Genomic DNA, 922,746 nt, shown 5'->3' with positions numbered 1-922,746 from the left:
TGGTAGTCCCAATAAAGAAGGAAATACTTATCATGCAATAAAAATGGTTGCAAATGAACTTGAAAAAGAAGGAATAGAAACGGAAATCATTCATGTAGGTGGCAAGTCAATTAGGGGATGTACTGCTTGTAATCAATGTGCAAAAAATAAAAATGAAAAATGTGTGCTTCCAGGTGATGATGTTAACGAGTGGATTCAAAAAATGAATGGAGCAGATGGAATAATTTTAGGATCTCCTGTACACTACGCATCAATTGGAGGAACTATGAAATCATTTCTAGATAGAGCTTTCTATGTTGCGGGTAATAATGAGGGAATGCTAAGACATAAAGTTGGTGTTTCCGTTATTGCTGTAAGGCGTTCTGGTGGAATTCCAACTTTTAATCAGATAAACAATTATATTAATTATTCGGAAATGTTAATGCCAACTTCGAATTATTGGAATGTTATTCACGGTACAAGCCCCGGTGAGGCATTACAAGATGAAGAAGGGGTGCAAATTATGAGAGTGCTTGGGAAGAATATGGCATGGCTTATGAAATTAGTTGAAAATGGAAAAGAAAATATTAAAGCGCCAGAAAGAGAAGAAAAAATATTCATGAACTTTATTCGCTAATAGAGTGTTCTATAAGATGGAAAAGAACTGCTTAATTTAAATTGAGCAGTTCTTTTCCATTTTGTTTACAGAATTAGATCTATTACTCCATTTACTAATTTTGAAGTTGTTTTAATATATTGAAGTTTTAAAAATCAAAAGTATAGAATAAAAACTACCTTTCTAGGATAATATAATCTTAGAAAGGGGAGTTTTTAATGCCAAATAAAGCTACAAAAATGAATATACAGCATGATTTAAATAAAAAACATAATAAGCCTGGAATTGTGGATGCAGAAGGCGAACCAGTCAATAATAAACCAATAAAAGAAGCTAAAAAAACATTTCGTTAAAAAAAGGGCCTTAGGGCTCTTTTGCATTGTAAAATTACTTAGTAGGTTGATCTCCTCTAAAACCATAATTAGTTGAAATCGTTCTTCCAATACTATTAACCTTACCGGTTATGCATCCACGACAATGAGCGGGAGTATCCCCAGTACATATTTTACCTGGGTACAGTGCATAATGCTTTCTGTATTCGCCTTCTGTAACATTAGGCATAACTACATTGGCGCCGCTTTGCAGAGCCATTAGTCTTCCATTTTTGTTTAAGGACTCCATAGCAGTTGTCGCAGGTATGTTAATGTCTGGTAGGAGCAAACGTGTTATAGCCATAACTTTAAGGGCCATAGTTAGCTCCTTACCCTTGGCAGTTGCAAGTGGGGTGTCTTCATTTGGAATAAAAGGACCTATGCCTAGCATGTCAGCATTTATTTCTTTGAAAAATAATATATCATTCGCATAGGACTCTATAGTTTGGTTTGGGAGACCAACCATAACACCAGTTCCAACTTCATAGCCTAATTCTTTTAATATCGTTAAGCAATTCAGTCTGTTTTCGTGGCTCATGCCTGGGTCTATATCTTCATATAGGTTTTTATCCGTTGTCTCAATTCTTAAAAGATACCTATCAGCACCAGCGTCTCTAAAAGCTTTATATTCATCATAAGTTTTTTCACCTATACTTAAAGTTAGAGCTAAATCTAAAGCCTTTATTCCCTTTATTATTCTGATAATTCTATCTCTTGTGTAATAATCATCTTCACCACCTTGAAGTACTATAGTTTTATAGCCAAATGACTTAGCTTTAGTGGCAAAGTCTAAAATTTGTTCCTGCGTTAATCTGTATCTAACTAAATTTTTATTATCTCGTCTTAGTCCGCAGTAATGACAATTTCTTTTGCATATATTCGTAAATTCAATAAGTCCTCTAAGATGAACTTCATCCCCTAAATATTTTTTTCGAACTTCATCAGCTGCATTAAATAGTTCTTGGTCTATATCATTGCAACTCAAAAGAGCAATGATTTCTTCTTTACACAATTTATGCTCTGTTTTTGCCATGTTTATTATTTCTAATAATTTCATCATTATCGGTTATCTCCTTATATTTATTATTGTAGTTATCTAGAATATAAAATAATTATAAATTATTTTGTCACTAACATATAGTGTTAAGACTATCATAATATTATAAATAATATATGTAAATATAAAAGAAGAAAACATATTAATAAATTTAGACCATACTAGTTAAATAAGAATTATTATTAATACGATTTAGTAGTTATTGTAAAAAAACAGCATCTAATATTATTGACTTAAGAAAAGAAAGGTGCTACTATAAAAATAAGTTTAATTATATGCAATTTAAGTTAAAAAACAAGAATAAAGGAGAGGTTATTTATGAATAAAGTTGAGATTTATACAAGCAATGCTTGTGGATTTTGTCATATGGCTAAGGAGTTTTTCGAAGAAAATAATATTGTATATATAGAGCATAATATTTCTGAAAATTTAGAAGCAAAAAAAGCGCTTATAAAAAAAGGCTATAGGTCTGTACCGGTAATAGATATAAATGGAGAAGAAATGGTTGGGTTTGATAAGGAAAAAGTAGTTGCTAAACTAGGCCTATAAAAGTAATAAAATATATATGTTACAAAAAGAAGCTGATAGGCTTCTTTTTTTGTAGCAATTACTTCTAGGGGAGATGACAATTATCAATTGTTATTATTTCACTTATAAAAGTATGGGATTTACTTATAAAATGTTGCTAAACATCTAAAAACAAATAAAAGTGTTGACATGTACAATTTTAACTGATAGAATAGTAAATGTAGTCACTTGTTGACGAATGTATAACGTAAATTGGTCTTTGAAAATTAAACAGAGAAATAGGTAAAGATAGCGAAATAATATTTCGTTAAACCAGTTAATTACTTTAGTATAAAGTAAAATTTAGTCATAAGACTAAAAGTATGTAATGAGCTTGCGAATCAACTTAACAGTTGTCGCAGATTAATCATTTCAACTAAAAAAGTGTAAACTTTTAAATTGAGAGTTTGATCCTGGCTCAGGACGAACGCTGGCGGCGTGCCTAACACATGCAAGTCGAGCGATGAAACCTTTCGGGGTGGATTAGCGGCGGACGGGTGAGTAACACGTGGGTAACCTGCCTCAAAGAGGGGAATAGCCTCCCGAAAGGGAGATTAATACCGCATAATATGTTTTGGTCGCATGATCGAAACATCAAAGGATTTTTCTTCGGAAAATTCCACTTTGAGATGGACCCGCGGCGCATTAGCTAGTTGGTGAGGTAACGGCTCACCAAGGCGACGATGCGTAGCCGACCTGAGAGGGTGATCGGCCACATTGGAACTGAGACACGGTCCAGACTCCTACGGGAGGCAGCAGTGGGGAATATTGCGCAATGGGGGAAACCCTGACGCAGCAACGCCGCGTGAATGATGAAGGCCTTCGGGTTGTAAAGTTCTGTCTTCTGGGACGATAATGACGGTACCAGAGGAGGAAGCCACGGCTAACTACGTGCCAGCAGCCGCGGTAATACGTAGGTGGCAAGCGTTGTCCGGATTTACTGGGCGTAAAGGATGCGTAGGCGGACATTTAAGTCAGATGTGAAATACCCGAGCTTAACTTGGGTGCTGCATTTGAAACTGGGTGTCTAGAGTGCAGGAGAGGTAAGTGGAATTCCTAGTGTAGCGGTGAAATGCGTAGAGATTAGGAAGAACACCAGTGGCGAAGGCGACTTACTGGACTGTAACTGACGCTGAGGCATGAAAGCGTGGGGAGCAAACAGGATTAGATACCCTGGTAGTCCACGCCGTAAACGATGAATACTAGGTGTCGGGGGTCGAACCTCGGTGCCGCCGTTAACACATTAAGTATTCCGCCTGGGGAGTACGATCGCAAGATTAAAACTCAAAGGAATTGACGGGGGCCCGCACAAGCAGCGGAGCATGTGGTTTAATTCGAAGCAACGCGAAGAACCTTACCTAGACTTGACATCCCCTGCATAACCCAGAGATGGGCGAAGTCCTTCGGGACAGGGTGACAGGTGGTGCATGGTTGTCGTCAGCTCGTGTCGTGAGATGTTGGGTTAAGTCCCGCAACGAGCGCAACCCTTATCATTAGTTGCTACCATTAAGTTGAGCACTCTAGTGAGACTGCCCGGGTTAACCGGGAGGAAGGTGGGGATGACGTCAAATCATCATGCCCCTTATGTCTAGGGCTACACACGTGCTACAATGGTGAGTACAAAGAGATGCAAGACCGCAAGGTGGAGCCAAACTCAAAAACTCATCCCAGTTCGGATTGTAGGCTGCAACTCGCCTACATGAAGCCGGAGTTGCTAGTAATCGCGAATCAGCATGTCGCGGTGAATACGTTCCCGGGCCTTGTACACACCGCCCGTCACACCATGAGAGTTGGTAACACCCGAAGTCCGTGAGGTAACCGTAAGGAGCCAGCGGCCGAAGGTGGGATTGATGATTGGGGTGAAGTCGTAACAAGGTAGCCGTAGGAGAACCTGCGGCTGGATCACCTCCTTTCTAGGGAGTAGATGTATTGATTTCGGTCGATGCAATAGAAGAATGTTAATTTGTTCTTCAAAAATATCTATTGTAATTAATCGTACCTAATTCTCTGTTTAATTTTGAGAGACTAATAGTCTAAAAATGTAATGAACAATTATAAAAGCGCTATTTGGTGTTTATAGTTGCTCATTACATTTTTTTGATTAGGTTAATAATATGTAATGAGTACGCGAAGTATAACTTTAACACTTATATGAAAAAAACATAAAAAAGCAAACTTTCACAAGATAGTGGAAGTTTGCTTTTTTATGTTTAATAAATACTCAAAATAGATTCATTAGTAATCAAGGGTTAAATTGCCTACGGAAGTAGCTACTGTCTTTGAAGTTAACCACTCATTTGTTGCAGTACTATCATAAAAATACAAGGCTCCTTTAGTTGGGTCTGTTCCTTTTGAAGCTTCAGATGCTGCTGTGAACTTTGAACCCTATTTACGGCTACAGCTCCAGGTGTGCTCTTCGTAATGCTTTGTAGAGTGCCTTGTGGTGCTAACTTGTCCACTTGATGGGATGCTTGAAATTGTAAGTGCGTCCCTAGGGTAAATAGTATCGTTCCATTTATCATTTGCACTAATACTAATTTAAAAAATTTTACTTAAAAACATATAATTAATGTATTTTTGTAAATACTATATGTAGAATAGTTAGAAAATACAATAAATGTTTAGATATCAAAATAAGCAAAAGGAGATGTTATTTTGGGTAACGATAAGAATAGAGAAGTGAGAAAAGAAAAGCAAAGTGAGGATAAAAAAACTTTTACGAGTGAAGTTCAAGAATTCCATAAACCAGAGGATTATGAAGATGCTTTTAAAGGATACTATCCAAAACAAAAATAAGTCATAATATCTTTAAAGTTTCAATAAAATGGAAAATAAGTTTTTAAGGTAAAATAAAACAATATATATTTTAGATTAAAGAATCAAGATCTTAGAGCTTGATTCTTTAATTTTTAATAGTTTATAAATAAATTCTTAATTGCTGGGTTACTTATAATAAGTTTATGTAGGGAAAACCCGATAAAAGAATTAATCACTGAAGTAGGAAGCACTATGGATACGAAGAGGATTAAAAAAGGTGCAGGTAAAGCAAATAGAATAAGAGCTGAACCAAGAAAAATACTTCCACTTATTATAGTTCCAAGAAAATAAATGCACCCTAATTTAAGAGGAGAATTAGGATTGAGATACTTATATAACCCGTATATAAGTATTGAAGTTATAACCTTATCTATAATGTTAGGAAGTTGGCCGCCTGGAAAAGTCGTAGATAAGGCACCTAAAATACCTGCTACTATTCCTGTAATAATGGTTATCTTAAGATCTTTAGTTAATGTTAGGGACAAAATCATAAATACTAATAAAAAATCTGGTTTCATTCCTAAAAAGATACCTGGAACAATTTGATGCAATATAAGACCGATTGCAAGTAATAGAGACGTTATTATTAGTTTATTTGTTTTCATAAAAAAAGCTCCTTTTCAAAATAATTTAGAGTTAAATCATCACCTACGGTGTTGCACAGCTTCGAAGAAGATGAATTGAAGACTTCAGAACGAGATTTATACTCCCTATACAGTTTTATTTTTGTTATAGTATAGAACGCCCACTCATAGGAGTGGGATACTTTCCTTCTGAAATGTCGTTAAATGGTTTATTATTATTTTAAAAGCAAATATCTTTCAGAACATCAAATTAACCACCACCTTTACTTTATTATTTAAAATAAAAAAAACCTTCGCCCTGTATTAGGGCGAAGGATATTCGCTGTACCACCTAAATTATGCTACAAAAAAACTAAACATATATTATAATTCGAGCACTGAAATGCTCTAGCCCTTTTAACAGTGGGCGTCCGGTAACTACTACTCTCAAAATTTGATTTCGGGTTACTTCTAGCAGGTCCATTCACTAAAGTTATCAATACTGAGATTACACTATCCTCAGCTCTCTGAATTTGCATGACTTTAACTACTATTCCTGTTCAACGAATTTATTATTATAATAATAGCATTAAAATTATTAAATGTAAACAATTTTTTCATTAAGAATTATTTACATTTGATAAGAAACGACTAAGATATGTAAATGATTTTACATAAAGAGAAGACTTCAACAATATTTCTATTGTTGAAATCTTCTCTTTTATAAATCTGTTTTATTGAAATTCTAAAGTACTATTATCAAGCCAAGTCCACTCAGGTTTAAAAACTCTTACATCCTCTAAAAGTTGATTGAAAGCCAAATCTGCTTGTTTTGCCTCTAATAGTATATCTAAGTCTATTCCTAAAGGAATACATTTTTCAATAAACTCGATGAATGATGCTGCATCAATGTTATCAGCATGCTTTTTATCTTTTTCACTAGTTTTTGGGCTTGAAAAATGTACTTTTGGTGCTAAAGGCTCACCTTCCCAAGTAGAAAATATATCTTTCAACATAGGTTCTAGTTCATCACCACCGTTGTTGCAGTTATGATGATGTACATCTAGTACCATAGGCACATTTATTTCTTTGCATATGTTTAATACTTCTTTAGTAGTAAAGCTTTTATCATCATTTTCAAATACTAATAACTCAGTTATTTCCTTTGGTAAGTTATTGAAATTCTTAAAGAATCTTTCTGTAGCAGCGAGCTTTCCGCCTTCTTTACCACCAATGTGTAATACCATTTTTCCTAAGGGATAGTTAATATCCTTAAAAAGATTGGCGTGGAATTGTAGATTTTTTGCAGTAGCTTTTATTACTTCTTCCTTAGAACTATTTATGACATTAGATTCATCAGGATGAGTATCTACTCTTAAATTGTTGTTGTTAATAAAATTTCCAAGCCATTCAAAATCCATTTTTAAAATTCTTCTAAATTCCCAATCTGTAACTTCAGGATGAGTTGCTAAAGGGATTAAAGCAGAAGTTATTCTATAAAAATGGACATTGTTTTTTACAACGTATTCTAGAATTTTATGCAAATCATTAACGTTTGATACAGCTACCTTTTGTAGCTTTTCAAGCTTATCTCTAGCCGTCGATTGTTTGGTATATGTAGAAAAAGTTACTGTGCTAGCAGAAGTTATCTTTGCTGACTTTAAGGCAGTAGCCACGTAGCCTAATCTTATTTGCATAATATCACTCCTCATATAATATAGTTATAAATTTGAATATAAATTAAAACATCTCTACTAACCGATATTTTTTAATATATTTTAATAAGCATAATTTTATAGCAATAAAAGTACAATAGCGAAGATAATTTACTATTGTAAAAACGTATTAAGTAAAGGTTTAAAAATTTGCTAATGAGATAAATCCCATATTTCAAAAGTTATAAACAATATTTAAACGTTCCTTAAAAACATCTTATTAAATAAATATAATATCTGAATAGATTTAATAATAAACTCAAATTTAATCATATCACATAATCATAGTGTATGTAAAACAATATAAACTATGATTTAATAAATATTTGTATATTTTAGAGAATTTCATTATAAAAAAGATAAAAACACAAATGTAAGAGAATTTATTTTATGAAATTTTAAAATTATGGTTTTTTATAAAAAGCATATAAAACACTAAGCTAAATGAAAAAAGATAACACTTTGTTTAAAAGATAACATACTTTCATTTTGGCATAAATTAATAATGATGAAAAAAATTTGATGTTATTTAGAATAAAACCCATATATAATCGTTTTCAGAGAATTTTAAAGTATTGTAGGAGACTAATTGATACTAAAGCATAATAGAATGGTAAAAAAATCATAAAAACTATTTACAACTATCATAAAATTGTGATATAATTAACATGCAAACAAGAACCCAAACATTTATAAGTAAGATCTGAAGATTTAGTGATGAATTGAAGAGTTAACTCATTAAAAAAAATTAATTAATCAGATAAACTTTAAAAGCCAATCTTGAGGAGTTTATTACAACTAATATACAAAAAAAGCAGCAGTACATGAAAGTGAACTACTGCTTTTTGAATTATACAATTAATTGTAGTAATTATCATCTCTTTTTTATGTTATAATTTATTCTTTATTGGAAGTCCAACCCTTATAGTTGTCCCCATTTTAGGTTTGCTTTCTACTATAATGGAGCCGTTATGTTCACCAATAATCCATTTCGCAATAGATAAGCCAAGGCCTGTTCCGCCACTTTCTTTTGCTCTTGATTTATCACATCTATAAAATCTATTAAAAATATAGGGGAGATCTTCTTTAAAAATACCTATTCCCGTATCTATAATTTCAATTACTAAATTATTTTTTCTAATATAGCTATTTAACTTAATACTTCCACCACTTTGAGTATACTTTATGCTATTATCAATGAAAATTCGTAATGCTTGTTTTAATAATTTTTTATCTGCATAAATAATTACAGTTTCATTAATATCAGTTGTAATTTCATGATGGCCATCAATTAGTTTTGTTTCTTTTACGATTTCAAATACTAATTGATCGAAATAAAATTCTTGTTTGGAAAGTCTTTGAGTATTTTTGTCACTTCTTGCAAGGAAGAGAAGTTTTTCTACTAATTGCTGCATATTTTCAGACTCGCTTTTAATAGCGATTATAGATTCGTCGAGTACCGCTTTGTCATCTTTTCCCCAACGGGACAACATATTTGCATAGCCTTTTATAACGGCTATGGGAGTTCTGAGTTCATGGGAGGCGTCTGATACAAATTGATTTTGCATTTCATAGGAAATTTGAATGCGATCCAACATTTCATTAAAGTTTTCGGCTAGCTGTTTTAACTCATCGTGAGAATTGCTAACGTTTAGCCTCTTTTCCAAGGCATTAATTGAAATAGATTTTGTGGTTTCTGTCATACTTTTTATAGGCAGAAGCATTTTTTTACTTGCTTTAGAGCCAATACCTAATGTAATAATTAAAGAGAATATATTTATTATGAAAATAATAAATGCAAAAACATCCCAATATTTGTTTTCATTTTCTAGATTTTTAGAAAGTTGAAGGAAAAATATTTTATTGTTCTGGTCTAACTTAGTAGTAACAAAAACAAGTTGTTGATTTGTTTCATTTGTAGCTGGGTTAGGTGAGCTATCTTTATTAAAATATACATTTTTTTTATCCTTTTCAGTAGTTAAAAGAAGACTTTCTTTTTCATCAAAAATACTGAAGGTTACATATTTTATATTAGAAAAAATATCAACATTAATGTCCTGAGGGTCTTTGTTTAATTTAGCATATTTAATAGCTACTGCACTATATTTAGTAAGTTCACCCTTAGCTTCATTCAATAGATAGAATCTAAAGCCTATAATTAAACCAACACTTAAAAGTAACAGTGTAATAGAAAAAATGAGAGTATAGACTGCAGTCATCTTAAAACTAATTGAAAATCTTAGCAGTTTATGTATTATGCGAGATAATTTTTTCAATAATGTTGGCATAAACAAAAGGATTATTCTAATTAACTTAAAAATTAACCGTAATGATTGTAATAAGAGCTTAAGGATAGATTTTAAATTATTCATCTTTTAAAACATATCCCACCCCTCGCACCGTATGAATAAACTTCAAGTTAAACTTATCATCTATTTTACTTCTTAAATATCTAATATATACATCTACTACATTAGTATCACCCATATATTCATATCCCCATACAATATCTATGATTTTATTTCTTGTAAGAACAATATTTTTATTATCCATTAGGTACTTAAGTAAATCAAATTCTGTCTTAGTTAGTTCTATAGAGTTATCCTTAAATGTAACCACATGTTGATCTAAGTCTATGGTCAATTCTCCAATAGACAATATATTTCTGCTTTCATTGAATACAAGTGTTTTTTTTAATGCTGTTCTTATTCTTGCAAGTAATTCTTCAATAGCGAAAGGCTTAGTCATATAGTCATCGGCACCTATGTCAAGGCCCATAACTTTATCCATTATTTCATCTTTCGCAGTAAGCATTATAATAGGAACTGAGGACACTTGCCTAAGTCTTCTTAATACCTCAAGGCCATTTAAGGAAGGCAACATAACATCAAGGATTACGAGATCAAAAAAATCATTAATGGCCTTATCTAAACCCTCACGTCCGTCATGACATTGCTCAACAATATAACCCTCATACTTTAATTCTAACTCAAGAAACCGTGCTATTTTTATTTCATCCTCAATTATTAAAATCTTTTGCCCACTCATATATAGACTGTACCTCCAAAATATATTATATTAATAGCTTTATTATATATTATTTCATATATAATTACAGACAATTAACTACATATTTTAAATTTTTTAAAAAACCTACATTGATAAGGTGTAGGTTTTTAGTATTTTATTTTCGTGTGCCTTATTCAGTTTTCATTTCTTCGGTAATTTTTGTAGTCACCTTATTAACAGCAACAGACATCTTATCAAAAATCTTGTTTGCTTCTGAATCTTCATTGTTTTTCTTTTGAATTCTTATTTTATGATTAGTTGCTAAGGCTAATATTAATGCTCCAATTACTAGGGGGAAAGCTACTATAGTTATTATAATGGCTAGTGTTACACAGATATTTAATACTACAGCATCATCTTTTTTAACTATTAGCTTTGTTTCATTGGCTTTTTTAATAAGATTTTTTACCTCTTTAAAAAAAATGCTTTCACTGCAAGGATTCTCCTCCGCTTTAATTTTGTTTTGCTTTTCAAGATATACTAAAGCTTCAATAAGGTCTCCGGCACTTTGCTCTAAGGCGTTTTTAGCATCCTCATAACTTACATTAGCTCTTTTTCTTAATTCATCAATTTGTTCTAAATTTATTGACATTTTAATTCCTCCTCGTTTTTATTTGTTTTCTATGTTTTCATTATAAGATTGGAGGATTAAAGATTTATTAGTAGAACGTTAAAATTACATTAGAAATTTAAATTTTAGGTCTTGATTTTAGAATAACATTGAAAATTGGTGTAAAATATTAATATCAGTATATATTTTAAGAATGGAGTGATAAACATATGATTACGCTGACAGAGCAACAAGCACAAAGTATAGTGGATAGAATGATGAATGTAATACCATATAACGTAAATATAATGAATGATAAGGGAATGATTATTGGAAGTGGAGATAAAAATAGACTTTATAAGTTGCATGAGGGAGCTATGGAAGCTATATCTAATAAAAAGATGATTGCAATTTCAGAAGGTGGATTATGTACAAAACCAGGAGTAAATACGCCAATAATTTTTCAAGACAAAATCATTGGCGTTATAGGGATTACAGGTGTACCAAAGGAGGTTCGCCCTTTTGTTGAGTTGGTTAGAATAACTGCGGAACTTCTAGTAAATCAGGAGTACGTTTTATGTCAAAGAAAAATTAATGAACAGCTAAAAGAGGAGTTTTTATATGAATTAATTTATCTAAACAATGACTATAGTCAGGATTTTAAAGAAAGAGGAGATTCTTTGGGAATTGATGTATCTATTCCAAGGGTAGCTGTGGTTTTAACTTTTAGAGAGGACTACATGGGGAAAGTAAAGAGTAAATTAATGAATTTTTTAAGGAATGATGAATTTTATTTGAAATTAAATCCATCTACTATAGTAACTTTTATGTATTACGATAGTTTTGTTACTAAGAGATTAGAAAGGTTCTTATGCAAAGAAGAGGACTGTTGCTTTCAAATAGGAATAGGATATAGTGAAAATATTTTCGGTACATCATTTAAGCAAGCAACGAAGGCACTTGGAATTGGGAAAAAAATTGAAAGCAAAAGAAAAATTTATTTATACAAAGATATAGCCTTTATTTCATTGTTATCAAGTTTTAAAGGAAATAATGATATGAAAAAAATAATCGAGAATTTAGAAGCTGAGAATCAATTAAACTTACTATCGACATTAAGTACTTATATAAATATGAATGGACAAGTAAATAAAAGTTCTGAGGAACTTCATATTCATAGAAATACATTGAATTATAGGTTAGATAAAGTTGAAGAAGTTACTGGGAAAAACCCAAAAAACTTTATTGACTTGTTCCAATTATATACTGCGTATATCTTATCCAAACTATAATTGTTCATATGCACAAAAATTATAGTTTGATTATTAAACAAATGCCTAATGTTTATTTTTTTGAATTCGTTTACAATATAAAAAAGAGAACAACAGAGGAGGAGTTAATATGCAAGTAACCGCATTAGGCGCAATTATTGCACTTATATTAGCAATTTTTTTAATAATTAAAAAAGTTCATCCAGCATATGCCCTTATATTAGGTGCATTAATAGGTGGTTTAGTAGGTGGAGTAGGACTAACAAACACTGTAGTATTTATGATTGATGGTGCAAAAGGTATAATGCCGGCAATCCTTAGAATACTTACTGCCGGAGTTTTAGCAGGAGTCCTTATAGAATCTGGTGCTGCTGCAAAGATTGCAGAAACTATTGTAGATAAAATAGGAGAAAATAATTCTCTAGTAGCACTAGCACTCGCAACTTTAGTACTGACATCTGTAGGAGTTTTTGTAGACGTAGCAGTTATTACAGTAGCACCAATAGCGATGTCTATTGCCATTCGTGCTAATTTATCTAAATCATCGATTCTTATTGCTATGATAGGTGGGGGAAAAGCAGGAAATATTATGTCTCCTAATCCTAATGCTATAGCAGCAGCGGATGCATTTAAAGTGCCATTAACATCAGTTATGGCAGCAGGTATAGTGCCAGCAGTATTTGGCCTTATTGTTACATGCATAATAGCGAAAAAGCTAATTAAAAAAGGAAATTTTGTTGAAAAAGGCGAAGTTGATTGTGAAGTTGAGCAAAAACCAAGCTTTTTATCAGCAATTGTTGGACCAATAGTTGCTATAGTATTACTTTCTCTTAGACCTTTATTCAAAATTAGTATAGATCCACTAATAGCATTACCAATCGGAGGGACCGTTGGAGCTCTTGCTATGGGAAAAATAAAAAACTTAAATAAATACTCAATTGTTGGGTTAACAAAAATGAGTGGAGTAGCTATTTTACTTATTGGTACAGGAACGCTTGCAGGAATTATAGCTAATTCTGGGTTAAAAGATGTAATTGTGCAAGGACTTAGTGCTTCAGGCCTTCCTGCATATGCATTAGCGCCTATAGCAGGAATATTAATGTCTGCGGCTACAGCATCAACTACATCTGGTACTGCAGTAGCAAGTACAGTATTTGGTGGAACTATATTAGAACTAGGAATCTCACCTCTTTCAGCAGCGGCAATGATTCATAGTGGAGCAACAGTTTTAGATCATCTTCCACACGGGAGTTTTTTTCATGCAACAGGTGGAAGTATATTTATGGATATGAAGGGAAGATTAAAACTTATACCATATGAATCATTAGTAGGTTTAACTATGACTTTAGTGTCAACTATAATATTTGGAATAATGAAATAGAGCTCTAAGTAATTGATTATAACAATTAATAATAAAGAATATCTCACAGGTTTAAATTAGTAATTCACTTTGGAAAGGATAGATATATATGAAATTTGTGTTAGCACCAGATTCATTTAAGGAAAGTATGACAGCAAAAGAAGTAGCGGAGGCCATGGAGAGAGGAATCAAAAAAATCATTCCACATGCGGAATGTGTGAAGGTTCCAATGGCTGACGGTGGAGAAGGAACGGTGCAGTCTCTTGTAGATGCAACAGAAGGTGAACTATACAAAACGCTGGTTAAAGGACCCCTTGGTGATGAAGTTCTAGCTACATTTGGAGTGCTTGGAGATAAAAAAACAGCAGTAATTGAGATGGCTAGCGCCAGTGGGTTGCATCTTGTGCCTAGGGAAAAAAGAAACCCTCTTTTGACTACAACTTATGGTACGGGAGAATTGATTAAAGCGGCTCTTGATGCAGGTGTTAACCATCTGATTATAGGAATAGGCGGTAGTGCCACAAATGACGGCGGTGCGGGAATGATACAAGCACTTGGTGGAAAGCTCTTAACAAAGGATAATGAAGAGATTAATTTAGGCGGTGGATATTTAAATCTTCTTCATAAGATAGATTTAAATGGACTAGATAAGAGGATAAAAGATACTAAGATTGAAGTAGCCTGTGATGTTACTAATCCTTTAACAGGCAAAAATGGTGCTTCTTATATTTTTGGACCACAAAAGGGTGCAACAGGTGAAATAGTTAAAATTTTAGATGATAATTTAAGTCATTATGCAAAAATTATAAAAGAACAGTTAGGCTTAGATATTGAAAGTATTCCTGGAGCAGGAGCAGCGGGGGGACTAGGTGCAGGGCTTCTTGCTTTCTTCTGCGCAGAACTTAAAAGGGGAATAGATTTAGTTACGAAGCATACTAATCTCAAAGAAAAAATGCAAGATGCAGATTATGTATTTACTGGAGAAGGAAGCATAGATGGACAAACACTTTATGGAAAAGCACCTCTTGGAGTGGCTTTAATAGCTAAAGAATATAATATACCTGTTATTGCATTTGCAGGACGAATAGGTGATGGAGCAGAGGCTTTATATGCACATGGAATAAATTCAATAATAGGCATATTATCAGAAGCTGAAACAATTGATAAGGCACTTGAAAAAGGTCCGGAAAATATTGAAAGAGCTAGTGAAAATGTAGTTAGAATTATTTTACTTAATAAGTAAGCTAATCTTAACAAAATAGTAATTAATAACTCCTTAAGGGTTTATTAATTACTATTTTGTTGTTTTTTAAGAAAAATTTTCTTAAAAATTGTAATTTTTATTAACCAATATCTGCACCAGTGAATATAGTATAGTATAATAAAAAATATGAATTATATAGTATATTTAGCTCATTAATAAAACAAATTGTAAATTTATAATAAAGACAAATTCAACTATGAATCCGATTTATTAGTACATATATCAACGCATAAAAATTATGACCACAATATATTTTAGTGATATATGTATCTATAAAAGTATGAATAACTTATAAATCGGTATCTGTGTGTATCGTCTTATTCTAAATTTATACAAAAAGGAGTTTTATAAAATGAGTAGAGATGAAAATAATAATAATAATAACTGTGAATGTGAATTATGTCATTCTATTAATGCAGAACCAGTAAGTATAGAAAAACATGGTGCAAAATTATTAACTGTAAGAATACAAGTAAATAACGTATGCTTTGGCAAAACAGTAGCTGTTGCATGTATTATATATGATAATGCTGGTAGAATAATCACTTTTAGAGGGTTTACTACAATACTATGTAAAGAGGATGAATGCAATCAATGTGGTACGATTAGACGTAAACTTGTGTTTGTACTTCCAGATGATATTGAAGAGCCAGAAGAAGTAGACGTACGTATTGCAGCTAATTATTTATTTCCATGTGAGTAAAATAACTATGTAACTATAAAAAGAGATAATGAAGATTTAATCTTCATTATCTCTTTTTTTATTAAAACTAGTCGCATGCAAATAAATAAATTTGTCGAATATTAAAACTTATAATAGAAATTATAAGCTTAAACATGGTATAATATAAACTTATGAGTTGAAAATATATTTAAGTTATACTTAAAAATTATATATGGAACAAAAGAAAGGAAGTTAAAATGAGTAACATAAAATTTGAGGAATTTAATATTAGTGAAGAAATATTAAAAGCAATTAATAATTTAGGATATAAAAATCCTTCAGAGGTTCAGGCTGCGGTAATACCTATAGCCCTAAAAGGTAATGATATCATAGTAAAATCACAAACAGGTAGTGGGAAAACAGCTGCTTTTGCTATTCCACTTTGTGAAAGTGCAGATATAGAGGAAACAGAGCCTCAAGCATTAGTATTAACACCTACTAGAGAACTAGCTCTTCAATTGAGCCAGGATATAACACAAATAGGTAGATATAAGAAAATTAGAGCCGTAGCTGTTTTTGGTAAACAACCTATAGAAATGCAAAAGAAACAGTTAAAGCAAAGAGTGCACGTAGTAGTAGGTACGCCAGGAAGAACCTTAGATCATATTGAAAGAGGAACTATTAATTTAGACAAGATAAAATATTTAATATTAGACGAAGCAGATGAAATGCTTAGCATGGGATTTATAGAACAAGTAGAAGAGGTTATCAAAGCTGTTCCTAAAAATAGAGTTACTATGTTATTTTCAGCTACAATACCAGAATCTATTGAAGCAATTTGCATGAAATACATGGTGAATCCTGTTAAAATAGAAATAAACCCTGAAAAATTAACCGTTGAAAAAATTGATCAAGTTTGCTATGAAGTAGAGGAAGATAAGAAGCTCAGTTTGCTTAAGAGAACGCTTTATGTTGAAAATCCAGATTCATGTATAGTATTTTGTAGAACAAAAGAAAATGTTGATGCAATAACAAATCAAATGAAAAATCGCCATTATTCATGTATTAAGATACATGGAGGGTTACTTCAAAATGATAGATTAGATGCTATGGAAAGATTTAAAAAAGGTGAATTTAGATTTCTAGTGGCTACGGATGTTGCTGCTAGAGGTATTGATGTAGAAGATATAACTCATATTATAAATTATGATTTACCCTTAGAAAAAGAAAATTACGTGCATAGAATAGGAAGAACAGGACGTGCAGGCAAAAAGGGAAAAGCTATAACTTTTACAACGCGTCATGAAAAAAGATTTTTACAAAACATAGAAAACTATATTGGTATGGAGATACCTAAAAAACCAATTCCATCAAAGGAAGAGTCTGAGCCATATAGGGAAGCATTTTATGAAAAAAATGATGCCAAGCCTATTATTAAAAAGACTAAAGCATCTAATTTTAGTAGCGATATAATGAAAATATATATCAGTGCAGGTAAAAGGAAAAAAATAAGAAATGTAGATATTGTAGGAACTATTTGCAATATTGAGGGTGTTAGTGTTGAGGATATAGGTATTATAGATATTCAAGATAGTTTCTCTCATGTAGATATCATGGCTGGAAAAGGCAAGTTAGTATTAGAAGCCCTTAAAAACGGGACAATAAAGGGAAAAACAATTAGGGTAGAAAAAGCAAACAAATAGTACTTAATACTATAGAATGCAAAATGAGGTAGATAATCTAATTATCCACCTCATTTTTATATTAAATCATCTCCTGCGGAGCTGAAGTATTAACGACTTCAGAAGGATATTTATACTCCCACTGAAGTTTTCTGTTTGATAGCGTATAAAATGGCTGAAGATAATGGATTTACTGTAGTTTTAATGAGTGGTGACTTAGACCATATTCATTTATTAATAGAATTCATTACTCAACAATATATTCCTGATATAATGAAAGCATTAAAAGGAGTATCGGCTAGATTATTAATTAAAGAATATGGAATAATACTAAAGAAGAAATTATGTGGAGGCCATTTATGAAGACCTTCATATTTCGCTGCAACAGTAAGTGAGATATAGAAGAAGTTTGCTAATATAATATAAACAAAGCGGGTAGGAAGTATCCCAAATTTAACACCCATGGAGTTAGTAGGTAACGAGGACGATGATGTGGGAAAATCTAAGAGCAATCTTAGAAGCATGTGACTTCAGTCATGTGAGCTTCACGCGATAATATATATCTTAATGTTATAGATTAAACATAGAGTTATAAAATTGTTTTTAAATACAATTTAAATACTCTTTAATATGTGTTAAAATATAAAAGTTGTGGGAAAGATTTCGTCAAGGTAACTTAAAAAAAACAAACAACTAGGTAATATTAAGTATTATATAAATTATCAATAATATTACTTGTTAAAAAGGAGAGCTATAATGAAAACATTTCAAGATTTAGTAAATGAGACTTTAGATGTTCAAGATTTAGAGGAATTAGAATCAGCAGCAGATTTATTTCAATTTGGTATTGAAAAAGGATATTATAATAAGCGCCAAGCAGATCAATTTAACATTACATATTGGAAAATGAAAAATAAGTGCTTAGCTTATGAAGTTGCCAAAGAAATAAAAGGTAATAAATTAGATATAATTACCATGGTTACTAGTGCCCCAACTGAAATAAAAGACAATATGCGTGAGCTTATAAATTATGTAAATGGGAGAGTTAAGGCATTAAAGGGTAAAATGAATGGGAATAGATAGCATTGCTATTTTATAAATAATAATGAACTAATTGAAGTTAAGTTAATAATCATCTGTGCAGCTCCATTTGGGAATAAAAGGTATATAATATTATAAGTGAATAAGCTTATAGGAATATATGCAAGAAGGGTATATATTTATATATAAATATATACCCTTTATTCGTATAAATCCCCTGCAAGTTTTTCTAATGCACTTGTATTTAGATTGGAAATGGTGTGTTTTTTTTAATTTCTATGGTAACCTTATAAAAGGGACATATAAACAAATTAAAGAGTGGAGGAAATTAAATGTATAAAGCATCTGCGGTATTTATAGGTATATTAATTGCTATAATGGTGACTTTTAATGGGATTTTAGCAAATTATACAGATCAGTATGTATCAATATTAATAATTCACATAGTTGGACTTATTGCTGTTATTACTGTTTTATTATTTAAAAAAGAAAAGTTTAAGATTCCCAAAAACACTCCATTATATTTGTTTAGCGGTGGATTCATAGGAGTTTTTATGGTGTTTTTAAATAGTTTATGCTTCAATTTACTTGGCGCTTCTCTAACTTTATCATTAGGTATATTTGGACAATTAGTATTAGCCTGCTTTATAGACCATTATGGTCTATTTGGTTTAAATATTTATAAGTTTAAAAAGAAAAAAGTTGTCGGTTTTTTTATAATATTTTTAGGGCTAGTCACAATGATAATATATTAAATGGGAGATGGGGAAGTATGTTGTATATAATTTTAGCAATTTTATGTGGCTGTATTACTATAATATCCATGATTGTAAATTCACATCTAGCTAAAGAAATAGGGATTTTTCAAGGAACCCTTATAAACTATATTGTAGGATTATTAAGTACCATATTACTTATAGTTATAGTGAAAACCACTGTAAACACATCACTTAGTAGTTACACTACAATACCAGCATGGGCTTTTTTAGGGGGGTTACTAGGAGTAATAGTTGTTGCAAGTTCGAACATTGTAATTCCTAAAATTCCTACTATTTATACTACTTTGCTGATATTTATGGGTCAGCTTTTTACTGGTATACTTATTGATTATTTCAGAATGGGTTTTATTTCAAAAGGGAAAATTATTGGTGGCTTATTAATTCTATTTGGGCTAATATATAATTCTAATGTTGACAGGAAAGAATTGATTGGAAAATGTTAACGATATTTTAATTCAGATTATAAGAACATGAGCAACTCCGCAGGAAATGCTTTAATATTGTAGCTGCAAAAGTGATGATTTAATGAAAACTAAGTGATTATGGAAGATAAATTCATAATCACTTAGTTTTTTTATTGGTAGTAATGTATAATAATTTTTAAAAGGTTGTTTTGATATTTAAGAAATTAATGTATAACGAAAGATAATATATAATATAATTATAGAGAAAATAGTTAGTATATTTTATCATATGGCGTCCGTATATAGAAGTGATCACATTGAAAAATAATGAATCGCATTTTTTTTCACTACTGATGAATTTTTAAAAAAAGTAGGTGTTGCCTTAAGAATACTGCAGTACTATGATAAAATAGATTTAACGACATTTAGTAATTATAGTGATTTATATCTGCAAATTCTTGTAATAAATTATAGATTTAAGTAAAAATAAATTAGAATAGTTAAACATTAAAATAAAATTTAATTTGAAGGGTAGGATATGAATGAAAATAAGGAATATTCCTTTTTCACCTCCAGACATAACTGATACAGAAAAAAAGCTTGTAATGGAGGTGCTAGATTCAGGGTGGATTACAAGTGGGCCTAAGGCTATGGAATTTGAAGATCAAATTGCTAAGTATTGTCATGCAAATAATGCAGTAGCACTTTCAAGTGCGAGTGCAGGCTTAGAACTTATATTAAAGGTTTATAACATTTGCGAGGGCGACGAAGTTATTACAACACCTTATACATATACAGCTACAGCAAGTGTAATAATCCATAGGGGAGTTAAGCCAACTTTTGTAGATGTTAAAGAAGGCAGTTTTTTAATAGATGAGCAAAAATTAGGTATGACAATTACACCTAAAACGAAAGCTATAATAACTGTGGATTTTGCAGGGGTTCCTGTAGATTATGATGCTATAAAAGAAGTACTTAGGGAAAAAAATAGAGAAGATATTATATTTATATCAGATTCAGCTCACTCATTTGGAGCAATATACAAAGGAAACAAAGTTGGAACACAGGCTGATTTTAATGTTTTTTCGTTCCATGCGGTGAAGAATTTAACAACATCAGAGGGGGGAGCAATTGTTTTTAATGATAATAAATTTAAGGGGAAGGAAGATTTATTGCGAGAGTTTAAAATAACGTCTTATCAAGGTCAGTCAAAGGATACATTTGCTAAGATGAAAGCAGGAGCTTGGAAATATGATATCATAACAGATGGGATGAAATGTAATATGACAGATATTAGTGCAGCTATAGGGATTTCACAACTTCAAAGATATGAAGGAATGATTGAGCAAAGAAGAGATATTTTTAATGTGTATACCAAAGCTCTTGAAACTAAACAGTGGGCGATTATTCCTTTTATAAAGGATGAAAATAGAGAGACATCATATCATCTATATCCTTTAAGAGTAAAAGGAATTAATGAGATACAAAGAGATGAGGTAGTACAAAAACTTGCAGATATAAGCATAGCTACAAATGTTCACTTTACACCTTTACCAATGTTTACACTTTATAAGAATCTTGGGTATTCTATAAAGGATTATCCAAATGCATATAATCAATATGCAAATGAAATAACACTTCCAGTATACTCAACGCTTAAGTTAGAAGATGCAGAGTATGTGGTGCAAAAAGTAATAAGATGCGTAGAAGAGATAATGGGATAAAGCTCAAATTTAACTGACATTGCCAACTATATAAAAGGAGGTCCTATTATGAAGGTTAAATTTTATACATCTACAAGAGAATATACTAATAAAAAGTCGGAATTTAACAATGCTGTTCTAGGAGTTATGGAAAGAGGAATATCGATGCTAGGCACAGAGGTAACTGACTTCGAAGAAGCAGTTAGAAAATTTACTGGAGCTAAATATGCAATTGGTGTTGCATCGGGTACAGATGCCTTAGTAATGGCTTCTGATATACTAGGTTTTAAAGATGGGAAAGAAGTAATAACTTCACCTTTTACTTTCTTAGCTTCTACATCTTGCATTGCAAAACATAGGGCAAAACCTGTATTTGTAGATATTGATGAAGAAACTTTTAGTATAGATGTAGGCAAAATAGAAGAAGAAATAACAAAGGATACCGTAGGGATTATCCCAATTCATTTATTTTCACAAATGGGTGATATGGATAAAATTATGGACATAGCCAGTAGAAATAATTTGAAGGTTTTAGAAGACGCTGCGGAATCGTTTGGTATGAGATGGAAAGGGAATGGATCAGAATTTAGACATGCAGGTACAATAGGAGACTTTGGTGTTTTCTCATTCTTTCCTACCAAGACGTTAGGAGCTTATGGCGACGCTGGTATGATAGTAACTAACGATGAAAACTTAGCACGTATTACTAAAATGTACAGGGTTCATGGGGCTTCTAAGAAGTATCATTATGATTACATTGGATATAATTCAAGATTGGATTCAATTCAAGCGGCTATATTACAAGTGAAAATGAAATATATAAACGAAGCAATTCAAAAGAGAAATCATATTGCAAAATTATATATAGATAGATTACAAGATTGTGAGTTTATTAAAATACCTAAAATTAAAGGAAATCAAAAGCCGGTGTATTATGTATTTAATATATTAGCCGAAAGAAGAGATGAACTTTGCGAATATCTAAAAGCTAATGAAATAGGAAATAGTATTTATTATCCAATACCGCTTCATCTTCAAAAATGTTTTGAATACTTAGGATATAAAAAAGGCGATTTCCCAGTATCTGAAAGAATAGCAAATGACATCATTGCACTTCCTATATACCCAGAGATAACTGAGGAAGAAGTAGAATTTGTTTGTGAAACTATTAAGAAATTCTATAAAAAGTAAAGGAATTCCATATTACATTAATATGCATAGAATAGATATAACAATCATTGCATAAACCAAAAATATAAATATACGTTAGTTGAAATATAGTAAAAAAGAACATTCCATAATTAGTTGGACTAATTATGGAATGTTCTTTTGTTTTAAATAATTATGGTGATATGGACGGTTCATGTAAGTGTGATTTTAAATTTTTAATGTAAGCTCTTACCTTATAAATTTCTACTGCTGTAAGTAATGTTGGTGGTCCTAGTTTAGATAAAAAATTAATGACTTCTGTACTTTCTTGTACAGTGTCTTTAGCATATACGTAATCTGGTTTTAGCAATATACAGCCTATTATACAACCTATTATGGCTGGGTATGTGTTAAATTTAATATCTTTTAGTTTTGCTTTGAAGATAGCATTATTAATTCCATCTACTAAGGCTTTTCTGGGGTGACATGAATTTATTGTTTTAAATATAATAATAACCCCCTTAAAAACTATATATACTAATTATAGTATATGAAACTTAGGGGTAAGTGATATAGGTAGGAGATAATTTAATATGTACTAAGTATAAAACGGTAACAAACTTTAATCGGTATCTTGCAATGTACAATAGCATGTGCTAGTATATAATAAAGGTAAATAATCTAAGAGAAGGTGAAGTAATGAATGTACAATTTAAAAAAGGCGTTCTTGAATTATGTGTATTATCTGTACTTGATGGCAGAGATTGCTACGGATATGAACTTGTAAATGAAATTTCACAAGATATAGATATATCTGAAGGAACAATATATCCTTTGCTTAGGAGATTAAAAAGTGATGGATTTGTAACTACTTATCTTCAAGAATCACAAGAAGGGCCACCAAGGAAGTATTACAGCATTACGACACTGGGTAAGAATACAAAAGAAGAGCTAAAAGATGAGTGGTTGGATTTTGTAATCACAGTGAGCAAAGTTTTAAAGATAGAACAGAAAAAGGAGATGAGGATATGAATAAAAATGAATTTATGAAAGAACTTTCAAGAAATTTATCTAATCTTCGCGAAGAAGAAAAACAAGATATTTTAATTGATTATGATGAATATTTTACCATAGGAGCAGAAAAAGGAAGAAGTGAAGAAGACATAGCCATATCTCTTGGAGAGCCTAGAACTATTGCAAAACAGTTAAGAGCAAATTATATGATTGAGAAAGCACAAAATACAAAATCTTCAGCAAATATTGGTAGAGCTATAATTGCAGCAGTCGGGTTAGGTTTTTTTAATATAATATTGTTAGGACCGTTTATAGGTATTGTTGGGGTGCTCATAGGATTGTATGCAACGGCGTTTGGATTCACTATAAGTGGAATAGGGGTAGTTTTAGGCACGTTTCTTAAATTAATATTTCCAAGTTATATATCCATGGATGTAAATTGGATTATAAGTATTGCAATTGGCATGGGGCTTAGTGCTGTAGGAGCTTTAATGTTTATAGGATGTAAGCATCTAACAAAATGGCTATATAAAGTAACTATTAAATATTTAAAAACAAATATCAAAATAATTAATGGTAAAGAGGAGCAAGACTATGAGAAAATTTAATGAAAAAAAGGTTGTAAAATGCTTGATGATTGTAGTTATGTGTTCAATAATACTAGGAGGAGTAGGGTACGTACTTGAGTATAAATTAGGTATTATAAAATCTAACAATGATATAACACAAGGAAGCAGTACATCTAATGATAAGTTTAATATAGAGGCTACAAAGGAATTTAGTAAAGGGAATATTAAAACCATAAATGTAGAAACAGTAAGCACAGACGTAAACATTATCACTAGCAAGGAAGATAAAATAAGAGTTCATTTTTATGGTAATTCAAATTCGAAAAAGTCAGCACCACATTTAGAGGCATTTGTAAATGGGGATGATCTAGATGTTTTAATTAAATATCCAGGTAAAATTTTTGGTATAAATATAAACACAAAAATAAATTTAGATATATATGTTCCGGAAGACTATAAAAAGGATTTAAAAATAAATACAACATCAGGGGATGTTATTATAGGAGACCTACGATTAGATAAATTTAAATTTCAAACAACATCAGGAGATGCTAAGATAAACTTATTAACAACTAATGAAACAATATTTGAGGGTACTTCCGGCAAAGTAAATGTAAAATCCTTATTAAGTAAGAAGAATGAATTTAAGACAACTTCAGGGGACACAAAAATAGAAAATATTACAGGAGATATATTAGGTCAATCAGTTTCAGGTTGGTTCAAGTTTAAGTATAAAGACTTTAACAATGATATTAATATAGACTCTACTTCAGGAGATGTGGAATTAAAACTTCCTAAAAAATCAGAATTTAAATTAGACTTTGACAGTACATCAGGTGATCTTAGAAATGATTTTCCTATAACAGTGACAGGAGAAGCTGACAAGCATGAAATAAAAGGGGATGTAGGTAATGGAAATAAAATAATAAAAATAAATACAACTTCAGGTAATGCTACTATTAATGCTTCGGATGAGTAAAATTTATAAAAAAGGTTTCTGATAAATAAAACTAGAAAGCCACAAACCAGTAGGATAAATTATCCTACTGGTTTTTTATATTCTCACTATATCTAAAAATGTTAATATTGAAGCTCCGCAGGAGATGATTTAATTAGTACTTGACAGTATAAGTATATAGTATTATATTTATAGTGTACTACAACAATAGTACACGCTGTACACATAGTGCAAATAGTGAAGAGTTAATTATTTGAGAGAAGGTGAAACCTTGATAAACATTGATAGCAGAAGCGGTAAACCTATTTATGAACAGATTATTGAGAAAGTAAAGGAAAATATAATAAAAGGAATATTAGAACCGGGAGATAAATTGCCTTCTGTAAGGGAACTTGCATCGCTTATAACAATCAATCCTAATACTATAAGCAAAGCATATAATGAGCTAGAAAGAATGAAGGCAATTGAAGTTATAAGAGGAAAAGGAACATTTGTAGTAGAAAATTTCAAACCTATCATGAATGAAGAAAAGATGAGAGAAATAAAAGAACATATGAAGAAAATAATTATAGAGGCACATTATATAGGTGTTGATAAAGATACGTTAATAGATATACTAAATGAAATTTATAACCAGTTTTAACGACCTTTCAGAAAAAAATATATTAATAGATGGTGAAGATATTTTAATTTTAATTTAAGGGGTGGTTTAAGTTGAAAAAAGTACCATATATAATCTTACTGGGATGCATAATTGTTACCATCTTAATATCTGCTTGTGGTAAAAAAAACATGAAGAATAATCTCATTATAGGAAATAAAAGTTCCGAAATTATTAGTGATATAGTAATTCAAAGGGTTGATAAAGTTAATATTATAGCTAGTCATCTTAAGGCTAACCAGCATGGATATTTTGATATGGGGGTACAAGAAAATTGTACTTATAAAGTGGAATTTGAAGACAAAAACAACAAGAGTACTCGTAGCAAAGAATTTACGTCAAATTTTAGTAGAGATAAAATAGCAAATATAAATATTTTAAAAGATAATAACGGAGAGTGGTCTGTTATTATAGAAAATTAAAAAGATTAAATCATCTCCTGCGGAGCTGAAACATTAACGACTTCAGAAGGAGATTTATACTCCCACTGAAGTTTTCTATTTGTTAAGGTATGTAACTCCCACTTATAGAAGTGGGAGACTTTCCTTCTGAAATGTCGTTAAACATCGAGAACAGAAATGTTCTCTTTTATTTTCTTTTTTTGCTTTTGTTTAATTCATAATAAATATGGTAAAATATAAAATAATGGATTATATGGAGGTGATACTATTAAATATGCGGAAGTCTACAACAAAATAAATGGAAATAATTTTATCCACCGATGCATATTAGTTAAAGGGAAATCTGCTAGTGGTAAAACAACTATGGCAGTTTCTAAATATAAGAATATGATAGAAAATGAAAATATAAAAAGTTCAAATATATTATGCTTATTTATGAATAAATATCAAAATATAACATGGACAAGAGAGATGGATTTTAACATGACTAGTGAGATTCGAAAAAACTCTTACTATGGATTTATCAGAAAAGAACTATCACTTTATTGGCCATATGTAGTAGAAAATTGCAAGGAATTAAAAATTAGTTTGTTGAAACCTGAATTCGCATCTTTTGATGCTACAAATTATGCTATGAAAGCACTAGTGGAGCATTTTAGAACGTCTAAAGGGTACTTTATAGATATTACATCAACTTCTTCTAAAATAGCTTCAGATTTGATTTCTAACATTAATAATGCTGCACTATCATTAGTGCCTTTTAATGAAATAGGAACTAGGCTATATAATTCATTAGAGGTAAAGGATTTTTGTGCAAAAGAAACATATAATCAATTGGATGAAGTAATTCAATATTATATCTCAAAATTATTGGGAAATGGTGTTGTAGATTATGGATTGTGTTTTTACTTGTATAATAAGTATTTACTTAAAGATGCAAGATACTTTAATATGAATAAAATAAAATATCTTATAGTAGACGATATAGATCAGGCTTCACCATCAGAGCTAGATCTGATATTTAAGCTTATTGATAATGTAGACAAGGCATACTTGTTTTACAACCCAAGCGGTGGATTTTGTAGTTATTATGGGGCTAATACTAATTATTTGAGACAAAAATTAAATATTGATTATGATGAAATTATTCTAGATGAGCATTTTTGCTGTAATGATGAATTTATTGATTTTTCGCGTGCGATAGAAAACCGAGCACATAATAATTACGAAGAGGAGAAAATAAGCGACAACCTACCAGCTTATATAGATTTGACTTCACAGCTTCGATGCGAAATGGTTGAAAAAATATCATTTAAAATTGAAGAATTAATAAATCATGGAGTTAAGCCTAAGGATATAGCTGTAATATGTCCATTTAATGATTTTGTCATTTCTCATGAACTACAGAAAAAAACAAAAGAATTAGGTATATCAGTCATGGAGACTTCTAAAAAATATAGATTTATTGACAATGAATATTTACAGCCATTAATTATATTAGCAGTATTGTGTAATTCTTTTACAAGCATAAAGTTAACAAGTGAAGATTATAAAAACTTTTTTTCTTTTATGTTACAGCTAGATATAATCAGGAGCTCGCTACTTTCTGATTTAGTAAATTCGAGTGGAGAGATGCGAGATATTAATAAAGCCATCCAAGATAGAGTAGGCATTGAGGTCGCAAGTAATTATAATGAATTAAAAAAATGGATAAGTGATTATAAAGAAAGTAACTTGGAATGCAATATACCACTAGGAGAATTTTTTAGAAAAGCATTCTTAGAAGTTCTTATAACAATACCTAAAGTTAAACAACATGTAGGTGACTATATAAGTATATATGAAAATTGTGAAAGCTTCGTAAATACTTTAGATAAATTACAATTTAAAGGGAAGTCATCTGAGGAGAGATTTATAGAATTTATAAGGCGTGATGGAAAAGATTTTTATTCGTTGAATGATATTCAAGAAATGCTATTACAAGAGAATAGTATAGTTTTCACATCGCCATATACATATTTAACTTCAAATTTAAGTAGCGTGGTTCAGATATGGGCAGATATTAACAGTAATATGTGGTGTTCAAGAAATATAAAGGAATTATCAAATTATTACGTGTTAAGAAGTAATTGGAATATTAATGATATCTATACGCAGGAAACAGAAAACAATAATATATATAGAATTTTAATGTCCGTTGTTGATGGCCTTTTAAGAAAATGTAGGGGCAAATTATACATATATGGCAGTGAGTATTCTCTAAATGGATATGAACAACAAAGTATATTTGCGGATATCCTTGTAGAAATCTTAAGCGGAAGAGGTGAAAATTATGATAGGGGATATGAGTAATGAAGAGGTAAAAATAAGTTATAGGGATGATCAATTGCATATAATGGAATATAGAGGAGGAACCATGGCGGTTCCAGCAGTTCCAGGAGCAGGGAAAACCTTCATAATATGTAATCTAGTATGTGAACTTATAGAAGATAAAATTCATAAACCTGGGAAAATACTTATAGTTACTTTTATGAATAGTGCAGTGAATAACTTTAAACATAGAATTTCAATAGTTTTACAAAATAAGGGAATAACAGCGAGTAATGATTATGAAGTTATGACTATTCATAGTTTAGCACTAAAGATTTTAAAAGATAGACCGGATGTAGTGGGAGTTAATGAAGAATTTAAAATATTAGATGATGTAAATAAAAGCTTATATTTAAATAAGTGCATTATGCATTGGAGAAGAAACGGTGGAGAAAATATATTTAAGGCTATGATATTAGATAAATCCCTAAATAAATACCCAGGAAAACAAAATGATTGGTGGAATGATTTTTTCACGACGGTGGATACAATTATTGGGGAATTAAAGATAAATGATATTTCTCCAGAAAAGTTAAAGGATGAAGTGAAAAATTTAAACCAAGACAGCATTTTAAATTATATATCTGAAATTTATGATTCATACACTAAAACCCTAAAAAGAGAGGGCTATATAGATTATAACGATTTGCTAATTCTTGCATATAAGCTTCTAAAAACTGATGATGTGCTTCGCGAAAAATTAAATGTAAAATATACTTTTGTATTTGAAGATGAGTGCCAAGACTCTAATTTAATTCAGGGAAGAATATTGGGTTTAATTTCTGAAAAAAACGGAAACTTAGTTAGGGTAGGGGATGTTAATCAAAGTATAACAGGTACATTTACATCTTCAGATCCAAAATTTTTCAGAGAATTTTGTGAAAATGCAAATAAAAAGTTTGAAATGTATATGGCAGGACGTAGCACAAAACATATTATTGATTTAGCAAACGAATTAGTTCGACATATCAATAATCATCATGGTGAAGAAAAATGTAGGTGTGCATTAGTAAATCAAGAAATTAAAACGGTACCAGAGTTTTTTAAACTAAAAAAGCAGGATGTGGACATTTACGGAATAAGCACTATGGTTTGTAGTTCAAATCAGGATGAAATTAATAAAGCTACTAAGCTAACAATGAAATTCAAAGAAAAATATCCTAATAAAACCTGTGCCATATTAGTTCCGTATAATAATCAAGTTAAAGAAATAGCGGATAAACTTAGAGAGTTAAATATTGAGTGTGATGAATTGTCAAATAAATCAGATAAAAGATGTAAGGCTGCATTTACATTAGGATATATATTGCAGTTTATTTCAGAGCCACATGATAGTTTTAAATTCAAAGATTTAGTAAAGAATGTGTTTATAGAAGAAAACAACGAAGAAAGTGAAAGGTTGTTTGATTTCATACAAGATTATAAAGTAGAAAAGCTAATGTATCCCAATGGAGGAGTCATAGATCAGAAAGATGTTCCTCGCGAAATATTAGGTTCAGAGGTCTATCAAAAATTTATAAAGTGCATGCAGCAGATTAAAATAATATTTCAATATCCTCAAACACATTTAGATAGACTGATTTTGCATATTAGTGATGTTTTAAATTTCAGTCTTGAGGATAGAGCGATGGCAGATGCAGTTGCATCGTATATTAGATTTCTATCAAAAGATGAAAGTGACTTTTGTTTAAAGCATATAGTGGATCAGTTGCTAGATGAAAAAAATGGTATATTAAATCATATTTCAGGTATAATTTATGACCTAGAAGGATATGAACCTTCCTCAGATAGAATAACAGTTTCTACTTGTCATAAAGCAAAAGGACTGGAATGGGATTGTGTATTTATATTAAGCATCACATCTTACCAATACCCATATATGACAACGGATAAATTTAGGGAGTACTATTACTTGAAACAACAATTTAAAAACCCTACAGTTCTTTGTAAAGCTGAAATTGCAAAAATTCTTGGTAATAATATTTGCGAGGATCCAATTGGGGAAGCGAAAATACAGATAATAAATGAAAAAATAAGGCTCTTATACGTAGGAATAACAAGAGCTAAAGAATATTTAATTTTAATGGCATCTAAGTGTAATGAAGGTAAATGGAATGAAAGTAAACCTTCAAAGTACTTTTATGTGCTTCAAGACTACATAAACAGCCAAAGGGGCGATGGTAAATGTTAGATATTAGAAAATTAAAACACGTTTACTATAGTCAAAATTTATTAAACACTTTTGATAAATGCCCTTTAAGATTCAAAATCAAGTATTTAGATAATGTTAAGTGGAAAAAGGATTCAATAGATAATGAGGATTATTATGAAAATATGAATATGGGACTCGATTTTCATCTCATTTGTGAAAGATATTTTTCAAATATTCCTGCTGGTATTGATAATAGCAATATCGATTTAATGAATTCGTTCAATTCATTAAAGGGAAAATTTACTCTTTTAGATGAAAATATATATTTTACTGAATATGAAATAAAAATGAGAAAAGATAACATCAGGATTCAGGCAAAGTATGATTTGATAATTATTAAGCCAAATAACAAAATAGAAATATGGGACTGGAAGACCGAAAATAGAAAACTTGACTATAAAGAAGTGTGTAAAAGAATGCAAACTATTGTTTATATGTATATATTGGGTGAGAGTTCTTTGAAAATATTTGATAAAGATATACCCCTAGAAAATATAAGTATGAATTTTTGGCAACCTCAGTTTAAAGATGATATCATTACTATTAATTATTCAGAGAGTAATCATAAAATTCACGAAGATAAAATTATGGAGATTACGCATTCATTAGACAATTATGATTTTAGTTTGGACTTTAATAGTGAACTATATAGCACGCAGTGCAAATATTGTGAATTCGGTGGATGTAACCAGGTTTGTGATGCTTTTATATAAAGGTTTTAGGTAAATAGAAAGTATGTATAAACCCTTGATTTTCAAGGGTTTATTTTTATCCCTATTTATATGCTAACTAGGATGTACTAACTAATATATAACTAAGAAAAAAAATATTTTTATGAAATATTGACAATTTTACTTAAATATAATATTATATCATTAAAAGATATATCATTTAATGATATATGTAATGACAAATGAAGGGAGGAAGAAAATGGCTAGGGGAAAAGCTTTAGACGAGGATATATTAACGGATTCTACCTACTGTATTTTACTCACCTTAGTAAGACCTATGCATGGATATGGGATAATGCAGGAGATTGAAAGATTTTCAAAAGGCGAAATGTTAATAGGGCCAGCAAGTCTTTATACAATTATAAAAAAATTGCAAAATGCAGATTTAATCCAATTAGTAGATGATGATGAAGAGAGACGTAAAACCTATACACTGACTTTTAAGGGGAAAGAAATATTAAAAAAAGACATTAAGAGAAGAATAACGATGGTAAGACATGGAGAGGAAGCTTTAAAACATTTAGAGGGGGATGATACTGATGGAAAAGAAGAATAGGTATATTTTGAATATGGGATTTGCCTTTGACGAAGATAGAGCTATGAAAAAATTGTGTCAAAGGGCAAAAGAAGGTTGGATTCTTAAGGAAATGTCCGGGTTTAGGTATAAATTAGTAAAAGGTGAACCAAGAGAAATAGTTTATTCCATGGATTACAAAGAATTAAGTGAAAACGATAATGAGTATTTTGAATTATTTCAGAGTAGTGGCTGGGAGCATATGTGTTCTTGTGGGACTTTTCATTTTTTTTCAGCACCACCTGAAACTGTTCCAATATACACTGAAAAAGAGAACCATATAAGTAAGTATGAAAGGGTAAAATACTTGTGTAAAAAAGCAGCGATTATATCAACAGTAATACTGGCTTTTGTAATCCTAATTGAATTTTTGCTAGCAAGCAGAATAGAGGGAACAATGATGAAAAATCAAATGCTATTAGTAGGTGTTATTTTAAGTACTATTTCAGTAGCTATTGCAGTGCCTTCACTTATGATGTGTGTTGCATATTATTTGAAAGAAAGGAGGATTTTAAAGTAAGGGTGCCTATTGCAATTTTTTTAAACTGATATGATCGCTTTTAGGAATTCAGGTTTAGTCGATCGACCATTTCGTTGCACGGTCGCGCAAGAAATCCTCCTTGGATAATAAATATTATATAGCAGTATAAAGTTTCTCCGAAAGTGACTTACAATAAGAAGAGCAGAAACATTGAAAGTTGATTTAAAATTCTTCTTCTGCAAATATAAAATTTCTTAATGGAATTTCACGCTTCAACCTCTTATTGTAAGTCACGGCGGAGAAACTTCATAGGTCACACTCAGTATTATTAGCTTGGTAAATTCGTTCTACATACTTTTCTATAAAGCAGCGCCGTAATACCTATCACTACAAAGGTAATCATTCCCGTAAGTAAATTCATATTTATACCTGGCAGAATGAGTAAAATCCCAATAAGTATAATACCAACCCCCATTGGAAGCATAATAACAAGGGAAAAAAATCACATTCATTACATACATCAATAAAAATCTGCTTGTGATGACCGAGGATGTTTGGACTGGTAGTGACATGAGCATATCGTAATCCTTGAAAGCAAATAATGTACCACTTGCCTTAAACAAGGTGAAAAACATTACAAGCATACTTGTAATTGTAAATGCATATCCTGGAATAATTGAATCAAGGTTTCTGTAGCCCCAGCCTCAATGAGTAATTTTAAAATGTTTTTACTTGTTTTCATAAAAAAACCATTAAATTACTTCAAATTTGCTCATGTTAAAGATAGTGGCTATTATAAATATTACACTACAAAAAATTGAAAATCCTATAGTATATAAATAGTTATCTAATGTAAATAAATTTGCTCCTTCCACTAATTTGTATGGCATGAGCTTTCCAATTGTATTCAAATTTACAAGTGCAGCATTCAAAAAAGTTATCATAAGCGTTATAAAACCTACTGTTACACCTTTTTTCACAAAGCTGCTAAAAAGTGTCACCAAGGCAATATTAAAAAAATAGTATACAGACATTAGAATAGCCGAGTTCATTACACCTGATAAAGCAACTTTTTCTCCTTTAAATAAAATACTTCCATAGTAAAAACAAGTCAAAAATCCTATGAAGGTCAATATGGTTACCACAATAGTATAATGAATTATTTTAGCAAGCACTATACCAACTGGATTACTTCCCTTAGAATATGGAAACACGAGTTTTTCGCCATTTATCTCATCATTTAAAGTACTTGCCAATGTGAATATTATGAATAAGTTTCCAATTTGAAAAAGATCTTTAATATAATTATTAATCGCACTCTTAGGAGTAGCAATAAAAAGTGAACTTAAATCTCCTTGTAATTGCTTTTCTAATATTTTTGGAAGTAATTTTAACATAAATGGATCTAAAATAGCGAATGCAATTATTCCTACAGCAAGTATTATATATTTATATTGTCTTTTGGATTCCATTATTTCTTTCTTAAAATACGCCTTAAAGGTTGTCATTTTTATTCACCAGCCTTATAAAAATATCTTCAAGATTACTTTTTCTTAAATTATAAGATAAAATATTATTTTCTCCCTTAACAAGTAGTTTTAAAAGTTCAGATTTAGCAACATCTAAATTATTAACATAGATAGAGGCCTTATTTTCATTTATCAAAACTTTTTCCACCCACTTAAAGTTTAAAAGAATTTTATCTAAGTTTACACAGTGTTTTTCAAACTCAATATCGAATATAGGTTGAATATACTTACTCTTTAAACTCTCTAAATTATCAGATATGAGTATTTGCCCCTTATCCAAAATACTTACCTCGTCACAAATCCTTTCTATATCACTCAAAATATGAGTTGAGATAAAAACAGTGGTTCCATTTGACCTCAAGTCTTTTATAAACTCTAGTATTTCCATTCTTCCCTCAGGATCTAGTGCAGATGTGGGTTCATCTAAAAAAACTATTTCTGGTTTATTAAATAGTGCCACTGCAATTCCTAATCGCTGCTTCATTCCACCTGAATATTGCCCTATTTTTCTCTTTGCTACCTCAGTAAGCTTAACAATTTCTAAAATCTCTACAGTTCGCTCCCTTATGTTTTTCTCTGTCATATTAGCTATTTCGCCAATAAAATGCAGATACTCATTAGCGCTCATGTAATTATAAAACACTGGATTTTGTGGAAGATATCCTACTTTCCTTAATAATTGCCTTTTATTTTTCTTGAAATCCCCTCCATCTAAATATATCTCTCCACCATTAAAATCAATTAACCCTGAAAGTATATTCATGGTTGTAGTTTTACCTGCTCCATTAGGACCTAGAAATCCGTATATGGTTCCCTTTTTTATTTCAAAGGATATATCTTTTAGAACTTCAAAGTCTCCATATTTTTTGTTGATATTTACCACTTTAAGCATCTTAATCACGCTCTCTTCCTATTAATAAAAAGGATATGCCACCTATTAATTGGATAAAAATTATAACTAAAGCCCATGCCCACTTAGGTAAAAATTTTACCCTGTCTCGTGTTAATCTATATAAGCAGAAACCAACAAGAACTATCTCTATTATAATTACAGGTGCAAGTAATTTTATTATCTCGAGTAGCGCCATTCCGTCAAACATATTCGATTCCCCCTTTTTATATTTTCATAACTTTAACGCAATAAAAATAAAAAAGTTCATTTTATGAATAGGTTTGGATTCAGATGTTGAGCCGATAAAAACTATCACCATAAGTATATGCTTAAATGATGATAGCCACTAAAGTTGCTCAATTTCTGAAACAAGCTAAAGAACGATGCCGCGTTTCCACTACTATGGAGATTCAATCTTTTCCCTCTTTCTGAAATTTTCTTTAACACTAAGAGTATTAACTTTAATTTCCACAAATGCATCTTAAATCATTCTAAGCCTTGATTATTTTCTAAAAATAGACGTAATTTCCCCCTCCCCTAAATAAAAACTTTATGCTATTTTATTTATTCCTCCTGGTGGCGAATAATTTTGGCGATTTAATTTCTCTTTTGTAATCATTTTACCTTTACCACAGCAAGAACAGATATTTATATCTATCCCTGTAAGCTTTAAAAGAAGCTCCGCTGCACTTAACTTAACTTCTAAATTTTGATTTTTATTTTCTATTGTCCCTGTAAGTTCTTTGCATTTTTGAAGCTTAGTTGACCTATTTCTATTGCTTAATATTCCATAATGTCTAATTTTAACAAACTTTCTTGGTAAAACATGCATGAGAAATCTTCTAATAAATTCATCTACTGTAAGTGTCATAAACTTTTCTTTATTATGGTCTTTATAATCTCTCCATTTAAATGTTACATATCCATTTTCTAAATTTACAATTCGATGATTAGATATCGCTACTCTATGAGTATATCTACCAAGGTATTCAAGTACGTACTCCGCACTCCCAAAAGGAGGTCTACAATATACAATCCATTCTTTTTTATATAACTTATCTATGAAGCTCTGAAATATATGTTTCTTTGTTAATTCCTCAATTCCTGTAGTATATTTAAGTGCATTACTATAATAAGCTCTTTTAAGGTAAAATAAAAATTTACCTCTAAATTTTCTTGAAAGCACTTTCACTGGGATAAAGAAATCTTTTTTTGAATTTATCCATCGGTTACCATCTAAAGTTAATCCGCCACTAGGAACTATGCAATGTACGTGTGGATGATTCATTAAATTTTGACCCCACGTATGCAAAATTGCCATAAATCCAATTTCTGCTCCTAAATGTTTTTTATCACTTGAAAGTTCAAGTAGTGTTTCAGAAACAGATTTAAATAGAATAGAATACATTTCCTTTTGGTTTGTTAATGTTATATAGTTAAGCTCTTCAGGAATAGTGAAAACTACATGAAAATACCCTACGGATAATAAATCCTCTTTTCTTTTTTCAAGCCATCTTTCCTTGGATAAAGTTTGGCATTTAGGACAATGCCTGTTTCGGCAGGAATTATAAGAAATCCTAACGTGTCCACATTCATCACATTCGTCTACATGACCACCAAGCTCTGCTGTTCTACAAGCTTCAATAGCTATCATAGTTTTTAAAATATTCAGCGGAAGCTGATGATTCCTCCTATATTCATCACCATGTTGATTGAATATATCTTGAATCTCAATCATCGTTCTCTCCTAAGAGGATATCCAACGGACTCTTTATATTAAGTAAATCCATCCTTCTAAGATGTAAATAGATAGTGGTAGTAGTAATTCGGGTATGTCCTAAAAGTCTTTGAATGTAGCAGATATCCGTACCAGCATCCAATAAGTGAGTTGCAAAGCTATGGCGAAGCGTATGGACAGTTGCATGCTTAGTAATTTTAGTTTTTTTTATAGATTTCTCGAGCGTTTTCTGAACACTACGTGGACTTATAGAATCTGTACGACCCTTTCCAGAAAATAAATATTCCGTAGGATGATATCTGCTCCAATACTCTCTGAGGATTTCTAAATTTGCTTTAGACAACAATGAATATCTATCTTTTTTACCTTTGCCCTCTCTAATTAATATTTGCATGTTTTTACTATCAATATCTGTTATTTTTAGGTTGCAAACTTCACTAACTCTTAATCCTGCGGAGTAGACCGTCATGAGAATTGCCTTATGCTTGAGGTTTTCAGTAACATCAAAGATGGATTTAACCTCATCTGGAGATAATACAGCAGGTAATTTTGATGGTTCTTTCATCCTTGCAATTTTGTCCGAATTCCAATATCTATTTAGAGTTTTAGTATAAAAAAATTTAAGACTTGAATTAATATAATTAACTGTTCCTTCACTTAATTTTTTTTTAATGATACAATAATGTAGATAGTCACAAATTTCTTTTTCACCTAAATACTTTGGTGATTTGTTGTAAAATTTAGCAAAGTTACTAACGTGATTGATATAGCTTTTTATAGTCATTGGACTATAACCCCTTAGTTCCATATCCATTTTCATTTTTTCTTTTAATTCTGACATAAATAATAACACTTCCTTATTTTTTATTTCGACAATAAAAGTTTATAGGAAGTGTGTATTATAATAAAGAAGTATCTTAGTCAAATAAGGATACTTCTTTCTATTTTATTTAAGTAAAAATTAAATTAATATGATTAGCACTTGTCTGCCACCGTTTTTAGCGGTTTAGTTCTTTTTTTATATTAGGAAACAGATTGCGTAAGTGGATGTGGATGAGAATGTAAAAACACTTATTTAAATGATAAAACACATGAAAGTAATAACAGCTTAAATCCAAAGTATATGTACCACATCCTCAGCCTACCAAAAGACTTTCTTTGTGAAGCGGATTGAGAGTTATTATTTTCCTTATATGCCATCCATCTTAGATACATATTAGGATAATTGCATAATAGTATGAACTTTCTCCGGAAGTGATTTGAAATAAGATGTGCAGAAACATTGAAAGTTGATTTAGAAATTCTTGTTTTGCTAATATAAAATCCTCGTGAGCCCGACTGGAAGGAAGGCTAGCGAACCGCCTGTAAGTCGAATGTGAGTGTTAGAGGATTTTATATTTGCCAAACAATAGAATTTCTTAATCAACTTTCACGTTTCAAGCTCTTATTTCAAGTCACGCAGGAGAAAGTTCATAGGTCTTGCACTCTTATTTTTTATTTTTTAATATTACTCGTGTTACCAGTAGGTAAATAAGGAGATTACCTGGTGTATTAATCAGTGCAAAAATCCCCCAAAGCCAATAGTATTTTTCTTTACGCCTTCTTGCATCACAAAATACCCAAGCTCCTTGAATTAATAATATAGGAATAGCAATTGCAAGCACTATAGTTAGTTTATTATTTAAAATCACCATTAACCTTCACTTTCCCTTCTTTTGATTGCTAAAACAGGTATTATTATCCAAGGAATAATGGTAATAATAAAAATCTGTGAAATAATTAGTAGTTTAGTACCTAAGAAAATGGTGGCTATAGCATACACAGAAAGAATTATAAAGGATGTTAATATAAAAAGAATAAATTCTTTTCTAGCATTACTATTGCCTCGTATACACACTCCTTGCTCTATTATACTTAAGGTATCTATATCAAAATCAAATATATCTTCATTTAAAACATCCATTTTTTTAGCTGTGGAATTAAGGACACTTTTAAATTCTTTATCTTCGTCACTATACTTTATATTTTTAAAAACGGTGTCTTGAACTTCATTGTAAAATTCATCAATTAAAGAGTTTTTAATCTTATCAGAATCCTTCATTTATATAATCTCCTTCCTTTCAATTTCACTTATTATATATTTCACTGCATTATGAAGCCTTGACCTAACCGTTCCAAGGCGGCATCCTAAAATTTCTGATATTTCCTCATATTTGTAACCATAATAATGCTTTAAAATAAATACAGCCCTTTTCTCATAGGGTAACATTAAAATTATTTTCATTATCTCTTTGTATTCGTAATTTGCGATCACAATGTCCTCTACTTGTTTGCTTTTATCATCCACACATTCCTCTATTAGTCCAAAGGATTTATTCTTTCTTAAATAATCCCTGTAAACATTGGTAGCTATTTTTATGAGCCAAGTAGAAAACTTTGCTCTAGGCTCAAACTTATTTATATTAATCACAGCTTTAAGCAATGCATCCTGAATAATATCCTGTGCTAAGTGTGGGTCTCCTACCATTTTAACAGTGTAGCCTTTTAAAATATTGTAATTATCTTTTAAAAGAGAATTTAGCGCGCTTTTATTTCCATCCTTAGCTTTATTAATAAGTTCTAGTTCATCCAATAATAATCACTCCTAGCAATCCTTCAACGCAAATATTGATTAATAAGTTCACTATATTTATTATAATCTACAATTACTAAATTATTTTACTGTTTTTCTATTTTTTTTAATATGCTCAGCCTTTAATTCCCGTTATTGAAAAGTATTTAAATAAAAGCATTACTAAAAACCAATAGTTTTGTAAATAAGGGTATTACTGATAATAAAATACTAAAATAGAGTCTTTTTAATAACGATAAGCATAGTCTTTATAATAACAACTATTTTTAAGATGAACAAAGTTGAGGTAAGTTTATTGGTATTCGATCTAAATAAAAAAGGAGGTATATATTATGTCAGACAAGGGCAAAAGTAAGGGTGCTTCAACCAAAAATAATGGCAAGAAAAGTGATAAAAAGAATCAAAAAAATAAGGGGCCTAAAAAGTAAAGGACCTAAAAAGCAAAAAATATCCTGAGCTCAATAAGAGTTCAGGATTTTTAGCATTAACAATACTATTAGTGTTAAAAACATAGTAATGCAAAAACATGAAATAAATGGTATCATATTATAAATACAATTAAATGAAAACCTAATTATGGGGGGTAATTCTTAGTTACGACAATAGAGCTAGTTTGGTTTAATCAAGCATTATCCCTATTAGCGTTAATTTTTATATTTATGTATAACGATAAGAAGGGTAAAGACTTAAAATACTTTTTTTATGCTTTTTATCCAGTGCATTTATTAGTAATAGGATTAATAAGGATCCTTCGTAAAACGTTATTGTAATATCAATAATGAATACACAGAGAAATTATTAGAAGATAACATTAAGAAAAGGAGATTTAAGTAGTATGAAATGGGAAATAAAAAAATTTAATGAACTAAATGGTGAGGAAGTATATGAAATTTTAAAACTTAGAAGTGAAGTCTTTGTTATAGAGCAGCAATGTATCTATGAGGAGTGTGATGGTAAAGATAATAATTCTTATCATTTATTTGCAAAAGAAAATGGGAAAATCATTGTTTACTTAAGGATTTTAGAAAAAGGTATTTCTTATAATGAAATATCTATAGGACGGGTATTAACTGATAAAAAACATCGTGGTAAAGGTTTAGCAAAGCAAATGATGATAAGAGCAATAGAATTTATCGAGAATAATTTAAATGAGAAGGTAATTAGGATTGGCGCACAGGAGTATTTGGTAAATTTCTATGAGGGTTTAGGGTTTGTGAGGGTTTCTGAGGTATATTTGGAAGATAACATTCCACATATAGAAATGTTATATAAAAATCTTTAATTATATATTAGCATCAGATTCATCTTTACGGTTTTTTTTACAAAAAACAAATTAAACCCTGTCTAATATAGATAGGGTTTAATTTAAGCTATAGAAAATATATAATTTTTTAATGTTTAGCAGGCAATTCATCTAAGCTTTTTAGTTCATAGCCTTTGCTTTCCCATTCGGTAATTACATCATCTAATATTTCAGCATTGGTTTTTGACACTGCATGTAGTAACATAATTCCACCGTTGTGGGTTCTTTGCATAATACGTTTTTTTGCAGCTTCATGGGATGGTTGATTGTCTGTAAGCCAATCCATATAAGCGAAACTCCAAAATATGGTTTTATATCCGTAGTTTTGAGTATATTGTAAGGATAACTCACTATATTTCCCCATCGGAGGTCTAAAATACTTAGACATCTTTTTATGAGTAATATTTTCAAATGCTTCTTCTACATCAGATAATTCTTTATTGAATTTATCTTCATCCTTTATAGAAGCCATTGAAGGGTGGTGATTACTATGGTTGCATACTAAGTGCCCCTCGTCTACCATTCTTTTAATTAATTCTGGGTTAGAAGTAATATAGGGTTTTACAACGAAAAATGCTGCTTTTACATTATGTTTTTTTAAAACATTTAAAATTGGAGCAGTATATCCAGCTTCATAACCCTCATCAAAAGTTAGATATAATATCTTTTTCGATGTATCTCCTAAATGATAACATCCATACTTTGATATAAAGCCTTTGGTTTCTTTAGGACCCTCAGGTGGATTATTGTCATTACGTGGTTGGAAATACCAATTATATTCTTTGGTGCTTAATCCAGTAGAGGGCGTAGTAATACTAAAGACACTTTTGAAAAAATTTACTATGGTAGGTGTTTTTGAACCTTGATTATTATAATATCCATTGTTTGAGTCTTTAATTGAAATATTGCCTAAATCTTTGCTATAAGCAACACTTGAAAAAGAGTTAACAAAAAACATTGAAGAAACAATAATACTTAACATCTTTCCTTTCAGAACGATCACCTCTAGTTTATTTTATTTAGATAGATTAATATATAACTTAGTATGCTCAGTAGATGTGTGTAGATATTCTTGAATCTAATGTTACATAATTAGTAATTTTTATTAATATTCCCATAAATATATTTTCACAACATTTTGAATTTACAATTTCATAAAAATTTTACTTTAAGGTTATTATTATTGTATACTATTAGTATGTCTACAGTGGAGGCGGTTAAATGGAATTAAGTTTAGAGCAACAAAAAATGATTCATAGCAAACCCTCAAGATATAGCTTAATTAGAGGAATTCAAGGTTCAGGTAAAACGACAGCAGCCATTTATAGAAGCCTTTATTTAAAAAATAACTATTGTTTATATGAAGGGGATAAAATATTAATGTTAGCATCTAAGGATGAAGACATAAATTATATTGAAAATATATATAACAGAGCAGAAGAAGAAACTAGGTTAGATTATTTAAGTCTATTTTCTAATAGTGAAAGAAACTTTCATGTGGTTACATTAGAAAGTATTTTACATAGATATTTTATTAAATATAAAAACAAGCATAAATTAAAAAATAAAATAATTGTAGATAATGATAAAAAAAATAGTATTATGAAAGATTGCATATTAGAAATTAAAAATATTTATCCAAGACTAAGAATATTACATACAGATTATGCTCAATTTTTTATAGAAGAAGTAAAGTGGATAAAAAGTTGCAATTACTTAAAAGCTAATTTGTATTTGCAAGTAAATAGAAGAGGAAGAAAATGCGAAAAAGGACAAGGACCTCAAAGAATTCTTAAAAATTCAACTGCTAGGAAAGCAATATTTCAACTTATGATCACGTATAATGAAAAGCTTAAATCAGAGGGTTTAGTTGACAATGAAGATATTAATATATATGCTCTGCGAATGGCACAAACTACTACAGTGGGCAGGTATTCTCATATCATAATTGACAAAAGTAATAATTTAACTAAGATACAAGTGGATTTTATTAATGCATTATTTAATGAAAAATCTTATTCGAACATGGTGTTTCTTCTTGATGTGGATAGACCACACAATTCTAATTCATGGATGGTGAAAGGCAAAAGAGTTAATGCTAAACCGCTAAGAGAAAAAGTAAAGTCTTATTCATTCAAAAAATACTATAAAACACAAGAAAAGCTCCAAAAAAAGTGTGATGAAATAACAAGCAAAAACTTGGATATTAATTCACTTGAGAACTTTAAGTATTGTGATATAAGACATAACAGAGCATATGAGTTTATGAGGGATTATAGTAGAAGATCAGATATTATAGTAAATGATGAAAAAGGCAACTATGAGTATATAAATGAGGAATTATTGGAGCTACCCGTGTATAGTGATATAGCAGCAGGCGAACCTATGCTTATTAATTCTGAAATGGAAGGTAAATTTTATATCCCGAAATATTGGTTAAAGGGAGTAAAAAACCCATTCATTTTAAAGGTTAAAGGTGACAGTATGATTGGGGCTCACATTAATAATGGAGATTATGTAGTAATACGGCAGGAACAAGCTGCAAATAATAAGGATATCGTAGCAGTTGACATAGGCGGAAATGCTACTTTAAAGAGACTTTCTATAAACAAAGATAGAATATTACTTATGCCAGAGAATGAAAAATATCAGCCTATTGTAGTAGATAGTGAAGATACATACATTTTAGGAGTAGCTATAGGAATTATAAAGCATGAAAATTAATCTATTTGAAAGGAGCTAAGTTATGATGAAGATATTTTTTATTTCCGATATCCATGGTTCTTTATACTATCTTAAAAAGGCTATAGAGCGGTATAAAGAAGAGGGAGCGGGTTATATAGTGCTTTTAGGAGATGTGTTATATCATGGCCCAAGAAATCAATTGCCAAAGGATTACAATCCACAATTAGTAGCTAGTCTCTTAAACGAATATAAAGACAAAATAATAGCTGTTAGAGGGAACTGTGATAGTGAGGTGGATCAAATGATTATTGAGTATCCTATGATGTCTGATTATTCTATAATATTATGCAATAATAGAAGATTATTTTTGACTCATGGGCACATATATAATGAGGATAATTTGCCCGAACTAAGTGAAAATGATGTTTTGGTATTTGGACACACGCATGTCCCTGTAGCTAAAAAACACAATAAAATATATGTGTTAAATCCTGGCTCGGTATCTTTACCTAAGGAAAATAACCCTAATTCTTATGCAATACTCAAAGATGATTTATTTCAAATAAAAGATTTAGATGGCGCTGTTATAAAAGAAATAAAATTATAAAAAATAATACCTCAGGGTGCCCTGAGGTATTATTTTTTATTTTCTAAGAAAAAAGCTAAATTGATCCTTTGTTGTAGTTGTAACAGATAGATTTCGTTTATGAAGTATACTATCAAATACTTCAAGTTGACCATCACATACATAGGCATAATCAGTTTTACCATCTTTTACCCAACCCATAAATACATAGGCATGGGAAGGCGTACCAGGACTTTCTGGCATATCTGTAGTGAAACATATATCACCTTTTTTTAATTTAGTGAAGTCAGTATTCTTTTTCCAGTCCATAGAAGTTAAAGATTCCATTAATCCCTTTACTGTTGTTGTATTCGCAGGGATAGCAATGGAATTAATTCTCAAAATCTCTGATAAGAGACATACAGTAACACCCTTTTGATTTCCACTATTTAAAGTAATTGCTTTTTTTAGGACAGATGTTCTATTTGCGTCTATATTTAAATATTCATAAATTTTAGTTGAAGTTACGGTAGGGTTAATGGTGTCAGGTTTAGTAGTTTCAGTAACTTCAGGAGCTTTAGTAGATGGGCTAGCATCGGGATTTTTTTGGACTGATTTAATGGTAGCTACATCTGCTTTGGGTTTCATGAATGAGGTGTTCATAAAAATAGAAAATATAATTATAGATACTATAACTATACCAAGTCCTAAAACAACCGCATTGTTCTTAAACTCGTTTTTGTCTGCTAACTCATGCATTTCTTTTATGTATTTTTCACTTTCCTCATCATCTTTTAACTTAGCAACTTCACTATTGTCAGTTTCAGAGTCAGGTTTTTCAGGAATATTTTTGTTTGAATACAAATTATTTATAATTTTATTATTTTCATTATTTTCATTGTTTACTAGGTCCTCTTTATTCATATTTTTCTGCTTGCCAATATAGGTAGAAATTTATCGGTTAACCTATATTTTTGCAGCACCTCCCTTTATTTTATATTGATTATATCAAAGCTTTAATTTTAAAAATTATTTATCAACTGACACAGTTTACTAAATTATTTACACCACCTACTTTTTATATTATAATTATAACATATTAAGAGGTATTTGAGTGCTATTTGTAGGAGTTTAAAGTAATTTAATATTTTGTGAAATATATTACAGTTATTGTGTTTATAATGTAATATAAAGATTGATTTTGTTTAGAACAAGACTGTAGTATAATATAATTAAAATTAATAAGTGAGGGATGTATAATGGCGGTAAAAATAGTCACTGATAGTACCTCATATATAAGTGAGGATTTAAGGAAAAAATATGATATTTCTATAGTTTCATTAAGTGTTATTTTTGGAAATAAGGAGTTCAAAGAAACCCTTATTGAAAATGAAAGTTTTTACGAAAAACTTGATAAGAACTTAAGTATTCCTACTTCATCACAACCATCGCTTGTGGAAATGTACAATATGATAGAAAATCAGGTAAGAGATAATAATGAAGTGGTTGGTGTTTTCCTTTCTTCAGACATGAGTGGAACTTATTCAAATGCATGCCTTGCAAAGAGTATGATTCTTGAAAACTACCCAAATGCACTAATTGAGATTATAGATTCTAGATCCAATTGCATGCAATTAGGATTTGCAGCCTTAACAGCGGCAATTGCGTCGCAACAAGGAAAATCAATAAATGAAGTAGTTGATATAGTAAAAAACAATATAAAGAGAAGTAGATTTCTGTTTATTCCTGATAATTTAGAGTATCTAAAAAAAGGTGGCAGAATAGGTGGTGCAAGTGCACTGTTAGGTACTATTTTTCAAATCAAACCTATTCTTACCGTAGTGGATGGAAAAACAGGATTATTTAATAAAGTAAGGACTAAAAAACGTGCAATACAAACTATGATTGATAAATTCATCGAGGACATAACAAAACATGGACTTGGAGAGGTAATGATTCATCACATAAATGATGTTGAAGGAGCACTGGCTTTTGCAAAAAAAGTCGAAGAATGTATAGGAAAAAAAGTAGACATAGCTCCAATTGGACCTGTAATAGGAACTCATGTTGGACCTGGTGCATTAGGTATTGTGTATTATACAAAGACAGATTTATAAATTAAGCAAAGCCGTATTGTGGATATATAGTACGGCTTTGCTTATAAAATAATTTGTATAAAACACGAAATACACTCAGTAAGTTATGTTTTTAAGTAGTTTTTTAGTATATTTTTTTTGAAATAGTTAAAGTTTCAATTAAATTTTGAAGGTGAAAGTTAAATACTATATTTATATCATTACTAATGTACGGGTAACTAAACATATTTTCATTAAATAATTCATTTATTCTAATACAGTTACTCTCGTTGATATAACAATTAGAATGAGAAGGCGTAAAGGTTAAAGACTTTAGTATAACTAGGTGATTATAAGCAGTTTTAGAAGTATCTATGACTTTGTTAATTTTAAGTATATGGTGGCTTTCAACATTCTCACTTTGTATTTCACTTAAGTATGAGTCTAATGATTTTTCCAATTTGGATATTTGGATGTTTAAACTAGAAAGATTAATATCTGTATTGAAATTAATCATCTCTTTAGAAATTATAAAAACATTATGGGTTAGATTTTCTGCATCCCGATGTAAGTTATCTAAGTATTTACGATGGAATATAAGATAGTTTACTGAAACTGATACAAAAATACCGATAAAAGTTTCTTCAACCCTACTTAAACTATAAAATAGAGGAGTGCCTTGTTTAAGATTCGTCATTATTGCTAAAAAAACTACGCATGCAATTATAATAGACTTTTTTCTATTAAGAAGATTCAAAGAATAAATTACAAATACTATTCCAATGCTGGTAAGAAATACATTGTTGGGACTTATAAGTGTGAATATTAATCCCCAAATTGCACCTACAATAGTACCAATCATTCTGTTTTTACCAGCAGTAAAGGAATCATGTATAGCACTTTGCATTGTTATTACAGCAGCTATACATGCATAAAAGGGAAATGTATTATGAAAAGCTCTTAGTATAATTATACATAAAAAAACTGAAATTGCAGTCTTTATATTTCTCATTCCTATTTTTTGCACACTGTTGCCTCCTGTTTTATTCTGTAGGGTGGATATAGTTTAGTGAATTAGAATTAGTGATAGATGTATAGAATAACTTATAAAGTATGAATAAACTTGCAACCTAAAATTACATTTATACATTGACAAATAATAAAATTTAAATTAAAATAGAAAGAAATTATAAAACATAAAAATTACAAATAAAAGTAAAGTACACTTTTAAATTAGTCCTGTGAGACTAGGAAGGAGTATAGATAATTATGGCATGTGTTTTTTGTTCTGTCAATTTTGAATTTAATACTATTAAATATAATACAATTAATAATATTCAGAATAATGCTATAGATTTATTTTCTATTTTGTTAATAAATGCTATTAATATATTAATAAAGGATAACAGAGAGATTATTTAAATAATCTCTCTGTTATCCTTTATTTTATTGAAAAAACATAATGATTTTTTTAATAAAAATGAGCAAAACCAATTAATTTGGAAAGTACTTGATTTTTATTGTGCATAAATATTATGCTAAATGAATAATAAAATAAGAAAAAACATTGCATTATTATAAAAAACAATATATAATAAATAGAATTAAGCCTGTACGCATGAGGAATATGGCTAAAAATAAATTTAAAAACATATATATTAGAAAAACATATAATATTCATAAAAATGAATAATTATTCATAAATGTCTTTTATTAATTGGAGAAAGTTTTTAGTTTACTAAGGAGGATTTAGTATGAAGGGTAAGTTGATTTTAGAGAATGGAATAATATTTGAAGGTGGTATATTTGGGTGTTTAGAAGAAAATGTTGGGGAAGTAGTTTTTAATACGGGTATGACTGGATATGAAGAAGTTTTAACGGACCCATCTTATTATGGACAAATAGTGACAATGACGTATCCGCTCATCGGGAATTATGGTATTAATTTGGAGGATGTAGAGTCGAAGTATCCGAAGGTAAAGGGGTTCATTGTTAGAGAAAAATGTGATTATCCTAATAACTTTAGATGCGAAATGGATTTGGAAGCATACTTTAAACAAAATAAAATAATAGGACTCGAAGGGATTGATACAAGGGCATTAACGAAAATACTTAGAAATAACGGGACCATGAAAGGTATTATTGCTACAAAGGAACTTACTAAAATTGAAATAAATCAAAAATTTGCGAGTTTTAATAATAACGATGCGGTGATGAAAGTTACAACGAAAGAGCGCTACACGATTGAGGGCACAGGACGACATGTGGCTATTATAGATTTTGGAATAAAGGAAAATATACTTCGCTCGTTTATTGCGAGAAATTGCAAATTAACAATATTTCCTGCATGCGAGAAATCGGAAGAAATATTAAGGGTTAACCCTGATCTAGTATTTTTATCGAATGGACCTGGGGACCCGGAGGATTTGCAAGAAGTGATCAAGACGTTGGGAGAGATTATAGGTAAAAAACCTGTAGTTGGAATTTGCCTAGGGCATCAACTTTTAGCGTTAGCCCTTGGCGGGAAAACTGAAAAACTTAAGTTTGGTCATAGAGGGTGTAATCATCCAGTTAAAGATGTAGAAGAGAATAAGGTTTATATTACATCACAAAACCACGGATATTATGTGAGTGAACTGCCGGAAGATATGGAGGTTACGCATGTAAGTGTAAATGATGGAACGATAGAAGGAATGAGGCATAAGAAACTGCCGATACTTAGCGTGCAGTTCCATCCGGAAGCTTGTCCGGGGCCTAAAGATATAGATGCTATTTTTGATAAATTTCTGTCGCTGATATAGGGTAGATATTTAAAACTGAAAGTTGAGAAGGAAAGTTAAGAACTAATGAAATTAGGATGCATAAATAGAATTTAAGAAGAAATAACATATAGGGGGATTCGTATGCCATTAGATAAAAGCATTAAAAAAGTATTAGTAGTTGGGTCAGGGCCGATAATAATAGGGCAAGCGGCGGAATTTGATTATTCTGGAACACAAGCTTGTCAAGCGTTGAAAGAGGAAGGCGTAGAAGTTGTACTTGTGAATAGTAATCCGGCAACTATAATGACTGATAAAGAAGTTGCTGATAAAGTTTATATAGAACCTTTAACTATAGAATTTTTGGAGAAGGTTATTGATAAGGAGAGGCCGGACAGTTTACTTGCGGGTATGGGCGGGCAAACAGGACTTAATTTAGCGGTTGAACTATTTGATAATGGAATTTTAGAAAAATATAATGTGAGAGTGATTGGAACCTCGATAGAAGCGATAAAAAAAGGTGAAGATAGAGAGCTTTTTAGAAATCTTATGCAGGAAATTGATCAACCGGTAGTGGAAAGTGCGATTGCTACAGATATAGCAGGAGGACTAAGATTTGCGAGCGAAATGGGATATCCCGTAATTGTAAGACCGGCATATACTATGGGAGGAAGTGGCGGTGGAATTGCAGAATCAGAGGAGCAACTACTTGAAATCCTAGAACTGGGATTGCAGTTAAGCTCTATAGGGCAAGTTCTTTTAGAAAAGAGTATTAAAGGGTGGAAAGAAATAGAGTATGAAGTTATGAGGGACGGAAATGGCAATTGCATTACCATATGTAATATGGAAAATGTAGATCCTGTAGGAATACATACTGGAGATAGTATTGTTGTAGCGCCAAGCCAAACTCTTTCTGATAGAGAATACCAGATGCTTAGAAGTGCATCTATTGATATTATAAATAGTGTAGGAATAGAGGGTGGATGCAATGTGCAACTTGCGCTTGATCCCAAAAGTTTTGAGTACGCAGTTATAGAAATTAATCCGAGGGTGAGTAGATCGTCTGCGCTAGCTTCGAAGGCTACGGGATATCCTATTGCCAAAGTAGCGGCAAAAATAGCACTAGGATATGCACTAGATGAGATAAAAAATGCAGTAACGCAAAAAACCTATGCCTGTTTTGAACCTTCGCTAGACTATGTGGTAGTTAAAATTCCTAGATGGCCTTTTGATAAGTTTGAGGGTGCGAATAGGGTTTTAGGTACGAAGATGATGGCTACAGGTGAAATAATGTCAATTGGAAGCAATTTTGAGGCAGCTCTATTAAAGGGAATTCGCTCTTTAGAAATAGGAAAGTATTCATTGCAATACGACTGCCTAGCGCGAAAAGATTTAAGCGAATTAAAGAAAAGAGTGATGGCTCCTGATGATGAGAGGATATTTCATTTGGCTGAAATGCTTAGGCGTGATTATATGGTGGAAAAGGTTTCGGAAATTACAGGAATAGATAAATTCTTTGTAAACAAAATTAAGTGGATAGTGGATGAAGAGGAAAAGATTAAAAAAACGTCAGTGCAAGATATGAATAAAGATTGGTTGCTTTTGTTAAAGAAAAAGGGGTTTTCAGATAAAGGCATTGCAGATTTATTAGAGGTGAATCCAAATGTAATTTACGAACTCAGAAATATATGGGATATCAAACCTGTCTATAAGATGGTAGATACATGCGGAGGGGAATTTGAAGCATTATCACCATATTACTACTCGACTTATGATGAATATGATGAGGTAGAGATAAGTGATAGAAAGAAGGTTATGGTAATAGGATCGGGGCCTATAAGGATAGGGCAGGGCATTGAGTTTGACTATGCATCTGTTCATAGTGTAATTGCTCTTAGAAAGCTGGGGATTGAGACTATAATAGTAAATAACAACCCGGAAACAGTAAGTACGGACTTTAATATTTCGGACAAATTATATTTTGAACCATTAACAGAAGAAGAAGTATTTAATATTGTTGAAAAAGAAAATCCTGATGGGGTTATACTTCAATTTGGAGGTCAGACCGCTATTAAACTCGCTAAATTCTTAAAGGAAAAAAACATACCTATATATGGAACTAAACCTGAGCAAATGGACGTAGCGGAGGATAGAGAAAAATTCGATGCGCTTTTGGAAGAGCTAAATATAAATAGACCAACGGGGAAAGCTGTTTGGAATTTAAAACAAGGATTAGAAGAGGCTGAAAACATAGGTTATCCGGTTTTGGTTAGGCCGTCGTATGTATTAGGTGGACGGGGAATGGAAATAACTTATTCGGAAAAAGAATTGGAACATTATTTAAAAAATGCATTTGAGAAAGATAAGAAAAATCCTGTTTTAATAGATAGATATTTATTGGGTAGAGAAATAGAAGTTGATGCTATTTGTGACGGTGAGGAAATATTAATACCGGGCATTATGGAACACTTAGAGAGAGCTGGAATTCACTCCGGAGACAGCATTACAATATATCCAAGTCGAAATATATCATATGCTATAAAAGAGAAGATATTAGAATACACTAAGAAGATAGCAATAGGACTCGAAGTGATAGGCATGATTAATATTCAATTTATAGAATTTAAAAGTGAATTGTATATAATAGAGGCTAATCCAAGAGCTAGCCGAACGGTTCCGTACATTAGTAAAGTTAGCAAAGTACCGATCGTAGAGCTTGCCACAAGAGTAATGCTGGGGGAAAAGTTAAAAAATTTAGGGTATGGTAATGGAGTTTATAAAGAAGCGGAGTTGGTGTCAGTTAAGGTTCCGGTATTTTCAACTCAAAAACTTCCGGAGGTTGAGGTGTGCCTTGGGCCGGAAATGAGATCCACAGGAGAGGTGCTCGGAATAGGAAGAGACTTTGAAGAAGCTCTATATAAAGGGTTTGTAGCGTCTGGAATGAAGGTTGAAAAAGAAAAAGGAGTTATCTTGGCAACGATAAATCCGCAGGATTACGAAGAGTTTTTGCATATTGCAAAGGCGTTTAATGAATTGAATTATAAATTTATAGCGACGAAAGGTACGGCTAAGTTATTGAGAAATAATGGGATTGATGCCTTAGGTGTTAAAAAAATTACGGATGGAGCCCCTAATATCATTGATGTGATAAAGAGAAGGCAGGTTGATTTAGTGATAAATACACCTACTAAGGGAAATGATTCGAAAACAGATGGTTTTAGAATTAGAAGAACAGCTATAGAAAATAACATTTCTGTTATTACTTCATTAGATACTGCGAAGGCTTTAGTAGAGATTATGAAGAAAAATATTGCGAGTATAAATTTAGAAGTATTTAATATTGCGGATTAGTATATTCTATTTAAAAAAATATTGAATTATAAATTAAAACTGCCCTTAGCTTATGATTAAGCTAAGGGCAGTTTTAAACCTCATCTTGGTTTGCTTTATGTATAAATATTATAATAAATGAATAATTAATAAGGCGAAAGCATTGCATTAATATAAAAAATAATATATAATAAATAAAAACAAGCCAGCAACATCAGTAAAAATGGTTAAAAAATAGCTGTAAAAGATAAATAAACGAAAATAAATAATATGCATAAGAATGTATAAACATTCAAAGATGCAATATGTTATAAAGATAGTGGTTACACTATCTAGAATCTAAGGGGGATATTAAAATGAAAGAAAAAGTGGTTTTAGCGTATTCTGGAGGATTAGATACATCTATAATAATAACTTGGATTAAGGAAAACTATGATATGGACGTTGTAGCAGCTTGCATTAATATTGGTCAAGAAGATGATATGAAGGCAATTGAGAAAAAGGCTATAAGTTCAGGCGCGCAAAAAATATATATTGAGAACGTAACAGCTGAATTCATAAAAGATTACGTATTTAAAGGAGTTAAAGCAAATGCTGCATATGAAGGAACATATTTATTGGGTACAGCATTTGCAAGACCATTAATAGCTAAAAAACTTGTTGAAATCGCTCATAAAGAAGGGGCAAAATATATATGTCACGGATGTACTGGGAAAGGAAATGATCAAGTTAGATTTGAAGTTGGGATAACAGCCATTGATCCTTCTATAAAGGTTATTGCTCCTTGGAGAATTTGGGATATAAAATCAAGAGAAGATGCTATAGATTATGCTAATGATAGAGGCATAGAAATATCAGTTACCAAGGAGAAAATCTATTCAGTAGATCAGAACTTGTGGCATGCAAGTCATGAAGGCGGAGATATTGAAGAATTAAATAATGAGCATAAAAGAGATATGTATCTTATGGTTACACCTCCAGAAAAAGCTAAGGATGAACCTACTTATGTAGAGATATATTTTGAAAAGGGAATTGCGACCAAAATTGACGGAATTGAACTTGAGCCAATTGATATTGTTTCAACATTAAATAAAATTGGTGGAGAAAATGGAATTGGAGTTATAGATATAGTAGAGAATAGACTTGTGGGGATGAAATCAAGAGGAATATATGAGACTCCTGGTGGGACTGTACTTTATGCAGCACACAAAGAACTAGAGGAAATAACTTTAGACAAGGATACACTCCACTTTAAATACTTAGTATCACAAAAATATGGGGAATTAGTATATAATGGACTTTGGTTTAGCGCTATGAGAGAAGCCCTTGATGCATTTGTGGATAAGACTCAAGAAACAGTAACAGGGACGGTTAAACTAAAACTTTATAAGGGAAACATCATGTCAGCAGGTAAAGAATCACCTAATGCTCTTTACGACGCGGGTATATCTTCGTTTGGAGCAAGTGATTTATATGATCATAAGGATGCAGAAGGATTTATAAACTTATTTTCATTGCCAAGTAAAATTAAAGCATATAAAAATTTAAACAATAGCTAAGAAAAATTATAAAATTTATGAAGGAAGAGCGGGTGATATATATGAAACTTTGGGGTGGAAGATTTAAGGAAAAAGAAAGCAAGCTTATGGAGGACTTTAATAGTTCTCTAAGCTTTGATAAAAGATTATATTATGAAGATATTATGGGTAGCATAGCCCATGTTAAAATGCTTGCTAAATGTAGTATTTTAACAAATGAGGAAAGTGTGACTATAGTTAATGGTCTGAATTCTATTCTTTCAGATATTCAAGAAGGCAAACTTAAAATTGAAGGTGATTATGAAGATATTCACAGTTTTATGGAAATACAGCTTACAAAACTTGTAGGGGATGTAGGTAAAAAACTCCATACAGCTAGAAGTCGAAATGATCAGGTTGCAGTAGATATGAGATTATATTCAAAATACAAAGCATTGGATGTTATTGATAACTTAGATGTTATTTTAAACACTATTGAAAAAGTTGGGAATGATAATGCGGTTATAATGCCAGGGTATACACATATGCAAAGAGCACAAGTAGTGACATTTAAACAGCACATTATGGCGTACTTTAATATGTTTCGTCGCGATAAGAAAAGGATTATAAGCGCTACAGAGATTATGGATGAAAATCCTCTTGGATGCTGTGCACTAGCGGGAACAACATATGATACAGACAGGAAGTTTACAACAAGCGAGCTAGGGTTTAAAAAACCTACAGATAATTTTATGGATGGAGTAAGTGATAGAGATTATTTATTAGAACTTTTATCCGATTTTTCTATAATAATGATGCATCTTAGTAGATTAAGTGAGGAGTTCATTTTATGGAGTACTAAAGAATTTAATTTCATTGAAATTAGCGATGAATTCTCCACGGGCAGTAGTATAATGCCACAGAAAAGAAATCCAGATGCAGCAGAATTAATAAGAGGGAAAACTGGAAGAGTATATGGAGATTTAATGAGTCTGCTTACCACTATGAAAGGAATACCACTTGCCTATAATAAAGATATGCAAGAAGATAAAGAACCTTTCTTTGATGCAGTTGACACAGTTTTAAAATGCTTAAAGGTTATGAATGAAATGTTAAGTACTTTAAAAATTAAAAAAGATAATATGTATAACGCAGTTAAAAGAGGTTTTCTAAATGCTACGGAAGCTGCAGATTATCTTGTAAGCAAAGGGGCAGCCTTTAGAGATGCTCATGGTGTTATAGGCGCTATAGTTATAAATTGTGAAAAAAAACATAAGGCTATAGAAGATTTAAGTTTAGAAGAACTTAAAAGTTTTAGCGATTTATTTCAAAATGATGTGTATGAATTTATAGATTATGAAAAGACTTTAAGCCGCGGTATAAAAAAAGAAATGTAAAGGCCGCCTTAGAGGTGGCAGAATACCCCCTTTAAATATAAGGCACGTAACAGGTAAATCCCCACCTGTTACGTGCTTTTTAGTAGATAATGCTACTTTAGTAGATAAAGCTACTTTAGTAGACAATTAATAGTTGAAATCTTTAAGGCACTTTTTAATGCCATCTTCAGTTTTAGGCATAACAATATCATAATTCTTCAATTTGCTATTACTTATTCGTAAGTCCCTTGGATGTTCTTTGTATTTTTCGGTATCTTTTTCTAAATAATTACCTGCTTTATGATTTAAGCCAATTTCTTTTAATATGAGCAAAGCTATATCATAAGTGCTTAAGTTATTTTCGCTTCCAGTGTGATAAGTTCCGTATGGAAGAGTAAAAATCTTATCAAAATTTGCTATTATATCATAAACATAGGTCATTCCTCTAAATTCATTTGAGGGTAATTTCATTTTTTTATACTTTAAAATAGAAGATACAACATTCCATAGTATATTAGAATTTACCCTGCAATTTTTTTCTGGAAATCCAAATAACCAAGTAAGTCTTAAAATCCATAGTTCATCAATAATTCCTTTTAATTCGTTTTCAGCTTCAAGTTTATGTTTCCCATAAATGGTATTTGGAGTTGGAATGTGATTTTCATTATATGGTCCTGATTCGAAATTGCCATTAAAAATTTGTTCAGAACTTAAATATATTAATTTAGATTTTGTTAAACTACAGGCTTTAGCAATGTTAATTGAACCTTTTACATTTATTTCATAAGATAGTTCTGGGTTTCGTTCACACAAACCTGTATCAGCAATAGCAGCGGTATGTATCACGTAATCAGGTTTGAATTTCTGTATAATTTCTAAGGCTTTACTCTCGTCTGTTATATCTAACTCTGCATGTCCTAATGGGATTATTTCGTATTTATCTTTATAATATGTGTAATATCTTGATGCTAAGAAACCATTAGAGCCGGTTAATAATACTTTTTTCATTGAACTCACCTCATTTTTTTTCTTTTTTTTTCTTAATATTATAATATCACATTATTTGAACTGTGACTAAATTTGTGAACTAAGAAAAAAACACCTAAGCTTAATAATAATAATAATAATAATAATAATTATTAAGCTTAGTGCACTTTTAGATTCTTAGTATTGTTCAATAAATAAATGTAAGATGGTGTATATATGAATAAAAAGATTTAGTGTTTTTAGCAACGATTATTATTTAAAAGAATTACTTCTAAAGATTCTATGCTTTTTATAATTATCTTCCCAATTTTTAAGAAATTCTTTTGCGCAAACTTCACCAGAATTATATAACTCCATAATTTTTTTATTCCCAATATTAAAATCTGTGGTTTTAATATCAAGGGTATCGATTTTTACAGTACGCAAGAAATCCATTTCGCTTATATGAATATCATCTTGTGCTTCTAACATAGTCTCAATAATTGAGCTAGTAAAATTTAAGATATTTGTGATTTTATGTTCTCGTATTTCTTTGTTCCCTCCGAGTTTAAAACCGATGGTTGGCCAGAGAGGAACACCATTCACATCAAAAATCCAAACTGGATAATTGCTTAAAACACCACCATCAACAATGAGAGACTTTTTATTAGTCTTTATATTATATAAGTTTACAGGGTGAAAAAAATAGGGGATAGATATGCTCATTCTTATTGCCAAACTTACTTCAAGTTCATCAGGATTTATCCCGTATCCCGCAATATCCTCTGGTAGTATTAGCATCTTTCCACAGCTAATATCAGTTGCTATAATATGCAGTTTGTATTTTCTTTTATACTTATTATTATTTAAAAGAATACCCTTTTCTCCTGGAATAATCAAATCTCCAAAGGTTATTTTTTTCCTATTTGTAAGCTTAAGTTTATGCGATAGAACTTCGTCAATCCAATTTTTTATATAGTCACCTTTATAAATGCCTTTTTTAAAAAGTAGATTGTAAGCATCAGAGAATATAGGCATATTAAAATGACTTTTATCAGCAAATTTTGTGTAGTCTAGATTTAGCATTAATTTTTTTATCTCGTCAGCTGGGTAGCCTACCGCAACTAGTGCAGCTATAATAGATCCGGCAGAGTTTCCTGAAATATTTTTCCATTGATATCCATTATCCTCAAATGTTTTTAAGGCACCTACAAGACCGATGCCCTTAACTCCGCCACCTTCAAACACAATATCTGCAAATCTTCTATTGTTGTATATATTCATATATATCACCCCTTTATGAGTAATATATGAATAAAAATATCTTCATGTCATATATTTAAAAAATAATATTAGTTACACTTTTTTTTGTTAAAAGAATATAATATATTACAACCATTTTATAAAAGAGGCAATGTATGAAAAAGTTAGAAGAATTCACGCCTTGTCAATTAGCCACATTAGCAACAGTAATAGGGATTATAATTGCTGGAAAACTTAATGTTAATCAACAAAATGTAATAGGTAATTTTTTAACGGGTTTGGCGCAGAGTATTTTGATAATTGCAGCTCAGTCTCAAAATCTTGAATCGCAGGATGGCAATCAATCTGGAGATAATGGAAACAGTAATTCTAAGGGCGATAATAAGGATTTACAAAAACAAATAGATGAACTAAAGGAAAATATTAAAAAGTTTGAAGATAATATGGATTGTTAAGAAAAACGCACTGAATAAAAGATGCGTTTTTTATGGTTTGACATTATAAGAATTTTTAGGTAGTATATACGTGTAAAGTAATTTAATATTAAAAACTAGGGGAGTCAATATTTTTGTCTGAGAGGAAACAGTTAAGTTTCGACCCTTATAACCTGAATTGGATAATGCCAGCGGAGGGAAAATATAATTTGCATTTAGGTTAAAATAAGAATATATAAATGGTGCAAAGTTATTCGATTATAGAACCCTTCGCTTAAAAATGAGCAAAGGGTTTATTTTACTTTAACAATATTATAAGGGGGAATTGAAATGTCAGTTGTAAATGTGAGTCTTCAAGTTATACCAGTGGTTGCGGAAGAAAAAATTTACCCAGTAGTAGATAAGGTTATAGAATATATTCAATCTAGTGGAGTGAAATATGAGGTAGGACCAATGGAAACCACTATGGAAGGTGAAATGGATGAGCTTTTAGATATAGTAAAAAAGGCCCAGGAAATTTGTGTAGTTCATGGAGCAAGTAGGGTTGTTTCTATAGTGAAAATCGATTATAAAGCTGAAGGCGTGACTATGAATGAAAAAACATATAAGTATAGAAAATAAACTTATTCCTATAGTTTTTCAATTAATAATTCTTTTTATATGGCAGATAGCTGTAGACAAATGGAAGGTTCCGCAATACATATTGCCTTCGCCAAAAGATATTATTAGTACCTTGGTGAATATAGTTCCAAGCATTACTAAGCATATTTATGCGACTTTATATGAAGCCTTGATTGGATTCGCAATATCAATTTTGATTGCGTTAATTTTAGCCATCTTAATGGATAATGTGAAAATCATTAAAAAATGCATATATCCAATTTTAGTAGTATCTCAAACTGTTCCAATTATTGCGCTAGCACCACTTTTCATAATATGGTTTGGTTTTGGAATATTGCCTAAGATTATTGTAGTAGTGTTAGTGTGCTTTTTCCCTATAGTTGTTAGTTTGATTGATGGATTAGAATCAGTAGACGCGGATATGGTAAACCTTTTAAAGACTATGGGAGCTAGTAAGTTTCAAATTTTCACCATGGTGAAGCTGCCATCCTCTACTGTAAATTTTTTTTCGGGCCTTAGAATAGCAGCAACCTATAGTATTATGGGGGCAGTTATTGGAGAATGGCTTGGAGGAGATAAGGGGCTTGGGGTATATATGATTAGAGCTAAAAATTCATATGCACTTGATAAAGTTTTTGCAGTGATTATAATTATTGTAATATTAAGCATGGGACTATTTGGACTCTTGAATTTATTACAATATTTTTTTACTCCTTGGACTAGAAATAAAGCAGATAACAATGACTAAATTTAAATAGGACATATTATTTTATTTGGAGGTAAAATCATGCTAAAGAAAGTAATTTCATTATTATTAACAGTTTCAATGACTACGGTTTTATTTGTGGGTTGTGCTGCAAAAAAAGAAGATGTAAAGAAGGAAGAAACTTTAAAAAAGGTTACTGTTATTTTAGATTGGATACCAAACACTAATCATACTGGATTATATGTAGCGAAAGATAATGGATATTTTAAAGAAGAAGGACTTGACGTGGAAATTATTCAACCAGCGCAGGGAAGTACTGCAAGTTTAATTGCAGCGGGCAAAGGAGATTTTGGCGTAAGCTATCAAGAAGATGTAACTTATGCTAGAACTGCTAAAGATCCACTTCCAATAAAAGCTATAGCCACTATTATTCAGCATAATACTTCCGGGTTTGCATCGCCTAAGGAAAAAAATATTAAATCTCCTAAGGATTTTGAAGGAAAAACCTATGGCGGATGGGGGTCGCCTTCTGAAAATGCAATTTTAAAGGCGGTTATGGAAAAAGATAATGCGGATTTTTCAAAACTAAAGATGGTAGATGCAGGATCAGAGGATTTCTTTGCTGTAACTAAGAAAAATATTGATATTGAATGGGTATTTTATGGATGGACAGGAATAGAAGCGAAGCTTAAAAATATTCCTATTGACTATATTGATATTGGAAAATTAAATAAAGATTTAGATTATTATACTCCGGTAATTATAGCCAATGAGAACAAATTAAAAGCGGATCCTGAAATGGCAAAGAAATTTTTAAAAGCAGTTACAAAAGGATATGAATACAGCATGGAGAAACCTGAGGAAAGTGCTAAGGTTTTACTGAAAAATGCACCGGAGACAGATGAAGCTCTTGCCGTCGCAAGTCAAAAATATTTAAAGGATCAATATAAAGCTGAAGCTGAAAAATGGGGCGTAATGAAAGAATCGGTTTGGAATAATTACACCAAATTTCTTTTAGATAAAAAGCTTCTAGGAAAAGATATGAAGGCGAGTGAGGCATTTACTAATGAGTACTTACCGAACTAGTAATGAAAAATTAAGAGTAGAAAATATTAAAAAAACTTTTGGAAGTATGAATATAATAAAGGATGTTTCTTTTTATGCAAGAGAGAATGAGTTTATAAGTTTACTAGGACCAAGTGGCAGTGGTAAAAGTACAATTTTTAATATTATATCAGGCCTTTTGCGTAAAGATTCGGGTGAAATTATATTTGACGGAGAAAAATGCTGCGATACTTTTGAAAAAGTAAGTTATATGCATCAAAAGGACCTGCTACTTCCATGGAAAAACATTGTGGATAATACTACACTGTCTCTTATTATAAAAGGAAAATCTAAAAAAGAGGCAAGGGCTCAGGCGCTTAGTCATTTTAAAACATTTGGGCTTGAAGGCTTCGAATATAAATATCCTTTTCAACTTTCAGGAGGTATGAGGCAGAGAGCTGCATTGCTTAGAACATATATGTCATCATCTGATATTATGCTGTTAGATGAGCCTTTTGGTGCACTTGATGCAATTACTAGGGCAAAGATGCACTATTGGCTAATAGACGTAATTAAAGAGCTAAAAGTTACCATAATATTTATAACTCATGATATTGAAGAAGCAGTATTCTTATCTGATAGAATATATGTATTATCAGATAAACCGGCAACTATAAAAAAAGAAATAATCGTTGATTTACCTAAAAACAGAAATAAGGATATTGTTACATCAGAAAAATTCAATGAAATAAAGAAAATCATTTTACAGACATTATAAGGAAAACACCCAGCTTAAAAGCATTTAAGTTGGGTGTTTCATTTATATTGAGATTGAAAAATGTATGATAAATTTATAGTTGTGAGAAAATAGAACAATAAGCCACATGGAAATAAATAAAAAGTCAATATTGGAGGAAACAAAATGAAACAAGGAGCTATAGAAAGGAATTTTAAAAAAATAAAAAGTCAATTTGCTCAGATTGAAGAAATAGTAAAGCATACTAAGTCAAATGTACTATGGGAACATGAAGCTGCTGTAAGAAAGAAACTAAAGGAATTAAATGAGTTTAAGAAAGAAAATTTTAAAGACTATAAAAGGGTTCATGAAAATTATTCAGCATTACTTAAATATATATCAATAAGGCTTGTTGAGGACTATAACAAGAAAAATAATACAGATTTTAATTTTGAGAACATTTTAAAGGACAAGGGTGAAAGCTATTTAAAATCAGGAATTATAAGTGTGTTAATAACGGAGCATATTCCTGAGATTATATCTAGTGAGTTTGAACGCGTGTTTCCAACTAATCCTAAAAATGAATATGAGGGATCAAGAAAATTTAAAAGAAAATTTTATCTCCATTTAGGTGAAACTAATACTGGGAAAACATATAATGCAATGATGCGGCTTAAAGAGGCAACAAAAGGAATTTACCTTTCTCCCTTAAGAATATTAGCACTTGAGAATTTTGAAAGATTAAATAGAGAAGGTGTAAAATGTAATCTTGCAACTGGAGAAGAAGAAATAATCATTGAAGATGCAGCTCATGTATGTTGTACTATAGAAAAATTAAATATAAATGAGGAATATGAAGTTGGTATTATAGACGAAATTCAAATGATAGATAATGACCAGAGGGGAGCTGCCTGGACAAGAGCTGTTTTAGGATTAAAAAGTAAAGAGATACACATTTGCGGGGCTACGAATGCGAAAGAATTGCTAATAAAAATAATAGAGGATTGCTCTGAGGAGTACGAGATTATAGAGTATAAAAGGGATACCCCTCTTGTAATGGAAAATAAATCTTTTGTATATAAAAGTATTGAGGTGGGTGATGCGCTTGTTACATTTTCGAAGAAGAAAGTATTAGAACTAGCTTATCATTACTCAAACCTAGGTATAAAAGTAAGTTTAATCTATGGAGATTTACCGCCAGAAGTTAGAAAAAAACAGTACAATCAGTTTATTAACAAGGAAAGCACAATTTTAATATCTACTGATGCAATAGGTATGGGAGTTAATCTTCCTATAAAAAGAATAATATTTATGGATATTAAAAAATTTGATGGTAATGAGATAAGGTATTTAACTTCTCAAGAAGTGAAACAGATCGCGGGAAGGGCAGGTAGAAAAGGGATATATGAGGTTGGATATGTAGCATCTTATGGCGATTCTCAAGATTTTATAAGAGAAAGTTTAGATACAAGGGATGCAACTATAGAAAAAGGAGTAATAGGCCCAAGTGAAGCTATATTAAAAATCAGTTCGCTTTCTCTTAGAGAGAAATTAGCGTTATGGAGTACAAAAGAAGAAAAAACACCTTTTTATAGAAAAATGGATATAAGCGAGTATTTGGTGGTATTAGATAATTTAAGGAGTTATAAATTGGAAGAAAGAATTCAATGGAGACTACTGAAAATTCCTTTTGATGTATCTAATGATAAGATGATGAATGCATTTTTAAAATATGTAGATGAATTGTTTATAACTAAAAGAGAGATTATCTCAAAACCACAGCGTCTATTAGAGAATCTTTATGAATTAGAGCTTTACTACCAAAAAATAAATATTTATTATTCCTTCTCAAAAGTTTTTAAATTAAATTTTGATGAACAATGGGTATATGAGAATAGAATAAAAGTCAGTGAAGATATTAATAAAATTTTGAAAAGTATATAAAACAAATGATAACATAGATGATTCTTATAGAAAATAATATTTAAAAGTATAGCTATTGCTTGCTATACTTTTTTTACCTTTGTGCCCATCAAAACGCTGTTATAAAATATATTAAATATGTACATTATATTAATATAACAAAAAATCAACTTAAAGGAGGCACATAGTATGTCATACAGGAGTTTAGTACCAGAAGCAAAAGCAGGATTAAACAAATTCAAAATGGAAACAGCAAATCAATTAGGAGTAAACTTTACGGACTATAATGGAGATTTAACATCAAGACAATGTGGTTCAGTTGGTGGACAAATGGTTAAATTAATGGTAGAACAATACGAAAAAAACTTATAAGTTAAAATTAGATAGGGTGTGCAGCAAAACTGTATACCCTATCTTTTATTAAGGCATATTCACATAAATAATTAATTGGAAATTTATTTTTTATATATAGTTGACTTATACTACATAATGAAGTATACTAGATCTCGTAGTGTTAATTACTAATAAGGCTCCTTGGTCAAGCGGTTAAGACACCACCCTCTCACGGTGGGATCAGGGGTTCAATTCCCCTAGGAGTCACCATTAACACTTTTTTTTATTGGGATGTAGCCAAGCGGTAAGGCACTAGACTCTGACTCTGGCATCCGCAGGTTCAAATCCTGCCATCTCAGCCAAATATATTATCATAATGAATATAAATAATTCTAGCATAATGTTTATTTTGCTGGGGTTATTTTTTTGTATATTTTTTCCTTGAAATATTATTAATAATTATATTGTTAGATGAAGAAGTTAGGCATAATAAAAAGTATTAGTTAGACATTTATAGTTAATACTATATTTAAACTTTGAATTGTTTTGTACTTCAGAGAAGGACAAGGAGGGAAATATATGAAAACAGGTATAGTAAAGTGGTATGATGTTGAAAGAGGATATGGATTTATATCCGCTCAAGAGGGTGAAGATGTATTTGTTCATCATTTAGCAATAAAAGAACAAGGGCCAAGAAAGGATTTACATGAGGGAGAAGAAGTGCAATTTGATGTTGTAGATGCACCTAAAGGCCCTCAAGCTATTAATGTTCAAAAAATGTAAAAATATTCGTTATTATTAAACAATATAAATGGAAAAATTCCGGCACGCTCATTTAATCCTTTGAGTGTGCTTTTTTACAATGTATTTTGAATTTATTTGGTTGAAAAATATGGGCGTGCGTATAGTTTATAATGGTAACACATTCTGGAATTTATAATATATAAAAATAGAAAAAACTCGATGGGGTGAAACTTTTGATTGCTATTAATGAAGAGATTATACGAGAACACAGTGATAAAGATTCTTATAAAAGTGGAACAGAGTATTATTTAAGTAATAAGGTTAAGCATATTGATATAGAAATAAAGAAGCGGGAAGATTACAGGGAAACTAAGATAACTTCAGATGTGGAGTCAACAAATTTCACTCGGTATAAAGTAGACACAAGTTTTAATAATAGTAATTCTTTTATAAGTTATCATTGTCAATGTAATGATTGTTATAGTTATTATGGAGAGGTGAGCATGTGCAAGCATGTAGTGGCTACATTATTAAAGTATTTTTATGAGAAAGACGAAATTATTAAAGCAAAAAGAATGGCTAAAACAAATAGTTTAATTAAACAAATAACTAAAAGTATAAATGGTGATCAAAGGATAAAATCATATCTAAATGTAGATGTAAAATATGAGCATGATCCTAATAGTGATAACCGAAAATCTTTTGTGAGTCTAAAGGTTGGAGAGGATAAGCAATACGTAGTTAAAAACATAAAAGAATTTTTTATTTGCTATAATAAAAGTTTTGAGTCTATGGAGTTTGGGAAAAAATTTACATACAATCCCTATTTGCACTCATTTAAAGAAGGTGATTTAAATATCATAGAACTTTTTAAAGAAGCGAGTGAACTTGAAGCGGTGGCTGGGGCTGCAAATACATATAAGGGAAATACAGTGAAATTTCTGTCTGGTAAAAAAGCTTATTTTACAGATAGCATGGTTAAAAGGTTATTTAAATGCTTATACAATAGGGATCTAACTGTGGTAATAAAAGGCGGAACGTTTACTAATGTACACATAAGGCAGAAAGCCATGCCCTTAGAATTCGAAATCAATAGAGAAGATAGTAAATTTATACTTCAGCAAAAAGAAGATATGCCTATTGCAATAAGCAATGATGGGGAATTCTTTTTCTATAAAGGTGAAATATATCAGCCACCTATTGCTCAAAGGGACGCATATTTACCTTTTTATAATAGATTTAAAGAGGAAAATAATAATTGCATAGAATTTTATGAACAAGAGAAAGATGATGTAGCATCATTTGTACTTCCAACTTTAAACAAGATAAGTGATAGAGTTGCCATAGACACATCATTAGAAAAAGAATTTTATATAGAAGAGCTTAAGGCGGTTGTTCATTTTGAAAAAAAGTCTAAAAATGTAGAGGTGTTCATAACTTTCAAGTATGGAGAGGTTGAGATAAATCCTTTTAATAGTAAAGAAAACAAAGCACAAGAGGGAAGAGTACTTATAAGAGACATAGAGAAGGAAATGGGTATCATAAATCAATTTCTTGAATTTGGTTTTGTTAGTACAAATAAGGGGTTTGATATTCGAGATGAAGCAAAGCTTCTAGAGTTTTTAGTTTCAGGACTGGAAAAGCTTCAGCAAGTGGCGGAGGTATATTATTCTGAAGAATTCAAGAAGATTAAGGTGCACGGAAATGCTGGATATAAGTCGAATATAAAGCTTAATAAGGATAATCTTTTAGAATTCAGCTTTAGCATTGAGGGGGTAGATAATACTGAACTCAGTAATGTTTTCTCAGCTTTAAGAGAAAAAAGAAAGTATCATAGGCTTAAAAACGGCAGTTTTGTTTTATTAGATTCAAATAATTTATTAAAAGTTGCTCAAATGATAGAGTATCTAAATATAAAGGATAGCGATATTGCGAAGAATAAAATTCTACTTTCAAAATATAATGCCATATATATAGAAGAAAAATTAAAACGAGAACAAATGGATTTTGTGAATACAAATAAAAAATTTAGAGACCTAGTTAATACTGTTAAGGATATTAGAGAATTGAAAGTAATAGTTCCTAAAACCTTAGATAGTATAATGAGAGATTATCAAAAGGTGGGGTTTAAGTGGTTAAAAACGCTTGCAAGTTGTGGATTTGGAGGGATACTAGCGGATGAAATGGGGCTGGGTAAAACACTTGAGGCTATAGCATTTATTCAATCAGAAGTGCAGGAAAATGAAAATAAGCAACCATCCCTGGTAGTATGCCCTACGTCGGTTGTATACAATTGGAAGGATGAAATAGAAAAATTTGCACCATCACTAAATTGTATAGTAATATCCGGAAATAAAAGTCAAAGAGTGCAACAAAAACAAAGCATTGATGAGACTGATGTGATTATTACATCATATGCACTTATACGGCGAGACCTTGAGGACTATCAAAAGATAAAATTTAGATATTGTTTCTTAGATGAGGCACAGTATATTAAGAATTTTAATTCGCAAAATGCACATTCTGTGAAAAGTATAAATGCTATAAGTAAATTCGCACTTACAGGAACGCCTATTGAGAATTCTCTTACGGAGCTTTGGTCAATTTTTGACTTTATAATGCCAGGTTATCTTTTAAATCATAGTGCTTTTTCAAAAAAATACGAAGCGCCAATTGTGAAGGATGGAAGTCATGAAGCGCTACAAGAACTAAATAATCATGTAAAACCATTTATACTTAGAAGGACTAAATTAGAGGTTGCAAAAGATTTGCCTTCTAAAATAGAACATAGAATTTCAGTAGAAATGACGGAGCAGCAGAAAAAGGTGTATTTAGCCTATTTAAAGGATGCAAAGGGAGAACTAGAAGAAGATATTAAGGCGAAAGGGTTTAATAAAAGCAAGTTTAAAGTACTGTCAATTTTAACAAGGCTAAGACAGATATGTTGCGACCCTTCTACTTTTATAGAGGACTATGTTGGGGGTAGCGGTAAAATGGAAGCTCTAGATGAAATTTTAGGAAATAGCTTAGAAGAAGGTCATAGAATATTAATATTTTCTCAATTTACTAGGGTGCTTAAAAACATTTCTAAGAGGTTAGATCCTAAAGAGATAAAGTACATGTATTTAGATGGCTCTACTAAGGCAGAAAAAAGAGTAGAAATGGTAAAAACCTTCAATGAAGGAGACACACAGGTATTTTTAATTTCTCTTAAAGCTGGGGGTACGGGTATAAACCTTACAGGTGCAGATATGGTAATACACTTTGACCCTTGGTGGAACCCGGCTGTGGAGTCTCAAGCTACAGATAGGGCTCATAGAATTGGGCAAAAGAAGACAGTAGAGGTGATAAAATTAATAGCAAGAGGGACTATAGAAGAAAAAATATTTAAGTTGCAACAAAAGAAAAAAGAAATTGTTGAAAGCGTTATTAATGATGAAACAGGAGCAGAATTATTTCTTTCTCAGATGAGCCAAAATGAAATTGAAGATCTATTTGTTTAATAATGCAGCTCCGCAGGAGATGATTTAACTGAATAAATTTATTAAGTAGTATCTTGCTATGGGGAAATAATATTGGGATTTTTAGTGAAAGAACGAAAAAAATGTTGACTTATGTAGAAATGAATGTTATTATTTTGAAAAATGAATAATAATAATAATCCGTATAATCTTGATAATAAGGTTCAAGAGTTTCTACTAGAAGGCCATTAACCTTCTAACTATGGATTAATCCTATAAGTAAAGATTTTTACTGAAATTATGCCCGTGGATTAATCCTATCCATGGGCATTTTTTTTTGCTTAATAAGGATTTATAAATTCAACATTATATTTTACCTAGGAGGAAATGGCATGAAATCATTTTTGCAATCATTTTTTAAACTCAAAGAAAATAATTCAAACGTTAGGACCGAAATATTAGCGGGTGTTACTACCTTTATTACTATGGCATATACTATATTAGTAATTCCTAATATTTTAAAGTTTAGTGGTATGAATCTTCCTGGAATAAAGGGCGATGGTGCTGCAGTTTTTACAGCAACAAATGACCCTGTGGTAGGAGCAATTTTTACAGCAGTATGTGTAGGCTCTGGAATTGGTACTATTTTAATAGGTACCTATGCAAATTTACCTTTTGCAATTGCACCAGGTATGGGATTATGTGCTTTCTTTACATATAGTGTATGCTTAACACTCGGCTATACTTGGAATCAGGCTTTAGCAGCTGTATTTATTTCTGGAATTTTATTTATAATAATTACGGTTACTTCAATACGCGAAAAAATAGTAGATGCGCTACCAGCAAATCTCAAGATAGCTATTTGCGGTGGTATAGGATTATTTATTGCGTTAATAGGTTTTAAAACTGGAAGCATAGTAGTTCCGAATCCAGGAACTCTTATAAGTTTTGGTGAATTCACAAATCCACACGCTGCTCTTACAATTATCGGTATAATTATAACAGCAATTTTAATGGCTAGAAATGTAAGAGGAGCTATGCTTATTGGAATAATCGCAACGACAATAATTGGAATACCTATGGGTATAACAAATTTAGCTGGAATAAAGCTCTTAAGTACACCACCATCCATTGCTCCAACTTTTATGGCTTTTGACTTTAAGGGTCTTTTAGGAGCTGGAGGAGCAGGTGTTATAGGAGCGATAACTAGCATAATTATGGTGGTTTTAACTTTTAGTTTAGTAGACTTATTTGATACAATTGGTACTTTGGTTGGAACAGCAGAAAAAGCCCAGATGTTAGATGAAAATGGAAAAGTTCGAAATATGAGAAAAGCGCTCTTATCAGATGCTATCGCAACAACTATAAGTGCCTGTATTGGTACACCCACTATGGCAACTTATGTTGAATCTACTGCGGGCATAGCTGAAGGAGGAAGAACTGGGTTAACATCTTGCGTGGTAGGCGTTTTATTTCTATTCTCTTTATTCTTTGCAGGTATAGTTGGGATAGTGCCACCAGAAGCAACAGCACCTGCGCTTATAATGGTTGGAGTCCTTATGATGGGTGCAGTTACTAAATTAGATTTTGATGATTTTACAGAAGCACTTCCAGCTTTTTTTACTATGGCTATAATGCCTTTTAGCTATAGCATAGCTAATGGTATAGCGGCGGGAATAATATTTTACCCTATACTTAAGGTTAGCACAGGAAGAAGGAAAGAAGTTCATCCAATAGTTTATGTGCTTGCAGCGTTATTTATTTTAAGATTTATCTATCTACCGGATTAAGAAGTTATAGTTAATTAATTAAAGATATCATAAATATAACTTCTTGTTTATAAAAAAACAGGCCTAGACTTATTTGAAAGTTCTAGTGCCTGTTTTTTATTTTGTTTAAATCATTATAATTTTACAGTTTGACCGATATCAATAATTTTTATGCTTCCATCATTTATTCTTTTTAAAGTATCACAGGTAACCTCATCTTCATCCTGAGCTAAAATATAGGTTTTATAATGAACTGGGATCATGATTTTAGCTTCTGTCATTTTAAACATTTTAAAGCTCTGCTCAGGAGTACAATGCATTTCTTGAAACTCATCAGGTTTATAGCAGCCTACAGGCATGATAGCAACATCTGCTATTAAATTTTTATATGTATCAGTATATGCAGTATCACCAGCAAAAAAAATCTTTTTTGAACTACTTTCAATTATATAGGAATTGCTCTCAGCTTCAGCTCCCCAAGGATAACGTCTACCATCATGATTTGCTTTTAAAGCCTTTATTTTTATGTGATTATCATTATACGTTTCATCATTGTTTAGAAGAATTATACTTTTAAAACCTAAAAGTCTTAAAGGAACCTTTAGGTTTTTAGGAGCAATAATTATAGCACTTTTATTTAGTTTCATTAGAGTGGAGTAATTCATATGATCCATATGACCATGAGACAGCAATATATAATCAATATTAATGGAGGCTAAGTTTAAAGATGGTTTAACTAATCTTTTTAATTGACCAAGATATATACTAGTTACAGGGTCAGTTACTATAACCTTACCACTTAAATTAATAACTACAGTAGCATGGCCTACCCAATGAATAGAATTTGTTACTACGGGCTCATACGATGGCACACTAATGGGATTGAAGTACAATTTAAAGTTTCTACGATGTAATTCATACATATATTTAAAGATTTTCGGGAATTTATTAAAGCTCATTTTATACCTCTTAATTTTAATATATTCGTTTTATAATAAGATTAAAAAATCTAATTTAATTATAACATAACCTGCTATATTATATATATATATGTATTAAATTACTAAATAAAAAACAATTGAACTAATATAATATATAATATATAATGTACACAAGAAAGTGTGTACATTATATATTATATACGTATTCTATTATTTATGTAAACGGAATCAAAAAAGGGGGACTTATACATGATTGGCTTCTTAAACGCTTTACTAAAAATATCACCAGTATTTTTAATGGCAGGATTAATGATGTCTAAAATGGATGCATTACTAGCGGCACCAATAGCAACTATTTACGCAGCTATAATAGCATCATTAGTATGTAAATTTAAATTTAATGACATTGTTGATGGTGCGGTGGATAACGTAAAAGAAATGCAATTAGTTTTCTTTATACTGATGGCAGCTTATGCAATGGCAGAGGCTTTTATGTCAACAGGAGTGGGTGCATCAATAATTAATTTCTCATTAACACTTGGATTAACAGCTAGAACTGTAGCTGTAACAGGATTTATGGTAACGGCAGTGCTTTCAGTTGCAACTGGTAGTTCATGGGGAACCTTTGCAGCTTGTGCTCCGATTTTTCTATGGCTAAACCATATAGTAGGAGGAAATTTATTACTTACTACAGCAGCAATTGCTGGTGGAGCTTGTTTTGGAGACAATATAGGGCTTATTTCTGACACAACGGTCGTAAGTTCAGGTATTCAAAAAGTGGAAGTTATTGATAGAATAAGGCATCAAGGTGTTTGGTCACTAATATGTTTAACAATAACTGCAATTATGTTCTATGCTGTAAGCGTTGGAATGGGACTTCCAACAGTAATTGGTAATGCAGCGGATGCAATAGATAAAATTCCAAAAGATGTATGGGTATCACTTGAAAAAGCTAGACCTTCAGCAGTTGAACTTTTAAATCAAGTTAAAACCGGGGTTCCATATTATATGGTAATTCCATTATTGGTTGTACTTGTAGTAGCAATTAAAGGACTTCCAACACTTGCATGTTTAGGGCTTGGAATAATAACATCTTTAATCCTTGGATTGACAGCGGGAACAGTAGAATCTGTACCTCAATTTTTAGGATTAATGAAAATAGGTTTCGCAGATGCAGGTTCATGGGTTATTGTCATGATGATGTGGGTTGGTGCCTTTGGAGGCATCATGGGTAAAATGGATGCATTTGCTCCGTTATCAAGATTAGTTTCTAAAATTTCAAAAAATGTACGCCAACTTATGTTTTGGAATGGAATGTTGTCAATTTTAGGTAATGCTGCATTAGCAGATGAAATGGCACAAATAGTAACAGTTGGACCAATAATCAAAAATTTACTTGAAGATAACGTAGAGGGTAGCGAAGAAGATATGTATACATTACGTTTAAGAAATGCTACTTTCGGTGATGCGCTTGGTGTATTTGGGTCACAGCTTATTCCATGGCATGTATATATAGCTTTTTATATGGGGATAGCTTCATCAGTTTATCCACTTCACAAGTTTGTACCTCTTGATATAATAAGATATAACTTTATGGCTATGGTGGCAGTAGGTTCATTATTACTACTTACTATAACAGGACTAGATAGATTTATACCATTATTTAAATTGCCGACTGAACCCAATGTTAGATTAAAGAAAAATATTAAGATGGATAGTAAAGATGAATTATCTGCTTAAATGTAAAGTTTTAATAATATGTAATAAAACACTATATTGTAAATATACAATATAGTGTTTTTATTAAATATCAAAAAAATAATGAATTTGCTTAAATTAGCTCCTGCGGAGCTGAAGTCGTTAAATTGAGGAAAAGAAAAATTTTATATAAACATACTAGTTGATAAATAATTTAATAGTTATTCATGGTAAAATGTTTATCTATAATCATTTTTGAATCTTCTTCGGAGTCTTCTTGAAAATTTTCTTGGAAATTTTCTTCGAAATCTTCGTTTTTTTCTGGTTTTTGTCCCCATTTAACTTTAATTGAGAAATCACCATAATTTTCGTCCCTAACAAATTTAAATTCATAACCTAATTCTTCATTGTCAGGTATTAAAACACGGGTTCCGTCTATTTTGAGTTTGTCTTTGAATAATCTTATAACTTCATCTTTTAGGAAAAAGTAAAACTCTTCTTTGCTTCCAACATATCTTTCTATAGAATTCATGTATAAACCCCCTTTCATTATAATAATATTCAGATTTAATCATAAAGGTGATAGTAATTGTGTGTATTTTTACTAAAAAGCAATTTTTAAATATAGCGAAATTAGGATATAATACTTGTTGATAGGCATAGCTAAATAAATAATTCAATAATATTCAATAATATGATATATTAAATAAAGAATATATGAAAATTATATAGGTAATGCACTTGTATGAAATAACTGTAGAAGGAAGGTTTTTTTATGAAAATTTATTCATGGAATGTAAATGGCATAAGAGCTATAAAAAATAAAGGATTTATTGAATGGATTAAAGAAGAACAGCCAGATATTTTATGTGTTCAAGAAACTAAAATCCAAGAAAACCAAATAGTTGAGGAGCTTAAAAATATAAAAGGTTATTACTCATATTTTTCGTGTGCGGAGAAAAAGGGGTATAGTGGTGTAGCTACTTACACTAAGGAAAAACCAATATCTGTTACGTACGGTATTGGAATAGAAAGATTTGATAGTGAGGGCAGAATATTAATAACTGAGTTTGAAAAGTTTACTCTATTTAACATATATTTTCCTAATGGGCAGAGAGATGAAGAAAGGTTAAATTATAAAATGGACTTTTATGATGCACTGCTCTCCTACTGTGAGACGCTTAAACTAAAAGGGAAAAAATTAATTATTTGTGGGGATTACAATACTGCACACAAAGAAGTAGATCTTAAAAATCCAAAAGCAAACGAAAAATATTCAGGGTTCTTACCGGTAGAGAGAGCTTGGATGGATAAATTTATATCATATGGTTATGTTGATACTTTTAGATATCTCCACGGGGCAGAAACCAAATATTCTTGGTGGAGTTATAGATTTAAGGCTAGAGAAAAAAATGTAGGATGGAGAATTGACTATTTTTTTGTAACTGAGGAGTTAGTAAGTGAATTAAAAGAAGCTAATATTTTAAATGATGTTTTAGGATCGGATCATTGTCCTGTGAGCATTATTTTATAGATATATATAAGAAAGGAAGTTATAGTATGAAGAATGAGAAAACATTATATCCTGTGAAATCAAAAAAAAGGTATGGGTATATAGATAAGGAAGGCAATGTAGTTATAGAATGTAAATATAATTATGCTGAGGAGTTTGAAGGCGAACTAGCCATAATTGGAATAGAGGAAAAGTATGGATTTATTAATAAAGCTGGAGAGGTTGTAATAGAACCTAAATATGATGAAGTTCAACAGTTTAGCGAAGGATCTGCAGTAATAAAGTTGGAAGGAAAGAAAGGCTATATTAATTTAAACGGTGAAATTATCGTTGAGCCTAAATATGATGAAGCTAACTACTTTATGGAGGGAAGAGCAGCAGTAAAGAATGGATATATGTGGGGATATATAGATGCTGAAGGTACGGAAATAGTGCCGGTAAACTTTTTAGATGCAAGCGACTTTAGTGAAGGGTTAGCAGCAGTGCAAATAGGTGGTAGAATAGCTTATATTGATAAATATGGAAAAGTTATAATAGATGCGATCTATGAGTATGCCCATGCATTTAACGATGGGATGGCATCTGTTTGCGCTAATGGAAAGTATGGCTATATAAACAATAAGGGAGAAATAATTATACCCCTTCGATATAATGTTTGTGGGGAGTTCAATGATGGACTCGCACCAGTTGAAATGAGGGAAAAATACGGCTATATAGATTGCAGCGGCGAGCTTATTATAAAACCTAAGTTTCAATGGGCAGATAGTTTCTATGAAGGCATAGCTGTAATTTGTGAGAATGAAAAATATGGTTGCATTGATAAAAATGGAAGCATTATAATACCCACTAAGTTTGAAGATGTAGATATTATGAGTGAAGGTTTAATAGCAGCTCAAATAGGAGAAAAGTGGGGTTACATAGATTGCGTTGGGGAAATAGTTATAGAGCCAAGTTTTGAAGAAGCATATGAATTTATTGGTGGAATTGCAAGGGTTGAATTAGGTAAAAGAATTGGATATGTTAATAAATTAGGGGAATATGTTTGGAAATTACAATCATAAAATTTTAATGAATGGAAGTTTCTTAAGTCTATTATAATTAAATAAGTATTGAAACCTCTACTGGAAATCCAGTGGAGGTTTTGTTGTATTGATGACAACATTTACTGTATAATAAGACTTACAACACTAATTAGGAGAGATGTAAATGGAAAAGATTGAATTACTAGCCCCTGCTGGAAGTATGGAAAGCGTATATGCAGCAGTGCAAATGAGGGCAGATGCAGTTTATATAGGAGGAAGTAAATTCTCAGCAAGAGCTTATGCTTTTAATTTTGATAATGAGAACCTCGCTCGGGCAGTAGATTACTGTCATATTTATGGAGTTAAAGTATATGTTACTTTAAACACATTACTAAAGGATAACGAATTAAAAGAAATTATGGAGTATGTAGGCTTTTTATATAGTGTAGGAGTAGATGCACTGATTGTTCAAGATACAGGATTAATATACTTAATAAGAAATAATTTTCCTGATTTTGAGCTTCATGCGTCCACACAGATGACGATTCATAATGGCGAAGCTGCCTTGTTTTTAAAAGAGATGGGATTTACTAGGATAGTTCTCTCAAGAGAGCTTAGTTTAAAAGAAATTGATTACATATCTAACACTTTAAAAGTGGAAACAGAAGTTTTTGTTCATGGAGCTTTATGCATATGTTATTCGGGACAGTGTCTTATGAGTAGTATTATTGGAGGGCGGAGTGGAAACAGGGGCAGATGTGCTCAACCCTGCAGATTACCTTATACACTAACAGATAAAAACACTGACAAAATGTATAAGGCATACCTTTTAAGCCCTAAAGATACTTGTACAATAGAAAACTTAAAAGATATAGCTAAAAGTGGCACGTCTTCACTAAAAATTGAAGGAAGAATGAAAAAACCGGAATATGTTGCAGGTGTTGTGGAAATATATAGACGAGCGCTGGACAATATTTGTAATAATAAAATACAAAAATTAGATAAGGATACTAAAGTTTTAACACAATTATTTAATAGAGAAGGGTTTTCAAAAGCTTACCTATATGGTAATAAAGGAAAAGATATGATGGCATATAAAGTGCCTAAAAATTCTGGGCTACCAATAGGCATCGCAAATGATGATTTGTCAGTAACACTTTTAGAGAATGTAGCATTAAAAGATGGTGTAATGTTTTTAGAGGATGGGTTTGCTATTTCAAAAATAATAAAGAATGGAATAGAGGTCGAAAATGCAGTGACCTCCGATAGAGTTTTATTAAAACCAGCTAAATTTAAAGCTGGAGACTTTTTATACAAAATTTCTGATGTTAAGTTAATGGATGATCTTTCAAATAGGTATAAGGATAAATTTAAGAGGAAAATAGAAATAAATCTTTCGATTGAGTTCGCCACAAATAAGCCTTTAAGTATAAGTACAAGTTATATGGGAAAAGGCTTTAATGTTAAGGGAGATATTGTTCAAGAAGCTTTAAATAAACCACTTGAAAGAGAACGTATAACCAAAAATCTATCTAAAACAGGAGATACTCCTTTCAAAATAAATGAAGTGAATTTTGAAAGCTTTGAAGAAGGTTTTGTGCCAATGGCAACATTGAATTTAGTTAGGCGAGAATTAATAGATGACGTTCAAAATTATATAATAGCAAAATATAAAAGAGAAAAAAATAATGTGCAGATTAATTACAATAAAGGACTTAGCCTACAGGGAGAAAAGAATTATTTAGAATTTAATGAGAATAAAAATAACATTATACCTGAGACACTTATATATGTAACAAATGAAGAGCAATTAAAAGCGGTACTTGAAATGGGTTTTGATAATATTGCTATAAATCCTTTTATGAGAAGATGTAACATCAACTTTAATGAGTATGATGTAAATATTTATTTTAAGGTTCCCAATATTATCAAAGAAGAATTTGAAAGTATTTGTGAATTTATTGAGAATAACTTAGGTAAATTAAAAGGTATTATTACGGCTAATCTAGGAATAATTAGTAGATTTAATAAAAAAATCACTGTAATTGGGGATTATAAATTGAATATTTTTAATAGCTATGCAGGAGATTTTTACAAGGATTTTCTAACGGGAACTTGTATTAGTGCTGAGTTAAACCAAATGGAAATCAAGAAAATTGCAACTAAAAGTTCTTTGCCACTGCAAATTATGATTTACGGAAAATATGAGCTTATGGTTAGTGAATATTGTGCTATAGGAAGCGTTTTTGGAAACAAGAGTGATAATAATACCTGCAAAGAGAAATGCATCAAAGGATTGTATACACTTAAAGATAGAATGGGCGCAGAATTTAGTATTGATACTGACAAATATTGTAGAAGCTATATTTATAACAATGTGCCTGTGAATTTGATCTCAAATATGGATGAAATAAAGAAAAATAATATTTCCTCTTTTAGATTAGATTTTATCCATGAAAATTATGAGGAAACTATAGAGGTTCTTAGAAATTATATCAATAAAGAATGGCAAGGAGAATTTAAAAATTATACTAGAGGGCACTATAAAAGAGGAGTCGAATAAATAATAGTAGGCGTTTAAATTTTTTAACAAAGGAAAGATGGTGAATTATTATGAATACAAAATCATTAAAGGTTTTAGAATACTATAAAATTAAAGAAAAAATCAAAGCATACACGCACACTACGGCAGGTAAAGACCTTATAGAGGGTTTGGAGCCTTACACTAATATTTATGAAGTAAAAGAACACTTACAGGAAACTAATGAGGCATTACTGCTTTTATCAAAAAAAGGAAGTGCACCATTTGAAGGTATATATGATGTTCGATCTGCAATAATAAGGGCATCAAAAGCAGCATCACTTATGCCAACGCAGCTTTTGAGGATAGCGCAAATGCTTAGGTGTGCTAGATTATTTCAAAATTATGTTGGTAACAAGTCAGATGAGCAGTCCTCTAGAGTTTTAGAAGATATATGTATTGGGATTGTCCCAATAAAAAAATTAGAAGATGAAATTTTTATAGCAATAATTAGTGATGAAGAAATTTCTGATAGGGCTAGTAGTTTGCTTTTTAGCTTAAGGAAATCTTTAAAAGAGAAAAATGCTTCAGTAAAAGATAAGGTAACTTCACTAGTTAGATCAAATGCAAAATATCTTCAAGAAAGCCTTTATACTATAAGAGGGGATAGATACGTAATTCCTGTTAAAATAGAACATAAGGGTAGTGTGCCAGGAATTGTGCATGATCAGAGTTCTTCAGGGGCTACACTATTCATTGAGCCAATGAGTTTAGTGAACCTAAATAATGAAATTAAGGAAATTATGCTAAAGGAAAAGGCTGAGGTTGAAAGAATTTTGGCTGAATTATCCTATAAGATATATGAAAATATAAATATTGTTGGTAACAATGCAAATATAGTATGGGAATTAGATTTTATTTTTGCAAAGGCAGGGTATGCAATAGAAATTAATGCTATTATTCCAGGGGTTAATGAAGAGGGAGTAATAGATATAATTGAAGCAAGGCACCCTTTGATAGATCCGTTGGTTGTAGTACCTAGTAATATTTATTTAGGAGGAGAATTTACTTCACTAGTAATAACAGGACCCAATACCGGGGGTAAAACAGTAACTTTAAAAACTGTAGGCTTAATTCAGTTAATGGCTATGAGTGGGATTTTAATTCCAGCTAGAGAAGGGTCCATGGTAAGCTTTTTTCATGAGATTTTCGCAGATATAGGTGACGAGCAAAGCATAGAGCAAAGCTTATCTACCTTTTCTTCCCATATGGCAAATATAGTAAATATAATTGAAAAAGCAGATATAAAATCTCTAGCTCTATTTGATGAATTAGGAGCTGGAACAGATCCTACAGAGGGAGCAGCACTTGCTGTTTCGATTCTCGAAAATTTAAGGGCAAGAGGTACAAAAGTAGTTGCGACTACCCATTATAGTGAATTAAAAGGATATGCTTTAAAAACTACAGGGGTTGAAAATGCTTCTGTAGAATTTAATGTAGACACGTTAAGCCCAACATATAGACTGATAATTGGAGTACCAGGTAAATCAAATGCTTTTGAAATATCTAAGAGACTAGGTCTCCCAGATTACATTATTAAAAATGCAAAAGAGAATATTTCTAAAGATACATTAGAGTTTGAAGAATTAGTTCAAAGTTTGCAAGAAAAGAGCATAAAGGCAGAGCGTGATGCTAGGGAAGCTGAAGCTTTGAAGCTAGAAGCTAGTAAGTTAAAAGACAAATACCAGGAAAAATTATATAAACTTGAAAACATTAGAGAAAATGCAATGTATGAAGCTCAAAGGGAAGCAAAGAGACTTATAAAAGATGCCAAGGAAGAATCAGATGTCATTCTTAAAAACATGAGACAACTTGAAAAGCTTGGATATTCCTCTGAAGCAAGGCAAAAGCTTGAAGAGGAAAGAATGAAAATTAAAAATAAGCTTGAAACATTAGATAGACATGTAGAAAAAAGCAATGACGAACTAGGAGAAAAATTAAAAAATGTAAAACAAGGTCAGGAAGTATATTTACCATCTCTTAACCAAAAGGTTATTGTAATCTCAAAACCTGATAAAAAGGGTGAGGTGCAGGTTCAAGCTGGCATTATGAAGATAAATGTCAAAGTGGGTGATCTGAGAGAATCAAAGCTTACGCAGGAAGATAAGAAAAAGGCAAAGATAATTAAGAGAGAAATGAAGCTAAATATAAGAAGTGTGTCAACTTCTGTAGATTTAAGAGGTATGGATTCGGAGGAAGCTCTTTATACTGTTGATAAATATTTAGATGAAGCTTGTTTAGGAGGACTTAAAGAAGCTACAATTATTCATGGCAAGGGGACAGGAGTTTTAAGAAAAGCTATTACAGATATGTTAAAGAGGCATGGCCATGTTAAAACATATAGATTGGGAAATTACGGTGAAGGCGGTAGTGGAGTTACTGTAGTAGAACTAAAATAAAGGATGGTTATGATATGATTATTGCAAGTGCTTGTTTATGTGGAGTTAATTGTAAATATAATGGTGGCAATAATTTAGATTTAAGGGTGCTTAAACTATTGAAAGAAGGAAAAGTTATGCCTGTTTGCCCAGAACAGTTAGGGGGACAAGAAACCCCTAGGGCTCCTCATGAAATTGTAAACGGGAATGGTAGAGATGTGCTAGAAGGTAAAGCTAGAATTCTTGGGCCAGAGGATGATGATGTAACTGCAAAGTTTATAAAAGGGGCTTATGAAACTCTTGAAATTGCACAAAACGTTGGAGCTAGTATTGCTATTTTAAAAGCACGAAGTCCTTCTTGTGGAACTCCCCAAATATACGATGGAACTTTTAGTGGAACCAAAAAAAAAGGTAATGGAGTTACTGCGGAGTTATTATTATCCAGGGGTATAAAAGTTTTTACAGAAGAAAATCTAGATGATTTAGATTATAACTAAGGGGGAAATAAAATGAATTATAAAGATGTTTTAAAAGATGCTAGAGGGAATTTAAACAAAAGCTGTAGAGTTTGTCCTATATGTAATGGAGTAGCTTGTGCTGGAGAGGTACCTGGAATGGGCGGAAAAGGAACAGGGGATGCTTTTAAAATTAATATAGAGTCACTGGCAGCTTATAAACTTAATATGAGAACTATACATGATGCAAAAAATCCAGATACTTCTATAGAATTATTTGGAATAAAAATGGATATACCTGTATTTGCAGCTCCCGTATCTGGAACTACTTTAAACATGGGTGGTAAATTTAGTGAAGAAGAATATATATCTTGGGTTATTAGTGGATGCCTTAAGGGTGGTATAATCCCAATGGTGGGAGATACTGCTGTAGATTCTTTTTTTACAACTAATCTTTGTGAATTAGAAAAACAGGGTGGAAACGGCATTGCAATAATAAAACCTTGGGAAAATGCAAACGTTATAGAAAAAATTAAATTAGCAGAAAAAGCAGGCGCATTTGCTATAGGTATGGATATAGATGCTTGCGGTCTTATTACGTTAGCACTTCATGGCAAACCAGTTATGCCTAAAACCGTAGAAGAGATTAAAGAAATTGTTGAATCAACGAAGCTTCCATTTATTTTAAAAGGAATAATGACAGCAGACGAAGCAAAACTTGCGGTGGATGCAGGGGTATCCGCAATTGTAGTGTCAAATCATGGTGGGAGAGTATTAGACCAAACCCCGGGTGTAGCAGATGTTCTTACGGAAATTGCGAAGGAAGTTAAGGGTAAAGTAATTATTTTAGCTGATGGTGGAGTTCGAAGTGGAGCAGATATACTTAAAATGCTAGCACTAGGTGCAGACGCGGTACTTATTGGGAGGCCATTTGTAACCGCATCATTTGGAGGCAAGGCTGAAGGCGTAAAATCTTATATTGATTACCTTAGAGGTGAATTAAAATCAGCTATGGTGCTTACAGGGTGTAAATCTATACAAAATGTTAATAATAGAATTTTATATTAAATTTATTAAAAGGTCACTGAAATATTGTGATCTTTTTAATTCTCTACTCCTTTTAGTAGATTAAATCATCTCCTGCAGAGCTTCACAGCTTCGAGGAAGATGCATCTACAACTTCAGAAGGAGATTTATACTCCCACTTATAGAAGTAGGAGACTTTCCTTCTGAAATGTCGTTAAATTGGCAAAAACATTTGTAAAAGCCTTAGAATCGTAAATGAGAAAACAAAGGAGGAATAAAAATGCCAATATACATACTAGCATCTAAAGAAATATTAGAGCATATAAAGCAATATACAAAGAAAGGTGAAGTAGTTAGGATCTCTACCCCTTTAGAATATAATAATATATTATATAGAGAGATTGTATTTTCTAAGAAATTGTTCGGAAATTTTCGTAAAGAAAATTTGGGATATCTTTATATTAATGAAAAAAATGAATTTGCTACTGAAAAATTTTTACAAGAAAGACTAGCGAAATTAGCTTATTTTTCAGAAATATTTTATAATACAGAAAACAGAGCATGCATAGTAAATTCATTTCAAGATGAATCTACAGTTGAAAAGGATAAGAAAGAGTATAAATTAGTGGCTAAGGGTTTAGAGTTATTAACTAAAGAAGGAGTTGTGGACTCAGAGCAGGTAAAACAAATTGTTACTCAATTGCCTGATATTAGAAAAAAGAATAATGAAACTTTAAAACAACTTATAGATAAATCTCAGGAATTTAAAGAGGAGAAAAAATATTTTAATGAACATATGTTGGAAGAATTATTGCCAACATACAGAGATGCCTTAAGCATAAATTTACAAAAGATAAGATTGGTATATTCTGCAAGCGAATGCTATGAAAATATTAAAAGAATTTCCGAAAATAAGAGAAAACAAATGTCCATTAGGCTTAATCAAAAATTAGCTGAACCCTTAAAAAAGATAATTCATGTTATGGAGTATTTTATTAAAACAGTTAATACCTGTGAAAAAATAAGTGAAATGCAAGACACTGAATATTTCAAGTATTTAGGAACTATTGAAAAAGCAAATGTTGATTATAGAGTAAAATTGAATAGAAGAAAAAAGAACTCCTAAATCAGGAGTTCTTTTTCTTCTATTCAACAGTTATATAAACAGCATCTTCTTCTCTAACAACTTTTATATATTCAACTTCAGGGTCTTCAGTTCCTTGAACATATAATCCAGTGTTTTTCAATTTTTCAACATAATCTACGATTTCTTGAGTTATTCTCTCACCGGGGCAAAGTACTGGAATGCCAGGTGGATAAGCCATCAAGAATTCTCCGCTTATCATACCAACACTATTTTTGATTTCAACAGCAGTGTTTACGCTGTTGAAAGCCTCGCGTGGAATTTGAACTTGCTCTGGAATACTAGGAATATCAATAAAATCAGATTTTATTGTGCCTTTGCCATAGTACTCATTGCTTATTTCTACTAAAGCTTGAAGTAATTGCTCCATTCCATCTTTTGTATCTCCATACGAACCAACGGCTAATATGTTATAAAGATCAGATAATTCCATTTGGATATGATATTTGTTAGATAAAATCATATCCAAGTCATAACCAGTTATTCCTAAATCTCTACAAGTTATTGTTATTTTAGTTGGATCAAAAGCGTAAGCACCAAAACCATCTAAAACCTCTTCGCCAAAACAATAAAATCCTGGGATTTTATTTACTTCATTTCTTACATAATTACATAAATCAATAGTTTTTTCTAAAAGCTGAGTGCCCTCTAATGCAATTTGTCTCCTAGCACAATCCAGTGATGCCATTAGAATGTAGGAAGGTGACGTTGTGTGCATTAGGTTTATTAGTTGTTTAACTCTAGCGGGGTTAACACGCTTTGAATTAACATGTAGCATTGAACTTTGAGTTAATGAACCTATAATTTTATGAGTGCTTTGAGCACAGATGTCTGCACCAGCTTCCATTGCTGACATTGGTAATTTGCTATTAAAATTAAGATGAGGGCCATGAGCTTCATCAACTATAAAAGGAATATCGTATTCATGAACAATATCTGCAATTTTCTTAATATCAGTGGAAACTCCATAATATGTTGGGTTAATTATAAGTACAGCTTTTGCATCAGGATTATTCTTTAAGGTTTCTTCCACTGTTTCTGGGGAAACTCCATGAGCAACACCTATTTTTTTATCTAGTTCTGGTTGCATATAAACTGGAACTGCACCTGATAAAATGATACCACCAGTTATGGATTTATGTACATTTCTAGGTACAATGATTTTATCACCTGATCCAACTACAGACATAATCATAGCTTGAATAGCGCCAGAAGTTCCGTGTACTGAGAAAAATGATGCATCAGCACCATAAGCATCCGCTGCTAATTCTTGTGCCTTTTTGATAGGTCCAGTTGGGTGGTGAAAACTATCAACAAGTTTAAAAACCGTAACGTCAATTTTAAAAGGGTTTTCCCCCATAAAATTTCTAAATTGTTCATCAGCGCCTATTCCTTTTTTATGCCCAGGTACGTGAAAAGGTAAGGTTTCTCTGTCTACATATTCCATTAGAGCATCAAATAGTGGAGTTTCATTTTGATTTAATCTATACAATCTATACACCCCTTTCAAAAGAATTTATATTAGAAAACATTTAAATAAATAACGAGTCAGTATGTTAGACTATTATATCCTAGTCTATTTATTTAAATGTTCCAAATTTTTAAAACTGTTCTTTATAGTATATTCATTCAGCCAATTTATAATTATAAATGATTAGATATATAAATGCAATTATAATCTTCAAATAAAAGATAATCATGTCGTAAATGCTAGGCAATTAAGCTTTTTAGTAGAAATACAGTAATTGAAAACATGAAAAAGTGGGTTATTTGTAAAAAATGCCTTTTATTTGTAATGCATTGATAGTATAATATAATAGACTAAAGATAGATTAGGAGGAATAGAAAGGAAGATAATAATTGTTTGCTTCCTCAGGGGAATATAAGGAGGGTAATATAAAATGTACAAAGAAAAATATAAAAGTTGGATTAATTCTAATTTGATAGACTTGAAATTAAAGAAAGAGCTAGAGCAATTAGTAGATGAAAAAGAAATTGAAGATAGATTTTATAAGGATTTAGAGTTTGGTACAGGGGGATTAAGAGGTGTAATTGGAGCAGGAACAAACAGAATGAATATACATACCATAGGTAAAGCTACTCAAGGGTTAGCAGATTATTTGAACTCAAGATATAAGGGGAATATATCAGTTAGCATAGCGTATGATTCAAGAAATATGTCTAAGGAATTTGCAATAGCTGCTGCAGAAACTCTTTGTGGGAATGGTATTTTCGTTAATTTATTTGAACAATTAACACCAACTCCAATTTTATCTTATGCTGTACGCGCACTAAAAAGTAAAGCCGGTATTGTTATTACAGCATCACATAATCCTAAAGAGTACAATGGATATAAGGTTTATGGAGATGATGGTGGACAAGTCACTGATGAAGCTGCAAGCCAAATTATAAATTGTGCAGCTAGCATAAAAGATTTTTCTAAGGTTAAAACTATGGAGTTTCATAAAGCTAAAACCAATGGAATGTTAACAATAATTGGAGAAAATCTTTATTTATCATACATTGATAAGGTTAAAAATTTAACTATGAGAAAAGACCTAGTTAAGGAATGTGCCAAGGATTTAAAAATAATTTATACTCCTATTCATGGATCTGGAAACGTACCTGTGAGGAGAGTTTTAAAAGAATTAGGATATGATAATGTATTTGTTGTAAAAGAGCAGGAAATGCCAGATGGGAATTTCCCTACGGCGCCATATCCTAATCCAGAAGAACCAAAGGTATTTGAATTGGCGCTTATTATGGCAAAAGACATTAATCCTGACATTATTTTTGGTACGGACCCTGACTGCGATAGGATTGGAGTAGTAGTTAAAGACAAAGAAGGAAAGTATAAGGTTCTTACAGGAAATCAGACAGGTGTATTATTAAGTAATTATATTTTAAATTCATTAAGTGAAACTAATGGGTTGTCTAAAAATGGCGTAGTAATAAAAACTATTGTTACTACAAATATGGTAGAGAGTATTGGGAAAAAATATAATGTTGAAGTGTTAGATGTACTCACAGGATTTAAATATATTGGAGAAAAAATTAAAGAGTTTGAAAATGCGGGTGAAAAAGAATTTATATTTGGTTTTGAAGAAAGCTTTGGTTATTTAGCAGGAAATTTTGTGCGTGATAAAGATGCAGTAATAGCTGCAATGCTAATTTGTGAAATGACACTCTACTATAAAAACAAAGGCATGAGTTTGTATGATGCTTTGATGGATATTTATAAAGAACATGGATACTACGAGGAAGGTTTAGTTTCAATAGAACTTGCAGGAAAAGATGGCGCAGAAAAAATAGGTAATATAATAGAACATTTAAGACATTCAATGAATGGCTTAATAGGTAATAACAGAATTATAAAAAAAATGGATTATAGAGCTGGTTTAGAAGTGGATTTAATCACAAATAAAGAAAAAATAATTAAATTGCCAAAATCAAATGTATTAAAGTTTGTCTTAGAGGATGGTTCTTGGTTTGTAGTTAGGCCTTCTGGAACTGAACCAAAAATGAAAATTTATTTATCTGTTAAAGGGAATTCATTAGAGAATACATATAAAAAAATAACTGAGCTAAAAGAAAATGTTATGTCAATATTTGATGAAGCAGGCATAAATTAAAAACGTATCGTAGGTAGTTATTAAATGCATAAAAAACCATAATTTTCATTTTTATGATTTTATATGGTTTACAAAACAACCTCAGTATACTATTATTATTAATAGTAACATTTGTAGCATAAATTTTTAAACCAGTAGGAAGGTGTAATCATGGATATTAAAACATATTTTTCTGAAAAATTATCAGTTCTTCTTTTTCTAGAAATAAAAAAAGACAGCAAAATTAATGATTTTGTGATTTTGGAGGACATATATTTCCCAGTGAGAACTAATGAGATAATCCAAAAAGTAAAGAATAAAGAAGATTTCGATAATATACCAGTTAATCTATTTATAGAAGGGATGTTCTATGTTTTAGGAGCAGATGAACTTTTTAAATACAATAAAGAGTATAAACAAATTATAAATACTATTCCAAATTCAATAGGATTTATTAAGGGCGTGATATTTAAAGAAATTCAGAATGAAAAGTACGAAGAAGCATTTATCTTCTTAAAAGGATTGTTAACTATAGAAGAAAATAAAGATAATTACGATAAGATTTTTTTGTTAGTTGATAAATTAAGAGCTACAAATAGTATATTCAAGGATGAGCAACTAAAACTTGTAGAAAAAGCTAAACAAATCACTAATTACAGTAATCCATATTTATATGAGGCGCTAGTTTTAAATAGTGAAAGTAAACATGAATTAGCATTAATAGCAATAAGCAATTATACTATAAATGGTGGAGAACAAACGGAAGCGGTTATTGAACTTAAAAACGATTTGGAAACCATAACAAATTTTCAAAAAGCGAAAGATTTAGTATCTAATGACCCTAAAGGTGCACTTGAAATTTTTATTCCTTTAATGGAACAATTAGGAGATAGAGCAGATATATATTATCACACTGCTGTAGCATACAGGAATTTACAAAATTATGAGAAGGCTATATACTATTTAAACGAAGCACAAGCAATTGACAACGATTTGATAGAGGTAGTAAATGAATTTGGTATTAACTATGCTTGTCTTGAAAATTACGAAGCAGCTATTCAATATTTTAGGAAAGCATTTGAGGTTACAAAGTCTATAGAGATATGTACAAATCTTGTTATGTGTTATTTAAATGTTGAAAACTTTGCGCAGGCGAGAATACATTTAGATATGGCTAAAAAAATAGATCCACAAGATGAAATTGTAATGCAACTAGAAAATCAATTGGCGGAGGGTAAATAATGGAGTTAGTGGAGTATTTTAATATTATAAAAAAGAGGTTACTATTAGTAATTTTAGTAACAATAGGAGCAACGGTGCTTAGTGGGGTTTTAAGCTATTTTGTTATTACACCTAGTTATAAATCTGATATATCAGTAATAATTGGAAAACCAGAAAGTAAATCTGCGGCGCCGCAGGATAGTTATAATGATGTAATTATGTATCAAAAATTAGTCAAAACTTATAGTGAATTTTCTAAATCACGAAAAGTTTCAGAACATGTCATTAAAGCACTTAAGTTAAATATAGAGCCTAATCAGCTTCAAGGAATGATATCAGTAGCACCTAAAGGAGATACTGAATTTTTAACGATAACAGTTAAATCTAAGGATCCCAAAGAAGCTATGAACATTGCTAATCAGTTAGCGAAGTCATTAAAATACATAAGTAACGATGTCAAAAAAGTGGATAATGTACAACTTTTAGATGAAGCACTACAACCTACAAGACCAGATAGTCCAAATTCAAAGTTAAACATAGCAATTGCATTTTTTATTGGACTAATGGTTTCGCTTGGAATAGCATTTTTATTGGAGTACTTAGATAACACTGTAAAAAGCCAAGAGGACATAGAAAAATTAACTGGGTTACCAGTTATAGGTATTATTCCTTTAACTCAAGATAAAAAATAGGAGGGTGAGAATATGTTAAAAAAATTAGTAACATTAAGAAATCCAAAATCTAGAACGGCAGAAGCTTTTAGAACATTAAGAACAAATATTCAATTCTCTTCCTTGGATAAAGAATATAAATCCATAGTAGTTACTTCATCTGGCGTTGGAGAAGGTAAAAGTACAGTAATGTCAAATTTAGCTATAACTATGGCTGAAAGTGGTAAAAGTGTTATTCTTGTAGATTGTGATTTTAGAAAACCTTCAATCCACAAGAAAATGGGAATTACCAATTCTGTAGGATTAACAAATATATTAGTTCAAGGTGTGAAAAAAGAGGAATGTGTTGTTAAGTCAACTGTTAATAATCTTTTTATACTAACTAGTGGTCCGGTGCCCCCAAATCCAGCAGAATTATTAGGAAGTAAAAAAATGCGGGACTTTATTGAAGTGCTAAAAAGTGAATTTGATTTAGTTCTTATTGATGCACCACCAGTTCTTGCGGTAACGGATGCACAAATTATATCTACAATAGTAGATGGCGTGATTTTTGTAGCTTCATATGGTGAGGCTCAAAAAAAAGCATTGGTAGATGCGAAACAATTGATTGATAAGGTTGGTGGAAAGATACTGGGAGTTGTATTTAATAAAGTTCCTCAATCTGTAAGCGGTTATTATGGAAAATATTATAAGGGCTATTATGGAAATGAAAACTAAAGGTTTAAAAGGTGTAAATTTATGATAGATTTTCATAGTCATATAATATATGCTATTGACGATGGATCAAAAAACTTAGACATGTCCATAGAAATGTTGAAAACAGCAGATAGTGAAGGTGTAGAATATATTTGTGCTACTCCTCATTTTATAACTGAAGAATTTGAATTTAGTCACGAGGAATATATTGAAAAAATAGATAGATTAGTTTTAGCCTCTAGGGAAGAAAATCTTAATATTAAGATTTTATCTGGACTAGAAATTTATATGCACCCCGATTTGCCAAAACTCTATAAAGAAAAGAAGATTTGGGGAATTAACGACTCGGAATATCTACTTATTGAGCTTCCTATGGGGCAGTTTCCTCTGTACACTGAAGATGTATTTTATGAGTTAATGTTACTTGGGGCAAAACCCATTTTAGCACATCCAGAGAGAAATCTTAGGATTATGAAAAATTATGATTTAGTTATTAATTTAATTAACCAAGGGGTATTGATGCAAATAAATTCTGGTAGTTTATTAGGTGATTATGGTAAGGAAGTTAAAAAAACAGCTGAAGAATTTGTAAAAAGGAACATGATACATTTGGTGGGTAGTGACGGACATAATATTACGAGCAGAAAAACGAAGATAAAAGAAGCTTATGCAATTATAAAACATAAAAATCAAGCTGTATATAACTGGATTGCTGAAAATCAAACTAACATTATTAATAATGTTTCCTCATTGGAAGTCTTAGAAATAAAACTTAAAAAAGAAAAAGGCAAGATTTCATTTTTAAGTTTTATCAAATGAATTTTGAGAAATAAGGTTGAAATATAGAAATGCATTATTTGAGGGGAGAAACACTATGAGAGTAAAAAAAGCTATAATTCCAGCAGCGGGGCTTGGTACAAGATTTTTGCCAGCAACAAAGGCACAACCAAAAGAGATGTTACCAATTGTTGATAAACCAACAATACAGTATATTATAGAGGAAGCGGTTGCGTCTGGGATTGAGGAAATATTAATTATAACAGGAAGAAATAAAAGAGCAATCGAAGATCATTTTGATAAGTCGATTGAACTTGAACAACAATTAGAGAAGAACGGTAAGGAAGATACCTTAACAATGGTTAGGGATATATCTAATATGGCAAACATTTATTACATACGTCAGAAAGAACCTAAAGGACTAGGTCATGCTATAGGTTGTGCAAAAACCTTTGTGGGGAACGAACCTTTTGCTGTAATGTTGGGCGATGATGTGGTGGATAGTGAAGTACCTTGTTTAAAACAACTCATAGATTGCTACGGCAAATATGAAACTTCAATTTTAGGAGTTCAAAAGGTTCCTTTAAGTGAAGTTAGCAAATATGGCATAGTAAAGGGAACTTCAGTAGAAGATAGAGTTTATAAGGTTGAAGATGTTATTGAAAAGCCTAACGCATCCGAAGCACCATCAAACATAGCAATACTCGGAAGATATATTATAACACCTAGAATATTTGATATTTTAGAAAATACAAAGCCTGGTAAGGGTGGGGAAATTCAACTTACAGATGCTTTAAAAACTTTAATAGCAGAGGAAAATATGTATGCTTATAATTTTGATGGCAGAAGATATGATGTAGGGGATAAAGAAGGATTTTTAGAAGCAAATGTAGAATATGCACTTAAAAGAGATGATCTTAAAGAAGCATTTATGAAATATCTCCTAACTATTAAGGATAACGATACCTTTAAAGAAATTTATAATAAATGTAGTAATAATTTATAACAGAGAGTATTAGTAAAAAGCCAAGTGAAACTGGCTTTTTTTTATTTGGTGCGCTCAGTATTGGGGATGAACCAAGTAAATTTATTAGAAAATAGATTACTTGATTTTTAAGAAATTTTAAATAAATAGTTAATAAACTCCCATAGATTGAACAAATAGAAATATTTGGGGTAAAATATTATATGCTAGTATAAAAAATATATTGAGAGGTTTTGGGTAGGAACTTATAATGTGGTAAAATGTAGCCATGAAGCTGTTGATAAAAGATTTGTCAAAATTATATGATCTAAGGCTATAGGAGGTAACAAAATGTTTCAATTTAAAGAGGAGTTATTATTAAAATTGAAAAATAAAACAGCTAAACTTGGTGTAGTAGGCTTGGGTTATGTGGGATTGCCATTAGCTGTAGAAAAGGCTAAAGTAGGATATGAAGTAATAGGGTTTGATGTTCAAGATCAAAAGGTTCAAATGGTAAATGAGGGACACAATTACATTGGTGATATTGTAGATTCAGATTTACTTAGATTAGTACAAGAAGGAAAACTTAAAGCTACCACAGACTTTAGCTTTGTTAAGGATGTTGATACAGTGTGTATTGCAGTCCCTACGCCACTAGATTTATATAAGCAACCGGATTTATCATATGTAGTGGAATCAACTAGAAGTGTAGCTAAGTATTTACATAGGGGGATGTTAGTAGTACTCGAAAGCACTACATACCCAGGAACAACGCAGGAAGTACTAAAACCAATACTTGAAGAATCAGGTTTAAAATGTGGAGTAGATTTTTTCTTGGCATTTTCTCCAGAGAGAGTTGATCCAGGGAATAAGCAGTTTAATACAAAAAACACCCCAAAGGTAGTTGGAGGATGTACTCCTAATTGTACTGAAGTAGCAGGAATGTTGTACAGAAGTGTACTAGAGGGAGAAATATTGGAAGTGTCTTCTCCAGCAGTGGCTGAAATGGAAAAAATTCTTGAAAATACTTTTAGAAATGTAAATATAGCACTAGCTAATGAAATGGCTATTCTGTGTAAAAGGATGAATATAGATGTTTGGGAAGTAATAGATGCAGCTAAAACTAAGCCTTATGGATTTATGCCATTCTACCCAGGCCCAGGGATTGGTGGACACTGTATACCACTTGATCCATTCTATCTAGAGTGGAAAGCAAAAGAGTATGATTATCATACAAAATTAATAGAAGCGTCGGGTATAATTAACGATTATATGCCTGAATTTGTGCTTGAAAATGTTATGAAACTTTTAAATGGTAATAAAAAGGCACTAAACGGAGCAAAAGTTCTCCTTATGGGTGTAGCTTACAAGAAAGACATAGATGATGTGAGAGAATCACCAACATTAAAGGTTATTGATCAATTAGAAAAAAATGGTGCGGATATAATTATAAATGATCCATTTATTAAAAAATTCACACACAAGGGTAAAGAATATGTATCTGTAACTTGGGAATATGAAATAAAAAATGCGGATATAGTAGTAATAACCACAGATCATAGTGGTTATAATTATGAAAAAATTGTGGAAGAAGCTAGCTTACTATATGATACTAGAAATGCTACAAAGCATGTTGTAAATAATAGAGAAAAGATAAATAAACTCTAAATAATGCATGCAAGCATTGTAAAATATTTTATAATATTGCATGCCAAAATCCTAGGAAGGCACCTTTAAGAGTAATTGCAAGGAGGGGTTTAAATGAAAAAATTAAAAATTGCAATAATAGGATGTGGAAGAATAGCATACAAACACGTGGAGGCTATAACACAAAATAAAACAGAAGTTGAACTTGTAGCAGTTTGCGATGTGTTAGAAGTTAATGCTAATTCCAAAAGAGATGAGTATATAGAAGCAATAGGTGAAAATTCAGATGTAAAAGTTTATATAGATTATAAAGAAATGCTTGAGAAAACTGATATTGATATGGTTTCTATAGCTACTGAAAGTGGGTATCATCCAGAAATAGCTATATATTGCATGAATAGTGGGAAACATGTAATTGTTGAAAAACCAATGGCATTATCTATTCAAGATGCTGATAGAATGATTAAATGCTCAAGAGAAAATAATGTAAAGCTTTGTGTTAGTCACCAAAATAGGTTTAATGAGCCAATAAGAAAACTTAGAGCTGCAGTCGACAAAAACAGGTTTGGAAAATTAGTTAATGGAACAGCGAGAATTCTTTGGAATAGAAATATGGAATATTACACGCAAGCACCTTGGAGAGGAACGTGGAGCCTGGATGGTGGTACTTTAATGAATCAATGTATTCACAATATTGATTTATTACAATGGATGATGGGTGGAGAAATAGATACGGTTTATGCTCAGTGTGGTACTTTCCTTCGAGATATAGAAGGTGAGGATTTTGGAGCAATAATTATAAGATTTATAAATGGAGCTATAGGTATAGTTGAAGGATCGGCTTGTGTATATCCTAAAAACTTGGAAGAAACATTGAGCATTTTTGGTGAAACTGGTACTGTTTCTATCGGAGGCATTGCAGTTAATTCAATAGAAACTTGGAGATTTGCTGATAATAAGGATACTGAGCAGGAAATATTAACGCAGCAAAAGGGAAATCCAGATTCAGTATATGGCTTCGGACATACCCCCTTATTTAAAGATATGATAGATGCTATAAATATGCATAGAGAACCGCTTATAAATGGCGAAGAAGGAAAAAAAGGTATGTCTATTATACTTGCAGCTTATAAATCAAGACTTACAGGTCTCCCAGTTAAATTTCCAATGGGGGATTTCTCAACACTCGAAATGAAAAAATAATTTTGAAGATATTATATGAAAAGAGGGTATTTTTATGAATTATGTTTCAGAAAAAAGCAAAATTGGCAATAATGTAACAATGGGACATTTTGTGGTAGTAGAAGATAATGTAGTAATAGGTGAAAATTGTATTATAGGAAGTAATGTAGTTATTCACATAGGAACTGTTATAGCAGATAATGTTAGAATAGATGATAATACGGTAATAGGTAAACAACCTATGAGATCAGTAAACAGTATATTCAAAAGTGAGGAAAAATTGCTTCCAGCTGAAATAAGTGAAGGTTGCATTATAGGGGCAGGAGTGATTATTTATTGTGGATGCGCAATTGCAGAAAAAACACTTATTGCTGACACTGCTGTAATAAGAGAAAATGTAATTGTAGGTTCAAAAACAATTATCGGCCGCGCAGCAACTATTGAAAATTTCTGTAAGGTTGGTTCTAATTGCAAAATACAGACTAATGTATATTTAACAGCTTATTCAGAAGTTGAGGATTATGTATTTATTGCGCCATGTGTTACAACCTCTAATGATAATTATGCAGGCAGATCAAAAGAAAGATTTGGAAAGTTCAAAGGGGTAACTATAAAAAAAGGTGGTAGAATTGGAGCAGGAGCAGTTATCCTGCCAGGTATTGTTATACATGAAGATGGTTTTGTGGCAGCAGGTAGTGTGGTCACAAAAGACGTGGAAGCAGGTAAAATCGTAGTTGGTAATCCAGCTAAAGTGCTTCGATCTGTACCAGAGGATCAATTGCTTAAAAATCAATAAAAGGAAGCAAAAGGTGATAATTATGTATAAGAATAAGAAGTTTCTAGCTATTATTCCAGCAAGAGGTGGTTCGAAAGGTATACCAAATAAAAATATTATGGCTATAAGTGGTAAACCACTTATAGCTTATACAATTGAATCAGGAAAAAAATCTAAATATATAGATGAATTAATTGTATCAACAGATAGTGAGGTTATTAAGGTTATAGCACAGCAATATGGGGCTAAGGTACCTTTTTTAAGACCAGAAGAACTATCAAATGATACTTCAAAATCCATAGACGTAGTTATACATTCAATAGATTTTTACAAAAAAAATAATATAAGTTTTGATTACGTAATATTATTGCAACCCACATCTCCATTAAGAACGTTTAAGCACCTGGATGAATCTATAGAAAAGCTTATTGAGAGTAATAGTACCTCTTTAGTAAGTGTATGTGAAGCCTATGAAAATCCTGTACTTATGAGAAGCATAGAAAATGAAAAGCTAAAAGAAGTTATAAGTTTTGAAGGAACAAATATCAGAAGGCAAGACTTACCTGCTTTTTATATATTTAATGGTGCACTATATATAAATTCAAATGATATGTTAGTTAACAAAAAAAAATTTGTTGATGAAAACACAATCCCTTATGTAATGAACAAGGAAAGCTCTATAGATATTGACACGATGCTCGATGCAAGAATTGTAGAGATGATAATAGATACGAGTATTCATGTTTAAGATAGGAAATAAGGCTATAGGCGATGGAAATTCAACTTTTATTATAGCAGAGGCTGGGGTTAATCATAATGGAGACATAAAAATAGCAAAAGAGATGGTAGATAAAGCTGTATTTGCAGGGGCCGATGCCATAAAATTTCAAACATTTATTACAGAAAAATTAGTTACTGGATATGCAGAAATGGCTGAATATCAAAAGGACAACATAGGAAAAATTGACTCACAGTTTAATATGTTAAAGAAACTAGAACTATCGCACGAAAGTTTTATAGAAATACAAGAATACTGTATACATAAGGAAATTATGTTTTTATCTACACCTTTTGATTTTGAAAGCGCTGATTTTTTAGCGTCTATAGGCGTGGAGGCTTTTAAGATTAGTTCGGGAGACTTAACTAATATTCCATTTTTAGAACATATAGCAAGATTTAATAAACCTATAATTTTATCTTCTGGCATGGCGACACTTTCAGAAATCGAAGAAACAATAAATGTAATAAATTTCCTGGGTAATAAAGAAATAGCAGTGCTTCACTGTACTTCAAATTATCCAGCTAAATTAGAAAGTGTTAACTTGAATGCAATGAATACCATAAAAAAATCTTTTGAAATTGTGTCTGGATATTCCGATCACACTGAAGGAATAACAGTGCCTATTGCAGCAGTGGCTATGGGAGCAAATATAATAGAAAAGCATTTTACAATGGACAAAAGTATGGAAGGGCCAGATCATAAAGCTTCTCTGAATCCAATAGAGCTAAAAGAGATGGTTAAAGCGATTAGAGATGTAGAAATAGCACTCGGAACTGGAATTAAAATGTATAATTTTAGTGAAGTTGATACCATGAAGGCAGCTAGAAAAAGTATAGTCGCAGTTAGATATATAAAAGCAGGGGAGAGTATAAGATTCTCGGACTTAGATTACAAAAGACCAGGAAACGGACTTTCGCCTAAATTCTACATTGATATTGTTGGGCGAAAAACTAATAGAGATATAAAAATTGACGAACAAATAGCCTTAAATATGGTGGAATAAAAATTAGCTAAATTATTTCGAGCACATGGAACATGAGTACATAGAACATGCACTTATAGAATGGGAGATTAAATATGAAAAGAAAAATAGCAGTTATAACAGGTACGAGAGCAGATTATGGTATATTTTATCATGTTCTTAAAGAAATTGAAAAACATGAGGAATTGGATCTTAAGCTTATCGTTTGTGGAATGCATTTATGTCCTGAATTTGGCATGACTATAAATGAAATAGAAAAAGATGGCTTTGTAGTATCAGATAAATTTGAAACTGTTTTAGCTTCTGATACAGGGGCGGCAATGGCTAAATCTATAGGACTTTCAATTATAGGTATGGCTCAAAGCTTTGATAAAATAAAACCGGACCTAGTACTAATACTAGGTGATAGAGGAGAAATGCTAGCGGCAGCAACTGTAGCTATCCATATGAATATTCCTGTGGCTCATATTCATGGAGGAGAAGTAACGGGAACAGTAGATGAGTCTGTAAGGCACGCTATAACTAAACTTTCTCATATTCACTTTCCAGCAAATGAGGACAGCATGCAAAGAATAATTAAATTAGGGGAGAAGGAAAAAAATATTTTTGTAGTAGGAGCGCCGGGACTTGATTATATTGCGAAAGCAAAATATTTATCAAGGGAAGAAATACTAGAAAAATTTAAATTAAAAGATGATAAGATATTTTTAATGACTCAGCACCCAGTAACTACAGAAAGGGACATGGTGGAATGGCAAGTAAGAGAAACTTTAGATGCGGTTGTAGAACTTGGATATCAAACTATAGTTTCATATCCTAACAGTGATAATGGAGGAAGCGAAATTATAAGGGTTATTGAGGAGTATAGCGCTAAATATCCATTTTTAAAAGTATTTAGAAATTTAAGTCAAGTAGAATACCTAAGTTTTTTAAGTATAGCTCAGGTAATGATAGGAAATTCATCGTCAGGTATAATTGAAGCACCTAGCTTTAAACTGCCTGTAGTAAACATAGGGTCAAGGCAGGACGGAAGACTAAGAGCCCTCAATATAATAGACGTACCTTATGGAAAGGAAGCTGTAAAAGCAGGCGTTAAAAAATCAATAGACGATGAGAACTTTAAGAAGCAATTAGAAAACTGCACAAACCCTTATGGTGATGGGAATGCAAGTGGTAAAATAGCACAAATTTTAAGTGAGATAAAGATAGATAGGGAACTTATACAAAAAAGGATAACGTATTAGTTGATAGTTAGGGGTGAGATTATGGAGAAAATCGTACTTGTAGGTGCAGGTGGCCATTGCAAGGTTATTATAGACATTATAAAAAGTGCTTCTAGATATAATATTGTGGGGGTAACTGATAAAGATTATAACTACGATAAATTTGTATTAGATATACCTATAATAGGCGATGATAGCATTTTAGAAGAATTATATAATACTGGTGTAAAAAATGCATTTGTATGTGTTGGTGCACTCCAAAACATTTTAACTCGCGAAAATATATATAATAATTTAAAAGCTATAGGGTTTAACATACCGGTACTTATACATAAGGATGCAATGGTTTCACCTTATGCAAATGTTGCAGGAGGAACTTGTATAATGCCTGGAGCCATAATCAATCCAGGAGCTTACATAGAAGAAAATTGCGTAGTAAACACCGGTGCAGTAATAGAACATGATTGCAAGCTGCAAAGGAATACACATATTTCACCTAAGGCTTGTTTAGCTGGCGGAGTTAGCATAGGGTGTAACACCCATATAGGTATGGGAAGTTCTATAATTCAATCAGTGCATATAGGGAATAATGTAATTATTGGAGCAGGAGCTGTGGTTATTGAAAATATAGCAGATAATGCAGTTGCTGTAGGAATTCCATCGAAAATTATAAAGTGTAGGTGATGTTATGAAATTTCCAATTGATGATTATTGTATAGGAGTGAATTCTACTATAAAAGAAGCTATGAAGGTTATAGATAAAAACTTAACAGGGGGAGCTTTAGTTGTAAATGGAAATAATGAATTAGTGGGAACTATTACAGATGGGGATATACGGCGTGCTATACTTAAAGGCCACAGTATAAATGAGGGTATAGAGAATACATATTTTAAGGATTTTAAATTTGTTACAGAAGAGTATGGCAAAAAGAAAGCAAAAGAGTATATGATTAAGAAAAAGATAAGGCAGGTACCTGTTATTGATAAAAATAAAAAGCTCATAGACTTATATTTTTTAGATGACATATTATCTTATGATAAAAAGCAAAATTATGTTTTTATTTTAGCAGGAGGTTTGGGAACCCGGTTAAGACCATTAACTGAATCACTACCTAAACCTATGCTAACAGTTGGTGATAAACCTATCTTGGAGCTTATAATAGAACAATTTAAAGAATATGGGTTTACGAACTTTATTATTTCTCTTAATTACAAAGGGAAAATGATAGAGGAACACTTTAAAGATGGAAAAGAATTTGATGTAAACATAGAATACATTAGAGAAACTAAAAAACTAGGCACAGCAGGCTCAATAGCATTAGTAAAAGAAAAGTTTACAAAACCTTTCATAGTTATAAACGGAGATATATTAACAGGAATTGATTTTGAAAAATTTTTAAATCATCATATGAATAATAACTTTAATATAACTGTAGGTGTTAGAAATTATGAAATTAACGTTCCTTATGGAGTCTTAGTCACTGATAATATGATTATAGAGTCTGTAGAAGAGAAGCCTACATATAAATTTCACATTAATGGTGGAGTATATGCTGTTAATCCTGAAATTATAAAATACATACAGGAAGATGGAGTCTATAATATGACTGATTTAATAGAAGATGCAATTAACAATAATTGCACGTCAGGTATTTATGAGATAACTGAATACTGGAAAGATATAGGTAGAATGGAAGACTATAAAATGGCCAACACGGATATTAACAAATATTTTAAACTATAAGAAAGGAGTAGATGAAATGAACTGGCAAGGGAAAAAAGTTTTAGTTACAGGTGCAGAAGGTTTTATAGGAAGCCATTTAACAGAAAGATTGGTGGAACTTGGAGCAGATGTTACAGCCCTAGCTCAATATAATTCATTTAATAACTGGGGATGGATTGATACTTTTGATAAGTCAGTAAAAGAAAGTATTAAAGTTGTTACTGGAGACATAAGAGAATACGATGGAATGAAAAGAATTATTAAAGGACAAGAGGTAGTGTTTCATCTTGCGGCTCTCATTGCAATCCCGTATTCTTATTTATCGCCTATGGCCTATGTAAGAACAAATGTGGAAGGCACTACTAACGTTTTAGAAGCCTGCAGAGAATATGGGGTAGAAAAGATTGTACACACATCAACGTCTGAAACCTATGGAACAGCACTTTATGTACCAATTGATGAAAAACACCCAATGCAGGGTCAATCTCCATATTCAGCATCAAAAATAGGAGCAGATAAAATGGCGGAAAGTTACTATAAAAGTTTTAATATGCCTATAGCAACTATTAGACCGTTTAATACATATGGACCAAGACAATCTGCAAGGGCTGTAATTCCAACAATAATATCACAGATACTCGCAGGGAAAACAGAAATCAAGCTTGGAAGCCTAACTCCGACTAGAGACTTTAACTTTGTATTGGACACTGCCCAGGCATTCATAAAAATAGCAGAGAGTGAAAAAACTAATGGTGAAGTTATAAATGCTGGTTCAAATCACGAGATAACTATAGGAGAAACAGTTAAAAAAATAATAAGTATAATAGGTAAGGATGTAAAAATTATTTGCGATGATGAAAGGTTAAGACCTATAAACAGCGAAGTTAATAGATTATGGGCTGATAATACTAAAATAAAGGAATTAACGCTCTGGAAGCCTAATTACACTATAGACAGAGGTCTTGAAGCGACAGTAGATTGGATAAAAAATAATATGCAACATTTTAAGACAGACATATATAATATTTAGCAAAAGAAGAATGTTTAAAAAGTGGGAGGGTTTTGTTATGATACCTTTATGTATACCAGAAATTAGAGGAAATGAACTTAAATATGTTAAGGACTGTATAGATACTAATTGGGTATCTTCAGTAGGTAGTTATGTTAATTTATTTGAAGAAAAATTTAGTGAATATGTAGGTAGCAAAAGTGCAGTTGTCACAAATAATGGTACATCAGCACTTCAATTAGCGTTAGTAACCCTTGGAATAGGATACGCAGATGAAGTTATAGTTCCATCTTTAACTTTTATATCTCCAGTTAACACTATAAAATACGTAGGAGCACAGCCTGTATTTGTAGATGTATGTAGAGATACCTTTGTCATGGATGCAGAAAAGATAGAGGAATTAATAACACCTAAAACAAAGGCTATAATGCCAGTACATATTTATGGCCATCCTGTAGATATGGATAGAGTAATGCAAATAGCTAAAAAACATAATCTATTTGTTATAGAAGATGCAACTGAATCATTAGGATCTACTTTTAATGGCAGAATGACAGGTACCATGGGGGATATAGGCTGTTTTAGTTTTAATGGGAACAAAATTATAACTACTGGAGCAGGTGGAATGCTTGTAACTAATAATTCAGAATATGGCGCACGAGCGAAATTTTTATCCACTCAAACAAAAGTAGTTACTGAAAATAAAGCGTTCTATCATCCAGAAATAGGATATAATTTTAGAATGCCAAATCTTTTGGCTGCATTTGGAGTGGCTCAACTTGAAAATATTAAAGAATATTTAAAAATTAAAAGACAAAATTCAGCATATTACAATGAACTATTAAGTGAAATTAAAGGAATTACCTTACCGATAGAAAAAGAGAATGTAGAAAATTGTTTCTGGCTATACTCAATCCTAGTTGAAGAAAAGTATGGTATAACTCGCGACGCGCTTATACAAAAATTTAATGAAGAAAAAGTAGAGGCAAGACCATTCTTTATGCCTATACATGATATGATTCCATATAAAACTTGTACACATGGGGATTTAAGTATTACAAATGAGCTTTATCAGCGTGGAATAAATCTTCCAAGTTCTGTTGGACTTAAAAAAGAAGACATTGCAAAGGTATGTGAAATAATAAAAGAATGCAATAAATAACTCTGTTATTTATTTGCATTTAAGGGCGAAAGTCATTAATTAAGCCGCTTTAGTGGAGGGTTATGATACATTGGTAAGGTGGATAGGAGATAATATGAATATAGATTTTATAAAGAAATTGTACAAAAGCAGATTGGTGAGAAGTGGAATTTGGTTTACTATAGGGACCTTTTTTGTTCAAGGCATTTCCTTTGTAACTATGCCTATTTTTACGCGTTTACTTAGTGCTAGTGATTATGGAATAACGGGGGTATATACCACATGGCTTTCCGTTTTTACAACTATAATTACATTAGGGCTATTGGCTACAGTTAATAATGCCAAAGTGGATTTTCAGGAAAGATATGATGAGTATGCTTCATCTATACTTTTTTTAGTCACACTATTTGCTATTATGTGGCTTATAATTGGATTTGTGTTTAAAAAGCAAATATCTTCTATTATAAATTTAAATTCTATATTAGTCATCTTCCTTATTATTCAAGGTTTTTTTGGATTTATCGTGGATTTTTCTAATGCCAAATTAAATGCTGAATATAAATATAAGAAATATTTACTTATATCAATAAGTAGTGCTATTATAAACACAATTCTGGCTATAATACTCATAAGTAATATTAAAAGTGATAAGTATTATGGTAGGATTGGTTCTTTAATTATTGTAGCTTTAATTTACGGTACAGTTTTATATGTAATTGCTATGAAAAAAGGCAAAAAACTAATTAGTTTTGAATACTGGAAGTATGGATTAGCCATATCTATACCGGCAATTGTACATCTTTTATCAGGCGTGATTTTGCAGTCTGTGGATACGGTTATGATAAATAGTATGATAGGATCTAGTGCTGCAGGAATATATACCTTTGCATATAAAATTGGAATGATAATGTATATTGTATGGTTGGCGTGTAATAAGGCTTGGGTACCGTGGTTTTATGAGAATATGAAAGAAAAAAATTATGATGACATAAAGCTGAAAATTAAATATTATATTATGTTATTTTCTGTGATGGGGTTTATACTTATATTTATATCTCCTGAAATAGGAAAACTAATGGGTACAAAAAAATTTTATAAAGGGTTAGATTACGTTCCATTAATCATAATAGGATATTATTTTCAATTTCTATACAGTATACCAGCTAATATTGAATTCTATACTAAAAATACAAAGTTCCTTTCCCTAGGAACCCTTATTGCAGCTTTAATAAATGGTGTATTAAATTATATTTTAATTCCAAGATACGGCGCAGTTGCAGGGGCATGGACAACAATAATATCGTATATCTTATTATTTTTATATCATTATTATATATCTTTACGCATATTAGACGTAAGAATTTATACGTTTAAACCTTTTGCATATGGCATTTTATACATAGTACTTAGCAGTGTAATATTTTTTATAGTCAAAAACAATTGGGTTTTGAGATATGGAATATTAATAGCAACATTAATTGTATTAGGATATGAGATTAAAAAAATCAGTGGAAAATTAATGCAAAAATAAGTTAAAAGAGATGATTCAACGACATTTCAGAAGGAAAGTGTCCCACTTCTATAAGTGGGAGTACAAATCTCCTTCTGAAGTCGTTGATATTGCAGCTCCGCAGGAGATGATTTAATGGTTAAATTAATCTATACAGCACAAAAAAAAGAACTGATAATAGATAGAAAAGTTGTGGATTTATTTGAATATATAGGAAATATAAACGCAGAAAAGGAAGCTTTTGAGTATTTAACTTATTTAGAAAATCAAAAGGTTAATGGGTTAAAGCTTGAAGAGTTATATTTATATGATGAAATACCATTATATATTTTTAGTAGACCCACTATTTATAGAAAATTAAATGGTTTGATTTTCTGTATTATGGTTATAAGAAATGCTAAGTATAAAACGAATGAAGAAATACAAGTAAAAACAGATGATGACTTTATGGAAAAGGTTTGTGTAGAGGTATTCAACCTTAAATGTGAGAGAATTTATAGTAAAAAAAACATTCAAGCTATAAGTAAAGGCAAGTTAACTAAACGGTTTATTAGGGGAATAGGGAGTTACTGCAAATTTATATTTAAAAACTTTTTAACGAATAGGAGAAATCATAAAGAACCATTTTTAATTATTTCACATGCTTCAAGTTTAAACTTAGTTAAAGGCAATACCGATGGCTATTACGATACTCAATTAGGGAAAGTTATAAATAAATTAAAAGAAACTTATAATATTTTAAATTTTCAACTCTTAAACAATAAATACATCATAGATAAGACTCTAAATTGTCATGAAAATTTTGTGCCATTTGAATTATTTATTTTATACAAAAGGCTTAAAGCCAAGAAAAATGTAAATAATAATTTATTAGTAGATAATTTAATTTATTTAGATAAGTTAGATTTTCACTTAAATGAACTTGATCTTAAAAATATACTTTTAGGATTTGTGATGAAGGATTTAAGAACGAGTTATCTTTCCTATTTATATGAACTATTAATGGCAGGAAAAATTATTAGAAAGTTGAAAAATAAAAAATGTTTAGTAGCAGGAGAAGGCGACAGGGGAAGGTGCTTTATAGTCGCAGGAAATAAGTTGAATATAGATACTTATGCTGTGCAACATGGAATAATAAATGAAACCTCATCTACTTACATAATTAATTCAAAGTATAAAGATTTGTTGGTGCCACGTAATACATTTGTCTGGGGGGAAAAGTATAAAGAATTATTGATATCTCATACAAATGTATATAATAAAGAAAATGTTAATGTAGTTGGTCAAGTAAGAACAGACAATTTAGTTCAAAATGGATATTTGAAAAAGTCTAAAAAAAATGGGACACTGAGAATACTTTATGCCACTCAATATTTTAGGGATTTACTTGAACCGGCTACCTTAATGCTATTTAAGGCAATAAATTTAATGAAGGAAGATTACGAATTAATTATAAAACTTCATCCTGTAGATTTGAATTTTGAATTTTATGAAGTTATGGTGGAAAAGTTCCACATTAAAAACTGTAAAATAATGAAGGATGGAGATTTGTATGAATTAATTAAATGGAGTGGTTTGGTAGTAAGCGTACATTCTACAGTAGTTGTAGAAGCGGCACTTATTAATAAACCTTCTATATGTATATTACTCCCTAAATATAATGATGCTGGTGGTTTTGTTAAAGAGGGGGTATCCTTTGGAGTTAAGGATGAAAATGAGCTTTTAGAGTGTATGATTAAAATAAATATAGGTGACGTGACACTAAACCACGACATGCAAAAGTATATCCATGAAAATTTCTATAAGTTGGATGGAAAAGTAACAGAGAGGATAATAAATATTATAGTAAATTCTCCTGAGAAGCTTTTAGAAACAATAAAGAATGAGTAATTAAAGATAACTTTCTAAGATTCTTAATTATACTTAAATAGTGTAAAAGAACAGGAGGAAATTTATGAGAAAAATTTGCTTTTTAGCAGATGCACATAGTATACATACAAGAAAATGGGTTCAATATTTTGCGAGACTTGGTAATGAGATTCATATAATTTCTATGAGAGAAACAGATTATGTGTATGAAAACAATGTAAATTTGCATGTGTTAAGAACTATAGGTACAAATAAGTTAAGTTATTTTTTATTAATTAAATCAATTAAAAAATTAGTAAAAGACATTAATCCAGATATATTACACAGTCACTATGCTACTAGCTATGGACTTTATGGGAGAATGTGCAATTTCCATCCATTTGTAATATCTGTTTGGGGTAGCGATGTGTATGAGTTCCCTAAAGATAATAAAGCTAAAGAATTGCTACTTAAGTATATATTAAAAGGAGCGGATAAAGTTTGCTCTACAAGTTATAATATGACTGAGGAAACAAAAAAATACTACAACAAAGAGATAGTAGTAACCCCCTTTGGTGTAGATTTAGATAAATTTAAATGTAACACACCTATACTAAATAGTAGTTATATTACCATAGGTGTTATTAAGGGATTAGAAAAAATATACGGGTTAAATTATCTTATTGAGGGATTTTCAGAGCTTATACGTAAATACAGCGGAACCAAAGATTTAAGACTTTTAATTGTTGGAGATGGTACCCAAAAATTAGAGCTTGAGTCTTTAGTAAAGAAATTAAATTTAAATTCTAAGGTTACATTTACAGGTAAAATAGATAATGAAAAAGTACCTGAATACATAAACAAGATGGATATAGTATGTCTGCCATCCTTAAGTGAAAGTTTTGGAGTTTCAGCTGTCGAGGCCTGTGCGTGTGGACGGCCAATAATAACTACAGATGTAGGTGGATTAAAAGAGATAATTTTTAATAACTATAACGGTTTTGTAATCAAGCAAAAGAGTAGTTATGATATAACATTAAAACTTATGAAAATCATTGAAAATGAAGATCAAATGAAGGAATTTTCAAAAAATGCAAGAAGATTAGTCCGGGAGAGGTATAATTGGTTTGACAATGCAAAAATCATGAATGATATATATAAAACACTTGAGAAGGTTAGTAAATAGTAATGGTATATTCTAGCTTGCAATGCACTTGTCATTTGAAAATATCAGAAACTATGTAGGAGGATAAAAATGCAATTAACGCAAGAGATTAAAGAGTATTACTATTATTTGAAAAAGTATATTCACATAATTCTAATATTATATGCTGTTATAGAAATAGGGTTGTTTATAAAGATGGGTACATCAAATGTGCTCATGTTCGTAAGTAGCATATTTGTAACCTTGTTCGTAATTTGTAGTTTGATTTTAATGTTTAAAGATTTTGTTACCGCAAGTTTAGTTTACGCGGTAGCAATACCAATAATACCTATGGCATTGTATATTATGAATAGGTTAAATATAGCTGGGATAGGTGAAGTGGTATATTTAGCTTATTTTGCTATATATTTAACAAATATGGCTCGCGAATTTAAATATGGAGGATTTGATTTTTCAAAGCTTACGGTTAAATACACCAAGCTAAGTGTACTCTATATTATATTGTTATTATTAGCGACTATATCTTCTATGCTAAGTATTCATGTTTTAGAAGCATTTAAGCTAGTGCTACTTAACATGGTTTCAATGATGACCTATAGCATAGGTATACTTTGCTATAAAAAAAGCAATAAAGAGTTTTACAAGGATATATTGCTCTATTTATGCGTGGGAGTTACGTTATCATCAATACCAGATATAATAGTAACTTTATATAATTTAATTGTACGTAGCAATAATCAGCATCTCTATGGGGTCTTAGGTAGCAATTTCATGCTTGGATATACTATAATAGTAATGCCTTTTATATTGTTATATGCTATAAATAAAGAGCTATCAGGGAAACATAACAAAATATATATATTCTTATTATTAATTCAAATAATTAATTTTAGTACTCAAAAATCAAGGGGCATTCTACTAACATTAGCTATGTGTTTTTTTATTGTAATTATAGTAGATATAAATAATTGGAAAAAATATTTACTAATTTCTATAGTTGTGATTTCTTGCATGACATTTAATGTTATGCATAGGTGGGAAGTGGAAGAAATTGCAACGGACATAAAGATAAACAGTATAGAAGACCTAGTCAGCAACAATGCCAGAATGCTTAAAAGATTAATAGAGCAAACTAAAAGTCGAAGACCAATATGGGCCTTAGCTTTTGAAATGATAAATGACCACTTTTATTTTGGTGTGGGACCAGGGCACTTTAAATATTACTATTTACAATATGGTGGAAACCCTAAAAAATTGTACATAGATGCTCATAATATAATTCTTAATTTAATTACAGAATTTGGAATTATATTTACTTTTACTTTTATGTTAGCTTGGCTAAGCAGCTTAATAAAGTCAGTATTGGATATAATTAAAAATAATAAGAAAGATTTCAAAGAATTTAAATGGCCAGGAATTATTGGGCTTTTATGTCTCTTAGTTTATGGAAATATTACAGGCCAATCTTTTATGGCCTCAAGAGATCCAATAAGTGTAGTGCCTGCTTTTGTTTTTACTGTAGTGATGATACTAATGATATATTCAGAAGGGAAATCTGTTAGTTAAGAGTTAGGACAATGAGAGGTGTTAATAATGAAAAACATATTAATTGTAGCTTATGTTTACCCACCACTAGGAGGTGCAGGAGTTCAGAGAACTTTAAAATTTGCTAAGTTTCTAAAGAAATTTGGATACAACGTAAACGTGCTTACTGTAAATAATGAAAAGAGCACTATAAAGGATGAGTCTTTGGAAGCTGAATCAACGGATGGAATAAAGGTATTTAGGGCTATGCAAAGAGATAATTTTATTGTCAATACTATTGCTAATAGGAATATAACCCATGTCAAAACCATGAAGGTTGAAAATAAAGAGGATATAATAAAAATAACCTCTGAAATTACACTTAAATCTAAAGTTAAGAGAAAAATAAAAAAAACCTTATTAAATATTTATAGAAATATGTACATACCGGATGATAAAATTTCATGGAAAAAAGATGCGGTAGAATTAGGACTTAAAATAATTAAGGAAGAAAAAATTGATATAATATACTCTACCTCAGCACCATATACTGGGCATTTAATTGCTTGTGAATTAAAGCAAAAATCTAACATAGCGTGGATTGCTGACTTTCGTGACCAATGGGTAACTAACCCATTCGCAGATTACACGCCCTATGCTAAGAGAAAAAATGAAAGGATGGAGACGACAGTTATTGAAAAAGCGAATGTTGTAATATCTGTAAGTAAACCTATAATAGATGATTTTATTGATAGATATAAGAATCAGAGGGCAGATAAATTTAAAATAATTACTAATGGATATGATGAGGATGATTTTGATGATTATAATATAGATAGGATACCTCCCAAATATATTATAACTTATAATGGAACCCTGTATGGGAAGATATCACCAAAGAATTTCTTAATAGCTATAGATAGGCTTATTGAGGATAAAAAAATAAAACTGGAAGAGCTTATCATTAGATTTGTCGGGCAAATAGGCAAGGATGCCCAGGAAGATATTACGTTTTTTCTTGCAAAATATGATAAGGTTATTGAATTTATATCATATTTGCCCCATAAAGAAAGTTTGAAGGAATTAGAAAATTCTTCAGCAGCGCTTCTAATTATAGGAGCTTTTGAAAGAAGCGAAGGCGTATATACAGGAAAGATATTTGAGTACATAAGAAGTGGAAGGGTTGTTATAGGCATTGTACCGGACGGTGTTGCTAAAGATTTAATACTTGATACGAACACAGGATTTTGTTGTCATCCTGAACAAATAGATGAAATTAAAGCAGTTATATATAAATCCTATGGCATTTGGAAAGGCATGCAGGAAAAGTTAGATATTCATTGGGAAAAAGTTAAAAAGTACAACAGAGAAAATTTAACTAGAGAACTGATGAGTATTATAGAAAGTTTATAAATGATGATTTGAAAAGGAAGTGCAATTCTAATTTTTATAAAAAACTTTATTAAAAAAACTTATTAAAAGTCAGGAGTCTATATGAAAATATTAACAGTCGTAGGAGCAAGACCGCAGTTTATAAAAGCAGCTGCAGTATCGAATATAATTAGAAATGAGCATGAAGAAATTTTAATACATACAGGTCAACATTATGATGAAAATATGTCAAAGATTTTTTTCGAAGAACTTAAAATACCTAAGCCTAGTTATAATTTAGAGGTAGGTTCAGGTGGACACGGCATGCAAACTGGTAGGATGTTAATAGAGCTCGAAGAAATTTATATAAAAGAAAAGCCAGATATGGTTTTAGTTTATGGGGATACGAACTCAACCTTTGCTGGAGCAATTTGTGCAAGTAAGTTACGTATTCCAGTAGCACATATAGAAGCGGGACTTAGAAGCTTTAACATGAATATGCCGGAGGAACAAAATAGAATCTTAACAGATCATATTTCAAAATATCTGTTTGCACCTACAACTTCAGCGGTTAAAAACCTAAGTACTGAGGGCATAACTAAGGGTGTTCATAATGTAGGGGATGTAATGTATGATGCGACCCTTAATTTTTCAAAGATTTCAAAAGAAAAATCTAAGATTATGAAGAAACTTAATTTATACCAGGAAGAATTTATTTTAGCTACCATACATAGAGCAGAAAATACTAATGATATAAATAGATTAAGAAATATTAGTGAGGCATTAAATGAGAGCGGCAAAAAAATAATATTACCCCTACATCCAAGAACAAAAAAATATATGGATGATTATGATTTGAAATTTAATAATAATATAAAGATAATTGACCCAGTTGGGTATTTAGACATGATCAGTTTAGAAATGTACTGCAAAAAGATTGTTACAGACAGTGGTGGGGTTCAAAAGGAAGCTTTCTTTATGAATAAGCCTTGTATTACTATGAGAGAAGAAACAGAGTGGGTAGAAACAGTAGAAAATGGATGGAATATTATTGTTGGAACTGATAAAACTAAGATTTTAGAGGGCATAGTTAATTTTATGCCAAATAAATCTCAGCAAAATGTTTTTGGAGATGGCCATGCTGCAGAAAAAATTTTAAAAATTATAAACAAACAATAGAGGTGAAAACATGCGTATTTTATTTTTAACTCAGTACTGTCCCCCAGAGGTGGGGGCACCTCAAAATAGAATTTTTGAGTTTGCTAAAAAATTACAGGAATTTGGCCATGAAATTACAATATTAACAGCAATGCCTAACTACCCTAGAGGGGAGATTTTTGATGATTATAAAGGTAATAAGGTGGTCATAGAAGAAATTGAAGGTATAAAGATAATTAGAACTAGTATTTATGCTACAAAATCTAAGAGTTTTACTAAGAGATTAAGAAATTATTTATCTTTTACTTTTTCTTCTGTACTTCAAGGGGCTATTCATATAAATAAGCAAGATGTAGTAATAACGGAATCTCCACCACTGTTTCTAGGCTTTTCAGGGTATGTAATAGCTAAGCTTAAAAAAGCTAAATTTGTTTTTAACATATCTGATTTATGGCCAGAATCAGCTATAAAATTAGGTATGCTTCATAATAAGTTATTCATTAAAATGTCTGTATGGTTAGAAGAATTTTGTTATAGACGTGCAGTAGCTGTTACTTGTCAAACAGAAGGAATAGTTGGTGATATAGTCGGTAGAGGATTTGATAAAAACAAAGTACATCTGCTAACTAATGGAGTTGATACAAAGCTATTTAAAAGTGAAAATAGGGATGAAACCTTTAGAAGTGAAATTGGAGTAGAAAATAAGTTTGCACTATGTTACGCTGGTATTCATGGACTTGCACAAGGACTACAAGTTATAATAAATGCAGCAGAGATAGTAAAAGAGGAAAAAAACATTCAATTTGTTTTTGTAGGTGATGGTCCGGAAAAACAAGATCTTGTAAATATGGCAAAAGAAAAAGGATTAAAAAATGTTACCTTTTTACCTCTTCAGCCAAAGGTAAATATGCCTAAAATAGTAGCTTCTATGGATGCTGCAATAATTCCTTTAAAGAAGTTAGAACTTTTTAAAGGTGCTCTACCCTCAAAAATGTTTGAGACCTTAGCTTCAGAAATACCTATTATTTTACCAGTACAAGGTGAAGCGGCTAAACTAATAAACAGTGCAAATGCAGGAATTGTAGTAGAACCAGAAAATTCAAAAGAAATTGCAGAAGCGGTGTTAAAGTTATATAATAACATGGAGCTTAGAAATAGGTTGGGTGAAAATGGAAGGGCTTATGTTATGGAGAATTATGCTAGAGAGGATATAACAAGAAAATTAGAAAAAATATTGATGAATTTATAAAAATTATAATATTAGTCTATAAAGAGGTGTAAAAAATGAAAGCTAAGTGTAGTATTTTGTATTATTTAATGTGTGCTTATATAGTGATAATGCCTCTAATTCAAGAGGGAACAAATTTAAAAGGAGTATCTGTTTCAGATATTTTATTAGGAATAATTATGTGCTTATATCTCATAAAGTTGATTTTTAATAGGGATACGAGGGGAAGGTTTCTTTATGGGATTAGAGACTTCTTTAGTAGTACTTTAAGTATTTGCATAGTGATGTTATTGGGTATTATGTTATTATCAACTTTTTATGCATTAGAAAAGGGATTAGCATTAAGCGAAAGCGCAAGATTTTTAACATATGTATTTATATTTTTTATAATTAAGTATGAATTTAATACAAAAAAATTAGTGAAAAACTTATTGAGATGCTTTATATTCACATCAGGAGTCTTGAGTATTTTTGGTATAATTCAATACTTTACAATAATTGGATTAGATAAAAGGTTTATTGTAAAATACTCCTATGGATATAGAGCAAGTAAGATTGCTGCAACAATGCAAAATCCTAATGCATATGCGGGCTTTCTTATTTTAATTATTTTTCCATTAGTAATGCTAACAATTTATGAAAAAAATAAAAAATTAAAAAGTATGTATGGAATAATATCAATTCTAATATTTCTCAATATACTTATGACTTATTCTAGAAACGTTTTATTAGGCGTTTGTATCGGTGCAGCGGTTTTATGTGTGCTGTATAGTTTAAAATTAATTGTAGTTTTTGGAGGGGTAGGTATTTTGGCTTTATTTAGTCCGGCGGTTCTTGATACAGTTAAGGATTTAACAAATAATGGACAAAATGTGGCTAGAATTAAATTGTGGAAAACGGCTCTAATGATGATTAAGGAACATCCAATTCTAGGAGTTGGTAATGGTAATTATATCAGTAGGTATAACGAATATATTAATAAGTATAAAGGCCTAAGCTACAACTCGTATACAAGATATCCTACACATAGTTCTTATTTAAAGACTCAAAGTGAATTGGGCATAATAGGAATAACATCTCTTTTAGTAATTTTAATAACAGTGCTTATTAGATTGAAAAAATTAATTACTATAACAGATGACAAATTTTTGCAAGCTTTTTACATGGGTGCATTGGCATCGATGGTAGCATTCTATTTTATGAATTTATCAGACAATCTATTTTTTGTGCCTAAAGTTACAACATATTTTTGGTTTATAGTAGCTACAGCTGAAAGTTTATTAAACGCATCAACAAATAATTTGAATATATAAGTTGGTGAAGAAACTTAGAAATACAGGGGGACGCTTAAATATTCATCAGAAAGTAGGAGTTAACGCAATATGATAAATATAGATAAAAAAGCGCATATTGAGAATAAGAGGCTTCAATTTGGACTTAAGAGATTAATGGATATTACATTATCTTTTATAGGTATAATTGTATTATTGCCTATATATTTAATTATCATTATTGCTATTAAACTAGATTCAAAAGGAGCAACTGTATTTAAGCAGGTTAGGGTAGGTAAAGATGGAAAAAATTTTAATATTTATAAATTTAGAACTATGATAGCTCAAGCTGAAAGCAAAATAGAACTTAATATAGATCCGTTTGATTTGGAGAATTTTGTGTTTCAAGACAAGTCGGACGTTAGAATAACAAGGGTTGGAAAATTTTTAAGGTGCAACAGCCTAGATGAGATTCCACAATTTTTCAATGTTTTGTTTGGACAAATGAGCATTGTAGGTCCTAGGCCTGAAATACCAGAGATAGTTAAGTATTATCCCGAAAGCTACTACCAAAGACTCTTAGTTTTGCCAGGAATTACTGGACTTGCACAGATTAGTGGAAGAGGAGAAATCGAACTAGGGAAAACAGTTACTTATGATTTGGATTATATTAAAAATTTTTCAGTCCAATTAGATATAAAAATTATCTTCTTAACAGTTGTATCTGTGTTTAAAAAAGACGGCGCTTATTAGGGAGTTGTTAATTTGGAGGGGTTTTATTTATGATAACAAGAATTTTTCAATTCGAAATTTTTAATGATACCATAGAAGAATTGTTTAAAAACATAAACAGTTTTAAAAAGGTACATATTGTTTCAGGAAATCCACAAGTTCTTTTTAGTGGGCTACAAAATAATTTATTGTTAGAAAATTTCACTAGTAAAAATTCAATCATTATTCCAGATGGAATTGGTACAGTAATATGTTCTAAAATTGTAGGGCAACCGGTGAAAGAAAAAATTGCTGGTGTAGAACTTATGGATTGTATAGTAAAAAAATGTGAAAAAGAAAGCCAAGGAATATATTTGTTAGGGTCCACCCAGGAAACAGTGAATATGTGCAATATTAATCTGCGAACTAAATATCGCAAATTAAATATTTTAGGGAGTCATGATGGATATTTCGAAATGGACAATTGTGAAGAACTATTAAAAGAAATAGAAAAAGTTAGTCCACAAGTCTTATTTGTTGCTATGGGATGCCCAAGGCAAGAAGTATTTATAGCGAAATATATGGACAGACTTCCTTGCAAAGTATTTATGGGAGTTGGAGGAAGTTTTGATATTATAGCTGGTAATGTTAAACGTGCACCTAAATGGATGATAAATATAGGCATGGAATGGTTTTACAGAGTTGCGAAAGAACCATTTAGAATTAAAAGATTATCATCTATACCTAAGTTTATTTTAATGGTAATAAAGGACAAGTATAAACGTAAATAATTGTTATTAACATCAGAGAAGTAAAGGAGAGGATCCATATTAAAGTTTTGCATGTCATATCAGGAAATGATAATGGTGGTGGTGGAAAACACGTATTAAACATATGCAGTAAATACAATAACAAATTTGAGAATATAGTCGGTTGCTTGGGAGAAGGTCCACTTTACTCAAAAGTTAGAGTTATGGATATTAGCTACAAACTTTTTAGTAAGAAGCTTAATAATATTGAGCTAGTGAATTTTATAAGATGCAATTCGATAAGTTTAGTAAATTTCCATGGAGCAAAGCCATTCCTAATGCATTTAATTTTAAAAAGTAAATTAAACGTACCTACAGTAGCTGTAGTTCACAGTGATTTTAGATATGATTTCCTTAATAATAAAGTGAAATATTTTATTTTTACTCCCCTGAGTATTAAGGGTCTAAAGAGCTTTAATAATTATATTTGTGTATCAAATAATTTGAAGGTTTTATTAGAAGAAAAAAATATTCAAGGAAGTAAATCAGTTGTAAATAATGGTATAGATATAAAGAAAATTAGTATTGTGACGCCAACAGAAGATATACGAAATAATTTGAATTTAAAGAAGAATGATTTTGTATATGTTATGGTTGCGAGATTACATCCTATAAAAAATCATAGAGAAGTTATAGTGGGATTTAGAAAACTTACTATTGAATTTCATGATGTAAAATTGCTTTTAGTTGGTGATGGTGAGCTACAATCCGAACTAGAGAAGTTAATAGTGGAGCTAAAAATAGAAAATAAAGTTATAATGACCGGAAATGTTTCTAATCCAATAGACTATATAAACGCCTCTGATGTTAGTGTTTTAGCTTCTTTAAGCGAGGGTGGAGCACCACCCTTAACGGTTTTAGAATCAGCAATTGTAAAGAAACCTTTGATTTATACTGAAGTGGGCGACTTACAAAGTATATTAGGCGAAGACAGCGGGTATAAAGTGAAGAATCAAAACAACGAAAATATTTATAAAGCTATGAAAGAAGCATATTTAGATAAGAGCAATTTTAACATAAAGGGTGAAAAGTTATATAACATTGTTGTAAATAATTTTACTATAGAGAAGTTTTGGAAAAATTATTTTGAAATTTATAAGAGTATACTAAAAAAATAATAAGTACACTTTTTTATTTTTTTAATTCTATCTTTAAAATTTTAGGTGAAACAACTACATTATTTATGAAGCGATTACACATACTATAATTAAAGGAGTGTGTTATATGGAATTTTATGATGTAGTCAAAAGTAGAAAAAGTATTAAAAAATTTAAGAATACCCCAGTAAATAAAGAAAAATTAGCAAAAATGATTGATTCAGCTATGATGTCCCCTTCATGGAAAAATAATACTTCATACAAATTTATTTTAGTTGATGAAAAAAACAAACTAGAACAAATTTCTAAATCTATAATGAATAAGGACAATTCAGCAGCACAATCAATATTAGATGCTCCAATGACGGCGGTTATAGTAGCAAAGCCAGATGCTTCTGGAGAAGTTGAAAACAGAGAGTATTATTTAGTGGATAGTGCCATTGCTATGGAGCATTTTATTTTGTCAGCTACTAATGAGGGTTATGGAACTTGTTGGATTGCTGCAATTGATGAAGATATTATAAAAAAAGCATTAGCCATTCCACAAAATTACAAAGTAGTTGCAATGACTCCTATTGGGGAAATTGCAGAAAGTAAAGAACATAACAATAAAAAAGATGCAAAAGATTATGTATTCTTGAATACTTGGGATAATGCCTATGCTGAAAACACTAAATAAATTATGATTTAGATGATTTTTTTTAATTACCCTATGTCTGCAAAAGCAGACATAGGGCTTTTATTGTGCGCCCGGCATGGGCGCAATCTAATGGGTGAAAGTCCCTAGCACGGGTTAATAGTGCCAAGTGCATAGCTTAAGACAAGGGTGTCCATCGTGAGATGGAATCTGAAGGAAGTTGGCGGCCAAACTCCGGTCTGACGAACAGAAACTACATATAAGGCATATGCTTGTGGGTAAGTTTGCAATACAAAACGAAGCCCAAAACTATTCGAAACAAGTGGTGTAAATGTAGCAGATAGATGGAGTGAAAGATTGCGTTCTTACCCGGGGAGATCTGATAGGTAAGTTGTGGATATGAATTTAGAAATAACAACCCATACAGTGATGTATGGCTGAACTATCAGAAGTCAGCAGACGTCATAGTACCATGCAAAACGCGTTAGCGTGGGAAGGACTGAACAATAGGAGGTTTTGGAATTTTGAAGGATACGAGAAAATATGATAAAAGCAGACAACTTCATAAAGAAGGCTCTCTACGAGAGAATAGAGTGGAACTCGAAGGTAATGTAGAAGTGCATAGTATTTCCTCTATGTCAGAAGAAGGAAGAAACGATGTGAATGAATATGATAATGGTTTACTCGAGCAGATATTATCGAGAGATAATATGAATAAAGCATATAAAAGAGTAAAAGCCAATAAAGGAAGTCATGGGATTGATGGTTTGACAGTAGATGAACTTCTACATTATCTAAAAGAGCATGGACAAGAATTAAGGCAATCATTATTAGAAAGTAGATATAGACCTCTAGCCGTAAGAAGGGTAGAAATACCAAAACCTGACGGTGGAATTAGGCTACTTGGAATACCTACTGTATTAGATAGAGTTATTCAACAAGCGATATCACAAACTCTAATACCAATATATGAAAAGAAATTTTCTGATAATAGTTACGGTTTTAGACCTTTAAGAAGTGGAAAACAAGCTGTTGAAAAATGTAGGGGATATATTAATGCTGGACATACATGGACGGTGAATATAGACCTTTCTAAATACTTTGATACGATAAATCATGATAAATTAATAAGGATACTATCGGAAGATATTAAAGATAGTAGAGTAATTTCTCTGATACGAAAGTATCTACAAAGTGGAGTGATGATAAATGGGGTATTTATGAATACAGAAGAAGGAGCACCTCAAGGCGGGCCTTTGTCCCCATTATTAAGTAACGTAATGTTACATGAACTCGATGTAGAACTAACAAAACGAGGACTAAACTTTTGTAGATATGCTGATGATGCGAATATATACGTCAAAAGTGAGAAATCAGCAAATAGAGTAATGAAGAGTATTACGAGATTTATTGAGGAAAAGTTAAAGCTTAGAGTGAATAAAGAAAAGAGTACAGTAGATAGACCTTGGAAACTTAAATTTTTAGGATTTTCATTTTACCGAGCAAAAGGTGAATACAGAATGAGAGTTCCTCAAAAACCTATAATCAAATTCAAAGCAAAGCTAAAAGAATTAACTTCAAGAAGTAATGCGATGAGCATGAAATATAGGTTTATGAAACTTAAGCAAGTGATAGTTGGATGGATAAATTATTTTGCTATTGCAGACATTAAAAGTATTCTTAAAACACTTGATGAATGGTTAAGGCGAAGAATTAGAATGTGTTTTTGGAAACAATGGAAAAAGATTAAAACAAAATATGGGAACCTTGTTAAATTAGGAATACCAAACAATAAAGCTTTGCAATATGCAAATACAAGGAAAGGCTATTGGAGAACATCCAATAGCCCTATATTAAACAAAACATTGACCAATAAATACCTTAAAAATATAGGATTAGTTTCTATATCTGAGACATATTTATTAAAACATTAATTTCTATTGAACCGCCGTGTACCGAACGGTATGCACGGTGGTGTGAGAGGTCGCTAAATAAATTAATTATTTAGCTCCTACTCGATTTGTTATATATCTATAAATGAGCGAAAACGATTCCTGAAGAAATTATTAGTGATATATTGATGATGTTTTTAAATTGGCAAGAAGAAGGTAATACTGTAGAAAGTATTGAGTGCATAAGGTAAGAAAAGCGGGTATAATGAAGTAAGCTAAGTATGTCTATAATTCTAATGGTAACTTACGTATTAAACTTAAATTTTATAAAAAAATAAATATTTATTAACCGTGAAAAATAGAAAAATGAGGGAGTGGCAGTAATGTCTTCAGATCAAGCATGTAATTAAACTCACTCATTTCAATTTAGAAGAGATAATAAGTTGGAAGATTTAAAGCCTAAAAAATATATTTCTATAAAGAAGGTATATATTAATGAATGAAAATAATATTGTAATCGGTAAAAAATATAGACATTTTAAAGGCAATGAATATTTAGTGCTTTATGTAGCAAAACACTCAGAAACGCGTGAAGATATGGTGGTTTATCAGGCCCTTTATGGAGAAAGAGGAATATGGGTTAGACCATTAAGTATGTTTTTAGAGAAAAAAGAAGTTGATGGTAAAATGGTAAATAGATTTGAAAAGATTGATAACGAACTGGAATTAGCCGAAGAAATGCATCACAGTAGTTGATGTTATTAAGGTTGAAAACCAAATTAGTGGCATAGATGTGAAAGGTAAACCACTTCAGTAATGAAGTGGTTTGTTAATAAATATTTTTATTTAAAATTTAATTATTCCTATAGAATTTAAGAAAATAATTAAAAGAAGGATTGGTGATATAAATTTAATAAATACATATATAATGTTTAACACAGAATCGTTATTTAAAGTTCCTTGATTTGATAGTTCTAGTTTGAAATCTTCCTTTTTAGTAAAGTATCCAACGTAAATCGCTATTAAAAGCCCACCTATTGGAAGTAATATATCTGAAGATAAGTAGTCAAAGGTATCGAAAAATCCTCTCTGGCCTATTATATGAATATTAGCAAGGGCACTCGTGGGATGAGCCGATAATGTTGCGAGAATTCCAAACACCATCATTATGCTTGTTGTAAATAACACAGCTTTCGTTCTACTCATACCCTTTTCTTCTGTAAAATACGCAACTGGGACTTGAACCATAGATATCAGTGCTGTTGTAGCGGCTATTGCAGTTAAAAAGAAAAATGCGACTAATAATACACTGCCAAAAGGTATTTTTGAGAATACAAGTGGTATAGTCATAAATAAAAGACCAGGACCTTCACTAGGTTTTAGACCAAAAGAGAATACGGCTGGGAATATTGCAATTCCTGCCAATATTGAAATTAGTGAGTCAGATAAAGCAACCTTAACTGAAGTTGCTATCATATTATTATCAGGTGTAAAATAACTTCCATAAGTAATCATTGTTCCCATCCCGAGGGACAGTTTGAAAAAGGCTAGACCAAGAGCTGCTAATATAACACGTCCAGTTAATTGCGAAAAATCCACATGAAATAAAAATTTTAATCCTTGTGATGCACCTGGAAGTGTTAATGCCCTTGCACCACATATAATAATTAGTATGAATAATACAGGCATAAGTGTCTTTGTTATTCTTTCAATTCCATTTTTAACTCCTGCAATTAAGATTATTGAAACTACGATGAGAACTATAAATTGCCATACTATTGGAGACAGTGGTCCAATTAAGGTTGACATGAATTTTGCCGAAGCAGTACTAGAAGTAACCCCCCTAAAATCGCCCTTTATTGCCTTGAATACATAGGAATAAACCCATCCTGCAACACAGCTATAAAAAAATGCTATTAGAAATGCTGTAGATGTCCCCATTAATCCAATAGTTTTCCAGCCTTTAGCAGCATTTAATTTTTTAAAAGCTCCGACTGCATTTTTCCTTGATTTTCTTCCAATGTAAAATTCACATGCCATAATGGGAATACCAACTAATACAACACATAAAAGATATACTAAGAGAAAAGCTCCTCCACCGTTAGACCCTATTAAATAAGGGAATTTCCATATGTTACCTAAACCTACGGCTGAACCTAATGTTGCAAAAAAAATTGCAAATCCTGTAGAAAACATCTCTCTTTTATTTTTCTCTGCCACTGCATATCACTCCTCTTTATCTTTAATTAAACAATTATCTGTACTACAAAATTAGAGTACTGTTTAAATGATATCAAATTTATTTAAAAGGTAAAATTAATTTGTATCTGTTACTTTAACACCTTAGCACGTACATTTAAATATATCAATAAAAAAGTATTATTACGGAACGTTATTTTTATTTATTATTTCTCTTATTAGTGTATATATTCATATCTTATGAAGGTGTACAGACAAAGCAAATTAAGATAAAACACCGATATAAAAAGTAAAACAATATGATTTTACCTATTTATATAGTTTAGGTATGTTTAAGAATAGTTAAAATATTAAAATTTTCCCATCTGCAGGACTTAGTTTAATCTCTAGTTCTCAAAAGGGGGATTCAAAAACCGATACTACAAAATAACAAACTTATGTATTAGGATAACGCCATAAAACAAAAAAAATCTAGTTTTAATCCACCATTTACTATGCAGTAGAACTGTATTAGGTACATGGTGGTTTTTTATTCTTATTTACATTTAATTCATATAATGATACTGTTATGATACACTATAACAAGAAGGTCTATATGATTAATTCATAAAGTTTTCATGTTAAAGACTATTATAGACTCTGACAAATAGCTTTACTCTGGAGGAGGAAACAATATGTTTAATTATATAAACAAAAATATCATTAAGAATATCTTCTTTATACTACTTGGAAGTTTGATATCTTCACTCGGAATTAATTTGTTTATTTCCAAAGCCAAACTTCTAAGTGGTGGTGCAACTGGTATATCGTTAATTATCCAATATTTATTTAAATTTCCTGCTGGATATACTATACTCTTATTAAATATTCCGTTATTAATACTAAGTTATAAATATCTTAACAAACGATTTACTATTTTTTCAATTATAGGTATAATCTCATTTTCTTTGTTTTTAATTTTAACTGCTCCTTTAAAAGAACTGATTGGCACAAACGATACGTTACTATTATGTTTATACGGTGGAGTATTAAATGGAATTGGCATAGGAATAATATTCAGCAATCACGGTTCCGGAGGAGGAGCCAACATTGTTTCAGCTTTGATAAAAGTAAAGCATGATAACTTTAATATAGGACAAATATCATTTTGTGTTAATATGATAATTGTTTGTATCGGTACTTTCTTTTTTGGAGTAACTAGCGCGTTGTATACTATAGCTTCTATGTATATAACGGCTGAAGTTACCGATAGAATAATTCATGGAATGAAAAAACAAAAATTAGTTCTTATTATTACTACAAAAGAAAAAGAAATTTGTAGTGGGATTTTGTATAAAATGCATAGAGGAGTTACTTTTTTATATGGAGAAGGTGCATATACTGGTAATCATCAAAAAATATTATTTTGTACAGTAGCACTCCATCAAATTCCCGAATTAAAATTAATAATTAAAGAAATAGACAATAATGCTTTTATGATAATAGTTGATGCTTCAGAGGTGAGAGGTAAAGGATTTAAAAACGATTTAATATAGTAGTAACCACTCCAACAGTAACTGGCTGCCTTTCTTAGGTAGCCTTTTTATATAACTTATCACATAAAGTTCACATATTAATTTGATACTGCTGATACAATTTACCCTTATAATTTTAATTGTGGAGAAACATTTAATAATTAAAGTGAAGGGAATGATAATAATGAGTAATGGAATTATTTTTTCTGTAATAGTGCCTTTGTATAATGAAGAACTTGTTATAAATGAGAGTTACAAAAGATTAAAATCCGTCATGGATCAAACACTTGAAAACCATGAAATTTTATTTATTATAAACCATTAATGATTACTGGCTACTTTGGAGTATTTGCAGGTTTAATAGGTACTATTTTATTAATTAGTAGTATTACAACCTCACTATTTAAGCAAAGCAATATATTAAATTTAGGTCTAATACTTTCCATTAACTTAATTATGTTTGGCATTATGTTTTGCTTTCTCGCTATTATAGGGCAATATAGTGGAAGAATATCTGATGAGAGTAAAGACAGACCTTTATATATAATTGCAAGTACAATAAGTTACAATGAACTTAAAAATAGTGTGACTTTTAAAGGTAATTGAGGATAGTATTGTGGATATGAAAGGTATAGAAAGTTTAATTGCTGATTTGATACTACAGCTACTAAGCTATGTGGCAGGGGACAATAAATATCAGAGAAGTTTTCACCAGCAAGATACTCCTTTGTTACATAAAAATATTATAAACACCTGAGCGGTATCAAAGATGTGGGTTGAAACATATATTGTTACGAGAAAATAATTAAAATTGGAGATGGGTTTTATTAAAGGAATAGATATATCTAGTTACCAACAAAATGTAGATTTAAAAAAAGTAAAAAACAGTGGAATAGAAATAGTTTATATTAAAGCCACGGAAGGAATCAATTATAAAAATCCACTGTTACAATCACAATATAGTGGAGCAATTGAAGCAGGACTTAAAATTGGGTTTTATCATTTTTTAAGAGCAAATGATCCAATATTAGAAGCAAAACATTTTCTAAGTGTTATAGAAGGGCTTTCATCCGATTGTAAATACGTTATAGATGTAGAAGTGGCATTAGGGCAAACCGTAACTAAGACAAGCTCTAATGTAAGACTTTTCGCGAATTATCTAATATCAAATAATAAGGAAGTATGCATTTATACAGGAGATTATTTTTACGCAAACAATTTAAATAGCTCAGTTAAAGATATACCTTTGTGGGTGGCTCATTATGGAGCAGCAAAGCCCGATGTAATTAATTATATAGGATTTCAATATTCAAGCTCTGGGGGAGTAGACGGAATAAATGGACCTGTTGATTTAAATGAATTTAAATCTGATATATTTATTAATTCAGTCTCACATGTACCTGTAAATATTGTTGTAGTAGCTTTTCAACATGCTGTCAACATACTCGGATTAAAAGATAAAAACGGGGACAAGCTTATTGAAGATGGCATCAAAGGTACACATACTAATGAGGTTGTAGCTAAGACATTTGTTACTAGAGGCACCCATAATGAACTTGTAAGGTGGATACAGCAGCGACTTATTGCATTAGGATTTAGTTGTGGTAAAACAGGATCTGATTCAAATTTTGGATTGAACACATTATTATCTGTTCAGCATTTTCAGGCTTCAAGAGGGTTAAAACCAGATGGAATTGTCGGGCCAATAACCATAATACAACTTTTAAAATAAAAAGTAGTTTTTATGAATGTAACTCAACAGTATTGTGTTACATTCATAAATTTTAATAAATTGGTATTTAATTTCTTCTTTTACTTGTTTATGCCAAATTTATTAGGGAAGGGTCTCTTCCTTCACTTGGTTGCTATTTTTTAATTGTTTTGAGCTAAACCCCTAACAAATATATTTCTTTCTTTTAATTCCTATTTTATCCATATTAATCATTTTTTCTATAATTTCCTTAGCTAGTGGCACTTTACAACTAGTTTTATTCATTAAAACATTAACTTTACCTATATTAATAGCAACCTTTAATGCTTTTTCATTTAATTCTGTTATATAAGTTCCAACATCTATTACAAACCCATTCATAGTATATTTAACCCTATTCTTTTCATTACGTATATTTGCTTCTATTTTATTTAAAGGATATCCTATTTCATTAATATCAATTAGATTATCCTCTGCTACAGATATATAAATGCTATATGTACTCCAACCACAAGCTGCAATCATTTCATTTTCAGATGTTATCCATTCCTTTGCAAGTTCTACTGCATAATCACTTCCGGCCGTTACAGTTGCAACTATATATTCCGCAATTGGATAACAATAAGCTTTATCTATCCACCCTTTCAGTTCTTCCTTTGACATGCTTTTAGGATTTATAGATAATGCTGCTAAATACATAGCATCATAAATCCCTGTTTTATATAATTCTTTCGCCAAATCATCATTTTTCTTTACAAACTTAACTAACTTTTTCAAATTAGCTATTTTAGCTCCAAAGAACGGTTCGCATATTCCATGATTAGACAATACATTTTTTATTTGAGGTGTCCCAAATGCTTCTATTTTGTTTACTATTTCATTTAACTCCATAAAGTCCTCCTAAATTATTTTATATTCTCAAAAGTTTATTTCTTATTTTCCTTATTAATATCAGCGTAATCAACCATATTATTAAACATCCTCAGCATGGCATTGATACTCATTATCAATTATATTTTACTGAATAAAACATAATCTGTCAAATATTAAAAAAATATTACCAATAAAAGTTTTAAATTAATTAAAATGGAGTTCCTGGTTTTTGTGAGATTCAGCGACGATAAATCACTTAAAGATTGTACCATATAATAATAGCTATCTTAAACTATATTTTATAGAATTGGGTAAGCTATAGTATACACTTATTAATACAGTGTAACTTATATATTTGGAGGGAGAATACTTATGAATAATAAAAATAAAAACGCTAATGTAAGCAGTAGCACTAGTGGCGCCACATTACAATCAAGTAAAGAATCAACTGGTTTTAAGGTTGGTTCAGTAAAAGTGCTAAGTAATGAACAATCTTATGCATCAAAGGACGATCCAAGCACTGATATGTCTACTATGACTAATAATATTAATTTTAGCACTCCAGAAGATGTAAAAGAATTTAATGAACGTTCAGAAGCTATTATAGCTGCAGGCAAAAAATAAACTAAGTATTAGATTAAGAGGATAAATATAAATTATGGATATAAAAAAGTTGAAGAGATTAAAGCTGATGCCATATATGAAATTAATCAAATGGTGGCTCTAATCGATAATCAAGTGGAAGAAATTGTATTTTATAGTGAGTATGGTTTTTATGAATGGTAGGAACCATTTTATTTTAAATTTTTTTAGTTAATTAATTTTATATTACACATAATATAACGTAGTGCAATTTTAATATGAGACAACATCAGAAGGAGAATTATTATCCCTTACATCTATGAAAAATCTAATAAGCCGTGAAGATTAAATAAAGCAAGTCTAAACTAGAGTTTTAGCAATGGAAGGAAGTCACCTTGGAATTATATTTTACAAGGCAATTCCAATAAAATACTGCATTGGGCATTCGTCCTAATGCAGTATTTTATTTATACATCAAGTCTAATAAGATATTTGCATAATATGATAATGTATCCTTTTCAACAATCAATAATTTTGCTGGTAGGTACCCTTTCATATCCCGTGAATATAATAATATCATAGAATTTATTTAGGAGGATTTATTTTGGAAGAAAAAATAAAGGATGGTAAACCAACATATCAACCTTGCCCATTTATGTTGCAACAACCTATGGATTATACTGGTATGATGGGACAAATGTCTATGAGTAATCCAACAGAAAGAGAAGAAGATGAAGACTTTCTTGTAAGACAACACGGTCACGGAGGTGGCGGTGGACATTTTGGACATGGTGGTAACTTCGGTCACGGTGGTGGACTTTTTGGTGTCTTTGATTTTTTTCCATTCTATCCTTATCCATATTATGATTATGATTACGATTATGATTATGATTATCCAACACCTTATTAAAGAAATTATAAAACAACAAATTGGGCAATCTCCTAAGAGGCTGCCCTTTAAATTATTGTGCTACTATTTGATTAACTATCAAAGTTGCAACTAGCTTAAATGTAGAAAGCTATAAAACAACTATTAACTTTCCAATATCAATTGGTAACTAAACGATGTTCAAATAAAATATCCAATAAGCGCACTCCATATAATTATTAACCTATGTTCATTATATGGTCAGTATAAACAAAATTTGAATAGGGTAATATAATATAGTCGATATAAAATACAAAGGCGATTAACATATCTATCTATTCGTGATATTAACTTATGGATATATCAATGAGTTTAGTTATTTATTAATCCATCCATAGTACTGCATAGGATTGGTACCAATCATAAATAAAAATGAATTTTGTAAATAGTTAAGTTAATGGTGGAGGTATTGAATGAAAAAGAAAAAAATATTTTGGATTTTTTCTGCTATTGTCTTGATTGTTACAATATACTGTTTTCTTTTAATTAAAAACTTTTCTAGAACAGGTGATGGTAAGCTTGATACATTATTTGGTGTAATGTCAAAAATAGAAGAGCATTTTAATCCTATTTCACTTAAAGGAAAATCAATATATGAAATGCGTGCAGCATTGCATAAGTCAACAACTATATGGAATTCCAAACCTATACCCTTTTCCAATATAAAAAATATGGATATAAAAACAGATTCAAATCAAGTGCCAGTGCGAATATATACGCCTGACGGCAATGGGAATGAATTGCCTATCATAATTTATTCACATGGCGGCAGTTGGATTAGCGGTAGTATTGATGACTATGACAATGTTTGCAGGAAGCTTTCAAAAAATTCAAGGGCTATAGTTGTATCTGTAAATTATCGTCTTGCGCCAGAAGATCCATTCCCAGCTGGTCTTAATGACGTATATAATGTGCTCCAATGGGTTTATAAATATGCTAAGAGTATTAATGGGGACTCCAGTCGAATATGTGTTGTAGGGGACAGTGCTGGGGGCAACCTTTCTGCAGTAGTTGCACAAATGGCACGTGATAAAGGTGGCCCACACATAATTTCTGAGGTACTAATATATCCATCAACAAACATTTATCAACTAAATACTAAATCTTGGTCGTATTTTGGTATTGATTATAATCTTACAAGGGAAAACTCTGAAAAATTTATATCCCTATACACTCCAAGTTTAGAAGAAAGAAAAAGTGGATATACCTCGCCTTTATTATCTGAAAATTTTAAAGATTTACCTGACACACTCATAATCACAGCCGAATTTGATCCATTAAGGGATGACGGTGAAACTTACGGTAATAAATTAAAGGAGGCAGGTGTGAATGTAATTTCTACCAGATATAAAGGTGTTACACATGGCTTTATCTCAATGGATAAGATTACGAATAAATCAGATGAGGCTTTAATCGAAATTTCAACATATCTAAAAGAGCAATTTAATAGAAAGCAAATTTAATATTATGCTAAATAAATATTTTTTAATTACTTATATAATTAAACTTTATGGTGAATACATAAATATACAAAATATTTTAAACTAACCGGAAGTAAAGGGCCATGTAATATTAAGTTCTTAAAGCCACTAATGTTTAAAGTATAGTTTTATATTACAGTACTTGGTTAATGTTGTAAGCCAACATAATGGTGTAGATACCCATTTTATAGTATAATGGAGAAGAATCAAATTCCATTTTAAAGTGAGGTTTTTACATGTTTAAGATAATGATAGTAGAAGATGATATTAGGATAAAAGAAATATTGCTTGAAAATGTAATGAGATGGGGTTTTGATGGAAAAGCCATTGAGAACTTTAATGAGGTGTTTATCGAGTTTTCAAAATACTCTCCACATCTAGTTCTTATGGATATAAACCTTCCTTATTTTGATGGTTTTTACTGGTGCTATAAAATCAGAGAAATATCAAAGGTTCCCATAATATTTGTTTCTTCAAGGAATAACAATATGGATGTAATAATGGCAATTAATATGGGAGGAGATGATTTTATTCAAAAGCCCTTTTCCTTAGAAATATTGATGGCCAAAATAAATGCATTGATAAGAAGAACATATTCCTACGCAGATGCGCAGACTAATGTGCTTGAGTATAAAAACATTGTTTTAAATATGAAGGATAATAGCGTGTTTTTTAAAGATAAGAGGGTAGAACTAAGTAGAAATGAATTTAGCATTCTATATCTACTTATGAAAAATAATGGCAATTTAATAAGCAGAGATAAAATTATGCGGAGTCTCTGGAAGGATGAAAGTTTTGTTGATGATAATACCCTTACAGTGAATATCAATAGACTGCGTAAAAAATTAGAGAATATTGAACTAGAAGACTTAATTAAAACAAAAAAAAGGCAAGGGTATACAATACTATGAGATTTAGAAATTTTTTAAGGGACAGGATATTTTTAATTTTGTTTTATTTTATAATGATGCTATTTATTTCTTCGGTGGTGTATTTTAACAATGAAGTAAAAATAAGTGTTGGCGATATAGCCTATATCAATATAGTAGGGTTTATTATGTTTATACTTTACTTAATATTTGAGTATTTAAAAAATAGAAGATATTATAATGTTATTAAATGTATTATAGATAACCAGAAAGAGAATATTGTTAATTCGTTGCCTATGCCATTAAATTATGAACAAAGGCTATTTGGAGAAATTCTTATGAAAGTTAACGAAGAATTCAATTTAAAAACAGATAGATTACATGAAGGGAAAAAAGAAAATGTAGACTTTATAAATTCCTGGGTTCATGAGATAAAAACGCCTATTTCTGCATGTAGATTGGTTATAGAGAACAGTATGTACAAGTCTAAGGAGGAGACCTTAAGTAACTTAGAGGATGAAATAGATCATATAGAGAATTACGTTGAACAAGCATTGTACTATTCACGATTAGATAGCTTTTCAAAGGACTATTTAGTAAATGAAATAAATATGCATAGTCTAATTGTTGGGGTTGTGAAAAAACATGCAAAGGAATTTATAGGTAAAAAAATAAAGATAGAATTAAGTGACTTAGAATTTACTATAGACTCAGATAAAAAGTGGCTTTTCTTTATTTTGGATCAGATTTTATCAAATTCATTAAAATATACAACAAGCGATGGACTTATTAAAATTAGTGGAGTATTAAAGCACAATGAGAAACAGCTTATTATCCAAGATAATGGAATTGGAATAAAATCTGAGGATATTAATAGGGTTTTTGACAAAGGATTTACTGGATATAATGGACGGGATGATTTTAAAGCCACAGGTATGGGACTCTATCTATCAAAAAATCTTGCTACAAAGCTTGGTCACCATATAACTATTGAATCAATGCATTCTGAATTTACTAGAGTAACAGTTCATTTTCCAAAACTTATAGAATATTATAGGGTTACAAACTAAAAATGTGGTTTGTAGCCCTATTTTTTTAAAACTTACAACAATGTAAGTTTAGAATGGACTTTGTAATGTTACACAATGGATTGGGTATTAGATTTGTTATAAAATAGAATTGTAATAAGCGAAAGGAGCGAAAGGGTTTTAGGGACATTTCAGAAGGAAGTCTCCAACTTTTATAAGTGGGGGTATACTACAACAAAGAGAAATTTCAGTAAAAATCTAAAGCTCCTTCTGAAGTCGTTAATATTGCAGCTTCGAAGAGGATGATTTAAGGAGGAAATAAAAATGGAAAATGTATTAGTTGCGAGAAATTTGAAAAAGGTTTACGGCTCAAGGGGGAATGTTTACACTGCATTGAATGGTATAAACCTTGAAATAAAAGAAGGGGAGTTTATTGGAATAATGGGGCCTTCAGGTGCAGGAAAAACTACATTATTAAATATTATATCAACTATAGATAAACCAACTTCGGGAGTAGTAACTATTGATAAGGAAGATCTTGCAAAAATGAATGAAGATAAGTTAGCTTCTTTTAGAAGAGACAAATTAGGCTTTATATTTCAAGATTTTAATTTACTCGATACGTTAACATTAAAAGAAAATGTGGTGCTTCCATTAGCTCTTGCTAGAATAAACATAAAAGATATTGAAGCACGGGCTAGTATTATAGGAGCTACTTTAGGTATAAAGGATATATTCAATAAATATCCTTATGAGGTATCTGGGGGACAAAAACAGAGAGCAGCTGCTGCCAGAGCTATTATTACTAAACCTAAGATTATACTAGCCGATGAACCGACAGGTGCGTTGGATTCTAAATCTTCCACAGAACTTTTACAATCTTTAAGTGATTTAAATGAAACTCAAAGGGCTACTATTATGATGGTAACGCATGATGCCTTTGCTGCCAGCTATTGCAAACGGATAATATTTATAAAAGATGGTTCGCTATTTACGGAGCTTGTCAAGGGCACAACATCACGAAAAGAATTTTTTAAAAAGATACTAGATGTATTGGCTGCCTTAGGCGGGAACTTCGATGAAGTATCAATTTAACTTAGAAAGGATGTGATATACAGATGAATTTATTTAATATTACTTTTAGAAACATAAAGAGAAATTTTCATAACTATTTAATATATTTTGTATCCATGGTATTTTGTATAATGATTTATTATACCTTTACCTCCATCGAGTACAATAAACAGGTTACAGACTTAGCGGCGGATTCTATGAAAGTAAGTACTGCTTTTAATGCAGCCTCCATTGTTATAGCAGTGTTTGTAGCTATGTTTATATGGTATTCAAACTCATTTTTTACTAAAAAAAGAAAAAAGGAAGTAGCTTTATACTCCATGCTTGGAGTTAAGAAAAAGCAGATAGGAAGAATGTTATTTTATGAGAATCTAGTAATGGGAGCGCTGGCACTTGTGGCAGGCATATTAATAGGAACGTTATTTTCAAAATTATTTGTAATGATTTTAATTCATATTATGAGCTTTGATGTAAATGTTAAATTTGCTATATCGTTAAAGGCTATTATTAGCACAATTATAGTATTTTTAGTGATATTTATTATAGCATCCGTGCATTCATATACACTAATTTATAGATTTCAGCTAATAGAACTTTTTAAATCAGAGAAGGTGGCACAGAAGCAGCCAAAAGCTTCACTAATATTGGCTCTACTTTCTATAATTTTTATTGGGACGGGTTATTATATGGCACTAACCTATAAATTTGATGATTTATCTAAATTGTTAGTTATATTAGTTAGTACAGTTATTGGAACTTATATGTTCTTCTCTTCACTTATAGTATTTATTGTTAAGCTTTCTAAGAAAAATAAGGTTAAATATTTTAGGGGCTTAAATATGATAGGTACTTCGCAGCTTTTATATAGAATAAAAGCTAATGGAAGATCTTTAGCTACTATTGCAGTGCTTAGTGCAACAACTATTACGGCTATGGGAACCGCAGCATCGCTTTATTATGATCAAGTAAATAGTATAAATAAGTTAACCCCATTTAGTTATGACTATAAGAGCAATGGCAAAACGTTAGATGAACAAATTGATCAGATCATAAATAAATATCCGAATAATAAAATTAAAAGTTCTACTAATAGCGAATTTTTAATTATAGATAGTAAATGGCCTGAAATATCAAAGATGAAAATGCATCCATTAACAAATTCAAAATCCTTTGTTATATCAGAAAGTACTATGAAAGAATTATCAAAAGCAAGAGGAATAGATTACAATATATCTTTAAATTCAGATGAAGTATTATTTTTTATGCGGATGTATTCAGATAAGATGATGGAGAATCCTGTTGGGCGGAATATACAGCTTAAAATAAAGGATAGAACAGTTCCCTTAAAAATAAAAGATTTCAAAGAGAGCCTTCTAACTAATTCAATTGATATAAATGATTCATTTATGCAAGATACCGTAGTTGTAAAGGATGAGGTTTACAATAAATTATATGATAAAGATAAGGTTATAAAAAGAAGATTTATAAATATTGAAAATCAGAAAGAAAGTAAAAAGCTTACATCAGAAATAGAAACAGCACTAGGTGGTAAAGAGGCCCTATCATCATATTATAAGAGCTACATACATACTATGACTAGTATGGGTATTATAATATTTTTAGCATCATTTATAGGGTTTGTGTTTTTGATATGCACTGGAAGTATAATATTCTTCAAACAGCTGTCAGAGGCTGGTGAGGATAAGGACAAATACGATATACTAAAAAAAATTGGTGTGAAAAAATCAGAAATAAGAATTTCTATAGCAAGGCAAATGGTTTTTATATTCGCACTACCTTTAGTCATTGGAATAACACATAGCATTATTGCATTAACAATTCTGCAAATTGTACTTAGCTCAAGCTTAGTATATCCAGTTCTTTTAACTGTAGGAGTATATACTCTGATTTATTTAATATATTATATATTAACTGTTAATTCTTATTGGAAAATAGTTAATGTAAAAGCATAAAAATTGATTGGAGTATCAAATTTATGCTTACATTTTATATAGAAATCGTAAGAAAAAGTTAAGAAATACTTAAATACATTTTAAGAAATAATTTATATACTAATAGTTGTTAGATGTTGGTAAACCATTTTAACAATTAGGCAAAATGTTATGTATATATCAAGAAGTTTAAAGTATGGTGAGGAGAAATAGTATGAAAGTATTAAGTAGGTTTATATGCTTATTAGTAACTGTTATTATTTTAATTCCGTTGTTTAGTACAAATATTGCTCTAGCAGAATCTTCTGACCAATCAGTTCAAGCTTTTGAACAAATGTCAGACGAGTATATGAAGAAGGTTTTAGATGAGTATAAGGTAGCAGGAGTAACTGTTTCAGTAGTAAAGGATGGTCAGGTGTTTTTTAAGAAGGGTTATGGTTACGCAGATTTAGAGAAAAAAATACCTATAGATCCAGACAAAACAGATTTTCAAATTGCTTCTATTTCAAAACTAATCACAGCAACTGCAGCTATGAAATTGGTTGATGAAGGAAAATTGTCATTAGATGAGGATGTAAATAAATATTTAACTGATTTTAAAATTAAAAATGATTTTTCAAAACCAGTTACACTTAGAAATTTGTTAACTCATACTGCAGGCCTTGATGATAGATTGCCACTTTACTATAAAAGTACAGGTGATAAATTTTATGATTCTGTTGAACCCTTGGGAGAATTTTTAAAAAGAGATATTCCACCAGTTATCACAAAACCAGGGAGCTATTGGCAATATAGTGTTCATGGGTTTGCACTAGTAGGTTATTTAGTTGAGAAAGCATCTGGTATGACTATTGATAAGTATGTTACTGACTATATACTAAAGCCTCTGCAAATGGGAAATTCATCATATTGGTTAAATAAAGGTATAATAGGTAATATGTCAAGACCGTATAAATATGAAAAAGGCGAATTTTTAGATGCAGCATTTACATTATGTAGTGATCATCCAAGTGGGGCAGTGTGTGCGACAGCTTCAGATATGGCAAAATTTATGATTATGCATCTTAATAATGGAGAATACAATGGGGTTAGAATACTAAACGAAAGTACTGCACAGGAGATGCACAAGCGTAATTATTCAAGCGATGAAAAGCTATTAGGTTATGGATTAGGATTTTATGAAAATATAAGAAATGGTCATAAGGTAATTGAGCATAGTGGATATCTTCCATCTTTCAGCAGTCTTTTAAGTATTATGCCAGAAAAAAATATAGGCGTATTTATTAGTTTGAATACAGATTCTAAAGACAGTAGTAATGTATGTAATGAATTTGCTAATAAAGTTTATGAATTCTTTACTACAAAAATTAATAGAGGGGAAAAAGAAGATGCATTAAATACTAATGTACCTTTTGATATGGATATTAAAAAAATAAATGGTATGTATGCGATGGATTCATATCCACATACCGATTTAACAAAAATAAAATGTATAGCATCGAACTCTAAGATTAAATGTGATAATAAAGGGAAGCTTACATTTAGTTATGGCAATGATAAATTAAATTATCAGTATATAGGTAATGGTATTTTTTATAGTAAAGAAGAAAATGATTATTGTAAGATTAGTGAAAAAAACAATCAAATGATATTTTCAATATTAAGCTTTGATTTTGAAAAAGTACCTGATATAAATATTTATTTATTTTATGCAGTAATAGCAGGATTAGCAGCTTTTCTTATATCAATTATAGTAATCTTTATATCTTTATTTACAAACAGAAAACTTAAAGATAAACAGGTGGTTATTTCTAAAAGTGTAGTAATTATATTGAGTTTTCTTATGATTATGTATATTGTTTTAAATGGAATTATGAGTATAAAATCCATGCAAGCAGATACAAGTATTGTTTTTCATACAATAATACCTCTAATAAGAATAATATGTTACCTTTCATTTATATTCGCAATTATTTCCAGCATATATATTATTAATCATTGGATAAAAAATAAACTCTTACTCAGATGGAAAGTATTATATTCAGTAATTATAATGGCTTCGGTTATTAATATATTATTTATGTATATAATGAATGGATTTAAATTATAGTTTAGTTGTTATGGTTATTTTCCGCCGATACATATATAGGTATATTTTGTTGATTTATTCCAATTAACATTTCTAAAATTGCTTTCATCAAACTTTTTTGTGATTTCAATTTCTGAATATATTCTTACATCACCGCCATCACTGAATTTAATAAAAACATTCATAATCTGCCTTATTGGAGTAAACATCCATGTATATTAGGCTTTTGTTCTAATAATGAAGCTAAAACACTGCCTGTACCACATCCTAAGTCTAAGATTGTGTCAACCTCTATTTCAGATAATACTTTTATAACGTTAGGATAACATTCTCTTGGATACTTGCTATAATTACTTTCATCATATACTTTAGCTTGCATATTGAAATTTTGTTTTGATTTCTCCTTATAATCTTTCATAGTTCACCTCATTTAATATTTTTAAATAAATATAAGTAAATTCAGTCATTTTTACAAGTGTTAACTAAATTATAGTTCATTTAATTACTAATTATAACATAAATTTCAATTATAAGGGATCGAATTATTTAACAAGTGGTTCTCTGCCTTTGTAAACTCATACAATAGCTTTAACCATAGCCATTGTATGAAATTTAAGTTCCAAAATTCTTATTAAAGTTTTCGGATAGGTGAACCAACTATCGAACAAAACATAGGTTCCAGGTATGGTATAAGCTACCGCTTGCTTTAGCAGGTCAACCATTACATCTGGTGATTTTTTTACAGCTGTTGCTCCGCTTAAAAGGAGTCATTTAATCTCGTGAAAGTATTTTTTCACAATCTCAGTCTATAATAGCAATTAAGATCATTTTAAATGATTTTACCTAAGTAAACGTATTAACTACCCATTTGAGAAGTTGCTAAGCCTTTGTATATCATAGTATAGTTTTAACATAGATTGAAATTATGAGATATTTTAGGAGATGAAAAAATCATATGGGGTCAGATATTATAGTAGGAGTTATCGGTAGTGTATTAATAGCTATGGGGTTAAGGGGATTTAAAAAAGACATGACATTACTAAAGATGGAATTTGAAGGAACAAAAATGGAAGCTGAAAAAACAAAAAAATGTAATTGGCTAAAAGTATTATACGTATAATTCATAAAACAAGAAAAGTTTAGCAATTCCGCTAGGCTTTTTCTTATTTACAAATATATTTTGATTTTCTATATTTAATGTTTTAACTTATTCTGATTTTTAAGTTTTATTCTTGATCTAGTAGTGATAGTTTAAAAGGAGGTGAGATATACGAATGATATATTGAATAAAATTATTGAACAGGGAAATAAAGATAATGATAATATCGATTTAGCTGTAATAGCTGAAATAGAAAAATATATGGAAAATCACATAAAATGTGATTTTAAATTAGATTATAATTTAGTTTCTAGATTTATATTATTAGAACATAAATTATATGATGATGAAAAATGTATAAATTGTCTTAAGTATTTATTAGAAAAACATAATGTAGATGATGTGAAGTACAAGGCATATCTTGTAATATTATTGGCTTGGATTGAGGATGGTGTTAGCGAGAGATCAGATTTTACAAGGAAATTTTTAGATAATATATTAATGAATAGTACTGATTCATATATAAAATCTATGCTTTATTATTTAAAAGCATTTGATTTTGAAAAATGTTCAAGTATAGATTCAGATAATATAATACAATTATTAAAATTTTCTATTAGTACTGATAAACATGCTAAAAATAGTTATATACTTCTTTCTAATAAATACAAGCAATTAGGAAATATGAATTTATCAAAAAAATATCTTGAAGATGGATTGAAAAGTATAAAAAAAGTACTTTCATTGGACGATTTAAGTAAAAATGATATGACAGATATACAATTTTTCTTTAATTCAGATATAAAAGGTAATATTACTGATCAAGCTTCGTACAAAGAAATTTTTATTTACCGAACTTAAATGATAATATTAAAGGGTCTTTAAATTTTTTATAGAATTATATTAAACATTGAAATGTCGGAATTAATTAGGAATATTAAGAAAATAGGATTAAATATAGAGTAAATTAAAAAAAGAAAAGCTTCTGTCTAGAGAAAATTTGCCTTGAATATAAAAATCCCCCCAATCATAGTTTTCTTATCCTACAATTGGGGGGATTTCGCAATGACCATTTTTAGGGGTTCAGTTCATAGGAAAGGTAGGTTGTCCAACTAATGTTAATATTTTCTATGAAAGTTTATCAGTATAAAGAAAGGTTTTAGACACTTGATTACCGTTCTCATATGTTATTCTAAATACATTTACTTTCTTTCCTACAATTTCATTAACAATATCATATTTTTTATTGTTAAGAATTGAATTTGAGTAGATACTAAATGTTACATTTTTGTTATGTACTGCAGATTCTATATATATAGGATAAGAAGTAGTATTTTTAAACCTATAATCGAGAGAACCGTAGGCAACTGTAGCATCCAATCCTGCACCAATATAGCTAGAATGCATTGTATGCGGATATCTTTCTACAGATGTTAAATTAGTTCTAAGTACTGCATTATAAAGTGTAGTTGAAACTTGGCATACTCCACCACCTATGCCATCTACATATTTGTCGCCTACAATTTCTTTTGATGTTTTATATCCTCGTTCAGAAGTTCTATCACCTACTACATCATTAAAACTAAAAACATCTCCCGGCATAAGTAGCTTCCCATTTATAGCATTAGAAGATACTCTAATATTTTCTGAACGATTTTCATTTGAATTTCTAAAGTTAGTTGTAACACTAGATATTTCAGCATTTATACCTTTTAAATCATTTTCTTTAATTTTAGGTTCAACTTTTTTTAATTTAGATTCGATTACTAAATTTTGATCTTTTTCAATAGTATTAACTTTGTTAATTATAGCTTTTTTTAAACTGGCAGAATCAACACTAAGACCATATTCATCTTCAGTTATAACTAATTGACCTGAATTGTTTCTGAAAATAGTTGCATCTATTGCATTTTTATTGTTGTCCTTAGCAATATCTTTAAGTAAGGTATCTAGAATGGCATAATTGTAGGTATATTTAACATCAAAAGTTTGCTTGCCAGGAGACGTTATAGCAAAATAATTTTTAAATAAATTCTCTTTTCTACCAATATCGTAAGCTTTATTAATGACAACATTGTAATCCTGTTTTATTCCAAGTTTTGATGTATGGACGGTATAGTGTTTGTCATTAAGATTTATTGTTATATCTTTTTTAGCAATAATATTATTACGATTTTTAATAATAGCATTTTTCGCTTCATCCTTAGTCATGCCACCTAAATTTATATCCTCCACCCATATCTCGGGATAGATCTTTAAGTCGTATTTTGATATAGTAGAATACATAATAATTAATTGGACTCCTATTAGAGACACAATTATTCCTACTATAATCAAGGTTGTTCTTAACCTTTTTTTTCTTTTTTTGCTTGATTTTGACATAATATTTAAACTCATGTTTTTTGCACCTCTCCTTACAATTATTGTTTTTCGACTATAATCCGTATATTAATACATATTTTGTTGCAACTAAGTACATTATAACTGATTTTTGATAGAGAGTTATTACAAAGAAGTTACTTTTATTTTTAATTTTTTATTCATTCTACTATTTATAGTTATACTGATGTATATTAGTAGTTGATAGTTATTTTTGAATATAAAATTAGTTGTAAAGATAAAAGTATTACTAATTAATGGAAGTCCTAAGGCTAAAGGATGTGCTTATACGGCTTTATGTAAAGTAAATAATGAAAGGGTGTTTTTGATGATTTATTCTTTAGAAAATTCAACAATTAAAATAACGGCTAGCGCTCATGGTGCAGAACTACATTCAATAACTGGAAAAAAAGAAGGAACAGAGTATCTGTGGAATGGAGACCAAAACTATTGGAAATATCATTCACCAATTTTATTTCCAATAGTCGGGAATCTAGTTGATTCAAAATATAAAATTGATGAAAAGCTATATGAATTGCCATCTCATGGATTAGGTAGGATATCAGATTTTAAATTTATATCACAAACTAATGATTCAATTACTTTTGAACTAAAATATTCTGAGGATACTATAAAAAGATATCCATATAAATTTTCTTTACTTATTAATTACACAATTGAAAAGAATACAGTTAAAGTAACGTATAATGTTATAAATTTAGATAATAAGGATATATCATTTTCAATTGGTGCACATCCTGCATTTATGTGTCCTATTGAAAAAAATGAAAAATTAGAAGATTATTACCTTGAATTTAATAAGAAAGAAACAAGTGATATTATGGAATTAACTAAAGATGCTTATTTTTCACATAAGAGAAAAGAATGTTTAAAGGATACTGATATCATGATACTATCAAAAGAGTTATTTAAAGAGGATGCTTTAGTATTTGATGATTTGAAATCTGATAAAATAACTATAAAATCAAAAAATCATGAAAAGTCAGTATCAGTAGAATTTAAGGGATTCCCTTACATGGGAATATGGTCACCAAAAGGCGGAGCACCATTTTTATGCATAGAACCTTGGTTTGGACATGCAGATTATGAAGATTTTACTGGTGAATTTAAAGATAAAGAGGGCTCGATTTCATTAACTATTGGAGAAGAGTTTACATATAGTTATAAGATTTCTATTGTAGAATAATACATACTAATAAATGCATAGGTTGTTACAAGAAAAAAATAAGCCCAAGACTAGGGCTTATTTTTTTGATTATATTGTACCATTATTTTATGTTAAAATTTCCTATAGTTTGTTTTTTTACATTTAGGACAGGGAGGTAAAGTATCAGTATTATCATCTAATACTACTTTTTGACCGCAAATTTTACAAACATATGTACCATTTCCGGGTTTTTCACCAGTTGAGTATTTCATAAATAATTCACCTCTTTTTTTTATTAAATTATAGTTAATATAATTTTAGCATAGTAGAATTATTTTAACAATACTAGAATAGGAAGTAGAAATAGCTTTAATTTATACGGATGGAACTTTACCATTTTTTCTAAGTTTAGACCAAGTAACAAGTAACAATATCAACATTATTGCAGAAATACCTGATAATATGAAACAAGTGTTAGCACCGTATTTTTCAGCCACCCCCCCTGAAAGAAGACTTCCAAGGGGGGTGAATCCAGCAAATACAAGTGAATATACACTCATAACTCGTCCTCTGTATTCATCCTTAGAATTTAGTTGTAACATTGAATTTGCAGTGGTGGAAAAAAACATATTAAATATTCCTGTTATAGCTAAACTTAAGGCAGTAAAATAATATAAATTACTTATACCTGTAAAAATTAACATTATGCCAATTCCAATAGAGCTACCAATCATAAGAATTTTATTTGGACCATTTTTGCTTTTAAAAGACATGAGAAGTGCTCCAATGAGGGAACCTGCTCCAAGTGCAGATAGTAAAATTCCATAGGTTTTTTCCTGCATATGTAGTACGTTTTTCGTAAATACAGGTATCAAAACGTTGTAGTTAAAAACAAATATTCCCATAATGCTAATTAATATCAAGGTTTCGAGTAAGATAGATTTGCTTTTTATATATTTAAGGCCATCCAATATTTCTTTAAGCATTCCTTTTTCAGAAGTTTTCTTTCTAATATAATTGATTGCTTCAATATGGACCAGTCCATAGATAACTGCCATAAAACTAAAACCATTTAATAAAAAACACCATCCTGCTCCGAGATACCCCATGAGTAGAGCTCCAATAGCCGGTCCAATAATTCTTGCTAAATTAAAAGTGGCTGAGTTTAAAGCAATGGCATTCATTAAATCGTCCTTTCCTACTATTTCAACATTAAAGGCTTGCCTAGTTGGCATATCTAAAGTATTACAAAATCCAAGACACAAAGCTAAAGCTATTAGATGTTCATACTTTAATGTATTCGTAAAGACTAAGGCAGACAATATAAAAGCTAATATCATCGATACGCTCTGGGTGAAAATCAGTATTTTTTTCTTTGGAAACTTATCAGTTAGTACCCCAGCAAACAATGAGAAAAAGGTTATGGGTAAAAACTGCATTGCTCCGACAAGTCCAAGTAAAAATGGAGATCCTGTTAGAGAAAGTACTAGCCAGGATTGTCCTATATTTTGTGTCCAGGTACCTATTAAAGAAAGACACTGACCCATCCAAAAATATCTATAATTTTTATGTGTAAGAGCATGAAAATTATTGTTAATAATTCTCTTAGTATTAACCACTATATTAATTTTTATCATCTCCTAATGAGCTTAATCATCTTTAGAATAATCATGTGTGAAAGTTGTAGCATTTTCTCCCATCCTTTCGAGTAATGCTAACGATGTTTTCTTTTCATCTTCACTAAATCCTGAAAATAAAATATATATCCAATCCATCATGGCTTTTCTAACCAGAGGTTTTATTTTCAATGCTTTCTCTGTAAGATAAACATTATATGCTCTTTTATCTTTTGCATCTATTTTTCTAATGATATAGTCATCATCTTCCAGCTTTTTTATAGCCTTTGCTGTGGTACCTTTATCAATTTTAAGGTAATCTGATAATTGTTCCTGACGTACTCCATCTTTTTTATATAATGCATTTAAAAATGTATATTGACCCTTACTTATATTATATGGCTTAAGTTGCCTTCCTACGTATACATGACCATTTCTATGTAAAAGAGAAATCCATCTTCCTAATGAGTTCATATTTTTATTCATTGTCGTATTCCTCCTAAATTAGTTGCAATCCCTACTAATTATATAATAGAGCAATATAGTTGTGAGTGCAACTATATTTTATAATAGTAGTGAAGTATGATTTAATTATAGAGATTTAAAATTTAAAGGCAACCTATAGTTGACAAAAATGTTATGTTTAATTGGTAGCAATATGGTTGTTTTATTAGTAGACTTATGTAGGGGTGATTAAAAATGAGTTTTCAGGAACAATTGCAAATCCTTAGAAAAGGAAAAGGATTATCACAAGAAAAATTAGCTGAAATGTTAGGTATATCAAGACAAGCAGTTGCAAAGTGGGAAGTTGGACATTCATATCCTGACATTGCAAGACTAATTGCATTAAGTGATTTCTTTAAAGTGAGTATTGATAAATTAGTTAATGATTATGAAGAAAATTGCCGTTTATGTATAGAAGAGAATAAGGTTGCTTCTATAAATGAAAAAATAATAGAATTTTTACGTACAGCAAAGAGATCTACATATGCAGGAAAGGGTGCCGAGATCCAATCTTCAAGACCTAATTCACATGATTTAGAGTATGTAGAAGGAAATCTAAAATATATTGATATGGAGAATTTAAATGGTTTCAAGGATATGAGGAAATTTATTTTGATGATACAAAGGTATATGAGTGCTTTTTTCATGGTGGAACTATTAAATAATAGATTAATACTAATATAGGAGCTACTAAACTGCTTAAAAAATCTAAACAATTTCAAATAAAAGTGAACATATTTAGTTGTTCATGCAGTGAACGTTGCTTTCAAGCTTAAGTGAGTGTAGCATCTGAAAAGATTGTAGCACGATGAACTACGTGAAATGACAGGTTAAAGACGTACCTTTAGATGTACTTCAGTCTGATGCTCTACGATAATGAGGAGGAAAATAATCTAAGGTTTTGCTACGGCTTAATTATGATTAGACACACCGAAATTCAGTGCACCATCATTTTACGAGTTGTAAACAAAATAACCAAATGGATTAAGATAGATTCGATATATTTAGAAAATGTGTTAATAGACATACGAGTTCTAACTGAAGGTAGAAGGCTATACAAATGGCAATATTAAAAATCTAATAGACTGGATAATAACATTAGGATAGCGGCACTCACGAGAGATAACTTTACTTGTGTTGATTGTGGTTCTAAAGAAAATGTACAAGAACACCACATTAAACCAAGACGTGCTAAAGGAGCCGACAGCATACATAATGTTGTAACATTATGCAAGTCATGTCACACAAAAACCTTTGGCAGAGAAATCGAGTTAATAGATCAATATTTAGCTATAATAAAAGGTAGAAAATTAAATCTTAGTGATGCCTTGCATGTTATGCAAGGTAAAAAAAATTTACAAACTGAACTTAAGAAAATAGCCCCATTATATTTAACTACGGGTGGTGATACTGCAAACCATAGAAATGATTGGGATATAGAAAAAACACACTCAAATGATGCTTTAGTTATATGTAACGTAGATATCAAAAAAAATAATATTGATATCAAAGACTGGCAAATATCACCTTTACGTAAAAATCTAAGGGTGACGCGGAGCTAATTGTAAAAGGATTTAAGCATAGAGATTATGTAAAGTATACCAAGAAAAATGGAACCGAGTATATTGGATATATTACAGCATTATACCCAAATAAAAATCAATTTAACATGACACAAACAAATGGTGAGATATTAAAAAGATACGGTCTAAAAAGCTTGAAACTATTATCAAGACCAAAATGTATACGGTGGATATAATATTAAAAATAAGGAGGTGAACTGGTTAATTAAATCAAATGTACAATTATGTTCAGATTTAATTAACCAGGATGTATATGATTTTAAATAGAAATGATAAATGCTGGTGTGGAAGTGTACTAAAATATAAGAATTGCCATTTGGACTTTGATAAAAAGCTAGAAAACTTGAAGAAACAAGGCTGCATAGTTCCAACAAGAAATCTTATTAAGAGCAAGGATCAAATTGAAGGAATAAGAAAAAGTGCTAAAATTAATAATGCTCTTTTAGATTTAGTTAGTGAGAATATTAAAGAAGGAATGACCACAGAAGAAATTAATAAGCTAGCTCATGAATATACAATATTCAGGGGTGGAACTCCAGCTACTCTTAATTATGATGGGTTTCCAAAAAGTATTTGTACATCAATCAATGATGAAGTGTGTCATGGAATACCAAGTAAAGATGTAGTACTTAAAAATGGTGATATTATAAATGTCGATGTAACTACTATACTTAATGGATATTATTCAGACGCATCAAGAATGTTTTTGATAGGAGAAGTTAGTAATGAAGCTAAGAAGATAGTAGAAATAACTAAGGAATGTTTAAATAAGGGAATAGAAGCAGCAAAACCTTGGGGCTTTTTAGGTGATATAGGGGCAGCTATTCAAGAATATGCAGAAAGTAATGGGTGCTCAGTAGTTAGGGATTTTGGCGGACACGGAGTTGGGCTAAATATGCATGAGGATCCATTTGTTTTTCATTTTGGAACTAGAGGAACAGGTATGATTCTAGCACCAGGAATGGTATTTACGATTGAACCAATGATAAATGGTGGAAGTCATAAAATATATATAGATGAAGATAATGGATGGACAGCGCTTACAGCTGATGGATCTCTTTCATCACAATGGGAGCATACACTTCTTGTAACTGAGGATGGTATAGAGATAATATCTAAATAAATAATAATCAAATCATCTCCTGCGGAGCTGCAATATTAACATTAGCAGAACATGGTGGTTATTAAAAAAGCTCTGATTTTCTTAAGAAAATCAGAGCTTTTTAGGAGAATCTAGGTAGAGTACGATTACCAGTTAAATCATCACCTGCGGTGCTGTAATATCAACGACTTCAGAAGGAGATTTATACTCCCCCTAAAGTTTTTTCTTTGTTATAGTCCATAACCCCATCTTATAGAAGAGGGAGACTTTCTTCTGAAATGTCGTTAAATATCGCGTTTCTCAAAAACTAAAAAACCTGCAGCGCAGAATATAACAGAATATATAACTGATACGCCAATAGCAAATGCAAGTGTTGTACCAACGACGAATGATCCGTTAATAATAAAGTTAGTAAAATCCGACAGTCCAAAAGGAAGATATTTACCCCAGCTGAAACGGGTTGAGAATAGTTGCACCATAGAACTACCAGCTAAAAGCAAGAATAAAGAGCATCCGGTTGCAATTGAGCGTGAACGAGATATTATTGAAAGTGCAAAAGCTACTAATACATACACAAGCACAGTAAGAAAATTAAGGCCATAAATAATAATTGTTTTTAGTACGGCTGGTATATATATTATTTTGGTACTCGTCCACATCATTTCCTTAGCACCCATGCCATTGAAACCGAAATATATACCCAGCAATATAAAGTTTAACAAAAATGCTGTTACCAAAAGTACAAGACCATAAAATAATGTAACAATTAGTTTTGCAGTAAGAATTTCAAACCGTTTATAAGGCCGTGATATCATCATTTTCATTGTACCCTCTGAAAATTCACCTGCAAATAAAGCTGAACATGCTATTATTAAAAGAAGTGCAATAATTAAACTATATGGAACATATGAATCAAACTTTGTGATTCTTGTCCAAATGCTGTCTTTGGATTCTGGCCTGATATTGTTAACAATGCTGTATTCATCTTCAGCTATGCTTTTTTTCATATTTCCTATGGATGCTGACGTTTTATCTGTTTTTTCAATTTGCGTTAGAGCAGCTTTTTCTACCGGAAGATTTGCCAGTAAGTCCTGTTTCCAATTTTCGGAAATTTTTGTAGTAGTTGAACTATTATGAGACACCTTGTGATATTTATAAATACTCGTTGCCGCTATTACAATTACAATCATTATGAGTAACATTATTTTTGTAGAAAGTCTTTTCCAAAGTTTTGTATTTTCTAGTGAAATAAGTGTAAAAAAATTCCCCATGTTATTTTTCCTCCCCTGTAAGCTTCATAAATACATCTTCAAGTGATTGAATCACTTGTCTGTCCATAGCGAAAATAGCTATGCCTGCAGAAGTTAATGTTGTAACTACTTCTGGAACACGATTTTTGGTTGTTTCAATATGTAATCCACCTTCCAAGATGCAGTTACTTATATTAACGCTTGTTAGAAGTGAAGCTGCTTTTTCATTATTATCAGATTCTAATATCAGAACAGTTTTATCACCCTTTTGTGACATGTTAAGGAGTTCGTCAATGGATTTTACCGTTATAATTTTCCCCTTATTAATTATACCAACACGGTCGCACATCTGCTGCATTTCACCTAATATATGACTAGATACAAGCACCGTAAGACTAGTTTCTGATGAAAGCTTTCGAAGTAGCTCACGCAGATCCTTGATTCCTGCGGGATCAAGACCATTTGTAGGCTCATCAAGTATAAGAAGTTTTGGACTATGAAGTATGGCCTGAGCAATACCTAGACGTTGCTTCATACCTAACGAATAAGTTTTCACCTTATCATTTATTGCCCGCTCTAAATCCACAATTTTTACAACTTCTTTGATTCGAATCTCATCTACATCTTTATATATTTTAGCGAATAGTTTAAGATTATCGAGTCCAGACATATAATTATACATATCCGGATTTTCAACTATGCACCCAATGTTACGCATTGCTCCTTTGAAATCTTCTTTTACTGAGCATCCATCTACATAAATATTTCCCTCAGTAATTTTGGATAATCCAACAATCATCTTAATAGTAGTGGATTTTCCAGCGCCATTAGGTCCAAGAAAACCGAATATTTCTCCTTTTTTAAGTTCAATGGAAATATCTGAAACGATTGTACGTTTACCAATTACTTTTTTTAGTTTTTTGATTTTTAATACTTCATTAGCCATAATATGCCCCCTGAATTTTTTTCATTTCTCATCACTATAACCATAGTATACTCCACGAGCTGCTAACACTCAATGTCGCTACACTTACAAATAAAAAAGTTATCTTACTATTTTGTAAGAAAGCCCATATTTACAGTTATTAGTTAAGAAAGTAAAAATAGACTAAGGACACTCGAAAGGGTGTCTTTTCTTTTACATTAAATCATCTCCTGCGGAGCTGCATATTAACGACTTCAGAAGGAGATTTACCCCTTTGTAGCCCTCTGGAGTAGATAACAATTCTCAATTGTTATCCCCCCACTGAAGTTTTCTATTTGTTAGGGTAAGTAACTCCTACTTATAGTAGGTAACTCCTACTTATAGAAGTGGGAGACTTTCCTTCTGGAATGTCGTTAAAATATGGGTTACATAATGGCAGTCAAACCTCTGCCAATTTTCGCTATAATTGGTAGAGGAAGGAGGGAAATTATGACACAATTGGATGAGATATTACAAAAAATTGAAAAACACAGAACTTTATTGCATCAGTTAATGGATGAAAAAGAAACCTTAACTGATCCCAGATTAGTAGTACTTAGTCAAGAGTTAGATGAACTACTAAATGAATACGATAAGCTATTAGATTAAATTTAATAGCTTATCGTATCAAATCAATTAAGGAGCCTAAGGGCTCCTTTTCATATTAAACCCAGTAACAATTATATGAATGAATCGTAATATATGGTAATATTTTAACAATGGCATAGTTAAGTTTCCTTCAAGAAATATATCTCATGAAAATGTGATACATAGTAACAAAATATCAAGCAAAAATGAAAGCGTAAAAGTGGAACTTTCAGATATTCATTTATAATTTTGATGTAGTCGGGTGAAATATTTGTTGAATAAGTATTATTGTAAGATTTCATTAATAATTTAAATATATTTCTTTAACTTTTCTTATGTATTATATAATTAAAGAAAGGATGTGTTTAGATGTGGCTTAAAAAACTAAAAAAGAAAAAACTTCAATGTTTTTTAATAGGAGCGTTATTATTTTTATCCTCTTTAATATTTACAAGTAGTTTGTCCATGTTAACTTCTATTCAAGGGTATATTAATAAATTTTATTCTAATGATAAATTTTACGATATAATTTGTTATAACGCTAATGAAAGTTCTACAAATGATGTACTTAAGTGGGGTAAAAATAATACAGAGGTTAATGATGTTAAAGCTACTGAGGCGTTCACTTCTGGTAACGACCTTTATCACAATGGTGTAAATTTAAAGATTTCAATGTACGATGTTGTTCCCATAGAAGATAGCAAAAATATTCCATTTGGACTAACTAAGGGTAACTCATCAAATAATGACAGTTGTCCTAAAAAAGGTGAAGTGTGGATTACTAAGATTCTAGCAGAAAATAATAATATTCACCTTGGAGATAACTTAACCATAAAAACAAAGACAAAGGACGTTACTTTAAAGGTTTCTTCCTTAATTAATGACTCTCTTGAGCCATCTTCTACTATTGGTATAATTAATCTATATACCAATAAGAATAGTGAGCAGGAATTCTCTTCATTAAGGAAAGCATCATTAATTTTTATAGATGTTAAAAGTGGGACTAATGTAGCTAATGTAGAAAAGGATTTGACGGGGGCTATAAAAGTTGGTGGCTTTGTATTTGATAAAGATTTATTAAGCTTAAGTTCAACGATGGCTTCTTCTATGATAGGTGGCATTGCAACCTTAGCTTCAATTCTAGTGTTTATTGTTTCAGTGCTTCTTATGCGATTTATTTTATGGAATAATATTTTAAAAGAATATAAATCTATTGGAATATACAAAGCTCTTGGTTTTTCTAAAAGAGATATTCTCAAATTTTATATTATAGGTTACTCAATAATTGCATTTATTGGAAGTATCCTTGGAGCTCTGTGTAGTATCCCTATATTAAATTATACAGCCTCGAAAGTTTTAAAGTATATTGGTGATTTTAAAGGTGTAAGTATTAATGCATATGTTATTTTAGCTACAGTAATTTTATTTACATTAGTGGTGATTATTAATCTGTATTTTGTAATTAGAAGAACTAATAAGATTACACCTGTGGAGGCTCTTAGAACAGGGATTACATCTTCAAGGCGAAAGCTAACAAAGTCATTGATCAAAGATAATATATCTTCCTTAGCCTTTGCAATAAACGATATGTTTAAATATAAAAAGACTACTGCCTTTATCACATTAACATTAACATTATCCCTAACACTGGTATTGATATTTGGTAATGCAAATGGATCTATGTCAAAGATGAAGGAAAATGCTCCTATTTGGTTTGGACTACCTAAAAGTAATGTAACCATTAGTGCTCCGCAAATGGTTAGACAATCAGAAGTTTTAAATAAGGTTTTGAATGATGTAAAGAAGGACAATAGAATTAAAAATTATGTTTATGGATCTATGATGCTAACGGATGTAGTAGAACTTGATACTAAAAAATACCCTATAAAGAGTACACTTTACGATATATTTGTGATGAATTCTTACACCAGTGATTTAGGCTTTACTATCATAGATGGGCATAATCCCAAAAATTCTAAAGAAGTAGCTGTTTCTTCAAAAATATTAAAAGATGCAGGGTTATCCGTAGGAGACTATATAGAACTATCTATAAATAATAAAAAAGACTCCTATTTAATAACAGGCGCTTATAATTCAATGATGCAAAATGGATATGGTATAAGAATATTAAATGCTGCAATAGAAAAGGAGATTCCAAAATTTATAGGCAGTGAAATTTTTATAACTCTAACAGCTGGTACAGATATAAAACAATTTAAGAAAGAGATTAACAATATATATCCTAATTTAGATGCCAGTGACATTCCACCTGCAATTAAAGATGTCATAGTATCTATCCCTGGAACAGTACTCCCTATTACCAATTTATTAATTGTGGTATTTATAGCATTTGGTGCAATAACGATATTAAATATTATCATAATCAATATTAGGGATAATAGAAGAAACTTTGGAATAATGAAGGCACTAGGATTTACATCTAAAGAAATAAGAAACAGATATCTATATAGGGTATTAATCCTAACATTATTTAGCACAATTATAGCTATCATATTTAATTTAACGCTAGCAAGACCTATGATTGCTGCAGCAGTTAGTAAATTAGATGTGTTAATAATATCTCCAATAACAATGTTACTACTAATAATCACTATGGTTATTTTAATATTAGTAACAACACTTATATGCTGTAACTCTATAAAAAATACTAAGATTACTGAATTAATGGAGGAGTGATTTGATGAAAAAATCAGTTATAAAAGCTAATAACCTTTGCAAATCCTTTGTCACAGGTAAAACTGCGCTTAATGTGATAAAAAATTTAAGTTTAGACATCTATGAAGGGGACTTTACTGTAATTATGGGAAGCTCAGGCTCTGGTAAATCTACATTATTATATACCTTAAGTGGTATGGACTCACCCACTAGTGGCAGCGTTAATATCTTAGGAAAGGATATTACATCAATGAAAGAGGATGAACTTTCATTAATTAGAAAAAAAGACATTTCCTTTGTATTTCAAAGTATAAATTTATTACCTGATATAACGGTTTTTGAAAACATAGCTTATTGTGGTTATGGAGTAAATAAAAACAAAAAAGAAGTCAATGAGAAAACCTTAAAGCTTCTTGAAACCCTGAGTATAAAAGATGCTAAGGAAAAATACCCCTCAGAAATTTCTGGTGGTATGCAACAAAGAGCAGCAGTGGCAAGAGCTATAATCACATCCCCTAAAATACTATTTGGAGACGAGCCCACAGGAGCACTTAACTCCACTGCGGGAGAAGAGGTTCTAGACATATTGTCGGACTTAAATAATAATGGTCAAACAGTAGTTATGGTTACTCATGATTTAAAGGCTGCTGCTCGTGCTTCCAGATTAATATATTTAAAGGATGGTAGAATAGATGGAGAACTTGATTTAGATAAATTCTTTAAATCAGACGATGGAAATAGAGAGGTTTTAATATTTGAATTTTTGAAAGAAAGAGGGTGGTAAACTCTCTTTTTTATATTTTTATGGTAAAATGTAATTATAAAGCATTTGGAGGGTAATTATGGCAAATGAAAAAATTCTTATCATTGAAGATGATATAGATATCAGAAATATATTAAAAGATTATTTAAATAGTGAAGGGTTTATAGTTGATTATTGTGATAATGGAGGAAATGCGCTTGTCGCGTTTAATTCTTTTAATCCGGATATTATTGTTTTAGATATAATGCTTCCTGAGGTGGATGGCATAGAAATCTGCAGAATCATTAGGAGCTCCTCGCGAGTACCTATAATAATGCTTTCTGCTAAAAGTGGAGATATTGATAAGATATTATCCCTTGGAGTTGGCGCTGACGACTATATAACTAAACCTTTTTCTCCCATGGAGATAATAGCTAGAATAAAAGCACATCTGAGAAGATATAAAACTTTTTCAATTCCATTAAAGGATGCTTATCCTTCAAAGAAGTATGCTTCTGAAATAAAAGAGTTTGGTAAGTTAGCTGTAGATAGTAAAAGCTATAAAGTAACCTTTAAGGGAAAAGAGATTCACTTAACATCCAGAGAATTTGAAATAGTAGACTTTTTATCTGATTATCCATGTCAAGTATTCTCTAAGCAGCAGCTTTATGATAATATTTGGGGACTTAGCGACTTTGGAGATTTAAATACAGTTGCTGTTTATGTAAACCGAATTCGCGAGAAATTTTCTCTGCACAATATAAATTATATTAAAACTGTTTGGGGAGTTGGTTACAAATGGGAGGAAGCGATAGATGAATAAGCAAAGCATAGCTTTGAAAGTAAAAGTTTTCACTTTATCTGTAATTGTATTAGTAGCCTTTGTAATTATTTATTCAACAAATCTTATATATAATAAAAACAGCTTTTATCCTACAGTTAATAAGGGTAGACTTTTAACAAGTTCTATAAAAATAAGTGTAGAAGAAGCATTAGGGAGTAATAATTCTGAATTTCCTTTGAAAACTGATTTTCCCTATGCTGCTATAGGTTTAAATGGAAAGGTTTTGTACTCTTCTATAAGTATTTATGAAAAAGATGCTGTAGCTAATTTAAATGAATTTATGGAGTATGATAATAAAGCTTCGCTGCAGCAGCCGGGACTAATTAAATATACTACCCCACTAATTATAAATAGTAATCAAGTTGGTACAGCAATTTTTTTAATTCCTAAGGAGGACTTTTTATCTACTTCACCCAAGCTAGTTACCTTTAGAGATGTACTACCTATTATCATCGCTTTATCTGCAATAATTATACTGATAATCCTCACTTATATTTTATTGAAAAAGGATATTTTATTGCCCTTAGATTCTCTTAATGAAAGTGCGCGGAGAATTTTAAAGGGTGATTTCACATATGAAATTCATTATGATTATTATACAGAAATGGGTGTTTTTTGCCACGATTTCGAAGCTATGAGAGATGAACTTAAATTTTCAAAGGAAAAGGAAATATCAATAAAGGTAAGTGAAAAGGAGCTTTTAGCTTGCTTATCTCATGATATTAAAACCCCTCTAACTGCCATCCATGGATATGTGTCAGGGATTAAGGATGGCATTGTTAAAGATAAGGCGGGTATTGAAAATTATTGTATAATAATATTAAACAGAGTAAAAATGTTATCTAAGCTTCTAGAGGATATACTAGAGCATTCAAAGGCAGAGCTTAACAAAATGAACATATCATTAGTTGAGTTCTACTGTGGCGATTTCTTTAAGGATATATTAGATGATTTATCTGTAGAGATAACCAGTAAGGAAATTCATTTTATTTTCCCAGATAAAATACCTAACCTTTTGTTAAATGGTGATAAGAAAAGACTTTCTCAAGTAATGTACAATTTAGTTTCAAATAGTATAAAGTATTCAAGAGAAGATGGATCCATTTCAATATATTTTGAAAACACTGGTAGGTATCTTAATGTATACATAAAAGATACAGGAATGGGAATTTCTTCGGCTGATATTCCTTATATATTTAATAAATTCTATAGAGCCGAGAAATGCAGAAATCAAAATATTCCAGGATCCGGCCTTGGTCTCTCCATTTCTAAGTATATTGTTGAGGCTCATGGTGGCTTTATAAATTGCGTTGAATCTTCATTGAATGGGACTATTATTTGCTTTGGTATACCAATATAAGTGGTGTGGGTTAAGATGTATTTGTTAGATAGTGTACATTAAAATTGTAACTGTATGAGGAGGTGGGGAATATGAAGAGTAAAATTTCAACTAAAAACGTTGGAAATATGTTAGTTATTATTTCTTTTACAATACCTTTAATTAATTTTATGTTTATACTGAATTGGTTCTTTGAGATAACTCCATATCAAAAATTAGAAGGGATGCCTTTATTGTTGACGCCTTTAATCTGTCCAATAGGGATGTTATTTGGTGTTTTGTCAATGGCGATTATACGTAATAAACTTGCAAAATATAGTATTATTTTCAATATTATATTAATAACACTACCGTTTTTATATTGGACTTTAGGAACTTTAATTTTTGGACCATGAACTAGCCTCCACTTTATAAGTGGGGCTTATTGGTGAATATAGATAATGATACAAGTTCCCCAAGCTAATAAATAAGAAAACACATAGAAAATTTTCCACTATGTGTTTCTTGTAGTTCTAATTTTGTTTATTTTCTAGCAGTAAAAATCTGAAAAGTAACTCCAAACTTATCAGTGACCATTCCATAAGCAGGGCTAAAGTAAATTTCATTAAGTTCAATAAGGATTTTACCATCTTCCTTCAATTTCTCATAAAATTGTTTAGTTATTGAAATGTCATCGCTTGTGATACATATTGAGATTTGATTTCCCTTCTGAAAAGGAACACCAGGGAAAATATCAGCAACCATAATTTCATTTTCACCAATTTTTAATACTGAGTGTGCGACAAGATCTAATTGATTCTTTTCAAACTTTGACACCTCATCTTTGGGACCTTGACCTAAAGTTTGCATAAAAAGAACTTTAGCATTTAAAACCTCTTGATAATATTCAATTGCTTCTTTTGCTCTTCCATCCATTATCTGAATAAAAGGGCTGACTTTTAATGACATAATTAAACAGCTCCTTTGTAAATTTTTATAAGGATTAATATAATTCAAATTTAGTCTCTACAAAAGCAAATATCCTTATTCATTGCTCTATTTATTATTATATATTATAATGGTGACAAACTATGTCATAGTTATTTTTGGGAGGCGTATATGTCTAAAGCAAAAAGATTAAATGAAATGATTATGATGGTCAATCGAAAGAAGAGATTTACGGTTCGGGAATTAGCACAAGAATTTGGGGTTTCTAAAAGAACCATTTTGAGAGATTTGCAAGAATTAGGCGAAATGGGTGTACCATTGTATTCAGAAGTAGGTCCGCATGGGGGCTATCAAGTCTTAAATGAACGAATTCTTCCTGCCATCACATTTACCGATGATGAGGCTATCTCTATATTCTTTGCTATTCATGCATTAAGACATTATATTTCTCTCCCATTTGACGGTGAGTATGAATCAATAAAAAAGAAATTTTATTTAAATCTTTCTGGAGATATTAGAGATACGATAGATAGAATAAAAGACCGTGTTGATTTTTTGTCAGTACATCAACAAGAGGAAATTCCATTTTTAAGACAATTATTAGATGCATCAATAAAGCAGGATGTTATTATAATTAACTATGTGACAAATGAGAAAGCCAGCAATAGAAGTGTTCAACCAATTGGTATATATGCAAATGAAGGAATGTGGTATTGTCCATCTTATTGCTTTTTAACTAAAGATTATCGAGTCTTTAGGTGTGACCGTATAAAGTCTGTAAAACTTGATGAAAAAACCGATACTATCGACATGTCTAATATTAATTTAAAGAACCGTTTTTCAATCCTTAATGACACTAAAGAAACATTTGAATTATATGTGGAGTTAACTAATAAAGGTGTAGAAAAATATCAATCTGCAAAATGGCCAAAGATTGAGTTGAATAAACAAGAAGATGGTTCAGGATTTTTGAATGGTAATATCTCAAAACATGATATTGATTTTTTTTCTGATTACTTTATTACATATAGTAAACATGCAATTATCAAAAAACCTTTTGAGTTAATTGCATGCATAAAAGGGAAACTAAATATAATTTTAAATCAGTATACTTAATTTAAATATGAATTATTTAATCAAATTTCCATCTATAATGACCGTGTATAGGAGATGTAAAGTAAGAAAGTTTCAGTATACTAGCATGAGGTTTGGTATTATGAATGACATAAGGAATACCATTTTTATCTCTTTTATTAGAAATAATACCAATATGTTCATAACCCTTAGTAAATACCACAATATCACCAGGTTGCCATTCTTTTAAATTTTCAGCATTCCTAGATTTAACTTCGGTGGTTAAACTTTGAGCGTGCCTACTAAAAAATATATCTTGATTGGGCACTCGTCTGAAATCAATATTAGGGTCTGGCTTTTCATCTACTCTAGGATAAAGTTTAATATTGCTTTTTATGTCCTCATCAATAAGGTCTTTTAAATTAATGTTAGCAGTTTTAAAACCTCGCCAAATTACGTCGGTACATACCCCTTCTTTTTCAGGTGGATAGCCACCATTATAATAATTACTTATATATTTTGTTTTATTAAGAACTTCATTATTAGCACCATTAACTATATCTAGTGCATCTGCTACTCCGTTTTTATTGTTATCAATTTTCGAAAAATTTTCAGATACTATAAATTTGGGTTTAAAGATGCTAAAAACATATTCATTAATGATGGATTTAAAAGGTGAATATATATAAGCACAAGTTAAGATTAAAAAAATCATTATTAAAATTACAACAAATTTTTTTTTCACTTTGTCACCACCCCATCTAGTTTACAATTATGACATTAAAAATATCTTTAAAGAAAAAAAGATTTAAAAATTCTTAGCCCATAATTATCTATCAAAAATAAATGAATTTATTACTGCTAAATATTCCCGAACAAAACAAGTAGGCACTAGAATTGGATGAAGTGGGGCAGGATACCCATATACTTTTAACCCCTGCCTTTCTGCTAAGAACTTAGCTCTAAACATATGGAAATTATTTGTAACAATAGTTACTTCTATATTTTCTTTTTTATCTAATCCTTTTAAAAGCGCTGCTGTAAATTTAAAGTTTTCTAAAGTATCGGTTGACTTTTCCTCCTGTATTATCTGTTCTTTTGCCACTCCGTGCTTTATTAAAAATCTTTTCATAGCCGCTGCTTCCGTAATAGTTTCACCAGGACCTATTCCACCTGAAACCACTACCTTAACATTAGGATTTAATTTAATATATTCTAAACTGGCATAAAGCCTTTGATAAAGTGCCGTTGAAGGAACTTCTCCTCTAATACCAGCCCCTAAAATAACTAGATAATCTGTTTTTTCTCTATGCTTTGATATAGCTGATTGAATTATGCACCCTTCAATAAATACAAAAGAAGCTAGTCCCATAAAAAAGCATATTTTTATCGCTGTTCTAATCTTTCCTGGTTTTATTAAAATATATTCCCGTTTACTTTTCCGTTTAATTAATCCTAGTGATATTAATAATACTCCGAGGCCTAGATAAAATTCTGCAAAAGTTACTCTCCCGCCAAATATTATAGTTCCTATAAAATAGACTTCACATAATACACCTAAAACTACATAAACATTGCCCTTATTTTTCATAATATCTCCTACCCTGCTGTGTGCAGATAACACTTTTTATTTATATAATATCATAATATTTTATATAAATGGTATAATATTTATAACAATGCTACTCTGAAACCTAATTAGTATGAAAAACATCAAAAACTATTGACAAAATAGGGTAAACGTTTTAAGATGAAACTATACCAAATGTATATACTTTAGGGAGAAATATAATATGAAAATAACACAAGAAGCAGATTACGCTCTTAGAGTAGTAATTTACTTATGCAAATTAGGCTATGGTGAAAAGATAGAGGCAAAAGTAATTTCAGAAAAAGAAGGTATACCGCTAAGATTTCTTTTAAAACTTTTAGGAAAGCTTATACAAGCAAACATTCTAAAATCTTATAGGGGAGTCAAGGGAGGCTATGCTATAAACAAATTGCCAGAACAAATAACATTAAAAGGTGTTATAGAAGCAATAGACGGTCCAATATGTGTTAATAGATGCGTAATTGAACCAAGCTTTTGTAATTTGAATAGAAGTGGTGAATGCATTGTGCATAGAGCTATGACAAAAGTACAAAAGAATTTAAATGCGGAATTAGAAAGTATAAATTTTAAACAACTAGTAGAGGGAGAAGTTTAGGTATGCAATAAAGATTAGTTATGCATGCCTAATCTTACTGATAAATTATATAAAAAAACAAATATAAATTTAATAGTAAGATGTATACCAAAAGGGACCTGCTCATGAACTTTATCTATGAGCAGGTCCTAAATTTATATTTTTCTAAAATTACTTCATTGACTCGATAATGCTGCCTGCAATGGCATCCATTGAATCCGCATCATCTTCTTTCATGCTGGAGTTCAATGACATCTCATTATCTAAAATAGTCATTTCTTTCATCTCATCCAAAAGTCCACGCATCAATTTGCCGGATTGAGGGGCCCATGAGCCATTTTCTATAAGAGTGAAAGTACGTTTTTGAAGATTTAATGATTTCATATCCATCATATAATTCAGCATCGGTGGATAAATCTTCAAGTTGTAGGTTACAGAGGCAAGAACCACATGACTATATTTGAATGTCTCAGAAATCAAATAGGAGACGTGAGTTTTTGAAACGTCATACATAACCACATTAGTCATTCCCTTTTCCACGAGCCTTGTTGCTAGGTCACTTGCAGCGGCCTCCGTATTGCCGTACATTGTTCCATAAACGATCATTACTCCATTTTCCTCAGGCTCGTATCGACTCCACTTGTCGTACTTATCTAACAAGTACCCCAAATCATTACGCCATACTGGTCCATGTAGCGGGCAGATAATCTTGATGTCGAGAGTGCCCGCCTTCTTTAAAAGATTCTGAACATGAGGACCATACTTTCCTACAATGTTTGTATAATACCTTCTGGCATCGTCAATCCAATCCCGGTCAAAGTTCATTTCGTCATTAAACAGCTGACCATCTAATGAGCCGAAAGAACCGAAGGCATCAGCTGAAAATAATACACCATTGTAAGTATCAAATGTCACCATAGCTTCTGGCCAATGTACCATTGGAGCAGCTACAAATGTAACGTTATGTTTTCCAAAGGACATTGTATCTCCTTCACTAACTTCCATTATTTTGCCATCAATAGCGAAACCGAACTGATGCATGAACAAGGAAGCTTTTTGGGTGCATACAATCTTTACATCAGGATAACGAAGAATAATCTCTTCAATGCACGCTGCATGATCAGGTTCCATATGGTTAATTACCATATAATCTAAAGGCTTGCCTTTCAGAATTGATTGAATGTTCAGAATGAACTGACGGCAAATTGACCAGTCTACTGTATCAAAGAGTACTGTCTTCTCGTCCATTAGCAAATATGAGTTATAAGAAACTCCTCGTGGAATTGGATGAATGTTTTCGAAAAGGGAAAGGCGACGATCGCTTCCACCAACCCAATAAAGATCCTCAGTTATATTTCTAACACAATACATATATATAATCCTCCTTTATACTAAAAACACATTATTATATTTAATTATTATAAAAATTAGACTTCTATAAACATATTTTTTTCTTCATAACAAGAAGGACAAGTCCACCCTTCAGGTATGTTTTCAAAGAGAGTGCCTTCAGCTATTTCGCCTTCGGGATCACCCATACCAGGATCGTATTCATAACCGCATCCGTTACATACATAATGTTTCCAGGTTGGAACAACTTTCTTAGGAGTAGCTGACTTTATCTTCACCATTGGTGGAGCATCTTTCTTTGCTTCTCCATTATCTAAAGCAGCAGTAAGTAATGGTAATATCTCCATTAAATCGCCAACGATACCGTAATCAGAGTTCTTAAAAATTTTCGCTTTGGGATCAATATTTATAGCAACTATTGTAGCAGCATCCTTTATGCCCTTCAAATGCTGACCTGCACCTGAAATACCACAAGCAATATAGAGATTTCCTTTAAATTTTTGACCAGACATACCAACATAACGATTGAGTGGTAAATATTTAAGTGTTTCAGCTACTGGACGCGAAGATCCTATAGCTGCACCAGCTTGAACTGCCAAGTCTTCTATAAGCTTCATATTTTCTTTTTCCCCTATACCTAGTCCTACGCTGACTACTCTTTCAGCCTTAGTTATAGGAGTATCCATTGGAATTCCAACTGTAAAATCATATTTATCAGCCTTAAGGGCTTCCACAAGTGCATTTACTTTTTCACTCGCAGTTCCTTCCTTGAAAATCACTTTTCTGCGATAACCTGTTGCAGGTCCACGTTCAGTAGCTTTACCTGTATTCTTGTTTTTCGGCATCTTGCCAATGATGTGAGCAGCGATAACGACACGTTGAATCTCATTAGTTCCTTCATATATTGTGCAAATTTTAGCATCTCTGTAAGCACGCTCAACTTCCATACCTTTCAAATAGCCGTTTCCACCAAATATTTGAAGAGCGTCATTTACAATCTCAAGGCAAACATCTGAAGCATATTGTTTCGCCATAGCAGCTTCCATACTGTAACGCTCATGATTTTCTTTAAGCTCTGCTGCACTGTAAATAAGTAATCTAGCTGCTCTAAGTTTTGTCGCCATATCTGCCAACTTAAAAGAGATAATCTGTTGCTGACAAATAGGTTTACCAAATTGAACCCTTTCTTTTGAGTACTCTAAAGCATTTTCATACGCGCCTTGAGCTATTCCTAGAGCCTGAGCTGCAATACCGATACGACCACCATCCAAAGTTGCCATAGCAATCTTGAACCCGTCACCTTCATTTCCTAGTAGATTTTCCTTAGGGACTTTCACGTCATTGAATATTAGCTCTGCAGTTGCAGATGATCTAATACCCATCTTGTCGTAATGCTTACCGAAGGTAAAGCCCTCTGTATCTTTTTCCACAATAAATGCACTTATACCACGAATACCTATATCCGGCGTAGTAATTGCAAAAACAACGTAAATATCAGCCTTACCAGCATTTGTTATGAAGATTTTTTCACCATTCAAAATGTAATTATCACCATCGAGTACGGCAATGGTTTCCGTACCGCCAGCATCACTACCAGCATTTTCTTCGGTAAGACCGAATGCACCAAGTTTCTCTCCCTTTGCGAGTGGCACTAAGTATTTTTGTTTCTGCTCCTCTGTTCCATAGGCAGAAATTGGGTAGGTGCCCAAAGATGTATGAGCGGAAAGAATTACGCCTGTACCACCATCCACTCTTGATAATTCTTCAACGGCAATTGCATAGCTCATTACATCCAGACCTGCTCCGCCGTATTCTTTTGGATATGGGATCCCCAGCATTCCCATTTTACCTAACTTATTAATTGCTTCCATAGGGAATTTATTTTCCTGATCCAAGGTAAATGCAATAGGTTTAACTTCCTCTTCTGCAAATTCTCTAATCTTTGTCCTCAAATTTTCATGTTGCTGCCTAGTCTTAAAAAACATAAATATACCCCCCTTTAATTAATACGGTTTCGTAAATGTTGCTTTGTGAAATCTGTAAAACCACAACATTGAGCTGCTGCAAGCAAAACTCATCAAACTCCTCCAATTATTTTTACATTTGGAATACATCTAATCAATATGTTTTACTGCATTAACCATACTTGGATTTTTTTTCGAATGTATACCTAAACCGTATAGATTTATTATATACGTAAGAGATTTACATTACAAGCTTAACCAAAACCTTTTTTTCGTCAGGATTCCCCATAAAAATGTGTGGCTTATTCTAAGGCTAAAAGAGGAATTTGCAAAGTGAGATTACTATGTTTTTTACTTCTTTCTACAAATTTAGAAGGGTAATCAGGGTACTTTGTAGAAATATGGTTTAGAAGCATGTCGTTGAAAATAATTTTGAATTTATTAAATTAAGGAGAAATAAATATGAAATACAAAATATATATTGTAGAAGATGATTTATCAATAAGTACTTTATTACAAGAATACATAGCTAAGTATGGGTTTGAGGTAATAGCGGTAAAAAACTTTGAAGAAATAATGATAGGATTTAATGGGTGTAACCCAGACTTAGTATTATTAGATGTTAATTTACCTAAATTTGATGGATTTTATTGGTGCAGAAAGATAAGGCAGCAATCAAAGATTCCTATAATATTTATATCTGCAAGAGATAGTGGAATGGATCAGGTTATGGCTTTAGAGAGTGGCGCAGATGACTATATAACCAAACCTTTTTATGTTGATGTTGTTATTGCAAAGATAAAAAGCCATATAAGAAGAGCTTTTGGAGATTATGCACCTAAGGTAGAGGAAAGAATAGTTGAAGCCGATAGTCTTAAGTTCTACCCAGAAAGGTCAGAAGTAGAATTTAATGGTGAAAGTTTAATTATCACTAAAAGGGAAGGCGTACTACTAGAATGCCTTATGGAAAAGTATCCTAAGGTAGTTAGTAGAGATTTCCTTTTAGAAAGAATATGGGATGACATTGAGTTTGTAGAGGAAAATACCCTAAGCGTAAATATTAGTAGAATAAGAAAGAGGTTGCAGGTTTTAGGAATAGATATGGGCATAGAGACTATAAGAGGAGCAGGTTATAGATTAAATAAAACCTGGTAGTGGAATGATATGAAATTATTTTTAAAGGATAATAGAGGTTATGTTTTTATATATTTATCAAGTTTAGCTCTTACAGTTATGTATTGTAATATTATGGGGTTCATAGAGTTTGGTGAAATCATTTATATACTTGTATTTAATACATTTATTCTGGTATGCTTCTTAGCTTTTAGGTATTATCAAAATAGACAGTTATACAAATTATTAAGAAATGGATTAAATTGTTTGAATGATGCTTTTTTGGAACTTGATAGTTCGGATTTGAGTCAAAATATTTCTGAAATATTAAAGAAGCAACATAATTTATATGAAGCTGAAATACAAAAGTGTAACAAAAATCATAATGAGCATTTAACTTTTATAAATCAGTGGGTACATCAAATGAAGACACCTCTTTCTGTAATACAACTTCTCCTTCAAGAATACGCAGGAGAAGAAAAGGCGCGAAGTATAGAAGAAGAGGTTAATAAATTAAATAAAGGTTTAAATATGGCAATGCATTTTGCAAGAATAGATTCTTTCCAAAAAGATTTTGTAGCAGAGCGAATTTCTTTGAAGAAGTTAGTTATTGATACAGTAAATGAAGAAAAGAAGATTTTCATAAAAAACAGAATAATTCCTAGAGTAGAAATAGATGAAGATATTGAAGTATACAGTGATGTAAAGTGGATAAAGTTTGTATTAGATCAACTTATTATTAATGGTGTGAAGTATTCAAAAGGCATGGGAAAAGAATTGATTATAAAAGCATGGGAAGAAGAAAAAGAAATTAAATTAAGTGTTATTGATGAGGGAATAGGAATCCCAAGGAAAGATATTAAAAGGGTATTTGACCTATTCTTTACTGGAGAGAATGGGCGTAGATATGGAGAATCAACTGGTATGGGATTATATATAGCCAAAGAGGTATGTGTAAATTTAGGCCATGCAATAGAGATAGAATCCACTGTGCATGAAGGAACAGTGGTTACAATAAGATTTACAAAATGAAAAATAGCTTTATATATAGATTATAATGGGGTGGAATATGGATAAAAGAGCTAAGATTTTAGTAGTTGAAGATGAAAATGAAATTAATAAATTACTTTGTAGTATTCTTGAAAATAAGGGTTATAGAGTTAGAGCAGCTTTTTCAGGGACAGAAGCTTTAATGTGTGTAGAAAATGAACGGTGGGATATGATTTTATTAGATTTGATGATCCCAGGGATTAGTGGAGAAGAAGCTATATTAAAAATTAGAGAAATAACAAAAGCACCAATAATTGTAGTAAGTGCAAAAACATCTAAAAAAACTAAGATAGAATTATTAGAAAGTGGAGCAGATGATTTTATTTGTAAGCCATTTGATCCAGATGAAGTTGTTGCAAGAGTTAATTGTAATTTGAGAAGATATCTAGAATTTTTTAAGGATGAGGGAAACAAAAATAGAGATAATATTTTGAGTTATAAAGATATTAGTTTAAATACAGAAAGTAAAGAAGTAAAAGTGGGACAAACTATACTTACGCTAACTGCAAAAGAATTTGCATTACTAGAACTGTTATTAACAAATCCCAATAAGGTATACAGTAAATCTAATATTTTCGAAAGTATATGGGGAGAAGAATTTTTGGGCGATGATAATACTGTAAATGTACATGTGAGTAGACTAAGAAATAAGCTGTTTATTGCAAATGATAGTGAAGATTACATAGAAACAATTTGGGCAATGGGGTATAAATTAAGAAGAATTAAGACTTTTGAAAGACTTTAGTAAAGTTTTCTTATGAAACATTAGTTATGATAAAAGAATGATTCATAAGGAGGTAATAAAATGAGTGAGTATGTAATTATAGCTAGTAACATTACAAAAACATATGGTAGTCGCAAAGTTTTAGATGATTTGTCCATAAAGATAAAAAAAGGTGATATATATGGAGTTATAGGGAAAAATGGTGCCGGAAAAACAACTATGATTAGAGTGCTTACAGGTCTTGTTATACCTAATGCTGGACAAGTTGAACTATTTGGACATAGTGAGGAGAAAGAGATTATTAAGGAAAGAAGTAGAATTGGTACATTAATAGAATCACCAGCTCTTTATCTTAACATGACGGCGTATGAAAATCTTGAACTTGTCAAAATTCAAAGAGGAGTTCCAGGAAACAAATGTATTAATGAGACTTTAAATTTAGTAGGACTTAAGGATGTCGCGAAAAAGAAAACTAAGAATTTCTCGCTAGGAATGAAACAAAGACTGGGAATTGCTATGGCATTATTAAGTGAGCCAGAATTTTTGGTTTTAGATGAACCTATGAATGGGCTAGATCCAATTGGAATAAAAGAAATAAGAGAGCTTTTAATTAAATTAAACAAAGAAAGAGGAACAACTATTTTAATATCAAGTCATATGTTATCTGAACTTACTCATATTTCCAATAGATATGGTTTTATAAATGATGGGAAATTAATTGAAGAAATGACGTCTTGTGAACTTTCAAACAAATGTAGAACTTATCTTCATTTGAAAGTAAATTATACTTCGGATGTTTCAGTTATTTTAGAAAATGAGATTGGGATAAAAGACTTTGAAGTTTTTCCAAATAATATCATAAGAATATATGATGAATTTGACGGAGAAAAGATTACTATTGCTCTATCTAAACATAACATAGGCGTTAAAGAAATAATGCAAATGGGTGAATCACTGGAGGATTATTTTACTAAGTTAGTTGGAGGGGAGGATAATGAGTAATCTAATTAGAGGAGAATTTTATAAATTAAGAAAAAGCAGATATTTTATTGGAATGATATTTATGGCAATAGTGCTATCATTTTTTTTAACTACTGTATGGGATAAGGATATACAACGACTGCAGAAAGTACATTCTAATTTTCTTATGAATGGAGCATATTCAATAGAATACGCATTCGAGTATATTATATATACTAGTTTTATATTTGCATTATTAGGCGGAGAATTTATTGCTAAGGATTTTAAGAATAATAATATAATTAAAAGTTTCAGTTATGGATATACGAGAAGTAAAGTTATATTAAGTAAATTAATAGTATTTATAATTGCTTGTTTATTTTTAGAAATAATTTATACAACAATTTTAGTTATCTATGTTTCAATAAATCATGGGTTTTGTGAAGTCTTAAATTTAAGTACTATTTTATACTTAACCAGAGTAATTATTATTGGAATAATGTATAGTGCAGTCACAATATGTATAATTGCTATGATTGCTATGATAACAAAGAGTGCTCTTTGTACATTTGTTTCACCAGTTATATTCTTTCTGAGTTTTCAATTGCCAAGCAACATATGTGCATATATACTTCCTTATGTTGCTGGGCGAGTGGCAATATCAAAATTTGCACCTAAAGAAGAGATTATATTTGGGATAATTTCATCACTTTTAACTTTTATTATAACAATTGGAGGGAGTATGTTATATGTACGGCGTGAAGATATTAAGTAAAAGATAAGTAAAAATTTTATTATATGAGTAGGAGAAATGAAATGTATTTAGCTATTATTTTAATGATTATTTTTCTAATATTAATTTTGGCAGTAGCAATTATTAAGTTACATTTATATAAAAGAGAAATAGGAGCTATAACTAAGCAAATCAGAAATTTTAGAGTGCGAGAAACCAATAAAAAAGTTAATACTGAAATAGCTGATAAATATATAGAAAATTTAGCTTTTGAAATTAATGAATATTTAGAACTTTACAGAAGAAATGAACAAGAAAAAGTAATGTTTGAAAATACATTAAAACAAGGCATAGCTAATATGTCTCATGATTTAAGGACCCCCTTAACATCAATAATAGGATATTTAAAACTTCTTAAACAAAATACCATAGATAAAGAAGAGGCATTAGAGATAATTGAAAATAAAACTAACAAATTAAATGTTCTTATAAATGATTTTTTTGAGTTAGCTTCAATAGAGACTGAAGATTATGAGTTAGAGATGGTAAAAATAAATTTAACTAATATAGTACGAGACGAAATTTTATCACTTTATGAATCTTTTGAGAGAAAAGGGATAGAGCCCAAAATATGCATTCCGGATAAGCCAATTTTTATAATGGGGGATAAGGATAGTCTAGAGAGAATAATAGATAATTTGCTATCTAATACATTAAAATATGCTGAGAAAGTTATTGAAATAAAATTAGAAGAATGTGATGCTAAAGTTATTTTTAAAATTTCAAATATATGTACAGGCATTGATGAAAAAGATGTATTACATATATTTGATAGATTCTATATGGCAGACAAAGTGAGAACGGGGAATGGTGTAGGACTTGGGCTAGCTATTGTAAAAAGTTTAATGGAAAAGATGAATGGAGTTATAATATCAAAACTTGAAGGAAATAGGATTTCTATAATATGTGAATGGAAGTATATAAAATAGTATTATTTTATATACTTTTTTTTAGGCTGTTAAATCATCTCCTGAAGAGCTGTAACAACTAATAATTGCAAAGCTTACAACCATGTCACATTCCTGTAAGCTTTGCAGATAGTACCTTATACATTTTTATTATAAACTATATATAAAGTAATAATTAGTTTGTAAGGAGTGATAACGCATGGATATAATATTTTTATTAAAGGCAATCATAATAGCAATAGTAGAGGGCCTAACTGAGTTTATCCCAGTATCTTCTACAGGGCACATGATATTAATTGGATGGGCAATTGGGTTTGAAGGAAAATTCGTAGAGATGTTTGTAGTTGTAATTCAACTTGGGGCAATAATGGCAGTTGTTGTTTTGTATTGGAAGAAAATCAAAGAAAGTATAATAGAATTTTTTAAGTTTATATTTACTAAAGGAAAAGAGGGAAAGAAAGGATTCAGATTTGGGATTAATGTTGTTACAGCATCTATTCCCATGGCTATTGTAGGAGTAACATTTTACGATAAAATAAAATCAAAATTTATACCAGAAGCTGTCATAGTAGGATTTATAGTTGGTGGATTATTATTACTGATAGTCGAAAAGAGTTTCGTAGGAAAGAAGCATAAGGTAGATAGTATAGATAGCATAACCCCTGTACAATCATTAAAAATTGGTATATTACAACTTCTTTGTGTGTGGCCAGGAATGTCAAGAAGTGCATCTACAATTATGGGTGGATGGATTGCAGGATTATCAACACCGATAGCTGCAGAATTTTCGTTTTTCATAGCGATTCCAGCTATGATAGGGGCAACAGGTAAGGACTTATTTGAATTTGATTATTCTATAATGACGAAAACATTATGGATTTCATTAATAGCTGGATTTGTTGTGGCTTTCATGGTGTCCTTAATTGTTATGAAAAAATTTGTTGATTATTTAAAAAAGAAGCCAATGAAAGTATTTGCAGTATATAGAATAGTAGTAGGGATTTTACTTGGAGTATTAGTATTAACTAAGATTATCAGGGAGATAGCAGAAAACAGTTTTATCAAGAAATTATTGATGTGCTTGCACTAATGGGAGGGGGAAACTAATGAATTTTAGAGAGTTTGCCACTAAAAATGTGTATAGAAATATAAAAGCGTATTTCGCTTACTTTTTAAGTAGTAGCATATCAGCGACCTTACTATTCTCTTTTACTATGATAATAGTTCATCCTGACTTTATGGTGCCTAATCAGCTAAGAAATACACTTTATGTTACAGCCGTAATTGCATACTTGTTTTTATGTTTCTTTGTATTTTACTCAGTAAGCGTCTTTTTAAAAAGTAGATATAAAGAATTTGGAATACTTTATATCATAGGTGCATCAAAAAAACAAATACAGAGGATGATAAGCATTGAAAATATAATAATTAGTTCAGTATCGGGAGTAGTAGGGATAATAGTCGGAATAGTATTTTCGAAAATACTTTTAGCAGCTAGTGGAAAGTTATTAGGATTTAATGCTCTAGGATTTTATATTCCAGTTAAAGCTATGATTATTACCTTAATTGCATTTGTAATGGTAGGAATAGTAATTCCAATATTTTGCTGCTTTATTATAAAAGAAGATATGGTTTTAAGATTACTTAAAGGAACTAAAAAACCCAAATCAGAACCAAAATCATCGGCTATTCTCTCGATTATATGCATATTATTACTTACAATAGGATATTATTTATCAATTACATCGACGGAAAAGACAATAATCTATAGAATAATACCTGTAACAATAATGGTGGTCACAGCAACATACTTATTATTTTCTCAGTTAAGTGTATTTTTATTTAAGTTACTTAAAAAAAATAGAAATTTTTATATGAAAAAAACTACAGTGCTATGGGTATCAGATTTATTATATAGAATTAAGGATAATACAAGAATGCTTTTCTTAATTACAATAACTTCAACCGTTGCCCTTTCATCAATAGGATCAGTATATGCCTATTGGAGAGATAAAGAAAACGAGGTAAATAAAAATTTTCCACAAGCATTTTTCTGTGTTGATACTTATAATAATAAAACTAAAATTGATTATAAAGTCGATTTTATAGAAGATTCATTGAAAAATGAAGAGATAGATTATACTAAGGTTAATGGCGAAATGAAGTTTGTTATACCTGATGGTGGCAAAGATGAAGTAACTATAATTAAAGAAGAAATTTATAACAAATTAGCAGTAGAATTATCTTTAAATACTATTATTTTAAAAGAAAATGAGACCAGAATAGTCGAAGCTTTAGCTAAAGATGAAAGAGAAAATGTTACTTTAGAAAATAAGGAATTAAAGGTTGTTAGTAGCGGTGATGAAGGAGTAATCCCAGCAATTTATGAAAAGGTATATGTGGTTAAAGATGATGTATATGAAAAAATGAAGGGGTCTAAGTGTTACTTTGGAGCACTTAATGTAAATAATTATAAGGATACATTAAGTATAGGTAATAATTGTTATAATAAGTTTGGCGATGATAAAGGTGATAAATATTATAATAATTTTCTGAAAGCATATATATTGGAAAGAACTAAAATAAACTATGGGGTAATTTTGTTTAGCGCAATATTTATAGGACTTATATTTTTTGTAACAACCGCAAGTTTCTTATATAACAAGTGTTACATGGATCTTATAGAGGATAAAAAGAAGTATAAACAATTGAATAAAATAGGATTAACTTATAGTGAAATAAAGAAGGTGTTAAATATTGAGATAGGGGCATTATTTTTACTTCCATATATAATTGCTGTTGTACATTTTTTCTTTGCCATGTGTTCATTAAAATCCGCTTTTGGATTTGAGATAACTGTACCAGCATTACAGGTTGTAGGAATTATGTTGATTGTCCAAATCATATATTTCCTTGTTATAAGAAAAAACTATTTATTAGAGATTAAAAAAAGCTTAGTGTAATTTTATTTTAATTGAATTATCTCGTAATATAGCGCACATTTGTTGTTTGTTGATAATAAGAAAAAAATAGAGAGGTTACAATTACTGGTGTTACATCTCAAGTGTGAAGAGTACTATTTACACAAATATAATACATATGAAGATCTGTCTAATGCAATTGATGAATATATTATATTCTGCAATACCAAGCGTTTACAAAAAGATTAAACGGCCTTAGCCCTTTGAAATTTAGGGGTCAGGCCGCTTGATTAGTTTTTATTATTTCCACTGTCTATTTTATAGGGATCAGTTCAACTTTTGTATTACATTAAAAAACACAGCAGAGCATGAAAACACCGTATTATTCAGGAATGGATTTTATGGTGCTTTTGCTATGAAGGAGTATAAATAAGAAGTCACTGCCTTTTACAGAAAGGCCTTACCTCAACTACATTTATACTAATTTTCTTTTTCACACCAAGGATCACACCCATCTTCAGGACAAGTAACGTGATTATGCTTTTTTTCACGCTTTGACTCAGGAGCATCAGTTTGAATGTAGGTCAATTGTCCTCCTGGATACACTCCATTGTTAGTAACTTTATAATCATCATGATTGTGCATAGGATAAAATTGAGGGAAAAAGTTGTCATTAACAGCTGAAGGTTCATCGCAGATATCTACATAATTGACTGTATTTATATTATTGATGTTGACTGGTTCAGTTGGAATATTAGCTATTGCATTTGGGTCTATATTCTTTATTTCATGCATTTGCTTACACAAAGAGGGTATACAATCTTGTCCATTTACAATATAGTTTCTATATTGTGGACGTTTATCTTCGGCTTCTATCAATAGGTCAAACGTTTCTCCTGAACCTATTGTAGCTGTAAAGCCTCTTTCAAGGCCCTCATGTCCTTGTAAAACTAGTGTTTCAGACATCTTTAAGAATGGGCTTGGATTAGCATCCTTACCTATTACTGCAAAATGCCATCCGTGTATATGCCATGGTACGACCTGATAGCCCATATTAATCATTCTAAGCAGGAACATTTCTCCTGTTTTCACATGCACATAGGATTCGTAGTTAATCTGAGATACATCTTTATTACTGCCTGGAGAAGGAGTTAAGGGATGTGGAAGTAAGGTGTCCGGGAAGGCACGACCATTTACAAGCCAAAAGTCAGGTTTAAAATCCACAGGATTAAAATTACCACCGGTTTGAACACTATCATGCCATCTGGTATCTATATCAGAAAGTAACATGATATATTCCTTGTCAAAATAAGAACGTATATCATTGTATGCAAAATTTCTATTTGTAGCAGTTTTAGAAATATGGTGTTGTAGTTTTCCTTTGTATACCCAGCCGCCATTACATAATTTACTTATACCTACCAATTTAAGACTTTTCATGGACGGATAGACAACCAGGGCTCCGTACATACCCATCTGAACATGCTCAGATGCCTCAACATGACAGTGATACATATAGGTTCCGGGATGTTCCGTATCAAAAAGATAAGTTGCCACGGATGGGGCTTTATCAAAATCCATCCACATAGGAACTCCAAAGGATGATTCCGGGAAGCCATCCAGCTGAGTCGCTACATGGGCACCGTGCATATGCACAGTGTGATTATCCATAATACCTGCGGTAGGCATGCCTAAATTTATCAAGGTTATATAAACTCTATCGCCCATTTCCCCCCAGATCATTGGTGAAGGTATGGTAGCAGTTCCTATCAAGGCTTTAAATTTTGGCCAATTAGAGGGCTTTGTCCAATCAAGGTCTTCATTTACTACTTTACCATTAACACTTAACAGCCCACCAACAAAACCAAATACATACACTTTTCTACGCTCAGTTCCTACTGGCGGTAGGTCTGGAGAAGTAGGAAGTTCTATAAACCCATCAGTGGCAACAAGCACATAATGTCTAACACTCATTTTCTTATCACTCCTGTTTATTTATTTTTGATCAATATTGAAAGAAATATAGTAGTTTGTATACAGATCCAGCTCTTTGAAAGATATAATTTCAAATATATAACTGCATCTTTAGTTCATAATATGACAAATATAATAGAATTGATTCTAAATTCAAGTGAATATATTATACTTAATCTAGTATCTAAAGTTACATTTCTTGATCAAAATGCTTTACTTCACCGCTAGGATTAAACTCTTTACTACTCTTACCCTTTTCTTGAATGAATTCTATGAGTTTTTCTATATCATCTGTTTCCATTCTTACTGAAAAAGGTGTAGTAACCGCTAAGCGTAAATTTACCACGTTAAGAAAATATTATTAAAATAACGATAAATCCAGGGGAATATTAAATATACTCGTGTTATTTTAATATTGTTCTCAAAGATGTTACATTAGCTAATATATGCTAATAATATTTTCAATTTTTATCACCTTGAGGTAATGCTCTCATTAGAAAGAATTGTGTGAAAAAAGGAGAAGAAAAGATTATGTCTCAAGGTATAGTTTTTTCTCTTAAGGACATGAAGATATAAAAAAATCAAGAGGAGATATTTTTAAGTAATACAGAACTGAAATTATTCAAATATTTAATTATTAATCCTAAGCAATTTCTAGCAAAGGAGCAGCTTTTAAATGAATTGTGGAATATTGATGGGGATTTTATAGACCCAAATACTATAGCTGTAAATATAAGAAGCTTACAGTAATAGCTGTGATTGGCATCGCTTTTTTGTGGTACATAATAAAATATTTTGTTCGAAAACTAGATAGCTTTTCTTTAGAGGTAGATGAAATAATGAAGGGGAATTATTCTTTCAACATGGTGGATTATGACCAGGGTGTTTTATCTAGGCTTAATTTTCAATTTAGGCAAATGAGTAAGAAACTTGAAATGTGGTGTGATGTTTGATGCTAATAAAAAAAATATATATGCCATAATAAGAAAAGATAGCAAAGTGATTTAGAGGGAAGAATTTTAGTTAAATCATCACCTTTTGAAATGTCGTTAAATATGGATAAAAGTAAAAAAAGATATTTTAGGTAAAATAAAGATAAAATGATAAAATTTGCAGTATAATGAAGATAGAATAAGGTTGAGGACTGCGAGGATTATATTGGAAGAGAAAATATGAGCAAAGAAATGAATTATGAATAAAATAAGGGGCTTAGAAAGCATGAAAAGAGAAAAAATACTAGAAAATTTAAAATTACAAATAAAAATGGGTAATCATATTATTGGGGTAGCTGCAGGTGCAGGAATAACAGCAACGTATGCCAAACAGGGTGGGGCTGATTTTCTTTTGATGTTAAATTCAGGTAGGTTTCGCCAAATGGGGAGGGGCTCACTAGCAGGTTTTTTACCGTTTTGTAATAGCAATGATATGGTAATGGACTTTGCTTCTAAAGAAATAATGCCTTTGGTAACTGACATACCTATTATTTTTGGCCTTAATGCAACAGACCCTACAAAAAACATAAATAGTTACATAGATGAAATAAGGGGCATGGGTTTTTCTGGTATTAATAATTACCCGACAGTTGGACTAATTGACGGTCAATTTAGCGAGGCTCTTAAAGACAATGGACAGCATTATCTAATTGAAGTACAAGCAATAAGAATAGCCCATGAAAAAGATATGTTTACAGTTGCATTTGTGTTTGACGAGGTACAAACAGCTCAGATGATTGATGCTGGAGCTGATATAATTTGTGCACATTTAGGATTAACGGGAGGCGGGTTATTAGGGGCAAAAAAAGTATTCTCTCTGGAAGCTGCAAAGGTTAAAGTGGACAAGATATTTAATAAATGTAATGAATTAAAGCCAGAAGTAATTAAGTTGGTTTATGGTGGCCCTGTAAAGACACCAATTGATATTCAGTATATGTATAGTAGTAATAAAAGCTTAATGGGATATATAGGTGGGTCTGCATTTGAGAGGATTCCATCAGAAAAGGCGATTACAAATATAACAAAAGCCTTCAAAATAGCAGGGCAGCTGAATGAAGAAGATTTAATGATTAAGATGTTGGATGGAGTTTCAAAACACTATGATTATGTTGGATTTGTGCAGGAATACGTTTCTGAAAATTATATGAATGATATTTCGTTTTTAGATTTAGCTACAGTAGCGCATGTATCTAGGAGTTATTTAAGCAGTCTATTCAAAAAGAAAATTGGTTGCAGTTTTCCACAGTATATAGTTAAATTCCGTATAAATAAAGCAGTAGAAATTTTAGAAAGAGAAAATATCCAGTTATCAGAGTTAGCATCATTAGTTGGTTATCATGATTATTCACAATTTAGCAAAATGTTTAAAAAGTACAAGGGATTGTCTCCCAAACAATATAAAGCTAAAAATAATACATAAGCACAAAAACATAAGACATAAAAGCGTTTACGGTAAGAAGCTATGGCAGTATGATTAATTTAGAGTTGTATAGGGGGTTAAAAATTGAAAACAATTGCAATTGCAGGAACATTTGATACTAAAGGTGATGAGTATTTATATGTAAAAGAATTGATTGAAGGTTTGGGGTTAAGTACTTTTACGATTCACACAGGAGTGTTTAAGCCAACATTTAAACCTGATGTATCAAACAATGAAGTAGCAGAGATAGCAGGCGTAGACATTAAAACTCTCGTTGATAAAAAGGACAGAGCATTAGCAACAGAAATATTATCAAAAGGTATGGAAAAATTAGCACCTAAATTATACAAAGAAGGTAAATTTGATGGAATAATATCCCTTGGAGGTAGTGGAGGAACTTCACTAGTAACACCAGCAATGAGGGCACTTCCTATTGGGGTGCCAAAAGTTATGGTATCGACAGTAGCATCGGGAAATACTGCTCCATATGTAGGAACAAGTGATATTGTTATGATGCCATCTGTAGTAGATGTTTCAGGGCTTAATTCAATTTCAACTAAGATTTTTGCAAATGCAGTATTTGCAATAGCAGGTATGGTTAAATTTGAAAACATAAAAGTGGTAGAGAAAAAAAAATTAATTGCTGCAACTATGTTTGGCGTAACAACTCCATGTGTAACGGCAGCCAGAAAATATCTTGAGGATAGAGGATATGAAGTGCTTGTGTTCCATGCAACAGGTATAGGTGGACAGTCGATGGAAGCACTTATTGAGGCTGGATTTATTGAAGGAGTTTTAGATCTTACAACAACAGAGTGGGCAGATGAAGTTATCGGTGGAGTTTTGAATGCAGGGGAACATCGTTTAGAAGCCGCAAGTAAAAATCATGTTCCACAAGTTGTATCAGTAGGTGCACTTGATATGTGCAACTTTGGGACATACGATACAGTACCAAAAAAGTTTGAGGGACGTAATTTTTATAAGCACAATCCGACAGTGACACTTATGAGAACAAATGTAGCAGAAAATGAAGCAATCGGGAAAAAGCTTGTTGAGAAATTAAATATGGCAAAAGAGAAAACTGCTTTATTTTTACCACTAAGAGGCATATCGGGCATTGATGTAGAAGGTCAAGAGTTCTATGGTGTAGAAGAAGATAAGATGCTATTTGACACCTTAAGAAATGGTGTGAACAAAAACATTGTAGAAGTAATTGAAATGGATTGTGAGATTAACAATGCAGTATTTGCAGAAGTAGCAGCACAAAAATTAATAGATTTAATGAGTAAGTAGGATATAATGTTCGGATATATTAGTGTAGTAATAGGATTTTAGGTAATAATCCCAAAATTGAAAAACTAGTGACCAAAATTCAAACTATTTAAGGAGGATTTGGAAATGAATAAAATGACGAGAAAAGAAATTATTATAAAGTTTAAGGATGAAGTTAAAAATGGAAAGATACTATTAGGAGTAGGAGCGGGTACAGGTATTACTGCTAAAAGCAGCGAAGCTGGCGGAGCTGATATGCTAATTATATATAATTCTGGAAGATATAGAATGGCAGGCCGCGGATCACTTGCAGGATTATTATCTTATGGTGATGCAAATCAAATTGTGGTTGAGATGGGTTCAGAAGTATTACCTGTTGTAAAACATACACCCGTTTTAGCGGGGGTATGTGGTACTGATCCTTTTAGAGTTATGGAAATATATTTAAAACAACTAAAGGATCAAGGGTTTAATGGAGTTCAAAATTTCCCAACAGTAGGTTTAATTGATGGCGTATTCAGACAAAATTTAGAGGAAACAGGTATGGGATATGGATTAGAAGTAGAAATGATTAGAACAGCACATGAATTAGACATGCTTACGACTCCTTATGTATTTAATCCAGATCAAGCAAAAGCTATGGCAGCAGCAGGAGCAGATATCTTAGTCGCACATATGGGTTTGACTACCAAAGGTACAATTGGAGCAAAAACAGCTCTTACATTAGATGATTGTGTTAAGAAGATTGAAGCTATTATTAAAGCGGGTAGAGAAGTTAATCCAGATATTATGGTAATTTGTCACGGTGGACCGATTGCAGAACCAGAAGATGCTACATACGTAATTGAAAGAACAGAAGGGATAGATGGTTTCTTTGGTGCATCAAGTATTGAAAGATTTGCAGCTGAGAAAGGTATTAAAGAACAGACAGTATTATTTAAATCGATAGCAAAATAAATTATTAAGATTATACTTTAAAGGGAAAAGAAAGGGTTATGAGGTGCAAGATGCTTATTAAACAACCTATGGAAAGTTTAATGGAACAACAAAGTGTAACAGATGAAATTATGAAATATAAAGAATTATTAGATGAACGAATTATAACAGAAGAAGAATTTTTTATTAAGGAAAAAGAATTATTAAGAAAAATAATAAAATAAATATGGAATAATAAGAAGCTTAAAAATTGGCTTCTTTTTTATTACGTAATATAGTAGTTTAATTTATTGTAATTAATTGGGTTTAGGCTGTTAACAAAAATTAGAAAAGCATAAGTATAGTTTAAGACTCATGCTTTTCTAATTTTAACTACTACATACTTATTAATTTTTCCTGCATTTATTTCTTATCCATATTCTCAATCTTATTCATTTTATCCATCATTTTCATAGTATTCATTTGTATAGTTATATACATTTGCATCATGATATGCATGTGCATCATTTGCATATGCTCAGGCATAGTCATAGGCATAGTACTGTTAGATATAGGCATAATGGGCATAGGAATATTGGGCATATTGGGCATGTTTGGCATATTAGGCATAGGTGCAGGTGCCATCCTCCACGGCATCATGGGTTCTTCCATATTGTACATTTGATTCATATTGTTCCTCCAAAAATTATTATGTTACCCTATTATATATATTCAAATGAAGTCAAAATGTGTTTGTATGATAGAAAAATATAAGTAGGAATTTATAGAAGAAGCTCGGGTGCATTTAATTTAAGCTCTGAGTTTTGATTTTCACTTTGCACTGCACCTGTAAGTTGGGTATTTTTGCCCATGATGATAGGTTTGCTTACTGTTCTACATTCAAAGCTTTAGCCGCTGGTGCTGTTTTAAAACAAGATTCATTAGAGCAGCTTAAACAAGTAGTTAAATATAACAAAGAAGATGTTCTTTCTTATGCTCCAATTACAAAAGATAACATTGATAAAGGCATGACCATTGAAGAAATTTGCAATGCAGCATTACGGTTTAGTGATAATACAGCTGTAAACCTTTTATTTGATCATATAGGTGGACCTAATGGTTTTAAATCAGCACTTAATCAATTAGGGGATAACGTTACGCAACCTACACGTATAGAACCAGATCTAAACGAAGCCATACCTGAAGATATTAGGGACACTAGCACACCAAGACAATTGGCAACTGATTTACAAGCATACACAACTGGAGATATATTAACAGACGATAAGAAAAAAATTCTTATTGATTGGATGACATGTAATGCAACAGGTAATACACTAATTCGTGCAGGAGCACCAGAGGGCTGGGTAGTTATCATCGGAATATTTAGGGTAGTGTCAATGATAGTGGTGTTTGTAAAGTATAAAACATTTGGGATACTTCATACTTATGGGAATAAAATTACAGGGCTTGTGCTATTTACATTCCCACTATCACTTGCTTTTTCCCAATCAGATGTTCTGATGTATATAATTTGTATGGTTGCAAGTGCCGCTGCTTTTGAAGAATTATTCATTCATCTATTATCAAATGAATTGCAAGCAAATAAGAAAAGTATATTCTTTAAGTGATAATAATTCTAGTTCTGGACAGGAATTTATTAAATCCACAGGTGCCAGCTTTGATAACTCTGAATATGAGATGTTTTTAAGAAATAAATTAAAACAAAATACAATAGCGCGTGATGTAGTTTTAAGAAAAACTACAAATAAAGATGCAAAAGAAATTGCAGTGCAGGATTATATATATTCAAATGTGGAATTCAAAGAAGAGGATATTTGTATGTTTGAGGAAGAAGAAAAATGTGGCGCAATTACTTATATAGCAGAAATTAATAATAAAACATAGGAAAAGTTCGTTTAGAAATATGTGATGGTGTAGGAGGTATTTATGGATTTGGTGTGCTCCCAGAACACCGTGGGAATGGTTATGGGAGAGACATTTTACTCTCATCAATAGAAAAATTGAAAGAGAAAAACTCAAAGAATATTATGCTTCAAGTGTCTGTAAAAAACAAAAATGCTTTAAAAAAGTCCTGCCGAAAGACCTTTACCGACTTTACACTCTCACCACGTTATAACAGTAAAAAAGATATTAAGAAGTGGATACTATATTCAAAATGTATGGCAAATGGTTATTCTATAAGAAAATGTGCAGAGCTAGTTGGAATAAGCATACCTACATCATTCTTTTGGAGATATAATTTTTAGATGCTATCAGAGTCTACATGGGTGTGGGTAATGTCGGTGGTGTAATTGAAGTGGACAAACTTTTTTTAGAGAATCGTTTAAAGGTAACCACAAGAAAAGCAAGACTTTTATCATGCCCCGAAAAGCTCATATGCGAGGGGTTGAGGGTAATAGAGGTAGTAATTTGTGCTATTGATAGAACTGGAAATATTATAACAGAACTAATTTGTAAGGCTAGAATAAAGCACACAGACTTAGAAAGGCTTTTTAAAGACAGAATTGAGGATGAATCTATTCTGTGTACTGATTCACATAAGAGGCATATTAAATTTGCTCAAAATTAAAATGTTGAACTACAACAGATTAAACGTGGTAAGCGCAAGGAAGGCATATATCATATACAGCATATTAATGCGTTCCATAGCAAATTAAAAGAGTGGATGTATCAGTTTCATAGTGTTGCAACAAAATATCTTGCTAATTACATGTACTGGTTTAAGTGGTTAGAGTTCTTTAAAACAGAGAAGGATACTGAAAAAAGCAAACATTTATTAGTTCAATCACATACATCTCATTCTGATACAAAGTTAAAGGATTTTAAAATTAGGGAAGCGATTTATATGCAATAATGTTAAATATTTGAAATATATACTTAATTATTGTATAATATAATAAAGACATAATGATTTAATAAATTGAAAGGAGTAGTTGTTTATGAAAATTTTTAATAAAACATATTTGGGTATTATTTTAGGCACTATTGTAGGAATTATAAATGTTTTACCGATGATATTGCAAAAGGTAGCTTGGGATGCTAATATATCAACTTTCTTGACTTGGGTTATAGTGGGCTTCTTTATTTCAACAACAAAGTTGGGATTCCATGGAGTTATAAAAGGAATTATTATTTCTATACTTATATTTATCCCCTCAACTATTTTTGTAATAGAATCTAATTTAACAGGAGCAATTTGGACTATGGTAATGACATTGATTTTCGGTGGTTTATTAGGGTATTTAATTGATAAACTTGAAAAACAACAATTCGTGAATTTGTAAAATATTGATTAAAGGAATCCTAAAATGGATTCCTTTAAAATTGGCATATTATCAACACTATGATTAAACATAGCCTAATATTTATATAAAAGCAATTTAGATAAGCTTAACTCCCCGATTATAAAAATACAAAATGAAAGTTTTTTAGGTAAGGATTTAGATTTATATAAAAAAAGAGTCAAGTTGACTTCGCCAATATTTTACATAAACAAAAAATTCCCTCCAGCTTTTATATGTACAGGTGAAGTAGATATTATACATCCTCAATCGGTTGAACTTGCTAAAGAATTAAGTAAATATAAGGTGAATTATAAGTTATTAATGCTAAGTAAACAGGAGTATCCTGAAGCAAAACATGCATTTTTGAATTTTTATAAAAGAAAATGTTCCAGAGTAGCAATGGATGAAGCAGTAAAGTTTCTTAATTCTATATAGAATATAAAAAAACTAAAAATGACCCAATGGGAATGCTCTTATTCACATATCCATTATTAGTTTTTGTATTATCTTTAGGATTAGAACTTATAGTAAAAAAAAGGGTGATTATTTTATTGATTAGCTTTATATGTTGTTTGATTGAAACATTTACTGTAATGGGTTCAATTTTTCTAATTTATTGTTTTATATATACTTTCATTTCTTTATTAGGAACATTTGTAGCAGATTTGATTATTATATGTAAGAATAAGCGAATCAATCATAAATCTATGATTGATGATAAAAAACTGTGTCAACAATTTTAACAAATGAGCGTAATATTTAGTTTTAATTAGTACACAATTTCCATAAAGTTTTTCATAAACAATTGTAAGAATTACTAAAGAAATTAGATGAATTGGACAGGATATGCCTATAATGTGAAGATGAAAGGATGTGTATGTTAGTGAATTTGGGAACAGCATTGATACATGGATTAATTTGGGCACTTATGTGGAGCAGTACGGTTACATTTATTGAAATAAAGTGGCCTCATTTATTTCTACAAGATTATCCAAAAGTACTACAGGAGGTTATTAATCTTCCTCCATTTACAAATAAAAAAGCTGCATATATGTTTGAAACAATAACGATGCTTTTAATCGTAGCTTTTATATTTTGGAGTGGGATATATACATATCATAAAAATCAAGTAAGTTATTGGATAATCTTTTGCCATATACTTATAGTCTGCCTGTGTTGGAATATATTTGATTTAATCGTGATGGACTGGCTTATTTTTTGCACTTGGCAGCCGAAGTTTATTGTACTTCCTGGGAGTGAGGGAAATAAAGCGTACAAAGATTATAAATTCCATTTTATCGGGTTCTTAAAGGGAAGTGTAATATCAGTAATTGGGTCGATTGTTATTTCAGGGATATGTTTTGTGATTTTAAAGTATTTAATATGGTAAGAGCATGAGCACAATGTGTGGTTGTGTTAAGTCCGATTTTTATAAAGTTCAGCATAAACAACTGCAAGAATTTTAAAGAAATTAGATGAACAGGACAGGGTATGTCTATACTGAGTGTGGCTATAATAGGAAGATGGAAAAATGAATACTTAATTGATTAGTGTAGGGAATATCGTAGTTAGCGGAAAATTTATGTTTTAAAAAGTAAGGTCTTCGTTAAAAAAATAACGGTAATATGTCAAACTTGTAAAATATTGTTCGTCGTCAATCATAAATCCATGATACCTAAACATTTGTAGAAAATTGAGAAGATTATTTTTATTGGGAGGTAATAACTTGAAAAAAGCTAGAGTTATAAAAATATTAATCTCAGCAATAGTTATTACATTATCGCTTTTAGGTTTATTTAATATCATTAATATAAAAATTATAATGCCAATTGCATTACTATTATTAGGTATCTTGAGCATATCAAATGGGTATGACTCATATATTAATAACAAAAAAGGAGAATCAATTTTGTTAATTCTAAGTGGAATATTCGTAATCTTTGTTTCTGTAATTATAACATTTTTTTAGTAAATTTAGGATTAGTAAGATAAGTTATACGATAAGGAGCGTGGTTTTTACTTTTTGTTTAAATAAAAGATAAGATTATCAAAGGTGGTCCGCGCCATAAATGACGTAGATTTTTTTAAGTTCTTCACTTAAATAGGGATTTCAACTTCAACTGAAATTTTAGTTAAATAATTGTCGTAGCCTTTTCCTGTTACTTCATCTAAAAGAAATTCTTCATAAGAATATTTTCCTATAGCTATATTAGAGTTTTTTAAAAATTGTAGTATTTTATTATAGGTTTTGTCGATAGCATTATAGTCGCCCTCATGATACGCAACGCAATAGAGTCCTTTTGGTTTAGTAAAAGTAAAAACAAGATCATTATTAGAATCTAGCTTTGTATATAAAAAGGAATAATTTTCAGCTACTCCTTTTAATATATTATCCTTACTAATCATCGCTCCAATAGAATGCCCAGAGTTAAGATTATTTAAAGTGCAATAATTCATATGATCTGACACAATTTTAAAATAATCCTTATGGCTTACATTTTCAATCGAATTACTAAGAAGTAGATACTCCTCATCAAAAAATTCTAAACTAATCTTAGAATAATCTATTATACACGCATTTTCTGTTATAAAAATTTTTGTTTCCATAAGTTTACGTATTCTTTTTAGATTTTCTATTTCAATATCTATATCCAATACTTTATTTTTAAATAACTCAACTAATGTGTTGGGGCTCCTATTATCAAGATAAGCTTTAATCTCCTTCAAAGACATATGTGTTTCTTTTAAAATAGTAATGACATTAAAAACATCAAATTGTTGATAGGAATAATATCTATATCCGTTATCATCTCTTATTTCAGGGGAAAAAATGCCAATGTCATCGTAATGGAAAAGAGTTTGTTTCTTTACATTGCATAACTTCGCAAAATCTCCAGTATTAAAATATTTATTAAATTTTTCATTCATAGTAATTACTCCTCTTGACTATACGGTAACTGTATACTTTATTATAATATTATTGCAACAAGATTTCAAGTGTACTTAAAAAAGGAGTGGATAGAAGGAATGAAACTAATATTAAAATATATAAAAAAATATAAACTGCTTCTAGTGCTGAATATAATATCCGTTTTTGGATTTGTATTAGTGGAATTAGGAATTCCAACAATAATGGCTAGAGTGATTGACACAGGAATAGCTAATAAGGATATAGAATACACAAAGCATATGGGTATTGTAATTGTAGGAATATCTATAGTTGGAGCCATGGGTACAATATTATTAGGATACTGTTCTTCAAAAATCTCTACTAGTATGATTAGAGATTTAAGAAACGATATTTTTAAAAAATCTCAGGAATTTTCACATAGTGAATATGATAAGTTTGGGATATCGTCAATGATAACCAGAACAACCAATGATGTTTTTCAATTACAACAATTTACAAATACATTATTAAGAGTAGCATTCCTTGCACCGGTTATGTTTATTGTAAGTTTGGTAATGATTATAAGAACGAGCTTACATTTGTCTGTAGTATTAGCGGTAACGGTACCATTCATAGTGCTTGGGGTAATTATTATATCTAAGATATCTTATCCAATATCAGAAAAGCAACAGAAAAAATTAGATAAATTAAATAGAATATCAAGAGAAAATTTAACTGGAGCGAGAGTAATTAGGGCATTTGGTAACGATGATCATGAAAACCAAAGATTTGAAGAAATTAACAATGAGTATACAAATCTATCTAAGAAGTTATATAAGCTTATGGCAATTTCTCAGCCAACTTTCTTTTTCTTGTTGAATTTAGCAGTGCTCGCTATTTTTTGGATTTCTAGCAAAATGATAAATGCAGGAACGCTACAAGTTGGACAACTGGTAGCATTTATAGAATATTTGTTTCATGCAATGTTCTCAATTATGCTTTTTTCAATGATGTTTATCATGTATCCAAAAGCACAAATTTCAGCTAATAGAATTAACGAGATATTAGCTGAAGAGCCTATTATTAAAAATCCTAAATATGGTGTTAAAAATACGGCTATTAGGGGGATTGTGGAGTTTGATAATGTTACCTTTATTTATCCAGATGGAGAGATTCCAGTTTTAAGTGATATATCCTTTACAGCAGTAAAAGGAGAAAAAGTTGCATTTATAGGAAGTACAGGCAGTGGGAAAAGTACGTTAATTAATTTAATTCCAAGATTTTATGATGTTACAAAGGGTAGCATAAAGATAGATGGCGTAGATGTGAGAGAATATGATTTAAAAGCACTACGTGAAAAAATGGGGTTTATACCTCAGAAAACATTGTTGTTTACTGGCAGTATAGGCACTAATATTAAATTTGGTAAAGCTGCTGCAGATAAACAAGAACTTGAACATTCGGCTAAGGTAGCCCAGGCTTATGATTTTATTAATAGTAAACATAAAAAATTTGAAGAATTAATAAGTGAAGGTGGATCTAATATGTCAGGAGGTCAAAAGCAAAGATTATCTATTGCAAGAGCATTAGTTAGAAAGCCTGAAATTTATATTTTTGATGATAGTTTTTCCGCTTTAGATTTTAAAACAGATGCAATGCTTAGAGAAAAGTTAAAGGACGAAACTAGAGATTCCGTAGTTTTAATGGTTGCACAACGGATAGGATCCATAATTGATGCTAATAAGATTATAGTATTGAATGAAGGCGAGATAGTAGGAATAGGAACTCATAAAGAATTACTAAAAACCTGCGAAATCTATTATGAAATTGCATCATCTCAACTTACAAAGGAGGAACTGGAACAATGAAAAAGTTAACGGATAATATAAGAAAAATTTCTCCCTTCGTAAAACCATATAGGAGAGCACTGATTGGCGCAATTTTATTTATAGTAGTAGCGTCTATTTTTACTGCTATTGCTCCAAAAATAGAGGGATTAATTACAACTAGTCTTGCCAAAGATGTTGTGAATATAGCAAAAGGTATAAAAGGAGCTTCAGTTAACTTTAATTATATTTTAAGGGTATTGGTAATATTGGCTTTTATTTATATATTTGGAACATTATCAACATATGCAGCAAGTTTGTTGTTAACTAATTCTATTCAAAACACTATGGAAGATTTAAGAAATGCTGTACAAGGTAAAATTAGAAAATTACCTATAAGTTATTTTGATAAAAATAGCTATGGGGATATGCTGAGCCGCATAACAAATGATATAGATACTATCTCTAATGCACTTCAACAGAGTTTTAGCCAAGTTATAAATTCAATATTGGCAATAACTCTAGCTATTGCGATGATGTTTACAATTAATATAAAACTTGCATTGGTAGCTATACTTATAATACCGATAAGTTATTTAGTGTCAAAATTTATAGTAAGTAAATCACAAAATTTATTTTATAGACAGCAAAATGTTTTGGGGGAATTAAATGGTAAAGTGCAAGAAATATATACTGGTTTTAACGAAATAAAGCTGTATGGAAAGCAAGAAGATGCTATAAAAGATTTTGAAAATATTAATGAAGAACTTTTTAATACTGGATTTAAGGCGCAATTTATATCTAGTATAATTTCTCCATTAGTTTCATTGGTAAGTTATTTAGGAATTGCAGCCATTGGAATTCTTGGCGCAACATATGCTATAAATGGAATAATGACAGTGGGTAATCTTCAAGCATCTATTCGTTATATCTGGCAAATAAACCAACCAATTTCTCAAGTAACACAATTATCTGCTGCAATACAATCAGCCTTTGCGGCAATTGAACGTGTATTTGAAATATTAGATGAGAAGGAGGAGATTCCAGATAAAGCCTCTTTTATAAAGCTCGCGAATGTACGTGGAAATGTTACTTTTGAACATGTCAAATTTGGATATAGTGGAGATAAGATTTTAATTGAGGACTTAAACGCAGAGATAAAAAGTGGTCAGATGGTTGCTATTGTAGGTCCAACAGGAGCAGGTAAAACAACATTAATAAATTTATTAATGAGATTTTATGATATTCAAGGGGGAGCTATAAAGATAGATGGAGTGGATACTAGAGATATGAAACGTGAAGATTTACGTTCTATATTCGGTATGGTTCTTCAGGATACTTGGCTATATAATGGAACAATTTATGAAAACATTGAGTATGGTAGATTTGGAGCTACCAAGGAAGAAATTATTGAAGCGGCTAAAATAGCTAACGTACATCACTTTATTAAAACACTTCCAGATGGGTATAACATGTTTCTAAACGAAGAGGCTTCTAACATATCTCAAGGAGAGAAACAACTTTTGACTATAGCAAGAGCTATAATATCAAATCCAGCAATATTAATATTAGATGAAGCAACTAGTTCAGTTGACACTAGATTAGAAATATTACTTCAAAAAGCTATGAGGAATATAATGAAAGGAAGAACTAGCTTTGTTATTGCACATAGACTTTCAACTATTCGTAATGCAGATTTAATATTGGTTATAGATGAAGGAAATATTATAGAACAAGGAACCCATAATGAGTTAATGAAAAAGGGCAGTTTCTATGAAAAACTCTATAATAGTCAGTTTGGGAGTCTGGTAGCAAATTAAACTAATTATTAATGAATATTTAAAGTATCATGGTCGTATTGTATTTTATTGTGTATAAAAAAGTTATATGCAGAAAGGGAGTTTAGTATGTTTGAAGAACTTAACAGGGAACTTATAAATGTCAAAGAAAAATTGTTGAGAAAAAAGAAATTTCAAAGTTCGGTTAACCAGACTAGGGAAGTGTTGCAAAAAGAATTAGATAGAAAGATAGAGCTCGAAAATATTCTTAAAGATGAGGATAAGGATGTCAAAAAACTTGAATCATTAAGTATTACTAGTATATTTTATTCGATACTCGGGAGTAAACATCAACAGCTTGAAAAAGAGAGGCAAGAGTTGCTTTCTGCTAGGTTAAAGTATGATGAGTGTTGTAAATCAGTTTTAGCATTAGAGAGGGAAATTGTATCGTATAAAGCTTCATTAAACAGTCTACTTGGCGTAGAGTGTGAATATGAAACTGTATTGAAGCACAAAGAAGAGTTTATACTGCGATTAAATGATGGTAAATCTCAAAAGTTACTTCAACTTATAGACAACCTAGCTGACCTTGAAGCACAGAAGAAAGAATTGAAGGAAGCAATTGCGTCAGGTGAGGCTGTACAAATTGAACTTGGACGGGTAAAAAATTCTCTTGAAAGCGCTGAAGGCTGGGGAACATGGGATATACTAGGAGGAGGCTTACTTGCAACTGCAGCTAAGCACTCACATATTGATGAAGCTAAGGAATATGCAAATAATACAAAAATTGCATTGATACGATTCCAAAATGAATTATCCGATGTGAATTTAATAATGAATATAGATATAAATATTGGGTCTTTCGAAACATTTGCAGATTATTTTATTGATGGTCTTATATCTGATTGGGTTGTACAATCAAGGATCTGTGAATCATTAGATAGTGTACATCGTGTTGCAAACAATGTAGAAAATGTAATAGGTTCACTGAAAGAAAAGCTCGATAGTATACAAAATGCCTTGCTTTCAACGGAAGAAAATATTAAATTGCTTGTTGAACAAGCGTAAATGTAGATTGAGGAAACATAAAAGTTATTTTGTTTAAAGGTAGGCATTAATTAAGGAGGAGTAGATGTTGATATCAGCGCAAACAAATATACACGATGAGGAAGTGGTTTTTTGAATGTATTAATCGCAGAAGATGAAAAGGACATCAGAATCCTTTTAAAGTTAGAGCTTGAGCAGGAGGGATACTCTGTATTTGCTGCAGAGGATGGCATTGAGGCTTTAGAAATCATACGAAACAAAGCAATTGATATTGCTATCCTTGATGTTATGATGCCACGACTGGATGGATTCAATCTGCTACGAAAAATCCGTCAAACAAGTAATCTTCCTGTCATATTTCTAACCGCTAGAGGTGATGATATGGACAAGATTTTAGGACTCGGGATTGGTGCTGATGATTACATAGTAAAGCCGTTTAGCATGCCAGAACTGCTTGCAAGAGTTGGTGCACAGCTTAGGCGAAACCTTGAATACTCGGTGCAAAATACGCACGCATTCTCCAAAATAAAGTATGGCAGCTTGTGCTTGGATAAAGATGCCTGCTGCGTCTATAAAGAGGATGTGCTGGTGGTACTGAATGCAAAAGAATATATGTTGCTTAAGTACCTTATGGAGAATCCGGAAAGGGTTTTTACCAGAAAGCAGTTATACAAGGCAGTATGGGATGAGGATATTTATTGTGACAATAACACCATTATGGTGCATATAAGTCATATCAGAAATAAGATTGAGACTGATCCAAGAAATCCGGAATATGTCAAAACCATTAGGGGTATTGGATATAAGTTTCATAAACAGAGCACGGTTAGCTTATGAACAGAAAAATAGAAAGCAGATTCTTAGCAAACTATGTCCTCATGTTTATTATTTCCATAATGATAGCTCTATTCGCACTTATGCTTTTAGGTTTTACAAACGATGTTATATCCAAGACCCTTGCTAAGAATAATTATACTGCAGAAAGCCTAATGAAGGATGATTATAAAAGGATTGACGTAGAACAGGTTATTTATAATGGCGGCGGTGTACAGGTAATTAACACCGATTATGAAGTTGCATATTCTTTAGGGCTTAACACTATTTCAAAAGGTAAACTTACCACAGCGGAGTTTACTGATTTTTTGATGAAGAGTAAAAGTATTGAAAGACGTTATAGCTATAGTATTAAATATAATTCTAAAAAGCAATTTTGGCTGGTAGTGACGTTTCCAACTTCTATTAGAATTGATTTGAATTTCGTATACAACAAAGAATACAATTCCGTTGATAAACAGGGAGTAGTTGGTGTTATTGTTGCTGTTACCTTACTTTACTTCATACTGCTTGCAATATGCACCGTGATATATTCAAAGCTATCATCTATAAGCATTATAAGCCCATTAAAGAAACTTTGTCACAGTGCTTCTCGATTGAAAGATGGAGATTATTCTTCAAGAGTTGAGCTTAATTTGAAAAATGAGTTTGGAGAATTAGAATATATATTTAACGAAATGGCAGAACAAATTGAACAGGAAATATATCTTAGAAAGCAGTCTGAAGAAAACCGTAAAAGGCTTATACTTAATATTTCTCATGATCTTAAAAACCCTCTTGCAAGTATTATGGGTTATGCAGAGTTTAGCTATAACAAACCTGATTTATCAAAAGAAGAATACCGTACATACATGAAAGTAATATGTGAAAACAGCGTAAGAGTAAATAATTTAGTTACTAACCTATTTGAGCTGTCTAAAATGGAAAGTTCGAAATATTTATTGAATAAAACCAGAGTTGATATATGTGAGTATATGAGGGAAGAAATAGGTTTTTTTATAACTACATTTGATAAGGCACAATTTACATATGATTTTGAGATACCAGAAAAAGAAATCTTTATTGACATCGATTTAAAGCAGATGAATAGAGTAATCCAAAATCTTGTTTCTAATACAATAAAATATAATCCCAAAGGAACACTCTTAATGATCAGCTTATTTGAGCAGGGTGATGGAGTCGTTATTATCTTTAAGGATAATGGGATTGGAATGCCTTCAGAAATTGCAAAAGATATATTTAATCCATTTGTACGCGCGGATATGGCAAGAAACTCACAAACAGGTGGCACAGGCCTCGGACTGGCCATAGTTAAAAAAATCATTGAAACACATGGAGGTAGTATTCGTCTAAACACAGAGGTAAACTGTGGGTGTGAGTTTATTATCAATATCCCCAAAATTTAAGATGGATTTAAGATTAGAAACAGCCCCAGTTAAGTATACCTTGTTATAGTAATAGCAAGGGGTACTAAATGGGGTTGTTTTCCATTTTTTTGCGTCAAATAAGAATTGGAGGTATCTGAGAAAACAGACTAAATATTTGTAGAAGGGAGACTAATATGAAATCATTATTTAAAAAAGATACAACTTCTCGTGGGTCAAAAACCAATTTGTTGCTTCAACTACGTTTTCTTTTACCGCTACTCACAGCAGTTATAATCGCTTTGTATATTATTGTTATACGCCCACATCTTATGATTACAATGAAAACTGTCCCTATAGAGTTAGGGTTTGCGTTAATATTGATACTTTCTTTGGTTGTAGCAATAGCAACTCTTTTCATCTCAATTTTGATTACAGTAATTATTGCTGTTTGTACACGTAAAAAAGCAAGGATAACGCCCTGGCTTTTGAAACTGCGGAGTCAGTTGATTGTAGCAGTAGTATTATTATTTGTGAATGTTGTTTCTATACTATGTAGCCAGTGGATGGCATACACGCCACCTATACTTGGAGATAATGGCAAACCATTAGTGGGTAGTATTGCTACCTTAGAGAAAGTAAGTCTAGGTGGTAGTGATCAGTGGATAACTATTCGTGGAAAAAATAAAAATAATCCGGTGCTACTTTTTCTAGCTGGTGGTCCCGGTGGAACACAGCTAGCCGCAACCAGAGAGCAACTAAAAAAACTTGAAGATAATTATGTGGTTGTTAACTGGGATCAACCAGGGGCGGGTAAGTCAATTAATGCTGTACCTCTTAAATCAATTACCCCTGAGCGATATATTTCTGATGGACATGAGCTAACACAGTACCTGTGCAATAGATTTAAACAAGAAAAGGTATTGCTTGTGCAATGTTACCCAGAACTATTTTCTGCTTTTATTGGTACTGGTCAGATGGTTGAATTCGTTGAAACCGATGTCCGTATGTATGAACTAGTGCTTAAGATGGCAAAAGATAGCAGAGATATAAAACAAATTGAAAAAATGAAAAATCAAGGCCTGCCACCATACCATGGTAAAGATGTAGTTTGGAAATTTTCTACCCTCTCACAGTACTTGAGTAAACATATGACAAAAAATTCTGAAATTGAGAGAGCAGGATATAATACATTTGGTGAAATTGGAGGTACTGAGTATGGGTTATGCGATAAAGTAAATTATTTTTTTGGTTTAGTTACTACTTTTAATCATGTCTATCCTCAGTTATACAATTTAGATCTACGTAAACAAGCTATAAAGTTAGATGTTCCAGTGTACTTTATGGAAGGTCGTCACGATGTCAACGCGTCACCAGTATTGGTTGAGGATTATTTCAATTCACTAAAAGCCCCTTCTAAAGAGCTCATTTGGTTTGAACACTCAGGGCACGATCCATGGAGAAACGAACCAGACAAGTTTGTTGATTTGATGATAAATTTGATATTGAAGGAAACAAAGATAAAGTAACAGAGTTATTGAAATGGGACTGTTTTCCGTTTCTTGTACTGAGTCTCCACATTATTGATATATCAATGAAGTGGGGACTATGAGTCGTCCCTATTATTATCGTAGTAGCGCCAACATTGCTTGTTTATCTATACTAATTCACATATAAATGGCTTGGACAATTGATTTTAGTGTTGCGTATATATAAACAATGTATGATCTTTATTTATGAGGAAATTGTTCCAAAGTGTGGTAAATTATGATAATATTACATTAGTTACGACGCAGTTGTATTTTATTATGTATTAAAAGTTATTTGAATTGGGGGAGGATTAAGATGTTTGAAATTAGTGATAAAGAAGAAAAATGGTTTTTTAAACCTCGAAATTATGTAATTGGAAGAGATAGAGTTGAAATTATAACAGACCCTAACACTGATTTTTGGCAAAGAACTTATTATGGATTTAGAAATGATAATGCTCATGTTCTTTATATTACAACAGATGAAAGATATTTTTCATTTACAGTAAAGGCAGAGTTTAATAGTACAGCATTGTTTGACCAATGTGGAGTTGCAATTTATCAAAACAGTGAAAATTGGGTAAAGGCAGGAATAGAATTTCATGACAATAATACTGCATGGCTTGGAAGTGTGGTAACAAATCATGGATATTCTGATTGGGCAACTACGGATATTGGAGCATTTGTAAATTGTATGTGGTATAGATTAAGCAGACGAGAGAGTGATTATTGTCTTGAAAATTCCTTTGATGGTGTAAATTTCAAACAGATGCGGATTTTCCACTTGTTTGAAGGTGAAAAAGAAATTAATATTGGGTTACTTGCATGTTCACCAAGTAAAAATTCTTTTAAGGCTGTTTTTACTGAAATGAAGATAGGGGATTGTTTATGGAAAGAGCATAAATAATAAAATGAGAAAATAACATATGTGTAGGCGTTATGATATTAAGTGCTGTATTATTGTATTCCCATTTGGAACACCAGAAACATTTAGTAAATTAGGGATTAAAAAAACTATCTTAATTATTAGAATTTTAGGATTGATATTATTAATAGGAAGTTTTATTTGCTATAGTAATCCTCAGATATTATTTTAAGTAGTTAGGTTACATGTTTCTTAAATTGTTTAGTAATTGTAAAAAAAGTGAATAAGGGGTTTGACTTTGACAAAAAATATTTTGTTAGAATGCTTGACAAAATATTTTTTGTTAGATATAATTGTAAATATAAGTAATTGCGGAGGTGCTAATTATGAAAATTACAACAGGGCAAGCTGCACGAGGTGAAAATTTTTTTAAAAGACCTATTTTAATAAATAAATTATGGAGAAAAATCGATTCAGCTAGTAGTATTATAATTTCAGCTCCAAGAAGGGTTGGGAAAACATCTTTAATGAGGTATATAGAAGATAACCCAAGGGATAAATATTATATAATCTATGTAATTACGGAGTCTGTTTACAACGAAAATAAGTATTATAAGGAAATTGTAAAGGCCATTTTAAATTGCGATTCAATAAAGAAAAGAGACAAAGTAATAAATTCAATTAAAGATTTAGCTAAAACCATTTTTAAAAGTATTGACGAAGTAGGCATAGACACTGTTAAGTTTACTAAGACTATTGAACTTAATTATTATGAAAAGTTTATAGAAATTATGAGATCTATTGATTTAGAAGGGCACAAATTAATTATAATGATAGATGAATTTGCTCAAACAATAGAAAATATTCAACAAAATGAAGGCACTACATATGCAGTTCATCTTCTTCAAAGTAATAGAGCATTAAGACAAAATAGTGATATAAATAATAAATTTCAATTCATATATACAGGGTCCATAAGCCTCGAGGGTATTGCAAGACGAATGGACTCTTCAAAGTTTATAAATGATCTAGATATTTTAAAAGTCACTCCACTAAGTGAATCAGAGGGGAAAAGTCTTATAAATGAACTACTTAAAGGGCTTGATTTCACAATGGATACCGCTACTATAAATCATATGCTACATGAAATTAAGTGGTTGATTCCTTTTTATATTCAACTTGCTATGGATAAAATTCAGGATATTTATGATGAAGATCAAATATGCTCTATATATAATAAATCGGTTGATATAGCAATTAAACGGATGATAGAGGAAAATAATAAATTTAGCAGTTGGCATGAGAGGCTTAAGGTGTACAAAAATAATGACTATAAGTTTATTATAGAAGTATTAAACATAATAGCTATAACAGAAGCTAAGAAGATAACTTATAACGAAATATATGATTTAGCTGTAAAATATAATCTTTGCGAAACATATAAAGATCTCTTAAATACTATTATTGATGATGGATATATAAATAATGATGAGGAGGAAAAATTATATACATTTACCTCTCCTATATTAAGAATGTGGTGGTGTAAAAAAAATGCAAACTAGTACTTTAAGTTTTTATAATCCCAATAATTTATCGCATCAAGAATTAGTTGATAGATTTGTAATAAGGAAAAAAGAATTTCAAAAGATTTTTAAAGATATAAAAAATTCTGACATGAAATATCCAGAGCAGCATTATATCATAGAAGGTCAAAGAGGATATGGTAAAACAACTTTATTAAAAAGAATATACTTTGAAATAAAAGGAGATAAGCAGCTAAAAGCAAAGTTTATCCCTGTTATATTTCCTGAGGAGCAATACAGTATACGGAGACTGTTTAAACTTTGGGAGGTAACGGCTGCGAATCTTGAAATGGAAAATGATGAGTTTGTAGGGCTTTATGATGAAATGGATAAATATGCAGAGGTAGAAGACTACGAAGATATATGCTTTAAAATACTTGAGCAAAAACTTAAAGAAAAAAATAAAAAATTAATACTATTAATAGATGATACTTTCGGTATTCTAAAGAAGTTTAAAATCTATGAGCAGCAAAAACTTAGAGAAATTCTATTAACCTCTGCTGAAATTCGAATTATAGGAGCATCTTCAGAAGTTTTAGAATTTACTTTTGATTATAGTAAGCCCTTCTATAACTTCTTTAATCTGATAAAATTAGAAGGATTAAATTCAGAAGAAACTGTGGAATTTTTTGAAAAGTTAGGTGGAATTTTTAATAAGAAGGGTATAAATGAGATACTTAAAAGTAACAGTGGGAAAATAGAAGCTTTAAGGCGGTTAACAGGTGGGGTGCCAAGAATCATGGCATTACTTTTCGATATTTTAAATGTTGACAACGGACCCGTATTTAAACAATTAGATACATTACTAGATAGAGTAACACCTCTTTATAAACATACAATGGATAGGTTATCTCCAGTGCAACAGGAAATTGTTGATGTTATAGCTTTACGCTTTGATGCCATAACCACAAAAGAAATAGCAGATAAAATAAGAATGCAAAGTAAAGAAGTATCCGCTCAGTTAAATCAATTAGAAAAAAACGGAGTAATAAATAAAACACCTGTAAATAAGAAAAATTATATGTACAAAATAAAAGAACGATTTTTTAACATATGGTATATGATGAGGTTTGGGGGAGAAAAAGAAAAACAGCAGGTGAAATGGCTTGTGGGTTTTTTTGAAAGCTGGTGCAATAAAGAGGACCTAATTAACAAAAGTGAAAAAAATGAAAAAAATGAAAAAAATGAAAATGATTTTAATACCATTTATGTTTTATCTGAAACCTTACTTTCTAATGATCGAATAGAAGAATCCTTAGAAAAAGCTCGCTTATTTTTAAGATCAGCTAATAATACAGATAAATATAATAAATCTATTAATGAATATTTAATTTTTCTAATGGCTAAAAAACAATACAATTCCTTATTTAAAATGTTTAATGAAGCTGAATTTAAGCTAAAGGATAAATTTAAGCCTACTTATTATGCGTTAATGTATTTTATGAAAAATCAAAATGAAAAATTTGAAATTGAGTATAAAAAAGTTGGAAAAGAATTAGAGGAAACTGTTGAAGAGATTATTGAAAAAGTTAAATCATCACCTGCGGTGCTGTAATAGTAAAGAAAGAGACAATTAAATACATACTAATATGATTGATATATAAATAAAACTATTCTACATCGGTATTATTTATGTTACTATTATTACGGTAGTTAAAGTTTAAAACACATAATATATACATAATAAAAAGGGGACCTGGAATCATGATAGACATAACAAAAGTATACCTTCAAAAGAAGTATAAAATAAGTTCAAAAACGCTAAAACTCTATGATATAGCAATACAAGATGTACAAGATGAGTTTAAAATTCTTGATGAAATAAGAGAGTTTAATCAACTTAAGGTTTTGACCGCACTACAAGATGAACGAATTAGCGAATGCCATTTTACAAATTCATCTGGATACGGTTATGGCGATATTGGGAGAGATTCATTAGATAAAGTATATGCAAGAATTTTCAATTGTGAGAGTGCACTCGTTCGGCCGCATTTCGTAAATGGAACACATGCAATTGGAGCGTCCTTATTTGGTAATTTAAGACCTAATGATACCATGATATCGGTATGCGGAACACCTTATGATACACTTCTTAATATAATAGGTATAAATGCTAAGGAGGATATAGGCTCATTAAAAGATTATGGTGTAAAATATAAACAATTAGAATTAAACGATAACTCTAAAGTTGATATTGATTTAATGAAAAAGACACTGATTGAAGATAAGTCAATAAAGCTAATTCATATTCAAAGATCTACTGGATATGGCTGGAGAAAAGCATTATTAATTTCTGAAATAGATGATATTATAAGCGCTGCAAAAGCTATAAATCCAAAGGTTATTTGTTTTGTAGATAATTGTTATGGTGAATTTATTGATGTTACGGAGCCTACAGATGTAGGAGCAGATATAGTTGCTGGATCCCTCATAAAAAATATTGGTGGTGGAATTGCACCTACAGGTGGATATATTGCAGGTAAAGAAGAATATGTACGACAAGCTTCTTACAGACTAACAACTCCTGGAATAGGAGGGGAATGTGGTTCTACGTTTGGAGTTATGCGTTCTTTATATCAAGGACTATTCATAGCACCACATATAGCTATGGAAGCATTGAAGGGCGCTATTTTCTGTGCAAGAATTATGGAACTTGCAGGTTTTGAAGTTCTTCCTAAGTATACTGATAAAAGAAGTGATATAATTCAAGCAATTAAATTTAATGATAAGGAAAAGTTAATTAATTTCTGTAGGGGTATACAAGAGGGGTCTCCCATTGATTCTTTTGTTCAATGCGAACCGTGGGACATGCCAGGATATGAAGATAAGGTTATAATGGCAGCAGGTGCATTTATTCAGGGAGCATCTATAGAATTATCTGCAGACGCTCCAATAAGAGAGCCTTATATAGCATATTTACAGGGTGGATTAACGTTTGATCATGCTAAAATTGGAATACTAATAGCACTTTCAAGAGTTATTTGAACTAGAAAGTAAATATTTATGACTTAATAATAGAATAAAAAAATCCTGCAATTGATATATTCATTGCAGGACTTTTTTGTTACATAAAATCTTTAAAGGTGGATATTTAATACTTTCTGTAAATACCAACAAGTACACCTAAAATTACACAGTCATCAACTATGATAGGGGACATAGTTGAATTTTCAGGCTGAAGCCTTATATGATCTTTTTCCTTGAAAAATCTTTTAATAGTTGCTTCATTATCAATAAGAGCTACAACTATATCGCCATTTTTAGCGGTATTGATTTTCTCAATTATAGCAAGGTCTTTATCCAATATTCCTGCTTCAATCATGCTGCTACCAGAAACTTTAAGCATAAATAGTTCATTATTGGTTTTAGTGAAATTTAAAGGAAGTGTAAATGTATCTTCAACATTTTCAACTGCGAGTATTGGTTTGCCAGCAGTGATTTTCCCTATAATAGGTATATCTATAAGTTCTTTTCTTATGACAGAATCCTTTATTAATTCAATTGCACGAGGCTTGGTAGGGTCTCTACGGATAAATCCTTTTTTTTCTAGTCTTGCTAAATGCCCATGAACAGTCGAAGTAGATCTTAATCCTACGCCATCACATATTTCTCTGACTGAAGGTGGATATCCTTTTAGTTGTACCTGTTTCTTTATAAAGTTATATATTTCACTTTGCTTATCTTTTTTTTCAGTTAACATGTAAACGCCTCCCATTCATAGTATAATTATACCATATAAATGTAATAACATCAAACTTACGTTCTGTTTTATAGTTATTAATAAAAATAAAAAATTATATATTATTATGTATGAATACATAAGTCATTATTAAGGGGTGTTAGTGTTTGATTATTGAAAATATATTTGCTATAATAGTCTATTATGAAAGTATTTGAAATAAATAGATTGGAGTGTTGTATGTCTAAAAATTGTATATTTAATAATAAGAAAATTTGTAATAGTTGTGGAGAATGTGAAGTCTGTGAATTAAATTCAAATAAGAAATGTAATAATTGCGGTAAATGCTTAGAAATGGAAGGTTACGATGTAAAAGCTATAAAAATTGATGAAGTTTTTGAGGATAATGAGATTGAAGGGGTAGAAGAGGTAGACGAAAATATTTGTGACAGGTCTGAAATTAATTTAGCGGAAGAAGTAGATAATGATGAAAATGAAAATGATGAACTACCAAAACTTGAAGATTATGACTCAGTGGTAGCCAGCGATGAATTTTTAAAACTACATAAAGATGAGTTCATACCTGAAAACAATGAGGTTTGGGAATTTATAGATGACATAGACGGGGCAAAAGAGCTACTTGAAAATGAAGATGATAACTCAGGATTACTTCAAGAAGAATTTCCTGGACTTATAAGACTAAAAAAAATATAAGTATTAGAAAGTATATATTACGCATAATGCATTAACCGTATTGCAATACGCGTAATATATACTTTTTTTTATTCATCAGAAAGTGGATTTGACTTAACCGCATTTCTTAATTTATCATTATCTACATGAGTATATATTTGGGTGGTAGATATATTTTCATGGCCTAATATTTCTTGTAGACTTCTAATGTCTACATTTCCATATTTATACATAAGAGTAGCAGATGTATGCCTTAATTTATGAGGAGTATACTTATCTTTATTAAGTCCAGCATTACCTATATATTTTTTTACAATTCTCTCCACAGTGCGTTTATTAATTCTTCCATATTTACCACTTATAAAAAGGGCATCCTTATCTTCAGAATGAATTTTATCTATGTTCGTATTTCTAATAGGCAAATATTTATAAATTGATTTCAATGAAGCTTTATTCAAATAAATGGTTCGTTCTTTATTTCCTTTCCCAATAATAGATAATGTATCATCTTTAAAATCGGATATATTTATACTACAAAGTTCTGACAGCCTGATACCACAATTTAAGAATAATGTAATAATACTATGGTCGCGAATAGAATGCTTATCTCTAGAGCTTGTAGCGTCGAGTAGTGCCTTACTTTCACTTAATGTTAAAAAAACAGGACTTCTTTTACCAAGTTTTGGTGACTCTAAATCTATTGTCGGGTCTATAGTTAGCACTTTAGCCTTAGTGGTTAAATACTTGAATAGAGACTTTATAGATGCAATTTTTCTTGCTTTAGCGTAGTTACCATTAGCCCTATATTTCCCAAGATAGGAGATATAGGCATATAAATCCTGCAATGTAAGGGTTCTTAATGTATCTAAAGTTAGGTCACTAATTATAATGGTCTCAAGAGGTAGAGCATTTTCTGAAGAGACTAGACCTTTGTATATTTTTAAGAACTTTAATAGCAATGATAAATCAGCAGTATAAGCAACAACAGTAGAACTAGAACATCCTTTAATAGTAGATAAATAATTCAGATAATCATTTAGAAACGGTGGGAGTTCATTGTTATAAATAGTATTTATATTCGATTTCATAAGTACCTCCAAAAATCATAATAATGTCGTGAAACTTACATTTCACGACATTATTATACTACAAGAGGGGGAGCAAAATCCTGATTTTTCTAAAATAATAAAAATAAACAAATGTTTTTATTATTTTTATTATTTCCACATGCAATTTGAATTTTATTCTTCGAAAGTTATAGTGAAATCATGGCCTGTGGAGCTACAATATTACCGACTTCAAAAGGAGATTTATACTACCACTGAAATTTTCTATTTGTTAGGTTATGTAACTCTTACTTATAGAATTGGGAGACTTTCCTTCTAAAATGTCGTTAAACTAAAAAAGCTATCAGTTTTGTTTGCATCACTGATAGCTTTTTATAGTATAATTTCTATCCAATACTAAGGATTATACGTTTATAGAAGTTTCTACTCCTAATGCATCTTTATTGGCCTCGATTATTGGTTTTACATATTCATCTATAAATTCTATTACTTGACTTGGAGCTCTACCTACAAATTTAATCGGGTCAATTACAGCAAATATCTCTTCTTTTGACATCCTAAAACTATCATCATTTATTATTCTTTCTATAAGATCATTATTTAAGCCTTCTTCTTTAACGCGTTTTGCTGCAGCCATAGAATGAACTCTAATGTTCTCATGAAGTTCTTGTCTGTCCCCGCCCCTTTTAACAGCTTCCATAAGGATATTTTCTGTAGCCATAAATGGAAGCTCGTGGTTTACATGAGCAGTAATTACTTTTTCATATACTACCATATTTCCAGCTATATTCATATACAAATTTAATACTCCATCAAGTGCTAAGAAAGCTTCAGCTACGGATATTCTCTTATTAGCTGAATCATCTAATGTTCTTTCAAACCATTGTGTTGCAGCTGTTATAGCAGGATTTAATGAATTCACTATAATATATCTTGATAAAGAGCTAATTCGCTCAGAACGCATAGGGTTTCTTTTGTATGCCATTGCAGAGGATCCAATTTGATTTTTTTCAAAAGGCTCTTCCACTTCTTTCATGCTTTGAAGTATCCTTAAATCATTACTGAATTTATATGCACTTTGAGCTATTTCTGATAAAGTATTTAATACTATAGAGTCTACTTTTCTAGAATAAGTTTGACCAGTAACGGGATATGTATCTTCAAAGCCCATTTTATTCGCTACATATTTATCTAAGTCTTTTACTTTTTTCTCATCATTTTCGAATAGATTCATAAAGCTCGCTTGGGTTCCAGTTGTTCCTTTAACCCCTAGTAACTTTATTCTATCTATTACAAAGTCTAAATTTTCTAGATCCATTATTAATTCTTGAATCCATAGGGTTGCCCTTTTACCTACAGTAGTTAATTGAGCTGGCTGTAAATGGGTAAAACCTAGTGTAGGAACATCTTTATACTTTAATGCAAATTCTGAAGATTTACTAATTACATTAATTAATTTTTTCTTAATTAATAGTAAAGCCTTTTTCATGACTATTAAGTCTGTATTATCGCCTACATAGCAGCTAGTAGCCCCTAAATGAATAATACCCTTCGCATTAGGACATTGAACCCCATATGCATATACATGGCTCATTACGTCATGTCGTATTTCTTTTTCTTTATTTTCAGCCACTTCGTAATTCACATTATCTACATAGGATTTAAGCTCTTCAATTTGAGATTCTGTAATATTGATTCCTAATATCCTTTCACCTTCAGCTAGTGCAACCCAAAGCTTTCTCCATGTTCTAAACTTCATATCATCTGAAAATAAATAACTCATCTCTTTTGATGCATATCTACTATTTAATGGTGTATTATAAGAATTTCTCATATTCTGCCTCCATACGTACAATTTTAAATATAAAACAAGTTTCATTCATATTATAACATACAATAGTGCTAAAAGTAATGAAAATGTTCGTATACTTAATTTGTACTTTCCAAATTATTTTTTAGTATATAAATTTATATACCATAACATTATATACGCTTTAAAGAAATTATTAAACAGTTCTAAAATATTATATTTATAATATAATTTATACAAATAGAATAATTATATTAGTCTGGGGGTAATTATGTATAAGCTTAGTATTATCGACAAACTTTCATTCGTGTTTGTATTGATTGGTGCTTTAAATTGGGGACTTTTAGGATTGTTAAATGTTAACTTAGTTAGTCTTATCTTTGGATTTGTTCCCTTCCTTGCTAGAGCAATATACATTTTAGTAGGATTATCTGCTGTGAATATTATTGTTTTCATAGCGAGAAATAAAAAAAATTAGATCCTCTTTTCTATTAATATTATCTTAAATAGTGTAATATTAATAGAAAAATACTCCGTAAATTATTATGGAGTATTTTTGATTATATTAAATCATCTATTGGGTTTCTAGGCCCTCTTAATTGGGCTCAGTTCACAATTGCTAAGTTATACTGGCCTACGTTCCAATACTTTTATTTTAATTTCTGATATATCGATTTTTTCCATTATCACATCCTAGCTAACTAGTTACTTGGAGTTACAGTTGATTGTTTTTCGTCTGGAGTTACAGTTGGTTCTTTTTCATCTGGAGTTACAGTTGGTTCTTTTTCGTCTGGAGTTACAGTGGGTTCTTTTTCATCTGGAGTTACAGTTGGTTCTTTTTCATCTGGAGTTACAGTTGGTTCTTTTTTATCTGGAGTTCCAGTTGACTCTTTTTCATCTGGAGTTACAGGTGATTCTTTTTCATCTGGAGTTCCAGGTGATTCTTTTTTATCTGGAGTTACAGGTGATTCTTTTTCATCTGGAGTTCCAGTTGATCCTTTTTTATCTGGAGTTCCAGTTGATTTTTTTTCATCTGTGGATAGTTTGGGAACGGGAGTTTTTACATTAGGAGATGTCCCTTTAAAATAAAATCTTCCTAAACCCCCAACAATTATAACTAAAATAATTGTTGCGATAATTATCATTGCCTTTTTATTCTTACTAGTTTTCTTATTTCTAGAGAGCGCTTCCCTATTTTCTTTATTTATTGTTTGTTCAGCGCCTGTTACCTTATTCATAACCGCTGTAAAATCTTCTTTTTCATTAGGAACTATTGCTTCGTTCTTTCTCACTGCCTTAAGGATTACCTGTTTTACATTTTTAGGTATATTAAACAAAAATGATAGTATTCCCTTTTGTTCTACAGAGTCTATCTCCTTAAAATTTTCAGGTGATCTGATTACAATAATAGGCTTATTATTGTAATTAGATTGTTTTTCTACATATACTGTAACTGAAAACTCATCACCCTTACTTATAAAAGGGATATAAACCTCTAAAATGTTATCCTTTATTGAAGAATCAAATTTTAAACCTTTTGTTATTGTGGCACCCGCACTCTTTAAGTTAGTCTGTGAACCCTGTATATTTATAGTTAACTCATGAATTGTTTTATTTGATGGGTTCTTAACAGTAATAATGTATGTGCAATGTTCTTTGCCATCCGTTTTTATAGGTTTACCATTTCGTACATTACATAATATTCTAGGTCCTAAATTTCTATAATAATCTAATAGTAATCCAGATATAAATGATATTATTATAGTTATAATTGCAGTTTTAATAATATTCATAAAATTAATTTTCGCTCCCTTATTTTTTACTGTTTTTCCAGCTACATAATTATATAATTCACTTTCAGTAAATTATAAAGTAGATGGATACTTGTGACAAACTTAAAAATTGAATTGAGAAGATTTATACAAGAGCCTAAGTAATAGTAGCTACGCATCTTAATGTAGACATGGTCTTGCCAACGCCTCCCTTTTGATTGCTCACTACACTGAAATTTTCTCTTTGTAGTCCCCCTAGAAATATAATGAAGTATCGTTAAAATACTTGTTTCATTATATTCCATATATCGAATGATAGCAAATCAAATTCCCCAAATGTGGTATCATTAATAAAAATTTAACATCATAAAATACTTCATTATGATGTTGACGCTAACCCGTATAGTAACATTAATTGCTTTTTTCTACTTGCTGATTTAAATAACATACAAGTATGTCTCAACAAAGGATATTTTAAGTTGTAGTTGGAAAATAATTTTGTTAATAATTATTTTTGATGCCTTATTTATTTGTTTGATTAAATTTGTTCCATTGTTAGTATTCTCTTGTTCCCATTTTGAGTTTCTTCAATAAAGAGAATATTATATTTTGCGAGATATATGTGATTAAACTAATCAAGTTTTACTTGAAATTTTTTTATTAACAAAAAAAAGCATGTATAAATTAATATAGATGCTTTGTCTAAATGAATTTTTGATTAGTTAGGCACTAGAATTACTACTCCAATTATTACAATAAATTGCTATCATATCATTGCAGCCATTCTATTTCCTACTCTCTATGTATTTTATAATTATTATAACTTACACACTAACCATCTATTGGGTTTTCAGGGCCTTTAAGCTCTAATTGATAAAAAACAAGATTGAGCCACTTCCCAAATTTAAATCCAGCTTTATTTATCTTACCTGAATACTCGAACCCCAATTTTTCGTGCAATTTGATACTTTTTTCATTTGATTCATCAATTGCCGCCACCATGGTTGCAAATCCTCTTTCATTGGAAAATCTTATTAGTTCTTTAGCTAGTAGTGTTCCTATGCCTTTGTTTCTACAGTTACCATTAACATAAATAGAGTGTTCAATAGTATATTTATATGCAGGCCATGCTCTGAATGGCCCAAATGTAGCAAATCCGATAACCTTATTATTTTCTTCAACTACTAATATTGGATACCCCTCTTTCTTCTTTTTTTCATACCATTGTTTTCTGTCATCAATTGTGTGAACTTTATAATCATAGACAGCTGTTGTATTTAATATTGCATCATTACAAATTTCTAAAATATCAATCAAATCATTTTCTACTGCTTCTCTTATCATTTTTATACCCCTCTCACAATAAAAAGTTGCCACTAAAAATTTCTTAACGATCATTCTATACAACATTATACAATATTTTTGTTTTTTAAAACATAACCTTTTATAATTGGTTTTTTCTTTTTCTTATAAGGGTTTTTTATTAGTGTTAGACCCTAAAGTTAAAATTGCTACTGTAGATATAATACACATTCCTCCGATTACTTCAAACAATCCAAAAGGAACATGTAACCAAAATATAGAAGCAAGTGTAGCGGATAAAGGTTCTGCACTTGCCAATAAGCTAGCTTCAGTAGGTGCAATATATTGTAAACTAGCTATGTACAAATAAAAGGCAATTAGTGTACCGAATAAAACCACAAATCCAACAAATAAACTAGAAAGCAAAGACCAATTTTGACCTTGTATATTCCATGGCGGGTTTATGAAACTCAGCCCAACTCCGCCTATAAGCATACCCCAACCTACAACAATCACAGCCCCCCACTCCTTAAGCAAACTATGTGGATATAATGTATAAAAGGCAAGGGCAATTGCTGACCCAACTCCCCAAGCGATGGCAGGTAACGAAATAGTAAGCCTATCAACCGTGCCGTTAGTCACAAGAAGAAATGTTCCCAAAATAGCTAAACCAACTGAAATAAATTCTTTTGGGCTTGGGACTTTTTTTAATCGTATTGCCAAATATGCTACTATAAATATCGGAGCTAAATATTGCAACAAAGTGGCTGTCGCAGCGTTACCTGATTTGATGGACATAAAATAAGTATATTGTACTCCGAGCATCCCAATTATCCCGAATATAATCAAATGTAATCGTTTAGAAGAGTCTTTCCATACAGACCAAACCTTATGTTGTCCATTAGTTTTAATACTTGCGAATAAGAGCAATAGTACACCTGATGTTATCATTCTTACTGTTACTAGCCAGCCAGGTTGAAATCCTTCGTTTTGAAAAAGTTTCTGTGCAACAGTACCAGAAATCCCCCACAAAATCGCACCGACTATAGCCATTGCATATCCTTTGTAGCGTAAATTCAGCATAATTCTAAACTCCTTTTTTCTATTCATTATGTTAACTACCAATAACTTTGTTTACTGATTACAAAACAACAGCATAGGTGTCATTATTTTCAATAAACATTTTTATGTACTGCCAACCAGCATTAGGACCAATTAGCTCACACCTAAAATAATACCTAAATATATTTTGTTAAATTTTCTCATAAACGGCTAGATCCCTCCCCATTAAATTACCATTGCGTAATTATTCAATTATACATAATATTAATATAAGTTTCAAATATTTAGTAAAATTATGTATAAATTGATTTCATATTTTTTATCAATACAAAAAAGCATCTATAAATATATTATAGATGCTTTTTTCAGGTTGTTTACAAACCCAGTATAATTTTTTTATTATACTGGGTTTTTTACATGCAATTATGCGATAGCATTTTGAGTTATGGATAAATTTAAAATAACAACTATCTTCTTAGTTAGAAAATCAAAAAACAGTAAAGATAGCAGGCTAGCTATCTTTTTCATATTCTGCACTGCTGCTGTAAGCAGACACTGCTCTTGCACATTTTCTAATCCACGCATATGGCAATAGCGAAGCCCATGCAGTTGTTTTGAATCTGCGAAGCTTCGCTCTATAGTTTCTTTTCTTCTTCTATATATATTTCTGCCTTTATCTGTTCTGGTGAACTTTACAACATCTTCTTTATACGTTTCCCAAACATGTCTTCTAATAGTTTTAAACTTGCTTTTTGCAGAAAAGCATTGAGCTCTATTTGGACATATCTCGCAATATTTTGCATTACCAACATATTCTTTATATCCTTCTCTTGTTGTCGTTTTATAATGTAAAGCCCTTAAGTCAGGGCATACGTAAATGTCCTGCTCTTTAACATATTGGAATTTATTTTTTGTGTACATTCCTTTTGTATGTGGAGACCTACGGTATCCCATTACAGATTTTAATTCCCTCTCATATAGTTCTTTACATATAAGATTTGTAGCATAACCAGCATCTGCACCAACATATTTTGTATTAAAATTAAACTTTTTTATTTGCACATCTAATCTATCGATATAAGGATCAACATCATTTATGTTTCCAGGAGTAACATACACATCAGTAATTATATTATGTCTGCTATCGACAGTTCTGTGATCTAAATATGAGAAGCCTTCCGGCTTGCCATCTCTCATCATATATCCACTGTCGGGGTCGGTTGTGCTAACTTTAGTTTCTTTTATTTTGGTAACAGGTTCTTTTTCCTTTAAAGGTTTTTTACCATGGTTTATTCTATCTTCTTCCACTGCTTTATTAAGTTCAGCTACATATTCTTTCGGCGTTTTTTCAACTTCAATTTTCACAAGCTTTCGCTTATTAGCATTTGCTTTTAGGTGTGTAGAGTCTGTGTAAAGTATTTTACCGGTTACCATCTTAAGATTTATAGCCTTAAATACTACTTCGTCAAATATTTTTTGAAACACATCTGTACCTTTAAACCGTCTACGTCTATTTTGGCTAATTGTTGAATGATCTGGAATAGGATCAGTAAGACTTAGTCCCAGAAACCATCTATAAGCCACATTTACTTCAATGTCCTTTACAAGTTGTCGTTCAGATTTTATTCCAAATAGGTACCCAATAAACAGCATTTTAAAAAGTATAACAGGATCTACGCCAGGTCTTCCATTATCTAAGCAGTAATATTTTTTAGTCAGTTCTCTTATAAAAGAGAAATCCATGTATTTATCTATATTTCTCAGAATATGGTCTTTAGGAACTAAATCTTCCAAATACACCATTTCTAGTTTTTGTTGTGTGAAGTTCTTTTCATTAATCATAATAATGCCCTCCGAATTATAAAGTTTGTATACTATATATATTCGACATAGATGTCCTAAAATCCTTTTTGAATATGAAAAAAACACTCCAATTTTAAATTAGAGTGTTTTACATTTTATGTTTGTCAACGGTCTGAAAAAAGCATCTATAAATATATTATAGATGCTTTTTTTTAATGTATTTAATACTTAATTATTCTTTTTCCGTTTTAGTATCCTCTTCAGACCCTTCTTTTTTGTTCTTACAACATCCCATTTTTGAGCTTACTTTAGATACTATTTCTGGTACCATTTCAATAAGACTTTCAAGATTGCATTTACCCTTTATAGGAAGCATTGTTACTTCTCCATTTTTTATAACTAAAATAGCAGTCGGGGTTATTCTAGCTCCTGCTCCAAGTCCGCCTCCAGAACCCTCACCATCCTTAGTAGAGTTGCCTGTGCCACCGCCAGTTCCACATCCGAATGAAACTGTAATAAGTGGTATGAGTGTTGTTTCCCCTATAATTATTGCCTCCCCCACTACTGTTTCTGTTTTTAAAAATTTTTCAAGGTTTGAGAATAATGCTTCGGTATTTTCTGTAATATTTATCATAACTTAATCCCCCTAATATTTTAAATTTAAGTATTTATTGATTGCGCAATCATTATTAACTTTATACTTAACAATACACATAAATTATTAATAAGTTTCAGATTTTCTAAAGTTTTTAAATATTTTTCCTCTATTATTTTTCTTAAGAATGAATTTAAGTGTTTTTATTGTAGCTACCAATAAAGAAATTCTGCCATGAATTTCACAATAAATATCAATTATTTCATCATCAAACACTGGTTGCAAATTAATATCGCTTGTAGGAATAAAACTTGATACTAAAGGGACAATTCCACAAGCTATACCCGTTAATGAAGGATCTTCAAATCCATAAACGCCATTGAGTTTGATTTTTTTTGGTTTAGTAATATTTATTATATCTTTAAAGTAATTAATTAAATCATTTATGAATGCCCCTTGGATATAATCCTTTATATTAAAATCAACATTTTTCTTCTTTTTCTTTTTTAGTTTTACCTTTTCATTTTCTTTTTTTCTATTAGACATTTTAATTTTTTTTCTAATAATGCATAATCCCATCACCTTTATTAAAAATAATGTTTCTTTATCCTCATATGCCACCATCATCTTTAAAAAATTTTTAAAAAATGATAGATTTACATCTGTCCTAATTTTTTCATCAATTTTTGTATTGAATTCATATTCAAATGGTATTATTATAAACAATAAAATCAAGCCCAATATAGTGATTAATAAATAAAGTAGTATTTTTATTATTGAAAATAAAACAAACAAGCTTGCACCTCCTTTTCCTTTAGCAGTCTAACCTACTTTTAATTTTAATTTTTTTACTATACTCATTTCATTTATCTTGTTTTTAATCATATGTTTTACAGGCGTTTTAATATAGTTAAAAGTAGCATCAATTCTATTACTTATGAAATTATTATATGGATTATTTTTATATGCTTCGCTTGATTCTGTTATAACGTTATGTATGCCCTTGTATGTCACAATAATATTGTGAACCTTCATCCTAATGCTAATATTGTCCATTTCCGATATGCAGTTTTCTGCAACAAGTTGTGAAATTATGCTTAGTTTATCAGGAAATTCAATATGACTTAGCTCATCTTTAATATTTTCATTAATAATAGTTATTAGCTTTAGGTCTTTTTGACAGTCAGTACAGTATTTTATGTGCTCTTCAATGAATATTTTCTCCAATGGTTCAATTGTCTTATCATCAAAAGCATATAACAGTTCCTTATCAAATTTACAGCACATAATTACGCCTCCATCTCACTTTCTAGTTGTTTCTTTAATATCGCTTTAGCCCTATACAAGTCCGTTTTAATTGTTCCAAGTGGTTTATTTAACAATTCTGAAATTTCCAAGTAACTCAGATCATCAAAATATCTTAATGCAATTACCATTCTATAATTATCAGATAAGTTCTTAAGTCCAGCCTCAATAATCTTTTTAAACTCCTTTTTCTCAACTTCCTCTTCTAAATTGTAGTCGGAAACAATAGTATCTTCTAAACAAAGTTTATTAGCATATTCATAATTTAATGAAATGACGTTGGTTTTAATATTTCTTTTAAAGTTAATACAAGTATTTACTGAAATCCTTCGTAACCAGGGGCGAAAAGGCATTGTCTCATCAAAACTTGATATATTTTTAAAAATCTTTATATAAATTTCTTGTACAATATCAAGAGAATCCTGTTCATTTTGAGTGTAACTATAGCAAATGCTATACAAATACCGCTCGTAAATCTTAAAAAGTTCCATAAAGGAGGATTTGTCATAGTTTTTGCATCTCGATATTAATTTTTTTTCAATCTCCACAACATCCCCTCCGGCTTCTACCTTAAATCATCTCCTGCGGAGCTGCAACATCTCCGCAGGAGATGCATTAACGACTTCAGAAGGAGATTTATACTCCACTTATAGAAGTGGGAGACTTTCCTTCTGAAATGTCCTTAAACGTTAAAATAATTCTCTCTATTATATACACATAATTAATGAATAAAGTTTCAAATATATATTATTTTTATTTATATCAAAAATTAAAAGGTGTTCATAATAAATTTGTATCAATTTATTATGAACACCTTTTTTATGTCACTTAATTATTAAGGTATAATACCAAATCCAATAATAATTAATATAGAGCATATAAATAAAACTATATTCCCTCCAAATCCTACTTTAGATAAGATTCTAATGACTTTATTTTCTGGAGGTTTTTGAGGAGTTAATGCATCCTGCTCCTAATGTCCAATAAACAAATAATAGAAACAAATTCAAATGTTGGCGACACCCCTGCTAGTCTTAACCCAATAAACTAATAATGATAAAATTATTAGAACTACTGCTGCTACAAGAAGATAATATTTTTCTTTAAAGCTATTATTCATTAAAGAAAATATACAAAAGTTTTTTGTGTATTTACCCTTTGTCATGATATCAAAGACAAAATAAACTATTGGTATCATATACCCTATGCTTACATTTTCAGTAAGGGAAGCAACAAATAACCCTAATCCGCCTAGAAATAATGCAGATATAAATGTTCCCATTATTAACCTTCCTGAAGTAAAGGTTCCACCAAGATAAATCAATATATTAACAAATAATGCTATTAGTGATACTAGTAAAATTACTGATATTAGTATTCTTATTATATAAACCAATATAGGAGAAATAGCCTTTGCGTTTATTGTCTCTTTTATATTTCCGTCTTCCTCCGGTGTAAAGATTGGCACTAGAATCACTACTCCAATCATTATAATAAATTGCTCACATATCTTTGCAGCCATTGGAAAATCCAAATTAGTAATGCTAAAGATTATGGGAGCTACAATTAATAATACAATTGAGAATAATATATTATTTCGAAAAGCTATTCTTAAATTTACCTTTGAAATTTGTAAAACATTTCGAATACTTATCATAAAAATCAATCCTTCCTATTCTCTTTAGATTTAATATATAAATAGATGCAATCACGAAAATTGCCGATAGCGATATAAAGAACATTCTATTTAAAAATATATTATTTATAATAGAAACAAATTCATCTCTCTCATATATTGTATTGAATCTTATCATTAATTGACTTAAACCATAACTTCCAATTAATGCACCTTTAAATATAGAGGAGTACCACCAAATCATTTGAACTGGAATAGCTATTGCTGTTTCTGTAAGAAGAGTTAAAAACATCCCTACCGCAGTTACTGCCATAAGCGTTGGCATAAGCCATCCTATTGAATATTTAAAAAACGCAAAATAATCTACCGTTAAATTAAGTTTTCCACTAATACTTGCGGCCTGAAATGTTGAGACGATTGCAAGTAAGAAAATTGGAACCATCATCATTATAACTAAGGCACTATACCTCGACAGGATTAACTTAGTAGAGCTTACTCTTCTACTATAAATGACTTGTTTCATATTGCTTTTTTTATCTTTCCTAATAAAAGATACTACAACAAACACCGGAAATAAGCCCATTACGATTCCCATAAAGTCGCAAAATATCCTTGCAAAACCATTTGTAATCTTATCCTTTTCTATTAAATCTTTATAAGTTTTCATTGCTTCCTCATATGTTATTGGTCTAACGCCAAACCTTCTTAAATTTTCTTTTGAATAATTAGATTGCTCTCCTATTATATTATTAGCTTCCTCCATTAATACTTTAAAGCTAGCATAGTCTTTTGAGCTGCTGCTAAAATGTATTTCACTCCATTTTTCGGTTTTATGCAATTTGTCTAACTCGCTTAGAGATTTTCCTGTTATTTGACATAAAATTTCTTCTATCTTTTTCGTGTCTTCCTTATCTAATTTAACATTTTTAAACAAGCTATGTGGATAGGATGAGTATGTTCCTTGCATATGCTCTCCATACATCATTGATGTTGATTTAGAAATAATTTGTTCTGGTATCTCTTTAAAGGTAGATCCATAAGGATACCCATCATTCTCTTTATTGTACTTTTCAACATCTTGAACATAAGAAGGCTTTATCAAAGCACTTCCTTGATACTGTGGATCATTTCCTTTTATACTTGAATAGTATTGGGTATTATAAAATACTATGGCGATACAAATAAAAACTATATAAATCAAACTCTTACCTAATTGCTTACATTCCTTTGAAAATAGATTAAACATTATCTATCCCTCCAATCATAAGCATGTACGAATCTTCAATATTGGGTTTACAGATTTGGGAATTATCGCTTGGAGGAACATCTGAGATAACCCTAATGGAGATACTGTCCCCTAACATAATCATACCTGTTATAATATATTTTTGTTTTATTCTTTCTAATTCTTCGGGGTTAACGTTCATAGAAAAAACTTTTCCTTCTGCTTTGCTTTTTAATTCCTGAACAGTTCCTTTAAATATAAGGCTCCCATTATCTAATATTCCAATGTTTTTGCAGGTGGCCTCAATGTCTCCGATTATATGTGTTGAAAGAATAACTATTTTATCCTTTGCTAGTTCACAAAGAAGGTTTCTAAATCGAATTCTCTCCTTTGGATCCAACCCTGCAGTTGGCTCATCAACTATTAGAACTTTTGGATTATGCAAAATTGCTTGAGCTATTCCAAGTCTTCTTTTCATTCCGCCGGACAGAGCCCTAACCTTTACTTTTTTACAATCTAACAAGTTAACCTTTTCTAAAAGTTCTGGAATTACTTTTTTCCTCTCACTTGAGGGAACCTCTGATAAAACTCCTAAATAATCCATGGCTTCATAAACGGATAGATTTGGATAAACTGAGAAGTCCTGAGGAAGATATCCAATAAGTTTTCTTAATTCTTTAGTTTTTAAAATATCTATTCCACAAATGCTGATTTCGCCACTACTTTTATTAAGCAGAGTTGCTAGTATCCTCATCAAAGTAGTTTTGCCTGCTCCATTTCTTCCAAGTAGTCCAAACATCCCCTGATCTATTGTTAAATTAACATCCTTTAAGGCACTCATACCACTGAATTTTTTTGATAAATTATTTATATTAATTTGCATGATTCCTACCTCCTAATTACTGGCGTAAATTTCATTAATTTAGATTCATAATTCATTGACGATAAAAGAGTAATGAATGATAAAATGGCGATTATAGATATATCGATATAAACAAATAAAGAGAGAACTGAAATTCCTATAAACATTAGAATTAAAGCGAAATAGATAAAACACTGTCTTTTCTTAATTTCCTTATCTCTTATTAAAATTCTTTCTATTTCCAATTGTTCATTTTCAACTATTTCAACCTTCTGCCACATTACGCTTAGAAATTCTTCATCTTTTAACATCTATATTCCTCCTTAGCAAGTTTTTGTAGTTTTTTTCTTGCTCTAAAAATAATAATTTTCACTTGACCTACAGACTTAATCATTATCTTTGAAATATCCTTATAGGACATATCCTCATATTCATAAAGGTACAATGCAGTCTTATACTCCTTATTTAATTTACCTAATAATTCTGTTACAAATAATCTGTCTTCCTTTTTCATAACAATATCCTCTGCGGAAGGTGTCCGTAGCTTTATATCATCAATATTTACTGGCTTTTGTTTTCTTAGATAATCGATGCACTTATTCCTTACCACTGTATATAAGAATGTTTTAAAACTATATTTATTCTTATAATCCATTCTTTTTACATAAATTAAAGCAAAACTATCCTGTATAATATCCTCTGATATAAATTCATCTTTTACATATTTCTGTGCAAACCTTAAAGCCTTTAATCTGTGTCTAATAACAATCTCCTCAAAAGCTTTTTTATTACCACTTTTGACTAGATCCATTATTGTATTATCATCAATCAAATCATCACCTCTTTGCGAAAAAACCATAGCTTAACTATTTTATTATACTTCTTACACGTATAAGTTCATAAAAAGTTACACTATAAGAAAAATTTTCATGTGAATTAAATTATCACCTGCGATGCTGCAATATTAAAAAGCTAGCAAGGAGATGCTAACCTCCAAACTAGCTTTTTAGAAAAACATTAATGTTACCTTATATATTTTCTATTTTTAGTGCATCAATAATATTCTCTTTTTTAATCTTTGAAGTTGCATATATCATCGTTGAACGGACAATTGCAAATACAGCAATTATAGTCACAATAACACTACCCCATGGAACAGCAAATTGAATATCGAATGAGTCCCTCAAAACCCTGTAAATCAAATACATCATTCCAAAACTAATAGGAAGCCCATAGAGCAAGCTCTTAATTCCATAAAACCAGCTTTCGTAATTAATCATTTTATTGAAACTCTTTGGTGTCATTCCAACGGATTTAAGCATTGCAAATTCCCGTCTACGTAGGGATATGCTAGTTGATATGGTATTTAAAATATTAGCTACGCAAATAGAGGTAATAATTGCTATAAAGCTATAGAAAAATACATAGATAAAGGTCATTTGTTGCCTGGCTTGTTTATTTTGCATTGTAAAATCAGTAATAGTTACACTTGCAATTGAGGTCTTATTTTCATATTCCTTAATACTTTCCACAAGCTTTGTAGGATTAGAACTTTTAATAAGCATATCAACCTGGCTAATCTCAGATATTTTTGGCAGCTTCCCTTGTATACTAGCATACACATCCTTTGATACTATGATCATAGGTTCTTCTATATTAGTTAACTTGGTTTCACCAATAGGCGTCTTATCTGCAAGGGCTGCTATTTCTAATAAAACACTATATTCATTAGGCTTATTACCTACAGTATCTGTAAATTTCAATTTTTCTCCTGGCTTAATATTAAAGCGGTTCATACGTAGGTATTTATAATCCGCTTTGATAGACACAGTGTTAATGAGTATGCCAGATGGATTTACAATATCTTTTAAACTAGTAAGATCAGTTCCCGTTTCTTTAGCGTATCTTTTAAGTGCGGCCTCATCAATAGATTTTATCGTAAAATGTGTTTTATAATTTTTAGCCTTTTCATCTTTATTATTTGGTGAAATCCTTGCTTTAATTTCATCAGGAATTAAACTGCTTTTAACATCTACTACAGCATTATTCATAGTTTCTTCAATAATACTTTCATCCACATATTTCATTTTTGTTATGGCATTATAAAAATTCTTTTTCTCTTGTAATGTAGCAGAGGATGTTACAAAAACATTAACATCATAAGGCATATTATTAACTTTACTTTCTGCTGATTTTTGAAACAGCAAGGATAGGGATGAAACTGATAAAAATAGGACAATACTAATAACTAAGGAAAATATGGTAGTTTTATATCTGCGACTATTGCGCTTTAAGTTTTTAAGCCCAAGCTCTGCTTCAAATCCAAATATAAATCTTGTCTGTTTAGATGTTTTCACAACTCTACTGGTGAGCTTGATGTCTCGTGATTGACACAGCGCATCAATAGGCGATATCTTAGATGCACTCTTTGCGGGAATGTAAGCTGATATTAAAATAGTAATAATAGAAAGTAATATAGCCACTAGTATTGCACCTGGAGATATTACAAGCTTTAGTTTAACAACTATTCCGAAGCCTTCTATTAGCGGTTGCACAAGCTTAAAAGTTATACCCATTGCTACTGTCCCCAAAAATACACCTATAGGAATACCGATAACCCCAACAACAAAACCTTCAAAAAATACAGATTTACTCTTTTGCTTTTTTGTTGCGCCTACACTTGCAAGCATCCCTAAATAACGGCTACGTTCCGAAATTGAAATTGCGAAGGAATTATATATAAGCGCTACGGAACCTATAATTATAATAACCATCATTATACTTGCAAGAATATATAGAGTTAAGAGTAAATGATCATTAATAATTCCATAGTACCTTAAAAGGCTACTATTGTAGATTTTATTATCGCTAGGAATTCCTATTCTTTCCGAAAGCTTATTTGCTTGTGTATTTACTTTTTTGCTCACATTTTTCCAAACTACTGATATATCAACAGTGTCAGTAGGCGCAAGCTCCGTTTTATCAAGATAGGATATCACTGTATAGCCAGGTGACCAGTAGAGTTCGAAGTTGGGTCTACTTATAATTCCTGTTATAGTATATTCTTTTTTATATTCCTCAATAAGTTTTTCACCTTTTTTATCTTTGCCTTGCTTTTGGAAGCTATAAATCTGTCCAAGGGCTTCCTTATTTCCATCTTCATAACGCTTTCCAACATCTAATTTAAGCACGTCACCAACCTTATATGCCACGCCACCATTTTCTGAAATCTGAGAAGATATAACTATTTCATTTGATTTTTTAGGGAGACGACCCTTAACTAAATCTAAATTAAAGCTTTCCATGCCCTGCTTATCATATTCTTCTATAAAAAGATAGGGTTTACTCTTATTTTTAGAACCTTCAAGCTTTGAATATCCTATATTCCTGCTTAAAGCTGCATTTGCCGTATTTTTATCATTCATCACTTCATTAATGTTTTCACTACGTAAATTGTTATAGCGTACATGCCAATTTCCTGTATCCTCTATGGTATTTTTCTTCATCATACTAAGGAAAGACATCACGGAGGTAGGTATGGCTGTTATCATAGAAACTGATAATATAACACCAATAATTGTAACAATAGTACGCTTTTTATTTGATTTCATGTGACGAAGGGTCAAAGAATTTATGATATTCATCTTCGAATCACCTCATCCTTTGCGATTCGCCCATCTTCAATTGAAATTATTCGGTCTGCCTGCAAAGCAATGCGTTCATCATGAGTGATTATTATTAAGGTCTGATGGTATTTTTTATTTGACAGCTTTAGAAGTTCTATTATTTCTCCACTGTTTTTGCTATCAAGGTTTCCTGTAGGCTCATCTGCAAGTACGAGCGCTGGGTTATTAATCAATGCCCTTCCTATTGATACACGTTGCTGTTGACCACCTGAAAGCTGATTAGGCAGATGATTTAATCTATCTACAAGGCCCAGCGTGTTAATTATCTCATCTAGTTGACCATTTTTTATTTTTTGACCATCCAGTAATAGCGGTAGGGTAATATTTTCTTCTACATTCAAAACTGGTATTAAATTATAAAATTGATAGATAAGACCTATTTGCCTACGTCTAAATATGGCAAGCTTTGTTTCATCCATTTCGTAAATGTCAGCATTCTCTACAAAAACCTTTCCACTTGTTGGCGTATCAACGCCACCCAATATATGTAAAAGTGTTGATTTGCCCGACCCCGATGGTCCAATAATTGCAACAAACTCCCCTTTATTGACTGAAAACGACACATTATCTAGAGCCTTTACAGATGATTCACCCCTACCATATATTTTAGACAGATTTTCTACTCTTAATATCTCCATTGCTGCTCACTCCTCTGTTAGTTTGTAACCTTAGTATATCTGTCTAATATGACTTTACAGTGACTATTTGTGTGACGATTTTGTCACACAACACTTTTATAAATCTTTATAATAAATTTTGTACCTTTGTTTTTCTCACTGGTAACTTCAATTGTACCACCTTGTTTCTGCAAAATGATTTTTGACATGGCGAGTCCAATACCTATACTGTCGTTGGGAGCATTGATGCCCTTATAAAAGCGATCGAATATATGTGGTAAATCCTCCTTATGGATCCCCTCACCATTATCAAATATTTTCATCATTGTATATATTGGAGTTTCGCAAAAATCAACACCTATATTTCCACCACAAGGTGTATGCTCAACACAATTTTTTATTATATTTGAAGCAGCCTCTGAGGACCAATTAAAATCGCCAATAAACTCAGTATGCTCATCACCGCTAATTTCAAGGGTTTGATCTTTAAGTTCCATAGGAATTAGCAGATGATGCGTAGCCCTACTGATAAGCTCCCGTACATTTACATTCTCTTTTTTTAACTCAATTGTACCTGCATCAATCTTAGATAACTTTAGTAGTGACGCAACAAGCCACTTAAGTCTTTCAAGTTGTGACCGAATATTTTGGGTGAATTCTTGGCGTTTATCCTGGGGTAGACTTTTGTCACATATAAGGTCTGTCATAACAAACATTGAAGTTATTGGAGTTTTAAGTTGATGGGAAATATCAGAAATTGAATCCGAAAGAAAAAGTTTATCTTTCTTTAATAGTTCAGCCTGTTCATATAAAGTCACAGTTACTTTGTATATTTCATTTTTAAGTATACTAAGCTCGCCTTCATCATTATCTCTAATATCAAGGGAATAATCTCCACTTGTAATTATCCTTAGATACTCAGATAATTGGTCTAATTGATTATATCTCCATCTGGTAAAAATGAAAGATATAACAATTATTAAAAGCAAAACTAAAAGTGCTATAATTCCTGCAATTATATTAACGAAAAAACAGGCAACTGATCCTATTAGTGAAATTGAAACCAAAAGAGTTATATATATCTTTATTTCTTTATTTCGTAGAATATTAATCACCTCCCTTATATCCAATTCCACGAACTGTTTTTATAATTGTTGGATTTTTGCTGTCATCCTCAATTTTTTCACGCAAACGTTTAATATATACCGTTAAAGTATTGTCATTCACAAAATCCCCTGCAAAATCCCATAGACCTTCTAAAAGTTGATTGCGATCAATAACTTGCCTCTGATTATTTGCAAAGATTAGAAGTAGTCGGTATTCAAGAGATGTTAATGTAACTTCATTCGCTTCTTTATACACTTTTGCCTGTGTAGTGTCTATCTTTATACCGCTAAACTCAATGATTGTTTTTGTAATTTCTGTTTTATCATATCTGCGAAGTACAGATTTAATTCGAGATAGAAGCTCTCTTATACGAAATGGCTTTGTTATATAGTCATCTGCCCCCATATCAAGCCCCATAACTACATTAACTTCATCATCTATTGCCGTTAGAAATATTACTGGTATATCTTCCTTTGCCTTAATTATTTTACAAATATCGTAGCCGCTTCCATCTGGAAGAGATAAATCAAGTATTGCCAAGTTAAAGCTATTTTTATGCAGCATAGTTTTTGCTGACTCCACATTCAAGCAGTGGGTAACAAAATACCCCTCCTGAGTCAGTGAGTAGCAAAGCCCTGATGCAATTATTCTATCATCCTCAACAAATAGTATTTTCATTGTGTAAATCTCCTTTGTATACCTAGTAAGTATTATCTTTCTTCTATTTTATCACATTATCTATCTCATAATTTAAATAAAAACGATAGTTTGATGTTAAAATGAATAACCCTACGTAAAGGTATTCCTTTGCGTAGGGTTAAAAACTTATAAAATGTATTCATAAAGTATAACAAAACATTTTAACAAATTAGATATTCGTGTTCTTTATGTCAACAGACGTTTATTTTAATATCCATGATGGAACATTCTTCTCCGTCTTCTTCTCCTTCGTCCAAGTAAATCTCTGATAAACAGTATTCTGGTTAAATCTTGAATCGGACCTCTTCTGCCTTGACGGCGTGTGTCTCTCATATCCTCATCATCATTATCATCGTCATCCCTATAATGTTTTTCACACTTTTCAGATACTTCTTTACACATATGCTCCATTTCATCCTTACTAGGGCAATACATTGGGCCATACTTGGATTCCATCATATCACAATGTTTTTTTACCATGGGATATATCATTCTATAGATTTTAGGATACATGCTTTTTAAATCTTCATCAGCTTCATCATGCATTGCCATATTCATCATAGGCATACTCATCATGGCCATATTCATCATGGCCATATTCATCATGGGCATGCTCATCATGGGCATGTTCATCATAGGCATGTTCATCATAGGCATGTTCTCCATAGGCATGTTCATCATAGGCATGTTCATCATAGGCATATTCTCCATAGGAATTTTTTGTCCAACATTTTCACAGTCTTTATAACGGTAGTCGTACATAAGTACCTCCAAAATAATATTCACCATTTATATTATTCTGCTTTCGCTGTTTTGTTACAAATACCTATTTCCAGTGATTCATTTAAGCCTTATTATATTGTTTAACACTATTTTAAATTCTATTTTTAAGAATTTTTCTATAAATCAAAGTTCCAAATCGAATTGGTAAGGCAAGAAACATTCCTATGGATGCAATTGCGTTACCAATAAATAATGAAGAAAGTGGATCCATTAGTGAATTGTCAGTAACAAGATAAGTCCAAGTTGAAGAGGGTGGGTTTATCCGCTGTTTTAAGTTAATGAGTCCCTGCGTTGATAAATCTAACGTTTCAAAATCTTGTAAAATTCTCGTTTGTATCTCTTGCTGCATCGTCTGAAATATGCCAGCTGTTTCTATTTGAAATGCTTGCAACGGATCTTTAAGCCTTAGTATACTTAACTTTACTCCCTCTTTAAGATATTCTACATGAGCGAGGTAATCAGCCCAAACTTCATCGATATTATATAGTGCTACTTGTTTTTCAAGTTCCTTTACGAGGTCTTCACTAAAGAAGTTAATTAATTTTGTAAATAGCTGTGGATTTTCCAGGCTTAATATATTAAAAGGTAAAATATCATATACTATTTCCATTCTCCTTTGGTGAACAACAAGTCGCTGATTTTCTATGATAAAGGAATACTGCCATAATTCTCTACGTAAATCAGAATCCTGGCCCTGGATAATCCTCTGAACGTGTTCTATTTTACTTGCTATCTTAGTATTAATCAACGGTTCTTCTTGCATAGAAGGTCTAATTTCCACGGGCACTATTTCATTGATACCATATGTTTTAATGAGGTCATCTTCAAGGCTTATAAAGAATTTTGACATGCCAATATCACCTTGACGGCCAGTTCTTCCTTTAAGCTGCTTATCAATGCGTTTACTCTCATACCTATTAGTACCTATAACATATAATCCTCCAAGGGAAACTATCTTATCTTTATTAGCTCCATCTAGGCCCCCAAGTTTTATATCAGCACCCCTGCCAGCCATATTAGTTGAAACAGTAACTGCATAAAGAGTACCTGCTTGTTCAATGATATGTGCTTCAAGTTCATCATTTTTTGCGTTTAAAATTTTATATTTAACGCCTAGCTTATTTAATTCTTCAGCCAAATATTCTGATTCTGCTACACTACAAGTGCCGATTAAAATAGGCTGTCCTGTGTCATGTACTCTTTTGATTTCCGAGCTCAAAGCTTTGTATTTGGCTTTTTTGTGCGTGAATATTACATGAATACGTTCCTTTTAACTTCATCTTTCTCATAGTCAACTTCAGGCTCTAGTTTTCTTAAAGCTTCCATTGTTAAACAAAGAGTATCATCAGCAGCGTTCCCTCCTATTGCAATAACTAATGGTATTCTGGCTTCATCAATTATTATGGAATCTGCCTCGTCTATTATGGCAAAATTAAATGGACGTAGCACAATTTCACTTTTTTTATAAGAAAGTGAGTCCATTAAATAATCAAATCCAGCTACCTTGGCAGTTACATATGTAACATCACAACCATAAGCTCTTTGTTTTTCAGGCCGTTTCATAGTTTCCTGTACGAACCCCACAGTTAATCCAAGCATTTCATATACGGGTCCCATCCAAGTTGCATCTCTATTAATCTTCCATTATGCATAGCTATGCCAGCAATCAGTTGCTCGTCGTAAGTAATGAGTCCTAGTACTCTTTTAACCGCCTGTTTTGTAAGTGCAAAGACTTCTATAATTATGTCATCCATAGATGTATACTCTAAAAGCTTACTCCTGAGCCCATGTGATTTATTTAGAAATTCAGTATTATCCAATGAATCAAATCTAAGACGATTTATTTGTTCTACTGTTTTTTCATAGCTATTATATTCTGCCTTATTTACTAAGTCATGAAATTTTTTTCTAATACTAATGGACATATGAATCACCACTCTTTCAACATAAAATAATTTGATTCTCAATTCACTTAAATAGTACAAACACGTTAGATATTGTAAATAATGACACTGTGTTTTTAGTAATTCAAATCATGCAATAATTTTAAGTCGATTATACCATTATGCACCATAAATTACTGTTTTTAAAAGTGGATGAGTTAATTTATACATACTACTAATTTTCTTTGTCTTAATTGTTTATATTATCCACATTTTTATTTATGTGTTAAACTCAAGGTGAAGCATTCGAAAAGGAGGATATTATGAAAAGACAAAGAAATGTTATAGAGGGCAGTATTTCGGAAAAAGTTTATGTTAAAATTAACGGAGCGAAGATGGGAATGATTATTAAAAGTGAGAATGCATCAAATCCAGTACTGCTTTTTGTTCACGGAGGCCCTGGTATGCCGGAACATCCACTTACCGAAACATACCCTACGGGACTTGAGAAATATTTTACGGTAGCATGGTGGAATCAGCGTGGCGCGGGTTTGTCCTATAGCAGTGATATCTCAGCAAAAACAATGACAACAGAACAGTTTGTATCTGACACAATAGAAGTAACGAACTATCTGCGTAAACGGTTTGGACAAGATAAAATATACCTTATGGGACACTCATGGGGTTCATACATAGCTATAGAGGCAGCGGCAAAATCATATGAGTTATACCATGCTTATATTGGTGTCGGACAAATATCAAATCAAATGGAATCGGAAAAAATTGCATATAAATATATGCTTAAGTACTACAAGGTAACATGTGATGAAAAAACTGTAAAGAAGCTTCAGGCAATACCTATTGAAACAATGGATCATCTGCCAGATGCATACAATAAAATAAGGGATAATGTGATGCATAGAGCAGGAATTGGTACAACACATAAGATGAAATCAGTAGTCACCGGAATTTTTATGCCAGTTATGCAGAATCACGAATATACCTTGAGAGAAAAAATTAATATATGGCGTGGAAAAGCATTTTCAAATTCTACTGTTTTAAACGAGGAGCTTTACAGAACGGATTTGAGTAACAAGATAACAAAACTTGATATTCCGGTATATTTCTTTTCGGGAATATATGATTATACGGTAAACTATTCGATGTCGGAAGCTTATCTTAAAAAACTTGGTGCACCTGCAAAAGGATTTTATCTTTTTAAGGAATCTGCCCACAGTCCAATATTTGAAGAGTCTGAAAAAGTGTTACAGATTATACAGCAGGATGTATTAAAAGGCAGGAATGATCTAGCTGACACATATTAATACAAAGTATGATCATAATATTTAGTACAAATTATTTATCTATTATAGATCAGTAAGATAAGATGAATTTTTATGACATAACATTTTCAGTGTATTCTTTGATAGTAATATTGTTACCATAAATTTACTACTATTCAAATTCGCTTAGAAATCAACATTTATATATCTCGCTTTGAAATCTCAGTTTGGTCTAAATTTGACTTTACCGTTTTAATACTAGAAGATTCCTCTTTTTCATTGCTTCTCTTTATATCTTTTTCAAGAAAATTGGCCTAATGAAGTGCCCAATTATAAAATTAATTCCGCTTGTCATGATAAAAATAACTACTTATTTCAGCAATCATCATAATCGTAAAAATGATGCCGAAACAACTGAAAATGCCGAGACACACATCATTTTTTGTTACTCCCCATACAACCATTGATAGTATTAAAAAAGTAACACAAATGATCAGTGTAATATTAAAAGCACTGGTTTTTGATTTCATATTAATTAAATTTACTCTTTCATCATCATTTTGAACATCTTGTTTTGTACATCTGCTACTCAAACCTTTCCATATTTCTGTAACTCCAAATAGAATACAAAAAATATCCAATATAATAGACTTGGTAATTCTTAAAGCATTCAAAGTATTAAACCGCGTAATTGTATCTGGAATGCTAATTACTGCTAAGAATAAAAATATTATACCACTCCAAAAGTTCTTTTTATTATATGTTTTTTTCTTCATTTTCTAAATTCTCCTTTAAACAATATAATTTTTCAATAGTGGTGTTGAAAACGGAAGCTATCTTATATGCAAGCATAATTGAGGGGTTATACTGTCCTTTTTCAAGTGAAATAATCGTTCTTGATGAAACTGAATATATTCCTTAATTGTGTATCCGTCCAGAGAATAAAAAATTCTATATAAACCAGCAAGTTACATACAGGCTTCATTAGCAACGCTTTGTAGTTCAAACTTGTTTTAATATTTAATTCAATATAATTCATTACGTAACCCTCATCAGCTGATATATTCATGTTAACTTTTTTTCAGTCCCTTGCCTTGACTTTTTTCTCAATTTTTAATACAACTTAATAAAGTATATATTTACTAATTTCTTGGCTTCCTCAACAGAGGCTACAAGCTCGCACCATGGCATTACAGATTCTAACGTTTTAAATGGGTCTAAATTCTCATCCCTTGCCTTATTTCAACCAGTCAGTCAAAACCAACCTGCCAGGATGATGAGGCGCTGATTAAACGGCTTTATGTATAGCTTGATAAAAATTATTATTTCCATTTTATCTTTAAGTTTGGTAGAAAACACTTTTTTTATAGCTGAAACACGAAAACTCAAATTAAGTTCTATTGCTTTTTCTGTAATTTGAAACGATAATAATATAAGAGGCATTATGCAATTTTGATACATTGTAGTATTATTAGACAGAAAAAGCAGGGAGGGATCAACAGTGAATACAATTTTATTGGTAGAAGATGATTTGAGTATTATTGCTGGGCTAGAGTTTTCACTCCGAAAGAATGGCTTTCATATTGCCTTAGCACGAACCGTAAGGGAATGCTTTTTGATGCTTAGTGATAAGAAGTATGATTTGTTGCTACTCGATTTGACCTTACCCGATGGAAGCGGTTTTGACATCTGTAAGAAAGTACGGCAATCCTCCGATGTACCAATTATATTTTTAACGGCTTCCGATGAAGAGGTCAATATTGTAATGGGTTTGGATATTGGTGGGGATGACTATATTACAAAACCTTTCAAATTAAATGAACTGATTTCGCGAGTCAATGCTTTGCTTCGCCGTTCTCACATTCCTAGCCAAGAACCTATTGAATTGAAATCTAATGATATTACCATCAAACTGTTGGAAAGCCGAGTATTTAAGGATTCTAAAGAAATAGAACTTACTACGGCGGAGTACCGTCTTCTGCGCCTGCTCATGCAAAACCAAAATATTGTGCTCACGAGAAACGTTATATTGGACAAGCTTTGGGACAATAACGGCAACTTCATCGATGATAACACCCTATCCGTCTATGTACGAAGACTAAGAATGAAAATTGAAGATAACGCTGATAAACCGAAATTTTTATTGACAATACGACGATTAGGCTATAAATGGAGTGTGTTAAAGTGAGGCTATTATATGAGAATTTTTATTAATTACAATATAAGGAGACTATTTTCAATCGTATCCATAATTCTTTTGTGTTTTATTCTAATAACACAGGTCATGGTATATTTCATGACAAACCAATATAAAAAGGAAATCATTACACACGATTATGCCATTGCCGGATATTTATATCAACAGGATGCAACAACAGACCAGATTGTACCTGCCTTCACTGGTAAAAAAGGTATGAAAGATTATACCATTGGGCGGGAGCTTTTGCAGCCTAAAGGGTATACAGACAGTATAAATAACAAGCTTCTGCCTGAAATTCAAAGTTTCCATCACAAACTCGAGATTCTGGTACTGATACTTTCCGTTGTTGTATCGCTTCTCATGCTTTCAACATTATTTATTTTTTTTGTCCGGCAGGACAGAAAGCTTGAAAAGGCCAACACGGATATCTTAAGTTTTATGCATGGCAATAAAGATATCCGCTTCAGCGACAATGAGGAAGGTATTGTATCTCAGCTTTTTTCCTCTATAGATGTAATGGCAACATCTCTAACTGCCCATATAACAAAGGAAAAACAGACAAAGGAGTTCCTAAAGAATACGATATCTGACATATCACATCAGTTAAAAACACCATTGACTGCGCTAAAAATGTACAATGAAATTATTCAGGAAGAAAACATAAACAACGGTGTTGTCGACAGCTTCACCATAAAAAGCAGTAATCAACTGGAACGGATGGAGTATCTAATTCGGAACCTTCTGAAATTGGCACGGCTAGATGCTGACACCATCGAATTAGAGAAAAGCAACTGCCTTATGAAAGATTTGCTAGAATGCATCGTTATAGGTTTCTCCACCCGTGCAAAATCAGAGGACAAGTCAATTATGCTAATGTGCAATAGCTATACCCTGTTAAATTGTGATGGAGGTTGGATACTGGAAGCTTTCAGTAATATTATGAAAAATGCATTGGATCACACCGTTTCGGGAAATGAAGTTCAAATTCTATGCGACGAAACGCCTGTGTTAATCTGTATCACAATTAAAGACAACGGTAGTGGCATCCACCCAGAGGACATCCATTATATTTTCAAACGATTTTATAGAATCCGATTTTCCAAGGATAAGGATGGTATCGGCATTGGACTTACCCTTGCGAAAACCATTGTCGAAAAACATGGAGGCTCTATAACGGTGGAAAGCACGTTGAACCAAGGAACGACTTTCTATTTGACTTTTCCAAAGCTTACAAATCTGTAAGAAAGAATACACCTATCTGTAAGCTTAGCTTGTTATGCTAATAATAATTTAGAACATTGTGCATCATTGTTTCGGGTGGGATATGTTCAATAAATGATCTTAATAAAAATTCAGAAGAGGTGTTTATATTGGATATTTTAATAGCCAAAAATTTAAGTAAAACTTATGGAAAGGGTGAAGTGAAAGTTGACGCACTGAAAGAGGTATCTTTTTCAGTTGCAAAAGGGGAATTTGTCTCAATAGTAGGACCATCCGGTTCAGGAAAAAGTACACTGCTTAATCTCCTTGGGGCATTGGACTCTCCAACCTCTGGAAATGTATTTCTTGATGGCAAAGACATTTCTACCATGAAGGAAAAGAATCTCTCCGTCTTCCGCAGACGTAACATTGGATTTATTTTTCAGGCATTCAATCTAATTCCCGAACTAAATGTAGAAGAGAACATTTTGTTGCCACTGCTACTTGACTACAAGAAACCGGATATGAAATATATTGCTGAACTTTTGGACATACTTGGGCTCTCCAGCAGGAAACACCACCTTCCAAACCAGCTTTCTGGGGGACAGCAACAGCGCGTAGCAATCGGGCGTGCCCTTTCAACTCGTCCGGCAATTATTCTGGCAGACGAACCCACGGGAAATCTTGATACAAAAAACAGCAAAGAGGTAATCAATCTTTTAAAGCTTTCTGTCGAAAGATATAATCAGACATTAATTATGATTACCCACAATCCGAGTTTTGCCTCCTTCTCGGATCGGGTGCTAAACGTAGAGGATGGTATTGTATCCGAACTAGGGAGGGCTAAAAAATGAAAAACTATCTTGAGCTCGCACCAAAATACCTCTCTGCCCATAAACGAAAAACACGCCTGACTATCACCAGCGTTGCCATGGCTGTTGCACTGGTTGTCGGTATTTTTTCTATGGTAGATGCGTTAGTGAAATTTGAAAAAGCACAAGTACTAAAGGATCAAGGTAACTACCATATTTTAATTCGAAATCCGTCCCCAAGAGAGATTCAAGTCATTGGTAGCCGTATTGATGTACAAAATGCTGGAACCTGGAAAGACCTTGGTGAAGGAACCATCAACAGTGAGAACTGTGCCCTCACATCTCTAGATGAAAATTTCGCGAAAAATATCAACTTTAATCTTAACCAAGGCCGTTACCCGACTTTTAAAAATGAAATTATGCTTGAAAAATGGTTTATGGAAAAATCTAAGCCGGCACATAAAATCGGTGATGCAATGACAATTACCTTACCAGACGAAACAGTTCAAGAGTTCATCATTAGCGGTATATACAATGACTGGGGTGCTACCAAAGCTGCTGCTATACCTGCCGTATTCGTGTCAACAAAAATGTCGGAACAGCTAAAACCGAAATCAAGCCAATATTTTGTGCTATTTAAAGATGGTGTAAATATCACACAGGTTGAAGGAGAAATCAAGAAAACTTTGAATATAGCAGATGACCGCATAGGGCGCAACGAAGGTCTTTTAGCCCTCATGATGCAAACAAAAAACAATACCATTTTGAAGATGTATGCTATCGGCGGCGTCTTATTCTTTATCGTCCTTATTACAAGCGTTGTAATGATCTATAACACTTTCAACATTTCAGTAATGGAAAGAGTTCGCCAATTCGGAATTCTGAGATGTATAGGGGCGTCACAGACACAAATAAAGCGTTTGGTAAAAAGAGAAGGCTTATCCATAAGTTTGAGAGCAATCCCCCTTGGCGTATTCGCCGGTATTTTGATAACCTTTATTTGTTCGGCAATAATAAAATTTTACAATAACAAGCTTTTTGGTGATATTTCATTGATTAATTTCAGCGCATTCGGCATTGGCGCGGGTATTGTAATAGGGTTTCTGACAGTCTTTATCTCTTCCTTATTACCTGCAAAAAAAGCTGCAAAAGTTTCTCCTGTAAGTGCCTTGAACGGAAGCGGGGATACAAATATATCCCAAAAGACCAAGAGAGGCCTTCTTATGAAGATATTTCACGCTGAAATTGTTATTGGCATTAGCAACGCTGTTTACAAGAAGAAAACTCTTTTCTTGATATCTAGTTCTATTGCTCTCAGCATCATTATGTTTATGTGTTTTAGTGTAATCGTCAATCCCACGTTTTTGGGAATGAAAGCTACGGAAGTCTATACTCCTGACGTTTCAATCACATCCTCGCAAGGTATTGGCGAAAATATATACAAGAAACTGTCAACGCTTGGCGGTGTAAAAAGGGTGTATGGAAGAATGTCAAACTATGTGTATGCTACGTTTGACGTTACAAGGCTGACGGACACCTATAAAAAGGAAATGGGTCCCATCAAGACAGAAAGCAATGGCCTTATGGTTGCAACGGAGAGGTCATGGATTGTTTCCTATGATTCAATGCAAATGCAATGGGCAAAGAAATCATTAATGGCTGGAGGTATGGATGAAAATGAACTCAATGCTCAGAATGGTATTGTGGCCGTTGTTAAAAATTACAGAAAAGGAGAATTAGCGGCAGACGCAAGCCTGAAAGTTGGTGATGCTGTCTATATTAAAACTGCTACAGAGACTAAAGAATATAAAGTCATGGGAGTCTTGAGCTCTATGCCTTATGAAAGCGAAAAACAGGCATTAACTACATTTATCACCACCCAAAAGCAGTTTACAGAAATCACTGGAGATATAACCTCTAACTATAAGACAATCGATATACAACTGAACAAGGATAATCAAGCACAAACCATAAATGAAATAAAAGCGTTAGTCGGAAATTCAGTGACACTACATGACATTCGTCAGCTAAGCGCAGAAGCAAATAACTCATTTATGACTATCGCAGTATTTATTTACGGATTTGTAGGTATAATTACACTCATCAGTATTCTAAACATTATCAATACGATGAATACCAACATCACATCCAAAACTAAGTATTTGGGAATTATGCATGCAATAGGCATGTCTGAGAGACAACTCACAAGAATGGCATTGGCAGAAGCTGTCGTCTATACGGTGAGCGGCTGCATAGCAGGATGCACCCTAGGGGTTCTACTACAGAAAACCCTGATGTCCTTACTTATTTCTAACTGGGAGTTTCCTGTATTGCAAGTCGTACTGATATTCATTATTTCCATTCTAGCTGCATCGTTCTCTATCATCAGCCCATTGAAGAGAATAAAGGCTCGTGGGATTTCTGAAGTCATTGGATCGCTCTAACTGCCAAAAGGACTCATAAAGAAGTGACAAAAACCTCCAATATTTCGCAGATAAACAGATGAAATATGGGGAGGTAACTTTAGATCATGCCTATTTTGTTTTTTATAAATAGGGTGTTTTTGCCTATCCTCGCGAAAAGATGGATTAAGCAATTTATCTAAAATGACTTTTTTTATATTCTAGGGTAAGTTCTAAATCACTCTTTTTTATTCCTATTGGTGTGATTCAGAGAAATGTTGGCGAGACGCCCTAAGGGCCTATTTATAGGGGTTTGTGTAGTAATGGAACAGAAAGCTGGTATAAGAACAGAAAATAATGGTATTCATCTTTTTCAAATTTAATATCTCCAATGTTACACAATGTACTTATTAAACTTTTCTTTTCCTAACTCCTCGAATTAGTGTTGACTTACTTATTACAGTTATCTCTGCAACTGCTGTATATGAATTGTTTTTTAGCATTTGAATCGCATTATTTATTCGTTTTGATGTATATATCTTAGGTCTACCCTCTTTAAAGCCTTCTTTAGTTTTTGCAATTGCTTTACCTGTTTGGGTACGTTCAATAATTGTATTACGCTGCATCCTCGGCAACTGATAATAGTGTAGTTAAAAAAAACTTACCCATACTTGTATTCTCTAGCAGTCCACCATTAATTACATGGACAGATATTCCTTTATTAAATAGCTCTTGAACTATGCTAATGCCTTCTACAGTATTTCTAGCCAATCTGTCTAGTTTAGTAACTACTAAGGTATCCCCCTGTTTTAAATCCTCTATCAATTTATTGAATATAGGTCTATCTATTGTAGTTCCTGTATACTGCTCTACTCTAATTTCGGCACCATCATATCTATCTAGTATATTCCTCGTCTGAACCTCTATGGAATGTCCTTCTTTTAATTGTCCTTTTGTACTTACCCTTGCATTATCTAGCAGGTCACATAATGTTCGTTATGTGAGGTAATTCAAATTTGAGTATAAAGGCGATGAAAGCCTTGAATTACCAAGTGAAATACTGAAATTACCTCACATAATTTTTGAATTTGTAATGGGAAAATTATTCTAGAAATCCCGGAAATGATTTCTTTACTGTTTCGTCTGATTCATTTACAGGGATCACATTTGGAATTTTCCGTTCTGTAAGAGCCTTTGTTATCGCCATCTGGCTAACCTTTGCATAACGCTCAGTAGACTTGATCGTAGTGTGACCGAGGAAGTCTCGAATGTATATGATCTGGATACCGGCTTCAACCATATGAACACTTTTACTATGCCGAAAACTGTGCGGTGAGTAATTCGCTTCCCTAAACATTTCTGGACATTTTATCCTTGCCAACCTCACATATTTTTCAACAATATTGCGGATGCATGATGTAGTCATTTTTTCATGGGTTTGGCTGCTAAATAGAGGATGAGCGTGAGAATCTTCATTATCAAGCTTTTGAGACTTTATGTATTGCTTTATCAGCTTGGAGCATTCGTCTGTCAACGGGATTTCTCGTGTTTTTCTCCCCTTGCCATGCAGCTTTATTCGGGTTGGGCGACCAAACCTAACATCGGCGACAGTAACGTCACAAAGCTCCTGAGCTCTGGCAGCACTATCATAGAGCAAGCATAACAAAGCTTGATCTCTTCTTCCTAGCCGGTTTGATACGTCTGGCACCTTAAGGAGAATGCCAATTTCTTTAACTGTAAAGTAGGGAAAGGCAACACTTGGTGTTTTCTTAGACGGCACAGCGCTGATGCGATTGAAAGCAGAAAGTGCATCCATTTCACGCCTAGATGCATATTTGAAGAAAGCTGATATCGAAGCATGCCGCTGGTTTCTCGATGATGCGCTGTAATTACGCTCCTCTTCGAGCCAAAGAATAAACTCTTCCATGAGTTCTACAGTAAAATGTTTATAGGCAATCAGATAATGGCGTATTCCTTTTATTTCATCCATGAATTTAAACAGGATACGAAATGTATCTTTGTACGAAGATATGGTGTTTTGGCTATAGCCACCTGTCTTTGGGAGATATATTTCAAAATAATTTCCCAGCTGCTGTATAAATAATGTTGTTTTCATTCCGATACCTCCGGGAAAACACAAGAGGTATAGGCTGCCATCTGGTCAACAACCTCAGCGTGCATCTCAGATGTCATGCGAAGATATTTCTCCGTACCATAGAGATCATAGTGTCCCATGTATGTCGAGAGAAACGGTGCAGATTCATACAAGTCCCTTCCCTTACGGTCCATTCGTCTGAATGAGTCTACAGCAAAAGTATGTCGAAGACAATGGGGACAAATACCTCTGCTGACTTTGGTTCCATCCGACAATGCTATTCCTGCACTTTCCAGTACAATGCTGAACCAGCGCCCCGCCCAAGCTTGTGAAAAACGCTTATGGTTATGACTTTCAAAAAAATATGCTGTATCTTCTGAATTGCTATGGAGCAGTTTGCAGTAATTGCGGCAAATATCAGTCAGCGAACAATCCATTGGAACAATACGATCCTTTGACCCTTTTGCATTAAGGACGTGAAGTACCCCGTTTTTCAAATCTACATCCTTTAGCCGCAGTGTGAGTGCTTCATCAAGCCGCAATCCGCAGCCATAAATCATCCTGAAGAGTACAGGGAATATGACCGGTGCTTTTGTAACATGTTTTTTGCGTGGCAGATTATCACAAACCGCAAACAGCCTTTTCATTTCATCCTCCGAAAAAATGTATGGCACATAATCGTTGTTACCTTTTGGCCTTTCCGGAATAAATGCCGGAATATCCAATATACGCATGTATTTAGCAAACTGCGTGTAATAGGACACATAAGTTACCAAAGTATTGGCGTTTAATTTGTTTGGAAATGAGTATAGCCATGAATCTATAGTTTTCGCTGGAAGGCGTCTTTCGCATAGTCCATGTTCCACGAGAAAAATGTCCAGTGTTTCCAATGTATAGGCTTCATGGCGTATTACATGACCTTGAGCGGTGCGTAATTCAAGAAAAGATCTTATCTCAGGCGCAAATACGCTATGGAAGTTAAAGTATTTTTTTCTCATATAACATCCTCCTCTCCACAGAGATACTTGTAGAACATTCCTGAAGGGGGAGGCACCTGCATCGCACATTCTCTAAGATGAGTTATGTCAACTTTCACATAATGCTGAGCGGTGTTCGGATCTTTATGCCCGAGAACTTCGGTTATGACGGGATAGCTGTATCCTTCATTCAATAGAGCGGTAGCAAGGCTTGCCCTAAGAGCATGCGGTCCATGCTTTCTACCGTCTATCTGTACTCCCGCAGTCGTAAAAGCTCTTGACACTATGAGATATATTGCTCTGTCACCTAATAGCCTTATTGGTGCATCATACGAAAGAAATAGATAGTCGCTGTTATGGTCTGATCTTCCACCGTGATGGGTATAATCCAAAATCGCATTCCTTATCTCGTCTGTAATCGGAAGCGTGAGATGTTCACTCGTCTTTACCTGTGTAATTTCAATAACGTTTGCTGTAAAATTCAGATTTTCAAAGCGAAGATTGACAATATCAGAGCTCCGAATTCCAAGCCTAGCGATTAGTATCAATATTGCATAATTCCGTTTACCATACTTGGTATTACGATCTACGGAGGAAAGAAGCCGTTCAACTTCTTCCGTAGAATATACTGACGGTACGGGGATATGCCTTCTAAAAGAAGGAACTGCTACACTGAAATCCCTTTTGAGAAGCTTGTGAGAATATGCATATCTGAAGAATCCTCGGACCGTCTTTCGAAACAAATCCTTATCCGAAGCATCAATATATACGTTGTGAATGTGCTGCGGTTGCAGATCTTGAAGAGAGGTTATCCCGTGTAGCTCTAGCCACTTAAAAAAACGGGCAAGCGCCCTTGTACGAATGCGAACATCCAATGCACTTTTTAAAATGCCCCGAATATACTTATTATAGGCATTCGTAAAACTGTCAAAACAAGAATGGTCAAACTGCCCTATATCCCCAAACGCATAGTGTTCTGGCATTCTCAACAAAACATGATCAAGCCTTCGCACTTCCGACTTAAACGCTCTAAAATACTCCAGCGAGAGTGGCGGTTGTCTTCTAGAGACTTCGTCAATAAAAGCAGCCCCGATTTCTACAGAATATTTACCACCATAATTCTGTTTGGAAAACACGACCAACTGCTTGATTATGCTCCTATGTTTTCGTATTGCATTTTTACTGTACTGCTGATGTTCCATCAAGTGGAGAACTTTCTGTATCAAATCAGTAACATCAGTTTCAAACTGAATCATATCTTATTCCCTCCTGTGCTTTAGTTAGTCTTATTCTTTGAATAAGCTATTATAATTTTAGCCAGAGAAGAGAATAATTATGCGATGTAATTTGAGGAATATTATTGGTATTGCAAGGCTTTTATCACTTCAATGCACAGTTGAGAATTACCTCACATAACTTGCATAACCTATTATCATTATAACCCCTTTTTAGCATATTGATTTGATTATACGTAAGTGTTTTATAGGTATCAATACTGTTAAGTTATGACATTAAGATTTTATACATTTTCTTATACATTAGGGTTATATCCACTATCTAATATTAAAAATAAAAAGAGCAGAAATTTCTGTTCTTGATGTTGCACAATATAAGAATATTCCATTATAAAAACACCATAAAATTCAATTCTGAATAATACGGTGTTTTATTATGACCTAGGACAAAAATTCCAAAACTAAATTTCTAAACTCTTTTTTGTTACTAAACATAGCAGGATGATTTCCATTCTCAAAAATAACCAATTTAGAATTTTTCATTTTTAAATTAATAGCTTTTAATGTACTTTGGACATTAGGTATTAAATCATCTTTCGAGCTTCCTGTAATTAAAACATTATTTTCTATGTTACTAAGTTCATAATTAAAAAAATTACCTATGTTTCTTGAAAAATCTATAATTAAGTTTGTATTTTGATCAATAACATTTTTCCAATCAAAGCCATGCATTATAAACCAAAATAATTTAGAACCTAACTTGTTTTTTGCTGTTTTTCTATCATCTACAATTTTTTGCGCAAACTCATAAGATAAATTTTCTCCCATAAAACTATCTACAATTATTCTGTTAAATAAATTAGGTTGTTTCAATACAGCATTTAAAGCAACAATAGCCCCGCCACTTGTACCTAACAGATTAACATCGCTAATACCAATGTGCTTACATAATTCAATAATTAAAGTAGAATTAAAATGCCAATAATTTAATGGTAATTTATCTACTCTCTGAGATTTCCCTTGACCTACCAAATCTAATAAAATTACTTTAAAGTTTTTAGAATAGAATTTTAATTCTGATATAAACATTTTTGAGGAAGCTGTATCTCCATGTATAATAACTAAAGGTCTCCCTTCACCAGATACTTTATAATATATATTAATATTTTCATACTTAAAATAAGACATTTTCAACCTCCCAATAGCAAATATTGTAAATTTTTTTAATGAATATTTGATTTATATAATCTACATGGGAGAGTTAGTAATTACTCTTACATATAGACTATTTTAGTTTATTAAAAATCCCCATTATGATACCTCCTTGTAGTTTAGCAACTCACATTATTTTACAGATGTGTCTTAATATCAAGGACTATTATACCACTACCGATAAGCTACTTATAGTTTTAGATTGGGGGTTGTGTAGTAATAAGGCATAAACAGAATATAATTACAATTTATTACCGAATAGTTTTTTGTCCATTGGTTGCAATGGTCTCGCTTACCAGATAATATTTGTTTGCTAAGTCAAATGAATAATGCCCTACAATATTTACATTGCATAATTTTGTATTTTTCAACATAATATGTTTTTATATTTCATCATAAATTGTTCGATTTATGATGAAATATTACAAAAAAACATATTTTTAAATATGACTTAAGTAGAGGAGAATAAAATGAAAAACAGACAAAAAAATAAACCAATATGTATATTAATTACTTTGATTATTTTTAGTTTTACTATGCTAACTACTAATATTACATCAAATGCAGCGGACATAAGTCCTAAAAATATAGATTTAGTAATAGTATTTGATGATAATAATATTGATGAAAATGTAAAAAATATTATAACTAATTCTGGTGGAAAAGTTGTAGAAGAATTTGCTGAATTAGTAATTAATAACCTGAATGTAACACAATAAACAATTGAGTTACATTCACATTGAGTCTATTACTCGTTTTGAAAGAATTGTAAATATACTCTATTTTTAAAATCAGTCTTTTAAATTTGAAGTTATTGTTTCCTAATATAAAAAAGCATACAACACAATAAAAATTATGTTATATGCTTTTTCTCCTATTTATGACTCATATGATACACCTAATTATCTAGCATTTTACCATCAATTTCCTGTGTGATCCTTGAAATAAAGGCCTCTAGTGAACAGTTACCCTCATCACCATTTTTTCTACTTCTGAGGGATATACTCTCTGAGTTTTGTTCTTTTTCACCAATAACTATGATATAGGGCAATCTTTCTATGCTACCCAAAATCACTCTGTGTATAACAATAGGTCTATGCTTTTCTCCATCACTGCCGATATATTGTAAGTCAAATCTTTGGGGAAGGTGTAAATCTAGTTGTATAGTTCCACATTTCTTTGTTTAATATCATAGGAGTTTCTATCTCAACATAACGATTTTTCTTATGAAGTTCTCTCCAGTACTCAATTAAATTATTCTTTAAAACTACACCATTGGGAAGGAAAAATGGAAATCCTGGTCCCTCATCCATTAAAGCAAATAATTTTAGTTCTTTACCAAGTTTTCTATGATCCCTTTTCTTCGCTTCTTCAATCATATTCAAATATTCATCAAGTTCACTTTTCTTAGCAAATGCCGTTCCATATATTCTTTGAAGCATTTTATTTTTTTCGCTGCCTCTCCAGTAAGCTCCTGCAACTGATAATAGCTTAAAGGCTTTTACTTTTGAAGTTGATAATACATGTGGCCCTGCACAATGTTCTATAAAATCTCCCTGCTTAAAAAAAACTAATTCTTCTCCTTCTGGTAAATCATTAATGAGTTCTATTTTATAGATTTGTCCCTTATCTTCCATAATCTTCAAAGCTTCTTTTATAGAAACTACTGATCGCTCTAATCTTAAGTCTTCTTTAACTATTTTTCTCATTTCTACTTCTATTTTTTCGAGTATATCCATAGTAAAGGGTTCTACTACATCAAAATCGTAATAAAATCCATTATCTATTGCAGGGCCGATAGATAATTTAGCATTTGGATATAATAGCAAGTATATGATAGGCGGTGTGTCTAAGTGCCCTTCTTCTTCATTAGAATTTATTACAGTGCCATCCTTTATTACAACCTTTAACATAAATATTCCTCTTTCAAAAAATAATAAACCCGCCCCAAAGTAAGGGACGAGTTTTATCGCGATTCCACCCAAATTACAGAAGCATAATTAAAAACACTTCTATCACTCAACACCACTAACGCCGGCTCGCGGAATTACCTACTTAAGTTCAGTAATCAACTCAGAGGTGGTTTTCAATATTGCTTGTTCAAGAAACCTTACAGCCGGTGAGTTTCTCCCTCTTAGAACAGCATACTATTTACTTTTCCTCTTCACAGTTTTTAATTAAAATTAGTATATTCTAAATTGTTTTCATTGTCAATATATGTTTCACTTTGGGGCTATTGCCTATTCCTTAAAAAATTCATTTTCAATGTAACATAACGAGTTGACTCTTTACTTTGAATGTATTACAAATCAGTCTTAATATAATAATAAGACTCCTCAGTCAAAGGCTGGTCCACATCCGATTTTCTCCTTCATGCTTCATACGAAAACCTGATGTGGCACAAGCTCTTTCACTGCTCTAGGTCACAAATGAAGCTTTAGACAATCTTACTCACTGCCTAGAAGTAAACTAATCTATTAAAGTACCTAAGCATTCATCATTCTATTTAAGTTTAGTAGCAGTCAGTAAACTTCTCCAAAGCAATCGAGTAGGAGCTAAATAATTAATTTATTTAGCGACCTCTCACACCACCGTGCATACCGTTCGGTACACGGCGGTTCAATAGAAATTAATGTTTTAATAAATATGTCTCAGATATAGAAACTAATCCTATATTTTTAAGGTATTTATTGGTCAATGTTTTGTTTAATATAGGGCTATTGGATGTTCTCCAATAGCCTTTCCTTGTATTTGCATATTGCAAAGCTTTATTGTTTGGTATTCCTAATTTAACAAGGTTCCCATATTTTGTTTTAATCTTTTTCCATTGTTTCCAAAAACACATTCTAATTCTTCGCCTTAACCATTCATCAAGTGTTTTAAGAATACTTTTAATGTCTGCAATAGCAAAATAATTTATCCATCCAACTATCACTTGCTTAAGTTTCATAAACCTATATTTCATGCTCATCGCATTACTTCTTGAAGTTAATTCTTTTAGCTTTGCTTTGAATTTGATTATAGGTTTTTGAGGAACTCTCATTCTGTATTCACCTTTTGCTCGGTAAAATGAAAATCCTAAAAATTTAAGTTTCCAAGGTCTATCTACTGTACTCTTTTCTTTATTCACTCTAAGCTTTAACTTTTCCTCAATAAATCTCGTAATACTCTTCATTACTCTATTTGCTGATTTCTCACTTTTGACGTATATATTCGCATCATCAGCATATCTACAAAAGTTTAGTCCTCGTTTTGTTAGTTCTACATCGAGTTCATGTAACATTACGTTACTTAATAATGGGGACAAAGGCCCGCCTTGAGGTGCTCCTTCTTCTGTATTCATAAATACCCCATTTATCATCACTCCACTTTGTAGATACTTTCGTATCAGAGAAATTACTCTACTATCTTTAATATCTTCCGATAGTATCCTTATTAATTTATCATGATTTATCGTATCAAAGTATTTAGAAAGGTCTATATTCACCGTCCATGTATGTCCAGCATTAATATATCCCCTACATTTTTCAACAGCTTGTTTTCCACTTCTTAAAGGTCTAAAACCGTAACTATTATCAGAAAATTTCTTTTCATATATTGGTATTAGAGTTTGTGATATCGCTTGTTGAATAACTCTATCTAATACAGTAGGTATTCCAAGTAGCCTAATTCCACCGTCAGGTTTTGGTATTTCTACCCTTCTTACGGCTAGAGGTCTATATCTACTTTCTAATAATGATTGCCTTAATTCTTGTCCATGCTCTTTTAGATAATGTAGAAGTTCATCTACTGTCAAACCATCAATCCCATGACTTCCTTTATTGGCTTTTACTCTTTTATATGCTTTATTCATATTATCTCTCGATAATATCTGCTCGAGTAAACCATTATCATATTCATTCACATCGTTTCTTCCTTCTTCTGACATAGAGGAAATACTATGCACTTCTACATTACCTTCGAGTTCCACTCTATTCTCTCGTAGAGAGCCTTCTTTATGAAGTTGTCTGCTTTTATCATATTTTCTCGTATCCTTCAAAATTCCAAAACCTCCTATTGTTCAGTCCTTCCCACGCTAACGCGTTTTGCATGGTACTATGACGTCTGCTGACTTCTGATAGTTCAGCCATACATCACTGTATGGGTTGTTATTTCTAAATTCATATCCACAACTTACCTATCAGATCTCCCCGGGTAAGAACGCAATCTTTCACTCCATCTATCTGCTACATTTACACCACTTGTTTCGAATAGTTTTGGGCTTCGTTTTGTATTGCAAACTTACCCACAAGCATATGCCTTATATGTAGTTTCTGTTCGTCAGACCGGAGTTTGGCCGCCAACTTCCTTCAGATTCCATCTCACGATGGACACCCTTGTCTTAAGCTATGCACTTGGCACTATTAACCCGTGCTAGGGACTTTCACCCATTAGATTGCGCCCATGCCGGGCGCACAATGAAATTATTCCCCCTTCATCCAGGGGAAACAGATCCTACTGCACTACAGCAGGATCTGTTTTTTGTTTTCAACCTACTAGGGGTATAGGTAGTAACGGAACTAAAAACGGCTATAAGTATGTAAATAAATGGAGTTGAAATTTAAGAATACATTTCTTAAAGCATCATATATATTTAATAATGCTTTAGGATGGAGATGTTATTTATGAAATTCAAATCAATAACAATGATACTAGAAATACTTTTATTTGTTGTTGGTGTGGCTGGATGTACAATGATGTTTATGCAAATGGGATTACCAACAGCCATGTTAACAATAATTACAATGCTTTTAATTATTAGTAGCACCTTTGAATTTATAAAAACTCAAAAACTGCGAAAATTAGTATACCCTATAATTACAACTTATTTTTTTGTAGGAATGCCTATTATAGAAAAGTTCACAAATAATGAAGTTTTCTTTGTGGGCTTTGCTGTATTAGGGTGTGTTATTACTATCATATTTGTTTATAAGGACTTAATAATAACCAACAAAGAAAAAGAATTACCACATTAAGAGGTCTCACCAACATAATTTTGAATCACACCAGTAGCAATTTTATAATATCTACGTAAATCTTAATGTATTTTACGTAGATATTCATAAATGTTTTGTTATACTTTACGAATATATTTTATAGCTTTTTTCAACCCTACGTAAAGGTATACCTTTACGTAGGGCAATTCGTTTTAACATCAAACTATAGTTTATAAAAATGGTGTTTAATGGTATAATTTTTCTAGTGATTAAGTCACAACGGTAAAATATTGTTCATTAAATGACTTTAAAATGAAGAGGGTTTTTATATGAAAAAAATAATAGCTTTTCTTTGTCTAATTTTAGTAGTATTATTTTTATTGGTTTATAAACAAGTTGGTAAAACCAACAATGCTGTAGTAAGTATTGGAAAATCAGATAAGTTTAGCCAAGGGGAAATGAATGATGCAACAAATTGTGTAAAGAAAAAATTCAAGGATTTTAGGGGATGTAGTCTTACAAAATTATGGTATGACGAAAAGAAATCAAATTATTTTATTGGAGGTTACTTGAAATATGGAAAAGGTTCAGCGAATGGTGTCAAGTCTGAGAATGTAATTGTTTTGCTTTCTACTTTTAATGTAGATTTTTCAGGAGGTGATGGGAGTTTTAATCCAAATTCAACTTATTCTAATTGGAATTGGACATTAATAAGGGATAGTAAAACAGGTAATTGGCGAGTTGACGATTGGGGATATTAAAACTAATACAACTGAAATGTTAGCATTACTCTTAATAGAATGTGTCGAATTAGATATTAAAAAAGTCTTAATTACTTGCGACAAAAATAATATTGTATCGGTAAAGACTATGATAAATAATGGAGCTAAATTGGCAAATGAAATACCAGAAGGAAGTAGAATTACTCAAAGATATTGGATAACTTTAAATTAAATTAATAGCATTATCTATAAATAGAATAATCCGCATTTTTCTTATATTGATGATAAACATTGATATTAGTTAGTTTTAGGCTATTTTTTATTCTTGTTGGTGTGATTCAGAGAAATGTTGGCGGGACCCCTCTTATCATTTAAAACCGCAAAATTCTTTATATGGAATATATGTTATATATAGTATAATTAAGCAAATGGCGTGGAGCCAACGGAACCGACAAAACCCACGTTAATGAATATAGTTCCATAAACCTTCGTTTTCGGTACTTAAATATAAACCTTAGGAATAGTCACTTTATACGTGATTTTCAGTTCCAAAACTATTACCAAAAACAAAGTATCAAAACAACTCTAATATAACTTTTATGGTACTTATTTTTAAATATTATTTGCTTAACGTAGGCGAAAGTCATGTTTTATATCCATTTTATGTCTTAGCGTGGGGTTTGTCGGAAATGTTAGCGCTCCCCCTAAATAAGCTAATTAATAAAATTATGCGGAATATAAGGAGGACTTCGATATGACTGATTTAGAAAAGAATAACGATAGAGAAAGCATTGATGAAAATATAAAAAAATCTAAAAGCAAGCTACTAGTTATGGAGCCTATTTAAATGCCGTGAAATTTTAGTTTCACAGCATTGTATCTTTGAAATATATTTTTAAAGGATTGTAGATCTATAATATAGAATAAGCTAATTAAGCAAGTATTTTGTGTCGTGCTCGTATTTTTATGAGAGTTAGTTGTCTCTCAAACTAATAGAGAAATAGGAATTGATATAATATAACAATAATAAAATGCAGGAGATTTTATATGAGGAATACGGATGTATATGGGTTAATTATAATTACATTAATTATGGGAGGGATGTTTACATTTTTAGGATTGATAATTAAAAGTCAAAATGCAGGAGATATGCTGAATGGATTTGATGCGAAAAAATATGATAAAGATAAAGTATCAAGGATAGTAGGCGGAGATATGTTGTATACTGGTCTATTAATTATTCTTATAGGGGTTGGTGGGGTTTTTTTTAGTAGCAAATTTTATAATTATTTAACTATTGCACAGGTCGTTATTTTCATACTAGGAATTATAAAAAGTATATATGATATGGATAAAAAATGTAGAATAAAAAAATAATTATGCAGTCTTAAAGTAAACGATATAAGAAGATAAAGTGGTAGGTAATATTCATATATTTCGTCGCAAGTACCCCCAAGATCTTAACTATGGGTGGTACTTGCTTTCAGTGTATATCTATACACTGAAAGTAACACATTACTAATTGTGTTACTTTCACATTGGATCTATTGCCTATTCCTTTGAAATTTCATTTTGAATGTAACATAACGTATTGACTATTTACTTTGAATTTATTACAAATCAGTCTTAATATAATAATAATAATAAGACTCCGCGGTCAAAGGCTGGTCCATAGCAAATTTTCTCCTTCATTCTTCATACGAAAACCTGATGTGGCACAAGCTCTTTCACTACTCTAGGTCACAAATGAAGCTTTGGACAATCTTACTCACTGCCCAAAAGTAAACGTCCCAGAGGGCACAAAATCAATGTACTATATTTATAATATATCTTATAAAACAATACATTCAAATGTACAATAATAAAAAAGGCTTTAGTTAAACCTACTATAAACCTTTATATATCAACGCTTTATGTTACTTTTACGAATGTAAGGTTTTAGTCAAAATCGTACATTCGTTTGTGACGTAATTTATGAAGAGTGTGAACTAATATGCTCAAAATATAAGTATGTTTATAAATTGTTAAGGATTTTGTTTGTTATCTCCATACAAATTCTTGCGGATTCATTAATCGCGTTTTTAAATTCACTAACTCCACCAGCAATGCTGTCAGATACAGTTTTTATCAACAAGCAGGGAATTTTGTTTTTATTACAAGTCAATATAATTCCAGCAGCCTCCATTTCACATATATCTGCATTAAAACTATTATGTAATTCTTCTTTTTTCTCTTTTGATGCAATGAATTTATTCCCTGAAGCACAAATTACTTTTTTTAACAACGGTTCAATTTCAAGGGCTTTATCCACAATTTCTTTTGTTGTGGATATATAGACACTCGGGTATTCAAGATGTCTTCCAACACTACATCCATCAGCCTCTGATGTATCAAAATCATAATGAACAACACTTTCAACAATACACGTTCTCGCTAATGCCATCTCATGTGTCAACCCACCTACAATACCAAAGTTTACAATGAAATTTACTTTAAATTGTGATATTAAAAACTGTGTTGACGTAGCCGCAGCAATTTGTCCAGCTCCGGTATGTATAACAAATAAATTATTTTCACCCAATTTATATTGATATACCGAATAGCCTATAAATTCTAATTTTTTTATCGGTATTCCATATTTATTTAAAACAGATTCTATTTCAACAGCAACAATCATTCCTATATTTTTCACTTTAGTCACCTCCATAAAATATATATAATCTTTATGTCGTACTTTGAATAGGTTTGGATTCAGATGTTGAGCCGATAAAAACTATCACCATAAGTATATGCTTAAATGATGATAGCCACTAAAGTTGCTCAATTTCTGAAACAAGCTAAAGAACGATGCCGCGTTTCCACTACTATGGAGATTCAATCTTTTCCCTCTTTCTGAAATTTTCTTTAACACTAAGAGTATTAACTTTAATTTCCACAAATGCATCTTAAATCATTCTAAGCCTTGATTATTTTCTAAAAATAGACGTAATTTCCCCCTCCCCTAAATAAAAACTTTATGCTATTTTATTTATTCCTCCTGGTGGCGAATAATTTTGGCGATTTAATTTCTCTTTTGTAATCATTTTACCTTTACCACAGCAAGAACAGATATTTATATCTATCCCTGTAAGCTTTAAAAGAAGCTCCGCTGCACTTAACTTAACTTCTAAATTTTGATTTTTATTTTCTATTGTCCCTGTAAGTTCTTTGCATTTTTGAAGCTTAGTTGACCTATTTCTATTGCTTAATATTCCATAATGTCTAATTTTAACAAACTTTCTTGGTAAAACATGCATGAGAAATCTTCTAATAAATTCATCTACTGTAAGTGTCATAAACTTTTCTTTATTATGGTCTTTATAATCTCTCCATTTAAATGTTACATATCCATTTTCTAAATTTACAATTCGATGATTAGATATCGCTACTCTATGAGTATATCTACCAAGGTATTCAAGTACGTACTCCGCACTCCCAAAAGGAGGTCTACAATATACAATCCATTCTTTTTTATATAACTTATCTATGAAGCTCTGAAATATATGTTTCTTTGTTAATTCCTCAATTCCTGTAGTATATTTAAGTGCATTACTATAATAAGCTCTTTTAAGGTAAAATAAAAATTTACCTCTAAATTTTCTTGAAAGCACTTTCACTGGGATAAAGAAATCTTTTTTTGAATTTATCCATCGGTTACCATCTAAAGTTAATCCGCCACTAGGAACTATGCAATGTACGTGTGGATGATTCATTAAATTTTGACCCCACGTATGCAAAATTGCCATAAATCCAATTTCTGCTCCTAAATGTTTTTTATCACTTGAAAGTTCAAGTAGTGTTTCAGAAACAGATTTAAATAGAATAGAATACATTTCCTTTTGGTTTGTTAATGTTATATAGTTAAGCTCTTCAGGAATAGTGAAAACTACATGAAAATACCCTACGGATAATAAATCCTCTTTTCTTTTTTCAAGCCATCTTTCCTTGGATAAAGTTTGGCATTTAGGACAATGCCTGTTTCGGCAGGAATTATAAGAAATCCTAACGTGTCCACATTCATCACATTCGTCTACATGACCACCAAGCTCTGCTGTTCTACAAGCTTCAATAGCTATCATAGTTTTTAAAATATTCAGCGGAAGCTGATGATTCCTCCTATATTCATCACCATGTTGATTGAATATATCTTGAATCTCAATCATCGTTCTCTCCTAAGAGGATATCCAACGGACTCTTTATATTAAGTAAATCCATCCTTCTAAGATGTAAATAGATAGTGGTAGTAGTAATTCGGGTATGTCCTAAAAGTCTTTGAATGTAGCAGATATCCGTACCAGCATCCAATAAGTGAGTTGCAAAGCTATGGCGAAGCGTATGGACAGTTGCATGCTTAGTAATTTTAGTTTTTTTTATAGATTTCTCGAGCGTTTTCTGAACACTACGTGGACTTATAGAATCTGTACGACCCTTTCCAGAAAATAAATATTCCGTAGGATGATATCTGCTCCAATACTCTCTGAGGATTTCTAAATTTGCTTTAGACAACAATGAATATCTATCTTTTTTACCTTTGCCCTCTCTAATTAATATTTGCATGTTTTTACTATCAATATCTGTTATTTTTAGGTTGCAAACTTCACTAACTCTTAATCCTGCGGAGTAGACCGTCATGAGAATTGCCTTATGCTTGAGGTTTTCAGTAACATCAAAGATGGATTTAACCTCATCTGGAGATAATACAGCAGGTAATTTTGATGGTTCTTTCATCCTTGCAATTTTGTCCGAATTCCAATATCTATTTAGAGTTTTAGTATAAAAAAATTTAAGACTTGAATTAATATAATTAACTGTTCCTTCACTTAATTTTTTTTTAATGATACAATAATGTAGATAGTCACAAATTTCTTTTTCACCTAAATACTTTGGTGATTTGTTGTAAAATTTAGCAAAGTTACTAACGTGATTGATATAGCTTTTTATAGTCATTGGACTATAACCCCTTAGTTCCATATCCATTTTCATTTTTTCTTTTAATTCTGACATAAATAATAACACTTCCTTATTTTTTATTTCGACAATAAAAGTTTATAGGAAGTGTGTATTATAATAAAGAAGTATCTTAGTCAAATAAGGATACTTCTTTCTATTTTATTTAAGTAAAAATTAAATTAATATGATTAGCACTTGTCTGCCACCGTTTTTAGCGGTTTAGTTCTTTTTTACTGTTGCGACACAAAACATTTATTTAATTATACTATTATTACCGTTAATTAACGAGTAAAATATTTACATTTATGGCATTTTAGTTTCCTTAACGTACGAAATATCATTTTTGCGTATGCTACCCCCTATTAAATATACTCGTGTTAATTTAATGTTTTTCTTAAATTTCACATTAACTAATATATATTTTTTATTACTGTTTTAGTTAGCGTTATCAATACTATGACTGCATTTTAACTAACTTGTTTTGAGTAAAAAAATAAGAGCTTTACATTGATATTATATATTTTTTTGAGTTGGAACTATTGTCTATTAATTCTAACTCGGAATATTCAAATAATAGTGTCAAATTGTAAATAACTGGCTTAATGTTGTAAATTTACGCTTTGCGAGCCCTACCCCTAGCTAAAATAACCCAGACCTCTGGCTTTCCTCTTCCATTATTATATTTCTTTGCGAATTCATCACCCGGATGGACCTGCACTGGTAAATCAGCAATTGGATCTAAAATATTTACACGAACAGGCAACTCACTGGTATTACATTGAAACCATTTTGGCTCTGCTTCATATAATTCAGATAATGTCATTTTCATTTCCGGGATTTCACAATCTGCATGATTCTTTAAAGCCACAACATTATATACTTCGCCCAACATAGTGGAATTCATTGACCAGCCGGTCCCCCCCCACCCCACATTCTTGCTTTATAAAATGGCATGATTTTAACAATTTGCACTTGAAAATTTAATTTCTGCAAAAGAAAAATGGGGAAGTAAATATCCAAATGCTATTAAGAGTTGGGAAGATAATTGGGATAATCTTATAACTTTCTTTGTATTTCCAGATTATATTCGTAGAATAGATAAAAAACTTTAATCGACTTTAAATAATATTATTTTACAAAAATTAATAGATCGATTTTTTGCCTATAGAAAGAGTATACACAAAATAATTTACACGCCTGAAAAAATAGCAATTCATTTGTAAGTAATTCAAAGAATGATTCACATTTAGAACCTATTTTATCCATTCATCATGACATTAATGAGTACAGACTTAAAGAAGCATTCTCTATCATTAAATTTAATTGTATTAAACACAAAAGATATACGCTACCAGATGGCAAAGAATTTATAAGGATGGACTTCAAACAATGATTATATATTAGTTCTCAATTCTCTTTTTTTACGTTATAATAGGCACAAAATAGTAGTCACGATTTTGATTTATAATTCATTATGGGAAATACTGTCTTGTGGCTGTTTTTTGACAAATTGTTGCCTTACCCCCTATTATAGTTATCAAATACAGTATTTGACTTATTAGTAGCTGCTCCAGTGCTATTATAAGAGTAACTTCCTGTCTTGACATTAAAAGTTATATTCGTACCATTACTAGTATAGCCTCTTACTTTTAATAAAAGTATGCTCTTTTACTTTTTAAAAAAAACATTTACTGTTTTTTATCAATTTATATACACTCAAAAATTTAGATTATCCACCTAAAACTTGTCTTGGTAATTAACAAAAAAACACAGTCATGAGCTGTGTTTATCTATAAATCTTGACTTACTATTTAACAATCAAATTAAGTGCTCCATCTAAATCAGAAATAATATCTTTAACATTTTCAAGCCCTACTGCCAACCTTATTAAACCATCAGTTATACCAGCTTCCAATCTTTCTTCTTGTGGATATGAAGAATGAGTCATTGAAGCAGGATGTTCAATTAAAGTTTCAGGATCTCCTAAACTAACAGCTAATTTGCACATTTCAACTGCATTTATAACCCTTTTGCCTTCTTCTACTCCACCCTTTATTTCAAAAGCAATTACCGCTCCTGGAAGGCTCATTTGTTTTTTTGCTAATGCATATTGTGGGAAACTCTCAAGTCCTGGAAAATATACATTTTCTACTGCTGGGTGAGCTTCTAAAAATTTAGCTACAGACATTGCACTTTCACAGTGTCTGTCCATTCTAATTTCTAGTGTTTTCATTCCTCGTATAATCAAATATGCATCAAAAGGACTTAAACAAGCTCCTGTCATATCCTTAACACCGAATAATCTAACTTCATCAATAAATACTTTAGATCCGATAACAAAGCCAGCAATTACATCACCATGTCCATTTAGAAATTTGGTTCCAGAATGCACTACCACGTCTGCGCCTAGTTCTAATGGTCTTTGTATATATGGCGTGCTGAATGTATTATCCACCATTACTATGCAATTTTCTACTTCATGTGCAATCTTTGATATTTTATCAATATCTGTTATGAGTAACGTTGGATTTGCAGGTGTTTCTAAGAAAACAACCCTTGTATTTTCTTTCATAGCATTTCTTACATTTTCTAGATTCGTAACATCAACAAAAGTAACCTCAACGCCAAATCTTGCAATCCCATTACTTAAAAATGCATGAGTACAGCCATAAATAGTTTTTGATGCCACTACATGATCTCCAGCCTTTAATAATGACCACATTGCTGAAGTTATGGCTCCTATGCCTGATGACATAGACATGCATGCTTCTCCACCTTCAAGTATTGCCAGTTTTTCTTCTAAAACTGTGTTAGTGGGATTTCCCAGTCTTGAATAAATATAGCCATCTTCTCTTCCTGCAAATCTATTACCACCTTGATCAGCTGAGTCAAAAACGAAGGTAGCTGTTTGATGTATTGGAGTAGCTAGTGCTCCGTATTGATCCACCTTACTTCCTCCATGTATAGCTTTAGTAGCAAATCCTTTGTTAATTAAATATTCTTTATTCATTATTAATTCCTCCTAATATTTAGTTATTACATAAATTAGTTAACACTATCAACACTTATTTCTTCACTCTATCTAAAGCTCAAGCTTTGTACAAAAACTTTATCAAAGTCTTCATAGTTTGAAAGTTCAATAATATCAACCTTTTTAACTACTGTCTCCATTTCCTTCCTATAAGACTTATTTAATAAAAATATTTGCCCTCCAGATTTTGAAGTATTTCCGACAAAGTCAATTTTGTCTTCAAGTTCTAAGGGTAGTAGACCTATATTTATTAAACTTTTTGCTCTGAGGTGGTAGCCAAAAGACCCTGCAATCAGTACTTTGTCTACTTTATTAGCCGTAATGTCTTTACTCCTCAGTAAAAATTCTATTCCAGCCCTAACTGCACCTTTTGCAAGCTGTACTTGCCTTATATCCTTTTGTGATAAGTAAACTTTATCAGTTATTTTAAATACCGTTTTGCCTTCATGTTTAACTATCTTTTCCTTCAATAGAGGTTTCACTTCTTCTTTATCTGTATCAACAAACTTACCATTTTTCTTAATTACTCCATGTTTAACAAGCTCACCAACAATGTCTAAAAGTCCACTTCCACAAATTCCAATTGCTTTGTCATCACCAATTGTTTTGACAGTTATGTTTCCGTCATCTTCTATATTGAAAAACTCTATAGCACCATTAGACGCCCTCATGCCATGAGTTATATTCATTCCTTCAAAGGCGGGGCCTGCAGCAGTGGAGGCCGCTGATAATTCTCCGTCTAAACTTAGAACCATCTCACCATTTGTCCCAATATCCACAAAAAGTGTAACACCATCTTTTTCATATAATTTAGCTGCAAGGATACCTGATGTTATGTCTGATCCAACATAAGCAGAAATTATAGGTGGAAGATATATTAGTCCAAAAGGGGAAATATTAAAGTCATGATGCAACGCTTCAACATGGTTCCCGCCAAAAATTTTAGGAGTATAAGGATACCTACCAAGCGAACTAGGGTTTATATTTGTTGCTAGATGTAACATACAAGTGTTTCCGCTTAGAATAACCTCATAGATATTTTCATTGGCTATACCTGCATTTTTACTTATTTCACTTATCATATTTTTAATTTCACGAGTAACACCACTATACATGGTATTTAAGCCCTTTTCCTCAGATGCAAACTTTATTCTCGACAAAACATCCTGTGCATGAATTGCTTGTGGATTTAGACAAGAAGTTGAACTAATTTCCACTCCATTAAATAAATCTATAAGAGAAGCAACCATGGTAGTTGTACCAATATCAACTACAACACCAAAATTCTTATTTTCCGTATTATTTGCTTCAATTCCAATAATTTGTTCCCCTGAATATACTCTCGTTACGCCTTCATCATCAAAATACTTCTTTTTAATTATAGGGTTAATTTTAAATTCAAAACTTTTGCCATGATTTAGAATTTTTAAGCTTTCATTTTGTTCCTTACGAGTTACCTCAACTAAAACATCCCCTATAACTTTTGTAGCACAGGATAATACAAATCCTGCCTTCACTTCTTCTTTGGATAAATGATGTACTCCATTTGAAATTACATTCTTTATTGAGATGTTATCAAGCTTTACCTTGCATTTACCACAGGTTACAGCTGCATTACAAGGGGACTCTATTACTACCCCTGCAAGTCGCGCTGCTTGAAGAATTGTAGTTCCAACTTCAACACTAATTGTTATATTATCCGGAACAAATTTTACCTGCACCATTATTTTACACTTCCTTCCCTAACTGTTTTCGTAAAAGTATATATATTTTCAAGAGACGAAGAAGTACTTAACCCACATGCAGGAGATATAATATTTATACCATCTCGCAAAAGCTTCTCAGTTTGACTGGCAACTTTTTCTGTAGAACCAAATTCTAATAGGTAGGTACTTAAATTCCCCATAGTAGTAAGAGACGGGTACTCTTCTTTAAGAATACGCAAATTCACTAGTGAATCTGTGCTTATAGCATTGCATTTTATATTGGGCAACAGATTTTTTACAGCATTTAATTTACCACAAATATGAACTATAACAGGTACATTCAAAGAATGAATACCATTGATAAGCTTATTTAAATATCTTACAGCATATTCTTCAAACATTTTAGGTCCAAGTATTTCTCCAGTTGCTGTAGGATCTGCAATGGATATAACAGTAACTCCGTTATCAATCATAAGTTTTGCATACTCTATTAAAAAATCTGTTACATAATCAATAACTTTATGTGATCCTTCTTTATTCTTTCTTAACTCCTTCAAAAATGTCATTGGGTCAACCATAGAGGCAGCAGTACTTATAGGTCCAGTCAAACTGCCAATTACAGGCACGTCATCATTTTGCTTTGATATATAATAAACTGCCTGAATAATGGTATCAACACGTCCGTTTTTAAGAATTTCACTTATATTTTTAAATTCTACATTTGAAACGGAAGAAAATACTTCTGTAATAATTTTAGGTTCACAGGCAAGTGTTCCAAAATCTACTTTACTTCCAAGAACCTCAGCTTCTACAGTCATACAAAATGGAATCCCCAAGTTTTCAAAGCCTGTATGAGTATGAACATCCTTTGAAAGCAAGCACATAAGCTTACCATCCTTATGTGCCTGAGGCAAAGTATGCCCGGTTTTTTTCATTACATCTATTATAGCCGCATTCATCATTCCCCCTGGGCAAATAACAGGAGGCCTATCTACTTTTTCTTTATTTAAAACTCTTAGCAATCTTTCTTTTTGAGTAAGTACTTCCATTTTTAACCCTCTTTTCTTTTTAATTTTAAAAAGTAATTAGACTACAATTGAAGCAGCAACTAATTTCCTTGCCAGTCTTACAGCTTCTGCTGCATTTACCGAATACCCGTCTGCTCCAATTCTATCCGCAAACCCTTGTGAAATTGGACCTCCACCTATCATAATCTTAAATTTATCCCTGATATTTTGCTTGTCTAAAATTCTTATAACTTCTGCCATGTTATCCATAGTTGTAGTCATTAAAGTTGAAAGTGCTATTATATTTGCATTTTCCTCTTTCGCTCTTTCTACAAATATTGAAGGTGGAACGTCTCTTCCAAGATCAATAACATCAAAGCCTGAAGTCTCAAGCATAATCTTTACAAGATTTTTCCCTATATCATGAGTATCTCCCTCAACTACACCTATAATAACCTTGTGTTTCACTTCATTTTTATCTATTTTTATATGTGGTTTTAAAATATCAAGTCCTGCATACATTGCATCGGAACACATTAAAAGCTCTGGAATAAAATATTCTTCTTCCTCAAAAAGCTCTCCTGCTCTTTCCATACCTGCTGATAATCCTTTATCAATTGCTTCAAATGCATCATACTTCTGCGCAATTACCTCTTTTGAAATAGCTATTGCTACATCTTCATCCATATCAACCACTGATTCCGCTAGTTTCTTAAATAATATTTCTTTATTATCTGACATTTTATACCCTCCATTTTTAGTGCATTATTTTATACCAATATTAAAATCATCCTCTTTAACAATACCCCCGGGACTTATATTTATAAATTTCTCATTGTCCCATGGACCTTTTACAATCTGTTCAATAAAAGTATCACTTCCTTTAATTGTGTCATGACTTAGGCTAAGCAGTTTTGCTATTTCTTCGGATTGTTCAATATCAGCCTTTTCGCTGCAACAACCGGTTTTAATAAACAATATCTGGTTATAACCTTCATACATTCTTGAGAGGACTTTTAGAGCTTTCTTTTCACCATATTTATCTTTAATACGATTGTGCTCAGCAAGTATTGATTTCTCTGAGTTCATATAACCACAAGATAAATAAAAGGTACCTGTTTTCTTTTCATAAATACCTTGATTTAATTTACCTGAATCAAGAAAAATTGAAATACAATCGTGTACTTTAGGTATTGTTAGAGTGCAATGGGTGGGCACCAAACCCTTAGCTGCCCCACCGCACAAGCCGAAAGCTAAAATAATTCTCGAATACCCTGTTGATCTTTCAATTATGCACTGCAATTCTTTCCTAAGTTTTTCAGGATAAAGATGTAGATTCATAGATATAAACTCAAATTCAACATCAAGTACTGGCGTTATAGAAAGCAACTCTTTTTTCATAACCTCACAAGCAATAATTTTCATAGTCATATAAATCCCCCCTTATCTAAAAAGTTCAGGATCAAATGGATATTTGCCGTATTTCCTAGCTGCAGCACGTAAGGAAAGAATATTTTCAGGCGGAGTATCTATTGGCAAACCACAACCTAAAGCAAGTATATATCCCTTTGGACTGTCATAAGCTTTTCTAAGACAATCCTTTGCTTCTCTTTCAACATCTTGAGGAGTACCCAAATACATGGTGGCCGTAGGCTTCACATTGCCTACAAGGACTACTCTGTGACCTATAACCTTTTTTGCTTCTTTTAAATCTATAGTTTCATCAAGACTTAAAGCGCCTGCCCCGGCATCTGCCATAAGTGTCCAAATCTTTGTTGTATTTCCGCAAATGTGTAGGGAAGGAGCACTTTTACCAGAACTGATAATTGCATCAATAACTTCTTTTAAATATGGCAAAGTAAATTTTGCAAACATGTCCTTACTTATTAAAGCCCCTGAAGCAGTTGGTTCATCAATTTCTATGCTCACATCACGCTTAGCCACTTCCTTAATAAACGCAATAGTTGTATCTGTTACAAGTCTAAGAATCCTATGTGCAAATTCTGGATTTTTTCTTAAATCTCGTAAGAAATTTACTGTACCTCTAAGATTTCCTGCAGTTGTAAAAGGTCCTGGAATTCCAACAGAAACTGGTATTTCTTTTCCTAACTTATCTACAAGAGCTTCAGCAGTCTGTAAAATAAAGGGAAACCTACCGGACTTTTGAGGATCTGCCAAGGAAATCTTGTCCAAATCCGAAAAGTTCTTTATTGCGTAATCTGCAACATAAGGAGCCCCATGGTCAGGGAAAACAAGTTTACTTCCCAATGCTTCTGCGATTCCTCCAAGGCCTGGCCCGATAATGGTTGACTCAATGGCATATTTTTCATTTGCTGCAATTTGTCCCTGTAAAAATTTTTCTACTGAAAAATGAAGTTCAGACACCTTTACATTTATAAGATTTGCAGCATGATCACCAATACTAGGTCCACATTGAATTCTATCGTAAGACTTACCTTTTGCTATTGCTTCCGCTCTTTCTTTTGGAGTCATTTCATCTTTTAAATTTTGCCTATTCATATTTTCATTTCCTTTCTTGATTTATTTGTTTAAAATATAAATAAAAAGGTCAAAACAGCTTCTATAATTTAGAAATAATTTCATCCTCCAGTTTTCTGGTGAACCTCATTAATTTTTTTTATAATACCTATATGTTTAATGGGTATTATATTAGTAATATACTACTTTGTCAACTTTTTGTGACTCAAACCTTTGAGAATGTAGATTGCAATATAAAATGTCCGGAAATTAAAAGAAAAATATAATGTTGGGGTATCGTCAGCAAAAATGTTATTTCGTACGCTAAGGAAAGTGTAGTTACATAAATGTAATTATTTCACTTGCTGAATTCATAGATCAGATTATTTTTATAAATCTCAAGTTTTAAATTCTTATGTACGAATGTAATCTTTTAAGCAAAACCTTACATTCATAAAAGCAACATAAAGCGTTGATATATAAAGGTTTATATCAAATTAAACTAACGCCTTTTCCCTTATTGTATATTTGAATGTATTGTTTTATCTGATATATTATAAATGGAGTACATTGATTTTGTGTTCTCAGGGACACTTTTTAGGAGTGAATTTATGATAGTAATAACCACTCACTTGATGAATAATATTGATTGTTTAGGACATCATAAATTTAATTTATATTGAAATTGACATCTTAAAGATTTAAATTGTTAAACTAAGCACTTTACAGCCTTAATCATTACATTGTAAATATATTTTAAAACATTAATTATTTTACTCCGCAGTCAAAGGCTGATCCACAGCATATTTTCTCCTTCATTCTTCATACTAAAACCTGATGTGGCACAAGCTCTTTCACTACTCTAGGTCACAAATGAAGCTTTGGACAATCCTACTCACTGCCCAAAAGTAAACTAATCTATTAAAGTACCTAAGCATTCATCATTCTATTTAATCTTAGTAGCAGTCAGTAAACTTGTCTAAAGCAAATGAAATTATTTCCCCTTCCCCCAAGGGAAACAGATCCTACTGCACTACAGCAGGATCTGTTTTTTTGTTTTCAACCTACTATGGGTATATGTAGTAACGGAACCAAAAACGGCTATAAGCATGTAAATAAATGGATTTGAAATTCAAGAATACATTGCTTATAGCATCATATATATTTGATAATGCTTTAGGATGGAGATGTTATTGGGGTAGAAACCGCAAAGCGTAAATTCGCCCGGTTAAGCATATATTCCCAAGACGCTGATGCAATAAAACAGTTATTAAATATATGGGGTATTGAGACGATTCGTGAAAAAAACAGCCATAAGACAGTATTCTCCATTTTTGATGAACTATAAATCAAAAACGGAACTACTATTTCGTGGCTGTTATGATGTAAAGTATGAAGAATGGGACACAACTAATGCGTAAGACTTACGTATTTTATTAAATTCTATAACCTATAATTTATTAAAACTAAATTTTAGTTAATTGGTACACAAATTTCACAAAAATGGTTTTTAACCATTTCAGTTTTATACCTTTCAAGAATAGGTCTTGCCTCATCCAGTTGATACCCTTTCTTGAATAATTCCGGAAAAATTGCAAGCCACGCTTTTTGAACTTCTTCAGCTGTATGTCTTATTTTAAAAACTGCATATTTTCCTCCAAGAATGTTACCATCACTAATATAATCATCACTAATGCAATAATCATTTGAAATAACGAGACCTGTGTCATAACGACAATTTTCAGGTTCTACTATTTTAGGGTTATCATGGGCAATTCCTAGTATGATAGATTGCTCATTAAGCAGTCCATTAGACTTAGCCCATTTCTTTAATTTTTCCATTACTTTAATATTATTCTGCCCATAAGATCCAACCTGCCTTATATAAGCAATTCTATAAAATGAAGTTTTTTCAATTTCTATATTCATAATTCTTCCTTTCTTTATAAAGTACATCGATGTCTATAAACATCATATAATGCTTTAAAATAGAAAACAAGACATTTTTTTAAATTACTAAATTACCACTTACATGTGTTTATTAATACTTTATATGACGCATTAATTTATCAATTTGACGTAACTTTTAGGAATATTATACCCATTATCGGAGTAATGTTAAATTACTTTCAAAGGTCTCATGTTATCTACTAAATCATAATCAGAATTATCGCCATTTTTATCTCTCGCTTAGTTAGTGTTATCAATACTATAATTCTACTTTAACTAACTTGTTTTGAGCAAAAAAATAAGAGCTTTATCATTTAGTGATTAAATCCTTGGTATATCAATGATTTACACTGATGTTATATACTTTTTTGAGGTAGAACTTTTACATATTAATTCTAACTCGCAATATTCAAATAATAATATCCAACTGTAAATAACTGGCTTTGCGGTTACTACCCCTCTTACAGGAATACTTGAGGAATATAAAAAATATAAAGTTGAAGTGGAACAGTATAAAAGTCACTTGCAGATACTCAATCTAAAAATATGGAGTTATTAGTTAGCATTAAATACAAATTTTTACTGTTAGTAATTTAGGAAAAGACATTGAGAAGGTTGTTAACGGGTTGAATGAGAGTCAAGAGCAATTAGGTTTTTTTGCAATCATAAGTTCATCACATGCTTACGTATTTAATAATAATTATAAAATTATAAAATCGGGTTATAGTAGAAATTATAATAAGAATTTTGCATCGGCCACTGCATGTATTTACGGTAGGCCTGCAGGTACTTTTTGGTATGGTTTGAGTGCAAATTATTTTATGGATAGTTACTATGGTAATTTTGATGGAACTATTAAGTCGCCTAACATGACATGGTAAGAATATGAAGGATAGATTTTAAAAGCTATCCTTTTATTTTTACTGGAATGTTTTTTCGTATAGTATGTTATTTTCTTTATCCAAAATATAAATATGTTGTAAATCTAATTTGCCTGAAGAATTTGTTATGATTACACCTTTCTTTCTATCATCACTTTGGCTATTTTCAGTTCTGAAAATTTAGAATTTCAAAAAAATAAATTTATAGTAGAGGTCACAAACTCGTCCATTTACCAGCATCCTACAAATTTTAAAAAAGTAATTAGTCTTCGTGTTTTCCTTCTTGGATATCGAAATATTATTATAGTATATATATTTTATAAAACCTTATTATAATAATTATTATATTTTATAGCTACTAGTAGTATAGGGAATTTGGAAGGACAAGGTCTGGGCACGTATACCGTCACCCAAAAAGAGAACAAGCTTCAGCATAAGACTCTCTAAGCTTCCCAGTGTTTTCGTCCCTCAAACCATGGTAAACTAAGAGCTACTAATGATAAAGCTAGTCCTTTTTTGGGTACCCGACGGCGTGCATCGATTCTAGTTAAATTAATGACATGAAGATTAGAATTAGAAGTGGTAAAGGAAATAAAGAGAGATATACTTTATTATCAGAAAGAAATTTAGAATTATTAAGCGTATACTGGCGTGGTTTAGGAAGAAAGAATTACTCTATGCTCCGAAACTTAAGTTATTATTATCTTGATTTTACTATATTTTTATCCATATATATTTCATAAATTCTGTTATCAGTGGGTTCCTGTTTTTCTAATTAATCAACACGAATCACCCTGCTAGGTATATCTTTTATAAAACTTGATAATTATTTTTATCAGTTCCTGTATGTGATCTCCTATCTTGTCTTTCATGATATTTACCTAGTCCAAATCTTTCATCCAAACTTAAATATCCTGTTACTCTTTAAATTCCACTTATAGGATTATTATAATTCAATCGGTACATCTTTTTCTTATATATATTCTTGTTTCTACTCTATTATAAAATTATCATTGTCTATTTTTTATTATTTTATCTTTTAAATATTGTATTTCTGATATGCTACCAGGGTTTTTACTTTACTATGGAGAGTTTGCTAATATTAATTTTATTCCATCCTTATAATTACTATCTTATCAGCTATTAGTGATCCATCAGAACTTTCTCCCCAAACATCTAACTTGTCGCCCTTTTTCATATCATCTATAGAAGTCGATTTTATAGACCTTACTTCTCCTGCTGAAGTTATAACTTTAATAATATAATTTGTATCATCCTGTACTTTTATTTTCACCTTATTATCTGATGAAACGGAAATAGTAGACTCCCCACTTTCGAAATTATCTATACGGTTAATTATTATTACATCATTTTCATACTCTTTAAAGCAACCTTCTATATCAGACTTTTCTTCTGGAATTTGAATATCATCTTTTGATTTATTGTCTGTAGTCTTCTTATTTCTTTTATCCTCTGTATGACTTATAGTAGACTCTTCTTGATTTATGATTGGTTTTTGTATAACAATTATTTCCGCTACTATCTTACCCTCTACCTTTTTTCCCCAAATAGATAAAGTAGAATTTTTTTCTATATTACTTACTGAGTCCGTATATTCGTTATATTCAGTAGTCATTTTATTTTTTTTGCTTTCCATTGTATTTAAATATATCTTTGTATCTTCATTAACTTTTACATTTAATTTTTCCATTAATGAAGGGTCTACATCGCTATCTACAATCATACCATCATACATATTTATAATATTAGCATCATAACTAATAAAAGCTCCTATATAATCGACCCTTGATTCTGGTATAACATCTCCTCCGATTACTTCGTGCTCAAATTTTGTTATTCCAATCATATTTCCGAATTCAGCCTTTGCAACTGTAAATCCACTTACTAAAAATAAAACTGTTAGTGTTATTGTACCTATACATATTTTTTTATTAGTTACTAATATTTTAGTAACTACTTTATAACACAAATATCCTATTACTCCACCTAATGTATTTAAAATAATATCATCAATATCAGAACTCCCTATTGCTAATACATATTGTAAAGACTCAAGCACTAAGCTAAATACAAATGACATACATGCTACCGGCAATATACTCTTAGCCTTTTTTAAGATTAAAGGTAATAAATATCCTAGTGGAATAAATATTATTATGTTACCAAATAAATTAGATATAGCCCATGCCCATCCCAGACTGGATGCATTTTCAAAGAAATCAACCCATAGCTTAAATGGAATTAAATTTAAGCGTCTTAAACTAGCTGCTCTTGTTGAAAATATATGTATAGATCCAGGATATTTAAATACAACTATCTTAAATATTATTGCAATATATGCTACAAAAATACATATAATTATAAATTTTGATATACTCTTATACTTTGACTTCTGCTCCATTCTAATCACTCTCACTTATAATTTGTTGTTTATTTTTTAACCAACTGATATTGTACAGTCTTTCATTTCTACATCAACCTGTCTTATATTATCTACTATAAAACTCTCTTCATATGATTCTGATTGAATCCTATACAATCTATAATATATACCCTTATCACTAATAAGCTCTTCATGACATCCTATTTCTACAACTTCCCCTTGCTCTATAACAATAATTTTATCAGCCATCTTTGCTGTTGAGAACCTATGTGAAACTATAATACTATTTGTATCTTTTATAAGCTCTTTAAAATTATTAAATAGTTCATATTCACCCTGTGCATCTAACGAGGCTGTCGGTTCATCTTTCTTAAAGTTGTTTTCCGCATTACTAATTCCCCCTTATTTAACATTAACTTCAAATAATAATACCATGGTAACCATAATAATACAATTTTATAAAAATACTTACAACCATTTACAAAATTTGAGATTAAATGCATAGCCAATATATTCAATAAATAAAAAAAGTGCCATGAGTGGCTTGCCGGTTTAGTTGGCGGTACCCCTAAAACCCCGAAAAATTATATTGTGTTAAATTGGAATATATAGGAATTATAGCGATAAGTGATCACTTATTTGAATAGTGGTTTGAGTCGCAATTTGGCAAGACAGCATTTATGGTTTTATAAGAATGATTCGCTTATTGTACAAGGAGATGTTGTTACTGGTGGTGTTAGCAATCATCATCAAACACCGACAGGAGTTTGGAAATTAAAATATAAACAATGAAATTTCATATTAAATAGTCCGGGTTATAGTGTGCCTGCATCGGTTTTTATGACTTTTAATGATGGAATTGAAATGCATGATCTAGGTTCTAGACCTTTATTTGGCGGAAGTGTATATTGGGCAAATGGTTCTCGTGGTTCTATAAATTGTACACCTAGTTTAGCAAAAACTATATTTAATAATATTGACGCTAATACTCCTATTATTTGTTATAATGACTGATTTAATAATGTATTAATCAATTTCTTATTTAGATAGAGCAATATGGATTAATAGAAAAAATCATCTAATCTTCTTAAATGGGTGTTTTGACCTTTTTTTCCTACAAACTCATCAAACCTTTTACGTTCTTCCGTATCAATCCTAATTCCTAATACTGTACATTTCTCATCTGCCATTCTAAAAATACATCACGTTTAATTGTGTTAACACAATTAAACGTGATATAAAGTCTTTTGCAATGTGTTTTTGAGTCTTTTAATCTCATAACTAGATTATATATTAAATACCATGATAATTATAAAAACAAGAAATCAACTCGGAATAATTAGATTCAAATAACTTCTTACATTTATTTTTAATTGTTATCCAATTATAGGTGGTACAGGTAGTAACGGAACAGAAAACGGCTATAAACGTGTAAAAATATGGTGACAGTTAATAATACACTATACTTATTAGCTGTTACTATATTAAATTTATTCTATTTCCTATTCTAAAGTAAGCGAGGATCTTAACATACCTTTTCTAATTTCTTCTGATACCTTAAATGAATATTTACCCATGATGTTAAGGGGGTAGTACGCCCTATTGAATAATAAAGAACTAATTAAACGGCAATGGTGTAAATTGTATTTCCCATTTCCGTTTTTGTTCCATTGCTACAGAGATGCCAAGTATTAGTATTATTTATACATTTTAGGAACGTCATTTCCACTCATATATTCCTGTTTCTTTTCTAAGTATAAATTATCATTAGTTCCTGTAACTGTAAACACAACGGAACTATTCATTGCACCTGTTACTAACTTTCCATCAGCATCAAACATCTCAAAATCATAAATCATATATAAAAATATCTTTCCATTAATTTTATGTTGATTAATTTCAGTTGACTTGAAAGAAATTTTAATAGGTTTCTTACACTGATACAGTTCATACATAATATAACCATTTGTAGAGGTATACACATCCTTAGACATATGTTTTGCCATCTCAGAATCGTACCCTTTTGAACTTGTATAAGCTTTATTTACTAAATCATTTACATTAACATATTTGTTAGGTCTATAACCAACATCTTTGTTAGGTCTATAACCAACATCTTTGTTATGTCTATAACTAACCTCTTTATAACCTAAACATGCAATAATAATAATTATTATTATTACAATAATTAAATAGTGTTTTCTATTATACAATCCATTTTTATACATTTACCCCCCCTCCAAATCATTTAGGTGGGATACCGAGATACGTGTAAAAACCGGTAACTTGATGTAAATAATTTATAAACGATAGTTTATGCTTAATAATAACGCTCTTTCATAAAGTATACTTTTTGAAATGGTGATATTATTATACTTTTTATATGTCAAAACTTCAACATTTTCATATATGAAACATTTCAAATAGATTGTATACTTATATCTTGTTGTATTAAGTAAAGGCATATCTAAAACAATTATATCAACTTCTTTATTTTTTATAAAATCCTTCCACTCATCTAAGAACATTTGCTTATTTCTTCCTAATCTATCAAGAGATTTTATGTATAAAATACCACCACTTCTAAGAATACGTTTCATTAACTGGTATTCAGGTCTCTTAAAATCTTTACCACTGGCTTTTTCTATAAATATGTATTCATCCTGTATTCCAAGGTCTTTAGCCGTAGAAACTTGTCTTTCTAAAGATTGGTCTTTGCTACTTACTCTTGCATAAAAAAATAGTGGAAGCAAATCAATATAACTGCTGCAAAAGCTATGGAGTTTGTTACCATGAAAAATAATGCTTTTTATAGAAGAGTTAAAGAATATGATTCAATTTAATAATAACAAACCTATTTACTATATTAATAAGTTCCATAAAGTTATCGGTTTTACACATTTGTAGGTGTTACCCATTTATAACTTGGCATAGAATATTTAAAAAGTTTTTCAGATAATTTGCTTATTCCACCTTTCCGGGGGGGTGGGCAAAAACACACATTTTATGAACTAACTATAAGGCTTAATTTTTTTAATTTAATAAATTGAAAAAATGTAAATATTGCACTATAATAAAATTACATAAGAATAAAAGTTGTACATGCTTTGAGAAAAACATTTATTCCTTCCCACTCAGACATTTAAAACCATCTAAATATAAAAATAGTAATTTTTAAATGACTTCTATGGCTTCAGGATATTATAAAGCTACAGGTTACCAATAGTGATTATTATTTTTATAGTTGATTTAGCAATAATTATTTCTCTTTTAGTATATAAGATGCAACTCAATACGGAGAATCAACATCAAACATTTTTTAGTAAACTGAATAACAAACAAGATATTTCCTTAAGAAATACTTGTGTAGGATTGACAGCGATATTTGTAGATGTGAATTACAAAAACTTTTTATTTCCAATCTATAAAATTATATTTTTTATAGGTGCTTATGTTTTTTTCTTTTTATCCTGTTGATTTGGGAGTAAAATATCATATTTAAAGGTGAAAAAATGAAATGCTTGAGAATGAATAATTTGCTATCTATGATTATAAAACGAGTAAAATTAATTGGTATACAAGCAAGTACACTAAATTTGACAAGGAGTGATTTTATGTTGGATATTAATAAGTCAAGTATATCAGATGTATTCGGCTGGACTTGTTCTCCTGTATGGAGAAAATTTGCTTTGGATAACAATGGCATATTTGAAAAAGGAAATATAATAAAAGAGCAAAGTATAAAAATAAAAAATTTGGAAGGCTACATATGTTATAAAGCATTCAGGAGAGCTAATGATAAAAGAGGTATGAATACACAGATAACAGCTTCTTATATTACAAAAGGCAATTTTGTTTTTAAATCAAGAATAAAGGGAAGCATATATACACCATTTGTTAATTTCAATAAACTTGAAAATGCAAAAATCGATAATGAAATTTTTAATAAATTTATAATAAAAACTAATAACAAAAATGCTTTAGCTGAATTATTCAAAGATGATGAGATTATTAGTTTGATAAGTTCGCAAGATTTATTCTGTATGGAAATTAGGAAAGGAAAAAAATTCAATGAAAAAGTTTTATATATAGAGATCAATGGAATAGTAGATAATTACAAGAAAATGGAACAAACTTTTAATTTAACTATTAAAATTATTAACTATATTCAAAAGATATAGTTATTTATATGGATATGTGCGATTGCTACGCTCTGTAGAAGAAAAATGGAAATGAACCTGAATGGATGGTAACCTTAAGAATTTGCTTAGAGAATTTATTAAATAAAAGAAAGTGTAAATTTAAAAAGCCAATTTAATTAGTTATAAGGGATATGGCCACATAGTTATCCAGTGTCACGGGCTGATACAACAAGTCAAAAGGGTGTTCCGTATTCATAATAATAGAATTAAAGTATACCCTACCCTACTAAGTAAACTATGTCATAAGTAAATTGACACCAATAAGATTAATGGTGTCAATTTATTTAATATTATGGAATGTACAGTTTAGAAGCAGGATATTTTATAGTAAGGTATACCTCTTATTTCTTTATTCAATTTTACCTTTTAAAAATATAGGTTATATCAGTCTCTGTTGGTGTGTTATTTATTATTAGCAATAACGTTAGCTTCATTTTCTTTTTTATCCATTTCTAAAATCATATTTTTAAATTTTTCCGCCGCTTCCTCTTTTTCTTTTAATAAATTAGTAATTTTCTCATTAAAGCTTTCTTGTAATTCCTGTGTTTTGATTTGTTGCCCCTCTTTTAATTTTAAAAGTTCTTTGTCCATTTCAAAGCTTGTTCTTTCCCGCTGTATTTCAACATCTTGCTTAGCTTTAATTTGCAGCTCATCTATTTTATTTTTGTTTATTTGGTTTAATTCATCTATCTGTTTTATTAATTTATCTTGTTCAGCCTTTTTACTTAACAATTCATTCTTAAGTTGCATATTTTCATTCAATGATTTATCAAGGGATGTTTTAAGCTCTATAATCTCATCTTCGAATTTAATGTATTTTTCATTGGTATTAGCTAGGCTTAATATTTTTTCTTCCTGCATATTATTAAGGGTTTTTAAGTTCTTAATATTTTCTTGTAATTCTTTAGTTATATGCTTTGCATCAGATAGGTCTTTTCCCAATGAGCTTATTTTTTTGTTGTCTTCTTTTAATAATGTAATTTCTCCTTTTAGTTTTTCATTTTCCTTATTATTGTCTATTAACTCATTTCTATGGATATTTTTTACCTCTAAGGCTTTAATATTGTTTCTTTCTACTATGTTTATGTATATATCTGCCATTCTACTGGTTATTGTTTGTAATTCTTTTATATCTTCGGACATAGCACTGTCCCCTTCTCTTGCTCTATTTAATTCGTAATACTTAACTACTTGCTCCATCAATTCCTTATTGTTTATTCCTTCACTCTGAGCTAACTCATTAAATTTTTGTTTTAATTCATCACTGATTCTTACGCTTAATATTGCATCCATTTCGTACTTCCTCTCTTAGGCCTGTATTTTCTATAATAAATAGAATAAATTTAATTATTTTCATAACTTAATGGCATTTATACTTTAAATTTATCTACAGCTTGTTAAATAATCTCCTGCGGAGCTGCAATATTAACGACTTCAGAAGGAGATTTATACTACCACTTATAGAAGTGGTAGACTTTCCTTCTGAAATGTCGTTAAATCATACCCTTCGGCGCTGTTCATCTTCTTAGAAGCTGCTATATAAACAGTATAATTCCTAGGATACTTGGTTTCAATGATTTTTTAGTGATTTACTTATATTTATCATTGAATTTTTTATATAATATAAATAATTTTTAATTGTTAACACGTGTATACCATTGTTTACAATGCATTTTACTGTGTATACTTTATGTTTACATTGTAAGTATACCATGAAATCTTTGAAAAATACATATAAAATCAGTAAAAAGGCTTGAAAACAAGTAAAAACAAAACCATTCAATATAACTTTTATTATATTGAATGGTTCTGATTGTGGTTATAATGATAATTTATAAGTAATATTAACTAAATAACATATTAAATAAATTAGGACGTGTGAGGAACATGGATAGTGTCCATAAAAACTTATCGTTCAAAAAGAGGAAGCAAGTTATAATGCCGTTTATCAGCTTTTAACATTCTTACTTATTAACTCCATAAATGTTTCAGGGGTTTCTATTGCCACTTTGGGATTATCCTTTAACCTATCCACAACCCTTTCAATATTACTAAGGCTTTTGCTCCAAGCATGAACATAAACAAAGGTGTAGCTATTAGAATTAGTAATATCTACTTGCCCAGAGTCAACTCTATGAGTAATGTTTTTCACGAGTTCATCTTCACTTTCAAGAGTATTCCAAAGTAAATCTCTGCAGGACACTATAGGTTTATTATTAGACCAAATAATTTCTCCGTGATAATTATCGTGCCTATGATAATCAAGATAAAACAACCCATGTATATTAGACTTCATAGTAAATTTGCCCCAAAGCTCCTTATCATAAAAAGACGAGTCATCTATAATTGATATATATTTTTGATCTACTTTTTTCATATAATCATTTAATCTGTTAATATATATTCTGAGAGCATCCTTATCAAATTTACTTGGGTACATATACCCATTTCCAGATGGTGGAACTATAAAATAATCATTAGTAGCTCCATGAGCTGCACTTTCATAATATAATTTAAATACAGTAGGTGCAAGGTAATATAAAGATGGGCTTAATGACCACCCCAAATTAAATTTGCCTTTATAAGGAGAACCATACCATTTGTGAGAACCATAATTAGTTCCAAGGTTCCACTGTTGATTATCTCCATCTGACACAATAAATGTTACATTATGAACATTTTCTTTATTAGGACTGTTCATTAACGTTTTTTGAGTCATTGGTAATAATGGGAATGAACTTAATACAGTTAAATTATACGACCAATCTGCAGCAACCATGCTAATACCATATTTTGAAACCGTACTTATATTAATAAATTCATCGGGTCCCCACCCGAGGCAAATGGAGTCCTTTTCCATGGATGAGAATATTTTATTGCGAAGCGTTGTATCATTTATTTTATCCTCATAAAATATTAGGGATTTGGTCATTATACCATAATCTCTTAAGGCGGAATCTTTGCTCGGGGATAACTCAATTATTATGGAATGATTGAGGCCAGAATCCCATAAATTATCGTACGCCCATTTTTCATCTGTGTTTCTGCAATCGCCTTTAATATTTGTAATTCCATAGGCGCGTACTTTGTCTTGGATAGCTTCATCAACTGCAATGCAATTATTTAACGAGGCAAGTGAACAAGCATTATTTATCGAAGGATCTTTTAGCGATTTATTATTGTAAAGTACATATCCATCAATATAATCCTTAAATACATCTAATAAGCGCCACGGATCTGATGTATTTTCGTATAAAACTCCATAACTATTTTTTAAATCCTCTAGCCATATTTGATAATCTGGTTGTGAGGAATTAAGTGTATATATTTGAATAGATGATTGACTACTAATAAGCCCTTGAAGGGTGGCTATCATTGTCCGCTCACAAGGCGTCATTGTATCTTGAGAAATAACATATAAATAAGTTGGAGTTGTAGGATTTTTCATAAAATTACTACTATTGAGAGTTTTTTTAAAGTCGCTCCATTTAATATTAGACATCTATATTTCCATTACAGTATTTATAGAAATTTCGCAGAAAATTAATTCTTTCATTATTATTATAAAAAGATTTAATATGACTCTCATCAAAATTTGCTAATAGTAATTGTCTATTTATAATATCATCTGCCATAACCTGGTGGGCATTTTTCATCATATCATACATAATCATGAAGGTACTAGTCCTTCCTATACCTTGTTTACAGTGAAAATGAACCCAGGTATTTTTAGATTGTGATTTTACGAGCTCTACGAAGTAATCAACCATATCATCTGTTGGAATCTTACCATCAGTAACAGGAATGCGTTTATATGATAGTGATTTAGAATTAACAAGATGCTCTTCATCTTCAACTTTTTTTGGAACTATACCTATATTATTATGATTATAAAAAGTAATAGGCACATTTAATTTAATACTATTTAATTTTTTATATTCATCAGACATCACTTGATCCTTTGTTAATCCTATATTAGCATCATTTTTTGCATTAGCCCAGCTAACAGGGACTCCATTAATAAACCCATGTGATTCTTGCCTCAAGTCAATAACTGCTATAGGTAATGAAGTTCCTAGACTATTTATTACAAGAGGCAGATTATACTCGGAAAATTGTTGACTACCTGAAATGTTTAATGTGTTTAATCCACTAAGATTTAATTCTTTACTACTTTGTGTACTTAATATATTAGTCGACTTGCGAAAATGTTTTGGAATTTCATAGAGATGATTTTTTAAATCTAAAATTAAATTTATATTGGTGTCATTTAAGGATACATCAGAAGCTCGTGCTATGGATCGCATCGTATTAGCAAGCATCATTTCATTGTTCTGCTGCATATATTTATTTAATCTCATCATATTATAAAAATAGGGACACATGTACATGTATATCCTCCATAAAAAATAGTTTTCACCATATATTATGAATAAAAAATTATTTTGTTACGGAGTTTTGATCTTGATGTTTGAGTTGAACCAAGATTACAACCCCACCAAAAAGTCATTATTATATAACGTTCGCTGGGGTTGTGAATATAATCTGAAATTTTAATTTTTATGAACATTCTCACTGTCTTTATCATAGAATTTAATAATAGTAATTTTATGGAGTGTAACATGGATTTTTTTAGATCAAATCAATATTCTAGAATAAATGCGGTTAATTATGCAATGACCTATGCCTTGCATCCAAACCCCAGTTTTAGGTACTTCTCTCTTATTAATAATGAGACTAGTGGCGACTGCGCAAACTTTGTATCTCAGTGTCTATTAGCTGGGGGAGCACCTATGAGGTTTAAAGGCTCACATCCTTGGTGGTACAGAAAGGCTAATACAAATAGTACAAATGATGACACATGGTCTGTTCCATGGGCTGTGGCAAATTCCCTTTATTGGTCTTTAAAGACTAATCAACAATCTAAAGCTTCAGGGATTAAGGGTCTAGAAATATATGATACTCGCCTTCTTGAATTAGGTGATTTAATTTTTTTTGAAGATAATGATGGAAATATTTTTCACTCTGCGATTATCACCGCTTTTAGATATTCACAGCCTTTAATTTCTCAACATACCTTTGAGGCTTTAAACATATTTTATGGAGATTCTTGGGGAGCAAATCGTGTACATTTTTTAAAAATAAGTTTATAACAATTATAATTTAAATATGTAATGGCATGTAAAATGATAGTTACGACTCAGCTATTCGCTATTGGAATGCCTGAGTAGTAACGATAAATCAAATCATTTTACATACCATTTTTGAAATATAGTAGCTATAATTACAGGCTAACTATTGTTTTTTTAAAATAAAATAAAATTCAACTCCAATTTCTGTGTTTTCTACTCCACAGCTACCACCATGAAGTAATACTATGTTTTTGACTATGGAAAGACCTAGACCAGTTCCCCCAAGCTTTCTAGTTCTTGATTTATCGATTTTATAGAAGTTATCCCATATCTTATTTTTTTCAGTATCATCAATTTTACTTCCGCTATTTTCCACTTCGACGCGGATAGCACCCTCTATATTTATCATTTTTACTGTTATGGATCCGCCATCATAGGTATGTCTTATTGCATTAGTCATATAGTTTGTTAGTACCTGTTCTATTCTGTTCCAATCTGCATTTACTTTTACATTTTGGATTAAATTTAATTCGAGCTTAATGTTTTTTTCATTAAGTAGGGATGAAAATTTCTTAGTAACTGGATTTATTAGTTCATCAAGAAAAAATACTTCCTCAATCAATTTAAAATTCCCAGATTCTAGTTGAGACAAATTCAACATATCTGATACTAAATTGTTCATTTTCCTTGATTCATCCATTATGACATCAATAAAATATTGTTTTTCTGCGCCTTCTAAAACATCATCGTTTAACGCTAGTGTATACCCCTCTATAAGGGTTATAGGAGTTTTAAGCTCGTGGGAAACTGCTGCCACAAAGTCTTTCCTCATTTCTGTTAGTTTCTTTTCTTTCTCAATATCCTTTTCTAATTGTGCGTTAGATTCTTTAAGTGAGGTTAATGCTTCATTTAAATTTTCTGATAGAAGGTTAAGTGAAGTCGCGAGAGCTCCTATTTCATCTTCACTTTTAACCTCACATTTTTCTGTAAGGTCAAGCTTTGCCATTTTAGCTGCCGTCTTAGTTATTTTTATCAATGGCTTTGCAATCATGCTTGAGTAAATTAAAGAAAGAAATAGAGTTATAACTAGGGCACCTATGTAGAAATACAAGTAAAATACCTTTATAACTTGAACGGCTTCATTTACTGGCTGTAGCGAAGCAAAAGCATACACAATTTCATCGCTATTTTCAGCATATAATATACCTGATACACTTGCTACCATATCGGGGGTTTCTTCAGTAGTAAAAATCAGGGATTTTCCTTCTTCTTTAAATTTATTAATACCACCGCTATTTTCTATTTCAGATGACATTATTTGGTTCATGATTCTAACTTTTATAGAGTCTTTTCTTTCATCAATTGTTTTTGTAAGATATTTTAAATTTCCTAATCTATCTCGTGTAATTATTTTATAGTTATTGTTTTCTTCAAAAGAACTAACTAAATTAATTTTATCTTCATCTTTTTGGAGTAAAGAATATTCGCTTTTGAATTTAACAAGATTATGTTCAAGATTATTCTTTTTCCATTTTATATAAAACTGCTCAAAAAATGCAGACTGCACTATCAAATTAGTAGTTATAAAAACTATAAAAACTATAGAGGTTATAGCGAAAAGCTTTCTAGTGATGCTCTTTTTACTTTTCATTTTTCGCCTCGAATTTATATCCAGCTCCTCTTATGGTTGCTATAAGATAAGATTTTTCACCTAGCTTCTCTCTTAATCTTTTTATAACAGTATCTACAGTTCTTAAATCTCCAAAGTAGTCAATACCCCATAAAGCATCCAATATTTTTTCTCTACTTAATACGATCCTTTTATTAAGTATAAAATAATTTAGTAGTTCAAATTCCTTTGGGGATAGATATATTTCACTATTATCTACATTAACCTCATGGCTTAAATTATCAACTACAAGGCCGTCAAAGTTATTTCCTTCCTTTAGAACAGGTTCAGTGCTGTAAGTTCGCCTTATAATTGCTTTCACTTTAGCAACTAGTAGCTTTGGGACAAATGGCTTCGTAATATAATGATCCGTGCCTAATTCAAACCCCAATAATTCATCATCTTCTTCGGATTTAGCTGTGAGCATTATAACAGGGATATTTGAGGTCTTTCTTATTTCCTTGCATACATCCCAGCCATCCATAATAGGCATCATTACATCTAAAATAATCAAATCTACTTTATTTTTATTAAATATATTAACAGCTTCATTGCCATTTTCTGCTTGCAAAATATTATATTGTTCTTTCCTTAAATAAATGGACACAAGATTTCTAATTCTTTCTTCATCATCTACAATTAAAATGGTTTCATTCATATATTTCCTCCTTTATATAGCTAGTGTAGCACTTGCTAATTTTCAACTTTCTTTTATATTATATAATAATACCAGTAATAATCATAATTTATTATATTTCAACTAACATAAAAGTAATATGAAAACTTACTCAGCGAAAGGGAGGGCACAAAGGAAGTGTAAATTAGTATATTGCAGCTCCACAGGAGATGATTTAATTATTTTATTCGTTTCTATCCTTTATATATATAATAAAGTTATACCATGGCACTTAAACGGCAAAAATGTTAACAAATTATGAAGGGCACTATAAACTTTTAAGCCACAATAATAATTCTTATTTTTAATAAAAAACTTATTGTCTTTAATAAAAATAGAAATCTATGCAGTTCCTCTAATAATAAGCTCTGTTTCAAAGTAAACTTGTTTTTCAAAAGGTAACTCACCATTTATTACACCTATTAAAATACTGCAGGCTTTTTTGCCCATTTTATATATAGGTTGTGCTATTGTTATAAGTTCTGGTTCTATAATTTCTGATATACGGATATTATCAAAGCCAACAACGGATATATCTCTTGGAATTTTATACCCATTTCGCAGTAAAATTTTCATCCCACCAAGGGCCATCATATCGTTACTATAAAAAATAGCATCCAAATTGGGGAAAGTACTTATTATTTTTTGCGTAGCTAGTACACCCCCTTCAACATTAAAGGCTCCTTCAAATATATACTTTTTATCATATATTCCACAATTCTTCATTCACTCAATATAGCCCTCTAATCTTTGTTTTGATACTTCTAAATTTTCCCTTCCCTTTACGAAAACTATTTTACGGTTTCTCTTTTCATATAAGTACTTAATACCATTTTTTACACCCTGCTTGTTTAAACAAAATACCCCATAATCATCTTTATATCCTTCAATATATCTATCCACCAATACAAAAGGTATGTTATTGCTTTTTAGTATGGTTATACTTTCATTACTTTTACCTCCAGACATAAAAATAATGCCATCTATAAGTTTACTTATAAGAAGTTCAATATATTTTTGCTCTTTATCAATATCATTATCAGTGTTACATATTATTAAATTATATTCTAATCCTTCTGCCTCATCCTCAATAGCTCTTGCCATTTCTGCGAAAAATGGATTTGTGATATCTGGCAGTATAATTCCTATAGTACCGGATTTCTTGGTGCTAAGGCTTCTAGCTATGGAGTTAGGAATATAACTCATTTTCTTAGCAATTTCTAATACCCTTTTTCTGGTTGCGTCGCTTATGCTAGAATCCTTTTTATTCATAACCATTGAAACTGTGGCCTTTGAAACACCAGCCATTTCCGCTATATCCTTCATTGTTACATTATTCATAATCATCCTCCGATTTGTAGTAAATAATGCTATTGATTAAATCATCTTCTTCGAAGCTGAAACATCGTTGATCATCTAGCATCTAATAGTAGTAACCTATTCACAAAGTATACTTTTAACAATTATAATCTCATAAAATTATAACCCTGAGGATAATCCCCTGGGTTATAATTTTTATATTCTATTATTATTAGGGGAAGACTTGTTGTAAAATGAAGTTAAACCAATAAAAAAATCGTTACTACTCAGCCATTGCAAATCAACAAAACCCTTATATTGAAAAAAAGGGTTTTGGTTATACAACGTCGACTATAAACATCAGATAAATTAAAAATATGATTTGACTGGTGGTGAATATTTTGGATGAGCTAAAAATTATTAATAGTTATAATGATGGAGTTTCTGAAATTATTTCCTTAATTAAGGAAACTAATAGAGAATTAACAAATCATATTAATACTCTAACTACCGAAATAAAAGCTCTCAGGGAAGAGAATGTCAGACTTCTTGCACGAAATATTGAGTTAGAAACCATGCATAATAAAAACCCTATGTGTTAAGATAGTTGTCGTAGAGATAAATATAGTATACTATACAGTATAGGCTTTACGAGAGGAGAAATATATCATGGTTAGTAAAATTGGGTACCCTGAAGAAATAAGAAAAGAAGTACTTGCAAGAGTAACAGGATCCGGAAAAGAAAGTATAACTAAAGTTTCACTAGATAAAAAGATAAATAAAGGTACAATTTATAAATGGATTAAAGATGCTGAAAAAAAAGAGGGAATAAAGATTTTAAGACAAAATGGTGATTGGACATCAGAGGAAAAATTTCATATGGTTCTTGAGGCAGCCACTTTAACTGAGCAAGAACTTGGTGAATATTGCAGAAGAAAAGGTACCTACAAAGATGATATAAAAGCCTGGAAATCACAATGTATTAATGCAAACAGTGGTAGCATAGAAGATCCTAAAAAATTAAAAACTGAACTAAAAGAAGAAAAAGATAAAGTCAGAAAAATTGAAAAAGAACTTAGATTCAAAGAAAAAGCTTTAGCCGAAACAGCGGCACTTTTAGTACTAAGAAAAAACGTCCATGCGATTTGGGGGGACCAAGAGGAAGACTAATCAGTGCCTCAGATCGCATTAAAGCTTTAAAACTGATTGATGAAGCGGTGCAGGCTGGTGCTCGGGTGAGCCCATGCTGCAACGAAGTTGGAATATCGACTAGGACCTATGATCGATGGTCGCTAACGCCAGAATCCACGGAAGATAAACGTCCCATAGTATATAGGAATCCTCCTAAAAACAAACTTAGTGATGAAGAAAGAGCTGAGATTCTACAAGTTATAAATAGCCATGAGTATGCTGATTTAGTACCTGCACAAATAGTCCCAAAGCTTGCTGATCAGGGAATTTACATTTCTTCAGAATCTACGATTCACAGAATACTTAGAGAAGAAAAACAAAACAGTCATAGATTTAAGACGAAGGCGCCTGTAAAAAGGTTTCCGCCTACCCACATAGCAACCGCACACAAAACCAAGTTTGGACGTGGGACATAACCTGGCTTGACGGCTCTGTGAAAGGTCTATACTTTAAGCTATACCTGATACTAGATATGTTCAGCCGTATGATTGCTGGTTATGAAGTTTGGGAAACAGAGAATGCAGAATATGCCCAAATCCTTGTTAAACGCGCCATTCTTTCTCAGAAAATATCAGGTAAGCCTCTTATACTTCACTCTGATAATGGAAGTCCTATGAAGGCTGCAACTTTCCTTGCTACATTAGAGAAGCTAGGGGTTCAAAGTTCATTCTCAAGGCCTAGAGTAAGCAACGACAACCCATATTCAGAATCATTATTTAAGACAATGAAATATGTTCCTTCATTCCCTAATGGTGGTTTTGCTAATATTTCAGACGCACGTGAATGGGTAACTAGGTTTGTTTACTGGTACAACCATGTTCATATGCATAGTGGCATCAAATATTTGACCCCATACCAGCGCCATTATAGCTTGGATAAAAACATCATAGAGAATAGAAAAAAAGTGTATAAAATGGCAAAAGAAAATCATCCTGAAAGGTGGCGTAGGGAAATAAGAAATTGGGATTTGCCAAAATATGTGGCATTAAATCCAATAAAGGAAGAAGAGCTTGGTTGTATAGAGACAGCGTCGTCATAAAAACATCAAAATTTAAAATTGCGACAACTATGTTGACAAACTCCGAAAATAGTAATAACAGTAGCAAGCCACCGTCAACAAATAATAATAAAAAGCCCTCAAATAGCCGAACAAAGACCGGTAGGTCCTCAGGAGGGCAAGCTGGTCATATTGGAAAAACTCTTTTAAAAATTGATAATCCAGATAATATTATAGATATAAGAAAAAAAACTTGTAATTGTGGCTGTGATTTATCTGGTCTTGAAGGTAAAATCCAAACTAGACAAGTAGTTGATTTACCTCAGATTGTTATGAATGTTACGGAGTATAGAACCCACGAAGTGGTATGTCCCGATTGCAAAGAAGTTCATAAAACTGATTTTCCAGTAACAGTAGCTCAGTCTGTACAGTATGGTGAAAACCTGCAGGCGTTAATGGTATACCTTTCAAACTATCAACTTGTACCTCTTGCTAGAACAACTGAAATTATTAAAAACCATACTGGTAAAAATATTAGCCAAGGAACTATTGTGAATGCAAATAAACGTCTTTATGATAGTCTTGAAATATTTGAAAATACTATTAAAGAACAACTTAAAAATGCCGAAGTACTTCATGTTGACGAATCAGGACTACGTTTAAAAGGTAAAATAAATTGGGTTCATGTTGCATCCACAAGTAGTATTACGCATTATGCCATACATAAAAAAAGAGGCTCAATTGCTACCAATGAGATAGGTATACTTCCAGATTTTGAAGGAACCATGGTTCATGATCATTGGAAACCATATTATACATTCACAAACTGTACTCATGCTGAGTGTAATGCTCCTAATATGAGAATTTTAAAAGGTATAAATGAAAACTTTGGTCATATATGGGCTACTGACATGGGAAGCCTTTTGATTGAGATAAAAAGAGAAGTTGATTCTCTTAAATCTAAAGGAGTAACTTCTATGGCTGAAAGTGATATCAAAGCTTATGATGAAAAGTACAAAACTATCATTGCTCAAGGCAAAATAGAGGATGCAGAAAAATGTTCTGTTATACTATCGAAGAAAACAGGGCAGCCTGTAAAAAACGATGCTTTGAGACTTCTACGAAAGTTAGAAGAATATGATGTTGAAACACTTTCGTTTATGTATGACTTCAACATTCCATTCGAAAATAATTTAGCCGAGCGAGATATCAGAATGGTAAAGCTCAGACAAAAGATATCTGGCTGCTTTAGAAGTGATGATGGTGGTAGCCTGTTCTGTAGAATAAGAAGCTATATTTCTACCTGCAATAAGAATGGGCAAGATATAATGGAATCACTGAAGAACGCAATAAAAGGTGAACCATTTATACCAGAAAAGATATAGCTATATTTAATTTTATATTAGGGGACGCCTTTGAACTGCCCCCTGTCAAGTAGACAGTGGAAATAATTAAAGATTTTATGTAAGGCGTCTATCATTTGGTAGGCGCTTTATTTATGCTGCATTACCTAATAGATATCGCTGATATTCCATTGGTGTCATGCACTTTAAACGTTTTTGATAACGTCTATTATTATAATATTCTATATAGTCTTCAATCGATTTCTTTAAGCTTTCATAGTCTTCAAATTTATGAAGATAATACATTTCTGTTTTTAAGATTCCCCAAAATCCTTCCATTGGACCATTATCAATACAATGCCCAACCCTCGACATGCTCTGTATCATTCCAGCTTTTTTTAGTTTTTCTTTAAATATTTTTGAAGTATACTGGAAACCTCGGTCACTATGAAATATTGGTTTAGCATCAGGGTATACTTTAACAGCAAGATTAAAGGTTTGATAAACCAATTGGTTATTATTAGAATGACCAATGACATATGAAACAATACTTCTATCACCTAAATCAAATATTGCACTTAGATAAGCCTTTTGTCCACTTCTCCCATATTTAAACTCGGTTACATCTGTAAGCCATTTTTTATTGACTTGTTCTGCTTTAAAATTTCTATCCAAAATATTTTCTGCAGTAACTTCAGGAGTTGACTTAATATAATTATATCTTTTTTTTCTGCATACGGATTTTAATCCTAATATCTGCATCAGACGATAAATTCGTTTATAATTAACTTTTTTATTATATTCTCTACGGATTTTAATCGTCATCTGGCGATAGCCTAAGATACCGTCTTTTTCCTCATATAACTCACAAATAAGCTTTAATAATTCTTCGTTTTTCAATACTCGGTTACTTTTTTCTCTGTGTAGCCATTTATAATATGCAGAATGGCTAACGCCGCCTATAATGCACAACTCAGTTATAGGAAATTTATCTTTGTTAGATAATTCTTGGATTGCAAGATAAGTATCTTCGTATCTAGCTTCGCTTAATATCGCCTTCTTTCTATCTCTTGGATTTTTTTTAGAAGAGCATTCTCCATCCGTAATCTTCTATTTTGTGCTTCTAAAAGCTTGTATTGAGCTTTTAGCTTTTCATCTTCTGTCATTAACTCTTCAGCCTTTGGCTTTCCACGTCGGTCCAAAAGCCCTTCAATACCAAACTGATTATACTTCTTCATCCAGGTATAAATCTGAGGATAAGATACCTTATATTTTTCAACAGTTTTATTATAACTGTTATTGTTTTCAATACAGTACTTTATGATTTCAATGCGTTCAATATAAGAAGTTTTGCGTCCTTTGGTCATGATTATTTTTCCTCCTGTTCCAGAAGATTTTATGTTTTCATGACCATTATACTTCTTTATCCAATTGCATAAAACTGTATTTGACGAAATATGATACTTAATGCATAAATCATTCAGTGAGCCATGCCCATCAAGATATTCTTTTACAATGTTAATCTTGATTTTGGCAGTATAAGAAGTATTTTTGCTAGAATGTTTTAACCCAGCTTCACCTTCTGATTTATATCGTATTACCCATTTTTGAAAAGAACTCTTATGTACTTGAAGTTTGTTGCATAAACTTAACATACTAGCTTTTCCATTTAAATATGATGTTACAGCCTTAATTTTTTGTTGGTCTGATATAGTTGATTTTCTTCCCATAAAAAAATAGCCCTCCTTATAGTAAACAGTTTTATTATTTTAACTGTCTACCATAAGGGGAGCATATCACTTTCGGCTCCCTTTAATTTAGTATGTTCTTTTTTAGAGATGAGGGTCTACGACCATATTTTTATATTACCACAGGCACTCCCTATTGGGAATGCCTGTGTAGTAACAAAAAATCCATAGTGGATTATTCTGTGTTATGATTTACTCGACTAAGAAAAAAACACACAGGAGGATAATCACTATGGAATACCCAAATAATAACACAGAATCACGTAAAAATAAACACTTAAATTTTGAAGAACGCATTATTATTTAAATTCGTCTTAAAGATGGCTTTTCGCCATATAAGATAGCTAAAGAACTTAAACGTCCAATAAACACTGTTCTTAATGAAATACGCCGTGGTACTACAACTCAGATTAAACAAAGTAAACAAATTGAAATGTATCTTGCAGATACAGGGGAAGCCATTTACAAAAAGCATCGTCTGAATTCTTGTCGTGCTTTTAAGCGTTTAGATTGTTGTGATTTTATAAACTATGTAGTGGATAAGATTAAAAATTCATCATGGTCACCTGATGCTTGTGTTGGTAATTCACTTGAAACTGGACTATTTAAACGTTCTGAAATAGTCTGTACTAAAACATTGTATAACTATATCGATCTTGCTTTACTTAGTGTTAAAAATATTGATTTACCAATAAAACTACGTAGAAATATTAAGCCATCAACAGCCAAGAAACATAAGAAAATTCTTGGTAAAAGTATTGAGGAGCGCCCAGATATTATAAATAATCGCGAGCAATTTGGTCACTGGGAGATTGATACCGTAATTGGAGAAAAAGCAGGTAATGACTGTGTACTTTTGACTATTGTTGAACGTAAAACTAGGAATGCTATTGTACGTTCAATTGCAGGTAAAACAGCTAGTGCAGTTATGAATGAGCTTGCAAATATCAGCAACTTAAATGGTGAGAAGTTTAGCCAAGTATTCAAGACAATAACTGGGGATAATGGTTCTGAATTTGCTGATTTATCCACACTTGAGATTGACAGTGATACAAAGGTATATTTCACTCATCCATATTCTTATTTTGAAAAAGGAACCAACGAACGTCACAATGGATTAATTCGCCGCTTCATTCCTAAATGGAAACGTATGTCAGATTATAGGGCTGCTGATATTTCATTCAGAGAGGAATGGATGAATACGCTTCCTAGGCGGATACTCCAGTACAAAACTCCTGAAGATCTATTTGAAGCACAATTAGATCTAATCTATGCAACCTAAGTAAATTCAACGATTTAAGTCATAAATAGAAATTAGTTCAATTTGTTATTGCAATTGGTCAAATCTTCTTTTTTTTCAATGTAGTATAATTTACAGTCTGATATATTTCTAAGTCTTGGAGCAAATCTGAAACCTAATAAATGAGTTAATCCAAATACTTGATCAGTATAACCTGCTGTATCAGTATAGTGTTCTTCAATCTCAAGTTCTGTTTTATGGTTGAGAAGTATATCAACTATATGAATTGCATCTCTTGAATTTGTATTTATAATACCTATTCCAAATCTTGAGTACTGATCACTTACAGCTGAGTACATTGTCACACCTTTTTCTAAGCCATAATGGTGGTTATAGCATGCATTTAAAGCTTCAACTGCCGATTTAACTCTTACTCCATCTGACGACGAAGTACTGCCATTTCCCCAATATTTAGCATAGGGCTGTTTATGTTGGCAGTTTATAATATCCGTCATAGCTTTTTCCATATTATCATCACTCATTCTCCAGTTAGCAGCATTACTTATTTGTTTGTAGGTTAATCCCTTTACAGCCTGTTCCATTTTCTTAAGTCCTATATTGGTCCCTAGATCCATAAGGGCAGCTGTCACACAGGCTCTTTCATTATCTTTAGGTTCTTTGCTAGTTGAGGCATGGGTTAGCTTTTTATCAAATGATGTATATTTACAAATATCTATAATTATATCTGACAAATTTACTCTAGGCATTAAGCTATAAAGCTTAGAAGATAATTTTTTTGCCTCATCAGGAACTGATTTTTCTAAGCTTGATAATACAAACTTATTGTTTTCTATAGATACCCCTTTCAGGGTTTTTATATTATCGGACACATATTTAAATTTACTATTTAGCAGCTCCAATCTAGATTTTAAATATTTTTCAACATCCAAGGACACTTTAAAATCAGTATTTTCAATAAGGGTGAAGAGCCATTATGGAGAGACATATTATATTCACTTGAATGTCCTAAAACATTTATTTTTGGAGAGAACTCGTTGCCCGATCCAGATATGCAGGTGCTCTCTGATCATGGTATTAAAATTGAGATTGTAGAGAAAGCTGGGCACTCTATGGCTTGGGAGAATCCAAAAGGGCTAGCTGAAGCAATTATAAAAGGCATATAAGTAAATTGAGAAAAATGAATTTGTTTTACATTCGAACTATTCTTATAGTGTGACTCAAATCCTACCGTTTTCATTTTTAAGAAATATGTTTAAAATATATTTTAGAGTAATTAAAACACGGATATAATCAAAGAATTTTTTGAATATATCCGCGTTTTGGTAATATATGTCTTAACGTATAAAATCCGCGTTTTGCGGTTACTACCCCACAATTAAATATTTTTTTTATAATTCTAATTATGAATAATAGCAATTGCAAACAATACCTATTAATAATTACTAGCTGATTGCGAAACTCTATAAAATTTTAGGGAAAAATTATATTATTCTTTTTGAATTTTATCGAACTTACTAAGCTGCAAATTAATTAGAACAAAATCTCCCTACGGTCGAGTTAGCAAATTCGCTTTTGTCTAACTATTAAATTGATGATAAGAATATATTGTTTTTATCGTTTGTAAAGTACTACAGAACTTTGAGCATCAACTACAACAGAATCACCTTTAAACTTCTTAATGGTTTTTATTCCTGCTTTTTTTCCATCAACAACAATATTCCACTTAGTATTTTCAGGTAACTTTATTGTGGTCTCAGTTTTATTTGAATTAAAAGCCACAACTATATTGTTCCATTTATCTTTGTTTGCATTATCTATAATTGAATAAGCTACAACATTAGCTGCAGTATTTATAAATTTTAGGTTATTCCTAATCATTTCAGCAGAATCCATTCTAAAGGCTGGATGAGTTTTCCTCAGTTGAATTAACCCTTTTACATAATTTACAGTATTAATATTATCCGACATTCTATTCCAATCAAGTAAATTTACACTGTCATCTGAATTATAGGAATTTGGATTTCCACCCTTGGTTCTTAAAAATTCTTGACCTGCCTGGAAGAAGGAAATTCCTTGTGAAGTAAAAATAATACTGTTTGCTAATCTATCCATTTTTAATCTCGTAGCATCGGTATCATTAGGATTAGTAAGAATAAGTTTATCCCACAATGTGTTGTTGTCATGAGCTTCTACATAAGCAACAGATTGCAATGGGTTAACCTTTCCCCAGGTTGTGATATCCTTTGAATAATCAATTGCACCTACGATACCTTTTTTGATATCTAGTTCTGCTCCAATTTTTCCATTAACAAAGCCTGTTCCTTTTGCATCAAATACACTACCTTTTATTCCGTCTCTAATAGTATCATTAAAAAAACTTATATTCGATAATTTATCTGCATTTTTCTGATCTGACTTATCTTCTGGTTTCAAGGTTGCACCCATATCCCAGCCTTCTCCAATAACTACTATACTTGGATCAATTTTATTTAAGGCTTTTCTTACCTCATTCATGGTTTGAGTATCAGTAAGACCCATAAGGTCAAATCTGAAACCATCTAAATTATATTCCTTAGCCCAATGAACTACAGAGTCCACAATAAATTTTCTTGCCATGGAATTTTCTGAAGCTATAGTATTTCCACATCCACTTTCATTAGCAAGAGTGCCATCAGTATTGTATCTAAAATAATAACCAGGTACTAGTTTATTAAAATTCGAGTTATCTGCACTAAACATATGGTTATAAACTACATCCATAGTTACTCTTAAATTGTTACCATGTAGGGATTGAACAGCTTCCTTTAATTCCTTAACTCTTATATTAGGATTATACGCATCTGTTGAGTAACTACCCTCTGGAGCATTGTAATTCTTAGGATCATAGCCCCAATTATACTGTGGTTTTGAAGAGGCTTCATCCACACTTGCATAATCAAATATAGGCATAAGCTGCACATGTGTTACACCTAGTTTCTTTATATAATCAATTCCAGTTTTTAATCCATTAGGTAATTTTGTACCTGTTTCAGTAAAAGCCAAAAATTTTCCCTTATTTTTCATTCCACTATTGGGATCAATAGAAAAATCTCTGACATGCGTTTCATATATTATTGCATTGTTTAACTTTCCGAATTTAGGTTTTTTGTTAGGTTCCCATTTATCAGGATTGGTATCCTTTAAATCTATTACAGCTCCTTTGTCTCCATTAGCAGAAACAGAACGAGCATAGGGATCCACAGCTTCATTCCATTTACCTTCAACATTAACCTTATATGTATAAAATATGTTCTTCCGGTCTCCTTTTAATTCTGCTACCCATGTTCCTTTTTCACTTTTATTCATATTGATAGCAGTACCAGTTTTGTCATCCCAATTTTTGTAGACTACCAGTTTAGCCTCAATAGCGGTAGGCGCCCATACTCTAAATCTTGTTTTATCCTTAGTATAAGTATTTCCTAGATCATTTCCAGCATAATAGAACTTTTTATCAAACTCATCACTTCCCATTGCATCTCCTGAAATTACATCATTAGAAATTACCTTTGTTTTACTTCGTGCAAACGTTTGCAAATTTGGCAATAAAAAAAATACATTTGTAAAAGCTAAAACTAATGTCAAAGACATTATCAGACCCTTATTAGTTTTTTTTATTCTTTTTAATTTCACAATTGCCCTCCTTAAAAATTTTTTTCTTTATTTTCTCTTTATACCATTCGACATTAATTCAATTTTTCCTTTATATATTTTTCTAATAGGGGTAGTAACCGCAAAACGCGGATTTTATACGTTAAGACATGTATTACCAAAATACCGATATATTCAAAGAATTCTTTGAATATATCGGTATTTTAATTACTCTAAAATATATTTTAAACATATTTCTTAAAAATGAAAAAGGTAGGATTTGAGTCACACTAAAAGAAATATACGACAGAACTGAATCTAAAATTATGTTACATCAACTCTACAACTTGAAATTTATTGCTTAGACATTATACCCCTTTGCAATAATTTTTTTTAAATCTTCTTTTAAATTATTGCTTTTATACTCTCCACCATGGAAACATATAATTTTTTCAATATCCAAATTGACAATTTTCTTTAGTGAATTTATTTCTGCCCCTTTATCTAACACAAATTGTTCATCCGCAATACCTAATATACCACCTTCTGAAATTAACATGTCTCCACTTATTAAGGTTTTCATTGATTCAATATAAATAGAAATATGTCCTGGCATATGCCCTGATGTTTCAATAACCTTTACTCCATTACATATAATTTCATTATCTGTAACTGCTAAAGCAGAATCCAAATACTCTACACTTTTTATCATTTGTATAAACCCAGCGTCTGCCTCCAATTTTTCTGCCTGTTCTAATCGAAGTGATTTCTTTTTTCCTAAAACATATGGGATTTGCTCTGCGTGTAGTGCGTCAAAATATAGCTTTATGGAACTGCATTCCTAAGTCAAATTATAACTATAACACTAATAATTATCTAGCGATTAATTGCTTTTTTAATAATCACATTATTTCTATGACAAAAGCTCCTAATGACTTGACATCATCAGGAGCTTAATTTATGCTTATTATTAAAACTAGAGAAAGGAAAAGGGAGAACCCCCGCCATCCAAAGCAACGTTCTCCCTTTAAAATAAGAGTTAAAAACTCTTATAAAACTATTATTATGATAAGACTATTTTCACAATTATACAAGTGTTTTAATCAAATTTCTTTTAAAAATGAGATAGCTGCCTTTGATAAATATGTAAGCACGGTCAATACAGCGACTTTAGTATGTCCATTTTGTGGCGCTAAACATGCATTATCCTCATTTGATTCTTACAAACGTCATCTTGTGACCTATGGGAATAATACTGCTCAAGATAATACGATCACCATTCTCAGATATATTTGTTCATCCTGTGGACATACCCATGCCCTCCTACCTTCGGTAATTGTGCCGTATATGTCATTTAGTTTTAAATTCACTGTATCCCTCATCCATGACTATCTTGTACATAAATATCGCTCCGTGGAAGGTATGTGTGAGCATTATGGAATTGCTATATCTACATTCTATCGAATTTTAAAGAAGTTTAAAGAACATAAACAGCTATGGCTTGGCCTTTTAGAGGAAAAGCTTATTTCAAATTTAAGTTTTATACAGCATATCATAAATAGCTCTTTTGATGAAATTGAGAACTTTATAATACAATTTTTCAAGCAAAATGGTTTATCGTTTTTTCAAGGAACGTCATAATTTAACTATAACCATATTTTCTTCATTTTAATTTATCCATACCACTTAATACGATAATGGTCATTGGAATGCCCATGTGATACCATTTTTCTAGAGGTGATGATAAATGAATAACAAAGAAATAATCGAAATAGCATCTATTAGATTAGCACTAATAGATGCTATAAATAATACTTTTACTGAGCAATCTAAAATTGCTTATTATAGACGTGTTTCTATTAACCCTGTAAAATTACCTAACGGTAATTCAGTTTTGTATAGCCCGGGGACGCTTTCTAATTGGGAATCAGAGTATAATAGATTTGGTTTTGATGCCCTTCTTCCGAAGACGCGTAGCGATATAGGTCAAACCAGAAAGCTAAGTGATGTAGCCATAGAGCAGATATACACTTTAAAAAACAACTTCCCTAGAATTAATGCTACGCTTATATATTATAAACTCATCGAAGATGGCTTTATTAAAGAAAATGATGTATCAATTTCGACAGTTCAGCGGTTTATAAAAAACAAGGACCTTAAATCTGCTAGATGTATCAACATGAAAGATAGAAAAGCTTTTGAAGAAGAGTTTGCAACTGGTATGTATCAAGGAGACACGTGTTACGGTCCATTTATAACTGAAAATGGTGAGCGTAAGCGGACGTACGTAATTATGCTAATAGATGATAAGTCTAGGCTAATAGTAGGCGGTAGATTCTTTTACAATGATAATTCTTATAACTTTCAGAAAGTACTTAAAGAGGCTGTAGCTAGGTATGGAATTCCCAATAAGATCTACTTGGATAATGGTTCTCCGTACAGAAATGAACAATTAAGCCTTATATGCGGCTCTCTTGGAATAGTAGAGCTCCACACAATGGTAAGAGATGGAGCATCAAAAGGAAAGGTAGAAAGAAATTTCAGGACATTAAAAAGTAGATGGCTAAATGCTTTAGATGTAGAATCCATTTCCTCCTTAGCGGAGCTAAATGATGAATTATTCACCTATATTAATAAGCATAACATAACTATTCATTCTTCTACAAATCAGCGCCCTATTGATAGATATAAGAGCGATTTAGCTCATGTGAAAGTAGCATCTAACAGTGAATGGCTAGATAATTGTTTTATGAATCGCGTACAACGCAGAGTAAATAATGATGCAACTATAAGCATTGATAAAACCTCTTATGATGTACCTATGCAATTTATAAAACAGAAGGTTGAAGTGCGGTATCTACCTGATGACCTGGACAGTGGTTATATCTATTATGAGAAGATTAAATATAGCATTAGAAAAACAAACAAGGTTGAAAATGGTAAAACTAAACGTAAAAACCCACTTAATATAGACTATTCAAAGGATGGTGTTAAATATGTTTAAGCAGTTTTATGGTATGAGCTTAAACCCTTTTGAAAAAGGCATTAAAGAAAAAGATGCATATATATCAAGGGATTTAAAAGAAATGATATCAAGACTTGATTATATTAATGAAACTAGAGGCATTGGATTATTTACGGCTTCGGCTGGGTCTGGAAAAACTTTTGCTCTTAGATGTTTCGCGAAGAAAGTCAATCCGAACTTAGCAAAGGTTATTTATCTTTGCCTTACTACCGTAACTACTACTGAGTTTTATCGTCAGTTTTGTATCTCCTTAGGACTTGAACCTTCCTCTCGTAAATCAGATATGTTTAAAAGTATAAAAGATTATATGGAAAGCATGAGCAGTGACAAACGTCTTCATTACATACTTGTATGGGATGAAGCACAGTATTTGAGTAACGACATATTAAAGGAATTAAAACTACTCATGAATTTTTCTATGGACTCAAAGGATTGTTTTTCACTGGTTTTAATAGGCCACCCTATACTTAATAACATCTTAGAAAAACAGATACATGAAGCATTAAAGCAAAGGATCATAATAAATTATGATTTTGAAGGACTTTCAGAGACTGAGGCTATAGAATACATTCATTCTAGACTCTCATTGGCAGGTGCTTCTTCTGAAATAATTGATGATAATGCCATTTTAGCTGCATATAGCAGCTGCGCTGGTTCTATAAGACGTCTAAATATGATATTAACAAAGTCTTTAATAATAGGTGCGCAGCACGAAAAAACAATAATTGACACGGACACAATAATGGCTGCAGCCAATGAAATATCGCTTCGTTAACCGTAAATTATTTTTTAGGAGGATTGTCTATGCCAATTAAATTTAAGTGTACAATGAAAACGGGCAAAAAAACAGAAAACTGGTCTGGGATGATAACTAAATTAACTAAATTTGGCAGTCATTACGAGCTTAAGATTGAAAGTAGAAGTAGATTTATTGTAGTTATAGGCAAAACAAGTTATGGTAATTTTGCTTGTATTCCTGATTATGATGTAGGCTGTCATCTTTCTACCTTAAATGATTTATTTTGGAACTCTGAACGCTTACGTGAGATTATGAATAAAGTAGATGCCATAACTGTGGCTCACGCATTACAAGCTGTCGCTGAATATATTGATTTAACCTAACATGTTTGGGTAGCTATTATTGCTACTCATTTTTTATATAAAAGTGGCCTGCCGGCTAAGAGAAATTATATTAATAAAGTGATTTTTTCTTATTGATAAAGTGATTTTATAGGTATAATCTGACGTAAATCACATATTAATAATAGAAATAAAATGACGTTTCAATTAGTTATAATTTGCCGTTTAACACTCTGCGGAACACTTCACCTTTACAGAAGGATATTTTTTTACAAGTTCCTTTACTGCTCCCATATGGTCATGGTCGTGGTGAGTTAAAATAACTTGTTAAAGATTTCTGATATCCAACCTATTTTGCTCAAAAGCTTTTTCTATTACTGACAAAAACATAGGATAACCTGTGTCAATTAAAATTAAATCATCATTGTTTTTAATTACAACTGATTAAATATAAAATTTCATTTCACCCATTTCAAACAATAATGGTAACGTTATTAGTTCAGCCATTTCATTTCCTCCTTTTTTTAAATATTTTACATATACGACCTATTTGTTAGTATATCATTACGGTAAATATAATTCTAATTTTTATAAATTATTGTAATATATCCCTCAAAGGTCTCATATTATCTATTAAATTGTAATCAGAATTATTGTCAAAGTTATACTGACCAATAAAATTAATATGTTCCCATCCAAGTGGAGAAACGTGTCTTAGAAGAGATTTGTCAACTCCTTCTTTTTCCTTAAGTTTCTCAACTGCTTTAGGTAAGTACATGGTATTCTAAAGAGTTATGGAGTTTATAATTATACTTAAAGCAGTAGCTCTCTGTAACTGTCCTTGAATATCTTTTTCATGAAGCATTCCATATTTACCAAAAAATATGGCTCTAGCCAGTGCATTCATTGCTTCACCTTTATTCAATCCTATCTGGATTTTTCTTCTGAAATCTTCGTCTGATTAATAATCAAGGATAAAAATAGTTACTCTGTCTTTAGTTTTAAATCTCTTATATCCATATAGTTTTAATATTTCTTCTAAATGTTCATATCTTGTGGGCTGTCGCTTTTATGATTGAAATTCAAAAGTACTGATTTTTAATTGTTCTGCAATATACAATATTATTTCATAAGGTATATTTTCAAAATCCATCAAGGTCCACCCTGCAAATCTAATTATACAGAGCTGAACTGCGAATCCTAGTTTACTACTAGATTAGTAAATCTTTTGCCTTCCTTAGAGTCTTTATACAGATTGTCAAATACGTCTTGCATATTATAATATTCATTATTTCTTAGTTTCTGTCTTTTCTCTAATTTAAAGTTTTCCTTCAAGTCAATTACTACCCCTTACGGTATTTCATTTCTCTTAGTCTCACCAGAACCTTGAATTATTCAGTATTTAATTTTCAAATAACAATTTGTCTAGTGGCTATTGCTAGGAGACCGTTACAGAATCCATTGTAGCTTTATGCCACCACTTTCACTTGGATTAAGATAAGTTATACGTGCGTTTTCCTTATCACTACTTCATGGGGAATAAACCCTCCGTATTCCAAGCTTCCCTTGTTCCGTTATTACTATCTTTACATATATCCTTAGGTCATTGGTATAAGTCTTGTAAGCTTGATAATGCCTGTAACATTATATGGATTTTCATATAAGAAAATCTTACTTGTCCACACTCACAAACACATATGTGTTATACTCATTTTTAAGTATTCAGCATAAAGACCCGTACATTCCCAATTTCGTCAGTTCTTATGAACATCCTAACCATAAATATTTTATAGACTCCCGGCCTATCATACACTCGACCACCTCTGGTTCGCTATTCGTGTAGGCATGGTATTTCTTCTACTTACGGTGTACTCTCAGCCAACTTCACCGAGCTTCTAACATTTAGGTGTTTACTCACCACCACGCTAGTCGGAGACTTAGAGAAAGCATTTCAAGGCGTTACCCTTTCATTCTACTTTTTGTTATAACAGTTCTAATTTTTGAATTCAATCAACTAATTAGTCTAAGCTTTTCACTTAGAAACAAGTCGCACTTCTCATACTATGGGTCCCTATATGAGTACTTAGCTTTACATTATCCTGTATGTCATTGAATATCCTCCAGGCCATTTTTACACTTAAAGGGCTATTGCCTCCTTGTCTTGATTTAAAAATATACTCATCATCAGATGGCTTATCTATATGCTCAAAATACCCCAAAAGAGCTTTTTTCATAGATTCATTTATAGGAAAAACTTTTTGTTTGCTTGTCTTTTTTTCAATTGGCCTAATTTCTTTTTTTAGTTCTCCAATTTCATAAAAAACATCCTCCCATTTTAATTTTACAATATCACTTACCCTTAGAGCTGAATTTATACCTACAACAAATATAGTATAATCTTTAAATTTTTCCCAAACAGATAATTTTTTACTGCCTGAATTTCTCTTTTACTTTTTATTGGATCTACTGTTTTGCTTCCTTTTTTCATTTTATCATTTGCCATTTTTATCCCTCGCTTAGTTAGTGTTATCAATACTATAATTATACTTTAACTAACTGGTTTTGAGCAAAAAAATAAGAGCTTTATCATTTAGCGATCAAACCCTAGCTATATCAATGCTTTATATTGATATTATATATTTTTTTGAGTTAGAACTATTACATATTAATTCTAAGTCAGAACATTAAAATAATAGTATCAAATTGTAAATAACTGGCTTAACGTTGTAAATTTACGCTTTGCGAGCACTACCCCTTTAGGGTAGTGGATGTAAGCCCTCACTATCCTTGACTTTGAATATATTTTTCAATAATTTCCTTGTTTACATTTCCGATACTACAAGCAAAATAACCATCTCCCCAAAGTATACGCTCATTCCAAAAATGTTTTTCTTCGGCAATATCATTCAATATTTGCTTGATTTGATTGCCATATTTAATTAACAATTGCATGCGATACTTACAAACAAATATTAAATGCACCATTATCAAGTATTTGCTGTGATTCCTTGATGTATAATCCATACACAAATCCTTTCATAAACTTATAAGGCGTTAATAAATCAACTCTAGGAACTTTCTTAATTTCGTTTAATCTTATATATGCTCCACCATTTTGAGTCCCTTTAACACTATAAATTTTTCCTTCATAATTAACTAAATCATTAGGTTGATAGAAATATTTAACCTTTCTTATTCTTCTCTGTCCTTTTGATAGCTTCTTACCCCTATATTGATGTAAATTTTCAGAATTTAAATTTTTATTTCTAGTTCTTCTGCCGTTGTTTAAATCTCCACCACTTACTTTTTCTCCAGTTCGTATATCAATATATTTAGAATCATAAAATTTTTCTAAACTTCTATTATTTCTTCTTACTTGTTTAACCTCAAATATCTTTGAATTTCTAACTTGGTTAATACCTTTAACTATAGCAAAAGCATCATTATAATGAGTTTTTTCTATTTTGTTTTCAATCCTATGATTTTTTGTTATATAGCCATAAGTTGTCTCAATATTACTATGGTTTTCTTTTAACTTATTGACTAAATACCATCTAATCATACTCATAAAGGTAGCATCTTTAAATCCTCTAACTTTCTTACCTTCCATACACCAATCGTATAAGAATTTTCCTTTTTTATGGTTAGGAGAAGTGTGGCACTTGTTACATAAAGTTATTAAATTACTAGGAGAATCTGTTCCACCATGACTTTTAAATTTAATATGATGTACTTCTAATATTTGTTCTTTGCCTTTGTTCTTACAGTTAGGATTTTGACATTTGTGATTATCTCTATGAAGTACATATTCTCTAGTATTCCAAAATGCCATCATATCTCCCTGTTGGTATTCTACTCCACTAATATTGTCATTCTTCATTTTTTGAATGTCAAAGCTCGCAACTTCTATAATACATTTAGTTATTGGCAATATCTTATATAAACTATCAATAAACTTAATATGAGAATCTAATTTGTGTTGTAAACTAGGTGCTAACCACCCTTTTGGTTTTGATTTTGTCCTATTGCTCCATCTAGTTTTTCTATGCCTTAATCTTGAACGTCTTATTTTTCTATATCTTGACTTTTCTAATAATCTTTCTTTCATACCTTGTAGTAATGTTAATTCACCTACAATTAATTCTTTCTTTTCAGTTACAGCAGAAAATCCAACATTGTTATATCCACTATCAATTCCTAATGTAATATCCTGCTTGTATCCACTACTACCAAAAATTAATTGAATTGTGAATGGCTTAATTGTTACAACTTTTGCTTTCTTTTGTTTTAGCAATAACCTAGATTTTCTAGGTGTAGTAGGCATTAATGCTTTTCCTATTTTGTTTAATACGTAGACTATCATAAAGTCTACCTCCTTTCAGAGTTGGTTCTCTTCGCCAATGTTATGCAAGGTTTTGAATATCTAACTCACTTCTCCTACCATCAGAGATGTTTAAAATTAGACCGTAGTGTTCAAGACTAGAGAAGTATCTTGAAGTACCTATATATTCTCACATAACGTAGTCTGTTAAGTCTTAGGCTATTCAACCGACTTGTTTACTCCTACAAGCCACTACCCTTTAGGGTAGTTGGTAGTTGACACCTACCAATTAAATATAAGCGCTATTAATACTAATATGATGTGAGTCATGTTCATTAATGCAAAATTTTTCACGGATAAAATGAAGGTTTCACTTTTAATAGGGTTTTGGTGAAATAATTTTATATTTTTATTCAATGGTATTATAGTTAAAATTACCAGCAATGATGAAACTGGTGAAATTTTCAATATAACTAAAATTATAATATCTAGGTATGCAATATAATATAGGGTCTTAAATAAGGTAAGTGCATTCCCCTTACCTAAATAGTAAGGCAACGTGTATCTCTTATTTGTTATATCCTCTTCAAGATCGCAAATGTTATTAGCAAGCATTATATTTGCTATGCCATTGATTGTTGGGGTGGAGATCAAAAAGATATAAAACAATTCTACTAGATTTATGCTGATGTTTAACATATTACTAACATACATTATAGAAATTATATTTCTATCAGATATATGAATGTAACAAGCTAAAAATAGAATTATAAATCCCATAAATACTCCAGAAAATACTTCACCTAGTGGCATACGTGAAATTGGAATAGGCCCATATGTATAGAATATACCTGCTAAAAATGAAATAATTCCAATTAAGAGCACAACTACATTAGTGTTTAAAGTTAATAGAATCCCAAAGAAAATTGCTATTGCAAGTAAGGTAAAAATTATAGCTACAGCTGTGGATTCTTTGATGTTATATCTTATGATTCCATTTTTATTTTCATGATTATGTCTGTTACACTTTAAATCTTTTTTGTAATCAATATAATTGTTAATTGCGGTTGTAGCCATATCGAATGTTAATAGTGAGATACCCATAATAATAAAATTTTTCAAATTAAAGCTTTTATATCGGTATAAAGAATAAAGTGTTCCCAATATAAATGGTATCATACTGGCCAATTTTGTTTTAATTTCAATAAATTCAAGAAAACTAATTAAATACAATTTTAAACCCTCCTGTTAAATAATAAATTCTTAGCTATAGTTTGTTTGACTTTCAAAATAATCCATGATATTATCATTGTAAACCATAAATTTAATTGGGTTTACAATGTTTCAGACATCATATTTATAATTTTTTAGGGAGGAATTTATTTTGAAATTATCTACACGAGATTTAATAATTACTGCATTATTTACTGCATTAACGGCAGTAGGAGGCTTTATTTCTATACCTCTAGGTCCAGTTCCTATAACGCTACAATCTTTTTTTGTTCTTTTATCTGGACTTATATTAGGTGCCAAGTTAGGTGCACTATCTCAAATCACATACCTTATTTTGGGGTTAATTGGATTACCTGTTTTTTCTGGCGGAACAGGAGGATTAACTTCTGTAGTAAGTCCTACCTTTGGATTTTTAATATCTTTTATTGTTGTAGCATATGTAATTGGCAAGATTACAGAGAAAAATAAATCTCTTTCTACAATAATATGTTCTGTTATTTTAGGAAGTTCCGTAATGTATCTTATGGGGATACCCTACTTTTATTTTATTTTTACGAATTATTTAGGGAAAAATATAAATTTTTATGCAGCTCTTAAATACGCTTGCATACCATTTATACCTGGAGATATTATAAAGGCAATTATAGCTATAATCATAGCTAAACAATTAATCCCTAGATTATCAAAACATTCGAATTCAAATTAATATTCATAAGTTATTGTAGTATTTTAGGAGATAATCTAATGATATCTTCTAAAATACATATTTAATATTATTTAGGGGCATGAAAATAAATAACAAGTCAAAGCTGTTAATATACTGACTTATTATTTAATTGAATATCCCTTATTCCCAGGTTGTCCATATCTCTGGTACATAGCCCACAGTGGCTTCCTTTCCATTACGTACTATAGGGGTATTAAAAAGTTGAGGATTTTTCAATAAAATTTCTTCTTTGGTCTCCTCACCTCTAATTTGCTGTAAATTTGATTTTTTATAATCCTTTGCTTTCGTGTTAATTAAATTGTTTAATCCTACAGAATGTTTCACACTTTGTAATTCACCCTTACTTAGTCCTTTAATATTAAAATCTATAAATTGATATTTTATATTTCTTTCCTTAAAATATCGTTCAGTTTTTTGTGTGTCAAAACACTTTTTTCTTCCAAAACATTGAATATTCATCTTTGAAATTCTCCTTAAAATATATTATTCTATTTTTTAAATGGTTAAATCATCACCTGCGGTGCCGCGGCAAAGACTTCTGAAATGTCGTTAGACTATAATATTATCATAGCTAGTAGCACGGTAGCAACTATTCCACAAATAACAGGAATAACATTTTTTCTAGCTACGTCAAAGGGTTCAACCTTACATATTCCTGCTGCAGCAACTACACTCCAAGGGATTATAGTTCCTCCACCTATCCATATTGTAATTATTTGACCAAATGCCGCAACCTTTTCCTTGTCTATATTAATAGTATTTGAAAAGGTGTTAGCTAAAGTGCCTACGAGCGGTAGACCTGCGAAACCTGAACCGCTAAGTCCAAGAAGAGTACTTACTGCTGTTTGGATACCTATAACTGAGTATTTAGATAATGGTATCTTGCTTGCAGCATATATTCCTATATCACTTAGAAGGCCGCTAGCTCCATTACCCAATATATCAACTGCGGTACTTTCACTTCCTAGAAAAAAGAACGCACCAATAATTATAATTGGTGCAAATATGTTTATACCAAAAGTAAAACCGCTTTTAATATATTTAGTAACCTCTCCTAATGACGTTCTAAAATCAGTATGTATTATAGATGAAATAATCATTATTATTGCTGCTGTACCACCTATTAGAGCTGTAGAGTCTGAACCTATGAAGTTGAATTTTTTAATGAATATGATATCTATTATAAATGATAAAGGGGTAACAATTGCCATTATTTTTATTCCTATTGAATGATTTTGTATTAATTTTCTAGTTTCAATTATTGTTGCATCAACCATAATTTTAGAGATTTTATCTTTTTTCATAAGTATAAATGCTAAAATTATAGTAACTATACTCATTATACCCCAAAAGGGAAGACATTCTTTAATAATTCCTAATGCATTAGGCAAGTTTGCAGTCTTAGCGGTTATTGATGGTGCTGCTTGAAGAACAAAATCGCTTGATAAAGCAACTCCATTTCCGAATAAACATAAAACAACTGCGGCCCATACAGGTGGCAATCCAGATTCTATTGCTGCAGGCACCATTAAAGCACCTATAAAAACTATTGCAGGTGTGGGCCAAATAAACCACGAGGTTACAGTAACCGTAATTCCTAGAATAAAAAATGACAATGTTTTATTTATCATTAATTTCCTTATAGGTTTTATAATTAATTCATCTGCACCCAGGTCATGTAATGAACTAGACATTGAATTAACTAAAGCAATAACTACAACTATTTCAATAAATTCTTTACCCGACACTACTACGGCCTTATATATAATCTGAACAGCACTTAGAACATCACCTGTAAAAATATAACCTATTACGCAAATGCCCACAATGCATGGAAGTATTACATCTTTTTTAAGTGTAATTATAACTGTAATTATTAGAATAATGATTATATATGCATAATGAATTACACTTAAATTTATCATATGTTGTTGCCCCTCCTATGTTTTATTCTCAATGCATACAAATATTGGTGTATTAATTTGATTAACTATTTTAAGAATCGAAATGCTCTATCTAGTTATTTTTTAAAGATATCTTAAATTGAGTATATGCAATATTCAAGGAAAATAATCAATTTTTACTATTTCAATTAAGATAAAAATTTGCAATATATTATTGAGGAACATAAATATAAATAGGCTAGTATACTGTATTACTATTTATGTTTATGGACATAACATATTGCATGACTTTAGCTTTCATTTATGATAAACTTGTGATTAGCAAAAAATATTCGACTCTATGGGACAATTAATCAACTGATGTTTTCTAAACCAAGAGGATAATAGATAACAGCTGTTATCTATATGCAAAGATAAGCAAGGAGGCAAACATGTTAAAAATCTGGGGTAAATTAATCAAAGATAATAGAATTATTATGGATGAAGTGTCAATGTCGAAGCTAGAAGATAATTACCAGGAAAATCTAAAAGCGTGCATTTCAGAGTTATGTTACAAATTTGATATTTCAACACCGTACTGGCTAAAATCTAATATTAATGAATACAATAAAAGACATAAAACTAGTTTTGACGAAAATAATTTTATAGAGGAAATTTACTTTGATAAGTTTATGATAGAAGAATTAAAACCAACTGAAAAATAGTGCTAATAAGCACTATTTTTTAATCTTCATTTTCATCATAAAAGTCTAAATACGAATAATTCTCACCATTTTTTTGCCAACCTAAGATAGAATCCATATTAACATTTTGTGCGGCTCTAAAAATAGATTTATCAGCACCGCTAAAATTCTTCTTTAACTCTTTAACTAAATCTTTAATTTCATGACGTTTATTGCCTATCTTTTTAGCTGCCACCATGCATGCACAATTTAGTGGCCAAATACCACTGTTTTGAGTGAAATCCACAATATATTGTTCTTCAATATAATAAAGAGGACGAATTAATTCCATACCTTCGAAATTTTGTGCTTTTAATTTTGGAAGCATAGTCTTAAAATTTCCTGAATAAAGAACATTTAACATAGTGGTTTCGACTACGTCATTAAAATGATGTCCAAGGGCAAGTTTATTACAACCTAACTCTTTTGCTTTTGCATATAATGCACCTCTGCGCATTTTTGCACACATGTAACAAGGATAATCCTTAGCTATACTATCAATTATATCAAAAACTCTTGATTCAAATATTTTCACAGGAATATTTAGATGTTTACAATTATCAATTAATAGTTCTTTTATATTTTTATGGTAACCAGGATCCATAGCAATATACTCTAATTCAAAATTAAATTTACCGTGAAGTTGTAACTCTTGAAATAATTTAGCCATTATTAGACTATCCTTACCGCCCGAGATAGCTACAGCAATTTTATCACCCTCGCAAACTAAATTATAATCTATTATAGCCTTAATGAATTTTCTCCAAATAGGCTTTCTAAAGGTTGTAATAAGACTACGTTCTATTTCCGCTAGTGGTTTTCTATCATTAAATGGAACTAATATTTCACAACCTTCTCCTGCAATGCTACTCATAAAATCACCCCTCCTGTACATTAGAATATTATAACATAATTCAGAAGGGTTTGTCTTTGGAAAGTAATACACGCTGATACACATTATTATAATAACAGAAACTTAAAGCATCTGATCAAACCACTATAAATGATATATAGATGTAACCCAAAAAAGATGACTTCTGTTTATATTGCAGAAATCATCTTGTAAGCAGAACAAATATGTTGAAATGTTTATTTAAAGAGTAAACACTGTGTCATCTGGAAAAATTGAGCCGCTAAAACCATCGAATGCTTCGAAGTGCTCTTCCGCATTATCAGGGGTTTCTTTCGAATTAATAATAGATATTTCATCGTCACCTATTATATTTAACTCCATCAAAGTAGTTACACCAAATCTTATAACATTATGAAGAATTATTGGAGCATCTGTAAGTTCAGTGATTGTTTTAATATTGAGTTGAAATTCATTTAATTCACGGTCTTTAGGAATATCTAAAAAAACTTCTATAGGTTTTTCAAAAAATCCATTTATACTGTTATTTTTGTTGTCTTCAAGATAATCAATTATATAATTAACTCTTCCAATAAATTTAATACTTGAAAACCCAGATGTTGTAGATAAAAGGCTTCTAATTTCGGAATGCTCTACAATAATACCAGGTTCAAATTTTATTTTTTCAAAAATATAAGAAGAATTTATATTTTTAGGTAAATTTATATTTATGATGGGGAAATTAAGATTTTCATTGTATGATGCAAATATTTTTTTTGCTATAATGGTTATTATCTGATTGCCTGGTTGTAGATTAGTTATTGCAGCTGGTGGAACATATGTATAAGGAAGTCTCAGTGAAATAACATCATAGGGCTGGCTATTAAGTGTATTCATCAGAATTGAACCAATTACAGAATTAGATTTTAAATCAATTATATCAATCCCGCCATGATTTTCACGGTTTCTATTAGCTACCAAGAGCTTAGTATAGTCGTCAGTTATAGAAAGTCTGGTAGGTTCAGGTTTTGAGGTAATAATAAAATCATATGCTTCATTAGTATTAGTATTTATTAACTCTATTCTGTTTAGTCCAAAATTTGATGCGTATAAGGTAGCGTCTTTTAAGATCATTCCAGCAATTAATGATCCCTTAGGTAAAATTAAATCAGTAACCTTTTCTGAGTTAATATCTATTTTTAATATATTATTTCGCATTGAAATGTATGCGGTTTTATCATCTTCGGATATTAAAAGATAAGTTGGATTTATACCTAGGTTTTTAAATGAATGTATAAGTCTATAACTTTCTGTACTATAAATTCTTAATTCCTTTAATAATGTATCTAATACATATAGCTTAGACCCTTCTTTATTAAGCCTTAAATCAATAATTGCTGATAATCCTTTAATGCGACCTAGTAACTTATCTAAGTTTATATCATATATAGTGACTTCAGAGGTATTTGAAACGTATATTTTTTTGTTTATGGTATCAATTTGAAAGTTGCCATTATTGGGAATAATATTTTCTTTTATTTCACCAGTAATATAATTAATAAATGAGATGGTATTACTCACATCACAAGCAACACTAATGGTATTGTTATCTTTCAGAGCTAATTTAAATGGACTTTTTCCTACAGATATTTCTTTTAATATAGTATTGCAAAGACCATCAATTATAGTTAAGGTTCCAGTTTTAACGTTTGAAACAAAATAAAAACTTTTTCTAATATTTTCAGCTATTTCAATCACACCCTTTATCTTTCTTAATAGAAAATATGCTTTAACAATAGAAAATATGCTAAAATTATAAAGGATTTGGAAATTCCAAATCCTAATAATTTCTTTGGATATAAACTAGACCCTTTCGTAGCTATCAAATTTTCCATTTTTAACGATCCTGTACACGCCTTTTGCTTTTATATTAATCTTTCGAATTTCATCGCTAACAATATTCATATAGACTTCTTTGAATTTGATGGATAGACTACAACCATAGGATATTTTTGTTGGGGTTGATACTAATTCAACCTTGCAAGATTTCTTTAAAAGCCTTTGGTACAAAAGTGTTGCAACATTATGACCTGGGTAAACAACTAAATATTCACTTTCTACTACTTCTACCTTCATAGCTTGAACATCTCCCTTATAGCTAATCAAGTTTATAAATTAATTTGTATCATAGATAAACTAGTAGACCAATCCATAATATGAAAATATCTTCTTCATGTGATATCTATCTGACCGGTCTTTTTTTTAAAATTCTATCTACAATTCCTATGTTTTTTTCATATTTTAGATCTTGTTTCAGACCTTCTTTTTCACTAGTTAGTCGCTCTAATTTATTATTCAATTCATTTACTACAACATCTTTGAACATCTTCTGTTTTTTCAACCCTTCGTATTCATTAGTAAGTTGTTCTGATTTATTCTTTAATTCATTTATTACTCTGTCCGTAGATATTTTTTCGATTTTCATTACTTCTAATTTTTTTATAGAAGTCTGTTGTATTTCAGCTATTATATTTAATTTCTCTTCAGCTTTTTTCTTTGCATTTGAAATCTTAAAGAAATTATTATCTGATTCCGCTAGAATTCTTAGTTTTTGCTGATACTTTATTTGTAAATCTATTAGTTTTTTTTCTAAATCTTTGTTAATTTTTTTTAGAGCTAAAATCTCTTCTTGAATATCTAGTTTGTTTTTTTTCGCATTAGAATCTAATTTAGTTTCAGGAGCTACTTTATTTAGTTTTGGAAAGTCATCTCTATAGTCATTATCTTTGCATTGAGGTAATAATAAATTTATTTCAGGAGGATTAGTTCCTATCATATATTTACACTGTATATTACTATGCTTTTTACTTAAAGATAAAAATTTATACAGTGAAATTTCATTGTTTAATTGGGTGTAATCTTTATTCGGTTCACTCCATTGATTTATATATGAAGAAGTTAGAATGTTTTTGCCTTCACTCCATATCGCCCAAAGGACTCCACTAATTTCAACTAGCAATAAATTAGTGGGCTTATCACAACTTTCATGAATTTTATAGCTTTTCATTTTTCCATCAGGTTCAATTAATACATGTTCTATAAAATGCAATGATCCCTCTTTAGACAGATTCATTATATTTATTTTATTTAAATATAATAATGAGCAAAAATTAATGCTATTGCCGATAATACCATATAATCTTCTTGGAATACTCCAGTTATTGTTTTTGTATTCTGTGAAATTAATTACTATTTCATTTTTTTCATGCTTAATAAATACTAGGGATAAATCACCATTTTCTAAATTTTGTACCTGGTAATGGCAGAATACCTCTTTTAGAAATGGTATGGTATCTATTGTATTAAATAAACTTTCATTTTTATTTAAGCACAAATGCACTAAAGAACATTGGATTCTCTTTATGCTATTTTTACCAATAAAAAATATATGCATTTGTTCACCAATTGTAATAACATTTAATTCAGTCATCTCATAGCCTTCATTTTCAAAACTATAAATGGTTTTTCCAAACCATTTATTCTGTTCCCATTCGCAATACTTAAGATCACTAGCTCCAACACTATATATAATGTAAATTTTGTTATCTATATCAAAATTAACGGTGAAATCAATAACTTCATTGTCAATTTTGTTTTCCTTAGTCCATTTATTCTCATCATACATAATACTGTACATTAAATTCCTATCATCATTTACATAGAAGCTCCATATATGATCTTCACTATCATAAAATAAACATGGACTACATATCCTCATATTACTCATCTCCTTATAGAAATTATATTTTATTCCAAAGTAATATATGACCTAAAAATTAATATTAAAAGCCATATATAAAGTATTTACATAATATAGTATTAGATAATTTAAAATTAACACTTAGGAACTATTTGTATTACTAAACAAGTATACCAATCACACCTTCTAGATACCTGCATACTATAATATCGAGAACACGCATTAGAAGTGTATCCCTTGACATAAAAGGAGGATGATTTATGGCTATTACTCGTGATGAATTTATTGCAAGACCCGGTATTGTTAACAAACAAGGACACCTTCCTGATCCATCAGAGCTGGTTTGCGTTGAAATTCCAAAAGTTTTTGACCAGTGCCTGATTAAAAGATGTTTAGTTTATGATTGCAGACCGGATACGCTAGATACAGATGCTGAATTAAGAAGTGGCATTCTTGATAATCCAAAAACATTTACAGGATGTAGGGATTTTGATCTAAAGCTTATTTCAGTAGAGAAGATTCCACTAAAGAAAAATCCTAATTATAAGAAAGTAAAAATTTGCTTTGTAATTTCATTTTATGCGGATTTTATAAATTGTAACGGTGAGAGAAAATGCGAGTTTTACAAAATTAATCGTACAGAAGTTATATCAAAATTATATTGTCCAGATTCAATAGCGCAAATATCTACTAACTTTGTGTCTGGTTCATCTCAGGATCTTGATTCTGAAATAGTAAAACTTGAATTGGTTGCAGAATGTTTAGATGGAGCTTTTTGTAAAGATGATGATTGTCACAGTTTTTTAGATATCACTTTAGGGTTCCATCTTATTGTAAAATGTGAACTAATTGTTCAATTATTAATTCCTGCATATGGTTATTGTCCTGTACCTTGTCAATGCGAAGAGGAATGTGAAGAAGATTCTTGTGAAAAATTTGATCACGCACCAGTTCCAAAATTCTTCCCAGATCAAAAGCTTAGACCTTTATTTGATGATGACTGTGAAGATGATGAAAGTGAATCTGATAAATAAGTGAATTCTAATAAAAAAACACAAAGCAACTAAAGTTTTTTAAGTGTTGAAACCAAACCTCAGTACAAATGGTAGACGTACTGAGGCTTGATATTGTTTACAGAGTTAGTTCTAAATCTCCATATATAAATTTTAATCAATAAAAATATCATTCACAACTTATAACCACCTGCATACTATAATATAGAGAACACGAATTAAAAGTGTATCACTTAACATAATAAAGGAGGATAATTTATGGCTATTACTCGTGAAGAGTTTATTGCAAGACCTGGTATTATTAACAAACAAGGGCACCTTCCTGATCCATCAGAACTAGTTTGCGTTGAAATCCCAAAAGTTTTTGACCAGTGCCTAATTAAAAGATGTTTAGTTTATTCTTGCGGACAAGATACGGTGGATACAGATGAAGAATTAAGAAGCGACTCCCTAAGTAACCCGAAAATATTTACAGGATGTAGGGATTTTCAACTTAAACTTATTTCGGTAGAGAAAATTCCACTAAAGAAAAATCCTAGTTACAAGAAAGTATTAATTTGCTTTAGAATTTCATTTTATGCAGATTATATAAATTGTGATGGAGAGACTAAATGCGAGTTTTATGAAATTAATCGTTCAGAAGTTATTTCGAAACTCTATTGCCCAGATTCAATAGCCCAAATATCTGCTAGCTTTATGCCTGGTAAATCCGAGGATCTTGATTCTGAAATTATAAAACTTGAATTGGTAGCAGAATGTTTGGATGGAGTTTTTTGTAAAGATGATGACTGTCATAGTTTTTTAGATATAACTTTAGGATTCCATCTTATTGTAAAATGTGAACTAATTGTTCAATTATTAATTCCTGCATACGGTTATTGTCCTGTGCCTTGTCAATGCGAAGAGGAATGTGAAGAAGATGCCTGTGAAAAATTTGATCGCGCACCAGTTCCAAAATTCTTCCCAGATCAAAAGCTTAGACCTTTATTTGATGATGAATGTGAAGATGATGAGTAAGTAAATTCTAGAAAAATTACGAATAATTAGAACATTTATAGGCCTATCTCATATATTGTAATATGAGAATTCTAAGATATCCGACCTCGTAAACAGTACATTTAGAATTCTTTTACTAGATATAACGAATTAAAATTTAGGAGGAATTAATATATGAATTCAATGTCAAAAGGTAATTGTCAAGATGAAAAAGAGGTTTGTTGTAAAAGACACGATAAAAGAGATGATTGCGACAGAAGACACGATGAAAGAGATGATTGCGATAGAAGACACGATGAAAGAAATGATTGCTGTAAAAAAGAAAAAGAAGCTGAAGTTTTATTAAAGTGTAAAACTGCATCTCCAATAACAGTCAAATTAGGGAATGACGGTACTAAGGATACAGTTATCAATCTTACTTTAAACACTAAGCATTTTTGTGATCCATGCATTAAGCTTGAATTTGCAAGCAATATAGTTGCTAAACCTTATTATGGTTATAGTCGTAATTCTGTTACTGATCCTGCTACTGATTCTGTCTCTGGTTATGGTTATAATGATTTAACTCTTAATTTCCAAGTGTTTAAGAAATGTAAAGGTGAAAAAGATGCAATCAAAATTGGACCTGTATGGACATTTTTTAGAGAGAAACATTCGAAGGATACGACTGATACATTTACTTTCATAGTTTGTGATTGTGATTGTGATTGTGACTGTGATAAAGATGATTGCTGCACCTATTCTGTAGTTGTAACTACCCCTAAATACGGCGATGGAGAAGCTATAATTAACAATCCAACACTTTCAGCTTTAGTAGTAGAAAACCAAAACAAACGTCATTGCTGTTAGTACTATAACAGATAAAAAAGGCTCTATAAAAAGGGCCTTTTTTCATGTATATCCTTTAAAGCTTTAATAAGTTTTTCAATATCTTCTAAATCATTAAAATATCCTGGACTTATTCTAACTGTACCTTTACGATTTGTGCCAAGTATTTCATGTATTAGTGGTGCACAGTGAAACCCGGTCCTCACAGCTATTCCTTTTTTATTTAAGAAATATCCCACTTCAGAAACATCAATATCGTCTATAGCCAAAGAAACTACAGCTCCTCTGTTATTATAATCGCATCCTCCATAAATTTTAACATAAGATAATTTACACAATTCTTTTACTAAATATTCTACGAGCATTATCTCATGCTTTCTTATATTTTCTATTCCGACTTTTCTAATAAACCTTATACCTGCGCATAGTCCTGCTATTGCTGGCGTATTTAAGGTTCCACTTTCAAATCTATCAGGTAAAAAGTTAGGTTGCTTCATAGAAAAGGACTCACTTCCAGTGCCACCTTGAATAAACGAATCCAGTACAATCCCTTCTCTTATATATAAGCCTCCTGTTCCCTGGGGACCATATAATCCTTTATGACCCGGAAAAGCTAATAAGTCAATATTATCTCGTACTACATCTATTGGGATAACACCAGCGCTTTGGGATGCATCAACCACGAATATTATTCCTGATTGTTTCGCGATTTCCCCTATAGCTCTTATATCTTGAACGGTTCCTAATACATTGGAAGTATGGTTTATTATTATTGCTTTGGTATTTCTACGTATTTTTCTTTTTAAATTATTCATATTCAAATATCCATTTTCATTAACACCAAGAAGGGTAAATGCTATCCCTTTTTCACTTAGATAATTTAATGGTCTAAGAACTGAGTTATGTTCAATTATTGAGCTAATAACATGATCTCCTGACTTTAAGATTCCTTTTATACCTATATTCAGAGCCTGGGTAGCATTACATGTAAAAATAATATTTAATAAATCAGGGATGTTGAAGAATTCACTTATCTCTTGCCTGGTATCCATAATTTTAGATGAAGCCTCAACTGCCATATCATGCGAACCCCTACCAGGATTTGCAGCGTAATTCTCCATGCATCTTAACACTTCGGAATAAACTGCCACAGGCTTTGGAAAACTTGTGGCAGCATTATCAAGATATATCATAAAATCCTCCTATTTTGAATATAGCGTTTTATTCTTTATATAGTATAAATATTTTGATATACTTAATAGTATGCTTAATAAAGTGTTAATTTTTTTACCTATCTAATTTTTAACGACATTCCTCCATTTGTAAATTTCAAATTGGATTTTAAACTAATGTATTAAAATAATAACATAAAAAATGAGCCTCTAAAAATAAGAGCTCATTTATTTTAACCATTACTAATTTAATTTTAGTATTATCGTATAAATATATTATCGAAACAAGGTCCCATTAATAATATAATCCTATTTATCAAATAAACCACCAGTTTTTTTAGTGCTCCTTGCTGCTTTTTTTGATTTTCCGATTACTTTATCAGCTCTTGAAAGACCACTTTGCTCAGAACTTTTCTTTTTCTTTTCCTCGATAAGTTTTTTCATCATTTCAATATTATTACTTGACATAAATTTTTCCTCCTTTGGCATCAAATCAAAGAATGTTAGATCCTATAGAATTTATGTTTCAATTCATAATCTCTACATTTTTATTTTCTACACTCAAACTCAACTTGTTGTTTTCCCTACTAATCAGTTTATCTCAATTCTTGTAAAAATTCAATATAATATTGAAAGATAACAATACTTTTTTATTAAAATGCCATTTAGTCTGTAAAATATTTTTAGATTTTCATATACATAGCAATTAATAAGTAATTCTGTTTAACTTAATAAGTACATTTTTATATCCTGGTTTTATAATTTCATTATCATACAAATTTTCATAGGTTGCTTTATCGATATCAAAGGCTAATGCTTTTGAGAAATTGTTTCCGTAAATCTTTTTAATAAACGTCTCAAAATCTCCTTTTATTAATGTATAATGTATTTCATCACAATGATACCCTTTTATATCATTATTCAATTTTTCTATAATTCCATATAATTGATAAATATAGCTCATTTCTTTTAAACTGAAAATTTTATCTAAAGCTACAATAGCTTCAGCATATTTAAAGTTCATAGGTATAGGATAAATACTAATTTTATTCTTATCATCAATTTCTTTCAACATTCTTAAACTTTGAAATAAAGTGGTACATATATCTAATTGAATAATAGCAGCATATTCACTGAGCCTTAAAGATTTACTTTGCTTCTGATGCTCTCTATTTGCTTTTTCAATTTTGCTTTCCCTCTCAATTGCAATATTAGTAGAATTTTTATTTATGAACCAACTAAAAACACCGCCTAAAATAGCGCCAATTATAATGGAGACAGAGGATATAATTGGATTTATAAGATTAGCAGGTATGAATAGTAACGATTTTAGCATTCCTATTTCTCCTTTTTAAAAAAGTATTTTCTACAATATAGTTTCCTTACAAATTAAATTTATTCGTCTACCTTTCTATACTTTTAGTTTATATTCTAATCATTGAAGAATTAACAGGTTGAAATATATTTTGACAAGTAAGAGGTAATTAGGGTATTATTTGTATGTAAAGCTTACAAAAATACGATTTTTACTAGATTAAAAATATACTTTAAAGTAATTTTAATGAAGGAGACTACAAACTCATGAATACACAAAGTGATAACAGAGGACAAATAAGAAATAATATACCAATAGGTATTACAGTAGACGTTGTATTAAAAAAAGACCAAAGAACAACTAAACTAACCAGAGGTGTAGTAAAAAGGTTGTTAACCAACTCTGCAGTACACCCAAGAGGTATAAAAGTTATGCTAGAAGATGGCCAGGTAGGAAGAGTCCAAGCCATTATATCAAAATAAAAACTAATAGTTTGAAGTCAATTTACTATTGTAAATTGACTTTTAACTTTTATTATAGATCATACCCTTGCATTTCTAACCGAAATGATATATAATAATAAAGTTACCTAGTAAAAATAGAATATCTGCAAATACATGCAAAGTCGGATCATTAAAACACTTAGCAAAAGAGAAGACCTGAATTTTAAAATTCCAATTCTTAAATTCTTACCCTTTTCACTCTGAAATTTCTTAATGAATCCCTTATTAAAATTATATTGAATAACGTACTGATAACGCTTATAACATATCCTAATTTGTTTTAGCGGTATTTCAAATCACTCTAAGGAAGCAAAGCAATTAATATTTGTTTCATGTGCTCTCATAGAATAGCAAGGAGGTGTTTATATGAGAAAAGACGAACTAGTTGAAATTACAGAAGATGTAATTAATGAATGTTTAGAATGTTTAGACTAACAACAAAAAAGCAAATCTGTCACTATTGACGTTCTAGTGTAGGTTTCTTTTTTTATTAAAATACAATTTATAAGTTTTTACTTTAAAGTTATATTATGGAGTATTACCAAGTTCTTAATCTCTAATGAATATTTTAAAATAAATAATGCTATAAATAGAGGAAATTTCTTTTAAGTAGAGAATATGTGTTAGTAGAGAGAATGTAATTAAAAAGGAGTGTTTATAATGTTAACGATTTCTTTTATTAGCGGTGATACGGAACTATTTGATTTAAAACAATCTGAATGTGATCTGTTTAAAAGTTGGTTTTATAATTTTGAAAACTCCAGGCCTCATGAAGTTAATTCTATGGGTAAAAAATATTTGTTTAATAAGAAAGCAATAGCTTATATTGAGATAGAGCCTTAGGTTTTGGTGATATATCAAAGTAATGAATAATTCTTCATATGAATTGGAATAAAATACAAAGACCTGCATTTCTATAAGGATGCAGGTTTTTTGTATATATTAATTATAAACTTACGTATTTTCAGGTTATCCAACAAGACAACCTTTAGGTTTTATTTTTAATGATTATTTACATAATATATAGGTAGAAAGAGAAGGTACACTTACCTCATTAATACAAGTTTTAATGCCTCTACTTACCCCTGTTTTATCAACTTCATATTCGTTTGCTATAATAGACCATTCTTTAGTATCTGGTAAAATTATTTTTATTTCTTCTTTGTTAGCATTATGAATTATAATTAATTTACTATAACCATCTTTGAATGGGGAAGTTAATTCATAAGCTACACAGTTGCGAGGCGAATCAAGGAATATCAAGGATTCTCTTACTTCACAAGCATTGTCTAAGGTCATAACTTTTTGGCTTTTTCTTAAAGAGATTAGCCCTTTAATATATTCATAGGTTTCTGGGAACTCAGCTTTTCTACTCCATAGTATTTCGTTCACAGCGTCACTAGAGTTATAGCTATTATGATTTCCTTGTTTGGTCCTTAGTATTTCTGTTCCACCTTGAATAAAAGGCACTCCTTGAGATGTAAGGACTATAGATAAAGCCAATCTATTCATTTTTTCTCTTTCCAAAGGAGTATTATTAGAATTGCTTTTTTCAAATTTATCATATAAGCATAAATTATCGTGAGCACTTACATAGTTTATTGTTTCTCCAGGATCTTGCGAGAAATCATATATTTCATTGTTATATTGAATGCCACCAACAATCCCCTTTTTAATTTCTACCTCAAGGCCTACCCTACCACTTACAAACCCTGATTGGATACCATCATTATCTCCCTTAATTGCATTTCTTAGAGCATCATTATATACAGACACTTGCATACCCTTTTGGCTACCTTTTCTAAGCTGCATAGAAGATGGTAATGATGATGTTCCCCCTGTCCATGGTTCACCATAAATAATAATATTCGGATTAATAATTTTTGCTTGTAGCGTTACTTCTTTCATTGTATCAATGTCATGAAGCGCCATTAAATCAAATCTAAAACCATCTATCTTGTATTCTCGTGCCCAGAATTTAACACTATCAACTATAAATTTTCTCATCATTGGTTTCTCTGACGCTGTTTCATTTCCACAGCCTGAACCATTAGTATAGTTGCCTTCGCCATCTGTTCTATAATAATAGCCAGGCACCAAGATATCCATTGGTGAGTTACCGGTTGTAAAAGTGTGGTTATATACAACATCCATAATTACGCTGATGCCATTTTCATGCAAAGTTTGAACCATGATCTTAAACTCGCGAATTCGCACAGTACCATCATAGGGATTCGTAGCATAAGAACCCTCTGGAACATTATATAAATAAGGGTCATATCCCCAATTATATCCACCCTTAGTTTCATCCACACTTTTGAAATCAAAAACAGGCATCAAATGAACATGAGTTATTCCTAAATCTTTAAGGTGGTCTAGTCCTGTAACAACACCCTTTGAAGTTTTGGTGTTTTTTTCACAAAACGCTAAGTATTTCCCTTTGTTTTCCATTCCGGAATCTTGTGATACTGAAAAATCTCTAACATGAATTTCGTATATTACTGCCTCGGTTCTATTAATTGGTAAAGGTTTTTTATGATTATCCCAATTAGGGGGATTTAAAGAAGTAAAATCAATAATCATACCCTTTTCACCATTAGCACTTGATCCTTTAGTATATATATCTGGTGTTTCCTTTTCCTCGGAACCATCTGATACTAAATAATTATAGTATTTATTTTTAAAATCACCCTTAAGTTTAAATTCCCAAACTCCTTTTTCTTCCTTGTTCATTTCATATTTTTGTCCTAAGTCATCATCGGGAGTTTCATACACTATTACTACAAGTTTCTGAGCAGTAGGTGCCCAAACCTTAAATGTGGTGTATTCAATAGTATAAACTGCGCCTAAATCATTCCCATAGTATGTGAATTCTGGGTTTTCTAATATTTTTATCATCATCAATCTCTCTCCTTAAAAATCCATTAAATCATCACCTGCAGAGCAGTACATCTTTTTTAAAATGTACTAACGGCGTCAGGAGGATATTTATACTCCAACTGAAGTTCTTTTTTTCTAGGGCAATAAACACCCACATATAAAAATGACGGACTTTATTGTAAAATGCTGTTAGACATTTTATGAAATAGGACATGCGTTTGCATAGGTATAAAACAGAGTAAGTGATTCTTTATTCATAATATGTAGTACGCATGAAAAATAATCCTAAAAAGTTATAGTTATTTAGTTGATTCCCTTTCAACTAATTTTGTCTCAATAATATAATTGTATATTGACCCTTTTTCGTTTTCTAATTTGTTTATTAACAGCTTAACTGCAAAATAGCCTAATTCTTCAGAATTAATATCCACTGAAGATAGCGAGGGCTTTCTATAAGCTGCGAGTGGCGTGTTGTTAAATCCAACAATCGAAATATGACGCTCTGACATTTCACTTATAGCTTTGGATGCACCAAAGGCAATTAAATCATCAGTAGTGACAACAGCTGTAGGGGTAGAAGTATTTAAAATTTTTTTCATAGCATTATAACCACTAATTTCTGTAAACTCTCCTAATTGTACCATATTTTCGTCTATTTCCACTCCGATATTTTTAAGAGCCATCTTGTAACCTTCTAATCTATTTATAGTTACATTAAGCATAGGAGAACCTCCTATAAATGCAATTTTTCTCTCACCCTTTTGTATAAGCGTATTAACAACATTGTACATGGCGTTAATGTTATCATTATCAACCCATAAAACCCCTTCGGTACTTTCGGGTTTACCTATTACTACGAAAGGATAATCTGCTTCTTTTAAATAAGCAACACATTTGTCATCCTTCCTTACTGTTGGTAAAATAATCCCATCAACCCTTCTACTATTCATTAAACTTGATATGTATTCAACCTCTTGATCTTCATTGCTGCTATAAGCATACATGATATAATATCCTTTTTTTTGAGCATAGTGACTTATGCCTCTCATAACTTGAATGAAAAAAGGATTAACAAATAAATCTTCATCAGTATTAGGTAAAATAAGTCCTATAGTCTTTGTTGTTTGGCTGACCAGACTTCTAGCTATCGCATTAGGATGATAATTTATTTCCTTCATTGCTTTATAAACCCTATCTTTTGTGGCGTCACTAATTTTCGGATTATCCGCAATTACTCTTGAAACTGTGGATGGCGATACATTGGCTAGCTTAGCCACTTCTTTTATAGTTACAGACATTAAAACTTCACTTCCTAATTTCTAAAAATATTCTATGCTCATTATATTATTAAACATAATATTAATCAAGGCTAGCTTAGTTTATTTTTATTAATGAAATACCTATATTATTCATCTTTATTCAGGAAATATTTACAGGACTTAATCATATAATATAGTAATATCTCTTATAAAGAAGATGCTAATATGAATGAGGACAAAAATTATTATATTCAATTAAATAGTAGGGTTGAAAAAATGATTAGAAAATCAGAATTTTTAGGTTCGGGTCATAATGGAATAGTTTATTTACTTCCAGGCAAAAAAGTAATTAAAATTTTTAAAGATAAGAAAGTTTGTGAGGGTGAATATAATATTCTCATAAAAACTAGAAGAAGTAAATACTTCCCTAGAGTTTATGAACATGGTGCCTACTACATTGTACGAGATTATGCATGCGGAGAGCGGTTAGATAAGTATATCAAGAAGCATGGTATAAACAAAAAAATATCACTCAACATAATCAAACTTATTGCAGAATTTAAGAAGCTTAAATTTAAAAGACTAGATATTAGGTGTAAAGATTTATACTTAACGGATGATTTTTCGATTAATGTAATCGATCCTAAAAACAATTATTCTAAAAATGTAATTTACCCCAGACATCTAATGAAAGGCCTAAACAACTTAGGTGTAGTTGATGAATTTTTATCAACAGTTAGTGATGAAAATCCTGAAATCTATAAGTTGTGGAATCTTAAATTCAAACAGTATTTAGAAGAAACCATTAAATAAGTGAACATCAAAATAGTATAAGAGGCTGTAATCCACTAAAGGAGCAGCCTCTTATATTAGTGTATTATTATAATACATTTAATTCTCTTAACTCATCTAGAAATTCTTGAAAGTTTATTGCCCTTGAAGAATCTAATATAATTTTTGCGCTTCGAATTAGTTTTTTATCATCCGTCACAAGGATGTAGTCTTCATTCTGCTTGCAAATATCAATTAAACTATAGTCATTTATAGAAATTTTATCTCCATTAACTAAATATATATTTTTATTCTGCTCATATTTAATAAAATCACGACCTACACACTCTTCAATAAAAGTATGACCATTATTAGTAATAATATGTCCTAATAATTTTAAAAATTTATTAGAGAGTATAAAGTCTTCATTGAATTTTACATACTCTTTCACTGATAATTCTCCAGCTATATCTTCAGATATTTTAAAATTAATACATTTCATATTTTCAATAGTATCAAGCAAGGTAGGATATTTATTCCACATTTTTATAATTATATTGGTATCCAACAAATACTCTTTACAAATCATTGTACTATCTCCTTTTCTAAGTAAGTCTATATTGAATTTTTAATAAAAAGATATCTGAATCATTAGTTTTATTTATATTATATTCATTAATAATTAAATGGTTAACGACATTTCAGAAGGAAGGTCCTAGCTTCTATTAAATTGTTGCTTCTTAACCTTGATAAATATAAATAATGGCATTATAATTTAAATAGTAATATATAATTTTGAAAATGCTTAAACAAAAGCCTTAATAAATCAAAAATAAATAGGAAGGAGTAGCTGCTTTGCAGCTAATAAATAAAACTATGGAAGTACACATATTTTTAAAAGGTAATAAAAAGGCTGTTATTTACAAAGGCGACAGAATTGATGTTTTAGATTTTGAAATGAATGGAATTAAATATAAGCAAATCAGATATTTTAAAAAGGGTTTCAGTAAAAGTGAACTGGTTGAAGAAGAAAGTATAAGCAAAATAGTTAAAACAGAATTGTAATAAATACCTACATCCACGGCGTGGATGTAGGTATTTATTATAACGTTCTATTTTCTTTTTTTGTTCTTTGCCTTATTTTTATTATCTTGTCTGCTTCCATAATTTGCTCTGTCTTGGGTGCTTAGGGGCTTACTTTTCTTTTTAAAGTTTTTATCTATCGGAGTATCTTTGCTCTTACTTTTTATATTTTTCCCTTTATCTTTGCCATTTTGTTGTTTTGGGTTTATATTTGTGTTATTTAAATGTTCCTTATTTTTTTTGCTTCTTGGTTTTATTAAACACTTAGGTTCATAACCAATGAGATCTTCTCTATTAGCCTCTGTTAAAGCTGATAATACTAAATCATATTTCATAGGATCTTTATATTGAAGCAATGCCCTTTGCATAGCTTTTTCATTTTTAGTTTTAGGTATATGAACTTCTTCAAGGGTATTTGGATCAAGTCCCGTATAAAACATGGTTGTTGATGGTGTTCCTGGAGTTGGATAGAAATCTTGAACTTGTTCAGGTTGGTAATTAGTATCCCTAAGGTATTCTGCTAGTTCTACTGCTGAACTTATTGTACATCCTGGGTGGCTAGACATTAAATAAGGAATAAGATATTGTTTTTTTTCAATTTTTTCAGTAGCCTTATAAAATTTTTCCCTGAATTTATCATAAGTTTTACCTGCTGGTTTCCCCATGAATTTTAAAACTTTATGAGAAACATGCTCTGGTGCAACTTTTAGTTGGCCGCTGACATGATGCTTAATTAGTTCATTAAAAAAGGTGTCATTTTTATCTGCCATAATATAATCATAACGCAGCCCTGAACGCACAAAAACTTTTTTAATATCCGGCAATTCTCGAAGCGATCGTAGTAAATTTAAATACTCCATATGATCAACATTTAAATTCTTGCAAGGGCTTGGATGCAAACACTGCTTATCTATGCAAGCCCCTACTTTTAATTGTTTATCACATGCAGGTCGCCTAAAATTAGCGGTAGGCCCTCCTACATCATGAATATACCCTTTAAAATCCTTGAGTTTTGTAATTTGAATTGCTTCTTCTATTATTGAATTTTGACTTCTACTTTGCACAATTCGGCCTTGATGAAAGGTTATGGCACAGAAAGCACAGCTACCAAAACATCCTCTTGAACTAACTAAGCTGAATTTAACTTCCTCTATAGCAGGTATTCCACCGAGCTTTTCATAAATAGGATGATAATTTCTTTCATATGGCAGGCCATAAACAGTATCTAATTCTTCTCTAGTAAGGGGCATTTCTGGTTTGTTTTGCACAAGATACTTATTAGAATGTTTTTGAATTATACCATTTCCCCTAATAGGGTCTTGCTGATCATATTGTATTTTAAAGGCTTGTGCATATTTCTTTTTATCTCTGCAGACCTCTTTATATGATTCTATTTCAATGTAGTCACATATATTTTCAATATTATCTACCACATAACATGTTCCAGGTACCTGAGTAATGAATTTTATATCTACACCTTCATTTAATTCTTTTGCAATTTTAACGACTTGTTTTTCTCCCATACCATATATTAACAGGTCAGCTCCACTATCAATTAGCATAGATTTCCTTACTTTGTCACTCCAATAATCATAATGTGCGAAGCGCCTTAAACTTGCTTCTATTCCTCCAATAACAACAGGAACATTTTTATATGCTTCCCTTATTCTATTACAATAAACTATTGTTGCTCTGTCAGGCCTTAGGCCCATCTTTGCACCAGGGGAATACATATCTTTTTCTCTTATTTTTTTACTTACTGTATAATGATTAACCATAGAATCCATATTCCCAGAGTTAACTAGGAATCCAAGCCTTGGTTTGCCTAATTTTTTAAAATCCTCTATATCTTTCCAATCAGGTTGAGCTATTATTCCTACTTTATAACCTTCACTTTCAAGAACTCTTGAAATGATTGCAGTTCCAAAACTATGATGATCTACATAAGCATCACCAGTAACTATAATAAAATCTAATTCAGTCCAACCTCTATCTATAATATCTTTCTTACTAATAGGTAAATATTTATTATCACTCATTACTTCCACCTTCTTTTGCTTTAATCGTGAATCTCAATATATAATTTAAAATATAATTATATCATTCTTTACTATTTAATTCTTTGAAAATAATAAATAACATTAATAATAACATTTCTTATATACTTACGTATAATAAAATATAATGAATTTATCTTAGAAAATTAACATTCGATGAGAATAATAAAAAGGAGAAAATATATGAAAAAGTTAATTAATAATATAAAAAATGAAAATATTGAATTAACAGAAGAAGCAGCAACAAGTAGCAGTGACAATATTCAACAAGCTTTTGAAATAAGTATTCATGATGGAAAAGGCTTTTACGAAACTGGGGTAAGCACCGCGTTTTGGTCAACTTTAATGATTACAGCAAAAATTTTTCAGCCTGAAACGGGAGAATGGACAATTAAAATTAAAGATAAAGCTAGAAAAAATTTAGTGGTTTATGAAAATTATCATGTGGTACATGATAAAGAGATTTCATTTAATTATAAAACAAGCTTAAAAGTAAATCTTTTAATTGAGGCTACTTGGAACCAAGTTAAAGACACAATTTTAAGTGGAGAATTATCAATTAAGTACTAAAGCGCTGTTATTGTTTGAAAATAAAAACCTTTTCATATTAAACCATAAAATCCATTAAAACCTTAAGATTTTAATGGACTTTTTGTTTTATAGAAAATTTAAAAAGTGATTATAATATTAGACTTGTTCATTAACTTTTTCTAACAAAATAAAAAAGTCTTCTTCATTTTTACGTTCTAAATATGTGTCTATAAGTGACTGAGTAGACAATTTACTAAAGCCCTTATATCCATTGTCCAATATATCAGTTAAAACACTTATGAAATAATCTTTACTTTTATCTATATCCTTAAGCATCTTATATGATATATCCTTTATTAATTCTTCTTTTATATTTTCTCGTAGCTTTTCAGTATATTTTTTCATAAAAGTTTGTGTTTCTTCAGGATATGCAGAAAAATCTCCTGAAATTATATCTTGAATTTCCAACATAACCACTCCTTAGTAATTTCTGTTTTAAAATGTATTTTTATTATATATATTTATTTAGTTTTTAGTGAGGGGTTCTTTTACTATCACAAGTCCAAGTAATCCAGGCCCTGTATGAACTCCAGCCACTGGACTAATTTCTCCAAAGGATAATCTTGTAATATTTTGAAGACCAGCAATTGTGTCAGAAAAGATCTTTGCTTCTTCATAAGCGCCACCGTGCATAATCCAAACTTTACAAGGAGATATTGCAAGAGCTTCTCTTGCAATATCTACAAGTTTACTTGTAGCTTTCTTTTTTCCTTTTGCCTTTGCATAAGTATAATATGCGCCCTCTTTATTAATTGATATTATTGGTTTTATGTTTAAAATTTCCCCTATGGTACCGGAAACTTTTCCAATTCTACCGCCTTTAGTTAGATATTTTAGTGTATCCACCGCATAGTAAACAGTGATTCTATTTCTTATTTCAGGCAGATCTTTTACAATTTCCTCAAAGCCTTTTCCACAGCTGATCATTTCACCACATTCTTCAACAATTGCCGCCTCGCCAATAGTTAATGATTTAGAATCAAAAACGCAGGTTTCTATAGATGGATGATTTTCACTTACCAATCTCAATGTATTATATGTGCCTGATAACGCTTCAGATATTACTACTGCAATGGCATGTGTATATCCTTTCGCTTCAAGCTTTAAATACAAGTCTTCCATATCATTCATTGAAGGTAATGAAGTTGAGGGGATCTCATATAAGAAATTATCATAAACTTCTTTTGGGGTAATAGTTACCCTGTCAATGTACTCTCTATCCTTATATATTATTCTTAGAGGAAGTACAAATAGATCGTATTTTTCAATCATTTCTTTATCAACATCAGAAGTACTATCCGTAATAAGTGCAATCTTACTCATTTTAATTTCACCTTTCTTATTTTATTGTTTATTCAATAGTTCCATGTTTTGCAATCATCGCTGCACCAATTATACCTGCTTTATTACCTAGTTCTGCTAAAACAATTTTAGCAATAGGTAATTCAGAATAAGACTTGTTCGCTGCAACTTCATTTATAACCTTATCCAAAAGATATTGGCCTGCCCCTGCAACACCGCCACCTAATGCTATTATTTCTGGATCAATGAAATTGACTATATTAAGTATTCCTATGCTTAGATATTTCACTAAGCGATTCACTGCTAAATTTGCTATTATATCTCCTTCTCTAGCACAATCAAATATTATTTTTGCATCTATATTGTTAACATTCCCTCCTGCCCTTTCTATTATTATAGTGCTTTCATTCATTTCCTCAATTAGTTTTATTGTATGTTTTATTATAGCAGTAGATGAAGCGAAGGTTTCTAAGCAACCATTTCTTCCACAATTGCAATTGTAAAAATTTTCACCAACAACCATATGTCCAATTTCCGAGCCTATACCATTAAATCCACTATATACTTCACCATTTAAAATAATTCCCCCACCAATACCTGTTCCTAATGTAAGCATCAAGCTACTTTTACAATTCTTCATTGAGCCATTCTCATATTCCGCAAGTGCGGCCACCGTAGCATCATTATCTATATAAATTGGTTTATTAAGTGCATTTCCCAACATCTCTCTTAAATGTACATTCTTCCATCCAAGATTCACACAAAATATTACATTCCCATTTTTATCAGCTAAGCCCGGAATACCGATACCTATCGCCTTTATTCTTTTTAGTGGCATATTGAAATCCTCTAAAGTGTTTAAAACTAGAACTACCATATCCTCTATTATCTCATTGGGGTCCCTCCCCACTCTTGTAGCACATGATTTTTCATACTTTATGTTTCCTTGATCATCAACGATGCCAACTGCAATATTAGTGCCTCCTAAATCAATACCTATATACATATACTTCTTCCTTTCATAGCCTCTGCTACAGTTCTTTTATTTAATAAATATATATTCAATTTAAAACCATAAATTTCATTTAAAGGTATTCGCCATCAAACTAAAAAATAATTAAATTTTCATCGTTTTTATTCCAATATGCTTTGACATTATATTCATAAAGGATTAGAAAGATATCAATTTAAACAGTTTCAGACAGATTAGTAGTGAATATTTTTAAAATTGGTTTGGTTTTGTATATGAATAAATTATACCATATATACGTATTTTTACTTTGTAAATTAAAAAAAGAACCCAAGTAATTTTAAATTACTTGGGCTCTTTTTTAACAGATTTATATTTTGAATTATTTTTTTCATCCGGATTTATATATTCATAATCACCTACTTCATTTTTCCTGATTCCTAAAGATGCCATTTGTTTATTAGTAGTTTTAAGTTTATTAGCCATGTATCCACCTCTTTCTATAATATGGTTGCCATAAAAAAAATATTTATGCGTTATTTTTATACAAGAACTGGAGTTAAATCATCTCCTGCGAAGCTGCAACATCTTCGCAGAAGATGCATTGACGCTTCAGAAGGAGATTTATACTCTCACTGAAGTTTTCTATTTGTTAGGGCATATAACTCCCTATTGTAGAAGTGGGAGACTATCTTTTTGAAATGTCGTTAAAATCACTTCGCATATTTCATCTGAATTTAGGTAATTATAATATTAAAATAAATTAAAAAAATAAATATAAATGTGAAAGGTGGTGTTTTATATGGGAGTTTTACGTTGGATAGGCGGAATAGTAGTATTCTTTTGGGCATTAGGGCTTATATTTAGAGTTGGTGGCAGTATGATCCATATATTACTTCTAATAGCTGCAATTGTATTCATCGTGGATATGCTTTCAGGAAAAAGAAGAACCTAGGGACATATCCTATTGGATTCATGAGAAAAAATAATGCTACACAGGATATCTATTGTTAAATATCCTGTGTAACATTATTTTTTCGCCTTTTTTGCTATTCCAGCATATAAATATTCTAGGTGATTCGTATTAACGTCTCCCATTTTTAATATATCTATTCTACTTTTAGCCTTATCTAGAACTTCCTTTGCTTCATCAAAGTCCAGTTGCTTTATGCAAGAACTTGCATATTCTAGTAAATAATCAATTTTTATAACTACTTTTGCTAAGTCTTCCTTATCCTCATTTATCAAATTAATTAATATAGAATATATTTGGGGAGAAGCCGTCCCCTTATAATTATATAAAAGATCATTATTTTTACTGCTTTTTTTTGTCATATCTAACACCTCTTTATTTTTTGAAGTTTTATATTTAACATTACTTTTAAAGACATTTCAGAAGGAAAGTCTCCCAGTTCTATATTGCAGAGCTCCGCAGGAGATGATTCACCATATTAACTACATATGAATATGTGTCTTTTAAAGGTCCCTTTAGACACCGTACACCGATCATCTATGTGAAAGCCAACGGAAGTAATTTGCTCTTCCATATTATCAAAAGTAATTATTACCATTCTATCCGCTATTCTACGAGTACTACTCATAATGGCTAACTGTTCCTCGGTCGTAATTTGAGTGAATATACCATAAGGAAGATCAACGATGGCCACATTAAATTTATTCGCAATATCATTCATATCACAAATAGTTATTACATCATCATATCCAAAATACCGGAGGTTTGCCTTTGCATTTTCACCAATGTATGGATTTATCTCATAACCTTTAATATTAATATCCATTGAAATAGCTTCAATTAGTACCGTCCCAATGCCACAACATGGATCTACAACGCTGCAATTTAGATTATTAGCTACAGCTATATTAACAAGGGCCCGACATACATTCACCTTTAGTGCATTTGAATAAGAAAAAGGTTTTTTATTGTGCAATAGCCATTCAGAAGCATTGCTCTCACATTCACCAAATATCCAGTTGTTAGCTACTTTTGTTATGCCAAAGATAATTCTGGGATTTTTCATTTCAGCTTCTCCGAGTATTTTAAAGCCTATTTCGAATTCAATCCTACGCCTCTCATGAAAACCAATATTTTCATCAGTAGCATTGATATAAGCAACTTTATAATTTATGCCGGTAAGTTTGTCCATAACAATTTGATCAATGACCTGTTTCATTGTTTCTCCGGTATACATTATAGAAATGCATTTTTTTATAAAAGGACTTCTAGATGGATCCACATAAATATCAGAAAACAAGTGCTTTTCATCAAGGGGTTTATTAAAGAGGCACTTTATTTCCATTTTGCATAGGCTTTCTTCATCACTCGAATAATTAGTTGTGTATAAATACTTCTTTTCATTTTGTGGTAGCTGAAACATTAAAGCACATCCTTTTAAATTATATTGATAGCTTTTAAAAATCCATCAACTTTTTTTTCGTATTCATCTTTGTTCTTCCAATACGCCTCGGCATGCCCTGCACCCGGAGCAATATATATATCTTTGTAGCCCTTCTTTACTGAGTACATTTGGTTACACATAAAAGTAGGTACATAGTCATCTTTTTCACCATGAATAAACAATATCGGAATTTTCACATTAGGTAAAGTAGTTATAGGTGATACATCTTTGAAGTCCCATCCAACTCGAATTTTGCTGATTTTACTTGATAATTTTATGAGTGGAAATCTTTTTATACCGTAATATTTTTCTAATATGTGTTTAAATAAATCTTGTGCATCAGAGTATCCACAGTCATCTATACAAAACTTAATTCTATCATCTATTGCAATATTTTGAAGAACTATGCCGGCACCCATGGACTCGCCATGCAATCCGACGATGATATCATTTCCTAATTTATTAAACAGCCAATCAGTGCATTTTTTCAAATCAAACTTTTCATAATAACCAAATGAGGTATTTTTACCACCACTTAGACCATGATTTCTATGATCATAAATAAAGATAGCAAAACCTCTTTTTAAAAACATATCCATATATTTAACAGAGCCATACAAACTCGAAGTTATTCCATGACACAATATTATAGCTTTTTTTGAATTGTTATTTGGAAAGAAGAAACCATGAATTTTATAACCATATTGGGAATCTAGGTATACTTCTTGTTTTTCCAAATTATTAAATTTTTCTATATCTATTTTACCTTGTTCTACTTCATAATCGTATGTATAATTATATTTTGCAACCCTAGGATATATAATTATACTAGAAAAATGCCACCCTATAATAAAAATAGTAATAATAATTAAAATTAATATAAAAAATGTTATATTTATCATGACAATACCCCCCTCTAAAAAAAAGACCCTTGTATTTTATAATAAGGGCCCTTCAAAATACACAATAAGTTATAATACTAAGATTTCTTTCTAACCTTTAAAACATATATCATGCAAGCAATCCCAGCTAAGATTAATACAGCATAAATCCAAAAGGTTAATGTCATAAAAATATATTCTGATTCGAAATAAATTACAGTAGAGCTTAGAGCAGGGACTACTAATGAATCACCTTTAAATTGCTTTATAGTTTTAACACCTGCTTGTTCTCCATCTACTACAATATTCCACGTGCCTATCTTAGATAATTTAATGGTTGTGTCTTCTCTATTTGCATTAAAAGCTACTACAATATTCGCCCAAGTATCCATATTTGCACTGTAGTTCATTTCGTATGCTACCACATTTTCAGGGACTGTTAAAAAATTCAAGTTTTTCTTAATCATATCCGCTGAAGACATTCTGAAGGCCGGATGTGCTTTTCTTAACTCTATTAAACCTTTGAAATAATTAACAGTGTTGATGTTTTCTGATTTTCGAGTCCAATCAAGTTTATTTACACTATCAGGAGACTTATAGGAGTTGTTATCGCCACCTTTAGTTCTCAAAAATTCCTGTCCTGATTGAAAGAATGGAATACCTTGGGAAGTAAGAATTATAGCCTCTGCCATTTTGTGCATTTTTAATCTTGCTTCATCATTATCTTTTGGGTTTGTTAAAATAAGTTTATCCCATAATGTATTATTATTATGACATTCAGCATAAGTAATAGATTGTACAGGGTCAACTTTTTCCCAAGTTTTTATACCACTTGAGTAATCTATACCTCCGACTATTCCTTTTTTAATGTCTGTCTCCGCATTAGTTTTACCGTTAATAAAGCCCTTTGATTTTGATTCAAGTACGCTACCTTTTATTCCATCTTTCATTTTATCATTGAAATGTGATATTCCAGGCATTTTACTCGCATTTTTCTGTATTGCTGCTTTATCTTCTGAAAGAGTAGTCCCAATATTAGAGCTCTCTCCGATAATGAGAATGGAAGGATCTATATTATTTAATTTTTTTCTAACTTCATTCATTGTATTTATATCAATGAGCCCCATATTATCGAATTTAAATCCATCTATATTATATTCTTTTGCCCAATACATTACGGAATCTACAATAAACTTTCTTGTCATTGCATTTTCTGAAGCAAGGGTATTCCCATACCCACTTTCATCTGTGTTGCTACCATCTTTATCGTATCTATAATAATATCCTGGTACTAATTTATTGAAATTAGAATCATAGCTATTGTACATGTGATTATAAACTACATCCATGGTTACCCTTAATCCGTTATCATGAAGAGATTGTACTGCTTGTTTCAATTCTTTAACTCTAGTGATAGGATTGTATGGATCTGTTGAATAACTTCCTTCAGGTGCATTATAATTTTTAGGATTGTAACCCCAGTTAAATTGTGGCTTTTTTGAAGTCTCATCCACACTAGCATAATCAAACATTGGCATAAACTCCACATGCGTTACCCCTAGGTCTTTTATATAATCAACACCCGTCTTGGTACCATCTGTTCCCTTTGTCCCTGTTTCAGTAAACGCTAAAAATTTACCTTTGTTTTCCATACCACTATTTTGGTCTATAGAAAAGTCTCTAACATGTAGTTCGTATATAATTGCATCATTTAGATTTGTGAAATTAGGTTTTTCACTTGGCTTCCATTTTTCAGGAGTTGTTTCCTTTAAGTCAATTACAGCGCCCTTATCTCCATTTACAGACACAGAACGAGCATAAGGATCTACAGCCTCGTTCCAAACCCCTGCAATATTGACCTTATAAGTATAAAATATATCCTTTTGATCTCCATTTAAGTCAAAGGTCCAAGTGCCTTTGACGCTTTTTTTCATGCTAGATTCATTACCAATTTTATCATCCCATTTTTTATAAGTTACAATCTTTACCTCGGTTGCAGTTGGTGCCCATACTCTAAAGCTTGTTTTATTGGTAGAATAAGTATTACCTAAATCATTTCCTTCATAATAAAACATTTTTTCAAAACCAGCACTTCCCATTACATCCCCAATCACTACGTCCTTTTCCGGAAAACCTTCCTTAGAAACCGTAAGTTTTTGACTTAGTTTAACATTTTCACTAAGCTCTATCTTCGCAACTGTTGTAGTACCATCTTTTACTTCATTACTTGTTACTTCTTTTATTTTTACAGACTTACCATCGGCCTTAACTATAATGCCTTCAGTACTTTGTGCGATAAATTTAAATGCTAAGCTTGTTTCTATGCTTATGCTATTCAAGTCATCTAATTTTGCAGCTATAAATTTACCTGACTTATCTAAATTATTTCCAGCAGGTACGACCACCTTGGGAGCACCTACTTTAGCTTCAGCTACTGAATAGTATACTTTAGAGTCGCCTCCATTAATCCAAACTTCTCTAGCACCATCATTGAATTTCTCAATAAATCTATTCTCATCAGTGTCCTTTTCCCCTTTGTCTGTGCGTACTATAAACCCCACTTTATCATCGAATTTATCATCGAATTTAACTTCACATATCTCACCAAATGCATCCTTGCCAGCGACATCGAACTTACTTCCCTCTTCATCATCAGTCAACAACCACATGTTCCATTTTAAATCACTGCTTGGATTTTTAGCATAATGAACAATTATCTTCATATTACCGCTTTTAGCAAAAGTATCCATGCTTGGGAACAGAAAAAACAATTCTGTTATAACTAAAATAGCTGCAAGAAAAATGCTAAATGCCTTACTCTTGTTACTCTGAATATCAAAGTTCATAAATTTCTCCTCTAAAAAAATTATGGTCATCTAATCTATGTACTATCACTTACTATATAAACATTTTTAACCTTAATCCATTATATAATTTTAGAAAGATATATACAAGTAATTTATTAATCTCTTAAATCATCTTCTGCGAAGCTACAATAGCTCCGCAGGAGATGGTTTACGACTGCGGAAGGGAATGTATCCTATTCCACAAGTGAAAAACCGTACACTTTATCTCCCGTGTACGGTTTTCATTAGTTTTATTTGTAACATCATCTAAATAAAAAGACTCTTACTTAAAACAAAAATATATCATATACATGATTTTATGTAAATCTAAGGGTACATCCTTTCATTTCTTATAGCTACATAATTAATCTTGGCTTTCTGAGAATACCTTGTTAATAATGTCTACTCTGGAACTACCTATTATATTAGATATTTTTAAAGATATATTACCATCCTTATAAATTCTATTCTCGTTTGCATTAACTAGTACCATTATTTTTCCTTTTAGCTTTTCATATTCTATAATATCATCTAAATAAAGATCTACTAAATCCTTCAAACATGATGCTAATGCTTTTGGGTCCTTATAAACTTTTCTCATACTGCACTCCTTATTATTCATTTTAATGTGTATCTTCTTAATTATAGCCTAATATCTTTAAAATTTAAAGATATGTTGAAGGAATTGTAGCTACTTTCTATATAATTACCTTGGGAAATGTATTGTTTACAATTTTAACCAAAGAAATTTTACTAATATTAGGCAAGTATGATGTAATTGCTAATTGGAGGTATTTTATGATATTTTATTTTTCAGGAACTGGTAATTCACTTTATATTGCTAAAAGCATAGCAATGCAAAATAACGAAAATCTAATTTCCATAGCAGCTACTATGAAGAAAGATAACGAATCCTATGAATACACATTAAAAGATAGCATCCTAAAATTAGAGTTAATGATATGATAATAAATTAACTCTAAAAAACCCTCAATAATTTTATATTGAGGGTTTTTTAGAGTTAAGCATGAATGGAACTAGATTTACTACTTGACTATTATTCAGCCATCTCTAAAGCTATTTTCATCATATTAGTAAAGGCTTCTTGTCTTTCTTGAGACGTAGTCACCTCATGAGTTACTAAATTATCAGAGACTGTTAATAAACAAGATGCTTTCTTCCCCAATATATTTGCATTATGGAATAGAGCAAATGATTCCATTTCTACGCAAGTACAACCGTACTTTTCATAAATATCCTTATACTCATCAAAATTTTCACGATAAAATACATCCGATGAGTGAACTCTATTTTTATGAATTTTTATGCCTAAATCCTCTGCCGTTTTCTCTAACTTACTATTTAAAACAGATGATGCAGCAATTGTATCGGATTCATATCCACTTTGAGTTTTTGCATAAGTGGATTCACTCCAAGCCTCAGTGCAAAGTACTACATCATATAAGTTTAAATCAGCAGTGTAAGCACCACATGAACCAATTCGTATAATATTTTCTACACCATAAAAATTAAATAATTCATATGAGTAGATACCAATACTAGGCATACCCATGCCACTAGCCATTACAGAAATTTTACGTCCTTTATATGTACCCGTGTATCCAAATATATTTCGTACGTTATTAAATTTGGATACATTTTGTAAAAATGTTTCTGCAATAAATTGTGCCCGTAATGGATCCCCCGGCATTAAGACTGTTTTTGCAATAATTCCTTCTTCTTTTACTTCAATATGCGCTGTTGGTATCATATTGAAACCTCCTTATACTTATATTTATTTTTTGAAATATAGTGAATTGTATTCCTACTAATAACAATTAAGGTACATTCATATTATACCAAATTAAAAGTATAAAAAAATGCTATATGCTATTTATTTGACAATATTTTTGATTTAATTTACAAACTCAAGCATATCTAATATATAGATTGTTATTTCGGCTTTTTTACAATATTAATTATTAATGTAGGTTTACATTTTTGTAGGTTTACATAATTACAATTATGTAAACCTATTTTCGTTATATCTCAAATTCTTTTTATTTATTAATTTTTATAATATTAATAATTATTCGTGTATGATATAATTGTATGATAATTAAAATGAATTCTAATTGTTTAGACAATTTAAAATTATAGATTGGAGATATGATACTAATGCATAACGATAAAATTATATCAACTTTTATACCCTCAGTAGCTTCAATTTTACCTGAAACAAATAATGATATTTATTTTTTATTTTACAAGGATGAGTTATTAGTTAAATCTGACGCTAATAAAACAACAATACCTACAATTAGAGATCTAGTAGATTTAAAATTAAATAATATTCAATATCTTGGCTCCATAAATGGTGAAAATTGCTTTTGTGGAGAAATGAATAAAGATGCTATTATCCCAAACAGTATGTGTTTGCTCGACCTTAAATCTTTAACTCACCAGTTACCTAACGAAATGTTTTGGATAGCTGGGAGAGCTAAACAAATAGTAAGCTTTAATAATGATCATAAATATTGTGGCAGATGTGGCACATTAACTCAGAGCGTTGGTGGAGAAAGATCTAAAAAATGTTCCAAGTGTGGACTTGTAAATTACCCTAGGATTTGTCCAGCTATAATTGTAGCTGTTGTAAAGGATGGGAAATTACTTCTTGCTCATAATAATCAATTTCCTAAAGATTTATATAGTGTAGTTTCTGGTTTTGTAGAGGTTGGAGAGACTTTTGAGGAGTGTGTTGTTCGCGAAGTTTGTGAAGAAACAGGCATTACTGTAAAAAATATAAAATATTTTGGAAATCAACCTTGGCCTTTTCCTAATTCTCTAATGATAGGATTTACTTGCGAATACGAAAGCGGAGAAATACAAGTAGACGGAAAAGAAATTGGGCATGCTAAATGGTATAGTTCTACTGAACTACCTTTAACACCTGATAGTATAAGCATAGCTAAAAAATTGATTGACTGGTTTACTGAAAACAATTAAATCAGAGAATATATATACTAATACACAAACAAATAGAAGTTAGAATCCTTAATTCACAACGAATTAGATTCTAACTTCTATTTGTTCTTAATATATTTAACAATATTTTTTCTCCTTAAACTATATTTTCTTTTTAAATTTTAATCAATAAATCAGTATAGTGTTACAATTTTAATACTTAATTTATTACGGTTAAACTTAACTTTTGTATTCCTAAGTAATTTATAAAATGGCTTCCTAGCCGATTGCAATGGCAATCATCTTTGAATTCTTAGTTTACGTATAGTTTCTATATATTTTTTATGACCTCTCCCCACTCTATTATATTTTATTGGGGGTATCAAGTTTGTTTAAAGATTTTACTAAATATATGATAAGTTGCGCTTCTTATATTTATAATATAACATGATAATTATAATTTGTCAATAGTTATTATTAATCAACAAAGGAAATTTTATAATTCAGATCCATAATTTTGTGGTATAATTTTATGTATATGAAAGAAAATAACAAGTCACTGATTTCGAGAATATTTTCTTGAATTGCTTATAAAATAACAATGAAAAGAGGTTTAATGATGAATAAAAAAGAGTTGGCAAACATAAGAAAAGGGTTTAAATTAGATAGTGGCATGATGAAAATCCAGGAGATTTATAGTGTTTATCTAAAAAAAGATAATGTACGAATTGATTATGAGCCAGTTATTCATTCAGAATTTGATTACTTTGATAGAATGGATATGGATAAAAAAGAGTTGTTCTTAGGTAATTTTAAGAAAGTTCTTACCGGTGCTATTGATACTAAAATTTTCGAGTTGAATGTTCAAAATATAAAAGAAGAAAATAATACTCAAGAAATTTTAGGTGGTGCTTTAAAATCAAGTGATAAAAATGAAATTCAAAGCTACATTAATAAGCTTATTGAAAAGATTGCGGCTAACTATAAATATGAAACTGATGTGGTGGTTACTTTCATTAAAGCTGAATACTGGCTAGGCTCTAGCCACAAAAATATGGATGCAAATGAAAGTATCGATGATGCTGTCCAAGCCTTTAACTTTATCCTAGCAAGTGTAAACAAAATAGATATTCCAAAGAGAACCCTAAAATTCGACTACACTGATAAGGAATTTAAAGCAAATTCAGCCCTAGATTCGGTTATTAATCTTAATGCCCCCTTAGAAGGCTTTATGTTTCCTAGCCTAACTAATGGGTATTCAGATATTAATAAAATTTTATATTACGCCTCAAAACCTAAGGAATTAAACACAGACTTTATTGAAAATGTTCTTAACTGTGCTTTTAAATTTACTGCTGAAGATGAAAAAAATTGCTTTAGTGATATATTAAAATCTATAATTGGAGATAAAATAAAACTTGAACTTATGCAAGATATTTATGCGAACATCCACGAATTTGCAGAGCAAGCTGACGAAGGTGAAACTCCTACTCTTTGCGCTAAAGATATTAAAAATATCCTTAACAATTCTGGTGCAGAGATTATATGCGATATAGAAACTGCTTTTGAGGAAACTTGTGGTAGCGAATATGATTTTAAGATAAACAATATTGTACCTGAATTTAATGCAAAATCCATTAAAATTACTAGTGAAATTGCAAATATTACTTTAACACCTAAGGAACTAAATTCAATTAAACAAGTAAAAAATAAGGACGGTAGAAGATGTCTACTTATTGAAATTGATGAGGATATTGTTATAGAAGGCTTTAAATTAGAAACTGAAGAGTTTTAAATTCTAACCCTCATAATAAAAGGAGAATATTAGTGTCATCTAAGATGCACTAATATTCTCCTTTTATTCTATATTTGTTCTTAGGCCTACCAACTTTACCGTATTCCATTTCAACTACAAGTTTTTGTTCTTTCTCTAAATAATCTAAGTATCTTCTAGCAGTTATTCTAGAAACTCCGATATTTTTTGCCATCTGTTCTGATGTAAAAGAATTATCTTTCATGTTAGATATACCCACTAAAACTTTTTCGTAGGTGTATTGATTAAATCCCTTAATGTCACCAATATTCCCATCATATTCTATCACATGTCTATTCTCTTTTATGGTATATTTATCAATAGCTCCTTGCTCCATACTATCAAAGTTTTTAAAACTATTCTTTCTACTTTTAAATTGAAGAAGTGCTTCTTTAAATCTATTGAATATAAAGGGTTTAACTAAATAATCTACTGCACCATATCGAAAGGCTTCTTCAACCGTTTCTGTGTTCCTATCTGCTGTGATTAATATAACATCACATTTAAAATTTTGGAGTCGTATCCACTTTAATAAATCTATACCCTTCCCTTGAGGAAAAAAAACATCTAATAATATTAATTCAGGTTTCCCTCTTAATACAACTTCTTTTGCTTTTTCAATCGAGTTAACGCTATCATATAGTGTAAATCCCTCTATCTTTTTTAAAAATTTTTCGTTGATTTTTGCCACCATTGGGTCATCTTCAACAATAAGAACCTTAATCATATCATCTACCCCCTTTTCATCGGTATAAAAATATCCCATATGGTTCCATTTTCTTGCAGAATATTTATATCTCCACCAGCATAATCTATTATTTGCTTTACAATACTAAGCCCAAATCCTCTATTTCCAACTTTAGTTGTAAATCCGCGAACAAAAACACTATCCATTATATTTTCACTAATTCCAGGCCCATTATCCTGAATCCTTATTCTAAGTGCTTCATTAGTAGAATTTAATCTTATAAATATCCTACCATTTTCAAATTTCACTAATTCTTCAATAGAATTTTCTATTAAGTTTCCAATAACAGAGCAAATTTCATCTACTGTTATGTTTTCAGGAATTTTATCTATATAAGAATTTGAATCAATTTCTAAAGAAATCTTTGCTTCTGTTGCCTTGCTATATTTAGCAAGTAAGATCCCTGCTATGTGCGCATTCTTAATTTTTTTATTGAGAATATCAGAAACTTCGCCTCGTAGCTTCGATATATGACAAATATATTCAATTACCTCATCATATTCTTCTAATTGTATAAGTCCTGAAATAGTGTGAAGTTTGTTCATAAACTCGTGATTTTGTGCTCTTAAGGCACAGGTCATTTTTTTAATTCCCGTTAATTCTTCTGCCATATTCTTAACTTCTGTTAAGTCCTGAAAACTGGATACAACACCTATAATCTCTTCTCTATAATTTTTTAATAAGGTATGACTGCACATAAGGGTTCTATTCTGGCGTATTTTAATTTCTTGATTATATACCCCTTCATGAGTCCTCAATACTTCCATCATTTCATCTGTATAATTAAAGTTAAAATTAACAATCTTTTTACCTATATCCTCATCTTCTAGTTGTAATATTTCCTTAGCTATTTTATTAAAGAGTATTACTTTACCATCTTTATCAATAGCTAGAATTCCATTTTTAAGATTCTGCAAAATTAAGTCTCTCTGACCTAATAGAAGTGCAATTTCCTTTGGCTCTAGACCAAATATGCTCTTTTTTATTCTATTTGATAAAATGGCTGCGGCAATTATACCCATTAAAAGTCCACCTACTAAAGCTATCTTTAAACAAAATAAATGAAAGCTAAGTTCAGCATACACGGTATCGGTTAATAGACCCACTAAAACTGCTCCTACTTGTTCTCCTTTATAATATATGGGTACGAAGGCTCTTATTGCAGAAATCAGCACATTCCTGTCCTTAGATACATAAGACTCACCCTTTGCAATTACCCGTTCTTCTCCACCATCAGCATATTTTTTGCCTAGCGAATTTCCAAAGGGATAAGAATATTTTATTCCCTTCATATCCATAACAATAATATATTTAAATCTAGTTTTATCTCTGAAACTTTCTATAGTCTTTTGAACAGTTCCATAATCATTTGAGGTTGCTAAAGTTTCTTCAATTATATCAATAGAAGCAATAGTTACAGCTAAATCCATAGCATTATTTCCCATTTGAGTTTCCACAGAATTTCGTGCTTGGTAATAAGTAACAACTCCTATACTACCGATCACGATAAATATTATAATGCTCATAAATATTGTTAATCTATACTGTAATTTCAATAACACTCCACCTCATATTGTCATTTTTTAACTTTTGCTTTATTTAACCCATCCTTAATTGCTTTTATGAGCCCATCACTCGTATATGTAGCTCCTGCCACAACCTCAACCTCTGAACTATTGGCTTTAATGACTCTCACTGGGATCTTTTCATAAACTATATTAGCTATTATTGGTATTTCTTGTTGCTCCAATATCTTAATTTCTTTTATTTCATATTTGTCAGTTGCTATTTGTACTTTTATAGGCCCAATATGTCCTTCTGCATTTCCCTCATAGATTCCTTCTTTATAAATTATATTTTTAGAACCACAAGACACTAGGCTAGTTGCTAAAACTATTATTAAAGTTAGTCCTAATAATTTTTTCAAATAAGTCTCCCCTCTTGTTATTACCCTTGACCTTCTCTGGAGTAAATATCGGTTATTATAATAAAATCGATTTTGAGCTTCTTCTCATTTCAAGTATACCATTTACTAGTCCATTATAAAACTCTTGAGAATTATTTTAATATTTTTATATCCAAGGACAAAATATCCCCTCTAAAATGTCGATTATAATAAAGAAAAATAAGCCAATTATACTTAGAATTAAAATTCCTGAGTACATTTGTATATAGTTAATTCTCATCCATGAATCCATAATAAAATATCCCATGCCGTATTCAGTTCCGAAATTTTCAGTAAAAAATAAAACCGATATTGCTGTGCCTATGCCTATCCTAAGAGATGTTAATATAGCTTTAAGAATCCCTGGAAAAACAATTTCTTTTATTATTTGAAAATTTGTTGCTCCCAATGAATACATAGGATAAAAAACATCTTCAGGAATATTTTTCACTTCATCTCGTATATTAACTACTACGGGAAAAAAGGTAATTAAAAATATCATAACTATTTTTGTCAAATCTCCTAACCCAAAAATAAGCATTACTATAGGAAGTAATGCAATCTTGGGTATTGGATAATTAAAATATATAATTGGTGAAAATATTAAATCAATTTTTTTAAAGTATCCCATTAAAATACCCACTGGCACACCTATTGCCAATGTAAATAATATACCTACCATAATTCTATTAAAACTGTAAATAACATGGATTGAAATATCCTTATGAAAAGTTGTAAATATATTTATAACTATTGCATATGGTGGTGGAAATAAAGGCTTACTAATAATCATTGCTATTATTTGCCATAAACTAAAAATAATGATAAAAGCAATAACAAAATTAATTATTTTATATTCTTTAAGTCTCATTACTATGCGTCCCCTTTAAGAATTTTTCTAAGTTTACTATTTACATGGATATATTCTAAATCTACCTCCGTAGTTACACGTCCAAACAATGGATTGCTTATAACTTCAACTATTTTTCCTGGAGACGATGAGATTACAGCTATGTCCTTTGCTAAATATATTGCTTCCTTAATATCATGGGTTACAAGGATGGTGGTAACCTTATGTTCTTCCCATACTTCTAAAAACAATTTTTGAACATCCTCCCTAGTCATAGCATCTAATGCAGAAAAAGATTCATCCATTAAAAGTAAATCTGGTTTTAATAATAGAGCTCTAGCCAGGGAAACTCTCTGCATTTGTCCCCCACTTAGCTGACTGGGGTACCTTTTAACAAAGTCTTCAAGCTTTAACTCTTTTAGAATTTTTTTATAAAATTCTATATCTATATTCACCTTGCCATCTTTAATTTTAGTTGAAAGAAATATGTTTTCTTCTACGTTTTTCCATTTAACTAGTCCGTAATTCTGAGGTATTAACCCAATTCTATGATTTTTAGGATCTACTGTTTTTCCATCTATTAAAACTTCACCTTCATAGTCTACAATAATTCCTGCTAAAACTTTTAATAAGGTTGATTTGCCTCCCCCTGAGGGGCCAATTACAGCACATATTTCCCCCTTTTTCACTGTTAAATTTGCATTTTCTATCGCCTTTACATTTTTGTCTACATTTTTATAACAAACATTTAAATTATTTATTTTTATCATTTATTTCCACTCCACTCATGACATAAATCACTATCTATATCTAAGTTTTCAAGAATCCTCCCCACAGTGATATTTATAATATCGTCAATGGTTTTAGGCTTTTGATAAAAAGCTGGCATAGGCGGTATTATTCTAACATTTAAATCACTTAAAAAAAGCATGTTCTGAAGGTGAATAGAACTTAGAGGAGTTTCTCTTGGAATCAAAATCAACTTTCTTTTTTCTTTAATAATTACATCCGCAGCTCTTATTAGTAAATTATCGGAAGTACCACTTCGTATTTTTGAAAGGGTTCCCATTGAGCATGGCACAATTACCATTCCATCAGTCTTAAAGGAACCGCTTGCTATAGAGGAAAACATATCGTCTATTTCACATAGTTTAAGCGTTCCTTTGGTTTTATTCATATTTTGGAGCCATTCCTCAAAATTAATTTCAACCTCATATTCTAAAACCTTTCTACCATTATCTGTAATAACCAAATAAACTTCATTATCTTTTTCTATTAGTTCTTCTATAAGTCGTACACCGTAAATGCTACCACTAGCTCCAGTAATCCCTACTATATATCTTCCCAAATAAATCACCTCTTAATTATAATATATAAACATATCTAATACAGTAAAAACAAATATCAAAACACTTACAACTTGGTTTATGTGATAAGAAGCAATTTTCATCTTCTTTTCGTTTGTTGGCGATACAATATAATGTTCTAATGCTAATAAAATAGCACTTATAAAAATACCAAATAAATATATAAGACCTGTATGCATTATAAAATATAAGCTAAATAAAAGTAAAATCATAATAAAGTGAAACAAGGTGGATATGTATAAAGCCCCCTTTAGGCCAAATTTAGCAGGTATAGAAAATAAACCTGCCTTTCTATCAAAGTCAATATCTTGAGTTGCATAAATTATATCAAACCCTGCTACCCATAGAGTAACTACAGCACCTAAAATAATTGGTGTGAGCGCAAATTTTCCTGTTACTGCAAGCCATGCTCCCACAGGAGCTCCTCCACAAGTAATACCTAGAATAATATGGCATATCCATGTAAATCTTTTAGTATAGGAATAAATTATAAAAAGAAAAAGCGCCACTGGTGATAATAGAAAACATAAATCATTTAATTCATAGGCTGCTAAAATAAAGATTGAAAAACACAGTATTATGATTCCCCAGACTTCATAATCCTTTACTATTCCTTTTGGCAAATGTCTACTTGCCGTTCTAGGATTCTTTTTATCAATATCTTTATCTACAATTCTATTGAGAGCATTAGCTCCATTGCGAGCTCCAATCAAAGCAATTAATATCCAAAATATTGTAGGACCTGAAGGTAACCCATCTGCTGCCCAAATCATTGCTATTAAAGCGAAAGGAAGTGAAAATAATGTATGCGAAAACATAACTAACTCTCCATATTTTTTAAGTTTCTTTAATACCATATTCCTTCCACCTCTTATCTACCATTTCCTTAATTTCATCCGACATTTCTATATCATCTGGCCAAGGTCTTAAATGTCCTTCTGTGGGCCATTTTTTTGTAGCATCTATACCTATTCTAGATCCATAATGAGGAGTATTTGATGCATGGTCTAGTGCATCTAAAGGTCCATCTGAAATTACTAGATCCCTCTTAGGGTCAATATTGTTAAATACTTTCCATGCAACGGTTGAAATATCATGTGGATCTATATTTTCATCTACAACTATAATCATTTTTGTATACATCATTTGTCCAAGACCCCATAGCGCATTCATAACTTTATGAGCATGCTTTGGATAGGCTTTTTTAATAGAAACAATTACACAATTATGAAATACTCCTTCTAAAGGGAAATTCATGTCTATTATTTCTGGGCATTGAACCTTTATTAGGGGTAAAAAAATCCGTTCTGTAGCTTTTCCTAGGTAACAATCTTCCATAGGAGGCTTACCTACAACGGTTGTAACATATACTGGATTCTTTTTTCTTGTAATCTTTTCAATATGAAACACGGGATACATATCTTCAAGAGAATAATATCCTGTATGGTCACCGAAGGGGCCTTCTAGTCTTTTTTCATCTAAGTCTACATATCCTTCTAGTACAAATTCAGCATTAGCAGGTACATAAATGTCATTGGTGATACATTTAACAATTTCTAAAGGTGATTTTCTAAGAAATCCTGCAAAAATCATTTCATCTATCATTTTTGGAAGTGGTGCAGTTGCTGCATATATAGTTGCCGGGTCACAGCCTATGGCTACAGATACAGGCATTTTCATTCCAATCTTCCTATATTTTTCATATATCTCTTTGCCGTCTTTATGTAGATGCCAATGCATACCAGTGGTATTTTTATCATATACTTGAAGCCTATACATTCCAACGTTCTGCTGGTTAGTCTCTGGATCCTTTGTTATTACGAGTGGCAGTGTTATGTATCGTCCTCCATCTTTTGGCCAGCACTTTAATATTGGAAGTGTACTTAAATCCGCTTCCTCTATTATCTCTTGACAAGGTGCATTTTTGACTTTTTTAGGAAATACCCTTGCAAGCCTAGCAAGTTTTGGAATAGATTTTACCTTATTCATTAACGTTATGTAATTAGTAACGTCCATAAAATCCATTATAGTCTCCGCAATTTCATCAAGATCTTCCACTTCTAGTCCATAGTTAATTCTTTCGTAGCTTCCTAAAGAATTAATTAATACTGGGTAGTCAGAATTTTTCACATTCTTAAAAAGCAATGCATTACCATTTTTTTTTGAAACCCTATCAGCTATCTCCGTAATTTCAAGATCACTATCTACTTCTATTTCAATTTCATCTAAAAGTTTTTTTTCTTTCAAATAATTTATAAAATCCTGTAAATCTTTATAAGCCATAAAATGACTCCTTTCTAGAATTCATTAAGAATTCCGAGTTAATAATTTTTGTGTGATATCTTTAATTATTTCTTTACTTTCACAATCAGGTAATTTTTCTATATAATCAAAAGCTTTTTTAGTATATTTATTCGCTAAGTTTTGAGCTTTATCTATTCCTTTGTATTTATTAACTAATATAGTTATTTCGCGTACATCTTCATCACTTAATGAAGAGTTATCTAAAATAGTAGCGATCCTATTTTCTTTGTCCCCTACCATAGCATATATTAGGGGTAGTGTATAATACCCTTTTATTAAATCACTTTGAGGATTTTTCCCTAGTTTATTAGCATCTCCACTGTAATCCAGCGAATCATCTATAATTTGGAAAGCCATTCCAATATAGTAACCAACTCTTCCGAGTAATTTTGAAGTTTTCTCACTACAGTTAGATTCCTTTGCACCAGTGTAAAAGCTGATAGCAAATAAAGCTGCTGTTTTTCCAGATATAATCTTTATATATTTTTTAAGGCTTGTGTTTCTTGCGTATCTTATATTGTATTGTCTTATTTCCCCTATACATATTTTAGATATAGCCTTTGAAATATCTCTTAAGTTTTCCGTAGAATAATCAAATCCAGATAGCATTATAAAACATTGACAAAATAAAAAATCACCTATATACACTGCATATTCTTTACTGTATTTATGTTGTATGGTTTCTGTGCCGCGCCTCAGTTTTGATTCATCTACAATATCGTCATGAACTAATGTTGCCATATGCATCATTTCAATGGCAGCCGCTAAATTATACATTTTATCACAGTTATACTCCCCGAATTTTGCTGCTAATAACAGAAAGGCAGGCCTTAACATCTTGCCTCCTGCGTCAACTAATGGAGAAATAGCTTCATCAAACTTTTTCTCACTAGATTTTACATTGTTCTTAATTATTTTCTGAATGCTTTTCAATTCCTCTGCAATATCAGGGTAATCACCCCAAAACTTACTCATTTTATCACCTATGTCCAATTATTATTTTAAAATCTTTTTTTCATTTTATAACTATTAATTTCTTATTATAATTATTCCACTACAAAATCAAATGTCCTTTTAATTATTTTTAAAAGGACATTTGATTTATAAAATTCAATTTTTAATTATATAACTGTTGTTTAAATGTATAATTGTTAATCAACGTATAAATAAGATTTTTTAACAAATCCTATACGCTTCCAATATTTTTTAAGTACTGGTAATACATAGTAATCTAACCCGAAAGTACTTCCAGATCCACCTATAAGCGCGATTCCTGCACTTAAGTACCATAACATCTCAGTAGGAGCCATTCCTGAAGTCCAAATCATTATACCCATAGCAATTGACATAAGCGAAGCTAATGCTGTAAATAATCCAACTATCAATAATAATCCTACGCATATTTCTGCAATTACCATACCTGTTTGGAAAACTGAAGCTAAAGTCGTAAATCCACCGTCCCCTGTATAAAAGAAAGTATCCATAGACAATTTAACCATTTTCCCTATAAAACCTGGCACTGGCAAGGATGCCACTGCAGTCGTTGCCGCTTCTACTGCAGTCTTTGCTCCTTCTGCCGCAGCCGTTGCTGCAGTTGCTCCATCAACTACTGGAGCAGGTATTAAGAATATTTTTGAAGGATCGGCTATTATTTTAGGTAATTTTGCAAGCCCTTCTGATAACCACTTGTAACCAACGAATATTCTTAGTACTACTAGCCAAAAATTTGGAGATGACTTTGAAAAATGTCCACCTACAAGGCTTCTATTATCTTTAACATGGAAAAATTCATGCAATAAATATGAAAAGCATTTGTTAAACCCAGCAACCTGGATAAAGTACACAATATTTATAAAGTGTTTAACAAATAATGCGAAGAACCCAGATAAACTATAGAATTTTTTGCCGGATCCAATGCTTGCTAATCCATATTTACCACCTATGCATACCATTGCACCATGGAATGTAGGTTTATAAGATTTTTTTTCTAAGCCTAATATATCACTATAAACATTATGTGCAATTAATTCAGCAGATGCTTCTGCATTTTCAACCATCTGAGGAACAGGTCTTTCCTCACCTTCAGGAATAAAGAAGATATTATCACCAACAATATAAACATTTTTATAATCTAAAGATTGTAACTTGTCGTCAGTTACTATTCTTTTTCTACCCTTTTGCGCTATATCCATTTTACCGACAATATCTGAACCTTCAACACCAGCTGTCCAAATTACCGTGTAGGTATTAATGGTACCATTATTTCTTATTGTAGCACAATCTTTTGTAACTTCCGTAACACCGGCATTAGTTAGTACTTTAACTCCTAATTTGTTAAGTCTTTTCTTAGCTTTTGCAATTAACTTATCCGGAAAAGTAGGTAATATTTTAGGCAAGTCATCTACTAAATATAACGTTACCTCTTCTTCTCCTATGTAAAATTCCTTACATAATCTTTCTTTCCACTCCCCTAATTCACCCATCATTTCAACACCTGTGAACCCACCGCCAACAACAATAAACGTTAGCAGTTTTTGTCTTTCTGCTTTGTTTGGTTCTTTCACAGCTTTTCTGAACATTTGAAGGATATGCTCTTTTAAATTTACAGCATCTTCGTATGACCATAATTTGTGGCAGTATTCCTGCGCGCCGTTTATGCCAAAGTAAGTTGGCTTGGAGCCAGCACCAATAACTAGATAATCGTAATTATAGTTATTATTTTTAGATTTTAACACATTATTTTTAAAATCTAAATCTGTAATTTCGTCAAGTACAACCTCTACTTTTCTTTTTGCAAATATTTTTTTCAGATCAATTCTGATTGATTCTTCCGTTACCCTTCCAGCTGCCACTTCATGAAGTTCAGTAAGTAATGTATGGTATGGATTTTGATCTATAAGAGTAATTTCAACATTCTCATCTTTTTTAAACTTTTTAGCTAGTTTCTTCGCGGTTAATATTCCGCCATATCCGCCTCCAAGTATAGCTATTCTTTTCTTTTCACTCATACTATATCCCCTTCTGTTTAAAATTATTATTTTATAGGACTGTTTTTATAAAAATCATAGTTTATAAATATCAAACCATAGAATTATTAATACATTAGATTAAAATATATTACTTTATAAAAAATTAAATATGTTATTAACACTATCACCAAGTCTTTATTTATTTTGAACTTCCTTAGTTAAAATTTTATCATAATAATTTTAGCTAAGCAAATAAGAAAGCGATTTGTTCATTAATAATGTATTTTGTTAATTTAGTTCATGTATATGTTCCACGAGCTGGGTCTATAGCTGTTTACACTAGTTTAAATAAGTGTTATGATAACTGCGTTATTTACATTTCATTACAGCGCTTTATATTATTTTATCCATACTTCACTTTTTTTAAACTTTCTAAAATTATATTATTGGAGGCACTTTATGAAAAAAAATTTTTTAACACTTATGTTAGTATTAATAATGAGTATAAGCATCATTGGTTGTTCTAACAATCAAAAAAAAGATACAAGTTCACAATCCCTAAAGACTCTAACTATTGGTGTTATGCCTGATTTAGATTCCCTTCCACTTATTATAGCAGAGCACAATGGATATTTTAAGCAAGAAGGTTTCCAGGTAAAACTAGAGCATTTTAAAAGTGCATCGGATAGGGATACAGCTCTTCAAACCGGGAAAATTCATGGAGCAATATCTGATATGCTTTCGGTAGTATTTTTTAACGACAATAACTTTGATGTTAAAATCACATCAAAGACAGAAGGTAGCTTTAAATTGATCTCTGGAAAGAATTCTAATATTTCTAAAATTGAACAAGCTGATGGAAAATCCATAGGGATTTCTAAAAATACTATTATTGAATACTTAACAGATAGAATTATAGAAAGTTCAAACATAGATGTTAACTCACAAAAAAAAGTTGCAATACCAAAAATACCTACTCGCCTTGAGATGCTAACTAATGGTAAATTAGATATGGCTACATTACCAGAACCTCTTGCAAGTACTGCGATTTCTGCAGGTGGCAAGATTTTGAGTAGTTCTGATAAACTAGGTATAAACCCTGGTGTAATGTTATTCACAAAAGATGCAGTATCCTCAAAATCTGAAGAGATAAAATCATTTTATAGAGCTTATAATAAAGCTGTTGAATACTTGAATAAAGAAAAACCTGAAAGCTATATTGATTTTGTAATTAAAGAAGCTGGCTTCCCTGATACAATAAAAAGCACACTAACTATTCCGAATTATTCAAAGGCTTCTATGCCACCAGAAAAAGAGTTACAGGAAGTTATGACTTGGCTTAAAGCAAAAAAACTAACTACTAATAATTACAAATTACAAGACTTATCAAATAGTTCATTTATTAAATAATATACCACTGTAATAATATATAACCTCTTTTTCACTTAGTGTAGAAAGAGGCTACATCACTAGTAAAGGAAGGTGCTTTAATATGAGTAGATTTTTTAACAACAATGAAATAGAATTATTAGCTCCTGCAGGAACTTTCGAAATTTTTGAAAAGGTTATTCACAGCGGTGCTGATGCTGTATATTTGGGCGGCAAAAAATTAAATATGCGTATGCATCGAAAAGATTACAACCTGTCAAATGATGAATTAGAAAAAGCAATCAATATTGCTCATTCTTTAAATAAAAAAGTTTATGTAACAGTAAACAATCTTTTTAGTCAGCAGGATTTAAAAGATGCGGTGGAATATCTAAAATTCTTAGAAAAAGCTGGACCAGATGCTTTAATTATTCAAGATTTTAGCATATTAGAGTTAATAAATAGTTTAAATTTAAACCTAACTATCCATTCATCTGTAATGATGAATGTTCACAACTTAGAGACTATTAAAGCACTTCGAGGTTGTGGAATTACTAGGATTGTTGCGTCCAGGGACATGGATTTACAAACCATAAAGAACTTGCATTACCAAACCGATATGGAATTCGAATATTTTGCTCATGGAGATATGTGCATTGCCCATGGTGCTCAATGTTTGTATAGTGGCATGCTTTTCGGAAAGAGTAGTAATCGAGGACTTTGCATGAAGCCCTGCCGTTGGAATTTTACAATGAAACAAGATGGTCTAGCTTATCCTACAGAATATCCAATGGCTGTAAAAGATATGTATATGTATGAACATCTACCTGAAATGATTGAGGCAGGTATCCTCTCCTTTAAAATAGAAGGAAGAATGAAAGATGCAGATTATCTAGTTACCATGATTAATTACTACAGCGATGCTATAAATAGATATATTGATGACCCTATTTGCTATGATAGAAAAAAAGATGCCCAAAGTATTTATGGAACCCGCATTAGAGACTTATCTACCTGCAGTGCCTTTGGAAACCCAGGGCTCTCAAATATCAATAGACGCTATGAAGGTACGGGGAAATTTTATAGCCATGGTAAAGTTTTTAGTAAGCCTGTAGAAGAAATCGAAATTAGTAAAGAAACGGTAGAACAAATCAAGACCCTTTTGAATGAAAAAACTTCTCTAGCACAGAAACCTAATCTAAGTGTAAAAGTCAATTCCTATTCACAAGCTAAAGTCGCGATAGAGGTCGGTGTAGACGCGATTTATTTATCTGGAGAAGTTTTTGCGCCAAACCTTCCTTTTAGCAAGAGTGAAATACTTAAATTAACAAATGGAAAAGGAAATACAAAAATATATCTAGGCTTTCCAAAAATGATGTTTGAAGAGGATTTTTCAAAATACAATCATTTACTTGTGAAAAATAACTTAGGACTTGATGGCTTATTAGTAACCAATTTAGGAGCTATTCATAAATACAAATCTTTAGGACTTGAGCTTATTGGAGATTATTCCTTAAACATTTATAATCAATATGCGACTAGTTTCTATGAAAAGCAAGGTTTATCTGTTGCTACACTTTCTGTAGAGACCCCACTGCTAGACGCTAAACAGACCATTGCTAAATCACCAATTCCTATTGAAATCATAGTTCACGGCTCTCCAACAGTTATGTATATGGATCATAATTTATATGAGAATACCAAAGTCTTAGAGTCTGTGATATGCGAGAATAATTCTCACGTAGATAACAAGGTGTTAGTTTTAGTTGATGAAAAAAAACATGAACACCCAATATATCAAGATAACTATGGCAGGAATCATATGATGCTTTATAAAGAGCTTTGTTATCTTCCCTTTTTAAAAGAACTAAATGATATTGGTGTAAACCATTTTAGAATTGAAGCTTGTCATTATGATACTAATAATCTACGAAAAGTTTTAAGTATTTACAGAGAAGCCATTAATGACTTAAGCAAATGTGAAGAATTATTCCATTCCCTAAGTCCTAGTGATGCTGGATTTACCCTTGGAGCATTTCAATTTAATAATGAAGGCGGTTATAATAATGTGTAATTATATAGGTCCTGAAAAAATTATTCAAAAGAAAAAAGAATTCCTTTTTCCCTGTTCGCAGCATTTTTATAAAAACCCACCTCAGATTACACGTGGAGAAATGCAGTATTTATTTGATTCAGAAGGTAAAAAATATGTGGATTTTTTTGCAGGAGTTTCTGTTGTTAATTGCGGTCATTGTAACCCTGAAATTTTAGATGCAACAATAGAACAAATGAAAACCCTTCAACATACAAGTACTATATATTTAACACAGCCAATAGTTGATCTAGCTGAAAAGCTTTCATCTGTATTACCTGGGGATGTTAATCATTCGTTCTTCTGCTGTACGGGCTCAGAAGCTAATGAAGGTGCTCTTTTACTTGCTAGACTTTACACAGGCAGAAATGAATTTATTTCATTGAATAATAGCTTACATGGTAGAACTTATTTAACTATGAGTGTTACAGGAATACCTATGTGGAGAGCAGATCCTACGCTTTCTGATTGTGTTACCTTTGCCCCCAATACTTATGCTAAAGAGAAAAGCATTGAAGCAGCAGCTACAGAATCCTTAGAATCTGTAGAAAAATTAATTGAGGCTAAAGGACCAGATAAGATTGCTGCTTTAATTGCAGAGCCCGTGCAAGGTAATGGAGGCATTATAACTCCACCTCAGTGGTATTTCAAAAAATTAAAAACTCTACTTGAAAAACATGGAATACTATTAATTATTGATGAAGTTCAAACAGGATTTGCAAGAACTGGTAAGATGTTTGCCATAGAACATTATGAAATAATTCCAGATATAATTACAGTGGCAAAAGCTCTTGGAAACGGAATGCCGATATCAGCTTTTTGCACGAATGATAAAATTGCAGCAACATTTACCAAAGCTTCTGCATCTACTTTAGGTGGAAATCCAGTAGCTGCAAGTACTGCTATAGCTGTCCTTGACTACATTTCTAAAAATAACTTATGTATAAATGCAGAAAATTTAGGAGTAAAATTAAAAAGTGGCCTTCTTAAACTTAAGGAAAAGTACTCAATAATTTATGATGTTAGAGGTATAGGCCTTATGTTAGGTGTAGAGCTAGTAAAAGAAAATGGTGAACCAGCGTTTAAAGAAACTGACTTTGTATTAGAGATATTAAAGGATGAAGGCATTCTTTTAGGTAAAAATGGAATAGGTAGAAATGTGCTAGCTTTCCAGCCACCTCTTGTTATAACAGAAAATGATGTAGATTTTATGATAGATAAATTAAATTTAGCTTTGAGTAAATTATGTTAGTTTCCACGTGCTAATATAATACAATATGTTCATTAATGATATATTCGAATAAAAAAACTAAGTCTTAACTTTTAAGACTTAGTTTTTTATTGCAGTTATGTGTTTGTATTGCTGAAAAGCAAATGATAAATATTACATATCTCTAGGATCTATATCATTAATCATTTTTGCAGTCCCCAGTATGTACCATTTAACTTCCTTTTTCTCTACGCTTGATACTTTACCAAGTATTCGAGATTTAGACATAAGTCCTGCAAGTGAACCTACAAATGAAGGTGTATTTAATTGCACTTTCTTGATTTTTTTCACACTATCTATATCTTTAATAGTAGGCTCCTTAGGAATAGAGTTGTTTATTTCTTTACTCGTTTTACCTTTTTCTTTACTGGTAGCCCCCAAATCTTCTAGTGTTTTATAGATTTTTTCCATCATATGTTTTTTTCTTTCAATACTTATGCTAGGACTTTCAACTTCTGTGTATTCTACTGATTTTTTCATAATCATCGTTCCTTCCTTTAATTACAATAACCTAATAATGTGTTTATATCTATTATAACATGATTGTTAACATTTTTTTTAAAAATACTGAAATTTAAAATAGTGCAACTAGTGACACTATTTCATTTCAATTAAATTATCCCAATATTTCTTTGGCATATGTTGCATTTGTAGTCTTTTATTACTCCTTTCTTGTATGCCAACACTTTTATGAAAAACTTTCCAAAGGTTTCGATAGAATAGCTCTTCCTTCTCATTACTTTCTAATTTTTCAAATTTCAAATCCCTTAATATCCATTCATGATTTTCATAAACTACACCTGTTTTTCTCTTCACATCATGAATTATCCACTTTTCATTTGTAAGTCTTGCTTTAAAGTGATTTGCTATGAGCTCAAGAATATTGTAAGTAGGTTCAATTGCTGCATACAATATGCCCTTGAATTCTTGAAATCTAACTAATCCTAAAAATCTATGTGCTTCAAAGCCAACTTTTCTAGAATATTTCTGTACTTCATTTACAATGTCATCTGTTAAAAAATCATTAACTTTACTCCCTAACTTAAACCCTAACTGAATATATTTAAATAATATTAACTCTATTCCTTGTACCTCAGATAAAAACGCTTGATACACATGAATTAATGCATCTTTTGATATTTTTTCTAGTATTGACTTAGATACTTTATTTGATTTTATTATATCAGTTTCTATAAACTTGTCCTTATATATCATGTCAAAAGTATATCTATCTACCCTATCTATGCATTCAGGTATTCTATCATAGTAACAACCATATACAACAGATAAAAACCCATCGAAACTTCCATCATAAATGTATCTAAACAAATAAATCACTCCTTTGAGTAAACAAGCTCATTTGTTGTGGCTTATCAAAACTTTCATAGTCTAATAAATAATTTTTGATCCTTCCTCTTTCCATCGCCTTATCTCCATAAAATTTACCACTACAAGTTATAAAGTATCTAGCTCTTTTGAGCACTACTCCTATTTTTTTTAAATTATCATAGGAAAGATTGCAAAGTCTTCTTGATTTTATAATTCTTAAAGCCGATGTTACTCCTATTCCAGGCACTCTAAGTAATGTTTCATAGGGAGCGTTATTTACTTCTAACGGAAACTTATCCAAATTATTTAATGCCCAAAAGGCTTTGGGATCTAAATTTATATCAAAGTTCGGATTTTGCTCATCTAATAATTCATTTGCCTTAAATCCATAATATCTTAAAAGCCAATCTGCTTGATACATTCTATGTTCTTTTAATATTGGAGGTGTGCTTTGAATAGCGGGTAAATTTGCGTGCTGCACCACCGGCACATAAGCAGAATAATACACCCTCTTAAGCCCAAAAGTATTATATAATCCTTCAGTAAGACTAATTACTCTTAAATCACTTTCATTAGTTGCCCCTACCATTATCTGAGTACTTTGTCCACCAGGAGTAAATCTAGGAGCTTTAAATCCTTTTTTCTTATATTCATTAGATTCTATTATACTGTGTTTAATAAGTCGCATAGGTTTTAATATATCTGCCTTATTCTTTTGAGGTGCTAAGAGTTTTAAGCTTTTTTCTGACGGCAACTCAATATTTACACTCATTCTGTCTGCATACAATCCCGCCTCATATATGAGCTTTGGATCAGAGCCTGGAATAGCTTTTACATGAATATATCCATTAAATTTGTGAATCAGTCTTAAATCCTTTAAAATTCTCACTAAATTTTCCATCGTGTAATCTGGGCTTCTTTCTACCCCAGAACTTAAAAATAATCCTTCGATATAATTTCTTCTATAGAAATTTATAGTTAAATCTACTACTTCTTTTGGAGTAAAGCTTGTTCTCTCCAGATCATTACTAGCTCTATTAATACAATATTTACAATCGTATATGCATTTATTGGTATACAAAATTTTAAGTAGCGAAATACATCTACCATCCTGTGACCAGGAATGGCAAATACCTGTTGATGCTGCATTACCTATGCCTCCCTTTGTGTTCTTTCTATTAGAACCGCTCGAAGAACAAGACGCATCATACTTCGCTGAATTAGATAATATTTCAAGTTTTTTCATTATATCCACTTTCATCACCCCACAAACGTTTGTTCTTATTTTATCACGTTTTGTCCAATTTTGAAAGATATATTTCCTGGATAATCACGAAACTCTATTAAAATACACATTAACCACGCTACCATTTCCATAGCATCTTTTTCCTATCTTAATACTATTTATACTTGAACATCCCTCTACTTGAACTAAATATACCTGTCTTCCATTATTAATGGGAAAACTTATTTCACTCTCTTTTTCAAATTCTAAAGAATATATATTTATTCTTGATTAACTTTTATTAGTGCAATAGCTTCTTTACTTACCATGTGTAACCATTTATTTTCTCTTTCTTCCCACGCAAACTGACAATTTCCATATTTCTATGGGGCTGTTTATCAAATTTAAATGATTTTACAAAAAAGCCTAGCAATTACGCTAGGCTAACTTCTTCCACATTTCTTATTACAAATTCTTTTCGTAAGACTCAACCATTTTCTTAACCATTTGTCCGCCTACCGAACCATTCTCTCTTGAGGTTAAATCTCCATTGTAACCGTCTGTAAGATTTACTCCTACTTCTTTAGCAGCTTCCATTTTAAATTTGTTTAATCCAACCTTAGCCTCCGGAACCAATACTCTATTTCTTGACATATAATAACCTCCTCTATATTTGATAATCGTTTTCAATTACACTATTATCATGTGTATTATTATAAACAATATTCATAGAAAATTATGTCTATTCCAATATAATTAAATAGATGATTTTTAAGGGCTAGTTATTATATAAATTGAGTCCCACTATTCCAATAGATATTAGCTCATCTACATCCTTTCCTGGATAGGAATATTTTTTTTCTTCTTCACACAATGGTTGAGGGAATGAACTACTGCCAGTTATATAGGCTGTTAAAAATGTAATATTTCCAATCATATTTAATAAACAATTCATGAAAAACACAGATGTTCCTCCTACTAGAGCTTCTAAATATAATATGATTTGTTATTTGTTTTCATGTACCTATTATTTAATTATTAAATAAGAACTTTTAAGGCCGGTTTTTAAAATGCTTATGCAGAAGGGACCCACTAGAGGACTCTTTACATACTCATACCCTAAAAATTTTATTTATTCTACCACATTATATTTTTTTACGCATTTATAATTGATAACCAACAATTAGACATTTTCTTGATTTCAATGTTGCATTACAAAAACAAGTTTTGATAAATCAATATTCATAAATGAATACTCATAGGAGTAATAATACTATTTTAAAAGAATGCAGGAACTTGGACTCTATACTTTAGATATAGATGAGATTAAAGGTAAAATAGAAAATTTAAATTTAACTAATATATTTAATAAAAAACTTATATAGATTAAGAAATTGAAAGGCCCGCCTTAAAGTCTGGCCTTTTTCATTTGGAGAAAATTAATATTCACGTTTTCATTTTATATGATAAAAAAATTGCTTTAAACTGGACAGAATATGAATCTTATGCTACCTTTTATTTATGGTTTCTATTATACAATTGAGGAGGCGTTTTGTGAAAATCGGTTATGATGTTTATGATTCCCCTATTGGGCTTATCCATGTAGTAGTGAATGAGATTGGTGTTATAAAAGTAGAAATTTTTGAAGAAGATTGGATACAATACAAGAAAAAACATGAAGCTATTCCCAAAGATAATGAGTTATGCAAGGAAGTTATAGTTCAGCTAGACGAATATTTCAAAGGTAAAAGGAAAAATTTCGATATACCTTTATCTATAGAAGGCACACAGTTCAGAAAGAAAGTATGGAAAGCCCTTAGAGATATACCTTATGGTGAAACGCGGAATTATTTGCAAATTGCAGAATCCATCGGAAACCCTAAAGCTGTAAGGGCAGTAGGTCAAGCTAATAAATATAACCAATTGCCTATAATTATACCCTGTCACAGGGTCATTGGTAAAAGTGGTAAGTTGGTAGGCTTTGCTGGTAATAGAACGCCTACACAAAAATTACTATTGGAAATTGAAGGATTCAATTTCCAATAGTAATTTTTACACATAATAATAATTATAGACATAGCCCTAATAATGGTTATGTCTATAATCTAATTTAAAATTTTTATCAAATACAATCCATCATCTAAAATACTTAGTTCACAACTAAATTTAACACCCACATCAATCAGTTCAAAGCATACGTCCCTTGTACTATCTATATCAAATAGGCACTTTCCCTTTTCATCTAAAGCACTTACAGCATCTTCATGAATGCCTTCTCTCAATAGATTCTCTTTAACTTCTTTATTTAACATTTTCACGCCTCCAACTTAATAAAATTCTTAGTGTCGAAATTATTTTTTCTCAAACAATCTATTATCTAATCAGATACTAAATTTAAAAATTGTTTTATTCTTGGGTTAGTTGTGTTAATTAATAACTCCTTCGGTGTTCCCCTGTCAACAATGATTCCGTTATCCATAAATATTATATTGTCTGCTACTTCTCTTGCAAAACTCATATTATGAGTAACAACTACCATTGTCATACCTTCAAGTGATAGATCCTTCATAACTTTAAGCACCTCCGCTTCAAGCTCAGGATCCAGTGCAGATGTTGGCTCGTCAAATAATAGTACTGATGGTTCTATAGCCATAGCACGCGCTATAGCAACCCTTTGTTGTTGTCCTCCTGAAAGCTCATGAGGATAACTGTTGCACTTGTCTAAAAGCCCAACCTTATCTAAAAGCTTAAGTGCTTTATCATGGGCTGCCTTCTTAGATTGCTTAAGTACAGTAACAAGCCCTTCCATAATATTTTCTACCACAGTCATATGAGGAAATAAATGGAATCCTTGAAATACCATTCCAGTATTCCTGCGAAGTGATATCACTTCTTTATCAGTTGGATTTTTATTTTCCCCAAACACTAATTCATTATCCCCAATGCTCATAGTCCCCTTATTAGGCAGTTCTAGCAAATTCATACATCTAAGAAGTGTGGTTTTACCCGAACCTGAAGGCCCTATAATAATGGTTGCTTCGCCTCTTACAATTCGCAAATCTATACCTTTTAATATTTCATTATTTCCGAAACTCTTGTGTAAATTTTTTATATTAATCATGAATTTCCTCCAATTACCTAGCGACATATTTTTCAAGATTTTTCTCTATTTTCTGTTGAATTGTAGATAGTATAGTACAAAATAATAGATATATAAAGGCCACTTCACAGTACAATACAAGTGGTTCATATGTTACTGCTGTTATTCTTTGAGCAATCTGAAACATTTCCGCTAAAGTAATCGACGCAGCAAGGGATGTATCTTTAACAAGGCTTATAAATGAATTTGACAGCGGCGGTACAGATACTCTAGCTGCTTGTGGCAAAATTATACGAATCAACGACTGAGTATGAGTCATACCAATTGAAGATGCTGCTTCCCACTGCCCCTTAGGTATAGATAGAATTGCAGCCCTAATTACTTCCGAATTATAAGCTCCAACATTTAATGTAAAACCTATAATTGCTGCCGGTAAAGCTCCCATGGTTATACCAGCAGCTGGTAATCCGTAGAATATTATAAATAACTGCACGAGAAGCGGTGTCCCTCTTATTATCCAAACATAAAAACTTGATATTAAAACTAATGATTTATGTTTGGATATACGTGCAAGAGCCGTTGCCATAGCCACAATTGAACCGAGTATGAAAGAAAGCACTGCCACTGGAATGGTAAATTTTACACCAGCTATTAATAAAGGAAAAAAAGAGTCTTTAATTATGTTTAATATTCTTAGTGTTTGCACATCAAAATTCATCTTATCACCCTCTTATTTTGATACATCGCTGCCAAACCACTTATTTGAAATTTTTAAATAAGCACCATCTGCTTTCATATCAATAAGTGCTTTATTAACCGCATCCACTAATTCTTTATTTCCCTTTTTAAACATAAATGCGCTTGGCTGTGCATTTCCTTCCTCATCAACAACTTTTATAGCAAGGTCTGGTTTTTGTTTTTTAAGATCAAGATAAGATAAACTGTCATTAACTGTGGCATCTACCCTTTTAGAACCTAAAAGGTCAATTGCTTGATTAAAGCTGTCAACTGGTTGAAGTATTGCACCATTATCTTTTGCAATTTTAGATAAGTTACTAGTTAATGATTGAGCAGATTTCTTCCCCTTCAAATCTTCAAACTTTTTGATAGTGTTATCATCACTGTTTACTATAAGCACTGCTTTTGAAACTATATATGGTTCTGAAAAATCATATTTTTCTTGTCTATCTGGTTGAATTCCAACTAGATTTACTACCATATCAAATCGCTTTGCGTCGAGCCCAGCAAACATACCATCCCACTTTGTTTCCACAAATTCTGGTTTTACGGAAAGACGTTTAGATACTTCCTCTGCAATTTCAACATCAAAACCAGTTAACTTTCCTGATTTATCATGGAAGCTGTATGGTGCGTATGTTCCTTCAGTACCAATTTGTATTTTCCCTTCACTCTTTATTTTTGATAATAGGTCCTTAGATTCAGTGTTTTTACTACTACTTGTGGCGCATCCTACAAGTCCCAGTGTTGCTATTAATAAAGTACTAATTAATACAGATGTTTTTTTCATTTATTACCCTCCTAGTATTCCTATCGTTTTAGTAATGTATTGCATTGTATTTATAATACCATAGGTTTTCTTTTACTGTCAATATTTATTTTTAAGTTACTATAGTGAAGACTAATTATATATTATCACCATATTCATTTGTTTTGAAAACAAAAAAAAGCCCTAGTGAGCTCTTTTTTTCATTTTCCCTATATAAACATACATATTCAAAGCAGCTCTTCGACTCTTTCATCCCCCTACAATCTATTTCAATTGATTATTTCCACATACTCATCTTCTGGAAGTTGCCTTATGAATTCATATTCTTTTACATACATTAACCGAATTTTTTTTCCCTCTTCGCTTGAAGTTTGAGGCTCTTCTTTATTAACTTTCATTTCAACTATATCCGCCTCAATTAACCTATCATCATCAATACCGATTCTAAATTTATATGTATTAGCAATATGTTCATTCCAAGACTCTAGGTAAACCGCCTGCATTATTGTATTTTCACATTTTGAGCACTTGATATTTAGTTCCTGTCCAACTTTTTCAATGAGTACTCTATTGTTATCACATGTTTTGCACACCATAGTTCTATACATATTTAACCACCTCCACTAATTATATGTAATAAGGCGGAGATTTATTCTAAAAAATTCTATAAGAAATTAATAGAAAAAAAGATAGCAAAACCTTATTATAAAGTTTTTACTATCTTTTTAAATTAAAAAAATAAATCATTTGTAATTTATTCATGATTCTCAATGGTCATGAAGAGGTAATCCTAGCAGCGCTTGGTTATATTCTTGCTGCGCCTGTTTCTTTTGCAGCTTTCGCAATTGCTTCTGCTACTTTTGTTGCTACACCTCTATCTAATGCACTTGGAATTACATTGTTTTCGTTTAAATCTTCATCTTTTATATAATTTGCAATAGCATATGCTGCTGCAAGCTTCATTTCTTCATTTATTTCTTTTGCTCTCACATCTAATGCACCTCTGAATAACCCTGGAAATACAAGAACATTATTTACTTGGTTTGGAAAATCTGAACGTCCTGAACCACATACCCTTGCGCCCGCTTTTTTAGCTTCATCTGGCATGATTTCTGGGGTTGGATTTGCCATTCCAAAGACTATAGAATCTTTTTTCATAGATTTAACCATCTCAGGTGTTACTATTCCTGGTGCAGAAACCCCTATAAATACATCTGCACCTACTAATGCATCACTTAAGCTTCCTTTTATATTTTCTGGATTAGTTATTTCTGTAAGGGCTGTTTTTGCATCATCAATTATTGCCATCCCTCTATAAAGTACTCCTACTTTGTCACAGACAATTAAATTCTTCACTCCTGAGGAGAGTAAAAGCTTTGATATTGCTGTTCCCGCAGAACCAGCACCGTTTACTACAACCTTTAAATTCTCAAGCTTCTTTCCAACTACTTTACAAGCATTGATAAGACCTGCAAGAACTACAATTGCTGTCCCATGTTGGTCATCGTGAAATACTGGTATATCTAATATTTTTTTAAGCTTTTCTTCTATTTCAAAGCATCTTGGAGCACTAATATCTTCTAAGTTTATCCCACCAAACCCTGGGGAGATAAGCTGTATTGTGCGAACAATTTCATCTACGTCCTTTGTGTCTAAGCAGATTGGAAAGGCATCTACATTACCAAACTCTTTAAACAATATAGCCTTTCCTTCCATAACCGGAAGTCCTGCCTCGGGTCCTATATCTCCAAGCCCTAGAATAGCAGTGCCATCCGTAACCACTGCAACCATATTCCCTTTAGATGTATATTTATACACATTTTCTACGTTTTCATAGATTTTCTTGCAAGGTTCTGCAACACCAGGTGTGTACGCAAGTGCCAAATCATCATTTGTTTGGATTTTTATTTTTGATATTACTTCAATTTTGCCTGTATGTTTTTCATGCAGTTTTAAACTTTCTACAAAATAATTCATTCAATACTTCCCCTTTTATTAAATTGTATTATTTATACATTGCCACTTAATTCTTCGTTCTCACTATTGAATACGTCAACGTCTAATTCCCCTTCTTGCTTAGCTATTATAACAGTGCAAATAGCATCTCCTGTAATATTGACAACTGTTCTGCCCATATCTACCAATCTATCTACACCCATTATAAGACCGATTCCTTCTAAGGGAAGACCTACAGCCTGAAATACCATAGACAGCATTATAATGGAAGCACCAGGGACTCCAGCTGTACCTACAGATGCAATAGTTGAAGTTAGAACTACTGTTAACATCATATTTAGTGTAACAGGAATGCCATATGCTTGAGCTACAAAGAATGTTGCTACCCCTTGCATAATAGCAGTACCATTCATATTAACTGTTGCACCTAATGGAATAGTGAAGGCCGCAATACCTTTTGATACCCCTAATTCTTTTTCACATGTTTCCATATTCACTGGTACTGTAGCATTACTACTAGCTGTTGAGAAAGCTACAGACATAACTGGGAAGAATTTTTTGTAAAACTTTTTTATAGATAACCCAGTAAAACTTTTTAAAAGACTTGCATATCCTAATATTGAGATAAGTAATAGACCCAAATATATTGTAAGAATATATTTCATTAAAGGCATCATAGCTACATACCCTACAGTAGCAAAGGTTTTAGCTATAAGCCCAAATACACCTATAGGTGCAAATGTCATAACGATTTCTACTAATTTCATTATTAAATCATTTAGGCTTTCAAGTAAATTAATTAGGGGCTGACCTTTTTTACCTAATAAAGATAAGCCTATACCAGTTAATACAGCAACTACAATAATTTGAAGCATATTACCTTCCGACATAGCTAAAATTGGATTACTTGGTACCATTTCGTATAACGTTTGTACCAATGGAGTTTTGGTAGCAATTGTAGTTTTCACTGCTTTTACGGCTGTTAAATCTAAGCCTGATCCTGGCTTTATAAAATAACCTAAGACTAGCGCAATAGCAACAGCTATTGCTGTAGTTGATAGATAAAAAGCTACAGTCTTTCCCCCGACCCTACCTAATTTCTTTACATCTCCCATACTGGCCGCACCATTTGCTAAGGAAATAAACACCAGTGGGACTACAAGCATCATTATTCCTCTTAAAAAAAGTTGACCTACTAACTGGAAAACACCATTTATTAAAAAAGCATTTTTAAAAGTTCCATTAGGAAATTGAAATACAATAATTCCAGTTATTGATCCTAATAATAGAGCAATAAGGATTCTAGTTGTCAAGTTCACCTTTTTTTTACTCATACAAAACCCTCCTTTATATATTTTATTAGCTGGCTATGAAATGCCACAGCCAGCATTAATACCACATTTTTATATATTGAAATGGCTGTAATCCGCCCACCTTGGGCGCATATACATTTACAAGATGGGTATAAACTAAAAATGAATTTCGAAAGGAGCCCTTCATGTCAGTATGCTCCTAAACAACCAAATGTTGTTTAGGAGCATACTGGTAACCGTTTTCTTAATATTCACTCAATATGTTTTAGCCACTTCCGGAGTATATGCAATGCTAAGATCATCTCTAGTTTCAATCCTCGAAACTAACTGAGCCTTTACTTTATTCCATGATGATTGCAATTTCACTATACTATAATACCACAAAAAATACCTAATTGCATACTATTGTTTACATTTAATTAATAAAATAATTTATATAGCCATTAAATGCTTTGCTGCTATTCCTGGCTCGGTCATTGCTATTGTATCTAGTATTTCATTAAGTTGTGCTTTCGTTAAAATACTCTCTTTAAGTACCAATTCACTTACAGGTTCGCCTGTTGCAATCGCTCTAGCTGCAATTTTTGCAGCTGCCTTATAACCTACATGAGGTACTATCGCTGTAATTATACCTACACTATTATCTACTAAGTATTTGCACCTTTTTCTATTAGCCGTAATACCTGCAATACAATTTTCTCTAAGGGTATTAACTCCGTTACCTAGTGTTTCTATAGATTCATATAAGTTATAGAATATAACTGGTTCAAATGCATTTAATTCTAATTGTCCGGCCTCTGCTGCCATAGTTATAGTAATGTCATTGCCTATAATATTAAAAGATACTTGACTCATAACTTCTGGAATTACAGGATTTATCTTTCCTGGCATTATTGAAGATCCATTTTGTTTTGCTGGCAGATTGATTTCCCCAAAGCCTGCTCTAGGACCTGAAGACATTAACCTTAAGTCATTTGATATCTTGGATAGACTTACTGCACAAGTTTTAAGAGCTGATGAAACGTCCACAAAAACATCCAGATTTTGTGTCCCATCTATTAAGTCTTCTGCTTGATGTAAATCTAAATTAACAACATCATTAATTGCTGGCACGATTTTTTTAAAATATCCTGTATCCACATTTATTCCTGTCCCTATAGCAGAAGCTCCCATATTTACACTCTTTAGCCCTTCACTGGCTTTTTCTAACCTATCAATATTTCTTTTTATTACTGAGCTATATGCATGGAATTCTTGGCCTAATCTAATAGGTACAGCATCTTGCATTTGAGTTCTTCCCATTTTAATAACATCATCAAATTCTTTAGACTTTTCAACAAGTACATCACCAAGTTTTCTTAACTCCTCTAAGGTTTTTGGAATAAGTTTTAGAGCTGCCATCTTGCCTGCTGTTGGGAATACATCATTTGTAGATTGTCCCATATTTACATGATCATTTGGATGAACTTTATCATACGCTCCCAATTTACCACCCAATATTTCATTTGCTCTATTAGCAATTACTTCATTTGCATTCATATTACCCGATGTACCTGCTCCACCTTGAATAGGATCAATTATAAATTCATTATGTAATTTACCAACTATTATTTCATCACATGCTTGTACTATAGCGTCGCTGATTTTTTTACTCATTAATCCAGCTTCATTATTTGCAATAGCTGTAGCTTTTTTTACTTGCGCAAGACTGACTATTAAGTCTTTGTGCATCCTCCTACCTGTAATATTAAAGTTTTCTGACGCCCTTAATGATTGAACTCCATAATATGCTTCTATAGGTACATTCTTAGAGCCAACAGAATCGCTTTCCACCCTAAATTTTTGCATGTTTTCATTCATAATATTTCCTCCTTGTTTACTATAATATACTAATAATACCCTTTGAAATAAATTTTGTCAAATAAACATCTGTCTTTTTAAGTATCATAAGTAAGTCTTTTAACTAAATTAAGACAAATTATTACTTAATATTTATTGATTTACGGCGCTTTAAAGCATTTGAAATTGAAAATTAATTCTTAATATACCTAGGGTTATATCGAATACAACCTTAAGTTTGAATATTTTGAATATTGTTTACTTTGCAAGATTACCGTTAAGATTAATTTTACATCTGCTCTCTAAGTGGTATTCCACATAAAAAAAATAAGTACCTCAAGGGTACTATGATATGACCTGAAGATAACTACTTGCTACTAAGAGTTTTTTGATATTTATAGGCATATAACATCACAATGAATTAATTAACCTGTTAATAAATCATATTGTAATTGTTTACACTATTATATTTACAATTATTTAGTACTTATTATATAATTTAAATCCAGTATTATCAACTATTGTTATACCCTTAAATTGATTATTCAATAAGGACTCATTACTTATTAAAACTCCATTTTATAAATTTTAACATAAAAAAATACTTTCTTAATAAAATTCAAAAGTGAATCTTACCCCTACATATGGGATAAAACTCACTCATAATTACTAATTTGCCTTTACCTTTAATAAATGGTATCATTACTCCATTTTCCCTATGCCAATAATTGATTCACAAGAGGATTTACCTTCCTGCTATCATACTTTCCTTTTAACTTAGGCATAACAGCCTTCATAACCTTCCCCATGTCACCCTTTCCGCTAAAGTGATTTTGGGTAATAACTTCACTGATAATTATTTTTGCTTCATCGTCACTTAATTGCTTGGGCATATAAAATGTAAACATTTCGATAGCAATTTCTGTTTCAGCTATAATATCTTCTTTATTAGCTTCTTTCGCATAACTAAGAGTTTCATTTAATTGTTTAATTGTTTTCTCAACAATACCAACTAAGTCGTCGTCAGAAAGTTCTTTTTTCAAATCCATTTCTTTATATTTAACGTCAGCCATTAAAGTCCTTAAAGCAGTCAGTCTTACCTTATCCCTACTCTTCATATATTTAATAATATCATCTTTCAGTGTTTGTTTTAACATATGTGTTACCTCCTAAATAATTCAATATTTTTTAACAAGTCATTTTGTTACTTTATTAAAACTATACTTATATATACATTATACTCTTATAATCTCACTTTAACGACATTTCAGAAGGAAAGTTTCCCAATTTTATAATCTAATATTAATTATATGCCCTATTCCAAAATTCTAATTCATACATGCATGATTTCATAAAAATAGCTAATAATCTTTTCTTTTCTATCTCATCTATGTCTTCGCATAAATCATTTATATAATCCAGCCAGTCATTAGTGAATTTTTCAAAATCTTCAGAAGCGTATTCTTCAATCCATGGATTGAAAAAATTCCCCTCTAGCTTATGTCCATAAGTCTTTTTAATATATTTGCCTATGTAGCTATAACTCCACGTACACGGCATAGCAACAAGGGCAATCTCCTTTAAATCTCCGGTAAGCGCCACACCTTGCATATAGCTTGTATAACTTGTAGTTATTAATTTATATTCACATTTTTCCGTTTCTTTAGCAGTTAATCCAAAGCCTTCTAAATATTTTATATGAACAGCCGTTTCATCCTCCATAATTCCCCTTATTGAATTATAATAAAATTTCATCTCGTCCATAGTTTTTGCCTTAATTAACCCTACAGAAAATACCTTTGAATATTCTTTTAAATATAGATAATCCTGTATAAGATAGTTTTTAAACTTTTCCTTATCTAAGGTACCTTCTCCTATCTCCTTTATAAATGGATGCTCTAAATATGAATTCCAAAATTCCTTTACCTCTTCAAATATATAATCTGTAAATTTCATACTATTCCACCCCTCCATCGTCATTTAATTTCTCAAACAGTTCTAAGCCCAAAAATGTCTATATAAGTCTATGCTATTTTCTAAGGAAGATCATTCAATGTTTTAAACTCATATCCCTGACTTTTCCACTCTTTAATCAGACTGTCGAGTATTTTTGTATTGGTTTCTGAAACTGCATGAAGCAAACATATCATTCCAGGCTTTGTTTGCTTTAAAAGATTTTTTTTTGCCGTTTCAGGGTTTAGCTGATCCTTAGGTTCATAATCTTTATAAGCAAGTGTAAAAAACACTGATTTATAACCAAGCTTTTGAGTGTAATAAAGAGAAAGTTCACTGAAGTCACCCATAGGCGGTCTAAAAAATTTCGACATTTTTAAACCGGGGATGTTATTAACAGTAGTTTCATTTTCTGTAATCTCTGAATTAAAATCCATTTCATTAGTTATAGACGGCATGGATTTGTGATGCACTGAATGATTCCCTATAATATGGCCTTCATTCATCATTCTTTTTACAAGATCAATATCTTTTGCACCATTAAAAGAACCCGTTACATAGGGCTTTGTTACAAAAAAAGCTGCTTTAACATTGTTAGCTTTTAAAGTATCAAGAATGCTTGCTGTATAACCATTCTCATACCCCTCATCAAAAGTTAGATAAATTACTTTTTTAGAAGTTTCGCCAAAAGCATAAGCATGATATTTCGATAATAATGTTGAATTTTCTCTTGGTGAATAAGCCCATGACCAGTTAATAGTTTTTGTCTGTAAATTCGGACTATTCTCTTTTAAAGTTGATTTAGAGTTTGTATTTCCATCACTGCCCGTTTTAATGCTGCTATTTGTTTGCTTTGCATTACTTAAACTTATCTGATTTTGTCTGTCATTTGCACAACCACAAAGCACAAGTGTTAATACTATTAATAACGGTATTTTTTTAAATTGCAATTAGATCACCTCTATGTATATTTTAATATATTCATATACGATAAACTTCCACATAGCTATTATACCTCTTTTAAAATATTTTATAATATTTTTTTGTATGTATTATTATAATTATTTGTAAATGAAAATAAGCTTTGAGCCATAAGGAATACTCCCTATAACTCAAAGCTACTATATCCTGAAAAATCTTATTATAATATAATGCATATTAAGCTGCCATTACCCTCATTTATAATTCGTTGTAGAGTCTTTTGAATTTTCACTTGAACGTCATCAGGCATCTTAAACAGCTTACTTTGGAGGCCTTCTTTAACTAATACTTCTAAAGATTTACCAAACATATTACTCTGCCAAATTTGAGATTTATCATTCTCAAACTGTTCTAAAATGGATTTATAGAAATCTTCACTTTGCTTTTCTGTACCCATAATAGGTGATATTTCTGTTTGTATATCTGCCTTAATAAAATGAAGAGAAGGTGCAGATGCCTTTAATTTAACTCCATACCTCCCACCATGTTGCACAATTTCAGGTTCTTCTAATGTCATTTCTGAAAGCTGTGGTGCAACTAATCCATAGCCTTTTTCTTTAACATCTTTTAAAGCCTCTGAAATTTTATCATATTCTACTTTAGCTCTAGAGAATTCCCCCATTAATGTTAATAAATCATTTTCTCCTTTTATTTCACAATCACAAGTTTCGCCAAGTATTTTGTAAAATAATTCGTGTTTAGGAATTATATTGACTCTAGCAGTACCTTCTCCCATATTCATTTCATCAAGTATTGCAGAGTCTAAAAAATCAACTTCTTTAAATGTTAGTAGCGATTTATTTATATCCCTAACTTTAAAAATATCTTTACACGTATCTTTTAAGAACTTCATAAAGTTAATTTTTACCCAGTGCTTAGAACTTAAGTTTTCAATCCATTCTGGCATATCTATGTTAATTTCTTTAACTGGAAATTCTTTAAGAATTCTTTGAAATATATTAGCTATATCCTCCTCTTTCATATTTACAACATCCATAACTTGAACTGGAACATCATATTTTTCTTCTAATTCTCTTGCTAAAACTTGTGTTTCAGGAGCATCTGCATTTTTAGAATTTAATACCATTATGAAAGGTTTATTAATGGATTTAAGTTCATCAACTACCCTTCCTTCCGCTTCTAAATATTCTTCCCTTTCTATGCCTGTGATAGAACCATCTGTAGTAATTAAAAGACCGATAGTTGAATGCTCATTTATTACCTTTTTTGTTCCAATCTCTGCGGCTTCCTCAAATGGAATTTCGTAATCATACCAAGGGGTTGTCACCATCTTAGGCGTCTCTCCTTCAGCATATCCTACCGCTCCTTTAACAATATACCCAACACAATCGACCATCCTTACTTTAAATTTAGTTCCCCCTTCAAACTCAATTTCAACTGCTTCGTTGGGTACGAATTTAGGTTCAGTAGTATGAATCGATTTCCCTGAACCACTTTGAGGAAGTTCATCTTTTGCTCTTTCTTTTTTATGAGGATTGTCTATGTTAGGAATTACCATAAGCTCCATAAATCTTTTTATAAATGTTGATTTTCCAGTCCTTACAGGACCCACAACACCTACATAAATATCCCCTTGCGTTCTCTCCGCTATATCTTTATATATATCAAAATTATCCAATATATACCTCCCAATACTTATTATTATCACTATAAATATATTTTAGAGATCAATGAATTATTACTATAGATTAAAAATATATAAAAAAAAACCAATTTTTTATTAAATTCTTAATAAAAAATTGGTCTTTCCATACTAATAGTTTTCTTAAAACTCATCTTTTTTGTTTCTTGACATCAATTCGTATACCCCATATTTAGGGTCTTTACCTTCAAATAATACTTTGTATAACACATCCGTAATAGGCATAGAAATCTGCTCTTTTTCTTTAAGCTCATAGAAGGCTCTTACAGCTTTTATACCCTCTACTACCATTCCTATGTCTTCGCATGCCTTTTCCATTGGAACACCCTTTCCAATCAAAATACCAGCTCTTCTATTTCTACTGTGCATACTAGTGCAAGTTACTATAAGATCACCCATACCCGTTAAGCCATAGAATGTTTCAATTCTGCCTCCGAGCTTTGTGCCTATTCGTATAATTTCACTCATTCCTCTTGTCATTAGTGCAGCCTTAGCATTGTCACCGTAGCCTATACCATCAGATACGCCTGCAGCTAGTGCAATAATGTTTTTAACTGCTCCACCTATCTCTACACCCACAATATCTTCATTAGTGTAAACTCTAAATTTACTAGACATAAATGCATCTTGCACAATACTTGCATACTCCATTTTTTTAGATGTAACTACTAGCGTTGTAGGTATATCTAATGCAACCTCTTCTGCATGACTAGGACCAGAAAGTATTACTATAGGGTTACTTACAATTTCTTCCTCTATAACTTCTGAAATCCTTTTTGCTGAGCCCTCTTCTATCCCCTTTGCAATGCTAACCACAATTTGATTTTCTTTTAGATGTGGTGCTATCATCTTACTTAAGCCTCTTATTGCATGCGAAGGCACTGCTAATACAATTAGCTCACTATCAGTTATAACCTTTTCTATGTCCGTAAATGCTGTTACTCCTGCTGGCACGATAATGCCTGGTAAGTACTTAATGTTTTCTCTCTTAATGTTAATATCATCAATAACACTAAGCTTTCTATCCCAGATATTAACGCTCGTACCTTTTTTGGCAAGCATTATTGATAACGCAGTGCCAAAACTCCCACCACCTAAAAAAGCAACTTTTGACATTCTATTCCTTCCTTTCCCTAAATATAAGTCTTATCCCTGTTCCGATAAACTCAAAGCTATTTCTTAATTGATTTTCTAAATATCTTTCATAAGAAAAATGTAGTAAATTTTCATTATTTACAAAGAATACAAATGTTGGTGGTTTAGAGTCTACTTGAGTAACGTAGAATATTTTTAATCTTTTATTTGCCACCGTTGGAGGTTCTTTCATAAGTACAGCCTTATTTACAACTTCATTAAGTATTCCTGTAGAAATTCTTTTTGAATAATTCTCATAACATTCTTTAACTGTTTTTAATACCTTATGTACTCTTTGGCCGGTTTTTGCGGATATAAATAAATAAGGTGCATATGCCATGAAATTTAATCCTGCTTGTAATTTTTGTTTATATTCAAGCATAGTCTTTGTATCTTTTTCAATAAGATCCCATTTATTCACTATAACAAAAATTGCTTTTTTCATCTCATGAGCATAACCTATAATTTTCTCATCTTGATCACTTAATTCATCCGTAGCATCAAGGATAAGTACAACTACATCAGCTCGCTCAACAGCAGCTAATGATCTAATAACACTATACCTTTCAATTCCTTCTTCTACTTTACTTTTTCTTCTTATTCCCGCAGTATCTATAAGAATAAATTTACCTTCTTCAGTTTCTATTTTACTATCAATAGCATCTCTTGTAGTACCTGCAATATCAGTTACTATGTTTCTTTCTTCTCCAAGTATTTTATTTATAAGCGATGATTTACCAACATTCGGCTTACCTACTACTGCAACTTGAATATATTCTTCATCTTCTGTGTTTGAATAAACACTTTCAAAATGGGCTACTACTTCATCTAGCATATCTCCAAGTCCAAGGGCTTGAGTTGCAGAAATAGCTATAGGAGTCCCTATACCTAAATTATAGAATTCAAAGGCATTAGCTTCTAGTTCAAGATGGTCTATTTTATTTACTACGAGTACTACTGCTTTTTTGCTTTGTCTAAGCATCTGTGCAACTTCAGTGTCCGCACCTGTAAGTCCTTGTTTACCATCTACAATAAATATTATAACATCTGCTGTTTCTATCGCTATTTGTGCCTGTCTTCTCATTTGAGCTAAAATAATATCTTGACTTTCAATTTCTATACCACCTGTATCAATTAATGTGAAATTGTGTCTAAGCCAATCTGCATCTGCATATACTCGGTCTCTTGTTACACCTGGTTTATCATCCACTATTGAAATTCTTTTACCTGCCAACTTATTAAATAATGTAGATTTCCCTACATTGGGTCTTCCTACTATTGCTACGATTGGTTTTGCCATTATTCTTCCTCCCGACTATTTTGGTTTATTATATGGATTAAATCTTCTCCTGAATAATCACATATTAAAATTTTTGTATTTAAGCTTTTTTCTAAATCACTTATCGTAATATTATCCAAGAGTATTTGTTCCTCATAGTTTCCTAGTTCATATCCTTTTTTTAGCATATTGCTAGGAATTATTAAATAATCTCCTAGCTTTTCATCCCTTAGCTGCTTAATTATGTCATTTCCTGTTAAAAGACCCGCTACTGTAATAGTTTCTCCAAAAAAAACATTATTTATTTTTTTAACATCAGTTTTTATTTTATTATTACATGCAGTAATTTTCTCAGCTACCTTTAATATTTCTGTATAAGCTGAATGCCCTGTTACAAATGTAAAGCTTCCCTTATTATTCGGCTTTAGGTTTGCTATATCTTTATCAATAACACTTCTAAGTAGTCTAATCATACCAATGCCATCTTCTAATTGATCATACCCATCATAAAACTCTTCTTGTGGTACATCACTATGTGCTACAACATAGAATTCATCAGACAATCGTATAAAAGGTGAGCCTACTTCTCTAATATATTTTTCTTGTAATTGCTTTACACTTTCTATTTCCTTTGCTGCAGTATTTTTATCATACAATGTTAAATTAAATAAGCCTTTTCTATACTTTGTTATACCAACTGGAACAACTGCTAAGTTTTCTATGCTAGGATAAAGTTTATATAAATCCTCAATGGTTTTTATAAGCTCTTCTCCATTATTAATACCTGGACAAGAAACTACTTGACAATTAATTTTAATACCCGCTTCAGCCAGCCTTTTTAACCTATCATACACATTTCCAGCAAATTTATTGTTTAACATTATCTTTCTAAGTTCTGGATCAGTAGTGTGAACTGATACATTAATAGGGCTTATTTTGTATCGAATAATTCTGTCTATGTCCTCTTCCTTCATATTAGTTAAAGTTACAAAATTACCTTGAAAAAACGATAACCTTGAATCATCATCTTTAAAATACAAAGTTTCTCTCATTCCTTCTGGCAATTGGTCAATAAAACAAAATATACATTTATTATGACAGTTCATTGGTTTATCCAAAATAGCATCAACAAATTGGATTCCTAAATCTTCATCATATTCCTTTTCAAATTCAATTTCCCAAATCTCACCATCTATCTTTTCAATTTCAATTTCAAGAAGTTCATCTGTAATTAAAAACTTGTAGTCTATAATGTCTACTACGTCATTGCCATTTATACTTATTAATCTATCTCCTACTTCTAACTCAATTTCTTCTGCGATACTTCCTGGAAGTATCTTAGCTATTTGGTTTTTCATTTTTACCTCCTGCTCAACCATAACCTTTCATCTAAAAGGTTTTATGAGGAATTAGAAATATTATATTAAGATTAAATCACACCTTTAAATTTATAATAAGAAATTAGTTAAGTAATAAATTATAGTATTCCATTAAGTTATATTACATTAATTAAATACCTAAGTCAACGCTATTAGTCGTTAAAAGAAGAAAAAAAGCAAATTACGCTCATTTTGCGGTTTTTTAACTATCTTATACTAATGGATTTAAACCTGCTATGCAATTTACTACAGAATAAAAATACCTCCTAAGAAGGAGGTATTAAAATGCTTCTATGCAATATTTTCTAATAATTTTCTTACCATCTTCACTTTTAAAATACTGAAAAAGATCCTTTAAACTGTCTTCTTTCTCTTTAGAATAATACATTTTTATTGGAATCCTTAGAAAGTAAAGTTCATTTTGCAAATTTGATTTAGTAATTTCAATACCATTTAATTTTAAAAATTTACTTTCTTTATTATACCACTGTCCAGGTATAAATCCTATAGAATTTTTATTCTGAGCAACAAAATTCTTCATCTCTTCTACACTTGATACATATTGAGTGCTATTACCCATTTGTTCTTTTACAGGAGTATCCATTATCCTTATGTTAAATCCCTGCTGGGCTGTATTTAACATATTTTTATATGCTACAGGTACTATTGTTTTTGATTCACCATTTAATTTTTCCCAGTTTACTATATTTCCAGTATATATTTTTTTTAATTCCTGAGTTCCCACACCATCCACTTTATTGCTAGCGTTAACAATAATCCCTATTCCATCACAAGCTAGCATGTCAGCTTCAATCTCCTTCTTATCTGGCTGAACATATCCAATTAAAACATCCCCTTCAGAATTATCTAATTTATTAAAAGCACTTTCTTTCTCAGCAGATTCCACAGTAACTGCATGCTCATTATTTAAATTATAATCACGTGCTAAATCATTTACCAAAGGAAAAACTGTGTCTTCACAAATTATTTTAATGCTTTTGGACTTTTTTTCTTTGAATTCTGCACCCTTTTTACACCCTGTACTTAGCATTATCATACTAACGCAAAAAAATATAAAAAATTTTTTTAGTTTTTTTTTCTTCATAATCACAACTCCACTACAATATTTTAAATTTGTATTTATTGTAGTTTTTGTATTTTATCTAAAAACTATTCGTTTAAATTAATTTTTTCACCAGTAACTAGATAAATTGTCCATTCACATATGTTTGTTGTATGGTCAGCAATTCTTTCTAGCCACTTACAAATGAATATAAATTGAGTAGCTTGATTTACTGTATTTTGATCTTTAATCATTAATTGTAGTAGTTCTCTAAATACTTCCTTATATATAGTATCTACCTCATCATCCCTTTTGCAAACTGCATAAGCCTTTTTAACATCTCCTGCCACATAGGCATCCAAGGCATCTCTTATCATAAGCACTACTATTTCAGCCATTTTAGGTATACTTACTAGTTGCTTTACATACTTTTCATCTTTTAATCTTAATGTGATTTTAGCAACATCAACGGCATAATCAGCCATTCTCTCAAGGTCCGTTACTATTTTTGTCATAGTGAAAATATTTCTTAAATCTATTGCTAAAGGCTGCTGCATAGCGATTAATTTTATTGCTTTATCTTCTATTTCTCGCTCCATTTCATCAACTATGTCATCATTCTTCATTATTTTTTCAGCTTTTTCGGTGTTTTGAGTAACTAAGGCATCGATGCAGTCATAAATTTGTTTTTCTACTATGCTTCCCATTCTAATTAAATCATTATGAAGCTCTTGAAGATTCGCTTCAAATACTTTTCTTGCCATTAAATCACCTTCCTTATTATATTTTAGCCAAATCTTCCTGTAATATAATCCTCTGTTCTTTTATCTCGAGGTTTGTAAAAAATCTCCTCTGTTTTTCCATTCTCAATGATTTCTCCATTTAAGAAAAATGCTGTATAATCAGAAATCCTACCTGCTTGCTGCATATTATGCGTAACAATTATAACTGTATACTTTTTTTTGAGAACATCCATTAATTCTTCAACCTTTAAAGTTGAAATAGGGTCTAATGCTGAAGTTGGTTCATCCATCAGTAAAACCTCAGGTTCTACTGCCAAAGTTCTAGCTATGCATAAACGTTGCTGTTGTCCACCAGATAATCCTAGTGCACTCTTTTTAAGCCTATCTTTTACTTCATTCCAAAGTGCAGCTCCCTTTAAACTATTCTCTACAACTTCATCAAGTTGTTTCTTATTAGTTAGACCATGAATTCTTGGTCCATAAGCCACATTATCGTATATTGACATAGGGAAAGGATTAGGCTTTTGGAATACCATTCCTATTTTCTTTCTTAAATCTATAACATCATAATCTGGATTGTATATATTTTTATTTTCGTATAATACTTCTCCATCTATTTTAACAGAATCTATTAAATCATTCATTCTGTTTATAGTACGTAAAAATGTCGATTTACCACAACCTGATGGTCCTATAAGTGCAGTAACAGAATTTTTTTCTATATTAATGTTTACATTTTTCAGTGCTTGAACGTTGCCATAATATAGATTTAGATTCTTTGCTATAACAATTCCCATATTATACCCTCCTTATTTACTTCCTGTATGAGATTCATACAATTTTTTCCCAATTATCCTTGCAGATACATTAAATATAAGCACTGCAATTATTAAAACTGCTGAAGCTCCATTTGCTATCTTAGTAGCATCAGGTACCATCCCTTCAGAATTCAACTTCCATATATATACAGATAAGGTTTCAGCGGGCCTTAATAAACTATAAGCTGAAGCTTTACTAGTTAAACTTAAATTAGTAAAATTCAAAGTTGGTGCACTCATACCTGCAGTATATAGTAATGCCGCTGCTTCTCCAAATATTCTTCCCGCTGCCAGTATAACACCCGTTAGAATTTGAGGCATTGCAGATGGCAATATAACATTTTTAATAGTCTGCCATCTAGTTGCACCTAATCCTAAGCTTGCTTCTTTAACACCAGACGAAGCGGCTTTAATAGCATTTTCACTAACTCTAGTAAGTCCAGGTAAATTTATTATAGTTATAGCTAATGCTCCAGCAATAAGAGAATATCCCCATCCTGTCATATTAACAAACACTAAAAGTCCAAATAGACCAACTACTATAGACGGTAGAGATGCCATAGTCTCAATACTCAATCTAATAATATTTAATAGCTTGCCTTCTTTTGCGTACTCAGCTAAATATATTCCAGCCCCTACACCTAGTGGCACTGTGATTATAAGTGTTACTACAAGCAGATGTAACGAATTATATAATTGACGTCCAATCCCTCCACCGGCTTCACCAATTTGGGGTTCTCCAAATATAAATTTTAAATTTAATGATTGCCTTCCATTATATAGTATATATCCTATGAGGCTTACGAGTAAAAGAATTACTAAAGCAGAAATTATATATAAAACTATGGTTGCTATTTTATCTTTAACTTTAGAACTCATTATACCTCACCTCTTCTTCCAAGTTTTCTAATTATAAGTATAAATACAAAGGATATTATTAGTAATAATAATGCCATTGACCATAACGCATCATTCCAAGCTGTACCATAGATTGTATTTGCCATATCCATAGTAAGTATGCTTGTTAATGTAGATGTGGTTCCGAGTAACCCCTTAGGGAATGCTACTGAGTTTCCTATAACCATTTGCACTGCTAATGCTTCTCCAAATGCTCTTGAAACTCCGAGTACTATACCTGTTAATATTCCACTTTTAGATGCAGGAATAATCACCTTAATTATAGTTTGCCATCTAGTTGCTCCAAGTCCATAAGATGCCTCTATATAATCTTTGGGTATGGTTTTTATAGCATCAGACGCAATACTTGTGATTGTTGGCAAAATCATTACGCTTATAACTAATACTCCTGCGAGTAAACTAAAACCAATTCCTCCGAACCAAAGCTTAATAATAGGCACTAAAACACTTACACCTATCCAACCATAAACAACTGAAGGTATTCCCACAAATAACTCTATGGCAGGTTGAAGAACTTTTGTGCCAAGTTTTGGTGATACTACATTCATAAACACTGCTAAAGCTACCCCTATCGGTGCACTTACTAGCACTGCAAGGAAAGACACTGCTGAAGACCCAAGAATAAATATCAAAGTTCCAAATTGAGGAGATAAAGATTCTCCCCCCACCTCTGGATTCCACTCTCCAGAGAATATAAAATGAAATATTGAGTATCCGTGCTTTATAAAGGTATTTAATCCTTTAGTCGTTAGGAAAAATATGATTGAAAAAGTAAGAATAACTATAACAGCACCACAAAATGTTGCAAATCCACGTCCTAAATATTCATTCTTTAGTTTTAAAAATATTTTTTTCATAGCATTTTTTTTCATATCATTGTACCTCAAAAAAATTATTTTAACGATATTCCAGAAGGAAAGTCCCCCTACCTTCTATAATTGTGGACTTACTACCCTAACAAAAATGAAACTTCGGCGAGGTTATAAATCTCCTTCTGAAGTCGTTAATATTGTAGAACCGAAAGTGATAATTTAATGCAAAATAAGACCGGTTTTACCCAGCATTTAGAGAATATTAATCTCTTTTAGCCTTCATATCTGCCATTGGAATATACCCTAATTTTGTTATCCCTGCCTTCATTTCATCACTTACCATATAATCCAAGTATGCTTTTGTTATTCCTGTAGGTTCACCTTTGGTATACATATGTTCATATGCCCAAATTTTATATTTATCTGTGCTTATGTTCTCTGCATTTGCAGAAACACCATTAATTTTCAGTACGGTTAAACCCCCTTTATTAGCCTCATCAGCGAAGTATGATAATGCTAAGTAACTTATTGCCCCATCTGTTTGTTTAACTGCTTGTTTAACAGCTCCGCTCGAATCTTGAGTTAAACCAGCGACTTCTTCCTTTTTATCCAGACCAAATTCTTTAAATGTTACTCTAGTTCCTGAAGATTTTGGTCTATTTATAACAGTGATTTTCATGTCAGCTCCGCCAACTTCTTTCCAGTTTTTTATCTTACCTGTAAATATATCTATTAATTGAGCCTTTGTTAAAGATTCAACTTTAGATTTTTGATTTGTTACTGCTGCAATTCCTATAACACATACCTTATTGTCTTTTAATTTAGTTGCGTCAATTCCTTCTTTATCTTTTGCATAAATATCTGAATTTCCTATTTCTACACTACCTTCTAATACTAATTTAAGTCCAGTACCACTACCGCCACCTTGAACATTTACAGTTGCTCCTGGGTTTTTATCTAAAAAACTCTTAGCACCTAATTCAGCTAAAGGCTGAAGTGATGTTGATCCTGCTGCTGTTATTGTACCTGATAACTCATTTTTTTTAGTCTCAGTTTTAGGTGCAGTTTTACTTGAACAACCCGTGGAAATTCCTGCTGTCATTGCAACTGCTAGTGCAGCGACCATTAATTTTAAGTTTTTTCTTTTCATTGATAATTCCCCCGTTCATTTATTTAGATTGTTTTATTAGCTACTCATTACACTTATAATATTATACCCCGAAAGTTAACTTTGTATTAAGGCAAAGTTAACTAAAGTTTAGCTAATGTTAATTAAACTTTACAATGATAAAAATAAAGCTATCACGTTAATAACGCGATAGCTTTATTTTTATTTAGCGTACGGAATTTCAACTATAAATTTACTGCCTGATCCTAGCTGACTTTCCACATATATTTTTCCATTTAATTTAAGTACTATATGCTTAACAATAGCAAGTCCTAATCCAGTGCCACCTTTTGATCTTAAACGAGCCTTATCCACTCTGTAAAATCTCTCAAATATACGTGGAATTTGTTCTTTGTCTATTCCAACCCCAGTGTCCTTAACCCATAGCATGCATCTATCATCCTTGCTCTCCATTCCAATGCAAACACTATCTCCAGTTTCTGAGTAGTTTATTGCATTATCTACTAAGTTAATTAACATTTGTTTAAACCTATCAGCGTCACCTATCACTTCTTTTACATTTCGCTGATCAACCTTTAACTTGATTCCTTTTAATTCTGCTATGTTTTTCATTAAGTTGTAGACATTTTCTACAATTTTATTAATATTAATTTTTTCATTTTTAACTTCCTTTTGTTGTTCTATATGTGAAAGTGTTAAAATATCTGTACTTAATCTAGTTAATCTTTCAGCTTCTTCATTGATTATATTTAAAAATTTTTCCTTTGTGTCAGCATCATCAACATATTTTAGAGTTTCTGCAAACCCTTTAATAGAGGTTAAAGGCGTTTTAAGCTCATGAGAAACATTAGCAACAAATTGTGTTCTCATATTTTCCAATTTTTTCACTTCTGTAATATCTTGAACAACTGCCACAGTGCCTATATGTTCGCTTCTGTTAATTATATCTGTAGTTTTTATTCTAAGTTCTCTTTCTTGTGGCCAAACTATCTTTATTTCCTTATAATCATTATCACTTTGGTGGAAGATATTTTCTAATTCAAAATCCCTTATATTATCCAGAAGATTCTGCCCTATAATATCTTTAGTGATTCCAAATGTTTTTTTAGCATATGGATTAATCATTATCACTTTATTTTTTCTATCTACAGCAATGACTCCACTATCCATACTTTGCAAAATAGCCTCAAGCCTGTTTTGCTTATCGGTAACTTCATTCAATGTAGACTCTAGTTTATCCGCCATCTCATTAAAATTCTTAGCTAGTTGTCCTATTTCACCATCTGATAATACTCTAGCTCTTCTATGAAATTCGCCCTTACTAATTCTTGAAGTAATAAAAATCAAGTCGGTAATTGGTTTTACTATAATATATGATAGTTTTAGAGAAAACCAAATTGACATTATTGCTGAAAAAATTATGGCTAAGATGTAAAGCTTAAAATATTTACTGCCTAATCCATTTACAATTTCAAGAGGCATAGAACTTCTAATAATAAACCCATCACCAAAAGTGGTTGCAAAATACATCATATTCCGATCAGTAGATTTACTATATCTCACTGTAAATCCACTGCCGCTTTTTCTTGCGTCTTTTATTTCTTGCCTATCATTATGATCATCCATAGTTTCCCCGCTTATATTTGAATCATAAATAACTTTACCATTTTTATCAACATAGGTAACTCTTAGCTGCGAACTTTCTAAGTTCTCCATAAAAAATTTCTGAGGGTCTCTTAAATTATTACTTTGCAATAATCTAATAATCATATTGTTATTAATTTGAAGCTTCCCTTTTAGATTTTGCTGATATTCATAATTAAAAATAGACGTGAATAATGCAGTTACTACCACAAATATAAAAATCACAGTGCTTAACAAATATATAAGTAATTTTTTTTTCATAATTACTCTCCAAAATTAAATCTATATCCTATGCCCCTAATAGTCTGGATATACATTGGATTTTTATCATCTTCTTCAATTTTTTGCCTTAAATGTCTTATGTGAACGTCAACAGTTCTTGTTTCTCCTAAGTATTCATAACCCCATATTTTATCTAATAAAAAGTCTCTAGTCATAACTCTTCCTTTATTCTTTATCAAAATTTCCAATAGTTCGAATTCCTTTAATGTCAAATCAATTTTGATTTCACCTTTAATAACCTCGTGCTTACCAAAATCAATAGTCAAATTTCCAACACTAAAAGACTTTTCAGCTACTTGCATATTGGTTCTTCTAAGCATGGCTTTGATTCTTGCTACTAGCTCCCTTACTGAGAATGGCTTTGTAATATAATCGTCTGCCCCTAACTCTAGCCCTATTATTTTATCTATTTCTTCTGCTTTTGCTGTTATCATTATTATTGACATATTTGACATAGATGAATCTTTTCTAATTTCCTTACAAACATCTAGGCCATCCATTCCAGGTAACATTAAATCTAGTAACATCAATTGCGGCAATTGTTCTTTAGCAAGTTTTATAGCATCTATACCATTATTAGCACACATAACTTTATAACCATTCTTCTCCAAATTAAATTTAATTAACTCTTGTATATGTTCCTCATCATCAACCACTAATATTTTTTCTTCAGCCATGTTAATCCCTCCATATTTCAGCGTTAGTTTATTGTTTTAAATAAACAATAATACATTTTCTTTTGTTTATTATTACTAGCCTTAATATTACTCTAAATATCCTCACTAGTAAACTGTTCTATTACTTACCTGATAGTTTCATATCATCAGCCTCTAATATATTTAGCTGCTACGTCATAATTTTCTCGTAGTTTTTCAAAAAAAAAATTATAAAAAAAATGCCTAAGGGCATTTTCATTCCTTAGACATTAATTTCCTTATCTCTTCCATGAATGTATTAATATCTTTGAATTGCCTATAAACTGAAGCAAACCTCACATAAGATACCTCATCTACATTTTTTAATATGCTCATAATGATTTCTCCTATATAATCTGATTTCACTTCTGTAAGCATTTCATTGTTTAACTGTTTTTCTACTTCATCACAAATAGCTTCTATTTGTTTTCTTGACACCGGCCTCTTTTGGCATGCCTTCATAAGGCCATTTAATATTTTCGTTCTGTCAAAATATTCTCTATTAGAATCCTTCTTTATTACTAAAATAGGTACATCTTCCACTTTTTCATATGTAGTATATCTCTTAAAACAACTTAGGCACTCTCTTCTTCTTCTAGTTGCAATATTCTCATCTGTTGATCTAGAATCAACTACTTTACTTTCTTCACAGCTGCAATATGGACATTTCAATGGCCTTCACGTCCTTTTCATAGTATAGTTAGCAAATATACTAACATTATACACTTTTTCCTATTCGTTTTCTATATTTACATCACTACCATCTACAAGAATAACATCTACCCCAATTTTCTTTACTTTTTCCCAAGGTATCTCAACACTATTATTTTTATTGAACCAAGATGACTTTTGGGTTGGCATTAGGATTGAAATAATTCTATAGTCTTCACAATCAACTTTTAAATCTTTGATATATCCCATTTTTGAGCCTGAACTTATATCTATAATTTCCATCTGTCTTAAATTATTTATTGCAAACATTAAACTTTCCATTTTGTTCACCCCCAATAAGTTTTCATAAACCCTTTTTTTAAACCAGCTAGTCACTACTCTAGTCTATTTTTAGAGGCCTAGCACTTTATATTATTTATATTCATAAGTTATTAAAAATATTATTTATAATTAGAACATTTCTTTATTTGTTTCATTTTGCTTAATATTTAATCTTCAAATAATAACTTTTAAAATCGGTTTCTAAAATAAAATTATAAAAAGGGTCCTACTTTGAACTGCCCCCTGTCAAGTAGACAGTGGAAATAATTAAAGATTTTATGTAAGGCGTCTATTATTTGGTAGGCGCTTTATTTATGCTGCATTACCTAATAGATATCGCTGATATTCCATTGGTGTCATGCACTTTAAACGTTTTTGATAACGTCTATTATTATAATATTCTATATAGTCTTCAATCGATTTCTTTAAGCTTTCATAGTCTTCAAATTTATGAAGATAATACATTTCTGTTTTTAAGATTCCCCAAAATCCTTCCATTGGACCATTATCAATACAATGCCCAACCCTCGACATGCTCTGTATCATTCCAGCTTTTTTTAGTTTTTCTTTAAATATTTTTGAAGTATACTGGAAACCTCGGTCACTATGAAATATTGGTTTAGCATCAGGGTATACTTTAACAGCAAGATTAAAGGTTTGATAAACCAATTGGTTATTATTAGAATGACCAATGACATATGAAACAATACTTCTATCACCTAAATCAAATATTGCACTTAGATAAGCCTTTTGTCCACTTCTCCCATATTTAAACTCGGTTACATCTGTAAGCCATTTTTTATTGACTTGTTCTGCTTTAAAATTTCTATCCAAAATATTTTCTGCAGTAACTTCAGGAGTTGACTTAATATAATTATATCTTTTTTTTCTGCATACGGATTTTAATCCTAATATCTGCATCAGACGATAAATTCGTTTATAATTAACTTTTTTATTATATTCTCTACGGATTTTAATCGTCATCTGGCGATAGCCTAAGATACCGTCTTTTTCCTCATATAACTCACAAATAAGCTTTAATAATTCTTCGTTTTTCAATACTCGGTTACTTTTTTCTCTGTGTAGCCATTTATAATATGCAGAATGGCTAACGCCGCCTATAATGCACAACTCAGTTATAGGAAATTTATCTTTGTTAGATAATTCTTGGATTGCAAGATAAGTATCTTCGTATCTAGCTTCGCTTAATATCGCCTTCTTTCTATCTCTTGGATTTTTTTTAGAAGAGCATTCTCCATCCGTAATCTTCTATTTTGTGCTTCTAAAAGCTTGTATTGAGCTTTTAGCTTTTCATCTTCTGTCATTAACTCTTCAGCCTTTGGCTTTCCACGTCGGTCCAAAAGCCCTTCAATACCAAACTGATTATACTTCTTCATCCAGGTATAAATCTGAGGATAAGATACCTTATATTTTTCAACAGTTTTATTATAACTGTTATTGTTTTCAATACAGTACTTTATGATTTCAATGCGTTCAATATAAGAAGTTTTGCGTCCTTTGGTCATGATTATTTTTCCTCCTGTTCCAGAAGATTTTATGTTTTCATGACCATTATACTTCTTTATCCAATTGCATAAAACTGTATTTGACGAAATATGATACTTAATGCATAAATCATTCAGTGAGCCATGCCCATCAAGATATTCTTTTACAATGTTAATCTTGATTTTGGCAGTATAAGAAGTATTTTTGCTAGAATGTTTTAACCCAGCTTCACCTTCTGATTTATATCGTATTACCCATTTTTGAAAAGAACTCTTATGTACTTGAAGTTTGTTGCATAAACTTAACATACTAGCTTTTCCATTTAAATATGATGTTACAGCCTTAATTTTTTGTTGGTCTGATATAGTTGATTTTCTTCCCATAAAAAAATAGCCCTCCTTATAGTAAACAGTTTTATTATTTTAACTGTCTACCATGAACTGCTCCCCTTTTATTGGACAAAGTATTATAATTGTTTATATAAGGGGTGATTTTTTTTGAAAGTAAAATACACACTTGAAAAGCGTTTAGAAATACTTGATGAATGGAAGAAAGCTAATAATGGCTCACGCAATGCTCTAGCAAGAAAATATGATGTCGCTCCCCAAACAATACGAGGATGGGAAAAAATTCAGGAGTTACATGGCGACGATGCACTTATACCTCGTAATGGAAAACGGAATAAATATACAGGTGACTTTCGAATAAAGGTTGCAGAAGAATTAATAAATAGTGGTCTTTCAAAACATGAGATATGTTCTAAATATAATCTTAATGAATCTTTAGTTCTTAGATGGAAAAAACTCTATATTGAAAATGGCAAAGAATTTTTAGCTATAGATCATCGTGGCCGAAAAAAAGGAGAACCTATAAAGAATATAATCAGCACTTGTAAAAACTTAAAACTAAGCGATTTACAAACAAAAACGGAGAAGGCTCTTTACAATGAAAACGAGCGTCTTCGTGCGGAGCTAGATTACACAAAAAAATTGAATGCCTTAATTCAATCCAGGCAAACACCAAAGAAAAGGTAACAGTAATCTATGAATTAAGGCATAAATACACAATCACGCTGCTTTTAGATATAGCACAAATTCCACACAGTGTTTACTATTATTATATAAAACGAATGAACAGACTAGATAAGTATAAAAAAATAAAGCAAAAGATTATAGAACTCTTTGATAAAAATAAAAAAACATATGGTTACAGACGTATTACAGCGGAGTTACACAAACTCGGATATATAATTAATCATAAGACGGTACTAAAATTAATGAATTCTCTGGGACTGTTTTGTTGTGTAAGAATGAAGAAATATAACTCTTATAAGGGTGATGTTGGGAAAATCGCACCTAACATATTAAACAGGAATTTTAAAGCGGACAAACCTAATCAGAAATGGGTAACGGATATCAGTGAAATTTCATTTTGTGGGCAAAAAACATACGTATCAGTAATTCTGGATTTATATAATCGTGAAATTATTAGTTATGATCTTAATGACCATGCAAATATGATGCAAATTAATCATACATTGGAAGAGGCTTTTAGAAAAATACCCGATAACACGAGACTTATTTTGCATTCGGATCAGGGATGGCAATATCAACAAAAATCATATCGAAATAAATTAATAGCAAAAGGAATTCAACAAAGTATGTCACGTAAAGCAACCTGTCATGATAATGCAGTAGTAGAAAACTTTTTTAGTATTTTAAAAACTGAGCTATTGTATATAAGGGAATTTACATCAATGGAAGAAATAAAGATGGAATTAATCGATTATATCAAATACTATAACAATGATCGAATCAAACAAAGTTTGAATTGGTTAAGTCCAGTTAATTATAGAAAATCAGTAGCGTAAAAGGACCAGCAGTTACATTAAACTACTAGTCCCATACATGAAATATTTTGTTCAAATATTTTGTTCAACTTTTAGGGTTCAATTCACCATAAGGGGAGCATATCACTTGCGGCCCCTATACCATTTTATTTATTTCTTTTTGTAATCTTTTTATTATTCTTTTTTCAAGCCTTGAGATATAAGATTGTGATATTCCAAGTATATCAGCCACTTCTTTTTGTGTTTTTTCTATGGTTCCATTTAAGCCAAATCTTAATTGAACAATTTCTTTTTCTCTTGAATTTAAACGTTGCATAGCAAGCCAAAGCAATTGTTTATCTACATCTTCTTCAATAATATTATAAACCACATCGTTGTCCGTTCCAATAATGTCTGAGAGCAGCAATTCATTACCGTCCCAATCAACATTTAGAGGCTCATAAAGAGAAATTTCTGTTTTAATTTTACTATTTCGCCTAAGATACATTAAAATTTCATTCTCTATACATCTTGAAGCATATGTAGCTAGCTTAATGTTCTTTTCAGGATCAAAAGTATTAACTGCTTTTATAAGCCCTATGGTTCCTACAGAAATTAAATCTTCAACATTTAAGCCTGTATTCTCAAACTTCCTTGCTATATATACTACCAGTCTTAAATTTCTTTCAATTAAGGTAGCTCTCACCTGCTTATCACCTGTATCTAATTTAACTACTAACTCATACTCTTCATCCTTAGTTAAAGGAGGTGGCAATGCATCGTTCCCTCCTATATAAAACAAATTGTTTGAAAATATTTTGAATTTAGCAAATAACTTGTTTAACATCACTTTAAAATTGAACATAATTTCCTCCCCATCTATATTATTAGCACATAGCGATCATTTCCTATTAAATCATCTAACTGAGTATCCCTCTAGACATAAGAGCGTTATAGTCATTATCTTTGCTTAATTTATACTCACAAAATGCTATAATTACATCTCTTGTTTCAACATTCTTTTTATCAATATGAATATTAATATACTGTGGTTTAAACCCTATAAGCCTTCCATTAGTGCCATTCACTACATTATAAGGAATAAAGTAAGTGTTGTTTCTTTCTAACAAAATTTCGCTTAAAATATCCCGTTCAACAATTAATACTGGTAAGTTGGTAGCAGGTTCACGAAGCTCATTTCCAGTATCTAAAAATGCCTTAATAGTTTTTTTATAGCTTTTATTTATTATATCAACAGTGTATATAAGTGTTGATATTTTTTTTCTATCTCCAATAAAAATCATGATCCTGTATATCAATATATAAATTATCATTACTGAAAGCATTAATTTTTCGTAAGGAAAATTTATTATGATTATATCAAATGACATATTTTTACTATTGTTCATTTGTATAAATAAACACATTCCAGCTAAAAGTATTGAATATAATATAAATATTAAAGAAGCCTTAATATTGAATAAAATGTTTTTTTCTCTAAAAACAATTAAAATCATCGCGACTGGTACTAATATTTTAAAAGGCAAATATGTCAAGTATCTAAGCTTTGGATAGACTACTGTTAATACATATAAGCTGCCTATAAAACTTGAAAGACACATCCATATAAGATTTACTCTTTTTCTTAATGTTTGAACTGTAATATGCAATATGAATAGATTAACTATAAAATTCACTAATATAAGGACATCTATATATACTATCACTTGCTCTTCCTCCTTTAAAATTATTATATAACTTATGCAATCAAAATTTTGTCATTTTTTACAATATTTTTTTATTTTTATTCTTCTATAAATCACCATTTTTTCCCATATTGTGTTAGGAAATACAAAGTAAAAAAAAGGACCATTCCTTATTAATTCACCACGTTAACTAGCCCCTCTAAAACGACTTAAGTTAACTCAGTGAATTTGCATAGAGATTATGTCCTATTAGCAATTAAAATTGCCCTAAACGCAAATAAAGTGCCAAAAGGCACTTTACTATTTATTACTTGCTTTGTCTTCTTAAAAAAGCTGGAATTTCTAAATCAGAATCTCCATACTCTTTAGTATATGCAACTTCTTCAATAGGATTAACTGGTTCTTTTACTTTAGGCTTTGGGACAGTTTTATTTTGCACAACTTTGTCACTTTCAAAACCAGTTGCAATAACTGTTATTCTTATTTCATCTTTTAGGTCTTCATCTATAACTGCACCAAATATAATATTAGCGTCTGGGTCAGCTGCACCTTGTACAATTTCCGCAGCCTCATTTATTTCAAGTAAACCTAAGTCCATTCCACCAGTAATATTTAAAAGTACACCTGTAGCACCGACTATAGAAGTTTCTAGTAACGGGCTTGAAATAGCTTGTTTTGCTGCCTCTTGAGATCTATTATCACCAGAGGCTCTACCAACACCCATATGTGCAAGACCTTTAGCAAGCATAATTGTTCTCACATCTGCAAAATCTAAATTTACAAGACCGGGTATAGTAATCAAATCAGATATACCTTGTATACCTTGTCTTAAAACATCATCTGCCATTTTGAAAGAGTCCATCAATGTAGTTTTTTTATCTACCATTGTTAATAATCTTTCATTTGGAATTGTTACTAAAGTATCAACTACTTCTTTAAGCGTTTTTATTCCGATTTCAGCATTAATCATTCTTTTTCTGCCTTCAAAAGGGAATGGTTTTGTTACAACTCCTACAGTAAGTATTCCCATGGATTTAGCGATTTCTGCAACTACAGGTGCAGCTCCAGTACCTGTACCGCCTCCCATACCTGCAGTAATAAATACCATATCCGCTCCTTTTATTGCTTGAGAAATTTCTTCTTTACTTTCTTCTGCCGCTTTCATACCTATTTCTGGATTAGCGCCTGCTCCTAGCCCCTTAGTTAACTTATCACCAATTTGAATTTTTTGAACTGCATGAGAAAGAATTAAAGCTTGTTTATCCGTATTTATCGCTATAAACTCCACGTTTTTGAGTCCCTCTATAATCATTCTGTTTATAGCATTGTTTCCTCCGCCTCCACACCCAATTACTTTAATTTGAGCAAATTCTTGAACATCAACATCAAAATCTAGCACAACACTACCTCCTCTTTAGAAAAAATCTGCAAAAAAACCTTTTATTTTTGATGCAAATCCATTTTCTACTTTTATATTTTTGTTTTTTGACCATTTGTTATCATATGAATGTTCATCTGATTCTTCCAATGAACTATTACTAGTTTTAATATTATTAACAGCTTGAAGCACTATACCTACTGCTGTAACATATATAGGGCTAGCTGCTCCTACATACTCTGGTGAACCTATTCTCACTGACTTATCGAGTATAACTTTACTGAGTTCATTAGTGCCTCTTAATAAAGCTATACCTCCACCAACTATTACTACTCCAGAAGTTTCATTATAAAATCCACTATTTACTAGGTTTCTTTTAATTAAATGTAATAACTCATCTACTCTAGCATAAATTATATCAACTAATAAATTATTATCAATTTCCATTAAATTATCATAAGAATCTTTGACTCTAATTTTCTCAACGTTTTCTCCATTTTCTTTAATTAAGCTTCCATATTTAAGCTTTAATCTTTCACCTTCGCTAAAAGGAACTTTAAGACAAACCGAGATATCGTTGGTTATGTTATCTCCACCTAATTGAATAATAGAAGTATGTTTTAATTTTCCACTCTTGTAAATAGAAATATCAATAGTTTGTGCTCCAACATCAACTAGTGCTATTCCCATGTCCTTTTCTTCTTTTCGTAATACAGCCTCTGATATAGCTGATGGTTGAAGTACTATCCCATTAACTTTAATTCCAGCTCGCTTCACACTTTTTAATAAATTACTAACTACTGTGGATTGTGCCATGACTACTTGTCCTTCAACTTCTAGCCTTATACCACTCATTCCTCTAGGGTCTTTGATATTATCATATCCATCAACAATATATTGTTCGGGCTCAACACCTACTATTTCTTTATCGGGCGGAACTGAGATGAGTTTAGCTGCCTCAATTACCCTGTCCACGTCGCTCTGCTTTATTTCTCTGTCTTCAGAAGATATCGCAATCATACCTGTATTTCTTACTAGTTCACAAATTCCTCCAGGTAAAGATATATACCCTTCATTGATTTGTGTATCTGTCATACGCTCTAATTGTGTAATACATTTTTTTATAGCTTCCGCTGTACTATCAATATCTATTACAACTGATTTATTTAAACCACTACATACAACTGATGTAATGCCTATAATCTGAAGTTTTCCATTACTACTGATTTTACCAACTGATCCACATATTTTTGATGATCCTAAATCAATCCCTACTATTTGTTCATTCATTAAGTTTATCCCCCCTCATAAGAGAAACCTTAAGTGTATATATTCAACAAAAAGATAAATTTTCCTCTTAATTTAAATGATTTTTTTAAATATTTATTATTAATTTAAATATAATCAAAATTAATTTCATTTTATTGTATATTTGCAGATATATATAACCTTAATTTCAAATTAGTAAATACATTATATTATGATGTTAAAAAGCTAACTTGTCCTTCTAGACTAATTATAATAGCAAAATATAGAAAAAGCAATATCATATCGTTAAGTAAATCAACCAAATAGTATATAAATTGGTTAATTTTACATTAAATTAAAAATAAAGCTGAAAGCTATAATTTATCTATGCTTTTAGCTTGTTTTTTAATTATTTACTAAAGCGATAGCATTCTTACAATCATTTCATTGTCAACTGAGTAATTAATTGCTTCCTCTTTAGATATAACACCTTTTTTATATAACTCTGCAATTGACATATCCATAGTTTTCATACCATATTTCCCGCCAGTTTGAACACAAGATTGTAATTGATGTGTCTTGCCTTCGCGGATAAGATTTTGAATTGCTGGAGTTGATATCATTACCTCAAGCGCTGCTACTCTCCCTCTTCCACTTATCTTAGGTATTAATTGTTGAGAAACTATTCCCTGCATTACCGCTGATAATTGAACTTTAATTTGTTGCTGCTGATATGGAGGAAATACATCAACTATTCTATCTACTGTTTTTGCTGCACCTATAGTATGTAAAGTAGAGAAAACCAAATGTCCAGTTTCAGCTGCAGTAATAGCAATAGAAATCGTTTCAAGATCTCGCATTTCACCTACTAATATAACATCTGGATCCTCTCTAAGAATAGCCCTTAATGCATTTTTATAATTTTTACTGTCTTTTCCGATTTCTCTTTGATTAATAATGGATTTGTTATGTTTGTGTAAATATTCAATAGGGTCCTCGAGTGTTATAATATTACATGCTCTAGTAGAATTAATTTCATTAACCATAGCAGCGAGAGTTGTACTTTTACCACTACCTGTAGGCCCTGTCACTAAAACTAGCCCTCTTTGTTTTGTGGTAAGAACCCTAACAACCTCTGGAAGCTCAAGCTGTTTAATAGTAGGTATTTTTAATGCAACTACTCTAATAGCTATAGTATCGCTTCCCCTATGTTTATAAACATTAACCCTAAATCTTCCAAGTCCGTAAATAAAGTAAGACGTATCGATTTCTCCATTTTGACAATATTTTTCATAAGAATTCTCTAAAATTTCTCTTGAGTATTTTTCAGTGTCTGCTGGAGTTAATTTATCTTTTCCTGTTTGTATTAAATTACCATCGACTCTAATGATTGGCACTGAGTCCACTGTAAGGTGCAAATCTGATGCATTTTGTTCTGTTGTCTTTTTTAGTAATTCACTAAGAGGTATCATTATTGGTCCTCCTGTTCTTTTAATGAAGCTTCCAAATATATATGCCAAATTGAGTTCTAAATTTTAGAATCTTCTTGTCACTTAAAATTTTTGCTCCATTTTCATCACCTAACTGCAGAAATTTTATTTTCTCAGATAAATAATTTAAATACATTCTTTCCCGAAATATTTTGTATCTTTAATGAAAATCGTTAAGATGCTTTATTTGACTAACGGTGTACATTTTATAATTATACCATAGTTGTTACAATTTATTAGAACTATTCAACCTATTTTTACTAGTACTATTTAATTCCTTATTAAGCTTCTTTAATGCCCTCTTTTCAATTCTAGAAACATAGGACCTTGAAATCCCTAAGATCAATGCAATTTCTCTTTGAGTTCTAGGGTTACCATCAAGTAATCCATATCGCATTTGAATTATTGTTTTTTCTCTATCCATTAAAGCTACGTTTATCTTATTATAAAGCTTTTTAATTTGTATTTTACTTTCTACTATATCAATAATAGAATCTTCATCGCTGCTTAACACATCCATAAGTGATATCTCATTACCCTCTTTATCAATACCAATAGGGTCTTGCAGGTAAACCTCCCCTTTTGTTTTCTTATTATTGCGAATAAGCATAAGTATCTCGTTTTCTATGCACCTTGCAGCATAGGTGGCAAGCCTTGTTCCCTTACTTATATCAAAGGAATCAATGGCTTTAATAAGACCTACAGTTCCAATAGAAATCAGGTCATCTACATCCTTTCCTGGATAGGAATATTTTTTTACTATATGTGCAACTAGTCTTAGATTTCGTTCAACTAATACACCTTTAGCTAGTAACTCGCCGTCCTTTAACTTTTTTAAATAGGATTTCTCCTCTTCTTCACTTAATGGTTGAGGGAATGAACTACTTCCAGTTATATAAGCCGTCAAAAGTGTAACATTTCCAATCATATCTAATAAACAATTTATGAAAAACACAGATGTTCCTCCTAATAGAGCTTATAATATAATATGATTTATTTTACTAAAAGTGCCTGTACATGGAAATTTATTTTATTATTTTATAAATTTCTTTAGCTAATAACTTTCCTTCCGAAGTCTTTAATGCAGCCTCACAGGAGATGTTTTAATGGCGTTAACTACTTTTTTAAATATCGGAGCCGCTGTACCTCCACCTTCTTCATCTGCTACACCTTTTACATTACTCATCTCAATATTATTTACATATACAACCATGGAATAATTTTTCCCGTTTAAATTGAAAAAGCCAACAAACCATCCATCGGAACACTTCTGACTTTCTTTTTTCCCATTTACTAATTTATTTACATAGTATGTAGTAGTGCCCGTTTTCCCACCTATATCCATGCCTTTAATTGAAGCCTGGGTTCCTGTGCCTTTGTTTACTACATCCATCATATGAAGTTTCACAGCTTCTGCAGTTTCTCTTTTTAATATGGTCGTATTTTTAGGGGTAATTTCCCCTAGAATTTTATTATCGTCATTTACGTATGCATCTATTATGCTTGGCTGAACATACACTCCATTATTTATAATAGTATTAGGAATACTCATGGCTTCTAGCGGCGTTATTCTAACATTCTGACCAATAGCTGTTTGACTTGTATCACCATCCGTAGGGTGTAATAAATCCGCCATGTCAAACTTACCACTGGCCTCTTGATGAATATTTAATACTTTATGTAACATCCCTTGTTTTTCTGCATAATCATATATATTTTTAAAACCTATTTTCCAACCTAGTTGAGCAAATATGTTATTAGAAGATTTGGCTAGCGCCTCTGCAACTGTAAATGTTTCTCCCTTAAAAGGCTCTTCTAGAAATATTTTAGGACTTACTGTATATTTTTTATAGTTATCTATTTTGTTCGTGTCTAAACCAGCTTCATCCACAATAACTTTAAAAATCGATCCCGGCAAAGCTCCATTAGTACTTGGATATCCTAAGTTCGCATTATAAGCGTTATCATCCTTTTGTACCATCGCCCTTATCTTTCCATTATTGCTCTCCATCACTACAACACCAATTTGACTATACTTTTTGTAGATTCCCTCATGAATAACAGCACAGGCTTTATCTTGGATTTCTTTATCTAAGGTAAGTCTTACATTAACATTGTTTTTAGGATTAATAATTTTGCCCGCAGCTATTTCGCCATTAACCCCTTTAGCAAATCTAATTTTTGTATAATCATTATTTTTAGTTTTATTGTATATTTCCATTTCCAAAGAATCAGTACCTTTGAATACATAATCACTAATGACTTTTTTAGATACAGGATCAACGTGTTCTTTATTGTATTTCGGGTCTATCAATACATTTTCAATTTTCCAATTCCTATCCTTGATCACTTCATTAGCTACATAGGTATAAAATCCTTTTACTTTTTTAATATCTTTAAGTTTATTATAAGTCACTTCATCAATTTTATATCTTATTTTCTCTCCATTACCATTACCTTTTATTTTTTCTAAATCATAGCCTTTATCATAGTTTCTTAAAGTAATAGTTAATGCTTGCATGTCATATTTGCTAGTATATTCATTAAATCTCAAATAATCGACAGGATCAATAATCGCATAGTAACTCACAGCATAATTCAAAAGATCTCGCCCATTACAGTCAGTTAAACTATATAGCGACCCATATTGTTCATCTATTGTATATTGTGAATTAAACATAGTTTTCAAGGGTTCAGATTTAAAATACATGTAATTCATGATTCTCCAAATTAAAAAACAAAATAATACCGTAAACACACCCATTACCGTCCAAGTTCTTTTTTTAATTTCACTTCTTTGATTTGAGTAACCAAAGATATTATTTCTACTACTCATAAAAAAACACCTCACCTAGGCTAATTCTCGCCTAGATTGAGATGTTTTATACTTCAAATATGTTATTTTTTCTTTTGCTGTTTCTGCAGTATTTGGCTTATATTAGCTGTAATTATATCTATAGCTACCTTATTATGTCCGCCTTCAGGTATAATAATGTCAGCGTGTCTTTTGGTAGGTTCAATAAATTGTTCGTGCATTGGTTTAACAACATTTAAATATTGATTTATAACAGAATCTGTTGTTCTACCTCTCTCGGTAATATCTCTTGTAAGTCTTCGTATAAACCTAACATCTGCATCTGTGTCTACATATATTTTAATATCCAGCATGTCACGAAGAACCTTTTCCTGGAGTACAAGAATCCCTTCAAATATAATAATTTCCTTTGGCTGCACGGAAACTGTTTCTTCTATTCTATTATGCATTTCAAAATTATATATAGGCTTTTCAATAACCTTTCCTTCTAAAAGAAGGTTTAGGTGTCTCACTAATAGTGAAGTATCAAAAGCATCCGGATGATCATAATTTGTTTTTATTCTTTCTTCAAAAGAAAGATTACTCTGATCCTTATAATAAGAATCTTGTGCAATCATTGTAATACATGTCTCATCAAAATGTTTATAAATTTCTCTCGCTATAGTGCTTTTTCCTGAACCCGTTCCTCCGGTTATCCCTATTAAAACCGGGCGATACATTATTCTTTCTCCTTAGATTTGATAAGTATATCATTCTCATGTAGTTTTTCTTTAACATTTACAGTGAATAACATCTGGGCACTTGGTGCAGCAGCTATGCTTTCGCCCTTAGAATTTCTCATATCATTAAGCACAATTAAAACATTATCTCCTACAGGCCTTAATACTTCAACAGTATCACCCTGGAATACTTTATTCCTTTGTTCCACTAATGCAATATTATTTTCCGAATGGTATTCGCGTACAATTCCAACTATATCGTAATCTCTAATATATGAAGAGGATTCATGTATCTGTTTATTGGGATCTCCAAAGTAGAACCCAGTATAATATTGTCTGTGACTCGGTTTCAAGAGGTTATCCATCCATTTTTTTTGAAATTTATAATTTACTGAATCCTTCATATATGTATCCAAAGCTTCTCTATAGGATTTACATACAGAAGCAACATAATATGAGCTTTTCATTCTTCCTTCTATTTTAAATGACGTTATCCCTGATTCTACAAGTTCCGGTATATGTTCTATCATGCATAAGTCCTTTGAATTCATTATGTAAGTGCCTTTATCATCTTCTATTATAGGAAAGTACTCACCATCTCTTTTTTCTTCCGTTAAGAAATATTTATATCTACATGGCTGGGCGCATTGTCCACGATTTGCATCTCTTCCCGTCATATAATTTGACATTAGACATCTTCCCGAATATGCCATACACATAGATCCATGGACAAAAGCTTCAAGTTCACAACTATCCGGCAACTTTGCTCTAATTTCTTTAATTTCACCTAGAGACAATTCTCTTGCAAGAACAATTCTTTTGACCCCTTGCTTATGCCAAAAAATAGCTGATTTGTAGTTTACATTGTTAGATTGGGTACTCAAATGAATTTCTAAATTTGGTACAACTTCTCTAGCCGTCATAATAATTCCTGGGTCAGAAACAATAATAGCATCTGCACCTAGTTCATATATTTCTTTTAGATAACCTTCTAGGCCTTCTAAATCGTCATTATGAGGAAATACATTTAATGTAACATATACTCTTTTACCTTTGGAATGTGCAAAGTCTATACCTTCTTTTAATTGAACATTGCTAAAATTATCCGCAAAAGCTCTTAAATTCAATTTACTTCCGCCTAAATAAACTGCGTCTGCTCCAAAATTTATAGCTGCTTTTAATTTCTCCAAATTACCTGCCGGTGCTAATATTTCTGGTTTCATTAGTTTCATGCCTCCTTACTTCCCCCTGCAAACTTTCTTACTGTAACTGAGATACCATCACCCATTGGTATTACAGAAGTTACAAGGTTATCATTATTAGATACTAGTTCTAAATAGCTTTTCATACGTTTTATTATAGTGATTTTTCTACGTGTTGCGAGTTCTTTCGATGCAACCATTCCTCGAAAAAGTACATTATCAGCAATAAGAACTCCCTCTCTTTTTAAGAGTCTCAAGCAGTGAGGAAGAAAATGATTATAGTGACCTTTACCTGCATCCATAAAAATCATATCATATTCATCTTGGAGACTTTCTAAAATCTCTAAACAATCTCCTTTTAGAACAGTAATTTTATTCTGCATTCCGTATTTTATTATATTCGCATTTGCAATTTCTATCATTTTTTCATCTCTTTCAATAGTCGTAATTTCACTTAACCCACCGGAAGTTAAATTCATTAAAATAGAAGAATATCCTATAGCCGTGCCCAGCTCTAAAATTTTTTTAGGTCTATTTATAGTTATCATTAATTCCAAAAATTTAGCAGTTTCTTTTTGAACTATAGGGACTCTATTCTCGAGAGCAAATTTCTCTAGCTCATCTAAAATACCAACATTACTTGGAATGAGATCTCTTAAATATTGTTCCATATAATCATATGTTATCCCACTCATTTAATTTCCTCCAAAATTCATTAATGCACATAAAAACAAATAACAAGTCAACGATATAATTATACTGACTTGTTATTTATTCTCATGTGACTAACACTAACTAAAATCCTTGTGTTACATCTTTGACCTTTAAAAATTCATTATAGTCATCTGTAAAAAAATGCTTTCCATCATTACTTAAAACAAAGTATAAATAATTTGTTTTAGTAGGAGATAAGGCTGCTTTAATAGATTCTTTTCCTGGGTTACATATTGGACCTACAGGAAGTCCTGTCACCTTGTAGGTATTATAAGGTGACTTAACCTCTAAATCTTTATTGTATAATTTTTCCTTATGTTTACCTAAAGAATATAAAACAGTTGCACAAGATTGTAACTTCATGTCTTTTTTTAGCCTATTATAAAAAACTGATGCCACTTTAGCTTTTTCATTTTTATCACTAGTTTCTCTTTCAACAATTGATGCCATTATTATTATATCATCTAATTTCTTCATCTCTATAGGCGTTTCTTTATTTATTTCATTTATAGTACTATAAAACTTATCCACCATTAATTTTATTATTGCATTTCCACTCATACCGGCTTTAAGATCATATGTAGATGGAAAAAGAAAACCTTCCAAATTAAATTTTCGGTTTTCTTTTTCCGTAATATAAGTAGGCAGCTTGTAAGTTTTACAGCTATCAATAAATTTTTCTTTGTTTATTATGCCTTTTTCTTGTAGCATATTTGCAATACTATTTATATCAAATCCCTCAGGTATTGTTACTTTAATAATGTCTTTTTCATTTCCTACAGTTGATAAAATTTTTATAAACTCCACAACTGTAACATCCTTTGGTATCAAGAACTTTCCTGTATGAACATTAGATTTTATTTTGTTTGATTTGATATAAAATTTTATAATACTTGCATTTTTTATAGCACCAATTTGGTTTAAATCATCTAGTACACTATACAAAGCGTCTCCATTTTTCACATTAACATAGATATCTTTATTAGTTTTAATAGGATGCTGTATTATCTTTTTATACTGAAAATTACCAGCTAATACGCAAACTATTAAAACCATAATTAATAGCACTATCTTTTTCATTAAACCACCCCATAATTTATGCTATTTGCTTTTTTTGCTAGTTGCTCTTTTTCTTTCTCCTGAATCTAATATTCTTTTTCTCATTCTGATATTTAGAGGAGTAATTTCAACTAACTCATCAACAGCTATAAATTCTAAGCATTGTTCTAGTGTCATTTGTTTTACTGGAACTAGTTTTGGTGATTCATCTGCTCCTGAAGATCTAGTATTTGTTAATTGTTTCTTTCTACAAATATTTATCTCCATATCTCCAGCTCTTGCACATTCTCCTGCAATCATTCCTGCATATACAGGCACTCCTGGTTCTAGGAAAAGAGTACCACGATCCTGAGCATTAAATAATCCGTAAGTAATTGATTCTCCTGTTTCAAATACAATTAAAGAACCTCTACTTCTATCTGGTATTTCACCTCTGTATTTATCGTAACCATCTAGAACGTGATTCATTATACCATTACCCTTGGTATCAGTCATAAGTTCACTTCTAAATCCAATTAATCCTCTTGATGGTATTTTAAATTCTAATCTAGTGTATCCATTTATAGCTGAAGTCATATTTACCATTTCTGCTTTTCTAGGTCCCATTTTCTCCATTACTACGCCCATAAATTCTTCTGGTACGTCAATTGTAAGGTACTCAATTGGCTCTGTTTTATGGCCATTTTCTTCTTTAAATATAACATTTGCTTTTGACACTTGGAATTCATATCCTTCACGTCTCATAGTTTCAATTAGAACTGAAAGATGAAGTTCTCCTCTTCCACTTACTTCAAAACCATCATCAATTTCTTTTACTCTTAAACTAACATTGGTTTCAAGCTCTTTGATAAGTCTATCTCTTATGTGTCTTGATGTAACATAAGTTCCTTCTTTTCCTGCAAAAGGAGAATTATTAACCATGAAATTCATAGTTAGTGTAGGCTCATCAATTTCAACGAATGGAAGAGCTTCTGGTTCATTAATATCAGCTATTGTCTCTCCGATGTTAATGTCTGGAATACCAGAAACTGCTACTATATCACCAAGCATTGCTTCTTCAGTTTCTTCTCTTTTAAGACCTTTGTAAACAAAAAGAGCTGAAACTTTAACATTGTTTATTGTGCCATCTTTTCTTATAAGTGCGATAGGTTGATTTCTTTTGATTGATCCTCTTTCGATCTTTCCTATTCCAATCTTACCAACATACTCATTATAATCAATAGTTGAAATAAGCAATTGAAGTGGCATATCTAAATATCCTTCTGGTGCCTTTACATTCTTTACTATAGAATCAAATAATGGTTCCATGTTGTCACTTACATCATCAACATTTAATTTAGCAAATCCTTCTCTAGCAGAAGCATATACCACTGCAAAATCTAATTGTTCATCATCCGCTCCAAGTTCAACAAATAAGTCAAAGACTTCATCAAGAACATGTGTAGGACGACCATCTTTTCTATCAATTTTGTTTATAACAACGATTGGCTTAAGGTTTAATTCTAATGCCTTTTTTAAAACGAATTTAGTTTGTGGCATTGGACCTTCATATGCATCAACTACAAGAAGTACGCTATCAACCATTTTAAGTACTCGTTCAACCTCTCCACCGAAGTCAGCGTGGCCAGGAGTATCAACTATATTTATTTTAATTCCATTATGCATTATTGCAGTATTTTTAGAAAGAATTGTTATTCCTCTTTCTTTTTCTAAATCGTTAGAGTCCATTACTCTTTCTTGCACTTTTTCGTTTTCTCTAAAAACATGGCTTTGTTTAAGTAAACAATCCACTAGTGTTGTCTTACCGTGATCTACGTGAGCAATTATTGCTATATTTCTAACATCATTTCTTGTAAATAAATTCATATTAATCCTCCAATTTTTTTTCGTAAGTTAAACATATTACACAAACAAAAATTGGATACGTCTTTAAGTACCCAACTTTCGCATTTACTATACTTATTTTAATGTTATCTTGCAAAAAAGTCAACTATGTATAGCATTCATTATTAAAAAAATGATACATTTACTTAAATTACATCATTTACTTGGTTTTTTCATCACATCATCCCACATAAATACAAATGCTTCCTCTGTAGGATTTATCGTTTACATTATTTGCAAATACACTTGTCACAAACACCATAGAATTTCAAACTATGATCTTCAATCTTAAAGTTATATTTTTTTTCAACAATAGTCTCTAATTCCTCTAGTAAATCTCCCTGCACCTCTAATACTTTACCACAGCGATTACATATTAGGTGATGATGTTGATGTCTCTCATTCTCATGGTTAAGTTCATATCTACTACAGCCATCATCTAAATCAAACTTTCGAATTACACCCATTTCTTCTAAAAGTTGAACTGTTCTATAAATTGTAGCAAGACCTATTTCTGGACAGTCAGATTTAACCAAGTCATATAGTTCTTCCGCAGTAAGATGGCTACCTTCACTCTTAATTATCCCATTTAAAATAGCCCTTCTCTGCGGAGTAAGCTTATAGCCCTCTTGTTTTAGAGTTTCTTTTAAACTCTCAACGCTCTCTGGAGATACCTTTGACATATATATACCCCTTTTCTACAAACATCATTTGACTCATAGATAAAATTATATTAAGTATACTTTTATTTTAATCCTTTATTATAATATTGTCAATTGATAATCATTTAGTTTTAAGAAAATAGGTTAATTAGTTTGAAAATATATTAAAATGTCTTAATTTAGAATCTTTTTGCTTAAATACTATTATAGTTCTCCTGAAGAAATTGCGTCATACGCCTCCGAAATCATTTCAAACTCTTCATCATCATCTATTGTAACTAAAATATCCTCACCCTCTGCGTCCTTATCTATTCTTAGTGCAATTGCATCAATATCTTCTTCACCAGTTGGCGCAACTATAACATATTCCTTATCTTTAATGTCCAATTTCGTTAGTACGTCAAATTCTATTTCTTTACCCTCTTCATCATATAATAATACGGTTTCAACATTGTTATCCATTTTATTTTCTCCTTTCAATTTATGCAATCAATAATATCTTAATACCCGTTGCATATTTTTGTAAATTTCATTTTATAGATGTGTGCCTAAACTATCTAAATATCCTTGTAAAATGAATGTAGCCGCAATTTTATCTACAATCTTTTTTCTTTTTGATCTAGATAAATCGCCCTCAAGCATTACTCTATTAGCAGCTACTGTTGATAATCTTTCATCCCACATTTTCACTTCTAAATTTAATGTTTCTTTAAGCTTTTCACAAAAACGCTGAACCTTTTCCCCTTGTGGTCCTATAGTTCCATTCATATTTTTAGGGAGGCCTGATACAAAACTTTCTACATTGTATTCCTTACATATTTTAGAAAGTTCCTCTATATCTAGAACTATGCTTTTCCTTTTAATTGTTGTAATTCCCTGTGCTGTTAATCCTAACGGATCGCATACAGCTACCCCTATTGTTCTGTCTCCAATATCTAACCCTAATATTCTCATCCAAATGCTCCTTTAATAATAGCCTAGTTAATGTACACCATTAACTTTAAAAAATAAAATGCCCCCTATGGGCATTTTACTTTTTTATGTCTAGATAAGATTTCAAAACTTCTTCCAATATCTCATCTCTCTCTAGCTTTCTTACCATCGCTCTTGCTCCATTGTAGTTCGTTATATATGTCGGATCTCCTGAAATTAGATATCCTACCATTTGGTTCACTGGGTTATAGCCCTTTTTTATAAGTGAATTATATACGTCAGTCAAAATAGTTTTTGTTAAATCTTTTTTATCTTTTACAAAATCAAATTGGACTGTATTTTGATTATTATCCATTATATACACCCCTTTCCTCATCATACGCTAAACACTAAAATTTATCCCATTTGAATACGCTAGGAAATCATTTGGTAATATAGTAAATTTTTTCAGTTGTAATAAGTTCCATAATTACATACTAACTATAATTAAATTACTTATTATTAATTATATTATAAAACAACTATTGCAAAAAGTATACTATTTTACCAATCTTTCAATTATAGAGCATACATTCGTTATTGCTTCATCTAATTTTTCGGGAAGTTTTCCACCTGCCTCTGCCATGTCAGGCCTTCCACCACCGCCACCACCAGCGATTTTAGCAACTTCTTTAATTATTTTCCCACAGTGTATTCCTTTATCTATTGCTGACTTAGACGCCATTGCAACAAATTGTACTTTATCGTCTGTACAGCTTCCTATTACCACTACACCATCAACAATCTTATTACGAAGTTTATCAGCTAAATCTCTTAAAGCATCTCCGTTTATATTTTTTACAGCTCCCGAAATCACTTTAACACCTTTGACCTGTTTAATATTCTCTAAAATTTCATCTACTGAAGAACTGGCTAATTTTTCTTTTAATAATACTATTTCCTTTTCTTTGTATTTTAATTCTACCAATTGAGTTTGTAATTTATTTATTATGTCTTTTTCTGAACATTTTAATGTACTTCCAATATATTTTAATAAATTACTTTTATCTTCTACATATTTTATAGATTCACTACCAGTTATAGCTTCAATTCTTCTAACCCCTGCCGCTACTCCTGCTTCAGATAAAATTTTAAATAATCCGATTTCGCCTGAATTTCTAACATGAGTACCGCCACATAATTCCTTACTATACTCTCCTACAGATACTACTCTAACATCTCCTTGATATTTTTCATCAAATAATGCTATAGCTCCAGTTTCCTTAGCTTTCTCAATGGTCATAACCTCAGTCTCTACCTTATACGCCTTCATAATATTGTCATTTACAATTTTCTCAACTTTAGCAATCTCTTTCTCAGTTAGTGCAGAAAAATGAGTGAAGTCAAACCTTAATCTATCTTCATTTACATAAGAACCTGATTGATGAACGTGATCACCTAAAACTCTTTTCAGCGTTTCTTGTAGCATGTGAGTTACAGTATGATTTTTACAAATTTGAGCTCTCCTATCTTCGTCAACCTTAAGAGTTACTATTTCATCTGCTATCACTATTCCTTCTAACACCTCAATAAAATGTATTATTTTTCCGGAAATATCTTTTTGGCAATCGTACACTTTTGCTTTAAAATTATCATTAAAAATTATTCCCTTATCTCCAATTTGCCCTCCCATTTCTGCATAGAAAGGAGTATCTTCGGTTACAATAATCCCTTTTGAACCCTTTGAAAGGTCCGTAACATGCTCTTCGCCACTAATTAAAAATTTAGCCTTAGATTCCAATTGTATTTTATCATATCCATCAAATTTTGTTTCTATATTTTTAGGAATTAAGTTCATTGAACTTTCTCCACTGCCCATATAATTTGACTGTACTCTAGCAGCTCTTGCCCTTTGCTTTTGACTTTGCATTGCAGCATTAAATCCTTCTAAATCAATTTTTATACCAGCGTCGCTAAGTATTTCTTCTGTAAGCTCATATGGAAAACCATAGGTATCGTATAATTTAAAAGCTTTATCTCCACCTAAAATTTTATTGTTATTTTTTTGAAGCTCTTCTATGTAAACTTTTAAAATATCCATACCAGAATCTATAGTTTCTAAAAATCTTTCCTCTTCAATTTTTATAACTTTCTTAATATAGGATGATTTTTCTTTTAATTCTGGGTATGCTTTAGAGGAGTTTTCAATAACAGTATCGCAAAGTTCACTTAAAAAAGTATTTTTAATTCCAATTAACCTACCATGCCTTGCCGCACGCCTTAGTAGTCGCCTAAGAACATAACCTCTTCCCTCATTAGACGGAAGTACACCATCACTTATCATAAAGGTTGTGCTTCTAACATGGTCTGTTATAACTTTTAAAGATATCGACTCATTACAGCTATCGCCACATTTCACGCCTGAAATTCTTGAAACTTCTTCTAAAATATTTTTTATAGTATCTACTTCAAATATACTATCTGTGCCTTGCATTATGCCAGCTATTCTCTCGAGACCCATACCTGTATCTATATTAGGATTTTTTAATTTGTTGTAGTTACCATGCTCATCCTTATTAAATTGAGTGAACACTAAATTCCAAAATTCTATTACTCTATCTTCATTGCCTGCCTTAATAAACTCTTCTTCCGTTTTTATTTGGCCGAGTTCTACATTTCTATCGAAGTGTATTTCTGAACTCGGTCCACAAGGTCCTTGACCTATTTCCCAAAAATTTTCTTCTTTTCCTAATCTAAAAATACGTGAAGGATCAACATCAGTATTTTTAATCCATACATCAAAAGCCTCATCATCCTCTAAATATATAGTTATATATAAATTTTCTTTTGGTATTTTCAAAACCTCTGTTGCATATTCCCAAGCCCATGGTATAACCTCTTTTTTGAAATAATCACCAAAAGAAAAATTTCCAAGCATTTCAAAGAAAGTGCCATGTCTTGATGTCTTTCCTACATTCTCAATATCTCCTGTCCTAATACATTTTTGACAATTAGTTATTCTAGTATTAGGTGGCGTTTTAATTCCTGTAAAATATGGTTTAAGTGGTTGCATACCCGCATTTACAAGCAATAAACTGCTGTCATTCTTAGGTACTAGAGGAAAACTTTCTAGTCTAAGATGCTCTTTACCTTCAAAAAAATTTAGAAACGATTCCCTAATTTCATTTAATCCTAATTTTTCCATAATATCTCCTCCGATTGTTTATAGACTGTGTTAACACGATCTATTTATGCTAATTTTATATATAGAATTTTAAAATTCATAATTTTCTAAAATATAAAAAAAAACCTTCACTTCCCTAAAGCAAGGGACGAAAGTTTTCCGCGTTACCACCCTAATTATATCACTATATAATTAATAATAATTAATTACACTGCAATATCTCTCAACAAAATAAGGTTCAAAGACAGCTTCAATATGGCTATCAAGAAGTTTTCACCCTCCACTTCCTCTCTAAATGACTAACTATATTTACTAATTCTTATCATTACCTGATATTAACTTATATATACTATAGTACATTTTACCTTAATACTTCAAGATATGCAAATTATAAATAAAAATATATTGCTTATTCCTAGAATAGATAATAGTTTAAGTCCTCATATATAACTTTTATCACTACTCCTAGTGGCACTGCTAGTATCATACCTAAAATCCCTCCAACCTTCCCACCTATAACCAACAATAATATTACTGTTAATGGGTGCATACTTATACTATCTCCAATTATTTTTGGTGACAATATACTTCCTTCGATTTGTTGAAGTGCAAATAGCCACAACGCTGTATATAAAGCTATTTTTGGAGAGTCAAGCAGAGCTATTAAAATGATAGGTATTACCCCAAATATAGGTCCAAAGTAAGGTATTATATTAAAAATTCCATTTATCAATGAAAGTATCAAAGGAAAATCAACTTTCATAAACATTAATATCAAAAATGTAGCAATGGTTATAATTCCACATAAGATAAATTGACTTATAATATACCTTCCTAATACTTTATCAATATCCGCTATGATTCTCTTTATTATATTTCTGCTCTCTGGTGGAAAAACTATCAATGCCTTATTTATCATGTTTTCACTATCGCATAAAAAGTAATATACTATTAAAGGCGAAACCATGTAAGTTAATATATTCTCACCGATGCCCATGATAGAATCTAATATTTTATCAAATATTAGAAGTATTTGAGCATTTGATTTTTGGTATATAGTAGTCATAATACTACTCATGACTCTGCTTCTATTTAATACTTTTATTTTCATATTTGCATTAATTAAATATTTTTGCAAATCATTTATTGCCTTATTTATGTCTAAACTTTCTCTAAATATTGATGGAATTACCACTATAAACGTTAATAATACTAAACTTAATAAACCGACTATTATTAAACAAGCAGAAGCTTTTTTATTTACTCCTTTTCTAATTAAAAGCATATATAATGGTTTTAGTATATATGCCACAATGAAAGAAATAAAGACTAAATTTATTAATTGTTTAACAATAGGGATTTTTATTAACATAAAGAGTACAACTACAAAAATAATAATACTGAGAATCGTAATAGCTAACTTCTTTTTGCTAATTTTTTTCATCGGCTTTTCCCTCCACAAAGAAGTTATGTGGCATACTTTTAAAACATGATTCATCAAAATTGGGAATGTAGAGAATATTTTCTTCTCCAAGTATTAGTTCATTTATTAGCATTATTCTTTTCCCTCTAAGTAAATTTGTAATAAATCCAGAAGACACTATAATTCCTTTTATTTCAAATGTATCACATGAAAAAGTAATATCCTCCACCATACCAAATACATTGCTACATTTATCTATTACATCCATATTAATAAAGCTATGTAAACATAGATATTTATTTTTCTCTACTTTTTTAACTACCATATGCTTATTAAAATATATGATGTCTTCTTTTAATACACTTAAATTTTTATGGAAAAGTTTATAAGGAGATATTACAAATCCGATTACCTTTCCTTTATTAAAATCCATTAACAAATCTCTGATAAACCCAATTTTCTTGCCATCCATACTAACAACATTCATAAATATAAAATCTCTGCTTTTAAACATATTATCTCCTAAATGAAAAAAATTTAATTATTATTTATTTATAGTTATATTCTCCAAATAATCTAAGAATTATTACATATACTAAAAATAATGTTAAAGATTAATATTTTGTAATTTTACAATTTCTTATATTAAATTACTGTTAGCCCTATTTTTTATATTTGCTCTAAATAATATTTTTAATAATAATTTTACTCTTTAATGACTTCTTTACCCTATTAATTTTATTAAAAGAAAGTGGTGAAATTTTGTAATGAAAAAATTAGTTATAAGTATATTGTTAATTGGTGGTTTATTTTTATCTGGCTGTAGTAATTCAAATTCTAACCTTAGCCCTAATATTAATTCTAAGGATGAGGTTGTTAATCCTAAGCCTGAAAATATTGATGTAGTTCAAAACAAGATTGATGCTATGAGTTTAGATGACAAGATTGGTCAGTTAGTAATTGTTGGGCTTGATGGTTATACAATGAATAATAATATAAATAATTTGATTAAAGACCATAAAGTTGGTGGATTTATTTTATTTAGAAATAATGTAGCTACTTCTAATCAATTAGTTAGCCTGATTAACTCACTAAAAACTACTAATTCACAAAACAAAACGCCTCTATTTATTTCTGTAGATGAGGAAGGTGGACGGGTATCACGAATTCCAAATGAAATTAAAAAGCTTCCATCCAATCAAGTTATAGGGGAAAAGAACGATGGTGCCTTAAGTTACAACATTGGGAAAATTATTGCAGAAGAACTTAAAACCTTTGGATTTAATATGAATTTTGCTCCAGTACTCGATATAAATAGCAACCCTAATAATCCTGTAATAGGAGACAGAGCTTTTGGGAGTACCACTGATATTGTTAATAAACTAGGCATTAAAACCATGGAAGGTATGATAGATAACAATATAATTCCTGTGGTAAAACACTTTCCTGGCCATGGGGACACTTCAGTTGATTCCCATGTAGGCCTGCCTGTAGTAAATAAGGATTTAACAAAACTTAATGCTTTCGAACTGACTCCTTTTAATGAAGCTATAAAGAATAATGTGGATGCCATTATGGTATCACATATATTACTTAATAAAATAGATTCTGTTTATCCTGCGAGTATGTCAAAAGTTATTATAACCGATATATTAAGAGGAACTTTAAAGTTTAGCGGTGTAGTCATTACTGATGATATGACCATGGCGGCCATTACAAAATATAATGACATTGGCGATGCTGCCGTTAAATCATTTAATGCTGGAAGTGACATTATCTTAGTATGCCATGAATATGACAACGAGCTAAAAGTAATTAATTCACTAAAAGCTGCAGTACAAAATAATGTAATATCAGAAAATAGGTTAAATGAGAGTGTATATAGAATACTGAAACTCAAAGAAAAATATATTATTAATAACGCTGCAATAAGTTCAATAAACATTCATGAAATTAACAATAAAATAGAAAACTTATTGAAAGAGTAAATCAAAATCAAACTACATGGGATTAACACCAATGAAGTTTCATTAAATCATCTCCTGCGTAGCTGAAATATATTTATTTTAAATCATTCTTCCAAGGCTCAAGCATGCATGACTCTCTATAATTATTTATCGCATTATGTATAGTTTGTTCTGCAAGCACTGAGCAATGTTGTTTTAAAGCCGGTAATCCTTCCAGAGCTTCAATAACTGACTTGTTGGTTAATTCCCATGCCTTCTCTAAGTTTTTACCCTTTATAAGCTCTGTCGCAATGCTAGATGATGCAATAGCTGAGCCACACCCAAAAGCCTTAAACTTAACACTAGTTATTATATTATCCTCAACCTTTATATAAATTTTCATTATATCCCCGCAATTAGGGTCCCCTGCCTCTCCAATACCGTTAGCATCACCTAATATACCCATATTTCTTGGACTATAAAAATGCTCCATAACCTTATCACTATACATCATAATATTGCTCCTCCTTTTATAAACAAAATAATAAAATTATCACCTTCAAAGCTGAAATTTCACTATTTAAAATAGTTACAATTATCCACTATAAATACAGAGGGATACCTAGTTTTTTAACTAAATATCCCTCTGCCTAAATTATAAACTAAATTAGTACACCTATAAAATTTCCTCGATTATCCCTCCGCCAACTACTAAGTTTTCTGAATAGAAAACTACTGATTGGCCTTTGGTTATAGCTCTTTGTTTCTCATCAAAAACGACCTTCACTCTATTATTTTCCAAAGGAATTAAATTAGCTAATTGAGGTTTTGCAGAATATCTAATCTTAGCCGAAACTCTTAAATTTGAGGTGAGCTTATCGAAGAGAATGAAATTTAAATCTTTTGCTATAAGCTCAGTTTTAAAAATATCCTCCTCATCACCTATTATTACTTGATTAGTTAGAGGGTTAATGTCAGTAACAAAAACAGGCTTACCTACCGCTATCCCAAGTCCTTTTCGCTGTCCTATAGTATAATACACTATTCCCTTGTGTCTTCCCATAATTTCCCCTTGCTTATTAACAAAGTTACCTGGCTTTATTTCTCTACCACTATACTTCTTAATATAAGCTCCATGGTCATTATCAGGTATAAAGCAAATTTCTTGGCTGTCCCTTTTTTTAAAAACCTCTAGTCCAATTCGCTCTGCAATATTTCGTATTTCTGGTTTAGCATAATCTCCACAGGGCATTAAAGTGTGACTTAATTGCTCTTGAGTTAATGTATACAATGCATAAGTTTGATCTTTTCTATCATCTTCTGATTTTCTAAGAATATATCGATCGTCTTGTTTTTCAATTTTAGCATAGTGACCTGTAGCTATATAATCAGCCCCAAGCGCCTTCGCTTTTCTTAAAAATTCTTCGAATTTAATCATCTTATTACATACAATACATGGATTAGGCGTTCTACCTTCCATATATTCATCAATAAAGTTATCAATAACATTTGTCTTAAAAACATCCTTAAAATTCATAACATAAAAGGGTATATCTAGTACGTCTGCAACGCGCCTTGCGTCATTTGCTGCAGAAATAGAACAACATCCGCCTTCATTTTCTTCATAATCCTGATTATCTGGTGATAGCTTCATCATAATTCCTATAACTTCATATCCTTGCTCTTTCAAAAGATATGCAGCTACGGAACTATCTACTCCACCACTCATTCCGATAACTACTTTTTTCTTCATTTAATATCACCTATTCTCCGTGTACTTCACCATGTATATCGTCATGTTCTACGAAATCCCATACTTCAAGTCCAGCCTTACTTCTATAATCATTAATTGCTTTGTGAATAGCTTCTTCAGCAAGTACTGAGCAATGCATTTTTATTGCTGGAAGTCCATCTAACGCTTCAGCCACAGCTAAATTTGTAAGTGTCCATGCATCATCTACAGATTTACCTTTAATAAGCTCTGTTGCCATACTTGAAGATGCTATAGCTGATCCACAACCAAAAGTTTTAAACTTTGCATCTACTACTATATTTTCTTCTACTTTTAAATAAACTTTCATAATATCTCCACATCTAGCGTTACCAACCTCACCAATTCCACTAGCATTTTGAATTTCTCCTACATTTCTTGGGTTAGTAAAATGGTCCATAACTTTTTCACTGTACATCATATTAATTTTCCCCTTTCTTTAAGTAGTCATCCCATAGCGGGGACATATCTCTTAATCTTTGGATTATTTTTGGTATTGTTTCTAATGCAAAATCTACTTCTTCCTCTGTGGTAGCATCACCTAATGTTAATCTTAAGGATCCATGTGCTATCTCATGCTTAAGGCCTATTGCAAGTAACACGTGAGATGGGTCTAAGGAACCCGATGTACATGCGCTTCCACTTGACGCTGCAATGCCTTTTGCATCTAACATCAATAATATAGATTCACCTTCTATAAATCTAAAACATATATTCGAATTACCTGGGAGCCTTTTTGCTCCTATTGGTCCATTTAATCTTGTGTAAGGTACTTCTAATAATCCATTCATAAGCTTATCTCTTAAATACACTAGCTTTTTATTATTTTCTACCATGTTTTCTACAGCTAGTTCAAGAGCTTTACCAATTCCCACTATGCTAGCTACATTTTCAGTACCTGCTCTTCTATTTCTTTCTTGTCCACCACCATGTATTAAATTATCTATTTTAATTCCTTTTCTTACATATAAAGCTCCTATGCCCTTAGGTCCATAAAATTTATGACCAGCAAGGGATAATAAATCTATATTCATTTCTTTTACATCAACTGGAATATGGCCTACTGCTTGAACTGCATCCGTATGAAAAAGTATTTTTTTACTTCTACATAATGCGCCTATTTCTTTTATTGGTTCTATTGTTCCAATTTCATTGTTAGCGAACATTACAGATACTAGAATAGTTTTATCTGTAATAGCATTTTCTAAATCTTTAATGCTAATAAATCCGTATTCGTCAACTGGTAAATATGTAATTTCAAATCCATTCTTAGCTAAATATTCGCAAGTATGTAATACTGCATGATGTTCAATTGTTGTTGTTATTATATGATTTCCCTTTTGCTTATAAGCAGAAGCTATCCCCTTTATTGCCCAGTTATCTGCTTCAGAACCTCCACCAGTAAAGTAAATTTCATTTTCGCTGGCGTTTAGCGCTTTTGCCACCTTGTCTCTTGCGACATCAATAGCTTTTTTAGTTTCTCTTGACAAAGAGTAAATTGATGAAGGATTTCCAAAGTATTTTGTAAAATAAGGAATCATCGCGTCCAAAACTTCTGGTTTAGTATAAGTGGTTGCAGCGTGGTCCATGTAAATTGATTTATTCATTATCTTTCACTCCTTTAATTAATGTAATTTCATTGTAATCATCTACAATATCTTTTAAAGTTATTGATGACGTTACACTATCTATACTATTTTTTAATTTCTTCCATAATAATCTAGTAGCACAACAATCAATATTATTGCATGCTCCGTCTTCTAAACAATTTGACACCTCAATTGGACCTTCAAGTACATCAAGGACGTCTTGTATAGTTATTTCCTCTGGTTTTCTATTTAGTATGTATCCACCCTGAGCTCCCCTTATACTTTTAATAAGTTTAGCGCGCCTTAGTGATGAAAATAATTGTTCTAAATAATATTCAGAAATATTTTGTCTTTCTGATATGCTTTTTATAGATACAGGTTGTTCTCCATAATTTATTGATAAATCCACCATGGCTTTAACCCCATATCTTCCCTTAGTAGATAATTTCATTTAATCACTCCTTCAAAGTAGAGTGTTTTGCTATACTTTCTAAAATAATAATATCAAATCCTAGTAATGTTGTCAACTATAAATAACTCAATTTTTCATTATTATTCCTATTTATAAGCTAAATCATTGAATTATTCATTAATAATCCATATATATATCCATAATGCTCAAATTTATATATTATGAGACGTATTTAATCTTATAACTAAAAAAGTTCATATTCATCCTTGAAGTATTTAATTATATATAGTATAATTTAAAAAAAGCTTTGGAAGAATATCACCCACGTAGGTACATCACTTGCGTGGGGTTTTTTATATTTTTATAGGAGGTATTAAAAATGAAAAATGAAATTGTAAAACCATCAATTTTACCTGGCTTCATGGAGTTACTGCCAGCAGATCAAATTCAATTCAACAAATTAGCAGATACAATAAGGGAAACATATGAGAGCTTTGGGTTTATGCCCATAGACACACCAGTAATAGAGAAATCAGAAATACTCCTAGCAAAGGGAGGCGGAGAAACCGAAAAACAAATTTATAGATTTTTAAAGGGTAGTAATGATTTATCCCTTAGATTTGATTTAACAGTGCCACTCGCGAGATATGTGGCTCAAAATTTTAGTTCTTTAACTTTCCCATTTAGAAGATACCAAATCGGTAAGGTATATAGAGGAGAGAGAAATCAAAAAGGACGTTTCCGTGAATTTTACCAATGCGATATTGATATTGTTGGAAGCAACAGTTTAAGTATTTTGAATGATGCTGAAATACCTAGCATTATTTATTCAATATTCAACAATCTTGGATTTAAGAGTTTCACAATAAAAATAAACAATAGAAAGTTATTAAATGGTTTTTTTGAATCTTTAGAAATCCAAGATAAATCTGAGGTTTTAAAGACTATTGATAAAATAGATAAAATTGGAGTAACAACCGCAACCGAGGAACTCTTAAATAGTGGTTTAAGTAAAGAAGTCGTAGAAAAAATTCTTGAATTCATTAATATCAGTGGAAGCAACGATGATATTTTATTATTATTAAAGAATTTAAACATTTCTAATTCAAACTTTAAAGACGGTGTATGTGAACTTTCAACAGTTACTAAATACATTAAATTATTTGGAGTTCCTGATGATAATTTTAAAATAGATTTAAAAATATCCAGAGGCCTCGATTATTACACAGGCACTGTTTATGAAACATTTTTAAACGAATACCCTTCTATAGGATCTGTATGCTCAGGTGGACGCTATGATGATTTAGCAGGGTATTATACAAAACAAAAACTACCAGGAGTAGGGATATCAATTGGTCTTACTAGATTATTTTATCAATTAAATGAAGTTGGATTCTTTAAAAATAGCACTACCTCTTCAATAACAAAAGCACTAGTAATACCATTAGATAATAATATTGATTATGGAATTTCTCTTGCAAATGCGTTAAGAGATAAGGGCGTAATCACAGAAATATACCTTGAGGATACTAAACTTGTAAAGAAGCTTGGTTATGCAAATAAACTAAACATCCCTTTTGTACTTTTAATCGGTGAAACGGAAGCTCAAAATAAAACTGTTACTATAAAGAATATGCTCACTGGTGAGCAAATAACTTCTGATTTTGATGGTGCTCATAAAATAGTTAATATATAAATCATTAACTCACAAAAAGTAATATATTTTCGCAAAATATATTACTTTTTTTATGAAACGATCGTAGACTTTAAATCATTACCTACAAAGCTGCAATAGCTCCTCCTGAAGTTTTCTCTTTTTTTAGTCACCTTTTCTTCGTAAGACTAATACTATATACTGTAAATAATTTTACGAGGAGGATTATATGTCTAGTAAAGATAATAGTCCAAGCTACAGGGGTTTGATACTTGGCATAAACAAAAAGGTACCCCTTATATCCGGAAAAAATGTTACTGCAATTAATTTTGATAATGCAGCAACTACACCTCCCTTTAAATCTGTCATGGAAGATATTATTGATTTTGCTCCGTGGTATTCCTCCATTCACCGTGGTGAAGGGTATAAGTCTCAACTAACTACTAGATTATATGACGATTCTAGAAATATCGTCAGCAAATTTGTTAATGCTGATTTTAATAATACAGTCATTTATGTTAAAAATTCCACAGAAGCCTTTAACAAGCTTTCCACCCTATTATACGATCCATATGAAAAAAATGTTATTCTAACAACGGATATGGAGCATCACTCAAACGACCTACCTTGGAGAGATAAATTTATTATCGATTATATATCCGTAGATGCGGATGGTCGCTTGTCCTTAGATGATTTAGAATCTAAGTTAAATAAATATAATAATCATATAAAATTAGTTACAATTACAGGTGCTTCAAATGTAACTGGATATAAAAACCCTATTTATGCTATCGCTAAATTAGTTCATAAATTTGGTTCAAAACTACTTGTGGACGGTGCACAATTAATACCCCACGCTCCTTTTATTATGAGTAATAAGAATTCAGAATATAATATAGATTTTTTAATATTCTCTGCTCATAAAATGTATGCCCCTTTTGGCACCGGTGTATTAATCGGTCCTAAAAATTTCTTAGATAAATGTGAGCCCGATTTAGTAGGCGGTGGCACAGTAGATATTGTTACTCATGATTTTATAAAATGGGATGACTCTCCTCAAAGGCATGAGGCTGGTTCCCCCAATGTTATAGGATCTATAGCTCTAGCATCTGCCATTAAAACATTGAATAAAATTGGTATGGACAACGTGGAATGTATTGAAAAAAAATTGACCGCATACGCTATTTTGAAAATGAAAAATATTCCAAACTTAAAAATCTATTGTGATACTTCTAAAGGAGTTGACCGGGTTAGCATAATCCCCTTTAATATTTGCGGAATTCACCACGCCTTAGTTGCAAAAATACTTTCCTATGAATGGGGTATTTCAGTGAGAAGTGGGTGTTTTTGTGCTCAGCCATACCTTGCTAAGCTATTGAATATTTCTAATGAGTTTACACTTAATCTCATAACAAATCCTGATTTATGCCGTCCTGGAATGGTTAGAATCAGTTTTGGACTGTATAACACTTACTCAGAAATTGATACCCTAGCTTATGCTCTAAAGAAAATTTCATTAAACAAAAATTTTTATGTTACCAAATATGAAAATATGAAAAAAACCCTTTTTGATGTATAACTTCTAAACTCATTTACCGGTAATTAAAAATAATATACTTTAGTTTTATCTGAAATTACAAAAAGACAAGTCTCATTATGCGGAGCTTGTCTCTTCTTAATTTTGTTTTTATTTACCCTATAAAAATAATATTACTATAGGTATAGTTATCCCAGAAATTATTGTAGTTATAAATACGCACTGTGATGCTAGCAACCCATCTCCACCGTATTTTTCAGCCATTATTCCAGTTATTACCGCTGCCGGCATTGCTTGCAGTATAACACATATGTTAAGTAACAATTCATCTACCTTTGAAAATTTTAACACTACGTAAACGATCATTGGAACTATTAAAAGTCTAACTACTGTAGCATAGTATATAGAAAAATCAGAAAAGATATTCTTAAATTGCATTTCCGCAAGCATTGAGCCAATAATTATCATAGATATTGGTGTTGTGGTAACTCCAACTAGTTTTAGCGAAGCTTCAATAGGCACAGGTAATCTTATTGAAAAAGCGAATAAAATTATGCCAATAATTACTGCTATAAGCGCTGGATTTACCACTTCTTTCCTCATTGATTTAAAATCTTTTTCGCCAGTGTATAGCGTTATCCCTACTGTCCACACTAAAATGTTAAATGCAATATTGAAAATTGCTGCATAAAAAATGCCCTTTCCTCCATAAATGCTTTCAAGCACTGGATAACCCATAAACCCCGTATTAGAAAAAATTGTTATGAACCTAAATACTTGCTGTTTGTTTTTAGGAAGCTTAACGAAAAATATCTTACTAATAAATATTAAACTTATGTGTATTAAAAAAGAATATATTAAAATCTTTTGGGCATTATTAACCATCTCTGCTTCATATTTAATATTAAATGATGTAACTATCATAAATGGCAAAGTTATATTCAATAATAATTCCGATAGACCTTTATCAACTGCCTTATTAAGAAACTTCTTTTTCTTAGCATAAAAACCTACCGCCATAACAAAGAACAATGCGATAACTTGATTAATTAATTGGCTATTTTTCATTTTTGTCCTCCTTAGTTCAAAACATATCAGTAATTTACTATTAACCAAATAAAGGGGGACACTTATCAACTATTCATTAAAATTATACTTTTTCGCATTTAAATGTATTCCATTTTTCTTTTTTTAAAATACACCGGCTTGAGGTTACATATCTCGCATATCCTAGTAGCTTCTAAGAATCTTTTCCCAATATCCTCTGCATGATGAGCATCTGATCCTATGGTTACATATTTTCCTCCTATTTGGTTGTATGCTTTATAAATATTAAGCAAATTAATATATGCTTCCTTATTTCCTAATCTTCTAGTATTGATTTCCATTATTTTTCCATTATTTACTATAGCTTTTAAAACGTCATTTATATATTGATTAAATTCATGATAATGTATTTCCTTATCATTGAAAGTGGCATATCTAGATATATAGTCAATATGTCCTAAACTATCAATAAAGTCGTACTGTTTTATGCAATCAATCATACTTGAAAAATATTGCTCAAAAGCTTCTTTTTTAGTTTTACCTTCATAAAATTTCGGATTGAAAACATCTTCTCCTTTGGCTACATGTATAGATCCAATTATATAGTCAAAAGGATATTTACGAGCTATTTCTCTATTTTCCTCTAGGCAGATTAGTTGCATACCTATTTCAATCCCAAGCATAAACTTGCTACTTCTATACTTTTCATAATCATTAAGATATTTATTTATATCAAAAACAAAACCTGTTCCTGTTGGAAATTTCAAATCTAGATGCTCTGTAATAGTCATTCCTATTCCATTTTTCCTCGAATGCTCTAGAGCATCCTGAATCTTCATTTGGGAGTCTGAAGAAAATTCTGTATGTATATGTGAGTCAATCATAAGCCATCCTCCTAGTATTCCTATATATAATGTAAAAGCTATTATTTACTTTTATCTATTTAATTATATCATAGTTTATAAATATATAATTTTCAGTTAAATCATCTCCTGAGATTATGCACTAAAAAAAGGGATTATAAAATGTAATCCCTTCGTCTTCTTATGACTATTTAAATTTTAATAATCTACAATAAAAACTTTACCCTTTAACTCTATGATTCGTTTTTAATGTATCTCCTCCACCAGAGATTGTGGCATCATATGTTCCAGCCATAGTTCCCATGCTAACAACCCAATCAAATGTAGTAACCCCTGTACCATCAGTAGTACGCCATTGAATGACAGAGACTGTTTTATTTGCTAATTTATAAGAAGTCTTTATGTTGTATAATGTATTCGGTGTTCCTTGTATTGTTATAACACCTGTTTCTCCACGCTTAACAACTGATACCTCACTTATAATTTTTAATTGACTTTGAGATATTACAGATTGTTTTTGTGACATATTTAAATCTTCTACCATTGTTGCTACCTCAGTAGTACGATTGCACCCTATCATACACATACCTATTAATAAAACACATGCTATCTTAATTTTCATAACTCCACCTCTTCTTATATATTAAGATGCCCATATTCTTAATTATATATTTCAGTAAAATATTTTATAATTTGTAAATATATGTTATAATTTCATTTGCAGGAACAATAAAATTATAATGGGAGGATCATGTAAATGATTGAAATTTTAGATCAATTTAGCTCTACGTCTGGCCAATCTATTAAACTTATTGCTATCACATTATTTATTTTTGGAATTTTACAATGTTTCCTAGGGTATAAGATATTAAAATTTTGGATTGCTGTTTTTGGATTTTTAATATTTGGTATGCTAGGGGGATTAGTCAGCGTATTTATTATAGGAAGCTTAGGAGCGGGGATATTTTTCGGATTGCTATTCGCTATAGGAGGAGCTTTTATATCATTAAAGATATATAATGTAGGAGTTTTTACTCTTTGTGGTCTTATGGGATTTTTATTAGCTTATATGCTGACACAAAGTATTGCATTATCAATATTTACATCATTAGTGGTAGGTATTTTAAGTATATTTTTTGTAAAAACTGTAATTATTCTCTCCACCAGTGTTTCAGGTGGCTTCGCGGCTGGCATGAGTTTACTTATAATACTTAAAGCAGATAGTGATTTAGCTAATATACTTCTTAGTGTAGCCATTTCTATAGTTGGAGTATTGGTACAATTAACTTTACACAAAAACGCGACTAATTCAAATTCATGCTTCTCAAAAATTAACTCATCGCAGCCTAAAAGTCTTCCACTAGGAAATACTTTCTCTTCGAATATAAAAAACATAATAGAAATGGATAATTCCCTTGTGGCAAAAGAAGCAACTGGGGTAACTTTTGATGAAGTTTGTCAAAATCTTCTTGAAGTGCTTTATTCCTTTAAAGTCTTAAAAACTATTATGCCATTTATAGATTTCATTTTATATTTTGTAAGTTTTATATCCATTGCAATATCCATTTTCACTGACTTTATATGGATTAACAGTAGCGTAACAATATTATTGCTTGTAGGTGCCTTGTGCTTTATAAATAAAAAGTACATTGCTCTTTCTCTATCATTTGTAGTTATTACTATCTCGAAATTAATCATGTTAGCTAGCTCTTTGCCAAAAATACAGCATTCCAAATATAGTACTCCTTATGAATTAATAGACACGGCAATTATAGGATATATTGCATTTGAATCAATAAAGCACCTTTTAAAATCAGACGAGGGGATTTTATTAAAGAATAAACTACAAAATTTATTTCAAAAGCGAAATCACACTAACCATAATACTAACACATCACCTCAATCTGCAAACGGAATTAAAATCATGATAAGATGCCCAAATTGCACCGCACTTAATAGTGAGACTTCTGAAATCTGTAATAGTTGTGAATCAGTATTAATAGTTAACGATACTGCTGTGAACGACGCTGAAACCCAAGATATAAATGTGTAAAATCACAGAAACTAAAATATAAAAGTAATCAATAGTAATGTATAATGGAGTTAATATTTCTACTGCCATATTTTAATAAAGGGCACCTGCCAATAAGCAGATGCCCTTCTCTACACACAAATATTATGTTTCTATTCCCCTAGTATAACGGGAATTTGCTACATAATTGTACTACTTTTTCTCTAATTGGTTCTAAGTTTCCTTCTCTATTTTCTAGAGTTTCATTTATAAGTTCAGCTATTTTTTTCATTTCTTCTTCTTTAAATCCTCTTGTAGTTACAGCAGGCGTACCAATTCTTATGCCGCTTGTAACAAATGGACTTAAAGTTTCATTTGGTACAGTATTTTTATTTACAGTAATACCTACAATATCTAATAACTTTTCAGCTGCTTTTCCAGTAATATCTTTGTTTGTTAATTCAATAAGTAAAAGATGGTTATCTGTACCTCCAGATACTAATTTAAATCCATATTTTAAAAGTTCTTCTCCCAATACCTTTGCATTTTTAACTACTTGGTCAATGTAAACTTTGAATTCTGGTTTAAGAGCTTCTCCAAAGCAAACAGCTTTAGCTGCAATAGTATGCATTAATGGTCCACCTTGCATTCCTGGGAAAATAGACTTGTCTACTTGTTTTGCATATTTTTCTTTACATAAAATTGCTCCACCTCTAGGTCCTCTTAGTGTTTTATGTGTTGTAGTAGTAACAAAATCAGCATATGGCACTGGAGACTCATGTGCTCCTGTTGCAACAAGTCCTGCTATATGAGCCATATCAACAAACATATATGCGTTTACTTCATCGCAAATTTCTCTAAATGCTGCAAAATCTATAGCTCTTGGGTAAGCAGACGCCCCAATAACTATCATTTTAGGGTTATGCTCTTTAGCTAAAGCTCTCACTTTTTCATAATCTATAGTTTCTGTTTCTAAATTAACACCGTAAGGAACGAAGTTATATAAAATCCCTGAAAAATTTACTAAACTACCATGAGTTAAGTGTCCACCATGACTCAAATTCATACCTAATACTGTATCTCCTGGCTTAAGCACTGAAAAATATACAGCCATGTTAGCTTGAGAACCTGAATGAGGTTGCACGTTAGCATGTTCTGCTCCAAAAAGTTCCTTCATTCTATCACGAGCTAAATTTTCTATTTTATCAACTACTTCACAACCACCATAATATCTTTTAGCAGGATATCCCTCTGCATATTTATTAGTTAATATAGAACCATTTGCTTCAAGTACAGCTCTGCTAACAACATTTTCAGAAGCTATTAGTTCAATATGATCCTCTTGCCTCGCATTTTCCTCTTTAATAATATCGTAAACCTTCAAATCATTGTTTTTTAAATATTCCGTCATGTCATATCCTTCCTCTCATCTTTTAGATTAAACAATTCACTAAACCGGTTTCATTAATAATTTAAAATAAATAAGAATAATACTCTAAAATTATATAAATATGTATTATACTTATATTATAAAAGTTAATGGCATATTTATCAACAAGAATATGAAAATCTTCTAATTTTTTTAATAACTATAATTATTATAGGATTTTCACACTTCTAATTCCATGGTCATATTATACACGTTTATGTATACGTATCAATTTCCCTACTACAACTGCTAATAAATAATAATAATTTTTCAACTAATAATTATTTAATAGATTTATGGTATATAATAGTGTAGAAATTTTATTATATGCAATACAATATTAAATATTTAAGCCTTATAATAGTCTACAAAAACTAATTTTATATTGAAAGGAGATAACATGCATATTGATGATATCATTCATGTAGCTACTGAAGCTGGTAAAATCATATTAGAAAATGGTGGAGAAACCTACAGGGTCGAGCAAACAATCACTATGATATGTAAATCCTATGGCATACCAATCACTGAAAGTTTTGTTACCCCTACTGGTATTATGGTTTCCATAACCAATAGTGAAAATAAAACTATATCATTAATTAGAAGAATAAATGTTAGAACAGTTAACCTTGGTAAGGTTGCCATGATTAACAATCTATCTAGAGAATTAGTTTCTAATCCATTATCTATGAGTGATATAAGAAAAAAAATTGATTATATAAATAATTTACCACCTTATTCTCCGAAGACCACCACATTTTTTTCTGCTATCTGCGCAGGATTTTTTACTTTACTTTTTGGTGGAAATTATAAGGACTTTTTTGTAGCCCTTATAATTGGGGCACTTATAAATTGTTTAAGTTTATTTTTAGAAAAATTAGATGTAAATAGCTTTCTAAAATACATGCTTGGTGGTTCTTTGGCTGCATTCATAGCCCTCTTAGCCAAGTCTTTATGTCTAGTAGGTAATATGGATACTATAATAATAGGATCTATAATGATACTAGCACCTGGCATTGCCATAACAAATGCAATAAGGGATACTATTGCTGGTGATTTAGTTTCTGGTATCTCTAGGACAATAGAAGCTTTATTTATAGCCATTGCTATAGCTGCAGGCACAAGTATAGTTTTCAAAACATGGTTCTTATTATTTGGAGGTACTCTTATATGATTGTTAATTCTTTTTATGCTTTTTTAAGTTCTCTTAGTTTTGGAATACTATTTAATATTAGAGGTAAAAACTTAGTAATCGCCGCCCTTGGTGGAGGCATAAGCTGGTTCACCTATCTTCTTGCCTCAAGACTACAAGCTTCCATAGTTTTCTCATTATTCTTTGCCTCCATGGTTGGAAGTATTTACTCAGAAATAATGGCAAGAATATATAAAAATCCTGTGACTATATTTGTAATCTGCGCAATTATACCACTTGTACCCGGTGGTGGAATGTATTATTCTACTCTTGAGGCCGTAAAGGGTAATTTTAATGCTGCTCTATCCAAAGGTGCTGAAACTTTATTTAGCGCAATTTCAATTGCAATTGGAATTGTATTCGTATCCTCCATAAGTTCAATTTTCAAAAAAATAAAGAAGTAAAATTTAGTATCAAATTTTACTTCTTTATTTTTTACTTTAAAAACATAAGGAAAGTTGAAACTAACTCTTCGATTTTTTTTTCCTCTATTGCATCCTCTTCATGTATAAGACAGTTTTTTGTATATCTCTCTAAAACAAGAGCACCAACTTTATTCATAGCAGCTCTAGCTGCAGCAACTTGCACCAATATGTTTTTGCAGCAAGCTTCGCTGGAAACCATCTTTTCAATACCTTTAACCTGACCTTCAATTTTTCTTAGTCTCACTTGGATATCTTTTACTAATTCATCATTCATTGTTTTTTCTTTTTCATTTATCATTTTACCACTCCCCTATACAATATAGTGGACAATTGACAGTTAGTCACAAACAAATAAAAAATAAGCCAGTATCCTATTTCTCCGTGGCTTTTTTGATACCAAGTTCTTTAAGCTGTTTATCATCAACCATATTTGGAGCTTCACTCATTGGACAGTAGGCATTTTGATTCTTAGGAAATGCTATTACATCTTTAATGTTTTCAGTTCCTGCTAAGAACATTATCATTCTATCTAGTCCAAAAGCAAGGCCGCCGTGTGGTGGTGGACCGTATTTGAATGATTCTAGTAAGAATCCGAATCTTTCCCATGCTTTTTCCTGCGTAAATCCCAAAACTTTAAGCATAGTTTCTTGCAGTTTAGAATTATGTATTCTAATACTTCCTCCACCTAATTCTTCTCCGTTTAAGACTATATCATAAGCTTTAGCACGAACTCTGCCTGGCTCACTTTCTAGATACTGTAAATCTTCATCCATTGGCATCGTGAAGGGATGGTGTGCAGCAACATATCTATTTTCTTCTTCGCTATAATCAAATAATGGGAACTCTGTAACCCATACAAAGTTAAATTCTTTATTATCTTTTAAAATTTCAAGATCTTTAGCTACCTGTAATCTTAATGCCCCTAAAGACTGCAATGCAACGCTATCTTTGTCTGCAACAATAAGTACTAAATCTCCAGTTTTGGCGTCTACCTTATTTATAACAGATTGCATTTCTTCATCACTTAAAAATTTAGATATTGGCGATTTAATTCCATCTTCTTTATATGCAATCCAAGCAAGTCCTTTTGCTCTATAAGTCTTAACAAATTCACCTAATTTGTCTAACTTCTTTCTTCCCATATCTGCAGCATTACTAACCTTTATAGCTCGTACGCTGCCGCCATTATCTATGGCACCTTTAAATACTACGAATTCACATTCTTTTACCTCTTGGGTAATATCTTTTATTTCCATTCCAAATCTTAAATCTGGTTTATCTGATCCATATTTATCCATAGCTTCTTTATATGTAATTCTTTTTATAGGAAGTTTAACATCCTCATTTACAACTTCTTTAAATACTTTTTTAATTAAAGCCTCATTAACAGCTATAACATCTTCTTCTTCAACAAATGACATTTCTATATCTATTTGTGTAAACTCTGGTTGTCTATTTGATCTTAAATCTTCATCTCTAAAACATCTTGCTATTTGGAAGTACTTATCATATCCAGACACCATTAATAATTGTTTAAACAATTGTGGTGATTGTGGAAGTGCATAGAACATTCCTTTATAATTTCTGCTTGGGACTAAATAGTCGCGAGCACCCTCTGGAGTACTTTTTGTGAGCATAGGTGTTTCTATTTCTAAAAAACCATTCTCATCTAAAAAATCGCGAACAACCTTAGTTGTTTTATGGCGTATCATAAATATTTTTTGCATATCTGGTCTTCTTAAATCAAGATATCTGTATTTTAGACGTACGTTTTCTGAGGCATCTAAACCTTCTTTTATATATATAGGCGGAGTTTCTGATTCAGATAATATCTTTATGTTTTCACCTTTAACCTCTACAAGTCCTGTAGGCATATTTTCATTTGGAGACTGTCTTCTAATAAGTTCCCCAGTTACAGCAATACAGTATTCTGGTTTCACTAAATCTGCCTTTTGAAAAGCCTCTTTATTTATTTCTTCTCCAAATACTAATTGTAATAAACCTGTTCTATCTCTTAAGTCTATAAAAACAAGTCCTCCTAGATTTCTTTTTCTTTGAACCCAACCCATTACTGTTATTTTATTTGATATATGCGATTCCCTAAGATCACCACACATATTGGTTCTCTTTAAACCATCTAATGCTTCTGCCATTTTACTTCCTTCCTCTCTAAATACTATTTTTATTACTTATTTGTCAACTCTCAATTATCAATTATATAAAGTATTGAGCAGTTCAATTTTTTTATCAATCATCTCATCTACTCTTTTTACGTACTCTCTAACATCTTTGATATTGGCAAACCTTTCATGTCTGTTTTCCTCTAAAAAAACAACTTTACAAACTGCATCTGCACCAAGTGCAATAACTGTCTGTTTCTCCTCAATCATTTGAATATTGTATATTCCTTCTTTTCCAGGCGTTGTATATCCAATATTTTCCATATTGCCCACCATATTTTTCTGCCTATACATATAATACGGTTTCATATGAAGTTTTTTAGATAATTCAACAGTGTGCTCATACATTTGGTTTAATTCTTCTTGAGCTGGAACTTGAAACCTATAATTATTAAGCATATTTTCATGGAGTTTTGAAGCTCTTTTTATGGACATTCCATGAATTGTAATACTATCAGGTTTCATTTGGGATATTTTATCGCAAGTTCTTATTATATGTGAAATCTTCTCTCCCGGTAGCCCTACTATTAAATCCATATTTATATTATCAAAGCCTAGTTCCCTTGCCATAGCAAATTTTTCGTTAACACTATTTACAGAATGAGTTCTCCCAATCAATTCCAAAGTATCGTCGTTCATAGTTTGAGGATTTATGCTTATCCTATGTACTCCATACTTTTTCATTGTAGTTAACTTTTCAAAGGTAATACTATCTGGTCTTCCGCATTCTACTGTAAATTCACTCACATTATCATTTTGAATAAAAGCTTCATAAATACACTTCATTATAAATTCAAATTGCTCATCATTTACGGAAGTTGGAGTACCACCTCCAAAATATACACATTCAATGTTAAGCTTCTTACCTTTAACGTAATCACTTATCTCTTTAATTTCATGCGACAATGCCTCAAGGTAAGGTTCTACTATGTTTTTGCAACTGCTTATAGGATTAGATGCAAATGAACAGTATAAACAACGTGTAGGGCAAAAAGGCATACCAATATAAACACTTATATTGTCTTTCTCTTTGTTTACAATATTTTTTTCAAACTTTGCAACATCAATACAAAGTCGCGCCTTATCTTCCCTTGTAATATGTTTTTCTTTAAATTCAGCTATGATATCCTTCTCAGAAATATCCTTTTGGAGTAGCTCAAGAGCTCTTTTAGAAGGTCTAATTCCTATTAAAGTTCCCCACGGTAGCTCACGAGTTGTATCCTTTGAAAAATATAAGAAAACAGCTTTTTTAACCTCTTCTTTAAGTTTGTATAATTTATTAATTGTGTACTCAAAACTTTCAAAACCCTTTTGTATAACTACCATATCTTCTTTTACTTCAATATTAAAATCATAATTTTCTTCAACAAATTTAATATCTGGAAATAAAAAAAATAAATTTATGATTTGATATACATCATAATTAAATTCTGCGTTATTTAATTTTACCTTAATCATCCTAACTCCTTAATGAAACATAGCTTATAAAATTCCTTGTGCTATTATCCCTTATATTAATTCTGTAAAAATGGATTGTTTAATTTTTCATTATTTATCGTGCTACATGGTCCGTGACCAGGATACACTATAGTGTTCTCTGGCAGACATAAAAGCTTTGATTTAATACTAGTAATTATAGTATTAAAATCTCCTCCTGCAAAATCTGTTCTTCCGATTGAACCTGCAAAAAGAGTATCTCCGGTGAAAGCACAGTTTTTTATTAAAAAGCTCATACCACCAGGTGTATGTCCAGGTGTATCTATACATGTAATTTCCAAATTAGAAATTCTTATTATATCCCCATTCTTTAGTAACTTATCTGCTCCACCTTCAATAAGCGGCCCAAACAAATTTACGCCTTTAGTTATTAAATCATCGTCTTTTTTACTCATACACACTACTGCATTTGTGATGGTTTTAAGCTGCGCGACTCCTGATGTATGATCTAGATGTCCATGTGTCAATAGTATATACTTAACTTTTGCACCTATAGTATTTATGGCCTTAACAATATCATCCACATCTCCACCTGGGTCTAACACTATCGCTTCATTGGTGTTTTTATCCATTACAATATAACAATTTGATCCATATATTCCTGTAACAACTTTTCTAATTTCCATTTTAATCCTCCTAGAAGTCTTTTTTACTCTCTAAAAGTAAGGTTACTGGTCCATCATTCTGTATATAAACCTGCATATCTTCTCCAAAATCTCCAGTTTTAACTTTACCTAACACTTCACTACACTGCTTAACAAATTCTAAATATAATATTTCAGCTTGCTCTCCACCAAGAGCTCTCATAAAATTTGGTCTTCTACCTTTTCTGCAATCTCCATATAACGTAAATTGAGAAACTACAAGAAGTTCCCCCCCTACGTCTATTAATGACTTACTCATTTTCCCATCTTCTTCAAAAATCCTCAGGTTTAATATCTTATCCTTTAGGAATTTTATATCATCCTCCGTGTCGCCTTCGCAGATTCCAAGTAAAACATTTAATCCAAAACCTATTTCACTAACTAATTTACCACTAACTTCAACTTTTGATGATTTAACTCTTTGCACTACTGCTCTCATAAATATTCCTCTCCTAAATTAAGCAAAACAATTCTCTTAATTTTTTATTCTATAAACTTCCATTACACCCGTTAACTTAGTGATTTTCTTTTGTAGTTCTTTCAAATTCTCAATATCAGCAACTCGTAGCTTTATATTTATTAAAGCCACATTATTTTTTAAAGTTTTTGCATTGATTGAGTATAATTGTGTTTTTGTAAGCGTTATTATCTCCATAATATGAGACAATAGTCCATACGTATCATCAGCTTTAATTTGAATCTCGGTAATATAGCCTTTTCCTTCGGGCGCTCCCCAGCTTACCTCAACCACTTTATTTATTTCACTATTTATTAAAGCTTCAACATTTTTGCAATCGCGTCTATGAACAGAAACTCCTCGTCCCTTAGTGATGTACCCTACTATTTCATCACCTGGAACTGGATTACAGCACTTAGCAAACCTCACAAGTAAATTGCCCTCACCCTTAACTATTAGACCTTGGTAATCCATTATTTTTTTATCATCTTTACATTCACTCTTGGTTATCTTTTGCTCAATGTCCTCAATGGTCATATTCTCTTGCTTGTTTTTATTTTCAAAACTCTCTCTCAACCTATTAATTACAGTTGGAGGCATAATATCTCCCACTCCAACATAAGCAAATAAATCGTCTACAGTTCTAAAATTATATTTCTTATATATTTTTTCTATTGCTTCGCCCTTAGCAATTTCTCCAAAATTATATCCTTGTCTCTTAGATTCCCTTTCTAATAATTCTTTACCTTTTTCAATACTCTCATCTCTTTTAGCCTTTTTAAACCAAGCTTTTATTTTACTCTTAGCTTGATTGCTCTTTGTAATATTCAGCCAATCAATACTAGGTCCCTTAGGCGTAGATGAAGTTACAATTTCAACTATTTCTCCAGTTTTCAAGTGGTATTCTAAAGGTACCATTCTTCCATTTACTTTCGCACCCATGCACTTATGCCCTATATCTGTATGAATTCTATAAGCAAAATCAATTGGCGTTGCGTCAAGTGGTAAATTAATAACCTCACCCTTTGGCGAAAATACAAAAACTTCATCTGAAAACAAATCAGTTTTAAACCCTTCCATAAACTCTTCTGCGTCAAAAGTTTCCCCTTGCCACTCAAGAATATCCTTAAGCCATGAAAATTTAGGGTCAGAATTTTGCTCTCCACTGCCCTCTATCCCCTCTTTATACTTCCAATGAGCTGCAATGCCATATTCTGCTGTTTTATGCATCTCGTATGTTCTAATTTGTATTTCAAAAGGTTTCCCGTGCGGTCCTATCACCGTTGAATGTAATGATTGATACATGTTGGGTTTTGGCATTGCAATATAGTCTTTAAACCTTCCAGGAATTGGTTTATACACAGTATGCACTATACCTAGAGCTGCATAACAATTTCCAATATCATTTACTAAAATTCTAACTGCCGTTAAATCAAAAACTTGATCTAAAGTCTTATTTTTAGTAACCATCTTTCTATAAATGCTGTAAAAATGTTTTGGTCTTCCATCCATTTCAGCTTCTATTCCAACAATATTTAAGTTGAACTTTAATTCCATCACTATGTTATCTATATTTTCTTCTCTCTCAGCTCTTTTTTCTGCAATTTTTCTTACTAAATTATAATATTCGTTCGGATTTAAATACCTGAGTGATAAGTCCTCGAGTTCCCATTTAATCTTAGACATTCCAAGTCTGTGAGCGAGAGGTGCATAAATATCCAAAGTTTCTTTTGCCTTTTGTTTTTGCTTTGCAACTGGCATATATTTAAGCGTTCGCATATTATGAAGTCTATCTGCAAGCTTAATAAGGATAACCCTAATATCCTTTGCCATGGCTAAGAGCATTTTGCGAACATTATCAGCTTGTTCCTCTTCCTTAGTCTTATATTTTATTAGTCCAAGCTTAGTTACACCCTCCACTAAATTTGCTACTTCTATGTTAAACTCCCTGCTTACATCATCAAAAGAATATACGGTGTCTTCAATTACATCATGAAGCAAACCTGCAACAATTGTGCTAGTATCAAGTCCCATCTCTGCTAAAATGCAGGCTACTTCTAATGGGTGCACAATATAAGGCTCACCCGACTCTCTCTTTTGCTCTTTATGTGCAGCGTAAGAAAAATTAAAGGCTTTAATAATAAGATCTTTGTCTACAGCATTACAATTAGTTTCAATCTTATGTAACAATTTTTCTAACATGCTTATACACTCCTAAAATCAAAGGCTGGTTAAATAACCAGCCAATACTTTTTACTAATATTATATAATATCTTGTAGGATTTTGCAATTTTAATTTAGTAATTCACTACACTAAATTTAAATAAGAACTAAATATCATATTTTACAAGAGACTTTATATCATAACCCTGCAATTTGTCTTTTCCATTAAGCTCTGTTAATTCAATTACAAAGTTTAAGGAAACAACTTCTCCACCCATTTGCTCTATAAGTTTTGTTACTGCTACAACTGTCCCACCCGTCGCAAGTAAATCGTCGACTATCGCTACTTTTTGTCCAGGCTTTATTGCATCTTTATGAATTTCAAGTTTATCCGTGCCATATTCAAGGGCATACTCAATTTCTATTGAGTCATAAGGTAACTTACCAGGTTTTCTAACTGGTACAAATCCTGCGCCAAGAGCATAAGCCACTGGTACACCGAATAAAAACCCTCTTGCTTCTGGTCCCACTATAACATCTATTTGCTTATCTTTTAAATATGCTACCATACCATCTATAGTGTACTTAAGTGCATTACCATCTTGTAGTAACGTAGTTATGTCTTTAAAACTGATACCTTTTTTCGGAAAATTTTCTATTATTCTTATACTATTTTTTAAATCCACAGTTATTCCCCCTAAAGTAAAATCAAGGTATATACTTCCACTTATATAAGTGGGAGACTTTCCTTCTAAATTGTCGTTAAAATACGAGACTATTTTTTAGTTCATTATCTAAGTACTTTGATATCTGTAGTGCTCTATTTTTATCTGTGGTAATAAATAACTCAACAACAATTTTAGCATTATCCATTCTTCCAACAGGATTAATTGTAGGCATTACCTTTAATGCCAATTTCAATACTGTATCTTCATTAATAATCTTAATATTATGAGTTTTTAGAAGTGCACAAATTCCATAATTATTGGTGCACTTTAATTGCTTTATACCTTCCTCTGCGATTATTTTATTTTCACTTTCAAGCTTTGTTTTACTATAACTAGTACCTATCATTACCAAATCCATATATTTATTTATGGACTTCATCTTGTAGTAAGACGAAATTGCTTGCGCTAGTTTAAATGTAAGCCCTGAAGCACATAATCCCTTGAATGGATAATTGCAACCCCTCTGTTGTGGATCCACAACAATAGTGTCAGGAACGTTTTTAATAGGTTCGTGAAAATCTGTGACTATAACATCAATTCCTATGTATTTACATGATTCTATTTCACTGATAGAATTGATTCCACAGCCTAATGTTATTATAAGTCCTGGTCCTAAATATTTTATATGATTATTAATATCTTTTTCATTTAAATCACGGTTTTCACTTAGTTCACTTGGTATAAAATACTCAACATCAGCATTTACAAACTTCAGTACTAGCATCAATAAAGAAATTGCCGTAATACTATCCACATCATAAAAACCATAAAGGACAATTTTTTCTCTCTCATTTATAGCTTTGACAACTCTATATAATGCAGCTTCCATTCCTTTTAATAAAAATGGATTATACATATTGTAATCTATATAGCTATTTTTATTCATTTGCATGTTTTTAAGATAATCCAGCATAAAAGCTCCCCAAAGTTAATAAAAAACACATTGGTATAATTTAAATTAGTTTTTTTAATAAATACAAAAGTATTATATTCCAATGATTCCCTACTCAATAATTGATTTTAAATTTTCTAATTTCCTTTTATAAAAATAAAAAGCAAAGAAGTAATTAATACATCATACTTCTCTGCTTTAATTTTTAACCATTTGAAACAATCCTTAGCTTAGTTATCTGTTACATATTAGTAATCTTAAGCAGCTTAGACTGTTGCTTTCTTACTTCTTTTTTTAAGCAACACCCAAACAGGACTTGCTATAAAAATTGAAGAATAACATCCAACTAATATACCGATTATTAATGGTAAACTAAGCTCTCTTATAGATGGTACAAATATATATACCGCAATTATAGTAAATAAAGTTGTAGCAACTGTATTTATTGATCTTGCCATGGTTTGTGTAATACTGGCATTAGTAATATCTTCTATAGACGCTTTCCTCATATTCTTTTGATTTTCTCTTATTCTATCAAATACAACAATAGTATCATTAATAGAGTAACCAACTATAGTCAGAATAGCCGCTATAAACGTTGCGTTTACCGGTATTTGGACTACTGCATACACTCCAACCATAATTAGAATATCATGTAGTAATGCAATTATGGCTGCAACTCCGAATTTAAATTCAAATCTTAATCCTATATACGCTAGCATACAAATCATAGCAATAATTAAGCCCCTCATAGCTTTTGTCTGTAATTCACTACCAACAGACGCGCCTATCGTATCTTGTGCAGTTAATTCACTAGCTTTAAACTCTTTCTTAATTTCTTTTAGCATGGTTGCTGTTTCATCAGCAGAAAGAGCATCACTTTTTATGGTTATTTCCAAATCCTTACCATCATCTAATGTTTTTGATAAGTATTCACCCTTTGCGTGCTTATCAATTATTTTATCTACATCGGCTTTTTTAAATTCCTGCTTCATATTTATAGTAAGTGCTGTACCACCTTTAAAATCTATACCTAAGTTTAGCCCCTTTGTTACCATGAACCCCATTCCTATTACAATTATGAATAGAGACATAGCAAACCATAGTTTTGTTTTTTCAACTATTTTTAGCATATGCTTACCCCCTTTTCACGCCAAAATGAGATGTCTTACTTAGTAGTCCCATTTCGACAGCTAATTTTAATAAGAATTTAGTGCTAGTAAGTGCTGTAAATACACTTATACCTATACCAATCATCAATGTAAGTGCAAACCCTTTAACTGTGCCTGTTCCAACTGTATATAGAACTAAGGCGGCAATTATAGTTGTGATGTTTGAATCTAATATTGATGACAATGCTCTATGAAAACCAGCATCTACAGAGGCTTTTATTGATTTTCCGGTTTTAAGTTCCTCTCTTATTCTTTCAAATATTAACACATTAGCATCTACTGCCATACCAACTGTAAGTAAGAATCCCGCTATCCCTGCAAGTGTCAAAGTGGCATTAATGGCTGAGAATGCTCCAAGAACTAAAACCACATATAAAATTAAAGATATACCTGAAATCATACCTGGTACTCTATAATATAAAAGCATAAATATTAATATAACTAATATTCCTATAGCTCCAGCCTTCATACTTAATGGCAATGCATTTTTACCTAAAGTAGCTCCAACTGTTTTAACGGAAACAGCTTTTAAAGTTACAGGCAATGCTCCTGATTTAATAATTTGAGATTTTGTTGTAGCTTCTTCTAATGTCTTGGTTCCTGAGATCATAGCCTTACCGTCTGTTATAACTGAGTCTACTGTAGGATCTGTTAGCACCTCATCATCCATATAAATAGTAATTGACTGTCCTAAAAACTTCTTTGTAGCTACTGCAAATTTATTCTTCCCTGATTCCTTAAGTTCAAGCCCTATAGTAGGTTTATTATCTTGACCTATGTATGCAGTAGCATCTTTTACATCTTTACCAGTAAGAATTGTCACTTTATCAGGACCAACAAATTTAAGCTCTCCTGATTTTGCAACAGTATCAAGAATTTCTTTAGAATCGAATTTTCCTGGTATATCAATTCTAATTCTATTATCACCTTCTTTGGCAACTAGTGTCTCACTAACTCCCATTTTGTTGACTCTCATAGATATAAGTTCAATTGTTGTGTCCAATGTTTTTGAATCAACCTTCCCACCTTGAACTTCTTCTAAGACAGAAATTCCACCCTGTAGATCTAACCCTTTATTTATTGTTTCAGTAAATGGTTTAAACCTATAATTTCCTATTTCAAGTCCATAGAAACCTGCAAATGCCAATACCCCCACAACTAAAACACTAGTCAGAAAAAGCATCATACTTTTTTTCTTTTTCATCTTTATCACCCCTTCGCTGCATATTCATAAGTGAATTATATTATAATTAACTAATTTAGTCAATATTTGTCAAAATAATTCTACTTATTCATAGTTTTTGATTTTAAAGCTATAGCACATTCTATCCTTTTCTTTTGCATCTTGCATCCAAGTTCATAAGGAATATGCATATCTCCGTTAAAGTTAAAGTTATTTGCTTGGCATCCCCCACTACAATAAAATTTGGCCCAGCACTGCATACATGTAGGTTTGTTGTAAATATGTGCTTCTTTAAACTCTTGCACAATTTTTTTATTAGTAATTCCATTATATATATCGCCCAGTATATAATCTTTATTACCAACAAATTGATGGCAAGGATATATTTCTCCTTTAGGGGTAACTGCTATATATTCATGACCCGCTCCGCATCCAGAAATTCTCTTATAGACGCATGGTCCACCTTTTAAATCTATATTAAAATGGTAAAATTTAAATTCATTTCCATCCTTATGTCTCTGAAGCATATCCGTATATAATTTATCATATTGCTCAAAAATGACTGGTAAATCTTCTTCTCTAATTGAAAGTTCATGTTCCTTTGGTAACACTACTGGTTCTATAGATATTTCTTTAAACCCTAAATTTGCCATATGTTTTACATCTTCAAAAAAGTCAGTATTTCCTCTGGTAAAGGTTCCCCTCGCATAATAAGCTTTTGACTTATCTCTCATATCAACCATTTTTTTGATGTTAGGAAGTACTCTATCATAGGAACCGCTTCCATCAACTCTTACTCTAACCTTATCATTAACAGATTTTCTACCATCTATGCTAAGTACTATATTGCCCATATTTTCATCCATATATTTCATGATTTCATCATTAAGTAATGTAGCATTAGTTGTCATTGTAAATCTTATACTTTTTTTATATTTTTTCTCTTGCACTTTAGCATATTCCACTACTTCTTTTATCATATCAAAAGCCATGAGTGGTTCTCCACCAAATAAATCTATCTCAATGTTTTTTCTCGTTCCAGATTTTTCCAGAACAAAATCTATTGCTTTCTTTCCAACTTCCGCTGACATTACTTCTCTAGCGCCATGATACTCACCCTCATCAGCAAAACAGTATTTACATCTTAAATTACAATCGTGTATTACATTAAGACATAAAGCTTTTATGTACGACTCCGCTTGTCCACTTTCTTTTGCAATTGATTCATATAAATCTTTTGTGTATAGCATTTCTTCCTGTATTAAACTTTGAATTTCACTATACGCTTCCTCAATATCTTCTACATTATATTTATCTTTTAAACTTTCTATTAACTCTTCTTTTTCCCCAAGGGAAACCTCATCTAAAAGATCATAAACTATTTCATCGACTACATGTAGCGCTCCAGAATTTACATCTATTACGTAGTATTCTCCATTTTGGATATATTTATGAATTAATGACAATTTTATTCCTCCTAACAAATTTAAAGCAGTAACCTTAAGTTACTGCCACATTAATATTATTCGTTTTCACAAGCTAAGTTTGCTACTGTGCAAGAAGTTTTACATGCTGATTGGCATGAATTAGCACATTCTTTGCATCCTGGTTTTTTCAAACTTTCTTTAATGCTTGATTTGTTTATAGTTCTTATATGTTTCATTATTATTCCTCCATATCGTAAAGTTTCTGCATAATTATATCATAATATCTTAGCTAAATAAAGTATTCTTATAGATTTATTCCAAGCATTCCTGAAAAAGCACCTGTGCCTAGAGCTAAAGCTGTTCTTACTACTTCCCTCATACCTATAGCAGTGCTTCCACCACCAACTACTTTAACTAGGTATAAAACTAACATGTAAGTAGCTGCCACCATGATACCCATTAGCCAACCTTTTTCTCCAGCTTTTTTTGCAGCAAATACAGATCCATAAAGCACACTGACTAATGTTATTACAATGTAAAAAACGGATGTTACCTTCATGCTAGCTGGTAAAAAGGTTGTTATTATAGAATAAATCACTAATATAATTAAGGTTAAAATTGCAGCCCTAAATACTCCTTCTGCAGCATAAGAATATTTTTTTTTGTTTTCCATGTATATCCCCCCTTACTATAGATTTCAATATTGTTTTCATTGAAATCTATAATATTAATTATGATTAAAAAGGGGGGTTTATTACTAATTTTCTACTTTTTCTCTACTACTTCATCACTGTTTAAATTTATAACTGTGCCTATTCCACTTTTTGATAATTTAATTCTAGCTCTGTCTGGACCACTTTCCAATATAATGTAGTCATCTTGAATGTTGATTATTTTTCCCATTATACCGCCCTTAGTCATTACTTCATCATTTAATTTTAAATTATTTAAAAGTGTAGCATATTTTTTCTTTCTTTTGTTTTCTGGTATAAATACTACTAGATAAAATACCGCAAGCATTAACACTATAGATATTAAAGAACCGAATTGTCCCATTTATGTTCCCCTCCTTTCAATAAATTTTTTTTAAACTTATAATAAAATAATTTCCCATAAACTTAATCCCTAAAGAACCACAACATCCCTTAGTACATTTATAGGTTAATCATATTATAGTAAATAATTATATTTACTCATTCCACTGAGCAAGTTTCTCAGCCTTAAACTCTTCAAAACAATCATTATCAATGGCATCCCTAATGTCTTCCATAAGTTTATTATAAAAATATAGATTATGAAGCACGCAAAGCCTCATGGCGAGCATCTCTTTTGCCTTAAATAAGTGTCTTATATAGGCTCTTGTATAGTGCCTGCAAGCAGGACATTGACATCCTTCATCAATCGGAGCGCTATCCAGCTCAAATTTAGCATTCATTATATTTATTTTACCATCACTCGTAAAAACATTTCCGTGCCTACCATTTCTTGCTGGCAATACACAATCAAAAAAGTCTACTCCCCTAGATACTGCTTCTAAAATATTACTTGGATATCCCACTCCCATAAGATATATTGGTTTATCCTGTGGTAAGTGTGGAACAACTGCATCAATGATTCTGTACATCTCTTCATGAGTCTCCCCTACTGCAAGTCCTCCTATAGCATAACCATCTAGGTTCATTTTACTAATTGTTTTAGCATGTTCTGTTCTGATATCCTCACAAATACCACCTTGATTTATTCCAAACAACATCTGTTTGTTATTTATGGTGCCCTCAAGAGAATTTAATCTATCCATTTCAGTCTTACATCTAATTAGCCATCTTGTAGTTCTTGCTACTGAGTCTTCTACATATTCTCTAGTAGATGGGTTTGATATACATTCATCAAAAGCCATGGCAATAGTAGATCCTAAATTGCTTTGTATCTGCATACTTTCTTCTGGCCCCATGAATATTTTTTTCCCGTCAATATGTGAATTAAAGTAAACTCCTTCTTCTTTAATTTTCCTCATTTTAGATAGAGAAAACACCTGAAACCCACCGGAATCTGTAAGAATAGGTCTATCCCAATTCATAAATTTATGAAGTCCTCCCATTTGCTTTATAACCTTATCTGTTGGCCTTAAGTGCAAATGATAGGTATTAGATAATTCTACTTGGCAGTTGATTTCTTTTAAATCCATAGTGGAAACAGCGCCCTTAATAACTGCCTGAGTTCCCACATTCATAAATACAGGTGTTTGAATAGTTCCATGAGGTGTTGTAAACTCACCACGTCTTACTTTACCACTTTTCTTAAGTAATTTATACATATTTACCCTACTTTCTATACAATAATTAATATAAAAACATTGCATCTCCAAAACTAAAGAATCTATATCTTTCTTTTACTGCCATATCATATGCACCCATAATTAAATCTTGGCCCGCAAAAGCGCTAACTAACATTATTAACGTGGATTCTGGCAAATGAAAATTTGTTATTATTGCATCAACAATTTTGAATTTATATCCTGGATAAATAAATATATCTGTCCATCCGGATTTTTCCTCTACTCTGCCATTATCATCTGCTATACTTTCGAGTGTTCTATTAGATGTAGTACCTACTGCAATTACTCTGCCACCCGTCTCTTTTACTTCATTAATTATCGCTGCTGCTTCACTACTAAGCATATAGTACTCTGAATGCATTTCATGTTCTTCCACTGTTGCGGCTTTTACAGGTCTAAAAGTACCCAGACCTATATGAAGTGTTACAAATACAATTTTAACACCCTTAGCTTTAATTTGACTTAGCAACTCATCTGTAAAATGGAGTCCTGCAGTAGGGGCTGCTGCAGATCCTGCAGCTCTTGAAAATACAGTCTGATATCTTTCTTTATCTTCTAATCTTTCAGTTATGTATGGTGGTAGCGGCATCTCTCCGAGTTTATCTAAAACCTCTTCAAAAATTCCTTCGAATTCAAATTCCACTATTCTACTTCCACCCTCAGAAACACTCATGACTGTTGCCTTTAGTTCTCCATTTCCAAAAACAAACCTAGCTCCCATCTTTGCTTTTTTACCCGGTTTAACTAAGGTTTCCCAGTGATTAACATCTATTCTCTTTAGGAGCAGGAATTCCATTTTACCTCCTGTTTCCTCTTTCATTCCTAAAAGCCTTGCTGGTAAAACTCTGGTGTCATTTAGCACTAAGCAATCTCCTGGGTTTAAATACTCTATTATATTTTTAAACTGTTTGTGCTGTATTTCCTTATTTGTTTTATTAACTACCATAAGCCTTGACTCATCCCTTTTTTCAACTGGATGTTGAGCAATAAGCTCCTTTGGTAAGTCAAAATAAAAATCCTTTACTTTCAAAAAAACTACATCCTTTCTCTAGCAAAAATCATTCAAACTTCATCATTAAATACTGTGAATTGTTTTAGATTTTTATGCTTATTCTATTTTTTAAAAGGCCTATTCAAATGTTGATAAGCCTTATTAGAAGCCATCCTCCCCCTTGGGGTTCTTATTATGAATCCTTTTTGAATTAAATAAGGTTCATAGACATCTTCTAAAGTTCCTAATTCTTCTCCTATAAAATAAGATAAGGTCTCTATGCCTACTGGTCCCCCATTAAAATTATCTATAATAGCTTCAAGCATTTTATTATCTATTCTATCAAATCCTTCGTCGTCTATTTCAAGAAGTTCACAAGCAGACTTTGCTAAATTCAAATCAATAATTCCATTCCCCTTAACATCACAATAATCGCGAACCCTCTTAAGCAAACGATTAGCAATTCTCGGAGTGCCTCTTGAACGTCTTGCAACTTCAATTGCAGCATCTTCCGTAATATCTACTTTTAAAATAGATGCAGAACGAATTACTATCTCTTTTAACTCACCTTGCGTATAATATTCCATGGCGCTTAGCACACCAAATCTATCACGAAGAGGTGCTGTTAATAGTCCAATCCTGGTAGTTGCACCAATAAGTGTGAACTTAGGCAAATCTAGTCTTATAGATTTTGCTGAAGCTCCTTTTCCAATTACAATATCTAAAACATAATCCTCCATAGCAGGATATAATATTTCTTCTACAGCTCTATTAAGTCTATGTATTTCATCAATAAAAATAACATCATAATCGCTCAAACTAGTTAAAATAGCTGCCAAATCCCCTGCTCTTTCAATCGCGGGCCCGGAGGTTACTTTTAAGTTACCCTTCATTTCCTTTGCAATAATGTTGGCAAGTGTTGTCTTACCAAGCCCAGGAGGACCATATAAAAGCACATGATCAAGAGCTTCTTCCCTATTTTGAGCTGCTTTAATGAATATATTTAATTTTTCTTTAATCTTTGGTTGACCAATATACTCTCTAAGTTTTTGGGGTCTTAGCGAATACTCTGCTTCCATATCTTCTTCAATGACCGATGAAGTAATAATTCTTTCCTCAATATCATCCATAGTGTACTCCCACCTTAGTTCATCAAATATTTCAAACAATCTTTAATCATATTTTCAAGTGATTGTTCTTTACTTATAGCTTTTAATGCTTTTTCTGCTTCCTTTTCAGAATATCCAAGGGAAATAAGCGCTCCTAAAACCTCTATAAGTTTTCTATCATCTTCTAAATTACTACCTGAAATTTGTGATAAAGTGTTAGCTGCTGACTGTTCAATATGAATTTTTTCTCTGAGCTCTAGAATTATTCTTTGAGCAATTTTCTTGCCTATTCCAGGTGCCCGTATTAAAGTTTTTTCATCTCCCGACACAATCGCATATTTTAAATTTGTAACACTGCAAATAGAAAGTAATGATAAGCCAGCTTTTGACCCAACTCCATTTATACTAATTACAAGGCTAAACATCTCTATCTCTTCTTTTGTTAGAAATCCGTATAGTCCAATAAAATCTTCTCTAACAATTTGTTTTATATATAATAATACATGCTCGTTAGTTTTGGGCATCTTTGCCATAGTACTTCCAGAGGTATATATTTTGTAACCCATGCCGTTATTATCTACTACAATATAGTCCTTATTAATGCCTACAAAAATTCCATTTATATATTCGTACATATATTTCCTCCTTGATGCTTTCTTCGTGAATATAAATTATTAATTGCTATCATCACATTTTTATAAAGGCTACATAACACTTTACCACCTAAACGGTATTAATTCAATAATTAAGATGCATGAAAATAAATAATAAGCCAAAAAACCTTAAGAAATACATTTTTCTTAAGGTTTTAGTACATATTTTTTTATTTCACATTAGGATGTTAAGACTTTAATAAACCCCTAGCATAATCAAAAGCCTTTTCGGGTGTTTTAAATTCTCCTTTTTCATATTCGGCGCTTTCTTCCGCATCCTTACTACCATCACTGTCTTTACTATATTTTCTACCGCGAATTAGGTCATCCACCAAGCCATCTTTCTCTTTCAAATCACCTATCTTGACATATTGTAATTCCCCTTTGTCTCGAGCTTCAAAGTCATATTTCTGCTGTTTACCATTTGCTATATAAACATTTGAATTAAATAGTTTATGAGCTGTTATGTCTCCATTTTCATCTGTTTTATAAATTGTTACAAGGTCCTCATATACTCCCAAAAAATACCTGTTAGCATTGTAACTGTACCTATTACTATTATTAACAAAAACTATTTCATCATTACTCATACTAAAAACTGTGTAACCTTGGTTTTTAAAAAATTCATTAAGTTCTAACTGTGTTTTTTTGTTTAGCACATCCGAACCATTAAATTGTTTTTCGAGCACCATATTTCTAACTTCATTGTCTTTATATCTAATCTTAAACATAAATTTTGTATCCTGAGATACCCTAACCAATTTAGTATTCACGGACGTTTGCATTAAATTATTTTTGTCATTATCATTAATACTTTTCGCAGTGAATTTTAAATATGGCAATTTGCCACAAGCTTCAAGCTTTAAATCATTTTTATTCATATAGTGATTAAGAGAATAGTTAGCACCAACGAAAGTTATTAAAATTATTGTAAATATTGAATATAAAATTTTTCTGTTTTTCATATTACCACTCCTTATTTGAAATTATGTCCATATAAGGGGGTATTCATTCAATAAATTGAAAAATATAACTTAAATATCAATTTCCTATAATCATAAAGGTGAAATGTATGTATCAATGAGACAGATAGTATATAATAAATTTTACAGACCCTTAGTTTATGTAATTAAATCATCTCCTTCGGAGCTGCAATATTAATATATACCTTGAAAGGAGTTTATTATGACGATTTATAGATTATCAAATGATTTAGTATTCCCAGATCCATCTCTAAGCGACGCGGATGGACTTTTAGCCATTGAAGGCGACCTATCTCCCGAGAGATTACTACTTGCGTATTCTAATGGAATATTTCCATGGTTTTCAGAAGACGAGCCTATACTTTGGTGGTCACCTGATCCAAGATTTATTGTTTATCCAAAAGATATTAGAATTTCACATTCTATGAAAAAACTACTTAAAAAGAGTACATATAGGGTTTCCTTTGATACTTGTTTCAGAGATGTTATATGTAATTGTTCTAATACAAGAAAAGAAACAGGTACATGGATTACAAATGAAATGATTGAAGCTTACTGCAAGCTTCACGAACTCGGCTATGCCCATTCAGTGGAAACCTGGTACAAAGATAAGTTAGTTGGTGGATTATACGGCATAAGTATAGGAAAATGTTTTTTTGGTGAATCAATGTTTTCAACTATGGATAATGCCTCTAAGGTAGCCTTTACTACTCTAGGCAAATCATTGGAAGAAAAAGGATTTTCTATGATTGACTGTCAGGTTCATACAACTCATTTGGAAAGTTTAGGAGCAGTTTATATTCCAAGAGAAAAATTCTTGGAACTTATGAAAAAAGAAATTTCAATAAACCCTTTAAAATTGTGCTTTTAAGTTGCACAATTCCTTAATTATTCAAGCTCTAAAACTTCTTACAAACAGAAACACTGAAGCATGGAAACGCATTGACAAACTCCAAGTATTATAATATGATTAAATAAATATTGCTTAGGTACTTTTGTCACCGGATAAATGTACTGAAATCATAAGCGTTAGGAATTCATGCCGTTAGGTCTTAGGGTATGAATCGCCTAATGCTTTTTTTTGTTAGGAGGATTATAGTATGAAAACTAAAATTAATACAAGCATTAAACATAAAATAATTAATAAAAAGGGGATATGTAAAAGTATGAAAACAAAAACTAATACAAGCATTAATAAATTATTTTTTAAATATGTGTTGTTAAATGTAATCAGCATGATAGGGTTGTCTTTCTACATATTGGCAGATACGATATTTGTATCAAGAAATATGGGTAATAACGGTTTAACTGCATTGAATTTAGTATTGCCTATTTATAGTCTTGTGAATGGTATCGGTTTAATGCTCGGCATGGGAGGTGCCATAAGGTATTCCATCCTCTGCGGAGAGGGAAATTTCAAAAATGCAAGCAAGACCTTTACGCAAACCATCTATATGGCTCTTGCCTTTGGGTTCCTATTTACGGCAGTCGGAGCATTCTTCTCTGGTGATATTGCGAGACTGCTAGGTGCTGATGCAGAGGTAATGCCAATGGCAAGTTCATACCTAAGAACAATACTGCTATTTTCCTGTGCTTTTATGGTAAACACTGTGATTGTTTGTTTTGTACGGAATGATAACAATCCGAAGCTCTCGATGATTGCCATGCTTGCAGGAAGCTTTGGCAATGTCATTCTTGATTATATTTTTATATTTCACATGAATCTTGGTATGTTCGGCGCCGCATTTGCGACAGGTCTTGCCCCTATCATAAGTATTGGCATACTGTCTATCCATCTTATACAGAAGAAAAACCGTTTTAAATTAGTAAAAACATCCTTACAAAAGAAGTATGTAAAAAAAATATTTTCGCTCGGATTACCGTCTTTGTTCACCGAGGTATCTTCAGGACTCATTATACTTTTGTTCAATATTGAAATTTTAAATCTCATCGGAAACATCGGCGTTGCAGCATATGGAATTATCGCTAACCTTGCTTTAATTGTTGTCGCTGTTTTTACTGGTATTGCACAGGGTATACAACCCATTTTGAGTATAAATTTCGGTACAGGAAATAAAGACAATATAAAGAAAGTATTCAGATACGCTGTGATACTTGCATTTTGTATTGGCTTCGCTTTCTATATTGCAGGGGCGGTTTACCCGAATGTTATTATCCAACTGTTTAACAAGGAGTATAATGCTGCGCTTGCTGATATGGCGACACAAGGTATAAGGCTGTATTTTATTTCCTTCTTCTTCATGGGTTTTAATATTCTAACGTCTTCATTTTTTGCTTCTATTAATCAACCTGCAAAAGCATTTACCGTTTCTCTTGCAAGAGGTTTTATTACTGTTATCCCTTTGATTTTCATTCTTCCGCATTTTCTGCAAATGACAGGAGTTTGGTTAACTATTCCGTGTGCAGAAGTGATTACCTTATTGTTGAGCTTATTCCTTATAAAGAATTATCTCAAAGATGATATTTCTATGCATCCGCCAATTTGACATACTATCACGCTCCATTCGATAGCTTTTATTTTATTACAAAAACAAAAGCTATCGAATATTATACAATATACACTATAGAGTCAGAATCTAAAAAAAGTGAACGGCACCCTGCACGTTGTGCAGGGTGCCGTTCATAATATAATAGTGCAGTCTTTTATTATGTTAGAAATCAACACTACTCTTAATAGTATGCTACCATCTTATCTTTGGTAAAGAATACTAAGTAAAATATTCAATTATTGCCTGCTTAAAATTATTATTTATAAGTTCTGAGATATAATTTTTAATATCCTCGCTGTCTGGTTTTTTATAGACATATTTGAATTTTCCATACGGCCCCCATTTCAATTGCCTTTTTTCTTCATTCAGATCAAGCTTAGTATTTTTAAATCGTTGAACTATCAACTCCTTTGCCGCTTTAGTAAATCTATGTTGAATAAGTTCAAAGCTTACTTCCCCAGTATAATCACCTAGTGCTATTTTTAGTGTTTCAAATAACTCCTTATATTCCTCACGCCAATTATCATATATCATGATAGGTGCAATTATGAATCCTATTGGATATCCAGCAGCAGCAATTTTTTTAACTGCGTCTATTCTCTCCTTAAAACTAGAAGTATTGTGTTCGAAATTATCTATTACATAACGCGAATTTAAAGTAAATCTGAATTTTGTGTGCTTGTTATGTTTTAGCTTTAAAAATGGATCAACATCATTAAATTTCGTTACAAGCCTCAATCTACCATTGGAACTTTCTCCAAAGAACTCTATGCATCTTTTTAAGTTCCCACTTAAGTGTTCAAGCGCAATGGGATCTGTTATACTTGCACATTCAAAGGTTGTAATATTCGGCTTGTTATCCTCTATATAAGTTTGTATATTCTCTAAAATTTCTTCAATATTCATAAAAATCTTCATGAAAGGTTTTTCACCTTGAGTAGTCTGAAGATAGCAATATTCACAATTTGCAGGGCATGAACTTGATAGTGAAAATTGATAATCAGCAGATGGTTTGCAACTCGATAATTTTTTTTGACCGTTTATCGTAAAAAGAACAACCTTTTTAGACATTGCATAATTTTTTTCAGGTGATCCACAATCTATTATTACTCTTTTAGAATTAACTATGGGTACCTTTAAGCTTTCTAAGTGCTCTATAACTTTTTTTGCTGCATCATATTTCAGAACTTTAGGATCTATATATGCAATGTCTGGTATAAATAACTCCATTATCCTCACCTCATAAGTATTATTTTATTAAACAAAGTTATTTATACATCTCAGCTCCTTTATAGTCTTCCTTATTTCTTATTTCTTATTTCTTACTTATTATCACTTAAAAGCACACAATAATTATTGCACCTACTGATTCCATAATAAAACCGCGGTTTTATATTTACCATAGTAACCAAAATATAGGGAGAACGGTATAATAAATATATACCGTTCTCCCTATGTTTCAGTGATTTTACAAACTTAATATTTTTTATCTAGTGTTGTATTTATTGATCACCTTATTTTTTAATTTTTTCCCAAGGGTTTCTCCTATAAATCTATCAATCATTTCTTCCTTAGTAGCTTTACCTTCTACAAATATGTTAAATTTCTTGCAAAGCTTGCCTAGGTCCCCTTTACTTATATCACAAGTCTTAATAAAGCTTTTTGCAGTTTTAACACTAGTCATAGCTATTATACGTTTATACATTTCATCATTAGTCATGGATGCACCTCAAATTTCTTATTTATCAAATACATTATATCATCTTAAATAACATCAATAAATCATTTCTAATTAAATTAATAAGTTTTTTTTTAAAAGTCTTCTAGAAATCGAATATTTATGATATTTACCCATTATTTTATTTTTTATTATCATGCAATACTTGATCAATTACAATTACCATTGCTAAGGTAAACGCATAATTTTCTTCTTCATTGATGGCAATTTCATAAGTATCTCCCCACGAAAGCCATTTTTTGTTTATTTGCGCAACTATACTACCATTTTTCACTATTGAAAAATCATGAGCAAAGAAGTCTCCTTCAATCTCGTAATTACCCATATCGCTTTCTATATGGAATTTATCACTAAATAAAGTGAATTCTTTTTTCACTTTGGCAGCATAGTTTCCGCTTAAATATATATTATATTCCGGCAGTAACTTAAATAACTTCTGCTCAATGTATATAATTTCATTATTATTCATATCATAAATTCTAAGTTTATTTCCAAATGTGAAAATCTTTCCTTCTACATTGAATACATCATTACCTGAAACATCTTTAATACTAAAACTGTCACCTATTGAGAATATCTTTTCTCGGATATAAAACTTCACACAAACTCCCCCAATAACATTTATTCCTATATATTTTATTATACATTATAAATATAGTTCCATTAGTTCTAATTTGATTTTACCAAAACCTACATGCATTATCAATAAAACTAAGAAGTTCAAATGGAGGATACGGTTAATTTTTTTCATATATACTTATATTAAAATGGAGCAAAGTTGATAGCTTTGAGGTATCATTAGCTTTTTCTCTCATTGCATTATCAATAGTCCAATAGTAAGGAGTCATTGCAATAAGACTCTTTATATCTTCAGCATTTCCGACATCGATGCTGTACTTAACTTCCACGCTCTGAGTTAACTTAAATCCATCAAATGTTGTTACTTTTTCCTCATGTTTTCTAGCATTTACATATAATATTTCTTTTAAACCATATAAATGTTGAACTCCAGGAGTTATAACAACTAGCTTACCGTTATCCTTTAGAACCCTATTAAGCTCAGTCTCATCTGAGGGTGCAAAATTTCTTATAATGATATCTATAGTGCCTGGCATTATGGGTAGGTTAAAATTACTACCTACTATAAATTTTATTTTTTTATCTCTCTTAGTTGCATAAGTAACTGCAGCTTTCGAAATATCTACGCCAAAAAAATCAATTTCTTTATTTCGGGTGTAGCTAGCTTCTTTTCTATGTATGGCTTCCTTTAATCTGCATAAAAAATATCCTTCTCCACACCCAGCATCAAGTATATTTATATTATTTCCATTTATATTTGATATTATTACATCATTTAGTTTATCAGAAAAAGTGTGATAATACCCTTTATTTAAAAAGTCTCTACGCCCTTCCATCATTTCTTTGCAGTCACCAGGGTCTTTTGTTTTCTTTTGATTAGCAAGCAAAAGATTAATATGTCCTTTACTTGCTATATCATAACTATGATTATTTAAACATACATATTGTTTTTCATACTTTTTTAAACTTAAGTTGCATACGGGACATTTTAATATAGATTCTTTATTTTCTATTGTCACAAAATCACTGCCTTTCTTTAATTTTCTTTAATTTTAGAATGGTTTTTTCGCTAAACTCTACTCCAATTGAATCTAATATAAACATAAATATTGGGATTCCAAGGAGCAGACCCCAAATTCCCATAAAATGCTCTGACACTATTAATGTTACAAAAGTAAAAAATATTGGAAGATTGGTGGTATCAGACATAAACTTTGGGTTTAAAATATAACTTTCAATAGCATGAATTATAAAAATCATAATAAGCACAAATATTACTTTAACTAACCCGCCCATTTTAAAAGCAATTAAACATAGGGGAATTAGCGAAATAAATAACCCCGCCACTGGTATAAGACTTAAAATAAATATCATAAATGCAAGAGCGAATAATTTCGGAAATCCCATTATAGTTAATCCTATCACTGATAATACTGTATTTGCAATGGCTATCATTATTTGAGCCTGTATTACTTTACCAAAGGAATTTAAAAAATTATTACCAAAATAGCTCAAATAATTATATGCCACAGATACTTTACTATATTTAAACTTATGTACAAATTTTAACACGCTGTCCTTCTCTAATATAAATACTAAGCTTAGTAAAAGTGCCATAAAAAAATTAAAACTCCATTTTCCAAAATTAGTTACAAAAATCATAATACTTTGAATACCCGATTTAGCATAATTTGCAATATTAATTTGATTAAACATCGGTGCTAAATACTTCGTAAATCCTTTTGTATTTTCAGAAAAATTAATATATTCCATCTTGCCTAAAATAGATATACTTTCAGAAATAGCAATTGGTATATATTTTACTGCTAGAAGGACTATTGTTACTGTCATAAACATATATATAATTATAGTAATAATAGTTGGATTTACTTTTACTACTCTGTTAATTTGCTTAACTAATAAACTTTGTAGACTATTCACTAAATAAGTAATCATAAATGTTAATAGAATCAAATTAAAAATGGATCTTATTAAATATGCAAATAATATTATTGCTAAAAGCAATAGCATTTTCTCTACGGTTTTTCTATTAAATAACTGTGTTATTGTTTGCATTTAAGGCGCTCCTTCATCTTTTTTATTGTTTTTTGTTAAAATTTATTGAGATTTATTTAAACATTATTTTAATTTTTTCGCTATAATAAATTATTTTTCGGCTATTTCATTATATCAAATTGTTTAACTTATTTCTATTAATTACTATGTACTAAATTTAAAATTTTATAATACACGAAGAATAAGAAAAATGGTGTATAATATATATACTAATAAGAAAGTTTGGTGATGATAATAAATGAAACCTGTAATTATGTTTGTAACTGAATGGTGTCCATATTGTAAAAAAGCACTTACTTGGATGGACGCTATAAAAAAACAAAATCCAGAATACGCTGGTATTGATATTAAAATAATTGATGAAGAGCTTCAACCGGATATAGCAAAACAATATACATACTATTATGTCCCTACCTACTATGTTGACGGAGTTAAAGTTCATGAAGGCGTTGCCTCTAAAAATATTATTAATGGTATATTTGAAAAGGCCTTAAAATAATTTTAATAAACTAAAAATGTAAGAAGATAATTTTAAATTATCTTCTTACATTTTTTTAATTTCATGTATATCTTTTTAATCGCGGGATATACTATTATTGTAGTCGACAAACAAACATTAAACTTATAAAAGGGAGATGTTAGTTATGTTAATAAGTAAACCACTTGTAATTTTAAGCGTAGGCAATATTGCTGGGGCTAAAAATGGGGACTACTAAGTAATTCCGTATGAAAATTAAAATACGGAGTTATAAATCCATATTTTATATGGATTAGTAAAGCCAATGATTATTTTATATAATCATTGGCTTTATGTTTTTTATCTTGTTGATCTAAAATTTTTAGGCTGCTGACTCCCGCCCTGATTTCTTCCATTTCTTCTAGCATTGCCTGATTGTTGAGGCTTTCTTGTTGAAGGTTTATTTGCCTTATCATTACTTGCTATTACAGGTTCATTACTTGCAGGATAAGGATGATCTTCAATTACTGGTATTGATTTTGATATAACCTTTTGAATATCCTTAAGAAAAGGTTTTTCTTCTTCATCGCAAAACGAAAGTGCAACTCCACCAAGTCCTGCCCTACCAGTCCTTCCTATTCTATGAACATAAGTCTCTGGTATATTTGGCAAATCAAAATTGATTACATGAGATAATTCATCAACATCAATACCTCTCGCTGCTATATCTGTTGCGACTAATACTCTTGTTATACCCGACTTAAAATTATTTAAAGCAAGTTGCCTAGCACTTTGAGATTTATTACCATGAATAGCTTGTGCTTCTATTCCTACATTGTTAAGGTCCTTCGTGATTTTATTTGCACCATGCTTTGTTCTTGAAAATACTAAGGCAGAAACTATGGACTTATCTTTTAGCAAATGAATAAGTAGCGGTTTCTTATCTTTTTTATCCACAAAATATACTGATTGTTCAATAAGCTCAATGGTAGATGAAACAGGTGTCACTGCTACTTTTACTGGATCCACAAGAATAGAATCAACTAGCTTTGAGATTTCTGGTGGCATAGTCGCTGAAAATAACATAGTTTGTCTAATTTTAGGTAGTTGCGCTATAATTTTTTTTACGTCACGCAAAAATCCCATATCAAGCATACGGTCTGCCTCGTCAAGTACAAACATTTCCACATGGTGTATGTTAATGTATTTCTGTTGCATTAAATCGAGTAATCTACCAGTAGTGGCAATTAAAATATCTACTCCATCTTTTAAAGCATCAGTTTGTTTTTTTTGTGATACGCCTCCGAAAATAACTGCACTAGTAAGATTCATGTGTTTACTATAGGCTGTAAAACTTTCTCCAATTTGAATTGCTAGTTCCCTAGTAGGTGCGAGTATTAAGGCCTTTATATTTTTAGGTCCCTTTATAACTTTTTGCCTCCCACAAAGAATTTGCAGTATAGGAATAGCAAAAGCCGCTGTCTTTCCAGTGCCTGTCTGAGCACAGCCTAGAAAGTCTTTTCCTTCCAATATAGTAGGAATTGCAGCTTCTTGTATAGGCGTAGGTTGCACATAACCTTCAGTTTTTAAAGCCTTGTTTATTGGTGTAATAAGATTTAAGTCTTCGAATAACATTTTTTTCTCCTTTGGAAGTGGCTGTCTTTGACTTTAAATGTCACAAATCACTGATATCCTGTTATGAATTTTCCCGAAAATTGGAAACAACAACTTTCTTACATGATTATATTGCATCTAAGAAACCACCCTTTTATTAGTGATATGAGCATATTTAGGCTGATTTTTCTTCATTTAGCTCCGACTTTGTAGGTCTATGATGTATAAATAAATATGTTTCTTTTATATCAACTTCAATCTTATAACTGTTTTAATTCAACTATTCGTTGCACTCATATTTTTTTATTATAACATATTTCGACTCTTGTTGCTATTCTTCTATTTTCCATAAATAATGTTGAATATAAATGTTAATTTACCACAAACTATATCTACAAAATATTTTTTTTACAAAAGGAGACATTTATATGAATGAAAACTTTAATTACCCTATGAACGTACCTGAGCAAAAACAAGATAAACAACCAGGATTAGAAACGCTTATGAATCCAAGACCTATTTTTGAAAATTTAAATTGCATAGGTTCTGGAAAATTAATGAATAAAGTTGCCTTAATTACAGGTGGCGATAGTGGCATTGGAAAAGCAATTGCTCTTGCATACGCCAGAGAAGGAGCTGACATAGCCATAGTATATCTTGATGAGCATGAAGATGCAGAAGAGACAAAAAAACTTATTGAAGCAAAGGGTAGAAAGTGTATTTTAATTGCCGGAGATATAGGAGACGATACCTTTTGCAATGATGCTGTAAATAAAATAATAAAAGAATTTAGCAAATTAGATATTCTTGTGAACAATGCCGGTGAGCAACATCCCCAAAATAGTATTGAAGATATTACAAAGCAGCAACTAGAGAAAACTTTTAAAACAAATATTTTTGCCATGTTTTATATGGTTAAAGCTGCATTACCCCATTTAATAGAGGGTGCTACTATTATAAATACTTCATCGGTTACAGCCTACAAAGGCCACGAAACCTTAATTGATTACTCCTCAACTAAGGGAGCAATAGTTACCTTCACCCGTTCTTTAGCTCTTTCATTAGCAAGTAGAAAAATACGAGTTAACTCAGTGGCTCCAGGCCCCATATGGACACCTCTTATACCGTCTTCCTTTAGCGCAAATGAGGTTGGTAAATTTGGGAGCAACACTCCTATGGGAAGGCCAGGTCAACCTGTAGAACTCGCTGAAACTTATGTGTTTTTAGCTTCCGAAGGTTCTTCATTTATAAGCGGTGAAACTATTCATGTAAATGGAGGCAATATTATAAATGGTTAATACCTGGTATCATCCAGCTTACAAGTGGCATGTTTCTTATCATAACTAAATAGGAAAATACAAAATAGGCGTCAATTTTTTGAGGCCTATTTTGTTCGCTTTGTGGTACCTTTATTTCTACCTCTCTCCTTTTGCAATTTTTTTAAAATTTATAATTATTTTATTTCTATTGGAAATAGCTTCACTTAATTTGTTAATATATCCACACATATAATAATAGTACATTGGCAAATATATATACCAATAGTATTATTAATAAGTAATTTGATCCTTGTATATTTTTTAAAAATTTCTTAAAATAATTTATTTTTTAAGGAGGAAGATATTATCAAAATCAAAATTTTTACTTTCACACTTTTTGTTAGTTTACTTCTTAATATTTGCAATATGACAATAACCTCGGCTACAAATTTTACTTTTACAGATCAAAACGCTAATAAGTATAACATAATAATGAAGCAAGACCTACTCTGCCTAATGATAGCTTATCCTGAATATATTACAAATATTGAAGAAAATAATGGACACGTATATTTAATAATGAAGTCTGGAAAAAAGTTATGCTATGACGACAAGAAAGAGAAAAATTCACAAGAAAAACTATCAAACCCAGATCTTCAAGACACGTTAGATCAAATTTATCCCCTTTCTCCTGTTAAAAGCATTATGGAGTCTAATTTTGATCCTGGTCGCTTTCGGTCCTACGACTTATTATCAGAAGTTTATGGCACTTCAAAAAAAGCTGTAGAATCCAAACTTACAAAAGTCAAAGTAGGTTATAGTAATTTTCAATTCAATAATAGTAGTAGTGCATCCGATTCACTGCAATCTGTTATGAGTGAGCTAATTCCTCTTTCAGAAAGAAACCAAAATGTAAGAAGATGTCTTCTTCCCTGTAGTGGAACTTTTAATTATCGCGTAATTGCAGGTACAAATCGATTAAGTCCTCATTCTTTTGGTATTGCTATTGATCTTGCTAGTGATAAAAGTGATTATTGGAAATGGGCATCTAAAGAAGCAGGTGAAAACAGATTATCCTCATATCCGAACGAGCTTGTAAAAGTTTTTGAAAATAATGGCTTTGTTTGGGGTGGTAAATGGTCACACTTTGATATCTTACATTTCGAGTATAGACCTGAAATCATTTTAAAAGCTCGCTATTTTACAGGCAATGTAGGTTCAAAAAATGCTTGGTATGAAGGTGCACCATGGCAACAAGTGCCTATAAAGAATGCAATTGATAGAATCAATGCATTAATAAAATAATAGGAGTATAATATTATGAATTTTTGTAAAATTAAAAAGTTACAATTATCTAGAAGTAGATTACTTATATTTATCATACTTCTTTTATTAATACAGTTATATAGCAATAGTTACACATATGCTATTACGGATGATTCAAAAAAAGAAGTTACTAGTTATATAGATCAAATTTTTCAAAAAAGAAACAAAGCCCTACTTAGCGGTGATTTAAAATTAATACAGTCACTTTATAATATGGACACAAAATATGGAACTTGGGCATATGAATATGAAAAAAGAAAGATGGAGTATATTAATAATTGGGCAGAAAAACAAGGAGTTAAGTTTACACATATTATACCAACTGTAATTGTAAAAAATATTAAAGGTAGCAATAATAATCTTTCAGTTTATTTATTATGCTCCACAGAATATAAATATGAATATGAAAATCAGCCCGGACTAGAAAATACGTCTAGAATTGGAACCTATCACAATTTACAACTTATGAGTAAAGATGGTTCTTGGGTAATTTCTAAAGAATGGTATAAAGACCCTTTTGCAAACTCTTTAAACTTAGATAATATTAAGGCAGATTCTATAAAAAAATTTATACTATCCCAAAGCGCACGAGATCTATCTGCCATAGATAAAGGAAGAGTAAGTGCTATAGAATATGCTGATAAATATTGCGGGGCTGCAAGCACTGCAGAATACGAATACAAGTATAATAAAAAGTACAGAAATTATAATCCCGAAGGTGGTGATTGTGCAAACTTTGCATCACAAATTCTTTTAGAAGGAAGTAAATTCAGAAAAAATCCTGCTTGGAACTACGACAAAAATGGAGCAACAAGATCTTGGCTAAATGCGGATGGTTTTAAAAACTATATGCTATATAGTGGTAGAGCATCAATAATTTCCTATGGCAGCTATGACAAAGTATATAAAGCTAGTTATAATCTACTGCCAGGAGATTTTGTTGCCTATGAAAAGAAAAATGACATAACTCATATTTCTGTTGTTACAGGATCTGATTCAAGAGGATACTCCTTGGTCAGCTGTCATAATTCTGATAGAAATAAAGTTCCTTGGGATCTTGGATGGAGCGATAAAAACATTAAATTTTGGTTAGTTAGAGTTCATTATTAACAAAAATATTAAAACAATAAACTATAAGGAGGTAAATAATCATGAAAACTGAAGAACAAATTAAATCAGAAGTTACTAGGCAGGTTATTGATAGTATGAAAACAACTTTAAATGAAGAATTAACTGAGGTAGAGAAGGAATTTGAGGAAACTTATAAAAGCAAGCTTGAGCAAGAAATTCAATATACATTAGAACTTTCAGAAACAGGTCTTAAACACAATTCAACCAAAAACATAAAAGTAGAAAATAAAAAACTAATACAGCAATTAGATAATATAAGAAGTGAAAAGGCTAAAGTTGAGAGCAAATTAAAGACATTAAATGAATTCGAAAATTTATAGTTCCCCAGAAAGTGTCGTTGTGGCATGGTTAAGTTGACTTATTCTTTTCAATATAGTAGTATATAGTTTGATGAATAAATATTATATTATGCATAATATGTATATTTTAGTGTAGATAAGGAGAATTAACTTACCATGAATATTTCTACTAAAGGAAGATACGGTTTAAGGGCAATGGTTGATATAGCTGTGCATTCATTTGGAGACTATATACCCTTAAAGGTTATCGCTGAAAGGCAGTCAATCTCAGAAAATTATCTAGAACAAGTGTTCTCAGTACTTAGAAAGGCTAATCTTGTAAAAAGTGCAAGAGGATCCCAGGGTGGTTATACCCTATCAAAAGAAGCATCAAAAATCACAGTAGGTGAAGTTTTAAGAACCCTTGAAGGTGATTTAGATATTACTGGAGATGATGGTGGTGCCTTAGGTGTTGATAAAACCATAAAAGTTTGTATAAACACTCTAGTTTGGCAAGAGGTTAATGAACAAATTAATAAAGTTATGGATTCAGTAACGCTACAAGATCTTGTAGAAAAATATAAAAGTCTAAATGATGAGTATATCTTAGACTTTATAATATAAATGAAGAATAACAGCACTTTGGAAATCCCGGTGCTGTTATTCTTCATTTATTTTCATTAACATAAAAGAACACCTTGATTAATTCTATTCCCATAAATCTTCAGTTAATTTTTCAATTTCTCTGATTCTTTTTTTAGTTTCCATTGTATCAATAGTAATCAAACCATTATCAATACTAAGTACGTCTCCTTCTTTAGCGCTATGAGGTAATTTAATCCTTTTAATATCAATCATAGTTCTATCTTCTTTTTCACATACTGCATAACAGCCAACAAATCTATCTATTATTATTTTCATACAATCAACTCCTTAACGAGGTGCCCCCCAAACGCTACATGGTTCATATCCCGCTTTTGCATTATTCAAATTCATATGCATTTTACTTTTCTTTGAGTATCTACAACCATCACTGTGATACTTTTCACCTGTTACAGTATATACTGTAACGCTCTTATTTTGAGTTATTTTGACTTTTTCTCAAGGGATGAATTAACCACAGGGTGTTTAATATTAAACCTACCTTAGTGTATTAATAATTAATCAATACACTAAGGTGTTATACCATCATTGAACAAATTTTATTCGAATATATATTGTACTAATTTATTATCCTATAATATATTTGTGATTTTTTTCATATATTTTGTTTCTTCTTCATCTTCAATTAGTTTTTTCGCCATATCATTTTTCTTGTTATTATCAATTTTATCTTTTATACTTTTATCTAGATCAAATAAGTATGACCAGTCTTCTTCATTTATATTTTTCGGTCTATCCATCTGTAATTTATTGCATTTTAAAATTCCATTAATCAATTGTAGTTTTTCTTTGTATTCTTCTCTCTTTTCGTCAATCTCAATTTTACCCTTTAAATCTAATACTATTATTTTAAAATCAATATCTTTAATCCAAGCAGGTTTTTCCTTTTTAATTAATTCTTTCGGATTTTTAGTATAACAAAGTATTTTAAAGGCAAGTAGTTCTAATCTATATGCCTCATGCTTTAACTCATAAATTTTTTTGTCTTCCAAATATTCTAGTGGATGATTATTTATAAATTCAATTGGAGACTTTATAGAATATAATTTACTTAATAAATTTTGTAAATACAACTCTTTTAAGAAATTATAATAATCCAGCCACTTATCTTCTAACATTCCATTTTGTTTTTTTTCTTTTAATAAATCTAGTATTTTATCTGTATTAAAATAATATTGACTAGCATTGTATTTTTTTAATAATATAAATACATCAAAAATTTTATTCTGTATTATATTCCATATATCTTGCTTAATATTTTGAGGTTTATTCAAACCTAAAAGCACTGAAAAATCATTGTAATAGTTTATTTCCATAACTATTTTTTTGATTTGTTCCTCTAATACCTCTGTAGATTTTTTCAATATATAATCCCATTCATTGTTATTAATATAAGAAGGCTTATTATTATTTAAAAATTTATAGCATGTACTAAATTCAAGTTCTCTAATATTTCTAGGATTTCTGTTTTCTCCTACAAATTCATCTATAGCGACTTTACGGATATTTAACCATTTTTGTCTTGATACATAAATAGGCTTTCTTTTTTCTAATATTTTCTTACTTTCATAATATGCCTTACGTTCTAAATCATTAATTAACATATTTTTTAAGAAATTATTAAAACACTTCATCTTATCCACCTCGTATATAATTATTTTTTATCCGTTCTTACATATCCATATTATATCATAATTTACATAATATTTTATAATTATGAAAAATTTGGTTAATTGATTTATCAACTTTCTTAGTAAACCTAATATTTTTGCAAACTAAAGAACGAAAGTAGTATTTCTCCTACTCTAATTGTGTAAGTCATCTCCTGCGAATCTGCAATATTAATGACTTCAGAAGGAGATTTATACTCCCACTAAGTTTTACTCTAATGTGATATAAATATTACATTAGAGCACTCTTTCATAGGGTCTCGTATATTACCATCCTTTTTGCACGACAAAAAAAGAAGCTCATCTCTAAGCTCCCCTATTATTCTACGGGTAATCTTACCCTTAGCTACTTACCCTCAATACCTTTCATACCTTTCTCAATTTCTTGGTTTATTTTATCAGCTTGTATTTGAGTAATTACACGATTTTCTACTAATGTACCTAATCTATTAATACTACCTTTAACTTGCGACACATTTTTTGTTGCCTCTTCCATTACTTTATCTGACTGGGTTTGTGTTATTGTCTTAGCCGTAACTAGTCCTTTAAGAGTGTCAGAGTAAATTGTTTTTGTTGCTGTTGGAAGGATAGCTTTTTTAGTAGTATTAGTCGGCGACTTCATGGAATTACAAGCAGTAAATAGCAAAATAGATATACTAATTATAATAAATGTTGAAGCAATTTTTACATTCTTCATTTTTACACACCATCCTAAGATTATTTGTTCTTTATATTATTAGGATAATTGAATTAAAATATACTATTTTTGATACTATACAAATTCCTCTTATATTTACCACCATATTTTCTGTAAAATAAAAAAACACCTCCAATAACAGATACATTGTGTATCTATTATTGAAAGTGGTTAAATTCAGTATATCATTGTCTTAAATTTTCTACGGTAACATGTATATCATTATACAAACATCTAAATTTCTGATGATTGCCTGCAAACCATCTATCCCTCAAATTCCTCAGGGTACTCTGCATTGTGATAAACGTCCTGCACGTCATCATCATCTTCAAGTGCATCTATAAGTCTTTGCACTTTACCGGCGCCTTCTAGGCTAATAGGTATCATGTTATCTGGTATCATTGTAACCTCTGCAGAAGCAAATTCAAAACCCGCTGTTTCTAACACTTCTCTTACAGCTCCAAAAGTTTCTGCAGCTGTAATTATTTCAAACATTTCCTCTTCTGCATTAAAATCTTCTGCACCCGCTTCTAATGCTACCATCATTATCTCATCTTCATCCATAGTTTCATTTCTTTCTATGATGATTTGTCCTTTTTTAGCAAACATCCAGCTTACACATCCAGCCGCTCCCATGTTTCCACCATGTCTATCAAAAGCATGCCTTACAGTTGCCACACTTCTATTTTTCTTGTCCGTTAGCGTCTTAACTACTATAGCAACGCCTTCTGCTCCATAGCCTTCATAAACTATTTCTTCATAGTTTACGCCTTCAAGCTCTCCGGCACCTTTTTTTATTGCTCTAGTTATTGTCTCTTGAGACATATTATTAGATTTAGCTTTTGCAACTACATCTCTAAGATGAGCATTAATATCTAAATTAGACCCACCATTTTTAGCTGCCATTATTATTTCTTTACCTAATTTTGTGAATACCTTACCTCTTATAACATCAATCTTACCTTTTTTCTGTTGTATGTTATGCCATTTTGAATGTCCTGACATTTGATATCCCCCCCAACTAACTATTTTTCATATGAAATATTCTAACCTTCTCTAATAAATACCAATATTTCTATCAATTGGTTTTAAATACATTACATTCCCATTATATCATAGAAATAAAGCGTTTTTCAAATAAAAAAAGAAAAGTATATATACTTTTCTTCAGGTTGTTTACAAACCCAGTATAATTTTTTTATTATACTGGGTTTTTTACATGCAATTATGCGATAGCATTTTGAGTTATGGATAAATTTAAAATAACAACTATCTTCTTAGTTAGAAAATCAAAAAACAGTAAAGATAGCAGGCTAGCTATCTTTTTCATATTCTGCACTGCTGCTGTAAGCAGACACTGCTCTTGCACATTTTCTAATCCACGCATATGGCAATAGCGAAGCCCATGCAGTTGTTTTGAATCTGCGAAGCTTCGCTCTATAGTTTCTTTTCTTCTTCTATATATATTTCTGCCTTTATCTGTTCTGGTGAACTTTACAACATCTTCTTTATACGTTTCCCAAACATGTCTTCTAATAGTTTTAAACTTGCTTTTTGCAGAAAAGCATTGAGCTCTATTTGGACATATCTCGCAATATTTTGCATTACCAACATATTCTTTATATCCTTCTCTTGTTGTCGTTTTATAATGTAAAGCCCTTAAGTCAGGGCATACGTAAATGTCCTGCTCTTTAACATATTGGAATTTATTTTTTGTGTACATTCCTTTTGTATGTGGAGACCTACGGTATCCCATTACAGATTTTAATTCCCTCTCATATAGTTCTTTACATATAAGATTTGTAGCATAACCAGCATCTGCACCAACATATTTTGTATTAAAATTAAACTTTTTTATTTGCACATCTAATCTATCGATATAAGGATCAACATCATTTATGTTTCCAGGAGTAACATACACATCAGTAATTATATTATGTCTGCTATCGACAGTTCTGTGATCTAAATATGAGAAGCCTTCCGGCTTGCCATCTCTCATCATATATCCACTGTCGGGGTCGGTTGTGCTAACTTTAGTTTCTTTTATTTTGGTAACAGGTTCTTTTTCCTTTAAAGGTTTTTTACCATGGTTTATTCTATCTTCTTCCACTGCTTTATTAAGTTCAGCTACATATTCTTTCGGCGTTTTTTCAACTTCAATTTTCACAAGCTTTCGCTTATTAGCATTTGCTTTTAGGTGTGTAGAGTCTGTGTAAAGTATTTTACCGGTTACCATCTTAAGATTTATAGCCTTAAATACTACTTCGTCAAATATTTTTTGAAACACATCTGTACCTTTAAACCGTCTACGTCTATTTTGGCTAATTGTTGAATGATCTGGAATAGGATCAGTAAGACTTAGTCCCAGAAACCATCTATAAGCCACATTTACTTCAATGTCCTTTACAAGTTGTCGTTCAGATTTTATTCCAAATAGGTACCCAATAAACAGCATTTTAAAAAGTATAACAGGATCTACGCCAGGTCTTCCATTATCTAAGCAGTAATATTTTTTAGTCAGTTCTCTTATAAAAGAGAAATCCATGTATTTATCTATATTTCTCAGAATATGGTCTTTAGGAACTAAATCTTCCAAATACACCATTTCTAGTTTTTGTTGTGTGAAGTTCTTTTCATTAATCATAATAATGCCCTCCGAATTATAAAGTTTGTATACTATATATATTCGACATCGATGTCCTAAAATCCTTTTTGAATATGAAAAAAACACTCCAATTTTAAATTAGAGTGTTTTACATTTTATGTTTGTCAACGGTCTGAAGAAAAGTATATATACTTTTCTTACATGTGTTAAGTCATCTCCTGCGGAGCTGAAATATTGTTAAAGGATAGAGTTTATAATTTCACTATCATATAATCTATGTTCTAATTTGAAGTACATTTTTGGATCTTCTTCATAAAACAGAGCTTTTCCTGAAGTAACCTGGGTTATTTCTGCCCTTAATTTTTCTAGATTACTAAACTGACAAAGTATTTTAATCCTCACTTTGTCAGTATATTCTACGTTCTCTATATAAAAATTTTCTTTAGCACAGACATGTTGTAGCTTCCCTAGTAAATCGTATTCAATTAGTATATCTATTGAAATACCTTCAACCTTTTCCACTACCCCTGCCTCTTTAATAGCTAGTGATGCACCTTTCGAATATGCTCTTGCAAGGCCTCCAGTGCCTAGAAGAATTCCTCCAAAATATCTGGTAACTACCACCGCTACATCTGTAATATCACTTTTTTTCAAAACTTCTAGCATAGGAATTCCTCCCGTACCTTGAGGCTCTCCATCGTCACTATACCTTTGTATCCCTCTGTTTTCGCCAATTATATAGGCATAAACATTGTGTCTTGCTTGTTTGTGTTTATTTTTAACCGCTTGGATAAATTCCTTAGCCTCATCTTCGCTTTCAACCCTTTTTCCATGTCCTATAAAAATGGACTTTTTCTCTTTAAATTCAGCGATTGATTCATCTTTTATTGTAAAGTAACCCATTTCAATTCTCCCAACTATTACTGAATATTCCAAATAAAAATTTAATATCCCACTCTAATTTCTATTTATATTTGCTCCATTAGTAATAAAAACCTCTCAGCAGCATCAATTATGTATTTTTTTTCTGTGTTGTCATATATGTATTTTATTTTTGTAATAGCTTTTTCACTTTTTATTTTACCTAGAGATTTTATTGCATAGCTTATTACTTGTGGATTCTCATCCTCTAAGGCTCTAAGTAATGCTCCTTCAGCTCTCGCATCTCCCATTTTACCCATAGCTGAAACTGCCATTCTCCGTACATTTAAGAATTTATGCACGGAAGCTTTGATTAAAATGTTTAAACAAGATTTTTCTTTTAATTCTCCTAATATCCAAACTGCGACTTCTTTATCTTTAGGGTGCATCTCCACATAACTCGTTTTTATTAGCTGCGTTAATTTATTTTTATTATCCTCTTCCAATGAATTCAAGAAATAAATTTTATCCTCTTTCCCTGCTTTAGCAATACTCTTAAAAAGCTCATCAGTATCATTGCTATGCACTAAAAATCTATATTTTATTTTACCATCTATAATGTGTTTTTGCACAATGGCATTATCCAAGTTTCTAATTTTACATATGGCTTCCATAGTTTTCCCTTCCAAAAACAAGAAATAAGATATCTCTTCGTTAGAATATTTGCTAATGCACAACCAATCAACGTCCACTAATCCCTTTTTCAAAAGCTCCTCTCCTTACCTTGTAGCCATTTTTTTCTACTTTCCACTTAGTATCTCTGAAATAATATTAATTCCTTCTTCTATTTCTGGTTTTCTTATTTCTGAAAAACTTAATCTAAAGTAATCATTACCTTCTTTAGCATTTTTATAAAATAAAACCCCTGGTGTTATTAAAACTTTTCTATGCTTACACAAATAAAACAATTCCATGGAATTAATCTTCAAACCAGTAGCTATCTTAAAATAAAAATGAATTCCCCCTCCAGGGGTATAACAACTAGCCTTTGCACCCATGTTTTTTTCTATACAAGTTATCATAAAGTTATATTTGTCCTTATAAGCCATATTTAGACGACTTATATGTTCTTTCCAAAGATCCTTATTTATATATAAATCTAAAGCACGTTGCATAAGACTTGAAGTTGATATATCTGTGTTAATTTTGGAATTTTGAATATGCTCCTTGCATTTCTCTGGTGATATCATGTATCCGAGCCTTATTCCTGGTAGAAATATCTTTGAAAAACTCTTTATATAGATAACTCTATCAAATATGTCTAAGCTCTTAAAACTCTTATATTGCTTTTGGTCATATATTAGTTCAGATAAATAATCGTCTTCAACGATATAAAAATCATATAACTCTGCGAGTTCTAATATTCTTAGCTTTTTCTCCAAACTATAGGTGGCCCCTGTAGGATTTTGAAAATAACTCATGGCATAAAAACATTTTATCCTATTCTTTTTCAGTATCTCTTCAAATTGAAGTAAATTCACGCCATCCTCTAACATATCAACTTCAAATATATTTGCCCTTCTCCATTTAAAGACCGTTAGTGCCCCACCATAGGTCGGCTTTTCTACAACAACGTTATCATGAACATTTATTATAGATTTTGAAACTATATCAATACCCTGTTGCGCACCTGAGAGAATCAATATATCTTCAGTGTTTACCTTATTGTCCCAAAAAAAACTACTTATACTATTTCTAAGTCCCTCATACCCCAAAGATTCCTTATAGGCAAATGCTTCCGTGCCATCTCTATCTAATACCTCATTTAATACGTCTTTAAAGACTGTTACAGGGAAATATTCACTACTTGTAATTTCTCCTGTAAAATCTATATATTTTTTTAGGTCTTGACCAGAAATTTTTTTTAAGGTATTAGAATATTCCTTTTTAAACTTACTGTTTGTATCCCTTCGTTTAGCGTAAGTTCCGCTCCCCATCTTTTGATACGCATAGCCCTCAGCTTCAAGTTTTTTATAAGCACTAACTACGGTAACATCATTAACCACCAGCAGTTTTGATAATTTCCTTATTGAGGGTAATTTTTCACCGTCGTCAACCATATTTTCATCAATCATTTTTTTTATATGCTTTGATATCTCTATATACTTAGGAATTTCGGAGATAAATTTAATTTCATACTTATGCATATCTCCACCTATCTATCCCGAAAATGTTAAACAAAGTAAACATTTTGATTAAATAAGATTTTATCCTTGTTTATCTTAAAATCCCTAATTTCCTTTTTAATAATATTTCTTTCCCAAAGTTTATTAAGCAACTCTTCCATTTCTATATCAAAATCCTTAAACAAATCCTCCGTCATAATTTCCTCAGCACTTAAAAACTTATCTTTTTCTCTCATATAGTTTAAAAGCAGGCTACAATTACTCTTAATACTTGAGTTTATGCTTTGTTCTAAAAATGTCATAGTTTCTTGAATTGTCTCCACTGTATTTGATTTTTCAAAAAACAATTTATCAACGCAAAGTTTAAAGTCTTCATTTAAATTAAGCGCCATAGTCATTACATCCTTACTAATCATATATCCCGACGAGTTGACAAATAATCTTGAATACTTCTCTATACATCTTATCGCAGTACTATAGGCCGTATATACACCATCACTTGATAAATATTTTTTACATACGCCAATATCTTTTAAGAGTTTTCCTAGGAAACACATTCCCCATCGCTCTCTATCTACATCCGGGAAAAATCTACCACCGTCGTACCTTACTGTTATATCCATATCTTTTGAGAATATAAGTCTTGAGGATGAGAAAATTCTATGTATATATCCGCCCTTTAGATTATCAGAATAAAGTTGTATGAATTTTTCCTTACCCATGAGTTTAATATGAATAGGAACACCCTTCTCTTGTGCATATATGTCCCTAATCTCACTGAATTTCTCCCTGACAATTACGAAAATATCAATATCTGATTCTTCCCACAAATCGCCTGTTACCATACTTCCAAAAACCATTACTGATAAAACAGATTCGTCGATTTTTATTCTATCTACTACACTATTAAAAGCTTTCTGATATTGCAAAATAGTTTTCATCATTTCCTTGCCTCCCCCAAGTTTTTATGTGCCTTATAATTTTAAAATATGTTTAGTTGTCTTAAAAATCAAATTCCTAAATGAATATTTTATTAACTTTAATTCTCTCATAAAAATCACAATTACTGCACTGATATATATGAACACAAAACTGATCTTTGTCATCAATCTCCATATTAGCAGTATAATCATCATAAAATTCTTGTATTATTCCTTTATCGTTCATTATAGCACTACATTTTTCACAATTACAAATATTCCTTTCTAAATTATTGCAAACAGGACATATTTTTTTCATGATATTACCTCCAAATTCATTATCATATCTATTTTTACCAGTTTTTATTATAATAATCTTAATAAAAAAAAGAAAAGCATATAATTTTCTAATAAAAAAATAAAGAGAATCAAGTTTAATATTAATAACCCTGTTCTCCTTATCATTATGAAGATTATTTACAATCATGCTTTGATAATTTCAGCATGTTATCAACTTTACATCTTAACACTTTAATTAAATCTTCAGAAATTTCATTAACGTCTTCAGCTAAACCTAGAGCATTTTTTATTTCTGAACTGCGTCCAAAATTTGTATTCGACATATTACTTGCAGCGGTTGAAAAATTAATAGATGCAAGGCCTAATGTATATAGAGTGTCTATTAACGGTCTTATGTCATTTTCAAAATACGCACTTGCTTTAAAATCTAGTTGCAATCTATCTAATTCGAATCTTAAAACATTTATATTTACAACCTTATCTGCTAATGATTTAACGTCAAAATTATTGGATATGTCACATATGTCACAGGTATCAAATTGACCATCATTGGGTACCTTATCTTGTTCATTAATATCATTTATAATTTTTTTAATTAGTTTATTGACGTTATACTGATTTATTTTTTTGTTTTTTCTCTTTTCATTATCTGGATTTGATTTTTCTTCTCCCATATCTACTCCTAAGTTCTTTGATAAATGCTTCGGACCTAATATTAAATTATATAAGATGCCCATTGACTTTATTACACTTATGAAGATTTTTTTATAAAAAAGAAATTTCAACTACACTAAAATATATTTTTCACACTTATTATAAACTTCGTCGTCCCCTTGTACTGACATAAGCGTTCCTTCTTCAATATACTCTTCTGTATCAACCTTTGATCCTCTATGCAAATATGCCACTATTGCCTGATCAGTATATGGAATAAGCACCTTAAATTTTTTAAGAGTATATGGAAGGTCTTTACAAGTTTCTTTTAGAAGCTCCTCCAAATTTGTACCATCTTTAGCCGATATTTCAATTGATTTCAAATTCTTATATTTTTCTTTGATTTTCAAAATATTTTCTTGTGAGGCTTTGTCAATTTTATTCAACACCAATATTGTTGGCTTATCAATTGCGTTTAATTCTCTTAGAACCCCATCTACAGCCTCTATTTGTAGTACTGCGTTTTCAGATGATGCATCTACCACGTGCAGCAACAAATCTGAATATACAACTTCTTCAAGGGTTGATTTAAAGGCCTCTACTAAATCATGGGGAAGTTTCCTTATAAAACCTACTGTGTCAGTTACTGCTGCCACTCTATTATCAGGCAATAGTAGTGCTCTTGTTGTTACATCTAGAGTTGCAAAAAGCATATCTGCTTCAAACACTTTTTCTTTTTGCACAATACTTTTTAATGCTGCTACATCGCATAATGCATTTCTAAGTGTTGATTTTCCAGAATTAGTGTATCCAACTAAAGATACTTTTGAAATGCTATCGCGACTTCTCTTTTCTCTTTGCACATTTCTAGTATTTCTTATTTTTTCAAGTTCTTTATTTAATTCATAGATACCTTCTCTTATTCGCCTTTTATCTATTTCTAATTTTTTCTCTCCAGGTCCTCTTGTTCCAATTCCCGCACCTGTTCTTGATAGTATAGTTCCAAGTCCTGTTAAACGTGGTAATCTATATTTTAATTGTGCAAGTTCAACTTGAATTTTTGCTTCCCTAGTTCTTGCTCTTCGTGCAAATATTTCTAGTATTAGTGTAGTTCTGTCTATAACTTTACATCCAAGTACTTCCTCCAAATTTCTAACTTGAGAGCCTGATAATTCATCATCAAAGATTACTATATTCGCTCTTATTGCTTGCCTAAGACCAGCTACCTCTTCTGCTTTACCTCTACCTATATATAAAGCCGAATCTATTTTATGTCTATTCTGAAGTACTGTATCTATAGTTTCTACATTACATGCTTTTGCAAGTTCTGCAAGTTCTACTAAATCATCTTCACTTTCTATTCCTACTAAAATAGCTCGTTCTGAATCATCCTCAACAATTTCACTTGTTTTCATTAATTTTTCAATATATCTAATTTTGTCTAAAATATCATATTCCATTACTTCATTTATAGTTATTGGTCCTATTTCTTCTTCTATTAAAATGCTCTTTTCTATTCCACAAAAACCTATGTTATACTTTAAATTCTCTTTTTCTCCTATACCAATAGCTACTATACAATCTAACTTTAATTTTGTTAAAGCTGACATATCCAGCGCAGATAATCTTGAATTACCATTTGGGTGAGTGTGTACTACTTTAACCCCCGATAATCGACCTTCTCTTATATCGATTATAGGCAATTCCACTGTACTACTATCACCAATTGCCATACTAATTATTTTACCTTTTCTATCAATTGCAGCGCTAATTTCTCTATCCAAATCTTTTGTTACCTCGACTAGTATGTCTACCAATTCTTCAGACAAAATGCAATCTTTGGAAACCGTTATATCGCAAGCATTTTCCAATTTATTTAAAATTGAATTTTTAACTCCACCAATATTTCCATATATCAACGTAAATCACTCCATTCTAATAATATTTAACAAGTATCCTTATACTTATACTTGACAACTTTCATATAATTTTATACCATTAAAGCATTAATGTAAATATATATAGAGGGTGGGATTAACATTGGATAATAAAAAAAGAAATATTCTTATAACTAAAGACCAAATTGATGAAAGAATAGAGCAACTTGGTGCTGAGATTTCGAAAGATTATTGCGAAAAAAAATTATATATTCTTTCATTATTAAGAGGTAGCTTTATATATACCGCAGACCTTGTGCGTCAAATTACTGTGCCTACAAAAATAGGATTTATGACAACTTCAAGCTATGGTGATGGTGAAGAGTCTTGTGGATCAATTAATGTTATAAATGATATTCCTGACAATATTGAAGGTTTTGATGTATTAATAGTAGATGATATTGTTGATACTGGAATAACTATGGATTTCGTTGTGGCTCACGTTAAGTCTTTAGGTGCCACCAGCGTTAAATCTTGCGTTCTTTTAGATAAACCACTTAGAAGAAAAATTGAGATAACACCTGATTATTGTTGTTTTGAAATTCCAGATCTTTTTGTAGTTGGGTATGGATTGAATTACGGAGATTACTATAGGAATATACCATACGTATTTAATTGGGAAGACTAATAACCTTCTATATCAGAGAAGTCCATATTAATGACATTTCAGAGGGAAAGTCGTTAATATTGCAGCTCCGCAGGAGATTATTTAATAACTCACTTTTTCAATACTTCTTAAATACATATTGTTAGTTTATAAAAATAAAGTACGTTATTATTAATAGCGTACTTTATTTTTTATATTTTTGTTAATCACTACCACTATTGCCCAGTTTAAAATCTGTACCATTTAAATCTAATTGAACTGCAGTATTAGGTGTTTTTCCCACTATAATAGTTTCAGCAATTGGTACTTCATTAGCTACTTCGATATCATTACTTTTTAAAGGCGCAATTACTTTAACGGTAGTTTTTACTTTAACATAAATTTTATGCCTTGTTTGATTTATACCTGCACTTTCAAACTCAGAAGAATATTTAGTTTCTACATGGCCTATCGGCTGCATTTTTATGGTTACTTTAGGGCCATAATAAGATAAAATACTATTTCTTGTTATATAACCTATTGGGATTTTCATACCAACCTCCCCCAATTTCATAAGTTCCTTTTGGGATTCTAAAGCAACATCACATGCTATTTTATTCATTTTTAGAGTATCCGCTTTTAGCATTACAATATTCCCCTGTGAATCTTTATCCACTCTTATAACCTGGTCGTAGTTAAATTGCTTGGAATATTCACTAATAATTGATCTATTTACAATCTCTGTAGCCTTTGCTCTCATTTCCGCATCCGCTACCGCCATTACCGTTGGCATTACGGTTTTATCAAAAATGTATATGAATATTGTAAAATTTATCATAATTATGGCTATAATTATTAATATCCTAACTTTAATTTTATTTTTGATATTTATTACCTCCATCTAAGGTTATATGCTATTATATGTAACTTTTTTACGGTAAAGAATTTAAATATCCAACTCAAACTCAATATTCTATATTAAGCCACATTCAAATAAATACCATGATTATATGGTATAATATTAAAAGCTAATTATAGTTAAACAAGATGAATTTTTAGAAGGCGGAAAGCTACTTAATAAGTGTTTTCAGCTCCTGAGAAATGCAAGGAGGATACTTAATGGAAAAAGAAGAACCTAATAAAAAAAAGAAAAAAGAAACTGAGAAACATGTTTTTAGAACCCTTGTTTTTACTTTTCTAATTATAGCTTTAGTAAGCAGTGTAGTTATTGGAGGAGCAGTTCTAGCTATGATTAAGACAGCTCCTATCTTAGATATTAATGAATTTTTAAAATTGGATGAGATTACAATGTTATTAGACGATTCTGGAAAGACTATGGATGAATATGTTATTTCACAAAGAAGAATTAATGTACCTATTAATAAAGTTCCGGTCATCCTTCAGGATTCATTTATAAGTATTGAAGATGTTAGATTTCAAACACACCCAGGTGTTGACTTAAAAAGACTTGGTGGTGCTATTTTTAATGATATAAAGATAAAAATAGCTGGTAGCGGTCAAAGTCTCCAGGGCGCTTCAACTATAACTCAACAATTAGTTAAGTATAGAGTGTTTTTAGAAGATTCTATGGAAAACAGAACTTCTATAAAGAGAAAAATTCAAGAAATGTCTTTATCCTTACAAATTGAAAAAGTTTTGACCAAGTCTCAAATTTTAGAGACTTATATGAACACTATTTTTCTAGGAGGAAATGCTCATGGTGTAGAAGCAGCCTCTCATCAATATTTTAACAAATCTGTTGAAGATTTGACCTTAAAACAATGCGCTTTTCTTGCTAGCGCTGCACAAAATCCTAGTGTTTCATATAATTTGGCATCTAAATCAAATAAAAATAAAGAAGCTTTTGATTCAAATAGAACAAAAGCCGTTCTTGATAATATGTACAATAGTGGCAAAATCAGCAAAGAACAATTTGATTCAGCTATGGCTGAAGATTTAAATTTTAGTTTTTCACAAAAAGATGCAAACAAAATGAACTATGAGTACTTCTCAAGACCTGTACTCCTACAGGTTGCTGAGGATTTAATGAAACAAAATAATATTAGTAAAAAGGAAGCATATTCAATGCTTATGTACGATGGTGTAAAAATTTATACAACCATGAATAGAGATATGCAAAATGCATCACAGAAACTAATTGATGATCCTATGAAATCAACGCAAGCAGGCCTCCAGGCAGCCTGTGTTATCACAGATTATCATACAGGTGAAGTTAAAACTATTATAGGTGGACGTGGTGACCAAGTTCCTATGTCTTATAACAGAGGTGCGTCGAATGACTACTTAAAGGCTCCTGGATCAAGCATTAAGCCACTAACCGTATATGGTCCAGCTATCGATTCAAAAACAGCTACAGCTTCTACTATTATTGAAGATTCACCTATACCTGAAGACATTGGCAAGAAATATTCTGCTCCAGGTACACCTCCTTATAATCCTAGAAATTCCCCGCTTGGATATAAGGGATATTTACCTCTTAGAGATTGCTTAAAATATTCTGTTAATGTTGCAGCTGTTAAAATTGAGGATATGATTGGTCTTAAGACTGGCGTTTCTTATGGCGAAAAGTTTGGGTTGCAGTTAGATGACCAAGATAAGAATAGTATATCTGCTATGGCCCTTGGACAATTAGATGGTGGTACTTATAAAGGCACTAATCCTCTCACTATGTCAGCGGCATATGGTGTTTTTGGTAACAATGGGCTACGTACAACTCCCAGATTATACACTAAAGTAGTCGATAGATCTGGTAAAGTATTGCTTGAAACAAAACTTGAAACAAAACCTGTTTTATCTCCTCAAAGTGCATACATTATATATGATTTATTAAAAGGACCTGTAAGTCCTGGTGGTACTGGAACAAATGCTGTTTTTGGCGACATGCCAGTCAGAGGTAAAACTGGTACTTCTTCCGATTCTAAGAATCTGTGGTTTGTTGGTTTAACTCCATATTACTCTACAGCTGTTTGGATTGGAACCGATAAGGGAGATGAACTTAAAAATATTGGAAGTAATGATGCCGCTTCACTATGGGGAAATATTATGAAAAAAGCCCATACGTCTCTTCCAGTGAAAAACTTAGAAATGCCTTCTGGTATATCTCCCTATTCCGTATCAAAAGATTCAGGTGATATACCTACTGATTTAACTTATGCAGACCCAAGAGGCAATAGAGTTTACTCCGAACTATTTATTGATGGAACTCAACCTACATCCCTTGATAACATACATGTTTTGGCTAAGGTTATCAAAGACCCAAGTGGTAAATATGTTCTTGCATCAGAATTTACGCCACCTGGAAAAATTGAAACAAAAGTTTTTATAAAGAGAAATTATACACCTAATGTATTTCTAGAGGACTCTGCTTATGTATTACCAACAGCAGTTGACACCTTTTCAAATAATAGTATATTCCCCCCAGTTGCCACTCCTAAAGCTAGCATTCCTAAAACTAAAGGTAACTATTTTACTAAGCCTTAACACATAAATAAAAAACTACTATCAAATATTTGATAGTAGTTTTTTATTACCCTTTAGTTTTAGGATTGAATAACAACGCCATAATATATCCAAAGAAAATTGCAGCAGTAATACCGCCCGCAGTACCCTTTATACCTCCTGTAAATGCTCCTATAATACCAACTTCATCTACTTCCTTCATTACACTTTTAGCTAAACTATACCCAAACCCAGGAAGAGGTATACTTCCACCTGCTTTTCCATATTTTATCACCACATCATATATATTTAATGCACCTAATATTACACCAGCAGTTACAAATAAAACTAGTATTCTAGCTGGAGTTAATTTAGTAGTGTCCATAAGTATTTGGCCTATTATGCAAATTATCCCTCCAACTATAAAAGACATAATATAATTATTCATTTATTCACCCCCAAACTCTATTGAAACGGCATGAGCAATTCCTGGTATTGTTTCTCCTTGAAGCGGTGAAGTTGAACTTAAAAGTGCACCTGTGGAAACTAGTAGTATTCTTTTAAATTTTCCCTTTAGCATATTTTTTAGTAAGTACCCTGTTGCAACCACTGCAGAACATCCACAACCACTACCACCCGCGTTAGTTCCTTGGGTCTGCGCATCGAAAATTTCCTCACCACAGTCAATGTAATGACCCTTCATATCGTACTTATATTCTAGTAATAGTTTTTCTGTAAATTCTCTTCCTATAATGCCCAAATCTCCAGTAGCTATAATATCATAATCCGAAGGCTTTCGACCCGTGTCCATAAAATGTTGTTTAATAGTGTCTACAGCCGCTGGCGCCATTGCAACTCCCATATTATTCACATCAATTATTCCATAATCTTTGACCTTTCCAGTTGTAACATGGGTAACATATGGAAATTTACCTTTTTTCCCCAAAATCATTGCTCCTGCACCTGTAACGGTCCATTGCGCTGTTGGAGCTCTCTGACTTCCCATTTCCAGTGGCAATCTAAATTGCCTTTCAGCTGATGAGAAATGTGATGAAGTAGCTGCTATAACATAATTAGCCAGCCCACCCTCCATTATCATTGAAGCAACGCTTAAAGACTCTGCCATAGTTGAGCAAGCTCCATAAAGTCCTAGGAATGGTATATTCAAATCTCTAGCTGCAAAACATGAAGAAGATAACTGATTTAATAAATCACCTGCTAGTAGATAATTTATATCAACTTCTTTTAGTTTTGCTTTTTTTATGCCCTCTGATACAGCAGTATATAATAAACTAGTTTCAGCTTTTTCAAAGCTTTCAGTTCCATTAAGATCATCTTCTAAAATCCGGTCAAAATACTCTTTTAATGGTCCCTGCCCTTCCTTAGGCCCAACTATATTATATGTACTGATAATTCTAGGTTTACTTTCGATTTCTACTGTTTGAAGACCAATTCTTCTACCCATTTTAAATCACCACCTTAAAAAATAATATAAAATTCCTACAATTACAGATGACCCTATTCCATATACTAAAACGGGCCCTGCAATAGTAAACATTTTAGCTGCAACACCAAAAACAAAACCCTCTTTTTTAAATTCCATTGCTGGTGAAACGATTGAATTTGCAAACCCTGTAATTGGCACAACAGAACCTGCTCCTGCAAAATCACCTAGCTTATCATATACCCCTATGCCAGTAAGCACAGCTCCCATAAAAACCATAACTATAGATACATATGTGCCTACCTCATCTTTAGGAATACCAATTCCAGAAAAAATGTCACTGATAAATTGTCCTATTACACATATTAAGCCTCCAACCCAAAAAGCATTAAAACAATGCAATCCTAAATTAGGTTTAGGGATGTTATTAGAATTAAGTTTATCAAATTTTTTTCTTATAGTTTTTTCTTCCACTTTCATGAAATGTCCTCCTTGTCGCTTTTAATAGTCACTACTAATCATTTATTATATTGTATTATGCAAATATAATATGCTAATTCTTTATGTTAGTATTTGCATTAATATTATTTTTAGTCAAAAAAAATAAGACGAATTTATAGATAAGGAACTTCAAAATTTAAAATTGAAGTTCCTTATTTATATCTCATCTTATACACTCACTTTTATTAGATCAACTTTTCCCTCATTATTTTCAAAACTTTTTTTTCTATTCTCGATACTTGTACCTGGCTAATCCCCATCATTTTTGCAACTTGAATTTGTGTATTATCTTTAAAATATCTGAGCATAATTATTTGCCTTGATTTTGCATCAAGTTTTCTAAGTGCTTCTTTAAGGGAAATTTTATCTAAAACCTGATTATCTTCTTCGTATTTTTCACTTAATTTATCTATTAATAGTACTGGGGCACCATCATCTTGGTGTATTGTATCAAATAAATACAGCATATTGCTAGCAGACTCTAATGCATATACTATATCCTCTTTTTCAATTTTTGAAAAAACCGACAGTTCATCAATAGTAGGCTCCCTCCCCAATTCTTTGGTTAGAGTATCTTTATCATAATGTAATTGTCTTGCAGTAATCTTAACGCTTCTACTTACTTTTATAATTCCATCATCTCTAAGAAATCTTTTAATCTCTCCCATTATCATAGGTACGGCATATGTAGAAAATTTCACATTATACTTAGTATCAAAATTATTAATTGCCTTTACTAAGCCAATACATCCAATTTGAAATATATCATCATACTCATATCCCCTATTAAGAAATTTTTTACTTATTGATGAAACTAATGGTAAATTCATTTCCACCAACGTATCTAATGCACCCGGTTCTTTATTTCTAGCCAATTGAATAAGTTGCATATTATCTTCATAAGTATAGTTTTCTTTTCTTACTATTTTTTGATCCATAATATTCCACCTAACTTAAAGGATTAAATATTTTTTTCATTATTATACTTGTTCCCCTACCTTTATCAGACTTTACTTCTAAACTGTCCATAAAAGTCTCCATTACAGTAAAACCCATACCTGACCTCTCTAAATCTGGGCGGGAAGTATATAATGGTTGCCTAGCGAGTTCTAAATTGTCAATTCCTTTTCCTACATCTTCTATTATCACTGTTAGTTCAGTTCCATTAATAATAGCTTCTATATTAATCATTTCCTCTTCATTATCATATCCATGAATAATTGCATTAGTAACTGCTTCTGATACTGCTGTTTTAACGTCGGTAATTTCTTCAATTGTAGGATCTAATTGTGAAGCGAATGCTGCTACTGCTACTCTTGCAAAACTTTCATTCTGCGATTTACTTAAAAATTCAATTTTAATTCTATTGTAACACATACTAATCCCCCCACTAAATGTTGTTTACAGCTTGTTCAACGTCATCATATGACATAATAATCTTAAACATTCCTGACAATTCAAATACTCTTTTTACTGAAGATTTAATGTTAGTTACGCATACTTTCCCATTTTTCATATGTAACTTTTTGTATCTTCCAATGACCACACCAATACCGGAGCTGTCCATGAACGTCACATCTTTGAAATCCATAATTAATTTATTGTAGCTATCTCGTTCTAAACGATCATCTATAATGTTCCTTACTTCTTCAGCACTATGATGGTCTAGTTCTCCAAACATGTAAACTATCAATTTGTCCTCGCTATTTTCAAAATTTAAATGCATTTTCTTCCCCCCAAATCATTTTAAATTAAAATATTTTTTCAGTATTGCCTAAATAATGTACCTTTATTCTATATTCTATAACTTACATGATTTTCCTTCTTTTTTTATGTAATATTTTTTCATTTTTTTATGTTATACCCATTTTTATTAGATACTACAGTAAAATATGAAAATAAAAAGAAGCAGGATGACTAAATACAAAGTCACTGCTTCTTTTTACTATATCTTTAGTGTTTATTATATATTTTACTAAAACTTACAGTTAAATCTTTTTTCCCATTCCTCAATAAGTGAAGGTCTAAAGTCTGGATGAGCAATATTTATGAGCGACCTTGCTCTATCTCTTAATGTTTTACCTTTTAGCTCCGCAATACCATATTCAGTAATTACGTATTGTATTTCGTTTCTCAAAGTTGTAACCGCTGCTCCTTCATCAAGCAAAGGCGTAATTCTTGAAATCTTTCCTTTGCTTGCTGTAGAAGGCATTGCAATGATAGATTTACCGTCCTTTGCCATACTTGCACCTCTAATAAAGTCAACCTGTCCACCTGTCCCACTAAACTGAGTTAATCCAATAGTTTCTGCATTTACCTGTCCCATAAAATCTACTTGAATAGCAGAATTTATACAGACCATTTTACTGTTTTTTGCAATTATAGCCGGATCATTTACATAATCTACAGAATACATTTCAACCATTGGATTATTATCAACAAAGTCATAAAGTCTTTTAGTTCCCATGAGGAAAGTTACTACTATTTTCCCTGGATGAAGTGTCTTAGCTTTATTTGTTATAACTCCTGTTTCAACAAGTTCAACTACTCCGTCTGAAATCATTTCCGAATGTATACCTAAGTCCTTTTTATCCTTTAAAAACAAAAGTACTGCATCTGGAATAGCTCCTATTCCAAGTTGAAGTGTGGAACCATCCTCAACTAAAGAAGCACAATACTCTCCAATAGCTTTCTCAATATCTCCAATTTTAGGAGGATTAAGCTCTATTATTTGATGACTTACTTCTACAATATAATCAATATCAGAAATATGTATAAAAGAGTCTCCCATAGTTCTTGGCATTTTATTATTTACTTCTGCAATTACCATTTTTGCACATTCCGTTGCTGTCTTTGTATAATCAACAGATACACCGAAACTACAATAACCGTGTTCATCTGGTGCTGAAACTTGAACAATTGCCACATCTATTGGCAGATAGCCCTTCTTAAATAGCTCAGGTATCTTAGAAAAAAAACAAGGTGTAAAATCTGCTCTTCCATCTCTAATGGCTTCTCTTGTAGGAGCACCTGCAAATAAAGCATTGTGCTTAAAATGTTTTTCCATTCCAGTATTAGTATACTCAGCTTTTCCCATAGGAACCATGTGTGCAATTTCAACATTTTCATAAGCCTTACAATTAGCTACCATTGCAGCTATAATCTCTGTTGGCTCTCCACAAGCATGTCCTGTAACTACCCTATTTCCGGACTTTATTTTCCCTGCCGCTTGCTGCGCCGTAATCACCTTTGATTTATAGATTTCTTCTAAGTTCATACCAATCACTCTCCTAAATTATAAATTTTTGTTTTGACTATATATTAAATATTTTAATATCATAGTTTCAGTTTTTAAGGAAACGTTGTTATAAATAAGGTTATAATATTTCTTAAAATTTGTATTAGCACATTTTTGTTAGTATTTCAATGGATTATTGTGATTTATTTCACAAATATTAGAAAGCGAATTTACAGAAATTTATAAACTCCTGCATAATATATATACTAATATTTATTGTTCTTCCTGCATTTTTTAAACTTGTTCATTTTCACACCAATTCTAATTGGCTTATCTTTCCACTTATTATTCTTTTAGTATACACTAATTCTCTTAACTTGTATACCTAAATAAGGTTCTTTAATTATATTGTAGATTGCAATATAAAATGTCCGAAATTTTCAAGAAAAATATAATGTTAAGTTGTAATGGTTTTCTGTTCCATCATATTGGCAGATAAACCGTTGAAAATCCTTCTTGGATAATTGTTGATCCAGTGCTGTATTCGCATAATTTGTTTTTTAGAGAATGCTGAAATATCCACACCTTTTGGGATAAATCGTCGTATCATTTTATTGATATTTTCGTTTGTGCCTCGCTCCCATGAACTATATGGGTGAGCATAATACACTTTAGTTCTCTTTCGTTTATTTCTTACTGAGTTCTCAATACCCTCGAAATCAAGGTTCTCACAGCCGTTATCACAGGTGATTGTTTTAAATGTTTTCGAGAATAACATTCCCATTTTACGCTCCAATTTGTCCAATTCTTTCACGACAGCCGCCTGTGATTTAGATGGTATTTTAAAGACTAACTCCTTACGAGTTACTCTTTCACTTAACACCATCAAGACAGTTTTTGTACCCTGTTTGCCAACTACAGTGTCCATTTCCCAGTGGCCTATCTCATCACGTGCAGCTACCGCTGCAGGTCTCTCCGATATGCTAGTTCCTTTGGTATTGTTATACGCTGATCTTATTTTTTTATAGTTTCTCTTTTTAGCATTCTTTTTAACAGGCAGATCTTTGTTACTTATATTTAAAAACAAATTATTATCCAAATAGTTATACACAGTTTTGAAGCAAATAGTTGTTTCAAATTGTAGATCTTTATTTGTGATATTTTGAATAGCTGCATACGGAGATTCGCCATCTATACCAATAGCTTTTTCTAAGTACTTCACCAATTTATGATCTTTTCCTATTTTTAATGCAGGACCTTTAGCGGTACCTTGTTTGTCATGCTCTGACTGCCCAATTTCTGCGCTATATTCCATGCGAGTGGTTAAGTCACTATTCAATAGTTCTACAATTCCTTTAGCAATTTCACGCCTTATTGTACGTTCTGAACGCCCACCTATTTGCTCCGCAATACGAGTTGAATTAAGTCCCATTTTGTGTAAAGCTTCTAACTTTATGCGTTCCTCGTATGTTATGTGTTTACCTTTTCTGCTCTGTGTGATAAAATCTAATTGACTCATTTGAAATCCTCCCGTATATGTTGGTTTAGTCACTTAACATTATACAAGAGTATTTCTCTTGAGTCTTTATTTTTTGTTACTCTTCGGTCATTTCATTATACAACTTACCGTTCTTTAATTATATCTATAACCATATTTCCCATGTATTTATTAAAATACATCAGTTTGAAACTTCATAACTCTTATTAGCCTTTTTTATTTTGTACAAAACTTAACAAAATAAAAAAGGCACTAAAACATAAAATAAATAGAAGCAGTATAATAAAATGTAAAATCACCTCGCTTCTATTCCTTTTATTCAAAAGTCTTTCTCTTGCTTATGCCTCCAATTCTTCATTTTCAAACAGCATAACATCAAATTTTGGTTTATTTCCTGATTGAATGATTATACAAAGTACAATGCCTGCTGCTAATCCCCAAGCTGCCCCTCTTGTTGCAACTACAGCAGCCATAACACCTGCAATACCTAGATCATTTGCTGTACGCGCCTTCAAAACTCCTACCCTTATAGAAACATACCCCTGTATTAGCATTGTAGATGCTAGTGCAATTCCTAAGATAGGTTTGCATAGGGAAACTATTGGTAAGAGTAAATATCCAGTAAGCGTACCGAATCTGAAGGAACCCGCTCCACCAAATATCGACTCCATAGACTCCTTGCCATGTTTATATCTTTCACAAATAACAACTTGCATTGCTGCCCATAGTGGTCCACACATTGTAAGATCTGGTCCTATTACAGACATTAGCATGTTACGAAGACCAAATATTATGTGAGATCTGTTCGGATTATAATCTATAAGTTCATCTGGTCGCTCCTTCTTACAGTCTCCTATTAACGCTTGAGATTGTATCATATCACCAAATAAAACTATATATGCAGAAATAACCATCGGTAGAGCATTTATAAACATTTTGACTGGAGGAAACCCTATATCTTTAGAAAAAAGGGTCCATTGTGTCCATAAAACTCCAAAAGCTGGTTTTGTTATACCCCATTCTACCTTAGGCCAAGCTGTTTCCCCAACTAAAGGCGCAAATATTATCGCAAGTGCTATAATTGGTAGTATGCCTAAATTAGATATTGCTTTTAAAATTTTATTTTTATTGCTAATACTTTTAAAATGATTTGAAAATAAAAGGTAGAAACCTAACCCTACACAAACAACAATAGAAATTGGAAATTGATCAAAACGAGCACCTTTTACAAATATAATATTTACAGCTGCAATACCAGCTCCAATTATAATGCCGGACTGCATAGCATTAGGAACAATGTGAACTATCTTCTTACCAAGTCCTGTAGCACCTAATAATAATGCTAAAGCTCCTAGACTCATTTCAAATGCAATTAATGCTTGTATTCTTTCAGGTCCTATGGCATAATCACTTACATAAAGAATGAGAAGTGGAATGGCTGGTGTAACCCACCCAGGCACAACTGGATCCCCTAAAAATACATGTGCACAATAAAATATACCATTTAACACAACAACTGCCATTGCTACTTCAAAAGGCATTCCTAAAAATTCCTGGAGCATTGGAATAGCTCCAAGACAAACCGCACACATCAGTAATCCTTGAATATAATCTGCCATTTGAAACTTATAGTGAATTCCAGGTATTCTTATCTTAAAAGGACCTGCAGGTATATATGGTTGTTCTTTCACAAACTCTTTTTTAATAGACATAAATTAACCTCCGATTTTATTTCCTACCACTTGTTCTGCCGTAATGACCTTTGATTTGTAAATATCTTCTAAGTTCATACCTATTACTATCCTAAATTATATTTTTTTTGTTTTGACTATATATTATCTAATTTAATATAGCTTTCACTTAGTAAGAAATCGTTACCAAAACCACTGTCATTTTAATATGTCTGAATGCATTTTTCTTAGTATTTCAATGAATTATTGTGATTATTTTCACAAATATTAGCAAAAAAATTTATAAATCCCTGTATAATACATATATCTTATTATTTAGTATATACTAAGTATCTTAACTTGTATACCTAAAAGAAATTCAGCATTTCATCTAAAAAAGCGCGACCCAAGAACATGAAAATAAATAGAATCAAGATAATTAAATACAAAATCACCCTGCTTCTATTCATTAATTTTTAGTAAAAACCTTTGGTATCATCAATAAGAATTTTTTAGAGTATAACTGTAATAACTTCATCCACAGGCTTTCTACGAGGGCTTTTATTTTCCTCTTCTAATGGTAATCCAATAGGGGTTAATGCCATTAATGAATATTCTTCTTTTTTAAAATTAAGCACATCTCCAATTTCTTTTGCAGCATAATTTGGACCTGTCATCCAGCATGTGCCATAGCCAAGACTCGCTGCTGCAAGTAATAAGTTTTCCATTGCGGCCGATGCTCCCTGTATTCCTGGTGCAGTATTAAAAAGTTCTTGTATATCATCTGCGCTTTCATTAATGGCCTTAAATTCTTCAAATCCTGTTGGTTTATAATTTCCAGCATATACTAGAATTAAGCAAGGAGCATTCCTAAATGCAATATGGTATTTTAAAGATTTAGTGAAAATTGCCTTAATATTTTCATCTACAATTTTAGATGCTATTTCTGAATTTTTATCTTCCACGACTTTTACAATTTCATTTATCTTTTCTTTATTTCTAATTATTACAAAGTGCCAATTCTGAACATTTTTACCCGATGGAGCGTGAATAGCCGCTTTAATAATCTCCTCTAAATCAATCATAGGAATAACTTCGTCCTTAAATTTTCGTATACTGTGTCTTTTATAAATAAAATCTAAATTCGACATGGAATACCTCCTAATTTTATATTGTATATCATATACTATAAAGAGAGAGGTTTAACCCTCTCTCCTTATATTTTAATACAAATTCTTATAAACGTCTCTAATTTCATCTCTGCTTAAAGGCACATAATTATTAGCTAAAAGTCTTGCCTGACCTACAATAACGCTATCCGCAAAGCCTTCAATATCTTCTACCTTCATACCGTAGTCTTTCAAAGGTTTTCTAGTTAATAATTTATCAAGTATGCTGGCAAGTGCTGCAAATACATCATCTTCACCATTTACATTTAAAATATCTGCAAGTATTTTTTTAATATCTTTAATTTTACCATTTGGATTTTTCTTATTATAAGTTCTAAATACTTCAACAAACATCTGGTAGTTTGCTTCTCCATGAGGAACGTGGTAAGTTCCACCAAGTGGATAAGAAAGTGCATGAACAGCACCAACTCCTGTGTTTCCAAAAGCAATACCAGCATAGTTACTACCTATTACAAAATCTTCAATTATTTCTTTTCTGTATTCTTCACCTTTTTCAATTATTTGAACGTATCCTTTTAAAATCAATTCCATTGCTTTAACACTAAATAATTCTGTGTATGGATTAGATTTTGGAGATACATAGGACTCAATAGCATGAATCAACGCATCAATTGAACTAGCAACAAAAAATCTGTATGGTAGTCCTTTAACTAGTTCTGGAATAAGTACTGCATGATCAGCTAATAATTCATCTGTAGCAAGGCCCATTTTTGTATGTTTAGCTTTAATTTCAGCTATAGATAAATTTGTAACTTCTGAACCCGTTCCAGCAGTTGTAGGAACTATTATAAGCTCTTTATCCTTTATAAGTGGAACTTTTTTCTCAAATAAATCTAATGCTGTATTATCACCTTTTATTACAAGAAGCTTTGCTATGTCAATAACACTACCGCCACCAACAGCAAAAATCCTTTTAAAAGTTTTCCCCTTAATAGTAGCGAGAACTGCATCAATTATTTCATCTGAAGGTTCTCCAACTCCATATTTTTCCAGGAAAACTACTTCAGCGTTAAGATTTAGGCTTCCGAAAAAAGGATTATATATAAATTCATTTGATAATACAAAATCTCCTTCACCGATATTAAAGGTTTCAGCAAAATCCTTTGCTGTATCAAACTTATGAATTTGTGACTTAATTGAAAATAATTTCATTATTTTACCTCCTATTTAATTTAATTTAATTTAGGTAATTAGGTTTCAACATAAATTGAAACCTAATAACTCTATATTATTTTGACCAAATTTCCTCTATAGTTGGAACCTTAGCATCCTTATTGAAATATCCTATTCTTGATATATTTATTAAGTGGTAATACGTAAAGTTTTCAGATATTGAATTATTTCCCCAAGATCCACAGCCAAGAGTTGTAGATGGATTGAATCCATTATTGAAACTTCCACCCGCTCCTGTTGATGATGTTTGATTAACAACTAATCTACTTATAGGTAATTCTTTTCCTGCATATTCAATATGATCATTATCATTTGAATGAACCGCTGTAGTATGACCTGCGCCTTCATATAAAAGGTTAGTTTTAGCTAGTTCTACTGCTTCTTCAAAAGTATTGTAAGTCATTGTGATCATAAATGGGAACATTTTTTCCTTGTTAAGTACATCTAGTGATCCTATTCCTTTAGTTTTTAGTATAACTACTTTAGTATCTTCAGGAACCACAACTCCTGCCATATCAGCAATAAATTGAACTGATTGACCAACAAGTTTGCCATTTATACTTCCACCTGGGAACATAACCTTTCTAAACTTATCAATTGTTGCTTCATCTTCAATGTAGTATGCACCATTATCAACAAATGCCTTCATTATTTCAGAATGTTTTTCAACTGGAGCAATAATTGATTGTTCTCCAGAACAGATGATACCATTATCAAACTTTCTTCCTGCTATAATATCTTTAGCGGCTTTATCAAAATCATAATCTCTATCAATAATAACTTGAACATTTCCTGCTCCTACTCCGAATGCTGGTTTTCCGCTTGCGTAAGCAGCCCTTACCATTCCCATTCCGCCAGTAGCTACAACTGTATCAGCAGCTGCCATTAATTCTCCAGTTAATTCAACAGATGGTTCTGATATTATTTGAATTAAATTTTCTGGTGCTCCTAGTTTCCTTAATTCATCATTCATTAGTTTAACAGCATGTGCTGAGCAATCCTTAGATCTTGGGTGTGGAGCAACAATAATTGCATTTCTTCCTTTTAATGCAAACATGGCATTACACATAGGTGTAACTATTGGATTTGTAGTTGGTGTAATAGAAGCTATAACTCCCTTTGGCTTAGCAACTAGTACTATTCCTTCTTTTCCTTCTTCTGCTCCAATGATATCTACAGATTTTTTACCTTTTAAACTGTTCCATATAGTCTTTGACTTACCCATGTTCTTAGCTACCTTATCTTCATAAACTCCCATTCTTGTTTCAGTTACCGCTTCTTTTGCAAGTATTTCAGCATTATCAAATATAACCTTACCAATAACTCTAACTAAATCATCCACCTGTTCTTGATTATAATTTGCAATACCTGCTTGAGCTGTCTTTGCCTTAATCATCATTTCATTTATATATGCCTTGTTATCCATTTTATCTTCCTCCTATTTGTTTTATATTGTTTTATATATTTATATATTTTTTTATATTAACTTACTATTAGATTATCATATTATTTAACGAAAATACATTTTATAATTCTTTATTCATCTTCATTGTACCTGTTTCCATAAACCTTACATGCCAGGATAGCGCATCGCATAACACATGAGGGGTATGCTTTCCAGCACAACATTCTGCTTTCTCCAAGTATTCCAAAAGTTGTGGCCTATAGTCCGGATGAGCACAATTATTAATAATCGCAACTGCCCTTTCCTTTGGGCTCTTACCTCTTAAATCTGCGGTGCCTTGTTCAGTAACAATTACCATAACATTGTGTTCTGTATGATCTACATGCGAAACTATTGGAACTATTGAAGATATATCTCCACCCTTGGCTATAGATTCTGTTGTAAATATGGTTAAAGAAGCATTTCCTGCAAAATCTCCAGAGCCACCTATTCCATTCATCATCTTTGTACCCATAACATGAGTTGAATTAACATTACCATATATATCAACCTCTAAAGCTGTATTCATAGCAATAACTCCAAGCCTTCGAATAACTTCTGGATTATTACTTATTTCCTGAGGCCTCAATACAATTTTATCTTTTAAACTGCCAACGTCACGTCTAAAAGCTTCCATTCCAGTTGGTGAAGGGCTTAATGCTGTAGCTGAAACCATTTCTGCTTTGCCACATCTTATAAGATCAAGCATAGAATCCTGTATTACCTCTGTATAGCAGGTAAGCTTTTTCAAATTAGTTTCACAAAGTCCTGCAAGCACTGCATTCGCTACATTCCCAACTCCTGATTGCAAAGGTAATAAATTTTCTGGGAGCCTTCCTTCTTTAACTTCATTTTCAAGAAAATTTATTAAGTTTTTTGAAATTGCTTTAGAAGTTTCATCAATAGGTTTTAACGCTCTTGTTTTATCAGATGTATTTGTCATCACAACTGCAGCAATTTTTTCAAGTTTACAAGGTATATAAGTTGTTCCAATCCTATCTCCCGGATGTGTTATTGGAATTGGCTTCCTGAAGGGAGGATTTTCTAACGTATAAATATCTGCAATACCTTCTAATGACAATGGCTGATTTTCATTAACTTCAATAATAACCATATCTGCATTTTCCACATAAGTAGCAGCATTCCCCACTGCTGTTGTAGGGATTATGTTGCCTTCTTCCGTAATTGCCAAAGCTTCTATAATTGCAACATTAACTTTAGGTAAAAATCCATAATTTACAAATTGAGGCATACAGCTTAAATTCATATCAATATACTCTGTAAGCCCTTTATTAATGCAGTTTCTTAAATTGCTGTTAGTTTGATAGGGCATTCTTTTTGAAATTATACCCGCCTCAGTCCAAGCTCCATCTATTTCTGCACCAACAGACGCACCTGTATACAATGTGAGTTTCATTTTTTCGCCAGTACTTTTAACTCTTTGCGCAAGAGCTAAAGGAACATCCTTAGGATAACCTGATGGAGTAAACCCACTTACTCCAACTACCATTCCATCTTTTATTAGACCCGCTGCTTCCTGCGCAGAAACTACTTTTTTCATAACTTCTTGACTTCTTATTCTTGCATTTTCCAAAATTACACCTCCAGTTTATATTAAATGTAAAAGATTATCTTAAGTATTTAGTTAGTAACTACTTGAGAAATCTCTGAAGCTCGCTTAGATTTAAATGCAATATACGAGCTCACAATAATAAATCCAATTCCTATAACTATATTTAATTCAAGCTTCTCTCCAAGTATCATTACAGCAAGCATAGTAGCTAAAGCAGGCTTTATTAAAAATACTAAGGATGCTGTAACTGCTGATGTTAACCTTATTGCTCCAAGGTAGAATACATATCCAAGTGCCTTTATAAATAGGCCCATGTACACGAGTACTAAACCTGCATTACCATCAATTCCTTTGAATATAGGTCTTCCTGTAGCTAAAAGTATTATTAATACAAAGAATGCTCCAATATAGAATGCTATACAGTTAAATACATAACCACCGTATTGATTTATTCTAATTTTGCTAATTACTGTAAATAGCGACCAGGCTATAGCTGCACCTAATGCAAGTGTTATTCCTAACAAATTAGAAGATTCACCATTCATTCCTGCTACCATTTTTGATGGATTGAAAATTATAATAACACCTAAAATACCTACCAAAAGAGATATTAATGTTGCTTTATTAATCTTTTCTTTTAAAATTAAATAAGCAAAGGGTACTGTAAATATCGCATTTGAACTAAATATAACCGCTGAAGTTGAAGCTAGAGTATATTTACCTGCAAATGATAACAGCGCCATTGAGATGGGTATACATAGTGCACCATTTAATGCAAAGTAGCCAACATCATTTATACCAAGCTTTAACTTCTTAGCTTTAATATCTTTTATTGCAAATGGAGTTAATAGTATTGCGCCGATTGTGAATATTAGAAATGTAATTTGAAATGAATCCATTCCATTTTTTACTAGCATTTTATTTGCAATTTCCTGAGTGCTGTATAGTAGAGCAGTTAGAATAATATACACATAACCTTTCCTCATTTGTTTCCCCCTATAATTTGCATTTAATTTTGGAATTTGGCTTTAAATCTCTTTTCCCATTCTTGCATAAGTGAAGGTCTAAAGTCTGGATGAGAAATATTTATGAGAGACCTTGCTCTATCTCTTAATGTTTTACCTTTTAGCTCTGCAATACCATACTCAGTAACTACGTATTGCACTTCGTTTCTCAAAGTTGTAACCGCTGCTCCTTCATCAAGCATTGGTTTAATTCTGGAAATCTTTCCTTTGCTTGCTGTAGACGGCATGGCAATAATAGATTTTCCATCCTTTGCCATAGCTGCACCTCTAATAAAATCAACTTGTCCACCAGTTCCACTAAACTGAGTTAAACCTATAGTTTCTGCATTGACCTGTCCCATAAGATCTACTTGAATAGCAGAATTTATACAAACCATTTTATTATTTTTCGAAATTATAACCGGATCATTTACATAATCTACAGAATACATTTCAACCATTGGATTATTATCAACAAAGTCATAAAGTCTTTTGGTTCCCATAAGGAAAGTTACTACTATTTTCCCTGGATGAATTGTCTTAGCCTGATTTGTTACAACTCCTGTTTCAACAAGTTCAACTACTCCGTCTGAAATCATTTCCGAATGTATGCCTAAGTCTTTTTTGTCCTTTAAAAATAAAAGTACTGCATCTGGAATAGCTCCTATTCCAAGTTGAAGTGTGGAACCATCCTCAACTAAAGAAGCACAATACTCTCCAATAGCTTTCTCAACATCTCCAATTTTAGGAGGATTAAGCTCTATTATTTGATGACTTACTTCTACAATATAATCAATATCAGAAATATGTATAAAAGAGTCTCCCATAGTTCTTGGCATTTTATTATTTACTTCTGCAATTACCATTTTTGCACATTCCGTTGCAGTCTTTGTATAATCAACAGATACACCGAAACTACAACAACCGTGCTCATCTGGTGCTGAAACTTGAACAATTGCCACATCTATTGGTAGATAACCATTTTTAAATAGATCAGGTACCTTAGAAAAAAAACATGGTGTAAAATCTGCTCTTCCTGAGCTTACTGACTCCCTTGTAGTTCCCCCTACAAATAACGAGTTATGTCTAAAGTGTTTTTCCATGCCTGGCTTTGCATATTCACTTTTACTCATTGCCACCATATGTACGATTTCAACATTTTCATAAGCCTTACTATTAGCTACCATTGCAGCTATAACATCTGTTGGCTCTCCGCAAGCATGTCCTGTAACTATCCTATTTCCTGACTTTATTTTCCCTGCTGCTTGCTCCGCCGTAATAACCTTTGATTTATAAATTTCTTCTAAGTTCATAATTATCACTCTCCCCAATTACAAAACTTTGATTTTGTCTATAATATTAAGCAATTTTCTGTTATCGTTTTCACAAGTTATATATACTTTTTCATATTTAGCTTCAAGATTTTGGTGACTCGCACAAGCACTGGTACATCCACATAAAATAACAACCACATCATAAATAATCCCGTGTTTTGCCGTTTCAATACTGTGCGCTTTGCCAATATATTTCTTTAATTTTGACACTACCCCTGGCCTATCATAAGTTGGATTACATCCTCCACAATATTTAATACCAATTTTCATTAATTCCCTCTATTACCCTTACTTAAAAATTTTCTAGCTTGTTCTAATAACTCTTCGCTTACTTCATTTTTAAGTATTACCTTTTTAATGCTAGGAATTGCTTCTTTAAGCGCAACTTCAACCACATCTTCAATGGTAAATTTTGCAGATAAACATCCCTTACATTGCCCCAAAAGCTTAACCTCAACTATTCCATCGTCGAAGCTAACAAGTTCAATATTTCCATAGTGATCTTTTAGCTTTGGTCTGACATTCATCTCAAGGATTTTTTCAATTTCAGCAAACATTACGTCACTCCATTCTTTTAAATATATGCGGGGTGGGTTACCCCTTATATATTTAAGGTTTTCATATTATGAAAAATGTATTTTATAAATAATTTATTCTTTTATTCTAGCTATCACTTTTGCTAAGGCCTTTTTATGGGCTAAATTGCTTTGTCTTGCTATCATTATTCTTTGAGCCTGTGGTGAACCTGCACCATGCATTGATTCTGTTCTGTAACCAACTGCCGCGGTTCCAAGTGCTAAGTTTTCTATTAATCTTAATATTCTCATTCTATTTTCAGTTGAAACAGATGCAACACCTTTTAAATATTTTTCAAGATAAGGTCCGGTTATTGGATCTTTAAAATCTTTATCTGCAGGCATAGTTACCATTAATCCTCCAGCGATATCTTCAGCAAGTCTTACTATTTCATATGGGAATCTTGTAACATTTTGCTTACATACATTAGCAAGTAACAAATCTATTATATAATTACCTGATTCAGTTTTATGACCTTCTGCAGAACATGCAATTCCACAAGCGTATAGTGTTTCATTTAGGTGAGTCATTTCTATTAATTTATCTTTAATATGTGATACTCTATTAGTTCCATTATAATCTGCTGCAAGTGCCGTAGCGCCAATAAGCACATCACCTACGCCAACTTTACATCCGCCATAACTTTGTCTATGGTATCCTGCAAATCTTTCAACAAGCATACCTGCAAATTCTGTTTCTCCATTTAAGAATATTCGTTCATTTGGTACGAATACATCATCAAAGATAGTTAAAGCTTCTACTCCACCATAATTATAATTTCCAACATCGATATCTGCGCCTTCTTCACTTTTTCTTGTATCGCAGGATTGACGTCCAAGAATCATAATAATGCCTTCTGTGTTTGTTGGCACTGAAAATGATACTGCATAGTCCTTATCCTCTGGTCTCATAGCAATAGTTGGCATAACTAAAACTTCGTGAGAATTACATATACCAGTTTGATGAGCCTTTGCCCCTCTGACTACAATACCATCAGGTCTTCTTTCAACTACCCTAAGATACATATCTGGATCTTCTTGTTTTGATATTGATAGACCTCTATCTCCTTTTGGATCTGTCATTGCTCCATCTACTATTAAATCATTTTCGTGAATATATTTTAAAAACTTTTTAAATCTTTCATGATACTCCGTTCCACAAGCTTTATCTATTTCATAAGTAGTACTATATTCAGAGTTAAATGCATCCATGCCAACACATCTTTGGAAGCATGAAGCGGTTTTTTGTCCACATAATCTTTGCATTTTAACTTTTTTAACTAGATCCTCTGTGCTTTGATGTATATTAGCAAATCTGTTAATTTTTTCACCTGTAATTATTGAAGTAGATGTCAATAAATCTTCATATTCAGGCATTTGTGCCAAATCATAAGTCATTTTAACTGAATTCATTGAAGGCCTAATTATAGGGTTATCTACTACATTTTCTACTTTTTCTCCAAACATATAAACTTTTAAATTCAATTCTCTAAGACTTTCTACGTATTGTTCGCCAGTCATTAATCCCATTAAAACCATTCCCCTCACATGTGTATTTTATGTAACTTTACATTTACATATGTAGCAATACCTGTGCCAAAGTTACAAATATGTGATATGTTTTCTTAAATACTATTATATTAATGTATTTTAATGAATTATTGTGATTGTTTTAACAGATATATTTATAAAAAAAATAATATATCTGTGAAAACAATCACAAATATATTATTTTTTATTAATATCTGTTGCATAAAGGCAACAGATATTAGAAACTCAACCGACAGAATTCTATAAACTCGTGCATAATATATGAGATTTAGAAGGTAATTACTTGTTTTTGCATTTTTGCAACACGTTTCATTTTTGCAACGCTTCTTTTCCAAAATATTTTTTACGCTTTCTAACAAAAGTAGAGGCATCAATTCCAAGTATTTTTGCAGCACCCCTGACATTACCAGCATTATCAAACGCTTGGCTAATAAGTTTAGCTTCAACTTTTCCAACTGCCTCTTTTAAATTACATGCATCCCCGCATTCAATATTTCTCTCCATAACATTCGAAGAGGTTTTAATCGACAAATCACTTTGGAATATTTTATCACTACTACTCATCACTATAACCCTTTCTACAATATTTTTAAGTTCACGGACATTACCCGGCCAACTGTAATTATAAAGTGTATTCATCGCCTCAATCGTGAAAGTTTTCTCAAAGTTATATTTTTTATTTAATTGAGATAAGAAATGTTGGACTAAAGGAACAATATCCTCTTTCCTATCCCTTAGTGGTGGGATAGTAAGAGGGACCACATTTAAACGATAATATAAATCTGATCTAAATGATTTCTCTTTAGTCATATCTTCTAAGTTCCTATTAGTAGCTGCTAATACTCTTACATCAATTTTAATTGATTTAACCGACCCCACTCTTTCCACTTCGCCCTCTTGAAGTACATTAAGTAGCTTAACTTGTATATTCAAAGGAAGTTCTCCAATTTCATCCAAAAAAACTGTACCTCCATCTGCTACTTCAAAAAGTCCCATTTTGCCTTCCTTATTAGCCCCTGTGAACGCCCCTTTTACATATCCAAAGAGCTCAGATTCTATAAGATTTTGAGGGATTGCTCCACAATTAATTTTTATAAAATTTTTATTCTGTCTCGTACTATTTTTATGTAAAAACTTAGCGATTTCTTCCTTTCCAACTCCAGTTTCTCCTAATATTAAAACAGTAGTATCCACACTAGCTACTCTTTTAGCAACCTCCAATAAATCTATCATCGCTTTATCCTTAGCAACCATATCTGACAAATTTAAATATTGAATTCTCATAGTTTCTATCTCTGAATAATACTTTTCTGTAAGCTTCCTATTTTTAGTTAGCTGTTCTTCTAATTCGTATAATTCCGTTATATCTCGTACATTTGTAACCACCATGCTTATATTACCCTTATCATCAAATATAGGATTACTAGAAACCAATACTTTTTTACCAGTACTAAATTCCTGCTCAATGGTATTAGATTTTCTATTTTTTAATACCATAAGAGTAGCTGATTTAGATATGTATCCCTCTTTTTCAAGTTCATACATATTCCTATTAATCATACCTTTTCTTTGTATACCCGTTATGGTTTCATAAGATTTATTAATCTTTAACGTATTAGCTTTACCATCGGTTATGTAAATACCATCAAATGACGATTCAATAATTGCATCTAATTCTGTGCAATTAAGGATTGCATTGCCACATTCTTCCGTACAATTTAATCTTTGCTTTAGCTCACTTATTTTTTCTGATTGATTATCAAAACCTCGCTTTAACATATTATTCACACTAAAACAGCCAACAAATTTACCAACTGAATTTTCAACTCCCAAATAACTTTCCTTCGCATCAACATAATCCTGTATTTTATCATCCTCATTGATAATATTTTCTTTACCACGTGAAAGATATTTAATACATATATTAGGGCTTGTACCCTCAATAAAATTCTTAATTATGTCATTTTTCGTTATAACACCAACCAAAATTTCTTTTTCATCTAATATAGGTATAACTTCAACTTCATTATTACTAAATAACTGCGACGCCTCATAAAAAGTATTATTTTCTTTAAGTATGAAATCACATTTTATCATAACATCCCTTACTTTCATAAAAACACCTCTCAATCTATAAAAAATTAAGCTATTCATTATTTATAGATTACATAGCTTAATTTTATTATATCAGAAAAAGCATAATTTAATGTGACTATTCAACTACTGTTTTAAGTAAAACGTATATATGTTATGCCATTCTCTCAATTATAGATTATCTTAATACTAAAACCTCAGCTTTTCCCTTTATAACTATTTCGTCTTGTTCATTTAGACAAAATGTGTCAAGTAATAGTATTTTCTTTTTTTCATTTATTTCAGTTATAATAGCCTTCGCTTTGATTGTATCCCCAATTCTTACTGGTTTTAAAAACTCGAAGCTCTGCCTTAAATATATATTACCGCCTCCAGGTAATTTTGTTCCAAGCAAAGCTGAAATCATTCCTCCAACTAATTGTCCATGAACGATTCTACCCTTAAAAAATGATTTTTTAGCTTTTTCCTCATCCATATGCACATAATTATAATCTCCAGTAATTCTTGCATAAGATTCTACTTCAGCCTCTGTAAATCTCTTTATATACTCCTCGCTTTGACCTACATAAAAACTTTTAAAATCTGCCATTTTCTCCCCCCCCCATTGCAAAATAGGATTTAAATCATTCCCTTTGTATTAAGGGAGCACCACCTAACTAATTCGCTTATTATTAAACTTCCATCCCATGGAGAATCATAGAAATTCATGTATCCAATTTTCACAACTCTATCTACTCCAAAAGTCGTCACTCTATCTGCAAACTCTAAAGTCTTATTACTATTCTTTGAGGCTATCCCAATGGTTTGTATGTTTTTAGTAATTAAAGGGCATACATCCAATATATCATCCACCTCTTTTATAAATATAGTTCGTCCTGTAATTGCTTCTTCAAGCTTTACTTCACTATCAATTAGTATTGTATATTGAAGTCCCTTACTCATATAAGTAAGCTTATTGATACTTAGTAGATATTCACCTCTTTTATTAATTATTTTAGCAGCTATAGCCTCCTCTAAATCTAAATTAGTATATCTTTTAGTAATCTTCTCAAATTTCCGACTTAATATTTTCGCTATTTCTTCTACAGTTAGTTTACTTTTCTCTAAAAACAGTACCTGAGGTGAAGAACATGATTTTTGATTAAATGCAATTATATCTGTAACCAGATTTTCTAAGTATTCTTCAAAGTCATCACTTTCAATAGCTGATCTATCAAAAACTGCAAAAGAATACTTAGGCCCAAAAATTAAATCCTTACAAGTAGTTTTTTTAGGTAAAAGAGAAATAGCATCTACTGCTGTTTTATTACCCCAAACTATTCGTGCATCGGCTTTTAAAGACATTTGAGAATTAAGATACTTATCGCCACTATTAAAATAAACAAGGGCAATATTTTTCAATATAATCTTAGAAGAATAAGTTTCCCCGCCATACTCAACCTCAATATTGTCCAAAAGTTTTAATAGTTCATATACTGTACTGACACTTTCTTTAGATACTCTTAGGATATTACTATTTTTGCATATTATACTCTGAATCACTGAATAGATACCTAGGGTAGGTACATTCCCAGCCATCCAATGACACACTAAACCCTTTGGCTGTGCTTTGATGTATTTTTCATTCTCTACCTGCACAAAATTATTTAGATATTCAATGTTTGATAAGTTAAGTTTTAATTGTTTTTCCATATTTATTTTCTTTAAATAAAAACATAAGAACGGAACCCCTTCCATTCTTAATATTTCTCTGTTTATTGCAATTCTCTTGCTATATTCATTTATAATAAGTATTATAACTTGCACTGGGAATTCATGAAGTTTATTGAAATTCTTATTTAAGCAAGTTTCTAATTCATGAAAGTCCTCAAATTTTAGTCCCTTTTCATAAAACTCTCCATTTAGCTCGTAACAATTTATCATTTACCTACCTCCCTTTCTGCAAATGTATCTCCACAGCCTCTAATTTCAGCCTTGTCTACTCGTGACTTAAATCTAAAATACTTGCCTCGTCTACCACAAGGGCAATCATCCACGCCTATAAATTTCCCAATATCCTCAGTAAGAATAGCCTGCGATGGATAGCTAGAGCCCAAAACACTCATAACCTCTATAAGCCCTTCTTCACCAAAATTCACTTCTTCTAAAGTCTGTATATCCCTTATAATAACCTCTGCAAAATTTGGTACATGCTTATGCCCACACTGGCAATCAATAAAAACTACTCCTAACTGTTCCACCATTCCATAAAAGTCTATAATATTATCTTTACTTGTGTTAAATATCTGCGCAGCAGTCTCTGAAAACACTTCCTTTTCCACCTTTTCAGAAATAAGTTTTTTCCAACCTCCGCTATGTAACAGCTTTAACTTTGGCATGTCTAATTTTATTCCTTCCTGCTTTAATACTTTTAAAAATTTCGACCACACTATATAAGTAAATCCATAAACTAAAACTTCCTCATCTTTATATTTTCTTTCAAAGTCGCGAAGCCTATCTATATTTAATTTAAGTTCCCCTTCTTCTTTATCCATAATATAAAACATCTTGCTCGCAAAAGTGCTTACCCCTCTAATAGCAGCACCACGTGCAGTCATTCCATTCCCTCTTTTATTACTGTCTGCGTTATCTATAATAAGCATCGGTCTTCGCATTCTTCCTAAAAAACTTGTTAACGTACTTATTAAAGCTTGCGTTTGTCTTATTGAAGTCTTTTTATCCAAATATATTTTACTAGGAACTCCTGTGGTGGTAGCACTAGATTGTAACACCCTAACTACTTGCTCCTCCTTACATATTCTGAGATGGAAAGATTTAAACATATTTACAGGGATATATGGTACCTGTTCTAACGTTTTAATTTTATTAATGTCTACATTTAATTTATTATACATAGCTTTTATACTTAAATTTTCCTTATTGTGTTCTAATTGAGGTAACATAATATTTAAAAGCAACTTTTCCTTTTTTTTCAGCTCTATATTAAACTGCGCTCCAAGCACTAGTTCATCTATTAATTCTAAATCCTCCACTTACTTCACCCTCTTACTATTTCTTTTACTTAAGCTCCTTGAGCTTTTTTATTAAAATTTTGCCAGAAGAATTTTTGGGAAGTTCTTTTAAAAATTCTATATACCTTGGAGTTTTATATGATGGTAACTGATTTTTACAAAAGTCTAATATATATTTAAAATCCATATAGTGGTTATCTTCTGTTAATACTACAAAGGCTTTTATTGATTCTCCTAAAATATCATCTTCCACTCCAATAACTGCACATTCCACTACCTCTGTAATTTGTAATATTATGGCTTCTATTTCCTTAGGGCTTATTCTAATCCCACCACTTTTAATAATATTTTTTTCTCTTGAAACTATATATATATACCCGTCATCATCAACTTTTGCTATATCCCCCGTGTATAAGTATCCTTTCTTTAGAACTTTATCCGTTTCTTCCTTATCATTAAAATATCCCTTCATTATGTTTCCACCCTTGGCAACAACCTCACCCGTTTCTCCAGATTTCACTCGCTTTCCTTCACTATTTAAAACCAAAAGCTCCGTTCCTTTAATTCCACGTCCTATGGAATTCATCTTTTCATTAATTAAATATGACGGTAAATATGATAACCTTGCCGTAGCCTCAGTCTGACCATACATTATAAAAATTTCTACTCCTTTTAGAATACCTATAAGCTGTTTAATAAAATTCTCTGAGAGCTTTCCCCCAGCTTGAGTTATGTACCTTAAGGTTGGAAGTTTAGTATTCTTTATATCAGTCATTCTAAGCAGTATTTGATAAGTGCTAGGGACCCCTGAAAAACCTGTGCAACTATACTTATTTATATCCTCAACAACTGTTTGCGGAAACATAAATTTATTGTTAATTACAAGGCTTCCCCCTACCCTAAAGTGTGTATGCAAAATTGAAGTCCCATAGCAATAATAAAAAGGAAGTACTGTTTCCACTCTATCTCGCTCTGTAAGTTTCAGGTATTCTATTATAGAATTTGTATTATACATCAGATTATAATGAGTAAGCATTACCCCTTTAGGATTTCCTGTGGAACCGGAAGTAAAAAGTATTACAGCCACATCTTCTTGTATATCTATATCCTCACTATAATTGTTTTCATGTGCATAAGTAAAATTACATTCAATGATATCTGTATAAATTTCAACGTCTTCACGAACCAATTGCTTTATTTTTTCAATAAATTTATTTTGAGTGAAAATCAGCTTAATATCTAGAGAGTCTACAATATACTTTATCTCATTGCTACTTAAAGCTGGGTTAATAGGAACACAAATAGCTCCACTTTTAATTATTCCAAAATAATTTTCAATGAAAAAATCAGAATTTTCTGAAACCAGAAGTACAGCATCCTTTTTAAAAAATTTCTTGCTTTTTATAAAAGAAGCTTTTTTTTTATATTTTTAAAAATTTCCTCATAACTTATTTTATCTTTAAAAATTACAGAAGTTTTATCCAGTTTTGATGAAAACTCAAAAACATAATCTGTAAATGTCATATCTGAACACCATATTTTTCAACTATCTTCTTAATATCACCTATGGTATACATTCTGGAGATATCCACTACATCTAAAGCTATATCAAAAACTTCCTCTAAACTTGTTATAAGTTCTACATGGCCTAAAGAATCCCAAGATTCTATTTCATCTGGTCCAAAATCATCATTTATGTCCTCTACTTTTTTGAAATCAAATAAATCACATAACACCTTGTTTAGTTTTTCCAAATTGCTCACAATAATTCCTCCTAAATATTAATAATTTATTTTATATACAGCAAGATATATGCCAACTTTTCCATCAAAAAAAGATTATACTTCCCCAAGTATAATCTTTTTTTCTTCTTCACTAAAGTGAAAATAATCATATAAATAATTTTCATCTTTACCCTTAAAATCTATAATAATTGGGATGCATAATTTCATTAAATTATTTGGGTAATACTCATAAGCATCTTCACCTAGTTTTTTTGCAAAGGTCTTAAAATAGAATTCATAGATTTTACTATTTAATAGATATAATAAAAAATCATAGGTAAACGGAACATTTTCTTTTAATATCAATGCATATACATCCGCACTAAAATAACTTCCCTTGTCAAGAGCAAATCTATTACTGCTTGCCTTAAATGGAAAAACTATTTTTTCGCCTTCAAATATGTTTTGATCTCTACCCCATTGAAGTTCATACCATTTTCTAATACCCCTTTGGCATTCTCTTCTTTTTAGTAGCTTTTCCTTCTGCAATTCAATATAGGCTATAGCATTATTATAATCATGCGTGTTATGGATTAAATCTGAATATATTATGTAACTATCTTGTCTTGAAACTTTATTTTTTTCTATGTAACTACTCTTAATCCAAGGTTTTATTATATTTTTTTCAATATTTCTCCTTAGAGCAATATCATTGGTTACTACAAACGCTTTGTCACACCCAGTTATTACTCCCTGATAACTATTACAAATATTACTTAAGTGAGTAAAACTTCTTTGCTCTATTTTATTTATTATATTTCTATCCTTTTCATCTATTAGAATCCAACCCTTGTCATTTAATTGACTTTTATTAAGAAGAAAACTATTAAATTCATTCCCACTTTTTAAAAATACACTGTTATAAAATTCTTTTTTATGTTTGTTTTTTACATTAGAAGGTTTTATAATTTCAATTTTACTATCATCATTTTGACAATTCGTTATACACATTATTACAGGATCTATCCCTACGTTTTTAAATGGTCTTCTCCCGTAAAAATCTATAATTTTGTCTATCGTGCATAGTTTTTTTAAAACCTTCCTTAAATCCTCTCCACTAGGTGATTCTAAAAAGTACCTCGAAGTAATAAAAGTCAGCTTTCCCTTCTCGTTTAAGTCTTCTAATGCTTTTTTGAAAAAACAATAGGATAGATCTCCTTTATCTCTATACACTTCTTTATATCGAATTTTTAAATAAGCTGCGTATTCATTATCTATAGATTTTTTACCCACATAGGGTGGATTTCCTATGAACACGTCATATTTATGTTCACTTTCATATAATAAAAAATCCTTGTTAACAACATTACTGGCTATGCTCCCCTGACTTAAATCATATAAATCTATAATCAGGATTTTCACAGCTATATCATCAATATCAAAGCCATACAAATTATGTGTTATTATATGTTCATCAATGCATTGAACATTTAAATTCAACCCATTTTTCTCATTTATTAGGTTTAAATTATCCTTATATAAATTTCTAAGAAATTTAAAACAGCAAATTAATATATTGCCAGTTCCACAAGATGGATCCACAATTTTTATGTACGGATTCTTTATTATCTGTTTTGCTTTTATGGTGTTTTCTATCATATAAGAAGTTATAGGTTCTGGAGTGTATACTGTGCCTTTTTCTTTATTATTTTTAATAAACTCATAATAAACTTCACCAAAACTTTTTTGCTGTGTTCCTTCTATTTCCCTTTTATAATTTTTTAAAGCAGTTATTTTGAACATATCATCTATTGGGCTTAAAATAACATTATGTAATTCACATATTTTCTGTTTTAACAAGTCAAGCATTTATTATCTCCATTCTATATAATTAAATTATTCTTTTGTTAATATCACGACTGACATAATAATCAATATACTTCCAATTACAATTCTAACTGATATAGGTTCTCTTAAAATTAGTATTCCTAGTATTAACCCAACTATAGGCTCAATAGTACTAAGAATTGAAGCATTAGAAGGCCCTACTAGTCTAACCCCTTCTAAGAATGCCATTAAAGCCACCACTGTAGATATGAATGCTAATAATAAAATTGCCACAAGTGCATAAAAGGAAATATGCATGTTAAAATTACCAGTAGTGATTGCTGCTATAAACATAATAACAGCAGCTGAACACGAGATATAAAAAGTTAAAACATAACTGTTGATAGCTTTAATTTCTTTAAGAGATACTCCTAGCACATATATTGAATATAGCAGCGAAGCCATAGCTGCCAATATTATTCCTTTTAAATTAAAGCTAACACTTCCCTTATCGATTAAAACATAAATACCTATTAAGGAAATAATTAAAGAAATGATTTTTCTAGCTTTTATCTTTTCTTTATAAAACATATATGACAATAAAGTAATAATAGCAGGGTGTGTATATAAAATCATACTCGCCAATCCAATACTTATATAATTGTAGGACATAAATAAACTACAAGATGTAAGTGAATATCCAAACATACCTGTGGTTAATACTAAAAATAATTGTTTTTTAGTTAATTTTAAAGATATACCTTTATATTTCAAATAATATAATAGCATAATTGACGCAAAAAAAAACCTAAGCGCTAATGTGGTATATGTATTTGCCCCTCCCCTATATGACAATTTTGCGAGTATTGGCATAAACCCAAAAGCAATTGCAGATAAAACAATATATAAAATTCCTTTTGTTTTTTCCATGTTAATCCCCCTTGGTATATTAAATCGTCTTCGCGAAGCTGTGGTCTTAAGTAAATAACAATTTAATAGCTACTAAAATTGTACCATCTTTATGTTAATTTTTCATCATTTAAATAAATTTTTTACAAATAATCGATATATCTATAAACGAGCGAGTTAGCTAACAGATTGCTCATTTAAAATTAATGTCAACTACCCTAAGCCATTTTTAAAATCTTGAAGTATATTATTTTTAATATAGGCACTTTTCCAATAATCTTTACAGCTATTCATAGCTATTTTAAGAACCCAGTTTTAAATCTTCCTTTGATATAGTAAACAAATTTGCATACTTATTTTGTAATATATATTTTAAATAGATTATTTGGTGGGAAAACAAATAGTAAATAAGTTAAGTTATGGTTATACTATTAAAAAAGTGAGGTGTTAAAAATGGCTATAGCCCATAAAACAGTTATTTCATTTGGCCTTGTTGCTATACCAATATCCATGTATACCGCAACACAAGATAACGACATACATTTTAATCAACTTCATAAAGATGACAATTCAAGAATAAAATACAAAAAATCATGTAGTCATTGCGGCAAGGAAATTACAACTAAAGATATTACCAAAGGATATGAATATGACAAAGATCATTATGTAGTCATAACCGATGATGATTTAGAAAAAATCAAAACCGAAAAAGAAAAATCAATACAGATAATGCACTTTGCACAACTTAATCAAATCTCCCCTATTTTTTACGACAAAACATATCAAGCCATTCCTGAGGCTGGCGGTGATAAAGCTTTTGAACTTTTGCGTGTAGCGCTTATGAGCGAGCAAAAAATTGCAATTGGCAAAACTGTAATGGGTACAAGAGAGACCTTACTCGCTATAATCCCACGTGAGGATGGAATACTAATCTCGAAAATGTACTATGAAGATGAGATTAAAGACCTTCCCAAATCTTATAATAAACCCGAAATAATAGATGCTGAGATTACTATGGCAAAGGCATTAATTAATTCAATGGCCACTCCTTTTAATCCGGCAGAATATAAGGATGAGTACCAGGTAAAGTTACGCGAGTTACTGGAAACTAAAATATCTGGTCAAGAGATCGTTGCTTCCAAACCCGAGACACCAAGTAATATTATTAATCTTATGGACGCATTAAAAGCAAGCATCGAGCAAAATAAAGTAAAAGAAACTCCAACAAATAAAGAAAAACGTAAAAGAACTCCAAAAGGTGCATAATGGATTTGTTTGATAATAAAAACATTAAGCCTATGTTAATCGGTGAAATACAAGAGGCATTTGACAGCCCTAATTATATTTATGAGTTAAAACTTGATGGTGAACGATGTATCGCTTATTTAGATAAGGACATGACAGAACTACGTAACAAACGAAATATAAAGATGCTTGTAAAGGTACCAGAATTGTCGAATATACACAAGCAGATAAATCACCGTTGCATTTTAGATGGTGAGTTAATCGTTATTAAAGATGGCAAACCAGACTTTTATGAAATTCAAAGGCGATCTCTGATGTCAAATACCTTCAAAATACAACTTGCATCATCTAAATTACCAGCCAGTTTCACAGCCTTTGATATTCTCTACTATGATGATCAACAGGTTACAGATTTGCCATTGATGGAGCGGAAAAAGCTACTTGAAAAAGCTATTAATGAAAATGAGCGCATTGCTATTTCTAGATATATTGAGAAGCGAGGGGTTGAATTTTATAAGATTGCTAAACAAAATGAATTGGAGGGCATAGTAGCTAAGAGTAAGGATAGTAAATATTATCTAGACAAACGCACTAAGGATTGGATTAAAATTAAAAATCTTCTGGATGATGATTTTATAGTGTGTGGTTTCATTTTTAAGCAAACCGGTGTAATCAGCATTGTACTTGGTCAATATTCAAGCAAAGGGTTGGTATACAAAGGCCATGTCACTCTGGGAATATCGACCGGAGACTTTCAATTAATAAAATCCATGCCCGGAATAATCACACACCCTTTTACTGATTTGCCTTCTGGAAACGATAATGCAGTGTGGATACAACCTAGGCTTGTATGCACCGTAAAATATATGATGAAAACAGCAAACGGTTCCTTGCGTCAACCCGTATTCAAATGTTTGAGGAACGATAAAGAGCCTGAAGATTGTATCGTAGAATAATTATTATAAAATTATTTTTGTTTAAACTAGTTTCTATTACTAATAATAAACCTAGTCTCAATACTCATTAAAAAAGATTTCAAGTACTATTCAACATCAACAACTATTATTTTGAATCACTTCCGATAAGTATGCTGATAAATAGAAAATGTAGCCTAACAGAACTGTTAGGCTACATTTTACATTTAAATTTCAAATCATTTCAACTCCATTTGCATACTATCTGTAGACCACTCTTTCAAGGCTTCCTGGCTATTTTCCTCATTTTGCATCTAGACTGCTACTTTCAGAAGTCAGTTGATGCTACTTAGCATCGGTCATGGATCTTTATAGCGGGAAAATAATAAGTCATGCTATGTCTAAATTCATTGATACTACATTAGCTCTACAGACTGTTAAAATGCTATACCGCTACAAAAGCCAACCAAGACGCTAATACTTCATAGCGATTTGGAATGCCAATTTACAAGCTGCGCTTTTAAAGCATATATAAATAGCACTAAAATTATTAAACTCTCATTTAGTGCCAATGGTTGCCCATATGATAATGCTTGCATTGAATCATTTCATGCCTCATTGAAAAAAGAAGAGGTTTACCATGTTAAATATTTTGATTATGACGCTGCAAGATTAGGAACATTTGAACATATAAAAGCTTGGTACAATATAAAAAGGATACATAGTAGTATTGGGTATATTACGCCTCAACAGTGTGAAGATTTGGCTAAAAAGGCTTCATAAAAAGTTCAACTTTTTATGTCTAAGATATTGACATATATCCACTGTCCCCTTGTCCCTTTTATTAATGAGTATACTATTATTAAATCAGCTTTTTCTAATTTATAAAAGTATATTCTTTAATTTGGTAAATAGGTATACAAAAGAGAAGTTCACCGTAGCGATTATAACTTAGACTTTTAATAGTCTAAAAAAGAACTGCTTCAGAATAATTAAAAACCTATTTTGAAGTAGCCCTTTATACTTTAGCTATTAAATTCATCTAGTGATGTTTAAACATTAAAATAAAATTTCTCACTTCTGAACACACACTTATTTTTATCATATCATTATTATTTGATGATCAAAGGGCGATTTCGATCTCGTTTATAATTCTGCATTAATTTCGAGTGTAATCTTCTTTTGCTGAGTAATAATTCTTCTTATACTTTTATCCGAAAGATAGTATTCCTGAGCTAAATCTAAAATTTCAGAACCTTTTATATATTTTAAATAAATTTCCGCATTTCTTTTTTTCAAAGTATCTCTTGAGCCGCTTTGTTCTCCCCATTTCTTTTGTTCTTCTTCTTTTCTAGGTATATATAAATATTCCCCATCCACATATTCTTGAATAACTTTTACTATATCAATCGGTAAAACCTTGTATGCATTACTATATTTCATATCTTTACTCCTCCAAAAAATTATTTTTGTTGAAGCAAAGACCAAAAAAACTGTTACAAAACTACGTTTGCAACAGTTTCCATTCTTATACAAAGGAAGGAATGAATGTATGAAATTATCTGTTAAATCACCTAATGCTGAATAATTGCGCACAACTAAAGCCCTCTAATATAAATCAAAAAGAGCTTAGCAAGACCATATAATTCAACATCAACTATTTTAACAAATAATCTCCAAGCAAAGCATAGCCGATTTAGTTCTTATGGCCTTCGCAAGGAGTTGATTTTAATCCTAATTCATTTTTGTAAATCATACTGTTCACACCTTCCATAAATACTAACTTCTAATTATATTAAGAAATAATATTTATAGTATACTATCTTTTCTTAAAGTTTTCAATTAAAACCATAAAATCTGGGGAGTAAAACTTCTATGCTCATAATCATTACAGAATTATTTATTAGATTGAATGTTTCTTTTAAACTATGTTATGATTTCATTGTGCCAATCCAATAGAAGTTATCATTTCTAATTTAAGACAAGGTTCAAAAGAAAATCATTGTGAATATGAAGTACATTTTAAATCAGGATGATTATTGTTACTTTCATTTGGAGTAATAATAGTCATCTTTTTGTTAGCGGACTTATGGTAAAATGAACCTGGAAGTAATGTTATATTTACTTCCATAATAAAAATAAATTTTTTAGAAAAGAGGTGCTAGATTTTATGAAAGCTTTTATTAAAAAACATGAGTATAATTATATAAGAAAGCGCTTATATGATTTAAATAATGCTTTCAGAGTTTGTCTAGATATTAATATTATTGAAGTTACTAAAGCATAGAAACACCTGCAAATATTAAATATTTTCACGAATTTATCCGAGGAAGAAAAAGAACTACTTGATATTAGTAAAATAACCACCCCCTTACACATCGATAAATATTTAGCTGAATTGAATGAATATGTATATGGAATGCCAAACATTACAAATGCACAAATTAGTAGATTATTTAAAAAGGAAAAGAAATTCAAATTACCTAACTTAAATGCACAGGATTCAAAGAATGTATATTTAGGTTGGATTGATAACTCCATCAGAAAATTATTTGTAACTTATAATATGGATGGTAAACTTATAGGTATGGCATGTAGCATTTCAAGTAATGGTTCCAATAACGCTCATAGATGTGTGCTTTGCAATCACTCGGCTGGCGAAAATGAAGTAAACTTTGTTTCACCTATCTGCAAAACAACTAGGGAAGGTGCATATAGGTCAATAGGCTTTGATCTATGTTTAGATAGCAAGAAGTGTAACGAACGAATTGTAGCAATCGAAAAGCTTGAGAAAATTTTAAAGGATGTTAACAATATAAAGTGATAGCGGAGTTCGTCAACATAGTTGTCGTAATTTTTATTTTTAACCTTTTTATGAAGATACCTTCTCTATTCAAACAAGCTCTTCTTCCTTTATTGGATTTAATACCACATATTTTGGCAAATCCCAATTTCTGATTTTACTACTCCACCTTTCAGGATGATTCCTCTTTGCCATTTCATACACTTTTTTTCTATTCTCTATGATATTTTTATCTAAACTATAGTGGTGGCGCTGGTATGGGGTCAAATATTTGATGCCACTATGCATATGAACATGGTTGTACCAGTAAACAAACCTAGTCACCCATTCTCTTGCGTCAGCAATGCTTACAAAACCAGCATTAGGGAATGAAGGTACATATTTCATTGTTTTGAATAATGATTCCGAGTAAGGGTTGTCATTGCATCCTCTAGGCCTTGAAAAGGAACCCTGAACCCCTAGTTTCTCTAATGCAGCAAGGAAAGTTGCAGCTTTCATAGGACTTCCATTATCAGAGTGAAGTATAAGAGGCTTACCTGATATTTTCTGAGAAAGAATGGCGCGTTTAACAAGGAGTTGGGCATACTCTGCATTCTCTGTTTCCCAAACTTCATAACCATCTGAAGCAATGTAAATTCCCTGATCAGCAAGCTTTTGAACTATTTGTGCAGGTACTAAATCAGCATACTCGTGGCTATTTATAACTTGTAGAATCTCAGCTCTTTCTTCATCACTAACCTTGTTTTTAGGGGGATTCCTATGTACTATGGGACGTTTATCTTCCGTGGATTCTGGCGTTAGCGACCATCATTCATAGGTCCTAGTCGATATTCCAACTTCGTTGCAGCATGGGCTCACCCGAGCACCAGCTTGCACCGCTTCATTAATCAGTTTTAAAGCTTTAATGCGATCTGAGGCACTGATTAGTGTTCCTCTTGGTCCCCCAAAATCGCATGGACGTTTTTTCTTAGTACTAAAAGTGCCGCTGTTTCGGCTAAAGCTTTTTCTTTGAATCTAAGTTCTTTTTCAATTTTTCTGACTTTATCTTTTTCTTCTTCTCATTAAACCTACAAACCGATTACTCAGAGTGCAGTTTCGAGCGGGGATACGTTTAGTAACTAACGCAGTTTCTCACGAAACACTACTATTTAGCGACTTCTTGTCGCACCGAACTTTATGAAAACTACGAATTAAAAACATTTTAAAATAGGGTTGCTTGAAAGCATAATATACCATTACTAAAACCCTTGGTAAGATTTCCTTCATGTTTTAAATAAATTGGATTATCACCATAAACAGGATAAATATATTTTACTTCTATTTTATTTGTTTGAGTTTTGTTACAAAGTTCTTTCAAAATAAACAAGCCTTGCACAACAGGATTTTCAGAAAGATGAATAGAATTAGTATCTCCTGTTAGATGACTAAAATCTGCGATTTCTTCTTTTGAGAAATTACGCCATAAAGTCTCCCCGTCTTGAATAGTTTCTGTTTGAACAGATTCTTTAACAGTTACATTCATCATTAAATATACTGTTAATGTCTCTGCAATTTCATTTTCAATATATCCACTACAGTTGGCTATACAAAGCCTTTTATTACTTTTTACAACTTCATTTCTATAAGTTTCTTCATTTAATTTTAGCTTAAAACGTTGATATTTTGCTTTAGCAATAAATGCACCGTCATAAAAAAAATCTTCTGTTGTAGAAAATGCTCTAAATAAATCTATCATTTTTATTCTCCTTATATCTTCATAATTATTAACTCCACACAAAATTACAACCTAAAGTATATATTTAATAATATAATTATTACCACATACTTTTTGTATTTATTTCTTGGCGTAATTTAAAAAAATTCGAATTAATTATTTTTTATATAAATATAATTTACCATTTTTAGGTCTTTTTATATTTTGTCCATTAGCACCCCTACTTTTAAGTTCCTTTTGTAATGTGTTCATAAAGAAACCATGACAAACAATTAATATATTGTTATTTGATTCATCCTTAATACTATCCAAAAACTCATTCACTCGTTTTTGAGTATCTTTTTTATTTTCTATTTGAGATTTGCACTGAAAAAGCCAGGCAAATCTTCCACTTATACACCAAAATATATAAGGTATTTTTATATTGGTATTAAATATCGGGGCCATAGGCACTTCTCTTAATAATTGAGTTTTTATTATTTCACCTTTGAAAATAGATTGTGAAGTTTTAATGGCTCTTGATAAATCACTTGAAAAACATTTGTCCCATTTTATGTTTCCTATTTTAAATTTATTTTCTATAACATTACTATTATCATACTGTTTTACCCATTGCTTAAAATCATTTGATGTCATAAACATCTTTGTATAACAATTAACTTTAAAATGTCTAACCAATCCTATATTCATTTCTCCTCCAATAATACGCAATTTTATACACTTGTTCATTTATCGTAGAATGTCACGGTAAACGTACTAGTCACCCAGTACGCCCCGTACAGATCCCGGCGTGCGGAACTACCGCACCGGGCTCTTCAAATATATTTGCTTCCGTAATCAAATCAATCAAAACAGGTTTCGATTCTCATTTGTGTTTCTGCTCTTCCCAATACTCTAGGTTTAATTAGTCGATACCAATTCATCTTTTTATTAAACCCTTCCCAGTTGAAACTCTTTCTTTGACTTCTACGATTCATCCATTTATACAATATTTTTAGGGATGGTCCATAGAACTCACTAAGTCCCTTACTATTTCCTATTACTCCGTAATAGTTGAAATATCCTCTGTATTTAGAATTTAACATTGCCACTATCTTTTTAATTCTCTTATAACGATTTTGTTTACACCATAAATAAACGCCTTTATTGATTTTCTTAGTTTGCTCCTACTAGTTATTCTTTTTATTGTATCTTTTCCTTTAAGAGAAACTCCCCATCGAAATTCAAATCCAAGAAATTCAAAGCTTTTCCTCTCATATTTCCTGAAGCGTAATTTGAAGTATTTCTTACTATAGAAGTCTAAAGTCCAATTTTCATAAAGCTCACTGTGAAAGGTAAATGTTTATACTTTCTTGTACCTGTATGTATAAATCCTAACCCACTGTACCAATTCCTTAATTTCGTACTTTCTTCAATTACTCCAATAGTCATTTTATTACTTCCCATTTCTCTGACTTTATCCATTGCAAAAATAATCATTTCTCTGCCATAACCTTTATGGCGATATTCTACCAATACAGCAAGATTATTCAGTTCAAAACTCCCACCATCATTCTTGCCAAGCGAAAAATAACCTACAATGATACCATTATCAAGACACGCAAACATTGGTCGACCTTCATCATACTGCTTATATAATTTTTCAACTTTCATAAAACTTGCATTCCCTGGACAATTCTCTTTTGTAAGATTAAATTCTTGTGCTACCGTTCCAAAACTTTTTCTGATTACTTGTACACATACTTTAATCTCATCTCTTTCTATCTGCCTTATCATTTTTATCACTTCCATACTCACATTTTATTAATAATCTTTACTTTGTATTAAACTACGAGTTCGACATATCGCCGGTCTTTTACGAAGAGAAATGTCTGTAAAACATGACTTTTCAGCCGACTCCAATATTCCCTACCCTCATCAATTAACATATACCTTAATTATACTACAAATTTTATCATAATCTCTTTATTTTACCTTTAATATTTCTTTTACTTCTATCTACGATTTAAACTAAAACCGCTCCATCTAAATTACTAGCCTAACAAAAAAGATAGCAAAACCTTATAACAAAGTTTTTACTATCTTTTTCTAATTATCATACCTCTATTTTCTTACGGGTAGCGAACAGCACTCCACATGCCTTGATACGTTAAAAAGAACATATTTTAGCTTTATTAGTTATACTCCCTTTACACACAGTGTGTTGTACGTTGAAGATAAATACACATCTTCAATTGTATTCTTATAGAAAAGATGCCTGTAAATGCAGTGTTGTAGCCGACTGGCTTGATAGTCCAGTTGCTAAATCGGGCTGTTTCGTTGACATAGGGAAATGGTAAGTATAGTATTGGAAGTGAAAAAATACTAGGAGGAATTTCTATGGAAGATAAAAAGTCATTTGGTGAATTTATTACGCAAAAAAGGAAAGAAGCAGGATTGACTCAGAAGAGTTTCGCGGAGAAAATATTTGTAACAGAATCTGCAGTTTCAAAATGGGAAAGGGGAATCTCTTATCCTGACATCACCCTTATAAGTGATATCTGTGAGGTGCTTAAGATTAACGAACATGAACTGTTGACCGCCAGTGAAGACCTTCAAGCAAGAGCTACAGAAAAATTAGCCACAAAATATATAAAAATAGTAAACAGATATAAATATACGTTATTTTTTGTGTATGGAATATCTTTATTAGTATGTTTTATATGTAATCTGGCTGTTCAACATATGTTGTCGTGGTTTTTTATTGTGCTGGCTGCAGAATTGATTGCATTTACGTTAACACTGCTGCCTGTTTTGGTGACTGAGTATCGTGGAGAGATCACGCTAGGAGTTTTATTTACTTCGCTTGTTCTTCTTTTGATGACTTGCTGCATTTATACGGATGGAGACTGGTTCTTTGTGACATTTATACCGTTGCTGTTTGGTATGACGGTTGTTTTTCTACCAATTATACTAAATCGCATATGGCTTCCGGAGTCCTTGGCAAATAAAAAAGTATTGCTGTGTTTTATGGTAGATACCGTGTTACTATTATTACTGATTTTTGTATGCGATATGTATACAGGCGGAGGATGGTTTTTAACGAAGGGTCTTCCGATTACGTTATTATGTCTGATTGTTCTGTGGAGTATGATGCTTATTATTAGATATTCTAGAATCAATGGGTTACTGAAGACTTCAGGATGTTTCGCTGTAATTTCTGTATTTGAATTTTTTATACAAGGTCTGATAAATATGGTATTGGGGCTTGAACCTTCTGTATTTGGATTTAAATACAATTTTCATGATTGGAGTGACGAATATATGAATGGGAATATACATATGATTATATTCATTTTGTTATTTGGAATGACTGCGTCGTTTGCAATAGCAGGAATTATGAAATCGGTAAATAAAAGTTCTAAAAATTTGAACACTAATTAATAACTTTAGCAATTTTAAAGGAGTATCTTAGATGAAAAATGAAAAAAAATTGATGAAAATTTATATACATATCGGAGTAATTATTATAGTATTGCCAATAATGGCACTTCTCTTTCCTACATGGACTCCGCATATAAAAGGTAAAAACAGTATAAGTGTATTAGAACAAGTAAAGATAAATGGAAGTAATCATGAAATTATGATACGCGGTAATGATAGGACTAATCCAGTTATTATTTTTGTACATGGAGGACCTGGATGTCCGGAAATACCATATGCTGATAAATACCAAAATTTATTGGAAACCAAATTTACAGTTGTTAATTACGACCAAAGAGCTAGTGGAAAATCATATCATCTTTCTGAGGACTATTCGAACCTTTCACCAGACTTATTGGTTAAGGACTTATTGGATATGACGGATTATATCTCAGCACGTCTTGGCAAAAAAAAGGTAATACTGATTGGTCATTCTTTTGGTACATATATTGCAATGCAAGCTGCCTATAAAGCTCCTGAAAAATATGAAGCATATATTGGCATTGGACAGATGAGCGATACAACAGAAAGTGAGATCGACAGTTTGAATTACTGTATTAATCAAGCTCAAAATGCTGCCAATACAGATGATGTTTTGTATCTACAAGGATTAACTAAAGAAATCAAAAATGGCAATATGTATACCCCACGATCTTATGTTATTAAATATGGTGGGGCTTCAAGACTTATTGATGCCCCCGATAATAATAGTATAGGTTTTTTATTCAGTAGTGAGTATAACTTGCTAGATGTTATCCGTTATGACTATGGGATATCCTTATCTCAAAAGATTTTGGTAAAGGATTTATTAAAAAATCCTTTACCAACTATAGTAACAAAACTTAAATTACCATGCTATTTCATCATGGGTAAATATGACTATATGACTTCAGCTAGTGCAGCAAAAAAATATTTTGATATGATTAAAACGGATAAAAAAGAATTTATTGTCTTTGAACAATCAGCTCATTATCCGCAATTTGAAGAGAATGAAAAATTTAATAAATGGATGTTCGATACATTTATTAAATAAATATAATGCAAACTTGAATTAATTCGCCGTCCTTACTTATTACAACTTATGTTGGTCTTTAACTTTTTTATTATTAGAGATACCTATTATTGACAATATATATTTGAAAGATAAGTACGTAGCTGAAATTATGTTAAATATTATATTGTTAGTTTTTGTTAGCCTACTGGTATTTAGAGGTAACAATGCAATGAAAAACGATTTAGTTAGTTGCATTAAAGAAATAAGTTATAAAAAGATAGCTCGATTATACCTATTGAATATAGGTCTTTACATTGGAGTAGGTCTTATTTTATTAGTAGGTACACATGTAACTGCTACAGGTCTGACTTTAAGCTATTTAATATTTGGAGTAACAACAGCGCCAATAGTTGAGGAGTTGTTTTTTAGAGGGGTATTGTTAAATAAATTAACATTTAAGACGGGTATCAGACTTGCAATCTTAATATCTGCGACAATATTTGCAATAGTACACTTTGATTTAAACTTTATAGGTAGGTTTTTTATGGGTGTGTTAAGTGCATTATTATATATAGAAACCAAGAATATTGTAAACTGTATTATTTTTCATATGTTACACAACTTTAGCATTTTTATATTTGTTGTTCTATCTCAATATGTTTATATACCTATGTCCAATTCAGATGGTACGGCACAACCTTTAGTCGTAGTTGTAGTTTTTGCATCTATAATCATATCTATTGTAATGAACATTAAGTATATAAAGTATAATTTACCAAAAAAAAAGAAGTTAATCATTATAGACGAACTTTAAGAACATTGAAAACCAACTGCATAAATATAAAATTATTTTATCTAAAGGTAAATATTATGGATACTTTACAGGATTATCTAAAATTTCTTGAATTTTATTAAAGTAATGTCCAACATGTGCGCCATCTACCAGTGAGTGATGTACTTGAACAGATAGTGGTAACTTTATCTTTTCATTTTCCTCAAAGTATTTACCCCATGCTATTATTGGGACACTAGCAACAGGGTTCATTTGAATTGGGTGAGTTATACTAGTAAATGAAACCCATGGAATACTTGTAGTATATATAAGGTCATCACGACCTGTTCCATTTCCAATACTTACATTATTTTTTGTTCTTTCTATTTCATTTGATGTGTTAATCTTAAATTCTTTAAATCCATCTATAAATTCAGCTGTACAAAAACTAAATATTTCATTTGAAGTTATTAATGTAAAAGAAGACTGACGATTTCATGTCCAATTATTTTATCTTCTCTTATCCTATAACGAAATTCCTTTATGCTATTTGCTGTTTTTGTAACAACATACAACATTGATATAAAAAACGGATTATCTTTTTCCTTAATAAATCTATAAAATTCAGTAATATCAACATTCCCACAAATATTAAAATGAGGATAATCAAGTTGTTTAAAATAATTGTAATGAGTTTTTCTTTCCCAATTTTCCATGTCTATAAACTTCACCTGTATACCACTCCCCCTAAAAATTCTCCTAAACTAAACTTAGTCTTATTATACAAGTTAGACATATCCGCCGTTATTCTTTAACTGAGGGATAGCTTTGTATAACCATGACCTTTCAGATATTTCTTATATTCCCTACACTCATCAATTAAGTGTTCATTTTTCCAGCTTCACATTATAGCCACAACCTGCCCAAATAATCTATCTCTTTAATAATTCTTACATTTGGTTATGACGAACTATATTTGTATTAAGTCTTAACATTTTAACCTTTTTATTAAAATTACACCTACTATACCGGGTATTATTTGACCTATACAAAGACTAATGGCTAATGCGAAATATGGTATATGTAATAGATATGAAAGCCATGTAGGTACTAATAAGCCTGGAATAAATACTATTGGAACAACAATCAGCCACTTATTTAAATTAAATCTTTTGATAAGATATATTAATGTTGTTGTTATGATCCCCACCATTGTTCCACCTATCATATCGAATACTCCTAAGCCACCCATTAATGTATTGCTTAATAAATTTGCAGCTCCCATAGGAACTATTAAAAATGGATATATATACCCTAAAGCATATAAACTTGTTGCCATCCTTATTTGATAAGGTCCGAATGAAAACCCTTGTGTTAAATACATTATTACTATATACATCGCCATGACTAAGGCTGCTATAGTTAATTCCTTAGTTTTTATAATAAACACTCCTCGCTAAACTGTAACTCCAATTCTACCTTTTATTAAATATTATATTATTCAGCAACTTTCATACGCCACCAAATTTCCTCGTCTGTTTCCTTATATTTTTCCATTCCACATTTTTGCAAAACTCTGTGTGAAGCAATATTGTCTTTTTCTGTTTCTGCAATGATAATAGAAACATCATGTTGACTAATAGCCCACTCACAAATAACCTGTGCTGCCTCAGTCATATACCCATTATTTTGATAAGTACTATTGATACCATATCCTATTTCAACCTCACCATTTTCATCTGGACATTTCATAAAACAAGCACTACCAATAGCCTTATTTTCTGATTTTAAGATAATCTGCCAATTTGTATACCAAAAATATCTAACTTTATTTTTTACAGCTTCTTGATATAATCCCTCCATTGCTTCTTGCGTATGTCCATCTAAACATTCATTTGAAGCACTTAACTTTAACTCCTTCTCCATTTTATCAATTCCATCAAGCAATAATTTAAACTGGTGAAGTGTCAAAGGTATAATTTTTAAACGTTCTGTACTTAACTCCATTTAATTTTCTCCTTTCTATATTAATAAAAGATTCTATTAATAAATATATTAGCTTCGTTATAAATAAACATTGTGATGCAGTTTAAAAAAATTGTGTATTTATTATTCTGCGAACTGCTTTTGCTCTTCAATGTGAATTTCTATTTCATCATTGTTTAATTTACAATTGTTTGGCGAAAAGCCCACTCCTTTAGGTATGGGAATTTCAGATATCATAATACATACCTACTTTCTTCAGATTTATTTACAACTATTCATGTCACCATGTACACACGCTACACATTTCTCATAATCCCACTTATGTTTTCTAAATCTACTGAATTGCAACATACAAATAGCAATGTGCTTTGCCATCTTTCGTATATTCACTTGGAACAGTGCTCTCAAAATCTGCTGTAAAGGTTCTATGTATATCGCCCGATTTATGCTCAGACCATACCTTTTCCCACGCCTTTCTCGTACAAACACTTATTTCTCCGTTTTCATCTTTTTCATCATATTTTTTATAAAAGCCTTTACTTACTTCTGCACCCATCTTTTGAAAAAAGTCCGCTGTTACAGCCATTATCGTTAGGTTCAAACCCTTTGTCCACTTTATTTTCCCTTGACATATTGTGCCCCCTTTTTATTTATAGTATAGATTCTATAGTAGTAACTAATTTATACACCTTCGACCTAACTCTATAGAAATTATAGCATATTATACATATTTCTACATTCCTATAATAGTAAATATTTTCATTTTTTAATACCGGATTATTCAATTTCCAAATTCAATAGTTATGTTGCCTTATATCTTATCTTCCTCAACATTTAGTATTCAAAAAGTAGCAGACCCTTAGAGCAACTTCTCTTAAAATATTCTATTTAACACAATATATTATTAGCCAAAAAACTAAATTGTCTAAGCCATTTCTATGTGGTGTAGTATAGATAATCCGACAAAACCAACGTTAAGGAATTATATGGATAAAAGAGACCATAAACGACCATTTTAGATACTCTCAAATAAAATAAAACTAGAGTGTTTTTTACTCTAGTTAGTTAACACTATAAAAAAAGTATGAATTAACTATAATTACGGATTATACTTATTAACTTTATTGTTGTTTCTTATTTTTGTTCGCTATTTTCGCATCTATTGCTGCTCCACTAGCAACCCCTATAGCAATACCAATAGCCAGATTATTAATTAATAATCCAAATACAACACCGAGACTAATCCCAATAGCAAGGTAAGACCCATTTTTAGAGTTCTTTTTGTTTTCATTGATGTTTTTTCTATCGTTACTCTTTTTTAAATCAGCCATAATGAACTCCTCCTCATAAAATATAAATTAACCTTACTTCGCATAACTCTACAAATTCGACGTATCGCCGTTATTCTTTTTCCCTACACTCATCAATTAAGTGTTCATTTTTCCAGCTTCACATTATTGCTCATAATCTTATAGTTCAACTGTGGTTCCCGTACTAAAATATTGCAACCGTTCTCCCAGTTTCTCTTTCAATACCTTATAAGCAGGATTACCAGTACAATGACCAGTATATATATGCTTTACATTCAAATCAAATAGTCGTTTTCCTAATGCTCTAACCTCTTCCGGTTTTCCACTCATAGACTTGGTGCCTATAATCCCCATTAAATGAAAACCACCGATTATAGCCAGAACTTCCTTTCCGTTGAACGTTTCCATTACCTCTTCAATAATGTTATCAACGCCCCCATGACAGCAACTATTTAGAATAACTAAACCGTTCTCTACTTCAAACACCAAACTTTGTTCATGCTGAAAATCATCGGCAACAAATCCTTTTTCTGTTTTTCGATACATATGTGCTTTCTTTCCCCGTGCTGCTAGCCCAATCGTTTTATGAGAAATTAACCATACACCTTCATCAATTTCATAATCTCCATCTACAAAGACAAATCGGTCACTATATGTATCTAAAATGCCTCGTGGAATACCATTATATATTTTAATCAATCCTAGTTTGGCATAATACAGTTCCCTTGCTGCGCTTTGGAGATATACTTTTGCTTTACTGTTTTCAGAAAAAAATCCAACATATCCACCAGAGTGGTCATAATGACAATGTGATAACGCAGCAGTATCAATATTTTTTAAATCTATGCCTAGTTTATTGGCATTATTCTGGAACTTATTTGATGCACCAGTATCTAAAAGATACTGTTTTCCATTGTATTCGATATGAACAGCAAGTCCATGTTCCCCACTCAAATTACCAGTAGCTTTATTTTCAATAAGTGCCGTTAGTTTCATTACACACCTCCATATACACTTAATAAAGTAAACCCATATCATTAGGTATGGGTTTACTTGTGACTACTTAGAAGCATATTGTGACCTAATTCTGCCTATTATTTACGATTTCTATAGCTGCTTTACCTGTTATATGTTCGATTTTGATTTCAAGTAAACATACTCTATTCCATTCACTTTCAATTTCTCGCTGTCCTTCTTCAATATAGTCAGGTGAATACTTTTCAACTAAACTTTCAATGGCATATCTCCTCTCGTCATCTTCTGTAAGAATCCTTGCTCTACCAAAAACAGACACACTACGAAAATGGGTAGTAAAAGTTTTTTGTATTACTTCGTCTTTTTCTATGACACAAAATGTCACCTTATCATTCCTTTTTATGCTGTCAATCTTATGCCCTTCTTTTGCACCATGAAAAAAGAGTTTTCCGTCTTTATAAGCATAACTTACGGGAACGGTATATGGGTAATCATCATCGCCTGTTACACCTAAAACTCCATATGTGCACTTTTGTAGAATTTCAATTGTTTCTTCTTTGGACAATAACTGCTTTTTTCTTCTCATTTCTCTGAACATAATTACACCCCTCTATAATTCTTTCATTATTATTAAGCCCTTGTTTTTATTACGTTTCCTCAATAAATATTATCATTAATTCATAAATTTTCATAGCACCGCAATATTTTATAAATTTATCATAAAATATATATTTAATCATATCATAATTATTAAAGCTAATAGACTGTATTTTGCTTGAACCTGATATTGAAATACTCATATTAACCTCTTTTCAAATGTAATGACTAACAAAACTTATTAGAAATATAACCGTCCTATGATATATATCGACTTAAAAAATTAAAAAACAAGGTTATTTTAGAAATTGTATTGCTATATTTTTGTAAGATGTAACTGCGAAAGCAAAAACCCTACGTAAAGGTATACGGGGTACGGCAACGATTCGTGCAAAAAACAGCCACAAGACAGCATTTTCGATGAACTATAAATCCAAAATGGAACTACTATTTTGTGGCTGTTATGACGTACTATAAGAAGAATATGACACATGGTTTAATAGAAATAATGCTTATCTTCCATAGTGAATTAAATATTTTTTTCCTTAATGGCTTTCGATATTTTTTCTATCAACAATTTAAGTTCTCGTGATTGGTAGTGAGTATTTGCATTGCTAATAATATAATAGAATTTTTCTTGATATTACTTGATTTATAGTCGTTTTTTGTTCCTGTTGGTGTGAATAAGAGAAATGTTGGCTCTACCCCTTATAGCGTTCTTTTAACCTTTGAAGAATCATAGATATATTTGGTTCATAAGCTTTCAGAGTAGTATTAACTTCTTTCCATGAAAAAACTCCATGACTTATATTTATTCTATATCAATCCTGGAAGTTTACATAAACTTTGAAACAGACTCACTTGCAAATCTATAATAATCTCCAACTCCGCATTTGACTTTATACTTTTATATTTATATAAATAACTTTGATTCACTCAATTTTCTACTATTGAATCGAGCTCATCAACTCAAAGAAATATTTTGCATCTTGAGTTTTATAAAGATTGTACCAAGAATCTAAGGTTTGTGGTGAAAACACCTCTAGAATTTTCAATATGTGCAAAGTAAATTCAAGAGGAGCTATTCCAGAGGCAGTAATCAAACTTCTATCAGTTACTGCGTATTCTTGCTTATAATATTTTTCTCCTGCATAGCTTGGACAGACCATTTTAAGATATCCCAGGTCATTGCTTGTATGGGCTCGCTTATTTAATACTCCTTCCATAGCAAGTCCTATTGTAGCACCACAAATTGCCCCTACAACAATACCTTTCTCTAAACATTCTTCAGCCATTCTTATAATGGGAGCATGAATTGCTTCTGTCCATGTATTCCCACCAGGTAGAATCAAAGCAACTGTCTCTTCAATACTACACTCCTTAAGTTCAATTTCTGGCAATATTTCTAGACCTCCCATTGTAGTAATAGGGTTCTTGTTAATTCCTACAGTTACTATTTTTAGAGGCATTAATCCCTTTTTGTAGTACCTTCCCGAATTGATTTCAGTACTTAAATAACCTATTTCCCAGTCTGCCATTGTATCAAATACATAAAGATATACTTTGTTTTTCATTTTCTATTCCTCCACTTTCATTTCATTAGTACTATTTATCACAGGATGGTTTCAAGCTCCATCTTAATCAATTATATATTATCTTTACTGACAAATTCAGTCAGTGGAGATAATAGTCCAGCAAATCTTTAAGAATTGATGCCATAGCAGCTTTAAAACTATTTGGTTCAAGCACCTTTATTGATTTACCATATGGAAGTAGAATATGAGGAACATAGGTATGGATTGAGTATTCATCCATTAAAAAATTCGCTCTGCATTCAGTTCGTTCTATCAGATGATATCCTAAAAACCAATGTGCACAAAGGTCATTCAATGCTTCTGACTTGCCCTCAATTACTAAAGTGCAAAGTCCTACTTTACTTTCTATATTCGATAATAAGCTTTCTGTAAAAAACTCACGTGCCGAAAAAGCTTCAGGACGCTTAAACGTATTTTTAGTGCTTATAATATTTATTATTCTATCTACCCTAAAGCTGCGAATTTCATTCCTAAGATGGCAAAATGCAATAGCGTACCATTTATTGTTCCAGTAAAGCATCCCATAGGGGTCAACAACCCTATGCTTGGGATGCCCTTCATAACCTGTACAGTATTCAATTTCCATAGAGCATTCATTTGCAACAGCTTGCTCGAGTTCCATTAATATAGGTTTGACAGCTGGATCGCAAATACGGCTCACTACTTCAAATCCAACTAAATGACGATTGAGAACTTTTTCTTGTTCTTGATTCGAAAACATCTTTAACTTTGATGTTGCACTATTTAATGATTCCATAAAAGGATATCCTGATTCCATTGCAAAAACAGCAGCATGCAAAAGTGATTTTTTCTCTTCAAGATCAAAAAACAGGGGTGCTCGGATAAAATTGTTAAGCAAACTATATCCGCCGTTATGACCAGGCTCCGATATTATTGGCACTCCACTAACGCACAGTGCATCCATATAACGATAAACTGATCGTATGTTTATTTCTAACCTTTCGGATATTTGCTTTGCAGTTATTTTTGTACCTGAATTCAGCATCCATAAAATTGCTAGCATATTGTCATTTTTTGGCATAATGCACCCCCTAATCTGGTTAACTATTAAATTTTATTGTTTAGGAATATAATATCATTAAATATTGTTTTTAAAAATTTATAACATTTTTTATTATTAAATCAACTGTGACGCATTTTTTAACAAGTTTGACATAACTCTTTAACTGAGAAATGTCTTCAGATATCGTTGATACCCAGTACACATATAAAGTGTTACACATTTTTTCGACTGCCCATTATTAGCCTAATGGGTATTTGAGTAATAAGAAATAATTTAATTACTTTACTGTAAAACTCTACAATTAGCATTTCTATTTTAAAAAAATCCAAATTTTTTCTTTTTATAGAATGGTTCAATATTATTTGCGTACTACTTCCAAACTCAGAATCATAGGGTACCAAGTCAATAAAAATACCTTTTAAGTGACTCATTGCAACATTACTTATTCCATCAAATATTTCTCTCCTATAACCCATAAAATCTACTACTAAATAACTCTGTTCACTTTCCTTTACCATTAGTTGCAAATAGGCTGCCTGTACATTTTTTTGCTTCTTCAAATATTCAATTAGATTATTACACCTTCAAAATGATCCATTTCATGTTGAACTATTTGTGCTGTAAACCCATTAAACACTTGCTTTTGCTTGTTAAAATTTCTATCAAGATACTCCACCTCTATCATTTCATATCTCTTCATTTTTCTAAAGCCAATTAAAGATAAACAACTTTCTTCTGTTTCATAAAGCTTTTCTTTTTTTAATATAACTGGATTTATCATAGGCACAATAAGGTTGTCTACAGTAAATACCAATATACGCTTTTTTTCTCCAATCATATTACCAGCCAATCCAACACAATGCTCTAAGTTTGCACTTAATGTATCTATTAAATCATCAATTACTACTATATCATTTTTAGTTGCCTCTTCTGATTTTTGTCCTAAAAACAATATATCTTTTACAATTGGTTTTATCATAATTTATACCTCTTTTTCAGTTATATTTTTTATAAAAAATAAGATATGATTTTAAAATATATCGTATAACCTAAGCATATTAAATAAATTTGCTTGACTATATCCTTTCCCATAATTAGCTATAAGTTCTTCACTTAATACACATCCTTAACTCAAAAAAATTATAACATAAACCAATGACACTTTTAATATCATTGGCTTATTTCTTAAGAACATAAGCACGAATGGTAATAGATCCAATCTTAGAGATATACCTTACTATCTTCTACTCTGTACCCGATAAATCGCATAGTTGTTCAGCGCAATTCTGGTTAGATCCTTGTGTTGAATCTGTTGAAGAAGGTGTGGTATTTTAAATATCCCTATGTTCCAAAGTTTTGATTTTCGATCCTCTAGGTAGAGCCCTCATAACCACCTTTTCCCATGGGGTTCCTATTACTTGGTCCATGACAGCTATTGCTCCACGGTCATCCTTAGTTCTAATTAATCTGCCACAACCTTGTTTTAACTTCAATCCCATTTCAGGGTAATCAACGGTTATAAGTGGATTCATCCCCTCTTCTTCTGCTTCTTTGCGCCTCATTTCAATCAAAGGGTCTAAGGAAGGAAAGGGAAGCTGCCAAACTACAACGAGAGATAAAGACTCCCCGGGCACATCAATTCCCTCCCAAAAAGTAGAACCTACTAATACAGATGTAACTTCCGCACGAAACTTTTGGACAAGATGTCCTCGCTCACCTTTATCCTCCCATAAAACTTCAAAAGGTAACTCATAGCCACTAATTTCATTTCTTATTTTCCTGACTTCCTTCAAAGAGTTAACAAGTATCAGCGCTCTTCCTCCATTTTCTTTCAGCAAACATAGTAATTGTTTGATTTTGCGTGAAAACTTGGCACTGGAAGTAGCCTCAAAGGATGGCTGATGTAAATAAACCACCACCTGTTCCTCAATATCAAAGGGACTTCCAACCGTTGATATTGCTGGATCTTTTAAGCCAAGAGTCCTCATAAGGTAACCAAAATCCCCCTTATCACTTAAAGTTCCTGAAGTAAACACCACAGGCAATTTTTTCAAAAATAAATGTTTATCTAGCATATTGCTCAAATTCCGCGGAACTACCCAAAAGCTGCCGTCTGCCCTATCTACCCAAGTAATAACCTCTCTACCTTTATTCCTACCAAACCTAGCTAAGGCTGTAATTGATAGTTCTATTTGAATTTCAAAGGTATGTAACGTGCTTTCCGGTAGCGCGTCTATGTATAGCTCTTCCTCAATTTGTATATCTAAAAGCAACCGATCTAGTGCCTTATGAAAAGTATCAGCTGCTTTCAGAAGTATATCATCGGTGCGAACCCCCAGACGCTCTGATTGCTCATCATCTATTACGTTTTGATTAAGTTTTTCGAAAAAGTTAGAATTGGCCTGGTCCAAGGCAATTGCACTTACAACCAGTGAAGTTCTTGCTCCCTGGATTTCCTCTATCGAAAGGATAATATTATCAATATCCTCTTTATGAATTTGTCTTCCAGCACCCATGGCTGCCGGCAGTATGACTTTATGCCCTTCATCAAAAATCACCAGCGAGTAATCTGGAAGCATAGGCATTTTACCGTCTGCAATTCTTTCATCCCTTGTCCAGAGGTCCTGAAAAAAGATATTATGATCAGCGATAATTAAATCCTTGGAAGATCTGTAATGTTCCCTTACCTTAACAAGCTTACAAAAGCCTCTTCTGGGACAGGCATCACAGGGCATAGTCTCATCCCATCCAATCTGTCTCCATACACTATCGGATATATGCGGCATTTCTGAGCGTTCACCTTTTGTAGTCCTGGCTAACCATTGATTAATCTCATCAGAGGCTGTCGCATCGCCAAACATTCCCCCTATTCCACTAACTCTCTCATCACAAACATACTGACGAGGATCCTTTGCCATTGGCGCATCTATTTCTAATCCCAGTATTCGGGAAAGTGTTTGAATATCTCCCTTTGGCCCTGCCAGCTGTTCCTGAAGTGCTGTTGAGGCACATGCAATTACTACAGGTTTTCCGCTAAAACCAGCGTAGGCAATTGCAGTGAGTAAGTAGGCGAATGTCTTTCCGGTACCGACCTCAGCCTCAGCCAGATGAACTTTTTTATTACAAACTGCATCAGCAAGCTGAAAAGCAGTATATATTTGCTCATCACGTATCTCATATCCGTGTTCCGGAAGAATATCGTAAAAAACATCGCCAATCCAATCCATCAACTTACTTGGAAACTCTTTTTTTGTTTTATAATCAAATGTGGGTCCTATTTTCTTATACAAAATTTTATCCTGGTTAATTAAATCTGAACATAATTATACATTTGACTTAATTAACCAGTTCACCTCCTTATTTTTAATATTATATCCACCGTATACATTTTGGTCTCGATAATAGTTTCAAGCTTTTTAGACCATATCTTTTTAATATCTCACCATTTGTTCGTGTCATGTTAAATTGATTTTTACTTGGGTATAATGCTGTAATATATCCAATATACTCGGTTCCATTTTTCTTGGTATACTTTACATAATCTCTATGCTTAAATCCTTTTACAATTAGCTCTGCGTCACCCTTAGATTTTTTACGTAAAGGTGATATTTGCCAGTCTTTGATATCAATATTATTTTTTTTGATATCTACGTTACATATAACTAAAGCATCATTTGAGTGTGTTTTTTCTATATCCCAATCATTTCTATGGTTTGCAGTATCGCCACCCGTAGTTAAATATAATGGGGCTATTTTTTTAAGTTCAGTCTGTAAGTTTTTTTTACCTTGCATAACATGCAATGCATCACTAAGATTTAATTTTCTACCTTTTATTATAGCTAAATATTGATCTATTAACTCGATTTCTCTGCCAAAGGTTTTTGTGTGACAGGACTTGCATAATGTTACAACATTATGTATGCTGTCGGCTCCTTTAGCACGTCTTGGTTTAATGTGGTGTTCTTGTAAATTTTCTTTAGAACCACAATCAACACAAGTAAAGTTATCTCTCATGAGTGCCGCTATCCTAATGTTATTATCCAGTCTATTAGATTTTTGATATTGCCATTTGTATAGACTTCTACCTTCAGTTAGAACTCGTATGTCTATTAACACATTTTCTAAATATATCGAATCTATCTTAATCCATTTGGTTATTTTGTTTACAACTCGTAAAATGGATTGTTTCTTTTGCATTATCGTTGGAGCAAGTCTACCTTTTCTTTTAGATGATTGCCTATTATCAAATCTCTTTTCTCTATACCTTTTATGATATCTATGATATGTCCTATACCCTTTTCTTATAGCCATTTTTTTAGAAACGTCATCTCTAAGTTCTATAGTCCCCTTAAAAATTGGTTTTACTTTGTTATTACAATCTTGAATTATTCCTAGCCCAACATGTTTACTCCCATCGTCAATTCCAAGATAGGTTTTAGTTTTATTATTGTTATTCTCCTTAACTATTTTAAACAATTGTATTACCATCGGAAATTTATTAAGCATTTTGGCTTTTTTATTTCTAATAAGGTAATAAGCTTTATTTTTGTTGCATGGGCTTAGTCTGTTGCCAGCTAAGTCCAGTACAAATGAATATTCGACCATTTCTAGTCAACCTCCTTACGGGAAATTTTTCTTCTTGCCAATGTAAAATGATGGTGCACTGAATTTCGGTGTGTCTAATCATAATTAAGCCGTAGCAAAACCTTAGATTATTTTCCTCCTCATTATCGTAGAGCATCAGACTGAAGTACATCTAAAGGTACGTCTTTAACCTGTCATTTCACGTAGTTCATCGTGCTACGATCTTTTCAGATGCTACACTCACTTAAGCTTGAAAGCAACGTTCACTGCATGAACAACTAAATATGTTCACTTTTGTTTAAAATTGTTTAGATTTTTTTAAGCAGTTTAGTAGCTCCTGTTAACCTATGGAATACCATAGAAAATATTATGCGAAAATTTACTGTCAGTTATGTACATGCACATAGTTTTTCTTTATATACTAAACATAAACACCCTTACATTCTAAACTTTTTCAATAAGTATTATAACATTAACAATGGAGAAAAAATTACATCTTTTAATGATTCTAATTTATATCACATAAAATCTAGTCACTTTCCTGGATATATACTTACTTTCACCTCAAAGTCGATCCTAATACCAGATAGTAAATTTAATCGCACCATAATTACATCCATTATTTGACTTTACTGTTATAATATTCTTAGAAGCTAAATATTTTATAAATTATAATTTTAGGGGGTATTTTTTATGAATAAACCAGTAATATCGGAACATTTTAAGAAAAGGATGCCATCAGCCGTAAGAATTGGACAAATGAAATTTAATGAGCGTAAAGCTAAACCTGAGTTGGTCAACGTAGCGATTGGAAACGTTTCCCTACCAACAAATCCTGCTATGCAGAAAAGAATGTTTGCATTGGATTCACCTGAAAGCCCATTTGCAAAGGGTACTGTAAGATATTCAGGTACTGCCGGTGTAGCCGAGGCTCAGGATGCATTTAAAAACATTCTCAATTGCCAAGGGTTTGATACTAGCAAATTATTTGTTCAGGTAACCGATGGTGGATCCACTGGTATTGAGATGTTATTACTTGGTGTTTGCGGAGCTTCCGGCACTGATGATAAACCTCTTATGATGATTGACCCAGCCTATACAAATTATATTTCTTTTGCAGAAAGAATTGGCCGTAAAACTGTTACAGTAAAGCGTCATTTAGACGATGATGGTAAGTTCAGCCTTCCAGAACTAGACAAAATTGAAGAATCTATTAAAAAGAATAATCCCGGGGCACTTCTTGTAATCCCTTACGACAATCCTACAGGGCAGCTCTACGACTATGCAACTCTTAAAGAACTTGCTAAAATATGCGTAAAATATAATATGTGGATGATTAGCGATGAAGCTTATCGTGAACTATATTATGTTAACAGTGACCTCATAAGTATCTGGGGAATCACTGATGCAGATGTACCTGGCATAGAGGGCAGAAGAATAAGTCTCGATACCGCATCAAAGATATGGAGTGCCTGTGGTTTAAGAATAGGGGCTTTAATCACTGATAATGAAGAGTTCCATACTCAATCAGTAGCTGAATATACTGCTAACCTTTGCGCCAATGTAATAGGTCAGTATATCTTCGGAGCACTAGCTCATGAAAGCAAAGAACAGCTTGATGAATGGTGTATAGGACTCCGTGAGTATTACAAAAAACTCTTGTTTAAATTCTATAGTTGTATGAAGAAACTGGACCCAGGTCTTATTGTTTCTAGCCCTGATGCAGCTATATACTCAGTAGTTGACGTTAGAAATGTTGTAAAACCAGGATTTGATTCAATCGAATTTGTTATGTATTGTGCCCAAGAAGGCTCAGTGGATTTCCACGGAGTGGAAACAACTCTTCTGGTAGCACCTATGAAAGGTTTCTATGACATTAAACCAGGCGAATCTAATCCAGGAAGCACTCAGATGCGTATCGCATTCGTAGAAACTCCAGAAAACATGGCAAAAGTTCCTGAGTTATTCGTTAAGCTTCTAAGAAAATATGAGGGTATACGTTAATCATACTTAAATTATACACCAAAAGAAAAAAGAGCCATCTCGCAATAGAAATTACTTTCTATTTTGAGATGGCCCTTTTTATCTATTTTCCTTATATCAGTTTTAAATAGATAATTCCCCTATTTTCATAGCACTTTCCAAGCTTTTAGCAGATGCTATAAACCCTGCTTTGTGACAAAAAATAGCATCATCTATTTTAAGTATAGAATTTATTTCCTCACTTGATTTTCCTCTAATCGATTCTAATAAATCTTTTCTTGCTTCAAAAGTATCAACGGCTTTCTTTACAGTTTGAATCTTATACTCTGCATTATTATCATTTGGAGAAATAACAAACAATATTTCATTATTTATATCTATTTTAAGTAACTGTTTAAGCCAAGGGCAACCGGTTTTTAAAACCATTATTTCGTTAGTCTTTCTATTTTGAAAGGCTTCATCTACTATTACCCTTGCTTTTATAACAGAAACTTGTCTGCTTATTATTCTTTTTATAACCTCAGTAGCATACCGGACGGCTTCTTCGAATGCCTCCTCTTTTGAATCATCAGAATCCCATGCAGGATTAAAACTTTGGATTATATCACTTATTGTAGTTACATTAATTTCTGATTTTATATCTATTCCATTATCTGTAGCATCAATACCCTGAACTAAATTTTTATCAACACAATCAAAAATGGATCTTATGTCCTCTTCATCAAATTCAGAATTAAACTTTTGTATTACTCTTGACCCAAACTCTCTCCAAACCAAACCACAAGCAGCATATGGAACATCGTTTTCTCTTATTTCTTTGTCTAATTGGTGATGGTCGAACTCTCCAAAGCCTATGTCATATACAAAATCTAAAGTTCTAAGTATATTCTCATCTCTTGTTCTTGTTACCTTTATATCCCCTAGTAGTAGACTAAGTATAGCTGTAGCCATAACATCGTCTGCATGAAATTTTCCATTATGTGTTCCTAAAGTTTTAATATTCTTTTCATTAATCATTATTTACCTCTTTTATATTTATTATAATTTACTCATATCCGCAATATATTCTACAATTTCATCATCACTGCTAAAATCATCTTTATTAATCCAAGTTACTCTTGGATCTTTTCTAAACCAGGTAAGCTGCCTTTTAGCATAATTCCTACTTCCTTGTTTAATCATTTCTATAGCTTCATTTAAAGATATTTCACCATTTAAATAGTATAGCACTTCTTTATATCCTATACCCTTCATTGACTGCATATCTGAATTGTAGCCCATATCTTTTAATTTTATAACTTCATCTATTAAATTATTTTCAAACATTATATCTACGCGTTGGTTAATTCTATTATACAATTTTTGTCTATCCATGTTTAGTACAAAATAATGTACATTATAAGGAATATCCAAAATATTTTGCTCTGATTTAAACTCACTCATGGGTTTACCACTTACTTTGTACACTTCTAAAGCTCTAATAACCCTTTTTAAATCATTAGGATATAGTTTATTGTAAGATTCCTCATCAATATCTTTAAGTAAGCTATGTACATATTCGTTTCCTTTTTCATCTGAAAGTTTTGTAAGATACTCTCTATACTCTTCATCTTTGTTGGTACGCGCAAAGCTATAGTTGTATATTAACGAATTTATGTAAAACCCAGTTCCACCAACTAGCATTGGGAGTTTATTTTTATTACTTATATCTTCAATAGCACTTTCAGTTCTTTCTTTAAACTCAGACACACTAAACTCTTCACTAGGCTCTATTATATCTATTAGATGATGAGGAACTCCCCTCATCTCCTCGAATGAAATCTTAGCAGAACCAACATCCATACATTTGTATATTTGCATTGAATCTGCTGATATGATCTCTCCCTTTAGCTTTTGCGCAAGTTTTATAGAGATTTCTGTTTTACCTACAGCTGTAGGGCCTGCTAAAATAAATAAATCTTTCATGTTTCCACCTTTTTTCTATTGTATTCTTTTAAATCTTTTTTCAAGTTCATTAAGTGTAACTTTTATTATTGTAGGTCTTCCATGGGGACAAGTAAAAGGTTCATCAATATATCTTAAATCATCAATTAATTTGTTCATTTCAAGCTCCGTTAGCTGATTATTTGCTTTTACAGCTGCTTTACATGCCATAGATGCTATACGATTATATTTAACTTCTACAGTTTTACCGCTGCCCATGTTTTTTAAATTATCTAATATTTCATTAAAGAGATTTTTAATATCCGGTTTACCAAGTATTATTGGAACTTCCCTAATACTTATTGTGTTTTCACCAAATTCAATAATGTCAAAACCAGAATTTTTAAACACTGCTTCATTTTCAATATAATAAGTGTAATCATCTTGATTAAGCTCTATTACTATTGACGTAAGTAAAATTTGGGATAGCACCTCGGAATTCGTAATTTCTTTTTTATATTTTTCAAATAATACTTTTTCATGAGCTGCATGTTGGTCAATTAGGTAAAGCTCATTATATACCTCACCTAAAATATAGGTTTTATTGAATTGTCCTATAATTCGAAGCTCTGGAAACTTTGAAATTTTAGAAACTTCATTTGGTGATGTGATTTCACCCGTCTCATAATTAATTATATTACTATCTTTAACATTCTCACTTACCCGCGCGATTTGTAACTCATTAGTAGCTTCACTACCATAATTACTTGTAACTTTTAGATCACTCACATTTGTATAAGATGATTCTTTAAAATTATCCGTTTCATTGTTTAATGTTTTATAATTAAAATCTATTGGGATTTGAACACTCTTTTCTAGTTCTTCCCTATCCTTTTCATCTATTACCGTCCTGTTAAAATCATAAATTTCTTTTCTTAAGGTGTTTTCTTCAATTTCTTTCTCACTGCTATTTGCTTTATCGCCTTCTGGTATATCAAAATTGCCTCTTAAACTATCAGCAATTGCTGTATGCACTGCGTCAAAAACAATTTTAAATACAGCTTTATCCTCCTGAAATTTAATTTCAGTTTTTTGTGGATGAACATTTATATCTATATACTCAGGGAAAATATCTAAAAATATAACAAAGAAAGGAAATTTATGAACAGTCAAAAAAGATTTAAATGCATTTTCGACGGCCGCTGTAATTAGACCACTTTTAATATACCTTTTATTAACAAAAATACTTTGTCTATTTCGGCTTCCACGACTTATCTGTGCATTACCGATATATCCATGAACAGACATTATATCGTTATACCTTTCAAAACTAGTAATATTATCTACAACTTCTTTACCATATATATATCTAATAGTATCACAAAGATTTGTAGAACTATATGTAGACAAAACCTTTTTACTATTGTTTAGTAGTTTAAAAGAAATCTCATTGTTAGCTAATGCAAGCCTGCCTATAATATCTGATATTAAAGCCGATTCTCTTTGAGGCGTTTTTAAAAATTTTTGCCTTGCAGGAACATTAAAAAACAGATCCTTAACTTCTATTGTTGTACCAACATTACATCCTACTTCTTTAACGTAGAGTATATCTCCTGATGACTGAGATATCTCTTTGCCAAATGAGGATTCTTCAGTTCTACTATTTAATGTAGTACGGGATACAGACGCAATACTCGGTAATGCCTCTCCTCTAAACCCTAACGTATGTATTTTATAAATATCTTCAACATATTTTATTTTACTAGTAGCATGAGGCAAAAAAGCCTTTTCTATATCATCTATATGTATTCCAGTGCCATCGTCAGTTATCTTTATGGTTTTTTGACCACCATCAACGATTTCTATGCTAATATTTTTAGCACCAGCATCTATACTGTTTTCCACGAGCTCCTTGACTACAGACGACGGCCGCTCTACAACCTCACCTGCAGCAATTTTATTGGAAGTTTCAACTTCTAACATATTAATTCTCATGACAACTCACATCCTTAGCTATTTTTATAGCCCCCGCCTATCACTATAGCAACTTAGCCCTATTAACTAGATCGTATAGCTTATTAAACCCATCCATAGGTGTTAGATTAAGGATATTTATATTTTTAATTTCCTTTAACATATTATCCTTTTCTATGTCTGTAAAATTAATTTGAGTAATTTCATCGTTTTCTATCTTCGGTACATAAGTTACAGCCGCTTCTTTCGCCACAATATTTTCAATATCTTTTTTATTATTAGCTTTATTAGGTCGTTTAATTTCCGAAAATTTATTGCTTCTTAAGTCAATTTCCGTAGTATTGTTAAGATTCTCTAGTGACGCTAGAATTTCATTTGCCCTATTTATTACATCCTCTGGTAGACCTGCAAGCTTTGCAACCTCTATTCCATAGGATTCATCAGCTCCACCGGGAACAATTTTCCGAAGGAATACAATTTCATTTTCAATCTTTTTTACAGCTACAGAATAATTTTTAACACCCTTAATCATACCTTCAAGTTTTGTTAACTCGTGATAATGGGTAGCAAACAAAGTTTTACTCCTTAAATTAGAATTCTTACAAATATACTCAATTACTGACCAGGCAATACTTAGTCCATCATAAGTACTAGTACCACGTCCTACCTCATCAAGTAAAACTAAACTTTTATTTGTTGCATTTTCTAATATATTGGATACTTCCCACATCTCAACCATAAAGGTACTTTTACCCGCAGCAAGATCGTCTGAAGCTCCTATTCTCGTAAATATCTTATCACATATGGATATATCTGCATCTATGCAGGGAACAAAACTTCCTATTTGAGCCATAATAGTTATTAATGCGACTTGACGCATATAGGTGGATTTACCCGCCATATTGGGTCCAGTTATTAGTAGTAATTGATTATCCACAGCATCCATGCATGTGTCATTTTCAATGAAAGTATTTGTAGGCATCATTTTTTCAACTACAGGATGTCTCCCACCTTTTATATTAAAAATACCCTTAGTATTTATTTTAGGCTTGGTATAATTATTTTCAAGGGCAATTGTAGCTAGGGAACTTAAACAATCAATTTCTGATATTAACTTTGCAGTATTTTTCATTCTTTCTATGTGTTTTTCAATTTCTTCTCGAATACCTGTAAATACCTCATATTCGATATTGACTAATTTTTCTTGTGCTCCTAAAATTTTCTCTTCCATTTCCTTAAGTTCAGGAGTAATGTATCTCTCCGCGTTAGACAAGGTTTGTTTTCTTATGTACCTTCCCTCCGGAATTGACCCAATATTTAATTTGGTTACTTCAATAAAATAACCAAACACTCTGTTATACCCTACTTTTAATGACTTTATTCCAGTTATTCTTTTTTCATCATTTTCTAATGTAGCAATCCATTCTTTGCCATGGGCCTTAGCTTGCCTTAGCTCATCTATTTCACTATTAAAGCCTTCCTTAATAATATTTCCCTCTTTAATAGAAATAGATGGATTTACAATAATAGAATTATCTAAAGTATTGTATATATCTTGCAAATCATCTAAGTTTAAATATATTTTTTTCGTTAATTTACTATTAAGTCCTGCTAAAATGGATTTAACCCTTGGTATTTTCCCTATAGAATTTTTAAGAGAAATCAATTCTTTTGCATTAACATTCTTTGAAGAAATTTTCCCTACAAGTCTTTCTATATCATAAATATCCACGAGCACATCTTTTAAATCTTCGTGGAAGGTAGTATTACCTTTTAGTTCTTCTACGGCCTCTAATCTTTCATCTATTAAGCTCTTGCTTATTAAAGGTTGATCTAACCATTTACGGAGCCTTCTAGCTCCCATGGCAGTATTAGTTCTATCTAATACCCAAAGCAAAGAGCCCTTCTTTGTTTTATCTCTTAAAGTTTCCGTGAGTTCTAAGTTTCTCCTAGAATTTGCATCTAAACTTACATAATCTAAAATATCATAATATTCTATAGTATCTATGTGAGAAAGTGATTTTTTTTGTGTATCCATAATATAACTAAGCAATCCTGAAATGCTGCTAATTAAAGTTTGTGTGAATGTATTCTCACAAAAGTTATGAAACTGATTTGTAATTAAACTTTCGTCTTTCAGGGTAAAATACTCATTTGGGTAAGACGAATACAAAACATTAAATCTTTCTTTTATAGCGCGCAGTATCTCCTCAGATATATCCTCTGACACAATAATTTCTTTTGGGTTAAACTTTGAAATTTCATCTAATATAGTAACAATGTTAAATTTAGTATCTGTGCAAGTAAATTCACCAGTTGATACATCACAAAAACACACTCCACAGAAGTTAATTTTTCTGTCAATGTAAATGCTCATAATATAGTTATTTTTAGTTTCTTCTAAAAAACCGGAATCAGTGTAAGTTCCCGGCGTAATTATTTTAATAATATCTCTTTTAACTATGCCCTTTGTAAGTGCTGGATCTTCCACTTGCTCACATATGGCAACCTTATATCCTTTTGCAATTAGCCTTCCTACATAGGTGTTAGCAGCATGGTACGGTATTCCGCACATAGGTGCTCTTTTCTCAAGGCCACAGTCCCGTCCTGTTAGGACTAATTCTAATTCTTTTGATGCAACCTGCGCATCGTCAAAAAACATTTCATAAAAGTCACCTAATCTAAAAAACAATATACAGTCCTTGCACTTTTCTTTTATTTCAAAATATTGTATCATCATTGGAGTTAATGCCATTGTCATACCACCTTGCTTTCATCTGTAAGTAAATAATAATTGTTAATTTTTATATAAGGGACATTCAAGTAAATAACAAGTCAGTATCCTAGTGACTTGTTATTTACTTTCATGCCCCTAATGTGCATTTATTCTCATGCACCTTATATTTCTTCACCTAAAAGTGAAAAAGAGTGTGCCTCAGTTATTTGAACTGATACGAGCTCTCCAATAGCTTTGTCATTTCCCTCGAAGTTCACTAATTTCCCATTTCTAGTTCTTCCACTTAATTTATTTTTATCATTTTTACTATACCCTTCTACCAATACTTCTACTATTTTACCTACACATTCTTTGTTTCTTTCTGCACAATTTCTGTTAACAACTTCAATTAATCTATTAAATCTTTCATGCTTAACATCATCTGGCACTTGGTCTAGCATTTCATCAGCTGGAGTTCCTTTTCTTTTAGAATAAAGGTACGTAAATGCTAAATTAAATTTCACCTCTTCCATAAGGCTTAGAGTCTCTGCAAAATCTTCATCTGTTTCTCCAGGAAATCCAACGATAATATCTGTACTTATTCCTACATTAGGTATTGTGGTTCTAATATCTTTAACCAAATCCAAATATTCCTGCCTATCGTAATGTCTATTCATTTTATTTAGAAGATTAGATGACCCTGATTGTACTGGTAAATGAACATGTTCACAAATCTTATCCCCCGCAGCAATCACTTGCATTACTTCATTTGATAAATCCTTTGGATGAGATGTCATAAATCTTAATCTCTCTAAATTTTCAATATTGTTAATTCTTCTAAGTAACTGTGCAAAATTTATTTCAGGAGTTAATCCCTTACCGTAGGAGTTAACGTTTTGACCAAGTAAGGTTATCTCTTTGTACCCTTGTGCAACCATAGCTGTTATTTCATTAATAATTTCTTCAGGCTTTCGACTTCGCTCGCGTCCTCTTACATAAGGCACTATACAATAAGTGCAAAAATTGTTGCAACCATACATAATTGTAACAAAACCTTTTAGATTATTTCCCCTATCTATTTTAATTCCCTCTATAATATTTTCTTCTTTATCCCAAATTTCAACGATAGATGATTCTCCGCCTTGTATTCTCTTTAAGTACTCTGGGAATTTATGAGCATTGTGTGTCCCGATAATAATGTCTACAAATGGAAACTTAGTAATTATATGTTTCGCCATGCCGTCTTGTTGCATCATACATCCAATAATCGCAATTATAAGCTTTGGATTATTTTTTTTCATTGTTTTTAAAGCACCTATATTTCCATCAACCTTTTGCTCTGCGTTCTCTCTAACACAACAAGTGTTGAATATAATTATATCAGCAGTTCCCTTATCCAAGGTTCTTTTATATCCCACAGGTATTAGCATACCAGATAATTTTTCAGAGTCCTCCTCATTCATTTGGCATCCCCATGTTTCTATGTAATAATTAAGTGTTTTATTCATTAGTGCATTCTCCTTTATAAAAAAAAGTATTAATACATACCATTATATATAATATGAAAGCTTTTTTAAAGTCATTTTTAATAATTGATTATATAATTAATCTATTCTAAATATATATACGAATCAGATTATACTCTTACTAGTTGATTTTCTATTTTAATATAGAAAAAATTACATATTATGATTCTTTAATTAGCACTTATATTTGTTTTGATTTCTAGATTAAATTTCTGTTTTTAGGATAACCTACCTAAAAGGAGTGATTTTATATGTATGATGCAAAAAAAGAAGAGACTATAAAAGATACGAGTTTACAATACAATTGCATAGGTGATAGAAGTTATTATTGTATGTGTAACCATAGTAATATGCTAAACATAAAAGCATCCTATGTTCCTGTTGAAATTGTACTAAACCAGTATAACGACATTTCAGAAGGAATATCCACCACTTCCATTAGTGAGAATTCCTTATTATAACAAAAATAAAAATGCTTTCTGATATTGAGGATAAAATATAAAAAGAGATAGAATCCTCTATCACTTTTTATATGCATTCTTAAGCTTTGGTTTTTTTCCAAGTATAAACTTCCTTTTTAATATTAAAACCTAATGAAATATATAATTTTAAAGCGAAAACATTATTAGAATCCACCTTAAGTGAGACTTTAGAAAAATCATTATCCATAGCTATATTAAGCAAATGCCTTAAAAGCACTTTCCCATATCCTTCTTTTCTGTATTTCTCTACTATTCCGAAATTTACTATGATTGCTGCCTTATCTTCAACTATAATTTGACCATATCCAACGGGTATATTATCTAGTTTAATAAATATTGCGCCCTCATTAAAATAATATTCCTGTGCTTCATCATAATAGATATCTTCTACATTTATCGGAATTCTATCATCATTTTTAAATATTTCATTTTGTAATAAACAACGTTCTTTTTCATTTTTGCCCTTTTTTACTATAGAAAAAGTAATATTACTAGGAACGAGGGCATTAAAATATTCTTTACACTCTAGTTCTAGTTCCATAACTCCCTTTAATCTAGTAAACCCTAGCTTATTTAAAATATCTATGTTTATTCCATTATCTTCACATTCATAAGTTATCAAACTATTACTTACCAGTGAACTAATTAAAATTTTATAGCAGTAGACTAAATTATTATCCTCTATTACATTTATTGAATTAATGGAACTATGATATTTAGTATGTTTTTCAAACCATATATAACCTATATAATTATTTTCTTCTAATAATAAGTTTACAGTTTTTCTTAAAAACAATTTTTGAATAATGTTACTATTATCATACTGTTCAAAGAAATCTTTATTCGATAAACTAAAGTTAGTATTAATTCTACTAATTTTTCTAAAACTTTCAATATTTTTCAAAGTTAGACTTATTAATTTATACATTTAACTTTACTCCACTAATATTTATTTTTAAATAAATTTGATTATTTATAAAATTTTAATACATTTATAATTATAAATCTATTATTAATAGTTTTACAATGAATTTTTATAATTTATGAATATTCTTCTAAAAAATTTAAATATTCATTAAAAAATTTCTCTTGAGCTTCATTGTGACATGTTATCTTATTAAGTTTATTCAAATATTTAGTCTCAGACCATTTTTTTTGTTTCATATATCTTTTCTTCGCTAACTTCCAAAACTTATGAGGGAATATTATTAAGGCAAGCATTATCTCTAAATCTTCTTTGCTTAATTTATTAGTAGAATTATATGCTTCAATCAGAATTTTAGCAAAATTAAAATTCCACCCATAAGCTTTTTCGAACATCAATCTCCGAAGAAGCTTTCCTAAATCACTTATTTGTAAATCACTCATAATACTATCAAGGTTAATTATAAAGTACTCTCCATCCATTTTAATTATGTTGTGATAACGAAAGTTATTATGACATATTATTTTCTTATCATTTGCTATTTTTGATGATTTATAATACTGTGACTTATTTAGAATATTAACGGAAGACATACCTCTATTATAAAAGTTATCAATATTTTCTAGAAAATGAATATCAAATTCATTTTTTATCCTTTTGTTAGTAATTATTCTTTCGAATCTTTTAAAATCATTTAAATCGTTAGTGAAAATTTTCGGCCAATCCTTTAAATTGTTTGGTATATGGATTTTATTATGGTCAATTTTATTTGATACGTTATGAAATTGTGCTAAGAGTTTTGTACAACTCACAGCTTCATCAATATCAGTTAAATCACATTCACAGCCTTCTAACCATTCTGTTAAGTAATATATATTTTTTTTATAGCTTACGGAAAAAGCTCCGTCTTTTGTTCTAAAATATTTAGGTGTATTGGTAAAGTTATTAAGTAGTAGTTCTTCTGTTAAAATACAACCATTTTTAACCTTACTTCTTCCATGCCTCATTTTCTTTAAACAGAAATCACCATTATCTGTTGTAATCTTATATGCACTTCTAACTTTTTCAGCAGTTATTAACTCTAATTTATACTTCCTAACTACATTTATTAATATTTGCATCTTTTTATTAGTAATTATATTTAAGTGCTCAATTGTTCTTGCATTACCTTTCAATTTTCTCTCTCCCATAATAGTGCTATTAAATTATATTAGCTAATTTAATTTAGTATTCAATAATTCGTAAAAATTATAAAAAAACGTGCTTGCATAATTTTATGCTACACGTTTTTTACGAGAAATTTTCTTAAAGAAAATGTTATGCTTCAATAATCTATTATTTCATTTTTAAAATTGCCTCTTTAATAACCCAATCCGGTGTTGAGGCTCCAGCTGTGACCCCTATACTCTTAACATTTTTATCTTTTATAAATTCATCAGTAATACCTAATAAATTTTCTACATGTATTGTATTTTCACAATTTTTCTTACATATTTCATACAGCTTTGTAGTATTGGAACTATTAAAACCACCAATAACAACCATAGCATCAACTTTAATTGAAAGTTTTTCTGCGGATTTTTGGCGTACTTCAGTTGCACTGCATATAGTGTTGAACGCAACTATTTCCTTACAGGTTTTTATTACCTTGGTTAATACATCCTCCCAAGTAGCCTGCCTCTCTGTTGTCTGAGATACCACGCATACTTTATTTGATATATTACCGAGCTCCGTACCACTCTTAAGTATTACTGCAGAATCATTACACCATCCATTAATTCCAATAACTTCGGGATGATTTTTATCTCCAACTATAATTATATGATATCCTAAATCGTAATATTTTTTCACCTTTTTATGAATATTGGTTACATAAGGACATGTTGCATCTATTACATTAAGGCTGGTTTTTTTTAAAATATTTAATGTTTTTTCAGATACTCCATGCGATCTTATAATAATCGTATCATTTTCTTTTAATCTTGAAATATTATCAAGTTCTATAGGAAATATTGAATTTTCTTTCAAAAAATCCACAACATCAGTATTATGAATAAGTGGCCCTAGTGTATAGATTTCATTATTGTATTTTTCTTTCATATTTAAAGCCGTATCTACAGCTCGTTTAACTCCAAAACAAAAACCAGCTGAATCTGCTAGTGTTATTTTTCTCATACTGCCACCTCCATATATAAGGCATTATAATAAATATTGAATTAACTATTCTTAATTTTCAAATTAATATATTCCACAATTGTTTCAACTACTCCATTAATGCTTAAATCAGAAGAATCGATTTCTATAGCATCTTCCGCTTTTATAAGTGGACTAGTCTCTCTATGTGTATCAACATAATCTCTTTTTATAATATCCTTTAAAATAGTATTGTAATCAACTTCTATATCCTTAGAAATTAATTCTTCGTATCTTCTTTTCGCTCTCTCTTCGCTACTCGCAGTTAAATAAAATTTAAAAGAAGCATCCTTAAGTACAACTGTACCAATATCGCGTCCATCCATAATAACATTAAATTTTTTGGCTATATTTTGTTGTAGCTTAACAAGTATTTCTCTGATTTCAGGAATAGCTGCATATTTTGAAACATTGTTGCTTATAATAGGCATATTTATCATATATGTCAGATCTTCCTTATTAACAAATAGACGTTCTTCTTCAAAATGAATTTCTAAAGATTCCACCATTTTAAGTAAATCATCTACATTATTTTCTGATATGTTTGCATTCATCGCCTTTAAAGTAACTGCTCTATACATTGCTCCCGTGTTAATATACATAAGACCAAATTTTTCACCTATCATTTTAGCTATAGTACTTTTACCTGCACCTGCAGGTCCATCTATGGCAACGGAAATTCCCATACTCTTCACCCCTCGTTTATAAAACTGCTAGTTTTAATAGCATTAATTTGCTACTGGAAGTAGCATTAATTTTCCCCTACATTACTCCCAGCTAAATTCCCTGTTGATAATGCTATTTGAAGGTTATAACCTCCTGTATATGCATCTACATCTATCATTTCACCTGCAAAATAAAGATTATCAATTTTTTTTGATTTCATGGTAGAAGCATCTATCTCTAAAGTATCTACTCCACCACTAGTTATAATTGCTTCTTCTATTGGGCGAAGGCCCTTAATATTAAACGTTAAATTTTGAAGCAAATTTACTACGGTTTTTCTTTCTTCTTTAGTAATAGAATTCACTTTTTTATCTTCATCAATATTAGATAGTTGAATTATCGTATTAATCATTTTTCTAGGAAGTAAATCATCTAATGAATTTTTAAAAGCTTTGTTTGCATATTTCAAGAAATCACTTTGAACTCGCTTATCAAGTTCAACTTCACTTAATGCTGGCTTAAGATTTATCACAGCCTTAAATTTTTCTCCTTCTTTTATAAAACTACTTGCACTTAATACAATAGGTCCTGAAGCACCATAATGGGTAAAAAGCATTTCCCCAAACTCTTTATATAGACTCTTATTCTTACTATTAGTAATTTTTAATTCTACATTTTTTAGAGAGAGACCCTGTAAATCCGAAACCCACGTTTCATCAAATTCTATTGGTACAAGTGATGCTTTAGGTTTAATTATATTGTGTCCTAAAGAACGAGTATAAGATAAACCTTCACCAGATGATCCCGTTTGTGGATATGATAAACCACCGGTACATAATATAAAGTAATCTCCATAAACATAACTTCCATCAGCAAGCTGTACTCCGACAATCTTCTGATTATCCCTAACTAACTTTTTAACTTTTGAGTTTAATTGCACTTTAACATTTTTATTTTTTAATTCCATATTAAACGCTTTTATTATATCCGAAGACTTATCTGACTGCGGAAATACTCTATCTCCTCTTTCAACCTTAAGGTTAACTCCTAATTCTTTAAAAAAATTCATTGTATCTTCATTAGTAAAGGAATATAAAGAACTATATAAAAAATGAGGATTACATGGTATATGTTCAAAAAAATCACCAATATCCTTCGCATTTGTAATATTGCATCTACCTTTCCCAGTTATATAAAGTTTTCTTCCTAATTTTTCATTTTTTTCAATGAGTACCACATCATGTTTTGATGAAGCTGTAACAGCTGCCATCATACCTGCTGGTCCTCCTCCAATAATAACTACTTTTGCCACCTAATCACTCCCTTATAATACTTACAATTATAAATTAATATAATACATTAATTTATTCAACCTCATTTAAAAATAAACACCGTATTTCAAATAAATATATGCATTCTATTATATCACACTCTTTTATATAACTAAAAAATAAAAAAATAAAAAAGGGAATCCCCCTAAAAGGATTCTCTTTGAAATATATACGTAAGAATTAATAATTTCCTTGTGCGTGCATTGCTTCTGCAACTTTAACAAATCCTGCGATGTTAGCTCCTGAAACTAGATTATAACCAAATCCAAATTCTTCTGAAGCATCTTTACAATTTTTGTATATATTAATCATAATTTCATGTAATTTTTCATCAACTTCTTCAGCCGTCCATGATAGTCTCATGCTATTTTGACTCATTTCAAGTGCTGATGTAGCAACTCCGCCTGCATTTGCAGCCTTAGATGGTCCTACATTAACGCCCTTTTCTAAGAAGTAGTCAACTGCTTCGTTAGTACATGGCATGTTAGCACCTTCACAAACAAATTTTATTCCATTTGCGACTATTTGTTTAGCATGCTCTATATTGATATCGTTTTGTGTAGCACACGGTATTACTATATCAACTTTTACATTCCATGGTTTTTCTCCAGCATGGAATTCAACATCATACTTGTCAGCATAGTCCTTAACTCTCGAGCCTTTATTTACCCTTAACATTTCAACTAAGTAATCTATTTTCTCTCCTGTTATTCCATTTGGATCGTATATATATCCGTCTGGACCTGAAAGTGTAACTACTTTACCACCTAAATCAGCAACTTTTGTGCAAACACCCCAAGCAACGTTTCCGAAACCCGAAGTAGCTACTGTTTTACCTTTAAAATCTAGCCCTTCATGTTTAAGCATTTCTTCACAGAAATAAGCTATCCCAAAACCTGTAGCTTGTGGTCTTATTAAACTTCCGCCATACGCTAACCCTTTTCCTGTAAGAACTCCATTTTGAAAAGTTCCTTTAATCCTTCTGTATTGTCCATATAAATAGCCAATTTCTCGTCCTCCAACACCAATGTCTCCAGCTGGAACGTCAACATCTGGCCCTATATATCTGTAAAGTTCAGTCATAAAGCTTTGGCAGAATCGCATTATCTCAGCATCTGATTTCCCTTTTGGATCGAAATCAGAACCACCTTTACCTCCACCTATTGGAAGTCCAGTTAATGAATTCTTTAACACTTGTTCAAATCCTAGAAATTTAATGATTCCAATATAAACTGAAGGATGAAATCTTAAACCGCCTTTAAATGGTCCTATACATCCATTAAATTGCACTCTAAAACCACGGTTAACCTGTGTAACGCCTGCATCATCTATCCATGGAACCCTAAACATCATTTGTCTTTCAGGTTCACAGAATCTTTCTAAAAGGTTTGCTTCAATATACTCTGGATGTTTTTCTAAAACTGGTCCTAAAGATCCTAAAACTTCTTCAACTGTTTGTAAAAATTCAGGTTCATTAGGATTTCTCTTTTTAACATTTTCTAATACTTGCTCTATATATTCTTTTACTTCCATAATTTATTTCCTCCTTAAATTAATGTTTTATTTGAATTTAATATATATATGTATGTATATATATATTAGATTGCTACTACTTTGCACATAATTTATAGTATGCACTATTTCTTCCTCATTTAAAGAATTATAATTATATTTTAAAATAAAAAGCAAATATTTATATCCACTTATCTCATACTAATCATCCTAATCTTTATCTTTATAAGAATAAACTTGATATTCTTCCCATACGGTCTCCAAATTAGAAAATGTCCTTGAAATTTTTTCTTTTTCTCTTAATCCCACAGCAATAATTAATGCGTTTATTACACTGAGTGGCGCTACTAAAGAATCAACAAATGAAGCCATATTACTTTGAGCTATTAATGTATAGTCGGCTTTAGCAGCTAGTGGAGATAATAAACCATCTGTAATTGCTACAACATTAGCATTTCTACTTTTAGCAAAAGCCAAAGCTTCAACTGTTCTTGTTGCGTACCTTGGAAACCCTATTCCAATTACTACGTCTTTTTCATTAACATTAAGCATCTGCTCAAATATATCGCTGACACCATATGCTACAACCTTAACATTATCTAAAATAAGATTTAAATAAAAACCCAAAAATTCTGCTAATGCAGATGAACTTCTAAGCCCGATTATGTATATTCTTTCAGCCTTAAATAGTGAATTTACTATCTCCTCAAAAGTTTTATAATTAATCTTCTCCAGAGTAGCTCTAATATTTTCCATATCAGCTTTTAATACACCTTTTAATGCATTTTCTTGCGTAATGAAGTCGTTAGACAACTCAATTCTTTGAACGGTAGTTAGTTTGTTTTTAATTAATTCTTGAAGAGCTTTCTGTAGTTTTGGATAACCAGTGAAATCTAACTCATTAGCAAATCTTACAACAGTAGATTCACTTACTCCTACACTAGTACCTAATTTGGCTGCGGTCATAAATGCTGCCTTATCATAGTGTTTTAAAATATATTCTGCTATTAATTTTTGCCCCTTGCTTAACCGTGGAAACTTGATTTGAATAGACCTCATCAAATCTTGTTTGCTGTTTTCCATAACTAACTCAATCCTTTCTATGTTAATTCCAACCAAATAAAATGAAAAACTCCTTCATGTCCCACATAAAATGCATCATTTAATTATAGATTTTTCAAATATTTTATTTCATCTTCAGTCAAGTTTCTCCATGAACCCTTTTCCATATCGCCTAATAAAATATTGCCCACAGAAACTCTTTTTAATGCAATAACTGGATGTCCTATTGCATCACACATTTTTCTGATTTGGCGATTTTTTCCTTCATGTATAGTAATTGTAACCCTGCAGTTGAATCCAACCCTCTTATTTATTTGAAGATCCGCTTTCGCTGTAATGTATCCTTCAATATCTATCCCATTACAGAACTTAGATATTTCTTCTTCATTTGGGCATCCTTCTAGTATTGCTAAATAAACTTTGTTGATTGCTTGTCTTGGGTGAATAACCTTATTATAGATATCTCCATCATTCGTTAATATAATTAAACCGCATGTATCATAGTCTAACCGTCCTATGGGATATATTCTTTCTTTTACCTTCACCAAATCTAGAATAGTTTTTCTTTCTTTTTCGTCCTTTACAGTAGATACTATCCCTTCTGGTTTATTTAGTGCAATGTAAACTTTGTTTTCTTCCATATTGATAATTTTATTATCCACATGTACCCTATCTTTTTCAGGGTCAACTTTATGACCAAGTTCTGTAACCATTAAATCATTTACTTTTACTCTTCCTGCTGTAATTATTTCCTCACATTTTCTTCGTGAAGCAACACCACAGCTCGCCATGAATTTTTGCAATCGTTCTTCCACTATATCACTTCCTAATATTATTTTAGTCACTGTATAAATATATATCTCCTATTAAAAAAATTTCATAAGCTAAATTCCACTTAATAAATGAATATCACTATAAATGTATTTTTCACCAAATATTTCTAACCACATTTCATAATCTATTATGAAATAAAATTGATTTAAAATTAAAATTAATATATATATAAATAAGTCTTCACGGATAATTATATAGTATATTAATAAAAAATCAATTGTTGAAAAATTATTTTTCATTTTAAAACACAAGCACCGTTAATAATGCAATATATTTCCAAGGAAATATATTGCATTATTAACAACTTCAATTACTAATAGATTTGACTTGTTTTTATTTTGATGTATCTAATGCTATAATATACACAAAATATATTATTATAAAAGGAGGATATACTATGAACTTTACTAATTACTACATGCCAACAAAAATATTACTAGATGAAGACGTAGTACTAAAAAATAGCAATTTATTTTGTAATTATGGAGAAAAAGCTTTAATTGTTACTGGTAAAACCTCTTCAATCACTAATGGTTCATTAAAAGATGTTACTAATGCGCTGAAAAAAGAGGGAATTAAATATGATGTTTTTAATAATGTAGAAGAAAATCCCTCTTTAGAAACTGTAGAAGCCATTGCAAAACTTGGAATATTACAAAAATCTAATTTCATTATTGGAATCGGAGGGGGATCTCCCATTGATGCCGCAAAGGCAGCCGGTGTGCTCATAAATAACCCAAATGATACAATATGTAATTTATTTGAAAGCCCAAATTTAAAATCTATACCTATAATTGCCGTGCCAACAACAGCTGGAACAGGAACTGAAACAACTCCTTATTCTATAGTTACAGATAATGAACTACAAACAAAGCATGGTATATGTCAAAGAATATTTCCTGAATATGCTCTGCTGGATGTAAAATATCTAATGTTTTTACCAGAAAAAATAACTATTAATACTTCAGTAGACGCTTTATCACATTTAATAGAAGGATATTTGTCAACAAACGCAAGTATATTAAGTGATGCTTTAGCAGAAAAGGGATTAAAATTATTTGGTGAATGTCTAAATATGATAAAAGAAAAAGATTTCACCTACACTATAAGAAAAAAACTAATGGTAGCCTCTACTTTAGCTGGTATGGTTATAGCGCAATCTGGAACATCTCTTCCACATGGAATGGGTTATGCTCTTACATATTTTCATAATATACCTCATGGGAAAGCAAATGGAATACTTTTAAAGTCATATTTAGAATTTTGCGGTGATAAAAGTAAAGTTAAAAAGATTTTATATCTATTAACCCTAGAGAATTTAGATGAACTTGGCTATTTTCTAAACTCTATGCTTGGTGATGTAAATAGTGTAACTTATGAAGACGTATGTTCTTATAGTGACAAAATGACCTTAAACAATAATAAGTTAAAAAATCATCCCACACCTGTAAAGCGAGAAGATATACTAAATATTTATAAGAATAGTTTCAAATTATAAATATTTTAAAAAAAAGCAAATTAACATTTGCTTTTTTTTAGGACATTAAAAATAACAAACACACTACGAGTAATATACCAAATATAAATAATGAGTAAGTTAAACTATTCATGTTATACCCTATTTCTTCTATTTTTGATTTTACATTTATAATTTCTGACTTTTCCTCTGCCATCTCAATTTTGCATTTATTAATATCTTGAGTATTAAATAAATTGATGAATACGCTTCTCATCCTTCTTATAATAGCTTTTCCATAATCGATTTCCCTTTTATTAATTGAATCAATACTTCTCCCTATAAAAGTAACACTGTTAACTACTAAGCGATCAATTATATGAAAAATAAAGCAACTAATAAAAATAATACCTTTTCCTAGAGGCTTATATATATGTTTTTCTAAACTTATCCAATTTAAAGTTGGGTTCACATAATACCAATTAGTACCTTCCCCTTTTTTTAACACTTTTCTTATAAATCCCATATAAATTACGATACCAATTAATATTATTATAAAGGAGCTTTTAATATTATTTAAAGTGTAGAAATCCACGGCTATTGGCTCAGCATTTCCAAATGGCTTTAAAGCTTTATCTAGCACATGTAAGATTACACTTGGATTAAGTCCAATATAAATACTCATTAAACTAAATATAACCATTGGTAAAAGTGTCATTTTAGTTATCTTTGCCTTTACCTTTTCAATATTTTGATTGCTTTTTTCTATAAATACAGCTACAAATATTTTCAGTAAATAGGCTACAGTAAAGCTACTACTTATTATAAACACAATTTCACATGTTTTAAAAAACACCCCCCCATACATATGCTCCGCTTCGATAAGTGCCTCATGCAGCATTGTTTTACTAGTGAATCCATTAAAACCAGGCATCCCTATTACCGATAGAACGCCTATAAAAAACATTATCTTTAATGCATGTTTATTAATTCCAAAGCCACCAATTTTATTTATGCTAACCTCATTTAGCACCAAATATATGGTTCCTGTGCCCATAAATAATAAGGCTTTAAAAATTCCATGATTTATAACATGATACATTGTACCATAAATAGCTATAGTTCTATGCTCTTTCAAAACCCCTATTAATCCTATTCCAACAAGAATATAGCCAATTTGACTCATGCTACTATATGCAAGAATTCTTTTTATGTTTCTCTGCATCATGGCTAGAAAACCACCAATGAACATATTTAGAAGACCTATCACTAGAATAATAATTGAAATCATAAAATCTCCACTCATAATTACTTCAATAGTTAATATAATTCCAAATATACCGGTCTTCGCTAAAACTGCAGATAAAACAATAGTTGCAGGCGTTGGCGCTGCAGGATATGCCTTCGGTAACCATATGTGTAATGGTACCATTCCTGCTTTTACACCAAACCCTATAATAATTAGAGTTACGATAAGATACTTTACATCACCTAACTTGCTTACGCAAGCTCTAAGTTCACTAATATCTAATGTTTGAGTATAATTATACAGCAAAAATAATCCCATAAGCAAAATAAGACCACCAGTTACTGCCATTATAATGTAAGTATTTCCTGCATCATGCGAATAATCATCTTCATCGTTAATTATTAAAGCATATGATGTAAACGACATAATTTCGAAGAAAGTAAACAAATTTAAGAAGTTTTCTGATATGAAAATTCCAATAGTACTCGCTAGAGTTAACATAAAAAACAGATAATATCTATTCCTATTTTTAGGATTTTTTAAATACTGTGTTGAATATATTGTAGTTAAAAACCATATCATAGCTGTAAGCCAGACAAAAACATACCTAAACATATCCAATTTTAAATGAAGGCCTGTACCCATAATATAAGGTATAGATAGCTCTATTGGCTGTACTACAACATATTTATATAATATAGTAGTAACCACAAATACAATGGCAGTCATTACAATATTAAAGATATCTCTATATTTTTCATTTTTCATGCCTATAATGTAGCCTATTAAAGAACTAATAAGTGGGAACAGCAGAATAAACAGTAAATACGTAGTGGATTTCAATATAATACCCTCCTTTCTTAAATTACCTCACTAGCAATTTTCTGAATAAATGAGATAAGCATATTAGGAAATAATCCAAGTAAAACAATTATAATGGTTATCATAACTATGGGTAGTAACATTTTTATTGGTGCTTCCTTAACTATAGTGTTCTCCCCTTTTTTGAAAAAGGCTTCTTTTATAACTGGAAGAAGGTATAAAGCAGTTAATAATGCACTAATAAGCAATATTGCAGGAAAAACCATTTTCCCTTCTGTAAGTCCGCCTTGAGCTAGAAACCACTTACTAACAAAACCATTTGTTGGTGGAATTCCGATAAGTGATATTGCAGCTACACTAAAACACCCCATTGTTATTGGCATCTGTTTGCCAATACCTCTAATCTGACTAATCTCTGTTTTCCCCGTAGTGTACATTATCGCTCCAACACAGAAAAAAAGAACAATCTTAATTACTGCATGATTAATTAAATGAAGCAGACCTCCAACAAATGCATCTTCATTTAAAAGAACCACGCCTAATAATACATATCCTAATTGACTAATGGTTGAGTAAGCTAACCTCTTTTTTAAATTTTCTTGATGTAATGCTAAGAATGAACCCATTAAAATTGAAATTACTATCAGAATACTTAAAAATATATTTATATGGAGCTGCCTAATTATTTCTGTCCCAAAGATAAAATAACTCATCCGTATAATAGCAAAAATTCCCGATTTTACAACAGCGACTGCATGAAGCAGTGCACTAACGGGAGTTGGAGCAACCATTGCTGCAGGTAGCCATGAATGGAATGGCACAAGGGCCGCTTTAACTCCAAAACCTAAAAACATGGAAACGTAACTTACCAAATATAGGTTTTTATTATCATTTGTTAGTGCTGGCAAAATACCATGAGCATCAAATGTTGTATCCTTCGTAATGCTGAATAATAAAATCATTCCAAGCAAAACCAATGTGGCTCCTACAAATGAATATATCAGATATTTTTTCCCGCTTTTTAACGCTTCTTTTGAATCAGTGTGAATTACAAGCGGGAAGGTTGACAATGTAAGAAATTCATAAAAAGCGTAAAGTGTTATAAGATTTCCCGAAAAGGCAATTCCTATGGTTACACCGAGTGTTGCAAGAAAAAAAGTATAAAATTTTCTCTCTTTGCCTTCGTGTTTCATATATTCTATGGCATAGAAAGCAGTGAAAATCCATAAAATTGCAACTAATAAAGAAAACAATATACTTAACTTATCTATTTTAAAATAAATATCTAGAAATTCATTTATTTTGAATAGATGAGTTCTACTTTCTCCAAACACATAAAATATAGTAACTAGAAAAATAAAATTTAATATAACGCCCATACTAACAAAAATATTTCTTTTCTTTTCATCTAATTTTATTGTTGCCATAATTATTGCTAATATAAATGGGAATAAAATTGGTATTATTATTGTGATATTATTCAACTGCGAAGCATCTCCTCTACTTAAGTCCTAGGCTAATTAAATCTATAATACCACTAGATGTTAATCCCACGTAAACCATTGAAATCACTAGAAAAATTACAGGCATCAATTCTTTTACAGGTTTGCTTTTAGATTTATATACTTTATCTTGTAAATTTTCTTCTCCAAAAAATCCATTTATTATGATTGGAAAATAATATACTGCATTTAATAAGCTGCTAAGCAATATAACCGCTACTAAAATTGTATCTCCAGATGCTATAGATGCTAAAGATAAGTGCCACTTGCTTACAAATCCAGGCAATATCGGAATTCCTATCATAGATAGTGCACCCATAGAAAATAATCCTAAGGTTAGTGGCATTTCTCTCCCTATTCCCTTTAAATGTTCTAATGTTTTATGTCCTGTTTGTTCTATCATTCCACCAACTAATAAAAACAAAGCTGATTTAGTTACCGAATGCCCAATAATATGGAATATAGCAATGGAAACTCCTAAATCAGTTCCAAGACCTATACCAAGAAATATATACCCCATTTGTGCCACAGTAGAATATGCTATAACTCTTTTTATATTTTTTTGAAAGATAGCAAAAACTGAGCCCATTATCATTCCTAAACTACCTAATATCAGTATAATATTCAAAACAGAATAATACTTAATTATTTCTATTCCATAAAGTCTATATAATATTTTAATTAAAAGTAAAATAAATGCCTTTAAAACTAAAGAAGATAAAAGTGCACTTGAGGAGGTAGGTGCACTTGAATGGGCATCTGGTAGCCAATTGTGAAGTGGGAACATAGCACTTTTTACTCCAAGACCAACAATAAATAAAACTATAGAAATCAGTACTGCATTTGGATAATTTAAGTGGCTTTTAATTAATATTTCATGAATGTAGTCTATATTCAAATGCCCAGTCATTGAATACAAATAAGCAATTCCCATAAGTACAAGGCCGGATCCGATGCAACTCATAATTAAATATTTCATAGTGGCTTTTATGTTTTCTTTTTTGTCTTTAACAATAATAGTGCCACAAGACGCAAGTGTTCCTACTTCTATAAATACAAAACAGTTAAACAAATCATTAGAATATACTACGCCGAGTAAGGAACCTATTAAAATGTTTATAAGTAAATAATATAAAGCTACCTTTGATTCTTTGATTTCCTTTTCTATACTATAAATTGAATACCAAATTATCATAAGTGAAACAAATGTAAAAACCAAACCCATTATAGCCTCAATTATTCCAATGCGGAATTCAATTCCATAAGGTGCATTAAAATGTCCAATTCTATATAAATATCCTCCCTTGTTAATAACAAAGATTAAATTTATCACTGCTAAAATCATTACTATTGTCATTGATATTAAACTAATACCCTTAACAATCTTTGTGTTTTTAATTAAAGGCATTATAAATGCCGAAATGAACAATATCAATATAATTGTAAGTGGAAAACTCTCGATTAGGCTCATTTTAATCACTCCTCATCTTAATAATTTCATCTAGTTCAATGGTACCGTATCCTTCATACACCCTCACTGTTAGTGCAAGGGCAAATGCTGTTGTACTGACTGCTACAACTATCCCAGTAAGCATAAGCGCAGATGGAACAGGATTGATGTAACCTTGAATTCCTTTATGCGCCCCTATAATAATGGGAGCATCTTTACCTAAAATATATCCTTTTGCAATAAAAAATAAAAAAATTGCTGTATCCATTATATTCATACCAATTATTTTTTTTATTAAATTATTATGCAATAATAATATTGCAAAACCAATTCCAAACAGTATGATTGCGCCAGTCTCATAATAATTATTTATTAATCCTTCCATAATTAAATTTCCCCTCTGTCAAATAAAGTGAAAAAAAAGTATATAGTAATCGCTACAATACTTCCTACTAATATGTTAAGTGGCAATAAAAATCCACCACTGAGTATATTGCCTGGTGTTCCTAAACTAGGCTGCGGAAGCCCTAAATGATTTCCACCAGTTATAAAACTATACCCTTTTAATAACCCATAAAACATAATTGCTCCACATAGATAGGTTATTAATCTTGCGTATGGTAATTTTTTATCTGTAAACTTTTTACCATAAATTATTCTATATAAGATGAAACTTGTGCCTATAATTGTTCCACCTGCAAATCCCCCACCTGGGCTTAGATGTCCATAAAAAATTATATAAATCCCAAAAATCTGAATGCAAGGTATTAGCACTTTACTTACTTCTTTTAAAATAGTACTTTTTATAATGATTTCGTAAGTACCTGTATCCTTAGGGTTCCTTTCTTTCTTTAGAAGTAACAAAACTATAATTGAAGCAGTAAACAATACACTTGACTCAACAAAAGTGTCAAAGGCACGGTAATCTAAAATAATACCTGTAACAATGTTCATTGCACCAGTTTCTTTTGTTGTTTTCTCTATATAATAATGTGCAACTTCATTATTGGCGGGATTATCATATTGTCCAAATTTGGGGAGTTCATTAACTCCCAAAAGTAAAATCATAATTAGAGTTGCTGTAATCCCAATAGATAAAAATTTTCTCATTTTCTTACTCCTTTAACTCTTTTTAGTGTAAGTATAAATAAAATTGTAGTAATACCTGCTCCAACTGCGGCTTCAGTTATTGCTAAATCGGGAGCATTTAGCTGTTGCCATAGAATTGTCATGATAAGGCTATAAACCATAAATACTATTATTGCACCAAGCAAACTTTTTATAGTAGAAACGACTACAGCAGAGCCTATTAAGAACATCAGCATTATCAAACTAAATATCTTCATGTTTTTTCACCCCATTTATTTTCGCAAGAGACGCTTGCCGGGTATACTCAGCCTTAGCAATTAAGTGTGTAGCTGTTGGATTCGCAATCCATACAAATACAATAATTAATACAATTTTCAAACTAACCATATTTAATCCATTTAATACTACCAATGCAGATAGGCATAATATAGCCCCTAAGGTATCACATTTAGCCGCGCTATGGGCTCTTGTAAACACATCTGGAAATCTTATAATTCCTAGTGTTCCAACCATGAAAAAGAATAACCCTCCAAAAAGAAAAATAGCAACAATCAACTCTCTCATATATTTCTCCCTTCTGAATTTCCAATAAATTTAGCTATTACAATAGAAGATAAAAAACTAATCAAAGCATATACTATTGCTACATCCACAAAATAAGTTTCATTAAGTAAAAATGAAACTATAAGAATAAGTACAATAGTTTTAGTGCCTATAACATTAATAGCAATAAGCCTATCTGCTGCACTTGGCCCCTTAATCGCTCGCAACATACATAAAAAAATTGTAGCCGCTAAAAATAAAATAGAAAAAATCAATAGTTTACTCATAAATGTCTTCCTCAACTTCTAAAATTATTTTTTCAAAATCTGAATCAATTAGCCCATTTACAAATTCATTTTTCAAACAATGCACAGTAATTTTATCTCTATCCATTGAAATGGTTAAGGTTCCCGGCGTTAATGTTATAGAATTAGCAAAAATTGTTTTAAGAAAGCCAGATTTTATTTTTGTGTTAATTGTTACTATCTGTGGCGATATTACTATTCGAGGGCTCAAAACTATTTTTGCCACACTAGTATTGGACACTATTATTTCTTTTATCAATATAATAGTGTAAGATAACCATTTTCCAGTGCTTTTCTTGAAATTTACTCGTCTATTACTACACATCAAATCTTTATTTAAATTTCTAACTAATAAACTTATTATTATACCAATGCAAATAGTTTCAACTTTCACATTTGCTGATAGAATGATCCAAAATAATAAATATACAATTCCAAAATACATTTTAAAAATCCCCCTATAAATTTTCACTTAGTTTCTTTATATATTCAATTAGCAATAAACATGCCAAATTTTCTTTGACAAAAAAATGAAGTTTATAATCCATTGATTTTCAACGGTTTATAAACTTCATTTTTTTATTTTAAATAAAATTTTTGTTTTTCATAAAAGCACCTTATTTAAAATCGTACCAATACGATACACTATATTATTATAGCTAACGATTACATGCACCATTTTGAAACACTTGTGCCACATTGATACGATTTTTATAATTATATTAACTGGTAATGGTTACTCTATTCTACACTAATCATTATTGGTGTAGAAATTCAACTTATTACAGAACCGCAGGTGATTATTTAACTAATCTTATATTTTTCCATCTTTCTATACAATGTGGTTCTCCCTATACCTAATATTCTGGAAGCTGCTGCCATATTATCATTTACATTAATCAATGTTTGCATAATAGCATCTTTTTCAATTTGTTCTAATGTAAGTAGTTGCTTTGCGCCACTTACTTCTCCAACATTTTCTTTTTCATTTATATAACTTGGCAAACTCTTATTTGTAATTACACTATTATTTTCAGCTACATTTAATACAAGTTGCATAACATTTTGTAATTCCCGAACGTTTCCGGGCCAATTATAATTAATCATACTTTTATAAAAGCTTTCACTTATTCCTTTTATATTCTTTTCATTAGATTCACTGAATTTTTCATAAAAATAATCAATAAATATCTTAATATCCTCTTTTCGGTCTCTAATGGAAGCAATATAAATTGGCATAACATTTATCCTATAAAACAAATCACTTCGGAATTTTCCTAGTTCAACTTCTTTTTTTAAATCTTTGTTAGTAGCTGCTATAACCCTAACATTTATTGGTATAACATCATGTCCTCCAACTCTTACTACCATGTGGTCTTCTAAAACCCTAAGTAAACTTATCTGAGCGTCTAAGGGCATATCGCCTATTTCATCAAGAAATATTGTTCCGCCATTTGCGAGCTCAAATTTCCCTGGATGTCCACCTCTTTTAGCTCCAGTAAAAGCCCCCTCTACATACCCAAAGAGTTCACTAGAAACTAGATCACGAGGAATAGCACCACAATTTAAAAATACAAAGGGCCTATCTTTCCTTCTACTAGCATTATGTATAGCTTGTGTAAACATTTCTTTGCCTGTGCCACTCTCGCCTTGTAAAAGTATAGTATCATCAGTCTTAGCCGCAATTGATGCTAATTTAATAGAATGGGTTATACTTTGACTTTTTCCAAATATATCATCAAAGGTATATCTTGCATTAGCTCCAACAATTTTATTAATCATACTTAGAACTGCTTTATTCTCTTTAAAAGTAATTAGCACCCCACCTAAGTCACTAGAGCTAAAAATCTTTATGGGGGTAACGTTAACTATACAAGTTTTATTTCTACCCATTTTTGTAGTAAAATCTATTTCTTCCTCCTGATACTCTTTTCCATTATTCATAACATTTATAATATCCTTACCACTATTAGTATATAAAACATTACTTATGTGAATATTATGTACATCTTTCCCACTATATCCCAAGAGTTTTCTTGCAAACCTATTCATACTAATTATATCACCTTGATTATCTATTCTAATAATGCCCTCGGAAATTGATTCTGTAATTTGGTAAAATTGTTCATTTACTATTCTCAATTTTTTATTGTAATACTCTAACTTCATTTCTTTTTCTATAGCCTTTGCTGCGGCTACTACCATACCTAACGTATGTGGATGTACAAATTCATAATTACCTGTAATACTTAATACCCCTAAAACTTTTCCCTTTTCATTTTTTATAGGACATGCAGATGAAGTCCAATTATGATACTCATGTAAATAATGTTCGCCACCAAGTACTTGTATTGGCTCACCAGTTATTAATGAAAGACCAATTGCATTAGTGCCTATTACTTCTTCTTTTACATTATATCCGTCTTGTAATACCAGAAATTTATTTTGCCGCATTAAGCTATCCTCTCCAATATGATCTAATACATATCCATCTCTATCTGTTAAACGAATCATAAAATCAGAATTTTGTAGTAGATTGTACAGTGTTTGCATAAATGGTTTAGCTGTCTGTAATAGAGGCATAAATTCCTTATACTTATTTTTTAGATCATCCTGCGTAAGTTCAATTGTAAAATCCTTTTTAAATGGATCTATATCATTCAATTTGCTTCGTTCCCAAGACTTTGAGATAATATCTCGAAGTCCATTTTTATTTAAAATACCCTTTGAAACAAATAATTGCCGCTTTTTTATAATATCTTCAGAATTACCAAGCAATCTTTTATTTGGCAAATAAATCCTCCCTCTCATAGCATTTTAATATCATTATATGTCTAATTATATAAAATGGCTATTGAAAATATTAAATAAGCAAAAAAAATTCCCTGAAAAAACAAGGAATCTTTAAGAATCAATTAATTTAACTTAATCATCATTTAAATTGATATGACAGTAACCACCTGGATTTTTTTGTAGATATTTTTGGTGATAATCTTCAGCATCATAAAAACAAGAAAGAGGTTGTATCTCTGTAACTACCGGCTTATCGAATCTACTTTGGACCTCATCCTTTGTTCTTAATATAATGTCTAAATCTTTCTTATCAGTATAATAAATACCACTTCTGTATTGATGACCGATATCAGCTCCTTGTCTATTATAAACAGTAGGATCTATTATTCCCCAAAATTTATTCAATATTTTTTCTAGAGATATCACATCTTCATCATAGCTTATTAAACAGGCTTCTGTATGTCCAGTATTTCCCTTACAAACCTCTTCGTATGTAGGTTCCTTCTTTGTACCATTAGCATATCCAACCTTAGTTTGGGCGATACCATTTATTTTTGACATATAAGCTTCTACACCCCAAAAACATCCTCCCGCTACAACAATACTTTCCATTAAATCATCTCCTTTGGAACTGCAACATCTTCGTAGAAGATGCATTGACGACTTCATAAGGAGTATTATACTATTTGCTGTTTGTTATCCAAAAATTTAAAATCTTCTGCTACAACTTCTATGCTATATCTTTTATTTCCATCTTTATCTGTGTAGCTATTACTAGATAGTCTACCTGTTATAGCAATTTGACTTCCTTTTTTCAAATATTTACACAGCGTCTCTGCCATTCCATTCCATGCCACAATGTTTATAAAATCAGCTTCAGGTTGCATATCTTTATGTGATACTTTATTAATTGCCAATGTGAATCTAGTATAAAACCCTTTACCCTCATTAAAACTCTTAAGTTCCAGTTCTCTTGTTATTCTTCCAATTATTGATACATTATTCATATAATATCTCTCCTTTTTATTTAGTAACTTTTTAAAATTATTGACAATAAGAAGAGGTTTTATACAAACAAATGTTTGTTATTCTTTTAAATATTAGTGTGCTTATACTTCAACCATTTCCTTTAATGATTTCGATCCTGCTGTGAAAAAGACAAGTGCAAACAGAATTAAGATCCCTAACTTTGGAAGTATATCTATGACGCCGCTATTTCTCAATGCCACATCATTAAGTGCAGACAATGCCCAATTTTGTGGAGTAAAATAAGCTATTTTCTTAAATACTGCTGGAAGAAATTCAAGTGGCATAGTTGTCCCACTAATAATACATGTTGGGGTTACTACTAAATTAACAATACCAACAGCCTGAGATTGATTTTTAGAATACCTTGATATTAATAATCCAATACTTAAAACAACCACTATAAAAATAGTAAATATCAAAAATACTGCAAACATCGATTTTCCCCAATATATATGGAAAATATATTTTGTTACTGTTACCATAAGTCCTATTTGAATCCAGCATAGGAATAACATAGATAAAAGCACAGAGCCTATTATACTACCATTTTTATTTGGCGTGGATAAACTTCTTCTCAGGGTTTTGTTATTTCTAAGTTCAACCATTTCTATGACAATGTATATCATTGAGAACATAAGAAAATTAATTATAAGACTTGTAGATAATGAACCTGATAAAGTGCGCGTTCCATCCTTTTTAACCTCTTCTAGCTCCGCTTTTACCGGGTTATTACTTAAAGAAGCATCTATTTTCCTTGAAATTTCACCATAGCTTGTATTTATCACAATATCATTCTGTTTTATAACGGATATAACTTTATTTGAAAGAAGTCTTTGAGTTACAAAATTATTTACCTTTTTAGAAATAATAATATCCATATTACTATCTGACAATTTCATTATGTCTAATTTCTTTAAATTACCACTTTCTAAATTTTCCGTGAAGATTTCAGGTATAACCAAAGTTACTCCTGTCTTATTCTGTTTTATTCTTATTTGCGCCTCTGCAAGGTCTGATTCTTTAATTTTAAAATTTTTATCTGTTTTTAATTCCTCTATAAGTTTATTGCCTAAGCTTCCCTTGTCTTTATTAACTATTGTAATATCAACAGTCTCATTAAATGAATCTTTAGAATCTCTTGTAAAGTATACAATTGCACCTACTACTAAAACCGGTATTAAAATCATTGAAAATATGGGTGTTTTCTGTTTTAACATTCTTTTTAAATGTAAAAATGCCATATGAATAACCTGCATTCTTGTCGCCTCCTTAATCATAACAATAAATTCACTTAAATTTTTTTACTATATCTGAACCTTTTCTCCCTTGTTTAATGTTTTAAATAGATTATTCCCTTCTTTTTTTCTCATGAAAAATGCACCAAAAGCTATTCCTAAAATTCCAACACCTAAGAGTACTATAATATTTACCGTTAGCTCTTTTATGCTTCCTCCAAGCACTACTTTATTATAGCTATCCTGAATCCAGTAATTCGGAGTGATTTTAGCAATTTTCCTCATGATTTCCCCAGTATATTCAAGTGGATAAAAACTTCCACCAAGCATAGCAAATACCATAATTACTGCTGTAAAGCTTGCATTTAAATTTTTCTGGCTTTTATATAGGTTCATTATGAAAGCGCTAATACCTGTTATAGCAAAGGCGTGTAGAATACTAATTAAAATCAGCTTCACATAACTGTCCCCAACGCTTATTCCAATGACCTTGCAAATGCCCATGTATAATGTAATATCCACTAGAGTTATAAAAAATACAAAACATATTTTAGCTACATACAAATTTTTCATACTTAAAGTAGTAGATCTTAATCTTGCAAATGTGCCATCTTCTTTTTCCCTTACCATATTTTGTCCTCCTATTACTGATAGATAAAGACTAATGAATGCTAACATTGAGATTGTAAAAATTTGTTTTCCACTAAGCTTTTTATCTTTAGTTATATTAACTGTATTTATAAATTTTTCACTATTTAAAGTGATTGTCTGAGTTATAACTGCTTCTTTCAACATGTCTATAGAAGTTTTATCATTAACACTCCCGTCTATTGCAGAAAATATATTTACATTATTATTAAGTACTTGCACATAAGAATTTACTATATCAAAAATAATCTGTGATTCAACACCAGAGGAGGAGGCCTTTAAAACCTTTATATTAACAGTTTCACCTTTTTCAACCTTTTCTGAAAAACCCTTTGGTATCACTATGGCAGTCTTAAGCTTTCCTTTTTGAAGATTAGCTTTTACTTCATCTATATCAGGTGTCTGGCTAAGTTCTACAAATTTTTTCATATCATCATTTGTAAGAATATCCTTTAAAGGAGCTGTGTATGAGCTTTTGTCCATATCTATTAAGGCTACATTTACTATAGGAATATGCCTATCTGGATTAAGTTGTTTTTCATACATCATACCGTAAAGAACTCCTAATAAAAGAGGCATAATCAAATATATAAGTACATAGAATTTTATATTTCCTAAAAATACCTTGATGTCTTTTATAAATATCCTAAATATTTTCACTTATCCCACCTCCACATTTTTTAGTCTCTTAAGTTCTTTCCAGTTAAACTTAAAAATACAGTTTCTAAGTTTGGTGAATCAACACTTATATTATTTATTCTTACGGATGAAGACATAAGGATTATAATAATATCCTGAAGATTCCTCTGCGAATTTTCAACAGTGAAAATTAGCAACGGATCACTATATTTTATTCTCTTAACCCCCTCTATCCTCTTCAATTTTAATATGATTTCTTCTTTAAAATTCTCTACAATAATTTCTAATTTCTCTTCATTTGTTACCATTCTCTTAATTTCATCTTTAGTACCACTAGCAACAACCCTGCCTTCATCTATTATTGCAATCCTATTACACAAACTCTCTACTTCTTCCATGTAATGACTTGTATATATAACAGTTGTCCCATATTCACTATTTAAGTTTTTAGTAAACTCCAGTATATGATTTCTTGATTGGGGGTCAATCCCCACTGTTGGTTCATCCATAATGATAATATCTGGATGGTGCATTATTGCCGCTGCAATATTAAGACGTCTTTTCATACCTCCCGAATATTTTTTTACTTTGTCCTTTGATCTTTCAGTAAGTCCTGTAGCTTCAAGAACCTCCTTAATTCTATTTTTAAGCGTGCTTCCCTTTAATCCATACATGCTACCCCAAAATACAAGATTGTCATATGCATTTAAATTCTCATATAGTGCCACTTCCTGAGGTATAAATCCTATGTGTCTTTTAGCTTCTACAGGTTTTTTATTTATGCAATTATCAAAAATTTTTATATCACCTCTATCGGCTTTTAATAATCCACAAATCATTGAAATAAGAGTGGATTTTCCAGCACCATTAGGTCCAACCAATCCAAACAATTCCCCTTTTTCTATATTAAGATTTATACTATCAACAGCTAATTTATCCTCATATCTTTTTGTTACATTGTTTATCTCAATTATTGACAAATTCAACACTCCTTTAAATAATTTGCTTATAATTATATTATATAAATTTCCAGTATCTATAGCAATTGAGTTAAGTAATGACTATAAAAAATTGACCATTACTTAAGTCATGTTCTTAAGTAATGGTCATAAAATTAAAAATCCACTAAAGAATTCTTAAGTGCGAAAATTGCTATTTGAGTTCTATCTCTTAATTCAAGCTTTGAGAGTATTTCTGTAATGTGATTTTTTACTGTTCCCTCTGTAACAAAAAGATTGCTAGCAATTTCTTTGTTTGTAAGCCCTGTTCCTATCCCAATTATAAATTCTACTTGTCTTAACGTTAGCTTATATTTATCCATAATATTACTTAGTGTATTTTTGGAATTGGACTTAGTATTATTTATAATTTTGGCTGCTACCTCAGGGTGCATAACTACATTGCCTCTATACACACTTTTAATGCCATCCATAATAATATCATAGGATGTATCTTTTAGAAGATAGCCACTTGCACCATGCTTCATAGCATCATATATATACTCATCATCTTTAAATGTAGTTAGTATTAGAATTTTTATATCCTTAAACTCACTTTTTATAAGTTTAGTACCCATAACTCCATCGCACAAAGGCATTCTTATATCCATTAGGACTACATCTACTTTTTCATTTCTACATAATTTTAGAGCTTCTTCTCCATTACCACATAACCCCACTACATTTATTTCTAAATTAGAGCTTAAAATAATCTTTAATCCTTCTCTTATAAGTACTTCATCATCTGCAATTGCTATATTAATCTTTTCCAAATTCCTGCCCCCTGTTATTCTATAAAGCTTTCAATTTTTGGTATGGACATACTAATTTCAAAGCCTTTATCACCATGAACATTAACTTCTCCCCCAAGACTTTTAACTCTCTGTTCTATACCCTTTAATCCAAAACCACTTTTAATTTTAAGACAGCCTTTTCCGTCATCTTTTATATGTAAATATAACCTATCTTCTAAAAACTGAAGTGATATAATCACACTAGATGCATTACCATGATTAAGTGAATTATTAAGTGCTTCCTGAACTATTCTATATAAAGTGAAGCTCTGATCTCCATTCAATGTCCATTTTTCATTAGAAACAATAAAACTTACCTTAACTCCACTAAGTTTTTCAAAATTAGAAGTAAGTTCTTGAAGGGCAAAAACCCCTTGATAACTGTCAAAATCTGTTGGTTTAAGCTCTTTTACTGCCCTTCTAACATTTTCAATTCCATTTTTAGTGAAATGGATTAAATTACTCACCATTTTTTCACCTTCATTTTGGTCATTTTTCATTACATAAGGAATTGCTTGAAGCTGAATAAGCAGTGTAGATAAGGTATGACCAACAGAATCATGGATTTCTCTCGATATTCTATTTCTTTCTCTCAAAATAGTTAGTTCTTCCACAGTATTTGAATACTGCTGTAATTTTTCGTAGGTCTCTTTTAAATTTTCCTCTGATATTCGTAGCTTATCATATAAGTGCTGTGCTTCACTTTTCCTCTCGCTTTCTTCTGCAATATATCTTCCCAAGACTCCAAATATAACTACAATTACCGTATTAAAAATCACATTAACTAAAATATAATTCTGCATCTTACCATAAACTGGTTTACTACTTTGGAATACTACCGCTGCATATAAAAATGAAATAACTACGTATGCATATGCTTTAGGAAGCATCAAAGCAGCATCCAAAACTGAAATGAAATAATATATAAAAATAAACCCACCAAAACTATAATAGATTATAGAAATTAATACTAAATCTATAAAAAGAGAAATTATCACTGCATATTTTCTCTTATATAAAAAATACATTCTTATCTGAGTATTCAATATATATGTCAGCATACAAATAATGAATTTAGTCATAATATTCATAGAATATTCACTGGTCATAACAACTGAAAGCGCCACTAGAAAATATACTATATATTTAATTAATTCTAAAAACGGATAATTATTTTTCTTCAATTTACCACATCCAGTATATATATATTAATTTTAAAATTATTCACAATAAAATATTGAAGCTCTTATAATTTTAGATTCTCCCTGACTGCTACTATAAACCTTAAGTTCTAAATTATTTTCTTTCTCTGTTGTGGTTACTAATGCTAAATCACCTTTGTTAAGATTTATTTTTTCCTTTGTTTCTGTAGCTATTTCTACATCACCTTTCACTATATAAAATGCTTCTGTGATTTGATGAAATTTTTCAACATCATTGATATTATTGTGTAACAATATATCTTTAAACTCCCCTTTATTAACTGAAATTGATTCTAATCTCCCCGTGTAGCCTTGTGCCATCATTAAATTAAAATCTACAACTTTACCAAAACTTGTTGTTTTCCACTCTCCACTAAAGCTATCCTGCTCGAATGCTTTTAACACCGCATTATGATGACCTTCATGGCCAAGAAGTAGTTTCCCTTCAATAATCATAATAATCCTTGATATTCCGGGTAAAGATGTAAATGTAGATTGTTCTACTCCAACCTTTGCAGAACTCAGCCTCCATTTAAAATTACGATTACCATATAGTGAATCATTAGGATAAATATAAAGCTCTGTTGTTGTACCACCAGACCATTCACTTGTTTTATGTTGATTTTTTCTAATTATTTCAATATTGTAAGACATTTATAATTCCCCCCTATTACTTATCATATTTACATTCTATTTTTATATGTATTTTCCTTTTATTTCGAAAGTAGAAGTCATAATTTTTAGTTTGTACTTTAATCTGGGACTTAATTAAAAATATTTAGGATTAACAATTTCTAAATCTGAACTTGATATCGTGTAAACTATCCGATATTATTATATCTTAAGTGATATAATAATAAAGTAAAACAACAGTTAAAGTTATTTGCAGTATGTTTGATATTTCAAAGCCAACTTTATACAAATCAATAGAGGAAATAAGTAAAACTAATAATTTATAAATACTTTGGAGAGATTAAACCTAATAATTCTAATAATATATTCATATCAGTTAATTCAGGATTGTATTTTATCATTCATTAATATAAATTCCAAAATAATATTTATTTGGTAAGGAGTTAAAAATGAAAAAATTGAGGTTATTGAATTTTATACCGTTATTGATGGCAGTACCATCAATAACTATTGGAGGGATAGCAATGTACACCACTAAAGTACCAATTGCTATTTTTGTTCAAAACATTTTTTATTTAGTATTAGCTGGAATAATTTCATACTTTATACTATTAAAAAAATCTAAAGTTAAAAATAATGCAAGCACTAATACCACTACTATTATAGTTGCAGTTATTCTTTTATTTCTAACTTTTATTAGTTCAGGAATAGAAGGCGTTCATAGATGGGTATCTGTTGGGCCAATTAAGTTTTACGTTGCAGTTATTGTCCTACCTATTATAATTATAAATCTATGGGAATTGTTACAAATAAGAGATTGGTGGTTTTCAGCTGCTATTACAATAGTTATATCAGTTTTGCTTGCTTTACAACCTGATGCTTCTATGCTAACTGCATTTGCTATTCCAATGATAATGTTGTTATGGAATAAGATTAATAACAATATTTTTCGTTCTTGTATTGTAGTGTTACTTTCTGCGTTGATTATTATTTCATGGGTGTTTTTAGATGGATTACAACCTGTATCTTATGTTGAAAATATAGTTAGTTTGGTAGCGAGTATGGGAATAATATGGCTTAGTTTAGGGGTTATTTCTCTTGTAATATTGCCATTGCCATTTATATTTTTTTCACCAAAAAAATATAAATTGTTATCACTAAGCATTGGTATGTATTTTATAATTATTTTAATTTCTACTCTATTTGGAAATTTTCCAGTTCCATTGATGGGATACGGAGTTTCCCCGATAATAGGATATTTTATATCTATAACTTGGTTCGCAAAATCCAAAATTAATTCATAATATTCTTAACGTTCGGCCCCCCTTTTGGAGTATCAAAATCAAGAAATTTGCGAGTATAATCCTAGTTATGGTAACCAAATGTACTTTTATTTAGTTTATACTCCTAGTCTATATATGCTTTAATTTATATTTTAACGACATTTCAGAAAGAAAGTCTCCTACTTCTATAAGTGGGGTTTACATTCCCTAACATAGAAAACTTCAGTGGGAGTATAAATCTCCTTCTGAAGTCGTTAATATGCAGCTCCGCAGGAGATGATTTAATCCAGAAATTTTATATTCATAGTATATTCAAACAAATTCTTGATATAAAAAATTGCAAATAAAAAACACCATATGGCGTTTTTTATTTGCAACAATCTTTATTAATAATAAAAATAATAGGAATTAAGTATATATTCAGCATTATATCTAACACTTAATTTTTTCAAATAAAGCTTAACCTTTTCTTTATGTTCCATATCTAAAAGGATTTTTTTAAAATGAGTTAGTTCTTTATCCGAAGCAGCATTTTTAACATATCCCCAAACATGCTCTGCAGTACTTACAAAACTTCCATTCTCTACATCAAAATTTATTATTTCATCCGTATACTCATAGAATTCCTCAATACTGCAATTCTCTTTTATCAATTTACTACACTCTTTATAATATTTATAATTTCTTTCCATTAATACATATTTATATTTAGCCCACTGTTTTTCTATAATTCCAGCCTTTGATTTCTTATCCCTGTTGTTAATTATAATATTGCATTTTATAGCCGAAATATCTTTGTCTTTTACCTCTAGCATAATATCAATATTAAATTCTTTAACTTCATCATAGTATTCTAGAAAGGTTTTAACTATTATCGTATTTGAATGAGCCCCTATCTGTTTATGCAAATTTTGCTGACTATAGTGGGCTTTTATATTACCATCTTTTTTCTGCCATGTTTTAGCTACCTTCCTCATTATTTCTTTTATAGGCACCTCTATTTCATGATTACACTGATGGTGAAGGTTATCAAATATTACTGGTATATTAATTTCCTTACTTACTAAAAGTACATCATCAATATTAAATATTTTTCCATCATTTTCAATTACGAGCCTATCCTTTACCGAAGATGATAATCTTTTAAAATTTTCAATAAACCTATTCATAGCAGCACTTTTATCACCATAACCGCCACCAATATGAAGTATTATCTTATTGCTTGAATCCACACCTAATGAATCAAGGAATCTAGCATGGTATTCCAAATCTTTAATTGCTTTTGCTACAATCTCTTCTTTTTCTGCATTGAGTACTGTGTACTGACCTGGATGCATAGACACTCTCATGCCACATTCTTTTATATACTCGCCTATTTCATTTAATTCGTTTTGAAAATGTTTATGCCATGGAATTTCATTAATACTGTGACTTCCTAATGGAACTATATCTGAACTTATTCTAAATAACTTTATGTTATACTTCTCATTATTCTCTAATATTCCTCTTAGATCTATTAAGTTTTGCTCTAATATTTCTAAAAACATTTCTTCCGAAAAGTTTTTGAGCGTTAATCTTCTATTTGTTCTTGCATTTGTTGTAAGTGGTATGCATGCATATCCGATTTTCATATTTACCTCCTATTTTTTCCTCCCATGAGTGTATCCAACAACCTCAAATTCCTTTGAAAGTCCTTTAACAAATTCATTATAATAAGGACATGTTGCTCTAATGCATGTTGATAAATGTATACTGCTTACACCCTGTTTTTTTAATTCCTCTGAGGAATTAAGCATTTCTTTTAATGAATCTGCGTTACATCCGCTACATGGTATTTGCATTACCATGTCTAAACTAGCATCATAATCATTGAATGAGGCTGTCTTATTGTTAAATGCCTTTATACAACCAGAACCTGAGCATTTACTAGAAACTTTAAAACATCTTAATACAGCAATCTTTTTCATATTTATAACCACCTTAATAATTTATATACTATATTATATCTAAATACAAAAGTATAAGATGTGATTTATATAACATATTTAATTAATGTTTTATAACAAAATTGCCTTCCTTATTTAAAACCCCTACTTATTACATGTTTAAACCAACCTTATGCCTTCTTAGAGGTACAAAACCAAGTTAAAGGCATAATTGCATCCTAATGCTTTCGGCTATCCATATAGCCATATTTATCATTATTTTCAATATACGCTAACCCTTTCCGATACTTCAATTTAAAATACATCAATTAAATCTCCAGCATTATTTTTCAGCTTATCTACGGAGTGAATGTACCTATTAGTAGTAGCTAGATTTTTATGTGCAGCAAAATCCCTAACTTTCTCTACTGTAGCCCCTGCTAAAATTGCTAGTGTAATAGCTGTATGCCTGGTAGAATGAACTCGTAAATCTTTATCTATACCTGCATTTTTGCATACTCTTTTTATCATGTAATTTAAAGTGCTTGCATCTAATTTTTCTTTATTATTCCCATTAGTTGAATGTCCAATAAATAAATACTCCTCGCCACTAGATAACTTATTTCTTTTAGTCAACCTAATATATTCATTTATCATAGTAAGAACGTTCCCTTGAATTTTTACTATATCCTCTTTACCGCCTTTTCTTATTACTTTTACTACATCATAACCTGTATGCGTTGTAATATGCTTTATCTTAATATTTATAATCTCAGATTTTCTTAAAGCAGTTGTTAAAGCAAGTACTAATATAGTTTTATTTCTATGTCCTAATATAGTGGATGTATCTATACTATTTAATAAGACTTTACACTCTTCTTTTGTTAAAAACTCAGTTTCCTTATTATTTATCACTGGTTTTTCTTCTTTTAAATTTCCAAAAGGATTATATTTAATTATATGAATGCCTGTAGAATTATCTTGATATTTTAATAACCACTTATAGAGAGCACTCAATGATGATATTTTCCTGTTTATAGTAGCAGAGGACATATTTTTATTCATTAAATTCATTATAAAATTTTGCGAATGTAGTATAGATACCTTTTTAATATCTTCTATAGTGATGTCATAAATAGAACTTACGCAAAAAAAATCTTTTATATCTCGTTCATAGCTTTTAGCAGTATATTTACTTTTTCTAGACTTGATTTCAAGAAAATACCATATAAAATTTTTGTTATCTAAAGTCAAATCTGAATTATAGTTGAATTGTGTAATATTGTTTATCATATGTATTCCCCTTTAATATTTTTTAAATTTCTATACATTTTAAAAAGCTGCAAACAGTAAGTTAGCAGCTTTTTAAAATATACAGGCTATAATTATTCTTCTAAATCATTAATTAAGTTTACTATTTCTTCTAAAGCTAATTTTTCATCATCACCATTAGCTATAACGTTTACAGTTGTATTAGGACCGACTCCTAGAGATAAAATGCCTATTAAACTCTTAATATTAGCTTTTTTGCCCATATATTCTATACCTATATCTGATTTAAAAGACGCGGCTTTTCTTACTAATAATGTAGCTGGTCTAGCATGCAATCCTTTAGAATTACTAACGAGAACTTCCTTTGTTACCAATTAACTTCACCTCGATACTTTATTTATTATTGCATGCGTTAATAGATAATATAAAATATCTTATCTATTAACGCATGCTATTATAATATCATTAAAAATCATGTAAATCAATTTTAAATATTTTCAACAAACCTCGCTATTCTATCAAGTCCAATTTTTATATTTTCCATAGAAGTAGCATAAGACAATCTTATAAAATTATCTACTCCAAATGCTATACCTGGTATAACAGCAACTTTTTCTTTTTCAAGTAAAATATCTGAAAAAGCAATCGAATCTTTTATAACTTTTCCGTCGATTGATTTATTTAAAACATCCCCTATATTCACCATAACATAAAAAGCGCCTTCAGGTTTTATGCAAGATAAATTATTAATGCTATTAATTTTTTCCACCATATAATCTCTTCTTAGCTTAAATTGTCCAATCATTTTAGCTATATCATCTTGATTTCCATTTAAAGCTTCAACTGACGCATATTGCGCAATTGAATTGGGATTTGATGTAGTATGACTTTGAATATTAGACATTAACGATACTATTTCCGTGCTACCAGCAGCATATCCTATTCTCCATCCTGTCATAGCGTAAGCCTTAGAAAGGCCGTTGATTACGATAGTTCTTCTGTAAGCATCCTCTGAAAGACTTGCTATACTAATATGGTCATTACTACCATACAACAATTTTTCATAAATTTCATCCGATATTATGATTAAGTTATTTATTTTTGCAAAATCAGCAATTTCCATAAGTTCTTCCTTTGAATATACGGTACCTGTAGGATTATTGGGACTATTTAATATTATTGCTTTAGATTTAGGCGTTAATGCTCTATTAAGGCTCGCTATTGTTAATTTAAATTCATTAATTTCTTCTGTTTCTATATAGATAGGTTCTCCATCTGCTAATTTAACCAATTCTGGATAACTTACCCAATATGGAACTCCAATTAAAACTTCATCTCCTGGATTTAAAATAGCTTGAAATACATTAGCTAAGCATTGTTTTGCTCCAGCTGAAACTATAATTTGAGCTGGTGTGTAAGTTAAGTTGTTTTCTCTCTTTAACTTTCCAATTATTGCCTGTTTTAGTTCAATAATACCTGAAGCCGCTGTATATCTTGTCCTGCCTTCTTTAATTGCTTTTATAGCTGCTTCTTGAATGTTTTTGGGTGTATCAAAATCAGGTTCACCAGCACCAAATCCTATGACATCTATGCCCTCAGCCTTCATTTTTTTAGCCTTTGCAGTTATATCTAGTGTTAAAGATGTTGTTATTTGCTTTGCTTTTTTAGATAATACCATTTTTCTTACCCCCAATACTTATATTAATTTAATTCTTATGATACTAATATATCACTTTTTTTTTGTGATGTAAATGAAGCAACCTGATTCCACATTACATACTTTTCCAAATAATATGTAATATGAAATAAAAAACCCTCTTAGGGTTTAGAAATATTCTAAATCTCAAGAGGATTTAATCTTACATTTAATTATTTAGCATAGTCAATAGCTCGTGTTTCTCTAATTACATTTACTTTAATTTGACCAGGATATTCTAGTTCATTTTCAATCCTTTTAACTAGATTTCTTGCCATTTCAACAGCACCTGCATCATCAATTATTTCTGGTTTAATCATAATTCTAACTTCTCTTCCAGCTTGAATAGCATATGACTTTTCTACACCTTCATAAGAATTTGCAATTTCTTCTAATTTTTCCAATCTTTTAATATAAGCTTCTAAAGTTTCTCTTCTTGCACCTGGTCTTGCCGCTGATATAGCATCTGCCGCTTGAACTAGTATTGCTTCAAGGGATTCTAACTCAACGTCACCGTGATGCGCTGCAATAGCATTTACTACAATAGAGGACTCATGGTGTTTTTTAGCTATTTCTGAACCTATAAGCGCATGTGGACCTTCAACTTCATGATCTACAGCTTTACCTATATCATGAAGTAGACCGCATCTTTTAGCGAGTGTTGGGTCAATTCCAAGTTCAGATGCCATAAGTCCAGCTAAATATGAAACTTCTATAGAATGCTTTAATACATTTTGACCATAACTGGTTCTGTATTTAAGCCTTCCAAGCAGCCTGATAATTTCCGAATGAAGTCCATGCACTCCTGTTTCAAAAGTTGCTTGTTCTCCTTCTTCTTTTATGTCACTATCAACTTCTTTTTTAGCTTTTTCTACCATTTCCTCAATTCTAGCAGGGTGAATTCTTCCATCCACTATTAGTTTCTCAAGTGCTATTCTAGCAACTTCGCGCCTTATAGGATCAAATGCTGAAAGAATTACTGCTTCAGGTGTATCATCTATTATTAAATCTACTCCTGTAAGCGTTTCTAGAGTTCGAATATTTCTACCCTCTCTACCTATTATTCTTCCTTTCATCTCATCATTAGGAAGCGAAACCACATGAACTGTTGTTTCTGCTACATGATCGGCTGCACATCTTTGAATAGCATAAGTAATAATTTCTCTTGCTTTTTTATCAGCTTCTTCTTTTGCCTTAGTTTCAATTTCTTTAATCATAATTGCAGCATCGTGTTTAATTTCTTTTCTAATTTCATCTAATAAAACTTGTTTTGCCTCATCAGATGTCAACCCTGATAATCTTTCTAATTCTCCTCTTTGCTTTGTGTATAAATCTTGTACACTTGCTTCTAGCATTTCACTTTCTTGTTGTTTTTTATTAAGATTTTCTTCTTTTCTCTCCAGCACATCACTTTTTTTATCTAATGATTCTTCTCTTTGGATGTTTCTTCTTTCTAACCTTTGAACTTCATTACGTCTTTCTCTTGATTCTTTTTCTAAATCAGTTCTAAGTCTGTGAACTTCTTCTTTGGCTTCTAAAATAGCCTCTTTCTTTTTTGATTCAGCATCTTTTACACTTTCATCAATAATTTTTTTAGCTTCTTTTTCGGCCTTGAAAATATTTGCTTGAGATATATTTTTTCTAATATAAATTATAACAAAAATACATGCTAAAACAACAACCAAAATAGCACAAACTACTATGAGCATTGTTTGACTTTTAGTATCCATTGATTATCAACACCTCCTTTGCTTATTTCAAATCTATTTAAGAGTAAATATGAAAGCTAGAAAAGGTGCTATATTTAATTGGTAACAATTTAAATATACTAAACCAGTATTTGTATTTATTTTATATTACTTTTCAGTTAATGTCAAGATTTTAACGTTTAAATAAGTCTTTATTCTTACTATTATATAGTAGTTATGATAAACTTTAGCATATTGCATCATAGAATGCATATGCCTGATACCATAATAATATTCCTTAATTATAAGTTAAAGAAAAAAAGCAAGTAAAAACTTGCTTTTATGCTTCTTTTTTACTTGCTTCTTTTTTGCTAACTTCTTTTTTACTAGTCTCTGCGTTCTTGTATAATGGTAGGTTATGTTTTGCTCTAATTTTGTTTTCTATCTCTAACATAACCAAAGGGTTTTCTTTAAAATATTGTTTTGAATTTTCTCTTCCCTGTCCAAGTCGTATATCTCCATATGAGAACCATGCTCCACTTTTTTGTACAATCTCTTCTACAACTCCTATATCTAGAACATCGCCCTCTCGAGATATGCCGTGACCATACATAATATCAAATTCAGTTTTCTTAAATGGAGGAGCTACTTTGTTTTTAACTATTTTTATTCTTGTTCGATTACCCATAAATTCATCGCCTTGTTTAATTGTATCTATTTTTCTAATATCTAGTCTAACAGATGCATAAAATTTCAACGCTCTACCACCAGGGGTTACTTCTGGGTTACCAAACATTACTCCTACTTTTTCTCTTAATTGATTTATAAATACAAGAACACATTGGGATTTATTTATAGAACCCGCAAGTTTTCTTAAAGCTTGCGACATAAGTCTTGCTTGGAGTCCTACATGGGAGTCTCCCATTTCGCCTTCAATTTCAGCTTTAGGCACTAAAGCTGCTACCGAATCCACTACGATAACATCTATAGCCCCAGAGCGAACTAAAGCCTCTGTAATCTCTAACGCCTGTTCACCAGTATCTGGTTGTGATACTATTAAATTTTCTATATCTATTCCTAGTGCTTTAGCATATTCAGGGTCTAAAGCATTCTCTGCATCTATAAATGCAGCTGTACCACCATTTTTTTGAGCTTCTGCAACTATATGAAGTGCAACTGTAGTTTTACCTGAAGATTCTGGTCCAAAAACTTCTATTATTCTTCCTCTAGGTACACCACCTATGCCTAGGCCTATGTCAAGTCCTAAACAACCAGTGGAAATAGCCTCTATATTTAACTTACTATTTTCTCCAAGTTTCATTACAGAGCCTTTTCCGAATTGTTTTTCTATTTGACCCATAGCTACTTCTAGCGCTTTTAATTTTTCATTATTCATAAATTTCCCCTGCGGGTTCACCATCCTTTTTCGACGAACGTTTGTTCTGAATTTAAGTATACACCATTTATTTTATATGGTCAACATACAAAGCAATATCTGCCATTTTCATTTACTAAAGAAATCCTTTTATTTGTATTATTAACAAACTCTAATAATTTAATCACTTATCGACTCTAATTGTACCTTTGTTTTTTACAAAATAGTCAACACCAGATATTATTGTAATAATTACTGCGGCAGCCATGAAAATATTGGTTAACGCATTTAATAACGTATTTGCGTAAGATAAATTTATCAATGCTGTAATTATAGCTACTATTTGAATAACGGTTTTAAGTTTCCCCCATTTACTAGCCGCAATTACTTTTCCCTCTGAAGCAGCTATTGTTCGAAGTCCTGAAACTGCAAATTCTCTAGCAATTATAATCATAGCTACCCAACTAGACACAATCTGAAGCTCCACTAATGAAACAAGTGCAGCAGTTACTAAAAGTTTATCTGCTAGAGGATCCATGAATTTTCCGAAATTAGTTATTTGATTTCTGCTTCTAGCTACATAGCCATCCAACTTATCAGTGAGAGATGCTACTATAAAAACAATTGTCGCCAGTTCTCTTCCATAAGGTATTCCTTTAACCGCCATAAATACTAAAAATATAGGTACTAAAAAAATTCGAATCATTGTAAGTTTATTTGCAAGATTCATAGCACACAACTCCTATTAAATCATATTCTAACGCTTTGGTAACCCTTACTGTTACGAATTCTCCCTTATTATAATCTTTGTCAGATTCAAAGAAAATAGTTCCATCAACTTCTGGTGCCATTTCATAACTTCTACCAAAATAAGTTTTACCATTAAATCCTTCTACTAAAACTTTGTAAATTTTGTCTATTTTTTTACTATTTATCTCTTTTGATATATTTTGTTGCACAATCATTAATTCTTCTTCACGTTTTTCCTTTATTTCTTCTGGAATTTGATTTTTCATCTCTGCAGCTGCAGTACCATCTTCCATTGAGTACTTGAACACTCCCAATTTATCAAATTTAGTTTCATTAATAAACTGTTTCAATTCTTCAAAATTTTCTTCCGTTTCTCCTGGAAATCCAACGATTAATGTAGTTCTAAGGGTTAATCCCTTAATACCCTTCCTCATCTTATTTATGTTTTCTGTTATGATATTTTTTCTTCCTTTCCTTTTCATGGATTTAAGAAGATCATCGCTTATATGTTGAATTGGTATATCTACATATTTGCAAACTTTATCATTTAAAGAAATTTCATTAATAATATCATCCGTCATTTCTTCTGCATAACAGTAAAGTACTCTAATCCATTCAATCCCACTTATTTGAGAAATTTTTCTTATTAATTTATGTAGGTTTTTTTCACCATATAAATCTATCCCGTATCTAGTGGTATCTTGAGCAACTAAAATAATTTCCTTGCAACCATGTTCACTTAAATCCTTAGCCTCTTGTATTATATTCTCCATTTTTCTGCTTCTATATTTTCCTCTAATATTTGGTATTGCACAATATGCACAAGCATTATCACAGCCCTCGGAAATTCTAATATAAGCAGAGTATGTTTCTGTAGTTAATACTCTTTGTCCTTCATTAATATTATCATCACTATAAGTGCAATGTTGTACTTTAATATTTTTTAAAAGAACCTCTTCTATACTACTTACTAACTTGTCATAATCATTAACACCGAGGATTATATCAAGTTCTGGCATCAATTCAATCAGATCCGACCCATAACGCTGAGTAAGGCAACCCGTCGCAATCAATACTGTGCAATTATATTTCTTTTTGTATTCTGACATTTCTAGAATAGTGTCTATTGATTCTTGTTTTGACGATTCTATGAATCCACAAGTATTCACTAAAATTATATCTGCTAGTTTAGGATCATTTGTCATATCATATTTCCCACTTAAACTGCTTATTACAATCTCACTATCAATTCTATTTTTATCACAGCCTAAATTTATAACTCCAACTTTTAATTTTTCCACCAGTCATCCTCCTTGTTTATCAACCTGAGTAACTCCTATTTACCAAATATCATACTACTTGTTTGACTCTTTATGTAAATAATAGCTAATTATTTTTATCTTCCTACATTTGTACCCATAAATTATTGTAAATGTGATTTGCAAATTAAACAAGGGTATTTACAATTATTCTTACATTTTTTTTTTATTGTTCCTTTAACTCACTATCACTTAATAATATTTCCCTAGGTTTGCTTCCATTTCTACCTGATATAATCCCTCGTTCCTCCATTTGTTCAATAATTCTTGCTGCTCTATTATACCCTATTTTTAGCTTACGTTGCAATAAGGAAGTAGATGCTTGTCCATTTTCAACTACTATTCTTATTGCTTCATTTAATAATTCATCAATATCATCATCAATACTTTTATTATTTGAACTACTCTCTATTTCATCTATTATTTCTTTTTCATAGTTTACTTCTGTCGTCTGATTCTTTATAAAATCAACAACTCGTTCAACTTCTTCTTCTGACACAAAAGCTCCTTGTATTCTAAATGGTTTAGCCTCTCCAACCGGATAAAAAAGCATATCACCTTTCCCAAGTAATTTCTCTGCACCAGAGGAATCCAAAATTGTTCTTGAATCTATTTGACTCGAAACTGCAAAAGATATTCTTGAAGGTATATTGGCTTTTATTACACCCGTAATAACGTCAACTGATGGTCTCTGCGTCGCAATTACTAAATGCATTCCTGCCGCTCTTGCCATTTGCGCAAGTCTTCCAATATATTCCTCTACATCATTAGCACAGACCGTCATTAAATCTGCTAACTCATCAATTATAATAACAATCCACGGCAATTTATTTTCAACAATGCCTTTATTTACTAATTCATTATATCCTTCTATACTTCGCACATTGTTTTCAGCAAAACTCTTGTATCTTCTTGACATTTCGTTTACAGCCCAATTTAAAGCACCTGCAGACTTTTTGGGATCTGTTACAACTGGTATTAATAGATGAGGTACCCCATTATAAATATTTAATTCGACAACTTTAGGGTCAATTAATAATAGCTTAACCTCCTCTGGAGAATACTTATAAAGTATGCTTATTATTAATGAATTTATACAAACACTTTTTCCAGAGCCTGTAGCCCCTGCTACCAGCAAATGTGGCATTTTTGTTAAATCCGAAACAACACAGTTACCGCCTATATCTTTTCCTAAACTAAAGGATAAATTTTTGTTTGAAGCTGAAAATTCATTAGATTCTATTACTTCTCTTAAGTATACTGCGCTTAACTCTTTATTTGGTACTTCAATGCCTACAGCTGCCTTACCAGGTATCGGTGCCTCGATTCTTACCCCGGAAGAAGCTAAATTCAGTGCAATATCATCTGCTAGATTTACAATTTTACTCACCTTAACACCAGCATTTGGTTGAAGTTCAAACCTTGTCACTGAGGGTCCTTTTGTAACTTGAATAACCTTTGCTTCAACTCCAAAGCTACTTAGTGTCTCTTGTAGCTTATTGGCACTATTAAGCAATTCTTTTTTATCGTTTTTATTCATTTTGGAAGTATTATTTTCATTTAATAAATCTACAGTGGGGTATTCATATTTATAGTTTGGCTTTGAATTTACACTATTTAATTGAATTTCTTTCTCCAACTCTTGGTTGATAGAATTATCTATATGCCTTTCTTTTAAAGTACGTGCATTGTCATTCCTAACACCACTAACAGTTTCTTCTTTATTTAATCCTTCCGCATCTGTAGCAATTTCATTTGATTTTATAAAATCGATTATTTTAATTTTATTGCTGCTAATATCTTTAATAAATTTATTTTTTTCTCCATTTGGAACTACTAATTCTTCTTGCTTATCATTATTTTCTATATATAAATCCTTACTATCATTTTTACTCGCAGTCTTTTTAATAATAAATTTATCCTTTAAATAAAAAAAGACATCATTAAGCGATACGTTTAATATTATAATAAAGCATATAACATAAATAGCAATAAAAATTATATAGCTACCCGCAGCTCCAAATAGTGTATGTAATAGTACATCAATTGAATAACTAATAATCCCACCATGTAGTACACTTTCTGAATTGTATATCTTATTTATTCCGAGCAAAAAATCTCCTTTAGTGTAATACTTATTTAAAGATAACATTTGTATAAATAATAGTGTATTTATTATAAAAAGTATTATTCCACAAAACTTCTTACTAAAATTTATCTTACCTTTCTTAACGATTTTGCAAATACCAATAAATACTATAAGGAACGGCGAAAGATATGCACCCACTCCTAATATTGCAAAAAGCACATGATTAATCAGATTACCTATCATACCTGATATGGAATTAGAATTTGAACCCCTAGTTGAGAAGATACTTAATAAAATTAATATGCCTATTGTTATTAAAATAATTCCATAAATTTCACTATTAGCATCTACATTACTTGCAACTTTAGATTTAGTTTTAGTTTTTTTTCTAGCCAAAGTATCACCTCTATCCTTATTATTTCTACAAAGTTTAGAAATCTCCTCTAACTTTCAATAGATTTATAAATCAATTTTAAACTAGTTATATAAAAAAATTATTAGATTATATTTGTCATAGTAACAAATCATTAAAAATAGACATAAATAGGCTATTTTAACCTGTTTATATCTAATTTATTTTTAACCTATCATTTCGTTTAATTTTGATAATGCCTCACTAATGCCACCAACCTCATCTATTAACCCATTATCAACTGCTTGTTTTCCTATAAGTATAGTACCCATATCATTTAAAAGCTCATCAGTTTGAAGCATTAATCTATTTACCGTTTCCTTATCAATCTTAGAGGTTCTAATAATAAATTCTGTTATTCTTTCTTGCATTTTATTGAAGTATTCAAAAGTTTGAGGTACCCCTATTATTAGACCATTCATTCTTATAGGATGAATTATCATAGTTGCAGATGGGGAAATGAATGAGTACTTAGCTGCTGTTGCCAGTGGTATACCTATTGAATGGCCTCCACCTACTACAAGTGATACAGTTGGTTTGCTAAGGCTTCTAATCATCTCTGCTATTGCAAGACCCGCTTCCACATCTCCTCCTACAGTATTTAAAACTATAAGAATACCTTTTACTTTATCATCCCTCTCCATAGCAATTAGCTCTGGAATAACATGTTCATACTTAGTAGTTTTTGTTTGAGGGGACAACATCATGTGTCCTTCTATTTGACCTATAATAGACAAAACCTGAATTTTAGTATCCTGAGTTGGGATGTTAGTTGTTCCCAGTTCTTTAATATTTTCAACCTGTTCATTTACGTTTTTTTCAGTTTTCAACATTTTCATTCCTCCTAATCCATTTTATTTTGTGCATTAAGAGAAACTATATACATTTTTTATCCTAATTTAAATTCCCTGTGTAGAGCGTTAATTGCTTTTTCAACATATCCTGTTTCTACAAGGCACCATATAGTCATATTAGAATCTGCTGTTTGCAGTACTTCAACATTTTCTTTAGTTAACGCCTTAAGTATTCTCGCCATAACGCCAGGCATACCTCTCATTTTTGAACCTATAATTGAAAGTTTACTACAATCCTTCACAAATGAATAGGACATATTAAGGTCTCTTATTAAATCAGCAAATTTAGTAAAGTCTTTTTCATCAATAGTAAATATTTTTTCCTTAGGAAAAATATTTATAAGATCTATACTTATAAGATTCTCAGCTAAAATATCAAATATATCATCATAACTAGAACCTGAATTTTCACATATTTTTATTTGAATTCTATTATTCATATGCGTAATACCTGTAATTATATTTTCATAACCTTCATTTCCCAAATTACTAATTACTGTTCCATCACAATCATTCATAGTATTTTTTATTACTAATGGTATATTATACTTTCTAGATATTTCAACTGCCCTTGGGTGTATAACATTTGCTCCTTGATCTGCAAATTGAAAGATTTCATCATAACTTATTTTTTTTATTAAAGTCGCTTCAGAAACTATTCTTGGATCCGCTGTCATAATCCCATCTACATCAGTGTATATTTGAGTCTGAGAGGCCTTAAGTGCTGCCCCTAGTATTGCAGCAGTAACGTCACTCCCACCTCTCCCAATAGTCGTAACATAGGCATTTTCATCCATGCCTTGAAATCCTGCTACTACTGGGGTTTTCCCTTTTTGTAAAATATCCAATATTTTTTTTGTGTCCACATTAAGTATTGCTGCATTGTTATAATTAGAATCTGTGATTATACCTGCTTGTCCACCAGTTAAAGGCACAGCATCAATTCCACTATTATTTAGTTCGCTACACATTATTACAGTGCTTATAGTTTCACCACAACTCATTAGCAAATCTATTGCTAATGGATTTGCTACTTTGAAATTATCATCTACCAAAGATAGCAATGTGTCTGTAGCGTAAGGCTCACCTTTTCTTCCCATTGCAGATACTACTACCACAGGAAAATATCCTTGAACCTTTGCATTTAAAACTTTGTTTACTACAAGCTTCCGCTTTTCCTCTGTTGAAACAGATGTACCTCCAAACTTTTGCACTAATATCTTCATTTCTGTCCTCCAAAATTATATATGAGATTTTTTTAAAAATTCATTATCAACATCAATTATTATAGTTCTGGAACCAATTTTTTTAACATATTCCCAAGGTACTTCAATAATATCATTATTTTTTAAAAAACTAAATTTAGAGCTTCCTTCATTTATAATTAAAAATTTTAAAAGCCCATTCTCATCAATAACTACATCATTATTACCTAAATTGCTATATTTGTCACCATCATTGATATTGATAATTTCATATCTTTCCATTTCACTATACAGTTTTATATTATCTTCCATATTATCATCTCCTTAACAACTCTCATAAAATACTATGAAATCTGTTAAGGATTTATGCATAATTTCTACATTTTTATAGATAAATTTACTTATCCATAGAAATAATATTACCTTTAAAAACTTTTTTAAGCATCTCTTTTTCTTTTCCTACATATGCAGAATTTATTATACCTTTTTCAAAAGTTTTTTGCATGACAGAATTTACCCTTTCCATGTCTATTTCATTGATTTTTCGCAATACGTCTTCTGGCGTATTAATTTTGTTCATAAACATTACTGATCTCCCATTACTAAACATTCTACTGCTTGTGCTTTCAAGCCCTAGGATATAACTACCCTTTAACTGCTCTTTAGCTTTACTTAACGTTTCATTGTCAATTCCGAGTTTAGCGAATTTACTAACCTCTTCTTTTATTGCATTAATAGCAACTTCCACGTTCATTGGACTGAGTCCCGCATAAACGCTTACAACTCCTGTGTTTTTAAACGTAGATATATAACAGTAGATTGAATAGCACAAACCTAGCTCTTCACGGATTTTTTGGAATAGCCTTGAGGATGCTCCTCCGCCTAATATATTGCTTAGTAAGATTAACGTGTATGTATCATCATTTCCAAGACCTACACCAGGTATTCCAAGACTCACATGGAATTGCTCAATATCTTTTTTTCTGAAATAATGTTGATTTAATATTTCAGGGCTACTATATTTAGTAATATTTTTGTCTTTACAACGCCATTTACCAAAATACTTTTCAACAAGACTTTCTATCATTTTCATGTCAAATTTACCTGAAATAGATATTACTGAGTTTTCGGGTATATAATGCGAGTCAATATAATCTGCTATCATTTTTCTACTAAAAGATTTTACAGTATCAATCGTTCCTAAAATCGGTAACGAAATAGAATCTGCACCCCAGATTGCTTTTGTGTGTAAATCTGCTAAAACATCTTCTGGCGAATCTTCACTCATATTTATTTCTTCAACAATTACGCCTTTTTCCTTCTCAATATCATCTTCTGATAAATTACTATTGAAAATCATATCTGAAAGAATATCTAAGGATAGTTCTAAATGAGTGTCTAATGCTTTTATATAAAAACATGTAGCTTCCCTACCTGTAAAGGCATTTATTTGACCACCAACATCTTCAATCGCTTCAGCAATTTGTTTTGCAGTTCTATCACACGTTCCTTTAAAGAGCATATGCTCAATAAAATGTGATATCCCACTGCTAGTTATATTTTCATTTCTTGACCCATTTTCTACCCATAAGCCTACACTAACCGAATTTACATACTCAATATTTTCCACTACAACTCTTAACCCATTATTTAACTTAAACAAATTATACATATGCGCCTCTCCTTAATGAGAATTTATATTTACTATGTGCATATTAAGGCAATATTATTAAAAAAAATAAAAAGGCATCTAAGCCCTTCTATTATTATTCTTTATCTTTGTTTTCATTTTCATTTTCGCTATCTTTCATAGCATCTCTTCTCGAAAGATTTACTCTTCCTTGATTATCTATTTCCATTACTTTTACTAATATTTCATCACCAACTGAAACTATATCTTCTACTTTATTTACTCTTGTAAAATCAAGTTTAGAAATATGCACTAGGCCTTCTTTATTAGGAAGTATTTCAACAAAAGCTCCAAAAGCAGCAATTTTTGTTACTTTTCCTAAATATATTTCTCCTACTTTAACAGATTTAGTTAGTTCTTCGATAATTTTTACTGCTTTATTGGCACTAACGCTGTCGCTCGACATAATTACAATTTGTCCATCGTCATTAGTATCTATTTTAACGCCGGTTTCTGCTATAATTTTCTTTATAGTTGCTCCGCCTTTACCTATTACGTCCCTAATCTTGTCTGGTGCTACATTTAGCACATACATTCTAGGAGCATAAAGTGACATTTCACTTCTTGGTTGCGGTATACATTCGTTCATTTTTTCTATTATATGAAGTCTAGCTTTTTTGGCATCTATAATTGCAGTTTTAATGCAATAATTAGATAATCCATGAAGCTTTGTATCAACTTGTATAGCTGTAATACCTTTAACAGTTCCAGCTACTTTAAAGTCCATATCTCCAAAGAAATCTTCTATGCCTTGAATATCCGTTAATACTTTTTCTTTAGATAAGTCAGCGTTTGTAATTAGCCCCATTGCGATACCCGCAGCAGGTCTTTTAATAGGAACCCCTGCATCTAATAGTGCTAAAATACTTGCACTTACACTAGCTTGAGATGTTGAACCATTAGAACTTAATACTTCTGACACTACACGAATAGCATATGGGAATTCTTCTATAGATGGTAAAAGTGGTTCTACTGCTTTTTCTGCTAGTGCTCCATGACCAATTTCACGTCTTCCAGGTCCACGCATTGGCTTAGTTTCTCCTACGCTATAGGCTGGAAAATTGTAATGATGCATATATCTTTTAGTATCTTCAGTACTTATTCCATCTAGTATCTGGGCTTCTTTTAATGCTCCGAGTGTTGCAACTCCCATTACTTGAGTAAGTCCTCTTGTAAATAAACCAGTACCATGAGTTCTTGGAAGTATTCCTACTTCACAACTTATTTGTCTAACTTCATCAAAAGCTCTTCCATCTGGTCTTCTATTTTCATTTAACATCATATTTCTAACTATTTCTTTTTGAATATTATAGAAAACTTCACCGATATCTGATTTTTTATCTGCGTATTTTTCATTAAATTCAACACTTATTTTTTCTTTAATTTCGTCCACTTTTTTGTTTCTCTCATCTTTATCCATTATGTACATTGCTGTTTTTGTCATATCAACTGAAAATTCTCTTACTTCACTTTCGAGAGTTTCATCTATTTTATTTAATAAAGGTATAACTTTTTTCTTTCCAAACTTAGCTACAGCTTCTTCTTGGAAAGCTACAATTTTTTTACATGCTTCAAAAGCAAAGTCAATTGCATCTATCATTACATCTTCAGGTATTTCGTCTCCATTTGCTTCTATCATTGTTACATTATCTTTTGTTGCACAAACTGTAAGTTTCATAGAACTAGCACTTCGCTCTTCTACAGTAGGACTCAATATAAATTTACCATCAATTAAACCCACTGAAACAGTTGCAACAGCATCCGTATAAGGTATACTTGATAAACATAATGCCAGTGACGCTCCGTTCATAGCAAGTATCTCAGGTGAATTATCTTGTTCAACTGACATTACTGTACAAACAATTTGGACATCATTTTTATAGCCTTTAGGGAATAATGGTCTTAATGGCCTATCAATACCTCTTGCTGTTAAAATTGCTCTTTCTGATGGTCTTGCTTCCCTCTTTATGAATCCCCCTGGAATTTTACCAACAGCATAAAGTCTTTCTTCATATTCTACACTTAGTGGGAAGAAATCAATACCATCCCTTGGTTTTTCTGATGCATTTGCATTAATTAAAACTACTGTTTCTCCATAACTCATGACTATTGCACAGTTTGATAGCATTCCAACTTTACCATATTCAACTTTAAGATTTCTGCCTGCTACAGTAGTTTCTATAATATGAATCATATATTTGCCTCCCTTCAATTTGCACTAATATTATTAGCTAATTGTATATATTTCCCCTAATCTAAAATAATAGAGCGGCTAAGCCGCTCTGAATTATTTTCTTAGTCCGAGTTCTGCAAGAATTGCACGATATCTTTCGATATCTTGGTTCTTTAAGTAACCGATCATACCTTTTCTTTGTCCAACCATCATTAATAGACCTCTTCTTGAATGGTGATCTTTTTTATGGATTTTCAAATGTTCATTTAACTCTTGAATTCTTTCAGTAAGTAGTGCGATTTGCACTTCTGGAGAACCTGTATCTCCTTCATGTCTTGCATGTTTTAACATTACTTCTTGTTTTTTAGCTTTTTGCATTTTACAACACCTCCGAATATAATCCCCATATTCCAAGTACACCGTTGGTGATTCGGTGAACTTAGCATAAGGTTCAAATCAATTATAACAAACTAAGATTAAATTGTAAATTAATTTTTACATCTTAGCACTTATTTTTCTATTTTTTGATTTATTGCATATTCCTTATCCTTTAAAAGTTGCTTTTTTAATTCATCAATAGAATTAAATTTAACTTCATCTCTTATTCTGTTTATAAAATAAATTTTAACTATTTCATTATAAATTTTTTTATCAAAGTTCAAAATATGCGTTTCTACTGATAGCTTGCCACCTTCTACAGTAGGATTGTAACCTATGTTGGTTATAGCTCTGTAAAAGTTATTATCATACTCCGCTAAAGTATAGTACACCCCTCCCTTAGGAATGATATACTCTTTATTGTAATTTAAATTTACAGTTGGAAACCCAATAGTTCTCCCAAATTGTTTTCCCTTAATTACTTTCCCACTAATAGTGTGTGGTCGTCCTAAAAGCTCATCTGCTTTAGTGATATTACCCTCCGCTATTAGATGGCGTATTTTTGAACTACTTACAATTTCATGGTTAATACTAACGGCTTCACAAACATATAGTTTATATCCTAAAATAGTACTATATGTTTTAAGCATTTCTACATCACCTAAATTTTTATATCCAAATCTATAATTAAAACCAACAACTATTCCCTTTGCATTATAAAACTTCACCATATTTTTTATGAACTCTTCCGGAGTTATCTTCATAAAATCTTTATTAAAATTAACTAAGTTAACAATATCAATACCAGTGTTTTTTAACAAATTTATTTTGGTGTCATTATCCATTATCAACTTTGGACAAATTTCCTTGTTAATAACAGACAATGGATGATTTTTAAAGGTACAAATCATACTTTTAGCATTATTTTCTTTTGCTAATACTACTGTTCTATTTACAAGAGACATATGCCCTAAATGGATGCCGTCAAAACTTCCTAAAGCAATGTACGTTGGTTCTTTAAGTTTTGTTTTAAAATTATCTTTTATAACTAACATTTTAATATACTCCTATATAAATGATTTTATTAGCTTAACACTATCATTACTTCTATGTGCAATTCCAACAAAGTCATTATCTTTATTATATATATTATATATTATATCAACTTCAAATTTGCGAGTTAGTGCTCTATCTTTTACTACAACACCATTTAATAAGAATTTAACAAATCTATCTTCTATGGTAATTTTACTATTGTTTTGAAAAATCTTTTCTATAGGCATAACATGTTTGTTTATGTTTTCCTCGTTTAAATCTTCAATATTTATAGCATCTTCAATATGAAATGGCCCTGTAGCAATTCTTTGTAAATTCCACATCATACCACCGCATTTTAATAATTGCCCAATATCATAACATAGACTTCTAATATATGTACCCTTAGAGCATTTAACCCTAAACTTTACGTAAGGTGTTTTAATATCAATAATATCTATATCATAAATTACTAAAGTCCTTGCTTCTCTCTCTATTTCTATTCCAGACCTTGCCAATTCATAAAGTTTTTTCCCATTAACCTTTAGAGCTGAGTACATAGGAGGAATTTGTTTTATTTCACCTATAAATGAATTAATAGCGCGAATAATTTCTTGTTCGGTTGCATTAACTTCACTTTCACTAAGAATCTTACCTTCTCTATCATATGTATCTGTAATAACTCCCAACTTTAATTCAGCTTCATAAATTTTAAAGTCACCCATTATATAGTCAATAGCCTTCGTTGCTTTTCCTATACAAACAGGTAAAACCCCGCTAGCCTCAGGATCTAGAGTGCCAGCGTGGCCTACTTTTTTTACATTGCTGATTTTTCTTATTTTACGTACTACATCAAAAGAAGTAATTCCGGTAGGTTTAAATACATTTAATATACCGTTCATTTCATCAACTCTTTTTCTAAAATTTCTATTAATTTAACTTTAATATCATCAAAATTTGCTTCTGCATAAAAACCTGAAGCTCTAATATGACCTCCACCACTAAAACCTTCTGCAATTTTACTAACATCTACTAAAGACTTAGATCTTAAACTTACTTTAACACCATTCTCAGCTTCTTTTATAAGAATAGTAACTTCAACGGTATCTATTGAATCACCAAAAGTAATAACATCTGATGTATCCGAGGACGCCAAATTGAATTTTCCAAGTACATTTTTAGATATATGCATAATACAGACTTTACCATTGAGTTCTACTGTCATATCACTAATAATTTCTCCATAAAATTTTATCTTTTCAAATTTCTTATTTTCAAAAATTTTTCTATGGATGTTACTGAAATCTATACCTGTATTTATAAGTTCACCAGCGATACCATGAGTTACTGCTGTGGTATTCGAATGTCTAAAGCAGCCTGTATCTGTAAGTAAGGAAGTATACAAACATGTAGCTATTCCTTTGTCTAATTCTACATGGAGAAGTCTAAGAACTTCGTATGCAATTTCTCCCACTGCAGAAGATTTTGTATCGACAAAATTTAAATCTCCATATAAATCATTAGATAAATGATGATCTATATTTATTAATTCAAACTTTTTGTTTTGCATACATAAATTAGCATTAATTCTTTTAAAATCACCACAATCTAACACTATTACACATTCCGTATCCTTTAACGGCTGACTTGTTTCACCATTAATTTCATCAGAGCAAGGCAAAAATAAAAAAGTTTGCGGAATAACTTCTTTTGAAATTATATATACTTCCTTGTTTAATTTTCTAAGACCAATAAGCAGCGCTAATGCGCTACCAATTGAATCACCATCTGGTGAAGTATGAAAAGTTATAGCAATTTTTTTGAATAACTTAATTCTGGTAACAATATCATTAATCTTCATTGTTATCTTTTTCGTTGCCATCTTCCTCATTTATATCTTCATCATTCTTAGTTTTTTCTTTTATTTGATTAAAAATGCCTTCTAAATGTATTGCACGTTCTATAGTTTCATCTACCTCTATAATAACCTGAGGAACATGTCTTAACTTAACATGACTCCCTATTTCTTTTCTAATGAGACTAGTTGAACTTTTAAGTGCTTGAAGTGTTTCTTTCTTAGCATTTTTGTCACCAAATATACTAACATAAATTTTTGTATAGCTTAGGTCTTTTGTTGTGTCTACTTTTGTTACACTTACCATAGCACTTAATCTTGGATCCTTTATTTTGTTTTGAATTGTATTGCTTACATCTTTTTTAATTTCTTCATTTATTCTACCATTTCTATAACTAACCATACAATTCACTACTCCTTATACTTATATTAATTTTGGTTTTACTTCTTCCATTATGAATGCTTCAATAATGTCGCCTTCTTTAATATCATTGAATTTTTCTACACTTAATCCACATTCAAATCCAGCAGCGACCTCTTTTGCATCATCTTTAAATCTTTTTAAGGAAGCTAAAGTTGATTCAGTAATTACTATTCCATTTCTAAGTACTCGTACGCTACTGTTTCTCGTGATTTTACCGTTCAATACATAAGACCCTGCTATTGTTCCTACACTTGAAACTTTATATATTTGTCTTATTTCAACTCTACCTAAGACAACTTCTTTATATACAGGATCGAGCATTCCAACCATTGCATCTTTTATATCATCAAGAGCGTCATAAATTATTCTATAGGTTTTAATTTCTACATTTTCTTTCTCACCAATTAAAGAAGCATTATTATCTGGTCTTACATTAAACCCTATAATTATTGCGTTTGAAGCTGCTGCAAGTACAACATCTGTTTCTGTAATAGCGCCAACTCCAGAATGGATAACCCTTACTTTAACATTATCAGTAGATAATTTTTCGAGAGATTGTCTTACAGCTTCTACAGATCCTTGAACATCAGCTTTAACAATTACACCAAGTTCTTTAACAGATCCTTCTTGTATTTGGCTATATAGGTTTTCCATGGAAACTCTATTACTAGATTCAAAATGTTCTTCTCTTAAATTTGTTTTTCTAGTTTCTGCCATATTTCTTGCAGTTTTCTCATCTTTAACTACATTAAATCTATCTCCAGCTGCTGGAACTTCAGATAATCCAAGTATTTCTACTGGTATAGAAGGTCCTGCTGTCTTTATTTTGTTACCCTTATCATCAAACATTGCTCTTATTCTTCCATAAGTTGAACCAACAATTATAGAATCTCCAGCTTTTAGTGTACCATTTTGCACGAGTAAAGTAGCAAGTGGTCCGCGACCTTTGTCAAGTTTAGCTTCTACTACAGTTCCTTTTGCAAGTCTACTAGGGTTTGCTTTTAGCTCTAACATTTCTGCTGTAATCACTACCATTTCAAGCAAAGTATCTATACCCTCTTTAGTATGAGCTGATACTGGAACACAAATTGTGTCTCCGCCCCAATCTTCTGCTACAAGTCCATGTTCTGTTAATTCTTGCTTAACTTTATCAACATTAGCTCCTGGCCTATCTATCTTGTTTATAGCTACTATCATTGGTACCTTAGCCGCTTTACAGTGATTTATAGCTTCTTCAGTTTGTGGCATAATACCATCATCTGCAGCTACAACAAGTATAACTATATCTGTTATTTGGGCACCTCTTGCTCTCATTGCTGTGAAAGCTTCGTGACCAGGTGTATCTAAAAATGTAATTTTTTCACCATTAATATCGACAGTATATGCACCTATATGTTGTGTTATTCCGCCCGCTTCTGTTTCTGTAACTTTAGCTTTCCTAATACAGTCAAGTAGCGATGTCTTGCCGTGATCAACATGACCCATAACTGTAACAACTGCTGGTTTTTTGTCTGTATCTATTTCAACTTCAACATTTCCGAAGTCTTCTTCATCAGCAATTTTTCCTTCTTCTTCATCTTTTAGTACAGCAAGTGCACCATATTTTTCTATTACTTTTTCAGCTGTAGCGAAATCAATTTCTTGATTCATCCCAGCCATAACACCTATAAAAATAAGTTGTTTTATTACTTCTACATAAGGTCTCTTTAACGTATCAGCTAAGTCTTTAACTGTAATAGTACTTTTGATTACTACAACTTCATCATCTATTGCTTCAACGGCATTGTTTCCGCTTCCTAATTCATCTCTACCTTTTCTACCTCTTTTTCTAATAACAACTTTATTAGCATCTTCATTAGCTAAGTTTTCATAGTGTTCCACTGTTTCATTTTTATTATCCTTAAGTCCTGAATTTTCATCACTATAAAGTTCCTTTATTAACTCAGCATCTTCTTCCTCAATCACACTCATATGATTTTTGGCCTTTATACTAAACTCTTCTAATAGTACATTAATTAATTCTTTACTTGACACTTCTAACTCTTTTGCTAATTCATATATTCTGACTTTTGCCAAATCATTCACCCCCGAAATTTAATTTATTCATCATTTTCATTCCATAAGCTTAATAGCTTATTACTCATTTTTTTGTCATTTACGCACAAAACATTGATTTCTGCTCTACCTAAGCACTTGCCTAAAGTCTCATTGGATATTCCTTCTATAAGAGGTATAACCCTTTTGATAGCTAATCTTCTAAATTTATCTTTAGTATTGGTAGCGCTCTCCTCTGACAAAATTATGAGGGTCCCTCTCCCGTGTGATAGTGCATCTTCACATTGATTGTACCCTTCAATAAGTTTGCCTGCCTTTTTAGTTAAACCCAAAAATTGAAAAAATTTATTGTTCATGATTTACCTCATCCTCGTAATTTATCTTATCCCTTAGTTTACCATAAATTTCTTCACTTATTTTTCCACCTAAGTTTCGCTCTAATCTTTTTGTTTTAAAAGATTTTTCAAAGCATTCCATATTCTTACAAACATATGCGCCTCTACCTGGTTTTTTTCCTGTTAAGTCTATAGAAATTTCGCCTTCTTTGCTATGAACTATGCGTAATAATTCTTTTTTGCATTTCATTTCCATACAACCTGTGCACATGCGCTGAGGTATTTTTTTCACTTTCATAAAGCTATCACCTACTCTTCAGTAATGGTTTCAATTACTTTATTTTCATTTTCAATAACTTGAATATCTTCAATATCTTCCATGTTATATTGGGCTTGTGTTCTACTTTTTATGTCAATTTTCCAACCTGTTAATCTCGCTGCCAATCTAACATTTTGACCTTCTTTTCCAATAGCTAATGATAATTGATTATCTTCCACTATAACTTTTGCAGATTTAGAAACTTCTTCAACTACTACATTCAATACTTTTGCAGGGCTTAGCGCATTTGAAATGTACTCTTCAGATTTCTTACTCCATTTAATAATATCAATTTTTTCATTTCTTAATTCATTAACTATGTTTTGAACTCTGATACCTTTTGGCCCAACACAAGCTCCCATAGCATCAACATTCTCATCGTTTGAATATACCGCAATCTTAGTTCTTGATCCTGCTTCTCTTGAAATACTTTTTATTTCAACCACTCCACCAAAAACTTCTGGCACCTCTAATTCAAATAATCGTTTTACAAGACCTGGATGCGTTCTTGATACTCCTACTTGAGCACCTTTAGTAGTATTTTTAACTTCAACAATATATAGTTTCAACTTTTCATTAAAATTATATTCCTCGCCAGGCATTTGTTCATTAGCTCCAAGCACAGCTTCAATTTTACCTAAATCTATAAATACATTTCCTCTATCTTTTCTTATAACACTTCCTGTAATAATATCAAATTCTTTGGTTATAAATTCATTGTAAATTATATTTCTTTCAGCCTCTTTAATTCTTTGAATAACCACTTGTTTTGCAGCTTGTGCAGCTATTCTTCCAAATTTTCTTGGAGTAACTTCAATATCAACAGTATCATCAATTTGATATTTAGGGCTATATTCTTTAGCTCCTTCTAGTGATATTTCATTGGCATCCTCAAATACTTCTTCTACAACTGTTTTTTGACCATAAATATGTATTTCACCTGTTTCTCTATTCATTGACACTTTTACACTTTGGTTACTATTAGATAGAGTAGCAAAATTCTTCTTATATGCTGCAACTAATGCATCCTCAATAGTTTCAAAAAGTAAATCTTCACTGATTCCCTTTTGTTCTACAATTTCTCTCAATGCTTCAATAAATTCCTGATTCATTTTAACTTCCTCCTTACAGCACCGGTTTCAAACTCACAATGGAAATCTTTTCTTTCGGAATAGATATATTATTCCCATCATATTCAATTTCTATTTGCACATCCGAAAATCCTAATAAATTGCCTTCAATTTTTTTTGTTCCCTCATATAGACTATTTAAATTAATTAATACGTTTTGGCCTATATATTTTTTCAGATGATTGTCATCATATAAAATTCTCTCAATTCCTGGAGAGGAGACTTCTAAACAGTAACTATCAGTTATTAGATCTTCTACATCTAATATTTCACTTACAGCTCTACTTGTTTTTTCACAATCTTCTAACGATATCCCATTAGAACTATCTATATAAATCCTCAAGAAATTTTCTCCTGATTCTTTTACATACTCCAAATAATATAATTCGCAATTATTTTTTTCTGCTATTGGTTGAATTATTTTTCTAAGTTTTTGCAACAAGGCATTTTTCATTTTAACACCCTCCTTTTATAAAAATTTTCTACAATTATTACATAATTAATCGTAATATTATAATTAAAACGCAACCATGAGTTGCGTTTCAATAAATAGAGAGTAGGACGAGCCTACTCTCTTGAAATAAAATTACCAACGGTAACTAATATATATTATTCTATCATATAAAATTTGCTATTTCAAGGGTTAATTGCATTTAGCTAAAAAAACGACAACTGATTTGTATCAGGTAGTTCTTTTAAACACCCATGATTATCTAAGGACTCAATAACTGTTTTGGAAACCTTGCAGCGAATTCTCAAATCTTCTTTAGATATAAACTCCCCTTCAGGTCTTTCCAAAACTATGCTTTTAGCGGCATTTTCACCTACACCTTCAAGCCCGCTTAGTGGAGGCCTTATCGCGTCATCTTCAATTGTAAATTTAACTGCCTCAGACTTATAAAGATCTACATTTAATAATTTTATCCCTCTTTTATACATTTCAAAAGATAACTCCAGCGCTGTAAGAAGTCCTTTTTCTTTCATACCTATGTCCTTACCTAGAGCTGTTAGTTCATCCATTTTAGCACTTATAGCACTCTCACCTTTTACAATCAAATTAGCATCAAAGTCATCTGCTCTTATAGTAAAGAAAGTAGCATAGTATTCCTTTGGGTAATAAACCTTATAATATGCTATTCTTACCGCCATCATTACATATGCAACTGCATGTCCTTTAGGAAACATGTACTTTATCTTTTTACATGACCCTATATACCAATCTGGCACGTCATGCTCTCTCATTACTTTCTCATCGTCTTCCGTAAGCCCTTTACCTTTTCGTACCTTCTCCATGATAGTAAAAGCAGTCTTAGGTTCAAGATTTTTCTGCATTAGATAAACCATTATATCATCTCTTGTAGAAATACAATCTTTAAGTGTAGTAAATCCTTCTTTAATATAATATTGTGCATTATTAATCCATACGTCAGTACCATGAGAGAGTCCAGAAATTCTAACCAAGTCTGAAAAAGATTTAGGCTGTGTATCTAAAAGCATTTGTCTAACAAATTTCGTACCAAATTCTGGAACACCGTAACTTCCTACTTCACAGCCCAACTCTTTAATGGTGAGCCCCAGTGCCGCAGGAGATGTAAATAAACTTATTACACTCGGATCTGATAGTGGAATAGTTATAGGGTCGAGTCCAGTTAAATCTTGAAGCATTTTAAGCATTGTAGGATCATCATGTCCAAGAATATCCAGTTTTAATAGCCTTCCACTTATGGAATGATAATCAAAATGTGTTGTAATAATATCTGAATTCGGATCATCAGCAGGGTGTTGCACTGGGCAAAAATTATATATATCATTGTCACTTGGGACAACCATTATTCCACCTGGATGTTGCCCTGAGGTTCTCTTAACGCCAGTACACCCTAGCACAAGTCGTTCTATTTCAGCTTGGGGGACCATAACGTTTTTTTCACCTAAATATTTTTTCACATAACCATAAGCAGTTTTGTCAGCAATTGTTCCAATTGTTCCAGCCTTAAAGGTATGCCCCTTTCCAAACAACACCTCTGTATACCTATGTATATCTGCTTGATTTTCACCTGAGAAATTTAAATCTATATCTGGCTCTTTGTCTCCTTCAAACCCTAAAAAAGTTTCAAATGGAATATCATGACCATCTTTTTTATATAGTGCACCACAATTTGGGCACTCTTTATCAGGTAAATCAGCACCCGAACCAATAGATCCATCTAAAAAGAATTCGCTCTTTTTACAATCAGGACATACATAATGAGGCGGAAGCCCATTTACTTCTGTTATATTAGACATATTAGCTGCAAAAGAAGATCCAACTGAGCCTCTCGACCCTACTAAATAACCGTCAGCAAGTGATTTTGCTACTAATTTTTCAGCTATTAAGTAAAGTACAGCATATCCATTATTTATAATAGAGTTTAATTCCTTCTCCAATCTTTTTTCAACTACCTCTGGTAAGGAATCTCCATATATTGAATGAACTTTATCTGATGTCATCTTGCGGATGTCCTCTTCTGCACCTTCTATTTTAGGGGTATAAGTTCCATCAGGTATTGGTTTTATAACTTCTACCATTTCAGCAATTTTATTAGGATTACCAATTACAACTTCTCTGCATTTTTTTTCACCTAGATATGAAAATTCTTTTAACATTTCATTAGTAGTTTTAAAATATAGTGGCGGTTGATCATCTGCATCTGAAAAACCTTTGCCAGCCATTAAAATTTTTCTGAAAACTTCATCAGAAGCTTCTAAAAAATGTACATCACCTGTAGCAACTACAGGCAAATTATTTTTTTCTCCTATATCACATATTTTTCTATTAATATCCATTAATTCACTTTCATCTTTTACTGTGCCATTTTTAATCATGAATTTATTATTTAGAAGAGGTTGTATTTCTAAATAATCATAGAACTTCACAATCTTCCTAATATCTTCTTCCGATTTCCCATGTAGAACTTCCTTATACACTTGCCCGGCTTCGCAGGCTGATCCTACTATAAGACCATCTCTATACTTCTCAATTAAGGTTTTAGGAAGCCTAGGTCTTCTATGAAAATGTTCTAAATTGGAAGCTGAAATAAGCTTGTAAAGATTTTTAAGACCTACTTGATTTTTTGCCAAAATAATCACATGATAAGTATTTGCCTTTTTTATATTAAAGTCACCTAAAAACTCTTTGTTTAAAGTATCTAAGTCAAAAATGTTATTTTCTTTAAGTAAACCAAAACAATGTAATAATATTTGCGCTGTGGCTTTAGCATCATCTACAGCTCTATGATGGTTCTCCAGGGTGATGCCCAAATGCTTAGCTACTACATTCAGCTTAAATGTTTTAAGGTCTGGAAGTAAATATTTAGCTAAAGGAATTGTATCCATAATTGCATTTCCAAACTTCAAATTCAACCTCTCTGAATTTTTTTTGATAAAAGATGTATCGAAGTCAGCATTATGGGCTACCACTACGCTACCACGTGCAAACTGCAAAAAATTAGGAAGCACTTCTTCAATAGAAGCAGAGCCTGCAACCATATCATTTGTAATTCCAGTTAGTTCAGTAATTTTATAAGGTATGTCTATCCCCGGATTTACAAATTCATTAAATCTATCTACTATTTTCCCATTTTCAACTTTAACTGCACCAATTTCAGTAATTCTATCATTTTCACTAGAAAGCCCTGTTGTTTCTAAATCAAAAACTACAAAACAATCATCTATATTTTCATTTTTACTATTAATAACAATTGGTACTCCATCGTCTACTAAATAGCCCTCTACACCATATATAACCTTTATTTTATTCTTTTTAGCTGCATCCATAGCTTCTGGAAAAGCTTGTACCACGCCATGGTCAGTTATCGCTACTGCGCAGTGCCCCCATTTAGCCGCTCTTTCTACAAGTTTAGCCGCAGGGCTTATCCCATCCATTGCACTCATTTGTGTATGCAAATGAAGTTCAACTCTTTTCTCCTGCGCAGTATCCATTCTTTCTATTTTCTTAAGTTTAATTATATCCCTAGCCATTACAACAACTTCTTTTGCGTAGGTATCATAACTTGCTTCTCCTCGCACCTTACAGAAAAGTCCCACTTTAATTTCGTCCATTATCTTTTCTACATCTTTAGGCTTTGGAAAACATTTCACTGTAATTGAACTTGAATAATCTGTAATATAGAATGTAATGATTATTCTACCCGTTTTTGTTTCAATTATTTTAATTTTAAAGATATCTCCACAGACACAGACTATTCCTGAAGCTTCATCTATCTCTCCTATCGCTATGGTCTCACTTTTTATATTTCTTCCCATTATAGTGTTTGCATCCGCTGCTTCATCTTTTCTGTAGCCCGGTTTGCTAAATTTATTTGTTTTATCATTATTTTGATTATTACTTTGAGGTTTGTCCTTCTTTTCTATATTAATATTTTTAATAATTTCTTTTATAATAACTTCATTTTCTTTTTCCTTTTTACCAAAATAATCTTCTTTAGAAAGTTTACTGTTATGTTCCAATTTCACTAATGAACTAACTCCAAACATATCGTTTATAGTATCTTTTATAAGAATTTCTATGTTCTTATCTCTTAAAATTTTGCACATAAAATCATTTCCACACTGGATTTTTAGAGTGCCGTTTTCAATTATTCTAGAAGATTTAAGTAAACTATCCTTACTTGACGGCTGTGAGGTAGCTATTACATTTACAACATCTACCCAAAACTTATCTTTTATATCTTCTATAGTGGCATTTGACACATCTTTGTAGCAAATTAACTGTATATCCCCAAAACTACCTACTCGTTTTGAAATAATATTTTTGATTAGTAGCTTTTTATTATCATCTATATCCTCTAAAGATTTGATTAACACCCTTAATTTATTGCTTTTTTTAAGGTATTGAACTCTCAATACCTTAATATCAGCTGCTAATGTTTCTTCATTTAAGTTAAAATCATTTTTCAGCATTTCAGCTAAATTTACATTCATTAATATTCCTCCTGATAAGACATTTTAGGCACATGAAATCATCTCCTGGGTCGCTGCAACATCTTCGTAGAAGATGCATTAACGACTTCACAAGGAAATTTATACTCCAACTTAAGTTTTCTATTTGTTAGGGTAAGTAACTCCTACTTATAGAAGTAGGAGACTTTCCTTCTGAAATGTCGTTAAAATAACTTTGAATGTGCCTATAATTTATCTATCTCGCGAATAAGTTCTTCCACTAAATCTTCTTCTTTAACGGTTTTAATTATTTCACCTTTTTTAAATATGAGACCAACTCCGTTACCTCCGGCTATGCCAATATCAGCTTCTCTTGCTTCACCGGGGCCATTAACGATACATCCCATTATTGCAATCTTTATGTTCTTATTGCAACATTCTAATCTTTTTTCTACTTCATTTGCAATTTTAATAAGATTAATTTGAGTTCTACCACATGTTGGGCATGATACAAATTTAATTCCATCATCTATATACCCTAAGGATTTCAGGATTTCTATGCCGACTTTAACCTCGTCTACTACATCCCCCGTTAGTGACACCCTTATAGTATCTCCAATCCCCTCAGCTAAAAGCGCCCCAATACCTATACTTGATTTTATTGTCCCTCTCCATGTAGTTCCAGCCTCAGTAACACCGAGGTGTAGCGGATAATCTACTTTACCTGATAATAATTTGTAACTTTCAATCATCATGACCACATCTGACGATTTTATAGAAATAACTATGTCATAAAAATTAAAACTTTCAAGTATCTTAACATGTCTTAACGCACTTTCAACTAGTGCCTGCGCGCATACATGACCATACTTTTCAAGAATATCTTTTTCTAGTGATCCTGAATTCACACCAATTCTAATGGGAATGCCATTCTCTTTAGCTGCTTCTGCGACTAATTTTATTTTATCGCGGCTTCCAATATTACCTGGATTAATTCTTAATTTGGATATCCCGTTCTCAATAGATTTTAAAGCTAGCCTATAGTCAAAATGAATATCTGCCACAAGTGGTATGTGAATTCTTTTCACTATGTTCTTAACAGCCTCAGCCGCTTGCATATCTGGGACCGCGCATCTTACAATGTCACACCCTACCTTTTCTAGCTGAAGAATTTGATTTACTGTAGCTTCTACATCCCTTGTGTCTGTATTGGTCATCGACTGTACTGCTATCTTCGAATCTCCACCTATATACACATTTCCAACTCTAATCTTCTTCGTTTTGCGCTCCCTCATAGTCTTCATCTCCTAGAATTTTAGCGGACTAACTATATCCTTAATAACTACTAACACCATAAATGCCATTAAAAACATAAATCCAATGTAATTTATAGTTGCAACTTTATTATCATCTAATTTTTTACCTGATATTATTTCAAATAACAACATAAAAATCCATCCTCCATCTAGTGCTGGGAAAGGTATTATATTGAATATTCCTAATTGCACACTCATTAATGCAGTAAAATACATTAAGGTTGTAATTCCAGCTTGTGCCGCTTTTCCAGAAAATCTTATTATGCTTATTGGTCCTCCGACATCATTTGCTGAAACCTTCCCGTGGAATACGTTACCGAAAAATTCAAAAATTTGTTTTACAGTATTACCAATTTGATCAAATCCATAAATCACAGCTTTGCCAGGGTTCATTTTTTTCTCAACCATAGAAGGAGAGACTCCTACAAAAAATAATTTTTCTTTCACGTTCTTAATGGGTTTAAGGGTGATTTTTTCTACTTTTGAATTTCTTACTATTTCAATATCCATACTTTCACCTTTAGAAACAAAAATCTCATTTTGAACTTGATCCCATCTATCTATTTTAGTCTTATTAATCTTAGTAATTTCATCTCCAACTTGTATCCCAGCTTTCATGGCTGGACTATTAGGTACCAACTCCCCAATTATTGGTAATATGTATCCTTTAGACGCACCTACCATAGCAAATAAAACTACTGCCAATATTAAATTCATAATTGCTCCAGCAGAAACTATGCTTAGTTTTTGACCCGGGGTTTTATTTGTGAAAGATCTCGGATCATTACTTTCTCCATCTTCCCCTTCCATTTTAACATATCCTCCAATAGGAAATGCCTTAATCAAATACTCCGTTTCTTTTCCTTTAATTCCAAAGATTTTAGGTCCCATCCCTAAAGAAAATTCACTTACTTTTACTCCATTTAGCTTACATAGAATAAAATGACCTAATTCATGTATTATAATCAGAAGACTAAATGCTAACATAGCCATAATAAAGTATGGTATGTTTGCTATAATATTACTCATAATAATTTTCCTCCCTACTCTTTATCATAATTATTTCTTACATATTCTCTTACCTTTAAGTCAATTTCTAAAATTTCTTCTAAATCTGGATTAATATTATGCTCAAATTTATTCATGCATTTTTCTATAATATCTTCTATTATAAGATACTTAATTTTATAATCCAAAAATAATTCAACGGCTACTTCATTAGCAGCATTCATAATAGCAGGCATATTTCCGCCCATTTTACCTGCTTTATAGGCTAATTTAAGACATTTGAACGTATCCATATCCGGTTTTTCAAAAGTTAAATTACCCATATTATAAAAGTCCAATTTATCGATAACAGCATTATTTCTTTCAGGATAGTTTATAGCATATTGAATAGGAAGTCTCATGTCAGCAGAACTCATTTGTGCTATTACACTTGCATCCATGTATTCTACCATAGAATGTATTATACTTTGAGGATGAACTACCACTTGTATATTTTCGTAATCTACCCCAAATAACCAGTGTGCCTCTATAACCTCTAGGCCTTTATTCATAAGTGTTGAGGAGTCAATAGATATTTTTCTACCCATTTCCCATTTAGGATGTTTAAGCGCCTCTTCCGGTTTTATTTCTATTAATTGTTGCTTATTTTTGCCTCTAAACGGACCACCTGATGCGGTTATTATTATTTTGTTAACAGATTCCGACTTATTACCCTGTAGACATTGAAAAATAGCACCATGTTCTGAATCAACCGGTAAAATATTTACATGATTTTTTTTAGCAGCATCCATTACTAGTCCACCTGCTGCAACTAGTGTCTCTTTATTAGCTAAAGCAATATCCTTACCAGCATTAATTGCTTTCATAGTGGGAACTAAGCCTATCATACCCACAACTGCGGTTACTACAATATTAACTTCAGGTAGTGTACTTATATAATTTAGTCCCTCCAGTCCCTGCAATATTTTTGTTGAATATTTTTTTAGCATGCAATGTTTTTTAAGTTTTAATGAAGCCGCCTCGTCCATCATGGTAACATATTTAGGCTTAAATTCTTCTATGATGGGTATAATCTTCTCATAATTGGTGTTAGCAGAAATTCCCACAATAGTGAGATTTTCAATATCATTTCGAATAACATCTAAAGTTTGAGTTCCTATCGACCCAGTAACTCCTAAAATAGTAATCTTCTTCATGTACTCTCTCCATTCACGTAATTCTGTTATTTATACTTCAAAATCTTGTTTTTTCCTTTAATTTCACACTTATAAATTTACCTGTTTTTTTTAGTAAGCAATTCTTCTACAGCATATAATATAACATATTTATGTTCTAAAATAAAGTAACTAGTAATATTTACAAATATATGGGTAATTATTTCACATATATTATATAGTGCTCCTTTTGATTATATTCATTAATCAACGCAGATATTAATATAAAATATAACCCAATTATTATTTTAAAATTTTACGTAATAATAAAATCATATATTGCCAGTAATGCTAATTTACAACTAATTGTTTATCTGCATTCTGTTCAATATATGATTTTATTAATCACTAAAGTATATTAGATCATCTCCTGCGGAGGTGCACTATTAATTTCTTGTACCTTTAGTATATATGAATTTAAATTACTAATATAAATGTAATATAATAAAATGCTACCACAGACACAAATAGAATACTATCAAACCGATCTAAAACTCCACCATGTCCTGGAATAAGGCTACTGTAATCTTTGGCTCCTACAAATCTTTTTATAGATGACGCAATTAAATCTCCAAGTTGTCCGAAACTGCCACAAAGAACGCCAATTATAGCGTAATGATATAATTGAATAGGTACACCATATTTTGAAATAACATAGCCATAAATTGTACACCCTATAGTGCTGCCTAAAAGGCCTCCTATTGAGCCCTCAATTGTTTTATTAGGGCTAACTTTAGGGCAGAGCTTATGTTTGCCACCTTTACCTAAAAATCTTCCACAATAATAGGCTGACGTATCACAGACCCACGAGCAAATAAATATAATCCAAACTAAATATTGACCGTAGGTTTTATTGTTTATAAACACTATAAAACTAAAAAATACTGCCACATATAAAAATCCGAATATAGTGAGGGCCACATCAACAAAATTATATTTTGTATAAATCACCGGAATACATAATAGTAAAAGAATTGTTACTATTAAAATGTATACATTAAAACTTGCTGAAAAATCCTTGCTCATATTCAAGTAATATACTATACATAAAATATATCCTATAATTCCAATTGGCTTATAGTGTTTTTTTCTAGAAACTTTATAGAACTCATACATTCCAAAAAGCGAAAGTACCATTACACTATATTTTAAGTACTCTCCACCTAAAATTAAAAATATTATTAACGGAGCTAACATCAGTGCTCCTATATATCTATTATTCATAATTTTCTCCTCTATTTAACCTTTCCAAATCTTCTGTCTCTTTTTTGATAATTTAATATTGCACATTTCAATTGCTTCTCATGAAAATCCGGCCAATTAATATCTGAAAACCAAAGTTCTGAGTATGCACTCTGCCATAGTAAAAAATTACTTAATCTTAACTCCCCACTAGGTCTTATTATAAGGTCTGGGTCGGGCATTTCTTTTGTATACAAATACTTTGAAAATAAACCCTCAGTTATTTCATCTTCATATATTTTTTTATTCTTCAAATCTAAACAAATTTCTTTTACAGCATCTACTATTTCGTTTCTTCCTCCATAATTTAAAGCTAGATTTAAAATTAACCCCTTATTATTCTTTGTCCTTTCATAAGCAGAGTTTAATTCCGTTATGCAAATCTGTGGTAATTTTGATATGTTACCAATAGAATTGATAACAACATCATTGGCGTTCAATTCCTCGAACTCATTTTTTAAATATTCTACTAATAATTTCATTAGAGCGTCTACTTCTTGTAAAGGTCTATTCCAATTTTCAGTTGAAAATGCGTATAATGTTAAATATTTAACCCCTAATTTGTTGCACTCTTTTACAATTCTTCTTATTGCTTCTACTCCAGCCTTATGTCCAAGTGCTCTCGGCAAATTACGCTCCTTAGCCCATCTACCATTCCCATCCATTATAATTGCAATATGTTCAGGTATTCTCGACATATCTAACTCAATATTATTACTTGTACTTTTATTTTTTTTAAAAAAAGCGAATAATGTTTTCAATAAAATTCCCTCCTTTTTATTAGTTATATTATAATCTTAAATAGAACCTGCATAACTGCAGGTTCTATTTAAAATTATATATTAAACGGCCATTACTTCTTTTTCTTTAACCTCTATTAATGTATCTATTTCTTTAATAAATTTATCTGTTTCTTTTTGGATGATATCTTCTGATTTTTTAGCTTCATCCTCAGTAATTTCGGTGTTTTTTTTCAAAGCCTTAATTTTATCATTAGCATCTCGCCTAATAGATCTTATAGCTACTTTAGCATCTTCTCCTGTTTTCTTTACAGTTTTAATTAAAACTTTTCTTGTTTCTTCTGTAAGTTCAGGAATAATTAATCTAATTGCTGATCCATCACTTGATGGGTTTAATCCTAAATCGGATTTCAATATAGCTCTTTCTATATCTTTCATAGAAGATTTATCCCATGGCTGGATAAGTAATACTCTAGGTTCCGGTGCTGAAATGTTTGCTATTTGATTTAATGGCATAAGACTTCCATAACATTCAACATGAACCCTATCTAGCATTGTAGCATTTGCTCTCCCTGCTTTCATACCTGAAATCTCATGTTTAAAAACAGCAATAGTTTTATTCATTTTTTCATCAGCAATACTAATAATTTGTTTAATCATAGAATTCCCTCCATTTTATATTGATTCTTTAGTACAATCTGATACTAAAGTACCAATTTCTTCTCCTAAAATTGCTCTTTTTATATTTTCAGGATTATCTAGTCCAAAAACTAATATAGGTATATTATTGTCCATACATAATGATGTAGCCGTAGAATCCATAACTTGTAGACCTCTTTCAAGAACATTAAGATATGTAAGATTATCAAACTTCTTCGCATCATTATATTTATGAGGATCCTTATCGTAAACTCCATCTACTTTTTTAGCAAGCAAAATTACTTCAGCTTCTATTTCTGCCGCCCTAAGTGCCGCTGTTGTATCTGTTGAAAAATATGGATTGCCTGTACCAGCTGCGAATATAACAACCCTACCTTTTTCTAAATGCCTCATAGCTCTTCTTCTTATAAATGGTTCTGCTACCGCCTTCATTTCAATGGCAGTTTGTACTCTAGTATTTACGCCTATATTCTCCAAAGAGTCTTGAAGCGCTAATGCATTAATGCAAGTTGCCATCATTCCCATATAATCCGCAGTAGTCCTGTCCATGCCTTCACCACTTCTACCACGCCATATGTTTCCGCCTCCAACAACTATGCCTATCTCAACACCTAACTCAACCAATTCTTTTATTTGAAGTGCTATCTCATTTGTAATTTCAAAGTCTATTCCAAATCCTTTTTCACCAGCTAAAGCTTCTCCTGAAATCTTTAACATAACTCTTTTATATTTAGCAACCTCCATAAACATTATACCTCCAATTTATAGTATTACTTATTTTAAAAAAGAGAACACGTAGTGTTCTCTTTAATTGTTATTTACCCTGTACTTGTCTTTGAACTTCTTCAGCAAAGTTTTCTTCCTTCTTTTCTATGCCTTCTCCTCTTTCAAATCTCACATATCTTGTTATAGTTATGTCAGCACCAAGTTTTTTAGATTCTTCTTGAAGATATTTTTTAATAGTATAGTCAGCATTTTTAACCCAAACTTGTTCAAGCAAGCAAACTTCTTTATAATACTTATTTACTCTACCCATAACCATTTTTTCAATGATTTTTTCTGGTTTTCCTTCGTTTATTGCTTGTACTCTGTATATTTCTTTTTCTTTTTCTAAAGTTTCACTATCAACACAAGTGTTATCTAAGAATAAAGGACTAGTAGCTGCAATTTGCATTGCAACATCTTTAGCAATCGTAATTAATACATCATCTTGTTTTGCGCAAGCGAGTTCTACTAAAACACCTATTCTTCCGCCACCGTGAATATAGCTTTGAACTATACCATTTTCAATAGAAAACTTTTGAAATCTTCTTACAGACATGTTCTCGCCCAATTTTGCTATTAAAGCTGTTACGGCATCCGTAACAGTAATTGCTTCATCAGCTATGTATTTTTCAGAAACTAATTCATCAATAGTAGTTGAAGTAGTTTGTACTGCTTGCATTGTTATGTTTTTCGCTAAAGTAACAAAATCTTCATTATCAGCTACAAAATCCGTTTCGCAATTAACCTCTACAACAGATCCAACTTTCATGTCATCTGAAATATATGAGTTTACTAATCCTTCTGCAGCTATTCTTCCAGATTTTTTTGCAGCTGCTGCTAAACCTTTTTCTCTTAAAAGTTCAACCGCTTTTTCTATGTCACCCTCTGTTTCACTTAGAGCCCTTTTACAATCCATCATACCGGCTCCAGTTTTTTCTCTTAACTCTTTAACCATACTTGCACTAATCATTATTATTTCCTCCTATTCCTATCTAATTTAAAAGGTAAATGAAAGAATTAACTTTCACCTACCCCCCAACTGTTATATCAATAATTATATTATTAGATAAATATAGTTACTATTATTCAGCTAATTGTTCACCTTGTCTGCCTTCTATAATAGCATCAGCTAATCTTTCAGTTATTAATTTAACTGCTCTTATAGCATCATCATTACCTGGAATTACATAATCAACTTCATCTGGATCACAGTTTGTGTCAACTATTGCAACTACAGGAATTCCAAGAATTTTAGCTTCAGAAATCGCATTCTTTTCTTTTCTTGGATCTACAACAAATAGAGCTCCAATTTTATTTGCATCCATGCTTCTTATTCCGCCTAAATTCTTTTCTAGTTTTTCTCTTTCATTTAGAAGGTGACTAACTTCTTTTTTTGGAAGAACTTCAAATATTCCGTCTTCTTCCATTTTAAATAACTCTTCTAATCTTTGTATTCTTGTTTTAATTGTTTTAAAGTTTGTTAACATTCCACCTAACCATCTATTGTTTACAAAATGCATTCCTGCTCTTACTGATTCAAATTTAATAGCTTCTTGAGCTTGTTTTTTTGTTCCTACAAATAGAACATCCTTACCTTCTTCAGATACAGATTTTATGAAATCATATGCCTCATCTATTTTTCTAACTGTTTTTTGTAAATCGATAATGTATATACCATTTCTTTCTGTAAATATGTATGGTGCCATTTTAGGATTCCATCTTCTAGTTTGATGTCCGAAGTGAACACCTGCCTCTAATAATTGTTTCATTGAAATAACTGCCATTAATAATAACCTCCTTGGTTTTTACCTCCATCACCATCATCTTATTGAAGTCCAAATATCGGAACCCTTCCATAATCAAGCAATGTGTGTATTTTCTTACCTACATAGTATATCACAATGTGATAATGTATTCAATATTTTTTTTAATAAAATTGAAATACTTGTTTCATCTATATTTATATTTTAATAATTAAAAACAATTTAAGGCAGAACAAAATTGCTCTGCCTCAAATTATTTTATTTTTTTAAGCTCGTCAATTAGCTTCTCATTTAATATTTTGATATGAGTACCCTTCATTCCAAGTGATCTTGATTCTATTACTCCTGCACTTTCAAATTTTCTAAGTGCATTAACAATAACAGATCTAGTTATTCCAACTTTGTCTGCTATTCTAGATGCTACTAACAAGCCTTCAATTCCGTCTAATTCATTGAAAATATGTTGTACAGCTTCTAGTTCAGAATAAGATAGTGTTCCAATAGCAAGTTGCACTACTGCTTTTTTCCTTTCTTCTTCTTCTATCAAATCATTTTTAGCTCTCAAAATCTCAAGTCCAACTATAGTAGCACTATATTCAACTAAGACTAAATCATCATCTGTAAACTCTTTATCAAATCTAGCAAGTAAAAGAGTACCTAATCTCTCTCTGTTACCATTTATCGGTACTATGGTGGATAATTTATTTTCTATTGAGCATTCCCTATCATCTTGGAATACACAAATATTTTTATTCGTAAGATTAGCCCTTGTTTCGTTGACATTAAGCAAACTATTATTGTAATTTTCCGGAAATCTCATATTTTTTATAATTTCATCCTTTACGATTTCACATTCAAATCCGCTTGATAAATTATAACCCAATATTTTTCCTTTTCTGCTAATAATATATACATTACATTGCAATACATCGCTTAGCAAATTACAAATATCATCAAAAACTACTGGCTCCGTTCCTGATTTTTGCAATATTTTATTTAGCATTCTTGTTTTAGCTAATAGTGACACAATATTCCTCCTCATTTATGTTATAAAACACAATCTATATTATTTAATCCAATTCATAAATCTATCTTGCTTTAGCATAAGCAAAATTCAAAATATTTCAAATTTTTAGAATCGTTCCTTGTCCACTTAATACTATCACAACATTCATGCTATATCAACAGTGTTTTTTAAATTTCGACATTATATTTATTAAATTCTAGTAAATTTTTGACTTATTGTATAAATTTTACTTTTCCTCACTACTCTCTTCCCTATTTTCTTCGACTTTGTATTCCTTATGTTTACATTCTTTATTAGAACATTCCATATAATCGCCTTTAGTTTTACTATATCTTTTTAACATATATGTACCACACTCAGAACATTTTATTTCGGTAGGCTCAAACCAGCTTACAAAATCACATTCTGGATAATTACTGCATCCAAAAAATCTAGTTCCTTTCTTACTTCTTCTTTCTAAAATTTTCCCGCCACATTTAGGGCATGGAAGTTCTAGTTCTTTAGTAATTGCTTTTGTATTTTTGCATTCTGGGTAACCAGGGCATGCCATGAAATCACCAAATCTTCCATGTTTTATTACCATTAACTTGCCACATTTATCACATTCTACGTCTGTAACTTCATCTTCTATTGTGATTTTAGCTATCTCTTTTTCAGCAATTTCAATATCTTCTTTTAATGGTGTAAAAAATTCACTAACTATATTTTGCCACTTTTCCTGTCCTTGTTCTATATAATCTAAATTATTCTCCATTTGTGCTGTAAATTCAATATCCACTATCTGTTTAAAGTATTCACTTAAAATGTCATTCACAATATTTCCTATTTCTGTAACTTCTAAAATCTTTTGGTCTTTTTCTACATACTTTCTATTTAGAAGAGTTGTAATAATAGGTGCATAAGTACTAGGTCTTCCTATGCCATTTTCTTCTAATGTTTTTACAAGAGATGCCTCAGAAAATTTAGCAGGTGGCTGAGTAAAATGCTGCTTTCCTTCGGTTTTTTCACATTGCAGAATGTCTCCTTCATTCAATTCTGGAATTTTCAAAGTATTTTCTTCTTCATCTGGCTCTTCATCATAAATTTTTCTGAATCCATCGAAGGATACTTTAGACCCCGATGCCTTAAACACATAGTCTCCATTTACTATATCAATAGATATGGTATTTAGTAAACATGATTCCATTTGACTTGCTACATATCTATTCCAAATTAATTTATATAGTTTGTATTGTGGAGCTTTAAGAGTTTTTTTTGCTATCTCTGGCGTTATTTCAACATAAGAAGGTCTAACAGCTTCATGAGCATCTTGTATGTTTTTTTTACTTTTGTATATTCTAGGGGTACTCGGATAGTACTTCTCCCCATATTTACTCTCAATAAATTCTTTCGCATTTATTTGAGCTTCTTCAGCTATTCTAGTAGAATCAGTTCTCATATATGTAATTAATCCCACTGTTCCATGTCCTTCTATCTCCATACCTTCATATAATTGTTGCGCAATAGACATAGTTCTTTTAGTTGCAAAATTAAGTTTTCTATATGCATCTTGCTGCAATGTACTTGTTATGAATGGTGGTAATGGTTTTCTAGTCTTCGATGATTTCTTTATTTTGCTTATAATGAATTCTTTTTCCTTAAGTTCATTAATGACATTATCACTTTCTTCTTTAGAATTCATTTCAACTTTTTCTTTACCCTTAGAAGCTAATTTAACATTTAATTTCTGAGAATCTCCTTCTTTGTACAACTCGCATTCTATAGTCCAATACTCTTTGCTTATAAATTTTTCTATTTCCTTTTGTCTGTCACAGATTATTTTAAGTGTAACTGATTGAACTCGACCTGCACTAAGTCCCCATTTAACTTTTCTCCAAAGTATAGGACTAATTTCATATCCAACCAATCTATCAAGTATACGCCTTGCTTGTTGGGCATCCACAAGTGTCGCATTTATTACCCTTGGCGACTTTATAGCGTTTTTAACCGCTGTTTTGGTTATCTCATTGAATTCTATCCGACACTTATCTTTTTCATCTATTTTTAAGGCTTTTGCTAAATGCCAAGCTATAGCTTCACCCTCCCTATCAGGATCTGTTGCCAAATAAATCTTGTCGCTTTTTTTTGCTTCTTTTCTTAGTTTCGAAAGAAGTTCTCCCTTACCACGGATAGTTATATATTTAGGTTCATAATTATTTTCTATGTCAACCCCCAATTGGCTTTTTGGCAAATCTCTAACATGCCCCATGGACGCCTCAACTACATAACTACTTCCTAAATATTTTTTTATAGTTTTAGCTTTAGCCGGCGACTCAACTATAACAAGTTTTTGTCCCATCTTATCCCCTCCATCAATGTATTCTAATATAGTTAATATATATTTACTTATATTTTGTCATTTACTTTTACATAATAGTTTCCTGATAGACATAATATTTCATTTTTAATCTGCATTTCAAATAATACCTCATATAATTGTTTTATGTCAATGTTAGTTATTCTAATAATATCGTTTATATGTAGTGGACTATCATTTATAATGCTATATATCTTTTTGTTAATTTGACTATTAAAAGACCGCACAGTGGTTTTTTTTTGATTCTTCATCTCTATCCCCATTAAATTAAATATATCATCAGAACAAGTCATAGGGTATGCTCCATCCTTAATTAATTTATTGGTTCCTTTGCTTTCATATGAAAATATAGAGCCTGGCACAGCCATAACATCTTTGCCTTGTTCGAGTGCTAAATTTGCAGTAATTAAAGATCCACTTTTTTCACCAGCCTCTATTACAATAATAATATCACCGAGAGCGCTTATTATTCTATTCCTTTGGGGAAAGTTGTAAGCATGTGGTGGTGTTCCTGGTAAAAACTCTGAAATAACAGCACCTTTTTCAATTATCTCATTGAAAATTTTAAGATTTTCTTTTGGGTATACTATATCTAACCCTGAACCTAAAACTGCACAAGTATAGCCTTCGCCTTCTAAACAACTTTCATGGGCAAAAGTGTCAATGCCCTTAGCCATTCCGCTAATAATGTTAATATTATTAGCACATAAATCCGAGCATATAATTTTAGTAACATCCTTACCATAATTTGAATACTTCCTCGAACCAACTATAGAAATATTGAATCCATCCTCTAATGGCAATATGTTTCCTTTATAAAATAACGCAAATGGTGCATCATCATAATTTTTTAATTTTTTAGGATATTCCTCTTCTAAATAAGTAACTGATTTTATTTCATTAACCTCTAATTTTTTTTTACCTTATCAATTTCACCCTCATTCCAAGCATCTGTAAGTACGTCAATTAAATTATTTTTAAAATATTCTGTTTTTTTATTATGTACACCATAATACCATATTTTTTCTGTATTATGAAAATCATTTATTAATTTCAGTTTATTTTTAGGGGATAATTTAATTAAAGAAAACCATATATCATAGTCATTCATTTTTTTCACTCTACCTCCACTAACTTAAATTTATTTTTTTATATTACCAATTAAATCATCTCCTGCGGAGCTGAAACATCTTCACAGAAGATGCATTGACGACTTCAGAAGGAGATTTACACTCCCACTGAAGTTTTCTCTTTGTTATAGTATGGAACTCCCACTTATAGAAGTGGGAGACTTCCCTTCTGAAATGTCGTTAAACTATCTTTTCATCTATAAATTTTCTATATTGCATAGCTTCAATTATATGTTTATCTAAGATATTCTCACTTTCATCTAAATCTGCAATAGTCCTTGCTACCTTAAGAATTCTAGAATAAGCTCTTGTGCTTAGAGTAAATTTATTATACATTAATTCCATGATTTTACTAGCTTTATTATCTAAATGGCAGTACCTTTTAATTAGCTTTTGGCTCATCTCTGCATTACAGTGAATTTCTTCCGTTCTAAATCTTTTTTCTTGAATATCTCTTGCTACCTCTACTCTTTTTTTAATAACATTAGATTTTTCACTACTTTTCCCACTAGCTATTTTATTATAAGGCAGAGCATTTACTGCTGTAAATATATCAATGCGGTCTAGAAGTGGGCCTGATAGTTTACTCAAATACCTTCTTCTTTCATAATCACTACAACTACATCGCTTCTCATAAGATCCGTAATATCCACAAGGACATGGATTTAAGGCACTTACAAACATAAAGTTTGATGGATATTCTACAGTTCCATTTATTCTTGAAATATTAATTTTTCTATCCTCTAAAGGTTGCCTTAGTATTTCTATTACATTTTTTTTAAATTCTAATATTTCATCTAAAAACAATACTCCTTTATGCGCTAAAGAGATTTCTCCAGGTATTAACTTATTTCCACCACCAACCAAAGCAATTCGTGATATAGTATGATGCGGACTCCTAAAAGGTCTTTGCAGAATAATCCCTCCATTATCACCAAGATTTCCAGAAACACTATAAATTTTAGTAACCTCAAGTGATTCCTCTTGACTTAAAGATGGTAGTATAGTAGGAATTCTCTTAGCCATCATGGATTTACCTGAACCAGGTGGACCATACATAAGTAAATTATGATTTCCTGCAGCGGCTACTTCAATAGCACGTTTTGAGCTTTCTTGTCCCATAACGTCTTCATAATCTAACTCTTCATTTATTAATATTTCTAAATCATTGCACTGCTTATAAGGCAACAAGTCCTTATAAGTTAAAAAACTCACTACTTGATTTAAATTATCTAAAGGAAATATCTTTGCAGATTTAACAAGACTACATTCTTTTGCGTTGTTACTAGGAACAATAAATTTTTCAATTCCGTTTTCTATTCCTTCCATAACCACAGGTAATGAGCCTCTTACTTTTCTTAACTTTCCAGACAAAGATAATTCTCCGATAAAAAGATAATCGTTAATATCATTAACAATAATTTGTTTAGTTGCCAGAAGTATCCCTATAGCTATAGGCAAATCAAATAGAGACCCTTCTTTTTTTAAATCTGCTGGTGCTAAATTTATAGTTATTCTATTTACTGGAAAATCAAACCCTGAGTTTAGTATTGCAGAACGTACTCGCTCTTTTGATTCTTTAACTGCAATATCTGCAAGTCCAACAATGTTTAAAGCAGGCAACCCTCGAGTGATATCAATTTCAACAGTAACTATAACCCCTTTAATTCCTGTAAAAGCAGCAGACATAATTTGTATTGCCATATTATCACCTTAACCTTTATTATTCCTTCTATTTCATAATTATTGACAAAATAATTTTCTGTAGACTCATTATTCATATAATTTAGTTCATTAAAGCTTTTTATTTTAAACAAAAAACAAAAAACACAGGCATAATAACTTTACCTGTGCTATAAGTTGGGTTAAATCTGACCTAATACAATGCATCCAAACTTAGATACCATGCTACTTATTCCGTTAATTTTTACATAACCCTCATTTTTTATTTAAGAGTAATACTGATTTTACAGCTTCTCTAATCTCTTCATATGATGTGCATCTGCAAATATTGGATTGAAGCCATTCCTCAATAGTTTCGTCATCTGCATCCGGGTGAATGGTTATAAGTCCATAACAGTTCATTATGAAACCTGGAGTACAATATCCACATTGAAAACTCCATTTATCTATAAAAGCTTTTTGAATTGGCTCTTCTTTTAAGCCCTCAATAGTGGTCACTTTATGTCCAATAGCTTCAACAGCTAGCATAATACATGATTTAACAGGCAATCCATCTAAGAGTACAGTACATGTACCACAATCTCCATTTTCGCACCCAGCCTTTGCTCCAGTTAGTCCCAATTGTTCTCTAAGCACCCTAAGTAGGGTATCCGCAGGCCTAATAACTAACTTTCTCTTTTCGCCATTAATATTGAGTTCTATTTTTGATGTCTCAATATATGATATCATTTCCCTTCACCATCCAGTATTTCCAAAGTATAATCTAGCAAATTTCTTAATACGAACTTCTTATATCCAGAGGAACCTTGCATATTGCCCAATATAGGAGCAGGCAAATGACTTATCGCCTGTTCTATCCTTTTCTCCTTTGAAACATTTTTGTTATTTATATACCCTTCCATTTCTATAGACCTAAATGGAAAAGCACAGACCCCGCTAAATGCCATTTGAATATTATTGTGTTTCCTAAGTGCAGCCATACTAATTAAAGGGTACCCTATCTTTTCTTGTTTGGTCTTCTTTATACATATATTAGGCAAATCGGAATAACTCACATCTGTTGTCAATTGAAAAAGCAATTCTCCTTTTTCCAGTTGAAGACTTTGATTAAAAGCACGATTTATTGGAACTATCCTTTTACCTTTTTCTCCATATATAACTGCATTGCTATCTGCAATTAAATAGCCTAAAATCGCTTCCTTATATATGATTTTACCACAAATATCCCCTCCTACAGTTATCAAATTACGCGATGTATGATCTGCCGGAAAGTTTGCTGTCTTACTCAAGAATGGGATTAATTTATTCTCGGCAATGCGAGCAAGCGTAACTGCAGCTCCTATTACTAGCTGGTCGCCTCTTTTTTCAAATACATTGCACTCAGAAATTCCTTTAGTGTCTATTACTGCCTTTGTAGATATATCATTTCTCCTTGCCATAGTGATTATTTCTGTACCACCCGAATAATATAAAGGCTCCTTACCGCTCTGGCGAAGATTGTGATACAGTTCTACTGCCTCATCTAATGAATCAGGTTTATAATACTCAAAATCCAATGCAATCATTATTGTCCTCCCTCTTTTGCTTTCCATATGAACTCAGGAGTTAACGGCAATTGGTTAAGGGGGACATTTGCCGCATAAGATAAGCTGTTTGCAAGCGCTGCTGGCATTCCAATTACACCATGTTCTCCAATTCCTCTTGCACCATATGGGGCGTCTATTTGTGGAGTTTCTATAAAGTCTACAAGATACTCTGGAGTTTCTCCAAATCTCGTAATTTCATATGTTCTTAGCTGCTTATTCTGAATAATGCCTTTATCCGTAAACAAAAATGCTTCTCTACTAGCAAAACTCAATCCCTGGTTCATACCACCAGAAATTTGACCTTTTGCAATCGCTGGATTAATAACCTTCCCTGCATCTATAACACAAGCTGCCTTTGTAATTTTGTAGGTATATTCCTTTTTATCAAATTCTACTTCTACAGCTGTTGCACCAACAGTCCACTCTGGACCTGGATTACCTTTGCCAGTTTCAGGATCTAATCCTGTTAGATGTTTTAAAACAAAACTTCCTCTTCCAATAACCTGTCCTCCAACTGAATTTCCATTGGGATAGGTATAGCCAAATGCTATTTTACTTATTTTTATTCCTATTTGGGGATTGTCTTTTAAAAATACTCTTCCCCAACCAACTTCCAGTTCATCGGTGGAACACCTTAAAGGAATAGCTGCTGTTATACATAGTTGATCAATAGCATCCTCAGCTGCTCTAAGTATTGCTCTACCAATCAGCAAAATAGTCCTGCTTGCAGCTGTTTTCCAGTGATCTGGAGATGTCTGAGTATTAACATCCATCACTACATGGATTTGATCTACATCCATTTTCATTTTTTCTGCTAATATCTGTGCCAAAGCTGTTTTAGTTCCCTGCCCCATTTCAACTGCACCACAAATAAGATTAATGCTTCCATCCGGATTAAAGGTAAGAATTGCTCCTCCTCCTGCATTTAAAGCTGTATTTGAATTCTTCCAGAAGAAGCTTATACCTTTAGCCTTCACTTTACCATCCTCGGTTTCAGCTATTCTTCCCTCTTCCCAATGTATTAGTTCAGATAACCTTCCAATACACTTCGGTAAATTTCCCAAATTACTTCTAGTGAGTAAAGTTTGAGTAGGGCTAGTATCCCCTGGTAATATTGCATTTCTTAATCTTAATTCTAAAGGATCCATCCCAATCTTATCCGCTAGTATATCGATTATTCTCTCTATTGGGAATGTAAGCTCCGCATGACCGAAGCCTCTGAAAGCTGCAGCATAAGGATGATTTGTATACATACACAATGAATCGCACCATACATTTTCAATATTGTATGGCCCTGTACAGTCTATAGCAGCTGCCCTACTTATAATTACCGCTCTATCTGAGTATGCACCTCCATCAAATAAATATGTTATCTTTACAGCAGTTAGCCTCCCATATTTTGTGCATCCTAGCTTAACTTTTGCATCAAGACCTATATGAACTGGAGATGTAATCATATCTTCTTCTCTTGTATTTGTAAGTTTAACTTGTCTTCCTCCAACCGCCTTTGAACACAAATAAGCAATGAATTCTAGCTGTACAGCTGTTTTACCTCCATAAGCCCCACCTACTAAAGGTACATTAACAATAACCTTACCAGGGTCAATTTTAAAGAAATCACTTATAAGCTTTTTTATTACAAAGGGTGCCTGAGAAGCAGAGTATATAATAACCCTACCATCCGGTAATATTTCTGCCCGTACACACCTGGTTTCCATAGCAGCATGATCTGAGGGTGGAAAAGAAAAGCTAGCTTCGACAGTTACCTCACTTTTATCCAAAGCCTTTCTAATATCACCTTTTCTTATTTTAGTTCTGTTAGCAATATTTGTATTAGCTTCTGGCAGCGTATCATCTATAATTGTATATTGACCAAGATTTTCATGAACCAATGGGGCATCTTTTTTAAGAGCCTCGCCAGGAGAATTCACAACTTGCAAAGGTTTATACTGTATTTTTATAAGCAAAGCCGCTTTTTCAGCCTCGATTTCGCTATCAGCCACCACCACCGCCACGGGTTCACCATTGTATCTTACTTTATCTATTGCAATAGGAGGTCTATCAATAATAGTTGATCCTATAAGCTGCGGAAAGTACTTGCCTGTTATTACCGCCCTAACTCCTGGAGATTTTAATGAATCTGCATATTCAATAGATTTTATTTTTGCATGAGCATGAGGACTTGTTATCATTCTTGCATATAAAAGTCCTGGAATTTGATAATCATTGGTATATTTAGCCATACCTGTTACTTTATCTAAAGACTCTTTTCTAGGCACACTTTTACCTATATTATTTATTTTATGCATAGACTCTCCTTTAAATAATATTCATATACTTTTATAATGTATTTATTATTGTTAATCATTATGAATTTATTTCAGGCTGAGGTGCTCAAATGAATTATCAAAGAAATAGTAGCATATGATCCTGATATCTTATGGATACAGTGTAATTGACTAAAGCAAATTGACATTCAGTTAAGTTTTAATTATTTATATGCTGATATCTCTAAAAGCTTATCTACAGTAACGAAGCTGTATCCCATTTCTTTAAGCTTTGAAATAATTTGTGGCAGTGCCTCGGTAGTGACTTTTTTATCTTCATTACAATGCATTAAGATTATTTCTCCAGGACGTACGTTTTCAACTGAATTTTTAACAATATTATCAACTTCGCGTTGCTCCCAATCTAAGGTATCGGTGGACCAAATTATGTTTTTGTAATTTAATGTTGTTAAAGAATTCTGAACAGCATCATTTGTATCACCATAGGGTACTCTTATTAATGCAGGCGTTTTTCCTATTACCTTATTGATTTCATTTTCAGTTAAAGTTACTTCATTCCTAATTTCAGATGCATTAATAGTGGCGAAGTCTTTATGAGCCCAACTATGATTTGATATTACATTTCCATCTTCATAGGCCTCTTTAATTATGGATTTGCATGCTTCGATTTGTTTACCAATACAGAAAAAAGTGCCTTGAATATTATTCTCGCGTAATACTTTAATAATTTTAGGAGTATTTATGGGGTCTGGACCATCATCAAATGTAAGTGCTACTACCTTGTTTACATTTTGGCCATTAATATATAAGTCAGAAGGATATTTTTTAGCTAAGTTCACTACATTTTTTCTCCATTTTGTCATTGCTGCATCGGGATAGATTGTAGGTCTACTACTTGTACCTAAAATATCATAAATGACTTGAGCTTTTTTCGTAGCTGTGTCCGAGGAAGTTTGAGGTAGCGTGAGTTCACTGGCAGTAGGTTGAATTATGTTTTCTTTATCTGTAGTCTTATCTACAGAAGATTGCGTCTCTGTTATTTTAATCGGAGCATGTATTTTATAAGTAATAAATACTGAACCTATAAGTAATACTAAGAGGCCAAATACGTTAAATAATTTTTTCATAAAATAATCAAACCTTTCTTAAATTATTAAGTTTTCATAATTTTGCTATTATATAAAATGAGTTAGAGTGCCAGTAATACAATACATAGAATTCTTTATATCCCTCAAAGCATTTACATCCACACCCTCACCTCCCACTCTTTTAACTTCTATAAAAGAATGTAAAACCCTTTAATTACTATAAAAGCAGCAGGCATAATTTGAAAATAAATAAGAGTTATATTATAGAAATATAATATAACTCTTATTTTACTTTTTATATATTATTTAGTCACAAGCATAGTGTACTTGTTGCGTTTAAGAAATATTTGATTTATAGTGGCAAAGGGAAAACAGTGGGGAAAGGTCATTTATGGAATTAATTTCTCGTATTCCTGGCTATCCATGTGGTTCAATACAATTATGACAAAAATACCCTACAAAGTAGAGTCAGTTAACTTTGAGACAATTATGCCTCTTTTTTTAACTGTATCCCTTATAGGGTCCATTTTATACTTGTATAATATGATTCTTATTTTATTTTTTATGTCCTATTTAATAATAAGTACTATCAAAATTTAACTTGTTTATCCATTATTTTTATACTCATAGAAAAACTTTATTTCCCATGTAATCCTTCTTTACTTTAACATATTAAATGTCCTACTTGTCACGGAATAACTCTAAAAGGTTTATATAATGATTGGCTTCTCTAAGGACATGATCTGCCAAAAGCGGAACAATTATTGACTTGATTTTACAATTTAAGAGTCCTTCAGTAGCCTGAGTCTTAAATTCTCTAATCTTAATAGTTTGTCTTAAAGTGTTATCCGTAAGGCCAGATAACTCTAATGAAGATTTATTCACAGCAGATGCTTCTTTTCTTAGTGTTTCAAATTCTTTCCCAAAATTATTTGATATATCGAATAGTTCCACTTCAGTAGGATCTAATAACCCTCTAATAAAGTAAGAATGCTCTGACATTATTCTGTTCCAAAAGGTTTCCTGTTCAACTATATCTCTTTGCACATCAATCTCAATACCATTTTGTAATCTTGTTAATAACGTTGCAAAGAATATTGCCTCCCTAAGTATATGATCTATTAACAATGGATAAGCGGTAGTAAATACCTTGCAGGATAAAACATCGCTTTTAAGTTTGGCTTTGAATTTAGCAATCATATTAGTCGCTGCTATAGAATTGTAATTCAGCGCATAAACATGTTCAGTTAACATGGATAGGTTCATATTATTCATTCCAGGTACTAATGAGTTCTCCATAGCAGTTACGCTTGAGTCTATAAAAATTCCAGTAGCAAATTGAGTCGCCCTCTCAGCATCCATTGTATATTTAGTCGAAATTTCATTTGCCTTTAACACTCTAACAGGAATTACTCCGTCAGACAAGGATATTGCATGTGAAAGCAATCTAGTAAATTCATTTTTAAAGGCATCCGCTTGATTGATTAAATTTCTATCCTTTATAACAAATGCTGCCTCCAAAAATATGGAGTGCTCCTTCATTATTCTTAGAAAGAATAGATTTAACTCTAAAGATTGATTTATAAATTTTTGATTTGATATCATAACATACTCCTAAATTATTATTTCATCATTAATAATATATTCAGAATAAATGTATTAAATGATTATAAAAATAATATTTTACAACAACTTTTATTTCAATCATAATACTCTTGATGAAACTGTGACGTCCAAAGGTCTGATGGACAATAAATCACCGAAGGCTTTCACCGTAAAATAACCCCATACTATTATTGTATGGAGTATACTAATTTTATAGATGAAGCTTATTGAATTTTGACGTAGATCTTTCACTCCATATTATCACTTTCTTTGTAGTGATTTAACCTGTTAACGGCTGGGCCTTCTATAATATCGCCTTCAAAAGTAAATCTTGATCCATGACAAGGGCAATCCCAGGATTTTTCCGCACTATTCCATTTCAGTTCACAACCTATGTGCGTACATGTTATATCAACTATATGCAGTTTTCCATTTTTGTCCCTATATGCTCCATACCTTTCTCCATCAATCTCTACCATCTTTCCCTCATCATTTTTTAATTCAATATTATATTGTCCAACTTGAAGTTTTCCCTTTATTAATTGCTTTGCAACATCAAAATTCTCCTTAGCAAAATTCTTAATCCCATCAGTTGAAATATTACGCGATGGATTATATACGTCTTGATAAGGACTTACCTTATTAACTATAATATCCCTTAGTATATTCGCAGCCGCTGTTCCATTTGTCATTCCCCATTCACCATAACCTGTAGCAACATAAATATTTTCTGATGAAGAAGTAAGATTACCTACATATGGCACACCATCTATTGTTATATAGTCTTGAGTCGACCATCTATACAAAAATTTTTCAATACTAAAGTTTTTTTCAGCATACTTTTCTAAATTAACATAATGTTTTATCATATCACCACCATGAGCAGTTTTATGATCTTGGCCCCCGATAATTATCATCTGGACATCCTTATACTTTTGTGAACGAAAATACCAACCTTTCTCCCCTGCATCTACAAATGTACCTTTTGGCAATTCATCCTTTATTTTTGCAGTTATTACATATGACCTTTGTGGTCGAAGCCTTGCAAAATACAGCCCTAACCCATCATAAAAAGGAAAATGTGAAGCTAAAACAACTATTGGAGCTATTACTTTAAAGCCTGTGTCTGTTATTACAGTGTATAAATCATCATGTTCAATATCTACAGCTCTGGTATTTTCATATATGTTACAATCATTGCTAGAAATGTTTTTAGCAATTTCAAGGAGGTATTTTCTAGGGTGAAATTGAGCTTGATTTTCAAAACATAATGCACCCTTTATTGAAAATGGCAAATCCAACTTTTCAACATATTTTGCTTTTATACCTAGCCTTTTAGCAGCTTCTGCTTCTTCCTTAATAGTATCTATATAGTTTTCATCCGTTGTATAGATGTATGCTGGTAGCCTACAAAAATCGCAATCAATATTATATTTTTTCACCATACATTCTATAAAATCTATTGCCCCTTCATTAGCATCTGCATACTGCTTAGCTTTTTCAATTCCCACACTTCTAATTAAATTACTATATATTATATCATGTTGTGAAGTAATATAAGCTGTGGTGTGCCCTGTAGCTCCCTTGGCTATTTTATCTGCTTCAATTAACGCAACTTTGAACCCTTCATTTTTTAAAAGGAGAGCAGTTGTTATGCCTGTAATACCTCCCCCTATTATTGCTATATCAACTTTAACATCTTTTTCTAAAGCTTTATAGTTTGTTTCATTAGTTGAATCAATCCAATAAGATTTTGATTTTAATTGTTTATTAATACATACATCATTTTTTTCATCCATAAAATTACTTCCTCCCTTTAATAATAAAAGAACAATTTTATTTTGTGTTTACAAATTAAAAATATGTACATTAAAAATTATGTCACAAATTTTCAAAAAAAGATTGATAGAAAATATAGAAGTAGTTTGTGCATGTCACGGGTGAATAATATTGTATCTGTATTGATTTAATGTGATGAAAATGGTTAAGAGGAGCATAAGCTCCTCCTAACCATTTTAAAAATATTCAATATTCAAATATAATTTATTATTTGCTGTTTATTACAAAAATGTACTAACTATAAATTTTAATTTTTAATGCTCTCACTCCAGCGATTATATTGCTCTTCCTGGTAGTATAGCATCTAGTATTCCAATGACTATTGAAGCAAATATTGCACCTATCATAGATACTCTCATCCCAGGTACTAGGAATTGCGCTATATATAATATTATAGCCGCTATTACAAACCCTTTTATTCCCTTCCCAAAAGGCGATGCATCGACGCGCATAAGTTTTTCCACTAAATAATCTATTAAAGATATAACTACCGCCGCTAATATAATTGACCGTAGACCCACAAGTACAAAACCTGGTGTTAAAAATGACGTTATAGCTAATATAATTGAAGTTACTACAAATCTTATTATCATACCTGTTAAGCTATTAAAAGCACCTTTTTTCTCTTTATTTTCCATAATTAAATTACCTCCTTATTTAAATTTTTTTATACTTATATGTTTACCAAGAAGCTGAAATTTTATTATGAAAAATAAACAAACATTATTTCACTAACTATTACCATAAAATAAAAATTATAAATTAATAAAAGCTGTTAATAATATAAGTAGTAATTAATAAGAAAGTGTTACCGTGAATGACCATTTAATAACCAGTTACAGCTATCTTACTTCTACCTTCCATTAAAACTACATTTTAAAAATTCTTTTATACTTGATACTCAATTAACTTTATAAAGTGAACACAGAAATCATGCTTACTTATATTTGACAAAAAATATTAATCACCGTATAATTATGCATATTTCCCATTTTAAATATAGCAAATGTTACAACCATTTTAATTATTATGTTATATAAGCCTAAGAACAAAGGAGTATACAAGATGAAAAATCAAATCATTAATGAAATTGAAAATATAAAAGAAGATCTATTGGAAATAAATGATTATATATATAATAACCCAGAATTAGGTTGTGAGGAATTTAAAGCGGTTGAAAAATTAACATCTTTTCTTGAAGAACATTCTTTCAAAGTCGATATTAATATAGCAAACAGGGAAACTGCATTCAAAGCTATATATGACAGTAACCTAAAAGGTCCAACCATTGCATTTTTGTGTGAATATGATTCATTACCAGGAATAGGACATGGCTGTGGTCACGACATGATAGGAACAATTAGTGCCGGAGCAGCTGTTGCTTTAAGCAAAGTAATAAGCCAAGTTGGTGGGAAAATAGAAGTATATGGAACCCCTGCCGAGGAAACATTTGGTGCGAAAGTTGATATGGTTGAACAAGGAGTATTTGACAATGTTGATGTTGCTATGATGATGCATCCGTATGGCAAGACATGTTCAAGTGGATCATCCTTGGCTATGGAAGCACTAGAGTTTGATTTTACAGGAAAGTCAAGCCACTCTGCAAGCACACCTGAAAATGGAATTAACGCACTGGATGCTGTGCTATTAATGTTTAATGGTATAAATGCAATGAGACAACATGTGACCTCAGATGTAAGAATACATGGCATTATCAGCGAAGGTGGTGTAGCTGCCAATATAGTGCCCGATAAGGCTGTTGCAAAATTCTACATAAGAGCCCAGAAAAAGGCCTATCTTAAAGAAGTGATACAAAAGGTGAAAAACATTGCAAATGGAGCCGCACTCATGACTGGGGCGAGTGTAAAAATCAGCTTATATGAGCCCTCTTTTGATGATATGAATACTAATAAAAATTTATCTGATGCATTTAATGAAAACTTGAGAATGTGCGGTATAACAGATATCAACCCACCAGAAAATATCGGCTCACTAGATATGGGAAATGTAAGTTACATTGTACCATCAATACATCCTCTGCTTGGAATAGGAAACCCAAAATTGAACTTACATACCGATGAAATGGCTAAAGCAACAATAACGCATCAGGCCCATAATTCTTTGATTATAGGGGCTACGGCACTCGCTTGTACTGGGTACGATGTTATTACTGATAACAACCTGCTTTCCATGATAAGAAAAGAGTTTGATGACAGTTTAAAGTAATCATTCCTAATAAAAAGCAAGAGCATTAACTTACTGTATAAATATGCACAAAAATATATAATAAATGTATGTCTCATGAAAATAAAAAAAGAACAAAAATTGATATCGTAACAACGAATCAATATATAACTTCATTTTTCCCTATTTAACCCTTTAATTTTTGTGATATTTTGATAATACGATAATAAAGGTATACTCAAGCCATATGCTTTAATTTCGTATTTTCTATTAATTGTCAATCCCCAGTACACATCTTCAGAATGAATTTTAAATTCTAATAAACTATTAGCATCCTCAAATACCTTTATATCGCCATTCTCCATTTGTGCATAAATTAAATACCTATCAATATTATCATGTCTTATTATTCGTTTATTTGCAATGGTTACTGTATAAGTATTTCTAAAAAAATGCGGAAAGAATATACCTACGCCTACCATTACAATAATGATAATTATTATTTTTCCAATCTTAAATTTCGAAAAAAATCTATCCCTAAATTTATAAGAAATGTTTTTTATCATAAAATCTCCTTTATTTTAATAAATTCATTTACTTTAATTGTTACTCCTTTTTCTAGATATTAGAACATAATATATATAAATTTTTTCTAAACTAATTTTGTTTTAATACATAGCATAAATAAATGGATTGAGGTAAACTAGAACATTATCCAATCTACAGACTTTTTGAATTTAGGTAAGTTGTATAATGAAATGACCGAAGAGTAACAAAAAATAAAGACTCAAGAGAAATACTCTTGTATAATGTTAAGTGACTAAACCAACATATACGGGAGGATTTCAAATGAGTCAATTAGATTTTATCACACAGAGCAGAAAAGGTAAACACATAACATACGAGGAACGCATAAAGTTAGAAGCTTTACACAAAATGGGACTTAATTCAACTCGTATTGCGGAGCAAATAGGTGGGCGTTCAGAACGTACAATAAGGCGTGAAATTGCTAAAGGAATTGTAGAACTATTGAATAGTGACTTAACCACTCGCATGGAATATAGCGCAGAAATTGGGCAGTCAGAGCATGACAAACAAGGTACCGCTAAAGGTCCTGCATTAAAAATAGGAAAAGATCATAAATTGGTGAAGTACTTAGAAAAAGCTATTGGTATAGATGGCGAATCTCCGTATGCAGCTATTCAAAATATCACAAATAAAGATCTACAATTTGAAACAACTATTTGCTTCAAAACTGTGTATAACTATTTGGATAATAATTTGTTTTTAAATATAAGTAACAAAGATCTGCCTGTTAAAAAGAATGCTAAAAAGAGAAACTATAAAAAAATAAGATCAGCGTATAACAATACCAAAGGAACTAGCATATCGGAGAGACCTGCAGCGGTAGCTGCACGTGATGAGATAGGCCACTGGGAAATGGACACTGTAGTTGGCAAACAGGGTACAAAAACTGTCTTGATGGTGTTAAGTGAAAGAGTAACTCGTAAGGAGTTAGTCTTTAAAATACCATCTAAATCACAGGCGGCTGTCGTGAAAGAATTGGACAAATTGGAGCGTAAAATGGGAATGTTATTCTCGAAAACATTTAAAACAATCACCTGTGATAACGGCTGTGAGAACCTTGATTTCGAGGGTATTGAGAACTCAGTAAGAAATAAACGAAAGAGAACTAAAGTGTATTATGCTCACCCATATAGTTCATGGGAGCGAGGCACAAACGAAAATATCAATAAAATGATACGACGATTTATCCCAAAAGGTGTGGATATTTCAGCATTCTCTAAAAAACAAATTATGCGAATACAGCACTGGATCAACAATTATCCAAGAAGGATTTTCAACGGTTTATCTGCCAATATGATGGAACAGAAAACCATTACAACTTAACATTATATTTTTCTTGAAAATTTCGGACATTTTATATTGCAATCTACAACTTTTTGAATTTATAAACATTATATTGATTTTTAATCTATTTTAATTTATTATTAGTATATATAGAAATTTATGGAAGGATGTTTGCAATGAAAACTTTCAATAAAGATATCGGAGCACTTGGTGAAGATATATCAGAAAATTATTTAGAAAATTTAGGATACAGAATATTAGATAAAAATTTTAGATGCAAATGTGGTGAAATTGACCTAATAGCAATAAATAAAGGCTATATTTGCTTTGTCGAGGTGAAAACTAGATATGGAATACATTATGGAACACCCGCTGAATCGGTTACCTCCTCTAAACAGAAGAAGATTTGTAAAACAGCTCAAGTATATATTTCTAGAAAAAATATTATTGACTACAATTTCAGATTTGATGTTGTAGAAGTTATGTTGAATAATGATAATAATAATTTTTTAATTAATCATATTGAGGACGCTTTTCAATTATAATTTTAGATAAAAAATAAAAATAAAAATTAAAATATATTTTAATTTTTATTTTCGTCTAAAATATTTTTCAAAAAACTTTTTCTATGTATTGGAATAGTTCCGTATTTTTTTATTGCAAGCACATGTTCTTCTGTGCCGTAACCAACATTTCTATCAAATCCGTAATTTGGGTATTCATTATGATACTGTGCCATCAGTTCATCTCTATATACTTTTGCAATTATAGAAGCACACGCTATGCTTATACTTAATGCATCTCCCTTTATTACAAACTCATTTAAATCTAAAAAGTTTTTTATTTTATAACCATCTGATAATACTAATTCTGGTTTAATAGTTAGCCCCGCACAGCATTCTATAAATACTTGATTATTGCACCAACCAATGCCTTTTTCATCAATCTCTTTATTGTCAATAGCAATAATTTTATAGGCTAAGGCTCTTTCTTTAATAATATGAGCTAGCTCTTTTCTGCTAGATATTGATAATTTTTTAGAATCGTTAGCTCTTAAGATTAAATCTCTATCCTCGTTTGATTTTAAATCTAATACTACTGCCGCTGCAACTATAGGTCCAGCTAAAGGGCCTCTTCCAACTTCATCTACTCCAGCAACATATTTATAGTCCCCAAAGCTTCTATCAAATTCGTACATTTTTTTTACTCTCTGAATTTCCTTTTCTTTTAGCTCAATCATTCTAGATATTTTAATACCTAATTTTTGAACGGTTTTCCTCTTGTCTTGTAATAGCATATTAGATATGATTTGCTTATCACCATCAGAGAAATCGTTTTCAGCATTCTCTAAACTCAACATATATGTAGATATTTCCTTGTAACTCATGTCTGAAAATTTAATATTAAATTCCATGGTATTGTCTCCTTACTATTTCTTAATAGTGTTATTTAGGCATCTTAAAAAACAAGTATAGCACTAACGTTTTTTTAAGATGCTCTATTTATTTTTTAAAATGCCTACCTGTTTTCAGATAGGAATTGCATATGATTTTTTTATATAAAAATTTAAACTTCATCTAGTCTTTCTAATGATATAGGTCCTAATTTTCCACCTCTAAATTCATCTAAAAGCATAACTGCGACTCTATTATAGTCAATATTACCTCTAGAAATTACTGATCCTCTTTTTTTAGCAATATTATCTAGATTGTCTAAAGGATTCTCCATAATCTCATCAAGTTTATATCTTTCCATTAGCCTTTCTCCATTATTAACTTGGAGTCTTTCTACTAATCTAAGTGCTAATTCCTCTATATCTATGACTTCATCTTTTACAGCACCTGTAAATGCCAAATTAAGTCCAACTGTCTCGTCTTCAAATCTAGGCCATAATACACCTGGAGTATCCATTAATTCTATACCTAAGCTAGTTTTTATCCATTGCTTGCTTTTAGTAACTCCCGGTCTATCACCAGTTTTAGCAATATTATTTTTTCCTAATTTATTTATAAAAGAAGATTTACCAACATTAGGTATACCAACTACCATAACCCTCGTAACTATGTTAACTAATCCTTTTTTTCTTTGTCTATCATGTTTTTCTTTTAATAACTCATCAAGCGTAATCTTTATACTTTTTAGACCTTGACCTGTAATACAATTTACAGCCAATGGCTTTATAGTATCAGTTGTAAGCTTTTTTATCCAGTCTTTGGTTACTTTGTCTTCAGCTAGATCACTTTTGTTTAGTAAAATGACTCTAGGCTTATCTTTACATATCTCATCAATTTGTGGATTGGCGCTTGATTTAACTATCCTTGCATCTCTAATTTCTATTACAGCATCAACAAGTTTTAAACTCTCTCCAATTTGTCTTCTTGTCTTAGCCATATGACCTGGAAACCAATTTATTGTCATTGCCATACTATTTAATCCCTCCAATTTTATTGAATGGATAAAGCCTTATAACCGCTTTTCCTTCCAACAGATTGAGTTTTACAAACCCAACATCACTACTACGACTATCTTTACTGAAATTTCTATTATCTCCGAGGACAAAAATTGAATCTTGTGGCACCAAAACTTCATTATAGTCTTCCATAAAATTTTCATTTTTATAGTGCTCATTAATAATTTCATCATTTATGTACAATATATTGTTGTTAATTTTAACTTTATCTCCAGCAACTGCTATAACTCTTTTTATTATTCTTTGACTTATATCAGCAGGGTACTTTATTACTACAATATCATTTCTCTTAGCCGATGTTATTCTATATGATACTTTTTCAATTATTAATTTATCATTATTTTGCACCGTAGGAACCATAGATTCGCCATTCACTGTAACTATTTGGAATAAGAAATTTATAATAAATACAGCGATTAAAAGTGAAATTGCTATAGATTTTACTACTGCAAAAACTTCTTTTGTCAATATATTCACCTACTTAATAAACTACTTAAATTACTTAATTGAAAACTTATGAAGAATATTTACACCTAAGTTTAATTATCTTTAAAAGTAAAAAGGGACTTTTCAGCCCCAATTTTATTTTCTCATTCTTTCTTTAACTTTTGCAGCCTTACCAACTCTATCTCTTAAGTAGAATAGTTTAGCTCTTCTAACTTTACCTAGTCTTACAATTTCAATTTTCTCGATTACTGGAGCGTTAACTGGGAATGTTTTTTCAACACCAACACCAGATGCTACTCTTCTTACTGTGAAAGTTTCTCTTAAACCGCCGTGTTGTCTTTTAAGAACGGTTCCTTCGAATACTTGGATTCTCTCCTTGTTACCTTCACTAATTTTGATGTGAACCTTAACAGTATCACCTACACTAAATTCTGGTAAGTCAGTTCTGATTTGTTCTAATTCTATTGCTCTTATAATTTCTAACATGTGCATTCCCTCCTAAAATTTTATTGTGACGTTCATGCTTATTATAATATAACAGAGGACCGTCCGTACTAGCACAAACTATATTTTATCATAAAAAAATATATATATCAACATAAAAACACTTTTTATACTTATATATAAGATATTTTTAATTTTAAATAACTCTCCGGAAATTAATTAACCACCTGTAAAAAATAACTAGTCAGTATACTAGTACATTTATACTTATTGCTTTCTTTCAAAAGCCTTACTTAATAGTTTTTTATCTTCCTTCGTAAGATTAAGTTTTTGAAATAAATCTGGTCTTTTTTCTTTAGTTATTAAGAGTGACTGCACTCTTCTCCATTTTCGTATGTTTTCATGGTGTCCTGATGTCAATACCTCTGGAACCTTTTTACCCTCAAAGCATTCTGGTCTTGTATACTGAGGATATTCTAGTACGCCATCATAAAAGGATTCTTCTGTGAAACTCTCCGGGCAAGATAATACCCCTGGAATTAATCTACAAATACTATCGACTATAGGAATACATGCCATTTCTCCACCTGTCAAAACATAATCACCTAAAGAAATCTCCATATCTATATAGTCATAGGTTCTCTCATCAATACCTTCGTAATGTCCACATACAAATATTAATTCTTTTTCCGTGCTGAGCTTTTTTGCAATATCTTGGGTAAAAGTAATACCCCGTGGCCCCAAGAATATTACCTTTCCACCATTATGCAATTTAACATCATTAATACAGTGAACTAGCGGTTGAGTTTGCATTACCATACCTGCTCCTCCACCATAAGGAGTATCATCTACCTTTTTATGTTTGTTTATTGCATAGTCCCGAATATTACGAGGAGAAATCTCCAGTATATTTTTCTCTATGGCTCTTCCAATGATACTATAATTAAAAATATCAAACATTTCAGGGAATAGAGTTAGAATGTCTATTTTCATTCTTGCCATTCTTTTATTGGCTTAATTATTATTTCGCGTTTATTAATGTCTATACTAACTATAATATCCTTAAGCACTGGAATTAGCACTTCTTTATTTCCCTTAACCCAATATACATCATTACCCGGAGTATGAAGAACATCATATACTTTTCCAAGTTCTTCTCCGCCCTGCTCGAAAACATTGCAATTTAATAAATCAGCCACATAGTAACTATCCTCAGTCAGTTCAACTGCATCTTCTCTTTTAACCATCAAGTACTTATTTCTATACAATTCTGCTTGCTCTATGCTGTCTATACCTTCAATTTTAAGTATTGCGTTAGCTGCTTGAAGTTTGCAACCTTCAATTTTTCTAATTTCACCATCAATATACACACTTTTTAATTTTTTAAATCTTTCAAGACTATCCGTTAGCGAAAAGACTTTAACTTCACCCTTTAAGCCATGTGTCTTGCCTATCTTACCTACGCTCATAAAATCTTCCATTTAAAATCCTCCTTTCAAAATCACTTATATAAATAACTAAAACTCAAAATTTAATTAAAATAAGAGTTAGGCAGAACCTAACTCTTACTTTATTTCAACAACTACTTTTTTATTTTCTTTAACAGCAGCTGCCTTAACAACCGTTCTAATAGCTTTAGCTATTCTACCTTGTTTACCTATAACTTTTCCCATATCCTCATGAGCTACAGATAATTCAAGAAGTACTGCATGCTCATGTGCTACTTCGTTTACTACTACCATTTCTGGTTTATCAACTAAATACTTTGCCAATACTTCAAGTAACTGTTTCATGGAAAACTCCTCCATTCATTACTTACAAACTTTTCTAGTTGACTGCTATTTTGCTAAGTAACCTTTTAACTGTATCAGATGGTTGTGCACCATTTTTCATCCACTTAGTTGCTTTTTCAACATCAATTTTAATAGTAGTTGGCTCTGTTGTTGGGTTATAGTATCCTATTTCTTCTATAAATCTTCCATCTCTAGGAGCTCTTGAATCTGCAACTACTACTCTATAAAATGGAGCATGTTTAGCACCCATTCTTTTTAATCTTATTTTAACTGCCATGTATAATCACCTCCTTAAATTTAATCATTGCTCAAGTAGTTTTATTAAAAAGGCATTTTACCAAACAGACCTTTTTTACCAGGTTTTTGGAATCCTTTTGCTTGCTTCATAAATTTCTTTGCCATTTCAAAATCTTTTAACAGCTTATTTACTTGCTGTACCAATGTGCCTGACCCATTAGCAATTCTCTTTTTTCTAGAAGAAGAACCACTAATTAAACTAGGATGCGTTCTTTCTGATATAGTCATTGATTTTATGATAGCTTCAACTTTTCCCATTTCTTTTTCGCTTTGAGACAAATCTACACCCTGTAATTCTTTTTTATTTACACCTGGCATCATTTCAACCAATTTATTCAATGGTCCAAGCTTTTTCATCTGTTGCATCATTGCTAAAAAATCATTTAGATTGAATTCTTGAGATAGCATTCTGCTTCCAAGTTCTTTTGCTTCATCTTCATTTATAGCTTCCTGAGCTTTTTCTATTAATGAAAGCACATCCCCCATACCAAGTATTCTTGATGCCATTCTATCTGGATAGAAAACTTCCAAATCATTCATTTTTTCGCCAACACCAACGAATTTTATAGATTTACCAGTTATTGCTTTAATTGATAAAGCTGCACCACCTCTTGTATCACCATCTAACTTAGTCAAAATTATTCCAGTTATATCCAGCTGCGAATTAAAACTATCTGCTACATTAACTGCATCCTGACCAGTCATAGAATCTACAACAAGCATTATTTCGCTTGGCTTAACACTTGATTTTATATTTTGAAGTTCCTCCATTAAAGTTTCATCTATATGAAGTCTTCCTGCTGTATCTATTATAACTACATTATTACCATTATCTTTAGCAAAGTCTAATGATGCTTTTGCTATATCTACAGGGCTCACATTCTCTCCCATGGTAAAAACCGGAACATCAATTTGTTTTCCTACTACCTGTAATTGTTTAATTGCAGCTGGCCTATATACATCACAAGCAACCAATAGTGGTTTTTTGTTTTTTCGTTTCAGTGAAAGGGCAAGTTTCCCACCCATTGTGGTTTTACCGGCACCTTGAAGACCAACAAGCATTATAACTGTTATCCCATTTATAGAAAACTCTAACTTACTTTCTGAATTACCCATTAAATCAGTTAACTCATCATTAACAATTTTGATGACCTGTTGCCCTGGTGTTAAGCTTTCTAATACTCCATTACCTAAACACTTTTCGCTAACATTTTTCACAAAATCTTTAACCACTTTATAGTTAACATCTGCTTCAAGCAATGCTAATTTTACTTCTCTCATAGCATTTTTAATATCTTTTTCGGAAAGCTTACCCTTACCTTTTAATTTTTTTATGGTATCCTGTAACTTAGAAGATAACCCTTCAAAAGCCATAATAAACCTCCTAAATGTTTTCAATAATCTGGGTTTTTATATCACATATAATCTTATTTATATTTTCATCTTTTATATTAACTTGTAAGTTATCTAATTTTGATATAATGTCTTTTAAAGTTTCTTTTAGTTCATGATTTTTATTTAATAACTTTAATTTTTCTTCATATACTAAAAGCACATTATCAGATCTTTTAATGGTATCATGAATAGCTTGCCTGCTAGTATTATTTATCTCTGCTATTTCTGATAAAGAGAGGTCATTATTAAAATACATATCCATTATGTTTCTCTGCTTTTCAGTAAGCAATTCACCATAAAAATCTAATAATAAAGAAATTTCAAATCTTTTTTCCATTTCATCACCTTGCTCACAAGTCATATATTATCAGATTTTAAATGCAGTGTCAAGTAGTTTTACTTAACAGGTCAATATTTTTATATGAACCAGTGTCTTAGATCTACATTTTAAAATAAAGCCTCTACGAAATCCTTTGAATTAAACTCTTGTAAATCATCTACACCTTCACCAACGCCTATATATTTAACCGGTATATCAAGTTGATTTTTTATTGATATTACAACGCCACCTTTAGCCGTGCCATCTAATTTAGTTAGTATTATACCATCTATAGGACATATCTTCATAAATTGTTTAGCTTGCTCAACTCCATTTTGTCCTGTTGTACCATCAATTACTAATAAAGTTTCCATATGGGCCTCACTATACTCTCGCTTAATCACCCTATTTATTTTTGCTAATTCATCCATAAGATTCTTTTTATTATGTAGCCTACCTGCCGTATCACAAATTAGAACATCAACTTTCCTTGCTTTGGCTGCTTGAACAGCATCAAAAACCACAGCCGCAGGATCAGACCCCTCTTGATGTTTTATTAATTCCACGCCTGCTCTACTGCTCCAAATCTCTAACTGATCAATTGCTGCCGCTCTGAACGTATCCGCTGCAGCAATGAGAACTTTATATTTCTTGTCTTTTAGCGATGCAGCGATTTTACCAATGGAAGTGGTTTTACCAACACCATTAACCCCAATTATCAAAAGTACCTCCGGTAGATTTGCATGTTGTATTGGGTTTTCATTTTCACCTAATATGTCAATCAAAACTTCTTTTAAACATGGCCAGATTTCTTCTGGTTCTTTTATTTTGTCTTCCTTCACCTTTTTTTTAAGCTTTTCAATGACATGAATAGAAGTCTCTACCCCTATATCTGATGTGATTAATATTTCTTCTAGTTCCTCATATAATTCATCGTCAATTGTAATGGCTAAGTTTAGTACTTCACTGACTTTTTCTGTGATGCTATTTCTTGTTTTTGCTAGTCCGTCTTTTAATTTTCCAAAAAAATTTCCAAACATTTCTACTCCTCCTTGTTTATTTTTTGTAACAAAGTAATTATTATAAATAATTTTACTTATTCAAATCCACAGATACTATTTTTGACACTCCCTTTTCCTCCATGGTAACCCCATATAATACATCTCCAGCTTCCATAGTTCCCTTCCTGTGAGTTATTATAATAAACTGAACATTATCCGAAAATCTCTTTAAAAATTCAGCATACCTAACTACATTCGCATCATCAAGTGCTGCTTCAATTTCATCTAAAATGCAAAAAGGTGTTGGCTTCATCTTTAATATTGCAAATAATAATGCTATTGCGGATAAAACTTTTTCTCCACCAGACATTAAACTTATGTTTTGAAGTTTTTTCCCTGGTGGTTGAACATTAATATCAATTTTGGCAGTAAGTTCGTCGCCTTCTGTAAGTATTAAATCTGCACTTCCACCCTTAAATAATTCCGTGAAGGTTTCATTAAAATTTTGTCTTAATATAATAAAATTTTCTGCAAATATTTGTTTCATTTTTTCAGTCATTTCACCTATTACAGTTAATAATTCGTTTTTCGCTAAAACCAAATCTTCTTTTTGACCATTCATAAAAGTGAATTTTTCTTTAACTTCTTTATATTCTTCAATCGCACTAACATTAATTTTACCAAGCATTGATATTGCCGCTTTTAGTGCTATTATTTCCTTTTTAAGCTTATCAATGTCTTCAATTTCATTTTTAAATTGCAATGCTTCCGCATATGTTAATTCAAAGTCATCGTTCAGTTTCTGATAGTAAGTATCCTTTTCCATTTTAACTTTCGCAAGGGCTAATTCACATTTGTGCATTTCTTTTTCGGTTTTTTCTAGCACTTGCGAAACATTTTCTAAATGCTCCACACTTATTTTTATATGCTCTTTAATTTTAATTCTTTTAATTTCATTGTCTTCAAATTTTTTTTCCGTTTTTTCTAGTATACTCATTATTTCTTTTACTTTTACTTCGGCACTTTGAATTGAAAATAAATTTTTGTTTTTATTTTTCATGGATTCTTCTATTTCTCTAGAAAATACAATTATTTTTTCATTATATACCGATATTTCATCATTTAATCTTTGAATTTCAGATCGCTTATTATGTATTGTTTCATCAATTTGAGCTTTTTTTATCTTAGCATCAATAATTGATTCTTTTATATTTTCAATTTCTTGCAATTTATCTTTTAATTTAAAATCAACCTTGTTAAGACTTTGTTGTATTTCATCTTTCGCATGAATAAATTTAGCAACAGATTCATTTTTTTCATCAATTTCTTTATTTCCCTTTTCAAGTTTACCCTCTTCTAATGACTTTTCAGTGTTTAGAGCCATTATATTGTTTTTTAATCTGTTTGTTTCATTAATTATTGAGCTTACTTTAGCTTCCACCTTCGTTACTTCAATATTTTCAAAGTGAACCTTATCCTTTAAATTTAAGTTTTCTTCGTTTAACCCTAAAATTTCAGATTTGCTTTGTTTTATTTTTTCCAAGTAAATAATTGATTCATCTTTTAACACATCTAAATCCTTAGCCAACTCTTTTATTTCTCTTTTTCTACCAATTATGCTTGAAGTCTTTGAATATACGCTTCCACCAGTTAACGAACCGCCAACGTTTATAATTTCTCCTGATAATGTAACGATTTTATATCTAAAATTATTTTTTTTAGATATTTGGAGGGCCGAATTCATATCTTTACATATAATTGTCCTACCTAAAATAAATGCAATAACTTCACTAAATTTCTCATCATAACTTATTAATTCATTTGCCATTCCAACAAATCCAGGATTGTTTTTAGTTTCATTATCAATTGTAAGTCTTTTACCCTTAATAATGTTTAAAGGTAAAAATGTTGCTCTTCCGAGATTGTTTACCTTCAAAAAATCTATTAATAATTTTGCCACGGTTTCATCTTTAGTTATTATATGTGATATAGATCCCCCCAAGGCAATTTCTATAGCTACTTCTAAATTTTTTTCCACCTTTATAATTTCTCCAAGTACAAAACACTCACGAATATTTCCTACTTTACCTTCATTCACGTGTTGCATTAAATTTTTTACCGATTTATTATAACCTTCATGCTTTTTTTCCAAAGTTGTAAGTACATTAAAATTAGCTTCTGTTTTATTAATTTTAAAATTACAATTTTTCATAGTTCTTTCATTAAACGTTAGAATGTTTTGTAATTTATCACTTTCTTTTTTATTATCCCTAACCTTACTTTCATAGCGAACTATTTTATCTTTAAATTCTTCCATTTGACTTTCAAATACTGTTTTTGTATTCGCATTGATTTTTATTGAATTGTCGAAATTTTCAATGTTATTTTTCAAAGTATCAATTCTTTTTTTAGAGATATCCATGTTATTTTTTAAAATTAATAGATTATTGGTAAATTCAATAGTTTTATCAATGCTGCTTTGCTCTTTTTCCTTAAGAGTTTTAGCTTCATCACTTTCAATCGCTATATTTCCCTCAATACCCTTAATTTTTATTTCTTCATATTGAATTTTTTCTACTATTTCCATTTGAGTATTTTTTATAATATTCAAAGAATCTTCTGATACATCCTTATTGCGTTTAAATTCCAATAAATTTTTACGAATAATATCGCTCTCATTTGATGTTTTATCAATTGCTTTTGCTAAATTATCTATTCTTTCATTTAGTATCTTTATTTCAGAGACATTATTTTGGTAAATCAACTTATTGTTGTAATATATTTGTTTTTCTTCTCGGTTTTTATTTTCAAATGTTTCAAATTCACTGTTCCAGTATTCAACATCTTTCTTAAATTGGGTTTTTCCCTTTGTGCTTTGTATTACTTCGCCATCTAATTCAGTACCTTCATCGTGTAATCTTTTAATTTTTTCTTCAACCTTATTAATGGAGTCAATAATTATGCTAACCTCTTTGCTTTTTAATTCTTCAAAAAGTTTTAAAAATTTCTTTGCCTTTTCGCTTTCATTCATTAATGGTTCTAGTCTTTCTTCATAAGTGCTTAAAATATCTTCTATTCTAATCAAATTTTGATCTGTACTATCTAATCTCTTTTCTGCTTCTTCTTTTCTTGTTTTAAACTTAACAATTCCTGCAGCCTCTTCAAACAATTTTCGTCTTTCCTCAGTTTTACCACTTAAAATAGCATCAATTTTACCTTGACCAATAATTGAGTATCCTTCTTTTCCTATACCAGTATCCATAAAAAGCTGTTGAACATCTTTTAATCTACAAGATGTATTGTTTATTAAATATTCGCTTTCTCCTGAACGATATAATCTTCTCGAGATTGTAACATTAGAATAATCAATGTCCAGTCCAGAATCGCTATTATCCAAAATCAAGGAAACTTGCGCCAGGCCAACCGGTTTCCTAAACTGTGTGCCAGCGAATATAATATCCTCCATTTTATCTCCTCTTAAGTTTCGTGCACTTTGTTCTCCGAGGACCCACCTAACAGCATCAGATATATTGCTTTTACCACTTCCATTTGGCCCAACTACTGCCGTAATTCCCTTCGTGAATGTTAACTCTGTTTTATCTGCAAAGGATTTAAATCCTCTTATTTCAATAGATTTTAAGAACATTAAAACACTCTCCTATTTTACCTAAATAGCATTGGCGATATAAATCCTATAATAAAAATTACAACTATACTATAAATAAATACCTTTGTATATTTATCTCTTGTTTTCTTTTTCATAATTCACCTCATATTTTTATTTTTTTCTTTAATATAAATAAAGTATATATTACTACAAATAATTTAACGTAATATATACTTTATTTAACGTGCAAGGATAGACACTATATTCTATACACCAAATTAAAATCCTTCTTTATACTTTGAGGACACATACTCATGTATGGTCATAATAATGCATTTTTCTTCTTTAGATATACTAATACTTCCACGGCTAATGGTAATATCTTGGGATATTTCTATTGAAACTGTTTTTATTTGTTTTTTTATGCCATAAAAAAAACTTTTGCCATTAGCGTAAAGTTTTGAAATGTCTTTTGGATTTATTTTCACTAAAACTTTATTAACGCCCGTGTCACTTTTAAAATTATTCACTATAACATCATATAATAAATCATTATATATACTGCCTTCAACTAATTCTCTAAATGCAGGATGAAATGGTCCTGCAACTAAATCATTGCCTTCTGAGATTTCAACAGTTGGCTGTAATCCTATCCTGATCACATTTATTTGGTTTGCTACCATCATAATGTAAATAATCTTACTTATGTTTACTGCTTCACTTAATGAATAAGGTTTGAATTCTTGCTTTATATACATGCTCTCCATAGGTGTATCTTTAATCACAAGTGCCGGATATATCCGACAAATATCTGGCTTAAGATCAATCGCTCTTTTGGCTGTCTCTATATCTTTATTTATATTATCTCCTGGAAGGCCTATCATTATTTGGTGTCCTAAAACAAAACCATACTGCTTTATAAGTTTTGAAGCATTCACTACATCACTTGCAGTGTGACCTCTTCCAGACTTTAATAACACTTCTTCATCAAGGGATTGTACTCCGAGTTCTATAATATCTACAGAGTATTTTTTTAGATTGCTCAATATTTTATCATTAATATAATCTGGCCTTGTAGATAATCTAATGAATTTTATTTTATTATCATCTTTTAATTTCTTAGCAACAGTTAAAAGTTCTATTTGCTTTTCCATTTTTATAGCTGTGAAAGTTCCTCCAAAAAATGATACCTCAATAATAGCATCATCATTATTTATTGTTTTCAAATATTCATTTACCGTTTGCTCCACATACATTGCATCAACTTTTGTTGATGTTCCTGTTATGCTATTTTGATTACAAAATACACAATCATGTGGGCAACCCTCATGTGGAACGAAAATAGGAATAATGTAATGCAAATTACTCATGTACATCCTCCTGATTCATCATAACCTGTTTTGCTGCATTTTGCTCTGCTTCTTTTTTACTATAACCTTGCCCTGAGCCTTTTACACAATCATTTATTAATAGGCTTACAAAAAATTTTCTCTTGTGTGGTGGCCCTTCAAATTTCACAAGTTCATAGCAAATATTTACTTCCCCCTTCTGCTGAAATATTTCCTGAAGCTTAGTCTTATAATCCAAAACTATCTCGTTGCTAATTGCTTTCTCAATGATTTCTTTAAAGTTGTTAAGTATAAATGAATTAGAATATTCTATTCCTTTATCCAAATATACAGCAGCAATTATTGCTTCAACACAATCAGCCAATATTGAAACTCTATTTCTACCACCAGTAATTTCTTCACCTTTGCTCATGTTCATGTACTTTCCAAGTTCCCATACGTTTGCAATATCGCACAGCGAATTTTCGCAAACAATTAGGGACCTAATTTTAGTTAAGTATCCTTCAGGTTTTTCCGTAAAGCGACTGTATAAGTATTCGGATATTACAAGTTGTAATACAGAATCGCCCAAGAACTCAAGCCTTTCATTAAATTCAACCTTCTTTTTCTGATTTGCATAGGAACTGTGGGTTATTGCTGTTTTCAATAACTCTTTATCACTAAAATTCAATTTCAGTTCCTTCTCAAGTTCCTGTAATTTTATATCGTACTTCATAATCATTCCTCCTTTTCGGAAGTTTATTTAAATAATGTTTTCTTCATTCGCAAGATTCTTCAAGTTTATTATTCAATTTACTTAGCCTGACAAATAAAACAATACATTTACTGGTTATCTTAGAAAGATAACTTTTATAGTAAATTCAAAAATAAGTTTGAAAAAGCTAAAGGCCCGCAATACTGCGGGACCTCATGTTACTCTTCTGAGTGAATTTTAATATATTCCACTATATCGCCAACAGTCGCAATTTTCTCAACATCTTCATCCGGAATTTCTATATCGTACTCTTCTTCGAGTGCCATAATTAATTCTACGATATCAAGAGAATCAGCGCCTAAATTATTCATAAAAGATGATTCCATTTTTATTTCTTCTTCATCTATGCTTAATTGCGATGCTATACACGCTCTAATTTTTTCAAACATAATATACTCACCTCCTTACCTTTCTATATTATACCTAACAATTATTACAAGTTCTCATTTATGTTCTTTTCCTGCTGAGATAATTTTTCAATTTCTAATTTTAATTTATCTACAACATTATTTTCATAAAATATTGTAGCTTGTCTAATTGCATTTTTAAAAGCTTTAGAATCTGAACTACCATGAGCTTTTATGCAAATCCCATTTACTCCGAGAAATGCAGCTCCGCCATATTCTTTATAGTCGAAATCCTTTTTAAAGCTTTTAAAAATTGGTTTTAATAGCATTCCTCCAAATTTAGTTCTGAAGGATCCCATTATTCTTGTTTTTAATAAATCAAATACACTAGCAACAACACCTTCATATAGCTTTAAAATTACATTTCCTGTAAACCCATCACAAACTATAACATTGACGTCTCCAGTTGGAATTTCTCTAGCTTCCACATTGCCTACAAAATTTAAATCTGCTTCTTTTAATAGTTTATGAGCTGATTTTGAAAGTTCATTACCCTTTTCTTCTTCAGTTCCTATATTCACAAGACCTACTGATGGATTAGCTATTTTTAAAATGTTTTCAAAATATGTTTTCCCCATAAGTCCAAATTGCACTAAATAATGAGGTTTACATTCTGCATTTGCTCCACAGTCAATTATCATAAAGGGGCCTTTTTTACCTGGCACTATTGGTGCTAGAGCCGGTCTATCTATACCTTTTATTCTTCCTACTATAAGTGTACATCCAGCTAAAAAAGCACCTGTACTTCCAGCTGAAATAATAGCATCTGCCTCTCCATTTTTCACAAGATTCAATGCTTTTACGAGGCTTGAATTCTTTTTGCGTTTAACCGCCATTACAGGATGTTCATTTGTACTAATAACTTCTATAGCATCAACAATTTTTATTTTGTTACAATCATAAGTATACTTCTTTAGTTCTTCGCGAATTAATTGTTCAGGACCAGTTATTACTATATCTATATCATATTCTTTTATAGCTGCGATGCAACCTTCAACCACAGCATTTGGAGAAAAATCTCCACCCATTCCATCTACAACAACTACCATTTTAAACCCTCACTTTAAATGTGCATTATAACAAACAAATAAATACAAATAAATATTTATTTATATTTATTTGTTTGTTTATATTATATACCATAGTGCGCAAATAATTCTAGTATTAATAATACCAGAATACAAATATAATTGTATTTAAAAAATAAAAAGAAAGTCTTTCGACTTTCCTTTTTATTTTTGCTCCATTGAAACAACTTCTCTATTTTTGTAATATCCACAGTTTTTACATACTCTGTGCGAAAGTTTCATATCGTGGCACTGAGGACACTCAACTATTCCTGGTAAACCAAGTTTAAATGTTTGCGCTCTTCGAGAATCTCTTCTACCTTTAGAAAATTTTCTAGCAGGATTTCCCATTGTAACACCTCCTTAATCAGTTAAAAACAGTTCTTTTAGTTTTGCCAACCTTGGATCAACATCGTCAATTGCACATTTACATGCACTATGATTTAGATTGATTCCACAATGATGGCATAACCCTTTGCAATCTTTATTACAAAGTTTTTTTATAGGCAGCATAGAAATGATATTATTTTCCATAATTTCATTTAAATCTAATCTATCATTTTCAATAAAAATAATATCCTCATCTTCACTCTTTAGAGTTTTTGACAATCTTTCATTTAATTCAATATGTATTGAATAAGAAAAAGTCTCAAGACACCTAGAACAAGCAAGTAATAGTTCTGTCTCCATACTTCCAGTTAAATCTATTTCATCATCGATAGATTTTAAAATTAAATGCGTTTTAACTGGTTTAGAAAATTGTACAAATTCATTATCATAGAAAAACTTATCTTTTTCCAAATCTAAATGAAGTTCTTTTCTTTTGTTTTTATTACTAAATAATTCTGAAACGTCTATTACCATATTATCCACTCTGAAAAACTAAATACTATTTAGTTCTAGTTCTTCTCATATAAAGAAAATCTTTATACCTTGTATAAAAAAATATACAGCTCGAGCAAAGCTTCCGCGTCCCTCCTAACTAAATAGTTTTTTACTTACATCAAACACAGTTAATTATATAAACAATACAGTAAAAAGTCAAGAATTATTTATTATAGACATTAGCAATAATTTTATTTTATTAAAGCCTTCGTGTCTCTTGCTATTACTAATTCTTCATTTGTTGGTATAACAAGTATTTTAGTTTTAGAATCTTCTGTACTTATTTCTGCCTCTTTTCCGCGAATCTTATTCTTTGCCTTATCTAAGACTGCTCCCAAGAACTCTAGTCCCTTGCATATATCTTCTCTTGTTTCTGGAGAGTTTTCACCAAGTCCGGCAGTGAATATAATTGCATCTACTCCGCCCATTACTGCAGCATAAGATCCTATAAATTTCTTAACTTTATAGACAAATATATCAAGCGCTAACTGTGCTCTATGATTTCCATCTTTCCATGCAGCATCTTCTATATCTCTAAAGTCACTGCTTACCCCTGATATTCCTAAAACGCCTGATTTTTTATTCATTAAATCATTAGCTTCATCAATTGTTAATTTTAATTCTTGCATTATATATATTATTATAGCTGGGTCTATATTTCCGCATCTAGTTCCCATAGCTATTCCTTCAAGTGGAGTAAATCCCATACTTGTTTCTACTGATTTACCATTTTGCACTGCAGAAATACTTGCTCCATTTCCTAAGTGACAAGTAATTAATTTTAGATCTTTTATGTCTTTACCCATCATTTTTGCAGCTTTATCTGAAACATATTTGTGAGATGTTCCGTGGAATCCATATTTTCTAATACCATGTTTAGTATAAAGGTCATACGGAAGTGGGTATATGTATGCAACTTCTGGCATTGTCTGATGAAACGCGGTATCAAATGTAGCTACCATAGGCGTACTAGACATTAATGCTTTACAAGCATTAATCCCGATTATATTAGCTGGATTATGAAGTGGTGCAAGTTTTGCACATTCTTCTAAGTTCTTCATCACTTCATCATTAATTATAACTGATTCTGCATATTTTTCTCCACCATGAACAATTCTATGTCCCACTGCATCTATTTCTGATAAATCTTTAATAACACCATGATCACAATCTACAAGTGCGCCAATTACTAATCTAATAGCATCTGTATGATCTTTCATAGTCTCTTCAATAATATATTTTTCCCCATTAACCTTTTGCGTTAATTTTGAACCTTCCATTCCTATTCTTTCTATTAATCCGAGTGCTAAACATTCTTCATTTTCCATGTTTATTAATTGATACTTAAGTGATGAACTTCCACAGTTTATGACTAATACTTTCATTAAATTTTCCTCCTAATAATATATATTTAAATTATATGTTTTATATAAGTTTATTTTGAATTTGAGCTTGAACCGCAGTAACTGCAACAACATTAACTATGTCATCCACACTGCATCCTCTTGATAAATCATTTATAGGCTTTGCAAATCCTTGACAAACCGGTCCGATAGCTTTTGCTTTAGCAAATCTTTGCACTAATTTATATCCAATATTTCCAGATTGTATGTCTGGAAATATTAAAACGTTTGCGTTTCCAGCTACAGTACTATTTGGTGCTTTTTGTTTTGCTACACTAGCAACAATCGCTGCATCTAACTGAAGTTCTCCGTCAATTTGTAAATCAGGTCTAGCCTTCTTTGCAATTTCAGTAGCATTTACTACTTTATCAACTAATTCATGCTTTGCACTTCCTCTAGTTGAAAAAGACAACATTGCAACCTTAGGTTCAAAATCGCATAACAATCTTGCATTATCTGCAGTGCTAATAGCTATAGCTGCTAGGTCCTCCGCATTAGGGTTTATATTAACAGCGGAATCTGCAAATAAAAGCAGTCCATCTTCTCCATATTCATCGTGAGGCAATTCCATTATAAAGAAACTTGAAATAATCTTAATTCCTGGTGCAGTTTTAATAATTTGCATTCCAGGCCTAAGTAAATCTCCTGTATAATGTACAGCTCCGGAAACCATTCCATCAGCTTCTCCCATCTTAAGCATCATAGTTCCAAAATACACACAATCTTGCATTGTTTCAGACGCTTTTTCTAGAGTCATTCCTTTATTTTTTCTTATCTCATAAAATTCCTTTGCATAAAAATCAGTTCTTTCAGAAGTTTTTGGGTCTACAATTTCTATACCTTCAATGCTAACTGATAACTTAGCTGCTTTTGCTTGTATTACACTTTTATCTCCTATTAATATTACCTCGGCTAGTGAATTATTTTTGATGATTTCACTAGCTTTTATAGTCCTCTCTTCTTCTCCCTCTGGAAGTACTATTCTTTTTTTATCTGCCTGTGCCAATTTACACATTCTAGCTATAAATGCCATTCTTATTGCCCCTCTCGTTTATTATCAACTTAATATACAATAATAATATACACCCTTTGCCCTATACATTTCAACATAAAACTACAAAATCATTTACATATATTATATTTTAAATATTCTTAATTTTCATCCTTTTTGTCTTTTTTGAAATATATGTACTTTAATTAATTCATTTTATATTATATAATATATATAAGTTTTAACGACATTTCAGAATATAATTATTGCATTATTTTTAGTGGTTTCTCTTTAGACATAAATTATTAGCTTATATTTATATGAGCTTTCATGAGGTGATTTAATGAATATTTCAGGTATAATTGTTGAATATAATCCATTACATAACGGTCACGTATATCATATTAATAAAACAAAGGAGCTCACAAACTGTGATGCCTTAATTTGTGTTATGAGTGGGAATTTTACTCAACGTGGTATTCCATCAAGTATAGACAAATGGACAAAAACTAAAATGGCATTAAATAACGGAGTAGATTTAGTAATAGAGCTACCAACTATCTACAGCGTATCATCAGCAGATTTTTTTTCCTTTGGCGCTGTAAGTCTTCTAAACAGCTTAGGAGTAGTGGATAATATTTGCTTTGGTAGTGAACATGGAAATATTAATGATTTATATAATATTTCCAATATATTACTTCAAGAACCTATTGAATTTAAATCACTGTTAAAAACTTATTTATCAAAAGGTATCACTTACCCTTTAGCAAGATCTAATGCACTTTATGATTATTTAATGAATTCAAAATTGGACATATCAGACTTATTATTAGATAACTGTTTAAATTCACCTAATAATATACTAGGTATAGAGTATTGTAAAAGCTTAATCAAGTTAAAAAGTTCTATTACACCTTACACATTAAAAAGAGAAGGTGCATCTTATAACAGTGATCTTTTACATAATGAATTTTCAAGCGCGACAGCTATAAGAAAATTTTTAAAAGAAAATGGTTCTTTAATAAAACTTGCAGGTCATATCCCAAGTTCAGTATTAACTGAACTTCAAAACTTATACTCGAAAAATTATGAATTTACATTTGAAGATTCCATGTTCCCGTATATTAAACATAAATCTGCTACATCAAAAAATTCTTTAGTAAATTTACCAGACGTATCTGAGGGTCTTGATAATAGGATTATTAGCTCCTTACAAAATAGTTTAAGTTACTCTAGTGCACTGGCCAATATAAAAAGCAAACGCTACACTTACACTCGCATTAGTAGAATATTATGTCAATATTTTATAGGATTTGATATCTTTGATACTAAAAAATTAAGATCAATGCCTTGTCCTTATGCTCGAATTTTAGGTTTTAACTCAAATGGAAAGTCAATTCTAAAATCTATAAAATCAAACAGTAGCATTCCGCTTTATACTAAAATTCCTAAAAAGTGCAATGACACCATGCAACTAGATACTCAGTCTACAAGGGCTTATAGCATTATAAATAGTAGTATAAGTCATAATAGCGATTATTTGATATCGCCTATAATTATAAAGTAAAAATAAATGCTGCTATCATAAATAGATAGTAGCATTTATTATATTTAAAATTAGTGTTTCCAACACATAAATTTATGAAAATTTAAATATATTTAATACAGTAATACTTAAAAAGGGGTCTAACATTGAAATTACTATTAATTATATTATTAATTTTCATAATATTATTATTATTTGAACTATTTAAAGCTTTGAAGATAAATCTATCAATAACATTAATTTGTTCTCTTTTTATTCTACAAATAATAATAGCTCCTAATATTTGTATCCAGTACACTATCTCTGGTGCAAAATTGTTTTTCAATTCAATTTTCCCTTCTCTTTTTCCATTTTTAGTTGTAATAAATATTATAATAAGCTACGACGGCATTCATATTTATTCTAAATTGTTAGGCAATCTAATTTGTAAACCCTTAAAGCTACCAAAAGAATGTAACTTTGCTCTTTTAGTTAGTTTACTATGTGGTTATCCCCTTGGTGCGAGATACACTTGCGATTTGTACGAAAAAAATATAATTGATTTAAATACCTGTGAACGATTGCTAAATATAGCTTCTAATGCAAGCCCACTTTTTATTATAGGCGCAGTGGGCGCTTCTATGATGTCAAATGCTAAAATTGGTTATATGTTAATACTCTCTAATATTCTCTCTTGCATGTTTATGGGATTTATTATTCCCTCAAAAGATTCTTATTTTAAAATTAAAAATAGAGGTGACAATTTTTCAAGAAACCATCCACCCACCACAAATATTGGCATGATATTGAAAAACAGTATTGAAGATGCCATGAAGAATGCCTTAAATATCGGTGGTTTTATTGTAATATTCTCCGTAATAACAGGATTAATTAAAGACAATGTAATATTTCACATTGCCCTTAATAAGTTTTCTTTAATTATTGGCTGTTCTGGGAATTTTATAGAAGGGTTATTATTAGGAATGTTAGAGATGACTAACGGATGCTATTTAATATCCTCTAGTAATTCAAATCTGTATGTAAAACTTCCAGTTTTGAGTTTTTTAATTGCTTTTAGTGGTTTGTCTATAATTTCTCAAGTTTATAGCTATACCTATAAATATGATGTCTCAATAAAAAAATACATTGCTCGAAAGTTTATTCAAGGCATAATTTCCTCAATTTTAACGCTGATTCTATATTGTATTTTTCTACATACTACATCGGTTTTTACTTTTAATAATGTAAGTATATATAAAGTTAGTAATTTATATTTTTTAATATTAATCATTTTATTTATCCCGATATTACTTATAAATATAGTTAAACTATTTCATACTTCTTAGCTCTTTTACATTATCTCTTATTGAAGTTGTGGTATCCGTAACTTCTCCTTGTAGAGATATTAAAAAATCTTGAACATCGCCCTTAATCTTATGAAGCATTTTCTGACCTTTTAATTCAATCTCTTTATCTAATTGGGATAATATTTCATCCGCATAATCTTTAGCCCCAAGCCTCATAATTTTAGCATCTCTCTGAGCTGATGCTATAATTTCTTCAGCTCGAGTTTGTGCTTCTTTAACTAAGTCTTGCTTTTCAACTCTTCTTCTTATTTTATCAATGGTCTCTTCTTCAAAAATTTCAGCTTGTTTTTTTGAATCAACAAGAATTCTTTCTTTTTCATCACAAATCCACTGAGCCTTTTTAAACTCATCTGGCAAATGACTCATAATTTGATCAATTATATCTAATATTTCTCTTTTATTTACAACCACCTTACCTGTAACAGGTATTTTAGAAGAACTTTCAACAATTTCTTGAAGGTATTCTAAAAGTTTTATAACATCCATATTTCCCCCCTATTTAGAATTAATTTTCCTAATAATATCTGGAATAATTTCCTCAGGTACTAATTCTTCAATACATCCTCCAAGCATTGCAACCTGTTTAACTGAAGAGGAACTTATATAGCTATATTCTGTCTTTGTCATCATGAACACAGTTTCCTTACTTGGATCCAATTTGTTATTCATTGATGCCATTTGAAACTCATATTCAAAATCTAAAACACTTCTGAGTCCCTTCACAATGACACTAGCACCCTCTTGATTCATTAGTTGAACAAGTAAACCACTAAACTTCTTCACGCGTACATTGGGTAAATTTTTAACTACATTTTTTATTTGTTCTATTCTCTCATCTACAGAGAAGAGACATTTTTTCTCAGGGTTAACAAGCACTCCTACGATTAATTCATCATAAACTCTAGACGCCCTCTTAATAATATCCAAATGTCCGTTAGTTATTGGATCAAAACTTCCAGGGCAAATTGCTTTTTTCATCTTATTCCTCCACGTTTTCCTCTGAGGTAGGTAACAATTATAAATTGTTACCCTCATGTATTTTCTTAAGGAACTAATAATTCTTAACTATTAGTTCCTTATATTTGTAAAGTAATACAGTAGTATTACCATATTTTCTTAAATCGGAAAGCTGAATAATAGAATTTCCTTCATATATTTCTTCTGAAGAATCTATTTTACAAACAATCAACCCATCTTCCCTTAAAAGGCTATTTGATGCAATAATCTCAATAGCAGGTGGAATCATGTCTTTAGCATATGGTGGATCTATAAAAATCAAATCAAACAGAATCTTTTCATCTGCAAATTGTTGCATGTATTTATATGTGTCACCTTTTAAGCACTTGCATTTATCGTTAAACTTTAAATTATCTACATTCTTTTGTAACATATCAAATGTAGTATCACCCATATCAATTAGATAACATTTCTCAGCTCCCCTACTTGCGGCCTCTAGACCTAAGCTACCAGTACCTGAAAACATATCCACGACTACAGCATTTCGTGTTCTATCCTGGATTATATTAAATATAGCTTCTTTTATTCTATCTAATGTGGGCCTCGTTCCCATCCCTACAGGGGACAACAATTTTCTTCCTCTTGCACTTCCTGAAATAATTCTCATATGTTTATTCCTCCATTTAAGCCAGTTTCGATAATATTTTAACATATATATATAATTTATACAAAGAAATTTTTTCTTTAGTTAAAACAAATGTAGTTAGAACTTTGCTCGATTTTTTCTATTATTGCATCCTTTATTTTAACGTCTTCAACATTCCTACTTTGCATTAACTTTTTTGCTTCACTATTTGCAAGTTTTAAAATATCTATATCTTCAATTAAATCTGATAAAATCAACCCTGATTCACCATGCTGCTTGATGCCAAATAATTCTCCTGCGCCTCTATTTTTTAAATCTTCTTCAGCAATAAAAAAACCGTCATTACTTTTTATAAGTATTTCTAATCTTCTTTTCACTATATTATTTGTAATATTCGCCAGTAGTATACAATATGACTTATGCTTTCCTCTTCCTACTCGTCCCCTAAGTTGATGGAGTTGTGCAAGTCCAAATCTTTCTGAGTTTTCAATTATCATAACTGTAGCGTTTGGTACATTTACTCCAACCTCAATTACTGTAGTTGCAATCAGCGCTTTAATTTCTCCAAGTTTAAATTTATCCATGATTTCATTTTTTTGTTTACTTGGCATTTTACCATATATCATCCCTATTTCTATAGAGTCAAAATATTCTTCTTTTAATTTTTCGTAAAGCTTCTCGACTGAACTTAACTTCATCTCCTCATTTTCTTCCACTAATGGACAAACTATGTAAACTTGCCTCCCCATATTAATCTCGTTTAAAGCAAATTCATACACCTTTTTACTATAGGACATACTTTCATAGCTTGTATCAATTTTCTGCCTGCCTGGAGGCAATTCATCTATAATAGATACGTCTAAATCACCATATAAATATAAAGAGAGTGTCCGGGGAATAGGGGTAGCTGTCATTACAAGAATATCAATGTTTTTACCTTTATTAGAAAATCTATTTCTTTGTGATACTCCAAAACGATGCTGCTCATCAGTAACAATCATTCCTAAGTTTTTAAACTCTACATCATCTTCAATAAGTGCATGAGTTCCAACAATAATATCAATGGTTCCATCTTTTAACTCCTGTTTAATTAATTGTTTATTTTTTGCTGTAACACTTCCGCTTAGTAGTTGTATTTTTAGTGAAAAATTTTTTAATACATTTTGAATTTCTTCATAATGTTGCTTTGCTAAGATTTCAGTTGGTGCCATCATAGATGCCTGATACCCATTTTTCACAACATTAAACATAGTAATTATAGCCACTATAGTTTTACCACTTCCAACATCTCCCTGCACCATTCGATTCATTCCTATATCCTTCTTTTGATCTATTAGAATTTCTCTTACAACTTTACTTTGTGCCTTAGTAAGCTGAAATGGAAGTTGCTCCTTTAAGATTATAAGCTCTGGTGCTATTTTAAATTGAATACCATTATTATGATATTTTATAAACTCTTTTAGCATTAATATTTTTAATGAATAAGTGAATAATTCTTGAAATTTAAGCCTTCTCTTTGATTTATTAAGGAGTTCTAAGCTTTTAGGGCTATGTATATTTCGAGCAGCATTATCTAAAGAACAAAAATCATATTTTTCCACAAGCCATTTAGGCAAATTCTCCGTTATTTCAACATCACATAATACGTCAGATATAATTTTATTAAAAAAATTATTTGTAACATTATTTTTAAGTGGATACTTGGCAATAATGTTATTTGTAGCCATAGACGTATTTTTTACTATCTTAGGATTCATAATTGTGATTTCTTCCCTGAATTTATTAACTTTGCCTGTGATAATATATTTATTTGAAATTTTAAAACTATTTTTTGCATAGGTTTGATTAAACCATTTACCTTTGAATCTATTATCCCCTTGGCAAAAAACTATGGTAGAAAGAGTTTTATTATTTTTTAACCTAACATCTTTTAATATATTTAGCACAGTACACTCTACAATGAGTTTTTCACTTTCCGCGCATTTCAGAATGCTTTTATTCGCAGATACATTCTCATAATCTCGTGGAAAATATAATATCAGATCTAATACGTTAAAAATTCCACACTTATTCAAATTTTCTGCCATTTTAGGTCCAACACCCTTTATATATTTTATATCGCTATGAATATCCACCTATACCACTCCAAAAATAAGATTTTAACGAGATTTTAGAAGGAAAGACTCCCACTTCTATAAGTGGGAGTCGCATACCCTAACAGATAGCAAACTTCAGTGGTGGGAATAACAATTGAGAATTGTTATCTACTCCAGAGGTTTACAAAGGGGTAACTCTCCTTTCGAAGTCGTCAATGCATCTTCTGCGAAGATGTTGCAGCTCCGCAGGAGATGATTTAATATTAGTTTTGTTCGTTACTAATCTTTAAGGTACATTAAATACCTAAGAAAAAAAGCCCTAAGGCTTTTATTCAACTGACGCAATAAAATAATAAAGTGGTTGTTTTCCATTATAATGTTGAATATCTAAATTCGGATATTTGTGTTCTAGGGCAGAAATAAATTCTTCCACTTCGCTTATTATACAATCTTCACCATAGAAAATTGTAATAAGCTCACTATCCTCTGTAACCATACTGTCTATAGTATCTTCGCAAACTTTATAAATATCTGTTCCAACTTCTTTAATTTTTTGCTCAATTAAACCTAGAATGTTTCCTTCTTTTATTAGATTACCATCAGATTCAGTGTCTTTAACTGCATATGTTACAGAAGCTGTTGCAACATTTTTTATTGCTTCTTTTAATATATTTTCATTTTCTTCTACACTAACTTCTGGATTAAACATTGTTACAGCAGTTATTCCTTGTGGGATAGTTTTCGACGGAATAACAATTACATTTTTATCTGACAGTTCGACCGCTTGCAGCGCTGCCATAAGTATATTCTTATTATTAGGTAATACAAATACATTTTCCGCATTAACTTTATTAATACTCTCTAATATATCTTGTGTACTTGGATTCATGGTTTGGCCGCCTTCTATTACAACGTCCACACCTAAATCCTCAAAAATATTCTTAATTCCTTCTCCAAGCGCAACAGATATAAATCCATATTTTTTATTCTCAATAATGTTTTCTTTCACTGGTCCTTCAACTTTCTCATCCGCAATGCCTAATAAATTTCTATGTTGTTCTCTCATATTTTCAATTTTCACCTTAGACAGTTCCCCTAGTGTTACTGCTTTTGAAAGCACTACCCCTGGATCATTTGTGTGTATATGGATTTTAACAAATTCATCTTGCGAAACCACAACCATTGAGTCTCCAAACTTTTCTAAATATCTCTTTAATTCATTAGCATCAACATTTTCAGCGATAACTAACAATTCAGTACAGTATCCAAACTTTATGTCTACAGGCATATCTAAAGCTGCAGGTGTTTTTGTTTGTGATTTTGTACTTTTCTTTTCCGATTTGCTAATTAGAGATTCCATATTATTACTTAGAGCTTCATGCATTCCTTTAAACAATATTAAAAGTCCCATTCCACCTGCATCAACTACTTTTGCTTGTTTTAATGCTGGAAGCATATCTGGAGTTTTATCTAGCATAATTTCACTACACTTGCAAACTTCTTGCATGAGCGCAACTACTTCAGTTGCTCCGCTATTAACTGCACTTTCACCCGCAGCTTTAATAATAGTTAAAATCGTACCTTCAGTGGGTCTCATAACCGCCTTATACGCAAAATGGGCACCTTCTAAAATGCTTTTAGCCAATTCTTCAGAAGTAGCTTCATCTACGCCTTCTAGCCCTTTTGCAATGCCTCTAAATATTTGTGATAATATAACACCTGAATTACCCCTTGCGCCCATCAGCGCGCCCCTAGCTAGTTTTTGAGATATCTCAGCAATAGACTTAGTTGACATACTTTCAATTTCTTGCACTGCGGCTTTAAAAGTCATTGACATATTAGTACCTGTATCTCCATCCGGAACAGGAAATACATTTAACGAATTTACATATTCTTTTTCTTCTTCTAACCTATTAGATGCGTTTATTACCATATTACGAAAATTTTGTCCGTTAATTTTTAAGTATTCCATTGCTACCTCCCTAGACCCTTACACCTTGGACGTTTACGGTTATTGCTGCAACTTTCAGTCCTGTATAATTTTCAACATTATATCTTGTTTTTTGAATTATATTATTTGCTATTACAGATATTTTCGTGCCATATTCAACTATTATAAATAATTCAATAAATAGTTGGTTTTCCTTAGAATTAATTTTAACTCCTTTATTTAAAGCGTCGCTCTTAATCAATTGCCAAAATCCATCCTTGGCATCTTTGAGTGCCATCCCAACAACTCCATAACACTCTGTTGTAGAAATACCAACTATGTTTGCTAACGCTTCCTCTGAATAATATATATTACCATTCTCTCTTGCAATGTTACCTTTCATTTTAATTCCTCCTTATACCGCTATATAGATTATTTTATAGTATAATACTAATTTATTCAACAAAATTAATTTTATAATTGCTTTAGTTACGAATAATTTCTTATTTAACTTGCAAGAGTAGTAATATTCATGTTACAATTATGCGTGTTTCAATTGAGAAGATTTTTTTCTTCGTAGTCAAGGAGGTGTTTTCATTGTCAAGAAAATGCGAAATATGCAATAAAGGTGTAATTTCAGGTAGCCAATATAGTCACTCACACCGTGAATCAAAAAGAAAATGGGCTCCAAATATTCAAAAAGTTAAAGCTATAGTTAGCGGAACGCCTAAATCTATACATGTATGTACTAGATGTCTTCGTTCAGGTAAAGTCCAACGTGCTATATAATTAAAAAATAAAAATGCAGCTTTTAAAGCTGCATTTTTTATTTAAATCCAGCTTTAAAAGCTACATCGCTTATTTAAATCCAGCTTTAAAAGCTGTTTTTTTTAAACCCACCTCTAAAAACTGATTTTTTTTGTAATAACTGAGTTTTTCTATGTTATTTTTTTAAAAAAAATCTAATTATTCGAGATATAAATCTCGGTAACTTAATAGCCATAATTTTCATCTCTCTTACCTCCCAAACATGAAATCCGTAAAATTTCTTCTAACTTTCACTATCTATCTGAACCTCACTAACAATGATGGTTATGATCCATTATAGTAAAGCCATAATAAACAATTCCTCCTCCTACAACAATTATCCACCACCAAAATGGGACTATTACTACTGTTATGATTCCTATGCCTAAACATGCAATGATTACTCCAAGCTGCTTTTCTAAACACTTATAAAACCTTTTCGTAAGTTAATCCCCTCTCAAAGTATTCCAATATTATTATATGAATTACTTTCAATAATATTGCCAAAAATAAAAAATAAAAAAGTATATATTACTATTAATGCATTCACTTCGCTAATAACTACTAATTTTATTTTTAATTAATCTGTTAAAAACATAAACTCGATTTCTACTCAACCATATGTTTTCCTTAACGCATCTTAATTAAAAATAAAATAAGAAGTTCTAAAGCTCGCTTCAATGCATTATACGTAATATATACTTTTTTTGCGCATAAAAATATTTATTAATTGAAGTATTAATCTGATGATAATATTATCATCAGCGTTCCAGATTTAAATTTAAGCTGAACCTGAGGTCCTGCAAACTCATTTGAAATAGTTATACTCTGTCCAATTTTCAAATTGTAATTATTTAAAGGATATTTTGCGCCTTTAATAGTTAATCCTATTATTTCATCGCCATAAGATTGTACCGAGAATATATCGCCTACGGTGCCACTTAATGAAGTCCCGGCATCAATCAACCTAATATTATTGTTTTCATCCTTAATGCATGCACTAACGCCATTTTCTAAGCAACTTTTTAGCATTCCAATATTTCCAAGCAGATGATCAACTCTACTTCCAGTGCACCCCAATAATACTATTTCATTTGGTTTCATTTTCAAAGCCTTTTTAACTGCAATTTCAGTATCAGTAAAATCTTTTTCTGTAGGATAAATATCTATTATAGAATTATTTTTTTTAAAATAATCCAAGGCCTCTTTATCAATAGAATCAAAATCTCCTACAAGTAAGTGAGGATTTATATTATAGTCATATAGGCAATTGGCACCACTATCTGCTCCAATTAAAAATGCATCCTCAGTAATTTCATTCATGAGTAATTGTTGTGATGGTGGATTTCCTCCTGAGATTATTATGACTTTCATGTTAAATACCTAATCTTAATGCTTTTATGTTTTTCTCAATTTCATCATTCTTAAATACTGCCGACCCAGCCACAATAACATTAGCACCACTATTAACAACTTCTTGAATATTACCTACATCAATGCCACCATCTACTTGAATCATAATGTCTTTATTATAAATATCTGCAAGATCTCTAACTTCTTTAATTTTATCCGAGCAGTATTCAATATACTTTTGCCCACCAAATCCAGGGTTTACTGACATAATAAGTACCATATCAAGATTACTCATTAAATGTTTTATGCATTCTACAGGTGTAGCAGGATTTAATGCAACACCCGCTTTAATCCCAAAACTTTTTATGTAATTAATAGTTCTATCAATATGCCTATCGGTTTCATAATGGACAGTTATAATGTCAGCTCCCGAATTTACAAAGTCTTCTACATATCTAGACGGTTCTTCTATCATAAGGTGCACATCAAATGGTAATTTTGTTAGTTTTCTAATGCTCTTAATAACTGGAATACCGAAAGAAATATTAGGTACAAACATACCATCCATTACATCAATATGAATCATATCAGCACCGCACGCTTCTAGCTGCTTAATATGTTCCCCTAGCCTTGAAAAATCCGCTGACAGTATAGATGGTGATATTTTTATCATTTTTTATTCCCCCTAGCAATAATTTCTTCTAATGTCTTTATATAAAATTTATATCTATCCCTGTAAATTTCATTATCTTCTACAGCTTGCTTAACTCTACAGTTAGGTTCTTTATAATGCATGCAATTAGAAAACCTACATTCACATCTATGTTTTTCAAATTCCGGGAAACAATCTTGTAATTGTTCTTTCTCAATGAAATCTAAACTTAAGGCTGAAAATCCTGGAGTATCTAACAAAAATCCTTCTTCATATTCAATAAGTTCACTGTGCCTTGTAGTATGCTTACCCTTTTGCGATTTTTTACTTATATCTCCAGTTTTCATAGCTTCTCTTCCAAGTATACTATTAAGTATAGTTGACTTTCCAACTCCAGACGGTCCACAAAAAACGGTAATGTTATCTTTTATTCTAGTCTTAAGTTCAGAAAGTCCATCACCCTCTTTTGCTTTTAAAAATACTATGTCACATCCTACGCTTTTTAATTCTTTTATAAGGCCCTCATCAACTTGCTCAACTAAATCCAACTTATTTAAACAAAGAACTATCTTTAACTTGTAATGTTCACAAAGCACTAGAAATTTATTGAGCAAATCCATATTTAAGTCAGGTTGTTTAAAGGCAAAAACTACAAAAGCTTGAGTAACATTAGCAACCACTGGACGTATCATCTCAGTCTCTCTTGGAAAAATCTTTTCAATTACACCTTTGCTCTCATCTGTCTCAAGCATTATTTCCACTTTATCACCAATAACAGGGGAAAGCCCAGTATACCTGAACTTCCCTCTTGCCTTACATTCTATGACTTTGTCTTGAACTTTTACAAAATATAGCCCGCCTACACCTTTTATGATTACTCCTTGCATATATCCCTCACCATTTACCTTCTATTTAATATTTTTGAATATATTTCATATATCTTGTAATTACTTATTCTTATTGAGGAGTCGCTGGGGGTGTTTCAGTTGTTGCTGGGGGTGTTTCAGTTGTTGCTGGAGGTGTTTCAGGAGTTACTGGAACTTCCGCAGCCTTAGATGTTAAAGTTATAGTATCCCCAACATTTGCCTTAGTCCCTGGCTCCTTGTCTTGCGACTCAATGATATCTTCATCATTACCAGAAACTACTATGTTTATATTCGATTGTGCAGCTGACTCACGTGCTGCTTTAACAGTTTTCCCCTTAAAGTCTGGAACATCAAATTGTTCTTTTTTAGGTTCTTCATACTTGTAATAATTAACTCCTACAGAATTACCTTCCGTAACTTCCGTATTTGCAGCAATACTTTGATTGAATATTTTACCATCAAGTGACTTATCATGAGTTACCACCGGGTGTCGCTCACCTAATTTTAAATTTGCATTTTGCAATACTCTCTCTGCATCATTTAAAGATACGTCATTTAGATTTGGAACCTTTGTTAATTTAATCTCTACACCCTTACTTATTACTAAATCTACTTTATCGCCTTTTTGAACTAAACTACCCGGATCTGGGTTTTGGCTTATTACTAAACCACTAGCAATGGAATCATTGAATTCAGATGTTACATTTCCTAGCACCAATCCATTTTGTTCAATAATAGCAGTAGCCGAAGCTTTATCAGTCCCCTTGACAGAAGGAATTTTGAAACTTGCAGGCCCTTTACTCACCGTAACTCTTACTTCACCCTTAGCCTTTAATTCTGTTCCCTCATCAGGAAAACATAACAGTACCTCGCCTTCGGGTTTTTCGCTATTTTCTTCTCCAGCCACTACAAAATTCAAGCCTTTTTCTACAACTAATTTTTCTGCCTCTACCTTATCTAAGCCAATAATTTTAGGCACCAATATCTTATCTGCCACATTAACTTGCTTGTCAGTAAGATAGTTCTTTAATGTGACTCCCGCAACACTACCTAAAACAATCAATAAAATTATTGCAACAAAAGCCATTATTATCGTTTTATTTTTTTTGTTATTTTTAGACTTCGGTTTTTTAATTACTTGTTCTTTTTCTACTACTTCTTCTTTTTCTTCTTCATGATCATCTTCTTTTTCATAGTCATCTACATTTACAGCTGCCATAACCCTAGTGTATTCATTTTCCATGCTATTTGTTGCGATAGTATATGAACTATTCTTTTGTATTCTCTGCAGATCTAAAAACATCTCATTCGCAGTTTGATACCTCTTTATAGGTTCTTTTTCTATAGCCTTTAATATTAATTTGTTCAAATTTTCAGGAACATTACCATTTATTTTCTTAGGTGGCACAACTTGTTCCTGTATATGTTTTAATGCTACTGATACAGGACTTTCTGCATCATAAGGCACTTGCCCTGTAGACATCTCATAAAGTACTATTCCAAAAGAATAAATATCTGTTCTACAATCTACAAAACTTGCTTTAGCTTGTTCTGGTGAAAAATAATGAGCTGATCCCATCACTGTGCTGGTATTAGTTATAGTTACAGAACTAGCAGCTTTTGCTATACCGAAATCTGTAACTTTAACCGTTCCATCTTCAGTCACTAAAATATTATGAGGTTTTATATCTCTATGTATAATGTTATTCTTATGAGCACACTCAAGTGCTTTTGCAATTTGCATTCCATAGTCTATTATTTGATCATAATTCATACTACCATTTTCAAGTATAATTTCCTTTAAAGTCTTTCCTTTTATATATTCCATTACAATGTAGTTAATATCTCGCTCTTGTCCAACATCATAAATATTAACTATATTATTTGATGAGAGACTAGCTACGGATGAAGCCTCTTTTTTAAATTTATCCATAAAATCTATATTATTTGAAAATTCTTCTTTTAATATTTTTACAGCAACATAACGATTGAGCAAACGACATTTAGCTTTATAAACTATCGCCATTCCACCCTCTCCAATTTTTTCAAGGAGTTCATATCTACTCCCTAATATGGTTCCTATCATCTCTGCACTCTCCTTCAAATACGATAACCGATATGTTATCGCGTCCACCCTTAGATTTACTTAAATCCACCAACATTTTACAGCTAGAAATATTGTCATTTTCATTTTTAATAATAATATCATACATTTCAGAATAAGTCACATCGTTAGTAAGGCCATCTGTGCATAAAATACATTTGAATATATTGGTCAAATTAACATCAAATAAATCAACTTCTACTAACTCATTTGTTCCAAGTGCCCTTGTAATAATATTTTTATTCGGATGAGTTCTAGCTTTTTCTTCAGTTATAGTACCATTATCTAAAAGCTGTTGTACCAAAGAATGATCTCTTGTAATTTTTAATAATTTTTTGTTATTATCAATAATATAACAACTACTGTCACCTACATTTGCAACAACCATTTCATTTTGTTTTTTAAAGCAGATTGTTATAGTTGTCCCCATCCCTTTAAGCGAATCATTACCACTTGCCATGTCATAAATTTTCTTGTTTGCAGATTTTATTCCTTCAGAAAGCACTTCTTTGAGATCTAAACCATGATGATTCTTCTTTATATATTCTATTATAACCTTAATAGCTAGCTGACTTGCAACTTCTCCTGCATTATGACCACCCATACCATCTGCTATAGCATAAATACCAAAATCAGTATCTTCAAAATAGCCTACCGAGTCTTCATTTGTTTTTCTAACATTTCCAACATCAGATAAAACCCCAAGCATTTTTACACCCCCTCATTTAAGTTTTCACTTTTAATATAGCTTCTCCGAAGTTGACCACAAGCCGCATTAATATCCAGGCCCATTTCGCGCCTTATTGTTGTCTGGATATTATTAGTTTCAAGTACCCTCTTAAACTCAGCAACGTCATCATTTGAAGATCTTTTTAATTCATTCTCTTCTATTTCATTAACTGGAATTAAATTAACATGGCATAACATATCCTTTAACAATACACTTAATTTTTCTGCATCTTGCGTGCTATCATTAAGACCCTTTACAAGAGCATATTCAAAAGTTATGCGTCTATTAGTCTTATTTATATAGTATTTAGATGCATCAATAATTTCTGCAATAGAATACTTATTTGCAATTGGCATACTCTTCATTCTAATCTCATCCGTAGATGCGTGAAGTGAAATAGCCAGTGTCGTTTGCAAGTTAATATCAGCAAACTCTTTAATCTTTGGTACGATACCACAGGTAGAAATAGTTATATGTCTTTGACCAATATTTAACCCATTTTCTGAATTCACAATTTCAAGAAATTTTATTACATTATGAAAATTATCAAATGGCTCCCCACTTCCCATTAATACAACATTAGAAATTCGCTCATTAATTAGATGCTGTGATTTCATTATTTGAGCTAGCATTTCCCCTGGAGTTAGATTTCTAATCATTCCTCCAATGGTAGATGCGCAAAATTTACATCCCATCCTACATCCAACTTGAGTCGATATGCATATAGAGTTCCCATGTTTATATTTCATAACAACGCATTCAATTAAATTACCATCGTTTAAAGCGAAAAGATATTTTCTTGTATCATTTTGTTTTGAAGTATATTCCTCTACGAGCTCAGGTATTCCTATGTAAAAATTATTTTTTAACTTTTCTTTTATACTGAGCGGAATATTATTCATATTTTCGAATTCCCATATTCCCTTATAAATCCAGTCTAATACTTGCTTAGCTCTAAATTCACTTTCCCCATTACTTTTCATCCATTGCTTTAACTCTACTAAATTCATATCTAATATATTTATCATTTTATACACCTACTATGATTTTATAATTTTGGCTATGAAAAATCCATCCATGTATTCATTCGGTAATATAGTAACATACCCTTTATCACTATAGTTTATATTATCAAATTCACCGTAAAATACTGGTTCAATCTTAAATTCTGAATGAGACTCTAGGAACCATTCAATATTGCTTTCATTTTCTTCCTTATTAAGGGTACATGTTGAATATACAAGTACTCCACCTTTTTTTATGTATTTTGAAGCATTCTCCATTATTTTTCTTTGTGTGTGAATTATATTTTCTATGTCTTTTATATGTTTACTCCACTTTATCTCAGGTTTTTTTCTAATAATTCCAAGACCAGAGCAAGGTACATCAATAAGTACCCTATCTGCAGATTGAAGTAAACTTGGATCATAAATTGTAGCGTCCATAACATCACAAGTTGTATTTACAATTCCTATTCTATTTAAATTTTGTTTTATTAATGATAACTTATTTTCATGTAAATCAAATGCAAAAATATGTCCTGTGTTTTTCATAATTTCTGCAATGTGTGTTGTCTTTCCACCTGGTGCACTACAAAGATCTAATACTTCTAGATTTGGCAAAAGGTCCATAGAAAGGGCTGTAAGCATTGCGCTTTCATCCTGGACTGTTATACTTCCTTCATTAAATAAAAGGTTATTCTCTATATTTTTCCCTTTAATAATTCGTATTGCCTCAGAACACGCATAGCCTTTTTCTATATTATACCCATTTTCTATAAGTTTTTCCCATATTTCCTCATAAGTTAATTTCAGAGTATTAACTCTAACTGTAACATCAGGTTTTTGATTTAAGCCACTTAGAATTTTCTCAGCGCTTTCAATCCCATATTGCTTTATAAAGAGTTTAGCTAAAGCCTTAGTGAAGGAATACTCAAAGCATAATCTTTCAATATCATTTTTTTCATTATAATACACCGCGGTGTCGCCCCTTAGATAGTTTCTAAGTACTCCATTAACAAATTGTGCCGCTCCTACATTACTCATCTTTTTTGTTAAGTTTACAGCCTCATTAACCACAGCAAAACTTGGTATTTTATCCAAAAACCTAATTTGATATATTGATATTCTTAATATGTTTAAAACAAAACTATCTACCTTTTCAAAGCCTTTTTTTAAAAAACTGCTCAATATTTTATCTATTGTGTATTTATATTTTAAAGTACCGTAAACTATTTCTGTAACTAACGCTTTATCCTTATCATTTAAATCGGATTTATTAAGTTCCAGACCTAAAACTATATTAGAATAAGCGTTTTCATTTATTACTTTTTCTATAACTACAATTGCTACTAACCTACTATTGTTCATGTTATTACCTCAATTTTCTATTTGATTTTATCTATCGCGACTTAAAAGAACAAGACGTATAAGCTGAGAAACTGCCATAAGTGTTGCCGCCACGTATGTCATAGCAGCTGCACTCAATACTGCTTTAGCTCCTTTTATTTCATCTCCATAAAGTATACTTTTGGATTCTAAAATTGTAAGTGCTCTACTAGATGCATTAAATTCAACTGGCAAGGTAATTAACTGGAATACTACCACTGCTGAAAATAATATAATTCCAATATTCACTAGAGAAGGTACACTTAAAATTATTCCTATTAAAAATAGTAACCAGGATACATTAGAACTAAAATTAACTGCTGGCACTATAGCGTTCCTTATTTTTAAAGGCGCATATTTTTCTTTGTCTTGAAGCGCATGCCCAGTTTCATGAGCCGCAACCCCTATAGCTGCAACTGTTGTCCCATTATAAACCTCCTTGGAGAGCCTCATAACTCGTTTAGAAGGGTCGTAATGGTCAGTAAGCTTTCCACCTACTATTTCCACTGGTATATCAAAAAGCCCTCCATCATCAAGTAGCATTCTAGCTACCTTCTCCCCTGTATATCCATTTGCACTATTCACCTTTGAGTATTTACTAAATGAAGACTTAATTTTAAGTTGTGCTAAGCCTGATATAATTATAGCTGGCAATAATACAACCATAGTATTATCATAAAAAAGCATATTATTCACCCCTTCTTATTTCAAAATCGAACCTTCATTTATCTTATTTCCTATTATATAATCCCTTACTTTTAAAGGCTTCTTACCCGGAAATTGTATCTCTTCAATAAGTAAAACACCACTACCAGTTGCTACCTTTAATCCTTCTTTTGAAACCTCTATAATACTCCCAATCATTTTATTTGATTGTTCGTTTATTACTTTTGACTTATATATTTTCATTACTATATTCTCATAATGAGTATATGCAATTGGCCATGGATTTAATCCTCTTATAAAATTATGAATATTAACATTACTACATTCCCAATTTATCTTTGCCATTTCTTTGCCTAACTTAGAAGCATATGAACTAAATTCATTTTCCTGTTTAACTGGCTCTATTTCGTTACTTACTATACCATTTATTGTTTTAACTAAAAGTTGTGCTCCGCTATTCATAAGAATATCGTGCAATTCTCCCGCAGACATAACACCTGGCAGTTCCATTTCCTCTGTTAAAAGTATATCACCTGTATCAAGACCAACATCCATAAGCATTGTTGTATTTCCACTTTTACTCTCACCATTAATAACACACCAATTTATAGGAGCCGCGCCTCTATATTTGGGTAATAAAGATGCATGTAGATTTATACATCCATATTTAGGAATACTAAGCACTTCCTTTGGAAGGATTTGTCCAAACGCTACTACTACAATAAAATCCGGTTTTAAGTTTTTAATCATTTCTATCATTTCTTCATTATTTCTGAGTCTTAAAGGCTGATATACCGGTATATTATAAGTCACAGCTAACTGTTTAACAGCGGACATTGCTAAATTTTTACCTCTTCCTTTCGGTCTATCAGGCTGAGTAAAAACAGCAGAAACTTCAAATTCATTTATAAGTTGCGAAAGGGATGGCACTGAAAATTCTGGCGTACCCATAAAAATTATCTTCATATTATTTTTCCTCACCCTCTATTGCTTTGTCTATAAATAATATCCCATCTAAATGATCAATTTCATGGCAGAGTGCTCTTGCAAGAAGACCTTCTCCATCTATTATTATCTCTTCTCCATTTTCACTTAATGCCTTCACTTTTACTGTTTCTGGCCTATCTACATTTTTTTGTACTCCTGGTATGCTTAAACAACCTTCATTGTCTATTTGTGAACCTTGTATTTCTACAATCTGTGGGTTAATAATTGCCATAGGTCCATTACCAACATCAATAACTACTATCCTCTTTAAAATGCCAACCTGCGGTGCAGCAAGCCCTACTCCCTTAGACTTATACATAGTTTCTTTCATATCTTTAACTAATAATAGAATCCTAGGGTTAATTTCATCTACCACTCTACTTTTTCTCCTTAATATGTCGTCGCCATAGGTTCTAATCGTTCTTATAGCCATACGAAAACCTCCTTGTCATTAATTATCACCAAAGGTGCTGTTAGATCATGTTACTTGGATTAATATCTATACTAACTCGTATACTAGTATAAACATTCTTAAGCAATTCATAAACCGATTTTTTTATTTCCTCTGCAATTGTTTGTTCAATGTTTCCTTTAATTATAATTTGCCATCTATAGAAGTTTTTAATTTTTGAAACTCCACAAGGGCATGGACCTAGCAATGTAATTTTATCATTGTTTTTAATCTTATATTTTAAATTTTCACCAACATTTTGTGTACTTTTTATTAACAAATTTTCATCCTCAGAACTCATAGTTATGACTAGAATACTTGTAAAAGGTGGATAGTCCATAACTTTTCTCATCATGATTTCATTTTTATAGAAACTATCATAGTCATTCTCCGCTGCATACTGTATGGTCAAATTGTCAGCATTATATGTTTGGATAACTACCTTGCCTTCTTTCTTACCTCTACCTGCTCTTCCTGAGACTTGAGTAAGTAGTTGAAACGTCCGCTCAAAAGCCCTGAAATCCGGTAAATTCAATGATAAATCCGCAGCTATTACTCCTACTAAAGTAACATTTTTAAAATCTAATCCTTTAGCGACCATCTGAGTTCCAATTAAAATATCTGCCTGTTTATTTTTAAAGGTATTATATATATATTCATAAGAATTTTTTTTCCGAGTTGTGTCAAAATCCATTCTTAGAGTTTTTGCACTTGGAAAAATCCTATTAATTTCTTGCTCAATTTTTTCTGTTCCAACTCCAAAATATTTAACATAACTACTTCCACAATTAGGACATGTTTTACTTATTTTTTCTTTTTCTCCACAATAATGGCAAGTTAGGTATTCACTTGAATTATGGTAGGTTAATGATATATCACATTTTTTGCATTTGAAAACATAACCACATTTCCTACAGGATACGAAGGTCGAAAAACCTCTTCTATTTAAAAACAAAATCACCTGCTCGTTTCTGCTTAGAGATTCAATAATACCCTCATGCAGTGGCTTACTAAATATTGAACGATTGTTATTCATTAACTCTTCGCGCATGTCAACGATTTCTACTTTTGGCATGGCAGCACCATCTGCCCTCTCATTAATAGTAATTAATTCTAATTCCTTTATGGTAGACCTATAATAACTTTCAATAGATGGAGTAGCTGACCCCAATATTAATTTGCAATTTTCTAGTTCACATTTCATATAAGCTATTTCACGAGCATCAAATTTTGGATTACTGTCGGATTTATAACTCGCTTCATGTTCCTCATCTATAACAATTAATCCTAAGTTTTCAAAAGGTAAAAATATAGCTGACCTTGCCCCAATAGCAATTTTAACATTTCCGAGCTTTACTCTCATCCATTCGTCATATCTCTCACCATCTGATAGCCTACTATGAAAAACTGCTATATCACGTCCAAATCTACCTTTGAACCTTTCAACCATTTGTGGGGTTAACGATATTTCTGGTATAAGTATTATAGACTGCTTATTCTCTTTTAACATATAACTAACTAAATTCATGTATATCTCAGTCTTTCCACTACCTGTAACTCCATGTATCAAGAATTTTTTCGCCTTAGAATTTATTATAAAATCAACTGACTGCTGTTGTCTTTCATTTAGTGTTTTTTCTTCATACCTAGAATAGTTTTTTTCGCTATACCTATTAATTATAACCTCTTGCGTGGTTAAGAATCCATGCTTAATCATTGTATTTATTGATGACAGTGATTTATTAAAATTTTTACTGAACTCAGTCTTATTATATTTCATATTATTTAATTGTATTATCTCATAAATATTTTTGTAAGGTTCATTTAAAAATTTGCCTTCTAGTTCCTTGCTCGCAGTTAATACTTGCATCGTCTTATTCTTTATACCTTTTGTTATACCTCTTGGAATAATAACTTTTATGCATTCCAAATATGTACAAAGGTATTTTTTTTTCATAATCTTTACAAGTTCAATATCAGTTATTTTAAGGAGTGGCATTTCATCACATATAGTTGTTATCTCCTTAATATTCTTCACATTCTCACATTGCTTATAAAGTTCCAATACAAAAGCGTCCACTGTCCTGTTTCCTCTACCAAATGGCACTTTAACTCTAAATCCTAAATGGACACTGCCTATTAATCTAATAGGTATTTTATATGTAAAAACCTTATCCACTTGAACCGAATCATTATTCACCACAACTCCAGCATACTGATACACTTAATCACCCTTTTAATTTTATGATTTTATATAACATAAAAAAGCGCATTAGCGCTTTTTATTTATTAAATCAAACAATTCCCTAGCAACTTCTTTTTTTGGCATTTTGTCTATTGTTATTGGACTATTGTCTTTGCTTAAAATAATCACTTTATTATCTTCAGTTCCAAACCCAATATCTGTTCCCGTTATATCATTGGCAATTATGTAATCTAAATTTTTCTTAAGAAGTTTTGATTGCGCATTTTGTAGCAAATCATTACTCTCAGCTGCAAAACCCACTAATACTTGATTCTTCTTAAGCGATCCTAATTCTTTTAAAATATCATTATCACGTACAAATTCTAAGTTTAATCCATTTCCACTTTTCTTAATTTTGCTACTACAGTATGTTTTAGGCTTAAAGTCAGATACAGCTGCTGCTTTTATAACTATATCACTATCGTAAAAATTATCTATTACAGCAGTTCTCATCTCTTCATTAGTATTAACCTTTATGGCATTTATACCAAAAGGTGTTTTTTCACCAGATGGTCCAGATACTAAAGTTACAACTGCCCCTCTATCTCTAGCTTCTCTCGCAATTGCATATCCCATTTTGCCTGTTGACCTATTTGTTATAAATCTTACAGGATCAATAGGCGCAATTGTAGGCCCAGCTGTAACTAAAACTTTAGTGCCTTTCATATCTTTTATAGGATACAACTTGCTCATGATTTCTTCAAAAATATCTTCAGTTTGTGCTAACTTTCCTTCTCCTATGTCCCCACAGGCGAGTCTTCCTGATGTTGGCGCAATAAAATCATATCCAAAAGCCTTAAGCTTTTGAATATTACCTTGCAGTATTGGATTATTGTACATATTGACATTCATTGCTGGAGCAAAAATCACTGGTGCCTTTGTTGCCATAATAGTAGTAGTTAACATATCATCTGCAATCCCATTTGCAACTTTACCAATTATATTGGACGTTGCTGGAATTACAGCAAATAGATCTGCTTTTTTAGCAAGAGATATATGTTGTAGTTCCCATGCTTTAGGCTCATCAAACATATCATGAATGACAATGTTCTGACTCATAGATTGAAAACTTAGAGGGGTTACAAACTCCGACGCCGCTTTAGTCATGATAACATGTACGCAAACATTTTCTTTTCTTAATCTACTAATAACATCTAAAGCCTTATATACTGCTATCCCACCTGTTACACCAATAACTACTGTCTTTTTGTTTTCCATACTATTTTATTCCTTCTTTTGTTGTCATCGCCACAATAGCTCCTTCATAAATTTCATGTATAGATATAGTAACTGGCTTTGTGGAATCTACCTGTACAAGTGGGCTTTGACCTTCTATTATTTGTCTTGCTCTTTTTGATGTTGCTACAACTAACGAATACCTATTATCTACTTTTTCTAATAAATTTACTATTGATGGGTTAATCATTGAATTATTCATTACTAATTTCCTCCTTTAGAAAATCTCCATTCATTCTATCGACTCTACATCTTTCTGCAATTACAATGCTTTGAATTTTTTCACAAGCATTATCTACAGTGTCATTTACAACTGCATAATCATATTTTGATACAAAACTAATTTCTTCATGCGCCGATGTAAATCTAGTAATTAAGGACTCTGGCGTTTCACTGCCCCTATTTGTAATTCTATTTTTCAATTCCTCCATAGACGGTGGAAGAATGAAAATAAATAAACCGCTTGGATAAGCCCTTTTCACCTTAAGTGCGCCTTGAATATCTATTTCTAGTATTACATCCCTACCGCCATCTAATATTTTTAGAACTTCAGATTTAGGAGTACCATAACAATTTCCATAAACCTCTGCGTATTCAAGAAAATCTTCTAATGCGATTTTTTCTAGGAATTTCTCTTTAGTTATGAAATAATAGTTTATTCCTTCTATTTCATCGCTTCTTGGGCTTCTTGTAGTCGCAGAGACCGAAATCCAAAAATTGTTTTTTTCGAGAAGCGCCTTGCATACAGTCCCTTTACCAGCACCAGAAGGGCCTGAAATAACAATTAGCTGTCCTTTACTCCTCATTATTCATCAACCTCGTCTAACCTTTCATCATCTTTAACAGATAACCTATGCGCAACAGTTTCAGGTTGAACAGCTGATAGAATAACATGATCACTATCAGTTATAATAACTGCTCTGGTTCTTCTTCCATAAGTGGCGTCAATTAGCATACCTCTATCTCTCGCTTCCTGAATTATTCTTTTAATTGGAGCCGATTCAGGACTAACTATGGCTACTAATCTGTTTGCTGAAACAATGTTCCCAAAACCTATGTTTATCAATTTTATACTCATCGTGTGCCTCCTGTTTATTCTATGTTTTGTATTTGTTCTCTAATTTTTTCTATTTCGCTTTTCATATTAATTACTGTATTTAAAATTTCTAAATCATTTGCTTTTGATGCTATAGTGTTAGTTTCTCTATTCATTTCTTGAATAATGAAATCAAGCTTTCTGCCAATTGGTTCGTCTAAAATTAAAGTTTCCTTCATTTGCTCTATATGACTATTTAATCTTACAATTTCTTCATCAATTCCAGCTTTGTCAGCAAAAATCGCAACTTCCATGGCAACTCTATTCTCATCAAACCCTACTTCTTTATGCAAAGCATTTAGTTTTTGAACTAGTTTTTCTTTATACTCACAAACAATAAACGGTGCTCTTTCCTTGACTTTTTCAACTAACCCATTGATTAAATCACATTTAATGATAACATCCGCTAATAATTTTTGGCCTTCTCTTTCTCTCATAAAAAGAAGAGCTTCAAGAGCTTTTTTTAGTGATTGTTCAATCTGATCAAAAGTTTCTGAACCCTCTTCTTCCTTTTGTTTAAGAGTTATTACCTCCGGCAATCTAGCTATTGTGTCAACTAGAATGTCGCCATCCAGATTATATTTATCTTTTAATGTTCGAAAGCAGTTTATATAGCTTTCAGCTAATTTTTCATTCAAATAAGCCTCAACATCTTCCTTATCATAATTCCCTTGAGTTACAAAAACATCAAGCTTTCCCCTTTTTACTTTTTCACCAATTATCTTCCGAATTTTATCCTCAAACGCTATTAATACTCTAGGCATTCTTATATTAGTTTCGAAATATCTATGATTGACACTTTTAATCTCTATGGTAAAGCTTTTACCATCTTTTTCACAACTTCCTCTTCCAAACCCAGTCATACTCCTAATCATAACAACGCATCCTTCCAATGTTCATTGTGAATCTTTATAATTATACATAAACTATCACCTAAGTTTCAAGCTAAAATTATAAGTTCTCACTTTATTACGATTTTCATATAAAAAAATACTTTTAAATTCTCACTTAAGTGATTCAATATTAACGAATTCAGAAGGGAATTTATACTTCTACTGAAGTTTTCTCTTTGTTATAGTATGTACCTCCCACTTATATAAGTAGGATATTTTCCTTCTGAAATGTTATCAAATTATAAATCGACTTATTTTAAAAACAGCTCATCCTTATATTAAAATATTTCCTATATAATTTATATTATACCAATAATAATATTAATCACCACATTTTTTTAGAGATTTTAAAGCTTTTTCAATAATAAGCTTATCTTTAGTCAATGCTATACGGAAATAATCGTATCCAAGTTTTCCAAATACATTTCCAGGCGTAACCACAATCCCATAATTCTCCAATAATTCTTCACAATACTCATTTGTTGTATAATTTTTAGGTGTTTTGCACCACAAATAAAAAGTGCCCTCTGCATCAAAAAAATCAACATTCTTTTGTAGCAAAACACTTTTAGCAACTTCACGTCTTTCATCATATATTTTTCTTGTATTATGAATATAATCACGTTCTAAATTAAGAGCAGCAATAGCAGCCTTTTGAATTGGAATAAATTGACCAGAGTCACAATTGCTTTTTATCTTTAAAAGAGAGTTTATTACCTTAGCATTACCTACAGCATACCCTATTCTATACCCTGTCATATTGTAAGTTTTAGATAAAGTTCCAAACTCTACGCATTTCCTTTTTAAATCATATTGCATAAGACTTATATTTTTTTTATTTACTTGAATTATTTCATTATATGCTGAATCATTGCATAAAACAATATTATTATCATAAGAAAACTTTATAATCCTCTTATAGAACTCAGAACTCGCTACTGCACCTGTTGGATTATTGGGATAATTTATAAAAATAAGCTTACATTTTTTAATAATTTCTTCGGGGATGACCTCAAGATTCATCATATATCCATTGTTTTGTGTTAGGGCTACAGTATATGGCACGCAACCCCAGAGTTTTGAACAAGTACTGTAAACAGGATATGCAGGCTCAGGCACTATTACACAATCCCCTATATCACATACAGCTGGTATTATATTGCTTATACCTTCTTTTGATCCTATAAGAATTATTACTTCATCCAAACTTAGACTTACGCTGTAAACCTGATTATAGTACCTTATAACTGCTTTTTTAAGTTCCATTAACCCATCGTAGGGAGGGTAATTATTATATCTATCATCCTTTAATCCCTCTATTAAGGCATCGGTAATTTTTGAATGAACTGTTAAATCTGGATCCCCTATACTAAGGTCAATAATTTTTTTCCCATTCAGCAAAGCTTCATTTTTTTTATCGTTAATCTTTTTAAAATGATATTCATAAACATTGGATAGTCTATTATTTATTTTCATAATATCACCCTTTATATATTTCTTTTATTATGTTATTCGGGCGGCACTAACCTTGTTACAGTTATTTTACTTATCCGCGTTAAATCACTGTCGAAGTTATTTATTATATTCAAAACTACAATATTAATGACTTCTAAATTTTCGTTAAAAAATATACTAAAGCACGATAAGTTATACTATCATGCTCTAGTATATTCATAATACACATATTATTACTGCTTTACAGATAATTTAACCAGTTACAATTAATTTGATAATAAACAATACTGCTAAGATATAAATTACAACTGAAACCTTCTTCTTTTTACTAGCATCCCTAGTAAATATATTGTTTACTAGGTTTAACACCGCATAAGAAAGAATACCTATAGTTAAACCATCTCCAATACTATAAGTCAAAGGCATTAATGCGATTGTTAGGAAAGCAGGAACTCCCTCTGTAAAATCACTGAAATCTATTTTAACTATATTCTCCATCATAAAGAATCCTACAATTATCAAAGCAGGTGCAGTTGCACATGATGGTATTGCAATGAACAAAGGTGAAAAGAACATTGCTATTAAAAATAATATTCCTGTTACAACGGAAGCGAGTCCAGTCCTAGCACCTTCTGCAACTCCCGCTGAGCTTTCTACAAAAGTGGTTACAGTTGATGTACCAAGGAAAGCTCCCACAGTAGTACCAACGGCATCTACTAGTAACGCACGTCCAGCATTTTTTACCTTACCATCTTTATCAAGCATTCCAACCTTTGAAGCAACTCCTACTAAAGTTCCTACAGTATCAAAAAAGTCAACAAATAAAAACGTTAAGACTATTGTCATAAATCCCAATATTCTAGTTGTATCAGTTAAGTATGAAAAATCTAGTTTACCTGCAATTGGTTTTATTGATTCAAATTTAAATATACCTTGTGGTGTACCTATTTTATAAGTTGCTGCAGCTTCTGGTAATATTATTGCAAATAACCAGGCCAATACTGTACTTGCAACTATTCCCCATAATATAGCCCCTTTAACTTTCTTTTTAGACAACACCACTATTATAATTACTCCTATTACAGTTATTAATACTGTAGGACTTCTAAAACTACCCATAGAAACCTTTGTTGCTTTATTAGTAACTACAATACCAGCATCTACAAAACCAATAAATGCAATGAAAAGTCCAATACCTGCGGTAACTGCCAATTTTAAAGTTGTTGGTATAGCATTAACTACAGCTTCGCGAACATTAGTTAATGATAATATAATAAAAATAATTCCTTCTACAAAGACAGCTGCTAATGCTACTTGCCACGGAACTTTCATTCCTATTACTACAGTATATGCAAAGAATGCATTTAATCCCATTCCTGGTGCTAAAGCAAAGGGCAAGTTAGCATATAACCCCATAAATATAGTAGCGAAAGCCGCTGTTAAACAAGTTACTGTTACTATAGCGGGTACAGGCATTCCTACACCAGGATTACCTAATGTGTTTGCATTAACCGCAATAATGTATGCCATGGTTAAAAATGTAGTTATCCCTCCAATAACTTCCTTTTTTACGTCACTTCCGTTTTCTTTCAATTTAAAATATTCCATTTAGTTTCCCTCCATGTGTTTGCAATACAAAATAAAACCACTATGGTTATTAATAAACCATAGTGGTTATTTTACTTTTATACAAACATAATAACAAAAATAGGCATGTACGTCAATACCATCACGAATATTTAAGCTTAATTTGTTTTTTAAATTCGGCTTTTGTACCGACCGCTTTCAAATATACATTTAATTTCTTCTCTCCTTGTTGTACTTGCAAGTGCAAGCATAAGTTTAATTCTAGCTTTTTGGCCTGGCAGGCTATCTCCAAAAATCACACCATCATTCCTAAGTTCTTTTCCACCACCTGGATATCCATAAGAATCTAATACTCGTCCTTTAAAACATCTAGATACCATAACTACTGTCACTCCATTTTCTATAGCTGATTTTACTCCATCCGCCATTTTAGGTGGAATATTTCCTCTTCCCATAGCTTCAATAACAATCCCTCTTGCCCCTTGCTGCACACAAAAGTCAATTAATTTCGAATCCATCCCAGCACAAGCTTTTATTAAATCTACTCTAGTTTCTATTTTTTCTGTTATAATATGTTCTTTTTTTAAACTTTCCCTATAGAATATTGCTTCATTATTATCTATAATCCCTATTGGTCCAAACTCTGGGCTCTGAAAAGTATTTAAGTGCATTGAATGTGATTTAGTAACCTCTCCAGCACAATTAAGTTCGTCATTTAAACATACTAATACGCCCCTATTACGTGCATCTTCCGAAATAGCGGTACAGATGGAAGCTGATAAATTTGCTGGGCCATCATATCCAAGCTCCGAACTATTTCTCATTGATCCTGTAACAATTACAGGCTTTGGATTATCAATAGTTAGGTGTAACAGATACGCTGTTTCCTCAAGTGAATCTGTACCATGAGTAACTACAACCCCACATATATCGTCTCTACATAAAAAACTTTGTATATATTTAGATAAATCCATCATTAGTTCCGGTGTCACATGAGGTCCCGGTAAATTTGAAAAAGTATGTGATTCTATTTCTGCATAATTTTCAATTCCCGTAACCATAGACATTATTTCTTCTCCACTTAGCGTTGGAACCGCAGCCTTTATTCTTTGGTCAACCGTCATAGAGATTGTTCCTCCATTAAAAATAACCACAACTTTTTTCAATTAAAATTCCTCCTACCCTTATTAAAAACAGATATTTTTTTGTTTATTTTTAAACTGTAAAATAATTATAACCTTAAATAGCTTATCACACAAATATTAGCAAATGAATTTTTCGTGTATTTGCATACTCACCTGCCGGTCTAACAAAAAAATAAGATATGCTTATAGTTATAAGCATATCTTATTAACATCATTTTCATTATACATAATTTATTACTACATAATCGTTTATGGATTTGGTAGCTAGAGAACCATACTATTTACTTTTTAAATATTCAAATAATTTTTTTTCTATTTCATCGGCACAATTATCATCTAAGGTTATATACTGCCTATATCCGTCTAACGCCTTAACTTCAATCTTCCCTACCTCTTGACCAGTAACTTTATCAATATCACGTTCAAACTTCATTATTTTATAACCTTCACTTATAAAATCCTCTATTTTACTTATCATTAAATCACACTCCTTTTCTTTTTATAGTTAAGACTTTAAACTAAAAAAACTGTAGCTTTTAGTATGAAAATTTATTTTAATTACTTTTTTCTTTCTTCACACCTTTCTGCTTATCGCTAGCATCTGTTCTTTTAGTCCCAATATTAATTTCTTGACCATTAACTTCACTTTTTTTGCCTTTTTGCATATTATTAACCTCCTTCATATATCTAATATAATCTAAGCCACATGTATTCATTTGATTTAGGCACGCAATACTAGCCACATGTTTTATAATCTAATCAAGGGTTTTTCCATTGAAATTTTCATACAAAGGTGGTTTTTTCTTATCCCCTTTGCTTTTCTTAGGTCTATTGATATCGTCACGTTTAACATCAATATTACTATTTTTACTACCTCCAACATGTTGATGATCAGGCATCGTTAAAACTCCCTTCAAATTTAATTATGTTCCGCTTTTAAATAAAGTTTGAAACTTTTACCTCAATAACTTGATTTGTTTTAAAATTCTTTACATTCACTTTATTATTTTCCTCAATATAATATTTATTATACCCAGCATCTTTACTTAGAATTTATTTTCATATATGTTAAAGTTTTAGTTTTACAATCAATTATTTTAGTTTATTTCCACAATTGAATGGTAAAATTTATAATAATCATAGAATTATTCGCAAATGGAATATTAATTTATATGTAGATAATATATATAAATAAGTAATTGATTAATGAGGTGTATTAAATGGGCAATGACTTAAAAAAAATTATACATGAAGAAATTAATAAACCACTTAATAATATTGTTGATGTTTTCACTCCAAAGGTAAAAAAAAACGATTATAAACTAGCTGTTTTTTGGATTATAGTGGGTATTCTAGCTATGTTATTACTTTACTATACTTATAAAATGCTATACATTTATTTTTAAATTACAATCTCAAATTATATTAACAGTAAAATCGTAATAAAAAAGAAAAAAGCAAATATTTCTATTAATGCATCATTTCAGTTCCGCAAGCTGTTTCCTATATAATAAACAAAAACTTGATGAAGTAAGTTTAATGTACTTGTTACATTAAACCTACGTCATCAAGTTTTTATAATTTTTAAGACCTAATCTAAACCTAATTTTCATTACCACTGAGACTATTTTCAATGCGTACTATAACATCATGTGTTTTTTCAAACATAATTCCGTAGGCCATCCATACCGGTGCATAACCTAATGTAATTATCCCACATATTGAATTTTTTTTATTTACATAGTTCCATGGACACTCACCTAAAAACGCCCTAAGCAGTAGTCCGCTAATTAATTCTACTGCAAATATAAGGACCATATATATGCCTCCCCTCACAATAAGCGGAAGATGTTTTATCCTATAATGCACAGGTTCAAGAAATACAGCAAGCCCATATATAGGAAACATCCAGATACAGGTAGTGCCCCTAAGTAATACATCGCCCTTAATCATTGCTCCAAACCCATTCCACAAAATCTCTGCTAAAAGCCCTAAAAATCCGTATATAATAAATCTTTTCCACATGAGAATATTGTGTGTATTACCTTGTAAAATATACTACTAACCCTCTTTTATATAAGTTTTTCATTAAATATATTAGTTAAATTTAGTTTTTCTACTTTCCCCTTAATTTCATCTATATCTAAAGTATAAAGTCCAAGTTCTTGCATTCTCTTAAAATACCCCGCTCCCGCAAAAGTATATCTGTTTCTTCTTCCTTCTTTAGATTTCATTTTTTCATTCGCATAGGCCATTATGTCTCCAACGGCAAGGGACCTTGGCAACATCAAAAGAGGCATTCCTATATAATTTCTTATGGCATTGTGTCCGGCTAAAGCCCCTGTTATCATTGCTTCTGTGTGACCTACAAATAATCCAGACTTCTCGCCTGCACAGAACAAATTATCCAGGCCTATAACCTTCATACTATTTGTCCTTGGAGCTACTGATAGATACCTTATAGAGTTTCCCTTTCCCCCTGCATATGGATCTATATATTTTGCATTTTCAAGTCCTTTAATTTTTCTTAACTTATCTAATGGATAATATGAAGTCATAAGCTTTACATGACCTGTATCTAATAAAATTACATTTTCTGCAAATTCTTTAAGGGCATACTGCTGACATACCTTTAATTTAAGTTTTTCTAAATTTATATCTTCTTCTGGAATCTTCAAAACAACCACTCCTGCTTCATCTAGTTGTTTTACAACGTCATCGGCTAAAGAATCCTTAGCTAGTTTACACGAGCCGCTAAAAGCTCCATATACGTCTTCTTGTCTTTCTCCTTTTAAGTCTTCAACTCCTGCTCTGTAGCTTATGCTTACCCTTGGCCCAAAAGCTGGACATCTTAAAATACACATTGAACATCCATTTCCATATTTTAAGCAGTTACCCATTGGCCCTGTTGAACCTGTAGTTTCTATAAATACATCTGCCTCAACATATTCCCCGTCTGATAGATATATTCCTTTTATTCTATTGCCTTCTTTTTCAACATCTACCACTCTTGTTATCATGTTTAATTCTATATCCATAGCTTTTAAATATTTTACCACTGCTGGTTCGATCTTGTTTACATCGTAAAGCCAGGCATGTTTATGCCCCGGAAAATCAATATTTTTATGTCTAGTGTTTTCATCAGTCAAATGTATTAAATCTCCTGCCCCAAGCGCTATCATTTCTTCTGCCGCAGTATACCTTCCATTATTTCTCATTATACCGCCTACATTGCCAAGTCCTAAGAGCATATCTGTTTTTTCATATAACGCAACCGTAGCTCCTGCTTTTTTTGCTATTATTGCCGCGCTGCAACCAGACCACCCACCACCAATTACGATAACCTTCAAAATATTCTCCTCCCTTCTAATACATATTTAGGTTCTGTCTGCATTTTGCAGAGCCGCCTTAATTTAAGGTCGTTATTTATTCTTGTGCAACAGCCACACACACCTTCTCCACAGCACATTTTGGCATTATTACAACAAGAATATTTAATGTTTTTGTCCATATCCTCTACGACCTTCATCAATTCATAATTTAAAACATCTGCAGCATCACAGTGAACTAAACTAATGTTATTATTACTAATCAAATCATTTAATATATTATTAAATTCATCTGTTACTCTTCCATTCTCTATAGTATTGCACTGTATAACTTTTGAAGCATACTTTTCTAAATACTCACTCACAAAACTATTTTTATAAGGGGAATTATCAAGCACAACTATATTTTCATTATTATTTGCATGCAAATATTTAAGTACTGGTATCATAGGTGCCTGCCCTATACCTCGTGCTACAATTAAGCATATACTATTTTTAACTTTATATATGTTTTTTAGTCCTAAAGTACCATTCCAAAATGGCCCTTTTACAAGCAACTCTTCCCCTAGCTTTAACAAATCTAATGCTTTGGTTTTAGTCCCCTTAAGTTCTATAGCAATAGTTATAGTATTATTTCTGGTATCAGTATCCAATATTGATATTGGCGTATCAAACCTCGTTTCTGTATCTGGTCTTCGTGCAAAAATATAACTTCCCGCATAAACTAATTCACTTACCAATTTATCACTTGCACCTACTGTAAGTATAATAACATTGTCCTCTAATTTATTTTTTTCTAATATTTTACAATGATAATATTTCCTACCCTCTTTAGCTTTAAAATTGTTTGAAACATATTCTTGATATATACATACCCCATTAAAGTTGCAGCAGTCGCAGAAATCTTTACCTGCTAGCTGTGAACATAATATGCAGTCCCCTGTTTCTGCCAGATGGCAAGGACATGGTTGAGACGCCAAACTACGATATTCTTTTAATCAAGTCTATACTTATATACATACAATCACTTAATTTTCATATTAATTACATAATATTCATAAAAACTTTTTACAAAAATCATTGAAATTATTGTTATTTTCCGTTAAAATGGTCATTGAAGAAAGGACTGATTATTTGAAAGCTCTTTTAAAAAAATTATTGCCATTATTACTTATTGGTTCTGTTCCTTTTTCCAATTTATTCTATTGGACATTAAATAATACTCAAAGAGGAGTTTATGATCTAACTACTGATTTAGATAGATCTTTACCACTTATAAAAATTTTTATAATACCTTATATGACTTTGTGGTTTTTCTTAGCATTTTGTTTTATTTATTTATGCTTTAAGAACAGAAAAGTTTATTATAGGATTATGCTTACTTTAGTCCTATGTTATGTTGTTGCTTTTGTCACTTATTACTTTTTTCAAACAACTGTTCCAAGGCCTATTGTTACAGGGGATGATATATTCTCGAAGCTGATTTTATTTACCTATAATTCTGATGGACCATATAATTGTTTTCCAAGCATCCATGTAATTACTGCATACCTAGCTGTTAAAGGGATTAACGCTGCTAATGCTAGAAAACGTATTAAAATTCCAGTTAATATCTTAGGATTTCTCATTATTATATCCACTGAATTTGTTAAACAACACGTAATAATGGATATTTTTTTCGCAATATTCTTATGTAATGTGATATTCACTTCAATCATTTATGTAGAAGAACATTACAACCTTTATAATTCCAAAAAAGTTTATACCTTCACAAAACAAGATATTGAACAATAATACTGCTAAATCAAAAGCTGCTGAATAATTTTCAGCAGCTTTTTAACTTTATATTATAACAATTTTGTCATCTTTTAATTCTATGGATATATTTGATCCTTCACTAAATTTATTCTCAAGATAATGCTCTGCAATTTCATCTTCAATGTATTTTTGAATAGTTCTTCGAAGTGGCCTTGCACCGTATTTATCATCGTATCCTTTTTCTAATATAAAGTCCTTTACATCTTCTGAAACATGCACTGTAATTTTCTTTTCCTTTACCTCTCCTATTACTTCCATCATCATTAAATCTACTATTTTACGTAGCTCTTCCTTTTTAAGAGTGGTAAATACAATAATCTCATCTACTCTATTTAAAAATTCTGGTCTAAATGTTTCTTTTAAAGCGTCCTTTACACGTGATTCTAAGATATCATAATCACCTTGAACAAAACCAATATTACCTGAATTAAACTTAGTACCTGCATTAGACGTCATTATTATTACAGTGTTTTCAAAGGAAACAGTTCTGCCTTGACTATCTGTTAGTATTCCATCTTCAAGAATTTGAAGCAGCATATTAAATACATCCGGATGAGCCTTTTCAATTTCATCCAAAAGAATCACTGAATATGGCTTTCTTCTGACTTTTTCAGTTAATTGTCCACCCTGATCATATCCTATATACCCTGGTGGTGCACCAATTAGCTTCGAAACTGTATGTTTTTCCATGTATTCAGACATATCTATACGAATTAATGACTCCTCACTTCCAAAAAGCTCACAAGATAGTGCTTTAACTAGCTCTGTTTTTCCAACTCCTGTTGGTCCTACAAAAATAAAAGAAGATGGCTTTTTCTTTTTTCTAAATCCGGAACGATTCCGCCTAATTGCTCTAGATAAGCTTATAATAGCTTCATTTTGACCTATAACTCGTTTGTGTAGCCTACCTTCCAAATTTAATAGCTTTTTCGCTTCTTTTTCTGTAATTTTTTTAATTGGAATTCTAGTCCATGACTCAATCACAAAAGCAATATCCTCTAGAGTAATTTGAACATCACTATATTTTTCTTGAGTTTCGTTAATATCTTCTTTTACTTTGCATAGCTTCATCCTATATTCTGCAGCCTTTTCAAAATTTCCGGCAACCTCAGCTTCCTTCTTTCCATTTTGAATTTTTTCTGACTCCTCTTTTAATTCTGCAAGTTCGACAAGACCTTTATTTTTTAAATTAGCTCTAGAACCGGCCTCATCAATAACATCAATGGCTTTATCTGGCAGAAATCTTTCTGTTATGTATCTTTCAGATAAATTTACAACTTCTTCAATTACTTCATCAGATATTTTAACTTTATGGTATTCTTCATAGTAGCCTCTTATTCCTTTTAAAATTTCTATTGTCTCAGCTATACTAGGTTCCTCAACTAGGACTGGCTGAAATCTTCTCGCGAGTGCTGCGTCTTTTTCTATATATTTTCTATATTCCTCCAATGTAGTAACTCCAATAACTTGTATTTCCCCCTTGGCCAAAGCTGGCTTCAAAATATTTGCTGCATTCATTGCACCCCCCTGAACCTCACCAGCACCCATAATATTGTGCACCTCATCAATAACTAATATTATATTTGAATTTTCCTTAGCTTCTTCAATAATTGACTTCATGCGGCTTTCAAATTGCCCTCTAAATTGTGTACCTGCAACCACCGCAGTTAAATCAAGCAGGTAAACTTCCGCATTAAATAATTTTTCTGGAACTTGTTTTTCTACAATTCTTACAGCTAACCCTTCTGCAATAGCTGTTTTACCAACACCTGCTTCTCCAATTAATATTGGATTATTTTTACTTCTCCTATTTAAAATCTGTACCACTCTATCGATTTCTTTATCCCGTCCAACAACCTTGTCAACGCCATTTTGATTTGCTTTGTTAGTTAGATTTATACCATATGTATCTAAATTCTTTCGCTTCTTTTTAAACCAATTCTTTTTTGATTTATCTTCAGCTGTTTCTTTAATCTTTGATGAGATTTGACCTTCATCCTCTATAAAATCACTATTTTCATCAACAGGTGAAAATAATCCATTAAAAATATTACCAATGGTCTTTTTTTTATCACCATTCTCAATATCCATATTGGGAGCATTTAAATCCTCAAGATCTATATCCTCTAAATTCATATTTTTGAACATATTACCCATTTGTTCATTTAAGTTTTCAATATCCTCTGAGGATAATCCAGCTTGTTGCACTAATTGATCCATAACTGGAATACCCCTTTTTTTAGCACACTCTATGCATAATCCTATAGTTTCGGTTTTTCCATTCTCAATTCTTGATGTTAATATCATTGCAATATTTTTTTTACATATTTCACATAACTTCATATAAATCATCTCCATATTTTATGTTGTATACAATATTATAACAGTATATCATCTTTCAATAGAATTTGTTCGATATATTCTGATTGTTTATTTCTCATTAATAGAATAACTGCTCCTTATTATTTTAACTCTTTTACTTTTCTATTTTATTCTACTATTATACATATATTCCTTTTTATTGTAGTGCTGTTTTTCCTGCAATTTGAAATATCTTAGCTAATCATTAACTTTTCTATTAATTCGTTCATTTCTTGTAACGTAAGCTCTGAAGCTATTATTTTCGCAACAGTCCTTGTATACTGCTCATCCAAGAGTTCTACTTCTTTTTTATTTAATTCTAAAACAATTGTAGAATTAACTTTCATTTATAATCCTCCAAATAAACTATTATATTATAGTATGCATCTTTAACCTTAGTGTTACGTAATCATGTATATACCTATATATATTTAATTATATACATGATTACGTAATATTATTTTTCTAAAATACATATCTTTATTTTGTGAAGAAATTATAGTTTATAGAATATATCATAATTATTTATAATGCTTATATAAGCTTTTATAAATTTTATAAATCAATTATTAAGGAGTAATAAATTGAAAATTGCCGCTATATACTCCAGAAAATCAAAAATCACAGGAAAAGGCGAATCGATAATTAACCAAATTGAATTATGTAAACATGAATGCAATCATTTAGAAATCGAAAAATTTATAATATATGAGGACGAAGGTTTTTCAGGAAAAAATATCAAAAGGCCTCAGTTTCAAAAAATGCTCATTGATGCAAGGGAAAAAAAATTTCATGTACTAATTTGTTATAGACTGGATAGAATTAGTAGGAATATCTCTGATTTTACTACTCTTATAAATGAATTAGATAGTTTACACATTAGCTTTATAAGTGTTAATGAACAGTTTGATACATCAACCCCTATGGGCCGTGCCATGATGTATATTGCATCTGTTTTTGCGCAGCTAGAACGTGAAACTATTGGTGAAAGGGTTCGTGACAATATGTTAGAACTCGCTAAAAGTGGAAGATGGTTAGGAGGTCAAACCCCTTTGGGGTATGAAAGTAGAAAACTATCCTATTTGGATGGTGACTTTAGAGAAAAATCTATGTATACATTATCACCCATAAAAAAGGAATTAGATGTAGTAAAAATTATTTATGATAAATATCTACAGTATAAATCTATTAGCCAGGTTTTTATTTTCATCTTTAAAAAGAATATTAAAACAAAAAACGGCGCTGACTTTAATAAGAAAAGGATTCAACTTATATTAAGAAACCCCCTTTACGTTAGAGCAAATGAAGCTGTTATGAATCACCTTCAGCTTATTGGCATGAATGTAATGGGAAAAGCTAATGATAAACAAGGTATTATAACTTATAATAAGAGTAAAGGTGCTAGGATTAAACGAGATATAACTGAATGGATAGCTGCTATTTCTAAACACGAAGGAATTATTGATGCTTTCAATTGGCTTAAGGTTCAACAAATATTAGATGATAATAAAAACAAGGCACCACGGCTCGGAACCTCTGCAGCAGCATTACTTACCGGAATTTTAAAATGTTCTAAATGTGGTAAAAGTATGATTGTTAAACATGGTCATATTAGTGCAACAACTAATAAAAAAATCCAGTATTATGTTTGTAGTACTAAAGATTATTCAAAAGGCGAGCGATGTAATAATCCTAATGTACGCGTAGATGAACTCGAAAAGGTAGTTATAGATAATTTAAAAAATATCACAATTTCAAGAAATATTTTATTAGAGGAGTTAAATAAAATAAAATCCGAACTATCAAAAACTAATTTGGTACAATCTGAAATAGAGAGTTTATCATCACAAATAAATATAAAACAAGATCAAATAGATATTCTAGTAAATCAATTATCTTTGGACAATGAAATATCCAAATATATAAGGCCTCAAATTTACAAATTAGGAATTGAATTAGAAAAATTAAGTGTTAAATATAAAGACTTAGCCTCTACTTCCTATAAATTTAAAAATAATAATCCGATTGTAGATAAATTTTTAAATTCTTCAAATAGCTTTTCATCAATAATGGATATCTTAGATTTTAATAACAAACGCTTATTAATTGATAATATTGTAAACTCAATATACTGGGATGGCGCTAGAGGCATTGTAAAAATTAAAACACTAAACTGATTATCGCAGTTTAGTGTGGCAAGGACAAAATTCACTTCCTACATCAATGCAATCGTAGGGTTCATAACTCATCATTCTAACCTCCTAAAGTACTATACTATTAAAATATTTGAAATTGTGAAATTTGTTACAACTTAAATTTAATATTCATAATTAATCATTGCCACATATTAGAAAAATCTAAATTATATAAATCATTATTATCAATGAATCACCTAGAAAAATAACCAAAAATTGTATTTGTACACTGTTAAAGTTTTCTAACAAATAAGAGAGAGACTTATATTCTCTCTTATTTGTTAGGTATAATTAAATTTTTAATTTTATCAAATTCTTGTCTAACCTTATTTTTCTTTTTTATAGAATTTTTAGCCACTAAGGCTTCTGTAAATAAGAGTTTATTATTTGCATATACATCTATCCTACCAACCTCTTCCCCTTCATGTATTGGGGCATGAATCTCATTTAGTGGCTTTCTAATTTTGACTTCTATTTTTTGATTGTTTTTTACTGGAATTATAATATCTCTTTTACTTACTATTTCAACATTACCCACTCCGTCTTTTATGCTTAGATGTTCTAAAATGTCATTTTTACTGATTATTTTTTTGTATTCATAATTTTTTTCAACATACTTACTTATTTTCTCAGTTTCCTTCCATCTAGGTGTACAATTTAGTGTAATTATAATAACATCTCTATTTTGAATTTTAACAGAAGTTACTAAACATTTACCTGCCTTTCCAGTAGATCCTGTTTTTACTCCTGTTGAATTTGGTAAAAGATATAAAATTTTATTTATATTGTGGTAACTTCTAGTAAAGTTATTCTGTTTACCATCCACATCTTTAGATCCTACTATATCATTAAAAAATTTAATTTCTTTTGCCTTTGCAGTAACTAAAGCTAAATCATACGCTGTAGAATAGTGATTTGCACTGTCTAACCCGTGAGGTGACTCAAAGTTGCTATTCAATAATCCAATTTCTAAAGCATACTCATTCATAAGCTTTGAAAACTCATCAACACTTCCACTAATTCCTTCAGCAATTGCAATTGCGGCGTCATTTCCAGATCTCAACAAGAGCCCATACAACAATTCTTTTAAGGTTACTTCCTCGCCTTTTTTTAATCCTATTTCTGAACCGCGTATAGATGCTGCTTTCTCTGATACAATTATTTTCTTGTTTAAATCTCCACATTTTATTGCTACAAGCGCCGTTAGTATTTTTGTAGTACTTGCAATTTCAATTGGTGTATATGCATTTTTTTCATATAAAACAATTTTCGAATCAGCATCTATTGCTATAGCACTTATAGCATTAACATATAAATCCTCTGCAAAAACATTTTCAACAAATGACGAAAATAGAAAAAACAAACTTAAACATAATGATAAATATACTTTAAAATTTTTTCTCATTATTTCACCTCTCTTAAATTTGAATATTATATACACAAGTTGATATTTTTATAAATTATTGGACATAATACCAGTTATTAGATAGATTGGGAGGTTAAGATGTTTAAATGTATAATAGTATTTCTTTTAACTATAATAATTATATTATTTCCAATCCATTTAAAAATAACCCTTAAGTACTCAAATAAAATTTTGGGAATTTACATTTATAATAAGAAATTAAAGGTTAAAAAAGTTTTAAAAAATGGTAATAAAAATGATTTAAAAGGTAGCCTAAAAGAAAATTTCTTTAAGTCTTTAATTTTAAGCGATATAAAATTAATTACCTATAAAATTAAGAAATTAAAATTCAAACCAACATTAACTTTAAATACTAAACTAGAATATGGATTTGATGATGCTGCATTGGTCGCTATTTTATTTGGCTTAATTCATTCAACTTATAGTTTTTTGTATTTAATATTAACAGATTTTGTAAAAGTTAAAAATATTGATCTTAAAGTTAACCCTCATTTTAAAAAAAATGATTTTGTTATGGAAATTTCGAGTATAATTTACGTCAATTTAGCAAAAATTACTTATATAGCATTTATTATGTTAATTTGCCTTATAACCATAAAACATAACAAAATGAATATAAAAAAATATAAAGGAGGAAATATACATGGATAATCATCCAATTGAGAATTTGATGAGGAGCACGATGGAAAGCATTAAAGATATGATAGATGTGAATACCATTGTAGGAGAACCTATCCAATCATTAGATGGGACTACAATTATCCCTATTTCAAGAGTATGTTTTGGTTTTGCATCTGGAGGTAGTGAATTCAATAGTGTTACGTCTTCTGACTCAAGTAATAACTATCCTTTTGGTGGTGGTTCTGGAGCTGGAGTCACTGTTAAGCCCGTTGCATTTTTAGTTGTTAAAAACGATTCAGTAAGACTATTGCCTGTAGATCAGCAAAATACATATGATAAAATCGTTGATACTGTACCGCAGGTTATCGATATTATTAAGGGTATGTTTAAAGATAGTTGTGATAAGAATACAGAATGCCAAGATAGCGATAAGTATGCTGAATAACTTCTCTTAATTGTTCAAATTATATATTAAAAATATTAACCCCACCATAATAAGAATTTTCCACTGGAAATTTTATTATAGTGGGGTTAATAAGTGTATACATCAGTTGCCTTCAAAAAATATCTACTCAGTTTGATTGCTATCAATATTTTGTTGTACTTTTTCTTTGTTAATCTCCTCTAAAGAAGGCATTTCATTTAGACTCTGAAAATCAAAATGTTTAAGAAATTCATCCGTGGTTGCATAAATAATTGGTCTTCCCGGAACATTTTTTCGTCCAGTTTCTTTAATTAATTTTTTATCTGACAATGTATAAATTGCTCTATCGCTCTTAACTCCTCTTATCTCCTCGATTTCCACTCTGGTTATGGGTTGCTTGTACGCAATTATTGCTAAAGTTTCAATAGACGCTTGAGATAAAGATTGTCTAATACTTGTCTTTAATAGCTTTTGTACATATTCACTATTGCAAGATTTTGTAACAAATTGGTATTCATCATTAGTTACTATAATTTTAATTCCTCTTTGCTCTTCTTCATATTTTGCTCTTAATTCATTTGTTAATTCTCTTGTGAAACCAATGCTACATTCTAATATATTTGCTATTTCAGTTAGCTTTAATGATTCACCGGCAACAAACAGCAATGATTCTATAATAGAAAAATATATATTTTTAGTAGAAACCTCTTCAATCTCTAATTGTTTAGTGTTAAATTCGTTCATATTCATTTACCCTTTCTAAATATATATCTTTAAAATTACTTTCTTGAATTACTATCACACTTCTAATCTTTATAAGCTCAAGTAATGCTAGAAACGTAACAATAATTTCTAATTTTGATGAATATCCATATATTAACTTTGTAAAATGAATTTTTCCAAAACATTCAAGCTCTCTTTTTAATTCCTCCATTTTATCTTCTATTTTATATTCATCTAATAGGATTTTTTTATTTATAATATTATCAGTATTCATTTTATTTATATATACTTGCATTAAATTATTGTATGAATTGTACAAATCAAGCATTGTGATATTTTTCAAAAAATCCATTTCCTTAGTGTTTTCATTATCCTCTTCAATTATTTCTGGTTTTTTACTAATCATTATACCTGTACCCTGTTCCAACACCTTTAAATTTTCAGCTATAGTTTTATATTTTCTATATTCTATCAATTTATTTAGCAATTCCTTTTCTACATCAATTTCTTCTTCTTCGCTATGATCCTCTTTATTTTTAGGCAACAAATATTTCGATTTAATTTCAATTAAAGTTGCGGCTATAACTATGAATTCTGATGTCACCTCTAAATCCATTTCCTTCATACTTTTAAGACACCCCAAATACTGATTTGTGATTTCAACAATATTGATATCATATATGTTCATCTCATTTTTCTTAATAAGATGTAATAACAAGTCAAATGGGCCTTCAAAATTAGTTACCTTTATACTTAATGGCATGTACACTCTCTCCTAAATAAATAATTTTAAAGAAATATAAGTTTTACTTTGATTTCTTTATATCAAGTCTATTCTAAGTATAATTCATCTTTGGAAAAATAACTAGTCAATTTACTAGCTTGTTTTATTTCATATTACACTTTTCAAGTCCTTTAATATTTATAATATTCCCAATTAAGTCTGACATTTTAATTCCTAAAGTATAATATTTTATAAAAACTTAGCTTCTAAGCAAATAATTTATTGCCCAGAAGCTATATTTTTATATCTACATAAATCTGTAAACACTACTATAAAGTTTTGTTAAATCGCCTTATCAAATAAGTCTGTAAAGTTATTTTTAATATTATCCCACACTCTAGATTTTTTTATATCCCTATCGCTGTAAATAACAATCTTACCACTTAACTTATTATCGACATATATTTCACAAAATCCAATTGCGACATCCTTTTTATACTCTTTCAAACCTTCCTTCATAACAAATTTTTTAGTTATTTTATTTTTATTACCTTTTTCAAGGGTTATAAGGAAATCTTTATGTGCTTTAGCTATTAGGAACTTATCACCTTTCTTATTTAAAATTACTTTTTCTAATCCTTGATCTTTTGCTATTACTTTTTTCGTCTCAAATTTTGTAAATCCGTAATTCATTAACATGCTAGCATCTCTATTTCTTTTTGTGTAAGTTGGCGCACCCATAATTATTGCAAGCATCCTTACATTGCTTCGTGTTGCAGTCGCAGACATACAATACATTGCCTCATTTGTAAATCCAGTCTTGAGTCCATCACATCCAGCAAAGAATCTAACAAGCTTATTATGATTTACAAGACCTATAGGTGACTTTCTGCCCTCAGAAATAGTTTCCATGTAGGTTCCTGAATATTTTAATATTTTAGGATGTTTTAATAGCGCTCTAGACATAATTGAAATATCATAGGCAGTTGTAAAATGCCCTACTGCACTTAGACCAGTGCAGTTTTTGAAAGCAGTATCTTTCATATTAAGACTTTTTGCTCTTTCATTCATCATATTTACAAAAGCACCTTCACTGCCACCTAGATATTCTGCCATTGCCACTGCTGCATCATTTCCTGATGCAATGGCAATCCCTTTTAAAATTTCTTCCACAGTTCTAATTTCACCAGTTTCAAGAATCATACTACTTCCACCCATTTTTTTCGAGTTTTCACTTACGGTTATCTTATCTTGTAATTTAATCTTACCAGAATCTATGGCCTCCATAGCTAATAACATAGTCATTATTTTAGTTACTGATGCTGGTGCAAATCTCTCATGAGAATTTTTTTCATATATTATTTTGCCAGTGGATGGTTCCATTAGTAGTGCTGACTTTGCTTCTACTACAATTCCTTTATCATCCTTATTTTCTCCTTCTGCCTTAGCTGGCAGACAGAAAAACTGTGTTGTAAAAATCAACGTTAAAATTAAACATAATACGTTCCTAAAGTTCCTTTTCATATGTATCCTCCTCTTATTACTTTTCGCTAGACAAAAATGTCTGCGTTGATTAAAATTCATAACATTATTTTTACCAATTTGCATTAATATTATCACTATTTATTTATAATAAAATAAAAAAATTATTATAGTTAAAAACAAAAATAAAAACCCGCCTTCATAATTAGTGAAAGCGGATTTTTCTATATTCTATTTAAATTCTACATTGTAGTTAAATCATTTATCTTATGCTCTAGGATGAGTATTCTTATAAATTTCAGCAATTTTGCTCTTTTTAACTATAGTTGAGTAAATTTGAGTTGTAGACATACTATTATGACCTAATAGTTCTTGAACTGAGGCTATACCAGCGCCATTTTGCAATAAATGCACAGCAAATGAATGTCTTATCGTATAAGAATTTATAGCTTTTTTAATATTAGTCTTTTTAGCATACTCTTTAATAATTTTCCAATAGCCTTGCCTTGTCATTTTATCCCCTTTTATATTTAAAAAGAGTAAACTTAAATTATTTAAGTTTATAATAGATCTTGTCTTTAAATACTGCGATAGACATCTAACCGCCTGGGTACCAATAGGAATTATTCTTTCATTTTTCTTACCATTATTGCACCTTATGTATAGCAATTCTAAATTAATATCATATGTTGTTAAACTTAAAAGTTCTGAAACCTTTATGCCTGTAGCATACATTAATTCTAGCATTGCTTTATCTCTACATCCTTTAATCGTTGACTCTTCTGGTTGATTTAATAATTCATCTATCTCCTCGATAGATAGAATTTGAGGTATATTTCGTTTAATTTTTGCAATTGAAAAATAGGCTGTTGGGTCATGTTCTGCAAAATCGTTTTTAATAAGATATTTATAGTAATTTCTGATGGAAACTATACTTCTTGCTATGGAACTATTTGCACGACCTTCTTTTCTAAGATACTCAGAATATGCCATTATTGTTATACAATCAACCGTTTTTATACTTTCATTTTTATATTCCATAAATTCAATAAAACGTTTAACATCTCGAGTGTAAGCTTCAATAGTATTTCTCGTTAGTTTATTGTTTTTTAAATTATCGCTATAGATTTTTAATAAATCATTCATAATGTATCTCCCATATTATAGAGAATATTAATATATACATACATTATACTCTAAAGAATAAATAAAATGTAAGAATATAATTATAAATTAATTTATAATTATTATCAACTAATTTGTAAACTACAACACTATTTTTGTAGATTTTTGTATTATTAATTAAATTTTGAAGCAAGTAATCCACAGCTTTAGGCAAGTAAATTCCAATTACTAGTAAAATCACAAAACATTTTATTGTTAACATTATAAAGTGCAATACATCCTTATGCTTCATTTGCTTACTGCTCCCAAATTATTAATAAGATTTTTAACAAAATGCGGTGCAATATAAGATTCTATAATTATCCCTATAAACAAGAAAATTATTATTACAATGAATATTGCACTATAATATATTATTCTGCTAGATAAACTACTTGTCCATTGTTTATTGAACTTACTCTTAAGTAGCATTATAGAAAATTCCATTGATACTACAGATGCAAAAATAATGCATGGAATATAAATTAAATTCTGAGGTATCACCCCTAGTATTGCTATACCAATGCCATTCTTTCCTAGGCCGCTAATCATAAAGCTAAAGGTAAATCCAACTGTAAATCCTTTCAATAAATCAATAATTATAATTATTGGTATCCCGACAATAGTTAAACCTAAAAACCAAAGAAAAATAATCACAGGCAGATTATTTTTAATCGATTGTAAAAATATTAATTTATAACTAATCCCACTTGTATTTGAAGGATCAATAAAATTCATCAAGTAATTTACTAAATCATTTCGTTCAAAATCCCCCATGTACTTCACACTGTAGATTCCTAAAATTATACCTGTAAATACGCAAAGAATACTTATAATATATAGCCAAAAATTTTCTTGTATATGTTTGTTTATGTTTCCCATTAAAGTATTAGATGACATAATTTTTCCCCCTTTTGTTGATCATTCTGCTTGTTTTTTAGCTATTCATAATATATTGTTAAAATTCACTTACGTTATATGTATGCTAAAATTCCCCTTATATGAATTAAATTATCACCTGCGGTGCTGCAATATTATAACTTAATTCATATTTATGATATCAAAGATGGTTATATGCATATTTAATTTACTTTACTACATAAATGAATATTTTTTTGCCATGTCCCAGAAATCGCTAGCATTAAAATTTATGATTATAAACATACTATAAAATAAAAGGTAGGTGTTATTAAATTGAAAACTTATAGAAGATACTTATGCGTGTGTGCCTTGGCCTTATCTATTAATACTTTCGATAATAATTTAACATTTGCTATTAAAAATGACAGAATATCTCCGAATAATAAAACAGAAAAATTTCAATATGAATTACTATTTCGTATTCCATCCACTAAAAATTTTCAAGGATTAACATTTTTTGATGGACATTTTTATTGTGGCTTTGATTTAGGAGCTGGAAACGGGAAAATAATTAAATATGATATGTCAGGAAAGAAAATATGTGAAACAGCATCTATGTCTGTAGGCCATTGTGCTGAACTTGGATATAGAACCAAAACAAACAAAATTTATATTGCTAATGGTGGAGGAACTAATTTAACTCATATTTATGTTGTTGATTATACTACAAGTACAATATTAAGTAATTTAAGCTATGAACGTTTGGGAACATCAGCCTTACTTGCTATAGATAATGTCCATGATTATTTAATACTCCATACCATTTCAAGTGGAGCCGATATTGGTAATCCAACATTTACTATTATAAACTTAGCCAACATGAATGTAATAAATACTTTTAATATTGCTACGCAAGGTGTTCCACAAGGCTTAGAAACAGATGGCAAATACATTTATTTATATACAAATAATAAGATTACAATATTAAATTATGAAGGTATAATAATTGCAACTTATCATTTTAATAACCCAGGAGAAAGTGAGGGTTTAACTTTTGCTTTAGAATATGGAAAGTCCTATTTAGCTATGGGATACGCTTCTCCGAATATAATTTATATAATAAGAAGTATGATTTTCAAAAAATAAACTCATATTTCTATATCAAAATCCCCTATGAAACTATTGGCTAATCTACTACATTTTATGAGTATCAATTATTTCCATAAAAATAAACTTATTCATTTACTTAATAAATGAATAAGTCTATTAGTTTTTGGTTTATAACTCAATATTAACTAAATAATTAACTTCGATAAAAAACAAACCGGTCTGAAACCGTCGTTATATAAGGCTAAGAAACCCTGTTTTGTAATCTTAACTTATCGGCTACCATAGCTATAAATTCACTATTGGTTGGTTTACCTTTAGCATTATGTATGGTATAACCAAATATTTTATTTATTGTTTCAACTTGACCACGTCCCCATGCTACTTCTATAGCATGCCTTATTGCTCTTTCTACCCTACTAGCAGTTGTGTTGAATTTTTTAGCAATAGATGGGTATAATTCCTTCGTCACTGCGGATAGAAGTTCAATATCATTAACTACCATAGTGATTGCTTCTCTTAGATACATGTATCCCTTAATATGAGCTGGAACACCAATTTCATGAATTATATTTGTAATTTCAGCTTCTAAATCCATTGGTTCGTTATGATTACTTTTTCTAGTTTCAGATGTATCAATAAAAGATATTGATTTTTTGCTGTTATCACTTGAAATTGTATTATTAAACATTTGTCTTATTCTCTTTGTAAAAACTTCCATATCAAATGGTTTTACTACATAATAATCTGCTCCCAATGCAATAGCTCTTTGTGTAATCTTATCTTGCCCAACTGCAGATAATACTATTATTTTTGGTATTGGTTCAAGGTCCATACTACCCAATCTTTCTAGTACCCCAAGACCATCTAAATGTGGCATTATTATGTCTAATACTACCAAGTCAGGCTTTCTCTCTTTTATTAACTTAAGAGCTTCTATTCCATCTTTTGCAATACCTGTAACCATAATATCTCTTTGGCTTAATAAATAATCATTTAAAATATTGCAAAATTCTTTATTATCATCTGCAATAAGCACACTAATTCTAGCTTCTTCCATATTATAACTCCCCTTTATAAATAAATTCCCATATCTTAACAAATATTAATTCGACAAAAGAATTACAATTCCTTCTTATATTAAGAAAATTTACAAATAAATAATTATTTATCATTATTTATCATTTTTTATAAAATAAAGGATAGCATCCGCTATCCTTTATTGCTTAATATCTATTTTAACCCCTTTTTTTAAATAATGCTAGTTAATTTGATAAAATACCTGCATCTTTCAACATCCATTCTATATATATTCCATATCCTAAATCAGGTTTATTAATTAAAACATGGGTTACCGCACCAATAATCTTATCATTCTGAATTATTGGACTACCACTCATACCTTGCACTATGCCGCCAGTTTTTTCTAGAAGCCTAGGATCTGTAATTTTAATGACCATACTTTTCGATCCGGATTTATTTTGAGGTAATAGTTTCTGAATTTCTATTTGAAACAATTGTGGTTCACTACCATTTATAGTGGTTAAAATTTGAGCTTTTCCTTCTTTAATTTCATTTCTTAGTCCTATTTTCATAGGTTTACTAAATTTATTATTTATAAGACTTTTAGTTCCTTCTCCAAATATACCACATTCAGTATTTTTGGTTATTTGACCTTTTATTTTGCTTTCATCTATGAAAAGTCCTCTTAACTCTCCTGGAGTTCCTCTTGTTCCTTTTTTTACTGATACAATATTAGATGATATAATTACACCATTATTAACATTCAATATTGTTCCGGCATCAGCATCTGTAATAGGATGACCTAACGCAGCAAATTTTTTAGTTTTATCATCATATAACGTTAATGTTCCTACACCAGCAGTTGAGTCGCGTACCCATAAACCAATTTTTTGTTTTCCATCTTCTGAATCAATAGTTGGTTTAATTTTAACTTGAAAAAATGTTAAATCATTTTTACGTTGTAATTTAAGAGTGAGTTCTGTATTTTTTTCTTTATTTATAAATCTTATTACATCTTCTGCATGATTTATTTCAACATTATTTATACTTATTATACTATCACCTATTTGTACACCTGCATTTGCGGCAGGACTTGGTGTTTTACCATTTATACCTTGAATATCAGATAAAGCTACTACTAAAACACCTTTAGTATTCAATTTAACACCAATTGGTTGTCCTCCTGGATAAACCATTAAATCTGATTTGTCTTTTATAAATGTTGATTCAACTTCTAAGCTATTTTCTAAATTAACTTTTTTCTCATTTTTCTTTTTATTATTTATATCTGGTTTATTAAGAATAATGTCTTTATCGTTTTTTACTTTTACAAGTTTGTTAGAATATAATGTTTCCATTGGTCTATCATATGCTGCAACAATTTTATTTTGGACTTTAAGATACGCACTTAAAGCAATTATTACTACTAAAGGTGTTATAATCCAACATATTATATTTAACCTTTTCTTCATAAGCTTTACCTCCTTTTCTCTTATATTTATAACTTTAAGTTACCCTCGAATTCTCCATATTATGCTATAACATTAATTCAAAAATAGTCAAAGACATAGATTCAAAACTAATTTATACTAAATTAAAAAAATTACCCTCTATTGCAATTATTTTTACATTTTTATTAATTATACAAACTTAGAGGCTTTATACTTTAGGTTAAAAAAAACGAAAAAAATAAAGCCATAAAATTATGACTTTACTTTTCCCTATTAACCTATTTTTATAACTATGCTAACCTAAAAAACAAAATTAATATTTTTTTTGTTTCTTTGCCATATTTATCATTTCTTTAGAATTTTCCAAGGTTAATTTAGTAACCTGTGTACCACCAATCATTCTAGCTATTTCTTGTTGCTTTTCTTCATCATTCATTTTTATAACATTGGTATAAGTTTTATTTTTTAAAACATTTTTAGATATTAAATAATTTGTATCTGCCATACTAGCTATTTGGGGCAAATGTGTTACACAAAGGATTTGATGGTTTAATGATATTGAATACATCTTTTCTGCAACACATTGCGCGATTCTACCACTAATACCAGTGTCTATTTCATCAAATATAACAGTAGGTATTTCATCCTTATTAACGAATACAGTTTTGAGTGCAAGCATTATACGTGATAATTCCCCACCAGATACAATATTTTCTAATGGATTTAGTGGTTCTCCAGGATTAGTAGATATACAAAATTGAACTTTATCACAGCCATTTTCATAAAATTCATTTACGAGTTTTACTTCTATGTAGAACTCACTTTTTTCAAGGCCAATATAATTTAATTCATCTTTTATTTTACCTTGGAGTTTTTTTGCTGTATCAGATCTAATTTCATGAATCTGATCTGCTATAATTTTCATTTCACGCTCAAGAGCTATTTTTTCTTTTTTAAGAACAATGATTATATCACTACTATTAATTAATTCTTCATATTCAATTTGGATTTTTTCTTTATATTCATAAATTTCCTCAATGGTAGGTGCATACTTCTTCTTACAAGTGTTAATCAGGCTTATTCGACTATTCATATACTCTAATTCTTTTTCATCATAATAAATTGTCTCTTTTAAGTTTCTTAAATCCGTAATATTTTCCTCTATATTAAAATAGCTTTCTTCTATAGAGTCTGCAATTAATTTTATTTTTTCCATGTGCTTTTCTATACTTCTTAATTCCCTAATAGCCATAGCTAAATTATAAAAAACCGAAGTATTTTCCTCATCACTGGTATCTAATAATGCATAACTTTTTGATAAATGTTTTTCCAAATTTTCTGCATTGCTAATGATTGCATATTTTTCTAAAAGATCCTGGTCTTCACCAATTTTGAGATTGGCGCTTTTAATTTCTTCTAACTGGTAATTCAAGAAATCGATTCTTTTTTCTCGCTGTCCTTCATTTCCTTCAAGTTTATTAATTCTATTTTTGATTGTAGTCATCCTTACATATTTCTCATTATATCCCACAAGAACCTTATGAATTTTATCAGTTCCAAAGGAATCCACATAAAATATATGATTGACTTTATCTAATAAATTATGATTATCATGTTGACCATGAATATCCAATAAATTTTTACTAATATACTTAACCTTTGAGAGTAGCAATGATTTACCATTAACTTTTGCAATACTTTTCCCAGATTGAAAAGTTTCGCGACTTATAAATACCATGTCCTCATAATCAATATCCATCTCATCTAAAGCATTTTTGTTATTTTTAGTATCAATGCTAAATATTGCCTCAACATAAGTTTTGTTTTCACCTGTCCTGATTAAGTTCTTATTGAATTTACCCCCTAATACATAATTTATAGCATCAATTAAAATTGATTTTCCCGCTCCTGTTTCACCAGAAAGGACATTAAATCCTTTTTCAAAATTAATACTTAACTTTTCAATTAAGGCAAAATTCATAATATTTAATTGTAGGAGCATACTACCTCCTCCTATTCACTAATCATTTTTTTAATTTTTTGGATTATCTCTTTTGTCTCTTCTTCTTTTCTAACTAAAATAAATATAGTATTATCTCCAGCTATAGTACCTACAATACCATTGAACTTTAAAGAATCTAAAGCTTCAGCAGCAGCAGCTCCAGCTCCAGAAATCGTTTTTAATACTATAAAATTATCTACATGGTCAACATAAAGAACTGTTTGAGAAAAAATATTAACCAATTTATTTGATAAAAAGGTATCTGCTGGAGAACTAGTTGCATACTTGTGACTTCCATGTGCATTCATAACCTTAATTAATTTCAATTCCTTTATGTCTCTCGATACAGTTGCTTGAGTAATATCAAATCCATTGTTTTTTAGTTCTTCTGCTAACTGCTCCTGAGTTTCAATCTCATTAGCTTGGATAATCTCAATTACTTTTGCATGACGTGAAATCTTCATTTTTTTCTCCCTCACAATCCATTGTTCTAGAAATTATTTTTTTTCTCAAAATTTCAAAATAATTATAATCATTAAATTTAACCAATCTACACTTCTTATTTGAAACACTTACTAATATTTTTTCATAGTTATTTAGCTTTATTGCCCGTTGTCCATCTAATGTCAAAAATATGCTTTCATGTTCACTTTTTATATTTATAGATATTTCACTTTTACAGTCCAGCACTATAGTTCTCATATATAAAGATAATGGGCAAATAGGAGTTACAGCTATAACATCTAAGTTAGGATAAATTATAGGCCCTCCTGCAGATAATGAATATGCTGTAGACCCTGTTGGCGTAGATATTATAAGCCCATCCCCTGTAAACTCAATGTAAAACTTATTATCTATGTGTAATTCATATTTAACAACTCTCGCTAGTGTTCCCTTTGATACAATTATATCATTTAAAGCAGTATATTCTTCAGTTTTATCTCGATATGGCAAAGTGCAATTAAGCATCATTCTGTCTTCTACATAATAATCATCTTCACTAAATCTTTTCATAGCATTTTCAAACTCTAGTAACTCCACACTAGAAAGAAATCCCAGATTGCCTATATTCACACCTAAAATTGGGATATTAGAGTTGTTTAAATTTCGCGATGTTCTTAAAATAGTTCCATCTCCACCTAAAGCAATAATAATATCTAAATCGTTATATTTTATATTTTCAAGGCCAATGGAATCTTTAAATACAAATATGTTAGTATCATCTATATACTTACTAATAATATTTTTTACATACTTACTTATTTTCCCATCTTCATCCTTAGTTGTATTTATATTAATGCCAATTTTTTTCATATTCCCTCCTTGCCGCCTTCTATATCATATATCAACTATTATTTTTATCCTCGCTTACCCTATTTAAATCTTTATGAGCTTCACTAACTATGTGAGTTATATTATCTTCAATATAATTCACATAGTTCTCTTTAGATTTTGTAAAATAAATTAAATATTCAATATTCCCATTAGGTCCTTTTATCGATGAGTAATTAACATTAATAACCTTTACATCTAGACATCTCAGAAAGTTTAAAACTCTAACTATTACCTTTACATGTTCACTAGGTTTTTTAACCACACCTTTTTTATTTACGATGCCTACCCCTACTTCAAATTGTGGCTTTAATAGTGCTACAACGCTACCATCATTTTTTAATAGGTTAAGTAAATTGGGAATAACTTTTTCCAGGGATATAAATGATACATCAATACTTGCAAAATCGGCAAGTTCTCCTATACTATCTACATTTAAATATCTTATGTTTGTATTTTCCATGGATACTACTCGCACGTCGCCTCTCAATTTATCACCTAACTGATTTGTTCCAACATCTATAGCGTATACCTTGCATGCTCCATGTTGAAGCATGCAATCTGTAAACCCGCCTGTAGATGCGCCTATATCTAGGCAAACTTTATCTTTAAGTTCAATATCGAAAGAATTTATAGCCTTTTGAAGCTTTAATCCACCCCTGCTTACATAAGGAATATCTTCTCCTATGAATTCAATACTAGATGATATATCTACTTTTTTCCCACATTTAGTAGTCATAATACCATCCACAAATATATTTCCGGAAATTATATTTTCCTTTGCTCTTTCTCTTGAAAATAGAACTCCCCTTTTAACTACAAGAACATCTAATCTTTGTTTATCTTCTAACATAAAAAACTCCTTAAGACTCCACTAAAGTGCATTATTTAAACTAACCCTAAAATACTTTCAAAAATTCCATCTACATCTAGTTTATGTAATTTATACAGTATGTCAACTGTTCCGTGAGGAATAAACTCATCTTTAAATCCTAAATTAATGACCCTTGTTTTTGTCGTAAGTGAATTCACATATTCTAGTACTAAAGAACCTAATCCCCCATGCACAAGATTATCCTCTATAGTTACTAAAGAATATTTTTTATTCACTAGCTCTAAAAGTAGTTCTTTATCAATAGGTTTAATAAAACACGCATTAATTACAGTAGCTTCTATTCCCATATTGTTTAATTTTTCTCTAACCAATATAGCATTTTGAACCATTTTACCTGTAGCTATAAAGGCTATTTTTCCTCCGCCTAAAAGGGTTTCCCATTTCCCCCTCTTAAAGTTTTCAATAGGAGACATTTTAACATTGCAATTATCCCCACCCCTTGGGTATCTTATAGCAATTGGGTAATCTTGTTTAACTGCAAAAGTTAACATTGACTTCAATTCACTTATACATTTTGGAGCCATAATTGTCATATTGGGAATATGAGATAAATATGATAAATCAAATACTCCTTGATGTGTTTCTCCATCGGCTCCAACAATGCCCGCTCTATCTATAGCAAAAATAACAGGTAACTTTTGAATGCATACATCATGTACAATTTGGTCATAAGCTCTCTGAAGAAAAGTTGAGTAAACCGCAAAAATAGGTTTTAAACCTTGCGATGCCATTCCTGCTGCCATAGTAACTGCATGTTGCTCCGCAATTCCTACATCAAAAAATCTATTAGGAAACTGTTTTGAAAACATTTCTAGGCCAGTACCCTCAGGCATGGCAGCTGTTATTGCCACTATATTTTTGTTCTCCTTTGCAAGGCTTACAATCTGCTCCCCAAATCCATCAGAGTAACTTTTCTTAGAACTACCACATAGCTCTCCAATTAAGGGGTTAAATGGACCTACGCTATGGTATTTACGTGGCTGGTTTTCAGCAAATTTATAACCCTTGCCCTTTTTAGTTATAACATGAATAATCACTGGTCCGTCTATTTCTTTAGCTAGCTTCAATACCTTGCTTACCTCTTTAATATCATGTCCATCTATAGGTCCTAAATATTTAATACCCATATGCTCAAAGAGCATCCCTGGCACAATAACCTGCTTAATTCCATTTTTAATCTTTTGAATTGAACTAACCATACCGTCTCCTACGCTAGGAATTTTTCTAAGCGTAGAATTTATTTCTTTTTTTATTCTATTATAAGTTGGGTCAATTCTAAATTGGCTTAGGTACTTAGACATGCCTCCAACATTTTTAGAAATAGACATTTGATTATCATTAAGCACAATAATCATTTTAGTTTTCCTAAAGCCTATATCATTTAATGCCTCAAAAGACATACCTCCTGTAAGTGCACCATCACCTATTACCGAAATAACGTTATAATCTTCCTTTTGTAAATCTCTAGCCCTTGCAATGCCCAGCCCTGCAGAAATAGAAGTACTACTATGTCCTGATTCAAATATATCATATTTGCTTTCTTCTTTTTTAGGAAAACCACTTAATCCACCGAAATTTCTAAGTGCATCAAATTTATCTTTTCTTCCTGTAAGAATTTTATGTACATAAGATTGGTGACCCACATCCCATATTAATTTGTCTTTATCCAAATTAAAAACATTGTATAAACTTAATGTTAATTCTACTACACCTAAATTAGAAGCTAAATGTCCTCCAGTTTTAGATACTTTTTCAATTAGAAAACTTCTAATTTCTCCTGCAAAAACATTCAACTCTTGTATAGACATTTTTTTCACTGAATTTATGTCATTAAAATCATCTAAAATTTTACTCATATACATCTATCCTCTTTTATTAATTATATTATCATACCCACATTTATGGAGATATTATATCATATAATAATATTTAATTCAAAAGCTGTTTCGACTTAAAATACAATTTAATGACATTTAAGGTGTAGTTCATTAATCAAAGAATATTAGTAAATTTTCAATATTCCCTTTTTAATAAAAATTCCGTCATTTCTTCTAAATACTTTGTATTCACCTTAAGATTTTTTAATATCTCAAAACACTCTTCGCTTAAATCATTACACTTTTCCTTACATTTTTCCAAACCATACATGGTTATAAAAGTAGTTTTATTATTACACTCGTCGCTTTTTACATTTTTACCTAAAACACTAACATCTCCAATTACATCTAATATATCATCCTTAATTTGAAATGCCAAACCTAATTTGTCACCATACTCTTTTAATTCACTTAACTCTTCTTCACTGGCATTGCCTAAGATAGCACCACATATTATTGCTACTTTAATTAGTTCTCCAGTTTTATTTCTATGCATATACAGAAGTTCTTCCTCTGATATTGCGATGCCTTCACTTAAAATATCACAGATTTGTCCAGCTATCATCCCCTGAGCTCCAGAAGCTTTTGCTATGAAGGCACTTGCCTTAATTTTATTTAAACTTCCATCTAAACATTGATTTAGCATTATAATCATAGCTTCATTTAATAATCCATCTCCTGCGAGTATTGCAATTGCCTCTCCATAAATTTTGTGATTTGTAGGCTTCCCTCTGCGCAAATCATCGTTATCCATACTGGGCAGATCGTCATGAATAAGGGAATATGTATGAATCATTTCAAGGGCCGCTGCAAAAGGTAAAATATCTCTATAATCTTCCTTGTACATATTGTATGTAAGAATCATTAAAATCGGTCTGACTCTTTTCCCACCGACTTTTATACTATAAATCATCGATTCGAAATTTCTATTGTCAATTTCTGGTTTATTATCAAAATAATCATTTATCCAGTGTTCTACTACATCTTTTAGCAATTTTATATTCATTATATCCCTTCTTTTCATGATAGGTTGTAAAAATAATATAGTGTAATCTAATCTTTAACGACCTCCGCAAGAGTCATAAAATCCCTTTCACCTTCAGCTGTTAATATCTTTATTTTACCTTCTGTATCATTTAAAATTTTGTATAAACTGTTGCAGATTTTTATACCTTCTTCATAATTAATCATAGTTTGTTCTAACGTAACTTCATTCCCCTTCATCAGGTCTACAATATCTTCAAGACGAACCATCATATTTTCGTAAGATTCTTTTTTCTTTGCCATTAGAACTCCTCCAAATTTCTTACATTAAATCTACCACTACCGTCCTTTAATGTAATTTTCACCTCTTTTATATTTTTCAAATCACTAATTTCACTAATAACTTCATTTTCATTGTTTTGAAGTATCGCATATCCCTTATTCAATACATTTAAGGGGTTATGAGCATGCAAAAGAGCATTGCACTTGGAAAGTTTCTGCTTTTCTAGTGAAATTTTCGCATTAAACCTGTAACTTAGATTTTCTTTTAAATTATCTATATGGATATATTGATTAACTATAAAATTTAAAGGACTATTTATTTTCAAAGTTTTATTTAATAAATTAACTTTATTATATTCTTTGTTAACCTTAAATTCCACAGATTTTAGTAAGAGTTCTCTAAGTGATTTAATTTCATTATTTAACTCTTTTAAATTTCTCACAGCAATTTCTGCTGCGGACGATGGAGTCGGCGCCCTAAGGTCGCTTACGAAATCTGCTATAGTAAAATCCGTTTCGTGACCAATTCCAGTAATTATAGGTATTTTAGAATTATAGATAGTGACTGCTAAATTTTCTTCATTGAATGCCCATAACTCCTCAATTGAGCCTCCTCCTCTTGCAATAATGATTAAATCAACATTTTTTAGTTCATTAAAATATTTTACACCTTGCGCAACACTCTCGCTAGCATTTACACCTTGAACAATTGTTGGGTATATAAGCATGTTAACCTTTAAGTTACGTCTTGTTGCAACATTAATAATATCTTTAACTGCAGCTCCTGTTGGGGATGTAATTATTCCTATTCTAGTAGGAAATGAAGGTATACTTTTCTTGTGTTCTTTATCAAATAATCCTTTTTTCTCTAATTTCTCTTTTAGATTTTGAAAAGTCAAATATAACTGGCCTTCTCCATCCTGCTCCATGGAGTCACAATAAAGCTGATAAGACCCCTCTTTTTCATAAACAGAAACCCTACCACTGATGATAACATTCATGCCATCTCTAGGTGCAATTTTAAGTTTAAAAGCCTGCGATTTAAACATTACACAATTTATCTTTCCAAATGCATCTTTTAATGAAAAATATATGTGCCCGCTAGAATGCAATTTTACATTAGATAGTTCGCCTTTAACATTTGAGTTTTTTAATATAAAGTCACTGTCTATTATTTTCTTAATATATCCATTAAGATCAGTTACTGTTAATACTTTAATAAACATTATCCCTCCATGCCATGCAAGCATTTTTTATAAGCATTGTCGTAGTCATTAGTCCCGTTCCACCTGGTACTGGTGTAACATAACTTGCATGATTAATAACATCATCAAAAGATACATCCCCAGTTACTTTATTATTCACCATTGTTGTCCCAACATCTATAACAACTGCTCCTTCTTTAATAAAATCACTTGTTACAAAACCTGGTTTACCTATTGCGGCAACTATTATATCTGCTGTTTTGCAAACTTCCTTTAAGTTTGTTGTTTTAGAATGACATATTGTTACTGTTGCATCTTCATTAAGTAGCAATTGTGCTCCTGGTTTTCCAACAATATTACTTCTACCAATAACAACAGCATGTTTCCCTTTAATAACGCATCCAGTACTTTTAATCATTTCAATGACTCCTAAAGCAGTGCAAGGAATAAAACTTTTCTCTCCCTTATAAAATCTGCCCATATTTACATCACTTAATCCATCAATATCCTTTTTATATGAAATTTTAGAAGTGATTTCCTTCTCATTAAACTTTTTCGGTAAAGGCAATTGAATGATTACACCATCCACAGTATTATCTTCATTCAATTTTTCTATAATATCTACAATATCTTTTTGATCAACGTCTTTATCCAAGTGAATACAAGTATAAGATATACCTAATTTATTGCAGAGGTTATTCTGACTTTTTACATATGACGTGCTACCTCCATCGTCACCTACTAATATGGTTTTAATTGATGGCACCCTAAGTCCCTTACTAATACCGCCTTTTATAACTGATTTAATTTCATCTCTGTACTTTTCAACTATCACCTTGCCATTAACTTTAATTCCCATATTATCCTCTCCTTGTTATGTGTTTTTTAAATACTAGTTATTATAATACAGTTCTAACACGCTTTCAAAATTCCTCTTTTATTAAAAAAAATAACTAGTCAAAGATGCCCTAGTTATTTTATTGTTATTTAATTATCTTGCCTTTTTTAAATCATCTTCGCTAAGATACCATTTATAAAAGCTGGGGAACTATCTTCCCCATATTTCTTAGCAAGTTCTATTGCCTCATTTACAGAAACCTTACCTGGTATTTCTTCCTCGAATAATATTTCATATGCACCTACTCTTAAGATAGCTAGATTCATTTTTGATAATCTAGCCAACTTCCACTTAATTAAGTGCTTTTCAATATTTTCATCAATCTCCTTGCTATTTTCATGAATCCCGGCTAGCATCTTGGTAATATACGACATATCAATTTCATTTAAATCAACATCTGTGTTCTCTTTAAAATTTTCAATTATATCCTCATAGTTTTCTTTATTTATTGACATTTCAAAAAGTAATTTCATTGCTATTTCTCTTGACTTTCTTCTATTCATTAGTAATCCTCCTAATTTTCTCATCCTAAATTATACTTTTAATATAAAAATAACAAGCATAGTAATAAACACCCTCTGATTACAGAGGGTGTTTATTACTATGCTTCTATTTCCTCTAGCTTTTCTGTTTTAGATAATACAACATTTTGTACATACACATTTACGGCTGTTACTGTAAGGCCTGTCATAAGCTCTACAGATTTTTTCACATTTATTTGTGCTTTTTCAGTTACTTCCGGAATTTTAATACCATATTCAACTACAACGTGTAAATCAATTACTGCACTACTTTCTCCTACATTGACTTTAACGCCCTTAGATAAATTCTTCTTTCCGCTTAATATTTGAGTTATTCCACCAACGAGACTAGCACTCATACCAACGATTCCCTGTATTTCAGCAACAGCGAGTCCTGCTATTACACTAACCACATCCTCGGATATCTTAACAGTGCCCATTTCTGTTTCATTTAAAATTTTATCTTCCATATTAGTACCCCCTTATTTAGCTTAGGTAAAACATGACAATGCTATATTTATTATATCAGATAAATATAGCATTTACAATTACTATTGCTTGATTTTAACTTCAATTTTTTCTAATTTTGTTTTGTTCATTACAACATCATTAATGCTACGAAGTTCTTCCTCTGAAAGTTGTTTTTTATCACTTTTAACTAATATTTGTACCTTATCATCTACTATACTGCACATTGCTTCTTCAAACCCTAGAGCTTTTAGTGCAAGTTCTATGTCTGATTCATTCTGTGAAGCCATTGATATGTTTAGATATTGCTCAGACGCAGTTGCCTTTTGTGCTTTTGGAGTATTAGTATCATCAATTAAAGCTTTAATCGATTGAAGAGTGCTTACACTTTCTTGATCTCTTGATAATTTTGCTTCTTCAAAATAGGATGAATTACTTTTACTTTCCTTTAGAGATATTGCGCTCTTCTCACTGCTAAAATCACCATCATTTACATATAATGGTCCATTCACCTTTGCCGCAAGATACCCTGCAAACACAATAAGTACTACCAACGCAACAATTATACCAGACTGTTTTTTATTCATAATATTCCCCCCCATCTACCTTTCTTTGAAATTATATGCTACTTATTCATAGGATATACATTAACTTTGTTTTTAGGTAAATTAAATAAATCAATTACCGCCTGCCTAATTCTAAGTTCAGTGACTTTTTCATTAGATCCTTCTGCCACTACGCATACACCAGTAATAATAGGCTTAATTTTTTTCACAATTAATGGTGCATTTTCATTTCCATTATTGGACATAACAACAGCACTTCCGTTATTTTCTTGAGTGATGTTTCTTTTTCCGCCTGTTGTATCATTTTCTTGTGTAAGACTTTTAGAATCATTAACATTTACCGCTGGAACACTCTCCTCTCCACTCTCAAAATAGATCATAAGCTGCACCTTTCCAACTCCTTGAATCCCTTCAAGTGTTGATTTAAGTTTGCTTTCTAATTGTGCTTCATAATCATTTAATTGTAGTGCTTTATTTTCCTTAACAATTTTATCATTTTGTGCATCGCCTGCGACAGCTGAAGTTTGCTTTGGAGATTTAAAAAAACTACTTGCTAAAATTATTACAACTGCCACTAAAATCACTAATACCAAGTTTCCCAATAACTTGTCAGATTTTTTGATTTTATTGTTTTTATTGTTGCCTTGACCACTATTTAATAATTCTGTTTTAATATACTCAGTAAATTTACTAAGCAAATTATCATTGTTCATAGAATCCCCCCCCTCCTTTCTTGTTTTTATATACTGATTAACAATTATAGGTTTTATGAATTTAATTTATAAACAGTAATAGCATCACCAGATATCTTGAATTTACTACTTAGGAGCCTCTTTATTTTGTTTCCTTGTTCGCCTTGCGTAATATTTTTTTTAGATGCATTTACACTTTTTGTATTAATTTCTATGTTTTCTATCTTTTTAACCCCTTTTTCCACAATTCCAATTTCAACCGTATTAATCTTAAATATTAGATTTTTACTATCGTAAACAATCTCTATATCAGCATTATACTTATTCTCTGGATATTCCTCTTCTAAGTTTATAATGCATTCATTCTCTAAATTCTTTTTAAAATTTTCCGTTGTATTAAGTATGTTAATATCTTTATACTTTTTAATATCTTTTTCGGTATTACTACCCTCCATGTAAGTTGTTGCTTTATTTGAATAAGAATTAAAATCAAAGTCCTTATCAAAAATCTTCATTATGGGATTTATAATTACCACAATTAACATCAGTCCTAATACAAATTTAGCATATTTTCTCATGCTATTGTCTGGCAAAATCATCTCCACTGCAGTAATAAAAAATATAGCAATGGTAATGTTTGTTACCCAGACTTTTAATCCTTCTATCAAATTATCACCACCTCCTTTATGAATAAATTTATATAGGATAGTAACCACTTTCTAGATTATTAGCTTATTATGCCTTTGCCAGTTGAAGCTACTATTGCAACCATTATGAAAAACATTACACTTACTGATATTACACAGGACATTAAAAGAAGAATAGAATCACCTACTGAATTCATACAATCTACTGTACGGCTGTCACTTATTGGTTCAATTAATGCAGCTGCTACTTTATATAAAAAAGCCATAATTAACAGTTTTATAATAGGGAATAAAACAATTACTATAATAATAACTAATCCTAACCCACTTATAGCATTTTTTAAAAGAAGTGAGTATCCGGCTACTGTTGAAATCGCATCAGATAAACATTTTCCAACTACAGGTATAAAATTATCTACTGCAAACTTTGCTGTTTTTATAGTAACTTGATCTATTGTTTTTGCTGCTATGCTTCTTAAAGTAATTACCGCAATAAATACTGTCATCACTATTCCTTGTGACCAAATAGCAATTTGCTTAAAAAGCTTTGTTAAATTATTTATCTTATAATCACTGGATATATTCTTAACAAATTGAAGTACGAAGCTCATAAATATTATAGGAATGATCATATCTACATAAATTCTAGAACTTAGAGTAGCAAAACCCATTATTATAGGGTCTAGTAAGGTCGCTTCTGCAAATCCTCCCACACTAGCTAGGAGCATCATTAGTACTGGCATAAGTGCCGCCATAAAATCTGTCATATTAAGAATAGTACTTTTAGCAAGTTCTGCTACTATATAAAAGCTTTTAGTTATCATCACGATCATTACACCGTAACACGCAAAATAAGCGATGTTAGATAAACCCTCTTTATTAAAGGCACTTTGAAGATTATTAAGTAACGCGCAAATAACCGCAATAATCATAAGACTACCTATTAACTCCATTGATGCAACTACTTCTTTAAATGTGAATCTAATAACGTAATTAGAGGTTTCTTTAAAACTAAAACCATTTTCACCAGTTTTTATAAATTGTTCTACAAAAGTTCGTGGGTCCATATCATTAAATATTTCATATTTTGTTTTTATGTTAGTAATATAATCATATAAATTGCTTATTTCTTTTTCTTCTTTTTCTCCTAGTTTACCTGGTTGTGTGGCTTGTACACTAATAGGCAAACATATTAAAAATAGTAAAATTATTATTATTTTTTTCATATTATACCTCTGTATTAAAATTAGTAATATTTTTTTCATACTATACCTCTACATTATTTTCAAAATAGATTGCATTACTGCCATCAAAATAGGAATTGCCAAAACTAAAATTAGTATTTTTCCAGAAAATTCCACTTTAGTTGCAATGCTATTCTCACCAGCATCCCTGCAAATTTCACTACAGAAGGTAGCTAAATAGGCAATGCCAAGTATTTTAAAAACTGTGTTTAAATACACAACATCAATATTGGCCTTATTTGCTAATGTTTGCAAAAAACCCATTATTATTGTAAGTTTGTTTATCATAAATAAAAAAATTAATATTCCGGCTGCAATGCTAACTTGAATAGCTAAATCATCCCTTCTACCTTTAAATATAAGTACGATAAATAATGCTGTGAAAGCAAATGCAACAATTTTAATTATTTCCATTATATCCTCCTAAAACTGAAACAAAGTTTTTACAGAATCAAATAGCTTGTTTACTAAATTTATCACCATTATAAGAAGTAGTATTACTCCTGCTAAATTTGCAACTACAGCAATGTCCTCCTTGCCGCCACTTTTTAAAACCTTATCAATAATAATGATCAGAATACCTGTTGCCCCTATTTTGAACAGCAAACTAACATCTAACACTTAAAAACCTCCTCCCTATATTAGTACTATTACCAGCATCGCTCCAAAAGAAAATCCTAAATATCTGTACATTTTTATATTTTTGTTCATAAACTCTTCTGATATTTTAATTTGTTTTTTTAAATTTGCTATAGTCAAAGAAAAAATATTATTTTGCCCTTCAATATCAGATTCCCCTAAGGTTTTTGTTAAATCTAAAATAACATTTATGTCATCAGAGTTTAAATATAATCTGTTTTTCATTAAGTTTACTGCACTATTCGTGGCCTCATATACATTCTCATATTCATTGTCAGATAGTAATTCACTGGTTTTATTAAAAAGTTCCCTTATAGGCTCTTTACTTTTATGTGCTATATTTTTAAAAGCATCCGGCAAAAGAGCATGTACATAAGTTATTTCATTTTGAAGTTGATAAACTGCCCTTTGAACTTCATTTAACTGAAAAACTCTATACTTTAATCTTTCACTGTATATAAATCCTGCCATAGTTGAAGCACATAATATTACAGCACATCCAATTATTTTAATCATATTATGACCTCCATATATCTTTACCTTTAGTAAAATCATAAATACACTCTATTGTTCCAATTCCTTTTTTATTACTAAGAACTATAGCTCTTGAAAATACGTAATTTTCCACAATCTCTTTAAACACTAATCTTTTATACAAATCCTCAATTCCAAAACCATGAATAGTTGTAATTAAACTAATTCCAGAATTTAATGCCATTAAAATGCTCTCCATATCATTTTGGGTGCCAATTTCATCACAAACTATAACATCAGGTGACATGCTTCTAATTGCCATCATAATTCCTTGGCTCTTTGGACAATTATCTAACACATCCGAACGCACTCCCACGTCCATTTGCGGTATTCCTTTAAACGAACCAGCTATTTCTGATCGTTCATCAATTATAGAAACATTTTTACCGTTAAAGTTTTTGTTTTTATCCCCCTTTGATATTTGCCTCGAAATATCTCTAAGTAGGGTTGTTTTACCACATTTAGGAGGAGATATAATAATTGTATTGTGCACTGAATTATTATAAGTAATATAAGGCATCACTTTATCAGCACAACCGATAATTTCTTTACATGCTCTTATGTTTATAGATGAAATGTCTTTAATAGTTTTAATGCTATTGTTTTCAATAACACAAATCCCACATAGTCCAACTCTATGTCCACCTTTTATAGTTATATATCCTTGTCTAATCTCATCTTCAAAAGCATATATTGAGTAATTGCTTATCCTCTGCATTATGTATTTTATATCTTCTGGAGTTGCGATATAATTCCAGATTTCTTCTTTACTGCCAATGTGAATAAACAGAGGCTTGTTTACTTTTATTCTAATTTCTTCAAGTTGCTGCAAATTATCAATCTGTTCCAATTTACTTCTAATAGTCTTAGGTAATATTTCAAATAAATCTTTTGTAGCCAACATTTTTCTCACCCTCTCATATATAATTTGTATTTTACCACCTCGTAAAATATTCCATATAATCGAATTTTTTTAATGACATTCCAGAAGGAAAGTCTCCCACTTCTATAAGTTTGAGTATAAATCACCTTCTGAGGTTCATCAATTCATCTTTTGCAAAGCTGTGCATCACCCAGGAGATGATTTAATGTGATTTAAATTAATTTAATCATCTGAAAAAAATATATGTCTTCCCTCTCAAAAAAAGAACAAAAAAAAAGAACCAAATTGGTTCTTTTTAAATATATAATTTAAACTCTTAGCATGTAGTCGCCATTTCTAGTGTCTATTCTAATAGTTTCACCTTCATTAACGAACATTGGAACTTGAATTATTGCTCCTGTTTCCACAGTAGCGGGTTTTGTTACACTTGAAGATGTGTTACCTCTAACCCCAGGTTCAGTACTAGTTATAACTAGTTCTACAAAGTTTGGAGCTTCTACTGAAAAAGCATCATCTTTATAAAATTTTATTATAGCAAACATATTTTCTTTTAAGTATTTTATGGCATCTTCTACTTTTTCATAATTAAGTGGTATTTGTTCAAATGTTTCTTGATCCATAAAGTAGTATAATCCTTCTGATGCATATAAATATTGCATTTCTTTTCTTTCTATAACTGCTTCTTGTAATTTTGTAGTTGGGTTAAATGTTTTTTCTGTAACCCCTTGATTAATAACGTTTCTTAATTTAGTTCTAACAAATGCAGCTCCCTTACCTGGTTTTACATGTAAAAAATCTATTACGGTGTAAACTTGTCCACCTTCATCAAATGTAGTTCCTTTTCTTATGTCTCCCGCTGATATCATTGTGTATCCCTCCAAAATTCATTAGTAATTCAATTAACCATTTATATTATAACCTTACTCGATAAATTAATACCAATTTCTATAACCACTCTAGATAAAAACATTACAGTGGAACAATGTTATTTTATCAAAACTTAATGACATTTGCAAATATAATTATATATTATTTGAAAATGTTGCATCTTTTTTATAAAAACACCATTTTAAGTCCATATAGCTTCATAAAAACAAACATATCCAATTCTTTTTATAAAAAAATTAGATATGTTTATAACTTACTTATTCTTTTTAAAGTCGATACTTATATTTGTAGTATTAGTATCTTTATTAATACTAATACTCTTAACCCCTAAAAAATTTTCACTTTCATTTAAAGCAGATAAAGAACTTCTCAATAATTTTATATCTCCGTTGTAATTCACTTCAACATTACATTTCTCATTTTCCATCATATTAATAGATTTCATTTCAAAATCTTTGTTTTCTATTAGACATTCCAAAATATCACTGTATCCATATTTCTCTTCATTATTATCATTTTCGTCCTTTGTAATATTTGCGTTTTTTGTAACATTAAATACGACCTGTTTTTTATATGCAATAAATTTATCCTTCACAAACATAAGTTTAAAAGATAACATTGCCATTAACATTAATAATATAGCTAATGTTCCCTTGAATTTTCTAGTTTTACACATTTTTATACCTCTAATATAACTTTGAAGTTAAAAGTCCCTTCCTCTTTATTATTTGGAGTTAAATTTTTTATTGAATACTTATTTTCTATATATCTTATCACATTAACATATTCCTCATAACTCTTAACTTCAATGTCTATTTCCAAACCAGCTTTAGTTATAATAATATTTTTGTAACTAAACTTGTTTTCCCCAAAAAAATCACTGAGCTCTTTATATTTTTCTCTAGTAATTATATCAGTCTCAGCAGCTTCTACCACACTAATATTATTTTTATTTTCTTTAACTTGCTCTTGCTCTATAATTTTTATTTTATTGGAAATATTTAGTATAAGAAATAATAAAAAAATGTTTGCTATTAAAGTTACTATAATACATACTTTTATTTTTTTATTCCTTATTTTATCTTTTTTATCTATGTACCAATTTGGAATGAATGTTCTTTTTACCATACATTTCTACCCTCTTATTACTATATATTTCAGCAATTCTTCTCGATTTAACTCACCTAATATTTGATGATTTAATCCTAAATATTTAAATTCATCAATATTCAATTCCTCAATATTTGCATAATATATCTTCTCACATAGTTTTGCATAGTCATTGTACTTTTCTAAAAATTTGTTCATTATATTTGAAAATTTAAATAATAGTAAGTCCTTAACCCCTATAATATTATTAACCACGATTTCATCATTATGACATATTAAAAAATACAAATTGGAATTATAATAGAAAACTAGAACATAGTTTTCCATATTCATTTGGTTAGAATAATAGTTTTTAAAGCAAAACTGAATTAAGTTTACTTTTTTCAGATTAATATTATTATTAATGCTGTCTTCTAAAATATCTAGTCTATTTCCATTTAGGCAAAAAACTAATATTTCCATATTGAATTTGTCTTGTTTAATCAACTTATAGGTATATGCAATATGATCTATGTCCTTATAATAATATCTTAATTCATTTTTAATCATATCATTAATTAGATATTTTTTAACTAAAGGCAATTTTACCAGCTTAATATATACTGTCTCTCCTTCAACAAGAACATATAAATTTTTATCTTTTATATCAATTTTGAAATCTTTTATATTTAGCGTATCCTTATAATATGTATTTTCACAAGCAATCTTTACAGCTTTATTTAATATAGATCTTTTAGAAAATTCTATGCCTGATACTCTTTGCTTTGAAACTTCTAAAATCATATTTTTTCTAAATTTCATTTTTTACCTCCTTTATTTACAAAATAATCAGATTTTATAAATATATTCAGTTTCTATAAATATAATCTGAAATTTTTCATCAATAATTTCTAATTTAAAATAATCATTTCTAGTTGTTCTATATTGGTCAACTGTTTTAATAATTAATTCATTTGTTTTTTTAGAGTAAATCGCCTTAGCTGTATCATACTCTATTATTTTATACTCTGGTATGTCGCCTGTAGAATCATTAAAAACCTTAGTTGTTCCATCTGTTTTCATTTTCTCCTTATTTTCATTAATATAAGTAAAAAATAAAGTCATTAAATATTCTTTGTCTCTTTGATAATTATCCTCTTTTAATATATGTTTTTTATTACTTGCAGAATACTCCACTTCTGACATTTGAATATCAAATATATACATCATGATAGTTAAGCAGATAATCCCTAACAAAATCGTATAAATCAATATAAACCCCTTTTTAGTTTGCATTTTCTATCGCTAAACACCTCTCAATACTTTGCCCGTTGTACCAAACCACTTTAATATAAAGAATTTCCCCGGATTTTATAGCCACAAATTCTTTCACATCATCAATAATTGTATTATTGCCCAAATTACTCGTTTTGTTAGAAGAAACAACAAGTTTCTCATTAAGCAGTTTTATATATTTGGGACTACTTCCTTTGTAATAATTTATCGTAATAATATTTCCAGATGTTTCTACTTCTCTGGCATTCTGATTCACTCCTTTTTCTATTATACATATGGCATCATTCAAGTAATTAAACCCCCTGTTTTGTAATATACTGCTTTTATAGCTTTTCACATAAGATATAAGCAAACTACCTACCACCCCTATCATTAGAAATGCCAATGCCATAACAACTACTATTTCTATAAGTGTAAATCCCTTTTTCTTCATTTATGGTCACCTTTATAGAAACTGCACTGTAATTCTGAAACATTGTTTAGCTTTCCAGAGTATAATGAAAGATTTAGCTTATAAACCTTCTTATCTGGACCTGAAAATGTTAATTCCATATACGGACTCGAAACAGGCCGCTGATTTGAAAACACATTCCTCACATCAGTTTCACTCTTATCAAAACTTAGATTTTCTTTGTTTACAAAAAATTTTTTATCTGTTTTTAACTGTTCTAATTCTTCATATGTCATAGAGTATATAATATTGTTTTTTAAACTTTCCATTAGAAGCACATTATTATTCATAGTTTTAATATCCTTTTTTATATTTAAAGAAGCTATTTCATAGGACATCATGCAAATGAAAATGATGGAGAATACTGCGAGGCTACACAATACCTCCACTAATGTAAATCCCCTTTTACTCAATAATTTTAATATATTCCGTACCTACTCTCACTGTAATTTTATGTTTCACTAAATTATTTTCCTTTAAGGTTATTGTGTACGCCTCCTTAATATAGCCCTCATTATCTATACCCATTTTACTTTGGTCCACATTTACATTATCTAATACTATCTTATTTGATAATGCTAGATTGTTTATCGGCACACCATCAGCATGTAACATCATTTGATTTCCTGGTATATCAAAAGTTATAACGGCACTACAAGAATTTTCTTTGCAATACATTTTTGAATTATTAATAAAACCTACTACAGCATTACAATAATAATCCGCATCTATTTTGTTTCTTATTGTTTTATAATACCTAACAGAAATAGCGCTACATCCACCGATTATACTCATAATCGATATAACTATTATCGTCTCAATTAATGTAAATCCACTCTTTTTCATCATTAAAATTTACCCGCAGAGTCCATAGCATTAAGCATAGGTAGCATAACCGCTAATATAATTGTGCCAATCATAATTCCTAAAAATATTATTAGAATTGGCTCTAATAGTACTGTGGCTTTCTCTACATTTTCCTGAGCATCTTCATAGAATATATCTGCAGCTGTTAAAAACATTTCATCTAAATTCCCCGTTTCTTCGCCTATTTTTATCATAGCCACAAAAAATTGTGGGAATAGGTTCATTGCATCTAATGAATTCGATAAACTTTCTCCTTTTTTTATATCATTAAAAACTGTTTTAAGCTTTAACTTAAAATATCTATCACCAATAACATCATCAATTATTTCAAACGCTTTAAGTAGCCCCACTCCACTGCTTAATAAAATATTAAGCCCTCTAGAAAACCTTGTATAAATAATCCTTTTATGCACCGGACCTACTATAGGACACATAAATTTAAATTTGTCAAAAATAACCTTTCCACTTTCAGTTTTAAGACATTCGATAAAAACAAAAATAAGAATTAAAAAAGTTATTAAAATCCATAATGAATTGCTACGCACAAAATTACTGAATTCTAAAACAAGCCTAGTTATTAGTGGAATATCTGCATCAAGAGAATTTAAGTTTGATATAAATACTGGGATTATCTTTATAATCAAAAACAATGATACAACCATTAATGTTAGAAATACTGTGCAGGGATAAATCATAGAATTAGTAAACTTTTTTAAGAGCTTATACTCTTTTTCATAATACTTAGACAATTCCCCTAGAATTATATCCAGTTTTCCACTCTCTTCACCCAAATAAATCATATTTAACATAAAATCAGGGTATACATTTACAGTCTTCTTCATACTTACAAATAGTGAATTACCTTTTTGTACATTTTCTCTAATGCTAATAAGACTCTTTTTTATGGATTTATGAATCATTTGCTCGTAAAGCAAATTAAGAATATCACATATTGGTATACCCGATTTAATACATATTGAGAATTGCTTGCAAAATATAGATATCATTTTTAAATTAGGTTTACTTGAAATACTAGTTATTTTTTTTATCCGCTTACTTTTTATTAAAAATATTTCTTTTTCACGTAAGCTTAATGCTAGTTCGTAAGTACTGTCGCTTTCTGTACTGCCCTTTATTAAAGTTCCATTTGATGTTTTAGCTGTGTATTTATATCTCATATTATATTTCACCTATCACTTGTCATACTTGACTTGTTATTATTTTCAGCTACATTATTTTAAATTGTAGCTATAAGTAGCATTTACAAATTCTTCTATTGAGGTTACACCATTAATCACTAGCTCTTTACAACTCTCCATAAACGAACTTGACTTTTTTTCATTGCAATATTTCCAAAGCTCATCACTTATTCCACTTTTTGCTATAATAGATTTATGATTACTATCTAATTTTAATAATTCATATATCACAGTTCTCCCTTTATATCCAGTCTCATTGCACTTATTACATCCTAAAGCACTATATGTTTTTTCTCCGCCCTTAAATCCTAAACGCTTAGATTGCTCATAAGTAATCTCATATTCAATTTTACAATAAGGGCATAATTTTCTTACTAATCTCTGAGCTACTACCACGACTAATGAATCTGCAACCAAATATGATGGAATACCCATATCTATCAGCCTAGATATTGAAGTATTTGCATTATTCGTGTGTAGCGTTGATAAAACTAAATGTCCCGTTATTGATGCCCTCACAGCTATTTGTGCTGTTTCTTCATCTCGTATTTCTCCAATCATTATTACATCTGGATCTTGCCTTAATACACTTCTGAGCCCATTTGAGAAAGTAAGACCCGCTTTATTATTTACATTTACTTGATTAATTCTAGGCATATTATATTCTATAGGATCCTCTATAGTAATAATATTTTTGCTTTTACTATTGATTTCATTTAGTAGCGCATATAATGTTGTTGATTTCCCGCTTCCTGTAGGTCCCGCTACCACTATCATTCCATGAGAAAGTTTTAATGTATCCCTTAAGATCATAACTTTATCGGGGCTAAATCCTAATGAGTCCAAATCAATGAATCTTTCCGCTTTGTATAAAACCCTTATAACTAGTTTTTCTCCATACATTGTTGGCAACGAGGACACTCTGAAATCGTAGTCTACTCCATCTATATTTTCAGTTATCTTGCCATCTAACGGGATTAACTTAGTGGCTATATCCATATTTGCCATTATTTTTACCCTTGTGCATAAGGATTTATATACATTACTAGGAATTTGGTTTATTTCATTTAGTATGCCATCTACTCTCATGCGAATTATAGTGAAATTCTTAAAAGGCTCCAGATGAATATCACTAGCTTCTTCATTTACAGCCTGTTTTAGTAAGGATTTTGTTATCCTTATAACAGGTGCGTTTTCAATAGAAAATGTTGAATTACCATCTTCATTTTTTTGCTTGGCTTCTAGCATATATTCTTGTTTCATTTCTTCAACTGCAACATCGACAATTTGTTTTCCATAACAATTTTCGATAGCATCCGAGATTTGGCTAGCTCGGGCAAAGAATATTTTAATCTTTTTATTCGTTATAAATTTTAGTTCATCAAGAACTTTTATTTCGAAGGGATTTGAAAAAGCCACATATACTTCATTGTTCTTATCATAAAAAGGTATTAAACAATATCTTTTTGCTATTTCTTTTGAAACTAGATTAAATGCTTTATTCCTTGTACAAATAGATTCTATATCAACATATGGTATGCTAAAATCATTCTCTACTATTGAAATAAGAGCATTTAAATCTATCTTTATGTCATACAGTATTATTTGTTCTTCACTACAATTTTTCTTAAGTGAAATCTCCTTTACCTCTTTATAACTCTCTGTGGTAATTAGGTTTTTGTCTAATAATAACTTTAGTAAATTTTTTTTCATGTTATTTTACCTTTCCTTAATGTGTAAAATTTATAAAGCGCATCATGTTTGTAATCATTGTCACTTTTGGAAATTATATTCACTTTTTAAAAAAACAAATACAATAAAAAACAACTGCGCTATTAGTAAATAGACAGTTGTATGCAAATTAATTTAGAAAAAATTTTCCGTCGAATGTAATTTCTGCAGGCCCTTCCATTAGAACCTCTTCTTTAACAATCTCTATATTAAGTAATCCACCTGGAACCTGTACCGATACTTTTTTCTCTATATACCCTAATCTATTGGCTGCTACCACTGATGCACAACTACCCGTGCCACAGGCGAGAGTTGGCCCTGCACCTCTTTCCCAAGTTTTAACCTTTATCATGTTTTTAGCTACTATTTCACAAAAGTTTACATTTGTTTTTTCAGGAAATAAACCGTGATTCTCAATTAATTTCCCTTCCTCTACCTTATAATCTTCATGTTTCCCAAAAACAATAGTATGTGGTACACCCATAAGCAATGACGTAATATAGTACTCCTTATTGTTAATCTCTAACTTTTTATTAACTATTTCTCCCTTTTCTAAAGCTGGAATACTTTTAGTGTTAAAATTATATTTTCCCATATTTATAATTACACTTTCAGCAAATCCATCTTTAATGCGTATACTTGCGAGCTTTACACCATCACCAGTTTCAATTTTTATATTTTCGCCTTGCACATATTTTTTTTCCCAAATATATTTGGCAAAGCATCTTATGCCATTACCACACATAGACGCATATGAACCATCAGCATTAATAATTATCATTTGTATATCTGCTATATTACTTTTTCTAACCATTAAAATACCATCAGCACCTATTCCAAAATGCCTATCACAAAGTTTACTAGCTAACTGCTCTAAATTGTCATATTTGCCCTCAAAATCTTCAATAACAATAAAATCATTTCCCGTTCCTTGCATTTTTGTAAACTTTATAATTCCCATATAACTCCTCCTCTTTGCTATCCGCATACCATGACTTTTCAATAATTTTCTTTAATGGTATACTATTAATAATAATACATCTTAATAATAGTATATTATATAATATATTATTTACAAAGCATAAATATAAATTTATGCTGACTTAACTACATTTCAGAAGGAAAGGATGATATATATGGCATTAGATGGAATTTATTTATCTAGCCTCGTTGAGGAAATAAAAGATATAATCATAGATTGTAGAGTTGATAAAGTAACCCAACCAGAAAAAGATGAAATTATATTAAGTTTCAAAAAAAATAGAAAAGTCTATAAGTTATTAATAAGTTCAAGTTCCAATTATCCTAGAATTCATTTTACAGACTTTAATAAGCAAAACCCAATACAGGCGCCTAAATTTTGCATGGTTCTAAGAAAATATTTAAATACTGCCACAGTTTTAGATATAAGACAACTAAATTCAGATAGAATACTAGTTATTGACTTTAAAAGCAGCGATGAATTAGGCTTTGATAGTGTATACTCATTAATAGTTGAAATAATGGGCAGGCACAGTAATATTAGCCTAGTTCGTACCCGTGATAATTTAATTATGGATAGCATTAAGCATGTTAGTTCAGACGTCAACAGTTATCGTGTTTTATACACAGGTGTAGAATATATATACCCTCCCGCTTCCACAAAACTAGATCCTTTTAATTTTGAGTATGATGAATTCTATAAATATCTAATGGATAAAAACATACCATTCGCTGAAAAGTTTTTTACTGGTGCTTTTACAGGAATAAGCTCCAACTTATCATCAGAACTTGTTTATAGGTACTATGAGGAAAATATTGTTTTTGATTTAGATCACGCTAAAAACATTTATGATTTCACTATAAGCATCTTTAAAAACATGCATGATAATATTTTTTTAGCGGCCTATGCTATGAATGATAAACTAAAAGATTTCCATTGTATAAAACTTACTTCATTAAAAGATTGTGATTTTGAAGAATTTGAATCACCATCTATGTTAATAGAGACTTTTTATTTTAGAAAAGATAAACATGATAGATTAAATTCTAAAAGCTCAAACCTTCAAAAAATAGTTAATAACAATATTAATCGTTGTGATAAAAAAGTGAAAATACTAAACGCGACCTTAAATGACTGTAAAACTAAAGGCACCTATAAATTACATGGTGAACTCTTAACTGCAAATATACACTCCCTTAAAAAGGGTGACAAAGTTGCTAATCTTTTAAATTATTACAGTGAAGATGGTGAGTACATTAAAATAAAACTTGATGAAAACAAAACTCCATCGCAGAATGTTCAATACTATTATAAAAAATATAATAAATTTAAGATAGCAGAAGAAATGGGCCTAATTCAAATGACTCTCACTGAAAACGAGTTAAAATATCTTCATTCTGTACTCACCAACATACTAAATGTAGAAAATTATAATGGAATTGAAGATATTAAAAATGAATTAATAGAAACTGACTATATTACATTAAAAAAACACAGTAAAGGTAAAAATAAAAAGGCAAAGCCGACCAAACCTATGCACTTCATCTCAAGTGAAGGCATTGATATTTATGTTGGTAGAAATAATATTCAAAATGATTTTTTAACTTTAAAACTTGCCAACAAAAACGATATGTGGCTTCACACAAAGGATATACCTGGTTCTCATGTTATTATTAAAAACATTGGTGATATACCTGAAACCACCCTACTCGAGGCTGGAAACTTATCAGCATTTTATAGTAAATCCCAAAATTCCTCTAGTGTACCTGTTGATTATACCCAGGTGAGAAATGTAAAGAAACCTTCTGGTTCAAAACCTGGTATGGTTATTTACTCAACAAATAAAACTATGTATATAACCCCTATAGAAAGTACTTTAGAAAGAGTTGAATAAATAAATAAAGTATATATTACGCGTATTGCAATACGATTAATGCATTCGCTTCTCTAAGAACTACTAATTTTAGTTGTACTGAAAATCCAACCCCTTATATTGGTAAAACAGAATATATATCGTGGGGTTTTCTGCTTTTCTGACCTGAATATTTTTGTATCATAGTATCCTTTTATTTAAACTAAATTTTTATAAAATAACTTACTTTTAAAAAGGTTCCTATAATGTCCAGTGTAGGAACTTTTTTGAGCTCAGTTTACTATATCGATCTAAAATACTCAACAAAATGCTTTTAATATACCTAGGTTCACTTTCCAAAATAAAAACCGGAACTTCTAATTTAAAGATTGCTTTAGCTATTACCATATTTAGAAATTGAGTTTTCAGTACAGGACAGTCATGTTTTTCATCTCCCTATTGAGGATTAGTTTGTAACTGTGCTTGTATAGGTAAATTTTCTTTTAGAATAGTAATAACTTTATCGTAATCACTCTTTTTAAAATGAAATGTCTGCTCCATAAACTCACCTGCTAACTTAACCTTTATATCCTTTGAACTAATTACCATAACTTTTTCAATTTCATTCCATGAAATACTCTCTTTACATCTATTCATTGATATGAAGCCTTTTGAGTTAATTCCTTCTTTAATCCACATGCTTACAAACATAAAAATAGCTAGTACCCCTGTTACATAATGAACCCAGGTATTAGCATAAAAATATATAATACCAATGAAAATAATCACACCAAATAATACAGTAATAATTTCTACATACCCTTTTCTTGTTGGCACCATTAATGCTTTCATATCTCTTAACTGTTTTAAAATAATCACAATAAAAAATAATGGAATAATAATATTAATAATACTCATAAAAACTCTCTCCTTCGCAAATAATTTTAGTTGTTAATACTTGATATATTTTTTTATTTAAGTCTAATACCATAAAATAACTTTTTATGGTGTGTTTTGTTCCGTATTCAACATTAAATCATCGTTAAATCCAGCATTTTTTTGAAATTATATAACTACTTTTCTGATCCATTCAACGAACTTTAAGTCAAAAGATAAGACAAGTGATATATGTATATATCACTTGTCTTATCTTCATTTAGAAATTCTTCTTTTGCTAATATAAAATTCTCGTGAACCTGACAATAAATGGAGTGCGAACGTCAGAAAATTTTATATTCGCAAAAGATTAGAATTTATTGATTGAATTTCACGTTTTGAGTCTTATTTCAAGGCACGTAGGAGAATTTCCATACGGCTACACTCTTAGTCTTCCTTTTTTTTCCTAGGTATCTCTTTTATATATTGATAATAATAACATAGTAATCTTCCATTATATAATTTCCTATTTTTATCTGCTTTCTTTCCAAAGTCCCTCTGAAACTCACGGTTAGCTGTTATAACAAAGCAAGACCATTCATTTAAGCTTGAATACATTTCTCCAAGATCAACATGCAGTCTTTTTACTTCTTCTGCTTCACCTAATCTTTCTCCATATGGTGGGTTTGTTATTATAACTCCATATTTCTGCCTAGACGCAAAACTTTGCATTGGTATTTTTTGAAATTTTATAAAATCCTTGACTCCTGCTTTCTCTGCATTGTCAATTGCTGTCTTTAATAGTCTTCCATCAATATCAGAAGCTAGTATTTCAACTTCATTAGGACTTACAGTTTTTCTTGCACCTTCCCTAACTTGCGTCCAAATATCACTCTCTATATTAGGCCAAGTTTCACTTACAAATTTTCTATTTATCCCTGGGGCAATATTTTTAGCTATAAGAGCTGCTTCTATTGCAATTGTTCCCGAACCACAAAGCGGGTCAGCTAAAACTCTTGAGCTATCCCATTTACTTATTAACACAAGGGCTGCAGCTAAAGTTTCTTTTAGTGGTGCGTCACCAGCATATTCTCTATATCCTCTCTTATGTAATCCCGCACCCGAAGTATCTACTGATAAAGTTACTACGTCTCTTAAGATTGCAACCTCTATCTTATACTCAGGTCCTTCTTCTGAAAACCACTCTTTATCATATTTTTTCTTCATAGACTCAACTACCGCTTTTTTTACTATGCCTTGACAATCTGGCACACTGTGGAGTTGTGATTTTACAGATTTGCCTACGATATGCATATTGCCGTCTTCTGGTATTAGATTACCCCAATCGACTGCGAGTGTTCCTTGAAATAAGTCTTCAAAAGACAATGCCTTAAATTCAGCCATCTTTATAAAAAGTCTTTCTGCTGTTCTTAGCCAAGTATTGCATATAGCAATATCCATTTCATCCCCTTCAAAGGTTACCCTTCCATTTTCAACCTTTAAATCTTCGTATCCAAGTGCCTTTAGTTCCTTTGCTGTAACCGCTTCTATTCCAAAAGTAGTAGTGGCAATTAAAGTATACATCATATATTATCTCTCCCATTTCTTCTTACGTTATTTCTCGTATCTCTCTTATATTATAATATCTCTATTTGTTAGTATTGTCTAGAATTTTTAAATTAAGCACATTGAAATAAAAGTGCCTGAACTACTCTGGCACTTTTGTTTGAAAACCTTATTAGTTATCTCCTGACTTACTATTTTCAGGTAAAACTAAGTTCAATATTATACCCACTAAAGTTGCTAAAGCCACTCCTGCAATTTCTACCTCTGCCCCTGCTAATGGAACCTTAATACCGCCTCCGCCAATACCTAAAACTATTATCACTGAAGCAATAATCAGATTTCTCTTTTTACTAAAATCGACTTTATCTTCTACAAAAATTCTAAAACCAGAGGATGCAATTATTCCAAATAACATTACACTAACTCCCCCAATTACAGGTAGTGGAATATTTCCTATTACCGCAGATACTGGTCCTATGAATGATAATATAATTGCGATGATAGCGGCTCCTCCAATTACCCAAACACTATAAACCTTTGTGATTGCCATAACTCCTATGTTTTCACCATAAGTCGTATTAGGAGGACCACCTACAAACCCAGCAAACATGGTAGCAACACCGTCTCCAAGGATTGATCTATGAAGCCCCGGATCTTTTGCGAAGTCTTTTCCGCAAACATTACTTGTAACATATACATGACCGATATGTTCAGCGAGTGTTACGAAAGACACTGGGGCAATAAGCATAATAGCATTTATGTTAAAGGAAGGCATAACAAAACTTGGTAATGTAATAAATTTTGCAGACCATATTTCCTTTAAAACTTCACTCGGAATTACTCCTAAAAATACAGAAAGTGTATATCCTACTACCATTGCAATCAAAATTGGTACTACCCCGAAAAATCCTTTAAAATACATAGTACCCATTATTGCTATGACAAGTGTTGCCATTGATATAAATACCCATGTACCTCTAGATACACCTTCAAGTGCTGGGGTTGTAAATGATGCATTAAGACCCGACCAATCTATTGCTACGCTAGCTAAGCTAAGTCCTATTACAATTACAACGGAACCTACCACAACTGGGGGCAGTACTCTATCTAGCCATTTGGTTCCTGCAAGTTTAATAATTAAAGCTACAATTACATATACAAACCCTGCTGCAATAATGCCCGACAACATAGAACTTTGTCCATATAACTTTGTTGCAACTGACATCGGTCCTATAAATGCAAAAGATGATCCTACATATGCTGGAAGCCTAGCTTTTGTACATAAAATATACAATAGTGTTCCCACACCACTGCAAAATAGCGCAATTGATGGGCTAAGACCTGTTAACATTGGTACAAGTATAGTCGCACCCACCATAGCAAATAAGTGTTGGCAACTTAATGGGATAGTCTTTATTAAAGGTAATTTTTCATCAACATCTACAAAATTTTTCATTTAGTTCCCCTTTTAGTCTCGCTAGACTATATTAAACGATTATTTATCTTCTTCGAAGCTATTTATCTTCTTCGAGGCTATTTATCTTCTTCGAAGCTATGCATCTTCTTCGAAGCTACAGTTCAAATATGCTTACTGAATCTTTCCCATCAATTTCTAAAAGTTCAACAGAAATAATTTCTTTACCTGAAGTAGGTATATTTTTTCCTACATAATCTGCCCTAATAGGTAGTTCTCTATGTCCTCTATCTACTAAAACAGCTAATTGTATCATTTGAGGTCTACCTTTATCTATTATGGCATCAATAGCAGCTCTTGCAGTTCTTCCAGTATACAGAACATCATCTACTAAAATGATTTTTTTACCTATTACATCTATTTCCAAGTCTACATTATTTAATACTGGCTGATTGTCTATTGATGTAAGATCGTCTCTATATAAAGTAATGTCGACACTGCTTACTGGAATTTTAATTTCCTCAAACTGTTCTATTAAAAGAGCAATTCTTTCTGCAATTGGTACTCCTCGTCTTTTAATTCCTACAAGCATAATGTTTTCTGTTCCTTTGTTTTTTTCAATAATTTCATGTGCTACTCTTGTCAATGTTCTTTTTATGGCTTTTTCATCTAACAGCACTGATTTAAATTCCATAACCTAGCCTCCTACTTAATAGTATTATTTCTTTTAATGAGCTTAATATAAAAAAGCCTTCACCAAAAGGTAAAGGCATACTATACTTAAATAATAGTATTACTCTCTTTATCCTTATGATCTCTCTGGAACATTTAAAGGGATAAATATTATATTAATAACACAATACACCTGACATGTGGTATTGTATTTCCACCATAATATCACATGTTATGCGCTATTTCAACTATTTTTCAACTTAGTAATCAGTTTTTCAAAATAACTTGGAAGGGGTGAAATAAATTCCATGTATTCATTAGTACTTGGGTGTATAAATCCAAGTTTTTTCGCATGAAGAGCTTGCCCTTTCAAATTAAAGCTCTGCTTTTTATAACCATATATCAAATCGCCAACTAAAGGATGTCCTATCCTTGCCATATGTACTCTTATTTGATGAGTTCGCCCTGTCTCTAAGTTACATTCTACTAATGTATTACTATCAAATCTTTCTATTACTTTAAAATGGGTAACAGCCTTCTTACCACTTTCAACTACTGCCATTTTTATCCTATCTTTAGGGTGTCTTCCGATCGGTTCATCTATTGTGCCTACATCACTTTTAATTATACCTTCTACAAGAGCTAAATAACTTCTTGTCATTGAATGATCTTTAAGCTGTGCGGCAAGAGAATTATGGGCGTTATCATTTTTAGCTACCACTAATGCTCCAGATGTGTCCTTATCAATCCTATGAACTATCCCTGGTCTAAGCACACCATTGATGCCTGATAGATCTGTGCAATGATTTAAGAGTGCATTAACCAAGGTACCACTATAATTGCCTGGTGCAGGGTGAACAACCATATCCTGTGGTTTATTAATCACAATTACGTCACTATCTTCATATAAAACGTCCAAGTGTATTTCTTCGGCTTTTACGTCTAACTCTACGGGATCTGGAATACCTAATGTAATTAATTCATCTAGTTTTAATTTATAATTACTTTTTCTGCATTTTTCATTAACAGCCGCATTTTCACCTTCAATTATTCCTTGAATATACGCTCTAGATTTATTTTCAAACTTACTAGAAACAAAAACATCTAATCTTGTACCAACTGAACTTTCATCAACTTTAAACTCATATCTGTCCATTTATACCTCTTCCTTTACTATAGAAATTGCCAAAATCGCGGTTCCCACAACTACTAACATATCAGCTATGTTAAATGTTGGGAAGTAATATACCTCTTTATAATGAATTAAAATAAAGTCTACTACATATTTATAAAATACCCTATCATACAAATTTCCTAGTGCTCCACTTATAATAAAAGCAAAGCTTATCCTTAAAAATTTCGATTTTGGCTTGTACTTAATAATATAATATATCATACCTGATATAATAAGTAACGTGACTAAAGCTAACAATATCAATTTATTTTGCAAAATCCCAAAAGCCGCTCCTCTATTCTCTAAATATTCAAATTTAAAAAAGTCTTTAATTAATACAACTCCATTTTTTTCTCTCAAAGAACTTAGTGCCCAAACTTTGGCTAATCTGTCCAATATAAGCCCTAAGAAAATAATTAATGCCTCCATACCCTTCCTCCTATTTAATATAAAAAAGAAAAGTACATATTGCTACAAATGTAGTTTTAAACTAAAATTTCTTTGCAATATATACTTTTTTAGTCTGCCTAAATTAATCTGGTAACTGATTTTTATATTGCTCATTGCTTATTTTCTCTATAGGTTCAACATAACCGTCGTCGTCATCATCATAAAACTCAGATATATTTTCTAATTTATTAAAACGTTCTACTGTTTGGTAAGTATCTTCAGCATCAATACCTACTTCACCGCTATTACTGTATCTAAAGGGTATCCCAAGTACATCTTCCTCAACGCATCTATTGTTTTGTTCTGCTGGCTTGTTATTATCTATGGATTTTTGACATAACACACAGTTTTCTGCGTATGGTGTAAATTCTAACCGTTCGTCACTTATATCGGTGCCACAACTCTTGCATTTACCATAGGTATGATTTTCAATGCTTTTTAAAGCATCTTCAATTTTTTTGATAGTTGACATCTCATTTCCCTTAAGTGCGAGCCCCTTTTCCTTATCAAATAATTCAGATGCAGTATCAGATGGGTGATTGTCATAAAAAGACAACTCAGTTGCCATCTCACTGTTAGAATCTATAACACCATTTTGTTTCATTTGATTAATAATATCAAGGACCCGCACCTGTTCACTTATTAATTTTTCTTTAAAATATTGTATTTTATTCTTTTCCATGATAACAACTCCTCTAGTTTTAATATAGTCGTAATATTAAACAAATAAAACTTCTATATGCTTATGTTTTCTCATGGAAAGAATTTTATTACACTTATTTAATAATAATTAATTTTTTTTAAATAAGTTTCAACATATTATTTAAAATGTTTGTAGAATTCTCCACAGCAATATCTTTAAATTCATCATACTCCATATGAGCCCCATTACTTGCATTGTCCGATATCGATCTAATAACAATAAATGGAATCTCATTTAAAAAGCACACCTGAGCAATACTTGCTCCTTCCATTTCACAAGCCAAACATTCAAATTCAGAATTAAGCCAATTTATTTTAGAAGCTTCTGCAATAAATTGATCTCCTGATACAATTCTTCCAGTAAAATACTTATGTCCTTTTATATCCTTACATGCTTCTTTCGCATATTGAATTAGTGTCTTATCACATTTGAAATCAAAAGTATCTAATCTTGGAATCTGCCCCTTTTTTTCACCGAATGCAGACACATCCATATCATGTTGTACTAAATTTTCACCTATTACAACATCCCCCGGATATATATTATCGACAGTCCCACCTGCAATACCAACATTTATAATATAATCCACATTAAAATCATCAATTAATATTTGAGTACACACCGCAGCATTTACTTTGCCAATACCACTAGTAACTATAACTACATTTTTACTATGTATAACACCAAGCCTAAATTCCATTCCGGCCTTCACATCTTTTCTTTTAAAATCCATATCCCTAACTAAAAATTCAACTTCTTCTTTCATTGCTCCAATAATACCTATATTCATTTTTCTATTCCTCCTTAAAATATCTAGTGTAGTACACGCTACACTCATTCGATTTAGCAGTTTTGTTACATAAAAAATCTCACCCAGTGAGTGAGATTTCTATGTTTTACCCTTTTGCAAAAAAGGTTTTTATTTCTTCTATATCATTGCTATTAAACTCTTTTTCGTCAATGTTTTTGAGTGTTACATCAGAATATTTTAACGAAACATCTGTTTCACTATCGCTTATATTATCATTATTTTCATAAACTTCATTACCCAAATTGTAATTTCTAAAATAGTCATTTTCTAAGCCTTCAAACATCTCAAATTGACAATTCATAAAATTTCTAAATTTCGTTCTAAACTTTGCAAATTCTTGCTTAGTTATTTCATATTCATCATTTATCTTAAGTACATCATTATGAGCCTTATCTATCAATCTTTGAGAAGAGTCGTTTGCATTTTTAATAACCAATTCCGCTTCCTTTTGAGCGCAAAACTTTGCTTGTTCTGCTGCATTTTGAGCTAATACTAATGTATTTTGAATTGTAGATTCTATTTTAACATGATGCTCTAATTTTTCTTCTAAAAAGTTCTTTTTTTCTTTTAAAGTTGAATTCTCTTTATACATAATTTCATATTCTTCAGATACCTTATCTAAAAATTCATCGACTTCATCAGCATTATATCCCCTTAAGCCTTTTTTAAACTCTTTATTGTTAATATCCATAGATGTTATTCTCATCTTGCTCCCCCTCAACTAAATATATTGCTTTATTGCAACTTTTAAACGATCCTTTTGAGTGACTCCTCTAATATCTGCAATTTTTAGCTTTCCATATCCCCTAATTGTTAAAGTATCATTGCTTTTGATAACCTTATCTTTTTTTAAACACTGAAAGTAATTCACTAATATTTTACCTGAAGATATTAGTGCAACTGAATTATTTCTTGAAATATTACATATAGCTGAAACCATACTATCAAGGCGAAGTGACGTAGATATAATGATTTTTTCTTGGAATTTTCTCTCTGGAAGGCCCTGTAATTTATAATCATATTCACTAACTTCACATGGACAATTTCCTATATTATTCAAACTATTAATTATGTAATTACTAATGTCACTAGTAACTGGTGCATAACATATTGCATCTTGAATTATTAAGTCACCTAGTTTTTCTCGATTAATTCCTAGAGACATTATTGCACCTAAATAATACTTATGCTCTAATTTGTTAAATTTGGATTTGTTGATTATTTTCAATAAATCTATAGGATATTCTTCAGGTTCTCCGCCAACTGAAAATGATAACATTCTCCTGTCAGCCTCTTTAAATATACCATTAGTGAATGCTTTTGTTTTATACTTTTCGCATATAGCGGAAGTTTGATTCCATATAGCTGGAGTTATAAAATCATTAGTAAATATGATTTTATTTGTCTTTTCAGCTATTTGCATTTTATTAAATATATTAGAAATTAAATTTTTATCATCACAATCTATACTATTAAGAAATTCATTTTTTTCCATTTAAATCCTACCTTACTAAATTATTCACAGTATAATATACACAATTTTTCTTAAAATCATCAAAATAATAAGTGCAATTATTGGTGAAAAATCTACCATTGTATTACTAAAATATTTCTCTTGAACTTTTCTACCTGGCTCTAATAGAGGTCCTGTGATTTTATGTAATAATTCTATATATTGGTTTGACCTCCCCCTATAAACCCAAGACAAACCCACTTCTATGATAATTGCATACTCTAACACATTAAAAATCATTCCAATTAATCTATACAAGTTTTATAACCTCCTGAACTTCTCAAATGGTAACAACAATTATTCATTGCTCCCCTTAAAATGTTTTCATTTTATTTATTCCAATTAAAAATTCCTTTTGAGCTTAGTTCATTTTTCAATGCATTATCAACTTCTACATTAGAAGGAGACATTATATACACTCCTTTTTCTACTTGCTGAAGCTCACCACTTAAAGCGTAGCATACTCCTCCAACAAAATCTAATAATCTTTGACCAGTTTTAGCTTCTAATCCATTAGTGTTAACTACTACGATTTTTCTAGCTTTTAAATTATCGCTTATGGTAGTTGCTTCATCAAAATCATCTGGTTTTATGATAACTACTTTTGTAGATGTCGAGGTATGAATATTTACTACCTTACTTTGCTTTTTGTTTGCATTCATCAATGATTCAATATCCACATTTTCCTCTTCATTCTCCATTTCTTGAACTTCATCCTCTTCTTCCTCTGCCATACCTAAAAACCCCATAACCTTATTCATTACTTTACTTGACATTTTTATACCTCCAGTTTCTTGTAATCTCGTTTACCAAATATTTTCTCCCCAAGTCTTATCATATTAGCGCCTTGTTCTAACGCAATTTGAAAATCTTTACTCATACCTAATGATAGGATTTCCATGGAAACATTTTTATATTTAAAAGCTTTTAAATCATCAAATATAGTTTTCATCTGGGTAAAGTATCCTCTAGAACTTTCATCGTTACCGATAGGAATTGTAGCCATTAGTCCTTTAATTTTCACATTTTTACATTCTTCACACACTTTTATTATAGAACTTACTTCTTCAACAGCTATACCTGTCTTTGCAGCTTCTTTTCCTATATTAATCTGAATTAAAACCCTGGCAATTTCATTTTTAGAAGCATAACGCTTTTCAATTTCTTGCAATAAATGTACGCTATCTAAAGAATGAATAAGATAAACTTTTCCAACTATATATTTCACCTTATTTGTCTGTAAATGTCCTATAAAGTGCCATCTAGCATCAATGTCTAAGCTATCATATTTTCCAATTAATTCTTGTACTTTATTCTCTCCAAAATCTCTAGCCCCAGATGTGTATGCTTCTTTTATTTCATCAATTTGTCTAGTCTTAGAAACGCATATTAGTGTTACATTTTCTGGAATCTCGCTTTTTATTTTGTTATAAGCTTCCCCAATAGTCAACTATCCGTCCCCTCCTTAATAATCTTTCTGACATAAAACAATTATTAATTGTCATCTCCTATTTCTACTTATTTCTTCATTAAACATAAAATTCCTTCATTTTTTTATAAATTAATATTATTTTTAATTATACCAATTTATTTTTTTGTGGGATTCATATAATTATATTTAAAATAGCCCGTATATGCCGCTATTTCTACATTATCCGTCTTAAGAATATTAACTTTAACATTTCTAGTCTTCAATAATGTCATATAGGTTTGGTCTAGCGTTAAATAATTATACAACACATCTTTATTCCCTATGGCATTGATATAAAATGGGCTTACTATCTTAACCCCATGTAAATTGATATAAGGCCCACCGCAAAATCCATAATTATCATAAATAATCCTTTCTCCATTAACAGAAATTGCTTCTGCCCCTGCATTTTTGAGGTCATTTATCACTTGAATAACATCATTATCATGAATTAACTGATCACTATTAACATAATTATCAGCATCATCTAATATAATTTCAATTCCAGGACCTTCAACGTCAGTCTTCCCTAAGAATATATTATTATTACTAACTTCATCTTGAATAACTTTAGTAATTTCAGCTTTTTTTTCATCGCTACTATCATATTTTTCGAGCTTTGAATAAGTTTTATAATATTCTTCTTTTAAATTGCTTAATTCAGAATACAATTTAGTTCTCTCATTGTAGGCTACATCATACTGTTTTACATCTAAAACAGTATTTTTCCCCTCAAATCCGATATTCATAGCAATAAGAAGTCCTAGGATTATTGAAGCAATAAAAACAAAAACGGTAGCTTCATTATTTTTCATTTAATCACCTCATTAATGAGATTTTGTTTTATCTATTAAAAGCCGCCTAATAATCGCAAAATTTTCAAATATTCTTCCGCCAAATACTATAACTGCAGCTAAATAAATTGGAATTCCTAATTTATCGCCTAGATAGACCATCGCTACAGCTAACACTGCATTTCCAAAAAACCCTGATATAAAAATATCGGCTCTAAAATTATGTGAAATTGAACCTCTTAATGCACCAAAAACTGAATCTAAACACGCAAAAATTGCTACAGAAATATACGGAGAAAATCCAACTGGAATATCAACATTCCACACAACTCCTAATATAATTCCTATTAATAACCCTACGAAAGCAACCATTTAATCACCTCTACTTCTTTTCTACTGGTCTTGCATACTCGAATTTATATACTTTGTTATATTTAGAAATCACAACTTTATCTACTGTATTAGTAGTTACATCACACGCACTACTCAAGAATTGTGAGATTGTTCCTGGGAATTTTATAGCGCCTTCTAATCTAGTTTTATCTCCAATTGCTTTAATAGTGACCCTTTTACTATAAGAAATCCTTTCATCATTTATAATAATTGCATTTCCAGCATTTCTTATTCCACTCCTGGTAGTTAACCTAATATCATTAATAGAAATCGCTTCAGCACCTACTGAATTTAACTCATTTACTATATGAGCTAAATCCACATCGTTTATCGCCTGCTGATTTTCAGTGTTACTACCAAAAATGTCACTCTTAGGATCTATATAAACTATAATACCTTGACCTTCTACTTCGATTTGTCCAGTAAGAATTCTTGTTTCTTCCAATTCTTTATATAGTAACTCACTTTTTTCATTATCTCCCATGTTCGTCTTTTCATATTTTGCCGTTTTAGCATCTAAATCATCTATCTTTTTCTGCATAACTTCTTTGCTTATTTTAAGTTGTTCGTTTTCAGTTATAATTTCTGGTGTATTCTTATTGGTATCTACTACTGCTGCTGAATTTTGTTTTCCTATCATTTTAAATTGGTAAGAGATCATAAATCCTAATAATACACATACTATACCAATAGATATTTGGGATCTAAACTTCTTCATAGACTTCCTCCTTGCTACTCTCCGGGGGAGATAAATATTGTTATTTTTTACCCTTTTGTTCTATAAAAACAACTGGATTGCTTTTTGAACTAACATCTACATATCCCTTTGCACTCTTATATTGAGGTTGTGTAATAATATTTATCGACTTATTAAATTTGTTTTTCAAGTCTTCGCTTGTACCAAATTTAATACACATTTCCCCAGCATAAACCTTGATATCCAATACATTGCTTACATCTACCATTGTTATAATATTATTGCCTTTATTCTTTCTATAATCATTAATAATATTTGTTATTTCCACTGCAATATTTATTTTCCTATCATCCTTTGGCGCAATTAAATTGCCCACTTCACACTTTTCAAAATCGAATCCAATTAAATTCACTAAGTTCATATCTTTAACGTTCGACCTTTTTTCAAGCAAAATACCTTTGTTATCTAGAATATAATAAGCGTTGTTTAATTTACCATAAAACACAGCTACTCTTTCCTCTATTTCTATTACAATCTTATTAGGAAGGTCTTTCCTAACTTTTACACCTACTATATACGGATTTTTCATGATTTGTTGCTTGCTATCGTTGAAACTTTCAGAAAAAATATTACCCCCTAAGTGAATACTCGCCGTATCATTGATTTCGACTTTAGAAGCATTCATATTTCCTACAATTTCAATAGTTTTAACGTTAAAATAAGGTAATTTAATGCATAATGTAATTAATGTAGATATCATAATTATTACTAGTAACATTAAATACTTTACTTTTTTTTTGCTTTTTCTTCTATGTAATAATTTTTCTTTATTTTTTATAATATAATTTCCTCTTTTAAGATTATTACTCTTTTTTGTCATTCACTTCCTCGCATTCAATAATATATATTTTTTTACAAATTAGCTTATTAAAATACAACACACTAAATTTGTAGATTATACCGAATAACCAAGTTTATTTACATAAATGTGGTCTAAAATTTGTCTCTATTATATAATAACACTTAACTTAATTATTTACATCTCAATTTCAATGTATTTATCAGTATTTAAAAAAAATTAATATTTTGCAATATTAAGCATAGAAAAAGGCATGCACATATGCATGCCTTTTATTCTAATTTTTATTTACAGTTTGCCTTGACACATTTAAAAGTATTCCCATTGCAAACATATTGAAAAGCAGAGCTGAACCTCCATAACTTATAAAAGGTAGCGGCACACCTGTTACTGGCATTGACCCAGTAACTACTGCTATATTAATAATTGCTTGAACAGCTATAACAGATGTAATCCCTATAGCTAAAATAGTACCATACATATCTTTCGCTGTAACTGCTATTTTAATACCACGCCATACAAAAATAATGAATAATAAAATTATAAAACCGCATCCGATTAGCCCTAATTCTTCTCCAATTATTGCGAAAATAAAATCCGTATGTGGTTCGGGTATATATAAACATTTTTGCCTTGATTGTCCAATTCCTGAACCAGTAAATCCTCCTGACCCAAGTGCAAGTAATGATTGAACTAATTGATACCCCTTACCTTGGCTATCATCAAAAGGGTTTCTAAAATTCATAACCCTAGCCAATCTATATGGTTCAAAAATTGCTAGAGCAACAACCGCAGCTACTAGAGATGACCCTATAGCAAAAAGATGTTGAAATCTTGCCCCTACTGCAAATAAAATAATTACAGTAACGATCATTATAATAGCTGCTATACTTAAGTTTGGCTCCAACAAAATTAAACCTGCATAAAAGCCCGAAACTAATAGGTATGGAAGTACCCCTTTAACGAATTCTTTGACTTTTTCCCCTTTTAAATCTAAGCTTTTAGCCATATATAATACTATAGCATATTTTGCAACTTCTGATGGTTGAAATTTTGCAAATCCTAATGGAATCCACCGTCTAGAGAAATTTATGGGTGAGAATGCAAATACAGCAAGTAAAGATATTGCAGTAAATATCATAATAATTCCAGTGTATTTTTTTATAATATGATAATCAGTTTTAATAGCTGTAACCATAAAAACACAGCCAATGCATGCCCACATAAATTGCTTTTTAAAAAACAATTCTGGATCGTTAGATTTAAAAGCCGCATAATATGAGCTAGAACTATAAACCATTACCACTCCGATTGCCACAAGAAGCATTATGGTTGCAAATAATACAAAATCTATTTGCCCCATTTTAACCTTGTATTTTTTCATACTATATCCTCCTTACGTCACTAATAGGAAAAGGATAGAAATCCAATTAAACAAAAAATCACTGTTACAATGGAGAATACTGCAACAACCTTAGTTTCGTGCCATCCGCTTAATTCAAAATGGTGATGAATTGGAGACATTTTAAATACTCTCTTACCTGTAGCCTTAAATACTGAAACTTGAATAATAACAGATAGAGTCTCTATAACATATACGCCACCTACAATTGCAACTAAAAAAGGTGATTTTAGTATCATACCAACTGCAGCTACTGCGCCACCAAGTGCAAGTGCTCCCATATCTCCCATAAAAATTTGTGCTTTATAAGAATTGTATTTTAAGAACCCTAATAATGCACCCGCAAGCGCAGCACAGAATATCGCAAGAGTCGTATGAAACATCATATTACTAACCAATGCAAAGAATGTCATAACTACTATTGTAACTGAGGTAGCTAGACCATCTAATCCATCTGTTAAATTAACTGCGTTTGTGGTTGCTGCAAAATATACAATAATAAAAGGCACATACCAAACACCCAATTTTATAACTCTATCAGAAAATGGTAACATTATATCCGTTCCTATTTTAAGTGAAGAGTAATAACCAATTAAACCTGATACTACAACCAAAAGTAACATCTTTTGTTTAGATGTAAGTCCTTCATTTTGTTTACGTATTATTTTTAACAAATCATCAATAAGTCCTATTAATCCAAATGCTATAAAACAATACACTGCAATCCTAGCTTCAGCGCTTGTATGTCTAACAAGGATTAACATTGTAATTATTGTAGAAATCATAAATATTATGCCACCCATAGTAGGTGTCCCTGCTTTTTTCAGATGACTTTTAGGTCCTTCTGCTCTTATATTTTGACCAAATTTAAGCTTATGTAACATAGGGATTATTAATGGCCCTAGTATAATTGATAGGAAAAATGCAATTAAAACCGAATAAATAATTAAGCTCATTTTTCTATCACCTCTTTAGCATTTATATTCGTATGTGAATCTAGATTCACAAACGAATGTAAATTCGTTAGTTTGCTAACTATGCTCTCAAATTTCATATATCTTGAAGCTTTAACTAAAACAACATCATTTTGATTGATCATTCCATCCAAAAAGGAAACTACCTCATTATAGGTTTGAAAACTTCTATATTTATCTATATCGTTAAATCCTTCTTTATATGCTTCGTTAAACTCACCTAAAGTAATTAATAAATCAATATTTTTACGTTTTGCATATTCTCCGACTTGTTTATGTGCCTGCGTGGCACTATTTCCGAGTTCCCTCATAGTACCAAGAATCGCAATTTTATAATTCCCACTAATATCGCAAAGCACATCAATTGCGGCCATCATTGAATCTGGGCTAGCATTATAGCAGTCATTAATTATAGTAAACTTTTTACCTTTTGTTATATCTAAACGCATAGACGTAGCTTCTAACTTTTTAAACCCTTGAGCAATTTCATTATAACTCATGTCCATTGCCCTTGCACAAGCTACTGCTAGCATTGAATTTAGTATATTATGCCGTCCTGGTATATTCACCTCAATAATATTATCTATTAAATTTTTCTTGTCCATTATGCGAAATGTTATTTTATTTTCTTCTACATTTAAATCGCATGCTTTTAAATCAGCTTCAGAATCAATTCCTGTTCTTATAAGTCTATAATTTGCCGTGTTCACATCTTCTAATAAATCATTATCTGAATTTACAATTAAAATACTGTCTTTACTAAAAAAATCTGTTATCTCCATTTTAGCTTTTAATATATTTTCTCTAGTTTTAAGATTTTCAATGTGAGACATTCCAATGTTAGTAATAATAGCAATACTCGGTTTTGAAGTCTCACATAAGTTATGAATTTCTCCAAAATCACTCATACCCATTTCGAGGACTGCAACATCATAACTTTTATCTAACTTAAATATCATCATAGGTAACCCTATTTCATTATTAAAATTGCCCAAAGTTTTAAAAACTTTGAATTTTGCGCCAAGAACTGCTGCAACCAAATCCTTTGTGGACGTTTTGCCTGTAGATCCGGTAATTCCTACTACTTTTAAATCTAGCTTATTTATATAAAATTTTGCAAGATTAAGTAGTGCTTTTCTAGTATCCACCACCTTAATTACAGCTGTTTTCTTATTAAGCAGCGCTTTATCAAACTTCATTTCATCAATTATGCAAATTGAAGCTCCTTTTTTGCTAGCCTCAACGATAAAATCATTAGCATTAAAATTTTCACCCTTTAATGCGATAAAAATATCCTTCTCTTTTATAGTTCTTGTATCTATGCAAACATTATTATATAATGTATTCTCGCCTTGATGCAAGGCGCTTTCACCTTTAACTACTATTTTACCCCCAGTTGCCTCTAATATCTCGTCAAAACTAATATATTCCATCTAAAATAGCTCCTTTATTATCTCTGAGACAACTTCTCGCTCATCAAAATGTATAGTTTTTTCTTTCAAAACTTGATAGTCTTCATGCCCTTTTCCTGCGATAACAATTATATCACCGCATCTTGCAATTTCAATTGCTCGTTTTATAGCCGCGCGCCTATTCTCTATAATTTCGAAATTATGTTTTTCAATACCGAATGCTACATCATTAATTATTTGCATAGGATCTTCAGTTCTTGGATTATCTGAAGTTATTAATGAAAAATCGCTTAGCTGAGTTCCAATTTTGCCCATTATAGCTCTTTTGGCTTTATCTCTATCTCCACCACAACCAAAAACGCTTATAAGTTTACCCTTTGTAAATTCCCTGACAGTTTTTAGTATATTTTCTAATGCATCTGGCGTATGTGCATAATCTAAAATTATTTCAAATCCCAACTTATGGTTATTGTAAGCAAGTTCACAACGCCCAGGCACTTGAATCTTTTGTAGAGCTAGTTTAATTTTAGCTAGGTCCACTCCCTGATTTAAGCAAACTGCTATAGACCCAAGCGCATTATATATATTGTAATTTCCTGGTATACTCAATTCTATTTCAAAAGAGTTTCCTTTGTACTCTAATGTAAATTCACTTCCCCTTGAATGCATTTTTATATCACTTGCCATAATATCTGCATTGCCATTTAATCCATAGCTTAATTTGCTACTTTTAATTAAACTATAGACTTTTGCTCCATATATATCATCAATGTTAATTACAGCGCTTTTACTTAACTCAAATAACTTTAATTTTGCATTAAAATAATTTTCAAAGGTTTTATGGAAATCTAAATGATCCTGAGTTAAATTTGTAAAAATACTTTCGCAAAACTCTATTCCATATACTCTATCTAAACTTAAAGAGTGCGAAGACACCTCCATAACACAATAATCCACACCCGACTCCACCATTTCCTTGAAAAGTTCATGTAATTCAAGTGATTCAGGAGTAGTCCTCTCTGTATGAATTTTCTTTTCTCCAATATAATTTGCTATAGTTCCAATAAGTCCAACTTTGTATCCTTGCTGTTCCAAAATAGCTTTAATCATAAAAGCTGAAGTTGTTTTTCCATTAGTACCTGTAACTCCTATCATTTTCATGTTACGACTTGGATTTTCATAGTAATTAGCTGCACTTATGGCCAATGCTTTTCTGCTATCTTCTACTCTAATCACCACACAGTTTAAATGCTCTTCTATATTTTTCTGGCACACAACAGCAACTGCTCCATTGTTAATTGCATTTTGTATATATTTATGACCATCAAGATTATACCCTTCTACAGCGAAAAACACATCCCCTTCTTTAATTTTTCTTGAATCATATTGAATTCCCTTTATATCAATATCAATGTTACCCTGGATTAAATTGAAATTAATATTCTCCATAATTTTTTCAAAATTCATATTACCACTCCTTTAAATCATCACATAAAATATGCTTAACAAAAAAAATATCTATTCCCCTTTTACATGGCAAATCCGACAGCTCAGAATTGCTGAGTCCTGTCGGTTTTATTTTCATGTGCCTATCACCTAATTATACACTATATTTAATGACATTTCAGAAGTAAAATCACGCTTTTCTAAAAGTAGGTGTTACATACTATAATAAAGTAAAATATTCAGTGGGATATAAATTTACTTCTGAAGTCATTAATATTACAGCATCGAAGATGATGCTTTAACTAATCAGCCGTAATATCTAAATGAATTGTTATCGTAGTTCCTTTTTTCACTTCTTTGCATTCTATGCTTTGCTCTGCGACTATTCCATTACCAACGAATTTAGCTTTTAGTCCAAGACTTCCTAGAAGTGCAGTAGTTTTTTCCGGGCTACTTCCTATTATATTTGGAACCATGACCATATTATTATCTTTTTTTAATTCACCAGTGTGTAAAATAATTTCAGTTCCTTCCTTAACCGTATATCCAGGTTTCGGAGTCATATCAGTAATAACTTCTCCATCTGAACTTAATTTTACCTTTAAATTATTATCTTTCAATGACTTTTCTGCCTCCGACTTCTTAAGGCCCCTTACTTCAGGCACAATAACATCCTTTAATAAGCTTTTTGAAGTTTCCTCCTTTGAAGCATCAGATTTAAATGATAAATAATTAAAAACATCATTAAAAACTTGCTTTCCAACTACTGTTGCAATCTGACCACCATAATACCAAGAGGGGTCTGGTTCATCAATATTAATTAATAAGGTTATCTGAGGATCATTTGCAGGCGCCATTCCTGCAAATGATGATACATATTTTCCTGGTGCATAGCCAGCTCCTGCAGTATTAATTTTTTGAGCTGTCCCTGTCTTTCCGGCAATATGGTATCCTGCAATAAATGCCTTTTTACCACCACCATTTTCTACAACCTGCTCAAGGTAAGATCGAAGCTGCTTTGCAACTCCTTCATCCATTATTTTTCTTTCATTATAATTTGAATATTTTTGCAGAACTTTTTTATTATTTAAATCATCATAATTTACTATCTCTTTCATAACATGAGGCGTTATAAGTTTTCCCCCATTTGCAATAGCGTTAAAGCCCTTCATATACTGTATACAAGATAAGGTATTCCCTTGCCCAAAGGATGTTACTGCTACATCAAGAGCAGTCATATCTTTAGCTTTTCTAATTATTCCGAGTGCTTCTCCATTTAAATCAATACCAGTTTTTTTACCAAATCCAAATAATTCAATGTATTTATTTAGTTTTTCTGGACCAAGTCTTCTACCAAGTTCCATAAATCCAACATTACAAGAGTTTTTTAATATATCCACAAAATTTTGAGATCCATGCCCTGTGGTTTTCCAACACTTTACTGCTTTACCTAAAACTACAGTGCTACCAGTACAGTTAAATTTATCATCTTCCTTAACTAGCCCTTCTTCCATAGCCCCTGTAGCCGTAAACACTTTAAAAATAGACCCCGGCTCGAACGTATCACTTACTGCTCTATTTCTCCATGCCTTTTGATTTTCATCAAAATTTTTAGTAAGGTCCCAAGGGTCATTAGGATTATAATCTGGTTTATTAACCATCCCCAATATTTCTCCATTTTTAGGATTCATTGCAATTATACTAACTGCTTTCGCTTTATTGTCAATCATAGCCTGCGAAGCTGCTTTCTCACAAAAATATTGAATCATCTCATCAATAGTAAGTACTACATCTTTACCCTCTATAGGCTTTGTATAATCTGAGATTGTATAAGGCAATTCTTCACTTTTTCTATCGGTTTCTGAAATTTTTATTCCAGGTATACCTGATAGATATTTATTGTAATACAATTCAACACCTGTAAGTCCATTGCCATCAGAATTCGTATGCCCTACAACATTTGCTAAGAAATTCCCATTGGGATAATATCTTTTTGTATCTCCAGTAATAACAATTCCTCGAAGCTTTTGATTTTTCGAAAAATCATTAATTTTATCAGCTGTAGCTTTATCTATTCTTCTCTTTAAAATCGCTGCTCCAATAGGTTTCCCCTTTGAATTAGTCTTAGTCAAAACAGGTAAAACTTCACTAGATTCCATTCCAAGTATTTTAGCGATTTCTGGTGCAATATCGTTCATACTTAGCTTGTTTTTTTTAGTAGTTTCACGTAGCGAATTAAGATCTAAATCCACTCTAAATACATTTGCACTTATAGCTAAATCTTCTCCATTTCTGTCTAAGATCCTTCCCCTCTTTGGTGCAATCCGAACGTCACTTGTCCACTGCAAAATTGCTTTTTCTTTATATTCCTTCCCTTTAGCTATCATTACGTAGCTCAACCTACTAATTAATAGAAAAAGCAAAAGAAAAAGCATGAAAAAGACAACCAACATTCTACGCTTAACTACTACCTTGTCTCTATACTCTCCTTTTGCCAATTTATGTCCTCCTTGCTAATTCTTCAAAGCAAACAGTAATTAAAAAATAATATTTTTAATTTTATCTATTACGTCGTTACTTGTTTTCGCTTCTAACTCTTCTTTTGTTTCTAAATTGTTTTTACTCAAATTTAAGTATTGTATGTCACTAACCTTTGGGTTAACCATATGAAGTTTTGTCGTCGCTGTTTTCTCAACGTAACTTATATTTCTAAACTTCATTAGTTCTACATCATACGCGTCATTTTCTTTACTGACCATTTCTATTTCAGCTTTAACTTTAGAAGTCGCATCTTGATAATTATAAATCATACAATATCTAGCAATGGTTATCATTCCAATAACAAACCCTAAACTAATATTTAAAAGAACTCTTTTTTTCTTTTTCATTTCCTTCAGATTTTTACTGCTTTGTGTCTGTTTTCGTGATTTTTCTAAATCTTCATATTTTCGTTTTTTTAATGGCTCATATGGTGCTAAAACTGTATTTCCATCCATTATAAACTTATTTTTTTCTATTATCACTTTATTCACCCCATCCACAATTTAGAACTAATTTTTTTGCGCCACTCTTAGTTTTGCACTTCTACTTCTTGAGTTTATTTCTATCTCTGTCTCTGTTGCCCTTATAGGTTTTCTACTTATAAGTTTCACGATTGGTGTTTTACCACACACACACATAGGTAACTCTTTTGGACATTTGCATGGATCTTCTAAACTTTTAAATTTAACTTTAACAATTCTATCTTCAAGTGACTGGAATGTAATTATCGCCATTCTCCCACCGCGATGTAGTCTAGCTATTCCATCCTCAATTGCTTTATCTAATATTTTTAATTCCCCATTAACTTCGATTCTTATTCCTTGGAATGTTCTTTTAGCTGGATGGCCTCCATCTCTCTTAAACTTTGCGGGAATCGCTGCATCTATAACATTCACTAGTTCCAAAGTAGTATTGATTGGTTTATCTTTTCTTCTATCTACTATGAAATTAGCAATTCTTTTCGAAAATTTTTCTTCGCCATAATTTCTTAAAACCTCTGCTATCTGTGGCTCTTCGTAGTTATTTACCACATCATATGCTGTTATACCTTTGCTTCTATCCATTCTCATATCAAGATTCGCATCCCTCATGTAGCTAAACCCACGTTCCGCATTATCTAATTGATATGACGACACCCCTAAATCCATAAAAATCCCATCTACTTTTTCTATTTTAAGTTTGTCAAGTATTGCTCCAATGTTATAAAAATTATCATGTACATATGTAACATTGTTATATTCTTTGATTTTTTCCTTTGCAGCTTTTAATGCATCTTCATCTTGGTCAATTCCAATTAACCGTCCTTTAGGTGACAGTCTTTTTAAGATTTCTAAGGAGTGCCCTGCACCTCCTAATGTACAATCAACATAAATTCCATCCTCTTTAATATCTAGCGCATCAATACACTCATTTAATAAAACTGATACATGTTTAAATTCCATTTTTAATCTCCTTTTATATGCCTAATTCATTCATTTTTTCTGCTATTTCATCAAAATTAATATCTGATTCATTATATTTATCCCATTTATCCTTAGACCATATTTCTATTCTAGTTGATACTCCTATGCTTACTATTTCCTTTTGAAGGCCTGCATATTCGCATAAATTCTGTGGTATTAAAGCTCTGCCTTGCTTATCTACTGTTATTTCATTAGCACCTGAGAAGAAAAACCGTACAAATGCCCTGGCATCTTTACTCGTCAATGGAAGTTTCTTTAATTTTTCCTCCATTATATTCCACTCAAGCGTTGTATATATGTATAAGCATCCATCTAGGCCCTTAGTCAATATAAATTCACTGCCTAATCCCTCTCGAAATTTGGTGGGAATAATCATTCTGTTTTTACTATCAATGGCATGTTGATATTCACCAATAAACATTTTATCCCCTACCTTATGAACTTACTCCACTTCGAACCACTTTAAACCATTTTAAACCACTAACAAGTATAATTCTATAGAAAAATGAAAATTCCTTCTTGTTTTATTGTTTTATTTTTATTTTTTAAAAACAATTAAACTTTTTTATGATTTTATTTGAATTTATTAACTTAAAATACATAATTATCAGACTACGCATTTCAAATTAAACAATTGTGCTAATTTACTTTCTTGAAATGCATTACGATGTAGGGTATAATTTATAAGAAATTAATAATATTAAATGCAAGAAAGGAATGTACATATATATGAAGCTAGGAATTGTAGGTTTACCAAATGTAGGAAAAAGCACACTGTTTAATGCAATAACAAAAGCAGGTGCAGAATCTGCTAATTACCCATTTTGTACTATAGAACCAAATATAGGTGTTGTAAGTGTACCTGACAAAAGATTGGATGTACTACAAACTATTTATAATAGTAAAAAAATAATTCGTACTGCAATTGAATTTTATGATATAGCAGGCCTTGTAAAAGGAGCAAGCAAAGGAGAAGGTTTGGGTAATAAATTTTTATCTCACATCCGAGAAGTAGAGTCTATTGTTCATGTGGTAAGATGTTTTAATGATGACAACATCATACATGTAGACGGTAATATCGATCCTACACGTGATATAGATACTATTAATTTAGAACTTATTTTTTCTGATCTTGATGTATTAGAAAGAAGAATGGAAAAGTCAGTAAAACTTGTTCGTTCTGGTGACAAAACAGCAAAAATGGAATATGCTCTTATGGAAAGAATAAAGGAACACCTTGAAGCAAATCTTCCAGTAAGAACATTAGAGTTTAACGAAGAAGAAGCCGCTTTTGTAAGTATTCTTTTCTTAATTACTGCAAAACCAGTATTATATGCTGCAAATATAAGCGAAGATGATTTAATGTCTGGTAACACAGAAAATGATATGGTAAAAAAAGTTAAAGAATTTGCTGCGAATGAGAATTCAGAAGTAATTGTAGTTTGCGCCAGACTTGAAGAAGAATTATCCACTTTGGATGATGATGAAAAAATGGAACTTCTAAAGGAATATGGTCTTACTGAGACGGGCCTTGATAAACTTATCCACTCAAGTTATAAACTACTCGGTTTAATGAGCTTTTTAACTGCAGGACCTCAAGAAATAAGAGCATGGACTATAAACATTGGAACTAAAGCCCCTGCTGCCGCTGGGAAAATCCATTCGGATATAGAAAGAGGTTTTATAAGAGCAGAAATAGTTTCCTTTGATAAATTAGTTGAATGTGGCTCCGAAGCTGCTGCTAAAGAAAAAGGACTGTATAGACTTGAAGGAAAAGAGTATATTATGCAAGATGGCGATGTAGTTAACTTTAGATTTAACGTGTAGCAAAGCAAGCAGGACAATTTAGTCCTGCTTATTTAATATCTATTATTAAATAATAACCTAGGAAGCTTCATCTCCCGCGGAGCTGTTCATCATTTTTTGCTATATTTTTTTAATTCTTTGTTAATAGCTATCATTACAGCATCAAAGCTAATATCAGGATTTCCCATTAGCACTCCAATTGCATCCTCTATAGATGTCATCGTATATATATGAAAGTTTCCATTTTTAATTTCGCTTTCAACTTCTTCATTTAAAACCAAGTCTACTGCATTTGACAAAGGTATCATTACACCTTTATCCTTTATTGAGTCAATTGCTTTGCATGCTGCAAAGAAACCTTCTATTTTATCGTTTACTCCTCCTATAGGTTGGACCTCACCAAATTGATTTACCGAACCAGTGATTGCAATGCTCTGTTTTATAGGTATCTTACTTAGCGCTGAGAGCATACACATTATTTCTGCAACCGATGCACTATCACCATCTATTTTTCCATAGATTTGTTCAAAGCTTAGGTGAAAATCTACCGGTAATTTAGTAAATCCGCCATTAATAGTACTTATATATCCCTTTAAAATATTAATAGATTTACTATGGATACTTCCACTTAGATTGCTCTCCTTTTGGACATCTATAATATTACCTTCTCCCTTATAGCAGCAACAGGTAATCTTTATTGGCTTACCAAAACTAAAATATCCTGTATCCATTACCGATAATCCATTCACTTGTCCAATTCTACTATTTATAACATCAATAAGCATCTTTTTTTCAGTATAATTGTCTAAAATTTCCTTTTCCATGATGTCTTTTTTATAGCCTACCTCAATTATATCTCCTTCACTAATCTCTTTTTTATTTTCTCCTATAACCTTATTGTTAGCTAAGATTAGTAGCTTATTTATTTCATATTTGTCATAGTATATCTTTTCTCTACTCTGTGCTTTCCGTGATAAAATCTTTGCTACTTCTCTTATAGCTCCTTTTGTAAGAAACTTATAATTGTTTTCGCAACAAGTTTTATTTATCTCAAATACAAGAGATTTCTTTAAATAATTGTCTATATTCTGCACTGGATTACATTCTGCTTTTATAGTGAAAATTTTTCTAAAGTCTTCATCATAGTTATAAAGCAAGTCATAAGTCTCATAGTTTCCAATAAGAATTATCTTTTCCTTAACTGGTATAGGTTCTGGGTTAAATGCATTTAAAGATCCAATCTCATAAGAGTTTCTGTTATAAGCCGAATCTACCTCCTCTGTTAATAATGTTTTTTTCAAATTATGATAAGCCGCAGCATCCTTTAGTAAATCATTTGCTCTAATTATCAAACACCCTTCATTTGCTTTTAGTATACTACCGCTTTTTATAAATTCTATACCTGTAGAATAAACCCCTTTGTGATTTTCATACTCTATATTTCCAAGTAAGTTTGTCAAATTAGGATCTTGTTCAAATATTACTGGACGAATTTGATTTTCACTATTATCTACCATTACATTTATAGCATATTTGTATATAATTTCATTTATCTTTTCCTCGTCATCATCATAACTTAAAGAATAATTATCTATAAGTCTTTTTTCAATATCATTGCATACTATATCAAAATAATTTTGTACAGATTCATCTTCCATAAACAAATTTTTATATTCTTCTTTTAAATCATTCATTTCATTTTTATAGTACACTTCCATTAGTTGTTTTATTTTCTCTAAGTCTTCTCCTTCAGAATCTTTTAGTTCCTCTAATGTTTCGCGAGCATTCTCTTTTAACATAGTTGCCGTGTATAAAATATTATCTTTTTCCCCTTTATCCAATGTTTCATATTCATTTTCAGACATTTCCTTTTCATCACTTAAAGGAATGAATGTGAATCCGCTATTAGTGGATTTTATATCAAAACCTTTCTCTTTTGCTGTATCTATTAGCTTACCAATTAATTTATTTCTTTTCTTTTGAATATTTTCCTGAATGTCTTCAATTTCCTTATTTGCAGAATTGTTATAAAACTGAAATGTGCACCCTAAATATTCATTCTGCATTTCTTCAAATGTCTCTTTTAGCTTATTAGCCCCTCCATTACTTACAAAAATAGGTTTAGGAGATTTTTCATCTTCATATAGTACATAACAAATGTCTTTTGGTTTGCTCTTATTTTCGAAACTTTTATTTACATATTTCATAATCTCTTTAATGGTTTCTTTTGAAAAGTCATCTATTAAATAAATATTAAAACCCTCTTTATCTATACTCATGGCAGTTTTAATATTTTCTATTACATCATAATATTGAGGCATAGTATATAATTCTTCTTTTGTACTCATATCTTCAATGTCAAATTCATATATAATATCTTTTGGAGTTAATTCTCTATTCATATTCCTCCTCCTTTCAATTCTTTATTATATTAATATTCTCAAATCACCAATTTAGGAACAAATATTATCATTAAGAAATAATAATATTTTCTAAATTTATGCGTATATATTTTTTTTCTTATAGAATTTTAATAATAAATATTAATAGTAGCCATTTTTTTAATACTTGAGTTAAATTACAACATACGATATAATAAGCTTATTGACTTTTTATATTTTTTATAATTTTTGTTGTGAAGGAGTAATACTGATGGGATTTAAAGACAAAATTACTAATAGTTATACACAGGCTTATTTAAAGAGATATGGCGATAGACTTACTCAAGCACAAGGTCGAGTTCTATCAGTCAAAGTAGCAGAAAAAAATTATCTAAGAATATTTTATAAACTAACTGTAACCATCTTAGTAAAGGCCGAAGGAAGTAAATCTATTTCTAAGTGCATATTCAAAAAGCACCGTTGGTTCAAAAAAGTTAACTTTATATCTGTGCTTCAAGGTCATTCTGTTATAATTCAAGGAATGAAGGGTAAAAAAGGTAAAGAACACAGCGAGCAGATTCAAATTGCAAACATTAGAAATATGACTACCAAAAAGGACCTGGTTCCAATGCAGGGGAATGCTCCAAAAGTTCAAAGAATAAGATCTGACAGACGTTTTAAATAATGAAAGCTATATGACTATGTCATATAGCTTTCATTATTTCAGGTTGTTTACAAACCCAGTATAATTTTTTTATTATACTGGGTTTTTTACATGCAATTATGCGATAGCATTTTGAGTTATGGATAAATTTAAAATAACAACTATCTTCTTAGTTAGAAAATCAAAAAACAGTAAAGATAGCAGGCTAGCTATCTTTTTCATATTCTGCACTGCTGCTGTAAGCAGACACTGCTCTTGCACATTTTCTAATCCACGCATATGGCAATAGCGAAGCCCATGCAGTTGTTTTGAATCTGCGAAGCTTCGCTCTATAGTTTCTTTTCTTCTTCTATATATATTTCTGCCTTTATCTGTTCTGGTGAACTTTACAACATCTTCTTTATACGTTTCCCAAACATGTCTTCTAATAGTTTTAAACTTGCTTTTTGCAGAAAAGCATTGAGCTCTATTTGGACATATCTCGCAATATTTTGCATTACCAACATATTCTTTATATCCTTCTCTTGTTGTCGTTTTATAATGTAAAGCCCTTAAGTCAGGGCATACGTAAATGTCCTGCTCTTTAACATATTGGAATTTATTTTTTGTGTACATTCCTTTTGTATGTGGAGACCTACGGTATCCCATTACAGATTTTAATTCCCTCTCATATAGTTCTTTACATATAAGATTTGTAGCATAACCAGCATCTGCACCAACATATTTTGTATTAAAATTAAACTTTTTTATTTGCACATCTAATCTATCGATATAAGGATCAACATCATTTATGTTTCCAGGAGTAACATACACATCAGTAATTATATTATGTCTGCTATCGACAGTTCTGTGATCTAAATATGAGAAGCCTTCCGGCTTGCCATCTCTCATCATATATCCACTGTCGGGGTCGGTTGTGCTAACTTTAGTTTCTTTTATTTTGGTAACAGGTTCTTTTTCCTTTAAAGGTTTTTTACCATGGTTTATTCTATCTTCTTCCACTGCTTTATTAAGTTCAGCTACATATTCTTTCGGCGTTTTTTCAACTTCAATTTTCACAAGCTTTCGCTTATTAGCATTTGCTTTTAGGTGTGTAGAGTCTGTGTAAAGTATTTTACCGGTTACCATCTTAAGATTTATAGCCTTAAATACTACTTCGTCAAATATTTTTTGAAACACATCTGTACCTTTAAACCGTCTACGTCTATTTTGGCTAATTGTTGAATGATCTGGAATAGGATCAGTAAGACTTAGTCCTAGAAACCATCTATAAGCCACATTTACTTCAATGTCCTTTACAAGTTGTCGTTCAGATTTTATTCCAAATAAGTACCCAATAAACAGCATTTTAAAAAGTATAATAGGATCTACGCCAGGTCTTCCATTATCTAAGCAGTAATATTTTTTAGTCAGTTCTCTTATAAAAGAGAAATCCATGTATTTATCTATATTTCTCAGAATATGGTCTTTAGGAACTAAATCTTCTAAATACACCATTTCTAGTTTTTGTTGTGTGAAGTTCTTTTCATTAATCATAATAATGCCCTCCGAATTATAAAGTTTGTATCCTATATATATTCGACATTGATGTCCTAAAATCCTTTTTGAATATGAAAAAAACACTCCAATTTTAAATTAGAGTGTTTTACATTTTATGTTTGTCAACGGTCTGAAATAATGAAAGCTATATGACTATGTCATATAGCTTTCATTATTTGAAATCGCATCAATACCTCACTGTGATATATCACTGCCAAGTGGCACTTAATGCTTATGCATTAAATACAAGTACAAACTATTTATAAAGGAAATAATACCCGAGAAAAATAAAATGATTAACCATTGCCCTAAATTAAGTGGGATGGTATGAAATACATTCTGTAAGAATGGAATATACACTATGCTAATCAGCATAATTATGGATATACCTACAGCCCCAATTAGGTACAAATTTGTAAAGGGATTAATTTCAAATAAAGATTGTTTTTCTGATCTACATTCAAACACATGTATGAGTTGAGATAAAACTAATGTTCCAAGAGCCAATGTTCTACATGCCTTAATATTCATACCATAATATTTACCACCGATAAACGCCATTATTGTACAAACACCAATTAGGCACCCGCGAATGACAATTTTTTCTGTAAGCCCTCTTGAAAATACACTTTCATTCTTTCCTCTAGGTTTTTCAAACATGATATCACTATCAGCTGGATCCACGCCCAAAGCAATAGCGGGAAGTCCATCTGTGACTAAATTTACAAATAAAATTTGTATTGGAAGTAGAGGATTTTCTAAGTAGAATAACGAAGCCAAAAACATGGTAAGCACTTCCCCTAAATTACAGGATAGTAAGTACCTGATAAATTTCCTTATATTGTCATATATTACACGTCCCTCTTCAACTGCTGCAACAATAGTTGCAAAATTATCATCTAAAAGAATCATAGAGGCCGCCTCTTTAGTTACATCCGTTCCAGATATTCCCATAGCTATCCCAATATCTGCTTCTTTTATAGCTGGGGCATCATTTACACCATCTCCAGTCATGGCCACAATATAATTTTTATGTTTAAAAGCTTTTACAATTCTTAGCTTGTGTTTTGGACTTACCCTTGCGAATATTTTTAAATTATCAATATTCTTATCTAGTTCCTTATCACTTAATTTATCTAGCTCATCTCCAGTTATAACCTCCTCCGAATATTTACATATATCTAAATCTTTTCCGATAGCATAAGCTGTATTTTTGTGGTCCCCTGTTATCATTACAGGCTTTATACCTGCAATCTTGCACTTTATAACTGCATCTTTTACTTCTTTTCTTGGGGGATCAATTATACCTGCTACGCCGATAAAGATTAAATTAGTTTCCAAATTATCATTTTTCATGATACCAGACACCTTATAGGCACAAGCAATGCACCTTAATGCCTTATAGGACATTGACTCTACAGCCCTTATTAGATGATTCTTATAATTCGGAAGCATCGGCTGCACCAATCCGTCTAGCAATATATAATTGCATTTTTCTATAACCCTTTCTGGAGCACCCTTTACATAGCAAATTTCTTTATCATTTTCTTTAACAATGACAGACATAATTTTCCTTGTTGAGTTAAATGGTATTTCATATAAACGTCTTGATTTATTCAAAAATCCCTGTAATTCCTTAGAATTTTCAAAAAAAGCTTTAATTAAAGCAGTTTCTGTAGGATCACCAAACAAGCATTTTTCAAATTTTTTTGCGTTAAAATCGTAATTACAATCATTGCAGTATGTAAATGCTTTTTTCATAACTAAATTCAATGGAATTTCACCTTTATCAACATCGTAAACCTGTCCATCAAAATACAATGATTTTACCGTCATATTATTTTCAGTTAGAGTTCCCGTTTTATCTGTACATATTACAGAAGTACAACCTAAAGTTTCAACTGCTGGTAATTTTCTAACTAAAGCTTTCCTTTTAAGCATTCTAGATACACCTAGTGCTAATGCAACCGTAACTATAGCAGTTAACCCCTCTGGTATTGCAGCTACTGCAAGGCTTACTCCCAATAAGAACATTGCATATTTATCTTGTCCACGCGAGATGCCCATAAAAGTTACAACTACGCAAATTATTATACAAAGCATAACTAATATTTTCCCAAGATATGCTAGTCTCTCTTTAAGTGGAGACTTCTCCTCTTCAATACTATGAAGCATATCTGCTATTTTCCCCATTTCTGTATTCATACCTGTTGTTATAACTTTTGCTTTAGCTTTTCCTGTAAGAAGTATTGTTCCCATATAAATGTTATTATCCTTAGAACTGGCGCTTTTGTTTACTCCAGCAGATTCTCCAGTAAGTAAAGATTCATCTAGCATTACATTATTTTCCTCAGTCAAAATGCAATCAGCCGGAACTCTATCTCCACTTTCTAAAATCACTAAATCACCTGGCACTAAATATATTGCATTTATTACCAATACTCCACCATTTCTAATCACTTTAGCCGTTGGCGCTGCTAGCTTACTTAGTGCCTCCAGTGATTTCTCAGTTCGAAACTCTTGAATAAACCCTAGTATTCCATTCATTATAACTATAATAAATATAGTTATTGCATCCGCTTTTTCTCCCATAAGTCCTGAAAGCACTGTTGCTACAATTAATATCCAAGTAATAAAATCATTGAATTGTGAAAAGAATATTTTAAGCGCGGATATCTTTTTTTTATTTTCTAATTTGTTAAATCCATATTTTTTTAATCTACCTTCAGCCTCCTCTATGGTAAGACCCATTGATAATTTCTTACTATCACGTACAGATCCTCTTGGCTTATTATCATCCTTTGTATTATTATTTGGCACTTGTTCGTTAATCACTTTCTTACCCTCCTTATACTTGTCTAAGATAGATAACATTTGCTAACCAATGCCGCTCCCATAAGTCACTATATTTTCTATTCATACTAATATATGTATTTATTCACTTACATATGAACAGAATATAGTGTATTATTTAATTAACATTGGTTTTTTCTTTACAATATAAGAGTTTGATTATAAAATAATATTAGCAACGATTGCTAATTAAAAATGACAATGAGTATAACAACTAATAATTGTTATATTCTCAAGAACAATACAAGGAGGCCCATACGTGAAAAACATTATTTATATTACTGGCCATAGAAATCCAGATACTGATTCTATTTGCTCTGCTATTGCTTATGCAGAGTTTAAAAATAAAATGGGGAAAATACCTGCAATTCCTATAAGACTCGGTGAAGTTAATAGCGAAACGGAATTTATTCTTAACTACTTTAATGTAGATCAGCCTGAGCTTATAACTACGGTTAAAACGCAAATTTCTGATTTAGATATAGACGTTGTAGCTCCAATTTCACCAGATATTTCTCTTAAAATGGCCTGGTCCATTATGAAAAAAAATGGCACTAAAACTCTACCCGTTATCGACGAACATGATCAATTAGCTGGTGTGGCATCAGTTTCGAATCTTGCTGCAAGCTATTTAGATGTTTGGGACAATACTATTCTTGCCAAAAGCAATACAACTCTTGATAATATTTTAGATACTCTATCAGCTAAATGCGTGTGCAAACCAAAAGATGCATTTGAAATAACTGGAAAAATTATTGTAGCTGCTATGCATCCAGAAAGCACAAAATCTGTAATTGAGGCTGATGATGTTGCCATATGTGGAGATAGAGAAGATACCCAGCTCTTAATAATTAATTGTAATGCTTCGCTTTTAATAATTACAGGAAACCATTCTCCAACAGATGAAGTTATTGAACTTGCAAAAACTAATAACTGTACAATAATAGTAACCCCTTTTGATACTTTTACAGCTTCTAGACTAATAACTCAAAGTATCCCCATCGGTTATGTTATGAGCAAAAAAAATATTGTAAGCTTTAATACAGAAGATTTTATTGATGAAATAAAGCATATTATGATTGAGACTAGATACAGAAGTTATCCTGTTACTGATGAAAATAATAAAGTCATTGGAAGTATATCTAGATACCATTTAATATCAGAAAACAGAAAAAAAATCATACTTGTAGACCATAATGAAAAAGCCCAATCTGTATTAGGAATAGAAGATGCTGAAATACTAGAAATAATTGATCATCATAGAATTGCAGATGTGCAAACTGGCATGCCTATATATTTTAGAAATGAACCTGTAGGTAGCACTTCAACAATCGTAGCATCCATATTCTTTGATAATGGGATTAGGCCTTCAAAAAGCACTGCTGGTCTTCTATGTGCAGCAATAATTTCTGATACATTACTACTAAAATCTCCCACCTCTACACTAGTCGATGAACTTATTTTAAATAAATTAGCTCAAATTGCTAATTTAAATGTGGAAGAGTTTGCAAAAAAAATGTTTAAAGCCGGTACATCACTTGAGGGTAAAACCGCTCAAGAAATTTTTTACCAAGACTTTAAGACCTTTACCCTTAATACTTTTAAAATAGGAGTATCACAAGTTGGTACAATGTATATTGAAGGCTTTGACCCACTGAAAGATAGCATGATAGATTTAATGAATAAAAAAGCCAAAGAAGGTGGCTATGACTTGATTTTACTAATGCTAACTGATATATTAAATGGCGGTTCAGTATTAATAGCTACAGGGGAACATAAGGACATTATTTCAAAAGCCTTTGATGTTACTCTAACTGATAGCGGTGTATATATTCCTGGTATAGTTTCAAGAAAAAAACAAGTTATACCCCCTATTACAGCTGCCCTAAGTAAAATAAACAAATAAAAACAAAGCATATATTATTTATAATATATGCTTTGTTTTTATTTATATATATTATAATTCTAAAAATTCCCCTATAAAAATTGTAGAACTAAGAATACAGTAAAAACTATAAAACATATAGAATAACTTATACTTAAATAATCCTTAATGCATGCATCATCAACCTTGTCACTATAACCACCATAACTTTTCAGATAGTGCATGTCATTACCATTATAATGAAAATAAAAATTAACAGATTCTATATACGCGGCTAAAATATCAACATTTAGAATAGGTTTATTCCAAATATTATTAGCGTAATCTCCTTTAAAATCTATCTTTACTTTTTGGTTTCTAAAAACATAAATTATATATAAAAATATTTCTGCGATTATTGCTGGGATTATCGTAGCACATGTCAGCAATATACCTAGTATGTTCAATTCCTTGTCAAGGCTTATAATATAGAGTAAAGTAAATACAATAGCTGCGCCATTTCCTAGTATTAGAATATAAAATAAAGGCGCAATAAATCCGCATATAAGTGATCTAGATATAGTAGATATTGTGTCGTAAAAATGCTTTCTTTCAGTATTATTTAAACTTTTCCGCTCTGTATTACTTATATCTATTACCATAAACGCTGTTATAGCATTAAATACTTGATTGCTTTTTATAAAAGTAACGCCTGCCAGAAAAGTAATCCCACTATATATAGCTATTACTCCACATAAATATAAAAACTGCAGCATATATATACTCTTAATTTTTTCCTTCAACTTTACATTAATAAAACCAAACAACCCTTGCCTATCTACTCTCCATAGCAATATACTAATTAAACATCCAATTGTATATCCCATTCCCATTTTCATCCCTCCTATGATTATATGATAGTGTTAACACTATTTTTGTTTATCTATTTTAAACCCTGTTTTTTTCATAAGTTAGTTACCACTATCGATTATATTATTATGTACTTACTAATAATATATGAAGGGTTTGCTTTAATTAAAACCATTTTTTAATTATTTCTGGCAAGCAAAAATAAGACATACTATTAGAAGTACATCTTATACAAAAATAAATTTATTTGACCCGAAGGTTATTAGCCATTTGCCGGATTTGCTCAGCAGTTTTTAAAGTAGTAGATCTAAGTTAAAGCTCTCTTTGAGTTACAACACCATGTGAATCCATACTAAAATTGTCTTTTCTCATACTCTTAACTTCACCTTTAGTTTCTGCAAGTTCACGCTTCAAATTTTCCTGATCAACTGATATAACATCAGTTTTATGCTCTAAAGATCTCAATATTTGAGGAATAACCCCCAAATCTAATGGACATCAATAGCTATTTTATAGCGGCTAAAGCTTTAAAATCTAGTCGTGCAGCTGAATCTAATAAATAAGATGATATTTTTGCACCCTCTATTCTAAGTTCATTTAAATCACTAATTATTTCATTAGCAGTTCCTATGCCTATACCATGTCCAAAATAAATCCCATTACCTAGGTCTATAACATTTTCTCCTTGCCATTCAGGCCTTACTGGATCTACATCGGGGTTATTAAAGTATCTTCTATCCCCTGGGAAATAATCACTTTGCTTCTCTAAATAACCTGCACTCTCAAGCATTTTATCCATATAATGCCAATTCATTAATTGTATTTCTGGAAACAATTCATTGAAAAGTTTTTCAGAAAATATATTAAGCAATGCTTGATAATAAATAATGATTATTGCAGTGGCACATTCAGTACCATATTTTGAACTATTTATAGAAATATCCTCAATGGCTGCACTGGGAGTTATTCCCTTTTTTAATATAAACCCCCCTTCATCAGTACGATCCCAATAATCAAGATTACACATTGATTTACGAAAGGTTTTAAAGGACATATCACCTTCATTGAGTTTTTTAGCAGCAATAACAATATTATTTCGTAATTTTAACTCGAACTGTAATTGATCTAATGAATCATATTCATACTTTTCTTTACTTAAACCCATCTTTCTAATGATATCTTTCTCAATATTATTTGGTTTATATTCATTTATAAAAGTATCAGATTTATAAGTATTGTTGGAAATTATTATCATTTACTAACCTCCCTATATTCCTTATATTAAGAACAATAATTATAGATTACTAATCTCTTAAGCTAGCTTTTGCAATGCGTACTTGTTTATTTATGGAATGGTTAATCCATGATTTCCATAAATATATGCTTTCATGATGAATTCTAAGTGAGAATCTCGATAACAATAGCTTGTTGTTTTCATCTAAGTTGTTAAAATAACCTAATAAGTTCTTTTCTTTTGCAGTGTATGGTATGAGTGGTTTTTTAGTATAAAGTGATACCCGTCTGCACAGATATTTTGCATCTAAAACTACGATATAGGGTATTGGTTTACTGGTTCTTTGAAAACTTTCCCCAGTAAAATATAAAAACGGATAATTCTCTTTAAGCCAGTAAAAAAAAGCTTTATGTTGTTTACTACCTTCTCCCACATTCATATCTATGGAAGGTACAAAGTCTAGAAGTTTGCGTGCCAATTTAACATCGTTTACGTCATCTGAATCTAAATAATTTGCAATTAACATTAAGCTACAGGGCTCTCTTGCTTGGAAGAAAGCCCAAATTAGATCATGAGTAAAAAGACCTTCTCTATTTCTAAAAAAAATCATGTCTACTATAGTATGTAAAATCGTTTTATCCTTGTGGGTTTTTATTAAAAGTCTGGCAGTAAGATCTAAAAATTCATCATGCTGATTGCTTAACCCATGCTGAGCTATTCCTTTTTCAAACATATCTTTCAAATCAGAGTGAGAAATTTCTTTATGATTAGAATGTAGATATTCTATTTTTGAAGAAATTGAGGTGTTTACGCTATCTAAATACATATAATCTCCACCTTCATATTTTATTTTTGATTTTTATATAAATAAATGGCTACATCATATAGTATTATCAATGTAGCAATTATGTTAAAAGTATTATATTAAAATGATCAAAAAATATAAATAGATGGATTTATTTTTTAGAAATCACTACTATCCCAGCAGACTGTTGTACCCTTGATTGACTCATTACCATTGATAGTACACTTATATCCGTTAAAACGCCTCCCGTTAACTGTTCCTAAAATCTTAATTGTTGTATCTCGGCAATAGCCTAAGTCGTTCTATTGTGAATAAACTTTACAAATTTCTGTTTATCTTCTGTTAATTCATCATCAAATTTCTTCATTATTGAATTTATTATTTGATTTTTTGATGAATCAAAAGAAAATTCATCCACATTTTTTATTGGAAGTACATTTGGAGAGGTTCCGGAAATAAACAAACCCGTCAATGATTCAAGGTCCCTTTCATGGATGTTTTTTTCTTCAAACACGATATTTAACTTTTCGCAGGTTTTTATAACAAATTGTCTTGTAATGCCAGGTAATACATTTGCAACCTTTGATGTTACGACTGTTGAGCCTTCGACCATAAAAATATTAGATTTACTGCCCTCCGTAATAAATCCCTCATCATCCACTAAAATTGCTTCATATACGTCTTTACTATTTATTTGCTCATTTACTTTGTCTCTAAAAACACTATTAATAACTTTAGCATTTGGGTTACTTCGCTCTCCATGATAAGTAATAGTTTTTACGCCTTCCACGTACTGCTCTTTTGAAGGGTAAGAATGTGGCAAAAAATATAATAAAACCTTTTCATTAAAGTCATTTTTATTATTGCATTTCTCGTCGCTTGGGCTATAATTTATAACTAATTTTATATTTCCAACCTGAGCTTTATTCTTATATATTAGTTTAAGAATTTCATTTATAATTTCATCCCTAGTAATAGTTAAATTGTATTTCATAATTTTTGCGGAATCGTAAAGACGATCTAAGTGTTCCATAAGAAAAATGGGGATTCCGTCACTTATCCTTATAACTTCATATAATGATTTCCCTTTACTTCTATGGTAATTTTCAAATTCCTCACATTTTTTAATTTCCCCTCCGAATAAAAAATATGCATTTATACACTTATCCATATAAACCCCTCCTTGTTTTTTTGAAAGATAGATTAACTAATTGTATCTTATAATAATTAATATCAACCCATCACGAGTAATACTAATTTAAAGTAACCTCTATAAATATCCTACTACTTCCATTTTAAAATTTCAATCTTATCCTGTGTTTTTTTGAAGTTTATTAAATAAGGATGTCCCACTAAATTAAAAAGAGGTAAATCTGATAGAGAATCAGAAAACATATAGGAGTTTTCAAAATCAATTTCGATATTTTCTATCTTCAAGATTTCTTTTAGTCTCTTTACTTTTTCTTCCCCTTTGCAATTTTCTCCTGAAATTTTATTTCTATGTAAGCCATTCTCCTTAACGAACCTCGTCCCTATTACTTTATCCACTTCCTTTATATTATAGAATTCATTTAAATAGAATTCAGCAGATGCAGAAATTAAATAAATTTTGTATCCCTGTATCTTCATTTTTTTTATGGTATCTATAGCATCTTTATATAATATTTTGCTTAAACGTGTTTCATAAAATTCTTTGACTATCTTTTTCATTTCATTTTCTTCTATGCCATCAATAAATCTTATAAAGGTTTTTTTAGCTTTTGAAGCATCATATATCTTAAAAACGTAAAATATAGATGAAAATATACTTTTAGGCAGATATCTTATGAATTTAGGGTTCTTTTTTATCATAAAAAAATAGAATTCTACTAAAGTCTCGCGTTTTGTTAAAGTGTAATCCACATCAAAAATAGCTAATTTTTCTTTCATTATTTATCCTCCTTTAATCCTCTCCTGGGCCGCCGCAATATTACTTTTAAAGCAACAATATTAACATTATTACCATAAGATCGCTATTAATTCTTTTAAAAAAACTTAAAAAGAGCCGATGCATTTGCAACGACTCTTTTTAAGAATTACTTTTCGCTTTTAATCAATTCTTCATAATATGCAGTTACTTCTGCGAATTCTTCATCTTCAGGGATAACTAACTCACCTGTTTCTTCATCTCCAATTACTTTGAAAAGATATATTGAATCATCCTCAGGATTTTGAACTAGCGCAAATTCATTATCTTTATAAGTAAATCCATCTACTATTTCACAAGGAACTATGTTCCCATTTTCATCTTCTAAATCTACTGTTAAAGCTTCGCCCTCGCCACAACCACATCCACAACCTTCATTCTCGTCATGTTCGTGACCACCGCATCCACAGCCTTCATTCTCGTCATGTTCATGACCACCGCATCCACAACCTTTATTTTCTTGGTCCTGTTCGTGATCACCGCATCCGCATCCGCATGATGTTTTTTTATCTTCATTCATAATGTAGTACCTCCTACTTTGAGTATAGTTTAATTCTACCCTAAATGATAAAATAATAAAAGGGTTTTTTGAATTCTTTTTATTATTTTATTTAAAAGTAAAAGGAAGATGAAATTTAATCCATCTTCCTTTTACTTTATAATTTTAAATACTATTTTTCACTAGCAAGTTTTTTGTATCCTGCTAATCTTTCCTTAGCATCATTTTCTGTTTTAACAAATAATTCTTCTGCTACTTCTGGGAATGTTTTTGCTAGTGAAGAATATCTTACTTCACCCATTAAGTATTCTCTAAATGAAGTAGTTGGTTCTTTAGAGTCTAATATAAATGGATTCTTTCCTGCTTCTTTTAAAGTTGGATTAAATCTATACATAGCCCAGTATCCAGATTCAACAGCTCTCTTAGTTTCAAGTTGTGTACAACCCATTCCAACCTTAAGACCGTGATTGATACATGGAGCATAAGCAATTATAAGTGATGGTCCTTTATAAGCTTCTGCTTCTTTTATAGCTTTTAGTGTTTGAGCTTTATCAGCACCCATAGCTATTTGAGCAACATAAACGTATCCGTAAGTCATTGCCATCATACCTAAATCTTTTTTCTTAGTTCTCTTACCAGTTGCTGCAAACTTCGCAACAGCAGCAGTTGGAGTAGATTTTGATGATTGACCTCCTGTATTTGAATATACTTCTGTATCAAATACAAATATATTTACATCTTCACCAGATGCTAATACATGATCAACTCCACCAAATCCTATATCATAAGCCCAGCCATCTCCACCAAATATCCATTGAGATTTTTTAACTAAATGATCTCTCTTACTGAATATTTCTTTTAATGCTTCATTATTGTCTTTTTCAGCGTTTAATAATGGTAGCATTTTAGATGTTGCAGCTTTTGAACCCTCAGCATCTTCCTTATTTTCAATCCATTCATTAAGAACTGATTTTAATTCATCACTTGTTTTCATTGTTAATGCTTCTTTAGCTGACATTTCAACTTTATTTCTTAATTGGCTAGTTCCAAGGAACATTCCAAATCCAAATTCAGCATTATCTTCAAATAATGAGTTAGCCCAAGCTGGTCCCTTACCACATTTATTAACTGTGTATGGTGAAGCTGGTGAACTTCCTCCCCAAATTGAAGAACATCCTGTAGCGTTCGCAATGAGCATTCTATCTCCAAATAATTGAGTAATAAGTTTAGCATATGGTGTTTCTCCACATCCAGCACAAGCTCCGCTGAATTCCATTAATGGTTGCTCAAATTGGCTTCCCTTAACATTTGATGTTCCCATTGGATTTTCTTTCTTAGGTAAATTTATATTGAATTTCCAATTTGGCATTTTATCTACTTGAGACGCATATGGCTTCATGATTAAAGCTTTTTCTTTTGCAGGGCATACTTCTGCACAGTTACCACAGCCGCTACAATCTTCATTACTTATACCTATTGAAAAATGTAGACCTTCAAAACCCTTACCAACACCTTTTTTACTTTCATAAGTCTTTGGAGCATTTTTAAGTTCTTCATCATTTGTTAAGAAAGGTCTTATTACAGCATGTGGACATACATACGCACATTGATTACATTGTATACATTTATCTACTTGCCATTCTGGTACATTAACAGCAATTCCTCTCTTCTCAAATGCAGCTGTTCCTGGCATTAGTGTTCCATCTTCTATCCCAACAAATGCACTAACTGGTAAAGAGTCTCCTTCTTGTCTGTTCATTACATCAGCAATATTTTTAACGAAATCTGGTCTAGCTTCTTCTGTTTCATTATTATCTTTAACAGTTTTCCAGCTCTCTGGAACATTAATTTTAACAACTGATTGAACACCTTTATCAATTGCTGCATTATTCATGTTAATAACTTTTTCGCCTTTTTTACCATAAGATGTAATAACAGCTGCTTTAAGATACTTAACTGCATCTTCTACAGGGATAATGTCTGCAAGTTCAAAGAAAGCAGATTGCATTATCATGTTAACTCTTCCGCCAAGACCTATCGCTCCAGCTATTCCAACTGCATCAATAGTATTGAAGTTGATATTGTGATTAGCAATATATCTCTTCATTGAAGCTGGTAAATGTATTTCTAAATCTTCCATATTCCATATGCAATTTAATAGGAATGTTCCACCATCTTTAATTCCTTTTAAAACATCATATTTAGTTACATAAGCTTGATTACCACAAGCAACATAGTTTGCAGAACTAATTAAATATGTTGATTTTATAGCTTTCTTACCAAATCTTAAGTGAGAAATTGTTACTCCACCTGATTTTTTAGAATCATATGCAAAGTACGCTTGAGCAAACATATCTGTATGGTTTCCTATAATTTTTATTGCACTTTTGTTAGCTCCGACAGTACCATCTGATCCAAGGCCCCAGAATTTACATTCTTTAGTTCCTTCAGGTGTTGTTGTTATAGCTTCTCCAATTGTAAGTGATTTGTTAGTAACATCATCAACTATTCCTATAGTAAAGTTATTTACTGGAGACTCCGCTTTTAAAGCATCATATACAGCAACAATTTGAGCTGGAGTAGTATCTTTTGAACCGAGTCCATATCTTCCACCAACTATAACTGGTCTGTTTTCTTTATCAAAATAAGCACTTCTAACATCTTGGAATAATGGTTCTCCAATTGATCCTGGCTCTTTTGTTCTATCAAGTACTGATATTTTCTTAACTGTTTTAGGTATGTATTTAAAGAAATGATCTAATGAGAATGGTCTGAAAAGATGTACTTTAAGCACTCCAACCTTTTCTCCTTTTGCATTTAAATAATCTATAGTTTCTTCAATTGTTTCACAAACTGATCCCATTGCTATTATTATTCTATCTGCATCAGGTGCACCATAGTAATTAAATAAATGGTAGTCAGTTCCGATTAATGAATTTATTTTTCCCATACATGTTTCAACTTTTTCTGGAAGAACATCATAGAATGTGTTTGAAGCTTCTCTTCCTTGGAAATAAACGTCTGGATTTTGTGCTGTTCCACGAGTTACAGGATGTTCTGGATTCATTGCACTATTTCTAAATGCTTCTAGTGATTCTTTGTTTAACAAACTTCCTAGAGTTTCATAATCCCATGCCTCAATTTTTTGTATTTCATGAGAAGTTCTAAATCCATCAAAGAAGTTCACAAAAGGAATTTTCCCTTCGATAGCTGTTAAATGAGCAACTGGTGAAAGATCCATTACTTCTTGTACACTATTAGATGCAAGTAAAGCAAATCCAGTTTGTCTTGTAGCCATTACGTCTTGATGATCTCCAAAAATATTAAGTGCGTGAGTAGTTAATGCTCTAGCAGCTACATGGAATACTCCAGGTAAAAGTTCTCCTGCTATTTTATACATATTTGGGATCATTAATAATAATCCTTGAGAGCAAGTAAAAGTTGAAGTTAATGCTCCTGTTTGAAGTGAACCATGAACTGCTCCTGCAGCTCCCGCTTCTGATTGCATTTCCATCATTTTAACTTTTTGACCAAATACATTCTTTGTTCCTTTAGCTGCTAATTCATCACAATACTCTGCCATTGTTGAAGATGGTGTTATTGGGTAAATTGCTGCCACATCAGTATATGCATAGGCAACGTGTGCTGCTGCTGTATTCCCGTCCATAGTTTTCATTTTTCTCATTTAATAGGCCTTCTTTCTTAAATAATTTTATCAGAATTACAAATAAGCGTATTGTATTAAAAATAACTCTACACCTAAAATAATAACTTTCTAACAGGTTTTGTGCAAAACTAGCTAACACTCCTAAGCATTAGCTAGCCATGATAGGCTTTTATAATCTACATAATTTGCAAACTACCTCATTATTACATATTTCTGTAATAAAAAGTTACTTAGCTAACATTCTACCCATTTCTTCTGCTTTAACTAATTGTTCATTAGTAGGAGCTTCATTAACAGTTAAGCTTTGTATAACATTAAATTCATATTCTTTCATTAGACTTACCCATTTGTTCATAAATTCTCCATTATCCCATCCATAAGATCCAAATAAAGCTGTGACTTTATTATTAATTGGGATTAATTTAAACTTATCAATAAAAGGTTGCATCTCTAGTTGATCAATTCTATTATTATCCATTGATGGACTTCCAAACGCAACTGCATCTGCTCTAGTTACATCTTCAACTGTAGCTTCACTAGCTAATTTAACTAGAACCTCAGCCCCTGCATCTTTTGCACCTTTAGCAATGTGATTAGCTAAAACTTCAACGTTTCCACCATTGCTCAAATAAATTATTGTTAATTTTTTCATTACTATCACCCCATACTTTCATATTATTAGATAGTTTATATTACCCCTTAATTATACATCAAAATGAAAAATATTCAAGTTTTTTTGTTATAATTGGTGTATTCTTCTTTATTTTTTTCATACAATAATAAAACAACTGACTTCCACTAGCATCCTACTGTACGTTTACATATTAGTATATATCAATTTTAGCCATTAATTGTTATTTTTTTATCAATACTATAAGGTCTTACCCGTTATTCTAGCTTATATTTTTCTCCACTCTTAACAATTACAGACTCGTATCCTTTTAAATCTAATAATTCTTTAAAACTTTTTTGAGAATTTTCGTCACCATGTACAAGAAAAACCTGTTTAGGTTTTCCCTCAATATTTTTTATCCAATTAATTAAACCATTTCTATCTGCATGGCCAGAAAGGCTTTGCAAATTATATATTGACGCTGCAACCGAAATATCTTTCCCAAAAATTTTTACCATTTTATTCCCTTCTAAAATTTCACGACCCAAAGTACCCTCAGCTTGATATCCTACAAATACTATTGAGCTTTCGCTTCTCCATAAATTATGCTTTAAATGATGTTTTATTCTACCTGCATCACACATTCCGCTTGTAGATATTATTACTATCCCCCTTTGCATTTTATTTAATTCCATAGATTCTTCTGAGGAATGAGTAAATTTTAACCCCTCAAAATCCAGTATGTTAGTATCATGTTTTTCTAATTCCTTTGCCTCATCATCAAAAATTTCTCTGTTATTTTCAAATATTTTTGTCGCTTTTTCCGCAAGAGGACTATCCACATATACGTAGCAGTTTTTAACCAGCCCCTCTTCAATATACTTATTCAATGCATATAGAACCTCTTGGGTTCTACCTACTGCAAAAGATGGGATTATAACATTTCCTCCTCTATCGAAAGTTTTTTTTACTATATCTGATAATTCTTTCATTACATTTTCGAAATTATTATGCACTTTATCTCCATAGGTTGTTTCCATAATTACATAGTCTGCAGCGCCAATAAATGTAGGATCATTTATAAGCGGTATGTTAAAATTACCCAAGTCACCACTATAAACAAGTTTAATATTTGAGCCTTCTTTCTCTTCCATTTGAAGCTCTATAATAGCTGACCCCAATAGATGCCCTGCATCCTTAAAGATAACTGTTAATCCATCGAAAGGTTTTATTTCTGCGTTATATGAATAACTTTTAAAGAGTTTTAAACATTCTTCTGCAATTTTGGAAGAATACAATGTTTCTTTAGGTTGTAACCCTCTTTCTTTGAGTTTTCTATTTTTCCACGCTACTTCCATCTCCTGAATATGACCACTATCTGTTAGCATCACCTGACATAATTCCATTGTAGCTTTTGTGCAAATTATTTCGCCTTTAAATCCCTTCCTATATAGTAAAGGAATTCTACCACTATGGTCTATGTGAGCATGAGATAATATAACTAAATCTATATCTTTCGGGTTAAATTGAAACTTTTCATTTTTTCCATGGTCTCCGTCTCTTCCTTGGTATAATCCACAATCCAATAAAATAGTTTTATTTCGCACTTTTATCAAATGACATGACCCTGTAACGCATTCTGCTGCTCCTAAACATTGAAGTTCCATCTTTTTTCTCCTTTATTTTACATTGTAAAAATATTTTATATTTATATAATAAGCAAAAACATATTCTTATAATTACAGTTTGCACTCTTTTTTGTTTTTTATATAAAAAATGTTGCTTTTTAAATAATATTTATGATTTTATTAAATAAAAAAAGATGAAGAAATTTTACTTTCTTCATCTTTTCCTATATTTTTCTATTAATTCTACTATTAAATCAATGCTTTTTTCAGTGTTGCTAGAATTCATTTTTTCAATATATTTATACCTACCATTATACAGTTCTTTAATTTTCATTTCTAAATTTTCAGGCGTTAACTCCTCGTCTTGAATAACTATACTATAACCGCTTTTTTCAAAAGATTTTGCATTAAGTATTTGATCGCCACGGCTAGCCTTAGCTGATAATGGAATTAATAAATTAGGTTTTCTAAGTGCTAAGAGTTCAAAAATGACATTTGCTCCTGCTCTAGAGACTACAATATCTGCACTAGCTAATAAATGAGGCAATTCATCCGTCGTGTATTCAAACTGCTTATAACCATTTTTACTTTGGAGTGATTTTTCAAAATTACCACTTCCACAGATATGAATAATATTATACTCCAAAATTAATTTTTCAAGCATTGACCTCACAACTTCATTTATAACTTTAGAGCCTAAACTACCACCAATAATCATTAATGTTGGCTTTTTATTTTTAAATCCACATATTTCATTCCCTTTTATTTTACTTCCTTCAAACAATTCGTATCTTATAGGATTACCAGTTATTACCCCTTTCCCATTTTTTATTTCATTTAATGCTTCTGGAAAAGTTACACATACTTTTGTGCAGTAAGGAGCTACTAATTTATTAGCAAGTCCTGGTGTAATATCACATTCATGAGCAATTACAGGTACTTTATTAAAAAATGCAGCAAGCACTACAGGTACGGAAACAAATCCACCTTTAGAGAAAACAATATCCGGTTTTTGTGTTTTTATTATTTTTTTTGCTTCAAATATACCCTTAATTACTTTTAAAGGATCTGTAAAGTTTTTCACATCAAAATATCTTCGGAGTTTCCCGCTAGATATAGGATAATACTTTATATTTTCACTCTCTATTATCTTTCTTTCAATACCTTCTTTTGTACCAATATATTCAACTTCATAACCTAGCATTTTAAGTTTTGGTATAAGTGCAAGATTTGGTGTTACATGTCCTGCTGAACCGCCACCGGTCATTATTATTTTGTGTTTTTCCACTTTAACACCCCTTCTAAAAAACATACTTTATGCAGTATGTACTAAATCATTATATACCAATTAGACTAAAAAGTTTAGTATTTATTAAAAATCATCTTATCCATAATTTCCTAAAGGGTTTATAATTTTCAAAATCACCCTTCAATTCACTAATATAAAAATCGAATATAGGGATAAACTACTATCATAAAGTAATTACAAAAAAAAAGGAGGGAATTTATTATGGCAAACAGAAATTTGGTACCACAAGCAAAAGCAGGTTTAAACAAATTTAAAATGGAAGCTGCTCAGGAAGTTGGTGTTAATCTAACAGAAGGTTACAACGGAGATCTTACTTCTAGACAAAATGGATCTGTTGGCGGACAAATGGTTAAAAAGATGGTAGAACAATACGAAAAGAACTTATAATAAGAAACACTATGTCAGTAAAAAAATAAAATATAGAAGGAGTGATTTATAAATGTCAAACAAAACATTAGTACCACAGGCTAAAGCAGGTTTAAACAAATTTAAAATGGAAGCTGCTCAAGAAGTTGGAGTTAATTTAACAGAGGGTTACAACGGAGATCTTACTTCTAGACAAAATGGATCTGTTGGTGGACAAATGGTTAAAAAAATGGTAGAACAATACGAAAAAAACTTATAATTTAAAATTCTAAATTGTTAAGAGGTATATGCTAGTTATATGCCTCTTAACTTTGCTATTTTGACCTAAGTTGTATAAATATATGTACTCTTTATTTAAATACATTGAAGTAAAATCCAACTTAATTACATGTAATTATATGCATGTTATTAAAATATTTCATATGCTAACAGGTATTAATTTAAAATGTTGTACTTACCTTATTTCCCTTAAGTATTCTATTATATTTTATAAATTTCTGCACAAGATACTATCATAACAAAAATAAAATATAAAAGGAGTGATTAACAAATGTCAAACAGAAAGTTAGTACCTGAAGCTAAAGCTGGATTAAATTCATTTAAAATGGAAACTGCAAAAGAGTTAGGAGTAAATTTTACTGATTATAATGGAAACTTAACTTCTAGAGAATGCGGTTCTGTTGGTGGAGAGATGGTAAAAAAAATGGTAGAGCAATATGAGAAAAATTTATAATTTAAAAATAATATGATAAAAGTACATAGACCAAGGTCTATGTACCTTTATTTAACGAAGGCTTCAGCTCTGCCGGAGATAACATCTCTGAAAGAGATGATAGCTCATTAGGCGATTAGCTTGAAAAAGATGCAGCTCCGTAGGAAATAATTTAACTAAGTTTAAATTCTAAGATTTTTAATTGAATAGATTTATACCCGTTATATTCATTAATTTGAGGTGAAAAAATTAAATCTATTTTCATTCCTTTTGGGCTCTTAAGATAGTTCATATATTCTTCTCCATATTTATCTTTTAGCATTTCTATAAATTCTTCCACTCTATTAAAACATATTCCATTAATTGTTTTATTTACACCGGGCATTACGCATTTTATTTTTAATGTATTTGCATTTTTACCTAATATATCTATTTTTAAAACAGGAATATTTTTTTCTGCAAGTAATGGGGTTGAATTTCCTTTACCAAAAGGCTCTAAAATTTCTAATTCATGAATCATCTCATAATTTATTTTGTTTAATGGCATTCGCTGGTCTATTCGTACCTTAGGTACAATATCATCATTGGTTAACTTGCAAAGAGAATTTAATTTCCACCTTAATTTTTCTATATTTTCTTCTTTTATAGATAAACCCGCAGCCATTGGATGACCCCCGAATTTTTCAAGTAACTCTCCGCAATTTATTAATTCCTCAAATAAATTGTATTCATCAATAGATCTTGCTGAACCTTTTGGGTTCTCTTTTCCTTTAGTTAAAATTATTGTTGGTACATTGAAAGTTTCCCTAACACGGCCTGCTACAATTCCTGCGATGCTCTCATGAATAGTATCTTTATAAATTACTAACACTTTGTCATTTTTAAAAGTGGAGTGATGTATAAGTTCTATTACCTCTTCCACATTTTCGGTTGTCATCTCTTGTCTTTTTTTATTTAGTTCAAATAATGTTTTAGCTAGTTCTTTTGCTCTAGTCTCTTCTTCGCATAGAAGTAATTCTACTGAAATCGCTGCCGATTCTAACCTTCCAGTAGCATTTATACATGGTCCTATTTGAAACCCAACATGATAACATTTTATCTCTTTATCATTAATGCTTAAAATTTCCTTTAAACATTTTAGCCCAAGATTTTTTGTATTTGTTAACATAACTAAAGCATTTTTAGCAATTATTCTATTTTCAGAAATTAAATCTACCACATCACAAATAGTACCTATTCCTGCTATTTCTATAAATTCCTTTACATATTCCTTATTAATTCCAAGTTTTATATATAGTGCTTGTACAAATTTAAAAGCAATACCTGCACCACACAATTGTTTAAATGGGTAATTACATTCCTTTTGCTTTGGATTAATAACAGCATCTGCTGGTGGAACCTTGAAAGTTCGAATGCCCTTATCATCTTCTTCAAATGATAATTCATGGTGATCAGTTATTATGACAATCATTCCTAGTTCCTTTGCCAATTTAACCTGCTCAGTAGCTGCGATTCCATTATCGCAAGTTATAATCACTTCAAAACCTTGCTCATTTAGTTTTCTTATCCTATCAATATTTATTCCATAACCTTCATGTTCCCTATCCGGAACATAGTATTCTACATTTGCGCCACAATATTTTAATGCCTTATACATTATAACAGTACTAGTAACACCATCCGCATCATAATCACCATATACTACAATTTTTTCATTGTTTTCAATTGCTAATTTAATTAAATCTGTAGCTTTCCCCATATCTTTCATTAAAAATGGGTCATACAAATCCTCTATACTTGCTCTCATAAATTTTTTTATGTCTATTTCATTATTAACCCCCCTGTTAATTAGAATCTTAGCTATAACCTCACTTACACCTGAACTTTTAGCTATTGAACTAATGTCTTTAGAAGTATTCCTTATCAACCACTTTTTTCCCATATTTATTTCCCACTTTCCTTCTGAAATGTAGTTAAAACCTGTATAGTAGCATTCACTAAAACTTTGTTAATTACTCTCACTATTTCTTCATCCACAATGTTTCTCATACCATCAAATTCCGAGAAAATTTGTGAACTGTCTCCATACATAATTTCATATACACATAAATTTACACTAGTTTGAATAGATTTTTCAAGGGCTATCATTCTTCTTAATTTGTAACTTTTGCATAGCTTTAAAATACACTGCTTATCAAAAAAATTCCTAAGATCTTTAACTTTTTCAATTTCATCATTAATAATTCCTATGGTCTTTTTAACATTTTCACATGAAGTTCCAAGGGTTATTGTGAAAAGTTTTATTCCTGTTTCATTTTTTATTTTGCTACTTATATCATATACAAGCCCTCTTTTAGTCCTAATTTCATCATACAAAATACTGCTTGTACCTTCGCCAAAAGCTAAGCTAAATAGCTTTAAAGCACTAATTTCTCTCTGGTTTAAATCATGTATTGGAAAACAATATTGGATTTTTGCACCTTGCAAGTCATCTCTATATTGAAAATAGGTGCCTGGCTTATTAATTTCATATAGACACCCTTTATCCCTTTCCAAATGGTCATTCCCACTAGATAATTTAGGATTTAAATTACCCATATACTTCTCCACTATCTCTGAAACCTTTTTAATGCCCATGGAAGATATTACACTTACTACGCAATTATCCGAGGTGTAATGCCTCTCATAAAAATCTTTGATTTGCTTAATGGTTATAGCACGGATGCTTACCTCTGTACCTATAATTAAATTCTTTATTCTTCGCTTTTCAAACCCATTATAGAGCATGGAATCTTCGCAAAACTGGTACGAATCATCTTTCCATTCTTTTAGTTCAGCGCTGATCACTTCTATTTCTTCTTTGAACCCATGCACTTTAAATGAAGGATTCAAAAGAATATCAGAGTAAATTTCAAACCCCTTTTCAAAATCTTCATCTAATGTGGTTCCGTAATATACTGCGTAGGGATAATTAGTCATCGCATTACAAAACCCAAAGGTTTCATCACATAATTTGTTTATTTCATATTCCGTGCGAGAAGCCGTCCCCTTAAAAAGCATATGCTCTACCACGTGAGCAATTCCTAAATATTCACTTTTCTCTTGATTTGCCCCTGCATTAAACCCTATTGTAAATGAAGTTAAATTATTTTCCGCTTTCTTGTACAATAACTTTATTCCATTTTCAAATATTACTTTTTCCATACATCCACTTTCCTTCTTTTATTTGTTTTTAAAATATTTTCCTTTTATTTTGTTTTCTTTTGTTGTACACTAATGTGTATGAGTGCATCATAATATTCTTTTCATAAAAAGGGTGGTGACTAATTTCTTAACATATTTTATTTAAGAATAAAGTTCTATGAATAATAAAAATAAAACACTGCAGTCCTTATCTCAATTTATAAATTATACTTTAGTTGGTGCTACTAACATTATAATAGAAATTATAATACTAAATATTCTTTCATTTACCACAGGCATAACGCATGGAAAAATATTGTTTGTTTTTAACATAATCGCATTCTCAGTTTATTCAATTTCTAGTTATAAATTAAATAAGAAGTTCACCTTTAAAGAAACTCCGCAGCAAAAAGGCTACCTTCAATATGCATCTGTACTATTTTTTAGTATGATTTTAAACAGCTCTATGTTAGTGCTATTAACAAGTAGGAATCCTTTAATTTCTCTTCTGCATTACCATAGTAATATAATACACTTAAACCACTTGTGGTTTAACATATGTATCCTAATAGATTCTACCATTATAGGCCTACTTGGTTTTTTAATTAACAAGTTTTTTGTTTTTAATAAAAAGAAGACATGCTAAAATTAACTTTTATTGCATGTCTTATTTATATTTTTTCAGATGCCTAAGATAACCTCCTCTACATAATCATCTATGAGAGCACTGGTTAAGTTTTTACCTCTACCTGCTCTATTTTGAACGTTTATATCCTCAAGTCTTATAATCTTTTTTTCCCCTTTAAATGAATTGACTGTTAAGCTTAAATTCTCGTCAAGCGTCACAACTATTTCATTACAGCCATCTACCTTTTCCGTTACTGAATTTACCAAATCTACAAATATAACTTCATCATCATCTTTTAAGCTTATGCCTGTTACCCCAGATGCAACTTTCCCCATAAAACTAATGTTATTTACGTTAAATCTTATGCACATTGCCTTTTTTGTCACCATTAACACATCTTTATCTACATTATCTAAGTTAATTTTTACAAAGATTAATTTATCTTCTTCTGTTTTAAGTTTGCACACCAACGTAGAGAAGAAATCCCCATCTAATTCACAAATTTTAGTTCGTTTTGTAAATCCTTTCTTTGTAAAAAGATATATACTTCTTTCTTCGTTGAAATCATCAACAGACATAATCCCTATTATTTTATCATCAATATTGAAATTATCCAGCAAAGTATTAATACATATGCCTTTCTTATTAATATTCTGAACCATATAACTCGGTAGTTTATGTACTAATCCTTTTTCCGTAAATATAAGCAATGTAGCCGATGATTTGGTATAAGTGCTTAATGGAGTATTAGTTTTTTTACTAGATATTTTTATTGCACCTTTTGCATTTATACTAAAATTAAATTCTTTATAATCATAACCCTCTGTAAATTCTAATTTTACCACAACGTCTCCTTGCGTTAAATTAAATAACTGAGTACCCAATATATTTCTAGGAACATCTTCAAGTATAGGTTCTTCTACACAAAATTCCAGGCCTTCTTTAGTTACTATCTTTATAAACCTTTCCTGTCTTTCCACAGGGATTAACTTAACTTCAAGAAGCTTTTCATTTTCTCTTAGTTTTAAAGCTAATAATTTAGTATAACTCGTAATGAATTTATCTAACTCTGTTTTCTTTATGTTTCCTTTGTTAGTAAAGAACATAAATTCCTTATTAGCTGATAAGTTTCCCAATAAGAAACAAGAAACCACCTTTTCTTTTGTTAAATCTATCCCGCGAATAAGGGTATCAATTCTTTCGCCCTTTTCCTTCCACTTATATTCCGGCACTAAATCTCCTCTTAGTTGATACATATTGCCTAGATCAGTAAAGATAATTAATGTATCTTTAGTATTGGTCTGTAGTAAATATGTATTAAAATCTCCCTCTCTATAGTCTATATCTTCTATGTTAATATTTGATCTATTATAGGATTTCATAGGCACTCGCTTTATATAACCCTCGTTAGATAAAGTTATCATAACATCCTCTACTACTAGTATATCTTCTACTTCTATTTTAGCTTGGCTATCATCCTCAATAATTTCCGTTCTTCTCGGATCATTATATTTTTCTTTAATTTCTGAGATTTCTGCTTTTATTACTTTAAGAAGTTCATTCTCATTTTCAAGAATTTTTTTATACCCCTTAATTAGTATTTCTAATTTTTTGTATTCCTTTAAAAATATCTTTATTTCAAGTCCTGTTAGCTTATATAACATCAGTTCAAGTATTGCTTCGGTTTGAAGCGCCGTAAAATTAAACTTATCTATCAGGTTCTGTCCAGCATCTTTTTTAGATTTTGAGCTTCTAATTGTTGCAATTATTTCATCCATTACATCTACAGCCTTAATAAATCCTTCTACAATATGGAATCTACTTTCTGCAACTTCTAGTTCTCTTTGGGTTCTTTTAGTAACAACATCCTTTTGGTGATTTAAGTAGTGCATTAATATGGTTTTAAGCCCCATAGTTTGGGGTTTGCCATTGGCCAAAGCTACCATGTTAAAAGATATATTGCACTGAAGTTCTGTTTTCATCATTAAATATTTAAGTACCTTGGTGGCAGTTTCCTTATTTGTTGACTTTTTAAATTCAATTACTGACCTAAGTCCGCTTCTATCAGATTCATCTCTAATGTCTACAATAGACTCTAAAGATTTTAAATGTTTTTTATCTGCTGTCATATCAGAAATAGATTGAAGTAATTTCGCCTTGTTTTTTCTATATGGAAACTCCGTAATAACTATGCCAAGTCGTCCACTTTCTAAAGCTTCAATTTTCATTTTGGAACGTAACGTTACCTTGCCTTCCCCAGTCTCATAGGCAGATTCCATAGCATTTTTGCCAATTATTACTCCTCCTGTTGGTAAATCGGGACCTTTAATATACTGCATAAGCTCTTTTGTTGTAAGCTCCTTATTATCCGCATAAGCGAGTAACCCATCAATTACCTCTCCTAAATTGTGAGGTGGTATATTTGTTGCTATTCCTACTGCTATACCAAAAGTTCCATTTACTAATAGATTTGGATATCTTGATGGAAGTACCGATGGTTCCTTCTCTGTATCGGAATAATTATCTACCATATCCACAACGCCTTTATCAATATCTCTTATCATCTCAAGAGCAATAGGAGAAAGCCTTGCCTCCGTATAACGCATTGCAGCTGCATTGTCCCCATCTTGACTTCCCCAATTCCCATGGCCATCTATCAATGGTTTTCTTGTGGCAAAAGATTGAGCTAGTATTACCATGGCACCATAAACAGAGCTATCTCCATGCGGATGGTATTTACCAAGAATATCTCCAACTATTCTTGCTGATTTATAATAAGGCTTATCTGGAAATGCCTTTAGCATATATGCTCCATAAAGAATCCTCCTATGCACTGGTTTTAAACCATCGCGTACATCTGGCAGTGCTCTTTCTCTTGCAACTTCCACGGCATATGGAAGATAGTTATCCGGCATAGCTTCTTCAATTGGAATCATTACTATATTATTATCTCTAGGTACATCAATTTTTTTTGCCATTTAGCAAATCCCCCCGTTAAAACTCAGCATATTTATACATATAATTTTTTCTAGGTGCAACAACATCGCCCATTAGAAGTGAAACCATCTTCTCAGCCTTTGCTGCATCCTCTATAGTAACCTGTTGAAGCGTCCTTGTAGCTGGGTTTAGTGTAGTTTCCCAAAGTTGATCTGGATTCATTTCTCCAAGACCCTTATATCTTTGGATAAAAGCGCCTTTCCCAATTTCTTTTTTCGTCTCAGCTAATTGCTCATCACTATATGCATACTTAGCCACTTCGCCATTTTTCGTGTTCCTATAAACCTTATAAAGTGGAGGCATTCCCATATAAAGATGACCTTTTGCAATTAGTGGCCTCATATACCTATAAATAAACGTCATCCATAATGTTCTAATATGATAGCCATCAACATCTGCATCACTTAAAATAATTATTTTATCATATTTTAAATCTTTTTCATGGTAATTTTCTAAAACTCCTGTTCCAATGGCAGTGTTGAATATTTTTAACTCTTCGCTAGCTAGTACATTTTCTAGCTTTTGCTTTTCTGTATTCATAATTTTACCTTTTGATGGCATTATAGATTGAAACCTTCTATCTCTAGCTTGCTTGGCACTTCCACCAGCTGAATCTCCTTCAACTACTATAAATTCTGTAACATTTGAATCTTTTATTGTACATACTGCAATCTTCCCTGCAAGAGGAGCTGCTCCCTTACCTACTTTTTTTCTTTCCGCTTCATTAATCTTTTTTATTTTATCCCGCCTAGATGCGGCAGACAGTGCATTATTTATTATGTTAGTAGCCATTTCTTTATTGTCTTCTATCCATTCTAAAATTTTAACATAACACAATTCATTCATCATGCTGTATGCCTCATTATTTCCTAGTTTGCTTTTAGTTTGGCCTTCAAAGATTGGGTTACTTATTTTAATTCTAACTATTGCTGTCATGCCTTCTCTCAAATCGTCACCTTCAAATTCCTTATCTTTCTCTTTTAAAAGATTAAGCTTTTTAGCTCCTTCTTTAAAAGCCCTTGTCATCCCTGTTTTAAATCCAGTTTCATGAGTTCCAGATTCTGTAGTTGGTATGTTATTGACATAGCTCGCAATGTATTCTGTAGTAGAATCAGTAAATTGAATACATATTTCTCCATACAATTGCATCCCATTTATCTCCTTTTCACCTTGAAAGAATATAGGGTCCTTGTGAAGAAGCGTTTTGCTTTCATTTAAATAATCAATAAAATCTAGAAGACCCCTGTCAGAGTAATATTCCTTTATGATGTTTCCGTCTTTTCTCTTATCTTTAAACACTAATGTAATTCCTTTATTTTGGAACGCCAATTCTTGTAATCTTTCATCAATAAAATCGTAACTGAATTCCAAAGTAGTAAATACATTTTTATCCGGCATAAAAGTAATCTTACTGCCTGTTTTTTTTGTTTCTCCTATGATTTCAAGCTTACCTACCGGTGTACCTGGCATAAGTCTTTTTAACTCAGCATCATAAGCATATTCAAATCTTTGAGTAAAAATTTTCCCCTTTTGTTTTATTTCAACTAGTAACCATTCTGATAATGCATTTACAACTGCTGCTCCAACACCATGAAGTCCACCAGAAGTTTTATAATTTTTATTATTAAACTTTCCGCCAGTATGAAGCTCAGTAAATACCATTTCTACACCAGATTTATTTTTTATAGGATGTATTCCTGTTGGAATACCCCTACCATTATCAACAATAGTGACACTTTTATCTTTATTTAATATAATTTCAGCTCTATCGCCGTAGCCATTAGCTATCTCATCTATAGAATTATCTAAAATTTCCCATATACAATGATGTAGACCTTTGCTGCCTGTAGACCCTATGTACATACCAGGTCTTATTCTCACAGGCTCCAGCTTTTCTAGAGAAGTTAAGTCTGTTACATCATATGTTTGAATTTCTTCTTTATCAAAACTCATAAAAATCCTCCAATAAAATTTTATCATACATTTGTTATTTTATATGTTTATTAGCAAAAGGTAAAGGGATTTATATAAAAAATCAGAACATTAGTTTCTGTTTTCAGAGGAGTTTTTATTCTTTTATATGGTTTTTACCCAATTTTATATAAAAATATTGACCGGCAGAATAAGCTTTTTCTACTGGTCAATACAGTAATTCGCTCTAATTTTAGTCACCAATATGCTCAATCTATTTTTTTATTAGTTGGTGGCAATAATGCCGCAGCTAATCTTATTAAATATTTTACGCTTTCATCATCTACATCACTATGAAAATTCAGTAAATTAATTCCTTCTTTTACAATTTTAAGAGCCTCTTCTTCTTTAAGGGTATTTTTGCTGTTTTTATAGTTAGTTTCTACATATTGCACTGCTTTTGAAACAATTCTAATAATCTTCTTAGCATTTTCAGGTGTAGATTCTTCAGCTGTTAAAGAATCAAGTATTATATAAGCAAGACCAAAATAGTCATCCTTAATATTTACACCTTTTTCTTTTAACAAATAAGCTAAATATCCAAGTCCCATTACTAAAAGCACTATTAGTACATATTGTGTAATTATCTCTACCATCACGTACCCTCCTTATTTGAGTTTATACTACTTTAATATGCCATTCAAATAAAAAAGGGTACATGTTTTAATTGAATTACAGAAATAATTGTGCTCATATTAAATATATTATTTTTCAATCTAATTATTTATAGTAATAATTTTTAATTTCCTCTCCTTAATTGGTAAAATTTTTTTATATATTATTTCAGCTATTTCTTTATGAATTTCTTTTGATACATGTATTCCATCAGCTAAAAAATATTCTTCCATATTTATGGTCTTTGGTATAATATTTGCTAAATCTATGGATATAATACTTTTTTCATTTCCATACTTAATTAATAAATTCCGCAGCTCTACTAACTGCTTATTAACCTTTGTATAATCCATATCCTCAAACATTAATTTTATTAAAATATCTTTTTTAACCGGTAATGGTATTAGTATTATCGGAACTATATTATTTGTTTCAGACATTTCTACCATGCTTTTTATATTTTTAAAAATAGTATCAATACCTACTTCTGAAAATATATCATTTGTTCCTCCCATAATTAAAACCCTTGATGGATTGTAATTAACAACATCTTTTCTGAACCTTTCTTTCATTTCGTACGTTGTGTCTCCCGGTATCCCTTTATTAATAATTTTTTCTTTTATTCTTTTAGCTATAAGGCTAACCCAATTTTCTGATTTATTAACTCCATAGCCAAAGGTTAAACTATCTCCAATACATACTATACTCACTTAATTCTCTCCTCGTTACTAATGCGTTTTGAAGGTCTACAATTAAAAGTGCTACATATATCCTAAATTAAATCATTTGCACATAATGGGGATAATTATTTTTCTATTGCCATATCATAAATCCCCCATTTATCATTTCCATACGTGAAGACCCCTTCATTATACTTTTCATCTACAATGCCTGTTGCTTTGTAGCAATAATGAGCAGATAGATTGTTATCAAATACACCCAAAGTAACTCTCTTTACCTTTAATATGTCAAAAGCATATCTTATGGCTAAAGATACCATCTCTTTTCCATACCCCTTTCCTCTAATCTGTGAATCTACAATAATAAATCCTAAATGGATGCTTTCATTTTGATAGTCTGCCATACGCATTAAAAAATGACCTACAGGTGTTCCTTCTTTATTAAGAGCACTCATTATCCACGCATTATCATCCTTTTCATAATTATGATAATACTGATTCAATTGCTCTTTAGTTAATGGATATGTGAATTTATCTGCACACCATTGTGCGAAAGTTAACTCATCGTTAAACCAATTTAAAATATATTGCGAATCGCTTAATTTATATGGTCTTAATCGAATCATATTCCCCCCCTAATATATAAGTAATTTTTTTTACAAGTTTTAATAACTCCATTTATTAGCTTATATTAATTCGTAGATTACTGATTGATGTACTCATTATTGAAAATTTATTTCTAATTTTTGAAAGGTGACAGCTATCTTTCAGATAATCTTTATGCCTAATACTACACTTTTAAAACAACTTCCACGAATAAATTATAACATTTTATACAATAATTAACTACTGACTAATACGGATTTTCGGCGTATTTATTCCGAGTTTTTATCTGGCTCCGCCCCTGAAAAAAGCAAAAAAAATAGAACTAAGGAACATCACTCCTTAGTTCTATCTTAGCCCTTGATATATATGGCTACACAACTTTTACTATATCTACAATAGTCTCTATATGAGGAGTGTGTGGGAACATATCCATTAGTATTACCTTTTGCACCTTATAACCTCTGTTGATCATTTCCTTAAGATCAACTACTAGACTTTTAGGATTACAAGAAACATAAACTATGTGCCTGGCATCAAATTTTATTACATAATCTAATGCTGTAGGATGTACTCCAGCTCTTGGAGGGTCTAGAATAATGCTATCTGGTTTATCTTTTACCTCTTTAATAACCTTCGCTATATCCCCTGCTATAAACTCACAATTGTCTAATTTATTAATTTTTGCATTTTCATTTGCAGCATCAACTGCTTCTTCTATTAATTCAATTCCCAAAACTTTTTTTGCTTTAGCTGCAACAATTTGTCCTATAGTTCCCGTTCCACAATATAAATCAAAAACTACCTTTGATTCTGATTCGCCTAAAAAATCTCTAACTAAGCTATAAAGCTTTTCTGCTCCTTTTGTATTAGTTTGAAAGAAAGCAAAAGGATTAATTTTGAACTTAAGATCTAATAATTCTTCCATAATATATTCTCTTCCATATAATGTTTCAGTTTTATCTGCTTGAACTATATCTGATAATGAGTCATTAAATGTATGTATTATTCCTGTAATGACTCCCTCACATTTTAATTCCTTAAGCATATTAGTTATTTCACTAAAATCAAAATCTACTTGAGATGTAGTTACTATGTTTACTAATATTTCACCAGTGTTTTGGGCCTTTCGAATAACTAAGTTTCTTAAATATCCCTCACGCTCCATTACATTATAGTGTGTAAATTTTAACCCTTTAAAATAGTTTAATACTAATTTCAGAATTTCTCTAAAATCCACATCTACTATTCTACAATCATCAACAGTAACTATACTAAAGCTTCTTCCTTTGGTATGCATTCCTAGAGTTAATTCTTCACCCTTTCGAAAGTCACCAAATGTAAATTCCATCTTATTTCTATATTCGAACTGTTCAGGACTCTTTTCTATACCTAGAAACTCAAAATCTTTTATTTCTGCTTGTTCAAACAACTTTAATACCTGTTGCTTTTTAAATTCTAATTGTTTTTCATAAGAAAGAAATTGATGGCTACATCCTCCACATAAATCTGTAATCTTGCAAAGAGGCTCAATTTTGTAGTCTACATCTTCAAGTATTTTTACAAGCTTTGCTTCTACTACATCTTGTTTCTTTTTTGCTACTTTAGCAATTACCTTTTGCCCTGGCAATGTATTTTTTATCAAAACTTTTTCACCTTCGTAAAATGCTATGCCCTGTGCTGGAAATTCTAAGTTTTCTATATAAAATTCATATTCTTTTCTTTTTTGCATATTGTTTTCTCAAACTCCTATCTTTTTGTAATAATTAGTCCAGATACTTTATTACCAAATGTAGCAGACGTTTTTCCACTTTCCATAATGCTCATGTATAGTACCATAACAACCATAAAGATTATAAATGACATTTGGAACTTTTGAGCTACAGCATATCCTGCTAATTTAATCACCGCATCTATCACAAATACTCCTACTGTTGATATTGCCCCTATAACTATCAAATCTATAAGGCTAGCTGTAAAAGCATCTACAAAAGTAGGTTTAATAGCTTTGACCTCATTTGAATTTCCACATCTAATACCCTGTTTGTTACTATCCGCTTCAATTGTTTTTTCATTTTGTTCTACCATTTTAAATCCTCCCCATATTATATTATTTTCATAAAGTTTATTTTGTTAATTTCGCATTAGAGAAATATTTATAATTTTTTAATCCCATCTATATATAATACGTATATATTACATATAAATCAATAGGCTATTAAGGAGTATTCAAATAAATTACAAATTAGTATGCTACTCTATTTTGATTATTACTTGACTTAAATCATCACTGTACTCCTTTACAACATCTTAGAAATCATATATATTAATAGTAGGACTTTATATTCATTCTTAAATAATAAAACTTAGGTAGGTGCCATATGATTACTAAAATTATTCTTCTATGCATAGCTGGTTTTTTAGCATCCTTTGTAGATTCCATAGCAGGGGGTGGTGGTTTAATAAGCGTCCCTGCCTTTATGCTTGCAGGTCTGCCTCCTCACATGGTGCTTGGCACTAACAAATTCAGTGCCACTGCTGGTTCTTTTACTAGTTCTCTCGGATTTATAAAATCAGGCAAGGCTGATTTTAAGCTTTTAAAATATCTTATTCCCTTTACATTCATAGGTGCAATGTTAGGTGTTAGAACGGTACTAAATATAGACCAAAAATTTCTAAATGGATTGGTATTAATTCTCATCTTATTTATCGGAATTTATACTCTTTTTTCTAAATCTTTAGGACTTGAAGATAAATTTCAAGGGCTTACTAAAAAAAATGTTATATACGGTATAATACTTGCTCTCTCTCTAGGTTTTTATGATGGTTTTTTCGGTCCTGGAACTGGTTCCTTTTTAGTATTTGGATTTATAAGTATCTTCGGGTTTAACTTTGTAGTATCTTCCGCTAATGCCCGCATTTTAAACTTTATAAGCAATATTACAGCCCTAATTTTGTTTGCCATAAGTGGTAAAATAAATTACATGATAGGAGTACCTGTTGCAATATCTATGATTTTAGGGGCTAAAGTGGGTACAAGCGTTGCGTTAAATAAGGGTTCAAAACTTATAAAACCTATATTTGTAACCATGTCTTTAGCTGTTGCCGTGAAAATGCTTATAAGCATTTTTTAATAGGCTTACATAATGAAAAGGTAGATGATTTATAAATCATCTACCTTTTTTGTTATTTTAATATCCCAATATCCATTCTATAGTACATTGCATCAAACTCAATTTTCTTCATATCATCATAAGCTATTTCCCTTGCTTTTTTAAGTGTTTGCCCAAGACCTGTTATTCCCAAAACCCTACCACCAGCTGTCCTCATAATACCATCATCGCATGTGGCACCTGCTAGAAATAGCTTGCCTTCTAATTTACTACGCTCACTTATTTCAAATCCTGTATCGTATTTTCCCGGGTAACCCTTCGATGCCGCAATTAGGCAGCAAGAATATCCTTCATTCCATTCTAATCTAAAGTTTTTAAGTTCACCATCTATAGCGCTAATCACAAGCTCTGTAAAATCACTTTTCATAAGTGGAAGAACCGCTTGCGTCTCTGGGTCTCCAAACCTTACATTATATTCAAGCAAATATACACCCTTTTTCGTTATCATTATACCAAAAAATATTACGCCTGTATAATCCATTTTTTCCTCTTGAATTCCTTTAAGCGTAGGCTTTAATATATTTTCACAAAATTCATCTAATACCTCTTTATCACAATATGGATTTGGTGCTATAGCTCCCATCCCTCCTGTATTAGGTCCATTATCATCGTCAAATATTTGTTTATGATCTTTTGAAGATACAAAAGGAATTATAACTTTTCCATCTGTTATGGAGAGTATCGACGATTCTACGCCTTCTAAAAACTCTTCAATTATAATTTTCTTTCCGCTACCTTTAAATATATCTAACACCATAAAATCATTTATGCTTTTCTCCGCCTCAGTAAAGTCATTACATATAATAACTCCTTTACCTGCTGCCAAGCCATCTGCTTTAATTACTATAGGATATTCACAGTTTTTCAAATACCCTATAGCTTCATTCTCATTTTCAAAAACTTCATATACAGCTGTTTTTATACCATATTTTTTCATAAACTCTTTAGAATAAGCTTTACTTCCTTCAAGCCTTGCCGCTTTTTCACTAGGTCCTAATATCTTAAGTCCTTTTTGTTTAAACTTATCTACTATACCTTGTACCAGCCATTCCTCTGATCCAACTATTGTGATATCTATCTTATTTTTTATAGCGAATGCTAAAAGCTCATCTATTTGCCTAATATTAATATTCTCACACTTGTTTTCTCTGCATGTGCCACCATTACCAGGAGCACAATACACCTTCTCGACAATGGAATTCTCTGCAACCTTTGATACTAAAGCATGCTCGCGTCCTCCAGAACCAATAACTAATACCTTCATAAATCAGCCTCCTAATGTTTGAAATGTCGAGTGCCCGTAAACACCATGGAAATTCCATTTTCATTACATGCATCTATTGATTTTTGATCATTTATAGATCCACCTGGTTGTATAATTGCTTTTATGCTGTATTTTGCAGCTAGCTCCACAACGTCTCCAAATGGGAAATATGCATCTGATGCCATTATTGTAGCATCTACTGCCCTTTCTAATGATTGCTCTGCTGCCCATATTCTATTTACCTGACCTGCACCAATCCCCTTAGTCACCCCATCTTTAACCACTACAATAGCATTTGATTTAACATACTTAACTACTTTCATGGCAAATATCAAATCTTTCATTTCATCATTTGTTGGGCCCTTCTTTGTAACTACTTTTATATCATCTATTAATTTATCATCTGAACTTTGTACCAATATTCCACCATCGACGTTAACAATATTTTTTGTGCCAACTGCTTTACTTAAACATTTTATGACTCTTAAATTTTTCTTACCTTTTAAAACTAGTAATGCTTCCTCATCAAACTCTGGTGCAATAATAACCTCTAAAAATATTTTTATAAGTTCTTCTGCAGTTTCTTTATCTATCTTTTTGTTAAAAGCAACAATGCCCCCAAAAATAGACATTGGATCACATTCATATGCCTTTTTATATGTATCAAGTACGCTGCTACCAGTAGCTACGCCGCAAGGGGTATTGTGTTTTAACGCGCAACAAGCAATTTCATCAAATTCGCATACTACCTTCCAAGCAATATCCATGTCCTTTATATTGTTATAAGATAATTCCTTGCCATTTAATTGATTAAAATCCTTCATTGCTCCATTTCCTGCAGACGATATATAATAAGCTGCGCTTTGATGAGGATTTTCACCATATCTTAAATCCATTTGTTTTTTATAAGAAACAGCCAAATAATCTGGATATGAATCCTCACCCAGTAAAAAATTACTTATTGCTGCATCGTAAGCTGATGTTAAATTGAACACTTTGCCTGCTAGATATTTTCTAGTTTTTAAATCCACTTCTTCTTTATCATCCATTTTCTTTATAATATTTTGATAATCTGTTGTGTCACTTAGTACAATAACATCTTTGAAATTTTTAGCTGCTGCCCTTAGCATAGTTGGTCCACCGATATCAATAAATTCAACTTTCTCTTGAAAATTTATCTCTTCGCATACTTTATCAAAGAAAGGATAAAGATTAACTACTACCATATCAATAGGTTTTATTCCTTTAGCTTTTATAGTTGCCATATGTTCTTCATTATCTCTCACTGCTAGTATTCCACTATGAATAACTGGATGTAATGTTTTAACTCTCCCACCTAATATCTCTTCAAATCCTGTAACATCAGATATTTCCGAAACTTTTATGCCATTTTCTTTTAAGTACTTAAAAGTTCCACCTGTAGATATAATCTCTACTCCATTTTTTTGAAGGGATGTAGCAAGTTCTAAAATATTCTCTTTATCAAAAACACTTATAAGCGCTGTTTTAATCATTATTACTCCACCTTTCCAATAGCTAATACTTTTCTTCCTTTAATTTCTATTTCATTCTCACTTATTAATTTAATGGCTTCTGGTAGTGCTTTATGTTCCTCATTTAAAACCCTTAGCTTTAAATCTTTTGCTGAATCTTGACTATAAACATCTACAACCTTTTGAATTATAATTGGTCCTGAGTCTGTACCTTCGTCTACGAAGTGGACAGTACATCCTGAAACTTTAACACCGTATTCTATAGCTTTTTCATGAACTTTCATACCGTACATTCCCTCCCCACAAAAAGATGGAATAAGCGCTGGGTGAATATTAATAATTTTATTTTTAAATACACAAAGAAGTTTCCCTTGAAGTATAGATAAAAACCCAGCAAGCACTATTAGATCTACTTTTCCGTCGACAATTCTTAATATTTCATCTGAAACCCCAGTACCTAACTGTTTTCTATCTAATATATATGTCTTTATATTTTTAGATTTTGATCTTTCTATGCCATATGCATCTTTTTTATCACTAATTACTGCTTCTATAGAGCAGTTTAAGTATCCACTTTCTATATTATCTATTATTGCTTGAAGATTGCTTCCGCTCCCTGATATCAGTACAGCTATTTTAAGCAAACTCCTGCACCCCCAGCTTCAACGTGCCCAATTTTATATGCTCTATCCCCTAAATCATTAATTGTCTTTATAATCTTTAAAGTATCCTTATCTTCAACGCATAATACATATCCTATTCCCATATTATATGTATTAAACATATGTTCCTGCGTTACCCCGAGAGACATAAGATGCCTAAAAATATCTGGAGTATTAAAACTATTTTTATCTACCACTGCTGTGAATTTTTCACTAAACATTCTAGGTATGTTTTCATAAAAACCACCACCTGTTATATGTGCCATTCCCTTTATATCAAATTTTTCTAAAAGACTTAATATAGTTTTCACATAAATTTTTGTTGGAGTCAAAAGTGTCTTTCCAATCTTTTCACCATTAAAATCAATATCTAAATCTGGTATTAATTTTCTAACTAATGAATACCCATTGCTATGAAGACCTGTTGACTCAATACCTATAAGTGAATACCCATCTTTGATTGCAGATCCGTCAATAATTTTGTGTTTATCCACTATGCCAACAGTAAATCCCGCCATATCATATTCCCCATCTCTATAGAACCCTGGCATTTCCGCAGTTTCACCACCTATAAGTGCACATCCTGATTGAATACATCCATCAGATACACCTTTTACCAGTTGTGATGATACTTTAGAATCTAATTTACCACAAGCTATATAGTCTAAAAAGAAAAGTGGTTTTGCACCATGGCAAAGGACATCATTTACACACATAGCAACACAATCAATTCCTACAGTGTCATATTTATTCATTCTAAATGCAATATCAAGTTTTGTACCTACTCCATCAGTGCCTGAAACTAAAATAGGATTTTTATAACCCTCGCCTATTTCGAACATACCAGCAAAACTTCCTAAATGGTTTAAAACACCTTTTGTAAATGTGGCTGCCGCATATTCTTTTATAAGCTTTACTGATTTGTATCCTTCTTCAATATTAACACCTGCATCTTTATAAGTTATCATGAATATCCCCTACCTTTCTAATCTTTCTTTTTCATTTTCATATGGAGCTGATACTGGATATGTACCATTAAAGCACCCTAAACAAAATTCAGTATGACCAAGAGATTTTAATAATCCATCTATGCTTAGATATCCTAAACTATCTGCACCTATTTCTTGTCTAATTTCATCTACGGAAGTATTCGCCCCAATTAAATCTTTTCTATAAGGTGTATCTATTCCAAAATAACATGGATATTTCACTACTGGTGAGCAGACCCTAAAATGAACTTCTTTCGCTCCAGCTTTTTTTAATATTTCAACTAATCTTTTACTTGTGGTTCCGCGAACTATTGAATCATCTATTAGAATAACTCTTTTACCTTCTACATTTATTTTTAATGCGTTTAGTTTTACAGACACTGCCCTTTCCCGAATTTCTTGAGTGGGACTTATAAAGGTTCTACCTACATATCTGTTTTTTATAAGACCCATTCCAAAAGGTATTCCAGATATTTTAGAATATCCTATTGCTGCGGCCATACCTGAATCTGGAACCCCTATAACCATATCGGCATCGACTGGTGATTCTTTAAATAGCTGTTCTCCAGCTGCCACTCTTGAAGTGTACACGTTAATCCCATCAATAGTACTGTCTGGTCTTGCAAAATATATATATTCAAATGAACAAGTTGCATTTTTAATTTTTTCCGCAAAATTAATTGATGTAAGTCCATTTTTATCTATTATTACTATCTCACCAGGCTTTACATCTCTTAAAAAGTCTGCACCTACTGCATCAAGTGCACAACTTTCCGATGCAAGAATATAATTATTACCTATTGTCCCGATGCAAAGAGGCCTAATACCATTTTGATCTCTAACTCCTATTAACTTTTCCTTTGTAAGCATTACTATTGCATAAGACCCTTTAATAGCCTGTATTGCATCCACTACGGCCTTTTCAATTCCTTTTTTTGCGCCTCTAGCAATTAGATTTAATATAACTTCTGAATCTATGGATGTTTGAAACATATATCCACAATCCTCTAGTAATTCTCTTATGACATCTTCATTTACTAAATTACCATTATGCGCTATAGCTATGTCACCAAGACTAAATTTACTTAAAAGTGGCTGTGCATTTTTTACTTCACTGCCTCCTGTCGTTGAATATCTAACATGCCCTATGGCAGCATGACCCTTCATTAGTTTAATCTTTTCATCATTAAAAACATCACACACAAGGCCCATAGCCTTTTCACAAGTGAGGGTAGTTCCATTCGAATATACTATCCCAGCACTTTCTTCTCCCCTATGCTGCAAAGCATAAAGTCCATAATAAGTTAAAGATGCAACATCTAAGTCTTTATCCGGTGAAAAAACCCCAAAAACACCACATTCCTCTTTAAACTTATCTTCATCTTTTAGCTTATTTTCATCATTAATGGATATTTGGTTTAATTCTACAACTTTATTCAAAGAAATCCCTCCCCACTATTTCTTGTATATATCTTATTTATTATTTATTCTACTTAATATTTCCTCGTAAGCTTCTGTAACATTACCCAAATCTCTTCTAAATCTATCTTTATCCAATTTTTCTCCAGTTTTAACATCCCAAAATCTACAAGTATCTGGTGATATCTCATCTGCCAAAATTATTTCTCCATTAAATCTCCCAAACTCTAATTTGAAATCTATTAAATTAATATCTTTTTCAAAGAAAATTTCCTTTAGAATATCATTTATTTTTGAAGCCATTTTATATATTTCTAATAATTCGTCAAAAGTCGAAAGGCCCATTGCTACTGCATGATAATCGTTTATAAGTGGATCACCTAATTCATCATTTTTATAACTTAACTCGAGGACTGTTGTTTTTAGCTTAGTTCCTTCCTCTATTCCATATCGTTTTGCCATGCTACCAGCGGCAACATTTCTTACGATTACTTCTAGAGGCACTATTTCAACCTTTTTACAAAGTTGTTCTCTATCGCTTATTTTTTTAATAAGGTGAGTTTTTATACCTTTTTTCTCTAATAACTCAAATAACATAGTAGTTATGCTATTATTTAAAATTCCCTTTTTCTCAATTTGAGCTTTTTTAATTCCATTAAATGCTGTTGCATCATCTTTATAATATACTCTGACCTCATCCTTATTATCTGTGCTAAACATTTTTTTTGCTTTTCCTTCATATAACAATACTGAATTTTCCACTAACAATCACTCCTCAAATTTTAATTTATAAACCGCATTCCTTAACTTTCATTTTAAAATTCTATATCTTCTTCATTCTCTGCTATAAATTTTTCTTTCATTTCTTCTCTATATTTAATTAATTTATTTTTAAGTTCAATATACTTAAGGGATAAAATTTGAACTGCAAGCATTCCAGCATTATAGCTGTTATTGATGCCCACAGTAGCAACCGGAATTGCTTTTGGCATTTGAACAATTGAAAGTAGTGAGTCTATACCACCAAGAGCCGCTTTAATGGGCACTCCAATCACCGGCATTACTGTATGTGATGCAATTACACCTGGAAGATGCGCTGCAAGTCCTGCCCCTGCTATGATACATTCTACCCCATTATATTCCATTTCATTTATTACTTCCTTTAATTTTTCTGGTACTCTGTGAGCTGAGAGAATATGTACTTCATAATCTACATCAAATTCCTTAAGTGCTATCGCTGCATTTTTCATTATATCCTTATCTGATTTACTTCCAAAAATAACTCCTACCTTCATTTTATTACCTCCCCAATGTAATTAAATAACAACTTTTATAATTTCATCTTAACAGTTTTTTTTCGTTAAGTCAATGCATTAATGCTATTTTTATTATTATCGTTCGTGTTTCTTCTACATATATGTACGTTTAATTACTATCATTAATAAATTGTTCGCATTTTTAAGTTAAACTAGTTTTTTATATCCGAATTCCAAAAAAATAAAAAAGAAGCAGCAAGGGCACAATTTGTACCCTTACTGCTTCTTATCTTTTATTTAAAATAATTTACTCCTGCCTCAAATATCTTTTGATCCTTCTCACCAATAATATTTTTTAAAGTGTTAACGCCTACTCTTTCAGAGTGACCCATTTTACCGAAAACCCTTCCATCCAAACTAGTGATTCCTTCAATAGCATGCATTGAACCATTAGGATTAAAGTTTATATCATAACTTGGCATTCCGTCGAAGTCTACATATTGAGTGGCTACTTGACCACTTGCGAATAATTTTTTAATTACTTCTTCATTTGCTACAAACCTACCTTCTCCATGTGATACTGGAATTGAATGCACATCTCCAACTTTTAAATTACTAAGCCAAGGAGACAGGGTTGAAACCACTTTAGTTTGCACTGTGCAAGATACATGTCTACCAATTTCATTATACGTTAAGGTTGGGCTGTTTTGTGTTATATCCGTTATTTCACCAAAGGGCAGTAACCCAAGTTTTATTAAGGCTTGAAAGCCATTGCATATTCCGAGCATTAACCCATCTCTATTTTTTAATAACTGATGTATGCTTTCGCGTATTATAGGATTTCTAAAGAATGTAGCAATAAATTTACCAGACCCATCTGGCTCATCACCAGCACTGAATCCACCTGGAAGCATAACAATTTGAGAGCTTTTTATTTTTTCTGCTATAGCTTTTATAGATTCTTCAATATGCCTTGATGATAGATTCTTTATTACCATAATTTCCACTTCAGCTCCAGCCCTTTCAAAGGCTCTCATAGAATCATATTCACAATTAGTACCCGGAAACACAGGAATTATAACTCTAGGCTTTGCTATTTTAATTGCAGGAGCCGATTTAAATTTTGGATTTTCAACACTTGCATAAATTTTATCATTTCTGATATTTAATTTACTAGTATTTACTTTCGTGCTAAATACACTTTCTAAAGGTCCTTCCCAATTACTTAACGCTTCTTCTAGACTAATAGTTTCCCCTAAGACTTTGATAAATGGTTCTACCTGAGTATGCCCAAGTATCTTAATATTTAAATTCTCTTTAATTAACTCTGAAAGCGTGCATTTATCTATTTCCATTACAATGCTGCCATAATCCTCTTTAAATATGCTTTCCACCTGAATATCTTCTTTAAATTCAAATCCTATTTTATTACCAAAGCACATTTTTGATATAGCTTCTGACAGACCTCCCATCCCTACTGCATAGGTTGATAACACCTTGCCACTATCTATTAACTTCTTTACCAATTTATAGTTTTGACGAAGCTCGCCAAAATCAGGTAATCCATCTTCACAAGTATTTGCATAAACTAAAACAACCTGACTATCTCCATTTTTAAACTCTGGAGATATAACCTTATCTGTATTTATAACATCGACAGCAAAGGATATAAGCGTTGGCGGTACATTCATATCATTAAAGGTACCTGACATACTATCTTTTCCACCAATAGCCGCTATGCTGAATTGTTTTTGTACATGTAATGCCCCTAAAAGTGATGAAAATGGTTTACCCCACTTATACGGTTCTTTTGACAATTTTTCAAAATACTCTTGAAATGTTAGTTTAATATTTTCATAATTAGCCCCACTAGCCACTACCTTTGTTACAGAATCTATTACTGCATAAGCAGCTCCATGGAATGGACTCCATTTTGATAATTTAGGATTGTACCCATAGGACATTATTGTACCAGTGGTTGTATCTCCGCGAAGTACAGGTAATTTTGCTACCATGGACTGAATTGGTGTTTTCTGAAATTTTCCACCAAAAGGCATTAACACCGTTCCTGCTCCTATTGTGCTATCAAACCTCCCAGCTAATCCTTTTTGACTACAAACATTTAAGTCTGATAGATTAGAATTCCATAAATCTTTTATTGATTTTAAATTACCTTCGCTCCATTTTAAATCTTTTGAAAAGTAGTATTCATTCTCTTTAGGTGCTGCTACTTTTACATTAATACGCTGATTAACTCCATTTGTGTCTAAGAAACTTCTACTCACATCAACAATAGTTTTTCCCTTCCATACCATTTTAAGCCTATTATCATCAGTTATTTTCGCCACCACTACAGCCTCTAAATTTTCTTCTTCTGCTAGCTTTATAAATACGACAGCATCTTCGCGCCTAACAACAACAGCCATACGTTCTTGGGATTCTGATATAGCAAGCTCCGTACCATCTAAGCCCTCGTATTTTTTAGTGACTTTGTCTAAATTTATTATAAGTGAATCTGCGAGTTCCCCTATAGCTACGGATACTCCGCCTGCACCAAAATCATTACATCTTTTTATAAGCGTCGTAACCTTTGGATTTCTAAATAATCTTTGAATCTTTCTTTCTGTAGGCGCATTACCCTTTTGAACTTCTGATCCTGAAGTTAGTATTGAGCTCTCGCTATGCTGCTTAGATGAACCCGTAGCTCCTCCGCATCCATCACGTCCTGTTTTGCCACCAAGAAGTATAACAACATCAGATGCCATTGGTTTTTCACGGACTACGTTCTTATAAGGTGCAGCTCCAATAACTGCCCCTACTTCCATTCTTTTAGCCACAAAGTCTTCATCATAAACTTCAGAAACGAGTCCTGTAGCAAGTCCTATCTGATTTCCATAAGAACTAAATCCATGAGCAGCTTCAAGGGTTATTTTTCTTTGAGGAAGTTTGCCTTTTATTGTATCTGAAATTTTCGTCCTTGGATCACCGCAGCCAGTAACACGCATTGCCTGATACACATAGCTTCTACCTGATAATGGGTCTCTTATTGATCCACCGAGACAAGTAGCTGCACCACCAAAAGGTTCTATCTCAGTAGGGTGGTTGTGGGTTTCATTTTTAAACATTACTAGCCACTTTTCCTTCTCTCCTTCAATGTCTGCTTTCACAATTATACTGCAGGCGTTTATTTCGTCTGAAACATCAAGGTCCTTTAATTTCCCTTGTTTCCTTAAATCTTTCATGGAAATAACAGCCATATCCATAAGTGTTACGTCCCTATTTGATTTATCATAAACAAACTCTCTAGTATTTAAATATTCCGCGTAAGCCATCTTAATTGGTTTAGAATATTTACCATCTTCTATGTAAACATCCTCAATTACAGTATTAAAAGTTGTGTGCCTACAGTGATCTGACCAATACGTATCTATAACTTTTATCTCCGTTATAGATGGGTCTCTCTTTTCCGTTTCTTTAAAATAATCTCTACAATATCTCAAATCCTCAAAGCTCATAGCAAGTCCATTACTTTTTAAGAACTCTTTTAAATCCGTATCATTCATCTCAATAAAAGATTCTACTGTTTTTACTTGTTCTGGCTCATTAAACCTTTGCTGTAAATCATTCTGTTTATCAAACCCTGTTTCTCTAGAGTCTACGGCATTTATGCAATACTCTTTAATTTTATTTAGTTCGTCATTAGTAATATTTCCCTTTAACACTATAACTCTTGCACTTTTAACTATATGTTTATCCTCTTGAGTTAAAATTTGTATACATTGAGCAGCTGAATCTGCCCTCTGATCATATTGTCCAGGCAAAAATTCAATAGCAAATACAGTATCGTACTTTTGAATATCTAACTCTTCATCATAAACCTGATCTACTGTAGGTTCTGAAAATATTGTATTCCTTGACATTAGGTACTGCTCCTTGGTTATTCCCATAACATCATATCTATTAACTAGTCTAAGCCCATCCAAGTTCGATATACCTAAATTTATTTTTATATCTCTTAGTTTTTTTTCACCTTCAACATTATAGTTCGCTTTTTTCTCTACATATAACCTATATATCTTATCTTTCATGATTAATACCTCCAAAATTTATATTTATACGAATATTAAACAATGATTTTCTTTTATAATTCGTTATAATCACATTATAATATACTTCATCTAATTATAAAAGCATATTTTAGAATAAAGTGGTTTTTAATTTTTCTATAATATTATTAAATTACGAAATTTAATAATATTATAGTAATTATGAAATTTCTTATCTTAATGTAGTTCCATACTTCATTGTTTTAATACTAACAAAAAAACAGGATGGCATAAATCTGCCATCCTGTTTTTTTCTAAAAAGAAAATTATAAAATTAGTTTTTCTTTTCAAAATCATTTTCGTAATTTTTCAAAGTCTTTTTAACTAAAGCTCCAAGACCTAATAATGCAATTAAATTCGGTATAACCATTAATCCATTAAAAGTATCAGCGAGTTCCCAAACTAGATCAACCTTTAGAGCTGCTCCTAATACTATAAATACAAGAACCAATCCTCTATATGTCGTTAACGCTTTTTTTCCAAATAAGTATTTAACATTTGCCTCTCCAAAAAAATACCAAGCTACTATGGTAGAAAAAGCAAAGAAAAATAACGCTATAGCTACAAATGGACCTCCAAGACTTCCCATACCATTCGAAAAAGCTTTTTGAGTTAACGCTATACCAGTAGTTTTTCCATCTAATGCTCCTGTAGTTAATATAACAAGTGCAGTTAATGTTAAAATTATAAAGGTATCAATAAATACACATACTATTGCAACGAGTCCCTGCTCAGTTGGATGATTAACTTTTGCAACTGCGTGTGCATGTGGTGTTGACCCCATTCCAGCTTCATTAGAAAATAAACCTCTTGCAATGCCGTATCTCATAGCTTCTTTTACGCCAACTCCTATTAAACCGCCAGTAGCCGCTTTAGGGTTAAAAGCTCCTACAAATATCATTTTAAATGCTGGTCCTAAATTAGCAAAATTCACTATAATGATTCCTAAACTACCCAGTATGTAAAATATAGCCATAAACGGAACTACTTTTTCAGTAAAGGCTGCAATTCGGCCTACTCCTCCAATAAAAATCATACCCGCTAATGCTGCAACTATCACACCAATGATTATACGAATATTGGTATTTGGGCTTATTGCTGCACTTATTGAGTTAGATTGTACCATATTCCCTATAAATCCTAATGCAATTATTATAGTTACTGAGAAAAATGCTGCCAACTTTTTACTCCCAAGGCCTTTACTAATATAGTAAGCAGGTCCTCCCGTCACCTCACCGTCAACTGTCTGTTTATACTTTTGACCAAGCACTGCTTCCGCAAAAATAGTTGCCATGCCAAAGAAAGCACTTAGCCACATCCAGAATATAGCACCCGGTCCTCCTGATGCTATAGCAGTTGCGGCTCCTGCTAAATTTCCTGTTCCTACTTGAGCCGCTATTGAAGTTGTCATGGCTTGAAAGGATGACATTCCATCTTTTCCTGCTTTATTGCCGAATTTAGCTCCTCCAAAAGTCTTTTTAAATGCATCTTTAAATTTTCTTACTTGAACAAATTTTAACGTCATTGTAAAGTAAATTCCAGTACCACATAACAAAAATATTAGTACATACCCCCACAAAACACCGTTAATACCTTTAATAATTGATAAAAAATCCATAAACACACGCTCCTTCTAGTTATTAAAATTTTTTCAGATAAAAAATTTCTTGTGTAAAGAATATATTTATACCAATTAATACTCTGTGAGACCATTATTTTTTAAAGCACACAAAAAATAGAGATCAAAATAAAATGACCTCTTGAAAATAACCCTGTCCTTTTACCTGAGAGTTTCACTAATGCACTATTAAATTTCATACAAATAATATGTAATTAAATAATGTTTAGCTTTCTCCTTCGGTGCTTATATAAGTCTCTCCAGAGGTTCGTCCGATATCAGTACTTCTCCAAAAATGGATACCTGAAAGTTTAACTTCTTCGGTGGATGTTATACATCTCTCTCCAAATATCTTCATCCGAAATTATTAATTTGTAATACTTCGCATGACTATAACATATTTTGAATTTTTAGTCAATAAAAAAAACACTCACTGTAAAGTGAGTGTTTTTTGGTACGACTAAGCCTATAAGCCGAGTCCTGTATTAGACAATCATCTATCTAGGCCCATTGTTACCAATAGGCTCAAGCGATACACCCGAGAACGAGACGGGCAGCCTCATAATGTTCTCCTATTCGATCTTGCTCCAGGTGGGGTTTACATAGCCGCAAAGTCGCCATTGCGCTGGTGAGCTCTTACCTCGCCTTTCCATCCTTGCTAGTACATTCAAAAATTTAGAAAAACTAAACTTTTGAATGCCTTTAGCGGTATATCTCTGTTGCACTTTCCTTAAAGTCACCTTCACTGGGTGTTATCCAGCACCCTGCCCTATGGAGCTCGGACTTTCCTCTCCTAATTATCGCACGCAATAATTAGCAGCGATTGTCTGGCTTACTCGTAAAACCAATGATATCATACTATTAAAATAAAAGCAAATAGTATTTTATTATTACTTAACTTTATATGGATCATGTGTATTTTTAGAAATTATAACCTCATTGTCATATCCATTTTCTATCAGTTGCTTTTTGAACTTTTCTGCAAATATTATGAGTGGTGTCCACTCAGTTGCAAAATGCCCAGCATCAATCAGCGCTATGTTTTCTTCTAATAAATCACTAACATGATGGTATTTAGTATCTCCTGTAATAATGCAATCTGCACCCAATTTTATGCTCTCCTCAAAAAAGTCTTCTCCACTGCCATTTATAATCGCAATGGTTTTTATTACTTTATTATGGTCGCCTGCATACCTAATATACTCAGTATTTAAAAGTTCTTTAACCTTTTCACATAAGGGCATTAATAAAATTGGGGTATCCAGAATCACTAGCCTTCCAATACCATTATCACCATTATTATACCCTTGAATTGTTGAATTCTCTATTACCTTATAATTAGTAAACCCTAAAATTTCTGTGACAATATCATTAAGTCCGCCTTTAACTGAATCTAAATTTGTATGACTAGCATATACATTTATACCATTCACAATTAGCTCAATAATTTTTTTTCCTACTAAAGTGTCTGTGGTAATAGTTTTGGGTTTAACAAAAAGAAGAGGATGATGAGTCAATATAAAATTGCACCCCTTATTCTTTGCCTCGCGAATTACGTCCATTGTACAATCTAATGCAATTAAAATTTTTGTAACCTGCGCATCTTTATCCCCAACCATTAATCCTACATTATCATAATCCTCTTTTAGTATATGTGGAGCAACCTGCTGCATAATATGCTCAATAGTACTTACTTTTAAAAGCATTTCAAAAACTCCTTAAGCCGTATTATAACAAGATAAAGTTGTTGTTTTCTATTTTTAGATAAAATTGTATCTTCATTTAAAGTATCATATATTTTTGAATATTTTTGCAACTTATATTCTATAAATTTTTGCATTACTAATTGTTTTTTATCTAATAATATTTTACTTATCTCGTAATATATACTGTCTACTTCTACTGGTTTAGTATTATACCTTGCCTTGATAATTTCATAAAACCTACCATCATCATTGCAAATTTCTTCATCAAGGATATCATACCCAGCGACATATAAATATTCTCTCAAAACCTCAGCATTTTGAACTGGCTGAAGTATCATATAATTAAATTGTTTAACAACATCTAAGTCAGCTTCTAAAATGTCTCTTATTAAATTGCCACCCATTCCTGCAATAATAGCTACCTGGACTTCTCCCTTTTCAACTGTAGATAGTCCACTTCCCAGTCTACAAATAATTTGACCACGCATATTATTGTGAATAATATTATTTTTGGCCTTCTCAACAGGCCCTTTATTTATATCAGAAGCAATAGCTTTTTTTATTACACCATTTTTCACTAAATTAATAGGAACATACCCATGATCCGTGCCTACGTCGATAACACTATCACATTCTTCTATCATACTTGCAATCCATTTTAATCTTATACTAAGCTCCATATCTCTCATCCTTATCTAAAATTTATTAATATTTTAAACTGCAATATTAAAAATATCATTGCCACAATTAGTGCCATATAAATATATTTATATGCTGATTTCCTATCATGTTTTGCGCAAAAATAACTTGCATAATACATACAAAAAAGCAACGCCATATTTAATACCCCGTAAATCATCTGAGTAAATGCAAATTGTTTGCCTGTCCCCATTTGTATTGGATTAAAATTCGCATCAAAGTTTAAGGGCATAATATTAGGTATATTACGTTTCAAATATAATATAAGTGGATTTAAGGTTAATATTATTATTATTATACTTACACCCATTAAAGGTAAAATGAAGTGCTTGTCTTTATGAAGATTATAGCTATTATTTACTTTATATTTCCACTCTACCACATGTATATCATGATGTATTAAAGTTTCCTCAAATTTTTTATAATCTAGAGGCGAAACTGCATAATTCATGTTTTTAGTTTTTATGTAAAAAACATTTTTATTATTTGTAACAAACATTCTACACATTCCTATTTTTTCAATTACAAATCTACCCATTGCAAAATTATTAGTAGCTATACCATTAAGCTTAACCCCCTCAATTGTACCAGTTGAGATAGTGTATCCTCCAATTTCATTTAATGGTATAATTATTTTTTTTAATGATCCAACAGCATAAATTTTAATATTTTCGTCATCAATAGTACATTTAAGTGATGCATAAAGCAAGATGTAATATCCTTGATATATATTACAAGACACTAATAAGACCTTTAATAAACTAACTACGATGTATGAATTAGTAAACCTGAGCACTATTAATATTAATATATTATATAATGCAGTCGTGAGCAAAATAAACCCTAAACCGCGTCCCCTCTTTGATATGTACTTTCCCATTTAATCACCTTCTAAAGCATATTATAGCATATTTAAACCGACCTTGTAAATATTCATACATGATTCTACATGGAGTAGAAAAAACACCTTAAATAAGGTGTTTTCTTAAGTATACTGTTCTAATCTAAGTAATCTTTTAGTTTTTTACTTCTACTTGGGTGCCTTAATTTACGTAAAGCCTTTGCTTCAATTTGTCTAATTCTTTCACGAGTTACATTAAACTCTTTTCCAACTTCCTCGAGGGTCCTTGCCCTTCCATCATCTAGTCCAAATCTTAATCTTAAAACCTTTTCTTCTCTAGGAGTCAAAGTATCTAAAACGTTGATTAATTGCTCTTTTAACATTGTAAATGCAGCAGCTTCTGCTGGTGCAAGAGCATCATCATCAGGAATAAAATCGCCTAAATGACTATCTTCTTCTTCACCTATAGGAGTCTCTAGCGATACTGGCTCTTGTGCAATTTTCATAATTTCTCTAACTTTTGCTACAGGCATTTCCATTTTTTCAGCAACTTCATCCGGTTGGGGTTCACGTCCAAGTTCTTGTAGCAATTGCCTTGAAACTCTAATAAGCTTATTTATAGTTTCAACCATATGTACAGGTATCCTTATAGTTCTTGCTTGGTCGGCTATTGCTCTAGTTATTGCCTGTCTAATCCACCATGTAGCATAAGTACTAAATTTAAAGCCTTTTCTATAATCATATTTTTCTACGGCTTTTATTAGTCCTAAATTACCTTCTTGAATAAGATCTAAAAATAACATTCCGCGACCAACATATCTTTTAGCTATACTTACCACGAGTCTTAAATTAGCCTCTGCTAGTTTTTTCTTAGCAGCTAGATCTCCTTCTTCATTTCTTTTAGCAAGATCAATTTCCTCACTTGATGATAATAAAGCAACTTTTCCAATTTCTTTTAAATACATCCTAACAGGGTCGTCTATAGATACGCCTTCGGGTATGCTAACATCCAGTTCTTCAGTTTCTGGTTCAGTTTCAGCTTGAGCTCCAGTCGCAGGTGCAGCAGCTTGATGCATATCACCAATAACCTCTATCTCCATTGATTCTAAAACTTCATAAACCTTTTCTATTTGTTCTGGACTTAAATCTATCTCATAAAGTTCTTCCATTATTTCTTTATAAGTTAAAGATCCTTTTTTCTTCCCTTTTTCCATAAGTTTTTTGACTATAGTCATTTTCGAACTTTTATCCTTCATCATATTACCTCCTTTCAAATTACTATAATTGTTTTAGATCTTTTTGCATTACTATAAGTTTTTGGGCTAATTGTATAGATTCTTCTAGCAAACCTTTTGATTCATATTGTTTGATTTTATTCATAATTTCTTTTTTCGACTCCTCTAACTTGAATTTTTTAAGTTCTTTAATGCAGTCATTTATAAGTTTTTTATGATCCTCTTCATCTCCTGAAAATTCAATTTCCATAGTATTTATCCACTCTTTTGTACATTCTATATCATTACATATAAATTCAATTTTTTTAGTTTTTTCATCTTTTGTTAAGTTTTTATATTTAACAATTAATGTATATATACTTTTATGACTTTGAAGTACCAATTGTTCTAGGTCCAAGTTTTCTGTGATATAATTACAATTTTCTTCATTTATAAACATAAATTTCAACAAATTTCTTTCAGCCTTAATATAAGCTGGCTCTAAGTATAATTTTTGTCCAAAATCTTGTTGCATATTCATTTTTTTGGTTTTTTTTGCATTTTTGTTGATTTCGTCACTTAGTAGGTCATATATTGCCTGTTCTTTGATGCCTGTTTCCTCAGAAACCTTTTTTATATAAACATCTTTTTCGACAGGATCTAAATCTGCAATAATTTCAGTAACCTTTTTCACATATTGTATTATCATTTCACTATTCGAAAAATTTATTCCGTCACCTGCTCTTTTAATCCTATAATATATTAAGGGGAGAGCATCATCCACTAATTTCTGAAAAGCCTGCTTTCCGTTGTTTTTTATATATTCATCAGGATCCTTATCCTTTGGAACTATCAGCACCCTTAAATCAAAACCTTCAGTCCTTAATATCTCAAGGCCCCTTAATGTTGCTGCTTGGCCTGCTACATCAGCATCATATGAAATAATAACTTTGTCTACATGTTTTTTCAATAATTTTGCTTGATTAATAGTAAGTGCCGTCCCCAGGGACGCAACGGCATTTGAAAACCCATATTGATGAAGTGAAATACAATCCATATATCCCTCTACAATTATTATTGTTCGAGACCTATTATTTTTTATTACAAAATTCAATCCATAAAGATGTAGCCCCTTATGAAATAATGGTGTCTCAGGTGAATTTAAATATTTAGGTTTTGAATCATCTAAAACCCTTCCTCCAAATCCGATGACGCTGCCTTTATAATCAAACACAGGAAACATTATTCTATTTCTAAACCTATCATAATAGGAATTTTTAGGACTTTTAATAATTAATCCTATACTAAGTAAATCTAATTCGGAGTAGCCTTTCCTTTTCAGGTATAATAACAATCCATCCCATTTATCAAACGAAAACCCTAAACCAAATTTTTTCATAGTAACTTCCGTAATTCCTCGGTTTAAGAAATATGTTTCAGCCTTCTTGTCCTTTCTTAAATTGTCATAAAAATACCTAGCCGCTGCTACATTAATATTGTACATTTTTTTATACATGTCTTTTTGAACATTATTTTCCTCATTGTCCATTTCTATACTAATGTTAGCTCTCTCGGCGAGTACCCTTGCTGCTTCAGGAAAATTTACATTCCTATCCTTCATAATATAACTAATTACATTCCCAGCTTCACCACATCCAAAGCATTTATAAATTTGCTTTTCCTCAGACACTGTGAAAGAAGGACTCTTCTCATTATGAAAAGGACAAAGACCAATATAATTTCGCCCCGCTTTCTTAAGTTTAACCCTTTCAGATATTACATCCACAATATCATTTTGTTCCTTAATTTTTCGGATAACATCTTCAGCAATCAATAGATTATTACCACCTTACTTATATAAGTTCACAATATAATTTTATTCGACAAAAAAGTGTATTATCCTTCTTTAAAATCATTTTTTTTAAAAAAAATTATGTTTGCTTATACTATATTCTTTATAAAACACAAATTTCCTTCAATATTTGTATTTTTTATTTTTTATTTATAAATTTTATATTAATATGTTTTCCAAACCCAATATTTGTTTCTATCATATTTTAATAAATAACAACCCTAGGCACATATAAATCATTAAAAAGCATTAAACAATAGTCATCACTCATACCAGAAATATAATCTGCTACTCCTATATGTAGACCTTCATACTTAACTATGCTTTTATAAAAGTCCGGCATAGCCAGTGGATTATTATAGTAATGTTTAAATACATGCGTTACCACAAATTGTGATTTTTGTCTTTCTGCCTTTAAGATTTCACCTTTGTATATATTTTCAAACATAAAATTTCTTAATTCACCCAATGCACTTCCAACACCTTCACTAAGTGATACACCTATATCCCCTATATCTAAGTTATTTATGGTGTTATAAATACAGTCTTTAACTAAAGTATCTATTCGCTTGCCATGATTTGCCCCTAATACTTCAATAGCACCTGGAGGTAGCATTGCTTCAGTTAACAATCCTGCTCTTATAGAATCGTCTATATCATGATTTACGTATGCAATCTTGTCACTATACCTAACAACCTGACCTTCAAGTGTTGAAGCCTTTCCAATTTTAGAAGAAAACCCACTATGATTGAGAATTCCATCTAGCACTTCCGCGCTCAAATTAAGACCAGCACCTAATTTTTCAATTTTTGTTAAAACTCTAATACTATTTTCATTGTGCCTAAATCCTTGTGGCAAAATATCATTAAACACCTCTTCACCATTATGAGCAAAAGGTACGTGCCCTATATCGTGACCCATTGCTATAGCTTCTATTAAATCTTCATTTAAGCCTATGCCTCTCCCTATAGTTTTAGCTATCTGTGCAACTTCTAAGGTATGTGTTAATCTTGTTCTATAGTGATCACTACTAGTCTTTATGTATACTTGAGTTTTATGCTTCAATCTTCTAAATGATTTACTATGTATTATCCTATCTCTATCCACCATATAACAGGTTCTTACCTCATCCTTATCCTCTAATACTTTCCTTCCTTTTGAGTTTAGAGATAACGCCCCATATCGTATAATGCTATTACCTTCATTAGTTTCTATTTTTTTGCGAATATCCATGGTTTTCCTCCTAAATTTAGGCATCTTCTAAAAACGGTTGATAAGTATGCATATTATTTTTTAAAGACGCTTTAGTTAGTATTCTACGAATCAAATTAATTTCCCTTTTTTAATGTTAAATGTATAATATTAAAGTTTTATTAATATCCTAATAATGTAATAATTTTTTAGGAGTGTTAAGATGCCATCTACGGCTAAAAACTTTAATAACATAAATTTATTGTCTGCCGAAAATGTAAAAAGACACATTCTGCCTCAATATAACTTAACTAATGCTGATATCACGCAAATCAAATTTAAAGATACAGATAAACAAAGGGCTGTATATAAAGTGCAAGACTTTGGTAAATGCTATTGTTTAAAAAAAGTTTATTATTCTATAAACGATTTATTATTTGTATACTCAGCTATAGAATGGTTATACAGAAATAATATCCATGTACCTCGCATACTTCCTACAAACACAAATAACAGATTTGTAAACTATAATAATATGTTATTTATACTCACCCCCTGGATTAATGGTATAAAATGTGATTATGATAATATTAATCATATTCTATTATGTAGTACCAACCTTGCAAATATGCATAAAGTCAGCATTAACTTTATGCCTATATATGGAAGTTCCATAAAAGAGGACTTTAGCCCTTTGAGCCCTTCCATATATAAACACTATGAAGGCCTTCTTAATTCCTCTAATTTGGCTTATAAATATAATGATGCCTTTTCAAATCTATATCTTAATCATTTTGAAACAAGTAGTAAGCTAGCTAAATATTCTGCAAACATTGCTTATGATATCAACCCCAATAATCTTACAAAATCATTATGCCACCTTGACTATGTTAATAAAAATATTATATTTGATACTAATAATGAAATATGGGTAATTGATTTTGATAAATGTAGAAATGACTTTTGCGCCCATGATATTTCCTATTGTTTAAGGCGCCTACTGAAAAGAGATAGTACAAAATGGGATTTAGAGCTAGCAATAAATTTTTTAGAATTATATGATAAAATCCTACCTTTAACCTTGGATGATTACAAATATATTTTTGTTTATTTGGCTTTCCCCCAAAGATATTGGAAAATATCAAGAGATTATTATGGTAATATTAACAAATGTAATAAAAAAGCCTTCTTACGCCTGCTAGATAACGCAACTAACAATAATGAATATCAATTAGATTTTGTTGAAAAGTTTAAAACGTATATTAAAAATAAATTTAAAATAACATAATAAATTTGATATTTTAATTCTGTTAAAAGTAAAAAGCCACTGCTTTGCAGTGGCTTTTTACTTTTAATTGATTAATTACATTTAAATATTATTTTTTTCTCGGATTATTTATTTCAGCCTGAGCCGCTGCAAGTCTTGCAACCGGAACCCTAAATGGTGAACATGATACATAATCAAGCCCTACATTATGACAGAATTCAACAGAAGATGGATCTCCACCATGTTCTCCACATATCCCAAGTTTTATACCTGGATTAGCCTCTCGTCCAAGATCAGCTGCCATTTTGACGAGTTTGCCTACTCCTGTTTGATCTAATTTTTGGAATGGATCAAATTCATAAACTTTCTTTTCATAGTAATGTTTTAAGAAGTTTCCAGCATCATCTCTTGAAAATCCAAAAGTCATTTGCGTTAAGTCATTTGTTCCAAATGAGAAGAAATCTGCTTCTTTTGCTATTAAATCAGCTGTAAGTGCGGCTCTTGGTATTTCAATCATTGTACCAACCATGTATTTTAAATCAATGCCTAACTCAGCTATGATTTGATCAGCTACCCTTACTACTATATCTTTAACATATTTTAATTCTCTAACTTCCCCAACTAAAGGAATCATTATTTCTGGAACAATATTGTATCCTTTTCTAGTTTTAACATCTATAGCTGCTTCAATAACCGATCTAGTTTGCATCTCAGCTATCTCAGGATATGATACTGCAAGTCTGCATCCTCTATGTCCCATCATTGGGTTAACTTCATGCAATGATTCAACAGTAGCTTTTAACTCTGCAAAAGTTATTCCCATGTCTCTTGCTAATTCTTTTATATCTTCATCAGCATGCGGTAAAAATTCATGTAGCGGTGGATCTAAAAATCTGATTGTAGTTGGTCTTTCTTCAACTTCTTCATAGATTCCTATAAAGTCCTCTCTTTGCATTGGTAATAATTTTTGTAATGCTAATCTTCTTGAATCTTCATCTTTAGCAACAATCATTTCTCTTATAACCATTATTCTATCGGCATCAAAGAACATATGCTCTGTTCTACATAGTCCTATACCCTCAGCTCCATATTTAACTGCTTGAGCAGCATCCCTTGGAGTGTCGGCATTAGTTCTAACTTTTAATCTTCTTATTTCATCAGCCCAGCCCATAAATATTTCAAAATAACCATTTATTTCAGGCTCAACCGTTTTAATTGTTCCAGCGTATACATTTCCTGTACTTCCATCCATTGAAATAAAGTCGCCTTCATTATATATCGTTTGTCCAATTTGGAAACTCTTAGCTTCTTCATTAACTTTTAAGTCTGAGCATCCAGCAACACAACAAGTCCCCATTCCTCTTGCAACAACCGCAGCGTGCGATGTCATTCCACCTCTCACTGTTAAGATACCTTCTGCAGCAACCATACCTTCGATGTCTTCTGGTGAGGTCTCAAGCCTTACAAGGATAACTTTATTTCCAGCTTCATGTTTAATTTTTGCATCTTCAGCCGTAAAGTAAACTTTTCCACAGGCAGCTCCAGGAGATGCTGGTAAGCCTTTAGCTATTACTATAGCTTTCTTTAATTCTTTTGCATCAAAGTTAGGGTGGAGTAATGTATCTAGTTGTTTTGGCTCAACCTTCATTATAGCTTCTTTCTTTGATAACATTCCTTCTTCAACGAGTTCTACCGCAATTTTTAATGCGGCTTGCACCGTTCTCTTACCGTTTCTTGTTTGTAAAAAGTATAATTTTCCATCTTCTATTGTAAACTCCATATCTTGCATATCTTTGTGGTGAGTTTCGAGGGTCTTAACAATTCCCATGAATTCTTCATATACTTTTGGCATATCTTTTTCAAGTTGTGATATATCTTGTGGTGTTCTTATCCCTGCAACAACGTCTTCCCCTTGTGCATTCATTAAGTACTCAGCATATATTCTTTTTTCTCCTGTAGATGGATTTCTTGAGAAAGCAACACCCGTTCCTGATGTTTCTCCTTTGTTACCAAATACCATTTCTTGAACGCTTACCGCAGTTCCCCAATTTCCTGGAATATCATTTAATCTTCTATATACATTTGCACGAGGATTATCCCATGATCTAAATACTGCCGAAACAGCCTCTATTAACTGACTTTTAGGATCACTTGGAAATTCTTCACGTTTATATTCTTTGTAGAATTCTTTAAATTGTTTAACTAATTCTTTTAGGTCACTCGCATCTAATTCTGTATCAAATTTTACGCCTTTTTCTTCTTTCATTTTATCCATCATGTTTTCAAAGTTTCTTTTTTCAATATTCATAACAACATCAGCAAACATTTGGATAAACCTTCTGTAAGAGTCATAAGCAAATCTTGGATTATTCGTTAATTTTGCCATAACTTCTACTGTATCATCATTTAATCCAAGATTTAAGATCGTATCCATCATACCAGGCATCGATGCTCTTGCCCCAGATCTAACTGATACAAGTAATGGATTTTCTAAACTTCCAAACTTCTTTCCTGTAATGTTTTCAAGTTCAGCCATTTTAGCATGAATTTCATGAATAATCTCGGATGCGATCAATTGACCATCTTCATAGTATTTATTACAAGCTTCTGTAGTTACTGTGAATCCCTGTGGAACTGGAATCCCAAGACTTGTCATATCTGCAAGATTTGCACCTTTCCCACCTAAAAGGTTTTTCATTGACATATTACCTTCACTAAATAAGTATACATATTTTCTGTTTTCCATTTTAACCCAACTCCTTCTAAATTATATATGATAATTAGTATATAAATATACCATTAACTACAATTAACACCATATTAACGAGATTTCGGAAGGAAAGTCTCCTTATGAATTCGTTAATGTTACAGCTTCGCAGAAGATTATTTAACCTTACTCAGGCTTTCTAAAATGGTATATATTTGAAATAAAACGTTTCCACAAAATGATGTTATACTAAATTTTTACATACCCTTCCTAACATTATACCACGTTTTTACAATCAAATGTATCATGATTTAATCACTTTTTGTTTAAGATATAGTTAGATTTTCACTTATATAAAGCCAGCAACTAATAAGTTGCTGGCTTTATATAAGTGAAAATAGCATTGATCAAAGTTTTAAAATATAGAAAAGAGAATACATTAGTTACTCTTTTCTTCTTCTTTTTTCTGCTCATCAAATTTAACAGTATATTGATATACATTTTCATTATTGCTATCTTTGATATCTTTGCTACCTTTGCTAAGACTGTCTTTTGTTTCATTAATTTTTTCTATTACATCTTCACTTATATCACTCACTTTGCCTTTTACTTCTTCAACTGTGTTTTTAATAATAGTATTAATAAACTCCACAGAACCGTCCTCTTTAGTTATCTCAATATTAACCTTTGTGATTACTGCTGTTAATAATCCTATGCCAATTAAAGAGGGCATATATAATCCAACGAGACCTGCTGCAATACCAGCATTAACAGGTATATCTATAATCACAGTTTCATCTTTTTTTATTTTTATTCTTGTTACAGTTCCTTTTCGTGCTGTATTTTTTATCCAAGTTACAAATTCATCCTTAGTCGTGTACATTTCTTTCATATTAAATTTTTCAGTTTTTTTTTGTTTTGCTTCGATATAAATCAAAGCATTAACTACATCACCATCACATTCTTCTAATGCTTCCTTAGCATCAGTGTACGTAACTCCTGTTCGTTCTTTAACAATATCAATCTTCTCTAGTGTAATTTCTGCCATTAAAATATTCCTCCTTATAATTTGTCCAGTTGTAAATAACAATTATTCATTGTTATTCACCCACTTATAAAAGTGGGCGACTTTCCTTTTGAAATGTCATTAAGTAATTAAACATTTCTAAGCTCTTCGGCTTACGTGTATAATTTTGGGAAATAATAAAGGATAAAATTTTATACAACTCGAGCTTGGATGTTTTTGAAACAATAATTCTATTAATTTTATCCATACCAAAATTGTTTAAGAATTTTAATGTATTATATGTAGGATTTGAAATATATATACTATTTAATTTTTCACACTCTTTACAAATTGGACCATAAGATATTAAATCAATGTTATTAGACATGGTTATTTTTTTTCTACATTTAACGCAGTAGTTAAAATTTAATGCATAACCTGTTGCCTTTAGAATTCTTATTTCAAAAGTTCTGGCTAGGACTTCTATATCCATAACGTCATTTTTTATGAAATAAAAGGCAGTAACTAAATTTATAAAAAGTTCTTTATTAACCTCTTCATTCTCCATTGTTATATCAATTAATTCATTAAAATACGAGGCATAAGTAATTGTATCTAGGTCCCTTAATAATTGCTGAAAAGAATCTATAATTGTAATTTCATTTATTGTATATAAATTTTTCCCTTTAAAAAGCACAAATTCTCCATAGCAGCAAGGTAAGGTCGATGATATATATCTGCTTTTATTTTTTCTGGCTCCCTTTGCTATGGCTGTTATTTTTCCAAATTCTTCAGTAAAAAGCCAAACTAACTTGTCAGTCTCTTTAAACTCTTGTGTCTTTATAACAATGGCCCTAGTTTTTAAAATTGACAGAAAATCATCCCCTATTTATATCCTAACTCTTTCAAAATACTCGAAGTATCTCTCCATTCCTTCTTTACCTTTACCCATAATCTCAGATGTATGTTTTCTCCTAATAATTTCATTATATCTTGTCTTGCATAAGTAGAAATTTGTTTTAGGGTTTTTCCACCTTTTCCAATTATTATTCCCTTATGAGAATCTTTTTCGCAAAGCAAGTTAACTTCAATATTGTAGATCTCTTTTTTATCTCTTTTCATAGAAATAATTTCTACTGCTATTCCATGAGGCACTTCTTGCGATAATAATTTCAAAGCTTTTTCTCTTATAATTTCAGTAATAATGAATCTTTCTTGCTGATCTGTAATCATATCTTCTGGGTAATATAAAGGTCCCTCTGGAATGTGCTCTTCTACAAGTTTAGTAACTATATCAATATTTTTACCTTTTATAGCTGCAATTGGTATTATTTCTTTAAAATTAAAATACTCAGAATAACCTTGAATAGTTTTAGCTACCCTCTCTTGAGTATTCTCATCAATCTTATTAACTAATAAAAACACGGGTATCTTAGTATCTTTAAATTGTTCAAGAATATGCATATCACCTTTATCAATTTCATCTCCTGGCGTAGTTATAAATAATATAACATCTACTTCACTAGCAGATTGCTTTGCTACTTTAACCATATATTCTCCTAGTTTATGTCTAGGTTTATGCATTCCTGGAGTATCTACAAATATTATTTGAGATTCTTTAGTAGTTAAAATGGTTTGTATGTTATTTCTTGTAGTTTGGGGTCTATTAGACACAATTGATAATTTCTCCCCCATAATATAATTTATTAATGTAGATTTTCCTACATTAGGTCGTCCTATAATAGTTACGTATCCCGATTTAAACATATATCCTCCTTTTGATTATCTTTAGTAAATAGTATTTATTAATTATTTGTTATCTTACTTTAATAAATCTTCTTTAGTAAAAGCACCTGGTAAAATTTCATCCATAGTCTTAATTATATAATTTTCTTCATTTTTTACTAATATAATATCAATATCATTTGTGGCAAATTCTACTATAACTTGTCTGCAAATACCACATGGATAGGTATTAGTTGACATATCTCCAACTATAGCAATAGCCTTGATTTTTTTATGCCCCTCAGATACAGCTTTGAAAATTGCTGTTCTTTCGGCACAATTAGTAGCTCCATAGGAAGCATTCTCAATATTGCATCCAGTATATATTGACCCATCTTCAGTAACAACTGCTGCGCCTACCTTGAATTTCGAATATGGCACATATGCATTTGCTCTAGCATCTATTGCTATTCTAGCTAACTTTTTATAATCCATTAGTACACTCCTATTCAAATAATTTGACAGTTATTCTTCACATATACACGAAAAATCACGTATACCAATTATATCACTAAATATTAGTATTTCAATAATATTATAATTATATTTCGGATATTAGTCATTAGACATAAAAAAATTAATTATCCTAAAATTTTAAATAGTAGCAATGTTAATAAAGTCCCAAAAACACCACCAAAAACCACTTCCAAGATAGAATGAATTTCTGAATCAACCCTACTTTGTGCAACAATTACAGCTAGCAAGTATGATAACACCATAATTAAAGGTTCATTCGTTAATAATGTTATGGCTGTAGCTACTGAAAAAGCTATGGTACTGTGACCGCTAGGCATTCCTCCTCTGAGTGGTGTTCCTTCTCCATAAATTGCCTTAACTATTACTGTAGCAATGCAAATTATAACCAGCATAAAAAAGATCATGTCAGGGTCAGATTTTTTAAGTTTTAACATAACTGTCATGTTAAAAGGAGTTATTCTATCCCAAAATATCACATAACCAACTAAGACTGAATTTATAGCGGTTACTAGTACTGCGCCAGCAGCGACATTTTTAGCAATTTTGGCTAGTGGATGATAAAAATTTGTTGTAGCATCTATGGCACATTCTACTGCCGTATTTATCATTTCAGCAACTATGACCATTGTTATAGTCATGGTAATAATTAAAAGTTCAATCTTTGACAAATCATAAAAAAAAGTGGCAGTAAGCACTACTATTGTAGTTAACATATGTATCTTCATATTTCTTTGCGTGCGAATGGAATATATGATTCCTTCAATAGCATAATTAAAACTATCAACTAATTTCTTAACCTTCATCCTTAACCACCTTTAAAAATATTCTCATGCAGTAAGACACATGAAACTAACCATAAGTGTATCCTACCTAGATATTTTAAAATTGTTCAATATTTCTTCTTCTCTTTTTCTCATAATATCTTTTGGGTCTTCCTCCATGTGGTCATAACCTAACAGATGTAAAATTGAATGCACTGTAAGATACGCACATTCGCGAGTAAATGAATGACGGAACTCTTCACTTTGCTGCTTCGCTTTTTCCAGGGATAATGCAACATCCCCAATTACTAGCCTTTCATCATATAAATCACTTTGGTCAAATTCATAATTTACATACACATCTTTAAACACCTTATTTTCTGGATAATGTAACATAGGGAAAGATAGCACATCTGTAATTTTATCTATTCCCCTATGCTCTAGGTTTATTTTTCTGATTTCTTCGTTGTCAATAAAGATAACACTTACCTCATTATCTATAAAAAGTTTTTCTTCTTTAAGCGTATACTCAATGACATTTTTTATAACAGTTTCAAGTTCACTCGAAACTTCAATCTTATTTTGCCTATTATCAATAAAAATCATACTTATTTTTACTCCTTTATTCTAGCCTCATTTTTTTATCTTCATGTTCCTTATCTTTTTGCCATTTGTCCATTGGATACTCTATTCTCTCATGGTATATTCCAGAAAGCGCTTTTAAAAATGCCTTTCTTATCTTTTCTAAATCTTTTAAAGTTAAATCGCAATTATTTAGTTGTCCATCATTAAGTCTGCTTTTTATTAGCTTATTAACCATTTCCTCAACTTTACCTTTCGTAGGATTTGGAATTGATCTTACAGCTGCTTCCACTATATCTGACAACATTATAATTGCCGCTTCCTTGCTTTCAGGACTCGGTCCCTGGTATCTAAAATCTTCTTCTTTAACTTCATCTGGATTGTCACTAGAATTTTTCATAGTTATATAAAAATAATTAACTAAAGTCGTCCCATGATGCTGCCTAATGATATCTTGAATTACTTTAGGTATTTTAAATTCTTTTGCAAGCTCTAACCCATCCTTTACATGAGAAATAATTATAAGTGTACTTAAATTTGCAGTTATTCTCTCATGTGGATTATCATTTCCTAATTGATTTTCTTTGAAAAAATATGGTCTCTTTATCTTCCCAATATCATGATAATATGCAGCAGCCCTTGCAAGAACAGGATTCGCTCCAACAGCTTCTGCTGCAACCTCTGACAAGTTAGCTACAAGCACAGAATGATGATAACTTCCTGGAGCCTCCAAAAGTAGCCGCTTTAGTAGTGGGTGATTAGGGTTTGATAGTTCCAAAAGTTTCACTGTAGTCACTATATCAAAAAAGCTTTCAAAAAACGGCAAAAATCCTATAGTAAGTACTCCAGATATAAGACTTGCGAGATACACTAGTCCTGCCTTTTTTAAAACATCAATTATACTATTGCTTAGCAAAAATCCCATAGATAGATACACCATAAGGTTTATTATTGCAATATATATAGCTGAATATAATATATCGTTTCTTTGTTGCATTTTCTTTAATATCATAACCCCAACAATAGAATTTAGCACAGCTAATATTGTTATTTCAAAATTAAAATTAACTGCAACACTAATTAGAATGCAATTAAGAATATTTAGAGCTATTGATACTTCATCATCAATTAAAATGGTCATAAGCATTGGCACGCAGGCTAATGGAATTACAAACAAAGAAATTATACCTAATGTTCTAGCCAGTAGTATAGCTATGATGCTAAGAAGATTAATCATAACTAATTTTTTTGTATCATTAAAAATTGCCGTATGATACTTATATAAATAAAACCATTGAAGTAATATTACTAGACATACAAGCGCTGCTACACTTGTATATAATGACCATTCAAAATTACTAGTATTATCTAGAAGCCCTAAGGATTCTAAAAGTGCCTTTTGCTCAGAGGTTATTGGTTCCCCCTCTTTTACAATGATCTGTTCCTTCTTAATCATAACAGGTTTAACACTTTTCCTTGCTTCTTCTATTAACACATCTGTACTTTTTTTATCATAAATTGAATTAGGACGAACCTCTACATTTGCGATAGACATCCCTATTGTTCTTATTTCCTTAGGAAAATTTGAGTTATTAATAAGTGTAGCAATAATCCCCTTTGCCAATATAATTTCCTCGGGTTTATTTTCATTTATTGTGGTTATATCATAAAGGGTTGTTATCGTATCTTTAAGAAATATTTCTAATTCCTTGGCTTTTTTAATTTCTAAATTTACTAAAGTCTGATAATTCTCATCGGTAAAATTAGGAATTGGGTTGCTCTTTTTGAGTGAATCTATTTTTTCCTCTTCCGATAATGTTTTTTTAGATGCGTCTACGCTATTACTTGTGGATGATTTACTAGTGTTTAACTGGGACACTGCTGAAAATAATTTACCGATATTTTCTATAGCCTTGTCATTTACTGAAACTTTAATTGTTCTTTTTCCTACGCTCTCTACAGCTTTTGTTCTATTGATTTCTGTGGCTCCTTCATTTTCAACTTCCCTAGGAGCTTTTATATCTACTTTTGCAATACTTCCCACATTTATTGTATACTTTTTTGGAACTAAAGCTGTTACTAAAATTGAATACATTATAATCGCCGTAACTATAAAAATCAAATATGATTTTGCTTTATTAAGCTTCATAAGTTCCCTTATATTTTTCATATCCCATCCCCACCTTTTCTTCTCGAGTAAACTATAAAAACATATTTTCTTTCTTAATGTTTAATGTTTTTTGAGATGCACTATTTTTTTTCGGGTATACTCACTTTTTCGGGTGTTATTTCTCCTTCTGAAGCAATATTTTCTTCAGCAACTACCACCACTCTTATTAGATACTTATCTTTCTCCTTTTTTACATCTTTAATTTTATCTATTATTTTTACACTTTTGTCTAAATTTTTTAAAATATTAGAATACATCCCCTCTACTACCTTACCCTCATCCGCAGGTATATTTTTTTCTTCAATTTCATAGTAGATTTCTTTTTTTATAAACTTACTGTTATTTTCTATTTTATCATAATTACTATATGGAATTATGTTATTTTTTAGATAAATTTTTTTATTTGCAAATTTAATATATAAATTGCTTATACTGTTTCCTGTTTTAACCTTTGATATATTGTTTAATGGGACTTCTTTAATCTCCTCGTAAAAAGTTTTTGCTATAACTTCCCCCTTCGCATGTACAGGATAAACATTTTCCTCCTTGCCCTGCTCTCCTTTAACTAACAGCTCCCCCTTTTGTATCATTTTCCCGGCTTCTACAACGGCTGTACCTTCCGTAGTGTATACTCTAACTACCATACCATGTTTGCTTGCTACTAAATTACAGGGTGTTTGGTTACTAATTATAATAGGCGGTGATTGTCTTTCTATTACATCAACTTTTAGCTTAACACCGTCAATCCTTGCTTTTACCCACATTATTTCATCATTACTTCTTGTGATTTTATTTTCAATATCATAAACATCTATATTTTTCTTTTTAAGTCCTGGTCTTATCCCAAAACCTTTAATTTGTTGACGCAATTCATATGGGCTTATATAATTTTCCGTATTGATTTCTATATTCCATACAAATGTAGATAAATAATATATTACGCTCCCAAACAAGATTACTCCGAGTAGAAGTGCAGATCGACTTCTTAACTTTATTAAAAAAAATGCTGCTCCGCTCCTTACTATAATTTTAACTCTAGTGTCTGTTCGTTTTGCCACTTTACTAATCTCTCCATAGTCGCTTAATCTCACTTCTAAAACTACAGTTGTTATATTTATTTTTTTTATGTTCTTAACTTGAATACCATTTCTCCACAATAAATTTATAAACTTTTCTGGCATTAATGATTGTATTTCCATTGTGATATTACCTTTTTTATATTTTTTAAAATTATTCATGACTTTCATACACAACCGACTTAAAGTTGCCACTCAAAGTTATTGTGTTTCCCCCTATAAATAGTATTTTAAAATTTTTACCGTATATCGAAATCGGACCCACATTGGAATTTATTTTTATTTCTTCTTCTTCAAAGATTACTACACCCTTATGGTTTTCTATATTTATTTCACTGTTAGCTAAAATAGTTATTTTCGGTAAATCTAACAGGATATCTCTTGGCAATTCTAACTTACTTGCTATAATTTCTTTCGTTTTATAAAATTTATTATCCATACACTCACCTCATAAAATACTTCATATTAAATTTATGAAAAAAAAGTCTAACAAATTACAGTTTTTAAATTTTATAATTTTTTTCAATAAAAAAAAGACTCAGCAATCGCTGAGTCTTTCATTTATTCAAATACTATTTTACTATTTTACTATTTCACTAATAAGCTTACCATCTGCATTACTTATAACTTTAAGCAATAAGGCAAACATAATTTTTTCAATGTATTTTATGCCATTATCCACCAATTACACAACTGCCTTTTTGAATAGCTCTATAATTTCTAATCTAGTTAACTGCTGAGGAAGGCACTCTAACATTGCCTGTTTCCATTTTAAAAATTTTATTTAAATTTTCTCTTTCTTGCAGCTTCTGATTTCAACTTTTTCTTAACGCTTGGTTTTTCATAGTGTTCTCTTTTTCTTACTTCTCCGAGCACTCCACTTCTTGCGCACTTCTTCTTAAACCTTCTTAAAGCATTCTCAATTGTCTCGTCTGCTCCAACCTTAATTTCTGACATCATTATCCCTCCCTCCGCTAGCTCAATTCAATTTAAAAGCAGCTAATGCGGGGCCTAAATAGCACATTTTTTATTATACAACACACTTTTACATTATGTCAACATTTTCATTGCTGTTTTGTTATATATAAAATACTTTTAAAAATTCAACATTTTGTAAAGTAAATTAGAATACCGCCTCATTATTTGTTTGAATAAACCTTATATGCTAACCAGGTGGCCACTTAAGCATTCTTCCACCCAACAGATGAAAATGTATATGTTGAACGGTTTGTCCCCCTTGTTCTCCACAATTAGTTATAATTCTATATCCACTATCAGCAATTCCTAGAATTTTTACAATTTTCTTTGCGACAATAAATATATGACCTATTATTTCTGATTCCTCTTGTTTTAAGCAATTTAAGTCAGCAATATGCTGCTTTGGAATAATTATAACATGTACTGGTGCCTCAGGGCTTATGTCCTTAAATCCTATAACTTTTTCATCCTCATAAACCATTTCACAAGGGATTTGCTTTTTTACTATTTTACAAAAAATACAATCTTCCTCTTCCACATAATCACCTCCTTGCATAACCTTAGTTATATTATAGTATTCAACATAATTTTTTTTTCTCCTGCTACATATATTTATTGCTCAAAATTTTTATAATTCTTGCACTTCCTATCATTGCTTCTGATTCATACTAATTTACCGTACATCCTAAGGTAGCGATTGCAACTTTCATTACACCTTCCCTCCCAAGTCTCCCAGTTCATACATTATAAGGCTTAAACATGTAAAGCCTGCAGTCTCAGTTCTAAGTATTCTCGGTCCCAAAGTAACGATCCTTGCTCCTATTTCTTTAAGTTTTAATATTTCACTTTCTTCAAATCCACCCTCTGGCCCTATTACAATAGCAACTTTATTAATATGTATTTTCTCCATATTTTCTACTAATTTTTTTATACCATAACCTTCTTCATTTTCATAGGGAACCACTACTAAATCCATGTACTTTAGTTCTTGTAATAAGTTGTCAAACCCTATAGGAACATTTATTTGAGGCACCAGACTTCTCTTGCACTGCTTGCAGGCTTCTAGTGCTATCCTATTCCATCTATCCACCTTTTTAAACTCCTTAAGATCAGTTTTAACTACTACTCTCTCTGTAATTATAGGTGTTATTGCTTTAACCCCAAGTTCCGTATTTTTTTGAACTATTAAATCCATTTTTGTTGATTTAGGCATACCTTGAAATAAGTGTACTTCAATAGGACTTTCATTATTTATAGAATTTTCTTCTAATAAATTTATATTTACTGCCTTTTTATCTATAAAGGTTATTTCACCTACATATTCTTTACCTTCACAGTTATTAACACTTACCTTATCCCCGATTTGAAGCCTTAATACCTTATATATATGTTTTACATCCTCACCATCAATAACAGCATTGTTTCCATCTATACTATCTTTTGATACAAAAAATTTATGCATTATTTATTCTCCTTAAGCCTTGGTACATTCAAATAAATATACTGGTCTATTTTCATGCACCTTATTTTGCTATAACTTTGCAACTATGCAAACCCATTCACCCTCTATATTTATTTCTTCAATTTTAAAGCCACACTCAGTTAACTTATTTATTACATCATCTTTTTTACTTAAAATTATCCCTGAAGATATAAAATATCCACCTTCTACAATAAACGCCTTAACTTGCTGCGTCAAAAATATAATTATATCAGCCATTATATTAGCTATAACTATATTCGCTTTTCCTTTAACAACTTCCATTAAGTCTCCGTATAATATTTCAATATTACCTATATCATTGTAGCTAACATTTTGTTTTGCAGAGTCTACTGCTACTGGATCTAAATCAACTCCTATGACTTTCTTAGCCCCAAGCTTAGCCGCAGCAATAGCTAATATCCCAGAACCTGTTCCTATATCAAAAACTGTTGAGTTAGCGTCCACGTGCCTCTCAAGTGCCTTTATACACATTCTAGTAGTCTCATGAGATCCTGTTCCAAAAGCCATACCTGGATCTAGTTCCACAATTATTTCATCAGTTTTTTTATTGTATTCTTCCCATATAGGCTTTATAACTATCTTTTCCCCTACCTTTATTGGCTTATAATACTTTTTCCAGTTATTTTCCCAGTCTTCTTCATTTACTTTTTCTGCCGTTACAGATCCAACACCTTTGTCTAATCCACACTTTGGCAAATTATTTACCCCTGCTTTAATATCTTCTAAGTGCTTTTCAAATTTTTCATCCTTTTTATAGTATCCCTTAATTACAACACCACTCTTTGTATCTATAATAGTTTCATCAAAATAGTCCCAATCTGTAGTATGATCCCGTCTAAAAATCAAATCTAAAGGATCTAAAATAGAGACCCCTTCGACTCCCGTATTGTATAGCATTGCAGATACAGCTTCAACAGCCTCACTACTTGTTATTATAGTTACTTCAATCCAATCTTTATTCATTATTAATCTCCTTATTTATAATAAAAAACTCCGTTTTACAAAACGGAGTTTTTTATTATTATTTGCCAAATATTTTATCTACAATAGACTTTTTATTTTCTTCAAAAAAATCTACATTCTCGCCACTAGCTTCCATAAACAATTTTAAAGCTTCCTTTTGCTTATCATTTATAGCTTTTGGAATATCAACAATAACCTTTACGTATTGATCGCCTCTTCCATGTCCGTTTACTCTAGGTATTCCCTTACCCTTAAGTCTAAATACAGTCCCAGATTGTGTTCCTCCTGGTACTTTGTATTTAACGTCTCCATCAACGGTTGGCACTTTAATTTCAGTTCCCATAGCTGCATACCCAAAGCTTATATGAGATTCTATATGAATATCAGTTCCATTCCTCTTAAAACTTTTATGAGGAGCTACTCTAATATTTATATATAAATCTCCTGATGGGCCGCCCTTTTCACCCTGTTCCCCTTGACCTCTTAGAGGCATAACATTTCCAGTATCAACTCCACCCGGAACATCAATTTTAATTTTTTTATTTTTTCTCTGTTTCCCAGAACCATGACAAGTTTTACATGGCTCAGAGATCATTTGACCCTTGCCACCACACTTATCACAAGTGCTCATGCTAGCAAAACTTCCAAAGGCAGTGTTTCTCTGTACTTTTATCTGCCCAGCTCCCCCACATTTATCACATGTTTTAGGCGAAGTACCGGCTTTAGCACCACTACCACTGCAATCCCCACATTTTTCATTTCTTGTAATGGATATCTCTTTTTCTACCCCAAAAACAGCCTCTTCAAAATGCAGGTTTAGATTATATTCTAAATCTGCACCTTTTTTAGGTCCATTCTGATTTCTTGAAGAGAATCCTCCACCTCCAAATATGTCGCCAAATATATCTCCAAAACCACCAAATCCTGAAAAATCAGAGCTACCCTCAAAGCCTGCTCCATTTGCATCAGCTGTACCATATTGATCATATCTTGATCTTTTCTCTGAATCAGATAAAACTTGGTATGCTTCATTCATTTCTTTGAATTTGTCTTCCGCCGCTTTATTATCTGGATTTCTATCTGGATGATACTTTAATGCACCCTTTTTAAAAGCTTTCTTAACTTCTTCCTCACTGGCACCTCTTTCTATGCCAAGAGTTTCATAATAATCTTTTTTTGACATCTAGCTTTTCACCACCTAAAATATATATACTTCTATATTATAAACTAATCTCTAATATAAAGTAATCCTTAAAATAATTTAACCATCACTATTATATAGTTTTTCTATGCATATTGCTAATATTTCTTTACATAACTCATCTCCTGCGGAGCTGTGTACATTAAATCATATCCTGCGGAGCTGCATATCAATGACTTCATAGGGATATTTTTACTCCCACTTAAGTTTTATTCTTGTTAAGGTATTTAACTCCCACTTATATAAGTGGGAGTCTTTCCTCCTGAAATGTCATTAAAATAAGGGAAGGGTAGTTACCCATCCCTTATTTTAAATTGATTTTACTAATTATTTATCTTCTTTTTTTTCATCTTCTTCTACTTTAAAGTCAGCATCCACTACATTGTCATCTTTATGATCATTTCCATCTGCGTTAGTTTCGCCTGGGTTTGCTCCTTGCTCTTTTTCTGCTTCTGCTTGATATATTTTTGTAGTTACTGCATAGAAAGCCTCAGTTAATTCTTCAGTAGATTTCTTAATAGCTTCTATATCTTCTCCGTCTTTAACTTTTTTAAGAGCTTCTAATTTAGCATCAATATCTTTTTTATCATCTTCTGTTACTTTTTCTCCAAGCTCAGTTAAGCTTTTTTCAGTTTGGTATACTAACTGTTCTGCATTGTTCTTAACTTCAATTTCTTCTTTTCTAGTTTTGTCTTCTTCTGCAAATTTTTCTGCTTCTTTTACTGCTTTATCAATTTCATCATCACTTAAATTAGTTGATGCTGTAATTGTTATCTTAGCTTCTTTTCCTGTTCCTTTATCTTTAGCTGATACATTAACTATACCGTTAGCATCTATATCAAAAGTAACCTCTATTTGTGGAATTCCTCTTGGTGCTGCAGCAATTCCTGAAAGAGTAACTCTTCCTAAAGTCTTGTTACCTGCAGCCATTTGTCTCTCACCTTGAACAATATTAATTTCAACTGATGTTTGACCATCTGCAGCTGTTGAGAATACTTGACTCTTTTTAGCTGGGATTGTAGTATTTCTTTCAATTAAAGGAGTAGCTATTCCACCTAGAGTTTCAATTCCTAGTGTTAATGGAGTTACGTCAAGAAGTAAAACATCTTTAACTTCCCCACTTAATACTCCCGCTTGAACTGCTGCACCGAGTGCTACACATTCATCTGGGTTTACTCCCTTTGAAGGATCTTTTCCAGTAAAGTTTTTAACCGCTTCTTGAACTGCTGGTGTTCTTGTTGAACCACCTACAAGTACAATTTTATCTATTTCATTAAGTGATAACCCTGCATCTGCAAGTGCTTTTTTCATTGGTTCTATTGTAGCATTTACTAAATCGTGAGTTAACTCATTAAACTTAGCTCTTGTTAAATTTATATCTATATGCTTTGGACCTGTTGCATCTGCAGTAATAAATGGTAGATTAACATTTGTTTGCATTGATGATGATAATTCAATTTTAGCTTTTTCAGCAGCTTCTTTTAATCTTTGAAGTGCCATTTTATCATTTCTTAAATCTATTCCATTATCCGCTTTAAAAGTGTCGGCTATGTGATTCATAACCTTTTCGTCAAAGTCATCTCCACCAAGTTTAGTGTTACCATTAGTTGATTTTACTTCGAATAAACCATCACCAAGTTCTAATATAGATACATCAAATGTACCGCCACCTAAATCATATACTAATATTTTTTGGTTAACATCCATTTTATCTAAACCATAAGCTAGAGCTGCCGCTGTTGGCTCATTTATTATTCTTTTAACTTCAAGTCCAGCTATTTTTCCTGCGTCTTTTGTTGCTTGTCTTTGGCTATCATTGAAATAAGCAGGTACAGTTATTACAGCTTCTGTAACTGTTTCTCCTAAATAAGCCTCAGCATCAGCTTTTATTTTTTGTAAAATATACGCCGAAATTTCTTGTGGTGTATGTGATTTTCCATCAATATCTACTTTATGATTGGAACCCATTTCTCTTTTAATTGACATTATTGTTTTGTCTGGGTTTGTAATTGCTTGCCTCTTTGCTACTTGACCTACTAATCTTTCTCCATTAGCTTGGAATGAAACTACAGATGGTGTAGTTCTTGCACCCTCTGAATTAGAAATTACTACGGGTTCTCCACCCTCCATAACTGCTACACATGAGTTTGTTGTACCTAAATCTATTCCTATAATTTTTCCCATTATTATTTCCTCCTCATATTCCTTTTAGACCATAACAATTATAATTGTTATAATTCTTATATTTTATTATAATATTTTTTTATAATATTTTTTTTATAATACAAATCTTTAATTTGCAACTTTAACCATACTATGCCTTAATACCTTGTTATCTTTTTTATAACCTTTTTGGAATACTTCTACTATTTCATTAGTTCCATATTGTTCATCTTCAACATGCATTACTGCATTATGAAGATTTGGGTCAAATTCACCTTCTGAGACTAATTCTTCTACCCCTAATTTAGTAAAGGCATCATTAAATTGTCTTACTGTCATATCCACACCGACTCTTAGATCTTCCCCAGTTCCTTCAACAGAAAGTGCTCTTTCTAAGTTATCAAGTACTGGCAAAACCTCTTTTAAAACATCGGCGCAAGCATCTGTGTATATACCATGTTTCTCTTTTACTGTTCTTTTTCTAAAGTTCTCATATTCAGCAGATGTCCTTAAATATTTGTCTTTAAAATCATCTAGCTCACTCTGTAATTTAATGTTTTCTTCTTCTAATTTTTTCTTATTTTTTTTCATATCTTTTTCACTTTCTAAAAGTTCTTCAACTTCTTCTACTATTTCAGCTTCTTCTGCAGTTTCCTCTATAGAACCCTCTGTCTCTTCCATAGTGCTTTGACTTTCGCCAGCTTCATCAACTGAGCTTGAAGCCCCATTATTAGGTATTGATGTGTTTTCTTCTTTTAAATCTTCTTTTAAAATTTCCTGATTATTTGTATTCACTAAATCATCCCTCCATTTCTGGCTCAAAGTAAATCTTTTAATTTTAAAATTTATCTATGGTCATCATAAATTTGAGCTATATTATCATTTAATTCTTTAACTATCCCAGTTAGTACAGATATAACTTTTCCATAAGGTATTCTTGTTGGTCCTATAACTCCAATAGATCCGAGCGGTATTCCGGACGCGCTATAAACAGCTGTTATAATGCTGCATTCGCGAGCACATTCAACAAAATTTTCTTCACCAATTTTAATTGTAATATTACCTGTAATGTCCCCTACTCCTAGTAAACTATTTATACTCTCTTTATTGTCTACTAAAACTAAGAACTCACGAGCTTTAGTAATATTGTTATATTCTGGGTAGTTAAATATATTTGCAGCACCCTGAATATATACTTCTGAAGTCTCAACACCAGACAAACTATCATATAGAGCTGGAATAATTCCATCAAAAATTTCTTGATAAAATGCTAAATCTCTTTTTAAATTATTAATAACTTCTAAATTTATTTGCTCAATTGTAAGCTTTCTCAATCTAAAATTAAGCATATTGTTAAGTTTTGCAATGCTATCACTACCAATAGGTTTTCTAATCTTAATAACATTATTTTTGATGATACCACTGTCTGTAATAATTACAAACAAAATACTCTCAGCATCTAGATTCATTAGCTGAATATATTTTATACAGCTCTTTTGAACAGATGGTGCCTTAACTATAGATGTAAGATTTGTAAGAAGAGAAAGCATTTGTGTTGCTTGCTTAACGATTTTATCAACCTCATATAAAGCAGCATTAATAAGGTGATTTTTGATCATATATTCTTCCTCATTGGATAATTTCGTAAGTTCCATAAGTCTATCAACATATAATCTATAACCCTTATCTGATGGTTTTCTACCAGATGATGTATGCAACTGTTCTATATATCCCAGCTCTTCGAGGTCTGACATTTCATTTCTTATAGTAGCTGGACTAATACCTAAATCGTACTTTTTAGCTATGGTTCTGGATCCAACAGGCTCACCATTATTTATATAATCTGTAATTATAGCCTGAAGTATTTTAATTTTTCTTTCATCCATTTCCATAATATCACCTCTTTTATTAGCACTCACTACAGTTGAGTGCTAACGAGTATGTATTAAAAATATCATTTGCTAATGTATTTGTCAATAACCTTAATTTTTTAATTTAGCCACTATATGTTGATTATATCGATTTAAATTAAGTATACTACGCTTTCCTTTGATTTTCGTGGTGCTATAATATTAATATCTTTAGACAAAAATTTATGGCAATGCATTTATAGAAGAAATTCTGCCATAATCACATTCGATATTTCAATACCTTCATAAGTTAAAAAAATATTGTTATCATTTTCCTCCATGAATCCATTACTTACATATTTATTTATTACTTCCCTATAAACACTATCTATATCTTTGTCAAATCTTTTCCTAAATTCACTTTTGCTTATGCCTACATTCTTTCTAAGACCCATAAACATAAACTCTTCCATATCATCTTTAAATGAATTCTTTATTTTTTCCACTATTGCACAACAATCAACATTTATTTTCTTAATATATTTTTCTATATTTTCTTCATTTCTATACCTAAACCCATCCCTATATGAATGAGAGGAAGCGCCGCATCCTATATATTCGCCCATTTCCCAATATACTAAATTGTGTCTACATGACTTATTGATTTTTGCAAAATTTGAAATTTCATATTGTATATACCCTTTTCCTCTTAAATATTCTATTGTCTGTGCGTACATAGTTCGTTCTATTTCCTCATCCGGAAGCTTTAATGTGCCTTCTTCAAGCCCTTTATAAAAAGCCGTTCCCTCTTCCACTATTAGACTATAGCAAGATAAGTGTTCTGGATTAAGGTTAGTTACATTCTCTAAAGTCTCTATCCACTGCTTAAGCGTTTGAGACGGAAGTCCAAACATTAAATCTACATTGATATTATCAAAACCTAGATTTCTAGCCATTTGAAAGCTTTGTTTAAAATCTTCAATAGTATGGATTCTACCCAGCTTTTTAAGCAAAGAATCTTGAAAGGCTTGAAGTCCAATGCTGATCCTATTTACTCCTATTTTTTTTAAAAAGTTTAATATTTCCCCTGTAAATGTTCCGGGGTTTCCTTCCACTGTAAACTCTAAATCGTCACACATATCCAATCTATCAATACTTTTCCCTATCATTTCCCAGCCCGCTAAAGATAAATAGGTGGGAGTTCCCCCACCTATAAATATAGTTTTTATTTTTTTATCTCTTATACTATTTATTTCTTTTGCTAGAGCTGCGGCATAATCAAGCATACACTCCTCTTTACCAGCAAATGACGGAAAATCACAATATAAACACTTCTGCTTGCAAAAAGGAATATGTATATACAACGCAACATTCTTCATAGTTTAAGCCTCACTTTATTCCTAATCTACTTTAAGTATAGCCATAAATGCTTCTTGTGGAACTTCTACACTTCCCACTTGTCTCATTCTCTTTTTACCTTCTTTTTGTTTCGATAATAATTTTTTCTTTCTTGAGATATCTCCACCATAACATTTAGCTAAAACATCTTTTCTAAGTGCCTTTACAGTTTCTCTTGCTATTATCTTTGAGTTTATAGATGCTTGTATTGGTATCTCAAACATTTGTCTTGGTATAAGCTCTTTTAGTTTTTCAGCCATAATTCTTCCTCTATGGTAAGCTCTTTCCTCCGGAACAATCATAGACAGCGCATCTACTTTATCTCCTTTAAGTAAAATATCTAGTTTTACGAGCTGAGTCGTGGTATAACCCTTAAATTCATAATCAAAAGATGCATATCCTTTTGTTCTTGATTTTAAGGCATCGAAAAAGTCGTATACTATTTCATTAAGAGGCATGTCATAATTGAGCACTACTCTAGTGGTTTCTATATATTTCATATCAATATATACGCCTCTTTTTTCTTGACACAACTCCATAACTGATCCTAAATATTCTGATGGTGTTATGATAGACGCTTTAACTACTGGCTCTTCCATATAACTAATTTCCGTTGGTTCTGGAAGATTTGTAGGATTTGTTATTTCTATTAATTCTCCATTAGTTTTCATTACTTTATATATAACTGATGGGGCTGTCGTAATGATTTCTATATTAAATTCTCTTTCTATTCTTTCTTGTATTATCTCCATATGAAGAAGGCCTAAGAATCCACATCTAAATCCAAATCCTAAAGCGATAGATGTCTCGGGTTCAAATCCTAGCGCTGCATCATTTAACTGGAGCCTTTCTAGTGCCTCTTTTAATTCTCCATATCTAGCACCATCTACCGGATAAATACCACTAAACACCATAGGCACTGCTGGTTTATATCCCTTAAGCGGCTTAGACGCTGGTCTAGACGCTTCTGTTATTGTATCCCCAACTCGTGCATCCCTAACATTTTTTATAGATGCTGTTATATATCCAACATCCCCAGCACTTAGCTGCGGTACGGTCAGATAATTTGGAACAAATACTCCAACTTCTACTACATCGTATATTTTATTAGTATTCATCAGTTTAATCTTTGTTCCTGCTTTAACAATTCCATCTTTGATTCTTACATAACATACAACACCTTTATAACTATCATATGAAGAATCAAAAATTAAAGCTTTGAGTGGTGCTTCTTCATCTCCACTAGGAGGTGAAATCTTTTTTACTACAGCTTCTAGAACATCTTCTACATTAAGCCCAGTTTTCGCAGAGATTAGAGGAGCATCCTGAGCTTCAATACCTATTACGTCCTCAATTTCCTGAATTATCTCGCTTGGCCTTGCACTAGGAAGATCTATTTTGTTAATAACTGGTGCAATATCTAGGTTGTTGTCCAGAGCAAGATAGCAATTTGCTAAAGTCTGAGCTTGAATCCCTTGTGATGCATCTACTACAAGCACTGCACCTTCACAAGCAGCTAAGCTCCTTGAAACCTCATAGTTAAAATCTACATGTCCCGGAGTATCTATAAGATTGAATATGTATTCTTCTCCATTCTCCCTTTTGTAAACGAGCCTTGCTGGTTGAGATTTAATAGTAATACCTCTTTCTCTTTCGAGGTCCATATTATCAAGTACTTGTTCTTCCATTTCCCTTTTAGTTAAAGTGCCTGTCTTTTCTAATAATCTATCTGCAAGAGTAGACTTGCCGTGATCAATATGTGCAACTATCGAAAAGTTTCTTATGTATTTTTGTCTATTACTCGGCATTAATTTGTACCCCCGTTATTCTATATGAATCAAATCATTTGCTTTAGCTTAACATAAACATACTTATCCTAAAGCATATTAGTTTTATAAATTAAATTATATCATAAATATCTCTAGTTTTGTAAGCGTATTATGATTCTACATTATACTTTATTTCGCTTAATATATGTATTTTTATATTATTTTGAAAAAATACCATTGTATGTACTAATGCATTTTTTTTTCATGTTATCAAATATTTTATTATTCACATAAAAACCATAGTCCTTAGTCTCTATTCTAAAATCGACAGGTTTTAATTTAAAGCCTATTGTAAATTTCGACTTATTTCTCACAAGTTCTGTCTTATTAATATTAACTTTGATGAATCCATAAGTTAAAACAGAAAAAGAAATAAAAATCACAAGAAAATATTTAATTCTACCCTTTTTAAGCATAAAAAGTGCCTCCTTACAATTGCCCTAAATAGATAATAATTATTAATTATTATCTTCTCCTTAGTAAGGATGCACTTTTTAAAATAAATTATTCATTTTTTCCCATTTAATTGTTCTGCCATTATTCTTGATAAATACTTACCAGTATTTTTTACTTCAGAAACAGTATTCCGATCTGCGCCTACTTCAATAAGCAACGCATTATCACTTTTATTTTGACTATAAAAACCAATTCCATAATGATAAGCAAAAATTGGGTCACCTTTTATAAGATTTGGGTATAATTTATTTGATATTCCTATCATGGAATTTATTAATTTCTTTTGTTTTGCGTATCTAGGGTTTTTATCTGTCACTACGAACATAAATTTAGCTACATTTTGCCCATTTATTTTAGTAGTTACTGCATCCTTATTCTGCACACTATCTCTATGTAAATCTATAATTAAATCGAATTTTTCATATTCCTTTAAATACCTGTCTAAAGTAACTCCAGATTTTTTGTAGGCACTATTATAATCTCCTTTATCATGCACAGTTTTATCATGTATAACTGCAATTCCATATTTTTTTTCTAGTTCATCTTTAATTACATCTCCTACAGTGCAAACATTTCTTGTTTGATCTATACTATTTTCAATAGTAGATTTATCATTATCTGATGTGCGATAAGCTTCACAGGTATGCGAATGATATATTAGCACTCTAGGCTTTGCATTATTTAAAGCTTTTTTCAAAGCAGGATTATCAAGGGGTGCTACCAGATTAGAATCTTTATCTTTAGCTTCCGCTTCCGACTTACTTACCTGTTTATCTTCTAATTTAAAGGGATTAGGACTAAATTTTGAATTGCTTACATCAGAGCTAGCGTCATTATTATCCAAAAATGCAACTTCTTTCACTATTATAGATATAGGATTTAAGATATCTACTCCTAACAATGATAATGCTGAAAGTTTCACGCTATTTTCACTGTTAGTATACTGCTGCTCTGTGTTTGAGGACTTAATTACTGCTAATGTATTATTAATAACATTAACATAAAAGTAATTTCTATATTTCCCTTCATTATCCGCCTTGGCACTTTTAGGTAAAATCAGGCTTAATAAAAAAATAATGAGTAATATGAAAACACAAAAAAATATTCTAACATTACTATTTTTTTTAATAGCATATTTTGAAAAATTCGTTTTTTTACTTAGCATATTCTTATATTTACCTTTAATTTCTATACCTTTGTAACTCATCTTTATCCCCCCCGCTTATACAATATATATGAGGGAATATATGAAGTTATTACTAGTTCAAATACTTATTTATGTCCTCTAAGTCTAATGCTGGTTGTAGCGCTATATTAATACCATTTGCAATAATTTTAGAAACTGAATTTATAACCATATCAATTTCTTTTGGTGTAACTACAAGGTTACCAACATATGGATTTAATATTTCAGCAATCATCTTTTGTTTTTCTACCTTATCAATTGACTTAAGCATATTGTAAAATTCTTTGCCTTCATTTGCGGATTTAATCATTTCATCAAGTACTAAATCAATGGTATCATTCGCTAGTGTTGCCGCATCAACTACTGTTGGAATCCCAATAGCAATAACTGGCACGCCTAAGGTTTTTTCACTTATTTCCATCCTCCGATTCCCTATTCCAGCTCCTGGAGAAATTCCAGTAGTCCCTATTTGTATAGTTCTGTTGACCCTATCCATTTTTCTAGAAGCCAATGCATCAATGCAAATAACTAAATTAGGTTTGATTTTCTCCACTATGCCGCGGATTATTTCACCAGTTTCCATACCAGTTATTCCTAGTACTCCAGGGGATATGGCACATACTGGCCTTATACCTTCATCTATAGAGTCGGGTACTAATTGTTTTAAATGCCTAGTCACCATTATTTTTGAAATAACTTTTGGTCCTACAGCATCAGGAGTAACGTTCCAATTACCGAGTCCAACCACGAGCGCTGTCATACTATCCTCTAATTTTATTAGCGGAGCGAGCACCTCTCCCATTACAACGCTTACTCTGTCCATAGCATCACCATCATAGTGAACAAATTCAGGAATATCAATAGTTATATATGTACCTTTTGGTTTTCCCATCATTTCTTCGCCAATATCACTTACTATTTTTACATTAGTAATTTTAATATCGCCCTTGCTATACTCTTCTACATCAACACCTGGCATCTCACCATTGTTTTCTGCTTTGTATATTTCTTTAGCTTCAACAGCTAAATCCGTTCTTACACTTATCATAATTTCACCTCAACTATATTTTTAATATTAGCTTTTCCTAATAGCCCTTTCCTATCCCTTCAAAATTTTTTTTTAGGCTTTTCACTTATTTAAAATGCGCCTTATATTAAAAATTATATATATAGATTAAATTACACTTGAAGTGATTAAATTTTAATGCTATAATATCAGTTGAATAATTAAAAAGATTCGTACGCAGTTTTACCCAAGACTGCTGACATGTTATTAAATACGAGGGTGGTGAAATTAAATGGCAAATATTCAATCAGCAAAAAAAAGAATTAGAGTTACTGCAGTTAAAACACAAAGAAACACAATGATTAAATCTGCTTTAAAAACTAAGGTAAAGAAATTTGAGACAGCTGTCGTTACTGGCAATGTTGAAGAAGCTAAAGTTACATATGCAAGCGTGGTTAAAGCTTTAGATATGGCTGTAACAAAAGGAATACTTCACATAAACAAAGCGGCAAGAAGAAAATCTAGACTAGCAGCTAAGTTAAACGCTTTAAGTTTAACAGCATAATAAAAAACCGGTGATTTACACCGGTTTTTTGTTTTTTTGTATAAGATATTTAAAGTAATAACAATTCAAAAGTAGACACGCTTAGAAATGATATTAAATCGTCATCTACGAAGCTATAATGTTACATAACAGTTTTTATCATAAAAACTTCAATATTAAGCTTATCATCAGTAGACGCACTTTTTAAGATTTTTTCTGTATCGACACATAGTTCAATATTTCTCTTTAGTGCCTTTATTGTAAACTTCATACTCTGCGAGATCATTTTTTCACAAATATACGGATGAAGCTTTAATTCGCTCGCCAAAATTTCTTTTGTTTTCCCGCTATCAATGCCTAATTTAAGATTAAATAAAAGATTGAATTGTCGTCCTAGCATAAATAAGATAAGTGGTATCTTCTCTCCTTTGTATATAAGTTCATTTAAAACGTCTAGAGCTTTCTTAATATTTTTCTGAGACAAATAATCAACTAAATTAAAAATATCATTTTCACTCTTTTGAGGCATCATCTCCAAAATATCTTCTTTAGTAATTTCTCTTCCCTGCGTAAATGAAACTAATTTCTCTATTTCATTTAATATTATATCCATGTTATTGTCTACCTGGCTACAGAATAAAGTAAGTTCTGATCTCCCAATTTTCGTTCCAGCGTTTTCAAATAAATTCTTGCACTTTTTTTGAAGCGATTCCCCCCTTAATTTATCAACTTTTATGACACATGATTTTTTATCTAGTTTTTTTATTTTATTGCTTGGTTTTTCTCTGTCACTTAAAAACACATAATATATGACTAAAATGCAATGTGGTGAAGGATTTTTCAAATATTCGCCTAGCATAGCGAAATTTTTGCTTTTTATATCTCCCGAATTTTTACTTCCACCACTATCATCTAAAAATGAAGCCCTGTATACAACCACAACCTTTTTATCACTCATAAACGGCATGGTTTCACAAGCATCTATAATTGTCTCAAAATCAATTTTGCTACCATCAAATTTCGAGTAATTCAAATCCATGAAATCCTTACTTAATACATTATCGGTTATAAATTCAACATGATTTTTTATTAGTTTTTCATCCGATCCGCAAAATATATAACAATTATCTAGTTCATGTTTCTTGATTTTTTTCTCAAGCTCTGTAAAGTTAATCAAAATATTTCCTCCAACCCCTGTGAAAATTTTAATGTTCTGTTTCCTATAATTACATATTTATTTATTATTGTACCTGGTAATGTGTATGTTTCATCCTTTTTTAGCTTTACAATACATTTAAATGGTATAATTTCTTCACCGATATTATTAGATAATGCACTATCATTAAATACCGCCCTATCGGGTTCTACATTTGTGTTTTTCACAAAACACACTTGTGCTTCTAATTTATTACCATTACTAATTAGCCTAATTGCATATCTCTGTGAAAGTCTGATAGTTGAATCTCCCGTGTAACCCTTAAAAACTTTATCTACCTTCACAGGCACTTTTAAATCCTTCACATTAATATTGCCTGTGGTCACCGCAATTGTAGTTTTTTTATATTGTAATAAAACTATATCATTCTTATTTATATTTATATAGCTAATCTCGGGAAAAACCTTATAATTTTGAAAAGCAAAAATAAAAACAATGCAAATTGGAACATACTTAAATTGCCCATAACCTTTTTTAATTCCAACATAGCACAGATATAGTCCAAATACAACTAAACTCTCTAAATAAGAGAAGTATATTATTTCTGGTAATAATATACCTAGCATTTTTTGAATAAATTCTATAATCATTAAAACAGTATATAGTCCGTAGTTTACTAAATTGAACAATTGATAAATTGGGCTAAGTACTAAACCCATATTCCCCAGCACCACAACTATCGTATAGAATGGCAATAACAATAAGTTACTAAAAAGGAATCCTAAACTAAAAGTTTTAAGGGCTCCAATTGCATAAGGCATAGAAAATATTTGGGAACTTAGACTTAAACTAAAAGATTCGTTTAAAGCAGATGGTAATTTGTATAGCACCTTTTTCATTTTCTTATTATATACTATAATTCCCAGAACACAAAGGAATGAGAGCATAAAGCCTATATCAAGAATATAAAAAGGTCTAATTATTAATAGTATAATTGCCGCTAGGCTAAGAGAAGATAAGCTATCATATTTTTTATAAACCATACTTGATATTTTCAATATAAAAATCATTATAAATGCTCTTATTGTAGAGGCTTGACCTCCCGTAAATATCATATATCCAAAAGAAAATAATAAAGCTATTTTATAACCCATAATAATTTCTAAAGCTTTATATACTATTGACATGTGTAGTCCTGATACACTTATAACATGACTGATACCTAATTTTTTAAAATCTTCTTTTTGCGTTTTTTCTATGTATCCACTGTCTCCAAAACATACTGCCATAACTAAAGCAGATTTTTCTTTTCCTAATACTTCTGAAAATTTTTCATATAAGCCTCTTCTAAAACTTTCAATTTTCGATATTAAATCTTCATTACAAATCTTATAATTTTTAACTGTATATGTTCCAACGATGCCTCTTTCATACACTGCCAATTTTCGAAAATTACCATTTATCCAAAAACTTCTTCCCTGCGTTAACTCAAAGATATCGCCTTCCAAAACAATTTTCTTATTATCATATTTCGCAGTGCAATAATATGTACTTTTTTCTGAAATCCTCACTTTTAACTTTTGCTTACTTGGCAGATTAGTATTAAAATAAGAATAATAATTTATAGTTCCAATAATAAAAAAGCAAACTACTATATAAAAAAACTTTTTATCTATAGTAAAAAACATTATAGCTAAAAAGGATGCAGCTATAACTGCACCTAAAATAGGATTATTTATTAAAATCAAACAAGTAAGGCATCCCATCAATATTGTTATTGCATAATACACTAAAGGTCTAACCATAATAAACTATTCTACTTGAAAATTTATCTATTAAAAAGAACATATAAATTTGTTCCATATTTTTTTGTTTCCTTATAATTTAAGCATTATTAAAAATATACTTTCAAGCATTTTCACACCTCCACAACCTTTATTTTGTCCAATAAATATTCATACTAATCAGCTTGTTCTTATTTATTTGAATAGATTAGTATAGTATAAATATACTTTTTAATAGTAAATAGAAGACTTTAGAATAAATATCTAAAGTCTCCTTAATTTTAAATGCTTAATTTAGTTTTTTTATACTAACATTCAAAACCCTTATAACAATTTTAGAAATCGCATCTATTACGGTTTCTTCTATGATGTCTCTTATTGCAATTTATTACAACAGTATTGCAACAACAATCATCTCTGTCACAATCATTCCTGCCACAATCATCAGCTAGTAATAATAATATTATCCACCAACAACACATATATATTCCCCCCCTCTCCGAAGGCAAATATTTTTGTTTAAAATCATTTTTCCTAAGTTTCTGCCATTAATGCTTCTTTTGTTGTTATATAATATTATGCTTACTACAAAAAGGTTCCACTTAAATCATCTTCGAAGCTGAAATGTCATTAACGATAAAAAAATAACAGAATTTTTCATCTGTTATTTCAACAATTACTTCACCTTATTAATTTGTTATTTTTAGACTCTCCAATTTGAATTTCACCATCTGAATAAATATACATTCCTTGCCCTTCTCTTTCATCATTTTGCCACTGCCCTATATATTTTTCTCCCTGGGCCCAAGTATGAATTCCTTCTCCATGCCTAAGTCCATTCTTTAAGTCACCTACATATGTGTCTCCATCTGGCCATGTACAAATACCTTGACCACATTTTTCACCATTTTCCCAAAATCCTATGTATTTTTCACCATCAGGCCATGTATATATTCCATATCCATGTTTTTCATCATTACTCCACTCTCCTATATATTTTTCTCCACCTGAAAAAGCCAGTGTACCTTGGCCATGCATTTGATCATTTTTCCAAAGGCCTACATATTTACTTCCATCGCTATAACTAAAAGTGCCCTCGCCATGTTTCTTACCATCAACTCTTCCTCCTTCATAGGTTCCCCCATGAATATGTTGTGTTTTTGCAATTATAACATTATTTATTCTAATTTTATTTAAATTAGCTTTACTTAATTTTATGTTTTTCATATTCAAATCGCTCCTTTACTTATGTACTTATAATAATGCATATGCATTATCTTCTATATACTATACCATATTCTTTTTAAAATTATGCAATAATTTTCTACAAAACAAAACCTATAGGAATTAATTCCTATAGGTAATTTTTCTTAGATAATATTATCTTTGAAATCCTCTATTGTTTTGTTGTTTTTTAGCTCTTCTACAATCAGGACATCTTTGTGGTTCATTTTCGAATCCTTTTTCTTTATAAAATTCCTGTTCACCCTCAGTGAATACGAATTCTTGTGAACAATCTTTACATACTATAGTCTTATCAGCCATTTAAACATTTCTCCTTTTTAATTATATTAAGATTTAAGATCTGATTTACTTTATATGCCTAAAAAGGTAATGTTTTAATCATATCAAATATCTTGTTGTTGTTGATTTTGCAATCCCAACTCATTAAGAATAACATATATTTTGTTAAAATGCAATGTTTTTTTAACACTTTTTAAAATACTAAATATTTATTGACTAGCATTTCGAGCTATTGTTAAATTAATTGTTCCCTTAACAAAATCGATAGCTTGCAGTTTACTATGCCCCTTATGTTTTATTTCCTGCTCTTCTTTTATTGCTATTGCTTTATATGGATATTCTTTCTCATTGTTTTCTACAACTTCTATTACGTAACCCCTATATTCTTCCATACTCCACCTCTTATTATTTATTTAAAATTTTGTTCATAATTATATATTTCACATATATTATTTGAAACTAAACAGTAATTTTTTTAAAACTTCCTTAACATTAACATTTGTTCGTAAAATTTAAATCTAGTTATAATTTTTCTTTTTTATCCTCCTATTCTAATGTCATTATAACACATTTTGAATAATTTGAATATTCTTTTATTAATATTATTCAACTTCTAACGACATTCACCTTCGCAGAAGATTATCTAATCCTCCTTTCTATGTTTCTTTTTTACTACTTTAAGTCTAAAAAAGTCTTCTCTTTCTTTTTCTTCTAAAACTTCTGTAACAAATTTGACCATTTCCTTAAATTTAGGGATTTGTATATTTTGAAGTGCATTTGCTCTCTTTTGAGTTTTTTTTATTTCCATGGCTAATCTGTAGACAGCATTTTCTACTTCTGCCAGCTCATAGGTTAAATATTTCACGTTATTAAACTCTTTCATAGACTCATCAATAGCCGCACTGCTTCTATAAAATCCATACTTTGGTTCTATTTCTTTTCTTTCAAAAATAATTTTAGGAACTTCTACACCCATAACACTTTTAAATAAAATTTTATAGTCTTTAGCTTCGCCTATGGTCATAGCTACGTCTTCTATTTCTATTATTCCTGAATTTATATTTGCAGATTCTAGCGCTTTATATGCCTTTGAAAAAGTTATATTTACCTCATCTTGAAGTTCGCGCGCCTTAGATACATAAGACATCATTTCTCTTATAAGTACATTTCTCTTTTTATCTAATAGTTCAAAGCCTTTTTCAGAAAAGTCCAAGGAATTTTTAGCAGCCATTAATGTAGATTTAGTTGGTGCAAATGTTTCCATATTACTCCACCACTATTTTATAATATTTTTCTAAAATCTTAGGTGAAACCCTATCCAACTCATTACTCGGCAATATGCTAAGAACTTCCCAAGCTAAATCTAAAGTTTCTGTCATATCTCTATTTTCATCATACTCCTGTTTTAAAAACTTTTCTTCAAATGCTCTACCAAAATCCATATATATCTTATCTATTTCTGAAAGCTCATCTTCTCCTATAACTTGAGCTAGTGCTATTACATCCTGAACCCTAGAGTAGGCTGCAAATATTTGATTTGATACATCTCCATGATCTTCCCTTGTAAAGCCTTCGCCAATGCCATCTTTCATAAGTCTCGACAGGGAAGGAAGGATGTTTACTGGCGGATAAAAGCCTCTTTGCTCTATTCCGCGACTTAAAACAATTTGCCCTTCGGTTATGAACCCTGTAAGATCTGGTACTGGATGCGTTATGTCATCATTAGGCATAGTTAATATAGGTATTTGTGTTATACTACCCTTTCTCCCTTTCATCATTCCAGCCCTCTCATACAGTGACGCTAGATCCGAATATAAATATCCTGGATAACCTTTTCTACTTGGAACTTCTTCTTTTAAGGAAGAAAGTTCTCTTAACGCTTCACAATAATTAGTCATATCTGTAAGTATTACAAGTACATGCATGTCCTCTTCAAATGCTAAGTATTCTGCAGCAGTCAATGCACATCTTGGAGTTATTATTCTCTCAACAATAGGATCGTCTGCTAGATTTGTAAACATAACCACCTTTTCAAGCACACCCGCTTCTTCAAAACTTTTCTTAAAGAAGTTAGAATCATCATACTTTATGCCCATAGCTCCAAATACTATACAAAATTTTTCATCAACCTCATCAGAAATTTTTGCTTGCCTTACAATTTGTGCTGCCAGTTCATTATGCGCCATACCATTTCCAGAAAATATAGGAAGCTTTTGCCCTCTTATTAATGTAGCAAGACAGTCTATAGATGATATTCCTGTTTGTATATAGTTTCTAGGGTATTTTCTAGCTACAGGATTCATAGGCCTTCCATTTATATCGTATTTTTTTGAAGAATAAACTTCGCCACCATTATCTCTTGGATCGCCTATCCCGTTAAATTCTCTTCCCAATATATCCTTTGTAAGAGCTATTTTAAAAGATTCCCCTCTGAAATGAACTGATGTATTGTTGACAGACATACCAGTTGTGGTTTCAAAAACTTGTATTATAGCCTTGTCTTTATAAATTTGAACAACCTTCCCTTTTTTGTTATACTTTCCATCCACCACTATATCAACAATTTCATCATATGCTACATCTTCAACACTGGAAAGTATAATTAAAGGCCCTTGAATTTTATTTAACATTAAATATTCTTTTTTCATATTGGACCTCCCTGCTGGTCTCTATAATGTAGATAATAATCATTATCTATATTTTTCTATAATTCCATCAAAATAATTCACTAATTCACTTTCTAAATCATCTATTATCGAAAGCTCATCATTGGGTACATTGTATTTCATTTTATAAAGCTTTTCCATTAATTCTTTGTTTATTATAACAGAAATTGGTATTCCAAATTTCACAGCCCTGCTTGCATTATCATAAAACGATTCTATAACTTTAAGCATTTTATATTGTTTGTTTAAAGGTGCATAAGTATCTACAGTATTATAGGCATTTTGTTGCAAAAATGATATTTTAAGGCATTTCGAAACCTCTATAATCAACCTTTGCGCGTCCGGCAGCACATCTTCACCTACCAATTTAACTATCTCCAGAAGCTTATTTTCTTCATATAAAAGTTTAAGCATCTTTGCTCTTAAGTCCATTACGTCTCCCGCCACGTTTTCCTCATACCACTCCTTTAAAAGTGATAAATAGCCACTATAACTAGCTAACCAGTTTATTGCTGGATAGTGCCTTGCATAAGCTAATTTTTTATCAAGTCCTAAAAAAACAGAAACGAATCTTTTAGTATTTTGAGTAACAGGTTCTGAGAAATCTCCTCCCGCAGGCGACACTGCCCCAATTACAGTAACAGAACCCTCTGTATTATTTAAGTTTTCTACATAACCCGCTCTTTCATAAAACTCTGCAATTCTTGATGGGAGATAGGCTGGATAACCTTCCTCAGCAGGCATCTCTTCAAGTCTTCCAGAGATTTCACGTAAGGCTTCTGCCCATCTCGAAGTAGAATCCGCCATTATAGCAACGTGATATCCCATATCCCTAAAATATTCCGCTATAGTTATTCCTGTATAAATACTTGCTTCTCTTGCAGCTACGGGCATGTTTGATGTATTAGCTATAAGCACAGTCCTATTCATAAGTGGTAAATCCGTTCTAGGATCTATAAGTTTCGGGAACTCTTCTAGAACTTCTGTCATTTCATTTCCTCTTTCTCCGCAACCAATGTACACTATAATATCTGCATCAGACCACTTTGCAAGCTGATGTTGGGTTATAGTCTTTCCAGTACCGAACCCCCCAGGGATAGCGCAAGTTCCTCCTTTAGCCAAAGGGAAGAATATATCTATTATTCTTTGGCCCGTGATAAGTGGTTTAAAAATAGTTTTTTTATCTTTTACCGGTCTTGGCGTTCTGCAAGGCCAATATTGATAAAGTTTAAGTTCATAATTTTCCGCGCCTTGCTTTAATTTTGCTACTGTGGTTTCTATATTGTATTTTCCATTTTCGCATGCCCAGGTTACAGTTCCAAAAACCCCTGGAGGAACCATTATCTTATGCATAATGGATGCAGTTTCTTGAACGTTTGCGTATATTTGTCCTTCTTTTAATTCATCTCCAAGCTTTACGATAATGTCTACATCCCAAAGTTTTTCTTCATCAAGAGAAATGAGCCCTATACCCTCTGGTAAAAATCCATAAGACATTTCATTTATCTTTTCTAGTGGCCTCTCAATTCCATCAAATATATTTCCGAGTATTCCTGGCCCTAATTTAAGAGAAAGAGGACTCCCAGTAGAAATTACAGGTTCACCTATCTTAAGACCGCTAGTTTCTTCATAAACCTGAATAGTTGCAAAGTCTTCTTCTATTATTATTATTTCACCTATAAGCTTCCTCGCGCCTACCATAACCATTTCTCTCATTTTGAAGCCCTTCATGTGTTCAGCTTTTATAACTGGACCATTTACTCCGATTATGTTTCCTACCATGTTATTCCTCCCCTTTTTAGGCCAGCATTTCCATAACTCTAACACCAATTGTTTCTTTACTATCGTGTAATGCAGCATATATACTATTATTTATAATAAATGTTCCTTCAAAATCTTTTAGTATATGTCCACCTATAAAGTCTTCTTCTGAAATTTTCACTTCAAAATTATGATCACAATACTCCTTTAGTATAAGTCCAATTTCACTTTGAAATTTTTCGTAATCCCTTTTTAGTACTATAATATAGTAGTTTCCTTTATCCATCGCATTTAAAGTCTTTTTAAGGTTACTTATGAAATACGGTTTATATTCCTCACAACTAACAAATTGTACAAGCTTTACCCGAACATTTTCTAGAGCATCACTAATCAACTTATCCTTAAGGAACAACACTTCTCTTTGTTTATTAAGCCTTTCTTTTGCTACTATTCCATTTGCTTTAATATTAGTTTTTTTTGTAACTTCCCTTTGGATGCTCCGTCTAAGCTCTTCTATCTTTTCTTTTTCTATATTGATTTTTTTTTCAGCCTCAAAACTGAATGTTTCTAATTTTTCTTCTTTTTCTTTATTTACCTTGTCATATATTATCTTAGAAAATAAATTTATCTTATCTTCAATTGTGGTCATAACTAACCCTCCTGCGAATTCTTATGCTCCTATTATACTTGTATAATTATTATATCTTAATCCCTATAGCCTCTTTAACGTATCTTAATATAGAGTCACTACCACGATTCCAGCCGTGCCTATCTGGAATTTCCACCAAAAGGGGTCTTTCTCTTGATAATTTTATGACGCTTACCTCGTCTGGTATTAAAAGAGCAATTTTCTCTGTTATTATTATTATTCCTATTCCCTGATTTTTTTTTAATTCTTTTATTTTTTCTAATATTTTTTCTTTTTCATGAAGAACAATGCCTTCTATTCCTGCCATTTTCATCCCTACAAAAGTATCCACATTATCACTTATTAAATAACTTGTCATAATCCTCTCTCCTAAAAAATTATAATTTCGAAAGTATCATTATTGATATAATAAGTCCGTATATAGCAATACCTTCTCCAAGGCCAACAAAGATAAGCGTTTTTCCTAGTATCTTAGGGTCTTCTGATACCGCACCTAATGCTGAAGAACCAACTGCCCCTACAGCATAGCCTGCGCCAATAGTTGCAAGTCCTGTGGAAAGCCCAGCTGCTAAATACCCAAGTCCAGCAGCCGGATTCACTGCAACTGTTCCCGCTGCGCGTGCTACGCTTGGAATATTCACGATCAAAGCTCCCATCATAACTGGTATAAATACACCTAAATTTATTTTCAGTGCTTTTTTAACCTTTTTCCTCCCCAAAACATCTATTTTACTTTGAGAAACGACTCCATACGTAATAGTAACTATAACAACACAAAATGTTAACATTAATAAAATAGTCATAATTGTTATTCCTCCTTCTAATATCTAGTGCACTAACTTTCACATTTATATCTTCCATTTTTTTACACAAAATGCATGTTTATATATATGTTACTTGATTTCAATCTGCACAGGTTCAAAAGCAATCCCTGCCCCTTCATAATACTTACTGAATAATTCATAATACTCAAGTCTTAACCCTTGTATAAATACAATCAACCCTTCAAGGCATATAATTATTACATTTCCAATTATTAATATTAGCACTGAAGCAAATCCACTCTTAGTCATAGAAGCCATAGCAGAAAATGCAACAAACAAACCCACATGATTTAATGCAAATGCACCTACTCTTATGAATGAAAGTGTATTAGAAAACATAGATAACAATGTTTCTATTACCTCAAAACCTGATTCTATAAAATAATCCTTAGTTCCAGATTCAAATAATATTTTTTTACCTTTAATAATATTCGCAAGCGGCTCCTTTAGTAATATCAGTAATAAAAAGAAAAGAAAATATATCATCCAAATAGCTTTCGGTAATAATGGCTTTTTATAGATTATAGATACTATTAGTATTAAAGCTCCAATATAGAACATAAAACCTGCTAGTCCTTCTTTTCCAAAAAGTCCACGTTCTATATCTTTCCTTCTTAAACTATTAGTAATCCCTAATATAAAGCCTAAAATTAAGAAACCACATCCAAATATTATAGCTCCAATTAACATATCGTTAATATCTTCCATCGGTCTAATTAGCAATGCATTAATTACTCTTTCAGAACCAAATACACTCCCATATAGAAATCCAAATATTATAGAACTTACCCCCAGGGTTTCAAAAATCCCGCCTATATTACTTCTACCTGACTTACTTTTCAGCATAACTCCTGCTAAAAGCAATACTAATCCTTGTCCTGCATCACCAAACATAGCACCAAACATTAGAGTATAAGTTATTGCCAAAAACCTAGTAGGATCGATTTCATCATAGCTAGGAACACCATACATGAAAAGCAAACTCTCAAATGGTTTAAACAATTTGTTGTTTATAAGCATTGTTGGTGGAGTTATAGCTTTATTAGTTCTCTCATTAGGCTCTTTTTTAATAATCAATATTCTATCATCAAAACTCAAAAGTAACTTATCAATGCTCTCCATAAAACTTTTAGGTATCCAACCAGAAAGATAAAAAAATTCATTTGTGCACGCCGCACTCTTTTTAATTTCTCCAGACTTTTGCTCCAATTCATAACTATTTTCTATATTTTTTATAGTTTTGTAATTTTCCTTTAGAAAATCACTAAGTTCCATTTTAATTTTCGTTGTAGATTCTTGCACTTGATATATTTCCGCACGAACAACCACCGCCACGTCCCTTGGAATGCCTATGTAATGATTAGGCACTAGAATTCTTTCGCAATTTGCCGATTTAAAAATTCTTTCCGTTTCTGTTAGCAAAAGCATTGGAGTAAATGCTATAAATATAACAAAATCTTTTTCCTTATAGACAGTTTCTATTACTGATGGAATATTTTCATAATTGGCTTTTAGTTTAACCATGTTTTGCTCTGGCACTTTATATAAATCCATTTGGAAATTTTTCATAGCAGTAATCTCTTCCATAGGAATAGATACATCATTTAAAAATCCTAAGGCCTCATATGTGTTTTTAAGGTATTGCTCCTTTTGTTTTAAATCCTCAAATTCTTTGTTTAAAACCATATATTTATCATATACTTCCGCTAGCTTATTCTCTATGGTATCAAAATCAAAAATCATCTCTTTAATATATTCGCAACTTATATCAACAGTATTTTGAGCCTTTGCAAGCTTTTCAACATGTTTTAAACTTATATTATATTCTTTATCATATAAGTAAGGTCTTATATAGTTTACATCCATTAAAGCCTCTATATTGCCCTCTGAAGTTTTTAATACAAAATCTGACGAGTTTATTTCTTGCAAAGCACTTACTGGCTGCATGCAGCCTTCTAGTGCTAATAATTTAGTTAATTTATCAAAATCGGACATTTCACCTACTAAATTAACCATATGCATTTTTTCTATAGACACAAAATCACCTCCTGCTTTTTTCTGGGGTAGATAAGCATTTATAATGTGACAGAAACATAATTTATACCTTCATTCATATCCATATCGTATCTTTTTTGTTCTACTATAGATATAATATCTTTTATTTCAATCCTATAAAACGCAAGATAACTCATAGCCATGCTAATATTTGTTTTATTCTCTCTAAGATTTTTTTTGAAATATTTTTTTTGAAATTCACGTTGTCGTTTTTCAATGGAATTAAAATCATCTTTTTCATATATCTTTGCATATGGTGTTTTTTCTATTATATTATAAAATTCTTCCATATTATTTATATAACAAAGCTTTCTAATATTTTCCTTTGAAAGCTTATACCCATTATATATGGTGTAGTTAAACAGCTCCTCAGAAGGTATATTGTAAAAAATCTTTCCTCTATATATCCATCCTAAATTTAAAAGATCTGCTTCCAATCCTAATATACTGTGTACCACTTCTTTATTCTCATTGTCCAAATGCTTGAGTTCGCGTCGTACAGACATAAAATAAACAAAATCAAGTTCTGTTTCAATTCTAAACAAACCTTTTTCACTGATGCCCCTAGCTAAATTTTTTAGACTTTTATAATATATGCTCCCTTTTAGTCCATCTATTACCTCTTCTGTATTTTTTAAGGCTAATAAATAATCATAATTTATTGTATTTAAAGAACTTCTTGCAATTAGCTTGTTTTCTATTTCGTCGCAACGTAGGCCTAAATATTTGCCTCTAATAATTATTTTTAAATCTTCTATTTCCCATCTTACAAAAAAAACTTTTATAAGCTTCCTGTATTCACCATCAAAATAATTTATAAATTTGCTATAAATACTTGTATAGTATCTATTTAAAATAATCTCTAAATTACCCCTATGTATTTTCTCTAAGTTGTATTCTCCTAAAAGCTCCCCATAGCTCGTATCCTCTTTTAATACTTTAACAGTACTTTTAAAATCTTTACACTTTAGTAATTTCAAATATTGATCTCCGCTTATCATCTTTCCCATCATTGCCTTTACTTTAGAATTAATAGCACTAAACTTAACAATACTTCCCATATATTCCCACCCCTATGATAGCGTTAAATACTTCATCTACTATTTTTAATTTATTGTTTTGATATTTTTTATTAATATTTTTTAATACTTTTTCTTTTTCTTTTCTTATGATTTCAGCTTTAAACTCCGCCTCCATCATCTTTTCATTACTTATAGTATTCTTAATGTTTTTAGATTCTTCTTGAAAGCTAACCTTCATATCCTTTATTATATTTTCAAATTCATCTTGTTTTTCTTTTAACATTTCATCAATGCCCTTCCTATAGCTTTCAGCATCTTTGTCTATACTCATTATTTTATTAGTTATAAATTCCAAAACATCACCCCCAATATTTATAAATAATACTTATTTTTATATTTTCTCATAATTTGGAATGTTGACTATATTCTCATTATATTACCTTTAATGCATAATGTCGAAAGCGATTTTGGGCATAATATAAGCCTTCGATAAGGGATCTGAGCTTTATTACAATATATACCATACAAAGCTAACGCTACCTATGTTTATCTCTTGCCCCCTACATAAAAACCATGACAGTTTCTTAGATAATTTTTCTTTATATTACCTAATGTATGTAGTATACTTATATATTATGGCTAAATACGCTAATGAAGGAGGATATTTATGAAAGATAACATAAAAGAAATTGAAGATAGCATATTAAACTATCTGTATGAAAATAGAACCGCATCCCCACAAAGCATCGCAAAAATAAAACTTGCGCTTAATCTAGGTAATGGTAAAGGTGATATTAGGGTTTTGAAATCTTCTCTTGAATCTTTAATGAAAAAAAGGCTTATAACTAAACAAGCGGTTAGAGGAAATTATAAAATTGAACTTACCGGAATAGAATTTATTGAAGAGAATTTAAAAAAAGAGTTATAAACTCTTTTTTTTATGGAATACAATATAAAAAGCGGCTCAGATAGCATAAAACTATGTATCTAAGCCGCAATATGTCTATTTAATTATGAAACATGTGTAAATTGAATTCATTCGTCGTATTAGCACTACAACATAGTTTTAACTCGGCAGGCACACTATCACCTACCCCCATGTATGTTATTAATTTTAGCATATTTCACCGATATATTCAATATCAATGTGCATAATCTTGTCGAATTGTTTAATCCTACACTCCATGCTTTAAATCTCCCTCGTTCATCTGTATATTGTATCCTTAGTTCATATAAATATACAAATATCCCATATAAACTTTATTAGTTTAACGACATTTCAGCGACCCAGGAGATGATTTAATTACTTTATGTCTATCTTATCTATAAATTTGCTTAAGGTCTTTTCTCCAATACCGCCCACTTTTGTTATCTCTTCTACAGACTTAAATCCTCCATTTTGCTGCCTATATTCGATTATAACATCAGCTTTAGCATCCCCTATTCCTGTAAGAGTCTTTAGTTCTTCTTTGCTAGCAGTGTTTATGTTAATAATAGCGCCCTTTTCAGTGCTACCCGAGTTTGAAGTCGCAGAATCGTTAGAATTGCTCTTTAGAGTAGTATTCAGGGGCGTTTGTGTTTTGTTTACCTCACCCTTTTTACAAATCACAATACAATCTTCATCATTTAGTTTTGCAGAAAGATTTGTCGCATCAAGGTCTGCATCACTAGTTCCCCCACCTGCTAGTTTTATAAGATCGGTAACTCTACTTCCTTTTTTTATATCATAAACACCAGGATCTTTTACAGCACCTTTTATATCCACTTTTATATTACTATCTTCTACTTTTGCATTACTACCTTCTACTTTTGCATTACTACCTTCTACTTTTGCATTACTACCTTCTACTTTAATTGATCCAGCTGCAATAACGCCCTCTGCATCTTTTTTTTCTGAAGTTTTATCAGTTTCTACAAATATATCCTTATAATCCGAAGCATTAACATTTTCTTTTGGACTTGACAATTTGTAGCCAGCAATTATAAATGCAATACTTATGCATAAAATAACTATAGAACCAATTATTTTCTCTTTATTTTTCATAATATCTCCTCGTTAACCTCCTAGAGCACAGGACACTTGCTAATTATTTTGCCATCCTATATAAAATTATTGACAAGTTTACGTAAATACTATCGCTAAGAAAGATTTTTTTTGATATACTATAAATGTTGAAAAACTTGGAGGTAACCTATGAAAAAATTAATCACAATAGCACTTGCATCATTTTTTTTATTTTTTAATACGGCCCCAACAGTTAAAGCACTATTAAAACCGCCAGTGGTGTCTGCTGATAGTGTGGTTTTAATGGATGCCACTACTGGTAAACTACTTTATGAGAAAAATAAAGATTCTGCTTACCCACCAGCTTCTACCACAAAGATAATGACTATACTTCTCGTCTTAGAAAACTCTAATTTAAACGATGTGGTAACTGTAAGTAAAAACGCAGAGATGACTGATGGTTCAAAAATATATCTCCTTAAAGACGAAAAAGTTTCTGTAAAAGAATTGTTATACGGATTAATATTAGCCTCTGCTAATGACTGTGCCGTAGCTTTAGCAGAACATATAAGTGGTTCCACAGGAAAATTTGCAAAGCTTATGAATGAAAAGGCAGAATCTCTAGGTTGTAAAAACACTAATTTTGTCAATCCAAATGGGCTATATGACGTAAATCATAAAACTTCAGCCTATGATTTATCCCTAATTATGCAAGAGCTAACTAAGCATCCCGAGTACAATATGATTTCAACAACGCCTTCATATAAAATGGCAGCAACAAATAAATCCAAGGAAAACCGTCCTCTTTGGAATGAGAATAGACTAATACAAAAGAATGACCCACACTACTATAAAGGCTGTGAAGGTGGAAAAACAGGATATACTATCCAATCACAGCATTCCTTTATTGCCGTAGCTAGTAGAAATGGTCAAAAGCTTATAGTATCTCTTGTACATGACTCTGAAAAGACATTTTTTCCAGACAGTAAAAAATTATTGGATTATGGCTTTGATAATTTTGAACTCTATAAACAATTTAATAAGAATGATAAAGTATCAAATTTAACTTTAGATGACGGTACGAATGTTCCGCTACTTGCTTCAACTGATCTTTATATTGTTAAATCTAAAAATCCAACTTTAACTCCAACTATTAAAACTGAGGAAAAAAAAATAGGCCTTTCGCCAATTAAGAAAGGTGTTCTAATAAGTAATGCTACAATTACTTATGGTAAAGATTCTTATTCTTTAGATTTGACTAGTGGAATAGATTATGCTAAAAAGCACGTTCAAACCCCTTCACTCTCAACAAACACAATAAATGCACTAAAATATCTTGCACTTGCTTTAGCACTATTGTTATTTGTTATAATATCAAAAAAAAGGAAAATAGGAAAAAGGAGAAACATAATAGAGTATATTCCCAGACACTTTAAATAGTAAAACATAACATATAAAAAAGCACCAAGTATAAACTAGATTAATAGTTTATACTTGGTGCTTTTTTATATGTCACTTTCAGTTTTAAGTTTACTTACCAAATTCGCTATATCATCTGGAAGTTTTGATTTAAGTATAAGCTTCTCACCAGTTCTTGGATGCGGAATAATTAATTTATAAGCGTGAAGTGCCTGCCTATCAATATAGTGGCTTTCACACTCTCCATAAAGGCTATCTCCATAAAGTGGATGACCGATATGACTTAAATGAACACGAATTTGATGTGTTCTACCAGTTTCCAAAGTTACTTTTAACAAATCACCATTTTCAAAAGAATCAATAACTTCATAATGAGTTATACTTCTTTGTCCATCTGCCCAAACTTCTCTCCTTGCACTTTCTTCATCGGGGTTTCCAATAGGCAAATCAATAGTACCTGTCTTATTTTCCATATTGCCATGTACAACAGCCATATAACTCTTCTCGAAAGTTTTGCTATGCATGTCGCTTTCCTGCATATCTCTTACCTGCAAATCACTGCTATGCATATCTCTAGCTAATGCCATATGTGAAAATTGATTTTTTGCAATTATTATAAGACCTGAAGTATCCCTGTCTAATCTACTTACGAGTCTAACAATGCATTTTTCATCTCTTTCCTTAAAATAATACAAAACTCCATTGGCAAGAGTACCACTGGGATAACCCCGAGTTGGGTGAACTACTATTCCCGGGCTCTTATTTACAACAATAAGGTCTATATCATCATATACCACGTCTATATCCATCTTCTCAGGCTCAATATTTTGATGTTCGTCTTTTTTCATATCAATTTCTATTTTATCCTCTGAATTTATTCTAAGATTCAACTTAGCTACTTGATTGTTTACCCTTATTTTCCCACTAAGCCCTGAGCTTTTTATAAATCTGCCAGATAAATTTTCTGTGTACTTTAAATAATCTCTTATCTTTACGTCAACGATGTTTGCTCCAACTACATATGTTAATTTATCATTACTCAATGGCAATTACTTCCATTTCAACTATTGCATCCTTAAGAAACTTTCCTACCTGAACGCAATCTCTAGCCATTAACTTTGTGCTAATAATATATTTTCCCATTTTTTCTTCCCCTCATAATTAAATAGTATTGGTAAGTTAAATCATCTCCTTGGTGGCTGAAATCTTCTTTGAAAATTATTAATGCATTAATTTATGATCTTTACCTAAGAAAACTATTATATCGAATTTTTCATCACTGGAGGATAAAAATTCAATATTGTCTATTTTAAAATCTTTTTCTAAATCATTTTTCATTTCTTTATTACCATTACATACTAAAATTTTAGTTTTACTAGTAGCTTTACCATTTCCTGTTACCGCTTTATTATAGCCGTTTTCTACAAGATATGTTGAAAAGTCACTAGCGAGTCCTGGTGTTTTAGTCCCATTAATCACCTTTATTTTAAGTTTTGACTTATCAATATTCTGTACCTGGCTGCCCTCTAATTTTGAAATAATCTCTTTATTTTGAGCTTTATTATATACTACATATGATACACCATGTACGCTCTTTAAATCGCCCTTAATGGTATCCATGGAGAGCTTATCACTACCAATGGTTGCAAATATGTATCCATATTTAAGTATATCATTAGCATCCATATTAGTTTCTACAGAACTTTTTATTGCTGATAAAATGCTTGGAATCTTAATTACTGTAATAGGACTTTTTACTTTCTTCATAACTTTAGAAATAAACATATGCTGATTTTCTATTCTTCCTAAGTCACCATTTTCAAAACCACTACCATCGGAATTTTTTCTCCACCTAAAAAATTCCTCAGCTTGTTTACCATCCAAATGAACATTCGTCCCCTTTTCAAAATGAATGCTTAAATCTTGATCAGGATCTTTATAATCCATTTTCCTTGTTATGTCAATATTTACTCCACCAATAGCATCAATTAGTTTATTAAATCCTTTATAGTCAATTTTGCCATAGTAGTCAATTTGAACACCTAATAACTTTTGTACAGCAGCAACTGCATAATCCACGCCACCAATAGCATGGGCAGCATTAATTTTTTGATTTTTACCATTTATCGTAACTAAAGTATCTCTGGGGATAGAAACCAAATTAACTTTTTTATCATTTGCATTATAATGTGCTAATATCATTGTGTCTGTCCTCTTTGGATCGTCAGCATTTGTAGCACCTGGAGTACCCACATCTACGCCCATAACCAGTATATTGCAAGATTTCCCATCTTTCTTAATCTTTTCTATATCATCCTTATTTAATTCCGATGCTAATCCTTTTTGGGTTAAATCTAATGCACTATTATTAAAGCTATTTAAGTAGAAATAAAGATAACCAAAAATTAACACAAGCACTGTCACCACTAAAGTACTGATAACAATTGCAAATCTTTTATAATTTACTATTTTTCTCTTTTTTTTATTATCACTCATACTCTCACCTACTATATTTACTTAATAAATAATTTCTTGCTTCTATTGTATCCGTATGCAATAATCCCTTTTGACCTATAACATATTTTATAGTATTGTCAAAAGATTTTATGACTGCTGCATCTAAATCAATATTACTTAAGCTTCTTAGTTCTTCTACCCCATCAAATTTTCTTAATGGCTCAATATAATCTGCAATATAAATTATTTTCTCTAAAAGGCTCATGCTTTTTCTACCAGTAGTGTGATAACGAATAGCATTTAAAATATCCTCGTCGTAAATCCCCATTACTTCTCTAGCTAGTATACTTCCAACTAATCCGTGCAAAATTGGTGGGTTCTTTAGGTATATTTCATCTAATTGTATTTCATGTTCTATAGCCAGTTTTATAAGCTCCTCATCAGTCTTATTCTTAACACAATCATGTATTAAGCCTGCAATTCGTGCTTTTTCTACATTTTCTCCATAAATAACTGCTAGCGTTACTGCAGTTTCACTAACGTTTAAACTATGTCTTAATCTACTTTCTTTTAAACTTAATTTCAAATAATGGAGCATTTCTTTCTCATTCCACATTTAAATCCCCCTATTTATATAACTGAAGATTATCAATTATTACCTCTACACCCTTAGGAAGAAGATAATCAACATTTCTACCTTTTTTTATACCACCTCTAATGTTCGTTGAAGATATGTCTATAATTGGCATATTAAGAAAAATCACTTTACCATTGAACTTTTGTTCTACATGATTTTTCTGCTTTAACAATTCTTCCACTGTAAATCCTGCTCTACCATAAACCACCAACTTACAACTTTTGAGTATTCTATCTACATTTTTCCAATTATCTAAATCCATTAGGCTGTCTCCACCAATTAAAAAATACCACTCTATATTAGTTTGCGATTCACTAAAAAGTTCAAGTGTTTCATAAGTATAGCTATTCTCTTTTTTATTAATTTCATAATCGCTTATTTCAAAGTGGCTTTCGTGCTCTATTGCCTTTTTAACTAAATCATATCTAATTTGAGCATCTGTTATTTTTTTATTAATTTTATTCGGTGGATTCCCTGCTGGCATAAATAAAATCTTGTCTAAATGTAAATTGTATAATGCTTCATAGGCAATATGAACATGCCCTATGTGAATTGGATCAAAGGTTCCTCCAAAAATAGCCTTTTTCACTGTAACACCTTCTTTATAGTATAATAAGGTACCTTCTGTAAAATAATAACACATTTTCTAATTTATATAAAGGAAAAAGCATGTAAAATTACATGCTTTTATGGTAATTCAATTTTAGGCTTTTTTAATGACCTTTTGTACAATACGCATTTACTACCAATACTTTGTATTCCTTCAGCATTTATAGCCGTGCAAATTATATCTGATGCTTCTCTAGCAGTTATTCCACTATTGTTTAAAATTTTAATTTTAACAAGCTCTCTAGATTCTAATATGTCTTCTATCTGTTTTAAAAAATTTTCTTCTATTCCAGCTTTTCCAACCTGAAATACAGGTTGTAATGGATTTGCAAGAGTTCTCAAATAACTTCTTTGTTTACTTGTAATCATAATATCCTCCTAGTTACATTCTTATAAGATAAGAATTATCGCTCATTATCTTTTATAATAAGAATTCAAATTCAAACTTTTGTAGTCTTACTAAATCACCGTCTTGAATTCCTTTTGCAACTAATGCGTCAAATACTCCCTTATTCTTTAACACTTTGTGGAAATATTTAAGAGAATCCGGTTCATTTATATTAACAGCACTTAACAATCTTTCAACAAAACTTCCTTCAACAACAAAAGTTCCTTCTTCATCAACCTCAACAGTGTAGGTGAATCTCTTTTCTTCTATTATGAATTTATCTTCATCATTTATTATTAGTTCCGTAACTGGGATAGTAGTTAACATTCTAGCCGCTTCTTTCATAAGTGCATCCACACCTTGATTTGTAGCTGCAGATATTTTAAATATCTTACTATCATCATATCCCAGTTCATTTAATTTCTTCTTAAAGTTTTCAAATACTTCATCATCAAACAGCAAATCACTCTTATTAGCGGCTATTATCTGAGGTCTATCCCATAACTTAACGCTGTATTTTCTAAGTTCTTCATTTATTTTTACAAAGTCTTCTACAGCATCTCTACCTTCAATTCCTGAAATGTCAACCACATGAATAAGCATTCTAGTTCTTTCAATATGTCTTAAAAAACCTATTCCAAGACCTACTCCTTCAGCTGCACCTTCAATTATTCCTGGTATATCAGCAATAACAAAATTCTGTGCACCCTTAACACTTACTACTCCTAAATTCGGTTTTAAAGTTGTAAAGTGATAATTAGCAATTTTAGGTCTTGCTTTTGATACTACTGAAAGCAATGTTGACTTGCCTACATTTGGAAAACCTAATAATCCAACATCAGCTAAGCTCTTAAGTTCAAGCTTAATCCATCTTTCTTCTCCTGGCATTCCTGGTTCAGCAAAGTTTGGCGCTTGCCTTGTAGGTGTACAAAATTTAACATTACCTTTTCCGCCTTGTCCAGCTTTGCAAACTCTATAACTATCACCATCATGAGCTAAATCATACATTATTTTTTCTGTTTCCATGTCACGCACAATAGTCCCCATTGGAACTTTAACATACAGATCCTCTCCAGCTTTTCCATAACACTTAGAACCAGAACCGTTTACTCCATTTTTTGCTACGAATTTTCTTGCATATGAAAAATCTAATAGGGTAGTCATACTAGGATCAACTACTAATATTACGTCTCCACCGTCTCCACCGTCTCCACCATCTGGTCCACCCAGTGGTATATATTTCTCTGTTCTAAACGAAACGGCTCCACTGCCACCATTTCCTGATTTAACAAAAATCCTGGCTGTATCAATAAACATATATTTCACCTTACCTTAGCTCATTTTCTATTTTGTTTAATTTTAATTTATTAGCCCAGCGCCGCAGGTGATAACATCACTTATGGTACTGAATATTAATCTATAAGCTATATTATTATCAAAAACACATTTATAAATTCTTAAATCATCTATTTCTGTTTCTATTTGTTGCCATTCATCCATCCAACTCATTTCGTCAGACATAGCTTCATTATTAGTAATCAGTAAACTTTCACCTAATTCATCTTCGAATATATAAATATATACAAATTTCTGATTAGTAACTTCTAGTTCCATAAATATAGCGTTAAGTAAATCGCCTTTTTTATTATATCCAATTTCAAAAATTTTACTTTTAAAATTGCTAATTTCGATGTTTATTTCTACTTTTACTTCATTTTGCCATAGTTTTTTAATATTATTCTCAAGGCATAGTGAAAATCCATTATCTTGTAATCTATAAATTTCACTGATAATTTCATTTTCCTTGGATAACCTATCTATGTATTTCAAAGCATCTTTCGGTCGCCTCGTTTGCAAATATCCAGATATAACTTGCAGATCATTCATAAAATCATGTCTTTGTTTTCTAATTAAGTTTATAAAACTTTCTAAATCACTCATTACTATCCTCCAAAAGAGAATTTTAAAAAAGCACCCTTTAAGGGTGCCTTAAATTATTCAGCAATACACGTTTCTACATCAACAGGATAAACACTTGCTTTTTTCTTCATTTTGCCCATTCTTTCGAATTTTACAACTCCATCAATTTTAGCAAAAAGAGTGTCATCTCCACCTATTCCAACATTGTTTCCTGGATGGATTTTTGTTCCTCTTTGTCTTACTAAAATATTGCCTGAAAGAACAAATTGTCCATCTGCACGTTTAGTCCCAAGTCTCTTAGATTCACTATCTCTACCGTTTCTTGAGCTACCTACTCCTTTTTTATGAGCAAATAACTGAAGGTTCATAACTAACATTGTACTACACCTCCTCTGTTTCTACTTTTATATATTCACCATAAGTAATTTCTATACTTTTAAGTCCAAGTATCATTGTTTCAAGTAAAACTTGACATCTTTCGATATCTTTTAGGGTTTGATCTTTTAAATCTAAATTCAAAAATCCATCCTCTATATCATACTTCACCTTAATTTTTAGAACTTTCTCAATCCCAATAATTGTAGTTTGAGAAATTGCTGAAATAGCAGCACAAATTAAATCTACATCTAATTCTGCTTCTCTAGGCTGAGCATGACCTTTTATTTTAAAAGAAACTATTTTACCTTTTCTTCGAACAAATTCAACTTTAACCATAACTAAGCTTCTATCTTCTCGATTTGAATTTTAGTATATGCTTGTCTGTGTCCTTGTTTCTTTCTGTAATCTAACTTTCTCTTAAATTTGAAAACTATAATTTTCTTAGCTTTTCCTTGTGCTAATACTTTAGCAACAACTTTAGCTCCTTCTACTACAGGTTTTCCAACTATTAAGCCTTCTTCCTTGCCTACTGCAAGAATTTCATTTAATTCAATGGTTGTTTCAACTTCAGCATCCAATTTTTCAACGAATAAAACGTCTCCTTCTTGAACTCTATATTGCTTTCCACCAGTAACTAAAACTGCGTACATAAAATACACCTCCTTGATCCAGTCTCGCCATCCCAGGTACATACCTTTATGTAAAATAAGCAGGTATGTTTATAACCTTACGTGTGCGGTCTACAAATGACATTCTAACATATATCCAAATGTTTGTAAAGTGTATTTACCCATATATCTTCTGTGTTTGCAAATTTCTTATTTGATTTGCGAAAATTAGCGATTCTACTTTGAATTTTTCTAAATGGGGAATAAAATTCACATAAATTTTATTATCTAACGCTCCTATTTGACGTGCAAATTCTAAAACATCCTCCATAATATCCTTTTTGTAAATTTCGTCAATTTCAATATATATATCTTTAATGCCCTGTTCCTTATGTATCTTAAAAATTTCATTTTTAATTAAAAATTGAATATAGGCTAGCTTAACCCTGCTACTCTTCCCACCGCAATGCTTGCAAGGTTCCTCAATAAACTCGTATATAGACTTTCCGCGCCTCCGTCTTGCAATTTGAACCAAATTTAGCTCAGTAAATGGATAAATTACAGTCTTGTTTTTATCATCCGCAAATCCTGCTTCTAAAACGTCTAATATAATTTTTCTTACTTCTAAATCCTCAATATCAATAAAATCTATTATAATGATTCCGCTTAGATTTCGAAGTCTAATTTGTCTTGCAATTTCTGTCGCCGCCTCAATATTGGTGCTTTGTGCAGTTTTTCGAAGTGATCGACTCTTTGTATTCTTCCCAGAATTAATATCAATTACATACATTGCCTCAGTTTTATCAATTACAATATTTCCTCCACATTTTAGTGGAATCCTATGATTGCGAAGACTGAGTATTTCTTTTTCTATTCCGTAATAATCCAGTAACATTCTGCTTTCACTATGAAATTCAACTTTTACATTGATGTCCGATCGTTTTTCTGTAAATTTCTTCGTATACTGAAAATCACTTTCATTATTCAATACTATTTTAAAAGTGTTTTTATCTAAAATATCACGTAGAGTTCTGTTTAAAGCTCCAGCATCACTAAATAGCAAAATAGGATTTCTTGAATACTTCGCTCTGTTTATAACGGCCTTATATATTTCATATAATTCACGAACTTCATCGTTTAGGGTATCAATGTCTACATCAAAGGCATTAGTCCTAATCATTACCCCTATATCCTCTGGCTTGTTAAGTTGATTTGCCACCATAGTTTCAAAAGTTCTATTATTTATTTTTTTAGAAAAACTTATGTCTTTATTCATATTTACAAGCACGCAGTAAATACCTGCAATGCCGAAAGCACTAGTAACTTTAGCTCCCTTTTTATCGATCTCTTCTTTTAAGACTTCAACTATAATCTCATCGCCTTTTTTTATCTTGGTATTCTTAAACTTTTCATCAAGATACATATAGCAGTCTTTGCCCTTCCCAATATCTATAAAAGCACATTTAATTGCTGGAACAATATTTTTTACGACTCCCTGATATATTTCTCCTGGAATAGGGCCACTATCCTCTTCTTCTATGAAGCATTCCTTTAATTTGTTATTTTCCTTTATAGCTATTCTTAAAAATTCTTCTTGCCTTTCAATATATATTTCTTTCACTTTAATCCACTCCTATTTTACTAATTTTTGAAAAGCTCGCTAAGAGTGACTAATTTATCATCTTTATATGCATACATTTCTTCCCGCTCTATATCAACAAAAGCTTCTTTATTAATAGACTCTATATTTTCCTTCAAATAGTCTGCTAATAACCGAGCTGATAAATTAGCACGACTTCCACAAGCAATAAGTGCTGAAATACAAATTACTGAGCTATCTACTTCAAATTCAAATTTATGCACTAATGGTTTTATATTAATCATTTTTTCTCCGCTTTTACTCATCTTAACGATGTTCCATTCGCCTGCACTACAAATACTCTGCAATGTTTTTAGTGCATCCTCTCCACCCGTGCATTTTAGTTTAATTGTATATTTAGCAGCATCAATAATCGCCATAGCTTGAGCTTTCTTTTTTCCCTCAACTGGAATAACTTTTACCACATCTAAAATTTCAATTCCACGTGGCGTATTTTCATTCATTTTATCCATAATATATTTTTCTTCTAACTCACTGTTTAACACTACATCCATGTATTCCCCCTCAGAATGTACCCCTACAGACAATGGTTGTGCAATAGATACCGCCATGTGAGGATTAAAGCCTTTTGAATATTCTATTGGAAGAACTGACCTTTTAATAATTTTTTGGAGGGTTCTCATTAAATCTAAATGAGCAACAAATTTAATTTCACTGCCTTTAGTATACTTAATTAAATAACGCACCGTTGAAACACGTCCCTTCTTTAAAATTAACATTAACGCCGCATTCCGTGCAGCCTAACATGCAATTTTGAGTTAATTCTACTTTTTTTGCTTTTTCATTTTCGAGTATTAGATACTCTTTATTAACACCAATATCTATAAAATCCCAAGGAAGTATTTCATCATAACTTCTTTCGCGATAAGCATAAAATTCTCCTAAAACGCCACATTCATCCATTGCTTCTTTCCATATTTCAAAATTAAAATACTCAGACCAACCATCAAATTTCGCACCCTTTTCAAATGCCTTAATTATAACATCACAAATTCTTCTGTCTCCTCTAGCAATTACCGCTTCTAGAAACGAAACTACAGATTCATGATAATTATAAATAACCGCCTTACTTGTTATAGCATACTTAACTGCTTTTATTTTTTCAACTACCGCATCCATTGTTGCTTGCGGCGCCCATTGGAATGGAGTAAATGGTTTTGGTACAAATATAGCGGAACTTGAAGTAACCCTTAATCCTCTTTTTCGTGTTTCCTTAGGGATTTTAAAGTATTCTGCTACAACTTTATCCGAAAGCTCTGCAATGCCTCGTACATCATCCATAGTTTCATAAGGAAGCCCAACCATGAAATAAAGCTTTATAGTTGACCACCCTGAAGCAAAAACGCTGCTGGCAGCTTCTAATATTTGTTCCTCTGTAACTCCCTTATTTATAATGTCGCGCATTCTTTGGGTTCCAGCTTCCGGTGCAAAAGTTATACCAGTTTTTTTAACCTTTTGTATTTCCTTAATTAAATCTACAGAGAAAGAATTTATCCTAATTGAAGGCAGAGATACACTCACGTGGTCTTCCTTATGTTTTTCAATTAGCGTCGTTATAAGGTTTCGTATATCTGAATAATCACATATGCTTAAAGAACTTAAAGATATTTCTCTATACCCTGTGCTCTTTAATAATTTATCTGCAGCATCGATAATGTTAGCTGTACTCTTTTCTCTAACTGGTCTATATATCATGCCCGCTTGGCAAAATCTACATCCATTAGTGCATCCCCTAAATGTCTCGAGTATTACCCTATCATGTACTATTTCAGTATACGGAACTACGATTTTATCTGGAAAAGCAACTTCATTAAGATCTGTTACGAATCTTTTCTTAACGATTTTAGGAACATCATCATATTTAGGCTTAAATTCCTTGATAGTGTTATCTTCATTATAGGACACCTCATATAATGAAGGCACATATATTCCTCTTATCTTAGATATTTCTCTTAGGAATTCTTTTTTACGACCTTTGTACTTTTTGTAAATATCTAACACATCATTCATTATTTCTTCGCCTTCGCCAATCTCAAAGAAATCCACTATATCGTGAAGAGGTTCAGGATTATAAGCACATGGTCCCCCAGCCATAACTATGGGTTCATCTTCACCTCTCTCTGAAGCTCTTATAGTAATACCCGACATATCTAACATGTTGAGTATATTAGTGTAGCTCATCTCATATTGCAGAGTAAACCCTAAAATATCAAATTCCTTTAAAGAATCTTTGCTCTCAAGAGCATACAAAGAAATATTATTTTCTCTCATTTGTTTTTCCATATCTGGCCAAGGAGCAAACGCTCTTTCGCAATAAGTGTCGCTTCTTTCGTTTAATACATGATAAAGTATTCTACTACCTAAATGTGACATTCCCACTTCATACACATCAGGAAAGCAAAAAGCAAATCTTATATCAATTTTTTCTAAATCTTTATAACAACAATTAAGTTCTCCACCTATGTATCTAGCAGGCTTTTCGACCTTAAATAAGATATCATCTGAAATTTTATTCATAGAAATCACTCCTCGTTTTTTCTCTAGGCTAGATAATAGTTATCCTTTGTATCTGCCATAGACACATTACATTATTTTATTCTAACACATGAGCGTTAAATCTCAAAATGAAAAATATCTTAAAGTAAAACACCCAACCTTTAATAGGCTTTGTTTTACTTTAAGATATCTTATTATACATTATTTTTTAATTTTTTAATGTCAATGTACTCACTTAGGCTTATATTACCATAGGCTTTTATTGCCTCAATTATTTCTTCTTCATACAACGTATCTAGCAATGTCATATTTTCATCTAGTATTGTAAACAAATTGTACTTATTCTTATCAATTATTCCTAGTACCGATAATAAATTTTTTTCACAAAAAACAGATATACTTTTATTCTCTACATATCCTCTCTTTATAAATCTATGTTTCTTCCTAATAATATAACCCATAATCAAATATACTATCCTTTCCTTTTCTTTAATCGAAGATATTAAAATAAATATAGAAATTAAGCCTAAATTAAAGTTGCTTTTATTTGCTGCTACACTTACAAAATATATAAACATGAAAACACTTCCAAGAATCATACTAACCCTAATAGAAATTTCATTTGCCCTTCTATATATAGTCTTAATATTAAGTATATCCCTAAGCACCCTTCCTCCGTCCAGTGGAAAGGCTGGTATAAGATTAAAAATGCCTAAAGCTAAATTGCTTTTATAAATTAAATGCAAATAAGGTCTATTGAATAATATAAATAAAATATAAAAAATAACTGCTAATAATAAGTTTAATAAGGGACCCGATAAAGAAATTATTAAATCCTCTTTAGCACTTGCTTCATCTAAATCTTTCACCTTAAGTACGGCTCCTATAGGAAGAATTTCGATATCAAAGCCTGAAAACCCTAAAATTCTAGCAGTTAAATAATGCATCATCTCATGGATGAATACAAAAGCAAAAGCTATTACTAATTCTCCTTTAAATCCTAATATTATTAACAAAATAATATACGGTATAAATAACTTACTTATTCTTATCAATTAATCCCCCAAAGCAATTGCTGAACTGTCATTAAATCATCTCCTGCGGAGCTGCAATATTAACGACTTCAGAAGGAGATCTATATTCCCGCTAAAGTTTCTTTTTTGCTATAGTATGGACCTCCTACTTATAGAAGCGGCCGGCTTCCCTTCTGAACTGTCATTAAATCATCAAAAATTAATATCTTTACTATTTATTCCATCCCCACTTGAAATTTTGCTTTTAACCTTCTCTATGAAATTCACTGTAACAGCTTCTACATCTTTAAATTTAACGCCCTTCGCTTTATCTATTAATGTACCATAATCATACTCTTTGTTTATTGCTTGCTTAGAATAATTATAAACATATTGAGTTTTAGGTGTAACTACTACTTTTAAGCATAATACAAAAATAAACAATACTAGTACACCAATCAATTCCCTGGTTAATCTTTTTATATAAAAATTAGGCATTCCACTTTGTTTGTTATTTTCACTATGAAAACTATTTGCGCTTCTATGCCTTTTTGCCAAATTATTATAATAGCTTTGATACTGCGTATTATAATTACCCATTTTATCCCCCTCTAACAATCTTTTACTATTTATATATATTTAATTTCTACCATTTATATTACATATTATAAGAAAAAAGTATATATTATATCATCTTAAACAAAATAAGCACTGCAAACTATGCAGTGCTTACTCGATTATGTTGTTCTATTTACGATTTTTTAAACTTCTCATTAAAACTTCAGCTGTACCTAAATTTGTGGCAAGTGGAACACAATGTACATCACATAATCTAAGAAGTGCTGAAATATCTGGTTCATGAGGTTGAGGGGTTAGTGGATCCCTTAAAAAAATTATCATATCCAATTCTTCTTGTGCAAGCTTTGCACCTATTTGCTGGTCACCGCCAAGTGGTCCTGATAAAAACCTAGTAACATCAAGTCCCACTTGTTCACTTATTAATTTTCCTGTTGTCCCTGTTCCGTATAAATCATGTTTTTCTAAAACATCCTTGTACCTTGTTGCAAAGTCAATCATATCAGCCTTTTTTTTATCATGGGCTACTAGTGCTATTCTCATATCTATTCCCCCTCATGATTTATTGAATATTATTAAAAATTTATTTTTTTCCTTCTCATACCTACATTAAGCACTAATCCTAATGATATAAAAGTTGTTAAAAGTGAGCTCCCACCATAACTCATAAATGGTAGAGTTATTCCTGTAATAGGCATAAGTCCCATTGTCATTCCCATATTTTGCATTATTGAAAATAATAAATTCGAAATAAATCCCACACACAACACAGTGCCAAAAATATCTTTCGATTCTTTTGCAATTTTTACTAACCTGCATATAAGTAGTCCATATAATAATAATAATACTAATGCACCAATAAGTCCCCATTCTTCTGCTAAGACGGCAAAAATAAAATCCGTCTGATTTTCTGGAACAGAGCTAAACTGCACTCCTTTTCCAAACCCTCTTCCTAGTATTCCTCCCGAGCCTATAGCGAGTCTTGCTTGAATAAGCTGATGACCATACCCTTGTGCAAATTGCTCAGGATGCAAGAATGAAGTGAGTCTTCCTTTCCAATAAGTTTTCATAATTGGAGAATTCCATACACCTACAACTATAAGCAATATTGAAGTCATTCCTCCAATTATCACTTTGTAATTTAGTCCAATACAATAAAATATCCCTAGTACTATAAAAAAGCTTACCATAGTCATTCCCATATCCGGTTGAATAATAATTAATAACATTGGCACTGCCACATAAAATGCTAACTCCAACAAATTTTTAGGATCATTAATTCGCCCTTCCATTTCATCTAATTTCTTAGCCAGCATTATTATCATGCCAATCTTAGCAAATTCTGAAGGTTGCAGGGTGCCTATGCCTATATTTATCCAAGATCTTGCACCATTTACAACAGTTCCAAAAACATCACCATATATTAACAATGCAACGCCTGCCCAATATATTATAACGGCATAATTTTCTATTAACATATAATCAAAGACCAAAAGAACATACATCACAGCAATACTTACTATCAACCATATAATTTGCATTTTAACTAACTTAGTTCCATAATTCTTCACTGTAGCACTATAAATATTTATGCATCCAAAAATCACAATAGAAATTGCTACTATAATCACACTATAATCCAATTCTCTTAACAGTTTTTTATTAAGTCTTAGGTTTTGTAAAATTTTCATGGTTTAACCTACCTCCATCTCAAATATGATTATATCATATTAATAAAAAAAAGCTATGCATAAGTTGTTAATTATACAAAGCCTTTGCTAACTTATCTCTTTATTTTTTTAATAGGTATATTTGCAATTAGTGCTGGTGAATTTCCTTCATATTCTTCCGTTGTTGTTAATCTAACCTCAATTTCCCCCGTTTCTATTTCGGCGTATTTTGAAATTACCTTTAGTATGTCGGCCTTAATCATTTCTAGAAAATTAGGTGAAAAGTCCGCTCTATCATGTATTAAAATCAGCTTTAATCTATCACTTGCAATATCCTTTGAAAAAATTTTATTAGAAAACATTTTAAATAAATTCATTAATGCCCTACCCCCTATATCCCTTTAAATATTCTTTTTAGAGAAGCAAAGAATCCTGTCCCACTACATGATGATCCATCTAGTGAAGCATATGATACTTCCTCTCCCATTATTCGCCTTGCTATGTTTTTAAAAGCTAGACCCGCCAAAGACTTTTCATCAAGAACGATTGGTTCCCCTTTGTTTGTTGAAATAGTAACCTTCCTATCATCTGGAACCACGCCTATTAATTTAATGGCCAAACATTCTATAATATCATCTACAGATAACATATCCCCATTTTTTGTCATTTCATAGTTCATTCTGTTTATTATAACCTCATGTCTATCTATACCCTTAGAATCTAATTTTCCTATTACCCTATCTGCATCTCTAACTGAAGTAAGTTCAGGATTAACCACTATAATAGCTCTATCAGCTCCTACTATAGCATTTTCAAAGCCTTGCTCAATACCTGCAGGACAGTCTATAATAACGTAATCAAAGTTTTCTTTTAATTCCTTTACTACTAAAAGCATATCCTTTATATCAATGTCATTCTTGTCTCTTGTTTGAGCTGTTGGTAACAAATATAAATTGTTAAACCTTTTATCTTTTATTAGGGCTTGCTTTAACCTGCATTTTTTTTCAATAACATCTACTAATGTAAATACTACTCTATTCTCAAGTCCCATTAAAACATCTAGGTTTCGAAGTCCTGTATCTCCATCAATAACTACTACTTTTTTGTCCATAGATGCGATAGCTGTTCCAATATTTGCTGTGGTAGTTGTCTTACCTACCCCACCCTTACCCGAAGTTATAACTATAGATTCTCCCATGTGCATTACCTCCATTATATATATTTATTTGCTAAATACGGTTCCACAATGATATTGCCATTTTTAATTTTTGCCACCTCCGGATATAGAGGCTTTACTTCATCCTCAGGGGACCTCGTTACTATGCTTCCTATCTGAAGTATTTGAGGTTGCAACTTAACTGCCGCAATTATAGCTTTTTCATTACCATTAGTACCCGCATGTACAACCCCTCTTAAAGTACCAATAACAATTATATTTCCTGCTGCATATATTTCAGCTCCTGGGTTAACATCACCAACTATAACTACATTACCAGGATAATTTATACTTTGTCCGCTTCTTATAGTTTTCCTCAAAAACTTAGTTTTCCCTTCATAAATTCCAGTAAACACTTTTCCTACGGAATCTTCTTGCTCCTGAAAAATACAATCACTAATTAAAAATTCATCAAATAATATTTCCTTTAATTTTATACTTTCCCTTTCATTTATGTATTTAAGTTCAGTAGTAATTTTCAAAGTGCTACCTTTGTAAAATTTCCTCCCTTGTGATAGCTTATCAATTAAAGACTCTAGCATGTCATCAAAATCACTGAAATGATTCATATTTATAACTACATTTAATCCCTCTTTATTTCCCTTAATGATTATTTTATCTGTAACCATAATTTTAACCTCCTAGTTCTCATCTGGTGTACGTAACTTTTAAATAAATAATCGTTTTGCTCCATAATTGAACTTAAGCTATTATTTCAACATATTAACAGTAAATTCCTGCTTAATTTCAATATAAATATATTTTTTTATTTTTTCACCATGCTTTTACAATTAAATAAACTCTAACAAACAAATTTGTCAGAGTTTATTTAAAGTTCTAATTTATTTATAATTTAGATTTTTTTACTAATCGTGACCATTTCCATTAGTAGTATTATTTAAATCTATATTACTAGTTCCCTTATCTGGATCAACCATAAATTTATATTTAGGATCTTTTTTAAGTAATTCTGCTTTAAAATATTGCTCATAAACTGCTTTTGCAACTGGAGTAACATAACCACCATGACCTCCATCAAAAACCACTGCGCAAACAGCTATTTCAGGTTTGTCATAGGGAGCAAACCCAATATAATATCCGAAGGAAGTCCTTCCGAGAGCTGTTTGAGTAACCTCATTAAAAGTAGCGGAACCTGTCTTCCCTCCATTTTGTATAGGAAAATCTTTAAATACCCCATATGCTGTACCTTGAGGATCACTAGTAACTTCTAACATACCCTCTTTAATTATATTAGTTGTATTCTCACTTATACCAGTTTTTTCTAAAACTACAGGCTTAGTTTGCTTAATTACATTTCCATCCGCATCTAAAGTTTTATCAACCAAATGCAGTTCATATCTATTTCCTCCATTTACCAGGGTAGATACATAATTTGCTAACTGCAGTGGGGTAAAAGAATCAAACCCCTGACCTATAGCTGCATAGTATGCATTAGCTGCAGTATTAATTTCAGTATTACAATCACTTATTTCTGAATTTATAGTTTCAGACATTGCTTTGATATCTTTATCTGTATAATTATTACCTTTTAATGCTGAGGAACCTTCAATGAGCTCCTTTATCATATTTGAATTAATAGAATCTACCTTGTCTTTTTTCATTTTTTCCTTAATTATAGCAAGATACTTACGTTTGTTTTCATTTTCTTTTTTTATTTCATCTATTTCTTTAGTAGTGCCACTTTCAGCTTTTGGTTCAATATCAAGAGGTTTAAATTTTACTCCTCCATTATTTATTCCGCTTTGTAAAAGTTTCACTAGATTACTTATATGAATATTAGCTAATATTTCTTTACTAGATTCATAATTATATACCTGTCCAAAGTTTTCTGGAATCTCTATACCTGTAGCAGGTTTTTTATTACTGTTCGGATCTATTCCAAGACCAAATTTCCATGCATATTTTGCTAGTAAGTCTAATCCAGCTTTGTTTTCACCAGCCTTTTCAAAAAGTTTATCAGCCACATCATAAAAGTAAAAATTACAAGATTCTCTCATTGCCTTTTGAATATTTACCATTCCATGCCCATAACCATGCTCGTTATATATCCAACATGCAGCTGTAACGCTTTCATAACGGTGATTGTATGGTCCATTATCATTTACTTGACTATCCTTGGTTATAACGCCTTCATCTAGCCCAGCAATAGCTGTCACTGGTTTAAATGTGGAACCAGGTGGTATTAGAGATTTAGTTGCATAATTGAAAGTTGCTTTGGGGAAAATATCATTATTATCCTTCCTAATTGTAGTATTCCCTTTTACACTTTTATCTATCGGGAACATATAATCAAGTACTATTTTCTCTCTTTCTTCTTTGGATTTTGACATATCACTATCGGTTAGTACCCCTTTAATATCTGCAAGCCCTCTTTTTTTAATATAATCTAGTCCAATTTTCTCTGTGACTGGGCCTAACAACTCATCATATTGAGCACTAGTTAACCCTTGCCTAAACATATTAGGATCATACCCAGGTCTACTTGCAAGTGCTAATATCTTGCCCGTCTTAACTTCAATTACCACCGCCGCGCCTCTGGTTGCATTTGTTGTATCAACAGCTTGAGATATGTCCTTCCCTTTTTTTTGTAGATGGAGCATCACAGCATCTAAAGATTTCTCTGCAGCATATTGCATATTTTTATCTATATTAAGCTGCACCGTTTGTCCAGGATAAGTTGCAATCTCACCTAAAGTATTAACTTTACGCCCTTGTTTATTAACTGTTATACTTTCTTGTCCTTTAGTTCCCTTTAAAACATCTTCAAAAGCTGATTCAATTCCTGACGTACCTATAGAATCCGTACTTATATCATAACCTTTTTCTTCATACTTAGATGAATCCCAAGGATTTATCTTAGAAATATAACCTAGGAAAGCTGAACCTAGATCCTTATTAGGATAGACTCTAACAGGCTGAGTCATAACACTAATACCAGGAATTTCAGGTTGCATTTGTTCAAAAATAAATGCAACGTCCTTAGATAAATCGTTAGCGATAACTACTGGCTTATATCCAGAAAGGCTCTGAATTTTTATATTGTCCTTAACTACCATATACCGTCTGAGCTCTTCTTTGCTTTTAGAATCCTTGATTTCGTCCAGCTTATAATCCACTATTAGTTGATTATACACTTCTTCTGGCGTAATCTTTAAAAGTTCTTCATCAACTTTTTTAAGTTGATCAGCGGTTAAATCATCTTTCTTTTTACCCTTATAGAGTTTTTTAATAACTGTCTCATCAAACCCTCTATCTTTTTTAAATCTAAGTTCCATCCAATCTTGTGATGTTTTATCTGAGGTTTTAAATTCAAAACTATACTCTACATCTTTTTTATCCTCACTAGTCTTTACTTTAAGTGCAAACTCATCTACCTGAGTTTGCTTGTTATCATCAAGAATTTTAAATACCTTATCAATAGTTGGCAAGAATTTTTCTTCACTCTCTTTTGTTTTAGTAAATGTCACTATATAACTTTGCTTGCTTGTAGCGAGTTTCGCACCATTTCTATCTATTATCTCACCTCTTGGTGCTACTTTAGATATTATCTTATGATTTTGTTGATTTGCTGTTTCCATATACACCCGGCCATTGATTACCTGTATATTCACTAATTTGAAAATAATAACTGAGAAAATCGAAATCATAATTACAATTAAAGCATTAAATCTAGAAAATTTATTGTTATTTTTATTTTTCTTTCTCACTTTTGCACCAACCTTTTAAAAATCATATAAATGTACTGCATCAAAATTTCCACTCTTTCTTCATATATTCTTTTTGTGAAAGTTTATATACAAATTTATACATAAAAATAGAAACTATTAGATTATATATTCCATGATATAATACTACCCCCATATGTGTATATTGCTTTATCAAAAACAATATAGAAAATACTATTAACCCTTTTACTAAACTTAACACAAAAGTTGAAACTATTGGCAAAAACGGTTTTTCAACAAATATATTTTTACCTATGTTTGCAGCTATAGCACACATAAGCATATTACTTAGCATATTGATTCCAAATCCATTTAAGAAATAGATGTCCTGCAGTGCGCCGGTAAAAACTCCAATTATTACTGCGTCTTTTGGCGAACTAACAATCGAATAACACAGTGCAAAAGTAAATATTAAACTTGGATATGTACCGTTTATTTTGAGTAAAGGCATCAACGTATTATCTAATATTAGGAATAGAATACATAACCATACTACTGTTAATATTCTCTTCATACTACAACTCCTAATATATTATTTCACCATCTTTTATATGTTTTGGTACCACAATAAAAACTTCTTCAATTTTTGAAAAGTCAACATATGGCTCGATTATAGCACTTTTCATTACTTCACCTTTATCCTCATGAACACTTAGCACTTTTCCAATTCTAATTTTAGCTGGATATTTGCCAGCGAGACCAGATGTTACTATTATATCGTCTTTTTTTATACTTGAATCTACAGATAGATGCTGTATTTCGGCTAGTAATTTATTGTTTTCATCTTTATATCCTTTAACCATACCATTATTATCTCTTGTCCTTTGAACAAGACCTGCCACTGCAATATTTTCATTAGATAAACATTGAACGGTGGCCCAATCATCAGCAACAGATGTAACCTGACCTACGAGCCCGTCTCCAGTCATGGCTATCATATTTTTTTTTATGCCTTTATTTGTGCCTTTATTTATTATAAAGCCATCTGAAAAACTATTTCCACTTAATCCTCTTATTTCAGCACCTACATAGTTGTATTCATCTCTTTGCGTTGAAAAATTAAGCATTTTTCTTAACCTCTCATTCTCTTTTATTGCAGTATCATATTCTAATGCTTTAACTTGTAACTCGCTATTAGTTTTTAGAAGTTTTTCATTTTGCGCTTTAATATTTGACAAGTTTGTTATAAATTTAAAAGAACCCTTTATTTTATGAAACCCACCATAAAATATACCCTGCACTGAATTTATCGTTACACCCACACCATTCTCCACGAAAGATATTTTTTCTCGATTTGCACTATATCCTATTAAAGATAAAAATGTAACTGACAGTATTATAATAACTACTGCCAGTTTATTTTTTAAAAATCCCATATTTATCTTCTTTTACTCATGACGTCTATATTAACGAGAGCTTTTCCTGCTCCTATGGCAACACAATCAAGTGGATTTTCAGCTATGTGTACAGGCATATGCGTTTCGTGATTTATAAGTGTATCTATTCCTTTTAATAACGCTCCGCCTCCAGTTAACATAATTCCTTTTTCCATAATATCTGACGCAAGCTCTGGTGGGGTTTTTTCAAGGGTTGTTATTATTGCCTCAATTATTGCTTGAACTGGCTCACTAAGTGCTTCTCTTACTTCCTTTTGCGTTACTTCGATCACTTTGGGTAATCCAGTTATCAAATCTCTTCCTGTTATTTCCATACTCATATCATCATCTTCTAGCTCGTATACTGATCCAAGCTCTGTTTTAATATTTTCCGCAGTTCTCTCACCTATCATAAGGCTGTACTGTTTTTTAACAAAGGCTATTATTGATTGATCTAACTTGTCCCCTGCCACTCTTAGCGACTTGCTTGTTACTATTCCACCTAATGAAATTATTGCCACTTCCGTAGTTCCGCCCCCAATATCCACTATCATACTTCCGGTTGGTTCATTTACAGGAAGTCCAGCTCCAATTGCTGCAGCCATCGGTTCTTCCATTAAATATGCTTCTCTTGCACCTGCTCTTTTAGTTGCTTCCTCAATTGCTCTCTTTTCAACCTCAGTTACACCAGACGGAAATCCGACTACAATTCTTGGACTTGTAAGACCTTTTGAACTAATTTTATTTATAAAGTGTCTAAGCATTTTTTCAGTAATCTCAAAATCTGCAATTACTCCATCCTGCATAGGTCTAATGGCAACAATGTTACCGGGTGTTCTACCTATCATCTGTTTAGCTTCTTCACCAACGGCTAATACCTTATTAGTATTTACATTTATAGCTACAACAGAAGGTTCTCTTAGTACAATTCCTTTCCCCTTCAAGTAAATTAATGTATTTGCTGTTCCTAAATCTATTCCCATATCTCGAGTTGTTCCAAATATTCCCATTATAATTTCTCCCTTCGTATCTAAAGTATTCCTTTTTCTTTTAAACTCGTATAAGTTCCATTCCCAATAATTATATGATCAAGCACTTCTATCCCTAGTAATTTACCACATTCTTGAAGTCTTATAGTAATGTTTACATCTTCCTTGCTAGGAGTTGGATCTCCAGACGGATGATTGTGACAAATAACCACGGAAGCACTACATTTTTTAATAGCTTCGTAAAAAACTTCTCTTGGATGAACTATCGAAGTGTTTAAATTACCAATTGAGATATCCTTTATACTTATAATGACATTCTTTGTGTTTAGCATAACTAATTTAAGATATTCTTTTTTTAAATATCTCATTTCCTCCATAAGATATTCTGCAACATCTTTTGGGGAAGTAATTTTGTACTCTTCTCCTGATTTAAAACTTCTAAATCTTTTTGAAATTTCTGTAAGTGCTAAAAGTTGTGTTGCTTTAGCATTTCCAACACCCTTTAAATTCATAAATTCTTCTGCACTTGAACTTAGAAGTCCATTTAGTCCGCCACACTCAGAAATTATTCTATCACAAAGACTTATAATATTTTCATTTTTTGATCCTATTCTAAGTATTATAGCTAATAGCTCATTGTTGGATAAAGTTTCAGCACCGTATCTTAACAATTTTTCCCTTGGCCTTTCATTTTGAGGCAAATCCATGATTTTGCACGTCATACCCATAAACAACTCCTTTATAGATTGACCCCCATCTCCCTTAACATAAAATATAATTTATTTACCGGTAGCCCCACCACACTATAGTAACAGCCCTTTATTTCTTCAACAAATAGAGATGCTGCTCCTTGTATTCCATAAGCTCCAGCCTTATCAAGTGACTCGCCCTTTTCTATGTAATTGTTTATTTCTATTGAAGACAATTTTGAAAATTTTACTTCCGTACAAACATACTCAGTACTAATCTCTTGAGTTTCGGTGTTTATTACTGCAATCCCTGTATATACCTCATGTGTATTATCACTTAAATCACTAATCATTTGAAAAGCTTGCTTGTTATTTTTAGGTTTACCAAGCACTTTGCCTTTGAAATAAACAATAGTATCACACCCTATTATAACAGCTGGTTTTTTAACGCTACTACAAACAGCTACAGCCTTTCCTTTTGCTAAGGCCATAACGTAGTCTCCACAATTCGCAGAAAATAATACGTCACTCTCTTCAAAGTCACTTACTATTACCTTGAAATTGCTAGTTATTTTTTTTAAAAGTTCCACCCTACGCAAAGATGCAGAAGCTAGAATAATATCCACTACATCACTCCTAATATTTTCTATATAATATTATTGCCAAAACAATGCCTATAATAGACATTATATTAATATTAAAATTTATACCGAAAGTTACTGCTAATACTTTAAAATCTATAAGCATAGGAGTATTCATTCCTATGGTGTATGTACTCTTTAAAAATTTGAGTGCGCTTACGTTATCTCCTAATAGTTCACCTATAAAACTTCCAGAAATAGCTCCAATCAGTATAAAAAAAATAAAATACGGATTTCTTCCTTCTGCACTTTTCAAATCGTACCCCCCACTTTACTTATATCCTATACATTTTAACATTTAATAAATTCATACACAAGTGTATAAATTTAATATTCAAAAAAAGTTTATAATTGTAATTTATTAAGTTGCAAAAATATCCACTAGCATTTAGATAAAAAAATACAAATAGATTCAAATAATCTATTTGTATTTTTAATGATTTAATTCCACATCATTCTACTTCTTTAATATTTTCTTTATATATTTATAGATGTAGATATACCCCTCCTCTGTTTTTTCCTTTTTTAATTCCGCTGGCATTGCAGTTAAATATGATTTCATTTCAGTCATGGTACTATAATTTTTACTTTTTTCTTCCGCACCCTTTAAAGAACCTATCCACTTTTTTAATTCTACAGTTTTAATTGATTTAGTATCTTTTTCTGAAAGTTTATTTAATATTTTAAGATCAGCACTTATCATTTCATTGGTTTGTGCACTTGTTGAATCCTTTCCGCTCAATTGAAAATTAATTTTAGTATACATTATTTTTTTTGCATCAAGTTGTTTAATAATATTACCAATCCCATCTTTAGGATAAACACCAACCAAGACTTTATATAATTTATCTTCTTCAAGAATAAATGGTGTACTAAACTCCATTAAACTTTTTTTCAAAATTAAAGCATTTTCCTTCGCGCTAAAAACGCCACATTGTATTGCTACATAATCTTTAATATTAGTTTGAGGAATCTCTTTAGAAACATCTACGCTCTCTTTGTTCACTTTACTATCTTGATTTACTTTACTGTCTTTTACTACATCCGTTTTAGTAGTTTTATCACCTGTACCCGTTTTAACGTTATTATTAGGTATTAGCTTGGACAACATTGTGCCCAAGGCAATGGCTGCTATCAAAGTTAATGTAATTACAATCATAAAATTATTATTTTTCCTAGGCGTCTTATAATTATATCTAGTATATCTCACTTTATCATCCCCTAATTTAATAAATCTTTAAACATCTTTTAAAAAATAACTAGTAACTTGTAGTCTATTTTTTTAGATGCCTTATTTAAAATACTATTATTTTAAAATTGATTTTAGAATAAAAAAAAATATATATATATTAAATTGTTTTTTTTAGAATTATTATATCCTTGTCTTCGCTATTTATCTTAAAAAAATTGCTTGTTACCCTACTTTCTTCAAAGTTATTGCGTTTCCAAAATTCCACCATTGCATTATTATTAGATGAAACAAAAGTATAGAAATCACACATTCCATAATTTTCATGTAAATGCTTTGAAAACTCATTAATAATTATGTTTGATATATCAGCATCATATAGTCTAATTTCTATTAAATAACACATAATCCATACTTCATTTGGATTTTTAAATTCTATTCTACCTTTTATAATACCTATAAGTTCACTACCATGTAACACTTTAAGAAAGTATTCCCCTTCACTCACATAACACTCTAAATATCTTTCATAAAATTCCTTAATATCATAATTTAACCTTGCCTCTATATTAAAATCTTGCTGTTTATTAGTCCAATTTTTAATTTTTAAAATATCCCCTTTTTCTACATTCATAATGCTAACATCATCAAATTTAATATCTATATTAAACATAATTACACCTCTTCAATTTACTCCTCTTTAACATTTTATGCCTCTTTAATAATTAAATTCTACGTTACTTTTAAATCCCCTTCAAAAAAAATTATATTAGCACTTCTATATTTTTATTTTTTTGTCAAATCATTACAAATCAAATAACCCTATAAGTTTTTATAGGGTTCTAGATGAATTTTGTTTTTCTTTATGTTAAATGATTACTATTTTTTATTCATCTCTGTACATAAGTGTTACTCTAACGATTCTTCTAACTATTTCTTTTGCTTCTAAATATGGTATCCCACACCTATTTAACCTCCTAAATATGGCAGGGTTATACCTCTCAATTCTTCTTACAATGGACTCAACATCATTGTATTGGGGATTAGGTCTATCAAATGGGGATCTATCTTGATAATTATCCAATTGTCTTAAATCTTCATCCCCCTGCTCAAAACCTTTCATAGATACATCTCCATACGTCATACCCATTGGATTGGACCCATTCATGAACATGTCTTCATTAAATTGGTTCATTCCCATAATCGAATTAATCCCCATATTTGGATTTACATCCTGCATATCTCCCATTTGCATTCCCATGTTTGGGTTCATACCCACATTTGGGTTCATGCCCATATTCGGCATCATATTCATTTGCCCATATCCATACATCATAGGTTCTAGTGGAACCATTTCATATTCTTCCTTCATGTCTATATCTTCAATATTTCTGTCCTCTAGTTTCATAACCGCCCTCCCTATTTATAACTTAATACATTAACAATTTATGCTAGAGGCCGTGTTTTGATACTAATTTTATGACAATATGCAAAAAAAAAATAAAGAGGATGTAATTACACCCTCTTTATAGCGCTCACTTTTTATAGCGCCTCTACTTTAATCCTCTTACAGGCTTTCTCATGTTACTATCACCATTTATAGTAACTGGATTATTTTCTTTATTTTTGAGTGGTTTCTCCTGTTTTTCATTAGAATTATTGTTTTTGTTTTTCATAAATAACACCTCTTTCAGATGTTAGTTTTTCCATATTTCTTAAAAAAATTCACTTTTCATAGGTTTTTATCTTACCAATTAAATCATCACCCGCGGTACTGCAATATTAACAACTTCTGAAGGAAAGTCGTTAAAAAAAAGAGGTATTTCTACCTCTTTTTTAAAGTAATATAATTTTTTGGTGCGACAGACGGGACTTGAACCCGTATGGTCTCCCACACGTCCCTTAAACGTGCGCGTCTGCCATTCCGCCACTATCGCAAATATTGTTTATTTAATATAAAGGATCAAATCTTATAGTCATATGTATTTTAAAACTTGTAACTACAAGATTGATTATATATTATTCTAGTATAAATTGTCAATAGTTTTTTCTGTTTTTATTTGATTTCATCACCATATAATTTCAAATAAATATTATAATTTGTTTTTACCTTTTTAACATATTTATCTGTTTCCCCGAAAGGTATTACATTTAATGTTTTTCCATCGCTAGAGTATTCTTTATCATTAAGCCATTTTTGTACATTTCCACGTCCACCATTGTAAGCTGCCAACACCAAGTCTATATTTCCATTAAATTCAGTGTTTAAATTATTAATATACCAACATCCCATAGCAATATTAATTTCACTTTCATATAATTTTTCCACATCAAAATCTTTTAATTTCATATTTTCTGCAATCCACAATGCAGTATCAGGCATTATCTGCATAAGCCCATAGGCACCTTTTGGAGAAACAGCGTTTCCATCAAAATTACTTTCTGCCCTAATTACAGCTGCAACCAAACAAGGATCCACATTATACCTTTGCGAATACTTAACTATTTGATTTCCATATTTTATAGGGTAAAAGCTTTTAAAAATGCTTTTAATGTTAATCACTATAATAACCAAAAAAATTAAGATTAAGATTTTTATAATTTTTTTAAATTTCATCACTTCACTCCTAACCTTTCTAACTTCCTAATAATCAAATCTAGTTGTAACTTTGTATTTTCAATACTCCCGCCATTATCAATAACAAAATCTGCAAATTTTTTCTTTTCATCTATTGGCATTTGAGCTCTTATTCTATCCCATGTTTCGTCTATTTTTAAAGCATCTCGATTCATAACCCTTTGTACTTGAATGTCACTACTCACCCACACTAAAATAGTTACATCCATACTAGTATGAAAATTGTTTTCTATTAAAGTAGGTGCATCTAAAAAGCAAAATTGCCAATTGCCTTCTTCGTACATTTTTATTCTGTCTTGTATTTCTTTTTTTATAAACGGCATCATTATACTTTCAAGCTTTTTTCTGCGATTATCACCCTTAAATATATAGTTTCCAAACTCTTTCCTATTAAGATTACCTTCACTGTCAAAAAACTCATACCCGAATTCCCCTTTAATTCTACTTATCATCTCAGGATATATTATAAAAACCTCTCTAGCTACAATGTCTGCATCAACAACCGGAAGACCCTTCTCTATTAGCATATTAGTTATTGTGCTCTTTCCACTACCGATTCCACCTGTTATCCCAACCCTTAGCGTTTTCAACTATTTTGCCTCATACCAAGTTTCTCCAATGCTTATTTCTACTTCTAGTGGAACTGAAAGTTTAACTACATTTTCCATCTGTTCCTTAACCAAATACTCAACTTGCTTAAGCTCATCCTTATATACATTTAGTATTAATTCATCGTGTACTTGGAGAATTAAAGTGCTCTTTAATCCCTCCTGCTTTAATTTATCAAATACATTTATCATAGCAAGTTTAATAATATCTGCTGCACTTCCTTGTATCGGTGTATTCATAGCAAGCCTTTTACCAAAGGACTTCACAATTTTGTTTGTTGAATTTATTTCATAGATAAATCTTCTTCTATTCATTATTGTAGTAACACTATTATTTTTCTCAGCTTCAACCACTATATCCTCCATGTATTTTTTAACATTTGGATATCTTTCAAAATATGTTTCTATGTATGCTTTAGCTTCTTTTCTAGATATATTTAAGTCTTTTGCTAAGCTAAATTCTCCAATGCCATATACTATTCCAAAGTTTACAGCTTTTGCATTACTTCTCATAAGCGCCGTAACTTCTCCTATCGGTACATTAAATACCTCTGAAGCAGTTTTAGTATGAATATCACAATGTTTAATGAAAGCCTCAATTAAATTTTCATCCCCTGCTATATGAGCTAATACTCTAAGCTCTATCTGTGAATAATCCGCAGATAAAATAACACACTGATCATTGTGTGGTATGAATACTTTTCTTATAGCTCTACCCATTTCATGTCTTATAGGGATATTTTGCAAATTAGGTTCAGTACTTGATAGTCTTCCTGTTGTTGTAACTGTTTGTGTAAAGTTTGAATGTATTCTACAATCTGTATCAATTACTGCTTGTAGCCCCTCTATATAAGTAGAAAAAATCTTTGTTAACTGTCTATACCTTGTAATTTCTGTGATAATGGGATGCTTATCTGCTAGCGCCTCTAAAACCTCAGCATTAGTTGAATATCCTGTTTTTGTTTTCTTTATAACAGGTAAATCTAACTTTTCAAATAATATCTTGCCTAGTTGCTTTGGAGATTTAATATTAAATTCTTCTCCAGATAAAACAAAAATAGTGCTTTCCATTTCTTTTATATCTTGAGCGAATTTTATGCCAAGTTCCTCTAATCTATCCTTGTCTATTGTAAATCCTTCTGCCTCCATATATGATATAGCTTCTGTTAATGGTTGCTCCACATCATATAGCAGTTCTTCCATTTTGTACTCTTCAATCTTCTTTTCTAAGATTTCATAAAGCTCTTTTAGTAATGCTACTTTATTAATCTCTCTTTCATGACCCTCGCCTATAATACAGATTCTAAGAATTTTATCTATAAGAGTTTCCAGGCTATACTCCTTTTTAGCTGAATCGAGCAAATAAGCCCCAAGTTCTGTATCAAATTTTACCCCTTGTAACTTAATGCCTTTTTTATTAAGTGCAGTGTAAGCATTCTTTACGCCGTGACTTACCTTTTTAATATCATTACTCTCAAGTATAGTTTTCAAATAACTTATAGTTTTTTCTTCATCTTCATTAAATAAATCAGTAACCATAATCAAATAGTTTTTTCCCTTATAATTAAAATATATGTTATTTACGCTAATTTTAGAAAACACACTAGAATCTGCAATATCAAAAGTTATATAAATAGTCTCTTTAATTTCACTAATAACTTCCAGAAGCTTCGACAATTTATCTATTACCGTAAAATCCGCAGAAAATGTTTCTTCGATTGAATCCTCATCATCTGGTATTTTCCCTATTAAAGATTTAAATTGTAATTTGTAGAATAAATCTTTTACAGCCCGTACATCATATTTTTCTTTTGATTTAATTGAACTTAATTCCATTTCCATAGGCACACATGTAATAATAGTAGCTAATTTTTTACTGAAAATAGCCTGTTCACTATAAGCAGTTAAATTTTCCACAAGTTTTTTACCACTAATCTTATCAATATTCATAAGAAGGTTTTCTATACTCTTATACTCTTTAATTAGCTTATAAGCAGTTTTTTCACCAATTCCTGGTACACCTGGAATATTATCAGAAGCGTCCCCCATTAGCCCTTTTACATCTATAAATTCTGTAGGAGTTACTCCAAACTCTTCTATTATTCGATTTCTATCATATATTTCCTTTTGTGACATTCCCTTTTTGTTTATTACAACTTTAACATTATCTGTGGCAAGCTGGAGTGCATCTCTGTCTCCTGTTATTATAAAAACTTCAAGTCCTTGTTTTTCTGCAAATACAGATAATGTTCCTATTAAATCATCTGCTTCAAAGCCATCTAATTCAAAAATATCTATAGCCATTTTCTCTAAAAGTTCCCTAACTAGAGAAAACTGATCGCGGAGCTCATCAGGCATTTTTTTTCTACCTGCCTTATAATCTTTATATTCTTCATGACGAAAAGTAGGCGCCTTCCTATCAAATGTTGTAACAATATAATCTGGCTCAAACTCTTCCTTCATCTTTAAAAGCATATTTGTAAAACCATAAACTGCATTAGTGTATATGCCATCCGAATTTGTTAGGGCTGGTAATGCATAAAAAGCTCTATACATAAGACTATGGCCATCTAAAATTAATAGTCTTTCCTTAGACATTGTAAATCCCTTCTTTCTAGTATGTTTATATATTGTGCTATATTCTACATTATAATATACTTCGTCAATAAAAACATCAACGATTTAAATAAAATGAAGGCAGATACAAATGTACCTGCCGCCAAAATTATTTTTTCTTATCGATAACAGTTACGTCGCAGGTCGCCTTATACCCTCCATCTAGTGAAGTAACCGTCACTTTAGCCTTTCCGGTAGATATTCCAATTACTGAAATACTCTTTCCATTTTTCTCAATAATTTTTATTATCGAACTGTCACATTTCCAAATTACATCCTTAATATCTGAATTTCCCGGTCCAACTAAAGCTGTTAATTTTTCATTTTTGCCTACTTTTATAATTATATCCTTTTTATTTATTCTAACTTTATTAACCGGCTTACTTACAACAGCAACAGTACATTCGTCCTTGTAATTCCCGTCATCGGTTGTAGCACTTATTTTAGCTAACCCAATTTTATGTCCTGTAACCTTTCCATTATCATCAACTGACGCCACTAAAGTATCACTTGATTTCCACGATACTTTTTTATTTGTTGCATTGCCAGGTAGTAATGTTGCCTCTAAAGTTTCACTCATCTTAGGGCCAATGCTAAAATAAGCTTTTTCAAGTGATATTCCAGTCACCGGAACCTCTTGCTTTATTGATGATGATAATATCTTCCAATTTCTTGCTGAAGATGGTGTTATAGTCTTATTATCTTTAACATATTTCATCATTAAACTTCTAACCTGACCATCATCACCTAGAGCCTTAGCTGAATTATAAGTAACTAAAGATGTATCAACGCTACTTATTCCAGCAGCAGCCATGAATCCTCCGCCGCCGTTGTATCTATAGTTGTTTATTGCAACTGTAAATACATCTGAATCCTTAATCACTCTTCCATTAAACTTTAAGTTCTTAATTCTGTTTCCAGATATCATTTTTTTAGTAACTGAATCAATTGCTCCTGCTGGCTCTGTTAAGTCGATGTCATAACTTGCTCCGTACAATTGATCCAAGTTATAATCTGCAATATTAAGATCTGCGTCCTTAACTATTGGATCTGTTGAACCTGATGTTCGTTTGTAGTATCTTACTGTATATTCCATCCAATCTTTTATTTGTTTTCCATTCATCTTCACTCCATAAAGAAAATTCTCGTATACATATACGCCCATAATATCTTTAATAGTAATATCACCCTTTGGAATATATGATGATAAACTTAGTGGAGCTGCTATTGAGAGTTGTGTTCCAGCTGCACCAGCTTGAACTTTGTTTATTAACTCCATTATTTCAGTTGGTTCAGTAATTTGCTTATTGCCTTTATATTCTCCCTTAGATTGTCCAAGTATTGTTGAAGTATATTCTAAAGTTTTAGCTTGATATGGTGCAATTAAAGCTGTTATATCATGATCTTCAGCGATAGTGTCCATAGCTACATTTTTAGTAGTTAATCCTGTAACAATTCCTGCAGCATTAACCGCTATATCAATTTGTGAAACGTTTTGTGCCCATTTACCTGGTTCTAATATTGGAACCACTTTGCCTTCTGGATTTTTTAAATTGATGTCATTTAAAATACTATGCGCATGTCCTGCAACTATAGCATCTATCCCACTTACTTGAGTAGCCAATGCCTTAGCTTGATTTTCCGGAATAATATCTGCTACTCCTTCTTCTCCAGTATGTGCAGCTACTATTATTACATCTGCTCCATCTGCCTTTACTACTGGAACCCATTTTTTAGCTTCGTCTACTAAATCATTAAAATGTAATCCATCATAATGAGCTGGATCCTCCCAACTAGATATAGTTTTTGTTGTAAGTCCAAGTACCGCTACGCTAATTGTTTTGCCATTAACTACAAAAGACTTCATAGTATATGGTTTAACAAAATTTTTATTATCAGCTTTGTAAGTATTAGCAGATAACACGTCGATACCTTGATCCTTCGCATCCTCCTTAATTCTATTTAATACTTCAAGTCCATAGTTAAATTCGTGATTCCCTAGAGTCCAGCTGTCATATCCCATTGCTCCCATAACTGCTGACATTGGATAAGTTGTGGTTTTATCTATCATATTATAGTAATAAGCAAGTGGAGTTCCTTGAATAGTGTCTCCATTATCTATTAACATAACATTTGGATTAGTTGCTCTTAAGCCCTTAACATAAGTTGAAACCTTTGCGAGTCCCTGTCCTTTTGAAGTCGCTGCATTAGTTCCATAATCAAAGTTTAGAACATTTCCGTGTACATCTGAAGTTGCTACTACTGAAATAGTTGCTCCAGGATCTACATCTTTCATTTGATTGTCTATTCTATTTTCCATTACAACTGTCATCTTGCCCTTATCTCTAACATCAGCATTTAAAGCGTCTCTTACATTTTCATGCGAATCTACTAAACTAGCTACTATCTCAGGTGCTAAGAATCCTGTAAAGGTGTCCCCTCCAGTAGCAACAAAATCTGGTGCATTTACTTTTAGTGTGTCTGTATCCTTAACAACTGTGCCATTGCTTTCTCTTATCATGCTAAGGACCCTTTGACCTGGTATTTCTGGTGTTGTGACTGTCCCATTTGCATCTACTACAGCTGGTTTATACGACGGTTTTGAAGAATCATATACAAATTTAACTCCAGAAATTTGTATTCCATTACCATCATTTTGAACAGCTTGTTCAAAAATAAATTTTAGCTGTGCCCCCGTCATGGTTGTAGTACAAATCGTATTATCAAATGGCATTATATTAAATATTGTTCCAACAGTTATATCGCCTGATGGAATTGGACTTAATCTAATCCCTCCGTTATTCACCATTCCCACCTCTGCTGGTGATTTTGAATAGTTCTTTACAACATCTGCCATCCAATTTCCAAGTTGAGATTCTCCATAAGGTGAGTCAACTTGGCTCTTAGTTAAAGCATTGTCATTAGTTCCAATTACTTCATTAAATATTGGAAGTAATGACGTACTTGCATCATCAACAATTTTCTTACAATCTGGGTCTGTTGCTGATGTAGTTGTCACTGTAAGTCCTTTCCAGTTTGAACCTTTAGGTGAGAAACCTACTATTTTGTTTGTAGAGTCTACAGTAATCTTTAAATTTATAAAACCTTTACCAGTAGCCGCTGCTATTAATGTAGGTACGTCCAACCCATCTGCATCTTTGTTTACAACATCACCAATACTATGTGTATGTCCACCAAATACCGCATCTACGCCATGTAATTTATTAACCATAGTATTAAGCGATGAACCACCATCATGTACATCTGCTAGTACTATATCAGCTAGATTTCCATCTCTGATTTCCTTTGCAACTATATTAATTTCTGTAGCTGGGTCCCTAAAATCAAAAGGATCTACTAAAGCTGGCATAATTATACCTGGAGCTTCCTTAAGTATTGCTCCTATTACTGCTATTTTAACACCATCCTTAGTAATTATCTTATAAGGCTGATATGGTCTATTGCTTGTCCCTTTTTTATACATATTAGCACAAACAATGTTGTAATTTGCACCAATCATAGTTTCAGTATTAATTATATCAAGTCCCCAATCAAATTCATGATTGCCTAAAGCTGTAACTTCCATTCCCATATTTGATAACACCTTTTGAACTGGAACTCCTCTTAGTACATTAGAGGTGGGTGTTCCTTGATATAGATCTCCTCCACCAATGATAAGTGTTCTTCCAGGATTTGCAGTTTTCACGTCTTTAACTACTTTTGCTAATGCAGCTCCTACAGGTTTTGTATTAGTTGAATCCAAAAGTTGTCCATGAAAATCTGTAATTTCTACTATATCAAATGTTTTATTTGTAGCATTAACTGGAGCTACTGATGGAGATGTTACTTGTCCAATTCCTAGAGTAAATGCATTTGGTTCCAAGCTCTTTCTGGCAACGGTTACATTTGTCGATGTATCAATTCCAGCCGCATCTACAATTTTAGTTCCAATAACACCGTTAAAATTAAATAATATTAATGCTAACGATAGTATCCAGCTAAGTATTCTTTTCTGTTTCTTTCTAAGCAATGAAATCCCTCCTTATTTTGTTATTCCTCCTTTTAGACTTTTAAATAAAATCTAAAAATTAATGTTTAATATATACAACTTACTTTTGATTTTAGCATTATGTGGCTATTAATTCAATATATTACTTCTATTATAAATAGTTTTATTTATGTAATTTTATTTCAACACATTAATACTTAACATAAAACCTTTATCTATTAAGATATAAAATTTATTAATAAAAATATACTATAACTATTGCATTAATTATAAATATATGTTAGAATTCATATTGTCAGACATGCCGAAGTGGTGGAACTGGCAGACGCGCTGGACTCAAAATCCAGAGGTAGCAATACCGTGCGGGTTCGATTCCCGCCTTCGGCACCATAAGGCTTTCAAGGATTTCTTGAAAGTCTTTTTTTATGCCTAAAATGGCAAAAATGTGACACAAAATTTTTATTCGTGGATTAGCTTTGCTATGCCCATATTTAAGTCTTTTATATTTAAAATAAATTTCTTTCAAAGAAATAAAAACTGTATTGGAATTTCCCAATACAGTTTTTATTTTTTATTTCTGATATTTTATTCTTTCTGTTTCATAAAGATTATTGCCTTTGGTGTCTATTATAACCACAGCCGGAAAATCCACTACCGTCAGTTTACGAACGGCTTCTGGACCCAAATCTTCAAAAGCAATAATTTCGCATTCTTTTATTGTATTAGCAATAAGAGCTCCAGCTCCTCCTATTGCAGCAAAATAAATTGCGCCATTTTTCTGCATTGAATCTACTACAGTTTGACTTCTAAGCCCTTTCCCAATCATTCCAGTAAGACCTAGTTCAAGCAATGGAACAGTCAAATCATCCATTCTATAACTAGTAGTTGGACCAGCAGAACCTATTATATTTCCAGGTTTAGTTGGAGCAGGTCCCACATAGTATATAATGGCATCTTTAGGATCAAAAGGTAACTCATCCCCATTATTAATTGCGTCTACTAGTCTCTGATGAGCTGCATCTCTACCTGTATACATGGTTCCTGATATTAAAACACTATCTCCCGATTTTAAATCCTTCAACTTCTCCTGTGTTAAAGGAGTAGATATATGTTTGATTTCCATCTTTTCCCCTCCCTATATAATTGTTACTGCATGTCTTGCCACATGACAGTTAATATTTACTGCCACAGGTAATCCAGCAATATGTGTTGCAAAAGCTTCCACATTTACAGCAAGGGCTGTGGTATTTCCCCCTAGTCCTTGAGGTCCTATGCCTAGTGCATTAATTTGTTCTAGTAAAGTTAATTCAATTTCTTTTAAATGCTCTGTTTCATTATGGCTACCAATATCTCTTGTTAAGGCCTTCTTGGCAAGATACATTGCCTTATCAGATGTGCCACCAATTCCAACACCTACAACAATAGGTGGACATGGATTTGGACCTGCAAGTGAAACGGCTTCTACAACAAAATCAAGTACACCTGCTAAACCATCTGATGGTTTAAGCATTTTTAATCTACTCATATTCTCACTGCCAAAACCTTTTGGGGCTATAGTTACTTTGACTTTATCCCCTGGTACAATATCATAATATATCACAGCCGGAGTATTATCCCCTGTATTTTTTCGTTTTAAAGGATCTTCTACAACAGATTTTCTTAAAAATCCCTCTTTATATCCACGTCGTACACCTTCGTTAATGGCATCTGTAATATTTCCGCCGATTAACTGAACTTCTTGACCTACTTCTACAAATACTACAGCCATACCTGTATCCTGACAAATTGGTACTTGATCAGTTTTTGCAATTTCAGCATTTTTCAACAAATTGGCTATAATATCTCTTCCTACCGGAGATGTTTCTTCCTTTTGGAATTTATGAAAGGCATCTAATACGTCTTCTCCCACATAAAAATTAGTCTTTATACTCATATCTTTTAAAGCATTTTCAATTTCTTTTACATCTACTTTACGCATGAATCCACAACTCCTTCCAAATATTTTTCTTGTAAAAGCTGTTCAAAAATTTTGAACAGCTTTTATTATTATTATTATATTCTAGCTACTCCAGATTTTCTAGCAGCTTCCATAACAGCTTCAGCTACGGCTTTTGCAACTCTTGGATCAAATGGTAGTGGAATAACATAGTCTTCATTTAAATCTTCATCACTCACAAGCTCCGCTAAAGCATTTGCTGCGGCAATCTTCATCTCATTATTGATATCACTTGCTCTAACATCTAATGTACCTCTAAATATTCCTGGGAATGCTAATAGGTTGTTTATTTGATTTGGAAAATCTGATCTTCCAGTACCAACAACTCTTGCACCGGCTTCTTTTGCTAAAGATGGTAAAATTTCAGGTACTGGATTAGCCATAGCAAATAGTATAGAATCTTTCGCCATAGTCTTTACCATATCTTGGCTTACTTGGTTAGCATCCGATACTCCTATGAACACGTCTGCTCCAACAATAACTTCCTTTAATGTACCACGTACTTTTTCTTTATTTGTAATCGTTGCCATCAAAGTTTTTTCTCCACCTAAATTTTCTCTTCCTTCATAGATGGCACCTTTTCTATCACAAAGAATAACATTTTTTGCTCCCATACTCATTAATAATTTTGCACAAGCAATACCTGCAGCTCCTGAACCGTTTACTACAACTTTAACATCCTGCATATTCTTCTTTACTAATTTTAGAGCATTAATTACACCAGAAGCAACAACAATAGCTGTTCCATGTTGATCATCGTGGAAAATTGGGATATCACATACTTCTTTTAGTTTCCTTTCGATTTCAAAACATCTAGGTCCACTTATATCCTCTAAATTAATACCACCAAAACTACCTTGAAGTAAACTAACCGTTCTTACAATTTCATCAACATCTTTAGTTTTTAGACATAAAGGAAAAGCATCAACATCTCCAAATGCTTTGAATAGTACACATTTACCTTCCATTACTGGCATTGCAGCCTCTGGTCCTATATCACCTAAACCTAAAACGGCAGTACCATCTGTTATAACTCCTACAAGGTTCCATCTTCTTGTAAGCTCATATGATAAATCTATATTTTTTGAAATTTCAAGACAAGGTTCTGCAACCCCCGGTGTATAAGCTATTGAAAGATCTTCCTTAGTTTTTACTGGTACTGCAGAAATCACCTCAATTTTACCTCTCCATTGTCTATGTAATTTCATTGCTTCTTCTTTAATATTCATATTTTTCATTCTCCTTTTTTGTTTTATTCTTTATTATGACAATAACTATTTTAATATTTCCTACCGACATAACCCAATATAATTTTATGAAGAATTCAACATGCTAATTATGTATTTTACTGTTCATATCACCACCTTTAAATCTACTACGTCAATTGATTTTATAAATATTAACTCTATTTTTGTTACGAAAAATAAATACTCTTATTCATAGTAAAAATCAAACTAAATAATATTATTTATCATTTTCTCTTCCATGGGTATAATGGGGCAGTAGTACAGGAGAAATCTTGTCTGTATTCACACCGTTTTCCTCAAGGCTTTTGTGGTATTCTTTAACATGGTCAAGGCTCAGTTCTTTTACTTTAACCACTTTGCACTTTTCACCTGCATGAAACCCTGTCCTACGTCCGAAAACAATAATATCTAATAGTGAATTACCCATCAATCTGTTTCTACCGTGTATCCCTCCTGAAGCTTCTCCTGCCACATAAAGGTTTTCTACCTTGGTTTGACCGTTTTCATCAATTAAAAGTCCTCCGTTTTGGTAATGAAGGGTAGGATATACGAGAATTGGCTCTTTTCTCATATCAATACCAAATTTTTGATACATCCTCAGCATGGCAGGAAGTCTTTTCTCAATCGTTCCTTCCCCATTGATGATTTCGATTAAAGGAGTATCCAACCATACACCCTTTACCCCTAAAGGTGTCTCAATACCATTATTTCTTACATGACATTCTCTAATGATTGCAGATGTTTCCACATCTCTTGTTTCAAGATGATAAGTAAATTGCTCACCATGGATATTTAGAGGTGTTGCCCCTAAACTACGGACCTTCTCCGTAACAAGTGCCCCAAAAATTTGAGAAGGGTATGCTACCCCAGTAGGGTGATACTGCACAGCATCTGCGAAGACAAGTTCTGCTCCGGCTCTGTATCCCAAAACAAGTCCATCCGCTGTTGCACCATAATGATTTGATGTTGGAAAACCCTGATAGTGAAGTCTTCCAGCACCTCCCGTGGTTATAATAACTGTTTTAGCCCTTGCGATTAAATATTCCTCTGTTTCAAGATTGAATAATACGGCTCCAGCAGCTTTACCATCCTTGTCTAATAGGATCTCCACAGCAGGTGAAAATTCCACCACTTCAATCCCTTTGTTAATCACTTCATCCCTAAGCACACGCATGATCTCAGCTCCCGAATAGTCGGCAGCGGCGTGCATCCTCTTTCTCGAGGTTCCACCTCCGTGGGTAGTAACCATTGTGCCATCCTCTTCTTTATCAAACATTACCCCAAGGTCATTTAACCATTTGATTGCTCCCGGAGCATCCTTTACAAGGGCATTAACAAGTTCTTTTTTGTTAGTAAAGTGTCCGCCACCCATTACATCCATGTAGTGTTTCGCAGGAGAATCTTCTGGCTTATCAGCAGCCTGGATCCCCCCTTCGGCCATCATCGTATTAGCGTCACCGAAACGTAATTTTGTGGTAATCAATACATTGGCGCCTTTTTTGTGAGCCTCTAGGGCTGCCGATGCTCCAGCTCCTCCCCCACCTATTATCAACACATCCACGTCATAGTTTACTTTAGTTAAATCCATGTCCAGATCTTGAAGTCTACTTTTAGCTTCAATAATATCCGCCAACTCTAGGGGAACCTTTGATCCTTTGTTTGGCCCTAAACTTAGATTTTTGAATTCATTATCTCTATAATCAGGATAATTTTCCTTTAATATATCTTCTTTTTCTTGGGGACTCATTCTCGGAAACTGAACTCCCAATCTTTGGGAACGGGTGGCCTCTACCTTCTTTATTAGCCCCCTCATTTCTGCTGTATACATTTAAATACCTCCCTGGTAAAACTATATTTTTATGTAATTCTAAGCTAATTTTTACGTTTCAATATCCCTTGTATTGTATAATCCCTTTAATTCATCAACATTTTTAGCCATTAGTTCTCTCAATGAATCATCATGCATGCCTTCTTTAATATGTTGTACCCTCTCTGTCAAATGTTCTGTTTCATGGGCAATGTATTTACCTGTAAGCCGGCGTGCAATCACCCCTACTTGGTAATGAGTTATATTGGCAGGACACCTAGAAGCACAGATTCCGCACATAACACAGTCGAAAGATTCATGGGCACATTTCTCAATGTCTCCTCTTTGGGCATAGGCAATATACTGCATAACATTAAGGTCCTGGGGGCATCCCTTCGTACAAGAGTTACATCCAATGCAGCTGTATATTTCAGGATAAAGCTTCATCATTGTATCAGCCGTCGGCTCTAATTCATTCATATCATATAATTTTTTGTCTCCAGGAAAGAATGGCAATTGAGTAAGATACATACCATCTTCAACCTTGGTTTGACATGCTAAACATACCTTTAATTCTTTCTTACCTTTAATTCTATATATCGTGGCACAGGCACCGCAAAAGCCCGACCTACATCCACATCCTCTAACTAATTGATACCCTGCATATTCCATTGAATCCATGATTGTAAGGCTTGAAGGTACAGAGTACTTTTTATTTAATATATATATTTCCACCATTTCTTTATTGGACATTTTATATGCCTCCTTTGTTTATACCTAATATCTAATGGGTTAAACTGTTTTAGTGTTTACATTAATATTCATCGGGAAGTTGATCTATTTCATCGCATCTAAATACAGGACCATCTTTACACACATATTTATCTCCGATGTTACAACGTCCGCATTTCCCTACGCCACATTTCATCTTTAATTCCAATGTGGTGTATACCTGATCCTTCTTAAATCCCATTTCTTCAAGCGTTTGAAGAACAAATTTAATCATAATAGGCGGTCCACATACCAAAGCCACTTTATTTGTGCTAAATCCAATCTCTTTAATATAACTGGGAACAAATCCTACATGTCCTTCCCATCCCTCGACTTCTCGATCAACCGTCAAATAAACGTCTGTATTAGACCTTGATGGCCAATTTTCAAAGATGTCTTTTGTCTGGACAAGATCTCCAGGCGTTCTTGCTCCATATAAAATATCTACCTTTCCATAATCGTCTCGATTATCCATTACATAGTTTATAACGGAACGAATGGGTGCTAGTCCTATACCCCCACCGATGAAAAGAAGATCTTTTCCTTTTAGCTCATCCTCTACCGGGAAATTATTTCCATATGGTCCTCTAATACCTATTTCACTCCCAACTTCCAAACCATGTAGATATTCTGTAACTACTCCACATCTTTTTACACTAAACTCCATATAACCCTTTTCTGTTGGAGAAGAAGTGATTGAGAAAATCGCTTCTCCAAGTGGAGGAACCGAAATCATCGCACATTGACCTGGCATATGTTCAAATGATTTTCCACCACCAGGTTTTGTAACCCTAAATGTAGTTACATCGTGTGTTTCTTCCCTAATGTCCACTATTTCAGCTAGTTCTGGCATTAAAGGATTTACATGTTTATGTTCATGTACATTACAATTGCAGCTCATTTTGTCCACCACCTAACTTTTTAATTACTTTAACAATATCCAAATGAACTGGACATTTTTCTATGCACCTTCCACATCCAACGCAAGCGTATACACCATTTTGTTTATTTGGATAATAAACAAGCTTATGCATAAACCGCTGTCTGAACCTTTCCTTTTGCGTTTTTCTGATATTTCCATGAGCCATCAGGGTAAAGTCCGAAAACATACATGAATCCCAGCAACGGAATCTTTCTCCAGATGTATCACCCTTAAAGTCACCAATATCGTAACAATGACAAGTAGGACATACATAAGTACATGAACCACAACCTAAACAACGTTCACTAAGTTCTCCCCAAATTTTAGATTCAAATAACTCCTTAAGCTCTCCCGTTATTTTTTTAGGGTCTATATTTGCTAAAGGAAGATTTTTAACTTTCACTTTTGTAGCCTCTTTCAATGCCTTTAATTCACTTATATCCTGCTCCGTTGCATCTTCTAAAATGTCCTTTAATTTCTCCGTTAAGTTTTCACCTTTTGATGTTTGTGGATTCCAAAGTATGCTATCTCCCATATCCCATGTGTTAACATCTACTTCTTTAGAAGCTGTCTGTGGTTCTATTCCAAATGAACTACAAAAGCAAGTTTCCTCTGGATCAAAACAGGCCATAGAAACGATGGTTCCTTTTTCTCGTCTTTCCTCGTATAAAGCATCTACAGGATCAACGAGGAATACATTGTCAAGTAGCTTAAAGCTCGCTGCATCACAATGTCTCACACCAAATAGTACATAGTCCTCTTTCTTTCCTCCTACATTTTCTAGTTCAAGTTTCTTTCCATCTCTTTTAAACTTTAAGTAGGTTTCACTTTGGGGGAAAATAAAACTTTTTGGTGAAATATTAGTTTTCAGTTTTTCTACATTCACCGTATCTCCTTGTTTCCACAGGTTGAAGTTTACATCTCCATCCACTTCAATAGGCAAAAACAATTCATAGGATTTATCAATCATACTAAAAAGCTGCGAAAACTGATTCTTTAATATTTTCTTCATCATTTTTTCCCACCTCCATGCGATGTAAAGGAATCACTATCATCCAGTTTATACATTCCGATTGGGGCTTGTTTAGATGGATCTACCCCTGCATCATATTCACCGTAAAGTTCATTTATATCTTTCATAATTTTACTATTTAATAGGTGAAGTGGGATATTTGCTGGACATACTCTGCTACATTCTCCACAGTCCACACAACGACCACCAACGTGATAAGCCCTAATAATATGATAAAACTGCTCTTCACTATCTAATTTTGCTTTACCTGATACGTCTGCCTTATCATTGTCAAAAATACATTTTACACAATTACATGCAGGACATATATTACGACAAGCATTACATCTTATGCATTTTGAAAATTGAGCAGCCCAAAAATCAGATCGCTGCTTATCTGTTAGGGATTCAAGTTTTTCCACATCTTTAAATCGTTCTAGTGGATCCACTTCTCTCCCTACAAAGTCCGACATCAACTGGTCATATACTACAGGATTCGGCTGTCTACATTTAATGCATTTGTCATATTCAAATTCACTTGCTGAAACCTTCTTTTCACCATCATTTTTCACAAATATAATTTCATCCCCAGATCTTTTCACGCTTAGAATGCCTTTATTTAACCCTCCTTTTTTTACTTTTTCTGGATCAATCATACCAGAGCAACTTACTCCATAGACCACAACCTTCGCGCGGTCTATTCTGTTATCATTTATCAGTTGGTTAAATCCAAGAGAATCGCATCCTTTTAAAAATATACCTACTTTTTTATTGTCCTTTAATTCCTTAAGTAAATATTTACTTAGGTTATTAACACAGAAGCAGTCCCATATTAAAGAATCTACTTTACCCGCTTCTGTAATAAATACGGGATAGGAATCATCAAAGGTATCTCCCTTTTCCCATCCTATAATTTTTTCTACTTCCCCATTTTCTAGGGCAAGTTTTGCGGTCGCTCTTATTTTTTCAGTTATCTTATCCATCTTTCATCCCTCAACTTTCTATTAGGACCAAGTTTATGAACTTTCTCTAATACATCATTCATAACGCTTGAAAATTTTTGTCCCTCTGCTGCTGAAATCCAATCCACTCTAAAACGTTCTTTTTCTATTCCCATAAATACAAGTAAATTTGTCAAAACTGAAAAACGTCGTCTTGTATGATAGTTTCCACTTGTATAATGACAATCCCCTGGATGACAACCGGCAATTACTACGCCGTCAGCTCCATGTTGGAATGCTCTGAGTATGAAGTTTTCACTTACTCTGCATGAGCATGGAACCCGAATAATTTTAACATTGGCAGGATATGCTAATCTGCTTGTTCCTGCTAAATCTGCTCCTGCATAACTACACCAGTTACAACAAAAGGCTACAATTAAGGGTTCAAATTTATTTTCATCTATTCCCTCGATTTTTTCGGCTTCTATCGACATATGGCATCCACCTCCGCTAAAATCTGTTTATTTGTAAATCCTTTAAGATCAATGGCACCAGGGCGACAAGCTACTGTGCATCCACCACAACCTTGGCAAAGTGCTTCATTTACCTTTGCAACTATTTTTGTAATTGTTTTCCCGTTCTCTTTAACTTCAATTGTACTTGATGAAATTGCATCATATGGACATATTTTAGTACACGCAAGGCATCCACTACAAATTGATTCATCTACTTCTGAAACACAAGGATTGTTAACCAATTTATCCTTACTTAATACCCCAATTACCTTTGCTGCTGCAGCACTAGCTTGTGCCACCGTTTCTGGGATATCTTTTGGTCCTTGGCATGCTCCCGCTAAATATATTCCTGCAGAATGAGTTTCCACTGGACGAAGTTTTGGATGAGCCTCTGTAAAGAAATTATTTGTATCTGTACTTATACCTAATATCCTTTTAATTGTAGTTGCATCGTCTTTGGCCTTAGTCGCCGCTGCGAGCACTACTAAATCTGCATCAATTTGAACTGTTTCTCCAGTCGAAGCATCAATAGCATTAACTTGAAGATTCTCTCCATTTGGAAAAACTTTACCAACCATACCTTTAATATAATGAACACCATATTCTTCAACAGCTCTTCGCTGGAACTCTTCAAAGTTTTTCCCTGGTGTACGAACATCAATATAAAAAACATAGGCTTCCATATCGGGATAATGATCCTTGAGTAACATTGCATGTTTTGCTGTATACATACAACAAATTTTAGAACAATAAGGTTTACCCCTAGAAGATTTGTCCCTTGATCCCACACATTGTATAAACACTACTTTTTTAGGCACTCTATGATTCGATGGACACACAAGATGGCCTGCTGTTGGCCCTGCAGCATTTGTTAATCTCTCAAATTCAAGAGATGTAATTACATCAGGGTGCTCACCATACTGATATTCTCCAAATTTATCTAAACCTATAAGATCATAACCTGTGCATACCACTATAGCCCCATATTGTTTTGTCATTTTAGTATCTTCCTGAGAAAAATCAATGGCACCCGCTGTACATACTTTTTCGCAAAGTCCACATTTCCCTGTTTTAAACTTGATACACTGTTCTCTATCTATAACAGGTACGTTTGGCACAGCCTGAGCAAAAGGCATATAAATAGCTCCTCTGTTATTTAAGCCTTCATTAAATTCATTTTTAGCTTTTTTTGAAGGACATTTTTCAGCACAAACGCCACAACCAGTACACTTGTCCATATCTACACTTCGTGTTTTTTGGTTAATGGTTGCTTCAAAGTTTCCCACATATCCCTTAACTGACTCTAGCTCACTGTAGGTGTATATGTTTATATTTGGATGAGACGCCGCATCTACCATTTTCGGTGTTAAAATACAGGCAGAACAATCCAATGTAGGGAATGTTTTATCTAGCTGAGACATTTTCCCACCAATGCTTGGTGACTTCTCAATGATATCCACTTGATAACCAGCCTCAGCAATATCAAGAGCCGTTTGGATTCCTGCAATTCCTCCACCAATAATAAGTGCCCTTTTCGTTACATCTATTTCACCTGGTACAAGTTCGCTATTTAATGTTGCTTTAGCCACTGCAGCCCTAACAAGCGCTATGGCCTTCGGGGTTGCTATCTCTTTATCTTTATGAATCCAAGAACAATGTTCGCGAATATTTGCAACTTCTAATAAATAAGGATTTAATCCCGCTGCCTTTGCCGCTTTTCGAAATGTTGCCTCATGCATTCTAGGAGAACATGATGCTACCACAACTCGATCTAATTTTTGCTCTTTTATCGCATTCTTAATCAAATTCTGGCCTACTTCGGAACACATATATTGATAGTCTTTAGCATATACAACTCCAGGCATTTTTTCAGCTTCTTTTATAACTTTATCAATGTCCACGGTAGCTGCTATATTGCTTCCACACCAACAAACAAAAACTCCAATTTTCTGCAATTTGATTCCTCCTTTAAAATAACAGTATCATTATTTTTTTGTAAAAATTATTTATTATACTTTCTAAATGCACTTACAATTGCCTGCTGGGGCATTTTATCATCTATTTTTCCAAAGACCTCTTCAGCTTTTATTCTGTTTTCTCCTGTACGTCTAAGGATTATAAGCCTAACTGCCTCTAAAACGTTTGCAATATCTATATTCCTAGGACAACGCTGGGAACATGTAAAACATGATGCACAAGACCAAATGGTTTTACTCTCTGTAACCTTGTCTAATTCTCCTGTCTGAAGTAATCTTATGACCTGATGAGGCAGGATATCCATACCTTCACTTGCAGGACAACTTGCTGAACATTTCCCACATTGGATGCAATCTTGTATCCTCTGCCCACTAATTTGAGAAATTTGATCTAACTCTTTTAATTTTTTGTCAGAATATATTTTCACTCTTTTCATTGCACTATCCCCTCCTATCTTATTTGACACCTAACGCTTCTGCTAAAAGCTCCGTGAAATAGCTGATAGATAGTTTATTTTTGGCCCCATCATTACTAATTTCTAGATTATATTTACAAAGTGGGCATGCAGTAACAATTTCTTCTACATCATTTTTTACAGCTGATTGAATTATAGTATTTGTCATCTTATTTACAAGATCCTTTTGATCTAAACAAAGATACCCTCCACAACACTCCGTTCTATAAGGATATATTACAGGAGTTGCACCAATGGCTTTTATAAAATCTTCTATAATAGAAGGGTTTTCTGGATCATCAAAATTCATTGTTCCACTGGGACGAAGTAGCAAGCATCCATAATATGCACCAATTTTACGGTTAGTAAGAGGATTTGTTACTTTTTTAGCGAGTTCATCAAATCCTATTTCATCCCTGAGCACCTCAAGATAGTGAAGGACTTCCGTCTCTCCCGCGTATGCTTCTGTTAGCTCCAAGTAATTGTTAACCTTTGTTCTTATGTCATCTTTGGTCCTCATATCTTCATTGACCCTTTTAATCACGTGATGGCATGCTGCACATAAAGTAACTAGTTTTTCACCTTTGTCCCGTGCTCCTGCTAGGCTTCTTACTGAGGATAATTTAGTAGCTATTTCATCAGTGGCCATGGGATATACAGCACCACAACACTGCCACTCCTTTTGCTCTTCTAACTCAAACCCCAAAACGTTTGCAGCATCCAGTGCAAACTTTTCTAATTCCTGAGCTTTCGTCTTTAACGTACAACCTGGATAATAACTATACTTCATATTTATTCATCTAGACTTTAAACAAACGAACAAGTCTAGATTTACACCTCCCTTCGACTTTGTTAATATTTCAACACTTATTAATAGAATAATATGGCATTTATCTTTTTAACATTTATGATTTTAAAAAAACAGTGGTGTTTATTTAATTTATTGATAAAGCTATAACAAATGTTATTCTAAATTAAAAAAACCATTAAACTATGATATAATGGTCTAAGCTTATAAAAGAGTGGAATATACGTTGTGAATTTAAAACGATTACAGTATTTTATCCCTTTAATCATGTTAATATTTTTACATTTATTAAAAAGAAGTACTGCTTTTCTCTTTTTAACATTTATGTTATTTTATTTAAATCCTTGTTAAAACTATAACACACGTTGTTATAAATTAAAACTATCATTTAACTATGATATAATAGTTAAAACTTATAATTAGGGGGATATGTTATGGAATTAAGACAGTTAGAGTATTTTCAAATGGTATGTCAATTAAATAATATTACACAAGCTGCCAAAAAACTTTATGTAACTCAGCCTTCTATTACCAATTCTATCAAAAATCTAGAAAAGGAACTGTCCATTGTGCTCTTTGACCGCTCTAAAAAACAGCTTTCCCTCACAGACGAAGGCAAAATCTTCTTAAAAAGAGTAGATGATATTTTAAGACAAGTAACCAATGCCGTTGCAGAAATGAAGGATTGCCAGGATCTTAAAAATGTGATCCTGACAATAGGTATCCCTCCACTGATCAGTACTTTTATATTTCCAAAAGTATTTATTGACTTCCAAAAATCACATCCAAATATTAAACTCAATATTTCGGAATATGGGTCCCTTACAACAAAACAAATGGTAGAAAATGGAGACCTTGATTTAGGTCTGATTATCATCGATTCCTCCGATAAGTCCCTAGCTTCCCTTCCCATTTTAAATAGTGAGCTCTTCGTTTGCTTAAAAAAGGAACACCCTTTAAGCAAACAACCAACCATTACATTTAAAGATATTAAGAACGAACCTATTATCCTACTAAAAGAAGGCTTCTACATCAGACAAAAGATATTAGAATCTTTTAATGAATGCAATATTCAGCCTAATGTTATTTTATCATCCACCCAATTAGAAACCATCAAGGGCCTTATTACCAATGGGGTTGGCATTTCTTTTTTACTAAAGGAAATTGTTGAAGATAATGAAAATATAACAAAAGTTCCATTTAGTACTGCTATTCCCATAAAAATTGCTCTCGTTTGGAAAAAAGATCGTTATCTATCCAACGCTTCAAAGGCATTTATTGATTTCTTAATTACAAACCCCATAACCCCTCTTAAGAGTTAATATTAGCTACGAATAATTTTATAATATAATTAATTACATAATTTAAGATGATAGTGAACTACCCCCCCCTTTAGATGCACTAAAAATGAATATGCTCTGATCAATGTAAATGAAGAGTATATTATTGAGTATAAGTGGAATCGCCTTAAACCAACTGTCGGAAAATTGGACAGTATAATAAAACCTCGATCCTACAAGAAATAATAAGATGTTATATGGAACAAAAATGAAAAAACCACCTGGCTTCAGGTGGTTCTTTCATTTTTGTTTTGATTTCTTAAAGCCTTTAGATAATTATATATATATGAGTTCTTTTGAAATCAATATATTTAACGAACCCTTTTTAATTTTTTTCGTCACCATATAAATATTAAAATATCCAAACATTACTATTTTGTGTACTAAAAGATAATTAATCAACATATTTTATTTAAAGGAGGTTAACTTATCTCCTAGGGAGCTGAACTGTCGTTAAATCATCTCCTGCGGAGCTGCATTTACGACTTCAGAAGGCGATTTATACTCCCACTGAAGTTTTATTTTTACTATAGTATGGAACTCTCACTTATAGAAATGGGAGACTTCCCTTCTGAACTGTCGTTAAAGGATGTGGTTATTTGAGTATTAATAAAAGCAAATGTGTTTTACTCGTAATTTGTGTGTTTTTTTCTTTAAGTCTCTTCGGCTGTAGATACAATTTTGATAAAAGCATTTTTATAAAAAGTAAACCAAACAATTTTTACTATACCAAGTTATTAATGAAAGATTTATCTCTAGAAAAGCCTACTGAGCATTATGCTCTATATATGAATTTTTATAAGAAGAAAGATTTTTCCAATGAGGATTTATCTTCATTCACCAAGTTTTTTAATTCATTAAATAATGATAGTTTCATAGATAAGCCAGCGAACTTACCAGATAAACCAATATATAAGATATTTTTAACCTTCAGCAAAAATAAATATATGATAAATGTCTATAACGAAAAATTCATTTCCATATATCCCTGGGATGGCTCCTACAAAATGGATTACATTGATACAAGTAAAATGTACAAAGCCTATAATCTTTATGGATTATGCAAATACCTTATACCTAAATAAGGTATTTGTTTTTTTATCCGGTTATTCCTTTAAGGATGCCTTGATTTCAATTATAGATTTATTTAAAATTGGATGCATAACATAAGGTGCTATATCACACAGTGGCTCTAAAACAAACATTCTTTCCTGCATTCTTGGATGAGGCAATATTATTTCATCTAAAGAACTAATAATATCATCATACAGTAGTACATCCAAATCTACTGTTCTAGGACCCCATCTTATAACTCTCTCCCTTTTTAATTCTTTTTCTATAGATAGCAGGAATCTTACAAGCTCTAATGGATTTAAAAGTGTTTTTATTTCAATAGCACAATTTAAGAAATCATCTTGCTCTAGATATCCTACTGGCTTAGTTTCATAAAATTTTGATGTTTTTGTTATTTGGGTATGATAAGAATTGTTTATAAGCTCTAATGATTCTTTCACATTTTTCTCTTTGTCCCCCATATTTCCACCTATACCAATATACGCTGTATGCCATTTTCTATCTATTTCTACCGCTGCATATTGAAGTGGTTTTCCAATAGGCGCCCAAGGTTTTTTTATTTTAACCTTTACTCTTTGAACTAAATCATATTTTAAGAGTATAAATTCAGCTAATTTTTCTGTAGCTTTCTCTATTAAATCATAACTTTCCTTATTAAATTCTTCCTCAACCAATTGACAAAGCTCACCATAATGAACCGTCCTAGTTAAATCATCAGTGATGCCTGCCTCTCTTAAACTAAGGAAAAGCTCCAATGAAATTAAAAAACGTTGTCCTAAGGTTTTTTCTTCCTTAAAGACACCATGGTGTCCGTAAACCTCTAAATCTTTTATATACATTTTGTCCATAGTATTGTCTCCTTTATAAATAAGGGTGTTTTCTTAGCTTCTACATATAGCATCTGTCATAACGCAAACCCTTTTATTCTCTAATACATCGTGTACCCTTATAAATTCGCAGCCCTTCATTATTCCAATAGTTGTAGTTGCAAGTGTTCCCTCAAGCCTATCACTTGCAGGTAAGTCTAGTGCAAACCCTATCATGGATTTTCTTGAGGTTCCTAGAAGTACAGGATACCCTAAACTATTTAGCTTTTCCAGGCTATTCATAGTTTTTAAATTATCTTCATAACTTTTTGCAAAACCAATGCCTGGATCCAAAATAATATTTTCTTTTTTAACTCCTGCTTTTAGTGCAATTTGGATACTTTCTTCCAAATCATTAATTATATCACAAACTAAGTTAGTATAATTTTTATTATCTCTATTGTGCATTAAACAACAAGGCACATTATACTTAGCAGCAACGCTTGCAATATATGCGTCCTTCTTAAACCCCCATACATCATTAATCATTGCTGCCCCTGCCTTTACTGCAAGCTCTGCAACTCTGCCTTTATATGTGTCCACAGAAATTGGGACGCTTATTTCCTTCTTTAAAGCCTCTATAATAGGTACTACCCTTTTAATTTCTTCTTCTTCACTTACGGGGTCATGTCCAGGTCTTGTGGATTCGCCACCAATATCAATAATATCTGCCCCGTCAGCAACCATTTTTTTCGCATGATTTATTGCTGAGCTAATATCCCTAAATTTTCCGCCATCAGAAAAGGAATCAGGAGTTACATTTAAAATCCCCATTATGTAAGTTCTTTTTCCTATTTCAAAATTTCGGTTTCCTATTTCCATAAACTTCCTCCTCATAATCTCATTCACTCTCAACTGTATTCCTAGTATGTTACCTTCAAATTCCTCTTCTCTACTGGCCATTTACAGCCATCAATAGCTTCGCAATTAAAACAATTTCTTGAAAGCTTGTCACACTTATATAATACATCACTTAAACTATTTAAATTTTCAGTATTGCTTCTATGTTTTCCTATAGCCTCTAGAATCTCATCTATTTCCTTAGCACTATATTTGCACTGCTTTAATATGTTTTTAGCAATTTCCTGGCTAGCAATATCATGAGGTGTTCCATTTTCATATTCTTCTCCCCGACCTATATCATGCAAAAGTGCAGTTGTATAAATTATGTGTTTTGGTATATTCAAATGCTTTTCTAAACTCATTATGTACATAAGTCGTGCCACGTCTAAAAAATGCTGCATATCATGCAGGCAAAAGTCTCTATGTTCTTCGAAGTTTTCTATCTTCCTTAAATTATACACAAAGCTATAGTTTTCTATAATAAGATTTATTTTATCATTCATTAAATTATTATCTATAATTTCCACCGTTGCCAAAAATCTATATAAATCTATAAATATTGTTTAATTCCCTGTTCAACGTGTCCGATTTTGCAATCTTTTCAGATATGCTACTTTGGTTTATATAACACTCCAAGGGCTTAAATTCCCATACAACGCATGGTACATATTAGTAGTATCGTTTAAGTGATTAATTATCATCTGCGATGCTATTAAACTACTAATTCATATCTACTTAGATTGATACTTGCATTATAATCTCTATCTATAACACAGCCACATTCCTCGCAGATATATGTTCTAACTGATAATGAAAGTTTTGGCTTTATATGACCACACTCACTACAGGCTTTTGATAAATGTCTATTTTTCATCATTCCTTTTATATTAAGTGTTTCCATAACAACTCTTGAAGGCTTGGTTTTCACTATCATATTCGTTGCTTGGTGATTATGATTACTTCTTATATTAGTTATTTTTCTATGAAGTAATTTAATCTGCTTTTCGATTTTTATAACATTACTTGTTTTGACAAACTTACTCCATTCTTTATTTTTAGGTATTTGCAAGATACCCTACGTTGTAATCTACGTAGCCTTTTTTCATGTTTTTTACACTTTTTGTTTTGTTAATATTTTTAAATGTCATTCCATTGGAACATATAGCAAGGTCTTTTATTCCGACATCTATCCCAATGCTCTCACTTGTTAATGCTACTATTGGTTGTTCTTTTTCTATTCCAACTGATTTAGGGTAGCCTTATTCCTTATGATTTTCTACATATCTATCATAATACCTTTTTATTTCAGATACAACTGTGCTTTCATTCACAACTTTATCTTCGATCTTATTCACCTTCATTATACCCATAATACTATTAGTTATAAAAACACCCTCAGCTTTCATTAATTCTTCTAATGTAAACTCGCCTTCTTGTACAATAAATCCTATAGGCAACAAATTTCGAATAATAAAATCTCGTACTATACCCGGTAATAACCCACATTTAATCTTTGGTGTAAATATAATTCCATTCTTGATGAAAAATATATTGCTTACAGCTCCCTCACTTATAAATCCCTCTGTGTTTAGAAATAGTGCTTCATTGTACCCTTTATCTATAATTTTATCTCGTTCAATTATGTTTTCAATGTAGTTGAAGGATTTCACATATGTTAAATTTGAATGCGCATTTCGCCTAACCTCACTTAATCCTAATGCAAACCCTTCATCATAATCACTTTGTTTATAGGCCATTTCTCTTTTAGTAATTATAGTGTTTTTCTCAGATACCATAATTTTGAGCACGCAGTTTTTACAATTGAGTTTTTGAGTAGCAGCATAAATTTCTGTTTCAGTAATTTTTTTATTTACGTTTAGTGTGTTAAGCCCTCTATTTAACCTTTCTATATGCTCAGCTAGAAATAATGGTTTTTCTTTAACTAATATAGTCTCAAATGCTCCCCTTCCAAATGAAAACCCACTATCTAAGGATATCTTATCCACACTTAATTCACCATTTACAAATATCATAATACCCCCTTAGGTTCCACCCATGTGACACGTGGCAAATTCTATAATTTAGTTTACAACTTTATTCACCAGCCTATAAGACTCGCATTAACGCTTTTGCTTTATCTAAGGTCTCATCATATTCACATTCTTCATTGGAATCCCACGTTATTCCACCACCTACACCAAAATAGGCTTTATTGTCTTTTATTAAGATCGTTCTAATAATTATATTCAAATCTACATTTCCGTCAAACCCTAAATATCCAAGCGCGCCCGTATATATGTTTCTACGCACAGGCTCTAATTCCTCAATAATTTCCATGGAGCGTATTTTAGGTGCTCCTGTTATGGACCCTCCTGGAAAACAAGCTTTAATGCATTCTAGTGAGCTTACCGGCTCTTTTAATTCACCTACTACTGTAGATACTAAATGAAATACTGTACTGTACTCCTCTAATTTAAAAAGTTCCGTTACTTTAACTGAACTCGGCTTACAGACTTTACTTAAATCATTTCGCTCTAAATCCACCACCATTAGAAGTTCAGACTTATCTTTTTCGCTATTTATAAGTATGGTTTTATTTTTAAGATCTTCCCCTGCATCCATCCCTCTTGGCATAGTTCCTTTTATAGGTCTAGTTTCTACCATTCTATTTCTAATCCGCAAAAATCTTTCTGGAGAAGAACATATTATATTAAAATTTTCAAAATTCATAAATGCAGCAAAAGGAGCTGGATTTATATTTCTTAGATCTTTATATATTTCATATGCGCTTTTACGAGTGTTACAACTAAATCTTTGAGTTAAATTCGTGATATATATATCTCCACTTTTTATATAAGCTCTTACCTTTGATACAGTATTTATATAATTGTTCTTTTCAAAGTCCGACGTAAATTTATTCTTTATAACTCCTACTTTTTCATATACAATTTTATTGCCCTTTTGTATACGCTGCCTAATACCTTCAATACTGTCTTTCTGAGATTTAAGTATTCCTAGCGCAGATATATAAATACTTTTCTTAAAATTATCTAAAATTATAATGTTATCATAAAAATTATAATAGCAGTGAGGTATATCTACATCATCCTTTGCTATATTGGGTAGCTCTTCAACTTCCCTAGCCAGGTCGTAGGAAAAGTATCCTATACCGCCAGATACAAAAGGCAGCCCAGTATTATTTTCTATAGCGTATTCTTCAATAATTTTATTTAACTCTTCAAATGTATCCCCTATATATACTTCTTCGCCCTTATAGCACGTACCATTTTTACTTTTAAAGGTTAAAAAGCAGTTAATCCCTATAAAAGAATATCTTCCCAACGTTTTCTCGTCTCTAGCACTATCCAATAATATAGTATTTAAATCTTCTTTAAATAGTGAATATATTTCAAACCCATCCAGTTTTGTGTGAACTTTTTCAATTAGTAGTTCCATTTTTTCTCCTTAGCCTTTAATAACATTATTTTTAATTCTAACTTCATCGATAAAATTTTTAAGAATCTCGTGTCCATATTCAGTTAACTCTGCTTCAGGGTGAAATTGTACACCTTCAATAATATAATGCTTATGTCTTATTCCCATTATAACTCCATCCTCAGTTTCACTAGTTATTTCTAATACCTCTGGTAGAGATTCTCTCTCTATTACTAATGAATGGTATCTTGTAACCTTCATTGGACTCACGATATTCTTAAACACATATTTTCCACTATGCTTTATTTCAAATACTTTCCCATGCACTGGTTCATTTCCCTTAATAATTTTAGCACCAAACACCTTACCAATAATCTGATGACCTAAACATATTCCCAAAATAGGTATGCTACCTTTAAAGTTTTCTACTATTTCCATGCATTTACCTGCATATTCAGGAGATTTTGGACCAGGTGAAATGATTATTCCTTCGGGTTTAATTTTCTCAATATCCTCAAAGGAAATTTTATCGTTTCTATATACTAATATTTCCTCACCTAGCTCTTCAAAGTATCTAACTAGGTTGTATACAAATGAATCATAGTTGTCTATCATCAAAAACATAAACTATCTCCTATTCTCTTATAATTACTTATATTATATCAAATAGTTTGCGTAAAATCATTAGGATTAAAATCAACTTTCATTGTTGGTTGTAGGCGTGTGCCTATGAGTAATTATATCATATAAGATTTTCTAAAATGATTTAATTATATTTCCTCTCTGCAAACTGCATGACTAAGCAACATACCGAATGCAATAAACACCAAAATCATACTTACCATAACTGCATATGGTCTCCAAATCCCCATGTCAAACTGAAATCCAGACACTTCATTTATAATTTGTGATGATGCCAGTGGCAATGCATTTAAGATAAATTGGGAAAATTTCCACGGAACCTTAATAAATAAAGCCATGATGATATAGAAAATATTTATTCCTATTCCTATTGATGTAGCAAGGTTTGTACTTGCTATTTTGTAGGATATCCATCCCATAATAGTTGTTAACGATAGCACCCCTAAAAGTTCACTTACAAACATTAAGAGTATTCCACTTCCTAATGTAGCGTTACCTATAGAAAATAATGCAAATACCTTTAAACTACTCTTTAAAGTCTGAAGTCCAGTAGCTGAACCTAAAATTAATACGCTGCAAAGTGTTGCTGCCAAAGTTAAAAGCAAACCATATATCATAACAGGAAGAAGGCGAATGCCCATCATCCTTTTGCCAAAAACTGTTGCATGCATAATTTCCATACTACCGTCTTCCATGCTATCAGAATAGGTGGATGCCGCAAAAAATGTTACCATAAATATAATTATTAGATAAAGAATCTTAAGAATATTAAAGCTTTCAGTCCAAAGATAATAGCCTTCATATTGATAAAAAGGTGTTTTCACCTTATCTAGTTCTTCCAATGCTTTTGCTTGATTTTTTTTAGGTATTTTTTCTATAAGTGCAGTAGATTTTTTTCCCCAACACGCATAAAAATTTTTGGCATAACAATCAGGAAATTCGGTTAGTTTATCTTCAGTGTATAGTATTCTGGGATAAGAATAAACTAACCGACTTATAAAATCTATGAGTGGGTTATATTTTATTTCATCTGACCTTTCGTCCCGCACTTTTTCTAGACCTAGCCATAATTTATCTTCAGTCATTTCACCAGCATATACAGACTCTTCTTTAATGACTTCATGTAGATTTTCATTTATTGCTATAGTGCGTATATTTAATACACATGTAAGCAAAAGTAGACCTATTATTGAGAAGAAAACATATCTTGTAAAAAGGCGACGCTTTAATTCTTGATATATCATCTCCTTACCTCCTTCTATAGTTAAGTGTTGTAAAAATGGTACTAAGTAAAAATATAATTGAGCTTGCTATGAGCAAAATGGATGGCATCCATAGAGTCTTCCCTAAAATTGTAATGAATGGAAATTCTGTAGATTGTAAATATGAAAATACTATTCCTCCTGGTATAATCATCTTAATTATATCCATATTTCTAGAGTGACTAGTGATAGATACGCCTAAAATAAAAGAACCTAATATTGTAAGTATCGAGAATTGGATGGCTTTTGAGGATTTTTTAGATATAGATGAAATCCAAGTAGAAAAGCTTGACACTATTAAAATTCCTATCCAGCCTATGATAAATACATTTCTAAGTAAGTCACCTTGAGTATATGGAAGAAAACTTCTACTTGAAACCTGTATTGAAGTATTTAAAGCATCAGCAGGTAATAAGTACTTTAATAGCAAAACATAAAGACCAACTCCACAAAGATATATAATAGATGCCATAATTAAAGGTATACTAATTTTTGCTATAGTGAGGTTTTTCCTGCCTTTTGCTGTAGTAGTTATAATTTCATCCATTCCATTTTCTTTATCATTGGTTATTATGGAACTTGAAAAAACCCCTAACATAACCATAAGTACAAATGAGAAAAATGCAATATGCACAATTCCAGCGTTCCATTGCATAAATCCAGTGTAATAAGTATAAGGTTTTTTCACTTTATCCAATAGAGAGAGCGCTAAGGTCTTTTCATTTTTATTAAGTGCATTTTTATCAATATAATTACCATAGAATAAATCTTCATTTTCATAAAAATTCATTCCTGCATCCTTAGGAATATGCAAAAGGTCACTTGCTGATTCTCCTATCATAGTTTTCAAGCGAAACTCCTGGAGAATTAATTGGTCAGCATAGACAGTATATTTCAACAAGTCTTTAGTAATTACTACATCCCTGTCATTATCACCTTTTAATGACTTTAGAAAAATATCACAGCCACTTTGAAATTTATCTAAAGTCATTTTACCTTCAGTGCCTACTCTATCCTTACCTGCTGCTTCTATTGCTGATCTACCTTTATATTCTTTGTAAACTCCTTGCTGCAAAAAGTCTTCAGTAGCTCCCCCTACAATAAACCATGTCCATAATCCTGCCAAAGCAATTGCAATTAAAACATATGTTAGAAGCCTTTTAAAATTTAGTTGTCTTTTTAACTCTTGAAAAAACACATCCATTTTTATACCTCCTTAACTTTTGAAAGGTAAAAATCATTAAGAGAAGGTGAAACTAATTTACTATTTTTTAATGGAACATCTGCAACATAACGAATTGAAACCTTCCCACTAGATTCATTACGAAAATTCATAATTTTATATTCATTTTCTAGCCGTGAAAGTTCATTTTCATCAATAACAGTCTCAAACACATTACCATCAAGTGTTTCAATTAAAGAATGAGCTTCTCCTGCTGCAATTACTTTACCTTTTTCCATAAGCACAAGGAAATTAGCAATAAATTCAATGTCTGAAACAATATGTGTAGATACAATAATGATTTTTTCTTTGCTTATTGCAGTTAAATACTTACGAAATTTGTTTCTTTCCTCAATATCTAAACCAGCAGTTGGTTCATCTACAATTAAAATATCAGGATCATTTAACATAGCTTGACATATTCCAACTCTACGCTTCATACCTCCGGAAAGTTTATCAATCTTTTTCTTTCTAACTTCTGATAAATTAAATTCATTTAATAATTCACTGATTCTTTTATTTCTAATTTCTTTATTAAGCCCCTTTAAAGTTCCAATATAATGAAGAAAATCTTCAACAGATTGATTTTTATCATATCCAAAGTGCTGAGGCAAATATCCTATTTTATCTAGATACGAATCCTTAAGGCTGGCGATATTTACATTGTCTAACATTACTTTACCCTTACTTGGAGTTGTATTAGAAGCTAGCATTCTCATTAATGTTGTTTTCCCCGCACCATTTGGTCCTAAAAGTCCCCAAATCCCTGGAGTAAATTCAAGATTTATATTATCAACAGCCTTTAAATCTTTAAACTCCTTAGAAATATTATAAGCAAATAATTTCATATTTTTTTCCTCCTATTTAAAGCAAAAGCAATAAAAAACCTTTCTTCTATCTTCAGTATAACTGGGATAAAAGAAAGGTTTATTCATAAATTATTTAGTATTTATAAAGATTTTATTAAGAATTGGGTAGAGTAATAATAAACACAGTATGTCCATCCTGACTTTCCGCGTCTAAAGAGCCCTGATGCTTTTGTACAATTTCTCTTGCAATAGCCAAACCAAGTCCTGCCCCGTTTGATTGACTTCTTGACTGATCTCTTCGATAAAACTTTTCAAATATAAGTTTTAATTCCTGCTGACTTATTACGTCACCATCATTTTCTACAAACAATTGCATACTACATTTTCCCATTTCGGCCTTTATTTTTATGACAGAATCCTTGTGGCTATATGCTATAGCATTCTTTAATAAATTGTTTAACACCCTGGCAAATAGTGATCCGTCGGCATAAATCTTAATACTCGGAGTAAGGTTTATATTAAATTTTAAGTTTTTCTCCTTAAGTAAAGGATATAGTTCCTCAGTCAACTGTTCTAGGAAAAACTCTGCATCTAGTATACTTTTATTCAAAGGGATTTCCTGAAGACTAAAGCGAGTAATATCAAAAAACTGATTCGTTAACTCTTCCATTCTATAGGATTTTACCAAAAGTTTCTTTATATACTCCTTACGAACCTCCTCTGGTACCTCAGATTCATCTAAAATTGTAAGATAGCCAACGATGCTTGTTAATGGAGTTTTTAAATCGTGTGCTAAATAGGTTACAAGGTCATTTTTCTTGCTCATCTCCATTAATATCTCCTGCTTCACAAGTTCATTCTCATGTCTAATTTCATTTATCTCAAAATCAATTAGTTTTAGTTCTTGAACTTTTTCAGGTACCTCTCCCTTGCTGAGCAAAGATATTCTTTGCTCTAACTGAGTTATTATCTTTTTTCGCTGCTTATTTTGTGAGTATCTTGATGTAAAGTAAACAACCATCTCTAAAAGAACAAAACCTCCAATAACCATATTCTTCAATATATCTCTAAGTCGTGGCCAATAAAAGGTTCCCCTGGTATGATCCATGCCAACAAACAATACCTTTTCTCTATCAAATAATATTTGCCTTTCAAAAAATTCTGCCACAGTTCCTTCTAATTTTAAATCAATAAATAACATTAATCCTATAAATATAAAAAAAGCTAAAATATAATAATTCCATTTCCATTTTTTAATCTTCAATGATATAGCCTACCCCCCAAACAGTTTTAATATATTCCGGATGTTCAAAAGACTCATCCATTTTTTCTCTTAAGTTTCGAATATGAACTGTTATTGTATTTGTTGATTTTGAATAATACTCATCCTCCCTCAACAAATGAAATAGCTTTTCTCCATTTAAAACATGTCCTTTGTTTAGTAGTAATATTTCAATAAGGTTAAATTCTGTAGGTGTTAGTTTTAGTTCCTTGCCATTTAAATTAACATGCCTACTATTTTTATCTAAGATTAACCCTTTATAATATATAGTATTATCATCTTCCTTTGTACCTTCCCCATACTGCTTGTATCTCCTAAGCTGAGCTTTAACCCTTGCCATAACTTCCAAGGGATTAAAAGGCTTAATCATATAATCATCGGCACCATAAGTAAGACCTATTATTTTATCTTGATCCGCTGTTTTTGCAGTGAGCATTATTATAGGAAATTTGTATTTAGTGCGTATATTTTTACAAATGTTTAGCCCACTTATATCTGGCAGCATTAAGTCCAAAACAACTAAATCTACCTCTTTATCTTCAAGAACTTCAAAAGCTTTCTTACCATTTTCAGCTTCCCATATTTCGAAAGATTCAGCTTTTAAATAGATTTTTAATATATCTCGAATATCTTTATCATCTTCCACAATCAAAATTCTCTCCATTTAATTCCTCCATGTGTTTATATTAAAAAGTTTATTATATTCTCAGTTCCATTTAAACATATATAGCGTCACCTGACCTAATAGTATTATATCAATAATCCCAATAAAATCATTGATTTTAACATAAATCGGAAATTTTAACTTGCTATTATTTTATAAATAATTTAAATACTACCTCTTCCTTTTCTTTAAAACCTTTTATAATTCCTTCATGAAGCTTTACAATATCCTTTACAATAGACAACCCTAAACCACTACCCTCCTCATGCCTAGACTTGTCCTTTTTATATAATCTTTCAAAAAAACTATCCACTTCTGCTTCTGAAACTGTCTCTCTAGGAACATTACTCACGCAAAAAACTCCATAGCTTATGCTATTTAGTTCTTCTTTGAAAATTTTAATTTTCACTACAGTATTTATTTTAGAGTATTTTAAAGCATTACTTATGATATTATTAACTGCCCTACCAATCAAATCAGGATCACCATTTATGTAAACAGGCTCCTTTGATAGCTCCACTTCTAGTTTTAATGAGTTCTCATCAAATCCACTTGCTTCATCCTCGAATATCTGTCTTCCCAATTCATTTAGCTCTAAGTTTTCAAAATTTAATATTATATCCTTTGATGTTAGTTTTGAATATTGAAAAAAGTCCTCCAGCATAGTTCTAAGATATACACCCTTACGTTCTATGATGCTTATATACTTACTTAGCTCTTCCTTAGAATTGTATTTGTCCTTCTTAAGAATATCAATATATCCAAGTATTGTTGTCAGAGGAGTTCGTAAATCATGTGAAATATTGGTGAGAAATTCGCTTCTTTTTCTATCTTCTTTTTCAAGTTCAGATGCCATAAAGTTAATACCTTCTGCAAGCTCTCTTAATTCGTTGTTATAGTGAATGGGTACTCTGTGAGATAAGTTCCCTTTGGCTATAATTTGCACTGAGAATTTCATTTTTGAAATATAGGATACCCTCCCCCAAACTAATATAAAAAAGATTATTACAAATCCTATTAAGGCCCAAACCAACATCATCGTGTCAGCACTTCCATATCCAAGATAAACGTAATATAAGAAGTATCCATCCTTTAAATAATCACAGCCATATATTTTAAAAGTGTTTTCATCTTTTCTTAAAATAGAATATTCCCGCATGCCATCTTTAATCTCATTCTTATCTATGACTTGTACTCCTTTGTTACTTCCAACTATAACATTACCCACTTTATCTACTATATAGAAACTGTACCCTAGGTTAGATGCATATTTATTATTTATAAGTTTCTCCAATTCTATATGACTACTAAGATTACTGCTTTCCAGTTCCTTCTCTAATCCCTTAACACACTTAGAATACATATTATTTATCCTAAGTGTAGGATTTTTATTATAAATTCCTACTCCCATATTTTTTATCATTGCGGAACTCAATAATGAAATCACAAAAGCAATTAATGCTATAATAACTAACTCACCCTTAAGCTTAACAATCCCTTTCAACTTTATACCCCATTCCCCAAATAGTTTTTATATACTTACCCACTTTAACCTTATCACCTAATTTATCCCTAAGGTTTCTCATGTGTACAATAACGCTGTTATCATTTTCTAAAAATGTATCCTTCCATATTTGCTCATACAGCACTTTGGTTGAATATACTCGTCCCTTATTTGAAGCTAAGGTGCTTAAAATCTCAAATTCCTTAGGGGTTAACATGATTTCTTCCCCAAATCTTTGTACTGTATGTTCTAAAAGATTTATTTCTAAGTCCTTTATTTTTAAAATACTATCTATAGCCACATTACTATCTGATGTTCTTTTTAATATTGAAAGAACTCTTAATGATAATTCTGTAAAGTCAAAGGGCTTAACTACATAGTCATCGCCTCCCTTAGTAAATCCCTTTATTTTGTCCATTTGTTCACCTTTAGCAGTTAACAGAATTACAGGGGTATCACAAAACTCCCTCATTTTGGCTAACATTTTATAACCATCCATTTTAGGCATCATAATATCTAATAATATCAGGGAAAAGGCCTTATTTTTACTAATTATTAAACCTTCCTCTCCATCACAGGCGCAATCAATTTCATAACCTTCTCTAGAGAAATAATTACCTAACATTTCTCTTATGTCTAAATCATCATCCACAATTAATATATTTTTCTGCATTTTACCACCTATCTTTAAGTTTTTTCTTAATTATACCATTTTAGTTCTCTCTTAAAAACTCATAAGAATTATATTTTATCATAGTGATAAACGGATAGATGAAGGTAGCCGCAGTGAGAGTTAGGCTACAAAGTAATAATACAATCAAGTCCCATAAAGAATATACTGCATTAATTCCTAGTAGCTTAAATAACAACTTTGAAACCGAAACATAGAAGCCATAAGACAGAACACATGACACTATGATAAGTATGCTTCCTTTAAAGATGTAAACTTTTGATATAAACCCTTTTCCTAGGCCTAAAGCTCTTATTACCGTTTCTTCTTTTCTTTCTTCTAGAAACGTAATGTTCAAAAGATTAATATTAAAAATTAATGATGCAAACACTACCATAAAAGAAAGTGCTTTGAATATATTAAGAAATTTCCCTATATATGTTGACATAGCGCTACCTAGAATATCAATTGATATAACAGGACTGTCCCCTAGTTTATCCATCCATTTAGTGCCGTCAGCTTTAATGTAAAATTTAGAATCATTGCTATATCCACGATAAGGCAGTAGAATGCACATACTATCTATAATTGAATTATCATAAACGCCCTTTATTTTTATATTTACTGTTTTATCTTTATAAGATATGTGAAGTATATCTCCAACCTTTAACTTATTTTTCTTTTGGTACTCAGAAGTAATCAAGCACCCGTCTTCTCCGTCAAAAAGTTTTTCACCTTCCACCATTTTAAACTCCAGCTTGTAATCTTCCTTTTTTATTTCTATAAAGGCAATTAATTTTAGTTTAATATTATTGTTTATGACTTTACCTGTTGAATTATAATTTTTAATATACCCTTCAACCCCATTTTCTTTTGTAAGAACACTTTCCAGATTTAAGTTTTCTTTAGAAGGCAAAATATAGTTATATGGCAGCGCTGTAGCTAAAGATTTATTCATGCTATTTTTAACATTGTTGTTTAGATTTAATGTGATCATAATAAATACTAGAGTAATAGAAAAACTTACAGTAAGCAAAATAAATGTTAAAAAGTTTTTCTTCATATTTTTAAAGGAATACATTAATAATTGACTTCTGTATTGAATCGAAGAAAAAATCTTCATCAATACTGCGCTTGCAATCAAAAATATTAAAATGATACATATTATACCTAATGAGGTTGCAAAATTTACAGAACTTCCTATATAAACCGAGTATACGAATAGCATTACAGGTATTAATAATATGAGGTAGATAAATATACGCTTTTTTACTATCCCATTCTTTTCTTCATTTTCTCTTAGAAGCCATAAACCTTTTAAATCATCTATTATTAATAAAGGTATATTTGAAAACATCTCGAAGAATAGTGTATTTATAATAATTCCTTTTGAAAATATCCGCAATTCTTCTATAAAACCTATACTTTGAGGAATATAATTCATTTTTAATATGAAATTGGATATTAAAATAGTGGTTAAAACAGATAAGATTACGGGCAATAAAACTATAATAGATAATTCCATTCTTAGAGCATTTTTTATATCCTTATTTTTAAGGGATAAAAGCTTCATAATAGATATATCTCTTTTTCGTCTTATTATGAGCATTATTGAGGTCGTTATTATTACTATTGAAGATAGTATATACCCCATAGTGGTCAATATTCCAAAAGAAGCAAATTGTACATCTGTCTCACTTTTAAGCGTTCGCTCTTTATCCTTTATTGAACTATACATATATCCATCTTCCTTAGACTTTATACGCTGTTTCAACTCTTCTCCATCAGTATTTCCTTTGATATAAATTAAATTACCCTCACTGCCACTGACACTTTCACTTATTTTTCCGTAACCAATTATCGTTTCATCATTAGTTACCCCTTTAGGAATTGTTTCTATTTCTTTAACAGTATAGGCTTTTGTTCCCCCATCAGTTTTTATATTAATTTTATCTCCGATTTTAACAGCAAGATTCTTTGCCATAGATGAATCCAAAATTATTTCATCCTTCTTAATGTTCTGCTCACCTAATATCAAATTAGCGTAAAATTTACTGCTTTTACTGTTTTGAAAAAAGGCAGGAGTAGTTTTTTTATAAGTAACCTTATAACCCTCTTTTTTTAATATACTTATTGCTTCATTAAAATCTTTAGATTCATAAAATGACTTTATAAATAAATCCCCACCGTTAGCCTCCTTTATACTTTTCTTATTGTATTCATTTATATTTGCCGAAATAATAGGAGCAGTAATGGATAACGTTATAGTAAGCAATATAGAGATCATGGTGAATAATAAAATCAACTTTTCCTTTCTCAAATTTTGCAAATTGTATATTTTAAAAATCTTAAGCCAGTTCATTCAAAACACCATCCTCAAGGAAAAATTTTCTATCTCCCAAAGAGCCTATTCTTTCATCATGAGTTACTATAGCAAGGCAGCAACCACTTTCCGCTTTAACCCTCATTAAAAGTTCAATAACCCTTTTACCATTTTCAGAATCTAGAGCACCTGTAGGTTCATCACATAGTATGAATCTAGGACTGTTAACAAGTGCTCTCACTACAGCTACTCTTTGGGCTTCTCCACCAGAAAGTGAGGTTGATTTAGCATTTTTCTTATCTAACAAGCCTACCTTTTTTAATAAAGCTTCACATTTTTCTATTTTCTCTTTTTTACCTTCTTTGCTATCCATAGCTAACAATAAATTTTCTAAAGGTGTCAAACCCGTTATTAAATTAGAATTTTGAAAAATAAGTCCGATATTTTTACGTCTTAATACCTCTATTTCTTTTTCTTTCTTACCACTGACAATCTTATTGTCAAAAAAGACTTCACCAGTGCTTGAAGTTTCAAGCATTGACAAAATATATAGAAGTGTAGACTTTCCACCTCCTGAAGGACCCATTATAGTAATAAAATCCCCTTCCTCGATTGCCATGTCTATATTTTTTAGAACCTCCTGCTCCATATTTTCGCGTTTATATTTTTTATTCACAGCTTTTAATTGAATCATATAAGTACCCTCCAAATTTTTATAATTGTAATCAAGTCACATTTACAATTATAAAATATGAAATGTATGAAATATATGTTTTAAACATAAGTAAATTATAAAGATTAGTTATACGAGTAACTATCTCGCAGGCTACCACCTATACAATTGCAAATAAAAAGAGCCTAACATTTAATAAATATTGAATAATAATTATTATTTATTATAATCCCCTTTTAATATTCACCAATATTGGTTAAAATGGTATTAGGCACATAAAAATAAACAGGCTAGAATAGACTCGTATACTGTCTTGTTATTTATTTTTATGTAACTTATGCTAAACTTTAAATTTGAGGTGATTATATGTACAATCGAGGTGATTTCCATCTTCATACAAATGCGTCTGATGGAAAACTAAGTCCTAAAGAACTAATTCATGAAGCGTCTTTAAATGGTTTGGATATTATTGCAATAACAGATCATGACACAACTTTAAATGTTGAGGAAGGAATCAGAGAAGGTCTAATTGAAAATATAAGGGTAATACCTGGTATAGAACTATCTACTATTTATAATAACGAAAGCATTCACATATTGGGTTATTTTAAAGATGATAAATATAAAGATGTTGATTTTCAAAATTTCTTAAAAGACATAGATGATTTCAGAATATTAAGAGCTAAAAAAATAGTGGAAAATTTAGATACGTTTTTCAAAATAAAACTAGACTATCAAAAAGTTTTAGATGAAGCTAAAGGAGTAATAGCTAGACCCCATATAGCTAAAGCCATAATTGATGCTGGTTATAAATATGATTGGAAATATATATTTGATAATTTCCTTTCAAACAGTAGCCCTGCATATGTACACATTAAGAGAATTTCAACAGCCGATGGTATAACTATATTAAAAAAAGTTAATGCATTAGTTGTACTTGCACACCCTGTTCTAATTAAAAAATCAACCATAGATGAAATGCTAAGCTTAGATTTTGATGGTATTGAAGCAGTTTACCCAATAAATACAAAAAAGCAAAAATCACTATTAAAGTCAAAAGCTAAAGAATATGGCAAGTTAATTACTGCAGGTTCAGATTTTCATGGAATTACAACCTCAGATACCAGTCATGGCGTCGTTGGTTCAGTTTCCTTAAGCCATAATGAACTAGCTACCTTTGTAAATGCCTTAGAATCATAAAAGAAAAAAAGTATATATTACTATTAATGCAATGCATTAATAGTAATATATACTTTTTTTACGCATAAAAATATTTGTTATTTATTTTGATACCCTATTATGCAGTTATGCTAATATGTATATAAGAAGGATGGCAGGTAAAGTAATAATAAATCTCAATATTACCTACCAAAAAGTCTTTTAGCCGGTAGGCTGCAGATGTGGTAGATATGCTTTGAATTTAATATTCGCAAAACAAATATCTATCGTCTAAAGAAGAGCTCTTGCGCAACGGTGGAACAAAATCGTAAACTAAAGAAAAAAAGCATATATTACGTAAGCTGCATTTGAACAAGCATTAGCAATTTTTTGCTAATGTTATGAAATATACGTTAAGAAAAGTACATGTTTGAGCGATAGTGAGTTTGTACTTTTTAGTGTCTTTCATAATATTAGCTTAGAATTACTCAGCGAAGTGAAAAGCAGTTGTAATAATATACACTTTCTTTTCTATATTTCTATTAAGAAAGCTTCATAAGCTCTAAAAGCTTCATATATGTCTGCTTTGCTTGCAATTTCCCATGGCGCATGCATATTATGAAGAGCAACCCCTGAATCTATAACCTGCATACCAAACCCGGCTAGTATATAAGCTATTGTACCGCCGCCGCCTTGGTCCACTTTTCCAAGCTCTGATGTTTGCCATGAAATATTATGTTTTTCCATTATGGTTCTAAGCTGCGCAATAAATTCTGGATTTGCATCGTTGCATCCTCCTTTTCCGCGAGCCCCAGTATACTTGTTTAAAACTATACCTTTTCCAAAATATGCAGAATTACGTTTTTCCATAACCGAAGGAAAGTTTGGATCATATGCTGCACTTACGTCTGATGATAACATTTTTGAATTTGCTAATGCCCTTCTTACTTTTAAATCACTATATTCTCCCATTAAATTAACAACCTCAGCTACTGTGTTTTCAAAGAATTTTGATTGCATTCCTGTTGCACCAATACTTCCAACTTCCTCTTTATCCACAAGTAAAACAATACAAGTTTTGTCTGTTTCCTTAATGTTCATTAATGCTTCATAAGAAGTGTACGCACACACTCTATCATCTTGTCCATAAGCCATAATCATACTGCTATCTAGTCCATAGTTTCTAGCGCGTCCTGCAGGTACTACTTCTAATTCTGATGATACGAAATCTTCTTCATCTATATCATATTTATCATTTAAAAGTTTTAATATATTTAACTTAACTCTATTTTTTGCATCCTTATCTTCTACTGGTATACTTCCCATAAATACGTTTAAATCTTCACCTTCGATACCTTTGTCTAAAGTCTTTTTCAATTGATCTGCTGATAAGTGAATTAGAAGATCTGAAATTCCAACTACTGGTTCTTTTTCATCTTCTCCTATTACTACATTTATTACTGTACCATCCTTTTTAACAATAACACCATGAATAGCTAAAGGTAACGTAACCCATTGGTACTTCTTAATTCCACCATAGTAATGTGTTTTAGCTAATGCTAGATCTGAATCCTCATATAATGGATTTTGTTTTAAATCGAGTCTTGGTGAGTCCACGTGAGCACCTAAAATTTTAAAACCCTTTTCAATAGGCTCAGACCCAATTAAAAACAATGCTAAGGTTTTTCCCATACTGCTAGCGTAAACCTTATCACCAGCTTTTAATTTAGTGCCTTCACTTATATAAGCATCAATATTTTTGTAACCGTTTTTTTTAGCTAGTGTAACAAACTCTGTAACGCATTCTCTTTCAGTTTTGCATTTTGACATGAAGTCTATATAATTGTCAGATAATGCAAATACCTTTTTAAAATCACTTTTTGTGTATTTATCCCAAGCTACTTCATATTCTTTTTCTAAACTTTTAATTTCAGACATGTTTATTCCCTCCCTATTATAAATGCTTCCTGCACTTACTATTCTACTAAATATTTCCTAAAATTACAAACATTTAAAGTTACAAAAAAAAACATTATACTCTATGTTAATTCCATTTTTTTATTTCTTAAGAGTTGCAGTTACTTCCTCTATTCTCATATTTATGGTTTCGACAGGAGTTATCTTAGAATTTAAACTGTATCTATAATTAGCTGCAGCTGCTTCAATAATTACTGCTATATTCCTACCTGGCCTAATTGGCAATGTTATTTTTCTTACAGGCACATTTAGAATATCCATAAATTCATTATCTATACCAAGCCTATCATATTCTTCACTCTCATTCCACTGAGTAAGTGATATCAACAAACTAATAGTCTTAGTGTTTAGAACCGAACTCATACCATATATTGCTGGAATATCTATTATCCCCATACCTCTGACCTCCAGCATTCCTGAGGTTATGTATGGGCAACTTCCAAGTAATACACCATCAATTTCTTTAATGTCAACTGCATCGTCTGCGATCAGCCTGTGACCCCTTTTTATAAGTTCTAACGCACATTCACTCTTGCCTATCCCACTTTCTCCACTTAATAACATGCCTATACCATAAACATCTACTAGAACACCGTGAAGTCTAGTTTCTGGAGCTAACTTAGTATCTACGTAATTTGTAAATTTACTAATAAATCTTGTAGAAATTAATTTTGTTCGTAAAACCCATCGTCCATTTCCCCTTGCTGCCTCCATAAGTTCCTTATGAGGTTGCATCTGCCTAGTGACTATAACGCAAGGTATATCTAATTTAAAGTATTTATTCAATCGTTTCTTCCTAAGGTCTTCTTCCATACAATCTAGAAAACTCCATTCTGCCATACCTATTAATTGAACTCGATTATTATCGAAATACTGGTAAAAGCCTGCAATTTGAAGCCCCGGTCTATTAATATCACTAACATTAATTAAGTTACCCTTTTCTCCTTCTACTAAAACCTCTAACTTAAAATGCTCTATTAATTCCTCTATAGTAACATCCATTAAAACTCCCCCATTTTTACTGATTTTAAAATTTATTGTTTTTAATAAAGATATTATACTTTTTTAATTGTATCTAATTGTGCTCTAAAATTTCTTTTAACATTGTCAATGTACTTTTGCCTTAACTCTTGTTGTTCTAATTTCTCTTCCTCTGTAAGTTGACTTTCTTTGCTTTTATTATAAAGGTAATTTATTCTGTTAGTTAATTCATCAATATTCATAATATCACTCCTAGACTATTTTTAACTTTTCTATTATACCAAAATATTTTATTCATAAATAGTATAAATGAAACATATTCTGATTTTATAATTATAACACAAGAAAATTAAGACTTTTTTCGTCATTTACATATTATTCCATGTAAGTTTTTTCAACATCTGCATAGATTTTTTGTTATATTTTACCATTGTATAGATGTTTTATTTAACAAATTATAGTATATTTTGTATTTTTTTATATTTTAATGGCTAATTAAAAATTTAACATAGATTGCATAATATGTTATTATATATTTATTCCACAAAAACAAAATAAAGCGAAGAGGTGTTGATGTATGGATATTAAATTAAAAATTATAAAGGAAGAATTAGAATCATTAAGAACAATATTACATTTTTTACTAAATTGTAAAGAGCCTACAGATAAAATAGTTGTATCATGCAGTCAGCAATTAGATGAAGTTATAATTAAATATCAGAAATTTCAAGCCATTTCGGAAAAAGTGGCTTGATAAATCCACACATGATCTTAGATATCCAACTCAATTAAAATATCATCAATTTCAATATTTACATCTGCACCATAAAAAACTACCGCGAATTCATTAAATTCATATGCATCTTCTGATATATCACAACCAATGAATTCATATTCAATTTCCATTTCCTCAGCGCATTCTTCCATTATATCTTCCACATTATCTGCTGAAATATCACTTAAATAAGGCAAGAAAAACTCTTCATACCAATCTTCTTCATTTTGTTTAAAATCTCCTTCTTCATTTGCATAAGATGTAGCAGCTTCAATTTCTACTTCATCATAATAATATTTAAATTTCAGTGCTATAGTGTCCTTTTTATATTGAATTTCAACTATGTCACTTAGGCCATTCTTATTTAGAAAATTTATTATATTTTGCTTATTCAAATATACCCCTCCATAAATCATTTGTGAATTATTTACTGTGATTTAATTCTTGTCTGGATATTATTGCGAAACTTTTTTTTACAATAATATTTAGTATCCTGGTCATTATATTCTTTGCATTTGAAATATTTTTAATTCTTTATAAAAAAAAAGAAAAATTTCACTAACCAAGTGAGATTTTCTTTTATTTACTATAATAAACGTTGTAGCCTAAGTATCCCTAGTAACTTATTAATTCAAGAGTTGTAAATACTCCTCCACAAATTTATCAGCTTGCTCAAATTCCTTGCTGTCTGGGACGAATTTAAATTTAAGTCCTTCCTCGACTACTTTAAATTTTAAAGATTTTAGTCTTTGTGTAAGCATCGGAACTCCTTCACCACTCCATCCATATGATCCGAAAGCTGCTGCGACTTTACCTCTATTTGTTATTGGACACACAAGAGACAGAACATCCCAAGCAGGCTTTACAGCATCTTGATTGATAGTTGGAGAACCAATCATAATACCTGAGGCTTCTTCAATTAATGATACAATCTCACTTAAATTCATAGATGTTATTTCATGAACTTCAGCCTTTATTCCCTTTTCATTAATTTTATTAGCTATATATTTTGCCATAGCCTCAGTATTATGATAAGCGGATATGTATAATATTTGAATGTTTTTTTCTTTTATCTCGTAAGTTTTAGCCCACTTTCTATAAAGGTCTACATACATTTTAATATCCTCTACATGTATAGGACCATGGCTTGGCGCTACCATATCTAATTCTAAATCTTTGATTTTATCTAATCCCATATTAACAAATTTTTTAAATGGTCCCATTATAACGTCAAAATAATATTTCATTTCGTCGAAATAATCACCTGAGCAAGCATCCGTTATACAATTAACTGGTGAATAATGACAACCCATTACGTCACAAGTAAACAATACTTTTTCTTCCTTAGCATATGTAAACATTGTATCAGGCCAATGTAAATTTGGTGCTGAAATAAATTGTAATGTGTTTTTACCTAAGCAAATCTCTCCTACTGCTGGCCTACTATTAAATTCCTTGTTAGTAATTTCTTTTAGATACGTTATAGCAGGTTTTGAAGCTAGAACAACAGCCTCTGGATAAACTTCTAAGAGCTTACCTAAAGAACCACTATGGTCGAGTTCTGTATGTTGAACAATTATGTAATCAACTTTTCTTTCTCCAATAACACCTTTTATTTTATCTAAAAACCCTTCAAAGAAACCATTTTTAACACAATCTATTATAGCAACTTTTTCATCATCTATTAAATATGAATTATATGTAGTTCCTTTCTTTGTTTCCATTATAATATCAAATACCTCGAGCTTAGGATCGTTTACCCCAACCCAATAAATATTGTCTTTTAACTTTGTTGTTTCCATTCTCAAAGTCCTCCTTTAGTTCTCTTAGTGTCTAACAATTATTAATTGTTAGACATCCTATAAACCTATATGATTTTAATCATCTTACATATAATATATTTTACCACATTTATCAAATCCATTCAACTAATAATGATTATTAGTTAACCTATCTTTTATATACATGAAAATGCATATACTTTATAGTTTGTCACTTAAATATTAAAATATTCTATTATTCACCCTGAAAAATAAAATATTTTTTAATAATAAGGATACTGAGCCATATACTTTAATAGCACGAACTTTAAGGAGGGCTCTATGAATATTTTAATAACTGGCGCAAAAGGTAATATTGGAACTTATCTTTGTAATATCTTGTCTAAATCACATACTATATATGGATTAGATAAAACTGAACTTAACATAACTGATAAAATAACTACCGAGAAAACTCTGTATGAATTAAAGCCTGACGCTGTAATTCATACTGCGGGCATGACAAATAAATATATTTGTGAATACCATGAATCTTTAGCCTATGATGTAAACACTGTAGGAACTTTAAACATTGCTAATTGTTGTAATTCGCTTAGTATCCCCCTAGTATACCTATCTAGCACAGATGTATACGGAGATACTAATACAACACCCTACAGTGAAGTTGATGAATGTACCCCAATAAACGCCTATAGCAAAAGTAAATTAGGTGGAGAAGAATTAATACAAACCATTTGTGAAAAATATTTTATTGTCCGCACCTCAAATATATTTGGTGGCAATGATTGTTTTGTGAGAAAGCTCATAAATGGCAAACATACAGCAATTTATCTATTTTCGGACCCCACCCTTTCCGTAACTTATATTGAAGATTTAACTATAGTCCTTCAGAGACTATTAGAAACTGATAAATATGGGATATATAACTATACCAATGAAGGTTGTTTATCAAAGTCAATGCTAATAAATAGTATTATAGAATTTAGTAATCTCGATGTTCCGTTAGTTGTGAATTCAGATAAGCTTTTATCCAATCTCATTAAAGAACCTAAATATACCTGTGTAAATAATTCGCATATAAAACATTCTCTTGGCATTGAAATTGCTCCTTGGGATGATAGACTTAAAGATTACATTAATAAACACCTTAAATTGTAAAAAAGAGCATGCCTTATGATTTTAATAATCTCAGGCATGCTCTTGTACAAAATTATTCTGTTGTTACTTCGTACATTTCCTCAGCTCTAGACATATATAATACTCCATCTAGATGATCAATTTCATGACATAAGGCCCTTGCCAGTAATCCTGAAGCTTCATAAGTTACTTGTTTCCCCTTAATATTAATTCCTACAACTGTAACGTTTGTAGGTCTAAATACTTCACCTTCATATCCTAAGTAGCTTAAACAGCCCTCATAATCCTTTTCATTTCCTGACTGAGCTGTTATTTTAGGATTTATAATTATTATTGGATTTTCTTCTTCTTCTCCTAAATCAATTAAGATAACCCTTTTTAAAATTCCTATTTGAGGAGCCGCAAGTCCTATTCCATTACCCTCATAAAGCGTATCCATCATATCGTCAATTGTGTTTAATATCTTCCTATCTATTTTTCCTACCTTCTCACAAATCATATTAAGACGCTCGTCTCCATATTGTAAAATTTTCCTAACTGCCATATGCATTCTCCTTTTCTTTATACTAATTGCGTTTCACAGCAATAACTTTTAAATGTATACATATATTCTATTCTAAATATATGTATACATCAACTAAAATCTCTGCAAAAAAAATTAAGGCATCACTAAAGACACCTTAATTCCACCTTATTTATGTGCTAATTCTTTTTGCATCTGCTAGCTCTTGAGCTTTCTCCATCATACTTTTAACCTTCATAAGTCTAGTTAAAGCTCCACGCTCATTTTCCTCAAGCTTCATTCTTATATACTTTATAGTTTCATTGAGTTGAGGTATAGTCATGTATTCAAGTGCATTAACCGTTCTTCTAGTTTTTTCAATCTCATCTGCCATGAGCTGACAAGATTTTTCTACTTCTGCAAGTTCTAAAAGCTCCGGCAAGGCTAAATATAACTTTTCTATAGCTCCATCAAGATCTGCCGAAGTGCTGGCAAATCCATATGGATATATACTGCCAGGATCATCTTCTAATTCTCTTTTAAACTTCATTATCGGAACATTAACACTCATAAGATTTTTTGTCTCAACTTCTACAGAAATTTTTTCTTTTGGTTGCGCTATTGCTTCCTCTAGAAATTCTGATGACATTAATGCACTTGCCATAACAAAATCCTTAAAAGAGTTCTGTAATTCTTCTTCAACTTTCGCTCGTAGTTTATTGTTATGTTTTATAAGATCAATGAATCTTCTCATAAGCTCATCTTGCTTATCCTTTAATAATTTATGACCACGAGTAGCTGTACCTAATCTTTTTTTTAGTTTAGTAAGCTCCATTCTAGTTGGATTGACATTGAGCCTCGCCACGTTTACTCACCCTCTTTTTTTGGTAAGTATTTTTCTACATATTCATCTCTAATTCTCTTAAGTTCATTTCTTGGGAGAATAGATAGAAGCTCCCATCCTAAATTTATTGTTTCATCAATAGTCCTATTAGTTTCAAATCCTTGGGAAACATATCGTTTTTCAAAAGCATCTGCAAATATTGCATATTTTTTGTCTGCATCAGATAATGCTGACTCTCCTAATATAACTGCAAGCTCTTTTGCTTGCTTACCTTGAGCATATGCAGCAAATAGTTGATTCATCGTATCAGCATGGTCTTCGCGCGTTTTGCCTTTGCCTATACCTTTATCTTTAAGTCTTGATAACGACGGTAGAACATCTACTGGTGGCATAATGCCTTTTTTATAAAGTTCTCGGCTTAAAATAATCTGACCTTCAGTTATATATCCCGTTAAGTCAGGAATTGGATGAGTTATATCATCTTCCGGCATTGTAAGTATAGGAATTTGAGTTATTGAACCTTCAAGTCCTTTAATCCTACCTGCTCTTTCATATAGCGTCGAAAGATCAGTATAAAGATATCCTGGATATCCACGTCTACCTGGAACTTCTTTTCTTGCAGCTGAAACTTCACGCAGAGCCTCACAGTAATTTGTAAGATCAGTCATAATTACAAGTACGTGAAATCCTTTTTCGTAAGCAAGATATTCAGCTGTAGTTAGTGCCATTCTAGGCGTAGCTATTCTCTCAATAGCTGGGTCATTTGCAAGATTCATAAATAATACAGTTCTGTCTATTGCACCAGTTTTTGTAAAATCATCTACGAAAAACTGTGCTTCTTGAAAAGTTATTCCTATAGCTGCAAATACAACAACAAATTTCGTATCTGAATTTAATACCTTTGCTTGCCTTGCTATTTGAGCCGCAAGTTGCGCATGTGGGAGACCCGAACCAGAAAACACTGGTAATTTTTGTCCACGAACTAAAGTATTAAGTCCATCAATAGCTGAAATACCTGTTTGAATAAACTCTGACGGATAGTCTCTTGCCACAGGGTTCAATGCCTCTCCATTTATATCGAGTCTCTTGTCAGGAATAATTTTAGGTCCACCGTCTTTAGGCCTACCAAGTCCATCAAAGACCCTTCCAAGCATATCTTCTGAAACTCCAAGTTCTAGTGGTCTTCCTAAAAATTTAGCCTTACTACCTTTTAAGTTAATTCCAGCAGAACTTTCAAATAACTGAACCATTGCTTTATCTTCATTTATTTCAAGTACTTTTCCGCTACGAATTTCACCGTTCTGTAGTTCTATTTCCACTAGTTCATCGTACCGAACGCCTTGAACTTTTTCTACAACCATAAGTGGCCCTACAACTTCTGTTATAGTTTTGTATTCTTTAATCATTTACAGCTCCTCCTTCCGTTATTAATTCTTCAATATCATTAGATAGGGCCGTAAATATATCATCAATTTTTGACATATCAGTTTCTGCAATATATTTTGCTCTTGCTATTTTATCACGCGCAGGAATTTCTAATATCTTTTTCAAATAAATCCCTGAACTCAATGCTTTTTCACCCTCAACATGGAAATCTAAAACTAATTTCAACATTTTATATTGTTTGTTAAGTGACGTAAAAGTATCAACCTCATGGAATGCATTCTGTTGTAAATAATCTTCTCTAATTGATTTTGCAACTTCTAGTTTTAACCTGTCCTTTTCAGAAAGAGCATCTACACCTACAAGTCTTACTATTTCATCAAGTTTTGCTTCTTCTTGCAAAATGGTCATAGCTTTAACCCTAAGCTCAGTCCAATCGGCAGCAACGTTCTCATCCATCCAATTAGCTAGCTGATCCAAATATAGTGAATAAGAATCCAACCAATTTATTGATGGAAAATGCCTTCTATAAGCAAGTTGCGCGTCTAGTCCCCAAAACACTTTGACTATTCTAAGCGTTGCTTGAGTAACTGGCTCTGATAAATCTCCACCAGGAGGTGATACTGCGCCAATAACTGTAATTGCGCCTATTCTTTTGTCGTCTCCAATGCAAACTACCTTTCCAGATCTTTCATAAAAATCTGCTACACGTGAGCCTAGATATGCTGGATACCCCTCATCACCTGGCATTTCCTCAAGTCTTCCTGACATTTCGCGTAGAGCCTCTGCCCATCTTGACGTAGAATCTGCCATTAATGCTACAGCAAATCCCATGTCCCTAAAATACTCTGCAATAGTTATACCTGTATATACAGAAGCTTCCCTAGCTGCAACTGGCATATTAGAAGTATTTGCAATGAGCACCGTTCTTTTCATTAGTGATTCACCTGTTTTGGGATCTTTAAGTTCTGGAAACTCATTCAAAACATCTGTCATTTCATTGCCACGTTCACCGCAACCTATGTAAACAACTATTTCTGCATCTGCCCATTTTGCAAATTGATGTTGAACTACAGTTTTTCCACTACCAAAAGGACCCGGAACACATGCCGTACCACCTTTAGTTACTGGAAAGAAAGTATCTATTACTCTTTGACCTGTAACTAGTGGTTCTATTGGATTTAATTTATCAGCATAAGGTCTTCCACGTCTTACTGGCCACTTTTGCATTAACGTAATTTGCTTAATTCCGCCATCTGTTTGCACCTCTGCTACTACATCTTCTACAGTATATTCTCCTGCAGTTATAGACGTTATAGTACCCTCTATTCCTTTAGGCACCATTATTGTTTGAGTTATAACAGTAGTTTCCGCAACTGTTCCTATAGCTACGCCATATGAAACAATATCTCCAACGGACGCCGTAGGAACAAAGTCCCATTTTCTTTCTCTATCTAGTGGCGAAACATTTACACCTTTTGTTAAGTAATTACCAGCTATAGCTCTTATTTTATCAAGCGGTCTTTGAATACCATCAAACATTGATTCTATAAGTCCTGGTCCAAGTTCAACACTTAGTGGTTCACCGGTAGTAACTACTGGATCTCCTGGTCCGAGGCCTGATGTTTCTTCATATACTTGAATAGAGGCTCTATCTCCTCTCATTTCAATAATTTCGCCAATAAGACCCTTATCTCCAACCTTAACTACGTCATATATATTAGCTTCGTCCATATCTTTTGCAACAACTAACGGACCTGAAACTTTTACAATTTTACCGATTTTCAAGTTATCTCCCTACCTTTCTATAAAATATTTACGCCCACTGCTTTTTCTACATTATCGCGAATTCTTTGCATTCCTATATTTAGTGAGCCTTGATTACTTGGTATTAATATAATGGCAGGAATCATCTGTCTGTTATATCTTGCTATAGTTTCATCTAAGTGCTGAGCTATCTGCTCAGTTACAAATATAACTGCATAATTACTTGACGCCATTTTATCTATAGCTTTTTTAGCTTCTTCTACTTCAATAACCGGATATACGTCAATTCCAAGAGCTTTGAAAGCAAGTATTGAATCTTTATCTCCAACTACTCCTACTTTATGCATAAACTTCACGCATCCTTTCTCTTATGATCGTCGTATCAACATTATTTAATTTCCCAACCGTAATTATTCTTATTATCTTTATTTCTGTTTCCTTTGCTGCGATATACGCAAATATTGGCTCAGGTCCAAAAGTAACATACTTAGCGGCCCTTAGCTTCTCCATAATATAGTTTTCTGATAATTTTTCTAAACTAGAAAGTTTACCAGTTTTAATATATTCTTCTAGTCCAATTCTTACAACTTCTCCATATTTTGATGAAGAAAATTTAGTTGCCATATTTTCAATTGGATCACTAAAAGCTGTTAATAGAACATCACTAGATATATCTCCACCAATTAATATAACTTCTTTAAAAAAGTTAACATCCTTTTGTTGTTTTTTTAATCTAATTATTGACTTAATATTAGAAAAATCTATACTTTTCTTAACATATTCAATTATAAAATCAATTTTTGTTTCTTCTGCCCTAGCTAACATATCTACATACATATACCTATCCAATATAATATCTATCTTTTGAGGATCATTAAGTTCTTTGTATACTTTTTCCACCTCAATTATAGCTTCCCTCATATTAGGGTCTAATTTCTTATATTCCATAGTTGTCATGTAAAATTTTAATTCCTCTATATTTACTGTACCTGCTGGAATTAGCATATGAGAAAAGTCCTTATCTAAAGTTCTTCCTTTTAACAACACTTTTATATTATGATAATCATATTTCAAACTCATAATATCTACTATAGAAGGATATGGAGAAACTTCATACATAAGGGAGTATACTCTATTTAGCTCATCCTTAAGTAATATATTGTAGTCCTCTGCTCTTTTTACATTTCCCATCAAACTTGCATATTCGGTTTCCTTCAAAATTTTAAGTACTTCATCCGCCGAGGAGCTGTCAATCATTCTCTCAATCTTTACTTTACTCAGGAGTCTTTTTTCTAATACTCTTAGCCTAGCCACAGCTTGTGTAAAATCCATATTATTCATATATGGCTATCCTCCTTGTTTTGATCCGGAGTGGATACCAATTATAAATTGGTATCCACTCCTTAAATTTTATTTACATTTATTTAAATAATGCGTTAACAATTTCAGGTTCTAGTTCATCCCTTAAGGAGTTAACTAGACTTTCAAAAGTATTATTAATCTCTATACCATTTTTAAGTACTACAAATCCACTTTTTATATCTCGATTATCGGAACTTAATTTTAATTCACCTATTTTTCCATTAGTTTTTAGTGAAATATTAATTCCAGATAAATATTCATCGCTTACAATACTTTTATATTTCCCAGGAAGTATTATTTCTTCATCCCCTGCTATTGGCATTGATAAAAGATATTTTTTTATAAGTTCCAAATAATCATTATCATTTATCGCCATAAGTTTTTCTAGCGCACTCTCAAATACCTTATCAATCATTTTTTGCATAGCCCCTAGCTTTTCATTTCGTGCTTTTAGCTGAGAATTTGATACAATTCTCTTACTCACCATAATAGCTTCAACCTTAGTTTTTTCTATCATTTGTTTTTTTACTAGTTCTGCTTCTTTTGTTTTCTTTTCTATTAATAAAATTTCATTGTTTTTAGCTTCTTTCAAAATAGTTTCTGCTTTAATTTTAGCATCTTCTATTATCTTGGCAGCTAATTTATCTAAATTTGACATATTCTCACTTCCTCTAGCTCATCACTTTTTAAATTAGAGTGTCTTACTTACGAGTATTATTGAAACAACGAATGCTAAAATGGCATATGTTTCAACCATTGCTGCAAGTATGATAGCTTTTGTGCTATGATCTGGTTGTTTAGCTACTATTGCAATACCGGCAGCAGCTGCCCTAGCTTGATATAATGCTGAAAAATACCCTACGAAAGCTATTGGTAAACAAGCCATCAAATAATAAAATCCAACATCTAAAGTCATACCCGAAGTTAATTTAAGCAATACCATAAGTCCTATAACGAAACCATAAAGTCCTTGAGTACCTGGTAATAATTGAAGAATAAGGGCTTTACCAAATTTTTCAGGTTCTTCTGTTGTAAGTCCTGCAGCTGCCTCACCAACCATACCTACTCCTTTTGCTGATCCTATACCTGGTAAAATTACCGCTAAAGCCATTCCTAATGCAGCGAAGATAAATCCACCGTTTTTACTCATAAATTCCATGAACGTCATAATTAATTCCTCCTTAAATTTGCTTTCCTTTTATTACGTTAATATATTGATTCTTTGATTTAAACACCTTGAATGCTTTTCCTCCGCCTTCATAAAACTTGCTAAAGTACTCTACATACTGAAGCCTAGCACTGTGAACAAAAGCTGATAATGAACTTAATAATAGATTAAATGTTTGTGCAAACACGAATATAAATATACCTATAATAATATTAAATGGTGTTGGCATCATTTTAATAAGCATATTAAAAGCAGATGCTATAAATCCTCCTGCAAGTCCAAGAGCCATGATTCTTGAGTAGGAAACTAAGTCACCTATATAACTAGATATACCATATAAACCATAAAGACCTCCACCAAGTTTTGCACCAATGCCTTTGTTTTGTCTTCCTTGAGTTAATACTAGTGCAACCATTCCAACTATCATAACCCATTTACCTATATTAACTACAGCAGGACTTAATCCTATTTGTGCTCCACCTAATAATAAAAATGCTCCAGTTAATGCAGCGTACCATGTCACTACATCATAAATAGCATCCATTGGCTTTCCATCGCGAATTAACATATAACCTTTAACTCCAAGGCCAAAATAGATTTGGATTGCACCTATTACTATTGATATAATCAGTAATAACATTATATCTTCTCCAGGATTTATTAAACTGTGAGTTGATATAAATGGAATTATATCCCCGAAGAAACCTCCGTAAACAACGCCTGCTAGTGCAGTTGGTATACTTAGTAGTAAGAAGAATTTAGCAAATTTTTTCTGTCCTTCTTCTAAATTAAATTTTTTCAATGCAATTGCACAAGCTATGAACATTACTAACCCGTACCCAAGATCAGCGAGCATCATCCCAAAGAATACCATGTAAAAGGGTGCCATTACGGGTGTTGGATCTATCTCTGAATATTTAGGTAAACTATACATTGATACTATTAGTTCAAATGGTTCTACAACTGCACTATTCTTTAAAAGTATAGGCACCCTATCATCTTCCTTGACAGCTTTTTCAATTTCTAAATAGAACTCTTCCTTAGTTGTAGACTTTATCAAATTTTCTAAATCTTTTGCTGATTCTGTTGGTACCCATCCCTCTATGGCAACGGTGTTCTCTGTTTTTAAGAAATTTTTACAAGCTGAAGCTTTTATATGTTTATTTGATAAATATTCATATACTATTTTAAAATCCTCTAAATACTGGCAATCATTTTTTATTTCAGCATTTATTTTTTCTTCTTCTTTAGATATCTCATCTAATCTTTTGTTAAACTCGCGTACAATTTCTGCTGAAATTCCATCATATTTTAAATTAGTAGTATTAAAGCTATAATGTTTAAGTATTTCACTAGCTTTATCTTCATACTCTTTATACACTAGTGCTATTACATTAATTGCATTTTTTCCGTCACTAATAACTTCTAAGTAAGAACACGGAATTTTACTTTCAAACTCTTCTCTAAAAGCATCTTTAAAAGCTTTAGGCAAAGACCCCATTAAGAATATTGAAGAATTTAATGATTTTAAATCCTTAAAGGAGGCATCTAAGGACATCCATGGAGTTAATAATCCTATTTCAGAATTAATTTTGGCTTTTTCACTCTTCATTTGAATCAAATCATTATCTCGATCCTTTAACTTTTGATAGTTCTCTTTATAGTTTGATTTTTTAGCTAAAGTTTCTAACTCTTCATAATCCAAAGAACTTTTACCCTTGATTAAAGATTTTAGAGCACCCTCTTTTTCTGAGTGCTTCATTAATAGATCTAGGGCAAACTTTACTTTTGCTTGCTCTCCTTCTAAATGAGAAACTTTTTCATTTTCCGAGTCTTTTACAAGAGATTGCAAATCTTCTTCTGCACTCTCTTGTAGGTTTACAAATTGAATATTTTCAAATTTGTGAAAGTTATCAAGCAACGCTTCTTTTTGTGATTCAAAGGCAAACAATGTAAATTTGCTCATTTTAACTATTGCCATTATTTTTCACTATCCTCTCAACCACCATGTTAACCGACCTATCAAATCTTTCTTTATCTAAATTTAGTATATTCGTGACCTCTATCTTACCTGTATCAAAAATTGGTTCAGACTTACTTTTACCTTCTTCTTTAGCATTTTTAATGATTTTTTTAGTTTCTTCTCTTGCAGCATCCAAAACCTTTTTGTACTGATCTTCGGCGTAAATTTCAGATTTTTTTAATATATCCTTACTATCCGAAATTGCCTTACTTACAATATCTGCTGCTTTTTTTTCCGCTTCTTTTATACTTTTTATTGCTTCTAATGCCAAAATATCACCACCTTTTACTAATAACTAGCCATAATGAGTATATATAAATTATTAATAATTTATATAATAGTAAATACTTAGTATAGTATTTACCTTTATTCTATTTTATATAATATTGAATACATCTTAATTATACTAATTTTCATTGAAAATTTCAACTTTTTTTTAACATTAACAATATTCGTAATATTAACTTATTCCAATGTTTCAAATGTCATTTTTAATAATTTATCATTTTTTCCGTTTTATAACTTTTATCATATTCTAATCTATGATAGAAGTTATATCCTTTATGTTATCCTCATCATTAATATCATAAACTAAATAATGATCTTCTTTGCGTACAGTATTATTATCTATATAATCTAAAATATCAATCATAAATTTTTCAATATGAATATTAGATGTATTGTTTGTATCATTGTTTTGTAACAACTTATCCTTAATTGATCTTTCTACTTTCTTACCTAAATCTCTGATTAGAAAATCTGGAAGCCACTTCTTTTTGTTATATTTAAGGTAGTCATATTTAACAATTTCTTTTAAAACGAAATCTTCTTCTTCAAGTTTCTCCTCATTAAATTCAATAAATATCTTGTAATAATCTACTGAGGAAATGTTTCTACTTAGATATCCCTTTTCATAGAAAAATAATCCCAGTTCGTAATAAAATTCAAATGGTGTATTAAATTTTTTCACAAAATATTTCAGAATAGTACTAAACTTTTGTGAATTGTAATATTTGTCCACAATTTTTTCTACCCTTTTTAAGCATACTAATTCCTCATAACTTATATCCCTTGTCTTTAGAATTTCATATGGTGGATAAGGTGCATAGACCATTCCCCAAAGAGTTGCTTCACTCCTCATATCCGAACCTTTAAGTAATTTTAAAAATCCTAATTGTATTACTTCTGGATGAATGCTATAAACATCATTAAAAGATTTTTTAAATGATTCATAATTCTCTCCTGGTAGGCCCGCTATTAAATCTAAATGTTGTTTAATATTTTTTATTTTTTCTAATTCCTCCACCATTTCCTTTATATCATTAAAGTTTACAAATCTATTTATATTGTTAAGAACTAAGGGATTTGTTGTTTGTACACCCACTTCAAATTGAAATCTACCCTTTGGTGCCTTAGCTAAAATGTCTAATTCCTGTTTGTTTAGAAGATCTGCTGAGATTTCAAAGTGGAAAGTTATTTCAGTATCCATCTTTATTAGAAATTCCCAAATCTCTACCGCAAATCTCGAATTGCAATTAAATGTTCTATCAACAAACTTTATTAATTTTACCTTCTTGTCCACGAGAAATTTCAATTCTCGCTTTACTCTTTCAGTATTTAAAAATCTAACTCCATGAGTAGTCGAGGAGAGACAATATTTACAATTAAAAGGGCATCCTCTTGATGCTTCATAATAAACTATTTTATTGATAAGTTCTTCTTCATTATATGGGAAAATAACCTGCTCCATATCCATTAAGGTTCTCTTACCACCATAGTTAATTTTACTATCACATCCAATATTTTCATAATATTTATAATATAGCCCTAGAATGTTTTGAATGTTATCACTATTCTCATCATTGATATTAGAATCATCCTTTGAATTAATTCTCCATTTAATAAATTCTTTATACGTTACCTCTCCTTCCCCTTCTATTACATAATCCCCTACGTTTTCCTTAAGAAACTCTTTACAATTAAAGCTAACCTCTGGTCCTCCATAAAGGATTTCAATCTCACTATTTACAAGCTTTATAAGAGATGATACAGCCTTAACGTACTCAATGTTCCATATGTAGCAAGAGAATGCTACAAGGTCTGGCTTGCTACTCAAAATTTCCTCTACAATTCTTTCGATTTGATCATTAATAGAAAACTCCATAATTTTGCATTCGTAATTTAAATCCTCTGTATATGTTTTTAAATATCTTACTGCTAAGTTACTGTGAATATATTTTGCATTAATACCTACTAGTGTTACTTTCATCTTTTGATTTCCCTTTCTTTTTGCATATCATATAATAAACATTATCTGAATTTTTTAAAGTTAATACTTCAAAATAAGGTTGTAAAATTTTGATTGTATTCTCTTTAGAACTATCTTTAAATATATTTAAGTCTCTTAAATGTATTTGTTTTGTATTTTTATCTGGTGACACAACCTTAATTTTAGAATTAAAGATTTTAGCAAATCCTTTATCTACATCCCATATATATAGCAATCCATCTTCTTTCAAAAATTTATATATATCTTGTATTAATTTACTTTTGCTTTTTGTAAATTTTATATCACTCAAAGTAAAAAACAGTGCACAGAGATCATACTCACCTTCCTCTATTCCTGTCTTCTCATCTTTTCCCTCTATATAATCTAAGCTACTACTATCATCAACATATTGTTTGTATATATTATATATAATTCCATGATTAGAAAAACCTATATCTAATATATTTCCTTTGAAAATTTCTTTTTCTAAATTTATAAAAACCTCCTTTTTCAATTGTTACTCCCCCTTTGTTAAATATATTTCACATGTCATTACCTATTTTTACCTATTTTTATATTCTTCAAAAATAAAATAATTCCTCTAATATAAAGGAATTATTTATTAATTTCATTATAAAAATTAATCATTAAACCTGCAGTAGTCTTTTGTGCTCGTTGCACTATAAGTGTAGATATTTTCTTGTACCTATCTTCCTTGTTTTTTATGTTTGCATTAGCAATATAAGTTTCATTCGCAAATAATGCATTTTTTTTTATATAGTCTTCTATATTCTCTTGTTTTATTACTTCATTAAAAATAGGAAATGAATAATCACTCATTAATCTACTTATAATCCAAAGTTCGAAATTCCTGTGGCTTTTAAGTAGCTTATTGTTCACATGTTGAGGCACCGTAGCATCTTGAATTAAATGACAGGCTGCTCCAAAATAAAACAGACCTTGCCTTGTGTCCCCTTCTTTAATAAATCTTAATGCACATTTATAATATTTTTCGAATTCGGTTAATGCATTTGAAAATCCATAAAGGCCAGTACCCTTAATGTGATGATAAAAATGGTTTGAGCTTTTAAAATCTTGATCTGCCCAAGTAACCCCCTTATTTAGTTCTTTTATGTGTCCCTTGTAAAAACTAGAAATTTCACTATATTCCTTATTTTTTAAAATTTCTATAGCTTGAATATTTATAAATTTATGAACAATGCAATGAGTTTTCATGATCCTTTTTTTAATTGGATTTATTGTTATCATTAAGCCTTTTAAAGTTCTTCCATAAGTAACTTCCATTCTTTTCTTCAACCTGTTCACCTCTCACTTTAGTATACAATAAATATGATCTGAAAACATACCTGAATATTTTTAATAATTAACAACAATGTATATTGACTATATTCTAATTCTTTTTGCTTAAACTAACAAGTAGGCTAATTATTAAAGTTAGCACAATTGTTAATAAATAGTAGCTTAATTTCCTCCCTTCTATCCCTATATCATTCTTTATATTTTTTTTAATATTAATTAAATATCCACTTTTAGAGTCTAACACTATTAAATCATCAAAAAACTTCATACTAGATATATAAGTTTCATCCCCAAATCTTACTTTTTCTTTAAGCGCATTACTTTTATTTAAACTATATATACTATTATCATTCTTTTCATAGAAATATATACAGTCTATGCTACCTATTATACCTTTTTTATCAATTGCTAACCCGGCTAAACTATTTACTTCTTTATGTTGATAAATTGGTGCGGGAGGATTTGTTGTAGGGTGCTGGTCTAAAATAAATGGTATCTCCCCGTTAAGTAAGCCTTTAAATTTAGGTGAACTTATTGGATCTCCTCCAGTATAATCTGGGAAACCATACCATGACTTTTTTTTAATTTTGTATATATAATCACTATCTCCCTTTACAGGCCTTAATCCCCTGTCCTCCATTCCCCCAACAGCAACTATTATTTTGCCCTCACTATTAAAATCTATAGCCTTCATATTTCTTATACCCCAAGCAAAGTTCCCCTGTGCTCCAGTTTTTAAATTATAAACTATTATAGATGAATTTCCAATCATATGTTCTGTTATTATTTGCCCCTTTACGTTCCTAGTTTTATATGGGACAAATGCTCCAGTCTTTTTCTCATCAAAATTAATTCCTTTTATAGTTATACTTTTAGGCGAAACATCATGATTTTGAGGGTAATCATCTAACCATTGATTATCCGGTCCAACTACCCCAGAATTTGTTGCAGCTCCTATTGTAACAAATAGATATTCTCCATTAATTCTAACTAAACTGTCATTATAGTCTCCATAATTAGGTATATTCTTGATAATTTCTTTATTTACCTTTGTTACTAAATCATATGAGTAGACTTTTGTTCCGGATGCATAATACAATACTTTATTATTATAATCTAAACTAGTTATGCTTAGCTTCTTATTTGTAAATATATTGTATGACCTGCCTACTTTATCTATGTACTGTACTTTGTCTTTGAAAGCTACATAGTAGTTTCCTTCACTATCTTTCGTAAAATCTACTGCCTTACTTAATCCTTTAAATAGTATCTGTGATTTTATAACTTCATCTTTAACTGCAACCCTATATTCTTTAAAAGAACCTTTCATTGAAAATAGTGCAAAAGCCATTGCAGCTAAAATAACTATAAATCCAATGGTCTTCTTCATACTTACCCCCTAAATTATAAATACTCTAATTTATATATATTTATATAAATTAGAGTATATGTGTTAATAATTTTTAGCAATTTGTATATGACTTCTTTCAACCTCCGCCAAGGCAACGAATACCTCTTTAACAATCAAATTATTTATTTCCTTTGCATGTTTTTCATAAAACTTTGTAGCATGAACTTCTCTATTTTCTGCGAGTTTCATTAAGCTTGTATCGTTTTTATATTTACTGTAATCTATATCCACGAGTTTTGGAAGTTCTTTGAACCCACCTAGTTTTTGATGCACAATAGCATGTATTTTTTCAATTTTTGAAAGTGCTTTAAAAATTTCTTTAACATGGTCGTTACTCGCAAGCTTTGCCGCTGACATGTAAAACTCTGAATTAAATATTTCAAGTTTCATGGCATGATCTAATACTACTAAAGTATTGGGATCCAAACTTTGCGCACAAACCTTATAGGCTTCACCAAGAGATTTTAAATACTTAGAAGTTACGCCACAAAACGGGCAATATTTAATATGCTCTCTTTCATTCACTTCTAATAAGCCATCATTATTTATATTGAAATTATTTATATTTATCTCCATACCACATATCAAACATTTCATATAGCTCTATTTCCTCCGCACTTTTATTTGGAGTAAATAATAATTATTATTTATTATTCTCCTAAAGACACTACTAAAATTATTCTAACATAAAAAACTCCTCCCTAGGAGCGTTTTTACAATTTTTTTATAAAATCAACTATACTGGTATCATATTTACTGAATTTTTTATTTTTCTTACATTCAATATTTCAGATGATGATTTACAGAATATAATTATTAAATTTCACATACTAATTATAAATAACTGTTATCTCCCCAGGTAGTAGAACAAGGAGGATCCTTTTATGATTAAAGATAATTTCTATAGAGACTCAATAATACTCACCGTATCAAATTTAACTGCTGGTATATTAAGGTTTATGTTTTCAATTTTACTTTCAAAAAAATTAGGTGCAGAAGGTATGGGATTATATAGCCTTGTAATGCCTATTTATGATTTATTCACTTGCCTTATTTGCGGTGGAATGGTAACAGCTATTTCAAAAGAAGCTTCATCCTATTACGAATTAAAGGATTACGGTAGTTTAAACAAATCTATACATACTGCCTTAGTTTTTGATTTTGCATTTTCTATATTAATAGCAGCTTTAGTATTTATTTTTTCACCTTTTATTAGTACATATATAATAAAAGATCAAAGAACATTATACTCCCTTTGGGTTATTTGCCCGGCTTTAATCTTTGTTGCTCTTTCATCTATATATAAGGGTTATTTCTACGGTATTTCCAATGTTAAAGTACCTGCAATCATAGATATTGTTGAAAAGACCGTAAGAATGGGCATAATACTTGGAATTATAAATTTTTTCGCATTAAAAAATGTAACTACTACCGTAACTGCTACATATATCGCCTTATCCATTGGGGAACTTATAAGTTTTATTCTACTCTTTATCTTCTATGAAAAAAGTAAAACCAAATTTAAGAATTACAATAAAAAAACTGAAGGAAGGGCCCAACTTTTATTTAATGTCCTTGTTGTTTCATTCCCATTATGTTTAAATGGCTTTTTAAACACTGTAATTTCCGCGCTATCAACATTGATTGTCCCTGGGCGACTAGTTTCTGCAGGCATAGAGTATACGCAGAGTTTATCCTTAATAGGTAAATTTTCAGGTATGGCTATGAGCATTGTGTTCTTTCCTTTTATTATTGTAATATCCATGTCAACCATCTTAACTCCAGATATTTCTAAAAGTATTAGTAAAAATGATTATAACGGTTTGGAGCGTAGAGTCCGCGAAGTTATAAAAGTTTCGTTTTTACTAGGACTTTCAACTATGATAATATGTTTATGTACTGGAGACTCCCTTGGAAAATTATTTTTCGACAGATATGACTTAGGTGTTTACATACGGCTTGCTTCCTTAAGTGCGCCATTCATGTATATGTCTGGTTCAACCTTTGGAATTTTAAACGGACTTGGCAAACAAAAATCTCTTTTAATAAATTCTATAGTAACCTCTATTCTTGAACTTGTTTTACTATATGTATTATTAGGTATCCCAAAATTAAACATTCTAGGTTACGGCATAGCTCTCATTATAAGCTCTATTATAAGCTTTATATTAAATATTATTGCAATTAAAAAAAGCTGCTATATACAGTTTTCAGTAGGCGAAATTTTAACTGATGTCTGTCTTAGCACACTCTTATACTTTGTATTAAAAATTTTAAATACTACGTTGCCAAATTCTATCTTTGTTACTAAAAACATAATAATTATTGCTACTGGCTTCTCCCTTTTACTATTTTCTATCCTGCTTACAAAAAAAAGAAAATAATCAGATATTTTTTTGTGAATTGGAGAGATGAATAAAAAAAAGTATATATTACGTATAAAATGCATTAATAGTAATATATACTTTTTTTATTTAATTCTTTGTAAAATATACTTAGGTATAAGTTTCTTAATCTTTCTTGGAAATACATCCAAATCATCTTTAGTTATTCCACCTATAATCACTAATGCGAAGAAATAAGTTAATATAGCTAAGCATATAGTAAATAATATAGAAACAGCATTAGCAAAATATCCTTGTTTAATATGACTGAATATAAAATTTAAGATAGTATACATGAACCCTGCAACTACAGCCATAACCCCTGATGCTATTATGGGTTTTATTGCATGACTAGCTAGTTTAATTCTAATCCCTAGCGCTTTGTTCATAGTATTATAGTTCAACATCAAAATTATTGCAAAACTTACTCCGTTGGCCATAACAGCCCCTAATACATTAAGTGTTGGAATTGCTACAAAAATATAATTAGTAATTATTTTTCCTATCAATCCCAGAACTGCATAAATTGTAACTAAGTAAAGTTTTCCAAGCCCCTGAAGAATTGAAGTTTGAATACTAACCACAGCCATAAGTATTATTACCACTGATCCATATGTAAGTAATCTTGAAACGTCAGACCCATATTGGATTAAATATACTATGGGTTTAGCTAAAACTGCAAGTCCAACTGCGGAAGGTACTGCCACCAAAAAACACAGCCTAAAAGCATAATCAATTTTACTTCTTACAGCTTTTTTGTCCTTAAGTGCCATTAAGCCGGATATAGAAGGCAGAATAGTCATGGCTAGAGCTGTAATAATAGCTATAGGCACATTTATTAATGTCGTATATTTACTTAACACACCCCATAAAATACTAACCTGCACTTTATCCATTCCAGAAGATAACATTCTTGATTTAACTACCCCTAAATCAATCAATAATCCTGATTGTTGTATTCCTAAACATATTGTCATTGGCACGGCAACACCCAATAGCTTTTTTATTATTTTTTTAGTAGTTAATCTCTTTATATTTAACTTATTATACCCTTTTGGAACTATAAAAATTCTATTTTTTTTATAAGCATAAATCATATATATTACCGCAACCAGTGCTCCTACAGTTGTTCCAATAGTTCCGCCTGCCGCTCCTTCTGCTAGCCCATATTTTATAAAACACGCTGCAAAAACTAAACTAAATATAGTATTTGCAATTTGTTCTAATACTTGTGATACAGCAGTGGGGGTCATATTCCCTCTCCCTTGAAAATAACCTCTATAAGCTGATAATACAGATGATAATAGAATAGTTGGAGCGAGTGCCATGATTGCTAATTTTGCAGTATCACTCTCGGTTGCATTAGCTATAGGTACTACGAAAATAAGCATTAAAAGTGACATAACTATCCCTAATATCAAAAGCGAAAATCTAGCTATTTTAAAAGTCTTTACAGCATCCTTATAATTACCTACCGCTATGAGCTCTGATACTATCTTAGAAATAGCCACAGGAATACCAGCATTTGTTAATATATATACATATGTAAATATACTGTATGCTGAATAATATACCCCTAACCCATCCTCTCCTAGTATTTTCCCTAAAAAAGGTATATAAAGTAGTGATAAAACCTTAACCATAAAACCTGCCGCAGATAATATGGCAAAACCTTTTGTTGTAGATTGTTTATTTGAATTTGCTTGTTCACTCATTAAATCATCTCCTGGGTCGTTAAATCATCACCTGCGGTGCTGCAACATCTTCACAGAAGATGCATTGACGACTTCAGAAGGAGATTTATACTCCCCCTGAAGTTTTCTATTTGTTAGGGCAAGTAACGCCTACTTATAGTAGGTAACTCTCACTTATAGAAGTGGGAGACTTTCCTTCTGAAATGTCGTTAAACTCATCCTCTAAAATTTAAATACATCCTTTTTAATCTTTTTTAATATTGGTGGTAAACTCTCTGCAATAGTTTTATTCTCCATATAAGATAAATCATCCGGGCAATTCTTAAACATTGCCTTATACGCATATAAATATTGGTAATCTAAACCATATTTGTTGTTAAAGAAACTATTCATTTTTTTATCTCCATATTTTGAATCACCAACAATAGAATTACCCAAATGGCTTAAATGCGCTCTAAGTTGATGGCTTCTTCCTGTTAAAAGATTAATATCTATTAAAGAAAATGTACCACAACTTTGCAACGTTTTAACTTCCATTGCTATTTTTTTTGTATCTGGCATCTCGGTGTCAAATACCTGTGATATATTTGCATCCTCATTTTTATATATATATCCCTCGTAAACCCCATCTTTAATTCTGTTTCTTACTAAAGCCATATAATATTTTTCAACATTTCTTTCTCTTACCATTTCATTTAAAAGTTTAAGAGATTTAAAGTTCTTACCAAACATAACTATACCTGAAGTATTTCTATCTAATCTATTACAAGGTGCTGGTTTAAATGTTATTTCATTTTCTGGCTGATAATCTCCCTTATCATATAAATAAGAAAGCACATAATCTATTAAAGTAGCTTCGCCATCTTTTTTATCAGAATGAACTAAAACTCCCGGCCATTTTTCAACCATTAATATATTAGCATCCTCAAATGTAATTTTTAAATTGTTTTCAATTCTTTTAAACTCTTCTTTTTTAAACTCACTTGTAATATATTTTGTTTCAACAATATCGCCTTGTACTAAAGAATGTTTTTCCTTGATTTTGTTACCATTAACCCTAATATCACCTTTTCTAAAAGCTTTATATATTTTACTTAACGGCACATCACCAAGTACTTTTCTCATGAATTTATCCGTTCTTTGTCCCGCTTCATTCGCTCCAATTTCTATCCTCATATAATCCTCCTATTTCTTTTATCTCTTGTTATCTATTGACGAATTCTATATATAATCTAATTTATTTTATAAAAAATCACCCTTTTATTTTGTAATAAATTATAATACATTTAAAAAAATCACATCAAATATCAATTATATACTAATATGTGTTATGAATTCAATAAAAATTCATAAGCTAATGTACATTGCATAGCTACACCTATTGATATACAACTCTCATCTATATCAAATAAACTACCATGAGCCGGATTTACTATACCTTTTTCTTTATTACCACTTCCTAAAAAATAAAATAGTGCTGGCCTTTCCATAGAGAAATAAGCAAAACTTTCCACCCCCATAGTAGGCTGATCTAATTTATAAACATTACTCTCAGAAATAACTTGACTTGCTTTACTTTCAAACATCTCTGCAAGCTTATCATTATTATAAAGACAAGGATAACTTTCCTCAATACTAATTTCACATTCCCCTCTCATAGCGGTAACGATGCCTTCCACTACCTGAACTAATCTGGTCTTTATATATTCTCTATGTTCACTCTTCATAGTTCTAATAATTCCCGATATTGTAACCTCTTCGGGTATAATATTTTGAGCTGTACCTCCATGAATTGATCCTATAGTAATTACTGCAGGATCTGTAGGTGGAATTTCGCGGCTTACAATGTTTTGAAGTGAAATAATAACATTGCTAGCTATTACAATGGGATCAACCGTCATATGTGGGCTTGCACCATGTCCTCCTTTACCTACTACTTTTATAGTAAATGGATTTGATGCTGCATAAGCTACGCCTCTTTTTAAACCAACGGTTCCAGCCTCTAAAAATTCTTCTACATGAAGCCCAATAATAGCATCCACATTAGGATTTTCTAGTACTCCTTCTTTAATCATTAAAGGTGAACCACCAGTTGTTTCTTCTGCTGGTTCAAATAAAAGTTTAACATTTCCTGGAATTTTATCCTTCATGCTATTTAATATCTTAGCTGCACCCAAAAGTATAGTGGTATGAGCATCATGTCCACAAGCATGCATTTTACCATTAATTTTAGAGGAGTAATCACATATTTTCTTATCTTGCAATGGAAGTGCATCCATATCTGCCCTTAAAGCAATAGTTTTTTCACCTTTGCCTCTAATAATAGCACAGATTCCCGTTTGTGCTACCTCATAAAACTCAATGCCTTCCTTTAATAAAAAATCTTTTACCTTCTGGGAGGTTTTAAATAAATCAAACCCTAATTCAGGGTTTTCATGAAAGCCTCTTCTTATGTCTATTAATTCACTTTCAATATTTTTTGCCATATCTAAAAAATTCACTATATACACCCCTTTACGCTATTTTTCCCAATATATTTCAATTACATTCCTATTATTCCCATCACTGTAAATTAAATTATTAAGCTCATATTCATAGAATATGAGCTTAATAAAATTATATTGTAACATTCAATAAAACTACTGTAATAACTTAATTACACCGGAACTTTCTGATACATAAGGTAATTTTTTTATAATAGTATAAATGTATTTTGGTTTTGATTTATCATCTTTTAAAGCCTGTTCCAATGATAATTCATTATAGTACAATAGCTTGCACCAAAAATCCACGAAGTCATCTCTTGTAATAAAAATTATATTACCTCTCTCTTTAACTGTAAATCCACAGTTAAATCTCTCCACAATTTCTATATCTGAGTGCTTTCCATTTGACAAAATTAACCTTACATCATCCCACATTTGCTTAAAGGCAACCATTAAATACCCTCCTTAATACACAATTCATTTTTCAGTATACCATATTTACATACTTTGTCAATTGTTGTTATGTATTGCATTACATTTGCTATACTTTTGAAATTAAAGAGTTATTATACAATACATTGACGTCAAATTTTCTTATAATTTCTCCCTCAAACTTAATCTCTAACTCTTTACTAGTAATTGCAATTACGACTCCACTCCCAAAACTTTTATGCATCACCGCGTCGCCTTCTTTAAAAGGCAAATCCGAATCGCTTGATCCTAAAATATTGCACTCTCTAATAAATCGTGAGGTTTCTTTCGCTTTTCCTTTTACATTTTTACTAATGCAAAGCCAAACATTGTTTATAGCTCTTGTAATTCCAACATAAAATAGTCTTCTTTCTTCCTCTAGGTTATTATCTATACTATTTACATGGGGGATATTTTCCTCATTGCAATTTATTAAGTATACATTTTCAAACTCCATACCTTTAACACCGTGAATTGTACTAAGTATTACTGCATCCTCATCTATATTTTTCTTATGCTTACTAATTTCCTCTTTAACCTGGTCCACATGGGCTAGAAAAGTTATTATAGAGTTATATCCTTCTGCTGATTGTCTAAACTCGTCAATAACATCCTCCATCTCACCTAAATCTATCTTAAATTTAGTGCAATACCCTTTAATATAATCATGATATCCTATACTTAAGACTAAATTATCTATAGCGTTTTCTAATGAAATTTTATTTAAAAAATGTATATCCTTTTTTAACTTATCTAGCATCTTCATTTGAAATACCGGTATTTCTTCAATATCTTTTAGCATTTCAAAACAGTCTTCTTTTACGGGATTTCTTTTTAATTTATCTAAGTTTAGTTTACTTATATATCTAAAGGGCTTATTAATTATTCTGACAAAACTCTCTCTATCACTTTTATCAATACTTAATTTAAAATATGCAATTATATCTTTACAAATGAAATGTTGAAAAAAGTCATACTCCTTGTCTAAAAGCTTAAAAGGTATTCTTTTTTTGATAAAGACATCTATTAGACTTCTGCACTCTACGTTTGTTCTGTACAATATGACATTATCTCTATAATTTTTTCCATTATTTTTCTTATATTTTTGAATAATACAGCTAATTTCCTCTGCCTGTGAGTTCTCATTCACATTGTTAAGTACTGCAACGATGCCATCATACTGCTTAAATGCTGTTATATCCTTTTCATTTCTCAAGTCGTTATTTTTTATAATGTTCATGGATATTTCTACTATATTCTTTGGACATCTATAGTTAGTAGACAAGGGTAATTTCCCTCCACCTACAAAATGCTCTGAAAACTTAACCATGCACTCAGGATTCGACCCTCTAAAACCATAAATACATTGGTCCTCGTCTCCTACTGCAAAAATAGAATTTTCTTCATTTAAAAGCTTTAGTATCTCAACTTGCATAGAATCACAATCTTGAAATTCATCTACTAAAATATGTTTAAATAAACTTCTATACCCCTTAAGTATTGTGTAATTTTTTATAAACAGATCTCTGCACCCTATTTGAAGATCATCAAAATCAAATAAGTTTTTTTCTTTTCTATACTGCTCATAAATGTTATAGGCCGCTATAAAGATTCCTTTATCAATACTTGGAGAGAAATTTTCCATTAGCTTTCCACTTGTTTTGAATACTGAAATATTATTTATAACTTCCTTTACTTTTTCATCACCTACCTCATCCAAATATGACATAAGTACATTTTTTATGAGTTTATATACCTCTAGTGTATCTACTATGTTTATCTGTCCGTAATAGTTCTTAAGAATCTTATAAAACAAACCATGAAATGTTCCAAAAAACGGAACCCTCTCCTTTCCATTAATAGCAACATATCTACTTTTCATATTAATAGCCGCAGCTCTTGTAAAAGTAATGACAATAATGTTTTTTGGTTTAACATTTTTCTCATTTATTAAATGAACAATCCTATTAACAATAACTACTGTTTTACCACTACCCGGTCCTGCTGTTACTAATAAATTTCTGTTAACAGAATAAACAGCATCCTTTTGCTCTTTACTTAATTTCGAATTTATTTTCTTGCTTACTATTTTATTATCCATATTATGTTTTGTCTCCACTTTCATCCACCTACTTTAAATTGCTCATATATTATGCTTATACCCAATTTACTATTTTAATAATCTTATCTAAACATTAATATATAATTATGTTATAATTTCATTATATACTTTTATTAAATTTCAAAGGGGAAAAATTATGAAACACTCAAAAGATTTTAATGTGAGGAACGAAAGAAACCTAACAATGCTGGTAGACTTTTACGAATTAACTATGGCAAACGGTTATTTAGATAATAATGTTCAAGATAAAATTGCCTACTTTGATATGTTTTTTAGACGAATACCTGACGGTGGTGGATATTGTATTATGGCCGGGGTACAACAATTACTTGAATATCTTTCTAATTTGAAATTTTCAAATGATGATATATCCTATCTAAAAAGCAAAAATGATTTTTCAGATGATTTTATAGATTATTTAAAGGATTTTAAATTTTCTTGTGATGTCTGGGCGGTGCCAGAAGGTTATCCTGTTTTTCCTGGTGAACCCTTGGTTATAGTTAAAGGACCTATTATACAAGCTCAATTTGTTGAGACAATGATACTACTCACAATAAATCATCAAACTTTAATAGCTACAAAAGCGAGTAGAATATGTAGAGCCGCAAAGGGTAGACCTGTTATGGAATTTGGTTCTAGGCGTGCTCAAGGCTATGATGGCGCTATATATGGAGCACGTGCCGCCGTTATTGGTGGTTGTGTTGGTACTGCTTGCACTATCGCTGAAGAAATGTTTGATATCCCAGCCATTGGAACTATGGCTCATAGTTGGGTACAGCTTTTTGATACTGAATATGATGCCTTTAAATCTTGGACTATAACCTACCCCGATAACTGTGTACTTCTTATAGATACTTATAACGTACTACGCTCTGGGATTCTAAATGCCATAAAAGTATTTAATGATGTACTTAAACCTATGGGTAAAAGACCTAAAGGAATACGAATTGATAGTGGTGATATTACCTATCTAACTAAAAAAGTTAGAGTAATTTTAGATGAAGCTGGATACTCAGATGTAAAGATTACGGTTTCTAACTCACTGGATGAATATATTATAAGCGGTGTTTTGGAAAATGGGGCACAAATTGATAACTTTGGTGTTGGTGAGAGACTTATTACTGCAAGATCGGAACCAGTGTTTGGCGGTGTTTATAAACTCGTTGCAGTTGAGAATGATGGAGAAATAATACCAAAAATTAAGATTAGTGAGAATGCAGAAAAAATCATCAATCCTGCTTTTAAAAAATTATATAGAATTTTCGATAAAACATCACACAAGGCCATTGCAGATTTTATTACCTTACATGATGAGAAAATCGATGAAAGTAGACCACTTGAAATATTTAATCCAGTTTATACCTGGAAAAAGAAAAATCTTAAACATTACTATGTAAAAGAACTTATGGTTAAACTATTTGAAAATGGACAGCAGATTTATGAATCTCCGTCTGTTATGGAAATAAAAGCATTTTCTGAACAAGAAGTATCTAAGTTATGGACAGAAGTTTTAAGATTTGATAATCCTCATGCATATTATGTGGATCTTTCTTGGAATTTATGGAACCTAAAGCAAGGTCTATTAACTCATTATTCTGAAACCCTCGAGGAGTAACAGAAATATATTTGTTATCCCCAAGAGTTATACTAGGAGGACTTATGGCACAACCTTTAAAAATCAAGCTTTCAAAAATTGCTCTTGATAATCTTATGGAAATGATTAAACTTGACGATGCTTATGATAGTGTGCGATTTGTATACGTCAGCGGTTGTTGCAAAACTGCAAAAGTTGATATTTACTTAGATAATTTTAAAACTGGAGACATAAAAAATAATATTGATAATTTACCAATATTATATGATGAAACTCTTTTAGAAAACATAAATGAACTCACAGTAGCCTATAAAGATTCTAGATTTTGGATTAAGACATTATTGCCGAAAGATGCCAAGAGCCATTGTTCTAGTGCTGGCAAACA

General features: G+C 31.2%; 887 protein-coding genes, 4 tRNA genes, 1 rRNA gene, 1 other RNA gene, 18 pseudogenes, 3 riboswitches and 3 other annotated features (2 of these 917 only partly in view). Of the genes and pseudogenes, 256 read left to right on the top strand and 655 right to left on the bottom strand.

All coding sequences use genetic code 11. The features are described from left to right. Both ACWJKE_RS04985 and ACWJKE_RS04980 read left to right on the top strand, forming a co-directional pair. Positions 1 to 616, top strand: partial view of a flavodoxin family protein gene (locus tag ACWJKE_RS04985; protein WP_216304032.1) — the 3' portion only. The gene continues 20 nt to the left of window position 1, outside the view; only the last 616 of its 636 coding nucleotides appear in the window; its start codon lies beyond the left edge, outside the window; its stop codon occupies positions 614 to 616. A gap of 197 nt (positions 617 to 813) precedes the next feature. After that, entirely contained in the window at positions 814 to 948 is a 135-nt protein-coding gene (locus ACWJKE_RS04980) for a hypothetical protein (protein ID WP_258280693.1), read from the top strand. Between the two features lie 34 nt (positions 949 to 982). Here the strand turns inward: ACWJKE_RS04980 and hydE are convergent, their stop codons facing one another. Then, positions 983 to 2,026, bottom strand: a complete 1,044-nt coding sequence (gene hydE, locus ACWJKE_RS04975) for a [FeFe] hydrogenase H-cluster radical SAM maturase HydE (protein WP_216304031.1) — start codon at positions 2,024 to 2,026, stop codon at positions 983 to 985. A 315-nt stretch (positions 2,027 to 2,341) separates the two neighbouring features. On the opposite strand from hydE, the gene ACWJKE_RS04970 reads away from it, so the two are divergent. Both ACWJKE_RS04970 and ACWJKE_RS04965 read left to right on the top strand, forming a co-directional pair. Next, complete coding sequence (locus ACWJKE_RS04970; RefSeq protein WP_165414326.1) at positions 2,342 to 2,572, top strand: glutaredoxin family protein; 231 nt, start codon at positions 2,342 to 2,344, stop codon at positions 2,570 to 2,572. A gap of 413 nt (positions 2,573 to 2,985) precedes the next feature. Next, positions 2,986 to 4,503: ribosomal RNA gene (locus ACWJKE_RS04965) — 16S ribosomal RNA — on the top strand. Between the two features lie 322 nt (positions 4,504 to 4,825). On the opposite strand, the gene ACWJKE_RS04960 is transcribed toward ACWJKE_RS04965, so the two are convergent. Further along, entirely contained in the window at positions 4,826 to 4,915 is a 90-nt protein-coding gene (locus tag ACWJKE_RS04960) for a hypothetical protein (RefSeq protein ID WP_253198288.1), read from the bottom strand. 330 nt (positions 4,916 to 5,245) lie between these two features. On the opposite strand from ACWJKE_RS04960, the gene ACWJKE_RS04955 reads away from it, so the two are divergent. Next, positions 5,246 to 5,386 (top strand): hypothetical protein, encoded by a 141-nt coding sequence (locus tag ACWJKE_RS04955; RefSeq protein WP_216304289.1) that lies wholly within the window; start codon positions 5,246 to 5,248, stop codon positions 5,384 to 5,386. A gap of 113 nt (positions 5,387 to 5,499) precedes the next feature. Here ACWJKE_RS04955 and ACWJKE_RS04950 read toward each other — a convergent pair whose 3' ends face one another. The 5 genes from ACWJKE_RS04950 to ACWJKE_RS04930 form a co-directional block, all read right to left on the bottom strand. Then, the gene (locus ACWJKE_RS04950) at positions 5,500 to 6,012 is read right to left on the bottom strand and encodes a tryptophan transporter (RefSeq protein ID WP_216304290.1); all 513 of its coding nucleotides are present in this window, start codon (positions 6,010 to 6,012) and stop codon (positions 5,500 to 5,502) included. Between the two features lie 280 nt (positions 6,013 to 6,292). After that, positions 6,293 to 6,543, bottom strand: a binding site (T-box leader). Between the two features lie 161 nt (positions 6,544 to 6,704). Beyond that, positions 6,705 to 7,667, bottom strand: coding sequence for a UV DNA damage repair endonuclease UvsE (gene uvsE / locus ACWJKE_RS04945; protein WP_216304291.1), 963 nt, complete (start codon positions 7,665 to 7,667; stop codon positions 6,705 to 6,707). A gap of 908 nt (positions 7,668 to 8,575) precedes the next feature. Continuing rightward, a complete protein-coding gene (locus ACWJKE_RS04940) occupies positions 8,576 to 9,820 on the bottom strand; it encodes a HAMP domain-containing sensor histidine kinase (protein ID WP_258876403.1) in 1,245 nt (414 codons plus the stop codon). Between the two features lie 229 nt (positions 9,821 to 10,049). After that, on the bottom strand, positions 10,050 to 10,733 hold the full coding sequence (locus tag ACWJKE_RS04935) for a response regulator transcription factor (protein ID WP_216304293.1): 684 nt from the start codon (positions 10,731 to 10,733) through the stop codon (positions 10,050 to 10,052). A 151-nt stretch (positions 10,734 to 10,884) separates the two neighbouring features. After that, entirely contained in the window at positions 10,885 to 11,346 is a 462-nt protein-coding gene (locus ACWJKE_RS04930) for a DUF4342 domain-containing protein (RefSeq protein ID WP_216304294.1), read from the bottom strand. 188 nt (positions 11,347 to 11,534) lie between these two features. Between ACWJKE_RS04930 and ACWJKE_RS04925 the strand changes: the two genes are divergently transcribed. The 11 genes from ACWJKE_RS04925 (at position 11,535) to ACWJKE_RS04875 (ending at position 22,663) form a co-directional block, all read left to right on the top strand. Then, positions 11,535 to 12,596, top strand: a complete 1,062-nt coding sequence (locus ACWJKE_RS04925) for a CdaR family transcriptional regulator (RefSeq protein ID WP_216304295.1) — start codon at positions 11,535 to 11,537, stop codon at positions 12,594 to 12,596. 109 nt (positions 12,597 to 12,705) lie between these two features. Continuing rightward, positions 12,706 to 13,956 carry a GntP family permease gene (locus ACWJKE_RS04920; RefSeq protein WP_216304296.1) on the top strand — a complete coding sequence of 417 codons (1,251 nt, stop codon included), beginning with the start codon at positions 12,706 to 12,708 and terminating at the stop codon, positions 13,954 to 13,956. 88 nt (positions 13,957 to 14,044) lie between these two features. Further along, positions 14,045 to 15,178, top strand: a complete 1,134-nt coding sequence (locus ACWJKE_RS04915; RefSeq protein ID WP_220287656.1) for a glycerate kinase — start codon at positions 14,045 to 14,047, stop codon at positions 15,176 to 15,178. Between the two features lie 373 nt (positions 15,179 to 15,551). Continuing rightward, complete coding sequence (locus ACWJKE_RS04910) at positions 15,552 to 15,902, top strand: hypothetical protein (protein WP_220287658.1); 351 nt, start codon at positions 15,552 to 15,554, stop codon at positions 15,900 to 15,902. A gap of 218 nt (positions 15,903 to 16,120) precedes the next feature. Further along, entirely contained in the window at positions 16,121 to 17,566 is a 1,446-nt protein-coding gene (locus ACWJKE_RS04905; RefSeq protein ID WP_165413493.1) for a DEAD/DEAH box helicase, read from the top strand. Between the two features lie 135 nt (positions 17,567 to 17,701). Beyond that, positions 17,702 to 17,908 (top strand): transposase, encoded by a 207-nt coding sequence (locus ACWJKE_RS04900; protein WP_165413494.1) that lies wholly within the window; start codon positions 17,702 to 17,704, stop codon positions 17,906 to 17,908. 393 nt (positions 17,909 to 18,301) lie between these two features. Next, complete coding sequence (locus tag ACWJKE_RS04895; protein WP_165413495.1) at positions 18,302 to 18,628, top strand: hypothetical protein; 327 nt, start codon at positions 18,302 to 18,304, stop codon at positions 18,626 to 18,628. Positions 18,629 to 18,918: 290 nt separating this feature from the next. Further along, positions 18,919 to 19,341 carry a DMT family transporter gene (locus ACWJKE_RS04890; RefSeq protein WP_220287660.1) on the top strand — a complete coding sequence of 141 codons (423 nt, stop codon included), beginning with the start codon at positions 18,919 to 18,921 and terminating at the stop codon, positions 19,339 to 19,341. Positions 19,342 to 19,358: 17 nt separating this feature from the next. After that, positions 19,359 to 19,808, top strand: coding sequence for a DMT family transporter (locus ACWJKE_RS04885; protein ID WP_165413497.1), 450 nt, complete (start codon positions 19,359 to 19,361; stop codon positions 19,806 to 19,808). A 509-nt stretch (positions 19,809 to 20,317) separates the two neighbouring features. Continuing rightward, entirely contained in the window at positions 20,318 to 21,493 is a 1,176-nt protein-coding gene (locus ACWJKE_RS04880) for a DegT/DnrJ/EryC1/StrS family aminotransferase (protein ID WP_216304309.1), read from the top strand. A 48-nt stretch (positions 21,494 to 21,541) separates the two neighbouring features. Continuing rightward, complete coding sequence (locus ACWJKE_RS04875; RefSeq protein WP_220287662.1) at positions 21,542 to 22,663, top strand: DegT/DnrJ/EryC1/StrS family aminotransferase; 1,122 nt, start codon at positions 21,542 to 21,544, stop codon at positions 22,661 to 22,663. A gap of 151 nt (positions 22,664 to 22,814) precedes the next feature. Here ACWJKE_RS04875 and ACWJKE_RS04870 read toward each other — a convergent pair whose 3' ends face one another. Continuing rightward, entirely contained in the window at positions 22,815 to 22,991 is a 177-nt protein-coding gene (locus tag ACWJKE_RS04870) for a hypothetical protein (protein ID WP_216304301.1), read from the bottom strand. 329 nt (positions 22,992 to 23,320) lie between these two features. Between ACWJKE_RS04870 and ACWJKE_RS04865 the strand changes: the two genes are divergently transcribed. The 10 genes from ACWJKE_RS04865 (at position 23,321) to ACWJKE_RS04820 (ending at position 32,631) form a co-directional block, all read left to right on the top strand. After that, complete coding sequence (locus ACWJKE_RS04865; RefSeq protein WP_216304302.1) at positions 23,321 to 23,653, top strand: PadR family transcriptional regulator; 333 nt, start codon at positions 23,321 to 23,323, stop codon at positions 23,651 to 23,653. Continuing rightward, entirely contained in the window at positions 23,650 to 24,243 is a 594-nt protein-coding gene (locus ACWJKE_RS04860; protein ID WP_220287664.1) for an HAAS signaling domain-containing protein, read from the top strand. Before ACWJKE_RS04865 ends, ACWJKE_RS04860 begins: the two co-directional genes overlap by 4 nt. Further along, complete coding sequence (locus ACWJKE_RS04855; RefSeq protein WP_220287666.1) at positions 24,230 to 25,183, top strand: DUF4097 family beta strand repeat-containing protein; 954 nt, start codon at positions 24,230 to 24,232, stop codon at positions 25,181 to 25,183. The genes ACWJKE_RS04860 and ACWJKE_RS04855 overlap by 14 nt, the downstream gene beginning before the upstream one ends. 250 nt (positions 25,184 to 25,433) lie before the next feature. Beyond that, on the top strand, positions 25,434 to 25,805 hold the full coding sequence (locus ACWJKE_RS04850; protein WP_220286784.1) for a GntR family transcriptional regulator: 372 nt from the start codon (positions 25,434 to 25,436) through the stop codon (positions 25,803 to 25,805). 71 nt (positions 25,806 to 25,876) lie between these two features. Beyond that, positions 25,877 to 26,245, top strand: a complete 369-nt coding sequence (locus tag ACWJKE_RS04845) for a hypothetical protein (protein ID WP_220286785.1) — start codon at positions 25,877 to 25,879, stop codon at positions 26,243 to 26,245. Positions 26,246 to 26,587: 342 nt separating this feature from the next. Next, positions 26,588 to 28,576 carry a hypothetical protein gene (locus ACWJKE_RS04840; RefSeq protein ID WP_220286786.1) on the top strand — a complete coding sequence of 663 codons (1,989 nt, stop codon included), beginning with the start codon at positions 26,588 to 26,590 and terminating at the stop codon, positions 28,574 to 28,576. After that, on the top strand, positions 28,557 to 30,785 hold the full coding sequence (locus tag ACWJKE_RS04835; protein ID WP_220286787.1) for an ATP-dependent helicase: 2,229 nt from the start codon (positions 28,557 to 28,559) through the stop codon (positions 30,783 to 30,785). Before ACWJKE_RS04840 ends, ACWJKE_RS04835 begins: the two co-directional genes overlap by 20 nt. Beyond that, positions 30,779 to 31,519 carry a PD-(D/E)XK nuclease family protein gene (locus tag ACWJKE_RS04830; protein WP_220286788.1) on the top strand — a complete coding sequence of 247 codons (741 nt, stop codon included), beginning with the start codon at positions 30,779 to 30,781 and terminating at the stop codon, positions 31,517 to 31,519. The genes ACWJKE_RS04835 and ACWJKE_RS04830 overlap by 7 nt, the downstream gene beginning before the upstream one ends. Before the next feature lie 217 nt (positions 31,520 to 31,736). After that, complete coding sequence (locus ACWJKE_RS04825; protein ID WP_216303591.1) at positions 31,737 to 32,093, top strand: PadR family transcriptional regulator; 357 nt, start codon at positions 31,737 to 31,739, stop codon at positions 32,091 to 32,093. Next, entirely contained in the window at positions 32,077 to 32,631 is a 555-nt protein-coding gene (locus ACWJKE_RS04820; RefSeq protein WP_220286789.1) for a DUF2812 domain-containing protein, read from the top strand. The genes ACWJKE_RS04825 and ACWJKE_RS04820 overlap by 17 nt, the downstream gene beginning before the upstream one ends. A 289-nt stretch (positions 32,632 to 32,920) precedes the next feature. Here ACWJKE_RS04820 and ACWJKE_RS04815 read toward each other — a convergent pair whose 3' ends face one another. The 9 genes from ACWJKE_RS04815 to sigY form a co-directional block, all read right to left on the bottom strand. Continuing rightward, positions 32,921 to 33,067, bottom strand: a complete 147-nt coding sequence (locus tag ACWJKE_RS04815) for a hypothetical protein (protein ID WP_220286790.1) — start codon at positions 33,065 to 33,067, stop codon at positions 32,921 to 32,923. A 277-nt stretch (positions 33,068 to 33,344) separates the two neighbouring features. Then, positions 33,345 to 34,100, bottom strand: coding sequence for a hypothetical protein (locus ACWJKE_RS04810; RefSeq protein WP_220286791.1), 756 nt, complete (start codon positions 34,098 to 34,100; stop codon positions 33,345 to 33,347). Next, positions 34,087 to 35,013 carry an ABC transporter ATP-binding protein gene (locus ACWJKE_RS04805; protein ID WP_220286842.1) on the bottom strand — a complete coding sequence of 309 codons (927 nt, stop codon included), beginning with the start codon at positions 35,011 to 35,013 and terminating at the stop codon, positions 34,087 to 34,089. Before ACWJKE_RS04805 ends, ACWJKE_RS04810 begins: the two co-directional genes overlap by 14 nt. 1 nt (position 35,014) lies before the next feature. Continuing rightward, positions 35,015 to 35,221: a PLDc N-terminal domain-containing protein gene (locus tag ACWJKE_RS04800; protein ID WP_216303588.1), complete on the bottom strand. Its 207-nt coding sequence runs from the start codon at positions 35,219 to 35,221 to the stop codon at positions 35,015 to 35,017. Positions 35,222 to 35,563: 342 nt separating this feature from the next. Next, a complete protein-coding gene (locus ACWJKE_RS04795; protein WP_216304460.1) occupies positions 35,564 to 36,751 on the bottom strand; it encodes an IS91 family transposase in 1,188 nt (395 codons plus the stop codon). Further along, positions 36,744 to 37,592 (bottom strand): site-specific integrase, encoded by an 849-nt coding sequence (locus ACWJKE_RS04790; RefSeq protein WP_216304459.1) that lies wholly within the window; start codon positions 37,590 to 37,592, stop codon positions 36,744 to 36,746. The genes ACWJKE_RS04795 and ACWJKE_RS04790 overlap by 8 nt, the downstream gene beginning before the upstream one ends. 646 nt (positions 37,593 to 38,238) lie before the next feature. Beyond that, positions 38,239 to 38,445 carry a hypothetical protein gene (locus ACWJKE_RS04785; protein ID WP_216303587.1) on the bottom strand — a complete coding sequence of 69 codons (207 nt, stop codon included), beginning with the start codon at positions 38,443 to 38,445 and terminating at the stop codon, positions 38,239 to 38,241. After that, entirely contained in the window at positions 38,445 to 38,852 is a 408-nt protein-coding gene (locus ACWJKE_RS04780) for a hypothetical protein (RefSeq protein ID WP_216303586.1), read from the bottom strand. Before ACWJKE_RS04780 ends, ACWJKE_RS04785 begins: the two co-directional genes overlap by 1 nt. Continuing rightward, on the bottom strand, positions 38,853 to 39,383 hold the full coding sequence (gene sigY / locus ACWJKE_RS04775; protein WP_220286793.1) for an RNA polymerase sigma factor SigY: 531 nt from the start codon (positions 39,381 to 39,383) through the stop codon (positions 38,853 to 38,855). Positions 39,384 to 40,042: 659 nt separating this feature from the next. On the opposite strand from sigY, the gene ACWJKE_RS04770 reads away from it, so the two are divergent. After that, on the top strand, positions 40,043 to 40,153 hold the full coding sequence (locus ACWJKE_RS04770) for a TraX family protein (RefSeq protein ID WP_216303584.1): 111 nt from the start codon (positions 40,043 to 40,045) through the stop codon (positions 40,151 to 40,153). 65 nt (positions 40,154 to 40,218) lie between these two features. Next, complete coding sequence (locus ACWJKE_RS04765; RefSeq protein ID WP_220286794.1) at positions 40,219 to 40,665, top strand: GNAT family N-acetyltransferase; 447 nt, start codon at positions 40,219 to 40,221, stop codon at positions 40,663 to 40,665. Between the two features lie 109 nt (positions 40,666 to 40,774). Here ACWJKE_RS04765 and pdaA read toward each other — a convergent pair whose 3' ends face one another. Then, positions 40,775 to 41,668, bottom strand: coding sequence for a delta-lactam-biosynthetic de-N-acetylase (gene pdaA, locus ACWJKE_RS04760; RefSeq protein ID WP_258280692.1), 894 nt, complete (start codon positions 41,666 to 41,668; stop codon positions 40,775 to 40,777). A 239-nt stretch (positions 41,669 to 41,907) separates the two neighbouring features. Here pdaA and ACWJKE_RS04755 point away from each other — a divergent pair, with 239 nt between their 5' ends. Beyond that, on the top strand, positions 41,908 to 43,410 hold the full coding sequence (locus ACWJKE_RS04755) for a LexA family protein (RefSeq protein WP_220286795.1): 1,503 nt from the start codon (positions 41,908 to 41,910) through the stop codon (positions 43,408 to 43,410). 25 nt (positions 43,411 to 43,435) lie between these two features. Continuing rightward, a complete protein-coding gene (gene yfcE / locus ACWJKE_RS04750) occupies positions 43,436 to 43,978 on the top strand; it encodes a phosphodiesterase (RefSeq protein ID WP_216303595.1) in 543 nt (180 codons plus the stop codon). Positions 43,979 to 44,014: 36 nt separating this feature from the next. Here yfcE and ACWJKE_RS04745 read toward each other — a convergent pair whose 3' ends face one another. Next, the gene (locus ACWJKE_RS04745; RefSeq protein WP_220286796.1) at positions 44,015 to 44,860 is read right to left on the bottom strand and encodes a hypothetical protein; all 846 of its coding nucleotides are present in this window, start codon (positions 44,858 to 44,860) and stop codon (positions 44,015 to 44,017) included. Between the two features lie 335 nt (positions 44,861 to 45,195). Between ACWJKE_RS04745 and ACWJKE_RS04740 the strand changes: the two genes are divergently transcribed. After that, a complete protein-coding gene (locus ACWJKE_RS04740) occupies positions 45,196 to 46,053 on the top strand; it encodes a DegV family protein (protein ID WP_216303580.1) in 858 nt (285 codons plus the stop codon). 103 nt (positions 46,054 to 46,156) lie between these two features. Here ACWJKE_RS04740 and ACWJKE_RS04735 read toward each other — a convergent pair whose 3' ends face one another. After that, a complete protein-coding gene (locus ACWJKE_RS04735) occupies positions 46,157 to 47,038 on the bottom strand; it encodes an FUSC family protein (protein ID WP_216303579.1) in 882 nt (293 codons plus the stop codon). Positions 47,039 to 47,765: 727 nt separating this feature from the next. Here ACWJKE_RS04735 and ACWJKE_RS04730 point away from each other — a divergent pair. The 4 genes from ACWJKE_RS04730 (at position 47,766) to argH (ending at position 55,014) form a co-directional block, all read left to right on the top strand. Continuing rightward, a complete protein-coding gene (locus tag ACWJKE_RS04730; protein ID WP_220286797.1) occupies positions 47,766 to 48,812 on the top strand; it encodes a carbamoyl phosphate synthase small subunit in 1,047 nt (348 codons plus the stop codon). 102 nt (positions 48,813 to 48,914) lie between these two features. Beyond that, on the top strand, positions 48,915 to 52,121 hold the full coding sequence (gene carB, locus ACWJKE_RS04725) for a carbamoyl-phosphate synthase large subunit (protein ID WP_220286798.1): 3,207 nt from the start codon (positions 48,915 to 48,917) through the stop codon (positions 52,119 to 52,121). 335 nt (positions 52,122 to 52,456) lie between these two features. Next, positions 52,457 to 53,659: an argininosuccinate synthase gene (locus ACWJKE_RS04720; RefSeq protein WP_220286799.1), complete on the top strand. Its 1,203-nt coding sequence runs from the start codon at positions 52,457 to 52,459 to the stop codon at positions 53,657 to 53,659. Positions 53,660 to 53,700: 41 nt separating this feature from the next. Continuing rightward, the gene (argH, locus tag ACWJKE_RS04715) at positions 53,701 to 55,014 is read left to right on the top strand and encodes an argininosuccinate lyase (RefSeq protein ID WP_220286800.1); all 1,314 of its coding nucleotides are present in this window, start codon (positions 53,701 to 53,703) and stop codon (positions 55,012 to 55,014) included. A gap of 126 nt (positions 55,015 to 55,140) precedes the next feature. Here the strand turns inward: argH and ACWJKE_RS04710 are convergent, their stop codons facing one another. Together ACWJKE_RS04710 and ACWJKE_RS04705 are read right to left on the bottom strand one after the other, a co-directional pair. Then, positions 55,141 to 56,001, bottom strand: a complete 861-nt coding sequence (locus ACWJKE_RS04710; protein ID WP_220286801.1) for an SDR family oxidoreductase — start codon at positions 55,999 to 56,001, stop codon at positions 55,141 to 55,143. Between the two features lie 231 nt (positions 56,002 to 56,232). Continuing rightward, a complete protein-coding gene (locus ACWJKE_RS04705; protein ID WP_216303574.1) occupies positions 56,233 to 57,243 on the bottom strand; it encodes a patatin-like phospholipase family protein in 1,011 nt (336 codons plus the stop codon). A 134-nt stretch (positions 57,244 to 57,377) separates the two neighbouring features. On the opposite strand from ACWJKE_RS04705, the gene ACWJKE_RS04700 reads away from it, so the two are divergent. From ACWJKE_RS04700 to ACWJKE_RS04645, 12 genes are all read left to right on the top strand, one after another. Continuing rightward, positions 57,378 to 57,677, top strand: a complete 300-nt coding sequence (locus ACWJKE_RS04700; RefSeq protein WP_216303573.1) for a hypothetical protein — start codon at positions 57,378 to 57,380, stop codon at positions 57,675 to 57,677. 87 nt (positions 57,678 to 57,764) lie between these two features. Next, a riboswitch (TPP riboswitch) is annotated at positions 57,765 to 57,874 on the top strand. A gap of 112 nt (positions 57,875 to 57,986) precedes the next feature. Beyond that, positions 57,987 to 58,277: a thiamine-binding protein gene (locus tag ACWJKE_RS04695; protein ID WP_216303572.1), complete on the top strand. Its 291-nt coding sequence runs from the start codon at positions 57,987 to 57,989 to the stop codon at positions 58,275 to 58,277. Next, positions 58,249 to 59,025 (top strand): ABC transporter permease, encoded by a 777-nt coding sequence (locus ACWJKE_RS04690; RefSeq protein ID WP_216303571.1) that lies wholly within the window; start codon positions 58,249 to 58,251, stop codon positions 59,023 to 59,025. The genes ACWJKE_RS04695 and ACWJKE_RS04690 overlap by 29 nt, the downstream gene beginning before the upstream one ends. Before the next feature lie 39 nt (positions 59,026 to 59,064). Then, positions 59,065 to 60,069, top strand: a complete 1,005-nt coding sequence (locus ACWJKE_RS04685; RefSeq protein WP_220286802.1) for an ABC transporter substrate-binding protein — start codon at positions 59,065 to 59,067, stop codon at positions 60,067 to 60,069. Next, a complete protein-coding gene (locus tag ACWJKE_RS04680) occupies positions 60,050 to 60,805 on the top strand; it encodes an ABC transporter ATP-binding protein (protein WP_216303569.1) in 756 nt (251 codons plus the stop codon). The genes ACWJKE_RS04685 and ACWJKE_RS04680 overlap by 20 nt, the downstream gene beginning before the upstream one ends. Positions 60,806 to 60,949: 144 nt before the next feature. Further along, positions 60,950 to 62,707 carry a helicase-related protein gene (locus tag ACWJKE_RS04675; protein ID WP_216303568.1) on the top strand — a complete coding sequence of 586 codons (1,758 nt, stop codon included), beginning with the start codon at positions 60,950 to 60,952 and terminating at the stop codon, positions 62,705 to 62,707. A gap of 168 nt (positions 62,708 to 62,875) precedes the next feature. After that, a complete protein-coding gene (locus ACWJKE_RS04670; protein ID WP_216303567.1) occupies positions 62,876 to 63,058 on the top strand; it encodes an alpha/beta-type small acid-soluble spore protein in 183 nt (60 codons plus the stop codon). Positions 63,059 to 63,214: 156 nt separating this feature from the next. Beyond that, positions 63,215 to 63,289 (top strand) — tRNA-Glu (locus ACWJKE_RS04665). 17 nt (positions 63,290 to 63,306) lie between these two features. Further along, positions 63,307 to 63,381 (top strand) — tRNA-Gln (locus tag ACWJKE_RS04660). A 217-nt stretch (positions 63,382 to 63,598) separates the two neighbouring features. Continuing rightward, a complete protein-coding gene (locus ACWJKE_RS04655; protein WP_216303566.1) occupies positions 63,599 to 63,802 on the top strand; it encodes a cold-shock protein in 204 nt (67 codons plus the stop codon). Positions 63,803 to 63,999: 197 nt separating this feature from the next. Continuing rightward, complete coding sequence (locus ACWJKE_RS04650) at positions 64,000 to 67,266, top strand: SNF2 helicase associated domain-containing protein (protein ID WP_375294765.1); 3,267 nt, start codon at positions 64,000 to 64,002, stop codon at positions 67,264 to 67,266. Between the two features lie 139 nt (positions 67,267 to 67,405). Beyond that, a riboswitch (purine riboswitch) is annotated at positions 67,406 to 67,507 on the top strand. A gap of 109 nt (positions 67,508 to 67,616) precedes the next feature. Beyond that, on the top strand, positions 67,617 to 69,014 hold the full coding sequence (locus tag ACWJKE_RS04645; RefSeq protein WP_216303564.1) for an NCS2 family permease: 1,398 nt from the start codon (positions 67,617 to 67,619) through the stop codon (positions 69,012 to 69,014). Between the two features lie 113 nt (positions 69,015 to 69,127). Here the strand turns inward: ACWJKE_RS04645 and ACWJKE_RS04640 are convergent, their stop codons facing one another. Further along, a complete protein-coding gene (locus ACWJKE_RS04640; RefSeq protein ID WP_216303563.1) occupies positions 69,128 to 69,952 on the bottom strand; it encodes an MBL fold metallo-hydrolase in 825 nt (274 codons plus the stop codon). Positions 69,953 to 70,183: 231 nt separating this feature from the next. On the opposite strand from ACWJKE_RS04640, the gene ACWJKE_RS04635 reads away from it, so the two are divergent. Beyond that, entirely contained in the window at positions 70,184 to 71,674 is a 1,491-nt protein-coding gene (locus ACWJKE_RS04635; protein WP_216303562.1) for a Na+/H+ antiporter NhaC family protein, read from the top strand. A 172-nt stretch (positions 71,675 to 71,846) separates the two neighbouring features. On the opposite strand, the gene ACWJKE_RS04630 is transcribed toward ACWJKE_RS04635, so the two are convergent. Beyond that, entirely contained in the window at positions 71,847 to 72,164 is a 318-nt protein-coding gene (locus tag ACWJKE_RS04630; RefSeq protein ID WP_220286805.1) for a hypothetical protein, read from the bottom strand. A gap of 243 nt (positions 72,165 to 72,407) precedes the next feature. Between ACWJKE_RS04630 and ACWJKE_RS04625 the strand changes: the two genes are divergently transcribed. The 7 genes from ACWJKE_RS04625 to ACWJKE_RS04595 all read left to right on the top strand — a co-directional run bounded on the left by ACWJKE_RS04625 (position 72,408) and on the right by ACWJKE_RS04595 (position 81,733). Beyond that, on the top strand, positions 72,408 to 73,166 hold the full coding sequence (locus ACWJKE_RS04625) for an exodeoxyribonuclease III (protein WP_216303560.1): 759 nt from the start codon (positions 72,408 to 72,410) through the stop codon (positions 73,164 to 73,166). 26 nt (positions 73,167 to 73,192) lie between these two features. Continuing rightward, positions 73,193 to 74,206, top strand: coding sequence for a WG repeat-containing protein (locus ACWJKE_RS04620; protein WP_216303559.1), 1,014 nt, complete (start codon positions 73,193 to 73,195; stop codon positions 74,204 to 74,206). Between the two features lie 145 nt (positions 74,207 to 74,351). Further along, complete coding sequence (locus tag ACWJKE_RS04615) at positions 74,352 to 76,730, top strand: U32 family peptidase (RefSeq protein WP_220286806.1); 2,379 nt, start codon at positions 74,352 to 74,354, stop codon at positions 76,728 to 76,730. A gap of 50 nt (positions 76,731 to 76,780) precedes the next feature. Next, positions 76,781 to 79,147 (top strand): endonuclease MutS2, encoded by a 2,367-nt coding sequence (locus ACWJKE_RS04610; RefSeq protein ID WP_462953906.1) that lies wholly within the window; start codon positions 76,781 to 76,783, stop codon positions 79,145 to 79,147. A gap of 14 nt (positions 79,148 to 79,161) precedes the next feature. Continuing rightward, positions 79,162 to 79,623 (top strand): 2-thiouracil desulfurase family protein, encoded by a 462-nt coding sequence (locus ACWJKE_RS04605; protein WP_165413608.1) that lies wholly within the window; start codon positions 79,162 to 79,164, stop codon positions 79,621 to 79,623. Positions 79,624 to 79,635: 12 nt separating this feature from the next. Continuing rightward, positions 79,636 to 80,649: an alpha-hydroxy-acid oxidizing protein gene (locus ACWJKE_RS04600; RefSeq protein ID WP_216303555.1), complete on the top strand. Its 1,014-nt coding sequence runs from the start codon at positions 79,636 to 79,638 to the stop codon at positions 80,647 to 80,649. 238 nt (positions 80,650 to 80,887) lie between these two features. Further along, positions 80,888 to 81,733: a hypothetical protein gene (locus tag ACWJKE_RS04595; RefSeq protein WP_462959196.1), complete on the top strand. Its 846-nt coding sequence runs from the start codon at positions 80,888 to 80,890 to the stop codon at positions 81,731 to 81,733. A 19-nt stretch (positions 81,734 to 81,752) separates the two neighbouring features. Here ACWJKE_RS04595 and ACWJKE_RS04590 read toward each other — a convergent pair whose 3' ends face one another. Beyond that, positions 81,753 to 83,243, bottom strand: coding sequence for an aminotransferase class I/II-fold pyridoxal phosphate-dependent enzyme (locus tag ACWJKE_RS04590; RefSeq protein WP_165413611.1), 1,491 nt, complete (start codon positions 83,241 to 83,243; stop codon positions 81,753 to 81,755). Between the two features lie 409 nt (positions 83,244 to 83,652). Between ACWJKE_RS04590 and ACWJKE_RS04585 the strand changes: the two genes are divergently transcribed. The 30 genes from ACWJKE_RS04585 to ACWJKE_RS04440 all read left to right on the top strand — a co-directional run bounded on the left by ACWJKE_RS04585 (position 83,653) and on the right by ACWJKE_RS04440 (position 117,131). Beyond that, a complete protein-coding gene (locus ACWJKE_RS04585; protein WP_216303553.1) occupies positions 83,653 to 85,383 on the top strand; it encodes a phospho-sugar mutase in 1,731 nt (576 codons plus the stop codon). A 150-nt stretch (positions 85,384 to 85,533) separates the two neighbouring features. Further along, the gene (locus tag ACWJKE_RS04580; RefSeq protein ID WP_216303552.1) at positions 85,534 to 86,604 is read left to right on the top strand and encodes a tetratricopeptide repeat protein; all 1,071 of its coding nucleotides are present in this window, start codon (positions 85,534 to 85,536) and stop codon (positions 86,602 to 86,604) included. Further along, positions 86,604 to 87,275, top strand: coding sequence for a YveK family protein (locus ACWJKE_RS04575; RefSeq protein WP_165413614.1), 672 nt, complete (start codon positions 86,604 to 86,606; stop codon positions 87,273 to 87,275). Before ACWJKE_RS04580 ends, ACWJKE_RS04575 begins: the two co-directional genes overlap by 1 nt. 12 nt (positions 87,276 to 87,287) lie before the next feature. Beyond that, the gene (locus ACWJKE_RS04570; RefSeq protein ID WP_220319734.1) at positions 87,288 to 87,971 is read left to right on the top strand and encodes a CpsD/CapB family tyrosine-protein kinase; all 684 of its coding nucleotides are present in this window, start codon (positions 87,288 to 87,290) and stop codon (positions 87,969 to 87,971) included. A 21-nt stretch (positions 87,972 to 87,992) separates the two neighbouring features. Beyond that, positions 87,993 to 88,769: a tyrosine-protein phosphatase gene (locus ACWJKE_RS04565; RefSeq protein WP_216303550.1), complete on the top strand. Its 777-nt coding sequence runs from the start codon at positions 87,993 to 87,995 to the stop codon at positions 88,767 to 88,769. A 55-nt stretch (positions 88,770 to 88,824) separates the two neighbouring features. Continuing rightward, positions 88,825 to 89,733 (top strand): UTP--glucose-1-phosphate uridylyltransferase GalU, encoded by a 909-nt coding sequence (galU, locus tag ACWJKE_RS04560; protein WP_216303549.1) that lies wholly within the window; start codon positions 88,825 to 88,827, stop codon positions 89,731 to 89,733. A 309-nt stretch (positions 89,734 to 90,042) separates the two neighbouring features. Beyond that, entirely contained in the window at positions 90,043 to 91,359 is a 1,317-nt protein-coding gene (locus ACWJKE_RS04555; protein WP_216304330.1) for a nucleotide sugar dehydrogenase, read from the top strand. Positions 91,360 to 91,452: 93 nt separating this feature from the next. Continuing rightward, on the top strand, positions 91,453 to 92,541 hold the full coding sequence (locus ACWJKE_RS04550; RefSeq protein WP_462953902.1) for a Gfo/Idh/MocA family protein: 1,089 nt from the start codon (positions 91,453 to 91,455) through the stop codon (positions 92,539 to 92,541). Between the two features lie 34 nt (positions 92,542 to 92,575). Then, the gene (locus ACWJKE_RS04545) at positions 92,576 to 93,316 is read left to right on the top strand and encodes an N-acetyltransferase (RefSeq protein WP_216304328.1); all 741 of its coding nucleotides are present in this window, start codon (positions 92,576 to 92,578) and stop codon (positions 93,314 to 93,316) included. A 22-nt stretch (positions 93,317 to 93,338) separates the two neighbouring features. Then, a complete protein-coding gene (locus ACWJKE_RS04540) occupies positions 93,339 to 94,043 on the top strand; it encodes an acylneuraminate cytidylyltransferase family protein (RefSeq protein WP_462953901.1) in 705 nt (234 codons plus the stop codon). Beyond that, positions 94,036 to 95,079 (top strand): N-acetylneuraminate synthase, encoded by a 1,044-nt coding sequence (gene neuB, locus ACWJKE_RS04535; RefSeq protein ID WP_216304326.1) that lies wholly within the window; start codon positions 94,036 to 94,038, stop codon positions 95,077 to 95,079. The genes ACWJKE_RS04540 and neuB overlap by 8 nt, the downstream gene beginning before the upstream one ends. 74 nt (positions 95,080 to 95,153) lie before the next feature. Then, positions 95,154 to 96,302 carry a UDP-N-acetylglucosamine 2-epimerase gene (gene neuC / locus ACWJKE_RS04530; protein WP_462953899.1) on the top strand — a complete coding sequence of 383 codons (1,149 nt, stop codon included), beginning with the start codon at positions 95,154 to 95,156 and terminating at the stop codon, positions 96,300 to 96,302. A gap of 21 nt (positions 96,303 to 96,323) precedes the next feature. Beyond that, complete coding sequence (locus ACWJKE_RS04525; RefSeq protein WP_216304324.1) at positions 96,324 to 96,965, top strand: acetyltransferase; 642 nt, start codon at positions 96,324 to 96,326, stop codon at positions 96,963 to 96,965. Between the two features lie 4 nt (positions 96,966 to 96,969). Beyond that, on the top strand, positions 96,970 to 98,025 hold the full coding sequence (locus ACWJKE_RS04520; RefSeq protein ID WP_216304323.1) for a nucleotidyltransferase family protein: 1,056 nt from the start codon (positions 96,970 to 96,972) through the stop codon (positions 98,023 to 98,025). Between the two features lie 16 nt (positions 98,026 to 98,041). After that, entirely contained in the window at positions 98,042 to 99,034 is a 993-nt protein-coding gene (locus ACWJKE_RS04515) for an NAD-dependent 4,6-dehydratase LegB (RefSeq protein ID WP_216304322.1), read from the top strand. Between the two features lie 37 nt (positions 99,035 to 99,071). Further along, on the top strand, positions 99,072 to 100,175 hold the full coding sequence (locus ACWJKE_RS04510; RefSeq protein WP_462959195.1) for a LegC family aminotransferase: 1,104 nt from the start codon (positions 99,072 to 99,074) through the stop codon (positions 100,173 to 100,175). Between the two features lie 70 nt (positions 100,176 to 100,245). Next, the gene (locus tag ACWJKE_RS04505) at positions 100,246 to 101,685 is read left to right on the top strand and encodes a lipopolysaccharide biosynthesis protein (RefSeq protein ID WP_462959194.1); all 1,440 of its coding nucleotides are present in this window, start codon (positions 100,246 to 100,248) and stop codon (positions 101,683 to 101,685) included. Between the two features lie 114 nt (positions 101,686 to 101,799). Beyond that, entirely contained in the window at positions 101,800 to 103,554 is a 1,755-nt protein-coding gene (locus tag ACWJKE_RS04500; protein ID WP_462959193.1) for a CDP-glycerol glycerophosphotransferase family protein, read from the top strand. A gap of 64 nt (positions 103,555 to 103,618) precedes the next feature. Beyond that, positions 103,619 to 104,698: a glycosyltransferase gene (locus ACWJKE_RS04495; RefSeq protein ID WP_220286820.1), complete on the top strand. Its 1,080-nt coding sequence runs from the start codon at positions 103,619 to 103,621 to the stop codon at positions 104,696 to 104,698. Positions 104,699 to 104,767: 69 nt separating this feature from the next. After that, complete coding sequence (locus tag ACWJKE_RS04490) at positions 104,768 to 106,243, top strand: O-antigen ligase family protein (protein WP_462959192.1); 1,476 nt, start codon at positions 104,768 to 104,770, stop codon at positions 106,241 to 106,243. 27 nt (positions 106,244 to 106,270) lie between these two features. After that, a complete protein-coding gene (locus tag ACWJKE_RS04485) occupies positions 106,271 to 107,614 on the top strand; it encodes a glycosyltransferase (protein ID WP_462959191.1) in 1,344 nt (447 codons plus the stop codon). A gap of 81 nt (positions 107,615 to 107,695) precedes the next feature. Further along, positions 107,696 to 108,751 (top strand): non-hydrolyzing UDP-N-acetylglucosamine 2-epimerase, encoded by a 1,056-nt coding sequence (wecB, locus tag ACWJKE_RS04480; protein ID WP_462959190.1) that lies wholly within the window; start codon positions 107,696 to 107,698, stop codon positions 108,749 to 108,751. Between the two features lie 10 nt (positions 108,752 to 108,761). Further along, complete coding sequence (locus ACWJKE_RS04475) at positions 108,762 to 109,979, top strand: glycosyltransferase family 4 protein (RefSeq protein WP_462959189.1); 1,218 nt, start codon at positions 108,762 to 108,764, stop codon at positions 109,977 to 109,979. 35 nt (positions 109,980 to 110,014) lie between these two features. After that, positions 110,015 to 111,271 (top strand): O-antigen ligase family protein, encoded by a 1,257-nt coding sequence (locus ACWJKE_RS04470; protein WP_165414070.1) that lies wholly within the window; start codon positions 110,015 to 110,017, stop codon positions 111,269 to 111,271. A 69-nt stretch (positions 111,272 to 111,340) separates the two neighbouring features. Beyond that, positions 111,341 to 111,982: a sugar transferase gene (locus ACWJKE_RS04465; RefSeq protein WP_462959188.1), complete on the top strand. Its 642-nt coding sequence runs from the start codon at positions 111,341 to 111,343 to the stop codon at positions 111,980 to 111,982. A 29-nt stretch (positions 111,983 to 112,011) separates the two neighbouring features. Further along, a complete protein-coding gene (locus ACWJKE_RS04460) occupies positions 112,012 to 112,731 on the top strand; it encodes a WecB/TagA/CpsF family glycosyltransferase (RefSeq protein WP_220286826.1) in 720 nt (239 codons plus the stop codon). Positions 112,732 to 112,778: 47 nt separating this feature from the next. Then, a complete protein-coding gene (locus ACWJKE_RS04455; RefSeq protein WP_258876401.1) occupies positions 112,779 to 113,867 on the top strand; it encodes a glycosyltransferase in 1,089 nt (362 codons plus the stop codon). A gap of 106 nt (positions 113,868 to 113,973) precedes the next feature. Then, complete coding sequence (locus tag ACWJKE_RS04450; protein ID WP_216304310.1) at positions 113,974 to 114,525, top strand: nitroreductase family protein; 552 nt, start codon at positions 113,974 to 113,976, stop codon at positions 114,523 to 114,525. A 482-nt stretch (positions 114,526 to 115,007) separates the two neighbouring features. Further along, on the top strand, positions 115,008 to 116,417 hold the full coding sequence (ltrA, locus tag ACWJKE_RS04445; protein ID WP_462952630.1) for a group II intron reverse transcriptase/maturase: 1,410 nt from the start codon (positions 115,008 to 115,010) through the stop codon (positions 116,415 to 116,417). A gap of 453 nt (positions 116,418 to 116,870) precedes the next feature. Continuing rightward, positions 116,871 to 117,131, top strand: coding sequence for a DUF1653 domain-containing protein (locus ACWJKE_RS04440; RefSeq protein WP_165414112.1), 261 nt, complete (start codon positions 116,871 to 116,873; stop codon positions 117,129 to 117,131). Between the two features lie 90 nt (positions 117,132 to 117,221). On the opposite strand, the gene ACWJKE_RS04435 is transcribed toward ACWJKE_RS04440, so the two are convergent. Continuing rightward, complete coding sequence (locus ACWJKE_RS04435) at positions 117,222 to 118,571, bottom strand: sodium-dependent transporter (protein WP_165414114.1); 1,350 nt, start codon at positions 118,569 to 118,571, stop codon at positions 117,222 to 117,224. 677 nt (positions 118,572 to 119,248) lie between these two features. Between ACWJKE_RS04435 and ACWJKE_RS04430 the strand changes: the two genes are divergently transcribed. The 4 genes and pseudogenes from ACWJKE_RS04430 (at position 119,249) to ACWJKE_RS04415 (ending at position 121,820) form a co-directional block, all read left to right on the top strand. Continuing rightward, positions 119,249 to 120,109, top strand: a complete 861-nt coding sequence (locus tag ACWJKE_RS04430; RefSeq protein WP_165414108.1) for a YitT family protein — start codon at positions 119,249 to 119,251, stop codon at positions 120,107 to 120,109. Positions 120,110 to 120,272: 163 nt separating this feature from the next. Continuing rightward, positions 120,273 to 120,401 (top strand): annotated as a pseudogene (locus ACWJKE_RS04425) (glycosyltransferase); the annotation flags it as partial. 11 nt (positions 120,402 to 120,412) lie between these two features. Next, on the top strand, positions 120,413 to 120,694 hold the full coding sequence (locus ACWJKE_RS04420) for a hypothetical protein (protein WP_462959187.1): 282 nt from the start codon (positions 120,413 to 120,415) through the stop codon (positions 120,692 to 120,694). Positions 120,695 to 120,905: 211 nt separating this feature from the next. Then, positions 120,906 to 121,820 carry a GH25 family lysozyme gene (locus ACWJKE_RS04415; protein WP_462959186.1) on the top strand — a complete coding sequence of 305 codons (915 nt, stop codon included), beginning with the start codon at positions 120,906 to 120,908 and terminating at the stop codon, positions 121,818 to 121,820. 162 nt (positions 121,821 to 121,982) lie between these two features. On the opposite strand, the gene ACWJKE_RS04410 is transcribed toward ACWJKE_RS04415, so the two are convergent. Continuing rightward, positions 121,983 to 122,690: a DNA alkylation repair protein gene (locus tag ACWJKE_RS04410; protein WP_462959185.1), complete on the bottom strand. Its 708-nt coding sequence runs from the start codon at positions 122,688 to 122,690 to the stop codon at positions 121,983 to 121,985. A 354-nt stretch (positions 122,691 to 123,044) separates the two neighbouring features. Between ACWJKE_RS04410 and ACWJKE_RS04405 the strand changes: the two genes are divergently transcribed. From ACWJKE_RS04405 to ACWJKE_RS04370, 8 genes are all read left to right on the top strand, one after another. Further along, positions 123,045 to 123,296 (top strand): hypothetical protein, encoded by a 252-nt coding sequence (locus ACWJKE_RS04405; RefSeq protein ID WP_220286829.1) that lies wholly within the window; start codon positions 123,045 to 123,047, stop codon positions 123,294 to 123,296. Positions 123,297 to 123,858: 562 nt separating this feature from the next. Continuing rightward, positions 123,859 to 124,164 carry a hypothetical protein gene (locus ACWJKE_RS04400; protein ID WP_220286830.1) on the top strand — a complete coding sequence of 102 codons (306 nt, stop codon included), beginning with the start codon at positions 123,859 to 123,861 and terminating at the stop codon, positions 124,162 to 124,164. 431 nt (positions 124,165 to 124,595) lie between these two features. Further along, positions 124,596 to 125,645: an alpha/beta hydrolase gene (locus ACWJKE_RS04395; RefSeq protein ID WP_462959184.1), complete on the top strand. Its 1,050-nt coding sequence runs from the start codon at positions 124,596 to 124,598 to the stop codon at positions 125,643 to 125,645. Positions 125,646 to 125,899: 254 nt separating this feature from the next. After that, entirely contained in the window at positions 125,900 to 126,574 is a 675-nt protein-coding gene (locus ACWJKE_RS04390; protein WP_462959183.1) for a response regulator transcription factor, read from the top strand. A gap of 38 nt (positions 126,575 to 126,612) precedes the next feature. Further along, positions 126,613 to 127,602 (top strand): sensor histidine kinase, encoded by a 990-nt coding sequence (locus ACWJKE_RS04385; protein WP_462959182.1) that lies wholly within the window; start codon positions 126,613 to 126,615, stop codon positions 127,600 to 127,602. A 282-nt stretch (positions 127,603 to 127,884) separates the two neighbouring features. Then, positions 127,885 to 128,655 carry an ABC transporter ATP-binding protein gene (locus ACWJKE_RS04380; protein ID WP_216304354.1) on the top strand — a complete coding sequence of 257 codons (771 nt, stop codon included), beginning with the start codon at positions 127,885 to 127,887 and terminating at the stop codon, positions 128,653 to 128,655. Between the two features lie 23 nt (positions 128,656 to 128,678). After that, positions 128,679 to 130,607, top strand: a complete 1,929-nt coding sequence (locus ACWJKE_RS04375; protein ID WP_462959181.1) for an FtsX-like permease family protein — start codon at positions 128,679 to 128,681, stop codon at positions 130,605 to 130,607. 193 nt (positions 130,608 to 130,800) lie between these two features. After that, a complete protein-coding gene (locus tag ACWJKE_RS04370; RefSeq protein ID WP_462959180.1) occupies positions 130,801 to 132,696 on the top strand; it encodes a serine hydrolase domain-containing protein in 1,896 nt (631 codons plus the stop codon). A gap of 14 nt (positions 132,697 to 132,710) precedes the next feature. On the opposite strand, the gene ACWJKE_RS04365 is transcribed toward ACWJKE_RS04370, so the two are convergent. Further along, positions 132,711 to 132,860, bottom strand: a complete 150-nt coding sequence (locus ACWJKE_RS04365; RefSeq protein WP_462959179.1) for a hypothetical protein — start codon at positions 132,858 to 132,860, stop codon at positions 132,711 to 132,713. 8 nt (positions 132,861 to 132,868) lie between these two features. Then, positions 132,869 to 133,093 (bottom strand): hypothetical protein, encoded by a 225-nt coding sequence (locus ACWJKE_RS04360; RefSeq protein ID WP_462959178.1) that lies wholly within the window; start codon positions 133,091 to 133,093, stop codon positions 132,869 to 132,871. A gap of 537 nt (positions 133,094 to 133,630) precedes the next feature. Here ACWJKE_RS04360 and ACWJKE_RS04355 point away from each other — a divergent pair. Continuing rightward, the gene (locus tag ACWJKE_RS04355) at positions 133,631 to 133,795 is read left to right on the top strand and encodes a hypothetical protein (RefSeq protein WP_462959177.1); all 165 of its coding nucleotides are present in this window, start codon (positions 133,631 to 133,633) and stop codon (positions 133,793 to 133,795) included. A gap of 162 nt (positions 133,796 to 133,957) precedes the next feature. After that, positions 133,958 to 134,635 carry a hypothetical protein gene (locus ACWJKE_RS04350; protein ID WP_462959176.1) on the top strand — a complete coding sequence of 226 codons (678 nt, stop codon included), beginning with the start codon at positions 133,958 to 133,960 and terminating at the stop codon, positions 134,633 to 134,635. Positions 134,636 to 134,902: 267 nt separating this feature from the next. Here the strand turns inward: ACWJKE_RS04350 and ACWJKE_RS04345 are convergent, their stop codons facing one another. Next, positions 134,903 to 136,171 (bottom strand): VanW family protein, encoded by a 1,269-nt coding sequence (locus ACWJKE_RS04345; RefSeq protein WP_462952995.1) that lies wholly within the window; start codon positions 136,169 to 136,171, stop codon positions 134,903 to 134,905. A gap of 310 nt (positions 136,172 to 136,481) precedes the next feature. On the opposite strand from ACWJKE_RS04345, the gene ACWJKE_RS04340 reads away from it, so the two are divergent. Beyond that, positions 136,482 to 137,360: an aldose 1-epimerase family protein gene (locus ACWJKE_RS04340; protein ID WP_462953140.1), complete on the top strand. Its 879-nt coding sequence runs from the start codon at positions 136,482 to 136,484 to the stop codon at positions 137,358 to 137,360. Positions 137,361 to 137,452: 92 nt separating this feature from the next. Here ACWJKE_RS04340 and ACWJKE_RS04335 read toward each other — a convergent pair whose 3' ends face one another. The 3 genes from ACWJKE_RS04335 to ACWJKE_RS04325 all read right to left on the bottom strand — a co-directional run bounded on the left by ACWJKE_RS04335 (position 137,453) and on the right by ACWJKE_RS04325 (position 139,423). Continuing rightward, on the bottom strand, positions 137,453 to 137,593 hold the full coding sequence (locus ACWJKE_RS04335) for a zinc ribbon-containing protein (RefSeq protein WP_216304163.1): 141 nt from the start codon (positions 137,591 to 137,593) through the stop codon (positions 137,453 to 137,455). A 102-nt stretch (positions 137,594 to 137,695) separates the two neighbouring features. Then, on the bottom strand, positions 137,696 to 138,958 hold the full coding sequence (locus tag ACWJKE_RS04330) for an MFS transporter (RefSeq protein WP_462959175.1): 1,263 nt from the start codon (positions 138,956 to 138,958) through the stop codon (positions 137,696 to 137,698). A gap of 12 nt (positions 138,959 to 138,970) precedes the next feature. Beyond that, positions 138,971 to 139,423 (bottom strand): MarR family winged helix-turn-helix transcriptional regulator, encoded by a 453-nt coding sequence (locus tag ACWJKE_RS04325; protein WP_216304165.1) that lies wholly within the window; start codon positions 139,421 to 139,423, stop codon positions 138,971 to 138,973. A gap of 213 nt (positions 139,424 to 139,636) precedes the next feature. On the opposite strand from ACWJKE_RS04325, the pseudogene ACWJKE_RS04320 reads away from it, so the two are divergent. From ACWJKE_RS04320 to ACWJKE_RS04305, 4 genes and pseudogenes are all read left to right on the top strand, one after another. After that, positions 139,637 to 140,106: pseudogene (locus tag ACWJKE_RS04320) on the top strand (helix-turn-helix domain-containing protein). A 420-nt stretch (positions 140,107 to 140,526) separates the two neighbouring features. After that, positions 140,527 to 140,637: pseudogene (locus tag ACWJKE_RS04315) on the top strand (hypothetical protein); the annotation flags it as partial. Positions 140,638 to 140,778: 141 nt separating this feature from the next. Further along, positions 140,779 to 141,003 (top strand): hypothetical protein, encoded by a 225-nt coding sequence (locus ACWJKE_RS04310; protein WP_462959174.1) that lies wholly within the window; start codon positions 140,779 to 140,781, stop codon positions 141,001 to 141,003. 274 nt (positions 141,004 to 141,277) lie between these two features. Further along, positions 141,278 to 142,147 carry a methionyl aminopeptidase gene (locus tag ACWJKE_RS04305; RefSeq protein ID WP_462959173.1) on the top strand — a complete coding sequence of 290 codons (870 nt, stop codon included), beginning with the start codon at positions 141,278 to 141,280 and terminating at the stop codon, positions 142,145 to 142,147. Positions 142,148 to 142,410: 263 nt separating this feature from the next. Here ACWJKE_RS04305 and ACWJKE_RS04300 read toward each other — a convergent pair whose 3' ends face one another. Both ACWJKE_RS04300 and ACWJKE_RS04295 read right to left on the bottom strand, forming a co-directional pair. After that, the gene (locus ACWJKE_RS04300) at positions 142,411 to 143,397 is read right to left on the bottom strand and encodes an ABC transporter permease (protein ID WP_462953886.1); all 987 of its coding nucleotides are present in this window, start codon (positions 143,395 to 143,397) and stop codon (positions 142,411 to 142,413) included. Between the two features lies 1 nt (position 143,398). After that, the gene (locus tag ACWJKE_RS04295) at positions 143,399 to 144,322 is read right to left on the bottom strand and encodes an ABC transporter ATP-binding protein (RefSeq protein WP_462953885.1); all 924 of its coding nucleotides are present in this window, start codon (positions 144,320 to 144,322) and stop codon (positions 143,399 to 143,401) included. Positions 144,323 to 144,790: 468 nt separating this feature from the next. On the opposite strand from ACWJKE_RS04295, the gene ACWJKE_RS04290 reads away from it, so the two are divergent. The 6 genes from ACWJKE_RS04290 (at position 144,791) to ACWJKE_RS04265 (ending at position 150,924) form a co-directional block, all read left to right on the top strand. Next, positions 144,791 to 144,949 carry an aspartyl-phosphate phosphatase Spo0E family protein gene (locus ACWJKE_RS04290; RefSeq protein ID WP_216304170.1) on the top strand — a complete coding sequence of 53 codons (159 nt, stop codon included), beginning with the start codon at positions 144,791 to 144,793 and terminating at the stop codon, positions 144,947 to 144,949. 348 nt (positions 144,950 to 145,297) lie between these two features. Next, positions 145,298 to 147,625: an ABC transporter permease gene (locus ACWJKE_RS04285; RefSeq protein WP_462959172.1), complete on the top strand. Its 2,328-nt coding sequence runs from the start codon at positions 145,298 to 145,300 to the stop codon at positions 147,623 to 147,625. Positions 147,626 to 147,629: 4 nt separating this feature from the next. Further along, positions 147,630 to 148,388, top strand: a complete 759-nt coding sequence (locus tag ACWJKE_RS04280; RefSeq protein ID WP_462956020.1) for an ABC transporter ATP-binding protein — start codon at positions 147,630 to 147,632, stop codon at positions 148,386 to 148,388. Between the two features lie 58 nt (positions 148,389 to 148,446). Further along, entirely contained in the window at positions 148,447 to 149,169 is a 723-nt protein-coding gene (locus ACWJKE_RS04275) for a response regulator transcription factor (protein WP_462959171.1), read from the top strand. Beyond that, positions 149,162 to 150,550 carry a HAMP domain-containing sensor histidine kinase gene (locus ACWJKE_RS04270; RefSeq protein ID WP_462959170.1) on the top strand — a complete coding sequence of 463 codons (1,389 nt, stop codon included), beginning with the start codon at positions 149,162 to 149,164 and terminating at the stop codon, positions 150,548 to 150,550. Before ACWJKE_RS04275 ends, ACWJKE_RS04270 begins: the two co-directional genes overlap by 8 nt. A gap of 71 nt (positions 150,551 to 150,621) precedes the next feature. Further along, positions 150,622 to 150,924 carry a hypothetical protein gene (locus ACWJKE_RS04265; protein WP_462952990.1) on the top strand — a complete coding sequence of 101 codons (303 nt, stop codon included), beginning with the start codon at positions 150,622 to 150,624 and terminating at the stop codon, positions 150,922 to 150,924. Between the two features lie 127 nt (positions 150,925 to 151,051). Here the strand turns inward: ACWJKE_RS04265 and ACWJKE_RS04260 are convergent, their stop codons facing one another. Next, the gene (locus tag ACWJKE_RS04260) at positions 151,052 to 151,477 is read right to left on the bottom strand and encodes a VOC family protein (protein ID WP_462959169.1); all 426 of its coding nucleotides are present in this window, start codon (positions 151,475 to 151,477) and stop codon (positions 151,052 to 151,054) included. Positions 151,478 to 151,627: 150 nt separating this feature from the next. Here ACWJKE_RS04260 and ACWJKE_RS04255 point away from each other — a divergent pair, with 150 nt between their 5' ends. Continuing rightward, entirely contained in the window at positions 151,628 to 152,572 is a 945-nt protein-coding gene (locus ACWJKE_RS04255; RefSeq protein WP_462959168.1) for a helix-turn-helix transcriptional regulator, read from the top strand. Positions 152,573 to 152,588: 16 nt separating this feature from the next. Here the strand turns inward: ACWJKE_RS04255 and ACWJKE_RS04250 are convergent, their stop codons facing one another. Both ACWJKE_RS04250 and ACWJKE_RS04245 read right to left on the bottom strand, forming a co-directional pair. After that, positions 152,589 to 153,275, bottom strand: coding sequence for a DUF1287 domain-containing protein (locus tag ACWJKE_RS04250; protein ID WP_258280687.1), 687 nt, complete (start codon positions 153,273 to 153,275; stop codon positions 152,589 to 152,591). Positions 153,276 to 153,359: 84 nt separating this feature from the next. After that, entirely contained in the window at positions 153,360 to 154,121 is a 762-nt protein-coding gene (locus ACWJKE_RS04245) for a YdcF family protein (RefSeq protein WP_462959167.1), read from the bottom strand. 202 nt (positions 154,122 to 154,323) lie between these two features. Between ACWJKE_RS04245 and ACWJKE_RS04240 the strand changes: the two genes are divergently transcribed. Beyond that, positions 154,324 to 154,737: an RrF2 family transcriptional regulator gene (locus tag ACWJKE_RS04240; RefSeq protein ID WP_165414758.1), complete on the top strand. Its 414-nt coding sequence runs from the start codon at positions 154,324 to 154,326 to the stop codon at positions 154,735 to 154,737. 150 nt (positions 154,738 to 154,887) lie between these two features. Here ACWJKE_RS04240 and ACWJKE_RS04235 read toward each other — a convergent pair whose 3' ends face one another. Together ACWJKE_RS04235 and ACWJKE_RS04230 are read right to left on the bottom strand one after the other, a co-directional pair. Next, positions 154,888 to 156,087, bottom strand: a complete 1,200-nt coding sequence (locus tag ACWJKE_RS04235; RefSeq protein WP_216304180.1) for an FprA family A-type flavoprotein — start codon at positions 156,085 to 156,087, stop codon at positions 154,888 to 154,890. 56 nt (positions 156,088 to 156,143) lie between these two features. Continuing rightward, the gene (locus ACWJKE_RS04230) at positions 156,144 to 158,051 is read right to left on the bottom strand and encodes an acyl-CoA dehydrogenase family protein (RefSeq protein WP_216304181.1); all 1,908 of its coding nucleotides are present in this window, start codon (positions 158,049 to 158,051) and stop codon (positions 156,144 to 156,146) included. 441 nt (positions 158,052 to 158,492) lie between these two features. Here ACWJKE_RS04230 and ACWJKE_RS04225 point away from each other — a divergent pair, with 441 nt between their 5' ends. The 9 genes from ACWJKE_RS04225 (at position 158,493) to ACWJKE_RS04185 (ending at position 166,748) form a co-directional block, all read left to right on the top strand. Further along, on the top strand, positions 158,493 to 159,185 hold the full coding sequence (locus tag ACWJKE_RS04225; protein WP_220287127.1) for a response regulator transcription factor: 693 nt from the start codon (positions 158,493 to 158,495) through the stop codon (positions 159,183 to 159,185). Between the two features lie 9 nt (positions 159,186 to 159,194). Next, the gene (locus tag ACWJKE_RS04220; protein ID WP_216304182.1) at positions 159,195 to 160,175 is read left to right on the top strand and encodes a sensor histidine kinase; all 981 of its coding nucleotides are present in this window, start codon (positions 159,195 to 159,197) and stop codon (positions 160,173 to 160,175) included. A gap of 37 nt (positions 160,176 to 160,212) precedes the next feature. Further along, the gene (locus ACWJKE_RS04215) at positions 160,213 to 160,938 is read left to right on the top strand and encodes a response regulator transcription factor (RefSeq protein ID WP_216304183.1); all 726 of its coding nucleotides are present in this window, start codon (positions 160,213 to 160,215) and stop codon (positions 160,936 to 160,938) included. 60 nt (positions 160,939 to 160,998) lie between these two features. Continuing rightward, positions 160,999 to 161,919, top strand: a complete 921-nt coding sequence (locus tag ACWJKE_RS04210; protein ID WP_216304184.1) for an ATP-binding cassette domain-containing protein — start codon at positions 160,999 to 161,001, stop codon at positions 161,917 to 161,919. Beyond that, complete coding sequence (locus ACWJKE_RS04205; RefSeq protein ID WP_462959166.1) at positions 161,912 to 162,652, top strand: ABC transporter permease; 741 nt, start codon at positions 161,912 to 161,914, stop codon at positions 162,650 to 162,652. Before ACWJKE_RS04210 ends, ACWJKE_RS04205 begins: the two co-directional genes overlap by 8 nt. A 41-nt stretch (positions 162,653 to 162,693) precedes the next feature. Next, complete coding sequence (locus tag ACWJKE_RS04200) at positions 162,694 to 163,599, top strand: sensor histidine kinase (RefSeq protein ID WP_220287134.1); 906 nt, start codon at positions 162,694 to 162,696, stop codon at positions 163,597 to 163,599. Between the two features lie 178 nt (positions 163,600 to 163,777). Beyond that, positions 163,778 to 164,668, top strand: coding sequence for an undecaprenyl-diphosphate phosphatase (locus ACWJKE_RS04195; protein WP_462959165.1), 891 nt, complete (start codon positions 163,778 to 163,780; stop codon positions 164,666 to 164,668). Between the two features lie 16 nt (positions 164,669 to 164,684). Then, complete coding sequence (locus ACWJKE_RS04190) at positions 164,685 to 166,541, top strand: FtsX-like permease family protein (protein ID WP_220287140.1); 1,857 nt, start codon at positions 164,685 to 164,687, stop codon at positions 166,539 to 166,541. Between the two features lie 87 nt (positions 166,542 to 166,628). Continuing rightward, the gene (locus ACWJKE_RS04185) at positions 166,629 to 166,748 is read left to right on the top strand and encodes an IS3 family transposase (RefSeq protein WP_369811884.1); all 120 of its coding nucleotides are present in this window, start codon (positions 166,629 to 166,631) and stop codon (positions 166,746 to 166,748) included. 231 nt (positions 166,749 to 166,979) lie between these two features. On the opposite strand, the gene ACWJKE_RS04180 is transcribed toward ACWJKE_RS04185, so the two are convergent. Then, positions 166,980 to 168,473, bottom strand: coding sequence for a multicopper oxidase domain-containing protein (locus ACWJKE_RS04180; RefSeq protein WP_220319700.1), 1,494 nt, complete (start codon positions 168,471 to 168,473; stop codon positions 166,980 to 166,982). A gap of 591 nt (positions 168,474 to 169,064) precedes the next feature. Between ACWJKE_RS04180 and ACWJKE_RS04175 the strand changes: the two genes are divergently transcribed. The 6 genes from ACWJKE_RS04175 (at position 169,065) to ACWJKE_RS04150 (ending at position 173,317) form a co-directional block, all read left to right on the top strand. Beyond that, the gene (locus ACWJKE_RS04175; RefSeq protein WP_216304028.1) at positions 169,065 to 169,223 is read left to right on the top strand and encodes a winged helix-turn-helix domain-containing protein; all 159 of its coding nucleotides are present in this window, start codon (positions 169,065 to 169,067) and stop codon (positions 169,221 to 169,223) included. Between the two features lie 23 nt (positions 169,224 to 169,246). Continuing rightward, complete coding sequence (locus ACWJKE_RS04170) at positions 169,247 to 169,426, top strand: hypothetical protein (RefSeq protein WP_258280686.1); 180 nt, start codon at positions 169,247 to 169,249, stop codon at positions 169,424 to 169,426. Between the two features lie 265 nt (positions 169,427 to 169,691). Beyond that, on the top strand, positions 169,692 to 170,885 hold the full coding sequence (locus ACWJKE_RS04165) for a phosphoenolpyruvate hydrolase family protein (RefSeq protein ID WP_216304002.1): 1,194 nt from the start codon (positions 169,692 to 169,694) through the stop codon (positions 170,883 to 170,885). An 84-nt stretch (positions 170,886 to 170,969) separates the two neighbouring features. Beyond that, positions 170,970 to 172,178 carry a Tm-1-like ATP-binding domain-containing protein gene (locus ACWJKE_RS04160; protein ID WP_216304003.1) on the top strand — a complete coding sequence of 403 codons (1,209 nt, stop codon included), beginning with the start codon at positions 170,970 to 170,972 and terminating at the stop codon, positions 172,176 to 172,178. Between the two features lie 105 nt (positions 172,179 to 172,283). Continuing rightward, the gene (locus tag ACWJKE_RS04155; RefSeq protein ID WP_216304004.1) at positions 172,284 to 173,114 is read left to right on the top strand and encodes a phosphoenolpyruvate hydrolase family protein; all 831 of its coding nucleotides are present in this window, start codon (positions 172,284 to 172,286) and stop codon (positions 173,112 to 173,114) included. Between the two features lie 50 nt (positions 173,115 to 173,164). Then, on the top strand, positions 173,165 to 173,317 hold the full coding sequence (locus ACWJKE_RS04150; protein WP_216304030.1) for a hypothetical protein: 153 nt from the start codon (positions 173,165 to 173,167) through the stop codon (positions 173,315 to 173,317). A 178-nt stretch (positions 173,318 to 173,495) separates the two neighbouring features. Here the strand turns inward: ACWJKE_RS04150 and ACWJKE_RS04145 are convergent, their stop codons facing one another. Continuing rightward, on the bottom strand, positions 173,496 to 173,762 hold the full coding sequence (locus tag ACWJKE_RS04145; RefSeq protein WP_216304005.1) for a hypothetical protein: 267 nt from the start codon (positions 173,760 to 173,762) through the stop codon (positions 173,496 to 173,498). Positions 173,763 to 173,923: 161 nt separating this feature from the next. Between ACWJKE_RS04145 and bla the strand changes: the two are divergent. The 10 genes and pseudogenes from bla to ACWJKE_RS04095 form a co-directional block, all read left to right on the top strand. After that, positions 173,924 to 174,445 (top strand): annotated as a pseudogene (gene bla / locus ACWJKE_RS04140) (class A beta-lactamase); the annotation flags it as partial. A gap of 217 nt (positions 174,446 to 174,662) precedes the next feature. Continuing rightward, positions 174,663 to 174,980 (top strand): hypothetical protein, encoded by a 318-nt coding sequence (locus tag ACWJKE_RS04135; protein ID WP_216304006.1) that lies wholly within the window; start codon positions 174,663 to 174,665, stop codon positions 174,978 to 174,980. A 53-nt stretch (positions 174,981 to 175,033) separates the two neighbouring features. Next, on the top strand, positions 175,034 to 175,342 hold the full coding sequence (locus tag ACWJKE_RS04130; RefSeq protein WP_462952989.1) for a GNAT family N-acetyltransferase: 309 nt from the start codon (positions 175,034 to 175,036) through the stop codon (positions 175,340 to 175,342). Between the two features lie 50 nt (positions 175,343 to 175,392). Then, a complete protein-coding gene (locus tag ACWJKE_RS04125) occupies positions 175,393 to 175,665 on the top strand; it encodes a hypothetical protein (RefSeq protein WP_220287144.1) in 273 nt (90 codons plus the stop codon). 141 nt (positions 175,666 to 175,806) lie between these two features. Continuing rightward, entirely contained in the window at positions 175,807 to 175,950 is a 144-nt protein-coding gene (locus ACWJKE_RS04120; RefSeq protein ID WP_220287146.1) for a hypothetical protein, read from the top strand. Positions 175,951 to 176,035: 85 nt separating this feature from the next. After that, on the top strand, positions 176,036 to 176,380 hold the full coding sequence (locus ACWJKE_RS04115; protein ID WP_220287148.1) for a hypothetical protein: 345 nt from the start codon (positions 176,036 to 176,038) through the stop codon (positions 176,378 to 176,380). Positions 176,381 to 176,497: 117 nt separating this feature from the next. Beyond that, entirely contained in the window at positions 176,498 to 176,815 is a 318-nt protein-coding gene (locus ACWJKE_RS04110; protein WP_462954310.1) for an alpha/beta hydrolase, read from the top strand. A 26-nt stretch (positions 176,816 to 176,841) separates the two neighbouring features. Continuing rightward, a complete protein-coding gene (locus tag ACWJKE_RS04105) occupies positions 176,842 to 177,123 on the top strand; it encodes a DUF2651 family protein (RefSeq protein ID WP_462953874.1) in 282 nt (93 codons plus the stop codon). Between the two features lie 134 nt (positions 177,124 to 177,257). Beyond that, on the top strand, positions 177,258 to 177,770 hold the full coding sequence (locus ACWJKE_RS04100) for a hypothetical protein (protein WP_462953873.1): 513 nt from the start codon (positions 177,258 to 177,260) through the stop codon (positions 177,768 to 177,770). Positions 177,771 to 178,106: 336 nt separating this feature from the next. Further along, on the top strand, positions 178,107 to 178,349 hold the full coding sequence (locus ACWJKE_RS04095) for a hypothetical protein (RefSeq protein ID WP_462953872.1): 243 nt from the start codon (positions 178,107 to 178,109) through the stop codon (positions 178,347 to 178,349). A gap of 128 nt (positions 178,350 to 178,477) precedes the next feature. On the opposite strand, the gene ACWJKE_RS04090 is transcribed toward ACWJKE_RS04095, so the two are convergent. Continuing rightward, the gene (locus ACWJKE_RS04090; RefSeq protein ID WP_462953871.1) at positions 178,478 to 179,308 is read right to left on the bottom strand and encodes a MerR family transcriptional regulator; all 831 of its coding nucleotides are present in this window, start codon (positions 179,306 to 179,308) and stop codon (positions 178,478 to 178,480) included. A 99-nt stretch (positions 179,309 to 179,407) separates the two neighbouring features. On the opposite strand from ACWJKE_RS04090, the gene ACWJKE_RS04085 reads away from it, so the two are divergent. The 10 genes from ACWJKE_RS04085 to ACWJKE_RS04040 all read left to right on the top strand — a co-directional run bounded on the left by ACWJKE_RS04085 (position 179,408) and on the right by ACWJKE_RS04040 (position 193,081). Then, complete coding sequence (locus ACWJKE_RS04085; RefSeq protein ID WP_462959164.1) at positions 179,408 to 181,138, top strand: ABC transporter ATP-binding protein; 1,731 nt, start codon at positions 179,408 to 179,410, stop codon at positions 181,136 to 181,138. Beyond that, positions 181,135 to 182,916 carry an ABC transporter ATP-binding protein gene (locus ACWJKE_RS04080; RefSeq protein WP_216304015.1) on the top strand — a complete coding sequence of 594 codons (1,782 nt, stop codon included), beginning with the start codon at positions 181,135 to 181,137 and terminating at the stop codon, positions 182,914 to 182,916. The genes ACWJKE_RS04085 and ACWJKE_RS04080 overlap by 4 nt, the downstream gene beginning before the upstream one ends. Positions 182,917 to 183,003: 87 nt before the next feature. Then, positions 183,004 to 183,942, top strand: a complete 939-nt coding sequence (locus tag ACWJKE_RS04075) for a hypothetical protein (protein WP_216304016.1) — start codon at positions 183,004 to 183,006, stop codon at positions 183,940 to 183,942. Positions 183,943 to 184,053: 111 nt separating this feature from the next. Further along, entirely contained in the window at positions 184,054 to 184,758 is a 705-nt protein-coding gene (locus ACWJKE_RS04070; protein ID WP_220287155.1) for a response regulator transcription factor, read from the top strand. Beyond that, positions 184,755 to 186,161 (top strand): HAMP domain-containing sensor histidine kinase, encoded by a 1,407-nt coding sequence (locus tag ACWJKE_RS04065; RefSeq protein ID WP_216304018.1) that lies wholly within the window; start codon positions 184,755 to 184,757, stop codon positions 186,159 to 186,161. The genes ACWJKE_RS04070 and ACWJKE_RS04065 overlap by 4 nt, the downstream gene beginning before the upstream one ends. A gap of 290 nt (positions 186,162 to 186,451) precedes the next feature. Further along, positions 186,452 to 187,648, top strand: a complete 1,197-nt coding sequence (locus ACWJKE_RS04060) for an alpha/beta fold hydrolase (protein ID WP_462959163.1) — start codon at positions 186,452 to 186,454, stop codon at positions 187,646 to 187,648. Positions 187,649 to 187,964: 316 nt separating this feature from the next. Continuing rightward, a complete protein-coding gene (locus ACWJKE_RS04055; protein ID WP_216304020.1) occupies positions 187,965 to 188,555 on the top strand; it encodes a DUF1349 domain-containing protein in 591 nt (196 codons plus the stop codon). Between the two features lie 344 nt (positions 188,556 to 188,899). Next, positions 188,900 to 190,075, top strand: coding sequence for an ATP-binding protein (locus tag ACWJKE_RS04050; protein ID WP_216304021.1), 1,176 nt, complete (start codon positions 188,900 to 188,902; stop codon positions 190,073 to 190,075). Further along, entirely contained in the window at positions 190,065 to 191,651 is a 1,587-nt protein-coding gene (locus tag ACWJKE_RS04045) for an ATP-binding protein (RefSeq protein WP_216304022.1), read from the top strand. Before ACWJKE_RS04050 ends, ACWJKE_RS04045 begins: the two co-directional genes overlap by 11 nt. A gap of 149 nt (positions 191,652 to 191,800) precedes the next feature. Further along, positions 191,801 to 193,081 (top strand): methionine gamma-lyase family protein, encoded by a 1,281-nt coding sequence (locus ACWJKE_RS04040; RefSeq protein WP_216304023.1) that lies wholly within the window; start codon positions 191,801 to 191,803, stop codon positions 193,079 to 193,081. Between the two features lie 106 nt (positions 193,082 to 193,187). Here the strand turns inward: ACWJKE_RS04040 and lexA are convergent, their stop codons facing one another. Beyond that, a complete protein-coding gene (lexA, locus tag ACWJKE_RS04035; protein ID WP_216304024.1) occupies positions 193,188 to 193,796 on the bottom strand; it encodes a transcriptional repressor LexA in 609 nt (202 codons plus the stop codon). A 219-nt stretch (positions 193,797 to 194,015) separates the two neighbouring features. On the opposite strand from lexA, the gene ACWJKE_RS04030 reads away from it, so the two are divergent. Continuing rightward, positions 194,016 to 194,489, top strand: coding sequence for a hypothetical protein (locus ACWJKE_RS04030; protein WP_216304025.1), 474 nt, complete (start codon positions 194,016 to 194,018; stop codon positions 194,487 to 194,489). A gap of 68 nt (positions 194,490 to 194,557) precedes the next feature. Here the strand turns inward: ACWJKE_RS04030 and ACWJKE_RS04025 are convergent, their stop codons facing one another. Beyond that, positions 194,558 to 195,556, bottom strand: coding sequence for a tyrosine recombinase XerC (locus ACWJKE_RS04025; protein WP_216304026.1), 999 nt, complete (start codon positions 195,554 to 195,556; stop codon positions 194,558 to 194,560). 382 nt (positions 195,557 to 195,938) lie between these two features. Then, a complete protein-coding gene (purB, locus tag ACWJKE_RS04020; RefSeq protein WP_216304027.1) occupies positions 195,939 to 197,369 on the bottom strand; it encodes an adenylosuccinate lyase in 1,431 nt (476 codons plus the stop codon). Between the two features lie 247 nt (positions 197,370 to 197,616). Between purB and ACWJKE_RS04015 the strand changes: the two genes are divergently transcribed. Then, positions 197,617 to 197,823, top strand: coding sequence for a DUF378 domain-containing protein (locus ACWJKE_RS04015; RefSeq protein ID WP_165412978.1), 207 nt, complete (start codon positions 197,617 to 197,619; stop codon positions 197,821 to 197,823). Between the two features lie 223 nt (positions 197,824 to 198,046). Here the strand turns inward: ACWJKE_RS04015 and ACWJKE_RS04010 are convergent, their stop codons facing one another. From ACWJKE_RS04010 to ACWJKE_RS03915, 20 genes and pseudogenes are all read right to left on the bottom strand, one after another. Beyond that, the gene (locus tag ACWJKE_RS04010; RefSeq protein WP_220287166.1) at positions 198,047 to 199,138 is read right to left on the bottom strand and encodes a hypothetical protein; all 1,092 of its coding nucleotides are present in this window, start codon (positions 199,136 to 199,138) and stop codon (positions 198,047 to 198,049) included. Positions 199,139 to 199,948: 810 nt separating this feature from the next. Next, positions 199,949 to 200,461 carry a GNAT family N-acetyltransferase gene (locus tag ACWJKE_RS04005; protein ID WP_216304055.1) on the bottom strand — a complete coding sequence of 171 codons (513 nt, stop codon included), beginning with the start codon at positions 200,459 to 200,461 and terminating at the stop codon, positions 199,949 to 199,951. Between the two features lie 123 nt (positions 200,462 to 200,584). Further along, the gene (locus ACWJKE_RS04000; protein WP_253198262.1) at positions 200,585 to 201,502 is read right to left on the bottom strand and encodes an EamA family transporter; all 918 of its coding nucleotides are present in this window, start codon (positions 201,500 to 201,502) and stop codon (positions 200,585 to 200,587) included. A gap of 402 nt (positions 201,503 to 201,904) precedes the next feature. Next, on the bottom strand, positions 201,905 to 203,323 hold the full coding sequence (locus ACWJKE_RS03995; protein ID WP_462959140.1) for an IS1182 family transposase: 1,419 nt from the start codon (positions 203,321 to 203,323) through the stop codon (positions 201,905 to 201,907). Between the two features lie 193 nt (positions 203,324 to 203,516). Continuing rightward, entirely contained in the window at positions 203,517 to 203,918 is a 402-nt protein-coding gene (locus tag ACWJKE_RS03990) for a GerW family sporulation protein (RefSeq protein ID WP_216304057.1), read from the bottom strand. 87 nt (positions 203,919 to 204,005) lie between these two features. Then, positions 204,006 to 204,674: a DUF2953 domain-containing protein gene (locus tag ACWJKE_RS03985; protein ID WP_216304058.1), complete on the bottom strand. Its 669-nt coding sequence runs from the start codon at positions 204,672 to 204,674 to the stop codon at positions 204,006 to 204,008. Between the two features lie 27 nt (positions 204,675 to 204,701). Continuing rightward, positions 204,702 to 205,166 carry a zf-HC2 domain-containing protein gene (locus tag ACWJKE_RS03980; protein WP_216304059.1) on the bottom strand — a complete coding sequence of 155 codons (465 nt, stop codon included), beginning with the start codon at positions 205,164 to 205,166 and terminating at the stop codon, positions 204,702 to 204,704. Between the two features lie 2 nt (positions 205,167 to 205,168). After that, the gene (locus ACWJKE_RS03975) at positions 205,169 to 205,732 is read right to left on the bottom strand and encodes an RNA polymerase sigma factor (RefSeq protein WP_165412985.1); all 564 of its coding nucleotides are present in this window, start codon (positions 205,730 to 205,732) and stop codon (positions 205,169 to 205,171) included. A gap of 458 nt (positions 205,733 to 206,190) precedes the next feature. Continuing rightward, on the bottom strand, positions 206,191 to 206,718 hold the full coding sequence (locus tag ACWJKE_RS03970) for an ABC transporter permease (protein ID WP_220287173.1): 528 nt from the start codon (positions 206,716 to 206,718) through the stop codon (positions 206,191 to 206,193). Between the two features lie 58 nt (positions 206,719 to 206,776). Then, entirely contained in the window at positions 206,777 to 208,066 is a 1,290-nt protein-coding gene (locus ACWJKE_RS03965) for an ABC transporter permease (protein WP_216304060.1), read from the bottom strand. Beyond that, positions 208,059 to 208,928, bottom strand: coding sequence for an ABC transporter ATP-binding protein (locus tag ACWJKE_RS03960; protein WP_216304061.1), 870 nt, complete (start codon positions 208,926 to 208,928; stop codon positions 208,059 to 208,061). Before ACWJKE_RS03960 ends, ACWJKE_RS03965 begins: the two co-directional genes overlap by 8 nt. Before the next feature lie 5 nt (positions 208,929 to 208,933). Further along, entirely contained in the window at positions 208,934 to 209,218 is a 285-nt protein-coding gene (locus tag ACWJKE_RS03955; RefSeq protein ID WP_216304062.1) for a hypothetical protein, read from the bottom strand. Next, positions 209,212 to 209,739 carry an RNA polymerase sigma factor gene (locus tag ACWJKE_RS03950; protein WP_216304063.1) on the bottom strand — a complete coding sequence of 176 codons (528 nt, stop codon included), beginning with the start codon at positions 209,737 to 209,739 and terminating at the stop codon, positions 209,212 to 209,214. Before ACWJKE_RS03950 ends, ACWJKE_RS03955 begins: the two co-directional genes overlap by 7 nt. A 196-nt stretch (positions 209,740 to 209,935) precedes the next feature. Beyond that, a complete protein-coding gene (locus ACWJKE_RS03945) occupies positions 209,936 to 212,551 on the bottom strand; it encodes an ABC transporter permease (RefSeq protein WP_216304064.1) in 2,616 nt (871 codons plus the stop codon). Next, the gene (locus ACWJKE_RS03940) at positions 212,548 to 213,231 is read right to left on the bottom strand and encodes an ABC transporter ATP-binding protein (RefSeq protein WP_216304065.1); all 684 of its coding nucleotides are present in this window, start codon (positions 213,229 to 213,231) and stop codon (positions 212,548 to 212,550) included. Before ACWJKE_RS03940 ends, ACWJKE_RS03945 begins: the two co-directional genes overlap by 4 nt. An 83-nt stretch (positions 213,232 to 213,314) precedes the next feature. Then, on the bottom strand, positions 213,315 to 214,325 hold the full coding sequence (locus ACWJKE_RS03935; RefSeq protein WP_309137240.1) for a sensor histidine kinase: 1,011 nt from the start codon (positions 214,323 to 214,325) through the stop codon (positions 213,315 to 213,317). After that, complete coding sequence (locus ACWJKE_RS03930; protein ID WP_216304066.1) at positions 214,318 to 214,995, bottom strand: response regulator transcription factor; 678 nt, start codon at positions 214,993 to 214,995, stop codon at positions 214,318 to 214,320. Before ACWJKE_RS03930 ends, ACWJKE_RS03935 begins: the two co-directional genes overlap by 8 nt. Before the next feature lie 228 nt (positions 214,996 to 215,223). Beyond that, positions 215,224 to 215,778: a hypothetical protein gene (locus tag ACWJKE_RS03925; protein ID WP_462959162.1), complete on the bottom strand. Its 555-nt coding sequence runs from the start codon at positions 215,776 to 215,778 to the stop codon at positions 215,224 to 215,226. A 112-nt stretch (positions 215,779 to 215,890) separates the two neighbouring features. Further along, on the bottom strand, positions 215,891 to 217,018 hold the full coding sequence (locus ACWJKE_RS03920) for a preprotein translocase subunit SecA (protein WP_462959161.1): 1,128 nt from the start codon (positions 217,016 to 217,018) through the stop codon (positions 215,891 to 215,893). Positions 217,019 to 217,050: 32 nt separating this feature from the next. Next, positions 217,051 to 217,724 (bottom strand): annotated as a pseudogene (locus ACWJKE_RS03915) (hypothetical protein). Positions 217,725 to 218,005: 281 nt separating this feature from the next. On the opposite strand from ACWJKE_RS03915, the gene ACWJKE_RS03910 reads away from it, so the two are divergent. Further along, positions 218,006 to 219,007 (top strand): alpha/beta hydrolase, encoded by a 1,002-nt coding sequence (locus tag ACWJKE_RS03910; RefSeq protein ID WP_216304071.1) that lies wholly within the window; start codon positions 218,006 to 218,008, stop codon positions 219,005 to 219,007. A 296-nt stretch (positions 219,008 to 219,303) separates the two neighbouring features. On the opposite strand, the gene ACWJKE_RS03905 is transcribed toward ACWJKE_RS03910, so the two are convergent. Next, positions 219,304 to 219,741: a hypothetical protein gene (locus ACWJKE_RS03905; protein ID WP_216304072.1), complete on the bottom strand. Its 438-nt coding sequence runs from the start codon at positions 219,739 to 219,741 to the stop codon at positions 219,304 to 219,306. Beyond that, positions 219,722 to 219,880, bottom strand: a complete 159-nt coding sequence (locus ACWJKE_RS03900) for a helix-turn-helix transcriptional regulator (protein WP_220287238.1) — start codon at positions 219,878 to 219,880, stop codon at positions 219,722 to 219,724. Before ACWJKE_RS03900 ends, ACWJKE_RS03905 begins: the two co-directional genes overlap by 20 nt. Positions 219,881 to 220,466: 586 nt before the next feature. On the opposite strand from ACWJKE_RS03900, the gene ACWJKE_RS03895 reads away from it, so the two are divergent. The 4 genes from ACWJKE_RS03895 to ACWJKE_RS03880 all read left to right on the top strand — a co-directional run bounded on the left by ACWJKE_RS03895 (position 220,467) and on the right by ACWJKE_RS03880 (position 225,621). After that, positions 220,467 to 221,153 carry a response regulator transcription factor gene (locus tag ACWJKE_RS03895; protein WP_216304073.1) on the top strand — a complete coding sequence of 229 codons (687 nt, stop codon included), beginning with the start codon at positions 220,467 to 220,469 and terminating at the stop codon, positions 221,151 to 221,153. Between the two features lie 108 nt (positions 221,154 to 221,261). Next, positions 221,262 to 222,407 carry a sensor histidine kinase gene (locus ACWJKE_RS03890; RefSeq protein ID WP_462959160.1) on the top strand — a complete coding sequence of 382 codons (1,146 nt, stop codon included), beginning with the start codon at positions 221,262 to 221,264 and terminating at the stop codon, positions 222,405 to 222,407. Positions 222,408 to 222,535: 128 nt separating this feature from the next. After that, positions 222,536 to 223,219 (top strand): ABC transporter ATP-binding protein, encoded by a 684-nt coding sequence (locus ACWJKE_RS03885; RefSeq protein ID WP_216304075.1) that lies wholly within the window; start codon positions 222,536 to 222,538, stop codon positions 223,217 to 223,219. After that, positions 223,216 to 225,621 carry an ABC transporter permease gene (locus tag ACWJKE_RS03880; protein WP_216304076.1) on the top strand — a complete coding sequence of 802 codons (2,406 nt, stop codon included), beginning with the start codon at positions 223,216 to 223,218 and terminating at the stop codon, positions 225,619 to 225,621. The genes ACWJKE_RS03885 and ACWJKE_RS03880 overlap by 4 nt, the downstream gene beginning before the upstream one ends. Before the next feature lie 368 nt (positions 225,622 to 225,989). Here the strand turns inward: ACWJKE_RS03880 and ACWJKE_RS03875 are convergent, their stop codons facing one another. The 6 genes from ACWJKE_RS03875 to ACWJKE_RS03850 all read right to left on the bottom strand — a co-directional run bounded on the left by ACWJKE_RS03875 (position 225,990) and on the right by ACWJKE_RS03850 (position 231,074). Further along, entirely contained in the window at positions 225,990 to 226,205 is a 216-nt protein-coding gene (locus ACWJKE_RS03875) for a helix-turn-helix domain-containing protein (RefSeq protein WP_462959159.1), read from the bottom strand. Beyond that, positions 226,195 to 226,506, bottom strand: coding sequence for a recombinase family protein (locus ACWJKE_RS03870; protein WP_442781453.1), 312 nt, complete (start codon positions 226,504 to 226,506; stop codon positions 226,195 to 226,197). The genes ACWJKE_RS03875 and ACWJKE_RS03870 overlap by 11 nt, the downstream gene beginning before the upstream one ends. A 175-nt stretch (positions 226,507 to 226,681) precedes the next feature. Further along, entirely contained in the window at positions 226,682 to 227,695 is a 1,014-nt protein-coding gene (locus ACWJKE_RS03865; protein ID WP_216304077.1) for a tyrosine-type recombinase/integrase, read from the bottom strand. Next, positions 227,692 to 228,672, bottom strand: a complete 981-nt coding sequence (locus ACWJKE_RS03860; RefSeq protein WP_216304078.1) for a tyrosine-type recombinase/integrase — start codon at positions 228,670 to 228,672, stop codon at positions 227,692 to 227,694. Before ACWJKE_RS03860 ends, ACWJKE_RS03865 begins: the two co-directional genes overlap by 4 nt. Next, complete coding sequence (locus tag ACWJKE_RS03855) at positions 228,669 to 229,907, bottom strand: tyrosine-type recombinase/integrase (protein WP_216304079.1); 1,239 nt, start codon at positions 229,905 to 229,907, stop codon at positions 228,669 to 228,671. Before ACWJKE_RS03855 ends, ACWJKE_RS03860 begins: the two co-directional genes overlap by 4 nt. Positions 229,908 to 230,327: 420 nt before the next feature. Then, a complete protein-coding gene (locus ACWJKE_RS03850; protein ID WP_216304080.1) occupies positions 230,328 to 231,074 on the bottom strand; it encodes an alpha/beta fold hydrolase in 747 nt (248 codons plus the stop codon). A 494-nt stretch (positions 231,075 to 231,568) separates the two neighbouring features. Between ACWJKE_RS03850 and ACWJKE_RS03845 the strand changes: the two genes are divergently transcribed. Then, a complete protein-coding gene (locus ACWJKE_RS03845) occupies positions 231,569 to 231,817 on the top strand; it encodes a hypothetical protein (protein WP_216304081.1) in 249 nt (82 codons plus the stop codon). A 179-nt stretch (positions 231,818 to 231,996) separates the two neighbouring features. On the opposite strand, the gene ACWJKE_RS03840 is transcribed toward ACWJKE_RS03845, so the two are convergent. The 3 genes and pseudogenes from ACWJKE_RS03840 to ltrA (ACWJKE_RS03830) form a co-directional block, all read right to left on the bottom strand. Beyond that, a complete protein-coding gene (locus ACWJKE_RS03840; RefSeq protein ID WP_375294754.1) occupies positions 231,997 to 232,167 on the bottom strand; it encodes a His/Gly/Thr/Pro-type tRNA ligase C-terminal domain-containing protein in 171 nt (56 codons plus the stop codon). A gap of 100 nt (positions 232,168 to 232,267) precedes the next feature. Then, positions 232,268 to 232,952: pseudogene (locus ACWJKE_RS03835) on the bottom strand (threonine--tRNA ligase); the annotation flags it as partial. Between the two features lie 98 nt (positions 232,953 to 233,050). Then, positions 233,051 to 233,275: a binding site (T-box leader), on the bottom strand. 452 nt (positions 233,276 to 233,727) lie between these two features. Continuing rightward, positions 233,728 to 235,137 (bottom strand): group II intron reverse transcriptase/maturase, encoded by a 1,410-nt coding sequence (gene ltrA, locus ACWJKE_RS03830; RefSeq protein WP_462952630.1) that lies wholly within the window; start codon positions 235,135 to 235,137, stop codon positions 233,728 to 233,730. Positions 235,138 to 235,762: 625 nt separating this feature from the next. Here ltrA (ACWJKE_RS03830) and ACWJKE_RS03825 point away from each other — a divergent pair. The 4 genes from ACWJKE_RS03825 to ACWJKE_RS03810 all read left to right on the top strand — a co-directional run bounded on the left by ACWJKE_RS03825 (position 235,763) and on the right by ACWJKE_RS03810 (position 238,173). After that, positions 235,763 to 236,113, top strand: a complete 351-nt coding sequence (locus ACWJKE_RS03825; RefSeq protein WP_253198212.1) for a hypothetical protein — start codon at positions 235,763 to 235,765, stop codon at positions 236,111 to 236,113. A 290-nt stretch (positions 236,114 to 236,403) separates the two neighbouring features. Beyond that, positions 236,404 to 236,835: a DUF4829 domain-containing protein gene (locus tag ACWJKE_RS03820; protein ID WP_216303499.1), complete on the top strand. Its 432-nt coding sequence runs from the start codon at positions 236,404 to 236,406 to the stop codon at positions 236,833 to 236,835. Continuing rightward, positions 236,816 to 237,028: a GNAT family N-acetyltransferase gene (locus tag ACWJKE_RS03815; protein WP_462953848.1), complete on the top strand. Its 213-nt coding sequence runs from the start codon at positions 236,816 to 236,818 to the stop codon at positions 237,026 to 237,028. The genes ACWJKE_RS03820 and ACWJKE_RS03815 overlap by 20 nt, the downstream gene beginning before the upstream one ends. 815 nt (positions 237,029 to 237,843) lie before the next feature. Beyond that, positions 237,844 to 238,173, top strand: a complete 330-nt coding sequence (locus ACWJKE_RS03810) for a DUF3784 domain-containing protein (RefSeq protein WP_216303498.1) — start codon at positions 237,844 to 237,846, stop codon at positions 238,171 to 238,173. A 637-nt stretch (positions 238,174 to 238,810) separates the two neighbouring features. Here the strand turns inward: ACWJKE_RS03810 and ACWJKE_RS03805 are convergent. The 4 genes from ACWJKE_RS03805 to ACWJKE_RS03790 form a co-directional block, all read right to left on the bottom strand. After that, a complete protein-coding gene (locus ACWJKE_RS03805) occupies positions 238,811 to 239,488 on the bottom strand; it encodes a 5'-methylthioadenosine/S-adenosylhomocysteine nucleosidase family protein (protein ID WP_216303497.1) in 678 nt (225 codons plus the stop codon). Between the two features lie 322 nt (positions 239,489 to 239,810). Next, the gene (locus tag ACWJKE_RS03800) at positions 239,811 to 240,998 is read right to left on the bottom strand and encodes an IS91 family transposase (protein ID WP_216304460.1); all 1,188 of its coding nucleotides are present in this window, start codon (positions 240,996 to 240,998) and stop codon (positions 239,811 to 239,813) included. After that, a complete protein-coding gene (locus tag ACWJKE_RS03795) occupies positions 240,991 to 241,839 on the bottom strand; it encodes a site-specific integrase (RefSeq protein ID WP_216304459.1) in 849 nt (282 codons plus the stop codon). Before ACWJKE_RS03795 ends, ACWJKE_RS03800 begins: the two co-directional genes overlap by 8 nt. 559 nt (positions 241,840 to 242,398) lie before the next feature. Next, a complete protein-coding gene (locus ACWJKE_RS03790) occupies positions 242,399 to 242,689 on the bottom strand; it encodes a hypothetical protein (RefSeq protein ID WP_268064135.1) in 291 nt (96 codons plus the stop codon). 64 nt (positions 242,690 to 242,753) lie between these two features. Between ACWJKE_RS03790 and ACWJKE_RS03785 the strand changes: the two are divergent. Further along, positions 242,754 to 242,882: pseudogene (locus tag ACWJKE_RS03785) on the top strand (transposase); the annotation flags it as partial. Between the two features lie 710 nt (positions 242,883 to 243,592). On the opposite strand, the gene megL reads toward ACWJKE_RS03785, so the two are convergent. The 7 genes from megL to ACWJKE_RS03750 all read right to left on the bottom strand — a co-directional run bounded on the left by megL (position 243,593) and on the right by ACWJKE_RS03750 (position 251,936). After that, complete coding sequence (gene megL, locus ACWJKE_RS03780; RefSeq protein WP_220287207.1) at positions 243,593 to 244,795, bottom strand: methionine gamma-lyase; 1,203 nt, start codon at positions 244,793 to 244,795, stop codon at positions 243,593 to 243,595. Between the two features lie 68 nt (positions 244,796 to 244,863). Then, a complete protein-coding gene (locus tag ACWJKE_RS03775; protein WP_216303494.1) occupies positions 244,864 to 246,540 on the bottom strand; it encodes an ASKHA domain-containing protein in 1,677 nt (558 codons plus the stop codon). Then, complete coding sequence (locus tag ACWJKE_RS03770; protein ID WP_216303493.1) at positions 246,540 to 247,571, bottom strand: MtaA/CmuA family methyltransferase; 1,032 nt, start codon at positions 247,569 to 247,571, stop codon at positions 246,540 to 246,542. Before ACWJKE_RS03770 ends, ACWJKE_RS03775 begins: the two co-directional genes overlap by 1 nt. A 36-nt stretch (positions 247,572 to 247,607) precedes the next feature. After that, positions 247,608 to 248,270: a corrinoid protein gene (locus ACWJKE_RS03765; RefSeq protein WP_216303492.1), complete on the bottom strand. Its 663-nt coding sequence runs from the start codon at positions 248,268 to 248,270 to the stop codon at positions 247,608 to 247,610. Between the two features lie 24 nt (positions 248,271 to 248,294). Next, on the bottom strand, positions 248,295 to 248,960 hold the full coding sequence (locus ACWJKE_RS03760) for a DUF1638 domain-containing protein (protein WP_216303491.1): 666 nt from the start codon (positions 248,958 to 248,960) through the stop codon (positions 248,295 to 248,297). Between the two features lie 12 nt (positions 248,961 to 248,972). Further along, on the bottom strand, positions 248,973 to 250,049 hold the full coding sequence (locus tag ACWJKE_RS03755) for a uroporphyrinogen decarboxylase family protein (RefSeq protein ID WP_216303490.1): 1,077 nt from the start codon (positions 250,047 to 250,049) through the stop codon (positions 248,973 to 248,975). Positions 250,050 to 251,480: 1,431 nt separating this feature from the next. Next, positions 251,481 to 251,936 (bottom strand): AraC family transcriptional regulator, encoded by a 456-nt coding sequence (locus ACWJKE_RS03750; RefSeq protein ID WP_216303489.1) that lies wholly within the window; start codon positions 251,934 to 251,936, stop codon positions 251,481 to 251,483. A 647-nt stretch (positions 251,937 to 252,583) separates the two neighbouring features. Here ACWJKE_RS03750 and ACWJKE_RS03745 point away from each other — a divergent pair. Beyond that, positions 252,584 to 252,838: a hypothetical protein gene (locus tag ACWJKE_RS03745; RefSeq protein ID WP_216303488.1), complete on the top strand. Its 255-nt coding sequence runs from the start codon at positions 252,584 to 252,586 to the stop codon at positions 252,836 to 252,838. 1,108 nt (positions 252,839 to 253,946) lie between these two features. On the opposite strand, the gene ACWJKE_RS03740 is transcribed toward ACWJKE_RS03745, so the two are convergent. Both ACWJKE_RS03740 and ACWJKE_RS03735 read right to left on the bottom strand, forming a co-directional pair. After that, positions 253,947 to 255,260, bottom strand: a complete 1,314-nt coding sequence (locus ACWJKE_RS03740; protein WP_253198213.1) for a VanZ family protein — start codon at positions 255,258 to 255,260, stop codon at positions 253,947 to 253,949. A 36-nt stretch (positions 255,261 to 255,296) separates the two neighbouring features. Beyond that, positions 255,297 to 255,491, bottom strand: a complete 195-nt coding sequence (locus tag ACWJKE_RS03735) for a hypothetical protein (RefSeq protein WP_462959158.1) — start codon at positions 255,489 to 255,491, stop codon at positions 255,297 to 255,299. 378 nt (positions 255,492 to 255,869) lie between these two features. Between ACWJKE_RS03735 and ACWJKE_RS03730 the strand changes: the two are divergent. After that, a pseudogene (locus tag ACWJKE_RS03730) lies at positions 255,870 to 256,256 on the top strand (L,D-transpeptidase). Between the two features lie 47 nt (positions 256,257 to 256,303). Here ACWJKE_RS03730 and ACWJKE_RS03725 read toward each other — a convergent pair. The 3 genes from ACWJKE_RS03725 to ACWJKE_RS03715 form a co-directional block, all read right to left on the bottom strand. After that, on the bottom strand, positions 256,304 to 256,432 hold the full coding sequence (locus ACWJKE_RS03725) for a hypothetical protein (RefSeq protein WP_258876400.1): 129 nt from the start codon (positions 256,430 to 256,432) through the stop codon (positions 256,304 to 256,306). Between the two features lie 507 nt (positions 256,433 to 256,939). Then, on the bottom strand, positions 256,940 to 257,470 hold the full coding sequence (locus tag ACWJKE_RS03720) for a hypothetical protein (protein ID WP_462959157.1): 531 nt from the start codon (positions 257,468 to 257,470) through the stop codon (positions 256,940 to 256,942). 72 nt (positions 257,471 to 257,542) lie between these two features. After that, positions 257,543 to 257,995 (bottom strand): recombinase family protein, encoded by a 453-nt coding sequence (locus tag ACWJKE_RS03715; protein WP_216303482.1) that lies wholly within the window; start codon positions 257,993 to 257,995, stop codon positions 257,543 to 257,545. 861 nt (positions 257,996 to 258,856) lie between these two features. Between ACWJKE_RS03715 and ACWJKE_RS03710 the strand changes: the two genes are divergently transcribed. Further along, positions 258,857 to 259,423, top strand: coding sequence for a hypothetical protein (locus tag ACWJKE_RS03710; RefSeq protein WP_216303481.1), 567 nt, complete (start codon positions 258,857 to 258,859; stop codon positions 259,421 to 259,423). Positions 259,424 to 259,846: 423 nt separating this feature from the next. Here the strand turns inward: ACWJKE_RS03710 and ACWJKE_RS03705 are convergent, their stop codons facing one another. Both ACWJKE_RS03705 and ACWJKE_RS03700 read right to left on the bottom strand, forming a co-directional pair. Continuing rightward, positions 259,847 to 260,737: a hypothetical protein gene (locus ACWJKE_RS03705; RefSeq protein ID WP_220319668.1), complete on the bottom strand. Its 891-nt coding sequence runs from the start codon at positions 260,735 to 260,737 to the stop codon at positions 259,847 to 259,849. 655 nt (positions 260,738 to 261,392) lie between these two features. Further along, positions 261,393 to 263,706: pseudogene (locus ACWJKE_RS03700) on the bottom strand (GxGYxYP domain-containing protein); the annotation flags it as partial. A 360-nt stretch (positions 263,707 to 264,066) separates the two neighbouring features. Between ACWJKE_RS03700 and ACWJKE_RS03695 the strand changes: the two are divergent. Then, positions 264,067 to 264,597, top strand: a complete 531-nt coding sequence (locus ACWJKE_RS03695; protein WP_216303479.1) for an amidase domain-containing protein — start codon at positions 264,067 to 264,069, stop codon at positions 264,595 to 264,597. A gap of 142 nt (positions 264,598 to 264,739) precedes the next feature. Here ACWJKE_RS03695 and ACWJKE_RS03690 read toward each other — a convergent pair whose 3' ends face one another. The 3 genes and pseudogenes from ACWJKE_RS03690 to ACWJKE_RS03680 form a co-directional block, all read right to left on the bottom strand. Next, positions 264,740 to 266,227: a sensor histidine kinase gene (locus tag ACWJKE_RS03690; RefSeq protein ID WP_220287228.1), complete on the bottom strand. Its 1,488-nt coding sequence runs from the start codon at positions 266,225 to 266,227 to the stop codon at positions 264,740 to 264,742. After that, positions 266,217 to 266,903 carry a response regulator transcription factor gene (locus tag ACWJKE_RS03685; RefSeq protein WP_220287230.1) on the bottom strand — a complete coding sequence of 229 codons (687 nt, stop codon included), beginning with the start codon at positions 266,901 to 266,903 and terminating at the stop codon, positions 266,217 to 266,219. The genes ACWJKE_RS03690 and ACWJKE_RS03685 overlap by 11 nt, the downstream gene beginning before the upstream one ends. Before the next feature lie 360 nt (positions 266,904 to 267,263). Continuing rightward, positions 267,264 to 268,262, bottom strand: a pseudogene (locus ACWJKE_RS03680) (LacI family DNA-binding transcriptional regulator). A gap of 359 nt (positions 268,263 to 268,621) precedes the next feature. Between ACWJKE_RS03680 and ACWJKE_RS03675 the strand changes: the two are divergent. From ACWJKE_RS03675 to tnpC, 5 genes are all read left to right on the top strand, one after another. Beyond that, complete coding sequence (locus ACWJKE_RS03675) at positions 268,622 to 268,822, top strand: hypothetical protein (RefSeq protein WP_220287232.1); 201 nt, start codon at positions 268,622 to 268,624, stop codon at positions 268,820 to 268,822. A gap of 67 nt (positions 268,823 to 268,889) precedes the next feature. After that, positions 268,890 to 269,390, top strand: coding sequence for a hypothetical protein (locus tag ACWJKE_RS03670; RefSeq protein WP_220287247.1), 501 nt, complete (start codon positions 268,890 to 268,892; stop codon positions 269,388 to 269,390). After that, the gene (locus ACWJKE_RS03665) at positions 269,366 to 269,827 is read left to right on the top strand and encodes a helix-turn-helix domain-containing protein (protein ID WP_220287235.1); all 462 of its coding nucleotides are present in this window, start codon (positions 269,366 to 269,368) and stop codon (positions 269,825 to 269,827) included. Before ACWJKE_RS03670 ends, ACWJKE_RS03665 begins: the two co-directional genes overlap by 25 nt. 17 nt (positions 269,828 to 269,844) lie before the next feature. Further along, positions 269,845 to 270,450 carry an integrase core domain-containing protein gene (locus tag ACWJKE_RS03660; protein WP_258280677.1) on the top strand — a complete coding sequence of 202 codons (606 nt, stop codon included), beginning with the start codon at positions 269,845 to 269,847 and terminating at the stop codon, positions 270,448 to 270,450. Beyond that, on the top strand, positions 270,372 to 271,793 hold the full coding sequence (gene tnpC / locus ACWJKE_RS03655) for an IS66 family transposase (RefSeq protein ID WP_220287237.1): 1,422 nt from the start codon (positions 270,372 to 270,374) through the stop codon (positions 271,791 to 271,793). The genes ACWJKE_RS03660 and tnpC overlap by 79 nt, the downstream gene beginning before the upstream one ends. A 111-nt stretch (positions 271,794 to 271,904) precedes the next feature. On the opposite strand, the gene ACWJKE_RS03650 is transcribed toward tnpC, so the two are convergent. Together ACWJKE_RS03650 and ACWJKE_RS03645 are read right to left on the bottom strand one after the other, a co-directional pair. Continuing rightward, positions 271,905 to 272,723 (bottom strand): IS3 family transposase, encoded by an 819-nt coding sequence (locus tag ACWJKE_RS03650; RefSeq protein WP_253198320.1) that lies wholly within the window; start codon positions 272,721 to 272,723, stop codon positions 271,905 to 271,907. 74 nt (positions 272,724 to 272,797) lie between these two features. After that, positions 272,798 to 273,481 carry a helix-turn-helix domain-containing protein gene (locus tag ACWJKE_RS03645; RefSeq protein WP_258280590.1) on the bottom strand — a complete coding sequence of 228 codons (684 nt, stop codon included), beginning with the start codon at positions 273,479 to 273,481 and terminating at the stop codon, positions 272,798 to 272,800. 250 nt (positions 273,482 to 273,731) lie between these two features. Here ACWJKE_RS03645 and ACWJKE_RS03640 point away from each other — a divergent pair. Next, a pseudogene (locus tag ACWJKE_RS03640) lies at positions 273,732 to 274,781 on the top strand (IS30 family transposase). A gap of 32 nt (positions 274,782 to 274,813) precedes the next feature. Here ACWJKE_RS03640 and ACWJKE_RS03635 read toward each other — a convergent pair. After that, positions 274,814 to 275,629, bottom strand: coding sequence for a Tn3 family transposase (locus tag ACWJKE_RS03635; protein ID WP_220286543.1), 816 nt, complete (start codon positions 275,627 to 275,629; stop codon positions 274,814 to 274,816). 165 nt (positions 275,630 to 275,794) lie between these two features. On the opposite strand from ACWJKE_RS03635, the gene ACWJKE_RS03630 reads away from it, so the two are divergent. Next, a complete protein-coding gene (locus ACWJKE_RS03630) occupies positions 275,795 to 275,923 on the top strand; it encodes a hypothetical protein (protein WP_258280675.1) in 129 nt (42 codons plus the stop codon). 448 nt (positions 275,924 to 276,371) lie between these two features. On the opposite strand, the gene pulA (ACWJKE_RS03625) is transcribed toward ACWJKE_RS03630, so the two are convergent. Together pulA (ACWJKE_RS03625) and ACWJKE_RS03620 are read right to left on the bottom strand one after the other, a co-directional pair. Next, positions 276,372 to 278,429, bottom strand: a complete 2,058-nt coding sequence (gene pulA, locus ACWJKE_RS03625; RefSeq protein ID WP_258280674.1) for a type I pullulanase — start codon at positions 278,427 to 278,429, stop codon at positions 276,372 to 276,374. Between the two features lie 319 nt (positions 278,430 to 278,748). After that, the gene (locus ACWJKE_RS03620; RefSeq protein ID WP_258280673.1) at positions 278,749 to 279,099 is read right to left on the bottom strand and encodes an MBL fold metallo-hydrolase; all 351 of its coding nucleotides are present in this window, start codon (positions 279,097 to 279,099) and stop codon (positions 278,749 to 278,751) included. 248 nt (positions 279,100 to 279,347) lie between these two features. On the opposite strand from ACWJKE_RS03620, the gene ACWJKE_RS03615 reads away from it, so the two are divergent. From ACWJKE_RS03615 to ACWJKE_RS03600, 4 genes are all read left to right on the top strand, one after another. Further along, on the top strand, positions 279,348 to 280,028 hold the full coding sequence (locus tag ACWJKE_RS03615; protein ID WP_220286544.1) for a DUF6431 domain-containing protein: 681 nt from the start codon (positions 279,348 to 279,350) through the stop codon (positions 280,026 to 280,028). A gap of 106 nt (positions 280,029 to 280,134) precedes the next feature. Continuing rightward, positions 280,135 to 281,391 (top strand): DDE-type integrase/transposase/recombinase, encoded by a 1,257-nt coding sequence (locus tag ACWJKE_RS03610; RefSeq protein ID WP_220286545.1) that lies wholly within the window; start codon positions 280,135 to 280,137, stop codon positions 281,389 to 281,391. Then, positions 281,384 to 282,187 (top strand): ExeA family protein, encoded by an 804-nt coding sequence (locus tag ACWJKE_RS03605; RefSeq protein ID WP_220286546.1) that lies wholly within the window; start codon positions 281,384 to 281,386, stop codon positions 282,185 to 282,187. Before ACWJKE_RS03610 ends, ACWJKE_RS03605 begins: the two co-directional genes overlap by 8 nt. 29 nt (positions 282,188 to 282,216) lie before the next feature. Beyond that, a complete protein-coding gene (locus ACWJKE_RS03600) occupies positions 282,217 to 282,534 on the top strand; it encodes a DUF6618 family protein (RefSeq protein ID WP_220286547.1) in 318 nt (105 codons plus the stop codon). Between the two features lie 183 nt (positions 282,535 to 282,717). Here ACWJKE_RS03600 and ACWJKE_RS03595 read toward each other — a convergent pair whose 3' ends face one another. From ACWJKE_RS03595 to menA, 9 genes and pseudogenes are all read right to left on the bottom strand, one after another. After that, a complete protein-coding gene (locus tag ACWJKE_RS03595; RefSeq protein ID WP_462959351.1) occupies positions 282,718 to 282,786 on the bottom strand; it encodes a hypothetical protein in 69 nt (22 codons plus the stop codon). Between the two features lie 301 nt (positions 282,787 to 283,087). Next, a pseudogene (locus ACWJKE_RS03590) lies at positions 283,088 to 283,399 on the bottom strand (Tn3 family transposase). 162 nt (positions 283,400 to 283,561) lie between these two features. After that, on the bottom strand, positions 283,562 to 283,645 hold the full coding sequence (locus ACWJKE_RS03585; RefSeq protein ID WP_369811893.1) for a hypothetical protein: 84 nt from the start codon (positions 283,643 to 283,645) through the stop codon (positions 283,562 to 283,564). A gap of 47 nt (positions 283,646 to 283,692) precedes the next feature. Further along, entirely contained in the window at positions 283,693 to 283,827 is a 135-nt protein-coding gene (locus tag ACWJKE_RS03580) for a hypothetical protein (RefSeq protein ID WP_258280672.1), read from the bottom strand. Positions 283,828 to 284,528: 701 nt separating this feature from the next. Continuing rightward, complete coding sequence (locus tag ACWJKE_RS03575; RefSeq protein ID WP_258280756.1) at positions 284,529 to 284,840, bottom strand: tyrosine-type recombinase/integrase; 312 nt, start codon at positions 284,838 to 284,840, stop codon at positions 284,529 to 284,531. Positions 284,841 to 284,869: 29 nt separating this feature from the next. Beyond that, on the bottom strand, positions 284,870 to 284,995 hold the full coding sequence (locus ACWJKE_RS03570) for a hypothetical protein (protein ID WP_258280671.1): 126 nt from the start codon (positions 284,993 to 284,995) through the stop codon (positions 284,870 to 284,872). A 278-nt stretch (positions 284,996 to 285,273) separates the two neighbouring features. After that, positions 285,274 to 285,402 carry a transposase gene (locus ACWJKE_RS03565; RefSeq protein WP_375294753.1) on the bottom strand — a complete coding sequence of 43 codons (129 nt, stop codon included), beginning with the start codon at positions 285,400 to 285,402 and terminating at the stop codon, positions 285,274 to 285,276. Between the two features lie 49 nt (positions 285,403 to 285,451). After that, positions 285,452 to 286,855, bottom strand: coding sequence for an RNA-guided endonuclease IscB (gene iscB / locus ACWJKE_RS03560; RefSeq protein ID WP_258280670.1), 1,404 nt, complete (start codon positions 286,853 to 286,855; stop codon positions 285,452 to 285,454). A gap of 240 nt (positions 286,856 to 287,095) precedes the next feature. Continuing rightward, positions 287,096 to 288,046, bottom strand: coding sequence for a 1,4-dihydroxy-2-naphthoate polyprenyltransferase (gene menA / locus ACWJKE_RS03555; protein WP_220286551.1), 951 nt, complete (start codon positions 288,044 to 288,046; stop codon positions 287,096 to 287,098). A 151-nt stretch (positions 288,047 to 288,197) separates the two neighbouring features. On the opposite strand from menA, the gene ACWJKE_RS03550 reads away from it, so the two are divergent. After that, positions 288,198 to 288,752, top strand: a complete 555-nt coding sequence (locus ACWJKE_RS03550) for a biotin transporter BioY (RefSeq protein WP_220286552.1) — start codon at positions 288,198 to 288,200, stop codon at positions 288,750 to 288,752. A 141-nt stretch (positions 288,753 to 288,893) separates the two neighbouring features. Here ACWJKE_RS03550 and ACWJKE_RS03545 read toward each other — a convergent pair whose 3' ends face one another. Both ACWJKE_RS03545 and ACWJKE_RS03540 read right to left on the bottom strand, forming a co-directional pair. Then, positions 288,894 to 289,232 carry an arsenate reductase family protein gene (locus tag ACWJKE_RS03545; RefSeq protein WP_220286553.1) on the bottom strand — a complete coding sequence of 113 codons (339 nt, stop codon included), beginning with the start codon at positions 289,230 to 289,232 and terminating at the stop codon, positions 288,894 to 288,896. A gap of 95 nt (positions 289,233 to 289,327) precedes the next feature. Then, on the bottom strand, positions 289,328 to 290,698 hold the full coding sequence (locus tag ACWJKE_RS03540; RefSeq protein WP_216303473.1) for a TRAP transporter large permease: 1,371 nt from the start codon (positions 290,696 to 290,698) through the stop codon (positions 289,328 to 289,330). A gap of 410 nt (positions 290,699 to 291,108) precedes the next feature. Between ACWJKE_RS03540 and ACWJKE_RS03535 the strand changes: the two genes are divergently transcribed. Next, the gene (locus ACWJKE_RS03535; RefSeq protein WP_220286554.1) at positions 291,109 to 291,381 is read left to right on the top strand and encodes a hypothetical protein; all 273 of its coding nucleotides are present in this window, start codon (positions 291,109 to 291,111) and stop codon (positions 291,379 to 291,381) included. A 19-nt stretch (positions 291,382 to 291,400) separates the two neighbouring features. Here ACWJKE_RS03535 and ACWJKE_RS03530 read toward each other — a convergent pair whose 3' ends face one another. The 4 genes from ACWJKE_RS03530 to ACWJKE_RS03515 form a co-directional block, all read right to left on the bottom strand. Next, complete coding sequence (locus tag ACWJKE_RS03530; RefSeq protein WP_220286555.1) at positions 291,401 to 292,273, bottom strand: tRNA 2-thiocytidine biosynthesis TtcA family protein; 873 nt, start codon at positions 292,271 to 292,273, stop codon at positions 291,401 to 291,403. A gap of 219 nt (positions 292,274 to 292,492) precedes the next feature. Next, positions 292,493 to 294,007, bottom strand: coding sequence for a YncE family protein (locus tag ACWJKE_RS03525; RefSeq protein ID WP_220286556.1), 1,515 nt, complete (start codon positions 294,005 to 294,007; stop codon positions 292,493 to 292,495). A 105-nt stretch (positions 294,008 to 294,112) separates the two neighbouring features. Next, positions 294,113 to 294,385: a DUF3343 domain-containing protein gene (locus ACWJKE_RS03520; RefSeq protein ID WP_216303469.1), complete on the bottom strand. Its 273-nt coding sequence runs from the start codon at positions 294,383 to 294,385 to the stop codon at positions 294,113 to 294,115. A gap of 106 nt (positions 294,386 to 294,491) precedes the next feature. Further along, positions 294,492 to 296,027, bottom strand: a complete 1,536-nt coding sequence (locus ACWJKE_RS03515; protein WP_462959156.1) for a hypothetical protein — start codon at positions 296,025 to 296,027, stop codon at positions 294,492 to 294,494. Between the two features lie 242 nt (positions 296,028 to 296,269). Between ACWJKE_RS03515 and ACWJKE_RS03510 the strand changes: the two genes are divergently transcribed. The 3 genes from ACWJKE_RS03510 to ACWJKE_RS03500 all read left to right on the top strand — a co-directional run bounded on the left by ACWJKE_RS03510 (position 296,270) and on the right by ACWJKE_RS03500 (position 298,867). After that, a complete protein-coding gene (locus ACWJKE_RS03510; protein ID WP_462955995.1) occupies positions 296,270 to 297,043 on the top strand; it encodes a hypothetical protein in 774 nt (257 codons plus the stop codon). A gap of 237 nt (positions 297,044 to 297,280) precedes the next feature. Beyond that, on the top strand, positions 297,281 to 298,039 hold the full coding sequence (locus tag ACWJKE_RS03505; protein ID WP_462959155.1) for a hypothetical protein: 759 nt from the start codon (positions 297,281 to 297,283) through the stop codon (positions 298,037 to 298,039). A 153-nt stretch (positions 298,040 to 298,192) separates the two neighbouring features. After that, positions 298,193 to 298,867 carry a DUF4489 domain-containing protein gene (locus ACWJKE_RS03500; protein WP_462959154.1) on the top strand — a complete coding sequence of 225 codons (675 nt, stop codon included), beginning with the start codon at positions 298,193 to 298,195 and terminating at the stop codon, positions 298,865 to 298,867. 23 nt (positions 298,868 to 298,890) lie between these two features. Here ACWJKE_RS03500 and ACWJKE_RS03495 read toward each other — a convergent pair whose 3' ends face one another. From ACWJKE_RS03495 to ACWJKE_RS03485, 3 genes are all read right to left on the bottom strand, one after another. Then, entirely contained in the window at positions 298,891 to 300,039 is a 1,149-nt protein-coding gene (locus tag ACWJKE_RS03495) for an aminotransferase class V-fold PLP-dependent enzyme (RefSeq protein ID WP_462955993.1), read from the bottom strand. A gap of 288 nt (positions 300,040 to 300,327) precedes the next feature. Continuing rightward, positions 300,328 to 300,486: a hypothetical protein gene (locus tag ACWJKE_RS03490; RefSeq protein WP_165412809.1), complete on the bottom strand. Its 159-nt coding sequence runs from the start codon at positions 300,484 to 300,486 to the stop codon at positions 300,328 to 300,330. A 238-nt stretch (positions 300,487 to 300,724) separates the two neighbouring features. Then, positions 300,725 to 301,354 (bottom strand): hypothetical protein, encoded by a 630-nt coding sequence (locus tag ACWJKE_RS03485; RefSeq protein ID WP_216303463.1) that lies wholly within the window; start codon positions 301,352 to 301,354, stop codon positions 300,725 to 300,727. A 245-nt stretch (positions 301,355 to 301,599) separates the two neighbouring features. On the opposite strand from ACWJKE_RS03485, the gene ACWJKE_RS03480 reads away from it, so the two are divergent. Together ACWJKE_RS03480 and ACWJKE_RS03475 are read left to right on the top strand one after the other, a co-directional pair. Continuing rightward, positions 301,600 to 301,815 carry a YwbE family protein gene (locus ACWJKE_RS03480; protein ID WP_165412807.1) on the top strand — a complete coding sequence of 72 codons (216 nt, stop codon included), beginning with the start codon at positions 301,600 to 301,602 and terminating at the stop codon, positions 301,813 to 301,815. A 681-nt stretch (positions 301,816 to 302,496) separates the two neighbouring features. Next, complete coding sequence (locus tag ACWJKE_RS03475; protein ID WP_165412806.1) at positions 302,497 to 302,679, top strand: hypothetical protein; 183 nt, start codon at positions 302,497 to 302,499, stop codon at positions 302,677 to 302,679. A 165-nt stretch (positions 302,680 to 302,844) separates the two neighbouring features. Here the strand turns inward: ACWJKE_RS03475 and pulA (ACWJKE_RS03470) are convergent, their stop codons facing one another. Together pulA (ACWJKE_RS03470) and ACWJKE_RS03465 are read right to left on the bottom strand one after the other, a co-directional pair. Then, entirely contained in the window at positions 302,845 to 304,737 is a 1,893-nt protein-coding gene (pulA, locus tag ACWJKE_RS03470; RefSeq protein ID WP_462959153.1) for a type I pullulanase, read from the bottom strand. 278 nt (positions 304,738 to 305,015) lie between these two features. Then, on the bottom strand, positions 305,016 to 306,014 hold the full coding sequence (locus ACWJKE_RS03465) for a LacI family DNA-binding transcriptional regulator (protein ID WP_216303461.1): 999 nt from the start codon (positions 306,012 to 306,014) through the stop codon (positions 305,016 to 305,018). Positions 306,015 to 306,200: 186 nt separating this feature from the next. Here ACWJKE_RS03465 and ACWJKE_RS03460 point away from each other — a divergent pair, with 186 nt between their 5' ends. Further along, complete coding sequence (locus ACWJKE_RS03460; protein ID WP_220286559.1) at positions 306,201 to 306,788, top strand: protein kinase; 588 nt, start codon at positions 306,201 to 306,203, stop codon at positions 306,786 to 306,788. 67 nt (positions 306,789 to 306,855) lie between these two features. On the opposite strand, the gene ACWJKE_RS03455 is transcribed toward ACWJKE_RS03460, so the two are convergent. After that, a complete protein-coding gene (locus tag ACWJKE_RS03455; protein WP_216303459.1) occupies positions 306,856 to 307,335 on the bottom strand; it encodes a PIN domain-containing protein in 480 nt (159 codons plus the stop codon). Positions 307,336 to 307,622: 287 nt separating this feature from the next. On the opposite strand from ACWJKE_RS03455, the gene ACWJKE_RS03450 reads away from it, so the two are divergent. Beyond that, on the top strand, positions 307,623 to 307,811 hold the full coding sequence (locus tag ACWJKE_RS03450; protein WP_165412840.1) for a hypothetical protein: 189 nt from the start codon (positions 307,623 to 307,625) through the stop codon (positions 307,809 to 307,811). Between the two features lie 47 nt (positions 307,812 to 307,858). Here ACWJKE_RS03450 and ACWJKE_RS03445 read toward each other — a convergent pair whose 3' ends face one another. Next, positions 307,859 to 309,868 (bottom strand): YgiQ family radical SAM protein, encoded by a 2,010-nt coding sequence (locus ACWJKE_RS03445; RefSeq protein ID WP_220286560.1) that lies wholly within the window; start codon positions 309,866 to 309,868, stop codon positions 307,859 to 307,861. A 201-nt stretch (positions 309,869 to 310,069) separates the two neighbouring features. Here ACWJKE_RS03445 and ACWJKE_RS03440 point away from each other — a divergent pair, with 201 nt between their 5' ends. Beyond that, complete coding sequence (locus tag ACWJKE_RS03440; protein ID WP_216303457.1) at positions 310,070 to 310,456, top strand: hypothetical protein; 387 nt, start codon at positions 310,070 to 310,072, stop codon at positions 310,454 to 310,456. A gap of 117 nt (positions 310,457 to 310,573) precedes the next feature. On the opposite strand, the gene ACWJKE_RS03435 is transcribed toward ACWJKE_RS03440, so the two are convergent. The 4 genes from ACWJKE_RS03435 to ACWJKE_RS03420 form a co-directional block, all read right to left on the bottom strand. After that, positions 310,574 to 310,888 (bottom strand): hypothetical protein, encoded by a 315-nt coding sequence (locus tag ACWJKE_RS03435; protein WP_216303456.1) that lies wholly within the window; start codon positions 310,886 to 310,888, stop codon positions 310,574 to 310,576. A gap of 54 nt (positions 310,889 to 310,942) precedes the next feature. After that, positions 310,943 to 311,800, bottom strand: coding sequence for a DegV family protein (locus ACWJKE_RS03430; RefSeq protein ID WP_216303455.1), 858 nt, complete (start codon positions 311,798 to 311,800; stop codon positions 310,943 to 310,945). Between the two features lie 28 nt (positions 311,801 to 311,828). Next, complete coding sequence (locus tag ACWJKE_RS03425) at positions 311,829 to 312,785, bottom strand: ROK family protein (RefSeq protein ID WP_216303454.1); 957 nt, start codon at positions 312,783 to 312,785, stop codon at positions 311,829 to 311,831. Between the two features lie 309 nt (positions 312,786 to 313,094). Beyond that, complete coding sequence (locus tag ACWJKE_RS03420) at positions 313,095 to 313,235, bottom strand: hypothetical protein (protein ID WP_165412796.1); 141 nt, start codon at positions 313,233 to 313,235, stop codon at positions 313,095 to 313,097. Between the two features lie 316 nt (positions 313,236 to 313,551). Here ACWJKE_RS03420 and ACWJKE_RS03415 point away from each other — a divergent pair, with 316 nt between their 5' ends. Then, positions 313,552 to 313,704 carry a lmo0937 family membrane protein gene (locus tag ACWJKE_RS03415; protein ID WP_165412795.1) on the top strand — a complete coding sequence of 51 codons (153 nt, stop codon included), beginning with the start codon at positions 313,552 to 313,554 and terminating at the stop codon, positions 313,702 to 313,704. Between the two features lie 74 nt (positions 313,705 to 313,778). On the opposite strand, the gene ACWJKE_RS03410 is transcribed toward ACWJKE_RS03415, so the two are convergent. The 5 genes from ACWJKE_RS03410 to ACWJKE_RS03390 form a co-directional block, all read right to left on the bottom strand. Further along, positions 313,779 to 314,084, bottom strand: coding sequence for a hypothetical protein (locus ACWJKE_RS03410; RefSeq protein WP_165412794.1), 306 nt, complete (start codon positions 314,082 to 314,084; stop codon positions 313,779 to 313,781). Positions 314,085 to 314,200: 116 nt separating this feature from the next. Then, on the bottom strand, positions 314,201 to 315,145 hold the full coding sequence (locus ACWJKE_RS03405; protein ID WP_216303453.1) for a TRM11 family SAM-dependent methyltransferase: 945 nt from the start codon (positions 315,143 to 315,145) through the stop codon (positions 314,201 to 314,203). Positions 315,146 to 315,159: 14 nt separating this feature from the next. After that, positions 315,160 to 316,068, bottom strand: coding sequence for an alpha/beta hydrolase (locus ACWJKE_RS03400; protein WP_216303452.1), 909 nt, complete (start codon positions 316,066 to 316,068; stop codon positions 315,160 to 315,162). Positions 316,069 to 316,145: 77 nt separating this feature from the next. Next, positions 316,146 to 318,893, bottom strand: a complete 2,748-nt coding sequence (gene pulA / locus ACWJKE_RS03395; RefSeq protein WP_216303451.1) for a type I pullulanase — start codon at positions 318,891 to 318,893, stop codon at positions 316,146 to 316,148. 364 nt (positions 318,894 to 319,257) lie between these two features. Beyond that, the gene (locus ACWJKE_RS03390; protein WP_216303450.1) at positions 319,258 to 319,494 is read right to left on the bottom strand and encodes a TIGR04540 family protein; all 237 of its coding nucleotides are present in this window, start codon (positions 319,492 to 319,494) and stop codon (positions 319,258 to 319,260) included. A gap of 197 nt (positions 319,495 to 319,691) precedes the next feature. On the opposite strand from ACWJKE_RS03390, the gene ACWJKE_RS03385 reads away from it, so the two are divergent. Next, positions 319,692 to 319,859 carry a hypothetical protein gene (locus ACWJKE_RS03385; RefSeq protein WP_224578941.1) on the top strand — a complete coding sequence of 56 codons (168 nt, stop codon included), beginning with the start codon at positions 319,692 to 319,694 and terminating at the stop codon, positions 319,857 to 319,859. 91 nt (positions 319,860 to 319,950) lie between these two features. Here the strand turns inward: ACWJKE_RS03385 and deoD are convergent, their stop codons facing one another. Next, entirely contained in the window at positions 319,951 to 320,664 is a 714-nt protein-coding gene (deoD, locus tag ACWJKE_RS03380) for a purine-nucleoside phosphorylase (protein ID WP_165412790.1), read from the bottom strand. A gap of 407 nt (positions 320,665 to 321,071) precedes the next feature. Between deoD and nudC the strand changes: the two genes are divergently transcribed. Beyond that, positions 321,072 to 321,899 (top strand): NAD(+) diphosphatase, encoded by an 828-nt coding sequence (nudC, locus tag ACWJKE_RS03375; RefSeq protein ID WP_165412789.1) that lies wholly within the window; start codon positions 321,072 to 321,074, stop codon positions 321,897 to 321,899. A gap of 559 nt (positions 321,900 to 322,458) precedes the next feature. Then, positions 322,459 to 323,652: a DUF4317 family protein gene (locus ACWJKE_RS03370; protein WP_462959152.1), complete on the top strand. Its 1,194-nt coding sequence runs from the start codon at positions 322,459 to 322,461 to the stop codon at positions 323,650 to 323,652. A 49-nt stretch (positions 323,653 to 323,701) separates the two neighbouring features. Here the strand turns inward: ACWJKE_RS03370 and ACWJKE_RS03365 are convergent, their stop codons facing one another. The 10 genes from ACWJKE_RS03365 to ACWJKE_RS03320 all read right to left on the bottom strand — a co-directional run bounded on the left by ACWJKE_RS03365 (position 323,702) and on the right by ACWJKE_RS03320 (position 333,892). After that, entirely contained in the window at positions 323,702 to 324,397 is a 696-nt protein-coding gene (locus tag ACWJKE_RS03365) for a response regulator (protein ID WP_165412788.1), read from the bottom strand. Positions 324,398 to 324,402: 5 nt separating this feature from the next. Next, positions 324,403 to 325,974: an ATP-binding protein gene (locus tag ACWJKE_RS03360; RefSeq protein WP_216302836.1), complete on the bottom strand. Its 1,572-nt coding sequence runs from the start codon at positions 325,972 to 325,974 to the stop codon at positions 324,403 to 324,405. Positions 325,975 to 325,994: 20 nt separating this feature from the next. Continuing rightward, positions 325,995 to 326,345 (bottom strand): FMN-binding protein, encoded by a 351-nt coding sequence (locus ACWJKE_RS03355; protein ID WP_165412786.1) that lies wholly within the window; start codon positions 326,343 to 326,345, stop codon positions 325,995 to 325,997. Positions 326,346 to 326,490: 145 nt separating this feature from the next. After that, positions 326,491 to 327,234 carry an ABC transporter permease gene (locus ACWJKE_RS03350; protein ID WP_216302835.1) on the bottom strand — a complete coding sequence of 248 codons (744 nt, stop codon included), beginning with the start codon at positions 327,232 to 327,234 and terminating at the stop codon, positions 326,491 to 326,493. Positions 327,235 to 327,236: 2 nt separating this feature from the next. Further along, positions 327,237 to 327,983, bottom strand: a complete 747-nt coding sequence (locus ACWJKE_RS03345) for an ATP-binding cassette domain-containing protein (RefSeq protein ID WP_216302834.1) — start codon at positions 327,981 to 327,983, stop codon at positions 327,237 to 327,239. Next, positions 327,980 to 328,561: a UbiX family flavin prenyltransferase gene (locus ACWJKE_RS03340; protein WP_165412783.1), complete on the bottom strand. Its 582-nt coding sequence runs from the start codon at positions 328,559 to 328,561 to the stop codon at positions 327,980 to 327,982. The genes ACWJKE_RS03345 and ACWJKE_RS03340 overlap by 4 nt, the downstream gene beginning before the upstream one ends. Positions 328,562 to 328,573: 12 nt before the next feature. Beyond that, entirely contained in the window at positions 328,574 to 329,437 is an 864-nt protein-coding gene (locus ACWJKE_RS03335; RefSeq protein ID WP_220286561.1) for a UbiA-like polyprenyltransferase, read from the bottom strand. Then, positions 329,418 to 330,863 (bottom strand): menaquinone biosynthesis decarboxylase, encoded by a 1,446-nt coding sequence (locus tag ACWJKE_RS03330; RefSeq protein WP_216302832.1) that lies wholly within the window; start codon positions 330,861 to 330,863, stop codon positions 329,418 to 329,420. The genes ACWJKE_RS03335 and ACWJKE_RS03330 overlap by 20 nt, the downstream gene beginning before the upstream one ends. 24 nt (positions 330,864 to 330,887) lie before the next feature. Beyond that, a complete protein-coding gene (locus ACWJKE_RS03325) occupies positions 330,888 to 331,859 on the bottom strand; it encodes a polyprenyl synthetase family protein (protein WP_216302831.1) in 972 nt (323 codons plus the stop codon). Between the two features lie 176 nt (positions 331,860 to 332,035). Further along, positions 332,036 to 333,892 carry an FAD-dependent oxidoreductase gene (locus ACWJKE_RS03320; protein ID WP_216302830.1) on the bottom strand — a complete coding sequence of 619 codons (1,857 nt, stop codon included), beginning with the start codon at positions 333,890 to 333,892 and terminating at the stop codon, positions 332,036 to 332,038. Between the two features lie 420 nt (positions 333,893 to 334,312). Between ACWJKE_RS03320 and ACWJKE_RS03315 the strand changes: the two genes are divergently transcribed. From ACWJKE_RS03315 to ACWJKE_RS03305, 3 genes are all read left to right on the top strand, one after another. Beyond that, the gene (locus ACWJKE_RS03315) at positions 334,313 to 335,263 is read left to right on the top strand and encodes an ABC transporter substrate-binding protein (RefSeq protein WP_216302829.1); all 951 of its coding nucleotides are present in this window, start codon (positions 334,313 to 334,315) and stop codon (positions 335,261 to 335,263) included. Between the two features lie 82 nt (positions 335,264 to 335,345). Further along, positions 335,346 to 337,295 carry a peptidase U32 family protein gene (locus ACWJKE_RS03310; protein ID WP_216302828.1) on the top strand — a complete coding sequence of 650 codons (1,950 nt, stop codon included), beginning with the start codon at positions 335,346 to 335,348 and terminating at the stop codon, positions 337,293 to 337,295. Further along, positions 337,288 to 338,565, top strand: a complete 1,278-nt coding sequence (locus ACWJKE_RS03305) for an aspartate aminotransferase family protein (RefSeq protein ID WP_462959151.1) — start codon at positions 337,288 to 337,290, stop codon at positions 338,563 to 338,565. The genes ACWJKE_RS03310 and ACWJKE_RS03305 overlap by 8 nt, the downstream gene beginning before the upstream one ends. A gap of 132 nt (positions 338,566 to 338,697) precedes the next feature. Here the strand turns inward: ACWJKE_RS03305 and ACWJKE_RS03300 are convergent, their stop codons facing one another. The 6 genes and pseudogenes from ACWJKE_RS03300 to ACWJKE_RS03275 form a co-directional block, all read right to left on the bottom strand. Further along, a complete protein-coding gene (locus ACWJKE_RS03300; protein ID WP_216302826.1) occupies positions 338,698 to 339,063 on the bottom strand; it encodes a hypothetical protein in 366 nt (121 codons plus the stop codon). 117 nt (positions 339,064 to 339,180) lie between these two features. Beyond that, complete coding sequence (locus ACWJKE_RS03295; RefSeq protein ID WP_216302825.1) at positions 339,181 to 339,912, bottom strand: TIGR03915 family putative DNA repair protein; 732 nt, start codon at positions 339,910 to 339,912, stop codon at positions 339,181 to 339,183. Further along, entirely contained in the window at positions 339,905 to 341,167 is a 1,263-nt protein-coding gene (locus ACWJKE_RS03290; RefSeq protein ID WP_216302824.1) for a putative DNA modification/repair radical SAM protein, read from the bottom strand. The genes ACWJKE_RS03295 and ACWJKE_RS03290 overlap by 8 nt, the downstream gene beginning before the upstream one ends. A 75-nt stretch (positions 341,168 to 341,242) precedes the next feature. Continuing rightward, positions 341,243 to 341,371, bottom strand: a complete 129-nt coding sequence (locus ACWJKE_RS03285; protein ID WP_258280755.1) for a hypothetical protein — start codon at positions 341,369 to 341,371, stop codon at positions 341,243 to 341,245. 231 nt (positions 341,372 to 341,602) lie between these two features. After that, the gene (locus tag ACWJKE_RS03280; RefSeq protein WP_165413544.1) at positions 341,603 to 341,791 is read right to left on the bottom strand and encodes an alpha/beta-type small acid-soluble spore protein; all 189 of its coding nucleotides are present in this window, start codon (positions 341,789 to 341,791) and stop codon (positions 341,603 to 341,605) included. A gap of 142 nt (positions 341,792 to 341,933) precedes the next feature. After that, positions 341,934 to 342,101 (bottom strand): annotated as a pseudogene (locus ACWJKE_RS03275) (RNA polymerase sporulation sigma factor SigK); the annotation flags it as partial. 575 nt (positions 342,102 to 342,676) lie between these two features. Here ACWJKE_RS03275 and ACWJKE_RS03270 point away from each other — a divergent pair. After that, positions 342,677 to 343,183, top strand: a complete 507-nt coding sequence (locus ACWJKE_RS03270; RefSeq protein ID WP_216302841.1) for a methylated-DNA--[protein]-cysteine S-methyltransferase — start codon at positions 342,677 to 342,679, stop codon at positions 343,181 to 343,183. Between the two features lie 59 nt (positions 343,184 to 343,242). Here ACWJKE_RS03270 and ACWJKE_RS03265 read toward each other — a convergent pair whose 3' ends face one another. The 27 genes from ACWJKE_RS03265 to ACWJKE_RS03135 form a co-directional block, all read right to left on the bottom strand. After that, positions 343,243 to 343,449, bottom strand: coding sequence for a hypothetical protein (locus ACWJKE_RS03265; RefSeq protein ID WP_165413541.1), 207 nt, complete (start codon positions 343,447 to 343,449; stop codon positions 343,243 to 343,245). Positions 343,450 to 343,514: 65 nt separating this feature from the next. Next, entirely contained in the window at positions 343,515 to 344,258 is a 744-nt protein-coding gene (locus tag ACWJKE_RS03260) for an amino acid ABC transporter ATP-binding protein (RefSeq protein ID WP_216302823.1), read from the bottom strand. Between the two features lie 13 nt (positions 344,259 to 344,271). Continuing rightward, positions 344,272 to 344,955, bottom strand: coding sequence for an amino acid ABC transporter permease (locus ACWJKE_RS03255; protein ID WP_216302822.1), 684 nt, complete (start codon positions 344,953 to 344,955; stop codon positions 344,272 to 344,274). Positions 344,956 to 344,967: 12 nt separating this feature from the next. Continuing rightward, positions 344,968 to 345,765 (bottom strand): amino acid ABC transporter substrate-binding protein, encoded by a 798-nt coding sequence (locus ACWJKE_RS03250; RefSeq protein ID WP_216302821.1) that lies wholly within the window; start codon positions 345,763 to 345,765, stop codon positions 344,968 to 344,970. Between the two features lie 248 nt (positions 345,766 to 346,013). Next, positions 346,014 to 346,352, bottom strand: a complete 339-nt coding sequence (locus tag ACWJKE_RS03245; RefSeq protein WP_165413537.1) for a hypothetical protein — start codon at positions 346,350 to 346,352, stop codon at positions 346,014 to 346,016. Positions 346,353 to 346,548: 196 nt separating this feature from the next. Continuing rightward, complete coding sequence (locus ACWJKE_RS03240) at positions 346,549 to 347,721, bottom strand: NAD(P)-dependent malic enzyme (RefSeq protein ID WP_216302820.1); 1,173 nt, start codon at positions 347,719 to 347,721, stop codon at positions 346,549 to 346,551. Between the two features lie 32 nt (positions 347,722 to 347,753). Then, entirely contained in the window at positions 347,754 to 349,034 is a 1,281-nt protein-coding gene (locus tag ACWJKE_RS03235; RefSeq protein ID WP_165413535.1) for a dicarboxylate/amino acid:cation symporter, read from the bottom strand. A gap of 411 nt (positions 349,035 to 349,445) precedes the next feature. Further along, complete coding sequence (locus tag ACWJKE_RS03230; protein ID WP_258280667.1) at positions 349,446 to 350,873, bottom strand: aspartate ammonia-lyase; 1,428 nt, start codon at positions 350,871 to 350,873, stop codon at positions 349,446 to 349,448. Between the two features lie 695 nt (positions 350,874 to 351,568). After that, on the bottom strand, positions 351,569 to 352,009 hold the full coding sequence (locus ACWJKE_RS03225; RefSeq protein ID WP_462959150.1) for a GatB/YqeY domain-containing protein: 441 nt from the start codon (positions 352,007 to 352,009) through the stop codon (positions 351,569 to 351,571). Between the two features lie 145 nt (positions 352,010 to 352,154). Beyond that, positions 352,155 to 352,808 carry a thiaminase II gene (tenA, locus tag ACWJKE_RS03220; RefSeq protein ID WP_216302819.1) on the bottom strand — a complete coding sequence of 218 codons (654 nt, stop codon included), beginning with the start codon at positions 352,806 to 352,808 and terminating at the stop codon, positions 352,155 to 352,157. Between the two features lie 80 nt (positions 352,809 to 352,888). Next, positions 352,889 to 353,755 carry a polysaccharide deacetylase family protein gene (locus ACWJKE_RS03215; protein WP_462959149.1) on the bottom strand — a complete coding sequence of 289 codons (867 nt, stop codon included), beginning with the start codon at positions 353,753 to 353,755 and terminating at the stop codon, positions 352,889 to 352,891. Between the two features lie 191 nt (positions 353,756 to 353,946). Further along, positions 353,947 to 355,425 carry a stage IV sporulation protein A gene (gene spoIVA / locus ACWJKE_RS03210; protein ID WP_216302817.1) on the bottom strand — a complete coding sequence of 493 codons (1,479 nt, stop codon included), beginning with the start codon at positions 355,423 to 355,425 and terminating at the stop codon, positions 353,947 to 353,949. Positions 355,426 to 355,572: 147 nt separating this feature from the next. Continuing rightward, positions 355,573 to 356,565: an NAD(P)H-dependent glycerol-3-phosphate dehydrogenase gene (locus ACWJKE_RS03205; RefSeq protein WP_216302816.1), complete on the bottom strand. Its 993-nt coding sequence runs from the start codon at positions 356,563 to 356,565 to the stop codon at positions 355,573 to 355,575. Between the two features lies 1 nt (position 356,566). Further along, complete coding sequence (gene der, locus ACWJKE_RS03200; RefSeq protein WP_216302815.1) at positions 356,567 to 357,883, bottom strand: ribosome biogenesis GTPase Der; 1,317 nt, start codon at positions 357,881 to 357,883, stop codon at positions 356,567 to 356,569. Next, on the bottom strand, positions 357,883 to 359,220 hold the full coding sequence (locus ACWJKE_RS03195) for a DUF512 domain-containing protein (RefSeq protein ID WP_220286567.1): 1,338 nt from the start codon (positions 359,218 to 359,220) through the stop codon (positions 357,883 to 357,885). Before ACWJKE_RS03195 ends, der begins: the two co-directional genes overlap by 1 nt. A 301-nt stretch (positions 359,221 to 359,521) precedes the next feature. Then, entirely contained in the window at positions 359,522 to 360,346 is an 825-nt protein-coding gene (locus ACWJKE_RS03190) for a substrate-binding domain-containing protein (RefSeq protein ID WP_462959148.1), read from the bottom strand. A 65-nt stretch (positions 360,347 to 360,411) separates the two neighbouring features. Then, the gene (phoU, locus tag ACWJKE_RS03185) at positions 360,412 to 361,068 is read right to left on the bottom strand and encodes a phosphate signaling complex protein PhoU (RefSeq protein ID WP_165413526.1); all 657 of its coding nucleotides are present in this window, start codon (positions 361,066 to 361,068) and stop codon (positions 360,412 to 360,414) included. A 23-nt stretch (positions 361,069 to 361,091) separates the two neighbouring features. Further along, positions 361,092 to 361,844 carry a phosphate ABC transporter ATP-binding protein PstB gene (pstB, locus tag ACWJKE_RS03180; protein ID WP_165413525.1) on the bottom strand — a complete coding sequence of 251 codons (753 nt, stop codon included), beginning with the start codon at positions 361,842 to 361,844 and terminating at the stop codon, positions 361,092 to 361,094. 12 nt (positions 361,845 to 361,856) lie between these two features. Then, positions 361,857 to 362,744, bottom strand: coding sequence for a phosphate ABC transporter permease PstA (pstA, locus tag ACWJKE_RS03175; protein WP_165413524.1), 888 nt, complete (start codon positions 362,742 to 362,744; stop codon positions 361,857 to 361,859). Further along, a complete protein-coding gene (pstC, locus tag ACWJKE_RS03170) occupies positions 362,744 to 363,655 on the bottom strand; it encodes a phosphate ABC transporter permease subunit PstC (RefSeq protein ID WP_220286571.1) in 912 nt (303 codons plus the stop codon). The genes pstA and pstC overlap by 1 nt, the downstream gene beginning before the upstream one ends. Positions 363,656 to 363,857: 202 nt before the next feature. Continuing rightward, entirely contained in the window at positions 363,858 to 364,745 is an 888-nt protein-coding gene (locus tag ACWJKE_RS03165; RefSeq protein ID WP_462959147.1) for a phosphate ABC transporter substrate-binding protein, read from the bottom strand. A gap of 180 nt (positions 364,746 to 364,925) precedes the next feature. After that, the gene (gene pnpS, locus ACWJKE_RS03160; protein WP_165412724.1) at positions 364,926 to 366,629 is read right to left on the bottom strand and encodes a two-component system histidine kinase PnpS; all 1,704 of its coding nucleotides are present in this window, start codon (positions 366,627 to 366,629) and stop codon (positions 364,926 to 364,928) included. Positions 366,630 to 366,631: 2 nt separating this feature from the next. Further along, on the bottom strand, positions 366,632 to 367,327 hold the full coding sequence (locus ACWJKE_RS03155) for a response regulator (RefSeq protein WP_165412725.1): 696 nt from the start codon (positions 367,325 to 367,327) through the stop codon (positions 366,632 to 366,634). Positions 367,328 to 367,561: 234 nt separating this feature from the next. Then, positions 367,562 to 368,017, bottom strand: coding sequence for a transcriptional regulator NrdR (gene nrdR / locus ACWJKE_RS03150; RefSeq protein WP_165412726.1), 456 nt, complete (start codon positions 368,015 to 368,017; stop codon positions 367,562 to 367,564). Positions 368,018 to 368,077: 60 nt separating this feature from the next. Next, positions 368,078 to 368,338 carry a YlmC/YmxH family sporulation protein gene (locus tag ACWJKE_RS03145; protein ID WP_165412727.1) on the bottom strand — a complete coding sequence of 87 codons (261 nt, stop codon included), beginning with the start codon at positions 368,336 to 368,338 and terminating at the stop codon, positions 368,078 to 368,080. A gap of 312 nt (positions 368,339 to 368,650) precedes the next feature. Beyond that, a complete protein-coding gene (locus ACWJKE_RS03140) occupies positions 368,651 to 369,469 on the bottom strand; it encodes an IS3 family transposase (RefSeq protein WP_253198320.1) in 819 nt (272 codons plus the stop codon). Between the two features lie 74 nt (positions 369,470 to 369,543). Further along, the gene (locus ACWJKE_RS03135; RefSeq protein WP_258280590.1) at positions 369,544 to 370,227 is read right to left on the bottom strand and encodes a helix-turn-helix domain-containing protein; all 684 of its coding nucleotides are present in this window, start codon (positions 370,225 to 370,227) and stop codon (positions 369,544 to 369,546) included. 114 nt (positions 370,228 to 370,341) lie between these two features. Here ACWJKE_RS03135 and ACWJKE_RS03130 point away from each other — a divergent pair, with 114 nt between their 5' ends. Both ACWJKE_RS03130 and ACWJKE_RS03125 read left to right on the top strand, forming a co-directional pair. Then, positions 370,342 to 370,878, top strand: coding sequence for a transposase (locus ACWJKE_RS03130; protein ID WP_462958831.1), 537 nt, complete (start codon positions 370,342 to 370,344; stop codon positions 370,876 to 370,878). Beyond that, a complete protein-coding gene (locus ACWJKE_RS03125) occupies positions 370,833 to 371,714 on the top strand; it encodes an IS3 family transposase (RefSeq protein WP_462959350.1) in 882 nt (293 codons plus the stop codon). Before ACWJKE_RS03130 ends, ACWJKE_RS03125 begins: the two co-directional genes overlap by 46 nt. 115 nt (positions 371,715 to 371,829) lie before the next feature. On the opposite strand, the gene sigE is transcribed toward ACWJKE_RS03125, so the two are convergent. From sigE to ACWJKE_RS03030, 19 genes are all read right to left on the bottom strand, one after another. Beyond that, on the bottom strand, positions 371,830 to 372,537 hold the full coding sequence (sigE, locus tag ACWJKE_RS03120) for an RNA polymerase sporulation sigma factor SigE (RefSeq protein WP_165412728.1): 708 nt from the start codon (positions 372,535 to 372,537) through the stop codon (positions 371,830 to 371,832). Between the two features lie 55 nt (positions 372,538 to 372,592). Then, entirely contained in the window at positions 372,593 to 373,399 is an 807-nt protein-coding gene (gene spoIIGA / locus ACWJKE_RS03115; protein WP_165412729.1) for a sigma-E processing peptidase SpoIIGA, read from the bottom strand. Between the two features lie 286 nt (positions 373,400 to 373,685). Then, positions 373,686 to 374,777, bottom strand: a complete 1,092-nt coding sequence (ftsZ, locus tag ACWJKE_RS03110) for a cell division protein FtsZ (protein ID WP_165412730.1) — start codon at positions 374,775 to 374,777, stop codon at positions 373,686 to 373,688. Positions 374,778 to 374,792: 15 nt separating this feature from the next. After that, the gene (ftsA, locus tag ACWJKE_RS03105; RefSeq protein ID WP_220286572.1) at positions 374,793 to 376,046 is read right to left on the bottom strand and encodes a cell division protein FtsA; all 1,254 of its coding nucleotides are present in this window, start codon (positions 376,044 to 376,046) and stop codon (positions 374,793 to 374,795) included. A gap of 374 nt (positions 376,047 to 376,420) precedes the next feature. Continuing rightward, entirely contained in the window at positions 376,421 to 377,476 is a 1,056-nt protein-coding gene (locus tag ACWJKE_RS03100) for a type IV pilus twitching motility protein PilT (RefSeq protein ID WP_216302811.1), read from the bottom strand. 244 nt (positions 377,477 to 377,720) lie between these two features. Beyond that, positions 377,721 to 378,422, bottom strand: coding sequence for an RNA polymerase sporulation sigma factor SigK (gene sigK / locus ACWJKE_RS03095; RefSeq protein WP_253198157.1), 702 nt, complete (start codon positions 378,420 to 378,422; stop codon positions 377,721 to 377,723). Positions 378,423 to 378,572: 150 nt separating this feature from the next. Continuing rightward, positions 378,573 to 380,330: a penicillin-binding transpeptidase domain-containing protein gene (locus ACWJKE_RS03090; protein ID WP_462959146.1), complete on the bottom strand. Its 1,758-nt coding sequence runs from the start codon at positions 380,328 to 380,330 to the stop codon at positions 378,573 to 378,575. Between the two features lie 62 nt (positions 380,331 to 380,392). Further along, positions 380,393 to 381,028 (bottom strand): uridine kinase, encoded by a 636-nt coding sequence (gene udk, locus ACWJKE_RS03085; protein WP_165412735.1) that lies wholly within the window; start codon positions 381,026 to 381,028, stop codon positions 380,393 to 380,395. Then, entirely contained in the window at positions 381,028 to 382,260 is a 1,233-nt protein-coding gene (locus ACWJKE_RS03080) for a peptidase U32 family protein (RefSeq protein ID WP_216302808.1), read from the bottom strand. Before ACWJKE_RS03080 ends, udk begins: the two co-directional genes overlap by 1 nt. Then, positions 382,257 to 382,925, bottom strand: coding sequence for an O-methyltransferase (locus tag ACWJKE_RS03075; RefSeq protein WP_216302807.1), 669 nt, complete (start codon positions 382,923 to 382,925; stop codon positions 382,257 to 382,259). Before ACWJKE_RS03075 ends, ACWJKE_RS03080 begins: the two co-directional genes overlap by 4 nt. 100 nt (positions 382,926 to 383,025) lie before the next feature. Beyond that, positions 383,026 to 384,024, bottom strand: coding sequence for an endolytic transglycosylase MltG (gene mltG, locus ACWJKE_RS03070; RefSeq protein ID WP_216302806.1), 999 nt, complete (start codon positions 384,022 to 384,024; stop codon positions 383,026 to 383,028). A gap of 21 nt (positions 384,025 to 384,045) precedes the next feature. Further along, entirely contained in the window at positions 384,046 to 385,869 is a 1,824-nt protein-coding gene (typA, locus tag ACWJKE_RS03065; protein ID WP_165412739.1) for a translational GTPase TypA, read from the bottom strand. Between the two features lie 248 nt (positions 385,870 to 386,117). Next, on the bottom strand, positions 386,118 to 386,570 hold the full coding sequence (locus ACWJKE_RS03060; protein ID WP_165412740.1) for a Fur family transcriptional regulator: 453 nt from the start codon (positions 386,568 to 386,570) through the stop codon (positions 386,118 to 386,120). A 183-nt stretch (positions 386,571 to 386,753) separates the two neighbouring features. Beyond that, positions 386,754 to 387,011: a DUF1292 domain-containing protein gene (locus ACWJKE_RS03055; protein WP_165412741.1), complete on the bottom strand. Its 258-nt coding sequence runs from the start codon at positions 387,009 to 387,011 to the stop codon at positions 386,754 to 386,756. 72 nt (positions 387,012 to 387,083) lie between these two features. After that, positions 387,084 to 387,503 carry a Holliday junction resolvase RuvX gene (gene ruvX / locus ACWJKE_RS03050; RefSeq protein ID WP_165412742.1) on the bottom strand — a complete coding sequence of 140 codons (420 nt, stop codon included), beginning with the start codon at positions 387,501 to 387,503 and terminating at the stop codon, positions 387,084 to 387,086. Positions 387,504 to 387,579: 76 nt separating this feature from the next. Next, positions 387,580 to 387,837 carry an IreB family regulatory phosphoprotein gene (locus tag ACWJKE_RS03045; protein WP_165412743.1) on the bottom strand — a complete coding sequence of 86 codons (258 nt, stop codon included), beginning with the start codon at positions 387,835 to 387,837 and terminating at the stop codon, positions 387,580 to 387,582. A 183-nt stretch (positions 387,838 to 388,020) separates the two neighbouring features. After that, positions 388,021 to 390,666, bottom strand: coding sequence for an alanine--tRNA ligase (gene alaS, locus ACWJKE_RS03040; RefSeq protein ID WP_216302805.1), 2,646 nt, complete (start codon positions 390,664 to 390,666; stop codon positions 388,021 to 388,023). A 120-nt stretch (positions 390,667 to 390,786) separates the two neighbouring features. After that, positions 390,787 to 390,980: a binding site (T-box leader), on the bottom strand. A gap of 80 nt (positions 390,981 to 391,060) precedes the next feature. Beyond that, positions 391,061 to 392,089, bottom strand: a complete 1,029-nt coding sequence (locus tag ACWJKE_RS03035) for an AI-2E family transporter (protein WP_165412745.1) — start codon at positions 392,087 to 392,089, stop codon at positions 391,061 to 391,063. Beyond that, entirely contained in the window at positions 392,076 to 392,582 is a 507-nt protein-coding gene (locus tag ACWJKE_RS03030) for a PRC-barrel domain-containing protein (protein WP_165412746.1), read from the bottom strand. Before ACWJKE_RS03030 ends, ACWJKE_RS03035 begins: the two co-directional genes overlap by 14 nt. A gap of 253 nt (positions 392,583 to 392,835) precedes the next feature. On the opposite strand from ACWJKE_RS03030, the gene nagZ reads away from it, so the two are divergent. Continuing rightward, positions 392,836 to 394,056 carry a beta-N-acetylhexosaminidase gene (nagZ, locus tag ACWJKE_RS03025; RefSeq protein ID WP_165412747.1) on the top strand — a complete coding sequence of 407 codons (1,221 nt, stop codon included), beginning with the start codon at positions 392,836 to 392,838 and terminating at the stop codon, positions 394,054 to 394,056. 73 nt (positions 394,057 to 394,129) lie between these two features. Here nagZ and nifU (ACWJKE_RS03020) read toward each other — a convergent pair whose 3' ends face one another. The 5 genes from nifU (ACWJKE_RS03020) to ACWJKE_RS03000 form a co-directional block, all read right to left on the bottom strand. Beyond that, complete coding sequence (gene nifU / locus ACWJKE_RS03020; RefSeq protein WP_187351419.1) at positions 394,130 to 394,525, bottom strand: Fe-S cluster assembly scaffold protein NifU; 396 nt, start codon at positions 394,523 to 394,525, stop codon at positions 394,130 to 394,132. 165 nt (positions 394,526 to 394,690) lie between these two features. After that, positions 394,691 to 395,767, bottom strand: a complete 1,077-nt coding sequence (gene mnmA, locus ACWJKE_RS03015; protein ID WP_165412749.1) for a tRNA 2-thiouridine(34) synthase MnmA — start codon at positions 395,765 to 395,767, stop codon at positions 394,691 to 394,693. A gap of 10 nt (positions 395,768 to 395,777) precedes the next feature. Then, positions 395,778 to 396,206, bottom strand: coding sequence for a Fe-S cluster assembly scaffold protein NifU (nifU, locus tag ACWJKE_RS03010; protein ID WP_165412750.1), 429 nt, complete (start codon positions 396,204 to 396,206; stop codon positions 395,778 to 395,780). 1 nt (position 396,207) lies between these two features. Beyond that, on the bottom strand, positions 396,208 to 397,392 hold the full coding sequence (gene nifS, locus ACWJKE_RS03005; protein WP_216302804.1) for a cysteine desulfurase NifS: 1,185 nt from the start codon (positions 397,390 to 397,392) through the stop codon (positions 396,208 to 396,210). Beyond that, positions 397,385 to 397,825, bottom strand: a complete 441-nt coding sequence (locus tag ACWJKE_RS03000) for an RrF2 family transcriptional regulator (protein ID WP_165412752.1) — start codon at positions 397,823 to 397,825, stop codon at positions 397,385 to 397,387. The genes nifS and ACWJKE_RS03000 overlap by 8 nt, the downstream gene beginning before the upstream one ends. Positions 397,826 to 398,165: 340 nt before the next feature. Between ACWJKE_RS03000 and hisS the strand changes: the two genes are divergently transcribed. Both hisS and ACWJKE_RS02990 read left to right on the top strand, forming a co-directional pair. Then, entirely contained in the window at positions 398,166 to 399,482 is a 1,317-nt protein-coding gene (gene hisS / locus ACWJKE_RS02995) for a histidine--tRNA ligase (RefSeq protein WP_220320208.1), read from the top strand. Positions 399,483 to 399,669: 187 nt separating this feature from the next. Continuing rightward, a complete protein-coding gene (locus tag ACWJKE_RS02990) occupies positions 399,670 to 401,019 on the top strand; it encodes an aminotransferase class V-fold PLP-dependent enzyme (protein ID WP_165412754.1) in 1,350 nt (449 codons plus the stop codon). Positions 401,020 to 401,136: 117 nt separating this feature from the next. Here ACWJKE_RS02990 and ACWJKE_RS02985 read toward each other — a convergent pair whose 3' ends face one another. The 3 genes from ACWJKE_RS02985 to ACWJKE_RS02975 all read right to left on the bottom strand — a co-directional run bounded on the left by ACWJKE_RS02985 (position 401,137) and on the right by ACWJKE_RS02975 (position 403,509). Next, positions 401,137 to 402,045: an AEC family transporter gene (locus tag ACWJKE_RS02985; RefSeq protein WP_216302801.1), complete on the bottom strand. Its 909-nt coding sequence runs from the start codon at positions 402,043 to 402,045 to the stop codon at positions 401,137 to 401,139. 98 nt (positions 402,046 to 402,143) lie between these two features. Then, positions 402,144 to 402,908, bottom strand: coding sequence for a histidinol phosphate phosphatase (locus tag ACWJKE_RS02980; protein ID WP_220286575.1), 765 nt, complete (start codon positions 402,906 to 402,908; stop codon positions 402,144 to 402,146). 199 nt (positions 402,909 to 403,107) lie between these two features. Next, positions 403,108 to 403,509 (bottom strand): hypothetical protein, encoded by a 402-nt coding sequence (locus tag ACWJKE_RS02975; RefSeq protein WP_216302799.1) that lies wholly within the window; start codon positions 403,507 to 403,509, stop codon positions 403,108 to 403,110. A 135-nt stretch (positions 403,510 to 403,644) separates the two neighbouring features. On the opposite strand from ACWJKE_RS02975, the gene ACWJKE_RS02970 reads away from it, so the two are divergent. Then, positions 403,645 to 404,940 (top strand): ABC-2 transporter permease, encoded by a 1,296-nt coding sequence (locus tag ACWJKE_RS02970; protein ID WP_216302798.1) that lies wholly within the window; start codon positions 403,645 to 403,647, stop codon positions 404,938 to 404,940. 139 nt (positions 404,941 to 405,079) lie between these two features. Here ACWJKE_RS02970 and ACWJKE_RS02965 read toward each other — a convergent pair whose 3' ends face one another. Then, entirely contained in the window at positions 405,080 to 406,309 is a 1,230-nt protein-coding gene (locus tag ACWJKE_RS02965) for a serine hydroxymethyltransferase (RefSeq protein WP_216302797.1), read from the bottom strand. Between the two features lie 418 nt (positions 406,310 to 406,727). Here ACWJKE_RS02965 and ACWJKE_RS02960 point away from each other — a divergent pair, with 418 nt between their 5' ends. Further along, a complete protein-coding gene (locus ACWJKE_RS02960; protein WP_216302796.1) occupies positions 406,728 to 407,501 on the top strand; it encodes a threonine/serine exporter family protein in 774 nt (257 codons plus the stop codon). Then, complete coding sequence (locus tag ACWJKE_RS02955) at positions 407,498 to 407,923, top strand: threonine/serine exporter family protein (RefSeq protein WP_216302795.1); 426 nt, start codon at positions 407,498 to 407,500, stop codon at positions 407,921 to 407,923. The genes ACWJKE_RS02960 and ACWJKE_RS02955 overlap by 4 nt, the downstream gene beginning before the upstream one ends. A 31-nt stretch (positions 407,924 to 407,954) precedes the next feature. Here ACWJKE_RS02955 and ACWJKE_RS02950 read toward each other — a convergent pair whose 3' ends face one another. The 19 genes from ACWJKE_RS02950 to ACWJKE_RS02860 form a co-directional block, all read right to left on the bottom strand. After that, positions 407,955 to 408,242 carry a metal-sensitive transcriptional regulator gene (locus ACWJKE_RS02950; RefSeq protein WP_216302794.1) on the bottom strand — a complete coding sequence of 96 codons (288 nt, stop codon included), beginning with the start codon at positions 408,240 to 408,242 and terminating at the stop codon, positions 407,955 to 407,957. 73 nt (positions 408,243 to 408,315) lie between these two features. Continuing rightward, on the bottom strand, positions 408,316 to 410,097 hold the full coding sequence (gene aspS, locus ACWJKE_RS02945; RefSeq protein ID WP_216302793.1) for an aspartate--tRNA ligase: 1,782 nt from the start codon (positions 410,095 to 410,097) through the stop codon (positions 408,316 to 408,318). A gap of 57 nt (positions 410,098 to 410,154) precedes the next feature. Then, positions 410,155 to 411,582, bottom strand: a complete 1,428-nt coding sequence (locus ACWJKE_RS02940) for a coproporphyrinogen III oxidase (protein ID WP_216302792.1) — start codon at positions 411,580 to 411,582, stop codon at positions 410,155 to 410,157. 56 nt (positions 411,583 to 411,638) lie between these two features. Then, complete coding sequence (locus tag ACWJKE_RS02935) at positions 411,639 to 412,247, bottom strand: MBL fold metallo-hydrolase (RefSeq protein WP_462959145.1); 609 nt, start codon at positions 412,245 to 412,247, stop codon at positions 411,639 to 411,641. Between the two features lie 10 nt (positions 412,248 to 412,257). Beyond that, positions 412,258 to 412,704, bottom strand: coding sequence for a D-aminoacyl-tRNA deacylase (gene dtd / locus ACWJKE_RS02930; protein ID WP_165412766.1), 447 nt, complete (start codon positions 412,702 to 412,704; stop codon positions 412,258 to 412,260). A 36-nt stretch (positions 412,705 to 412,740) separates the two neighbouring features. Next, positions 412,741 to 414,924, bottom strand: coding sequence for a RelA/SpoT family protein (locus tag ACWJKE_RS02925; RefSeq protein WP_165412767.1), 2,184 nt, complete (start codon positions 414,922 to 414,924; stop codon positions 412,741 to 412,743). Between the two features lie 128 nt (positions 414,925 to 415,052). Then, positions 415,053 to 415,571, bottom strand: coding sequence for an adenine phosphoribosyltransferase (locus tag ACWJKE_RS02920; RefSeq protein WP_165412768.1), 519 nt, complete (start codon positions 415,569 to 415,571; stop codon positions 415,053 to 415,055). A 76-nt stretch (positions 415,572 to 415,647) separates the two neighbouring features. After that, positions 415,648 to 416,526: a DHH family phosphoesterase gene (locus ACWJKE_RS02915; protein ID WP_216302789.1), complete on the bottom strand. Its 879-nt coding sequence runs from the start codon at positions 416,524 to 416,526 to the stop codon at positions 415,648 to 415,650. Between the two features lie 245 nt (positions 416,527 to 416,771). Continuing rightward, positions 416,772 to 417,638 carry a protein translocase subunit SecF gene (gene secF, locus ACWJKE_RS02910; RefSeq protein ID WP_462952967.1) on the bottom strand — a complete coding sequence of 289 codons (867 nt, stop codon included), beginning with the start codon at positions 417,636 to 417,638 and terminating at the stop codon, positions 416,772 to 416,774. 4 nt (positions 417,639 to 417,642) lie between these two features. Continuing rightward, a complete protein-coding gene (gene secD / locus ACWJKE_RS02905; RefSeq protein WP_216302787.1) occupies positions 417,643 to 418,881 on the bottom strand; it encodes a protein translocase subunit SecD in 1,239 nt (412 codons plus the stop codon). An 80-nt stretch (positions 418,882 to 418,961) separates the two neighbouring features. Further along, on the bottom strand, positions 418,962 to 420,326 hold the full coding sequence (gene scfB, locus ACWJKE_RS02900) for a thioether cross-link-forming SCIFF peptide maturase (protein ID WP_220286580.1): 1,365 nt from the start codon (positions 420,324 to 420,326) through the stop codon (positions 418,962 to 418,964). Positions 420,327 to 420,382: 56 nt separating this feature from the next. Further along, complete coding sequence (gene scfA / locus ACWJKE_RS02895; RefSeq protein WP_165412773.1) at positions 420,383 to 420,523, bottom strand: six-cysteine ranthipeptide SCIFF; 141 nt, start codon at positions 420,521 to 420,523, stop codon at positions 420,383 to 420,385. Positions 420,524 to 420,591: 68 nt separating this feature from the next. After that, positions 420,592 to 420,960, bottom strand: coding sequence for a TIGR04086 family membrane protein (locus tag ACWJKE_RS02890; RefSeq protein WP_165412774.1), 369 nt, complete (start codon positions 420,958 to 420,960; stop codon positions 420,592 to 420,594). Positions 420,961 to 421,052: 92 nt separating this feature from the next. Beyond that, entirely contained in the window at positions 421,053 to 421,343 is a 291-nt protein-coding gene (yajC, locus tag ACWJKE_RS02885) for a preprotein translocase subunit YajC (RefSeq protein WP_165412775.1), read from the bottom strand. Positions 421,344 to 421,476: 133 nt separating this feature from the next. Continuing rightward, positions 421,477 to 422,601, bottom strand: coding sequence for a tRNA guanosine(34) transglycosylase Tgt (tgt, locus tag ACWJKE_RS02880; RefSeq protein ID WP_216302785.1), 1,125 nt, complete (start codon positions 422,599 to 422,601; stop codon positions 421,477 to 421,479). Positions 422,602 to 422,626: 25 nt separating this feature from the next. Next, positions 422,627 to 423,652: a tRNA preQ1(34) S-adenosylmethionine ribosyltransferase-isomerase QueA gene (gene queA / locus ACWJKE_RS02875; RefSeq protein WP_462959144.1), complete on the bottom strand. Its 1,026-nt coding sequence runs from the start codon at positions 423,650 to 423,652 to the stop codon at positions 422,627 to 422,629. A gap of 83 nt (positions 423,653 to 423,735) precedes the next feature. After that, positions 423,736 to 424,734: a Holliday junction branch migration DNA helicase RuvB gene (gene ruvB, locus ACWJKE_RS02870; protein ID WP_216302839.1), complete on the bottom strand. Its 999-nt coding sequence runs from the start codon at positions 424,732 to 424,734 to the stop codon at positions 423,736 to 423,738. 23 nt (positions 424,735 to 424,757) lie between these two features. After that, the gene (ruvA, locus tag ACWJKE_RS02865) at positions 424,758 to 425,357 is read right to left on the bottom strand and encodes a Holliday junction branch migration protein RuvA (protein WP_165412779.1); all 600 of its coding nucleotides are present in this window, start codon (positions 425,355 to 425,357) and stop codon (positions 424,758 to 424,760) included. A 206-nt stretch (positions 425,358 to 425,563) separates the two neighbouring features. Then, positions 425,564 to 426,340 carry a hypothetical protein gene (locus ACWJKE_RS02860; protein WP_216302783.1) on the bottom strand — a complete coding sequence of 259 codons (777 nt, stop codon included), beginning with the start codon at positions 426,338 to 426,340 and terminating at the stop codon, positions 425,564 to 425,566. A gap of 220 nt (positions 426,341 to 426,560) precedes the next feature. Here ACWJKE_RS02860 and aat point away from each other — a divergent pair, with 220 nt between their 5' ends. Then, a complete protein-coding gene (gene aat / locus ACWJKE_RS02855) occupies positions 426,561 to 427,229 on the top strand; it encodes a leucyl/phenylalanyl-tRNA--protein transferase (protein WP_220319536.1) in 669 nt (222 codons plus the stop codon). Positions 427,230 to 427,458: 229 nt separating this feature from the next. Then, the gene (locus tag ACWJKE_RS02850; RefSeq protein WP_253198152.1) at positions 427,459 to 428,865 is read left to right on the top strand and encodes an MATE family efflux transporter; all 1,407 of its coding nucleotides are present in this window, start codon (positions 427,459 to 427,461) and stop codon (positions 428,863 to 428,865) included. A gap of 222 nt (positions 428,866 to 429,087) precedes the next feature. On the opposite strand, the gene splB is transcribed toward ACWJKE_RS02850, so the two are convergent. The 5 genes from splB to ACWJKE_RS02825 form a co-directional block, all read right to left on the bottom strand. Then, entirely contained in the window at positions 429,088 to 430,098 is a 1,011-nt protein-coding gene (splB, locus tag ACWJKE_RS02845) for a spore photoproduct lyase (protein WP_216302781.1), read from the bottom strand. A 256-nt stretch (positions 430,099 to 430,354) separates the two neighbouring features. Further along, complete coding sequence (locus ACWJKE_RS02840) at positions 430,355 to 430,588, bottom strand: hypothetical protein (RefSeq protein ID WP_165414612.1); 234 nt, start codon at positions 430,586 to 430,588, stop codon at positions 430,355 to 430,357. Between the two features lie 139 nt (positions 430,589 to 430,727). Then, on the bottom strand, positions 430,728 to 431,207 hold the full coding sequence (locus ACWJKE_RS02835) for an LURP-one-related/scramblase family protein (RefSeq protein ID WP_462959143.1): 480 nt from the start codon (positions 431,205 to 431,207) through the stop codon (positions 430,728 to 430,730). A gap of 136 nt (positions 431,208 to 431,343) precedes the next feature. After that, positions 431,344 to 432,204, bottom strand: a complete 861-nt coding sequence (locus ACWJKE_RS02830) for a methyltransferase domain-containing protein (protein WP_216302779.1) — start codon at positions 432,202 to 432,204, stop codon at positions 431,344 to 431,346. 4 nt (positions 432,205 to 432,208) lie between these two features. Beyond that, positions 432,209 to 433,261 carry an AI-2E family transporter gene (locus ACWJKE_RS02825; protein ID WP_216302778.1) on the bottom strand — a complete coding sequence of 351 codons (1,053 nt, stop codon included), beginning with the start codon at positions 433,259 to 433,261 and terminating at the stop codon, positions 432,209 to 432,211. A gap of 238 nt (positions 433,262 to 433,499) precedes the next feature. On the opposite strand from ACWJKE_RS02825, the gene ACWJKE_RS02820 reads away from it, so the two are divergent. Next, positions 433,500 to 433,760, top strand: a complete 261-nt coding sequence (locus ACWJKE_RS02820) for a glutaredoxin family protein (RefSeq protein ID WP_165414609.1) — start codon at positions 433,500 to 433,502, stop codon at positions 433,758 to 433,760. Positions 433,761 to 434,078: 318 nt separating this feature from the next. On the opposite strand, the gene ACWJKE_RS02815 is transcribed toward ACWJKE_RS02820, so the two are convergent. After that, positions 434,079 to 435,353, bottom strand: a complete 1,275-nt coding sequence (locus ACWJKE_RS02815) for a DEAD/DEAH box helicase (protein WP_216302777.1) — start codon at positions 435,351 to 435,353, stop codon at positions 434,079 to 434,081. A gap of 407 nt (positions 435,354 to 435,760) precedes the next feature. On the opposite strand from ACWJKE_RS02815, the gene ACWJKE_RS02810 reads away from it, so the two are divergent. The 5 genes from ACWJKE_RS02810 to ACWJKE_RS02790 all read left to right on the top strand — a co-directional run bounded on the left by ACWJKE_RS02810 (position 435,761) and on the right by ACWJKE_RS02790 (position 439,950). Then, the gene (locus tag ACWJKE_RS02810; RefSeq protein ID WP_462959142.1) at positions 435,761 to 436,630 is read left to right on the top strand and encodes an SDR family oxidoreductase; all 870 of its coding nucleotides are present in this window, start codon (positions 435,761 to 435,763) and stop codon (positions 436,628 to 436,630) included. 387 nt (positions 436,631 to 437,017) lie between these two features. Then, positions 437,018 to 437,896 (top strand): M15 family metallopeptidase, encoded by an 879-nt coding sequence (locus tag ACWJKE_RS02805; RefSeq protein WP_462959141.1) that lies wholly within the window; start codon positions 437,018 to 437,020, stop codon positions 437,894 to 437,896. A 15-nt stretch (positions 437,897 to 437,911) separates the two neighbouring features. Next, on the top strand, positions 437,912 to 439,027 hold the full coding sequence (locus tag ACWJKE_RS02800) for an amidase domain-containing protein (protein ID WP_462953809.1): 1,116 nt from the start codon (positions 437,912 to 437,914) through the stop codon (positions 439,025 to 439,027). A 41-nt stretch (positions 439,028 to 439,068) separates the two neighbouring features. Then, positions 439,069 to 439,368 (top strand): hypothetical protein, encoded by a 300-nt coding sequence (locus ACWJKE_RS02795; RefSeq protein WP_165414604.1) that lies wholly within the window; start codon positions 439,069 to 439,071, stop codon positions 439,366 to 439,368. Between the two features lie 135 nt (positions 439,369 to 439,503). Then, positions 439,504 to 439,950, top strand: a complete 447-nt coding sequence (locus ACWJKE_RS02790; RefSeq protein WP_165414603.1) for an RrF2 family transcriptional regulator — start codon at positions 439,504 to 439,506, stop codon at positions 439,948 to 439,950. Positions 439,951 to 440,034: 84 nt separating this feature from the next. Here ACWJKE_RS02790 and ACWJKE_RS02785 read toward each other — a convergent pair whose 3' ends face one another. From ACWJKE_RS02785 to hflX, 12 genes are all read right to left on the bottom strand, one after another. Beyond that, positions 440,035 to 440,247, bottom strand: coding sequence for a DUF3006 domain-containing protein (locus ACWJKE_RS02785; protein WP_216302774.1), 213 nt, complete (start codon positions 440,245 to 440,247; stop codon positions 440,035 to 440,037). A 314-nt stretch (positions 440,248 to 440,561) separates the two neighbouring features. Beyond that, positions 440,562 to 441,623, bottom strand: coding sequence for a hypothetical protein (locus ACWJKE_RS02780; RefSeq protein ID WP_220319534.1), 1,062 nt, complete (start codon positions 441,621 to 441,623; stop codon positions 440,562 to 440,564). A gap of 382 nt (positions 441,624 to 442,005) precedes the next feature. Next, a complete protein-coding gene (locus tag ACWJKE_RS02775) occupies positions 442,006 to 442,356 on the bottom strand; it encodes a hypothetical protein (protein WP_220319533.1) in 351 nt (116 codons plus the stop codon). A gap of 264 nt (positions 442,357 to 442,620) precedes the next feature. After that, positions 442,621 to 443,361, bottom strand: coding sequence for a YebC/PmpR family DNA-binding transcriptional regulator (locus tag ACWJKE_RS02770; protein ID WP_220287813.1), 741 nt, complete (start codon positions 443,359 to 443,361; stop codon positions 442,621 to 442,623). Between the two features lie 220 nt (positions 443,362 to 443,581). Beyond that, positions 443,582 to 445,000: an IS1182 family transposase gene (locus ACWJKE_RS02765; protein ID WP_462959140.1), complete on the bottom strand. Its 1,419-nt coding sequence runs from the start codon at positions 444,998 to 445,000 to the stop codon at positions 443,582 to 443,584. A 198-nt stretch (positions 445,001 to 445,198) separates the two neighbouring features. Beyond that, entirely contained in the window at positions 445,199 to 445,864 is a 666-nt protein-coding gene (locus tag ACWJKE_RS02760) for a YigZ family protein (protein ID WP_165413409.1), read from the bottom strand. A 65-nt stretch (positions 445,865 to 445,929) separates the two neighbouring features. Further along, a complete protein-coding gene (locus ACWJKE_RS02755) occupies positions 445,930 to 446,589 on the bottom strand; it encodes a HEAT repeat domain-containing protein (RefSeq protein WP_220319532.1) in 660 nt (219 codons plus the stop codon). Positions 446,590 to 446,622: 33 nt separating this feature from the next. Continuing rightward, positions 446,623 to 448,029 carry a MocR-like pyridoxine biosynthesis transcription factor PdxR gene (pdxR, locus tag ACWJKE_RS02750; protein ID WP_165413407.1) on the bottom strand — a complete coding sequence of 469 codons (1,407 nt, stop codon included), beginning with the start codon at positions 448,027 to 448,029 and terminating at the stop codon, positions 446,623 to 446,625. A 26-nt stretch (positions 448,030 to 448,055) separates the two neighbouring features. Then, entirely contained in the window at positions 448,056 to 448,952 is an 897-nt protein-coding gene (locus ACWJKE_RS02745; RefSeq protein ID WP_216302769.1) for a nucleotidyltransferase domain-containing protein, read from the bottom strand. A gap of 73 nt (positions 448,953 to 449,025) precedes the next feature. Further along, the gene (locus ACWJKE_RS02740; protein ID WP_165413405.1) at positions 449,026 to 449,247 is read right to left on the bottom strand and encodes a hypothetical protein; all 222 of its coding nucleotides are present in this window, start codon (positions 449,245 to 449,247) and stop codon (positions 449,026 to 449,028) included. A 154-nt stretch (positions 449,248 to 449,401) separates the two neighbouring features. Then, positions 449,402 to 449,965 carry a hypothetical protein gene (locus ACWJKE_RS02735; RefSeq protein WP_220285841.1) on the bottom strand — a complete coding sequence of 188 codons (564 nt, stop codon included), beginning with the start codon at positions 449,963 to 449,965 and terminating at the stop codon, positions 449,402 to 449,404. A 48-nt stretch (positions 449,966 to 450,013) separates the two neighbouring features. Next, positions 450,014 to 451,801: a GTPase HflX gene (gene hflX / locus ACWJKE_RS02730; RefSeq protein WP_220319531.1), complete on the bottom strand. Its 1,788-nt coding sequence runs from the start codon at positions 451,799 to 451,801 to the stop codon at positions 450,014 to 450,016. A 121-nt stretch (positions 451,802 to 451,922) separates the two neighbouring features. On the opposite strand from hflX, the gene hpt reads away from it, so the two are divergent. Next, a complete protein-coding gene (gene hpt, locus ACWJKE_RS02725; RefSeq protein ID WP_165413402.1) occupies positions 451,923 to 452,447 on the top strand; it encodes a hypoxanthine phosphoribosyltransferase in 525 nt (174 codons plus the stop codon). Positions 452,448 to 452,628: 181 nt separating this feature from the next. Here the strand turns inward: hpt and yunB are convergent, their stop codons facing one another. Beyond that, positions 452,629 to 453,306: a sporulation protein YunB gene (gene yunB / locus ACWJKE_RS02720; protein ID WP_165413401.1), complete on the bottom strand. Its 678-nt coding sequence runs from the start codon at positions 453,304 to 453,306 to the stop codon at positions 452,629 to 452,631. Positions 453,307 to 453,524: 218 nt separating this feature from the next. Between yunB and ACWJKE_RS02715 the strand changes: the two genes are divergently transcribed. Further along, positions 453,525 to 455,906, top strand: a complete 2,382-nt coding sequence (locus tag ACWJKE_RS02715; protein WP_216303693.1) for a transglycosylase domain-containing protein — start codon at positions 453,525 to 453,527, stop codon at positions 455,904 to 455,906. A gap of 46 nt (positions 455,907 to 455,952) precedes the next feature. On the opposite strand, the gene spoVAE is transcribed toward ACWJKE_RS02715, so the two are convergent. The 27 genes from spoVAE to ACWJKE_RS02580 all read right to left on the bottom strand — a co-directional run bounded on the left by spoVAE (position 455,953) and on the right by ACWJKE_RS02580 (position 483,645). Continuing rightward, positions 455,953 to 456,312: a stage V sporulation protein AE gene (spoVAE, locus tag ACWJKE_RS02710; RefSeq protein WP_165413399.1), complete on the bottom strand. Its 360-nt coding sequence runs from the start codon at positions 456,310 to 456,312 to the stop codon at positions 455,953 to 455,955. Further along, positions 456,313 to 457,329: a stage V sporulation protein AD gene (spoVAD, locus tag ACWJKE_RS02705; RefSeq protein ID WP_216303694.1), complete on the bottom strand. Its 1,017-nt coding sequence runs from the start codon at positions 457,327 to 457,329 to the stop codon at positions 456,313 to 456,315. Positions 457,330 to 457,335: 6 nt separating this feature from the next. After that, positions 457,336 to 457,788, bottom strand: coding sequence for a stage V sporulation protein AC (gene spoVAC, locus ACWJKE_RS02700; protein WP_462959139.1), 453 nt, complete (start codon positions 457,786 to 457,788; stop codon positions 457,336 to 457,338). 206 nt (positions 457,789 to 457,994) lie between these two features. Continuing rightward, positions 457,995 to 458,747, bottom strand: a complete 753-nt coding sequence (gene sigF / locus ACWJKE_RS02695; protein ID WP_165413396.1) for an RNA polymerase sporulation sigma factor SigF — start codon at positions 458,745 to 458,747, stop codon at positions 457,995 to 457,997. Between the two features lie 10 nt (positions 458,748 to 458,757). Further along, positions 458,758 to 459,186 (bottom strand): anti-sigma F factor, encoded by a 429-nt coding sequence (gene spoIIAB, locus ACWJKE_RS02690; protein ID WP_165413395.1) that lies wholly within the window; start codon positions 459,184 to 459,186, stop codon positions 458,758 to 458,760. 13 nt (positions 459,187 to 459,199) lie between these two features. Next, positions 459,200 to 459,535 (bottom strand): anti-sigma F factor antagonist, encoded by a 336-nt coding sequence (gene spoIIAA, locus ACWJKE_RS02685; RefSeq protein ID WP_165413394.1) that lies wholly within the window; start codon positions 459,533 to 459,535, stop codon positions 459,200 to 459,202. Positions 459,536 to 459,784: 249 nt separating this feature from the next. Further along, complete coding sequence (locus ACWJKE_RS02680; RefSeq protein WP_216303695.1) at positions 459,785 to 461,086, bottom strand: acetyl-CoA hydrolase/transferase family protein; 1,302 nt, start codon at positions 461,084 to 461,086, stop codon at positions 459,785 to 459,787. Positions 461,087 to 461,504: 418 nt separating this feature from the next. Next, positions 461,505 to 462,566, bottom strand: coding sequence for an IS30 family transposase (locus tag ACWJKE_RS02675; RefSeq protein WP_462953225.1), 1,062 nt, complete (start codon positions 462,564 to 462,566; stop codon positions 461,505 to 461,507). Positions 462,567 to 462,883: 317 nt separating this feature from the next. Then, complete coding sequence (locus tag ACWJKE_RS02670) at positions 462,884 to 464,257, bottom strand: hypothetical protein (RefSeq protein ID WP_216303696.1); 1,374 nt, start codon at positions 464,255 to 464,257, stop codon at positions 462,884 to 462,886. Between the two features lie 470 nt (positions 464,258 to 464,727). Continuing rightward, a complete protein-coding gene (locus tag ACWJKE_RS02665) occupies positions 464,728 to 465,366 on the bottom strand; it encodes a nitroreductase family protein (protein ID WP_220285843.1) in 639 nt (212 codons plus the stop codon). A gap of 72 nt (positions 465,367 to 465,438) precedes the next feature. After that, positions 465,439 to 466,557 (bottom strand): 4-hydroxybutyrate dehydrogenase, encoded by a 1,119-nt coding sequence (locus ACWJKE_RS02660; RefSeq protein WP_216303698.1) that lies wholly within the window; start codon positions 466,555 to 466,557, stop codon positions 465,439 to 465,441. A gap of 76 nt (positions 466,558 to 466,633) precedes the next feature. Then, on the bottom strand, positions 466,634 to 468,004 hold the full coding sequence (locus tag ACWJKE_RS02655) for an aldehyde dehydrogenase family protein (protein WP_165413389.1): 1,371 nt from the start codon (positions 468,002 to 468,004) through the stop codon (positions 466,634 to 466,636). Between the two features lie 100 nt (positions 468,005 to 468,104). Continuing rightward, entirely contained in the window at positions 468,105 to 469,583 is a 1,479-nt protein-coding gene (locus ACWJKE_RS02650; RefSeq protein WP_216303726.1) for an acetyl-CoA hydrolase/transferase family protein, read from the bottom strand. A gap of 80 nt (positions 469,584 to 469,663) precedes the next feature. Continuing rightward, positions 469,664 to 470,581, bottom strand: coding sequence for a DMT family transporter (locus ACWJKE_RS02645; RefSeq protein WP_165413388.1), 918 nt, complete (start codon positions 470,579 to 470,581; stop codon positions 469,664 to 469,666). 23 nt (positions 470,582 to 470,604) lie between these two features. Beyond that, positions 470,605 to 471,912 (bottom strand): acetyl-CoA hydrolase/transferase family protein, encoded by a 1,308-nt coding sequence (locus tag ACWJKE_RS02640; RefSeq protein WP_216303700.1) that lies wholly within the window; start codon positions 471,910 to 471,912, stop codon positions 470,605 to 470,607. A gap of 18 nt (positions 471,913 to 471,930) precedes the next feature. Further along, positions 471,931 to 472,203, bottom strand: a complete 273-nt coding sequence (locus ACWJKE_RS02635; RefSeq protein WP_216303701.1) for a hypothetical protein — start codon at positions 472,201 to 472,203, stop codon at positions 471,931 to 471,933. Further along, the gene (locus ACWJKE_RS02630; RefSeq protein WP_216303702.1) at positions 472,203 to 472,490 is read right to left on the bottom strand and encodes a NifU family protein; all 288 of its coding nucleotides are present in this window, start codon (positions 472,488 to 472,490) and stop codon (positions 472,203 to 472,205) included. The genes ACWJKE_RS02635 and ACWJKE_RS02630 overlap by 1 nt, the downstream gene beginning before the upstream one ends. Before the next feature lie 93 nt (positions 472,491 to 472,583). Continuing rightward, positions 472,584 to 474,038: a 4-hydroxyphenylacetate 3-hydroxylase family protein gene (locus ACWJKE_RS02625; protein WP_216303703.1), complete on the bottom strand. Its 1,455-nt coding sequence runs from the start codon at positions 474,036 to 474,038 to the stop codon at positions 472,584 to 472,586. 330 nt (positions 474,039 to 474,368) lie between these two features. Next, positions 474,369 to 476,174: a sigma 54-interacting transcriptional regulator gene (locus ACWJKE_RS02620; protein WP_216303704.1), complete on the bottom strand. Its 1,806-nt coding sequence runs from the start codon at positions 476,172 to 476,174 to the stop codon at positions 474,369 to 474,371. A 157-nt stretch (positions 476,175 to 476,331) separates the two neighbouring features. Continuing rightward, complete coding sequence (locus ACWJKE_RS02615; RefSeq protein ID WP_165413382.1) at positions 476,332 to 476,742, bottom strand: MaoC family dehydratase; 411 nt, start codon at positions 476,740 to 476,742, stop codon at positions 476,332 to 476,334. A 29-nt stretch (positions 476,743 to 476,771) separates the two neighbouring features. Then, a complete protein-coding gene (locus ACWJKE_RS02610; protein WP_216303705.1) occupies positions 476,772 to 478,076 on the bottom strand; it encodes an acyl-CoA reductase in 1,305 nt (434 codons plus the stop codon). Next, complete coding sequence (locus ACWJKE_RS02605; protein ID WP_216303706.1) at positions 478,073 to 479,185, bottom strand: LuxE/PaaK family acyltransferase; 1,113 nt, start codon at positions 479,183 to 479,185, stop codon at positions 478,073 to 478,075. Before ACWJKE_RS02605 ends, ACWJKE_RS02610 begins: the two co-directional genes overlap by 4 nt. A 25-nt stretch (positions 479,186 to 479,210) precedes the next feature. Beyond that, positions 479,211 to 480,530, bottom strand: coding sequence for an AMP-binding protein (locus ACWJKE_RS02600; protein ID WP_253198231.1), 1,320 nt, complete (start codon positions 480,528 to 480,530; stop codon positions 479,211 to 479,213). Positions 480,531 to 480,565: 35 nt separating this feature from the next. Then, positions 480,566 to 480,688: a hypothetical protein gene (locus tag ACWJKE_RS02595; RefSeq protein WP_462959138.1), complete on the bottom strand. Its 123-nt coding sequence runs from the start codon at positions 480,686 to 480,688 to the stop codon at positions 480,566 to 480,568. Next, positions 480,685 to 480,927 (bottom strand): acyl carrier protein, encoded by a 243-nt coding sequence (locus ACWJKE_RS02590; protein WP_220285848.1) that lies wholly within the window; start codon positions 480,925 to 480,927, stop codon positions 480,685 to 480,687. The genes ACWJKE_RS02595 and ACWJKE_RS02590 overlap by 4 nt, the downstream gene beginning before the upstream one ends. A gap of 75 nt (positions 480,928 to 481,002) precedes the next feature. Beyond that, positions 481,003 to 482,757, bottom strand: coding sequence for an Eco57I restriction-modification methylase domain-containing protein (locus tag ACWJKE_RS02585; protein ID WP_462959137.1), 1,755 nt, complete (start codon positions 482,755 to 482,757; stop codon positions 481,003 to 481,005). A 27-nt stretch (positions 482,758 to 482,784) separates the two neighbouring features. Beyond that, the gene (locus ACWJKE_RS02580; protein WP_216303709.1) at positions 482,785 to 483,645 is read right to left on the bottom strand and encodes a DMT family transporter; all 861 of its coding nucleotides are present in this window, start codon (positions 483,643 to 483,645) and stop codon (positions 482,785 to 482,787) included. 432 nt (positions 483,646 to 484,077) lie between these two features. Here ACWJKE_RS02580 and ku point away from each other — a divergent pair, with 432 nt between their 5' ends. The 3 genes from ku to ACWJKE_RS02565 all read left to right on the top strand — a co-directional run bounded on the left by ku (position 484,078) and on the right by ACWJKE_RS02565 (position 486,566). After that, positions 484,078 to 484,890 carry a non-homologous end joining protein Ku gene (ku, locus tag ACWJKE_RS02575; protein WP_216303710.1) on the top strand — a complete coding sequence of 271 codons (813 nt, stop codon included), beginning with the start codon at positions 484,078 to 484,080 and terminating at the stop codon, positions 484,888 to 484,890. Beyond that, complete coding sequence (locus ACWJKE_RS02570) at positions 484,890 to 485,825, top strand: ATP-dependent DNA ligase (protein ID WP_220319528.1); 936 nt, start codon at positions 484,890 to 484,892, stop codon at positions 485,823 to 485,825. The genes ku and ACWJKE_RS02570 overlap by 1 nt, the downstream gene beginning before the upstream one ends. A 450-nt stretch (positions 485,826 to 486,275) precedes the next feature. Beyond that, positions 486,276 to 486,566 carry an integrase core domain-containing protein gene (locus ACWJKE_RS02565; RefSeq protein ID WP_462952960.1) on the top strand — a complete coding sequence of 97 codons (291 nt, stop codon included), beginning with the start codon at positions 486,276 to 486,278 and terminating at the stop codon, positions 486,564 to 486,566. A 363-nt stretch (positions 486,567 to 486,929) separates the two neighbouring features. Here the strand turns inward: ACWJKE_RS02565 and ACWJKE_RS02560 are convergent, their stop codons facing one another. Then, positions 486,930 to 487,226: a CD3324 family protein gene (locus tag ACWJKE_RS02560; protein ID WP_462952959.1), complete on the bottom strand. Its 297-nt coding sequence runs from the start codon at positions 487,224 to 487,226 to the stop codon at positions 486,930 to 486,932. A 556-nt stretch (positions 487,227 to 487,782) separates the two neighbouring features. After that, entirely contained in the window at positions 487,783 to 487,914 is a 132-nt protein-coding gene (locus ACWJKE_RS02555; protein ID WP_462959136.1) for a hypothetical protein, read from the bottom strand. 39 nt (positions 487,915 to 487,953) lie between these two features. On the opposite strand from ACWJKE_RS02555, the pseudogene ACWJKE_RS02550 reads away from it, so the two are divergent. Next, a pseudogene (locus tag ACWJKE_RS02550) lies at positions 487,954 to 488,607 on the top strand (FBP domain-containing protein). Between the two features lie 69 nt (positions 488,608 to 488,676). On the opposite strand, the gene ACWJKE_RS02545 reads toward ACWJKE_RS02550, so the two are convergent. The 5 genes from ACWJKE_RS02545 to ACWJKE_RS02525 all read right to left on the bottom strand — a co-directional run bounded on the left by ACWJKE_RS02545 (position 488,677) and on the right by ACWJKE_RS02525 (position 492,076). Then, complete coding sequence (locus ACWJKE_RS02545) at positions 488,677 to 489,084, bottom strand: integrase core domain-containing protein (RefSeq protein ID WP_462952958.1); 408 nt, start codon at positions 489,082 to 489,084, stop codon at positions 488,677 to 488,679. 703 nt (positions 489,085 to 489,787) lie between these two features. Next, a complete protein-coding gene (locus ACWJKE_RS02540) occupies positions 489,788 to 490,321 on the bottom strand; it encodes a MaoC family dehydratase (RefSeq protein ID WP_220285854.1) in 534 nt (177 codons plus the stop codon). A gap of 135 nt (positions 490,322 to 490,456) precedes the next feature. Continuing rightward, positions 490,457 to 490,990: a phosphoglycerate mutase family protein gene (locus tag ACWJKE_RS02535; RefSeq protein WP_220285855.1), complete on the bottom strand. Its 534-nt coding sequence runs from the start codon at positions 490,988 to 490,990 to the stop codon at positions 490,457 to 490,459. Positions 490,991 to 491,142: 152 nt separating this feature from the next. Beyond that, positions 491,143 to 491,385, bottom strand: coding sequence for a hypothetical protein (locus ACWJKE_RS02530; RefSeq protein WP_375294749.1), 243 nt, complete (start codon positions 491,383 to 491,385; stop codon positions 491,143 to 491,145). A 214-nt stretch (positions 491,386 to 491,599) separates the two neighbouring features. Then, positions 491,600 to 492,076 (bottom strand): GNAT family N-acetyltransferase, encoded by a 477-nt coding sequence (locus ACWJKE_RS02525; RefSeq protein WP_220285856.1) that lies wholly within the window; start codon positions 492,074 to 492,076, stop codon positions 491,600 to 491,602. A 603-nt stretch (positions 492,077 to 492,679) separates the two neighbouring features. Here ACWJKE_RS02525 and ACWJKE_RS02520 point away from each other — a divergent pair. From ACWJKE_RS02520 to ACWJKE_RS02510, 3 genes are all read left to right on the top strand, one after another. After that, positions 492,680 to 493,723 (top strand): helix-turn-helix domain-containing protein, encoded by a 1,044-nt coding sequence (locus tag ACWJKE_RS02520; protein WP_220285857.1) that lies wholly within the window; start codon positions 492,680 to 492,682, stop codon positions 493,721 to 493,723. A gap of 31 nt (positions 493,724 to 493,754) precedes the next feature. Beyond that, a complete protein-coding gene (locus tag ACWJKE_RS02515; RefSeq protein WP_462959135.1) occupies positions 493,755 to 494,795 on the top strand; it encodes an alpha/beta fold hydrolase in 1,041 nt (346 codons plus the stop codon). A 103-nt stretch (positions 494,796 to 494,898) separates the two neighbouring features. Beyond that, positions 494,899 to 495,570: a lysostaphin resistance A-like protein gene (locus ACWJKE_RS02510; protein ID WP_462959134.1), complete on the top strand. Its 672-nt coding sequence runs from the start codon at positions 494,899 to 494,901 to the stop codon at positions 495,568 to 495,570. Positions 495,571 to 495,624: 54 nt separating this feature from the next. On the opposite strand, the gene ACWJKE_RS02505 is transcribed toward ACWJKE_RS02510, so the two are convergent. From ACWJKE_RS02505 to iscB (ACWJKE_RS02435), 15 genes and pseudogenes are all read right to left on the bottom strand, one after another. After that, complete coding sequence (locus tag ACWJKE_RS02505) at positions 495,625 to 495,957, bottom strand: CatA-like O-acetyltransferase (protein WP_462959349.1); 333 nt, start codon at positions 495,955 to 495,957, stop codon at positions 495,625 to 495,627. Between the two features lie 41 nt (positions 495,958 to 495,998). Continuing rightward, complete coding sequence (locus ACWJKE_RS02500) at positions 495,999 to 496,259, bottom strand: CatA-like O-acetyltransferase (protein WP_462959133.1); 261 nt, start codon at positions 496,257 to 496,259, stop codon at positions 495,999 to 496,001. Between the two features lie 257 nt (positions 496,260 to 496,516). After that, on the bottom strand, positions 496,517 to 496,978 hold the full coding sequence (locus ACWJKE_RS02495; RefSeq protein ID WP_462959132.1) for a QueT transporter family protein: 462 nt from the start codon (positions 496,976 to 496,978) through the stop codon (positions 496,517 to 496,519). 47 nt (positions 496,979 to 497,025) lie between these two features. After that, positions 497,026 to 497,535 (bottom strand): GNAT family N-acetyltransferase, encoded by a 510-nt coding sequence (locus ACWJKE_RS02490; protein ID WP_462959131.1) that lies wholly within the window; start codon positions 497,533 to 497,535, stop codon positions 497,026 to 497,028. A 313-nt stretch (positions 497,536 to 497,848) separates the two neighbouring features. Then, positions 497,849 to 498,112, bottom strand: a pseudogene (locus ACWJKE_RS02485) (AraC family transcriptional regulator); the annotation flags it as partial. Positions 498,113 to 498,635: 523 nt separating this feature from the next. Beyond that, on the bottom strand, positions 498,636 to 498,845 hold the full coding sequence (locus tag ACWJKE_RS02480) for a hypothetical protein (protein ID WP_220285861.1): 210 nt from the start codon (positions 498,843 to 498,845) through the stop codon (positions 498,636 to 498,638). A gap of 138 nt (positions 498,846 to 498,983) precedes the next feature. Beyond that, positions 498,984 to 499,820 (bottom strand): MBL fold metallo-hydrolase, encoded by an 837-nt coding sequence (locus tag ACWJKE_RS02475; protein WP_220319522.1) that lies wholly within the window; start codon positions 499,818 to 499,820, stop codon positions 498,984 to 498,986. A gap of 85 nt (positions 499,821 to 499,905) precedes the next feature. Continuing rightward, complete coding sequence (locus ACWJKE_RS02470) at positions 499,906 to 500,397, bottom strand: pyridoxamine 5'-phosphate oxidase family protein (protein WP_462959130.1); 492 nt, start codon at positions 500,395 to 500,397, stop codon at positions 499,906 to 499,908. A gap of 49 nt (positions 500,398 to 500,446) precedes the next feature. Further along, positions 500,447 to 500,599 (bottom strand): hypothetical protein, encoded by a 153-nt coding sequence (locus ACWJKE_RS02465; RefSeq protein WP_462959129.1) that lies wholly within the window; start codon positions 500,597 to 500,599, stop codon positions 500,447 to 500,449. Between the two features lie 744 nt (positions 500,600 to 501,343). Further along, positions 501,344 to 501,970, bottom strand: coding sequence for a type 1 glutamine amidotransferase family protein (locus tag ACWJKE_RS02460; protein ID WP_164946729.1), 627 nt, complete (start codon positions 501,968 to 501,970; stop codon positions 501,344 to 501,346). 100 nt (positions 501,971 to 502,070) lie between these two features. Next, positions 502,071 to 503,033, bottom strand: coding sequence for a helix-turn-helix transcriptional regulator (locus ACWJKE_RS02455; RefSeq protein WP_220285864.1), 963 nt, complete (start codon positions 503,031 to 503,033; stop codon positions 502,071 to 502,073). Between the two features lie 194 nt (positions 503,034 to 503,227). Continuing rightward, positions 503,228 to 503,575, bottom strand: a complete 348-nt coding sequence (locus tag ACWJKE_RS02450; protein WP_220285865.1) for an enhanced serine sensitivity protein SseB C-terminal domain-containing protein — start codon at positions 503,573 to 503,575, stop codon at positions 503,228 to 503,230. Positions 503,576 to 503,583: 8 nt separating this feature from the next. Next, on the bottom strand, positions 503,584 to 503,994 hold the full coding sequence (locus ACWJKE_RS02445) for a peptide deformylase (protein WP_462952930.1): 411 nt from the start codon (positions 503,992 to 503,994) through the stop codon (positions 503,584 to 503,586). A 352-nt stretch (positions 503,995 to 504,346) separates the two neighbouring features. After that, complete coding sequence (locus ACWJKE_RS02440) at positions 504,347 to 506,305, bottom strand: ATP-dependent DNA helicase (RefSeq protein ID WP_258280659.1); 1,959 nt, start codon at positions 506,303 to 506,305, stop codon at positions 504,347 to 504,349. Positions 506,306 to 506,384: 79 nt separating this feature from the next. Next, positions 506,385 to 507,620 (bottom strand): RNA-guided endonuclease IscB, encoded by a 1,236-nt coding sequence (gene iscB / locus ACWJKE_RS02435; RefSeq protein WP_165412231.1) that lies wholly within the window; start codon positions 507,618 to 507,620, stop codon positions 506,385 to 506,387. 672 nt (positions 507,621 to 508,292) lie between these two features. On the opposite strand from iscB (ACWJKE_RS02435), the gene ACWJKE_RS02430 reads away from it, so the two are divergent. Beyond that, complete coding sequence (locus ACWJKE_RS02430; protein WP_220285868.1) at positions 508,293 to 509,603, top strand: pyridoxal phosphate-dependent aminotransferase; 1,311 nt, start codon at positions 508,293 to 508,295, stop codon at positions 509,601 to 509,603. Positions 509,604 to 509,705: 102 nt separating this feature from the next. Here ACWJKE_RS02430 and ACWJKE_RS02425 read toward each other — a convergent pair whose 3' ends face one another. The 5 genes from ACWJKE_RS02425 to miaB form a co-directional block, all read right to left on the bottom strand. Continuing rightward, on the bottom strand, positions 509,706 to 510,599 hold the full coding sequence (locus ACWJKE_RS02425) for an MYG1 family protein (protein ID WP_216303037.1): 894 nt from the start codon (positions 510,597 to 510,599) through the stop codon (positions 509,706 to 509,708). A gap of 21 nt (positions 510,600 to 510,620) precedes the next feature. Next, positions 510,621 to 511,547 (bottom strand): tRNA (adenosine(37)-N6)-dimethylallyltransferase MiaA, encoded by a 927-nt coding sequence (gene miaA / locus ACWJKE_RS02420; RefSeq protein WP_462959128.1) that lies wholly within the window; start codon positions 511,545 to 511,547, stop codon positions 510,621 to 510,623. 15 nt (positions 511,548 to 511,562) lie between these two features. Further along, a complete protein-coding gene (gene mutL, locus ACWJKE_RS02415; RefSeq protein WP_220285870.1) occupies positions 511,563 to 513,500 on the bottom strand; it encodes a DNA mismatch repair endonuclease MutL in 1,938 nt (645 codons plus the stop codon). A 43-nt stretch (positions 513,501 to 513,543) separates the two neighbouring features. Beyond that, on the bottom strand, positions 513,544 to 516,234 hold the full coding sequence (mutS, locus tag ACWJKE_RS02410; RefSeq protein ID WP_462953766.1) for a DNA mismatch repair protein MutS: 2,691 nt from the start codon (positions 516,232 to 516,234) through the stop codon (positions 513,544 to 513,546). Positions 516,235 to 516,377: 143 nt separating this feature from the next. Continuing rightward, a complete protein-coding gene (gene miaB / locus ACWJKE_RS02405) occupies positions 516,378 to 517,703 on the bottom strand; it encodes a tRNA (N6-isopentenyl adenosine(37)-C2)-methylthiotransferase MiaB (RefSeq protein WP_216303041.1) in 1,326 nt (441 codons plus the stop codon). Positions 517,704 to 517,972: 269 nt separating this feature from the next. Between miaB and ACWJKE_RS02400 the strand changes: the two genes are divergently transcribed. Further along, on the top strand, positions 517,973 to 518,182 hold the full coding sequence (locus ACWJKE_RS02400; protein ID WP_216303042.1) for a hypothetical protein: 210 nt from the start codon (positions 517,973 to 517,975) through the stop codon (positions 518,180 to 518,182). Positions 518,183 to 518,261: 79 nt separating this feature from the next. Here ACWJKE_RS02400 and ACWJKE_RS02395 read toward each other — a convergent pair whose 3' ends face one another. The 8 genes and pseudogenes from ACWJKE_RS02395 to ACWJKE_RS02360 all read right to left on the bottom strand — a co-directional run bounded on the left by ACWJKE_RS02395 (position 518,262) and on the right by ACWJKE_RS02360 (position 526,707). Next, on the bottom strand, positions 518,262 to 519,131 hold the full coding sequence (locus ACWJKE_RS02395) for a GNAT family N-acetyltransferase (RefSeq protein ID WP_216303043.1): 870 nt from the start codon (positions 519,129 to 519,131) through the stop codon (positions 518,262 to 518,264). A 113-nt stretch (positions 519,132 to 519,244) separates the two neighbouring features. After that, complete coding sequence (locus tag ACWJKE_RS02390; protein WP_462953765.1) at positions 519,245 to 520,303, bottom strand: CotS family spore coat protein; 1,059 nt, start codon at positions 520,301 to 520,303, stop codon at positions 519,245 to 519,247. A gap of 166 nt (positions 520,304 to 520,469) precedes the next feature. After that, positions 520,470 to 521,303, bottom strand: a pseudogene (locus tag ACWJKE_RS02385) (4-hydroxy-3-methylbut-2-enyl diphosphate reductase); the annotation flags it as partial. A gap of 41 nt (positions 521,304 to 521,344) precedes the next feature. Beyond that, complete coding sequence (gene cmk / locus ACWJKE_RS02380; RefSeq protein ID WP_216303046.1) at positions 521,345 to 522,007, bottom strand: (d)CMP kinase; 663 nt, start codon at positions 522,005 to 522,007, stop codon at positions 521,345 to 521,347. Positions 522,008 to 522,072: 65 nt separating this feature from the next. Continuing rightward, positions 522,073 to 523,260: a BaiN/RdsA family NAD(P)/FAD-dependent oxidoreductase gene (locus ACWJKE_RS02375; RefSeq protein ID WP_253198179.1), complete on the bottom strand. Its 1,188-nt coding sequence runs from the start codon at positions 523,258 to 523,260 to the stop codon at positions 522,073 to 522,075. A 238-nt stretch (positions 523,261 to 523,498) separates the two neighbouring features. Then, positions 523,499 to 524,851 carry an NADP-specific glutamate dehydrogenase gene (gene gdhA / locus ACWJKE_RS02370; protein ID WP_216303048.1) on the bottom strand — a complete coding sequence of 451 codons (1,353 nt, stop codon included), beginning with the start codon at positions 524,849 to 524,851 and terminating at the stop codon, positions 523,499 to 523,501. A 189-nt stretch (positions 524,852 to 525,040) separates the two neighbouring features. Then, entirely contained in the window at positions 525,041 to 525,913 is an 873-nt protein-coding gene (locus ACWJKE_RS02365) for a MurR/RpiR family transcriptional regulator (protein WP_216303110.1), read from the bottom strand. Between the two features lie 83 nt (positions 525,914 to 525,996). Beyond that, positions 525,997 to 526,707: a pseudouridine synthase gene (locus tag ACWJKE_RS02360; RefSeq protein ID WP_216303111.1), complete on the bottom strand. Its 711-nt coding sequence runs from the start codon at positions 526,705 to 526,707 to the stop codon at positions 525,997 to 525,999. A gap of 416 nt (positions 526,708 to 527,123) precedes the next feature. Between ACWJKE_RS02360 and ACWJKE_RS02355 the strand changes: the two genes are divergently transcribed. Continuing rightward, a complete protein-coding gene (locus ACWJKE_RS02355) occupies positions 527,124 to 528,224 on the top strand; it encodes an iron-containing alcohol dehydrogenase family protein (protein ID WP_462952926.1) in 1,101 nt (366 codons plus the stop codon). A gap of 37 nt (positions 528,225 to 528,261) precedes the next feature. On the opposite strand, the gene ACWJKE_RS02350 is transcribed toward ACWJKE_RS02355, so the two are convergent. The 18 genes from ACWJKE_RS02350 to ACWJKE_RS02265 form a co-directional block, all read right to left on the bottom strand. Beyond that, complete coding sequence (locus tag ACWJKE_RS02350) at positions 528,262 to 530,274, bottom strand: complex I subunit 5 family protein (protein ID WP_462952925.1); 2,013 nt, start codon at positions 530,272 to 530,274, stop codon at positions 528,262 to 528,264. 17 nt (positions 530,275 to 530,291) lie between these two features. Continuing rightward, positions 530,292 to 531,737, bottom strand: a complete 1,446-nt coding sequence (locus ACWJKE_RS02345; RefSeq protein ID WP_216303051.1) for a monovalent cation/H+ antiporter subunit D family protein — start codon at positions 531,735 to 531,737, stop codon at positions 530,292 to 530,294. 16 nt (positions 531,738 to 531,753) lie between these two features. Next, entirely contained in the window at positions 531,754 to 533,226 is a 1,473-nt protein-coding gene (locus tag ACWJKE_RS02340) for a complex I subunit 5 family protein (protein ID WP_220285877.1), read from the bottom strand. 1 nt (position 533,227) lies between these two features. After that, positions 533,228 to 533,590, bottom strand: coding sequence for a sodium:proton antiporter (locus ACWJKE_RS02335; protein ID WP_220319512.1), 363 nt, complete (start codon positions 533,588 to 533,590; stop codon positions 533,228 to 533,230). A 2-nt stretch (positions 533,591 to 533,592) separates the two neighbouring features. Further along, a complete protein-coding gene (gene mbhE, locus ACWJKE_RS02330; protein ID WP_216303054.1) occupies positions 533,593 to 534,315 on the bottom strand; it encodes a hydrogen gas-evolving membrane-bound hydrogenase subunit E in 723 nt (240 codons plus the stop codon). Further along, entirely contained in the window at positions 534,312 to 534,551 is a 240-nt protein-coding gene (locus ACWJKE_RS02325) for a hydrogenase subunit MbhD domain-containing protein (protein ID WP_216303055.1), read from the bottom strand. The genes mbhE and ACWJKE_RS02325 overlap by 4 nt, the downstream gene beginning before the upstream one ends. Further along, complete coding sequence (gene mnhG, locus ACWJKE_RS02320; protein WP_216303056.1) at positions 534,538 to 534,858, bottom strand: monovalent cation/H(+) antiporter subunit G; 321 nt, start codon at positions 534,856 to 534,858, stop codon at positions 534,538 to 534,540. Before mnhG ends, ACWJKE_RS02325 begins: the two co-directional genes overlap by 14 nt. Continuing rightward, positions 534,855 to 535,124, bottom strand: coding sequence for a monovalent cation/H+ antiporter complex subunit F (locus ACWJKE_RS02315; RefSeq protein WP_216303057.1), 270 nt, complete (start codon positions 535,122 to 535,124; stop codon positions 534,855 to 534,857). The genes mnhG and ACWJKE_RS02315 overlap by 4 nt, the downstream gene beginning before the upstream one ends. Next, entirely contained in the window at positions 535,117 to 535,587 is a 471-nt protein-coding gene (locus ACWJKE_RS02310; RefSeq protein ID WP_220319511.1) for a Na+/H+ antiporter subunit E, read from the bottom strand. Before ACWJKE_RS02310 ends, ACWJKE_RS02315 begins: the two co-directional genes overlap by 8 nt. Before the next feature lie 359 nt (positions 535,588 to 535,946). Next, positions 535,947 to 537,935 (bottom strand): sigma-54-dependent Fis family transcriptional regulator, encoded by a 1,989-nt coding sequence (locus ACWJKE_RS02305; protein ID WP_220285879.1) that lies wholly within the window; start codon positions 537,933 to 537,935, stop codon positions 535,947 to 535,949. A gap of 132 nt (positions 537,936 to 538,067) precedes the next feature. Continuing rightward, complete coding sequence (msrA, locus tag ACWJKE_RS02300; RefSeq protein ID WP_220319510.1) at positions 538,068 to 538,547, bottom strand: peptide-methionine (S)-S-oxide reductase MsrA; 480 nt, start codon at positions 538,545 to 538,547, stop codon at positions 538,068 to 538,070. A 65-nt stretch (positions 538,548 to 538,612) separates the two neighbouring features. Next, positions 538,613 to 538,942, bottom strand: coding sequence for a single-stranded DNA-binding protein (locus ACWJKE_RS02295; RefSeq protein ID WP_216303061.1), 330 nt, complete (start codon positions 538,940 to 538,942; stop codon positions 538,613 to 538,615). Between the two features lie 102 nt (positions 538,943 to 539,044). Then, the gene (locus tag ACWJKE_RS02290; protein WP_220319509.1) at positions 539,045 to 540,220 is read right to left on the bottom strand and encodes an ABC transporter permease; all 1,176 of its coding nucleotides are present in this window, start codon (positions 540,218 to 540,220) and stop codon (positions 539,045 to 539,047) included. 48 nt (positions 540,221 to 540,268) lie between these two features. Next, positions 540,269 to 541,507, bottom strand: coding sequence for an ABC transporter permease (locus tag ACWJKE_RS02285; RefSeq protein ID WP_220285883.1), 1,239 nt, complete (start codon positions 541,505 to 541,507; stop codon positions 540,269 to 540,271). Positions 541,508 to 541,527: 20 nt separating this feature from the next. After that, a complete protein-coding gene (locus ACWJKE_RS02280) occupies positions 541,528 to 542,466 on the bottom strand; it encodes an ABC transporter ATP-binding protein (protein WP_216303064.1) in 939 nt (312 codons plus the stop codon). Between the two features lie 134 nt (positions 542,467 to 542,600). Continuing rightward, positions 542,601 to 543,257: a response regulator transcription factor gene (locus tag ACWJKE_RS02275; RefSeq protein ID WP_216303065.1), complete on the bottom strand. Its 657-nt coding sequence runs from the start codon at positions 543,255 to 543,257 to the stop codon at positions 542,601 to 542,603. A gap of 14 nt (positions 543,258 to 543,271) precedes the next feature. Then, the gene (locus ACWJKE_RS02270) at positions 543,272 to 544,462 is read right to left on the bottom strand and encodes a sensor histidine kinase (protein ID WP_220319507.1); all 1,191 of its coding nucleotides are present in this window, start codon (positions 544,460 to 544,462) and stop codon (positions 543,272 to 543,274) included. Positions 544,463 to 544,498: 36 nt separating this feature from the next. Beyond that, positions 544,499 to 545,134 (bottom strand): HutD/Ves family protein, encoded by a 636-nt coding sequence (locus ACWJKE_RS02265; protein ID WP_220319506.1) that lies wholly within the window; start codon positions 545,132 to 545,134, stop codon positions 544,499 to 544,501. Between the two features lie 428 nt (positions 545,135 to 545,562). Here ACWJKE_RS02265 and ACWJKE_RS02260 point away from each other — a divergent pair, with 428 nt between their 5' ends. Next, the gene (locus ACWJKE_RS02260; protein WP_220319505.1) at positions 545,563 to 546,417 is read left to right on the top strand and encodes a cell division protein; all 855 of its coding nucleotides are present in this window, start codon (positions 545,563 to 545,565) and stop codon (positions 546,415 to 546,417) included. Between the two features lie 365 nt (positions 546,418 to 546,782). Here the strand turns inward: ACWJKE_RS02260 and uvsE (ACWJKE_RS02255) are convergent, their stop codons facing one another. The 46 genes and pseudogenes from uvsE (ACWJKE_RS02255) to ACWJKE_RS02030 all read right to left on the bottom strand — a co-directional run bounded on the left by uvsE (ACWJKE_RS02255) (position 546,783) and on the right by ACWJKE_RS02030 (position 601,261). Then, positions 546,783 to 548,027, bottom strand: coding sequence for a UV DNA damage repair endonuclease UvsE (uvsE, locus tag ACWJKE_RS02255; RefSeq protein WP_220319504.1), 1,245 nt, complete (start codon positions 548,025 to 548,027; stop codon positions 546,783 to 546,785). Between the two features lie 9 nt (positions 548,028 to 548,036). Beyond that, entirely contained in the window at positions 548,037 to 548,363 is a 327-nt protein-coding gene (locus tag ACWJKE_RS02250) for a CGGC domain-containing protein (protein WP_165412195.1), read from the bottom strand. A gap of 273 nt (positions 548,364 to 548,636) precedes the next feature. Further along, complete coding sequence (locus ACWJKE_RS02245; protein WP_220285886.1) at positions 548,637 to 549,614, bottom strand: tyrosine-type recombinase/integrase; 978 nt, start codon at positions 549,612 to 549,614, stop codon at positions 548,637 to 548,639. 92 nt (positions 549,615 to 549,706) lie between these two features. Next, entirely contained in the window at positions 549,707 to 549,967 is a 261-nt protein-coding gene (locus tag ACWJKE_RS02240; protein WP_165412193.1) for an HPr family phosphocarrier protein, read from the bottom strand. Between the two features lie 113 nt (positions 549,968 to 550,080). After that, positions 550,081 to 551,271 carry a pyridoxal phosphate-dependent aminotransferase gene (locus tag ACWJKE_RS02235; RefSeq protein ID WP_216303071.1) on the bottom strand — a complete coding sequence of 397 codons (1,191 nt, stop codon included), beginning with the start codon at positions 551,269 to 551,271 and terminating at the stop codon, positions 550,081 to 550,083. Between the two features lie 191 nt (positions 551,272 to 551,462). Continuing rightward, positions 551,463 to 553,019, bottom strand: coding sequence for a ribonuclease Y (gene rny / locus ACWJKE_RS02230; protein ID WP_224578977.1), 1,557 nt, complete (start codon positions 553,017 to 553,019; stop codon positions 551,463 to 551,465). Positions 553,020 to 553,317: 298 nt separating this feature from the next. Beyond that, entirely contained in the window at positions 553,318 to 554,373 is a 1,056-nt protein-coding gene (gene recA, locus ACWJKE_RS02225; protein WP_165412191.1) for a recombinase RecA, read from the bottom strand. Between the two features lie 163 nt (positions 554,374 to 554,536). After that, positions 554,537 to 555,082: a CDP-diacylglycerol--glycerol-3-phosphate 3-phosphatidyltransferase gene (gene pgsA / locus ACWJKE_RS02220; protein WP_216303072.1), complete on the bottom strand. Its 546-nt coding sequence runs from the start codon at positions 555,080 to 555,082 to the stop codon at positions 554,537 to 554,539. Then, the gene (rimO, locus tag ACWJKE_RS02215) at positions 555,066 to 556,403 is read right to left on the bottom strand and encodes a 30S ribosomal protein S12 methylthiotransferase RimO (protein WP_216303073.1); all 1,338 of its coding nucleotides are present in this window, start codon (positions 556,401 to 556,403) and stop codon (positions 555,066 to 555,068) included. The genes pgsA and rimO overlap by 17 nt, the downstream gene beginning before the upstream one ends. Positions 556,404 to 556,587: 184 nt before the next feature. After that, positions 556,588 to 558,906, bottom strand: a complete 2,319-nt coding sequence (locus ACWJKE_RS02210; protein ID WP_220285887.1) for an FtsK/SpoIIIE family DNA translocase — start codon at positions 558,904 to 558,906, stop codon at positions 556,588 to 556,590. A gap of 183 nt (positions 558,907 to 559,089) precedes the next feature. Further along, positions 559,090 to 559,755: a ClpP family protease gene (locus ACWJKE_RS02205; RefSeq protein WP_258280654.1), complete on the bottom strand. Its 666-nt coding sequence runs from the start codon at positions 559,753 to 559,755 to the stop codon at positions 559,090 to 559,092. A gap of 56 nt (positions 559,756 to 559,811) precedes the next feature. Then, complete coding sequence (dapG, locus tag ACWJKE_RS02200; protein ID WP_462959127.1) at positions 559,812 to 561,002, bottom strand: aspartate kinase; 1,191 nt, start codon at positions 561,000 to 561,002, stop codon at positions 559,812 to 559,814. Between the two features lie 15 nt (positions 561,003 to 561,017). Beyond that, complete coding sequence (locus ACWJKE_RS02195; protein ID WP_165412185.1) at positions 561,018 to 561,293, bottom strand: YlmC/YmxH family sporulation protein; 276 nt, start codon at positions 561,291 to 561,293, stop codon at positions 561,018 to 561,020. A gap of 85 nt (positions 561,294 to 561,378) precedes the next feature. Then, positions 561,379 to 562,653, bottom strand: a complete 1,275-nt coding sequence (locus tag ACWJKE_RS02190) for a M16 family metallopeptidase (protein ID WP_216303076.1) — start codon at positions 562,651 to 562,653, stop codon at positions 561,379 to 561,381. A 94-nt stretch (positions 562,654 to 562,747) separates the two neighbouring features. Next, positions 562,748 to 564,865 carry a polyribonucleotide nucleotidyltransferase gene (locus tag ACWJKE_RS02185; protein ID WP_216303077.1) on the bottom strand — a complete coding sequence of 706 codons (2,118 nt, stop codon included), beginning with the start codon at positions 564,863 to 564,865 and terminating at the stop codon, positions 562,748 to 562,750. Between the two features lie 93 nt (positions 564,866 to 564,958). Beyond that, a complete protein-coding gene (gene rpsO / locus ACWJKE_RS02180; protein WP_165412182.1) occupies positions 564,959 to 565,222 on the bottom strand; it encodes a 30S ribosomal protein S15 in 264 nt (87 codons plus the stop codon). Positions 565,223 to 565,353: 131 nt separating this feature from the next. Next, positions 565,354 to 566,277: a bifunctional riboflavin kinase/FAD synthetase gene (locus ACWJKE_RS02175; RefSeq protein ID WP_462953759.1), complete on the bottom strand. Its 924-nt coding sequence runs from the start codon at positions 566,275 to 566,277 to the stop codon at positions 565,354 to 565,356. A gap of 12 nt (positions 566,278 to 566,289) precedes the next feature. After that, complete coding sequence (truB, locus tag ACWJKE_RS02170) at positions 566,290 to 567,159, bottom strand: tRNA pseudouridine(55) synthase TruB (protein WP_220285891.1); 870 nt, start codon at positions 567,157 to 567,159, stop codon at positions 566,290 to 566,292. Then, positions 567,156 to 568,118: a DHH family phosphoesterase gene (locus tag ACWJKE_RS02165; protein ID WP_462953136.1), complete on the bottom strand. Its 963-nt coding sequence runs from the start codon at positions 568,116 to 568,118 to the stop codon at positions 567,156 to 567,158. The genes truB and ACWJKE_RS02165 overlap by 4 nt, the downstream gene beginning before the upstream one ends. After that, complete coding sequence (gene rbfA, locus ACWJKE_RS02160; protein ID WP_216303080.1) at positions 568,108 to 568,515, bottom strand: 30S ribosome-binding factor RbfA; 408 nt, start codon at positions 568,513 to 568,515, stop codon at positions 568,108 to 568,110. Before rbfA ends, ACWJKE_RS02165 begins: the two co-directional genes overlap by 11 nt. 21 nt (positions 568,516 to 568,536) lie before the next feature. Continuing rightward, on the bottom strand, positions 568,537 to 570,612 hold the full coding sequence (infB, locus tag ACWJKE_RS02155) for a translation initiation factor IF-2 (protein ID WP_216303082.1): 2,076 nt from the start codon (positions 570,610 to 570,612) through the stop codon (positions 568,537 to 568,539). A 23-nt stretch (positions 570,613 to 570,635) separates the two neighbouring features. Then, complete coding sequence (locus ACWJKE_RS02150) at positions 570,636 to 570,950, bottom strand: ribosomal L7Ae/L30e/S12e/Gadd45 family protein (protein ID WP_187351404.1); 315 nt, start codon at positions 570,948 to 570,950, stop codon at positions 570,636 to 570,638. Next, positions 570,937 to 571,224 (bottom strand): RNase P modulator RnpM, encoded by a 288-nt coding sequence (gene rnpM / locus ACWJKE_RS02145; protein WP_216303083.1) that lies wholly within the window; start codon positions 571,222 to 571,224, stop codon positions 570,937 to 570,939. The genes ACWJKE_RS02150 and rnpM overlap by 14 nt, the downstream gene beginning before the upstream one ends. An 11-nt stretch (positions 571,225 to 571,235) precedes the next feature. Continuing rightward, the gene (gene nusA / locus ACWJKE_RS02140) at positions 571,236 to 572,357 is read right to left on the bottom strand and encodes a transcription termination factor NusA (RefSeq protein ID WP_462959126.1); all 1,122 of its coding nucleotides are present in this window, start codon (positions 572,355 to 572,357) and stop codon (positions 571,236 to 571,238) included. Positions 572,358 to 572,370: 13 nt separating this feature from the next. Beyond that, positions 572,371 to 572,829, bottom strand: a complete 459-nt coding sequence (gene rimP, locus ACWJKE_RS02135) for a ribosome maturation factor RimP (protein WP_216303085.1) — start codon at positions 572,827 to 572,829, stop codon at positions 572,371 to 572,373. Between the two features lie 203 nt (positions 572,830 to 573,032). After that, positions 573,033 to 577,355 (bottom strand): PolC-type DNA polymerase III, encoded by a 4,323-nt coding sequence (locus tag ACWJKE_RS02130; protein ID WP_216303086.1) that lies wholly within the window; start codon positions 577,353 to 577,355, stop codon positions 573,033 to 573,035. A gap of 203 nt (positions 577,356 to 577,558) precedes the next feature. Further along, positions 577,559 to 578,608, bottom strand: a complete 1,050-nt coding sequence (gene ispG, locus ACWJKE_RS02125) for a flavodoxin-dependent (E)-4-hydroxy-3-methylbut-2-enyl-diphosphate synthase (protein ID WP_216303087.1) — start codon at positions 578,606 to 578,608, stop codon at positions 577,559 to 577,561. Between the two features lie 12 nt (positions 578,609 to 578,620). Further along, the gene (gene rseP / locus ACWJKE_RS02120) at positions 578,621 to 579,658 is read right to left on the bottom strand and encodes an RIP metalloprotease RseP (protein ID WP_216303088.1); all 1,038 of its coding nucleotides are present in this window, start codon (positions 579,656 to 579,658) and stop codon (positions 578,621 to 578,623) included. 14 nt (positions 579,659 to 579,672) lie between these two features. Continuing rightward, positions 579,673 to 580,833: a 1-deoxy-D-xylulose-5-phosphate reductoisomerase gene (gene dxr, locus ACWJKE_RS02115; RefSeq protein WP_462959125.1), complete on the bottom strand. Its 1,161-nt coding sequence runs from the start codon at positions 580,831 to 580,833 to the stop codon at positions 579,673 to 579,675. A gap of 435 nt (positions 580,834 to 581,268) precedes the next feature. Beyond that, a complete protein-coding gene (locus ACWJKE_RS02110; RefSeq protein ID WP_216303091.1) occupies positions 581,269 to 582,075 on the bottom strand; it encodes a phosphatidate cytidylyltransferase in 807 nt (268 codons plus the stop codon). An 11-nt stretch (positions 582,076 to 582,086) separates the two neighbouring features. Next, complete coding sequence (locus ACWJKE_RS02105) at positions 582,087 to 582,791, bottom strand: isoprenyl transferase (protein ID WP_253198183.1); 705 nt, start codon at positions 582,789 to 582,791, stop codon at positions 582,087 to 582,089. Positions 582,792 to 582,935: 144 nt separating this feature from the next. Then, positions 582,936 to 583,493 (bottom strand): ribosome recycling factor, encoded by a 558-nt coding sequence (gene frr, locus ACWJKE_RS02100; RefSeq protein ID WP_216303094.1) that lies wholly within the window; start codon positions 583,491 to 583,493, stop codon positions 582,936 to 582,938. Between the two features lie 15 nt (positions 583,494 to 583,508). Continuing rightward, positions 583,509 to 584,237, bottom strand: a complete 729-nt coding sequence (gene pyrH, locus ACWJKE_RS02095) for a UMP kinase (RefSeq protein ID WP_216303097.1) — start codon at positions 584,235 to 584,237, stop codon at positions 583,509 to 583,511. Positions 584,238 to 584,307: 70 nt separating this feature from the next. Next, positions 584,308 to 585,228, bottom strand: coding sequence for a translation elongation factor Ts (tsf, locus tag ACWJKE_RS02090; RefSeq protein WP_220285896.1), 921 nt, complete (start codon positions 585,226 to 585,228; stop codon positions 584,308 to 584,310). A gap of 112 nt (positions 585,229 to 585,340) precedes the next feature. Continuing rightward, on the bottom strand, positions 585,341 to 586,042 hold the full coding sequence (gene rpsB, locus ACWJKE_RS02085) for a 30S ribosomal protein S2 (RefSeq protein ID WP_165412164.1): 702 nt from the start codon (positions 586,040 to 586,042) through the stop codon (positions 585,341 to 585,343). A gap of 232 nt (positions 586,043 to 586,274) precedes the next feature. Beyond that, positions 586,275 to 587,051 carry a GTP-sensing pleiotropic transcriptional regulator CodY gene (codY, locus tag ACWJKE_RS02080; protein ID WP_165414693.1) on the bottom strand — a complete coding sequence of 259 codons (777 nt, stop codon included), beginning with the start codon at positions 587,049 to 587,051 and terminating at the stop codon, positions 586,275 to 586,277. Between the two features lie 223 nt (positions 587,052 to 587,274). After that, the gene (gene topA / locus ACWJKE_RS02075) at positions 587,275 to 589,386 is read right to left on the bottom strand and encodes a type I DNA topoisomerase (protein ID WP_216303099.1); all 2,112 of its coding nucleotides are present in this window, start codon (positions 589,384 to 589,386) and stop codon (positions 587,275 to 587,277) included. A gap of 47 nt (positions 589,387 to 589,433) precedes the next feature. Beyond that, positions 589,434 to 590,515 (bottom strand): annotated as a pseudogene (dprA, locus tag ACWJKE_RS02070) (DNA-processing protein DprA). A gap of 199 nt (positions 590,516 to 590,714) precedes the next feature. Then, complete coding sequence (locus tag ACWJKE_RS02065; RefSeq protein ID WP_220285897.1) at positions 590,715 to 592,238, bottom strand: YifB family Mg chelatase-like AAA ATPase; 1,524 nt, start codon at positions 592,236 to 592,238, stop codon at positions 590,715 to 590,717. A gap of 234 nt (positions 592,239 to 592,472) precedes the next feature. After that, positions 592,473 to 592,946 carry a (2Fe-2S)-binding protein gene (locus ACWJKE_RS02060; protein WP_220285898.1) on the bottom strand — a complete coding sequence of 158 codons (474 nt, stop codon included), beginning with the start codon at positions 592,944 to 592,946 and terminating at the stop codon, positions 592,473 to 592,475. Continuing rightward, positions 592,943 to 593,782 (bottom strand): FAD binding domain-containing protein, encoded by an 840-nt coding sequence (locus ACWJKE_RS02055; protein ID WP_462959124.1) that lies wholly within the window; start codon positions 593,780 to 593,782, stop codon positions 592,943 to 592,945. The genes ACWJKE_RS02060 and ACWJKE_RS02055 overlap by 4 nt, the downstream gene beginning before the upstream one ends. Next, positions 593,782 to 596,112: a xanthine dehydrogenase family protein molybdopterin-binding subunit gene (locus tag ACWJKE_RS02050; protein WP_462959123.1), complete on the bottom strand. Its 2,331-nt coding sequence runs from the start codon at positions 596,110 to 596,112 to the stop codon at positions 593,782 to 593,784. Before ACWJKE_RS02050 ends, ACWJKE_RS02055 begins: the two co-directional genes overlap by 1 nt. 182 nt (positions 596,113 to 596,294) lie before the next feature. Then, complete coding sequence (locus ACWJKE_RS02045) at positions 596,295 to 597,218, bottom strand: polysaccharide deacetylase family protein (protein ID WP_216303106.1); 924 nt, start codon at positions 597,216 to 597,218, stop codon at positions 596,295 to 596,297. Positions 597,219 to 597,860: 642 nt separating this feature from the next. Further along, entirely contained in the window at positions 597,861 to 598,784 is a 924-nt protein-coding gene (locus ACWJKE_RS02040; protein ID WP_220319502.1) for a DUF2935 domain-containing protein, read from the bottom strand. A 248-nt stretch (positions 598,785 to 599,032) separates the two neighbouring features. Continuing rightward, positions 599,033 to 600,583, bottom strand: a complete 1,551-nt coding sequence (locus tag ACWJKE_RS02035; protein WP_220319501.1) for an FAD-dependent oxidoreductase — start codon at positions 600,581 to 600,583, stop codon at positions 599,033 to 599,035. A 315-nt stretch (positions 600,584 to 600,898) separates the two neighbouring features. Beyond that, positions 600,899 to 601,261: a phage holin family protein gene (locus ACWJKE_RS02030; RefSeq protein ID WP_165414002.1), complete on the bottom strand. Its 363-nt coding sequence runs from the start codon at positions 601,259 to 601,261 to the stop codon at positions 600,899 to 600,901. A 427-nt stretch (positions 601,262 to 601,688) separates the two neighbouring features. On the opposite strand from ACWJKE_RS02030, the gene ACWJKE_RS02025 reads away from it, so the two are divergent. Further along, on the top strand, positions 601,689 to 602,849 hold the full coding sequence (locus ACWJKE_RS02025; protein ID WP_216302549.1) for a M20 family metallopeptidase: 1,161 nt from the start codon (positions 601,689 to 601,691) through the stop codon (positions 602,847 to 602,849). A 131-nt stretch (positions 602,850 to 602,980) separates the two neighbouring features. On the opposite strand, the gene ACWJKE_RS02020 is transcribed toward ACWJKE_RS02025, so the two are convergent. Then, positions 602,981 to 603,373, bottom strand: a complete 393-nt coding sequence (locus ACWJKE_RS02020; RefSeq protein WP_216302548.1) for a DUF1523 domain-containing protein — start codon at positions 603,371 to 603,373, stop codon at positions 602,981 to 602,983. 283 nt (positions 603,374 to 603,656) lie between these two features. Between ACWJKE_RS02020 and ACWJKE_RS02015 the strand changes: the two genes are divergently transcribed. Both ACWJKE_RS02015 and ACWJKE_RS02010 read left to right on the top strand, forming a co-directional pair. Beyond that, positions 603,657 to 604,718, top strand: coding sequence for an IS30 family transposase (locus ACWJKE_RS02015; RefSeq protein WP_462953225.1), 1,062 nt, complete (start codon positions 603,657 to 603,659; stop codon positions 604,716 to 604,718). 137 nt (positions 604,719 to 604,855) lie between these two features. Then, complete coding sequence (locus tag ACWJKE_RS02010) at positions 604,856 to 605,224, top strand: YraN family protein (protein ID WP_216302547.1); 369 nt, start codon at positions 604,856 to 604,858, stop codon at positions 605,222 to 605,224. 38 nt (positions 605,225 to 605,262) lie between these two features. On the opposite strand, the gene ACWJKE_RS02005 is transcribed toward ACWJKE_RS02010, so the two are convergent. The 21 genes from ACWJKE_RS02005 to pta all read right to left on the bottom strand — a co-directional run bounded on the left by ACWJKE_RS02005 (position 605,263) and on the right by pta (position 623,350). Continuing rightward, a complete protein-coding gene (locus tag ACWJKE_RS02005; protein WP_462959348.1) occupies positions 605,263 to 606,066 on the bottom strand; it encodes a ribonuclease HII in 804 nt (267 codons plus the stop codon). A gap of 179 nt (positions 606,067 to 606,245) precedes the next feature. Then, on the bottom strand, positions 606,246 to 607,097 hold the full coding sequence (gene ylqF, locus ACWJKE_RS02000; protein ID WP_216302558.1) for a ribosome biogenesis GTPase YlqF: 852 nt from the start codon (positions 607,095 to 607,097) through the stop codon (positions 606,246 to 606,248). 7 nt (positions 607,098 to 607,104) lie between these two features. Next, on the bottom strand, positions 607,105 to 607,617 hold the full coding sequence (gene lepB, locus ACWJKE_RS01995) for a signal peptidase I (protein ID WP_462959122.1): 513 nt from the start codon (positions 607,615 to 607,617) through the stop codon (positions 607,105 to 607,107). A 114-nt stretch (positions 607,618 to 607,731) separates the two neighbouring features. Next, a complete protein-coding gene (gene rplS, locus ACWJKE_RS01990) occupies positions 607,732 to 608,082 on the bottom strand; it encodes a 50S ribosomal protein L19 (RefSeq protein WP_165414008.1) in 351 nt (116 codons plus the stop codon). A gap of 225 nt (positions 608,083 to 608,307) precedes the next feature. Next, complete coding sequence (trmD, locus tag ACWJKE_RS01985) at positions 608,308 to 609,033, bottom strand: tRNA (guanosine(37)-N1)-methyltransferase TrmD (protein WP_216302545.1); 726 nt, start codon at positions 609,031 to 609,033, stop codon at positions 608,308 to 608,310. Beyond that, on the bottom strand, positions 609,030 to 609,521 hold the full coding sequence (gene rimM / locus ACWJKE_RS01980; RefSeq protein WP_165414010.1) for a ribosome maturation factor RimM: 492 nt from the start codon (positions 609,519 to 609,521) through the stop codon (positions 609,030 to 609,032). Before rimM ends, trmD begins: the two co-directional genes overlap by 4 nt. Before the next feature lie 84 nt (positions 609,522 to 609,605). Continuing rightward, on the bottom strand, positions 609,606 to 609,833 hold the full coding sequence (locus ACWJKE_RS01975) for a KH domain-containing protein (protein WP_165414011.1): 228 nt from the start codon (positions 609,831 to 609,833) through the stop codon (positions 609,606 to 609,608). A 34-nt stretch (positions 609,834 to 609,867) separates the two neighbouring features. Next, a complete protein-coding gene (gene rpsP / locus ACWJKE_RS01970) occupies positions 609,868 to 610,110 on the bottom strand; it encodes a 30S ribosomal protein S16 (protein WP_165414012.1) in 243 nt (80 codons plus the stop codon). Positions 610,111 to 610,154: 44 nt separating this feature from the next. Further along, entirely contained in the window at positions 610,155 to 611,504 is a 1,350-nt protein-coding gene (ffh, locus tag ACWJKE_RS01965; RefSeq protein WP_216302544.1) for a signal recognition particle protein, read from the bottom strand. Positions 611,505 to 611,514: 10 nt separating this feature from the next. Then, a complete protein-coding gene (locus tag ACWJKE_RS01960; protein WP_216302543.1) occupies positions 611,515 to 611,862 on the bottom strand; it encodes a putative DNA-binding protein in 348 nt (115 codons plus the stop codon). Positions 611,863 to 611,972: 110 nt separating this feature from the next. After that, complete coding sequence (gene ftsY / locus ACWJKE_RS01955) at positions 611,973 to 612,884, bottom strand: signal recognition particle-docking protein FtsY (RefSeq protein WP_216302542.1); 912 nt, start codon at positions 612,882 to 612,884, stop codon at positions 611,973 to 611,975. Positions 612,885 to 612,936: 52 nt separating this feature from the next. After that, positions 612,937 to 616,491 (bottom strand): chromosome segregation protein SMC, encoded by a 3,555-nt coding sequence (smc, locus tag ACWJKE_RS01950; protein WP_462959121.1) that lies wholly within the window; start codon positions 616,489 to 616,491, stop codon positions 612,937 to 612,939. Between the two features lie 17 nt (positions 616,492 to 616,508). Then, positions 616,509 to 616,607, bottom strand: a complete 99-nt coding sequence (locus tag ACWJKE_RS01945; RefSeq protein ID WP_165414017.1) for a DUF4044 domain-containing protein — start codon at positions 616,605 to 616,607, stop codon at positions 616,509 to 616,511. Positions 616,608 to 616,730: 123 nt separating this feature from the next. Beyond that, positions 616,731 to 617,822 carry an elongator complex protein 3 gene (locus tag ACWJKE_RS01940; protein ID WP_216302540.1) on the bottom strand — a complete coding sequence of 364 codons (1,092 nt, stop codon included), beginning with the start codon at positions 617,820 to 617,822 and terminating at the stop codon, positions 616,731 to 616,733. Further along, complete coding sequence (gene rnc / locus ACWJKE_RS01935; RefSeq protein WP_462959120.1) at positions 617,815 to 618,516, bottom strand: ribonuclease III; 702 nt, start codon at positions 618,514 to 618,516, stop codon at positions 617,815 to 617,817. The genes ACWJKE_RS01940 and rnc overlap by 8 nt, the downstream gene beginning before the upstream one ends. A 197-nt stretch (positions 618,517 to 618,713) precedes the next feature. Then, a complete protein-coding gene (gene acpP / locus ACWJKE_RS01930; protein WP_304518712.1) occupies positions 618,714 to 618,947 on the bottom strand; it encodes an acyl carrier protein in 234 nt (77 codons plus the stop codon). A gap of 41 nt (positions 618,948 to 618,988) precedes the next feature. Continuing rightward, positions 618,989 to 620,011, bottom strand: a complete 1,023-nt coding sequence (gene plsX, locus ACWJKE_RS01925; protein ID WP_220285907.1) for a phosphate acyltransferase PlsX — start codon at positions 620,009 to 620,011, stop codon at positions 618,989 to 618,991. Between the two features lie 183 nt (positions 620,012 to 620,194). Further along, positions 620,195 to 620,380, bottom strand: a complete 186-nt coding sequence (gene rpmF / locus ACWJKE_RS01920; RefSeq protein ID WP_165414022.1) for a 50S ribosomal protein L32 — start codon at positions 620,378 to 620,380, stop codon at positions 620,195 to 620,197. 12 nt (positions 620,381 to 620,392) lie between these two features. Beyond that, positions 620,393 to 620,893, bottom strand: a complete 501-nt coding sequence (locus tag ACWJKE_RS01915; RefSeq protein ID WP_165414023.1) for a YceD family protein — start codon at positions 620,891 to 620,893, stop codon at positions 620,393 to 620,395. A gap of 212 nt (positions 620,894 to 621,105) precedes the next feature. Beyond that, positions 621,106 to 622,299, bottom strand: coding sequence for an acetate/propionate family kinase (locus ACWJKE_RS01910; RefSeq protein WP_165414024.1), 1,194 nt, complete (start codon positions 622,297 to 622,299; stop codon positions 621,106 to 621,108). Positions 622,300 to 622,339: 40 nt separating this feature from the next. Further along, complete coding sequence (gene pta / locus ACWJKE_RS01905) at positions 622,340 to 623,350, bottom strand: phosphate acetyltransferase (protein ID WP_165414025.1); 1,011 nt, start codon at positions 623,348 to 623,350, stop codon at positions 622,340 to 622,342. A 301-nt stretch (positions 623,351 to 623,651) separates the two neighbouring features. On the opposite strand from pta, the gene ACWJKE_RS01900 reads away from it, so the two are divergent. Both ACWJKE_RS01900 and ylbJ read left to right on the top strand, forming a co-directional pair. Next, on the top strand, positions 623,652 to 624,875 hold the full coding sequence (locus ACWJKE_RS01900; RefSeq protein ID WP_165413704.1) for a nucleotidyltransferase: 1,224 nt from the start codon (positions 623,652 to 623,654) through the stop codon (positions 624,873 to 624,875). 125 nt (positions 624,876 to 625,000) lie between these two features. Then, on the top strand, positions 625,001 to 626,179 hold the full coding sequence (gene ylbJ, locus ACWJKE_RS01895; protein ID WP_216302535.1) for a sporulation integral membrane protein YlbJ: 1,179 nt from the start codon (positions 625,001 to 625,003) through the stop codon (positions 626,177 to 626,179). On the opposite strand, the gene ACWJKE_RS01890 is transcribed toward ylbJ, so the two are convergent. From ACWJKE_RS01890 to ACWJKE_RS01865, 6 genes are all read right to left on the bottom strand, one after another. Further along, positions 626,162 to 626,686 (bottom strand): ATPase, encoded by a 525-nt coding sequence (locus ACWJKE_RS01890; RefSeq protein ID WP_165413702.1) that lies wholly within the window; start codon positions 626,684 to 626,686, stop codon positions 626,162 to 626,164. The genes ylbJ and ACWJKE_RS01890 overlap by 18 nt on opposite strands. A 9-nt stretch (positions 626,687 to 626,695) precedes the next feature. Further along, on the bottom strand, positions 626,696 to 627,178 hold the full coding sequence (coaD, locus tag ACWJKE_RS01885; protein ID WP_165413701.1) for a pantetheine-phosphate adenylyltransferase: 483 nt from the start codon (positions 627,176 to 627,178) through the stop codon (positions 626,696 to 626,698). A 73-nt stretch (positions 627,179 to 627,251) separates the two neighbouring features. Then, positions 627,252 to 627,824, bottom strand: coding sequence for a 16S rRNA (guanine(966)-N(2))-methyltransferase RsmD (rsmD, locus tag ACWJKE_RS01880; protein ID WP_462959119.1), 573 nt, complete (start codon positions 627,822 to 627,824; stop codon positions 627,252 to 627,254). A gap of 77 nt (positions 627,825 to 627,901) precedes the next feature. Next, on the bottom strand, positions 627,902 to 629,938 hold the full coding sequence (gene recG, locus ACWJKE_RS01875) for an ATP-dependent DNA helicase RecG (protein ID WP_216302533.1): 2,037 nt from the start codon (positions 629,936 to 629,938) through the stop codon (positions 627,902 to 627,904). 289 nt (positions 629,939 to 630,227) lie between these two features. Then, on the bottom strand, positions 630,228 to 631,871 hold the full coding sequence (locus tag ACWJKE_RS01870) for a DAK2 domain-containing protein (protein ID WP_220285908.1): 1,644 nt from the start codon (positions 631,869 to 631,871) through the stop codon (positions 630,228 to 630,230). A gap of 10 nt (positions 631,872 to 631,881) precedes the next feature. Further along, entirely contained in the window at positions 631,882 to 632,232 is a 351-nt protein-coding gene (locus tag ACWJKE_RS01865; protein ID WP_165413697.1) for an Asp23/Gls24 family envelope stress response protein, read from the bottom strand. Between the two features lie 194 nt (positions 632,233 to 632,426). Between ACWJKE_RS01865 and rpmB the strand changes: the two genes are divergently transcribed. Further along, on the top strand, positions 632,427 to 632,618 hold the full coding sequence (gene rpmB, locus ACWJKE_RS01860; protein ID WP_165413696.1) for a 50S ribosomal protein L28: 192 nt from the start codon (positions 632,427 to 632,429) through the stop codon (positions 632,616 to 632,618). Between the two features lie 756 nt (positions 632,619 to 633,374). On the opposite strand, the gene ACWJKE_RS01855 is transcribed toward rpmB, so the two are convergent. The 21 genes from ACWJKE_RS01855 to ACWJKE_RS01755 form a co-directional block, all read right to left on the bottom strand. Next, positions 633,375 to 634,010 (bottom strand): thiamine diphosphokinase, encoded by a 636-nt coding sequence (locus tag ACWJKE_RS01855; protein ID WP_165413695.1) that lies wholly within the window; start codon positions 634,008 to 634,010, stop codon positions 633,375 to 633,377. A gap of 1 nt (position 634,011) precedes the next feature. Further along, positions 634,012 to 634,662, bottom strand: a complete 651-nt coding sequence (gene rpe / locus ACWJKE_RS01850; RefSeq protein ID WP_220285909.1) for a ribulose-phosphate 3-epimerase — start codon at positions 634,660 to 634,662, stop codon at positions 634,012 to 634,014. Beyond that, complete coding sequence (gene rsgA, locus ACWJKE_RS01845) at positions 634,659 to 635,528, bottom strand: ribosome small subunit-dependent GTPase A (RefSeq protein ID WP_165413693.1); 870 nt, start codon at positions 635,526 to 635,528, stop codon at positions 634,659 to 634,661. Before rsgA ends, rpe begins: the two co-directional genes overlap by 4 nt. A gap of 70 nt (positions 635,529 to 635,598) precedes the next feature. Next, complete coding sequence (gene pknB / locus ACWJKE_RS01840) at positions 635,599 to 637,593, bottom strand: Stk1 family PASTA domain-containing Ser/Thr kinase (RefSeq protein WP_216302531.1); 1,995 nt, start codon at positions 637,591 to 637,593, stop codon at positions 635,599 to 635,601. Beyond that, entirely contained in the window at positions 637,568 to 638,320 is a 753-nt protein-coding gene (locus tag ACWJKE_RS01835) for a Stp1/IreP family PP2C-type Ser/Thr phosphatase (protein WP_165413691.1), read from the bottom strand. The genes pknB and ACWJKE_RS01835 overlap by 26 nt, the downstream gene beginning before the upstream one ends. 2 nt (positions 638,321 to 638,322) lie before the next feature. Continuing rightward, positions 638,323 to 639,369, bottom strand: a complete 1,047-nt coding sequence (gene rlmN, locus ACWJKE_RS01830) for a dual-specificity RNA methyltransferase RlmN (protein ID WP_165413690.1) — start codon at positions 639,367 to 639,369, stop codon at positions 638,323 to 638,325. Between the two features lie 12 nt (positions 639,370 to 639,381). Beyond that, on the bottom strand, positions 639,382 to 640,710 hold the full coding sequence (gene rsmB / locus ACWJKE_RS01825; RefSeq protein ID WP_216302530.1) for a 16S rRNA (cytosine(967)-C(5))-methyltransferase RsmB: 1,329 nt from the start codon (positions 640,708 to 640,710) through the stop codon (positions 639,382 to 639,384). Between the two features lie 27 nt (positions 640,711 to 640,737). Beyond that, positions 640,738 to 641,415, bottom strand: a complete 678-nt coding sequence (locus tag ACWJKE_RS01820; RefSeq protein WP_216302529.1) for a zinc metallopeptidase — start codon at positions 641,413 to 641,415, stop codon at positions 640,738 to 640,740. A 15-nt stretch (positions 641,416 to 641,430) separates the two neighbouring features. Next, positions 641,431 to 642,360, bottom strand: coding sequence for a methionyl-tRNA formyltransferase (gene fmt, locus ACWJKE_RS01815; protein WP_216302528.1), 930 nt, complete (start codon positions 642,358 to 642,360; stop codon positions 641,431 to 641,433). Position 642,361: 1 nt separating this feature from the next. Further along, positions 642,362 to 642,814 carry a peptide deformylase gene (def, locus tag ACWJKE_RS01810; protein ID WP_165413686.1) on the bottom strand — a complete coding sequence of 151 codons (453 nt, stop codon included), beginning with the start codon at positions 642,812 to 642,814 and terminating at the stop codon, positions 642,362 to 642,364. 40 nt (positions 642,815 to 642,854) lie between these two features. Then, positions 642,855 to 645,056, bottom strand: a complete 2,202-nt coding sequence (gene priA, locus ACWJKE_RS01805; RefSeq protein ID WP_216302527.1) for a primosomal protein N' — start codon at positions 645,054 to 645,056, stop codon at positions 642,855 to 642,857. Between the two features lie 48 nt (positions 645,057 to 645,104). Next, a complete protein-coding gene (coaBC, locus tag ACWJKE_RS01800; protein ID WP_216302526.1) occupies positions 645,105 to 646,295 on the bottom strand; it encodes a bifunctional phosphopantothenoylcysteine decarboxylase/phosphopantothenate--cysteine ligase CoaBC in 1,191 nt (396 codons plus the stop codon). A 1-nt stretch (position 646,296) separates the two neighbouring features. Next, positions 646,297 to 646,515 carry a DNA-directed RNA polymerase subunit omega gene (gene rpoZ / locus ACWJKE_RS01795; RefSeq protein ID WP_165413683.1) on the bottom strand — a complete coding sequence of 73 codons (219 nt, stop codon included), beginning with the start codon at positions 646,513 to 646,515 and terminating at the stop codon, positions 646,297 to 646,299. Beyond that, the gene (gene gmk / locus ACWJKE_RS01790) at positions 646,508 to 647,119 is read right to left on the bottom strand and encodes a guanylate kinase (RefSeq protein WP_165413682.1); all 612 of its coding nucleotides are present in this window, start codon (positions 647,117 to 647,119) and stop codon (positions 646,508 to 646,510) included. The genes rpoZ and gmk overlap by 8 nt, the downstream gene beginning before the upstream one ends. Beyond that, positions 647,119 to 647,391 (bottom strand): extracellular matrix/biofilm regulator RemA, encoded by a 273-nt coding sequence (gene remA / locus ACWJKE_RS01785; protein WP_165413681.1) that lies wholly within the window; start codon positions 647,389 to 647,391, stop codon positions 647,119 to 647,121. Before remA ends, gmk begins: the two co-directional genes overlap by 1 nt. A gap of 14 nt (positions 647,392 to 647,405) precedes the next feature. Then, the gene (locus ACWJKE_RS01780; RefSeq protein ID WP_165413680.1) at positions 647,406 to 648,284 is read right to left on the bottom strand and encodes a YicC/YloC family endoribonuclease; all 879 of its coding nucleotides are present in this window, start codon (positions 648,282 to 648,284) and stop codon (positions 647,406 to 647,408) included. Positions 648,285 to 648,623: 339 nt separating this feature from the next. Continuing rightward, on the bottom strand, positions 648,624 to 649,778 hold the full coding sequence (locus tag ACWJKE_RS01775; protein ID WP_462959118.1) for an aminotransferase class I/II-fold pyridoxal phosphate-dependent enzyme: 1,155 nt from the start codon (positions 649,776 to 649,778) through the stop codon (positions 648,624 to 648,626). 231 nt (positions 649,779 to 650,009) lie between these two features. Continuing rightward, entirely contained in the window at positions 650,010 to 651,365 is a 1,356-nt protein-coding gene (locus ACWJKE_RS01770) for an NCS2 family permease (RefSeq protein WP_165413679.1), read from the bottom strand. A 149-nt stretch (positions 651,366 to 651,514) separates the two neighbouring features. Next, positions 651,515 to 652,510, bottom strand: coding sequence for an asparaginase (locus ACWJKE_RS01765; protein ID WP_165413678.1), 996 nt, complete (start codon positions 652,508 to 652,510; stop codon positions 651,515 to 651,517). A 256-nt stretch (positions 652,511 to 652,766) separates the two neighbouring features. Continuing rightward, positions 652,767 to 652,967: a hypothetical protein gene (locus tag ACWJKE_RS01760; RefSeq protein ID WP_165413677.1), complete on the bottom strand. Its 201-nt coding sequence runs from the start codon at positions 652,965 to 652,967 to the stop codon at positions 652,767 to 652,769. A 277-nt stretch (positions 652,968 to 653,244) separates the two neighbouring features. Then, on the bottom strand, positions 653,245 to 653,388 hold the full coding sequence (locus ACWJKE_RS01755; RefSeq protein ID WP_220285912.1) for a hypothetical protein: 144 nt from the start codon (positions 653,386 to 653,388) through the stop codon (positions 653,245 to 653,247). Positions 653,389 to 653,709: 321 nt separating this feature from the next. On the opposite strand from ACWJKE_RS01755, the gene ACWJKE_RS01750 reads away from it, so the two are divergent. Then, positions 653,710 to 653,895, top strand: coding sequence for a hypothetical protein (locus tag ACWJKE_RS01750; RefSeq protein ID WP_220285913.1), 186 nt, complete (start codon positions 653,710 to 653,712; stop codon positions 653,893 to 653,895). 196 nt (positions 653,896 to 654,091) lie between these two features. Here ACWJKE_RS01750 and ACWJKE_RS01745 read toward each other — a convergent pair whose 3' ends face one another. Genes ACWJKE_RS01745 through ACWJKE_RS01735 form a run of 3 tightly spaced genes read right to left on the bottom strand, consistent with a single transcriptional unit; the run spans position 654,092 to position 656,798 of the window. Continuing rightward, positions 654,092 to 654,514 (bottom strand): putative ABC transporter permease, encoded by a 423-nt coding sequence (locus ACWJKE_RS01745; protein WP_462959117.1) that lies wholly within the window; start codon positions 654,512 to 654,514, stop codon positions 654,092 to 654,094. 47 nt (positions 654,515 to 654,561) lie between these two features. Further along, positions 654,562 to 655,839 (bottom strand): FAD-dependent oxidoreductase, encoded by a 1,278-nt coding sequence (locus ACWJKE_RS01740; RefSeq protein ID WP_220285915.1) that lies wholly within the window; start codon positions 655,837 to 655,839, stop codon positions 654,562 to 654,564. After that, on the bottom strand, positions 655,836 to 656,798 hold the full coding sequence (locus ACWJKE_RS01735) for a sulfide/dihydroorotate dehydrogenase-like FAD/NAD-binding protein (RefSeq protein WP_216302523.1): 963 nt from the start codon (positions 656,796 to 656,798) through the stop codon (positions 655,836 to 655,838). Before ACWJKE_RS01735 ends, ACWJKE_RS01740 begins: the two co-directional genes overlap by 4 nt. Positions 656,799 to 656,925: 127 nt before the next feature. Here ACWJKE_RS01735 and ACWJKE_RS01730 point away from each other — a divergent pair, with 127 nt between their 5' ends. Continuing rightward, complete coding sequence (locus tag ACWJKE_RS01730; RefSeq protein ID WP_220285916.1) at positions 656,926 to 657,612, top strand: phosphatase PAP2 family protein; 687 nt, start codon at positions 656,926 to 656,928, stop codon at positions 657,610 to 657,612. Between the two features lie 48 nt (positions 657,613 to 657,660). Here the strand turns inward: ACWJKE_RS01730 and ACWJKE_RS01725 are convergent, their stop codons facing one another. Together ACWJKE_RS01725 and ACWJKE_RS01720 are read right to left on the bottom strand one after the other, a co-directional pair. After that, positions 657,661 to 659,979, bottom strand: a complete 2,319-nt coding sequence (locus tag ACWJKE_RS01725; RefSeq protein WP_462959116.1) for an ATP-dependent Clp protease ATP-binding subunit — start codon at positions 659,977 to 659,979, stop codon at positions 657,661 to 657,663. 212 nt (positions 659,980 to 660,191) lie between these two features. Next, positions 660,192 to 660,344 (bottom strand): hypothetical protein, encoded by a 153-nt coding sequence (locus tag ACWJKE_RS01720; protein ID WP_165414967.1) that lies wholly within the window; start codon positions 660,342 to 660,344, stop codon positions 660,192 to 660,194. A 237-nt stretch (positions 660,345 to 660,581) separates the two neighbouring features. Here ACWJKE_RS01720 and ACWJKE_RS01715 point away from each other — a divergent pair, with 237 nt between their 5' ends. Then, positions 660,582 to 662,174 (top strand): recombinase family protein, encoded by a 1,593-nt coding sequence (locus ACWJKE_RS01715; RefSeq protein ID WP_462959115.1) that lies wholly within the window; start codon positions 660,582 to 660,584, stop codon positions 662,172 to 662,174. 292 nt (positions 662,175 to 662,466) lie between these two features. On the opposite strand, the gene ACWJKE_RS01710 is transcribed toward ACWJKE_RS01715, so the two are convergent. Further along, positions 662,467 to 663,597 carry a D-alanyl-D-alanine carboxypeptidase family protein gene (locus ACWJKE_RS01710; protein ID WP_462959114.1) on the bottom strand — a complete coding sequence of 377 codons (1,131 nt, stop codon included), beginning with the start codon at positions 663,595 to 663,597 and terminating at the stop codon, positions 662,467 to 662,469. A gap of 99 nt (positions 663,598 to 663,696) precedes the next feature. On the opposite strand from ACWJKE_RS01710, the gene ACWJKE_RS01705 reads away from it, so the two are divergent. Both ACWJKE_RS01705 and ytfJ read left to right on the top strand, forming a co-directional pair. Beyond that, a complete protein-coding gene (locus tag ACWJKE_RS01705) occupies positions 663,697 to 664,269 on the top strand; it encodes a DUF2953 domain-containing protein (RefSeq protein ID WP_220285919.1) in 573 nt (190 codons plus the stop codon). Beyond that, a complete protein-coding gene (gene ytfJ / locus ACWJKE_RS01700) occupies positions 664,262 to 664,684 on the top strand; it encodes a GerW family sporulation protein (protein WP_462959113.1) in 423 nt (140 codons plus the stop codon). Before ACWJKE_RS01705 ends, ytfJ begins: the two co-directional genes overlap by 8 nt. Positions 664,685 to 664,807: 123 nt before the next feature. On the opposite strand, the gene scpB is transcribed toward ytfJ, so the two are convergent. The 6 genes from scpB to spoIIM form a co-directional block, all read right to left on the bottom strand. Then, positions 664,808 to 665,407, bottom strand: a complete 600-nt coding sequence (gene scpB / locus ACWJKE_RS01695) for an SMC-Scp complex subunit ScpB (protein ID WP_165412060.1) — start codon at positions 665,405 to 665,407, stop codon at positions 664,808 to 664,810. After that, on the bottom strand, positions 665,394 to 666,149 hold the full coding sequence (locus ACWJKE_RS01690) for a segregation/condensation protein A (protein ID WP_216302517.1): 756 nt from the start codon (positions 666,147 to 666,149) through the stop codon (positions 665,394 to 665,396). The genes scpB and ACWJKE_RS01690 overlap by 14 nt, the downstream gene beginning before the upstream one ends. A gap of 303 nt (positions 666,150 to 666,452) precedes the next feature. Beyond that, positions 666,453 to 667,634 (bottom strand): D-alanyl-D-alanine carboxypeptidase family protein, encoded by a 1,182-nt coding sequence (locus ACWJKE_RS01685; RefSeq protein ID WP_216302516.1) that lies wholly within the window; start codon positions 667,632 to 667,634, stop codon positions 666,453 to 666,455. Positions 667,635 to 667,859: 225 nt separating this feature from the next. Beyond that, positions 667,860 to 668,738, bottom strand: coding sequence for a tyrosine recombinase (locus ACWJKE_RS01680; protein WP_165412063.1), 879 nt, complete (start codon positions 668,736 to 668,738; stop codon positions 667,860 to 667,862). A 43-nt stretch (positions 668,739 to 668,781) separates the two neighbouring features. Next, a complete protein-coding gene (locus tag ACWJKE_RS01675) occupies positions 668,782 to 669,009 on the bottom strand; it encodes an endonuclease III (RefSeq protein ID WP_220285920.1) in 228 nt (75 codons plus the stop codon). Beyond that, positions 669,006 to 669,656 (bottom strand): stage II sporulation protein M, encoded by a 651-nt coding sequence (gene spoIIM, locus ACWJKE_RS01670; protein WP_165412064.1) that lies wholly within the window; start codon positions 669,654 to 669,656, stop codon positions 669,006 to 669,008. The genes ACWJKE_RS01675 and spoIIM overlap by 4 nt, the downstream gene beginning before the upstream one ends. Before the next feature lie 294 nt (positions 669,657 to 669,950). Between spoIIM and ACWJKE_RS01665 the strand changes: the two genes are divergently transcribed. Continuing rightward, positions 669,951 to 670,763 carry a hypothetical protein gene (locus tag ACWJKE_RS01665; RefSeq protein WP_462959112.1) on the top strand — a complete coding sequence of 271 codons (813 nt, stop codon included), beginning with the start codon at positions 669,951 to 669,953 and terminating at the stop codon, positions 670,761 to 670,763. Between the two features lie 205 nt (positions 670,764 to 670,968). Here ACWJKE_RS01665 and spo0A read toward each other — a convergent pair whose 3' ends face one another. From spo0A to dapF, 32 genes are all read right to left on the bottom strand, one after another. After that, positions 670,969 to 671,784 (bottom strand): sporulation transcription factor Spo0A, encoded by an 816-nt coding sequence (gene spo0A / locus ACWJKE_RS01660; protein WP_165412066.1) that lies wholly within the window; start codon positions 671,782 to 671,784, stop codon positions 670,969 to 670,971. Positions 671,785 to 671,989: 205 nt separating this feature from the next. After that, on the bottom strand, positions 671,990 to 673,219 hold the full coding sequence (gene spoIVB / locus ACWJKE_RS01655; RefSeq protein WP_462952904.1) for a SpoIVB peptidase: 1,230 nt from the start codon (positions 673,217 to 673,219) through the stop codon (positions 671,990 to 671,992). Between the two features lie 292 nt (positions 673,220 to 673,511). Next, positions 673,512 to 675,200, bottom strand: coding sequence for a DNA repair protein RecN (recN, locus tag ACWJKE_RS01650; protein ID WP_220285922.1), 1,689 nt, complete (start codon positions 675,198 to 675,200; stop codon positions 673,512 to 673,514). An 11-nt stretch (positions 675,201 to 675,211) separates the two neighbouring features. Further along, positions 675,212 to 675,664 (bottom strand): arginine repressor, encoded by a 453-nt coding sequence (locus tag ACWJKE_RS01645; RefSeq protein ID WP_165412069.1) that lies wholly within the window; start codon positions 675,662 to 675,664, stop codon positions 675,212 to 675,214. Further along, on the bottom strand, positions 675,633 to 676,514 hold the full coding sequence (locus tag ACWJKE_RS01640) for an NAD(+)/NADH kinase (RefSeq protein ID WP_165412070.1): 882 nt from the start codon (positions 676,512 to 676,514) through the stop codon (positions 675,633 to 675,635). The genes ACWJKE_RS01645 and ACWJKE_RS01640 overlap by 32 nt, the downstream gene beginning before the upstream one ends. A 31-nt stretch (positions 676,515 to 676,545) precedes the next feature. Next, the gene (locus ACWJKE_RS01635) at positions 676,546 to 677,385 is read right to left on the bottom strand and encodes a TlyA family RNA methyltransferase (protein WP_216302512.1); all 840 of its coding nucleotides are present in this window, start codon (positions 677,383 to 677,385) and stop codon (positions 676,546 to 676,548) included. Positions 677,386 to 677,420: 35 nt separating this feature from the next. Beyond that, entirely contained in the window at positions 677,421 to 679,283 is a 1,863-nt protein-coding gene (gene dxs / locus ACWJKE_RS01630; RefSeq protein WP_216302511.1) for a 1-deoxy-D-xylulose-5-phosphate synthase, read from the bottom strand. A 157-nt stretch (positions 679,284 to 679,440) separates the two neighbouring features. Continuing rightward, positions 679,441 to 680,313 (bottom strand): polyprenyl synthetase family protein, encoded by an 873-nt coding sequence (locus ACWJKE_RS01625; protein WP_216302557.1) that lies wholly within the window; start codon positions 680,311 to 680,313, stop codon positions 679,441 to 679,443. 44 nt (positions 680,314 to 680,357) lie between these two features. Further along, positions 680,358 to 680,591: an exodeoxyribonuclease VII small subunit gene (locus ACWJKE_RS01620; protein WP_462959111.1), complete on the bottom strand. Its 234-nt coding sequence runs from the start codon at positions 680,589 to 680,591 to the stop codon at positions 680,358 to 680,360. Continuing rightward, the gene (xseA, locus tag ACWJKE_RS01615; protein ID WP_216302509.1) at positions 680,591 to 681,796 is read right to left on the bottom strand and encodes an exodeoxyribonuclease VII large subunit; all 1,206 of its coding nucleotides are present in this window, start codon (positions 681,794 to 681,796) and stop codon (positions 680,591 to 680,593) included. The genes ACWJKE_RS01620 and xseA overlap by 1 nt, the downstream gene beginning before the upstream one ends. Next, complete coding sequence (locus tag ACWJKE_RS01610; protein WP_216302508.1) at positions 681,786 to 682,634, bottom strand: bifunctional 5,10-methylenetetrahydrofolate dehydrogenase/5,10-methenyltetrahydrofolate cyclohydrolase; 849 nt, start codon at positions 682,632 to 682,634, stop codon at positions 681,786 to 681,788. Before ACWJKE_RS01610 ends, xseA begins: the two co-directional genes overlap by 11 nt. A 146-nt stretch (positions 682,635 to 682,780) precedes the next feature. Next, entirely contained in the window at positions 682,781 to 683,176 is a 396-nt protein-coding gene (gene nusB, locus ACWJKE_RS01605) for a transcription antitermination factor NusB (protein ID WP_216302507.1), read from the bottom strand. A gap of 98 nt (positions 683,177 to 683,274) precedes the next feature. Further along, positions 683,275 to 683,664 (bottom strand): Asp23/Gls24 family envelope stress response protein, encoded by a 390-nt coding sequence (locus ACWJKE_RS01600; RefSeq protein WP_165412078.1) that lies wholly within the window; start codon positions 683,662 to 683,664, stop codon positions 683,275 to 683,277. Between the two features lie 81 nt (positions 683,665 to 683,745). Next, positions 683,746 to 684,249, bottom strand: a complete 504-nt coding sequence (locus ACWJKE_RS01595) for a SpoIIIAH-like family protein (RefSeq protein WP_216302506.1) — start codon at positions 684,247 to 684,249, stop codon at positions 683,746 to 683,748. Positions 684,250 to 684,287: 38 nt separating this feature from the next. After that, positions 684,288 to 684,941: a stage III sporulation protein AG gene (gene spoIIIAG / locus ACWJKE_RS01590; RefSeq protein WP_216302505.1), complete on the bottom strand. Its 654-nt coding sequence runs from the start codon at positions 684,939 to 684,941 to the stop codon at positions 684,288 to 684,290. Between the two features lie 53 nt (positions 684,942 to 684,994). After that, the gene (spoIIIAF, locus tag ACWJKE_RS01585) at positions 684,995 to 685,588 is read right to left on the bottom strand and encodes a stage III sporulation protein AF (protein ID WP_462959110.1); all 594 of its coding nucleotides are present in this window, start codon (positions 685,586 to 685,588) and stop codon (positions 684,995 to 684,997) included. A gap of 59 nt (positions 685,589 to 685,647) precedes the next feature. After that, entirely contained in the window at positions 685,648 to 686,793 is a 1,146-nt protein-coding gene (gene spoIIIAE / locus ACWJKE_RS01580; protein ID WP_216302503.1) for a stage III sporulation protein AE, read from the bottom strand. Positions 686,794 to 686,841: 48 nt separating this feature from the next. Continuing rightward, positions 686,842 to 687,225 (bottom strand): stage III sporulation protein AD, encoded by a 384-nt coding sequence (spoIIIAD, locus tag ACWJKE_RS01575; RefSeq protein WP_216302502.1) that lies wholly within the window; start codon positions 687,223 to 687,225, stop codon positions 686,842 to 686,844. Positions 687,226 to 687,234: 9 nt separating this feature from the next. Further along, the gene (gene spoIIIAC / locus ACWJKE_RS01570) at positions 687,235 to 687,432 is read right to left on the bottom strand and encodes a stage III sporulation protein AC (protein ID WP_216302501.1); all 198 of its coding nucleotides are present in this window, start codon (positions 687,430 to 687,432) and stop codon (positions 687,235 to 687,237) included. A gap of 15 nt (positions 687,433 to 687,447) precedes the next feature. Further along, positions 687,448 to 687,966 carry a stage III sporulation protein SpoIIIAB gene (gene spoIIIAB, locus ACWJKE_RS01565; protein ID WP_216302500.1) on the bottom strand — a complete coding sequence of 173 codons (519 nt, stop codon included), beginning with the start codon at positions 687,964 to 687,966 and terminating at the stop codon, positions 687,448 to 687,450. A gap of 1 nt (position 687,967) precedes the next feature. Beyond that, the gene (gene spoIIIAA / locus ACWJKE_RS01560) at positions 687,968 to 688,885 is read right to left on the bottom strand and encodes a stage III sporulation protein AA (RefSeq protein WP_216302556.1); all 918 of its coding nucleotides are present in this window, start codon (positions 688,883 to 688,885) and stop codon (positions 687,968 to 687,970) included. 290 nt (positions 688,886 to 689,175) lie between these two features. After that, a complete protein-coding gene (gene efp, locus ACWJKE_RS01555; RefSeq protein ID WP_165412085.1) occupies positions 689,176 to 689,733 on the bottom strand; it encodes an elongation factor P in 558 nt (185 codons plus the stop codon). A 275-nt stretch (positions 689,734 to 690,008) separates the two neighbouring features. Beyond that, positions 690,009 to 690,431 (bottom strand): hypothetical protein, encoded by a 423-nt coding sequence (locus ACWJKE_RS01550; RefSeq protein ID WP_216302499.1) that lies wholly within the window; start codon positions 690,429 to 690,431, stop codon positions 690,009 to 690,011. Between the two features lie 2 nt (positions 690,432 to 690,433). Continuing rightward, positions 690,434 to 690,883, bottom strand: a complete 450-nt coding sequence (locus ACWJKE_RS01545; protein ID WP_216302498.1) for a hypothetical protein — start codon at positions 690,881 to 690,883, stop codon at positions 690,434 to 690,436. A gap of 6 nt (positions 690,884 to 690,889) precedes the next feature. Beyond that, the gene (locus tag ACWJKE_RS01540) at positions 690,890 to 691,666 is read right to left on the bottom strand and encodes a hypothetical protein (RefSeq protein WP_216302497.1); all 777 of its coding nucleotides are present in this window, start codon (positions 691,664 to 691,666) and stop codon (positions 690,890 to 690,892) included. Between the two features lie 27 nt (positions 691,667 to 691,693). Next, positions 691,694 to 692,140 carry a hypothetical protein gene (locus tag ACWJKE_RS01535; RefSeq protein WP_216302496.1) on the bottom strand — a complete coding sequence of 149 codons (447 nt, stop codon included), beginning with the start codon at positions 692,138 to 692,140 and terminating at the stop codon, positions 691,694 to 691,696. Beyond that, positions 692,130 to 692,573 (bottom strand): type II secretion system protein, encoded by a 444-nt coding sequence (locus ACWJKE_RS01530; protein ID WP_216302495.1) that lies wholly within the window; start codon positions 692,571 to 692,573, stop codon positions 692,130 to 692,132. The genes ACWJKE_RS01535 and ACWJKE_RS01530 overlap by 11 nt, the downstream gene beginning before the upstream one ends. Then, positions 692,570 to 692,980, bottom strand: a complete 411-nt coding sequence (locus tag ACWJKE_RS01525; RefSeq protein WP_216302494.1) for a hypothetical protein — start codon at positions 692,978 to 692,980, stop codon at positions 692,570 to 692,572. Before ACWJKE_RS01525 ends, ACWJKE_RS01530 begins: the two co-directional genes overlap by 4 nt. Positions 692,981 to 692,996: 16 nt before the next feature. Beyond that, a complete protein-coding gene (locus ACWJKE_RS01520; protein ID WP_216302493.1) occupies positions 692,997 to 693,440 on the bottom strand; it encodes a prepilin-type N-terminal cleavage/methylation domain-containing protein in 444 nt (147 codons plus the stop codon). Continuing rightward, positions 693,440 to 694,636 carry a type II secretion system F family protein gene (locus ACWJKE_RS01515; RefSeq protein WP_462959109.1) on the bottom strand — a complete coding sequence of 399 codons (1,197 nt, stop codon included), beginning with the start codon at positions 694,634 to 694,636 and terminating at the stop codon, positions 693,440 to 693,442. Before ACWJKE_RS01515 ends, ACWJKE_RS01520 begins: the two co-directional genes overlap by 1 nt. Positions 694,637 to 694,690: 54 nt before the next feature. Then, positions 694,691 to 696,370, bottom strand: coding sequence for a GspE/PulE family protein (locus ACWJKE_RS01510; RefSeq protein WP_216302491.1), 1,680 nt, complete (start codon positions 696,368 to 696,370; stop codon positions 694,691 to 694,693). 148 nt (positions 696,371 to 696,518) lie between these two features. Then, positions 696,519 to 697,340, bottom strand: a complete 822-nt coding sequence (gene dapF, locus ACWJKE_RS01505) for a diaminopimelate epimerase (RefSeq protein WP_216302555.1) — start codon at positions 697,338 to 697,340, stop codon at positions 696,519 to 696,521. Positions 697,341 to 697,524: 184 nt separating this feature from the next. Between dapF and ACWJKE_RS01500 the strand changes: the two genes are divergently transcribed. Further along, positions 697,525 to 699,264 carry an Rqc2 family fibronectin-binding protein gene (locus ACWJKE_RS01500; protein ID WP_216302490.1) on the top strand — a complete coding sequence of 580 codons (1,740 nt, stop codon included), beginning with the start codon at positions 697,525 to 697,527 and terminating at the stop codon, positions 699,262 to 699,264. A gap of 414 nt (positions 699,265 to 699,678) precedes the next feature. Here the strand turns inward: ACWJKE_RS01500 and ACWJKE_RS01495 are convergent, their stop codons facing one another. The 25 genes from ACWJKE_RS01495 to mraZ form a co-directional block, all read right to left on the bottom strand. After that, positions 699,679 to 700,140, bottom strand: coding sequence for a hypothetical protein (locus ACWJKE_RS01495; RefSeq protein WP_216302489.1), 462 nt, complete (start codon positions 700,138 to 700,140; stop codon positions 699,679 to 699,681). Between the two features lie 405 nt (positions 700,141 to 700,545). Continuing rightward, positions 700,546 to 701,685: a THUMP domain-containing class I SAM-dependent RNA methyltransferase gene (locus ACWJKE_RS01490; protein ID WP_216302488.1), complete on the bottom strand. Its 1,140-nt coding sequence runs from the start codon at positions 701,683 to 701,685 to the stop codon at positions 700,546 to 700,548. 151 nt (positions 701,686 to 701,836) lie between these two features. Then, positions 701,837 to 703,120 carry a uracil permease gene (uraA, locus tag ACWJKE_RS01485; protein WP_462959108.1) on the bottom strand — a complete coding sequence of 428 codons (1,284 nt, stop codon included), beginning with the start codon at positions 703,118 to 703,120 and terminating at the stop codon, positions 701,837 to 701,839. Between the two features lie 115 nt (positions 703,121 to 703,235). After that, complete coding sequence (pyrR, locus tag ACWJKE_RS01480) at positions 703,236 to 703,772, bottom strand: bifunctional pyr operon transcriptional regulator/uracil phosphoribosyltransferase PyrR (RefSeq protein WP_220285930.1); 537 nt, start codon at positions 703,770 to 703,772, stop codon at positions 703,236 to 703,238. Between the two features lie 222 nt (positions 703,773 to 703,994). Next, the gene (locus tag ACWJKE_RS01475; RefSeq protein ID WP_216302485.1) at positions 703,995 to 704,906 is read right to left on the bottom strand and encodes an RluA family pseudouridine synthase; all 912 of its coding nucleotides are present in this window, start codon (positions 704,904 to 704,906) and stop codon (positions 703,995 to 703,997) included. Continuing rightward, entirely contained in the window at positions 704,907 to 705,353 is a 447-nt protein-coding gene (gene lspA / locus ACWJKE_RS01470; RefSeq protein WP_216302484.1) for a signal peptidase II, read from the bottom strand. Positions 705,354 to 705,456: 103 nt separating this feature from the next. Further along, the gene (locus ACWJKE_RS01465; protein ID WP_216302483.1) at positions 705,457 to 706,056 is read right to left on the bottom strand and encodes a TraR/DksA C4-type zinc finger protein; all 600 of its coding nucleotides are present in this window, start codon (positions 706,054 to 706,056) and stop codon (positions 705,457 to 705,459) included. A gap of 118 nt (positions 706,057 to 706,174) precedes the next feature. Further along, a complete protein-coding gene (locus ACWJKE_RS01460) occupies positions 706,175 to 706,867 on the bottom strand; it encodes a 5'-methylthioadenosine/adenosylhomocysteine nucleosidase (RefSeq protein WP_165412104.1) in 693 nt (230 codons plus the stop codon). 106 nt (positions 706,868 to 706,973) lie between these two features. Beyond that, on the bottom strand, positions 706,974 to 707,594 hold the full coding sequence (locus ACWJKE_RS01455; RefSeq protein WP_165412105.1) for a DivIVA domain-containing protein: 621 nt from the start codon (positions 707,592 to 707,594) through the stop codon (positions 706,974 to 706,976). 15 nt (positions 707,595 to 707,609) lie between these two features. Continuing rightward, positions 707,610 to 708,383 (bottom strand): YlmH family RNA-binding protein, encoded by a 774-nt coding sequence (locus ACWJKE_RS01450; RefSeq protein WP_462959107.1) that lies wholly within the window; start codon positions 708,381 to 708,383, stop codon positions 707,610 to 707,612. Positions 708,384 to 708,407: 24 nt separating this feature from the next. Then, positions 708,408 to 708,659, bottom strand: a complete 252-nt coding sequence (locus ACWJKE_RS01445; RefSeq protein WP_258280653.1) for a YggT family protein — start codon at positions 708,657 to 708,659, stop codon at positions 708,408 to 708,410. Positions 708,660 to 708,730: 71 nt separating this feature from the next. Continuing rightward, positions 708,731 to 709,177 (bottom strand): cell division protein SepF, encoded by a 447-nt coding sequence (locus ACWJKE_RS01440; RefSeq protein WP_165412107.1) that lies wholly within the window; start codon positions 709,175 to 709,177, stop codon positions 708,731 to 708,733. Positions 709,178 to 709,179: 2 nt separating this feature from the next. Then, positions 709,180 to 709,851 (bottom strand): YggS family pyridoxal phosphate-dependent enzyme, encoded by a 672-nt coding sequence (locus ACWJKE_RS01435; RefSeq protein WP_220285932.1) that lies wholly within the window; start codon positions 709,849 to 709,851, stop codon positions 709,180 to 709,182. Between the two features lie 137 nt (positions 709,852 to 709,988). After that, complete coding sequence (locus tag ACWJKE_RS01430; RefSeq protein ID WP_462953742.1) at positions 709,989 to 710,687, bottom strand: DUF881 domain-containing protein; 699 nt, start codon at positions 710,685 to 710,687, stop codon at positions 709,989 to 709,991. Between the two features lie 12 nt (positions 710,688 to 710,699). Next, on the bottom strand, positions 710,700 to 711,038 hold the full coding sequence (locus ACWJKE_RS01425) for a small basic family protein (protein WP_165412109.1): 339 nt from the start codon (positions 711,036 to 711,038) through the stop codon (positions 710,700 to 710,702). Positions 711,039 to 711,048: 10 nt separating this feature from the next. After that, positions 711,049 to 711,777 carry a DUF881 domain-containing protein gene (locus tag ACWJKE_RS01420; protein WP_216302479.1) on the bottom strand — a complete coding sequence of 243 codons (729 nt, stop codon included), beginning with the start codon at positions 711,775 to 711,777 and terminating at the stop codon, positions 711,049 to 711,051. 40 nt (positions 711,778 to 711,817) lie between these two features. Beyond that, positions 711,818 to 712,636, bottom strand: coding sequence for a cell division protein FtsQ/DivIB (locus ACWJKE_RS01415; RefSeq protein WP_216302478.1), 819 nt, complete (start codon positions 712,634 to 712,636; stop codon positions 711,818 to 711,820). 256 nt (positions 712,637 to 712,892) lie between these two features. Continuing rightward, positions 712,893 to 713,999 (bottom strand): stage V sporulation protein E, encoded by a 1,107-nt coding sequence (gene spoVE, locus ACWJKE_RS01410; protein WP_165412112.1) that lies wholly within the window; start codon positions 713,997 to 713,999, stop codon positions 712,893 to 712,895. A gap of 20 nt (positions 714,000 to 714,019) precedes the next feature. After that, positions 714,020 to 714,973 carry a phospho-N-acetylmuramoyl-pentapeptide-transferase gene (gene mraY, locus ACWJKE_RS01405; protein WP_220285936.1) on the bottom strand — a complete coding sequence of 318 codons (954 nt, stop codon included), beginning with the start codon at positions 714,971 to 714,973 and terminating at the stop codon, positions 714,020 to 714,022. Further along, positions 714,970 to 716,424 carry a UDP-N-acetylmuramoyl-tripeptide--D-alanyl-D-alanine ligase gene (locus ACWJKE_RS01400; RefSeq protein WP_462953741.1) on the bottom strand — a complete coding sequence of 485 codons (1,455 nt, stop codon included), beginning with the start codon at positions 716,422 to 716,424 and terminating at the stop codon, positions 714,970 to 714,972. The genes mraY and ACWJKE_RS01400 overlap by 4 nt, the downstream gene beginning before the upstream one ends. Next, positions 716,425 to 717,870 carry a UDP-N-acetylmuramoyl-L-alanyl-D-glutamate--2,6-diaminopimelate ligase gene (locus tag ACWJKE_RS01395; protein WP_462953740.1) on the bottom strand — a complete coding sequence of 482 codons (1,446 nt, stop codon included), beginning with the start codon at positions 717,868 to 717,870 and terminating at the stop codon, positions 716,425 to 716,427. It lies immediately after the preceding gene. Positions 717,871 to 718,151: 281 nt separating this feature from the next. Further along, positions 718,152 to 720,347 carry a stage V sporulation protein D gene (locus ACWJKE_RS01390; protein WP_462953739.1) on the bottom strand — a complete coding sequence of 732 codons (2,196 nt, stop codon included), beginning with the start codon at positions 720,345 to 720,347 and terminating at the stop codon, positions 718,152 to 718,154. Positions 720,348 to 720,386: 39 nt separating this feature from the next. Next, positions 720,387 to 720,872 carry a hypothetical protein gene (locus ACWJKE_RS01385; RefSeq protein WP_216302473.1) on the bottom strand — a complete coding sequence of 162 codons (486 nt, stop codon included), beginning with the start codon at positions 720,870 to 720,872 and terminating at the stop codon, positions 720,387 to 720,389. A gap of 27 nt (positions 720,873 to 720,899) precedes the next feature. After that, a complete protein-coding gene (rsmH, locus tag ACWJKE_RS01380; protein ID WP_165412118.1) occupies positions 720,900 to 721,832 on the bottom strand; it encodes a 16S rRNA (cytosine(1402)-N(4))-methyltransferase RsmH in 933 nt (310 codons plus the stop codon). A 13-nt stretch (positions 721,833 to 721,845) separates the two neighbouring features. Next, positions 721,846 to 722,274, bottom strand: a complete 429-nt coding sequence (mraZ, locus tag ACWJKE_RS01375; protein ID WP_165412119.1) for a division/cell wall cluster transcriptional repressor MraZ — start codon at positions 722,272 to 722,274, stop codon at positions 721,846 to 721,848. A 308-nt stretch (positions 722,275 to 722,582) separates the two neighbouring features. Here mraZ and ychF point away from each other — a divergent pair, with 308 nt between their 5' ends. Then, positions 722,583 to 723,680, top strand: coding sequence for a redox-regulated ATPase YchF (gene ychF / locus ACWJKE_RS01370; RefSeq protein ID WP_165412120.1), 1,098 nt, complete (start codon positions 722,583 to 722,585; stop codon positions 723,678 to 723,680). Between the two features lie 89 nt (positions 723,681 to 723,769). Here ychF and ACWJKE_RS01365 read toward each other — a convergent pair whose 3' ends face one another. Beyond that, the gene (locus ACWJKE_RS01365; protein WP_165412121.1) at positions 723,770 to 726,061 is read right to left on the bottom strand and encodes an AAA family ATPase; all 2,292 of its coding nucleotides are present in this window, start codon (positions 726,059 to 726,061) and stop codon (positions 723,770 to 723,772) included. A 250-nt stretch (positions 726,062 to 726,311) separates the two neighbouring features. Between ACWJKE_RS01365 and ACWJKE_RS01360 the strand changes: the two genes are divergently transcribed. Further along, positions 726,312 to 726,725 (top strand): hypothetical protein, encoded by a 414-nt coding sequence (locus tag ACWJKE_RS01360; protein WP_216302471.1) that lies wholly within the window; start codon positions 726,312 to 726,314, stop codon positions 726,723 to 726,725. 96 nt (positions 726,726 to 726,821) lie between these two features. Here the strand turns inward: ACWJKE_RS01360 and ACWJKE_RS01355 are convergent, their stop codons facing one another. Both ACWJKE_RS01355 and ACWJKE_RS01350 read right to left on the bottom strand, forming a co-directional pair. After that, the gene (locus ACWJKE_RS01355) at positions 726,822 to 728,240 is read right to left on the bottom strand and encodes an IS1182 family transposase (RefSeq protein ID WP_268064117.1); all 1,419 of its coding nucleotides are present in this window, start codon (positions 728,238 to 728,240) and stop codon (positions 726,822 to 726,824) included. A 228-nt stretch (positions 728,241 to 728,468) separates the two neighbouring features. After that, positions 728,469 to 730,994: a calcium-translocating P-type ATPase, PMCA-type gene (locus tag ACWJKE_RS01350; protein ID WP_462953135.1), complete on the bottom strand. Its 2,526-nt coding sequence runs from the start codon at positions 730,992 to 730,994 to the stop codon at positions 728,469 to 728,471. A 361-nt stretch (positions 730,995 to 731,355) separates the two neighbouring features. Between ACWJKE_RS01350 and ACWJKE_RS01345 the strand changes: the two genes are divergently transcribed. Next, positions 731,356 to 733,002, top strand: coding sequence for a putative manganese-dependent inorganic diphosphatase (locus ACWJKE_RS01345; RefSeq protein ID WP_462952896.1), 1,647 nt, complete (start codon positions 731,356 to 731,358; stop codon positions 733,000 to 733,002). A gap of 71 nt (positions 733,003 to 733,073) precedes the next feature. Here ACWJKE_RS01345 and ACWJKE_RS01340 read toward each other — a convergent pair whose 3' ends face one another. The 11 genes from ACWJKE_RS01340 to ACWJKE_RS01290 form a co-directional block, all read right to left on the bottom strand. Then, complete coding sequence (locus ACWJKE_RS01340) at positions 733,074 to 733,853, bottom strand: hypothetical protein (protein WP_216302469.1); 780 nt, start codon at positions 733,851 to 733,853, stop codon at positions 733,074 to 733,076. Positions 733,854 to 734,142: 289 nt separating this feature from the next. Next, positions 734,143 to 734,295: a hypothetical protein gene (locus tag ACWJKE_RS01335; protein WP_462959106.1), complete on the bottom strand. Its 153-nt coding sequence runs from the start codon at positions 734,293 to 734,295 to the stop codon at positions 734,143 to 734,145. A gap of 40 nt (positions 734,296 to 734,335) precedes the next feature. Further along, positions 734,336 to 735,085 carry a protein-glutamine gamma-glutamyltransferase gene (locus ACWJKE_RS01330; RefSeq protein ID WP_220285941.1) on the bottom strand — a complete coding sequence of 250 codons (750 nt, stop codon included), beginning with the start codon at positions 735,083 to 735,085 and terminating at the stop codon, positions 734,336 to 734,338. 49 nt (positions 735,086 to 735,134) lie between these two features. Continuing rightward, the gene (locus ACWJKE_RS01325) at positions 735,135 to 735,890 is read right to left on the bottom strand and encodes a hypothetical protein (protein ID WP_216302466.1); all 756 of its coding nucleotides are present in this window, start codon (positions 735,888 to 735,890) and stop codon (positions 735,135 to 735,137) included. Positions 735,891 to 736,161: 271 nt separating this feature from the next. Next, a complete protein-coding gene (locus ACWJKE_RS01320) occupies positions 736,162 to 737,040 on the bottom strand; it encodes an aminotransferase class IV (protein ID WP_216302465.1) in 879 nt (292 codons plus the stop codon). Positions 737,041 to 737,153: 113 nt separating this feature from the next. After that, the gene (locus tag ACWJKE_RS01315; RefSeq protein WP_216302464.1) at positions 737,154 to 737,798 is read right to left on the bottom strand and encodes an HAD-IB family hydrolase; all 645 of its coding nucleotides are present in this window, start codon (positions 737,796 to 737,798) and stop codon (positions 737,154 to 737,156) included. A gap of 146 nt (positions 737,799 to 737,944) precedes the next feature. Continuing rightward, positions 737,945 to 738,355 (bottom strand): DUF1292 domain-containing protein, encoded by a 411-nt coding sequence (locus ACWJKE_RS01310; protein WP_165412130.1) that lies wholly within the window; start codon positions 738,353 to 738,355, stop codon positions 737,945 to 737,947. A 151-nt stretch (positions 738,356 to 738,506) separates the two neighbouring features. After that, positions 738,507 to 742,019, bottom strand: coding sequence for a pyruvate:ferredoxin (flavodoxin) oxidoreductase (gene nifJ / locus ACWJKE_RS01305; protein ID WP_216302463.1), 3,513 nt, complete (start codon positions 742,017 to 742,019; stop codon positions 738,507 to 738,509). A gap of 208 nt (positions 742,020 to 742,227) precedes the next feature. Beyond that, positions 742,228 to 742,653, bottom strand: coding sequence for a flavodoxin (locus ACWJKE_RS01300; protein WP_216302462.1), 426 nt, complete (start codon positions 742,651 to 742,653; stop codon positions 742,228 to 742,230). A 236-nt stretch (positions 742,654 to 742,889) separates the two neighbouring features. Continuing rightward, a complete protein-coding gene (locus ACWJKE_RS01295; RefSeq protein WP_216302461.1) occupies positions 742,890 to 744,281 on the bottom strand; it encodes an MBL fold metallo-hydrolase RNA specificity domain-containing protein in 1,392 nt (463 codons plus the stop codon). A 175-nt stretch (positions 744,282 to 744,456) separates the two neighbouring features. After that, positions 744,457 to 745,530 (bottom strand): undecaprenyldiphospho-muramoylpentapeptide beta-N-acetylglucosaminyltransferase, encoded by a 1,074-nt coding sequence (locus tag ACWJKE_RS01290; protein WP_216302460.1) that lies wholly within the window; start codon positions 745,528 to 745,530, stop codon positions 744,457 to 744,459. Between the two features lie 222 nt (positions 745,531 to 745,752). Here ACWJKE_RS01290 and ACWJKE_RS01285 point away from each other — a divergent pair, with 222 nt between their 5' ends. The 3 genes from ACWJKE_RS01285 to ACWJKE_RS01275 all read left to right on the top strand — a co-directional run bounded on the left by ACWJKE_RS01285 (position 745,753) and on the right by ACWJKE_RS01275 (position 746,650). Then, the gene (locus ACWJKE_RS01285; protein ID WP_165412135.1) at positions 745,753 to 745,938 is read left to right on the top strand and encodes an alpha/beta-type small acid-soluble spore protein; all 186 of its coding nucleotides are present in this window, start codon (positions 745,753 to 745,755) and stop codon (positions 745,936 to 745,938) included. A 52-nt stretch (positions 745,939 to 745,990) separates the two neighbouring features. After that, entirely contained in the window at positions 745,991 to 746,176 is a 186-nt protein-coding gene (locus ACWJKE_RS01280) for an alpha/beta-type small acid-soluble spore protein (RefSeq protein WP_165412136.1), read from the top strand. A gap of 291 nt (positions 746,177 to 746,467) precedes the next feature. Next, positions 746,468 to 746,650, top strand: a complete 183-nt coding sequence (locus ACWJKE_RS01275; protein WP_165412137.1) for an alpha/beta-type small acid-soluble spore protein — start codon at positions 746,468 to 746,470, stop codon at positions 746,648 to 746,650. A 151-nt stretch (positions 746,651 to 746,801) separates the two neighbouring features. Here the strand turns inward: ACWJKE_RS01275 and recJ are convergent, their stop codons facing one another. Both recJ and ACWJKE_RS01265 read right to left on the bottom strand, forming a co-directional pair. Beyond that, positions 746,802 to 748,571, bottom strand: a complete 1,770-nt coding sequence (gene recJ, locus ACWJKE_RS01270; protein ID WP_216303995.1) for a single-stranded-DNA-specific exonuclease RecJ — start codon at positions 748,569 to 748,571, stop codon at positions 746,802 to 746,804. 2 nt (positions 748,572 to 748,573) lie between these two features. Further along, the gene (locus ACWJKE_RS01265) at positions 748,574 to 749,833 is read right to left on the bottom strand and encodes a M16 family metallopeptidase (RefSeq protein WP_216303994.1); all 1,260 of its coding nucleotides are present in this window, start codon (positions 749,831 to 749,833) and stop codon (positions 748,574 to 748,576) included. A 157-nt stretch (positions 749,834 to 749,990) separates the two neighbouring features. Between ACWJKE_RS01265 and ACWJKE_RS01260 the strand changes: the two genes are divergently transcribed. After that, complete coding sequence (locus ACWJKE_RS01260; RefSeq protein WP_165412140.1) at positions 749,991 to 750,458, top strand: GtrA family protein; 468 nt, start codon at positions 749,991 to 749,993, stop codon at positions 750,456 to 750,458. 35 nt (positions 750,459 to 750,493) lie between these two features. Here the strand turns inward: ACWJKE_RS01260 and ACWJKE_RS01255 are convergent, their stop codons facing one another. From ACWJKE_RS01255 to ACWJKE_RS01225, 7 genes are all read right to left on the bottom strand, one after another. After that, positions 750,494 to 753,418, bottom strand: coding sequence for a DNA topoisomerase IV subunit A (locus ACWJKE_RS01255; RefSeq protein ID WP_462959105.1), 2,925 nt, complete (start codon positions 753,416 to 753,418; stop codon positions 750,494 to 750,496). Positions 753,419 to 753,434: 16 nt separating this feature from the next. Then, positions 753,435 to 755,390, bottom strand: a complete 1,956-nt coding sequence (locus ACWJKE_RS01250; protein ID WP_462953735.1) for a DNA gyrase/topoisomerase IV subunit B — start codon at positions 755,388 to 755,390, stop codon at positions 753,435 to 753,437. A 227-nt stretch (positions 755,391 to 755,617) separates the two neighbouring features. Further along, positions 755,618 to 756,004: a hypothetical protein gene (locus tag ACWJKE_RS01245; protein ID WP_216303991.1), complete on the bottom strand. Its 387-nt coding sequence runs from the start codon at positions 756,002 to 756,004 to the stop codon at positions 755,618 to 755,620. A 120-nt stretch (positions 756,005 to 756,124) separates the two neighbouring features. After that, entirely contained in the window at positions 756,125 to 756,733 is a 609-nt protein-coding gene (locus tag ACWJKE_RS01240) for a GDSL-type esterase/lipase family protein (RefSeq protein WP_216303990.1), read from the bottom strand. A 95-nt stretch (positions 756,734 to 756,828) separates the two neighbouring features. Next, positions 756,829 to 757,329, bottom strand: coding sequence for a GNAT family N-acetyltransferase (locus ACWJKE_RS01235; protein ID WP_216303989.1), 501 nt, complete (start codon positions 757,327 to 757,329; stop codon positions 756,829 to 756,831). Between the two features lie 350 nt (positions 757,330 to 757,679). Continuing rightward, positions 757,680 to 759,038 (bottom strand): 23S rRNA (uracil(1939)-C(5))-methyltransferase RlmD, encoded by a 1,359-nt coding sequence (rlmD, locus tag ACWJKE_RS01230; protein ID WP_216303988.1) that lies wholly within the window; start codon positions 759,036 to 759,038, stop codon positions 757,680 to 757,682. A 17-nt stretch (positions 759,039 to 759,055) separates the two neighbouring features. Beyond that, on the bottom strand, positions 759,056 to 759,394 hold the full coding sequence (locus ACWJKE_RS01225; protein ID WP_220285945.1) for an RDD family protein: 339 nt from the start codon (positions 759,392 to 759,394) through the stop codon (positions 759,056 to 759,058). 293 nt (positions 759,395 to 759,687) lie between these two features. Between ACWJKE_RS01225 and ACWJKE_RS01220 the strand changes: the two genes are divergently transcribed. Then, complete coding sequence (locus tag ACWJKE_RS01220) at positions 759,688 to 760,440, top strand: TSUP family transporter (protein WP_216303986.1); 753 nt, start codon at positions 759,688 to 759,690, stop codon at positions 760,438 to 760,440. Positions 760,441 to 760,492: 52 nt separating this feature from the next. Here ACWJKE_RS01220 and purD read toward each other — a convergent pair whose 3' ends face one another. The 16 genes from purD to ACWJKE_RS01140 form a co-directional block, all read right to left on the bottom strand. Then, positions 760,493 to 761,743 (bottom strand): phosphoribosylamine--glycine ligase, encoded by a 1,251-nt coding sequence (gene purD / locus ACWJKE_RS01215; protein ID WP_462959104.1) that lies wholly within the window; start codon positions 761,741 to 761,743, stop codon positions 760,493 to 760,495. 11 nt (positions 761,744 to 761,754) lie between these two features. Next, complete coding sequence (gene purH / locus ACWJKE_RS01210) at positions 761,755 to 763,257, bottom strand: bifunctional phosphoribosylaminoimidazolecarboxamide formyltransferase/IMP cyclohydrolase (protein ID WP_462959103.1); 1,503 nt, start codon at positions 763,255 to 763,257, stop codon at positions 761,755 to 761,757. A 2-nt stretch (positions 763,258 to 763,259) separates the two neighbouring features. After that, entirely contained in the window at positions 763,260 to 763,880 is a 621-nt protein-coding gene (gene purN, locus ACWJKE_RS01205) for a phosphoribosylglycinamide formyltransferase (RefSeq protein ID WP_216303983.1), read from the bottom strand. Then, positions 763,868 to 764,866: a phosphoribosylformylglycinamidine cyclo-ligase gene (gene purM / locus ACWJKE_RS01200; protein WP_216303982.1), complete on the bottom strand. Its 999-nt coding sequence runs from the start codon at positions 764,864 to 764,866 to the stop codon at positions 763,868 to 763,870. Before purM ends, purN begins: the two co-directional genes overlap by 13 nt. A gap of 9 nt (positions 764,867 to 764,875) precedes the next feature. Beyond that, positions 764,876 to 766,300: an amidophosphoribosyltransferase gene (purF, locus tag ACWJKE_RS01195; protein WP_216303996.1), complete on the bottom strand. Its 1,425-nt coding sequence runs from the start codon at positions 766,298 to 766,300 to the stop codon at positions 764,876 to 764,878. Positions 766,301 to 766,360: 60 nt separating this feature from the next. After that, entirely contained in the window at positions 766,361 to 767,026 is a 666-nt protein-coding gene (gene purC, locus ACWJKE_RS01190) for a phosphoribosylaminoimidazolesuccinocarboxamide synthase (RefSeq protein ID WP_253198258.1), read from the bottom strand. A 95-nt stretch (positions 767,027 to 767,121) separates the two neighbouring features. Further along, positions 767,122 to 767,601, bottom strand: a complete 480-nt coding sequence (gene purE, locus ACWJKE_RS01185; protein WP_216303980.1) for a 5-(carboxyamino)imidazole ribonucleotide mutase — start codon at positions 767,599 to 767,601, stop codon at positions 767,122 to 767,124. A gap of 254 nt (positions 767,602 to 767,855) precedes the next feature. Continuing rightward, entirely contained in the window at positions 767,856 to 771,650 is a 3,795-nt protein-coding gene (locus ACWJKE_RS01180) for a phosphoribosylformylglycinamidine synthase (RefSeq protein WP_216303979.1), read from the bottom strand. Positions 771,651 to 771,942: 292 nt separating this feature from the next. Next, positions 771,943 to 773,286, bottom strand: coding sequence for an alanine/glycine:cation symporter family protein (locus ACWJKE_RS01175; RefSeq protein ID WP_220285950.1), 1,344 nt, complete (start codon positions 773,284 to 773,286; stop codon positions 771,943 to 771,945). A 144-nt stretch (positions 773,287 to 773,430) separates the two neighbouring features. After that, positions 773,431 to 773,560, bottom strand: a riboswitch (glycine riboswitch). A 179-nt stretch (positions 773,561 to 773,739) separates the two neighbouring features. Further along, an RNA gene (rnpB, locus tag ACWJKE_RS01170) (RNase P RNA component class A) lies at positions 773,740 to 774,125 on the bottom strand. Positions 774,126 to 774,176: 51 nt separating this feature from the next. Further along, positions 774,177 to 774,992: a Nif3-like dinuclear metal center hexameric protein gene (locus ACWJKE_RS01165; RefSeq protein ID WP_216303977.1), complete on the bottom strand. Its 816-nt coding sequence runs from the start codon at positions 774,990 to 774,992 to the stop codon at positions 774,177 to 774,179. Continuing rightward, positions 774,983 to 775,672, bottom strand: coding sequence for a tRNA (adenine(22)-N(1))-methyltransferase (locus ACWJKE_RS01160; protein WP_220285951.1), 690 nt, complete (start codon positions 775,670 to 775,672; stop codon positions 774,983 to 774,985). The genes ACWJKE_RS01165 and ACWJKE_RS01160 overlap by 10 nt, the downstream gene beginning before the upstream one ends. A gap of 11 nt (positions 775,673 to 775,683) precedes the next feature. Further along, on the bottom strand, positions 775,684 to 776,571 hold the full coding sequence (locus tag ACWJKE_RS01155) for a PH domain-containing protein (protein ID WP_220285952.1): 888 nt from the start codon (positions 776,569 to 776,571) through the stop codon (positions 775,684 to 775,686). 119 nt (positions 776,572 to 776,690) lie between these two features. Further along, positions 776,691 to 777,788, bottom strand: a complete 1,098-nt coding sequence (gene rpoD, locus ACWJKE_RS01150) for an RNA polymerase sigma factor RpoD (protein ID WP_165414745.1) — start codon at positions 777,786 to 777,788, stop codon at positions 776,691 to 776,693. Positions 777,789 to 777,810: 22 nt separating this feature from the next. Continuing rightward, a complete protein-coding gene (gene dnaG, locus ACWJKE_RS01145) occupies positions 777,811 to 779,580 on the bottom strand; it encodes a DNA primase (RefSeq protein WP_220285953.1) in 1,770 nt (589 codons plus the stop codon). Positions 779,581 to 779,803: 223 nt separating this feature from the next. Beyond that, a complete protein-coding gene (locus tag ACWJKE_RS01140) occupies positions 779,804 to 780,832 on the bottom strand; it encodes a deoxyguanosinetriphosphate triphosphohydrolase (protein ID WP_220285954.1) in 1,029 nt (342 codons plus the stop codon). A gap of 181 nt (positions 780,833 to 781,013) precedes the next feature. Between ACWJKE_RS01140 and ACWJKE_RS01135 the strand changes: the two genes are divergently transcribed. Beyond that, positions 781,014 to 782,078 (top strand): CotS family spore coat protein, encoded by a 1,065-nt coding sequence (locus tag ACWJKE_RS01135; RefSeq protein WP_220285955.1) that lies wholly within the window; start codon positions 781,014 to 781,016, stop codon positions 782,076 to 782,078. An 88-nt stretch (positions 782,079 to 782,166) separates the two neighbouring features. Here the strand turns inward: ACWJKE_RS01135 and ppdK are convergent, their stop codons facing one another. From ppdK to gpr, 23 genes are all read right to left on the bottom strand, one after another. Further along, positions 782,167 to 784,803, bottom strand: a complete 2,637-nt coding sequence (ppdK, locus tag ACWJKE_RS01130) for a pyruvate, phosphate dikinase (RefSeq protein ID WP_220285956.1) — start codon at positions 784,801 to 784,803, stop codon at positions 782,167 to 782,169. Positions 784,804 to 785,203: 400 nt separating this feature from the next. After that, on the bottom strand, positions 785,204 to 785,812 hold the full coding sequence (locus tag ACWJKE_RS01125) for a DUF4342 domain-containing protein (RefSeq protein WP_216301806.1): 609 nt from the start codon (positions 785,810 to 785,812) through the stop codon (positions 785,204 to 785,206). A gap of 64 nt (positions 785,813 to 785,876) precedes the next feature. After that, entirely contained in the window at positions 785,877 to 786,659 is a 783-nt protein-coding gene (gene recO, locus ACWJKE_RS01120) for a DNA repair protein RecO (protein ID WP_165414669.1), read from the bottom strand. Continuing rightward, positions 786,656 to 787,537, bottom strand: a complete 882-nt coding sequence (era, locus tag ACWJKE_RS01115; protein ID WP_165414665.1) for a GTPase Era — start codon at positions 787,535 to 787,537, stop codon at positions 786,656 to 786,658. The genes recO and era overlap by 4 nt, the downstream gene beginning before the upstream one ends. 54 nt (positions 787,538 to 787,591) lie before the next feature. Next, positions 787,592 to 787,990 carry a cytidine deaminase gene (locus tag ACWJKE_RS01110; RefSeq protein WP_216301805.1) on the bottom strand — a complete coding sequence of 133 codons (399 nt, stop codon included), beginning with the start codon at positions 787,988 to 787,990 and terminating at the stop codon, positions 787,592 to 787,594. 146 nt (positions 787,991 to 788,136) lie between these two features. After that, entirely contained in the window at positions 788,137 to 788,835 is a 699-nt protein-coding gene (locus tag ACWJKE_RS01105; protein WP_165414663.1) for a diacylglycerol kinase, read from the bottom strand. A 63-nt stretch (positions 788,836 to 788,898) separates the two neighbouring features. Beyond that, on the bottom strand, positions 788,899 to 789,399 hold the full coding sequence (ybeY, locus tag ACWJKE_RS01100) for an rRNA maturation RNase YbeY (RefSeq protein WP_216301804.1): 501 nt from the start codon (positions 789,397 to 789,399) through the stop codon (positions 788,899 to 788,901). A 16-nt stretch (positions 789,400 to 789,415) separates the two neighbouring features. Then, a complete protein-coding gene (locus ACWJKE_RS01095) occupies positions 789,416 to 791,545 on the bottom strand; it encodes an HD family phosphohydrolase (RefSeq protein WP_220319468.1) in 2,130 nt (709 codons plus the stop codon). Between the two features lie 80 nt (positions 791,546 to 791,625). Then, positions 791,626 to 792,792 carry a sporulation protein YqfD gene (gene yqfD, locus ACWJKE_RS01090; RefSeq protein WP_216301802.1) on the bottom strand — a complete coding sequence of 389 codons (1,167 nt, stop codon included), beginning with the start codon at positions 792,790 to 792,792 and terminating at the stop codon, positions 791,626 to 791,628. Next, positions 792,776 to 793,060 (bottom strand): sporulation protein YqfC, encoded by a 285-nt coding sequence (yqfC, locus tag ACWJKE_RS01085; RefSeq protein WP_165414659.1) that lies wholly within the window; start codon positions 793,058 to 793,060, stop codon positions 792,776 to 792,778. The genes yqfD and yqfC overlap by 17 nt, the downstream gene beginning before the upstream one ends. 341 nt (positions 793,061 to 793,401) lie before the next feature. Next, complete coding sequence (gene rpsU, locus ACWJKE_RS01080) at positions 793,402 to 793,578, bottom strand: 30S ribosomal protein S21 (RefSeq protein ID WP_165413737.1); 177 nt, start codon at positions 793,576 to 793,578, stop codon at positions 793,402 to 793,404. Between the two features lie 208 nt (positions 793,579 to 793,786). Beyond that, complete coding sequence (locus ACWJKE_RS01075) at positions 793,787 to 794,080, bottom strand: HIT domain-containing protein (protein WP_253198067.1); 294 nt, start codon at positions 794,078 to 794,080, stop codon at positions 793,787 to 793,789. 228 nt (positions 794,081 to 794,308) lie between these two features. Continuing rightward, complete coding sequence (locus tag ACWJKE_RS01070) at positions 794,309 to 795,061, bottom strand: 16S rRNA (uracil(1498)-N(3))-methyltransferase (protein ID WP_216301800.1); 753 nt, start codon at positions 795,059 to 795,061, stop codon at positions 794,309 to 794,311. A gap of 69 nt (positions 795,062 to 795,130) precedes the next feature. Continuing rightward, on the bottom strand, positions 795,131 to 796,066 hold the full coding sequence (gene prmA, locus ACWJKE_RS01065) for a 50S ribosomal protein L11 methyltransferase (protein ID WP_216301799.1): 936 nt from the start codon (positions 796,064 to 796,066) through the stop codon (positions 795,131 to 795,133). Positions 796,067 to 796,124: 58 nt separating this feature from the next. After that, positions 796,125 to 797,249: a molecular chaperone DnaJ gene (dnaJ, locus tag ACWJKE_RS01060; RefSeq protein ID WP_216301798.1), complete on the bottom strand. Its 1,125-nt coding sequence runs from the start codon at positions 797,247 to 797,249 to the stop codon at positions 796,125 to 796,127. 345 nt (positions 797,250 to 797,594) lie between these two features. Beyond that, positions 797,595 to 799,451 carry a molecular chaperone DnaK gene (gene dnaK / locus ACWJKE_RS01055; protein ID WP_216301797.1) on the bottom strand — a complete coding sequence of 619 codons (1,857 nt, stop codon included), beginning with the start codon at positions 799,449 to 799,451 and terminating at the stop codon, positions 797,595 to 797,597. 108 nt (positions 799,452 to 799,559) lie between these two features. After that, positions 799,560 to 800,168 carry a nucleotide exchange factor GrpE gene (gene grpE, locus ACWJKE_RS01050; RefSeq protein WP_442781459.1) on the bottom strand — a complete coding sequence of 203 codons (609 nt, stop codon included), beginning with the start codon at positions 800,166 to 800,168 and terminating at the stop codon, positions 799,560 to 799,562. A gap of 107 nt (positions 800,169 to 800,275) precedes the next feature. Next, positions 800,276 to 801,322: a heat-inducible transcriptional repressor HrcA gene (gene hrcA / locus ACWJKE_RS01045; RefSeq protein ID WP_216301796.1), complete on the bottom strand. Its 1,047-nt coding sequence runs from the start codon at positions 801,320 to 801,322 to the stop codon at positions 800,276 to 800,278. Positions 801,323 to 801,537: 215 nt separating this feature from the next. Then, on the bottom strand, positions 801,538 to 802,659 hold the full coding sequence (gene hemW, locus ACWJKE_RS01040; RefSeq protein WP_216301795.1) for a radical SAM family heme chaperone HemW: 1,122 nt from the start codon (positions 802,657 to 802,659) through the stop codon (positions 801,538 to 801,540). Between the two features lie 21 nt (positions 802,660 to 802,680). Beyond that, positions 802,681 to 804,486, bottom strand: a complete 1,806-nt coding sequence (lepA, locus tag ACWJKE_RS01035; RefSeq protein ID WP_216301794.1) for a translation elongation factor 4 — start codon at positions 804,484 to 804,486, stop codon at positions 802,681 to 802,683. Between the two features lie 179 nt (positions 804,487 to 804,665). Further along, positions 804,666 to 804,923, bottom strand: a complete 258-nt coding sequence (locus ACWJKE_RS01030) for a hypothetical protein (protein ID WP_216301793.1) — start codon at positions 804,921 to 804,923, stop codon at positions 804,666 to 804,668. A 92-nt stretch (positions 804,924 to 805,015) separates the two neighbouring features. Next, entirely contained in the window at positions 805,016 to 806,170 is a 1,155-nt protein-coding gene (locus ACWJKE_RS01025; RefSeq protein WP_462959102.1) for a stage II sporulation protein P, read from the bottom strand. A 52-nt stretch (positions 806,171 to 806,222) separates the two neighbouring features. Beyond that, positions 806,223 to 807,197 (bottom strand): GPR endopeptidase, encoded by a 975-nt coding sequence (gene gpr, locus ACWJKE_RS01020; protein WP_216301791.1) that lies wholly within the window; start codon positions 807,195 to 807,197, stop codon positions 806,223 to 806,225. 250 nt (positions 807,198 to 807,447) lie between these two features. Here gpr and rpsT point away from each other — a divergent pair, with 250 nt between their 5' ends. Next, positions 807,448 to 807,720 carry a 30S ribosomal protein S20 gene (gene rpsT, locus ACWJKE_RS01015; protein WP_165413726.1) on the top strand — a complete coding sequence of 91 codons (273 nt, stop codon included), beginning with the start codon at positions 807,448 to 807,450 and terminating at the stop codon, positions 807,718 to 807,720. Positions 807,721 to 807,841: 121 nt separating this feature from the next. Here the strand turns inward: rpsT and holA are convergent, their stop codons facing one another. The 15 genes from holA to ACWJKE_RS00940 form a co-directional block, all read right to left on the bottom strand. Continuing rightward, positions 807,842 to 808,876, bottom strand: a complete 1,035-nt coding sequence (gene holA, locus ACWJKE_RS01010) for a DNA polymerase III subunit delta (RefSeq protein ID WP_220285961.1) — start codon at positions 808,874 to 808,876, stop codon at positions 807,842 to 807,844. Further along, positions 808,873 to 810,660, bottom strand: a complete 1,788-nt coding sequence (locus tag ACWJKE_RS01005; RefSeq protein ID WP_268064114.1) for a ComEC/Rec2 family competence protein — start codon at positions 810,658 to 810,660, stop codon at positions 808,873 to 808,875. The genes holA and ACWJKE_RS01005 overlap by 4 nt, the downstream gene beginning before the upstream one ends. A 314-nt stretch (positions 810,661 to 810,974) precedes the next feature. After that, complete coding sequence (locus tag ACWJKE_RS01000) at positions 810,975 to 811,121, bottom strand: hypothetical protein (protein WP_165413723.1); 147 nt, start codon at positions 811,119 to 811,121, stop codon at positions 810,975 to 810,977. 199 nt (positions 811,122 to 811,320) lie between these two features. Continuing rightward, positions 811,321 to 811,866, bottom strand: a complete 546-nt coding sequence (locus ACWJKE_RS00995; protein ID WP_165413722.1) for an MORN repeat-containing protein — start codon at positions 811,864 to 811,866, stop codon at positions 811,321 to 811,323. Positions 811,867 to 812,019: 153 nt separating this feature from the next. Then, complete coding sequence (locus ACWJKE_RS00990; protein WP_165413721.1) at positions 812,020 to 812,184, bottom strand: zinc-ribbon domain-containing protein; 165 nt, start codon at positions 812,182 to 812,184, stop codon at positions 812,020 to 812,022. Positions 812,185 to 812,372: 188 nt separating this feature from the next. After that, on the bottom strand, positions 812,373 to 812,555 hold the full coding sequence (locus tag ACWJKE_RS00985; RefSeq protein ID WP_165413720.1) for a hypothetical protein: 183 nt from the start codon (positions 812,553 to 812,555) through the stop codon (positions 812,373 to 812,375). Between the two features lie 251 nt (positions 812,556 to 812,806). Further along, positions 812,807 to 813,427 (bottom strand): V-type ATP synthase subunit D, encoded by a 621-nt coding sequence (locus ACWJKE_RS00980; RefSeq protein WP_165413719.1) that lies wholly within the window; start codon positions 813,425 to 813,427, stop codon positions 812,807 to 812,809. Position 813,428: 1 nt separating this feature from the next. Then, positions 813,429 to 814,811, bottom strand: a complete 1,383-nt coding sequence (locus ACWJKE_RS00975) for a V-type ATP synthase subunit B (RefSeq protein WP_165413718.1) — start codon at positions 814,809 to 814,811, stop codon at positions 813,429 to 813,431. Positions 814,812 to 814,853: 42 nt separating this feature from the next. Beyond that, positions 814,854 to 816,611, bottom strand: coding sequence for a V-type ATP synthase subunit A (locus ACWJKE_RS00970; protein WP_216301788.1), 1,758 nt, complete (start codon positions 816,609 to 816,611; stop codon positions 814,854 to 814,856). A 16-nt stretch (positions 816,612 to 816,627) separates the two neighbouring features. After that, positions 816,628 to 817,239 carry a V-type ATP synthase subunit E gene (locus ACWJKE_RS00965; protein ID WP_462959101.1) on the bottom strand — a complete coding sequence of 204 codons (612 nt, stop codon included), beginning with the start codon at positions 817,237 to 817,239 and terminating at the stop codon, positions 816,628 to 816,630. 49 nt (positions 817,240 to 817,288) lie between these two features. Continuing rightward, on the bottom strand, positions 817,289 to 817,597 hold the full coding sequence (locus ACWJKE_RS00960) for a V-type ATP synthase subunit F (protein ID WP_216301786.1): 309 nt from the start codon (positions 817,595 to 817,597) through the stop codon (positions 817,289 to 817,291). Between the two features lie 19 nt (positions 817,598 to 817,616). Beyond that, complete coding sequence (locus tag ACWJKE_RS00955; RefSeq protein WP_216301785.1) at positions 817,617 to 818,042, bottom strand: ATP synthase subunit C; 426 nt, start codon at positions 818,040 to 818,042, stop codon at positions 817,617 to 817,619. Between the two features lie 90 nt (positions 818,043 to 818,132). Then, positions 818,133 to 820,100, bottom strand: a complete 1,968-nt coding sequence (locus ACWJKE_RS00950) for a V-type ATP synthase subunit I (protein ID WP_216301784.1) — start codon at positions 820,098 to 820,100, stop codon at positions 818,133 to 818,135. A 38-nt stretch (positions 820,101 to 820,138) separates the two neighbouring features. Next, on the bottom strand, positions 820,139 to 821,179 hold the full coding sequence (locus ACWJKE_RS00945; protein ID WP_216301783.1) for a V-type ATPase subunit: 1,041 nt from the start codon (positions 821,177 to 821,179) through the stop codon (positions 820,139 to 820,141). Continuing rightward, complete coding sequence (locus ACWJKE_RS00940) at positions 821,163 to 821,495, bottom strand: hypothetical protein (RefSeq protein WP_216301782.1); 333 nt, start codon at positions 821,493 to 821,495, stop codon at positions 821,163 to 821,165. Before ACWJKE_RS00940 ends, ACWJKE_RS00945 begins: the two co-directional genes overlap by 17 nt. Positions 821,496 to 821,807: 312 nt before the next feature. Here ACWJKE_RS00940 and ACWJKE_RS00935 point away from each other — a divergent pair, with 312 nt between their 5' ends. Beyond that, entirely contained in the window at positions 821,808 to 822,068 is a 261-nt protein-coding gene (locus ACWJKE_RS00935) for a hypothetical protein (RefSeq protein WP_216301781.1), read from the top strand. 375 nt (positions 822,069 to 822,443) lie between these two features. On the opposite strand, the gene ACWJKE_RS00930 is transcribed toward ACWJKE_RS00935, so the two are convergent. After that, positions 822,444 to 823,184 (bottom strand): helix-hairpin-helix domain-containing protein, encoded by a 741-nt coding sequence (locus tag ACWJKE_RS00930; RefSeq protein WP_462959100.1) that lies wholly within the window; start codon positions 823,182 to 823,184, stop codon positions 822,444 to 822,446. A gap of 150 nt (positions 823,185 to 823,334) precedes the next feature. Between ACWJKE_RS00930 and ACWJKE_RS00925 the strand changes: the two genes are divergently transcribed. After that, entirely contained in the window at positions 823,335 to 824,585 is a 1,251-nt protein-coding gene (locus tag ACWJKE_RS00925; RefSeq protein WP_220285965.1) for a D-alanyl-D-alanine carboxypeptidase family protein, read from the top strand. A 65-nt stretch (positions 824,586 to 824,650) separates the two neighbouring features. Here the strand turns inward: ACWJKE_RS00925 and ACWJKE_RS00920 are convergent, their stop codons facing one another. From ACWJKE_RS00920 to ACWJKE_RS00745, 36 genes are all read right to left on the bottom strand, one after another. After that, a complete protein-coding gene (locus ACWJKE_RS00920; protein WP_165413707.1) occupies positions 824,651 to 825,607 on the bottom strand; it encodes an RluA family pseudouridine synthase in 957 nt (318 codons plus the stop codon). A 178-nt stretch (positions 825,608 to 825,785) separates the two neighbouring features. Continuing rightward, positions 825,786 to 827,060, bottom strand: a complete 1,275-nt coding sequence (locus ACWJKE_RS00915) for an LCP family protein (protein WP_462959099.1) — start codon at positions 827,058 to 827,060, stop codon at positions 825,786 to 825,788. Positions 827,061 to 827,064: 4 nt separating this feature from the next. Then, complete coding sequence (gene yqeK / locus ACWJKE_RS00910; protein ID WP_165412896.1) at positions 827,065 to 827,637, bottom strand: bis(5'-nucleosyl)-tetraphosphatase (symmetrical) YqeK; 573 nt, start codon at positions 827,635 to 827,637, stop codon at positions 827,065 to 827,067. Between the two features lie 10 nt (positions 827,638 to 827,647). Beyond that, positions 827,648 to 828,301 carry a nicotinate-nucleotide adenylyltransferase gene (gene nadD / locus ACWJKE_RS00905; RefSeq protein WP_216301778.1) on the bottom strand — a complete coding sequence of 218 codons (654 nt, stop codon included), beginning with the start codon at positions 828,299 to 828,301 and terminating at the stop codon, positions 827,648 to 827,650. 44 nt (positions 828,302 to 828,345) lie between these two features. After that, the gene (locus ACWJKE_RS00900; RefSeq protein ID WP_165412894.1) at positions 828,346 to 828,636 is read right to left on the bottom strand and encodes a YhbY family RNA-binding protein; all 291 of its coding nucleotides are present in this window, start codon (positions 828,634 to 828,636) and stop codon (positions 828,346 to 828,348) included. Between the two features lie 52 nt (positions 828,637 to 828,688). Beyond that, positions 828,689 to 829,972: a GTPase ObgE gene (obgE, locus tag ACWJKE_RS00895; protein ID WP_165412893.1), complete on the bottom strand. Its 1,284-nt coding sequence runs from the start codon at positions 829,970 to 829,972 to the stop codon at positions 828,689 to 828,691. Positions 829,973 to 830,014: 42 nt separating this feature from the next. Continuing rightward, positions 830,015 to 830,596 carry a Spo0B domain-containing protein gene (locus ACWJKE_RS00890; RefSeq protein WP_220320169.1) on the bottom strand — a complete coding sequence of 194 codons (582 nt, stop codon included), beginning with the start codon at positions 830,594 to 830,596 and terminating at the stop codon, positions 830,015 to 830,017. Positions 830,597 to 830,649: 53 nt separating this feature from the next. Then, positions 830,650 to 830,952, bottom strand: coding sequence for a 50S ribosomal protein L27 (gene rpmA, locus ACWJKE_RS00885; protein WP_165412891.1), 303 nt, complete (start codon positions 830,950 to 830,952; stop codon positions 830,650 to 830,652). 4 nt (positions 830,953 to 830,956) lie between these two features. After that, complete coding sequence (locus ACWJKE_RS00880; RefSeq protein WP_220320168.1) at positions 830,957 to 831,289, bottom strand: ribosomal-processing cysteine protease Prp; 333 nt, start codon at positions 831,287 to 831,289, stop codon at positions 830,957 to 830,959. A gap of 2 nt (positions 831,290 to 831,291) precedes the next feature. Continuing rightward, positions 831,292 to 831,603 (bottom strand): 50S ribosomal protein L21, encoded by a 312-nt coding sequence (gene rplU / locus ACWJKE_RS00875; RefSeq protein WP_165412889.1) that lies wholly within the window; start codon positions 831,601 to 831,603, stop codon positions 831,292 to 831,294. A gap of 136 nt (positions 831,604 to 831,739) precedes the next feature. Then, positions 831,740 to 833,182 (bottom strand): Rne/Rng family ribonuclease, encoded by a 1,443-nt coding sequence (locus ACWJKE_RS00870; RefSeq protein WP_216301775.1) that lies wholly within the window; start codon positions 833,180 to 833,182, stop codon positions 831,740 to 831,742. Positions 833,183 to 833,202: 20 nt separating this feature from the next. Continuing rightward, a complete protein-coding gene (locus tag ACWJKE_RS00865; protein ID WP_462959098.1) occupies positions 833,203 to 833,940 on the bottom strand; it encodes a TIGR03936 family radical SAM-associated protein in 738 nt (245 codons plus the stop codon). After that, positions 833,891 to 835,738, bottom strand: coding sequence for a TIGR03960 family B12-binding radical SAM protein (locus tag ACWJKE_RS00860; protein WP_165412886.1), 1,848 nt, complete (start codon positions 835,736 to 835,738; stop codon positions 833,891 to 833,893). Before ACWJKE_RS00860 ends, ACWJKE_RS00865 begins: the two co-directional genes overlap by 50 nt. Before the next feature lie 173 nt (positions 835,739 to 835,911). Continuing rightward, the gene (locus ACWJKE_RS00855; protein WP_220320167.1) at positions 835,912 to 836,772 is read right to left on the bottom strand and encodes a M50 family metallopeptidase; all 861 of its coding nucleotides are present in this window, start codon (positions 836,770 to 836,772) and stop codon (positions 835,912 to 835,914) included. Positions 836,773 to 836,943: 171 nt separating this feature from the next. Beyond that, positions 836,944 to 837,330, bottom strand: a complete 387-nt coding sequence (locus ACWJKE_RS00850) for a hypothetical protein (protein ID WP_165412884.1) — start codon at positions 837,328 to 837,330, stop codon at positions 836,944 to 836,946. 147 nt (positions 837,331 to 837,477) lie between these two features. Then, positions 837,478 to 837,849 carry a methylglyoxal synthase gene (locus ACWJKE_RS00845; protein ID WP_165412883.1) on the bottom strand — a complete coding sequence of 124 codons (372 nt, stop codon included), beginning with the start codon at positions 837,847 to 837,849 and terminating at the stop codon, positions 837,478 to 837,480. A 32-nt stretch (positions 837,850 to 837,881) separates the two neighbouring features. Further along, a complete protein-coding gene (rodA, locus tag ACWJKE_RS00840) occupies positions 837,882 to 838,991 on the bottom strand; it encodes a rod shape-determining protein RodA (RefSeq protein WP_369811907.1) in 1,110 nt (369 codons plus the stop codon). Positions 838,992 to 839,089: 98 nt separating this feature from the next. Then, positions 839,090 to 839,353, bottom strand: coding sequence for a cell division topological specificity factor MinE (minE, locus tag ACWJKE_RS00835; protein WP_165412881.1), 264 nt, complete (start codon positions 839,351 to 839,353; stop codon positions 839,090 to 839,092). 14 nt (positions 839,354 to 839,367) lie between these two features. Continuing rightward, the gene (minD, locus tag ACWJKE_RS00830) at positions 839,368 to 840,174 is read right to left on the bottom strand and encodes a septum site-determining protein MinD (protein WP_165412880.1); all 807 of its coding nucleotides are present in this window, start codon (positions 840,172 to 840,174) and stop codon (positions 839,368 to 839,370) included. A gap of 14 nt (positions 840,175 to 840,188) precedes the next feature. Further along, entirely contained in the window at positions 840,189 to 840,821 is a 633-nt protein-coding gene (gene minC, locus ACWJKE_RS00825; protein ID WP_216301769.1) for a septum site-determining protein MinC, read from the bottom strand. Between the two features lie 237 nt (positions 840,822 to 841,058). Then, positions 841,059 to 843,920 (bottom strand): penicillin-binding transpeptidase domain-containing protein, encoded by a 2,862-nt coding sequence (locus ACWJKE_RS00820; RefSeq protein ID WP_258280649.1) that lies wholly within the window; start codon positions 843,918 to 843,920, stop codon positions 841,059 to 841,061. 40 nt (positions 843,921 to 843,960) lie between these two features. Further along, positions 843,961 to 844,452 carry a rod shape-determining protein MreD gene (gene mreD, locus ACWJKE_RS00815; RefSeq protein WP_165412877.1) on the bottom strand — a complete coding sequence of 164 codons (492 nt, stop codon included), beginning with the start codon at positions 844,450 to 844,452 and terminating at the stop codon, positions 843,961 to 843,963. Positions 844,453 to 844,462: 10 nt separating this feature from the next. Then, the gene (mreC, locus tag ACWJKE_RS00810; protein WP_216301768.1) at positions 844,463 to 845,314 is read right to left on the bottom strand and encodes a rod shape-determining protein MreC; all 852 of its coding nucleotides are present in this window, start codon (positions 845,312 to 845,314) and stop codon (positions 844,463 to 844,465) included. Between the two features lie 2 nt (positions 845,315 to 845,316). Then, positions 845,317 to 846,324, bottom strand: a complete 1,008-nt coding sequence (locus tag ACWJKE_RS00805) for a rod shape-determining protein (protein WP_216301767.1) — start codon at positions 846,322 to 846,324, stop codon at positions 845,317 to 845,319. Positions 846,325 to 846,344: 20 nt separating this feature from the next. Further along, a complete protein-coding gene (gene radC, locus ACWJKE_RS00800; RefSeq protein WP_220285970.1) occupies positions 846,345 to 847,031 on the bottom strand; it encodes a RadC family protein in 687 nt (228 codons plus the stop codon). Positions 847,032 to 847,042: 11 nt separating this feature from the next. Continuing rightward, entirely contained in the window at positions 847,043 to 847,618 is a 576-nt protein-coding gene (locus ACWJKE_RS00795; protein WP_220320166.1) for a Maf-like protein, read from the bottom strand. Between the two features lie 10 nt (positions 847,619 to 847,628). Continuing rightward, on the bottom strand, positions 847,629 to 847,889 hold the full coding sequence (locus ACWJKE_RS00790) for a DUF4321 domain-containing protein (RefSeq protein WP_165412872.1): 261 nt from the start codon (positions 847,887 to 847,889) through the stop codon (positions 847,629 to 847,631). 201 nt (positions 847,890 to 848,090) lie between these two features. After that, positions 848,091 to 848,843 carry an SPOR domain-containing protein gene (locus tag ACWJKE_RS00785; protein ID WP_216301765.1) on the bottom strand — a complete coding sequence of 251 codons (753 nt, stop codon included), beginning with the start codon at positions 848,841 to 848,843 and terminating at the stop codon, positions 848,091 to 848,093. Positions 848,844 to 848,982: 139 nt separating this feature from the next. Continuing rightward, positions 848,983 to 849,495 (bottom strand): GNAT family N-acetyltransferase, encoded by a 513-nt coding sequence (locus ACWJKE_RS00780; RefSeq protein WP_216301764.1) that lies wholly within the window; start codon positions 849,493 to 849,495, stop codon positions 848,983 to 848,985. Between the two features lie 213 nt (positions 849,496 to 849,708). Further along, on the bottom strand, positions 849,709 to 850,230 hold the full coding sequence (locus ACWJKE_RS00775; protein ID WP_165412869.1) for a hypothetical protein: 522 nt from the start codon (positions 850,228 to 850,230) through the stop codon (positions 849,709 to 849,711). 145 nt (positions 850,231 to 850,375) lie between these two features. Next, complete coding sequence (locus ACWJKE_RS00770; RefSeq protein ID WP_258280648.1) at positions 850,376 to 850,498, bottom strand: hypothetical protein; 123 nt, start codon at positions 850,496 to 850,498, stop codon at positions 850,376 to 850,378. Positions 850,499 to 850,677: 179 nt separating this feature from the next. Then, positions 850,678 to 850,759 (bottom strand) — tRNA-Leu (locus ACWJKE_RS00765). 119 nt (positions 850,760 to 850,878) lie between these two features. Next, entirely contained in the window at positions 850,879 to 851,439 is a 561-nt protein-coding gene (locus ACWJKE_RS00760; protein ID WP_216301763.1) for a lytic transglycosylase domain-containing protein, read from the bottom strand. Then, positions 851,439 to 852,050: a dephospho-CoA kinase gene (gene coaE, locus ACWJKE_RS00755; RefSeq protein ID WP_216301762.1), complete on the bottom strand. Its 612-nt coding sequence runs from the start codon at positions 852,048 to 852,050 to the stop codon at positions 851,439 to 851,441. Before coaE ends, ACWJKE_RS00760 begins: the two co-directional genes overlap by 1 nt. Beyond that, the gene (polA, locus tag ACWJKE_RS00750; protein ID WP_220320165.1) at positions 852,051 to 854,666 is read right to left on the bottom strand and encodes a DNA polymerase I; all 2,616 of its coding nucleotides are present in this window, start codon (positions 854,664 to 854,666) and stop codon (positions 852,051 to 852,053) included. A 127-nt stretch (positions 854,667 to 854,793) separates the two neighbouring features. After that, the gene (locus ACWJKE_RS00745) at positions 854,794 to 858,714 is read right to left on the bottom strand and encodes a 5'-nucleotidase C-terminal domain-containing protein (protein WP_462959097.1); all 3,921 of its coding nucleotides are present in this window, start codon (positions 858,712 to 858,714) and stop codon (positions 854,794 to 854,796) included. A gap of 282 nt (positions 858,715 to 858,996) precedes the next feature. Between ACWJKE_RS00745 and ACWJKE_RS00740 the strand changes: the two genes are divergently transcribed. After that, a tRNA-Leu gene (locus tag ACWJKE_RS00740) sits at positions 858,997 to 859,083 on the top strand. Between the two features lie 181 nt (positions 859,084 to 859,264). Here ACWJKE_RS00740 and ACWJKE_RS00735 read toward each other — a convergent pair. The 12 genes from ACWJKE_RS00735 to ACWJKE_RS00680 all read right to left on the bottom strand — a co-directional run bounded on the left by ACWJKE_RS00735 (position 859,265) and on the right by ACWJKE_RS00680 (position 871,125). Next, positions 859,265 to 859,816 (bottom strand): Fe-S-containing hydro-lyase, encoded by a 552-nt coding sequence (locus ACWJKE_RS00735; protein ID WP_220320163.1) that lies wholly within the window; start codon positions 859,814 to 859,816, stop codon positions 859,265 to 859,267. 12 nt (positions 859,817 to 859,828) lie between these two features. Continuing rightward, a complete protein-coding gene (locus tag ACWJKE_RS00730) occupies positions 859,829 to 860,671 on the bottom strand; it encodes a fumarate hydratase (RefSeq protein ID WP_220285977.1) in 843 nt (280 codons plus the stop codon). Positions 860,672 to 860,745: 74 nt separating this feature from the next. Beyond that, on the bottom strand, positions 860,746 to 861,918 hold the full coding sequence (locus ACWJKE_RS00725) for an NAD(P)-dependent malic enzyme (protein WP_220285978.1): 1,173 nt from the start codon (positions 861,916 to 861,918) through the stop codon (positions 860,746 to 860,748). A gap of 235 nt (positions 861,919 to 862,153) precedes the next feature. Continuing rightward, the gene (locus ACWJKE_RS00720) at positions 862,154 to 863,764 is read right to left on the bottom strand and encodes an FAD-dependent oxidoreductase (protein WP_220285979.1); all 1,611 of its coding nucleotides are present in this window, start codon (positions 863,762 to 863,764) and stop codon (positions 862,154 to 862,156) included. Between the two features lie 51 nt (positions 863,765 to 863,815). After that, the gene (locus ACWJKE_RS00715; protein ID WP_216301756.1) at positions 863,816 to 864,496 is read right to left on the bottom strand and encodes a 4Fe-4S dicluster domain-containing protein; all 681 of its coding nucleotides are present in this window, start codon (positions 864,494 to 864,496) and stop codon (positions 863,816 to 863,818) included. 61 nt (positions 864,497 to 864,557) lie between these two features. Continuing rightward, positions 864,558 to 865,415, bottom strand: coding sequence for an FAD/NAD(P)-binding protein (locus ACWJKE_RS00710; RefSeq protein WP_220285980.1), 858 nt, complete (start codon positions 865,413 to 865,415; stop codon positions 864,558 to 864,560). After that, entirely contained in the window at positions 865,399 to 866,451 is a 1,053-nt protein-coding gene (locus ACWJKE_RS00705) for a 4Fe-4S dicluster domain-containing protein (protein WP_253198054.1), read from the bottom strand. The genes ACWJKE_RS00710 and ACWJKE_RS00705 overlap by 17 nt, the downstream gene beginning before the upstream one ends. Further along, positions 866,448 to 867,431: a 4Fe-4S dicluster domain-containing protein gene (locus ACWJKE_RS00700; protein WP_220285981.1), complete on the bottom strand. Its 984-nt coding sequence runs from the start codon at positions 867,429 to 867,431 to the stop codon at positions 866,448 to 866,450. The genes ACWJKE_RS00705 and ACWJKE_RS00700 overlap by 4 nt, the downstream gene beginning before the upstream one ends. Beyond that, entirely contained in the window at positions 867,419 to 867,883 is a 465-nt protein-coding gene (locus ACWJKE_RS00695) for a hydrogenase iron-sulfur subunit (protein ID WP_165412857.1), read from the bottom strand. The genes ACWJKE_RS00700 and ACWJKE_RS00695 overlap by 13 nt, the downstream gene beginning before the upstream one ends. Further along, positions 867,874 to 869,859: a CoB--CoM heterodisulfide reductase iron-sulfur subunit A family protein gene (locus ACWJKE_RS00690; RefSeq protein WP_220285982.1), complete on the bottom strand. Its 1,986-nt coding sequence runs from the start codon at positions 869,857 to 869,859 to the stop codon at positions 867,874 to 867,876. The genes ACWJKE_RS00695 and ACWJKE_RS00690 overlap by 10 nt, the downstream gene beginning before the upstream one ends. A 47-nt stretch (positions 869,860 to 869,906) precedes the next feature. Further along, the gene (locus ACWJKE_RS00685; protein ID WP_216301752.1) at positions 869,907 to 870,317 is read right to left on the bottom strand and encodes a 4Fe-4S dicluster domain-containing protein; all 411 of its coding nucleotides are present in this window, start codon (positions 870,315 to 870,317) and stop codon (positions 869,907 to 869,909) included. A gap of 19 nt (positions 870,318 to 870,336) precedes the next feature. Continuing rightward, the gene (locus tag ACWJKE_RS00680) at positions 870,337 to 871,125 is read right to left on the bottom strand and encodes a CoB--CoM heterodisulfide reductase iron-sulfur subunit B family protein (RefSeq protein WP_216301751.1); all 789 of its coding nucleotides are present in this window, start codon (positions 871,123 to 871,125) and stop codon (positions 870,337 to 870,339) included. Between the two features lie 452 nt (positions 871,126 to 871,577). Between ACWJKE_RS00680 and ACWJKE_RS00675 the strand changes: the two genes are divergently transcribed. Further along, positions 871,578 to 872,465, top strand: coding sequence for a LysR family transcriptional regulator (locus ACWJKE_RS00675; RefSeq protein WP_165412853.1), 888 nt, complete (start codon positions 871,578 to 871,580; stop codon positions 872,463 to 872,465). Positions 872,466 to 873,082: 617 nt separating this feature from the next. Next, positions 873,083 to 873,568, top strand: coding sequence for a DUF4883 family protein (locus ACWJKE_RS00670; protein ID WP_462952884.1), 486 nt, complete (start codon positions 873,083 to 873,085; stop codon positions 873,566 to 873,568). A 21-nt stretch (positions 873,569 to 873,589) separates the two neighbouring features. On the opposite strand, the gene folK is transcribed toward ACWJKE_RS00670, so the two are convergent. From folK to ACWJKE_RS00590, 16 genes and pseudogenes are all read right to left on the bottom strand, one after another. Beyond that, positions 873,590 to 874,405: a 2-amino-4-hydroxy-6-hydroxymethyldihydropteridine diphosphokinase gene (folK, locus tag ACWJKE_RS00665; protein ID WP_220285984.1), complete on the bottom strand. Its 816-nt coding sequence runs from the start codon at positions 874,403 to 874,405 to the stop codon at positions 873,590 to 873,592. A gap of 33 nt (positions 874,406 to 874,438) precedes the next feature. Then, positions 874,439 to 875,245: a dihydropteroate synthase gene (folP, locus tag ACWJKE_RS00660; protein ID WP_220320161.1), complete on the bottom strand. Its 807-nt coding sequence runs from the start codon at positions 875,243 to 875,245 to the stop codon at positions 874,439 to 874,441. A gap of 41 nt (positions 875,246 to 875,286) precedes the next feature. Then, on the bottom strand, positions 875,287 to 875,793 hold the full coding sequence (locus ACWJKE_RS00655) for an HD domain-containing protein (RefSeq protein WP_268064223.1): 507 nt from the start codon (positions 875,791 to 875,793) through the stop codon (positions 875,287 to 875,289). A 185-nt stretch (positions 875,794 to 875,978) separates the two neighbouring features. After that, positions 875,979 to 876,513 (bottom strand): annotated as a pseudogene (locus tag ACWJKE_RS00650) (RNA-guided endonuclease InsQ/TnpB family protein); the annotation flags it as partial. A gap of 12 nt (positions 876,514 to 876,525) precedes the next feature. Then, positions 876,526 to 877,299: an aminotransferase class IV gene (locus ACWJKE_RS00645; protein WP_216301748.1), complete on the bottom strand. Its 774-nt coding sequence runs from the start codon at positions 877,297 to 877,299 to the stop codon at positions 876,526 to 876,528. 73 nt (positions 877,300 to 877,372) lie between these two features. Next, positions 877,373 to 878,722 carry an aminodeoxychorismate synthase component I gene (pabB, locus tag ACWJKE_RS00640; RefSeq protein WP_216301747.1) on the bottom strand — a complete coding sequence of 450 codons (1,350 nt, stop codon included), beginning with the start codon at positions 878,720 to 878,722 and terminating at the stop codon, positions 877,373 to 877,375. Positions 878,723 to 878,731: 9 nt separating this feature from the next. Further along, a complete protein-coding gene (locus ACWJKE_RS00635) occupies positions 878,732 to 879,325 on the bottom strand; it encodes an anthranilate synthase component II (RefSeq protein WP_216301746.1) in 594 nt (197 codons plus the stop codon). A gap of 146 nt (positions 879,326 to 879,471) precedes the next feature. After that, positions 879,472 to 880,587: a hypothetical protein gene (locus tag ACWJKE_RS00630; protein WP_462959096.1), complete on the bottom strand. Its 1,116-nt coding sequence runs from the start codon at positions 880,585 to 880,587 to the stop codon at positions 879,472 to 879,474. 4 nt (positions 880,588 to 880,591) lie between these two features. Beyond that, on the bottom strand, positions 880,592 to 881,809 hold the full coding sequence (locus ACWJKE_RS00625) for a hypothetical protein (protein WP_216301744.1): 1,218 nt from the start codon (positions 881,807 to 881,809) through the stop codon (positions 880,592 to 880,594). 2 nt (positions 881,810 to 881,811) lie between these two features. Next, on the bottom strand, positions 881,812 to 882,675 hold the full coding sequence (locus ACWJKE_RS00620) for an ABC transporter ATP-binding protein (RefSeq protein WP_216301743.1): 864 nt from the start codon (positions 882,673 to 882,675) through the stop codon (positions 881,812 to 881,814). A 115-nt stretch (positions 882,676 to 882,790) separates the two neighbouring features. After that, positions 882,791 to 883,900, bottom strand: a complete 1,110-nt coding sequence (locus ACWJKE_RS00615) for a sensor histidine kinase (RefSeq protein ID WP_216301742.1) — start codon at positions 883,898 to 883,900, stop codon at positions 882,791 to 882,793. Next, positions 883,890 to 884,582 (bottom strand): response regulator transcription factor, encoded by a 693-nt coding sequence (locus ACWJKE_RS00610; protein WP_216301741.1) that lies wholly within the window; start codon positions 884,580 to 884,582, stop codon positions 883,890 to 883,892. Before ACWJKE_RS00610 ends, ACWJKE_RS00615 begins: the two co-directional genes overlap by 11 nt. Positions 884,583 to 884,730: 148 nt before the next feature. Further along, on the bottom strand, positions 884,731 to 886,086 hold the full coding sequence (locus ACWJKE_RS00605; RefSeq protein ID WP_253198051.1) for a HAMP domain-containing sensor histidine kinase: 1,356 nt from the start codon (positions 886,084 to 886,086) through the stop codon (positions 884,731 to 884,733). Then, entirely contained in the window at positions 886,070 to 886,759 is a 690-nt protein-coding gene (locus tag ACWJKE_RS00600) for a response regulator transcription factor (protein WP_462959095.1), read from the bottom strand. Before ACWJKE_RS00600 ends, ACWJKE_RS00605 begins: the two co-directional genes overlap by 17 nt. A 40-nt stretch (positions 886,760 to 886,799) precedes the next feature. Then, a complete protein-coding gene (locus ACWJKE_RS00595) occupies positions 886,800 to 889,118 on the bottom strand; it encodes an ABC transporter permease (protein WP_462959094.1) in 2,319 nt (772 codons plus the stop codon). Then, a complete protein-coding gene (locus tag ACWJKE_RS00590) occupies positions 889,105 to 889,773 on the bottom strand; it encodes an ABC transporter ATP-binding protein (protein ID WP_462959093.1) in 669 nt (222 codons plus the stop codon). The genes ACWJKE_RS00595 and ACWJKE_RS00590 overlap by 14 nt, the downstream gene beginning before the upstream one ends. A gap of 345 nt (positions 889,774 to 890,118) precedes the next feature. Between ACWJKE_RS00590 and ACWJKE_RS00585 the strand changes: the two genes are divergently transcribed. After that, positions 890,119 to 890,952 carry a PHP domain-containing protein gene (locus ACWJKE_RS00585; RefSeq protein ID WP_462959092.1) on the top strand — a complete coding sequence of 278 codons (834 nt, stop codon included), beginning with the start codon at positions 890,119 to 890,121 and terminating at the stop codon, positions 890,950 to 890,952. A gap of 489 nt (positions 890,953 to 891,441) precedes the next feature. Here ACWJKE_RS00585 and ACWJKE_RS00580 read toward each other — a convergent pair whose 3' ends face one another. From ACWJKE_RS00580 to ACWJKE_RS00570, 3 genes are all read right to left on the bottom strand, one after another. Continuing rightward, a complete protein-coding gene (locus ACWJKE_RS00580) occupies positions 891,442 to 892,848 on the bottom strand; it encodes an aminopeptidase (RefSeq protein WP_462959091.1) in 1,407 nt (468 codons plus the stop codon). 120 nt (positions 892,849 to 892,968) lie between these two features. Next, complete coding sequence (gene hprK / locus ACWJKE_RS00575) at positions 892,969 to 893,889, bottom strand: HPr(Ser) kinase/phosphatase (protein ID WP_165411867.1); 921 nt, start codon at positions 893,887 to 893,889, stop codon at positions 892,969 to 892,971. 53 nt (positions 893,890 to 893,942) lie between these two features. Then, complete coding sequence (locus tag ACWJKE_RS00570; protein WP_216301735.1) at positions 893,943 to 894,110, bottom strand: DUF896 domain-containing protein; 168 nt, start codon at positions 894,108 to 894,110, stop codon at positions 893,943 to 893,945. 335 nt (positions 894,111 to 894,445) lie between these two features. Between ACWJKE_RS00570 and ACWJKE_RS00565 the strand changes: the two genes are divergently transcribed. Continuing rightward, positions 894,446 to 894,622, top strand: coding sequence for an aspartyl-phosphate phosphatase Spo0E family protein (locus tag ACWJKE_RS00565; RefSeq protein WP_216301734.1), 177 nt, complete (start codon positions 894,446 to 894,448; stop codon positions 894,620 to 894,622). Positions 894,623 to 894,639: 17 nt separating this feature from the next. Here ACWJKE_RS00565 and ACWJKE_RS00560 read toward each other — a convergent pair whose 3' ends face one another. Both ACWJKE_RS00560 and ACWJKE_RS00555 read right to left on the bottom strand, forming a co-directional pair. Then, positions 894,640 to 895,038: a hypothetical protein gene (locus ACWJKE_RS00560; RefSeq protein WP_216301733.1), complete on the bottom strand. Its 399-nt coding sequence runs from the start codon at positions 895,036 to 895,038 to the stop codon at positions 894,640 to 894,642. A 231-nt stretch (positions 895,039 to 895,269) separates the two neighbouring features. Further along, positions 895,270 to 896,445 carry an FprA family A-type flavoprotein gene (locus tag ACWJKE_RS00555; protein ID WP_216301732.1) on the bottom strand — a complete coding sequence of 392 codons (1,176 nt, stop codon included), beginning with the start codon at positions 896,443 to 896,445 and terminating at the stop codon, positions 895,270 to 895,272. A 300-nt stretch (positions 896,446 to 896,745) separates the two neighbouring features. Between ACWJKE_RS00555 and ACWJKE_RS00550 the strand changes: the two genes are divergently transcribed. After that, the gene (locus ACWJKE_RS00550; RefSeq protein WP_216301731.1) at positions 896,746 to 897,582 is read left to right on the top strand and encodes an SDR family oxidoreductase; all 837 of its coding nucleotides are present in this window, start codon (positions 896,746 to 896,748) and stop codon (positions 897,580 to 897,582) included. A gap of 52 nt (positions 897,583 to 897,634) precedes the next feature. Here ACWJKE_RS00550 and def (ACWJKE_RS00545) read toward each other — a convergent pair whose 3' ends face one another. The 15 genes from def (ACWJKE_RS00545) to ACWJKE_RS00475 all read right to left on the bottom strand — a co-directional run bounded on the left by def (ACWJKE_RS00545) (position 897,635) and on the right by ACWJKE_RS00475 (position 912,207). Beyond that, positions 897,635 to 898,105 carry a peptide deformylase gene (gene def / locus ACWJKE_RS00545; protein WP_462959090.1) on the bottom strand — a complete coding sequence of 157 codons (471 nt, stop codon included), beginning with the start codon at positions 898,103 to 898,105 and terminating at the stop codon, positions 897,635 to 897,637. Positions 898,106 to 898,256: 151 nt separating this feature from the next. Continuing rightward, complete coding sequence (locus ACWJKE_RS00540; RefSeq protein ID WP_253198064.1) at positions 898,257 to 898,898, bottom strand: V-type ATP synthase subunit D; 642 nt, start codon at positions 898,896 to 898,898, stop codon at positions 898,257 to 898,259. Between the two features lie 32 nt (positions 898,899 to 898,930). Next, positions 898,931 to 900,313, bottom strand: a complete 1,383-nt coding sequence (locus ACWJKE_RS00535) for a V-type ATP synthase subunit B (protein ID WP_165411875.1) — start codon at positions 900,311 to 900,313, stop codon at positions 898,931 to 898,933. Further along, positions 900,306 to 902,078, bottom strand: a complete 1,773-nt coding sequence (locus tag ACWJKE_RS00530) for a V-type ATP synthase subunit A (protein WP_165411876.1) — start codon at positions 902,076 to 902,078, stop codon at positions 900,306 to 900,308. Before ACWJKE_RS00530 ends, ACWJKE_RS00535 begins: the two co-directional genes overlap by 8 nt. A gap of 17 nt (positions 902,079 to 902,095) precedes the next feature. Beyond that, positions 902,096 to 902,404, bottom strand: coding sequence for a V-type ATP synthase subunit F (locus tag ACWJKE_RS00525; RefSeq protein WP_165411877.1), 309 nt, complete (start codon positions 902,402 to 902,404; stop codon positions 902,096 to 902,098). Beyond that, positions 902,397 to 903,398, bottom strand: coding sequence for a V-type ATP synthase subunit C (locus ACWJKE_RS00520; protein WP_216301727.1), 1,002 nt, complete (start codon positions 903,396 to 903,398; stop codon positions 902,397 to 902,399). Before ACWJKE_RS00520 ends, ACWJKE_RS00525 begins: the two co-directional genes overlap by 8 nt. Positions 903,399 to 903,477: 79 nt before the next feature. Further along, entirely contained in the window at positions 903,478 to 904,077 is a 600-nt protein-coding gene (locus ACWJKE_RS00515; RefSeq protein ID WP_216301726.1) for a V-type ATP synthase subunit E, read from the bottom strand. Positions 904,078 to 904,110: 33 nt separating this feature from the next. After that, positions 904,111 to 904,587, bottom strand: coding sequence for a V-type ATP synthase subunit K (locus ACWJKE_RS00510; protein ID WP_216301725.1), 477 nt, complete (start codon positions 904,585 to 904,587; stop codon positions 904,111 to 904,113). 13 nt (positions 904,588 to 904,600) lie between these two features. Further along, complete coding sequence (locus ACWJKE_RS00505) at positions 904,601 to 906,568, bottom strand: V-type ATP synthase subunit I (protein WP_462959089.1); 1,968 nt, start codon at positions 906,566 to 906,568, stop codon at positions 904,601 to 904,603. Continuing rightward, positions 906,555 to 906,881 (bottom strand): ATPase, encoded by a 327-nt coding sequence (locus tag ACWJKE_RS00500; RefSeq protein ID WP_462955483.1) that lies wholly within the window; start codon positions 906,879 to 906,881, stop codon positions 906,555 to 906,557. Before ACWJKE_RS00500 ends, ACWJKE_RS00505 begins: the two co-directional genes overlap by 14 nt. Positions 906,882 to 907,145: 264 nt before the next feature. Next, complete coding sequence (locus ACWJKE_RS00495) at positions 907,146 to 908,879, bottom strand: B12-binding domain-containing radical SAM protein (protein ID WP_462959088.1); 1,734 nt, start codon at positions 908,877 to 908,879, stop codon at positions 907,146 to 907,148. Beyond that, the gene (locus ACWJKE_RS00490; RefSeq protein ID WP_462955481.1) at positions 908,854 to 909,393 is read right to left on the bottom strand and encodes a class I SAM-dependent methyltransferase; all 540 of its coding nucleotides are present in this window, start codon (positions 909,391 to 909,393) and stop codon (positions 908,854 to 908,856) included. The genes ACWJKE_RS00495 and ACWJKE_RS00490 overlap by 26 nt, the downstream gene beginning before the upstream one ends. A 101-nt stretch (positions 909,394 to 909,494) precedes the next feature. Then, positions 909,495 to 910,196: a zinc dependent phospholipase C family protein gene (locus tag ACWJKE_RS00485; protein ID WP_462955480.1), complete on the bottom strand. Its 702-nt coding sequence runs from the start codon at positions 910,194 to 910,196 to the stop codon at positions 909,495 to 909,497. 94 nt (positions 910,197 to 910,290) lie between these two features. Beyond that, the gene (locus ACWJKE_RS00480) at positions 910,291 to 911,589 is read right to left on the bottom strand and encodes a hypothetical protein (protein ID WP_462959087.1); all 1,299 of its coding nucleotides are present in this window, start codon (positions 911,587 to 911,589) and stop codon (positions 910,291 to 910,293) included. A gap of 63 nt (positions 911,590 to 911,652) precedes the next feature. Then, on the bottom strand, positions 911,653 to 912,207 hold the full coding sequence (locus ACWJKE_RS00475; protein WP_462955478.1) for a ferritin-like domain-containing protein: 555 nt from the start codon (positions 912,205 to 912,207) through the stop codon (positions 911,653 to 911,655). A 287-nt stretch (positions 912,208 to 912,494) separates the two neighbouring features. Here ACWJKE_RS00475 and spoVB point away from each other — a divergent pair, with 287 nt between their 5' ends. Beyond that, entirely contained in the window at positions 912,495 to 913,994 is a 1,500-nt protein-coding gene (gene spoVB, locus ACWJKE_RS00470; RefSeq protein ID WP_220285995.1) for a stage V sporulation protein B, read from the top strand. 86 nt (positions 913,995 to 914,080) lie between these two features. On the opposite strand, the gene ACWJKE_RS00465 is transcribed toward spoVB, so the two are convergent. The 5 genes from ACWJKE_RS00465 to ACWJKE_RS00445 all read right to left on the bottom strand — a co-directional run bounded on the left by ACWJKE_RS00465 (position 914,081) and on the right by ACWJKE_RS00445 (position 920,746). Continuing rightward, positions 914,081 to 915,709, bottom strand: a complete 1,629-nt coding sequence (locus ACWJKE_RS00465) for a putative polysaccharide biosynthesis protein (protein ID WP_216301718.1) — start codon at positions 915,707 to 915,709, stop codon at positions 914,081 to 914,083. Positions 915,710 to 915,910: 201 nt separating this feature from the next. Next, positions 915,911 to 916,864: an RluA family pseudouridine synthase gene (locus ACWJKE_RS00460; RefSeq protein WP_216301717.1), complete on the bottom strand. Its 954-nt coding sequence runs from the start codon at positions 916,862 to 916,864 to the stop codon at positions 915,911 to 915,913. Between the two features lie 152 nt (positions 916,865 to 917,016). Beyond that, positions 917,017 to 918,174 (bottom strand): M20 metallopeptidase family protein, encoded by a 1,158-nt coding sequence (locus tag ACWJKE_RS00455; RefSeq protein ID WP_253198063.1) that lies wholly within the window; start codon positions 918,172 to 918,174, stop codon positions 917,017 to 917,019. 153 nt (positions 918,175 to 918,327) lie between these two features. Then, the gene (locus ACWJKE_RS00450; protein WP_165411963.1) at positions 918,328 to 918,627 is read right to left on the bottom strand and encodes a hypothetical protein; all 300 of its coding nucleotides are present in this window, start codon (positions 918,625 to 918,627) and stop codon (positions 918,328 to 918,330) included. 88 nt (positions 918,628 to 918,715) lie between these two features. Beyond that, entirely contained in the window at positions 918,716 to 920,746 is a 2,031-nt protein-coding gene (locus tag ACWJKE_RS00445; RefSeq protein WP_462959086.1) for an ATP-dependent helicase, read from the bottom strand. A 157-nt stretch (positions 920,747 to 920,903) separates the two neighbouring features. Here ACWJKE_RS00445 and ACWJKE_RS00440 point away from each other — a divergent pair, with 157 nt between their 5' ends. Further along, on the top strand, positions 920,904 to 922,382 hold the full coding sequence (locus ACWJKE_RS00440) for a nicotinate phosphoribosyltransferase (protein ID WP_165411964.1): 1,479 nt from the start codon (positions 920,904 to 920,906) through the stop codon (positions 922,380 to 922,382). A gap of 44 nt (positions 922,383 to 922,426) precedes the next feature. Next, positions 922,427 to 922,746: the 5' portion of a hypothetical protein gene (locus tag ACWJKE_RS00435; RefSeq protein WP_165411965.1), read on the top strand. Its footprint extends 40 nt past the window's final position; the window shows 320 of its 360 coding nt (coding positions 1–320); its start codon is at positions 922,427 to 922,429; its stop codon lies beyond the right edge, outside the window.

It is taken from the genome of Clostridium sp. CM036 (assembly GCF_055081135.1).
Note: the sequence above shows the minus strand (reverse complement) of the source record. Positions and strands in the feature narration are given on the sequence as shown.

Coding starts and splice junctions, on each gene's coding strand:
- ACWJKE_RS04980 (WP_258280693.1), top strand. CDS start 814: ATGCCAAATAAAGCTACAAAAATGAATATACAGCATGATTTAAATAAA.
- hydE (WP_216304031.1), bottom strand. CDS start 2,026: ATGATGAAATTATTAGAAATAATAAACATGGCAAAAACAGAGCATAAA.
- ACWJKE_RS04970 (WP_165414326.1), top strand. CDS start 2,342: ATGAATAAAGTTGAGATTTATACAAGCAATGCTTGTGGATTTTGTCAT.
- ACWJKE_RS04950 (WP_216304290.1), bottom strand. CDS start 6,012: ATGAAAACAAATAAACTAATAATAACGTCTCTATTACTTGCAATCGGT.
- uvsE (WP_216304291.1), bottom strand. CDS start 7,667: ATGCAAATAAGATTAGGCTACGTGGCTACTGCCTTAAAGTCAGCAAAG.
- ACWJKE_RS04935 (WP_216304293.1), bottom strand. CDS start 10,733: ATGAGTGGGCAAAAGATTTTAATAATTGAGGATGAAATAAAAATAGCA.
- ACWJKE_RS04930 (WP_216304294.1), bottom strand. CDS start 11,346: ATGTCAATAAATTTAGAACAAATTGATGAATTAAGAAAAAGAGCTAAT.
- ACWJKE_RS04925 (WP_216304295.1), top strand. CDS start 11,535: ATGATTACGCTGACAGAGCAACAAGCACAAAGTATAGTGGATAGAATG.
- ACWJKE_RS04920 (WP_216304296.1), top strand. CDS start 12,706: ATGCAAGTAACCGCATTAGGCGCAATTATTGCACTTATATTAGCAATT.
- ACWJKE_RS04915 (WP_220287656.1), top strand. CDS start 14,045: ATGAAATTTGTGTTAGCACCAGATTCATTTAAGGAAAGTATGACAGCA.
- ACWJKE_RS04910 (WP_220287658.1), top strand. CDS start 15,552: ATGAGTAGAGATGAAAATAATAATAATAATAACTGTGAATGTGAATTA.
- ACWJKE_RS04905 (WP_165413493.1), top strand. CDS start 16,121: ATGAGTAACATAAAATTTGAGGAATTTAATATTAGTGAAGAAATATTA.
- ACWJKE_RS04895 (WP_165413495.1), top strand. CDS start 18,302: ATGAAAACATTTCAAGATTTAGTAAATGAGACTTTAGATGTTCAAGAT.
- ACWJKE_RS04890 (WP_220287660.1), top strand. CDS start 18,919: ATGTATAAAGCATCTGCGGTATTTATAGGTATATTAATTGCTATAATG.
- ACWJKE_RS04885 (WP_165413497.1), top strand. CDS start 19,359: ATGTTGTATATAATTTTAGCAATTTTATGTGGCTGTATTACTATAATA.
- ACWJKE_RS04875 (WP_220287662.1), top strand. CDS start 21,542: ATGAAGGTTAAATTTTATACATCTACAAGAGAATATACTAATAAAAAG.
- ACWJKE_RS04865 (WP_216304302.1), top strand. CDS start 23,321: ATGAATGTACAATTTAAAAAAGGCGTTCTTGAATTATGTGTATTATCT.
- ACWJKE_RS04860 (WP_220287664.1), top strand. CDS start 23,650: ATGAATAAAAATGAATTTATGAAAGAACTTTCAAGAAATTTATCTAAT.
- ACWJKE_RS04855 (WP_220287666.1), top strand. CDS start 24,230: ATGAGAAAATTTAATGAAAAAAAGGTTGTAAAATGCTTGATGATTGTA.
- ACWJKE_RS04840 (WP_220286786.1), top strand. CDS start 26,588: ATGGCAGTTTCTAAATATAAGAATATGATAGAAAATGAAAATATAAAA.
- ACWJKE_RS04835 (WP_220286787.1), top strand. CDS start 28,557: ATGATAGGGGATATGAGTAATGAAGAGGTAAAAATAAGTTATAGGGAT.
- ACWJKE_RS04830 (WP_220286788.1), top strand. CDS start 30,779: ATGTTAGATATTAGAAAATTAAAACACGTTTACTATAGTCAAAATTTA.
- ACWJKE_RS04825 (WP_216303591.1), top strand. CDS start 31,737: ATGGCTAGGGGAAAAGCTTTAGACGAGGATATATTAACGGATTCTACC.
- ACWJKE_RS04820 (WP_220286789.1), top strand. CDS start 32,077: ATGGAAAAGAAGAATAGGTATATTTTGAATATGGGATTTGCCTTTGAC.
- ACWJKE_RS04815 (WP_220286790.1), bottom strand. CDS start 33,067: ATGGGGGTTGGTATTATACTTATTGGGATTTTACTCATTCTGCCAGGT.
- ACWJKE_RS04810 (WP_220286791.1), bottom strand. CDS start 34,100: ATGACAACCTTTAAGGCGTATTTTAAGAAAGAAATAATGGAATCCAAA.
- ACWJKE_RS04805 (WP_220286842.1), bottom strand. CDS start 35,013: ATGCTTAAAGTGGTAAATATCAACAAAAAATATGGAGACTTTGAAGTT.
- ACWJKE_RS04800 (WP_216303588.1), bottom strand. CDS start 35,221: ATGTTTGACGGAATGGCGCTACTCGAGATAATAAAATTACTTGCACCT.
- ACWJKE_RS04795 (WP_216304460.1), bottom strand. CDS start 36,751: ATGATTGAGATTCAAGATATATTCAATCAACATGGTGATGAATATAGG.
- ACWJKE_RS04790 (WP_216304459.1), bottom strand. CDS start 37,592: ATGTCAGAATTAAAAGAAAAAATGAAAATGGATATGGAACTAAGGGGT.
- ACWJKE_RS04785 (WP_216303587.1), bottom strand. CDS start 38,445: ATGGTGATTTTAAATAATAAACTAACTATAGTGCTTGCAATTGCTATT.
- ACWJKE_RS04780 (WP_216303586.1), bottom strand. CDS start 38,852: ATGAAGGATTCTGATAAGATTAAAAACTCTTTAATTGATGAATTTTAC.
- ACWJKE_RS04770 (WP_216303584.1), top strand. CDS start 40,043: ATGTATAACGATAAGAAGGGTAAAGACTTAAAATACTTTTTTTATGCT.
- ACWJKE_RS04765 (WP_220286794.1), top strand. CDS start 40,219: ATGAAATGGGAAATAAAAAAATTTAATGAACTAAATGGTGAGGAAGTA.
- pdaA (WP_258280692.1), bottom strand. CDS start 41,668: ATGTTAAGTATTATTGTTTCTTCAATGTTTTTTGTTAACTCTTTTTCA.
- ACWJKE_RS04755 (WP_220286795.1), top strand. CDS start 41,908: ATGGAATTAAGTTTAGAGCAACAAAAAATGATTCATAGCAAACCCTCA.
- yfcE (WP_216303595.1), top strand. CDS start 43,436: ATGAAGATATTTTTTATTTCCGATATCCATGGTTCTTTATACTATCTT.
- ACWJKE_RS04745 (WP_220286796.1), bottom strand. CDS start 44,860: ATGAATAAAGAGGACCTAGTAAACAATGAAAATAATGAAAATAATAAA.
- ACWJKE_RS04740 (WP_216303580.1), top strand. CDS start 45,196: ATGGCGGTAAAAATAGTCACTGATAGTACCTCATATATAAGTGAGGAT.
- ACWJKE_RS04730 (WP_220286797.1), top strand. CDS start 47,766: ATGAAGGGTAAGTTGATTTTAGAGAATGGAATAATATTTGAAGGTGGT.
- carB (WP_220286798.1), top strand. CDS start 48,915: ATGCCATTAGATAAAAGCATTAAAAAAGTATTAGTAGTTGGGTCAGGG.
- ACWJKE_RS04720 (WP_220286799.1), top strand. CDS start 52,457: ATGAAAGAAAAAGTGGTTTTAGCGTATTCTGGAGGATTAGATACATCT.
- argH (WP_220286800.1), top strand. CDS start 53,701: ATGAAACTTTGGGGTGGAAGATTTAAGGAAAAAGAAAGCAAGCTTATG.
- ACWJKE_RS04710 (WP_220286801.1), bottom strand. CDS start 56,001: ATGAAAAAAGTATTATTAACCGGCTCTAATGGTTTCTTAGCATCAAGA.
- ACWJKE_RS04705 (WP_216303574.1), bottom strand. CDS start 57,243: ATGAATATATACAACAATAGAAGATTTGCAGATATTGTGTTTGAAGGT.
- ACWJKE_RS04700 (WP_216303573.1), top strand. CDS start 57,378: ATGAAAAAGTTAGAAGAATTCACGCCTTGTCAATTAGCCACATTAGCA.
- ACWJKE_RS04695 (WP_216303572.1), top strand. CDS start 57,987: ATGTCAGTTGTAAATGTGAGTCTTCAAGTTATACCAGTGGTTGCGGAA.
- ACWJKE_RS04690 (WP_216303571.1), top strand. CDS start 58,249: ATGAAAAAACATATAAGTATAGAAAATAAACTTATTCCTATAGTTTTT.
- ACWJKE_RS04685 (WP_220286802.1), top strand. CDS start 59,065: ATGCTAAAGAAAGTAATTTCATTATTATTAACAGTTTCAATGACTACG.
- ACWJKE_RS04680 (WP_216303569.1), top strand. CDS start 60,050: ATGAGTACTTACCGAACTAGTAATGAAAAATTAAGAGTAGAAAATATT.
- ACWJKE_RS04675 (WP_216303568.1), top strand. CDS start 60,950: ATGAAACAAGGAGCTATAGAAAGGAATTTTAAAAAAATAAAAAGTCAA.
- ACWJKE_RS04670 (WP_216303567.1), top strand. CDS start 62,876: ATGTCATACAGGAGTTTAGTACCAGAAGCAAAAGCAGGATTAAACAAA.
- ACWJKE_RS04655 (WP_216303566.1), top strand. CDS start 63,599: ATGAAAACAGGTATAGTAAAGTGGTATGATGTTGAAAGAGGATATGGA.
- ACWJKE_RS04645 (WP_216303564.1), top strand. CDS start 67,617: ATGAAATCATTTTTGCAATCATTTTTTAAACTCAAAGAAAATAATTCA.
- ACWJKE_RS04640 (WP_216303563.1), bottom strand. CDS start 69,952: ATGAGCTTTAATAAATTCCCGAAAATCTTTAAATATATGTATGAATTA.
- ACWJKE_RS04635 (WP_216303562.1), top strand. CDS start 70,184: ATGATTGGCTTCTTAAACGCTTTACTAAAAATATCACCAGTATTTTTA.
- ACWJKE_RS04630 (WP_220286805.1), bottom strand. CDS start 72,164: ATGAATTCTATAGAAAGATATGTTGGAAGCAAAGAAGAGTTTTACTTT.
- ACWJKE_RS04625 (WP_216303560.1), top strand. CDS start 72,408: ATGAAAATTTATTCATGGAATGTAAATGGCATAAGAGCTATAAAAAAT.
- ACWJKE_RS04620 (WP_216303559.1), top strand. CDS start 73,193: ATGAAGAATGAGAAAACATTATATCCTGTGAAATCAAAAAAAAGGTAT.
- ACWJKE_RS04615 (WP_220286806.1), top strand. CDS start 74,352: ATGGAAAAGATTGAATTACTAGCCCCTGCTGGAAGTATGGAAAGCGTA.
- ACWJKE_RS04610 (WP_462953906.1), top strand. CDS start 76,781: ATGAATACAAAATCATTAAAGGTTTTAGAATACTATAAAATTAAAGAA.
- ACWJKE_RS04605 (WP_165413608.1), top strand. CDS start 79,162: ATGATTATTGCAAGTGCTTGTTTATGTGGAGTTAATTGTAAATATAAT.
- ACWJKE_RS04600 (WP_216303555.1), top strand. CDS start 79,636: ATGAATTATAAAGATGTTTTAAAAGATGCTAGAGGGAATTTAAACAAA.
- ACWJKE_RS04595 (WP_462959196.1), top strand. CDS start 80,888: ATGCCAATATACATACTAGCATCTAAAGAAATATTAGAGCATATAAAG.
- ACWJKE_RS04585 (WP_216303553.1), top strand. CDS start 83,653: ATGTACAAAGAAAAATATAAAAGTTGGATTAATTCTAATTTGATAGAC.
- ACWJKE_RS04580 (WP_216303552.1), top strand. CDS start 85,534: ATGGATATTAAAACATATTTTTCTGAAAAATTATCAGTTCTTCTTTTT.
- ACWJKE_RS04575 (WP_165413614.1), top strand. CDS start 86,604: ATGGAGTTAGTGGAGTATTTTAATATTATAAAAAAGAGGTTACTATTA.
- ACWJKE_RS04570 (WP_220319734.1), top strand. CDS start 87,288: ATGTTAAAAAAATTAGTAACATTAAGAAATCCAAAATCTAGAACGGCA.
- ACWJKE_RS04565 (WP_216303550.1), top strand. CDS start 87,993: ATGATAGATTTTCATAGTCATATAATATATGCTATTGACGATGGATCA.
- galU (WP_216303549.1), top strand. CDS start 88,825: ATGAGAGTAAAAAAAGCTATAATTCCAGCAGCGGGGCTTGGTACAAGA.
- ACWJKE_RS04555 (WP_216304330.1), top strand. CDS start 90,043: ATGTTTCAATTTAAAGAGGAGTTATTATTAAAATTGAAAAATAAAACA.
- ACWJKE_RS04550 (WP_462953902.1), top strand. CDS start 91,453: ATGAAAAAATTAAAAATTGCAATAATAGGATGTGGAAGAATAGCATAC.
- ACWJKE_RS04545 (WP_216304328.1), top strand. CDS start 92,576: ATGAATTATGTTTCAGAAAAAAGCAAAATTGGCAATAATGTAACAATG.
- ACWJKE_RS04540 (WP_462953901.1), top strand. CDS start 93,339: ATGTATAAGAATAAGAAGTTTCTAGCTATTATTCCAGCAAGAGGTGGT.
- neuB (WP_216304326.1), top strand. CDS start 94,036: ATGTTTAAGATAGGAAATAAGGCTATAGGCGATGGAAATTCAACTTTT.
- neuC (WP_462953899.1), top strand. CDS start 95,154: ATGAAAAGAAAAATAGCAGTTATAACAGGTACGAGAGCAGATTATGGT.
- ACWJKE_RS04525 (WP_216304324.1), top strand. CDS start 96,324: ATGGAGAAAATCGTACTTGTAGGTGCAGGTGGCCATTGCAAGGTTATT.
- ACWJKE_RS04520 (WP_216304323.1), top strand. CDS start 96,970: ATGAAATTTCCAATTGATGATTATTGTATAGGAGTGAATTCTACTATA.
- ACWJKE_RS04515 (WP_216304322.1), top strand. CDS start 98,042: ATGAACTGGCAAGGGAAAAAAGTTTTAGTTACAGGTGCAGAAGGTTTT.
- ACWJKE_RS04510 (WP_462959195.1), top strand. CDS start 99,072: ATGATACCTTTATGTATACCAGAAATTAGAGGAAATGAACTTAAATAT.
- ACWJKE_RS04500 (WP_462959193.1), top strand. CDS start 101,800: ATGGTTAAATTAATCTATACAGCACAAAAAAAAGAACTGATAATAGAT.
- ACWJKE_RS04495 (WP_220286820.1), top strand. CDS start 103,619: ATGAGAAAAATTTGCTTTTTAGCAGATGCACATAGTATACATACAAGA.
- ACWJKE_RS04490 (WP_462959192.1), top strand. CDS start 104,768: ATGCAATTAACGCAAGAGATTAAAGAGTATTACTATTATTTGAAAAAG.
- ACWJKE_RS04485 (WP_462959191.1), top strand. CDS start 106,271: ATGAAAAACATATTAATTGTAGCTTATGTTTACCCACCACTAGGAGGT.
- wecB (WP_462959190.1), top strand. CDS start 107,696: ATGAAAATATTAACAGTCGTAGGAGCAAGACCGCAGTTTATAAAAGCA.
- ACWJKE_RS04475 (WP_462959189.1), top strand. CDS start 108,762: ATGCGTATTTTATTTTTAACTCAGTACTGTCCCCCAGAGGTGGGGGCA.
- ACWJKE_RS04470 (WP_165414070.1), top strand. CDS start 110,015: ATGAAAGCTAAGTGTAGTATTTTGTATTATTTAATGTGTGCTTATATA.
- ACWJKE_RS04465 (WP_462959188.1), top strand. CDS start 111,341: ATGATAAATATAGATAAAAAAGCGCATATTGAGAATAAGAGGCTTCAA.
- ACWJKE_RS04460 (WP_220286826.1), top strand. CDS start 112,012: ATGATAACAAGAATTTTTCAATTCGAAATTTTTAATGATACCATAGAA.
- ACWJKE_RS04450 (WP_216304310.1), top strand. CDS start 113,974: ATGGAATTTTATGATGTAGTCAAAAGTAGAAAAAGTATTAAAAAATTT.
- ACWJKE_RS04440 (WP_165414112.1), top strand. CDS start 116,871: ATGAATGAAAATAATATTGTAATCGGTAAAAAATATAGACATTTTAAA.
- ACWJKE_RS04435 (WP_165414114.1), bottom strand. CDS start 118,571: ATGTTTTCTACAGGATTTGCAATTTTTTTTGCAACATTAGGTTCAGCC.
- ACWJKE_RS04430 (WP_165414108.1), top strand. CDS start 119,249: ATGTTTAATTATATAAACAAAAATATCATTAAGAATATCTTCTTTATA.
- ACWJKE_RS04420 (WP_462959187.1), top strand. CDS start 120,413: ATGATTACTGGCTACTTTGGAGTATTTGCAGGTTTAATAGGTACTATT.
- ACWJKE_RS04415 (WP_462959186.1), top strand. CDS start 120,906: ATGGGTTTTATTAAAGGAATAGATATATCTAGTTACCAACAAAATGTA.
- ACWJKE_RS04410 (WP_462959185.1), bottom strand. CDS start 122,690: ATGGAGTTAAATGAAATAGTAAACAAAATAGAAGCATTTGGGACACCT.
- ACWJKE_RS04405 (WP_220286829.1), top strand. CDS start 123,045: ATGAATAATAAAAATAAAAACGCTAATGTAAGCAGTAGCACTAGTGGC.
- ACWJKE_RS04395 (WP_462959184.1), top strand. CDS start 124,596: ATGAAAAAGAAAAAAATATTTTGGATTTTTTCTGCTATTGTCTTGATT.
- ACWJKE_RS04390 (WP_462959183.1), top strand. CDS start 125,900: ATGTTTAAGATAATGATAGTAGAAGATGATATTAGGATAAAAGAAATA.
- ACWJKE_RS04380 (WP_216304354.1), top strand. CDS start 127,885: ATGGAAAATGTATTAGTTGCGAGAAATTTGAAAAAGGTTTACGGCTCA.
- ACWJKE_RS04375 (WP_462959181.1), top strand. CDS start 128,679: ATGAATTTATTTAATATTACTTTTAGAAACATAAAGAGAAATTTTCAT.
- ACWJKE_RS04370 (WP_462959180.1), top strand. CDS start 130,801: ATGAAAGTATTAAGTAGGTTTATATGCTTATTAGTAACTGTTATTATT.
- ACWJKE_RS04365 (WP_462959179.1), bottom strand. CDS start 132,860: ATGAATGTTTTTATTAAATTCAGTGATGGCGGTGATGTAAGAATATAT.
- ACWJKE_RS04360 (WP_462959178.1), bottom strand. CDS start 133,093: ATGAAAGATTATAAGGAGAAATCAAAACAAAATTTCAATATGCAAGCT.
- ACWJKE_RS04355 (WP_462959177.1), top strand. CDS start 133,631: ATGGGGTCAGATATTATAGTAGGAGTTATCGGTAGTGTATTAATAGCT.
- ACWJKE_RS04345 (WP_462952995.1), bottom strand. CDS start 136,171: ATGAGTTTAAATATTATGTCAAAATCAAGCAAAAAAAGAAAAAAAAGG.
- ACWJKE_RS04340 (WP_462953140.1), top strand. CDS start 136,482: ATGATTTATTCTTTAGAAAATTCAACAATTAAAATAACGGCTAGCGCT.
- ACWJKE_RS04335 (WP_216304163.1), bottom strand. CDS start 137,593: ATGAAATACTCAACTGGTGAAAAACCCGGAAATGGTACATATGTTTGT.
- ACWJKE_RS04330 (WP_462959175.1), bottom strand. CDS start 138,958: ATGATAAAAATTAATATAGTGGTTAATACTAAGAGAATTATTAACAAT.
- ACWJKE_RS04325 (WP_216304165.1), bottom strand. CDS start 139,423: ATGAATAAAAATATGAACTCATTAGGAAGATGGATTTCTCTTTTACAT.
- ACWJKE_RS04310 (WP_462959174.1), top strand. CDS start 140,779: ATGCAAGGTAAAAAAAATTTACAAACTGAACTTAAGAAAATAGCCCCA.
- ACWJKE_RS04305 (WP_462959173.1), top strand. CDS start 141,278: ATGATTTTAAATAGAAATGATAAATGCTGGTGTGGAAGTGTACTAAAA.
- ACWJKE_RS04300 (WP_462953886.1), bottom strand. CDS start 143,397: ATGGGGAATTTTTTTACACTTATTTCACTAGAAAATACAAAACTTTGG.
- ACWJKE_RS04295 (WP_462953885.1), bottom strand. CDS start 144,322: ATGGCTAATGAAGTATTAAAAATCAAAAAACTAAAAAAAGTAATTGGT.
- ACWJKE_RS04290 (WP_216304170.1), top strand. CDS start 144,791: ATGACACAATTGGATGAGATATTACAAAAAATTGAAAAACACAGAACT.
- ACWJKE_RS04285 (WP_462959172.1), top strand. CDS start 145,298: ATGTGGCTTAAAAAACTAAAAAAGAAAAAACTTCAATGTTTTTTAATA.
- ACWJKE_RS04280 (WP_462956020.1), top strand. CDS start 147,630: ATGAAAAAATCAGTTATAAAAGCTAATAACCTTTGCAAATCCTTTGTC.
- ACWJKE_RS04275 (WP_462959171.1), top strand. CDS start 148,447: ATGGCAAATGAAAAAATTCTTATCATTGAAGATGATATAGATATCAGA.
- ACWJKE_RS04270 (WP_462959170.1), top strand. CDS start 149,162: ATGAATAAGCAAAGCATAGCTTTGAAAGTAAAAGTTTTCACTTTATCT.
- ACWJKE_RS04265 (WP_462952990.1), top strand. CDS start 150,622: ATGAAGAGTAAAATTTCAACTAAAAACGTTGGAAATATGTTAGTTATT.
- ACWJKE_RS04260 (WP_462959169.1), bottom strand. CDS start 151,477: ATGTCATTAAAAGTCAGCCCTTTTATTCAGATAATGGATGGAAGAGCA.
- ACWJKE_RS04255 (WP_462959168.1), top strand. CDS start 151,628: ATGTCTAAAGCAAAAAGATTAAATGAAATGATTATGATGGTCAATCGA.
- ACWJKE_RS04245 (WP_462959167.1), bottom strand. CDS start 154,121: ATGAAAAATAAGGGCAATGTTTATGTAGTTTTAGGTGTATTATGTGAA.
- ACWJKE_RS04240 (WP_165414758.1), top strand. CDS start 154,324: ATGAAAATAACACAAGAAGCAGATTACGCTCTTAGAGTAGTAATTTAC.
- ACWJKE_RS04235 (WP_216304180.1), bottom strand. CDS start 156,087: ATGTATTGTGTTAGAAATATAACTGAGGATCTTTATTGGGTTGGTGGA.
- ACWJKE_RS04230 (WP_216304181.1), bottom strand. CDS start 158,051: ATGTTTTTTAAGACTAGGCAGCAACATGAAAATTTGAGGACAAAGATT.
- ACWJKE_RS04225 (WP_220287127.1), top strand. CDS start 158,493: ATGAAATACAAAATATATATTGTAGAAGATGATTTATCAATAAGTACT.
- ACWJKE_RS04220 (WP_216304182.1), top strand. CDS start 159,195: ATGAAATTATTTTTAAAGGATAATAGAGGTTATGTTTTTATATATTTA.
- ACWJKE_RS04215 (WP_216304183.1), top strand. CDS start 160,213: ATGGATAAAAGAGCTAAGATTTTAGTAGTTGAAGATGAAAATGAAATT.
- ACWJKE_RS04210 (WP_216304184.1), top strand. CDS start 160,999: ATGAGTGAGTATGTAATTATAGCTAGTAACATTACAAAAACATATGGT.
- ACWJKE_RS04205 (WP_462959166.1), top strand. CDS start 161,912: ATGAGTAATCTAATTAGAGGAGAATTTTATAAATTAAGAAAAAGCAGA.
- ACWJKE_RS04200 (WP_220287134.1), top strand. CDS start 162,694: ATGTATTTAGCTATTATTTTAATGATTATTTTTCTAATATTAATTTTG.
- ACWJKE_RS04195 (WP_462959165.1), top strand. CDS start 163,778: ATGGATATAATATTTTTATTAAAGGCAATCATAATAGCAATAGTAGAG.
- ACWJKE_RS04190 (WP_220287140.1), top strand. CDS start 164,685: ATGAATTTTAGAGAGTTTGCCACTAAAAATGTGTATAGAAATATAAAA.
- ACWJKE_RS04180 (WP_220319700.1), bottom strand. CDS start 168,473: ATGAGTGTTAGACATTATGTGCTTGTTGCCACTGATGGGTTTATAGAA.
- ACWJKE_RS04165 (WP_216304002.1), top strand. CDS start 169,692: ATGAAAAGAGAAAAAATACTAGAAAATTTAAAATTACAAATAAAAATG.
- ACWJKE_RS04155 (WP_216304004.1), top strand. CDS start 172,284: ATGAATAAAATGACGAGAAAAGAAATTATTATAAAGTTTAAGGATGAA.
- ACWJKE_RS04150 (WP_216304030.1), top strand. CDS start 173,165: ATGCTTATTAAACAACCTATGGAAAGTTTAATGGAACAACAAAGTGTA.
- ACWJKE_RS04145 (WP_216304005.1), bottom strand. CDS start 173,762: ATGAATCAAATGTACAATATGGAAGAACCCATGATGCCGTGGAGGATG.
- ACWJKE_RS04135 (WP_216304006.1), top strand. CDS start 174,663: ATGAATTGCAAGCAAATAAGAAAAGTATATTCTTTAAGTGATAATAAT.
- ACWJKE_RS04120 (WP_220287146.1), top strand. CDS start 175,807: ATGTACTGGTTTAAGTGGTTAGAGTTCTTTAAAACAGAGAAGGATACT.
- ACWJKE_RS04115 (WP_220287148.1), top strand. CDS start 176,036: ATGAAAATTTTTAATAAAACATATTTGGGTATTATTTTAGGCACTATT.
- ACWJKE_RS04105 (WP_462953874.1), top strand. CDS start 176,842: ATGGGAATGCTCTTATTCACATATCCATTATTAGTTTTTGTATTATCT.
- ACWJKE_RS04100 (WP_462953873.1), top strand. CDS start 177,258: ATGTTAGTGAATTTGGGAACAGCATTGATACATGGATTAATTTGGGCA.
- ACWJKE_RS04090 (WP_462953871.1), bottom strand. CDS start 179,308: ATGAATGAAAAATTTAATAAATATTTTAATACTGGAGATTTTGCGAAG.
- ACWJKE_RS04085 (WP_462959164.1), top strand. CDS start 179,408: ATGAAACTAATATTAAAATATATAAAAAAATATAAACTGCTTCTAGTG.
- ACWJKE_RS04080 (WP_216304015.1), top strand. CDS start 181,135: ATGAAAAAGTTAACGGATAATATAAGAAAAATTTCTCCCTTCGTAAAA.
- ACWJKE_RS04075 (WP_216304016.1), top strand. CDS start 183,004: ATGTTTGAAGAACTTAACAGGGAACTTATAAATGTCAAAGAAAAATTG.
- ACWJKE_RS04065 (WP_216304018.1), top strand. CDS start 184,755: ATGAACAGAAAAATAGAAAGCAGATTCTTAGCAAACTATGTCCTCATG.
- ACWJKE_RS04060 (WP_462959163.1), top strand. CDS start 186,452: ATGATTACAATGAAAACTGTCCCTATAGAGTTAGGGTTTGCGTTAATA.
- ACWJKE_RS04055 (WP_216304020.1), top strand. CDS start 187,965: ATGTTTGAAATTAGTGATAAAGAAGAAAAATGGTTTTTTAAACCTCGA.
- ACWJKE_RS04050 (WP_216304021.1), top strand. CDS start 188,900: ATGAAAATTACAACAGGGCAAGCTGCACGAGGTGAAAATTTTTTTAAA.
- ACWJKE_RS04045 (WP_216304022.1), top strand. CDS start 190,065: ATGCAAACTAGTACTTTAAGTTTTTATAATCCCAATAATTTATCGCAT.
- ACWJKE_RS04040 (WP_216304023.1), top strand. CDS start 191,801: ATGATAGACATAACAAAAGTATACCTTCAAAAGAAGTATAAAATAAGT.
- lexA (WP_216304024.1), bottom strand. CDS start 193,796: ATGTTAACTGAAAAAAAAGATAAGCAAAGTGAAATATATAACTTTATA.
- ACWJKE_RS04030 (WP_216304025.1), top strand. CDS start 194,016: ATGTCTAAAAATTGTATATTTAATAATAAGAAAATTTGTAATAGTTGT.
- ACWJKE_RS04025 (WP_216304026.1), bottom strand. CDS start 195,556: ATGAAATCGAATATAAATACTATTTATAACAATGAACTCCCACCGTTT.
- purB (WP_216304027.1), bottom strand. CDS start 197,369: ATGAGAAATTCTTATAATACACCATTAAATAGTAGATATGCATCAAAA.
- ACWJKE_RS04015 (WP_165412978.1), top strand. CDS start 197,617: ATGTATAAGCTTAGTATTATCGACAAACTTTCATTCGTGTTTGTATTG.
- ACWJKE_RS04010 (WP_220287166.1), bottom strand. CDS start 199,138: ATGAATATTATTAAAACTGCAATTATAACTATAATAATATCATTTATA.
- ACWJKE_RS04005 (WP_216304055.1), bottom strand. CDS start 200,461: ATGATAAGAGAAGCAGTAGAAAATGATTTGATTGATATTTTAGAAATT.
- ACWJKE_RS04000 (WP_253198262.1), bottom strand. CDS start 201,502: ATGCTGAATTTACGCTACAAAGGATATGCAATGGCTATAGTCGGTGCG.
- ACWJKE_RS03995 (WP_462959140.1), bottom strand. CDS start 203,323: ATGATTAATGAAAAGAACTTCACACAACAAAAACTAGAAATGGTGTAT.
- ACWJKE_RS03990 (WP_216304057.1), bottom strand. CDS start 203,918: ATGATAAATATTACAGAAAATACCGAAGCATTATTCTCAAACCTTGAA.
- ACWJKE_RS03980 (WP_216304059.1), bottom strand. CDS start 205,166: ATGTGCTGTAAATTTGATAAGGAACTGTTATATGCTTTTGATGATAAG.
- ACWJKE_RS03965 (WP_216304060.1), bottom strand. CDS start 208,066: ATGTTTAATCTATTTTCAAAGGAATGTAAGCAATTAGGTAAGAGTTTG.
- ACWJKE_RS03960 (WP_216304061.1), bottom strand. CDS start 208,928: ATGCAAATTAATATAAATAATTTATCAAAAAAATTCAGTGGTATGAGT.
- ACWJKE_RS03955 (WP_216304062.1), bottom strand. CDS start 209,218: ATGTTAAAAGATGAAGAATTTCTAAGCGTAATGTGGCAGAAGGTTGAA.
- ACWJKE_RS03945 (WP_216304064.1), bottom strand. CDS start 212,551: ATGAATATCATAAATTCTTTGACCCTTCGTCACATGAAATCAAATAAA.
- ACWJKE_RS03940 (WP_216304065.1), bottom strand. CDS start 213,231: ATGGAGATATTAAGAGTAGAAAATCTGTCTAAAATATATGGTAGGGGT.
- ACWJKE_RS03930 (WP_216304066.1), bottom strand. CDS start 214,995: ATGAAAATACTATTTGTTGAGGATGATAGAATAATTGCATCAGGGCTT.
- ACWJKE_RS03925 (WP_462959162.1), bottom strand. CDS start 215,778: ATGTACGACTACCGTTATAAAGACTGTGAAAATGTTGGACAAAAAATT.
- ACWJKE_RS03910 (WP_216304071.1), top strand. CDS start 218,006: ATGAAAAGACAAAGAAATGTTATAGAGGGCAGTATTTCGGAAAAAGTT.
- ACWJKE_RS03905 (WP_216304072.1), bottom strand. CDS start 219,741: ATGAAGAAAAAAACATATAATAAAAAGAACTTTTGGAGTGGTATAATA.
- ACWJKE_RS03890 (WP_462959160.1), top strand. CDS start 221,262: ATGACAAACCAATATAAAAAGGAAATCATTACACACGATTATGCCATT.
- ACWJKE_RS03880 (WP_216304076.1), top strand. CDS start 223,216: ATGAAAAACTATCTTGAGCTCGCACCAAAATACCTCTCTGCCCATAAA.
- ACWJKE_RS03875 (WP_462959159.1), bottom strand. CDS start 226,205: ATGCAGCGTAATACAATTATTGAACGTACCCAAACAGGTAAAGCAATT.
- ACWJKE_RS03865 (WP_216304077.1), bottom strand. CDS start 227,695: ATGAAAACAACATTATTTATACAGCAGCTGGGAAATTATTTTGAAATA.
- ACWJKE_RS03860 (WP_216304078.1), bottom strand. CDS start 228,672: ATGAGAAAAAAATACTTTAACTTCCATAGCGTATTTGCGCCTGAGATA.
- ACWJKE_RS03855 (WP_216304079.1), bottom strand. CDS start 229,907: ATGATTCAGTTTGAAACTGATGTTACTGATTTGATACAGAAAGTTCTC.
- ACWJKE_RS03850 (WP_216304080.1), bottom strand. CDS start 231,074: ATGTCTTATTTTAAGTATGAAAATATTAATATATATTATAAAGTATCT.
- ACWJKE_RS03845 (WP_216304081.1), top strand. CDS start 231,569: ATGAAAAACAGACAAAAAAATAAACCAATATGTATATTAATTACTTTG.
- ACWJKE_RS03825 (WP_253198212.1), top strand. CDS start 235,763: ATGAAATTCAAATCAATAACAATGATACTAGAAATACTTTTATTTGTT.
- ACWJKE_RS03820 (WP_216303499.1), top strand. CDS start 236,404: ATGAAAAAAATAATAGCTTTTCTTTGTCTAATTTTAGTAGTATTATTT.
- ACWJKE_RS03810 (WP_216303498.1), top strand. CDS start 237,844: ATGAGGAATACGGATGTATATGGGTTAATTATAATTACATTAATTATG.
- ACWJKE_RS03800 (WP_216304460.1), bottom strand. CDS start 240,998: ATGATTGAGATTCAAGATATATTCAATCAACATGGTGATGAATATAGG.
- ACWJKE_RS03795 (WP_216304459.1), bottom strand. CDS start 241,839: ATGTCAGAATTAAAAGAAAAAATGAAAATGGATATGGAACTAAGGGGT.
- ACWJKE_RS03790 (WP_268064135.1), bottom strand. CDS start 242,689: ATGAATTCCACTATGTTGGGCGAAGTATATAATGTTGTGGCTTTAAAG.
- megL (WP_220287207.1), bottom strand. CDS start 244,795: ATGAATAAAGAATATTTAATTAACAAAGGATTTGCTACTAAAGCTATA.
- ACWJKE_RS03775 (WP_216303494.1), bottom strand. CDS start 246,540: ATGGTGCAGGTAAAATTTGTTCCGGATAATATAACAATTAGTGTTGAA.
- ACWJKE_RS03770 (WP_216303493.1), bottom strand. CDS start 247,571: ATGGAAGTACTTACTCAAAAAGAAAGATTGCTAAGAGTTTTAAATAAA.
- ACWJKE_RS03765 (WP_216303492.1), bottom strand. CDS start 248,270: ATGTCAGATAATAAAGAAATATTATTTAAGAAACTAGCGGAATCAGTG.
- ACWJKE_RS03760 (WP_216303491.1), bottom strand. CDS start 248,960: ATGACTATGAAAATTATTGCTTGTGAGGTTATGAAAAAAGAGTTGCTT.
- ACWJKE_RS03755 (WP_216303490.1), bottom strand. CDS start 250,049: ATGAATAGGCAAAATTTAAAAGATGAAATGACTCCAAAAGAAAGAGCG.
- ACWJKE_RS03750 (WP_216303489.1), bottom strand. CDS start 251,936: ATGAATATAGAAATTGAAAAAACTTCATTTTATAGAATTGCTTATATA.
- ACWJKE_RS03740 (WP_253198213.1), bottom strand. CDS start 255,260: ATGGAGCAGAAGTCAAAGTATAAGAGTATATCAAAATTTATAATTATA.
- ACWJKE_RS03735 (WP_462959158.1), bottom strand. CDS start 255,491: ATGGCTGATAAAATTATTGTTATAGAGCAAGGGGAAGTTGTAGAAATA.
- ACWJKE_RS03725 (WP_258876400.1), bottom strand. CDS start 256,432: ATGGCAGATGAGAAATGTACAGTATTAGGAATTAGGATTGATACGGAA.
- ACWJKE_RS03720 (WP_462959157.1), bottom strand. CDS start 257,470: ATGTATAAAAATGGATTGTATAATAGAAAACACTATTTAATTATTGTA.
- ACWJKE_RS03710 (WP_216303481.1), top strand. CDS start 258,857: ATGTTGGATATTAATAAGTCAAGTATATCAGATGTATTCGGCTGGACT.
- ACWJKE_RS03705 (WP_220319668.1), bottom strand. CDS start 260,737: ATGGATGCAATATTAAGCGTAAGAATCAGTGATGAATTAAAACAAAAA.
- ACWJKE_RS03695 (WP_216303479.1), top strand. CDS start 264,067: ATGGATTTTTTTAGATCAAATCAATATTCTAGAATAAATGCGGTTAAT.
- ACWJKE_RS03690 (WP_220287228.1), bottom strand. CDS start 266,227: ATGAAAAGTAAAAAGAGCATCACTAGAAAGCTTTTCGCTATAACCTCT.
- ACWJKE_RS03685 (WP_220287230.1), bottom strand. CDS start 266,903: ATGAATGAAACCATTTTAATTGTAGATGATGAAGAAAGAATTAGAAAT.
- ACWJKE_RS03670 (WP_220287247.1), top strand. CDS start 268,890: ATGGTTAGTAAAATTGGGTACCCTGAAGAAATAAGAAAAGAAGTACTT.
- ACWJKE_RS03645 (WP_258280590.1), bottom strand. CDS start 273,481: ATGGGAAGAAAATCAACTATATCAGACCAACAAAAAATTAAGGCTGTA.
- ACWJKE_RS03620 (WP_258280673.1), bottom strand. CDS start 279,099: ATGATAAAAAGTGTAGAGTATTTGGATTCTGCTTTAGCAGTTACAGAT.
- ACWJKE_RS03615 (WP_220286544.1), top strand. CDS start 279,348: ATGCTTATTATTAAAACTAGAGAAAGGAAAAGGGAGAACCCCCGCCAT.
- ACWJKE_RS03610 (WP_220286545.1), top strand. CDS start 280,135: ATGAATAACAAAGAAATAATCGAAATAGCATCTATTAGATTAGCACTA.
- ACWJKE_RS03605 (WP_220286546.1), top strand. CDS start 281,384: ATGTTTAAGCAGTTTTATGGTATGAGCTTAAACCCTTTTGAAAAAGGC.
- ACWJKE_RS03600 (WP_220286547.1), top strand. CDS start 282,217: ATGCCAATTAAATTTAAGTGTACAATGAAAACGGGCAAAAAAACAGAA.
- ACWJKE_RS03585 (WP_369811893.1), bottom strand. CDS start 283,645: ATGGATTTTGAAAATATACCTTATGAAATAATATTGTATATTGCAGAA.
- ACWJKE_RS03570 (WP_258280671.1), bottom strand. CDS start 284,995: ATGGCAAATGATAAAATGAAAAAAGGAAGCAAAACAGTAGATCCAATA.
- iscB (WP_258280670.1), bottom strand. CDS start 286,855: ATGATAGTCTACGTATTAAACAAAATAGGAAAAGCATTAATGCCTACT.
- ACWJKE_RS03545 (WP_220286553.1), bottom strand. CDS start 289,232: ATGAATATTCAATGTTTTGGAAGAAAAAAGTGTTTTGACACACAAAAA.
- ACWJKE_RS03540 (WP_216303473.1), bottom strand. CDS start 290,698: ATGATAAATTTAAGTGTAATTCATTATGCATATATAATCATTATTCTA.
- ACWJKE_RS03535 (WP_220286554.1), top strand. CDS start 291,109: ATGTTAAAAATCTGGGGTAAATTAATCAAAGATAATAGAATTATTATG.
- ACWJKE_RS03530 (WP_220286555.1), bottom strand. CDS start 292,273: ATGAGTAGCATTGCAGGAGAAGGTTGTGAAATATTAGTTCCATTTAAT.
- ACWJKE_RS03520 (WP_216303469.1), bottom strand. CDS start 294,385: ATGAAGGTAGAAGTAGTAGAAAGTGAATATTTAGTTGTTTACCCAGGT.
- ACWJKE_RS03515 (WP_462959156.1), bottom strand. CDS start 296,027: ATGAGGATATGTAGTCCATGTTTATTTTATGATAGTGAAGATCATATA.
- ACWJKE_RS03510 (WP_462955995.1), top strand. CDS start 296,270: ATGGCTATTACTCGTGATGAATTTATTGCAAGACCCGGTATTGTTAAC.
- ACWJKE_RS03505 (WP_462959155.1), top strand. CDS start 297,281: ATGGCTATTACTCGTGAAGAGTTTATTGCAAGACCTGGTATTATTAAC.
- ACWJKE_RS03500 (WP_462959154.1), top strand. CDS start 298,193: ATGAATTCAATGTCAAAAGGTAATTGTCAAGATGAAAAAGAGGTTTGT.
- ACWJKE_RS03495 (WP_462955993.1), bottom strand. CDS start 300,039: ATGATATATCTTGATAATGCTGCCACAAGTTTTCCAAAGCCTGTGGCA.
- ACWJKE_RS03490 (WP_165412809.1), bottom strand. CDS start 300,486: ATGTCAAGTAATAATATTGAAATGATGAAAAAACTTATCGAGGAAAAG.
- ACWJKE_RS03485 (WP_216303463.1), bottom strand. CDS start 301,354: ATGCTAAAATCGTTACTATTCATACCTGCTAATCTTATAAATCCAATT.
- ACWJKE_RS03480 (WP_165412807.1), top strand. CDS start 301,600: ATGAATACACAAAGTGATAACAGAGGACAAATAAGAAATAATATACCA.
- ACWJKE_RS03475 (WP_165412806.1), top strand. CDS start 302,497: ATGTTAACGATTTCTTTTATTAGCGGTGATACGGAACTATTTGATTTA.
- pulA (WP_462959153.1), bottom strand. CDS start 304,737: ATGATGATAAAAATATTAGAAAACCCAGAATTCACATACTATGGGAAT.
- ACWJKE_RS03465 (WP_216303461.1), bottom strand. CDS start 306,014: ATGTCTGTAACTATAAAAGAAGTGGCTAAGCTAGCCAATGTATCGCCA.
- ACWJKE_RS03460 (WP_220286559.1), top strand. CDS start 306,201: ATGAATGAGGACAAAAATTATTATATTCAATTAAATAGTAGGGTTGAA.
- ACWJKE_RS03455 (WP_216303459.1), bottom strand. CDS start 307,335: ATGATTTGTAAAGAGTATTTGTTGGATACCAATATAATTATAAAAATG.
- ACWJKE_RS03450 (WP_165412840.1), top strand. CDS start 307,623: ATGGAAGTACACATATTTTTAAAAGGTAATAAAAAGGCTGTTATTTAC.
- ACWJKE_RS03445 (WP_220286560.1), bottom strand. CDS start 309,868: ATGAGTGATAATAAATATTTACCTATTAGTAAGAAAGATATTATAGAT.
- ACWJKE_RS03440 (WP_216303457.1), top strand. CDS start 310,070: ATGAAAAAGTTAATTAATAATATAAAAAATGAAAATATTGAATTAACA.
- ACWJKE_RS03435 (WP_216303456.1), bottom strand. CDS start 310,888: ATGTTGGAAATTCAAGATATAATTTCAGGAGATTTTTCTGCATATCCT.
- ACWJKE_RS03430 (WP_216303455.1), bottom strand. CDS start 311,800: ATGAGTAAGATTGCACTTATTACGGATAGTACTTCTGATGTTGATAAA.
- ACWJKE_RS03425 (WP_216303454.1), bottom strand. CDS start 312,785: ATGTATATAGGTATTGATTTAGGAGGCACTAATATTGCAGTTGGCATC.
- ACWJKE_RS03420 (WP_165412796.1), bottom strand. CDS start 313,235: ATGGCTAATAAACTTAAAACTACTAATAAACAAATGGCATCTTTAGGA.
- ACWJKE_RS03415 (WP_165412795.1), top strand. CDS start 313,552: ATGGGAGTTTTACGTTGGATAGGCGGAATAGTAGTATTCTTTTGGGCA.
- ACWJKE_RS03410 (WP_165412794.1), bottom strand. CDS start 314,084: ATGACAAAAAAAAGCAGTAAAAATAATGATCTTTTATATAATTATAAG.
- ACWJKE_RS03405 (WP_216303453.1), bottom strand. CDS start 315,145: ATGTTTCAGCTACCACAAAATGAAAAGAAGTATTTATACACAACTAAT.
- ACWJKE_RS03400 (WP_216303452.1), bottom strand. CDS start 316,068: ATGATAAATATAACATTTTTTATATTAATTTTAATTATTATTACTATT.
- pulA (WP_216303451.1), bottom strand. CDS start 318,893: ATGAACTTTGATATTCAGAGTAACAAGAGTAAGGCATTTAGCATTTTT.
- ACWJKE_RS03390 (WP_216303450.1), bottom strand. CDS start 319,494: ATGAGAAAAGTTTATAAGGACCCAAAAGCATTAGCATCATGTTTGAAG.
- ACWJKE_RS03385 (WP_224578941.1), top strand. CDS start 319,692: ATGATATTTTATTTTTCAGGAACTGGTAATTCACTTTATATTGCTAAA.
- deoD (WP_165412790.1), bottom strand. CDS start 320,664: ATGATACCAACAGCGCATATTGAAGTAAAAGAAGAAGGAATTATTGCA.
- nudC (WP_165412789.1), top strand. CDS start 321,072: ATGCATAACGATAAAATTATATCAACTTTTATACCCTCAGTAGCTTCA.
- ACWJKE_RS03370 (WP_462959152.1), top strand. CDS start 322,459: ATGAAAAGAGGTTTAATGATGAATAAAAAAGAGTTGGCAAACATAAGA.
- ACWJKE_RS03365 (WP_165412788.1), bottom strand. CDS start 324,397: ATGATTAAGGTTCTTATTGTTGAAGATGACCCAATGGTGGCAAAAATC.
- ACWJKE_RS03350 (WP_216302835.1), bottom strand. CDS start 327,234: ATGAGACTTAAAGAATATAAAATAATTAATTTTGTTATTGCTTTTATC.
- ACWJKE_RS03345 (WP_216302834.1), bottom strand. CDS start 327,983: ATGATAAAAATAAATAATTTAAATGTTTGTTATAAAAATGTAGACAAA.
- ACWJKE_RS03335 (WP_220286561.1), bottom strand. CDS start 329,437: ATGGTATTAAAGAAACTTAAAAAATATGGAGAGTTAGTTATGTTTTCG.
- ACWJKE_RS03330 (WP_216302832.1), bottom strand. CDS start 330,863: ATGGCTTATAAAGATTTACAGGATTTTATAAATTATTTGAAAGAAAAA.
- ACWJKE_RS03325 (WP_216302831.1), bottom strand. CDS start 331,859: ATGAGTAAGTTTTGGGGTGATTACCCTGATATTGCAGAGGAATTGAAA.
- ACWJKE_RS03320 (WP_216302830.1), bottom strand. CDS start 333,892: ATGAGTGAAAAGAAAAGAATAGCTATACTTGGAGGCGGATATGGCGGA.
- ACWJKE_RS03315 (WP_216302829.1), top strand. CDS start 334,313: ATGAAAAAAAATTTTTTAACACTTATGTTAGTATTAATAATGAGTATA.
- ACWJKE_RS03310 (WP_216302828.1), top strand. CDS start 335,346: ATGAGTAGATTTTTTAACAACAATGAAATAGAATTATTAGCTCCTGCA.
- ACWJKE_RS03305 (WP_462959151.1), top strand. CDS start 337,288: ATGTGTAATTATATAGGTCCTGAAAAAATTATTCAAAAGAAAAAAGAA.
- ACWJKE_RS03300 (WP_216302826.1), bottom strand. CDS start 339,063: ATGAAAAAATCAGTAGAATACACAGAAGTTGAAAGTCCTAGCATAAGT.
- ACWJKE_RS03280 (WP_165413544.1), bottom strand. CDS start 341,791: ATGTCAAGAAATAGAGTATTGGTTCCGGAGGCTAAGGTTGGATTAAAC.
- ACWJKE_RS03265 (WP_165413541.1), bottom strand. CDS start 343,449: ATGTTAAATAAAGAAGTTAAAGAGAATCTATTGAGAGAAGGCATTCAT.
- ACWJKE_RS03260 (WP_216302823.1), bottom strand. CDS start 344,258: ATGATTAATATAAAAAATTTACACAAGAGTTTCGGAAATAATGAAATA.
- ACWJKE_RS03255 (WP_216302822.1), bottom strand. CDS start 344,955: ATGAATTTTGATGTGCAAACACTAAGAATATTAAACATAATTAAAGAC.
- ACWJKE_RS03250 (WP_216302821.1), bottom strand. CDS start 345,765: ATGAAAAAAACATCTGTATTAATTAGTACTTTATTAATAGCAACACTG.
- ACWJKE_RS03245 (WP_165413537.1), bottom strand. CDS start 346,352: ATGTATAGAACTATGGTGTGCAAAACATGTGATAACAATAGAGTACTC.
- ACWJKE_RS03240 (WP_216302820.1), bottom strand. CDS start 347,721: ATGAATTATTTTGTAGAAAGTTTAAAACTGCATGAAAAACATACAGGC.
- ACWJKE_RS03235 (WP_165413535.1), bottom strand. CDS start 349,034: ATGAGTAAAAAAAAGGTGAACTTGACAACTAGAATCCTTATTGCTCTA.
- ACWJKE_RS03230 (WP_258280667.1), bottom strand. CDS start 350,873: ATGAATGAAAACATGCAAAAATTTAGGGTGGAAAGCGATTCTGTTGGC.
- ACWJKE_RS03225 (WP_462959150.1), bottom strand. CDS start 352,009: ATGTTAAAACAAACACTGAAAGATGATATTATTAAATATATGAAGAGT.
- tenA (WP_216302819.1), bottom strand. CDS start 352,808: ATGAAATTTACAGATTATATATTTGAAGAGGTAAAGGAATTTTGGAAT.
- ACWJKE_RS03205 (WP_216302816.1), bottom strand. CDS start 356,565: ATGTCAAAAGTTGCTTTTTTAGGTGGTGGGAGTTTTGGCACTGCGTTA.
- der (WP_216302815.1), bottom strand. CDS start 357,883: ATGGCAAAACCAATCGTAGCAATAGTAGGAAGACCCAATGTAGGGAAA.
- ACWJKE_RS03195 (WP_220286567.1), bottom strand. CDS start 359,220: ATGAAAAACCAAATAGCTAAGATACTTCCAGGAAGTATCGCAGAAGAA.
- ACWJKE_RS03190 (WP_462959148.1), bottom strand. CDS start 360,346: ATGAAGAAAAAAAAACTAAAAAAATTTTTTATATTTTTTTGCGTTAGT.
- phoU (WP_165413526.1), bottom strand. CDS start 361,068: ATGGCAAGAAAAGTATTTGAAGCGAATCTTCAAGAGCTTCATAATGAT.
- pstB (WP_165413525.1), bottom strand. CDS start 361,844: ATGGGAATTGTTATAGCAAAGAATCTAAATCTATATTATGGCAACGTT.
- pstA (WP_165413524.1), bottom strand. CDS start 362,744: ATGAGTTCTAAAGTTAAAGATAAAATAGCAACCATAGTTTTATATATA.
- pstC (WP_220286571.1), bottom strand. CDS start 363,655: ATGAAAAAAAATGCTATGAAAAAAATATTTTTAAAACTAAAGAATGAA.
- ACWJKE_RS03165 (WP_462959147.1), bottom strand. CDS start 364,745: ATGAAAAGAAAAAACTTAAAATTAATGGTCGCTGCACTAGCAGTTGCA.
- pnpS (WP_165412724.1), bottom strand. CDS start 366,629: ATGAAAAAAAAATTACTTATATATTTGTTAAGCACTGTGATTTTTATA.
- ACWJKE_RS03155 (WP_165412725.1), bottom strand. CDS start 367,327: ATGGCTGAAGAAAAAATATTAGTGGTTGATGATGAGGAACATATACAA.
- ACWJKE_RS03145 (WP_165412727.1), bottom strand. CDS start 368,338: ATGGAAAGTTTAATGTTTGCAATAAATAATTTAAGACAGATGGAAATT.
- ACWJKE_RS03135 (WP_258280590.1), bottom strand. CDS start 370,227: ATGGGAAGAAAATCAACTATATCAGACCAACAAAAAATTAAGGCTGTA.
- sigE (WP_165412728.1), bottom strand. CDS start 372,537: ATGTTCAATTTTAAAGTGATGTTAAACAAGTTATTTGCTAAATTCAAA.
- ftsA (WP_220286572.1), bottom strand. CDS start 376,046: ATGAATGAACAAATAGTAGGGATTGATTTAGGATCATCAAAAATATGT.
- ACWJKE_RS03100 (WP_216302811.1), bottom strand. CDS start 377,476: ATGATACCTCTTAGTGAATTACTAAAAAAGACAACAGAACAAAATGCA.
- sigK (WP_253198157.1), bottom strand. CDS start 378,422: ATGATTGGAAATGTTACACTTTTGACGGCTTATATAACTGGAAGTAGT.
- ACWJKE_RS03090 (WP_462959146.1), bottom strand. CDS start 380,330: ATGAGTAGTAGAAATAATATCTTTGGTTACTCAAATCAAAGAAGTGAA.
- udk (WP_165412735.1), bottom strand. CDS start 381,028: ATGTATCGCCCGGTTTTAATAGGGATAACCGGAGGAACGGGTTCAGGA.
- ACWJKE_RS03080 (WP_216302808.1), bottom strand. CDS start 382,260: ATGAAACTAATGAAACCAGAAATATTAGCACCGGCAGGTAATTTGGAG.
- ACWJKE_RS03075 (WP_216302807.1), bottom strand. CDS start 382,925: ATGAGTGGGATAACATATGATTATATGGAACAATATTTAAGAGATCTC.
- mltG (WP_216302806.1), bottom strand. CDS start 384,024: ATGAAAAAGATAGTGCTATTAATTATGGTTTTAATAGTTTGCGTATTA.
- typA (WP_165412739.1), bottom strand. CDS start 385,869: ATGAATTTATTTACAAGAAATGATGTTAGAAATATAGCAATAATTGCT.
- ACWJKE_RS03060 (WP_165412740.1), bottom strand. CDS start 386,570: ATGTCAAAGGTATCTCCAGAGAGCGTTGAGAGTTTAAAAGAAACTCTA.
- ACWJKE_RS03055 (WP_165412741.1), bottom strand. CDS start 387,011: ATGGATAACAATGTTGAAACCGTATTATTATATGATGAAGAGGGTAAA.
- ruvX (WP_165412742.1), bottom strand. CDS start 387,503: ATGAGAATATTAGGGTTAGATATTGGAGACAGAACAATAGGGGTAGCT.
- ACWJKE_RS03045 (WP_165412743.1), bottom strand. CDS start 387,837: ATGGATAATAATCAAAATACAGTCCAATTTGATTTTGTAAAAGATAAA.
- alaS (WP_216302805.1), bottom strand. CDS start 390,666: ATGGAAAAATTAGGATTAAATGAAATTAGGGAATCGTTTCTAAATTTT.
- ACWJKE_RS03035 (WP_165412745.1), bottom strand. CDS start 392,089: ATGAAAAAAATTAGCAAAAAGAAGTTAGCTATTACGATTCTCAGTATT.
- ACWJKE_RS03030 (WP_165412746.1), bottom strand. CDS start 392,582: ATGTTTAAAAGCAGAGATTTTATATTTATGAATGTTGTTAGTATGGAT.
- nagZ (WP_165412747.1), top strand. CDS start 392,836: ATGAAAAAATTAGTTATAAGTATATTGTTAATTGGTGGTTTATTTTTA.
- nifU (WP_187351419.1), bottom strand. CDS start 394,525: ATGTATAGTGATAAGGTTATGGAGCATTTTTATAGTCCAAGAAATATG.
- mnmA (WP_165412749.1), bottom strand. CDS start 395,767: ATGAAGAAAAAAGTAGTTATCGGAATGAGTGGTGGAGTAGATAGTTCC.
- nifU (WP_165412750.1), bottom strand. CDS start 396,206: ATGATGTACAGTGAAAAAGTTATGGACCATTTTACTAACCCAAGAAAT.
- nifS (WP_216302804.1), bottom strand. CDS start 397,392: ATGAATAAATCAATTTACATGGACCACGCTGCAACCACTTATACTAAA.
- ACWJKE_RS03000 (WP_165412752.1), bottom strand. CDS start 397,825: ATGAAATTATCTACTAAGGGAAGATATGGGGTTAAAGCCATGGTGGAT.
- hisS (WP_220320208.1), top strand. CDS start 398,166: ATGAAAAATGAAATTGTAAAACCATCAATTTTACCTGGCTTCATGGAG.
- ACWJKE_RS02990 (WP_165412754.1), top strand. CDS start 399,670: ATGTCTAGTAAAGATAATAGTCCAAGCTACAGGGGTTTGATACTTGGC.
- ACWJKE_RS02985 (WP_216302801.1), bottom strand. CDS start 402,045: ATGAAAAATAGCCAATTAATTAATCAAGTTATCGCATTGTTCTTTGTT.
- ACWJKE_RS02980 (WP_220286575.1), bottom strand. CDS start 402,908: ATGATTGACTCACATATACATACAGAATTTTCTTCAGACTCCCAAATG.
- ACWJKE_RS02975 (WP_216302799.1), bottom strand. CDS start 403,509: ATGAAAATTAAGATAGCATGTGTTTTATTAATAGGTATGTGTATGATA.
- ACWJKE_RS02970 (WP_216302798.1), top strand. CDS start 403,645: ATGATTGAAATTTTAGATCAATTTAGCTCTACGTCTGGCCAATCTATT.
- ACWJKE_RS02965 (WP_216302797.1), bottom strand. CDS start 406,309: ATGACGGAATATTTAAAAAACAATGATTTGAAGGTTTACGATATTATT.
- ACWJKE_RS02960 (WP_216302796.1), top strand. CDS start 406,728: ATGCATATTGATGATATCATTCATGTAGCTACTGAAGCTGGTAAAATC.
- ACWJKE_RS02955 (WP_216302795.1), top strand. CDS start 407,498: ATGATTGTTAATTCTTTTTATGCTTTTTTAAGTTCTCTTAGTTTTGGA.
- ACWJKE_RS02950 (WP_216302794.1), bottom strand. CDS start 408,242: ATGATAAATGAAAAAGAAAAAACAATGAATGATGAATTAGTAAAAGAT.
- aspS (WP_216302793.1), bottom strand. CDS start 410,097: ATGGCAGAAGCATTAGATGGTTTAAAGAGAACCAATATGTGTGGTGAT.
- ACWJKE_RS02940 (WP_216302792.1), bottom strand. CDS start 411,582: ATGATTAAGGTAAAATTAAATAACGCAGAATTTAATTATGATGTATAT.
- ACWJKE_RS02935 (WP_462959145.1), bottom strand. CDS start 412,247: ATGGAAATTAGAAAAGTTGTTACAGGAATATATGGATCAAATTGTTAT.
- dtd (WP_165412766.1), bottom strand. CDS start 412,704: ATGAGAGCAGTAGTGCAAAGAGTTAAATCATCAAAAGTTGAAGTTAGT.
- ACWJKE_RS02925 (WP_165412767.1), bottom strand. CDS start 414,924: ATGTTAGAAAAATTGTTACATAAGATTGAAACTAATTGTAATGCTGTA.
- ACWJKE_RS02915 (WP_216302789.1), bottom strand. CDS start 416,526: ATGCTGGATTATCTTAAAAACATGCAAATGAATAAAAATAGCTATATA.
- secF (WP_462952967.1), bottom strand. CDS start 417,638: ATGCTAAAAATAGTTGAAAAAACAAAACTATGGTTTGCTATGTCTCTA.
- secD (WP_216302787.1), bottom strand. CDS start 418,881: ATGAAAAAGAAAAAAAGTATGATGCTTTTTCTGACTAGTGTTTTAGTT.
- scfA (WP_165412773.1), bottom strand. CDS start 420,523: ATGAAACATATAAGAACTATAAACAAATCAAGCATTAAAGAAAGTTTG.
- ACWJKE_RS02890 (WP_165412774.1), bottom strand. CDS start 420,960: ATGGAAAACAAAAAAAAATATTCTTATGCTGCAGAAGGAGTATTTAGG.
- yajC (WP_165412775.1), bottom strand. CDS start 421,343: ATGGGACAATTCGGTTCTTTAATATCTATAGTGTTAATGCTTGCGGTA.
- tgt (WP_216302785.1), bottom strand. CDS start 422,601: ATGTATAAATTACTTAAGAAAAGTGGTAAAGTAAGACGTGGTGAGTTT.
- ruvA (WP_165412779.1), bottom strand. CDS start 425,357: ATGTACGAATATATAAATGGAATTTTTGTAGGCATTAATAAGGACTAT.
- ACWJKE_RS02860 (WP_216302783.1), bottom strand. CDS start 426,340: ATGAAAAACAGAAAAATTTTATATTCAATATTTACAATAATTTTAATA.
- aat (WP_220319536.1), top strand. CDS start 426,561: ATGACGATTTATAGATTATCAAATGATTTAGTATTCCCAGATCCATCT.
- ACWJKE_RS02850 (WP_253198152.1), top strand. CDS start 427,459: ATGAAAACTAAAATTAATACAAGCATTAAACATAAAATAATTAATAAA.
- splB (WP_216302781.1), bottom strand. CDS start 430,098: ATGGAGTTATTTATACCAGACATTGCATATATAGATCCTAAAGTTCTG.
- ACWJKE_RS02840 (WP_165414612.1), bottom strand. CDS start 430,588: ATGACTAATGATGAAATGTATAAACGTATAATAGCTATGACTAGTGTT.
- ACWJKE_RS02825 (WP_216302778.1), bottom strand. CDS start 433,261: ATGCAAACAATAACACAGTTATTTAATAGAAAAACCGTAGAGAAAATG.
- ACWJKE_RS02820 (WP_165414609.1), top strand. CDS start 433,500: ATGAAACCTGTAATTATGTTTGTAACTGAATGGTGTCCATATTGTAAA.
- ACWJKE_RS02815 (WP_216302777.1), bottom strand. CDS start 435,353: ATGTTATTCGAAGACTTAAATCTTATTACACCAATAAACAAGGCTTTA.
- ACWJKE_RS02810 (WP_462959142.1), top strand. CDS start 435,761: ATGAATGAAAACTTTAATTACCCTATGAACGTACCTGAGCAAAAACAA.
- ACWJKE_RS02805 (WP_462959141.1), top strand. CDS start 437,018: ATGACAATAACCTCGGCTACAAATTTTACTTTTACAGATCAAAACGCT.
- ACWJKE_RS02800 (WP_462953809.1), top strand. CDS start 437,912: ATGAATTTTTGTAAAATTAAAAAGTTACAATTATCTAGAAGTAGATTA.
- ACWJKE_RS02795 (WP_165414604.1), top strand. CDS start 439,069: ATGAAAACTGAAGAACAAATTAAATCAGAAGTTACTAGGCAGGTTATT.
- ACWJKE_RS02790 (WP_165414603.1), top strand. CDS start 439,504: ATGAATATTTCTACTAAAGGAAGATACGGTTTAAGGGCAATGGTTGAT.
- ACWJKE_RS02785 (WP_216302774.1), bottom strand. CDS start 440,247: ATGAAAATAATAATAGATAGATTTGTTGGCTGTTATGCAGTATGTGAA.
- ACWJKE_RS02780 (WP_220319534.1), bottom strand. CDS start 441,623: ATGAAGTGTTTTAATAATTTCTTAAAAAATATGTTAATTAATGATTTA.
- ACWJKE_RS02775 (WP_220319533.1), bottom strand. CDS start 442,356: ATGAAGAATGTAAAAATTGCTTCAACATTTATTATAATTAGTATATCT.
- ACWJKE_RS02770 (WP_220287813.1), bottom strand. CDS start 443,361: ATGTCAGGACATTCAAAATGGCATAACATACAACAGAAAAAAGGTAAG.
- ACWJKE_RS02765 (WP_462959140.1), bottom strand. CDS start 445,000: ATGATTAATGAAAAGAACTTCACACAACAAAAACTAGAAATGGTGTAT.
- ACWJKE_RS02760 (WP_165413409.1), bottom strand. CDS start 445,864: ATGGGTTACTTTACAATAAAAGATGAATCAATCGCTGAATTTAAAGAG.
- pdxR (WP_165413407.1), bottom strand. CDS start 448,029: ATGCATAAGTATGAAATTAAATTTATCTCCGAAATTCCTAAGTATATA.
- ACWJKE_RS02745 (WP_216302769.1), bottom strand. CDS start 448,952: ATGATGAAAACTATTTTGCAATATCAGAAAGCTTTTAATAGTGTAGTA.
- ACWJKE_RS02740 (WP_165413405.1), bottom strand. CDS start 449,247: ATGAAAAAAATATGTCCTGTTTGCAATAATTTAGAAAGGAATATTTGT.
- ACWJKE_RS02735 (WP_220285841.1), bottom strand. CDS start 449,965: ATGGGCATCTTATATAATTTAATATTAGGTCCGAAGCATTTATCAAAG.
- yunB (WP_165413401.1), bottom strand. CDS start 453,306: ATGGAGGTAATAAATATCAAAAATAAAATTAAAGTTAGGATATTAATA.
- ACWJKE_RS02715 (WP_216303693.1), top strand. CDS start 453,525: ATGGAAAAAGAAGAACCTAATAAAAAAAAGAAAAAAGAAACTGAGAAA.
- spoVAE (WP_165413399.1), bottom strand. CDS start 456,312: ATGAATAATTATATTATGTCTTTTATAGTTGGAGGGATAATTTGCATA.
- spoVAD (WP_216303694.1), bottom strand. CDS start 457,329: ATGGGTAGAAGAATTGGTCTTCAAACAGTAGAAATCGAAAGTAAACCT.
- spoVAC (WP_462959139.1), bottom strand. CDS start 457,788: ATGAAAGTGGAAGAAAAAACTATAAGAAAAAAATTTGATAAACTTAAT.
- sigF (WP_165413396.1), bottom strand. CDS start 458,747: ATGGATCAAAAAATAGTAAGAAAAGAAAACTATACTTATGAAGATAAT.
- spoIIAB (WP_165413395.1), bottom strand. CDS start 459,186: ATGTGTTACAATAGAATTAAAATTGAATTTTTAAGTAAATCGCAGAAT.
- spoIIAA (WP_165413394.1), bottom strand. CDS start 459,535: ATGCATTTAAATTTTGAAAATAGCGAGGACAAATTGATAGTTTACATG.
- ACWJKE_RS02680 (WP_216303695.1), bottom strand. CDS start 461,086: ATGAACTTAGAAGAAATCTATAAATCAAAGGTGATTACGGCGCAGCAA.
- ACWJKE_RS02675 (WP_462953225.1), bottom strand. CDS start 462,566: ATGAGTCAATTAGATTTTATCACACAGAGCAGAAAAGGTAAACACATA.
- ACWJKE_RS02670 (WP_216303696.1), bottom strand. CDS start 464,257: ATGTCTATTAAAAAAGAGTTTGTGAAAGAACAACCATATATACCTGCA.
- ACWJKE_RS02665 (WP_220285843.1), bottom strand. CDS start 465,366: ATGTCGAATTTAGATTTTATTTATAAAAGACACAGTATACGAAAATTT.
- ACWJKE_RS02660 (WP_216303698.1), bottom strand. CDS start 466,557: ATGAAATTATTTTCAATTAAGTCACAAATTCATAAGTTTGATACAGCA.
- ACWJKE_RS02655 (WP_165413389.1), bottom strand. CDS start 468,004: ATGGATAACAAGGCATATATAAATGAAATGATGATTAAGGCAAAGACA.
- ACWJKE_RS02650 (WP_216303726.1), bottom strand. CDS start 469,583: ATGAAAAAAGTAGTTTCTGCGCAGGAAGCAGCGGGTCTAATAAAAGAT.
- ACWJKE_RS02645 (WP_165413388.1), bottom strand. CDS start 470,581: ATGAGGAAAGGTTATGTGTATATTATTCTAACTGCTCTACTATACAGC.
- ACWJKE_RS02640 (WP_216303700.1), bottom strand. CDS start 471,912: ATGAACTTAGAAGAAATTTATAAATCAAAGGTTATTACGGCGGAGCAA.
- ACWJKE_RS02635 (WP_216303701.1), bottom strand. CDS start 472,203: ATGAAAATTGGTATTAAATATTGTGGAGGATGTAATCCAACTTATGAT.
- ACWJKE_RS02630 (WP_216303702.1), bottom strand. CDS start 472,490: ATGTTTGCTGAAATTGAAAAAATCCTTGAGATGAATGTCAGACCAAAG.
- ACWJKE_RS02625 (WP_216303703.1), bottom strand. CDS start 474,038: ATGGGATTAATGACTGGCGAACAATACGTAGAAAGTCTTAGAGAATTG.
- ACWJKE_RS02620 (WP_216303704.1), bottom strand. CDS start 476,174: ATGAAAGTAAGGGATGTTATGATAAAATGTGATTTCATACTTAAAGAA.
- ACWJKE_RS02615 (WP_165413382.1), bottom strand. CDS start 476,742: ATGGCAGATTTTAAAAGTTTTTATGTAGGTCAAAGCGAGGAGTATATA.
- ACWJKE_RS02610 (WP_216303705.1), bottom strand. CDS start 478,076: ATGATAAATTGTTACGAGCTAAATGGAGAGTTTTATGAAAAGGGACTA.
- ACWJKE_RS02595 (WP_462959138.1), bottom strand. CDS start 480,688: ATGACATTTACAGATTATGTTTTTGAGTTTTCATCAAAACTGGATAAA.
- ACWJKE_RS02585 (WP_462959137.1), bottom strand. CDS start 482,757: ATGCTTGACTTGTTAAAACAGAAAATATGTGAATTACATAATGTTATT.
- ACWJKE_RS02580 (WP_216303709.1), bottom strand. CDS start 483,645: ATGGAAAAAACAAAAGGAATTTTATATATTGTTTTATCTGCAATTGCT.
- ku (WP_216303710.1), top strand. CDS start 484,078: ATGGCTATAGCCCATAAAACAGTTATTTCATTTGGCCTTGTTGCTATA.
- ACWJKE_RS02570 (WP_220319528.1), top strand. CDS start 484,890: ATGGATTTGTTTGATAATAAAAACATTAAGCCTATGTTAATCGGTGAA.
- ACWJKE_RS02560 (WP_462952959.1), bottom strand. CDS start 487,226: ATGAAATATAGTAATGCATACAAGGTTTTACCGATTGATATAGTAAAA.
- ACWJKE_RS02555 (WP_462959136.1), bottom strand. CDS start 487,914: ATGGAAGTAAATATAACATTACTTCCAGGTTCATTTTACCATAAGTCC.
- ACWJKE_RS02545 (WP_462952958.1), bottom strand. CDS start 489,084: ATGAAAGCTGCAACTTTCCTTGCTGCATTAGAGAAACTAGGGGTTCAG.
- ACWJKE_RS02540 (WP_220285854.1), bottom strand. CDS start 490,321: ATGATAGATTTATTTAGAGCATTTTCTACAACAGAAGATTTTTTTTAT.
- ACWJKE_RS02535 (WP_220285855.1), bottom strand. CDS start 490,990: ATGAATATAGGATTGGTTAGACATTTTAAAGTTAATTGTTATACAAAG.
- ACWJKE_RS02530 (WP_375294749.1), bottom strand. CDS start 491,385: ATGTTAAATTCTAAATACAGAGGATATTTCAACTATTACGGAGTAATA.
- ACWJKE_RS02525 (WP_220285856.1), bottom strand. CDS start 492,076: ATGATAAGGCAGATAGAAAGAGATGAGATTAAAGTATGTGTACAAGTA.
- ACWJKE_RS02520 (WP_220285857.1), top strand. CDS start 492,680: ATGGAAGATAAAAAGTCATTTGGTGAATTTATTACGCAAAAAAGGAAA.
- ACWJKE_RS02515 (WP_462959135.1), top strand. CDS start 493,755: ATGAAAAATGAAAAAAAATTGATGAAAATTTATATACATATCGGAGTA.
- ACWJKE_RS02490 (WP_462959131.1), bottom strand. CDS start 497,535: ATGGAGTTAAGTACAGAACGTTTAAAAATTATACCTTTGACACTTCAC.
- ACWJKE_RS02480 (WP_220285861.1), bottom strand. CDS start 498,845: ATGGCTGATTTAAAAAAGAGTAACGATAGAAAAAACATCAATGAAAAC.
- ACWJKE_RS02475 (WP_220319522.1), bottom strand. CDS start 499,820: ATGAAACTAACGGCACTTATTGAAAATAAAGCTACTGGTAATTTGAGT.
- ACWJKE_RS02470 (WP_462959130.1), bottom strand. CDS start 500,397: ATGTTCAGAGAAATGAGAAGAAAAAAGCAGTTATTGTCCAAAGAAGAA.
- ACWJKE_RS02465 (WP_462959129.1), bottom strand. CDS start 500,599: ATGAGTATTTCAATATCAGGTTCAAGCAAAATACAGTCTATTAGCTTT.
- ACWJKE_RS02460 (WP_164946729.1), bottom strand. CDS start 501,970: ATGAAAAACAAAGTATATCTTTATGTATTTGATACAATGGCAGACTGG.
- ACWJKE_RS02455 (WP_220285864.1), bottom strand. CDS start 503,033: ATGCCAAAAAATGACAATATGCTAGCAATTTTATGGATGCTGAATTCA.
- ACWJKE_RS02445 (WP_462952930.1), bottom strand. CDS start 503,994: ATGATAAAACCAATTGTAAAAGATATATTGTTTTTAGGACAAAAATCA.
- iscB (WP_165412231.1), bottom strand. CDS start 507,620: ATGGTCGAATATTCATTTGTACTGGACTTAGCTGGCAACAGACTAAGC.
- ACWJKE_RS02430 (WP_220285868.1), top strand. CDS start 508,293: ATGAATAAACCAGTAATATCGGAACATTTTAAGAAAAGGATGCCATCA.
- ACWJKE_RS02425 (WP_216303037.1), bottom strand. CDS start 510,599: ATGATTAATGAAAAGAATATTAAAACTTTAGGAACACATAATGGAAAA.
- miaA (WP_462959128.1), bottom strand. CDS start 511,547: ATGAAAGATTTATTTATTTTAGCAGGCCCTACAGCTGTAGGTAAAACA.
- mutL (WP_220285870.1), bottom strand. CDS start 513,500: ATGAGAATTAATATGTTAGAAGTTGAAACTTCCAATAAAATTGCTGCA.
- mutS (WP_462953766.1), bottom strand. CDS start 516,234: ATGGCATTAACTCCAATGATGATACAATATTTTGAAATAAAAGAAAAG.
- miaB (WP_216303041.1), bottom strand. CDS start 517,703: ATGAATAAAACACTTAATTATTACATAGAAACATGGGGATGCCAAATG.
- ACWJKE_RS02400 (WP_216303042.1), top strand. CDS start 517,973: ATGTATGATGCAAAAAAAGAAGAGACTATAAAAGATACGAGTTTACAA.
- ACWJKE_RS02395 (WP_216303043.1), bottom strand. CDS start 519,131: ATGTATAAATTAATAAGTCTAACTTTGAAAAATATTGAAAGTTTTAGA.
- cmk (WP_216303046.1), bottom strand. CDS start 522,007: ATGGGAATTTCCGTTGCCATAGATGGACCTGCAGGTGCAGGTAAAAGT.
- ACWJKE_RS02375 (WP_253198179.1), bottom strand. CDS start 523,260: ATGATGGCAGCTGTTACAGCTTCATCAAAACATGATGTGGTACTCATT.
- gdhA (WP_216303048.1), bottom strand. CDS start 524,851: ATGGAAGTAAAAGAATATATAGAGCAAGTATTAGAAAATGTTAAAAAG.
- ACWJKE_RS02365 (WP_216303110.1), bottom strand. CDS start 525,913: ATGGAAAACAGCAAACAAGATTTGATGAGGTCTATTCAAATCAAGTTT.
- ACWJKE_RS02355 (WP_462952926.1), top strand. CDS start 527,124: ATGAACTTTACTAATTACTACATGCCAACAAAAATATTACTAGATGAA.
- ACWJKE_RS02340 (WP_220285877.1), bottom strand. CDS start 533,226: ATGAGCCTAATCGAGAGTTTTCCACTTACAATTATATTGATATTGTTC.
- ACWJKE_RS02335 (WP_220319512.1), bottom strand. CDS start 533,590: ATGGAAGGATTAATAAATAATTATTATGAGACTGGCGCAATCATACTG.
- mbhE (WP_216303054.1), bottom strand. CDS start 534,315: ATGAGAAAATTTTTATCTATTGGGATTACAGCAACTCTAATTATGATT.
- ACWJKE_RS02325 (WP_216303055.1), bottom strand. CDS start 534,551: ATGAAGATATTTAGTTTGATAATGCTGATGTTCTTAATAGGCTCTGCT.
- mnhG (WP_216303056.1), bottom strand. CDS start 534,858: ATGAGAGAGTTGATTGTTGCTATTTTTCTTTTTGGAGGGTTATTCTTT.
- ACWJKE_RS02315 (WP_216303057.1), bottom strand. CDS start 535,124: ATGAGTAAACTATTGATTTTTTCTATTTTATTTTTAGCGGCTACAATT.
- ACWJKE_RS02310 (WP_220319511.1), bottom strand. CDS start 535,587: ATGTATTTTGGAATTGTATATTTATTATTTTGGATCATTCTATCAGCA.
- msrA (WP_220319510.1), bottom strand. CDS start 538,547: ATGGAAAGTATTGTTGTAGCGGGAGGATGTTTTTGGGGTGTAGAAGCT.
- ACWJKE_RS02295 (WP_216303061.1), bottom strand. CDS start 538,942: ATGAATAATGTATCAATAATTGGAAGAATAACAAGAGAACTGGAACTT.
- ACWJKE_RS02290 (WP_220319509.1), bottom strand. CDS start 540,220: ATGCAGGTTATTCATATGGCATTTTTACATTTAAAAAGAATGTTAAAA.
- ACWJKE_RS02265 (WP_220319506.1), bottom strand. CDS start 545,134: ATGTCTTACAATATTGAAATAATTAGAAAAAATCAACATAAAACAAGT.
- ACWJKE_RS02260 (WP_220319505.1), top strand. CDS start 545,563: ATGAAAAAATTGAGGTTATTGAATTTTATACCGTTATTGATGGCAGTA.
- uvsE (WP_220319504.1), bottom strand. CDS start 548,027: ATGAAAATCGGATATGCATGCATACCACTTACAACAAATGCAAGAACA.
- ACWJKE_RS02250 (WP_165412195.1), bottom strand. CDS start 548,363: ATGAAAAAGATTGCTGTATTAAGATGTTTTAAAGTTTCTAGTAAATGC.
- ACWJKE_RS02245 (WP_220285886.1), bottom strand. CDS start 549,614: ATGATAAACAATATTACACAATTCAACTATAATTCAGATTTGACTTTA.
- ACWJKE_RS02235 (WP_216303071.1), bottom strand. CDS start 551,271: ATGGTATTATCTAAAAAAGCAAAGCAAATAACAACATCTTTAACACTA.
- rny (WP_224578977.1), bottom strand. CDS start 553,019: ATGGATACTAAAAGTCAAACAATGCTCATAGTAGTTTGTGCTATTTTG.
- recA (WP_165412191.1), bottom strand. CDS start 554,373: ATGAATAATGAAAAATTAAAAGCGCTAGAAGTAGCTATGGGTCAAATA.
- pgsA (WP_216303072.1), bottom strand. CDS start 555,082: ATGAATCTTGCAAATAAACTTACAATGATTCGAATTTTTTTAGTACCT.
- ACWJKE_RS02205 (WP_258280654.1), bottom strand. CDS start 559,755: ATGTTGAAAACTGAAAAAAACGTAAATGAACAGGTTGAAAATATTAAA.
- dapG (WP_462959127.1), bottom strand. CDS start 561,002: ATGAAGATATTAGTGCAAAAGTTTGGAGGTACATCTGTTTCAACAGAG.
- ACWJKE_RS02195 (WP_165412185.1), bottom strand. CDS start 561,293: ATGGAAGATAATATAAAACTGTATAGTGAAATGGAAAGATATGAAATT.
- ACWJKE_RS02190 (WP_216303076.1), bottom strand. CDS start 562,653: ATGTATAATTTGTTTAAGTTAAATAATGGGTTAAGAGTTGTAGTGGAA.
- ACWJKE_RS02185 (WP_216303077.1), bottom strand. CDS start 564,865: ATGATTCATATTATAGAAACTACTGTAGCAGGCAGAAATCTTAAAGTT.
- rpsO (WP_165412182.1), bottom strand. CDS start 565,222: ATGCAAAAAGCTAAAAAACAAGAAGTAATGTTAAAACATGCAAGACAT.
- ACWJKE_RS02175 (WP_462953759.1), bottom strand. CDS start 566,277: ATGTTAGTTATAAAAGATAATTTTAAAACAAAACTTAAAGAACCAACG.
- truB (WP_220285891.1), bottom strand. CDS start 567,159: ATGAACGGTATATTAAATGTATTTAAACCTACCGGAATTACTTCTTTT.
- ACWJKE_RS02165 (WP_462953136.1), bottom strand. CDS start 568,118: ATGAAGATTAATGATATTGTTACCAGAATTAAGTTATTCAAAAAAATT.
- rbfA (WP_216303080.1), bottom strand. CDS start 568,515: ATGGTTAGTTATAGAAATGGTAGAATAAATGAAGAAATTAAAAAAGAT.
- rnpM (WP_216303083.1), bottom strand. CDS start 571,224: ATGAAAGTGAAAAAAATACCTCAGCGCATGTGCACAGGTTGTATGGAA.
- nusA (WP_462959126.1), bottom strand. CDS start 572,357: ATGAATCAGGAATTTATTGAAGCATTGAGAGAAATTGTAGAACAAAAG.
- rimP (WP_216303085.1), bottom strand. CDS start 572,829: ATGAAAAATGCCTTGTTGCAAAAACTTAGAAAAATAATTCAACCAATA.
- ACWJKE_RS02130 (WP_216303086.1), bottom strand. CDS start 577,355: ATGAATGTAAATTTAGCTGAAATGCTGAAAAATGATTTTAACTTAAAT.
- ispG (WP_216303087.1), bottom strand. CDS start 578,608: ATGAGGGAGCGCAAAACGAAGAAGATTAGAGTTGGAAATGTGTATATA.
- rseP (WP_216303088.1), bottom strand. CDS start 579,658: ATGAGTAATATTATAGCAAACATACCATACTTTATTATGGCTATGTTA.
- dxr (WP_462959125.1), bottom strand. CDS start 580,833: ATGAAGAAGATTACTATTTTAGGAGTTACTGGGTCGATAGGAACTCAA.
- ACWJKE_RS02110 (WP_216303091.1), bottom strand. CDS start 582,075: ATGAATAATAGATATATAGGAGCACTGATGTTAGCTCCGTTAATAATA.
- ACWJKE_RS02105 (WP_253198183.1), bottom strand. CDS start 582,791: ATGTCGAGAATACCTGAACATATTGCAATTATAATGGATGGGAATGGT.
- frr (WP_216303094.1), bottom strand. CDS start 583,493: ATGATTAAACAAATTATTAGTATTGCTGATGAAAAAATGAATAAAACT.
- pyrH (WP_216303097.1), bottom strand. CDS start 584,237: ATGGAGGTTGCTAAATATAAAAGAGTTATGTTAAAGATTTCAGGAGAA.
- tsf (WP_220285896.1), bottom strand. CDS start 585,228: ATGATTAGTGCAAGTATGGTTAAAGAGTTAAGAGAAAAAACTGGAGCC.
- rpsB (WP_165412164.1), bottom strand. CDS start 586,042: ATGGCAGTTATTTCAATGAAACAATTATTAGAGGCAGGTGTTCACTTC.
- topA (WP_216303099.1), bottom strand. CDS start 589,386: ATGGGACAAAAACTTGTTATAGTTGAGTCGCCGGCTAAAGCTAAAACT.
- ACWJKE_RS02065 (WP_220285897.1), bottom strand. CDS start 592,238: ATGGCAATACAAATTATGTCTGCTGCTTTTACAGGAATTAAAGGGGTT.
- ACWJKE_RS02060 (WP_220285898.1), bottom strand. CDS start 592,946: ATGATATCATATATTGAGACATCAAAAATAGAACTCAATATTAATGGC.
- ACWJKE_RS02055 (WP_462959124.1), bottom strand. CDS start 593,782: ATGATTGCATTGGATTTTGAGTATTATAAACCTGATTCATTAGATGAG.
- ACWJKE_RS02050 (WP_462959123.1), bottom strand. CDS start 596,112: ATGCATAAAATAAATAATATAGGTAAAAGTGTGCCTAGAAAAGAGTCT.
- ACWJKE_RS02045 (WP_216303106.1), bottom strand. CDS start 597,218: ATGAAAAAATTATTTAACGTATTTGGCCTCTTAGTATTACTTATAGGT.
- ACWJKE_RS02040 (WP_220319502.1), bottom strand. CDS start 598,784: ATGATATCAAATCAAAAATTTATAAATCAATCTTTAGAGTTAAATCTA.
- ACWJKE_RS02035 (WP_220319501.1), bottom strand. CDS start 600,583: ATGGATGAAAAAAATGATGTATGTATTAATAAACAATTAAAATCAAAA.
- ACWJKE_RS02030 (WP_165414002.1), bottom strand. CDS start 601,261: ATGGAAAATAAAGAGAAAAAAGGTGCTTTTAATAGCTTAACAGGTATG.
- ACWJKE_RS02025 (WP_216302549.1), top strand. CDS start 601,689: ATGAAAAATCAAATCATTAATGAAATTGAAAATATAAAAGAAGATCTA.
- ACWJKE_RS02020 (WP_216302548.1), bottom strand. CDS start 603,373: ATGATAAAAAACATTTCTTATAAATTTAGGGATAGATTTTTTTCGAAA.
- ACWJKE_RS02015 (WP_462953225.1), top strand. CDS start 603,657: ATGAGTCAATTAGATTTTATCACACAGAGCAGAAAAGGTAAACACATA.
- ACWJKE_RS02010 (WP_216302547.1), top strand. CDS start 604,856: ATGAAAACTTTCAATAAAGATATCGGAGCACTTGGTGAAGATATATCA.
- ACWJKE_RS02005 (WP_462959348.1), bottom strand. CDS start 606,066: ATGAGTTACAAGGAAATATCTACATATATGTTGAGTTTAGAGAATGCT.
- ylqF (WP_216302558.1), bottom strand. CDS start 607,097: ATGACAATAAATTGGTTTCCAGGTCATATGGCTAAGACAAGAAGACAA.
- rplS (WP_165414008.1), bottom strand. CDS start 608,082: ATGTTAGAAATTATAAGAGCAATAGAATTAGAACAAATCAGAACTGAC.
- trmD (WP_216302545.1), bottom strand. CDS start 609,033: ATGAAAATAGACATTCTAACTCTATTCCCTGAAATGTTTGATATTTTT.
- rimM (WP_165414010.1), bottom strand. CDS start 609,521: ATGGAAGATTTTATGAGCGTAGGTAAGATAGGCAAGACACATGGCTTA.
- ACWJKE_RS01975 (WP_165414011.1), bottom strand. CDS start 609,833: ATGAAACAGTTACTTGAAGTATTGGCAAAGTATTTAGTTGATAAACCA.
- rpsP (WP_165414012.1), bottom strand. CDS start 610,110: ATGGCAGTTAAAATAAGATTAAAAAGAATGGGTGCTAAACATGCTCCA.
- ffh (WP_216302544.1), bottom strand. CDS start 611,504: ATGGCTTTTGAAGGGTTATCTTCTAAGTTACAGGATACCATAAAAAAA.
- ACWJKE_RS01960 (WP_216302543.1), bottom strand. CDS start 611,862: ATGGAAAAAAGATTTGAAATTTCTTTATTATTAGATTTTTATGGTGAA.
- ftsY (WP_216302542.1), bottom strand. CDS start 612,884: ATGTTTGGAAATTTTTTTGGAAAATTAAAAGACGGACTAGCAAAAACA.
- smc (WP_462959121.1), bottom strand. CDS start 616,491: ATGTTCTTAAAATCTATTGAAATAAGAGGATTTAAATCCTTTGCAGAT.
- ACWJKE_RS01945 (WP_165414017.1), bottom strand. CDS start 616,607: ATGAAAAAGAAAACAAGAGATAAATATACAAAGGTATTTATTTATAGT.
- ACWJKE_RS01940 (WP_216302540.1), bottom strand. CDS start 617,822: ATGAGTAATTTGCATTACATTATTCCTATTTTCGTTCCACATGAGGGT.
- rnc (WP_462959120.1), bottom strand. CDS start 618,516: ATGAAGTACGATATAAAATTACAGGAACTTGAGAAGGAACTGAAATTG.
- plsX (WP_220285907.1), bottom strand. CDS start 620,011: ATGGTAGTTGTTGTAGATGGAATGGGTGGAGATTTTTCTCCAAATGCT.
- rpmF (WP_165414022.1), bottom strand. CDS start 620,380: ATGGGAAATCCTGCTAGAAAATTTTCTAAAGGTAGAAGAGATTCTCGA.
- ACWJKE_RS01915 (WP_165414023.1), bottom strand. CDS start 620,893: ATGGTAATAGACGTTTCAGAATTATTTAGTAATAAAAACAAAAGAAAA.
- ACWJKE_RS01910 (WP_165414024.1), bottom strand. CDS start 622,299: ATGAAAGTATTAGTCATAAACTGTGGAAGTTCATCACTTAAGTATCAA.
- pta (WP_165414025.1), bottom strand. CDS start 623,350: ATGGCATTTATAGCTAGAATGTGTAAATTGGCACAGGCAGATAAAAAA.
- ACWJKE_RS01900 (WP_165413704.1), top strand. CDS start 623,652: ATGAATATTTCAGGTATAATTGTTGAATATAATCCATTACATAACGGT.
- ACWJKE_RS01890 (WP_165413702.1), bottom strand. CDS start 626,686: ATGGATGTTATAAAACTTTTAGAATACCTTCAAGAAATTGTTGAAAGT.
- coaD (WP_165413701.1), bottom strand. CDS start 627,178: ATGAAAAAAGCAATTTGCCCTGGAAGTTTTGATCCAATAACTAACGGA.
- rsmD (WP_462959119.1), bottom strand. CDS start 627,824: ATGAGAATTATTTCAGGAAGTGCAAGAGGAAGAAAATTGTTGTCCCCT.
- ACWJKE_RS01870 (WP_220285908.1), bottom strand. CDS start 631,871: ATGGAATACTTAAAAATTAACGGACAAAATTTTCGTAATATGGTAATA.
- ACWJKE_RS01865 (WP_165413697.1), bottom strand. CDS start 632,232: ATGAAAGGTAACATTGCAAGAGAGAATGGTAATATATATTATTCAGAG.
- ACWJKE_RS01855 (WP_165413695.1), bottom strand. CDS start 634,010: ATGAAAGTCATAATAATCTCAGGAGGAAATCCACCATCACAACAATTA.
- rpe (WP_220285909.1), bottom strand. CDS start 634,662: ATGATAAAAATATCACCATCTATACTGTCAGCGGATTTTTCAAGGCTA.
- rsgA (WP_165413693.1), bottom strand. CDS start 635,528: ATGCAAGGAGTAATCATAAAAGGTGTAGGCGGGCTATATTTTGTAAAA.
- pknB (WP_216302531.1), bottom strand. CDS start 637,593: ATGATAGGAACCATATTAGGGAGTAGATATGAACTCCTTGAAAAAATT.
- ACWJKE_RS01835 (WP_165413691.1), bottom strand. CDS start 638,320: ATGCTTGGGGTTTTATCTGATGTTGGAAATGTTAGAAAAACAAATGAA.
- rlmN (WP_165413690.1), bottom strand. CDS start 639,369: ATGATAAATATATTAGATATGAATTTAGTAGAGTTAAAGCAATGGATG.
- rsmB (WP_216302530.1), bottom strand. CDS start 640,710: ATGAACAATAGTAGGTTAGTAGCAATTGTAGTTATAGAAAAAGTAATA.
- ACWJKE_RS01820 (WP_216302529.1), bottom strand. CDS start 641,415: ATGCTTTTTTATGATAATACTATGGTTGTATTATTGCCAGCTATAATT.
- fmt (WP_216302528.1), bottom strand. CDS start 642,360: ATGAAGATAATTTTTATGGGTACGCCAGAATTTTCAGTGCCATCCCTT.
- def (WP_165413686.1), bottom strand. CDS start 642,814: ATGGCTATAAGAACGATTAGAACCTATGGCGACGACATATTAAGGAGA.
- coaBC (WP_216302526.1), bottom strand. CDS start 646,295: ATGGAAAACAAAAAGACAGTAGTTATTGGTGTAACAGGTGGGATAGCA.
- rpoZ (WP_165413683.1), bottom strand. CDS start 646,515: ATGAATAATTCAATGATTAACCCATCAATAGTAAATTTATTAGAAAAA.
- gmk (WP_165413682.1), bottom strand. CDS start 647,119: ATGAGGAGTAAAGGACAGCTAATTGTTATTTCAGGCCCTTCTGGTGCT.
- remA (WP_165413681.1), bottom strand. CDS start 647,391: ATGAGTATAAAATTGATAAACATAGGTTTTGGGAACATTGTTTCAGCA.
- ACWJKE_RS01780 (WP_165413680.1), bottom strand. CDS start 648,284: ATGATTAGGAGTATGACTGGGTTTGGAAGAGGAAGTTGTGAAAAAGAT.
- ACWJKE_RS01775 (WP_462959118.1), bottom strand. CDS start 649,778: ATGAAAATAAATAATAGACTATCCAATGTTTATGAATATCATTTTAAA.
- ACWJKE_RS01770 (WP_165413679.1), bottom strand. CDS start 651,365: ATGGAATATTTTAAATTGAAAGAAAACGGAAGTGACGTAAAAAAGGAA.
- ACWJKE_RS01760 (WP_165413677.1), bottom strand. CDS start 652,967: ATGATAAGTAAAATAGAGGATTTTATAAGTGAAGGTTATAAAATAATG.
- ACWJKE_RS01755 (WP_220285912.1), bottom strand. CDS start 653,388: ATGCCTGATCATCAACATGTTGGAGGTAGTAAAAATAGTAATATTGAT.
- ACWJKE_RS01750 (WP_220285913.1), top strand. CDS start 653,710: ATGGGCAATGACTTAAAAAAAATTATACATGAAGAAATTAATAAACCA.
- ACWJKE_RS01745 (WP_462959117.1), bottom strand. CDS start 654,514: ATGTGGAAAAGATTTATTATATACGGATTTTTAGGGCTTTTAGCAGAG.
- ACWJKE_RS01730 (WP_220285916.1), top strand. CDS start 656,926: ATGGTCATTGAAGAAAGGACTGATTATTTGAAAGCTCTTTTAAAAAAA.
- ACWJKE_RS01725 (WP_462959116.1), bottom strand. CDS start 659,979: ATGAAGTTATGTGAAATATGTAAAAAAAATATTGCAATGATATTAACA.
- ACWJKE_RS01720 (WP_165414967.1), bottom strand. CDS start 660,344: ATGAAAGTTAATTCTACAATTGTTTTAGAATTAAATAAAAAAGAAGTA.
- ACWJKE_RS01710 (WP_462959114.1), bottom strand. CDS start 663,597: ATGAGAAAAAATTTTAAAGTATATTTATCATTATGTTTAAGTTTGTTT.
- ACWJKE_RS01705 (WP_220285919.1), top strand. CDS start 663,697: ATGTTTAAATGTATAATAGTATTTCTTTTAACTATAATAATTATATTA.
- ytfJ (WP_462959113.1), top strand. CDS start 664,262: ATGGATAATCATCCAATTGAGAATTTGATGAGGAGCACGATGGAAAGC.
- scpB (WP_165412060.1), bottom strand. CDS start 665,407: ATGAACGAATTTAACACTAAACAATTAGAGATTGAAGAGGTTTCTACT.
- ACWJKE_RS01690 (WP_216302517.1), bottom strand. CDS start 666,149: ATGCCATTAAGTATAAAGGTAACTAATTTTGAAGGCCCATTTGACTTG.
- ACWJKE_RS01685 (WP_216302516.1), bottom strand. CDS start 667,634: ATGAAAAGGAACTTTAGGAACGTATTATGTTTAATTTTAACGTTGATT.
- ACWJKE_RS01680 (WP_165412063.1), bottom strand. CDS start 668,738: ATGAATGATTTATTAAAAATCTATAGCGATAATTTAAAAAACAATAAA.
- ACWJKE_RS01675 (WP_220285920.1), bottom strand. CDS start 669,009: ATGAAGCATAAGGATGTATTGCACTTTATAATGTTAACAATAAAATGT.
- spoIIM (WP_165412064.1), bottom strand. CDS start 669,656: ATGTCATCTAATACTTTAATGGGAAACATAAACAAACATATACAAGAA.
- spo0A (WP_165412066.1), bottom strand. CDS start 671,784: ATGGAAGAAGCTAGAATTAGTGTGCTTATTGCAGATGATAATAAAGAA.
- spoIVB (WP_462952904.1), bottom strand. CDS start 673,219: ATGAAGAAAAGGTTAAATATAATATGTTGGATTATAACACCTTTAGTA.
- recN (WP_220285922.1), bottom strand. CDS start 675,200: ATGCTCCTACAATTAAATATTATGAATTTTGCCTTAATTGAAAAGTTA.
- ACWJKE_RS01645 (WP_165412069.1), bottom strand. CDS start 675,664: ATGAAGATTTCACGTCATGCAAAAGTAATTGAGATTATCCAAGCTAAT.
- ACWJKE_RS01640 (WP_165412070.1), bottom strand. CDS start 676,514: ATGAAAAAAATTGGCATTAATATAAATACAACTAAGGATGAAGATGGG.
- ACWJKE_RS01635 (WP_216302512.1), bottom strand. CDS start 677,385: ATGTTAGAAGATAAACAAAGATTAGATGTTCTTGTAGTTAAAAGGGGA.
- dxs (WP_216302511.1), bottom strand. CDS start 679,283: ATGAGTAAAATTTTAGATGATTTTAATGACATAAATTCAGTGAAAAAA.
- ACWJKE_RS01620 (WP_462959111.1), bottom strand. CDS start 680,591: ATGGCAAAGAAAAAAGAATCTTACGAAAATATGATGGTTCGTCTTGAA.
- xseA (WP_216302509.1), bottom strand. CDS start 681,796: ATGTTTATTAAAGTATTAACAGTAACTGATCTTAATGGATATATTAAG.
- ACWJKE_RS01610 (WP_216302508.1), bottom strand. CDS start 682,634: ATGGGAATTAAAGTTAATGGCAAGGTGATAGTTGAAAAGTACAGAGAT.
- nusB (WP_216302507.1), bottom strand. CDS start 683,176: ATGAATAGAAGAAAGTCAAGAGAAATAGCAATGAAATTACTTTTTGAA.
- ACWJKE_RS01600 (WP_165412078.1), bottom strand. CDS start 683,664: ATGGAAGATAAAATTTTAAATGAAACAGAAATGGGCACTGTTAAGATA.
- ACWJKE_RS01595 (WP_216302506.1), bottom strand. CDS start 684,249: ATGAATAAAAAACAGTCTGGTATAATTGTTGCGTTGGTAGTACTTATT.
- spoIIIAG (WP_216302505.1), bottom strand. CDS start 684,941: ATGAACAATGATAATTTGCTTAGTAAATTTACTGAGTATATTAAAACA.
- spoIIIAE (WP_216302503.1), bottom strand. CDS start 686,793: ATGAAAAAAATAATAATAATTTTACTATTTTTAATATGTTTGCCTATT.
- spoIIIAD (WP_216302502.1), bottom strand. CDS start 687,225: ATGGAAATAATTAAAATTGTTGCATTTGCTTTCACAGCATTATTTATC.
- spoIIIAB (WP_216302500.1), bottom strand. CDS start 687,966: ATGATTAAAATAATTGGATGTGCTGTAATATTATGTGCTTCAACTATG.
- efp (WP_165412085.1), bottom strand. CDS start 689,733: ATGATATCAGCGGGAGACATAAGAAAAGGAACTACATTTGATGAAGGT.
- ACWJKE_RS01550 (WP_216302499.1), bottom strand. CDS start 690,431: ATGTGTAAAACTAGAAAATTCAAGGGAACATTAGCTATATTATTAATG.
- ACWJKE_RS01545 (WP_216302498.1), bottom strand. CDS start 690,883: ATGGTAAAAAGAACATTCATTCCAAATTGGTACATAGATAAAAAAGAT.
- ACWJKE_RS01540 (WP_216302497.1), bottom strand. CDS start 691,666: ATGAAATTTAGAAAAAATATGATTTTAGAAGTTTCAAAGCAAAGAGTA.
- ACWJKE_RS01535 (WP_216302496.1), bottom strand. CDS start 692,140: ATGCAAACTAAAAAGGGGTTTATATTGATTTATACGATTTTGTTAGGG.
- ACWJKE_RS01530 (WP_216302495.1), bottom strand. CDS start 692,573: ATGAAGAAAAAGGGATTTACACTTATAGAAATAGTAGTTGTTATGGCA.
- ACWJKE_RS01520 (WP_216302493.1), bottom strand. CDS start 693,440: ATGATGAAAAAGAGTGGATTTACATTAATTGAGACGATAATAGTTATA.
- ACWJKE_RS01515 (WP_462959109.1), bottom strand. CDS start 694,636: ATGAGATATAAATACACAGCTAAAACATCAAATGGAACTTTAATAAAG.
- ACWJKE_RS01510 (WP_216302491.1), bottom strand. CDS start 696,370: ATGAAAAAAAATTTACTAAAGTTATTATTAGACAAAAACCTAATTACC.
- ACWJKE_RS01500 (WP_216302490.1), top strand. CDS start 697,525: ATGGCATTAGATGGAATTTATTTATCTAGCCTCGTTGAGGAAATAAAA.
- ACWJKE_RS01495 (WP_216302489.1), bottom strand. CDS start 700,140: ATGAGTATTATTAATATTATTATTCCATTATTTTTTATTGTGATTATT.
- ACWJKE_RS01490 (WP_216302488.1), bottom strand. CDS start 701,685: ATGATGTATACTTTAATTGCCACTACTACTTTTGGAATAGAAGCGGTT.
- uraA (WP_462959108.1), bottom strand. CDS start 703,120: ATGAAAAATTTTGTAGATGTTGATGAAAAATTACCTTTAATAAAGACT.
- pyrR (WP_220285930.1), bottom strand. CDS start 703,772: ATGGAATTTAAATCAGTGCTGTTAGATGAAAAAGCCATAAAAAGAACA.
- ACWJKE_RS01475 (WP_216302485.1), bottom strand. CDS start 704,906: ATGGACAGATATGAGTTTAAAGTTGATGAAAGTTCAGTTGGTACAAGA.
- lspA (WP_216302484.1), bottom strand. CDS start 705,353: ATGGAGGCATTAATTATTTTCTTAGGGCTTATATTGGACAGATTAGCC.
- ACWJKE_RS01465 (WP_216302483.1), bottom strand. CDS start 706,056: ATGGAAAAGAATAAAATACAATATTTTAAAGAAAAATTAATAAGTGAA.
- ACWJKE_RS01460 (WP_165412104.1), bottom strand. CDS start 706,867: ATGAATATAGGTATTATTGGAGCAATGAAAGAAGAAGTTGAATTTTTA.
- ACWJKE_RS01455 (WP_165412105.1), bottom strand. CDS start 707,594: ATGAGAATAACATCTATGGATATTAACAATAAAGAGTTTAAAAAAGGC.
- ACWJKE_RS01450 (WP_462959107.1), bottom strand. CDS start 708,383: ATGGAAAAAAATGAATTTCTTAATAGTATAGATTGTGATGATAAAAAT.
- ACWJKE_RS01440 (WP_165412107.1), bottom strand. CDS start 709,177: ATGTCAAGTAAAGTAATGAATAAGGTTATGGGGTTTTTAGGTATGGCA.
- ACWJKE_RS01430 (WP_462953742.1), bottom strand. CDS start 710,687: ATGAAAAATAATGAAGCTACCGTTTTTGTTTTTATTGCTTCAATAATC.
- ACWJKE_RS01425 (WP_165412109.1), bottom strand. CDS start 711,038: ATGGTTGCTTTCGTAGGGTTATTAATAGGAATTATATTAGGAGTTGTG.
- ACWJKE_RS01420 (WP_216302479.1), bottom strand. CDS start 711,777: ATGAAGAAGTTTAGATCCCAAATATCTATTGGTATAGTATGTGTATTA.
- ACWJKE_RS01415 (WP_216302478.1), bottom strand. CDS start 712,636: ATGACAAAAAAGAGTAATAATCTTAAAAGAGGAAATTATATTATAAAA.
- spoVE (WP_165412112.1), bottom strand. CDS start 713,999: ATGAAAAAATACAAGGTTAAAATGGGGCAAATAGATTTTGTATTATTT.
- mraY (WP_220285936.1), bottom strand. CDS start 714,973: ATGAGCTTAATTATTTATTCGGTTTTAATTGCATTTTTCCTATCAATT.
- ACWJKE_RS01400 (WP_462953741.1), bottom strand. CDS start 716,424: ATGGAATATATTAGTTTTGACGAGATATTAGAGGCAACTGGGGGTAAA.
- ACWJKE_RS01395 (WP_462953740.1), bottom strand. CDS start 717,870: ATGAATTTTGAAAAAATTATGGAGAATATTAATTTCAATTTAATCCAG.
- rsmH (WP_165412118.1), bottom strand. CDS start 721,832: ATGGAATTTAAACATGTATCAGTTTTATTAAATGAGTGTATTGATGCG.
- mraZ (WP_165412119.1), bottom strand. CDS start 722,274: ATGTTTATTGGTGAATATCAACATGCCATTGATAGTAAAAACAGAATG.
- ychF (WP_165412120.1), top strand. CDS start 722,583: ATGAAGCTAGGAATTGTAGGTTTACCAAATGTAGGAAAAAGCACACTG.
- ACWJKE_RS01365 (WP_165412121.1), bottom strand. CDS start 726,061: ATGAATAGAGAATTAACTCCAAAAGATATTATATATGAATTTGACATT.
- ACWJKE_RS01360 (WP_216302471.1), top strand. CDS start 726,312: ATGGGATTTAAAGACAAAATTACTAATAGTTATACACAGGCTTATTTA.
- ACWJKE_RS01355 (WP_268064117.1), bottom strand. CDS start 728,240: ATGATTAATGAAAAGAACTTCACACAACAAAAACTAGAAATGGTGTAT.
- ACWJKE_RS01350 (WP_462953135.1), bottom strand. CDS start 730,994: ATGGGTCTTACCATAGAGGAGGCTGAAGGTAGATTAAAAAAATATGGA.
- ACWJKE_RS01340 (WP_216302469.1), bottom strand. CDS start 733,853: ATGGGAATGGGATATACAATTGGATGTTTAATTAGTATATTGCTATGG.
- ACWJKE_RS01330 (WP_220285941.1), bottom strand. CDS start 735,085: ATGATAATAATTTCCAACAATACTTATAAATCTGATACTTTTATAAAT.
- ACWJKE_RS01325 (WP_216302466.1), bottom strand. CDS start 735,890: ATGTATTTAGATAGCGTAAACACCTCAATTTCTTCAAAAATAGAATAT.
- ACWJKE_RS01320 (WP_216302465.1), bottom strand. CDS start 737,040: ATGGATAAGTGTATAAATGCATATTTTTTATTCGGAGGGGAAATTAAA.
- ACWJKE_RS01315 (WP_216302464.1), bottom strand. CDS start 737,798: ATGAAAGAAAAATTAGCTATTTTTGATGTGGATTACACTTTAACAAAA.
- ACWJKE_RS01310 (WP_165412130.1), bottom strand. CDS start 738,355: ATGAATGAAGATAAAAAAACATCATGCGGATGCGGATGCGGTGATCAC.
- nifJ (WP_216302463.1), bottom strand. CDS start 742,019: ATGAGAAAAATGAAAACTATGGACGGGAATACAGCAGCAGCACACGTT.
- ACWJKE_RS01300 (WP_216302462.1), bottom strand. CDS start 742,653: ATGAAAAAATTAACAATAATTTATTTGAGCAATGGTGGAAACGTTGAA.
- ACWJKE_RS01295 (WP_216302461.1), bottom strand. CDS start 744,281: ATGGAACTTCAATGTTTAGGAGCAGCAGAATGCGTTACAGGGTCATGT.
- ACWJKE_RS01285 (WP_165412135.1), top strand. CDS start 745,753: ATGGCAAACAGAAATTTGGTACCACAAGCAAAAGCAGGTTTAAACAAA.
- ACWJKE_RS01280 (WP_165412136.1), top strand. CDS start 745,991: ATGTCAAACAAAACATTAGTACCACAGGCTAAAGCAGGTTTAAACAAA.
- ACWJKE_RS01275 (WP_165412137.1), top strand. CDS start 746,468: ATGTCAAACAGAAAGTTAGTACCTGAAGCTAAAGCTGGATTAAATTCA.
- recJ (WP_216303995.1), bottom strand. CDS start 748,571: ATGGGAAAAAAGTGGTTGATAAGGAATACTTCTAAAGACATTAGTTCA.
- ACWJKE_RS01265 (WP_216303994.1), bottom strand. CDS start 749,833: ATGGAAAAAGTAATATTTGAAAATGGAATAAAGTTATTGTACAAGAAA.
- ACWJKE_RS01260 (WP_165412140.1), top strand. CDS start 749,991: ATGAATAATAAAAATAAAACACTGCAGTCCTTATCTCAATTTATAAAT.
- ACWJKE_RS01255 (WP_462959105.1), bottom strand. CDS start 753,418: ATGGCAAAAAAAATTGATGTACCTAGAGATAATAATATAGTAATGATT.
- ACWJKE_RS01250 (WP_462953735.1), bottom strand. CDS start 755,390: ATGAGTTTTGATAAAGAAGAAATTCAAACATATGATGTAACAGACTTA.
- ACWJKE_RS01245 (WP_216303991.1), bottom strand. CDS start 756,004: ATGGTAGAGATAATTACACAATATGTACTAATAGTGCTTTTAGTAATG.
- ACWJKE_RS01235 (WP_216303989.1), bottom strand. CDS start 757,329: ATGATTCGATTAAGACCATATAAATTAAGCGATTCGCAATATATTTTA.
- rlmD (WP_216303988.1), bottom strand. CDS start 759,038: ATGCAAAAAAGAAAAGAATATGAATTTTATATAGAAAACTTAGAATTT.
- ACWJKE_RS01225 (WP_220285945.1), bottom strand. CDS start 759,394: ATGGTAGAACAAAATGAAAAAACAATTGAAGCGGATAGTAACAAACAG.
- ACWJKE_RS01220 (WP_216303986.1), top strand. CDS start 759,688: ATGATTACTAAAATTATTCTTCTATGCATAGCTGGTTTTTTAGCATCC.
- purD (WP_462959104.1), bottom strand. CDS start 761,743: ATGAAGGTATTAGTTATTGGTTCTGGAGGACGCGAGCATGCTTTAGTA.
- purH (WP_462959103.1), bottom strand. CDS start 763,257: ATGATTAAAACAGCGCTTATAAGTGTTTTTGATAAAGAGAATATTTTA.
- purM (WP_216303982.1), bottom strand. CDS start 764,866: ATGATAACTTATAAAGATGCAGGTGTTAATATTGAAGAAGGATACAAA.
- purC (WP_253198258.1), bottom strand. CDS start 767,026: ATGTTTAGCACAGATAATAAGGATGAGGTCAGAGTATATTATAAAGAT.
- purE (WP_216303980.1), bottom strand. CDS start 767,601: ATGAAGGTAGGAGTTATTTTTGGAAGTAAATCAGATAAGGATATAATG.
- ACWJKE_RS01180 (WP_216303979.1), bottom strand. CDS start 771,650: ATGAAAGATAAGATATATAGGTTATATGTAGAGAAAAAAGCGAACTAT.
- ACWJKE_RS01175 (WP_220285950.1), bottom strand. CDS start 773,286: ATGGATTTTTTATCAATTATTAAAGGTATTAACGGTGTTTTGTGGGGG.
- ACWJKE_RS01165 (WP_216303977.1), bottom strand. CDS start 774,992: ATGCTTTTAAAAGTAAGTACTATTGAGCATATTATGCAGCAGGTTGCT.
- ACWJKE_RS01160 (WP_220285951.1), bottom strand. CDS start 775,672: ATGGAGCTTAGTATAAGATTAAAATGGATTGCAAGTATGATAGAAGAA.
- ACWJKE_RS01155 (WP_220285952.1), bottom strand. CDS start 776,571: ATGGGAAAGTACATATCAAAGAGGGGACGCGGTTTAGGGTTTATTTTG.
- rpoD (WP_165414745.1), bottom strand. CDS start 777,788: ATGAAGGATAAAAGTTCGAAAATGACTATAGTCAAAAAACTTATGGAA.
- ACWJKE_RS01140 (WP_220285954.1), bottom strand. CDS start 780,832: ATGGATATTCGCAAAAAAATAGAAACTAATGAAGGTAATAGCATTATA.
- ACWJKE_RS01135 (WP_220285955.1), top strand. CDS start 781,014: ATGCCATCTACGGCTAAAAACTTTAATAACATAAATTTATTGTCTGCC.
- ppdK (WP_220285956.1), bottom strand. CDS start 784,803: ATGGAAAACAGAAAATATGTATACTTATTTAGTGAAGGTAATATGTCA.
- ACWJKE_RS01125 (WP_216301806.1), bottom strand. CDS start 785,812: ATGGCAGAAATTACACTAGAGAAGATTGATATTGTTAAAGAACGAACA.
- era (WP_165414665.1), bottom strand. CDS start 787,537: ATGTTTAAATCGGGATACGTAACTATTATAGGACGACCTAATGTAGGA.
- ACWJKE_RS01110 (WP_216301805.1), bottom strand. CDS start 787,990: ATGGATTATAAAAAGTTAGCTAGAATAGCAATAGATGCTAGAGCAAAT.
- ACWJKE_RS01105 (WP_165414663.1), bottom strand. CDS start 788,835: ATGAAGGTTAAGAAATTAGTTGATAGTTTTAATTATGCTATTGAAGGA.
- ybeY (WP_216301804.1), bottom strand. CDS start 789,399: ATGATTTTTATTGATAATAGGCAAAATAAGATTGAAGTTTCGAGTGAA.
- ACWJKE_RS01095 (WP_220319468.1), bottom strand. CDS start 791,545: ATGAAAAATATAAGGGAACTTATGAAGCTTAATAAAGCAAAATCATAT.
- yqfD (WP_216301802.1), bottom strand. CDS start 792,792: ATGAAAGTCATGAATAATTTTAAAAAATATAAAAAAGGTAATATCACA.
- yqfC (WP_165414659.1), bottom strand. CDS start 793,060: ATGGATAATAAATTTTATAAAACGAAAGAAATTATAGCAAGTAAGTTA.
- rpsU (WP_165413737.1), bottom strand. CDS start 793,578: ATGTCAGAAATTAAGGTTGGAGCAGACGAGACAATTGAGAATGCTTTA.
- ACWJKE_RS01075 (WP_253198067.1), bottom strand. CDS start 794,080: ATGGTTTATGAGGATGAAAAAGTTATAGGATTTAAGGACATAAGCCCT.
- ACWJKE_RS01070 (WP_216301800.1), bottom strand. CDS start 795,061: ATGCATAAATTTTTTGTATCAAAAGATAGTATAGATGGAAACAATGCT.
- prmA (WP_216301799.1), bottom strand. CDS start 796,066: ATGAATAAAGATTGGATTGAAGTAACTATAATAACAAGTAGTGAGGCT.
- dnaJ (WP_216301798.1), bottom strand. CDS start 797,249: ATGTCAAAAAAAGATTATTATGAAACTCTTGGCATAGAAAGAGGTGCC.
- dnaK (WP_216301797.1), bottom strand. CDS start 799,451: ATGGGAAAAATTATAGGAATAGATTTAGGTACAACAAACTCATGTGTA.
- hrcA (WP_216301796.1), bottom strand. CDS start 801,322: ATGGAAATGGATGAAAGAAAAATTAAAATACTTCAGGCTATAATTACA.
- hemW (WP_216301795.1), bottom strand. CDS start 802,659: ATGAAGAATGTTGCGTTGTATATACATATTCCTTTTTGCAAGCAGAAG.
- lepA (WP_216301794.1), bottom strand. CDS start 804,486: ATGCCGAGTAATAGACAAAAATACATAAGAAACTTTTCGATAGTTGCA.
- ACWJKE_RS01030 (WP_216301793.1), bottom strand. CDS start 804,923: ATGCTTAAAAAGGGTAGAATTAAATATTTTCTTGTGATTTTTATTTCT.
- ACWJKE_RS01025 (WP_462959102.1), bottom strand. CDS start 806,170: ATGAGTTACAAAGGTATAGAAATTAAAGGTAAATATAAGAATATGCTA.
- gpr (WP_216301791.1), bottom strand. CDS start 807,197: ATGATAAGTGTAAGAACGGATTTAGCTGTTGAAGCTAAAGAAATATAC.
- rpsT (WP_165413726.1), top strand. CDS start 807,448: ATGGCAAATATTCAATCAGCAAAAAAAAGAATTAGAGTTACTGCAGTT.
- ACWJKE_RS01005 (WP_268064114.1), bottom strand. CDS start 810,660: ATGGTTAGACCTTTAGTGTATTATGCAATAACAATATTGATGGGATGC.
- ACWJKE_RS01000 (WP_165413723.1), bottom strand. CDS start 811,121: ATGTGTTGTTGGTGGATAATATTATTATTACTAGCTGATGATTGTGGC.
- ACWJKE_RS00995 (WP_165413722.1), bottom strand. CDS start 811,866: ATGAAAAACATAAAATTAAGTAAAGCTAATTTAAATAAAATTAGAATA.
- ACWJKE_RS00990 (WP_165413721.1), bottom strand. CDS start 812,184: ATGGCTGATAAGACTATAGTATGTAAAGATTGTTCACAAGAATTCGTA.
- ACWJKE_RS00985 (WP_165413720.1), bottom strand. CDS start 812,555: ATGGAAGAATATAGGGGTTACGTAATAGAAGTTGTAGAAAACAATGAG.
- ACWJKE_RS00980 (WP_165413719.1), bottom strand. CDS start 813,427: ATGGAAACATTTGCACCAACTAAATCTACATTAATGGCTGCTAAAAAT.
- ACWJKE_RS00975 (WP_165413718.1), bottom strand. CDS start 814,811: ATGAAAAAAGAATATTTAATGTTAAATAAAATTCAAGGGCCTTTAATT.
- ACWJKE_RS00970 (WP_216301788.1), bottom strand. CDS start 816,611: ATGGTAGGAAACATAATCGGAGTAAATGGTCCAGTTATAAAAGCTGAA.
- ACWJKE_RS00965 (WP_462959101.1), bottom strand. CDS start 817,239: ATGACCACAATTGAAGATAAGATAAATTTATTTTCTAAGATAATATAT.
- ACWJKE_RS00960 (WP_216301786.1), bottom strand. CDS start 817,597: ATGACAAGTTATTTAATAAGTGATAATGTGGATACTTTTGTAGGGATG.
- ACWJKE_RS00955 (WP_216301785.1), bottom strand. CDS start 818,042: ATGACTATTTTATTAATGTTAACATTTTGTGTTGTTATAGTTACTATT.
- ACWJKE_RS00945 (WP_216301783.1), bottom strand. CDS start 821,179: ATGGGAAGTATTGTTAAGTTTAGTGCTATTAATTCTAAAGTAAAGGCA.
- ACWJKE_RS00935 (WP_216301781.1), top strand. CDS start 821,808: ATGAAAGATAACATAAAAGAAATTGAAGATAGCATATTAAACTATCTG.
- ACWJKE_RS00930 (WP_462959100.1), bottom strand. CDS start 823,184: ATGAAAAATAAAGAGAAAATAATTGGTTCTATAGTTATTTTATGCATA.
- ACWJKE_RS00925 (WP_220285965.1), top strand. CDS start 823,335: ATGAAAAAATTAATCACAATAGCACTTGCATCATTTTTTTTATTTTTT.
- ACWJKE_RS00915 (WP_462959099.1), bottom strand. CDS start 827,060: ATGAGTGATAATAAAAAAAAGAGAAAAATAGTAAATTATAAAAGATTT.
- yqeK (WP_165412896.1), bottom strand. CDS start 827,637: ATGTGGAATGAGAAAGAAATGCTCCATTATTTGAAATTAAGTTTAAAA.
- nadD (WP_216301778.1), bottom strand. CDS start 828,301: ATGTGTTATTATTTTACAGAAGGTACCTTATTATACTATAAAGAAGGT.
- ACWJKE_RS00900 (WP_165412894.1), bottom strand. CDS start 828,636: ATGATTACAAGTAAACAAAGAAGTTATTTGAGAACTCTTGCAAATCCA.
- obgE (WP_165412893.1), bottom strand. CDS start 829,972: ATGTTTATTGATACAGCCAGGATTTTTGTTAAATCAGGAAATGGTGGC.
- ACWJKE_RS00890 (WP_220320169.1), bottom strand. CDS start 830,596: ATGAGTGATTTAGAAAGTTTTATAAACTTAATTAGAAAACAAAGACAT.
- rpmA (WP_165412891.1), bottom strand. CDS start 830,952: ATGTTAGTTATGAACCTTCAGTTATTTGCTCATAAAAAAGGAGTAGGT.
- ACWJKE_RS00880 (WP_220320168.1), bottom strand. CDS start 831,289: ATGGTTAAAGTTGAATTTGTTCGAAGAAAAGGTAAAATAGTTTCTTTT.
- rplU (WP_165412889.1), bottom strand. CDS start 831,603: ATGTACGCAGTTTTAGTTACTGGTGGAAAGCAATATAGAGTTCAAGAA.
- ACWJKE_RS00865 (WP_462959098.1), bottom strand. CDS start 833,940: ATGTTAATTTTAAAGAAGGGACGTGTTTCAACGGTGCGTTATTTAATT.
- ACWJKE_RS00860 (WP_165412886.1), bottom strand. CDS start 835,738: ATGAATAAAATTTCAGATGATATCTTATTTAAGGTCGAAAAGCCTGCT.
- ACWJKE_RS00850 (WP_165412884.1), bottom strand. CDS start 837,330: ATGGGTAATTATAATACGCAGTATCAAAGCTATTATAATAATTTGGCA.
- ACWJKE_RS00845 (WP_165412883.1), bottom strand. CDS start 837,849: ATGAGAATAGCACTAGTAGCCCATGATAAAAAAAAGGCTGATATGATT.
- minE (WP_165412881.1), bottom strand. CDS start 839,353: ATGAATTTATTTAAAATGTTTTCTAATAAAATTTTTTCAAAGGATATT.
- minD (WP_165412880.1), bottom strand. CDS start 840,174: ATGGGAGAATCTATAGTTATAACTTCGGGTAAGGGTGGGGTAGGTAAG.
- minC (WP_216301769.1), bottom strand. CDS start 840,821: ATGGTTACAGATAAAATAATCATTAAGGGAAATAAAGAGGGATTAAAT.
- mreD (WP_165412877.1), bottom strand. CDS start 844,452: ATGAAGAGAATATTAACAGTAGTATGGTTATGTATTCTATTCCTAATA.
- mreC (WP_216301768.1), bottom strand. CDS start 845,314: ATGGGATTTTTAAAAAATAAACTGGCAGTAGTTATTATAATACTGTCA.
- ACWJKE_RS00805 (WP_216301767.1), bottom strand. CDS start 846,324: ATGGGAATATTTGGAACAACTCGAGATATGGGAATAGATTTAGGAACA.
- radC (WP_220285970.1), bottom strand. CDS start 847,031: ATGGGTATGACGTGCAAAATCATGGATTTGCCTCAAAATGAAAGGCCA.
- ACWJKE_RS00780 (WP_216301764.1), bottom strand. CDS start 849,495: ATGTTTAATATAGATATTAAATTTGATGATGTTAGCATTATGAATGTA.
- ACWJKE_RS00775 (WP_165412869.1), bottom strand. CDS start 850,230: ATGAAACTAGAGGACAGAAATATTGAAGATATAGACATGAAGGAAGAA.
- ACWJKE_RS00770 (WP_258280648.1), bottom strand. CDS start 850,498: ATGAAAAACAAAAACAATAATTCTAATGAAAAACAGGAGAAACCACTC.
- ACWJKE_RS00760 (WP_216301763.1), bottom strand. CDS start 851,439: ATGAAATTTAAAAAAATTATAAAAATCTTAATCTTAATTTTTTTGGTT.
- polA (WP_220320165.1), bottom strand. CDS start 854,666: ATGTCTAAGGAAAGACTATTAATTTTAGATGGCCATAGTCTTATGTAT.
- ACWJKE_RS00735 (WP_220320163.1), bottom strand. CDS start 859,816: ATGGAAATCAAACATATATCTACTCCTTTAACACAGGAGAAGTTGAAG.
- ACWJKE_RS00730 (WP_220285977.1), bottom strand. CDS start 860,671: ATGCGTAAAGTAGATGTAAAAGAAATTGAAAATGCTTTAAAAGATATG.
- ACWJKE_RS00725 (WP_220285978.1), bottom strand. CDS start 861,918: ATGAATATTAAAGAAGAAGCAATGAAATTACATAGACAATGGAGAGGT.
- ACWJKE_RS00720 (WP_220285979.1), bottom strand. CDS start 863,764: ATGTATACAGCAGAAATGAGGGGGCTAATAAAGAAGGTAGAGGCCACC.
- ACWJKE_RS00715 (WP_216301756.1), bottom strand. CDS start 864,496: ATGTCCAATAAAGAAATGGTGGAAATATATATATTAAATAAAAAGTAC.
- ACWJKE_RS00710 (WP_220285980.1), bottom strand. CDS start 865,415: ATGAGCTGCAATTGTAATGTACATGAACATAAACATGTAAATCCTTTA.
- ACWJKE_RS00705 (WP_253198054.1), bottom strand. CDS start 866,451: ATGATGAAGAAAATATTAAAGAATCAGTTTTCGCAGCTTTTTAGTATG.
- ACWJKE_RS00700 (WP_220285981.1), bottom strand. CDS start 867,431: ATGGATAAGATAACTGAAAAAATAAGAGCGACCGCAAAACTTGCCCTA.
- ACWJKE_RS00695 (WP_165412857.1), bottom strand. CDS start 867,883: ATGTCGATAGAAGCCGAAAAAATCGAGGGAATAGATGAAAATAAATTT.
- ACWJKE_RS00685 (WP_216301752.1), bottom strand. CDS start 870,317: ATGAAAAGAGTGAAAATATATTCTGACAAAAAATTAAAAGAGTTAGAT.
- ACWJKE_RS00680 (WP_216301751.1), bottom strand. CDS start 871,125: ATGAAGTATAGTTATTATCCAGGTTGTACGTTAAAGACGAAAGCTCAG.
- ACWJKE_RS00675 (WP_165412853.1), top strand. CDS start 871,578: ATGGAATTAAGACAGTTAGAGTATTTTCAAATGGTATGTCAATTAAAT.
- folK (WP_220285984.1), bottom strand. CDS start 874,405: ATGGACAAAATGTATATAAAAGATTTAGAGGTTTACGGACACCATGGT.
- folP (WP_220320161.1), bottom strand. CDS start 875,245: ATGGAAATAGGAAACCGAAATTTTGAAATAGGAAAAAGAACTTACATA.
- ACWJKE_RS00645 (WP_216301748.1), bottom strand. CDS start 877,299: ATGATATTTGTAAATGGTGAATTAAGTGTGGATAAGATATCCTTAGAT.
- pabB (WP_216301747.1), bottom strand. CDS start 878,722: ATGGAACTACTAATTGAAAAAGTTCACACAAAACTGGATGGGTTTGAA.
- ACWJKE_RS00635 (WP_216301746.1), bottom strand. CDS start 879,325: ATGTTTTTGATGATAGACAACTATGATTCATTTGTATACAACCTAGTT.
- ACWJKE_RS00630 (WP_462959096.1), bottom strand. CDS start 880,587: ATGATATATCAAGAATTAAAGCGTCGCCTTTTTACAAGATATGTTTTC.
- ACWJKE_RS00625 (WP_216301744.1), bottom strand. CDS start 881,809: ATGGATGTGTTTTTTCAAGAGTTAAAAAGACAACTAAATTTTAAAAGG.
- ACWJKE_RS00620 (WP_216301743.1), bottom strand. CDS start 882,675: ATGAAATTATTTGCTTATAATATTTCTAAGGAGTTTAAAGATTTAAAG.
- ACWJKE_RS00610 (WP_216301741.1), bottom strand. CDS start 884,582: ATGGAGAGAATTTTGATTGTGGAAGATGATAAAGATATTCGAGATATA.
- ACWJKE_RS00600 (WP_462959095.1), bottom strand. CDS start 886,759: ATGCAGAAAAATATATTAATTGTGGATGATGATTTAGACATAAGAGAA.
- ACWJKE_RS00595 (WP_462959094.1), bottom strand. CDS start 889,118: ATGAACTGGCTTAAGATTTTTAAAATATACAATTTGCAAAATTTGAGA.
- ACWJKE_RS00590 (WP_462959093.1), bottom strand. CDS start 889,773: ATGATTCAATTAAAAGCTGTGAATAAAAAATATAAACGCGAAAATATG.
- ACWJKE_RS00585 (WP_462959092.1), top strand. CDS start 890,119: ATGTACAATCGAGGTGATTTCCATCTTCATACAAATGCGTCTGATGGA.
- ACWJKE_RS00580 (WP_462959091.1), bottom strand. CDS start 892,848: ATGTCTGAAATTAAAAGTTTAGAAAAAGAATATGAAGTAGCTTGGGAT.
- hprK (WP_165411867.1), bottom strand. CDS start 893,889: ATGGATGTTACTATAGAGGAATTAATAGAGCATTTTAAGTTAGAGGTT.
- ACWJKE_RS00570 (WP_216301735.1), bottom strand. CDS start 894,110: ATGAATATTGATGAATTAACTAACAGAATAAATTACCTTTATAATAAA.
- ACWJKE_RS00565 (WP_216301734.1), top strand. CDS start 894,446: ATGGATATTAAATTAAAAATTATAAAGGAAGAATTAGAATCATTAAGA.
- ACWJKE_RS00555 (WP_216301732.1), bottom strand. CDS start 896,445: ATGGAAACAACAAAGTTAAAAGACAATATTTATTGGGTTGGGGTAAAC.
- ACWJKE_RS00550 (WP_216301731.1), top strand. CDS start 896,746: ATGAATATTTTAATAACTGGCGCAAAAGGTAATATTGGAACTTATCTT.
- def (WP_462959090.1), bottom strand. CDS start 898,105: ATGGCAGTTAGGAAAATTTTACAATATGGAGACGAGCGTCTTAATATG.
- ACWJKE_RS00540 (WP_253198064.1), bottom strand. CDS start 898,898: ATGGAGCTTACTAAACTAAAAAAAAGATTAGGTACAGCTACTCGTGGT.
- ACWJKE_RS00535 (WP_165411875.1), bottom strand. CDS start 900,313: ATGATTAAAGAATACAAAACTATAACAGAAGTTGTAGGGCCACTTATG.
- ACWJKE_RS00525 (WP_165411877.1), bottom strand. CDS start 902,404: ATGCATAAAGTAGGAGTAGTTGGAGATAAAGATTCAATACTTGCTTTC.
- ACWJKE_RS00520 (WP_216301727.1), bottom strand. CDS start 903,398: ATGAATAATATGGATTTTACACAAGCTGTGGCTAGGCTAAGAGTATTA.
- ACWJKE_RS00515 (WP_216301726.1), bottom strand. CDS start 904,077: ATGTCAAATTTAGATAAATTAGCTGCCAAGATAATAGAAGATGCTAAA.
- ACWJKE_RS00510 (WP_216301725.1), bottom strand. CDS start 904,587: ATGACGTTCATGGAATTTATGAGTAAAAACGGTGGATTTATCTTCGCT.
- ACWJKE_RS00505 (WP_462959089.1), bottom strand. CDS start 906,568: ATGGCAATAGTTAAAATGAGCAAATTTACATTGTTTGCCTTTGAATCA.
- ACWJKE_RS00495 (WP_462959088.1), bottom strand. CDS start 908,879: ATGAAAGTAACACTAGTAGGTATTAATGCAAAATATATTCACAGTAAC.
- ACWJKE_RS00480 (WP_462959087.1), bottom strand. CDS start 911,589: ATGAAGAAGACCATTGGATTTATAGTTATTTTAGCTGCAATGGCTTTT.
- ACWJKE_RS00475 (WP_462955478.1), bottom strand. CDS start 912,207: ATGAAATGTTTGATATGTGGTATGGAGATAAATATAAATAATTTCAAT.
- spoVB (WP_220285995.1), top strand. CDS start 912,495: ATGATTAAAGATAATTTCTATAGAGACTCAATAATACTCACCGTATCA.
- ACWJKE_RS00465 (WP_216301718.1), bottom strand. CDS start 915,709: ATGAGTGAACAAGCAAATTCAAATAAACAATCTACAACAAAAGGTTTT.
- ACWJKE_RS00460 (WP_216301717.1), bottom strand. CDS start 916,864: ATGAGGATAGAAATTGGAGCGAATGAAGCGGGACAAAGAACGGATAAA.
- ACWJKE_RS00455 (WP_253198063.1), bottom strand. CDS start 918,174: ATGGCAAAAAATATTGAAAGTGAATTAATAGACATAAGAAGAGGCTTT.
- ACWJKE_RS00450 (WP_165411963.1), bottom strand. CDS start 918,627: ATGGTTGCCTTTAAGCAAATGTGGGATGATGTAAGGTTAATTTTGTCA.
- ACWJKE_RS00445 (WP_462959086.1), bottom strand. CDS start 920,746: ATGGATAATAAAATAGTAAGCAAGAAAATAAATTCGAAATTAAGTAAA.
- ACWJKE_RS00440 (WP_165411964.1), top strand. CDS start 920,904: ATGAAACACTCAAAAGATTTTAATGTGAGGAACGAAAGAAACCTAACA.